This is a genomic window from Pseudomonas sp. H1_D05, assembly GCF_054682705.1.
The window spans coordinates 2,860,514-3,779,405 of record NZ_CP162825.1 but is presented as its reverse complement, the minus strand read 5'-3'; the positions used below and the strand labels follow the sequence as shown (position 1 = coordinate 3,779,405).

850 protein-coding genes, 8 tRNA genes, 14 pseudogenes and 2 riboswitches (2 of these 874 cut by a window edge) are annotated in these 918,892 nt (G+C 59.4%); of the genes and pseudogenes, 344 read left to right on the top strand and 528 right to left on the bottom strand.

Features of this window, described 5'->3' with window-relative positions:
- Window positions 1-1,490: the 3' portion of a bifunctional diguanylate cyclase/phosphodiesterase gene (locus tag AB4O11_RS17100; RefSeq protein WP_460127579.1), read on the top strand. 301 nt of this gene lie to the left of the window's left edge; the window shows 1,490 of its 1,791 coding nt (coding positions 302-1,791); the start codon falls outside the window, past its left edge; it ends in the stop codon at window positions 1,488-1,490.
- Between the two features lie 43 nt (window positions 1,491-1,533).
- On the opposite strand, the gene AB4O11_RS17095 is transcribed toward AB4O11_RS17100, so the two are convergent.
- The 7 genes and pseudogenes from AB4O11_RS17095 to AB4O11_RS17065 form a co-directional block, all read right to left on the bottom strand.
- Window positions 1,534-1,911, bottom strand: coding sequence for a hypothetical protein (locus AB4O11_RS17095; protein WP_093441580.1), 378 nt, complete (start codon window positions 1,909-1,911; stop codon window positions 1,534-1,536).
- Window positions 1,908-6,677: pseudogene (locus tag AB4O11_RS17090) on the bottom strand (RHS repeat-associated core domain-containing protein). Before AB4O11_RS17090 ends, AB4O11_RS17095 begins: the two are co-directional and overlap by 4 nt.
- Before the next feature lie 241 nt (window positions 6,678-6,918).
- Complete coding sequence (locus AB4O11_RS17085; RefSeq protein WP_414926789.1) at window positions 6,919-7,326, bottom strand: SEL1-like repeat protein; 408 nt, start codon at window positions 7,324-7,326, stop codon at window positions 6,919-6,921.
- Window positions 7,327-7,698: a hypothetical protein gene (locus tag AB4O11_RS17080; RefSeq protein WP_003223109.1), complete on the bottom strand. Its 372-nt coding sequence runs from the start codon at window positions 7,696-7,698 to the stop codon at window positions 7,327-7,329.
- Window positions 7,695-8,036 (bottom strand): helix-turn-helix domain-containing protein, encoded by a 342-nt coding sequence (locus AB4O11_RS17075; protein WP_093440125.1) that lies wholly within the window; start codon window positions 8,034-8,036, stop codon window positions 7,695-7,697. The genes AB4O11_RS17080 and AB4O11_RS17075 overlap by 4 nt, the downstream gene beginning before the upstream one ends.
- A 112-nt stretch (window positions 8,037-8,148) precedes the next feature.
- The gene (locus AB4O11_RS17070) at window positions 8,149-8,604 is read right to left on the bottom strand and encodes a YkvA family protein (RefSeq protein WP_007919749.1); all 456 of its coding nucleotides are present in this window, start codon (window positions 8,602-8,604) and stop codon (window positions 8,149-8,151) included.
- A 294-nt stretch (window positions 8,605-8,898) separates the two neighbouring features.
- A complete protein-coding gene (locus AB4O11_RS17065; RefSeq protein ID WP_007919751.1) occupies window positions 8,899-9,615 on the bottom strand; it encodes an FKBP-type peptidyl-prolyl cis-trans isomerase in 717 nt (238 codons plus the stop codon).
- A 270-nt stretch (window positions 9,616-9,885) separates the two neighbouring features.
- On the opposite strand from AB4O11_RS17065, the gene AB4O11_RS17060 reads away from it, so the two are divergent.
- Together AB4O11_RS17060 and AB4O11_RS17055 are read left to right on the top strand one after the other, a co-directional pair.
- On the top strand, window positions 9,886-11,694 hold the full coding sequence (locus tag AB4O11_RS17060) for a di-heme-cytochrome C peroxidase (protein ID WP_460127576.1): 1,809 nt from the start codon (window positions 9,886-9,888) through the stop codon (window positions 11,692-11,694).
- The gene (locus AB4O11_RS17055) at window positions 11,691-12,857 is read left to right on the top strand and encodes a catalase family protein (RefSeq protein WP_460090233.1); all 1,167 of its coding nucleotides are present in this window, start codon (window positions 11,691-11,693) and stop codon (window positions 12,855-12,857) included. The genes AB4O11_RS17060 and AB4O11_RS17055 overlap by 4 nt, the downstream gene beginning before the upstream one ends.
- A 114-nt stretch (window positions 12,858-12,971) precedes the next feature.
- On the opposite strand, the gene AB4O11_RS17050 is transcribed toward AB4O11_RS17055, so the two are convergent.
- The 4 genes from AB4O11_RS17050 to AB4O11_RS17035 form a co-directional block, all read right to left on the bottom strand.
- Window positions 12,972-13,048, bottom strand: a tRNA-Asp gene (locus AB4O11_RS17050).
- Between the two features lie 19 nt (window positions 13,049-13,067).
- A tRNA-Val gene (locus AB4O11_RS17045) sits at window positions 13,068-13,143 on the bottom strand.
- A gap of 192 nt (window positions 13,144-13,335) precedes the next feature.
- A tRNA-Asp gene (locus AB4O11_RS17040) sits at window positions 13,336-13,412 on the bottom strand.
- A 19-nt stretch (window positions 13,413-13,431) separates the two neighbouring features.
- A tRNA-Val gene (locus AB4O11_RS17035) sits at window positions 13,432-13,507 on the bottom strand.
- Window positions 13,508-13,666: 159 nt separating this feature from the next.
- On the opposite strand from AB4O11_RS17035, the gene rdgC reads away from it, so the two are divergent.
- The 3 genes from rdgC (at window position 13,667) to sugE (ending at window position 16,135) form a co-directional block, all read left to right on the top strand.
- On the top strand, window positions 13,667-14,587 hold the full coding sequence (rdgC, locus tag AB4O11_RS17030) for a recombination-associated protein RdgC (protein ID WP_064390914.1): 921 nt from the start codon (window positions 13,667-13,669) through the stop codon (window positions 14,585-14,587).
- A 148-nt stretch (window positions 14,588-14,735) separates the two neighbouring features.
- On the top strand, window positions 14,736-15,701 hold the full coding sequence (locus AB4O11_RS17025; protein ID WP_427118687.1) for a bile acid:sodium symporter family protein: 966 nt from the start codon (window positions 14,736-14,738) through the stop codon (window positions 15,699-15,701).
- Window positions 15,702-15,820: 119 nt separating this feature from the next.
- Window positions 15,821-16,135, top strand: a complete 315-nt coding sequence (gene sugE / locus AB4O11_RS17020; protein ID WP_003223093.1) for a quaternary ammonium compound efflux SMR transporter SugE — start codon at window positions 15,821-15,823, stop codon at window positions 16,133-16,135.
- Between the two features lie 112 nt (window positions 16,136-16,247).
- On the opposite strand, the gene AB4O11_RS17015 is transcribed toward sugE, so the two are convergent.
- The 4 genes from AB4O11_RS17015 to AB4O11_RS17000 form a co-directional block, all read right to left on the bottom strand.
- A complete protein-coding gene (locus AB4O11_RS17015; protein WP_460127574.1) occupies window positions 16,248-18,122 on the bottom strand; it encodes an MFS transporter in 1,875 nt (624 codons plus the stop codon).
- 99 nt (window positions 18,123-18,221) lie between these two features.
- Window positions 18,222-19,373: a TDT family transporter gene (locus tag AB4O11_RS17010; RefSeq protein ID WP_093440169.1), complete on the bottom strand. Its 1,152-nt coding sequence runs from the start codon at window positions 19,371-19,373 to the stop codon at window positions 18,222-18,224.
- A 105-nt stretch (window positions 19,374-19,478) separates the two neighbouring features.
- The gene (locus AB4O11_RS17005; protein WP_095051094.1) at window positions 19,479-19,790 is read right to left on the bottom strand and encodes a cupin domain-containing protein; all 312 of its coding nucleotides are present in this window, start codon (window positions 19,788-19,790) and stop codon (window positions 19,479-19,481) included.
- 51 nt (window positions 19,791-19,841) lie between these two features.
- Window positions 19,842-21,029 (bottom strand): MFS transporter, encoded by a 1,188-nt coding sequence (locus AB4O11_RS17000; RefSeq protein WP_257357786.1) that lies wholly within the window; start codon window positions 21,027-21,029, stop codon window positions 19,842-19,844.
- A gap of 91 nt (window positions 21,030-21,120) precedes the next feature.
- On the opposite strand from AB4O11_RS17000, the gene AB4O11_RS16995 reads away from it, so the two are divergent.
- The gene (locus AB4O11_RS16995; RefSeq protein WP_460090230.1) at window positions 21,121-21,663 is read left to right on the top strand and encodes a TetR/AcrR family transcriptional regulator; all 543 of its coding nucleotides are present in this window, start codon (window positions 21,121-21,123) and stop codon (window positions 21,661-21,663) included.
- A 151-nt stretch (window positions 21,664-21,814) separates the two neighbouring features.
- A complete protein-coding gene (locus tag AB4O11_RS16990; protein ID WP_460127571.1) occupies window positions 21,815-25,285 on the top strand; it encodes a hybrid sensor histidine kinase/response regulator in 3,471 nt (1,156 codons plus the stop codon).
- Window positions 25,286-25,369: 84 nt separating this feature from the next.
- On the opposite strand, the gene AB4O11_RS16985 is transcribed toward AB4O11_RS16990, so the two are convergent.
- Both AB4O11_RS16985 and AB4O11_RS16980 read right to left on the bottom strand, forming a co-directional pair.
- Window positions 25,370-26,734, bottom strand: a complete 1,365-nt coding sequence (locus tag AB4O11_RS16985) for a DNA recombination protein RmuC (RefSeq protein ID WP_176470067.1) — start codon at window positions 26,732-26,734, stop codon at window positions 25,370-25,372.
- A gap of 175 nt (window positions 26,735-26,909) precedes the next feature.
- On the bottom strand, window positions 26,910-27,233 hold the full coding sequence (locus AB4O11_RS16980; protein WP_093440078.1) for an SEL1-like repeat protein: 324 nt from the start codon (window positions 27,231-27,233) through the stop codon (window positions 26,910-26,912).
- A gap of 962 nt (window positions 27,234-28,195) precedes the next feature.
- Between AB4O11_RS16980 and AB4O11_RS16975 the strand changes: the two genes are divergently transcribed.
- From AB4O11_RS16975 to AB4O11_RS16965, 3 genes are all read left to right on the top strand, one after another.
- Window positions 28,196-28,420, top strand: coding sequence for a hypothetical protein (locus AB4O11_RS16975; RefSeq protein ID WP_003214941.1), 225 nt, complete (start codon window positions 28,196-28,198; stop codon window positions 28,418-28,420).
- Between the two features lie 275 nt (window positions 28,421-28,695).
- Entirely contained in the window at window positions 28,696-29,178 is a 483-nt protein-coding gene (locus tag AB4O11_RS16970; protein WP_093440074.1) for a hypothetical protein, read from the top strand.
- A gap of 147 nt (window positions 29,179-29,325) precedes the next feature.
- Window positions 29,326-30,597: an OmpP1/FadL family transporter gene (locus tag AB4O11_RS16965; protein WP_034156220.1), complete on the top strand. Its 1,272-nt coding sequence runs from the start codon at window positions 29,326-29,328 to the stop codon at window positions 30,595-30,597.
- 132 nt (window positions 30,598-30,729) lie between these two features.
- Here AB4O11_RS16965 and AB4O11_RS16960 read toward each other — a convergent pair whose 3' ends face one another.
- The 14 genes from AB4O11_RS16960 to cobO form a co-directional block, all read right to left on the bottom strand.
- On the bottom strand, window positions 30,730-31,290 hold the full coding sequence (locus tag AB4O11_RS16960) for a glutathione peroxidase (protein ID WP_414926784.1): 561 nt from the start codon (window positions 31,288-31,290) through the stop codon (window positions 30,730-30,732).
- 55 nt (window positions 31,291-31,345) lie between these two features.
- Window positions 31,346-31,468 carry a hypothetical protein gene (locus AB4O11_RS16955; RefSeq protein WP_256573964.1) on the bottom strand — a complete coding sequence of 41 codons (123 nt, stop codon included), beginning with the start codon at window positions 31,466-31,468 and terminating at the stop codon, window positions 31,346-31,348.
- On the bottom strand, window positions 31,465-32,673 hold the full coding sequence (locus AB4O11_RS16950; RefSeq protein ID WP_093440060.1) for an MFS transporter: 1,209 nt from the start codon (window positions 32,671-32,673) through the stop codon (window positions 31,465-31,467). The genes AB4O11_RS16955 and AB4O11_RS16950 overlap by 4 nt, the downstream gene beginning before the upstream one ends.
- A 53-nt stretch (window positions 32,674-32,726) precedes the next feature.
- Window positions 32,727-33,131, bottom strand: coding sequence for a MarR family winged helix-turn-helix transcriptional regulator (locus tag AB4O11_RS16945; protein WP_007919794.1), 405 nt, complete (start codon window positions 33,129-33,131; stop codon window positions 32,727-32,729).
- Window positions 33,132-33,306: 175 nt separating this feature from the next.
- Window positions 33,307-34,038: an adenosylcobinamide-GDP ribazoletransferase gene (locus AB4O11_RS16940; RefSeq protein WP_460127568.1), complete on the bottom strand. Its 732-nt coding sequence runs from the start codon at window positions 34,036-34,038 to the stop codon at window positions 33,307-33,309.
- Between the two features lies 1 nt (window position 34,039).
- Entirely contained in the window at window positions 34,040-34,615 is a 576-nt protein-coding gene (cobC, locus tag AB4O11_RS16935) for an alpha-ribazole phosphatase family protein (protein ID WP_460090224.1), read from the bottom strand.
- On the bottom strand, window positions 34,612-35,667 hold the full coding sequence (gene cobT / locus AB4O11_RS16930) for a nicotinate-nucleotide--dimethylbenzimidazole phosphoribosyltransferase (protein WP_460127566.1): 1,056 nt from the start codon (window positions 35,665-35,667) through the stop codon (window positions 34,612-34,614). The genes cobC and cobT overlap by 4 nt, the downstream gene beginning before the upstream one ends.
- Window positions 35,664-36,185 (bottom strand): bifunctional adenosylcobinamide kinase/adenosylcobinamide-phosphate guanylyltransferase, encoded by a 522-nt coding sequence (gene cobU / locus AB4O11_RS16925; RefSeq protein WP_460090222.1) that lies wholly within the window; start codon window positions 36,183-36,185, stop codon window positions 35,664-35,666. Before cobU ends, cobT begins: the two co-directional genes overlap by 4 nt.
- 149 nt (window positions 36,186-36,334) lie before the next feature.
- Complete coding sequence (locus AB4O11_RS16920) at window positions 36,335-37,786, bottom strand: cobyric acid synthase (RefSeq protein ID WP_460127563.1); 1,452 nt, start codon at window positions 37,784-37,786, stop codon at window positions 36,335-36,337.
- Window positions 37,783-38,775: a threonine-phosphate decarboxylase CobD gene (gene cobD / locus AB4O11_RS16915; RefSeq protein WP_194934467.1), complete on the bottom strand. Its 993-nt coding sequence runs from the start codon at window positions 38,773-38,775 to the stop codon at window positions 37,783-37,785. The genes AB4O11_RS16920 and cobD overlap by 4 nt, the downstream gene beginning before the upstream one ends.
- On the bottom strand, window positions 38,768-39,676 hold the full coding sequence (gene cbiB / locus AB4O11_RS16910; RefSeq protein WP_093440029.1) for an adenosylcobinamide-phosphate synthase CbiB: 909 nt from the start codon (window positions 39,674-39,676) through the stop codon (window positions 38,768-38,770). Before cbiB ends, cobD begins: the two co-directional genes overlap by 8 nt.
- Window positions 39,673-40,323 (bottom strand): 5,6-dimethylbenzimidazole synthase, encoded by a 651-nt coding sequence (bluB, locus tag AB4O11_RS16905; RefSeq protein WP_460127561.1) that lies wholly within the window; start codon window positions 40,321-40,323, stop codon window positions 39,673-39,675. Before bluB ends, cbiB begins: the two co-directional genes overlap by 4 nt.
- Window positions 40,320-41,702 (bottom strand): cobyrinate a,c-diamide synthase, encoded by a 1,383-nt coding sequence (locus AB4O11_RS16900; protein WP_460127559.1) that lies wholly within the window; start codon window positions 41,700-41,702, stop codon window positions 40,320-40,322. Before AB4O11_RS16900 ends, bluB begins: the two co-directional genes overlap by 4 nt.
- Window positions 41,699-42,310 (bottom strand): cob(I)yrinic acid a,c-diamide adenosyltransferase, encoded by a 612-nt coding sequence (cobO, locus tag AB4O11_RS16895; RefSeq protein ID WP_003223053.1) that lies wholly within the window; start codon window positions 42,308-42,310, stop codon window positions 41,699-41,701. The genes AB4O11_RS16900 and cobO overlap by 4 nt, the downstream gene beginning before the upstream one ends.
- A gap of 81 nt (window positions 42,311-42,391) precedes the next feature.
- A riboswitch (cobalamin riboswitch) is annotated at window positions 42,392-42,621 on the bottom strand.
- Between the two features lie 163 nt (window positions 42,622-42,784).
- On the opposite strand from cobO, the gene AB4O11_RS16890 reads away from it, so the two are divergent.
- Window positions 42,785-43,369 (top strand): hypothetical protein, encoded by a 585-nt coding sequence (locus tag AB4O11_RS16890; protein WP_460127556.1) that lies wholly within the window; start codon window positions 42,785-42,787, stop codon window positions 43,367-43,369.
- A gap of 66 nt (window positions 43,370-43,435) precedes the next feature.
- Window positions 43,436-44,749 (top strand): PQQ-dependent sugar dehydrogenase, encoded by a 1,314-nt coding sequence (locus tag AB4O11_RS16885; RefSeq protein WP_320337241.1) that lies wholly within the window; start codon window positions 43,436-43,438, stop codon window positions 44,747-44,749.
- Window positions 44,750-44,881: 132 nt separating this feature from the next.
- Here the strand turns inward: AB4O11_RS16885 and AB4O11_RS16880 are convergent, their stop codons facing one another.
- From AB4O11_RS16880 to AB4O11_RS16860, 5 genes are all read right to left on the bottom strand, one after another.
- A complete protein-coding gene (locus tag AB4O11_RS16880; RefSeq protein WP_320337240.1) occupies window positions 44,882-45,418 on the bottom strand; it encodes a C40 family peptidase in 537 nt (178 codons plus the stop codon).
- Between the two features lie 219 nt (window positions 45,419-45,637).
- The gene (locus AB4O11_RS16875; protein WP_460127553.1) at window positions 45,638-46,255 is read right to left on the bottom strand and encodes a C40 family peptidase; all 618 of its coding nucleotides are present in this window, start codon (window positions 46,253-46,255) and stop codon (window positions 45,638-45,640) included.
- Window positions 46,256-46,469: 214 nt separating this feature from the next.
- On the bottom strand, window positions 46,470-47,174 hold the full coding sequence (hda, locus tag AB4O11_RS16870; RefSeq protein ID WP_007919828.1) for a DnaA regulatory inactivator Hda: 705 nt from the start codon (window positions 47,172-47,174) through the stop codon (window positions 46,470-46,472).
- Between the two features lie 206 nt (window positions 47,175-47,380).
- The gene (locus AB4O11_RS16865; RefSeq protein ID WP_093440003.1) at window positions 47,381-48,454 is read right to left on the bottom strand and encodes an AI-2E family transporter; all 1,074 of its coding nucleotides are present in this window, start codon (window positions 48,452-48,454) and stop codon (window positions 47,381-47,383) included.
- Between the two features lie 34 nt (window positions 48,455-48,488).
- A complete protein-coding gene (locus tag AB4O11_RS16860; RefSeq protein ID WP_116256514.1) occupies window positions 48,489-49,547 on the bottom strand; it encodes a DUF2066 domain-containing protein in 1,059 nt (352 codons plus the stop codon).
- A 373-nt stretch (window positions 49,548-49,920) separates the two neighbouring features.
- Here AB4O11_RS16860 and purM point away from each other — a divergent pair, with 373 nt between their 5' ends.
- The 3 genes from purM to AB4O11_RS16845 are packed head-to-tail and all read left to right on the top strand — an operon-like array spanning window position 49,921 to window position 52,351.
- On the top strand, window positions 49,921-50,979 hold the full coding sequence (purM, locus tag AB4O11_RS16855) for a phosphoribosylformylglycinamidine cyclo-ligase (protein ID WP_099758397.1): 1,059 nt from the start codon (window positions 49,921-49,923) through the stop codon (window positions 50,977-50,979).
- Entirely contained in the window at window positions 50,979-51,629 is a 651-nt protein-coding gene (purN, locus tag AB4O11_RS16850) for a phosphoribosylglycinamide formyltransferase (RefSeq protein WP_093439988.1), read from the top strand. Before purM ends, purN begins: the two co-directional genes overlap by 1 nt.
- A gap of 8 nt (window positions 51,630-51,637) precedes the next feature.
- Window positions 51,638-52,351 (top strand): DUF3108 domain-containing protein, encoded by a 714-nt coding sequence (locus AB4O11_RS16845; protein ID WP_093439984.1) that lies wholly within the window; start codon window positions 51,638-51,640, stop codon window positions 52,349-52,351.
- A gap of 274 nt (window positions 52,352-52,625) precedes the next feature.
- Here the strand turns inward: AB4O11_RS16845 and AB4O11_RS16840 are convergent, their stop codons facing one another.
- Window positions 52,626-54,251, bottom strand: coding sequence for a methyl-accepting chemotaxis protein (locus AB4O11_RS16840; protein ID WP_460127550.1), 1,626 nt, complete (start codon window positions 54,249-54,251; stop codon window positions 52,626-52,628).
- A gap of 130 nt (window positions 54,252-54,381) precedes the next feature.
- Window positions 54,382-55,437: an amidohydrolase family protein gene (locus tag AB4O11_RS16835; protein ID WP_460127548.1), complete on the bottom strand. Its 1,056-nt coding sequence runs from the start codon at window positions 55,435-55,437 to the stop codon at window positions 54,382-54,384.
- Window positions 55,438-55,565: 128 nt separating this feature from the next.
- Here AB4O11_RS16835 and AB4O11_RS16830 point away from each other — a divergent pair.
- Together AB4O11_RS16830 and AB4O11_RS16825 are read left to right on the top strand one after the other, a co-directional pair.
- Window positions 55,566-55,981 (top strand): annotated as a pseudogene (locus AB4O11_RS16830) (OsmC family protein).
- A 61-nt stretch (window positions 55,982-56,042) separates the two neighbouring features.
- Window positions 56,043-56,909 carry a pirin family protein gene (locus AB4O11_RS16825; protein WP_460127546.1) on the top strand — a complete coding sequence of 289 codons (867 nt, stop codon included), beginning with the start codon at window positions 56,043-56,045 and terminating at the stop codon, window positions 56,907-56,909.
- A 356-nt stretch (window positions 56,910-57,265) separates the two neighbouring features.
- On the opposite strand, the gene AB4O11_RS16820 is transcribed toward AB4O11_RS16825, so the two are convergent.
- From AB4O11_RS16820 to AB4O11_RS16805, 4 genes are all read right to left on the bottom strand, one after another.
- Entirely contained in the window at window positions 57,266-57,994 is a 729-nt protein-coding gene (locus AB4O11_RS16820; RefSeq protein ID WP_093439949.1) for a dienelactone hydrolase family protein, read from the bottom strand.
- Between the two features lie 68 nt (window positions 57,995-58,062).
- Window positions 58,063-59,967 (bottom strand): molecular chaperone HtpG, encoded by a 1,905-nt coding sequence (gene htpG, locus AB4O11_RS16815; RefSeq protein ID WP_116256535.1) that lies wholly within the window; start codon window positions 59,965-59,967, stop codon window positions 58,063-58,065.
- Between the two features lie 82 nt (window positions 59,968-60,049).
- Complete coding sequence (locus AB4O11_RS16810; protein WP_093439944.1) at window positions 60,050-60,502, bottom strand: PaaI family thioesterase; 453 nt, start codon at window positions 60,500-60,502, stop codon at window positions 60,050-60,052.
- A complete protein-coding gene (locus tag AB4O11_RS16805) occupies window positions 60,499-60,975 on the bottom strand; it encodes a PaaI family thioesterase (protein WP_093439939.1) in 477 nt (158 codons plus the stop codon). The genes AB4O11_RS16810 and AB4O11_RS16805 overlap by 4 nt, the downstream gene beginning before the upstream one ends.
- A 158-nt stretch (window positions 60,976-61,133) precedes the next feature.
- Here AB4O11_RS16805 and AB4O11_RS16800 point away from each other — a divergent pair, with 158 nt between their 5' ends.
- On the top strand, window positions 61,134-61,370 hold the full coding sequence (locus tag AB4O11_RS16800) for a hypothetical protein (protein WP_007919867.1): 237 nt from the start codon (window positions 61,134-61,136) through the stop codon (window positions 61,368-61,370).
- A gap of 78 nt (window positions 61,371-61,448) precedes the next feature.
- Here AB4O11_RS16800 and AB4O11_RS16795 read toward each other — a convergent pair whose 3' ends face one another.
- From AB4O11_RS16795 to sdhC, 12 genes and pseudogenes are all read right to left on the bottom strand, one after another.
- The gene (locus AB4O11_RS16795; RefSeq protein WP_320337233.1) at window positions 61,449-61,850 is read right to left on the bottom strand and encodes an MAPEG family protein; all 402 of its coding nucleotides are present in this window, start codon (window positions 61,848-61,850) and stop codon (window positions 61,449-61,451) included.
- A 10-nt stretch (window positions 61,851-61,860) separates the two neighbouring features.
- A pseudogene (locus AB4O11_RS16790) lies at window positions 61,861-62,586 on the bottom strand (DUF599 domain-containing protein); the annotation flags it as partial.
- 195 nt (window positions 62,587-62,781) lie between these two features.
- Window positions 62,782-64,095 (bottom strand): branched-chain amino acid transport system II carrier protein, encoded by a 1,314-nt coding sequence (gene brnQ / locus AB4O11_RS16785; protein ID WP_093439927.1) that lies wholly within the window; start codon window positions 64,093-64,095, stop codon window positions 62,782-62,784.
- 320 nt (window positions 64,096-64,415) lie between these two features.
- Window positions 64,416-65,297, bottom strand: a complete 882-nt coding sequence (gene sucD / locus AB4O11_RS16780) for a succinate--CoA ligase subunit alpha (protein ID WP_038363951.1) — start codon at window positions 65,295-65,297, stop codon at window positions 64,416-64,418.
- On the bottom strand, window positions 65,297-66,463 hold the full coding sequence (gene sucC, locus AB4O11_RS16775; protein WP_038363950.1) for an ADP-forming succinate--CoA ligase subunit beta: 1,167 nt from the start codon (window positions 66,461-66,463) through the stop codon (window positions 65,297-65,299). The genes sucD and sucC overlap by 1 nt, the downstream gene beginning before the upstream one ends.
- Window positions 66,464-66,645: 182 nt before the next feature.
- On the bottom strand, window positions 66,646-68,082 hold the full coding sequence (lpdA, locus tag AB4O11_RS16770) for a dihydrolipoyl dehydrogenase (RefSeq protein WP_007919881.1): 1,437 nt from the start codon (window positions 68,080-68,082) through the stop codon (window positions 66,646-66,648).
- A gap of 94 nt (window positions 68,083-68,176) precedes the next feature.
- On the bottom strand, window positions 68,177-69,400 hold the full coding sequence (odhB, locus tag AB4O11_RS16765) for a 2-oxoglutarate dehydrogenase complex dihydrolipoyllysine-residue succinyltransferase (protein WP_077571706.1): 1,224 nt from the start codon (window positions 69,398-69,400) through the stop codon (window positions 68,177-68,179).
- A 42-nt stretch (window positions 69,401-69,442) separates the two neighbouring features.
- A complete protein-coding gene (locus AB4O11_RS16760; RefSeq protein WP_186624874.1) occupies window positions 69,443-72,274 on the bottom strand; it encodes a 2-oxoglutarate dehydrogenase E1 component in 2,832 nt (943 codons plus the stop codon).
- A 251-nt stretch (window positions 72,275-72,525) separates the two neighbouring features.
- Entirely contained in the window at window positions 72,526-73,230 is a 705-nt protein-coding gene (locus AB4O11_RS16755) for a succinate dehydrogenase iron-sulfur subunit (protein WP_093440161.1), read from the bottom strand.
- 11 nt (window positions 73,231-73,241) lie between these two features.
- Window positions 73,242-75,014 (bottom strand): succinate dehydrogenase flavoprotein subunit, encoded by a 1,773-nt coding sequence (gene sdhA / locus AB4O11_RS16750; protein ID WP_099758391.1) that lies wholly within the window; start codon window positions 75,012-75,014, stop codon window positions 73,242-73,244.
- Between the two features lie 3 nt (window positions 75,015-75,017).
- Window positions 75,018-75,386: a succinate dehydrogenase, hydrophobic membrane anchor protein gene (sdhD, locus tag AB4O11_RS16745; RefSeq protein WP_003222999.1), complete on the bottom strand. Its 369-nt coding sequence runs from the start codon at window positions 75,384-75,386 to the stop codon at window positions 75,018-75,020.
- The gene (gene sdhC, locus AB4O11_RS16740) at window positions 75,380-75,754 is read right to left on the bottom strand and encodes a succinate dehydrogenase, cytochrome b556 subunit (RefSeq protein ID WP_016773673.1); all 375 of its coding nucleotides are present in this window, start codon (window positions 75,752-75,754) and stop codon (window positions 75,380-75,382) included. The genes sdhD and sdhC overlap by 7 nt, the downstream gene beginning before the upstream one ends.
- Window positions 75,755-76,117: 363 nt before the next feature.
- On the opposite strand from sdhC, the gene gltA reads away from it, so the two are divergent.
- The gene (gltA, locus tag AB4O11_RS16735; RefSeq protein ID WP_460127542.1) at window positions 76,118-77,407 is read left to right on the top strand and encodes a citrate synthase; all 1,290 of its coding nucleotides are present in this window, start codon (window positions 76,118-76,120) and stop codon (window positions 77,405-77,407) included.
- A gap of 1,248 nt (window positions 77,408-78,655) precedes the next feature.
- On the opposite strand, the gene AB4O11_RS16730 is transcribed toward gltA, so the two are convergent.
- From AB4O11_RS16730 to AB4O11_RS16720, 3 genes are all read right to left on the bottom strand, one after another.
- Window positions 78,656-80,314, bottom strand: coding sequence for a cation acetate symporter (locus AB4O11_RS16730; protein ID WP_093439909.1), 1,659 nt, complete (start codon window positions 80,312-80,314; stop codon window positions 78,656-78,658).
- Window positions 80,311-80,622, bottom strand: a complete 312-nt coding sequence (locus AB4O11_RS16725; RefSeq protein ID WP_093439905.1) for a DUF485 domain-containing protein — start codon at window positions 80,620-80,622, stop codon at window positions 80,311-80,313. Before AB4O11_RS16725 ends, AB4O11_RS16730 begins: the two co-directional genes overlap by 4 nt.
- A gap of 240 nt (window positions 80,623-80,862) precedes the next feature.
- A complete protein-coding gene (locus AB4O11_RS16720; RefSeq protein WP_093439901.1) occupies window positions 80,863-81,714 on the bottom strand; it encodes a glycine betaine ABC transporter substrate-binding protein in 852 nt (283 codons plus the stop codon).
- 286 nt (window positions 81,715-82,000) lie between these two features.
- Here AB4O11_RS16720 and AB4O11_RS16715 point away from each other — a divergent pair, with 286 nt between their 5' ends.
- Window positions 82,001-83,596: a glycoside hydrolase family 17 protein gene (locus AB4O11_RS16715; protein ID WP_460127540.1), complete on the top strand. Its 1,596-nt coding sequence runs from the start codon at window positions 82,001-82,003 to the stop codon at window positions 83,594-83,596.
- Window positions 83,597-83,693: 97 nt separating this feature from the next.
- Here AB4O11_RS16715 and AB4O11_RS16710 read toward each other — a convergent pair whose 3' ends face one another.
- On the bottom strand, window positions 83,694-84,062 hold the full coding sequence (locus AB4O11_RS16710) for a hypothetical protein (protein ID WP_257357719.1): 369 nt from the start codon (window positions 84,060-84,062) through the stop codon (window positions 83,694-83,696).
- A gap of 224 nt (window positions 84,063-84,286) precedes the next feature.
- On the opposite strand from AB4O11_RS16710, the gene AB4O11_RS16705 reads away from it, so the two are divergent.
- A complete protein-coding gene (locus tag AB4O11_RS16705) occupies window positions 84,287-85,585 on the top strand; it encodes a serine/threonine protein kinase (RefSeq protein ID WP_099758388.1) in 1,299 nt (432 codons plus the stop codon).
- On the top strand, window positions 85,578-86,366 hold the full coding sequence (locus AB4O11_RS16700; RefSeq protein WP_034151542.1) for an MlaA family lipoprotein: 789 nt from the start codon (window positions 85,578-85,580) through the stop codon (window positions 86,364-86,366). The genes AB4O11_RS16705 and AB4O11_RS16700 overlap by 8 nt, the downstream gene beginning before the upstream one ends.
- 181 nt (window positions 86,367-86,547) lie before the next feature.
- Here the strand turns inward: AB4O11_RS16700 and AB4O11_RS16695 are convergent, their stop codons facing one another.
- Window positions 86,548-87,462, bottom strand: a complete 915-nt coding sequence (locus AB4O11_RS16695) for a DUF808 domain-containing protein (protein ID WP_093439889.1) — start codon at window positions 87,460-87,462, stop codon at window positions 86,548-86,550.
- 135 nt (window positions 87,463-87,597) lie between these two features.
- Here AB4O11_RS16695 and AB4O11_RS16690 point away from each other — a divergent pair, with 135 nt between their 5' ends.
- Window positions 87,598-88,203 carry a TetR/AcrR family transcriptional regulator gene (locus AB4O11_RS16690; RefSeq protein WP_007919931.1) on the top strand — a complete coding sequence of 202 codons (606 nt, stop codon included), beginning with the start codon at window positions 87,598-87,600 and terminating at the stop codon, window positions 88,201-88,203.
- Between the two features lie 112 nt (window positions 88,204-88,315).
- Here the strand turns inward: AB4O11_RS16690 and AB4O11_RS16685 are convergent, their stop codons facing one another.
- Window positions 88,316-88,774, bottom strand: coding sequence for an REP-associated tyrosine transposase (locus tag AB4O11_RS16685; RefSeq protein WP_093439884.1), 459 nt, complete (start codon window positions 88,772-88,774; stop codon window positions 88,316-88,318).
- A gap of 209 nt (window positions 88,775-88,983) precedes the next feature.
- Window positions 88,984-89,424 carry a GlcG/HbpS family heme-binding protein gene (locus tag AB4O11_RS16680; RefSeq protein ID WP_016987506.1) on the bottom strand — a complete coding sequence of 147 codons (441 nt, stop codon included), beginning with the start codon at window positions 89,422-89,424 and terminating at the stop codon, window positions 88,984-88,986.
- A 268-nt stretch (window positions 89,425-89,692) separates the two neighbouring features.
- Between AB4O11_RS16680 and gcl the strand changes: the two genes are divergently transcribed.
- The 8 genes from gcl (at window position 89,693) to AB4O11_RS16640 (ending at window position 99,290) form a co-directional block, all read left to right on the top strand.
- Entirely contained in the window at window positions 89,693-91,468 is a 1,776-nt protein-coding gene (gcl, locus tag AB4O11_RS16675) for a glyoxylate carboligase (RefSeq protein WP_007919935.1), read from the top strand.
- A gap of 138 nt (window positions 91,469-91,606) precedes the next feature.
- Window positions 91,607-92,389, top strand: coding sequence for a hydroxypyruvate isomerase (gene hyi, locus AB4O11_RS16670; protein ID WP_095050211.1), 783 nt, complete (start codon window positions 91,607-91,609; stop codon window positions 92,387-92,389).
- Window positions 92,390-92,548: 159 nt separating this feature from the next.
- Window positions 92,549-93,442 carry a 2-hydroxy-3-oxopropionate reductase gene (locus tag AB4O11_RS16665; RefSeq protein ID WP_007919937.1) on the top strand — a complete coding sequence of 298 codons (894 nt, stop codon included), beginning with the start codon at window positions 92,549-92,551 and terminating at the stop codon, window positions 93,440-93,442.
- A gap of 160 nt (window positions 93,443-93,602) precedes the next feature.
- Complete coding sequence (locus AB4O11_RS16660) at window positions 93,603-94,877, top strand: glycerate kinase type-2 family protein (RefSeq protein WP_460127537.1); 1,275 nt, start codon at window positions 93,603-93,605, stop codon at window positions 94,875-94,877.
- A complete protein-coding gene (gene pyk / locus AB4O11_RS16655) occupies window positions 94,874-96,289 on the top strand; it encodes a pyruvate kinase (protein WP_186625207.1) in 1,416 nt (471 codons plus the stop codon). Before AB4O11_RS16660 ends, pyk begins: the two co-directional genes overlap by 4 nt.
- A gap of 137 nt (window positions 96,290-96,426) precedes the next feature.
- Entirely contained in the window at window positions 96,427-97,341 is a 915-nt protein-coding gene (locus AB4O11_RS16650) for an urea transporter (protein ID WP_460127534.1), read from the top strand.
- Between the two features lie 21 nt (window positions 97,342-97,362).
- Entirely contained in the window at window positions 97,363-98,187 is an 825-nt protein-coding gene (locus AB4O11_RS16645; protein WP_093439865.1) for an ion transporter, read from the top strand.
- A gap of 104 nt (window positions 98,188-98,291) precedes the next feature.
- Window positions 98,292-99,290: a sulfate ABC transporter substrate-binding protein gene (locus AB4O11_RS16640; RefSeq protein WP_034151535.1), complete on the top strand. Its 999-nt coding sequence runs from the start codon at window positions 98,292-98,294 to the stop codon at window positions 99,288-99,290.
- A gap of 239 nt (window positions 99,291-99,529) precedes the next feature.
- Here AB4O11_RS16640 and AB4O11_RS16635 read toward each other — a convergent pair whose 3' ends face one another.
- Window positions 99,530-100,141, bottom strand: a complete 612-nt coding sequence (locus AB4O11_RS16635) for a hypothetical protein (protein ID WP_460090200.1) — start codon at window positions 100,139-100,141, stop codon at window positions 99,530-99,532.
- A gap of 241 nt (window positions 100,142-100,382) precedes the next feature.
- Here AB4O11_RS16635 and AB4O11_RS16630 point away from each other — a divergent pair, with 241 nt between their 5' ends.
- Window positions 100,383-101,570: an MFS transporter gene (locus AB4O11_RS16630; RefSeq protein ID WP_116256524.1), complete on the top strand. Its 1,188-nt coding sequence runs from the start codon at window positions 100,383-100,385 to the stop codon at window positions 101,568-101,570.
- A gap of 69 nt (window positions 101,571-101,639) precedes the next feature.
- Here AB4O11_RS16630 and AB4O11_RS16625 read toward each other — a convergent pair whose 3' ends face one another.
- The 12 genes from AB4O11_RS16625 to ccmA form a co-directional block, all read right to left on the bottom strand.
- The gene (locus AB4O11_RS16625) at window positions 101,640-102,044 is read right to left on the bottom strand and encodes a type II toxin-antitoxin system HicB family antitoxin (RefSeq protein ID WP_186625199.1); all 405 of its coding nucleotides are present in this window, start codon (window positions 102,042-102,044) and stop codon (window positions 101,640-101,642) included.
- Window positions 102,044-102,256 (bottom strand): type II toxin-antitoxin system HicA family toxin, encoded by a 213-nt coding sequence (locus AB4O11_RS16620; protein ID WP_460127531.1) that lies wholly within the window; start codon window positions 102,254-102,256, stop codon window positions 102,044-102,046. The genes AB4O11_RS16625 and AB4O11_RS16620 overlap by 1 nt, the downstream gene beginning before the upstream one ends.
- Window positions 102,257-102,463: 207 nt before the next feature.
- Window positions 102,464-102,868: a hypothetical protein gene (locus AB4O11_RS16615; RefSeq protein WP_460127529.1), complete on the bottom strand. Its 405-nt coding sequence runs from the start codon at window positions 102,866-102,868 to the stop codon at window positions 102,464-102,466.
- 25 nt (window positions 102,869-102,893) lie between these two features.
- A complete protein-coding gene (gene ccmI / locus AB4O11_RS16610; protein WP_186625197.1) occupies window positions 102,894-104,096 on the bottom strand; it encodes a c-type cytochrome biogenesis protein CcmI in 1,203 nt (400 codons plus the stop codon).
- The gene (locus AB4O11_RS16605) at window positions 104,093-104,563 is read right to left on the bottom strand and encodes a cytochrome c-type biogenesis protein (protein WP_099758374.1); all 471 of its coding nucleotides are present in this window, start codon (window positions 104,561-104,563) and stop codon (window positions 104,093-104,095) included. The genes ccmI and AB4O11_RS16605 overlap by 4 nt, the downstream gene beginning before the upstream one ends.
- The gene (locus AB4O11_RS16600; protein WP_099758373.1) at window positions 104,560-105,096 is read right to left on the bottom strand and encodes a DsbE family thiol:disulfide interchange protein; all 537 of its coding nucleotides are present in this window, start codon (window positions 105,094-105,096) and stop codon (window positions 104,560-104,562) included. Before AB4O11_RS16600 ends, AB4O11_RS16605 begins: the two co-directional genes overlap by 4 nt.
- Window positions 105,093-107,081, bottom strand: a complete 1,989-nt coding sequence (locus AB4O11_RS16595; protein WP_093439827.1) for a heme lyase CcmF/NrfE family subunit — start codon at window positions 107,079-107,081, stop codon at window positions 105,093-105,095. The genes AB4O11_RS16600 and AB4O11_RS16595 overlap by 4 nt, the downstream gene beginning before the upstream one ends.
- A 3-nt stretch (window positions 107,082-107,084) precedes the next feature.
- The gene (gene ccmE, locus AB4O11_RS16590) at window positions 107,085-107,540 is read right to left on the bottom strand and encodes a cytochrome c maturation protein CcmE (protein WP_053118425.1); all 456 of its coding nucleotides are present in this window, start codon (window positions 107,538-107,540) and stop codon (window positions 107,085-107,087) included.
- Window positions 107,537-107,713, bottom strand: coding sequence for a heme exporter protein CcmD (ccmD, locus tag AB4O11_RS16585; RefSeq protein ID WP_093439819.1), 177 nt, complete (start codon window positions 107,711-107,713; stop codon window positions 107,537-107,539). Before ccmD ends, ccmE begins: the two co-directional genes overlap by 4 nt.
- Window positions 107,710-108,465 carry a heme ABC transporter permease gene (locus AB4O11_RS16580; RefSeq protein WP_016987487.1) on the bottom strand — a complete coding sequence of 252 codons (756 nt, stop codon included), beginning with the start codon at window positions 108,463-108,465 and terminating at the stop codon, window positions 107,710-107,712. The genes ccmD and AB4O11_RS16580 overlap by 4 nt, the downstream gene beginning before the upstream one ends.
- A 78-nt stretch (window positions 108,466-108,543) precedes the next feature.
- Window positions 108,544-109,212, bottom strand: a complete 669-nt coding sequence (gene ccmB / locus AB4O11_RS16575) for a heme exporter protein CcmB (protein ID WP_007919970.1) — start codon at window positions 109,210-109,212, stop codon at window positions 108,544-108,546.
- Window positions 109,209-109,844, bottom strand: a complete 636-nt coding sequence (ccmA, locus tag AB4O11_RS16570; RefSeq protein ID WP_095050200.1) for a cytochrome c biogenesis heme-transporting ATPase CcmA — start codon at window positions 109,842-109,844, stop codon at window positions 109,209-109,211. The genes ccmB and ccmA overlap by 4 nt, the downstream gene beginning before the upstream one ends.
- A gap of 197 nt (window positions 109,845-110,041) precedes the next feature.
- Between ccmA and fliK the strand changes: the two genes are divergently transcribed.
- Together fliK and AB4O11_RS16560 are read left to right on the top strand one after the other, a co-directional pair.
- Window positions 110,042-111,616, top strand: a complete 1,575-nt coding sequence (fliK, locus tag AB4O11_RS16565; RefSeq protein ID WP_320337225.1) for a flagellar hook-length control protein FliK — start codon at window positions 110,042-110,044, stop codon at window positions 111,614-111,616.
- On the top strand, window positions 111,613-111,942 hold the full coding sequence (locus AB4O11_RS16560) for an EscU/YscU/HrcU family type III secretion system export apparatus switch protein (protein ID WP_016987484.1): 330 nt from the start codon (window positions 111,613-111,615) through the stop codon (window positions 111,940-111,942). Before fliK ends, AB4O11_RS16560 begins: the two co-directional genes overlap by 4 nt.
- 112 nt (window positions 111,943-112,054) lie before the next feature.
- Here the strand turns inward: AB4O11_RS16560 and AB4O11_RS16555 are convergent, their stop codons facing one another.
- From AB4O11_RS16555 to flhA, 14 genes are all read right to left on the bottom strand, one after another.
- Window positions 112,055-112,447 (bottom strand): DUF2802 domain-containing protein, encoded by a 393-nt coding sequence (locus AB4O11_RS16555; RefSeq protein ID WP_093439804.1) that lies wholly within the window; start codon window positions 112,445-112,447, stop codon window positions 112,055-112,057.
- Complete coding sequence (locus tag AB4O11_RS16550; protein ID WP_003222936.1) at window positions 112,448-112,933, bottom strand: chemotaxis protein CheW; 486 nt, start codon at window positions 112,931-112,933, stop codon at window positions 112,448-112,450.
- A 90-nt stretch (window positions 112,934-113,023) separates the two neighbouring features.
- Complete coding sequence (locus AB4O11_RS16545) at window positions 113,024-113,983, bottom strand: CheW domain-containing protein (RefSeq protein ID WP_093439800.1); 960 nt, start codon at window positions 113,981-113,983, stop codon at window positions 113,024-113,026.
- Window positions 113,984-113,985: 2 nt separating this feature from the next.
- Window positions 113,986-114,774 (bottom strand): ParA family protein, encoded by a 789-nt coding sequence (locus tag AB4O11_RS16540; protein ID WP_008077691.1) that lies wholly within the window; start codon window positions 114,772-114,774, stop codon window positions 113,986-113,988.
- Between the two features lie 43 nt (window positions 114,775-114,817).
- Window positions 114,818-115,708 carry a flagellar motor protein MotD gene (gene motD, locus AB4O11_RS16535; protein WP_093439795.1) on the bottom strand — a complete coding sequence of 297 codons (891 nt, stop codon included), beginning with the start codon at window positions 115,706-115,708 and terminating at the stop codon, window positions 114,818-114,820.
- 12 nt (window positions 115,709-115,720) lie between these two features.
- A complete protein-coding gene (locus AB4O11_RS16530) occupies window positions 115,721-116,461 on the bottom strand; it encodes a flagellar motor protein (RefSeq protein WP_003222929.1) in 741 nt (246 codons plus the stop codon).
- Window positions 116,461-117,597 carry a protein-glutamate methylesterase/protein-glutamine glutaminase gene (locus AB4O11_RS16525; RefSeq protein WP_095050191.1) on the bottom strand — a complete coding sequence of 379 codons (1,137 nt, stop codon included), beginning with the start codon at window positions 117,595-117,597 and terminating at the stop codon, window positions 116,461-116,463. The genes AB4O11_RS16530 and AB4O11_RS16525 overlap by 1 nt, the downstream gene beginning before the upstream one ends.
- Before the next feature lie 49 nt (window positions 117,598-117,646).
- Window positions 117,647-119,923 (bottom strand): chemotaxis protein CheA, encoded by a 2,277-nt coding sequence (locus tag AB4O11_RS16520; protein WP_460127525.1) that lies wholly within the window; start codon window positions 119,921-119,923, stop codon window positions 117,647-117,649.
- 54 nt (window positions 119,924-119,977) lie between these two features.
- The gene (locus AB4O11_RS16515) at window positions 119,978-120,766 is read right to left on the bottom strand and encodes a protein phosphatase CheZ (protein WP_007920000.1); all 789 of its coding nucleotides are present in this window, start codon (window positions 120,764-120,766) and stop codon (window positions 119,978-119,980) included.
- 18 nt (window positions 120,767-120,784) lie between these two features.
- Window positions 120,785-121,156 carry a chemotaxis response regulator CheY gene (locus AB4O11_RS16510; protein WP_161986607.1) on the bottom strand — a complete coding sequence of 124 codons (372 nt, stop codon included), beginning with the start codon at window positions 121,154-121,156 and terminating at the stop codon, window positions 120,785-120,787.
- A gap of 167 nt (window positions 121,157-121,323) precedes the next feature.
- A complete protein-coding gene (fliA, locus tag AB4O11_RS16505) occupies window positions 121,324-122,064 on the bottom strand; it encodes an RNA polymerase sigma factor FliA (RefSeq protein ID WP_093439777.1) in 741 nt (246 codons plus the stop codon).
- A complete protein-coding gene (gene fleN, locus AB4O11_RS16500) occupies window positions 122,061-122,891 on the bottom strand; it encodes a flagellar synthesis regulator FleN (protein WP_003222917.1) in 831 nt (276 codons plus the stop codon). The genes fliA and fleN overlap by 4 nt, the downstream gene beginning before the upstream one ends.
- Before the next feature lie 116 nt (window positions 122,892-123,007).
- Window positions 123,008-124,348, bottom strand: coding sequence for a flagellar biosynthesis protein FlhF (gene flhF / locus AB4O11_RS16495; protein WP_093439773.1), 1,341 nt, complete (start codon window positions 124,346-124,348; stop codon window positions 123,008-123,010).
- Window positions 124,349-124,359: 11 nt separating this feature from the next.
- Window positions 124,360-126,489, bottom strand: a complete 2,130-nt coding sequence (gene flhA, locus AB4O11_RS16490) for a flagellar biosynthesis protein FlhA (protein WP_093439768.1) — start codon at window positions 126,487-126,489, stop codon at window positions 124,360-124,362.
- 589 nt (window positions 126,490-127,078) lie between these two features.
- Between flhA and AB4O11_RS16485 the strand changes: the two genes are divergently transcribed.
- Complete coding sequence (locus tag AB4O11_RS16485) at window positions 127,079-127,438, top strand: DUF6124 family protein (RefSeq protein ID WP_460127523.1); 360 nt, start codon at window positions 127,079-127,081, stop codon at window positions 127,436-127,438.
- Window positions 127,439-128,142: 704 nt separating this feature from the next.
- Complete coding sequence (locus tag AB4O11_RS16480; protein ID WP_414926761.1) at window positions 128,143-128,502, top strand: DUF6124 family protein; 360 nt, start codon at window positions 128,143-128,145, stop codon at window positions 128,500-128,502.
- A 228-nt stretch (window positions 128,503-128,730) separates the two neighbouring features.
- Here AB4O11_RS16480 and AB4O11_RS16475 read toward each other — a convergent pair whose 3' ends face one another.
- A complete protein-coding gene (locus AB4O11_RS16475) occupies window positions 128,731-129,399 on the bottom strand; it encodes a hypothetical protein (protein WP_460127521.1) in 669 nt (222 codons plus the stop codon).
- A 264-nt stretch (window positions 129,400-129,663) separates the two neighbouring features.
- Here AB4O11_RS16475 and AB4O11_RS16470 point away from each other — a divergent pair, with 264 nt between their 5' ends.
- Both AB4O11_RS16470 and AB4O11_RS16465 read left to right on the top strand, forming a co-directional pair.
- Window positions 129,664-130,767, top strand: a complete 1,104-nt coding sequence (locus tag AB4O11_RS16470; RefSeq protein WP_460090192.1) for a hypothetical protein — start codon at window positions 129,664-129,666, stop codon at window positions 130,765-130,767.
- Window positions 130,768-131,366: 599 nt separating this feature from the next.
- On the top strand, window positions 131,367-131,726 hold the full coding sequence (locus AB4O11_RS16465; protein WP_460090191.1) for a DUF6124 family protein: 360 nt from the start codon (window positions 131,367-131,369) through the stop codon (window positions 131,724-131,726).
- Between the two features lie 165 nt (window positions 131,727-131,891).
- On the opposite strand, the gene AB4O11_RS16460 is transcribed toward AB4O11_RS16465, so the two are convergent.
- The 53 genes from AB4O11_RS16460 to AB4O11_RS16200 all read right to left on the bottom strand — a co-directional run bounded on the left by AB4O11_RS16460 (window position 131,892) and on the right by AB4O11_RS16200 (window position 189,729).
- Complete coding sequence (locus tag AB4O11_RS16460) at window positions 131,892-132,128, bottom strand: hypothetical protein (protein ID WP_093439760.1); 237 nt, start codon at window positions 132,126-132,128, stop codon at window positions 131,892-131,894.
- Window positions 132,129-132,268: 140 nt separating this feature from the next.
- Window positions 132,269-133,408: a flagellar biosynthesis protein FlhB gene (gene flhB / locus AB4O11_RS16455; RefSeq protein ID WP_460090190.1), complete on the bottom strand. Its 1,140-nt coding sequence runs from the start codon at window positions 133,406-133,408 to the stop codon at window positions 132,269-132,271.
- Between the two features lie 3 nt (window positions 133,409-133,411).
- Entirely contained in the window at window positions 133,412-134,197 is a 786-nt protein-coding gene (gene fliR, locus AB4O11_RS16450; protein WP_093439752.1) for a flagellar biosynthetic protein FliR, read from the bottom strand.
- A 3-nt stretch (window positions 134,198-134,200) separates the two neighbouring features.
- Complete coding sequence (gene fliQ / locus AB4O11_RS16445) at window positions 134,201-134,470, bottom strand: flagellar biosynthesis protein FliQ (protein ID WP_038363854.1); 270 nt, start codon at window positions 134,468-134,470, stop codon at window positions 134,201-134,203.
- Entirely contained in the window at window positions 134,467-135,225 is a 759-nt protein-coding gene (gene fliP / locus AB4O11_RS16440) for a flagellar type III secretion system pore protein FliP (RefSeq protein WP_016984314.1), read from the bottom strand. Before fliP ends, fliQ begins: the two co-directional genes overlap by 4 nt.
- Entirely contained in the window at window positions 135,225-135,677 is a 453-nt protein-coding gene (fliO, locus tag AB4O11_RS16435) for a flagellar biosynthetic protein FliO (RefSeq protein ID WP_093439747.1), read from the bottom strand. Before fliO ends, fliP begins: the two co-directional genes overlap by 1 nt.
- On the bottom strand, window positions 135,678-136,127 hold the full coding sequence (fliN, locus tag AB4O11_RS16430; protein ID WP_008077656.1) for a flagellar motor switch protein FliN: 450 nt from the start codon (window positions 136,125-136,127) through the stop codon (window positions 135,678-135,680).
- Window positions 136,128-136,182: 55 nt separating this feature from the next.
- A complete protein-coding gene (gene fliM, locus AB4O11_RS16425; RefSeq protein ID WP_003222890.1) occupies window positions 136,183-137,151 on the bottom strand; it encodes a flagellar motor switch protein FliM in 969 nt (322 codons plus the stop codon).
- A gap of 9 nt (window positions 137,152-137,160) precedes the next feature.
- A complete protein-coding gene (gene fliL, locus AB4O11_RS16420) occupies window positions 137,161-137,664 on the bottom strand; it encodes a flagellar basal body-associated protein FliL (RefSeq protein WP_007920033.1) in 504 nt (167 codons plus the stop codon).
- Window positions 137,665-138,584: 920 nt separating this feature from the next.
- Window positions 138,585-139,955, bottom strand: coding sequence for a flagellar hook-length control protein FliK (locus AB4O11_RS16415; RefSeq protein WP_460127518.1), 1,371 nt, complete (start codon window positions 139,953-139,955; stop codon window positions 138,585-138,587).
- A 104-nt stretch (window positions 139,956-140,059) separates the two neighbouring features.
- Window positions 140,060-140,407 carry an Hpt domain-containing protein gene (locus AB4O11_RS16410; protein ID WP_186624404.1) on the bottom strand — a complete coding sequence of 116 codons (348 nt, stop codon included), beginning with the start codon at window positions 140,405-140,407 and terminating at the stop codon, window positions 140,060-140,062.
- 31 nt (window positions 140,408-140,438) lie between these two features.
- The gene (locus AB4O11_RS16405; RefSeq protein WP_460131096.1) at window positions 140,439-142,142 is read right to left on the bottom strand and encodes an ATP-binding SpoIIE family protein phosphatase; all 1,704 of its coding nucleotides are present in this window, start codon (window positions 142,140-142,142) and stop codon (window positions 140,439-140,441) included.
- A gap of 5 nt (window positions 142,143-142,147) precedes the next feature.
- The gene (locus tag AB4O11_RS16400) at window positions 142,148-142,453 is read right to left on the bottom strand and encodes an STAS domain-containing protein (protein WP_093439728.1); all 306 of its coding nucleotides are present in this window, start codon (window positions 142,451-142,453) and stop codon (window positions 142,148-142,150) included.
- A gap of 190 nt (window positions 142,454-142,643) precedes the next feature.
- On the bottom strand, window positions 142,644-143,093 hold the full coding sequence (gene fliJ / locus AB4O11_RS16395; protein ID WP_093439724.1) for a flagellar export protein FliJ: 450 nt from the start codon (window positions 143,091-143,093) through the stop codon (window positions 142,644-142,646).
- 6 nt (window positions 143,094-143,099) lie between these two features.
- On the bottom strand, window positions 143,100-144,458 hold the full coding sequence (gene fliI / locus AB4O11_RS16390) for a flagellar protein export ATPase FliI (RefSeq protein ID WP_093439720.1): 1,359 nt from the start codon (window positions 144,456-144,458) through the stop codon (window positions 143,100-143,102).
- Complete coding sequence (gene fliH / locus AB4O11_RS16385) at window positions 144,448-145,254, bottom strand: flagellar assembly protein FliH (protein WP_460127514.1); 807 nt, start codon at window positions 145,252-145,254, stop codon at window positions 144,448-144,450. Before fliH ends, fliI begins: the two co-directional genes overlap by 11 nt.
- A 4-nt stretch (window positions 145,255-145,258) precedes the next feature.
- Window positions 145,259-146,278 (bottom strand): flagellar motor switch protein FliG, encoded by a 1,020-nt coding sequence (gene fliG / locus AB4O11_RS16380; protein ID WP_016771079.1) that lies wholly within the window; start codon window positions 146,276-146,278, stop codon window positions 145,259-145,261.
- Window positions 146,271-148,058: a flagellar basal-body MS-ring/collar protein FliF gene (fliF, locus tag AB4O11_RS16375; protein WP_093439711.1), complete on the bottom strand. Its 1,788-nt coding sequence runs from the start codon at window positions 148,056-148,058 to the stop codon at window positions 146,271-146,273. The genes fliG and fliF overlap by 8 nt, the downstream gene beginning before the upstream one ends.
- 15 nt (window positions 148,059-148,073) lie before the next feature.
- Entirely contained in the window at window positions 148,074-148,403 is a 330-nt protein-coding gene (fliE, locus tag AB4O11_RS16370) for a flagellar hook-basal body complex protein FliE (protein ID WP_007920044.1), read from the bottom strand.
- 128 nt (window positions 148,404-148,531) lie between these two features.
- Entirely contained in the window at window positions 148,532-149,923 is a 1,392-nt protein-coding gene (locus tag AB4O11_RS16365; RefSeq protein WP_460090185.1) for a sigma-54-dependent transcriptional regulator, read from the bottom strand.
- Between the two features lie 5 nt (window positions 149,924-149,928).
- Window positions 149,929-151,122, bottom strand: coding sequence for a sensor histidine kinase (locus AB4O11_RS16360; RefSeq protein ID WP_177413071.1), 1,194 nt, complete (start codon window positions 151,120-151,122; stop codon window positions 149,929-149,931).
- A gap of 125 nt (window positions 151,123-151,247) precedes the next feature.
- Complete coding sequence (locus AB4O11_RS16355) at window positions 151,248-152,723, bottom strand: sigma-54 dependent transcriptional regulator (RefSeq protein WP_007920053.1); 1,476 nt, start codon at window positions 152,721-152,723, stop codon at window positions 151,248-151,250.
- Window positions 152,724-152,895: 172 nt separating this feature from the next.
- Window positions 152,896-153,192 (bottom strand): hypothetical protein, encoded by a 297-nt coding sequence (locus AB4O11_RS16350; RefSeq protein WP_016984299.1) that lies wholly within the window; start codon window positions 153,190-153,192, stop codon window positions 152,896-152,898.
- 11 nt (window positions 153,193-153,203) lie between these two features.
- Window positions 153,204-153,602 carry a flagellar export chaperone FliS gene (gene fliS, locus AB4O11_RS16345; protein WP_093439698.1) on the bottom strand — a complete coding sequence of 133 codons (399 nt, stop codon included), beginning with the start codon at window positions 153,600-153,602 and terminating at the stop codon, window positions 153,204-153,206.
- 129 nt (window positions 153,603-153,731) lie between these two features.
- Window positions 153,732-155,174 carry a flagellar filament capping protein FliD gene (gene fliD / locus AB4O11_RS16340; RefSeq protein WP_007920056.1) on the bottom strand — a complete coding sequence of 481 codons (1,443 nt, stop codon included), beginning with the start codon at window positions 155,172-155,174 and terminating at the stop codon, window positions 153,732-153,734.
- Between the two features lie 82 nt (window positions 155,175-155,256).
- The gene (locus tag AB4O11_RS16335) at window positions 155,257-155,616 is read right to left on the bottom strand and encodes a flagellar protein FlaG (protein WP_093439690.1); all 360 of its coding nucleotides are present in this window, start codon (window positions 155,614-155,616) and stop codon (window positions 155,257-155,259) included.
- A 72-nt stretch (window positions 155,617-155,688) separates the two neighbouring features.
- A complete protein-coding gene (locus tag AB4O11_RS16330) occupies window positions 155,689-156,540 on the bottom strand; it encodes a flagellin domain-containing protein (protein WP_007920059.1) in 852 nt (283 codons plus the stop codon).
- Between the two features lie 242 nt (window positions 156,541-156,782).
- The gene (locus tag AB4O11_RS16325; RefSeq protein WP_116254416.1) at window positions 156,783-157,049 is read right to left on the bottom strand and encodes a hypothetical protein; all 267 of its coding nucleotides are present in this window, start codon (window positions 157,047-157,049) and stop codon (window positions 156,783-156,785) included.
- Window positions 157,046-158,335 carry a motility associated factor glycosyltransferase family protein gene (locus AB4O11_RS16320; protein WP_460127510.1) on the bottom strand — a complete coding sequence of 430 codons (1,290 nt, stop codon included), beginning with the start codon at window positions 158,333-158,335 and terminating at the stop codon, window positions 157,046-157,048. The genes AB4O11_RS16325 and AB4O11_RS16320 overlap by 4 nt, the downstream gene beginning before the upstream one ends.
- Before the next feature lie 87 nt (window positions 158,336-158,422).
- A complete protein-coding gene (locus tag AB4O11_RS16315; protein ID WP_007920064.1) occupies window positions 158,423-159,349 on the bottom strand; it encodes a ketoacyl-ACP synthase III in 927 nt (308 codons plus the stop codon).
- 226 nt (window positions 159,350-159,575) lie between these two features.
- Window positions 159,576-160,628, bottom strand: a complete 1,053-nt coding sequence (pseI, locus tag AB4O11_RS16310; protein ID WP_460127508.1) for a pseudaminic acid synthase — start codon at window positions 160,626-160,628, stop codon at window positions 159,576-159,578.
- On the bottom strand, window positions 160,621-162,126 hold the full coding sequence (pseG, locus tag AB4O11_RS16305) for a UDP-2,4-diacetamido-2,4,6-trideoxy-beta-L-altropyranose hydrolase (protein ID WP_460127506.1): 1,506 nt from the start codon (window positions 162,124-162,126) through the stop codon (window positions 160,621-160,623). Before pseG ends, pseI begins: the two co-directional genes overlap by 8 nt.
- Complete coding sequence (gene pseF, locus AB4O11_RS16300) at window positions 162,123-162,818, bottom strand: pseudaminic acid cytidylyltransferase (protein ID WP_460127504.1); 696 nt, start codon at window positions 162,816-162,818, stop codon at window positions 162,123-162,125. Before pseF ends, pseG begins: the two co-directional genes overlap by 4 nt.
- Window positions 162,815-163,435, bottom strand: a complete 621-nt coding sequence (locus tag AB4O11_RS16295) for a pseudaminic acid biosynthesis-associated methylase (RefSeq protein WP_093439652.1) — start codon at window positions 163,433-163,435, stop codon at window positions 162,815-162,817. Before AB4O11_RS16295 ends, pseF begins: the two co-directional genes overlap by 4 nt.
- 31 nt (window positions 163,436-163,466) lie before the next feature.
- A complete protein-coding gene (gene pseC / locus AB4O11_RS16290) occupies window positions 163,467-164,624 on the bottom strand; it encodes a UDP-4-amino-4,6-dideoxy-N-acetyl-beta-L-altrosamine transaminase (protein WP_460127502.1) in 1,158 nt (385 codons plus the stop codon).
- Entirely contained in the window at window positions 164,621-165,622 is a 1,002-nt protein-coding gene (gene pseB, locus AB4O11_RS16285; protein WP_194936415.1) for a UDP-N-acetylglucosamine 4,6-dehydratase (inverting), read from the bottom strand. The genes pseC and pseB overlap by 4 nt, the downstream gene beginning before the upstream one ends.
- 23 nt (window positions 165,623-165,645) lie before the next feature.
- Window positions 165,646-168,561 carry a TIGR00180 family glycosyltransferase gene (locus AB4O11_RS16280; RefSeq protein WP_460127499.1) on the bottom strand — a complete coding sequence of 972 codons (2,916 nt, stop codon included), beginning with the start codon at window positions 168,559-168,561 and terminating at the stop codon, window positions 165,646-165,648.
- Window positions 168,562-168,615: 54 nt separating this feature from the next.
- Window positions 168,616-169,353, bottom strand: a complete 738-nt coding sequence (locus AB4O11_RS16275) for a cephalosporin hydroxylase family protein (protein ID WP_093439633.1) — start codon at window positions 169,351-169,353, stop codon at window positions 168,616-168,618.
- A 17-nt stretch (window positions 169,354-169,370) separates the two neighbouring features.
- On the bottom strand, window positions 169,371-170,441 hold the full coding sequence (locus tag AB4O11_RS16270; protein ID WP_460127497.1) for a class I SAM-dependent methyltransferase: 1,071 nt from the start codon (window positions 170,439-170,441) through the stop codon (window positions 169,371-169,373).
- Entirely contained in the window at window positions 170,438-171,289 is an 852-nt protein-coding gene (locus AB4O11_RS16265; RefSeq protein ID WP_460127495.1) for an NAD-dependent epimerase/dehydratase family protein, read from the bottom strand. The genes AB4O11_RS16270 and AB4O11_RS16265 overlap by 4 nt, the downstream gene beginning before the upstream one ends.
- Entirely contained in the window at window positions 171,286-172,512 is a 1,227-nt protein-coding gene (locus AB4O11_RS16260; protein WP_186624417.1) for a class I SAM-dependent methyltransferase, read from the bottom strand. The genes AB4O11_RS16265 and AB4O11_RS16260 overlap by 4 nt, the downstream gene beginning before the upstream one ends.
- The gene (gene rfbC / locus AB4O11_RS16255) at window positions 172,509-173,069 is read right to left on the bottom strand and encodes a dTDP-4-dehydrorhamnose 3,5-epimerase (protein ID WP_460127493.1); all 561 of its coding nucleotides are present in this window, start codon (window positions 173,067-173,069) and stop codon (window positions 172,509-172,511) included. The genes AB4O11_RS16260 and rfbC overlap by 4 nt, the downstream gene beginning before the upstream one ends.
- The gene (gene rfbG, locus AB4O11_RS16250; RefSeq protein WP_093439610.1) at window positions 173,066-174,148 is read right to left on the bottom strand and encodes a CDP-glucose 4,6-dehydratase; all 1,083 of its coding nucleotides are present in this window, start codon (window positions 174,146-174,148) and stop codon (window positions 173,066-173,068) included. Before rfbG ends, rfbC begins: the two co-directional genes overlap by 4 nt.
- Window positions 174,130-174,903, bottom strand: coding sequence for a glucose-1-phosphate cytidylyltransferase (rfbF, locus tag AB4O11_RS16245; protein WP_460127491.1), 774 nt, complete (start codon window positions 174,901-174,903; stop codon window positions 174,130-174,132). Before rfbF ends, rfbG begins: the two co-directional genes overlap by 19 nt.
- An 848-nt stretch (window positions 174,904-175,751) precedes the next feature.
- Window positions 175,752-179,345 (bottom strand): glycosyltransferase, encoded by a 3,594-nt coding sequence (locus tag AB4O11_RS16240; protein WP_460127489.1) that lies wholly within the window; start codon window positions 179,343-179,345, stop codon window positions 175,752-175,754.
- Between the two features lie 108 nt (window positions 179,346-179,453).
- Entirely contained in the window at window positions 179,454-181,022 is a 1,569-nt protein-coding gene (locus AB4O11_RS16235) for a flagellar hook-associated protein 3 (protein WP_460127487.1), read from the bottom strand.
- 13 nt (window positions 181,023-181,035) lie between these two features.
- A complete protein-coding gene (gene flgK / locus AB4O11_RS16230; RefSeq protein ID WP_095050158.1) occupies window positions 181,036-183,081 on the bottom strand; it encodes a flagellar hook-associated protein FlgK in 2,046 nt (681 codons plus the stop codon).
- Between the two features lie 24 nt (window positions 183,082-183,105).
- Window positions 183,106-184,398: a flagellar assembly peptidoglycan hydrolase FlgJ gene (flgJ, locus tag AB4O11_RS16225; protein ID WP_460127485.1), complete on the bottom strand. Its 1,293-nt coding sequence runs from the start codon at window positions 184,396-184,398 to the stop codon at window positions 183,106-183,108.
- An 11-nt stretch (window positions 184,399-184,409) separates the two neighbouring features.
- Window positions 184,410-185,498, bottom strand: a complete 1,089-nt coding sequence (locus AB4O11_RS16220; protein WP_049802112.1) for a flagellar basal body P-ring protein FlgI — start codon at window positions 185,496-185,498, stop codon at window positions 184,410-184,412.
- Between the two features lie 27 nt (window positions 185,499-185,525).
- Entirely contained in the window at window positions 185,526-186,221 is a 696-nt protein-coding gene (gene flgH / locus AB4O11_RS16215) for a flagellar basal body L-ring protein FlgH (protein ID WP_034153262.1), read from the bottom strand.
- Window positions 186,222-186,273: 52 nt separating this feature from the next.
- Window positions 186,274-187,059: a flagellar basal-body rod protein FlgG gene (gene flgG, locus AB4O11_RS16210; protein ID WP_016984271.1), complete on the bottom strand. Its 786-nt coding sequence runs from the start codon at window positions 187,057-187,059 to the stop codon at window positions 186,274-186,276.
- A 45-nt stretch (window positions 187,060-187,104) separates the two neighbouring features.
- A complete protein-coding gene (locus AB4O11_RS16205; RefSeq protein ID WP_093439577.1) occupies window positions 187,105-187,845 on the bottom strand; it encodes a flagellar basal body rod protein FlgF in 741 nt (246 codons plus the stop codon).
- 324 nt (window positions 187,846-188,169) lie between these two features.
- Window positions 188,170-189,729 (bottom strand): sigma-54-dependent transcriptional regulator, encoded by a 1,560-nt coding sequence (locus AB4O11_RS16200; RefSeq protein WP_099758329.1) that lies wholly within the window; start codon window positions 189,727-189,729, stop codon window positions 188,170-188,172.
- A gap of 391 nt (window positions 189,730-190,120) precedes the next feature.
- Between AB4O11_RS16200 and phhA the strand changes: the two genes are divergently transcribed.
- The 6 genes from phhA to AB4O11_RS16170 all read left to right on the top strand — a co-directional run bounded on the left by phhA (window position 190,121) and on the right by AB4O11_RS16170 (window position 194,537).
- A complete protein-coding gene (phhA, locus tag AB4O11_RS16195) occupies window positions 190,121-190,912 on the top strand; it encodes a phenylalanine 4-monooxygenase (RefSeq protein ID WP_007965510.1) in 792 nt (263 codons plus the stop codon).
- A 116-nt stretch (window positions 190,913-191,028) separates the two neighbouring features.
- Window positions 191,029-191,385 carry a 4a-hydroxytetrahydrobiopterin dehydratase gene (locus tag AB4O11_RS16190; RefSeq protein ID WP_003222798.1) on the top strand — a complete coding sequence of 119 codons (357 nt, stop codon included), beginning with the start codon at window positions 191,029-191,031 and terminating at the stop codon, window positions 191,383-191,385.
- Complete coding sequence (locus AB4O11_RS16185) at window positions 191,385-192,578, top strand: amino acid aminotransferase (RefSeq protein WP_460127482.1); 1,194 nt, start codon at window positions 191,385-191,387, stop codon at window positions 192,576-192,578. Before AB4O11_RS16190 ends, AB4O11_RS16185 begins: the two co-directional genes overlap by 1 nt.
- A 271-nt stretch (window positions 192,579-192,849) precedes the next feature.
- Complete coding sequence (locus AB4O11_RS16180) at window positions 192,850-192,981, top strand: hypothetical protein (protein ID WP_256573958.1); 132 nt, start codon at window positions 192,850-192,852, stop codon at window positions 192,979-192,981.
- Window positions 192,982-193,052: 71 nt separating this feature from the next.
- The gene (locus tag AB4O11_RS16175) at window positions 193,053-193,235 is read left to right on the top strand and encodes a hypothetical protein (protein ID WP_186624423.1); all 183 of its coding nucleotides are present in this window, start codon (window positions 193,053-193,055) and stop codon (window positions 193,233-193,235) included.
- A 114-nt stretch (window positions 193,236-193,349) separates the two neighbouring features.
- A complete protein-coding gene (locus AB4O11_RS16170) occupies window positions 193,350-194,537 on the top strand; it encodes an MFS transporter (RefSeq protein WP_175559663.1) in 1,188 nt (395 codons plus the stop codon).
- On the opposite strand, the gene arfB is transcribed toward AB4O11_RS16170, so the two are convergent.
- Window positions 194,534-194,947: an alternative ribosome rescue aminoacyl-tRNA hydrolase ArfB gene (gene arfB, locus AB4O11_RS16165; protein ID WP_007920134.1), complete on the bottom strand. Its 414-nt coding sequence runs from the start codon at window positions 194,945-194,947 to the stop codon at window positions 194,534-194,536. The two genes, AB4O11_RS16170 and arfB, sit on opposite strands and share 4 nt — an antisense overlap.
- Before the next feature lie 156 nt (window positions 194,948-195,103).
- Here arfB and queC point away from each other — a divergent pair, with 156 nt between their 5' ends.
- The gene (gene queC, locus AB4O11_RS16160) at window positions 195,104-195,802 is read left to right on the top strand and encodes a 7-cyano-7-deazaguanine synthase QueC (RefSeq protein WP_460127479.1); all 699 of its coding nucleotides are present in this window, start codon (window positions 195,104-195,106) and stop codon (window positions 195,800-195,802) included.
- A 54-nt stretch (window positions 195,803-195,856) separates the two neighbouring features.
- Here the strand turns inward: queC and AB4O11_RS16155 are convergent, their stop codons facing one another.
- Window positions 195,857-196,732 (bottom strand): queuosine precursor transporter, encoded by an 876-nt coding sequence (locus AB4O11_RS16155; RefSeq protein WP_093439557.1) that lies wholly within the window; start codon window positions 196,730-196,732, stop codon window positions 195,857-195,859.
- Entirely contained in the window at window positions 196,716-197,321 is a 606-nt protein-coding gene (locus AB4O11_RS16150; protein WP_186624441.1) for a helix-turn-helix transcriptional regulator, read from the bottom strand. The genes AB4O11_RS16155 and AB4O11_RS16150 overlap by 17 nt, the downstream gene beginning before the upstream one ends.
- A 533-nt stretch (window positions 197,322-197,854) precedes the next feature.
- On the opposite strand from AB4O11_RS16150, the gene AB4O11_RS16145 reads away from it, so the two are divergent.
- A complete protein-coding gene (locus tag AB4O11_RS16145) occupies window positions 197,855-199,204 on the top strand; it encodes a serine hydroxymethyltransferase (protein WP_460090169.1) in 1,350 nt (449 codons plus the stop codon).
- 68 nt (window positions 199,205-199,272) lie between these two features.
- On the opposite strand, the gene AB4O11_RS16140 is transcribed toward AB4O11_RS16145, so the two are convergent.
- On the bottom strand, window positions 199,273-200,691 hold the full coding sequence (locus AB4O11_RS16140) for an amino acid permease (RefSeq protein ID WP_093439548.1): 1,419 nt from the start codon (window positions 200,689-200,691) through the stop codon (window positions 199,273-199,275).
- A gap of 893 nt (window positions 200,692-201,584) precedes the next feature.
- Here AB4O11_RS16140 and AB4O11_RS16135 point away from each other — a divergent pair.
- Window positions 201,585-201,722, top strand: coding sequence for a hypothetical protein (locus AB4O11_RS16135; protein WP_003222780.1), 138 nt, complete (start codon window positions 201,585-201,587; stop codon window positions 201,720-201,722).
- 71 nt (window positions 201,723-201,793) lie between these two features.
- Window positions 201,794-202,759: a M29 family metallopeptidase gene (locus AB4O11_RS16130; protein ID WP_460127475.1), complete on the top strand. Its 966-nt coding sequence runs from the start codon at window positions 201,794-201,796 to the stop codon at window positions 202,757-202,759.
- Window positions 202,760-202,968: 209 nt separating this feature from the next.
- Here AB4O11_RS16130 and rluB read toward each other — a convergent pair whose 3' ends face one another.
- The 6 genes from rluB to AB4O11_RS16100 form a co-directional block, all read right to left on the bottom strand.
- On the bottom strand, window positions 202,969-204,189 hold the full coding sequence (gene rluB, locus AB4O11_RS16125) for a 23S rRNA pseudouridine(2605) synthase RluB (RefSeq protein WP_095050147.1): 1,221 nt from the start codon (window positions 204,187-204,189) through the stop codon (window positions 202,969-202,971).
- Window positions 204,190-204,332: 143 nt separating this feature from the next.
- Complete coding sequence (locus AB4O11_RS16120) at window positions 204,333-204,524, bottom strand: DUF1289 domain-containing protein (RefSeq protein WP_460127473.1); 192 nt, start codon at window positions 204,522-204,524, stop codon at window positions 204,333-204,335.
- A gap of 143 nt (window positions 204,525-204,667) precedes the next feature.
- Window positions 204,668-205,654, bottom strand: a complete 987-nt coding sequence (gene scpB / locus AB4O11_RS16115; RefSeq protein WP_093439535.1) for an SMC-Scp complex subunit ScpB — start codon at window positions 205,652-205,654, stop codon at window positions 204,668-204,670.
- An 11-nt stretch (window positions 205,655-205,665) separates the two neighbouring features.
- Window positions 205,666-206,364, bottom strand: a complete 699-nt coding sequence (locus AB4O11_RS16110; RefSeq protein ID WP_172828192.1) for a segregation and condensation protein A — start codon at window positions 206,362-206,364, stop codon at window positions 205,666-205,668.
- Window positions 206,365-206,487: 123 nt separating this feature from the next.
- On the bottom strand, window positions 206,488-207,117 hold the full coding sequence (locus tag AB4O11_RS16105; RefSeq protein WP_093440143.1) for an L-threonylcarbamoyladenylate synthase: 630 nt from the start codon (window positions 207,115-207,117) through the stop codon (window positions 206,488-206,490).
- A 13-nt stretch (window positions 207,118-207,130) separates the two neighbouring features.
- Entirely contained in the window at window positions 207,131-207,994 is an 864-nt protein-coding gene (locus tag AB4O11_RS16100; RefSeq protein ID WP_460127471.1) for a PHP domain-containing protein, read from the bottom strand.
- Between the two features lie 87 nt (window positions 207,995-208,081).
- Here AB4O11_RS16100 and AB4O11_RS16095 point away from each other — a divergent pair, with 87 nt between their 5' ends.
- From AB4O11_RS16095 to AB4O11_RS16070, 6 genes are all read left to right on the top strand, one after another.
- Window positions 208,082-208,681 (top strand): septation protein A, encoded by a 600-nt coding sequence (locus AB4O11_RS16095; protein WP_099758321.1) that lies wholly within the window; start codon window positions 208,082-208,084, stop codon window positions 208,679-208,681.
- Between the two features lies 1 nt (window position 208,682).
- On the top strand, window positions 208,683-208,982 hold the full coding sequence (locus AB4O11_RS16090; RefSeq protein WP_007919677.1) for a YciI family protein: 300 nt from the start codon (window positions 208,683-208,685) through the stop codon (window positions 208,980-208,982).
- Between the two features lie 149 nt (window positions 208,983-209,131).
- Window positions 209,132-209,542 carry a translation initiation factor 2 gene (locus AB4O11_RS16085; protein WP_099758320.1) on the top strand — a complete coding sequence of 137 codons (411 nt, stop codon included), beginning with the start codon at window positions 209,132-209,134 and terminating at the stop codon, window positions 209,540-209,542.
- 7 nt (window positions 209,543-209,549) lie between these two features.
- Window positions 209,550-210,227: a response regulator transcription factor gene (locus tag AB4O11_RS16080; protein ID WP_093439526.1), complete on the top strand. Its 678-nt coding sequence runs from the start codon at window positions 209,550-209,552 to the stop codon at window positions 210,225-210,227.
- A gap of 229 nt (window positions 210,228-210,456) precedes the next feature.
- Entirely contained in the window at window positions 210,457-210,906 is a 450-nt protein-coding gene (locus AB4O11_RS16075) for a Spy/CpxP family protein refolding chaperone (RefSeq protein WP_257357561.1), read from the top strand.
- Between the two features lie 174 nt (window positions 210,907-211,080).
- Window positions 211,081-212,421, top strand: coding sequence for a sensor histidine kinase (locus tag AB4O11_RS16070; RefSeq protein ID WP_460127468.1), 1,341 nt, complete (start codon window positions 211,081-211,083; stop codon window positions 212,419-212,421).
- A 294-nt stretch (window positions 212,422-212,715) separates the two neighbouring features.
- Here the strand turns inward: AB4O11_RS16070 and AB4O11_RS16065 are convergent, their stop codons facing one another.
- A complete protein-coding gene (locus AB4O11_RS16065; RefSeq protein ID WP_460127466.1) occupies window positions 212,716-213,282 on the bottom strand; it encodes a nitroreductase family protein in 567 nt (188 codons plus the stop codon).
- 121 nt (window positions 213,283-213,403) lie between these two features.
- On the opposite strand from AB4O11_RS16065, the gene AB4O11_RS16060 reads away from it, so the two are divergent.
- The gene (locus tag AB4O11_RS16060) at window positions 213,404-214,858 is read left to right on the top strand and encodes a TrkH family potassium uptake protein (RefSeq protein ID WP_099758316.1); all 1,455 of its coding nucleotides are present in this window, start codon (window positions 213,404-213,406) and stop codon (window positions 214,856-214,858) included.
- Here the strand turns inward: AB4O11_RS16060 and AB4O11_RS16055 are convergent.
- Window positions 214,815-215,876: an AraC family transcriptional regulator gene (locus AB4O11_RS16055; RefSeq protein WP_218189349.1), complete on the bottom strand. Its 1,062-nt coding sequence runs from the start codon at window positions 215,874-215,876 to the stop codon at window positions 214,815-214,817. The two genes, AB4O11_RS16060 and AB4O11_RS16055, sit on opposite strands and share 44 nt — an antisense overlap.
- Before the next feature lie 164 nt (window positions 215,877-216,040).
- Here AB4O11_RS16055 and AB4O11_RS16050 point away from each other — a divergent pair, with 164 nt between their 5' ends.
- Together AB4O11_RS16050 and AB4O11_RS16045 are read left to right on the top strand one after the other, a co-directional pair.
- Window positions 216,041-216,352: an Mpo1-like protein gene (locus AB4O11_RS16050; RefSeq protein WP_093442638.1), complete on the top strand. Its 312-nt coding sequence runs from the start codon at window positions 216,041-216,043 to the stop codon at window positions 216,350-216,352.
- A gap of 14 nt (window positions 216,353-216,366) precedes the next feature.
- Entirely contained in the window at window positions 216,367-216,957 is a 591-nt protein-coding gene (locus AB4O11_RS16045; protein WP_460127463.1) for an HD domain-containing protein, read from the top strand.
- A gap of 116 nt (window positions 216,958-217,073) precedes the next feature.
- Here AB4O11_RS16045 and AB4O11_RS16040 read toward each other — a convergent pair whose 3' ends face one another.
- Window positions 217,074-217,889 carry a UDP-2,3-diacylglucosamine diphosphatase gene (locus AB4O11_RS16040; RefSeq protein ID WP_007919701.1) on the bottom strand — a complete coding sequence of 272 codons (816 nt, stop codon included), beginning with the start codon at window positions 217,887-217,889 and terminating at the stop codon, window positions 217,074-217,076.
- Window positions 217,890-218,024: 135 nt separating this feature from the next.
- On the opposite strand from AB4O11_RS16040, the gene AB4O11_RS16035 reads away from it, so the two are divergent.
- Window positions 218,025-218,789, top strand: a complete 765-nt coding sequence (locus AB4O11_RS16035) for an AraC family transcriptional regulator (RefSeq protein ID WP_093442629.1) — start codon at window positions 218,025-218,027, stop codon at window positions 218,787-218,789.
- Between the two features lie 176 nt (window positions 218,790-218,965).
- Window positions 218,966-219,859 (top strand): DMT family transporter, encoded by an 894-nt coding sequence (locus tag AB4O11_RS16030; RefSeq protein ID WP_460127461.1) that lies wholly within the window; start codon window positions 218,966-218,968, stop codon window positions 219,857-219,859.
- Here the strand turns inward: AB4O11_RS16030 and AB4O11_RS16025 are convergent.
- The gene (locus tag AB4O11_RS16025) at window positions 219,853-220,140 is read right to left on the bottom strand and encodes an Rdx family protein (RefSeq protein ID WP_108225929.1); all 288 of its coding nucleotides are present in this window, start codon (window positions 220,138-220,140) and stop codon (window positions 219,853-219,855) included. The genes AB4O11_RS16030 and AB4O11_RS16025 overlap by 7 nt on opposite strands.
- Before the next feature lie 71 nt (window positions 220,141-220,211).
- Between AB4O11_RS16025 and AB4O11_RS16020 the strand changes: the two genes are divergently transcribed.
- Window positions 220,212-222,401, top strand: a complete 2,190-nt coding sequence (locus tag AB4O11_RS16020; RefSeq protein ID WP_460127459.1) for a patatin-like phospholipase family protein — start codon at window positions 220,212-220,214, stop codon at window positions 222,399-222,401.
- A 121-nt stretch (window positions 222,402-222,522) separates the two neighbouring features.
- Here the strand turns inward: AB4O11_RS16020 and AB4O11_RS16015 are convergent, their stop codons facing one another.
- The 3 genes from AB4O11_RS16015 to recQ form a co-directional block, all read right to left on the bottom strand.
- Window positions 222,523-224,292, bottom strand: a complete 1,770-nt coding sequence (locus AB4O11_RS16015; RefSeq protein WP_460127457.1) for a FimV/HubP family polar landmark protein — start codon at window positions 224,290-224,292, stop codon at window positions 222,523-222,525.
- A 127-nt stretch (window positions 224,293-224,419) separates the two neighbouring features.
- Complete coding sequence (locus AB4O11_RS16010; protein WP_016984207.1) at window positions 224,420-224,854, bottom strand: MarR family transcriptional regulator; 435 nt, start codon at window positions 224,852-224,854, stop codon at window positions 224,420-224,422.
- Window positions 224,855-225,155: 301 nt separating this feature from the next.
- Window positions 225,156-227,285 (bottom strand): DNA helicase RecQ, encoded by a 2,130-nt coding sequence (gene recQ / locus AB4O11_RS16005; RefSeq protein WP_460127454.1) that lies wholly within the window; start codon window positions 227,283-227,285, stop codon window positions 225,156-225,158.
- Between the two features lie 297 nt (window positions 227,286-227,582).
- Between recQ and AB4O11_RS16000 the strand changes: the two genes are divergently transcribed.
- The 3 genes from AB4O11_RS16000 to AB4O11_RS15990 all read left to right on the top strand — a co-directional run bounded on the left by AB4O11_RS16000 (window position 227,583) and on the right by AB4O11_RS15990 (window position 229,372).
- Window positions 227,583-228,170, top strand: coding sequence for a UPF0149 family protein (locus tag AB4O11_RS16000; RefSeq protein WP_099758311.1), 588 nt, complete (start codon window positions 227,583-227,585; stop codon window positions 228,168-228,170).
- A gap of 10 nt (window positions 228,171-228,180) precedes the next feature.
- The gene (locus AB4O11_RS15995; RefSeq protein ID WP_460090156.1) at window positions 228,181-228,576 is read left to right on the top strand and encodes a YbaN family protein; all 396 of its coding nucleotides are present in this window, start codon (window positions 228,181-228,183) and stop codon (window positions 228,574-228,576) included.
- 436 nt (window positions 228,577-229,012) lie between these two features.
- Complete coding sequence (locus AB4O11_RS15990) at window positions 229,013-229,372, top strand: DUF6124 family protein (RefSeq protein ID WP_460127452.1); 360 nt, start codon at window positions 229,013-229,015, stop codon at window positions 229,370-229,372.
- Between the two features lie 191 nt (window positions 229,373-229,563).
- Here the strand turns inward: AB4O11_RS15990 and AB4O11_RS15985 are convergent, their stop codons facing one another.
- Entirely contained in the window at window positions 229,564-238,164 is an 8,601-nt protein-coding gene (locus AB4O11_RS15985) for a retention module-containing protein (protein ID WP_460127450.1), read from the bottom strand.
- A 532-nt stretch (window positions 238,165-238,696) separates the two neighbouring features.
- Here AB4O11_RS15985 and AB4O11_RS15980 point away from each other — a divergent pair.
- The 3 genes from AB4O11_RS15980 to AB4O11_RS15970 all read left to right on the top strand — a co-directional run bounded on the left by AB4O11_RS15980 (window position 238,697) and on the right by AB4O11_RS15970 (window position 243,744).
- The gene (locus AB4O11_RS15980; RefSeq protein ID WP_093438007.1) at window positions 238,697-240,055 is read left to right on the top strand and encodes a TolC family outer membrane protein; all 1,359 of its coding nucleotides are present in this window, start codon (window positions 238,697-238,699) and stop codon (window positions 240,053-240,055) included.
- A gap of 157 nt (window positions 240,056-240,212) precedes the next feature.
- The gene (locus tag AB4O11_RS15975; protein WP_460127448.1) at window positions 240,213-242,372 is read left to right on the top strand and encodes a type I secretion system permease/ATPase; all 2,160 of its coding nucleotides are present in this window, start codon (window positions 240,213-240,215) and stop codon (window positions 242,370-242,372) included.
- Between the two features lie 10 nt (window positions 242,373-242,382).
- Window positions 242,383-243,744, top strand: coding sequence for an HlyD family type I secretion periplasmic adaptor subunit (locus tag AB4O11_RS15970; protein ID WP_108225937.1), 1,362 nt, complete (start codon window positions 242,383-242,385; stop codon window positions 243,742-243,744).
- A gap of 114 nt (window positions 243,745-243,858) precedes the next feature.
- On the opposite strand, the gene AB4O11_RS15965 is transcribed toward AB4O11_RS15970, so the two are convergent.
- Window positions 243,859-244,455, bottom strand: coding sequence for a tRNA-uridine aminocarboxypropyltransferase (locus tag AB4O11_RS15965; protein ID WP_460127445.1), 597 nt, complete (start codon window positions 244,453-244,455; stop codon window positions 243,859-243,861).
- Window positions 244,456-244,460: 5 nt separating this feature from the next.
- Entirely contained in the window at window positions 244,461-245,354 is an 894-nt protein-coding gene (locus AB4O11_RS15960; protein ID WP_007956593.1) for a LysR family transcriptional regulator, read from the bottom strand.
- 395 nt (window positions 245,355-245,749) lie between these two features.
- On the opposite strand from AB4O11_RS15960, the gene speB reads away from it, so the two are divergent.
- From speB to AB4O11_RS15930, 6 genes are all read left to right on the top strand, one after another.
- Window positions 245,750-246,700, top strand: a complete 951-nt coding sequence (speB, locus tag AB4O11_RS15955) for an agmatinase (RefSeq protein ID WP_003222717.1) — start codon at window positions 245,750-245,752, stop codon at window positions 246,698-246,700.
- Window positions 246,701-246,710: 10 nt separating this feature from the next.
- Window positions 246,711-247,133, top strand: coding sequence for a YybH family protein (locus AB4O11_RS15950; protein ID WP_460127442.1), 423 nt, complete (start codon window positions 246,711-246,713; stop codon window positions 247,131-247,133).
- Between the two features lie 57 nt (window positions 247,134-247,190).
- The gene (locus AB4O11_RS15945; protein WP_099758302.1) at window positions 247,191-248,693 is read left to right on the top strand and encodes a purine-cytosine permease family protein; all 1,503 of its coding nucleotides are present in this window, start codon (window positions 247,191-247,193) and stop codon (window positions 248,691-248,693) included.
- A 170-nt stretch (window positions 248,694-248,863) separates the two neighbouring features.
- Window positions 248,864-250,243 (top strand): sodium:solute symporter family protein, encoded by a 1,380-nt coding sequence (locus AB4O11_RS15940; protein WP_320337362.1) that lies wholly within the window; start codon window positions 248,864-248,866, stop codon window positions 250,241-250,243.
- Between the two features lie 86 nt (window positions 250,244-250,329).
- Entirely contained in the window at window positions 250,330-251,055 is a 726-nt protein-coding gene (locus AB4O11_RS15935) for an MBL fold metallo-hydrolase (protein WP_093438035.1), read from the top strand.
- 43 nt (window positions 251,056-251,098) lie between these two features.
- The gene (locus AB4O11_RS15930) at window positions 251,099-251,347 is read left to right on the top strand and encodes a phosphopantetheine-containing protein (protein WP_034153223.1); all 249 of its coding nucleotides are present in this window, start codon (window positions 251,099-251,101) and stop codon (window positions 251,345-251,347) included.
- A 104-nt stretch (window positions 251,348-251,451) separates the two neighbouring features.
- Here the strand turns inward: AB4O11_RS15930 and AB4O11_RS15925 are convergent, their stop codons facing one another.
- Together AB4O11_RS15925 and ptrR are read right to left on the bottom strand one after the other, a co-directional pair.
- Window positions 251,452-251,580: a PA1414 family protein gene (locus AB4O11_RS15925; RefSeq protein ID WP_007914492.1), complete on the bottom strand. Its 129-nt coding sequence runs from the start codon at window positions 251,578-251,580 to the stop codon at window positions 251,452-251,454.
- Window positions 251,581-251,722: 142 nt separating this feature from the next.
- A complete protein-coding gene (ptrR, locus tag AB4O11_RS15920; protein ID WP_095125552.1) occupies window positions 251,723-252,616 on the bottom strand; it encodes a putrescine utilization regulator PtrR in 894 nt (297 codons plus the stop codon).
- Between the two features lie 104 nt (window positions 252,617-252,720).
- Here ptrR and AB4O11_RS15915 point away from each other — a divergent pair, with 104 nt between their 5' ends.
- Window positions 252,721-253,902: an MFS transporter gene (locus tag AB4O11_RS15915; RefSeq protein WP_460127438.1), complete on the top strand. Its 1,182-nt coding sequence runs from the start codon at window positions 252,721-252,723 to the stop codon at window positions 253,900-253,902.
- On the opposite strand, the gene AB4O11_RS15910 is transcribed toward AB4O11_RS15915, so the two are convergent.
- The 3 genes from AB4O11_RS15910 to AB4O11_RS15900 all read right to left on the bottom strand — a co-directional run bounded on the left by AB4O11_RS15910 (window position 253,847) and on the right by AB4O11_RS15900 (window position 256,308).
- The gene (locus AB4O11_RS15910; RefSeq protein ID WP_460127435.1) at window positions 253,847-254,779 is read right to left on the bottom strand and encodes a DMT family transporter; all 933 of its coding nucleotides are present in this window, start codon (window positions 254,777-254,779) and stop codon (window positions 253,847-253,849) included. The genes AB4O11_RS15915 and AB4O11_RS15910 overlap by 56 nt on opposite strands.
- A 241-nt stretch (window positions 254,780-255,020) precedes the next feature.
- Entirely contained in the window at window positions 255,021-255,425 is a 405-nt protein-coding gene (locus AB4O11_RS15905; protein ID WP_099758296.1) for a DUF2177 family protein, read from the bottom strand.
- Window positions 255,426-255,471: 46 nt separating this feature from the next.
- Window positions 255,472-256,308, bottom strand: a complete 837-nt coding sequence (locus AB4O11_RS15900; RefSeq protein WP_093438054.1) for a CvfB family protein — start codon at window positions 256,306-256,308, stop codon at window positions 255,472-255,474.
- A gap of 340 nt (window positions 256,309-256,648) precedes the next feature.
- Here AB4O11_RS15900 and AB4O11_RS15895 point away from each other — a divergent pair, with 340 nt between their 5' ends.
- From AB4O11_RS15895 to AB4O11_RS15885, 3 genes are all read left to right on the top strand, one after another.
- Entirely contained in the window at window positions 256,649-256,837 is a 189-nt protein-coding gene (locus tag AB4O11_RS15895; protein ID WP_170844885.1) for a hypothetical protein, read from the top strand.
- 205 nt (window positions 256,838-257,042) lie between these two features.
- Window positions 257,043-257,759 carry a TorF family putative porin gene (locus AB4O11_RS15890; protein WP_093438058.1) on the top strand — a complete coding sequence of 239 codons (717 nt, stop codon included), beginning with the start codon at window positions 257,043-257,045 and terminating at the stop codon, window positions 257,757-257,759.
- Between the two features lie 78 nt (window positions 257,760-257,837).
- Window positions 257,838-258,707, top strand: coding sequence for a DUF6279 family lipoprotein (locus AB4O11_RS15885; protein ID WP_320337367.1), 870 nt, complete (start codon window positions 257,838-257,840; stop codon window positions 258,705-258,707).
- A gap of 122 nt (window positions 258,708-258,829) precedes the next feature.
- Here the strand turns inward: AB4O11_RS15885 and AB4O11_RS15880 are convergent, their stop codons facing one another.
- On the bottom strand, window positions 258,830-259,222 hold the full coding sequence (locus tag AB4O11_RS15880) for a transcriptional regulator (protein WP_093438066.1): 393 nt from the start codon (window positions 259,220-259,222) through the stop codon (window positions 258,830-258,832).
- 175 nt (window positions 259,223-259,397) lie between these two features.
- Here AB4O11_RS15880 and AB4O11_RS15875 point away from each other — a divergent pair, with 175 nt between their 5' ends.
- The 4 genes from AB4O11_RS15875 to AB4O11_RS15860 all read left to right on the top strand — a co-directional run bounded on the left by AB4O11_RS15875 (window position 259,398) and on the right by AB4O11_RS15860 (window position 261,974).
- Window positions 259,398-260,132 carry a DUF899 domain-containing protein gene (locus AB4O11_RS15875; protein WP_460127433.1) on the top strand — a complete coding sequence of 245 codons (735 nt, stop codon included), beginning with the start codon at window positions 259,398-259,400 and terminating at the stop codon, window positions 260,130-260,132.
- Window positions 260,133-260,239: 107 nt separating this feature from the next.
- The gene (locus AB4O11_RS15870; protein WP_093438074.1) at window positions 260,240-260,515 is read left to right on the top strand and encodes a hypothetical protein; all 276 of its coding nucleotides are present in this window, start codon (window positions 260,240-260,242) and stop codon (window positions 260,513-260,515) included.
- Window positions 260,516-260,777: 262 nt separating this feature from the next.
- Window positions 260,778-261,362 (top strand): papain-like cysteine protease family protein, encoded by a 585-nt coding sequence (locus AB4O11_RS15865; RefSeq protein WP_460090148.1) that lies wholly within the window; start codon window positions 260,778-260,780, stop codon window positions 261,360-261,362.
- Between the two features lie 12 nt (window positions 261,363-261,374).
- Window positions 261,375-261,974, top strand: coding sequence for a hypothetical protein (locus AB4O11_RS15860; protein WP_460127430.1), 600 nt, complete (start codon window positions 261,375-261,377; stop codon window positions 261,972-261,974).
- Between the two features lie 54 nt (window positions 261,975-262,028).
- Here the strand turns inward: AB4O11_RS15860 and AB4O11_RS15855 are convergent, their stop codons facing one another.
- Window positions 262,029-263,369, bottom strand: a complete 1,341-nt coding sequence (locus AB4O11_RS15855) for a DEAD/DEAH box helicase (RefSeq protein WP_038358505.1) — start codon at window positions 263,367-263,369, stop codon at window positions 262,029-262,031.
- Window positions 263,370-263,560: 191 nt separating this feature from the next.
- Between AB4O11_RS15855 and AB4O11_RS15850 the strand changes: the two genes are divergently transcribed.
- On the top strand, window positions 263,561-264,859 hold the full coding sequence (locus tag AB4O11_RS15850) for a mechanosensitive ion channel family protein (RefSeq protein WP_093438086.1): 1,299 nt from the start codon (window positions 263,561-263,563) through the stop codon (window positions 264,857-264,859).
- Between the two features lie 106 nt (window positions 264,860-264,965).
- Here AB4O11_RS15850 and AB4O11_RS15845 read toward each other — a convergent pair whose 3' ends face one another.
- The 3 genes from AB4O11_RS15845 to AB4O11_RS15835 form a co-directional block, all read right to left on the bottom strand.
- Window positions 264,966-265,832 carry a carboxylate/amino acid/amine transporter gene (locus AB4O11_RS15845; protein ID WP_116254449.1) on the bottom strand — a complete coding sequence of 289 codons (867 nt, stop codon included), beginning with the start codon at window positions 265,830-265,832 and terminating at the stop codon, window positions 264,966-264,968.
- A gap of 346 nt (window positions 265,833-266,178) precedes the next feature.
- Window positions 266,179-266,778, bottom strand: a complete 600-nt coding sequence (locus AB4O11_RS15840; RefSeq protein WP_099758291.1) for an FMN-dependent NADH-azoreductase — start codon at window positions 266,776-266,778, stop codon at window positions 266,179-266,181.
- A gap of 230 nt (window positions 266,779-267,008) precedes the next feature.
- Window positions 267,009-267,323 (bottom strand): 3-phosphoglycerate kinase, encoded by a 315-nt coding sequence (locus AB4O11_RS15835; protein ID WP_095049282.1) that lies wholly within the window; start codon window positions 267,321-267,323, stop codon window positions 267,009-267,011.
- A 49-nt stretch (window positions 267,324-267,372) separates the two neighbouring features.
- Between AB4O11_RS15835 and AB4O11_RS15830 the strand changes: the two genes are divergently transcribed.
- The 5 genes from AB4O11_RS15830 to aqpZ all read left to right on the top strand — a co-directional run bounded on the left by AB4O11_RS15830 (window position 267,373) and on the right by aqpZ (window position 272,587).
- A complete protein-coding gene (locus AB4O11_RS15830) occupies window positions 267,373-268,296 on the top strand; it encodes a LysR family transcriptional regulator (RefSeq protein ID WP_007914443.1) in 924 nt (307 codons plus the stop codon).
- A gap of 14 nt (window positions 268,297-268,310) precedes the next feature.
- Window positions 268,311-269,114 carry an alpha/beta fold hydrolase gene (locus AB4O11_RS15825; RefSeq protein ID WP_460127428.1) on the top strand — a complete coding sequence of 268 codons (804 nt, stop codon included), beginning with the start codon at window positions 268,311-268,313 and terminating at the stop codon, window positions 269,112-269,114.
- A 3-nt stretch (window positions 269,115-269,117) separates the two neighbouring features.
- A complete protein-coding gene (locus tag AB4O11_RS15820) occupies window positions 269,118-269,675 on the top strand; it encodes a peptidylprolyl isomerase (protein WP_034153204.1) in 558 nt (185 codons plus the stop codon).
- Between the two features lie 90 nt (window positions 269,676-269,765).
- Entirely contained in the window at window positions 269,766-271,598 is a 1,833-nt protein-coding gene (locus AB4O11_RS15815) for an ABC transporter ATP-binding protein (RefSeq protein WP_093438109.1), read from the top strand.
- A 296-nt stretch (window positions 271,599-271,894) separates the two neighbouring features.
- The gene (gene aqpZ / locus AB4O11_RS15810; RefSeq protein WP_093438113.1) at window positions 271,895-272,587 is read left to right on the top strand and encodes an aquaporin Z; all 693 of its coding nucleotides are present in this window, start codon (window positions 271,895-271,897) and stop codon (window positions 272,585-272,587) included.
- A gap of 116 nt (window positions 272,588-272,703) precedes the next feature.
- On the opposite strand, the gene AB4O11_RS15805 is transcribed toward aqpZ, so the two are convergent.
- Window positions 272,704-273,828 carry a GNAT family N-acetyltransferase gene (locus AB4O11_RS15805; protein WP_460127426.1) on the bottom strand — a complete coding sequence of 375 codons (1,125 nt, stop codon included), beginning with the start codon at window positions 273,826-273,828 and terminating at the stop codon, window positions 272,704-272,706.
- 282 nt (window positions 273,829-274,110) lie between these two features.
- Here AB4O11_RS15805 and AB4O11_RS15800 point away from each other — a divergent pair, with 282 nt between their 5' ends.
- A complete protein-coding gene (locus AB4O11_RS15800) occupies window positions 274,111-275,433 on the top strand; it encodes a putative porin (RefSeq protein ID WP_007914428.1) in 1,323 nt (440 codons plus the stop codon).
- Window positions 275,434-275,576: 143 nt separating this feature from the next.
- Here the strand turns inward: AB4O11_RS15800 and AB4O11_RS15795 are convergent, their stop codons facing one another.
- The 5 genes from AB4O11_RS15795 to aceK all read right to left on the bottom strand — a co-directional run bounded on the left by AB4O11_RS15795 (window position 275,577) and on the right by aceK (window position 283,931).
- Window positions 275,577-275,813: an anti-sigma factor family protein gene (locus tag AB4O11_RS15795; RefSeq protein ID WP_093438121.1), complete on the bottom strand. Its 237-nt coding sequence runs from the start codon at window positions 275,811-275,813 to the stop codon at window positions 275,577-275,579.
- Window positions 275,807-276,418 (bottom strand): RNA polymerase sigma factor, encoded by a 612-nt coding sequence (locus tag AB4O11_RS15790; RefSeq protein WP_093438125.1) that lies wholly within the window; start codon window positions 276,416-276,418, stop codon window positions 275,807-275,809. Before AB4O11_RS15790 ends, AB4O11_RS15795 begins: the two co-directional genes overlap by 7 nt.
- Before the next feature lie 137 nt (window positions 276,419-276,555).
- Entirely contained in the window at window positions 276,556-277,677 is a 1,122-nt protein-coding gene (locus tag AB4O11_RS15785; RefSeq protein WP_093438130.1) for a beta-ketoacyl-ACP synthase III, read from the bottom strand.
- A 328-nt stretch (window positions 277,678-278,005) separates the two neighbouring features.
- Window positions 278,006-281,917, bottom strand: a complete 3,912-nt coding sequence (gene hrpA, locus AB4O11_RS15780) for an ATP-dependent RNA helicase HrpA (RefSeq protein WP_460127423.1) — start codon at window positions 281,915-281,917, stop codon at window positions 278,006-278,008.
- 292 nt (window positions 281,918-282,209) lie between these two features.
- Entirely contained in the window at window positions 282,210-283,931 is a 1,722-nt protein-coding gene (gene aceK / locus AB4O11_RS15775; protein ID WP_099758286.1) for a bifunctional isocitrate dehydrogenase kinase/phosphatase, read from the bottom strand.
- A gap of 400 nt (window positions 283,932-284,331) precedes the next feature.
- On the opposite strand from aceK, the gene AB4O11_RS15770 reads away from it, so the two are divergent.
- Together AB4O11_RS15770 and AB4O11_RS15765 are read left to right on the top strand one after the other, a co-directional pair.
- A complete protein-coding gene (locus tag AB4O11_RS15770; RefSeq protein WP_460098052.1) occupies window positions 284,332-285,957 on the top strand; it encodes a methyl-accepting chemotaxis protein in 1,626 nt (541 codons plus the stop codon).
- 85 nt (window positions 285,958-286,042) lie between these two features.
- A complete protein-coding gene (locus AB4O11_RS15765; protein ID WP_093438149.1) occupies window positions 286,043-286,951 on the top strand; it encodes a DMT family transporter in 909 nt (302 codons plus the stop codon).
- A gap of 121 nt (window positions 286,952-287,072) precedes the next feature.
- Here the strand turns inward: AB4O11_RS15765 and AB4O11_RS15760 are convergent, their stop codons facing one another.
- Complete coding sequence (locus AB4O11_RS15760) at window positions 287,073-287,936, bottom strand: DMT family transporter (protein ID WP_186622730.1); 864 nt, start codon at window positions 287,934-287,936, stop codon at window positions 287,073-287,075.
- Between the two features lie 450 nt (window positions 287,937-288,386).
- Between AB4O11_RS15760 and AB4O11_RS15755 the strand changes: the two genes are divergently transcribed.
- Complete coding sequence (locus AB4O11_RS15755; protein ID WP_460092323.1) at window positions 288,387-288,920, top strand: hypothetical protein; 534 nt, start codon at window positions 288,387-288,389, stop codon at window positions 288,918-288,920.
- Between the two features lie 270 nt (window positions 288,921-289,190).
- Here AB4O11_RS15755 and AB4O11_RS15750 read toward each other — a convergent pair whose 3' ends face one another.
- A complete protein-coding gene (locus AB4O11_RS15750; protein WP_414925680.1) occupies window positions 289,191-290,129 on the bottom strand; it encodes an aspartyl/asparaginyl beta-hydroxylase domain-containing protein in 939 nt (312 codons plus the stop codon).
- A gap of 184 nt (window positions 290,130-290,313) precedes the next feature.
- On the bottom strand, window positions 290,314-291,288 hold the full coding sequence (cysK, locus tag AB4O11_RS15745) for a cysteine synthase A (RefSeq protein ID WP_186622729.1): 975 nt from the start codon (window positions 291,286-291,288) through the stop codon (window positions 290,314-290,316).
- 127 nt (window positions 291,289-291,415) lie between these two features.
- On the opposite strand from cysK, the gene AB4O11_RS15740 reads away from it, so the two are divergent.
- The gene (locus tag AB4O11_RS15740; RefSeq protein ID WP_093438171.1) at window positions 291,416-292,492 is read left to right on the top strand and encodes a DUF748 domain-containing protein; all 1,077 of its coding nucleotides are present in this window, start codon (window positions 291,416-291,418) and stop codon (window positions 292,490-292,492) included.
- Here AB4O11_RS15740 and AB4O11_RS15735 read toward each other — a convergent pair.
- Window positions 292,452-292,757 carry a DUF2442 domain-containing protein gene (locus tag AB4O11_RS15735; protein ID WP_186622724.1) on the bottom strand — a complete coding sequence of 102 codons (306 nt, stop codon included), beginning with the start codon at window positions 292,755-292,757 and terminating at the stop codon, window positions 292,452-292,454. The genes AB4O11_RS15740 and AB4O11_RS15735 overlap by 41 nt on opposite strands.
- Before the next feature lie 279 nt (window positions 292,758-293,036).
- Between AB4O11_RS15735 and AB4O11_RS15730 the strand changes: the two genes are divergently transcribed.
- Complete coding sequence (locus AB4O11_RS15730) at window positions 293,037-293,882, top strand: AAA family ATPase (RefSeq protein ID WP_025110627.1); 846 nt, start codon at window positions 293,037-293,039, stop codon at window positions 293,880-293,882.
- Between the two features lie 25 nt (window positions 293,883-293,907).
- Window positions 293,908-295,086: a vWA domain-containing protein gene (locus AB4O11_RS15725; RefSeq protein WP_007956512.1), complete on the top strand. Its 1,179-nt coding sequence runs from the start codon at window positions 293,908-293,910 to the stop codon at window positions 295,084-295,086.
- A 63-nt stretch (window positions 295,087-295,149) separates the two neighbouring features.
- On the opposite strand, the gene AB4O11_RS15720 is transcribed toward AB4O11_RS15725, so the two are convergent.
- The 5 genes from AB4O11_RS15720 to AB4O11_RS15700 form a co-directional block, all read right to left on the bottom strand.
- Window positions 295,150-295,698 (bottom strand): hypothetical protein, encoded by a 549-nt coding sequence (locus AB4O11_RS15720; protein WP_093438183.1) that lies wholly within the window; start codon window positions 295,696-295,698, stop codon window positions 295,150-295,152.
- Between the two features lie 118 nt (window positions 295,699-295,816).
- Window positions 295,817-296,734, bottom strand: a complete 918-nt coding sequence (locus AB4O11_RS15715; RefSeq protein ID WP_093438188.1) for a 5-oxoprolinase subunit C family protein — start codon at window positions 296,732-296,734, stop codon at window positions 295,817-295,819.
- On the bottom strand, window positions 296,731-297,435 hold the full coding sequence (locus AB4O11_RS15710; RefSeq protein WP_320337377.1) for a 5-oxoprolinase subunit B family protein: 705 nt from the start codon (window positions 297,433-297,435) through the stop codon (window positions 296,731-296,733). Before AB4O11_RS15710 ends, AB4O11_RS15715 begins: the two co-directional genes overlap by 4 nt.
- Window positions 297,432-298,184 carry a 5-oxoprolinase subunit PxpA gene (locus AB4O11_RS15705; RefSeq protein WP_460127419.1) on the bottom strand — a complete coding sequence of 251 codons (753 nt, stop codon included), beginning with the start codon at window positions 298,182-298,184 and terminating at the stop codon, window positions 297,432-297,434. The genes AB4O11_RS15710 and AB4O11_RS15705 overlap by 4 nt, the downstream gene beginning before the upstream one ends.
- Before the next feature lie 62 nt (window positions 298,185-298,246).
- Window positions 298,247-299,533 carry an MFS transporter gene (locus AB4O11_RS15700; protein ID WP_186622714.1) on the bottom strand — a complete coding sequence of 429 codons (1,287 nt, stop codon included), beginning with the start codon at window positions 299,531-299,533 and terminating at the stop codon, window positions 298,247-298,249.
- 159 nt (window positions 299,534-299,692) lie between these two features.
- Between AB4O11_RS15700 and AB4O11_RS15695 the strand changes: the two genes are divergently transcribed.
- Complete coding sequence (locus tag AB4O11_RS15695) at window positions 299,693-300,607, top strand: LysR family transcriptional regulator (RefSeq protein ID WP_460127417.1); 915 nt, start codon at window positions 299,693-299,695, stop codon at window positions 300,605-300,607.
- 125 nt (window positions 300,608-300,732) lie between these two features.
- Here AB4O11_RS15695 and AB4O11_RS15690 read toward each other — a convergent pair whose 3' ends face one another.
- From AB4O11_RS15690 to AB4O11_RS15680, 3 genes are read right to left on the bottom strand one after another with little or no spacing between them, the layout of a single operon-like run.
- Window positions 300,733-301,275: a DUF2937 family protein gene (locus tag AB4O11_RS15690; RefSeq protein ID WP_007911321.1), complete on the bottom strand. Its 543-nt coding sequence runs from the start codon at window positions 301,273-301,275 to the stop codon at window positions 300,733-300,735.
- A gap of 12 nt (window positions 301,276-301,287) precedes the next feature.
- Entirely contained in the window at window positions 301,288-302,064 is a 777-nt protein-coding gene (locus AB4O11_RS15685) for a class II glutamine amidotransferase (RefSeq protein WP_008085906.1), read from the bottom strand.
- 15 nt (window positions 302,065-302,079) lie between these two features.
- Window positions 302,080-302,577 carry a hypothetical protein gene (locus AB4O11_RS15680; RefSeq protein ID WP_034153176.1) on the bottom strand — a complete coding sequence of 166 codons (498 nt, stop codon included), beginning with the start codon at window positions 302,575-302,577 and terminating at the stop codon, window positions 302,080-302,082.
- A 237-nt stretch (window positions 302,578-302,814) separates the two neighbouring features.
- Between AB4O11_RS15680 and AB4O11_RS15675 the strand changes: the two genes are divergently transcribed.
- Window positions 302,815-304,869 (top strand): S9 family peptidase, encoded by a 2,055-nt coding sequence (locus tag AB4O11_RS15675; protein ID WP_460127414.1) that lies wholly within the window; start codon window positions 302,815-302,817, stop codon window positions 304,867-304,869.
- A gap of 202 nt (window positions 304,870-305,071) precedes the next feature.
- Window positions 305,072-305,545: a cyclic nucleotide-binding domain-containing protein gene (locus AB4O11_RS15670; RefSeq protein WP_034153174.1), complete on the top strand. Its 474-nt coding sequence runs from the start codon at window positions 305,072-305,074 to the stop codon at window positions 305,543-305,545.
- Here AB4O11_RS15670 and AB4O11_RS15665 read toward each other — a convergent pair.
- Window positions 305,542-305,826 carry a hypothetical protein gene (locus tag AB4O11_RS15665; protein ID WP_460098043.1) on the bottom strand — a complete coding sequence of 95 codons (285 nt, stop codon included), beginning with the start codon at window positions 305,824-305,826 and terminating at the stop codon, window positions 305,542-305,544. The genes AB4O11_RS15670 and AB4O11_RS15665 overlap by 4 nt on opposite strands.
- Window positions 305,827-305,905: 79 nt before the next feature.
- Here AB4O11_RS15665 and AB4O11_RS15660 point away from each other — a divergent pair, with 79 nt between their 5' ends.
- From AB4O11_RS15660 to AB4O11_RS15645, 4 genes are all read left to right on the top strand, one after another.
- Window positions 305,906-306,592, top strand: a complete 687-nt coding sequence (locus tag AB4O11_RS15660) for a spermidine synthase (RefSeq protein ID WP_186622708.1) — start codon at window positions 305,906-305,908, stop codon at window positions 306,590-306,592.
- A 48-nt stretch (window positions 306,593-306,640) separates the two neighbouring features.
- Window positions 306,641-307,012 carry a YajD family HNH nuclease gene (locus tag AB4O11_RS15655; RefSeq protein ID WP_007911336.1) on the top strand — a complete coding sequence of 124 codons (372 nt, stop codon included), beginning with the start codon at window positions 306,641-306,643 and terminating at the stop codon, window positions 307,010-307,012.
- A 192-nt stretch (window positions 307,013-307,204) separates the two neighbouring features.
- Window positions 307,205-307,675 (top strand): RNA methyltransferase, encoded by a 471-nt coding sequence (locus AB4O11_RS15650; RefSeq protein WP_007911337.1) that lies wholly within the window; start codon window positions 307,205-307,207, stop codon window positions 307,673-307,675.
- 81 nt (window positions 307,676-307,756) lie between these two features.
- Window positions 307,757-308,134 carry a YgaP family membrane protein gene (locus AB4O11_RS15645; RefSeq protein WP_093438222.1) on the top strand — a complete coding sequence of 126 codons (378 nt, stop codon included), beginning with the start codon at window positions 307,757-307,759 and terminating at the stop codon, window positions 308,132-308,134.
- A 102-nt stretch (window positions 308,135-308,236) separates the two neighbouring features.
- Here AB4O11_RS15645 and AB4O11_RS15640 read toward each other — a convergent pair whose 3' ends face one another.
- Window positions 308,237-309,466 (bottom strand): hypothetical protein, encoded by a 1,230-nt coding sequence (locus AB4O11_RS15640; protein WP_460090129.1) that lies wholly within the window; start codon window positions 309,464-309,466, stop codon window positions 308,237-308,239.
- A 34-nt stretch (window positions 309,467-309,500) separates the two neighbouring features.
- Complete coding sequence (locus AB4O11_RS15635; RefSeq protein ID WP_093438229.1) at window positions 309,501-309,950, bottom strand: YcgN family cysteine cluster protein; 450 nt, start codon at window positions 309,948-309,950, stop codon at window positions 309,501-309,503.
- A gap of 279 nt (window positions 309,951-310,229) precedes the next feature.
- On the opposite strand from AB4O11_RS15635, the gene AB4O11_RS15630 reads away from it, so the two are divergent.
- Window positions 310,230-310,823, top strand: a complete 594-nt coding sequence (locus AB4O11_RS15630) for a nitroreductase family protein (protein ID WP_186622705.1) — start codon at window positions 310,230-310,232, stop codon at window positions 310,821-310,823.
- 123 nt (window positions 310,824-310,946) lie between these two features.
- Here the strand turns inward: AB4O11_RS15630 and AB4O11_RS15625 are convergent, their stop codons facing one another.
- From AB4O11_RS15625 to AB4O11_RS15610, 4 genes are all read right to left on the bottom strand, one after another.
- Window positions 310,947-311,879, bottom strand: coding sequence for a D-2-hydroxyacid dehydrogenase (locus AB4O11_RS15625; RefSeq protein WP_034153168.1), 933 nt, complete (start codon window positions 311,877-311,879; stop codon window positions 310,947-310,949).
- Between the two features lie 104 nt (window positions 311,880-311,983).
- Entirely contained in the window at window positions 311,984-312,277 is a 294-nt protein-coding gene (locus AB4O11_RS15620; RefSeq protein ID WP_093438239.1) for a YcgL domain-containing protein, read from the bottom strand.
- Window positions 312,274-313,407 (bottom strand): ribonuclease D, encoded by a 1,134-nt coding sequence (gene rnd, locus AB4O11_RS15615; RefSeq protein WP_093438244.1) that lies wholly within the window; start codon window positions 313,405-313,407, stop codon window positions 312,274-312,276. The genes AB4O11_RS15620 and rnd overlap by 4 nt, the downstream gene beginning before the upstream one ends.
- 163 nt (window positions 313,408-313,570) lie before the next feature.
- Window positions 313,571-315,220 carry a phosphoethanolamine transferase gene (locus AB4O11_RS15610; RefSeq protein ID WP_460127410.1) on the bottom strand — a complete coding sequence of 550 codons (1,650 nt, stop codon included), beginning with the start codon at window positions 315,218-315,220 and terminating at the stop codon, window positions 313,571-313,573.
- Between the two features lie 412 nt (window positions 315,221-315,632).
- On the opposite strand from AB4O11_RS15610, the gene AB4O11_RS15605 reads away from it, so the two are divergent.
- Both AB4O11_RS15605 and AB4O11_RS15600 read left to right on the top strand, forming a co-directional pair.
- Complete coding sequence (locus tag AB4O11_RS15605; RefSeq protein ID WP_460127408.1) at window positions 315,633-316,817, top strand: cyanate transporter; 1,185 nt, start codon at window positions 315,633-315,635, stop codon at window positions 316,815-316,817.
- A 185-nt stretch (window positions 316,818-317,002) separates the two neighbouring features.
- Window positions 317,003-317,938 carry a LysR family transcriptional regulator gene (locus tag AB4O11_RS15600; protein ID WP_093438259.1) on the top strand — a complete coding sequence of 312 codons (936 nt, stop codon included), beginning with the start codon at window positions 317,003-317,005 and terminating at the stop codon, window positions 317,936-317,938.
- Window positions 317,939-317,941: 3 nt separating this feature from the next.
- On the opposite strand, the gene AB4O11_RS15595 is transcribed toward AB4O11_RS15600, so the two are convergent.
- From AB4O11_RS15595 to AB4O11_RS15570, 6 genes are all read right to left on the bottom strand, one after another.
- The gene (locus AB4O11_RS15595) at window positions 317,942-318,307 is read right to left on the bottom strand and encodes a 5-carboxymethyl-2-hydroxymuconate Delta-isomerase (protein ID WP_093438263.1); all 366 of its coding nucleotides are present in this window, start codon (window positions 318,305-318,307) and stop codon (window positions 317,942-317,944) included.
- Window positions 318,308-318,494: 187 nt separating this feature from the next.
- Window positions 318,495-319,415 carry a LysR substrate-binding domain-containing protein gene (locus tag AB4O11_RS15590; protein ID WP_093438267.1) on the bottom strand — a complete coding sequence of 307 codons (921 nt, stop codon included), beginning with the start codon at window positions 319,413-319,415 and terminating at the stop codon, window positions 318,495-318,497.
- 73 nt (window positions 319,416-319,488) lie between these two features.
- Window positions 319,489-321,585, bottom strand: a complete 2,097-nt coding sequence (locus tag AB4O11_RS15585; RefSeq protein WP_460127406.1) for a DUF6311 domain-containing protein — start codon at window positions 321,583-321,585, stop codon at window positions 319,489-319,491.
- Window positions 321,582-321,968: a GtrA family protein gene (locus tag AB4O11_RS15580; RefSeq protein ID WP_093438275.1), complete on the bottom strand. Its 387-nt coding sequence runs from the start codon at window positions 321,966-321,968 to the stop codon at window positions 321,582-321,584. The genes AB4O11_RS15585 and AB4O11_RS15580 overlap by 4 nt, the downstream gene beginning before the upstream one ends.
- On the bottom strand, window positions 321,965-322,675 hold the full coding sequence (locus AB4O11_RS15575; protein ID WP_093438280.1) for a class I SAM-dependent methyltransferase: 711 nt from the start codon (window positions 322,673-322,675) through the stop codon (window positions 321,965-321,967). Before AB4O11_RS15575 ends, AB4O11_RS15580 begins: the two co-directional genes overlap by 4 nt.
- Window positions 322,676-322,678: 3 nt before the next feature.
- Entirely contained in the window at window positions 322,679-323,644 is a 966-nt protein-coding gene (locus AB4O11_RS15570; protein ID WP_460090125.1) for a glycosyltransferase family 2 protein, read from the bottom strand.
- Between the two features lie 276 nt (window positions 323,645-323,920).
- Between AB4O11_RS15570 and AB4O11_RS15565 the strand changes: the two genes are divergently transcribed.
- Window positions 323,921-324,112, top strand: a complete 192-nt coding sequence (locus AB4O11_RS15565) for a YegP family protein (protein WP_093438287.1) — start codon at window positions 323,921-323,923, stop codon at window positions 324,110-324,112.
- Window positions 324,113-324,229: 117 nt separating this feature from the next.
- Here the strand turns inward: AB4O11_RS15565 and AB4O11_RS15560 are convergent, their stop codons facing one another.
- The 6 genes from AB4O11_RS15560 to dapA all read right to left on the bottom strand — a co-directional run bounded on the left by AB4O11_RS15560 (window position 324,230) and on the right by dapA (window position 331,802).
- Window positions 324,230-327,730 (bottom strand): glycosyltransferase, encoded by a 3,501-nt coding sequence (locus AB4O11_RS15560; RefSeq protein ID WP_460127404.1) that lies wholly within the window; start codon window positions 327,728-327,730, stop codon window positions 324,230-324,232.
- Window positions 327,731-328,107: 377 nt separating this feature from the next.
- Window positions 328,108-328,197, bottom strand: a tRNA-Ser gene (locus tag AB4O11_RS15555).
- Between the two features lie 83 nt (window positions 328,198-328,280).
- Complete coding sequence (gene purC / locus AB4O11_RS15550; RefSeq protein WP_093438296.1) at window positions 328,281-328,994, bottom strand: phosphoribosylaminoimidazolesuccinocarboxamide synthase; 714 nt, start codon at window positions 328,992-328,994, stop codon at window positions 328,281-328,283.
- Window positions 328,995-329,022: 28 nt separating this feature from the next.
- Entirely contained in the window at window positions 329,023-329,784 is a 762-nt protein-coding gene (locus AB4O11_RS15545; RefSeq protein ID WP_099758257.1) for an MBL fold metallo-hydrolase, read from the bottom strand.
- A 6-nt stretch (window positions 329,785-329,790) separates the two neighbouring features.
- The gene (gene bamC, locus AB4O11_RS15540; RefSeq protein ID WP_093438304.1) at window positions 329,791-330,906 is read right to left on the bottom strand and encodes an outer membrane protein assembly factor BamC; all 1,116 of its coding nucleotides are present in this window, start codon (window positions 330,904-330,906) and stop codon (window positions 329,791-329,793) included.
- A gap of 17 nt (window positions 330,907-330,923) precedes the next feature.
- Window positions 330,924-331,802, bottom strand: a complete 879-nt coding sequence (dapA, locus tag AB4O11_RS15535) for a 4-hydroxy-tetrahydrodipicolinate synthase (RefSeq protein ID WP_093438308.1) — start codon at window positions 331,800-331,802, stop codon at window positions 330,924-330,926.
- A gap of 330 nt (window positions 331,803-332,132) precedes the next feature.
- On the opposite strand from dapA, the gene AB4O11_RS15530 reads away from it, so the two are divergent.
- Entirely contained in the window at window positions 332,133-332,693 is a 561-nt protein-coding gene (locus tag AB4O11_RS15530; RefSeq protein ID WP_034153153.1) for a glycine cleavage system transcriptional repressor, read from the top strand.
- A 10-nt stretch (window positions 332,694-332,703) separates the two neighbouring features.
- Window positions 332,704-333,177 (top strand): peroxiredoxin, encoded by a 474-nt coding sequence (locus AB4O11_RS15525; RefSeq protein ID WP_093438315.1) that lies wholly within the window; start codon window positions 332,704-332,706, stop codon window positions 333,175-333,177.
- A gap of 138 nt (window positions 333,178-333,315) precedes the next feature.
- Here the strand turns inward: AB4O11_RS15525 and AB4O11_RS15520 are convergent, their stop codons facing one another.
- Both AB4O11_RS15520 and AB4O11_RS15515 read right to left on the bottom strand, forming a co-directional pair.
- Window positions 333,316-334,386 carry an AI-2E family transporter gene (locus tag AB4O11_RS15520; RefSeq protein ID WP_093438320.1) on the bottom strand — a complete coding sequence of 357 codons (1,071 nt, stop codon included), beginning with the start codon at window positions 334,384-334,386 and terminating at the stop codon, window positions 333,316-333,318.
- A 31-nt stretch (window positions 334,387-334,417) separates the two neighbouring features.
- The gene (locus AB4O11_RS15515; protein WP_007911399.1) at window positions 334,418-334,657 is read right to left on the bottom strand and encodes a sulfurtransferase TusA family protein; all 240 of its coding nucleotides are present in this window, start codon (window positions 334,655-334,657) and stop codon (window positions 334,418-334,420) included.
- Window positions 334,658-334,755: 98 nt separating this feature from the next.
- Between AB4O11_RS15515 and AB4O11_RS15510 the strand changes: the two genes are divergently transcribed.
- Complete coding sequence (locus tag AB4O11_RS15510) at window positions 334,756-336,189, top strand: M48 family metalloprotease (protein WP_034153149.1); 1,434 nt, start codon at window positions 334,756-334,758, stop codon at window positions 336,187-336,189.
- 82 nt (window positions 336,190-336,271) lie between these two features.
- Here AB4O11_RS15510 and AB4O11_RS15505 read toward each other — a convergent pair whose 3' ends face one another.
- Window positions 336,272-337,705 (bottom strand): DegQ family serine endoprotease, encoded by a 1,434-nt coding sequence (locus AB4O11_RS15505; RefSeq protein WP_034153148.1) that lies wholly within the window; start codon window positions 337,703-337,705, stop codon window positions 336,272-336,274.
- 34 nt (window positions 337,706-337,739) lie between these two features.
- On the opposite strand from AB4O11_RS15505, the gene AB4O11_RS15500 reads away from it, so the two are divergent.
- On the top strand, window positions 337,740-337,901 hold the full coding sequence (locus AB4O11_RS15500; protein WP_175559653.1) for a hypothetical protein: 162 nt from the start codon (window positions 337,740-337,742) through the stop codon (window positions 337,899-337,901).
- A gap of 14 nt (window positions 337,902-337,915) precedes the next feature.
- On the opposite strand, the gene AB4O11_RS15495 is transcribed toward AB4O11_RS15500, so the two are convergent.
- The 3 genes from AB4O11_RS15495 to rpoE are packed head-to-tail and all read right to left on the bottom strand — an operon-like array spanning window position 337,916 to window position 340,089.
- The gene (locus AB4O11_RS15495; RefSeq protein ID WP_093438329.1) at window positions 337,916-338,881 is read right to left on the bottom strand and encodes a MucB/RseB C-terminal domain-containing protein; all 966 of its coding nucleotides are present in this window, start codon (window positions 338,879-338,881) and stop codon (window positions 337,916-337,918) included.
- An 8-nt stretch (window positions 338,882-338,889) separates the two neighbouring features.
- Window positions 338,890-339,477: a sigma-E factor negative regulatory protein gene (locus AB4O11_RS15490; RefSeq protein WP_034153146.1), complete on the bottom strand. Its 588-nt coding sequence runs from the start codon at window positions 339,475-339,477 to the stop codon at window positions 338,890-338,892.
- Window positions 339,478-339,507: 30 nt separating this feature from the next.
- Window positions 339,508-340,089, bottom strand: coding sequence for an RNA polymerase sigma factor RpoE (gene rpoE / locus AB4O11_RS15485; RefSeq protein ID WP_003172477.1), 582 nt, complete (start codon window positions 340,087-340,089; stop codon window positions 339,508-339,510).
- A gap of 557 nt (window positions 340,090-340,646) precedes the next feature.
- Here rpoE and nadB point away from each other — a divergent pair.
- The gene (gene nadB / locus AB4O11_RS15480) at window positions 340,647-342,263 is read left to right on the top strand and encodes an L-aspartate oxidase (protein ID WP_460090120.1); all 1,617 of its coding nucleotides are present in this window, start codon (window positions 340,647-340,649) and stop codon (window positions 342,261-342,263) included.
- Here the strand turns inward: nadB and AB4O11_RS15475 are convergent.
- On the bottom strand, window positions 342,232-342,684 hold the full coding sequence (locus AB4O11_RS15475; protein ID WP_093438367.1) for a protein YgfX: 453 nt from the start codon (window positions 342,682-342,684) through the stop codon (window positions 342,232-342,234). The two genes, nadB and AB4O11_RS15475, sit on opposite strands and share 32 nt — an antisense overlap.
- Window positions 342,668-342,922, bottom strand: a complete 255-nt coding sequence (locus tag AB4O11_RS15470; protein ID WP_093438371.1) for an FAD assembly factor SdhE — start codon at window positions 342,920-342,922, stop codon at window positions 342,668-342,670. The genes AB4O11_RS15475 and AB4O11_RS15470 overlap by 17 nt, the downstream gene beginning before the upstream one ends.
- Before the next feature lie 150 nt (window positions 342,923-343,072).
- Here AB4O11_RS15470 and ygfZ point away from each other — a divergent pair, with 150 nt between their 5' ends.
- Together ygfZ and AB4O11_RS15460 are read left to right on the top strand one after the other, a co-directional pair.
- Complete coding sequence (ygfZ, locus tag AB4O11_RS15465) at window positions 343,073-344,014, top strand: CAF17-like 4Fe-4S cluster assembly/insertion protein YgfZ (RefSeq protein WP_093438376.1); 942 nt, start codon at window positions 343,073-343,075, stop codon at window positions 344,012-344,014.
- 35 nt (window positions 344,015-344,049) lie between these two features.
- Window positions 344,050-344,871: an HDOD domain-containing protein gene (locus AB4O11_RS15460; RefSeq protein WP_093438380.1), complete on the top strand. Its 822-nt coding sequence runs from the start codon at window positions 344,050-344,052 to the stop codon at window positions 344,869-344,871.
- 105 nt (window positions 344,872-344,976) lie between these two features.
- Here the strand turns inward: AB4O11_RS15460 and AB4O11_RS15455 are convergent, their stop codons facing one another.
- Window positions 344,977-346,362: a sensor histidine kinase gene (locus tag AB4O11_RS15455; RefSeq protein ID WP_093438385.1), complete on the bottom strand. Its 1,386-nt coding sequence runs from the start codon at window positions 346,360-346,362 to the stop codon at window positions 344,977-344,979.
- Complete coding sequence (locus AB4O11_RS15450) at window positions 346,355-347,026, bottom strand: response regulator (protein WP_007911422.1); 672 nt, start codon at window positions 347,024-347,026, stop codon at window positions 346,355-346,357. Before AB4O11_RS15450 ends, AB4O11_RS15455 begins: the two co-directional genes overlap by 8 nt.
- A gap of 236 nt (window positions 347,027-347,262) precedes the next feature.
- Between AB4O11_RS15450 and AB4O11_RS15445 the strand changes: the two genes are divergently transcribed.
- The 5 genes from AB4O11_RS15445 to AB4O11_RS15425 are packed head-to-tail and all read left to right on the top strand — an operon-like array spanning window position 347,263 to window position 352,644.
- Complete coding sequence (locus tag AB4O11_RS15445; RefSeq protein ID WP_460090116.1) at window positions 347,263-348,555, top strand: OprD family porin; 1,293 nt, start codon at window positions 347,263-347,265, stop codon at window positions 348,553-348,555.
- A 53-nt stretch (window positions 348,556-348,608) separates the two neighbouring features.
- Complete coding sequence (locus AB4O11_RS15440; RefSeq protein WP_016984707.1) at window positions 348,609-349,586, top strand: Bug family tripartite tricarboxylate transporter substrate binding protein; 978 nt, start codon at window positions 348,609-348,611, stop codon at window positions 349,584-349,586.
- 56 nt (window positions 349,587-349,642) lie between these two features.
- Window positions 349,643-350,101: a tripartite tricarboxylate transporter TctB family protein gene (locus AB4O11_RS15435; protein ID WP_016984708.1), complete on the top strand. Its 459-nt coding sequence runs from the start codon at window positions 349,643-349,645 to the stop codon at window positions 350,099-350,101.
- A 1-nt stretch (window position 350,102) separates the two neighbouring features.
- Window positions 350,103-351,617 carry a tripartite tricarboxylate transporter permease gene (locus AB4O11_RS15430; protein WP_016984709.1) on the top strand — a complete coding sequence of 505 codons (1,515 nt, stop codon included), beginning with the start codon at window positions 350,103-350,105 and terminating at the stop codon, window positions 351,615-351,617.
- Window positions 351,610-352,644, top strand: a complete 1,035-nt coding sequence (locus AB4O11_RS15425; protein ID WP_099758254.1) for an AbrB family transcriptional regulator — start codon at window positions 351,610-351,612, stop codon at window positions 352,642-352,644. The genes AB4O11_RS15430 and AB4O11_RS15425 overlap by 8 nt, the downstream gene beginning before the upstream one ends.
- Window positions 352,645-352,763: 119 nt before the next feature.
- On the opposite strand, the gene ung is transcribed toward AB4O11_RS15425, so the two are convergent.
- The gene (ung, locus tag AB4O11_RS15420; protein WP_007911441.1) at window positions 352,764-353,456 is read right to left on the bottom strand and encodes a uracil-DNA glycosylase; all 693 of its coding nucleotides are present in this window, start codon (window positions 353,454-353,456) and stop codon (window positions 352,764-352,766) included.
- Window positions 353,457-353,588: 132 nt separating this feature from the next.
- Between ung and AB4O11_RS15415 the strand changes: the two genes are divergently transcribed.
- Window positions 353,589-354,701, top strand: a complete 1,113-nt coding sequence (locus AB4O11_RS15415) for an enoyl-CoA hydratase/isomerase family protein (RefSeq protein WP_099758253.1) — start codon at window positions 353,589-353,591, stop codon at window positions 354,699-354,701.
- 68 nt (window positions 354,702-354,769) lie between these two features.
- On the opposite strand, the gene AB4O11_RS15410 is transcribed toward AB4O11_RS15415, so the two are convergent.
- From AB4O11_RS15410 to AB4O11_RS15400, 3 genes are read right to left on the bottom strand one after another with little or no spacing between them, the layout of a single operon-like run.
- Window positions 354,770-360,313, bottom strand: a complete 5,544-nt coding sequence (locus AB4O11_RS15410) for a calcium-binding protein (protein ID WP_460127398.1) — start codon at window positions 360,311-360,313, stop codon at window positions 354,770-354,772.
- A gap of 2 nt (window positions 360,314-360,315) precedes the next feature.
- Window positions 360,316-361,170 (bottom strand): hypothetical protein, encoded by an 855-nt coding sequence (locus AB4O11_RS15405; RefSeq protein ID WP_460127396.1) that lies wholly within the window; start codon window positions 361,168-361,170, stop codon window positions 360,316-360,318.
- 13 nt (window positions 361,171-361,183) lie between these two features.
- The gene (locus AB4O11_RS15400; protein WP_460090109.1) at window positions 361,184-362,416 is read right to left on the bottom strand and encodes a glycosyltransferase family 4 protein; all 1,233 of its coding nucleotides are present in this window, start codon (window positions 362,414-362,416) and stop codon (window positions 361,184-361,186) included.
- Between the two features lie 303 nt (window positions 362,417-362,719).
- Here AB4O11_RS15400 and AB4O11_RS15395 point away from each other — a divergent pair, with 303 nt between their 5' ends.
- Complete coding sequence (locus tag AB4O11_RS15395) at window positions 362,720-368,020, top strand: SET domain-containing protein-lysine N-methyltransferase (RefSeq protein WP_460127394.1); 5,301 nt, start codon at window positions 362,720-362,722, stop codon at window positions 368,018-368,020.
- A 132-nt stretch (window positions 368,021-368,152) separates the two neighbouring features.
- Here the strand turns inward: AB4O11_RS15395 and AB4O11_RS15390 are convergent, their stop codons facing one another.
- Window positions 368,153-368,560, bottom strand: a complete 408-nt coding sequence (locus AB4O11_RS15390) for a hypothetical protein (protein WP_460098026.1) — start codon at window positions 368,558-368,560, stop codon at window positions 368,153-368,155.
- A 180-nt stretch (window positions 368,561-368,740) separates the two neighbouring features.
- Window positions 368,741-369,004, bottom strand: a complete 264-nt coding sequence (locus AB4O11_RS15385) for a hypothetical protein (RefSeq protein WP_460127392.1) — start codon at window positions 369,002-369,004, stop codon at window positions 368,741-368,743.
- A gap of 283 nt (window positions 369,005-369,287) precedes the next feature.
- Window positions 369,288-369,388, top strand: a riboswitch (guanidine-I (ykkC/yxkD leader).
- 63 nt (window positions 369,389-369,451) lie between these two features.
- Here AB4O11_RS15385 and AB4O11_RS15380 point away from each other — a divergent pair.
- From AB4O11_RS15380 to AB4O11_RS15305, 16 genes are all read left to right on the top strand, one after another.
- Window positions 369,452-370,519, top strand: coding sequence for a putative urea ABC transporter substrate-binding protein (locus AB4O11_RS15380; protein WP_460127390.1), 1,068 nt, complete (start codon window positions 369,452-369,454; stop codon window positions 370,517-370,519).
- An 18-nt stretch (window positions 370,520-370,537) separates the two neighbouring features.
- Window positions 370,538-371,353, top strand: coding sequence for an ABC transporter permease (locus AB4O11_RS15375; protein WP_460127388.1), 816 nt, complete (start codon window positions 370,538-370,540; stop codon window positions 371,351-371,353).
- Window positions 371,350-372,138, top strand: a complete 789-nt coding sequence (locus tag AB4O11_RS15370; RefSeq protein ID WP_460127387.1) for an ABC transporter ATP-binding protein — start codon at window positions 371,350-371,352, stop codon at window positions 372,136-372,138. Before AB4O11_RS15375 ends, AB4O11_RS15370 begins: the two co-directional genes overlap by 4 nt.
- 25 nt (window positions 372,139-372,163) lie before the next feature.
- Window positions 372,164-372,889, top strand: a complete 726-nt coding sequence (locus AB4O11_RS15365) for an urea amidolyase associated protein UAAP1 (RefSeq protein WP_095049202.1) — start codon at window positions 372,164-372,166, stop codon at window positions 372,887-372,889.
- Window positions 372,890-372,900: 11 nt separating this feature from the next.
- Window positions 372,901-373,542 (top strand): urea amidolyase associated protein UAAP2, encoded by a 642-nt coding sequence (locus AB4O11_RS15360; RefSeq protein ID WP_460127384.1) that lies wholly within the window; start codon window positions 372,901-372,903, stop codon window positions 373,540-373,542.
- 277 nt (window positions 373,543-373,819) lie between these two features.
- Entirely contained in the window at window positions 373,820-377,467 is a 3,648-nt protein-coding gene (gene uca, locus AB4O11_RS15355; RefSeq protein ID WP_460127381.1) for an urea carboxylase, read from the top strand.
- 24 nt (window positions 377,468-377,491) lie between these two features.
- Window positions 377,492-379,264: an allophanate hydrolase gene (gene atzF / locus AB4O11_RS15350; RefSeq protein WP_460127379.1), complete on the top strand. Its 1,773-nt coding sequence runs from the start codon at window positions 377,492-377,494 to the stop codon at window positions 379,262-379,264.
- 640 nt (window positions 379,265-379,904) lie between these two features.
- Window positions 379,905-381,392 carry a sensor domain-containing diguanylate cyclase gene (locus AB4O11_RS15345; RefSeq protein WP_460127377.1) on the top strand — a complete coding sequence of 496 codons (1,488 nt, stop codon included), beginning with the start codon at window positions 379,905-379,907 and terminating at the stop codon, window positions 381,390-381,392.
- On the top strand, window positions 381,385-381,615 hold the full coding sequence (locus AB4O11_RS15340; RefSeq protein ID WP_108225318.1) for a cysteine-rich CWC family protein: 231 nt from the start codon (window positions 381,385-381,387) through the stop codon (window positions 381,613-381,615). The genes AB4O11_RS15345 and AB4O11_RS15340 overlap by 8 nt, the downstream gene beginning before the upstream one ends.
- A gap of 33 nt (window positions 381,616-381,648) precedes the next feature.
- Window positions 381,649-382,341, top strand: coding sequence for a pseudouridine synthase (locus AB4O11_RS15335; protein ID WP_460127375.1), 693 nt, complete (start codon window positions 381,649-381,651; stop codon window positions 382,339-382,341).
- A gap of 316 nt (window positions 382,342-382,657) precedes the next feature.
- Window positions 382,658-383,542, top strand: coding sequence for an alpha/beta fold hydrolase (locus AB4O11_RS15330; protein ID WP_077571505.1), 885 nt, complete (start codon window positions 382,658-382,660; stop codon window positions 383,540-383,542).
- 158 nt (window positions 383,543-383,700) lie between these two features.
- Window positions 383,701-383,774, top strand: a tRNA-Gly gene (locus tag AB4O11_RS15325).
- Between the two features lie 226 nt (window positions 383,775-384,000).
- Entirely contained in the window at window positions 384,001-384,162 is a 162-nt protein-coding gene (locus AB4O11_RS15320) for a type II toxin-antitoxin system HicA family toxin (protein ID WP_320337446.1), read from the top strand.
- 36 nt (window positions 384,163-384,198) lie between these two features.
- Entirely contained in the window at window positions 384,199-384,606 is a 408-nt protein-coding gene (locus AB4O11_RS15315) for a type II toxin-antitoxin system HicB family antitoxin (protein WP_460127373.1), read from the top strand.
- Between the two features lie 143 nt (window positions 384,607-384,749).
- A complete protein-coding gene (locus AB4O11_RS15310) occupies window positions 384,750-385,067 on the top strand; it encodes a helix-turn-helix domain-containing protein (RefSeq protein ID WP_460127371.1) in 318 nt (105 codons plus the stop codon).
- Complete coding sequence (locus tag AB4O11_RS15305) at window positions 385,060-386,319, top strand: type II toxin-antitoxin system HipA family toxin (protein ID WP_460127369.1); 1,260 nt, start codon at window positions 385,060-385,062, stop codon at window positions 386,317-386,319. The genes AB4O11_RS15310 and AB4O11_RS15305 overlap by 8 nt, the downstream gene beginning before the upstream one ends.
- Before the next feature lie 76 nt (window positions 386,320-386,395).
- Here AB4O11_RS15305 and AB4O11_RS15300 read toward each other — a convergent pair whose 3' ends face one another.
- Window positions 386,396-386,758, bottom strand: a complete 363-nt coding sequence (locus tag AB4O11_RS15300; RefSeq protein WP_093438463.1) for a DUF6124 family protein — start codon at window positions 386,756-386,758, stop codon at window positions 386,396-386,398.
- Between the two features lie 572 nt (window positions 386,759-387,330).
- Between AB4O11_RS15300 and AB4O11_RS15295 the strand changes: the two genes are divergently transcribed.
- Window positions 387,331-388,068, top strand: a complete 738-nt coding sequence (locus AB4O11_RS15295) for a class I SAM-dependent methyltransferase (RefSeq protein WP_460127368.1) — start codon at window positions 387,331-387,333, stop codon at window positions 388,066-388,068.
- A gap of 189 nt (window positions 388,069-388,257) precedes the next feature.
- Here AB4O11_RS15295 and tam read toward each other — a convergent pair whose 3' ends face one another.
- Window positions 388,258-389,028: a trans-aconitate 2-methyltransferase gene (gene tam, locus AB4O11_RS15290; RefSeq protein WP_186623799.1), complete on the bottom strand. Its 771-nt coding sequence runs from the start codon at window positions 389,026-389,028 to the stop codon at window positions 388,258-388,260.
- Between the two features lie 165 nt (window positions 389,029-389,193).
- Between tam and AB4O11_RS15285 the strand changes: the two genes are divergently transcribed.
- Window positions 389,194-389,604, top strand: a complete 411-nt coding sequence (locus AB4O11_RS15285; protein WP_460090097.1) for a low affinity iron permease family protein — start codon at window positions 389,194-389,196, stop codon at window positions 389,602-389,604.
- 82 nt (window positions 389,605-389,686) lie between these two features.
- Here the strand turns inward: AB4O11_RS15285 and AB4O11_RS15280 are convergent, their stop codons facing one another.
- From AB4O11_RS15280 to AB4O11_RS15245, 8 genes are all read right to left on the bottom strand, one after another.
- Window positions 389,687-390,190, bottom strand: a complete 504-nt coding sequence (locus AB4O11_RS15280; protein ID WP_116254485.1) for a DUF4142 domain-containing protein — start codon at window positions 390,188-390,190, stop codon at window positions 389,687-389,689.
- A gap of 76 nt (window positions 390,191-390,266) precedes the next feature.
- Complete coding sequence (locus AB4O11_RS15275; RefSeq protein WP_007911485.1) at window positions 390,267-390,422, bottom strand: KGG domain-containing protein; 156 nt, start codon at window positions 390,420-390,422, stop codon at window positions 390,267-390,269.
- A 116-nt stretch (window positions 390,423-390,538) separates the two neighbouring features.
- Window positions 390,539-391,888 (bottom strand): sensor domain-containing protein, encoded by a 1,350-nt coding sequence (locus tag AB4O11_RS15270; RefSeq protein WP_460127365.1) that lies wholly within the window; start codon window positions 391,886-391,888, stop codon window positions 390,539-390,541.
- 79 nt (window positions 391,889-391,967) lie between these two features.
- On the bottom strand, window positions 391,968-392,606 hold the full coding sequence (locus AB4O11_RS15265; protein ID WP_460127363.1) for a LysE family translocator: 639 nt from the start codon (window positions 392,604-392,606) through the stop codon (window positions 391,968-391,970).
- Between the two features lie 59 nt (window positions 392,607-392,665).
- The gene (gene fos, locus AB4O11_RS15260) at window positions 392,666-393,082 is read right to left on the bottom strand and encodes a fosfomycin resistance glutathione transferase (protein ID WP_099758231.1); all 417 of its coding nucleotides are present in this window, start codon (window positions 393,080-393,082) and stop codon (window positions 392,666-392,668) included.
- Window positions 393,083-393,086: 4 nt separating this feature from the next.
- On the bottom strand, window positions 393,087-393,815 hold the full coding sequence (locus AB4O11_RS15255) for a PA3715 family protein (protein ID WP_460127360.1): 729 nt from the start codon (window positions 393,813-393,815) through the stop codon (window positions 393,087-393,089).
- 29 nt (window positions 393,816-393,844) lie between these two features.
- Window positions 393,845-394,579, bottom strand: coding sequence for a PA3715 family protein (locus tag AB4O11_RS15250; protein WP_460127359.1), 735 nt, complete (start codon window positions 394,577-394,579; stop codon window positions 393,845-393,847).
- A gap of 367 nt (window positions 394,580-394,946) precedes the next feature.
- A complete protein-coding gene (locus AB4O11_RS15245; RefSeq protein ID WP_460127357.1) occupies window positions 394,947-396,224 on the bottom strand; it encodes an NHL repeat-containing protein in 1,278 nt (425 codons plus the stop codon).
- Between the two features lie 220 nt (window positions 396,225-396,444).
- Here AB4O11_RS15245 and AB4O11_RS15240 point away from each other — a divergent pair, with 220 nt between their 5' ends.
- Window positions 396,445-397,062 (top strand): Ig-like domain-containing protein, encoded by a 618-nt coding sequence (locus AB4O11_RS15240; RefSeq protein WP_460127355.1) that lies wholly within the window; start codon window positions 396,445-396,447, stop codon window positions 397,060-397,062.
- 28 nt (window positions 397,063-397,090) lie between these two features.
- On the opposite strand, the gene yiaY is transcribed toward AB4O11_RS15240, so the two are convergent.
- The gene (gene yiaY, locus AB4O11_RS15235) at window positions 397,091-398,239 is read right to left on the bottom strand and encodes an L-threonine dehydrogenase (RefSeq protein WP_460090086.1); all 1,149 of its coding nucleotides are present in this window, start codon (window positions 398,237-398,239) and stop codon (window positions 397,091-397,093) included.
- 153 nt (window positions 398,240-398,392) lie between these two features.
- On the opposite strand from yiaY, the gene AB4O11_RS15230 reads away from it, so the two are divergent.
- Window positions 398,393-399,412, top strand: coding sequence for a DUF4917 family protein (locus AB4O11_RS15230; RefSeq protein ID WP_460127353.1), 1,020 nt, complete (start codon window positions 398,393-398,395; stop codon window positions 399,410-399,412).
- Between the two features lie 99 nt (window positions 399,413-399,511).
- Here the strand turns inward: AB4O11_RS15230 and AB4O11_RS15225 are convergent, their stop codons facing one another.
- Window positions 399,512-400,054: a helix-turn-helix domain-containing protein gene (locus AB4O11_RS15225; protein ID WP_460127351.1), complete on the bottom strand. Its 543-nt coding sequence runs from the start codon at window positions 400,052-400,054 to the stop codon at window positions 399,512-399,514.
- A gap of 106 nt (window positions 400,055-400,160) precedes the next feature.
- Between AB4O11_RS15225 and AB4O11_RS15220 the strand changes: the two genes are divergently transcribed.
- On the top strand, window positions 400,161-400,943 hold the full coding sequence (locus AB4O11_RS15220; protein ID WP_460127349.1) for an aldolase: 783 nt from the start codon (window positions 400,161-400,163) through the stop codon (window positions 400,941-400,943).
- Window positions 400,944-400,965: 22 nt separating this feature from the next.
- Window positions 400,966-401,847, top strand: coding sequence for a dihydrodipicolinate synthase family protein (locus tag AB4O11_RS15215; RefSeq protein ID WP_460127347.1), 882 nt, complete (start codon window positions 400,966-400,968; stop codon window positions 401,845-401,847).
- 141 nt (window positions 401,848-401,988) lie between these two features.
- Here the strand turns inward: AB4O11_RS15215 and AB4O11_RS15210 are convergent, their stop codons facing one another.
- The 3 genes from AB4O11_RS15210 to AB4O11_RS15200 form a co-directional block, all read right to left on the bottom strand.
- On the bottom strand, window positions 401,989-402,333 hold the full coding sequence (locus tag AB4O11_RS15210; RefSeq protein ID WP_460127345.1) for a YegP family protein: 345 nt from the start codon (window positions 402,331-402,333) through the stop codon (window positions 401,989-401,991).
- Between the two features lie 183 nt (window positions 402,334-402,516).
- Window positions 402,517-402,822, bottom strand: a complete 306-nt coding sequence (locus AB4O11_RS15205) for a ribbon-helix-helix domain-containing protein (protein WP_099758220.1) — start codon at window positions 402,820-402,822, stop codon at window positions 402,517-402,519.
- Window positions 402,823-402,835: 13 nt separating this feature from the next.
- Entirely contained in the window at window positions 402,836-403,417 is a 582-nt protein-coding gene (locus AB4O11_RS15200) for a DJ-1/PfpI family protein (RefSeq protein ID WP_460127343.1), read from the bottom strand.
- 279 nt (window positions 403,418-403,696) lie between these two features.
- Between AB4O11_RS15200 and AB4O11_RS15195 the strand changes: the two genes are divergently transcribed.
- Window positions 403,697-404,602 carry a DMT family transporter gene (locus AB4O11_RS15195; RefSeq protein WP_077571479.1) on the top strand — a complete coding sequence of 302 codons (906 nt, stop codon included), beginning with the start codon at window positions 403,697-403,699 and terminating at the stop codon, window positions 404,600-404,602.
- A 65-nt stretch (window positions 404,603-404,667) separates the two neighbouring features.
- Here AB4O11_RS15195 and AB4O11_RS15190 read toward each other — a convergent pair whose 3' ends face one another.
- The 4 genes from AB4O11_RS15190 to AB4O11_RS15175 form a co-directional block, all read right to left on the bottom strand.
- Window positions 404,668-405,885, bottom strand: a complete 1,218-nt coding sequence (locus tag AB4O11_RS15190; RefSeq protein WP_320337413.1) for a class I SAM-dependent methyltransferase — start codon at window positions 405,883-405,885, stop codon at window positions 404,668-404,670.
- A 336-nt stretch (window positions 405,886-406,221) separates the two neighbouring features.
- Window positions 406,222-406,839 (bottom strand): TPM domain-containing protein, encoded by a 618-nt coding sequence (locus AB4O11_RS15185; protein ID WP_116254496.1) that lies wholly within the window; start codon window positions 406,837-406,839, stop codon window positions 406,222-406,224.
- 33 nt (window positions 406,840-406,872) lie between these two features.
- Window positions 406,873-407,628 carry a TPM domain-containing protein gene (locus AB4O11_RS15180; RefSeq protein WP_186623745.1) on the bottom strand — a complete coding sequence of 252 codons (756 nt, stop codon included), beginning with the start codon at window positions 407,626-407,628 and terminating at the stop codon, window positions 406,873-406,875.
- A 13-nt stretch (window positions 407,629-407,641) separates the two neighbouring features.
- On the bottom strand, window positions 407,642-408,250 hold the full coding sequence (locus tag AB4O11_RS15175) for a LemA family protein (protein ID WP_093438567.1): 609 nt from the start codon (window positions 408,248-408,250) through the stop codon (window positions 407,642-407,644).
- A gap of 262 nt (window positions 408,251-408,512) precedes the next feature.
- Here AB4O11_RS15175 and bglX point away from each other — a divergent pair, with 262 nt between their 5' ends.
- Window positions 408,513-410,804 (top strand): beta-glucosidase BglX, encoded by a 2,292-nt coding sequence (bglX, locus tag AB4O11_RS15170; RefSeq protein ID WP_460127340.1) that lies wholly within the window; start codon window positions 408,513-408,515, stop codon window positions 410,802-410,804.
- 132 nt (window positions 410,805-410,936) lie between these two features.
- Here bglX and AB4O11_RS15165 read toward each other — a convergent pair whose 3' ends face one another.
- From AB4O11_RS15165 to AB4O11_RS15145, 5 genes are all read right to left on the bottom strand, one after another.
- The gene (locus tag AB4O11_RS15165; RefSeq protein ID WP_460127338.1) at window positions 410,937-412,094 is read right to left on the bottom strand and encodes a phospholipase D-like domain-containing protein; all 1,158 of its coding nucleotides are present in this window, start codon (window positions 412,092-412,094) and stop codon (window positions 410,937-410,939) included.
- A 1-nt stretch (window position 412,095) separates the two neighbouring features.
- Window positions 412,096-412,686 (bottom strand): YceI family protein, encoded by a 591-nt coding sequence (locus tag AB4O11_RS15160; RefSeq protein WP_460090080.1) that lies wholly within the window; start codon window positions 412,684-412,686, stop codon window positions 412,096-412,098.
- Window positions 412,687-412,869: 183 nt separating this feature from the next.
- On the bottom strand, window positions 412,870-413,166 hold the full coding sequence (locus AB4O11_RS15155) for an amidase (RefSeq protein WP_460127336.1): 297 nt from the start codon (window positions 413,164-413,166) through the stop codon (window positions 412,870-412,872).
- Window positions 413,163-414,236 (bottom strand): serine hydrolase domain-containing protein, encoded by a 1,074-nt coding sequence (locus AB4O11_RS15150; protein WP_460127334.1) that lies wholly within the window; start codon window positions 414,234-414,236, stop codon window positions 413,163-413,165. Before AB4O11_RS15150 ends, AB4O11_RS15155 begins: the two co-directional genes overlap by 4 nt.
- A 167-nt stretch (window positions 414,237-414,403) precedes the next feature.
- On the bottom strand, window positions 414,404-415,282 hold the full coding sequence (locus AB4O11_RS15145; RefSeq protein ID WP_093438595.1) for an acyl-CoA dehydrogenase middle domain-containing protein: 879 nt from the start codon (window positions 415,280-415,282) through the stop codon (window positions 414,404-414,406).
- A gap of 153 nt (window positions 415,283-415,435) precedes the next feature.
- On the opposite strand from AB4O11_RS15145, the gene olsB reads away from it, so the two are divergent.
- Window positions 415,436-416,191, top strand: coding sequence for an L-ornithine N(alpha)-acyltransferase (gene olsB, locus AB4O11_RS15140; protein ID WP_093438600.1), 756 nt, complete (start codon window positions 415,436-415,438; stop codon window positions 416,189-416,191).
- On the top strand, window positions 416,191-416,985 hold the full coding sequence (locus AB4O11_RS15135; RefSeq protein ID WP_460127332.1) for a lysophospholipid acyltransferase family protein: 795 nt from the start codon (window positions 416,191-416,193) through the stop codon (window positions 416,983-416,985). Before olsB ends, AB4O11_RS15135 begins: the two co-directional genes overlap by 1 nt.
- Before the next feature lie 112 nt (window positions 416,986-417,097).
- Here the strand turns inward: AB4O11_RS15135 and AB4O11_RS15130 are convergent, their stop codons facing one another.
- Complete coding sequence (locus AB4O11_RS15130) at window positions 417,098-417,676, bottom strand: ACP phosphodiesterase (RefSeq protein ID WP_116254501.1); 579 nt, start codon at window positions 417,674-417,676, stop codon at window positions 417,098-417,100.
- 170 nt (window positions 417,677-417,846) lie between these two features.
- Here AB4O11_RS15130 and AB4O11_RS15125 point away from each other — a divergent pair, with 170 nt between their 5' ends.
- From AB4O11_RS15125 to AB4O11_RS15115, 3 genes are read left to right on the top strand one after another with little or no spacing between them, the layout of a single operon-like run.
- Window positions 417,847-418,149, top strand: a complete 303-nt coding sequence (locus tag AB4O11_RS15125) for an ArsR/SmtB family transcription factor (protein ID WP_007917068.1) — start codon at window positions 417,847-417,849, stop codon at window positions 418,147-418,149.
- A gap of 34 nt (window positions 418,150-418,183) precedes the next feature.
- On the top strand, window positions 418,184-419,350 hold the full coding sequence (locus AB4O11_RS15120; RefSeq protein WP_007917078.1) for an MFS transporter: 1,167 nt from the start codon (window positions 418,184-418,186) through the stop codon (window positions 419,348-419,350).
- 27 nt (window positions 419,351-419,377) lie between these two features.
- On the top strand, window positions 419,378-420,427 hold the full coding sequence (locus AB4O11_RS15115) for an alkene reductase (RefSeq protein ID WP_460098004.1): 1,050 nt from the start codon (window positions 419,378-419,380) through the stop codon (window positions 420,425-420,427).
- A 383-nt stretch (window positions 420,428-420,810) separates the two neighbouring features.
- Here the strand turns inward: AB4O11_RS15115 and emhR are convergent, their stop codons facing one another.
- Window positions 420,811-421,443, bottom strand: coding sequence for an efflux system transcriptional repressor EmhR (emhR, locus tag AB4O11_RS15110; RefSeq protein WP_016982806.1), 633 nt, complete (start codon window positions 421,441-421,443; stop codon window positions 420,811-420,813).
- Window positions 421,444-421,709: 266 nt separating this feature from the next.
- Here emhR and AB4O11_RS15105 point away from each other — a divergent pair, with 266 nt between their 5' ends.
- The 5 genes from AB4O11_RS15105 (at window position 421,710) to AB4O11_RS15085 (ending at window position 430,234) form a co-directional block, all read left to right on the top strand.
- On the top strand, window positions 421,710-422,867 hold the full coding sequence (locus AB4O11_RS15105; RefSeq protein ID WP_460127330.1) for an efflux RND transporter periplasmic adaptor subunit: 1,158 nt from the start codon (window positions 421,710-421,712) through the stop codon (window positions 422,865-422,867).
- 3 nt (window positions 422,868-422,870) lie between these two features.
- Window positions 422,871-426,020: an efflux RND transporter permease subunit EmhB gene (emhB, locus tag AB4O11_RS15100; protein WP_257357284.1), complete on the top strand. Its 3,150-nt coding sequence runs from the start codon at window positions 422,871-422,873 to the stop codon at window positions 426,018-426,020.
- Entirely contained in the window at window positions 426,017-427,477 is a 1,461-nt protein-coding gene (gene emhC, locus AB4O11_RS15095; protein WP_093438633.1) for an efflux RND transporter outer membrane subunit EmhC, read from the top strand. Before emhB ends, emhC begins: the two co-directional genes overlap by 4 nt.
- A 414-nt stretch (window positions 427,478-427,891) precedes the next feature.
- Window positions 427,892-429,151: an OprD family porin gene (locus AB4O11_RS15090; protein ID WP_460127329.1), complete on the top strand. Its 1,260-nt coding sequence runs from the start codon at window positions 427,892-427,894 to the stop codon at window positions 429,149-429,151.
- 279 nt (window positions 429,152-429,430) lie between these two features.
- A complete protein-coding gene (locus AB4O11_RS15085; RefSeq protein WP_460127328.1) occupies window positions 429,431-430,234 on the top strand; it encodes a methyltransferase domain-containing protein in 804 nt (267 codons plus the stop codon).
- A gap of 122 nt (window positions 430,235-430,356) precedes the next feature.
- Here the strand turns inward: AB4O11_RS15085 and pcaC are convergent, their stop codons facing one another.
- The 11 genes from pcaC to pcaR all read right to left on the bottom strand — a co-directional run bounded on the left by pcaC (window position 430,357) and on the right by pcaR (window position 441,398).
- Window positions 430,357-430,749, bottom strand: a complete 393-nt coding sequence (gene pcaC, locus AB4O11_RS15080; protein WP_007957838.1) for a 4-carboxymuconolactone decarboxylase — start codon at window positions 430,747-430,749, stop codon at window positions 430,357-430,359.
- Window positions 430,750-430,759: 10 nt separating this feature from the next.
- Window positions 430,760-431,551 carry a 3-oxoadipate enol-lactonase gene (gene pcaD, locus AB4O11_RS15075; RefSeq protein WP_460127327.1) on the bottom strand — a complete coding sequence of 264 codons (792 nt, stop codon included), beginning with the start codon at window positions 431,549-431,551 and terminating at the stop codon, window positions 430,760-430,762.
- Between the two features lie 12 nt (window positions 431,552-431,563).
- Window positions 431,564-432,928, bottom strand: coding sequence for a 3-carboxy-cis,cis-muconate cycloisomerase (locus tag AB4O11_RS15070; protein ID WP_320337421.1), 1,365 nt, complete (start codon window positions 432,926-432,928; stop codon window positions 431,564-431,566).
- A 46-nt stretch (window positions 432,929-432,974) separates the two neighbouring features.
- Window positions 432,975-434,270 carry an MFS family transporter gene (locus tag AB4O11_RS15065; RefSeq protein WP_095049154.1) on the bottom strand — a complete coding sequence of 432 codons (1,296 nt, stop codon included), beginning with the start codon at window positions 434,268-434,270 and terminating at the stop codon, window positions 432,975-432,977.
- Window positions 434,271-434,480: 210 nt separating this feature from the next.
- Window positions 434,481-435,047: a protocatechuate 3,4-dioxygenase subunit alpha gene (gene pcaG, locus AB4O11_RS15060; RefSeq protein WP_150792567.1), complete on the bottom strand. Its 567-nt coding sequence runs from the start codon at window positions 435,045-435,047 to the stop codon at window positions 434,481-434,483.
- Between the two features lies 1 nt (window position 435,048).
- On the bottom strand, window positions 435,049-435,753 hold the full coding sequence (gene pcaH, locus AB4O11_RS15055; protein WP_093438659.1) for a protocatechuate 3,4-dioxygenase subunit beta: 705 nt from the start codon (window positions 435,751-435,753) through the stop codon (window positions 435,049-435,051).
- A gap of 36 nt (window positions 435,754-435,789) precedes the next feature.
- The gene (pcaF, locus tag AB4O11_RS15050) at window positions 435,790-436,995 is read right to left on the bottom strand and encodes a 3-oxoadipyl-CoA thiolase (RefSeq protein WP_175559655.1); all 1,206 of its coding nucleotides are present in this window, start codon (window positions 436,993-436,995) and stop codon (window positions 435,790-435,792) included.
- Entirely contained in the window at window positions 436,992-437,771 is a 780-nt protein-coding gene (locus AB4O11_RS15045; protein WP_064393051.1) for a CoA-transferase subunit beta, read from the bottom strand. The genes pcaF and AB4O11_RS15045 overlap by 4 nt, the downstream gene beginning before the upstream one ends.
- A complete protein-coding gene (locus AB4O11_RS15040; RefSeq protein WP_099758203.1) occupies window positions 437,771-438,628 on the bottom strand; it encodes a CoA transferase subunit A in 858 nt (285 codons plus the stop codon). The genes AB4O11_RS15045 and AB4O11_RS15040 overlap by 1 nt, the downstream gene beginning before the upstream one ends.
- A gap of 287 nt (window positions 438,629-438,915) precedes the next feature.
- Window positions 438,916-440,262: a 4-hydroxybenzoate transporter PcaK gene (locus AB4O11_RS15035; protein WP_093438668.1), complete on the bottom strand. Its 1,347-nt coding sequence runs from the start codon at window positions 440,260-440,262 to the stop codon at window positions 438,916-438,918.
- Window positions 440,263-440,555: 293 nt separating this feature from the next.
- Complete coding sequence (gene pcaR / locus AB4O11_RS15030) at window positions 440,556-441,398, bottom strand: pca regulon transcriptional regulator PcaR (RefSeq protein ID WP_007917109.1); 843 nt, start codon at window positions 441,396-441,398, stop codon at window positions 440,556-440,558.
- 650 nt (window positions 441,399-442,048) lie between these two features.
- Between pcaR and AB4O11_RS15025 the strand changes: the two genes are divergently transcribed.
- Window positions 442,049-442,249 (top strand): hypothetical protein, encoded by a 201-nt coding sequence (locus AB4O11_RS15025; protein WP_008080067.1) that lies wholly within the window; start codon window positions 442,049-442,051, stop codon window positions 442,247-442,249.
- A 374-nt stretch (window positions 442,250-442,623) separates the two neighbouring features.
- Window positions 442,624-444,099, top strand: coding sequence for an inorganic phosphate transporter (locus tag AB4O11_RS15020; RefSeq protein ID WP_460127326.1), 1,476 nt, complete (start codon window positions 442,624-442,626; stop codon window positions 444,097-444,099).
- A gap of 1,264 nt (window positions 444,100-445,363) precedes the next feature.
- Here the strand turns inward: AB4O11_RS15020 and ccoM are convergent.
- The 3 genes from ccoM to AB4O11_RS15005 form a co-directional block, all read right to left on the bottom strand.
- Complete coding sequence (gene ccoM / locus AB4O11_RS15015; protein ID WP_003222396.1) at window positions 445,364-445,477, bottom strand: cytochrome c oxidase subunit CcoM; 114 nt, start codon at window positions 445,475-445,477, stop codon at window positions 445,364-445,366.
- A 145-nt stretch (window positions 445,478-445,622) separates the two neighbouring features.
- On the bottom strand, window positions 445,623-445,784 hold the full coding sequence (locus AB4O11_RS15010) for a hypothetical protein (RefSeq protein WP_007918490.1): 162 nt from the start codon (window positions 445,782-445,784) through the stop codon (window positions 445,623-445,625).
- A 116-nt stretch (window positions 445,785-445,900) separates the two neighbouring features.
- Window positions 445,901-446,242 carry a hypothetical protein gene (locus tag AB4O11_RS15005; RefSeq protein ID WP_003222394.1) on the bottom strand — a complete coding sequence of 114 codons (342 nt, stop codon included), beginning with the start codon at window positions 446,240-446,242 and terminating at the stop codon, window positions 445,901-445,903.
- 252 nt (window positions 446,243-446,494) lie between these two features.
- Between AB4O11_RS15005 and rapA the strand changes: the two genes are divergently transcribed.
- The gene (rapA, locus tag AB4O11_RS15000) at window positions 446,495-449,341 is read left to right on the top strand and encodes an RNA polymerase-associated protein RapA (RefSeq protein ID WP_414926570.1); all 2,847 of its coding nucleotides are present in this window, start codon (window positions 446,495-446,497) and stop codon (window positions 449,339-449,341) included.
- Between the two features lie 163 nt (window positions 449,342-449,504).
- On the opposite strand, the gene AB4O11_RS14995 is transcribed toward rapA, so the two are convergent.
- Window positions 449,505-450,854: a spinster family MFS transporter gene (locus AB4O11_RS14995; RefSeq protein WP_460127325.1), complete on the bottom strand. Its 1,350-nt coding sequence runs from the start codon at window positions 450,852-450,854 to the stop codon at window positions 449,505-449,507.
- A 301-nt stretch (window positions 450,855-451,155) separates the two neighbouring features.
- Here AB4O11_RS14995 and AB4O11_RS14990 point away from each other — a divergent pair, with 301 nt between their 5' ends.
- On the top strand, window positions 451,156-451,524 hold the full coding sequence (locus AB4O11_RS14990; RefSeq protein ID WP_034155003.1) for a YkgJ family cysteine cluster protein: 369 nt from the start codon (window positions 451,156-451,158) through the stop codon (window positions 451,522-451,524).
- Between the two features lie 149 nt (window positions 451,525-451,673).
- Window positions 451,674-453,956 (top strand): putative bifunctional diguanylate cyclase/phosphodiesterase, encoded by a 2,283-nt coding sequence (locus AB4O11_RS14985; protein WP_093438682.1) that lies wholly within the window; start codon window positions 451,674-451,676, stop codon window positions 453,954-453,956.
- Here AB4O11_RS14985 and AB4O11_RS14980 read toward each other — a convergent pair.
- A complete protein-coding gene (locus AB4O11_RS14980) occupies window positions 453,847-454,743 on the bottom strand; it encodes an NAD(P)-dependent oxidoreductase (RefSeq protein WP_460127324.1) in 897 nt (298 codons plus the stop codon). The two genes, AB4O11_RS14985 and AB4O11_RS14980, sit on opposite strands and share 110 nt — an antisense overlap.
- A gap of 194 nt (window positions 454,744-454,937) precedes the next feature.
- Here AB4O11_RS14980 and AB4O11_RS14975 point away from each other — a divergent pair, with 194 nt between their 5' ends.
- Complete coding sequence (locus tag AB4O11_RS14975) at window positions 454,938-457,136, top strand: hypothetical protein (RefSeq protein ID WP_093438686.1); 2,199 nt, start codon at window positions 454,938-454,940, stop codon at window positions 457,134-457,136.
- A gap of 280 nt (window positions 457,137-457,416) precedes the next feature.
- Here AB4O11_RS14975 and AB4O11_RS14970 read toward each other — a convergent pair whose 3' ends face one another.
- Window positions 457,417-457,737, bottom strand: coding sequence for a DUF2288 domain-containing protein (locus AB4O11_RS14970; protein ID WP_460127322.1), 321 nt, complete (start codon window positions 457,735-457,737; stop codon window positions 457,417-457,419).
- A 352-nt stretch (window positions 457,738-458,089) separates the two neighbouring features.
- Between AB4O11_RS14970 and AB4O11_RS14965 the strand changes: the two genes are divergently transcribed.
- The 5 genes from AB4O11_RS14965 to AB4O11_RS14945 all read left to right on the top strand — a co-directional run bounded on the left by AB4O11_RS14965 (window position 458,090) and on the right by AB4O11_RS14945 (window position 463,091).
- Window positions 458,090-459,217 (top strand): branched-chain amino acid ABC transporter substrate-binding protein, encoded by a 1,128-nt coding sequence (locus tag AB4O11_RS14965; protein WP_093438696.1) that lies wholly within the window; start codon window positions 458,090-458,092, stop codon window positions 459,215-459,217.
- 231 nt (window positions 459,218-459,448) lie between these two features.
- Entirely contained in the window at window positions 459,449-460,372 is a 924-nt protein-coding gene (gene livH / locus AB4O11_RS14960) for a high-affinity branched-chain amino acid ABC transporter permease LivH (protein WP_007918526.1), read from the top strand.
- A complete protein-coding gene (locus tag AB4O11_RS14955; RefSeq protein ID WP_460127319.1) occupies window positions 460,369-461,625 on the top strand; it encodes a high-affinity branched-chain amino acid ABC transporter permease LivM in 1,257 nt (418 codons plus the stop codon). The genes livH and AB4O11_RS14955 overlap by 4 nt, the downstream gene beginning before the upstream one ends.
- Window positions 461,622-462,389: a high-affinity branched-chain amino acid ABC transporter ATP-binding protein LivG gene (gene livG / locus AB4O11_RS14950; RefSeq protein WP_041478028.1), complete on the top strand. Its 768-nt coding sequence runs from the start codon at window positions 461,622-461,624 to the stop codon at window positions 462,387-462,389. The genes AB4O11_RS14955 and livG overlap by 4 nt, the downstream gene beginning before the upstream one ends.
- On the top strand, window positions 462,390-463,091 hold the full coding sequence (locus AB4O11_RS14945) for an ABC transporter ATP-binding protein (RefSeq protein ID WP_008082262.1): 702 nt from the start codon (window positions 462,390-462,392) through the stop codon (window positions 463,089-463,091).
- A 118-nt stretch (window positions 463,092-463,209) separates the two neighbouring features.
- On the opposite strand, the gene AB4O11_RS14940 is transcribed toward AB4O11_RS14945, so the two are convergent.
- Both AB4O11_RS14940 and AB4O11_RS14935 read right to left on the bottom strand, forming a co-directional pair.
- Window positions 463,210-463,476 (bottom strand): acyl carrier protein, encoded by a 267-nt coding sequence (locus tag AB4O11_RS14940; protein WP_437182479.1) that lies wholly within the window; start codon window positions 463,474-463,476, stop codon window positions 463,210-463,212.
- Between the two features lie 32 nt (window positions 463,477-463,508).
- Window positions 463,509-463,760 (bottom strand): hypothetical protein, encoded by a 252-nt coding sequence (locus tag AB4O11_RS14935; RefSeq protein ID WP_093438705.1) that lies wholly within the window; start codon window positions 463,758-463,760, stop codon window positions 463,509-463,511.
- 267 nt (window positions 463,761-464,027) lie between these two features.
- On the opposite strand from AB4O11_RS14935, the gene AB4O11_RS14930 reads away from it, so the two are divergent.
- Genes AB4O11_RS14930 through AB4O11_RS14915 form a run of 4 tightly spaced genes read left to right on the top strand, consistent with a single transcriptional unit; the run spans window position 464,028 to window position 466,471 of the window.
- Window positions 464,028-464,330 carry a BufA1 family periplasmic bufferin-type metallophore gene (locus tag AB4O11_RS14930; protein ID WP_460090058.1) on the top strand — a complete coding sequence of 101 codons (303 nt, stop codon included), beginning with the start codon at window positions 464,028-464,030 and terminating at the stop codon, window positions 464,328-464,330.
- A 25-nt stretch (window positions 464,331-464,355) separates the two neighbouring features.
- On the top strand, window positions 464,356-465,243 hold the full coding sequence (bufB, locus tag AB4O11_RS14925) for an MNIO family bufferin maturase (protein WP_460127316.1): 888 nt from the start codon (window positions 464,356-464,358) through the stop codon (window positions 465,241-465,243).
- Window positions 465,240-465,998, top strand: coding sequence for an HvfC/BufC N-terminal domain-containing protein (locus tag AB4O11_RS14920; RefSeq protein WP_460127314.1), 759 nt, complete (start codon window positions 465,240-465,242; stop codon window positions 465,996-465,998). Before bufB ends, AB4O11_RS14920 begins: the two co-directional genes overlap by 4 nt.
- Window positions 465,995-466,471, top strand: a complete 477-nt coding sequence (locus AB4O11_RS14915) for a DoxX family protein (protein WP_099758192.1) — start codon at window positions 465,995-465,997, stop codon at window positions 466,469-466,471. The genes AB4O11_RS14920 and AB4O11_RS14915 overlap by 4 nt, the downstream gene beginning before the upstream one ends.
- A 111-nt stretch (window positions 466,472-466,582) precedes the next feature.
- Here AB4O11_RS14915 and AB4O11_RS14910 read toward each other — a convergent pair whose 3' ends face one another.
- On the bottom strand, window positions 466,583-467,497 hold the full coding sequence (locus tag AB4O11_RS14910) for a LysR family transcriptional regulator (RefSeq protein WP_427118821.1): 915 nt from the start codon (window positions 467,495-467,497) through the stop codon (window positions 466,583-466,585).
- Between the two features lie 104 nt (window positions 467,498-467,601).
- Here AB4O11_RS14910 and AB4O11_RS14905 point away from each other — a divergent pair, with 104 nt between their 5' ends.
- Window positions 467,602-468,201 carry a short chain dehydrogenase gene (locus tag AB4O11_RS14905; RefSeq protein ID WP_093438720.1) on the top strand — a complete coding sequence of 200 codons (600 nt, stop codon included), beginning with the start codon at window positions 467,602-467,604 and terminating at the stop codon, window positions 468,199-468,201.
- A gap of 7 nt (window positions 468,202-468,208) precedes the next feature.
- Here the strand turns inward: AB4O11_RS14905 and AB4O11_RS14900 are convergent, their stop codons facing one another.
- A complete protein-coding gene (locus AB4O11_RS14900) occupies window positions 468,209-468,556 on the bottom strand; it encodes a hypothetical protein (protein ID WP_257357226.1) in 348 nt (115 codons plus the stop codon).
- 139 nt (window positions 468,557-468,695) lie between these two features.
- On the opposite strand from AB4O11_RS14900, the gene AB4O11_RS14895 reads away from it, so the two are divergent.
- Window positions 468,696-469,349, top strand: coding sequence for a COG3650 family protein (locus tag AB4O11_RS14895; protein ID WP_460127311.1), 654 nt, complete (start codon window positions 468,696-468,698; stop codon window positions 469,347-469,349).
- 97 nt (window positions 469,350-469,446) lie between these two features.
- A complete protein-coding gene (locus tag AB4O11_RS14890; protein WP_099758186.1) occupies window positions 469,447-471,060 on the top strand; it encodes an NAD(P)/FAD-dependent oxidoreductase in 1,614 nt (537 codons plus the stop codon).
- Window positions 471,061-471,196: 136 nt separating this feature from the next.
- Here the strand turns inward: AB4O11_RS14890 and AB4O11_RS14885 are convergent, their stop codons facing one another.
- The gene (locus tag AB4O11_RS14885) at window positions 471,197-472,291 is read right to left on the bottom strand and encodes a PLP-dependent cysteine synthase family protein (RefSeq protein ID WP_099758185.1); all 1,095 of its coding nucleotides are present in this window, start codon (window positions 472,289-472,291) and stop codon (window positions 471,197-471,199) included.
- Between the two features lie 250 nt (window positions 472,292-472,541).
- On the opposite strand from AB4O11_RS14885, the gene nhaA reads away from it, so the two are divergent.
- The 5 genes from nhaA (at window position 472,542) to AB4O11_RS14860 (ending at window position 475,952) form a co-directional block, all read left to right on the top strand.
- Complete coding sequence (nhaA, locus tag AB4O11_RS14880; RefSeq protein ID WP_116254522.1) at window positions 472,542-473,726, top strand: Na+/H+ antiporter NhaA; 1,185 nt, start codon at window positions 472,542-472,544, stop codon at window positions 473,724-473,726.
- A gap of 171 nt (window positions 473,727-473,897) precedes the next feature.
- The gene (locus AB4O11_RS14875; protein ID WP_460127309.1) at window positions 473,898-475,112 is read left to right on the top strand and encodes an S-type pyocin domain-containing protein; all 1,215 of its coding nucleotides are present in this window, start codon (window positions 473,898-473,900) and stop codon (window positions 475,110-475,112) included.
- Between the two features lie 7 nt (window positions 475,113-475,119).
- On the top strand, window positions 475,120-475,374 hold the full coding sequence (locus tag AB4O11_RS14870) for a colicin E3-like toxin immunity protein (protein ID WP_460090052.1): 255 nt from the start codon (window positions 475,120-475,122) through the stop codon (window positions 475,372-475,374).
- Between the two features lie 53 nt (window positions 475,375-475,427).
- Window positions 475,428-475,673: a colicin E3-like toxin immunity protein gene (locus AB4O11_RS14865; RefSeq protein WP_460090051.1), complete on the top strand. Its 246-nt coding sequence runs from the start codon at window positions 475,428-475,430 to the stop codon at window positions 475,671-475,673.
- A gap of 27 nt (window positions 475,674-475,700) precedes the next feature.
- Complete coding sequence (locus AB4O11_RS14860; protein ID WP_460090050.1) at window positions 475,701-475,952, top strand: pyocin S6 family toxin immunity protein; 252 nt, start codon at window positions 475,701-475,703, stop codon at window positions 475,950-475,952.
- 76 nt (window positions 475,953-476,028) lie between these two features.
- Here AB4O11_RS14860 and AB4O11_RS14855 read toward each other — a convergent pair whose 3' ends face one another.
- Entirely contained in the window at window positions 476,029-476,493 is a 465-nt protein-coding gene (locus tag AB4O11_RS14855) for an outer membrane lipoprotein (RefSeq protein WP_007969461.1), read from the bottom strand.
- 168 nt (window positions 476,494-476,661) lie between these two features.
- Here AB4O11_RS14855 and AB4O11_RS14850 point away from each other — a divergent pair, with 168 nt between their 5' ends.
- Window positions 476,662-476,898 (top strand): hypothetical protein, encoded by a 237-nt coding sequence (locus tag AB4O11_RS14850; RefSeq protein ID WP_093438753.1) that lies wholly within the window; start codon window positions 476,662-476,664, stop codon window positions 476,896-476,898.
- A 5-nt stretch (window positions 476,899-476,903) separates the two neighbouring features.
- Here AB4O11_RS14850 and pdxH read toward each other — a convergent pair whose 3' ends face one another.
- The 5 genes from pdxH to dinG all read right to left on the bottom strand — a co-directional run bounded on the left by pdxH (window position 476,904) and on the right by dinG (window position 484,786).
- Window positions 476,904-477,551: a pyridoxamine 5'-phosphate oxidase gene (gene pdxH / locus AB4O11_RS14845; RefSeq protein WP_427118823.1), complete on the bottom strand. Its 648-nt coding sequence runs from the start codon at window positions 477,549-477,551 to the stop codon at window positions 476,904-476,906.
- 24 nt (window positions 477,552-477,575) lie between these two features.
- The gene (locus tag AB4O11_RS14840; protein ID WP_099758181.1) at window positions 477,576-478,676 is read right to left on the bottom strand and encodes an OmpA family protein; all 1,101 of its coding nucleotides are present in this window, start codon (window positions 478,674-478,676) and stop codon (window positions 477,576-477,578) included.
- A gap of 113 nt (window positions 478,677-478,789) precedes the next feature.
- Window positions 478,790-479,935, bottom strand: coding sequence for a serine hydrolase domain-containing protein (locus AB4O11_RS14835; protein WP_093438768.1), 1,146 nt, complete (start codon window positions 479,933-479,935; stop codon window positions 478,790-478,792).
- A gap of 139 nt (window positions 479,936-480,074) precedes the next feature.
- Entirely contained in the window at window positions 480,075-482,546 is a 2,472-nt protein-coding gene (locus tag AB4O11_RS14830; protein ID WP_460127304.1) for a beta-galactosidase, read from the bottom strand.
- 95 nt (window positions 482,547-482,641) lie between these two features.
- Window positions 482,642-484,786, bottom strand: a complete 2,145-nt coding sequence (gene dinG, locus AB4O11_RS14825; RefSeq protein ID WP_007918588.1) for an ATP-dependent DNA helicase DinG — start codon at window positions 484,784-484,786, stop codon at window positions 482,642-482,644.
- Window positions 484,787-484,885: 99 nt separating this feature from the next.
- On the opposite strand from dinG, the gene AB4O11_RS14820 reads away from it, so the two are divergent.
- Complete coding sequence (locus AB4O11_RS14820; protein WP_093438783.1) at window positions 484,886-485,350, top strand: CopD family protein; 465 nt, start codon at window positions 484,886-484,888, stop codon at window positions 485,348-485,350.
- Between the two features lie 236 nt (window positions 485,351-485,586).
- Here the strand turns inward: AB4O11_RS14820 and AB4O11_RS14815 are convergent, their stop codons facing one another.
- The 4 genes from AB4O11_RS14815 to AB4O11_RS14800 all read right to left on the bottom strand — a co-directional run bounded on the left by AB4O11_RS14815 (window position 485,587) and on the right by AB4O11_RS14800 (window position 488,292).
- A complete protein-coding gene (locus tag AB4O11_RS14815; protein WP_099758178.1) occupies window positions 485,587-486,345 on the bottom strand; it encodes a hypothetical protein in 759 nt (252 codons plus the stop codon).
- Window positions 486,338-486,619 (bottom strand): DUF1145 domain-containing protein, encoded by a 282-nt coding sequence (locus tag AB4O11_RS14810; protein WP_093438792.1) that lies wholly within the window; start codon window positions 486,617-486,619, stop codon window positions 486,338-486,340. Before AB4O11_RS14810 ends, AB4O11_RS14815 begins: the two co-directional genes overlap by 8 nt.
- Before the next feature lie 163 nt (window positions 486,620-486,782).
- On the bottom strand, window positions 486,783-487,505 hold the full coding sequence (locus AB4O11_RS14805) for an OmpA family protein (protein ID WP_099758177.1): 723 nt from the start codon (window positions 487,503-487,505) through the stop codon (window positions 486,783-486,785).
- 91 nt (window positions 487,506-487,596) lie between these two features.
- The gene (locus AB4O11_RS14800; RefSeq protein WP_093438801.1) at window positions 487,597-488,292 is read right to left on the bottom strand and encodes an OmpA family protein; all 696 of its coding nucleotides are present in this window, start codon (window positions 488,290-488,292) and stop codon (window positions 487,597-487,599) included.
- 199 nt (window positions 488,293-488,491) lie between these two features.
- On the opposite strand from AB4O11_RS14800, the gene AB4O11_RS14795 reads away from it, so the two are divergent.
- The 4 genes from AB4O11_RS14795 (at window position 488,492) to AB4O11_RS14780 (ending at window position 490,279) form a co-directional block, all read left to right on the top strand.
- A complete protein-coding gene (locus AB4O11_RS14795; RefSeq protein ID WP_099758176.1) occupies window positions 488,492-488,989 on the top strand; it encodes a DUF6231 family protein in 498 nt (165 codons plus the stop codon).
- A 4-nt stretch (window positions 488,990-488,993) separates the two neighbouring features.
- Window positions 488,994-489,470 carry a YchJ family protein gene (locus AB4O11_RS14790; protein WP_095049121.1) on the top strand — a complete coding sequence of 159 codons (477 nt, stop codon included), beginning with the start codon at window positions 488,994-488,996 and terminating at the stop codon, window positions 489,468-489,470.
- Window positions 489,471-489,584: 114 nt separating this feature from the next.
- Window positions 489,585-490,079, top strand: a complete 495-nt coding sequence (locus tag AB4O11_RS14785; protein ID WP_460127302.1) for an LEA/WHy family protein — start codon at window positions 489,585-489,587, stop codon at window positions 490,077-490,079.
- Window positions 490,076-490,279, top strand: a complete 204-nt coding sequence (locus AB4O11_RS14780) for an SEC-C metal-binding domain-containing protein (RefSeq protein WP_034154967.1) — start codon at window positions 490,076-490,078, stop codon at window positions 490,277-490,279. Before AB4O11_RS14785 ends, AB4O11_RS14780 begins: the two co-directional genes overlap by 4 nt.
- A 233-nt stretch (window positions 490,280-490,512) precedes the next feature.
- On the opposite strand, the gene AB4O11_RS14775 is transcribed toward AB4O11_RS14780, so the two are convergent.
- Entirely contained in the window at window positions 490,513-491,070 is a 558-nt protein-coding gene (locus AB4O11_RS14775; RefSeq protein ID WP_460131094.1) for a cysteine hydrolase family protein, read from the bottom strand.
- A gap of 146 nt (window positions 491,071-491,216) precedes the next feature.
- Here AB4O11_RS14775 and AB4O11_RS14770 point away from each other — a divergent pair, with 146 nt between their 5' ends.
- The 11 genes from AB4O11_RS14770 to pdeM all read left to right on the top strand — a co-directional run bounded on the left by AB4O11_RS14770 (window position 491,217) and on the right by pdeM (window position 505,502).
- Window positions 491,217-491,861 (top strand): glutathione binding-like protein, encoded by a 645-nt coding sequence (locus AB4O11_RS14770; RefSeq protein WP_460127300.1) that lies wholly within the window; start codon window positions 491,217-491,219, stop codon window positions 491,859-491,861.
- A 191-nt stretch (window positions 491,862-492,052) separates the two neighbouring features.
- On the top strand, window positions 492,053-494,503 hold the full coding sequence (locus AB4O11_RS14765; protein ID WP_460127298.1) for a penicillin acylase family protein: 2,451 nt from the start codon (window positions 492,053-492,055) through the stop codon (window positions 494,501-494,503).
- 521 nt (window positions 494,504-495,024) lie between these two features.
- On the top strand, window positions 495,025-496,059 hold the full coding sequence (locus AB4O11_RS14760) for a ligase-associated DNA damage response exonuclease (protein WP_460127296.1): 1,035 nt from the start codon (window positions 495,025-495,027) through the stop codon (window positions 496,057-496,059).
- Entirely contained in the window at window positions 496,056-497,744 is a 1,689-nt protein-coding gene (locus AB4O11_RS14755; protein ID WP_460127294.1) for an ATP-dependent DNA ligase, read from the top strand. Before AB4O11_RS14760 ends, AB4O11_RS14755 begins: the two co-directional genes overlap by 4 nt.
- Window positions 497,745-497,967: 223 nt before the next feature.
- Window positions 497,968-498,750, top strand: a complete 783-nt coding sequence (locus AB4O11_RS14750; RefSeq protein WP_008083900.1) for a transporter substrate-binding domain-containing protein — start codon at window positions 497,968-497,970, stop codon at window positions 498,748-498,750.
- Between the two features lie 56 nt (window positions 498,751-498,806).
- Window positions 498,807-499,535, top strand: a complete 729-nt coding sequence (locus AB4O11_RS14745) for an ABC transporter permease (RefSeq protein WP_093436331.1) — start codon at window positions 498,807-498,809, stop codon at window positions 499,533-499,535.
- Entirely contained in the window at window positions 499,532-500,242 is a 711-nt protein-coding gene (locus tag AB4O11_RS14740) for an ABC transporter permease (protein WP_093436336.1), read from the top strand. The genes AB4O11_RS14745 and AB4O11_RS14740 overlap by 4 nt, the downstream gene beginning before the upstream one ends.
- A gap of 28 nt (window positions 500,243-500,270) precedes the next feature.
- Entirely contained in the window at window positions 500,271-501,389 is a 1,119-nt protein-coding gene (locus AB4O11_RS14735; RefSeq protein ID WP_099758172.1) for a succinylglutamate desuccinylase/aspartoacylase family protein, read from the top strand.
- A gap of 13 nt (window positions 501,390-501,402) precedes the next feature.
- Window positions 501,403-502,167 carry an ABC transporter ATP-binding protein gene (locus tag AB4O11_RS14730; RefSeq protein ID WP_460127292.1) on the top strand — a complete coding sequence of 255 codons (765 nt, stop codon included), beginning with the start codon at window positions 501,403-501,405 and terminating at the stop codon, window positions 502,165-502,167.
- Between the two features lie 192 nt (window positions 502,168-502,359).
- Entirely contained in the window at window positions 502,360-504,849 is a 2,490-nt protein-coding gene (locus tag AB4O11_RS14725; protein ID WP_460127290.1) for a ligase-associated DNA damage response DEXH box helicase, read from the top strand.
- Entirely contained in the window at window positions 504,846-505,502 is a 657-nt protein-coding gene (gene pdeM, locus AB4O11_RS14720) for a ligase-associated DNA damage response endonuclease PdeM (RefSeq protein ID WP_093436351.1), read from the top strand. Before AB4O11_RS14725 ends, pdeM begins: the two co-directional genes overlap by 4 nt.
- A gap of 46 nt (window positions 505,503-505,548) precedes the next feature.
- On the opposite strand, the gene AB4O11_RS14715 is transcribed toward pdeM, so the two are convergent.
- The gene (locus tag AB4O11_RS14715) at window positions 505,549-505,758 is read right to left on the bottom strand and encodes a hypothetical protein (protein ID WP_093436355.1); all 210 of its coding nucleotides are present in this window, start codon (window positions 505,756-505,758) and stop codon (window positions 505,549-505,551) included.
- Window positions 505,759-505,865: 107 nt separating this feature from the next.
- On the bottom strand, window positions 505,866-506,432 hold the full coding sequence (gene dcd, locus AB4O11_RS14710) for a dCTP deaminase (RefSeq protein WP_093436360.1): 567 nt from the start codon (window positions 506,430-506,432) through the stop codon (window positions 505,866-505,868).
- A gap of 354 nt (window positions 506,433-506,786) precedes the next feature.
- Here dcd and AB4O11_RS14705 point away from each other — a divergent pair, with 354 nt between their 5' ends.
- The gene (locus tag AB4O11_RS14705; protein ID WP_002554837.1) at window positions 506,787-506,996 is read left to right on the top strand and encodes a cold-shock protein; all 210 of its coding nucleotides are present in this window, start codon (window positions 506,787-506,789) and stop codon (window positions 506,994-506,996) included.
- Window positions 506,997-507,114: 118 nt separating this feature from the next.
- Here the strand turns inward: AB4O11_RS14705 and AB4O11_RS14700 are convergent, their stop codons facing one another.
- On the bottom strand, window positions 507,115-508,122 hold the full coding sequence (locus AB4O11_RS14700) for a DUF481 domain-containing protein (RefSeq protein ID WP_093436364.1): 1,008 nt from the start codon (window positions 508,120-508,122) through the stop codon (window positions 507,115-507,117).
- Between the two features lie 165 nt (window positions 508,123-508,287).
- Here AB4O11_RS14700 and AB4O11_RS14695 point away from each other — a divergent pair, with 165 nt between their 5' ends.
- From AB4O11_RS14695 to AB4O11_RS14680, 4 genes are all read left to right on the top strand, one after another.
- The gene (locus AB4O11_RS14695) at window positions 508,288-508,641 is read left to right on the top strand and encodes an MGMT family protein (protein WP_116254533.1); all 354 of its coding nucleotides are present in this window, start codon (window positions 508,288-508,290) and stop codon (window positions 508,639-508,641) included.
- A 43-nt stretch (window positions 508,642-508,684) separates the two neighbouring features.
- Window positions 508,685-510,244: an AmpG family muropeptide MFS transporter gene (locus AB4O11_RS14690; RefSeq protein WP_093436370.1), complete on the top strand. Its 1,560-nt coding sequence runs from the start codon at window positions 508,685-508,687 to the stop codon at window positions 510,242-510,244.
- Window positions 510,245-510,373: 129 nt separating this feature from the next.
- Window positions 510,374-512,089 carry a proline--tRNA ligase gene (locus AB4O11_RS14685; protein WP_186623644.1) on the top strand — a complete coding sequence of 572 codons (1,716 nt, stop codon included), beginning with the start codon at window positions 510,374-510,376 and terminating at the stop codon, window positions 512,087-512,089.
- A 17-nt stretch (window positions 512,090-512,106) separates the two neighbouring features.
- Window positions 512,107-513,060 (top strand): hypothetical protein, encoded by a 954-nt coding sequence (locus AB4O11_RS14680; RefSeq protein ID WP_093436376.1) that lies wholly within the window; start codon window positions 512,107-512,109, stop codon window positions 513,058-513,060.
- Window positions 513,061-513,171: 111 nt separating this feature from the next.
- Here the strand turns inward: AB4O11_RS14680 and dinB are convergent, their stop codons facing one another.
- Window positions 513,172-514,233 (bottom strand): DNA polymerase IV, encoded by a 1,062-nt coding sequence (gene dinB, locus AB4O11_RS14675; RefSeq protein ID WP_095049107.1) that lies wholly within the window; start codon window positions 514,231-514,233, stop codon window positions 513,172-513,174.
- A 280-nt stretch (window positions 514,234-514,513) separates the two neighbouring features.
- On the opposite strand from dinB, the gene AB4O11_RS14670 reads away from it, so the two are divergent.
- The 4 genes from AB4O11_RS14670 to AB4O11_RS14655 all read left to right on the top strand — a co-directional run bounded on the left by AB4O11_RS14670 (window position 514,514) and on the right by AB4O11_RS14655 (window position 519,103).
- Window positions 514,514-514,590, top strand: a tRNA-Met gene (locus AB4O11_RS14670).
- 222 nt (window positions 514,591-514,812) lie between these two features.
- Window positions 514,813-514,889, top strand: a tRNA-Met gene (locus AB4O11_RS14665).
- A gap of 279 nt (window positions 514,890-515,168) precedes the next feature.
- Window positions 515,169-517,808, top strand: a complete 2,640-nt coding sequence (mprF, locus tag AB4O11_RS14660) for a bifunctional lysylphosphatidylglycerol flippase/synthetase MprF (protein WP_093436385.1) — start codon at window positions 515,169-515,171, stop codon at window positions 517,806-517,808.
- Window positions 517,808-519,103 (top strand): AcvB/VirJ family lysyl-phosphatidylglycerol hydrolase, encoded by a 1,296-nt coding sequence (locus tag AB4O11_RS14655; protein WP_116254535.1) that lies wholly within the window; start codon window positions 517,808-517,810, stop codon window positions 519,101-519,103. Before mprF ends, AB4O11_RS14655 begins: the two co-directional genes overlap by 1 nt.
- Window positions 519,104-519,302: 199 nt before the next feature.
- Here the strand turns inward: AB4O11_RS14655 and AB4O11_RS14650 are convergent, their stop codons facing one another.
- From AB4O11_RS14650 to AB4O11_RS14640, 3 genes are read right to left on the bottom strand one after another with little or no spacing between them, the layout of a single operon-like run.
- Complete coding sequence (locus AB4O11_RS14650; RefSeq protein ID WP_460090040.1) at window positions 519,303-519,986, bottom strand: serine/threonine protein phosphatase; 684 nt, start codon at window positions 519,984-519,986, stop codon at window positions 519,303-519,305.
- A complete protein-coding gene (locus AB4O11_RS14645; protein ID WP_460090039.1) occupies window positions 519,983-520,681 on the bottom strand; it encodes a hypothetical protein in 699 nt (232 codons plus the stop codon). Before AB4O11_RS14645 ends, AB4O11_RS14650 begins: the two co-directional genes overlap by 4 nt.
- A gap of 1 nt (window position 520,682) precedes the next feature.
- A complete protein-coding gene (locus AB4O11_RS14640) occupies window positions 520,683-521,450 on the bottom strand; it encodes a MarR family transcriptional regulator (protein ID WP_460090038.1) in 768 nt (255 codons plus the stop codon).
- Between the two features lie 637 nt (window positions 521,451-522,087).
- Here AB4O11_RS14640 and AB4O11_RS14635 point away from each other — a divergent pair.
- On the top strand, window positions 522,088-522,399 hold the full coding sequence (locus AB4O11_RS14635) for a DUF3077 domain-containing protein (RefSeq protein WP_186622138.1): 312 nt from the start codon (window positions 522,088-522,090) through the stop codon (window positions 522,397-522,399).
- Between the two features lie 197 nt (window positions 522,400-522,596).
- On the opposite strand, the gene AB4O11_RS14630 is transcribed toward AB4O11_RS14635, so the two are convergent.
- The gene (locus AB4O11_RS14630; protein WP_371748304.1) at window positions 522,597-524,438 is read right to left on the bottom strand and encodes a potassium transporter Kup; all 1,842 of its coding nucleotides are present in this window, start codon (window positions 524,436-524,438) and stop codon (window positions 522,597-522,599) included.
- Window positions 524,439-524,788: 350 nt separating this feature from the next.
- On the opposite strand from AB4O11_RS14630, the gene rimO reads away from it, so the two are divergent.
- From rimO to tsaA, 6 genes are all read left to right on the top strand, one after another.
- Window positions 524,789-526,126 (top strand): 30S ribosomal protein S12 methylthiotransferase RimO, encoded by a 1,338-nt coding sequence (gene rimO, locus AB4O11_RS14625; RefSeq protein ID WP_150792523.1) that lies wholly within the window; start codon window positions 524,789-524,791, stop codon window positions 526,124-526,126.
- A gap of 322 nt (window positions 526,127-526,448) precedes the next feature.
- Window positions 526,449-526,922, top strand: coding sequence for a GNAT family N-acetyltransferase (locus AB4O11_RS14620; RefSeq protein ID WP_093436409.1), 474 nt, complete (start codon window positions 526,449-526,451; stop codon window positions 526,920-526,922).
- Window positions 526,923-527,113: 191 nt separating this feature from the next.
- Window positions 527,114-527,824, top strand: a complete 711-nt coding sequence (locus AB4O11_RS14615; protein ID WP_042704893.1) for an rRNA pseudouridine synthase — start codon at window positions 527,114-527,116, stop codon at window positions 527,822-527,824.
- A 72-nt stretch (window positions 527,825-527,896) separates the two neighbouring features.
- Complete coding sequence (locus AB4O11_RS14610; protein WP_007908719.1) at window positions 527,897-528,367, top strand: YehS family protein; 471 nt, start codon at window positions 527,897-527,899, stop codon at window positions 528,365-528,367.
- Between the two features lie 129 nt (window positions 528,368-528,496).
- Window positions 528,497-529,267 (top strand): SDR family oxidoreductase, encoded by a 771-nt coding sequence (locus tag AB4O11_RS14605; RefSeq protein WP_093436415.1) that lies wholly within the window; start codon window positions 528,497-528,499, stop codon window positions 529,265-529,267.
- A gap of 168 nt (window positions 529,268-529,435) precedes the next feature.
- A complete protein-coding gene (gene tsaA / locus AB4O11_RS14600) occupies window positions 529,436-530,134 on the top strand; it encodes a tRNA (N6-threonylcarbamoyladenosine(37)-N6)-methyltransferase TrmO (RefSeq protein ID WP_460127284.1) in 699 nt (232 codons plus the stop codon).
- A 100-nt stretch (window positions 530,135-530,234) separates the two neighbouring features.
- Here the strand turns inward: tsaA and fpr are convergent, their stop codons facing one another.
- On the bottom strand, window positions 530,235-531,014 hold the full coding sequence (gene fpr, locus AB4O11_RS14595; protein WP_007908723.1) for a ferredoxin-NADP reductase: 780 nt from the start codon (window positions 531,012-531,014) through the stop codon (window positions 530,235-530,237).
- 133 nt (window positions 531,015-531,147) lie between these two features.
- Between fpr and AB4O11_RS14590 the strand changes: the two genes are divergently transcribed.
- Window positions 531,148-532,074: a LysR family transcriptional regulator gene (locus tag AB4O11_RS14590; protein WP_093436421.1), complete on the top strand. Its 927-nt coding sequence runs from the start codon at window positions 531,148-531,150 to the stop codon at window positions 532,072-532,074.
- Here the strand turns inward: AB4O11_RS14590 and AB4O11_RS14585 are convergent.
- Window positions 532,071-532,433, bottom strand: coding sequence for a diacylglycerol kinase (locus tag AB4O11_RS14585; RefSeq protein ID WP_099758166.1), 363 nt, complete (start codon window positions 532,431-532,433; stop codon window positions 532,071-532,073). The genes AB4O11_RS14590 and AB4O11_RS14585 overlap by 4 nt on opposite strands.
- Before the next feature lie 74 nt (window positions 532,434-532,507).
- Window positions 532,508-533,158 (bottom strand): response regulator transcription factor ErdR, encoded by a 651-nt coding sequence (gene erdR / locus AB4O11_RS14580; protein ID WP_095119237.1) that lies wholly within the window; start codon window positions 533,156-533,158, stop codon window positions 532,508-532,510.
- Between erdR and AB4O11_RS14575 the strand changes: the two genes are divergently transcribed.
- The gene (locus AB4O11_RS14575) at window positions 533,151-533,309 is read left to right on the top strand and encodes a hypothetical protein (protein ID WP_157786312.1); all 159 of its coding nucleotides are present in this window, start codon (window positions 533,151-533,153) and stop codon (window positions 533,307-533,309) included. The two genes, erdR and AB4O11_RS14575, sit on opposite strands and share 8 nt — an antisense overlap.
- Window positions 533,310-533,381: 72 nt before the next feature.
- Here AB4O11_RS14575 and AB4O11_RS14570 read toward each other — a convergent pair whose 3' ends face one another.
- The gene (locus tag AB4O11_RS14570) at window positions 533,382-534,131 is read right to left on the bottom strand and encodes a tRNA-uridine aminocarboxypropyltransferase (protein WP_007908736.1); all 750 of its coding nucleotides are present in this window, start codon (window positions 534,129-534,131) and stop codon (window positions 533,382-533,384) included.
- Window positions 534,132-534,317: 186 nt separating this feature from the next.
- On the opposite strand from AB4O11_RS14570, the gene AB4O11_RS14565 reads away from it, so the two are divergent.
- Window positions 534,318-534,743 (top strand): PA3611 family quorum-sensing-regulated virulence factor, encoded by a 426-nt coding sequence (locus tag AB4O11_RS14565; RefSeq protein WP_016985722.1) that lies wholly within the window; start codon window positions 534,318-534,320, stop codon window positions 534,741-534,743.
- Here the strand turns inward: AB4O11_RS14565 and AB4O11_RS14560 are convergent, their stop codons facing one another.
- Window positions 534,744-534,938, bottom strand: a complete 195-nt coding sequence (locus AB4O11_RS14560; RefSeq protein WP_077571372.1) for a hypothetical protein — start codon at window positions 534,936-534,938, stop codon at window positions 534,744-534,746.
- 350 nt (window positions 534,939-535,288) lie between these two features.
- On the opposite strand from AB4O11_RS14560, the gene AB4O11_RS14555 reads away from it, so the two are divergent.
- A complete protein-coding gene (locus tag AB4O11_RS14555; RefSeq protein WP_093436427.1) occupies window positions 535,289-536,407 on the top strand; it encodes an LOG family protein in 1,119 nt (372 codons plus the stop codon).
- 55 nt (window positions 536,408-536,462) lie between these two features.
- Here AB4O11_RS14555 and recX read toward each other — a convergent pair whose 3' ends face one another.
- The 47 genes and pseudogenes from recX to AB4O11_RS14320 form a co-directional block, all read right to left on the bottom strand.
- The gene (gene recX, locus AB4O11_RS14550; RefSeq protein ID WP_093436430.1) at window positions 536,463-536,933 is read right to left on the bottom strand and encodes a recombination regulator RecX; all 471 of its coding nucleotides are present in this window, start codon (window positions 536,931-536,933) and stop codon (window positions 536,463-536,465) included.
- An 8-nt stretch (window positions 536,934-536,941) separates the two neighbouring features.
- Window positions 536,942-537,997: a recombinase RecA gene (gene recA, locus AB4O11_RS14545; RefSeq protein ID WP_007908746.1), complete on the bottom strand. Its 1,056-nt coding sequence runs from the start codon at window positions 537,995-537,997 to the stop codon at window positions 536,942-536,944.
- An 83-nt stretch (window positions 537,998-538,080) separates the two neighbouring features.
- Window positions 538,081-538,581, bottom strand: a complete 501-nt coding sequence (locus AB4O11_RS14540) for a CinA family protein (protein ID WP_093436433.1) — start codon at window positions 538,579-538,581, stop codon at window positions 538,081-538,083.
- A gap of 67 nt (window positions 538,582-538,648) precedes the next feature.
- The gene (locus tag AB4O11_RS14535; protein WP_116254540.1) at window positions 538,649-539,167 is read right to left on the bottom strand and encodes a lysis system i-spanin subunit Rz; all 519 of its coding nucleotides are present in this window, start codon (window positions 539,165-539,167) and stop codon (window positions 538,649-538,651) included.
- Entirely contained in the window at window positions 539,146-539,712 is a 567-nt protein-coding gene (locus AB4O11_RS14530) for a glycoside hydrolase family 19 protein (protein ID WP_460127281.1), read from the bottom strand. The genes AB4O11_RS14535 and AB4O11_RS14530 overlap by 22 nt, the downstream gene beginning before the upstream one ends.
- Window positions 539,713-539,748: 36 nt before the next feature.
- On the bottom strand, window positions 539,749-540,003 hold the full coding sequence (locus tag AB4O11_RS14525) for a hypothetical protein (RefSeq protein WP_460127279.1): 255 nt from the start codon (window positions 540,001-540,003) through the stop codon (window positions 539,749-539,751).
- The gene (locus AB4O11_RS14520) at window positions 540,003-541,163 is read right to left on the bottom strand and encodes a glycine-rich domain-containing protein (RefSeq protein WP_460127277.1); all 1,161 of its coding nucleotides are present in this window, start codon (window positions 541,161-541,163) and stop codon (window positions 540,003-540,005) included. The genes AB4O11_RS14525 and AB4O11_RS14520 overlap by 1 nt, the downstream gene beginning before the upstream one ends.
- Window positions 541,164-541,181: 18 nt before the next feature.
- Complete coding sequence (locus AB4O11_RS14515; protein ID WP_093436448.1) at window positions 541,182-541,628, bottom strand: tail fiber assembly protein; 447 nt, start codon at window positions 541,626-541,628, stop codon at window positions 541,182-541,184.
- Entirely contained in the window at window positions 541,629-542,525 is an 897-nt protein-coding gene (locus AB4O11_RS14510; protein WP_093436451.1) for a gp53-like domain-containing protein, read from the bottom strand.
- Window positions 542,526-542,560: 35 nt separating this feature from the next.
- Window positions 542,561-543,028 (bottom strand): phage tail assembly chaperone, encoded by a 468-nt coding sequence (locus AB4O11_RS14505; RefSeq protein WP_460127275.1) that lies wholly within the window; start codon window positions 543,026-543,028, stop codon window positions 542,561-542,563.
- Complete coding sequence (locus AB4O11_RS14500; RefSeq protein ID WP_460090027.1) at window positions 543,028-543,954, bottom strand: glycine-rich domain-containing protein; 927 nt, start codon at window positions 543,952-543,954, stop codon at window positions 543,028-543,030. Before AB4O11_RS14500 ends, AB4O11_RS14505 begins: the two co-directional genes overlap by 1 nt.
- 21 nt (window positions 543,955-543,975) lie before the next feature.
- Window positions 543,976-544,542: a tail fiber assembly protein gene (locus AB4O11_RS14495; RefSeq protein WP_460127272.1), complete on the bottom strand. Its 567-nt coding sequence runs from the start codon at window positions 544,540-544,542 to the stop codon at window positions 543,976-543,978.
- Window positions 544,543-544,550: 8 nt separating this feature from the next.
- On the bottom strand, window positions 544,551-545,630 hold the full coding sequence (locus tag AB4O11_RS14490; RefSeq protein ID WP_460090025.1) for a phage tail protein: 1,080 nt from the start codon (window positions 545,628-545,630) through the stop codon (window positions 544,551-544,553).
- 143 nt (window positions 545,631-545,773) lie between these two features.
- Window positions 545,774-546,163, bottom strand: a complete 390-nt coding sequence (locus AB4O11_RS14485; RefSeq protein ID WP_460090024.1) for a hypothetical protein — start codon at window positions 546,161-546,163, stop codon at window positions 545,774-545,776.
- 2 nt (window positions 546,164-546,165) lie between these two features.
- Complete coding sequence (locus AB4O11_RS14480) at window positions 546,166-547,101, bottom strand: P1/P2 acidic ribosomal protein (protein WP_460090023.1); 936 nt, start codon at window positions 547,099-547,101, stop codon at window positions 546,166-546,168.
- 13 nt (window positions 547,102-547,114) lie between these two features.
- Window positions 547,115-547,714 (bottom strand): YmfQ family protein, encoded by a 600-nt coding sequence (locus AB4O11_RS14475; RefSeq protein ID WP_127926056.1) that lies wholly within the window; start codon window positions 547,712-547,714, stop codon window positions 547,115-547,117.
- On the bottom strand, window positions 547,702-548,748 hold the full coding sequence (locus AB4O11_RS14470) for a baseplate J/gp47 family protein (RefSeq protein WP_116254550.1): 1,047 nt from the start codon (window positions 548,746-548,748) through the stop codon (window positions 547,702-547,704). Before AB4O11_RS14470 ends, AB4O11_RS14475 begins: the two co-directional genes overlap by 13 nt.
- Window positions 548,738-549,136 carry a phage GP46 family protein gene (locus AB4O11_RS14465; RefSeq protein WP_460090022.1) on the bottom strand — a complete coding sequence of 133 codons (399 nt, stop codon included), beginning with the start codon at window positions 549,134-549,136 and terminating at the stop codon, window positions 548,738-548,740. The genes AB4O11_RS14470 and AB4O11_RS14465 overlap by 11 nt, the downstream gene beginning before the upstream one ends.
- The gene (locus AB4O11_RS14460) at window positions 549,136-549,645 is read right to left on the bottom strand and encodes a phage baseplate assembly protein V (protein ID WP_093436481.1); all 510 of its coding nucleotides are present in this window, start codon (window positions 549,643-549,645) and stop codon (window positions 549,136-549,138) included. Before AB4O11_RS14460 ends, AB4O11_RS14465 begins: the two co-directional genes overlap by 1 nt.
- Before the next feature lie 135 nt (window positions 549,646-549,780).
- A complete protein-coding gene (locus AB4O11_RS14455; RefSeq protein ID WP_116254551.1) occupies window positions 549,781-550,830 on the bottom strand; it encodes a phage baseplate assembly protein in 1,050 nt (349 codons plus the stop codon).
- A 2-nt stretch (window positions 550,831-550,832) separates the two neighbouring features.
- Window positions 550,833-552,071, bottom strand: coding sequence for a DNA circularization protein (locus tag AB4O11_RS14450; RefSeq protein ID WP_093436487.1), 1,239 nt, complete (start codon window positions 552,069-552,071; stop codon window positions 550,833-550,835).
- Window positions 552,058-553,833: a phage tail tape measure protein gene (locus AB4O11_RS14445; RefSeq protein ID WP_460131017.1), complete on the bottom strand. Its 1,776-nt coding sequence runs from the start codon at window positions 553,831-553,833 to the stop codon at window positions 552,058-552,060. The genes AB4O11_RS14450 and AB4O11_RS14445 overlap by 14 nt, the downstream gene beginning before the upstream one ends.
- A gap of 130 nt (window positions 553,834-553,963) precedes the next feature.
- Entirely contained in the window at window positions 553,964-554,260 is a 297-nt protein-coding gene (locus AB4O11_RS14440) for a phage tail assembly protein (protein ID WP_007908778.1), read from the bottom strand.
- Entirely contained in the window at window positions 554,257-554,604 is a 348-nt protein-coding gene (locus AB4O11_RS14435; protein WP_007908779.1) for a phage tail tube protein, read from the bottom strand. The genes AB4O11_RS14440 and AB4O11_RS14435 overlap by 4 nt, the downstream gene beginning before the upstream one ends.
- A 67-nt stretch (window positions 554,605-554,671) precedes the next feature.
- A complete protein-coding gene (locus AB4O11_RS14430) occupies window positions 554,672-556,168 on the bottom strand; it encodes a phage tail sheath subtilisin-like domain-containing protein (RefSeq protein WP_095119258.1) in 1,497 nt (498 codons plus the stop codon).
- Window positions 556,168-556,347 carry a DUF2635 domain-containing protein gene (locus tag AB4O11_RS14425; protein ID WP_093436496.1) on the bottom strand — a complete coding sequence of 60 codons (180 nt, stop codon included), beginning with the start codon at window positions 556,345-556,347 and terminating at the stop codon, window positions 556,168-556,170. Before AB4O11_RS14425 ends, AB4O11_RS14430 begins: the two co-directional genes overlap by 1 nt.
- Entirely contained in the window at window positions 556,344-556,928 is a 585-nt protein-coding gene (locus AB4O11_RS14420) for a phage tail terminator protein (protein ID WP_460131014.1), read from the bottom strand. The genes AB4O11_RS14425 and AB4O11_RS14420 overlap by 4 nt, the downstream gene beginning before the upstream one ends.
- A gap of 179 nt (window positions 556,929-557,107) precedes the next feature.
- A complete protein-coding gene (locus AB4O11_RS14415) occupies window positions 557,108-558,136 on the bottom strand; it encodes a phage late control D family protein (RefSeq protein ID WP_460090019.1) in 1,029 nt (342 codons plus the stop codon).
- A gap of 9 nt (window positions 558,137-558,145) precedes the next feature.
- On the bottom strand, window positions 558,146-558,358 hold the full coding sequence (locus tag AB4O11_RS14410) for a tail protein X (protein ID WP_099758144.1): 213 nt from the start codon (window positions 558,356-558,358) through the stop codon (window positions 558,146-558,148).
- Window positions 558,351-558,734 carry a phage tail protein gene (locus AB4O11_RS14405; RefSeq protein WP_116254554.1) on the bottom strand — a complete coding sequence of 128 codons (384 nt, stop codon included), beginning with the start codon at window positions 558,732-558,734 and terminating at the stop codon, window positions 558,351-558,353. The genes AB4O11_RS14410 and AB4O11_RS14405 overlap by 8 nt, the downstream gene beginning before the upstream one ends.
- A 157-nt stretch (window positions 558,735-558,891) precedes the next feature.
- A complete protein-coding gene (locus AB4O11_RS14400) occupies window positions 558,892-560,946 on the bottom strand; it encodes a phage tail tape measure protein (RefSeq protein ID WP_460131009.1) in 2,055 nt (684 codons plus the stop codon).
- Window positions 560,947-561,075: 129 nt separating this feature from the next.
- On the bottom strand, window positions 561,076-561,657 hold the full coding sequence (locus tag AB4O11_RS14395) for a phage tail assembly protein (protein ID WP_460131006.1): 582 nt from the start codon (window positions 561,655-561,657) through the stop codon (window positions 561,076-561,078).
- Between the two features lie 152 nt (window positions 561,658-561,809).
- Window positions 561,810-562,316, bottom strand: coding sequence for a phage major tail tube protein (locus tag AB4O11_RS14390; protein WP_016985055.1), 507 nt, complete (start codon window positions 562,314-562,316; stop codon window positions 561,810-561,812).
- Window positions 562,316-563,482, bottom strand: coding sequence for a phage tail sheath protein (locus AB4O11_RS14385; RefSeq protein WP_034154903.1), 1,167 nt, complete (start codon window positions 563,480-563,482; stop codon window positions 562,316-562,318). Before AB4O11_RS14385 ends, AB4O11_RS14390 begins: the two co-directional genes overlap by 1 nt.
- Window positions 563,483-563,484: 2 nt before the next feature.
- The gene (locus tag AB4O11_RS14380; protein WP_122843259.1) at window positions 563,485-563,670 is read right to left on the bottom strand and encodes a hypothetical protein; all 186 of its coding nucleotides are present in this window, start codon (window positions 563,668-563,670) and stop codon (window positions 563,485-563,487) included.
- 99 nt (window positions 563,671-563,769) lie between these two features.
- Window positions 563,770-564,213 carry a hypothetical protein gene (locus tag AB4O11_RS14375; protein WP_427118841.1) on the bottom strand — a complete coding sequence of 148 codons (444 nt, stop codon included), beginning with the start codon at window positions 564,211-564,213 and terminating at the stop codon, window positions 563,770-563,772.
- A 2-nt stretch (window positions 564,214-564,215) separates the two neighbouring features.
- Window positions 564,216-564,404, bottom strand: coding sequence for a gp53-like domain-containing protein (locus AB4O11_RS14370; protein WP_460131091.1), 189 nt, complete (start codon window positions 564,402-564,404; stop codon window positions 564,216-564,218).
- A 281-nt stretch (window positions 564,405-564,685) separates the two neighbouring features.
- Window positions 564,686-565,750, bottom strand: a pseudogene (locus AB4O11_RS14365) (phage tail protein); the annotation flags it as partial.
- The gene (locus AB4O11_RS14360) at window positions 565,751-566,386 is read right to left on the bottom strand and encodes a phage tail protein I (RefSeq protein ID WP_116254558.1); all 636 of its coding nucleotides are present in this window, start codon (window positions 566,384-566,386) and stop codon (window positions 565,751-565,753) included.
- Window positions 566,383-567,378 (bottom strand): baseplate J/gp47 family protein, encoded by a 996-nt coding sequence (locus AB4O11_RS14355; RefSeq protein ID WP_460090012.1) that lies wholly within the window; start codon window positions 567,376-567,378, stop codon window positions 566,383-566,385. The genes AB4O11_RS14360 and AB4O11_RS14355 overlap by 4 nt, the downstream gene beginning before the upstream one ends.
- Window positions 567,375-567,707 carry a phage baseplate protein gene (locus tag AB4O11_RS14350; RefSeq protein ID WP_093436526.1) on the bottom strand — a complete coding sequence of 111 codons (333 nt, stop codon included), beginning with the start codon at window positions 567,705-567,707 and terminating at the stop codon, window positions 567,375-567,377. Before AB4O11_RS14350 ends, AB4O11_RS14355 begins: the two co-directional genes overlap by 4 nt.
- Window positions 567,708-567,722: 15 nt before the next feature.
- Window positions 567,723-568,331 carry a phage baseplate assembly protein V gene (locus AB4O11_RS14345; protein ID WP_460131000.1) on the bottom strand — a complete coding sequence of 203 codons (609 nt, stop codon included), beginning with the start codon at window positions 568,329-568,331 and terminating at the stop codon, window positions 567,723-567,725.
- A 3-nt stretch (window positions 568,332-568,334) separates the two neighbouring features.
- Window positions 568,335-568,856 carry a hypothetical protein gene (locus tag AB4O11_RS14340; protein ID WP_093436533.1) on the bottom strand — a complete coding sequence of 174 codons (522 nt, stop codon included), beginning with the start codon at window positions 568,854-568,856 and terminating at the stop codon, window positions 568,335-568,337.
- Between the two features lie 71 nt (window positions 568,857-568,927).
- The gene (locus AB4O11_RS14335; protein ID WP_460130998.1) at window positions 568,928-569,266 is read right to left on the bottom strand and encodes a phage holin family protein; all 339 of its coding nucleotides are present in this window, start codon (window positions 569,264-569,266) and stop codon (window positions 568,928-568,930) included.
- Window positions 569,267-569,392: 126 nt separating this feature from the next.
- Window positions 569,393-569,821, bottom strand: coding sequence for a tail fiber assembly protein (locus tag AB4O11_RS14330; RefSeq protein ID WP_460090010.1), 429 nt, complete (start codon window positions 569,819-569,821; stop codon window positions 569,393-569,395).
- 526 nt (window positions 569,822-570,347) lie between these two features.
- Entirely contained in the window at window positions 570,348-571,082 is a 735-nt protein-coding gene (locus AB4O11_RS14325; RefSeq protein WP_093436542.1) for a LexA family transcriptional regulator, read from the bottom strand.
- Window positions 571,083-571,308: 226 nt separating this feature from the next.
- Complete coding sequence (locus AB4O11_RS14320; RefSeq protein ID WP_175559641.1) at window positions 571,309-572,055, bottom strand: class I SAM-dependent methyltransferase; 747 nt, start codon at window positions 572,053-572,055, stop codon at window positions 571,309-571,311.
- 250 nt (window positions 572,056-572,305) lie between these two features.
- Here AB4O11_RS14320 and mutS point away from each other — a divergent pair, with 250 nt between their 5' ends.
- Together mutS and fdxA are read left to right on the top strand one after the other, a co-directional pair.
- Entirely contained in the window at window positions 572,306-574,876 is a 2,571-nt protein-coding gene (mutS, locus tag AB4O11_RS14315) for a DNA mismatch repair protein MutS (protein ID WP_460130995.1), read from the top strand.
- Between the two features lie 163 nt (window positions 574,877-575,039).
- Window positions 575,040-575,363, top strand: a complete 324-nt coding sequence (fdxA, locus tag AB4O11_RS14310) for a ferredoxin FdxA (protein WP_007908827.1) — start codon at window positions 575,040-575,042, stop codon at window positions 575,361-575,363.
- Window positions 575,364-575,874: 511 nt separating this feature from the next.
- On the opposite strand, the gene rpoS is transcribed toward fdxA, so the two are convergent.
- The 8 genes from rpoS to AB4O11_RS14270 all read right to left on the bottom strand — a co-directional run bounded on the left by rpoS (window position 575,875) and on the right by AB4O11_RS14270 (window position 583,083).
- The gene (rpoS, locus tag AB4O11_RS14305; protein ID WP_038357938.1) at window positions 575,875-576,885 is read right to left on the bottom strand and encodes an RNA polymerase sigma factor RpoS; all 1,011 of its coding nucleotides are present in this window, start codon (window positions 576,883-576,885) and stop codon (window positions 575,875-575,877) included.
- A gap of 106 nt (window positions 576,886-576,991) precedes the next feature.
- Window positions 576,992-577,861, bottom strand: coding sequence for a peptidoglycan DD-metalloendopeptidase family protein (locus AB4O11_RS14300; protein WP_093436549.1), 870 nt, complete (start codon window positions 577,859-577,861; stop codon window positions 576,992-576,994).
- Between the two features lie 212 nt (window positions 577,862-578,073).
- A complete protein-coding gene (locus tag AB4O11_RS14295) occupies window positions 578,074-578,709 on the bottom strand; it encodes a protein-L-isoaspartate(D-aspartate) O-methyltransferase (RefSeq protein WP_171057346.1) in 636 nt (211 codons plus the stop codon).
- 41 nt (window positions 578,710-578,750) lie between these two features.
- Window positions 578,751-579,500: a 5'/3'-nucleotidase SurE gene (surE, locus tag AB4O11_RS14290; RefSeq protein WP_007908831.1), complete on the bottom strand. Its 750-nt coding sequence runs from the start codon at window positions 579,498-579,500 to the stop codon at window positions 578,751-578,753.
- On the bottom strand, window positions 579,488-580,546 hold the full coding sequence (gene truD, locus AB4O11_RS14285; RefSeq protein ID WP_460090008.1) for a tRNA pseudouridine(13) synthase TruD: 1,059 nt from the start codon (window positions 580,544-580,546) through the stop codon (window positions 579,488-579,490). Before truD ends, surE begins: the two co-directional genes overlap by 13 nt.
- Window positions 580,543-581,016 carry a 2-C-methyl-D-erythritol 2,4-cyclodiphosphate synthase gene (ispF, locus tag AB4O11_RS14280; RefSeq protein ID WP_034149878.1) on the bottom strand — a complete coding sequence of 158 codons (474 nt, stop codon included), beginning with the start codon at window positions 581,014-581,016 and terminating at the stop codon, window positions 580,543-580,545. Before ispF ends, truD begins: the two co-directional genes overlap by 4 nt.
- A gap of 43 nt (window positions 581,017-581,059) precedes the next feature.
- Complete coding sequence (fghA, locus tag AB4O11_RS14275) at window positions 581,060-581,905, bottom strand: S-formylglutathione hydrolase (RefSeq protein WP_460130992.1); 846 nt, start codon at window positions 581,903-581,905, stop codon at window positions 581,060-581,062.
- Between the two features lie 65 nt (window positions 581,906-581,970).
- Window positions 581,971-583,083, bottom strand: a complete 1,113-nt coding sequence (locus AB4O11_RS14270) for an S-(hydroxymethyl)glutathione dehydrogenase/class III alcohol dehydrogenase (protein ID WP_093436558.1) — start codon at window positions 583,081-583,083, stop codon at window positions 581,971-581,973.
- 115 nt (window positions 583,084-583,198) lie between these two features.
- Between AB4O11_RS14270 and AB4O11_RS14265 the strand changes: the two genes are divergently transcribed.
- On the top strand, window positions 583,199-584,095 hold the full coding sequence (locus AB4O11_RS14265) for a LysR family transcriptional regulator (protein WP_093436561.1): 897 nt from the start codon (window positions 583,199-583,201) through the stop codon (window positions 584,093-584,095).
- Between the two features lie 143 nt (window positions 584,096-584,238).
- Here AB4O11_RS14265 and ispD read toward each other — a convergent pair whose 3' ends face one another.
- The 23 genes and pseudogenes from ispD to rpsB form a co-directional block, all read right to left on the bottom strand.
- Window positions 584,239-584,946, bottom strand: a complete 708-nt coding sequence (gene ispD / locus AB4O11_RS14260; RefSeq protein WP_093436564.1) for a 2-C-methyl-D-erythritol 4-phosphate cytidylyltransferase — start codon at window positions 584,944-584,946, stop codon at window positions 584,239-584,241.
- On the bottom strand, window positions 584,943-585,221 hold the full coding sequence (gene ftsB, locus AB4O11_RS14255; RefSeq protein ID WP_007908838.1) for a cell division protein FtsB: 279 nt from the start codon (window positions 585,219-585,221) through the stop codon (window positions 584,943-584,945). Before ftsB ends, ispD begins: the two co-directional genes overlap by 4 nt.
- Before the next feature lie 171 nt (window positions 585,222-585,392).
- A complete protein-coding gene (gene eno / locus AB4O11_RS14250) occupies window positions 585,393-586,682 on the bottom strand; it encodes a phosphopyruvate hydratase (RefSeq protein ID WP_093436567.1) in 1,290 nt (429 codons plus the stop codon).
- 157 nt (window positions 586,683-586,839) lie between these two features.
- A pseudogene (gene kdsA / locus AB4O11_RS14245) lies at window positions 586,840-587,686 on the bottom strand (3-deoxy-8-phosphooctulonate synthase).
- A 5-nt stretch (window positions 587,687-587,691) separates the two neighbouring features.
- A complete protein-coding gene (locus tag AB4O11_RS14240; protein ID WP_460130988.1) occupies window positions 587,692-589,323 on the bottom strand; it encodes a CTP synthase in 1,632 nt (543 codons plus the stop codon).
- Window positions 589,324-589,597: 274 nt separating this feature from the next.
- Window positions 589,598-590,926, bottom strand: a complete 1,329-nt coding sequence (gene tilS, locus AB4O11_RS14235) for a tRNA lysidine(34) synthetase TilS (RefSeq protein ID WP_460130986.1) — start codon at window positions 590,924-590,926, stop codon at window positions 589,598-589,600.
- 146 nt (window positions 590,927-591,072) lie between these two features.
- Window positions 591,073-592,020: an acetyl-CoA carboxylase carboxyltransferase subunit alpha gene (locus tag AB4O11_RS14230; protein WP_108225216.1), complete on the bottom strand. Its 948-nt coding sequence runs from the start codon at window positions 592,018-592,020 to the stop codon at window positions 591,073-591,075.
- A gap of 139 nt (window positions 592,021-592,159) precedes the next feature.
- A complete protein-coding gene (gene dnaE, locus AB4O11_RS14225; RefSeq protein ID WP_038357916.1) occupies window positions 592,160-595,681 on the bottom strand; it encodes a DNA polymerase III subunit alpha in 3,522 nt (1,173 codons plus the stop codon).
- Between the two features lie 76 nt (window positions 595,682-595,757).
- Window positions 595,758-596,384, bottom strand: coding sequence for a ribonuclease HII (rnhB, locus tag AB4O11_RS14220; RefSeq protein ID WP_093436573.1), 627 nt, complete (start codon window positions 596,382-596,384; stop codon window positions 595,758-595,760).
- An 11-nt stretch (window positions 596,385-596,395) separates the two neighbouring features.
- Window positions 596,396-597,526, bottom strand: coding sequence for a lipid-A-disaccharide synthase (gene lpxB / locus AB4O11_RS14215; protein ID WP_099758128.1), 1,131 nt, complete (start codon window positions 597,524-597,526; stop codon window positions 596,396-596,398).
- Between the two features lie 2 nt (window positions 597,527-597,528).
- Window positions 597,529-598,305 (bottom strand): acyl-ACP--UDP-N-acetylglucosamine O-acyltransferase, encoded by a 777-nt coding sequence (lpxA, locus tag AB4O11_RS14210; RefSeq protein WP_038357910.1) that lies wholly within the window; start codon window positions 598,303-598,305, stop codon window positions 597,529-597,531.
- Complete coding sequence (gene fabZ / locus AB4O11_RS14205) at window positions 598,302-598,742, bottom strand: 3-hydroxyacyl-ACP dehydratase FabZ (protein ID WP_003222142.1); 441 nt, start codon at window positions 598,740-598,742, stop codon at window positions 598,302-598,304. The genes lpxA and fabZ overlap by 4 nt, the downstream gene beginning before the upstream one ends.
- 106 nt (window positions 598,743-598,848) lie before the next feature.
- The gene (gene lpxD, locus AB4O11_RS14200) at window positions 598,849-599,904 is read right to left on the bottom strand and encodes a UDP-3-O-(3-hydroxymyristoyl)glucosamine N-acyltransferase (protein ID WP_460089999.1); all 1,056 of its coding nucleotides are present in this window, start codon (window positions 599,902-599,904) and stop codon (window positions 598,849-598,851) included.
- Window positions 599,905-599,907: 3 nt separating this feature from the next.
- Window positions 599,908-600,411, bottom strand: coding sequence for an OmpH/Skp family outer membrane protein (locus tag AB4O11_RS14195; protein ID WP_007908849.1), 504 nt, complete (start codon window positions 600,409-600,411; stop codon window positions 599,908-599,910).
- Window positions 600,412-600,456: 45 nt separating this feature from the next.
- Window positions 600,457-602,832, bottom strand: coding sequence for an outer membrane protein assembly factor BamA (bamA, locus tag AB4O11_RS14190; protein ID WP_093436583.1), 2,376 nt, complete (start codon window positions 602,830-602,832; stop codon window positions 600,457-600,459).
- 74 nt (window positions 602,833-602,906) lie between these two features.
- The gene (rseP, locus tag AB4O11_RS14185) at window positions 602,907-604,259 is read right to left on the bottom strand and encodes a sigma E protease regulator RseP (protein WP_093436586.1); all 1,353 of its coding nucleotides are present in this window, start codon (window positions 604,257-604,259) and stop codon (window positions 602,907-602,909) included.
- Between the two features lie 54 nt (window positions 604,260-604,313).
- Complete coding sequence (gene ispC / locus AB4O11_RS14180) at window positions 604,314-605,504, bottom strand: 1-deoxy-D-xylulose-5-phosphate reductoisomerase (RefSeq protein WP_093436589.1); 1,191 nt, start codon at window positions 605,502-605,504, stop codon at window positions 604,314-604,316.
- Window positions 605,501-606,307 (bottom strand): phosphatidate cytidylyltransferase, encoded by an 807-nt coding sequence (locus AB4O11_RS14175; protein WP_093436592.1) that lies wholly within the window; start codon window positions 606,305-606,307, stop codon window positions 605,501-605,503. Before AB4O11_RS14175 ends, ispC begins: the two co-directional genes overlap by 4 nt.
- Window positions 606,307-607,062, bottom strand: coding sequence for a polyprenyl diphosphate synthase (gene uppS, locus AB4O11_RS14170; RefSeq protein WP_186622028.1), 756 nt, complete (start codon window positions 607,060-607,062; stop codon window positions 606,307-606,309). The genes AB4O11_RS14175 and uppS overlap by 1 nt, the downstream gene beginning before the upstream one ends.
- Window positions 607,063-607,076: 14 nt before the next feature.
- Entirely contained in the window at window positions 607,077-607,634 is a 558-nt protein-coding gene (gene frr, locus AB4O11_RS14165) for a ribosome recycling factor (protein WP_034156333.1), read from the bottom strand.
- Window positions 607,631-608,374: a UMP kinase gene (pyrH, locus tag AB4O11_RS14160; RefSeq protein ID WP_003222124.1), complete on the bottom strand. Its 744-nt coding sequence runs from the start codon at window positions 608,372-608,374 to the stop codon at window positions 607,631-607,633. The genes frr and pyrH overlap by 4 nt, the downstream gene beginning before the upstream one ends.
- Before the next feature lie 210 nt (window positions 608,375-608,584).
- On the bottom strand, window positions 608,585-609,448 hold the full coding sequence (tsf, locus tag AB4O11_RS14155) for a translation elongation factor Ts (protein ID WP_093436595.1): 864 nt from the start codon (window positions 609,446-609,448) through the stop codon (window positions 608,585-608,587).
- Between the two features lie 191 nt (window positions 609,449-609,639).
- Complete coding sequence (gene rpsB / locus AB4O11_RS14150) at window positions 609,640-610,377, bottom strand: 30S ribosomal protein S2 (RefSeq protein ID WP_003222119.1); 738 nt, start codon at window positions 610,375-610,377, stop codon at window positions 609,640-609,642.
- Between the two features lie 373 nt (window positions 610,378-610,750).
- Between rpsB and map the strand changes: the two are divergent.
- The 3 genes and pseudogenes from map to dapC all read left to right on the top strand — a co-directional run bounded on the left by map (window position 610,751) and on the right by dapC (window position 615,521).
- Window positions 610,751-611,534: pseudogene (gene map / locus AB4O11_RS14145) on the top strand (type I methionyl aminopeptidase).
- A 41-nt stretch (window positions 611,535-611,575) separates the two neighbouring features.
- A complete protein-coding gene (locus AB4O11_RS14140; protein WP_093436598.1) occupies window positions 611,576-614,278 on the top strand; it encodes a [protein-PII] uridylyltransferase in 2,703 nt (900 codons plus the stop codon).
- A 43-nt stretch (window positions 614,279-614,321) separates the two neighbouring features.
- Window positions 614,322-615,521, top strand: coding sequence for a succinyldiaminopimelate transaminase (gene dapC / locus AB4O11_RS14135; RefSeq protein ID WP_093436601.1), 1,200 nt, complete (start codon window positions 614,322-614,324; stop codon window positions 615,519-615,521).
- Between the two features lie 45 nt (window positions 615,522-615,566).
- On the opposite strand, the gene AB4O11_RS14130 is transcribed toward dapC, so the two are convergent.
- On the bottom strand, window positions 615,567-617,198 hold the full coding sequence (locus tag AB4O11_RS14130; RefSeq protein WP_257357106.1) for a Na+/H+ antiporter: 1,632 nt from the start codon (window positions 617,196-617,198) through the stop codon (window positions 615,567-615,569).
- A gap of 347 nt (window positions 617,199-617,545) precedes the next feature.
- Here AB4O11_RS14130 and AB4O11_RS14125 point away from each other — a divergent pair, with 347 nt between their 5' ends.
- From AB4O11_RS14125 to AB4O11_RS14110, 4 genes are all read left to right on the top strand, one after another.
- Window positions 617,546-617,854, top strand: coding sequence for an arsenate reductase (locus AB4O11_RS14125; RefSeq protein ID WP_042607053.1), 309 nt, complete (start codon window positions 617,546-617,548; stop codon window positions 617,852-617,854).
- Window positions 617,855-617,886: 32 nt separating this feature from the next.
- Window positions 617,887-618,921 (top strand): 2,3,4,5-tetrahydropyridine-2,6-dicarboxylate N-succinyltransferase, encoded by a 1,035-nt coding sequence (dapD, locus tag AB4O11_RS14120; protein WP_093436607.1) that lies wholly within the window; start codon window positions 617,887-617,889, stop codon window positions 618,919-618,921.
- A 106-nt stretch (window positions 618,922-619,027) separates the two neighbouring features.
- The gene (locus AB4O11_RS14115; protein ID WP_099758122.1) at window positions 619,028-620,233 is read left to right on the top strand and encodes an aminotransferase class V-fold PLP-dependent enzyme; all 1,206 of its coding nucleotides are present in this window, start codon (window positions 619,028-619,030) and stop codon (window positions 620,231-620,233) included.
- The gene (locus AB4O11_RS14110; protein ID WP_460130982.1) at window positions 620,230-620,634 is read left to right on the top strand and encodes a SufE family protein; all 405 of its coding nucleotides are present in this window, start codon (window positions 620,230-620,232) and stop codon (window positions 620,632-620,634) included. The genes AB4O11_RS14115 and AB4O11_RS14110 overlap by 4 nt, the downstream gene beginning before the upstream one ends.
- A gap of 126 nt (window positions 620,635-620,760) precedes the next feature.
- On the opposite strand, the gene tcdA is transcribed toward AB4O11_RS14110, so the two are convergent.
- Window positions 620,761-621,579 carry a tRNA cyclic N6-threonylcarbamoyladenosine(37) synthase TcdA gene (gene tcdA / locus AB4O11_RS14105; RefSeq protein WP_166496615.1) on the bottom strand — a complete coding sequence of 273 codons (819 nt, stop codon included), beginning with the start codon at window positions 621,577-621,579 and terminating at the stop codon, window positions 620,761-620,763.
- Window positions 621,580-621,793: 214 nt separating this feature from the next.
- Between tcdA and AB4O11_RS14100 the strand changes: the two genes are divergently transcribed.
- From AB4O11_RS14100 to AB4O11_RS14085, 4 genes are all read left to right on the top strand, one after another.
- Window positions 621,794-624,385 (top strand): glycosyltransferase, encoded by a 2,592-nt coding sequence (locus AB4O11_RS14100; RefSeq protein WP_093436619.1) that lies wholly within the window; start codon window positions 621,794-621,796, stop codon window positions 624,383-624,385.
- 152 nt (window positions 624,386-624,537) lie between these two features.
- Window positions 624,538-625,689: a succinyl-diaminopimelate desuccinylase gene (gene dapE, locus AB4O11_RS14095; protein ID WP_093436622.1), complete on the top strand. Its 1,152-nt coding sequence runs from the start codon at window positions 624,538-624,540 to the stop codon at window positions 625,687-625,689.
- Window positions 625,689-626,498, top strand: a complete 810-nt coding sequence (locus AB4O11_RS14090; protein ID WP_093436625.1) for a putative RNA methyltransferase — start codon at window positions 625,689-625,691, stop codon at window positions 626,496-626,498. Before dapE ends, AB4O11_RS14090 begins: the two co-directional genes overlap by 1 nt.
- 75 nt (window positions 626,499-626,573) lie before the next feature.
- Entirely contained in the window at window positions 626,574-626,951 is a 378-nt protein-coding gene (locus AB4O11_RS14085) for a hypothetical protein (protein WP_460130981.1), read from the top strand.
- A 72-nt stretch (window positions 626,952-627,023) separates the two neighbouring features.
- Here the strand turns inward: AB4O11_RS14085 and AB4O11_RS14080 are convergent, their stop codons facing one another.
- Together AB4O11_RS14080 and AB4O11_RS14075 are read right to left on the bottom strand one after the other, a co-directional pair.
- Entirely contained in the window at window positions 627,024-628,955 is a 1,932-nt protein-coding gene (locus AB4O11_RS14080; protein WP_460130979.1) for a hypothetical protein, read from the bottom strand.
- A 228-nt stretch (window positions 628,956-629,183) separates the two neighbouring features.
- A complete protein-coding gene (locus AB4O11_RS14075) occupies window positions 629,184-629,393 on the bottom strand; it encodes a cold-shock protein (RefSeq protein WP_007908870.1) in 210 nt (69 codons plus the stop codon).
- 237 nt (window positions 629,394-629,630) lie between these two features.
- Here AB4O11_RS14075 and plsB point away from each other — a divergent pair, with 237 nt between their 5' ends.
- The 3 genes from plsB to AB4O11_RS14060 all read left to right on the top strand — a co-directional run bounded on the left by plsB (window position 629,631) and on the right by AB4O11_RS14060 (window position 633,364).
- Window positions 629,631-632,132 (top strand): glycerol-3-phosphate 1-O-acyltransferase PlsB, encoded by a 2,502-nt coding sequence (gene plsB, locus AB4O11_RS14070; protein WP_460130976.1) that lies wholly within the window; start codon window positions 629,631-629,633, stop codon window positions 632,130-632,132.
- A 116-nt stretch (window positions 632,133-632,248) separates the two neighbouring features.
- Window positions 632,249-632,647: a YbaY family lipoprotein gene (locus AB4O11_RS14065; protein ID WP_460130974.1), complete on the top strand. Its 399-nt coding sequence runs from the start codon at window positions 632,249-632,251 to the stop codon at window positions 632,645-632,647.
- A 27-nt stretch (window positions 632,648-632,674) separates the two neighbouring features.
- Complete coding sequence (locus AB4O11_RS14060; protein WP_460089988.1) at window positions 632,675-633,364, top strand: DUF4197 domain-containing protein; 690 nt, start codon at window positions 632,675-632,677, stop codon at window positions 633,362-633,364.
- Here AB4O11_RS14060 and AB4O11_RS14055 read toward each other — a convergent pair.
- From AB4O11_RS14055 to AB4O11_RS14045, 3 genes are all read right to left on the bottom strand, one after another.
- Window positions 633,361-634,752: a Fic family protein gene (locus AB4O11_RS14055; protein WP_099758116.1), complete on the bottom strand. Its 1,392-nt coding sequence runs from the start codon at window positions 634,750-634,752 to the stop codon at window positions 633,361-633,363. The genes AB4O11_RS14060 and AB4O11_RS14055 overlap by 4 nt on opposite strands.
- Window positions 634,753-636,610: 1,858 nt before the next feature.
- On the bottom strand, window positions 636,611-639,679 hold the full coding sequence (locus AB4O11_RS14050; RefSeq protein WP_093436655.1) for an efflux RND transporter permease subunit: 3,069 nt from the start codon (window positions 639,677-639,679) through the stop codon (window positions 636,611-636,613).
- Window positions 639,680-639,685: 6 nt separating this feature from the next.
- The gene (locus AB4O11_RS14045; RefSeq protein ID WP_460130971.1) at window positions 639,686-640,786 is read right to left on the bottom strand and encodes an efflux RND transporter periplasmic adaptor subunit; all 1,101 of its coding nucleotides are present in this window, start codon (window positions 640,784-640,786) and stop codon (window positions 639,686-639,688) included.
- Window positions 640,787-640,880: 94 nt separating this feature from the next.
- Here AB4O11_RS14045 and AB4O11_RS14040 point away from each other — a divergent pair, with 94 nt between their 5' ends.
- The gene (locus AB4O11_RS14040) at window positions 640,881-641,516 is read left to right on the top strand and encodes a TetR/AcrR family transcriptional regulator (RefSeq protein ID WP_460130968.1); all 636 of its coding nucleotides are present in this window, start codon (window positions 640,881-640,883) and stop codon (window positions 641,514-641,516) included.
- A 105-nt stretch (window positions 641,517-641,621) separates the two neighbouring features.
- Here AB4O11_RS14040 and AB4O11_RS14035 read toward each other — a convergent pair whose 3' ends face one another.
- Window positions 641,622-642,404 (bottom strand): class I SAM-dependent methyltransferase, encoded by a 783-nt coding sequence (locus tag AB4O11_RS14035; protein ID WP_460130966.1) that lies wholly within the window; start codon window positions 642,402-642,404, stop codon window positions 641,622-641,624.
- 92 nt (window positions 642,405-642,496) lie between these two features.
- Here AB4O11_RS14035 and AB4O11_RS14030 point away from each other — a divergent pair, with 92 nt between their 5' ends.
- Window positions 642,497-643,117, top strand: a complete 621-nt coding sequence (locus AB4O11_RS14030) for an energy transducer TonB (protein WP_093436665.1) — start codon at window positions 642,497-642,499, stop codon at window positions 643,115-643,117.
- Window positions 643,118-643,120: 3 nt separating this feature from the next.
- Here AB4O11_RS14030 and AB4O11_RS14025 read toward each other — a convergent pair whose 3' ends face one another.
- The 7 genes from AB4O11_RS14025 to ppc form a co-directional block, all read right to left on the bottom strand.
- Window positions 643,121-643,813 (bottom strand): extensin-like domain-containing protein, encoded by a 693-nt coding sequence (locus AB4O11_RS14025; protein WP_150792465.1) that lies wholly within the window; start codon window positions 643,811-643,813, stop codon window positions 643,121-643,123.
- Between the two features lie 2 nt (window positions 643,814-643,815).
- A complete protein-coding gene (locus tag AB4O11_RS14020) occupies window positions 643,816-644,637 on the bottom strand; it encodes an isocitrate lyase/PEP mutase family protein (protein WP_093436671.1) in 822 nt (273 codons plus the stop codon).
- Between the two features lie 31 nt (window positions 644,638-644,668).
- The gene (locus AB4O11_RS14015; protein ID WP_460130963.1) at window positions 644,669-645,529 is read right to left on the bottom strand and encodes a DUF72 domain-containing protein; all 861 of its coding nucleotides are present in this window, start codon (window positions 645,527-645,529) and stop codon (window positions 644,669-644,671) included.
- Window positions 645,529-645,840: a hypothetical protein gene (locus tag AB4O11_RS14010; RefSeq protein ID WP_093436677.1), complete on the bottom strand. Its 312-nt coding sequence runs from the start codon at window positions 645,838-645,840 to the stop codon at window positions 645,529-645,531. Before AB4O11_RS14010 ends, AB4O11_RS14015 begins: the two co-directional genes overlap by 1 nt.
- A 256-nt stretch (window positions 645,841-646,096) precedes the next feature.
- A complete protein-coding gene (gene tsaB, locus AB4O11_RS14005) occupies window positions 646,097-646,771 on the bottom strand; it encodes a tRNA (adenosine(37)-N6)-threonylcarbamoyltransferase complex dimerization subunit type 1 TsaB (protein ID WP_414926616.1) in 675 nt (224 codons plus the stop codon).
- 93 nt (window positions 646,772-646,864) lie between these two features.
- Window positions 646,865-647,512 carry an adenylate kinase gene (adk, locus tag AB4O11_RS14000; RefSeq protein ID WP_093436683.1) on the bottom strand — a complete coding sequence of 216 codons (648 nt, stop codon included), beginning with the start codon at window positions 647,510-647,512 and terminating at the stop codon, window positions 646,865-646,867.
- 299 nt (window positions 647,513-647,811) lie between these two features.
- A complete protein-coding gene (gene ppc, locus AB4O11_RS13995; RefSeq protein ID WP_460130960.1) occupies window positions 647,812-650,442 on the bottom strand; it encodes a phosphoenolpyruvate carboxylase in 2,631 nt (876 codons plus the stop codon).
- A 213-nt stretch (window positions 650,443-650,655) separates the two neighbouring features.
- Here ppc and AB4O11_RS13990 point away from each other — a divergent pair, with 213 nt between their 5' ends.
- The gene (locus AB4O11_RS13990) at window positions 650,656-651,000 is read left to right on the top strand and encodes a pilin assembly protein (protein WP_099758109.1); all 345 of its coding nucleotides are present in this window, start codon (window positions 650,656-650,658) and stop codon (window positions 650,998-651,000) included.
- 11 nt (window positions 651,001-651,011) lie between these two features.
- Here the strand turns inward: AB4O11_RS13990 and AB4O11_RS13985 are convergent, their stop codons facing one another.
- The gene (locus AB4O11_RS13985; protein ID WP_158561660.1) at window positions 651,012-651,320 is read right to left on the bottom strand and encodes a hypothetical protein; all 309 of its coding nucleotides are present in this window, start codon (window positions 651,318-651,320) and stop codon (window positions 651,012-651,014) included.
- A 56-nt stretch (window positions 651,321-651,376) separates the two neighbouring features.
- Between AB4O11_RS13985 and AB4O11_RS13980 the strand changes: the two genes are divergently transcribed.
- The 3 genes from AB4O11_RS13980 (at window position 651,377) to AB4O11_RS13970 (ending at window position 654,791) form a co-directional block, all read left to right on the top strand.
- Window positions 651,377-651,781 (top strand): DUF4398 domain-containing protein, encoded by a 405-nt coding sequence (locus AB4O11_RS13980; protein WP_093436697.1) that lies wholly within the window; start codon window positions 651,377-651,379, stop codon window positions 651,779-651,781.
- Between the two features lie 55 nt (window positions 651,782-651,836).
- On the top strand, window positions 651,837-652,625 hold the full coding sequence (locus tag AB4O11_RS13975) for an OmpA family protein (RefSeq protein ID WP_007908901.1): 789 nt from the start codon (window positions 651,837-651,839) through the stop codon (window positions 652,623-652,625).
- A 201-nt stretch (window positions 652,626-652,826) separates the two neighbouring features.
- Window positions 652,827-654,791 carry a hypothetical protein gene (locus AB4O11_RS13970; RefSeq protein WP_460130958.1) on the top strand — a complete coding sequence of 655 codons (1,965 nt, stop codon included), beginning with the start codon at window positions 652,827-652,829 and terminating at the stop codon, window positions 654,789-654,791.
- A 254-nt stretch (window positions 654,792-655,045) separates the two neighbouring features.
- Here the strand turns inward: AB4O11_RS13970 and AB4O11_RS13965 are convergent, their stop codons facing one another.
- From AB4O11_RS13965 to AB4O11_RS13895, 15 genes and pseudogenes are all read right to left on the bottom strand, one after another.
- Complete coding sequence (locus tag AB4O11_RS13965) at window positions 655,046-655,375, bottom strand: hypothetical protein (protein WP_034154859.1); 330 nt, start codon at window positions 655,373-655,375, stop codon at window positions 655,046-655,048.
- Window positions 655,372-656,277: an alpha/beta hydrolase gene (locus tag AB4O11_RS13960; RefSeq protein WP_460130956.1), complete on the bottom strand. Its 906-nt coding sequence runs from the start codon at window positions 656,275-656,277 to the stop codon at window positions 655,372-655,374. Before AB4O11_RS13960 ends, AB4O11_RS13965 begins: the two co-directional genes overlap by 4 nt.
- Window positions 656,278-656,429: 152 nt before the next feature.
- Window positions 656,430-657,680: a flavohemoglobin expression-modulating QEGLA motif protein gene (locus AB4O11_RS13955; RefSeq protein WP_175559644.1), complete on the bottom strand. Its 1,251-nt coding sequence runs from the start codon at window positions 657,678-657,680 to the stop codon at window positions 656,430-656,432.
- A 60-nt stretch (window positions 657,681-657,740) separates the two neighbouring features.
- Window positions 657,741-658,295 (bottom strand): hypothetical protein, encoded by a 555-nt coding sequence (locus AB4O11_RS13950; protein ID WP_460130953.1) that lies wholly within the window; start codon window positions 658,293-658,295, stop codon window positions 657,741-657,743.
- A 161-nt stretch (window positions 658,296-658,456) separates the two neighbouring features.
- Window positions 658,457-659,170 (bottom strand): TetR/AcrR family transcriptional regulator, encoded by a 714-nt coding sequence (locus AB4O11_RS13945; RefSeq protein WP_034154855.1) that lies wholly within the window; start codon window positions 659,168-659,170, stop codon window positions 658,457-658,459.
- A 104-nt stretch (window positions 659,171-659,274) separates the two neighbouring features.
- A complete protein-coding gene (gene lysS, locus AB4O11_RS13940) occupies window positions 659,275-660,777 on the bottom strand; it encodes a lysine--tRNA ligase (RefSeq protein WP_007908910.1) in 1,503 nt (500 codons plus the stop codon).
- A 114-nt stretch (window positions 660,778-660,891) separates the two neighbouring features.
- Window positions 660,892-661,987, bottom strand: a protein-coding gene (prfB, locus tag AB4O11_RS13935) for a peptide chain release factor 2 (RefSeq protein WP_099758102.1) whose coding sequence is annotated in 2 segments (ribosomal slippage) — window positions 660,892-661,914 and window positions 661,916-661,987 — 1,095 coding nt in all. Because the reading frame shifts where the segments join, the coding sequence is not laid out codon by codon here.
- A 310-nt stretch (window positions 661,988-662,297) separates the two neighbouring features.
- Window positions 662,298-663,299 carry a response regulator gene (locus tag AB4O11_RS13930; RefSeq protein ID WP_093436712.1) on the bottom strand — a complete coding sequence of 334 codons (1,002 nt, stop codon included), beginning with the start codon at window positions 663,297-663,299 and terminating at the stop codon, window positions 662,298-662,300.
- A 48-nt stretch (window positions 663,300-663,347) separates the two neighbouring features.
- Window positions 663,348-664,359: pseudogene (gene cheB / locus AB4O11_RS13925) on the bottom strand (chemotaxis-specific protein-glutamate methyltransferase CheB).
- Window positions 664,356-666,644 (bottom strand): response regulator, encoded by a 2,289-nt coding sequence (locus AB4O11_RS13920; protein ID WP_460130951.1) that lies wholly within the window; start codon window positions 666,642-666,644, stop codon window positions 664,356-664,358. Before AB4O11_RS13920 ends, cheB begins: the two are co-directional and overlap by 4 nt.
- On the bottom strand, window positions 666,641-667,324 hold the full coding sequence (locus tag AB4O11_RS13915) for a chemotaxis protein CheW (protein WP_093436721.1): 684 nt from the start codon (window positions 667,322-667,324) through the stop codon (window positions 666,641-666,643). The genes AB4O11_RS13920 and AB4O11_RS13915 overlap by 4 nt, the downstream gene beginning before the upstream one ends.
- On the bottom strand, window positions 667,321-668,592 hold the full coding sequence (locus AB4O11_RS13910) for a CheR family methyltransferase (protein WP_460130949.1): 1,272 nt from the start codon (window positions 668,590-668,592) through the stop codon (window positions 667,321-667,323). The genes AB4O11_RS13915 and AB4O11_RS13910 overlap by 4 nt, the downstream gene beginning before the upstream one ends.
- Window positions 668,589-669,125 (bottom strand): chemotaxis protein CheW, encoded by a 537-nt coding sequence (locus AB4O11_RS13905; protein WP_460130946.1) that lies wholly within the window; start codon window positions 669,123-669,125, stop codon window positions 668,589-668,591. The genes AB4O11_RS13910 and AB4O11_RS13905 overlap by 4 nt, the downstream gene beginning before the upstream one ends.
- Complete coding sequence (locus tag AB4O11_RS13900; protein ID WP_460130944.1) at window positions 669,125-670,747, bottom strand: methyl-accepting chemotaxis protein; 1,623 nt, start codon at window positions 670,745-670,747, stop codon at window positions 669,125-669,127. Before AB4O11_RS13900 ends, AB4O11_RS13905 begins: the two co-directional genes overlap by 1 nt.
- Before the next feature lie 292 nt (window positions 670,748-671,039).
- A complete protein-coding gene (locus AB4O11_RS13895; protein WP_093436735.1) occupies window positions 671,040-671,762 on the bottom strand; it encodes a tellurite resistance TerB family protein in 723 nt (240 codons plus the stop codon).
- A gap of 177 nt (window positions 671,763-671,939) precedes the next feature.
- Here AB4O11_RS13895 and AB4O11_RS13890 point away from each other — a divergent pair, with 177 nt between their 5' ends.
- The 8 genes from AB4O11_RS13890 to AB4O11_RS13855 all read left to right on the top strand — a co-directional run bounded on the left by AB4O11_RS13890 (window position 671,940) and on the right by AB4O11_RS13855 (window position 682,142).
- Complete coding sequence (locus AB4O11_RS13890; protein WP_093436738.1) at window positions 671,940-672,854, top strand: LysR family transcriptional regulator; 915 nt, start codon at window positions 671,940-671,942, stop codon at window positions 672,852-672,854.
- Window positions 672,855-672,986: 132 nt separating this feature from the next.
- A complete protein-coding gene (locus AB4O11_RS13885; protein WP_095050362.1) occupies window positions 672,987-674,444 on the top strand; it encodes a gamma-aminobutyraldehyde dehydrogenase in 1,458 nt (485 codons plus the stop codon).
- A gap of 83 nt (window positions 674,445-674,527) precedes the next feature.
- Window positions 674,528-675,679 (top strand): putative ABC transporter substrate-binding protein YdcS, encoded by a 1,152-nt coding sequence (gene ydcS / locus AB4O11_RS13880; protein WP_257357081.1) that lies wholly within the window; start codon window positions 674,528-674,530, stop codon window positions 675,677-675,679.
- A 373-nt stretch (window positions 675,680-676,052) separates the two neighbouring features.
- Window positions 676,053-677,090: an ABC transporter ATP-binding protein gene (locus AB4O11_RS13875; RefSeq protein ID WP_460130942.1), complete on the top strand. Its 1,038-nt coding sequence runs from the start codon at window positions 676,053-676,055 to the stop codon at window positions 677,088-677,090.
- Between the two features lie 16 nt (window positions 677,091-677,106).
- A complete protein-coding gene (locus tag AB4O11_RS13870; protein WP_007908947.1) occupies window positions 677,107-678,027 on the top strand; it encodes an ABC transporter permease in 921 nt (306 codons plus the stop codon).
- The gene (locus AB4O11_RS13865; protein WP_093436751.1) at window positions 678,017-678,841 is read left to right on the top strand and encodes an ABC transporter permease; all 825 of its coding nucleotides are present in this window, start codon (window positions 678,017-678,019) and stop codon (window positions 678,839-678,841) included. Before AB4O11_RS13870 ends, AB4O11_RS13865 begins: the two co-directional genes overlap by 11 nt.
- A gap of 165 nt (window positions 678,842-679,006) precedes the next feature.
- Window positions 679,007-680,431, top strand: a complete 1,425-nt coding sequence (locus tag AB4O11_RS13860; RefSeq protein ID WP_093436754.1) for a gamma-aminobutyraldehyde dehydrogenase — start codon at window positions 679,007-679,009, stop codon at window positions 680,429-680,431.
- A gap of 226 nt (window positions 680,432-680,657) precedes the next feature.
- On the top strand, window positions 680,658-682,142 hold the full coding sequence (locus AB4O11_RS13855; protein ID WP_460130940.1) for an APC family permease: 1,485 nt from the start codon (window positions 680,658-680,660) through the stop codon (window positions 682,140-682,142).
- 58 nt (window positions 682,143-682,200) lie between these two features.
- On the opposite strand, the gene AB4O11_RS13850 is transcribed toward AB4O11_RS13855, so the two are convergent.
- From AB4O11_RS13850 to AB4O11_RS13835, 4 genes are all read right to left on the bottom strand, one after another.
- On the bottom strand, window positions 682,201-682,758 hold the full coding sequence (locus AB4O11_RS13850) for a hypothetical protein (RefSeq protein WP_186621977.1): 558 nt from the start codon (window positions 682,756-682,758) through the stop codon (window positions 682,201-682,203).
- A 5-nt stretch (window positions 682,759-682,763) separates the two neighbouring features.
- On the bottom strand, window positions 682,764-682,958 hold the full coding sequence (locus tag AB4O11_RS13845; protein ID WP_225919965.1) for a phosphoribosyltransferase: 195 nt from the start codon (window positions 682,956-682,958) through the stop codon (window positions 682,764-682,766).
- 114 nt (window positions 682,959-683,072) lie between these two features.
- Window positions 683,073-683,711: an RloB family protein gene (locus tag AB4O11_RS13840; RefSeq protein WP_186621975.1), complete on the bottom strand. Its 639-nt coding sequence runs from the start codon at window positions 683,709-683,711 to the stop codon at window positions 683,073-683,075.
- Complete coding sequence (locus tag AB4O11_RS13835) at window positions 683,708-684,961, bottom strand: AAA family ATPase (protein ID WP_186622144.1); 1,254 nt, start codon at window positions 684,959-684,961, stop codon at window positions 683,708-683,710. The genes AB4O11_RS13840 and AB4O11_RS13835 overlap by 4 nt, the downstream gene beginning before the upstream one ends.
- Window positions 684,962-685,261: 300 nt before the next feature.
- On the opposite strand from AB4O11_RS13835, the gene AB4O11_RS13830 reads away from it, so the two are divergent.
- On the top strand, window positions 685,262-685,774 hold the full coding sequence (locus tag AB4O11_RS13830; RefSeq protein WP_460089964.1) for a BRO-N domain-containing protein: 513 nt from the start codon (window positions 685,262-685,264) through the stop codon (window positions 685,772-685,774).
- A gap of 50 nt (window positions 685,775-685,824) precedes the next feature.
- On the opposite strand, the gene AB4O11_RS13825 is transcribed toward AB4O11_RS13830, so the two are convergent.
- Window positions 685,825-686,010, bottom strand: coding sequence for a hypothetical protein (locus AB4O11_RS13825; RefSeq protein WP_007908956.1), 186 nt, complete (start codon window positions 686,008-686,010; stop codon window positions 685,825-685,827).
- Between the two features lie 392 nt (window positions 686,011-686,402).
- Here AB4O11_RS13825 and AB4O11_RS13820 point away from each other — a divergent pair, with 392 nt between their 5' ends.
- The gene (locus AB4O11_RS13820) at window positions 686,403-688,031 is read left to right on the top strand and encodes a glucan biosynthesis protein D (RefSeq protein ID WP_099758089.1); all 1,629 of its coding nucleotides are present in this window, start codon (window positions 686,403-686,405) and stop codon (window positions 688,029-688,031) included.
- 207 nt (window positions 688,032-688,238) lie between these two features.
- Here the strand turns inward: AB4O11_RS13820 and AB4O11_RS13815 are convergent, their stop codons facing one another.
- From AB4O11_RS13815 to AB4O11_RS13805, 3 genes and pseudogenes are all read right to left on the bottom strand, one after another.
- Window positions 688,239-689,345 (bottom strand): NADH:flavin oxidoreductase/NADH oxidase, encoded by a 1,107-nt coding sequence (locus tag AB4O11_RS13815; RefSeq protein ID WP_460130935.1) that lies wholly within the window; start codon window positions 689,343-689,345, stop codon window positions 688,239-688,241.
- 269 nt (window positions 689,346-689,614) lie between these two features.
- Window positions 689,615-691,325 (bottom strand): annotated as a pseudogene (gene recJ, locus AB4O11_RS13810) (single-stranded-DNA-specific exonuclease RecJ).
- 55 nt (window positions 691,326-691,380) lie between these two features.
- Window positions 691,381-691,923: a YaeQ family protein gene (locus AB4O11_RS13805; RefSeq protein ID WP_007908961.1), complete on the bottom strand. Its 543-nt coding sequence runs from the start codon at window positions 691,921-691,923 to the stop codon at window positions 691,381-691,383.
- Between the two features lie 146 nt (window positions 691,924-692,069).
- Between AB4O11_RS13805 and AB4O11_RS13800 the strand changes: the two genes are divergently transcribed.
- Both AB4O11_RS13800 and AB4O11_RS13795 read left to right on the top strand, forming a co-directional pair.
- Complete coding sequence (locus tag AB4O11_RS13800) at window positions 692,070-693,269, top strand: CaiB/BaiF CoA transferase family protein (RefSeq protein WP_099758087.1); 1,200 nt, start codon at window positions 692,070-692,072, stop codon at window positions 693,267-693,269.
- On the top strand, window positions 693,196-694,176 hold the full coding sequence (locus AB4O11_RS13795; protein WP_460130931.1) for a TIGR02285 family protein: 981 nt from the start codon (window positions 693,196-693,198) through the stop codon (window positions 694,174-694,176). Before AB4O11_RS13800 ends, AB4O11_RS13795 begins: the two co-directional genes overlap by 74 nt.
- Window positions 694,177-694,352: 176 nt before the next feature.
- On the opposite strand, the gene AB4O11_RS13790 is transcribed toward AB4O11_RS13795, so the two are convergent.
- The 7 genes and pseudogenes from AB4O11_RS13790 to xerD all read right to left on the bottom strand — a co-directional run bounded on the left by AB4O11_RS13790 (window position 694,353) and on the right by xerD (window position 701,615).
- A complete protein-coding gene (locus AB4O11_RS13790; RefSeq protein ID WP_093436783.1) occupies window positions 694,353-694,634 on the bottom strand; it encodes a DUF3509 domain-containing protein in 282 nt (93 codons plus the stop codon).
- Window positions 694,635-694,798: 164 nt separating this feature from the next.
- Window positions 694,799-695,206 (bottom strand): response regulator, encoded by a 408-nt coding sequence (locus tag AB4O11_RS13785; RefSeq protein WP_093436788.1) that lies wholly within the window; start codon window positions 695,204-695,206, stop codon window positions 694,799-694,801.
- Between the two features lie 117 nt (window positions 695,207-695,323).
- Window positions 695,324-696,698, bottom strand: a pseudogene (locus AB4O11_RS13780) (transporter substrate-binding domain-containing protein).
- A 120-nt stretch (window positions 696,699-696,818) separates the two neighbouring features.
- Window positions 696,819-698,229 (bottom strand): annotated as a pseudogene (gene thrC, locus AB4O11_RS13775) (threonine synthase).
- 66 nt (window positions 698,230-698,295) lie between these two features.
- Window positions 698,296-699,600 (bottom strand): homoserine dehydrogenase, encoded by a 1,305-nt coding sequence (locus tag AB4O11_RS13770; RefSeq protein ID WP_093436800.1) that lies wholly within the window; start codon window positions 699,598-699,600, stop codon window positions 698,296-698,298.
- Between the two features lie 130 nt (window positions 699,601-699,730).
- Window positions 699,731-700,462 carry a bifunctional protein-disulfide isomerase/oxidoreductase DsbC gene (gene dsbC / locus AB4O11_RS13765; protein WP_007908974.1) on the bottom strand — a complete coding sequence of 244 codons (732 nt, stop codon included), beginning with the start codon at window positions 700,460-700,462 and terminating at the stop codon, window positions 699,731-699,733.
- 256 nt (window positions 700,463-700,718) lie between these two features.
- Window positions 700,719-701,615 (bottom strand): site-specific tyrosine recombinase XerD, encoded by an 897-nt coding sequence (gene xerD / locus AB4O11_RS13760; protein ID WP_093436805.1) that lies wholly within the window; start codon window positions 701,613-701,615, stop codon window positions 700,719-700,721.
- A 107-nt stretch (window positions 701,616-701,722) separates the two neighbouring features.
- Here xerD and AB4O11_RS13755 point away from each other — a divergent pair, with 107 nt between their 5' ends.
- Window positions 701,723-703,531 (top strand): cation:proton antiporter, encoded by a 1,809-nt coding sequence (locus AB4O11_RS13755; protein ID WP_099758085.1) that lies wholly within the window; start codon window positions 701,723-701,725, stop codon window positions 703,529-703,531.
- Window positions 703,532-703,649: 118 nt separating this feature from the next.
- Here the strand turns inward: AB4O11_RS13755 and AB4O11_RS13750 are convergent, their stop codons facing one another.
- The 6 genes and pseudogenes from AB4O11_RS13750 to ffh form a co-directional block, all read right to left on the bottom strand.
- Window positions 703,650-704,063, bottom strand: coding sequence for an acyl-CoA thioesterase (locus tag AB4O11_RS13750; RefSeq protein ID WP_093436815.1), 414 nt, complete (start codon window positions 704,061-704,063; stop codon window positions 703,650-703,652).
- A 92-nt stretch (window positions 704,064-704,155) separates the two neighbouring features.
- Entirely contained in the window at window positions 704,156-704,506 is a 351-nt protein-coding gene (gene rplS / locus AB4O11_RS13745; RefSeq protein ID WP_003175895.1) for a 50S ribosomal protein L19, read from the bottom strand.
- Window positions 704,507-704,551: 45 nt separating this feature from the next.
- Window positions 704,552-705,263, bottom strand: a pseudogene (gene trmD / locus AB4O11_RS13740) (tRNA (guanosine(37)-N1)-methyltransferase TrmD).
- Window positions 705,264-705,307: 44 nt separating this feature from the next.
- Window positions 705,308-705,844, bottom strand: a complete 537-nt coding sequence (gene rimM, locus AB4O11_RS13735) for a ribosome maturation factor RimM (protein WP_093436819.1) — start codon at window positions 705,842-705,844, stop codon at window positions 705,308-705,310.
- A 5-nt stretch (window positions 705,845-705,849) separates the two neighbouring features.
- Entirely contained in the window at window positions 705,850-706,101 is a 252-nt protein-coding gene (gene rpsP, locus AB4O11_RS13730) for a 30S ribosomal protein S16 (RefSeq protein ID WP_016986371.1), read from the bottom strand.
- A 311-nt stretch (window positions 706,102-706,412) separates the two neighbouring features.
- A complete protein-coding gene (gene ffh, locus AB4O11_RS13725; RefSeq protein ID WP_007908988.1) occupies window positions 706,413-707,789 on the bottom strand; it encodes a signal recognition particle protein in 1,377 nt (458 codons plus the stop codon).
- 210 nt (window positions 707,790-707,999) lie between these two features.
- On the opposite strand from ffh, the gene AB4O11_RS13720 reads away from it, so the two are divergent.
- The 3 genes from AB4O11_RS13720 (at window position 708,000) to AB4O11_RS13710 (ending at window position 711,639) form a co-directional block, all read left to right on the top strand.
- The gene (locus AB4O11_RS13720) at window positions 708,000-708,812 is read left to right on the top strand and encodes a cytochrome C assembly family protein (RefSeq protein WP_460130927.1); all 813 of its coding nucleotides are present in this window, start codon (window positions 708,000-708,002) and stop codon (window positions 708,810-708,812) included.
- Window positions 708,813-708,824: 12 nt separating this feature from the next.
- Complete coding sequence (locus AB4O11_RS13715) at window positions 708,825-710,066, top strand: transporter associated domain-containing protein (RefSeq protein ID WP_460130925.1); 1,242 nt, start codon at window positions 708,825-708,827, stop codon at window positions 710,064-710,066.
- A 256-nt stretch (window positions 710,067-710,322) separates the two neighbouring features.
- The gene (locus AB4O11_RS13710) at window positions 710,323-711,639 is read left to right on the top strand and encodes an MFS transporter (protein WP_460089956.1); all 1,317 of its coding nucleotides are present in this window, start codon (window positions 710,323-710,325) and stop codon (window positions 711,637-711,639) included.
- Window positions 711,640-711,732: 93 nt separating this feature from the next.
- On the opposite strand, the gene purT is transcribed toward AB4O11_RS13710, so the two are convergent.
- The 5 genes from purT to AB4O11_RS13685 all read right to left on the bottom strand — a co-directional run bounded on the left by purT (window position 711,733) and on the right by AB4O11_RS13685 (window position 715,194).
- Window positions 711,733-712,914, bottom strand: coding sequence for a formate-dependent phosphoribosylglycinamide formyltransferase (gene purT, locus AB4O11_RS13705; RefSeq protein WP_003221968.1), 1,182 nt, complete (start codon window positions 712,912-712,914; stop codon window positions 711,733-711,735).
- A 100-nt stretch (window positions 712,915-713,014) separates the two neighbouring features.
- On the bottom strand, window positions 713,015-713,482 hold the full coding sequence (locus tag AB4O11_RS13700; protein WP_016986366.1) for a VUT family protein: 468 nt from the start codon (window positions 713,480-713,482) through the stop codon (window positions 713,015-713,017).
- 319 nt (window positions 713,483-713,801) lie between these two features.
- Entirely contained in the window at window positions 713,802-714,011 is a 210-nt protein-coding gene (locus tag AB4O11_RS13695) for a DUF1289 domain-containing protein (RefSeq protein WP_093436849.1), read from the bottom strand.
- Window positions 714,008-714,532 carry a gamma carbonic anhydrase family protein gene (locus AB4O11_RS13690; RefSeq protein ID WP_034154816.1) on the bottom strand — a complete coding sequence of 175 codons (525 nt, stop codon included), beginning with the start codon at window positions 714,530-714,532 and terminating at the stop codon, window positions 714,008-714,010. The genes AB4O11_RS13695 and AB4O11_RS13690 overlap by 4 nt, the downstream gene beginning before the upstream one ends.
- Before the next feature lie 62 nt (window positions 714,533-714,594).
- Window positions 714,595-715,194, bottom strand: coding sequence for a CoA pyrophosphatase (locus AB4O11_RS13685; RefSeq protein WP_099758082.1), 600 nt, complete (start codon window positions 715,192-715,194; stop codon window positions 714,595-714,597).
- A gap of 147 nt (window positions 715,195-715,341) precedes the next feature.
- On the opposite strand from AB4O11_RS13685, the gene AB4O11_RS13680 reads away from it, so the two are divergent.
- The 7 genes from AB4O11_RS13680 (at window position 715,342) to nagE (ending at window position 724,020) form a co-directional block, all read left to right on the top strand.
- Complete coding sequence (locus AB4O11_RS13680) at window positions 715,342-715,893, top strand: NUDIX hydrolase (protein ID WP_007909002.1); 552 nt, start codon at window positions 715,342-715,344, stop codon at window positions 715,891-715,893.
- Between the two features lie 113 nt (window positions 715,894-716,006).
- Complete coding sequence (locus AB4O11_RS13675; protein WP_007909004.1) at window positions 716,007-716,522, top strand: L,D-transpeptidase family protein; 516 nt, start codon at window positions 716,007-716,009, stop codon at window positions 716,520-716,522.
- 283 nt (window positions 716,523-716,805) lie between these two features.
- A complete protein-coding gene (locus AB4O11_RS13670) occupies window positions 716,806-717,537 on the top strand; it encodes a GntR family transcriptional regulator (protein ID WP_093436861.1) in 732 nt (243 codons plus the stop codon).
- A 40-nt stretch (window positions 717,538-717,577) separates the two neighbouring features.
- Window positions 717,578-718,684, top strand: a complete 1,107-nt coding sequence (nagA, locus tag AB4O11_RS13665; protein ID WP_460089955.1) for an N-acetylglucosamine-6-phosphate deacetylase — start codon at window positions 717,578-717,580, stop codon at window positions 718,682-718,684.
- The gene (locus AB4O11_RS13660; RefSeq protein ID WP_460089953.1) at window positions 718,665-719,687 is read left to right on the top strand and encodes an SIS domain-containing protein; all 1,023 of its coding nucleotides are present in this window, start codon (window positions 718,665-718,667) and stop codon (window positions 719,685-719,687) included. Before nagA ends, AB4O11_RS13660 begins: the two co-directional genes overlap by 20 nt.
- Before the next feature lie 80 nt (window positions 719,688-719,767).
- Window positions 719,768-722,281, top strand: a complete 2,514-nt coding sequence (gene ptsP / locus AB4O11_RS13655) for a phosphoenolpyruvate--protein phosphotransferase (RefSeq protein WP_460089952.1) — start codon at window positions 719,768-719,770, stop codon at window positions 722,279-722,281.
- Between the two features lie 23 nt (window positions 722,282-722,304).
- Window positions 722,305-724,020, top strand: coding sequence for an N-acetylglucosamine-specific PTS transporter subunit IIBC (gene nagE / locus AB4O11_RS13650; protein ID WP_460130920.1), 1,716 nt, complete (start codon window positions 722,305-722,307; stop codon window positions 724,018-724,020).
- Between the two features lie 105 nt (window positions 724,021-724,125).
- Here nagE and AB4O11_RS13645 read toward each other — a convergent pair whose 3' ends face one another.
- Entirely contained in the window at window positions 724,126-724,488 is a 363-nt protein-coding gene (locus AB4O11_RS13645; RefSeq protein WP_460130917.1) for a DUF6124 family protein, read from the bottom strand.
- 676 nt (window positions 724,489-725,164) lie between these two features.
- On the opposite strand from AB4O11_RS13645, the gene AB4O11_RS13640 reads away from it, so the two are divergent.
- On the top strand, window positions 725,165-725,542 hold the full coding sequence (locus tag AB4O11_RS13640; protein WP_460130915.1) for an EF-hand domain-containing protein: 378 nt from the start codon (window positions 725,165-725,167) through the stop codon (window positions 725,540-725,542).
- A gap of 397 nt (window positions 725,543-725,939) precedes the next feature.
- On the opposite strand, the gene AB4O11_RS13635 is transcribed toward AB4O11_RS13640, so the two are convergent.
- Both AB4O11_RS13635 and purL read right to left on the bottom strand, forming a co-directional pair.
- Window positions 725,940-726,251 (bottom strand): YqfO family protein, encoded by a 312-nt coding sequence (locus AB4O11_RS13635; RefSeq protein WP_042607740.1) that lies wholly within the window; start codon window positions 726,249-726,251, stop codon window positions 725,940-725,942.
- A 5-nt stretch (window positions 726,252-726,256) separates the two neighbouring features.
- Entirely contained in the window at window positions 726,257-730,153 is a 3,897-nt protein-coding gene (purL, locus tag AB4O11_RS13630; protein ID WP_460130913.1) for a phosphoribosylformylglycinamidine synthase, read from the bottom strand.
- A gap of 285 nt (window positions 730,154-730,438) precedes the next feature.
- On the opposite strand from purL, the gene mltF reads away from it, so the two are divergent.
- Window positions 730,439-731,899, top strand: coding sequence for a membrane-bound lytic murein transglycosylase MltF (mltF, locus tag AB4O11_RS13625; protein WP_016986102.1), 1,461 nt, complete (start codon window positions 730,439-730,441; stop codon window positions 731,897-731,899).
- A 124-nt stretch (window positions 731,900-732,023) separates the two neighbouring features.
- On the opposite strand, the gene pdxJ is transcribed toward mltF, so the two are convergent.
- The 8 genes from pdxJ to lptF all read right to left on the bottom strand — a co-directional run bounded on the left by pdxJ (window position 732,024) and on the right by lptF (window position 740,595).
- Complete coding sequence (gene pdxJ / locus AB4O11_RS13620; protein WP_093436895.1) at window positions 732,024-732,767, bottom strand: pyridoxine 5'-phosphate synthase; 744 nt, start codon at window positions 732,765-732,767, stop codon at window positions 732,024-732,026.
- A gap of 207 nt (window positions 732,768-732,974) precedes the next feature.
- Window positions 732,975-733,664 (bottom strand): DNA repair protein RecO, encoded by a 690-nt coding sequence (gene recO, locus AB4O11_RS13615; RefSeq protein WP_093436899.1) that lies wholly within the window; start codon window positions 733,662-733,664, stop codon window positions 732,975-732,977.
- A 168-nt stretch (window positions 733,665-733,832) separates the two neighbouring features.
- Entirely contained in the window at window positions 733,833-734,735 is a 903-nt protein-coding gene (era, locus tag AB4O11_RS13610) for a GTPase Era (RefSeq protein ID WP_007909024.1), read from the bottom strand.
- Window positions 734,728-735,417 carry a ribonuclease III gene (gene rnc, locus AB4O11_RS13605; protein ID WP_093436904.1) on the bottom strand — a complete coding sequence of 230 codons (690 nt, stop codon included), beginning with the start codon at window positions 735,415-735,417 and terminating at the stop codon, window positions 734,728-734,730. The genes era and rnc overlap by 8 nt, the downstream gene beginning before the upstream one ends.
- Window positions 735,418-735,586: 169 nt before the next feature.
- Window positions 735,587-736,441, bottom strand: a complete 855-nt coding sequence (gene lepB, locus AB4O11_RS13600; RefSeq protein WP_093436909.1) for a signal peptidase I — start codon at window positions 736,439-736,441, stop codon at window positions 735,587-735,589.
- A 5-nt stretch (window positions 736,442-736,446) separates the two neighbouring features.
- On the bottom strand, window positions 736,447-738,246 hold the full coding sequence (gene lepA, locus AB4O11_RS13595; protein WP_460130908.1) for a translation elongation factor 4: 1,800 nt from the start codon (window positions 738,244-738,246) through the stop codon (window positions 736,447-736,449).
- 173 nt (window positions 738,247-738,419) lie between these two features.
- Window positions 738,420-739,481 (bottom strand): LPS export ABC transporter permease LptG, encoded by a 1,062-nt coding sequence (gene lptG, locus AB4O11_RS13590; protein ID WP_093436914.1) that lies wholly within the window; start codon window positions 739,479-739,481, stop codon window positions 738,420-738,422.
- A complete protein-coding gene (lptF, locus tag AB4O11_RS13585; protein ID WP_460130906.1) occupies window positions 739,474-740,595 on the bottom strand; it encodes an LPS export ABC transporter permease LptF in 1,122 nt (373 codons plus the stop codon). The genes lptG and lptF overlap by 8 nt, the downstream gene beginning before the upstream one ends.
- Window positions 740,596-740,903: 308 nt before the next feature.
- Between lptF and AB4O11_RS13580 the strand changes: the two genes are divergently transcribed.
- The 5 genes from AB4O11_RS13580 (at window position 740,904) to rlmF (ending at window position 747,624) form a co-directional block, all read left to right on the top strand.
- Window positions 740,904-742,394: a leucyl aminopeptidase gene (locus AB4O11_RS13580; RefSeq protein WP_257357055.1), complete on the top strand. Its 1,491-nt coding sequence runs from the start codon at window positions 740,904-740,906 to the stop codon at window positions 742,392-742,394.
- Window positions 742,395-742,451: 57 nt separating this feature from the next.
- Complete coding sequence (locus AB4O11_RS13575) at window positions 742,452-742,880, top strand: DNA polymerase III subunit chi (RefSeq protein WP_007909049.1); 429 nt, start codon at window positions 742,452-742,454, stop codon at window positions 742,878-742,880.
- An 8-nt stretch (window positions 742,881-742,888) separates the two neighbouring features.
- The gene (locus tag AB4O11_RS13570) at window positions 742,889-743,290 is read left to right on the top strand and encodes a DNA polymerase III subunit chi (RefSeq protein ID WP_099758071.1); all 402 of its coding nucleotides are present in this window, start codon (window positions 742,889-742,891) and stop codon (window positions 743,288-743,290) included.
- Between the two features lie 198 nt (window positions 743,291-743,488).
- Complete coding sequence (locus tag AB4O11_RS13565; protein WP_460089943.1) at window positions 743,489-746,335, top strand: valine--tRNA ligase; 2,847 nt, start codon at window positions 743,489-743,491, stop codon at window positions 746,333-746,335.
- Between the two features lie 269 nt (window positions 746,336-746,604).
- Window positions 746,605-747,624 (top strand): 23S rRNA (adenine(1618)-N(6))-methyltransferase RlmF, encoded by a 1,020-nt coding sequence (gene rlmF, locus AB4O11_RS13560; protein WP_095119373.1) that lies wholly within the window; start codon window positions 746,605-746,607, stop codon window positions 747,622-747,624.
- Between the two features lie 199 nt (window positions 747,625-747,823).
- Here rlmF and AB4O11_RS13555 read toward each other — a convergent pair whose 3' ends face one another.
- Window positions 747,824-748,105 (bottom strand): HU family DNA-binding protein, encoded by a 282-nt coding sequence (locus tag AB4O11_RS13555; RefSeq protein ID WP_003221909.1) that lies wholly within the window; start codon window positions 748,103-748,105, stop codon window positions 747,824-747,826.
- 395 nt (window positions 748,106-748,500) lie between these two features.
- On the opposite strand from AB4O11_RS13555, the gene yejK reads away from it, so the two are divergent.
- Both yejK and AB4O11_RS13545 read left to right on the top strand, forming a co-directional pair.
- Window positions 748,501-749,505, top strand: coding sequence for a nucleoid-associated protein YejK (yejK, locus tag AB4O11_RS13550; protein WP_095050956.1), 1,005 nt, complete (start codon window positions 748,501-748,503; stop codon window positions 749,503-749,505).
- Complete coding sequence (locus AB4O11_RS13545) at window positions 749,505-749,855, top strand: glutaredoxin family protein (protein WP_093436950.1); 351 nt, start codon at window positions 749,505-749,507, stop codon at window positions 749,853-749,855. The genes yejK and AB4O11_RS13545 overlap by 1 nt, the downstream gene beginning before the upstream one ends.
- A gap of 115 nt (window positions 749,856-749,970) precedes the next feature.
- Here the strand turns inward: AB4O11_RS13545 and AB4O11_RS13540 are convergent, their stop codons facing one another.
- The 5 genes from AB4O11_RS13540 to AB4O11_RS13520 all read right to left on the bottom strand — a co-directional run bounded on the left by AB4O11_RS13540 (window position 749,971) and on the right by AB4O11_RS13520 (window position 753,995).
- The gene (locus AB4O11_RS13540) at window positions 749,971-750,906 is read right to left on the bottom strand and encodes a glutathione S-transferase family protein (RefSeq protein WP_099758067.1); all 936 of its coding nucleotides are present in this window, start codon (window positions 750,904-750,906) and stop codon (window positions 749,971-749,973) included.
- Window positions 750,907-750,990: 84 nt separating this feature from the next.
- Window positions 750,991-751,293: a GIY-YIG nuclease family protein gene (locus AB4O11_RS13535; protein WP_008083651.1), complete on the bottom strand. Its 303-nt coding sequence runs from the start codon at window positions 751,291-751,293 to the stop codon at window positions 750,991-750,993.
- Window positions 751,294-751,332: 39 nt separating this feature from the next.
- A complete protein-coding gene (locus AB4O11_RS13530; RefSeq protein WP_331694817.1) occupies window positions 751,333-751,803 on the bottom strand; it encodes a nuclear transport factor 2 family protein in 471 nt (156 codons plus the stop codon).
- Between the two features lie 238 nt (window positions 751,804-752,041).
- A complete protein-coding gene (locus tag AB4O11_RS13525) occupies window positions 752,042-753,346 on the bottom strand; it encodes a CynX/NimT family MFS transporter (RefSeq protein ID WP_093436962.1) in 1,305 nt (434 codons plus the stop codon).
- On the bottom strand, window positions 753,336-753,995 hold the full coding sequence (locus tag AB4O11_RS13520) for a FadR/GntR family transcriptional regulator (protein WP_460130903.1): 660 nt from the start codon (window positions 753,993-753,995) through the stop codon (window positions 753,336-753,338). The genes AB4O11_RS13525 and AB4O11_RS13520 overlap by 11 nt, the downstream gene beginning before the upstream one ends.
- A gap of 166 nt (window positions 753,996-754,161) precedes the next feature.
- On the opposite strand from AB4O11_RS13520, the gene AB4O11_RS13515 reads away from it, so the two are divergent.
- Together AB4O11_RS13515 and AB4O11_RS13510 are read left to right on the top strand one after the other, a co-directional pair.
- Window positions 754,162-754,473 carry a type II toxin-antitoxin system MqsR family toxin gene (locus tag AB4O11_RS13515; RefSeq protein WP_116254613.1) on the top strand — a complete coding sequence of 104 codons (312 nt, stop codon included), beginning with the start codon at window positions 754,162-754,164 and terminating at the stop codon, window positions 754,471-754,473.
- Complete coding sequence (locus tag AB4O11_RS13510) at window positions 754,470-754,958, top strand: type II toxin-antitoxin system MqsA family antitoxin (RefSeq protein ID WP_460130901.1); 489 nt, start codon at window positions 754,470-754,472, stop codon at window positions 754,956-754,958. The genes AB4O11_RS13515 and AB4O11_RS13510 overlap by 4 nt, the downstream gene beginning before the upstream one ends.
- Window positions 754,959-755,011: 53 nt before the next feature.
- Here the strand turns inward: AB4O11_RS13510 and AB4O11_RS13505 are convergent, their stop codons facing one another.
- From AB4O11_RS13505 to AB4O11_RS13490, 4 genes are all read right to left on the bottom strand, one after another.
- The gene (locus AB4O11_RS13505) at window positions 755,012-755,776 is read right to left on the bottom strand and encodes an amino acid ABC transporter ATP-binding protein (protein WP_008080191.1); all 765 of its coding nucleotides are present in this window, start codon (window positions 755,774-755,776) and stop codon (window positions 755,012-755,014) included.
- Between the two features lie 10 nt (window positions 755,777-755,786).
- On the bottom strand, window positions 755,787-756,881 hold the full coding sequence (locus AB4O11_RS13500; protein ID WP_093436977.1) for an amino acid ABC transporter permease: 1,095 nt from the start codon (window positions 756,879-756,881) through the stop codon (window positions 755,787-755,789).
- Between the two features lie 10 nt (window positions 756,882-756,891).
- Window positions 756,892-758,073, bottom strand: coding sequence for an amino acid ABC transporter permease (locus AB4O11_RS13495; protein WP_460130899.1), 1,182 nt, complete (start codon window positions 758,071-758,073; stop codon window positions 756,892-756,894).
- Between the two features lie 66 nt (window positions 758,074-758,139).
- Complete coding sequence (locus AB4O11_RS13490; protein ID WP_007914328.1) at window positions 758,140-759,171, bottom strand: amino acid ABC transporter substrate-binding protein; 1,032 nt, start codon at window positions 759,169-759,171, stop codon at window positions 758,140-758,142.
- Window positions 759,172-759,638: 467 nt separating this feature from the next.
- Between AB4O11_RS13490 and AB4O11_RS13485 the strand changes: the two genes are divergently transcribed.
- From AB4O11_RS13485 to AB4O11_RS13465, 5 genes are all read left to right on the top strand, one after another.
- Window positions 759,639-760,295, top strand: a complete 657-nt coding sequence (locus AB4O11_RS13485) for an alpha/beta hydrolase (RefSeq protein WP_093436986.1) — start codon at window positions 759,639-759,641, stop codon at window positions 760,293-760,295.
- Between the two features lie 97 nt (window positions 760,296-760,392).
- Entirely contained in the window at window positions 760,393-761,871 is a 1,479-nt protein-coding gene (rhlB, locus tag AB4O11_RS13480; RefSeq protein WP_320335745.1) for an ATP-dependent RNA helicase RhlB, read from the top strand.
- Window positions 761,872-762,007: 136 nt separating this feature from the next.
- Window positions 762,008-762,958: an ornithine cyclodeaminase family protein gene (locus tag AB4O11_RS13475; protein ID WP_460130896.1), complete on the top strand. Its 951-nt coding sequence runs from the start codon at window positions 762,008-762,010 to the stop codon at window positions 762,956-762,958.
- Between the two features lie 148 nt (window positions 762,959-763,106).
- Window positions 763,107-764,234, top strand: a complete 1,128-nt coding sequence (locus AB4O11_RS13470) for an NAD(P)/FAD-dependent oxidoreductase (protein ID WP_093436999.1) — start codon at window positions 763,107-763,109, stop codon at window positions 764,232-764,234.
- A gap of 91 nt (window positions 764,235-764,325) precedes the next feature.
- Entirely contained in the window at window positions 764,326-764,952 is a 627-nt protein-coding gene (locus tag AB4O11_RS13465) for a helix-turn-helix transcriptional regulator (protein WP_064586076.1), read from the top strand.
- Between the two features lie 100 nt (window positions 764,953-765,052).
- Here AB4O11_RS13465 and AB4O11_RS13460 read toward each other — a convergent pair whose 3' ends face one another.
- From AB4O11_RS13460 to AB4O11_RS13435, 6 genes are all read right to left on the bottom strand, one after another.
- The gene (locus tag AB4O11_RS13460; RefSeq protein WP_460130893.1) at window positions 765,053-765,829 is read right to left on the bottom strand and encodes an ABC transporter substrate-binding protein; all 777 of its coding nucleotides are present in this window, start codon (window positions 765,827-765,829) and stop codon (window positions 765,053-765,055) included.
- Window positions 765,830-766,114: 285 nt separating this feature from the next.
- Window positions 766,115-766,567, bottom strand: a complete 453-nt coding sequence (gene moaE / locus AB4O11_RS13455) for a molybdopterin synthase catalytic subunit MoaE (RefSeq protein WP_007914312.1) — start codon at window positions 766,565-766,567, stop codon at window positions 766,115-766,117.
- A gap of 3 nt (window positions 766,568-766,570) precedes the next feature.
- Window positions 766,571-766,813, bottom strand: coding sequence for a MoaD/ThiS family protein (locus AB4O11_RS13450; protein WP_093437018.1), 243 nt, complete (start codon window positions 766,811-766,813; stop codon window positions 766,571-766,573).
- Window positions 766,810-767,283, bottom strand: coding sequence for a cyclic pyranopterin monophosphate synthase MoaC (gene moaC / locus AB4O11_RS13445; protein WP_093437022.1), 474 nt, complete (start codon window positions 767,281-767,283; stop codon window positions 766,810-766,812). Before moaC ends, AB4O11_RS13450 begins: the two co-directional genes overlap by 4 nt.
- 240 nt (window positions 767,284-767,523) lie before the next feature.
- Window positions 767,524-768,918, bottom strand: coding sequence for a PhoH family protein (locus AB4O11_RS13440; RefSeq protein ID WP_007914309.1), 1,395 nt, complete (start codon window positions 768,916-768,918; stop codon window positions 767,524-767,526).
- A gap of 337 nt (window positions 768,919-769,255) precedes the next feature.
- On the bottom strand, window positions 769,256-770,395 hold the full coding sequence (locus AB4O11_RS13435) for a polysaccharide deacetylase family protein (RefSeq protein WP_460130889.1): 1,140 nt from the start codon (window positions 770,393-770,395) through the stop codon (window positions 769,256-769,258).
- Window positions 770,396-770,707: 312 nt separating this feature from the next.
- Between AB4O11_RS13435 and yaaA the strand changes: the two genes are divergently transcribed.
- The 15 genes from yaaA (at window position 770,708) to AB4O11_RS13360 (ending at window position 790,652) form a co-directional block, all read left to right on the top strand.
- Window positions 770,708-771,487 (top strand): peroxide stress protein YaaA, encoded by a 780-nt coding sequence (gene yaaA / locus AB4O11_RS13430; RefSeq protein WP_099758057.1) that lies wholly within the window; start codon window positions 770,708-770,710, stop codon window positions 771,485-771,487.
- Between the two features lie 809 nt (window positions 771,488-772,296).
- Window positions 772,297-773,613 carry a nucleotide sugar dehydrogenase gene (locus tag AB4O11_RS13425; RefSeq protein ID WP_460130887.1) on the top strand — a complete coding sequence of 439 codons (1,317 nt, stop codon included), beginning with the start codon at window positions 772,297-772,299 and terminating at the stop codon, window positions 773,611-773,613.
- 87 nt (window positions 773,614-773,700) lie between these two features.
- Window positions 773,701-775,182, top strand: a complete 1,482-nt coding sequence (alg8, locus tag AB4O11_RS13420) for a mannuronan synthase (RefSeq protein WP_007914304.1) — start codon at window positions 773,701-773,703, stop codon at window positions 775,180-775,182.
- 35 nt (window positions 775,183-775,217) lie between these two features.
- Window positions 775,218-776,387: an alginate biosynthesis protein Alg44 gene (locus AB4O11_RS13415; RefSeq protein ID WP_007914303.1), complete on the top strand. Its 1,170-nt coding sequence runs from the start codon at window positions 775,218-775,220 to the stop codon at window positions 776,385-776,387.
- Between the two features lie 9 nt (window positions 776,388-776,396).
- Window positions 776,397-777,908 (top strand): alginate biosynthesis TPR repeat lipoprotein AlgK, encoded by a 1,512-nt coding sequence (algK, locus tag AB4O11_RS13410; RefSeq protein WP_460130884.1) that lies wholly within the window; start codon window positions 776,397-776,399, stop codon window positions 777,906-777,908.
- Entirely contained in the window at window positions 777,905-779,386 is a 1,482-nt protein-coding gene (locus tag AB4O11_RS13405; RefSeq protein ID WP_460089932.1) for an alginate export family protein, read from the top strand. The genes algK and AB4O11_RS13405 overlap by 4 nt, the downstream gene beginning before the upstream one ends.
- A gap of 26 nt (window positions 779,387-779,412) precedes the next feature.
- Complete coding sequence (algG, locus tag AB4O11_RS13400) at window positions 779,413-780,984, top strand: mannuronan 5-epimerase AlgG (RefSeq protein WP_460130880.1); 1,572 nt, start codon at window positions 779,413-779,415, stop codon at window positions 780,982-780,984.
- 10 nt (window positions 780,985-780,994) lie between these two features.
- The gene (locus AB4O11_RS13395) at window positions 780,995-782,455 is read left to right on the top strand and encodes an alginate O-acetyltransferase (RefSeq protein WP_038357618.1); all 1,461 of its coding nucleotides are present in this window, start codon (window positions 780,995-780,997) and stop codon (window positions 782,453-782,455) included.
- Between the two features lie 8 nt (window positions 782,456-782,463).
- The gene (locus AB4O11_RS13390) at window positions 782,464-783,588 is read left to right on the top strand and encodes a mannuronate-specific alginate lyase (protein ID WP_093436266.1); all 1,125 of its coding nucleotides are present in this window, start codon (window positions 782,464-782,466) and stop codon (window positions 783,586-783,588) included.
- A 383-nt stretch (window positions 783,589-783,971) separates the two neighbouring features.
- Window positions 783,972-785,537 (top strand): MBOAT family O-acyltransferase, encoded by a 1,566-nt coding sequence (locus AB4O11_RS13385; protein ID WP_093436261.1) that lies wholly within the window; start codon window positions 783,972-783,974, stop codon window positions 785,535-785,537.
- A 10-nt stretch (window positions 785,538-785,547) separates the two neighbouring features.
- Entirely contained in the window at window positions 785,548-786,723 is a 1,176-nt protein-coding gene (locus AB4O11_RS13380) for an alginate O-acetyltransferase (protein WP_093436256.1), read from the top strand.
- A gap of 14 nt (window positions 786,724-786,737) precedes the next feature.
- The gene (locus AB4O11_RS13375; protein ID WP_007914291.1) at window positions 786,738-787,394 is read left to right on the top strand and encodes an alginate O-acetyltransferase AlgF; all 657 of its coding nucleotides are present in this window, start codon (window positions 786,738-786,740) and stop codon (window positions 787,392-787,394) included.
- Window positions 787,395-787,608: 214 nt separating this feature from the next.
- Complete coding sequence (locus tag AB4O11_RS13370) at window positions 787,609-789,060, top strand: mannose-1-phosphate guanylyltransferase/mannose-6-phosphate isomerase (RefSeq protein WP_007914094.1); 1,452 nt, start codon at window positions 787,609-787,611, stop codon at window positions 789,058-789,060.
- 267 nt (window positions 789,061-789,327) lie between these two features.
- On the top strand, window positions 789,328-789,792 hold the full coding sequence (locus tag AB4O11_RS13365) for a multidrug transporter (protein WP_122609540.1): 465 nt from the start codon (window positions 789,328-789,330) through the stop codon (window positions 789,790-789,792).
- A 35-nt stretch (window positions 789,793-789,827) separates the two neighbouring features.
- Window positions 789,828-790,652, top strand: a complete 825-nt coding sequence (locus AB4O11_RS13360) for an SDR family oxidoreductase (protein WP_414926646.1) — start codon at window positions 789,828-789,830, stop codon at window positions 790,650-790,652.
- A gap of 117 nt (window positions 790,653-790,769) precedes the next feature.
- Here AB4O11_RS13360 and AB4O11_RS13355 read toward each other — a convergent pair whose 3' ends face one another.
- Window positions 790,770-791,651, bottom strand: a complete 882-nt coding sequence (locus AB4O11_RS13355) for a LysR family transcriptional regulator (RefSeq protein ID WP_460130875.1) — start codon at window positions 791,649-791,651, stop codon at window positions 790,770-790,772.
- A 109-nt stretch (window positions 791,652-791,760) separates the two neighbouring features.
- Between AB4O11_RS13355 and AB4O11_RS13350 the strand changes: the two genes are divergently transcribed.
- Both AB4O11_RS13350 and AB4O11_RS13345 read left to right on the top strand, forming a co-directional pair.
- On the top strand, window positions 791,761-793,131 hold the full coding sequence (locus tag AB4O11_RS13350) for an MFS transporter (protein ID WP_460130872.1): 1,371 nt from the start codon (window positions 791,761-791,763) through the stop codon (window positions 793,129-793,131).
- On the top strand, window positions 793,128-793,526 hold the full coding sequence (locus tag AB4O11_RS13345; RefSeq protein WP_460130870.1) for a DUF4440 domain-containing protein: 399 nt from the start codon (window positions 793,128-793,130) through the stop codon (window positions 793,524-793,526). Before AB4O11_RS13350 ends, AB4O11_RS13345 begins: the two co-directional genes overlap by 4 nt.
- A 129-nt stretch (window positions 793,527-793,655) precedes the next feature.
- Here the strand turns inward: AB4O11_RS13345 and AB4O11_RS13340 are convergent, their stop codons facing one another.
- From AB4O11_RS13340 to AB4O11_RS13325, 4 genes are all read right to left on the bottom strand, one after another.
- Window positions 793,656-794,522: an efflux RND transporter periplasmic adaptor subunit gene (locus AB4O11_RS13340; RefSeq protein WP_038357606.1), complete on the bottom strand. Its 867-nt coding sequence runs from the start codon at window positions 794,520-794,522 to the stop codon at window positions 793,656-793,658.
- 10 nt (window positions 794,523-794,532) lie between these two features.
- Window positions 794,533-794,733 carry a DUF1656 domain-containing protein gene (locus tag AB4O11_RS13335; protein WP_007914106.1) on the bottom strand — a complete coding sequence of 67 codons (201 nt, stop codon included), beginning with the start codon at window positions 794,731-794,733 and terminating at the stop codon, window positions 794,533-794,535.
- Complete coding sequence (locus tag AB4O11_RS13330) at window positions 794,723-796,915, bottom strand: FUSC family protein (RefSeq protein WP_460130868.1); 2,193 nt, start codon at window positions 796,913-796,915, stop codon at window positions 794,723-794,725. The genes AB4O11_RS13335 and AB4O11_RS13330 overlap by 11 nt, the downstream gene beginning before the upstream one ends.
- A gap of 140 nt (window positions 796,916-797,055) precedes the next feature.
- Window positions 797,056-798,555, bottom strand: a complete 1,500-nt coding sequence (locus tag AB4O11_RS13325; protein WP_460130866.1) for an efflux transporter outer membrane subunit — start codon at window positions 798,553-798,555, stop codon at window positions 797,056-797,058.
- A gap of 275 nt (window positions 798,556-798,830) precedes the next feature.
- Between AB4O11_RS13325 and AB4O11_RS13320 the strand changes: the two genes are divergently transcribed.
- From AB4O11_RS13320 to AB4O11_RS13305, 4 genes are all read left to right on the top strand, one after another.
- A complete protein-coding gene (locus AB4O11_RS13320) occupies window positions 798,831-799,799 on the top strand; it encodes a LysR family transcriptional regulator (protein ID WP_007914118.1) in 969 nt (322 codons plus the stop codon).
- Window positions 799,800-800,198: 399 nt separating this feature from the next.
- Window positions 800,199-800,573: a DUF6124 family protein gene (locus AB4O11_RS13315; RefSeq protein WP_093436220.1), complete on the top strand. Its 375-nt coding sequence runs from the start codon at window positions 800,199-800,201 to the stop codon at window positions 800,571-800,573.
- Window positions 800,574-801,522: 949 nt separating this feature from the next.
- Complete coding sequence (locus tag AB4O11_RS13310) at window positions 801,523-802,497, top strand: 2-hydroxyacid dehydrogenase (RefSeq protein ID WP_099758044.1); 975 nt, start codon at window positions 801,523-801,525, stop codon at window positions 802,495-802,497.
- A 148-nt stretch (window positions 802,498-802,645) separates the two neighbouring features.
- Window positions 802,646-803,155, top strand: a complete 510-nt coding sequence (locus AB4O11_RS13305) for a DUF2165 family protein (RefSeq protein ID WP_093436210.1) — start codon at window positions 802,646-802,648, stop codon at window positions 803,153-803,155.
- A 19-nt stretch (window positions 803,156-803,174) separates the two neighbouring features.
- Here the strand turns inward: AB4O11_RS13305 and AB4O11_RS13300 are convergent, their stop codons facing one another.
- Window positions 803,175-804,077 (bottom strand): DMT family transporter, encoded by a 903-nt coding sequence (locus AB4O11_RS13300; RefSeq protein WP_460130861.1) that lies wholly within the window; start codon window positions 804,075-804,077, stop codon window positions 803,175-803,177.
- Between the two features lie 139 nt (window positions 804,078-804,216).
- Between AB4O11_RS13300 and AB4O11_RS13295 the strand changes: the two genes are divergently transcribed.
- Entirely contained in the window at window positions 804,217-805,092 is an 876-nt protein-coding gene (locus AB4O11_RS13295; RefSeq protein ID WP_460130859.1) for a helix-turn-helix domain-containing protein, read from the top strand.
- A gap of 12 nt (window positions 805,093-805,104) precedes the next feature.
- Here AB4O11_RS13295 and AB4O11_RS13290 read toward each other — a convergent pair whose 3' ends face one another.
- From AB4O11_RS13290 to AB4O11_RS13260, 7 genes are all read right to left on the bottom strand, one after another.
- Window positions 805,105-805,686 carry a hypothetical protein gene (locus AB4O11_RS13290; protein ID WP_093436202.1) on the bottom strand — a complete coding sequence of 194 codons (582 nt, stop codon included), beginning with the start codon at window positions 805,684-805,686 and terminating at the stop codon, window positions 805,105-805,107.
- Between the two features lie 126 nt (window positions 805,687-805,812).
- Complete coding sequence (locus AB4O11_RS13285) at window positions 805,813-808,242, bottom strand: TonB-dependent siderophore receptor (RefSeq protein ID WP_320335756.1); 2,430 nt, start codon at window positions 808,240-808,242, stop codon at window positions 805,813-805,815.
- Window positions 808,243-808,448: 206 nt separating this feature from the next.
- Window positions 808,449-809,438, bottom strand: coding sequence for a FecR family protein (locus tag AB4O11_RS13280; protein WP_460130856.1), 990 nt, complete (start codon window positions 809,436-809,438; stop codon window positions 808,449-808,451).
- Window positions 809,435-810,001, bottom strand: coding sequence for an RNA polymerase sigma factor (locus tag AB4O11_RS13275; RefSeq protein ID WP_116254636.1), 567 nt, complete (start codon window positions 809,999-810,001; stop codon window positions 809,435-809,437). The genes AB4O11_RS13280 and AB4O11_RS13275 overlap by 4 nt, the downstream gene beginning before the upstream one ends.
- A gap of 1 nt (window position 810,002) precedes the next feature.
- Window positions 810,003-810,329 carry a DUF3325 domain-containing protein gene (locus tag AB4O11_RS13270; RefSeq protein ID WP_093436188.1) on the bottom strand — a complete coding sequence of 109 codons (327 nt, stop codon included), beginning with the start codon at window positions 810,327-810,329 and terminating at the stop codon, window positions 810,003-810,005.
- Window positions 810,329-811,915: a PepSY-associated TM helix domain-containing protein gene (locus AB4O11_RS13265; protein WP_460130853.1), complete on the bottom strand. Its 1,587-nt coding sequence runs from the start codon at window positions 811,913-811,915 to the stop codon at window positions 810,329-810,331. The genes AB4O11_RS13270 and AB4O11_RS13265 overlap by 1 nt, the downstream gene beginning before the upstream one ends.
- Window positions 811,912-812,217 carry a DUF3649 domain-containing protein gene (locus tag AB4O11_RS13260; protein ID WP_016986986.1) on the bottom strand — a complete coding sequence of 102 codons (306 nt, stop codon included), beginning with the start codon at window positions 812,215-812,217 and terminating at the stop codon, window positions 811,912-811,914. The genes AB4O11_RS13265 and AB4O11_RS13260 overlap by 4 nt, the downstream gene beginning before the upstream one ends.
- 190 nt (window positions 812,218-812,407) lie before the next feature.
- Here AB4O11_RS13260 and AB4O11_RS13255 point away from each other — a divergent pair, with 190 nt between their 5' ends.
- The 4 genes and pseudogenes from AB4O11_RS13255 (at window position 812,408) to AB4O11_RS13240 (ending at window position 816,913) form a co-directional block, all read left to right on the top strand.
- Window positions 812,408-812,896, top strand: a complete 489-nt coding sequence (locus AB4O11_RS13255; protein ID WP_093436181.1) for a sigma-70 family RNA polymerase sigma factor — start codon at window positions 812,408-812,410, stop codon at window positions 812,894-812,896.
- Window positions 812,893-813,825 (top strand): DUF4880 domain-containing protein, encoded by a 933-nt coding sequence (locus AB4O11_RS13250; protein ID WP_460130850.1) that lies wholly within the window; start codon window positions 812,893-812,895, stop codon window positions 813,823-813,825. Before AB4O11_RS13255 ends, AB4O11_RS13250 begins: the two co-directional genes overlap by 4 nt.
- Window positions 813,826-813,915: 90 nt before the next feature.
- Window positions 813,916-816,250: pseudogene (gene fecA / locus AB4O11_RS13245) on the top strand (TonB-dependent Fe(3+) dicitrate receptor FecA).
- A 294-nt stretch (window positions 816,251-816,544) separates the two neighbouring features.
- Entirely contained in the window at window positions 816,545-816,913 is a 369-nt protein-coding gene (locus tag AB4O11_RS13240) for an endonuclease domain-containing protein (RefSeq protein WP_116254640.1), read from the top strand.
- Between the two features lie 389 nt (window positions 816,914-817,302).
- On the opposite strand, the gene AB4O11_RS13235 is transcribed toward AB4O11_RS13240, so the two are convergent.
- Together AB4O11_RS13235 and AB4O11_RS13230 are read right to left on the bottom strand one after the other, a co-directional pair.
- Window positions 817,303-817,707 carry an HPF/RaiA family ribosome-associated protein gene (locus AB4O11_RS13235; RefSeq protein WP_034154535.1) on the bottom strand — a complete coding sequence of 135 codons (405 nt, stop codon included), beginning with the start codon at window positions 817,705-817,707 and terminating at the stop codon, window positions 817,303-817,305.
- A gap of 200 nt (window positions 817,708-817,907) precedes the next feature.
- Entirely contained in the window at window positions 817,908-818,855 is a 948-nt protein-coding gene (locus tag AB4O11_RS13230; RefSeq protein WP_093436172.1) for a LysR substrate-binding domain-containing protein, read from the bottom strand.
- 135 nt (window positions 818,856-818,990) lie between these two features.
- Here AB4O11_RS13230 and AB4O11_RS13225 point away from each other — a divergent pair, with 135 nt between their 5' ends.
- The 3 genes from AB4O11_RS13225 (at window position 818,991) to AB4O11_RS13215 (ending at window position 822,376) form a co-directional block, all read left to right on the top strand.
- Window positions 818,991-820,367: an L-serine ammonia-lyase gene (locus AB4O11_RS13225; RefSeq protein WP_460130847.1), complete on the top strand. Its 1,377-nt coding sequence runs from the start codon at window positions 818,991-818,993 to the stop codon at window positions 820,365-820,367.
- Window positions 820,368-820,453: 86 nt separating this feature from the next.
- Entirely contained in the window at window positions 820,454-821,755 is a 1,302-nt protein-coding gene (locus AB4O11_RS13220; RefSeq protein WP_460130844.1) for a serine/threonine transporter, read from the top strand.
- Window positions 821,756-822,058: 303 nt separating this feature from the next.
- On the top strand, window positions 822,059-822,376 hold the full coding sequence (locus AB4O11_RS13215; protein ID WP_186624939.1) for a DUF3509 domain-containing protein: 318 nt from the start codon (window positions 822,059-822,061) through the stop codon (window positions 822,374-822,376).
- Here AB4O11_RS13215 and AB4O11_RS13210 read toward each other — a convergent pair.
- Window positions 822,373-822,873, bottom strand: coding sequence for a phosphate-starvation-inducible protein PsiE (locus tag AB4O11_RS13210; protein WP_026000737.1), 501 nt, complete (start codon window positions 822,871-822,873; stop codon window positions 822,373-822,375). The genes AB4O11_RS13215 and AB4O11_RS13210 overlap by 4 nt on opposite strands.
- A gap of 327 nt (window positions 822,874-823,200) precedes the next feature.
- Between AB4O11_RS13210 and AB4O11_RS13205 the strand changes: the two are divergent.
- A pseudogene (locus tag AB4O11_RS13205) lies at window positions 823,201-823,455 on the top strand (YebG family protein); the annotation flags it as partial.
- A 144-nt stretch (window positions 823,456-823,599) separates the two neighbouring features.
- Here the strand turns inward: AB4O11_RS13205 and AB4O11_RS13200 are convergent.
- Window positions 823,600-824,619 carry a Leu/Phe/Val dehydrogenase gene (locus tag AB4O11_RS13200; protein WP_093436130.1) on the bottom strand — a complete coding sequence of 340 codons (1,020 nt, stop codon included), beginning with the start codon at window positions 824,617-824,619 and terminating at the stop codon, window positions 823,600-823,602.
- A gap of 185 nt (window positions 824,620-824,804) precedes the next feature.
- On the opposite strand from AB4O11_RS13200, the gene AB4O11_RS13195 reads away from it, so the two are divergent.
- Complete coding sequence (locus AB4O11_RS13195) at window positions 824,805-825,608, top strand: SirB1 family protein (RefSeq protein ID WP_460089905.1); 804 nt, start codon at window positions 824,805-824,807, stop codon at window positions 825,606-825,608.
- Between the two features lie 165 nt (window positions 825,609-825,773).
- Here the strand turns inward: AB4O11_RS13195 and AB4O11_RS13190 are convergent, their stop codons facing one another.
- The 4 genes from AB4O11_RS13190 to hmgA all read right to left on the bottom strand — a co-directional run bounded on the left by AB4O11_RS13190 (window position 825,774) and on the right by hmgA (window position 830,553).
- Window positions 825,774-827,144, bottom strand: a complete 1,371-nt coding sequence (locus tag AB4O11_RS13190) for an MFS transporter (protein ID WP_099758031.1) — start codon at window positions 827,142-827,144, stop codon at window positions 825,774-825,776.
- Window positions 827,145-827,292: 148 nt separating this feature from the next.
- A complete protein-coding gene (gene maiA, locus AB4O11_RS13185) occupies window positions 827,293-827,928 on the bottom strand; it encodes a maleylacetoacetate isomerase (RefSeq protein WP_460130840.1) in 636 nt (211 codons plus the stop codon).
- Window positions 827,929-827,940: 12 nt separating this feature from the next.
- On the bottom strand, window positions 827,941-829,245 hold the full coding sequence (gene fahA, locus AB4O11_RS13180) for a fumarylacetoacetase (RefSeq protein ID WP_116254644.1): 1,305 nt from the start codon (window positions 829,243-829,245) through the stop codon (window positions 827,941-827,943).
- A 3-nt stretch (window positions 829,246-829,248) separates the two neighbouring features.
- Entirely contained in the window at window positions 829,249-830,553 is a 1,305-nt protein-coding gene (gene hmgA, locus AB4O11_RS13175) for a homogentisate 1,2-dioxygenase (RefSeq protein WP_460130836.1), read from the bottom strand.
- Window positions 830,554-830,717: 164 nt separating this feature from the next.
- Here hmgA and AB4O11_RS13170 point away from each other — a divergent pair, with 164 nt between their 5' ends.
- Window positions 830,718-831,506, top strand: coding sequence for an IclR family transcriptional regulator (locus AB4O11_RS13170; RefSeq protein WP_095125413.1), 789 nt, complete (start codon window positions 830,718-830,720; stop codon window positions 831,504-831,506).
- Between the two features lie 52 nt (window positions 831,507-831,558).
- Here AB4O11_RS13170 and AB4O11_RS13165 read toward each other — a convergent pair whose 3' ends face one another.
- The 4 genes from AB4O11_RS13165 to AB4O11_RS13150 all read right to left on the bottom strand — a co-directional run bounded on the left by AB4O11_RS13165 (window position 831,559) and on the right by AB4O11_RS13150 (window position 841,126).
- Window positions 831,559-835,074, bottom strand: coding sequence for a dermonecrotic toxin domain-containing protein (locus AB4O11_RS13165; protein ID WP_460130833.1), 3,516 nt, complete (start codon window positions 835,072-835,074; stop codon window positions 831,559-831,561).
- Between the two features lie 175 nt (window positions 835,075-835,249).
- Window positions 835,250-837,802: a LuxR C-terminal-related transcriptional regulator gene (locus AB4O11_RS13160; protein ID WP_460089901.1), complete on the bottom strand. Its 2,553-nt coding sequence runs from the start codon at window positions 837,800-837,802 to the stop codon at window positions 835,250-835,252.
- Window positions 837,803-837,941: 139 nt separating this feature from the next.
- Window positions 837,942-839,309 (bottom strand): DUF1329 domain-containing protein, encoded by a 1,368-nt coding sequence (locus AB4O11_RS13155; RefSeq protein ID WP_095125410.1) that lies wholly within the window; start codon window positions 839,307-839,309, stop codon window positions 837,942-837,944.
- Window positions 839,310-839,332: 23 nt separating this feature from the next.
- Window positions 839,333-841,126 (bottom strand): DUF1302 domain-containing protein, encoded by a 1,794-nt coding sequence (locus tag AB4O11_RS13150; RefSeq protein ID WP_093436084.1) that lies wholly within the window; start codon window positions 841,124-841,126, stop codon window positions 839,333-839,335.
- A 723-nt stretch (window positions 841,127-841,849) separates the two neighbouring features.
- Between AB4O11_RS13150 and AB4O11_RS13145 the strand changes: the two genes are divergently transcribed.
- Together AB4O11_RS13145 and AB4O11_RS13140 are read left to right on the top strand one after the other, a co-directional pair.
- A complete protein-coding gene (locus AB4O11_RS13145; RefSeq protein ID WP_460130830.1) occupies window positions 841,850-844,000 on the top strand; it encodes an S-type pyocin domain-containing protein in 2,151 nt (716 codons plus the stop codon).
- Window positions 844,000-844,260 (top strand): hypothetical protein, encoded by a 261-nt coding sequence (locus tag AB4O11_RS13140; RefSeq protein WP_007914225.1) that lies wholly within the window; start codon window positions 844,000-844,002, stop codon window positions 844,258-844,260. The genes AB4O11_RS13145 and AB4O11_RS13140 overlap by 1 nt, the downstream gene beginning before the upstream one ends.
- A gap of 41 nt (window positions 844,261-844,301) precedes the next feature.
- On the opposite strand, the gene AB4O11_RS13135 is transcribed toward AB4O11_RS13140, so the two are convergent.
- The 5 genes from AB4O11_RS13135 to AB4O11_RS13115 all read right to left on the bottom strand — a co-directional run bounded on the left by AB4O11_RS13135 (window position 844,302) and on the right by AB4O11_RS13115 (window position 848,293).
- Window positions 844,302-845,213: an SDR family oxidoreductase gene (locus tag AB4O11_RS13135; RefSeq protein ID WP_099758023.1), complete on the bottom strand. Its 912-nt coding sequence runs from the start codon at window positions 845,211-845,213 to the stop codon at window positions 844,302-844,304.
- Between the two features lie 201 nt (window positions 845,214-845,414).
- Complete coding sequence (locus tag AB4O11_RS13130) at window positions 845,415-846,317, bottom strand: alpha/beta fold hydrolase (protein ID WP_460130828.1); 903 nt, start codon at window positions 846,315-846,317, stop codon at window positions 845,415-845,417.
- The gene (locus tag AB4O11_RS13125; RefSeq protein WP_460130827.1) at window positions 846,317-847,099 is read right to left on the bottom strand and encodes a class II aldolase/adducin family protein; all 783 of its coding nucleotides are present in this window, start codon (window positions 847,097-847,099) and stop codon (window positions 846,317-846,319) included. The genes AB4O11_RS13130 and AB4O11_RS13125 overlap by 1 nt, the downstream gene beginning before the upstream one ends.
- A 131-nt stretch (window positions 847,100-847,230) precedes the next feature.
- Complete coding sequence (locus AB4O11_RS13120) at window positions 847,231-847,917, bottom strand: LrgB family protein (RefSeq protein ID WP_257357020.1); 687 nt, start codon at window positions 847,915-847,917, stop codon at window positions 847,231-847,233.
- Window positions 847,907-848,293 (bottom strand): CidA/LrgA family protein, encoded by a 387-nt coding sequence (locus AB4O11_RS13115; RefSeq protein ID WP_095049777.1) that lies wholly within the window; start codon window positions 848,291-848,293, stop codon window positions 847,907-847,909. Before AB4O11_RS13115 ends, AB4O11_RS13120 begins: the two co-directional genes overlap by 11 nt.
- A 95-nt stretch (window positions 848,294-848,388) precedes the next feature.
- Between AB4O11_RS13115 and AB4O11_RS13110 the strand changes: the two genes are divergently transcribed.
- Window positions 848,389-849,276, top strand: a complete 888-nt coding sequence (locus AB4O11_RS13110) for a LysR family transcriptional regulator (protein ID WP_320335771.1) — start codon at window positions 848,389-848,391, stop codon at window positions 849,274-849,276.
- Here AB4O11_RS13110 and AB4O11_RS13105 read toward each other — a convergent pair.
- The gene (locus AB4O11_RS13105; protein ID WP_093436056.1) at window positions 849,266-849,721 is read right to left on the bottom strand and encodes a flavodoxin; all 456 of its coding nucleotides are present in this window, start codon (window positions 849,719-849,721) and stop codon (window positions 849,266-849,268) included. The two genes, AB4O11_RS13110 and AB4O11_RS13105, sit on opposite strands and share 11 nt — an antisense overlap.
- A 153-nt stretch (window positions 849,722-849,874) precedes the next feature.
- Between AB4O11_RS13105 and AB4O11_RS13100 the strand changes: the two genes are divergently transcribed.
- Together AB4O11_RS13100 and AB4O11_RS13095 are read left to right on the top strand one after the other, a co-directional pair.
- Window positions 849,875-850,351: a PAS domain-containing protein gene (locus AB4O11_RS13100; protein WP_095049774.1), complete on the top strand. Its 477-nt coding sequence runs from the start codon at window positions 849,875-849,877 to the stop codon at window positions 850,349-850,351.
- A gap of 54 nt (window positions 850,352-850,405) precedes the next feature.
- Window positions 850,406-851,011, top strand: a complete 606-nt coding sequence (locus AB4O11_RS13095) for a hypothetical protein (RefSeq protein WP_016987019.1) — start codon at window positions 850,406-850,408, stop codon at window positions 851,009-851,011.
- 3 nt (window positions 851,012-851,014) lie between these two features.
- Here the strand turns inward: AB4O11_RS13095 and AB4O11_RS13090 are convergent.
- Window positions 851,015-851,975, bottom strand: a pseudogene (locus AB4O11_RS13090) (MerR family transcriptional regulator).
- A gap of 214 nt (window positions 851,976-852,189) precedes the next feature.
- Between AB4O11_RS13090 and AB4O11_RS13085 the strand changes: the two are divergent.
- The 6 genes from AB4O11_RS13085 to AB4O11_RS13060 all read left to right on the top strand — a co-directional run bounded on the left by AB4O11_RS13085 (window position 852,190) and on the right by AB4O11_RS13060 (window position 855,278).
- On the top strand, window positions 852,190-852,756 hold the full coding sequence (locus AB4O11_RS13085; protein ID WP_093436046.1) for an antibiotic biosynthesis monooxygenase: 567 nt from the start codon (window positions 852,190-852,192) through the stop codon (window positions 852,754-852,756).
- A gap of 133 nt (window positions 852,757-852,889) precedes the next feature.
- On the top strand, window positions 852,890-853,600 hold the full coding sequence (folM, locus tag AB4O11_RS13080) for a dihydromonapterin reductase (protein WP_093436042.1): 711 nt from the start codon (window positions 852,890-852,892) through the stop codon (window positions 853,598-853,600).
- A 21-nt stretch (window positions 853,601-853,621) separates the two neighbouring features.
- Window positions 853,622-854,182, top strand: a complete 561-nt coding sequence (gene folE / locus AB4O11_RS13075; protein ID WP_460130824.1) for a GTP cyclohydrolase I FolE — start codon at window positions 853,622-853,624, stop codon at window positions 854,180-854,182.
- On the top strand, window positions 854,183-854,554 hold the full coding sequence (folX, locus tag AB4O11_RS13070; RefSeq protein ID WP_093436035.1) for a dihydroneopterin triphosphate 2'-epimerase: 372 nt from the start codon (window positions 854,183-854,185) through the stop codon (window positions 854,552-854,554).
- A gap of 96 nt (window positions 854,555-854,650) precedes the next feature.
- Window positions 854,651-854,947: a DUF1244 domain-containing protein gene (locus AB4O11_RS13065; protein WP_093436032.1), complete on the top strand. Its 297-nt coding sequence runs from the start codon at window positions 854,651-854,653 to the stop codon at window positions 854,945-854,947.
- Entirely contained in the window at window positions 854,940-855,278 is a 339-nt protein-coding gene (locus AB4O11_RS13060; RefSeq protein WP_093436028.1) for a HopJ type III effector protein, read from the top strand. Before AB4O11_RS13065 ends, AB4O11_RS13060 begins: the two co-directional genes overlap by 8 nt.
- A gap of 187 nt (window positions 855,279-855,465) precedes the next feature.
- Here AB4O11_RS13060 and trxB read toward each other — a convergent pair whose 3' ends face one another.
- Window positions 855,466-856,428, bottom strand: coding sequence for a thioredoxin-disulfide reductase (gene trxB, locus AB4O11_RS13055; protein ID WP_007912350.1), 963 nt, complete (start codon window positions 856,426-856,428; stop codon window positions 855,466-855,468).
- A 311-nt stretch (window positions 856,429-856,739) separates the two neighbouring features.
- Here trxB and cysZ point away from each other — a divergent pair, with 311 nt between their 5' ends.
- Entirely contained in the window at window positions 856,740-857,495 is a 756-nt protein-coding gene (gene cysZ, locus AB4O11_RS13050) for a sulfate transporter CysZ (protein WP_064119384.1), read from the top strand.
- Between the two features lie 27 nt (window positions 857,496-857,522).
- Here cysZ and AB4O11_RS13045 read toward each other — a convergent pair whose 3' ends face one another.
- Window positions 857,523-858,098 carry a hypothetical protein gene (locus AB4O11_RS13045; protein WP_414926663.1) on the bottom strand — a complete coding sequence of 192 codons (576 nt, stop codon included), beginning with the start codon at window positions 858,096-858,098 and terminating at the stop codon, window positions 857,523-857,525.
- 116 nt (window positions 858,099-858,214) lie between these two features.
- Here AB4O11_RS13045 and AB4O11_RS13040 point away from each other — a divergent pair, with 116 nt between their 5' ends.
- Window positions 858,215-859,414, top strand: coding sequence for a glycosyltransferase family 4 protein (locus AB4O11_RS13040; RefSeq protein ID WP_460130822.1), 1,200 nt, complete (start codon window positions 858,215-858,217; stop codon window positions 859,412-859,414).
- Window positions 859,415-859,550: 136 nt separating this feature from the next.
- Here the strand turns inward: AB4O11_RS13040 and AB4O11_RS13035 are convergent, their stop codons facing one another.
- From AB4O11_RS13035 to AB4O11_RS13025, 3 genes are all read right to left on the bottom strand, one after another.
- Window positions 859,551-860,654, bottom strand: coding sequence for an NADH:flavin oxidoreductase (locus AB4O11_RS13035; RefSeq protein ID WP_093436019.1), 1,104 nt, complete (start codon window positions 860,652-860,654; stop codon window positions 859,551-859,553).
- A 166-nt stretch (window positions 860,655-860,820) separates the two neighbouring features.
- Window positions 860,821-861,303, bottom strand: a complete 483-nt coding sequence (locus tag AB4O11_RS13030) for a glutathione peroxidase (RefSeq protein ID WP_093436016.1) — start codon at window positions 861,301-861,303, stop codon at window positions 860,821-860,823.
- A gap of 123 nt (window positions 861,304-861,426) precedes the next feature.
- Window positions 861,427-861,912: an FKBP-type peptidyl-prolyl cis-trans isomerase gene (locus tag AB4O11_RS13025; RefSeq protein ID WP_008085027.1), complete on the bottom strand. Its 486-nt coding sequence runs from the start codon at window positions 861,910-861,912 to the stop codon at window positions 861,427-861,429.
- Between AB4O11_RS13025 and AB4O11_RS13020 the strand changes: the two genes are divergently transcribed.
- The 3 genes from AB4O11_RS13020 to AB4O11_RS13010 are packed head-to-tail and all read left to right on the top strand — an operon-like array spanning window position 861,881 to window position 865,273.
- Window positions 861,881-862,207: a DUF3565 domain-containing protein gene (locus tag AB4O11_RS13020; protein ID WP_093436299.1), complete on the top strand. Its 327-nt coding sequence runs from the start codon at window positions 861,881-861,883 to the stop codon at window positions 862,205-862,207. The genes AB4O11_RS13025 and AB4O11_RS13020 overlap by 32 nt on opposite strands.
- A gap of 60 nt (window positions 862,208-862,267) precedes the next feature.
- The gene (gene pta / locus AB4O11_RS13015) at window positions 862,268-864,367 is read left to right on the top strand and encodes a phosphate acetyltransferase (RefSeq protein ID WP_099758015.1); all 2,100 of its coding nucleotides are present in this window, start codon (window positions 862,268-862,270) and stop codon (window positions 864,365-864,367) included.
- Window positions 864,368-865,273, top strand: a complete 906-nt coding sequence (locus AB4O11_RS13010) for an acyltransferase (protein ID WP_460130820.1) — start codon at window positions 864,368-864,370, stop codon at window positions 865,271-865,273.
- A gap of 198 nt (window positions 865,274-865,471) precedes the next feature.
- On the opposite strand, the gene cysN is transcribed toward AB4O11_RS13010, so the two are convergent.
- The 3 genes from cysN to AB4O11_RS12995 all read right to left on the bottom strand — a co-directional run bounded on the left by cysN (window position 865,472) and on the right by AB4O11_RS12995 (window position 869,308).
- Window positions 865,472-867,370 (bottom strand): sulfate adenylyltransferase subunit CysN, encoded by a 1,899-nt coding sequence (cysN, locus tag AB4O11_RS13005; protein WP_460130819.1) that lies wholly within the window; start codon window positions 867,368-867,370, stop codon window positions 865,472-865,474.
- Window positions 867,371-867,379: 9 nt separating this feature from the next.
- Window positions 867,380-868,297 carry a sulfate adenylyltransferase subunit CysD gene (cysD, locus tag AB4O11_RS13000; protein ID WP_007912374.1) on the bottom strand — a complete coding sequence of 306 codons (918 nt, stop codon included), beginning with the start codon at window positions 868,295-868,297 and terminating at the stop codon, window positions 867,380-867,382.
- Between the two features lie 252 nt (window positions 868,298-868,549).
- The gene (locus tag AB4O11_RS12995) at window positions 868,550-869,308 is read right to left on the bottom strand and encodes a Nif3-like dinuclear metal center hexameric protein (RefSeq protein ID WP_093436004.1); all 759 of its coding nucleotides are present in this window, start codon (window positions 869,306-869,308) and stop codon (window positions 868,550-868,552) included.
- A gap of 103 nt (window positions 869,309-869,411) precedes the next feature.
- On the opposite strand from AB4O11_RS12995, the gene algW reads away from it, so the two are divergent.
- The 3 genes from algW (at window position 869,412) to AB4O11_RS12980 (ending at window position 873,495) form a co-directional block, all read left to right on the top strand.
- Window positions 869,412-870,569 carry a Do family serine endopeptidase AlgW gene (gene algW, locus AB4O11_RS12990; RefSeq protein ID WP_093436001.1) on the top strand — a complete coding sequence of 386 codons (1,158 nt, stop codon included), beginning with the start codon at window positions 869,412-869,414 and terminating at the stop codon, window positions 870,567-870,569.
- An 88-nt stretch (window positions 870,570-870,657) separates the two neighbouring features.
- A complete protein-coding gene (locus AB4O11_RS12985) occupies window positions 870,658-872,763 on the top strand; it encodes a TonB-dependent siderophore receptor (protein WP_460130817.1) in 2,106 nt (701 codons plus the stop codon).
- A gap of 12 nt (window positions 872,764-872,775) precedes the next feature.
- The gene (locus AB4O11_RS12980) at window positions 872,776-873,495 is read left to right on the top strand and encodes a DUF4198 domain-containing protein (RefSeq protein ID WP_460130815.1); all 720 of its coding nucleotides are present in this window, start codon (window positions 872,776-872,778) and stop codon (window positions 873,493-873,495) included.
- Between the two features lie 208 nt (window positions 873,496-873,703).
- Here the strand turns inward: AB4O11_RS12980 and hisC are convergent, their stop codons facing one another.
- From hisC to AB4O11_RS12930, 10 genes are all read right to left on the bottom strand, one after another.
- A complete protein-coding gene (gene hisC / locus AB4O11_RS12975) occupies window positions 873,704-874,756 on the bottom strand; it encodes a histidinol-phosphate transaminase (RefSeq protein ID WP_460089885.1) in 1,053 nt (350 codons plus the stop codon).
- A 3-nt stretch (window positions 874,757-874,759) separates the two neighbouring features.
- Window positions 874,760-876,097, bottom strand: a complete 1,338-nt coding sequence (gene hisD, locus AB4O11_RS12970) for a histidinol dehydrogenase (RefSeq protein ID WP_460130813.1) — start codon at window positions 876,095-876,097, stop codon at window positions 874,760-874,762.
- Between the two features lie 125 nt (window positions 876,098-876,222).
- Entirely contained in the window at window positions 876,223-876,858 is a 636-nt protein-coding gene (hisG, locus tag AB4O11_RS12965) for an ATP phosphoribosyltransferase (RefSeq protein WP_460130812.1), read from the bottom strand.
- Window positions 876,859-876,982: 124 nt separating this feature from the next.
- Window positions 876,983-878,248: a UDP-N-acetylglucosamine 1-carboxyvinyltransferase gene (gene murA / locus AB4O11_RS12960; protein WP_007912385.1), complete on the bottom strand. Its 1,266-nt coding sequence runs from the start codon at window positions 878,246-878,248 to the stop codon at window positions 876,983-876,985.
- Between the two features lie 22 nt (window positions 878,249-878,270).
- Window positions 878,271-878,510 carry a BolA family protein gene (locus AB4O11_RS12955; protein WP_460089882.1) on the bottom strand — a complete coding sequence of 80 codons (240 nt, stop codon included), beginning with the start codon at window positions 878,508-878,510 and terminating at the stop codon, window positions 878,271-878,273.
- A gap of 115 nt (window positions 878,511-878,625) precedes the next feature.
- A complete protein-coding gene (locus AB4O11_RS12950) occupies window positions 878,626-878,931 on the bottom strand; it encodes an STAS domain-containing protein (RefSeq protein WP_034154488.1) in 306 nt (101 codons plus the stop codon).
- Window positions 878,928-879,575: an MlaC/ttg2D family ABC transporter substrate-binding protein gene (locus AB4O11_RS12945; protein WP_460130810.1), complete on the bottom strand. Its 648-nt coding sequence runs from the start codon at window positions 879,573-879,575 to the stop codon at window positions 878,928-878,930. Before AB4O11_RS12945 ends, AB4O11_RS12950 begins: the two co-directional genes overlap by 4 nt.
- Before the next feature lie 11 nt (window positions 879,576-879,586).
- Window positions 879,587-880,054: an outer membrane lipid asymmetry maintenance protein MlaD gene (gene mlaD, locus AB4O11_RS12940; RefSeq protein ID WP_007912400.1), complete on the bottom strand. Its 468-nt coding sequence runs from the start codon at window positions 880,052-880,054 to the stop codon at window positions 879,587-879,589.
- Complete coding sequence (mlaE, locus tag AB4O11_RS12935) at window positions 880,054-880,851, bottom strand: lipid asymmetry maintenance ABC transporter permease subunit MlaE (RefSeq protein ID WP_003221704.1); 798 nt, start codon at window positions 880,849-880,851, stop codon at window positions 880,054-880,056. Before mlaE ends, mlaD begins: the two co-directional genes overlap by 1 nt.
- Entirely contained in the window at window positions 880,851-881,660 is an 810-nt protein-coding gene (locus AB4O11_RS12930) for an ATP-binding cassette domain-containing protein (protein ID WP_007912403.1), read from the bottom strand. The genes mlaE and AB4O11_RS12930 overlap by 1 nt, the downstream gene beginning before the upstream one ends.
- A gap of 275 nt (window positions 881,661-881,935) precedes the next feature.
- Here AB4O11_RS12930 and AB4O11_RS12925 point away from each other — a divergent pair, with 275 nt between their 5' ends.
- From AB4O11_RS12925 to AB4O11_RS12880, 10 genes are all read left to right on the top strand, one after another.
- Window positions 881,936-882,910: a KpsF/GutQ family sugar-phosphate isomerase gene (locus tag AB4O11_RS12925; RefSeq protein ID WP_007912405.1), complete on the top strand. Its 975-nt coding sequence runs from the start codon at window positions 881,936-881,938 to the stop codon at window positions 882,908-882,910.
- On the top strand, window positions 882,910-883,434 hold the full coding sequence (locus AB4O11_RS12920; RefSeq protein WP_095049755.1) for a KdsC family phosphatase: 525 nt from the start codon (window positions 882,910-882,912) through the stop codon (window positions 883,432-883,434). Before AB4O11_RS12925 ends, AB4O11_RS12920 begins: the two co-directional genes overlap by 1 nt.
- 8 nt (window positions 883,435-883,442) lie before the next feature.
- Window positions 883,443-884,015, top strand: coding sequence for an LPS export ABC transporter periplasmic protein LptC (lptC, locus tag AB4O11_RS12915; protein WP_038357537.1), 573 nt, complete (start codon window positions 883,443-883,445; stop codon window positions 884,013-884,015).
- On the top strand, window positions 884,002-884,547 hold the full coding sequence (lptA, locus tag AB4O11_RS12910; RefSeq protein ID WP_016984154.1) for a lipopolysaccharide transport periplasmic protein LptA: 546 nt from the start codon (window positions 884,002-884,004) through the stop codon (window positions 884,545-884,547). The genes lptC and lptA overlap by 14 nt, the downstream gene beginning before the upstream one ends.
- Window positions 884,547-885,272, top strand: a complete 726-nt coding sequence (gene lptB / locus AB4O11_RS12905; protein ID WP_008085069.1) for an LPS export ABC transporter ATP-binding protein — start codon at window positions 884,547-884,549, stop codon at window positions 885,270-885,272. The genes lptA and lptB overlap by 1 nt, the downstream gene beginning before the upstream one ends.
- 187 nt (window positions 885,273-885,459) lie before the next feature.
- A complete protein-coding gene (locus AB4O11_RS12900; protein WP_093435977.1) occupies window positions 885,460-886,953 on the top strand; it encodes an RNA polymerase factor sigma-54 in 1,494 nt (497 codons plus the stop codon).
- Window positions 886,954-887,026: 73 nt separating this feature from the next.
- A complete protein-coding gene (gene hpf, locus AB4O11_RS12895; protein ID WP_116254663.1) occupies window positions 887,027-887,335 on the top strand; it encodes a ribosome hibernation-promoting factor, HPF/YfiA family in 309 nt (102 codons plus the stop codon).
- A gap of 11 nt (window positions 887,336-887,346) precedes the next feature.
- The gene (ptsN, locus tag AB4O11_RS12890; RefSeq protein WP_093435969.1) at window positions 887,347-887,811 is read left to right on the top strand and encodes a PTS IIA-like nitrogen regulatory protein PtsN; all 465 of its coding nucleotides are present in this window, start codon (window positions 887,347-887,349) and stop codon (window positions 887,809-887,811) included.
- A gap of 2 nt (window positions 887,812-887,813) precedes the next feature.
- Window positions 887,814-888,671 (top strand): RNase adapter RapZ, encoded by an 858-nt coding sequence (rapZ, locus tag AB4O11_RS12885; RefSeq protein WP_038357533.1) that lies wholly within the window; start codon window positions 887,814-887,816, stop codon window positions 888,669-888,671.
- Between the two features lie 15 nt (window positions 888,672-888,686).
- Window positions 888,687-888,962 carry an HPr family phosphocarrier protein gene (locus AB4O11_RS12880; protein WP_008085079.1) on the top strand — a complete coding sequence of 92 codons (276 nt, stop codon included), beginning with the start codon at window positions 888,687-888,689 and terminating at the stop codon, window positions 888,960-888,962.
- Between the two features lie 94 nt (window positions 888,963-889,056).
- Here AB4O11_RS12880 and AB4O11_RS12875 read toward each other — a convergent pair whose 3' ends face one another.
- From AB4O11_RS12875 to pmbA, 6 genes are all read right to left on the bottom strand, one after another.
- On the bottom strand, window positions 889,057-889,950 hold the full coding sequence (locus AB4O11_RS12875; RefSeq protein ID WP_460130807.1) for a ZIP family metal transporter: 894 nt from the start codon (window positions 889,948-889,950) through the stop codon (window positions 889,057-889,059).
- A 30-nt stretch (window positions 889,951-889,980) separates the two neighbouring features.
- Entirely contained in the window at window positions 889,981-890,592 is a 612-nt protein-coding gene (locus AB4O11_RS12870) for a superoxide dismutase (RefSeq protein ID WP_116254665.1), read from the bottom strand.
- A gap of 1 nt (window position 890,593) precedes the next feature.
- Entirely contained in the window at window positions 890,594-891,034 is a 441-nt protein-coding gene (locus AB4O11_RS12865; RefSeq protein WP_016984162.1) for a hypothetical protein, read from the bottom strand.
- 27 nt (window positions 891,035-891,061) lie between these two features.
- The gene (locus AB4O11_RS12860) at window positions 891,062-892,438 is read right to left on the bottom strand and encodes a class II fumarate hydratase (RefSeq protein ID WP_460130805.1); all 1,377 of its coding nucleotides are present in this window, start codon (window positions 892,436-892,438) and stop codon (window positions 891,062-891,064) included.
- On the bottom strand, window positions 892,419-892,826 hold the full coding sequence (locus tag AB4O11_RS12855; protein WP_099758003.1) for a FagA protein: 408 nt from the start codon (window positions 892,824-892,826) through the stop codon (window positions 892,419-892,421). The genes AB4O11_RS12860 and AB4O11_RS12855 overlap by 20 nt, the downstream gene beginning before the upstream one ends.
- Window positions 892,827-893,077: 251 nt before the next feature.
- The gene (gene pmbA / locus AB4O11_RS12850) at window positions 893,078-894,424 is read right to left on the bottom strand and encodes a metalloprotease PmbA (protein ID WP_460130803.1); all 1,347 of its coding nucleotides are present in this window, start codon (window positions 894,422-894,424) and stop codon (window positions 893,078-893,080) included.
- A 108-nt stretch (window positions 894,425-894,532) separates the two neighbouring features.
- On the opposite strand from pmbA, the gene yjgA reads away from it, so the two are divergent.
- On the top strand, window positions 894,533-895,057 hold the full coding sequence (yjgA, locus tag AB4O11_RS12845; RefSeq protein WP_007915377.1) for a ribosome biogenesis factor YjgA: 525 nt from the start codon (window positions 894,533-894,535) through the stop codon (window positions 895,055-895,057).
- A gap of 51 nt (window positions 895,058-895,108) precedes the next feature.
- Here the strand turns inward: yjgA and tldD are convergent, their stop codons facing one another.
- The 8 genes from tldD to mreB form a co-directional block, all read right to left on the bottom strand.
- Window positions 895,109-896,551 carry a metalloprotease TldD gene (gene tldD, locus AB4O11_RS12840; RefSeq protein WP_034154473.1) on the bottom strand — a complete coding sequence of 481 codons (1,443 nt, stop codon included), beginning with the start codon at window positions 896,549-896,551 and terminating at the stop codon, window positions 895,109-895,111.
- Between the two features lie 4 nt (window positions 896,552-896,555).
- On the bottom strand, window positions 896,556-897,416 hold the full coding sequence (locus AB4O11_RS12835) for a carbon-nitrogen hydrolase family protein (protein ID WP_099758001.1): 861 nt from the start codon (window positions 897,414-897,416) through the stop codon (window positions 896,556-896,558).
- Between the two features lie 58 nt (window positions 897,417-897,474).
- Entirely contained in the window at window positions 897,475-901,281 is a 3,807-nt protein-coding gene (locus tag AB4O11_RS12830) for a YhdP family protein (protein WP_460130801.1), read from the bottom strand.
- Between the two features lie 75 nt (window positions 901,282-901,356).
- The gene (rng, locus tag AB4O11_RS12825) at window positions 901,357-902,814 is read right to left on the bottom strand and encodes a ribonuclease G (protein ID WP_034154470.1); all 1,458 of its coding nucleotides are present in this window, start codon (window positions 902,812-902,814) and stop codon (window positions 901,357-901,359) included.
- A gap of 58 nt (window positions 902,815-902,872) precedes the next feature.
- Window positions 902,873-903,469, bottom strand: coding sequence for a Maf family protein (locus AB4O11_RS12820; RefSeq protein ID WP_186624815.1), 597 nt, complete (start codon window positions 903,467-903,469; stop codon window positions 902,873-902,875).
- Window positions 903,470-903,506: 37 nt separating this feature from the next.
- Entirely contained in the window at window positions 903,507-903,998 is a 492-nt protein-coding gene (gene mreD, locus AB4O11_RS12815; RefSeq protein WP_034154468.1) for a rod shape-determining protein MreD, read from the bottom strand.
- Window positions 903,998-905,104, bottom strand: a complete 1,107-nt coding sequence (gene mreC, locus AB4O11_RS12810; protein WP_460092316.1) for a rod shape-determining protein MreC — start codon at window positions 905,102-905,104, stop codon at window positions 903,998-904,000. The genes mreD and mreC overlap by 1 nt, the downstream gene beginning before the upstream one ends.
- 177 nt (window positions 905,105-905,281) lie before the next feature.
- Window positions 905,282-906,319, bottom strand: a complete 1,038-nt coding sequence (mreB, locus tag AB4O11_RS12805) for a rod shape-determining protein MreB (protein ID WP_002555108.1) — start codon at window positions 906,317-906,319, stop codon at window positions 905,282-905,284.
- A gap of 211 nt (window positions 906,320-906,530) precedes the next feature.
- Between mreB and gatC the strand changes: the two genes are divergently transcribed.
- The 6 genes from gatC to AB4O11_RS12775 all read left to right on the top strand — a co-directional run bounded on the left by gatC (window position 906,531) and on the right by AB4O11_RS12775 (window position 911,750).
- Window positions 906,531-906,818 carry an Asp-tRNA(Asn)/Glu-tRNA(Gln) amidotransferase subunit GatC gene (gene gatC, locus AB4O11_RS12800; protein WP_007901429.1) on the top strand — a complete coding sequence of 96 codons (288 nt, stop codon included), beginning with the start codon at window positions 906,531-906,533 and terminating at the stop codon, window positions 906,816-906,818.
- A 16-nt stretch (window positions 906,819-906,834) separates the two neighbouring features.
- Window positions 906,835-908,286: an Asp-tRNA(Asn)/Glu-tRNA(Gln) amidotransferase subunit GatA gene (gene gatA, locus AB4O11_RS12795; protein WP_460130799.1), complete on the top strand. Its 1,452-nt coding sequence runs from the start codon at window positions 906,835-906,837 to the stop codon at window positions 908,284-908,286.
- A 10-nt stretch (window positions 908,287-908,296) separates the two neighbouring features.
- A complete protein-coding gene (gene gatB / locus AB4O11_RS12790; protein WP_460130797.1) occupies window positions 908,297-909,742 on the top strand; it encodes an Asp-tRNA(Asn)/Glu-tRNA(Gln) amidotransferase subunit GatB in 1,446 nt (481 codons plus the stop codon).
- Window positions 909,743-909,890: 148 nt separating this feature from the next.
- Window positions 909,891-910,265, top strand: a complete 375-nt coding sequence (locus tag AB4O11_RS12785) for a septal ring lytic transglycosylase RlpA family protein (protein WP_093435918.1) — start codon at window positions 909,891-909,893, stop codon at window positions 910,263-910,265.
- A 46-nt stretch (window positions 910,266-910,311) separates the two neighbouring features.
- Window positions 910,312-911,373, top strand: a complete 1,062-nt coding sequence (locus tag AB4O11_RS12780; protein ID WP_460130796.1) for a calcium/sodium antiporter — start codon at window positions 910,312-910,314, stop codon at window positions 911,371-911,373.
- Entirely contained in the window at window positions 911,370-911,750 is a 381-nt protein-coding gene (locus AB4O11_RS12775) for a carboxymuconolactone decarboxylase family protein (protein ID WP_093435910.1), read from the top strand. The genes AB4O11_RS12780 and AB4O11_RS12775 overlap by 4 nt, the downstream gene beginning before the upstream one ends.
- A gap of 108 nt (window positions 911,751-911,858) precedes the next feature.
- Here AB4O11_RS12775 and AB4O11_RS12770 read toward each other — a convergent pair whose 3' ends face one another.
- The 5 genes from AB4O11_RS12770 to kdgD all read right to left on the bottom strand — a co-directional run bounded on the left by AB4O11_RS12770 (window position 911,859) and on the right by kdgD (window position 918,524).
- Window positions 911,859-912,800: an AEC family transporter gene (locus AB4O11_RS12770; protein ID WP_099757996.1), complete on the bottom strand. Its 942-nt coding sequence runs from the start codon at window positions 912,798-912,800 to the stop codon at window positions 911,859-911,861.
- 261 nt (window positions 912,801-913,061) lie between these two features.
- A complete protein-coding gene (gene garD / locus AB4O11_RS12765) occupies window positions 913,062-914,615 on the bottom strand; it encodes a galactarate dehydratase (RefSeq protein WP_034154460.1) in 1,554 nt (517 codons plus the stop codon).
- Between the two features lie 11 nt (window positions 914,616-914,626).
- Window positions 914,627-915,991, bottom strand: a complete 1,365-nt coding sequence (locus AB4O11_RS12760) for an MFS transporter (protein WP_034154459.1) — start codon at window positions 915,989-915,991, stop codon at window positions 914,627-914,629.
- Window positions 915,992-916,091: 100 nt separating this feature from the next.
- Window positions 916,092-917,537 (bottom strand): aldehyde dehydrogenase family protein, encoded by a 1,446-nt coding sequence (locus AB4O11_RS12755; RefSeq protein ID WP_460130794.1) that lies wholly within the window; start codon window positions 917,535-917,537, stop codon window positions 916,092-916,094.
- A 75-nt stretch (window positions 917,538-917,612) separates the two neighbouring features.
- Window positions 917,613-918,524, bottom strand: coding sequence for a 5-dehydro-4-deoxyglucarate dehydratase (kdgD, locus tag AB4O11_RS12750; RefSeq protein WP_093435890.1), 912 nt, complete (start codon window positions 918,522-918,524; stop codon window positions 917,613-917,615).
- Window positions 918,525-918,820: 296 nt separating this feature from the next.
- Here kdgD and AB4O11_RS12745 point away from each other — a divergent pair, with 296 nt between their 5' ends.
- Window positions 918,821-918,892, top strand: partial view of a hypothetical protein gene (locus AB4O11_RS12745; RefSeq protein WP_460089872.1) — the start only. The gene runs 309 nt beyond the window's last position; only the first 72 of its 381 coding nucleotides appear in the window; it begins with the start codon at window positions 918,821-918,823; its stop codon lies beyond the right edge, outside the window.

Below are 918,892 nucleotides of genomic sequence, written 5' to 3'. Positions count from 1 at the left end.
CCGCCCACCAACCGGGGCGCACATTGCAGTTGCTGCAGGATTTCGGCATTCCGCCCAGTCAGGTGGTCATCGAACTGACCGAACAGACGCCCATCGACGATTTCCAGTTGCTGCAAACCGCCTTGCATCACTACCGGGCCATGGGTTTTTCCATTGCACTGGATGATCTCGGTGCCGGCTATTCAAGCTTGCGTCTGTGGTCGGAATTGCGCCCGGACTACGTGAAGATCGATAGACACTTCATCGATGGCATTCATCAGGACGCATTGAAGCGTGAGTTCGTCGGCTCGATTCTGCAAATCGCCAAAGCCTCTCGCGCGCTAGTCATCGCCGAAGGCATCGAGCTGCCGGAAGAGCTCGCGGTGCTGACGGAAATGGGTGTCGATCTGGTGCAGGGTTACTTGCTCGGACGTCCTCAGGAACATCCGCCCCGCGACGCCCGCGCCTTGATGCCCAAACACGACAGCAGCAGCGTTGCGCTGAACGACGAAGGCAGCGACCTCAGCGCCCTGCTCAACGACCAACCGGCCGTGCACCGCGACACACCCACCGCCAACGTGCTGGAGGCCTTCCGCCGCCAGGCCAACCTCAACTCACTGGCGGTACTCGACGAACAAGGCCAACCCTGCGGCATCGTCCACCGCCACTCGTTGTCGGATGCCCTGCTCAAACCGTTCGCCACCGACCTGTTCGCGCGTAAACCGATCAGCCGCCTGATGAACGACGATTTCCTCGCCGTGGAAATGAGCCAGTCGCTGCAACAGGTCAGCCGCCTGATCACTAGCCGCGCGCGGCAACGCATCGAAGAAGACTTCATCATTACTCTTAACGGCGGCTACCTGGGTCTTGGCCGGGTGATCGACGTACTCAAACTGATCACCGAACTGAAGATCCAACAGGCGCGTTACGCTAACCCGCTGACCTTGCTGCCGGGTAATGTGCCGATTCAACAATGCCTGACTCGCCTGTTACAGCAGAGTCGCGAGTCGGTCATCTGCTACGTCGACATCGACAGTTTCAAACCCTTCAACGACATTTATGGCTACGGGCGCGGCGATGAAGTCCTGCTGTGTCTGGCGCAATGCCTCAACGAGCGCGTCGACCCGAGCCGCGACTTCGTGGGCCATATTGGCGGCGACGACTTCCTGCTCGTCCTCGGTCCGGAAGACTGGCGCAAACGTCTTAATCAACTGCTTGATGATTTCCAGAGTCAGTGCCGACGTTTCTACCGCCCTGAACACCTTGAGGCTGGCTGCTTCATCGCACCGAATCGCCAGGGAGTGCGGCAGGAGTTTCCGCTGTTGTCGCTGTCCATCGGCGTGGTGCATCTACACCCCGAGGCCTGCGCACAACTCGATGCCAGTCAACTCGCGGAAATGGCTTCCCAGGCGAAGCATCATGCGAAGAATATTCCGGGGTACAGCGTGCATGTGATTGACAGTCTTGCCGCGCCCGACCTGCGCCAATCGCAGCTAATTGGCCAATGTTGACTCCTGAAAGCTGTCAAACCCTCAGGCCGCGCGAAGAGGCAGCTCAATCAAATTTGTTTACTGGGTCAACCTTTAGATTTTCGATTTGATACCTCAATAAACAACTCAACAAAACCTGCATAAACTGCCGTTGATCCTCTACATCATCATCGAAATAGGTGGTGATTTTCGTGAATACCGCATCAAAGTCATCATCGACGTCCAAATAGTGTTTCAACGTTTCAACACACCACTCGCGCTCTTCAACGCTATAAGAGAGAAACTCAGGTTTCATAAGAATATCGAATAGCTCGGCAAGCTCCTTCTTATCATTCACGTTCTTTGAAACAATGATTTTTTCACGAGCGTCGTCGTCAGTATTTTCTATATCAAATAGAAACAGCAGACCACGCAAAACAAAATACTCAGGTTTACGTTTCATTCCATAAAATCCGTATAAGAGGTTATCGGCTTGCCGGCTCTATCAAGAATTACTACCGCATGTGTTTGCTGTCCGTAAATGACTCCCCCCTCTTGTATCCTTCACCTACAATTTTGCCCATATTCATTGGCTCCTTCGACGCGATTTGTCCGTTCCGCCTAAAAATAAGCTGGGCACGATGTATGGCGTTCAGTTGGTCTCGATTACTAAAAAAGTGAGTGGCTGCACTGGGAATTTTTGGCTGCCCTGCTCGCCTTCCGTTGGTGTAAAGCTCTATGACTCCGGTCGATGGATTTCTTCCCGTCACTGAACGTTCTTGCTGAGAGGCCAATGTGGTTTGTTTGCCATGTTTTTCTACGAAGTGTGCGCCTGGTGTGGCTTTCTCCATTTCATCCAAACGCCTAAAAGCATTTGCCTCCGCCAAGTCATCAATCCTCGCTCTACGCTCCTGCGCCGTCATCTTCGGTAGCGCGGGCTCACCCTCGTCAACCTTAGCCCCACCAATACCGCCGGGCACCTCGCAACCCGGCTTATTCGGCGGCGGGCAGTTCGACGTCAACCCCAACGGATCCACCCACCCCGTCGGATTCGGCACGTACTGGTACTGATTCAACCCACCCGCCAACTTGATCGGATCCGGCGTCAGATACCGCCCCAGCCGGGGGTCGTAATACCGATGCCGGTTGTAATGCAGCCCACTCTCCGCATCGAAGTACTGCCCCTGAAAGCGCAGCGGCTGGTTCAGGTAGTCGTCGCCGGCCAGGGTCAGAGCGGCGACTTTGCCGTAGGCGTCGTATTGCGCGGACCAGACGATGTCGCCGCTGTAGTCGGTGAGTTCCTGCGGGGTGCCGAGGTGGTCGAGTTGGTAATAAAACGGGCAGGCTTTTTTCGGGCCCTTGCCGTCGAGCAGTGCCAGCGGGCGGAAGGTGCCGGGTTCGTAGACGTAGCTGCGGTATTCGCTTTCGCTGCTTTCGGCGACGAGGTGGTCGCCTTGCCAGAAGAATTCGGTGATCTCGCCGTTGACGGTTTTGCGGATACGCCGGCCAAAGGCGTCGTATTGGTAACTGGCGGTCTGGCCGTCGGGGCGGGTCAGGCCGATCAGGCGGTGCTGGCTGTCGTAGCGGTATTCGGTGACGAGTGTCTGCGCGCGGCCGCGACGTTCGCGGATCAGGTTGCCGAAGGCGTCGTAGTCGTAATGGCGGTCGCCCTGCATGAGCAGGCGATTGCCTTTTATCTGGCTCGGACTCCGGGCGGTCCTGCATCAGCAGGTTGCCGGCCGGGTCGTGGGCGAAGGATTCCGGTAGCTCGTCGCGCGAGTGTCGTACGCGGATCAGCCGGTCGAGGGCGTCGTAGCCGTAGGTGCGCTGGCCGTGGCGGCTGTCGGCGATGTGCGCGAGATTGCCGTTGGCGCTGTAGGCATAATCGCGGCGGTACAACGCATCGCGCTGATGGCCTACGGCGTGGGCGAGTAATCGTCCCTGATCGTCGTAGGAATATTCGCTGAGCAGCAGACCTTGTTGGCGTTGCAGTTCGCGACCGGACTGGTAGACATGGCGGGTCAGCGGCGTGCCGTTGAGGTCAATCCCGTTCAGCGCGCCGCCCTTGGCGTGGCGGTAGTCGAGCACGCTGTTGTCCGGCAGACGCATGCGTTTGAGCTGGCCGCAGGTGTCGTAGCGGTAACGCAGGGTGCCCCAGCCCTGATGCTCGGTGATCAGCCGGTCCTGACGGTCGTACTCGAAGGCCAAAGGATGTTGCTGGCCGTCATCAACACTGATCAATCGGCCGAGTCGGTCGTACTGGTAACTGACCTTGACGCCGTCGGGCAGGGTTTTGACCAGCAGGCGCCCGGCAGCATCGCGCTCATAAGCGGTGAGCAAACAAGAGCCATCATCACCGAACTCGGTCTTTTCCAGCAGATGCCCGTTGAGGTCATAGGCGTACGCGGTACGCCGACCATCAAAACCGCTTTCCTGACGAATCAGCCCGGTCGGCGTGTAATCCAGCCGATACTTTTCCCCGGACTCGTTTTCAATCTCGGTGAGCAGCAGTTGCGCATGGTCATAGCGGTACTGCACCCGCGTGCCGTCGGGGTTGATCCGCCGCGAAACCAGGTGCAGATCGTCGTCATACTCATAACGGGTGATGTGCCCCTGTTCATCGCGCTCGGCGGTGACCTGACCGTAGGCGCCGTAGCTGTAGGCGCGGGTGCTGCCGGTAGGAAATGTCGTCTGGATCAGTCGGCCAACGGCGTCCCAGTGCTGACGGGTGACTGCACCGTGTTCGTCCGCAGTCGTGGTCCGCCGCCCCAGTGCATCGTAGGAAAAGCGCCGTACGCCACCGTCGGGCAAGGTTTCTTCGGTCAACTGGCCGAGGCTGTTCCAGACCAAACGATGCCGGCTGCTGTCCGGGTAGCGGATCGACAGCAACTGCCCCCGGGTGTCGTAGTAGTAATGGGTGACCTGACCGTCGGGGTCGACCGCTTCGGTGACATCGCCCTCGGCATTGCGCCGGTAGATCCACACCGCCTCGCCGCGTGAACGCCGGTACAGGAAACCGTTGCGATACTCGTAGGACGTGGGCGCCTCATCCGGTGGAATCAGCGCGATCAGCCGTCCGACGTCGTCGTAGCGGTATTCGGTGACAGCGCCCAAGGCATCGCGCTCGGCGATCAACCGGCCGGCATCGTCATAAGCCTTGAGCTGCTCGCCACCATCCGCCGAGACTTGACGCACCAGCCGCGCACGCTCGTCGTGGACGTAGGTCTCTTCGGTGCCATCGACGTAATGCACCGCGACACTGCCGTCATCGTTCCAGACGTAGCGCGTGTCCATCTGCGAGAACGATGCCCAATGCCTGACACAGCGAGAAGCCTTGCCCGACCGCTCCCACTCCCAGAAGAAGCTCGCGCCGCCGGCCAGTTGCCGCTGCAGGATCACGTGAGCGTCGTCGTAGTCGTAACGCTCGCTTTCACCGACGGCGTTGCTCGCTTCGATCAGATGCCGGTACGCGTCGTAGCGGTAACTGACCAGCGCCTGTTCGGTACTCCAGGCACCCTCGCGAAACACCTGATAATCAACACCCAGCAACTGCGCCCGGTCATAGCGCAACAACAGCGAACGCCCGGCGCCGTTGTCCAGGCGCTGCACCCGGTCAGACCGATCGCGCTGCACCGTCAGACGATTGCCATAGGCATCGCTGATCGCCGTCAGCCGTCCTGCACGAAAGTGATAAAAGCGCGCCGTGTCGCCGGCCAGCGCGAGGATCAGCTCTTCCGGCTCCTCGCCCAGAAAAATCGCCGCCCGCGACAAACTGTTGTGAATCGCCGGCCGCTCACTACTCGGTAGCGGAAAACGGGTGCGACGGTTTTCGTGGTCGACCCAGACCACAAAGTCGCCTTCAAACGCCAGCCGATGCGCCAGCGAATGACTCCAGCCAAAGCCCAACCCAACATCGATTTCGGCGGCGCTGGAGCGATACAAGCGCGTGAACTCAAACGGCAACACGCCATCGAGCAGCGCATCGTTCAGGGTCAGCAGTTCTTCGCCAGTAACCATCGACACCGGACAACCGTTGGTGCAGGTGCGCGGCACGCAATCGGCGCTGTCGCCGTTGGGGTTTTTCGCCTGATCCGGCGAGTCGTCGTGAGGCTCGTCTTTCTTCAACAAGGTGTTGCGCTGCGCATTCCAGCGCAATTGCATCCGGCCTTTTTTCACCCCGGCGGCGATGCCACGGGCGGCAACGGTTTTGTATTGATCGACGTATTTGATGAACCCTTCGACGATGCCAAACATCGCCTTCACCAAACGCTTTACCGCCGAGAGCAATTGCACGGCGCGGTCCGCCAGACGCAGCGTCAGATAAGCGATGCCTGCGCCACCACTGACGAACGTCAAGACGACGCTGATCAGCACATCGATGAGCAACTGCACCATCATCATCGACGCCGCTTCAGCAGTTTTGCCAGCGATTTCACTGGGTGGCAGCATCTCCAGCCAAAGGCTGGCAGTGCGCAGCAATAGACACAGCGCCGCCTCGTCACTGACCAGCAGTTGCAGCTTCTCCATGACCTCGGGCGCGGTTTTCGCCAGCTCGATCAGATCCGCCGCACCACTGCCCAAGCGCTCAGCAAACTGACCGGGATCCTTGAGAATGTCCGAGAGCAAGCCAATGCTGTCCCACACGCCCTCGATCGCCGCCCAACTCCCGGCCAGCATGCCGTTGCCCGCCGCCGTCGCCACCGACTGCGACCATTGCGGCTTTAAACCCTGCCATTCACTGCGCAGCCAGCCATCCAGCTCAGCAGTCAGGCCGTCATAGGCTTTGAACAGGTCCTCGACCTGACCCGAAGTGACAGCGCTGTGCACCTGCACCCGGTAGAATTTGCCAGGTATTCCTTTGAATGAGCCCTTGCCTTGCGCATCAAGGGTGATGGGGGTGGTTTCGCCACTGTCCATGGCGATCACATCGACCACGATATTGCCCAGCGGAATGTCGTAGACCGACTCGAATTTGCTTTCGATCAGCATCGGGCCACTCTTCGGGCACTGGACGACACCGGAGAAAAACGCGTTGTCGGTGCTGCTGACGGCAGTGCTATCGGCGCCGAAGCGAATGATCCGCTCCATGCCCACCAGTGACGGCAGATCCGCCGCGTGGCTGACCTCGTCCGCCGCGCGACTGGCCCAATGCTTGAGCTGTTCGCGGTAAACGCTGAGGGTGTCGGGAAAGCTGTCGAGTGCTTGCTCGATGCGGGTGACGGCGTCCATCAACGCACGCGGGTGGGCGAAGTGGGCTGGATAAGCGGATCAAACATGGGCGTTCCCTCGCGCAAAAAAATTAGGCGCGGGAACTGTGCGGGGGATCAATCGGGAAAGAAGTCAGGCAAGTAGGCGATGACTGTAGGACTTGTCTGTAAAAAACAACTCACAGATAAACAACCGCGCAAAAACGCAAACGCGGCGTGAGGAAAACCTCACGCCGCGTTTGTTCGGGCAGACATAAATGGATTTACAGTGTTGAGTCGCGAGTACTCAGCTCTTTCAATTTGAGCTCCGCCAACGGGTGCCCGGCTTTGGCCGCCATGCCCCACCAGCGTGCGGCTTCGGCAGGATCCGGCGGTTTGCTCGGCGTTCCGGCCAAACTGATCACGCCGACCTGATAAGCCGCTTTGCCATCACCCGCGAGCGCGGCCAGCCGCAACAGGCGCACTCCTTCTTGACGTGCACCCAGGCCGACACCACGAAAGGTCAGGATGTGCCCGTAGAAGCTTTGTGCACCGACATCGCCAAGGTTGGCCATGCGCGCAAACTGCCCTTCAAGCCAGCGCCAGCCTCGCGGTTGGCGGACAAACCACGACCAGTGAAACAGCCTGCGCGCCAGCCAGTAACTGGCCCGCGCCTTGAGTCGTAAAAACACTCAGGCCTCTGCCGATTCCGGGTACTCGTACTCGAAGACCCTGACCACTTCCGAGGCATGCCAGGAAGCCGCGGCAACGCCGTCGGATGGCCCGGAAAAACGCCCCAGACGTTCAACGCATTCAAAGAAACCCGTGCGCGGCAGGCGACTGGCGCCCTGGCTGATCACCAGCGAACTGCGCAACGGTTGTTCGGCCTTGGCATCCAGCGCGGCCAGATGTTCAAGCGCGGCCGTCAGGGTTTGCATGGCCGGCGTCGGCAATTGCAACCGCTCGAGCAAGGCCCGATAAGTCAGCAGATGGCGCTGGCGACGCGCCTGATCAAGTTCCCCGAGCAATCCGTCCCAATGTTGACGGCTGATGCGTACGCTCACGATTCATCCCTCCACCCTGGCACCGTCAATTCCCAGGCCAGGCTGCGGCGAATCGCGGCGTCGGGCTGACGCTCGCCACTTTCGATCATGGCCAGATAAGACGGGCTGATGCCTACCGTGCGGGCCAGCGCCTCAATGGCGATGCCCTTCCCTTCGCGCAAACTGCGTAGTTGATCCAGACCTGGAAGAATCGCGTCTGGTGAGGCCGCGAGCGGCGTGGCTGCCGGACGCGACGGTGTTTCGTTGATGCCTGCTGCTTTTAGTAGAGCCTGATACTGAGCCCACGGCAGAACCGCGTATTCGGGTTCGCCATCGCGTGCAATTATCTGAATATCCATGACTACCCCGTAGGACAACAACACTTAGCGAGTCGGCACTTTTCCCTAGAAGTGTAATCCTAACAGCGGCTAAGGTCGCGGGGGGTATCTATCTGTAGGTGGGTGCTGAGAATCAGGTTTTTTTCGGCCCCTGCAGTTGCAGTTGCTCGGGGGTATCCGGCAGGCGTTCGACGACTGCCAGTTTTTCCGGTTGCTGACGGTTGCGCCACAGGCGAAACGCATTGAGTTCATCGTCGAGGGTTTTCATCAGCCAGGCGAGGACGGCGATGTCGTCGAGCATGCCAAACACGGGAATGAAATCCGGAATCGCGTCCACCGGGCTGAGGAAGTACATCAAACCCGCCACCACCGACACCAGGGCTTTGCCACTGATAGCGCGGTACTCGCCGCGCCAGTAGGCCAGGCACAATGCCTGAAGCAAGCGTAAATCGTCCTTGAGTTTACCGAGACGATTGCCTTGCGCGGCGCCTTTGCTGGCAACCGCAAACAGTAAGGTCGGTAAACGGCCACGCGCCAGCAGACGGCCGGCCAAGGGCAGGAATCGAGCGAAATTCCACGGAGCTTTCATCTATTCCTCCCGTTGAAATGTTATCCACACAAATTGTGGATAACCTTGTGAACAGAGCTGCATTTCAGCGCTGAAAGCCCCGTTTCATAAGGGCTGCGCTCAGATCGGGCGTTTTTTACTCACATAAAAAACCCCAATATTTCATTGACTTGGCTGCTCAGGGCGGCTAGCGATGGCAGTCTCATTGGCTATGACTCTCCCGACCGCCATCGGTTCGCTCTGTTTACCCTTGCCAGGGTCCAGATGCAACAACGCCCCGCATAAGCGAGGCGTTGTTGTCAGACCCGTTACCGATTACTTGGCAGCAGCGGCTTCTTTGGCTGGATCCTTGATGGCCAGCAGTTCCAGGTCGAAGACCAGAACCGAGTTGGCCGGGATTGCCGGGCTTGGCGACTGTGCGCCGTAAGCCAGATCGCTAGGGATGTACAGTTTGTACTTCTCGCCAACGTGCATCAGTTGCAGACCTTCAACCCAACCCGGGATCACTCCGCTCACCGGCAGATCGATCGGGCTGCCGCGCTCGACGGAGCTGTCGAAGACGGTGCCGTTGGTCAGCTTGCCGGTGTAGTGAACGGTCACTACGTCAGTCGGCTTAGGCTGTGGGCCATCAGCTTTCTTGACGACTTCATACTGCAGGCCGGAAGCGGTGGTTGTCACACCAGCTTTCTTGCCATTTTCTTCGAGGAATTTCTTGCCGGCGGCTGCCGACTCTTCGCTCATCTTGGCCATACGCTCTTCAGCACGCTTCTGCAGCGCGGCGAAGGCTTCGACCAGTTCTTCATCTTTCAGCTTCTGTTCTTTCTTGCCGACGGCATCTTCGATGCCCTGGGCTACCGCTTTGGAGTCCAGATCATCCATGCCTTCCTGAGCCAGGCTCTTGCCCATGTTCAGGCCGATACCGTAGGAAGCTTTTTGCGCCGGGGTTTTCAGCTCTACGCTGGTCTGCGAATCACAACCCGCGAGGACCAGGCTAACCAGGGCAACCGCCGCCGCCAACCGATGCTGTTTCATGCTATTTCCTTGTTCATGCGCCGAAAGGGCAATCGAGTAAAGCCGCGAGCTTATCAGGCCGCCACGACCAATGGCTACCGGCATGAGAGCAGGAATCTTCCGATAAGTTCAGGGATTAAAACGCATTGGCGCGAAGCGACGTTGAAGCTTCTGTCATCTCGTCCCGGCAATCGGCGTCGTTTCTTCTTGCATCATCTGGCGTAATGGCCACTTGCCGCACAGGGCCAGGCTCAGGCATAACAGCGGAACAAATCGACAAGGATGTTTATCTTGCGCCTCTTATTCCGTGTGCTGACCCTGATCGTCGTGCTGCTGGGACTGGTTCTCGCCGTGGTCCTGTATTACGTCGCCAATCCGAAACTGCCCTTCTACACCCCCGCCGAGCAGGTGCATTACCTCGATCAGTGGAGTGACGAAGACCGGCAAACCTACTATTTCACGCCCCAGGGTACGCAGGTCAAAGGCCTGCGCTATGAGTGGTTCCAGGCGCTGGAACTGCCCTTCTCGGCGCAACGTTTCGCCTCGCCTGATTACCTGGCGCGTTTCGGTTTTCTGATCGACCCGCAGCAGAAAGCCACGACGACCAACCCCGGCAACCTCCCCGTCGGTTTTGCCCGACATCAGAACCCCGGCAGCACCGAACAATATCTGGACATCACTTGCGCCGCTTGCCACACCGGCGAATTGCGTTTCAAAGGTCAGGCCGTGCGAATTGACGGGGGTACCGCGCAACATGTGCTGCCGTCCAGTGTGCCTACTTTGCGCGGCGGCAGTTTCGGACAGGCATTGGTGGCAAGTCTGACCGCGACTTACTACAACCCATGGAAATTCGAACGTTTCGCCAGAACCGTGCTGGGCGACGAATACGACGCGCGTCACGAGCAATTGCGCAAAGACTTCAAAACCTCACTGAATACATTCCTCAAAGTCGCCTGGAACGATACCCATCGCGGCCTCTACCCGACCGAAGAAGGCCCCGGCCGCGCCGATGCCTTCGGACGCATTGCCAACGCGACGTTTGGCGATGCGATTTCCCCTGCCAACTACCGCGTGGCCAATGCCCCGGTGGATTATCCGCAGCTCTGGGATATGTGGTCATTCGACTGGGTGCAGTGGAACGGCTCGGCGCAGCAGCCAATGGCGCGCAATATCGGTGAAGCGTTGGGCGTCGGCGCCACCCTGAATTTTTTCGATGACAACGGCCAGCCACTGCAAGGCGAAGCACGCTATGCCTCCAGCGTGCGTGTGCGTGATCTGCACAAAATCGAAGAAACCCTGCAAAGGCTCAAGCCACCAGCCTGGCCAGAGGATCTGTTTGGCGCCATCGACAAACCCTTGGCAGCCAAGGGGCGCACGCTGTTTACCGAGAATTGCGCCGGTTGCCATGTCCCGCGCCAGACCCAGGAAGGTGAGCGCCGGGTGCAGCATTTGCTCATGCTGCCGGTCGCTGTCATCGGCACCGACCCGACCGCCGCCAACAATATCGCCAGCCACCGTTTCGACCTGACCGCTCTGCAGTGGGATCTGAAAGAGCTGGAAAAAATGGACGTCAAACTGCATCCGACACCCAAAGCGCCACTGGATCTGAGCCAAATGTCGGTGGCCAAAGGCCTGGCTTACGTCACCGCCTTCGTCGAAGACCGCGCCTATCGCGAAGCCAACGTCACGCCGCAGGAAAAACCACGCCTGGACGGCTTCGGCCTACCCATCGGCGTACGCGAAAAAGTCGCTTACAAGGCGCGCCCGCTGGCGGGTGTCTGGGCCACCGCGCCGTTTTTGCACAACGGCTCGGTGCCGAGCATTTATCAGTTGCTGTCGCCGCAGGATGAACGCGTCACGACCTTTTTCAAAGGCACCGTTGAATACGATCCGCGACATCTGGGTTATCGCACCGAAGCGTTTACCAATGGCTTCCTGTTCGACACGCGCATCACCGGCAACCACAACAGCGGCCATGAATTCCGTGCCGGCGAACGTGGCAACGGCGTGATTGGCCGGCTATTGCAGCCCGAAGAACGCTGGGCACTTCTTGAGTACCTGAAAGTCCTCGGCGGCCCACTGGAGGCGCAACTGCCATGATCTCAACCTTCAAGAAAGAACAGTCGCTGCTGGCCAGAATCTGGTTGTGGCTGGGTCGTGTACTGGGCAAGGTTCTGTTGATAGCGCTCGTCATCGGCCTGTTCGGCTGGGCCATCGCTACGGTCTGGTTTGCCTGGCAACACCGTGGCCCAGTGTCGGCGCAGGAGCAGATTCCCAGCGGCGAAGCGGCGATGACCCAGGACGTGATCCAGACCGCCGTACGCATCGTCGATCAACACCGAGAAAGCACCCGTTATCTGCGCGACGCCCATGCCAAGGCCCATGGCTGCGTGAAGGCGCAGGTGCAAGTGCTGCCGGAACTGGCGCAACCGCTGCGACAGGGCGTGTTCAGTGAGCCCGGAAAAACCTGGCAAGCGATGATTCGCCTGTCCAATGGCAATGCCTATCCACAGTTCGACAGTCTGCGCGACGCCCGGGGGATGGCGATCAAACTGCTCGATGTGCCGGGAAAATCCTTGCTGCGTGACCGCCAGGAGCAGCGCGAGCAGGATTTTGTGATGTTCAGCCACCCGAACTTTTTTGTCAGTGACGTCGCCGAGTATCGTCAGAACGTATCGGCGCAGGCTGACGGCAAAAAGGTCATGGCATTTTTTCCGGGATGGGACCCGCGTACATGGCAGGTCCGCCATTTGTTTATTGCACTGGCAACCCTGTCACCGCCACCGGACAGTCCGACCGCGACCACTTATTTTTCGGTATCGCCGTACAAATTTGGTGAAGCCAATGCAAAGTTTCGGGTGGCGCCGGCCCCGGACAACTGCCCGGACTACACACTGCCAAAACAGAATCATGATTTGCCGAATTTCCTGCGCAGCGCCTTAAACCAGCAACTGTCGACGGACCGGATACCGGCGTGTTTCGTCCTGCAGATCCAGCGTCAGGATGCCAACAAGTACATGCCGATCGAAGACACCAGCATCGAATGGCGCGAGCAGGAATCGCCGTTTGAAACCGTGGCGCGGATCACTCTGCCACCGCAGGACTTCGATACACCGGCGCTGAATCTGGCGTGTGACAATCTTTCGTTCAATCCGTGGTTCGGGATTGAGGCGCATCGGCCGATTGGCGGGATCAACCGCTTGCGTAAAGCGGTGTATGAGGCGGTGAGCGACTATCGGCACAGCCAGAATGCCGCGCAGTAGAACGGTGTCAAAGCACCTTTGAGGACATGGGATCAATAAATCCCGGACAGCAAAAAGCCCGCACTAGGCGGGCTTTCTGTGGAATCTGGCGTTCAGTGTTCCAGATTCCGAATATGGCGCAGCGGACGGGACTCGAACCCGCGACCCCCGGCGTGACAGGCCGGTATTCTAACCGACTGAACTACCGCTGCGCGAAACGCTTGAAACGAATGGTGGGTGATGACGGGATCGAACCGCCGACATTCTGCTTGTAAGGCAGACGCTCTCCCAGCTGAGCTAATCACCCTTCGCTTCGTTACGGGACGCATTATGCCACAAGTTTTCGTAATGTGTTGATTTAATTGAAGTTTTTCTTCAAATAAATCCGAAAACCAATAAAACGACACATCCCGCGGGTACAACCTTGGAGCAGAAAAAAACCCGCCTTGGCGGGTTTTTCCGTGGTGACCTGGCGTTCAGTGGTCCAGGTTACCGAATATGGCGCAGCGGACGGGACTCGAACCCGCGACCCCCGGCGTGACAGGCCGGTATTCTAACCGACTGAACTACCGCTGCGCTAAACACTTGAAACGAATGGTGGGTGATGACGGGATCGAACCGCCGACATTCTGCTTGTAAGGCAGACGCTCTCCCAGCTGAGCTAATCACCCTTCGCTTCGGTGTGGCGCGCATTCTACGGAGCGACCCAACCTCTGGCAAGCACTTTTTTAAATAATTTTCTCAGGCCTTCCAAAGGCTTAGAGAAGGGTTGGCCTATGGGACGGCGAAGACAATAATGCCCCCCTTTGTATAAAGGAGAGACTCACCCCATGTGGTTCAAAAACCTGCTTATCTATCGCCTGACCCAAGACCTGCCTGTCGATGCCGAGGCGCTGGAAACTGCACTGGCCACCAAACTGGCGCGTCCATGTGCAAGCCAGGAGTTGACCACCTACGGTTTCGTCGCGCCGTTCGGAAAAGGCGAAGATGCTCCACTGGTGCACGTCAGCGGTGACTTCCTGCTGATTTCCGCGCGTAAAGAGGAACGCATTCTGCCGGGCAGCGTCGTGCGCGACGCGGTCAAGGAAAAGGTCGAAGAGATCGAAGCCGAACAGATGCGCAAGGTCTATAAGAAGGAACGCGATCAGATCAAGGATGAAATCATCCAGGCGTTCCTGCCGCGCGCCTTCATCCGTCGCTCGTCGACCTTTGCCGCTATCGCGCCGAAACAGGGCCTGATCCTGGTCAACTCGGCCAGCCCGAAACGTGCCGAAGACCTGCTGTCGACCCTGCGTGAAGTGATCGGCACCCTGCCCGTCCGTCCGTTGACCGTGAAAATGGCACCGACTGCGGTCATGACTGACTGGGTCACCACGCAAAAAGCCGCTGATGACTTCTATGTACTGGACGAGTGCGAACTGCGCGACACCCACGAAGATGGCGGTATCGTGCGTTGCAAGCGTCAGGACCTGACCAGCGAAGAAATCCAGCTGCACCTGAGCACTGGCAAAGTCGTCACTCAATTGTCGTTGGCCTGGCAGGACAAACTGTCGTTCATGCTCGACGACAAGATGACGGTCAAACGTCTGAAGTTCGAAGATCTGTTGCAGGATCAGGCGGAGCAGGACGGTGGCGACGAGGCACTGGGTCAGCTGGATGCCAGCTTCACGCTGATGATGCTGACCTTCGGTGATTTCCTGCCAGCGCTGGTTGAAGCGTTGGGTGGGGAAGAGACTCCTCAAGGCATCTAAAGCCTTGTGATGTCAAAACTGTAGGAGTGAGCCTGCTCGCGATGAGGGACTGACATTCAACTAAAGTGTTGATTGAAAGACCGCTATCGCGAGCAGGCTCACTCCTACATTTGTTTTGTGGTGTTCATTTAATAATAAGGAACAGGCCATGCGCGCACTGGCTGCACTCAGCCGCTTTGTCGGCAATACCTTCGCTTACTGGGTTCTGCTTTTCGCGGTGATTGCGTTCCTGCAACCGGCGTGGTTCCTCGGCCTGAAAAGCGCGATCGTGCCGCTGCTCGGGCTGGTGATGTTCGGCATGGGCCTGACCCTCAAACTCGACGACTTCGCTGCTGTCGCCCGCCATCCATGGCGCGTAGCGCTGGGCGTGGTTGCACATTTCGTGATCATGCCCGGTGTGGCGTGGTTGCTCTGCCAGATATTTCACCTGCCGCCGGAAATCGCTGTCGGAGTGATTCTGGTCGGTTGCTGCCCGAGCGGCACCTCGTCCAACGTGATGACCTGGCTGGCCCGAGGTGATCTGGCATTGTCGGTGGCCATTGCTGCCGTGACCACCCTCCTCGCCCCGCTGCTGACCCCGGCACTGATCTGGCTGCTGGCTTCGGCGTGGTTGCCGGTGTCGTTCATGGAGCTGTTCTGGTCGATCCTGCAAGTGGTGCTGCTGCCGATCATTCTCGGCGTGGTTGCCCAACGCATGCTCGGTGACAAGGTTCGTCATGCCGTGGACGTGTTGCCGCTGGTATCGGTGGTCAGCATCGTTATCATTGTCACCGCCGTGGTAGCCGCCAGTCAGGCGAAAATCGCCGAATCCGGCCTGTTGATCATGGCCGTGGTGATGCTGCACAACAGCTTCGGTTATCTGCTGGGTTATTTCACCGGGCGCCTGTTCAAGTTGCCGTTGGCCCAGCGCAAATCGCTGGCGCTGGAAGTCGGCATGCAGAATTCCGGGTTGGGCGCCGCGCTGGCCAGTGCGCATTTTTCGCCATTGGCGGCGGTGCCGAGCGCGCTGTTCAGCGTCTGGCACAATATCTCCGGCGCGTTGCTGTCGACGTACTTCCGGCGCATGAGTGAAAAACAAGACCGCGAGGCACTGGCGCAACAGGCGGCCGACTGAGGCGCAAACTTGATCCCCGGGTTAATGCTCGTCACACTACTGCGCAACGCGGGGACGACCCTGCGGCTCGATCGAGTTATTAATCTGGGGACGACCCCGTCTATCGATGGAGGTCTTTCATGTCCTGGATCATTCTGTTTTTCGCCGGCCTGTTTGAAGTCGGCTGGGCCGTCGGCCTGAAATACACCGACGGTTTCACCCGCCCGCTCCCCACCGTTCTGACCGTTGCGGCCATGGCCATCAGCCTTGGCCTGCTCGGTCTTGCGATGAAGGAATTGCCGTTGGGCACCGCCTATGCGATCTGGACCGGCGTCGGTGCGGTGGGCACGGTGATTGCCGGAATCATCCTGTTTGGCGAGTCGATGGCGTTGATTCGGCTGGCCAGTGTGGCGTTGATCATTACCGGGTTGATTGGCCTCAAGGTCAGCGCTTAAGCCACTACCGCTTTCGCGAGCAGGCTCGCTCCCACAGTTGATCGTATTCCTCTGACGGAACGCGATCGAATGTGTGCGAGCCTGCTCGCGAAGAGGCCCTTAAAATCGCCGGCTATCTGACTGCCCCGCGCAACTCCCCGACCAACCCCTGCAACTTCGCCGGCTCAGCAGCATCAACGCCCACCGGCGCTCCTGCCACCAACGTTACCCGCGACCACAATCGGTGAAAAAACCCTTTGTTCGGATCGCGGCTGAAGAAACTCCCCCACAGCCCTTGCAACGCCAGCGGAATCACCGGCACCGGCGTCTCTTCAAGAATCCGCGTCAAACCGCCCCGGAACTCATTCATCTCGCCATCCGCCGTCAGCTTGCCTTCCGGGAAAATGCACACCAGCTCACCGTCCTTCAAATAGTGAGCAATTCGCGTGAAGGCCTTTTCGTAAATCTGGATGTCTTCATTCCGTCCGGCAATCGGAATCGCCCCCGCCGTGCGGAAGATAAAGTTCAGCACCGGCAGGTTGTAGATCTTGTAGTACATGACAAAGCGAATCGGCCGACGCACTGCGCCACCAATCAGCAAGGCATCGACAAACGACACGTGGTTGCACACCAGCAGTGCCGCGCCTTCATCCGGAATCGCCTCAAGGTTGCGATGTTCGACGCGGTACATGGAATGGCTGAGCAGCCAGATCATGAAGCGCATGCTGAACTCGGGGACGATTTTGAAGATGTAGGCATTGACGCCAATATTCAGCAGCGACACCACCAGGAACAACTGCGGGATCGACAGTTTGACCACGCTCAGCAGCACAATCGAGACGATGGCCGAGACCACCATAAACAGTGCGTTGAGAATGTTGTTGGCGGCAATCACCCTTGCCCGCTCGTTCTCGGCGGTGCGCGACTGGATCAAGGCATACAGCGGCACGATGTAGAAACCACCGAAAATGCCGAGACCGAGGATGTCGACCAACACCGCCCAGGTGTGCACGAAGCCCAGCACTTCAATCCAGCTGTGGCCGCTGACGCTGTCGGGAATCCCGCCGGAATGCCACCACAGCAGCAAACCGAATACGGTCAGACCGAACGAACCGAACGGCACCAGACCGATCTCCACCTTGCGCCCGGACAGCTTCTCGCAAAGCATCGAACCCAGCGCAATCCCGACCGAGAACACGGTAAGAATCAGGGTGACCACGGTCTCATCGCCGTGCATCCATTCCTTGGCGTAGGCGGGAATCTGCGTCAGGTAAATCGCCCCGACAAACCAGAACCACGAATTGCCGACAATCGAGCGCGACACCGCTGGCGTCTGGCCCAGACCGAGCTTCAGCGTGGCCCAGGATTGACTGAAGATGTTCCAGTTCAGGCGCATCTCCGGGGAGGATGCCGCCGCGCGCGGAATGCTGCGACTGGCCAGATAACCCAGCACGGCGATCCCGACGATGGCGCAGGACACCAACGGTGCATAGTGCGAAGAGGACATGATGACCCCGGCACCAATCGTCCCGGCGAGAATCGCCAGAAACGTGCCCATCTCCACCAGGCCGTTGCCGCCCACCAGCTCATCCTCGCGCAAGGCCTGCGGCAGGATCGAATACTTCACCGGCCCGAACAGCGCCGAATGGGTCCCCATGGCGAACAGCGCCACCAGCATCAGCGACAAGTGATCGAAGAGAAAACCGATCGATCCTACGGCCATGATCGCGATTTCCGCGAGCTTGATCAGACGGATCAGCGCGTCCTTGGCGAATTTTTCCCCGAACTGCCCGGCCAGTGCCGAGAACAGGAAAAACGGCAGGATAAACAGCAAAGCACACAGGTTGACCCAGATCGAACGGTCACCCTCGATGGTCAGCCGATAGAGAATGGCGAGGATCAGCGACTGTTTGAACACGTTGTCGTTGAACGCGCCGAGCGACTGCGTGATGAAGAACGGCAAGAAGCGCCGGGTGCGCAGCAGGTTGAACTGTGAGGGGTGACTCATCTTCCGTGTTTCCCTGATGTTTAAGGTAGAGAGGCCTGGGTACTGCTTATTGGATTCTCGAACAGCGATCCAGGCCACACCTTACCTAAACTTTTCCGGTTATTTCTTCAAACCTGCGATGCACGGCGAGACAAACAGCTCGCCCCGCCAGGCGCCTTGCACGGTACGTTTGCCGACGATCAGCCACATCAGCGCCAGCAACATCACCAACAGCGTGCCGACGACACTGAAAAACGTGAGGTTCAGGCTGCTCGCCAGTTTCAGGGTTGCCAGCGAATACACGCCCAACGGGAAGGTGAAGCCCCACCAGCCGAGGTTGAACGGGATGCCGTCACGCAAGTAGCGCACGGTGATCAGCAGCGCCATCAGCATCCACCACAGCCCGAAGCCCCACAGGGTTATCCCGGCAATAAGCCCCACACCCGAGGCGATTTCACCGATACCGGGCAGACCGTTCGCCGCGAATATCGCCGGCGCATCACCGCCCAACAGCAACATGCCCAGCGCACCGGTGCCGATCGGGCCGAGGGCCAGCCAGCTCGACGCCGCCATATTTTCGTGGGGCAGTTTGTGCAGGGCCATGCGCAGCAGCAGGATGGTCAGAATGCTGAACGCTACCGGTAGGGAAAAGGCCCAGAGCACGTAGCTTGTCGTCAGTACCACCAATTGTGAGTGGGCATCGGTGAGATGCGGCGCGAGCAAACCACCGCTGGCCGCCGCCACCTCTGCCGCCACGACCGGCAGCAACCAGACGGCGGTCATCTGATCAATGCTGTGTTCCTGACGGGTAAACATCATGTAAGGGATCAACACGCCGCAGGCCAGCGACATGGCCACATCAATCCACCAAAGCACTTCGGCGAGGTGAATCACGCCGTCACCCCAGCGCGGCAGGCCAAACAGCAGAAAGCCGTTGATGATGGTCGCCAGGCCCATGGGAATCGTGCCGAAGAACATCGAAACCGTGGAGTGGCCGAAAATCCGCCGCGCTTCATCAAAGAACAGAATCCAGCGCGCGGCGTAGGCAACGGTAAACAGGCTGAATAACAGAATGTTGAACAACCACAAACCTTCAGCAATGGCGTGTAGGCCTGGAATGGCCAATGGCAGTTGCGCCAACGCCAACGCCAGCACACCCGTGCCCATGGTCGCTGCGAACCAGTTGGGGGTGAACTGGCGGATCACTTCACGCGGGTGCTGAAGCTGGCGGAACGGTTTGATGCCGGGTTTGGCGCTGTTGGGGCAAGTCATCATGGAGTCCTCTCCTCTGGTGAGGTTGAGTCCATGGTAGAACCGAATCGAATATCTATATAACGGGTAATTTCTCTAACTGTTATCTGTTTTACCAATAAGCAGTCAGACGCTGCCTTCGCTCTCGATCACCAGAATCCGCGCTGCGCCTTGCGGATGGGCGACATGCTCGGTGCCGACACTCGCATAGAAGATGTCACCGACCTCAAGCTGCACTTGTTTTTCTTCGCCCAGATCGCGGTAATGCATCAGCACTTGGCCATCGAGCACCACAAATACTTCCTCGCCATCGTTGATGTGCCATTTGTACGGCTGATCCGTCCAGTGCAGGCGCGTGGTGATGCCGTTCATGTTGGCGATGTCCAGCGCGCCCCAAGCGCGCTCGGCAGTGAAAGTCTTGCTGCGGATAATCTTCATGGGGCGATCCGTGAGAAGAAGGCTGGGCAAGGCTAACCGAAATAGAGGGGGTTATGGAGCGCGGCACACTTTGGCTGCGGCTGGGCGCAGGCTGAGCAGCAGCGCGCCAATGGCCAACACGATCAACACCACCCCGTAACCATCGGTGGTTGCCAGCAAACCGTAGCTACGCGACAAGTGCCCGGCGAGCAACGCCGGCAGGCAGAACGCCAGATAACTGAGCACGTAATAGGCCGCCATCAATCCTGCCCGCTCATGGGGCAAGGCCAGCGGCACCAGGCTGCGCACGGCGCCGAGGAATCCCGAGCCAAAGCCGCAACCGGCCACCAGCGTGCCGAGGAAAAACAGCGACAGGCTGGCGCTGTGCACGCCCAGCAGAATCAATACCAGACCGATCGGCAGCAGGCTCGCGCCCAACTGCAAGGCCCGGACGGCAGGACGATTGCGCATCGTGAAAATCATCAGCGCACCAGTCACGGTCAGGGCCGCAACGGTGGCGCCGCCGATCAGATTCGAGTCCGAGCCAGTGGCGGTGCGCACCAACGACGGTGCCAGCGATGCATAAAAGCCGCCGAGCGCCCAGGTTGCCGTGTTCAGCGGCAACACTCGCCACAAAGTGGCTCGCGCTTGAATCGGCACGTGCAAGGTCGGCCGCAACGAGGCCCACGCCCCGGCTTGCGGAGTGACGCTTTCCGGTAAGCGCCAGACATAAAGGCCCTGCAACACAAACAGCGCGAGCAGCAGCCAGTAGGTCAGTTGCAACGGTGCCGGCGCAAACTCCGCCAGCAAACCGCAACCCATGCCGCCCAAGGCCATGCCGAGCAACGGCGCGACACTGTTGATCAATGGCCCCTGCTGACGATCCGTGTCGAGCAGGGTCGCGCTTAAAACAGCGGTGGCCATGCCGGTGGCAAATCCTTGCAGAACACGCGCGCTGATCAGCCACGCCACGCTGTCGGCGTAGATAAACAGCAGCATCGCCAACGCGTTGAGCAGCACGGCGGCGAAGATCACCGGTTTGCGTCCGAGGTGATCGGACAGCGAGCCGACGGTTAATAGCGCCGCCAACAGGCTGAGCGCATAAACGCCGAAGATCAGCGTCAGCATGGTTGCCGAGAAGTGCAGCTGATCCTGATACAGGTGATACAGCGGCGTTGGCGCCGTGGATGCTGCGAGAAAACTCAGTAAAGTAATCGCCAGAAACCACAGGCTGGATCGATTGGAAGCAAGGCTAGTCATGGGCACACTCCGCAAAAGCTAATTTTTTGCTTTTGCGGAGTGTGCTACTGCCTTGCGCTTAAAGCAAATTCTTTGTGTTAAGGTCTGCCGCATGGCTATTAAAGAAGGTTTACGCCCCGGCGGCCGCAGTGCCCGGGTGCAAGATGCAATTCATTCGGCAGTCCGTGCGCTTTTGCAGGAACAGGAACGTTCGAGCGTGACCGTCCCGCAAATCGCCGCACGTGCGGGGGTGACACCGTCGACGATTTATCGGCGTTGGGGTGATCTTTCGGCGTTATTGGCCGACGTCGCCCTCGCCCGCATGCGCCCCGACAGCGAGCCGGCGCAAACCGGCAGTTTGCGCAGCGATATTCGTGCGTGGGCCGAGCAATATCTCGATGAAATGAGCTCGGAGCCTGGGCGCAACATGATGCGCGACGTGCAGGCCAGTGCTACGCCGGGGTATTGCGTGACGATCATTAGTGCGCAATTGCAGACGATCGTTGAGCGGTATCCGGATGAAATGGCGCCGAGTGTTGATCGGTTGATCAACCTGGTGGTTGCGCCGGTGGTGTTCCGGATTCTGTTTTCGGCGGCAGCGCTGGAGGTGGCTGAACTGCATCGGCTGATCGATATTGCGCTGCGTCAGGACTGACGCCTTCGCGATCACCCCAGAAACCGAGGGGTTCCCCGCCTGCGACACCCCACCACGCCACGACCTTGGTCGACACTGACTAACCGCCCCGCGCATGCGAGACTGTCCGCCCGGGCAGGAGTGCCGGGGAGTCTTTTGTCGGGAGTGTTGCATGTCGCTGTCCACCGGGCTGATCGCCGCCGTCGCCCTGGCCTATATGGCCATCATGTTCGCCATCGCCTTCTACGGCGACCGACGCAGCGCGCCGTTGCCGCCGCGCATGCGTGCCTGGGTGTACAGCCTGTCGCTGGCGGTTTACTGCACCAGCTGGACGTTCTTCGGCGCTGTCGGTCAAGCCGCCGAGCAATTGTGGTCATTCCTGCCGATTTACCTCGGGCCGATCCTGCTGCTGGTCGGCGCGCCGTGGGTCCTGCAGAAAATGGTGATGATCAGCAAACAGGAGAACATCACCTCCATCGCTGACTTTATTGCCGCGCGCTACGGCAAATCGCAATCGCTGGCGGTGGTCGTCGCGCTGATCTGCCTGGTCGGCGTTCTCCCCTATATCGCCCTGCAACTCAAAGGCATCGTCCTCGGCGTGAACCTGCTGATCGGCGCCGGTGCCGACGCCATGGGCACCCGCGCCCAGGACACCGCGCTGATCGTGTCGCTGGTGCTGGCGCTGTTCACCATCGTCTTCGGCACACGCAACCTCGACGCCACCGAGCACCACCGTGGCATGGTGCTGGCGATTGCTTTCGAATCGCTGGTCAAACTGTTTGCCTTTCTCGCCGTCGGCGCTTTCGTCACGTTTGGCCTGTATGACGGTTTCGACGACCTGTTCAATCAGGCGATGCTCGCCCCGCGGCTTGAGGAATACTGGAAAGAAACCATTAACTGGCCGTCGATGGTGGTGCAGACCGGCGTGGCGATGATGGCGATCATTTGCCTGCCACGGCAGTTCCACGTGACGGTGGTGGAGAACATCGATCCGCAGGATCTGCGGCTGGCCAAATGGGTGTTTCCCGCTTATCTGGCGTTGGCCGCACTGTTCGTCGTGCCGATCGCGCTGGCCGGACAGATGCTGCTGCCGAGCGACGTCTTGCCCGACTCGTTCGTGATCAGCCTGCCGTTGGCCCAGGCGCACCCGGCCTTGGCGGTGCTGGCCTTTATCGGTGGCGCGTCGGCGGCGACCGGCATGGTGATTGTCGCCAGTGTGGCGTTGTCGACCATGGTCTCCAACGACATGCTGTTGCCGTGGTTGCTGCGGCGCAACAACGCCGAGCGCCCGTTCGAGGTGTTCCGCCAATGGATGCTCTCGGTACGCCGCGTCAGCATCGTGGTGATTCTGTTGCTGGCCTACGTCAGCTATCGCTTGCTCGGCTCGACGGCAAGCCTGGCGACCATCGGCCAGATCGCGTTCGCCGCCGTGACTCAACTGGCGCCCGCCATGCTCGGTGCGCTGTACTGGAAACAGGCCAACCGGCGCGGCGTTTTCGCCGGTTTGGCCGCCGGTACTTTCCTGTGGTTCTACACCTTGATCCTGCCGATCGCCGCGCACAGCCTTGGCTGGTCGTTAAGCAGTTTTCCGGGGCTGGCATGGTTGCACAGCAATCCGCTGAACCTGCCGATTAGCCCGCTGACCCAAGGCGTAGTGCTGTCGCTGGCCGGCAACTTCACCCTGTTCGCCTGGGTTTCGGTGCTGTCGCGTACCCGCGTATCGGAACACTGGCAGGCCGGACGTTTCATCGGTCAGGAGATCAGTGCGCGGCCGAGCGCACGCTCGATGCTGGCGGTGCAAATCGACGACTTGCTGCAATTGGCCGCGCGTTTTGTCGGTGAGGAACGTGCGCGCCAGAGCTTCATTCGCTTCGCCTATCGCCAAGGCAAAGGCTTCAACCCCAACCAGAATGCCGACGGCGAATGGATCGCCCATACCGAGCGCTTGCTGGCCGGTGTACTCGGCGCTTCGTCGACGCGCGCAGTGGTAAAAGCCGCCATCGAAGGTCGGGAAATGCAGCTGGAGGACGTCGTGCGCATCGCCGACGAAGCCTCCGAGGTGCTGCAGTTCAACCGTGCCTTGCTGCAGGGTGCGATCGAGAACATCACCCAAGGCATCAGCGTGGTCGACCAGTCACTGAAACTGGTGGCCTGGAACCGGCGCTATCTGGAGTTGTTCAATTACCCGGATGGTCTGATCAGCGTCGGCCGGCCGATTGCCGACATCATTCGCTACAACGCCGAGCGCGGCCTGTGCGGCCCCGGCGAAGCGGAAGTCCACGTTGCCCGGCGTTTGCACTGGATGCGTCAGGGCCGCGCGCACACCTCTGAACGGCTGTTCCCCAACGGCCGAGTGATCGAGCTGATCGGCAACCCGATGCCGGGGGGCGGTTTCGTCATGAGTTTCACCGACATCACCGCGTTCCGCGAAGCCGAGCAGGCACTCACCGAAGCCAATGAAGGGCTGGAACAACGGGTCAGCGAACGCACTCAGGAACTGTCGCAACTCAACGTCGCGCTGACCGAGGCGAAGGGCACCGCCGAAGCCGCCAATCAGTCGAAAACCCGCTTTCTCGCGGCGGTCAGCCATGACTTGATGCAACCACTGAACGCCGCTCGGCTGTTCTCCGCCGCCCTCTCCCATCAGGACGACGGCTTGAGCAGCGAGGCGCAGAAACTGGTGCAGCACCTCGACAGCTCACTGCGTTCGGCCGAGGACCTGATCAGCGATCTGCTGGATATTTCCCGTCTGGAAAACGGCAAGATCAACCCGGACCGCAAGGCGTTTGCGGTCAATGAACTGTTTGACACGCTCGGCGCGGAATTCAAGGCACTGGCGCAGGAACAGGGTTTGAAGTTCCGGGTGCGCGGCAGCCATCTGCGCATCGACAGCGACATCAAATTGCTGCGGCGCATTTTGCAGAACTTCCTGACTAACGCTTTCCGCTACGCCAAAGGCCCGGTGCTGCTGGGCGTGCGGCGGCGCGGCGGCGAATTGTGTCTGGAGGTGTGGGATCGCGGGCCGGGGATTCCGGAAGATAAACAGCAAGTGATTTTCGAAGAGTTCAAACGCCTCGACAGTCATCAGACCCGCGCTGAAAAAGGCCTCGGCCTGGGTTTGGCAATTGCCGATGGTTTGTGCCGGGTGCTCGGTCACACCTTGCGGGTGCGCTCGTGGCCGGGTCGCGGCAGTGTGTTCAGCGTCAGCGTGCCGCTCACTCACTCGCAGGCCCAACCGGCAAGCGCTGCAGCCGAAATGAATGGCAGGTTGCCAAGCGGCGCGCGGGTGCTGTGCATCGACAATGAAGACAGCATTCTGATCGGCATGAACAGCCTGCTCAGTCGCTGGGGATGTCAGGTGTGGACAGCGCGCAATCGCGAAGAATGTGCAGCACTGTTAAATGACGGCGTGCGACCGCAACTGGCGTTGGTCGACTATCACCTTGACCACGGCGATACCGGCACTGAGCTGATGGCGTGGTTGCGCACGAGCCTGGGTGAGCCGGTGCCGGGGGTGGTGATCAGCGCTGACGGGCGACCGGAGATGGTCGCCCAGGTGCATGCGGCGGGGCTGGATTATCTGGCCAAACCGGTGAAGCCGGCGGCGTTGCGGGCGTTGTTGAGTCGGTATTTACCGCTGTAGAAGCAAAAAATCGCAGCCTCCGGCTCCTGCATTGGTATGGCGTACATCCTGTGGGAGCTGCCGGAGGCTGCGATCTTTTGATCTTTATTCAGGGAGTTCGACGAGACCATCGACATCGGTCATCGCCCGCTCCAGCAAATCCGCCGGCAAGCTCTTGCTCGCCCGGGCGCCGAGCAATTTCAGCTGCTCACTGCGACTGACCAGATTACCGCGTCCTTCTGTCAGCTTGTTGCGCGCTGAGCTGTAGGCTTTGTCCAGCTGCTGCAGGCGATTGCCGACCTCATCCAGATCCTGAATGAACAGCACGAACTTGTCGTACAGCCACCCGGCGCGCTCGGCGATTTCCCGGGCGTTCTGGCTCTGGCGCTCCTGCTTCCACAGACTGTCAATCACCCGCAACGTCGCCAACAAGGTGGTCGGGCTGACGATCACGATGTTGCGGTCGAAGGCTTCCTGAAACAGCGATGGCTCAGCCTGCAAGGCTGCCGAAAATGCGGCCTCGATCGGCACGAAGAGCAAAACGAAATCGAGGCTGTGCAGGCCTTCAAGACGTTTGTAATCCTTGCCGGCCAGGCCTTTGACGTGATTGCGCAACGACAATACATGCTGCTTGATCGCGATCTGCCCGAGGCTGTCGTCGTCGGCTGCAACGTACTGCTGATAGGCGGTGAGACTCACCTTGGAGTCCACCACGACTTGCTTGTCGCCGGGCAGGTAAATGATCACGTCAGGCTGGAAGCGCTCGCCATCCGGGCCTTTGAGGTTGACCTGGGTCTGGTATTCGCGGCCCTTCTCCAGACCGGCGTGTTCGAGCACGCGCTCAAGAATCAGCTCGCCCCAGTTGCCTTGGGTTTTCTGGCCTTTGAGGGCGCGGGTGAGGTTGGTGGCTTCGTCGCTCAGGCGCAGATTGAGCGCCTGCAAGCGTTCCAGTTCCTTGGCCAGCGAGAAGCGCTCGCGGGCCTCGGCCTGATAACTTTCTTCCACCCGTTTTTCGAAGGACTGGATGCGCTCCTTGAGCGGATCAAGCAACTGCCCGAGCCGCTGCTGACTGGTCTCGGCAAAGCGCTGCTCGCGCTCATCGAAAATCTTCCCGGCCAGTTCGGCAAACTGCGCACGCAGTTCATCGCGCGAGCCTTGCAGGTCGCTGAGGCGTTGCTGGTGGCTTTCCTGTTGCTCGCGCAGTTCGGCGTTCAGTGAAGCGGCTTGTGCGTCGAGGCGGCGCAGCTCAGCTTCCTTGTTCGCGCGCTCGAGGTTCCAGGCGTGGGAGGCATCGCGGGCGTCATCACGCTCGATCTGCAGCAGCTCGACTTCCCGGCGCAGCGCTGCCAGATCAGCTTGCTTGGCGGCGTTGGCCTGGCCGAGATCGGCGACTTCATCGCGACTGGCGTCGAGCTGCGCGTTGAGTCCGTCCTGCGCCAGTTGCGCCATGGCCAGCCGCTCTTCGAGCAAGGCGACCTCGGCCTGGCCGTTACTCGCCCGGCGTTGCAGTTGCCGGGCCAGCGCCAGCAGTGGCAATCCCGCCCCTGCAAGCCCCAGCAATACGCTGGTCAAGTCCATCGCCATAGCCACTCCCGCCGATCTTATAAAGCCTGAAGGTTAACCAAGGTGTCAGGTCTTGGACAGCTCAGTCTTCGAGCAGACCGAGTTCCTGTTGCGCACGACGGTCACCGGCACGAGCGGCCTGACGCAGCAGATCCTGACCGATGCGACGATCCCGGGCGTTACCGCACTCACGGCACATCAACTGACCGAGACGGCTTTGCGCAGCCACCACGCCTTCACGCGCCGGTTGTTTGAGCAGGCGCCCCGCGATGTGCTTGGCATTATGACTGTCGCTCAGGCGCGGGCTGTCGAGCAGCCATTCTGCGACGCGAACGGAAAATCGCTTGGGCGGGGTAACAGGAGAAGGTTGTGAGGTAACAGAGTCTGATACTGAGCGAAACTTCATAAAGCACTGTGGGACGAATCGGAAGGCGCGCCACTCTACTCTCTTTTTCTTACAGGTAAAGTCGAAAAACAACCCGGCACGCCCGTCCTAGAGCAAGCGCTCGGGACAATCCACAGAAGCTGTGGATAACTCAGTGGACAACCGCCCTCCAACCGCCGCAAAGCCTTATGGAATGGGGCTCGCAGTCAAACTGACGATTTTTTCACCAACAAAAAAAAGCGATGTTTTTCATTGACTTAAACTTTCGATGCAGGCAGCCAGTGGAGTCAGGATTGGTATGACAGTGCCGTTACAGCTTGCGCAACTAATGTGCACAAGTACCTGTTACCCGGTTATATCGATGCGCTTTTTCGGGTCGTTTTGCTAACCGGTCTGGGGATAAACCGGCCTGGCACGCGGCTTGATGAACAAATCTTCACCGACCGACGGTCAAGCGCTGCGCCAAATGCGGGCAATTCTGCGCCCCCCAAAGCAGACTCAATCGGCCTCTGCAATGTTTTTCTACTCGAAGTTTGCTTTACCCGTTTCGATCCGTTAGTATCCGCGGCGTTAGTACCAAGCTGAAAGTCAATTCCGGTCGAACACATCCCCACGGTCTGCCTTCTTCCAAGAAGCCCTACCGAAAAAAGCGGGAACGACCCCTCGATGGTTTCCGGGTAAATCTTGCGACAACACAGCCTTCCAATGACGTGAAGGGTGTTGCGAAGAACACTTACTCTGACCGAACCAACCTGCAAATTGATCAGGATCTTCACCCCGGGCCCAGAACCTTTGCCCTCGTTGTGATGCCTGCCCTCCTAAGTACCTACCTGCCAGCCCAAGCGCGCCAACTTAATAGCGCTTCAAACTGGCTGCTTTGTTCCAGTCGGGTTCTTCGTTCGACCAATGGTGGTCGACGTTACTGGAACGTTTTAACGTTGCACGGTTCTTATCCGTGTCATTTGTAGGAACACCTAATAACTATGTCTACTCAAATCCATACTCAGGATGCCATTCGCACCCTAACCAACGCTTTTGCACCAATGAACTGCCTGATCATGGCCGCTCGCAAAGGCTGCTTCAGCTTCACACTGGTCAACGAACACGGTATCGCCCGCCACAGCGAGCGTCTGTACCCCGATCAGTACTCCAGCGCTGAACCGCTGCAGGCCGTGATCGATCGTACCCGTCAGGCACTGGTTGCCTGAGAGCCGAAAAAGGCTGCAAAAGCAAAAGCCCCGCACACAATGCGGGGCTTTTTATTGCCTGATGTTTCGCTTTTACCCCTCAGCGGCTAAGCACTATCGGATATAACGGATATTCCCCGCAGCGGGAAATATTTTAAAAACAGTCCTTTACGTCGTGAATATGACACTACACTTCAACTCAAGCGGCATGAGCCGCTTGCGGCGAGCCTGAACCGATCCATAGCTGCCAAGCCCCCCTTCAGGACTCGCCATTAATAACAAGAACCGAGGGTTTTATGGGTATCGCTGCCAGCGAACTGTGCCGCTACGTGATCCGTCCTACGCTGATTTATCTGGGACGCCACAGCGCAACTGCCGAATCTCTCCTGCTGGGCATCGCCGCCAGCCAGTCTGCCCTGGGTTCCGCCCTCCATGACCGCCGTGGCCACGGCCTCTACCGTATCGCCGAGCATCGCCATCAGGCCCTTTGGGATGACTATCTGGCGCTCGATCCGGAACGTGCCAGCCTGGTTCGCGGCCTCGCCAGTCAGCATGCTTTTCTGACCGGCCCGCACCTGGAACTGACGGTCAATCTGCGCTACGCCACGGCCATTGCCTGGTTGCTGGTAGAAGAACAAAACCCCACCCTCCCCGACTCCAACGATTTGCTGGGAATGGCGCGTATCTGGCGTCAGACCTTTCAACCCCAAGGTCGTCTGCGTGACTTCACTTACGCCTGGCACACCTGTGTTTCAACGGTGAATCAGATCGCTTGCTGATCCGTCCGGTTTCAGAAGATCGGCCAACAGGTCGCGAATCTGGTCGGATTGTCCTACAAAACCGCTCTAACTCAAGGCATACGGACTATAGCGCTGGGACGAAAATGTTGGTAATTTTCGCCCCGGTGATCATCAGGAGTTCTAATAATGAAAAAAGTCATGCTCAAAACCACCCTTAGCCTCGCCGTTACCATGGCATCCACACAGATCTTCGCAGCTGGCTTTGCCATCAACGAACACAGTATCAGCGGGATGGGCACCGGTTACGCTGGACGATCTTCTTCTGCCGACGACGCAAGCACTGTTTATGGCAACCCTGCCGGCATGTCGCGCCTCAAGCGCGAACAAGTCACTGGCGGTGTTGCATTCCTTGATGCAAAAACCGATATCAGCGATGCCAGCTCCAGCCCTAACGGCGGCAGCAACAAAGGCGACATGGTGCCCTTCACCTCCGTACCTATGGGCTTCTACGTCAAACCGATCGATGATCATTGGGCATTCGGCCTCGGCGTCTACGTGCCGTTTGGCCTGATTACCGACTATGAAAAAGGCTTTGCCGGCCGTTACTTCGGTAGCAAGTCCGAAGTACAAGTGATCACCTTCCAGCCAACCGTCAGTTACGCCTTCAACGACAAGGTGTCGATCGGTTTTGGTCCAACCATCAACCGCATCGACGGTACGCTGGAATCCAACCTGTCGATCACTCAGGCCGCGCCGGATGGCAAGGTCAAGATCAAGGGTGACGACACCGCGCTGGGCTACAACATCGGTGTGCTGGTACAAGCCACTGACACCACGCGTCTGGGTCTGACTTACCACTCGAAAGTCGACTACAAGCTCGAAGGCAACACCAAGGTCAACTACGGTGTGCTCGGTGCGATCGGTCTGGGCGCCAACCAGAAGTACGATGCTTCGCTGAAGATCACCACGCCTGAATCCATCGACTTCTCGGTCACCCAGGCGATCAACGATCGCTGGAACGTGTATGCCGGTTCGACCTGGACCCGCTGGAGCCAGCTGGAAAAAATCACCGTCAAGAACTCTGGTGTGCAGCCTTTGCTCGCCGGTCAGTTCGGTGAGATCACCGAAGACCAGAACTGGCACGACTCCTGGGCGTACGCCGTGGGTACTTCGTATCAGTTGAACAAGGAATGGGTACTGCGTACCGGTCTGACCTTCGACCAGTCGCCGACCAACAACGTCGACCGTTCGCCACGCATCCCGACCGGCGACCGGACCATCTTCAGCATCGGTGCCGGCTGGAGCCCGACTGAAGACCTGACCATCGACGTTGCCTACTCGTACCTGAAGGAAGAGTCGGTGAAGATCCGCAACGAAAACGATCGTGGTCAGACCTACGACGCCAAGTATGAAAACTCGGCAAACGGTTTCGGTGTCGGCGCGACCTACCGCTTCTGATGCTGCACGGCGAGGCTAACCCTCGCCGACAAAAAAGCCCCGCTCTCTTTGCAGAAAGCGGGGCTTTTTATTGCCTTGAGTTTACTCACCACCACAACACACTTCCCAGGCTCGCTCCCACAAAAAACAGCGCTAAGGTTTCAGCGGTTTCGAGGCGATAGCCTTCTCGATCGCGGCGATAAACTCCGGATCATCCGGCTTGGTCAGACTGGAAAAATTGGCGATCACCTTGCCTTGGCGATCAACCACATATTTATAGAAATTCCATTTCGGCGCACTGCTCTGTGCTGCCAGCACTTGGAACAGATGCGTAGCGTCATCACCACGAACCTTTTGTGGCTCGGTCATATTGAACGTCACGCCATAGTTGGCGTAGCAGACCTTGGCAGTCTCGGCGCTGTCCTTGGACTCCTGTTTGAAGTCGTTGGAAGGCACCCCGAGCATTTGCAAACCTTGCCCTTCGTAGCGCTTATGCAGCGCCTCAAGACCTTCGAACTGCGGCGCAAAACCGCAGAAACTGGCAGTGTTGACCACCACCAGCGGCTTGTCGGCGTATTGCTGGCACAGATCAATGGATTCCTTGGCTCGCAACTTGGGTAGCGAGCCTTGCAGCAATTCGGGACAGTCGGCAGCCTGGGCCAGACCAGTCAACGCCATCAGCAACGCGGGAACAGCACACCAGCGCATCAGCATGTCGAGCATCCTTGAGCAGTCGTTCAGGATTCGACGTTACTCGTCATGCCCGCTTCTAGCAAATGCTCATGCCCAACTGCATCAAGGCCAGACCGCCCTGCTGCCAGCCCCACCACACCAGCGCCAGCACAGCGGCGCCGAGTGCCGTGATGGCCAATCGTCGCCAGAATCGGCTCATGCGGCGCTCGCTGCGGCTTGCAGGCGTGCGACCGGACGCTCACGCACCGGCCAGTTCAGCGCGGCTGCCAGCAGGCTCAGCAGAACCGCCACTTGCCAGATCAAGTCATAACTCCCGGTTCGGTCATACACCACCCCGCCCAGCCAGCCGCCAAGAAACGATCCCAACTGATGGAAGAGGAACACGATGCCACCGAGCATGGACAGGTTTCGCACCCCGAACAAAGTCGCCACCGTACCGTTGGTCAACGGCACCGTCGACAGCCACAGGAAACCCATGGCCATGCCAAACAGGTACGCCGACGTGGTCGTCACCGGCAGCCACAGGAACAACACGATCACCACTGCGCGCAGCAGATACAACGCGGTGAGCAAGCGCGGCTTGGACATGCGTCCGCCAAGCCAGCCGGCGGTGTAGGTGCCGAAGATATTGAACAGCCCGATTAACGCCAGCACGGTGGTGCCAACACTGGCCGGCAGATGCTGATCGACCAGATAGGCCGGCAAGTGCACACCAATGAACACGACCTGAAAACCGCAGACAAAAAAGCCGAACGCCAACAACCAGAAACCCGAATGCGAACAGGCTTCGCGCAGGGCCTCAGACAAGGTTTGTTCATGGCCGAGCACCGGCAACGGCTTGTCCTTGAGCATGCTCACCAGCGGCACGATCAGCGCCACCAGCAAGCCCAATACCAACAACGCCGCCGACCAGCCGAGCCAGCCAATCAAGCCGAGGGTACCCGGCAACATGGCGAACTGGCCGAAAGAACCGGCGGCGCTGGCGATACCCATGCCCATGCTGCGTTTTTCCGGCGGCACCGCGCGGCCGACGACGCCGAGGATCACCGAGAACGAGGTGCCGGACAGACCAATGCCGATCAGCAGGCCGGCGCTCAGTGATAGCGTTACCGCCGAATCAGACAGGCCCATGCACACCAGACCCACCGCGTAGAGCACCCCACCGACGAGCACCACTTTTGCCGCGCCGAAGCGGTCAGCCAATGCACCGGTAAACGGTTGCGCCAGACCCCAGATCAGGTTCTGCAGGGCGATCGCGAAAGCAAACACCTCACGTCCCCAGCCGAATTGCGCACTCATCGGTGACAGGAACAACCCGAAGCCGTGCCGCACGCCCAATGACAGCGCCAGGATCAGCGCACTCCCCAGCAACACCCAACCGCACGTACGCCACATCGATGTCATTGTTATTCTCCGCTTGCGGGTATATACCCGCTTGAGTTTGGAAAAAACCGGCCTCAGGCCAGTTCATCCAGCAATCTGAGCAAGGTTTCACGCTTCTCGGCGCCCAGTCGGTCAATCAACCGCTGCTGCGCTGCTTCCCAGGCCGGCAGTGCCGCTGCCAGGCGTTGCACGCCGGTCTCGGTGAGTTTGACGATACGGTTGCGCATGTCCTCGCCTTCGGCCAGCGCCACCAGCCCCTCGCCTTCCAATACCCGCAGATTGCGCCCGAGGGTGCTGCGATCCAGGCCCATCGCCTCGGCGAGTTCGGAAATGCTCGGTTGATCCAGACGCTGCAGATTGCACAGCAAAGAATACTGGGCAACGTTGATCCCGAAGCCGTCGAGAGCGCCGTCGTAATGCCTGCTGACGCCACGAGCGGCGCGACGCAGGTTGGTGCACAAACACTGAGAAGGAAGCATGATGCGTGTATATACCCGCGACTATGTTAAATCAAGTTACAGATGAGTTTACCCATAACATTTGTGCTGCCTGACAAACCGCCTTCGCGAGCAGGCTCACTCCTACATTTGCAATGCGATCCCCTGTGGGAGCGAGCCTGCTCGCGAAGAGGCCAGCACAGACAATCCAAAACTGTCAGATCAAAACCAATCCAACCAACACCACCATCTCCAGCAATTCCAGCAACGCCCCCGCCGTATCGCCCGTCGTCCCGCCCAACCGCCGCATCATCACCTGCCGCAACCAGACAAACACACCGACAGCGATCATCAGCGCAACGACGGCACTGAATCCGGCAATCAGCACGCAGACTAATGCGCTGAAACCCAGCACCCACCATCCTGCCTTGCGCGGCAGATGATCCGCCAACGCCTGCCCCAACCCGCCCGCACGCACATACGGCGTCGTCAGAAACAACCCCAACAGCGCCGCCCGCCCGAGCAGCGGCACAATGATCAACATCAGCCCATGCCCTTGCTCGATCAGCGCCAGCAGTGCAGCAAACTTGAGCAGCAACACCAGCACCAGCGTCACTACCGCAATCGGCCCGCTGCGCGGGTCTTTCATGATCGTCAACGTACGCTCGCGATCACCAAAACCACCGAGCCAGGCATCAGCGCTGTCGGCCAGACCATCCAGGTGAAGTGCGCCGCTGAGCACCACCCAAACCGTCAGCAGCAACGCCGCATGCAGCAGCAACGGCGCGCCGCTCAAGGCAAGATTCAGCACCCACAGGATCAGCCCGAACAACAGCCCCACCAGCGGATAAAACAGCAACGATCGCCCAAGCTGTTCCGGCTCGGGCATCCCCGACAGGCGAATCGGCAGGCTGCTGAGAAATTGCAGGGCGATCCACAGCGGCAACATGTCAGTGACCTTCCTTGAGTGAACCGTCAACCTCGACCGTCAGCGCAAACATTGCGCCATGCCCGACCTCGACATTGAGCAGTTGTTCGCGTGGCAACCCTCGCGCTTGCGCCAACAGCAGACGCATCACGCCGCCATGACTGATCAGCAAAATCCGCTCACCGGCGTACGCAGTGTGCAGGCGCGCAACCGCTGCCAACACCCGAGCCGCAAACGCGCTGACCGGCTCACCTTGCGGTGGCGTAAAGGAATACGGATCAGCCCAGAACAGCCCCAAGGCCTCGGCGTCCGTTTCCATCAACGCCGCTGCGCTCTGCCCTTCCCATGCGCCGAAATGCAGCTCCTGCAGATTCTTGTCCAGCTGCACCGGAAGACTCAGCTGTTCGCCCAGTTCGGCGGCGAAGCGCGCACAACGCTGCAACGGCGAACTGACAATCCGCTGCCACGGCCCGCCTTCGACTACCGCCGCACGCATCTGCGCCCAACCCTGTTCGGTCAGCGCATCGTCGAGGCTGCCGCGCAAACCACCGCCGAGTTCAGTTTCACCATGACGCAACAGATCCAGTTGCAGCGTCATGCCGGACGATCCGCCACCGCCGCTTCGGCGAACGTCGCCATCTGCCCGTGCAGATCGCAGGCAAGACGCAACAGCGGCACCGCCAACGCGGCGCCACTGCCCTCACCCAGACGCAAACCGAGTTCCAGCAACGGCTCAGCTTTCAGCGTTTCCAGCACATGGCGATGGCCCGGCTCGGCGCCCCGGTGACCGAACAACAACCACTCGCGGCAGTCCGGATTCAAGCGCACCGCAACCAGCGCAGCGACCGTGCAGATAAAGCCGTCGACCAATACTGCAACGCCTTCTTGAGCCGCCGCCAGATACGCGCCGACCAGCGCCGCAATTTCAAAACCACCAAGATTGAACAGGGTCTGCAAGGCATCGCCAGGTTGCGCGACGTGCAACGCCAATGCGCGCTCGATCACTTGCGCTTTATGGCTGACACCTTCGGCATTCAGCCCGGTGCCGGGACCGGTCAGATGTGCCACCGGGCAATCGAGCAAGGCACAGGCCAAGGCGCTGGCGGCGGTGGTGTTGCCGATGCCCATTTCGCCACCGATGAACAACTGTGCGCCTGCGGCTTTCGCCCGCATCAGACTGTCGCGACCGGCCTGCAACGCCAGCTCGCCTTGAGCCTGAGTCATCGCCGCGCCCCGCACGAAGTTGGCCGTGCCCGGGCCGATATTCAAGTGGCGCACACCCGCCAGGTTCAGCGCTGGATTCACCGTGCCCAGATCAACCACTTCCAGCTGCGCACCGAGCTGCCGCGCCAACACACTGATCGCCGCACCGCCGCTGACAAAGTTGAGCAGCATCTGCCCGGTGACTTCCTGAGGGAACGCCGAAACACCTTCAGCGACTACGCCGTGATCACCGGCAAAAATCGCGATCCACACTTGCGAGAGCGTCGGTTTGACCTGGCCTTGCAGACCGGCCAGTTGCACCGCGACCGATTCCAGACGCCCCAGCGAACCTGCCGGTTTGGTCAATTGCTGTTGCCGCGCCGTCGCTTGTTCAACGACGTTCAGATCGACCGGTTTGCACGGGTTCAGCCACCAGGTTTGAGTCATAACGCAGGTCCTTTCAGAGTCAGGGGCAGGCCGGCGACGGTCAGGACAACACGCTGACAGCGCTCAGCCAGAGCTTGATGCAGCCAACCGGCTTCATCGACGTAGCGGCGAGTCAATTCGCCCAGCGGCACGACACCCATTCCGGTCTCGTTGCTGACAAAAATGATTTCCCCCGGCAGCAAGGCCAGGCAGTCGAGCAGGGCTTCGCGCTCAGCGGCGAGACGTTCGGCGTCATCGAGCATCAGCAGATTGGTCAGCCACAGGGTCAGGCAATCGACCAACAGGCAATGCTCGGCACTGGCGGATTCGCGCAGGACGCGGGCCAATTCGAGCGGCTCTTCGATCAGCGCCCATTCGATGGGACGGCGCGCGCGGTGGTGGGCGACGCGGTCGCTCATCTCGCCATCGAGGGGCTGGCTGGTGGCGATATAGGTCACCGCCAGGCCGCTATCGCTGGCGAGTTTTTCGGCCAGACGACTTTTGCCGGAGCGGGCGCCGCCGAGGATCAGTTGGAGCATGGTTTTATCCACAGAATTATGGGTTGAGGCAACTGGCCCCTTCGCGAGCAAGCTCGCTCCCAAAGGGTTATGAGTTGTACTCAAAATGTATGGTTAACCGCATTCACTGTGGGAGCGAGTTTGCTCGCGAAGAGGCCAGCACAAGCACCTTAAATCCCACAGAGCTGACGCAACAAGCCGGTATCCAGATGCTTCTCCACCAGATCCGCCAAGCGCTCGATATCACGCTCGCGCAAGCCGTGATAATCCACCTGCTGCACATCGCTCAACCCGGCCCAGCGCAGCAACGCTGCACTCGCCGTCGGCGATTCAAACAAGCCATGTAGATACGTGCCAAACACCTGCCCGTCAGCGCTCTGCGCACCGTCGCAACGGCCGTCTTCAAGATGCACCGCTGCGTTCTCCAGCGCCGCTCCCGTGGTCACGCCCGCATGAATTTCATAGCCACTGACTTCGGCATTTTCCAGCGCCAGCCGCCCACGCACATTGCGCAACTGCTTCTCGGCTTCAAGCGTGGTGTCGAACGCCAGCAAACCCAAACCGGCACTCGTACCCGGCGCACCTTCGAGGCCGAGCGGATCATGCACCTGCTCACCGAGCATCTGCAGACCACCGCAAATCCCCAGCACTTTGCCGCCGTAACGCAGATGCCGATTGATCGCGGTATCCCAGCCATTGGCACGCAAATAGGCCAGATCGCTGCGCACGCTTTTCGAGCCCGGCAGGATGATCAGATCGGCAGCAGGGATCGCCTGCCCCGGGCCGACGAATTGCAGATCAACCTGCGGATGCAAGCGCAACGGATCGAAGTCAGTGTGATTGCTGATGCGCGGCAGCACCGGCACCACCACTTTCAGCACTTGTTCGGCCTTGTCGGTCTGGCGCTGATCGATGCCGTCCTCGGCCTCCAGATGCAGATCCATCACGTAGGGCAACACGCCGACCACCGGTTTGCCGGTGCGCTGTTCCAGCCAGTCAAGGCCCGGTTGCAGCAAGGCGATGTCGCCGCGAAAACGGTTGATGATGAAACCTTTGACCCGTGCCTGTTCGCTCGGCGACAGCAGTTCGAGGGTGCCAACCAGATGAGCAAAAACCCCGCCGCGATTGATGTCGGCAATCAGCAACACCGGGCAATCCACCGCTTCGGCAAAACCCATGTTGGCGATATCACCAGCACGCAGATTGATCTCGGCCGGTGAGCCCGCGCCTTCGACCATCACCAGCGGATACGCGGCACTGAGTCGTTCATGCGAGGCCAGCACGGCTTGCATCGCGATGGCTTTGTAGTCGTGGTAGGCAACCGCGTTCATCGTGGTGACGGCACGACCATGGATGATCACTTGCGCGCCAGTGTCGCTGTTCGGCTTGAGCAGCACCGGGTTCATGTCGGTGTGCGGTTCGAGATGAGCGGCTTGCGCCTGCACCGCTTGCGCGCGGCCAATCTCACCGCCATCAGCGGTCACGGCACTGTTGAGCGCCATGTTCTGCGGCTTGAACGGTACGACCGCCACGCCCTGACGAGTTGCCCAGCGGCACAACGCCGTCACCAGTGTGCTTTTGCCGGCGTCGGAAGTGGTGCCTTGCACCATCAGGGTGGTCATGGGTGGTCCTTGGTGAAGGCTATCAAAGCCTGTTCGAGGCGAGTCTCTTCAGTCGCATCGGCGGGCAGACCAAAACGCAGACTGCTGTTGTGGGTGAAAATGCGCAGGAGGATGCCGCGACGGGCCATGAATGCGTGCAGCGTTTCGGCATGCTCGGTGATCAGCCACTGGAACAGCGCGCAACCGCCCTGGGGCTTGAAGCCGTAGCGCTCAAGCAGCGTTGCCAATCGTTCGCTGGCCTCATCGCTGCGAATGCGTTGGCGGGTGTGACCTTCGGTGTCTTGCAGGCACGCCTGGCCAAGCACTCGGGTTGGCCCGCTCACGGCCCAAGGCCCGACCTGTTCGGCGAGCAGTTTGAGCAACTTGCGTTCGGCCAGGACAAAGCCCAGACGCACCCCGGCCAGACCGAAAAACTTGCCGAACGAGCGCAACACAATCAGCCCGACTTGATGGGCATGCGGGGCCAGGCTCAACTGCGGCGTGTTGTCCATGAAGGCTTCATCGACCACCAGCCAGCCACCGCGCCGGGCGAGCCGCGCGTGCCAGTCGAGCAATCGTGCCGGGGTCAGGCTCAAGCCGGTCGGATTGTTAGGGTTGACCACCACCAGCACGTCGAGGCTGTCGAGAAAGAATTCGACTTCCTGCTCCAGCACTTCGCGCACGATGTAACCACTGCGCCGCCACGCTTCGGCGTGTTCGGCATAACACGGCGACAACACGCCGACCTTGCCGGCCCGGCGCAAACGCGGCAGCAACTGGATGGCCATCTGCGAACCGGCCACCGGCAGCACTTGCGCGGCACCGTAGTAATCGCACGCGGCTTGCTCCAGACCGTCATCGGTTTCCGGCAAGCGCGCCCAGGCGCGCAGCGGGATTTCCGGGATCGGAAATGGCCAAGGCGCGAGGCCGCTGGACAGGTCGAGCCAGTCCGCCTCGGCAATGCCGTAATCGTGTGCAGCCTTGCGCAGCCGGCCACCGTGCTCAAGCATAGAATTCAGCTCCCACGCAGAGAATCAGCAGCCATAACCATACCCCGCGCTGGACCAATTGCCAGCCACGGTCGATGGAATCGGCATCCGCTGGAGCGCCTTCGCCGAGTTGCGGACGGTCGTGAAGTTCGCCGTGATAGATCGCCGGGCCGCCCAGCTCCACGCCCAAGGCACCGGCCCCGGCAGCCATTACCGGGCCAGCGTTGGGGCTGTCCCACTTCGGCGCCTGCGCGCGCCAGCACTTCAGCGCGAGTCGGGTTTTACCCAGCAGCGCGTAGGTTAATGCCACCAGACGCGCAGGAATGTAGTTCAACACGTCGTCGATTTTTGCCGCTGCCCAACCGAAACGCTCAAAGCGTTCGTTGCGATAGCCCCACATCGCATCGAGCGTGTTGCTCAAGCGATAGAGGACCACGCCCGGCGCACCCGCCACGACAAACCAGAACAGCGCGGCAAACACCGCATCGCTGCCGTTTTCCAGCACCGACTCGGTGGCGGCGCGGGCGACGGCGGTGCTGTCGAGTTCATCGGTCTGGCGGCTGACCAGATAGCCGACACGCTTGCGCGCCTCGTCCAGATCATCCGCGCGCAACGCGGCGGCGACCGGCGCGACATGTTCACCGAGGCTGCGCATGCCGAGGGCGCAATACAGCGCGAGAATCTCGACGACCCAGCCCACGTATGGCGCCCAGGAAAACGCCGTGGCGAGCAAGGTCAGCGGCAGCACCGCGATCACCCACGCAGTGACCCCATGGCTGCGCCAACCCCGGCCACCAGCGTTGAAGCGTTGCTCGATGCGCCCGGCGAAATTGCCGAACGCCACCAGCGGATGCCAGCGTTTCGGTTCACCCAACAGCGCATCCAGCGCCACTGCGGCGACACTCAACAACGCCACACTCATTGACTCACTCCCCAATAATTTTCGTACAGCAACTCATTGAGCGGCCGCGCCTGCGCCCACCCTTCGAGTACCAGCATCGGCGCCGGATAGAATTCCTTGACCGGCCCCAGGCATAAAACCGCCAGTGGCTTGGCACCCTCGGGCAGCTTCAGCAGATCCGCCAACGCTTGCGGCTCGAACAGCGAGACCCAGCCCATGCCCAGGCCTTCGGCGCGCGAGGCCAGCCACAGATTCTGGATCGCGCAGGACAGCGAGGCCATGTCCATTTCCGGCAATGTACGGCGACCGAAAATGTGCTTTTCGCGATTATCCATCAACGCGGCGACCAGCACTTCGGCGCAATCATTGATGCCTTCGACCTTGAGCTTCATGAACTCGTCACTGCGCTCGCCGAGGGCTTCGGCTGTGCGGATGCGTTCTTCTTCCACCAGATTCTGGATCTGCCCGCGCAGGCTGCGGTCGCTGATGCGGATGAAACGCCAGGGCTGCATCAGGCCGACGCTTGGGGCCTGGTGGGCGGCTTCCAGTAGTCGGCGCAACAGCTCCGGTTCGACGCTGCCGCCGGTGAAGTGGCGCATGTCGCGGCGTTCGGCAATGACACGGTAAACCGATTGGCGCTCGGCTTCGGAGAATGTGTTGTCGGTCATGGCCTCTTCGCGAGCAAGCTCGCTCCCACAGGGGATTGCATTGCTTCAGTCACCACCGTTTCAACTGTGGGAGCGGCCTCACGGTCTGGTGCAAACAATGCGGCAATCGCACTCGGATTCGACGGGAAATAGAAGTGCACATAAGACGCCGTCATCCGCCCTTCCCGATAAACCGCCTCGGCGCCACGCCCACCATTCGGGCTCAAACCCCGCGCAATCGGCGCCAGTTCGGTAGTCGTCAACGAATGATGATATGTGTGCCCGCGCAACGAACCTTCCGGCAGATCCACCGCTTGCAACGCCAACGCCGCCAGACGCTTCTGCATCACCGCATCGCCCTTAAGCAGCCCGACCAATTCAGCGCGGGTGCCTTCAACGTCAGTCAACGAATCGAGCAGGTACAGCATCCCACCACACTCGGCGAGCAACGGCTTACCCGCCGCGTGATGCGCGCGAATCGCCTCACACATCGCGGTGTTCTGCGACAACGCAACGTGGTGCAGTTCCGGATACCCACCGGGCAAATACAGGCTGTCCGCTTCAGGCAATTGCGAGTCGCGGATCGGCGAGAAGAAACTCAACTCGGCGCCCATCGCCCGCAACAGATCGAGACTCGCGCCGTAGGTGAAAGCAAACGCTTCATCACGGGCGACGGCAATTCGCATATTCTTCAGCAACGGCTCGACAGCGATCACGTCCGGTGCGGCAAACTCCACCGCCGGTGGCAGCGCTACCTCACAACTGCTGGCCAATGCATCGGCGGCGGCGTCGAGACGCACATCGAGGTCATTCAATTCACTGGCCTGGACCAGACCGAGATGGCGGCTCGGCAATTCGATGCCAGTTTCTCGGGACAACGCGCCGTACCAGCGCAGACCTTCGGTGAGGCTGCCTTCGAGCAATTGCGCATGGCGCAAGGTGCCAACGCGGTTGGCCAACACACCGGCAAACGGCAGATCTGGCTGATACTTGGCCAAGCCGAGCGCCAGCGCACCAAAGGTCTGCGCCATCGCCGTCCCATCAATCACCCCGAGCACCGGCACGCCGAAGTGCCGCGCCAGATCGGCGCTGGACGGCGTGCCGTCGAACAGGCCCATCACGCCTTCAATCAGAATCAGATCCGCCTCGGCGGCGGCTTCCCACAACAGACGACGACTTTCCTGCTCGCCGACCATCCACATGTCCAGTTGATACACCGGCGCACCGCTGGCGCGCTCGAGAATCATCGGATCGAGAAAGTCCGGCCCGCATTTGAACACGCGCACCTTGCGCCCCTGATTGCGATGCAAACGGGCGAGCGCGGCGGTGACGGTGGTCTTGCCCTGACCGGAGGCCGGCGCGGCGATGAGTACCGCCGGGCAGTGACGTGGTTGATTCAAAGTTCGACGCCTTTCTGCGCTTTGATGCCGGCCTGGAAGGCATGTTTGAGCATGCCCATTTCGGTGACCGTGTCGCCCATCTCAATCATTTCCGGCTTGGCCGCGCGACCGGTGACGATCACATGCTGCATCGGCGGACGCGCCTGCAGATCGCTGAGCACCTGATCGAGATCGAGGTAGCCGTGCTTGAGGGCGATGTTCAATTCGTCGAGCACCACCAGACCGATCGACGGATCACGCAGCAATTCGCGGGAGACCGCCCACGCGGCTTCGGCGGCGGCGATGTCACGCTGACGATCCTGGGTTTCCCAAGTGAAACCTTCGCCCATCACGTGGAAGCGCACTTGCTCGGGGAAGCGTCGGAAGAACAACTCCTCACCGGTGCTGTTACGGCCCTTGATGAACTGCACCACGCCGCACTGCATGCCGTGGCCCATGGCACGGGCGAGCATGCCGAACGCCGAGCTGCTTTTGCCTTTGCCGTTGCCGGTCAGCACCAGCACCAGGCCACACTCGTCAGGCGAGTTGGCGATGCGTTCGTCGATCACGGCTTTTTTGCGCTGCATACGCGCCAGATGGCGTTCGTCGCGCTCGGGGGAATCAGTCATGGGGGAGCTCTCCGTTGAGGCTGGATAACGGCGGGCAGGCACAAGAATAGACGGCAAAAAGCCTGGCATCGCCCACCGTGATGCCGCTGGATGGATCAGGCCGGTCTCCGGGCTCATGAGCGGCGCATGCCTGACTGCGCGCCTTCCCGCTTCTTTCGAGGCAGTGGCTCAAGGCGCAGTTTTCACTCATTTACCGTTGCGGGGGCAGCGCCGGGATCGTGGTGGTTCTTCGTGCGAAGACAACCCTCACCGGCTTCCCTGTTTCACTCTGTCGACGCAGGTCACAGAGCACCTGAAACAAGCCGCGAAGGTTAGAGGGTTGGGGGTGGAGCGTCAATTAAAGAGGCGGCCATCGAGCGAATAACTGCCGCCGATCACTTATCTGCCGCCAATCTTGTGCCACACTGATACAAATGATATCAAAGAGCCATGCTTTTCTCGAAAAGCCCACTACAACAATAAAGGATGATGACGATGCAAGGCATGATCATCAGCAACCCGCGCCTGGAATTCCTGCGCCCGGTGCTTGAACGCTGGTTTGACTGTATCGACCGCTACAACGCCGTGCGCGGCGACAGCGACACCCCTTACTGGCATGACGAGAAAGCCAATCTCGGATTGCTCTCGGCGGCGGCCTGGATGGCTGAGCTGGTCACTTTGAACGACACTGCCACGCGCAAGCAGAACGAAGAAGGCGAGCGCAATGCCCGCGCCGATCTGTTTCTCGCCGGTGCCGAAGACCGCGCCTTTATCCAGGCCACTCAGCGCTGGCCAAAGGTTACCAACCTGAATCTGACTCAAGCCCTGCTGGACATCACCAACGACGCCAAACGCATCAGCTACGCCAGCGACCTCAAGCTCGGCTGCCTGTTTGTCGCGCCACAAAAAACCCAGCACAGCGCCAGCCCCGAAGAACTGCAGGACATGGTCGACGACCTGCAAAAGGAACACACCTGCGCGGTCGCCTGGTATTTCCCCTACGCCTACCGCAAATTGCGCAGCGAAGCCGGCAACTATCACCCGGGCATCGCCGTGCTGTTCAAGGAAGCCCGCGGCTAAACAGTGGAACCATCGGGCTTGCGCCCTCCTCTATGATTAGGAATGCATTCATAGGGAAGATCAGCAATGCGCAAGCCCCAGCTCGTTTTTGTCATCGCCTTCGCCGGAGGGCTCGCCGCCTGCGGTGAATCCTCCAGCCTGCAAGTCACCGACGGCACCGGCCCGTCACCCAAGCTGCCCGAACCGAACAAGACCCTGATCCCGACGGTGAACATCGCCCCGGCAATCGGCTGGCCCGAGGGCGGCAAACCGACTGCGGCGGCTGGCACCCAGGTCGCGGCATTTGCCGAAGGCCTCGATCATCCGCGCTGGCTCTATGTGCTGCCCAACGGCGATGTGCTCGTGGCGGAAACCAATGCCCCGCCAAAGCCCGATGACAGCAGTGGCATTCGTGGCTGGGTGATGAAGAAGGTCATGGGCAAGGCCGGCGCTGGCGTGCCGAGCCCGAACCGCATCACCTTGCTGCGTGACGCCGATCATGATGGCGTCGCCGAGACCCGTACAGTGTTTCTGCAGAACCTCAACTCGCCGTTCGGCATGACCCTGGTCGGCAACGATCTGTACGTCGCCGATACCGATCGCCTGCTGCGCTTCAACTACGAACCCGGCGCGACCGAGATCAAATCGCAGCCAATCAAGGTAGTCGATCTGCCGGGCGGGACACTGAATCACCACTGGACCAAAAACGTCATTGCCAGCAAGGACGGCAGCAAGCTGTACGTCACCGTAGGTTCGAACAGCAACGTCGGCGAAAACGGCCTGGACAAGGAAGAAGGTCGCGCGGCGATCTGGGAAGTTGATCGGGCGACCGGCAATCACCGCATTTTTGCCTCAGGCATCCGCAACCCCAATGGCCTGGCGTGGGAGCCCACCAGCGGCGCACTGTGGACAGCGGTGAATGAGCGCGACGAGATCGGCAGTGATCTGGTGCCGGACTACATCACTTCCGTGAAAGACGGTGGGTTTTATGGCTGGCCTTTCAGTTATTACGGTCAGCATGTCGATGTGCGTGTTACGCCGCAGAACCCAGACCTGGTGGCCAAAGCCATCGCCCCGGATTACGCGGTCGGGCCGCACACCGCCTCACTGGGCCTGAGCTTCGCCGAGGGCAACACGCTGCCGGCGCAGTTCAAGGAAGGCGCGTTTATTGGTCAGCACGGCTCATGGAATCGCAAACCGCACAGTGGCTACAAAGTGATTTTCGTGCCGTTTACCGGCGGCAAGCCGAGCGGCAAACCGGTGGATGTGCTGACCGGGTTCCTCGACAAGGACGAGAATGCTTTGGGTCGGCCGGTAGGCGTGGTGATCGATCAGCAAGGTGGTTTGCTGGTGGCGGATGATGTTGGCAATAAGGTGTGGCGAGTGTCCTCTGCCAAATAACTTGCCGCCTGACACATAACAAACGTGGGAGCGTGCTTGCTCGCGAAAGCGTCGGGTCAGTCAATATTGAATTGAATGACACACCGCCTTCGCGAGCAAGCTCGCTCCCACATGGGTTTTGCGTTGTCTTTACTACGGGTTATGCGCCAGATGCTCCGGCTGCAACACCCGCTTGGCACTCAGATAAGCTTTCTGCCAGTACGCCTTCGACAGGCTGTCCAGCTTAACCGTGCCGCCCGTGGCCGGCGCATGCACGAAGCGCCCTTCCCCGACGTAAATCCCCGCATGACTGACCTGCGAGCCGCCATTGGTGGCGAAGAAGATCAGGTCGCCGGTCTGCAAGCCTTCCTTGCCGACATTCGGCGCCTGCATAACGATCAGCTCACGCGTCGAACGCGGCAAAGAGATGCCCGCCGCATCACGGTAGACAAAACCGATCAGCCCGCTGCAATCAAACCCCGAATCCGGCGTGTTGCCGCCCCAGCGATACGGCGTACCCACCAGGCCGAGCGCGCGAAACAACACGTCTTCAGCAGCCGGCGAGAAAGCTTGCGAAGGACCGAATACGACCGGAGCGCGAACCACCGGCGCAGGTGGCGGCGTACGACTGGCGCAGGCGCTGAGCAGCGCTGCGAAGAACATCAACGTGAGGCGGGCCGACATCGTCATAAGCAGAACATCCTGATCTGGCTGCGGCTTTTTCTGCCGATGGACAGAAAACAAAACCGCCTGCGTGAGCACGCAGGCGGTTTGCCATCAATATAGATACAGGATTCTAGCGGCTACGCGGCAAACTTCAAGTAAGACTTTAACTTCACCTTGTAAAGTCTACGTCTACTCCGTTACCGGAAGCCTGATTGTCGCCGCGAACGCAGCGACAACAGGGGATTACTTGCGAGCAGTGACTACAGTCGGAGCGTTGGCCAGAGCGCGTTTCGCTTCGATGAAGGTCTTGCTCCAGTAGCTGTCACCCAGGCTGTCGATGCGAACACCGCCGCTGCGACGACTGCTGGAGTGGATGAACTGGTTGTCACCGAGGTAGATCCCGGCGTGACTGACACGACCGCGACGACCGTTGGTGGCGAAGAACAGCAGATCGCCCGGCTCAAGGTTGCTGCGCGAGACCAGCGGCGCATCGACGTTGATCATTTCGCGGGTCGAGCGCGGCAGGTTCATGCCAGCTTCTTCGCGGAACAGATAGCCGATGAAACCGCTGCAATCGAAACCGGCTTCAGAGGTACCACCGAAACGGTAACGGGTACCGATCAGGGACATGCCGCGTTCAAGGATGCTGTCGGCCAGAACAGGAAGCTGATAAGGCTTCTTGCCATTGAATTCGTTGAGCTCTTTTTCGGTGTCCAGCTCTTCCTGGTAAATAACGGAAGACTGAGCCGTGGCAGAACTTTTAACCTGTTGAGGCTGCTCTTGAACTGGAGAATGAGCAGCGCAACCGTACAACAGGGTGACGAGTGCGAGAGGCACGAGGGGTGCGAAGCGCTTTAGCATGGGCACGACCGTGGCTGATAGTTGTAAAGAAGCCGAGACTATGCCCGCTATCAGCCTCATTTGCAAATTCAATCGATCTTTTTGTGACTTCCCGGTTTCTCGTTTACATCTAAGCGCTTAAGCCCATTTGAACCGATACGCGGCCTGCGCACCTCGCAGGAAAGCGGATTTTCTGGCGCCTGAAATATGCCGAAACACGCTGAAAGCCGCGCCGTTACCAGCCTAGCGTTTCTTTCAGGAAGGGAATGGTCAGCTTGCGTTGAGCCTGCAACGAGGCCTGATCGAGCTGTTCAAGCAAGTCAAACAGCGCACTCATGCTGCGAGTGCCGCGAGTCAAAATAAAATGCCCGACTTCGTCAGTCAGGTGCAGACCGCGACGCGACGCGCGCAATTGCAAGGCGCGCAATTTGTCTTCATCGGAGAGCGGACGCATCTGAAAAATCAGCGCCAGGGTCAGGCGGGATTTCAAGTCAGCCAGTTTGACCGGCAATTCACGCGGAGAGGTGGAGGCGGCAATCAGCAAGCGCCGACCGCTGTCACGCAGACGATTGAACAGATGAAACATCGCCTCTTCCCAGTCAGCCTTGCCGGCAATCACCTGCAAGTCGTCCAGGCAAACCAACTCGTACTGTTCAAGGTTGTCGAGGATTTCAACGCCGCGGTCCATCAACTCGGCCAACGGCAAATACACAGCCGGCTCACCCATCTGCTCGAAGCGCAAGCATGCGGCCTGCAACAGATGCGTCCGCCCTACGCCGTGTTTGCCCCACAGGTAGATCAGGCTTTCTGTCCAGCCGGCGTCGGCTTCGCATAGACGCTCGACATAGCCGAGTGCAGCGGCATTGGCGCCTGGGTAGTAGTTGATGAAGGTGGCGTCGTCACGCAGACGCACACCTAGGGGCAGCTGAATCGGTTTCATGCTGACTGAACAGTTCTCAAGGAACCGTTAGTGGCCTCTGTGTAAAGTTTGCGAAGTTTATACCCGTGAAGCTGAGCGCACAATGCGACAGAGTCCAAGCAAAATCAAAGGTTTGCGTTAACACGCTGGTTTTATGACAGATTCTTTGGCGCCAGCGCCTGCAGGACACGGGCCAACCCGGCTAATCGCCGGGCCGCCCTGCACCGTTACAACTCCGGCTCGTCCACACCGCTATAGATCTCGGAATCCTTGTACAAGTCGTGCACATGGCGCACCAGCACCATGATCACCGCCGCCACCGGCAAGGCCAACAGCACACCGGTGAAACCGAACAGCTCGCCGCCAGCCAGAATCGCGAAGATCACCGCCACCGGGTGCAGACCAATACGATCACCCACCAGCAACGGGGTCAACACCATACCCTCAAGCGCCTGACCAACCATGAACACCGCGACGATCCCGACCATCGGGTACAGATCACCACCGAACTGGAACAACCCGGCAATCAGCGCTGCACCAATGCCGATCACGAAGCCCATGTACGGCACGATCGCCGCCAGCCCCGCGATCAGGCCGATCAACAGCCCCAGTTCCAGACCGACAATCATCAGGCCTGCCGCATAAATCACACCCAGCGCCAGCATCACCAGCAACTGACCACGAACGAACGCGCCCAGCACCTCATGACATTCGCCAGCCAGCGCGACTACACGCTCTTCACGATCACGCGGCAGCAGGCTGCGGATCTTGGCCATCATCACGTCCCAGTCGCGCAGCAAGTAGAAACTCACCACCGGGATCAGCACCAGATTGGCCAGCCAGCCGATCAGCGCCAGACTGGAGGCCGTTGCCTGACTCAGCACCACGCCGACAATGTCGGTGGTCTGACCCATGTGCTCGCTGATCGCGGCCTTGACCTTATCGAACTTCCAGAAACCGTCCGACAACCCCAGCTTCGACTGCGCCCACGGCACAGCTGTGTGCTGCAACCAGTCGAGCATCTGCGGTGCCAGTTCGTACAGACGCAGCAACTGCTTGGCGAGCATCGGTACCAGCACCAGCATCAATGCGGTGACGATCAGCGTGAACAACGCAAACACCGCGATCACGCCCCAGGTTCGCGACAGCCCGAGTTTTTCCAGTCGATCCACCAACGGATCGAACAGATAAGCCAGCAGCAGCGCCACCAGAAACGGCGTGAGGATCGGGTGCAGCAACCACACAAACGCGCAAAGCAGGACTACCCCACCGAGCCAGAACCAACGCCGCGTATCGGCCATGTACCACTCCTGTTGCTTCTATATAAGGAAAGACTTACCAGCGAAACCGCAACGACGGTGCTGCCGGGGTCGGGGCTGGCGCCGCGACAGGTGTTGCGCCACCAGCCACTGGCTGTGGCGCTGCCACCGGAACCGGGGCTTCGGCGGGCAACTCCTGCAACTTGGCCAGCGACAACTGCGCGCGCATTTGATCGGCGCTGCCATTGACCCGATAAACGATGCGATCACCATCAACACTTTGCAGACGCACGCCAAACGGCTCGAGTAACCGCAACAGCGCCGCGTAATGTTCAAGATTCATGCCTTGGACTTCCAGGGTCTGCTGACCCGAAGCGCCGGGCTTGGCCACAAATCGTGGCGCCAGACGTTCAGCCACCGCCAGCATCACCGCATCAGCGACAGCGGCCTGATCGGCCCCCTGCACACTGCCCGCCTCTTTCTGGTCGCCCAGCCACAAGTGCCACTTGGCCTGCCATTGCCCGCCTTCTTCGCGGGCATGCACCGCCAGCAAGGCGTCAGCGTTGTAGCGCTCGGAGGCGCCGCGCAACGGTGCCGGATCGGTGCCTTCCAGCGCTGGCGCCGTGGCAACCAGTTGCTCGCTCAAGTCCGCCAACGGCAAACGCAATGGCAAGCCGCGATGCTGAGCGGCGGTACGCAACGGCGCGGCAGCGGCCTGACCATCACCGACCAGACTCGAACCTTCAGCCGAATCATTCAGCCACCAGCTCAGAATCGACGGCCGACTGGCGCCCCACAACGACAGGCCGGCCCGACGCAGCGCCTGCTCGGTGGTCGCCGGATCGAAATCGACCTTAAGCACCTCCGGCGGCCCGGCATCGAAACCGAACTGACTGATAATTTGCTGCGGATCCTTGCGAATCGCCGCCAGCCCCGGGTTTTGCGCAGCTTTCGGATCGCCCGTCAAACGCAGCACCAACGTGTCGAGCGCCGCCTGCGTGGCGCGATCACGTTCTTCCGGCGCCTGGCCGTTGACCGGCTCACGCACTTGATAAAGGCCTTTGAGATTTTCGGCGTGACTCGCCAGGCTGAGCAGAGACAAACAACCCACAAACAACAATTTACAAAAACGCATGGAAAATTCCCGTCGACAGGAGCGGCTGGAACAGGCCGCGTGAACCGGTTAAGCAAGGCTGTGACAATCTGCCATCGCAAAACATTCACACGGTAGCGGTAAGTTTTTGCACAGTGATAACGATAGACGGTTAATCGCCACACCTTATACAGGCGTTCATACGGCTCAATTGCAAAAAATTTCCGCTGATATGGCCCTGCCCGTCGGTGCGAGGATGGCCGCTGCCCCTCAAGCCTGATAAAATCGCGCGCCTTCGCAGACCGGCAACAGCCGGGCACCTCGAAACTCGCGTGAGGCCATCGCCCCGTCGATTTCGAAGTTCCCGCTGAACTCGGTCGTTACCCCTGAATCCCCTCCCCTAAAGGCCTGGATCATGAGCAAGCAACCCTCCCTGAGCTACAAGGACGCCGGTGTAGACATCGACGCCGGTGAAGCATTGGTCGAACGCATCAAGAGCGTCGCCAAGCGCACTGCGCGCCCGGAAGTCATGGGCGGCCTGGGCGGTTTCGGCGCCCTCTGCGAAATCCCGGCCGGCTACAAGCAGCCAGTACTGGTTTCCGGCACCGACGGCGTCGGCACCAAGCTGCGTCTGGCGCTGAACCTGAACAAGCACGACAGCATCGGTATCGACCTGGTTGCCATGTGCGTCAACGACCTCGTCGTTTGCGGCGCTGAGCCACTGTTCTTCCTCGACTACTACGCCACCGGCAAATTGAATGTCGACACCGCTGCCCAGGTGGTAACCGGCATCGGCGCTGGCTGCGAACTGTCGGGTTGCTCGCTGGTTGGCGGCGAAACCGCTGAAATGCCAGGCATGTACGAAGGCGAAGACTACGACCTGGCCGGCTTCTGCGTCGGCGTCGTGGAAAAATCGGAAATCATCGACGGCTCGAAAGTCGCCACTGGTGATGCGCTGATCGCTCTGCCATCGTCCGGCCCGCACTCCAACGGCTACTCGCTGATCCGCAAGATCATCGAAGTCTCCGGTGCCGACATCGAAAACATCCAGCTCGACGGCAAACCGCTGACCGATCTGCTGATGGCCCCGACCCGCATCTACGTGAAGCCGCTGCTCAAGCTGATCAAAGACACCGGCGCCGTCAAAGCCATGGCCCACATCACCGGTGGCGGCCTGCTCGACAACATCCCGCGCGTACTGCCAAAAGGCGCTCAGGCGGTGGTTGACGTGGCTAGCTGGACTCGCCCTGCCGTGTTCGACTGGCTGCAGGAAAAAGGCAACGTTGACGAAACCGAGATGCACCGCGTACTGAACTGCGGCGTTGGCATGGTCATCTGCGTGGCTCAAGAGCACGTTGAAGTAGCCCTGAAAACCCTGCGTGACGCCGGCGAACAGCCTTGGGTCATCGGTCAGATCGCTGCTGCTGCCGAAGGCGCTGCCCAGGTTGATCTGCAGAACCTTAAGGCTCATTAATGTCCGCAACCTGTGATGTCGTGGTGCTGTTGTCCGGCACCGGCAGTAACTTGCAGGCTCTGATCGACAGCACGCGGACCGGCGACAGCCCGGTCCGCATCGCTGCAGTGATTTCCAATCGCGCCGATGCCTACGGCCTGCAACGCGCCAGTGCTGCGGGTATCGCCACCCGCGCGCTGGATCACAAGGCATTCGAAGGTCGCGAGGCCTTCGATGCTGCCCTGATCGAACTGATCGACGAATTCAAACCGAAACTTGTGGTGCTGGCCGGCTTCATGCGCATTCTCAGCGCTGATTTCGTTCGCCACTATCAGGGTCGCCTGCTCAACATCCACCCGTCGCTGCTGCCCAAATACAAAGGGTTACACACTCATCAGCGCGCGCTGGAGGCCGGTGACACTGAGCACGGCTGCTCCGTGCACTTCGTCACCGAGGAACTCGATGGCGGACCACTGGTCGTACAGGCAGTATTACCGGTAGAGTTGCACGACACGCCGCAGAGTCTGGCGCAGCGAGTCCACGTTCAGGAACACCTGATTTATCCGATGGCAGTGCGCTGGTTTGCAGAAGGCAGACTGGCACTCGGTGAACACGGTGCTTTACTGGACGGGCAGTTACTCGCGGCCAGCGGCCACTTGATTCGAAACTAGGAGATTTTATGCGTCGCGCCCTGCTCTTCGCTTGCGCTCTGCTCGCCCTGCCCTTCGCGCAGGCAGCGGACCTTCAACCGTTCTCCGCCAGCTACACCGCCGACTGGAAGCAGTTGCCCATGAGCGGCACCGCCGAGCGCAGTCTGGTCAAGGAAGCCAACGGCGTCTGGAAGCTCAGCTTCAAGGCTTCGATGATGATCGCCAGCCTGACTGAAGAAAGCACTCTGACCCTGGACAAGGACACCCTGCTGCCGCAGTCCTACCACTTTGAACGTGGCGGTCTGGGAAAAGCGAAAAAGGCTGATCTGGATTTCGACTGGAACAGCAAAATGGTCACCGGTACCGACCGTGGCGACGCGGTGAAGATTCCACTGAATCGCGGCATGGTCGACAAGTCCACTTACCAGTTGGCACTGCAACATGACGTAGCTGCCGGCAAGAAGACCATGAGCTATCAAGTGGTCGATGACGGTGAAGTCGATACCTATGACTTCCGCGTGCTGGGCTCGGAGAAAGTCGAGACCAAGGCTGGCAAGATCGATGCGATCAAGGTCGAGCGTGTGCGCGACCCGACACAAAGCAAGCGCACCACGGTCCTCTGGTTCGCCAAGGATTGGGATTACCTGCTGGTTCGCCTGCAACAGGTTGAAACCGACGGCAAGGAGTACAACATCATGCTCCAGGACGGCACCGTCAACGGCAAAGCCGTTAAAGGCAGCTGATCTGCCGTTACAGCAAAGAGCCTCGCGAAATGCGGGGCTTTTTTTTGCCTGCGTTCAACCCGATTTTTTGTATCACCTTCGCCCCTCACCCCAGCCCTCTCCCGGGGGAGAGGGAGCCGACCGAGATGTCTGGCGCCATACATCGACCTGAAAGACCGAGTCGATTATGGACTCACCAAAGCAAGATCAGGTCGGTGCAACTCGCCAATCTCCCACGGTCAGTCCCCTCTCCCCCTGGGAGAGGGCTAGGGTGAGGGGCTTTTGAAGGCAAACCTCAAACCGAAAACTTCGCCACCATGCTGTTCAAATCCACCGCCAACCGCGACAGCTCCTGACTCGCAGCGCTCGTTTGATTGGCCCCAGCCGATGTCTGCATCGCCAGATCACGAATATTCATCAGATTACGATCCACCTCCCGCGCCACCGCTGCCTGCTCCTCCGAGGCACTGGCGATCACCAGATTGCGCTCGTTGATCAGCGTGAATGCCGAGGCGATCTCTTCAAGTGCAGTCCCGGCAGCCTTGGCCAGCTCCAACGTCGAACGCGCACGTACATTGCTTTGCTGCATTGAACTGACCGCCGAATCGGTACCCTGCTGAATCCCGCCAATCATCTGCTCAATCTCTTGCGTCGACTGCTGGGTGCGATGCGCCAAGGCCCGCACCTCGTCCGCCACCACAGCAAACCCACGCCCGGCATCACCGGCCCGCGCCGCCTCGATCGCAGCGTTCAGCGCCAGCAAATTGGTCTGCTCGGCAATCGAACGGATCACGTCCAGCACTTTGCTGATGCTATAGACCTTCTGCGCCAGATCTTCTACTTGGCTGGCATTGGCCGTCACATCATCGGCAAGCGATTCGATGGACAACACCGTTTGATGCACCTGTTCACGACCATGCTGGGCAATACGATCGGATTCCCGCGACGCTTCTGACGTTGCCACGGCATTGCTGGCAACCTCCTCCACTGCAGCAGTCATCTGATTGACCGCCGTGGCCGCCTGTTCAATTTCCAGGCTCTGCTGGTGCAAACCGCGCGTAGCGTCTTCCGTGACGCAACTCAGCTCCTCTGACGCCGAGGCCAATTGGCTGGAGGACTCCGAGATCTGCCGAATCGTCTCGCGCAAGTTGTGCTGCATGCTCTTGAGCGCCTGCAACAGCCGCGCCGGCTCGTCCTTGCCGCTGATGTTGATGTCGCCGGTCAGATCGCCACCCGCCACCACCTCGGCCACGACCAACGACTGCGCCAGCGGCAACACGATGCTGCGGGTCAGCAACAGGGCCAGGCCGATGGTGATCAGCGCGGTCACGCCAATCATCACCCCGACCCACACCCGCGAATTCATAAACACCAACCGCGCAGCTTCAGTGGCGAGATTGGCATTGTGTTTATTCAGCTCAACCAGTTCGCGCAAAAGCACTGCGATTTCGTCGGCCAAAGGACTCATCTGACCGTTGAGAATGGTCGCGGCCTCCTCGACCCGATTCTGCGCCGACAACTGCATGACCTGTGCCTGAAACTCCAGATACTGGTGCTCGGCAACCTTGAAGCGGTCGAACAGTTTGCGCTCCTCGGGCAACACGATCAGCACGTCATAACGCTGCTGCGCCTCACTGAGCACACCGCGCAATTCATTGAGTTTGGCAACGTTCTGTTCGAGCGCCTGCGGATCACGATTGAGCAACAGACGCATGGTCAACGCTCGCAGGCGCAGCATGTCCTGACTCATCTCGCCGACCGCCATCACGCTCGGCAACCAATTGTTATCGACCTCGTCGGACTGCGCGCGCATGTTCGACATTTGCAGCAAAGCGAACGCGCCAAGAGCAAACACCATCAGCGCCAACAAGCCAAAACCGAGGCCGGCGCGCGGGGCAATATTGAGACTACGGATACTCATTGCTCTGGTTCCTTCCAAAAGCGCTGCATCAACCCTGCAGCTGGTTGCTTTAGAAGGTATCGGCCCGGCGAAAATTTGCGTAAGACGAAAAGGCGATATCAAAAGGCCTTGATCCTTCGAACCGTTGGCATTAACGATTCAGCGTGCTTTTGCCGGACTTGAGCACCGTTCGCGGCAAGATTGCCAGGAAGTTATCCCGAGCGACTTTTTGCGCAACGTCTTCCGGCAGCGCATCAAGGAACGGTTTGAAACTTCGCATTTCTTCACCGAGCTTATTGAAACGCCCGACCACGTCAGAGCCGAGCATGAAACGTTCCGGATATTTCCTGACCAGCGCCAGCCACTCCACGCGCGGCGTGCCCCGTTCGTCCAGCAGGTACGGCGTGAGCATGCTCCAGGACAAGTCGATAAACAGGTTGGGATACGCCTCGAGCATGCGCGTCAGCGTGGGCAGCAAGAACTTCAGTTGTGTCTGATGCCGATGAATTTCGGCACTGGTGCCGGCGTGCGCCCAAATGAATCGCGTGTGCGGGTGATTACGCAGCGGCTCTTCGATTTCCTTCAGGTACAGCGGATTTTTCTCACGCTTGGAGGTGATGTTGGAATGCAGCATCACCGGCAGATCGTTCTCGGCGGCCAGATGATAGATCTTGGTCATCGCTTCATTGTTGGCCCGCGGCGTGTCGCCGGAGGTCAGCGCCGTAAGATCGTCATGCCGGGTAAACACTTCGCCGATGCCCTGCCAAAGCCCTGGGTAAAGGTCGAGCATGCGCTGGATATGTGCGGCGGAGTTCTTGTCATTGGGGTTGAAGCCGGCCAGGAACGGATGAAAGTACGGGCGCTGCTCGACGCTGAGTTTTTGCACGGCATCAGCAACGATCACATCGGTTGCGCTGTACCAGTAGGCGTCAGCGTCGTCACCCGCGTAATAGCGCGGACGCTTGGGTTCGTCTTCGTGCCATTTCTTCGCCACCGGAATACCGGAAATCATCACATGCTCAATGGAATTGTCCTGCATGGCTGCCAGCAATTTCGCCATGCCCGCGCTTTCCTGGAAAAAATCCACGTAATGCAGGTGCGCATCGCTGTAGGTGTAATCGCGGGCGCTGGCGCTGCCGGCAACCAGAAGAAGACAGGCAAGACTCAGACGATACAGGGACACAAGTAATCTCCGGGAAGTAGGCATAGCCTAGACCCCGCCCTGACGACAAGGGTTCATCCCGCAGGAAAGTGGAACGCGTACCGGTGGGAATGCTCTATAACTGCAAGGTCTTTTTTGATCGAACGACTTTTCCTACTGCCAGTGAGGTTCCCATGACCGTTACCGTCAATACCGTCTCCGCTGAAGGTTTTCGTCACACCGTACAGATTGATGACCACGAACTGTTTGCCGACGTGCCGAAATCCGCCGGCGGCGAAGGCACGGCGCCTGAGCCGCACGACTACTTCGATGCGGCCCTCGGCGCCTGCAAAGCGTTGACTCTAAAGATGTACGCGAAGAAAAAGACATCCCGCTGACCGGTGTCGGAGTCGAGGTCAAACGCGACAACAGTGAAGAGCAGAAAGGCAAATACGCCCTGCACGTAACCCTCACCCTCAAAGGCGTACTCACCGACGCCCAGCGTGAAGAACTGCTGCGCGTCGCCGATCGCTGCCCGATTCACAAACTGATGACCACCAGCGACGTGACGATCGAGACCCACGCCCCGCAAGGCTTCGATAGCCAGTAACCCTCCTGATGCCAGCGGCGGGTTATGCTTCTGGCATCACCCGCTCAGTCTGGAATGCACCATGGACACGCAACCTCTGATCATCCGCCCGCGCGCCGAAGACGTCGAAGGCCAGCCGATTCTGCGTCCGCTGCCGTCAGCCAAATGCCGCAGTGTCGGGCCATTCGTGTTTTTTGACCACATGCTCAAGACGGTTTATCCGACGGGCAAAGGCATGAACATCCGACAGCACCCGCACATCGGTCTGTCGACGCTCACGTATCTGTTCGAAGGTCAGATCCAGCACAAGGACAGCCTTGGCTCGGACCAGGTGGTCAGCGCTGGCGACGTCAGCTGGATGACCGCTGGCAGCGCGATTGCTCACGTTGAACGCACGCCTGAGCCGTTGTGGGAGCAGAGCTTCACGATGCACGGTTTGCAAATCTGGCTGGCCTCGCCCAAGGAGCACGAGCAAGGTCCCGGGCATTACAGCCATCACCCGGCGGCGACCTTGCCGGTCAGCGACAACCTGGGTGTACAGATCCGCATGATTGCCGGGTCAGGCTTTTGCCTGGAATCGCCGGTGCCGGTGCTTTCTCCTACGTTGTATGCGGAAGTGCAGATGCAAACGGCGACCACTTTGCTGATTCCGACCGAGCATCAAGAGCGGGCGGTTTATGTGTTGAGTGGGGATGCGCAACTGAACGGTGAAGCGCTTGAACCGCATGCGCTGGCGGTATTGCCGGCCGGGGAAGAGATAAGTCTGTTTGCCGAAAGTGATGTGCACGCGGTGGTTTTTGGCGGCGCGCCGTTGGATGGGCCTCGGCGGATCAACTGGAATTTTGTCGCGAGCGATCCGGCGGCGATCGATGAGGCGCGGCGCAAATGGGCGGCCGGGGACTGGCCGACGGTGCCGGGGGAAGTTGAGCGGATCGAGTTGCCGCGCTGAAAAGCACCCTCACCCCAGCCCTCTCCCTTAGGGAGAGGGAGCCGACCGAAATGTCTTGCGTCATACATCGACCTGAAAAATCTTGGCGATTATGGATTCACCAAGACACTTTCAGGTCGACGCGTTGGTTGAGCACCCACCATCAGTACCCTCACCCCAGCCCTCTCCCAGAGGGAGAGGGAGCCGACCGAGATGTCTCAGGTTATACGCCGACCTGAAAAGTCTTGGCGATTATGGATTCAGCACTGCCCTTTCAGGTCTGCGTAGTCCTTCAGCATCCCCCAATCAGTCCCCTCTCCCTTTGGGAGAGGGTTAGGCGGGCGGCGTTCCGATGAGGGGCTTTTGCTTTTCAGGCTTCAGCCCTTGAACACTTCATCCAGCAAATCATGCATCGACTTGAACGCGCGCTTCGCTGTCTTCGCGTCGTACATCATCTTGCCCGGCACATTGGCATGCGGATCAGTGAACGAGTGCACCGCACCGCCATAGCTCAGCAACTGCCAATCGACTTTCGCCGCGTTCATTTCATCCTCAAACGCCGGCAATTGTTCTTTCGGCACCAACGGGTCTGCAGCACCGTGCAGCACCAGCACCGAACCTTTAATGTTCTGCGCGTCGCCCGGATTCGGTGAATCCAGTGTGCCGTGGAACGACACCGCCGCTTTCACCGGCGCGCCGGTGCGCGCCAGATCCAGCGCACAGCAACCGCCGAAGCAGAAACCGAACACCGCCAGTTTCGAAGTATCCACCGCCGCTTCGCCCTGCTTCTGCAACTGCTCGAACGCCGCTTGCATACGCTTGCGCAGCAGCGCGCGATCATCCTTCAGCGGCATCATCGCCGCGCCGGCCTGATCAGCATTCTGCGGACGCACAGCCTGACCGTAAACGTCAGCGATCAACACCACGTAGCCCTTGGCCGCCACCGATTTGGCGATCTCTTCGGCACCGGCGCTGACGCCCATCCAGTTCGGCGCCATCAACAAACCCGGCCGCGCGCCTTTGTGCTCGGCGTCGAACGCCAGACGACCTTCATAAGGCTGGCCGTCGATCTGGTAGACCACGGAACGTACAGTGACTTCGCTCATTTCTGACTCCTGATTTGCTAAACACCAGAATGAAAAAACCCGCCGAAGCGGGTTTTTCTGCAACTTGGTTAAACCGACAGTTCAACCAGCAGCTTGTTCAGACGGCGCACATACGCGGCCGGATCCTTCAAGCTGTCGCCGGCAGCCAGGGCTGCCTGATCGAAGAGGATGTGCGACAGATCGCCGAACCGCTCTTCGCTCTGCTCGCCATCGAGTTTCTCGATCAGCGGGTGGCTTGGGTTGAATTCGAAGATTGGCTTCGAATCCGGCACTTTTTGCCCGCTGGCTTCGAGGATCTGGCGCATTTGCAGACCCAGATCCTGCTCGCCGATGGCCAGAATGGCCGGCGAGTCGGTCAGACGATGCGATACGCGGACTTCAGCCACGGAATCGCCCAGCGCGGTTTTCAGACGTTCAACCAGACCTTCTTTGGACTTGGCGACTTCTTCTGCGGCTTTCTTGTCCTCTTCCGAGTCCAGGTTGCCCAGATCGAGATCACCGCGTGCCACGTCGACAAAAGTCTTACCGTCGAACTCGCTGAGGTAGCTCATCAGCCACTCGTCGATGCGGTCAGTCAGCAGCAGCACTTCGATGCCTTTCTTGCGGAAGACCTCCAGGTGCGGGCTGTTCTTGACCTGCGCGTAGGTTTCGCCGGTGAGGTAGTAGATTTTGTCCTGACCTTCCTTGGCACGGGCCAGGTAGTCGGCCAGACCAACGATCTGCTCGCCGTCGTCGCCTTGGGTCGATGCGAAACGCAGCAGGCCGGCGATTTTCTCTTTGTTGGCAAAGTCTTCTGCCGGGCCTTCTTTCATGACCTGACCGAAGTTCTTCCAGAAGCCTTTGTATTGCTCAGGCTCGTTTTTCGCCAGTTTTTCCAGCATGTCGAGCACACGCTTGGTCAGCGCGGTCTTCATCGAATCGATGATCGGGTCTTTCTGCAGGATTTCCCGCGACACGTTCAGCGACAGGTCGTTGGAATCGACCACGCCTTTGATGAAGCGCAGGTACAGCGGCAGGAACGACTCGGCCTGATCCATGACGAACACGCGTTGCACGTAGAGCTTCAGGCCTTTCGGCGCTTCACGCTGGTACAGGTCGAACGGTGCACGGGCCGGCACGTACAGCAGCGAGCTGTATTCGAGCTTGCCTTCGACTTTGTTGTGGCTCCAGGCCAGCGGGTTTTCAAAGTCGTGAGCGATGTGCTTGTAGAACTCCTGGTATTCCTCATCCTTCACTTCAGTGCGCGGACGGGTCCACAGAGCACTGGCGCGGTTGACGGTTTCCCATTCAACGGCTGGTGCTTCTTCGCCTTCTGCTGCTGCCGCTTCTTTCGGCAGCTCGATCGGCAAAGCGATGTGGTCGGAGTACTTCTTGATGATGTTGCGCAGACGCCAGCCATCGGCGAACTCGTCTTCAGCGGCTTTCAGGTGCAGGACGATGCGGGTGCCGCGCTCTGGTTTTTCGATGGTGGCGACTTCGAACTCGCCCTCACCTTTCGACGACCAGTGCACGCCTTCGCTGGCCGGGGTGCCGGCGCGACGGGAGTACACATCAACCTGGTCAGCAACGATGAAGGCGGAGTAGAAGCCCACACCGAACTGGCCGATCAGGTGCGAATCTTTCTTCTGATCGCCCGAGAGGTTCTTCATGAAATCGGCAGTGCCGGATTTGGCGATGGTCCCCAGGTGGGTGATCACATCGTCACGGTTCATGCCGATACCGTTGTCTTCGAGGGTTACGGTCTTGGCGTCCTTGTCGAAGCTCACACGGATTTTCAGATCAGCGCCACCTTCGAGCAACTCTGGCTTGGCCAGGGCTTCGAAGCGCAGCTTGTCGACAGCGTCAGAGGCGTTCGAGATCAATTCGCGAAGGAAAATTTCCTTGTTGGAATACAGCGAATGGATCATGAGGTGCAGCAGCTGCTTTACCTCGGTCTGGAAGCCCAGGGTTTCCTTTTGAGTTTCCACACTCATGGTCATCAAACTCCAATCAGATGGCAGTGGCCGCGACCCGAAATGGTCGGCGGCGGGTTGTCTTGTGAGTTTGGGGCGCTGTTCAGGATTTCAAGGGCTCCTCGATTTTGAAGTGCGCACGCGCGGTGGCAATCGGTTCGCTTTCAGTGCTTTGCCAGGCTGTGATCGCAACGTTGGCGACGCGCCGGCCCTGACGGCAGACCTGACATTTGGCCCAGGTATCGCGGAACTGCCCGGCGCGCAGGTAATCGAGGGAGAAGTCGATAATCTTCGGCACGCCAGGCGCACCGGTGAAAATCAACAGATGCAGGGCGGCGGCCAGCTCCATGAATCCGGCAATCACCCCGCCGTGAATCGCCGGCAATAAAGGGTTACCAATGTTGTCCTTGTTCGCCGGCAGCTTGAACAACAGTTCATCGCCGACTCGCGAACACTCGATACCGATCAGCCCGGCGTACGGGATCAGCTCCAGCAACGGCGCGTAATCACCCTCTGCATGGGCCTGCTGCAATTGTTTCTTGAGGTCGTCGATCACTGATTTTCTCCCTTGATCGCGCCGCCGAAACCTTTGGTGCCTTTAAGGCCCTTGCCCATGCGCATGAAGGTGCCAACCACATGGGCGATGGGCTGTTCGGGATCATCCTGATAAGCGAAGCCTCGGGCGAATATCACATCGGTGGTCACTCGGTAGCACTGGGCAAAGCCATACACATCCTTGTTCGGCTCGGCGGCGTGCATGTAGTCGATGCGCAGATCGAGGGTTGGACACACCTCGAACTCCGGCAACACGCACAGGGTCGACATCCCGCAGGCGGTGTCCATCAATGAAGTAATCGCCCCGCCGTGAATGACTCCCGTCCGGGGATTGCCGACGATTTTTTCGCTGTACGGCAAGATCACCGTAAGCCCTTCGGCCGAGGCGCTGTGCACCTGCAAACCGAGTACCTGACAGTGGCGCAGCGCGGAGAGAAATCGCGTCGCACGCTCAAAAACGGGATTTTCGGCCATATGATAATTACTCTCGTTAGAGCCTTTTGCCAGTAGTGTGCAAACCAGCAAAAGTTCCGTGTAAAAACAAACTTATATATCTGAAAGAAATGAGGAACTTAACCTGTAGCGCCGAGTTCTTAAGGCCAGTAGTTATTTTCCATAAGGAGAAACACCCCATGCGTAAGACTTTTGCTATTGCCTTGATGTTGACCGCTTCCCTCGGTCTCGCTGCCTGCGATAAAAAATCCGAGGACAAAGCTCAAGATGCCAACCAACATGCTGAACAAGCTCAGCAGGACATGAACAAAGCTCAGGATAAAGTGAACGACGCTGCGAAAGAAAACGCCGAAGCTGCCAAAGCTCAGGCTGAATCGAACGCTGCTGCGCAAGAAGAAGCTGCCAAGAAGCAATAATTCGCTTTTTGCTGCAGAAAAAAGAAAACCCGCCAAGTGCGGGTTTTCTTTTGTCTGGGAATTAACGCCAGAGCCGCCTTAGAGCAAGACAGTTCTAAAAGTCGGACTAATCATTAGCAACAGCGAACACAATACGCCAACTATCCAGGCCAGACTGCGCAGCTTGGGAAGATCGGCCAGGTAGAACCACAAGTAGAAGAGTCGCGCGATCACGAAGACGATCGCAAATGTGTCGATCAACCATCCTGCCGTTTGCGTGGTGTGCGCCATCAACACACCGACTGCGAACAACATGAACGCTTCGATGCTGTTCTGATGCGCCGCCAGCGCCCTCGCGCCGTAACCGGTCAGTTGCGCCTGTTGCTGACGCGGCAGGTGATTGTTGTAACCACCCTGCTCTTTCATCGCTTTGCCTACCGGCATACGCGCGATATAGATCAACAGCGCACTGATAAACACACACCAGAACGGAATACTCATCAAGCGACCTCTCTGTTTGTTTCGGGAAGGGGGCTTCTGTAGGGGTATAGACCATGACATCGAGAACGTCGGAATGAAACTCCCGGCGATACAGAACCACCACGACGCCGGCACTCATCAGCATGAACAGCCATGGACTGACAAACCAGGCCAGCATGCTCATGCCGAAGTAGTAGGAACGCAAGCCGAAGTTGAACTGGTTGGCAGCCATCGAAATCACTCGCGCCGCCCGTAAGGCGAAGGCTTTACGCTCCTGCTCCGACACCTGCCGCTCGCCAATCATCGGCGCCGACCCCACCAGAACGGCGGCAAAGTTGTACTGGCGCATACACCAGCTAAAGGTGAAAAAGGCGTAAACGAACACCATCGCCAGACACAGCAACTTGATCTCCGACATGCCCTGCGACGCCTGTTGCACCATCGGGATGTCCGCCAGCAACGAAACCGCCCGCTCTGACGCTCCAAGCACGGTGAGAATGCCGGCGAGAATAATCAATGTGCTTGAGGCGAAGAACGAGGCGTTGCGTTCAAGATTGCCAATCACGCTGGCGTCGGCGATGCGGTTGTCACGCAGCAACATACGGCGCATCCAGTCCTCGCGGTACAGGTGCAGCACACTGGCCAGGCATGCTGTGTCGCGGGCCTTCCAAGTGGCATAACGGGTATAGCCACCCCAGCAGATGACAAACCAGACGGCCGCGAGCAGGTGGATCAGGTTGGCTTGAATGAACGACATGCAATTCCCTGTGAAGTATGGATGCTACCTGTGGGAGCGAGCCTGCTCGCTCCCACGTTAGGACTTCGGCAACCCTTCGACGTTAGCCTAGGGAAAAAGACACTGCCTGAGGCGCATAAAAAATGCCCCGTATCGATTGATACGGGGCATTTCTGTTTAAGCGTTGAAGACCCGCTTATGGCGGGTCAGGCAACGTCAGGCAACCGCTTCGCTGCGCTTGCCCAGCATGCGATCGCAAACCACTGCGACCACCAGGGTCATCACACAGGGCACCAGCCATGCCAAACCCTGCTCGCTCAGCGGCAGGTGGGACAACTGCGATGGCATCCAGTCGGCCAGACCGGCGCCTTTCAGCGCGTCGATGGTGCCGAACACGAACGATACCAGCATCACCGGACCAAGAATGCGGCCGTGCTCATGCCAGAAATCTTTGCAGAAGCTCAGCGCCACCAGCACGATGCACGGCGGGTAGATCGCGGTCAGCACCGGGATCGAGAAGGCAATCAGCTTGGTCAGACCCAGGTTGGACACCAGCAGCGAGAACGCCGCCAGAATGATCACCAGGGTCTTGTAGGACAGTGGCAGCACACGGCTGAAGTACTCAGCGCAAGCACAGGTCAGGCCGACCGCTGTCACCAGGCACGCCAGCGAGATCAGCACCGCGAGGAAACCGCTGCCCAGCGAACCGAAGGTGTGTTGCACATAGGCGTGCAATACCGCGGCGCCGTTGGTCGCGCCCACCGCCACTTCGTGGCTGCCGGAACCGAGGCGGAACAGGCTGACATACACCAGCGCCAGACCGACACCGGCAATCAGCCCGGCGATGATCGCGTAACGGGTGATCAGCGCGGGCGACTCGACGCCACGGGAGCGGATCGCGTTAACGATGACGATGCCGAACACCAGCGCCCCCAGGGTATCCATGGTCAGGTAACCATTGATGAAACCCTGAGAGAACGGTGCCGCCACGTATTCCGGCGTACCTTGGCCGATGTCACCCGCCGGCAAGGCGAATGCGGCGATACCGAGCACCGCCAGTGCGATGATCTTCAGCGGCGCGAGGAAACGGCCAACGGTGTCCAGCAAACGCCCAGGGTAGAGCGAGATGAAGAACACCAGCAGGAAGTACACCGAACTGTAGAGGAACAGTGCCAACGGGCTTTCGCCAGTGAGCGGCGCCAGACCGACTTCAAACGATACGGTTGCGGTACGCGGGGTGGCGAACAACGGGCCGACCGCCAGGTAGCACGCCGCCGCCAGAATGCCGCCGGCAATCTTGCCGATCGGGCTGCTCAGCGTATCCATCGCCCCACCGACCTTGGCCAGTGCAACGACGGTGATCACCGGCAGACCCACCGCAGTGATCAGGAAGCCCAGCGCGGCCATCCAGACGTGAGGTCCGGCCTGCAAGCCCACGATCGGCGGGAAGATGATGTTGCCAGCCCCAACGAACAGGGCAAATGTCATAAAGCCAAGTGCCAGGATGTCCTGACCTTTCAAAACTTTCATTAAGGTAATACCACACTACTGAAATCGGAATTTAGAGGGGGATTGCCCTGTGTAATTAGGGAAATGCTGTCGATCCGTATGGGACTGACCCTTAAAGCGCGTTGCATGCCTTGTGGGCGGCAGACGCAAAAATGGCTGCTAGCCTAACGAATTTGTCGTGCGAACGCACTGTTAGAGGGCGAACTATCCGATACGCGACGTTTCCGTGTCGCGTTTTTGCATGTAATTGGGGGCAAGCCTATAAATCAGCGAATGTCAGAAACGACAAAGGCCACCCGAAGGTGGCCTTTGTTTGGTAAAGCGTCAGTTAAGCGCGAGGCTTACTTGACAGCCCAACCAGTCAGCTCGGCCAGGGCCTTGCCGATGTCTGCCAGCGAACGCACGGTTTTCACGCCTGCGTCTTGCAGTGCAGCGAATTTCTCGTCTGCAGTGCCTTTGCCGCCAGAGATGATTGCGCCAGCATGGCCCATGCGCTTGCCCGGAGGAGCAGTCACACCAGCGATGTAGGAAACAACCGGCTTGGTCACGTGTGCCTTGATGTAGGCAGCCGCTTCTTCTTCAGCCGAACCGCCGATCTCACCGATCATGACGATCGCTTCGGTCTTCGGGTCTTCCTGGAACAGCTTCAGGATGTCGATGAAGTTCGAACCCGGGATCGGGTCACCACCGATGCCGACGCAAGTCGACTGACCGAAACCGGCGTCAGTAGTCTGCTTGACAGCTTCGTAGGTCAGGGTGCCGGAACGCGAAACGATACCGACCTTGCCTGGCAAGTGAATGTGACCTGGCATGATGCCGATCTTGCACTCGCCCGGAGTGATAACGCCTGGGCAGTTAGGGCCGATCAGGACTACGCCCAGCTCGTCGCACGTAACTTTGGCGTCCAGCATATCCAGGGTTGGAATGCCTTCGGTGATGCAGACGATCAGCTTGATGCCGCCGAATGCCGCTTCCAGGATCGAGTCTTTGCAGAAAGGAGCCGGAACGTAGATCACGCTGGCGGTAGCGCCAGTGGCTGCAACTGCGTCTTTAACGGTGTTGAACACTGGCAGACCCAGGTGCTCGGTGCCGCCTTTGCCAGGAGTTACGCCACCCACCATCTTGGTGCCGTATTCGATGGCTTGCTGGGTGTGGAAACTACCTTGCGAACCGGTAATACCCTGGCAGATAACTTTGGTGTCTTTATTGATCAGGACGCTCATTATTTGCCCTCCGCAGCTTTGACAACTTGTTGAGCAGCGTCGGTCAGGCTGGTAGCAGCGATGATGTTCAAACCGCTTTCTGCCAGTACTTTAGCGCCCAGCTCAGCGTTGTTGCCTTCAAGGCGAACAACAACCGGGATTTTCACGCCGACTTCTTTCACAGCGCCGATGATGCCTTCGGCAATCATGTCGCAGCGAACGATGCCGCCGAAGATGTTGACCAGTACTGCAGCGACGTTGGTGTCGGACAGAATGATCTTGAACGCTTCAGTTACGCGTTCCTTGGTAGCGCCACCACCTACGTCGAGGAAGTTGGCTGGCTTGCCGCCATGCAGGTTGACGATGTCCATGGTACCCATGGCCAGGCCAGCACCGTTGACCATGCAGCCGATGTTGCCTTCCAGTGCTACGTAGTTCAGTTCGAACTTGGCAGCGTGCGCTTCGCGCGGATCGTCCTGCGACGGATCGTGGAAAGCCTTCAGCTTAGGCTGACGGTACATGGCGTTGGCGTCGATGTTGATCTTGGCGTCCAGGCAGTGCAGATCGCCGTCAGCCTTGATCACCAGCGGGTTCACTTCCAGCAGAGCCAGGTCGTGATCCTTGAACAGCTTGGCCAGACCAACGAAGATCTTGGCGAACTGATTGACCTGCTTGCCTTCCAGACCCAGCTGGAATGCCAGCTCGCGACCCTGGCATGGCAGAGCGCCAACCAGTGGATCGATAGTGGCCTTGAGAATTTTTTCTGGAGTGTCGTGAGCGATTTTCTCGATGTCCACGCCACCTTCGGTGGAAGCCATGAACACGATGCGACGGCTCGAACGGTCAACGACAGCGCCCAGGTACAGCTCTTTAGCGATATCAGTGCACGATTCAACCAGGATCTTGGTGACTGGCTGGCCATTGGCATCAGTCTGGTAAGTCACCAGACGCTTGCCCAGCCACTGCTGTGCGAACGCTTTGGCGTCTTCTTTGCTGCGAACCAGCTTGACGCCGCCCGCTTTACCGCGACCACCGGCGTGGACCTGGGCTTTGACAACCCACTCGCTGCCGCCGATTTTGTCGCAAGCTTCTGCTGCTGCTTCCGGGGTGTCTACTGCGTAACCAGTGGAAACTGGCAGGCCGTATTCAGCGAACAGCTGCTTACCCTGATACTCGTGAAGATTCATGCTTTTTACCGTCTTCGTTAGGTACTGCGCATTCGGCGCTGCGCTCGTTTGAGTGCCGCGCCACCTGTGACTGCTGCTTGCGTAGCTGAGCTACGCAAGACTGCGTCCAGCGGACATTCCGCGGTGAGACTTGCTCGCAAGGCTCACGACGGGCCGTTACCGCCGTGGTTTCTTATTGTGTCTTAACGCTTCTTGCGGTTGGCAATGTGGATGGCACCGCCATTCACAGCCAGAGCAGCTTCGTGCAAGGCTTCAGACAGGGTCGGATGGGAGAAAACCATCATGCCCAGGTCTTCAGCGCTGGTGCCGAATTCCATACCGATCGCGCCCTGCTGAACCAGTTCTGCAGCGCTCGGGCCAATCACGTGCACGCCCAATACGCGGTCAGTCTTGGCATCAGCGATGACCTTGACGAAACCACCGGTATCGTTGGCGGCCATGGCACGGCCGGAAGCGGCGAACGGGAAGGTGCCGACGTTAACTTCAACGCCTTCAGCTTTCAAGGCCTGCTCGGTTTTGCCAACCCACGCGATTTCCGGGTGAGTATAAATAACCGAAGGGATCAGGTCATAGTTCATCTGGGCTTTGTGGCCCTTGATGCGCTCGACAACCATGATGCCTTCTTCCGAAGCTTTGTGAGCCAGCATCATGCCGCGAACCACGTCACCGATGGCGAAAACGCCCGGTACGGTGGTCGCGCAGTGATCGTCAACGTGCACGAAACCGCGCTCGTCGAGGGTCACGCCGCTGTCGGCAGCCAGCAGATCAGTGGTCACCGGACGGCGACCAACGGCTACGATCAGCTTGTCGAAAGTGATGGTCTGTTCGCCGTTGGCATCGGTGTAGTTCACAACGACTTCGTCGCCGTTCACTTTCGAGCCGGTTACGCGAGCGCCCAGTTTGATGTCCAGACCTTGTTTGGTCAGGGTTTTCAGCGCTTCCTTGGAAACAGCGGTGTCCGCTGCCATCAGGAAGGTGTCCAGTGCTTCCAGAACAACGACTTCGGAGCCCAGACGCGACCAGACCGAACCCAGTTCCAGACCGATCACGCCAGCGCCGATCACGCCCAGACGCTTAGGTACGGACTGGAATTCCAGAGCGCCAGTCGAATCAACGATGACTTTCTGATCAACCGGAGCCGGTGGAATGTCGATCGGACGCGAGCCTGGAGCCAGAATGACGTTTTCAGCTTCGATGACTTCAACCGAGCCGTCTGGCTTGGTGACTTCGACTTTCTTGCCAGCCAGCAGTTTGCCGTGGCCCTGGATCGAAGTAACGCCGTTGGCCTTGAACAGGGTGGCAACGCCGCCGGTCAGGTTCTTGACGATGCCAGCCTTGCGGCCAACCATCGCAGCGACGTCCATTTTGACTTCGCCAGTCGAGATACCGTGAACGTTGAAGCTTTCTTTCGCTTCCTTGTATTTCCAGGAGCTGTCGAGCAGCGCCTTGGAAGGAATGCAGCCCACGTTCAGGCAGGTGCCGCCCAGGGCTTGCTTGCCTTCAGCGTCGGTGTACTTCTCGATGCAGGCAGTGGTCAGACCCAGCTGCGCCGCCTTGATGGCAGCCACGTAGCCACCAGGGCCAGCACCGATCACTACTACGTCAAATTTCTGCGACATTCAAAAAATCCTCTTTAGCGAAAAGCTTCAAGCCGCGCGCTGCAGGCTGTACCGCCGTTTCCGGCGATACCCCAACAGCCCGCGACTGCTTCTATCAGATATCCAGCAACAGACGAGCTGGATCTTCCAGCAGGTTCTTGATGGTCACCAGGAAGGTCACAGCTTCTTTGCCATCGATCAGACGGTGATCGTAGGACAGTGCCAGGTACATCATCGGACGGATAACGACCTGACCATTGATGGCCATAGGACGCTGGATGATGTTGTGCATGCCCAGAATCGCTGCCTGCGGCGGGTTGACGATCGGGGTCGACATCATCGAACCGAAGGTACCACCGTTGGTGATGGTGAAGGTACCACCGGTCATCTCGTCCATCGACAGTTTGCCGTCACGGGCTTTCTTGCCGAAGGTGGCGATGCCGCCTTCGATTTCAGCCAGGCTCATCAGTTCGGCGTTACGCAGAACCGGAACCACCAGACCGCGATCGCTGGAAACGGCAACGCCGATGTCCGCGTAGCCGTGGTAAACGATGTCGCCGCCGTCGATCGACGCGTTGACAGCCGGGAAGCGTTTCAGCGCTTCGGTGGCCGCTTTCACGAAGAACGACATGAAGCCCAAGCGTACGCCGTTGTGGGACTTCTCGAACAGATCCTTGTACTTCGAACGCAGGGCCATGACTTCAGTCATGTCGACTTCGTTGAAAGTGGTCAGCATCGCCATGTTCGACTGTGCTTCAACCAGACGCTTGGCCACGGTGGCACGAACGCGGGTCATCGGTACGCGCTTCTCGATGCGGTCGCCAGCGGCGAACACAGGAGCAGCAGCCGAAGGAGCAGCAGCCTTGGCAGGTGCGGCAGCCGGAGCAGCTTTCTTGGCAGCAACAGCAGCAACCACGTCTTCCTTGGTCACACGACCGCCCTTGCCGGTGCCGGCAACGGAAGCGATGTTGATGCCGTTTTCTTCAGCCAGCTTGCGAGCAGCCGGTGCAGCAACAGGATCGTCTTCGCCTTCGGCGGCAGCCGGTGCAGCGGCAGCAGCGGCCGGAGCAGCAGCGGCGGCTGGGGCAGCGGCAGCAGCGCCGCCCGCTTCGATGGAGCCCAGCACTTCGTCGGACAGAACGGTGTCGCCTTCGTTCTTGACGATTGCGCCCAGCACGCCATCAGCGGTAGCCAGAACTTCCAGTACGACTTTGTCGGTTTCGATGTCGACGATCAGGTCGTCGCGCTTGACAGCGTCGCCCGGTTGTTTGTGCCAGGTGGCAACGGTGCCATCGGCAACCGATTCCGGGAAAGTGGGGGCTTTGATCTCGATAGCCATTATCTGTGGTTCCTTAAATTCGGTTTCAGGTGCGCGAAGGCGTTAAATGGTAAACGCGTCTTGCAGGAGTTTTTCCTGCTGCTCGGCGTGCATCGATGCGTAACCACAAGCTGGGGCAGCAGAAGCCTCACGGCCCGCGTACTCAAGTACGAGAGACTTGTCGAGGTTACCGATGCTGCGACGCAAGTGGTGCTGGCTGCAGTACCAGGCGCCCTGGTTCATCGGCTCTTCCTGACACCAAACGGCATTTTTGACGTTGGTGTATGGAGCCAGGACTTCTTTCAAGTCGTCCTCAGGGAATGGATACAGCTGCTCGATACGCACGATGGCGATATCTTCACGGCCTTCGGCACGGCGTTTTTCCAGCAGGTCGTAGTAGACCTTGCCGCTACACAGAACAACGCGCTCGACCTTTTTCGGGTCCAGTGCATCGATTTCCGGGATCACGGTCTGGAACGAACCTTCGGCCAGATCTTCCAGGGTCGAGATGGCCAGCTTGTGGCGCAGCAGCGACTTCGGCGTCAGCACGATCAACGGCTTGCGCAGCGGACGAATCACCTGACGACGCAGCAAGTGGTAGATCTGTGCTGGCGTAGTCGGTACGGCAACCTGAATGTTGTGCTCGGCGCACAATTGCAGGTAACGCTCAAGACGTGCCGAGCTGTGCTCAGGGCCCTGACCTTCGTAACCGTGTGGCAGCAACATGGTCAGACCGCAGAGACGGCCCCACTTGTGCTCGCCGCTGGTGATGAACTGGTCGATTACAACCTGTGCACCGTTGGCGAAGTCGCCGAACTGGGCTTCCCAGATCACCAGCGCATCCGGCGTGGTGGTCGAGTAACCGTATTCGAAGGCCAGTACCGCTTCTTCCGACAGGAACGAGTCGTACAGGTCAAAGCGTGGCTGACCGTCGTACAGGTGCTGCAGCGGAATGTAGGTGCCCGCGTCTTTCTGGTTGTGCAGCACAGCGTGACGGTGCGAGAACGTACCGCGGCCGATGTCCTGACCGGTCATACGGATCGGGTGACCTTCGAACGCCAGGGTCGCGTACGCCATGGTTTCGGCGTAACCCCAGTTGATCGGCAGGCCGCCGGCTTGCATCTTCTGACGGTCTTCGTAGATCTTCGCGACCTGACGCTGAACCACGAAGCCTTCCGGAATTTCCAGCAGCTTGGCGGACAGTTCTTGCAGGGTCTTCAGATCAAAGCGAGTGTCGTGACGCGCAGTCCAGGCGTGGCCCAGATACGGACGCCAGTCCACGAACAGCTCTTTGTTCGGCTCTTTGACCAGCGATTTCACTACGTGCAGACCGTTGTCCAGCGCGTTGCGGTATTCATCGACTTTCGCCTGAACACGCTCTGCGTCCAGCACACCGCCCTGGGTCAGACGATCAGCGTACAGCTCACGGGTGGTGCGCTGTTTGGTGATCTGCTGATACATCAGAGGCTGGGTGCCGCTAGGCTCGTCAGCTTCGTTGTGGCCGCGACGACGGTAGCAGACCAGGTCGATCACCACGTCACGCTTGAACTGCATGCGGTAGTCGATGGCCAGCTGGGTCACGAACAATACGGCTTCCGGATCATCACCATTCACATGGAGGATCGGCGCCTGGATCATCTTCGCGACGTCGGTGGCGTACTCGGTGGAGCGCGAGTCCAGCGGGTTGCTGATGGTGAAACCGACCTGGTTGTTGATCACGATGTGCACGGTACCGCCGGTCTTGAAACCGCGGGTCTGCGACATCTGGAAGGTTTCCATGACCACGCCCTGACCTGCGAATGCAGCGTCACCGTGGATGGAGATCGGCAGAACCTTCTCGCCAGTGGCGTCATTACGACGATCCTGACGGGCGCGCACCGAACCTTCGACCACCGGGGAAACGATTTCCAGGTGGGACGGGTTGAACGCCATGGCCAGGTGAACTTCACCGCCGGCGGTCATCACGTTGGACGAGAAGCCCTGGTGATACTTAACGTCACCGGAACCCAGCTCGACCTTCTTCTTGCCTTCGAACTCGTCGAACAGCTCGCGCGGGTTCTTGCCGAAGGTGTTGACCAGCACGTTCAGACGGCCACGGTGGGCCATGCCGATGACGACTTCCTTGGTGCCGTAGGAACCGGAACGCTGGATCAGTTCGTCGAGCATCGGAATCAGGCTTTCGCCGCCTTCCAGACCGAAACGCTTGGTGCCCGGGTATTTGGTGCCCAGGTATTTTTCCAGGCCTTCACCGGCGGTTACGCGCTCAAGCAGGTGGCTCTTGATGTCGGCGGAGTACGTCGGACGACCACGCACGCTTTCCAGACGCTGCTGGAACCACTGGCGCTGCTCGGAATCGGTGATGTGCGTAAATTCAGCGCCGATGGTGCGGCAATATGTCTGCTGCAACGCTTCGTGAATTTCGCGTAGGCTCGCTTCCTCTTTGCCGATGAACAGGTCGCCGGCACGGAAGGTCGTATCAAGATCGGCATTGGTCAAGCCGTAATGATTGATCGACAGGTCTGCAGGTGCAGGACGCTGCCACAGCCCCAGCGGGTCAAGCTGGGCTGCCTGGTGGCCACGCATACGGTAGGCCTGGATCAATCGCAACACTTCAACTTGCTTCTTCTCGTGCTCACTGCTCACGCTGCCGGCGGAAACCGGTTGGGCGCGGCGCTGGTTCTTTGCCAGCAGCACGAAATGATCGCGAATCGTGGAGTGCGAAACATCAGTGGCAGAGTTGCCGTCGGCAGGCAACTTCTGAAAGTAGGTGCGCCACTCTTCTGGCACAGCGTTAGGGTCGTGCAGGTAGAGCTCATAAAGCTCTTCCACATAGGCAGCGTTTCCACCTGAAAGGTAGGCGCTGTTCCACATGCGCTGCATCACGCTTTCTTGCATGCTTGGTCACCCTCGGTTAGGGGAACACCATCGATGTCGACACCGAGCAAACTTGCAGAAGTCCGAATGCAGCGACTAAAACAAGCCACTTAGGATCACACTGATAGTCCGGGTACCAGCCCGGATGCCCCTGCTTGTCTCATTTCTTCAAAATAAGAGCGGCAGCTTGTGGCTACTGCTCTGGTTATAGCCATGACGCGGGTTGAAGCCCGCGCCACAGCCTCTACGGTACAGCGGTTACAGCAGCTGAATCACACGCCGCTCGAAAGCAGCATGTTACGGATGTGACCGATGGCCTTAGTCGGGTTCAGGCCTTTCGGACATACGTTGACGCAGTTCATGATGCCCCGGCAGCGGAAGACGCTGAACGGGTCATCGAGCGAAGCCAGACGCTCGGATGTCTTGGTGTCACGGCTGTCTGCCAGGAAGCGATAAGCTTGCAGCAGCGCAGCTGGACCCAGGAACTTGTCCGGATTCCACCAGAAGGACGGGCAAGAGGTCGAGCAGCAAGCGCACAGGATGCACTCGTACAGACCGTCGAGTTTTTCACGCTCTTCTGGCGACTGCAGACGCTCGATGGCCGGAGCCGGCGTGTCGTTCTGCAGGTAAGGCTTCACCTTCTCGTATTGCTTGTAGAAGATGCTCATATCGACGACCAGGTCACGGATAACCGGCAAACCTGGCAGCGGACGAACGATCAGCTTGTTACCTTTTACAACGGCGGACAGCGGCGTGATGCACGCCAGACCGTTTTTACCGTTGATGTTCATGCCGTCGGAGCCGCAGACGCCTTCACGGCAAGAGCGACGATAGGAGAAACCCTCGTCCTGCTCTTTGATCAGAGCCAGCACGTCCAGCACCATCAGGTCTTTACCACCGGTATCGACCTGGAATTCCTGCATGAACGGCGCAGCGTCCTGATCAGGGTTGTAGCGATAAACACTGACATTCAACATGGCGGTCACCCTTAATAAGTCCGGACTTTAGGTTCGAAAGTCGGAACAGTCTTCGGCGAGAAGTTCACGGCACGTTTGGTGACGCGCTTGTCACCCGGGAAGTACAGGGTGTGGCACAGCCAGTTTTCGTCATCACGATCTTCAAAGTCTTCACGGGCGTGAGCACCGCGGGACTCTTTACGTACTTCGGCCGCGATGGCGGTAGCTTCAGCCACTTCCAGCAGGTTTTGCAGTTCCAGCGCTTCGATACGTGCAGTGTTGAACGCCTGCGACTTATCGTTGATCTTCACGTTGGCGATACGCTTGCGCAGATCGGCCAGCTGAGCAATACCCTTCTGCATGTATTCGCCAGTACGGAATACACCGAAGTAGTTCTGCATGCAGCTCTGCAGTTCGCGACGCAGGGTAGCGACGTCTTCGCCGTCAGTACGGCTGTTCAGTGCGTTCAGGCGCGACAGGGCAGCTTCGATGTCGGCTTCGGTAGCGTCGTCGTATTCGATGCCGTCGGTCAGGGCTTTTTCCAGGTGCAGGCCGGCAGCGCGGCCGAATACCACCAGGTCGAGCAGCGAGTTGCCGCCCAGACGGTTGGCACCGTGAACCGATACGCAAGCCACTTCACCTACCGCGAACAGACCAGGAATGATCTGATCCACGCCATCGGCGTTCTGGGTGATCGCCTGGCCATGGATGTTGGTGGCAACGCCGCCCATCATATAGTGGCAAGTCGGAACAACCGGAACCGGCGCAACAACCGGGTCAACGTGGGCGAAAGTCTTCGACAGTTCGCAGATGCCTGGCAGACGGCTGTGCAGCACTTCCTCGCCCAGGTGGTCGAGTTTGAGCATCACGTGGTCGCCATTCGGACCGCAACCGTTGCCGGCGATGATTTCTTTAACCATCGAGCGAGCAACCACGTCACGACCGGCAAGGTCTTTGGCGTTCGGAGCATAACGCTCCATGAAACGCTCGCCGTGCTTGTTGATCAGGTAACCACCTTCACCACGGCAACCTTCTGTAACCAGTACACCGGCACCGGCGATGCCGGTCGGGTGGAACTGCCACATTTCGATGTCTTGTACCGGTACGCCAGCACGCAGAGCCATGCCGACGCCGTCACCGGTGTTGATCAGGGCGTTGGTGGTGGAAGCGTAGATACGACCTGCACCGCCGGTAGCCAATACGGTGGCTTTGGCGCGGATGTAGGAAGTTTCGCCAGTTTCGATGCAGATCGCGATCACACCGACGAAATCGCCTTCCTGGTTCTTCACCAGGTCGACAGCGTAGTACTCGTTCAGGAACGTGGTACCGGCTTTCAGGTTGCCCTGATAAAGGGTGTGCAGCAGGGCGTGACCGGTACGGTCGGAAGCCGCGCAAGTACGCGCAGCCTGGCCGCCTTTACCGTAGTCCTTGGACTGACCACCGAACGGACGCTGGTAGATACGGCCTTGTTCGGTACGCGAGAACGGCAGACCCATGTGGTCCAGCTCGAAAACCGCGGCCGGGCCTTCCTGACACATGTATTCGATAGCGTCCTGGTCACCGATGTAGTCGGAGCCCTTGACGGTATCGTACATGTGCCAGCGCCAGTCATCGTTCGGGTCAGCAGACGCGATCGCGCACGTGATGCCGCCCTGAGCGGATACAGTGTGCGAACGGGTCGGGAAAACCTTGGTGATCACGGCAGTCTTGTGACCACCCTGCGCCAGTTGCAGCGCAGCGCGCATGCCGGCACCGCCACCACCAATAATGATGGCGTCGAAAGAAATCGTTGGAATGTTAGCCATGACTCAGATACCCCAGAGAATCTGCACACCCCAGACGAAGTAAGCGAACATCGCAACGCCGCATACTGCCTGGAAAAGGAAACGTATCGCCGTTGCGGACTTGCCGAACGCCATCGGCGTCAGGTAGTCAGTCGCGATGGTCCACATGCCAACCCAGGCGTGAGCGCCGAGAGCAACAAGGGCCAGGAGGCTGAAAATACGCATCCCGTTGTGGGCGAACAGTTCATGCCACTGGGCATACTCGAGGCCAGGGTGGGCCACGACGTATCCGATCAGAAAGATGAAGTAAGCCGCGAGAACGACCGCAGACACACGTTGCGCCATCCAGTCATAGAGGCCCGAACGCGACAGGTTCGTGACGTTAGTTACCATATCCAAACTCCTGCCAGAACGATTACCACCACGGAAACGGCGATAACGATTTTCGAGCCCAGCTTGCCGCCTTCCAGCGTCTCACCGATGCCCATGTCCATGATCAAATGGCGCACACCGGCTACCAGGTGATACAGCAGAGCGGACAGGATGCCCCAAATCACTAGCTTGGCTAGCGGACTGGTCAGACACGCTTTCACCTGACCGAAGCCTTCCTCGGAACTGAGCGACTTGTCCAATGCATAAAGCATGATGGCAAGGCACACGAAGAGGATGACACCGGAGATACGGTGAAGAATGGACGTGTAAGCAGTGACTGGGAGTTTGATGGTCCTTAGGTCTAGGTTTACAGGTCGTTGGCTTTTCACGGCTTTTTTTTCACACTGAAGAGCCCCTAACAATCAGGGCAAAGTTGTTGGGGAGTGCACTGGTCAGGTAACCACCACCCAGGGATGCGACCCCCAATGAAAGCAAGCCCAAAAGCCCTTGGCGGTCGGTGGCCGAGTATAGACAGTTAGGCTACTAATGACAACGCAATCACCTACCCCAAATAGCTGATTGCACAAGTCGTATAAAAGGCGTAAATGGCAGTCAATTTCGAGGAAAAAGTGCGCTTAAAGCCTTCTGGAGCAAGACTTTAGGCAAATTGACATTCGAATTTATCTCACTATAGTGGTGCGGGCCCTGCGTGGGGGGTCTGTCTGATGGTTCAAGCATAAATAGGAGGCCACATGGCTGACAAAAAAGCGCAGTTGATCATCGAGGGCGCAGCCCCCGTCGAGCTGCCCATTTTAACCGGCACCGTTGGTCCCGATGTAATCGATGTTCGGGGCCTGACGGCCACGGGCCGCTTCACTTTCGACCCAGGCTTCATGTCGACCGCCTCGTGCGAGTCGAAGATCACCTATATCGACGGCGACAACGGCATTCTGTTGCACCGCGGCTACCCGATCGAACAACTGGCTGAAAAGTCGGACTACCTGGAAACCTGCTACCTGCTGCTCAACGGCGAACTGCCGACCGCAGAACAGAAGGCCCAGTTCGTCAGCACCGTGAAAAACCACACGATGGTTCACGAGCAGTTGAAAACCTTCTTCAACGGTTTCCGTCGCGACGCCCACCCGATGGCCGTCATGTGCGGTGTAGTCGGCGCCCTCTCGGCCTTCTACCACGACTCCCTGGACATCAATAACCCGCAGCATCGCGAAATTTCCGCGATCCGTCTGGTTGCCAAGATGCCGACCCTGGCAGCGATGGTTTACAAGTACTCCATGGGACAGCCCATGATGTACCCGCGCAACGACCTGACGTACGCGGAAAACTTCCTGCACATGATGTTCAACACCCCGTGCGAGATCAAACCGATCAGCCCGGTGCTCGCCAAGGCCATGGACCGGATCTTCATCCTCCACGCCGACCACGAGCAGAACGCCTCGACTTCCACCGTGCGTCTGGCCGGCTCCTCGGGTGCCAACCCGTTCGCCTGTATCGCCGCCGGTATCGCCGCACTGTGGGGCCCTGCCCACGGCGGTGCGAACGAAGCCGTATTGACCATGCTTGACGAGATTGGCGATGTTTCGAACATCGACAAGTTCATCGCCAAGGCCAAGGATAAGAACGATTCGTTCAAACTGATGGGCTTCGGTCACCGCGTTTACAAGAACCGCGACCCTCGCGCGACTGTGATGAAGCAGACCTGCGACGAAGTACTGAAAGAACTGGGCATCAACAACGATCCGCAACTCGAACTGGCCATGCGCCCGGAAGAGATCGCGCTGACCGACCCGTACTTCATCGAACGCTCGCTGTACCCGAACGTCGACTTCTATTCGGGGATCATCCTCAAGGCGATCGGCATTCCGACCAGCATGTTCACCGTGATTTTCGCGCTGGCACGTACTGTTGGCTGGATCTCCCACTGGAAAGAAATGCTCTCCAGCCCTTACAAGATTGGCCGTCCGCGCCAGTTGTACACCGGCTACGAGTCGCGTGACATTACCAAGCTGGAAGACCGCAAATAAGATTTGTCTTGCGATAACGTCTTAAGTTGTATCGGGAACGGCCTCTATTTATATAGGGGCCGTTTTTGTTTGTCTGGGCTTTGGGATTGGGATTGGGATTGGGATTGGGGGCATATCCGTTGCTGAGGGTGTTGCCGCTGGCGGTTTCGCTCTTACAGCGAGTCCCTTTTTCAAACGCCAAAAAGGAACCAAAAGGCTTTGCCCCGGCGTACGGCACTTCGCTGAGGCTCAGTGTTCCCTCGCTACGGTGTCCATCCGGGGGCATCGCCTACGGTTTGCTTCGCTGCACCTCCTCTCGATGTGTTCGACTTCGTCGAACGGCGCTGCGCGCCTAACCCCCGGATGAACACCTACGCTCGGCCTGCCGATGGGGCAAAAGATCAAAAACCAAAGCCAAAGCCAAAGCAAGATCACAAGCCAGATCAAGAGCCCCTCACCCTAGCCCTCTCCCGGAGGGAGAGGGGACTGACCGAGGTGTTTGGGAGAGGTACGCCGACGTGCAATACCGCGTTGAACTCAGGCTCTGAGAAGCAAACGAATCGGCCCATCACCCTCCCTGAGAGAGAGGGGACTAACTGAGGTATTTGAGAGAGCTACGCCGACTTGCGATACCGCGTTGAACTCAGGCTCTAAAAAGCAAACAAATCAGCCCCATTTCCTTCCACTACCGGAGGGAGAGGGGACTGACCGAGGTGTTTGGGAGAGGTACGCCGACGTGCAATACCGCGTTGAACACAAATTTTGAAAAGCTCACCATCGGCTCCCTCTCCCTCGGGAGAGGGCTGGGGTGAGGGGCGAATCCAACACAAAACCACAGCCGACCGCGCTGTGCTCTTCACCACTCAACAGGATGAGCGTTAGCTCGGCTGCAGCTCTTGATCTGTAAGGCGACGTCGGAAGGCTGAGTGGAGGGATTGATCCGGACGGGGGAGCGCAGCGACCGTTTGGCGCAGCCAAACACAGCGAGAGGAGGTGCAGCGAAGCAAACCGTAGGCGCTGCGCCCGGATCGATCCCGCAGCGAAGGAACCCCGAGCCCCGGCGAGCGGGCCGCACGTAGGAGCAAGCGTTTTTTTGCTTACTTTTTTTAGGCGTTTGTAAAAAAAGTGAGTCGCCGTAAGGGCGAAACCCTAATCAGCCGTTACCGCAGCAACGGATATGTACACAGCTCTAGCCGATAACCGCCCAATAAAAATGCCCCGATCTCTCAACCGGGGCATTCAGCACAACATTACAAAACCATCAAACCATCAATGCGAAACCGCCCCACTCGCCCCCAACCCAGTCTGCGAACGCACAAACTGCGGGAAGAACAGCGCCCGCTCGTTATCCGCAGCCGTCGACTTGTCAGTAATCGAGAAGAACCAGATCCCGACAAAAGCAATGATCATCGAAAACAACGCCGGATACTCGTAAGGGAAGATTGCCTTCTCATGATGCAGAATCTGCACCCAGATGGTCGGGCCAAGGATCATCAAGCCCACCGCACTCACCAGACCCAACCAGCCACCAATCATCGCGCCCCGAGTGGTCAGCTTCTTCCAGTACATCGAAAGCAACAGCACCGGGAAGTTACAGCTGGCAGCGATCGAGAACGCCAAGCCCACCATGAACGCAATGTTCTGGCTTTCGAACAAGATACCCAAGCCAATAGCCAGAATACCCAGCGCAACCGTGGTGATCTTCGAAACGCGAATCTCATCCTTGTCGTTAGCCTTGCCCTTCTTGATCACGCTGGCATACAGATCGTGAGAGACCGCCGAAGCACCGGCCAGGGTCAGACCCGCCACTACCGCCAGAATGGTCGCAAACGCTACAGCCGAGATAAAGCCCAGGAAAATACTGCCGCCCACCGCGTCAGCCAGGTGCACCGCCGCCATGTTATTGCCGCCGAGCAGAGCGCCCGCCGCATCTTTGAAGGCCGGGTTGGTGCTGACCAGCAGGATCGCGCCGAAGCCGATGATGAACGTCAGGATGTAGAAGTAACCAATGAAGCCAGTGGCGTAGAGCACGCTCTTACGCGCTTCTTTGGCGTCACTCACGGTGAAGAAACGCATCAGAATGTGCGGCAGGCCAGCGGTACCGAACATCAGTGCCAGGCCGAGGGAGAACGCCGATACCGGATCTTTCACCAAACCGCCCGGGCTCATGATCGCCTCACCTTTCGGGTGAACCTTGATCGCCTCGGAGAACAGCATGTTGAAGTCGAAGTTGACGTGCTTCATCACCATCAGCGCCATGAACGAGGCACCGGACAGCAGCAGCACCGCCTTGATGATCTGCACCCAGGTGGTCGCCAGCATGCCGCCGAACAGCACGTACATGCACATCAGGATACCGACCAGAATCACCGCCACGTAGTAGTCGAGACCGAACAGCAGCTGGATCAGCTTGCCGGCACCAACCATTTGCGCGATCAGGTAGAACGCCACCACCACCAGCGAGCCGCAGGCCGATAGCGTGCGGATCTGGGTTTGCCCGAGGCGGTAGGACGCCACGTCGGCAAAGGTGTATTTCCCCAGGTTACGCAGACGCTCGGCGATCAGGAACAGAATGATCGGCCAGCCCACCAGGAAGCCGATCGAGTAGATCAGGCCATCGTAGCCGGAGGTGAACACCAGCGCGGAAATCCCCAGGAAGGAAGCCGCGGACATGTAGTCACCGGCAATCGCCAGACCGTTCTGGAAACCGGTGATTTTGCCGCCCGCCGCGTAGTAGTCGGCAGCCGACTTGTTACGCTTGGACGCCCAGTAAGTGATGCACAGGGTCGCACCGACGAACACCACGAACATGGCAATCGCCGCGACATTGAGCGGTTGTTTGTGAACTTCACCGGTCAGGGCGTCAGCGGCCCAGACCGCAGGCGCGAACGCCGAGATGCTCAGAAGAGCCAGTAGACGCCGGATCATTGCTGAGCCTCCTTGAGAATCGCATTGTTCAGGTCGTCAAACTCGCCATTGGCGCGGCGCACATAGATACCGGTCAGGACGAAGGCCGAGACAATCAGACCGACACCGATCGGAATGCCCCAGGTAATCGAAGATTCAGGACTGAGTTTCGCCCCGAGCACTTGCGGCCCGTAAGCGATCAACAGAATGAATGCGGAGTACAGCCCGAGCATGATTGCCGAGAGAATCCAGGCGAATCGTTCCCTTTTCTGAACCAGCTCCTTGAATCGGGGACTGTTTTGAATCGAGAGGTAAATGCTGTCGTTCATTGTTTTTATCCTCGCAGCACAGATTATTGTTGGAACATAGCTAATGTATGCGGCTGCGAGCGCGGTAACAGACGACCTTAGTAGTAGAACGCCATGACACTTTTGCCAATTTCCGGTACACACAAAACAACTGTGGGAGCGAGCTTGCTCGCGAAGGCGTCGGATCAGTCGATATTTGCATCAACTGACAGATCGCATTCGCGAGCAGGCTCGCTCCCACAGGGTTAGGCGGTGTGGCGGTTATTTGGTCCAGTCAGCCACGCGATCCGGGTGTTTGGCCACCCAATCCTTGGCCGCGGCTTCAGGTTTGGCACCGTCCTGAATCGCCAGCATGACTTCGCCGATTTCGTCTTTCGACGCCCACTGGAAGTTCTTCAGGAACTTGGCCACTTCCGGCGCCTTGGTTGCCAGCTCTTTGCTGCCGATGCTGTTCACGGTTTCAGCTGCGCCATACACGCCTTTCGGGTCGTCGAGGAAGCGCAGTTTCCACTTGGCGAACATCCAGTGCGGCACCCAACCCGTGACGGCGATGGATTCGTTTTTCTTCTCGGCACGGGTCAGCTCGGCAATCATGCCGGCGCCCGAACTGGCTTTGAGGCTGTATTTGTCGAGGCCGTAATCCTTGATCGCCTGATCAGTCTTGAGCATTACGCCTGACCCGGCATCGATGCCGACGATACGGTTTTTGAAGGTGTCGTCGGTTTTCAGGTCTTCGATCGACTTGGCTTTTACATACTCCGGCACGATCAGGCCGATTTTCGCATCCTTGAAGTTCGGGCCGTAATCGACGACCAGATCCTTGTTTTTCGTCCAGTATTCGCCGTGGGTCACGGGCAGCCAGGCCGAAAGCATGGCGTCGAGTTTGCCGGTGGCTACGCCCTGCCACATGATCCCGGTGGCAACGGCTTGCAGTTTCACGTCGTAGCCGAGTTTCTGCTTGATCACTTCAGCCGCTACGTGGGTGGTCGCAACGCTGTCGGACCAGCCGTCAACGTAACCGATGTTCAGGGTCTGTTTTTCTGCGCTGGCGAAAGTGGAACTCATCGCAAGCACCACAGCGGCACCTGCGCCTAAAAGTCGTCGCATCTTCATCGTTACTTCCCCGAAATGCTGCGCCCGACGGATGCCGGGCATCGTCAACGTATTGTTATGGTGCACAGCGCCCCCATCACGCCTGACCGCAAACCAACTCGAACATCAGCGGAGTACTGATGCCTTGATCATCAACCTGACGCCGCAGGCGACCTGCTCTGTCAGCGACCTCAAGGCAACGAGAAACGACATCAGAAGGCCATTAATCGCGGCTATATAAATGACGCCAAATAATCCGCCCGAACTTTGCATGTGCAAATCATGCCGGTCACCAACCCCTCTATAAATGCAGGTAACATGCCTCGCTTTGCAGCCACTCGGCCTGACCATGTCCGCGACTTCCCGCTTCCCCTTTCTGCCTTATCTCTTCGCCTGCCTGCTCGGGCTGTTTGCCCTCGGCGGCTTCTGGTACGGCCTCGGCCAACCAGTGATCCTGCCCGACGCCGCGACCCCGACGCATAAATTGCAGTGCGCCTCCTACACCCCGTTCGATAAAGACCAATCGCCGTTCGACGTGCCGTTCAAACTGCGCCCGGAGCGCATGGACGCCGACCTCGCATTGCTGGCGACACGCTTTGAGTGCATACGCACTTACTCGATGACGGGCCTTGAGGCGCTGCCGGATCTGGCGCGCAAACACGGCTTGAAATTGATGATCGGCGCGTGGGTCAACAGCAACCCGGTGGACACCGAAAAGGAAGTCGACCTGCTGATCAAATCGGCCAACGCCAACGCGGATGTGGTCAGTGCAGTGATCGTCGGCAACGAGGCGCTGCTGCGCAAGGAAGTCACCGGCGCGCAACTGGCCCGATTGATCAACAAGGTCAAAAGTCAGGTCAAGCAACCGGTCACGTACGCCGATGTCTGGGAGTTCTGGCTCAAGCATCCTGAAGTCGCGCCAGCGGTGGACTTTCTGACAATTCATTTGCTGCCGTACTGGGAAGATGATCCGTCGAACATCGATGTCGCCCTGCAGCATGTGGCGGATGTGCGCCAGGTGTTCGGTAATAAATTCGCACCGAAAGACGTGATGATCGGCGAAACCGGCTGGCCGAGCGAAGGCCGTCAGCGCGAAACCGCCCTGCCGAGTCGGGTCAATGAGGCCAAATTCATTCGTGGTTTTGTCGCGATGGCCGAGAAGGAAGGCTGGCATTACAACCTGATCGAAGCCTTCGACCAGCCGTGGAAGCGCGGCAGTGAAGGCGCAGTCGGTGGCTATTGGGGCTTGTTCGATGCCGACCGTCACGACAAGGGTGTGCTGGCCGGGCCGGTGACCAACGTCCCCTATTGGAAGGAATGGCTGGCGGTCGGTGGTTTGATTTTTCTTGGCACGCTGATCCTTGGCGGTCGCGTTCGCACTACACGCTCGGCGTTGGTATTGCCGCTGCTGGGTGCCCTCGCCGCTTGCTCGATTGGTGCCTGGGGTGATCTCGCACGGGTAACCACGCGGTTTGCCAGTGAGTGGTTGTGGGTCGGCTTGCTGACGGTGTTGAATCTGTTGGTTCTGGCGCACACTGCGTTGACGTTGAGCGCCCGTACTGGCTGGCGTGAGCGGGCATTCAATCTATTGGAGCGCCGCGCGGGCTGGCTGGTCGCAGCGGCAGGTTTTGCCGCAGCAGTAATGATGCTGGAGATGGTCTTCGATCCGCGTTATCGCAGCTTTGCGAGCATGGCGTTCGTGCTGCCGGCGCTGGTTTATCTGTGCCGGCCGGTGAGCGTGCCGCGTCGGGAAATTGCCCTGCTGACGTTTATTGTCGGCGCGGGGATTGCGCCGCAGTTGTATCAGGAAGGCCTGCAGAATCAGCAGGCGTGGGGTTGGGCGTTGGTGAGTGTGTTGATGGTGGCTGCTTTGTGGCGCTGCCTTCGCGTTCGCAAGGTCTGATTTTCAGCGAGGCTAAAGACCTCTTCGCGAGCAAGCTCGCTCCCACAGGAGAATGCATTCCAAATGTGGGAGCGAGCTTGCTCGCGAAGACTGACTGTCAGGCGCTGCGGGACTCCCGGACCAGACGCAACCCGGCAATCACCAGCGCAAACACCGCCAACGTGGTGTTGTACAACGCCAGCGCCGGCGCCCCAAACACCAGCGCCAGCACCGCCAGCCACCACCCTGCCCGCCCCGGCAAGACAAAACCGATCAACGCCGCACCCAACGCCGTCCAGCCCAGCACCTTGAAGTGAATCATCAACCCAAGGTTCGAGCGCACCTGACATTCCCAGCGACTGGCCTCATCCACGCAGATGCCCACCCACTTTCCGTCTTCCATAAAGCCATAACGCGCGCCATAACTGGCGGCCAGCCACAACGGCAACAGAATGAGCAGCAAAATCACGGGCAAACGGCGGGACATGAAACACTCCAATCTTTGGAAATCGGCGGCCAGCTTAATCTGCCGCCAGCCGTGTGCAAGAACTAACAACTGTTAACTGTTCATTCAGGGCGTGCAAAGTGTATCGTCCAGCTACTATTACTCCGAATTCTGCCTGTTTGGTGCCGCAGCATGGCACTTTGGCGCAACCCCGGTGGTCATAGCCTGCGAACTTCATTCGGCACCTTCCTCTAAGGGATCTAGTCATGCTCCGTTCCTTGCGCTTCGCCGCGCTGTTCAGCGGCCTTATTTTGAGTGCGTCCGCACTGGCGGTGGATATCGATGCCGCCAGTTATGGCTACCCCCTGACCAACCCGTTCGAGGCGACCATCGCCACGACGCCGCCGGACTTGCGCCCGGAATTGCCGCTGGACGACGACATCAATCAGTCGGACCGCAGCCTGACGTTGCGCCCGGAGCGAGAGTTCATCCTGCCGGATAACTTCTGGGCGGTGAAAAAACTCACCTATCGCATCGCCACCCAGGACAAACCGGCACCGCTGATCTTCCTGATCGCCGGCACCGGCGCGCGTTATGACAGCACCCTCAACGAATACCTGAAAAAGCTCTACTACAAGGCCGGCTACCACGTCGTGCAATTGTCGTCGCCGACCAGTTTCGACTTCATCAGCGCCGCCTCGCGCTTCGCGACCCCGGGCGTGACCAAGGAAGACGCCGAGGACATGTATCGAGTGATGCAGGCCGTGCGCGCGCAGAACCCGAAACTGCCGGTGACCGAGTACTACCTGACCGGTTACAGCCTCGGCGCCCTTGATGCCGCCTTCGTCGCGCATCTGGACGAGACGCGCCGCAGCTTCAACTTCAAGAAAGTCCTGCTGCTCAATCCGCCGGTCAACCTCTACACCTCGGTGACCAACCTCGACAAGTTGGTGCAAACCGAGGTGAAAGGCATCAACAACAGCACCACGTTCTATGAACTGGTGCTGTCGAAGTTGACCCGCTACTTCCAGCAGAAAGGCTACATCGACCTCAACGATGCACTGCTCTACGACTTCCAGCAGTCCAAGCAGCACCTGACCAACGAACAGATGGCGATGCTGATCGGCACCTCGTTCCGCTTCTCGGCGGCCGACATTGCCTTCACCTCGGATCTGATCAACCGTCGCGGCCTGATCACCCCGCCGAAGTTCCCGATCACAGAAGGCACCAGCCTCACGCCGTTCCTCAAGCGTGCGCTGCAGTGCGACTTCGACTGCTACCTGACCGAACAGGTGATCCCGATGTGGCGTGCGCGCACTGACGGCGGCAGCCTGCTGCAACTGATCGATCAGGTCAGTCTGTATGCGCTGAAGGATTACCTGCATGACAGCCCGAAAATCGCCGTGATGCACAACGCCGACGACGTGATCCTCGGCCCGGGCGATCTCGGTTTCCTGCGTAAAACGTTCGGTGATCGTCTGACCGTTTATCCACTGGGCGGCCATTGCGGCAACCTTAACTACCGCGTCAACAGCGACGCCATGCTGGAGTTCTTCCGTGGCTAAATATCTCCTGCTGATGGCAGCGCTCCTCTGCGCAGGCGTGGCCCAGGCCGACAACAGTAAAGCCAACGCGCCGGTCGTCGTCGACAGCGACGGCTTCAAAGAGCCACTGTCCAAACTCAAGTTCAACCCGGGGCTGGATCAGCGCGAATTCGAGCGTTCGACGCTCAACGCGCTGAACGTCTACGACCCGCTGGAGTCGTGGAACCGTCGGGTTTACCACTTCAACTACCGCTTCGACCAATGGGTGTTCCTGCCGGTGGTCGATGGCTATCGCTACATCACGCCGAGTTTTGTGCGTACCGGGGTAAGCAACTTCTTCAACAACCTCGGTGACGTGCCGAACCTGGTCAACAGCCTGTTGCAGTTCAAAGGTCAGCGCTCGATGGAAACCACCGCGCGCCTGCTGCTCAACACCACCATCGGCATTGCCGGCCTTTGGGACCCAGCGACCGCCATGGGCCTGCCGCGCCAGAGCGAAGACTTCGGCCAGACCCTGGGCTTCTACGGTGTACCGGGCGGCGCCTACTTCGTGTTGCCAATCCTCGGCCCGTCGAACATCCGCGACACCGCCGGTCTTGCTGTGGATTACACCGCCGAATCAGCGATCAACTTCCTCAACGTCTCGGAAGTCAGCTCCAACCACCCGGAAATCTGGGCCCTGCGCGCGGTCGACAAGCGCTACCAGACCAGCTTCCGCTACGGCCAGATGAACTCGCCGTTCGAGTACGAGAAGGTGCGTTACGTGTATACCGAAGCGCGTAAGTTGCAGATCGCCGAGTAAAAACGGCAGGCACAAAAAAGGGCCATTCGATGCGAGTCGAATGGCCCTTTTTCATGGCATCAGCTGAATCCAATGTGGGAGCGAGCTTGCTCGCGAATGCGGTAGTCCAGTCAACATTTAAGTCGACTGATACTCCGCTTTCGCGAGCAAGCTCGCTCCCACATTTGTTTTGTGTCGCTGGTTAGCCCTTCACGGCTTTCCAGATTTTGCCGACAACGGAAACCACCGCCAACACCACCGCACCGGCAATAATCCCCGCCACACCATTGAGCAACATCGGCACCGCAAACCCGGCACTCCCCGCCGCGGCGCCAACGCCTTCAATCCAGTCATGCACGACCGGCACGCCATGGGTGAGGATGCCGCCACCGACCAGGAACATCGCCGCCGTGCCGACCACCGACAGGGTTTTCATCATGTACGGCGCGGCACTGAGAATGGCGCTGCCGATTTTCTTCGCCAACTGCCCAGGCTTTTGCGTCAGCCACAAGCCGAGGTCGTCGAGTTTGACGATGCCCGCCACCAGTCCATAAACGCCCACCGTCATCACAATCGCGATACCGGACATGACGATCACTTGCTGAGTCAGCGAAGCAGTAGCCACGGTGCCCAGGGTGATCGCGATGATTTCTGCGGAAAGGATAAAGTCAGTGCGGATCGCGCCTTTGATCTTGTCTTTCTCGTAGGCCACCAGATCGGTCGCCGGATCGGCTACCGCCTCAGTCAGTTGCGCATGTTCGACCTCGTCTTCAGCCTTGCTGTGCAGAAACTTGTGCGCAAGCTTCTCAAAACCCTCAAAGCACAGATACGCACCGCCGACCATCAACAATGGCGTCACCAGCCACGGCACGAACGCACTGATCGCCAGCGCCGATGGCACCAGAATCAGTTTGTTGACGAAAGAACCCTTGGCCACGGCCCAGACCACGGGGATTTCCCGTTCGGCACGCACGCCGGATACCTGCTGGGCGTTGAGCGCCAGATCATCGCCGAGTACGCCGGCGGTCTTCTTGGCGGCCATTTTGCTCATCAACGCCACGTCATCCAGCACAGTGGCAATATCGTCGACCAGCACCAGCAAACTGCTTCCTGCCATGAATCCTGTTTCCTTTTATGTATGAATGGTGCGAAGCATAACGCGACCACAGACCACACGGGGCATTCTTGAGCGCTGCGCGAGGCCGGTGCTACCATGCGCAACCGCCAGAACAGGCAAGGAACCACCGGGTTTATGAGCACAATCCGCGAGCGCAACAAAGAACTGATCCTGCGTGCCGCCAGTGAGGAGTTTGCCGACAAGGGCTTCGCTGCGACCAAAACCAGCGACATCGCCGCCAAGGCGGGATTGCCCAAGCCCAATGTCTACTACTACTTCAAGTCCAAGGAGAACCTCTACCGCGAGGTTCTGGAAAGCATCATCGTGCCGATTTTGCAGGCCTCGACCCCGTTCAATCCGGACGGCGTACCGAGCGAAGTGCTGAGCGGCTACATCCGCTCGAAAATCCGCATCTCCCGCGACCTGCCCTTCGCCTCGAAAGTATTCGCCAGCGAAATCATGCACGGCGCCCCACACCTCAGCGCCGACCTGGTCGAGCAACTCAACGGCCAGGCCAAGCACAACATCGATTGCATCCAGAGCTGGATCGACCGCGGGCAAATTGCCCCGATCGACCCTAATCACCTGATGTTCAGCATCTGGGCCGCGACCCAGACCTACGCCGACTTCGACTGGCAGATTTCTGCGGTGACCGGCAAGGACAAGCTGGACGAGGCAGATTATGAAGCGGCGGCGCAGACGATTATCCGGCTGGTGTTGAAGGGGTGTGAGCCGGACTGATAGACCGCGGCGACTGCTTCGCGAGCAAGCTCGCTCCCACAGGGATTCGTGAACGCCACAGATCCAATGTGGGAGCGAGCTTGCTCGCGAATGGAGCGACTCGGTTAGCCTGTCAGACCCACATCGCATCCCACAGGGGATAGTCGCCAAACTTCTGCACTAAACCTGCCCGCAATGGGTTGGCCACGACATAACGCGCCATTTTCACCAAATCGTCTTCCCGCCTCAGCGCACGGTCATGAAATCCCTGCTGCCACAAACTGCCTTTTCTATCCGCAGCCATATTCACAGCCCGCGCGCTCAAGGATTTGGTCCGTTGCATCAGGTCACTCAAGGAACCTCGCTTCAAATCGATCAACCAATGAAAGTGGTCAGGCATAACCACCCACGCCAAAGAGTCGGCAAAGCCCTGCTCTTGGGCGCGTCGAAATTGGTCAACGACCAACCTGCCCAACGCAAAATCGTGGAAAACAGGTTCGCGATATAGGGTATTGGCAGTCAGCAGATAAATTCGGTTGGGCTCGTCGTAACGACCAAAGCGCAAGCGATGTGAAGCGGACAGTTTCGGCATTCCTTTGCCCCTTTCAAGAGATGACCTGAAAGGTTAGATCTGTACACGGGGAGGAAGCGTCAAGACTGTTAGCCAGATGTGTCCGTTGAATCGCCTTCGCGAGCAAGCTCGCTCCCACAGGGGATTTGAGGTGTTCACACTTTATGTGACAGAACACAAACCTGTGGGAGCGAGCTTGCTCGCGAAGACTTCAGTTCAGACGCTAAAGATCAAGCAGCCACCCCCGCATCCGCCCTCAACTCCAACGCCTCCACCGCCCTGATCGCCACCTGCTCATCAATATCCGATAAATCCCCGCTAATCCCGATCGCGCCCAGCACATTCCCCGCCTGATCCCGAATCAACACACCGCCCGGTGCCGGCACGACGCTGCCCTGGCCCATGCTGTTGAGTGCGGCAATAAAGGCTGGGCGTTGTTGGGCGTCGAGTGCCAGCAGGCGTGAGCCTTTGCCCAGCGCGATGGCGCCCCAGGCTTTGCCGATGGCGATGTTCGGGCGTAGCAGGCTGGCGCCGTCTTCGCGTTGCAGGGTGATCAGGTGACCGCCGGTATCGAGTACCGCGATGGTCAGCGGCGCGGCATTGATGCCGCGCCCTGCGTTGATGGCTTCGTTGACCAGGTTGACTGCGACTTTCAAGGTTAAAGCGCTCATGGTGCCGTCCTCATTTTGTTATAGGGAAAGTCGTGGGCCTGCGGTTTTCTGCCGCAGGTCGATGCAACAAATAGAACACAATGAGTTATTTTTTTGTATACAATAATTCTCGAAAAGCGCCACATGCGACGAAAAGCCACAGTCAGAAAGGCTTCCGACGAATGAAACAGGCGCTTGAGAAAATGGATTGACCTGCGCCGTCCGCCGTGAATACACTCTGCGCAAAGCCACTTGTATACAATTACAAAACGTAAAGAGGCACAAAACCATGAGCAAAATGAGAGCAATCGAAGCCGCCGTTCTGGTGATGCGCCGTGAAGGGGTTGATACCGCTTTTGGCATCCCGGGCGCTGCCATCAACCCGCTGTACTCCGCCTTGCAGAAGGTCGGTGGCATCGATCACGTCCTTGCTCGCCACGTTGAAGGCGCCTCGCACATGGCCGAGGGCTACACCCGCACCAAGGCCGGCAACATCGGCGTGTGCATCGGTACTTCCGGCCCTGCCGGTACCGACATGGTCACCGGGCTCTACAGCGCCTCGGCCGACTCGATTCCAATCCTCTGCATTACCGGCCAGGCACCCCGCGCCCGTATGCACAAGGAAGACTTCCAGGCTGTCGACATCACCAGCATCGTCAAGCCAGTCACCAAGTGGGCGACCACTGTTCTGGAACCGGGCCAGGTGCCTTACGCGTTCCAGAAAGCGTTCTTTGAAATGCGCTCCGGCCGTCCTGGCCCCGTGCTGATCGACCTGCCGTTCGACGTGCAGATGGCCGAGATCGAATTCGACATCGACGCCTACCAGCCGCTGCCGCTGGCCAAACCGACTGCGACCCGCGTTCAGGTCGAGAAGGCTTTGGCTTTGCTGGATCAGGCTGAGCGTCCATTGCTGGTGGCCGGCGGCGGCATCATCAACGCCGACGCCAGCGATCTGCTGGTTGAATTCGCTGAACTGACCGGCATCCCGGTGATCCCAACCCTGATGGGCTGGGGCACCATCCCGGACGACCACCCACTGATGGTGGGCATGGTTGGCCTGCAGACTTCGCACCGTTACGGCAACGCGACCATGCTGAAATCCGACGTGGTATTGGGTATCGGTAACCGTTGGGCCAACCGTCACACCGGTTCGGTTGACGTTTACACCGAAGGTCGCAAGTTCATTCACGTCGACATCGAAGGCACGCAGATCGGTCGTGTGTTCACGCCGGATCTGGGCATCGTTTCCGACGCCGCTGCAGCACTGACCGTGTTCATCGAAGTGGCGCGTGAATGGCAAGCCGCCGGCAAGCTGAAAAACCGCAGTGCCTGGCTGCAAGACTGCCAGCAGCGTAAAGCCAGCCTGCATCGCAAGACCCACTTCGACAACGTGCCGGTGAAACCACAGCGCGTTTACGAAGAAATGAACCAGGTGTTCGGCAAGGACACCTGCTACGTCAGCACCATTGGTCTGTCGCAGATTGCCGGCGCGCAGTTCCTGCACGTCTACAAGCCGCGTCACTGGATCAACTGTGGCCAGGCCGGCCCGTTGGGCTGGACCATTCCGGCAGCGCTGGGCGTGGTGAAGGCCGATCCGAGCCGGAAAGTCGTGGCCCTGTCGGGGGACTATGACTTCCAGTTCATGATCGAAGAACTGGCGGTCGGCGCTCAGTTCAAACTGCCGTACATCCACGTCGTGGTGAACAACTCGTACCTGGGTCTGATCCGTCAGGCCCAGCGCGGGTTCGAAATGGACTACTGCGTGCAGCTGTCCTTCGATAACCTGAACGCGCCGGAACTCAACGGTTACGGTGTTGACCACGTCGCAGTGGCTGAAGGCCTCGGCTGTAAAGCGCTGCGTGTATTCGAACCGTCGGAAATCGCCCCTGCCCTGCGCAAGGCCGAACAGATGATCGAAGAGTTCAAGGTGCCGGTGATCGTCGAGATCATTCTGGAGCGTGTGACCAACATCTCCATGGGCACCGAGATCAACGCCGTCAACGAATTCGAAGACCTGGCGCTGGTCGGCAACGATGCGCCAACGGCGATTTCGCTGCTTGATTAACTGCTGACCGCTGATCGTTCCCACGCTCTGCGTGGGAACGCAGCCCGGGACGCTCTGCGTCCCAAAGCGGACGCAGAGCGTCCATTGAGGCATTCCCACGCAGAGCGTGGGAACGAGAATCTAGAACGGGAGACCACCATGCCGCGTTTCGCAGCCAACCTGTCCATGCTGTTCACCGAACAGGATTTCCTTGCCCGTTTCGACGCCGCCGCCAAGGCTGGTTTCAGCGGCGTTGAATACCTGTTCCCGTACGACTTCAGCTCCGCTGAAATCAAAGCCAGGCTCGACGCCAACGGTCTGACCCAAGTGCTGTTCAACCTGCCGGCCGGTGACTGGGCCAAGGGCGAGCGCGGTATCGCGTGCCTGCCGGATCGGGTTGAAGAGTTCCGCGCCGGGGTCGATCTGGCGATTGCCTACGCGCAAGTGCTGGGCAACACCCAGGTCAACTGCCTGGCCGGTATTCGTCCGCAAGGCGTTGACGATGCCACCGTGGAAAAGACCTTCGTCGCCAACCTGAAATACGCCGCCGACAAGCTGCAGGCAGCGGGCATCAAACTGGTGATGGAAGCGATCAACACCCGCGACATTCCGGGTTTCTACCTGAACAACACAGCGCAAGCCCTGTCGATTCGCGAGCAGGTCGGCAGCGCCAATCTGTTCCTGCAATACGACATCTATCACATGCAAATCATGGAAGGCGATCTGGCCCGCACCCTGCAATCGCACCTGGGCGAGATCAACCATGTGCAGCTCGCGGACAACCCGGGGCGCAACGAACCAGGCACCGGTGAAATCAACTACCGCTTCCTGTTCGAACACCTCGATCGCATCGGTTATCAGGGTTGGGTGGGTTGCGAGTACAAGCCGCTGACTACCACCGAAGCAGGCCTCGGCTGGCTGAAAACCCATAACGCAATTTAAGAACACTGCAAAAACCCTGTGGGAGCGAGCTTGCTCGCGAATGCGGTGGTTCAGTCAACACGGATATTGAATGTTCCACCGCATTCGTGAGCAAGCTCACTCCCACACAGAGCAGCTCCCCTATTTGCTTGAGCAAGACAAAAACAAGAGGATTTTCTCATGGCTAAAATCGGATTTATCGGCACCGGCATCATGGGCCACCCAATGGCTTCGAACCTGCAGAAAGCCGGTCACAGCCTGTTCCTGTCGGCGCACCACGACGCCGCCCCGGCCGACCTGGTCGCCGCTGGCGCCGTCGCCCTGGCCAACCCGCGCGAAGTCGCGCAGGAAGCTGAATTCATCATCGTCATGGTCCCGGACACCCCGCAGGTTGACGACGTACTGTTCCGCGCCGACGGCGTTGCCGCCGGCCTGAGCAAAGGCAAAATCGTCATCGACATGAGCTCGATTTCGCCGACCGCGACCAAGGCGTTCGCCGCCAAGATCAACGAGAAAGGCGCGCAGTACCTCGACGCACCGGTGTCCGGTGGTGAAGTCGGCGCCAAAGCCGCGACTCTGAGCATCATGATCGGTGGCGACGCCGATGCCTTCGAACGCGCTCTGCCGCTGTTCCAGGCCATGGGCAAGAACATCACTCTGGTCGGTGGCAATGGCGACGGTCAGACCGCCAAAGTCGCCAACCAGATCATCGTCGCCCTGAACATTCAGGCCGTCGCTGAAGCCCTGCTGTTCGCTTCGAAAAACGGTGCCGATCCAGCCAAGGTGCGTGAAGCACTGATGGGCGGTTTCGCCTCCTCGAAGATTCTTGAAGTGCACGGCGAGCGCATGATCAAAGGCACTTTCGATCCAGGCTTCCGCATCAGCCTGCACCAGAAGGATCTGAACCTGGCCCTGCAAGGCGCCAAAGAGCTGAACATCAACCTGCCGAACACCGCCAACGCCCAGCAAGTGTTCAGCACCTGCGCGGCCATCGGTGGCAGCAACTGGGACCACTCGGCGCTGATCAAGGGTCTGGAGCACATGGCCAACTTCTCGATTCGCGACAACAAATAAGCCACTGCCCCACCGCTTAAACCTGTGGGAGCGAGCTTGCTCGCGAAGAGGGCGTGTCAGTCGACATGGATATTGACTGATCCACCGCTTTCGCGAGCAAGCTCGCTCCCACAGGGATCTCTACCGCCCTTTCGAATAACAAGAATTCCGGGAGCCCGCCATGTCGGTCGATCCGCAACAACTGCTGCGCGAGCTGTTTGCCACAGCCATCGACGCGGCCCATCCGAACCAGGTCCTCGAAGCCCATCTGCCTGCTGATCGCAGCGGTCGGGTGATCGTCATCGGTGCCGGCAAAGCCGCTGCTGCCATGGCACAAGTGGTCGAGCGCTGCTGGGAAGGTGACGTGTCTGGCCTGGTGGTGACCCGTTACGGTCACGGCGCCCCGTGCGAAAAAATCGAAGTGGTCGAAGCCGCGCATCCGGTGCCGGACGCTGCCGGTCTGGCCGTGGCCAAACGCGTGCTGGAACTGGTCAGCAACCTGAGCGAAGACGACCGCGTGATCTTCCTGCTCTCCGGTGGTGGCTCTGCCCTGCTGGCGCTACCGGCCGCAGGCATCACCCTCGCTGACAAGCAGTCGATCAACAAAGCCCTGCTCAAATCCGGCGCAACCATCGGCGAGATGAACTGCGTGCGCAAGCACCTCTCGGCGATCAAGGGCGGGCGTCTGGGCAAGGCCTGCTGGCCCGCGACTGTTTATACCTACGCGATTTCCGATGTACCGGGCGACCTCGCCACGGTCATCGCTTCCGGCCCGACCGTGGCCGATCCAAGCACCTCCGCCGAAGCGCTGGCGATCATCAAACGCTACGGCATCGAGATTCCGGTTTCGGTACGCACCTGGCTGCAAAGCCCTGAGTCGGAAACCGTCAAACCCGGTGATCCAAGCCTCGCGCGCAGCCACTTCCAGTTGATCGCTCGCCCTCAGCAATCGCTGGACGCTGCGGCGGTGAAATGCCGTCAGGCCGGTTTCAGCACGCTGATCCTCGGCGACCTCGAAGGCGAATCGCGCGAAGTGGCAAAGGTCCACGCCGGTATCGCCCGCCAGATCATCCATCACGGCCAGCCATTGGCGGCACCGTGCGTGATTCTCTCCGGCGGCGAAACCACCGTGACCGTGCGCGGCAATGGCCGTGGCGGGCGCAACGCCGAGTTCCTCCTTAGCCTCACCGACAGCCTCAAAGGCCAGCCCGGGGTTTACGCCTTGGCCGGTGACACCGACGGCATCGACGGCTCGGAAGACAACGCCGGCGCAATCATGACCCCGGACAGCTACGCCCGCGCCGCCGGTCTTGGCCTGAGCGCCAGCGACGAGCTGGATAACAACAACGGCTACGGCTATTTCGCGGCGCTCGATGCGTTGATCGTCACCGAGCCGACCCGCACCAACGTCAACGACTTCCGCGCCATTCTGATCCTTGAGAGCTGCAAATCATGACGCCTGATAAAAAGGTCAAAATCCTCGCCACCCTCGGGCCTGCTGTCGATGGCATCGAAGACATCCGTGAACTGGTCGAAGCCGGGGTCAACATCTTCCGCCTGAACTTCAGCCACGGTGATCACGCCGACCACGCCAAGCGCTATCAGTGGATCCGCGAAGTCGAGCGCCAGCTCAACTATCCGCTGGGCATTCTGATGGACTTGCAGGGACCGAAACTGCGCGTCGGCAAGTTCGCCGACGGCAAGGTGCAACTGCATCGTGGTCAGGCGTTCCGCCTGGATCTGGACGCAACACCGGGCGATGAGCGCCGGGTGAATCTGCCGCATCCGGAAATCATCGAAGCGCTGGAAGCGGGCATGGACCTGCTGCTCGACGACGGCAAACTGCGTCTGCGTGTGGTCACCAAATACGCTGACGCGATCGACACCACCGTGCTCAACGGCGGCGAGTTGTCGGATCGCAAAGGCGTCAACGTGCCGCAAGCAGTGCTCGACCTCAGCCCACTGACTGCCAAGGATCGTCGTGACTTGAGCTTCGGTCTGGAACTGGGTGTGGACTGGGTCGCGCTGTCGTTTGTGCAACGCCCGCAAGACATCATCGAAGCCCGCGCACTGATCGGCGACAAAGCCTTTTTGATGGCGAAAATCGAGAAGCCTTCGGCCGTTGAGCAACTGCGCGAAATCGCTGAACTGAGCGACGCGATCATGGTTGCCCGTGGCGATCTCGGCGTTGAAGTACCGGCCGAAAGCGTGCCGCAGATTCAGAAGAACATCATCACCACCTGCCGCGAACTCGGCAAACCGGTGGTGGTGGCGACGCAGATGCTTGAGTCGATGCGCTTCTCCCCTGCCCCGACCCGCGCCGAAGTGACTGACGTTGCCAACGCCGTGGCCGAAGGCGCCGATGCGGTGATGCTGTCGGCGGAAACCGCGTCCGGTGAATACCCGCTCGAAGCGGTGCAGATGATGAGCAAGATCATTCGCCAGGTGGAAAACGGTCCGGACTATCAGACCCAGCTCGACGTCAGCCGGCCGAAAGCGGAAGCGACCGTGTCCGATGCGATCAGCTGCGCGATCCGGCGCATCAGCAACGTGCTGCCGGTGGCGGTGCTGGTCAACTACAGCGAGTCCGGTGCGTCGAGTTTGCGTGCAGCGCGGGAACGGCCGAAAGCGCCGATCCTCAACCTGACGCCGAACCTGCAGACCGCACGGCGTTTGAGCGTGGCGTGGGGCATTCATTCGGTGGTCAACGATCGCCTGCGTCAGGTCGATGAGGTTTGCTCGACCGCGCTGGAAATCGCCCAGGCGCAGGGTATGGCCGAGCGCGGCGACACGCTGCTGATCACTGCGGGGGTGCCGTTCGGGCAGCCCGGGTCGACTAACTCGCTGCGGATCGAAACGTTGATTTAAGCCCCCCACCATGATCGTTCCCACGCTCTGCGTGGGAATGCGGCCCGGGACGCTCTGCGTCCCAAGAGCAGACGCAGAGCGTCCTTTGAGGCATTCCCACGCAGAGCGTGGGAACGATCAGTATCGAATGACCTGCCATGCCTGCCAATCACTTCAACACCCACTGCCCCGACTGGGCCGAGGCTTTGCTCAACGGTTTCAGTCAGATATTCCTCCAGCGCCATCCGCTGTGTGGTCTGCTGTGCCTGTTGGCGATCCTGCTGACAGCACCGGTGCTGTTCGCCGGTGCGCTGCTCGGTGCCGTCGCCGGTTTGCTCACCGCGCAACGGCGCAACTACGCCAAGGCTGATCGCCAGGCTGGACTGTTCAGCTACAACGGTGTGCTGCTCGGCCTATTGCTGAGTCTTTATTTCCCTTGGTCGCCGCTGCTGCCGCCGCTGATTCTTGCAGCCGGCGGACTGAGCGCGATGGCCACGCAGCAATGGCTCAAACATGTGTACAGCAGCCGATCGATTCCAGCCTACACCTCGCCGTTCGTGGCCATGAGCTGGATCCTGCTGCTGTTCGCCGAGCCGTCGGCGCCGATGGCGCACATCGAGATGAGCCCGCTGAACCTGCTCGCCGCTGAACTGCGCGGCTTGGGTCAGGTGATGTTCCTCGGTCATCCACTGGCGGGCGCATTGATCGCCGTCGGCTTGCTGATCGCTGATCGCCGTGCATTCTGCTGGGCGCTGCTGGCGTCGGCGATCGGCCTCGGCTCCAGTCTGCTGCACCACGAAACCAGTGCTGCACTGTTAGGCCTCGGCAGCTACAACGCCGTACTCGCCGCCCTCGCCTTTTCCGCGCAACGCCAACAACCCTGGCTGCCGCTAGTCGGCATCGTGTTAGCGCTGCTGGTTACACCGCTGTTTGCGGCCGTCGGCCTCGCCACGTTGACCGCGCCGTTTATCCTCGCCGGCTGGCTGATCCGCGCCGGGATTCAGATGCTCGGCAAAGCCACCGTCGAGCGTGCGCCTTGCGCTCACGGGGAGAATCAACCTAGGCTGCGCTGATCTTCGATTCAGGCGTTATCCATGGACAGCAGCAACAGTTGGCGCGAACGGCTTTACGTCATGATTTTCCAGAGCGACACCCTCGCCGGGCGTCGCTTCGACGGCACCCTGCTGTTGATCATCCTCGCCAGTCTGGTGATCGTGATGCTCGACAGTATCGACAGCATTCACCAGAACTATGCCGACGTGCTGGCCTACATCGAGTGGGGCTTCACGATCATCTTTCTCGGCGAGTACATCCTGCGTCTGTACTGCTCGCCCAAGCCGTTGCGCTACGCCTTCAGCTTTTACGGGCTGGTGGATCTGCTGGCGATCGTACCGGGCATCCTCGCCCTGTATTACAGCGATGCGCAGTACCTGCTGATTATCCGGATCATCCGCATGCTGCGGATTTTCCGCGTGCTCAAGCTCAGCCCGTACCTCAAGCAAGCCAATTATCTGATGTCGGCGCTACGCGGCAGCAAGCAGAAGATCGTGGTGTTTCTGGTCAGCGTCTGCACCCTGGTGACGGTGTTCGGCACCCTGATGTACGTGATTGAAGGCCCCGAGCATGGCTTCACCAGCATTCCCAAAGGCATCTATTGGGCGATCGTCACGCTGACCACCGTGGGCTTCGGCGACATCGTGCCGAAGACCCCGCTGGGTCAGGTGATTTCGTCGCTGGTGATGATCACCGGTTACTCGATCATCGCCGTGCCGACCGGGATTTTCACCGCCGAACTGGCCAACGCCATGCGCGGCGAACAGCTGCAACACGATTGCCCGGTGTGCAAGAAAAACAGCCATGAACATGGCGCCGCGTTTTGCTCGCGATGCGGCAATGCGCTGTTCAAGAAACTGGAATAAGCAAAGAGCTTTTTAATCTTTAAACGACTATGCGCGCGCCGTTATAGTCAGTGGCAATTGAACATCACCCCCTGCTTCTACACCGATAAAACAAGGAATGCGCAGTGAAAAAACTCTTTGGCGCCTCACTTCTCGCCGCCGGCCTGGCCTTGGCCAACATCGCTCAGGCAGCCCCGACGCTGCTCAACGTTTCCTACGACGTGATGCGCGATTTCTACAAGGACTACAACACTGCGTTCCAGAAACACTGGCAAGCCGAGCACAACGAAAACATCACCGTGCAGATGTCCTTCGGCGGCTCGAGCAAGCAAGCGCGTTCGGTGATCGACGGCCTGCCGGCTGACGTCATCACCATGAACATGGCCACCGACATCAACGCCCTCGCCGACAACGGCAAACTGGTCCCGGAAAACTGGGTCACGCGTCTGCCGAACAACAGCGCGCCGTTCACCTCGGCCACGGTGTTCATCGTCCGCAAAGGCAACCCGAAAGCGCTCAAAGACTGGCCGGATCTGCTCAAGGACGGCGTGCAAGTGATCGTGCCAAACCCGAAAACCTCGGGTAACGGCCGCTACACCTACCTGTCGGCCTGGGGTTATGTGCTGAAGAACGGTGGCGACGAGAACAAGGCCAAAGACTTCGTCGGCAAACTGTTCAAGCAGGCGCCGGTGCTGGACACCGGTGGCCGTGCGGCGACCACCACGTTCATGACCAACCAGATCGGCGACGTGCTGGTGACCTTCGAAAACGAAGCGGAAATGATTGCCCGCGAGTTTGGTCGTGATCAGTTTGAAGTGATCTACCCGAGTGTTTCGGCTGAGGCTGAGCCGCCGGTTTCTGTGGTCGATAAAGTGGTCGACAAGAAAGGCTCGCGTGCGGCGGCGGATGAGTACCTGAAGTACCTGTGGTCGCCGGAAGGCCAGGAGATTGCTGCGGCAAACTACCTGCGTCCACGTGACCCGGCGGTGCTGGCGAAGTACACCGATCGCTTCCCGAAAGTTGATTTCCTTTCGGTGGAGAAGACCTTTGGTGACTGGCGTACGGTGCAGAAGACTCACTTCAATGATGGTGGGGTTTTCGATCAGATTTATAGTGGGCAGTAAGGTTTAAGCCGTGATGAAAAAGGCGACTCTCAGAGGTCACCTTTTTTGTGGACGCTTTACCCTCACCCCAGCCCTCTCCCGGTGGGAGAGGGGGCCGACCGAGGTGTCTGGCGAGTTACATCGACCTGAGAAACCTTATCGATTATGGATTCGGCATCGCAGTTTCAGGTCGGCGTATTCCTTCAACATCCCCCAATCGGTCCCCTCTCCCTCCGGGAGAGGGCTAGGGTGAGGGGCTTCTACATCGGCGGCGTCACCCCATCCTTCCCCGCAGAAATAGATTGCGCCGTCAGCGTGCCATCCGCACCCTGCGTGACGAACGTAACAATCTTCACCCCCACCTTCAGCAAAGTCCGATCCCCGGGCACCAGATTGACGATCGGCACATCCTCCGGCACCAGAATCTTCTGCTGCCCGCCCTTGTAGTTAACCGTCAGCACCCGCCCGTTGCTCACCACCAGGTCGCCGACGCTGCCATTGGTCATGCTGCTGCCCTTGGCCAGATCAAACGGCCGATGGCCGTCGCCGCTGCCCGCCAGTTCCGGCGGAAACACATGCACCTCCAGTGCCTTGAGCGTGCCATCCTCTTGAGGCATCGCCGCCGAACCAATGTAACTGCCGGGTTTGATGTCCTCGATATTGGCCAGGGTGACCGCGCGAACTTTGGTGTCACCAGTCAACTGGATCACCACGTTCTCGCCGCTGTTGACGTGGACTTTGAGGCTGTCGGCGCTGACCCCGGTGATCTCGCCGCGTACACCGATGCGCATCCCCGGTGCGTCGGCGGCCTGTGCGCTCATCGCGCCGAGCAGGCTAGTCAGGACAATCGTTGCGATAAGACGAAGCTTCATTGCAATCCTCCGGTCATGAATGTTGAACAAGCCAATACAAACATAAGCACGCTATCGAACAGGATGTAAGTGAATGTATCATCGACCCGCAACGGTCGGACGCAAGGTCCGCCGATGGATGACACGCTGCTAGCACCCCGTCATTGCGCAACGGAATAACTGATATCAACCGAAGGCGTCTTCTGCCCATCCGGTTTGCCCCATAGCCTTAGCGCATTCTTTCGCTGGATCGAGAAACCTTATGACCACCACCACTCACGCAATGACCCGAGGCATGGTGCTGCTGTTCGCCTTCTGCTGCGGCGCCATCGTTGCCAACATTTACTACGCGCAGCCGATCATCGGCCTGATCGCGCCGGACATCGGCCTCTCCGACACCATGGCCAGTTTCATCGTCTCGCTGACGCAGATTGGCTATGCGCTGGGCCTGTTCTTTCTGGTGCCGCTGGGCGATCTGCTGGAAAACCGCCGTTTGATGATCACCACCACCGTGGTGGCGATTGCCAGTCTGTTGGCGGCGGCGTTTACCGATCAGCCGAACGTGTTCCTGCTGATCTCGTTGCTGGTGGGCTTCAGTTCGGTGTCGGTGCAGATCCTGATTCCACTGGCCGCGCATCTGGCGCCGGAAGAGTCTCGCGGTCGTGTGGTCGGCGGGATCATGGGCGGCTTGTTGCTGGGTATTCTGTTGGCCCGACCGGTGTCGAGCGTGGTCGCTGACCATCTCGGCTGGCGGGCGATGTTCATGATTGCTGCCGCGCTGATGGCGGCGATCAGCGTGGTACTGGCGCTGACCGTGCCAAAGCGTCAGCCTGATCACAGCGCCACGTATGGCCAACTGATCGGTTCGCTGTGGACCCTGCTGCGCCAACAACCGATGTTGCGCCAACGGGCGTTTTATCAGGGTTGCATGTTCGCCACCTTCAGCCTGTTCTGGACTGCGGTACCGCTGGAACTGGCGCGCAACCATGGTTTGTCGCAAAGCGAAATCGCGATCTTCGCCCTGGTCGGCGCCATCGGTGCCATCGCCGCGCCGATCAGCGGACGCCTGGCCGACGCCGGACACACCCGCATCGCTTCGCTGCTGGCGATGATATTCGCCAGCCTGAGCTTCCTGCCCGCCTTCATCCATCCGGCCTACAGCGTCATCGGCCTGGCCGTGACCGGCGTGGTGCTCGACTTTTGCGTGCAGATGAACATGGTCCTCGGCCAGCGCGCGGTCTACTCGCTGGACGCCAAAAGCCGTGGTCGTCTGAACGCGCTGTACATGACCAGCATCTTCATCGGCGGCGCCTTCGGCTCGTCGGTGGCCAGTGCGGTGTATGAGCATGGCGGCTGGTTGTGGATCGTGATTGTGGGAAGTGCGTTCCCGCTGTTGGCGTTGTTGCGGTTTTTGAGTGCTTCGCAGCGCAGTTCATTGGCAACGGCGTAAGGTCGCAAAAGCTTCGCGAGCAGGCTCGCTCCCACGGGTTATTCATTTAGCCTGAGGGAGCGATGAAGCTTAGTAACGAACCAGTTTCTCCATCGCCGCATCCGCCAGAAAGGAGGAACGGCTTTTGACGTTGTGTTCGCGCACATAACGATCGATGCGCTGAATTACATAGCCAGGCAACGTCACGTTGACCTTTTCGGTCTTGCCGAGATAGGGCGAAATGTCCAGCTCGAGCATGCCCCAACCCATGTCGGCAAAGTCCGGATTACTGCGATGAGCGGATGCCGAAGTCGGCATAGGAATCGACTCCCCGTCCGCCGCAATCTCCTGCAGCAGGATGTGGGCGACTTCAACCGCCGCGTTGTAGGCATCTTCAAAGCTATCCCCTGCTGTAACGGCGCCGGGAATATCGGGGATCTGAATACCGATGGCAGTGTTCTCGTCTCCCCACTCGATACAGATTGGATATTGCATTATGGATCTCCTTTGAAACTGGCTGGCGGGTTGTACAACCCGGCACGTCTCCTGATGCTTTTGACTGTCCCCAACGGCAAATCCTTTTTCGGGTGAGGGACGGGAATCGTGTAAGGGTTGTAACGGTGCCTGAAAATGTGATGACTGCCGGTAATCCGGTCCAGCGTCCAACCCGCCTCCTCCAGCTCCTTGATCAATAACCTGCTTTGCACCAATCGCCTCCTTGCCCCGGCCCATTAAAAATAACCCTAGAGTTATCTTTACTCAAGCACAAAAGTCCACAGAGCGACGCCCGGTTGTTTTACAGAGTGTGATTGAAACGCTAGATCCTGAGCTTTGCGCAGCACTTCCTTGAGCAATTTCTGTGCGAACCCTACAGGCACACAGCAAAACGGCGATCCAAAGATCGCCGTTTTCATTTACTGCCCAAACTGCTTGCCCAACCCCGGGGGCACGCCGTGGATGTTGGTGTCTTCCCACGGGCCATTGGGGCTGACCGAGCGGCTCCAGCCGTTGTTCCAGCGGTAGTAGGTGCGCTGGCGGTAGAAAGTGTTGGTCTGGTCGTCGAGGACGTAGACGCCGAGTTTCTGGTCCCAGTGGCTGTTGCCGCCCGGTGGCGGTGCGAAGCTGGCCGAGGTGCGCGGGACGGGTTTGGCCGGTTTTGCCGGGATGCTTTTGCTCGGGGCCGGCGAGGTCGACGGGGTCGGACTCGGTTGCGAAGGCGGGATCGGCGGCAGGCTGGTGGTCGGTTCCGGGCGTTGCACCGCACATGCACTCAAGCCCAGGGCCAGTGTGAGGACTGTGATTCGGGCGATGGTGTGCATGGCGGTGCTTTCCTGTTGTGTCCGGCTATTGGTCCGGGCTGTCGATGGTCAGTTTTTGTAGCGCAGTGGTGCTGCTGGCCAGAGGCCCGCTGCGACCGACCCACTCGCCGGCAGTCGGTTGGCCGGCGCGGGAGATGCGCGCAACCAGTTGGACTTCAGGGAAGTTCGACAGTTTCAACTGCGGCATCATTGCGTCGGCATCGCCCAGTTCGACGGTCACCGGTAGATCGGCCACGGTTAGACGCTTGGCGGCCAGTGGTGCCGGCGGGCCGGAAGTCGCGCGGGCAAAGATGAACACACTGTCGCCCGGTTGCACTTTGCTTCGGAGTTCGCTGGAAAGATCGACGCTGACTTTCAACAGCGCAGCTTTCGCGGCTTGCGGTGCCTGAGCAACCTTGCCACCGCTGGCTTCCAGACGTTCGGCGGCACGTTTGATCCCGCCTTGCAGCGCCGCGCGGGAATTGTCTTCCGGCGGCAATTGCGCCAGCAAGCGGGTCCAGTAGTCGATGGCTTCCTGATAACGCTCGCCTTCGAAAGCGGCGATACCGAGCAGACCAAGGCTGGTGACTTCTTTCGGATCAGCCTTCAGCGCTTCGTCGGTCAGCGCCTGAATCTTCGCCGACCATTTCTTGCCATCCGCAAAATACTGCGCCTGCGCCCACTGGCCGAGCAGTTCCGGCTGACGACCGGCAAGGTTGGCGGCACGTTCAAACATCTTTGCCGCGTCCGCCGGACGCTCTTGCGCCATGTAGGTACGACCGAGGAAATACAGGCCTTCAGCGGAGTCCGGCTGCGCCGCGACGGCACGTTCCAGACGCTGGGTCATCTCTTCCATCGACTGCGGCGCCTGGGCGAATTCGCGGGTCAGTTCGACTTTGTCGGCAGCGCCGAAATGCAGATACAGACCCAGGCCCAACACCGGCACCAATACAGCCGCCAACAACGGCAACGGTTTACCCAGCTTCGACACACGCGGTGCGGCAACGCCTTCGGTATCCGCCAGCAACTCACGCGCCGCCTCGGCACGGCCGCTGTCCATTTGTGCCGCGTCGAGTACACCTTCAGCCTGTTGCGACTGCAATTCGGCGACGCGCTCCTGATACAGCGCGACGTTCAGGGCAGTACGATCCTCTTCACGCTGGGCGCGACGCTCACGCAGCACCGGGATCAGCAGAAAACTCAGGGCGACCAGAAGCAACAGCCCTGCGGCAAGCCAGAAATCAATCATTCTTGGTTTTTATCCAACAGTTGATCGAGGCGCTGACGCTCTTCGGAGGACAGCGATTGCGGGGTGTCGGCGCGTTGTCCGCGACGACGGCGGACGATGACCGCGATCACCACGAAACCACCGAGCAGCAGACCGGCCGGGCCGAACCACAGCAGTGCGGTCTTGGCATTCAATGCCGGTTTGTAGCGGACGAAATCACCGTAGCGATCGACCATGAAGTCGATGATCTGCTGGTTGTCCTTGCCCTCGCCGAGCATGCGGAAAATCTCTTTGCGCAAGTCCGCGGCAATCGGCGCGTTGGAGTCGGCGATGTCCTGGTTCTGGCACTTGGGGCAGCGCAGTTCCTTGGTCAGTTCGCGGAAACGCTCGCGATCAGCTTCTTTGGCGAACTCGTATGTATCGATCGCGGCATGGGCGACGCCGGCCAGACTCAAGCCAAAAACCACGGCAGCCAGAAAGCGCTTCATGGCTTGGCCTCATCGACCAGCGCCTGATACTTGGCGGCGAGTTTTTCGCGCCAGACCTGTTCGTCGATCACGCCGACATATTTGTCGCGGATGATGCCCTTGGCGTCGATGAAGAAGGTTTCCGGTGCGCCGTACACGCCGAGGTTCAGACCCAGCGAGCCTTCATCATCACGGATATCCAGCGCATACGGATTGTGGAATTCGGCCAGCCACTTCAAGGCATCGGCGTTGGTGTCCTTGTAGTTGATGCCGTAGATCACCACACCGCGCTCGGCGAGTTTGTTCAGCACCGGATGCTCGACCCGGCAGGAAATGCACCAGGTGCCCCAAACATTGACCAGCGCCGGTTTGCCGAGAATGTCAGCCTTGGTCAGGGTCTTGTCGCCCTGCACCGCCGGCAACGAAAACTCCGGGAACGGCTTGTTGATCATCGCCGACGGCAGCTCCGCCGGATCAAGGTACAGACCGCGATAAAGAAATACCGCCACCAGCAGGAAAATCGCCAGTGGCACCAGCATCAACCAACGTCTCATGCAGCCGCTCCCGTCATGCCCAGTGCTTCACGCACCTTGGCTTTCACCTTGACCCGATAACGTCGATCCAGCGCCGCCAGCAAACCACCCAAACCTGTGAGCAAACCGCCGAACCAGATCCAGCGCACAAACGGCTTGACGTGCACGCGCACCGCCCATGCACCGTTGTCCAGCGGCTCGCCGAGGGCAACGTAGAGGTCGCGAGTGAAACCAGCGTCGATCCCGGCTTCGGTCATCATCGAACTCTGCACGGTATACAGGCGTTTTTCCGGGTGCAGCACGCTGACTTCCTTGCCGTCGCGGATCACCCGAATGGTGCCTTTGTCAGAGGTGAAGTTCGGCCCTTCGAAGTGCTTGGCGCCTTCAAAGATGAAGTGATAACCGGCCAGGTCCATCGACTCGCCCGGCGCCAGACGCAGATCGCGCTCGGCACTGTTCTGGCTCGACAACACCACGCCCAGCGCGCACACGGCGATGCCCAGGTGCGCGATCTGCATGCCCCAATAGCTGCGAGTCAGCGTCGGCAGGCCTTTGATCAAACCTTTGTGGCGAGTCTTGTCGACAATGTCGCGCGCACCGGCGAGCAACACCCACGCGGCGAGCAGGAAGGTCGCGATCACTGCCCAGTTGAAATCGCCGTAAGCGACACCAGCCACCACGGCCAGCGCGACGCTGCCGAGCAATACCGGGGTCAGCATGCCGGCCAGCCATTTCACCGGCGTGTCTTTCCAGCGCACGATCACCCCGATCGCCATTACCACCATCAGCAATCCCATCAATGGGATGAACAGCGCGTTGAAGTACGGCGGGCCAACCGACATCTTGGCGCCGCTCAGGGCATCGAGAATCAGCGGGTACAGCGTGCCGAGCAGGATCATCGACGCGGCGACGACCAGCACCAGGTTGTTGCCTAGCAGCAGGGTTTCCCGCGACCACAGGTTGAACCCGACCTGACTCTTCACCACTGGTGCGCGCAGGGCGAACAGCGTCAGCGAGCCGCCGACCACAAACAACAGGAAGATCAGAATGAACACGCCGCGCTCCGGGTCAGAGGCAAACGCATGCACCGAGGTCAGCACGCCGGAACGCACGAGGAACGTGCCAAGCAGGCTCAGCGAGAACGCGGCAATCGCCAGCAACACCGTCCAGCTCTTGAACACGCCACGTTTTTCCGTGACCGCCAGGGAGTGAATCAGCGCGGTGCCAACCAGCCAAGGCATGAAGGATGCGTTTTCCACCGGGTCCCAGAACCACCAGCCGCCCCAGCCGAGTTCGTAATACGCCCACCACGAACCGAGGGTGATGCCGATGCCGAGGAAGGCCCAGGCGACGATGGTCCACGGACGCGACCAACGCGCCCACGCCGCATCAAGGCGACCGCCCATCAACGCGGCGATGGCGAAGGCGAACGCCACCGAAAAGCCGACGTAGCCCATGTACAACATTGGCGGGTGAACGATCAGGCCGATGTCTTGCAACAACGGATTCAAGTCGGCGCCATTGCTGGGCATTTGCGGCAGGATGCGTTTGAACGGGTTGGACGTGAGGATCAGAAACAGCAGGAAACCGGTGCTGATCATGCCCATCACCGCCAGTACACGAGCGAGCATGACTTGCGGCAACTGCCGCGAGAACACCGACACCGCGAAGGTCCAGCCGCCGAGGATCAACGCCCACAACAGCAACGAACCTTCGTGGGCGCCCCACACGGCGCTGAATTTGTAATACCACGGCAACGCGGTATTGGAGTTGTTTGCCACGTAGGCGACGGAGAAGTCATCGGTCATGAACGCGTAGGTCAGAATGCCGAATGCGAACAGCAGAAAGGCAAACTGCCCCCACGCGGCTGGCTGGGCCAGGCTCATCCAGAAACGGTCGCCGCGCCAGGCACCGACCAATGGCACCACGGCCTGCACCAGCGCAAAACACAGCGCCAGAATCATCGCCAGATGGCCGAGCTCAGGAATAAAAATTGCCGAGGTCATCGATCAACCCTCCTTCGCAGGCGTTGGTGCCGATTGACCACTGTCTTTCAAGGCTTTGGTCACTTCCGGCGGCATGTACTTCTCGTCGTGCTTGGCCAGCACTTCATCGGCCACCACCACGCCGTCGGCGTTGATCTTGCCGAGGGCGACGATGCCCTGCCCTTCGCGGAACAGATCCGGGAGGATGCCGCGATAGGTGATGGTCACGGATTTGTTGAAGTCGGTGACGACGAATTTGACGTCGAGCGAATCCGGCGAGCGTTGCAGCGAACCCTTCTCGACCATGCCGCCAGCGCGGATGCGCGTGTCTTGCGGTGCTTCGCCGTTGGCAATCTGGGTCGGCGTGTAGAACAGATTGATGTTCTGCTGCAGGGCGCTGAGCGCCAGGCCGACGGCAGCGCCGACCCCGACCAGAATGGCCAGAATGATGATCAGACGTTTCTTGCGCAGCGGATTCACTTGCCGTTCTCCCGGCGCAGACGACGCGCCTCTTGTTGCAGATAGCGCTTGCGGGCCGCAATCGGCACCACCACGTTGAGGATCAGCACCGCCAGACAGATGCCGTAGGCCGACCAGACATACAGGCCATGATGGCCCATGGCGAGGAAGTCGCCGAATGAAGCAAAACTCATCGAGCGGCCTCCAGACTGTGCTGCACTTCTTCTTTCACCCAACTGGCGCGGGCCTCACGCTTGAGCACTTCGAGGCGCATGCGCAGCAACAGCACGGCGCCGAAGAAACAGTAGAAACCCAGCACCGTCAGCAGCAGTGGCAGCCACATTTCCGCGGGCATCGCCGGTTTTTCGGTGAGGGTGAAGGTCGCGCCCTGGTGCAGGGTGTTCCACCACTCCACCGAGTATTTGATGATCGGGATGTTGATCACGCCGACGATGGCCAGCACCGCGCAGGCCTTGGCGGCGCTGTCGCGGTTGCTGATGGCATTGCCCAGCGCGATCACGCCGAAATACAGGAACAGCAGAATCAGCATCGAGGTCAGGCGCGCATCCCAGACCCACCACGAACCCCAGGTCGGTTTGCCCCAGATCGCCCCGGTGACCAGCGCCACGGCGGTCATCCACGCGCCGATCGGTGCGGCGCATTGCAGGGCGACGTCGGCCAGTTTCATCTTCCACACCAGCCCGACCACGCCGCACACCGCCAGCATTACGTAGATCGACTGAGCGAGCATCGCCGCAGGTACGTGGATATAGATGATGCGAAAGCTGTTGCCTTGCTGATAATCCGGCGGCGCGAAAGCCAGGCCCCAAACGACGCCGACGCCAATCAACAGCAACGCTGCAATGCTCAGCCATGGCAAGAACTTGCTGCTGATGCCGTAGAACCACTTGGGCGAGCCGAGCTTGTGAAACCAGGTCCAGTTCATACTGTTTCCATCACGGGTGCCGCTCATCGGTGTGAGCAGTCTCAGGGTCTTTGCTGGTTAAATTTTAACCAGACCTCATTATTCGCCGACGCTGATCTTCAGGCCAGCAGCTATTGCAAACGGTGTCAGGGTGATCGCCAGAGCGGTCAGGCTACCCAGCCACAGCAGATACCCGGTCGCCGGCATGCCTTGGAGGGCTGCCTGCAAAGCGCCACTGCCGAGGATCAACACCGGGATGTACAACGGCAGAATCAGCAGCGCCAGCAACAGGCCGCCACGCTTCAAACCGACCGTCAGTGCCGCGCCCACCGCGCCGAGCAAGCTCAGCACTGGTGTTCCCAGCAACAACGAAAGCAGCAAAACCGGCAGACAGGCGGCAGGCAAACCGAGCATCAACGCCAGCAGCGGTGAGAGCAGAACCAGCGCCAGACCGGAGAAAAGCCAGTGTGCCAGCACCTTGGCCAAGACCAGAAGTGGCAACGGGTGCGACGAAAGGACCCACTGTTCCAGGGAGCCGTCTTCGAAATCACTGCGGAACAGCCCGTCCAGCGAGAGCAGGACCGACAACAGCGCCGCCACCCAGACTAACCCGGGGGACAGGTTTTGCAACACTTGAGTTTCCGGGCCGACGGCCAGCGGGAACAACGCGATGACGATGGCGAAGAAAATCAGCGGATTGGCCAGCTCCGCCGGGCGGCGAAACAGCAGTCGGGATTCACGGGCAACCAGCAGGCCGAACACACTCATACTGCCCAGTTCCCCAGATCGATATCGCGATAACCGGCCGGCATCCGGCTCAGCGTATGGTGCGTGGTCAACACCACCAGACCACCGCGTTCGCAGTGCCCGGCCAGATGCTCTTCGAGCTGCGCCACGCCCTGCTTGTCCAGTGCGGTAAACGGCTCATCGAGAATCCACAGCGGCGGGCTGTCCAGATACAAACGAGCCAACGCCACGCGGCGTTGCTGACCGGCGGACAGACTGTGGCAGGGAACATCTTCGAAACCGCGCAATCCTACGGCTGCCAAGGCTTGCCAGATGGCCTCGCGTTCGGCGGGATGATGCAGGGCGCAGAGCCAGGAGAGGTTTTCTTCAGGGGTCAGCAAATCCTTGATCCCGGCGGCGTGGCCGATCCACAGCAGATTGCGTGCGAGTTCGCTGCGTTGTTCGGTCAGCGGCTGGCCATTGAGCAGGACGTGCCCGGCGGTCGGCTGCATCAGCCCTGAAAGCAGACGCAACAGGCTGGTCTTGCCGCTGCCGTTGGGACCGCTGATCTGCACCATATCGCCACTGGCGAGTCTCAATTCGAGATTTTCGAAGAGCAGCCGCAGATCACGTTCACACGCGAGGGCAACGGTTTGCAGGACAGGACTGGTCAAGGGATCGCGGGCCTTATACGGTTCAAGTCGGCTCTGGCGCGGCCGTTAAAGAGATGCAGCATAGATGCATTGACGGCTCGATCTAGAGAGCTGGGTCAAACAATTGCTATGTTTTTTATTCGAAGCGCAAGACGGGCGGCATTATACATGTCGTGCCTTACTCTCAAGAGTGCATTTTCCTCAGGTTGTGTCCGCGTATGACAGGCGAAATAAACATCCTCCCGCTCCCGCCCACCACCCCGGCGACCGTTCGCCCGCAGGTCGGTGAGCTGCTCAAGCTGCTGACCCCGGTCGAAGGCCTGATCGGCGCCGGGCAAAGCGCCAAGGCCGAGGTGTTATCGCTCAAGCAGGCGGATCAGACTTTTCAGCTATTGCTCAAGGTGACCGTCGACGGCGGACGTCAGACCACCGTGCAAGCGACCAGCAATCTGCCGCTACCCCAAGGCACCAGTCTGGCGATCACTCAGCCCTCGGCGGGCAATCTGGCGATTACTGTGCAACAAGCCATTGCCAGCAGCGTCGCCGCCCTCACCCGCATCGACACCGCACAATTGCCGGTCGGCACCCTGCTGCAAGGCAAGGTGCTGACCTCGCAGGCGCTGCCGCAGACGCCGGGGCAGGCAGCGGTGTTCCGCTCCTTGGTCAGTTTGCTCAACACCGCGCAGAGCGGCAGCACACTGACCATCGACAGCCCGCAGCCGCTGCGCATCGGCACTTTGCTGTCGGCGTTGGTCGAAGACGCACAAACCCTGAAATTCCTGCCAATGAGCAGCCGTCAGGAACAACTGGCCGTCAGTCAGCAACTGCTCGGCCAGCAAAGTCGTCAGGCGTCGCTGAGCGGGTTGTTGAACGCGCTGCAAAACCTGCCACCCGCCACCGACCAAACCTCTGCGGATCTACGCGCGGTGGTCGACAAGCTCCTTGCCAGCCTCCCGGACGTGCAACAACTGAGCACCGCCAAAGGCGTGGCCCTTGCCCTGGCCAACAGCGGCGTGTTCCTCGAAGGCAAGCTGCTGACCGGGCAGAACCCGACGCTGGCACCGGACATGAAAGCCGATCTGCTCAAGCTGATCGCACAACTGACCCCGGGTTTGCCGAGCAGCACCAGTTTCAACGCAATCATCGCCGCCAACACCCTGGCGCAAGCGCTGCCGAGTTTCGTGCGTAATGCGCTCGGCATGCTCGGTCAGGTCAGCGCGAAACCGGTGCCAAGCAGCTTCCCGCTGCCCGAGCGTTTGCTGCAAAGCCTGGACGGCGAAGGCGATCTGGAACAGTTGCTGCGCCTCGCCGCCGCCGCTGTTTCGCGCCTGCAAAGCCATCAGTTGTCGAGCCTGGAACAGACCGGCGTCACCGACGATGGGCGCCTGCTCAGCACCTGGCAACTGGAAATTCCCATGCGCAATCTGCAGGACATCGTGCCGTTGCAGGTCAAGTTTCAGCGTGAAGAAGCGCCGGAGCGAGAACCGCAACCCAACGAACGCCGCGACGAGCGCGAGCCCAAGCAACAACTGTGGCGCGTCGATCTGGCGTTCGACATGGAACCGCTCGGGCCGATGCAAATTCAGGCGCAGTTGATCGCCGGCAGCCTGTCCAGCCAACTGTGGGCCGAACGGCCGTACACCGCCGAACTCATCGAAAACAACCTGTTTGCCCTGCGCCAGCGCCTGCTCGATCGCGGGCTGAACGTCGGCGACATCGACTGCCACCATGGCACCCCGCCGCAAGGCAACCAAACCCGTCTTGAACATCGCTGGGTCGACGAAACCGCATGAACGATTCCACTGCCCCACGCCAGGCCATCGCCCTCAAATACGACGGCAACCACGCGCCAACCCTCACCGCCAAAGGTGATGACGAACTGGCCGAAGAAATCCTGCGCATTGCTCGCGACTGTGAAGTGCCGATTTACGAGAACGCTGAACTGGTGCGGTTGTTGGCGCGAATGGAGCTGGGCGACAGCATTCCCGAAGAGTTGTACCGCACCATCGCCGAGATCATCGCGTTTGCGTGGAATCTGAAGGGCAAATTCCCCGAGGGGCAGGACCCGAATGCGCCGATGGTCGAGAAAGACGTCACCGATCGCGGGGATGATTACTGAGACTTCGAAGACGCCTTCGCGAGCAAGCTCGCTCCCACATTGGTTCGGCGTACACCGATCTAATGTGGGAGCGAGCTTGCTCGCGAATAGGCCATCAGCTTGAGCGCAAAAATCAGTTTTTGTGAAGTTTGCGCATCAACTCCGCCTCAGCCTGTGTCAACCCGCAGGACTGAGTCAGTTCATCGACGCTTGCGCCCATGCCCACCAGTTTCGCCGCTTGGGCGAATGACAGGCTCGACGGGTCGCGTTGTTCAAGCGCGACAATCTTGTCCGGCAACGGATTCACCACCGCGCGCAACTCGTGCAGGGCGTCGCCCATGCGCACGTTGCCGTTCTGGTAGTCGTCGACACGCTTGGCCAGGTCTTTGATGCGCTGGTCACGCAACGCATCGCCCTGAGCCTGTTGCGCAGCGATCACCCGCTGCGCCTTGATGTACGACACAAACATTGCCAGTGTGCCAGCCCAGAAGAGGAACAGGACAATGACCGCAACCTCGAGAATCAATCAGATGCTCTCCAGTTCCGACCATTCTTCTTCGCTCATCATCTTGTCCAGCTCGACTAGGATCAGCAACTCGTTGTTCTTGTTGCACACGCCCTGGATGAACTTGGCCGACTCTTCGTTGCCGACGTTCGGCGCCGTCTCGATTTCCGACTGACGCAGATAAACCACTTCGGCCACGCTGTCGACCATGATGCCGACGACTTGCTTGTCGGCTTCGATGATGACGATACGGGTGTTGTCGCTGATCTCGCCGCTGTTCAGGCCGAAGCGCTGACGGGTGTCGATCACGGTGACCACGTTACCGCGCAGGTTGATGATACCCAGCACGTAGCTTGGCGCGCCCGGCACCGGAGCGATCTCGGTGTAGCGCAGCACTTCCTGCACGCGCATCACGTTGATGCCGTAAGTCTCGTTGTCCAGTTTGAAGGTCACCCATTGCAGGATCGGATCTTCAGAACCTTTTGCATTCGTCGCCTGACTACTCATACCCTGACCCCTCGAAAAAACCGCTCTGAGCGGTGTGTGTTCTGTGTGGCGGCATTCAACAATGCCGTCGCCTGATTGTTATGTCGGCTGCTATGTCGGTTTATGTAGCGGCTTGTGGCCGCCGAGGTGCTTTGCCCCACCGCTGGCGATCAACTCGGCCAGTGCGGAAACGTCAAGCAATGCACACATGTGCTCAATCACGGTGCCGGCGAGCCATGGCCGCTGACCCCGGTGACTTCTCCATTTGATTTCATTCGGGTCCAGACGCAACGAGCGGCTGACCTGATGCACCGCCAGCCCCCACTCGTAACCTTGTACCGAAATCACGTACTGCAGGCCCTGACGGAAGTCATCGCGGTAGCGATCCGGCATGACCCAGCGCGCGGTGTCCAACACTTTCAAATTACCGGCCTGGCTCGGCAGGATGCCGAGGAACCATTCCGGCTGACCGAACAGCGGCGTCAGCTCGTGGCCGGCCAGCGAGTAGATCGAGCCGAGGCACACCAGCGGCACGGCCAGCGTCAGGCCGGCGACGTCGAACAGCAGGCATTCGAACGCTTCCGAGGCCCAGGCCGGGCGACCATCGGTTTCCACCGGTGGCGGCGTATTGCTCGGCGGCAGATGTACCTCCACCAGCGGCGGGACCAGCGTCTGTTCGACGGGCGCGGGTGCAACCGGAGCTGGGGCCGGTTCGACCACTGCCGGTTCCGGCGCGGTTTTCAGCAATTGGGTTTGCAGCAGCGGTGCCAGTGTCGAGACCGGTGCGCGAACCGGCTCGGCTTCTTCAATCAATGCAACCGGTGCCTTGGCGACCGGTGCGGCGGCAGGCGCGACAACCGGCGCAGCAGGCCTGGTCGCTTTCTGTGCGTCACGCGCCTGCTCTTCCAGCACTGCGGCCTGGAATTCGTCCAGCGTTTCGGTGCTTTCGACGACTTCAGGCTGCGCCTCAATGACCGGCGGCAGCTCCTCAGGAATTTCCAGCAGCAAATTATCCAGATAAGACTGCAACGCCAATTGCGGACGCGATGTGAGTTTGACCGGGCGATTCATGCTCACGCCACCTGCGGAACAAGTTGTTGCGCCAACAGATGCTTGAGCAGCGCGCGATACGCCAGCACGCCACGGCTCTTGCCGTCGAATTGCGAAGGCGTGACACCGGCCCGGCTGGCGTCGCGCAGACGGGTATCGACCGGAATGTAACCCTGCCAGATCTCGTCGGGGAATTTGTCGCGCAGCACGCGCAAGGTATGCATCGAGGCCTGGGTACGGCGGTCGAACAGGGTCGGCACGATGCTGAACGGCAGCGCCTGTTTGCGCGAGCGGTTGATCATCGCCAAGGTGTTGACCATGCGCTCCAGACCTTTGACGGCCAGATGTTCGGTCTGCACCGGAATCACCAGTTGCTGGCTCGCCGCGAGGGCGTTGACCATCAGCACGCCGAGCAACGGCGGGCTGTCGATCACCGCGTAATCAAAATCCTGCCACAGCTGCGCCAGACTCTTGGCGATCACCAGACCGAGACCACTCTGCCCTGGCGACTGACGCTCCAGGGTGGCGAGTGCAGTGCTCGATGGCAGCAGGGAAATGCGTTCGTCGCTGGTCGACAACAGCAACTGCCCCGGCAGGCCTTGCGGCACGCTGCCCTTGTGCAGAAACAGGTCGTAATTGCTGTGTTCCAGGCTGTCGGGGTCATAGCCGAAATAGCTGGTCATCGAGCCGTGCGGGTCGAGATCGACCACAACCACGCGCTTGCCCGCCTCCGCCAGCAATCCGGCTAAAGCGATGGAAGATGTGGTTTTACCGACACCACCCTTTTGATTGGCGACTGCCCAGACTCTCATTCGGTTCGTTCCTCCCGGCCGATATGCTCGACCGAGACATAGCTCAGCGTGTTAATGCGGGTGACGGAGAATTGACGGCACTCTCGCGTCCCGGCGTCTTGACCGGGGTCGGTGCAGTTTGTGTGCCAGCACGCTTCAACGCAGCATCCGGTTGCGCATGGGCGGTTCCAGTGCCGGTCAGGCTGCGGCGTACATCGAGGTTTCGCGACACCACCAGCACGACGCGACGGTTCTTCGCGCGGCCTTCAGCGGTGGCGTTGTTGGCCACCGGCTGGAACTCACCGTAACCCACTGATGCCAGGCGACCAGGGTTGACACCCTGCATTGCCAGCATGCGCACGATGCTCGCCGAGCGCGCCGAGGACAGCTCCCAGTTGGTCGGGTACTGCGCGGTGCGGATCGGTTGATCGTCAGTGAAACCCTCGACATGGATCGGGTTATCGAACGGTTTCAGAATCGCTGCAACCTTGTCGATGATGTTGAAGGCGATGTCACTCGGCATGGCGTCGCCGCTGCCGAACAACAGGCTGGAGTTGAGTTCGATCTCGACCCACAACTCGTTGCCGCGCACGGTCATCTGATTCGAGCTGATCAAATCGCCGAACGCGGCGCTGATGTCATCGGCGATACTTTTCAGCGGATCGCTGGCACCGGCAATACCGGCGTCAACCTGCTCAGCGTCCTTGACCAGCGGCTTGGCCGGGGTCACGGTCTTCGGTCGTTCATCGCCAATCGGGATCGGTTTGAGCGAGCGGTCGGAGTCGGTGAAGACGCCGATCAGCGCTTCGGAAATGACTTTGTACTTGCCTTCGTTGATCGACGAAATCGAGTACATGACCACGAAGAACGCAAACAGCAGCGTGATGAAGTCAGCGTAGGAAACCAGCCAGCGTTCGTGGTTTACATGCTCTTCCTGGTGGCGACGACGTGCCATGAGGTTATTCCCTTAATCCATGAAGCCTTGCAGCTTCAACTCAATGGAGCGAGGGTTTTCACCTTCGGCGATCGACAAGATCCCTTCCAGCAACATTTCGCGATAACGCGACTGCCGCAACGCGATTGACTTCAGCTTGGCCGCCACTGGCAGCAACACCAGGTTGGCACTGGCCACGCCGTAAATGGTCGCGACGAACGCCACGGCGATGCCGCTGCCCAGTTGTGTTGGATCAGCCAAGTTGCCCATCACGTGGATCAGGCCCATCACCGCACCGATGATGCCGATGGTTGGCGCGTAGCCGCCCATGCTTTCAAAGACTTTCGCCGCTTCGATGTCGCGGGCTTCCTGGGTGTAGAAATCCACTTCGAGGATGCTGCGGATCGCTTCCGGCTCGGCGCCATCGACCAGCAGTTGCAGGCCTTTGCGCGAGTAGTTGTCAGGTTCGGCATCGGCCACGCCTTCCAGGCCCAGCAGGCCTTCCTTGCGCGCGGTGAGGCTCCAGTTGACGACGCGATCGATACCACCGGCCAGATCGACCCGTGGTGGAAACAGGATCCACGCCAGAATCTGCATGGCGCGTTTGAACGCGCTCATCGGCGATTGCAGCAGTGCGGCACCGATGGTGCCGCCCAGTACGATCAATGCCGCCGGGCCGTTGGCCAGCGCACCGAGGTGACCACCTTCAAGGTAGTTACCACCGATGATGGCGACGAACGCCATGATGATCCCGATAAGGCTTAAAACATCCATCAGAGACACGCCTCGACAATGTGCTTGCCGATGTCGTCGAGGCTGTACACCGCGTCGGCGAGGTCGGCTTTAACGATGGCCATCGGCATGCCGTAGATCACGCAGCTTGCCTCATCCTGTGCCCACACCGCGCTGCCGCCCTGCTTGAGCAGACGCGCGCCTTCACGGCCGTCGGCGCCCATGCCGGTCAACACCACCGCCAGAACTTTGTCGCCGTAGGATTTCGCCGCCGAACCGAAGGTGATGTCCACACACGGCTTGTAGTTCAGACGCTCGTCGCCCGGGAGGATTTTCACCGCGCCACGGCCATCGATCATCATTTGCTTGCCACCCGGTGCCAGCAACGCCAGGCCCGGACGCAGGATGTCGCCATCCTCGGCTTCCTTGACGCTGATGCGGCAGAGCTTGTCGAGACGTTCGGCGAAGGCCTTGGTGAACGCTGCCGGCATGTGCTGGATCAGCACGATCGGCGCCGGGAAATTCGCCGGCAACTGAGTCAGCACGCGTTGCAGCGCAACCGGGCCACCAGTCGAGGTCCCGATGGCAACCAGTTTGTAGGCCTTGCGTTTCGGTGCAGGCGACGAGGCGCTGGCGGCTGGAGCGCGAGTCGGCGCTGGAGCTGGAGCCGGACGCGTTGGTGCACTGGTGCTGTGGCTGCTGAAGCTCGATGCTGCCGGAGCAGGCGTCGGCGCTGGTGCAGCAACCGGCGCAGGCGCGCTGTAGGCACTGAAACGACGATTACTGCGCGAGATGCTATGCACCTTCTCGCACAGCAGTTGCTTGACCTTCTCCGGATTGCGCGAGATGTCTTCGAAATTCTTCGGCAGGAAATCCACCGCGCCGGCGTCCAGCGCATCCAGGGTGACCCGGGCGCCTTCGTGCGTCAGCGAGGAGAACATCAAAACCGGGGTCGGGCAGCGCTGCATGATGTGCCGCACTGCCGTGATGCCGTCCATCATCGGCATCTCGTAGTCCATGGTGATCACGTCCGGCTTGAGTGCCAGGGCCTGATCGATCGCCTCTTTACCGTTGGTAGCGGTGCCGACCACCTGAATGCTCGGATCCGCTGAAAGAATTTCCGAGACGCGGCGGCGGAAAAAACCCGAATCGTCCACCACCAGGACTTTGACTGCCATAAACACTCCATTAGGTGCAGCGGGACGTTGTCGTCCCGCCGCCCCGGATTCAAATACGCCGTGCGGCGTAACGCTTGAGCATGCTTGGAACATCGAGAATCAGCGCGATGCGGCCGTCACCGGTAATGGTGGCGCCGGACATGCCCGGAGTGCCCTGCAGCATTTTGCCCAATGGCTTGATGACCACTTCTTCCTGACCGACCAGTTGATCGACGACGAAGCCGATCCGCTGGGTGCCCACCGAAAGGATCACCACGTGGCCTTCACGCTGCTCTTCGTGAGCGGCGGAGCTGACCAGCCAGCGCTTGAGGTAGAACAACGGCAGCGCCTTGTCCCGCACGATCACCACTTCCTGACCGTCGACGACGTTGGTGGTCGACAGGTCGAGGTGGAAGATTTCGTTGACGTTGACCAGCGGGAACGCAAACGCCTGATTGCCGAGCATGACCATCAGGGTTGGCATGATCGCGAGGGTCAGCGGTACCTTGATGACGATCTTCGAGCCCCGGCCCTTGGTCGAGTAAATGTTGATCGAACCGTTGAGCTGGGAAATCTTGGTCTTCACCACGTCCATGCCGACACCGCGGCCGGACACGTCGGAGATCTCGGTCTTGGTCGAGAAACCCGGGGCGAAGATCAGGTTGTAGCACTCGGTATCGCTCAGGCGATCGGCTGCGTCCTTGTCCATCACGCCGCGCTTTACCGCGATGGCGCGCAGGACGTTCGGGTCCATGCCTTTGCCGTCATCGGAAATCGACAACAGGATGTGGTCGCCTTCCTGCTCGGCGGCCAGAACAACACGACCGCCACGGGCCTTGCCCGATGCCTCGCGCTCTTCCGGCGACTCGATGCCGTGGTCGACCGCGTTGCGCACCAAGTGGACCAGCGGGTCGGCCAGGGCCTCGACAAGGTTTTTGTCGAGGTCGGTTTCTTCACCCACCAGTTCCAGGTTGATCTCTTTCTTCAGCTGACGAGCCAAGTCGCGAACCAGACGCGGGAAGCGCCCGAAGACCTTCTTGATCGGCTGCATCCGCGTCTTCATCACCGCGGTCTGCAAGTCAGCCGTGACCACGTCGAGGTTCGACACGGCCTTGGACATGGCTTCGTCGCCGCTGTTGAGGCCCAGGCGCACCAGACGGTTACGCACCAGCACCAACTCGCCGACCATGTTCATGATTTCGTCGAGACGGGCCGTGTCGACGCGCACGGTGGTTTCGGCTTCGCTCGCCGGTTTTTCTGGCGGCGGTGCGGCGGCAGCACGGGCCGGAGCCGGTGCAGCAGCGGCAGCCGGTTTCGGCGCTTCGGCTTTCGGCTCAGGCTTGGGAGCTGCCTTTGGCGCAGCAGCCGGAGCGGCCGCAGCCTTGGCGGCAGGCGCAGCCACCGTGGAAGCAGCGCCGGCAGTCGCGGCGCCAACGTCAGTGAACTTGCCTTTGCCGTGCAATTCGTCGAGCAGCGATTCGAACTCGTGATCGCTGATCAGATCGCTGCCGGCTGCGGCGGCTGCCGGCGCGGCTGGCGCAGCCGGTGCCGAGGCAATTGCTGATTCCAGTGCTTCAACGGCAAAGTTGCCCTTGCCATGCAGTTGATCGAGCAGGGCTTCGAATTCGTCGTCGGTGATATCCGAGCTGTCGCCCGCCGCCGGGGCTGCTGGAGCCGCTGCGGTCGGTGCCACGGCATCCGCCGCGAACTGGCCTTTGCCATGCAACTGATCGAGCAACGACTCGAACTCGGCGTCAGTGATTTCGTCGCTCGCGGCTTCAGCCGCCGTTTGCGCAGGTGCAACAGCGGCCGGGGCTTCAGCTTCAGCCTTGACGGCGTTCAGCGAGTCCAGCAGTTGTTCAAATTCGTTATCGGTGATGTCGCCCGACGAGTCGCCTTCAACGACCAGTTCTTCGATCATCTCGGCCACCGGCGATGCCGGGGCGGCGTCCGCCGATTGCGGTTCGGCCAGACGCGCCAGGGCGGCCAGCAGTTCCGGGGTAGCGGCGGTGATCGGTGCACGCTCACGAACCTCAGTGAACATGCTGTTCACCGCGTCCAGTGCTTCGAGGACAACGTCCATCAGTTCTGCATCAACGCGACGCTCACCCTTGCGCAGGATGTCGAACACGTTTTCGGCGATGTGACAGCACTCCACCAACTCGTTGAGCTGAAGGAAGCCGGCGCCCCCTTTTACAGTGTGGAAACCGCGAAAAATTGCGTTGAGCAGATCTGCGTCATCCGGACGGCTTTCCAGCTCGACCAGTTGTTCGGACAGTTGCTCAAGAATCTCGCCGGCCTCAACCAGGAAATCCTGAAGGATCTCTTCATCGGCGCCGAAGCTCATTAATGGGGTGCTCCTACAGGTCTAAAAACCCAAAAAACCTAAAATTCCACAACTCTAGAATCCGAGGCTGGATAACAAATCGTCCACATCGTCCTGACCGGACACAACGTCTTCTCGTTTATCGGCATGAATCTGCGGACCTTCACCCTGCGAGAGATGTTTTTGTGGATCTTTTTCTGCAAGCATCGCGGCGCGGTCATGTTCGATGCCCGCAAAGCGGTCGACCTGACTGGCCATGAGCACGAGTTTGAGCAAATTGCTTTCGACTTCGGTGACCAGTTGGGTCACACGCTTGATCACCTGACCGGTCAGGTCCTGGTAATCCTGGGCCAGCAGGATGTCGTTGAGATTGCTCGACACCGCACGGTTGTCCGTGCTGCTGCGTGACAGAAAACCGTCGACCCGGCGCGCCAGCTCGCGGAACTCTTCAGCCCCGACCTCGCGACGCATGAAGCGACCCCAATCGGCGCTCAAGGTCTGCGCTTCATCAGCCAGACTGTTGACCACCGGCGTGGCGCTTTCCACCAGATCCATGGTGCGGTTGGCCGCGGCTTCTGTCAGCTTGACCACATAGCCCAGGCGTTCGGTGGCGTCGGTGATTTGCGACACTTCCTCGGCCTGCGGCATGTTCGGATCGATCTGGAAGTTGACGATCGCACTGTGCAGTTCACGTGTGAGCTTGCCGACTTCCTGGTACAGGCCACGGTCACGGGTCTGATTGAGCTCATGGATCAGTTGCACAGCGTCGCCGAACCTGCCTTTTTCAAGGCTTTCGACCAGTTCGACCGCGTGTTTTTTCAGGGTCGACTCGAAATCGCCCTGTGAAGATTCGTTATGCTCCATAGCTCCCCCGCGCGTTCATCAGCCGATGCGTTCGAAAATCTTCTCGATTTTGTCTTTCAACGCCTGAGCCGTGAAAGGTTTGACTACGTAGCCGTTTACACCAGCCTGAGCGGCTTCAATGATCTGCTCGCGCTTGGCTTCTGCAGTCACCATCAGCACTGGCAAGTGCTTGAGTTTTTCATCGGCACGCACGTGACGCAGCAGGTCGATACCGGTCATGCCCGGCATGTTCCAGTCCGTTACCAGAAAGTCGATGCTTCCGCTGTTGAGCACTGGAATGGCAGTCACGCCATCATCCGCCTCGACAGTGTTGGTGAACCCCAGATCACGCAGCAGGTTCTTGATGATCCGCCGCATCGTTGAGAAGTCATCAACGATGAGGATTTTCATGTTCTTGTCCAATTCGACCTCCAAGCAGTCTTAAACGCGCCCAGCACCTGGACGCGCCATTTCAATCATTCCGGCGTAGCACTCGAAGACTGTCTGGAGCACAACAGAGCAAGACCGGTGCCGTTCATCACCGCACCAGCCTCGTTCGCAGTGTCCCCACACTGCCTTCAGCGCGCTCGCCACTCCCCCAAACGCCCCCGCAAACGGGCCGCGCACTGGCTGTGTAACTGGCTGACCCGCGATTCACTGACGCCAAGGACTTCACCGATCTCCTTGAGGTTCAGCTCTTCGTCGTAGTACAGCGCCAACACCAGTCGCTCACGCTCCGGCAAATTGGCAATCGCGTCCGCCAACGCTGCCTGGAAACGTTCATCTTCCAGATCGCGTGACGGCTCCATATGAGCACTCGCGCCATCCTCGTGCAGCCCTTCGTGTTCGCCGTCCTGCAACAGGTCGTCGAAACTGAACAGGCGACTGCCCAAGGTGTCATTCAAAATCCCGTAGTAATCGTCGAGACTCAATTGGAGTTCGGCCGCAACCTCGTGATCTTTAGCATCACGGCCGGTTTTAGCTTCAATTGAGCGAATCGCGTCGCTGACCATACGGGTATTGCGGTGAACCGAGCGTGGCGCCCAGTCCCCTTTGCGCACTTCGTCGAGCATCGCGCCGCGGATTCGTATGCCCGCGTACGTTTCGAAACTGGCGCCTTTGCTGGCGTCGTATTTGGTCGAGACTTCAAGCAGGCCGATCATCCCGGCCTGGATCAGGTCTTCGACCTGCACACTCGCCGGCAAGCGCGCCAGCAAGTGGTAGGCAATGCGTTTGACCAGTGGCGCGTAACGCTCGATCAACTCGTACTGCGCGTCACGTGCCGACTTCTTGTAGTAGTTCATACCGCTTGCGGTCATAGCACGGGCCCTGCCGTTTGCTGCACGAGGCGCTCGACGAAAAACTCAAGGTGGCCACGCGGGTTGGCGGGCAGCGGCCAGGTGTCGACCTTCTGCGCGATCGCCTTGAACGCCAGCGCGCACTTGGAACGCGGAAAGGCTTCGTACACCGCGCGCTGCTTCTGCACCGCTTTACGCACGCTTTCGTCGTAAGGCACGGCGCCGACGTATTGTAGGGCCACGTCAAGGAAGCGATCCGTGACCTTGGTCAACTTGGCGAACAGGTTGCGCCCTTCCTGCGGGCTCTGCGCCATGTTGGCGAGGACGCGGAAGCGGTTCATGCCGTAATCGCGGTTGAGCAGTTTGATCAGCGCGTAGGCGTCAGTGATCGAGGTCGGCTCATCGCAGACCACCAGCAACACTTCTTGCGCGGCGCGAACAAAACTGACTACCGAGTCACCAATACCCGCAGCGGTATCGATCACCAGTACATCGAGATTGTCACCGATGTCGCTGAACGCCTGAATCAGGCCGGCATGTTGCGCCGGGCTCAGGTGCACCATGCTCTGGGTGCCGGACGCCGCCGGCACGATGCGAATGCCACCAGGGCCTTGCAACAGCACGTCGCGCAGCTCGCACCGGCCTTCGATGACGTCGGCCAGCGTGCGTTTAGGGGTCAGCCCCAACAATACGTCAACGTTCGCCAGACCCAGGTCGGCGTCCAGCAGCATGACCCGACGGCCAAGCTCTGCCAGCGCCAGCGACAAGTTCACTGACACGTTAGTCTTGCCGACGCCACCTTTGCCGCCGGTCACCGCGATCACCTGTACGGGATGCATGCTGCCCATGTTATTTCTTTACCTTGTCTTGCATAGACGGAGGCCACATTACTGGCTGCGCGTTCACAACCGGAACAATGCATGGCAGACCATCGATGTAGGTACAAAAACTGTTCATGAATACCTCAGCCTACCTGCTTGGTCGGGCTGTGATAGATATCAGCGAACATGTCAGCCATGGCTTCTTCGCTGGGTTCTTCCTGCATTTGCACGCTGACGGCGCGGCTGACCAGTTGATGACGGCGCGGCAGATGCAAATCATCCGGAATCCGTGGGCCATCGGTCAGGTACGCGACCGGCAATTCATGACTGATCGCCAGGCTCAACACTTCGCCAAGGCTGGCCGTTTCATCCAGTTTAGTCAGGATGCAGCCGGCAAGCCCGCAACGCTTGTAACTGTGATAAGCGGCGGTTAGAACCTGTTTCTGGCTGGTGGTTGCCAAGACCAGATAATTTTTTGAACGAATGCCACGCCCGGCCAGACTTTCCAGCTGCATGCGCAGGGCCGGATCGCTGGCTTGCAGGCCGGCAGTATCGATCAATACCACGCGTTTGCGCAGCAGTGGATCCAGCGCTTGCACCAGCGATTGGCCCGGATCGACATGGGTCACTGGCACATTGAGAATGCGGCCCAGCGTCTTCAGTTGTTCCTGAGCGCCGATACGGAAACTGTCCATGCTCACCAGCGCGACATTCTGCGCGCCGTATTTCAGCACATAACGCGCGGCCAGCTTGGCGAGTGTAGTGGTCTTGCCCATGCCGGCAGGACCGACCATGGCAATGATACCGCCCTCTTCCAGTGGCTCGACTTCCGGTACGGCAATCATCCGGGCCAGATGCGCGAGCAGCATGCGCCAAGCCTGACGCGGTTCTTCGATATCAGTGATCATCGCCAGCAGATCGCGCGACAACGGGCCGGACAGGCCGATACGTTGCAGACGGCGATACAGGTTGGCTTGCGCCGGACGGCTGCCTTGCAGCTGATTCCAGGCCAGGGTGCCGAGCTGAACTTCCATCAGCTCGCGCAGGCTGTTCAATTCAAAGCGCATCGAATCCAGTGCACGCGGATCGATACCACCGGAGGACTGCGCAGGTGCCGGGGCCGGACGCGCCGGAGCGGCGTAAGTCGGCTCGGTCAGCGGTTCAGCGGCGGTCAGCGGCAGGCCGGCGGTCAACGGCAGCCCGGCGAAAATCTGGCGATTGCTATTGCCATCGGCTTCGCCACGCAGGCTCAACTCGGCCTGAGCGGTGACGATGCGCGACTGGGTCTTGCGCAGTTCGTCCTCGAGCTCCATGTTCGGAACCCGTGGCGCCAGCGCCGACAATTTGTAATCCAGTGCCGCCGTCAGCTCGACACCGCCGGCAATGCGGCGGTTGCCAATGATGGCGGCATCAGCGCCCAGCTCATCACGAACCAGCTTCATGGCCTGACGCATATCGGCGGCAAAGAAACGCTTAACTTGCATAAACCACTACCTCAGCCGTTGGGCCCTACTGTCGCAACGATGGTCACTTGCTTGTTGTCCGGTATTTCCTGGTAGGCCAGCACATGCAGTCCAGGGACGGCGAGGCGGCCAAAGCGCGAAAGCATCGCGCGGATCGGGCCGGCGACCAAAAGGATCACCGGCTGACCTTGCATTTCCTGACGCTGCGCCGCTTCGATGAGCGAACGCTGCAGCTTCTCGGCCATGCTTGGCTCCAGCAGAACGCCCTCTTCCGAGCCTTGTCCTGCCTTCTGCAGACTATTGAGCAATATTTGTTCCAACCTTGGTTCCAAGGTGATCACAGGCAGCTCCGACTCAGTGCCTACAATGCTTTGGACGATGGCGCGAGATACGCCGACCCGCACAGCAGCCACCAGCGCGGCGGTATCTTGACTCTTCGCGGCGTTGTTGGCGATGGCTTCGGCAATGCTGCGGATATCGCGCACCGGCACGTGTTCGGCGAGCAGCGCTTGCAGCACTTTGAGCAACTGCGACAACGTGACCACACCCGGCACCAGCTCTTCTGCCAGTTTCGGCGAGCTTTTGGCCAGCAATTGCATGAGTTGCTGCACTTCTTCGTGGCCGATCAGCTCGCTGGAGTGCTTGTACAGAATCTGGTTCAAGTGCGTCGCGACCACGGTGCTGGCGTCGACCACGGTGTAACCGAGCGATTGTGCCTGGGCGCGCTGGCTGATTTCGATCCACACCGCCTCGAGGCCGAAAGCCGGATCTTTGGCGTTGATACCGTTGAGCGTGCCGTACACCTGGCCCGGGTTGATCGCCAGTTCGCGATCTGGATAGATCTCGGCTTCGGCGAGAATCACGCCCATCAGGGTCAGGCGATAGGCGCTCGGCGCCAGATCGAGGTTGTCGCGGATGTGCACGGTCGGCATGAGGAAGCCCAGATCCTGCGAGAGCTTCTTGCGCACGCCCTTGATCCGCGCCAGCAATTGCCCGCCCTGGTTACGATCCACCAGCGGAATCAGGCGATAGCCGACTTCCAGGCCGATCATGTCGATCGGCGTCACGTCGTCCCAGCCCAGCTCTTTGGTTTCCATGGCGCGGGCCGGCGACGGCAGCAAATCCTGCTGGCGCTTGACCTCTTCCAACGCCACGACTTTAGCGACGTTCTGCTTTTTCCAGAACAGGTACGCGCCGCCAGCGGCCAGCGCAGCCATGCTCAGGAACGAGAAGTGCGGCATGCCCGGCACCAGGCCCATGACCGCCATCAGACCGGCGGCCACCGCCAGCGCTTTTGGCGAGGCGAACATCTGTCGATTGATCTGCTTGCCCATGTCTTCCGAACCGGAAGCACGGGTCACCATGATCGCCGCCGCTGTTGATAACAACAGTGAGGGCAATTGCGCCACCAAACCGTCACCGATGGTCAACAAGGCGTAAACCTTGCCGGCATCGCCGAAGCTCATGTTGTGCTGGAAGATACCGACGGCCATACCGCCGATGAGGTTGATGAACAGAATCAGCAGGCCGGCAATGGCGTCACCACGGACGAATTTGCTGGCACCGTCCATCGAACCGTAGAACTCGGCCTCTTGGGCGACTTCCTGACGGCGCATCTTGGCCTGGTTCTGGTCGATCAGACCGGCGTTGAGGTCGGCGTCGATCGCCATTTGTTTGCCGGGCATCGCATCGAGAGTAAAGCGCGCGCTCACCTCGGAAATCCGTCCGGCACCCTTGGTCACCACGACGAAGTTGATGATCATCAAGATCGCGAAGACCACGATACCGACCACGTAGTTACCGCCGATCACCACCTCACCGAAGGCCTGAATCACCTTACCGGCAGCGGCGTGGCCGTCCTGACCGTGGAGCATCACCACCCGCGTCGAGGCCACGTTCAACGCCAGCCGCAACAGCGTCGCGACCAGCAGAATCGTCGGGAACACGGCGAAATCCAGCGGTCGCAGCGCATACACGCAGACCAGCAGGACGACGATCGACAGGGCAATGTTGAAGGTGAAGAACACGTCGAGCAGGAACGGCGGCACCGGCAACATCATCATCGCCAGCATGACCAGCAGCAACAACGGCACGCCCAGATTGCCTCGACTGAGGTCGGCAACGTTTGTGCGAGCAGTGTTGAATAACTGAGAGCGATCCACCGGTTTTCCCCGTTCCTTTAAAGCAAACTTTTGACGCCCAGAGCGGGCTCACGGCGGGTACTGCAAGAAGCTTTCCAACTTTTGCCGGGGAATGAAATAGAGGGGTTTGATCAAGGAATTTTTGCTGATTGGGCCGGCCCTTTCGCGAGCAGGCTCGCTCCCACAGGGAACCGCATTCCAAATGTCAGATTGAAATGCAATCCAAATGTGGGAGCGAGCCTGCTCGCGAAGGGGCCCTCATGTTCGGCGCAAATTTCTTCATTTAAACGAAGCTGTTTAAAAGACACCGCCAGACACGCCTTTCAGGCTACAAATCCTTGCGCCATTGCCTACAGCCAAGCCAGAATCCGCCGGCTTGTGCGCCTTGGGGGCGGGTTCTATTGTGGATCGGTCGCTGACGAATCAGTGATCGGGTCTCGCAGCCCGTCGATCTCTGGACGCACAACACCCGCTTTTTTATGGCGGCTGTACGTGGGAGACCTTCGGGTCTGCCGGTTCTAGAGTCCCGGTCTGCGACCTGCATATAGCTGCCACCCTCATTCATCTCGCAGCGAACGTTGGCAGCTCCAATGACTCTAGGAGCTTCACCATGACCAAACCAACACCCAACCCACCCGAAACCGACCCCGCCTCCCCCTACGAATCCCTCGATTCAAAAAAGCTTAACGACGCCGCCGAACGCGCGCTCGATCACTACCTCTGCCCACCCGGCTCCACGCCACCACCGCGTAAAACCCGCCGGATGTACGCCGTTACCGCCGACTTCAAAAACGAGGAACTGCTGGCCGATGCCAGCGAAACACTCGCCTCAGCCAGAACCATCGCCCATGACTTCACCCACCTGATACCCGCGTCGCAGCGCAGGACGCTGTTGGGGATCGCGCAACTGATCATGCTCGGCGAGCTGGCGGTGAATCGGGTGATGGATAATCTGGAGTTGCCGCAGTAGCGACACGCGATGATCGTTCCCACGCTCCTGCGTGGGAATGCCTCAACGGACGCTCCGCGTTCGGCTCTGGAAGGGACGCGGAGCGTCCCGGGCTGCATTCCCACGCAGAGCGTGGGAACGATCATAAAAAACCGCCGCCCCGTTCAGCGGCTTTGCGATCAATTGCTCAATACCAAGTAATTTGGGGACGGATTTATTTAACCAGTGAGCGGGGTTTGATCGAGATTTTTCTGCTGACCGGGATGGCCCTTTCGCGAGCAAGCTCGCTCCCACAGGGAAACGCATTCCAAATGTGGGAGCGAGCTTGCTCGCGAAGGGGCCAGTGAAGTCAGCGCAATGCGCTTCTTAAACTCTGGTGTTTAAAAGACACTTCAGGACACGCCTTCCAGGCTACAAATTCTTGCGCCATTGCCTACAGCTACGCCAGAATCCGCCGGCTTGTGCGCTTTGGGGGCGGGTTCTATTGTGGGTCGGTCGTTGACGAATCAGCGATCGGGTTTAGCGACCCGGACCATCTCAGTGCATCAGCGTTCGTGGCTTCGTTGTGGGACTCTTCGCCCGCAATTACGTTATGGCGGCTGTATGCGGGAGACCTTTGGGTCTACCGGGGTGCCTGTGACCGGTTCGCTAACCTGCGTACAGCTGCCACCTTCACTTGTTTAGCGACAGGGAAAGAGTGGCTCCATAACCTCAGGAGCTTCACCATGATCAAACCAACACCCAACCCACCCGAAACCGATCCCGCCTCCCCCTACGAATCCCTCGATTCAAAAAAGCTTAACGACGCCGCCGAACGCGCGCTCGATCACTACCTCTGCCCACCCGGCTCCACGCCACCACCGCGTAAAACCCGCCGGATGTACGCCGTTACCGCCGACTTCAAAAACGAGGAACTGCTGGCCGATGCCAGCGAAACACTCGCCTCAGCCAGAACCATCGCCCATGACTTCGCCCACCTCATACCCGCGTCGCAGCGCAGGACGCTGTTGGGGATCGCGCAACTGATCATGCTCGGCGAGCTGGCGGTGAATCGGGTGATGGATAATCTGGAGTTGCCGCAGTAGCGACACGCGATGATCGTTCCCACGCTCCTGCGTGGGAATGCCTCAACGGACGCTCCGCGTTCGGCTCTGGAAGGGACGCGGAGCGTCCCGGGCTGCATTCCCACGCAGAGCGTGGGAACGATCAATGAGACGTTGTGATTGCTCGCGAAGGCGACCTTACAACCAACGCATGTTTCAGCCATAAAAAACGCCGCACCGCGCAGTCGGGACGGCGTTTTTTAATGCCGGTTACTGCGCAGTCAAAATCTGCTTGGGTGCAATATCGCCGAAGCTCAGTTGCTTGCCGTTGACGTAGCGCGTACCCCGCAAAATCTGCTCACCTTCGACCTCAACGAAGTCCTCATCCATGTACATCAGCACGACCTTGGTCACTGGCGCAATGACTCCAGGGATCATCAGATCGGTTTGCAGCAGATTGAGCGCCCAATGAAACTGGATGGCCGGCAAATCTCCGATTTCGATCTGACCCGTGTCATCCAGCGATCTGAAGTCTCTGCGTGCAGTCACGCGGAATTTTCGCCCGACCTGCACAAACTCCGGTTTGCCATAACGCACCTGCCGATGAGGGCCGGTCGCCCATTGATCGTTGTAATAACTAGGCGAGGTGAAGAGTTCGAACAACGCCTGATTGTCGCGGATGTTTCCCGCTGCACCGAACAGGTAGTTGTAGGAATAGTGGTTAGCCAGGCCGTCCAGTTCAGGCCTGATCGCGTTGATCGGGTTGTCGAGATAATCCGGGATATAAGCATTGGCCATCTGTTTGAAATGGGTGAAATCCAGATCCATGTCGAAAGTGACGGTGTAGCAGATGGCCCGCTCTTTCGGGTTCTGTTCCAGTCGCCCTGACACATATTCCAGGCCCATGCCCTCGAGTTTTCGGTAAATGCGCTCTGCCATGATCATGCTCTCCTGATTCGGTAAACTTGCGCCCCTATATCGATGTCATGGACAGCCATCCGTCTACTGTAAGAGTTGACAGGTGGATGGCACTTCCAGACCAACGGTCTCTCGACGATGTAGCGAACCAAAAGAGGACATCTGCAAAGCCACCGCTCATCGGAAATACTCGATCACCTGTCAGATCTGACAGTGGCGAGAATTCTTACTTCCTGCATCAAATGGAGCCTTTCCAGGCAATCACTCGAACGCAGGAGACACCCCATGAACTCAATTTCAGCAGTCACCGATCCAGCGGCGCCAAAAGTACTTGAGGCACACGGCTCCGCAGGGGATCAACTTGACTTCGATCATGTCTATTTCGCCCAACACGTTACCGCTCAAGTTCCGCACTACACCGGCATGGCCCGCGGCCATACGGTTCGCATCACTTGGGAAAACCCTCGGCACACCTACCACTCGGAGGTGATCACCGTGGGAACCCCTGGCACCATCGACATCCGCATTCCGCGCCTGGAGGTGATCGATAGCATTGGCCATACGGTGAAGGTCTTTTACACGGTACGTACGGCCCCGGGCACGACCTTGATTCCTTCGCGCTATTTGCTGCTGCACATTCTCCCTCAGTCATTCGATCTCCTGGCACCGACCCTGTCGAGTGATCAGGAAACTGTTAGCGTCAACTACGCAGGCATGACGACTGGCTATACGGTACGTTTGCGCGCTACCGCCAACACGCTATGGGAAAGTGATACGCGACCCGTTCAGGCAGGTGTCACGCCAGTCTTTACACTTCCTTCTGACTGGCGAACAAACAATCGCGGCGCCGATGCCCTGATCAATTACACCGTGTACAAATCGGGAAGTGGTGAGCGGTTGATGTTTTCGAAGGTGTTGAGGGTGCTCGTGGGCGAGGCAGTACCGGGTCCGGATCTACTCGAGAACTTTGACGCTTACCCGGATCGCTCCATCGCGCCCGGTCAAAGCTTCGATCTGGCAAGCATGAAAGTCACGAACCTTGGAAGATCGGGAGGACTGGTCAAACTCACAGAGGCGGGTGCAACTAACATACCGGGGAAAATCGAGCGAAAAGTCCTGGTCACAGATGGCGTCATATCCACACTAAGGCTGGATTTGCATTCGAGTTATTCCCGTGTTCGATTTTGGTACCAGGACGTGCATGTGGCTGCAACTGCGGTGTTCTATAACGCCGCTGGTAATTCACTCGGAAAAAAAGAACTGACTAATTACCACCCCGACAACAGCCCCAAGCAGCTTGATTTTTCAGCCCACGGCATCAGGCGTATAGATATTCAAAACGCCACCAGCGACGTTGTCCGATACGATAACTTCGAGCTGACTAACTAATGACAAACGCCTGATTACTGGAGATTTCTCACTTCGATGCCTCCGGATCCAAGGGAGAAAAGGGGGACGGATTTATTTGACCAGTGATTTAAACAGGGGGGCTTGGGGGGCTTGATCAAGGTTTTTCTGCTGGCCGGATTGGCCCTTTCGTGAGCAAGCTCGCTCCCACAGGGAAACGCATTCCAAATGTGGGAGCGAGCTTGCTCGCGAAGGGGCCAGTGAAGTCAGCGCAATGCGCTTCTTAAACTCTGGTGTTTAAAAGACACTTCAGGACACGCCTTCCAGGCTACAAATCCTTGCGCCTTTGCCTACAGCCAAGCCAGAATCCGCCGGCTTGTGCACCTTGGGGTCGGGTTCTATTGTGGGTCGGTCGCTGACGAATCAGCGATCGGGTTTAGCGACTCGAATTCAAGTCAAAGGTGCATCGGCGTTCCAGGCTTCGTTGCGGATCTGTTTTTTCGCGATTTCGTCATGGTGGCTGTATGCGGGAGACCTTCGGGTCTGCCGGGTGCCTTTGACCGGTTCGCTAACCTGCGTACAGCCGCCACCCTCCTGTTTAGCGACAGGTTGTAGCGGCTCCACTTCAAAGGAGCTTCACCATGATCAAACCAACACCCAACCCACCCGAAATCGATCTCGCCTCCCCCTACGAATCCCTCGATTCAAAAAAGCTCAACGACGCCGCCGAACGCGCCCTCGATCACTACCTCTGCCCACCCGGCTCCACGCCCCCACCGCGTAAGACCCGCCGGATGTACGCCGTCACCGCCGACTTCAAAAACGAGGAACTGCTGGCCGATGCCAGCGAAACACTCGCCTCAGCCAGAACCATCGCCCATGACTTCGCCCATCTCGTACCCGCGTCGCAGCGCAGGACGCTGTTGGGGATTGCGCAACTGATCATGCTCGGCGAGCTGGCGGTGAATCGGGTTATGGACAATCTGGAGTTGCCGAACTAGTTCGGGTACTGATCGTTCCCACGCTCCTGCGTGGGAATGCCTCAACGGACGCTCTGCGTTCGGCTTTGGAAGGGACGCGGAGCGTCCCGGGCTGCATTCCCACGCAGAGCGTGGGAACGATCATAAAAAACCGCCGCCCCGTTCAGCGGTTTTGCAAACGGTTGCTCAATACCGAAGGATTTTCACTTTTCCATTCTTGCTCTTGGGCAATTCGAACTCGACCTCGCCGCCCACTTTGACGTTCGCCTGCCGGGCATCGGGCAATGGAATGCTGAATCGGTATTCTTTGGCGGTGAGAAAAAAACCCGTGGCTTCGGCAAAGGAAAGGGATCGTCCCGATTGCTTCGGCGTGATGGTGCCTCTCCCGGTTTTTTCATCGTAGCTGCTGAAAATACCTTTCATTGTCGTGCTCCCTTGCACTCGCTCGCCTGACCGCGCCACGTAGGCGGCGCCACCTTGCATCAAACTGCAAAATCACGGAAAGCGCACCTGTCAGAGTTGACAGTAAAGGGAGATCTCAGACCAATGGCTGCACAGCAACGTCAGGAGTCGCGACGCAGATCCGGCGGAATCGGCAAGTCGTCCTTGAGCGGATCCGGGCGTTTGCCCTTGCCCGCACGGTACTGGCGGATCTGGTAGACGTAGGCCAGGACCTGCGCGACCGCGAGATACAGACCACCGGGAATTTCCTGCTCGAGTTCGGTGGAGTAGTAGATCGAACGCGCCAGCCCCGGCGATTCGAGGAGCATGACGTTGTTGGCTACGGCGATTTCGCGGATTTTCAGGGCGAGGAAGTCGCTGCCCTTGGCCAGCAGCACGGGTGCGCCGCCCTTCTCCGAGTCGTACTTGAGCGCGACGGCGTAGTGGGTCGGGTTGGTGATGACCACGTCGGCGTCGGGAATCGCCGCCATCATGCGCCGTTGAGACATTTCGCGCTGGGTCTGGCGGATGCGCTGTTTGACCTCCGGGCGACCCTCCTGATCCTTGTGCTCGTCGCGCACTTCCTGCTTGGTCATCAGCAGTTTCTTGTGCGCTTCCCAGAGCTGCACCGGCACATCGACAGCCGCGATGATGATCAGGCCGCAGGCCAGCCACAATGTGCTCCAGCCGACCAGCGTGACGCTGTGGATGATCGCCATTTCAAGTGGCTCGTGGGCGATCCGCAAAAAGTCATCGACGTCCGCCGACAACACCGCCAATGCCACGCCCAAAGTGATGAGGAACTTGGCCAGGGCCTTGAGCAGTTCGACCACAGCCTTGAACGAGAACATCCGCTTCAGGCCTGCCGCCGGGTTCATCCGGCTGAACTTGGGCGCCATGGAGCCCGCTGCGAACAGCCAGCCACCGAGGGAAATCGGCCCGATCAACGCGGCGAGCAACAGAGTGATCATGATCGGCTGGATCGCCAGCAGCGCCATCTGGCCCGACTGCAACAGAAACGCGCCCATGGAACCCTGATCCATGATCACTTCGCGCGACAGCGTGAAGTTCAGGCGCATCAGCTCCATCAGGTCCTCGGCCAGCATGCCGCCGAACACCAGCAGCGCACCGGCACCGGCCATGGTCACGGCCAGGGTGTTGAGTTCTTTGGAGCGGGCAATCTCACCCTTCTCACGAGAGTCTTTTTTGCGTTTGTCCGTGGGGTCTTCTGTTTTGTCCTGACCACTTTCGCTCTCTGCCATGACTCAGCGCGCCCGTGCCAGTTCGCGTAACAACTGCAAGGCCTCGGTGGCCAGCGGCTGGTACTGATTGAGAATGTCCGCCAGACCGACCCAGACGATAAACAGACCGAGCACCAGGGTCAGCGGGAAACCGATGGAGAAAATGTTCAGTTGCGGCGCCGCGCGGGTCATCACGCCAAACGCGATGTTGACCACCAGCAACGCCGTCACCGCCGGCAACACCAGCAACAATGCGGCGCCCAGCACCCAGCCGAGTTTGCCGGCCAGTTCCCAGTAATGCGCGGTCATCAGACCGCTGCCGACCGGTAGCGTGGTGAAGCTTTCAGTGAGGACTTCGAAGACCACCAGATGGCCGTTCATCGACAGGAACAGCAAAGTCACCAGCATGGTGAAGAACTGCCCGATCACCGCCACCGACACACCGTTGGCCGGGTCGACCATCGAGGCGAAGCCCATGCCCATCTGAATCGCGACAATCTGCCCGGCGACGGCAAAGGCCTGGAAAAACAGTTGCAGGGAAAACCCCAGCACCGCACCGACCAGAATCTGCTCGGCTATCAGCAGCAAGCCACTGAGATCCAGCGGGCTGACCGCCGGCATCGGCGGCAGGCTCGGCGCAATACACACGGTGATGGCCACGGCGAAATACAGGCGCACCCGGCGCGACACCAACGTCGTGCCGAACACCGGCATGACCATCAGCATCGAGGCGACGCGAAACAGCGGCAACATGAACGACGCCACCCAGGTACTGATCTGGGTGTCGGTCAGCTGAAGCAGCGATTGCATGGCTTAGCCGATGACCATCGGGATGTTTTTGTACAACTGAATGATGTATTCCATGAAGGTCTGCACGATCCACGGACCACCGATGATCAACGTCACCAGCATCACCAGCAGACGCGGGAGGAAGCTCAGGGTCTGTTCGTTGATCTGGGTCGCAGCCTGGAACATCGCCACCAGCAAGCCGACCAACAGGCTCGGCACTACCAGAATCGCGACCATCAGGGTGGTCAGCCACAACGCTTCACGAAAGATATCGACCGCAACTTCCGGCGTCATGGCGAGACACCTCCGAAACTGCTGGCCAGGGTGCCGATGATCAGCGCCCAGCCATCGACCAGCACGAACAGCATGATTTTGAACGGCAGCGAGATGATCAGCGGCGAGAGCATCATCATACCCATCGCCATCAGCACACTGGCCACGACCAGGTCGATGATCAGGAACGGAATGAAGATCATGAAGCCGATCTGGAACGCGGTTTTAAGCTCGGAGGTGACGAACGCCGGCACCAGAATGGTCAGCGGCGCCTGATCCGGCGTGGCGATGTCGGTGCGTTTGGACAGGCGCATGAACAGCTCCAGATCGCTGGTGCGGGTCTGGGCGAGCATGAAGTCCTTGATCGGCACCTGAGCTTTTTCGACCGCTTGCTGGGCGGTAAGGGTTTCCGCCAGATACGGTTGCAGCGCGTCCTTGTTCACCCGGTCGAACACCGGGGCCATGATGAACATGGTCAGGAACAGCGCCATGCCGGTGAGGATCTGGTTCGACGGCGTCTGTTGCAGGCCGAGGGCCTGACGCAGGATCGAGAAGACGATGATGATCCGGGTGAAACTGGTCATCAGAATCACGGCCGCCGGAATGAAGCTCAGGGCGGTCATGATCAGCAGGATCTGCAGACTGACCGAATACTCCTGCGCGCCATCGGCGTTGGTGCCCAGCGTGATCGCCGGGATCGACAACGGATCGGCGGCGAACGCCAGCGGCGCGGCCAGCATCAGGGCCAGCGTCAAGACGATGCGTAACGCACCCATTACTTCTTATCCTTCTGATCCTTGCCGAGAATCTTCAGCAGATGCTGGGCAAATTCCGGGGTCGCTTTCTCGCTGGTATTCGGCACCTCGACCGGCTCTTTGAGCACGTGCAGCGCGGTGATGGTGCCGGGGCTGAGGCCGAGCAGAATCTGCTCGTTGCCGACCTGCACCAGCAGCAAACGGTCACGCGGGCCGAGCGCGCGCGAACCGATCAGCTCGATCACCTGGCCCTTGCCTGCCGGACCTGCCTGCTGCACCCGGCGCAACAGCCAGGCGAGGAAGAAGATCAACCCCAGCACCAGCAACAGGCCGAACACCAGTTGCGTCAGTTGCCCAGCCACGCCGCTGTTGACCATCGGCGCGGTGGCGGCTGGCACTGTGGTCGCCGTTGAAGGCTCGGCGGCCAGCACGCTCAATGGCAATGCCAGCAAAGCCCAGAGAAACCGTTTCACTCAGCGCAGCTTCTTGATGCGTTCGCTTGGGCTGATCACATCAGTCAGACGGATGCCGAACTTCTCGTTGACCACCACCACTTCACCGTGCGCAATCAGCGTGCCGTTAACCAGCACGTCCAGCGGCTCACCGGCCAGACGATCAAGCTCGATTACCGAACCCTGGTTGAGTTGCAGCAGGTTGCGGATGTTGATGTCGGTGCTGCCGACTTCCATCGAAATCGACACCGGGATGTCGAGGATCACGTCCAGGTTCGGGCCGTCGAGGGTCACCGGGTCGTTGTTCTTCGGCACGCTGCCGAACTCTTCCATCGGCAGGCGCGAGCCGCTGGATGCGTCAGCCGCCAGCAGCGCGTCGATGTCAGCTTGACCGTCACCGGTTTCTTCCAGGGCCGCAGCCCATTCGTCAGCCAGTGCCTGGTCGTCCTGGGCGTTCATATCGTCGTTCATCATTTGTCCTCGGCGGGCAAAAATTCAGTTAAATGCTTGGGGTAGGAGCGCCGTTTCAGCGACGCTCGATCGGCTCGATCACTTGCAACGCGAGGTTGCCTTTGTGCGAGCCCATCTTGACCTTGAAGGCCGGCACGCCATTGGCGCGCATGATCATGTCTTCCGGCATTTCGACCGGGATCACGTCACCCGGCTGCATGTGCAGGATGTCGCGCAGTTTCAACTGGCGGCGCGCCACGGTGGCGCCGATGGGTACGTCGACATCGAGGACGTCCTGACGCAGCGCGTTGACCCAGCGCTCGTCCTGATCGTCGAGGTCGGACTGGAAACCGGCGTCGAGCATTTCGCGCACCGGCTCGATCATCGAGTACGGCATGGTCACGTGCAGGTCGCCGCCGCCGCCATCGAGTTCGATGTGGAACGTGGAGACCACGATCGCTTCGCTTGGGCCGACGATGTTGGCCATGGCCGGGTTCACTTCCGAGTTGATGTACTCGAAATTGACTTCCATGATCGCCTGCCAGGCTTCTTTCAAATCGACGAAAGCCTGCTCCAGCACCATGCGCACCACACGCAGTTCGGTCGGGGTGAATTCACGCCCTTCGATCTTGGCGTGACGGCCGTCGCCGCCGAAGAAGTTGTCCACCAGTTTGAACACCAGTTTGGCGTCAAGGATGAACAGCGCGGTGCCGCGTAACGGTTTGATCTTGACCAGGTTGAGGCTGGTCGGCACGTACAGCGAGTGCACGTATTCGCCGAACTTCATCACCTGCACGCCACCGACGGCAACGTCCGCCGAGCGGCGCAGCATGTTGAACATGCTGATGCGGGTATAGCGGGCAAAACGCTCGTTGATCATTTCCAGAGTCGGCATGCGTCCACGGACGATGCGGTCCTGACTGGTCAGGTCGTAGCTTTTGACACTGCCGGGTTCGGCAGCGTTATCGGTCTGTACCAGACCATCGTCGACGCCATGCAACAGCGCGTCGATTTCATCCTGGGACAGCAGATCCTGCACGGCCATGTCGTGTTCCTACTGCAGTACGAAATTAGTGAAAAGCAACTGTTCGATCACCACTTTGCCCAGCTCTTTCTGCGCCACTTCCTGGACGCTGGCGGTGGCCTTCTGGCGCAACATCTCCTGGCCGACCGGGGTCGCCAAGGTGGCGAAATCCTGACCGGAGAAGAGCATCACCAGGTTGTTGCGGATCACCGGCATGTGCACTTTGAGCGCTTCCAGATCGGCCTGATTACGCGCCAGCATGGTGATGCTCACCTGCATGTAGCGCTGACGGCCGTTCTGGTTGTAGTTGGCGACAAAGGCCGGCGCCATCGGCTCGAAAATCGCCGGCTGCTTGCCGACAGGCGCTGCATCAGCGGCTTCGGCAGGCTTGCTCTGAGCGCTGTGCATGAAGAACCAGGTCGCCCCCACGGACGCGCCAATGGCCAGCAGCAACGCCAGCACGATCACAATGATCAGCTTGAGTTTGCCTTTGGTTGCGGGGTCTTTCACTGCTGCTGTTTCGCTCTTCGCCATGCCAATAATCCGTCACTAATCGGGTTTTCACAGTCGCACGGCAAGGCAAGAGCAAGTGTTATGCCAGAAGTGTCGGCCGTAGCGCAGACAACGCTAAAGTCAAAGGCACCCTCACCCCAGCCCTCTCCCGGAGGGAGAGGGGGCCGACCGAAGTGTCTTGCGTTAAACATCGACGTGAAAGACCCAGTCGATTAGAGATTCACAGCAGAAGTATCAGATCGGCGTACTTCAAGAGCATCCCCCAATCGGTCCCCTCTCCCTCCGGGAGAGGGCTAGGGTGAGGGTTTTCAGGGGGCCGACCGAGATGCAAGACGTCAAACACCGACCTGAAAGACCAAGTCGATTATGGATTCACAACAGGAATATCCGGTCGGCGTACTTCGCAAGCATCCCCCAATCAGTCCCCTCTCCCTCCGGGAGAGGGCTAGGGTGAGGGTTTTCAGGGGGCCGACCGAGGTGCAAGACGTCAAACACCGACCTGAAAGACCGAGTCGATTGGAGATTCACAGCAGAAGTATCAGATCGGCGTACTTCAAGAGCATCCCCCAATCAGTCCCCTCTCCCTCCGGGAGAGGGCTAGGGTGAGGGTTTTCAGGTGGCCGACCGAAGTGCAAGACGTCAAACATCGACCTGAAAGACCGCGTCGATTGGAGATTCACAGCAGAAGTATCAGGTCGGCGTACTTCAAGAGCATCCCCCAATCAGTCCCCTCTCCCTCTGGGAGAGGGCTAGGGTGAGGGTTTTCAGGGGGCCGACCGAGATGTCGGACGTCAAACATCGACCTGAAAGACCAAGTCGATTATGGATTCACAGCAGCAGTATCCGGTCGGCGTACTTCAAGAGCATCCCCCAATCAGTCCCCTCTCCCTCCGGGAGGGGGCTAGGCGGGCGGCGTTCCGATGAGGGGCTCTTGATTTTGCTCAGGCGTAGTAGTCGACCGCGCTGCTGCCAATCACGCTGGTGGTTTGAGCGGCGGCTTCAGCAATGGTTGCAGGCGCCAATTCGTCATCCGCCGAATCGAGGCGACCGCCGGCCGCGCTGGTGCGACCACTCTGGCCCTGCTGCGCCTGTTCCTGACCTTGTTGCCCCTGCCAGCCACGGTTCTGGTCGGAGACATTGACGTCGACCTGACCCATGCCCTGCTGGTTGAACATTTCGCGCAGGCGATGCATCTGGCCGTCCAGCGCTTCTCGCACGCTTGGATGCGCGCTCATAAAGGTCACTTGGGTCTGCTGGTCCGGAACCATGTTGACGCGAATATCCAATCGCCCCAGTTCAGCCGGCTGCAGCTGAATGTCCGCCGCCTTCAGATTGGCACTCGACAGATACATGACGCGATTGACCACTTCTTCAGTCCAGCCGCTCTGGTGCATGGCGATCGGCTGATTCACCGGTACCGCGTTCGCTGTCTTCGGCGTGGCCGCCTGCGTCAGTGCCGCCAGACGGTTGGCGAAGTCATCGACGCGGGTATCGCTGGTCGCAGTCTTGAGATCTTTGAGGCCATCGTCGATCAAGCCACTGAACGCTTTGTCACCACCCTGGCTGGTGCTGTCCTTGTCGGCTTGCACGTCGAGCATACTGGCCATGCCGGCGGCGAAGGTTTGCGCGGAAGTCAATTCACCGTCGGCCTGAGCCTGAGCCGGCGACGCTTTCGGTTGCGCCTGGCTGGCGGCGGAAATGTGCCCGCCCTGCTCCATCGCCATGCGTACCGCCGGCATCGAGTCGAGCGGGTCGGCCGAAGGGTCGAAATCGCTGTCGGTGGCCGGTGCCGGATCTTTGACCGTACCCGGCAGTGCGGCAAGCGCAGGCGTTTCGGCTTCAGGCTGGGCACTCGCGACGACCGCCGGAGTCTGCACAACTGGCGCCGTGACTACCGGCTGCACAGCGGTTGCCAATGCCGGATCGAGCGTCGGATCAACCGGCGCCGCGTCTACCACTGGCGTCTGGGCGGTGTCTGTGTTGTCGTCGCTGCTGGCGCTGCTCTCATCGGTCGCTGCGGTTTTGTCGGCAGGCAAGTCGTTGCCGCTATCGGCAACCGCCGGCTGTGCAGCGGCAGACTGATCTTTGCCGATGTCCTTTTTGCCGCTGTTGTCAGCGACCTTGTCGCGCGCCGACTTCGGCGAATTGTCAGCGGTGGCGACAGGCTTGCTCGACCCCTGATCGGCGAACACTTTAGCGAAGCTTGAGGCTTTATCCCCGGTGTCTACGGCCATAGCCGACGTTTTGGCCGAGGCAGCTTGCGCCTTGGCCTGAGCGGCATTCTGAAGAAGGATGTTGGGGGTCGCAGGCATGAAACGGTCTCCGCTGCACTGGGATCGTAGGTACAGTTGCAGAGATAACTGCAAGTGCCGGGCCAGTTTTGCCCGGCACTCGTAAAAAGCGCCGGACGGCGGGATCAGTGCGTGTGAGCAGGATGTTTTTCGCTTTCATAAACCGGGCGAACTTCAGCAAATTCGCCACTGATCTGAGCGACCAGTTTGACTATTTCCGCCGGGCTCTTATTTTTGGCTTCCGACTCCAGCTCCTGGCAGAGCGCCGCCAAACGGACAGCCCCCATATTGCTGGCGCTGCCCTTGAAGCTGTGGGCAACTTCCGACAAGACCTTGGCATCCACCGCTTTTCGCAGATCAACCAAGCGACTTTCGGAATCCGTCAGAAAGGTATCCAGCAGTTCTGGATAACCCTCCTCCATCACATCGCGCAGTACTCTCAGCGCCTCGCGATCAATATGTGTGTCAGTCACTTGTTCACTCCTTGATCAAGAATTGCGCGAATTATGCCTCAACCTCCCAGGAAAACTCCACGCAGGCACTACGACCTTCGTCCGACCAACTGGCGTTATGCCCCAATTGCCGGACCAGACTGACGCCGCGCCCCGACAAACGGATACCGTCCAGCGGCCTTTCCATGACTCGCGCCACATCAAAACCCTTGCCGCTGTCCTCAACGCGAACCACCAGCCGGCCGCCCTCGCCTTGTGGCTGCACCTGCAGATGCACACGGACAAAGCCATCCTGCAGCGCCTCCAGCCGATCGTTGCGCTGCTGATAATAGCGAGCAAAACCCGCCGCATCGCGCTTGAGGCTGGAGTCCAGACCCAGCACGCCATGTTCCAGCGCATTGGAATACAACTCGGCCAGCACGCTGTACAAAGCACCACTCTGCGCCCGCAACCCATGCACCTCAAGCAGCAACTGCAACAGGTACGGCAACGGATTGAAGCGCTTGAGCGTGGCGCCACGAAACTCGAAGCTCACCGACCAGTCGAGCGGGCACGACTGGCCGCTGTCGGAATACACCGGCGCCGACGACTTGACCTGCGCCGGCTCCAGCAGGCTGACCTCGACCATGCTGACATCGTCGCGCGCCTCGCCACGAAAATCCCGCAGCGCCTGCTCGATATCCTCGAACAAGCGATCCGGCTCGCGGTTGGCGGCGAACACCTGCTGCAAACGCTCGACGCCGAACAGTTGATCACTGGCGTCACTGGTGTCGATCACCCCGTCAGACAACAGGAACACCCGATCACCGGCGGCCATCGGATGCACTTCCGTACGATCATCGAACGCCTGTGCACTCAGCACCCCCAACGGCAAGTGCCGCGCGGCCAGCGGCACACGCTCGCCAGTGGCAATCCGATGCAGATAACCGTCAGGCATGCCACCGTTCCACACTTCGACCGAACGCCGCTGAAAACTCAGGCACAGCAACGTGGCACAACAGAACATGTCCACCGGCAGGATGCGCTTGAGCTTGGCATTCATCTCGCGCAGGGTTTCGGCCAGGCCGTAGCCCTTGGCGGTCATGCCATAGAACACCTCGGCCAGGGGCATCGCCCCGACGGCTGCCGGCAGGCCATGGCCAGTGAAATCGCCCAACAACACATGCATGTCCCCCGCCGGCGTGTAGGCCGCCAACAGCAGGTCACCGTTGAACAAGGCATAGGGCGATTGCAGGTAGCGGATGTTCGGCGCACTCAGGCAACCGGAATGCGCGACCTTATCGAACACGGCTTTGGCCACACGCTGTTCGTTGAGCAGGTAATCATGGTGTTTGGCGATCAGGTCGCGCTGCTGCAGCACGGTTGCCTGCAAGCGGCGCAAGCGATCCATCGCCTTGATTTTGGCGGCGAGGATCACCTGGTTGTAAGGCTTCGCCAGAAAGTCGTCGCCACCGGCCTCCAGACAACGGGCCAGCGCTTCGCTTTCAGTCAGCGAGGTGAGGAAGATGATCGGCACCAGCGTCTCGCCCGCCAGCGCCTTGATCTGCCGCGCGGCTTCGAAGCCGTCCATGACCGGCATCATCGCGTCCATCAGCACCAGATCGGGTTGCTGCCGGCGAAACAGATCGACCGCTTCGGCACCGTTGGCCGCCGTCAAGACGTTATGGCCCTGACGACGGACGATGGTCGACAGCAACAGGCGATCGGCGGCGCTGTCTTCGGCGATCAGTATGGTCAGCGGCTCTTGCGCCTGCATGGTCGTCAAGTGATGTCGAATAGTTTGTCGAAATTGGAGATGGCGAGGATCTTCTTCACATCGGAGCTGCTGTTGACGACTCGCACGTCCGAGTTATCGCCGCCGGCGTGATCGCGCAGCAGGAGCAGCATGCCCAGTGCGGAGCTGTCGAGGTAGGTGGCTTCTTTCAGGTCGACCACAATGGATTCAGGCTTGGTGTCGAGCCGCTCATAGGAATCGCGAAATTCCTGATGGCGACCAAAATCAAATCGACCCTTGACGGAAATCGTCAGCTTTTGACCATCCGGAGAGACTTCTGTAACGACTGACATTGACTGGCTTCCTTGTCATTGACGAACCTGTACAAGGTTTAGCACTTGGTAGACCCATGGGCAAGGTGCAACACCGGATCAAATGTGGGAGCGAGCCTGCTCGCGAAGGCATCGTGCCAGTCAACAATTGAGCCAGTTGACCGAATGCATTCGCGAGAAAGCTCGCTCCCACAGGGTTTCGCGGTGCAATTTAGAAGGGATTCTGTCGCGGCAAACGCTGTGACAATTCATCGAGCAACTTCTGCTCGCGCTTGTCTTCGAGACGTTGCGCCTCTTCGCGATAACGCTGCACCAGTTTGCGCAAACCTTCGACCTTGGCGAACGCCTGTTGCCATTCTTCACGCGCCTTGTCGAGTTTGTTCTGGTGCCAGACCAGACTCTGGCGCTGCTGGTCGACGGCGGTGTCGAGTTGCGCCAGAAAACCCTGAAAACCCAGCAGCCACTGCCCGCTCACGCCGGTGCTGCCGCGCACGATCCATTGCTGCGAGTAATCCAGACGAAAGGCATTGAGGTCGGCGAGTTTGCTTTCTGCGACTTTGACCTGACCCTGAAAATAGCCCAGCCGTTGCACGGCGGTTTTCTCGGCCTGTTCGGCCATGTCCACCACCGGAGCCAGGCGCGCAGCGCGGCTGACGGCCATGGCCGGTTACCCGCCCGCCGCAGGGGCGAACAAGGTCTCGAGATAGGCCTGGCTTTCACCCATGTTGATTTTGTCGTTGAGGCCCTGACGCTGGTAGCGCACCAACTGCGGTTGCAGGGAAATCGCCAGATCGGTCTCGCGGTCGCCGCCGGCAACGTAGGCGCCGACGCTGATCAGATCGCGGCTCTGCTGATAACGCGACCACAACTGTTTGAAGTACTGCGCGCGCTGCATGTGTTCCGGCGAAACCACCGCCGGCATTACCCGGCTGATCGACGCTTCAATGTCGATGGCCGGATAGTGCCCTTCCTCGGCCAGACGCCGGGACAGCACGATGTGACCATCAAGTACGCCTCGAGCCGAGTCGGCAATCGGATCCTGCTGGTCATCGCCTTCGGACAACACCGTATAGAACGCGGTAATCGAACCACCGCCCTTCTCCGCATTACCGGCACGCTCAACCAGTTTCGGCAATTTGGCGAACACCGACGGCGGATACCCCTTGGTTGCCGGCGGTTCGCCGATGGCCAAGGCGATTTCCCGCTGCGCCTGGGCGAAACGGGTCAGCGAATCCATCAGCAGCAGGACGTTCTTGCCCTTGTCGCGGAAATACTCGGCAATTCGCGTGCAATACATGGCGGCGCGCAGGCGCATCAGCGGCGCATCGTCCGCAGGGGATGCGACGACCACGGAACGCTTGAGACCTTCTTCACCGAGGATGTGCTCGATGAATTCCTTAACTTCTCGACCCCGCTCACCGATCAGGCCAACGACGATGATGTCGGCCTCGGTGAAGCGGGTCATCATGCCCAGCAACACCGATTTACCGACACCGGTACCGGCGAACAGACCCAGACGCTGGCCGCGACCGACCGTCAGCAAACCGTTGATGCAACGGATACCAACGTCCAGCGGTACGCTGATCGGGTCACGGTTGAGCGGGTTGATCGTCGGGCCGTCCATTGGCACCCAGTCTTCGGCCTTCATCCCGCCCTTGCCGTCCAGCGCACGACCGGCGCCGTCGAGGACGCGCCCGAGCATGCTCATGCCCATCGGCAAGCGACCGGTATCAGCCAGTGGTACCACACGGGCGCCCGGGGCGATGCCGGCAACGCTGCCGACCGGCATCAGGAATACTTTGCTGCCGGAAAACCCCATGACTTCCGCTTCGACCTGGGACGGGTGATAGCTGTCGTCATTGATCACCAGGCAGCGCGTGCCCATGGCGGCGCGCAGGCCTTCGGCTTCGAGGGTGAGGCCGACCATGCGCAGCAGGCGACCTTCAAGAATCGGCGCGCCGGCAATCTCGGTGGCCTCAGCGTAAGTACTCAGGCGCTTGGCGAAACTGGTGCGTTCAAGGCGCATCGGGTTCGTCCGCGAGCGGCTCTTCAGGTGAGGCCGCCGGTTTTACGTCTTCGGGAATGTCCAGACTCAGATCCGCCTCGGCCGGGTGCAACGCCTGCTCGTGCAACTGATCGAACAGTTTGGCCATGACCTGAGCGACGCGGGTTTCGATGCTGGCATCGATGCGGCTGTGCTCGGTTTCAACCCGGCAGCCACCCGGCAACAGCGATTCATCTTCGACGATGCGCCAGGTTTCCTCATGACGTTCGCGCAAGGCCTTGGCCTGTTCGAAGTCCTGCGGATTGACGTACAGGCGCACATTGTCGACGCCCAGCGGCAACAGCTTGAGGGCATCGCGCATGACGTGTTCGATCTGGCTGGAATCAATGGCCAGTTCGCGCTTGATCACCTGTTTGGTGATGTGCTGCACGAGGTCGACCAGCGACTTTTCGATCTGCGTATCTTGCTCGGCGATGGGCTCGAACAGGTTCGCCATCAACTGCTCAAGGCTGGCAAGTTTTGCCGCCAGCGCCACTTCAGCTTCCTGACGAACCTTGAGCGTGGCGCTGTGAAAACCTTCTTTTTCGCCGATGCCGAAGCCCTCGTTGTAAGCCTCCTGACGGATGCTTTCGAGTTCTTCCAGGGTCAGTGGCTGGACTTCTTCCAGCGGCACCTCTTCCATTTCCGGCGGTTCGGGTTCCGGCTCTGGCTCGGGTTCCGGTTTCGGCGGGTCGAAGCTGGGCATCGCCCAGGATTCGAAACCACGGACATCGCGGGCACGGATCAGATCCGTCACATCGTCGTCGTGCTTGTCCATGGGCTTAGATCATTTCCTCGCCACCTTTGCCACCGAGTACGATCTCGCCGGCTTCGGCCATACGACGGGCAATGGTGAGGATTTCTTTCTGCGCGGTTTCGACATCGCTGACGCGCACCGGGCCTTTGGCCTCGAGGTCGTCGCGCAACAGTTCGGCAGCACGTTTGGACATGTTCTTGAAGATCTTCTCTTTGACGCCTTCGTCCGAACCCTTGAGGGCCAGCACCAGCACGTCCGAGGACACTTCGCGCAGCAACGCCTGAATGCCACGGTCGTCGACATCGGCGAGGTTGTTGAACACGAACATGAGGTCTTCGATCTGACCGGACAGGTCTTCGTCGACTTCGCGGATCGAGTCCATGAGCTGGCCTTCGATCGAGCTGTCGAGGAAGTTCATGATGTCGGCCGCACGCTTGATGCCACCCAGGGTGGTGCGCGAGGCATTCGAGTTGCCGGAGAACTGCTTCTCGAGAATCTGGTTCAGCTCTTTCAGTGCTGCTGGCTGTACGGTGTTCAACGACGAGACGCGCAGGATGATGTCCAGACGCACCTTGTGGTCGAAGTTGCCCAGCACTTCACCGGCCTGATCCGGGTCGAGGTACGCCACCACGATCGCTTGAATTTGCGGGTGCTCGTAACGGATCACGTCGGCAACGGCGCGCGGCTCCATCCATTTCAGGCTGTCGAGGCCACTGGTGTTGCCACCGAGCAGGATGCGGTCGATCAGGCCGTTGGCCTTGTCTTCACCCAGGGCCTGAGTGAGCATTTTGCGCACGTAGTCGTCGGAACCGACGCCGAGGCTGGTCTGGTCGCCGACGATGTCGACGAACTCGCTCATGACCTGCTCGACCTGCTCGCGATGGACGTTGCCCATCTGGGCCATGGCCACGCCGACACGCTGAACCTCTTTCGGGCCCATGTGGCGCAGCACTTGTGCGGCGTCGGTCGAACCCAGGGACAGCAGCAGAATCGCGGCTTTGTCGACCTTGGTCAGTTTGACGGTAGCGGCTCGGTTATCACTCATCTGCGTTAATCCACTCTTTCACGACCTGAGCCACGCGACCCGGATCCTCGGCCACCAGACTCTTGATTGCATTCAACTGCGCGTCATAACCCTCACTTGGGCTCGGCAACAGAATGCTCTGCGGACCACCGAGGCTTACGCGGTCGTTGGCCAGGTCGCCGTCCAGGCCGCCCATCCCACCGAGTTCCACGTCGCTGCCCAGACCGGCCAGCTCCTTGCCTTTGCCGCCGCCGGTGATGTTGTTGAGCACCGGACGCAGCACACCAAACACCAGCACCAGGATGAACAACACACCCAGCACTTGTTTGACGATGTCCCAGAACCATGGCTGGGAGTAGAACGGAATATCGGCAATCACTTCGCCGCGCTCGGCGGAGAACGGCATGTTGATCACGCTGACGCTGTCGCCACGACTGGCGTCGAAACCGACGGCGTCCTGGACCAGACGGGTGAAACGCGCCAATTCGTCGGCGCTCCACGGCGCGCGTGTGGTTTCGCCGTTGGCCGCGTTGACCTTGACCTGATCGTCGACCACCACCGACACCGACAGGCGATTCAGGCGACCCTGCTGCTGTTTGGTGTGGCTGATGGAACGGTCGAGTTCGAAGTTCTTGGTCGATTGTTGACGCTTGTCTGCCGGGTATGGTGCGAGCATCGGCTGGCCGGTGGCCGGGTCCATGATCTGCTGACCGTTGGCGTCAACCAATGGCTGGCCTGGCTGCACCATAGCGGCCGGCGCGGCGGCGCCACCGGTGGTTTGCGGCGCCGAGGCTGGCGACGGCGGCTGGTTGCTCAGGGCACCCGGCACACCTTGCGGGCCATTGCTGGCGGTGCGTTGTTCGTTGACCGACTGCTCGCTGCGCAACGCCGGTTGATCCGGGTTGAACTGCTCGGCAGTCGACTCGACGGCATTGAAATCGATGTCGGCCGAGACCTCAGCCTTGTAGCGATCATTGCCCAATACCGGCTGCAGAATGTTGTGCACGCGCTGGGTGAGCATGCTTTCCATGCGGCGGCTGTAATCGAACTGCTTGCCGGCCATGGTCATTTCGGAGTTCTCCGCCTGATCAGAGAGCAGGTTGCCCTTCTGGTCGACGACGGTGATCTGCGACTTGCTCAATTCAGGAACGGAGGTGGCCACCAGGTTGATGATCGCCACCACCTGACCCGGCTCCAGCGAACGACCGGAATACAACTCGACCAGAATCGAAGCACTTGGCTTGCGTTCATCACGCACGAACACCGAACTCTTCGGAATCGCCAGGTGCACGCGGGCACCCTTGACGTTGTTCAAGCTGGAGATGGTCCGCGCCAGTTCACCTTCGAGGCCACGACGGTAGCGCGTCGCTTCCATGAACTGACTGGTGCCCAGCCCCTGTTCCTTGTCGAGGATTTCAAAACCGATGTTGCCGTCGCTGGGAGTGACACCAGCAGCGGCGAGTTTCATCCGCGCACGGGACAGGTCATCGGCCTTGACCAGCAAGGCGCCGGAGTTCGGTTCGACGGTGTAAGGAATGTCAGCAGAGGCCAGGGTGTCCATGACCTGCTTGGCGTCCATGCCGGCAAGACTGCCGTACAACGGACGGTAATCCGGCTGCTGCGACCACAGCACCACGGCAAAGCCAATCGCCACGCTCGCAGCCAGGCCGACCAACAGGCCCACCTGACGCAGCATGGTCATCTCGGAGAGGTTTTCCAGGAAGGACAGGCCGAACAGCGGCGGTTTGCCGTCTATCGGGGTGGCCTTGGCCGGAACGTTATCGGCGACTGCTTCTGCCATGACTCAATCTCGTCCTTAAACCGGCATCTGCATGATGTCTTGATAAGCCTGAACCAGCTTGTTGCGCACCTGGGTCAGAGCCTGGAACGACACGCTGGCTTTTTGCGAAGCGATCATCACGTCCGTCAGATCGACGCCGCTCTTGCCCACTTCGAATGCGTTGGCCAACTGAGTCGACGCGGTCTGGGTATCGCTGACCTTGTTGATCGCCTGACCGAGCATGTCGGAAAAGCTGCTGCCTCCCAACTCAGGGACAGCGGTCGTCGATTTCGGCGCAGACATGGCATCCAGCTTCATGGCCTTCATGTCTGTCATCAACCGATTAAATTCAATACCTTGGCTCATGGTCTACTCTCTTGGGCGGCCCGCAATTTTTTGACACTCACTCGGCGGGTACACAGGTATTAGCAACAAGGGTGCCAGCTCATGGGCACCCCTTTCAGAAAAGCGTTTTCAAATCGTTGCGCCAGACGTCAGGTGGCGAACAGATAACCTTCGACGTCCATCCCGGCATCGCGCATTTGCGCCAGCTTGTAGCGCAGGGTGCGCGGGCTGATACCGAGCTTTTCCGCCGCCTCTTTACGTCGGCCGCGCTCGGCGCGCAGGGTGTCGATGATCATCTGAAACTCCCGGCGCCGCAGGTCATCGCCCAATGCACCGGCGGAATCCGCTTCGATTTCCACCTCGCGAAGCACCGCTGACACCGGCGCGACGACGGGCATCGCGGTGTACGTCACGGGACCGGCCAGACAGAAATCCTGCGGCTGAATCAAACCGCCCTGCTGCAAGATCAGCGCACGCTGAATGGCGTTATCCAGCTCACGCACATTGCCCGGCCACGGGTAAGCGGTCAGGCACGTCTGCGCTTCAGGCGAGAGTTTCGCCGCCGCGTGCTTCATTTTATTGACGTGTTTGGCCAGCAACCTTTCGGCCAGCGGCAGGATATCGGCAGTGCGCTCGCGAAGTGGACGCCAGGCCAAGGGGAAAACCGACAGACGGTAAAAAAGGTCTTCACGGAAACGCCCCGCCGCCACTTCGCCCGCCAGATCACGGTTGGTGGTGGCGACCACGCGAATATCCAGGGCAATCGGTTTACGTGCCCCGACGCGCTCGACCTCGCGCTCCTGCAACACGCGCAGCAGTTTGGCTTGCAGGCCGAGGGGCATTTCGGAGATTTCGTCGAGCAACAGCGTGCCGCCGTCGGCTTGTTCGAACTTGCCGGCCTGCGCCGCGATGGCGCCGGTGAACGAACCCTTCTCGTGGCCGAACAACGTGGCTTCGAGCATGTTGTCCGGGATCGCCGCACAGTTGATCGCAATGAACGGCTGGCTGGCGCGATGGGATTGCTGGTGAATGTAGCGCGCCAACACTTCTTTACCGGTGCCGGATTCGCCGGAGATCAGCACTGTCGAATCGCTGCGCGCCACCCGCGCTGCCAGCTCCAGCAACTGCGCACTGGCCGGCTCGACGGCCACCGGACCGTCGCCGTCGCTTGTGCCAATACTGCCTAGCGCATGCCGTGCCACCAGATCCAGCAAGGCCTTGGGTTCAAACGGCTTGACCAGATAGTCGGCCGCGCCCTGGCGCATCGCATCGACCGCACGCTCGACCGCGCCGTGCGCCGTCATCAGCAACACCGGCAATTGCGGTTGGCGGGCCCGCAACAGCGAGAGTAACTGGTGACCGTCCATGCCCGGCATGTTGACGTCGCTGACCACCAGATTGAACGCCTCACGCGCCACCGCCGTCAGCGCGTCTTCAGCGCAGCCGACCGCATGGTAATCGTGCCCGGCCAGCAACAACGTATCGGCCAGCGCCTCGCGCAATGAGCGGTCATCCTCGACCAGCAAAACCTTGATGCCCATGTCTTTTACTCAGCTCCGTGTACAGCGGAAAACAGCGGCAGGATCACCTGCGCGCACGTGCCGCGCCCGACCCGCGAACGCAGCAGCAATTCTCCCTGATGCGCACGGGCCACAGCCTTGACCACGGTCAGGCCGAGGCCGGTGCCGGTGACTTTGGTGGTAAAAAATGGCTCGCCGAGCCGCGCCAGAACCGCAGGCTCGATGCCGCTGCCACTGTCGCTGATACTCAGATGCAGGTTGTTGTCACGGGTGTAGCAATGCACTTTCAGGCGGACGTCGCCGACACTGGCCTGAATGGCGTTTTCGATCAGGTTCAGCAGCGCTCCGACCAGCGTGTCGCGGTTGCACAGCAGCTCACCGGCATGACTGTCGCACTGCCAGCGGATGGGCAGATCCTGGACATGCGTCAGCGCCGCCGCTTGCAGTGCCTGCATCAAGCTATTCGGGGTCAGGCGATCGGTCAGCGGCAACTCACCGCGAGCGAAGACCAGCATGTCGCGCACTTGGTGCTCGAGTTCGTGCAGGCGCTCTTTCAGGCGCCCGGCGAAACGCTGCTGGGTAGCGACCGGCAATTGCTGCTCAGTCAAATGACTGGCATAGAGCAAAGCGGCTGACAGCGGCGTGCGGATCTGATGGGCCAGCGAGGCGACCATGCGCCCCAGCGAGGACAAGCGCTCGTGGCGTGCCAGTTGATCTTGCAGATGACGGGTTTCTGTCAGGTCGTTGAGCAACACCAGTTGCCCCGGCTCGGCATCCAGCGAACGGGTGGCAATCGACAGGCGTCGACCATTTTTCAAGGAAACTTCATGACCGTCGTCTTCACGCGGGGCAAAGCAACGCGCAATCACATGGCGCCACAGCTCGCCCTCAAGCGGCAAGCCGAGCAGTTCGATAGCGGCAGGATTAGATTCGCGCACCATGCCGTGACCGTCGATGACGATGACGCCACCGGGCAACAGATCAAGGAGATTTTGCAGGCGGTTGGCCAAGCGTTCTTTTTCCGCCAGCTCCTGCATGCGCTGGGCACTGACGACTGCGAGCTCCCCCTTGAGCTCGGTCACCCGTGCTTCAAGCATGCTGTAGGAGTCCGTCAGTTGGCTGGACATCTGGCTGAACAGCTCGAATGCCTGCTCCAGGCCCTGTCGGCTTGCCTGCTCTACGGAGGACGGCTGCCCCTCGGGACTGGAGGCAGTAGACATCTGGGCGTGGGGCATTGTGCTTTCTCGCTTGGCTGACCGTCAGTTAAACGGAACGTTGCGAGGGCTGTAGCAATACCCGTGCCTAAAAAAAACTGCTTATAAATGAAGCAGTTGAAAAACAGGCGTCAATCCTCCGCCTGTTCATCTCCATCGCGCCGGCTCATGCCGTACTTGCGCATCTTCTCCACCAGGGTGGTGCGACGGATACGCAGGCGTTCAGCCGCACGCGCCACAATGCCATTGGCATCGTCCAGCGCCTGCTGAATCAGGCCTTGCTCCAGACCACCGAGGTAGTCTTTCAGGTCCAGGCCTTCCGGCGGCAGCATGGCGTTGGCGGTGAAGTCCGGCGTATGGCCGTTGATCGCCACGCGCTCTTCGAGATCGCTGCGCAGGCTGTCGACCATTTGCTCGTCTTCGTCGTCGACGTAGCGGAATTTCTTCGGCAGCTCGACCACGCCGATCACCCCGTACGGATGCATGATCGCCATGCGCTCCACCAGGTTGGCCAGCTCGCGGACGTTGCCCGGCCAGCCGTGACGGCACAGCGACATGATCGCTGCCGAGTTGAAGCGGATCGAACCGCGCTTCTCGTGTTCCATGCGCGAGATCAGTTCGTTCATCAGCAAAGGAATATCTTCGACGCGCTCACGCAGCGGCGCCATCTCGATCGGGAACACGTTCAGGCGATAGTAAAGGTCTTCGCGGAAGGTGCCGATCTCGATCATGCTTTCGAGATTCTTGTGGGTCGCGGCGATGATGCGCACATCGACGCTCTGGGTCTTGTTGCTGCCCACGCGCTCGAAGGTGCGCTCCTGCAGGACGCGCAGCAGCTTGACCTGCATCGGCAGCGGCATGTCGCCGATTTCGTCGAGGAACAGGGTCCCGCCATTGGCCAATTCGAAGCGGCCGGCACGGCTGGTGATCGCGCCGGTAAAGGCGCCCTTCTCGTGACCGAACAATTCGCTTTCGAGCAGCTCTGCCGGGATCGCCCCGCAGTTGACCGGCACGAATGGTGCGTCGCGGCGCTTGGAATGGTAATGCAGGTTGCGCGCAACCACTTCCTTGCCAGTGCCGGACTCACCGAGGATCAGTACGCTGGCATCGGTGTCGGCGACTTGCTGCATCATCTGGCGCACGTGCTGAATCGCACGGCTGGTGCCGACAAGGCTGCGGAACAGATTGGGTTCGCGATGACGACCGCGCTCGCGTGCCTGGTCGTACATCTCGCGATAGACCTGGGCACGGTGCAGGGAGTCGAGCAATTTGCTGTAGCTGGGAGGCATTTCGAGGGTCGAAAGCACTCGGCGACGCTGGTCTTCAGGCAAGTCAACGGAAGAATTATCGCCCATCAACAAAACCGGAAGGAACTCATCCCAGGTTGAGAGTGTCTTTAGCAAGCCCAAAAGCGCACCAGGAGCATTAACCGTCCCGATCAGTACGCAAATGACCTCACGACTAGACGACAAAGAGCCGACTGCCTGCTGCCAGTCATGGCTGCCGCAGGGTAAATTTTCTTCGCCAAGAAAATTTAGAATCACCGCCAGGTCGCGGCGGCGGACGCTATCGTCATCGATCAGCAGAATTTTGGTTTCACGCCACATGCAATAGCAACTTCCCTAGTCAACTCAATGCCCAAAATAAGGGGCAAGCGAGACGCTTGCAGGACACCATGTGCCTGTAGACGCCTGAAATCTGAAAACAGCCACTAGTTAAGTCAAAAAACCGTGCACAGTCAAATTTATGGCGCACATGTCTGGATTAACTGGGGGTTAATTAACCAAACAGATGGTAAACCTTTGCCGCCTTTTGCGCTTGGGTGATCTGCGACATCTCGTTGGCTATCGCCTGCCGCTCACCCATGGCCACCTCGAGAAGCTCCTTGTAGACGTGGAGCAACTCCTCAAGGTTGTCGCGCAACGCGACCTCGTCCAGCGCAGCCTCAGCCATGACGTCTTCCATGCAGGAACGGCAAGCCAGATCCAGTTCACCAATGGCTTCCCAATTGCGTTCAGCGAGGGCAGTAACCAACGCTTCTCGGGTATCGGCGATTCGCTGCAATACAAGACTCATGACGATCTCCTTTAAAACTGCGGAGCAGGCACAGGGGCAATAGCATCCCAGCCTTCCTTGACCGTGCTCAGCAAGCCGGCAACCTCATCAAGAATGCGCAGGTCGCTGCTGATGTTCGCCTCGGCGAGGCGCTTCATCATGTAGATATACAGCCCATCCAGATCAGCCAGGGTATCTGCGCTGTTTTCCAGATCAAGGCCTTCACGCAGACCGCTGACAATGCCAATCGCCTTGCTGATCGAAGTGCATTTGCCAGGAATGTCCTTGCGCTCGATGGCGCCTTTGGCCTGAGCGATACGGGCCAGACCACCTTCCATCAACATTTGCACCAGACGGTGCGGGCTCGCTTCGGATGTCTGAGCGTGTGCGCCGACTTTCTGATACTGCCGAAGGGCTAACATCGGATTCATGTTCTACCTCATTGCCACAATGACTCGTATAACCAGTGTATCGCCAACGAATCACAGAACTTTAGATCAAAAGACAAAAACCCGGCGCACGCCGATGAAGCGTAGCCGGGTTTTTGTCGTGCCCGCCTTTTACTTCGCGGACTGCTGAGCGTTCAGCGAGCTGAAGAACGACGTAATGTTGCTCGCCGTAGCCTTCATCTGCCCTACCAGCAAGTCCATGGCGTTGTACTTGGCAGTCAACGTCTTGGTCAGGTTGGCGACACGCAGATCCAGCGCCAACTGCTGCGACGTGAGGCTGCGGGTGTTGTTGTTCAGAATGGTCATACGCTGATCAAGCAGACCGCTGGTGGTTTTACCATCAGCAGAAGCTTTGAGGTACGGATCGACCGCTTTGCTCATTCGCGCCAACAGACCGTTTTTGTCGTCGGTACCGGAGAACAGCTGCTGCACCTGGCCAGTCATGCCTGGCTGAGACATGGCCTTGTTGAAAGCCGTCGCGTCCAGCGTCAGCTTACCGGTGTCGCGATCGGTCATGACGCCGATCTGCGACAGCACACCCAGCTCGCCAGGCGACGAAGTGGTCAATTGGGCACGAATGTCCGCAATCAACGTCCGCGGCAGAGAATCACCGGTAAACGCGGCCTGCACCGTCAACTTGCCATCTTCGTCCGGCGTTGCCTTGGACAGGCTATCGATAGTGGTCTTGAGCGTGTTGAAAGCGTCGACGAATTGCTGAACCGAAGCCTGCAAGCCCTTGGTGTTGGTATCGACAGAGACCTTGACCGCAGTGGGGCTGGCTTCCACCAGGTTCATGGTCAAGCCACTGATGGCGCCGCTCACTGTGTTGCTCTTGCTGGTAACGGCAAGACCATCAATGGTCAGCTTCGCATCCTTGGCAATATCGCCCACAGCCCCTGAGTCACCAGCGGCCGGGGTCGCAGACATGACCTTGGTGCCATCGATTTCCAGACCGGCAATACCACTGACCGTCAGGTCGGAGCCCGCGCCCGTCTTGTTGGAGCTGATCACCAGACGCGAAGCGCCCGAGCTGTCGGTCACGATGTTGGCGGAAACACCGTTGACACCCTGCGCCTTGTTGATGGCATCACGGGTAGTCTGCAAGGTGGCATTGGCCGGAATATCGACATTGTAATCAGTGCCATTCTGACTGATTTTCAGGGTACCACTCGGAATGGCACTGGCCGCGCCGCCGGCAAAGGATGCACTGGCTACTTTCGAGCCGGTGGCCAAGTTATTTACCACGACACTGTATGTGCCCGAAACAGCCGTGTTATCGGAAGTCGCGGTCAGCGTTGTCGGGGTAGCCGAGGTCGCCGCGTAACCGGCAAACGCAGGGTTGGTCTTACTGCCCAGATCGGTCATTGCCTTCTGGTAGGCCGCCAATGCGTTTTTCAGCGCACCGACACCGGAAATCTTCAGGGTGTTGGTTTTGGTCGCAGAATCGATCTGCGTCTGCTTCGGCGACTTGTCGGCGTTTACCAGCGCGGTCACGATCGCGCCGATGTCCAGGCCGGAACCCAGTCCGGAACCCGGTAGAATTGGACTTGCCATGTGCATCTCCCTTCAGATTGTTGCCATTCTTTTGACCGTTACACGCATCTTGAGAACGGACAAACATAATTCATGCCAGCTATCAGACTTTGGCGTCAAACAATACGTGACTCGCATTGGCGAGGCTGTCTGCCAGCTTGAGGGCTTCTGCGGAGGGAATCTGTCGTACGACCTCACCCGTCTCGCTTGCGATCACCTTGACGATGACCTTCCCGGAATGCTCATCGATCGAGAACTCCAGATTGCGCTTGATCGATTGGACGAACTTCTCGATCTCCTGCACTGCCAGTTTCAGCTTGGCGTCATCCGTGCCCTGACTTTTCCTGTCAGCGACCGGCGCTTCGACCTTGGCAACTTTTGGCGTCTCTGACGGCTTGTCAGCAACAGGTGTCGCTGGCTTGGGAGCCGGATAAGACACGTTAAGCTTTACGCTCATGTCCATGCCCATCACCTCCTAACGAAAAAAGCGAGAGAGCGCGACCAGCGCACTCCCCCGCTCAAACTCATTCCGAAATTACTGAAGCAGCTTCAGTACAGCGGAAGGCAGTTGGTTGGCTTGAGCCAGAACAGAGGTCGAAGCCTGTTGCAGGGTTTGCTGCTTGGTCAGGTTAGCAGTCTCTGCGGCGAAGTCGGTATCTTGTACGCGACCTTGTGCAGCAGTGGTGTTCTCGGTGATGTTCTGCAAGTTCTGGATGGTGCTGGTCAGACGGTTTTGCGAAGCACCCAGGCTGGCGCGGGTTGCACCGATGGCAGCGATTGCAGCGTCGATCGCGGTGATCGCGTTGTCGATGTTCTGCGAAGCGCCAGTTACGGTAGCACCGGTCAGGGACAGAGTACCGCTACCTACCGACAGGCTTACTGCGTCGAACTTGGAGCTCAGTACCAGGTCGATGTGGTTAGCCGAACCGGTGTTTGCGCCCACTTGCAGGGTCACAGTACCAGCCGAACCGTCCAGCAGGTTTTTGCCGTTCAGGTTGGTCGAAGCCGAGATACGGGTGATCTCGTCGGACATCTGAGCGAATTCAGCGTTGGTAGCGGTCTGGTCAGCAGTGCCGTTGGTACCGTTACGTGCTTTAACAGCCAGTTCACGCATACGCTGCAGGATGTCGGTAGTAGCTTGCAGAGCGCCTTCAGCGGTCTGGGCAACGGAGATACCGTCGTTGGCGTTCTGGATGGCTTGGGTGTTACCACGGATCTGCGAGGACATACGGTTCGAGATCTGCAGGCCAGCGGCGTCGTCTTTAGCGCTGTTGATTTTCAGGCCGGAAGACAGGCGCTGCATCGAAGTCGACAGAGCGTCGGAAGCGCGGTTCAGGTTTTTCTGAACGTTCAACGACGTGGTGTTGGTGTTTACTGTTAAAGCCATGACGAATTCCTCGTTGGTTGGGTACTGCGGCTTCCGGCCCTGGCAACCGCCGGGTATGGCCTAGAGAACCTTCGTAATAGTTATCGTCGGGTTTGCAGGTTGCTTGAGGGCTTTTTGAAAAAAATTTGCCATCACCCTGCCACCCCCGAGAAAACAAAGACTTAGCAGTACGTCAGCCGCGAAAAAATGACGTCATAAAACCGACTGCCGCGCAAAGCTGCGGGCCAGTGCTGTCGGCCTGCTCAGACCGGAACACTTTCCAGCAACTCGATCAATTCGTACTCCATATAATCAGCCAGCCCCAACCAGTCCTGGCGCTCCTGACAATCGAGCATTTGCGCGAGCACCTGCGCCCACATTTGCTGGACATCCGCAGACCCCGAGAGCAGCAACTGCTGTGCATCTTCGAAAATATCAACCATGCCCAGCGCTGCCTCGACATCCCGCCCCAGCCGAAACAGACCGGCACACTGACGGCATTCACCGATGCACTTTTTCATCGCCGTCATTGCACAAACTCCTGATTGAATTGCGTCCCGGCGATCAGCGCACCCGCCCTGCTGCTGTTGAAGAACTCAACGTGCGGATGCGCAGCGATGTAACGTTCCAGCACACACAGGTAACCGCGGAAGTTGAGCTGGGTACTGACTCGTTGACCCTGCCCATCGCGCACCCAGTGCCGCGCCTGATTCACACCCGGCCCCAGATCGCCATCGCTCCAGCCCGCGTGAGTCTTGTTCATCGGGAAGGCGAAATCGGCGCCAAATAGCGTGATGCGAGACGCGCCCATTTGCACCGCCAGATCGACCGCCGGATGGATCACGCTGCCGCCGACGTGCAGCAGCGCGCGCGGATGCTGTTCACGCAACCCGGCGTACACCGGACTTGCCGAGTAACCGCCATAGCGCTTGCCCTTCCAGGCCCGCAGAACTTCGGGATCACTCATGGGCAAATACACCAGCGGGATACCGTCAGACGCCTCGAACGGCAAATGACGGAAGCTGATGCGCTGATCAATGGTCACCACCAGATCCGGAACGATCCCGTGCTCAATCAACGGCCGATACGCCGTGTCGACACAGATGAACAGCGGGCGCTGAGCCTGATTCCGGAGCGCTGCCAATCGTTCAAAGTGCCCTTCCAGAGTCGGCCCGGTAGCGATCACGTAGATCTCGCGATCGGTGCAGGTACCAAACAACTGCGCCACATCGTCATCACCCAGCAGCACCGGCAAGCAGTCCTGCAAGCGCTGTTGAATGAACGGCGACTGCGCGTCGAATTCGCGATTGTTAAAACTCAGATGGACTTCATTGACCAGCCGATCGCGAATCTTCGCGTTGTAGTCATCGGCCAGCAACATCTCGGCAGGCAGGGCAAAAAACGGCGTGAACAAGTCCGGATGATCGGCAGCGTAAAACAACTCGACCCGCGGGTCCTCCAGCCACTGACGCTGATCGAGCAGTTGCACCACCAGCGCAAACAGCGCGCCATTGAGGATGTGCACGTACAAGCGTTGCAATCCCGTTCGCTCAAGCAGCACACCGGGCAAATCACCGAGACCGGTGCCATAGACGTGCAGTTGCGCCTTGTCCGGCAGGCTGGCCGCCTGAATCTGCGCTTCATGGAGGCGATCGTGACGACTGGTGAGCTGGATGCCGTTGATGCTCAGCGTCGAGCCTAGCCCTTCTACCAGTTCGGCCTGAATGGAATCACTGTCTTCAGCCAACAGTCGCTCGAACAGCGCCGGCCAGCGCCGTTGCAACACCTCGGCATTGGCTTGAAAAAACTCGCTCATGGCGCCTCGCGCTCCCTTCCAGGCAAAAAAATAGCGTTCAAGGTTAACCTTGAACGCTATTTTTGTATCCGCCGTTTTTGCTCGGACTCAAGGGCGATAGATGATCGCCGAGCCCCATGACAGACCGACACCAAAACCGCTCAGCGCAATACGCTGCCAGTCGGAATCGATGACGTGTTTTTCCAGCAGCAACGGAATGCTCGACGACACGGTATTCCCGGTCTCGACCATGTCCTTGATGAACTTCTCCGGCTCGCCTTCGAAGCGCCGCGCCACTGCATCGACAATCGCCGCACTGCCTTGGTGAATGCAGAAGGCATCGATGTCATCGGCCTTCAGACCGGAATCGTCGAGCAGTTCGTGCAAGTGTGCCGGGACTTTGAGCAGCGCAAAGTTGAAGACCTGACGACCGTTCATGAAGAACACGCCATCGGTGACTTTCAAGTGCGGTGCACCGGAGCCGTCGGTGCCAAACTTGGCCTTGCCCAGCGCCCAGGTCGGATCTTCACCCATCCACGTAGCGGTTGCGGCATCGCCGAACAGCATGGTGGTGTTGCGGTCTTCCGGATCGACGATTTTCGAGTACGGGTCAGCGGTAATCAGCAGGCCGTTCTTCAGGCCTGCGGCTTCCATGAAGCCCTTTATCGCGTAGATGCCGTAGACATAACCGGAGCAGCCCAAGGAAATGTCGAACGCCGCCACGTTGGTCGGCAGACCGAGTTTGTCCTGCACGATTGCAGCCGTGTGCGGCAGGCCTTCTTCGTCACCGTTCTGGGTGACGACGATCAAGGCGTCGATCGATTCACGTTTCAGATCCGGGTTGCTGGCAAACAGCGCATTGGCCGCTTCCACGCACAGGTCGGAGGTTTCTTGTTCAGCGTCTTTGCGCGGCAGGAATGCCGAACCGATCTTGCCAAGGATAAATTCTTCATCCTTCTCGAATTTTGCACCTTGTGCGTAATTGTCCACGCCGGCTACAGGAACGTAGCTCGCAATGCTTTTTATGCCAATCATTACGGCTTCCCAATAAAAAACAGCCCAAGACCACCGCTCGCAAGGATTTCGAGGGGCGCCGACAAACAGAAAACGGCCGCCACAAAGGGCAGCCACGGGGAGCGCAAAGGGCTATCACTGGAATCGAAAACGAGCCAGGCGCCATCTCCCCGATCAATACAATACAGTGAAGATGCGCGTTATGACTCGCAGGTCACGCTATTTTGCCGAATCGGTGCAGATCGGGTTATTCGACCAACGACCAGTCCAGCGGTGTGCCGCGCTTGATCGGGGCGCGGGCGCGGCGACCAAGAACAGCGTCGGTGTGCTTGGGCGGCAGACCGAGGCCGGGGCGAATGGCGCGCAGATTGTCCCCGGTAAAGGTGTCACCGGCGGCCATGTCGGCCGTGACATACAGCGAACGGCGATAGACCAACGACTTGCGTTCAGCCTCTGTGACACCGTAATGCACTTGGCCCATGGCTTGCCAGGCGCGCTCGGTTTCCACCACCAGGCTGGCCATTTCCGCCGGTTCCAGGGAGAAACTCGCATCGACGCCCCCCGCTGAACGGTCGAGGGTGAAGTGTTTTTCCACCACCGTCGCCCCCAGCGCCACCGCAGCCACCGACACGCCTACGCCCATCGAGTGGTCGGACAGCCCCACCTCGCAACCGAACAGTTCCCGCAGATGCGGGATCGTGCGCACGTTGCTGTTGAGCGGTGTCGCCGGGTAGGTGCTGGTGCATTTGAGCAAGACCAGATCCTTGCAGCCGGCTTCACGCGCGGCGCGCACGGTTTCATCCAGTTCAGCGATACTGGCCATGCCGGTGGAGATGATCAGCGGTTTGCCGGTGGCGGCCACGCGGCGGATCAACGGCAAGTCAGTGTTTTCGAAACTGGCGATCTTGTAGGCCGGCACATCAAGGCTTTCGAGAAAGTCCACGGCGCTGTCATCGAACGGTGTCGAGAACGCGAGCATCCCCAGTTCCTTGGCACGAGCAAAAATCGGCGCATGCCATTCCCACGGTGTATGGGCTTTTTCATACAAATCGTAGAGCGAAGTGCCGGCCCACAGACTGCCCGGATCCTTGATGAAGAACTCACCTTCAGACAAATCCAGCGTCATGGTTTCGGCGGTGTAGGTTTGCAGTTTCAAGGCATGCGCCCCGGCCTTGGCCGCTGCCTCGACGATTTGCAGGGCCACGTCCAGCGACTGGTTATGGTTGCCACTCATCTCGGCAATGATGAAGGGCGGCGCATCGGCACCGATCAAGCGGTTGCCGATCTTGAAACTAGTCATGCGGGTGATCCTTCAAAACACGGGTGAACGTACAGGCACTCTGAGTGAACCCGGCGTCACGAAACACATTCAACGAGGCACGATTGCCCGGCAGTACCTGAGCGGTAATGGCGGTCACTTGCGGCCAGTGGCGGGTGACGAACGTTTCGCCCCGCGTCAGCAGCGCCTTGCCCCAACCCAGGCCGAAACGTCCCTCAAGCAGATAGATCGATACTTCGGCAGCAAACCCGCGCAGGTCATAACGCAGCACACCGACCGGGCCGTCATCGGCTTCGGCGATCAACAGTAAACGCTGCGGATTACGCAGACTGGCGGTCAGCCAGTTGACGTGCTGCGACCAGTCGATTTCAGCGCTCGCCAGCGACCAACGCCGCACCGGTTCGGCATTGCGACCATCGAACAACAGCCGTGCATCCTCTAACGTGACGGGACGGATGGCCAGCACTGCGCCGGCCAGAGCGGCAGCAACGCGCAGCGCTCCGCGTCCATCGACCAGTTGCCGCGAGCGTTCGGCCAGGCCCTGTCGCAAATAATAATTGTCGGCGACGAAGCCGATGGCGTCGCGCAACTGCTCGACACTGACCTGCTCACGGGCGCCCATGAAAACATGTGCCCCCGTTACGGCCATGATTTCGCCGTTGGCCTGCTGGTTGTTCGACACGGCAATGCAAATTGTCGGCAAGCCCAACGCCGCGCGCTCCCAACTGGTGCCGCCACCGGCGCCGACAAACAGGTCGGCTTCGCTCATGCGCTGGTAGAAATCGCTGACAAAACTGTGCAGACGCCAGTTCGGCCGTGTCTCGGCCAATGCCTGCATCTGCGCCCACGCCGGATTATCGGCGCCAGCGACGAAGTCCACCTGCAGCTCGGTGAAATCCGCCAGGGCCAGCATCGCGTGGTGGGTTTGCATTGCGGCATCGAATCCGCCGAAGTTCACCAGTACCCGGCGCGCCTTGGGCTTGATCTCGATGGCAGGGCAGTTGAATTCTTCGCGCAACAGCGCATAACGCGGCCCGAGCAACGTGCGACAACCTTCGGGCAGCAACGGCGCATAGTTTTCACTGAGGCCGGAAAGATTCTGATTGAGCAACAAATCGACGCTGTAGCGCCGGGTGGCAAGATCATCCACCGCTGCAATTCGATGCGCCCAGCGCCGTGCAGCGGTTTGCCAGTGATGATCGAGGCCGTAGTGGTCGACGATGATCCAGTCAAACTCGGCCTGACCTTCAAGCTGCGAGCCCAGCGCATCAATGTCGGCCTGCCACGGCAGCATCGATTCGATGGCTTGCTGTGGATCTTCATTGGCGTAGCGATCAGGCAGCGCGAACGTTTCGAAACCCTCGGCGCGCAAGGCATCAAGGCGATGCCCCGGCAGGCAGCGGCAGGCAAACGCGACGTGGCTGCCCTGCCCGCGCAACACTCGCGCCAGCGTCAGGCAGCGGGCAATGTGGCCGCTGCCGATGGTTGGCGAGGCGTCGGCACGAATCAGCACTCTCATTGCAGCTCTCCACCAGCCTTGAGCGCGGCGTAAAGGTATTCGGCGCGTTTCCAGTCTTCGGGGTTATCGATGTCCTGGACCAGATGCCGGGGCAGAATCACCGGCAGGCTGGCTGGCGAATAGAGCACCTCGCCGCGCAACCACGCCTCACGACGGCCCCAATAAAACTGACCGGCGTCCTGAAAAGCTTTGGGCAAATCCTGCGAGCGGGTGTTGCGGAACTCGGGATACAACGCGCGCAAGGCGCCCTGCTCGTCCAGCGTCAATGCCCGTTGCACCGGAAAGCCGAAATCGCAAACGGAGAACGCAAACGACTTGTCTGCATGCCGTTCCAGCAACTCCAGGCCTTCACGTAGATAACGCACCTGCAACAGCGGTGCCGTAGCGTAAATGCAGCAAGCGAAATCGAAGGATGGCAGTTGCTCCAGCGCATGCACGATAACCGCAGCAGTGCCGGTGAAATCATCGGCCAGCGCCGCCGGACGCATGAACGGCACCTGTGCACCGTGCGCTCGCGCCACCTCGGCAATCTCGGCATCGTCCGTGCTGACCACCACCAGGTCGAACAAGCCGGACTCCAGCGCGGTGCGGATCGAACGGACAATCATCGGCACGCCGTCGAACGGCAAAAGGTTCTTGCGCGGGATGCGTTTGCTACCGCCACGGGCCGGGATGATTGCGACGTTGCTCAAGGGCGCTTTTCCAACAGGAACCAAGTGATGTCGTCCACAGGAAACTGCGGATCGCGGTGATAGACGAAACCATAATCCAGCAAGTGCAAATCGGCATAGCGATCGAGCATTTCACCGGCAAAATCGCGCTTGAACAGCTTGCCGCTGTTGCCACGATAGGACACCTCCACCGGTGCCGGATTGTAATACTCGGCGATCAGGATGTAGCGCTGGCTCAACGCGTACAACTGCGCATAAGCGGTCGGCAACAGCTCCGGGGCCAAGTGAATCAGCACGCCTTTACTCAGGGTCAGGTCGTAGCGGCGCTCGCGCGGGAAGTCGAACAGCGAGCCATGCCAGATCTGGGCAATGTCCAACGCCCGTGCCTGAGCACAGGCGCTGTCGTTGATCTCGACGCCGAACAGTTCACAACGCGGCAACAGTTGATGCAACGCCTGCAAATTGTTGCCGGCATTGGTGCCCAGCTCAACCAGACTCTCGATACCTGCAGCCCGGCTCAGCGCTTTGGCAAACAACGCCAGGTTCGCCGCCACTAGCGGCTGACCGACATTGCGCGCGACGTACTGGTTGCCGAAGTCGCCCTGCCAGAACTTTTCCTGCTCACTCAAATGACGCATTGCAGATACTCATCCATTGCCTCAGCGGCATTTATTCGGTCAGCCGACGCAATTGCTCGACCACGTAATCCTGCTGTGCATCGCTCAACAGCGGAAACAGCGGCAGGCTGATCGCCTCGGCGTAATAACGCTCGGCCTCGGGGAAATCGCCCTCGGCGAAACCCAGGTCGCGATAGTACGGCTGCAGGTGCACGGGAATGTAGTGCAGATTCACGCCAACACCGGCAGCACGCAAGCCTTCAAACACCTGACGATGACTGAGGCCGATGCGGTCGGTCTGCAGCCGAATCACATACAGGTGCCAAGCCGATTCCGCCTCAGGCTGAGGGCTGGGCAACGTAACCGGCAGGTACGCCAGCAGGCGAGCGTAACGCGCGGCCAGCTCGCGGCGCCGGGCGATGAAGTCGTCGAGTTTGCTCAGTTGCGACAAACCCAGCGCGGCTTGCAGATCGGTGATGCGGTAATTGAAACCCAGCTCGATCTGCTGGTAGTACCACGGGCCGTGGCTCGGTTCGCTCATCTGCTGCGCATCGCGGGTCATGCCGTGGCTGCGCAAACGCTGCAGGCGCTCGGCCAGTTGCGGCCGATTGGTCAGCACCATGCCGCCCTCGGCGCTGGTGATGATTTTCACCGGATGAAAGCTGAACACCGTCATCGCTGCGAACTCACCGCAGCCGACCGGCCGCCCGGCGTAGGACGCACCGACCGCGTGAGACGCATCTTCGATCACGGTGAAGTTGTAGCGCTCGGCCAGTTCGGCAATCTTGCGCATGTCACAGCTCTGCCCGGAGAACGCCACCGCTACTAGCACTTTGGGCAAAGTGCCGTCCTGCTCGGCCTGATCGAGTTTCGCTTCGAGGGCGAACGCATCAAGGTTCCAGGTCAGCGGATCAATGTCGACGAAATCAACTTCGGCAGAGCAATAACGTCCACAGTTGGCCGAGGCAAGAAAGGTGTTCGGCGTCGTCCACAAACGATCACCCGGCCCCAGCCCAGCGGCCAGACAGGCAATGTGCAACGCCGCCGTGGCGTTGCACACCGCGACGGCGAAGTCAGCCTGGCAACGCTCGGCCATTGCCTGCTCGAAACGCTCGATGCTCGGCCCTTGGGTCAGCCAGTCCGACTGCAGCACTTGGACGACGGCATCGATGTCTGCCTGATCGAGGCTCTGCCGACCGTAGGGAATCATGCCGAGAGCTTCGCGTGCAGATCAGCGATCTGCCCGACCGAAAGGAAATGCGGATTGGTGTCGGAGCGGTACTCAAAATCCTCGCTCACGGCACGCCCCTGCTCGCCGAGTTTGTCGACGGCAAAATCAACATCGACGCTGGTAAAACGAATCGACGGCTGGATGGTGTAGTGATCTTCGAACTCGAGGGTCATCCGCGCATCGTCCAGCGGCACCATCAATTCATGGAGCTTCTCGCCGGGACGAATGCCGACGTTCTTGTGCGGCAGGTGTTCAGCCATGCCGCGCGCCAGATCGACAATGCGGATCGATGGAATCTTCGGCACAAACACTTCACCGCCGTGCATCCGCGCAAAGCTGTCGAGGACGAATTGCACGCCGTGGTCGAGGGTGATCCAGAACCGCGTCATGCGTTCGTCAGTGATCGGCAGTTCCTGTGCGCCATCGGCGATCAGTTTGCTGAAGAACGGCACCACCGAACCACGGGAACCGGCAACATTGCCGTAGCGCACCACGGCAAAGCGGGTTTCCTGCTCGCCGGCAATGTTGTTGGCGGCGACGAACAATTTGTCCGAGAGCAACTTGGTCGCGCCGTACAGGTTGATCGGGCTGGCGGCTTTGTCGGTCGACAGCGCGACAACTTTTTTCACCCCGTTGTCGATGGCGGCGGCAATGATGTTTTCCGCGCCATTGACGTTGGTGCGGATGCATTCGGTGGGGTTGTATTCCGCCGCTGGCACTTGCTTCAACGCCGCGGCATGCACCACGTAGTCGATGCCGCGCATGGCCTGACGCAGACGGTCAGCGTCACGCACGTCACCAATGAAATAACGCATGCACGGCGCGTTGAACGTCTGCTGCATTTCGTACTGCTTCAACTCGTCACGGGAGAACACCACCACGCGCTTGGGCTGGTATTGCTCGAGCAGGCGCGTGATGAATTTGCGCCCGAACGAACCTGTGCCTCCGGAGATGAAAATCGATTTACCGTTGAACATATGCTGATTCCTGTCCGGCGCGCTTAAGCGAGCAACTGTGCCCAGTTGACCGAGGCATTTTCACCCAGGGTGAAACCTTTGCCGCTCAGCGCCAGGTTGGCGTTGTAAGCCGGGTCCTGCGCGAAGGCGGCGCTCCATTTCTCACGCAGTGCCGCCAGTGCTTCTGGCGCCTGCGGCAACTCGCCGGTATGCAGCACCTGCACCAACGGCGTCCACACGGTGAGGTAGCCGGCCTGACTCGCCTTGAGGCACAGATCGACATCGGCATAACCCTCGACGAACGTCACTTCATCCAGCCCGCCAAGCGCGTTGAACAGCTCTTTGCGCACCATCAGGCAGACCTTCGACACGGCCGAGTAATTCTGCTCGACGGCCAAGCGATGCATGTAGCCGTCTGCTGCGTGACTTTCGCCGATGAAGGCCGAACCCACGCCGTCGTTCAGGCCAAGAATCAAGCCGGCCTGGGCCACCTTGCCGTCACGGTCGACCAATTTCGCACCGACGATGCCCACTTCCGGACGCTGGGCGTGGTTGAGCAGCGAATCGATCCAGTTCGGGTTGACGACTTCACTGTCTGCGGCCAACAGCACCAGATACTCACCTTGAGCCTGCTCGCTGGCGGCGTTGTACAGCGCGACTTCGCTCAGCGGCTGATCGGCACGCAACACATTGACTTTGGCGTGGCGCAGCGTGCCCAGCCAGTCGTTGACCGCTGCCGATTGATTGGCGTTTGCCGCCAGCAACACTTCATAACGACTGTAACGGGTTCTGAGCAACACGCCTTCCAGGCAGCGGCGCAGCACTGGCAGATCATCGATGACCGGCACAATGATCGAAACCAGTGGCTGCTCGGTGTGGCGGTAATCGATTTGCCAGGTGCCCGGCGCCGTCGACGTGACCTTGGCCTTGTAGCCGCGATTGCCCAGATGACGCAGCAACGCCTGACGTTCGTGGGCGTTTTCTTCAAGCTCTGCCGCCTGAGTGATCAGCAACGGCTCGTCGAGATGCGCCAGACCGTCGAGGCCACCCTGCTCGATGATGCGCAACAGCAGGTCGAATTCCAGCGCTTTGCTGAAGTCAGCCTGATATCCGCCGGCTTCAAGCAACACTTCGCGGCGGATCAACCAATGGCGCGCCATCAGTGCCGGCACGCTTTGCAGCAGATCCAGGTTGAAACCCGGACGGAACACGTCAACCAGCGCGCCATTGTCCTTGCGCTGGATTTCATCGGTGGCCACCGCACGCACGCCTTCGGCCGACATCAGCTCCAGACTGGCGCGCAACAGGCCGCTGGCGGTGAACTGGTCACCCGCCTCACCCAGCAGCAACCAATCGCTTGGCGACTGCTGAGCGCTCTGGTTGAGCTTGTCGACAAAGTTGCTTTGGGTGACACGAACAAAGTGCAGGGTGTTTTGTGCCGTCGTCGCCGCCGGTGCTTCGCCGGTGGTGAACACGACAATCCTGAACGCTTTGCAGTGACCTTCCAGCAGGCTGTCGAGCGACACCTGCAACTTGTCGATGTCGTTGTCCAGATCGAGCAGGAAAATGCCGAATTGCGGGCCACCGCCCTCAGTCGCCAGATGTTGGCCTATCGACTCGAGTTGTTCGATCGTCGGCGCGCGAGCCGCCAGCCACTGCAACAGGCGACCGGACTTCATTTTGCCGAACACTGGCTGATGATCTTCGACCAGTAGCGCTTCGAGACGGGCGATCCACTCGCGCATGGCTTGCGCAGCGCTTTCGTCGCCGACGATGTCCAGTTGGGTCGCCAGACGTTTGACCACGGTCAGGTTGAACGCATTCAGATCATGGGCCTGCCATAACCGGTCAACCACACTTTCCGCCGTGTCGTTATTGCGCGCCTGCAACAGGTGCGCTTGACGGGCCCACACGCCTTCCAGTCCTTCCAGTTGCATGCGACCGGCCGGCAGGGTGTGCAACATGAATTCGAACTGCTCCAGACGCTCAAAAAATGCCTGGTTGTAGAACGGCATTTCAACGTACTGCAGCGGACCAAAACGACGATCCGGCGCCTTCAGTTCCTGGTTCCAGGTCGATTCGAAAATCAGCTCGGCAGTCAGCGCCCGCCCGGACTTCAGGCTGTCGGCCATTGCCTCGAAACTCTCCAGGGCAAAGGCCTTGGCCTGCCCGGCATCCAGCCCTTCGATAGCGGTAGGCAACGAGACGAGAAACTCGGCAAACGCCTCTCGTTCGGCGACCGATTTGGCGTCGACGTAGGTCAGCGAGTGATACACATCGGTATTGTGCTCGGAGACACCGTAGTTGATCTCGCGCACCACGTACGGAATCGGCAGGATGCGGGCCTTGGCACTGGCCAGCAGGTAGTAGACGTGGCCGATTTCCTGCCACTGGAAATTGGTCCCCGGCGGCAACGCCGAGTGCCAGTTTTTCATCAGATCAGTACGGGTTACCGCGTAGAACGGCGGGATGTACTGGTTCATGTAATCGAGGACGCGCTCCTGCGCCCGCTCGGACGCATAGTCTTCCTGGACTTTCTTGTCACGGCGGTAGTAGTTCACGCCATGGGCCAATGACAGGTACATCAGGCAATAGCCGTGGCACATCCCGTAATCAGGGTTGGCATGCAGGAAACCGACGGATTCTGCCAGCGAATCATGCAGGATGAAATCGTCGTCGGCCGCCAGCACCATGTATGGCGTGGTCAGTTTCTCCACGCCATACGCCAGTTTGGCCTGCATGCCCCAGTACGCGAACTGCGGCACATGGTGGTAATCGACGGCGTCAAAGTCGCCTTCAGGTCGTTCGAGTGTCGAATCGAGCACCATGATTCTGCAGGGCAAGCTGCTGTAATACTTCACCGCCCGGCGCAAAAACGCCGGCCGATTGTGAGTAATCAGGACGACGGTCAATAGCTCTTCGAGCGGTACCGCCAGTTCAGAACTGTACTTGCCTTGCATAACTTCTCTCCACAACCGGCGACTCGCCGAAACAACGCTTGGTGATGTTGCGAATTAACGGACGCGACGCAGATAGCCGTCCGGCGCCACGGTGATCAACAGCTTGTTCTGCAACTGCTGGTCGATCTCGAAATCCTGGTTCTCTTCCAGGTATTTCCACACGGCGGTTTTCGGGTTGTCGCCCGGGCCCCACGGACGATCCGGGAAGAAATCGGCCGGCATGTCTTCAACCACGGTGTCCATGACCACGCAGTAGCTGTCGACCGACACCAGCGGTGCGTACAGACGCAGCTCTTCCAGTACGTGATCGTGGGTGTGGTTGGAGTCCAGAACCAGAATGACTTTCTTGCCTTTGGCCGCCGCCTGCACCTGGGCAGCAATGCCGGCGTCGATGCTCGAGCCTTCGATCATCTTGATGCGCTTGGCCATCGGGTGGCTTTCGATCGCTTCGCGGTTGTGCGGGCGAATGTCGAGGTCGATGCCCAGCACTTCGCCGTGGCCCTGCAGCTCCAGCAACGAGGCGTAGTAGATAATCGAACCGCCGTGAGCGATGCCGCACTCGATGACCAGATCCGGTTTGACCTGCCAGATGATCTCCTGCATCGCCATCATGTCTTGTGGCAACTGGATGATCGGACGGCCCATCCACGAGAAGTGGTAGCTGTATTTGTGCTTGGCCGATTCGTTGAAGAAATCGCGGGCCAGGCCGGTCAGTTTCTGGTCGTCACCCTGCTGGGCAATCTGTTCCCGGCACTCGGCTTCGAAGGCTTGGTTGATGCTGTTGTCGGTCATTTTAATAATCTCAAGGGTCACTGAAACGAAGCGCTGTCGACGGCGTGATAGACGTAGCGTCCACCGGTCATCCGCTTGATCTCTTCGAGGTAATTGGAATTCATCACAAACAGGTTGGCGCCCTCGGGCAGCGCGTCCATCGCCTCTTGCGGCGAGGACACCCGCGCGCCGCTCAACGGCAGATAACGCCCCTGTTTGGCCGGGTTGATATCCACCACACGATCCACCGCCACACCGGCACGTTGCAGGAACAGCGAATAGATCACGCCTTTGGACGAAGCGCCCCAGATCGCCGAACCCTGCTCGGGGGCGGACTGAATGATCTGCACGGCGCGATCGAGGCTGGCGGTGAAGCCGTCAGGCAGGGCCAGGCGCGGCACCGGTTGGTCCGGAGTCAGGCGCAAGGTCGACAGGTCGGCGACGATGTACAGGTATTGGCCACCGAACAGGTGACCGGCCTCGTGCACGGTGCCGAACATCCGGCGCAGGTCATCGAGACGGAAATAATTGACGTGTTCGTAGAACAGGTCGAACCAGGCTTTGTGCTCGAGGATCCAGTCAAAGCACGGCACTTCGATATAGATCTGTCCGCCCTGATTGGCGTTGGCCATTTCAGCGAGGAAACTGACCGGATCCTGAATGTGCTCCAGCACGTGGCGCAGGACGATGGCGTCCGCTGCCAGACCCAGGCCCCGAGTGAACGGAGCCTTGATCACGTCGGCATTCTCACCTTCGTACGCCGGATCAATGCCGGTGATCGAATAGCCGAGGCCCTTGAGCAATTCCAGGAAATAGCCTTTGCCACAGCCGACTTCGATCAGCTCCTGGCCCTTGAAGTGCTTGGCGATGATGCCTTCGACGTCACTCAAGTGCTTCTGGAACTGTCCGGAATGCGCCTGCTCGTTCTGGTAATCGGCGTCGTAGCTGAGCTTGTCGGCGTCGAACGCCGCGTTGAAGATCAGACCGCTGCGCTCGTCCTGCACCAACAGCATGTCGGCACTGGCCGAGGCCTGCGCCGACGCGGGATCGGCAAAGGTGCGATTCTGCAGCACCGGCAGGTCGGTGACCCGGTACAACTCGTGCCTCATTGCGGCTCTCCCAATAACTGTTGCAAGCGCTCGGTCACCGCCCAGAACGCCAAGGGCTCGTGGGTCGGATACGGGTAGTGGCCGAGGTTCAGATTCAGTGTCGCGCCACGTTCGCGCAGGCGCTGTTCAACCAATGAACGCACCGACACCGGTTGGCCGCTGGCGCAATTGATCACGCCGTCAAAGTCGTGTCGTCGCAGGATCGCGGCGAGGTAGCCGGCAGCGTTTTCAATCGGCAGAAAATCACGCAACTGCTCGCCGGCCGACATGTTGAACGACGGCTCACCGGTATCAATCGCCCGGTCCAGTGCCGCCAACAGGCTGTTGTGGTTCTGCCCTTCGCCATGCAGATAGAACAAGCGCGCCCACTGCAACGTGAACGGCAGTTCCTGCTGCAGGTTTTGCAAAAACAGGTGCAGCGTATGCTTGGCCAGACCGTAAGGGTTGCTCGGCTGCGGCGCGGAGCTTTCGCTGAGCGGACCGCTTTGCATGCCGTATTCGAAACAGGTGCCGGTGACCAGCACCTGCTGCACGCCCGCCTCGACCGCGCTTTTGATAAAGCGGTAATCGGCCATCAGGTTGTGCTCGAAATGAAACAGCGCCCGATAGTTCGGCAAACCCGGCCAGGCCAGATGCGCCAGTGCATCGACACCTGCGGTCAACGCAGCGACATCGAGATCGGCGGCGTGAATATCCGCGCTCACAAACTCGACGTCGTTGATCCACGGCATGCCTTGCGCGATTTCTACGTTGCGCGCCACGGCGCGGATCTCGCAGCCACGGGCCAGCAACGCCGCAACCAGATGGCGGCCGACAAAACCGGTAGCGCCGGTAACCAGTACCTTCACAGCACTTTCAACTCGGGCACGGCGATCACAAAGCGGCCGTCCCACTGACGCACTTGCGCCAGTTGCTGACTGACTTCGTGCAGCAGGTTCCACGGCAGCACCAACACGTAATCCGGTTGCTCGATAGCGATCTGCGCGGGCGCAACGATCGGAATGCGACTGCCCGGCAGAAATTTGCCCTGCTTGTGCGGGTTGGCATCAGCCACCCAGGCGAGCAGGTCCGGTTTGACCCCGGCGTAGTTGAGCAAGGTGTTGCCCTTGGCCGCCGCGCCGTAACCGACTACCCGCTTGCCGTCGGCCTTGGCCTGCAACAGAAAGCGCAGCAAGTCATGCTTGATGCGTTCAGCGGCAGGCGCGAGGGTTGCGTAGTACTCGACGGTTTTTACCCCGGCCTCCAACTCGGCTTGCAGCTGTTGTTGCACCGCTGGTTGAACCGCGCGGCGTTCACCGTCCTTGCGCTGGACGAACACCCGCAGCGATCCGCCATGGGTGCTCAGTTGGCTGACGTCGAAGACTTCCAGACCATTGCGCTCGCACAGGGACTGCACGGCGGTCAGCGACAGGTACGAATAGTGTTCGTGATACAGCGTGTCGAACTGCGCGCCAGCCATCAGCGTCAGCAGTTGCGGGAATTCGAAGGTGGCGACGCCGGTCGGCTTGAGCAGCGTCGCGAAGCCACCGAGGAAATCGTTGATGTCCGGCACATGGGCGAGCACGTTGTTGGCCGCCATCAGGTCAGCGCCCCAACCTTCGCTTTTCAGTTGCGCAGCAGTGTCGCAACCGAAGAACAGTTCGCGGATCTCCAGGCCTTTTTCGCGTGCCGCTTGTGCAGTGCTGCGCGTCGGTTCAACGCCCAGGCAGGCAATGCCGCGAGCGGCGACGTATTGCAGCAGGTAACCGTCGTTGGCGGCGACTTCAACCACACGGCTGTCGGCGGTCAGGCCGAAACGCTCGACCATCTCGGCGACATAGCGCTCGGCATGGGCCAGCCAGGTGCTGGAGAACGAACTGAAATAGGCGTACTCGGCGTCGAACAGGCTATCGGCGCGGGTGTAATCCTCGGTCTGCACCAGCCAGCATTGCTGACACACCGCGACCTTCAGCGGCACCCATTGCTCGGCCTGCTCCAGGCGATCAGCGTGGACGTAGGCGTTGGACGGTGGCGAGGTGCCGAGGTCGATCAGCGGCAGGCTCAGCGGTGCGGCGCACCCACGGCAGTTCATAGACGCACTCCAGCAAAGTGTTGATCGAGCGCGGGATGGCTGGAATCACGCGCTGACAAATTATTGACAGTCAACGGCCAGGCAATCGCCAGCCGTGGATCATTCACCGACAGCCCGCCCTCGTGCTCCGGCGCGTAATCGGCGCTGTGCAGGTAAAGCAGTTCGGCGTCTTCGGTGAGGGTCTGGAAACCATGGGCGAACCCGGCCGGAATCAACAGACTGCGGCCGTCGCCAGCCTTCAGATGCTCGGCGTGCCAGTGCAGAAAAGTCTCGGAGTCAGGGCGCAGATCCACCGCCACGTCCCACACTTCACCGCGCAGGCAAGTGATCAGTTTGGCTTCCGGGGCATTGGCATTCTGATAATGCAGACCACGCACACTGCCCTTTTCACGGGTGCAGGAATGGTTGATCTGACGGATATGGAACTCACTGCCAAACGCACTCAGGCTGCCTTCGCAGAACAGCCGGGCAAAGTGTCCGCGCTGATCTTCGAAACGTTTGTGCTGGACGCTGAACAGTCCGGCCAGCGGCAATGCCTTCAGGGAGAATTCGCTCACAACGCGCCTCGGTACAGGTTCAGTTGGCCGAGAGTGACGTTGCGTATGTCATCGCCGTTCTGCCACGCCAGGTGCCAGTCGAGGGTCTGGGCCAGGCATTGCTGCAAGGTCCAGCGCGGATGCCAGCCAAGTACTTGGCGTGCGCGGCTGCTGTCCAGACGCAGCAGGCCGGCCTCGTGCAGTTCGCTTTTTTCGATGCGCAAACCGCACGCCTGCGGCCAGCGGCTGGCGAGCAATTCGACCACTTCGCCGACACTGCACATGTCCGCTTCACCCGGGCCGAAGTTCCATGCCCCGGCGTATTCCGGGCCTTGTTCGTAGAGACCGGCGGCCAGTTGCAGGTAACCGGCCAGCGGCTCCAGCGCGTGCTGCCACGGGCGCACGGCTTGCGGATAACGCAGGGTCACCGGTTCGTCGGCGCTCCACGCTTTGAGCACGTCGGGAATCAGGCGCTCCGGGGCAAAATCGCCGCCGCCCAAAACGTTGCCAGCGCGCGCGGTGGCCAGGGCCAGACCGTGCTCGGCGTACTTGTCCGCCGGGAAAAACGACGCGGCATACGACTGTGCGAGCAATTCACAGCAGGCCTTGCTGCTGCTGTAAGGATCGTGGCCACCAAGGGCTTCGTCTTCGCGGTACGGCCACAGCCATTCCTTGTTGGCGTAGACCTTGTCAGTGGTCACCAGCACGCAGGCGCGCACGCAACCGACCTGACGAATCGCTTCGAGCAGGTTCAGCGTGCCCATGACGTTACTGGAGTACGTGCCGAGCGGATCGCGATAGCCTTCGCGCACCAACGGCTGAGCCGCCAAGTGCAGAACGATCTCAGGCTCGGTGTCGGCGATGATTTCCAGCAAGGCACCGAGATCCCGCAGATCACCGCGCTGATCGTTGATGCCCTCATGCACCCGCGCCAGTTCGAACAAGCTCGGCTCAGTCGACGGATCCAGGGAAAAGCCGCTGACTTGCGCGCCGAGGCTTTGCAGCCACAGGGTCAGCCAGCTGCCTTTGAAACCGGTGTGTCCGGTGACGAGGACGCGTTTGCCGCGCCAGAAATCCGCACTCAGGCCCATTGCTTCCATGGGGCCTCCCCGCTCTGCCACAACGCTTCGAGATGGTTCTTGTCGCGCAGGGTGTCCATCGGGTGCCAGAAACCTTCGTGCTCGAAGGCTTTCAACTGTTCGTCCGCGGCCAGACGTGTCAGCGGTTCGGCTTCCCAGGTGGTGGCGTCATCGGCGATGTACGGCAGCACTTTCGGCGAGAGCACGAAGAAGCCACCGTTGATCCAGCCACCGTCACCGCGAGGTTTTTCGGTGAAGCCCAGTACTTGATCGCCCTGACGCTCAAGCGCGCCGTAGCGGCCCGGCGGTTGCACGGCAGTGACGGTCGCCAGACGACCGTGGCCTTTATGGAAATCCACGAGTTGAGCAATGTTGATATCGGAAACGCCGTCGCCGTAGGTGAAGCAGAACGCCTCTTCATCCTTGAGGTAACGGCCGGCACGCAGCAGACGACCACCGGTCATGGTTTCCTCACCGGTGTCGATGAGCGTGACGCTCCACGGCTCGCTGTAATTCTGGTGCACGTCCATGCGGTTTTCACGCATGTTGAAGGTGACGTCAGAGGTGTGCAGGAAGTAGTTGGCGAAGAAGTCCTTGATCGCATAGCCCTTGTAGCCGAGGCAGATCACGAAGTCGTGAATTCCGTGGGCGGAATACTGCTTCATGATGTGCCAGAGAATTGGCTTGCCGCCGATCTCGATCATTGGCTTGGGCTTGAGGTGCGACTCTTCACTGATGCGCGTGCCGAGGCCACCCGCCAAAATAACTGCCTTCATCGTCTCCCCTCTTGTTCTTCACCGGGCTGCGCATGGCTTTGTTGAGCGCTGCGGGCCGTCTGGCTAAACCTTTTGCCGCTCCGGGCGCCGCTGGAGTGACCGCGAGCGCTCGTTTTATGGCGATTTACAGGGGACTTGCAGGAAACGCGCCAGCTCCACAAGCCCCCTCACCCTAACCCTCTCCCAAAGGGAGAGGGGACTGACCGAGGTGTTTGGGAGAGCTACGCCGACGTGAAATACCGAGTCGAGCTCAGATTCTGAAACAGATCAAAAGCCCCTCACCCTAACCCTCTCCCGGAGGGAGAGGGGACTGACCGTGGTGTTTGCGTGAGATACGCCGACGTGAAATACCGAGTCGAGCTCAGGTTTTGAAAGGCCCACAAATCGGCTCCCTCTCCCTCGGGAGAGGGCTGGGCGGGCGGCGTTCCGATGAGGGGAAAACCCACCACAAATCCAAAGCCGACCACGCCCCGCTCCTCACCACTCAACAGGATGAGCGTTAGCTCGGCTGCAGCTCTTGATCTGTAGGGCGACGTCGGAAGGCTGAGTGGAGGGATTGATCCGGGCGTGGGAGCGCAGCGACCGTTTGGCGCAGCCAAACACAGCGAGAGGAGGTGCAGCGAAGCAAACCGTAGGCGCTGCGCCCGGATCGATCCCGCAGCGAAGGAACCCCGAGCCCAAGCGAGCGGGCCGTACGCAGGAGCAAGCGTTTTTGGTTACTTTTTAGGCGTTTGTAAAAAGTGACCCGCCGTAAGGGCGGAACCCTAATCAGCAACCCCCGCAGCAACGGATACACCCCCAAAACCCCAAGAGCCTGGTCGGCCCAAAGGCCGCCAAGCCCGGCTCGATCAATCCGCCAGCCAGCCGTATTCCCAGTAGCGCAAGTTATCGCCGCGCAACACGTAATCGCGCAACACCACCTCACGCAATTCATCGCCCATGCGATAACTGGCATCCGGATCGGCCAAGTGCATACGGATCGCTTGCAGCCATTCATCCGTACTGTTGGTCTTGATCCGCGTGCACGGCAAATAACCGCGATAGGCCTCGGTATCCGTACAGATCACCGGGTAACCGCAGGCGCCGTATTCCAGCAGCCGCAAGTTGCTCTTGCAGTCGTTGAAGATATGGAATTCCAGCGGCGCCAGTGCCAGATCGAGGTTGAGACTGGCCAGTTTCGCCGGGTACACGTCCAGGCCGATGACGCCATGGAACTCATGCATGTAGGGCCGCAAATCATCCGGGCACATGCCGAAAAACACCCAGTCGACTTCATTGGCCAGTTCACGAACGACCTCGGCGATCACCGCCAGATCACCGTGGTGACTGGTGCCGCCGCCCCAGCCGACCCGCGGTTTCTTCGAGGTCCGGCGCTGACTGCGCAGGTGGCCCCACAAATCCTTGGCCAACATGTTGGGGACGACACGAATGTCGTGGTGCATGTCCGACAGCACATTAGCCAGTGGTGCGGTGGATACGACCGCACGATCACACAGCCCGATCGCGCGGCGCACCATGCGCTCCATGTCCTGCTTGCTCGGCATGTTGCGTATGTGCGCATTGCGGTGGGGAACATCAATGACGTAGTCGTCGAGTTCGAAGATCCGTCGAGCGTTGAAGTACTTTTTCAGCGGTGGGATTTCATCGATGGCGTGCTCCGAGTAGCGCCCTTGCAGAACGATCACATCAGGCGACTGACGTTCGATATCGATGATCGACGGCAAGCCGTAGCAAATGCGCCCTTCAGCCCGATTGGCCGCTTCCAGCTCGATCATCGGCTGGCTCATGCGGTAATGGCCGATGGCTGAAGCATTGATCGGCACCACCAGCAGATTGGGCAGCTGCGCCTTGGAGAACGCACTCCACCCCGTGCGCAGTCCCGGCTCCAGACTGAAGTTGGTGGCGCCCACGCCCTGCAACGTCAGGTTGACGTTGTAGGCCGGATCGCGCGCCACGAGCGGCAGCCAGCGCTGGTAAAACGTCTCCCGCTCCTCGGTGTGCTGCGCTTCTTCCTCCGGTGTCGCCATCGCACTTGGCCGCGCACCCACAGCCAGGATCGCATTGGGGTTCAACACCACCAGATAACCGTCGCGGCCAACGCGCAGACACAGGTCCACGACATTGAGCGTTTGTTTGAGGTCCTGCTCGTCCAGCCCGCCGGCAGCTTCGAACACCGACTTGCGAATCATCAGGCAATCACCGCCGACGGCACTCAGGTCATGCACCGCCTGCAGGCGATGCATGTACCCTTCCGACTGCATCGGCTGGCCATAGAACGGCAACCCGACCGGCCCGTTCAAGCCAAGAATCAGCCCGGCGTGCAGCACGCCGCCGTCCGGATTGAACAGCTTGGCGCCAACCACCCCGACTTCCGGGCGTTGCGCATGATTGAGCAGTTCGTCGAGCCAGTCGTTCCGGGTGATCACCGCAAAGGCGTTGAGCATCAACACATACTCACCGCGCGCCTGGCTGACGGCATAGTTGTGCACCGCTGCTGCGTTACCCTTTTGCGGGTAGCTCAGCACGCGAATCCGCTCGCTGCCCAGTTGCGCCATACCGTCCAGCCAAGCCAACGCTTCAGCGCTTTCGCTGCCGTTATCGACCAAGAGCAACTCGTACTCGGTGTAGTCGGTCTTTTCCAGCAATGTCTCGACGCAGCGTTGCAAGGCAGCCGTCTGGTCCTGCGTGACAATGACCACCGACACCAATGGGCGCCGGGCATGCTGATAGTCGACACGATTGAGCAGCCCGCCGTTACGGTCGCGAATGTCGTGAGCAATGCCAAGGCGTTGCAGATGCGCTTCGAGGATTCGCGGACTTTGCTGCGCAACGCCAGGATCAGTGAGCCATTGCGACAGATCGAATTTCGACTCCAGCAACACTTCAGCAATGTGCCCGACCACTTGCAGGCCATCGCTTTCAACCATGCGCCACAGCACATCGTGGGGCGCGAGTTCGGCGAACGTCGAGGTAAAACCACCAAGCGCCAGGAACCGTTCGCGCTGGAACGCCAGCGCACGCCCGACGTAAGGGTAGCTGCGCATGAGGTCGAGGTTGAAATCCGGCTTGAACGCAGGCTCGGCCGACTCACCATCGCGCAGACTGCCTTCGTCGCTGTACAGGCATGTCAATGAGCTTGCGTGCGCAATGCGATCGGCCATCACCAACAATGCTGGCGCCACCGGGCAGTCACCTGGCTGCAACAGATAAAACCAGTCGGCGCCTTCCAGTTGCGGCAGCAGAGCGTTGATCTGCTCCAGGCCGTCACCCTGCAACGGCATGTGGAACACCCGATCGTCCAGCTTCGCCTCGCTGCAAGCCGTGGACAGCACCAGAACCAGCTCCGGCGGGTAATCCTGAGCGGCGAGTGCCGCAAGGGTGCGCTTCAGGCCATCGCGACTGCCTTGGGCATCAATGATGATCGGTACGATGCGCGGTCGGTACGGCCAGCCAGCGAGGGTTTCCGGCAGCCATTGGCGCTGCGCCTCGGTCAACACCCGAACCGCCAGCCATTGCGCATAGAGTTCGCCAAAACTGAAGCTGTCGACTCCGACCCCCAGCTCCTGACGGCTCTGCTTGGTGCCGAGGGTACGGCTCAGCGGCAGCTCCTGCCAGACCCGAGGCGACTCATCGGCCTTGGTCAACGGCACATAACGAACCCAGCCCGGCGCCGGCGCCGACTCGCCGCTGCGGACCTTGAGCATTTGCGAGATCCACTCGCGCTCGATCTCGGCCGCGTCTTTCATCGGTTGCTGCGCGCTCAGACGCTCGGGGTAGAGACGCTCGGCACTCAGCACGTTGTTGGAGACCACCAGATTGCCGCGCCGCAACAGACAGACGTACAAGGCAAAATCCAGCGTCGCAACGAAGCAGGCACCCTCCTCGGTCAAGGCTGGCAAAAGCTCCACAACATCGCTACGGCGAAACAGCGCACTGCTGAATCCACCCAGTACGTTGACCGGGAATTTTTCAAAGATGCTTAGTACATCGTCGCCTTTGAGCAAGCCACTGGCCGGCGACAATGAGCTGTTTTCCAGACGTGCGGGCAGGATGATGTCGTTGGCATCCCACAACAAGCGTTGCGCTACCACCAGACTGACTTCTTCACGCCGCAACTCGTGGGCTTGCTGTTCGATACAGGCCGAATACAGCAGGTCATCATCACACAGGAATTTGATGAACTCGCCCCGGGCTTGCTCAAGGCAGGCCTTCAGGTTACCGACCAGCCCCAGCGTTCGAGGGTTGCGCACGTAACGCACGGCAAAGCCGGTCTGCTCCGTCACCCGCGTAACGATGTCTTCAATCTCGTCGCCACGATTGTCATCGCACACGATGATTTCAAGATTGGCGTAATTCTGGCTGACAGCGCTGTTCAGCGTCCGCTCGAAGAAGCGCGGATTGAAGGCGGGAATGACAAGACTGACAAGAGGGAGTGAATTCACGGCGGGCTCACAGGCGGTGCGAGCCCGCTCGGAAAAGCGAGCCCTTGATACCGCTAAAAAACATGACTGAGTGGCAGGGTAAACGGGCGCTTACGCGCCCGTTGAGGATCAGATCTTGTTGAACAGACCCAACTGGCTGATCTTGCTGAACGCAAGCTGCGAAGCTTGCAGCATGGTCTGCTGCAGGGTCAGTCGCGTCATCACTTCAGCCGGATCCGAATCGCGAATGGAACCTTGCGTGGTGGTATTCGCAGTGCTCAGACTGTCATTGGTGGTGGCTTGCATTTCCAGCGCCTGACCACGGGCACCAATCTCGGTCACCGCAGCGCCGATTTGATTGTTGGCCGCGTCGATGTTGCCGAGGCCCGCCTCCATGGCGCCCTGGAATTTCTGCTTGGCCACCGGATCACCATCGATCGGTGTATTCAGAGCAGTAATCATCTGACCGAGGGTGTCGAGCACGTTCTGGGTCTGGTGATCGTTTGGGCGGATCGAGAACTGATCACCCGCTGCCGGTGCGCTGCCCAGAGCAAAGGTCACGCCTGCCGCCGTGGCGTTGCTACCGGCCACAGTGCCCGAGGACACCGGTTTGCTGTCCGCAGTCACCGGCGCAGCATACAGATCGAATGCGGTGGCGCTGGTGAACTTGAGAACGGCGCCGCCCTGCGGGAATGCCGCGGTGTACGCCGCCTGGTCAGTGATGCTCGAACCGGTAATCACGGCGGTCGACGGATTACCCGGGCTGCGCGTGGTAGTGAACGAGTCAGGCGCGGTGGACAACTGGAAGCTGTGGCCGGCAATGACCGCGTCCGGGTTGGTATCACCAGCCTTCAGGTTGATGTTCAGCTTCATGTCGACGCCACGGAAGCTGACCGTCTGGTTGGCACCGCTGCTGTTGCTGACCAAACCGTTCTGGCTCGCCTCAGCCGTCACGTCGTTGCCAAGGGCATCGGTGATTTTCAGCTGGGTGCTGCTGAGGAAGCTGACGGTATACGGCTGGCCAGCGGTGAACTTGGAGTTGTAAGTGGCTACGGTACCGATCGTGCCGTTGGACAGTACGACGCGACCGTCATCCACTGCCGGTGCGGTCATGGCGACGTTGGTACGCGCGGTATTGATGGTCTGCTGGAAAGCAGCCCAACCGGTGGTGTTGGTGCCGATCGTCATGCCATCGCCGATGCCCAGATTGATCGTGGTCTGGTCACCGTTGTAGCTGTAGGTGCCGTCGGCATTCTGCGAATACGGCGCGGTGTCGGTCTTCGAACCAGAGAACAGGTAGTTGCCGCTGGCATCCTTGGCGTTCATCAGACCCAGCACTTGTTGCTGGATCTGGCCCATTTCCGAAGCGTAAGCCTGGCGGTCCTTGTCGGTGGCCGTGCCATTGTTGGCGGCCAGGGCGAGTTCCTTGGCGCGGGCCAACGCGGTGGTGATCGAGTCCAGCGTGGATTCCTGCACGGTCAATGCACTTTTGGTGCTGTCGACGTTGGTCTTGTACTGATCGAGCATCGCGGCCTGCTGGCCCAGTTGCAGCAAGCGCCCGGCACCGACCGGATCATCGGCGGCGGTATTGATGCGCTGCAGGCTGCTCGCCTCGCTGGCGGTGGCGACGGCCTTGTTGAAGTTACGCTGATAGTCCGACGCTTGCGTGCCGTAATACTGGGCGGTGGAAATGCGCATGAATTACGACTCCTTAAAGGCTGTTGATCAGCGTGGCGAAAGTTTCCTGCGCAGCTTTGATGATCTGCGAAGACGCTGTGTAGTACTGCTGATATTTGACCAGGTTGCCGGTTTCTTCATCCAGGTTGACCCCGGACAGCGAATCGCGCGCGCCTTTGGCGTTATCCAGAATCGCCGAGGTCGCGGCGCTGTCGGACTTGCCTTGGGCGGTTTTGGTACCGACGTTGGTCACCAGCTTGTTGTAGGCGTCAGTCAGGCTGATGCCCTTGCTCGCCGAACCGGTATCGACGGTCTGCGCCGTTTGCAGGGCGACCAGCGATTGCGCGTTGCGGTTGTCCGAAGACGCCGCACCGGTGAGATTCATGGTGAAGGTTTCGCCGGACTTCGGCGTGCCGCCAACGGTGGTCTGTACGGAGAATGTCTTCTGCACGTTCGGCGTAACACTGGTGTCCATCACCGGGTTGCCGCTGGCATCGACGATGCCGACTTTCAGGTCTAGCGTGTTCGATTGACCGGGAACGATAGTGCCGCTGCTGATGAGGCCGCCCTTGGCATCCACAAAGGTGTAGGACTGGCTGCCCCCGGTGACCGCACCAAACACCAGTTTGACCGGCGTCGAGTTCTTCAGCGCCGCTTGCATGTCAGCCTGGGCAGTCGGGTTGTAGATATCGATTTTGCTGTTGAGCGTCGGCTGGGTGAAAGTGCCCAGACCGTTGGCGCTCGCCACACCGGTCAACGGACCGGCCGCAGCGATTTTCTTCGGATCGGTGAGCACTGTCTGGATGCTCGCCGCCGCATTGCGGGTCGGCGTGACTTTGAAGCTGTCACCAGCGCTCAACGCACCACCTTTGAGCGCGAGGGTGAAACCGTCGATCACAGGCGGCGGATTGGTCGTGGTACTGAAGGCGCCCATATCGGTGCCATCGGAACGCTTGACGGTGTAGTCAGTGGCGCTGGTGAACGTCACTTGATAATCGCTGGTGGTCAGCTTGCCGGTGTCCTTGATGGTGACATCGAGGTTACCCGAACCGGTGCTGTTGCCCGACTGCGCGATGCTGCGCGAACTGATCAGCGCGGCACTGTTGATGTTGTTGAAAATGGCCGCGCCGAAGTCACCGTTCTTGTCGATGCCCTGGGCTTGCTGACTGTTGACCTGATCAGCGATCACCAGCGCCACGCGGCCCAGCTCGTTGAGCGACGGGTCGAGGACTTCTTTGCGGTAAGTCAACAGGCCGCCGATTTCACCGCCGCTCATCGCCGAGGTGATGTCGATGGTGCTCGAACCGCGATCCATCTGGATGGCCATGCGCGACGGGTCGTCTTTGCTCGCGACCATGCTCAGCGTGTTGGTGGTGTTGCCGATCACCAGAGGCTGACCGCTGCCGATGTAAACGTCGAAACTGGTGCCACGCTCGACGACCTGTGCACCCGTCAGTTCGGAGAGCTGGCGCACGGCTTCGTTGCGGCTGTCGAGCAGATCGTTCGGCGCACCGCCACTGGTGGAGATCTCGCCGATTTTCTGGTTCAGGTTGGCAATCGAGGTGGCCAGTTTGTTCACCTGGGCCGTCATGTCGCCAAGGCTGCCGTTGATGGTGGTGTTCTGGTCGTTGAGCTGTTTGGCGATGGTATTGAAGCGACTGGTCAGCGCCTGCGCACCGGTCAGCACCGATTGGCGGGAGGTGTCATCGGTCGCCGACGTCGAAACGCCCTGCATCGTGGTGAAGAACTTCTGCAGCACACCGGTCAGGCCGGTGTTGGTGTCCGATAGCATCGAGTCCAGCGGTGTGGCCTGCGCCAGGTAAGCAGCCGATTCGCTGTCGAGCGAAGTAGCGGTGTGCAGCTGGCTTTCCAGGTACGAGTTGTACACCCGGCGCACGTCGGCCAGGGTCGTGCCCGTACCGATGAACACGGTGCCGAACTGCTGCGAGGATTTGGTGCCCTGCACGGTTTGCTGACGTGAATAACCGGCGGTGTCGACGTTGGCAATGTTGTTGCCTGTCGTAGCCAAAGAGGACTGGCTGGCCGACAGTCCCGACATCCCGATATTGAGCAAACTCATGGTTCAGACCTTATACCTTGTGCCTTATAAAGGCGTGGTGGATACACCCGCCGCAGCGTAGTTTTGGAAACTGTTCATCTGCTTGGCAATCTGCGAAATCTTGCTTGCGTAGTTCGGGTCGGTGGCGTAACCGGCCTTTTGCAACTCGCGTACAAACTGTTCTGGGTTATCGGCAGACTTCACGACATCTTGATAGCGATTATTGCTCTGCAGCAAAGTCACCAGATCGTGGAAGCTGTCCTTGTACGAGGCGTAGGAACGGAACTCGGCCGTCTCCTTGACCATCTCGCCATTGCGAAACTCGCTGGTGATCGCCCGGGCCGAATCGCCCTTCCAGTTGCTGCTCGCCTTGATGCCGAACAGGTTGTGGCTGCTACTGCCATCCTGGGCACGCATGACCGACTTGCCCCAACCGGTTTCCAGCGCCGCCTGCGCCACCAGATAACGCGGATCGACGCCGATGCGGTCGGCCGCTTCCTTGGCCATCGGCAGCATGGTGTTGACGAATTCGTCGGCGGAACTGAAAGCTTTCTTCGCCGGCGCCAGTGGAATCTGCGCCATGGCGCGACCGTAGACCTGCATCTGTCCGCCCGAGGCCTTCTCGGTCTCGGCGCGGGCCAGCCAGTCGCCGTTGTACAACGGGCCGGCGCCAGTGGTGGCAGCGGTTGTCGCACGCTGCGGCAATTGATTGGCGGCCGCCGGCGTCGCCGACGGCACCAGACCTGCGAGCAAACGATCGGCCAGTTTCGGCGGCAAGGCCAGCCGACGCTGATTGATCAACGCCATGTCATTGCGGTGGGAAATATCGGTGTTCGGTGCATTTACCGAACGCGAGGCCCACAGCGGACGCTCACCATTGAGGCGCGACAACGGGCCATTGGTGGCGACGGTGCCCGCGGCAATCGGCGTCACCACGGCAGCGGCCTTGGCCTTGGCTTCTTCCTGCTTGGCCGCGGACGCGGCAGCAGCCTCGCCCGGCGCCATCGGTTTGTTCTTCGACATCTGGCGCATCAGCACGTCAGCCAGACCGATACCACCGCCCTCGCGAGACATGGAAACGGCCAACTGCTGGTCGTACATTTCCTGATACTGCTTGGCCGCTGGCGTGTTGAGCGGATTGTCCTGGCCCAGCGCTTCAGTGGCCGAGCGCATCGACTTGAGCATTTCGCCAAGGAACAGCGATTCGAACTCCTGCGCCACTTTGCGCATGTTCGCATCGCTGTTCTTGTCGCCGACCTTGAGTTGGTTCAGACGATTGAGGTCCGAGTAGGAACCCGAATCGCTGCTGCTGACCATACCGCTATTGCGCATATCCATGATGGTCGGCCTCAGATCACGATCAGGTCGGCTTGCAACGCGCCGGCCTGCTTCAAGGCTTCGAGGATCGCCATCAAGTCACCCGGTGCCGCGCCGACCTGGTTCACCGCACGGACGATTTCGTCGAGGGTGGTGCCCGGGCCGAACTTGAACATCGGTTTGGCTTCCTGCTCGGCATTCACCCGCGAGCGCGGCACAACAGCGGTCTGGCCATTGGACAGAGGGCCGGGCTGGCTGACGATCGGGTCTTCAGTGATGGTCACGGTCAGGCTGCCGTGGGTCACGGCGGCTGGCGACACTTTCACGTTCTGGCCGATGACGATGGTGCCGGTACGCGAGTTGATAATGACTTTCGCCACCGCCTGACCCGGGTCGACTTCGAGGTTTTCCAGGATCGACAGGTAGTCGACGCGCTGGCTCGGATCGAGCGGCGCAGTGACACGGATCGAACCGCCGTCGATGGCTTGCGCAACGCCAGGGCCAAGCATGTCGTTGATCTTGTCGACGATACGTTTGGCCGTGGTGAAGTCGGAACGGTTGAGGTTCAGCGTCAGGCTGTTGCCCTGGTTGAAACCGCTCGGCACCGAACGTTCTACCGACGCACCGCCGGGGATACGACCGGCCGACGGAACGTTGACGGTGATCTTCGAACCGTCACGCCCTTCGGCATCAAAACCGCCGACCACCAGGTTGCCCTGAGCGATGGCGTAAACGTTGCCGTCGATACCCTTGAGCGGGGTCAGCAACAAGGTGCCGCCGCGCAGGCTCTTGGAGTTACCGATCGAGGACACGGTGATGTCGACCTGCTGACCCGGTTTGGCAAACGCCGGCAGATCGGCACTCACCGACACCGCCGCGACGTTTTTCAACTGCACGTTGCCCGATCCCGGCGGCACTTTGATGCCGAACTGCGAGAGCATGTTGTTGAAGGTCTGCAGGGTGAACGGGGTTTGCGTCGTCTGGTCACCGGTGCCGTTAAGCCCGACCACCAGGCCGTAACCGATCAACTGGTTGGAACGCACGCCGGAAATGCTGGCGATATCTTTCAGCCGCTCGGCGTGGGCAGCAAAGGCTGCGGACATCAGCGCCGCAGCGAGCATGAGGCTCTTGAAATTCAAAGTCGCCACCTAGAAAGGGAACAGCGGGCTGAGGAAGAAACGGTCGAACCAGCCTGGCTGACTCGCATCGGCAAACGAGCCGGTGCCCGAGTAGGTGATGCGCGCATCGGCGACACGAGTCGACGACACGGTGTTGTCAGTGGCGATGTCATCGGCACGCACCAGACCGGCAATCCGCACCAGCTCATCACCGGTGTTGAGGGTCATCCACTTCTCACCGCGCACAGCAATGATGCCGTTGGGCAAGACGTCGGCCACAGTCACGGTGACCGAACCGGTCAGGGTGTTGCCCTGCGCGGCCTTGCTGTCGCCCTTGGTGGCGCGGTCGCCGCTGTAGCCAACGTCCAGACTCAGATCGTTACCGCCCAACGGGTTGTTGGTGGTACCGCTGCCGCCGAACAACGAGGTCAGACCGATACCGGTCTTGCTGTTCTTGGCCACTTGCGAGTTGGCGTTCTTGCTCGCCTGGGTCTTCTCGTTCAGGGTGATGGTGATGATGTCACCGACCCGGAAGGCCTTGCGGTCGCTGTACAGGTTCTGCTCGAAGCCGGCCTGATAGATCGAGCCGTTATTGGCGGCAGCCGGCAGCGGCGTGCGCGGCAACACCGGGGCGTAGTAAGGGTCATTGGGCTTGGGCGTCGGAGCGACGCAGCCCGCGAGCGAGACGACCCCACTCAATGCCAGAACAGATACAAAGCGATTCATGACCCTACCTCACGGTGTTGCAGGCGACCTCATGGCCGCCTCATAGACTTGATTACAGATTCTGCGTTACGAACGAGAGCATCTGGTCGGCGGTGGAGATCACCTTGGAGTTCATCTCGTACGCGCGCTGAGTGGTGATCATGTTGACCATCTCTTCAACGGTGCTGACGTTGGACGTTTCCAGGGTGTTCTGCAGCATGGTGCCAAAACCGTTCAGGCCCGGCGTGCCGACTTGCGGGGCACCCGATGCAGCGGTTTCGAGGAACAGGTTGTTGCCCACCGCTTGCAGACCGGCCGGGTTGATGAAGTCGGCGGTTTGCAGGTTGCCGATCACTTGCGCTGCCGGGTTGCCGGCGATGGTTACCGACACAGTGCCGTCACGGCCGACGGTGAAGGTCTGGGCATCGTTCGGAATGACGATGGCCGGTTCCAGAGCGAAACCGCTGGCGTTGACGATCTGGCCGTTGGAATCGAGGTGGAAGGTACCGTCACGGGTGTAGGACGTGGTGCCGTCCGGCTGCAGGATCTGGAAGAAACCGCGACCGTCGATGGCCATGTCCAGCGGCTGCTCGGTGGTTTGCAGGCTGCCGGCGGTGAAGTTTTTCTGGGTGCCGACGATACGCACACCGGTACCCACTTGCAGACCCGACGGCAGTTCGCTGTCCTGAGTCGACTGGGCACCAGGCTGACGCTTGATCTGATAGAGCAGGTCCTGGAACTCGGCACGGTCACGTTTGAAACCCGTGGTCGACACGTTCGCCAGGTTGTTGGAAATGGTGGTCAGGTTGGTGTCCTGGGCGGACAGACCGGTTTTGGCAACCCATAGAGCCGGAAGCATTCGATTCTCCTCGTGCGCCTGTTTTTCGGCGCGACGTTCTGATAATTAGCTGATCTGCAAGACCCGAGCCATGGCCTGGTCGTCGTCTTTGGCGGTGTTCATCATCTTGACGTGCAACTCGAACTGCTTGGCCAGGGCCAGCACCGAGGTCATCTCTTCAACGGCGTTGACGTTGCTCGACTCGAGGAAACCCGACACCAGTTTGACGTTGGCATCAGCCGGCGCAGGCTGGCCGTCCTTGGTGTAGATCGAGCCGTCGAGGCCCTTGTTCATGTTCTTGATGTCCGGGTTGACCAGCTTGATCCGGTCGACCTCCGCCATGACACGCGGGCCTTCGCCCATCGCACGAATACTGATGGTGCCGTCTTCACCGACTTCGATCTGCTGCTCGGGCGGCACGGCGATCGGACCGCCATTGCCCATCACCGGCATACCGTTGCCGGCGCGCAATACGCCGAGGGCGTCGACGTTGAGGCTGCCGGTGCGCACGTAGCTTTCGCCGCCGTTCGGGTTCTGCACCGCGATCCAGCCATTGCCGGTGACGGCGACGTCGAGGTCACGACCGGTCTGCACCAGCGAGCCCGGGGTGAAGTCGGTGGCGGGCCGTTCGCTCATGGCAAACGCACGCGCCGGAAAGCTGTCACCGAACACCGGCATCGAACGCGCCTGCTCCAGGTCGCGCTGAAAGCCGTTGGTGGAGATGTTCGCCAGGTTGTTGGCATGAGCCTTCTGCGCCAGTGCGTTCTGGCTGGCGCCGGTCATTGCCACATAAAGGTACTTGTCCACACTCTTTCCTCTGCATGCCGGACGTTTGCCGCCCACCGCTGTACTGCTGAGCCATAAGCAATTTGCAGACCAACTTTTTTCTGGCGGGCAAAGGCCCGGTAAACAAAGGACTTGGGGGATAGCGAGGGGAAATTTGAAATGTATCGAAGTCGAAAAACCGGCGGTGTTATGCCGCTTGGCGGCAAAGGATCAAAAGATGATCGTTCCCACGCTCCGCGTGGGAATGCCTCAATGGACGCTCTGCGTCCGCTTTGGGACGCGGAGCGTCCCGGGCTGCATTCCCACGCAGAGCGTGGGAACGATCATGCTACGATCATGCTTGAGCTATGAATCGGTTTTACCGACTTCATACTCGCGCAGTTTATTGGCAATGGTGGTGTGCGAAACCCCCAGCCGCTTACCCAATTGCCGACTGCTCGGATGCTCGGAATACAACCGCTCCAGCACCGCTTTTTCGAATCGCCCGACAATCTCGTCCAACCCGCCTTCCAGCGAGAAATCGCCAAGCGGCTGACGCACGCCGTAATCCGGCAGACGAATATGTTCGGCCTTCACCGTGCCGCCATCGCACAGCGAAACTGCCTGAAACAAAACGTTCTCCAGTTGCCGCACGTTGCCCGGCCAGTGGTAATGACTGAGGCGATCCATCGCCGCCGGCGCCAGTTTCGGCAGTGTGCAACCGATCTGCCGACTGGCCTGATCGAGGAAGTGCTCGACCAGCGGCGTCAACCCGTCGAGGCATTCGCGCAACGGCGGGATGTGCAGGGAGAGCACGTTCAAGCGGTGGTACAAATCCTGGCGAAACTCTCCGCGCGCGCACAACTCCGACAAGTCGACCTGCGTCGCACAGATGACCCGCACATCCAGGTAAACCTCTTCATCACTGCCGACCCGGCGGAAGCAACCGTCCTGCAAAAAGCGCAGCAACTTCACTTGAAGACGCGGGCTCATCTCACCGACACCGTCAAGAAACAGCGTGCCGCCCGCCGTCAATTCCAGCAGCCCGAGCTTGCCTTCGGCGCGTGCACCTTCGAACGCGCCCGGGCCGTAACCGAACAACTCAGTCTCGGCCATCGACTCCGGCAGGCCTGCGCAGTTGAGCGCCATCAACGGCGACTGCCCACGCGGACTGGCGAGGTGACAGGCGCGCGCAAGCAATTCCTTGCCGGTACCGGTTTCGCCCTCAATTAATAGCGGAGCGTCGAGCGGCGCCATACGCCGTGCTTCGCGCACCACGGCGGCCATCACTTTCGAGCTCTGGAAGATGCTGTCGAAACCACGCAGTTCCTGCTTGCGCACGTTATAGATACGCTCGCCAACGCGGTCAGCGCGATGCAAGGTCAGCACCGCACCGGCCATGGCCTCACTGTCGTCGTGCTCCGATTGCAGCGGCGCGATGTCGGCCAGAAAGATGTCGCCCTTGACCTTGACCCGCATGCCGTTGATTCGCGATTTGTTGGCGCGCACCAGCTCTGGCAAATCGAAATCCTCGGCATAGCGCGACAGCGGAATCCCCGGCACTTCATCGACGCGCACACCGAGCAACTGCGCCGCCGCGCGGTTGGCCGCGACGATCGAGCCGCCCATGTCGATCGACAGCACCGGAAACTCCAGCGCGCCGAGCAGCGCATTCAACTCCATGTGCCGACGTTCGCTGGGCATCAGCCCAACCCGCTTGACGCCAAACACCCCGGCGATCGCCTCGAATTTCGGGCGCAACGCCTGGAACTGGATGTTGATCAGGTTCGGGCAATGCAGATAGATCGCGTTGCCATGCTCACCGCCGACCTCACCGCGCGCGACGTTGATCCCGTAGGCAACCAGCAGGTTGAGAATGTCGCGCAGGATGCCGATGCGGTTCTGGCAGTGGACTTTGATGCGCATATATAAGGCCCGACAAGATTGGGAGTTGAATACCGACCCTGTGGGAGCGAGCTTGCTCGCGAAGGCGTCAGCACATCCAGCATTGATGTGTCAGACCCAGCGCTTTCGCGAGCAAGCTCACTCCCACAGGTATTGCGGTGCGCCCGGAGCCCATTTTTCTGCCGAGGCACGCAGATAGTTGTCAAGATTATGTGACAGCCATCGGCCTTTTCAAACCCATGAATAGCCGCAAACGCGATATATCCGTCAAAGCGTAACGATTACTTTACAAATTCAGACGAATTTTCCTACGCGCATCGCGATCAACCTACTGCAAACCACATCGTTCTCAGGTAATTCTGAATCCATCGCTGGACATAACAAGAACGAATTCCCCTAGCAGGAGAGCAGTATGAAGCAGACGCAATACGTGGCCCGCGAGCCCGATGCGCAAGGTTTTATCGACTACCCCGCCGAAGAACATGCGGTGTGGAATACGCTGATCACTCGCCAACTGAAAGTGATTGAAGGGCGTGCCTGCCAGGAGTATCTGGACGGTATCGAAAAACTCGGTCTGCCCCACGACCGCATTCCGCAACTCGGCGAAATCAACAAAGTGCTTGGCGAGACCACCGGTTGGCAGGTCGCCCGCGTGCCGGCACTGATCCCCTTCCAGACCTTTTTTGAACTGCTGGCCAGCAAGCAATTTCCGGTGGCTACGTTCATTCGTACCCGCGAAGAGCTGGACTACCTGCAAGAGCCGGACATTTTCCACGAGATCTTTGGTCACTGCCCGCTGCTGACCAACCCGTGGTTCGCCGAATTCACCCACACCTACGGCAAACTTGGTTTGCAGGCGACCAAGGAAGAACGTGTTTATCTGGCGCGCCTGTACTGGATGACCATCGAGTTCGGCCTGGTCGACACCCCGCAAGGCAAACGCATTTACGGTGGCGGCATCCTGTCTTCACCAAAAGAAACCGTTTATTCGCTGTCGGACGAACCTGAGCATCAGGCGTTCGATCCGCTCGAAGCCATGCGCACGCCGTATCGCATCGACATCCTGCAACCGCTGTACTTTGTCCTGCCGAACCTCAAGCGTCTGTTCGACGTGGCCCATGAAGACATCATGGCCATGGTTCGCCAAGGCATGCAGCTGGGTCTGCACGCACCGAAGTTTCCGCCGAAACCGAAAGCCGCGTGAACCGCGACTTTTGCTGACAATTGAGCCTGTCCGTCGCCGCCACTTTGGTTTAGCGTGACGGCATTCACGGCTCAAACGTTTTAATAAAAAAAACACACTCGATTCAGGAATACACCATGTCCACTTTGAACCAAGCCCACTGCGAAGCCTGCCGCGCCGATGCGCCACAAGTCAGCGACGAAGAACTGCCGATCCTGATCAAGCAGATCCCTGACTGGAACATCGAAGTCCGCGACAGCATCATGCAGTTGGAGAAAGTTTTCCTGTTCAAGAATTTCAAGCACGCCCTGGCGTTCACCAACGCTGTCGGCGAGATTTCCGAGGCCGAAGGTCATCACCCGGGCCTGCTGACCGAATGGGGCAAAGTCACCGTGACCTGGTGGAGCCATTCGATCAAAGGCCTTCACCGCAACGACTTCATCATGGCTGCGCGCACTGACGAAGTGGCCAAGACCGCAGAAGGACGCAAGTAATGCACTTCGACGCCATCGGCCGGGTACCCGGCGACCCGATCCTCGGTTTGATGGAGGCGTATGCGCAGGACACCAACCCGCGCAAATTCGACCTGGGCGTTGGCGTCTACAAGGACGCTCAGGGCCTGACGCCAATCCCGGAGGCGGTGAAAATCGCCGAAGCGCGGCTGGTCGAAAGCCAGGACACCAAAACCTACATCGGCGGCCACGGTACCCCGTTGTTCGGCAAAGTCATCAATGAGTTGGTGCTCGGTGCCGACTCGAAGCTGATCGCCGCACAACGTGCCGGCGCCACCCAGACGCCGGGCGGCACTGGCGCCCTGCGCCTGGCTGCCGACTTCATCGCCCAGTGCCTGCCGGGCAAAGGCGTGTGGCTGAGCAACCCGACCTGGCCGATCCACGAAACCATTTTCGCCACGGCCGGGGTCAAGGTCAGTCACTACCCATACGTGGGCAGTGACAACCGCCTCGACGTCGACGCCATGCTCGCGGTGCTCAACCAAGTGCCGAAAGGTGATGTGGTGCTGCTGCACGCGTGCTGCCACAACCCGACCGGTTTTGACTTGAGCCATGACGACTGGCAGCGCGTGCTCGATGTGGTGCGCAGCCGCAATCTGCTGCCGCTGATCGACTTTGCCTACCAGGGCTTTGGCGACGGTCTGGAGCAGGATGCGTGGTCGACCCGGTTGTTCGCGGCCGAGGTGCCAGAGTTGCTGATTACCAGCTCCTGCTCGAAGAACTTCGGCCTGTACCGCGACCGCACCGGTGCGCTGATCGTCTGCACGAAAACCGCCGACAAGCTCATCGACATCCGCAGCCAACTAGCCAACATCGCCCGCAATTTGTGGTCGACACCGCCAGATCATGGTGCTGCGGTGGTCGCAACCATCCTCGCTGATCCCGAGCTGAAAGCCCGCTGGGCCGATGAAGTGGAAGCCATGCGTTTGCGTATCGCGCAGTTGCGCAGCGGCCTGGTTGAAGCGCTGGAGCCGCATGGCCTGCGCGAGCGTTTTGCACACATTGGCGTGCAGCGCGGGATGTTCTCTTACACCGGGCTGTCGCCGGAGCAAGTGAAACAACTGCGTGAGCATCACAGCGTGTACATGGTCAACTCGGGCCGGGCGAACGTCGCCGGCATCGACGCTACGTGCCTCGCCTTGCTGGCAGAAGCCATCGCCAGCGTCTGCAAATAGTCTAAACACCGCAATACCCTGTAGGAGTGAGCCTGCTCGCGATAGCGGTGTATCAGCCAGCATTTTAGTTGACTGATACACCGCTATCGCGAGCAGGCTCACTCCTACATTTGTTCTGTGGTGACCTTTCGTTTTTGCCTCCCCTGCGGCCATCTGTCGCATTAATTTGAATTAAAAGTCTGATTGTCATTTTTCCTGCTGTATCCTGCGCAGGCTTTCAAGAAGCGCGGATCTACCAGATCTATCAACAGACTTAGCGAGGAGCGCAACCATGCACGAGATTCCTAATCTCCCCTTCCCAAGCCTGCACGTACCTGAGCAGACGACCACGCAGCAAGCCGGAGCCCAACAGCCCGAGCAGAAAGAAGCCGTTGAGAGCCGCCCGGCCGACAACGAAGAGTAAGACCCCGTCGTACAGACCGTGTGGAAAGCGCTAACATGCGCTTTCCACACTGCCTGAACCCCGAGCCTGCCATGACCGACGAATTCTCCGAAAGCCAAGCTGCCGTCCTGATCGGCACCACCGAGAAAATGATCGAGATCTGGAACCGCCTCTCTCCCGAGAAACAGGCCGCCCTGCTCGCCCGCTTCGGCAGCGAAGAAAATGCCCTCGCGGCGCTGGTCACCACACAACTGGTTGCCCCGGCCAACCCCTGAAGCGGCCTCCCGGCAAATAGTTTTACTTTTCCCGCCCCAGAAGCCTCCACGCCGGTATCATAAGCAGCCTATCTAATCTGCCGTTCCCGTGGATCGTTACCCATGTCGCCCTCTATGTCCGAGCCCCAGCGCCCCCTGGCGGTCACGCTGCAAGTCGTTTCCATCGTCCTCTTCACCTTTATCGGTTACCTGAACATCGGCATTCCGCTCGCGGTGCTGCCGGGCTATGTGCACAGCGATCTGGGCTTTGGCGCGGTGATTGCCGGTCTGGTGATCAGCGTGCAGTACCTCGCGACCCTGCTCAGCCGTCCGTATGCCGGCAAGATCATCGACAACCAGGGCAGCAAACGCGCTGTGATGATTGGCCTGGCCGGGTGCGGCTTGAGCGGTGTGTTCATGTTGATTTCGGCGTGGACACCGAACCTGCCGATGCTCAGTTTGATCAGTCTGTTGATCGGTCGCCTGGTGCTGGGCAGCGCTGAAAGCCTTGTCGGTTCTGGTTCGATCGGCTGGGGCATTGGCCGGGTTGGCGCGGCAAACACCGCCAAAGTGATTTCCTGGAACGGCATCGCCAGTTATGGCGCACTGGCAGTTGGCGCACCGTTCGGCGTGTGGCTGGTCGGCCAGTTGGGATTGTGGAGCATGGGCGTCAGCATCATTTTGCTGGCGATTCTTGGTCTGGCGTTGGCCTGGCCGAAAACCGCCGCGCCGATTGTGGCGGGTGAACGCCTGCCGTTCATGCATGTGCTCGGTAAAGTGTTTCCCCACGGTTGCGGCCTGGCGCTGGGCTCGATCGGCTTCGGCACCATCGCCACTTTCATCACCCTGTATTACGCCACACAGCATTGGGACAACGCCGTGCTGTGCCTGAGCCTGTTCGGTGCCAGCTTCATCGGTGCGCGCCTGCTGTTCGGCAATCTGATCAACCGCCTCGGCGGCTTTCGCGTGGCGATTGCCTGCCTGTCGGTGGAGACACTGGGCCTGCTGCTGTTGTGGCTGGCACCGGACGCACATTGGGCGCTGGCCGGTGCGGCGCTGAGCGGGTTTGGTTTCTCGCTGGTGTTCCCGGCGCTGGGTGTGGAGGCAGTGAATCTGGTGCCGGCTTCAAGCCGTGGCGCAGCGGTCGGTGCTTATTCACTGTTCATTGATTTGTCGCTGGGGATCACCGGGCCATTGGCCGGGGCGATTGCGGCAGGCTTCGGCTTTGCTTCGATCTTCCTGTTCGCCGCTCTCGCTGCATTGAGCGGATTGGCCTTGAGCGTCTATCTGTACAAGCACACGGCCAAGTACCGCGAAGACTAGAAGTCCACTTTGCCGCGTCCGGCCTTGATGCTGCCGCGCTTGGTTTTCGATTCGAGCCGGCGCTTCTTCGAGCCGAGGGTCGGCTTGGTGGGGCGGCGTTTCTTTTCGACTTTGGTGGCGCTGAGGATCAGCTCGACCAGACGCTCAAGCGCATCGGCGCGGTTGGCTTCCTGCGTGCGGTATTGCTGGGCCTTGATGATCAACACGCCGTCGCTGGTAATACGACTGTCGCGCAACGCCAGTAGTCGCTCCTTGTAAAACTCGGGCAAGGACGAGGCCGGAATGTCGAAGCGCAGGTGCATCGCACTGGAAACCTTGTTGACGTTCTGCCCACCGGCGCCTTGCGCGCGTATGGCGGTCAGTTCGATCTCGGCATCGGGAAGATGCACGTTGTTGGAAATCACCAGCATGGAAAAGCGTCCGTAATCAGAGTGCACAGGATACCGCGATTAGCTGCAAAGCGACCTGCGGCCTGCGGGCGCAACTTCCAGCGCACTTATATCGAGCATCATTTCGAGTTACCATTGCGACCTTTAAATTTACCCGTTTATGCAGGAAGCAAACTTATGAGCAACAAGGCAGTTATCGTTTTCAGTGGTGGCCAGGACTCTACGACCTGCCTGATCCATGCGCTGACCCACTATGATGAAGTTCACTGCATTACCTTTGATTATGGTCAGCGTCACCACGCGGAAATTGAAGTTGCCCAGCAACTTTGCAAACGGCTTGGCGTGACCGTTCACAAGGTAATGGATGTCTCTCTGCTGAATGAACTGGCGATCAGCAGCCTGACCCGCGACAACATTCCCGTGCCGACCGTCAACAGCTCCGGAGAAAGTCTGCCGAGCACTTTCGTACCGGGAAGAAACATTCTGTTTTTGACCCTCGCGTCTATCTATGCGTATCAGGTTCAAGCCAGAACAGTCATTACCGGTGTTTGCGAAACCGACTTCTCGGGTTACCCGGATTGCCGCGATGAGTTCGTCAAGGCGTTGAACAACGCGCTTGAACTGGGCATGGATTACAAGTTACGTCTGGAAACGCCACTGATGTGGCTGAACAAAGCCGAAACCTGGGCACTGGCTGATTACCACAATCAACTGGACCTGATTCGTCATCAGACGCTGACCTGCTACAACGGTATAGCTGGAAGCGGATGCGGCGACTGTGACGCGTGCAATCTTCGCGCGAAAGGCCTCAACGAGTTCCTGGAGAACAAAGATCAGGTAACCAACAGTTTGAAATTGAAACTCAAACTAAAATAAGACACAAAAAAACGCTCGCCTGGGACAGTCCAAGCGAGCGCTTCTGCTATTCGATCAAACCTGGCTTCCCGTCAGATACTTCTTGAACAGCGACCGCGCCCCATAAGCGGGCATGATATTAAAGAAAGCAAAACCTACTTTGATCGCGATCTGCACATAGATCATGCTCAAGATCGCACTGTTCTCCATCGTTCCATAGAATGCAATGTAACAGAACAGAAAGCTGTCGATGATTACTGCAAACAATGTACTCAAGAATACTCGCAAGAACAGGAATCTGGAGTTGGTCAGTTCCTTGATCTTGCACAACAGATACGAGTTTATGTTTTCGGACACCAGAAACGATATCGAAGACGCTACCAGAACAGAAGACAATTGACTGATCACGTCATTGTAAGGTCCATCGAGCTTCCACCCCGGCAACCCCGGCAAATGGGTGGTGATCGCCAATAGAATGATAATCGCCGCATTGCTGATGAACGCAAAGAGAATTGCCCGGCGCGCCAGCCGCAGACCAAAGGTCTCGTTCAACAAGTCAACGATCAGAAAGGTCAGCGGGTAAAGAAAGGTTCCCGGGGTCACGACAATGTCAAAGTAATCCAGGTAGATCGGCTTGGTCGCCGCAATGCTGGTGAAAATATAAAGCGTGAACAGCATCAGGTTCAGAATGATGTAGATCATCCACGAACTTTCATGACGATCATTGATTTCGTATGCCGTCAGCGCCCCACCCTGGGAGTAGAACTTCTTGTAGAGGTTTTTCACTTCGATTTTATTCAGATTATCCATAATCTCACTATTCAACACTTCACTCAGTTTTATTTTAATTATCTTGCCTGTCGCAATGACCATGATAACGGCCAGGCTTTTTCCATTTTCGAACCCCAGCAATTTGTACTTGCTGTTTTCCATTTCAACACTGCAATCCATTAAATCGTTCCTCGATTACATCTCCGATCACGCATACACGATCCGCATCAAAGTTGCCTTCATGGCTTATAGATAACTTCGCTGTGATTTTGTCATACACCAGTTTTTCCCTGTCGCTGGTCGATGCTCCTTTCTGTACGATCAACAGCTCACCGGGTTCATGCAGACCGCTGATTTCGTTTTCCAGCAGCACACCAATCAGATTAAAAGAAGCGCCAAAATAGTAAGTCAATGGATAAATCGTCGCCAACTCACCAATTCTCTTATCCAGACTTTGCAGCAGCAGACTTTCTTTAATCACCGGAACCGCCGCCGGATTCATATTCCCCTGTGGCGAAATACTGCTTTCGATTATTTCCTTCTCTTCAAAATCAATCGTTTCTATTTCCTCGTAAGACACGCCGAAAAAATCAGAAATCTTGCGTACAGTGGACTGCTGTACATTGACCACTTTGCCTTCAAGGATGTTGTAGATGGTGGTACGCGTCAAACCACTGGAGTGACACAAGGACAACTGCGTCTCCCCGCGACTCTTTATCAGGTATTTGATGTTGTTCTTCAGATTCTCCGATCTTTCTCTTCTGTGCATCACATGCTTATCATCCATTTTTAACTGCAATCAATGTCACGTCCCGAATGATCATTCCGGACATACACAAGTGAGGTAGGAAATTGCAGTTATATCCCTGTCAGTGCCGCGCAGGATCATAGCATTCTCCCTCCTTGGGTTCGGTATAAAAAGTCAGCTTTCACAGGCTGCTTCCGCCAACGTGCGGGGTCATTTCAGCCTCGGTAATGACTCGTCAGTTCCTTTCGACTTCCACCCATGGCCTGAAAATCGGCTCCGGGCAATGCCTGTTTTACACCCGACGCGACTACAAAAAGAATCATTTTCTTTGAAGAATGTTCATTTTTTTGATTAATTCTGTGGCGTTCCTCACTGAAAAATTTATGATGCGTCAATCCGGCGTCGCATTCTCAAGAGTGAAAGAACGAAAAAACGGGTGGGCCTGTACAGGGTTTAGTTTTGCGCGCACAGCGGTCAAAACACGGATTCGCCTGTACAGATCCGGCAAGCAAGGACATGCGCAAATCTCGCAAAACCAGGGAAGGAATCAAGCAATGGCAGTCATTACTGAACCGCTCAAGAACCAGGCTGACATGTTGCGTCGTGGCCTGACGGATCTTCGCGCAGAAGATGCCGAACTGGCGGCCATTCTCGACGCGGAAATCACGCGTCAACAGCACACGCTTTCACTGGTTTCCTCCTCCTGCGCAGTTCAGCCGCGAACCTTGGCGGCCTGCGCTTCCGTGCTGGTCAACGTGACGGCAGAGGGCATGTCCGGCAAGCGCCACAGTGCAGGGTGCGAGAATGTCGAGCTGGTCGAGTCGCTGGCCATTCGCCGGGCCCGGCAACTGTTCGGCGCGCAATACGCCAACGTGCAACCACACTCAGCGTCGAACGCCATATACCAAGTCCTTACGGCCTTAATGGAGCCTGGCGATACCCTGTTGGGTATGGCGGTGGAGCACGGCGGTCATCTCACCCATGGCAGCCTCGCGGCGTTTTCGGGCGCCTACTACAAGGCGATCCAGTACGGCACGACATCCGACGGTCTTATTGATTACGACAAAGTGCGCCTGCTGGCGCTCGCCCATCGCCCACGCGTCATCCTCTGCGGCGCCACCGCCTATTCACGCGTAGTCGACTTCACGCGGTTTCGCGAAATTGCCGATGAAGCCGGCGCCATCCTGCTCGCCGACATTTCGCATATCGCCGGGCTTGTGGCCACCGGTCGGCATCCAGGTCCGATCGACGCCGCACATGTCACCGTCACCTGCACGCACAAGCAACTCGCCGGGCCTCGGGGTGGCGTGATCCTCAGCGGTGCTGATGCGAACACCAAGATTCCCGGCTTGAGAACCACCTTCAGTCGCCTGCTGGATGAAGCCGTTTACCCGCGAATGCAGGGTGCGCTCGCTGCCAACATGGTCGCAGCGAAGGCTGCCGCGCTGGGTTACGCCATGTCGGCAGAATTCGACGTCTGCATGGCGCAGATCCGCAGTACGGCGGATGAAATGGCCCGCGCCTTCCAGGCACAGGATTACGAAGTGGTTGGCGGCTGCAGTGAAAACCATACGGTACTGGTTCGCTTGCGTGGCGACATCACGGGCGCTATCGCGGAGGCGGCACTGGGTCACTGCGGGATCATCGTCAGTCGCCATCGTGTTCCCGGCGATCACCGCTCGACACTGGTGACGAGCGGACTGCGCATCGGCACGGGCGCTCTGGCGCAACGCCGGGTCGATGTCCACGGCAGCCGCCAGATCGTCGATTTGATAGTGCGGGTTCTGAATACGGTAGCGCCGCTCGGCGAACAGGATTACACACTGGAACCCCTGCTCCTCGCGCAGTTTCGCTCAGAGGTCGAAACCCTGTGCAGGGACTATCCTCTCGCCGATTATCAATAGCCGTCCAACATTTGCACTCATAAAAAAACCCGGCACTCAGGCCGGGTTTTGTTTTTCTGCATCAGCGCTTACTTGGCAGCACCTGCCGCGTGCACGGCCTGCTGCGCGCCGCGCTTGTTCTTGATCACGTAGCAGACCCACATGAACACGACCCACACCGGAATCGCATACACCGAGATCTGAATGCCCGGGATCAACAGCATCACGCCGAGGATGAAGGCGACGAATGCCAGGCAGATGTAGTTACCGTACGGATACCACAGCGCCTTGAACAGCGGCGTCTGTTTGGTCTTGTTCATGTGCTGGCGGAACTTGAAGTGCGAGAAGCTGATCATCGCCCAGTTGATCACCAGCGTCGCAACCACCAGCGACATCAGCAGTTCCAGCGCGTGTTGTGGAATCAGGTAGTTGAGCAGCACAGCCACCAGCGTCACTGCCGCCGAAGCCAGAATCGAACGCACCGGCACACCGCGCTTGTCGATTTTCGCCAGCGCTTTCGGCGCATCACCCTGCTCGGCCATGCCCAGCAGCATACGGCTGTTGCAATAGGTGCCGCTGTTATACACCGACAACGCAGCGGTCAGGACCACGAAGTTGAGGATGTGCGCGGCGGTGTTGCTGCCGAGCATCGAGAACACTTGCACGAACGGGCTGCCGCTGTACGAATCGCCAGACGCGTTAAGGGTTTCCAACAAGCTGTCCCATGGCGTCAGCGACAGCAGGATCACCAGTGCACCGATGTAGAAAATCAGGATTCGGTAGATCACCTGATTGATCGCTTTCGGGATCACGGTTTTCGGCTTGTCCGCTTCAGCGGCGGTGAAACCGAGCATTTCCAGACCGCCGAAGGAGAACATGATGATCGCCATGGCCATCACCAGACCGCTCACACCGTTCGGGAAGAAACCACCGTGCGACCACAGATTGCTCACCGAGGCTTGCGGGCCGCCGTTGCCGCTGACCAGCAGGTAGCTACCCAGCGCAATCATGCCGACGATCGCGACGACCTTGATGATCGCGAACCAGAATTCCGCCTCACCGAAGACTTTGACGTTGGCCAGGTTGATCGCGTTGATCAGCACGAAGAAAGCCGCTGCAGACACCCAGGTCGGGATATCCGGCGCCCAATAGTGAATGTATTTGCCGACCGCGGTCAGCTCCGACATGCCCACCAGAATGTACAGGATCCAGCAGTTCCAACCGGACAGGAACCCGGCAAAGCCGCCCCAATACTTGTGCGCGAAATGGCTGAAGGAACCGGCCACCGGCTCTTCGACAATCATCTCGCCCAACTGGCGCATGATCATGAAGGCGATGAAGCCGCAAATGGCGTAGCCGAGGATCATCGACGGGCCGGCGGATTTCAGTACCCCGGCCGAGCCGAGGAACAATCCGGTACCGATCGCGCCACCGAGGGCGATCAGTTGAATATGGCGATTTTTCAGGCCGCGTTTCAGCTCGCCTGATTGCGAGGGTTGTCCACTCATGAAAAAGGTCTCACGCAAGGTTTGATGGTGTTCAGTAGACGTTGCTGCAAGGTTGCGATTTCAGGCAGCCCCGATCAAACCCCAGCGCAGGCACCAGGAGTTCAGCTTATTTACAACGGTCATGCGTCACCTGTTTGTTTTTATCTGTGACGAAATCGAACCCGAAACGCTTGTGGCGCCACGGAGTGAACAAGGCGGATAGCCTTGAGATTTGCGCGATTACGCAGAGGGTCACAGTTAAAACGCGGCGCATTGTACACCGCTAACCCCCTGCTGCCAGACCCCGCTGGATCAGCGTGGCGGTTGCCGGGATTGCGTGTGTCCGCCTCGAGTCACTCGAGCGGCTGCAAAAATTGAGTCAGGCCTTTGCAGGCCATCGGCGTGGACGAGGAAAAAACCGTCCCACGGAGAGAGATGGAGATCAGTCACGGCGTTCATTGCGCCTCCTTCTTGTTATGCACCTGCACGACAGGCATGAGGCGCATCTCACCCTGCAAACGGCGCTGAAACAAGCGCGCCAGAGCCTTGTCCGGCCCGCGGCGGAGCAGGCTTCGGCAGCTTTTCCTTACAGCGATCATGACGGGTTGGTTTCCCTCGGTTTTACCGGCTTTTTTGTAAACATTTCTTTACGATGCGTAACGCAGAGTTTCCATTTCAGAAATATCTGTCAGACGTCTGCAAATTGACGCTAGCTAGCTTGCTAATGAAACGTGCCGTTTAGTTTTTTGTTTTCAAATAAGAAAACTGCCGCCGAAAAACAGAATAAAAAGTCTATTTAAAAATTAAATGAATAATTTTTTGCATTACAAAAAACCCTGAACTAGGTTCTTCACGTCTTGCCGGCCACCTCGACCGGCCAGTCACAACCGTGAATGTCATCTAGGAGATCGACCATGCAAGCACTGGAAAAAGACTTGGATACCGAACTGCAACTGGACGAATGGTTTGAAGCACCGACCCACGAGGCGGCTGTAGAAATGATGCAAGCCGACGCGGTAGTTCCGTTCGGCACGGCGATGTGGCCTCTGTAAGACATCTCCGGGCAGGCACGATCCGGCCGGTCGTGCCTGCCGCTTTCTACACGGTCAGTCAGGGAGGATTCATGGATAAGCCCCGCGCGATCTCGCATTTCCTTTACTACCTCGAACACCACCCCGCCCTTGCCGGTCTCGACTCGGCGAAGGTATTGCTCGGCCACACGGCTGATTACGAAGCGCTGACCGGCGCGATCGCCGAACAGGCAGGCGATCATCCTCGTTTCCAGTTCAGCAGCCGACGTCTGGACCTGGACAGCACTGCAACGCTGACCTCGGCAATCACCGACAGCGATCTGTACATTTTCTTCTACGACTCTTCCACCTTGCCCAACCCACGCCCCGACGGCCCGGAGTTCGTCCGCGCGCTGCAAGCGGTGATGGCGGAGAACTGGAAGAAGTCGCTGCTGTTCAAGGATTACGGCGATTATTTCTATGACACCTTCAGCGTCACGCCGCAGCGCATTGCTGGCCTGAACAGTCACCTGATCCAGCGTATGTCCCAGGCGGCCACGCTGAGTTTCAAAGACGATGACGGCTCATGGTTTGAAACGCCGCTGAGCAGCATCAAGAAGTGGACCGATATCAACGGCATCGGCAACTTCGACCTGGCCCCCGGCGAAATCGCCACGCACAGCGAGGCCATCAATGGCCATGTGAAATTCAAGGGCACGTTCCTCAGCACCATCCCGTTTGCGCGCAAATACGGCGTACTGGAATCGCCGTTGGAGCTATGGATCGAGAATTCGACTATCAGCCGCATCGCCACGGAGGTGCCGGGGCTGGAGCATGATTTCAACAAGTACCTGGACGCCAATCTGTCGAACCGGCGGATTGAGGAGTTGGGGATTGGCACCAATGAAGGCGTGAAGGATTTGTATGCGCGTAATGCCGGGTTTGAGGAGCGGCATTGTGGCTTGCATCTCGGATTGGGCGGCGGGGCCAAGGGCAGCCATCACCTGGACCTGATCTTCTCGGGCGGTGTTTTGGCGCTGGATAACAAGCCGGTGTTTGATGGCCGGTTTGTGTTTTAGGACCGGCACCTGATCGTTCCCACGCTCCGCGTGGGAATGCAGCCTGGGACGCTCCGCGTCCCTCTAGAGCCGAACGCGGAGCGTCCGTTGAGGCATTCCCACGCAGAGCGTGGGAACGATCGGTGTACGCCAGACGAAAAAAAACGCCAACCCTGAGGTTGGCGTTTTGGCTTTGGCTTGAAGCTTGCCGCTAGAAGCTCGCAGCTGCCTTATTCCGGCTTCTTGCGACCAAACCCCGGACGCTGACCGGAACCGGCCGGTGCGCCACGACGCTTGCCCGACGGTTTGTCACCGTCAACCAGCTTGATCCCCGGACGCTTCGGCGCAGGTTTGGCCGGGCGCTTGTTGGTGGTGTCCGCTGGACGATCCGCCACAGGCGTGCCACGACCGGCAGGTGCACCACGCTCGCCACGCTCAGTGCGACCGTTGGCCGGACGCGGAGCGCGTTCGCCGTCACGGGCTACTGGCTTGCGACCTGGACGCTCGCCTTCGATCTGCGGTTCACGGCTTGGGCGCGGACCGGTCGGCGCGCCAGCGGCTGGACGCAGGGTGCGTACGCGCTCGGTCTTGGCCATCGGGCGCGACGATTTGCGCTGCATACGCTCAAGCTTGTCTTTGCTCTTGGCGTTCAGTTGCGGCATCGCTACCGGCGTCAGGCCGACTTCAGCACTGAGGATGTCGACTTCGTACTGGCTCATTTCGCGCCAGCGCCCCATCGGCAGGTCGGAGTTGAGGAACACCGGACCGAAACGCACGCGCTTCAGACGGCTGACCACCAGACCCTGCGATTCCCACAGACGACGAACCTCACGGTTACGGCCTTCCATCACCACGCAGTGATACCAGTGGTTGAAGCCTTCACCGCCCGGTGCCTGCTTGATGTCGGTGAACTTCGCCGGGCCGTCTTCCAGCACGACGCCGGCCTTCAGGCGCTCGATCATCTCGTCGTCGACTTCACCGCGTACGCGCACGGCGTACTCGCGGTCCATCTCGTAGGACGGGTGCATCAGACGGTTGGCCAGCTCACCGTCGGTGGTGAACATCAGCAGACCGGTGGTGTTGATGTCGAGACGACCGATGTTGATCCAGCGACCTTCCTTCGGACGCGGCAGCTTGTCGAACACGGTCGGACGGCCTTCAGGGTCGTCACGGGTGCAGATCTCGCCATCGGGTTTGTTGTACATGATCACGCGGCGGACCGATTCGGCCGCTTCTTCGCGCTTGATCACCTTGCCATCAATGGTGATGGCGTCGTGCATGTCGACGCGCAGACCGAGGGTGGCGTCTTTGCCATTGACCTTGATCCGGCCCTGGCTGATCCAGGATTCCACGTCACGGCGCGAGCCGACGCCGATACGGGCGAGGACTTTCTGCAGCTTTTCGCCTGCTGGGCCGATTTCCTGGTCGTCTTTCTGAATGATGTCGCTCATCTGGGCACCTCCCGGTGTGGTCTGTTCAGGCGGCGCCTGAAGCATTGAAATCTGGGTTCTCGGCCGAAGGGATCGGCGGAGGGTCGCGAATCATACGCGGATGTGCGCCATCGCGCATCAGAGACTAGTCGATCAGGCCAAGGTTATTTCTTTTTCCGCCGACCGGCGACACCGAGTTTGATCAGGCGCAGCGCGGCTTCGGCCAGTACGCTGCGCTTGTCGTCCTTGTCGAGTTTCTTCCAGGCCTTGATTTCGCGCTTGCTGCGGCCGCAGCCGAGACAGATGTCGTCGGTGAATTTGCAGAGGCTGATGCACGGGTCTTTTGTTGAACTCATACCTACTCCAGAAACACACAAATCCCCTGTAGGAGTGAGCCTGCTCGCGATTGCGGTGTATCTGCCAAGAAGATGTCGACTGACACACCGCAATCGCGAGCAGGCTCACTCCTACAGGGGTTTGCGGTGTTCTTGGGATCGGATCAGTCTTCGAACTCGCGGCGTTCGGCTTCGATGGCTTCGGCCAAGGCGCGGGCTTCGGCTTCTTCTTCGCTCAGCTCGGGTTCTGGCGCGGGTTGTTCGAGCGCGGCGACGGCGGCCAACAGCTTTTCGCGGGCTTCGGCGACGCCAAGAATGTCCTCTTCCGGTTCGGCTTCTGGCTCGGCTTCAAGTTCAACTTCAATCGCTGGCTCAGCGACTTCGGTTTCAGGCTCGGTCGTCGGCGCGTCACTGTCGCCCGCCTCACCATCCGCCGCATCTCGCAGCAAATCGTCGAAGTCGGTCTTGATCCCCTCCTCCATGCTGTCCAGCTCCAGCAGCAAGGTATGGAAACTGGTCTCTTCCTTCTCCTCTTCCGGCTCGGCGCTGGCGTCGGCCAACTCCTGCAAACCCTGCGGCACCGGAGCGTCGTCGAAATCGAGCACCGGGTCGGTTTCCATTTCGCGCAATTCGGCCAGCGGCGGCAGGTCTTCGAGGTTCTTCAGGTTGAAGTGATCGAGAAACATCTTGGTGGTGGCAAACATCGCCGGTTTGCCCGGCACATCGCGGTAACCAACAACACGAATCCACTCGCGCTCCAGCAAGGTCTTGACGATATTGCTGTTCACCGCCACGCCACGCACGTCTTCGATCTCGCCACGGGTGATCGGCTGACGGTAGGCAATCAGCGCGATGGTTTCGAGCAAGGCGCGGGAGTAACGCTGCGGGCGCTCTTCCCACAAGCGGCCGACCCACGGCGAAAACTTTTCGCGGATCTGCAAGCGATAGCCCGATGAGACTTCCTTGAGCTCGAAAGCACGGCCCTCGCAGGACTTGCCCAGCAGGGTCAGGGCTTTCTTGAAGACCGCAGGCTCGGGCCGTTCGCCTTCTTCAAACAGTTCAAACAGGCGCTCAAGGGATTGCGGCTTTCCCGAGGCCAACAGAAAGGCTTCAAGCAGGGGGGCCAGCTCGCGGGGTTCAGTCAGATTCATGTTTCGACTCGTTATTCGGCTCGGGCTCGCACGTGGATCGCGGCGAACGGCTCATTCTGCACCAGCTCGACCAAGGATTCCTTGACCAGTTCAAGGATCGCCATAAAGGTCACCACCACACCCAGCCGCCCTTCTTCGGCGGTGAACAGCTCGACGAACGGCACAAAACCGCCGCCCTTGAGCCGTTCCAGCACATCGCTCATGCGCTCGCGGGTGGACAGTGCTTCGCGGCTGACCTGGTGGCTTTCAAACATATCGCCACGGCGCAGCACTTCGGCCATGCACATCAAAATCTCTTCCAGCGCAACGTCCGGCAACAGCTTGCGTGCACGGGCTTCCGGGGCGTCGAGCTTGGGCACGATCACATCGCGGCCAACGCGGCTCAAGCCGTCGATGCCTTCGGCGGCCGCCTTGAAACGCTCGTATTCCTGCAAGCGGCGGATCAGTTCGGCACGCGGGTCGTCTTCTTCGTCTTCGACGGTTTCAGCGCGCGGCAGAAGCATGCGCGACTTGATCTCGGCGAGCATCGCGGCCATCACCAGATACTCGGCGGCCAGCTCCAGACGCACCGACTGCATCAACTCGACATAACCCATGTACTGGCGGGTGATTTCCGCCACCGGGATATCGAGGATGTTGATGTTCTGTTTGCGGATCAGGTACAGCAGCAGGTCGAGCGGGCCTTCGAAGGCTTCAAGGAAGACTTCCAGCGCATCCGGCGGGATGTACAGGTCCAGCGGCATCTCCATGACTGCCTGGCCATAGACCATGGCAAACGGCAGTTCCTGCTGAGCGCCAGCCTGGGGATCGACAACGGTTTCCACTGCGGACATTCAGGCCTCGACCATGAACGGCGCGGGGTCGCCGCAACCAACGCGGATCACTTCAGGGTCGTCGCCGGTCAGGTCGATCACGGTGGAGGCTTTGATGCCGCCGAAACCGCCGTCGATGATCAAGTCCACTTGGTGTTCAAGCAGTTGGCGCATTTCGTAAGGATCGCTGAGCGGGTCTTCGTCGCCGGGCATGATCAGGGTCACGCTCATCAGCGGCTCGCCGAGTTCGGCCAGCAGCGCCAGCGCGATCGGATGGCTGGGCACACGCAGACCGATGGTGCGCTTCTTCGGATGCAGCAACAGACGCGGCACTTCGCGGGTGGCGTTGAGAATAAAGGTGTAAGGCCCCGGCAGATGCGCCTTGAGAATGCGGAAGGTGCCGGTGTCGATCTTCGCGTAGTTGCCCAGTTGCGACAGGTCGCTGCAGATCAGCGCGAAGTTGTGCTTTTCATCGAGTTGACGCAAACGGCGCACGCGCTCGATGGCGGTCTTGTCGCCGATCTGGCAGCCGATGGCGTAGGAAGAATCCGTTGGATAAACCACCACCCCGCCTTTGCGGATGATTTCGACCGCCTGTTTTATCAGGCGCGCTTGTGGGTTTTCCGGATGTATCTGGAAAAATTGACTCACATTTTCTACCTGTTCAGACGGCGGCAATATCTGTGTCATGTTTGAACCGACACCACAGGGGTGGAAGGTCCTCGGGAACCGGCCGGTACTGGCCGATCTCTGACCAGCCGCCAGGGCCATGGAAGTCACTGCCGGCGCTGACCAGCAGACCGAACTCACGGGCAAGGATTGCCAGGCTGCCGACCTGTTCCGCAGGCTGATGGCCATTGACCACCTCGATCGCATGCCCGCCTGCTTGAATATAGTCGGCAATCAGCTTCCGGCGCTTGCTGCGGGTGAAATCGTAGTGCCACGGATGCGCGAGGCTGACCCAGGCCCCGGCGGCACGCAGTGTGCCAACGGTGTCTTCCAGCGTCGGCCAGTGCAACTTGACATCACCCAGCTTGCCGGCGCCGAGCCATTTGCGGAATGCCTCGGCGCGATCCTTTACAAAACCTTCACGCACCATCCAGTCGGCGAAATGCGGACGGGCCGGGGCGTTGCCACTGTCACCCAGTTCCTGCTGGACCTGCCGGGCACCTTCGAGGGCACCGGGCATACCCTTGAGAGCGAGTTTGCGGCTTATTTCTTCCGACCGCAGCCAGCGCCCATCGTGCAATCTGGCAATCGCTTCGACCAACGGTGTGGCTTTGACGTCGAAACCGTAGCCCAACACATGAATCGTCGCGCCGCCCCAGGTGCAGGACAATTCGACGCCGTTGACCAGTTGCATGCCCAATTCGTTGGCAGCCGTGCGCGCTTCGGCGAGGCCTTCGAGGGTGTCGTGGTCAGTCAACGCCAGGACTCGCACGCCGTTCTCGAACGCACGCGCAACCAGAACCGCAGGCGCGAGGGCGCCATCGGAGGCCGTGCTATGGCAATGCAAATCAACATTCACGGGGAGTTGTAACCTCAAATCAGCTGGCGCTATCGCGCGCCCATATGTTTGTTATTATGCCGCCACATCCAGCTTCTGGCTCTCACTGTGAAACAATTCATCGATTTCATCCCGCTTCTGCTGTTCTTCATCGTTTACAAACTTGATCCACGGGTCGTCGACATCGCTGGCCATGAAGTGACTGTAGGCGGTATTTACAGCGCCACGGCGATGCTGATCATCAGTTCCCTGGTGGTGTACGGCGCGTTGTTCATCAAACAGCGCAAGCTGGAAAAGAGCCAATGGCTGACCCTGATTGCCTGCCTGGTTTTCGGCAGCCTGACGCTGGCCTTCCACAGCGAGACCTTCCTCAAGTGGAAAGCCCCGGTGGTCAACTGGCTGTTCGCCGTCGCCTTCATCGGCAGCCACTTCATCGGTGACCGCCTGCTGATCAAACGCATCATGGGCCACGCACTGAGCCTTCCGGATCCGGTCTGGACCCGCCTGAACATCGCCTGGATCGGCTTTTTCCTGTTCTGCGGCGCTGCCAACCTGTTCGTCGCCTTCACCTTCCAGAGCTACTGGGTGGACTTCAAGGTGTTCGGCAGCCTGGGCATGACCTTGGTATTCCTGGTCGCACAGGGCATTTACCTGTCGCGTCATCTGCACGATGCCGATACCCCAACAACACCAAAAACCGAGGACTGACATGCTCTACGCCATCATTGCCACCGACGTCGCCAATTCGCTGGAAGCACGCCTGGCCGCGCGCCCTGCGCATCTGGAACGCCTGCAAGCGCTCAAGGGCGAAGGCCGCATCGTATTGGCCGGCCCGCATCCGGCCGTCGACAGCAATGATCCGGGCGCAGCGGGTTTCACCGGCAGCCTGATCGTCGCCGAATTCGACTCCCTGAGCGCTGCGCAGGCATGGGCCGATGCTGATCCGTACATCGCCGCGGGTGTCTACGCCAACGTGGTCGTCAAGCCGTTCAAGCAAGTCCTGCCTTAAACGTCCGGTGATGAGGGGATTTACCCCTCATCACTCGCGACACTGCCTCATGCAATGAACCTTCCTGGTTCTTGCTGCTCTCAATCGCTCATTATTCTCGTTTGCCTGCCGACAACCTGCCCAATATCCATTTGGAAACAGGTGTCGCGATGCGCAAGGGTCCGTTGTGTCTGATGTTGGTCACGTTGTCGATCATGGCACCCGCCCATGGTGAGGAAACCACCGAAGGCGGCAATTCCACGCCATTGTCGTTAAGCGCCGGCAGCCAGATCACCGAGTTGCAGCAGCGCCTCAAGGCCAGCGAGCAGCAACGGGAAGAACTGAGCAAACAACTGCAAAATGCCGACAATACCCGTGAAAGCGCCCAGCTCGCCCGGTTGCGCCAGGAGAACCAGCGTCTCAAGCTGCAACTCAAGGAAGCCCAGGCCAGCCCGCTGCCGCGTCTGCTGACTGATCAGCAGCAATGGTTCGTCACGGGCGCCGGAGTAGCGCTATTGGCGCTGCTCTGCGGTATCTTTGCCAGTGGAGCAAGCCGAAAACGTCGGCAATGGCTAAATTGAGTGAGTCATGAGCGAGCTGTTACTGATTGATGATGACCAGGAGTTGTGCGAACTCCTGAGTAGCTGGCTGAGCCAGGAAGGCTTCCATGTGCGCGCCTGCCACGATGGCCAGAGTGCACGCAAGGCGTTGGCCGAAACGGCCCCGGCGGCGGTGGTGCTGGATGTGATGCTGCCCGATGGCAGCGGTCTGGAACTGCTCAAGCAACTGCGCAACGACCACGCCGATCTGCCGGTGCTGATGCTTTCGGCCCGGGGTGAGCCGCTGGATCGCATCCTCGGTCTGGAACTGGGCGCCGACGATTATCTGGCCAAACCCTGCGACCCACGAGAACTGACCGCCCGCCTGCGCGCCGTACTGCGCCGCAGCCATCCGGCGGCAGTCTCGACGCAGCTTGAGCTGGGCGATCTGAGTTTCAGTCCGGTGCGCGGCGTGGTCAGCATCGACGAGAAAGAACTGACCCTCACCGTTTCCGAAAGCCGTCTGCTCGAAGCCCTGCTCAAGCAACCCGGCGAACCGCTGGACAAACAGGAACTGGCGCAGATCGCCCTCGGCCGCAAGCTGACCCTGTACGACCGCAGCCTCGACATGCACGTCAGCAACCTGCGCAAGAAAATCGGCCCGCATCCCGACGGTCGCCCACGCATCGTCGCGCTGCGCAGCCGCGGTTACTACTACAGCCTCTGAGGCTCCCCCTTGTAGGAGTGAGCCTGCTCGCGATAGCAGTGTGTCAGTCGACATGTTCTTGCCCGATACACCGTTATCGCGAGCAGGCTCACTCCTACAGGGTGTGTTTGTCAGGTCAGCGCTCGAGTGTCTTTACCGAAGCTTTACGCAGTGCTGACCGCCGCTGACCTTGATCTCCGTAATCTGAACTCATCCGGAACGTACCGGGAACGAGACAAGGAGATACACCATGCGCAAGACTCTTATCGCTCTGATGTTCGCTGCCGCTCTGCCAACCGTCGCCATGGCCATGCCGCAAGACGGTGGCCCGATGGGTGGCCCGCTCGACGGCCCACGCCACGGCGGTCAGATGCACGGCATGCACGGCAAAGGCCCGTACAGCCAACTCGACCTGTCCCGCGAACAGCGCGAACAGATCCGCAAGATCATGGGCGAGCAGATGCACGAGCGTAAGCAAGTGGTCGACAAGTATCTGGAAAAACTCTCGCCGGCTGACCAGAAAGCCATGAAGGACGAGATGGCCGCCAACCACAAGCAAGCCGAGACGGATGTTCGCGCCGTGTTGAAACCGGATCAACAGAAGAAATTCGACGAGATCCAGAAAAAACAGGCCGAGCGTCGCGCCGAATGGGCCGAATTCAAGGCGTGGAAAGCGCAACAGGCGCAAAAGGCGCAATAATGCTCTGACCCGGACCCGACGGCTAAACACCGCCGGGTCTTTTTCCACCGATCCAATGTAGGAGTGAGCCTGCTCGCGATAGCGGTGTGTCAGTCAACGAATACTTGTCTGACTCACCGCTATCGCGAGCAGGCTCACTCCTACAGGGATTTGCGTTTGTTCTGAGGATTTTCTGTGCGTTCATTGTTCTGGCGTATTCTCGCGAGCTTCTGGCTGGCCATCGCTCTGGTGGCCGGGCTGTCCATTCTGCTCGGGCACATGCTCAACCAGGACGCGTGGATCCTCAGTCGCCATCCGGGCCTCAACACCCTCGCCGGCGAATGGACGCAAACCTACGAAGCCCAGGGCGAGGAAGCTGCCCAGGACATCCTCGAACAGCGCAAACGCCAATATCACATCGATGTTCAGGTACTGAACGAATCCGGCGACCCGGTGGTTCGCGGCACCTTCCCGCGCCGCGCAGCCGCGTTCGAAGCCCGCCAGAACAATGATGACCGGCGTCTGCCATGGCGACGTCTGACCGATGAATTCACCAGCGAAAAAACCGGTGACACCTACCTGTTCATCTACCGCATCCCGCATCCGGAACTCGACTCTTGGCACCGCGAAAGCCTGCTTTGGCCATTGAGTGCGCTGGGCATCGCGTTGGTGGTGCTGACCCTGTTCAGTCTGCTGGTGACCTTCTCCATCACCCGCCCGCTCAGCCGTTTGCGCGGCGCGGTGCATGATCTCGGGCAGACCACTTATCAGCAGAACAGCCTGGCGAAACTGGCCAACCGCCGCGACGAATTCGGCGTGCTGGCCAACGATTTCAACCGCATGGGCGCGCGCCTGCAAAGCCTGATTGGCAGCCAGCGACAGCTGTTGCGCGACGTTTCCCACGAATTGCGCTCACCGTTGGCGCGGCTGCGTATCGCCCTGGCCCTGGCCGAACGCGCCAACCCTGAAGAACGCGAGAAACTCTGGCCACGCCTGACGCGCGAGTGTGATCGGCTGGAAGCGTTGATCAGTGAAATTCTGGTATTGGCGCGGGTCGATGCCGACAACGCCAGTGCTGAAGAGGTGGATCTGAATGCGTTGCTCGGCCTCTTGCAGAAGGACGCAAAACTGGGATCGCCCGAGCAGATCGTGCGTCTGGATGCCGAACCGCAGCTGAATCTGAAAGGCTGGCCGACCATGATCGAGCGCGCCGTCGATAACCTGCTGCGCAACGCCCAGCGCTTCAACCCGGAAGGTCAGCCGATTGAAATGCAGGCTTCACGTCAGGGTGAAAAAATCATCGTGAGCGTGCGCGACCATGGGCCGGGGGTGCAGGCTGAACATTTGAGCCAGTTGGGCGAGCCGTTTTACCGGGCGCCGGGACAGACGGCGGCGGGACACGGTTTGGGCCTGGCGATTGCGCGAAGGGCGGCGGAGCGGCATGGTGGGAGTTTGACGCTGGCCAATCATCCGCAGGGTGGGTTTATTGCCAGCCTGGAATTGCCGCTTGTACCCGGCGCCGTCGTCCAACCCTAAAAACCACCCTCACCCCAGCCCTCTCCCGGAGGGAGAGGGGCCGACCGAGGTGTCTTGCGTCAGACATCGACCTGAAACACCGAGTCGATTATGGGCCAGGAAGGCACGTGAATCGTCGCCGACTCTGGGTTCGAAATGCATCGGAACCGTTATCGACTCCGAACTCGAAATGCATTGGAGCCGTTATCGACTCTGGATTCAGCCGAGCACTTTCAGGTCGGCGTACCTCTACAGCATCCCCCAATCAGTCCCCTCTCCCTCTGGGAGAGGGCTAGGGTGAGGGGCTTTTGATCTTCAGGCGTTGGCGGGCCAGGCGCTGACGAACTCGGCCAGATCAACCTTTTCCGCCACACGCGGCTCTTTCTGCGGCGTGCCGAGGTAGAGAAACGCGATGACCTCTTCGCCTTCCGCCAGCCCCAAGCCTTGGGCGACATGTTTCGAATAAGCCAGATCACCCGTACGCCACACCGCACCAATCCCTTGCGCATACGCCGCCAGCAAAATCCCGTGCGCCGCACACCCGGCCGCCAGCAACTGCTCGGCCTTCGGGTACTTGACGTGTTCCTGCAACCTGGCGATCACCACAACCACCAGCGGCGCTCGCAGCGGCCCGTTACGGGCCTTGTCGATCATCGCTTCGGTGACTTCGCCTTCCTGCATTTGCGCAGCTTGCGCCAGCAACTCGCCCATTTGCTCGCGTGCCGCGCCTTCGACCGTCAGGAAGCGATACGGCTGCAAATGCCCGTGATCCGGCGCGCGCAATGCGGCGCCAAACAGAGCTTCGCGCTGCTCGGCAGTGGGGGCCGGTTCGACCAGTCGTGGAACGGAAACACGGTTGAGCAACGCGTCGAGAGCCTGCATCGGCCACCTCCTGAAAAATATGTGCGGCTATTCTAGCTGTATCTACCAACAGGATGCCGGTTTACATGCCCTGCCCCACGGGTAGAATGGCGCCCTTCCCACATCAGCCCGAGCGGACTTCATGGCGTTGCCGACCTTACGGATCATTGGTTTCATCATCGGCATCTTCCTGATCACCCTGGCTGTGGCCATGGTCGTGCCTATGGCCACCCTGGTGATTTTCGAGCGCACCGGTGATCTGCCGTCGTTCCTCTGGGCGAGCATGATCACCTTCGTCGCCGGCCTCGCGCTGGTGATTCCCGGCCGACCGGAACACATTCACCTGCGCCCGCGCGACATGTACCTGCTGACGGTCAGCAGTTGGCTGGTGGTGTGCATTTTTGCTGCGCTGCCGTTTCTGCTGACCCAGCACATCAGCTACACCGACTCGTTTTTCGAAAGCATGTCCGGCATCACCGCGACCGGCTCGACCGTACTCAGCGGGCTCGACACCATGTCACCGGGCATTCTTATGTGGCGCTCGCTGCTGCACTGGCTCGGCGGCATCGGCTTTATCGGCATGGCGGTGGCGATTCTGCCGCTGCTGCGCATCGGTGGCATGCGCCTGTTCCAGACTGAATCCTCGGACCGCTCGGAAAAGGTCATGCCGCGCTCGCACATGGTGGCGCGCCTGATTGTGGCAGCGTATGTCGGCATCACCATCCTTGGCAGCCTGGCGTTCTGGTGGGCCGGGATGAGTCCGTTCGACGCAATCAACCACGCGATGTCGGCGATCTCCACTGGCGGGTTCTCCACCTCCGATCAATCCCTGGCCAAGTGGACGCAACCGGCGGTGCACTGGGTCGCAGTCGTCATCATGATTCTCGGCAGCCTGCCGTTCACCCTGTACGTGGCGACGTTGCGCGGCAACCGCAAGGCGCTGATAAAGGATCAGCAGGTGCAGGGTTTGCTCGGTATGCTGCTGATGACCTGGCTGGTGCTCGGCACCTGGTACTGGTGGACGACCAATTTGCATTGGCTGGAGGCGCTACGCCACGTAGCGCTGAACGTGACGTCGGTGGTCACCACCACCGGTTTCGCCCTCGGCGACTACAGCCTGTGGGGTAACTTCTCACTGATGCTGTTTTTCTATCTGGGTTTTGTCGGTGGTTGTTCCGGGTCGACGGCGGGCGGGATCAAGATCTTCCGTTTCCAGGTCGCCTACATCTTGCTCAAGGCCAACCTTAATCAACTGATTCACCCGCGTGCGGTGATCAAGCAGAAGTACAACGGCCACCGTCTCGACGAAGAGATCGTCCGTTCGATTCTGACCTTTTCGTTCTTCTTCGCCATCACCATCTGCGTGATCGCCCTGCTCCTGTCGCTGCTCGGCGTTGACTGGATGACCGCGTTGACCGGCGCTGCGAGCACCGTGTCCGGCGTCGGCCCGGGCCTGGGCGAAACCATCGGCCCGGCAGGTAACTTCGCCACCCTGCCGGATGCGGCCAAGTGGATCCTGTCGTTCGGCATGCTGCTCGGCCGACTGGAGATCATTACGGTGTTTGTACTGTGTATTCCGGCCTTTTGGCGTCACTGACCGCGCTCGGCGCCTGCAACAACCGCGTCCGGTAATCGCCGGGCGTGGTGTCGAACCAGCGGCGGAACGCGCGAAAGAAGTTGCTCGGGTCGGCAAATCCCAAAAGATAAGCGATTTCCAGCAGCGTCATGCTCGGTTGCGCCAGATACTGCTCGGCCAGTTCGCGGCGGGTGTCATCGAGCAACTGCTGAAAACTGGTGCCCTCCTCCTGCAAGCGGCGCTGCAAAGTGCGCTGCGATAAATGCAGGGTCTGCGCCACAGTATCGCGCTTCGGCTCACCTTGCGGCAGCAAACGGCACAGCACCTGTCGCGCTTTGTGGGTCACGCGGCTTTCGGAAAACCGCGCCAGATATTCCCCGGCAAAGCGGTCGTGCAACAGCGCCATCGCTTCGTTGGCTGTCGGCAGCGGCGCTTCCATGTCGGCGCGTTCGAAGATCAGCGCGTCATACGGCGCGTTGAACATCAGCGGCGCGTGGAAGGCTTGTTTGTAGGGTTCCAGGTCCTCGGGTTCGGCGCCCTGCACCAGCACTTTGACCGGGTGCAACGTGCGTCCGGTCAACCAGCCGCACAGGCCCAGCGCACAGGCCAGCGAGGCTTCGGCGCTTTGCCGGGTCGGCGGCAGATGGTCACCGTGCACGGTCAGAATCAGCGCATAACCGTCATCAAGCAATCGGAAACTCAGATCGGCGCTCTCGGCGATGATGCGCTGATAGCGCACCAGCCGTTGAAAGCCTTCGGCGAGGGTATTGCTCGACATCAACGCGTAGCCGGCGACATGAAAAGACGCCGGGCGCACCACCTTGCCCATGTTCAGGCCGATCGCCGGGTTGCCGGATAACTCGACCGCCCGTTGCCAGAGACGGGTCATGGAATCTTGCGGGAAGCGCGCATCCGGATCATCCAGAGCCGTGTAATCGAGCCCCAGTTGTTTGAACAGAACCCGGCAATCCAGGCCGTCCATCTCCAATGCTTTGACAATCCCCATCGCCCAGCTTGCAGAAGTCGTTCGTTCGCTCATGGCGTTATTCTTTTACATGATGGGCCGCATGTTACGGCCCGATTTGCGAAGGATACTAAAGTGGCGCCGATTGTCACTGGCCCACGCCAATGATCACTCTAGACTCAAATAAGCTACCCGCAGCACAACTCGTCGCCAGAACAATAACCACAGAGAACGCGGTCGTGGAAAACATCAAACATTTCAACAGCTTCGCTGAGTTCTATCCGTATTACCTCAGCGAACACAGCAACAGTACCTGCCGGCGCCTGCATTTCATCGGCACGACACTGGTGATTTTTATTCTCGCGCTGACCATCGCCAAGGGCGCCTGGCTGTTGTTATTGGCCTTGCCGCTGGCCGGTTACAGCTTCGCCTGGGTCGGGCACTTTTTCTTTGAAAAGAACCGGCCGGCGACTTTCCAGCATCCGCTGTACAGCCTGCTTGGCGACTTCGTCATGTACCGCGACATGATTCTGGGTCGCGTGGCGTTCTGAATGAGGGTCAGCCAATGAATGCCAATGCCTGCTTCACCCATATGAAGGACGGTACCCAAGAAGATTGGGCGATCATCGCCGCCGACTTCAGCGCCTACGCCAAACAGTTGCCCGCACGGATCATGACCCACCTGAAACTGCTGGAAGGCGATTTCGGCGGCTTCCCGGTGGATCGCCTGACCCACTCGCTGCAAACCGCCACCCGTGCCTTTCGTGACGGGCGCGACGAGGAATATGTGGTTTGTGCCTTGCTGCATGACATCGGCGACACCCTGGGTTCGTACAACCATCCGGACATTGCCGCTGCGATACTCAAGCCGTTCGTCAGCGCTGAGAATGTGTGGATGGTCGAGAAGCACGGGGTGTTTCAGGGCTATTACTTTTTTCATCACCTGGGCATGGATCGGCATCTGCGTGAACAGTTCGCCGGTCATCCGCAGTTTCAGGCAACGGCCGAATTTTGCGCCAAATACGATGCGGCGGCGTTTGATCCTGACTATGACACGCTGCCGTTGAGTTTTTTCGAGCCGATGATGGAGCGGTTGTTTGCGCAGCCGAAGAACTCGATTTACAAGGCCGCGATGGAGCAACACTCGCCAGCGTAATCATCCTCGGGAACCGCTGCGCGGTTCATCGCGAGCAGGCTCACTCCTACAGTTGAAATGCGTACCCCTGTAGGAGTGAGCCTGCTCGCGATGAGGCCCTCTCAATCACCAGAGCATTAGGCGAGTTCGGCGACTTTGGCCGCTTTCAGCTCCGCCTCCCGCGCCTGCGCATCCGCCAGCCGATACAACTCGATCGTGCCATCCCAGTGTTCGATCAGCGCCGTGCACGACTCCACCCAATCGCCGCAATTGAGGTAATCCACCTCGCCGACCTTGCGGATCTCGGCATGGTGAATGTGCCCGCACACCACGCCATGCAACTCGCGCTTCACGCATTCATGGGCGATGGCTTCTTCAAAGTCGCTGATGAAACTCACCGCGGTCTTCACCTTGTGTTTCAGGTACGCCGACAGCGACCAATAGCCGTAGCCATAGCGGGCACGCCAGTGGTTAAGCCAGCGATTGAGGGTCAAAGTGAATTCGTAGGCGGAGTCGCCAAGGAAGGCCAGCCAGCGGTGATAACGGGTGATTACATCGAACTGATCGCCATGAATCACCAGCAGATGCCGGCCATCCGCCGTGACATGCACCGCTTCGTCGACCAACTGGATATTGCCCAGAATCAGCTTCGAATAACGACGCAGGAATTCGTCGTGGTTGCCGGTGACGTAAATCACCTCGGTGCCGCGCTTGCTCATGGTCAGCAAGCGGCGGATCACGTTGGTATGCGCCTGCGGCCAGTACATGCCGCCGCGTAGCTTCCAACCGTCAATGATGTCGCCAACCAGGTAAATCTTGTCGGCATGGTAGCCCTTGAGAAATTGCGACAAGTGCTCGGCCTGGCAATCCCGCGTGCCCAGGTGCACGTCGGAGATCCACAGGGTTCGCACCCGTTGTTTACGACTGGGTCGGGCGAGCTCGGCGCTGGTCATGGGCAACCCTCTGCGATGTTTTCGCCACTGTGCGCGCGCCCGGTTAATCGACCATGACAAGCGTGAGTCAGTCCTGTGACAACGCATCCGGTGTGCGCCGGTGTAGACTGACGACCACTTCGGAGACAACCTGCCATGCGACCGATCCTCACCCTGCGCCAGTACACCCACGATTTGATCGCCCACAGCCACGACCACGCGCAATTGGTGTTCGGGCTGTCCGGTGCGCTGGATTTCGAGGTCGAGGGCAGTGGCAGTCAGGTGCGTCAGCAGAGTTTTGTTGTTATCCCTTCCGGCGCTCATCATGCCTGCGGCAGTCCCAATGGCAGCCGCTGTCTGGTACTGGATATCCCGAACGGCCAATGGCTGACGGATTCACTGGGCGAACATGCCGACGCCAGCCATCGTCTGCTCGATCAACCGGCGCGCTTGTCGCTGGATTCGGGGCAAAGTCAGTTGGTCAGCTGGCTGGCAAACAGTCCGGTCAGCGATCCATTGATTGCCCAGCAAGGCGCGGTGTTGCTGCTGGCCAGTCTGAATCACGCGCAACCTGCGGAACACGCCATTCGCCGCCTCCCCTATGCCGCACTGGATGCGCACATCGAGCAATACGCCGCGTATCCGCTGCAAGTCGCCGATCTGGCACGGGTGGCAGGATTGTCCAGCGCGCGTCTGCATGCGCGGTTCATGGCCGAATGCGGGCAGACGCCGATGGATTACATCCGCAGCCGACGCCTGCATCTGGCCGTGCAAATGCTCCGCGACACCGCCCTGCCGATCGGCGAAGTTGCCAGTCGCGTCGGCTACAGCTCGCAGAGCGCTTTCTCGGCCGCGATCCTACGTGAGTTCAGCGCATCGCCCGGCCAGCTTCGGCGCGATTCCTGCGACAAAAGACGATAGTCTGCCGACAGACTTGTAGGCCGATACAGGGTTCAATGGACTTATTGATCGTTCCCGCGCTCTGCGTGGGAATGTAGCCCGTGACGCTCCGCGTCACTGGACGCAGAGCGTCCCTAGAGGCATTCCCACGCAGAGCGTATCAATCACAAGAAACCGTGTCTGGATTAAGGATTGCAATGACTCCGCGTACCGCCCTCGGCGCTCTGCATATCGGTGCTTTGATGTTCGGCCTCACCGGTGTGTTCGGCAAACTCGCTGCTGCGTCCCCCGCTGTGATCGTCTTTGGACGCGCGGCTTTCGCCGTACTCGCCCTGGCATTTTTCGCCCGTTTCGCCAGCCAGCAAGGCTGGCAGAAACTTCAGGCCGTGGACTGGCGCCGCCTCGCCCTCAGCGGCGTGTTGCTGGCCGGGCACTGGGTGAGTTTCTTTCTGTCTGTGAAGATCGCCGGTGTCGCCATCGCGACGTTGGGTTTTGCCAGTTTCCCGGCCTTCACTGTGATTCTCGAAGGGCTGATTTTCCGTGAACGCATCCGTGCCAATGAAATTCTGCTGGTGGTGTTGGTCAGCATTGGCCTGATTCTGGTGACCCCGGCCTTCGATCTCGGCAGCGGTGCGACCATCGGCTTGCTCTGGTCAGTGCTTTCGGGGCTGCTGTTTTCGCTATTGTCGCTGACCAACCGCGCCAGCTCCGGGCGCATCCCGGCAGTGCAGGCGGCGTTGTGCCAAAACGTGGTGGTGGCAATGTGTCTGCTGCCAGTGGCGGCGCCGCAACTCAGCGAGGTGCGTGCACTGGACTGGCTTTGGATCGCCCTGCTCGGGGTGTTCTGTACCGGCGTCGCCCACAGCCTGTTTGTGGCCAGTCTGGCGGTGATCAAGGCGCGCACGGCGGCGGTAGTGTTTGCGCTGGAGCCGGTCTACGGCATCACCGTCGCCTGGCTGTTGTTCAATGAAAACCCGACGTCGAAGATGTTGCTCGGCGGTGCGTTGATCATTGTTGCCATCGTCGTGTCAGCGCGGATGTCCGGCCACGCCGACAAGAAAGCCGTCGCCGCCGAGGCTGCGTCTCACTGAGTGCGGTCGTTGTGACCGAGGTCGCGGTCAGGATCGATCTGATCGCGAACCCGCTGCTTCAACACCTTGGCCTCGGGAAAACCGCCATCAGCCTTGCGTTCCCAGATCTGCACGCCGTCGCAGCTGATGTGAAATACCCCGCCGGTGCCGGGCACCAGAGACACTTTGCCGAGGTCATCGCCAAAGGTGCTGAGCAGTTCCTGCGCCAGCCACGCCGCGCGCAGCAGCCACTGGCATTGGGTGCAATAAGTGATGACAACTTCTGCTTTTGCGACAGTCATGTTCGCTGAAACTCCTGAGACAGAGGGCGCCGCTATAATAGCCGGCTTTATCGCTTGCCCCGAGACTCACAATGCGCCGTTTGCTGTTCTGCCTGCTGCTTGGTTTGCTTCCACTGTTTGTTCACGCCAGTGACGCGCCGCGACCGAAAGTCGGCCTGGTGCTGTCCGGCGGTGCTGCGCGTGGTCTGGCGCACATCGGCGTGCTCAAAGCCCTCGAAGAACAAGGCATCAAAATCGATGCGATTGCCGGCACCAGCATGGGCGCGGTGGTCGGCGGCCTGTACGCCTCGGGCTACAAGATCGATGAGCTGGAAAAACTCGCGCTGAACATCGACTGGCAAGCCGCATTGTCCGACGCCCCGCCGCGCGAGGACGTGCCGTTTCGACGCAAACAGGATGACCGCGACTTTCTGGTGAAACAGAAACTCAGCTTTCGCGACGACGGCAGTCTCGGCCTGCCTCTGGGTGTGATTCAGGGCCAGAACCTCGCGCTGCTGCTGGAAAGCCTGCTGGCCCACACCAGCGATACCCGGGATTTCGACAAACTGCCGATCCCGTTCCGCGCTGTGGCCACCGACATTGCCAATGGCGAAAAAGTGGTGTTCCGCAAAGGCCACTTGCCTCAGGTGATCCGCGCCAGCATGTCGATCCCGGCGGTGTTCGCCCCGGTCGAGCTCGACGGCCGGCTGTTGGTGGACGGCGGTATGACCGACAATATCCCGCTGGATGTCGCGCGGGAAATGGGCGTTGACGTGGCCATCGTCGTCGACATCGGCACACCGCTGCGCAACCGCAAGCAACTGACCACCGTGGTCGATGTGCTGAACCAGTCGATCACCCTGATGACCCGCAGTAATTCCGAAGAACAACTGGCCGCGCTGAAATCCTCCGATGTGCTGATCCAGCCTGCGCTGGCCGCATACGGTGTCACCGATTTCGGTAAAGCCCAGGACATGATCGACGCAGGTTACCGCGCGACCCGCATCCTCGATGCGCGCCTCGCCGTGCTCAAACCCGAGGAATCCCAAGACGCCGAACTCGCTGCCGCCCGTTCCCCGGGGCAGCGCACGCCGATCATCACCGCGATCCGCGTCGAGAACGACTCAAAAGTCGACGACGACGTGATCCGCTACTACATTCGCCAGCACATTGGCGAGCCGCTGGACCTGGGGCGATTGCACTCGGACATGGGCACCTTGTATGGCCTCGACTACTTCGAACAAGTGCAGTACCGCGTGGTGCACAAGGGCCAGGACCACACACTGGTGATCAGTGCCCGGGGCAAGCGCAGCGGTACCGATTACCTGCGGGTCGGTCTCAATCTGTCCGACGACATGCGCGGCGATAGCGCCTTCAACCTCGGTGCCAGTTACCGCATCAACGGCATCAACCGCCTCGGCGCGGAATGGCTGACACGCGCGCAGATTGGCGATAAACAAGAGCTGTATACCGAGTTCTATCAACCGCTGGACGTCGGCTCGCGCTATTTCGTCGCACCGTACGCCTCGTTCGAGGCGCAGAACGTTGAAGCGGTGCTCGACAACGATCCGATCGCACAGTACCGCGTCGAGCGCTACGGTTTCGGCCTTAACTTCGGTCGCCAGATCGGCAACAACGGCGAAGTGCGGTTCGGTGTCGGCGAGGCCTGGGGCAAGGCCGATGTGCGCATTGGTGATCAGGATCTGCCGAGTGAAAACTTCAACGAAGGCTTCTATGCGCTGAAATATTCGTACGACTCACTGGATAACGTCTACTTCCCTCACGACGGGAAGGACGTCAGCCTGACGCTGATGCAGTTCGAACCGGGGCTGGGTTCGGATACGCGTTATCGACAATGGGAATTCAAACTCGACAAAGCCATGAGCCGTGGCCCGGACACGCTGATTCTCGGCGGGCGCTACGGGCGTACGCTGGACGATGCCAATGTGGTGACGTCGAGCTTCCTGCTCGGCGGCGCGCGGCAATTGTCGGGGTTCCGTGAAGACGCGATTTCCGGGCAGAACGTCAGCCTGATGCGCGCGGTGTACTACCGCCGGCTGACGCCGCGCTCGTATCTGCCGCTGGACTTTCCGCTGTATGCCGGCGCCTCGCTGGAGCGTGGGCGGGCGTGGAACAACGACAATGAGTTCGACAGTGGCTACATCAACGCCGCCAGCGTGTTCATTGGTTTTGACACGCCGCTGGGGCCGTTGAATTTCAGTTACGGGCTGAATGATGCGAATGAGCAGGCGGTTTATCTGAACCTTGGCCAGACCTTCTGATCAGGTCGCCTGACAATCCGTCTTCGCGAGCAGGCTCGCTCCCACACGGGAACGCATTCCAATTGTGGGAGCGAGCCTGCTCGCGAAAACGATATCAGCGCCACCGCAAATCAATCGGGTATTAGCGAATCCCCGCCAACAACGTTCGCGCCGTTTGCTTCAACGGCTCATCACCTTCCTTGAGTAACTCGTTAAGCAGCGCAATCGCACTGTCGATGTCACCGTCATCAATGCAGGTCTGCGCTTGTTCGAGTTTTCCAGAGTTTTCATCGTGTAGCGGCTCAGCTGCGTGCAAGTCCAACGGTTGCAACACCAGAGACGGCTCGGCATCGGCAAACTCATTGAGAAAATCTTCATCCAGCGGCTCGGCGTGCGGCTCAGGGATCCACTCAAGTTCGGCGTCCTCGCCGGCCGCTTCCGGCAGTTCAAAATCCTGCGGCAGTATTTTCAGGCTGGAGCCCAGCGCCGAGGTGTCTGCCGCTGGCTCAGTAGTGGCCGTGCGGCTGTCTTCCAGATCCCAACTGGAATCCATCGACAGCTCGCCCAGATTCAACTCGAAATCATCTTCAGGCGCCGGTTGGGCCGTGACAGCAGGCGCCAGCGCAATGACGGGCACCGCCGCGGCCAACGGTGCGGCACCCGCCAGTTTCGGATGTCGAACACGAACGTCCTGTAACGTCTGGGCATCCACGCCTTGTTCACACAACTGACTTTCCTGCTGTTCATACGCGGCGCTGTCACCCTGGCGTCCCAGGACTTCGAGCAACTGCAAACCGATATCGGTGCGCTCCGGCTCCTTGTGCAAAGCGTCGCGCAATAACCCAGCAGCTTCGCCCAAGCGGCCGTAGGCCAGATAGATTGCTACTGCCTCCAGCACATCGCCCGCTGCCGGTTCTTCACGGTGTTGGGTTGAGGTGTGAGCCCTGACAGACTCTGCGTTTTCGACTTCATCTACCTCAGGTTCCTCGCCCTGCGGCAACTGTGGCAGCGGTCGATCAGCCTGTTGCGACTGTTGCCGTCGACGTTGCACAAACAGACCGGCCAAGGCCCCCAGCAACAGCAACAGGCCCCCGAACAATGGCCAGTTCAAACCGTCATCTGTGGACTCGACAGGTGCCACAACCGGGGCAGGTGCCGGAGCGACTTCGGTCGGTGGCGGGGCTTTCCTGAGTTCGGTCAATTGCGTTTGCAGCTCAGTAATCTGCTTCTTGCCAGCGGCAATCTGCACATCCTGCGTCTGCAGTTTGGCGTTCAGCTCATCGACGCTCTTTTGCAATTGCTGATTGAGCAAGACACTGGCAGCCAGTTGCTCGGCCAGTGCATCGTCGGCGGGCGGATTTGCAGGCGTTGGCGCGGGCACGGCATCGCGTTTGGCCTGAGGTGCCTGCGGCGCTGCGACAACAGGCTCGACGCTGGGAAAAGCGGAAGATTGTGCACGCGGATCCGGTTCATCGGTGGCCGGCACGATACCCGGCGAACCCGGAGGGTCGATCAACACCGTGTACTCACGCAGCAAACGGCCATTGGGCTGATTGAGCTGCACAAGGAAATTCAGAAAAGGTTCGTTGACTGGTTTGCTTGACGTGACCCGGATCATCTGGCGATTGCCATGCAGGATCGGGATGAACTTGAGGTCGTTGAGGAAGAACACCCGCTCGACCTTGGCCTCGGCGAATTCATCCGCCGTGGCCAGGCGCACCGTCAGATCGTTTGGCGTCAGCCCGCCAACATCGACCAACGCGATATCGGCCTTGAGCGGCTGATTGAGACCTGAATGAACGGTGATATCACCCAGCCCCACAGCCATCGACCAGGCCGAATAGCTGAATACGCCAGCGGCCAGCAGCCATTTGGCGCCACCGCGCAGTACCACGTGCCGACTTGCGAGCATGAGCATCCCTTAAATAAGCAAAACCGACTTCTATGCGTTCGCACATCCGGTACGAACACGATATTGCCCAGTAGTTCTTATAGTCGGCTCAGCGCGATCTCTCAAAGATACGGCACGTGGATGTGCCTCAAGATTTTTCCAGGTTGCCCAGAATGTGCCCGTGAACCCGCATGCACACCTTCAAATCCGCCTCGTCGACGCCTTCGAACAATTCGTGACGCAGTTGTGTGGCAATGGTTTCGATCTGTTCGATCAGTGGCAGGGCCGGTGCACAGAGGACGATTTTTTTCGCCCGGCGGTCTTCCATCACGGACTGGCGTTGCACCAGGCCCTGGCTTTCCAGACTGTCGAGCAAGCGAGCGAGGGTCGGACCTTCGACACCAACGCTCTGCGCCAGCTCACGTTGGGTCGGCGCTTCTTCAAAACGCGCCAGATGCAGCAGCACCAGCCAGCGCGCCTGGGACAGTCCCAGTCCGGCCAGTCGGCGGTCCAGTTCGGCACGCCAGCCACGGGACATCTGGGCCAGTTGCATGCCAAAGCGGTGTTGATCGGTTAACGGCATAAAACACTCACGGTTAGACTGAAAATAAAGAAAATCTAATTATTAGCCAGCTAAGCATGAGCTGCAGTTATAGGCAAGTGGCGGTCTGTACTGAATCGTTACATCTTGAGAGCCCCTCACCCTAGCCCTCTCCCAGAGGGAGAGGGGACTGATCGGGGGATATTTGGGAATTACGCCGACCTGACAGCTCAACGCTGAATCCATAATCGACCCGGTCATTCAGGTCGATGTATGGCGCAAGACACCTCAGTCGGCCCCCTCTCCCTCCGGGAGAGGGCTGGGGTGAGGGGCGACGGCCAAATTACATCTCGAATTCAGACTGCAACGCAGCCCGCACGCAATACAGCACGCCCTCCGGCACACGCCCGGCAAACAGCTCCGCCACTTCGGCGACCGACGGCAACTCACCCTCGCCATCGAGGAACGCGTCCTGCACCTCACCCATCAACTCCTCAGGCAAATCCAGCGCCTGTTCCAGCGACAACTGCTGTTTGCCGATCGCCTCGGCGAGCATGGTGTAGACGTTCTTTTCCGAGCACTGCAACTGCCCGGCGATCTGCAGCGGCGTCATGCCGGCGCGGGCCAGGGTGATCAGTTCGTGGCGCACGTCGGCCACCGCTTTCGGCGCCTCGGCCTCGCCACCGAGCACTTCGAGGAAGGCATCGCCGTAGCGCTCCAGCTTGCGTGCGCCGACACCGCTGACCCGGGCCATTTCCGCCAGCGAGGTCGGCTGGCTGCGGAGCATTTCCAACAACGTGGAATCGGGGAAGATGACGTACGGCGGCACGCCATGCTCTTCGGCCAACTTGCGCCGCAGGGCGCGCAAGGCTTCCCACTGTTCGCGCTCTTCGCCGCGCACCAGTTGGCTGGCTGGGCTCTTGCTGGCGGTTTTGGCCGTAACCTGCGGTTTGAGATCGCGGCGCAGCTCCAGCGTGACCTCGCCCTTGAGCAATGGCCGGCAACTGTCATTAAGACGCAGACCGCCATAACCTTCGTGATCGACATCCGCCAGACCGCGCGCCACCAATTGACGGAACAGCGAGCGCCACTCGCTCTCGCTCAACGCCTTGCCGACGCCCCACACCGATAGATGCTGATGGCCGAAACTGCGGACTTTTTCGTTGTCCTTGCCCAGCAGCACGTCGACCAGATGGCCGACGCCATAACGCTGACCGGTACGGAAAATCGCCGACAATGCCTGACGTGCAGGTTCGGTAGCGTCCCAGGTCTGCACCCCGTCGACACAGTTGTCGCAGTGACCGCATGGCTCAGGCATATCTTCATCGAAGTACGCCAGCAGGGTCTGACGACGGCAACGGGTTTCTTCACACAGCGACAGCATGGCATCAAGCTTGTGCTGTTCCAGACGCTTGTGCCGCTCGTCGCCTTCGGAGTTCTGCAGCATCTGCTTGAGCATCACCACATCTTGCAGACCGTAGGCCATCCACGCATCCGCCGGCAGACCGTCACGGCCGCCGCGCCCGGTTTCCTGGTAATACGCCTCAAGGGATTTCGGCAGATCGAGATGGGCGACGAAACGCACGTTGGGCTTGTCGATGCCCATGCCGAACGCCACGGTGGCGACCATGATCAAGCCTTCCTCGTTGAGGAAGCGCTTCTGATTGAAGGCGCGCAGATCATTGGGCAGACCAGCGTGATACGGCAACGCCGGGAAGCCCTGCTCGCTGAGGAATGCCGCGACTTCCTCGACTTTCTTGCGCGACAGGCAATAGACGATGCCGGCGTCACTGCGCCGCTCGGCGAGGAACGCCAGCAACTGCTTGCGCGGCTGCTCCTTGGGCACGATGCGGTAAAAGATGTTCGGGCGGTCGAAGCTCGACAGGAAGCGCTCGGCATTCTGCAGATGCAGGCGGGTGACGATTTCTTCGCGGGTGCGCTTGTCGGCGGTGGCGGTCAGGGCGATACGCGGTACATCGGGGAACATCTCGGCCAACTGGCCCAGTTGCAGGTATTCCGGACGGAAATCGTGGCCCCACTGCGACACGCAATGCGCTTCGTCAATGGCGAACAACGCAATGTTCAAGCCTTGCAGGAACGACAGCATGCGCGGCTGTACCAGACGCTCGGGCGCCAGATACAACATCTTCACTTCGCCGCGCTTGATCCGCGCTGCGAGGTCACGCTGCTGTTCAGCGCTCAGGGTGGAGTTCAGCGCGGCGGCGGCCACACCGAGCTCTTCGAGGGTGGCGACCTGATCGTCCATCAGCGCAATCAGCGGCGACACTACCACCGCCAGGCCATCGCGCAACAACGCCGGCACCTGAAAGCACAGGGACTTGCCGCCACCGGTAGGCATCAGCACCAGCGCATCACCGCCACTGGCCACGCGCTCAATGATTGCACCCTGACGGCCACGGAAACTGTCGTAGCCGAAGATGTCCTTGAGGACGCGTTGAGCCTGTTCGAGCATAAAAACTCCAAAAATCTACCGATACATCCCTGCGCAGGCTGGTTCAGAACAGCCGGAGCTGCTTAAACAAAACGTAAGAGCGCATTGCACGACAACCGCAATGCGGGCAGGGATCGCAAAACGCGGCAGTATACCCGAGCCCTCCCCTGCACAGGGTGCCGCTGATAAGACACTGATAAACCTGCCACAGGTTTGGCATGTGGCCCGGCAATTGCGGCAAATCTGCCATGCGGCTGGCTTGAGCGCGCAAGAAGGCCTAGAATTCCCGCATTGTTTATTCCCCAAGGTAGCCCCGTAATGTCCTTCGCTGAGCAACTGACCCGCCTGCAAGTTTTCCTCGACGCCGACGAGCTGCATGACGAGGCGCTGGATTACGTGGCCGCTCACGGCTACCTGACCGCGCTGTCGATCTGCGCTGAAGACGTACCGGAGCGTGAGTGGATCGACGCCTTGTTCGCCGAAGAGCCGCATTACAGCAGCGACGCCCAGCGCGAAGAGATCGAAGCCACCCTGATCGGCCTCAAGGCCCACATCGCCCGTCAACTGGCCTCGGATGAAGAGTTCGAGCTGCCATGCGATCTGGATCTGGGCGACGAGCCGGACGATTCCGAACTGCGCGGCTGGTGCATCGGTTTCATGGAAGGCGTGTTCCTGCGTGAAGCCGCCTGGTTCGAAACCGCCGAAGAAGAAGTCAGCGAAATGCTCCTGCCGATCATGGTCGGTTCGGGCCTGTTCGACGAACAGCCGGAATTCGAAGACATCGCCAAGGACGCCAACCTGATGGACGACATGATCGTGCAGATCCCGGAAGCCCTGACCGCGCTGTACCTGCTGTGCCAGGCGCCCGACGAAAAACCGGCGATCCTCAAGCCACGTCACCACTAAGATCCAGCCTATGGACAACCCCATAGGCAACCGCCCCCTGATGTTGCGCTATTTCCTGCTGGCCATCGGCTGGCTCAGCGTAGCATTGGGGGTGATCGGGATTTTCCTGCCCGTCCTGCCCACTACCCCTTTCCTTCTGCTCGCCGCGGCCTGCTTCGCGCGTAGCTCTCCGCGTTTCTATCAATGGCTGATCGAGCATCCCCGGCTGGGGCCATGGATCCGCGATTACCTCGATGGCAACGGCATACCACTCAAGGGCAAGGTCTACGCGATCGGGCTGATGTGGGCGAGCATTCTGTTTTCCTGCTACCTGGTGCCGTTGCCGTGGGCGCGGGGGTTCATGTTGACGAGCGCGGTGTTGGTGACGGTTTATATTTTGCGGCAGAAGACCCTGCGCAAATCCTGAAACGCTAAAAGATCGCAGCCTGCGGCAGCTCCTACATGAAGATCTTCTGTAGAAGCTGCCGCAGGCTGCGATCTTTTGGCTTTAAACACCCACGTTTAAACCAGACCTGCAAACACTCTCCGAAGCTACACGGCCTTGCGTAATTACCTACAGCTACGCCAGAATCCGCCGGCTTGTGCGCCTTGGGGGCGGGTTCTATTGTGGTGCGGTCGCTGAAGAGTCAGCGATCGGGTTTAGCGACCCAAATCTGTAATAGGTGCATCAGCGCTCCATGCTTTGTGGCAGATTCAATATCTGCAACTACGCTATGGTGGCTGTATGCGGGAGACCCTCGGGTCTGCCGGGTGCCTATAACCGGTTCGCTAACCTGCGTACAGCCGCCACCTTCCTGTTTAGCGACAGTTCTGGGCGGCTCCACTCTTATAGGAGCTTCACCATGATCAAACCAACACCCAATCCGCCCGAAACCGATCTCGCCTCCCCCTACGAATCCCTCGATTCAAAAAAGCTCAACGACGCCGCCGAACGCGCGCTCGATCACTACCTCTGCCCGCCCGGCTCCACGCCACCGCCACGCAAAACCCGTCGAATGTACGCCGTTACCGCTGACTTCAAAAATGAGGAACTGCTGGCCGATGCCAGCGAAACACTCGCCTCAGCCAGAACCAACGCTCATGACTTCGCCCACCTCATACCCGCGTCGCAGCGCAGGACGCTGTTGGGGATCGCGCAACTGATCATGCTCGGGGAGCTGGCGGTGAATCGGGTGATGGATAATCTGGAGTTGCCGCAGTAGGTCAGACAACCGATCGTTCCCACGCTCTGCGTGGGAATGCCTCTTCGGACGCTCTGCGTTCGGCTCTGGAGGGGACGCGGAGCGTCCCGGGCTGCATTCCCACGCAGAGCGTGGGAACGATCACGTGAGGCAGAAAAAACCCGCCGTCCCGGTTGAACGGGGCGGCGGGTTTTGTCGTTTCAGCCCTCAGTTCAAACCGTATCCACCTTCAACGAATGATCATTCAGCATCCCGCTGATGATCGTCGCCGTGTCATGCCCGCCGGCAACCACGCCGCCCGCCCCTGGCGTCACACCGTAATGGCTGGCGAGGTTGACGCCGGCCAGATCAATCGTCTGGTTCGGCGTGGCGCCGGCCATGGCGCTGACGTCGATGCTGGTGAGCAGCGAGGCGCCGCTGCCAGTGACGGTGAAGTGCAGGTAGTCATCCAGTGAGGCGGTAGTGCCGTTTTCGCCTTGCAGCAGTTGCGACAGGTCGAGCTTGTCGGTGCCGGGGGTGAAGTCGGTGATCAGGTCATGGCCGCTGTTGCCCTTGAGCCACTGGAAGGTGTCGGCCCCTGCGCCACCGGTCATGGTGTTATTGCCCATGCCGCCGATCAGCAGGTCATCACCGCCACCACCGTTGAGGATGTCGTTACCCAGGCCACCGTTGATCACGTTGTTATTGTTGTCGCCGGTCAGGGTGTCATTGAAGTTCGAGCCGACGAGGTTTTCGATGCCGGTCAGGGTGTCCGTCCCCGCGCCGACGGTGTTTTGCGCACCGAGCAGACCGAGGTTGACCGTCACCCCGGCGGTGGCGTGGGCGTAGCTGGCGGTGTCGATGCCGGTACCGCCGTCGAGCAGATCATTGCCCGGGCCGCTGTAGAGCAAGTCGTTGCCGGCGCCGCCGTGCAGTTCGTTGTTGCCGGAACCGGCGGTGAGCACATCGTTGCCGTCGCCCGCGTTGAGGATGTTGTCGCCGGTGCCGGCTACCAGCACGTCATCCCCCGAGGTGCCGGTGAGGGTGTGGCCGTCCTGATAGCTGATGGTCACGTTGGCCGTGTCGCTGCCGCCGTGGTTGTCGTTGGCGGTGTAGCTGCCGTGGAAGTCCGGGGTGACATCGTGGGCCCCGGCGTAATTGACTGTCATGGTCAGTTGGTAGTTTTCCGCCGCATTCGGGTTACCGCCACTGGTATTGCTGATGTTGGTGACGTGGATCTGGTAAGTGCCATCGGCGCTGGCGGTGATGGTGCCGCCATCGGCAATCGCGACAAACGCGCCACCGTTGAGCGAATACTCCAGAGTGACGTGCCCGGCCGCCAGGTTGTGATCCAGGTTCAGCGTTTCGCCCTGTTTCAGTTTGACCGTGATCAGGTCTTCATCGTTGGCATTGGCGTTGGTCACCGCACCGAGGTAGCCGCTGATCACCAGCACCGCGGTCATCGCTGCGGTGTTGGCGGCGAAGGCATTGCGCACATCGGCCAGGGTCTGGTTGGCAGCAGTGTTGCTGTTGCCGTTGAACGTGATCGCACCGGTGCCGGTGAAGTCCGCGCCCTTCGCTATCCAACCAGTATTGAAGGTGGTCGGTGTGGCGTTGAGCGTATCGCCATTCGGATCGGTGTCGTTGGCCAGCAGCAACTCGCCCGGCACCACGATGTTGCTCGACAACACGTTGGTGATGACGTGATCGTCCACCGCCACGGGTGGCGCGTTGGGGATCACTTTCACGGTCAGCGTCGAGCTGGCGAGGTCGCCGTCGTTGTCGCTGAGGGTGAAGCCGATGTTCTCGGTAATCACCACCGCCGTGGTTTTCTGCGAGGTGTAACTGTAGTCGCCGGTGTCGAGGTTGATCACCAGGGTGCCGCTGTTGTTGGTGGCGATGCTCAACGTGTTGTTTACGGTATTGAAGGTGCCATGGTTGACGCCACCGGTGGCGGTCAACGAGCCTTGGCCGCTGAGAGCCTTCGGATCGTAGGTGTAAGTGGTGCCGTCAACGACGATGGATTTGATGAAGCCGCCATCGGCGCCGAAGGTACCGCCCTCGCCCAGCAACGAACCGGTGACCGGCGCGCCTTCTACGGTGCCGGACAGCACCGAGTTGAGCTGATTGAGATCGGTAACCACCACCGCGTTGGTGTTGGTGTGGGTGATGCCGTCGTACGCCAGCGGATCAAGGTTGGCGTTACTCACGCCGCTGCCCAGGCCAATCGCGTAGTTCTTGATGTTGTTGGCATCGAGGAAGTTTTTCAGCGCGGCTTCATCAGCGGCGTTGATGTCGCCCTCGTTGGGTTTGCCGTCCGAGAAGAAGTAACCGACGTTCTGTGCCCCGGTGAGTTTGCCCGAGGTGTTGAACGCGGTTTGCATGACCGCCACCGCGGCGTCGTAGTTGGTGCCGCCACCCGCCGACAGACCGGCGAGAATCGTCTTCGCGGTCGCCACATCGACCCATACCGACGTTCTGTCAGTGGCGTTGCTGCTGAAGGTGACGAGCTGGACTTTGACATCGCCGAGGTCATCGTACTTGTCGAGCAAGGCACTGATCGCCTGCTTGGCCAGGTCCAGCCGCGACAGGCCCGGCACACCGGAGGCGTCAGCCATACTGCCGGAGATATCGAGCACGATGAGCAGGTTGGAATCGATCTCCACCGCCGCTACCGAACGATCCGAGGCCACCGCTTTTGGTACGTCATCGACGATGTTCACCACAAGGGTGCTGGTGGTGCTGTTGCCCAGTGCATCGGTGGCTTTGTAGGTGAAACTTTCGCTCAGGGTGTTCGCCCCGTCGTTGGCGCTCGGCGAGGTTTTCGGCGCCGAGGTCAGCGTGTAGGTGTAGGTGCCGTCGGCGTTGAGCTGGATCTGCCCGTAGCTGCCGGTGGCGCTGCCGACCAAGGTGTAGGTAATCGCGCCCGTACCGCCGGTAACTGCGCCGACCAGCGTGCCGGTCGCGGTTTCACCGGTGTTGGTCGGATCGCTGCCGGTGACCGTACCGGCGGCCAGATCCTGGCCGTCCTTGGTCAGGTCGAGGGCTTTTTCATAGACCGTTACGTCCTGATCGACCGAGGCCACCAGCTTGCTGTCGGCAACGTTGACGGTGATGGTTGTGGTGCTTTCATCGCCGTCGCTGTCGCGAATGGTGTAGGTGAAAGTGTCGGTGGCGCCCGGTGGGCTCACCGAATTCGGGTTGCTGTGATAGACGGCGTTGCCCGCCGCATCGAGGGTCAGGTAACCGAAGTTGCCGTTGATGTTGCTGTTGAGGCCGCCGATGGCCGAAGTGCCGGTGTTGCTGCCGGCGCGCACGCCGACCACCGAGGCTGCGCCATCGGCGCCGCTGATGTCATTGCCCAACACGCTGATGTTGACCGTACCACCCTCCGCCACCGAGCCGGTGTCGGGTTTGGCGGTCGGCAGGTCATCGATGATGTTGACGTTAATCTGGCCGCTGGCGGTGCTGCCATCGGTGTCGGTGGCCACCACGTTGAAGTTTTCGGTGAGACTGTTGGCACCGTTGCCGGTCGGATGGGCTTCGTTGTCGACCAGGGTGTAGCTGTAACTGACCACGCCAGTGGCTGGGTTGTAACCGGTGACGGTGAAGGTGCTGCCCAGCGGCGAGACGACGGATTGCGGGAAGCCTGCGGCGACACCGTTGGTGACCACGGCAATGCCGCCGACGGTGAGGGTTTGCAGACCATCAAGCGCCGTGACGGTGAAGGTGCCGCTCTGGGTCAGTGCCGGAGTGTCGGGGCTGGTGCCGTCGCTGAGGTTTTTCTCGAAGACGGTGAGCTCGCCGCCGTTGACGTCGAGGCCGTTGAGCACCACCGGATCGTCGTTGTTGTGGATGTTCAGCACCAGGTTGGCGGTGCTGGTGTCGCCGTCGGCATCAGTCAGCGTGTAGGTGAACGTCTCGGTGCCGTTGCCACCGCCGTGCAGGTTTTTGAAGTCGGCATCGTTGGGGTTCAGCGTGTAGGTGTACGTGCCGTTGGCGTTGAGCACCAGCGTGCCGTAAGTGCCGGTGAACGTGCCGGCGGTGATCGGCCCGGCATTCGGTCCGGTCGCGACCACATCGGCGCCTTGCACATCGTTGGTCAGGACATTGCCGGTCAGGGTCAGTTGCGTTTCCGAGGCGCTGTTGGCGTTGCTATCGTTCATCGCCTTGGGCACGTCATCGACGATGCTGACAACGATGGTGCTGGTGACAACGTTGCCCAGCGAATCAGTGGCCTGATAGGTAAAGGTTTCGCTCAGGGTGTTGGCGCCGTCGTCGGCATGCGGCGTGGTGCTCGCCGGTGAGGTCAGGGTGTAGGTGTAAGTCCCGTTGGGGTTGAGGACGATCTGCCCGTAGTTGCCGGTGGCACTGCCAACCAGCGCGTAGCTGATCGCGCCGACGGCGCCGGTGACCGCGCCGACCAGGGTGCCGGACGCAGTTTCGCCGGTGCTGGTCGGGTCGCTGCCGGTGACCGTACCGGGCGCCAGATCTGCGCCGTCCTTGGTCAGGTCCAGCGCTTTCTCGTAAACGGTGACGTCGGTGTCGCTGGTCGCGTACAGCTTGCTGTTGGCGACATCGATGGTGATGGTGGTGGTGCTTTCATCACCGTCGGAATCGCGTACGGTATAGGTGAACACATCCACCGCGCCCGGGCCGTTCACCGCGTTGGGGTTGCTGTGATAGACCGCGTTGCCATTGGCATCCAGGGTCAGGTAGCCGTAGGTGCCGTTGATGTTGCTGTTGAGGCCGCCGATGGCCGAAGTCGAGGTGTCGGCGCCGGCCCGCACGCCGACCACTGCACCGGTCACCGCCGGGCCGTCGGCGCCGCCAATGTCATTGTCCAACACATTACCGCTGACCGTGCCGCCCTCCGCCACCGAAGCAGAATCAGGATGAGCGCTCGGCAGATCATCGACGATGTTTACGTTGATCTGGCCGCTGGCCGTGCTGCCATCGGTGTCGGTGGCGACGACGTTGAAGTTCTCGGTGATGCTGTTGGCGCCATTGGCGTTCGGATGGGTTTCGTTGTCGACCAACGTGTAGCTGTAACTGACCACGCCGGTCGCCGGGTTGTAACCGGTGATGGTCAACGTGCTGCCGAGCGGCGTGACGATCGATTGCGGGAAGCCTGCGGCCACGCCGCCGGTGACCACGTTGATGCCGCCCACGGTCAGGGTTTGCAGACCGTCGAGGGCGGTGACGGTGAAGGTGCCGCTCTGGGTCAACGCGGGAGTGTCGGGGCTGGTGCCGTCACTGAGGTTTTTCTCGTAGACGGTAAGTTCGCCGCCGTTGACGTCGAGGCCGTTGAGGTAGACCTGATCGTCGTTGTTGTGGATGTTCAGCACCAGATTGGCAGTGCTGGTATCACCGTCCGAATCAGTGATGGTGTAGGCGAACGTCTCGGTACCGTTGCCACCGCCGTGCAGGTTTTTGAAGTCGGCGTCGTTGGTGTTGAGGGTATAGGTGTAAGTGCCGTTGGCATTAAGTACCAAGGTGCCGTAAGTCCCGGTGAACGTGCCCGGGGTTACCGGCCCGGTCGGTACACGATCGGCGCCTTGCACGTCGTTGGTCAGAACGTTGCCGGTCAGGGTCAGCAAGGTTTCCGATGCAGTTCCGGTGTTGCTGTCATCCACGGCTTTTGGCAAGTCGTCGACGATGTTCACGTCGAGGGTGGCATTGGCGGTGGTGCCGTTGTCATCGACCACGGTAACGGCGAACTGCTCAGGCAGATTGTTCGCACCGTTGGCGGTTGGGTGGGCTTCGTTGTCGACCAGGGTGTAGCTGTAGCTGACCACGCCGGTGATGGCGTTGAAACCGGTGATGGTCAACGTGCTGCCGAGTGGCGTGGTGATCGATTGCGGGAAACCGGCGGCCACCCCATTGGTGACGACGGCGATGCCACCGACAGTCAGCGTCGTGACGCCATCGAGTGCGGTGATGGTGAACGTGCCGCTTTGGGTCAACGCGGTGGAATCCGGTGCGCTGCCGTCGCTGAGGTTTTTCTCGTAAACAGTGAGTTCGCCGCCATTGACGTCGAGGCCGCTGATGACTACTGGATCGTCGTTGTTGTGGATCTGCAGCACCAGATTCGCCGTGCTGGTATCACCGTCGGAATCGGTGATGGTGTAGGCGAAGGTTTCCGTGCCATTACCGCCACCGTGCAGATTTTTGAAGTCGGCATCGTTGGTGTTCAAAGTATAGGTGTACGTGCCGTTGGCATTCAGCACCAAGGTGCCGTAAGTCCCGGTGAACGTGCCCGGAGTTACCGGCCCAGTCGGTACGCGGTCGGCTCCTTGCACATCGTTGGTCAGGACATTGCCGGACAGGGTCAGCAAGGTTTCCGAGGCGGTGCCGGAGTTACTGTCATCCACCGCTTTTGGCAGGTCATCGACGATGTTCACGTCGAGGGTGGCATTGGCGGTGGTGCCGTTGTCATCGACCACGGTGACGGCGAACTGCTCAGGCAGATTGTTCGCACCGTTGGCGGTTGGGTGGGCTTCGTTGTCGACCAGGGTGTAGCTGTAGCTGACCACGCCAGTGGCAGCGTTGAAACCGGTGATGGTCAACGTGCTGCCCAGCGGCGTAGTGACCGATTGCGGGAAACCGGCGGCCACACCGTTGGTAACGACAGCAATGCCGCCGACAGTCAGCGTCGTGACGCCATCAAGTGCGGTGATGGTGAACGTGCCGCTTTGGGTCAACGCGGTGGAATCCGGTGCGCTCCCGTCAGTGAGATTTTTCTCGTAGACCGTCAGTTCTCCGCCTTCGACGTTCAGGCCATTGATGACCACTGGATCGTCATTGTTATGGATCTGCAAAACCAGATTCGCCGTGCTGGTATCACCATCCGAATCGGTGATGGTATAGGCGAAGGTTTCCGTGCCATTACCGCCACCGTGCAGGTTTTTGAAGTCGGCATCGTTGGTGTTGAGCGTGTAGGTGTAAGTACCGTTGGCGTTGAGTACCAAGGTGCCGTAAGTCCCGGTGAAAGTGCCTGGGGTTACCGGCCCGGTGGGTACGCGGTCGGCGCCTTGCACATCGTTAGTCAGGACATTGCCAGTCAGAGTCAGCAAGGTTTCCGACGCGGTGCCGGAGTTGCTGTCATCCACCGCTTTTGGCAGGTCATCGACGATGTTCACGTCGAGGGTGGCATTGGCGGTGGTGCCGTTGTCATCGACTACGGTAACGGCGAACTGCTCAGGCAGATTGTTCGCACCGTTGGCGGTTGGGTGCGCTTCGTTGTCGACCAGGGTGTAGCTGTAGCTGACCACGCCGGTGGCAGCGTTGAAACCGGTGATGGTCAACGTGCTGCCCAGCGGCGTAGTGACCGATTGCGGGAAACCGGCGGCCACACCGTTGGTAACGACAGCAATGCCACCCACAGTCAGCGTCGTGACGCCATCGAGTGCGGTGATGGTGAACGTGCCGCTTTGGGTCAACGCGGTGGAATCCGGTGCGCTGCCGTCAGTGAGGTTTTTCTCGTAGACCGTCAGCTCGCCGCCTTCGACGTTCAGGCCATTGATGACCACTGGATCGTCGTTGTTGTGGATCTGCAGCACCAGATTCGCCGTGCTGGTATCCCCGTCGGAATCGGTGATGGTGTAGGCGAAGGTTTCCGTGCCATTACCGCCACCGTGCAGATTTTTGAAGTCAGCGTCATTGGTGTTCAGCGTGTAGGTGTAGGTGCCGTTGGCGTTGAGTACCAAGGTGCCGTAAGTGCCGGTGAACGTGCCTGGCGTAACGGGACCGGTGGGCACACGGTCGGCACCTTGCACGTCATTGGTCAGCACATTGCCGGTCAGCGTCAGTTGAGTCTCTGAAGCCGTACCATTGCTGTCATCGAAGGCTTTCGGCACGTCGTCGGTGATGTTGACGTCGAGCGTGCCGGTCGCGGTGTCGCCATTACTGTCACCAGCAATCACCGTGAACTGTTCGCTGAGGTTGTTCGCGCCGTCGCCGGCCGCGTGGCTTTCATTGCCGTTGAGGGTGTAGCTGTAGCTGACCACGCCAGTCGCCGGGTTGTAACCGGTGATGGTCAGGGTGTTGCCCAGTTGCGTGGTGATCGATTGCGGGAACCCGACCACTACGCCGCCGTTGATCAGGTTGATGCCGCCAATGCTCAGGCTGGTCAGACCGTCCGGCGCCGACACAGTGAAGCTGCCGCTTTGCGTGAGGGCGCCAGGATTGGCCGCCGAGCCGTCAGGCAGATTGGCTTCATTGAGATTGAGTTCGCCACCAGCCACATCCAGGCCGGTAAGGGTTACCGGATTGTTGACCGGTGGCGGCACCACGACTGCCGGGGTGTTGTCGCCGTTGTCGATCACCGCGTTGTGGCGTTCTTCAGGGAATTCGGGAATACCGCCGAACCCGGCGGTAGGGAAACCGATGATCGGGTCGACCCGGCCGCCGACTTCGGTCAGCAAGACAAAACTGTGGCCGCCGCCCAATTCACCCGGTGCCCCGCCCGGGGCATTCGGGCCGGCGGCAGTGGCTTCGGCGTTTTTGCTCGGGTCATCACCGGCGGCGATGGCTTTCTGGATTTGCTCAACGTCAGTCAGTTGCGCTTCGCTCGGGGTCACCGCCTCTGGCGCATTCACGTGCGCCGCTTGATCGGCCAGCAATTGGCCAGTCATGGTCAGGCTGCTGTCACGGCCCAGGGTCAGTTCCTGGCCGTTTTGCAGATGAACGGCGACGGCGCCTTCTGCGCCGGTGATCAGTTGATCGCCGGCAAACAGGCGATCCCCCTTAACCAGTGCGCGTTTAGTGCCGTCGGCTGACTGGGCGAAAACCTGGCCAATGACTTTGGTGACTATCCCGATGAGCGTTGCCATGTGAAATCCTCCGCTGCCGACCACCGTCGGCACTGGTAAGCGAAGCAGCCCATGGCTCAATCGGGTTGTTGGAGGCGACGCTCGCACCTTCAACAGTTCGTTTCGCAGGTGGCTTATTCCGGAAACATCAGTGCTATCAAGCACTTCCGCATCCTGATCAAAGCCATACGCCTACTAACGCTACGTAACGGTGGTGAATCACCCGAGTGACAAAAATCTGTCGCCCATCAGCCGCTACGCGTCCCTCCCCTTCAGCAGTACTTCGCCGTATGTCGCAAAGTGAATGGAACTTTCCTCAAGCCTTTTTGCGCTCCCTAAAGCGCATAAAACAAAGGCTTTCATGCTGAACAATGTGCCGGTTTTTACAAAGCGCATAAGTTTTTTTCGGCATAAGCCTTATGAAAATTTTTTCTTAGCTACGCTTCAGGATGTTCTTAGCTCTGTTGTTACAAGAGTGAAACGCCTACACCTAAAAATATCGTCAAATATTTGGCGACAGTAACACACCATCAGGACTCAGGGAGATGCACCCATGCGCGTTCTAACCCCCCTCTGCAGCGCGGTTTTGCTGGCCATGGCTTGCACTTCTCAAGCTCAGGCCATGAACCTCACCGAGGCGATTCAAAGCACCATCGCCACTCACCCGGAACTGGCCTCGCGCGTGGACGCCCGCCTGTCGGCTGATGAACAAGTCAAAGTCGCCAAGGGCGGTTTCTATCCGTCCGTCGATTTGAACGCCGCCTATGGCCGTGGCTACAGCGACAACACCAACACCCGGGCCTTCGGCAATCACCACACCGAAATCCTCAATTACACCCAGTCCGAGCTGCGCCTGCGGCAGATGCTGTTCGACGGTTTCAACACCGCCAACGAAGTCGAGCGCACCAAAGGCGTCTCCAATTCGCGCGCGTACTACGCGCAAGGCACCGCCCAGGATCTGGCCCTGCGCACCATCGAGGTCTACCTCGAAGTGCTCAAGCGCCGCGAACTGGTGACCCTGGCTCGCAACAACCTGCAGGCGCACTTGCGGGTCAACGATCAGATTGGCCTGCGCACCGAGCGTGGCGTCGGCAGCACCGCTGACTCCGATCAATCGGTCGCTCGTAAGGCCTTGGCACAGAACAACCTCGACACCGCCGAAGTCGATCTGTCTGACGCCGAAGCCAACTTCTACAGCGTGGTCGGGCGCATGCCCGATGAGCTGGAAACCCCGGCCTCAACCCGTGGCGAACTGCCGACCGAATTGCGTGAAGCCCAGCAGAGCATGGTCGACAACAACCCGTATCTGAAGTCCGCCCAGGCTGACGTGCAATCGGCCGAGAGCCAGTACGAAGTCGCCAAGTCGCCGTTCTATCCACGCTTCGACGCGGAAGCGGCCGTCGGCGCGAACAACAACGTGCAAGGCGATGAAGGCCACGACAACGAATGGCGCGTCGGTGTGGTGATGAACTACAACCTGTTCCGAGGCGGCAGCGACAAGGCGCGCCTGGCCTCCGATGCGCACCAGATCAACCAGGCGATGGACATCCGCAACAACGCCCTGCGTCAACTCAACGAGAACATTCGCCTGGCCTGGAACGCCATGCAGAACGCGAAGAAACAGACCCCGACCGCACGCGAATACGCGGAAACCACCAAACGCGTACGCGCCGCGTATCAGGATCAGTTCGGCCTCGGCCAACGCACCCTGCTCGACTTGCTCGACAGTGAAAACGAGCTTTACAACGCCAACCGTCGCTACACCGAAATCCGCTACACCGAGGAGTATTCGATGTACCGCGTGCTGGCGAACATGGGCCAGTTGCTGAGCAAACAACGGGTGGTGCTGCCGGCCGATGCGATCGCCGCGACCGAAGTGAAAAACGAAGCGCGCCTGCCGGAACTGAAATAAGTCCACTGTTGATCGTTCCCACGCTCTGCGTGGGAATGCCTCAATGGACGCTCTGCGTCCGCTTTGGGACGCGGAGCGTCCCGGGCTGCATTCCCACGCGGAGCGTGGGAACGATCAATGTGTGGATTCCCGTGCCCGTTCAACAGAGGCGATCAATATGACCAGCATGGAACCCGGCCACACCGGGATCGATCCGCGGCTGAGCTTCGATGATCCGTTACTCGACGGTCTGTTGATCCTCTGCAAACTGCATGGCGCGACGGTCAGTCGCGCCAGCCTGAGTGCCGGGTTGCCCCTGAACAAGCAACGCCTGAGTCTGGACCTGCTGCCCCGCGCAGCCGCCCGGGCCGGGTTGCAGGCGCGGATTTTGCGCCGTGAACTGAAAGACATCTCACCACTGAATCTGCCGATTCTGCTGCTGCTCAACGACGGTCGCACCGCTGTTCTGCGGCGCTTCAGCGACGACGGCAAAGCGCTGATCCTGCCCAGCGAAGCCGATGGCGGCGAGCAATGGATCAGCCGCGAAGAGCTCAGCGAGCACTACAGCGGCCAGGCCTTGTTCGCCCGTCCGCGCCACGAACTCGAAGACCTGCGCTCGCCGCTGGTGCCAAGGGTACATGCATGGTTTCGCGACACCCTGAAGCTGTCGAAATGGCTCTACAGCGATGCGATTCTCGCCAGTTTCCTGATCAACCTTTTAGGCCTGATGGTGCCGCTGTTCGTCATGCAGACCTACGACCGCGTGGTGCCGAATCAGGCCACCTCGACCTTGTGGGTGCTGTCGATCGGTTTGCTGATCGGCACCGGGTTTGAACTGGTCCTGCGAGTGGTGCGCGCGCACTTGCTCGACACCGCCGGCAAGAAAACCGATGTGATCCTTTCCGCGACTTTATTTGAACGCATCACCGGCATGTCGATGAAGGCACGGCCAGCGACCATCGGTGGTTTCGCCCAGAGCATTCATGACTTCCAGGGCCTGCGCGAATTCCTCACAGCGGTGACCCTGACCAGCCTGATCGACCTGCCCTTCGTCGTGCTGATGCTGGTGGTGATCGGCCTGCTCGGCGGCTGGCTGGTGGTGATTCCGCTGCTGGCGTTTCCGATCACCATCGTCTTCGCGATGATCATTCAGGTGCGCCTGCGGGATACCGTGCAAAAGAGCCTGAGCCTCGGCGCCGAACGTCAGGCGGTGCTGATCGAAACCCTCGGTGGCCTGGAAACCCTCAAGGCTTGCAGCGCCGAAAGCGAGCGCCAGCACAAATGGGAGAGCACCCACGGCGCCCTCACCCGCCTCGACAGCCACGCACGCAATCTTTCGGCACTGGCCACTAACGGCACATTGTTCATTCAACAATTCTCGGGGATGGCGACCATTGTCGCCGGGGTCTACAGCATCATCGCTGGAAACCTCAGCGTCGGTGCGCTGGTTGCCAGTTACATGCTCGGCAGCCGCGTGCTTGCGCCGCTGGGACAGATTGCCGGGTTGATCACCCGCTATCAGCAAGCGCAACTGACCATGAAAAGCACCGATGCGCTGATGGCCCTGCCGCAGGAACGCGACGGCAAGCAGCGGCCGCTGGAGCGCACGCAACTGCAAGGCGCACTCGACGTCAGCGGCGTGACCTTTCATTACAACGGCCAGAATGCGCCGGCACTGAGCAATGTTTCGTTCAGCCTGAAACCCGGTGAACGGGTCGGCATCATCGGCCGCAGCGGCTCGGGCAAAAGTACCTTGGCCCGTTTGGTCATGGGTTTCTATGAACCCGAGGAAGGCCAACTGCTGCTCGACGGCCTCGACCTGCGCCAACTCGATGTTGCTGACCTGCGTCAGCAGATCGGCTACGTCGCTCACGATCTGCCGCTGCTGGCCGGCAGCCTGCGTGACAACCTGACCCTCGGCGCACGTTACATCAGCGATGCGCGGATGCTCGAAGTCGCCGAACTGACCGGCGTTACCGAACTTGCCCGCCAGCATCCGCAAGGTTTCGACCGGCCGGTGGGCGAGCGCGGGCAATTGCTCTCCGGCGGTCAACGTCAGGCCGTTTTGCTCGCGCGATCCTTGTTGCTCGATCCACCGATCATGCTGCTCGACGAACCCACCAGTGCCATGGACAACAGCAGCGAAGACCAACTGCGGCAGAAGCTGCACGGCTGGGTGCAAGGCAAGACACTGCTGCTGGTCACCCACCGCACTTCAATGCTGAGTCTGGTGGACCGCTTGCTGGTGCTGGACAACGGCCGGGTCGTCGCCGACGGTCCGAAGGAAGCGGTCATCGATGCACTGCGCAAGGGCCGTGTCGGCTCGGCGGCGGTTTAGGAGTTGCCCCATGTCTGCTTCCACCGATAGCAAAGATCGCGGCTACTTCGACAGTTTCGGCAAAAGCGCCGAAGCCGAATTCATGCCGGAAACCGCCGGGGCCTCGTTACAGGATTCGCCGCGCTGGTCGCGGATCACCGTGTGGCTGGCGGCGGCGCTGCTGATCAGCGCAGTGGTCTGGGCCAAATTCGCCGTGCTCGAAGAAGTGACCATGGGCGAAGGCAAGGCGATTCCATCGAGCAAGGTGCAGGTGATCCAGAACCTTGAAGGCGGGATCGTCACCGAGATTTTCGTCCGCGAAGGGCAAATGGTGAACAAGGGCGACACGTTGCTGCGCCTGGATGACACACGCTTTCGCTCGAACAAGGGTGAGAGCGAGGCCGATCGTTATGCGTTGACCGCGCAGGTCGAGCGACTGTCGGCGGAGGCCGAGGGCCGGCCGTTCAAGCTCTCCGATGAGGTGATCGCCAAGGCACCGCAAGTCGCCGAGGACGAACGCTCACTGTACGAACAACGCCAGCGCCGCTTGGCCAGCGAGCAGCGCACGCTCAGCGAACAACTGCGGCAGAAAACCCAGGAACTCGCCGAGTTTCGCTCCAAGCAAGGCCAGTTCAGTTCCAGTCTGGCGTTGCTGCAGCAAGAAATGAACATGTCCGAACCGTTGGTGAAAACCGGGGCGGTGTCACCCGTGGAAATTCTCCGCCTCAAGCGCAGCGCGGTAGAAATCCGAGGCTCATTGAACGCGACAACGCTGGCTATCCCCCGCGCCGAATCGGCGATTGCCGAGATCCGCAGCAAGATCGACGAGTCGGAACAAACCTTCCGTTCGGAAGCGGCGAAAGAGCTGAACGAGAAACGCACCGACCTGTCGAAAATCACCGCCACCAGCATCGCCATCGACGACCGCGTCACCCGCACTACGGTGACTTCACCGGTGCACGGGGTGATCAAGCAATTGAAGGTCAACACCATTGGCGGCGTGGTGCAGCCGGGCAGCGACATGGTCGAAATCGTGCCGCTGGAAGACAACCTGCTGATCGAGGCCAAAGTGCGGCCGCAGGACGTCGCGTTCCTGCATCCGGGCCAGAAGGCCATGGTCAAGTTCAGTGCCTACGACTACACGATTTACGGTGGGCTGAGTGCCAAGCTGGAGTTGATCGGTGCGGACACGATTACCGATGACAAGGGCAACAGCTTTTATCTGATTCAGGTGCGTACCGATAAAAACCATTTGGGCGGGGATGTGAAACCGTTGCTGATTATTCCGGGGATGGTGGCGACGGTGGACATTATTACCGGGGAGAAAAGTGTCTTGGATTACCTGCTCAAACCCGTGCTGAAAGCGCGGACCGAGGCGATGCGCGAACGCTAGCCAATGATCGTTCCCACGCTCCGCGTGGGAATGCCGCCCGGGACGCTCCGCGTCCCTTCACGACGGTGACGCAGAGCGTCACTGGATGCATTCCCACGCAGAGCGTGGGAACGATCATTTGTCGCCATGATTACGCTGAAAGGTCTCCGCCCCCATCGCCGCAATCTGCCCCTCGATCAACGCCTCGAACGGCTTGAGCAACGGCTCGAATGACGCCGGCGCCTCCAGCGTCTGCAACGCCTGCACAATCGCCTCAATCGTCGACAACGCCCCCGGTCCCGGTGCCTTGCGCAAGCGATACCGCGACACCCCGCCCTCGGCCAGCGTCACCCGGGGCAGCGCCGCCAGTAATGGATTGAGGTGCAACATCTTGCGCGCCTTGCGCCAGGTGCCATCCGGCACCACCAGCAACAACGGTTCCTCGGACTCACCGTAAGCCTGCATCGGCTGCGCGTCATCGGCCGGAAACAACAACCGCGCCCGATACCCCGGGCGGTTCAACAGTGCCGGCAAATCCTCGAACACCTCACCGACGATCAGCTCGGCATTGCTCAGCCCGAGTGCCGCCAACCGCGCGGTATTCAACGCATGATTAACTTCACTTGGATGCTGCAACAGCAACACCCGCGTGCGACTGTCGAGGCTCGGGATCAGCGGGCAAAGGCAATGGGTTTGGGGGCGCAGGCAGCGCGGGCATTGAGGTCTGGACATCGTTCTTAAGCCTGATTGAGCTGTGCTTTAAGCAAATCACGGAAGGTCTGGATCAGCGGCTCGCGACTGCGACCCCGGCGCATGATCATCGAGAACGGCGCCTGATAACCAAACGTCGCTGGCAGCAACACACGCAAATCGCCCTTGTCGGCCCAGGCCTGAGCATAGTGCTCCGGCAAGTAACCGATGTAGGCGCCGGACAGCACCAGAATCAGCTGCGCTTCCATACTTTCCACGGTGGCGGCGCTGTGTTTGAAGCCGTGCCGGGCCAGCTCGGCCTGGCTCCAGTAACCGCGCCCGACCATGCGTTGCTGGGTGATGACTTGTTCGGGAATCCGCCGCTCGTTGAATAACGGATGGCGGCTGCTGCAATACAACCAGTGCTGCTCGCGGTACAGCGGCATGTAGACCAGACCGCTCATGCGCGTGGAAAACGCACCGATGGCCAGATCGAGACGGTTGTCCTGCACACCGAGTTGCAGTTCGTACGGGCTCATCACCGACAAATGCAAATGCACCGCCGGGTGTTCCTGACTGTAAGCGCCGATGGCTTCGGCGAAGGGCAGTGCCTTGTCGCTGACGGTAGAGTCGATGACGCCAAGGTTGAGCGTGCCACGCAATTCGCCCTTGAGCGCAGCGGCGTATTGCTCGAAACCTTCGAGCTCGGCGAGCAGGCGCAGGGTTTCCTGATGGAACAGCTCACCCTTGCTGGTCAGGCTGAACCCACCGCGGCCGCGATGGCATAGCACCAGGCCGAGCGCGGCTTCGAGCTGGCTCATGTAGGTGCTGATCGCCGAGGTCGACAGGTTGAGTTCCTGCTGGGCGTTGGCGAAACCCTGATGACGGACGACGCTGACGAAGATGCGCAACAGTTTCAGGTCGGGTAAAGCGTTGGCCATGTCTGCTCCGGGGTTTGCAACTGCGTGTCTGTGGGAAAAGCCCCTCACCCCAGCCCTCTCCCCGAGGGAGAGGGAGCTGATCTCCATGGCTTTCAAATCCTGAGTTCGACTCGATTTTTCAGGTCGATGCAGATTCCGCCAACAACTCGGTCGGCCCCCTCTACCTCTGGGAGAGGGCTGGGGTGAGGGCAGCAATCCCCAGCCGATCACAATCTTGAACCCGCCAAAGTCTAATCCCAGCCCCGCCATTAGTTTAGAAAAATCTGAACTAAGTTTTTGCCCGTAGCGATTCTTTCCCCTCACTACATTTCGCATCATCGGCCCCACAGCGGCGCCCGCTCCCCTGCTCCACGGCGCGCCGACATAAATAAAACAAAGACGATGAGGCCTTACCCGTGGACAAGATTCTTCACCAACCACTGGGCGGCAACGAAATGCCGCGCTTCGGCGGCATCGCCACCATGCTCCGACTCCCCCATGTACCGACCGCTGCCGGCCTGGACGCTGCCTTTGTTGGCGTGCCCCTGGACATCGGTACTTCGCTGCGTCCCGGCACCCGCTTCGGGCCACGCGACATCCGCACCGAATCGGTGATGATCCGCCCGTACAACATGGCCACCGGCGCGGCGCCATTCGACTCGCTGTCGGTCGCCGACATCGGTGACGTGGCGATCAACACCTTCAACCTGCTCGACGCCGTGCGCATCATCGAAGAAGCCTACGACAACATCCTCGAGCACAACGTGATCCCGATGACCCTGGGTGGCGACCACACCATCACCCTGCCGATCCTGCGGGCGATTCATAAAAAGCACGGCAAGGTCGGTCTGGTGCACATCGATGCTCACGCTGACGTCAACGATCACATGTTCGGCGAGAAGATCGCCCACGGTACGACCTTCCGTCGCGCCGTCGAAGAAGGCCTTCTGGACTGCGACCGCGTGGTGCAAATTGGTCTGCGTGCGCAGGGTTACACCGCTGATGACTTCAACTGGAGCCGCGATCAGGGCTTTCGCGTCGTACAAGCCGAAGAGTGCTGGCACAAGTCGCTGGCGCCACTGATGGCCGAAGTGCGCGAGAAAGTCGGCGGCGGTCCGGTGTATCTGAGCTTCGACATCGACGGCATCGATCCGGCCTGGGCACCGGGCACCGGCACCCCGGAAATTGGTGGTCTGACGACCATTCAGGCGATTGAAATCGTTCGCGGCTGCCAAGGCCTCGACCTGATCGGTTGCGATCTGGTAGAAGTCTCGCCCGCTTATGACACCACCGGCAACACCTCGCTGCTGGCCGCCAACCTGCTGTACGAAATGCTCTGCGTACTGCCTGGCGTGGTCCATCGCTGAGGGTCGGGTCATGAACGAACGTGATCAGGTTCTGCAAGCGGCCGCCGATCTGGTGTCCGCCTTCGCCCGTAACGATCGCGAAGCTTACTTCGGCGCCTTCAGCGCCGATGCGAGTTTCGTTTTCTACACCCTCGAACAGCCGCTGCTGTCGCGCGACGCCTATCAGGCCTTGTGGGACAACTGGCGCGCCGAGGATGGCTTCGAGGTGCTGTCGTGCACGTCGAGCAACGCCTTCGTCAGCCTGCAAGGTGATGTGGCGATTTTCATCCATGACGTGGCCACCGAGCTGCGCATGCAAGGGGAGCAACACTTCAGCCAGGAGCGCGAGACGATTGTTTTCAAGAAACAAGCGCCGAGCCTAGAACAACAAGGCCATTGGCTGGCCTGCCACGAACATTTGTCCGCAATGCCGGAAGGGCTGCCATCCCCTTAGCCAAAACAGGTGACGCCTCACGCACGATGAGGCGCGCCTTTATGATCGGAGCAGATCATGAATAACAACAACAACGACCAAAGCCTTACGCAGATTGAAACCCACGGGGTCGAACAGATCCCGGACCACGAACGCAGCGCAGGCCCGACGGACTTGTTCCGGATGATCTTCGGTGGTTCGAATACCTTTGCCACCGCCGTGCTCGGCAGTTTCCCGGTGCTGTTCGGTCTGTCTTTTCAGGCCGGCGTCTGGGCGATTGTGTCGGGCGTGCTGCTTGGCTCGCTGATCCTCGCACCGATGGGCCTGTTCGGCCCGCTCAACGGCACCAACAATGCCGTGTCGTCGGGTGCGCATTTCGGCGTGCATGGGCGCATCGTCGGTTCGTTCCTGTCGCTGTTGACCGCTATCGCGTTTTTCTCGCTCTCGGTGTGGAGTTCGGGCGATGCGCTGATCGGCGGTGCAAAACGCCTGATCGGTCTGCCGGAAACCGACCTGACTCTGGGCCTGGCCTACGGTCTGTTCGCAATTCTGGTGCTGACCGTGTGCATCTACGGCTTCCGCTTTTTGCTGTGGGTGAACAAGATCGCGGTGTGGAGCGCCAGCCTGTTGTTCCTGCTGGGCATCTTCGCCTTCGCCGGTCCTTTCGATGTGAACTACGCCGGTACGGTGAGCCTAGGTCAGCCGGGCTTCTGGGCCGCGTTCATCGGTGCTGCGCTGGTGGCGATGAGCAACCCGATTTCCTTCGGCGCGTTCCTCGGCGACTGGTCGCGCTACATCCCGCGTGACACCTCCAAACAACGGATCATGGCAGCGGTCGTGCTGTCGCAGATCGCCACGTTCATCCCGTTCCTGTTCGGCCTGGCCACCGCGACCATCGTCGCGATCAAGGCGCCGGACTACATCGCGGCGAACAACTATGTCGGTGGTTTGCTGGCGGTGTCGCCGAGCTGGTTCTTCCTGCCGGTGTGCCTGATTGCGGTGATCGGCGGCATGTCCACCGGCACCACTTCGCTGTATGGCACCGGGCTGGACATGTCCAGCGTATTCCCCCGCGTGCTCTCGCGAGTGAAAGCGACGCTGCTGATCGGCGTGCTGTCGATTGCCTTCATCTTCATCGGCCGTTTTGCGGCGAACCTGGTGCAAAGCGTGTCGACCTTCGCCGTGCTGATCATCACCTGCACCACGCCATGGATGGTGATCATGATCATCGGCCTCTTGGTGCGTCGCGGCTTCTACTGCCCGGATGACCTGCAAGTGTTCACGCGCGGCGAACAGGGCGGTCGCTACTGGTTCAGCCACGGCTGGAACTGGCGCGGTCTGGGCGCATGGATCCCGAGCGCGGCGGTTGGTTTGTGCTTCGTCAATTTGCCGGGGCAGTTCGTTGGCCCGTTGGGTGAAATGGCCGGCGGTATCGACATCAGTTTGCCGGTGACATTGGGCTTGGCTTCGGTGGTGTATCTGACACTGCTGAGCCTGTTCCCGGAACCGCGCGAAGTGTTCGGCCCGACGGATGCCCGCAGCCAAGTCGGGGAGTCGTCGGCTAAAGCGCAAGCTGCCTGAGTAAACGCCTACCCCCTGTGGGAGCGAGCTTGCTCGCGAAAGCGATCTGTCAGTCACATCACTTTTGAATGTGCCGCCGCCTTCGTCGGATCGCCGCCCGGAGCAAGCTCGCTCCCACAGGGAGATTCGAATCAGCCTCACATAAAAAAGACAATCGGAGACACGCCATCATGGCTTTGGATTTATTCGTCGTCCTCATCTACGCCGCCGGCATGCTCTTGCTCGGCTACTTCGGCATGCGCAAGGCCAAGACCAACGAGGACTTTCTCGTCGCCGGTCGTAACCTCGGCCCGAGCCTGTACATGGGCACCATGGCCGCGACTGTTCTGGGTGGCGCGTCGACCGTCGGCACCGTGCGCCTGGGCTACGTGCACGGCATCTCCGGTTTCTGGCTGTGCGCGGCTCTGGGTTGCGGCATCGTTGCGCTGAACCTGTTCCTCGCCAAACCGCTGCTGAAACTGAAGATCTACACCGTTACCCAGGTCCTGGAAAAACGCTACAACCCGATGGCCCGCTCGGCGAGCGCGGCGATCATGCTGGCCTACGCACTGATGATCGGCGTGACCTCGATCCTGGCGATCGGCACCGTCCTGCAAGTGCTGTTCGGCCTGCCATTCTGGGTGTCGGTATTGCTCGGCGGTGGCGTAGTGGTGATCTACTCGGCGATCGGCGGTATGTGGTCGCTGACCCTGACCGACATCGTCCAGTTCATCATCAAGACCGTGGGCCTGATGTTCATCCTGTTGCCGATCTGCCTGTACCGCGTCGGCGGTTGGGACGAACTGGTGCTGAAACTGCCGGCGACTGCCTTCAGCTTCACCACCATCGGCTGGGACACGATCATCACCTACTTCATGATCTACTTCTTCGGCATCCTGATCGGTCAGGACATCTGGCAACGGGTGTTCACCGTCAAGACCGCCAAAGTCGCGCAATACGCCGGCAGCATCGCCGGCATCTACTGCATCGTCTACGGCCTGGCCTGCGCGCTGATCGGCATGGCTGCACACGTGCTGATTCCGGATCTGGACAACGTCAACAACGCCTTCGCCGCCATCGTCAAACTGTCGCTGCCGGACGGCATCCGTGGCCTGGTGATCGCTGCAGCACTGGCGGCAATGATGTCCACCGCTAGTGCTGGCCTCCTTGCCGCCGCCACCACGCTGACTGAAGACCTGCTGCCAAAACTGCGTGGCGGCAAACAGTCGAGCCTGGGCGTCAACCGCCTGTTCACCCTGCTGACCGGTGTCGTGGTGCTGGGTATCGCGCTGGTGGTAAATGACGTGATCAGCGCCCTCACCCTCGCCTACAACCTGTTGGTCGGCGGCATGCTGGTTCCGCTGATCGGTGCGATATTCTGGAAACGCGCAACCACCGCCGGCGCCATCGCCAGCATGGGCCTGGGCTTCGCCACCGCACTGCTGTTCATGTTCAAGGACGGTCTGGATGCCAATACGCCGATCTACTACAGCCTGGCGGTGGGTCTGGTGAGTTTTGTCGTGGTCAGCCTCGCCTCGCGCCGTCCTGTCTCGGTGGCCCGCGCGATCTAAGCTGAAACATAACGACTTGATGCTTTCTTCGACGAGTGTGGCGTCGGTTGCCACACTCGTTTTTTTACGCTTGGAGAAAAGTACCGATGAAGATCGTTTCTCGTGATCAGTGGTTTGAAGTGCAGCACCTGAGCGATGGCATTCGGTTGATTCACGAGCCGTATATCCGCCCGTTTTACCGCTGCAACCTCTGGCATGTGCAGGGCCGTGACAAAGACCTGCTGCTGGACAGCGGCTCAGGACTGGTCAGCCTGCGCGAACAGTTGCCGTGGATTACCGAGCGGCCACTGGTGGCAGTGGCCAGTCATTGCCATTTCGACCATATCGCCGGGCATCACGAATTTGCTGAACGGCTGGTGCATCCGGCCGAAGCGGACATTCTGGCCGCGCCGGATGGCGAAAACGACTTGAGCCGCGCTTTCGTTGGCGACGACATGTTCGAAGCGCATCCGGATTGCCCGTTGTGCTACGCCGAATACCGGGTCAAAGCCGCGCCGGCGACCGGGTTTGTCGAGGACGGTGATGTGCTCGATCTGGGCAATCGCACGCTGCAGGTACTGCATACACCGGGGCATTCGCCGGGCGGCATCAGCCTGTATGAGGCGGCGACTGAAACGCTGTTCAGCGGCGACATCATTTACGACGGGCCGCTGATCGAAGACGCCTACCACTCCAATCTTGAGGATTACGCCGCCAGCCTGCGACGTTTGCAGGCGTTGCCGATCCGCACGGTGCATGGCGGGCACTTCGGCAGTTTTTCCGGGGAGCATTTGCGTTCGATGATTGACGAGTGGTTGCGCGGCCACGTCTGAGGCCTGCTTCACTCAAGCACAACAACAATCAGAAATATCTGCCATGAGAAGAGCTGCCGTGCGTGCCGCCGTGCACCGATATATCCGGCGTCTGTTGGAAACCCGCGAATTCAACGACAACACCAGCCTTGTGCAACTGGGCCTGGAGAAAGCCGATATAGAAGATCTGATCTTTCATCTGGAAGATGAATTCGGCCTGACGGCGTTTACCGCCGAGGAAGACCGCATGCTCAAGACCGCGAAGACCGCGAATGACTTGAGCCGGTTTTTGCTGGAAATCGGGCGGCACTGAAAACAAAAGATCGCAGCCTTCGGCAGCTCCTACACGGACTAATGCAGGAGCTGCCGAAGACTGCGATCTCTTGATCTTGAATCCTTGATCTCGGATCGGGGGCGTTACCGGCGCCGTTGTTGACGGCGGCGCTGCTCGTCATCGGTGCGGATCGGGACAGGTTGCAGAGGCGGTTCGATCAAGCCAAGGGCAACACCCAAGTCGTGCAGCCAGTTTTGAATTTTCTCTTTCATCGTCATGCCCCCTTCAGGGTGGTGCTGAGCGGCCGGAATTCTGAGGCCGCTTCGCACTGATAATAGTCCGAAGTCCTACGTAATGCTCGGCCAAATCCGCAATGATCTGTTACTGAATTGAACAGAATATGCCGCCATTGGTTCAGGCTGTTTCTCGGGTTTCAATCTGAGCCGCAGGATAGACAGCCTGCTGCACCTCGATCCATGCATTGAGGTTGGCGCCGACCATGCCCTTGCGCCACATGAGCCACGTTGTCGCACCCACAAATGGCTCGGCCAATGGATGCACCGCGACGCTGTCACGCCCCGGCAGACTGGCCAGCATCGACTCCGACATCAGCGCCACGCCACTGCCGGCAATTACACAGGCGAGCATGCCTTGATACGACTCGATCTCCATCGCCCGGCCCATAGTCGCGTGATAGTGCGAAAACCACGCCTCCAGGCGCATGCGGTAGGAACAGCCGCGACGAAAGGTGAACACCGAACGCCCTTCAACATCCCGCGCGCTGCGCACCGGCGGATGATCGATTTCAGTGATCAACACCAACCGCTCCTCGCACAACGGCACGCCGTCGAGCCCGGCGAGTTCCAGCGGGCCGTCGACCAACGCGGCATCAAGGCGCCCGGTGAGCAACCCCTCCAGCAACTCGCCACTCGGTGCTGACTGCACTTGCAGATTCACCGCTGGATAGCGCTTGTGATACTGCGCCAGCAGCGCCGGCAGATGAATCGCCGCCGTGCTGTACATGGTGCCCAGAGCGAAGTCACCGGCGGGTTTGCCGCCCATCACCGCCGCACTGGCCTGATCGCGCAGGGCGAAGAGTTTACCGGTGTAGTCCAGCAGGACTTTTCCTGCAGGCGACAGTTGCAAACGCTGACGCTCACGGACGAATAACTCGACACCGAGCTGCTCCTCCAGTTGCTTGAGCCGGGTCGATAGATTCGATGGCACGCGGTGCAGGCGTTCCGCAGCGCGGGTGATGGAACCTTCCTCGGCCACGGCCTGGAAGATCCGTAGTTGGCTGAATTCCACAACCTTTCTCCAGAACAGAACAAGTTACTCACTATTATTCAATTTTAAAGAAAGTCAATCAGTCCTAGCCTGACGGTCATTGATCCTTCAAAGGAATCCCGACCATGTCGCCGCTTATTCGCTTATCTGCCTGCTTCGTGGCCCTGATGATGGCCATGGGCATCGGACGTTTCGCTCTCACCCCGCAAATGCCGCACCTGCTCAGCGAAGGTCAGATCGACCTGACAGCCGCTGGTCTGATTGCAGCGGTCAACTACCTCGGTTACTTGCTCGGCGCGGTGGACGCGATGTTCGCCCATCGTCCGCAACAGGTTCAGCGGCGCCTGCACGGTGGCTTGTGGCTGTGTGTGCTGCTGACCCTGGCATCGTTCTGGGCCGATGGTTTTTGGTCGCACCTGGTGCTGCGCTTCGGCACCGGGGTGGCGAGTGCCTGGGTGCTGGTGATGATCACGACTTTAAGCCAACCGTTGGCTGCGGCAGCGGGTCGTCCACGTTTGGGCGCACTGGTATTCGCCGGACCGGGTTTAGGGATTTTTCTGACAGGATTGTTGGCACTGGTCTCACATCTGCTCAACCAGACTTCCGCGACGTTGTGGCTGATTTACGCAGCGGCTGCGTTGGTGATGATGCTGGGGGTCTGGCGACTGCTGCCTAAGCCCGTCGCAACGGCTGCGGTTGCAGTGGCGGCAGGCAATCCATCGAATCGCGGCATCGGGCGGCTGGCCGTGATTTATGCGCTGTACGGCGTCGGCTACATCATTCCCGCGACCTTCCTGTCGCAGATGGCCACTGGGCAATTTCACGGACAATGGCAGGCGGACTTGTTCTGGCCGTGCTTCGGTCTGGCCGCGGCGCTTGGCGTGTTGCTGGTGAGTCTACGGCGTCACGATCCCGAAACGACGCGCCACTGGTTGATGGCGACGTTGTGGCTGCAAGCGGCCGGTGTCTTTGCCTGCCTGCTCGGCAGTGGCCTGGGCCTCGCACTGGGCGTGATCCTCTGTGGCACACCGTTCCTCGCCTGCATGCAACTGGTCATGCAACGCTCGCGGGAACTGGCGCCGCATGCCACCCAACGCAATGCCGGCATGCTCACCGCGTGCTTCGCCGTCGGCCAACTCAGCGGCCCGTTGCTGGCGGCGTTGAGCAGCCATTTCAGCGGCGGTTTGCAGCCAGCATTGGTAATCGCCGGCAGCGGATTGTTGATTGCCGGCGGTCTGGCGATGCAATCGACTAGCGCTGGCCCAGCGCTTTGCGCAAACGCCGACGCAGCCACTGCTCGGCGCTGACAAAAGTGATGCCGAACAGCACCAGTACAGCGCCAACGACGAAGTTCACAGTCAACTGTTCGCCGAGCAGCAACACGCCAAAGGTCACGCCGAACAGCGGCGTCATGAACGAAAACACCGCGAGGTTGGCTGCCAGATAACGGCGCAGCAGCCAGAACCAGATCAGGTAACTGAAGAACGACACCACCAGGCCCTGGAACAACACGCTGGCCACCGCCACGGTGGTCAGGCTGACGTGGGTGATCTGGCCGCTGAACAGCGCAATCAAGAGCAGCCCGATGAAGCCGACGATCAATTGATAGAACAGGGTCAGCGTCACCGGTGCTTCCGACAGACGCGAAGCGCGCACTACCACCGTGGTCGCGCCCCAACAGGCACCAGCCAATACGCCAAAGGCATCGCCCAACAGCATGCGCCGGTCGAGGTTGTCCCATGACACGCCACCGGCGAAGGCAATCGCGATGCCGATAAACGCGAGCAGAATGCCCAGCCATTGCAACGGCCGCAGCCGTTCACTGGCCAACAGAAAATGTACGCCCAGCGCAGTGAAAATCGGCGCGGTGTAGAGAAACACCGACATGTGTGCGGCGGTGGTCAGTTGCAAGCCTTCGGCGATGAAGAAGAACTCCAGACCAAAAAGCGCACCGGCTAACAAGCCGCCGCGCCAGGTAACGCCGACCTGATCCCAGCCGCCCTTCCAGCAGATCAGCAAACCGACCAGCAACGCGGAAATTCCCGAGCGTGCCGCCGCTTGCATGACTGGCGCAATGTCCGGCGCCGCCCATTTGATCATCACCTGCTGCACGCCCCAGATCAGGCAAAGACCGATCATCACTTGCAGGGCAAAACTGTCGGCATTGCGCCGCTCGACACTCACCGCAACACCTCGAATACACACAACATGGCAGGCCATCCAATGGTCAGAAAACAGTGTCGAGGATTATCAATGACTCGAGCGCAAAAAGCCGTCTGGAAAAGACATTTTGTGCTTCATTGGCGCCAGTGGTGAATGGCTGTCGGCTACGCCGTCATTCGCGAACGAGCTCGCTCCCACTTTGGAATGCGTTCGCCTGTGGGAGCGAGCCTGCTCGCGAAGAGGCCGGCATTGCCAACCCAGACTACCGATCAGATATGCCAAACCGTTTAGCCAACAAAAACCCGACGCTACAAGCCACAGCAGTAGCAAACGTCCCCCACGCCCAATCCATCAGCGTCACCTGCACCGACCAGCCACGCAACGTCGCCCAATTGGTCAGGTCATAGGTGCCATAAGCCACCAGCCCCAACAACGCGCCCCGCTTCGCCGCCCACTGCCAGGTCGCCGCAGGCAGCACCACAAACACCACGCAGCCAAAAACATACAGGCAATAAAAAACCGCTGCAGGAATCAGCAGCGGTTTTTCGAGCATCAGCGGGCCGAGCAGTTCGCGATAGGTCGGCGCCATCAACAGGCCGAGCCAGATACCATCGAGCAATAAAAACATCACCAGTGTGGCGACGTAGGCAATCAGCGTTTTTTTCATCGACCCGATCTCGTGTGTGTCCCATGCAAGATGGGCCACCCAAGGCTCAGGTTAGTTCAATGCGATCAGCATGAATAACGATCTTGCCTTCCTTGTACAGCGAGCCGATGGCCTTCTTGAAGTTGCCTTTGCTGACGCCAAACAGGCTGCTGATCAACGCTGGATCGCTCTTGTCGCTGACCGGCAACGTGCCGCTGTTGTCACGCAACTTGGCGAGGATCTTCGAGTTCAGGCTGCTCGCAGCTTCCTGGCCAACCGGTTGCAGGCTCAGGGCGATCTTGCCGTCGGCACGCACTTCCTTGATGTAGCCCTTCTCAAGCATGCCGGCGCGCATGAACTTGAAGATCTCATTCTTGTGAATCAGACCCCAGTGCTTGTTGTTGATGATCGCCTTGAAGCCCATGTCGGTGGCTTCGGCAACCAGCAGATCAACTTCCTGACCCTGACTGTAATTGGCCGGAGTCTTGTCGAGGTAGCGATCCAGTCGCGCAGTGGCGGTGATACGGCGGGTGTGCTTGTCGAGGTAGACATGCACCACGCAGTATTCGCCGGCGGTCATCTGGCGCTTCTCTTCGGAATACGGCAGCAACAAATCCTTCGGCAGCCCCCAATCGAGGAACACACCGATGCTGTTGACTTCAACGACTTTCAGACTGGCAAATTCGCCGACCTGCACTTTCGGTTTTTCCGTGGTGGCGAGAAGTTTGTCTTCGCTGTCCAGATAAACAAAAACGTTGAGCCAATCTTCATCTTCGGTCGGAATATCTTTCGGGATATAACGATTAGGCAAAAGAATCTCGCCATCGGCACCGCCATCCAGATATAAACCGAAGTTAGTGTGTTTAACCACTTGCAAACTGTTGTAACGCCCGACTAAAGCCATTTCCAGAACCCTCATTGCGTGGGCGGCATTCTACCCGTTTTTATCGTGGCCGTCGGGTGACAGATCGGCACGCTTGTGAAACCGGTTCAACACCTTGATTTTCCTCGGGCGCAGCCGGGCCGAGGTGCCGCTCGTCAGACAGGCACGAACGCTCATGACTGAATATTTCAATGCACGCGCACATAGATGTTGTTATTTAAAACAGCAGGTTAGCCGGATATTTCGAATATTGGATCGAGAATAATGCAGCAATGCGGTTGGTTATTCCGGGGGATATTTACCAAGCAATTGTCAAGTTATTCCTGTACGATGCCTGGCCGAGTTACTTTTCTACAGGTTAATGGCCGCCATGCGTGTAAAAGCATCCTCCAGCAAAGCAAAGCCAGCTCCAGCCGTTGAAACCAGCGAATCGATCAACGATCAGATCGCAGCGTTTCTCAAGTCTGGTGGCGAGATCCAGCAAATTGCCAAAGGCGTCAGTGGCCAGACATTCGGCCCGTCCAAGCAGATCAGCCTGGGCAAGAAGTAACACCGGTTTTACACCCGTCCAGAGGCGCTTTGAGCTTTGAAGCGCCTGGACTGGCACCGCGTAACCTCCCTCCTTTTTAAACAAAATTCCTTGTGAATCGACGAACGGCCTTCAATGCCGATCATTCGCCGGTATCCTTGCACGCGTCTAGATCAAGCGTTTCAGCAGGCCCGCCTTCCTGCGCTCGCTGTTCATGGAGTGACGCATGCGCAAATCTTCCTGTTTATTGCTCGTAAGCCTGATAGTCGGCTCGACCGCGCACGCGCAGATTTTCCAGCGTGAACTCGGCGACTTCGATCTCAAACTCGGTACCACGCCCACGCGCAGCATGGCTCAAGGCCTGGTCAAACCGGCAGCCGTCGGTTCGTTCCATGGCGGCCTCGACCTGAGCCACGACAGCGGCCTCTATGTCGGCCAGTACGCACCGAGCATGGGCATCTCCCCGGGCAAGAACCTCGAAATCGACTCCTACGTCGGATTTAAACAGCCTTTCGATCAGACCCTCGGCTATGAAGTCGGCATGATCCACTACAGCTATCCCAAGGTAGATACTCTCGACAGCCAGGAGCTGTTCGGTGGCCTGACCTTGCTCGGTAGTCGTTTCGGCGTGGCCTTCAGCAATGACCCGGATAAACAGAACAACACGTTGTTTGCCGATCTTGGCGGCAACCAGCCATTCGGCATCGGCGTCAGCATGAAATACACCACCCACCAACTGAACACGCCAGTGGCCGTGGACGGTGGTTATGTCGGCAGTTTTACCGATTGGTCGGTGAAATTGTCGCGACCGTTCATGGGCGTCGACCTCGATCTGATCTACAGCGACTCCAGTCTGAGCGGCAGCGATTGTTCGGCCTACTCCGGGCACAACAGCGAATGCGACGGCCTCGTCACCCTCAAGGCTGCGCGCGCGTTCTATTGATCGGCTGAACTGCCGGGTTCATTCTGCGTTCACATAGGAATCAGTTCCTCGAAGCCAGGCTCACGCAAGGATTCGCCCATGTCTCGCTGGTTCAAACAGATCGCCGCGCTACTGATCTTCACCCTCGCCCTCGGCGCTTGCAGCCGTGTCGGCCTGGCCTATCGCAACCTCGACGTGATCATTCCATGGACGCTCAGCGACTATCTGGACATGAACGGCGAGCAGAAAGACTGGTTCAACGAACGCCTCAAGGACCACCTGAGCTGGCATTGCACCACGCAATTGCCGGGCTATCTGGACTGGCTTGATCGCCTGCAGACCATGGTCGAATCCAATCAGGTCACCGATGCCGCGTTACAGGCGCGCACTGCGGAAGCCAAGCAGGCGATTGCCGAAACCGCTCGAGAGATCACCCCGTCGGCGATCGAGTTGCTGCAAGGGCTGGATGACAAGCAAGTGGCCGAGATGAATGATGCGTTCGCCAAGGATCTGCGCAAGCGTCAGCAGGAATACCTCAAGCCGCCGCTTGATCAGCAAATTGCCGAGCGCGGCGCACGCATGGTTAAACGTCTGAACGACTGGCTGGGGCCATTGAGCGCCACTCAAGAACAGCGGGTCATGGCGTGGTCGACCGCGCTGGGCGATCAGTACACGCAATGGATCGCCAATCGCGCCCATTGGCAAAAGCAATTCAGTGCAGCCGTCGCGCAACGCAAAAGCCCCGAATTCCCACAGAGAATCGAGACGCTTCTGGTCAATCGCGAGAGTTTATGGACAGCCGATTACCGCAAGGCCTTCGCCGAAACTGAAGCACAAGGACGATCTCTGGCGGTGGACTTGATGGCCGAAAGTACGCCGCAACAACGTCAGCGGTTGTTAAAGAAAATCGAAGGAGTGCGCAAAGACTTCAACGAGCTCAAATGCCTCAAGGCCGCGCAAAAAACCTGAAGACACCTACATCCAATTGTAGGAGTGAGCTTGCTCGCGATAGCGGTATTCCAGTGACATCAATGTTGACTGGAACACCGCTATCGCGAGCAGGCTCACTCCTACAGGGGATCTGCGTAAACTCAGGCGATCTGGGCTTTAGACGCCACTTCCTCAAAGGTCGCCTCGGCCAGCGCATCCTCTTGCTCATCCAGCACCTGACGCGGGTGATCGTTGCCGGGAATGCTGCTGTCGATCAGGCTCAGCAGGCTGGAACCGCGAGGCGTCAGAACAAAATTGTTTCCCGTGCTGCCCTCCTCATCCGGACGCGGTGCGATGTAGCCGCGCAACAGCAGCAACCGTTCATAATCGCAGGCCAGCGTTTTCAGATGATCCAGATTCTCGATCGGCTCGCCGGCGCTGGCTTTCGCCGCCGCATAGTCTTCGGCGTAGGCTCGAGGGGCAAAACTGTGGCCGGCACTGTTCTGCACTTCATGCAGCAAGCGTTCAATCAAATCCCAATTATATTTCGTCATCCTGATACAACCTCCGGTGCGCGTGATTTATGGCGCGTTCATAGGTTGTGACCGGAGTGGCTCGCAGCCGTTCAGCCGCATTTCCCGCAGCGACCGACCGGCGGTCTGTCGATTTGCAGCAGGGTTAAACGACTAGTCTGAAACAGACGGTTTCAACCCCGCAGGAGAAATCATCATGAACGTTGAGAATCATCCGGTGGTATCGCGCGAAGAATGGCTCGCCGCCCGTAAGCAGCATCTGGCCCATGAGAAAGCTTTCACCAAGGAACGCGATCGCCTCAGCGCCGAGCGTCGAGCCTTACCATGGGTGAAGGTCGACAAGGACTACCACTTCCAGGGTCCGAACGGCGAGTTGAAACTGGCTGACCTGTTTGGCAAACACAGCCAATTGGTGGTTTACCACTTCATGTTTGCCAAGGACTGGGAGGAAGGTTGCCAGGGTTGCTCGTTCCTCAGCGACCACATTGATGGCGCCAACCAGCATCTGGCTCATCACGACATCGCGGTGGTAGCTGTGTCCCATGCGCCCTTCAACGAATTCCAGGCGTTTAAACAACGGATGGGCTGGAAGTTTGACTGGGTGTCGTCAGAGGGTTGCGACTTCAACTATGACTTCGGCGTTTGTGCCCGGGCTGAGGATGTCGCGGCGGGAAAGGCTACGTACAACTACGAAAAGACTGACAGTGCTGAGGAGGAAATGCCGGGGTTGAGTGTGTTTTATCGCGATGAGGCCGGGGAGATTTTCCACACCTACTCGACCTACGCTCGCGGTCTCGACATGCTGGTCGGCGCCTATAACTACCTCGACCTCACGCCCAAGGGCAGGAATGAAGACGAGATCATGGAGTGGGTGCGGCATCACGATCGCTATGAGCTAGCGACAAAATCCAGTTGCTGCCACGGTAAATGAAAGCCTTTTTGTGGGAGGGAGCTTGCTCGCGCCCATAGAGTCTGAACTTTTCGCCAGTTTCGCCGCTCAACCGGTTAACCCGCCTTAACCGGAACTGAGGCCTGCCCATGAAAACCCTGATCAAGCTCACCCTCGCCGCCACCTTGGCCTGCGCCCTGCCCGTCTGGGCCTGCACGCCGGAGGAAGCCACCGAAAAGCGCGAACAACTGGCCAAGGAAGTCGCCAAGCTCACCGAACAGAATCCGGCCAAGGCCAAGGAGATCAACGCCGAGTTGCAGAAGATGGATCTGGGCACGGCCAGTGCCGATCTGCCGGATAAATGTCAGTTGATTGATCAGCGGTTGAAAGAGTTGGGCACGGCGGAGAAAAAAGCGGAAAGCTAAAAGCCAGATCAAAAGATCGCAGCTTGCGGCAGCTCCTACATCGATCCCTGTAGGAACGGCCGAAGGCTGCGATCTTTTGCTTATGGAAATGCATTAATGCATTTATTTATTTGCATTAACGCATATCCACATCTACGGTTACATCGAGCAACGAGATCGGAACCCGCCATATGACATGGCAACCCGTGAACACCGATCGCTCGGCAACACCGCAACACCCACACAAGCTGGACGCTTGTTTTCACTCATGGAGGATTGAAAAATGTTAACAACAGCAGCAACACAATTCACCGGCGAATCACTGCCAAGGTGCCTGGCCGGTCACCTGCGCGACCCGCAACTCGCCGAAGTCGAAGCCGCTGAACAGCTCAGCGCCCGCGCCGCTGGCAGCCTTAACTTCAATATGCAGAAACAGACCCAGACCAACTGGTGCTGGGCCGCCGTGTCCGCTTCGGTCGGCAACTATTACGGCACCGGCAACTGGACGCAGTGCGGCGTGGCCAGCACCCAACTGGACCGCAATTGCTGCAATCAGCCGGGGCCGTGCAACGTCTACGGCTATCTGGATTCCGCTCTGCAAACCACTCGCAGCTACAACGGCATGAATCAGGGCTCGCTGCAGATGTCGGCCATCCGTAACCAGATCAGCATGGGCCGCCCGGTCGGACTGCGCTGCGCCTGGTACGGCGGTGGTGCGCACTTCCTGACGATCTACGGCACCAACGGCGATTACGTATTGGTTGCAGACTCCATCTACGGCTATTCGACCCGCGCGCTGAACGCGTTCCCCCGCGCCTACAACGGCGGCGGCAACTGGACCCACACTTACTTCACCGTGAAAAACTAGGAGGGCGAGATCATGCAACTGACTTATCCAAAGGCGCCTTCCAACGGCGTACAGACCTTGCGCCCGGCGCTGCAAGCGGCACTGCAAACCCAAGGCTTTGGCGCCAATCGCCAATTCGCCAACGCAGCACCTGCGAAGATCAGCCTCAGCGAGGCCTATCGCGGCTACTCGCTGAATCTGGAAGACCTGAGCCAAAGCAAAGGTCTGAAAGACGCACGAATCGGCGACTGGCATTACCTGGTGTTTGCCGACGGCGTGACGATTGCCGATGCGCAACTGGCCGAGGTGCGCGGGCATGTCGAATTCGCCTCGTTGAACCACGGCGATCACGCCGCCGCTACGGTGGCTGCGCTGAAACTGGCGGAACAAGCGCCGCAATTGCAGGGTAAAACCGTTGAGCTGCGCGTGCTGTTTGTCTCGGCACTGCACGTTGTCGCAATCTGGCTGCACGCCGACGGTGAGGACGTGCTGATCCCGATCGAGCCGACGCCGAAGGAGCTGGCGGTCACGCGGTTGTACAGCGAGGCAGCCTTGCTCGCAGCATTGAAGCCGGCGGCCGATCAAGCCAAACGGCGCTTTGATGCCGACACCAGTGGTCAGCTCGGCAACTGATGGACGAAAAAAACCCGGACACTGTCCGGGTTTTTTATGCACGCTTGAAACGCCTTACTCAGCCGCAGGCTCTGCTGGCTTGCGACGCTTGAGCGGTGCCATGCCGTCGCTGCTCACCAACGAGTCAGGCTTCGGACGATTGACGCTCTTGCGCTTGGTCGGCGTCTTGGCGGCAGTTTTCTTCTTGTCACCCTTGGCGTCGGTCTTTTTCTTCTTCACACCAACGGCTTTGCCCGAGGCCTTGACCTTTTTCGGTCCGCCGTAGGTGCCTTTGACTTCCTTGATGGTGCGGCGCTCGAAGCTCTGCTTCAGGTAGCGCTCGATGCTCGACATCAGGTTCCAGTCGCCGTGGCAGATCAACGAGATCGCCAGACCGTCGTTGCCGGCACGACCGGTACGGCCGATGCGGTGCACGTATTCGTCGCCGCTGCGTGGCATGTCGAAGTTGATCACCAGATCCAGGCCATCAACGTCCAGACCACGGGCCGCGACGTCGGTGGCGACCAGAATCTTCACGCCGCCCTGCTTCAGACGGTCGATCGCCAGTTTGCGATCCTTCTGGTCTTTCTCGCCGTGCAACACGAACGCTTTGTATTCCTGAGCCACGAGGCGGCCGTAGATGCGGTCGGCCATGGCGCGGGTGTTGGTGAAGACGATGGCCTTCTGGTAGGTCTCGTTGGCCAGCAGCCAGTTCACAATCTGCTCTTTGTGCTGATTGTGGTCGGCGGTGATGATCTGCTGACGGGTGGTCGAGTTCAGCTGGCTGACCGCGTTGAGCTGCAAGTGCTCAGGGTTGTTCAGTACCTTGCCGATCATCTCGCGCAGGCCGGAACCACCGGTGGTGGCGGAGAACAGCATGGTCTGCTGACGGTTCGGGCATTCGTCAACCAGACGCTGTACGTCTTCGGCGAAGCCCATGTCGAGCATGCGGTCAGCTTCGTCGAGCACCAGCACTTCGACTTCTTTGAGGTCGAGGTTGCCGGCGTTGAGTTGCTCGATCATCCGGCCCGGGGTGCCGATGAGGATGTCCGGCACTTTGCGCAGCATCGCGGCCTGGACCTTGAAGTCTTCACCGCCGGTGATCAGGCCGGACTTGATGAAAGTGAACTGCGAAAAGCGCTCAACTTCCTTCAGCGTCTGCTGGGCCAGCTCGCGAGTCGGCAGCAGGATCAGCGTCTTGATGCTGACGCGAACCTTGGCCGGGCCGATCAGGCGATTGAGGATTGGCAGTACGAAAGCGGCGGTTTTGCCGCTACCGGTTTGCGCCGTCACCCGCAGATCACGCCCTTGGAGCGCCAGCGGGATGGCCGCGGCTTGCACAGGCGTTGGCTCGACAAATTTCAGCTCGGCCACAGCTTTAAGCAGGCGTTCGTGCAGGGCGAATTGGGAAAACACGGGTGCTACCTCGAAGATATGCAAAAAAACAGCTGCATAGGTTACCGGTTTCGAGCGCTCAGGCCGAGTTTCTTTATACAAACGGACGTAATCAGTGGCTTTTTTGTTGCTCGATTTGTCTTCAACGGTAATACACGGCGTCTTAAATGCTCTAATCGCCCATCGCGTCTTACAGAAGAATCGTTGCTCATATGGATTTCAAACAGCTCTGGCACAACGCCCAAGACCTCTGGGGCACCCTCGAACAGCATCCGTTCTTGCAGGCTGGCCTCGCACTGACCGTGCTATTGGTCATCGCACTGGTGCTCGGACGAGTGGCGCGTTACCTGATCCTGCACGCCAGCCGCATGCTCGGACGCCAGCCGGCGTTGCACTGGATCAATGACTTTCGCCATAACAAGGTGTTTCAGCGTGTGGCGCAGATGACGCCATCGCTGGTCATCCAGTTCGGCCTGCATCTGGTGCCGGAACTGAACAAAACCGCGATGACCTTTCTCGGCAACGTCGCGTTGTCGTTCACCATTCTGTTCCTGCTGCTCTCGGTCAGCGCTCTGCTCAATGCCCTGCTCGACATCTATGCGCGTACCGAACATGCGCGTACACGTTCGATCAAAGGCTACGTGCAACTGGCAAAAATGGTCTTGTACGTATTCGGCGCGATCATCATCGTCGCCACATTGATCGACCGTTCGCCGCTGTTGCTGCTCTCCGGTCTGGGTGCAATGTCGGCGGTGATTCTGTTGGTCTACAAGGACACCCTGCTGTCGTTTGTCGCCAGTGTGCAGTTGACCAGCAACGACATGTTGCGCGTGGGTGACTGGATCGAGATGCCACAAGTCGGCGCCGACGGCGATGTGGTCGACATCACCCTGCACACGGTCAAGGTGCAGAACTTCGACAAGACCATCGTTTCGATCCCGACCTGGCGGCTGATGTCCGAGTCGTTCAAGAACTGGCGCGGCATGCAGCAGTCCGGCGGGCGGCGGATCAAGCGCAGCCTGTTCATCGACGCCAGCGGTGTGCGTTTCATCCGCGATGACGAAGAGGAAAAGCTCTCCCAGGTGCACCTGCTCACCGACTACATGAGCCGCAAAAAAGCCGAGCTCAAGGCATGGAACGAGGCGCAGGGCAATGTCGCGGCGATGTCGGCCAACCGCCGGCGCATGACCAACATCGGCACGTTTCGCGCCTATGCACTGGCGTATCTGAAGAGTCATCCGGAGATTCAGCCGAACATGACCTGCATGGTGCGGCAGATGCAGACCACGGCGCAGGGTATTCCGCTGGAGATTTACTGCTTCACCCGCACCACGGTGTGGGCCGATTACGAGCGGATTCAGGGCGATATTTTCGATTATCTGCTGGCGGTGTTGCCGGAGTTCGGGCTGAGTCTGTATCAGCAGCCGAGTGGTGGGGATTTGCGTTCCGGGTTGCTGCCGGCGGTACTTGGCGCGGCGAGCATTCCCGAACCACAGAAACACCTCATGTAACCCAAAGATCAAATGTGGGAGCGAGCCTGCTCGCGAATGCAATGTGTCAGTCGACCCATACTTATCTGACCCAGCGCCTTCGCGAGCAGGCTCGCTCCCACAGGGGTTATGCAGCGACCGTTTTTTTTCGGATGCCCAGTCGGCTGATCCATACGGCGGCAAGGATGACGCTGCCACCGAGGAACAATCTTCCAAGTTCCTCATGCTGATTCCAGATCAGCAGATTCAGCAGCAACCCCACCGGCACATGCAGATTGTTCATCACCGCCAGCGTGCCGCCGTTGACCATGCACGCACCCTTGTTCCACCAGTACATGCCCAGCGCGGTCGAGACCAGGCCGAGGAACAGCAACACGCCCCATTGCAGCGGCGCTTCCGGGAGGAAGTTGGCTTTTCCGAACATCAGGAATGCCGGCAGCACCACCGCCAGCGCGCCGAGGTAGAAGAAGCCAAAACGGCGGTAATGCGGCAGGTCGCTCGGGTGTTTCGCCACCAGATGCTTGTACATCACCTGCCCTGCCGCGTAGGTGAAGTTGGCCAGTTGCAGCAGCAGGAAGCCCATGAAGAAGTCCGGGCTGATGCTGTCGAAACGAATCACCGCCGCCCCGCCCACCGCCACTAACGCGGCGATCAGCGCCCACGGGTTGAAGCGTCGGTTCAGCGCATCCTCGATCAACGTCACGTGCAGCGGCGTGAGGATGGTGAACAGCAACACTTCCGGCACCGTCAGCACGCGGAAGCTCAGGTAGAGGCAGACGTAAGTTACGCCAAACTGCAAGGCGCCGATCATCAGCATGCCGCGCATAAACGAAGGTTCGACCGAGCGCCAGCGGGTCAACGGAATGAACACCAGCCCCGCCAGCACCACGCGCACCAGCACCGCGAAATAACTGTCGACGTGACCGGCCAGGTATTCGCCGATCAGACTGAAGGAAAACGCCTGGATCAGCGTGACAAAAAGTAGATAGCCCATGCTCGCCCCTAATTTGAATGGCGGCGACGATAGCGGTTTTCTGGTCTCACTGCGAATAGCCCGAAACACAACATTCCCTTGTGGGAGCGAGCCTGCTCGCGAAAGCAGAGTGTCAGACGGCAGATACTTGTCTGTTACGCCGCTTTCGCGAGCAGGCTCGCTCCCACCAGGAGTTTTGCGTCGTTCAAAAAATACAGACAAAAAAAAGCCCGATCTCGCTAATGCGTTCAATCGGGCTACAGCACTCAGGAGCAACAAGTGCAAAGGGAGGTTCGATGCGCGTAGAGCCTTGAAGGGGTTGCGCCAGGTCACTTAAACAATCGGCGATTATCTGGGGATTAACCTATCAAGCGACCTGGGACAGCTTGGCATTGGCCTGATTCAGGCCCTTCTCCTGAAAGTCGCCACCGAGGTTCATGCCCTCGGCGTGAATGAACGTCACGTCGTTGATGCCGATGAAGCCCATGACCTGACGCAGGTACGGTTCCTGATGGTCGGCCGGGCCGCCGGCGTAGATGCCGCCGCGAGCGGTGAGCACGTAGGCACGTTTGCCGCTGAGCAGGCCTTGGGGGCCGGTTTCGGTGTACTTGAAGGTCACGCCGGCACGCAGCACGTGGTCGAGCCAGGCCTTGAGGGTGCTCGGGATGGCGAAGTTGTACATCGGCGCGGCCATCACCAGTACGTCGGCGGCGAGCAACTCATCGGTCAATTCGTTGGAACGATCCAGCGACGATTGCTCGTTGGCGTTGCGCTGATCGGCAGGCTTCATCCAGCCACCCAACAGATTGCTGTCCAGGTGTGGCACCGGGTTCACGGCGAGGTCACGCACAGTGATCTGATCGTTGGGATGCGCTGCTTTCCACTGACTGATGAAAGTCTGGGTCAGTTGACGGGAAACCGAGTCTTGCTGGCGGGCGCTGCTTTCGATGATCAGAACGCGGGACATGGTGTGTAGCCTCCATCCGAGAATGTTGTAGGTCGATGGAGTGAAGGTTAAACAGAGTCGAATCGATGAAAAAGCGCAAATAATTGCTGCAAAGCATCGAATAATTCGTTTAGATGCTGACACACACCTTGTAGGAGTGAGCCTGCTCGCGATAGCGGTGTGTCAGTTAACACAGATGTATCTGACACACCGCTATCGCGAGCAGGCTCACTCCTACAAGGGATCGACCGTTATTTCGGGGTGCAGGTCAGTTTGATGCGCAGCTTGATGATCTCGCGGGTGAACTTGGCCGTGGCGTTTTTATGTTTGCCGGCCGGTACCTCGATCGTGCGGGTGCGCGGTGCTTCCGGGCCATTGCTGAACACCGCTTTGCAGGCCGCATCGACGTCACCGTAGTTAGCCACCCGGATGGAGCCGATGTCGTTATCGGTGTCGAAGGTCTCGTAATCGATCTTCATGCCGTTGAGATCCTTCTGCACATCGATCGGGTAAGCAAAAGCAGTCAGCGGAAGCAGCGCCAGCAGCACACAACAGAATTTTTTCATTCGGCAGTCTCCATGAGGGACGGCCAGCTTAGGACAAGAGGAGCTATTGATGAAAGCGCCCCGCGTGACCCTTGATCAATGGCGAACATTGCAGGCCGTGGTCGACCACGGCGGATTCGCCCAGGCCGCCGAGGCCTTGCACCGTTCGCAATCGTCGGTGAGTTACACCGTCGCCCGCATGCAGGACCAGCTCGGCGTGCCGTTGCTGCGGATCGACGGGCGCAAAGCCGTGCTCACCGAAGCCGGCGGCGTGTTGCTGCGTCGTTCGCGACAATTGGTGAAACAGGCCAGCCAACTGGAAGACCTCGCCCATCACATGGAGCAAGGCTGGGAAGCCGAAGTGCGGCTGGTGGTCGATGCGGCCTACCCGAGCGCACGCATCGTTCGCGCACTGACCGCGTTCATGCCGCAGAGTCGCGGCTGCCGCGTGCGCCTGCGTGAGGAAGTGTTGTCGGGTGTTGAAGAAGTGCTGCTCGAAGGCGTGGCCGATTTGGCCATCACCGGCCTGAGCATTCCCGGTTACCTCGGCGCGGAATTGAGTGACGTCGAGTTTGTCGCCGTCGCCCACCCCGATCACCCGCTGCACCGGCTCAACCGTGAACTGAGCTTTCAGGATCTGGAAACCCAGATGCAAGTGGTGATCCGCGACTCCGGCCGCCAGCAACCACGGGATGTCGGCTGGCTCGGCGCCGAACAGCGCTGGACCGTTGGCAGCCTCGCCACGGCGGCCACGTTCGTCAGCAGCGGCCTCGGTTTTGCCTGGCTGCCTCGCCACATGATTGAACGAGAGCTGAAGGATGGCTCGCTCAAGCTGCTACCGTTGGACAGGGGCGGCAACCGCAATTCCAGCTTCTATCTGTATTCGAACAAGGACAAGCCCCTGGGCCCGGCCACGCAAATCCTCATCGAACTGCTGCGTACCTTCGACACCTTGCCGCTGGACGCACCGTTCGCCGCCCCTGAACAAGCCTGACACGGAGTTCACCGATGGCCTGGTTCGAACATGAAGGTTGCAACCTGCACTACGAGGAATATGGCCACGGTACGCCGTTGCTGCTGGTTCACGGGCTCGGTTCGAGCACGCTGGATTGGGAAATGCAGATCCCGGCGCTGGCCGCGCACTATCGGGTGATCGTCCCGGATGTTCGGGGCCACGGGCGTTCGGACAAACCGCGCGAGCGCTACAGCATCGCCGGTTTCAGCAACGACCTGCTGGCGTTGATCGAGCACTTGAACCTCGGCCCGGTGCATTACGTCGGGCTGTCGATGGGCGGCATGATCGGCTTCCAGTTCGGCGTCGATCATCCGCAAATGCTCAAGAGCCTGACCATCGTCAACAGTGCGCCCGAGGTCAAAATCCGCAGCCGCGACGACTACTGGCAGTGGTTCAAACGCTGGAGCCTGATGCGACTGCTGAGCCTCGCGACCATCGGCAAAGCCCTCGGCGGTAAACTTTTTCCGAAACCGGAACAGGCGGATCTGCGACAGAAAATGGCCGAACGCTGGGCAAAAAACGACAAACGTGCTTATCTCGCCAGCTTCGATGCGATTGTTGGCTGGGGCGTTCAGGAACGACTTTCCCGAGTGTCCTGTCCAACGCTCGTCATCAGCGCCGACCGTGACTACACACCGGTGGCACTGAAAGAAACCTATGTAAAACTGCTGCCGAATGCGCGGCTGGTGGTGATCGCCGATTCGCGCCACGCCACCCCGCTCGATCAACCCGAACGTTTCAATCAAACGCTGCTGGAGTTTCTCGCCGCAGCCGATATTCAATCTCAGGATCACTGACCCATGTTGAAAAAACTCGCCCTCGCCGCTGGTACTGTGCTGTTTGCCGCCAACCTGATGGCTGCCACGCCAGCCAAGGCACCGCACGTGCTGCTGGACACCACCAACGGCCAGATCGAAATCGAACTGGATCCGGTCAAGGCACCGATCAGCACCAAGAACTTTCTCGATTACGTCAACAGCGGCTTCTACAACAACACGATTTTCCACCGTGTGATCCCGGGCTTTATGGTCCAGGGCGGTGGTTTCACTCAACAGATGCAGCAGAAAGAAACCAAGGCTCCAATCAAGAACGAACACAAAAACGGTCTGGCTAACGTTCGTGGCACCTTGTCCATGGCTCGCACTTCCGTACCTGATTCGGCGACCAGCCAGTTCTTCATCAACGTCAAGGACAACGACTTCCTCGACCAGGGCGATGGCTACGCAGTATTCGGCAAAGTGGTCAAAGGTATGGACGTCGTTGACATCATCGTCAACTCGCCGACCACCACCAAACAAGGCATGCAAAATGTGCCTTCCGACCCTGTCTTCATCAAGTCGGCCAAAGTCATCGACTAAGCTGTACAGGGCGTATCGAGCGGCGCTGGCCTGATCCCGCGCGCCGCTCACACCGATAAAAGGAGAGCCCGTTCCCCGGGCGGTTATCTGATGCTCTATCGCCGTTTCGAACAACTGATCGACGTGTTCCGCGACGCCCCCACGGCATCCCCGCCGGATCGCGTGCTGCCCTTCTACACCTATTACCTGAAGCAGGTCTGGCCGAGTTTTGCCGCCCTGCTCACCGTCGGACTGTTCGGCGCCTTGATCGAAGTGGCGTTGTTTAGCTACCTCAGTCGCATCATTGACCTCGCCCAAGGTGCACCGAATCCGAATTTCTTTCAGGAGCATGGCCTGGAATTGGCCTGGATGGCCGTGGTCGCGCTGATCTTGCGCCCGGTCTTTGTCGGCCTGCACGACCTGCTGGTGCACCAGACCCTGAGCCCGAGCATGACCAGCATGATCCGCTGGCAGAACCACAGCTACGTGCTCAAGCAGAGCCTTAACTTTTTCCAGAATGACTTCGCTGGTCGTATCGCCCAACGCATCATGCAGACGGGCAACTCGCTACGTGACTCTGCGGTGCAAGCAGTGGATGCGTTGTGGCATGTGCTGATCTACGCGATCAGCTCGCTGGTGCTGTTCGCCGAGGCGGACTGGCGCCTGATGATTCCGTTGCTGACGTGGATCGCCGCTTACATTGGCGCGCTCTGTTACTTCGTGCCGCGGGTCAAGGAGCGCTCGGTGGTGTCCTCCGATGCACGCTCCAAACTGATGGGGCGGATCGTCGATGGTTACACCAATATCGCCACCCTGAAGTTGTTCGCCCATACCAATTACGAGCAGCAATACGCCCGCGAAGCAATCGAAGAACAAACCGAAAAAGCCCAACTGGCGGGCCGCGTTGTGACCAGCATGGACATCGCCATTACCACCATGAACGGCCTGTTGATCGTCGGCACCACAGGCCTGGCCTTGTGGCTGTGGACGCAATCGCTGATCACTGTCGGGGCGATTGCCCTGGCAACCGGTCTGGTGATTCGCATCGTCAACATGTCCGGCTGGATCATGTGGGTGGTCACCGGCATTTTCGAAAACATCGGCATGGTCCAGGACGGCTTACAGACCATTTCGCAACCGGTCAGCGTCACCGATCACGAGCAAGCCAAACCGCTGGAAGTGGCCCGTGGCGAAGTGCGTTTCGAGCACGTGGATTTTCACTACGGCAAGAAGCGCGGGATCATCGGCGATCTCAATCTGAACATCAAACCGGGTGAGAAAATCGGTTTGATCGGGCCGTCCGGCGCCGGCAAATCGACGCTGGTCAATCTATTGCTGCGCCTGTACGACGTCGAGGGTGGGCGGATTCTGATTGATGGCCAGAACATCGCCGAAGTCGGTCAGGAAAGCCTGCGTGCACGGATCGGCATGATCACCCAGGACACCTCGCTGCTACACCGTTCGATCCGCGACAACTTGCTGTACGGCAAACCGGATGCGACCGATGCCGAGTTATGGGACGCGGTGCACAAAGCGCGCGCCGATGAGTTCATTCCGCTGCTGTCGGACGCCGAAGGGCGCACAGGCTTCGATGCGCATGTGGGTGAACGCGGGGTGAAACTGTCCGGTGGTCAGCGTCAGCGCATTGCGATTGCGCGAGTGCTGCTCAAGGACGCGCCGATCCTGATCATGGACGAAGCGACCTCGGCACTGGATTCGGAAGTCGAGGCGGCGATCCAGGAAAGCCTGGAAACCCTGATGCAGGGCAAAACTGTCATCGCGATTGCGCACCGACTCTCGACCATTGCCCGTATGGATCGGCTGGTGGTGCTGGAGAACGGCAAGATTGCCGAGAGCGGCACCCATGCCGAGCTGTTGGCCCATCGCGGTCTGTATGCACGACTTTGGGCGCACCAGACCGGAGGGTTTGTCGGCATAGATTGATGCACTGGACTTCCCTGTGGGAGCGAGCTTGCTCGCGAAAGCGTCGTATCAGTCGCCACTTGCGTTGCTGATCCACCGCTTTCGCGAGCAAGCTCGCTCCCACAATGGACATGCAACAGCTCACAAGGCCGCCACAGCCCGCAAACCAAGGGCGCTGGCGGTTTTTTTGTGGCTGCTGGAAATCCGCAGAAAGCCTGCTGTACTCAGCCAAGGTTTCGGTACGAAACCTGTCGTAAATCTGCAGGGATGCACAACTCGATGCAGTCTCGATAGCAGGGCTATCAAGGACGCCTCTCATGTCTCTGTTCAAACGTTCAGTCACTGAGTTGTTGGGTACGTTCTGGTTAGTATTGGGTGGTTGCGGCAGCGCGGTGATCGCCGCGTCTTCACCGTTGGGAATCGGGGTGCTGGGGGTGGCCCTGGCGTTTGGTCTGACGGTGCTGACCATGGCATTCGCCATCGGTCACATCAGCGGATGTCACCTAAACCCGGCCGTGTCGGTCGGTCTGTTCGTCGGCGGTCGGTTTCCGGCCAAAGAGTTGCCCGCCTACATCATCGCGCAGGTGCTTGGCGCGATTCTCGCGGCGGCGCTGATCGCGCATATCGCCAGCGGCAAGGAGGGTTTCGATATCGCTGCAGGCCTCGCTTCCAATGGTTATGGTGAGCATTCGCCGGGGAAGTATTCCATGGCGGCAGGGTTTGTGACCGAGCTGGTGATGACGGCGATGTTCGTGATCATCATTCTGGGCGCGACCGATAGACGCGCACCACCGGGGCTGGCACCGATCGCCATCGGCCTGGGCCTGACGCTGATTCACCTGATCTCGATTCCCGTCACCAACACCTCGGTGAACCCGGCCCGTAGCACGGGACCGGCACTGATGGTCGGCGGCTGGGCAATTGCGCAGTTATGGATGTTCTGGGTCGCACCGTTGATTGGCGCGGTGGTCGGTGGCGGGATCTATCGCTGGTTGGGCAAAGAAGAGTAGCCAAGGCATACACAAAACAAATGTGGGAGCGAGCTTGCTCGCGAAGGCGGTGTGTCAGCTGATATCCATGTCACTGCAACACCGCTTTCGCGAGCAAGCTCGCTCCCACAAGGGATCTAGGTTTGGCGATAAGGCAACGCGGTTTTCGCTTCTTCGGCATAAGCGAGGACGCCGGCGCGTTCCTGTTTCAGGAAATCCTTAACCGCCGCTTCCAACCCCGGATGACGCAAGTAATGCCATGAATGGGTGATCACCGGCTCGAAGCCACGAATCAACTTGTGCTCGCCCTGAGCGCCAGCATCGAAACGCTGATAACCCTGCGCGATCGCGTAATCCATGCCCTGATAAAAACAGGTCTCAAAGTGCAGTCGATCAAACTCTGCCAGACAGCCCCAATAGCGCCCGTAGAAACTGTCGCCACCGACCAGACTGAAGGCCATCGCCACCGGCCGTGAGCCTTGTTTGGCCAGTACCACGCGAATCGCCTCGGGCATGCGTTCGGCCAGCAGACTGAAAAACTCCCTCGTCAGATACGGCGTCTGGCGCCGCACCGCATAGGTGTTGGCGTAACAAGCGTAGACAAAATCCCACTGCGCCTCGTCCAGCTCGCGCCCCTCCAGCCATTCAAATTCAAACCCCTGCCCCGCCACTTGCTCGCGTTCCTTGCGCATCTGTTTGCGCTTGCGCGAACTGAGTACGTCGAGGAAATCCTGAAAGTCGCGATACCCGCGATTCTGCCAGTGATATTGACAGCCAATACGTTGCAGCCAGCCTGGTTGCTCGGCCATTGCAGCGTCGGTGAAAGGATCCGTGAAGTTGATGTGCGCGCTGGAAAGCCCTTCGATTTCCAGGTAACCGGGCAGGCTCTTGAGCAGCTCGAAACCGTCTTCGACATTGGCCGCCAACAAGCGCGGGCCGCTGACCGGGCTGAACGGCACGGCGCTCAACAGCTTGGGGTAGTAATCGATGCCGGCGCGGGCGCAGGCGTCGGCCCAGCCATGATCGAACACGTACTCGCCGTAGGAATGCCACTTGCGATAACTGGGCAGTGCGGCGATCAGTCGATCATCTTCAATATGCAGCAAATGCTCAGGTTGCCAGCCGGTGTGAGGGCCAACGCTGCCACTGTCTTCCAGTGCACTGAGAAAAGCGTGGCGCAGAAATGGCTGGCTTTCAGGCACCAGCGCATCCCAGGTTGCCGGAGCGATTTGCGACAGGTTTTGCAGGCATTGCAACGGCATCGACAGCTCTCCACAACAAGACTTCAGCGCCCGGCGAGTATCGCCGATTGCGTGGCATTGCACACCCGCAATCGGCCGACAGCGCTCTAGATCAATAGTTCAGGACAAATCGATATCGTCATCAACCTGCCATCACTGTGCCACTGCTCTGTCATAAACCATCGCGATACTGGCGCCTGTTTTTAGAGCGCCGGGTTCTACCCGGACACTGTTTTCCGACGCTCGAATCGTCGGTTGTGCCCCGGATGGTTGTGCCATCCCCTCTCATCTTCGGAGATTGCTATGCGTCTTGCTTCCACGAAAACTGCGGCGGCCCTGTGCGGTGGCTTGTTGCTGGCCATGAGTGTTCCGGCCAGTGCTGCAGTCGACGCCAAACTGCTCGACATGCTCAAGGCTAACGGTTCCATTTCCCAGGCGCAGTACATCGAACTGCAAACTGAACTGGCCAAGGATCAGAAGGCTCAGCAAATCGCGCAGCAGGCGCAGCAAGAGACCAACGAACAAGTCGCCGCTGTTGCGAAGAAAACCAACGAACAAAGCGTCTTCGACCAGAAACTCGCCTGGGCAGCCAAGACCCAATTCAAGGGCGATGTGCGTATCCGTCAGGAGACCATCAAGATCGACGGCGAACCGAACAACGGTGGCCGCGACAAGGACCGTCAGCGCATCCGCGCCCGTCTGGGTGCCTACACCGAAATCAACCCGCAAGTCGACACCGGTATCCGTATCGCCACCGGCGGCGGCGATGATGCCCGTTCGACCAACCAGGACCAGGACAACTACTTCGACAAGAAGCAGATCTGGCTGGATCTGGGCTACATCGACTACCACCCTGACCAGATCAAGAACCTGCACATCATCGGCGGCAAGATGCTCCAGCCGTGGGTCAGCATGGGCGACGTGATCTGGGATAGCGACATCAACCCGGAAGGTCTGGCCGTTACCTACAAATACCCGTTGGGCAGCAGCGCCGAACTGTTCGGCAGCCTGGGTAACTACAACCTCAAGGACAACGTTGACGGCGATGGCGTGCAATTCCGTCACGACCTGCGTCTGACCGCCGGCCAGTTGGGTAGCCGCTTCAACATCACTGACAACTTGAAAGTGACTCTGGGCGGTAGTGTCTATGCCTACCAGAACGACGAAGACAGCCGCTGCACCGGCACGTCCACACCGTGCGCACTGGCGGTCAACGGCAACTCGGCCAACAACGAATTCCGTCTGTATGAAGGCTTCAGCCAGGTCGACATCGGCGGTCTGCCAATGCCACTGTCGTTCTACGGTCAGTACGTGAAGAACAACGATGCCGTGACCGATCAGGACACCGCGTGGCTGTTGGGTGCCAAGTCGAAAGTCTTCGGCCTGAACCTCGATTACAACTATCGTGACGTGCAGCGCAACGCCGTAGTCGGCGCTTTCACCGACTCCGACTTCGCCAACGGCACCACCGGTTCCCGTGGCCACAAGTTCAAGGTCGGTTACGACATCGACAAGAACTTCGCCATTGGCGCTACCTACTTCCTGACCAAGGCCGATTTCGCCAGCCGTACTCAGCGTGACGCTGACGCCAACACCTTGCAGCTGGACGCGGAAGCCAAGTTCTAAGAAAACAGCTACAAGCTTCGAGCGACAAGCCGCAAGTCACGGCTCCCCTTGCGATTTGCCGATCGAAGCTGATTTTCCTGCAGCCCGGTGCAGTTACAGCGATCCCCATCATCCGTTCGCTGGCGCTGCACCGGGCTGTGTTTTTACGGGCTATCGTCCCGCCTCTGCGTAGCCAGACGCTCAGCCAGCGCGTCCACACCCTCTTCCGGTTTCTCCGGCATCGCCTTCAAGGTCGCTTGCATCAAACGCATCTGACGAATGAAACGCCGACAGTTCGGGCAAAACATCAGGTGATGGCGCACCATCAGTTTTTCACGAAAGCTCAATTGGCCATCGAGATAATCGCTGGAGCGCGCCACTTGTTCCTTACAGGTCAGCATTCCCCTGTCTCCTCAAAATGCTCCACGGTCGCGAAGACTTTCAGCCGCGCACGATGCAGCAGCACACGGACATTGGAGAGCGAGATCTCCAGAAGATTACAGATCTCCTCCAGCTCCAGCCCTTGGCGTTCGCGCAACAACAAAACGCTGCTTTGCAGTTCCGACAGGTTCAGCAGGGTGTGCTCCAGACAGTCACGCAATTCACCTTCGGTCAGCAAGGCTTCCGGGGTGTCCTGATGCCAGGCGAACGGGGCAACCAGCCAATGGCCGTCACCGGGAGAAAAGCGGTCATCGTCGATCGTGCCATGAGGTGACGGCAGATCATCCATCAACACTTCCCGGCGATTTTGTTTATAACGGCTTTTGGCCGAGTTGGCCGTGATGGTCAACAGCCAGGTCTTGAGACTGGAGCGGCCTTCGAAGCTGGCGATGTGGCGCACCACCGATAGCCAGGCATCCTGCACCACTTCTTCGACATGGCGCTGGCCGACAATCGCATACGCCACGGCGCGCATGGCGCTCTGATACGTCGTCACCAGTTCCTTGAAAGCCTTTTGCTCACCCGCCAGCAGGCGCGCAAGCAGTTGGGTGTCGTCAGCCGCCATCCAAAAATCTCCTTGTGCCGATTCCGAAAATGATAGCGGCAGGTCTTCACCTGCCGCCATTTCCGAAAAATTACAGCGTTTGAGCCGATTCGGATGTAGGAAAGGTCGGCGCGATCAGGTGGAAATTAAACCGATTTTCAACGCTTGCGCAGAATCACGCTACCGATCGAATAGCCTGCACCGAACGAACTCAACACCGCCAGCGAACCGGCAGCCAGATCATCCTGATACTTGTGGAACGCAATCACCGAACCCGCAGAGCTGGTATTGGCGTAGGTGTCGAGAATCACCGGGGCTTCTTCTTCAGTGGCTTCGCGACCCAGCAACTTGCGCACGATCAGGTGATTCATGCTCAGGTTGGCCTGGTGCAGCCAGAAGCGCTTCACGTCGCCGACGTTGAGCTGGTTCTCTTGCAGATGTTCGCCGATCAGCTCGGCAACCATCGGGCAGACATCCTTGAACACCTTGCGGCCTTCCTGCACGAACAGTTTGTCGCGGGCACCAATGCCCTCTTCCGCCGCGCGGTTGAGGAAACCGAAGTTGTTGCGGATGTTGTTGGAGAACTTGGTCAGCAGCTTGGTGCTGACCACATCGAACTGGTGTTTGGACGTCGCGGTCTCAGCGCGCTCGATGATCACTGCAGTCGCCGCATCGCCGAAGATGAAGTGGCTGTCGCGGTCACGGAAGTTCAGGTGACCGGTGCAGACTTCCGGGTTGACCATCAGGATCGCCCGGGCCTGGCCCAGTTGCACGCTGTTGGCGGCGGCCTGGATGCCGAAAGTCGCCGAGGAGCAGGCCACGTTCATGTCGAAACCGAAACCCTGAATGCCCAGGGCTTCCTGGACTTCGATGGCGATGGCCGGGTAGGCGCGCTGCAGGTTGGAACAGGCAACGATCACGCCGTCGATGTCGGCAGCAGTTTTGCCGGCACGTTGCAGGGCCTGTTCGGCAGCGCCGATAGCCATCTGGCAAAGCACCGACCATTCGTCGTTGGAACGCTCCGGCAGACGCGGGGCCATGCGTTGCGGATCGAGGATGCCGTCCTTGTCCATGACAAAGCGGCTCTTGATGCCTGAAGCTTTTTCGATGAACGCGGCGCTGGATTCGGTCAGGGCCTGGACTTCGCCGCGGGCAATGGCCTCGGCGTTGTCGGCGTTGAACTGGGCGACGTAGGCGTTGAAAGACTGCACCAGCTCTTCATTGGAGATGCTGTTGGCCGGGGTGTACAGGCCGGTGCCGCTGATGACGACGTTATGCATGGTCGTTTCTCTAATCTGTTCAGGCAGAAAGTGCTGGAACCGTCGTACCAACACACAAAGGGTCTATTCCCATCCGGGGGACGCAAACCTGGCATCGCTTTATTCCGTCGCGCGAACCGGGCGAAGGCTCTGGGTCGCGAAACCGGCGTTTATGGTCGCGAAGTTTGCCATAAACGCGGGGTTTTGGCGCCTTTCTCAAGCACAACCCAAATCCCAATGTGGGAGCGAGCCTGCTCGCGATTGCGTCGTATCAGTCGCTATTGCGTTGACTGACACTCTGCTTTCGCGAGCAGGCTCGCTCCCACAGGGGATTGCGTGCGGCTCAAGGTCAGGGTTCGACCTGGGTCCACTGCTTGTTCAGGCGTTTGTCGGAAATCGGGACCTTGGTGCCCAACTGCTGGGCGAACAGTGAGACCCGGTATTCCTCCAGCCACCAGCGATACAGCTCAAGCTGCGGATCGCGTTTGCCTTCCTGGGCATGTTTCGCCGCGCGAGTCTGGTATTGCCCCCAGAGGCCGGCGAGTTCGCCGCTCCAGACGCGATCCTTCTGCACCTGCGCGCCGAGCTTTTCGAAGCGCTGCTCGACCGCTTTCAGGTAACGCGGCAACTCCTTAAGCCACTGCATCGGCGTTTCGCGGACAAAACCCGGATACACCAGATTGTTGATTTGCTGCTTGATGTCATTGAGCGCCACGGCCTGGGCCAGATCGATCTTGCCCTTGAAGCGCTTTTGCAGGCCGTGCCACAGCTTGAGAATTTCCAGCGTCAGGCGCGCCACGCGTTCGGCGTGTTCAGTCCAGTTGCCGCGTTTGCGCTCGGCCAGTGCCGCCAAACCGGCGCCGTCGCGGGGCAGCGGGTCTTCGCCTTCGAGAATGCAGCTGTCGAGGCTCGCCAGCAGAATATCTTCAACCAGCGCATCAACCCGGCCCAACTCGCGATAGAGCAAGCCCAGCTCAGTCTGCCCCGGCAACTTGCCACGCAGGAACTTGGCCGGCTCCGCCAGTTGCTGCATCAATAACCGCTGCAAGGCGCGACGATGCTGGAATTCGGCCTCGGCCGGGGTCGAGAAGCGCCCTTCCTTGACCGTGCCGCCCTCTTCAACCAGCGCCGGATATACCGTCATCGACAGCCCGGCGATCTTCTGCTGAGTCTTCTCCGCGACCGGCGCGAAGACCTTGGCCTCCACCGGTTGCTGACTTTTCGCACTCTGCGGCACCGCCAGCGCGGCCTGACTGGCTTCGGCAAACCGTGCGGTCAGCTCGGCCAGATCGCGACCTTCGCCGAGGAATTTGCCTTGGCCGTCGACAATTTCCAGGTTCATCCGCAGATGTCCCTCGACGCCTTGCTCGGCTTCGGCCCACGCCTCGTCACTGACCCGCGCGCCAGTCATGCGCAGCAGTTCGCGACCGAGCGCTTGCGGCAACGAACCCTCGGCAAAGGTCATGCGTTGCAGCGCGGCTTTGATGAAGTCCGGCACCGGCACGAAGTTCTTGCGCAAGGCCTTCGGCAGGTTGCGCACAAGGGCGATGCACTTGGCCTCGATCAGCCCCGGCACCAGCCATTCCAGGCGTTCCGGTGGCAGCATCGGCAACAGCGGGGCCGGCACGCGCAGGGTCACGCCGTCGCGCGGATGATTGGGCTCGAAGTGATAAGTCAGCGCCAGTTCCAGATCGCCGATGTGCAGCGTGTCCGGGTAATCCCGCGCGGTGACTTCACTGGCTTCGCGGGCCAGCACGTCTTCTTCGCGCATGATCAACAACTGCGGATTCTTCTGGCTGTTGATGCGGTACCAACTGTCGAAGGTCGCGGTCTGGTGAATCTCCGCCGGCAACCGCGCGTCGTAGAACGCGTACAGGGTTTCTTCATCCGCGAGAATGTCGCGACGACGGGCCTTGGCTTCCAGTTCGTCGAGCTGTTCGAGCAACTGTTGGTTGGCGGTCAGGCACTTGGCTTTCGATTGAATCTCGCCACGCACCAAGCCTTCGCGAATGAACAACTCGCGAGAAACCACGGGATCCACCGGACCGTAATGCACCGGCCGGCGGCCGACCACGATCAGCCCGAACAGAGTGATCTGCTCGTAGGCCACGACCTGGCCGCGCTTCTTTTCCCAATGCGGTTCGAAGTGGTTTTTCTTGATCAGGTGCCCGGCCAGCGGCTCGATCCAGTCGGCGTCGATCTTGGCGACCATGCGTGCATAAAGCTTGGTGGTTTCCACCAGTTCGGCGGTCATCAGCCACTGCGGGCGCTTCTTGCCGATGCCCGACGACGGATGAATCCAGAAACGTCGCTGACGCGCGCCGAGGTAATCGCCATCCTCGGTTTTCTGACCGATCTGGCTGAGCAAGCCGACCAGCACCGCTTTGTGCAGTTTCGGGTAATCCGCCGGCTCTTTGTTGAGGCTCAGCTGCATGTCGCGGCAGATCAGGCTCAACTGCCGATGCGAGTCGCGCCACTCGCGCAGACGCAGATAGTTGAGGAAGTTCTTGCGGCACCAGTTACGCAACGGGCTGGCGGTCAGCGCCTGGCGCTGCTCTTCAAAACCGCGCCACAGATTGACCAGTCCGGCGAAGTCCGAATCGGTGTCCTTCCATTGCGCGTGGGCCTGATCGGCAGCTTGCTGACGCTCCGGCGGCCGCTCGCGCGGGTCTTGAATCGACATCGCACTGGCGACGATCAGCACTTCCTGCAAACTGCCGAGCTTGGCTGCCTCAAGCAGCATACGGCCCATGCGCGGGTCGACCGGCAGGCGCGCCAGTTGGCGACCGAGCGGGGTCAGCTGACTGTTGCGGTCAACCGCCGAGAGTTCTTGTAGCAGGTTGAAACCGTCGCTGATCGCCTTGCCATCCGGCGGCTCGATAAACGGGAACGCGGTGATCTCGCCGAGACGTAGATGCAGCATCTGCAGAATCACGGCAGCGAGGTTGGTGCGCAGAATCTCTGGATCGGTGAATTCCGGGCGCCCGTTAAAATCTTCTTCGCTGTACAGCCGAATACAAATGCCCGGCTCAACCCGACCGCAACGACCTTTACGCTGGTTGGCGCTGGCCTGGGAAATCGCCTCGATCGGCAGACGCTGGACCTTGGCACGGTAGCTGTAGCGGCTGATGCGCGCGGTGCCGCTGTCGATCACGTAACGAATGCCCGGCACAGTCAACGAGGTCTCGGCGACGTTGGTCGCCAGCACCACGCGACGGCCCGGGTGCGACTGGAAAATCCGCTGCTGCTCGGCCGGCGACAAGCGCGCGTACAGCGGCAGGATTTCCGTGTGTTTCAGTTGCGCCTTGCGCAGCATGTCGGCAGCGTCGCGAATCTCGCGCTCGCCGGGCAGGAATACCAGCACGTCTCCCGGACTGCGGCGTTCGCTGCGCTCGTAAGCAGCGATTTCGTCAAGGGTCGCGAGGATCGCTTGATCCACCGTCAGGTCATCCTCGACGCGGTTGCCCTCTTCGTCCTGCTCCAGGGTCAGCGGGCGATACCAGGTGTCCACCGGGAAGGTGCGGCCGGAGACTTCGACAATTGGCGCATCATCGAAGTGCTTGGAGAAGCGCTCCAGATCGATGGTCGCCGAAGTGATGATGACTTTCAGGTCCGGGCGACGCGGCAGCAGGGTTTTCAGGTAGCCGAGCAGGAAGTCGATGTTGAGGCTGCGTTCGTGGGCTTCGTCGACGATGATCGTGTCGTAGCGTTCGAGGTAGCGATCGTTCTGGGTTTCCGCCAGCAGAATACCGTCGGTCATCAGCTTGATCAGGGTGTTGGAATCGCTTTGATCCTCGAAACGCACCTGATAGCCGACCAGCGCACCAAGTGGCGTAGCGAGTTCTTCGGCGACCCGGCTGGCGACGCTGCGTGCAGCGATTCGACGCGGTTGGGTGTGGCCGATCAGACCGTGCTGGCCGCGACCGATTTCCAGACAGATTTTTGGCAACTGGGTGGTTTTACCCGAGCCGGTTTCGCCGGCGATGATCAGCACCTGGTGTTTTTCCAGCGCCTTCTTGATCTCGTCGCGCTTGGCCGCAATCGGCAGACTGTCGTCGTAACGAATCACCGGCAGGCTGGCCCGCCGTGCCAGCACCTGATCACAGGACGCCTGCATGCGCGTCACCCACTGGGCCAGTTTGGCCTCGTCGGGTTTCTTGCGCAGCTCAAGCAACTGCCGCCGCAGCCGGTGACGGTCGGCGAGCATGGCGTGATCGAGGTTCTTCAGCAGTTTGTCGATGGAGGGCGATTCGTCGGTCATCGGGTAGGCAATTCGGTCGTCTATTTATGCAGGGGGCGGATTGTCGCAGATTTGGCGGATTTGTGGCGTGTCAGGGGGATTGCTGCCCTCACCCTAGCCCTCTCCCAAAGGGAGAGGGGACCGACCGAGTCAACTTTTCCAGCTTCGCCGACCTGAACGCGCATCACCGAATCCACAATCGCCAAGCTCTTTCAGGTCGGTGTTTGGCGCAAGACACCTCGGTCGGCCCCCTCTCCCTACGGGCGGTCCGACGTTTCGGGAGGGCTGGGGTGAGGGTGTTTTTTTAAAAGAGCTACTCGTTATCGAGACCTTTACGCCGATACGGGAAAACATCAATGACTTTCCCGGCCCGAATCGCCTCCTGCAAGCCCTTCCAGTAATCGGCGTTATACAACTCGCCATGCAACTGATCGAACAACTTGCGCTGCCCCGAATCGGCAAACAGAAACGGCGGAAACTCCTCGGGAAAGACATCCAGCGGCCCGATCGAATACCACGGCTCCGAGGCCATTTCATCCTCCGGTGTGCGCGGTTGCGGGATGTGGCGGAAGTTGGCTTCGGTCAGGAAGCAGATTTCGTCGTAGTCATAAAACACCACGCGCCCGTGGCGAGTGACGCCAAAGTTCTTCAGCAGCATGTCACCGGGAAAGATGTTCGCCGCCGCCAGTTGCTTGATCGCCAAGCCGTAATCCTCCAGCGCCTCACGCACCTGCGCATCGTTGGCGTTTTCCAGATAGAGGTTGAGCGGGGTCATCCGCCGCTCGGTCCAGCAGTGACGGATCAACACCGTGTCGCCCTCGACCGACACCGTCGACGGCGCCACCTCCAGCAGCTCCTCCAGGCACGCCGGATCAAACTTGCTCAGCGGAAAACGGAAATCGGCGAACTCCTGGGTATCAGCCATGCGCCCTACCCGGTCGACGCTTTTCACCAGTCGGTACTTCTCGATCACCGTGGCGCGGTCGACGTTTTTCGACGGCGAGAAACGGTCCTTGATGATCTTGAACACGGTGTTGAAGCCCGGCAGCGTAAACACGCTCATGACCATGCCGCGCACACCCGGCGCCATGATGAACTGATCATCGGTGTTGGCCAGGTGATTGATCAGCGCGCGGTAAAACTCGGACTTGCCGTGCTTGTAGAAGCCGATTGAGGTGTACAGCTCGGCAATGTGCTTGCCCGGCAGAATGCGCCGCAGGAAGCCGATGAACTCCGCCGGCACCGGTACATCGACCATGAAATACGAACGGGTGAACGAGAAGATAATCGATACATCGGCTTCGTCGGTGATCAACGCGTCGATCTGAATCCCGCGCCCCTCTCGATGCAACAGCGGGATCACCAGCGGCCATTGCTCGTCGCGGGTGTAGATGCGTCCAACCAGATAGGCGCCCTTGTTGCGGTACAACACCGAGGAAAACAGCTCGACGCTCAGCTCCGGATCCTTGCACACCCAGTCCGGCAGGTTCTCACGCAGTTGCGCTTCGAGGCGACGCAGGTCACCCGGCAGATCGGCGTAATCCTCGCTGAAGCGATAGTCGGCAAAAATGCTCGCGAGCATCCCCGACAACTGCCCCTGCGGTTTGTAGGTGCGGGTTTGCGCGGCGCGGGCTCGGCGCAGGCTCGGGCGGGTGGTGTGGATGAACATGCAGCCGTCGCTGATCAGGTCGTGGCTGAACAGCCCGCAGAAAATCGAGTTGTACCAGGTCTCGGACAACTCATCATCGAAGCGCAGGTCGATGACGCTGATGTAGGCACTTTTCACCAGCGGCCAGCAGCTGACGTTCATCAGCGTTTCATCATCGAAGTATTCGCGCAGGCGAGCGATGGTTTCGCTGACCTTTTCTTCGTAGAGATTGATCCGTGCCGCCGACGCCGTTTGCGTCTCCTGCCAGCGCGCCTGCTCGAAGCGCTCCCGGGCGCCGTCGGTGATTCGCCGGAAATGCTCGCGGTAATCGTCAAAGCCATCGAGGATCATGCGGGCGATATCGGTGGCTGGCCATTGCTGCGGCATAGATAAGACCTCGGCGTGCGTGGGGAAATCTGTGCCTGAGCTTAGCCACGCAAGCGTGTGCGCGTGAAGTGCAATTTCTGCCAAATCCGCGTCAGGGTTGTACAGCGACACAGTTTTTAGCAAAGTTTTTTTAATCGACCGTTCGGTCAGTTAATCACCTTGATGGTCCTTCTGGCCGCCCTGCGCCAGGCCGCGAATTCTCTGGGCTTCGGATCCAATACTGATCAAACGCGTCTAGCTCGTGGCTTTACTGCAAATGCGCTTACCGACGGCAACGCTTCCAGATTGGTCTTACCAAAATAGTGGCACTTTGATATATAGCCCACCATTCCCCCCTTCATAACAAGATCCTCGCTGACGAGGACGACCTCCCCCCCCTCAAAGATCAAGGAGCACACTGATGTCTATCCGGAATCTGCGCATAGGTTTGCGCGCCAGTTTGAGCTTTGCCGTTTTGGCCGGTCTGCTGGTGGTGGTCGGCCTGTTCGGTCTGGGCCAGATGAAAACCCTGCGCGAGAGTGCAACAGTGATTGAAGAATCGTGGATGCCGAGCATCGAGAGCATCCATGACGCGGCGGCGAACATCGCCAGCATCCGTCTTGAATCCTTGCGCCTGATCACCAGCACCCAGTCTGCTGTGCGCGACAGAAGCAAAGGCCTCATCAAGGCGCAGCGCGAAGAACTGCTCAAGCGCCTCGCCGATCACAAAGCCCTGCTCACCAGCGAAGAAGAACGGCTGATGCTCGACGGTTTGAATGCCAACACCGCCAAGTACATGAGCATTCTCGAACAGATCATCGGCCAGATCGACGCCGGGCAAAGTGAACAGGCCTACACGCGGCTTAACAATGAACTGGCACCACAGGGAACGCTGCTCGACAAAACCCTCGAGCAGATGATCGCGTTCAATCAGCAAGGTGCCGACGCCGCCGCAGATGCCGCCGCAGCGATGTACCAACGGGCATTGTGGATCGTCGCGACCATCATCGTGGTCGCCCTGATTGCCACGCTGCTGCTGGCCTGGCAACTGACACGCAGCATCACCACCCCGATCAATCAGGCCCTGAATGTGGCGCGGCGCATTGCTGCCGGCGACCTCAGCGGCGAGATCGTCAGCACCGGTAAAGATGAGGCTGCGCATTTGCTCAACGCCTTGGCCGAGATGCAGGGCAATCTGCGCTCGACCATTCGCGGCATCAGCGAATCGGCGCAGCAGTTGGCTTCCGCGGCCGAGGAAATGAGTTCGGTGATGGAGCAAAGCACTCGCGGCCTGCAACAGCAGAACGATCAGATCGAACAAGCCGCCACCGCAGTGACCGAGATGAGCACCGCGGTGGACGAAGTCGCGGCCAACGCGGTGTCCAGCGCCGAGGCGTCTGCCGCGTCGAACGAGGACAGCAAGCACGGTCATGTGCAGGTCAGCGAAACCATCAGCTCGATTCAAGAACTGGTCGACGCCGTACTGGGCGCCTCAGCACAAGCTGAAGGCCTGGCCACGCAGGCACAGGACATCAGCAAAGTGCTGGAAGTGATTCGCGGGATTGCCGGACAGACCAACCTGCTGGCGCTCAATGCGGCGATCGAAGCGGCCCGCGCCGGTGAAGCCGGGCGCGGTTTCGCGGTGGTGGCCGATGAAGTGCGCTCGCTGGCACAACGCACGCAAAATTCCACTGAAGAAATCGAGCTGATGATCAGCAGCATCCAGCAAGGTACGGGGTCGACCGTGGGCGCGCTGCAGAGCAGTGCCGAGCAGGCTGGCCAGACGTTGCGTCGGGCCAACAGCGCAGGCCAGGCGCTGGAGAAAATCACCGCGTCGATCTCGCAGATCAACCAGCGCAATCTGGTGATCGCCAGTGCAGCCGAGCAACAGGCCTTGGTCGCTCGCGAGGTCGATCAGAATCTGGTGACCATCCGCGACCTCTCGACCCAGACCGCCGCTGGCGCCACCCAGACCTCGGCCGCAAGCCAGGAACTGTCGCGTCTGGCCGTCGACTTGAACGGCCTGGTCACACGCTTTGTGATCTGAACGAACAGTTGCATGCCCGATTAGCGGTTGCCTTCGGCAGGGCGCTCGGCAACACTCTCGTCCCGATCAAGGAAGGAGACCCGCCGTGAGCCCTGTCGATATTTTCCGTATGTTGTCGCTGGCGGCCATCTGGGGCGCGAGTTTTCTGTTCATGCGCATTATTGCGCCGGTGATCGGCACGATCCCGACCGGATTCTTTCGCGTGTCGATTGCGGCCCTTGGCCTGCTGGTGATCCTCGGGCTGATGCGCGTACGCTGGGATTTCAAAGGCAAACTGAAAACCGTGATGCTGCTGGGCGTGATCAACTCGGGGATTCCGGCGACGCTGTATTCGGTCGCGGCCCAGGTGTTACCGGCCGGTTATTCGGCGATCTTCAACGCCACCACGCCGCTCATGGGCGTGCTGATTGGCGGGTTGTTCTTCAGTGAAAAACTCACCGCAGCCAAACTGGGCGGGGTGTTCCTCGGCTTGTTCGGCGTTGGCGTGCTGACCCGCGCCGGCCCGGTGGCGTTCGACTTGCAACTGTTGATGGGTGCCCTCGCCTGTTTGCTGGCGACCACTTGTTATGGTTTTGCCGGTTTCCTCGCACGGCGCTGGCTGGATCAGGCTGGTGGTCTGGACAGTCGCCTGTCGGCGCTGGGCAGCATGCTCGGTGCGACGTTGTTTCTGTTGCCGCTGTTTGGATATAGCGTGATCACCGCACCGCCGGCCAGTTGGGGCGGCTGGAATGTCTGGCTGTCGCTGTTGGGCCTGGGTCTTGGCTGCACGGCGTTTGCCTACATCATTTACTTCCGCCTGCTCAGTTCGATCGGGCCGGTGAAGTCGATGACCGTGACCTTCATGATTCCGCCATTCGGCGTGCTGTGGGGGGCGTTGCTGCTGGATGAGCCGTTGTCGATGGCGCACATTTATGGCGGGGTGTTGATTGCGTTGGCGTTGTGGCTGGTGTTGAAGCCGGCGGTGGTGAAACCGGCTGAGGCGCCCGCCCGATAAATTTGTGCTGTGGCCGAAAAGGCCATCGCGAGCAGGCTCACTCCTACAATTGGAATGCGTTCCTCTGTAGGAGTGAGCCTGCTCGCGATCGGCGGCCTAAAAGCCGCCACCTGACGATCTGTTAGCTGGTTTTACGGAACACAAACGCCAGACCGACAATGATCAACAGCATCCCCAGCACACTCAACGCCGCCAGGCGATTGCCGAAAATCAGATAGTCCATCACTGCCGTCACCGCCGGCACCAGGTAGAACAGACTGGTGACATTGACCAGATTGCCCCGCGCGATCAACCGATACAGCAACAGCGTCGCCAGCACCGACACCACCAGCCCCATCCACAACACCGGCACGATAAAACCTGTGCTGTGCTCAAAGTGGAACGGCTGGAACGGCACGAAAATCCCGCACAACAACAGCCCGGCCAAGTACTGCACCGGCAGCGTACCGAGAGGATTGTCGGTGATGCGTTTCTGCATGATCGAGCCCAGCGTCATACTCGCCAGCGCCAGCAGACCAAACAGCATCCCCGCCAAGGACATCCCGGCCAAACCGATGCCTTGGTAAACCACCATGATCAGCCCCGCCAACCCCAAGGCCAGACCAAACATCCGGCTCGCCGAGCGCTGCCGCTCCATCAACACCACGGTGAGAATCGGCTGCACGCCCATGATGGTCGCCATCACGCCCGGAGTGACTTTGCTGTTCAAGGCCAGTAGATAAAAGATCTGATAGGCCCCCAACAACACCACACCCGTGGCAATCGCAAACAGCATTGGTTTGCCGCCCTTGGGCAACTTGAGCTTGAGCAGCGGCGCCAACAACAAGAGGCCGCACAAGGCAATCGCGAAACGAATTAGCAGAAAGGCAAATGGTGACGCGTGGGCCAGCCCCCATTTGGAGAAGATCGCGCCGCTGCTCCACAGCAGTACGAACAGGCTCGTGGACGCGGCCGCGAGCGCGGATTTTTTCGACAGGACAAACATGAATACCACCTGTAGTCAGGCAAGAAGCCAACTCAGCCGAAGCTGAAATTCAGTAGGTTTTTCTGGCGGGCGCAGGGGTCAGCAAAAACTGCCGATCAGCCCGAAACGCCAACGCCCGGCGGTGATACGACTGCGCACACCGGCGTGCTACTGACAGGTGGGGGGTAATGACTGATCTGCTTGGGCTGCTGATTCCCGCACGGCACGACGCCAGCGTTGACCGCTGAATCGACTACCGCGTTGCTGAGGGATGCAGGCATTGGCGCAGATCTTTTTTGAAGGGTTGGAAGGTGAGCCATGGGGGCTCACGAGCGCCGACTATAACCAGCGGGCGACATGGATTGCAATGATTTGGACAAAGGGCCAGCAAGGACAGTTGGCCGCAAGGTGAATAGGCTGGATTGCAATCGAGACACCCAACCATGGGGGACAAGGAATGCACAGGATCACATGCCAAGGGAACGGACGTATTTGCGCTACCAGGTCTACAAATCACAGGCTCGACAACAGGCTGCTGTTACTTTCGCAAAACTGCACAAAGACTTGTTGCTGCAAGGGATAGTGGATGTTGATCACTCCAGAGTTCGTTTCGAAGCAATCGATGCTCAAGCGCTGAGTGCCTATGAAGCGTGGTTTGATCCTCATTTCTCTTGGCAAGATGTTGTCAGGTGGAAGGCCAAAGAACCACTGAGCTTCGATTTGGCAATCTGGTTTGATCAGGAGTTATGCGGACTTTGCTTTGCAAACCCTAATCAGAGCCGGTTGCGAGTGAAAATTGTGCGCCTGGAAGGAAAGCCCGATAACGATCACCCTCTCAAAAGCCGAGTAGCGACATTTGCTTTGACCGCCGTGACTCACTTCGCGCGAATCATCGGCAGTACCCAAATTGAAATTCAGGAACCTCTCCCTGGAGTGATTTCCCTGTACCGGCAACTGGGTTTCGAATTCGATTCGGAGGGCAGGCTTGTGAAGCTAATTTGGTAAGACTAGTATCGGACAACTGCTCATTTAATGATCAATGCCGGAGGCACCATGAAGGCTGCCGTTGAAAAAAAGGCGCCAGGCGCCAGATCGATAAAAGCTGATAGAAAACGCTCTTCCGCAAAGTTATCTGAACGGGAGTTGCACCGAATCAGAGAAGCATTGGTGAATCCAGCCGCGGAAGAGCCAGGAGGCGTCCTCGCTGGCGCCTCATTCACCTTCTCTTCATAAAAAAACCGCTCACAAGGAGCGGTTTTTCTACAATATCCAGCCTCAGCCAAACAGCCAATACCCCAACAACGTCAATACCACCACCGCCAGCACCGGACGCATCACGCGGTAGGCTTTCGGATGACGGCGTTTCCACTGCTTGACCACGCCACTGAACTTGTCGCTGAAGTTCTTGCTCCAGGCGTAGGCCTGGTTGATCCCGCCGACGCGTTCATCATCAAGGTTCTGCGGTGCAGTGGCACGGCCGAGCCAGGCGCTGATGGAGCGGTTGATGCGGGTCATGAGGCGGTTGCTCAGCGGACGCTCGACGTCGCAGAACAGGATCACGCGGGTCTTCTCGGTTTCATTCTTGACCCAATGCACGTAGGTCTCGTCGAACATTACGTCTTCACCGTCACGCCAGGCATAAACCTGACCATCAACAAAGATCCGGCAATCGTCGGAGTTTGGCGTCGACAAGCCGAGGTGATAACGCAGCGAGCCGGCGAACGGATCGCGGTGCGGGTTCAAGTGGCTGCCACCCGGCAACAGCGCGAACATTGCGCCTTTGACGTTGGGAATCGCACTGACCAGCGCCACGGTTTTCGGGCACAGGGTTTCGGCCGATGGCAGCGGTTTGTCGTACCACTTGAGGTAGAAACGTTTCCAGCCCTTCTTGAAGAACGAGCCGAAGCCGGCGTCGTTGTTCTTTTCTGCCGCGCGAATATAACCCTCGTCGAACAGGTGCATGGCCTCGTCGCGAATGGTTTCCCAATTGTCGCGCAGCACGTCCAGTTCCGGAAATTTGCTGCGATCCAGGTACGGCTTGGACGGCACGCCGGAGAACAGGTACATCAGGGCGTTGTACGGAGCGAACAGCGCCGAGTGGTTGACGAACTGGCGCAGAACCGGCAAACGCGCCTTGCCGCGCAAATGCACATAGAGGATGCTGCCCACGAACAGCAGCAGCACCAATACCTTGGCGGCTAACGAAAAGGTCATCAACGACTCCTTGAATAAAGACAACGCTGCGCAATGCCCTTTACCCGGCATGGCAGCCGGCCATGATAAACACTACCGGCGCCGGGCAAAACCCGCCTTACACAAGATTCAGTGTTAAGAATTGCGCAACAAAGCATTTATTAGCATAACGATCCTGAACCCCGGCTGATCTGAATCAACTGGATTACTGCTGAGTCTCCTGCTCAGTGAACAGATCGCTGAACAGCATGCTCGACAGATAACGCTCGCCGGAGTCGGGCAGAATCACCACGATAGTCTTGCCCTGCATCTCCGGCGTCTCGGACAGACGCACCGCGACTGCCATGGCTGCGCCACAAGAGATGCCGCATAGAATCCCCTCTTCCTGCATCAACCGCAGGGCCATGGCCTTGGACTCTTCGTCGGTGACCTGCTCGACCCGGTCGACCATCGACAGATCCAGGTTCTTCGGCACAAAGCCGGCACCGATCCCCTGAATCTTGTGCGGGCTCGGTTTGATTTCTTCACCCGCCAGCGCCTGGGTGATCACCGGCGACGACATCGGCTCCACGGCCACCGAAAGAATCGGTTTGCCCTGGGTATTCTTGATATACCGCGAAACGCCGGTGATGGTTCCGCCGGTGCCGACGCCCGCTACCAGTACATCGACGGCACCGTCAGTGTCGTTCCAGATTTCCGGACCGGTGGTCTTTTCGTGAATGGCGGGGTTGGCCGGGTTATCGAACTGCGCCGGCATGAAATATTTGTCGGCATCGCTGGCAACGATTTCGGCCGCCTTCTCGATTGCGCCTTTCATGCCCTTGGCCGGCTCGGTCAACACCAGTTCGGCGCCCAGAGCCTTGAGGACCTTACGGCGTTCGATGCTCATCGAGGCCGGCATGGTCAGCATCAACTTGTACCCACGGGCCGCGGCAACAAAGGCCAGACCGATCCCCGTGTTGCCCGACGTCGGTTCGACAATGGTCATGCCCGGCTTCAGTTTGCCGCTGCTTTCGGCGTCCCAGATCATGTTGGCGCCGATCCGGCACTTGACCGAATAACCGGGGTTGCGCCCCTCGATCTTGGCCAGAATGGTCACGCCACGCGGCGCTATGCGGTTGATCTGCACCAGCGGCGTATTACCGATGGAATGGGCGTTGTCAGCAAAAATACGGCTCATGGCTGGGTCCTTATGCAGCGTTGAATTCAGCCTTCCAAGGTATGCCTGTTGCCCATCACAGTCCAGTCGGGTCGAACGTCTGCGCGACGTAACAGTCAATCGCTTACATCGTCAGGGAATTGCCGTCATGAAGCGTCGCTACAGTTGGCCACTAGGGATTTTCGCCGTCGTCGTTGTGCTGCTGATCGCACTGCACATCGCCCTGCCTTACATGGTGCGCGACTACCTGAACGGCAAACTGGCGGACATGGGTGACTATCGGGGCCAGATCACTGATGTCGACCTCGCCCTATGGCGCGGCGCCTACAAGATCAATGGACTGAAGATCGTCAAGGTCGACGGCAAGGTACCGGTGCCGTTCGTCAATGCACCGCTGATCGATCTGGCGGTCAGCTGGCATTCGCTGTGGTATGACCATGCCGTCGTAGCCCAGGTGAAATTCGTCAAACCTGAGATTAACTTCGTCGACGGCGGTGCCAACAAGCAGAACTCTCAAACCGGTCAAGGTACCGACTGGCGCGCACAACTGGGCAAATTGCTGCCGATTACCCTCGACGAGGTCCAGATTCACGAAGGCAAAATCACTTTCCGCAATTTCAACTCCAAGCCACCGGTCAATATGAACGCCACCAACGTCGAGGCCAGCATCTACAACCTGACCAACGTGGTCGACAATCAGGGCAAACGTGACGCACGTTTCGAAGGCAAAGCGCTTTTGCTCGGGCATGCGCCACTGGAAACCACTGCCACCTTCGACCCGCTGAGCAATTTCGAAGACTTCCAGTTCCGCCTGCGCGCCAAAGACATCGAACTCAAGAGCATGAACGACTTCGCCTCCGCCTACGGCAAGTTCGACTTCAACGCAGGCCACGGTGACGTGGTAATCGAAGCCCAAGCCAAAAAAGCGCAGGTCAACGGCTACATCAAACCCCTGCTGCGCGACGTCGAAGTGTTCAACTGGCAGCAGGACGTGGAAAACAAGAACAAGAGCATTTTCCGCTCGGTCTGGGAGGCCATCGTCGGCGGCTCGGAAACCGTGCTGAAGAACCAGGCGAAAAATCAGTTCGCCACCAAGGTCGAACTCAGCGGTAACGTGCATCAGCAAAACATCAGTGCATTCGAAGCGTTTTTGCAGATTTTGCGCAATGGATTCATACAGGCGTTCAACGCCCGGTATGAGCGGCCGAAGCCGGATGCGGGTTAGGGTTCATTTCTGGAAAAGCATCCAGATATAGAGTATCGGCGCCAATCTGAATATCCGGGGCCGGCCATTCAACGGTCCAACCTTTATCGCCCAAGATGACAGTCGCAAAGACTTGGGGATCAAGCAAAGGCTGCAACTGCTTACACGTTTGAATATCTCGACTTAAATCGAGTGTCAGCGCTCGACCATCAACAAAGTCCAGTGCAAGCCGGCAATCAGAGAGTGCAGTAACTGCCGCCAAGCGTGGTCGTTTTGTGGATAGCATCAATTCAGCGCCTCCAGGCACATGGGGACTGCTTCGCAGCCCAGCGGGAGCAAGCTCCCTCGCCACAGATTCAGCGGACATCCTGAAGGCTATCGCCAAATCGGCGATACCTGAATACTGGCCATCGGCCGAGACTGAGTCAACATGTGACGCCCCATTCAGAGACTGAATAAGCCGTCTGCGTTCACAGTCGACCGGGCTGCGCGTTATAGTCGGGCATCCGATTATTTCGCCCCCGCCCTGCCCGTCAGGTCGGCGTTACCGTTCGAGGATTAGCAGATGAAGTTCGAAGGCACCCAGGCCTACGTCGCCACCGATGACCTGAAGCTGGCAGTCAACGCCGCCATCACCCTGGAACGGCCACTGCTGGTCAAGGGCGAGCCGGGCACCGGCAAGACCATGCTCGCCGAGCAACTGGCCGAATCGTTCGGCGCCAAGTTGATCACCTGGCACATCAAGTCCACCACCAAGGCCCATCAGGGTCTCTACGAATACGATGCGGTCAGCCGTCTGCGCGACTCGCAATTGGGCAACGAAAAAGTCCACGACGTGCGCAATTACTTGAAGAAGGGCAAGCTCTGGGAGGCTTTCGAGTCCGAGGAGCGGGTCATTTTGCTGATCGACGAAATCGACAAGGCCGACATCGAATTCCCCAACGACCTGCTGCAAGAACTCGACAAGATGGAGTTCTACGTTTACGAAATCGACGAGACCATCAAGGCGAAAAAACGCCCGATCATCATCATTACCTCCAACAATGAGAAAGAGCTGCCGGACGCCTTCCTGCGCCGCTGCTTCTTCCATTACATTGCCTTCCCCGACCGCACTACCCTGCAAAAAATCGTCGACGTGCACTACCCGGACATCAAGAAGGATCTGGTCAGCGAAGCGCTGGACGTGTTCTTCGACGTGCGCAAGGTGCCGGGCCTGAAGAAGAAGCCGTCGACCTCAGAGCTGGTCGACTGGCTGAAGCTGCTGATGGCCGACAACATCGGCGAAGCGGTGCTGCGTGAGCGCGATCCAACCAAGGCGATTCCGCCACTGGCCGGTGCTTTGGTGAAGAACGAACAGGACGTGCAATTGCTTGAGCGCCTGGCGTTCATGAGCCGTCGCGGCTCTCGCTAAGCACTTGTAAGCAGGGGCCATCGTTATGCTGCTCAACCTCTTCAATGAAATGCGTGCAGCCAAGGTGCCAGTGTCGGTGCGCGAGCTGCTCGACCTGATCAACGCGCTGAAACAGCGCGTGACCTTCGCCGACATGGACGAGTTTTATTATTTGTCGCGGGCGATTCTGGTGAAGGACGAACGTCATTTCGACAAGTTCGACCGCGCGTTCGGCGCCTACTTCAATGGCCTGGAAAAGCTCGACGATCACTTGCAGGCATTGATTCCCGAAGACTGGCTGCGCAAGGAGTTCGAGCGTTCGCTGACGGATGAGGAGCGTGCTCAGATCCAGTCCCTTGGTGGCCTGGACAAGCTCATCGAAGAGTTCAAAAAGCGTCTGGAGGAACAGAAGGAGCGCCACGCCGGCGGCAACAAATGGATTGGCACTGGCGGCACTAGCCCGTTCGGCTCCGGTGGCTTCAACCCGGAAGGCATTCGGGTCGGCGATGCTGGCAAGCGCCAGGGCAAAGCCGTGAAAGTCTGGGATCAGCGCGAGTACAAGAACCTCGATGATTCGGTGGAATTGGGCACGCGCAACATCAAAGTCGCCCTGCGCCGCTTGCGTAAATTCGCCCGTCAAGGCGCAGCGGAAGAGCTGGACATCGACGGCACCATCGACCACACCGCCAAGGACGCCGGTCTGCTGAATATTCAGATGCGCCCGGAACGGCGCAACACGGTGAAGTTGTTGTTGCTGTTCGACATCGGCGGCTCGATGGACGCGCACGTGAAGATCTGCGAGGAACTGTTCTCGGCCTGCAAGACCGAGTTCAAGCATCTGGAGTATTTCTACTTCCACAACTTCATTTATGAATCGGTGTGGAAGAACAATATGCGCCGCACCTCGGAACGCACTTCGACCCAGGACCTGCTGCACAAGTACGGCGCCGACTACAAAGTGATCTTCATCGGTGACGCCGCCATGGCGCCGTATGAAATCACCCAGGCCGGCGGCAGTGTCGAGCACTGGAACGAAGAGCCGGGTTACGTGTGGATGCAGCGCTTCATGGAGAAGTACAAAAAGCTCATCTGGATCAATCCGTACCCGAAAGACACCTGGGGCTATACCTCGTCGACCAATATCGTGCGGGATCTGATCGAGGATCAGATGTATCCGTTGACGTTGCGCGGGCTTGAGGAAGGGATGCGGTTTTTGTCGAAATAACGGCCAGAGGGGTTCCCACGTGAGCGTGGGAACCCTCAATTCCGTACGGAATCGGTGGCCGTTTTACCAACCTGATGCGAGATAGGTCTTGCAGAGCCTGTCCATAAAAACGGTGTCCTGAATCGCCGGCCCGACTGAGGCAGTTTTTTGCCCGCGACGTTTTTTCTTCCCTTTGGCGACCACTTTCACCCCACCGCTTTCCAACTCTACCCTGCGAGTTTTTTCAATATCCGTTTCAGAACTCAGGGTCATTTCACTCTTCATCTCGCCCTCTGGCGACAGAAAACGAAACCTGACCCGGGTCGCCTCCGTTTCGCAGCTTTTCCCCTCGGCAATCAGTTCCATGGATTGACCGCGTGCCTCTGTGCGGTGATTCCAGTGAAACATTCGCATCATGTCGACCGTTGCGGTGGACATGAATGTCTCGATACGCGCAACGATGTCCTGATTACCGGCATGTTCGGCGTCCAGTCGTTGCACATTGTAGAAACGATCGATGCTCGCCCGATAAACCGGCACGCTGCCCACATCCTCATAAAAACCGACAATGTGCCCATCGACACGGTTCGCACACTCGCCCTCTGACGGGGCCATCACTTTCATAAAACGCATCTGTAACTTCCTTGTAAAAGATGAAGACCGATAGTTCCACACCCTCTCGACGCGTGATGTAGGGCGACTTACCAAAGTGTCAGGAAACGTCTCGGTCTTCAGTCCGAAATACGGACAATTACAAGTAGGACTTCAGGTAGTTGATATGGTCGTGCCATGCACGTTCCTGCATGACCGGGGTGAACCGAACCTTGTCACCCGGCAGACGCTGCGCCAGCCGCGCCAGCGCCAACGGCGTCAACGCCCCCAAGCGTGGATATCCACCAATGGTCTGGCGATCATTGAGCAAGACGATCGGCTGCCCGTCCGGCGGCACTTGCACCGCACCGAGCGGAATGCCTTCGGAAATCATCGGTTGTCCCTGATAGTGCAAGGCGCTGCCCAACAAGCGAATGCCCATGCGATCAGCGCGACTGTCCACAGCCCAGGTCGTGTTAAACACATCAAACAGGCTCTGTCCGCTGAACTGGCCGATCTGCGCGCCGAGTACCAGATCCAGCGGTGCATTCGATTTCAGATCCGGCTGCAACGGCAAAGGCACTTCCCGCAGCAGCCGCGATTCACCGCAATAACTCAGCACCGCCCCTTTCGCCAACGGTAAGCCCATGCCATCAAGTCCACCGAGTTCTTCGCGGACAACCGTGGCGCTACTGCCCAAGACCTGCGGTGCTTGAAAACCGCCGGGCGCGGCCAGATAAGCCCGGGCACCAAGCAACGGTTGAGTGAGTTGCAACGTCTGCCCTTTGCCCAACTTGAAACTGCGCCACGGCGCCAGCGGCTGCCCGTCGATCCGTGCGGCAAGATCCGCACCGGCCAAGGCCAGCCAACACTCCTCTTCGGCCACCACGGCCAGGCCGCCGAGGGTGATTTCGATCACCGCTGCGTCCAGTTCATTGCCGAGCAGCCAGTTGGCCCAACTCATCGAACACCAGTCTGCCGCGCCGCCCTGGGTCACGCCCAGATGCCGCACGCCGAAACGGCCCGCGTCCTGCAACAGGCACAGCGGTGTACTCGCTTCAATCCTCAGTCGGCTCATGCCAGCGCCTCCAGTGGTGTGTCATCGCCGCCCAGATTGATGAACTCGGCATGACTGACCGCTTCGAATTGCACCGTGTCGCCCGGTTGCATCAGGCTGTAGCCATCCCGTGTGCGATCGAACAGTTTCGCCGGAGTGCGGCCGATCAGGTTCCAGCCACCGGGCGAGACCACGGGATACGCAGCGGTTTGGCGCTCGGCAATGCCGACACTGCCCGCGGCGACTTTCTTGCGCGGCGTGTTAAGACGTGGCGCCGCCAGAACCTCTTCGACCAGCCCCATAAAGGCGAACCCCGGTGCGAAACCCAGGGCGAATACCTGATATTCACGTCCGCTGTGACGACGGATCACCTCCTCCACTGCCAGCCCACTACGCTCGGCGAGCAGGCTCAATTCTGGCCCGACGCTGAGGTCATACCAGACCGGCAACACATGACATTGACCGCCAGTTCGTGCATTCGGCGACAGGTCGATCAACGCCTCGGCAATCAATTCCCGCGCCTGACTCGGGCTCAGTGCAGTCAGATCGTAATGCACCATCAACGTCGTATAGGACGGCACCAGATCGATCAGTTGCGCGCCGAATGCCCCGCGCAAACGCTCACTGGCAGCGAGCATCCACGGCATGTTGGCTTCGGCGATCTCATCAAACAGACGCAGCATCAGGCAATCCAGCGCCACCACTTCAATCCTTGGGTTCATGAGGCACTCTGCTGATTCAAGGCCTCGCGAATGCGCTGCACGGCGGCCACCGAACTGGCGTTATCACCGTGCACGCAGAGGGTATTGGCGTGCAGGCGCAAGGCGCTGCCATCGCTGGCGGCGAGGTTGTCACCACGGGCAATGGTCAGGGCTTGTTCAATGATTTTTTCCGGGTCGTGATGCACCGCGCCCGGCAATTGTCGTGAAACCAGTTTGCCAGCACTGTCGTAAGCACGGTCAGCGAAGGCTTCGAACCACAGGTTCACGCCATACTCATCGCCGATCTGCTGCGCGGCGGCGTTGTCGCGGGTGGCCATCAGCATCAGCGGCAGGCTGCGGTCGTAAGCGGCCACCGCCTGAATCACCGCACGCAATTGTGCCGGGTTGGCCATCATGTCGTTGTACATCGCGCCGTGGGGTTTGACGTAACTGACACGCCCGCCCTGGGCTTTGCAGATGCCATCGAGGGCGCCAATCTGATAATGCAGGATGTCTTGCAGCTCTTGCGCCGAATACGCCATGGAGCGACGGCCGAAACCGACCAGATCCTGATAGGCCGGGTGTGCACCGATTTGCACACCGTGGCTCAGGGCCAGGCTGACGGTCTTGCGCATGATGCTCGGATCGCCGGCGTGGAAACCACAGGCCACGTTGGCGCAATCGATGAAGGGCATGATTTCGGCGTCCAGACCCATGGTCCAGCTGCCGAAGCTCTCGCCTATGTCGCAATTCAATAGCAGGCGGCTCACGGTGAACACTCCTGTAGGTGCTTGTCTTTTTATCTGTAGGACTTTGCTTTGCAGGTTATCAGTTACTGCGCATCGAGTTGCTTGCCACGGGTTTCCGGCAGACTCAGTGCCGCGATAATCACCACGCCGTAGGACACCGCCGCGAAGGCGCCAATGCCGACGCTCAACGGCACCTTCTGGCTGAGCAGGCCGATCAGCAGCGGAAACAGGGCCGCCAGCGCCCGACCGATGTTGTAGCAGAAGCCCTGCCCCGAACCGCGAATTCGCGTAGGGAACAGCTCGGTCAGAAATGCGCCCATGCCGCTGAAAATCCCCGAGGCAAAGAAGCCCAGCGGGAAGCCCAGCCATAGCATCACGCCGTTGCTCACCGGCAGTTGCGTATAGAGCAGAACGATGGTGAACGAACCGACAGCGAAGAGGATGAAGTTCTTTTTCCGCCCCAACAGATCAGTCAGATAGGCGCTGATCACATAGCCGACGTAGGAACCGACAATCACCATGGCCAGATAGCCGCCGGTGCCGAGTACGCTCAAGCCGCGTTCGTTTTTCAGGAAGGTCGGCAGCCAGGAAGTGATCGCGTAATAGCCGCCCAGCGCACCGGTGGTCAGCAGTGAAGCGCGAAACGTTGTGAAGAGCATGCCGGAGGCGAAGATCTCGTAGAACTTCGACTGAGTCTCCGGCGTTTGTTGGGCCTTGGCCTCGCGATATATCTCCGGATCCTTGACCAGACGACGGACAAAAATCACAAAAATCGCCGGCACGATGCCAAGAATAAACAGCGCGCGCCAGGCGTCTTCCGGCGGCAACACCGAGAACAGCAGCGCATACAAAATCGCCGTCAGCCCCCAACCCAGCGCCCAACCGGATTGCACCATGCCCACCGCTTTGCCTCGGTCCTTGGCGCGGATCACCTCGCCGATCAGCACTGCACCGGCCGTCCACTCGCCGCCGAAACCGAAGCCCATCAAGGTACGTGCGATCAACAGTTGTTCGTAGTTTTGCGCGAAGCCGCAGAGAAAGGTGAAGAAGGCGAACCACAGCACGGTGAGTTGCAAGGTGCGTACACGGCCGATGCGGTCAGAGAGAATCCCCGCAACCCAGCCGCCGATGGCCGAAGCGATCAACGTGCTGGTGTGAATCAGTCCTGCTTCGCCGGTGGTGATGCCCCACATCGCGATCAGTGTCGGCACGACGAAGCTGAGCATCTGCGTATCCATGCCGTCCAGACCGTAGCCGATCTTGCAGCTCCAGAACGTGCGACGCTCCTGCTGATTGATGTTGCGATACCAGTCGAACGGCCCCGGACGCGCCGATGCCGTGGATGTTTCTAGGGTGTCGGGAGCACGCATGGCTTATCTCCGCAGGTTTTTTATTGGTCTTGTTCGTAGCCCCGACGACGCCTATCGTGGGAACCGGATGCGTCGATTTTTCGTCGCGCGGCCCTGCTGCGTCCAACGAATAAAAACCCGACCTAGCCATAAGAAAAATTTGTCACCCGAGCCTTGCCCATGAACCTGAAGTTTCTCGAGACCTTTGTCTGGGTCGCCCGACTGAAGAGTTTTCGCCTGACCGCCGACAAGCTGTTCACCACTCAGGCGTCGATCTCCAGCCGCATTGCGGTGCTGGAAGGCGAGCTGGGGGTGAAGCTGTTTCTGCGCGATTCGCGCGGTGTCAGCCTGACGCCCGAAGGCTTGAAAGTGCTGGAATATGCCGAGCAAATGCTCGACACGATGTCGGCGCTCAAGCAATCGATCGAAACCCGCTCAAGCAAGGTCGGCCGGGTGCGTATCGGCGTGATGGACACGGTAATTCACACTTGGCTCAGCCCGTTGGTGGCGCAGATGACCGAGCTGTATCCGCGGGTGGAAATCGAGCTGGTGGCGGATACCTCGCTGAACCTCTGCGATCAACTGCAAAAAGGCTTTCTCGACATCGTTCTGCAAACCGATCTGATCCGTCATGAAAGCGTGCGCAGCCTGGAGCTGGCCAGCCATCCGCTGGGCTGGATTGTCGCCAGTAATTCGATCTACAACCGCGACTACGCCGACCTCGCCGAACTGGCCCAGGAACGGATCATTACCTACTCGAAAAACTCCCGGCCGCATCAGGATCTTCTGGCGCTGATGCAGACCAATGGCGTGCCGGCGCCGCGCTTGAATTGCGTGAATTCGGTGTCGGCGATCACGCGGTTGTTGCGCGATGGATTCGGGATTGGTGTGCTGCCGCCCGTGTTGGTGGCCGAGGAACTGGCGCGAGGGGAATTGACCTTGCTGGCGATTGATCAACGGCCACCGAACTTGCAGGTGGTGGTGTCGTGGCGGATGGGCGTTGAGTGGGTCGAGGAGATTGTGACGTTGTGTCAGCAAGTGTTGGCGGGGTATGCGCAGAAAGTCGGTGATGGTTACATCACCCTCACACCGTGATCGTTCCCACGCTCCGCGTGGGAATGCCGCCCGGGACGCTCCGCGTCCCTTCCAAAAGCCGAACGCGGAGCGTCCGTTGAGGCATTCCCACGCAGAGCGTGGGAACGATCCTTGCTGCGCTGATCTCAGAGACCGCGCACGTCGCGGTCTTCGATCGGCCGGCTCTGGCGCAGACGCCGGCCACCGAGTACGACCCAGTCGATCAAGCGGAACAGGCATTCAATGCCGAACGACAGCAGCAACGCGCCGCTCATGCCCCAGATCATCGCTTCCGGCGTCAGCAGGATCTGGTAGCTGTAGCCATTCCAGGTTTCCTTGCGAATGTCCGGGTCGGCGGCCAGCACCACTTGCAGGAAGCGGATGTACCACGGCCCTTGCATCGCCTGGAACTGCTTGTCCAGCGCGATCTGACGGCTGAGCAAGGTGCTCAGGCTGTCGGCATCGCTGCGAAATACCGGGTCTTCACTGGCGCGGTAATGCGCCACCAGCGCCTGCATATCGCCCTTGAAAAACTGCTCGGCGGTGCCCTGAAAACCGCGCAGGCCGGTCTGCGCCTCGATCAGGTGCGCCTCCACGCGTTTCGCGTAATCGTTGATGAAGCCTGGCACCTGGACACCGATCAACAGGCCCGCCGCAAACAACACCAGCCGTACATAACTGAGCAACATGGGGTGCAATCCTTATTCGGTCTTGCCCTGACTGACGCATTCGCCGCGTCGCCACAGGCTCCATTGGCCCGGTTCGTAGCGGGTCCAGGTTTCGTTTTCGGTCAAAGGCTCGGTGGCGATCACGGTGACCACGTCGTTGGGCGTGGTTTCCGCCTGGAAATCGACGATCACGTCGACATCTTTCAGGCGCGCCGGGCCGAACGGGGCACGGCGGGTGATCTGGGCGAGCTTGGTCGAGCAATAGCAGAACAGCCAGTCGCCATCGCTGAGCAGGCAGTTGAACACGCCTTTGCTGCGGTATTCGGCGCACGCGGCGACCAGATCCGGCAACAGCGCTTCTATATCGACCGGCTCCGGGAATGCTGCACGCACGCGGTTAAGCAAATCGCAGAACGCCGCTTCGCTGTCGGTATCGCCGACCGGCCGGTAGAAGCTTTTGATCGGGGTGAAATCGGCGAGCTGGCCGTTGTGCGCGAAGCACCAGTTGCGTCCCCAGAGTTCACGGACGAACGGGTGGGTATTGGACAGGCAGACCTTGCCGACATTGGCCTGGCGGATGTGGCCGATGACCACTTCGCTCTTGATCGGATAGCGCTGCACCAGATTGGCGACTTCCGACTCGCAACTCGCGGCCGGGTCCTGAAACAGACGCAAGCCACGGCCTTCATAAAAGGCGATGCCCCAGCCGTCGCGGTGCGGGCCGGTGCGACCGCCGCGCTGCATCAGGCCGGTGAAGCTGAACACGATATCGGTCGGCACGTTGGCACTCATGCCCAGTAATTCACACATGTGCGGACTCTCGGGTTACAGGCGCGGCTCGACCCGCATACGCTGCGGATTGTTTGGCAGAGGTGGACGGCCATAGCGGTCATCGCCGGCGCCGCCAAACGGCTGATCGTCGTCGCGGTCATCAGCGCGGGCAGCTGCTTTGGCGGCCTCTGCCTGTTCACGACGCGCACGGGAAGCCCGTTCGATCGGAAAGCGGATCAGCACAAAGATCAGGTAGATGCCGAAAGCGATCATGCTGTACATGAACAGATCGGAGATCGCTCGCCAGGCGTTGTTGCCGACCTTGAAGGCCAGATCCAGCGCAGTAATGGCGATGGACGGCGCAACTTTGGCTTTCACCGGATCAATGATGGTCGGGCTGAACAGCAACACGGCCATCAAGACGCGCAGCGGTTCGCGCAACCAGCGCCACATCCAGGTGGTCAGGCGCATCCATACCAACAGGCAGCCCACAGCAGCAAAGGCGTAGAGGCCCCAGGCGATCAGATAGTCGTTCTCGGTCATGGTGTCCATGGCAAGGCAGGCAAAGAGGCGCTTATAGTAACGACTTTTCGCCCGTGCGGCTTGTCCCAATACCAGACGGCCAGCAGCAAACCCTGTGGGAGCGAGCTTGCTCGCGAAAGCGGTGGGTCAGTGAAACAAATGTCATCTGACACGACGCCTTCGCGAGCAAGCTCGCTCCCACAGGGGGCTGCGGCGGTTTCAAGATCCGCGAAAACCCTTATTCCGTAAATTGTCCGAGAGCCTTTCATGCCCGAATCCGCCAACGTCCTCAGTGCCCCGATTGCCCACAAGGCGCCCGGTGCCGACCCGTATGCCTGGCTGCAGGAGCGCGACACCGACGCGGTACTCGATTACCTCAAGGCCGAAAACGCCTACCAGGAAGCGCAAACCGCCGATCAGGCCGAGCTGCGTGAAAGTCTGTTCGAAGAGATCAAGGGCAGGATTCTGGAAACCGACCTGTCCCTGCCCTCGCCTTGGGGTCCGTACCTGTATTACACGCGCACCACAGCGGGCGATGAATACGCCCGGCATTACCGCTGCCCGCGTCCGGCGGACGACAGCCTGAGCCTCGATGAAAGTCGCGAACAACTGCTGCTCGACCCGAATGTACTGGCCAACGGCGGTTTCTTCTCGCTGGGTGCATTCAGTATCAGCCCGGATCACCAGCGTCTGGCCTACAGCGTCGACGCTTCGGGCGATGAGATTTACACGTTGTTTGTCAAGGAACTGGCCAACGACAAAGTCAGCGAACTGGAATTCGAAGACTGCGACGGCAGCATGACCTGGGCCAACGACAGCCTGACCCTGTTCTTCGGCGTACTCGACGACACGCACCGCCCGCACAAACTCTTCCGCTACCGCCTCGACGGCACCGCTGCCGAAGAAGTTTTCCACGAGCCGGACGGGCGCTTCTTCCTGCATTGCTACCGCTCCAGCTCCGAACAGCAGTTGCTCCTGTCGCTGGGCAGCAAGACCACCAGCGAAGTCTGGGCGCTCGACGCCCACCAGCCGCACCTGCCGTTCACCTGCCTGGCGCCACGGGTCGAGGATCATGAATATGATGTCGATCACGGCCTGCTCAATGGCGTGTGGACATGGTTTATCCGCACCAACCGTGACGGCATCAACTACGCGCTGTATCAGGCACCGGACAGCGGCACCGCGCCGACCGAAGCCGACTGGCAGAACCTGATCCCCCACAGCGATACGGTGATGCTCGATGGCGTCAGCCTCAACACCGAGGCCATGACCCTGAGCCTGCGCGAGGGCGGCCTGCCGATCATAGAAGTTCACCCACACGGTCTGGCGCCTTATCGCGTGCAATTGCCGGACGCGGCCTACAGTCTCTATGTGCAAAACAGCCTGGAGTTCGAGAGCGACCGCATTCGCCTGCGCTACGAGGCGTTGAACCGTCCGGCGCAAGTTCGCCAACTGATCCTCGCCAGCGGCGAACAAGTGGTGTTGAAAGAAACCCCGGTGCTCGGCCCGTTCGACGCCGATGCCTACGTCAGCCAACGCCTGTGGGCGACTGCGCCGGACGGTACGCAAGTACCGATCAGCCTGGTGATGAAGCGCGACATGGTTGGCAAAGCCGTGCCGCTGTATCTCTACGGTTATGGCGCTTACGGTTCGAGTCTTGATCCGTGGTTCTCCCACGCCCGCCTGAGTCTGCTGGATCGTGGCATGGCCTTCGCGATTGCGCATGTGCGCGGCGGCGGTGAATTGGGCGAGGCCTGGTATCGCGCCGGCAAGCAGGAACACAAACACAACACCTTCAGCGACTTCATTGCCTGCGCCGAATTTCTGATCCTCAACGGCATTACCACGGCCGATAAACTGGCGATCAGCGGCGGCAGCGCGGGTGGTTTGCTGATTGGCGCGGTGCTCAACCAGCGTCCGGATCTGTTCGGCGTGGCGATTGCTGAAGTGCCGTTCGTCGACGTGCTCAATACCATGCTCGACCCGGAACTGCCGCTGACCGTTACCGAGTACGACGAGTGGGGCAATCCCGAAGAGCCGGAGGTTTACGAGCGGATCAAGGCTTATGCGCCGTACGAAAACGTCAGTGCGCAGGATTATCCAGCGACGCTGGTGATCGCCGGTTACAACGACAGCCGCGTGCAGTACTGGGAAGCGGCCAAGTGGGTGGCGAAACTGCGCGCATCCAAAACCGACGACAACGTGCTGCTGCTCAAGACTGAACTGGGCGCCGGGCACGGCGGGATGAGCGGGCGTTATCAGGGATTACGTGACGTAGCGCTCGAATACGCATTTGTTTTCAAGGTTTTGGGGCTGGCCTGAGGAACTCCGTTGGTCACTTGGGTCTTAATTGCAGACCCAAGAGGCCGATACCCCACAGATCCCCTGTAGGAGTGAGCCTGCTCGCGATAGCGGTATGTCAGTTAAAGATGATTTGAATGACCGACCGCTATCGCGAGCAGGCTCACTCCTACAAGGGACCGTGTGAAGCCTGAAACAGTGAAAACAAAAAGACCGTGACGACATGTCAGAACCGACCTTCCTGAACAACGAAATCCGCGACTGGCTGATGGACTGCGGCCTGTTCGATCAATTGCAGCTGGCCGACTTTGCGGCCGCTTCCGGCTACTTCAGCATCAGTACCGTGGCTGAGGGCGAGGCGATTTTCCGCGAGGGCGATGCCGGCAGTTTCATGTGCATCCTCCACACCGGCCAGGTCGCCGTTCAGAAAACCGGCCCCGATGGCCAGGTAATCACCATGGCCACCCTGCGCAGCGGTCGGGCCTTCGGCGAAATGGCCGTGCTCGATGGCGAACGACGCTCGGCAACGTGCGTGGCGGCGACAAACTGTCAGCTATTGAACCTCGGCAAAGACTCGCTGGAAAAAATGCTCAACGACGCGCCGAAGATCGCCGCGAAAATCATCCGCGCCCTCGCTGTCTCTCTGTCGAAACGCCTGCGCATGGCCGACGGCCAACTGGCGGCGCAACAGGTTTAACCGCCGGGGGGCTTCGCCTTGGTGCCACTCGGCTCGATGCCCGGCAGCGGTTGATCCTTGCTCGGCGGACTGGGCATTTCAATCGGTACCAGCGGCGGACTGCCACTGCCAGCGCCAGACTTGGGAATGTTGATCGGCGTGATCTGCGGATACGGTGTCGGTGTAGCGGTGCCAGGCGAGCCGGGTTGCGGCGCCGGGCTGACTGGAACGACCTGCTGCGCCTGCACTGCAGTAATCGAGAGCGCGGCCAGGGCAATGACCGTTAGAATGGTGCGCTTCATCAAGGGCTCCGTTTGGCCTTAGTCTGCGCTCAGGCTACTCCCAACGGGCCTGCTTGCCTTCCCCCTTGTAGAGATTTCCATGAAACGTTTCGTTCTGCTCGACACCACCCCGATCCCTGAAAGCGGCGGTGCCCTGTGCCTGTTCGAGTATGGCGAGGATTTTGTTATCAAGATCCAGGGCGGCGACGGCGGACAATTGATGAACACGCGCATGCACGGTTCCGAAGATGCGCTGGCCGAAATTCCGTGCCGCAAGGTCGCTGGCCGGCCGAATTCGCGGGTGCTGATCGGCGGTCTGGGCATGGGGTTCACCCTCGCCTCCGCGCTCAAGCATCTGGGCAAGACTGCCGAAGTGGTGGTCGCGGAGCTGGTCCCCGGCGTGGTCGAGTGGAACCGTGGCCCGCTCGGCGAAAAGTCCGGTCGACCGCTGCTGGATCCGCGCACGGTGATCCGTCAGGAAGACGTGGCCAAGGTCCTGCAAAGTGAGCAGAACGGTTTCGACGCAATCATGCTCGACGTCGACAACGGCCCCGAAGGCCTGACCCAGAAAGCCAACAGCTGGCTGTACTCCGCCGCTGGTCTGAATGCCTGCGCCAAAGCCCTGCGCCCGAAAGGCGTGCTAGCGGTGTGGTCGGCCAGCGCCGACCGGCTGTTTTCCGACAAATTGAAGAAGGCCGGTTTCAAGGCCGAAGAAGTCCAGGTCTTCGCCCACGGCAACAAGGGCACGCGCCACACGATCTGGATTGCCGAGAAGCTCAAGGGCTGAGCTAAACTCTGCGTATAACCGTCATCAGTCTTTTACAAAGGTGAACCCATGAGTTCGTCCACCCCAACCAACACGTCGAAGCTGGATCGCATCCTCGCCGACAACCAGCGCGACAAGGAAATGGGCTACCGCGACAAAGCCCTGAAGATGTACCCGCACGTCTGTGGCCGCTGTACCCGTGAGTTTTCCGGCAAGCGCCTGAGCGAACTGACCGTGCACCACCGCGACCACAACCACGACAACAACCCGCAGGACGGCTCGAACTGGGAGCTGTTGTGCCTGTATTGCCACGACAACGAACACTCGCGCTATACCGACCAGCAGTATTTCAGCGAAGGCTCGCTGAGCACGCCGAAGATCGCCAAGGCGACGCATAACCCGTTTGCTGCCCTCGCCGGCCTCATGAAGAAAGAAGATTAAAGTTCTTCATTGGCCTGACTGGCCCCTTCACGAGCAAGCTCGCTCCCACAGTGGTTTTGTGTATGACACCGATCCAGTGTGGGAGCGAGCTTGCTCGCGAAGGCGGCCGCTCAGGCACCGCCATTCCATGATCTGACCACAACCGTTCAATCCCCGTATAATCGCGCTCTTTTTCCCGAAGGCACCCCGCTCGTGGCAGACAAACGGTACAGCTGCATTGGTTTGTATAACCCCAAATCACCGGAAAACGTCGGTTCGGTGATGCGCGCCGCAGGCTGCTACGGCGTGGCGTCGGTGTTCTACACCGGCAAGCGTTATGAACGCGCCGCCGACTTCGTCACCGACACCAAACGCGTGCACTACGACATCCCGCTGATCGGTATCGACGATCTGAAAAAGATCCTCCCGCTCAACTGCGTGCCCGTCGCCGTGGAACTGGTCGAAGGCGCCCGCCCGCTGCCGGAATACACCCACCCGGATCGCGCCCTGTATATCTTCGGCCCCGAAGACGGTTCGCTGGACAAAGAGATCCGCGACTGGTGCGAAGACGTCGTGTACATCCCGACCACCGGCTGCATGAACCTCGCCGCCACGGTCAACGTCGTGCTTTACGACCGCATGGCCAAGGGCTTGAACACCCGCTCCGGGCCCAAATTCCGCTGAAACATCGCACATCCGATGGAACGAGCTGACCGCTCCGGCAGTCAGCTTGTTTATCCATTACTCATTGCCTGGAGAAAGATCATGACCGAGCTCAAACGCGTCGAACGTATCGAATCCACCCCGTTCCAGAGCCGTTCCGAGCAGAACGTCGAAGGCTGGGAGCGCATCGGCTCGCTGGCGGGCGGTGTGATCATGGTCGGCAAGGGCCTGCGCCGTGGCGGTGTGTTCGGTTTGATTCAGGTGGCGATTGGCGGCGTGGCCATGGCGCGCGGGATTACCGGGCATAGTTCGATGAAAAGCCTGATCGAGAAGAGTCGTCAGGATATGAACAATGTGCGGGCGAAGATCGAACGGGCCGGGGAAGAGTTGAGCAAGCTGAAAGCCAATGCCGAGGCGGCGACCAGCACCGCCACCGTGACCGGCAATGATTCGGTGAAGTCGCCGAAAGCCGGGGTTTGATCCGAGATTTTCGGTGGGGTTAGAGGCCCTATCGCGAGCAGGCTCACTCCTACATTTGGAATACGGTCCCTTGTAGGAGTGAGCCTGCTCGCGATAGCGGTGTCACTGAAGCAACGCGGTATCAAGGACTTTCGAGGACTCGCCGAGCACGCTCTCGGCCAGTTGCACAAATTCCTTGGTGCTCACTGTCCCCAAATGCATCGCCCCCCGCAACACATCATCCAGCGAGCGCTTGTTGCGTGTCTTCAGGCGAATCTCGCCATCCAGCTCCTGCAACAGCACCACCGCTTTCGCCACCTGCGCCGGGCTGATCTGCTCGCCGCGCAACGTCGTGACTTTCTGGCCGTCCCTGGCCAGCTTCGTCTGTAGCGCCTGATAACGTTCATCGCTCATGCCGCCGGCACGGCGCACCAGTTCAATGGCGTAATACTCGGCAAAACCCTCGCTGATCCAGTCGCTGCGCTGCTCGTCGTTAATCCGCCCGAACACCTGCGCCAGCTCGCGCACCAGCGCACTGTTGCCGCTTTCGCTGACCAGCGGCAATCGCGTGTTCACGTAGATGGATTCATGTGCGCCGAGGCTGCCGCGCCACATCGGGTCATTGGCACCGACGATCAACAGTTTAGCCGGATGGCGTGGATAAACCGCCTGCACCTGCGGCCAGACGAACGTAAGCAGGGTCAGCACGTCCATCCGGCGCATGCCCTGCCCTTGCGGCGAAGCCACGGTGACTTCGGTTTCGCCCAGGCGCGTACGGCGGCTGCCGAGATGGCCGGCGAGCATCCAGCCCGTCGGACGATCAAACAGGCGTGACGGGTTGTCGATGCGGAATTTGTTCTTGCCGATACGCGGCCAGGCGGTTTCGATACTTTTCCAGCCATCGGGCAATTCGAATTGCAGGCGCGCGACCAGTTCGGTGCCGTCCTGCTGATCGAGTTTGGCTGGCGGCACCAGTTCATCGCCACGCATCAATGCCCAGCTGGGGGTCATGCGGGTGTCGAAACTGCCGTTCTTGCGTCCGTGGCTGATGCGCACGCGGTAAGTCAGGCTGGCCTTGTCACTGGTCGGGCGCCAGACGCCCCGGGCGTTTTTGCCGGGGGTCAGCAGCCATTGGCCGTCTGCCTTGAAGTCGCTGTAATGGCTGCCGTCGCCAAGGTCGAAATCGAGACTGCGCACCGCCTCGCCTTTGCCCAGGGTCAGGCGCACCTCGGCCTGATCGCTTTGCGGCAACAGGCGCACGTGATAATCCAGATCGACTTTCTTCGCGGCCCACACCGGGGCGCTTAGCGCCAGCAGCGCCATCATCAACGCTCGCTGCAATCCGACAGCCATACGCACTCCTTGGTAAAGCTTGAATCAGCAGGTATCAGCCCGCGCGGAAAATCAGGTGATCTTCCCAGTCATCCTCCGGCACGCTGCCTTCGGCGAGCATGCGCCCTGACTGGGAAATCCGCTCGTGGTGCACCGCGTCGCGATCGCCGCAGACCAGGTGGTGCCACAACGGTAGATCCTTGCCCTCGCTGACCAGTCGATAACCGCAGGTCGGCGGCAGCCATTTGAACTCTTCGGCCTGCCCCGGGGTGAGCTGGATGCAGTCCGGGACAAACTTGATGCGGTTCGGATAATCGCTGCACTGGCAGGTTTTCAGGTCCAGCAGTTTGCAGGCAATGCGCGTGTAATAAACGCTGTTGTCCTCCTCATCCTCAAGCTTTTGCAGGCAGCACAGCCCACAGCCGTCGCACAGCGATTCCCATTCCTGGTGATCGAGTTGATCGAGGGTTTTGCGTTTCCAGAACGGTTCGACTTTGGCGGCCATGGCTCAAGCATCAACATCAGGTGGTGAAAAGGCCGCCAGTCTAGTGCCCAAGGCCTTGCGGGCCAAGCGCCGGCGACTGCCGGTTGCGCGGGGCTTGTCAGTTTTTGTGGCGGCGCGTAGCTTTGCCAGTCGCAAGGAGCCTTGCCCGCAAGCCATTAACGCTCGACCGCGTTGCATTGTGGTGAACCCTCAGGCTCGGAAAACCCCATCGCTCAGCGCAACTGATCCCGCCGGGTTTTCATTCAAATCCCTGACTCAAACGTAGCAAGGAATCTCTTGATGAGTGCCAACCCACGCGTTGCCGATTACGCCATTCACCCGCAATTCACCGACCGCTGGTCGCCGCGCGCCTTCACTGGCGAAGCGATCCCGGAAGAAACCCTGCTGAGCTTCTTCGAAGCCGCACGCTGGGCGCCCTCGGCGTACAACTCGCAGCCTTGGCGTTTCCTCTATGCGCGTCGCGATACGCCAAACTGGGAGCGTTATCTGGGTCTGCTCAACGAATTCAACCGTAGCTGGGCGCAGCATGCCTCGGCCTTGGTAATCGTGATTTCGAAAACCACCTTCACTGCACCAGGCGCCACTGAAGAAACCCCGGCGCTGTGGCATACCTTCGACACCGGCTCGGCGTGGGGCCATCTGGCGCTGCAAGCAAGCCTCAGTGGCTGGCACACCCACGGCATGGCCGGGTTCGATCAGGAACTGACGCGCAAGGAGCTGAACATTCCTGAAGGTTATGCGCTGCATGCGGCCGTTGCCGTCGGCAAGCTCGGTGACAAGGCAACGCTGGCTGAATACCTGCAGGCCCGTGAAGAGCCGAGCCCGCGCCGCCCGCTGAATGAACTGGCGGCGGAAGGCGACTTCACCCTCTAAGCCACAGCGCAAAACCAAGTGTAGGAGTGAGCCTGCTCGCGATGAGGCCGTGTCAGTCGACATTAATGCTGTCTGACACACCGCCATCGCGAGCAGGCTCACTCCTACATTGATTGTGGTGTGTCAGTAGCCGCGGTTGAAATCCACTTCCCCGCGCAACGCTTCACCCGCTTGATACGCCTTCAGGTTCTCGACAAACAGCTGCACCATCAACGCCGGTGACGTCGGCGCCGAACTGTGCCCGGTCAGCAGCAAGCCCCAAGCGGTCCAGAATGGATGGCGTTGCGGCAGTGGCTCCTGACGGCAAACGTCGATCACCGCCCCCGCCAGATGGCCTTCCTTCAACGCTTCCACCAGGTCGGCATCGACCACCGCGACACCGCGCCCGGCGTTGATGAACAACCCGGTTGGCTTGAATTGCTTGAACAGCGCCGCGTCGTAGATATCGTGGGTGTGTTCGGTGTTCGGCAGCAGATTGACCACGTAATCCACTTCACCCACCAGTCGCGGCAGATCAGCCATCGAACCGACCTCGACAAACGGCGCCTGCTCACGGGCGCTGCTGGCAATCCCGTACAGCTCTATGCCGAACGGCAGCAGGAACTGCGCGACACTCTGGCCGATATCGCCGGTGCCGACGATCAGCACTTTGCGCCCGACCAGGCTCTGGCCGCTGCGGTTGTCCCATTTACGCTCGACCTGGCTGACCAGTCGCGCCAGCACTTCGCGCTCATGGCCAAGAATGTAGGTCAGCACATACTCGGCCATCACCTGACCGAAAATCCCCACTGCACGGGTCAAACGGTAATCGCGGCGCAAGCCGTCAGCGAGCAAAGGTGTGATACCGGCCCAGGTCGATTGCAGCCATTGTGGCTGGTGCCCCTGGCGCAACAGAGTCGCGAGCAAATCCGGCTGCCCCAGCCACACCGGACAATCGGCGGCCTGACGGGCCAGCTCGGCGGAGTCGCCGCTGGTCAGTACTTCAAGCTCGGGTGCTGCCTGACGCAGCAGCCGGGCGTATATCGCGTGGTCGTGTTCGGCAATCAGAACGCGCATCTTCAAACCTTTCGCAAACCGTGCAGACGGCCGCCGGATTAAGCCGGCCATCGCGGTAAAAACAGTTCCAGGGTAAACCGAGACTCAGAACAGAGCCGCGCAGATCAGACCGGGTCGTTGCGTCGCAGCAACTCTTCGGGCAAGTGCTCGATGTACTCGTCCTCGGCCGGCGGCATTTGCAGGTGGTAGCCCTGCTTGTCGAGGTTTTCCAGGACCACGACGATGTCCTCGCTGGCCAGTTTGCGCTCAGGCGTCAACACCAGACTGAAGGCAAATATGGCTTTGCCGAAAGCCGCCATCAGGGCCTCGGGCACGCGTTCCAGCTCATCGCTCTTGAGCACATAGAGATACATGCCCTTGCGCTTCGAGCTTTGGTAAATAGAGCAAATACGTTTCAAGGCTGTTCTCCGGCGGTGGCCAGGCTGTCGAGCAGCTTCTGGCCCATGAGTTCGCGGCGCCAGCCACGCAACGACTCAGGCAATTGGTAAGGACCCTCGGGATAGCCGCTTTTGACCAGGGCTTCGAGGGTTTTCTTGCGCAGCATCAGTTCCGGGGCAATGCCCAGGCGCTCGGCCTCAGCCTGGCCCAATGCGCGCAATTGTTTGATCAACGCGGCGGCTTCGATCGGCAAGGGCTCCGCTACGGCGGGCGGCCATTGATCAGGCCCCACACTGCCAGAGCGCTTGATCAGATCAAGCAGAAATTGGCCGTCCTGACGCACGGTACGCGGGTGCATGTCTTCGATTTTGCCCAGCGCCGCGAGGTTGTCCGGTTGCGTGCGGGCCAGTGGCCACAGCGAATGCTCGCGGACGATGCGGTTGCGCGGCAGATCGCGGGCGCGGGCTTCCTTTTCCCGCCAGGCGCACAGTTCACGCAGAACCGCCAGTTGCGCACGCGAGAGTTTCCACGCCAGTTTGGCCTCGCGATAGACCTCGTACGGGTCGGTTTCACGGCGCAGGTTGGCGACCAGCTCAGCGCCGTCCTCCAGCACCCAGGCGAATTTGTCGTCAGACAGTTTCGGTCGCAGCTGTACGAAAACCTCCGCCAGATGCACGGCATCTTCGGCGGCGTAGCTGATTTGCGTCTCGGACAACGGACGCTGCAACCAGTCGGAACGGGTCTCGCCCTTCGGCAGTTCAATGCCGAGCACTTCCTGCACCAGTCGCGAATAACCCATCGAGAACCCGAGGTTCAGGTAAGCGGCGGCCAGTTGCGTGTCGAACATCGGGGCCGGCAGGCTGCCGGTCAGGCGCAACAGCACTTCGAGGTCTTCGCTGCAGGCGTGCAGGACTTTGAGTACCGCCGGGTTCTCCAGCAACGCAGCCAGCGGTTGCCAGGCATTGATGGTCAGCGGATCGATCAGGTAGGCGCGTTTGCCGTCGCCCACCTGCAACAGGCCGGCAATCGGGTAGAAGGTGTCGACCCGCATGAATTCGGTGTCGAGGGCAACGAACGGCAGCTGCTGCCACTCGGCGCAAAACTGCGCGAGGCTTTCGTTGTCGCGAATCCAGTGAATATCGATGGCCACACGGCTCTCCCTTGAAGAATGGCGCGCAGTATATATCGCCACTGGCGATTTACGCGCCTGTGAAGGGCAAGAGCTGTAACGAAATGTCCTGCCAGAGAGCAAGAATAGTCTGACAAAAGAAGCAGAAAGCCCCGTCGTATCAGAACGACGGAGCCGATTGGCCTCAGTCCTTGGCGAGTACGCCGTCGATCACCGCACCACGGCAACCGGCAAACATGTCCAGACCCGGCTGATAGACCTTGCTCCTGACCTCAAGCAGGCCAAGCATCGAGTGGAACAGGTTGTCCTGGCTCAGTGGTTTGTCGCGGCTCATTTGCAGGCAATGCGTGTCGACCGAATAAGCCTTCTGATAGTTATCGGAGAACCACGCCAGCATCGCTACATGCTTTTGTTGCTCTGGCGCCAACATGTAAGGCGTACCGTGCAGGAACAAGTTGTACTCGCCCAGCGACTCACCGTGGTCCGACAGGTACAACATCGCGGTATCAACTTTGTCCTGATTAATGCGCAATACATCGATCAGGCTCGACAGCACGTGATCGGTATACACCAGCGTGTTGTCGTAACCGTTGACGATACTTTCGCGGCTGCAATTGTTCAGCGCGTTACTTTCACACACCGGGGTGAAGTGCTCGTATTCCTTGGGATAACGCTTGAAGTATTCCGGGCCGTGACTGCCCATCTGGTGCAAAACCAGCACGGTGTCCTTGTCCAGATGGTCGATAAAACTTTGCAGACCTTGCAGGAGGATTTCGTCGCGGCATTCGCTGTTGGCACACAGCGCCGGGTCTTTCAGGTTGCTGACATCTTGCAGGGTGACCCGGTCGCAAGTGCCTTTGCAGCCGGACTGGTTGTCACGCCAGATCACATCGATACCGGCACGTTTGAGCACATCGAGCAGGCCTTCCTCATTCTTCGCCTTGCTGGCGTCATAATCCTTGCGGCCCATGTTGGAGAACATGCACGGCACCGATACCGCCGTTTCCGTCCCGCAGGAATGCACGTCAGTGAAAGCGATCAGGCCGGCTTCCTTATCGAGTGTCGGCGTGGTGTCACGGTGGTAACCGAGGATGCCGAAGTTCTCCGCCCGGGCACTTTCACCCACCACCAGCACGGTCAGCGATTTACGCGGTTGAAGCTTCACATCCGGATTGCGCTCGGCGTCCTCGCCGATCTTGATGAATGGCTGCCGCGCCGAGACCACTTGCTCACGTAGATAACCCGCCGAAGCACCGATGTAATTACTCGGCACCAGCATCAGGCGAATTTCGTGGTGATTGCGAAACAGCGATGACAAGCCCTGATAGTTGGCCAGCGCCACCCCACCAATCACCGCCACAGAAGCAACACCGACAATAACTTTGCTGATTAACTCACGGTGCCATCGACGATAGTTGACTGGCACTTTCCACAACAACCAGGACGGTAATACACCGAGCAACAGAATATAAGCAAACAACTTCAACGAGAGCAGATCACGCACTTCCGTTGCATTGGTTTCGGCAAAGTTGCGAAACATGCCGGCATCGATCATGACGCCATATTGACTCATGAAATAAGCCACGCCGGCGCTGATCAGAAATATCAGGGTCAACAGCGGCTTGAGCAACGGACGGAATGCCAGAAGCGTCAGCACGATGTTGAATGCCGCAAGGATCATCACCCCGAACGCCACGCGCATGGCGATGTCCTTGCCATCGGCGGCGGTGATCTCGAACAGGTGCTGCCAAAGGACAAAATTGCAGCCAATTAAAAGAAAGGCGCTGGCAATCAACGTCACCCATTCCGGGCGCACGGCTTTTAACTTCAACATAGAAATGGGCGATTCCTGAAAAGAAGAGCCTCGGTCAATGACAGAAATTTCAATTGTGAAAATTTCATTAACTAAGGCACGAGAAACTTTAAGCAGGCAACCATCAATTTTTTGTGAAAAAGACGCCAACGATTAGTTGGCTTTCGGCAAAGCGATGAAACGTGTGACGTATTTGAGAATGGTTCGGGTTTTATTCAGAAAAACAGCACGGCTGTCCATTGTGGGAGCGAGTCTGCTCGCGAAGAGGCCGGCACATTCAACACTTTTGCCGACAGACAATCCGCTTTCGCGAGCAGGCTCGCTCCCACAGAGAGTGGGAATATCGACTTTTTAAATACTGCTGTGGGTTTTCTGGTTTGCCCGGACCAGACCGCTCCGCGCTTAATCATCTGCCCCACCCAAAGGTCTGATGATGGAAAACGTCCGCGCTACCGCTCGCCCCGCTGTCTGGTTGATGCTCGCGATCATGCTCGTCGCCCTCAATCTGCGTCCATCGATGGCGGCGCTCGGTCCGTTACTGTCGGCCATTCGCACTGACATCCCGCTGAGTTTCAGCGTCGCGTCACTGCTGACCATGCTGCCAGTGATGGCGATGGGTCTGGCGATGTTTTTCGGCATTGGCATCAGTCAGCGGCTGGGCGAACAACGGACGGTGTTGCTGTCCTTGCTGATCATTGGCCTGGCGACGCTGTCGCGGCTGTTTATCGAATCGGCAGCCGAAATGATCGTCAGCGCGGTGCTGGCTGGCGTCGGCATTGCGTTGATTCAGGCATTGATGCCGACGCTGATCAAATCGCGCTTCGCCGACAATGTCGCGCTGTGCATGGGTTTATATGTCACGTCGATCATGGCTGGTGCGGCCATTGCGGCCTCGTTCGCACCGCTGGTGATGCTGCAAACCGGGAGCTGGCGCGGCGGTTTGGCGATCTGGGCGATCCTGGCATTCATCGCGCTGCTGTTCTGGTGGCCGCAACGCAACCAGCTGTCCTCCACGGTGACGGCGACAGCCGGCAAGGATTCGTTCTTCAAGTATTCCCGTGCCTGGTTGCTGGCCCTCTTCTTTGGTCTGGGGACAGCGTCCTATACCTGCGTGCTGGCCTGGCTCGCGCCGTACTACGTGGAAAAAGGCTGGAGCGAACAGAACGCCGGGCTGCTGTTGGGTTTGCTGACGGCCATGGAGGTGATTTCCGGTCTGGTGGTTCCGGCTATCGCCAATCGCAGCCGGGATCGGCGTGTGATTCTGATGACGCTACTGGCTCTGATCATCGGCGGATTTTGCGGCCTGATCCTCAGCCCGCAACAATTCAGCCTGCTGTGGCCATGCCTGTTGGGGCTGGGCATTGGCGGGTTGTTCCCGATGAGCCTGATTGTCTCGCTTGATCATCTCGACAACCCGCAACGTGCCGGTGGCCTGACTGCATTTGTGCAAGGCATTGGCTATCTGATTGCTGGTCTCTCGCCGCTGCTGGCTGGAATGATCCGCGATCAACTGGGCAGCTTCGAGTGGGCGTGGTGGTCGTTGACCGCGGTAATGGTGGTGATGCTGTTGATGGTATGGCGCTTCGATCCCCGGCATTACGCGAGGCACTTTTCCTGATCGGGCTAAAGGCCTCTGGCCATCTTTCTGCGGTTTGCCCCGAGACGTCGTGTTACTAAAACTTTCTGTCCCACAACTGACTGTGAAACGTCCTACAGGGCTTTGTCCTGGCACCATCGTTCCGTTAGGATCATTCGCACACGTTTGCGCGGATTCAGCGCAAGGAGCACAGCGAGACGGAACGGATGCTGAACAGTAACTTGCTTAGAAAGCTCGACATGCAGGATCTCATGGTGTTCGTCGCTGTTTATGAGCAGAGCAGCGTCACCGATGTGTCAGAAACCCTGTTCGTCAGCCAGTCCACGGTCAGCTACTGTTTGAAAAAACTGCGCACCAGTTTCGAAGACGAACTGTTTATCAACACCCGCACCGGCATGCGTCCGACCTACAAGGCCAGCACCATGTACGGGCATGTGCAGAAGATCCTCGAAAGCATCAACCTGTGCCACGCCGGTGCCCCCACGTTCGACCCGACCCGACAAGCCGTCACCTTCAACATCTGCGCCCCGGAATACTTCGAGCAACTGATTCTGCCGCGCCTGCTGAAGCGTTTCGATTTCGATGATTTGCCGGTGATGGTCAACATGCACAAGTTCGAGACCGATGTCCCGGCGGATGAGCTGCGCGACGGCAGCCTCGATCTGGTGATCAGCTTCGGCCCCAACTTCCACCGTCATCACGCTGACCTGAAATCACAAATGCTGCTGGAGGACGATCTGGTCTGCGTCTTCGACAAACGCGCCACGCCACTGGAGCCACGCCTGAGCCTGCAGGCTTTTACCGAACGCCGGCACGTGTTCCCGACGCCATGGACGTCGACCACCAACATGGTCGATGGCTGGCTGGCGCGGCAGGCGCAGAAGCGTCAGATCGTCGCGCGCTCGAACAGCTACAGCGCGGCATTGAAAATGATCACGGGGACCGACTTCATCCTCACCCTGCCGCGCCGTATCCAGCGTTTACTGACCAACGAGGCGGTGTTCAATCACTGCGAGGCGCCAAATGGCTTGCCGGGCTTTACCCTCGACATGCAATGGAGCCAGAGCGTTGATCAGGACAGCGCCAATCTGTGGTTGCGCGAGCAGGTGGTCAAGGTGTGCAGCGAACTCGAAGCGGCCTGAGTCCTACACGCCAATCGCGGTTTTGCTGTAGGACTCGCGATCCATGTCGACCAGTTCGACACACAGCTGCACCTCGACACCGGCCGGCCATTCGCACAGGTCCTGCAAGACTGCCAACAGGCTCTCTGACAACTGCTTCTTGATCTGCGGCGAACGCCCGCTGAGCAGCGCCAGCTTCACATAGACGAAGGCGCGCTCGGCCATGGCGGTTCCGACCTTGAAGGTCTCGACTTTCACCGCACGACTTTTGATATCGAACTCCGCCGCGAACTGACCAGAGCCCACCAGGGTGTTGTTGAGCCGCATCAACGCGACATCGGCGTTCAACTGCGGCAGGTTGGCGGTGTATTCCATGTGCAGGTGTGGCATTGCAGGTCCCCAGTCAGTTGGCAGAAAGGTCGTACATATAGCACAGCTCTGCCCTACCTTCCCGGGGACTTTCACATATCAATGTGGGAGCGAGCTTGCTCGCGAATGCGATCGTTCAGCGACACTTAAGGTGCCTGATACACCGCTTTCGCGAGCAAGCTCGCTCCCACAAAGTGTGTGTTATGGCTCAGGATGGCGTCAGTGGCCGCTCGCTCATGAACTGCTCCAGCCTGGAGCGCAACCAGCGCTCCGCCGGATCGCTGTCGACGTGGCTGAGCCAGACCATCGACAAATCCAGCGTCGGTGTTTTAAACGGAAACGGCTCCTTAAACAGCAATCCGGAAGTGGCCATGGCTGCCGCCGCGTAATCCGGCAGACTGGCAATCAAGTCAGTGCCCGCCAGCAGCGCCGGCAACGCGCTGTATTGCGGCACCGACAGCACCACTTGGCGAGTACGACCGAGTTCGGCCAGCCACTCATCAGCAAAACCACTGACGTTGGCCGTGTGCGAAACCAGTACATGGGGGCGCGCGCAATATTCATCCAGCGTCAGCGGTGTATCACTGGCGTCGGCGCGCAGGATGCTCGGCTGAATGTGCCGCAGCAGTTTGCGCTTGGCATTGGCCGGCAAGCCTCGGGTCTGGCTGATGCCGACCGTGATGTCGCCCGCCGCGAGCAGATCGGGGATGCGCCAGTAATCGACGTGTTGCACCACAAACACCACGTTCGGCGCTTCCTGGCGCAGCGCACGCAACAGCGGCGGCAACAGGCCGAATTCGACGTCATCGGACAGACCGATGCGAAACGTCATGGTGCTCACGGCCGGATCGAAATCGCGGGTCAGGCTCAGCGCCACCGACAGCGAATCCAGCGCAGGTTTGAGATGGCGGAAAATATCTTCGGCGCGGGCGGTCGGTTCCATGCGGTGGCCGACGCGGATGAACAGCGGATCATTGAGCATGGTGCGCAAGCGATTGAGCGCCGAGCTGATGGTCGGCTGGCCGAGAAACAGCTTCTCGGCCGCCCGGGTCACGTTGCGTTCGAGCATCAAGGTCTCGAACACCACCATCAGGTTGATGTCAGCCTTGCGTAGTTCATTGCGGTTCATCCATTGCCCCCTGCCCCCCGGAATACCGGCAGTGTAGAAAGGCCGGGGCCCCGGCGTCCATCACCACGCTGCGTCAGTTCACCGTCAGGCGTTTCAAGCCCAGCGCCATGACCCGTGAATCGTCATTGATGCCCAGTTGTTCAGGGCTGATGGCGTCGGGCAATTGCAGCTCGATCGTCAGGCGATCATTGTCTGCCAGATGCTGACGGATCGCAGGACTGATAGGGATCTCCAGATGATTATCCTGATGTTGCACCAGCCGCGTGCTCAGTACCTGCTCGCCATTCAAACTGACAATCACTCGCTGTGCCGGGTGTTGCGGCAAAACGAATGCCATGACCTCCAGCGCAATCGAACGCGCCTCGGGTGACACCCGCAAGTCGACCTGCGCCTGCTGCCCCGCCGACCATGTACCCCAGTTTTCCGGGGTCGACCAACCGCTGGTCAACTGCCGGGCGGAGTAGTTGAAGATCAGCGCCTGACCGGGACGCATCAGTGCCAGCGATGACATTCGGCGTCCTTCATCAGGCACGCTCAGGCACTGCGAACAACGCTTCCAGCCCGGCGCCAGCACCACCAGGCCATCCACTCGGGTCAGCAGATCCGTTTCACTGTTGACGTATCTGGCGGCATCGGCCAGCACGAAGTCGTCAAGGATGTACAACGAGTCGGCATCGTATTGCCCTGATTCGAGCATGTGCTGCGTTTTCTGCCGAGCCTGATCCAGCGCTGTTGAACTCATGCGTCCCAGATAGACCGCGTCGGTTTTCAGACCATGGGTCGCAGCGAAATCGGCAATCACTTGCCAGCGTTCGGACTGATTCTGTGGCATCAGACTGCGCACGTTCGGGTAATGCGCCGCCGCACTCACCCAGAATGGATCACGCATCGGCGTTGGCCATTCTGCGGCGGGCGTCATCATTTTGCTGTTGCGCAAGCCCATCCAGCCGTTGCGCGTGTCGACAATCTGTATCGTCAATGCCAGTGCCAACAACGCGACGACGATACGTGGCCGGTAACCGCGTACCAGCAGGAACATCACCATCAGGATGAGCGCGTACAACACGGGCCAGAACATCCGCCCCGACGCGCGAAAAATATTGGCCAGTTTGAGGGCGATTTTCGGCAGCGGATAGCTGAACGTGTGCGCGCCGACACCGATCTGGTTCGATAGCGCAAACAACGATAAACCGATCAACGCCAGCAACAGCCAAGGGCGAACGCGAAGCTCATCCTTCAGCGGCTGGCGATTTCTCAGCAAGGCAATCAGCGCCAACGGCACCAGCAACAGCACACCCAGCCCCGGATAATTAAAGCCTTCGTAATCGCCGCTGGCTTTTGGCAGATCCGGCAAGATGAACGACCAGCCCGCTGGGTCGAGTGGCGACAACAGGTTCATCCGGTACAACCCGAAACCGCCGGATTGCCCGCCGTCGGCAATGGCGAAGTAACCGGCCTGCCAGCAACACACACTCACCACGGCAAACAGCGAAACGCCTTCAAGCAGCCCCTGACGCCGAGTCAGTTGTTGGCTGAAAGTTTTGCCGAGCAGATCTGCTACCCAGATCAGCGCCACCATCGCCAGCAGGTACGCATGCACCATCGCCGTCACCGCGAGTAACGCGCCCCAGGCCAGGCGTCGTCGAGACAGGTTCGGCAACAACGCGAGGTACAGCGCCGCCAGAATCAGAAAATGCCCGGACAGGGAAAGGTGTCCGCCCATGCGTAGAAACATCGGCGGTGAAACCACCAGCAAACCGGTACCCAGCAAACGAATCAGCGGATTGCCGGTCATCAGCCCCAGCAGTTTCCAGGCGAACCAGGCTTGCAGCACGAAACACGCCAGCAGCCACAGACCGAAATACTGGAAGGTCGCCGGCAACCACGCATTGAACGGTTTGAACAGCAACGCCAGCAGCGGATTGGAGTCGGAAAAGATGATTGAACTGCCCAGCTCCAGACCATAGGAAGGGTTGAGTCCGAGCGGAAAGGTCCAGGGTGAATGGCGAAAATATTCCCAGCCCAGATAATGCGTCGCCGGATCGCCCTGCTCCAGCCAGGCAATGTTTTGCGGATCCAGCGCTTGCGGCCCGATCACACAGAAAAATGCCAGAACGCCGAGCAGTAAAGGCAACACGCCCAGCGCAGGATGGTTTGGTGAAGCCTTCATCGATAAGTCCAGAAATTGTGCAAGACAAAGGTGAACGCTGGAATCGTCAGTGCCACCGCAACGATGCCCAGCAGATAGTGCAGCCCGGCCATCTGCGCCACCCAGGCGACCAGCATCGCCAATAGAAACCCGCACGCCGACACCAGCAGAAAACGCAGTAACGTTCTGCCATGCAAACGTGCCGAGAAACTCCAGGTGGTATTGATCACGTAGGACATCACCGTCGCCACGATGAACGCCACGCCGTTGGCCAGCGGCGGTTGCGCAGTAATGAAGTTGATGAACAGCACCGCCACCAGCGCATGCAGAGCCGTGACAAACAAACCGGTCACAGCAAAGCGCAAACCGCGCTGGAGCAGCGCTGACTTTTCGGTTGAGGTCACGGTTTTTGCGCCAACACGAAAACACTCAAACCGGCCAGACGGTTGATGCCCATCAACGGCAGTTCAAGACTGCATAGCGTCTTGAGAACACCGTTCACTAGCGGATGATGACGCTTGAGTTGCGAACGCGGCGGCTGGGCTTGCGCGCCTTGCGGCAGCAAGCGCAACGCCGCCGCAATCGGAAACACCGCGCCGAAATAATAGGCACCGCGCTGCACCGTCAAACCGGCATCACGCGCCAGGGTTTCGAACTGCGCCAGGGTGTAACGGCGCTTGTGCTCAAGAAAGTCATCGTGGCCACTCCACAAGAACTGGAATGCCGGTACCGTCATCAGAAACCGGCTGCCCGATGGCACTTTGTCGACGTACATCTTGAGCAGACCGAGGTCATCATCGACATGCTCCAGCACGTCCATCAGCAACACCAGATCGGCCTCGATGGTTTCGATCCCGCGACGGTAGTGCACCGGTTTGCCGGCGGTGGTCGCGCTGGAGTCGGCGGGGTAGCTGATATCCACGCACCATGCTTCGCGTGCATCGGTGTGCGTCAGCAAATGGTGGGAGAAAAATCCCGAGCCGGCACCGACATCGAGGATTCGGCTGATGGGTGCATTTCCCAGCAAACGCCGGGTGGCGGCGGCTTTGGAGCAGTAATACCAGTGCTCGTTGATGGCGTCGCCGAGGATGTCGGTTTCCTTGAGATCCATGTGTCAGTCCTTGGGGTCATAGACGCGACGCACCAGAAAAACCGGCCGGCGTTTGGATTCGATATACGTGCGGCCCAGGTACTCACCGAGCACACCGATGCCGATCAATTGCAGTCCACCGAGAAAGGTCACGGCCACCATCAGCGAGGCATAACCGGGCATGTCGATACCGTGAATCAGCGTGCGTAGGACAATGAATATGGCGAAGGCAAATGACACCAGCGACACCAGTGCGCCGACATACGTCCAGATCCGCAACGGTTCAGTGCTGAAACTGGTGATGCCTTCCAGCGCGAAGTTCCACAGGCGCCAGCCATTGAACTTGCTCTGCCCCGCCACGCGCTCCGGGCGCTCGTAATCGACGTGAGTGGTGCGAAAGCCGACCCAGGCGAACAGGCCTTTCATGAAGCGCCGGGACTCCGGCAGGGTCAGCAAGGCATCCACCACGCAGCGATCCATCAGACGAAAATCGCCGACATTCTCGGGCAAAGGCTGTTCAGCGATCTTGTTGTGCAGGCGGTAGAACCAGTGCGCTGATGTCTGCTTGGCCCAGGTGTCGCTGCGCCGGCTGATGCGGTGACCGAGCACCACTTCAAAACCTTCTCGCCAACGCTCGATCATCTGCACAATGACCTCGGGCGGGTCCTGCAGATCAGCGTCGATCGGCACCACGATTTGCCCGGTCGCGATCTGCAAACCGGCGGACAACGCTGCTTCTTTGCCGAAGTTGCGACTCAAATCGACGATACGCAGACGCGCATCGTCCCGCTGATGTTCGAGCAGGCGCTCAAGCGTGGCATCGGTACTGCCGTCGTTGACGAATACCAGTTCAAGGTCGATCAACGCCTGCGTCTGAAAGACTTCATTGATGCGCCGTAGAAACGTGTCGAGGCCGTCCTCTTCGTTAAAAACGGGGACCACCAGCGATAACGTCACCCGCCCGGCCTGTTGCGTTCCGTGCTCAGTCAAAGGAGTGCTCTTCTTATAGTGTTTGTCGGTCGCCGAACGATATTCGACGCCATGAGCCGTCCCGTATTAAGCAGCAGCGTCGACGGTGTTGCAAGGATCAGACGGCGTCATTTTGGCCAATCCACAGGCCTATTGCTGCGCTCTAGCCCACGTCCTTCAGAAACATCCGCGAACGATTGGAAACAAATGTCCGATAGCCAAAAAAACCGTCTGCGCTAGGCTTGCGACCATGCGCCACAGCGGCTGTCGCACAATGAATCGCATGGAGCGAACTGAATGTATTTCGAGATTTACAGGCAATCCAGAGGCACCCCGAGCACCGGCAAAGGACAATGGCGCTGGAGACTGAGAGCGGGTAACCACGAGACCATCGCCAGTGGCGAGTCGTATGTGAACAAGGCGGATTGCATGCATGTGATCGGGCTGATCAAGGCTGTGCGGGGGGAGACGCCGGTCAAGGAGATCTAGCCGCTCTGCACGATCCTGCAGATATGAAAAAGCCCCACAGCTTTAAGGCTGTGAGGCTTTTTTTCGGGCTTGTATCGAAAGACATTGAAGAAGCAGCGCGCAACGCTGGCCTCTTGTTCAGTCCGCCAGCCAGGCGTTTCGCCATGCCAACAGATGTTCGTCCTTGAGCATCCACTGATTGAGTACAACGCTGCGCAGGGCGTCTCCAGCCTTGGCGCTGGCATCGGGCTCAGCCAGATGTTCGCGAATAGCGGCAATCCAGTCTTGCGAACGGTTCCTGACCCTCGTCACCGGGAAATCACCCCGATAACAAGGGATGTCCGAACAGATCACGGGGAAACCACAGGCGCCATATTCCAACAAGCGCAAATTGCTTTTGCAGGCGTTGAAAAAGTTGTCTTTCAGAGGTGCCAAAGCCAGGTCGAGGTTCAGCTCAGCCAGTCTTTGCGGGTATTTTTCGATACTCACCCCCCTATGGAACTCATGGACATAGGGACGCAGTGCGGGTGGGCACATCCCCATGAATACCCATTCAACTTCTCCTTCCAGCGCACGAACCACTTCGGCAAGGACTTGCAGGTCGGCGCTGTGACTCGAGCCGCCGGCCCAGCCAACCCGAGGCTTGCGGCCTTGTTGGCGCTGGCTGGTCAGGTCGCTCCACCAATGGCTCGGCAGACGGTTTTCCATCACCCGGATGTCGGCATTGAAGCCCTTCAGCGCATTGGCCAGCGGCTCGGTAGACACCACCAACCGATCGCACAGCCCTACGGCTTTCTTCAAGCGTTTGGTGATGTCTTTGGGCAGCAATTCGTGGTTCAAGTTGCCAGCGGGCACGTCAAGAATATAGTCATCCAGCTCGTAAATCTTGAACGCCCTGGAGAATGCCTTGGTGTCCTGCATGTACTCCAGATGAGGCGTTGTGTGCTGTCCCTGGAAAATGATCGTGTCCGGCGCAATGCGCTCCAGTTCTGTCGGTTGCAGTCCCTCGTCGCTTACCGTTCCGCCGATCAGTTGCGCAGCTTTCAGGGCAGCGAAAGGCTGACGCACGCGGTAGTGTCCGCTGCCGAAAGAGTCGAGAGGATGGCACAGCACATGAGGCAACTCACGACTGGCAAACGGGTGCCAATCAGTGTCGGTACGGTATTTGGAGGAAAAGCCACTGCCCTCCAGGGTCAGGTTGCGGTTGTAGGCCGGATCGTTGGCGATTTGCGCAAGCCAACGCTGGTACATCACCGACTGTTCGCCCTTGAACCGTTTGCGCTTGGCTTCTTCCTTGGTCGTGTCGACGTTGTTCTGGCTCACACTGGCTTCGTGAACGAGCAGCGCATAGGGCGTCCAGACAATCAGCCGTCCAGCCTGGCCGACTTTCAGGCACAGATCCACATCGTTAAAGGAAACGGCCAGGCCGACCTCGTCCATCCCCCCCACTTGCTGGTACAGCTCGGTGCTGATCATCAGGCAGGCGGCGGTGACCGCGCTGTAGTTCTGATCAAGATGCAAGCGGTGAAGGTAGCCGTTGGACTGCATTGAATCGCCGATAAACGGGTGGTCTGCAACACCACGCAACCCGAGTACCACACCTGCATGCTGAACAGTCCCGTCGAGGAATAACAGTTTGGCGCCCACTATCCCCACTTCCGGCCGCTGGGCGTGATGGAGCAGTGCACCAAGCCAGTCGCCATCAATGATCGCCGTGTCATTGTTGAGCAGCACCAGGTAATCGCCGCGGGCATGACTGGCCGCAAAATTATTGATCGCCGAATAGTTGAACGGGTGCGGATAACGCAGGATGCGCACCTTGGGATTGTTCAACAGCTCCATACCGTTGAACCAGTCCCGGGCCTCGGCTGTTTCGCTGTTGTTGTCGACGATGATCAGTTCGTAATTCGTGTAGCTGGTTTTCTCCATGATGCTTTCGATGCAGCGCAGCAGCATCGGCAGGCAGTCCTTGGTGGGAATGAGGATCGACACCAGCGGCTGTTCCGCATGTTGGTAGACCACACGATTCGCCATTGGCAAAGGTCCGGCCAGCAGCTCATGCGCCACGCCCAGACGCTGCAAGTGCGCCCCGACGATGGCTGCCGAGTTCGCGATGACTTGCGGTTCACCGAGCCACTGAGGGAAATTGATGGCCTGATGCACCAGCACATCCGCGAGGTGCCCGACAGTGCCCAGACCGTGAGTTTCAATCAGCCGAAAAAGCAAATCATGGGGCGCCAGTTCGCTGAAGGCTGGATCAAAGCCGTCGGCAGACAGCGCGGCCTCGCGACTGAAAGCCAGTGCGCGGCCGACATAGGGATAACTGCGCAACATATCCAGATTCAAATCCGGCTTGAATACCGGACTCTGGCAGCCTTCAGCGGTCAGTGAGTCTTCATCGCTGTAGCATGCGCTGACACCGGGATTGAGCGCGATGCCTTCGGCGAGCAAAAGCAGCGCGTGGGGATCCAGTTCGTCTCCGCCACGCAACAGGTACCACCAGTCAACGTCGATCTCCTGCAACAGTTCATTGAGCTGGCTCGGCCACGATTCGGCCAACGGCAGCCAGACCAGATTATCGGCCGGCGTCACGCCTACAGGTTCGGCATTGGAGAGCACCACGATGGCCGCCGCCCGATAAAGCTGGCGGTCAATGCTTTCCAGGCTCGAACGCAACAGTCCGATATCACCCGTAGTGTCGGTCAACACCAACAACACATCCGGTTGCCGCGGCCAGCTCGCCAGTCGCGCGGGCAAACCTTCGACCTCGACGGCGGCCAGTTGCCGACTCGCCAGCCAGCGCTGATAAAGGTCGATATTGCGCTGCTGCCGGCCAACATTCGCCAGAACGCCGAAAAAACGCTCTAACGTGTGTGCCAGGGTGCCGTCGAGCTGGCCACTTTCAACTTCGAAATCGCTGCCCGTCAGTTGAATCCGCTCCAAAGGCGCAAACACTTCAATGCGCGCAAAGAACATGGTGCCGGCAAAATAATCCGCTTCGTTGATGCCCTGCGGCTCAATACCGCCACGCTCGGCCAGGGTGACAAGCAACGCGCGGTTGCTTTCGCTGAGGAATCGGGTGACTGGCACCAGGTATCGCTGAGGACCCAGCATCGGCACATGCACCGGGTCGGCCAGGTGTTCCAGCGCTCGACTGAATCGTACCGGGTCCAGCAGATCATCGAATAGTTCAACGCCCCAATCGATCGCCCCGCCCAAGTGCAGCGAACGCTTGGTGTGCAGCTTGACCAGCGTGCGGATATTGTCGGCACGCAAGAACGGCAGCACCCGCAGAAACGGCAAAACATCCCTGCCGTGATTCGGCACCCGGTATAGCGAAAAACTCAATGTGCTGGCCGTCAGCTGAGCACATATCTCATCTTCACGACCGGCTACGCAGGTTACGTAGAGGTGCAGGCGTTCAGTCTGTTTAATCAAACGACGCAGAATATCTTTCAGCACTTCGGGGTAATACGCATGGATAACCACGCCGACTGGCGGCTCGCCATCCTCGAACGCTGGCGGCTGCGCAACCAGCACTTCGCAGTCTTCGACGTGGGGTGCGGCGCTGCTGCCTGACCTGACGGACTGACGTTCAGAAACGCGGTGAGCACCTTGGGCTGATGGTGGAATTTTCATATTCAAACCAATTCAAATAGGGAGCGTGGCTGGAACTCGCTGGATGCGCCTTTCACGGCCGAGGTGAGCAAGTATCCACTTTAGTGAGAGCGCTGGCCTCATGACTGGACAGAGGATAAACGACGACAGGTGTGATTTGGCGGCCGATCGCTGGCCAATAATGACAGCCCCTACTCTGCGAGCGCGGCTTTAAATGGGTCGGTGAGTCCTGTGAGCGTTGTGTCCCTAATGTCGGCAGAGGCTGTGTTTACTTAAATTGCCTCTCTGCCGAGGACCTCACCATGCACGACGCGCTTCAGCGCTATCGCCACTAATACTGGATTCGCAGAAACGAAAAAGCCCCGTAGATTTTCATCTACGGGGCTTTTTCTATGTAATGGCGGAGAGATAGGGATTCGAACCCTAGGTACCGGTGAAGGTACAACGGATTTCGAATCCGTCCCATTCGGCCACTCTGGCATCTCTCCAACGGCGCGCATCATAACAACACTTTTACCGAAAGCAAACCCTCTTTCGAAATTTTCTTCGTGCTATCAGATGCTTGCGTCGATTAAAGCGGTACACCCAGACGATTGGCGACTTCTTCGTAGGCTTCGATAACGTCACCGAGGCCCTGACGGAAGCGGTCTTTGTCCATCTTCTTCTTGGTGTCCTTGTCCCACAGACGGCAGCCGTCCGGGCTGAACTCGTCACCGAGGACGATGGAGCCGTCGCTGAACACGCCGAATTCAAGCTTGAAGTCGACCAGCAGCAGGCCGGCGTCATCGAACAGCTTGGTCAGGACTTCGTTGACCTTGAGCGACAGTTCTTTCATGCGCGCCAGTTGCTCGGCGGTGCCCCAACCGAAGGCCACGACGTGGGATTCGTTGATGAACGGGTCGCCCTTGGCGTCGTCCTTCAGGAACAGCTCGAAGGTGTACGGGTTGAGCTTCAGGCCTTCTTCGACGCCCAGACGCTTGACCAGGCTGCCAGCGGCGTAGTTACGCACGACGCACTCGACCGGGATCATGTCCAGCTTCTTGACCAGCACTTCGTTGTCGGCCAGCAGTTTGTCGAATTGGGTCGGTACGCCGGCCGCTTCGAGTTTCTGCATGATGAAGGCGTTGAACTTGTTGTTGACCATGCCTTTGCGGTCGAGCTGCTCGATGCGCTTGCCGTCGAACGCCGAGGTGTCGTTGCGAAACAGCAGGATCAAGCGGTCAGCGTCGTCGGTCTTGTAAACCGATTTGGCTTTGCCGCGGTAGAGTTCTTCACGTTTTTCCATGATGGGCTCCGCTTGCTAAGTAGGTGGGCTAGGCGATGTGGCGCCAGTCGAGCCCTGAATCTTGATCGGCCAGTTGCAGCCAGTCCGGGTCGCACCCGAGGGTGTCGACAAAACATTGCCGGGCCAGCTGCGGCAGGTTGTTCTTGCTGCTCAGATGGGCCAGGACCAGGTGTTGCAAGCCCTGCCAGCCCAACTCGGACACCAGGAATGCCGCCTGATGGTTGTTCAAATGTCCCAGCTCGCCGCCCACCCGCTGCTTGAGAAAGTACGGGTAATGACCACGGGCCAGCATGTCGCGACAATGGTTGGACTCGATCATCAATGCATCGAGGTCCCGATAACCATCCAGCACCCGCTCGCAGTAGGAACCCAGGTCGGTCAGCAGGCCGAAGCGCCGCTGCTGGTGATCACTGAAAACGTACTGGGTCGGTTCCTGCGCATCATGGGCCACGGCAATGACCCCGATGCTCAGTGCACCGATCTGCAGTTGCTCGCCGCCGGCCAGAAAGCCTGCGGGTTCAATCGGTTTGCGCATCCCGCGCAGTGTGCCGCGACTGAGGTAGACCGGTAGATTGTAGCGCCGAGACAGTAAACCCACGCCATGCACGTGGTCGGCATGTTCGTGGGTTACGAGTATCGCGCTCAGTTGCGCCGGGTTCACACCCAGGCGCAACAGGCGTTTTTCGGTTTCCCGCAGGGAAAAACCACAATCCACCAGCACATACGTATCAGCACTGGCGATCAGCGTGCCGTTCCCTTGGCTACCGCTGCCGAGAACGGCAAAACGCATGGTTGATCAGCCCAGGTTGTCCTGAATCACGCTCAACACTTTGCGTGCCACTTCAGCCGGCGCGACGGTGTTGATGTTTTTCTCGACGGTCACCTGAATGTTCTCGCCAACCTTGCTCAGGCGAACCTGATAACGCTCGGCACGGGCTTCAACTTCTTCCTTGCTCGGCGCACTGCCAAACAGGCTGCTGAAGAAACCAGGCTTGTCGTCTTTCTTCTCGGCTTTTTCGGCCAGGTTGATGTAGTACAGGCCCAGGCTACGGTTGATGTCTTCAACGCGCCATTCGCCTTGTTCCAGTGCACGGCCAACGCTCGACCAGGCACGATCCAGATCGTTACCGACGTTCAACACCGGGTTGCCGCTGCCGTCTTCGCTGAGGCTGACACGGCTTGGCGTATCGAAATCACGCGAGGCCAGCATCGACACCGAACCGCCCTTCTCGGAGATCCGGCTCATGCTCGCGAGCATGTCGTCGACCAGCGCTGCGTCCAGGCCAGTGTTGACCGAACGGTTGGTGAAGGCCACGTCGGCCGTGCTGCCGGCAGGACGCTCGGCGCTGACCACGTAGATTTCACTGGTGTTGCGCTGCACGCCCGGCTCGATCCGCACACGCACACGGGTTTCGCTGTCGCTGGCGATGCCGGCTGCACTCAGGCGCTTGGCCATGGCCGCGGACAGTTCGTCGGAATGCTGCCAGGTGGTGGTGAACTCGCCGGTCTGCGGGCGCTGTTCATCCAGACGGAAACCGTTGTCCTGGAAGAATTGCACCGCCACTGGCCAGACTTCGGCCGGTGGGTGCTGGGCCACGACCCAGCGAGAGTCACCGCTCTTCTGCAGCGAGTAATCGCTGGCATCGGCAACGGCCGACAGCGGCTGAGGACGCGGCACAATGTATTCGCCCTTCTCGGTGTCATCAGCAACGTTACGCGGGATCGGCAACAGCGGATCCAGACGCTTGGAAGTGCTGACTTCCGGTGGAAGTTGCATTGGTGCAGTCTGTTGCGCTTGCAGGTAATCGCTACCACGGTCGCGGAAATAACCTTCCGGCCCCCAGACCCATCCGCAGCCGCTGGTGCTGGAGATAATCAAGGCAAGTGCGGAAAGTCCGGCCATTCGCTTCATGCGTTGTACTTCCTCAATTAAACCAGGACGCTGCACTGGCGCAGGGCCGAGCGGAGCGTTTCGTGACAAGGTGTGCTCAGCCAGGTCAGTGGCAAGCGGATGCCTTCGTGCATCAGGCCCATTTCCACCAAAGCCCACTTCACCGGAATCGGGTTGGCTTCGATGAACAGGTCTTTGTGCAGTGGCATCAGTTTTTCGTTGATCGCCCGTGCGGTGTCGGCGTCGCCTTTGAGCGCAGCCTCGCACAGATCGGCCATTTCGCGCGGCGCGACGTTCGCCGTCACCGAGATGTTGCCTTTGCCGCCCAGCAGGATCAGCTCAACGGCGGTCGGATCATCGCCGGACAGCACGATGAAATCCTTGCTCACACCATCGATGATTGCTTTGGCACGCTTCAGGTCGCCGGTGGCTTCCTTGATACCGATGATGTTCGGCACGGTGGACAGGCGGATCACGGTCTCTGCTTGCATGTCGCAAGACGTGCGGCCAGGAACGTTGTAGAGAATCTGCGGAATGTCGACCGCTTCAGCGATGTGCTTGAAGTGCTGGTACAGACCTTCCTGAGTCGGCTTGTTGTAGTACGGAACCACCAGCAGGCAGGCGTCGGCACCGGCTTCCTTGGCGTTGCGGGTCAGCTCGACAGCTTCGCGGGTCGAGTTGGCGCCAGTGCCGGCGATGACCGGAATGCGCCCGGCAACCTGTTTGACTACGGCTTTGATGACGGCGATGTGTTCTTCTACATCAAGGGTTGCCGACTCGCCGGTAGTACCGACCGCGACAATGGCATGGGTGCCGTTCTTGAGATGGAAGTCCACGAGTTTGCTGAGGCTGTCCCAGTCAAGACGCCCTTGTGCATCCATGGGAGTGACCAGTGCCACCATACTGCCCGCAATCATGAAACCGCTCCTGCCGGAAAAAGAGAGCGGTAATGGTACTGGCGCCAAGATGCTTGCACAAGCGAAGTACTGCGCTGCCGCCATTCCCCTTGGCGCCGCTTTTCGCTACCCTTCAGACTTTGATCGGTACTGATCAGCTTGTACGCCGGGTTCCAGCCTCCTTTTACGGCCTCCCAGACCCCGTTCCTGCGTCGCATCGACGCGCTCCCGCTATAGTGGAGCGAGCCGCGAGCGCTTGCCGGGCCTCTTTGTACGGACAGCCAGAACAGGCACTCCCCGGTGGCCAACGCCCGTAAACCTACCGACCGCTCATCGCTTTAGGAATGCTGCATGTCCACCCCCACAGTTCGCGAACAATTCCTTGTCATCAGTGCCCTCGGCGCCAACCCCATGGAGCTGACTAACGTCCTGTGCCGCGCCAGCCATGAAAATCGCTGCGCCGTGGTTACTTCACGCCTGACTCGCCACGGCGAGTGCAGCGCTTTGGTCCTCGAGGTCTCCGGCAGTTGGGATGCCCTCGCCCGCCTGGAAGGCAGCTTGCCGGGCCTGGCCAAGAAACACGCTTTCACCGCCAACGTGGTGCGCAGCGCGCCGCTGGAAAATCGTCCGCAGGCCCTGCCGTACGTGGCGTATGTCAGCTCGGCGTATCGCCCGGACATCATCAATGAGCTGTGCCAGTTCTTCATGGATCACAACGTCGAACTGGAAAACCTGACCTGCGACACGTATCAGGCGCCGCAGACCGGCGGCACCATGCTCAACGCCACATTTACCGTGACCCTGCCCGCCGGCACCCAGATCAGCTGGCTGCGCGACCAGTTCCTCGACTTCTCCGACGCGATGAACCTGGACGCACTGATCGAGCCTTGGCGCCCACAGAACCCAATGTAAGGAAACTTTCATGGCCGTTGTCATCGACCAACCGGTTGCCGATTTCGCAGCACCTGCCACCAGCGGGCAGACTGTCAGCCTGTCTGCCCTCAAGGGCAAGCAAGTGGTGATCTATTTCTATCCGAAGGACAGCACCCCGGGTTGCACCACAGAAGGCCAGGGCTTTCGTGATCAATACGCCGCATTCAAGGCCGCCAATACCGAGATTTTCGGTATCTCCCGCGACAGCCTGAAGTCCCACGAGAACTTCAAGTGCAAGCAGGAGTTTCCGTTCGAGCTGATCAGCGACAAGGACGAAGCCGTCTGCCAATTGTTCGACGTGATCAAGCTGAAGAAGCTGTACGGCAAGGAATACCTGGGCGTAGATCGCAGCACGTTTCTGATTGATAAGGACGGTGTGCTGCGTCAGGAATGGCGTGGCGTGAAAGTGCCGGGGCATGTGGATGCTGTTTTGGCCGCTGCGCAGGACTTGAATAAAGCCTGATGGCTTTGCGTCGCCCTCATTGACGCCTTCGCGAGCAAGCTCGCTCCCACATTGGACTTGTGAACGCCACAGATCCAGTGTGGGAGCGAGCTTGATCGCGAATGGGCCCTGACTTCACCGAATAATCGGGATCAACCACTAGAGCAGTGGCGCCACCACCGGTTCCTTGCGCGGCCACGCATCCAGCACTGCCTTGAACAGGGTCGCCAGCGGGATCGCAAAGAACACGCCCCAAAATCCCCACAACCCGCCAAACAACAGCACCGCACAGATGATTGCCACCGGGTGCAAATTGACCGCCTCCGAGAACAACAGCGGCACCAGCACATTGCCATCCAGTGTCTGAATGATCCCGTAGACCGCCATCAGATAAATGAACTGATCGCTCCAGCCCCACTGGAACAGCGCAATCAGCAGCACCGGCACGGTCACCACCACCGCGCCCACATACGGCACCACCACCGACACACCGACCAGCAACGCCAGCAGCGCCGCATAGTTGAGTCCGAGAGCGACAAACGCGATGTAGGTCACGCCGCCGCAAATCACGATTTCGATGACCTTGCCGCGAATATAGTTGGCGATCTGCCGGTTCATCTCCTGCGCAACCCGAGTGATCAGCGCGCGCTCACGCGGCAAGTAGCCACGCACCCACTCGCCGATCATGACCCGGTCCTTGAGGAAGAAGAACACCAGAATCGGCACCAGCACCAGGTAGATCATGATGTTCACCAGCAGCGGCAGACTCGACAGCGAGAACGTCAGCGCCCACTGGCCGAACTTGCCGATCTCGCCACGCGCCGCCTCGATCGCCTGCAACACTTGCTCATCGGACACCAGGTGCGGATAGCGTTCCGGCAGCAGCAACAGCAGCGACTGCCATTTGGCGAGCATGCCCGGCAACTCATTGAACAGGGTGATCAACTGATGCCAGAGCAACGGCAACACCACAAGGATAAACAGCATCAGCACGCCCATGAACAGCGCAAACACCAATCCTACCGCCACACCACCCGGCACGCGCAGACGCTCGATCGTGACCACCAGGCCCTGCATGAGATACGCCAGCACCATCCCCGCCAACACCGGCGCGAGCATGCCGCCGAGGGTGAGCACGGCCGTGAAGGCGAGAACCAGCAGCACCGCCAGCACCACCGCTTCCTCATCGGAGAAATAGCGCTGAATCCAGTCGCGTAACACTTTGAACATCAATAATCCTTAGATTGTAACGCTGTCGATTTCAGGCCTTTTTCAACCAGTAACGGTAAACACCTGCTTCGTCTTCTTCGCGCAGCAGCGTATGACCGGCCAATTTGGCAAAGGTGCGAAAGTCGCGTTGCGAGCCCGCATCGGTGGCGATCACCTTGAGGACGGCGCCACTCTGAAGCTTGTTCAGCTCCATTTTCGCCTTGAGCAACGGCAACGGACAATTCAGGCCACTGGCGTCCAGTTCCACGTCATGGGCTACAGCGTCAGTCATTGCGTCACTCCGGTTCAGGTCTTCGAGCTGCCTAGAATATCTGGTCGCAGCTTCGGTGTCCGGCTACAGTAAGGTCTTTGTCTTCTAAGGCTTTGTGCATGACTTTTCTGCGCCCTACCCTGCTGACGCTCGCTTGCCTGCTCGCCTCACCAGGCTTTGCCGACGATCTGCCGTCACTCGGCGACGCCAGTTCTGCCATTGTCTCGCCGCAACAGGAATACCAGCTTGGCCGCGCTTGGCTGGCGATGTTGCGCAGCCAGGTTTCACAGCTCAACGATCCGCAGCTCAAGGACTACGTCGAGTCCAGCGTCTATAAGCTGGTGGAGACCAGTCAAGTCACTGACCGACGTCTTGAATTCATTCTGATCAACAGCCCGCAGCTCAACGCCTTTGCGGCGCCGGGCGGCGTGGTCGGGGTCAACGGCGGTTTGTTCCTCAATGCGCAGACCGAAGGTGAATACGCTTCGGTACTGGCGCACGAACTGGCGCACTTGTCGCAACGCCACTTTGCGCGTGGCGTCGAGGCATCGCAACGAATGCAGGTGCCGATGATGGCCGCGCTGCTGGCCGGGATCGTCATCGCCGCAGCCGGTGGCGGTGACGCTGGTATTGCGACCATCGCCGGTACGCAGGCAGCGGCGATTCAGTCGCAGCGCACCTTCTCCCGGCAGAACGAACAGGAAGCCGACCGCATCGGCATCCTCAATCTGGAAAAGGCCGGGTATGACCCGCGCTCGATGCCGACCATGTTCGAACGCCTGATGCGTCAATACCGTTTCGACGCCAAGCCACCGGAATTCCTGCTGACTCACCCGGTGACCGAATCGCGTATTGCCGACACCCGCAACCGTGCCGAACAAGCCAAACCGGGCGGCATTGAAGACTCCAAGCGCTATCAATTGATCCGCGCGCGCGTGCAGTTGATCTACGAAGAAACCCCGGGTCTGGGCGCCAAGCGTTTCCGTGCGCAGCTGGATGAAAACCCGAAGAACGATGTGGCGCGCTACGGTCTGGCGATTGCGCAGATCAAGGGTGGCCAGTTGAATGAAGCGCGCGAGAATCTCAAGCAATTGCTGGCGACATCGCCGAACGAAATCATCTACAACCTTGCCCAAGTCGATCTGGACATCACCAATAATCGTTTGCCGGATGCACAGTCCCGTGTGGACCGGATGCTTACACAATATCCGGGCAACTATCCGCTGAATCAGGTTCGAGTGGATCTGCTGCTGAAACAGAATCGCGCGCCGGATGCCGAGAAGGCGCTGGAAGCATTACTCAAATCCCGCCCGGATGATCCGGATGTCTGGTATCAGGTCGCCGAAACCCGTGGCTTGTCGGGGAACATCATTGGCCTGCACCAGGCGCGGGCCGAGTATTTCGCGCTGGTTGGCGATTATCGCCAGGCGATCCAGCAACTCGATTTTGCCAAGCGCAAGGCGGGCAGCAACTTCCCGCTGTCTTCACGCATCGATGCCCGCCAGCGTGAGCTGATGGAACAGGAGCGGATGGTCAAGGACATGATGGGCTAAGCCTCCTGCCGTCCAGACAAAAGCTTCAGGCATAAAAAAACCGCCTCTTTCGAGGCGGTTTCTTTTTTACCTTAGCGCTGGATTATTCAGCCAGTTTGAAGGTGATGAAGCTGGCACGACCTTGACGCAGAACGCGCATCGACACCGAACGGTTCTTCGGCAGTGCCTTGGCGATCTCGCCGAACTCCTTGGTGGAGCCGATGGCCTGGTTGTTCAGGTGCGTGATCACGTCACCTGGCTGCAGACCAATCAGCGCCGCAGGACCGTCCTGCACTTCCTTGATCACCACACCACCTTTGAGGTCGTAGGTTTTCTTCTGCTCGGCGGTCAGCTCGCCCACCGACACACCGAGGCGGTTGCTGGTGCTTTCAGTGCCGGACTTCGGCAGTGCATCCAGCTCTTTGTCTTCGTCAGGGATCGCGCCAACGGTCAGCTCGACATTCTTGCGCTTGCCTTCACGAATCACTTCCAGATTGGCTTTGGCGCCAGCTTTCAGTGCGCCGACCAGATGCGGCAGATCAGCAGACATGACGATCGGCTGACCGTTCATGCTCAGGATCACGTCGCCGACTTGCAGGCCGCCCTTGGCTGCCGGGCCGTCATCCTGAATCTGGGCAACCAGCGCGCCGGCCGGTTTATCCAGACCGAACGACTCGGCCAGATCCTTGTTCACTTCCTGAATGACCACGCCGAGCCAGCCACGGCTGACCTTGCCGCCGCTCTTCAGTTGGTTGGACACATCCATTGCCACGTCGATCGGGATCGCGAACGACACGCCCATGAAACCACCCGAACGGGTGTAGATCTGCGAGTTGATGCCGACCACTTCACCGTTCAGGTTGAACAGCGGACCACCGGAGTTGCCCGGGTTGATCGGCACGTCGGTCTGAATGAACGGCACGTAGTTTTCGTTCGGCAGGCTGCGGCCAACGGCGCTGACGATGCCTTGAGTCACGGTATGGTCGAAGCCAAACGGCGAACCGATTGCCACGACCCACTGACCGGCTTTCAAGTCCTGGGATTTGCCGAGTTTGAGCACCGGCAGATCCTTGCCTTCGATTTTCAGCAAGGCCACGTCGGAGCGTGGATCGGTGCCGATCAGCTTGGCTTTCATTTCACTGCGGTCGGCGAGGCGGACGAGGATCTCGTCGGCATCGGCGATTACGTGGTTATTGGTCAGGATGTAGCCATCCGGGGAGATAATGAAGCCCGAACCCAGCGACTGCGCTTCACGCTGACGACCACCACCACCCGGCGAACGCTGCTGAGGCGGCATGCCGCGCTCGAAGAACTCGCGCAGCATCGGCGGCAGGCCTTCCAGATCAGGCATCTGCTGGTTCACTTTGCGATCCGGCAGTTTCTGCGTGGTACTGATGTTCACCACGGCTGGCGAAGCTTGTTCGACCAATTGGGTGAAGTCAGGCAGATCGGCCGCTTGCGCCGCAGGCACCGCCTGACCGAGCAACAGCACAGTGGCGAAAATGGAGAGATAGGATTTCAAACTTGGTATCGACATACAGCTCCCGTTACGACGAGCAGGGTTAAGCGATATGGAGCAAGGAACGCCGGAAACCACCGACCGGCATTTTTGTTCCGGCAACAACAAACAAGGCCAGAGCCGTGAGGCTCTGACCTATAAAAAATTTTCGGGGTATTTGCAAATGAAAATGCTCAGCAAACATTTCATCTACGTCTCGATGAAGACGTGGTAATGACTGAAATCAGCTCACTGCTTACTGGTTGCAGTGCCATCGGTATTTCGCATCGACAGAGCAATTCGTTCGGCAGTGCCAATTGGAATTTCACCAACCACGGTGACCATCATCTCGCCTTCAGGCGTTGTCAGGCGACGTGAAACGGCAACGGTTGGACCCAGTTGCGTGCGGGTGTCAGTGACGGTTGCGCCGTTCAAAGGCTCAAGGAAAACCGAAAAACGTGCCAAGCCGTCGTCGTACAGCAAACTGTTGACCTGAGTCTTGGTTTCCGGGTCCTTGTGCGAGGTGCTGCTGGTCAGTTCAAAACCCGGCGGCAGCCAGTCCGAATGCCAGACCTGAGCGGTCTTGACCGCCGAAGCCTTGTCGCTGTCGAGCGTTATCGCTTTACAGTCGGCATCAGCCTGCAAATCTTTGTCCGACGGGACTTCGTCAGTATCGAGACTGGTGAACTGGAAGCGTTCGAGCAACTGCCCCTTGTCGTTCAGCAGCAACGACTTCAACGGCAAACCCGTTTTCTTGTCCAGATGCAATTCAAAACCGTAACGATGCTGATCGCGAGGCGTCAGCGATACAATCACTGCGTCTCGCCCAGCCACGCGCGATTTGCCGATGACGGCAAGGTCATACCAGTTTTTCAGCTTTTGCGGATCGAGAGGACGAGCGGCTGAGTTGGGGGAATCCCCCAGACCGGCAATCAGGGTGCCGCTGACGCATTGAGTGTGTCCATCAATGCGCACGACTTCCTGCGCCGAACCGTCGAGCTGGAGTAAACGCTCGCGAACCTGGCCATTCTGGACGCGATGCCAGATGTTATGGGTAGAAAAGCTACCGTTACGCTCGTATACGAAAGTGCCGTGAAAGCTTTGCTGCTGCTCGGCCTGGCCCAGACGGGTCAACCAGTCCTGGGCCTCATCAGCGTGGGCTGGAACTATGAACCAGCCACTGAGCAGAAGCGAAAGTAGAGGTATGGCGCGCATGATCCTCCTTAACGGTTTTCCAGACTTGCTGCACGTGCGTATGGCAACGCGCTTTCAGTGCCTTTCAGTGCGGCCTGTTGTGCGTGCTGACGCAGGTAGCCTGGCAGACGCTGATCATGCCAGCCTGGCTGACCTTGCAGTACGCCGTTGGCCATAGGGCCAGTGGCTTCCGAACTTTCACTATAGCCTGCCAGAACAGCCGGACCTTTGACCTGTGGGGTGGCCAGGGTTGGCTGATTGGATTGCTGAGCCAGTTCGACACCAGCGATTTCGTCCTGGTTGTACAGACGAACACCGGCCAGAACGGCAACAGTCACCGAGGCTGCAACAGCCAGACGGCCAAGATTGCGCCATGGGCTGCGAGATACTTTGGCCGGAGCCGTTTCGTCTTCCAGTGCAGCAGACACTGCCGCAGCGATATCCAGACGTGGAAGCAGCAGATCCTTGTGCATGGCTGCCCGAGCGATCTGGTAACGAGCCCAGGTCTCACGGGTATCAACATCATCCAGTGCATTGAGCACTCGACGCAATTCCAGTTCGTCCGCTTCGTTATCCATCACTGCGGACAGCGATTCCTGCAGGGCTTCACGACTCATGGCGTTCCTCTCTTGGCTGTCGCCGCTGTCTCAGTTTTCCTGCAACAACGGCTGCAGGGCTTTATCGATGGCCTCCCGGGCGCGGAAAATCCGGGAGCGCACGGTACCCACCGGACATTGCATGACGCTCGCAATGTCCTCGTAACTCAGACCATCGAATTCACGTAAAGTTAACGCCGTACGCAAATCCTCTGGCAGTTGCTGAATGGTTCGATGGACAGTGCCTTCGATCTCATCCCGCAGCAGTGCACGTTCTGGTGACTCGAGATCCTTGAGGCCATGATCGCCATCGTAGAACTCTGCATCTTCGGAACTTACATCGCTATCCGGCGGCCGGCGGCCGCGTGAAACCAGGTAATTCTTTGCCGTGTTAATGGCAATACGGTACAGCCACGTATAAAACGCACTGTCGCCGCGAAAGTTTCCAAGTGCTCGATACGCCTTGATAAAGGCTTCCTGAGCCACGTCCTGGGCTTCATGGGTGTCGTGCACAAAACGCACGATCAACCCGAGAATCTTGTGCTGATACTTCAGCACCAACAGATCGAAAGCTCGCTTGTCGCCGCGTTGAACGCGCTCGACCAGCTGCTGATCCTCTTCCTGGGTTAGCATGAACACTCCTCGATAAGCCCGAAGGAGACTTGCATAACTAAACGACCAGACTTGCAAACATAGACTCGGGCTTTTCGCAAAAGTTCTCCCCCTCCAGGCAAGTTTCCTGCGGGCTCTGATTTGGCACGCACGAAAAGCGCAGCTCGGGATAAACCGGCTGCGCGAATAATCTTGTCATCGGTTTCGCCGGCAGGAATCCAACCGCAGATTCCGCACTGAAGCCGACACTGTCCCTTATCTCTGGCACCGACTATTGATCTTGGGCCTTTGGCAAAAGTTCCAATTATTTATAGCCTTCACCACCTGACATTGGGCGACCCTGTGCAGAAAAAGGCTGTTTCAGCACCGATACAGTCGTCTTTTCCCCAAACGGGTGAGAAAAACTTCCGACGAAGCACACGGTTTTTTCGGTCACAGTAGTTTCACAATGCCATATCGGCCCGGCTATTGTGCCGCTCCCCCCTCTATATACTAGTGGGCTGTGTGGCTGTCTTGACTCGCCGATCCGGCAGTCCTGCACCACCCCCGACCCGGGTCGCTTTGAGCGGAATCCTGTAATGAGCCAACAATTCCAACATGATGTTCTGGTCATTGGCAGCGGTGCTGCCGGTTTGAGTCTCGCGCTGACCCTGCCGGGTCACTTGCGCATTGCCGTATTGAGCAAAGGCGATCTCGCCAACGGATCCACCTATTGGGCCCAGGGCGGCGTCGCAGCTGTGCTGGATGACACCGACACTGTCGAATCCCACGTCGACGACACCCTGAACGCCGGCGGCGGTCTGTGCCACGAAGACGCAGTGCGTTTCACCGTCGAGCACAGCCGAGAGGCCATCCAGTGGCTGATCGACCAAGGCGTGCCCTTCACCCGCGACGATCAGTCCGGCACTGAAGACGGCGGATTCGAATTTCACCTGACCCGCGAAGGTGGCCACAGTCACCGCCGCATCATCCATGCGGCCGATGCCACCGGCGCTGCCATCTTCAAAACCCTCCTGGCCCAGGCCAAAGAGCGTTCGAATATCGAACTGCTGGAGCAGCGGGTCGCCGTCGACCTGATCACCGAACGACGCCTGGGCATGGAAGGCGAACGCTGCCTCGGCGCCTACGTACTCAACCGCAAGTCTGGCGAAGTCGACACCTACGGTGCACGCTTCGTGATTCTGGCCTCGGGCGGTGCTGCCAAGGTCTATCTCTATACCAGTAACCCCGACGGCGCCTGCGGTGACGGCATCGCCATGGCCTGGCGTTCGGGTTGCCGGGTGGCGAACCTGGAGTTCAACCAGTTCCACCCGACCTGCCTGTATCACCCGCAGGCCAAGAGTTTTCTGATCACCGAAGCCCTGCGCGGCGAAGGCGCCCATTTGAAGCTGCCCAATGGCGAACGCTTCATGTCCCGCTTCGACAAGCGCGCCGAGCTGGCACCGCGTGACATCGTCGCCCGGGCCATCGACCATGAAATGAAGCGTTTGGGCGTTGACTGCGTGTATCTCGACATCAGCCACAAACCCGAAGCGTTCATTAAAAGTCACTTCCCGACTGTTTATGAGCGCTGCCTGGGATTCGGCATCGACATCACCAAACAGCCGATCCCGGTCGTCCCGGCCGCGCATTACACCTGTGGCGGCGTGATGGTCGATCAGAACGGTCGCACCGATGTGCCGGGGCTGTATGCCATCGGCGAAACCAGCTTCACCGGCCTGCATGGCGCCAACCGCATGGCCAGTAATTCGCTGCTGGAATGTTTCGTCTATGCCCGTTCGGCGGCGGCGGACATTCTCGCGCAACTGGACGATGTCGCCGCGCCAAGCGCCCTGCCCGTCTGGGACGCCAGCCAGGTCACCGACTCCGACGAGGACGTGATCATCGCGCACAACTGGGATGAACTGCGGCGGTTCATGTGGGACTACGTCGGCATCGTGCGCACCAACAAGCGCCTGCAACGGGCGCAGCACCGTGTGCGCCTGCTGCTGGACGAAATCGACGAGTTCTACAGCAACTATAAGGTCAGTCGCGATCTGATCGAACTGCGCAACCTGGCACAAGTCGCCGAACTGATGATTTGCTCAGCCATGGAGCGCAAGGAAAGTCGCGGCCTGCATTACACCCTCGACTATCCCGACCTGTTGCCTGAGGCACTCGACACTATTCTGGTGCCGCCCACCTACGCCGGCTGAACTTGAGCCGCACTCGCAGGCGCCGGTGCAGATCCGCCGCCTGCGAGTCCCGTGGCACACAGATTGATCTGACCCGCCATTCCCCACGCAGACGAAAACGCAACACCACGATCAACGGCAGCGCCAGGCTGTCCGGCCTCAACTGCACGGCTTGCCAGCCATCCGCCTGATTCCATAACTGCCAGCCATCGGCGTCCCGGCGCAATCCGCGAAACGCCTGAGGGTGATTTAGCAGAATCTGCCGAGGCAACACCCAATATCCATGAAGCAGACAGCCAAAAGCCCCGAGCAAACTTGCCCAGAGTGGAATAGAAAGCAGGAACAACGAACCCAGTGCGAACGCCTGGGCCAACAGATACGCCGCCAGCAACTGCCGTGAGGCATGCCAGCGGCATTCGAACGTGTTACTTGGGCTGGACACGGTCCAGGATCATGCGAACCATGCGCTGCAGCTCCGGATCTTCAGACTCGCTGCGCTCCATGAACCAACCGAACATGTCCTGATCCTCACACGTCAACAGACGGACATACAGATCGCGATCCACCTGATTCAGGTCTGCATAGACCTCCTTCACGAACGGCACCAGCAACACGTCAAGCTCAAGCATGCCGCGACGGCTGTGCCAAAAGAGGCGATTCAGTTCAACTTGTTCGACCATGGAGCCCTCCTCAAATTTGGCGGCAAGTATACAGCGCCGAGGCGGGTCGCACAGTCGGCTTTGGTCGGGCACCACCGATCCTTTATCAACTACCCATTTCACCAACGCGCCCTTATGATGTGCCCCAGTCTATTTACCCTGCGAAGACCCATGGCCGATTCTGCTTTTTTCTGCACCCTGTCTCATGAAGGCGTTCTCGCGGTTCGCGGCGCGGATGCCGGAAAATTCCTGCAAGGCCAGTTGACCTGCAATCTCAATTACCTGAGCGACAGCCGCGCCAGCCTCGGTGCTCGTTGCACACAGAAAGGCCGGATGCAGTCGAGCTTCCGCATTCTGCTCGAAGGTGACGGCGTGGTCCTGGCGATGGCCAGCGAGCTGCTGGAGCCGCAACTGGCGGACCTGAAAAAGTACGCGGTGTTCTCCAAATCGAAACTGACCGACGAAAGCGCCGCCTGGGTACGCTTCGGCCTGGAGCACGGCGACAGTGCCTTGATCGGTCTTGGTCTGGACCTGCCGGCGGAAACCGACAGCGTTGTGCGTCACGATGACCTGATCGCGATCCGCGTCTCGCCCGACCGCGCCGAACTCTGGGCACCGGCCGATCAGGCTGACGCGATCAAAGCCAAATTGTCCGAAGCCCTGCCTGAAGCCGAGCTGAATCAATGGCTTCTGGGCCAGATCCGCGCCGGTATCGGTCAGGTCATGCCAAGCACTCGCGAGCTGTTCATCCCGCAGATGCTCAACCTGCAGGCCGTCGGCGGCGTGAGTTTCAAGAAAGGCTGCTACACCGGCCAGGAAATCGTCGCGCGCATGCAGTACCTGGGCAAACTCAAGCGTCGTCTGTACCGCTTGAGCCTGGACGCTGCTGATTTGCCGGAACCTGGCACACAACTGTTTGCGCCGAGCCACAACAGCGCCATCGGCGAAGTGGTGCTGGCCGCCAAGGCCGGGCAAAACATTGAACTCCTGGCGGTGCTGCAGGCCGAAGCTGCCGAAGCCGGTGATTTGCATCTGGGCACCCTCGAAGGTCCCGCGCTGCATCTGCTCGACCTGCCCTACGAACTGGATCGCGACCGCGAAATCCAGCGCTGATCGCAGCATTTGTTGCAACACCCTAGAGAGTTTAAATGAGCGAACTGGCGGAAAAAGTCCAACAGGATTTGGTTGCGGCCATCGATAACGATGACCTGGTTCTGCCCACGTTGCCGGAAGTGGCCCTGCAGATTCGCAAGGCCGCTGAAGACCCGGAAATCAGCGTCAGCGACCTGAGCAAAGTGATCGGCCGTGACACGGCACTGTCGGCGCGCCTGATCAAAGTGGTCAACAGCCCGCTGCTGCGCGCCGCGCAGGAAGTCACCGACCTGCACACAGCCATCACCCGGCTGGGCATCAACTACAGCAGCAACCTGGCCATCGGCCTGGTGATGGAGCAGATCTTTCACGCCCGCTCGGAAGTGGTCGAACAGAAGATGCGCGAAGTCTGGCGCAAGAGCCTGGAAATTGCCGGGGTCAGTTACGCGTTGTGCCGCCGCTACACGCAACTCAAGCCCGATCAGGCAGCCCTTGGCGGGCTGGTGCATCAGATCGGGGTACTGCCGATTCTGACTTACGCCGAAGATCATTATGAGCTGCTGTCGGATCCGGTCAGCCTCAACCATGTGATCGACCATATTCACCCGTTGCTCGGCGACAAGTTGCTGCGCGTGTGGGAGTTTCCGGAACGATTGGTGGAGTTGCCGGGGCGCTATCAGGACTTCAAGCGCGACTCGACTGCTATTGACTATGTCGATCTGGTGCAGGTGGCGAGCCTGTATTGCCACAAGGGCACTGACCACCCGTTTGCGCGGATTGATCCACTGAGCGTGCCGGCGTTCAGAAAGCTTGGGATTGATCCGGAAAACAAAGCGCTGTGTGAAGATCTGGAAGAGTCGCGGACGATGTTTTATTGATCCGGAACCGAGGCGCGACCTTCGCGAGCAAGCTCGCTCCCACATTGGAGTGCATTCCAGAGTGGGAGCGAGCTTGCTCGCGAAGGGGCCAGCAAACCACCACAATTACCCGGCAATAAAACTGACCCGCACCTTCAACCCCGCCTGCTCGCCATCATGCAAGGTGATCTGCGCCAGATGCGCCCGGCAGATCTCGCCAACAATCGCCAGGCCCAAGCCTGAACCCGCCACCTGCTGATTGCGCCGATAGAAGCGCTCGAACACCCGATCGCGCTCTTCCAGCGGAATCCCCGGGCCGTCATCTTCAACCTCCAGCACCGCCGGGGCCGTCACCCGCAAAATCACGTTGCCGCCCGATGGCGTGTGCGCCAAGGCGTTGTCCACCAGATTGCTCAGCAACTCATTCAACAACGTCGGTTCACCGCGCAGCCACACCGGTTCGTCCGCCTCGAGCGCCAGGGCCACCCCGCGCTTGTGCGCCAGTGGCGCCATGGCCATGCCCAGTTCTCGGGCCAACTGACTCAGATCGAGCAACTGCGCGCCGCCCTCGGCAATCGCCCGGGCGCCGTTTTCGACCCGCGCCAGCGACAGCAACTGATTGGCCAGATGCGTCAGGCGATCTGTGCTTTGTGCGGAGGACTCCAGCGTCGAACGCCAGACCTCGGCATCATTGGAACGCAGGCCCAGCTCAAGCCGCGCCTTCAGCGCTGCCAAAGGCGTACGCAACTCATGGGCGGCATCGGCAATGAACTGCGCCTGTCGCTCAAACTGGCCACGCAAGCGCTCGGTGAAGTGGTTAAGCCCGCGCACCAGCGGCCACAGTTCATGTTGCACTTCAACCAATGGCAACGGGCGCAAGTCGTCGGGCTGACGCTCTTCCACCGCCGTGCGCAAGCGCTCCAATGGGCGCAGTGCCGCACTGACCGCGAACCAGACCAGCAACAACGCGCCAATCGCCAACATGCCCAAACGCAGCAAGGTATCGGCGGCCAGACTGCGCGCCATGCTCACCCGCGCTTCGTCGGTTTCGGCCACGCGGATTTCCGCCATGCCATTCATGTTCGGCTCCGTCACCGCCTTGAGCAGACTGACCACGCGCACGTTCTGACCGTTGTAGGTGGCGTTGTAGAAGCGCGCCAACGCGGGATAACTGTCCGTTCGCGGCGTCCCCGGTGGAGGGCCGGGGAGGTTTTCGTAGCCGGAAATCAGCTTCTGATGGATATCGTTGACCTGATAGTAAATCCGCCCGGCGCTGTCGTAAGCGAAGGTATCGAGTGCGACGTAGGGCACATCGGCGCTCAGTGTGCCGTCACGCTGCGACAGGCCCGCAGCGATGGTCCGCGCCGAGGCCAGCAACGTGCGGTCATACGCGGTGTCGGCGGCTTCGCGACCATTCCAGTACGCGCTCAAACCGCTGGCGAGCATCAGCACCACCAGCAGCAATGCAAGGTTCCACAGCAAACGCCAGCGCAGGCTGCTGGGCTTATGCATCGCGGCTTTCCAGCAGATAACCCAGACCACGGAACGTCACGATCGCCACCGGTTGGCCGTCGAGTTTCTTGCGCAAGCGGTGCACGTAGATTTCGATAGCATCGGGGCTGGCCTCTTCGTCGAGGCCGAATACCTGGGACGCCAGTTGCTCCTTGCTCATCACCCGCCCCGGCCGGGCGATCAGCGCTTCCAGCACCGCTTGTTCGCGGGACGTCAGCGTCAGCAACTCTTCGCCGAGGGTGAAGCGCCGGGTGTCGAGGTCGTAGGCCAGCACACCGCAGCGCTGCTGGCGTTCACCACCGAGGACACTGCGGCGCAGCAAAGCTTTGACCCGTGCTTCCAGTTCAGTCAGCTCGAACGGTTTGGCGAGGTAATCGTCGGCGCCCAGATTGAGGCCATGGACGCGATCCTTCACATCGCTGCGCGCCGTCAGCATCAACACTGGCAGATTCTTGCCGCGTGCGCGCAAACGCGCGAGCACCTCGAAACCGTCCATGCGCGGCAGGCCGACATCGAGGATCGCTACGGCGTATTCCTCGCTGCCCAGCGCCAGATCGGCAGCCACGCCATCGTGCAACACATCCACGGTCAGACCGGTGCTCTTGAGCGCCTGTGCAACGCTTTCGGCCAGTTGCAGATGGTCTTCGACGAGCAGAACACGCATGGATTTTTACCTCGTTCAGGAATGGCCAACGCCACGCTTTGCCGCGGAGTTTACAGCCGCAACCGCCGCTGTGAAGCCCGAAAACCTTGAAAGTCAGCTGAAAGGTTAGTGAAAGGTTAGCCGGTTAGAGTCGGCCCACGGACAGTCCGAACTGCCGTCGCTGATGCCACACAGCGTAAAGAAAAACGCCTTGAAGCGTTTTCGACCAATAAGAACAATAAACGGAGTACACCCGCATGCCGTCCATGCAGCCTCAGGCCTCCACGCCTGTTCGCCCTTCCCGTTTCAGTCACACCGCCCTCGCCAGTGCCGCCGCCCTTGCCGGTTTTTCGCCGTTGAGTTTTGCCGACTTCATTGACGACAGCAGCGCCACGTTCGAAACCCGCAACATGTATTTCAATCGCGACTTTCGCGATGGCAGCAGTGCTCAACAGTCCAAGCGTGACGAATGGGCTCAGGGATTCATGCTCAATCTGCAATCGGGTTACACCGACGGCACCGTCGGGTTCGGTGTCGATGCGCTGGGCATGCTCGGGGTAAAACTTGATTCAAGCCCGGACCGCACCGGTACCGGCCTGCTGCCGACCCATGATGACGGACGCGCGGCGGATGAATACTCCAAAGTCGGCCTGACCGGCAAAGTGAAAATTTCCGCCACCGAGCTGAAAATCGGCAGCCTGATTCCTGAACTGCCGATCCTCAAACCGAACGACGGGCGCATCCTGCCGCAGACCTTTGAAGGCGGCTTGCTGACCTCCAAAGAGATCAAGAACCTGACCTTCACCGGCGGCCGCCTGGAGAAAGCCAAGGATCGCGACAGCACCGATTTCGAGGACATCGCCCTCAACAACAAGAACAGCCGTTTTGCCGGCACCGCCGCTGGCAAGCACTTCGATTTTGGCGGCGTCGACTACAAGTTCACCGACAAGATCACCGGCAGTTACCACTTCGCCCAACTCGACGAAGTCTACAACCAGCACTTCTTCGGCCTCGTTGCCTCGCGACCTATGGGTCCCGGCACGTTTGCCACTGACCTGCGTTTCGCCGTCAGTGATGATCAGGGCGCAGCCCGTGGCGGCGAGATCGACAACCGCTCGCTCAACGGTCTGGTCAGCTATGCGCTGAGCGGCCACAAGTTCAGCGCCGGTTATCAGCACATGTCTGGCGACAGCGCCTTCCCTTATGTCGATGGCAGCGACCCGTACCTGGTCAACTTCGTGCAGATCAACGACTTCGCCGGAGCTGAAGAACGCTCCTGGCAGGCTCGCTACGACTTCGACTTCGCCAAACTCGGCATTCCAGGCCTGAGCTTCATGAGCCGCTACTTGAGCGGTGACAACATCAAGCTCAAGAACGGTGAAGAAGGCAAAGAGTGGGAACGCAACACCGAGATCAAATATGTAGTACAAAGCGGCGCCTTGAAGGATGTCGCCGTGCGTTTGCGTAATGCCACTTACCGCTCCAACTACTCGGCTCGCGATGCAGACGAAGTGCGTTTGCTGGTGAGCTATAGCGTTGCACTTTGGTAAATGCCCGTAAGTGAAAAACACGTCGAATAACAACAATGCCCGTGGAGAATCGAATGAACCTGTCACTGCGTAAAGTTGCACTGGCCGCCAGTTGCATCCTGTTTGCCGGCCAACTGATGGCCGAACCGAAACGTCCGGAATGTATCGCCCCGGCCTCCCCCGGCGGTGGTTTCGACCTGACCTGCAAACTGGCGCAGAGCGCCTTGGTCAACCAGAAACTGCTGACCAAACCGATGCGCGTGACCTACATGCCCGGCGGTGTCGGCGCGGTGGCGTACAACGCCGTGGTCGCGCAACGTCCGGCCGATGCCGGCACGCTGGTGGCGTGGTCGAGCGGTTCGCTGTTGAACCTGGCTCAGGGCAAGTTCGGTCGTTTCGATGAGACCAACGTGCGCTGGCTGGCAGCGGTTGGCACCAGCTACGGCGCCATCGCGGTGAAGAGCGATTCGCCCTACAAGACCCTCGACGATCTCGTTCAGGCACTGAAGAAAGATCCAAGCTCCGTGGTGATCGGCTCCGGCGGCACCGTCGGCAGCCAGGACTGGATGCAAACTGCACTGATCGCCAAGGCTGCCGGGATCAACCCGCGTGACCTGCGTTATGTTGCGCTTGAAGGTGGCGGCGAAATCGCTACCGCCCTGCTCGGTGGTCACATCCAGGTCGGCAGCACCGACATCTCCGACTCTATGCCGCACATCCAGAGCGGTGACATGCGCCTGCTCGCGGTGTTCGCCGACAAACGTCTCGACGAGCCGGAGATGAAAGACATCCCGACCGCCCGCGAGCAAGGCTATGACATTGTCTGGCCAGTGGTACGCGGCTTCTACCTCGGGCCAAAAGTCAGCGATGAAGACTACGCCTGGTGGAAAGACGCGTTCGACAAACTGCTGGCCTCCGAGGATTTCGCCAAGCTGCGCGATCAGCGTGAACTGTTCCCGTTCGCCATGACCGGCCCGGAACTGGACACCTACGTGAAGAAGCAGGTGGCGGACTACAAAGTGCTGGCCAAAGAGTTCGGCCTGATCCAGTGATCGCCTCTGTCTAGCGGCTGCGTTCCCGGTGATGGGGACGCGGCACAGGAGCTCCCATGCTTATTCAACGCATTTTCGCCTCAGTGCTGTTGCTGGTCTGTGCCGGCCTGGCACTGATGGCGTGGCCGTACCAAGCGGCTTTTTCCTACGAACCGGTGGGCCCGCGCGCCTTCCCTCTGCTGATGCTCGGCCTGATGGGCGCGGCGCTGCTGTACATGGTGTTCCGCCCGGCGCCGATCAAACACAGCGATGACGAGCCGCCACTGGATCGCGAAACCCTGATCAAGATCGCCGCTTGCGTCGTCCTGCTGCTGGTATTCGCCGGCACGTTCGAACCCCTGGGTTTCATCATCGCCAGCATCATCACCGGCGTTCCGATGGCTCGCCTGTACGGCGGCCGCTGGCTACCGAGTGTGGTGATCATCAGCCTGATGGCGATCGGTCTTTACCTGCTGTTCGACCGTGTGATGGACGTTCCGCTGCCTCTCGGCCTGCTCAGCGTTCTGGAGAACTGATATGGATACTCTTGGCTATTTGGGTCAGGGTTTCGGCGTCGCGCTGAGCCCGTACAACCTGGTGACCGCGCTGTGCGGCACACTGATCGGCACCGTCGTCGGCCTGTTGCCGGGCCTGGGCCCGATCAACGGCGTAGCATTGCTGATCCCGATCGCATTTGCCCTCGGCCTGCCACCGGAGTCGGCGTTGATCCTGCTGGCAGCGGTGTATCTGGGCTGCGAATACGGCGGCCGGATCAGTTCGATCCTGCTGAACATTCCAGGCGAAGCCTCCACCGTGATGACCACCCTCGACGGTTACCCGATGGCCCGCAAAGGCCTTGCCGGTGTGGCGCTGTCGCTGTCGGCGTGGAGTTCGTTCATAGGCGCGTTCATTGCCACCTGCGGCATGGTCCTCTTCGCACCGTTGCTGGCGAAATGGGCGATTGCTTTTGGCCCCGCGGAATATTTTGTGCTGATGGTGTTTGCGATCGTCTGTCTCGGCGGCATGGCCGGTGACCGTCCGCTGAAAACATTCATTGCCGCGTTGATCGGTCTGTTCCTGTCAACGGTCGGCATCGATGCCAACAGCGGTGTGTACCGCTTCACCGGCGACAACATTCACCTGACCGACGGCATTCAGTTCGTCGTGTTGGTGCTGGGTCTGTTCTCGATCAGCGAAATTCTCCTGCTGCTGGAAAAAACCCACCATGGCCAGGAAGCGGTGAAAGCCACCGGCCGGATGATGTTCAACTTCAAGGAAGCGGCCTCGGTATTCGTGGTCAACGTCCGTTGCGGCGTGCTGGGTTTCATCATGGGCGTGTTGCCGGGTGCCGGCGCGACCCTCGCCAGTGCCGTGGCCTATATGACCGAAAAACGTCTGGCCGGCGCCAGCGGCAAGTTCGGTGAAGGTGACCCCCGTGGCCTCGCCGCGCCGGAAACCGCGATCGGCGGCGCAGCCTGCGGTGCGCTGGTGCCGATGCTGACCCTCGGCGTTCCCGGCTCGGGCACCACGGCGGTGATGATCGGCGCTCTGTCGCTGTACAACATTACCCCGGGCCCGCTGCTGTTCCAGCAACAACCGGACATCGTCTGGGGCCTGATCGCCTCGTTGTTCATCGCCAACATCATGCTGGTGATCCTCAACATCCCGATGATCCGCATCTTCACCCGCATCCTTGCCGTGCCGAACTGGGCACTGGTGCCAGTGATCGCGATCATCACCGGGATCGGCGTCTACGCGGTGCACGCCACTACGTTCGACCTGTTCCTGATGATCGGTATCGGCATCTTCGGTTACATCCTGCGCAAGCTGGACTTCCCGCTGTCGCCGCTGCTGTTGGGCTTCATCCTCGGTGAGTTGATGGAGCAGAACCTGCGTCGCGCCCTGTCGATCTCCAACGGTGCGCTGGAAATCCTCTGGTCGAGCCCGATCACCCTCGGTGTCTGGGTGCTGACGGCGATCATGCTGCTGATGCCGATCATCCGCATCTGGCGCAAACGCTCGGTCGCGCGCCGCGCCATTGCCGATGTTTGATCGCGCCTCACTGAAATCCTGGTGGGGAACCCCGCTGGTCGGTCTGCTTGGCGGTTACCTCGCCAGCCAGATCGGCTGGCCACTGCCGTGGATGGTCGGCTCGTTGCTGGCGATCATCCTCGTGCGCTGCCTGACCCCGTGGCAACTGACGGAAATCCCTGGCGGCCGCAAGTGCGGTCAGTGGATCGTCGGCATCGGGATTGGCCTGCACTTCACCCCGGTGGTGATGGAGCAGGTGCTCAGTCATTTCGGATTGATCTTCTTCGGTGCGCTGGTCACCAGTTTGTCGGCGGTGGTCGGCGTCTGGCTGATGCGCCGCACCGGCGAGGATCGCGCCACAGCATTTTTTTCCAGCATGCCCGGCGGTTCCGGGGAGATGGTCAACCTCGGCGCCCGTAACGGCGCGATGCTCAGCCACGTCGCGGCGGGGCAAAGTTTGCGGGTGCTGGTGGTGGTGCTGTGTGTGCCGGCGGCGTTCAAATATTTGCTCGGCGACGGCACACCGATTTCCCACGCTGGCAGCGTCGATTGGCGCTGGCTGGCGATTCTGTTTCCGGCGGGCGGTTTGCTTGCGTGGCTCTGGCAGCGTCTGCGCCAACCCAATCCGTGGCTGTTCGGGCCGTTGCTGGTGAGTGCGGCGGTGAGCATTGGCTGGGATTTGCACATTGGTTTGCCCAATGGCGGCAGTCAGATTGGCCAGTGGCTGATTGGCAGCGGTCTGGGTTGTCACTTCAATCGGCAGTTTTTCCGCCGTGCGCCTTCATTCATGGGGCGGACATTGATCGGCACGGCGTTGACCATGTTGATTGCGACACTGGCGGCGTTGGGGTTGAGTGCTTTGACCCATCTGGATCTGCGTTCGCTGACGCTGGGCATGATGCCCGGCGGGATTGCCGAGATGAGTCTGACGGCGGAGACGCTGCAATTGTCGGTGCCGTTGGTGACGGCGATGCAGGTGATGCGGTTGCTGTTTGTGCTGTTTCTGGCGGAGCCGTTGTTCAAGTACTGGAATCGTAATCCCGAGTAAGTCTGCAAGACCGAGTTGCCTTCTTCGCGAGCAAGCTCGCTCCCACATTGGTCATGTGAACGCCGCAAAACCAATGTGGGAGCGAGCTTGCTCGCGAAGGGGCCCGCTCAGCCAACCGATCAAATCGGCGGCAAACGCCACTCGATCGGCGTCTCGCCATTCTGCTCGAGAAACTTGTTGGTCCGGCTGAAGTGTCCACAACCCAAGAACCCGCGATATGCCGACAATGGTGACGGATGCACCGACGTCAGCACCAGATGCTTGGTCGCATCGATCAGCTTCTGCTTGCTCTGCGCATGGGCGCCCCAAAGCATGAACACCAGATGCGGCTGGCGCTCGCTGACCAGTTCAATGATCCGGTCGGTGAAAAACTGCCAGCCCTTGTCTTTATGCGCATTGGCGTTGGCGCGCTCGACGGTCATGGTGGTGTTGATCATCAACACGCCCTGATCGGCCCAGCTCTGCAGGTAGCCGTGATTGGGAATATCGATGTTCAGGTCGCGCTTCAACTCTTTATAGATGTTGACCAGCGACGGCGGCGCCGGCACGCCCGGTTGCACCGAGAAGCACAAGCCGTGGGCCTGGCCCGGGCCGTGATACGGGTCCTGGCCGAGGATCACCACCTTCACTTTATCCAGCGGCGTCGAGTTCAGCGCGTTGAAAATCATCGGTCCCGGCGGATAGATTTCCTTGCCGGCCGCCCGCTCCTGCTGCAGAAACTGGCGCAACTCTGCCATGTAAGGCTGGTCGAACTCAGCACGCAGTGCCTCCTTCCAGCTCGGTTCGAGTTTGATACGGTCGTCAGCAGTCATGGTCATACCCGGCAAAAACAATGGGGCGAACCCTAGGAAAGCCGACCACGCTTGTCAAATGATCTGATGCAGATCCGGCACTTTCCCACACAACGATCATACTGATCGTTCAAATTCCCGATCGAGGTCACGATGAATCTGCACGTCGAAGAACTCACCGGCACCGACGGCGCCCGCATCGGTATCGCCAGCCTGGATGCTGAAAAATCGCTGAATGCGCTGTCCCTGCCGATGATCAACGCCCTCAGCGACAAGTTGAACGCCTGGGCCAAGGATCCACAAATCGTCTGCGTCCTGCTGCGCGGCAACGGCGCCAAAGCCTTCTGCGCCGGCGGCGATGTGCGCAGCCTGGTCGAGGCCTGTCGCGCCCATCCCGGCGAAGTCCCGCCGCTGGCTGCGCAGTTTTTCAGCGCGGAATATCGCCTGGATTACAGCCTGCACACCTATCCGAAACCGTTGATCTGTTGGGGCCATGGCTATGTGCTCGGCGGCGGCATGGGCCTGTTGCAAGGCGCGAGTACGCGGATCGTCACACCGAGCAGCCGTTTGGCCATGCCGGAAATCACCATTGGTCTGTATCCGGACGTCGGCGCCAGTTGGTTTCTCGCGCGGCTGCCGGGCAAACTCGGTTTGTTTCTGGGCCTGACCGGTGCGCACATGAACAGTCGTGATGCGATCGATCTGGATCTGGCTGATCGCTTCCTGCTTGACGAACAACAGCCGCAACTGATCGAAGGCCTGCTGCAACTGAATTGGCAGGAACAGACCGACATGCAACTCAACAGTCTGCTCAAGGCCCTGCAGCAGGAAGCCGTGGCGCAGATGCCCGAGGCACAGTGGTTGCCACGTCGTCAGCAGATCGACGAACTGCTCGACGTCAGCGACGTGACCTGCGCCTGGAAAGCCATCAGCCTGCAACGCGACAGCATCGATCCGTTGATCGCGCGGGCAGCGAAAACCATGAGCGAAGGCTCGCCACTGACCGCGCATCTGGTCTGGGAACAGATCATCCGCGCCCGCCATATGTCGCTGGCCGAAGTCTTTCAGATGGAATACACCCTGAGTCTCAATTGCTGCCGGCATCCGGAATTCAGCGAAGGGGTTCGCGCGCGGTTGATCGACAAGGATCAGAAGCCGCACTGGCATTGGCCGGACGTCAATCACGTGCCGGATGCAGTGGTCGAGGCGCACTTTCACAAGGTTTGGGAGGGCCGACATCCGTTGGCGGATCTGACGCAGTATTGAACTGACGCGATGCTCGCGATGACGACTGGATCCCCATCGCGAGCTGCCTCAATCGGTCGCCATAAGACTCAGACATTCAGCTCGTAAAACTGAATGATCTCCGTCATCGCCCGCTGCGCTTCTTCGTCGCCCTTTATCAAAATGTCTTCGACATCCCTCAATGGCGGAAGAGGATGCAGACGTTCAGCAATCTGCATCGCGCTGTAGTCTTGAGTCGCTGTTCCTTCGCTGACTCTTATGAAGCCGATAGCGCTTTCGCCTGCGGCAAAATGATTGGAAACCCGGATTTTCGGTGCCATGCCGTAATCCACCACGATCACCAGATCATCGCGCTCACGGTGAAACTTCAAGTTGTCGATCGTCAGCCTGCGTTCGGAAAAGTCGATCCCGTCAAGGCCGTCTCCGCGATTGATGATCACGTCCCTGCCGAGGCCATCGTATCGGTAGATATCATTTCCGGCGCCGCCGGTTAGCGTGTCATTGCCCGGCCCACCCAACAGCAGATCATCACCGGGGCTGCCCGTGAGCACGTCATCCCCTTCCATGCCTCGGATTTCCCCCGCGCCGCTTATCGTGTCGTTGCCTCGACCACCGACTAACGGCAGCGCCCGTCCGTCTCGCAGAGACGTAAAACGCGTTGAATTGTTAACGGTTACACCCGTATGAAAAGTCTCGGGCGCAGGGCCTAGCTGACTTGACTCCAAGAGTTGTTTCAAACTCACGACCGACCCATCGGCGAAATTCAAGAGCTCAATCCCGGCCCCCTCGAGTTCACCATTGAGGGGCAAGACGATGCGAACTTTCTGTATCCCACCCCAATTGATATCGAGTGTCGGATGGAGCATTTTCGCTCTTGGCGGATTGCGGTGTGCCCCGCGACCTGGGTTGGGTTCCAGTTCGACATGTGTGGTTTCTATCAGCGCAGCACCCCAGCTCAATTGCAGTGCATCGCACTGCGCATCTGCTGGAAGGACGACAGTGTCCTGATCGATCAATCCGTACTCGTCTTTCCACCCCGCTGCGCCAACTTCTGCTCGGTGGAAAACAGGGTTCGGCACATCCGCAATCGTGGTAGTTGCTCCGGCGTGCGCTTGCACGATGTAGGTATCGGCACCGTCTTCACCGTAAAGCCAATTATCCCCTGCCCCACTGACCAGATAGTCGGCGCCCTCGGAGCCCAGCAAGGTATCGTCACCTGCACCTGCGGATAAAAACGCGCCCGGTGTTCTGTCGCCGACAGTGCCGTAGTCAAGTGGGGAGCCTGCATAGGCGACAATCAGATCGTCTCCCGCGCCGCCGTGGAAAACGTTTTCCACTTCGACGTTGACTCGCCCGCCGGCATCGTCGCCTGGGACGATTTTGCGTTTGATCGTTTCAGTTGTGACATCCCAGCGAAACGCCTTGCGCACCGTTTCCCCCGAACCGAAGCTTGCTGCCGGATAGATGTACCAGCCCTCAAGCGCGCCGGATTCCTTACGGTCTTCAACCAATACATCTCCCGTATTGAATGAAAAGCCGGTGGCCGAGCCGGATCGATAATAGCGAGGCGCTTGACGTGAAGAGGCTATCGTCCCATCGGCTTTCACCTGTTTATGTTCGACACGGGTTGTGGTTTTCGACTGCCTTTCACTGACCACGGCATGCCCCGCATCAACCTTCATCCATGGCGGCGTTTCAGACAGTGTTCCCGCTTCGACGCTGTCATCGCTCAGCTCGGTGTGAGTGATGTAACCGGTGTCGCTAGTCGTGATATGACTGCGAACCCAGACGCCTTGATCACTCAAGGTGAAACCTGTGGCGTGTTTGCGGGCGGAGCGTCTGGATTTGATTTGCGCGAGGAATTTTTCAGTCCAGTCAACGGAGTGATCAGATGCCACAGGGCGTTGCGCCGCGATGGTTACATCGTCTGGCAGAACCGGGTCATCAACTTTGCTTTGCTGGATTCCTGAGGCGGTTACAACTTCCGGTACAGGTGACTCGAGCACCTTTATCGGCGGCAATGTTTTGCGCAGGACATCCTCATAACCAAGTACAACGCCATCGCTGAAACTGAATGTGGAATCCTTCCACTGCTCGTGACTCTTGATGAGTATCGCGTCGCCCGCGCCATTGGCCAGCCGCAATACCCGGCCTACGGAAACATCAATAATGTCGGCTTTCAAACTTTCCGCAGAGAACCCGGCACCGAACTTGATGACATTACAGCCACCAGAATCGGTGATAACGTCAAGCCCATCACCCACCCCGAAATAGTAAACATCAGCGCCGTCATGGCCCTCCATCACGTCGTTACCGGCCCCGCCATCAAAAACGTTATTGCCGGAATCCCCACGAAGGTGGTCTACCCCCTCCCCGCCCAACAACGTGTCGTTGCCACCACCGCCGAGCAAGGTATCGTTGCCTGAACCACCGTCCAGATAATCTGCGCCATGTTCGGCTTCGGCTGTCTGCGCGTAGTCGCCGGATAAAATGTCATCATCTGCGCCGCCATAAAGCGTGTCGGCGCCCAAGCCTCCCAGAAGGGTATCGTTTCCTTCATCGCCTTGAAGGTAATCATTGTTGATTCCACCTGACTGCAGGTTGGACACATCGCCATCCATCGCGTCAGCTCCTGCCCCGCCGATCAGAGTATCGGAGCCACCCATTCCCTGAAGTGTGTCATCGCCCGCTCCACCATCAAGTAAATCATTACCGTGATAACGAACCGGATGCTCAGCATTGTCCCCGGCCAGCGCGTCGTTACCTTCACCTCCGAACAGCAGATCATCCGCCCCGCCCCCCAAAAGTGTGTCGTCTCCCGCACCACCGTCCAGCAGGTCATTTCCAAAAAAGTGGGCGGCGTCACCGGCAACGCCGTTCAGTACATCGTCATCCCCGTGGAGAGTGTCATTGCCAGAGCCACCATAAATCGCATCGGCTCCACCGTTACCAGCGAGCCAATCATCGCCACTGCCACCGTCCAATACATCGTTGCCATGGTGTTTGCTTTGCAGTCCACCGCCCCAATCGAGGTTGTCTCCCATTAATGTGTCGTTACCACTTCCTCCGGCCAGTGTGTCATCCCCGCCATCCCCTCCAAGAAGATCATCTTCAGTTCCGCCATCAAGCAGATCCTCACCCCATCCACCATTGAGAACATCGCGACCGCCCTGACCGTAGAGAACATCGTTATCGCCCTGCGTCGAACTGTTAAAGGAGGCCTTTGAAAAGACAGTTCGGTGACTGGTGACACCACCGTCTATAAGAACGTCGACGCGTTTGAATCCCCATTTCTGCTCCAGCGCGCCGGTCGTTTCATCCCCTGATAAAACGTCATCTCCCGCACCTCCAATCAGCGTATCCCGATCGTTACCGCCCAGAAGCACGTCCTGGGATGCCGTACCGATGAGCAAATCGTGGCCTGCCCCGCCATCAAGCCAATCACCTCGAGCTGTTTTCCCTTTAACGTCGCCAGCGGCCATGGCCTTTTCGAGCGTCGTCTGTTTATCCCCAAACAACTGATCGTTTCCGTCCTTGCCGAACAATCGGTCTGATCCACCAAGTCCGAGAATGATGTCGTCTTTTGCAGAGCCGTAGAGCACATCGGCCTTGTTTCTCTGTTTTACGTTGGGCAATAGCAAGGCGTTGCCCAACTCATCGTATGAGAACTGATCACCGGGAACATTGGGGTCGATATCTTTCGCTTTCCAGTCGCCCTGGAGAACCAGATCGGGAGCAGAGACCGTATGGTCTTGGTGTTCAGGAAGTCGGATGCCAAGCATCCCGGGGCGGAAGTTCTTGATAACGACGAGGTCGTTCAGGCCATATTTGATGTTGAGGGTGGGTTCAGTGAGTTCTTCGATGAGGGTCAGGGTGATGGCCTGATCCTCGGTCGACCAGATATTGCTCAAAGGGGCGCGACGTTTGAGTGAAGGAATCGGCGAGCCGTTAATCCATAACTGCCCATTTACGTTGGCGTCGAAGATCTCATCGATGCCATCACCGCTGGAAAACTCATAGCGGTCGCTGCCCTCGCCACCGATCAAAGAGTCGTTACCCTTTCCTCCGACCAGAACATCATCACCGGCCATTCCGTACAGCGCATCATTGCCGTCGCCTCCGGCAAGCAAGTCGTTGCCGCGTCCACCCTCGATGACATCGTGACCTGCCAGTCCGTTGATCGTGTCATTGCCCGCGCCGCCATACAGATGATCAGTGTTCGCACCGCCCGCGAAAGACCGCGCACCGTCATCGCCGAACATGACCAGCGGATTCAACACACCGGTGGTCATCGGCGCCTGTTTGGCTGAAGCGAGATCGGAGTAGGAAAACTTCTGCAGCGAGTGTTCTCCAAACGAGCCCTGGGTTCGGGCAATCAACCGGGCCAACATCTGCGCACGATCGGCAAGCCATTGCGCGGTGATGAAACCTTCGCCGGTCAGCGGATCGTAGAGTTCCAGTCCGCGTCCGGGGTAACCGTCATCGCGCTCGATGACGATTTCACTGAGTTGCTTCAGGGAATTGCGCAACGCCGGGCCGATGGATGTCGACTCGCCAGCCAGTTTTGCCCATGAGTTGGCGTTTCCGTATTCACCTATTGATCGGGTGACGATGCTTTGGGACTGCTCCGGTGAAAATGCCGAGAAGAATGCGTAAGCGTTGGTGGCGAAGGTTGCATCGGTGGTAGGTGGCGCTGCTGAATCGCCGTCGTAGGTGCGCTTGAACATGTCGAGGAATTCGTTCTGGCCATAGCGCAATATCAGGTCGACTACGACGGAAACCGGCGTGCCTTTCACTACATGCTGAATCAGCGGATTGAGGCTGCCACTGGCGAGCGCGATATTGATTTGCTCTGGCACGACGGAAAGCAGACTTTGCAATGGATTGACGCCGAAATTGCTGATCGCCGCTCGCAGGCCGACACTGTAGGAATCGATGGCGAACAGAATATTTTTATAGTCATCGAGCCTGTTGGCTTTTGTTTGAGTCGGCGGGCCGCCATCTTCCCCTTGCGCATCACCCGCAGAGATCAATCTCCAGGTTTCATAAGGCGGCGCTCCACCCAACAGGCTGAATCCGACTGTCCCTGACCAGCCGGCGTTATGGCTCACGGCGGTATCCTTCTCTCCGCAAGCCTCACTAAACAGTGCCTTGCCGATCGCACTGGCATCAATCTCTGCAATCTGGCTGATGGATGGAACCGTCCAGGGTGCCAGCCGACCCGCGAGGGATCCGTCGATCAAGGTATTGATGAAATTGGCGGCGACCTGATTCGATGACAGCTGCATCAGGTTTTCACTGAAGATTTTATTCAATCTCAGTTCACCTTGCCGCGAGGTGTAGCCGCGAATCAGGGCGGAGTAGGCACCGTTTCCACCGTTGGCATCAATGGCCACGGCAAGCCAGAGCCTGGCGCTTTTCAGAATTTTTCCCGCTTCATTATCGACAACGGTAACCTCAGAAACTCTTCCGCCAATAATATCGAATAGTGTTTGATACAGGGGAGCGCAGCTAGCCCCTGCTATTCCCAGTGCCTCGTACTCAATTTTTTTTGAGAGAAGCCTCATACCTTTGCAAATATTGGCTGCGTTAAAGATCGCTGTTTTTTCAATATCGCTAAAAACATAAGTCATTGTTACTTCCTTGTAATAACTGAGCGTGAAAGATAATCACTGAGAAACTTGAGCATCTCAGGTGTTTCGCGTAATGACGATAGACCGAGGTCTACGCTGCCGTGCCCCCCAGCAAAGTCAAAGCTATCCAGATTGACAGTGCAGAAAAAGTTCAACTTGCCAAAATCCAGATTTTCCAATTCTGATCTGCTGAACCTTGCCAATTTCTCGTCAGTCAGTTGTTCCTCGGAAGCCGGGCGAATCAAACCGTCACAGCCTATCAACCGAGGGGTGCCATCACGCCGCGGCCAGCCAGTAATGACAAACGTTCTGACGGAATCCACATTCTTGAAATGCGGCGGCGGAGCATCCAGCCAAATCTCTAACCCCGGATAATTAGTCAACTTCACAATCAACTCATCGGGCCAGTTGACGTGTCGATAGCCCCGCTCATGGGGCTCGGCAGTCTCTTTTTTTGTATAAAGCCCGGCGGTCAATTTATAAAGACGCCAACTTTCAGGAGTCGGCTTTACACTCTGATCGTGGTACGACCGTATCTCCGTCCCGGTCCACCAGAAATGCCCCTTGAGCGTATTGGCAAGGCACGCTTTCTTATTCGCCAGTTCAGGCATGCCCACATAAAACTCCGGGACCAGAGTCTTATCCACATAGCTACCGCCCAGTATGGGCACCTGCTTCATGCTCGCCAGCTTCTTTTGGCAGGCCTCCTGATCCGCGTAATAGATTGCCATCGCCGCGGCGACTTGTTCTTCACGGATATAAAAATCCACCACGCAATAACAGGCATAAATAAACAAGCCGTATTTCAACAACTTCTTAAAACATTTAACCCATGGCTTACGCGACATCCGGAGCATTTCAAATCTTCCATTAAAACTGACGAGTAGGCTGTTTCTTGAGATGCCCGAACATCGCGCTTTCAAATACCTCAAAGTAGTGTTTCGTGCCGTACGCCACATCAAATCTGCTCGCCGTCAACTTCGCAGCGCGGCGCAGGCAGTCGTACTCATCAACGGAATCAAGAACCTTGGCAATACGTTTGGCGATACCGTGATGATCGAAGAAATCCACCAGCATTCCATTGTGACCATCGACGATCACCTCCCTTACCGGAGCCGTATCCGACGCTACTACCACACACCCAGCCGCCATCGCCTCCAGTAACGACCACGACATAACAAACGGATACGTCAAATAAACATGAACCTTTGAACAGTCCAGAACTGCCCGATAAGTCTGGTAAGGAAGCTTCCCTGTGAAATGAACGGTGGAATGATCGAAACTTACCTCTGCCTCCATCCTGCTGCGCCAATTTGCATAGCCAACCGGCTTACCCCCATAACTGACGTCATCACCGCCCACTATGATTATCTGCGCATCGGGACACTCAGCTTGAATATGCGGGATCGCTCGCATAAAACTGTGAAACCCGCGATAAGGCTCAAGATTCCTCGCGACATAAGTAACGATCGGCTGCCCGGCTCTCAGTTCGACGCCATTGGGCAACCTGACGGCCCCAGTTTTCGCCAAACTGGAACTTTGAATGACGCCCTCGTGAATAACCCGAATGGCCGACTGATAAGCTGCAGGAAACAGACTGCGCTGCCACCGCGTGGGCGCAATGGCAATGTCACATTGCTCAAGATTCAAAAGATGCAGCGAATTGAGCACTCGCAGCCTTGATGACTCTCTTGTGGCTCGCGGGAATTCAGGGTCGAACCCGGAATCTGCGCCCTGCGCCCGATAGTAATATTCGCAATAGTGAATAAGCGGCGCGTCAGGATAGACATCCTTGACGAACAGCGTTTCCCCCCATCCGGGATGAGCGAGAATCACGTCCGGCCGATAACCCGAATGTTTCAGCCGGCTCAGAATTTCAGAAACCTTCTGTCCATCAGTCACCGCTTGTTCGTAACGGGTCAGGTAGGGGTGAATACCGCCCGGTGCTCGGCTGGCAGCGCGGTATCGATATATTTTCACCCCAGCGATACCCGGCGCCGTATCCCGACCTATCGCCAAAACCTCATAACGCCTGTCAATCGCCGCCAGCACCACATGACGGAACTGGCCCGGAAAGTTTTGGTGAATCACAAGAAGCTTCATAGCGGCATCGTCCTTTTATTCGCCGCTGTTGAACTGAGTTTTGCTCACCTTGATCGGCACGAACAGACGCTAACAAATGCAAGGAAATGAAACTGTAGGAAGTGTCTGGGAATGCCCTAGGAGATGGCTAACGGGGCGACTTTTTCGACGGGCATAAAAAGCGGCGCAGGGCTCATTTGACCTGTACGCAAAGACTCATACTTGGTTTATGGCGTTTATTCACGGAGTGTTTTTACACTCGTGAACGCTGGAAGCGCCAACCTGCGCGCTCCCAAGGATGACTCTTTGACTATGGACAGTCTCATGACGGGCAACACCCTCGTACTCACACCTTCGCAGACTCAACGGCTCTCCCCTGACGATCAATCCACGCCTGGACCTGATGACATCGACTCCCCGGCTACTCCCCTGGCTAACTTGGGTGGGGCGTTGTCCTGGCCCATTCCCCTGAGTGCGGACGAACAACGCCGCTTGCGTCTGATCACCATGAGCCATGCACACCATTTGGGCGACCAGCCGCTGGTGATGCAGATCAAGGGCGGTGTGCTGGAGTTCTTGCGTTATGACCACCCTATTCCCGAGAACGTGACAGACGACCCTGCAAAGATGCTCGACGCGCTGCTCCGCTCCCCGCAAGGGCAACTGATGGGCAAAACGCTGCAACAGAGAATGCAAGGCATCGACAGCGATAGCAGCGTTATGGATTACCTGCTGGCGGGGATCGCACTGCAGATGGATCCTGAGTCGATCACCGCCCCCCTTCGCAACAAGACAGCTGGCTTCGATCTGGCCAGCAATCGACATTGCGGCCGGCATGCATCTGCAGTCATCGATGACCTCGCCGAACACTTAAGCCGTGAAGGCAGAACCAGCGCTGCCCTGGCGAAAACCGGCGCCTACCTTTTGCTAGGCAGGTCGGCACCGCAGTTTCTGATTGCAGACATTCCCCGAAATGTGAAAGTTGGCAGTCTGGCCTGGGCCAACCTGACCATGGCGGCAATGGCCATCGAGGCACAAACACCTGGCAAAGTCCCCGGACTGACGTTTGCCCAAGTCATGAGCAAGGCTGAAAGTGCTCGCCGGGCTGACCCGGCATCGACTCAACGCATTCAGACAGCCGTATTACGCGATTGGGCTGTCACCAACGAAATCATCCTGAAAAGAAACGATGACGCCTACACACACGGACAACTCGAAACGATAAGAGCGACATTTAACCAAGAGCTTGAAGAGCGGCTTGCTGCCGCCAGGATTCTGGACAAAGCATTACCGACACGAAAAGACATTGCCCTGGCCCTGCTGATAGAGCGGTTTAGCGATTTGGGCACGCTTTTCGAAGTCAAGGCTCTCCACACGGATACGTATCGTGGCGAGAGTGGACAGACGGGTTTCAGTGGCATCCATTCGCTTCTGGATTACGCAATGATGGACTTGCCGAATCCGCGTCCACTTGCATCAAGTGATACCCGCCTCCCACTCGAGGCATTGAATAACAACCCGACGTTCGGTGTGCGGGAAGCCTTCGACCGGCAGTTCGCCCGCTCAATTCTGGATAAAAAGGCCGCCGTCAATACAACGATCAGGCACATGATCTCCCTGCTCCCACTAGAAGACAAAAAGAACTTCGGGTTTGGAAAAGTCAGCTTTTTCCAACAAGGTTCATTTGTCTCGGATGGATTTTTCAATCATACCCCTTGCCCCAACGAGCCCGGGCTGCTCATCAGGACGGAGCTGAGCGGCACGTTCCAGGCGTATGAAATCAACATCAATAAAGACACGATTGAACGGACGGCGCTGCACAAGGCAAAGCAACAGGAATCAAGGGAGGCCAACAAATACTTCACGACCAAAGAGCTTGTCCCCCGTGAAGCGGCAAATGAACTGGGTCGCGAGCTCGCTTTAAGCGAATCACTGGTGAGCAGTTTCAGCAGCGCGCGGTCCCGTGCGATTGCCGACGCCTTTGTGCAACATCTGGATCTGGATGACCTCGCAATCAAAGAGCTCGCACGCGGGCAAACCCCCATGGACGAATATTACCGGCCCAAACCGCTGGGTGAGTTTTTGTTGAACTTGATCCCCTTCAGATCCGCCATTGTCAATTTCCAGAAGGGCAACTACGGCGAGGCGGTGTTTGATCTCACCGTGGATGTATTCGGTTTTCTCACGGCGGGCGTCGCCACGGCAGGGAAACTGATCAGAATCGGCAGGACTGCTCTGTCCACCGGCGCCAAGGCATTGAAGACCGCCCATGTCATCGGTGTCGCCACCATTGATGTGCTCAACCCGGTGGGTGGCTTGAGTGATCTGGCCAGACTCGTGGGCACCGGTGGCCTTTATCTGCTATCCAGAGGCGCCAAAGCCGTCAACCGGCTCAGGGGGACCGCCGACAGTTACGATGTCTTGAAAGCGCTCAGCAAACAGTATGACGCGGCGGCAACGGGCACCGTAAAAGTAACTGGCCAGACTGTGGAGGGGGCGGCCGTGCTGAAGAGCGGTCAATGGTATTCATTTGATGCCGACACGATGCGACCTTACGGCAGCCCGCTCGAGGAATTCGCTGTCGCCACCCAGGCGGTCGCCGGAGAAGTGCTCGCTGCACACATCGATGGGTGGGACGAACTGAGCCATACCCTGTTCAGCCGCTACAGTGTGCCCGATTCCAGAATCGCCGGGCTCTCTCGCAACAGCCAAGGGGTGTATGTTGCCGCCGACGGACACCTCTCCCACATACGCCATACCGATGGCAGCGGTACCACGGCGGTGTACGAGGTCAGGCAAGTCACTCGCACGGAAGACGGCGTCGTGCGTGCGCGGGTGTATCACGACAACCGGCAAACCAGTCTGCTGGTCCAGCATCTCCAGGGTGATCAGTGGCAACGACTGGGATTGTTTGGTGGGGGGCAGATCACGGCGGATCACTTGCGGGCCTGGGAGGCGTTGCCGCAAGCGGAACAGAAGAGGCTGACCATTCGGGGCTTTGCGCGACAGAACGGAGTGTCGGCCAAAACCTTTGCGTACTACGTAGAACCCGAGGGGCAATTGAGCGCTGCCGGCTTGCTCATGCGTAACCGACCCGCCAACACCCCTTTCAACAAGGTGACTCATGTACATGTCCGTGATTGGCAAACCATGACACAGCCGGCGCGTGACGCAATGACCATGGAAGGATTTGCCGGCCACCACCACCTTAATCCGATCTCGTTCAAAACTTATGTGCGAGCCGACGGGCTCGGGCCCGCTGGTGAAACGCTGCTGAACAGGACGGCCGGCAGCTCTTACAACGCGATTACCGATGACCATTTACGCACGTGGAAAGGGTTGTTCGAGAAACCGGACAACTCGGTCACACCGCAAGAGTTCATACGTGAACACGGGCTCAGCCCGAACTCTTGGAGACATCACGTTAAAGTTGATGGCACCCTGAAAGATGAGACTGTGCAGCGTCTTGATCAAGCTCGGCAAACGTCCGCCGTGCCTGTCGCTGCCACGCCAGCCCGTCTGCCGGCGCGGGTTCCGGGGGGACTGGAGGAGAAGATCACTGCCGAGCATCTACTGAATTGGGAGGCGGTGTCGCGTAACAGACAGGGGAACACGAGTCGTGCAGACTTTGCCCGGCAACATAACCTGTCCCAGACAACTTTTGAATACTACGTGCAACCTGACGGCCAACTGAGTGCTACGGGCGCCATTGTGCGCAACCGCCCCGCCAATACCCCCTTCAACAAGGTGACCCAAACGCATATCGATCATTGGCAAAACATGACGCAAATAGCGCGTGACGCAATGACCATGGTGGGATTTGCCGGTCATCACCACCTTCATCCGGGGACGTTCAAAAGTTTTGTGCGGCGCAATGGCAGCTTGGGGCCTGCCGGTATAGCGCTATTGAACAGGGCAACGGGCACCGCCTATAACGCGATTACCGATGATCATCTACGCGAGTGGAGCCGGCAATTCGGGCAACCGGATAATTTGGTCACGGCAGCGGAGTTCGTCAGTCAACACGGATTTAGCCCAACCTCTTGGCATGCGCAAGTAAGAGCTAATGGATCTTTACGAGATGCCACTGCGCAGCGTCTCTATCCAGCTGGGCACGACGTCGCTCTACTCGCCTCCGCGCCCCAAAAACCTGATGCAAGTGCGAGCCTGCCGGCTCATTTGCCAAGCCGGCGTAGTGAGTTAATTACTGCTGAGCACTTGTTGGCTTGGGAAGCATTACCGCGAGCAGAACGGCTGTCGCTCACCCGCGAGGGTTTTTCCCGCCAGAAAGGTCTATCCGGCAAAACCTTTGCGTACTACGTGGAGCCTGACGGACAGTTGAGCGCCGCGGGCATGATCGTGCGTGAACGCCCCGCCGGCACACCCGTCAATCAGGTGACCGTTGCGCATATTCATGATTGGCAAGCCATGACACAACCGTTGCGTGATGCAATGACCATGGAGGGATTTGCCGGTCTTCATCACCTTCATCCGGGTTTGTTTAAAAGTATTGTCCGGCAAAATGGAAGCCTGGCACCTGCCGGTGAAGCGATGTTGAACAGGGCGGCAGGCGTTGCTTACAACTCGATTAGAGATGAGCATCTAAGCCAGTGGAAAATGCTCTTCGAGAAGTCGGGCAACACAGTCACAGTAGAAGAATTCGTACGCCAGCACGGATTAAGCCCCAACTCTTGGCGACGACTTGTCAGAGCTAATGGACTCTTAAAAGATACCGCTGTGCGGCGTCTCGAACATGCAGGGAGAAACACCACATTGTCTCCCGCGCCTCAACAAATCGAGACAAGTTCGGGACAAAAGCGGCCAGCACAGGAATCTGTCGACCCGACCCAGCCGAAGAAGTCTGCCGACACACCACAAAACTCAGCACAGGCTCCCCGTCCCTCCTCGGACATCCTGCCTGTCGCAATCAAGGTTGAAACCGGAACGTCCTCGTCATTGCCTCATCAGGTCGACAACACATTGCCAATCCTGCAGGACCCAAAGAACCCCAGGCTCAGTTTGACCGATGCATTAGAGGGGCCGATAGATGACATCCGTATCGCCCACTGGAATGGCCTGCTTGACGGTCTCGATAACGCAAGCAAAAAAAACGTTTCAAGCCAGATCAAGGAATCGATCAAAGACTGGTTGCGTACCGAAGGACAGCATCAATCGCGGTTTGATCAAACTCTGGAAGTGTTCACGGCTCTGGATGACGGTGGACCCAATCGCGGCGCGTCAGTGTGGGCACGACGCGATATTGCCAAATTTGAAGTGCTAGGACCGTACGCAGGCAAGTTTCATGAATCAGATGCGTCGTTGTTTCAGGAGATACGCAAACAAGGTTCACGGGCAGTGCTGACTTACTTGTTCGGCACACGCTCGGGCAATCGCTCGGTGAGTGGGCTGCACACGGGCAATACCCTGAGCCTGATCAATACCTCACAACTGGGCAATGAGCCGGCATGGAAGTCGAACAACGTCATTTCCATTGCCGCGGGAAAAAACCTGACGTTCTACGTGGCGCTAGAGGACATCAGCAAGGGTGATGAATTACTGATGGATTACGGCCTGCTCTATCAGCCCGTACCTGATATAGCGGTTAAACAGGACCCTGGTCGCTGACTGCCAGTTGAGGCGTCAAAGCGCCGACGGCCATTGATCCGTGGGTGTGCTGTACAGTGGCGCCTTAATCCTGACGATATTCCCCGGGCATAAAAAAGCGGCGCTAATTGCGCCGCTTTCATTTGCGTGGATCTACCAGCGGTTGCCACGTCCGTTATGGTCGCCACGCCCGCTGTGTCGGTCGTAGTTGCCGCGACCGCGGTGATCGTTATCCCAACCGCCGCGACGATGGCCATCCCAACGCCCGCGATCGTTGTCGTGCCAGCGACGGCTTTCGTAATAACGTGGAGCCGGCTGGTAGTAACGCGGCGCCGATTGGTAATAGCGCGGTTGCTGGTAATACCGCGGGGCTGGCTGGTAGTAGCGAGGCTGCGCGTAATACCTGCTGCCACCGTTGTAATACGTGCCGCCCGAGTTGTAGTAGGCCGGTGCGGGTGATGTGTAGACCTCTGAGCTGTAATACGAGTCGGCGTAGGAGTACGGGACGCAACCGGCAACGGAAAACATCATCGCAGCAAGTAGAAGAATTCGTCTATACATGGCGGCCTCCTGGACCGCGGGTTGGCCACACCAGCGACGCTGGCAGGCGACAGTCATTTAATCGGTGACTGTCGAAAAATCAGACAGCGTTTTCGGCATCTGGTGCGTTCCTGCAACAAGTTGAAACAAGTGATTGATGAAATCCTGTTCATTTGGAAAACGCTGTCATTCAGCCGCTGATCAATGGTGGCCACCGTGATATCCGCCGCCGTGATAACCCCGTCCGTAACCGCCTCGATAGCCGTAGCCACCGTGGTAATAACGCGCGCCGCCGTAGTAGCGCGGAGCGTAATAACCACCGTAGGAATAAGGCGAGTAATAGCCGGGATAGTAGTAGGTAGACGGATAAGCATCGTAGGGTCCGGGGTAGTAATAACAACCAGACAGACCCAAACCGAGCACCGCTCCCAGCAGCACCCTTCGCAATGTTTTTTGAATAAGCATGGCGGCCTCCTGAAAGACCTGCGACAGCAGTCGGCACAGACCGGCTGACATCTGTTTTGACTGGCGAAATCATGCCGAGTGCCAACAGCGCAAAACCATCGGATCAGCGGCAAACACGCTGCATCACGGTGCAGCCGCGCACCAACACAAAGCGCCTCAGCGCCCTCGCCGCCAATCCTAAGCAACCCGCGCGCCCGTGCCAGAGCGCCTGACGCGACTTGGCACGCGTCTCGCTTTAGCAAACCCGTGCAGGAGTCATCACAGGTTCGCGGCACCACAATTTGCAATGGCTGACTAGGGTTCCGGCTCGCAATCGCGAGTGGCTGGTCCGAGAGTTGGCGACCTCCAGTTGAGGTTACACGGCGGGACAAAAGCCCGGGAGACAAGCCACCGTTCGCGGTGCCGCGTTGCCTTCCTGTCCGCCCTTGATCAACTGGAGAATCCACCATGACCCGACTACGTTTGCCCGCCCTGCTCGCCGCCGCCTTCGCCGCGCTCATCAGCAGCCAATCCTTCGCCGCACAGAAAGACCATTTCAGCGTCTGCTGGACGATTTACGCCGGCTGGATGCCCTGGGAATACGCCGGCAGCCAAGGCATAGTCGACAAATGGGCGAAGAAGTACGGGATCAAGATCGACGTCGTGCAACTCAACGACTACGTCGAATCGATCAACCAGTACACCGCCGGCCAGTTCGACGGCTGCACCATGACCAACATGGATGCGCTGACCATTCCGGCCGCCGGCGGTGTCGACAGCACCGCGCTGATCGTCAGCGATTTCTCAAACGGCAACGACGGCATCGTCCTCAAGGGCGACGGCAAAAAAGTCGCCGACCTCAAGGGCATGGACGTCAATCTGGTCGAACTATCGGTCTCGCACTACCTGCTGGCCCGCGCGCTGGACTCGGTCGATCTGACCGAAAAAGACCTGAAAGTGGTCAACACTTCCGACGCCGATATCTCCGCCGCTTTCAACACCGAACAGGTCAACGCCGTCACTACCTGGAACCCGATGCTCTCGGACATCAAGGCCAAACCGGGGGTGACCGAAGTGTTCAACTCCAGCCAGATTCCCGGCGAGATCATGGACATGATGGTGGTCAACAGCGCCACGCTCAAAGACAACCCGGCGCTGGGCAAAGCACTGACCGGCGCGTGGTTCGAAGTGGTCGAGCTGATGAACGCCAAGAACGCCGCGAGCAAGACTGCGCTGGAGCACATGGCCAAGGCCTCGGGCACCGATCTGGCCGGATTCCAGGCGCAACTCGACACCACCAAACTGTTCGCCACCCCGAGCGAAGCGCTGAACTTCGCCACCAGCAAACAACTGCCGGAAACCATGCGCAAGGTCGCCGAGTTCTCGTTCCAGCACGGCTTGCTCGGCGAAGGCGCGAAAGACACCAGCGCGGTCGGCATGGCCTTCGCCAACGGCGTGACCAGTGGCGATACCGGCAATCTCAAGCTGCGTTTCGATCCGACCTACGTGCAGATGGCCGCCGACGCCAAGCTGTAAGCCACGGAGGATTTGGCCATGCGCCTGATCAATCGCCACCCGGATCGCCCGAGTCGCCTGTTGCTGGTGATCCTGCCGTTCGCTCTGGTGCTGTTTGCCTACTTCATGGGCTCGGCCGAGCGCCTGGCGGACAACCCCAACGACAAACTGCTGCCGAGCGCCGTACAGATGACCGACGCGGTCAAACGCCTGGCCTTCAATGCCGACAGTCGCACCGGTGACTACCTGTTATGGCAGGACACGGCTTCCAGCCTGCGGCGTCTGGCCATCGGCCTTGGCATCGCCGCGCTGGCCGGGCTGTGCCTGGGCATCGCTGCCGGCACGTTGCCGCTGTTCGGTGCGCCGTTGTCGTCGCTGCTGACAGTGCTGTCGATGGTGCCACCGCTGGCGATCCTGCCCATTCTGTTCATCGTGTTCGGTCTGGGCGAGTTGTCGAAGGTCATGCTGATCGTGATCGGCATCACCCCGGCGCTCGCTCGCGACCTTGAACAGCGTGCGCGGGAAATCCCCGTCGAACTGCTGATCAAAGCGCAGACCCTCGGTGCCTCGACCTGGACACTGATGCTGCGCGTAGTGCTGCCGCAGCTGTTACCGCGTTTGTTGATCTCGTTGCGGCTGATGCTCGGTTCGGCGTGGTTGTTCCTGATTGCCGCCGAAGCGATCGCCTCCACCGACGGCCTCGGCTACCGGATTTTTCTGGTCCGGCGTTATCTGGCGATGGACGTGATCCTGCCGTATGTGGTGTGGATCACCCTCCTCGCCTGGCTGATGGATTGGGGCCTGAAGTACCTGACCCGTCGCGCATTCCCTTGGTATGAGGGGGCGGCCAAATGAGCTTCATCACCGTGAAAAACGTCTGGCAGCAATACGCCGACCAGGTGGTGCTGGAAGGCCTGAACCTGAGCGTCAACGAGGGCGAGTTCTGCACCTTGGTCGGCGCGTCCGGTTGCGGCAAATCGACCTTCCTGCGTCTGCTGCTCGGCCAGGAAACGGCGAGTCGCGGCGAGATTCTGCTCGACGGCCAAACGCTCGCCAGCGAGCCGGATGCCAGCCGTGGCGTGGTGTTCCAGCGCTACTCGGTATTCCCGCATTTGAGCGTGCTCGACAACGTCGCCCTCGGCCTCGAACTGCCGCGTGCGCCATTGCTCGGTCGGCTGTTCGGCAGCGCCAAACGTGAAGCTCGCGAACAAGCGGCAGCATTGCTGAATAAAGTTGGCCTCGGCCATGCGCTGGACAAGTACCCGGCGCAGCTGTCCGGCGGTATGCAGCAACGGCTGGCGATTGCCCAGGCACTGATCATGAAACCGCGCGTGCTGCTGCTCGACGAACCGTTCGGCGCGCTCGATCCGGGCATCCGCAAAGACATGCACGCCTTGCTGCTGGAGCTGTGGCGCGAAACCAAACTGACGGTGTTCATGGTCACCCATGACCTGTCCGAAGGCTTCAGCCTCGGCACGCGTCTGCTGGTGTTCGACAAGGTTCGCCTCGACCCGCACGCCCCCGGCGCCTATGGCGCGCGCATCACCTACGACATCCCTTTGAACAGCGACCGCCGCGCCCAACGCGCCGCCGTCGACGCCCTGCCGTTGCCACTGGCAGGTGCCCTTCGCACCGCTTGAGAGGACTGCTCCGATGAATAAGCCGATGACTGATTCGACCCAACTGTTCCCACCTTTCGCCGAAGAAATGCTTCCCGGCGGCGGCCATCGCTCTTTCGTGTTGAAGCGCGGTCAATTGCTGCGCCTGACCGACCTGCGCGGCGGCGCCAACGTCAGCCTGACCCTGCTCAACGCCAATGAAAAAACCGAACGGCTGAACCTGCCCGACAGCCTCAAATGTCAACACACCGCCAAGCTCACCAGCGGCCATTGCCTGTACTCGGACATGGGCCGCGTCCTCGCCGCGATCACCGCCGACACCTGCGGCTGGAGCGACAGCCTCGGCGGCGTGCTCTGCGCCGAAGAAGTCGCGCAGAAGTACGGTCAGGGCCGCTATCAGGAACTGCGCAACGGCTTCTTCCGCAACGGTACCGACAACCTGCTGGTGGAACTCGGCAAGTGGGGCCTGGGCCTCTCCGACCTGTTGATGACGCTCAATCTGTTCAGTCGCGTCAACGTCGACGAGGCCGGGCGTTTCCACTTCGTCGAAGGCAATTCCAAGGCCGGCGATTACATCGAACTGTACGCGCCGATGGACACGCTGGTGGTGCTCACTGCGCTGCAGCACCCGATGGATCCGGCGCCGGAATACGCACCGAAACCACTGAAGCTGAGCTGGATGAACGCTGACGCCAGCGTCGCCGAACACTGCCGCACCTCGCGCCCGGAAAATGAGCGCGGCTTTATCAACACCGACCGTTTGTTCGCCTGAGGATCGCTGCCATGTCAGTTGCTATCGCCACTTCGCAAAACCAACCCGACACAGCGGTGTACCGCGCCACGATCCCGGCCGGTGAACCCTGGCTGATGGAGGTCAAGGCCGGCCAGACCTTGCGCATCCTTGATCTGGAAGGTAATCAGGCCGTCGATACGTTGTTCTACAGCCTTGCCAATCCGAAGGAACGCTACGACGTGCAGCGCACCGTGCGTCGGCAGAACAGCGTCTACCTGAGCACCGGCAGCGTGCTGTATTCCAACCTCGGCCACGCGATGCTGACCATCGTCGCCGACACTTGCGGACGCCACGACACCCTCGGCGGTGCCTGTGCACAAGAGAGCAACACCGTGCGCTACGCCCTGGAAAAACGCTACATGCACAGCTGCCGCGACAACTACCTGCGCGCTTGTGCCCATGATGGGCGACTGGGCAAAAGCGACATCGGGCCGAACATCAATTTCTTCATGAATGTGCCGGTGACGGCGGATGGCGGGCTGACCTTCGAGGACGGGATTTCGGCGCCGGGCAAGTACGTCGATTTGCGCGCGGAGATGGATGTGATCGTGCTGATTTCCAACTGCCCGCAGTTGAACAACCCCTGCAACGCCTATAACCCGACACCTGCGGAGCTGCTGGTATGGAACTGACTATCCGCCGTTTACGCCGTTGGCTTTTCGCACTGTGCCAGGCGCGTTCCGGGCAGTGCCTGAAAAAGTGAAACCACCACAGACCCAATTGTAGGAGTGAGCCTGCTCGCGATAGCGGTGGGTCAGACACATCAGTTTTGACTGATCCGACGCTATCGCGAGCAGGCTCACTCCTACAAGGGATCGGTGGTGATCTGAAGTGTTTTTTCATCCGGGACGGCCCGGATGTCTGTCGAAAAACGGCGGGACGGCCCGCTTCCCCTTCAAGGGTTATGCCATGTTCGAAAAAGTCCTCATCGCCAACCGTGGCGCCATCGCCTGCCGCATCCTGCGCACCCTCGCTTCACTGCAGGTCAAAGGCGTGGCCGTGTATTCCGAAGCCGACGCCGCCAGCCTGCACATTCTGCACGCCGATGAAGCGCACAGCCTCGGTGAAGGCGCCGCTGCCGGCACGTATCTGGCGGTCGACAAAATTCTCGCCATCGCCAAGCAAAGCGGCGCCACGGCGATCCATCCCGGTTACGGGTTTCTCTCGGAGAACGCCGCGTTCGCCGAAGCCTGCGCAGCGCACAACATCGCTTTCATCGGCCCGACGCCGGAACAACTGCGCGTATTCGGCCTCAAGCACACCGCCCGTGCGCTGGCCAAACAGCACGGCGTGCCCATGCTCGAAGGCACCGAACTGCTCGACAGCCTCGACGCCGCGCTGATTGCCGGCGAACAGGTCGGCTACCCGGTGATGCTGAAAAGCACCGCCGGCGGTGGCGGCATCGGCATGCGCGTGTGCCGCAGCGCCAGTGAATTGAGCGAATCCTTCGAAGCGGTAAAACGTCTCGGCCAGAACAACTTTAGCGACGCTGGCGTGTTCATCGAGAAGTACATCCAGCGCGCCCGCCATCTGGAGGTTCAGGTGTTCGGTGACGGTCGCGGTGAAGTCATCGCCCTCGGCGTGCGCGACTGCTCGGTGCAGCGGCGCAATCAGAAAGTCCTCGAAGAAACCCCGGCGCCGAACCTGCCGGACGGAATGGCCGAAGAGCTGTGCGCAGCGGCGATCAAGCTGGCGAAAGCGGTGAACTACCGCAGCGCCGGAACCGTGGAATTCGTCTTCGACAGCGAGGCGCAGCGTTTTTACTTTCTCGAAGTGAACACGCGTTTGCAGGTCGAGCACGGCGTCACTGAACAAGTCTGGGGCGTCGATCTGGTGCGCTGGATGGTTGAGCTGGCGGCGGGTGAGCTGCCGCCGCTGAGCGAACTCATATGTGGTTTGCAACCCGAGGGCCATGCGATTCAGGCGCGGTTGTATGCGGAAGATCCGGGGCGCGATTTCCAGCCGAGCCCGGGCCTGCTGACGGCGGTGGAGTTTCCGCCGGCCAACGGCATTCAACTGCGCATCGATACCTGGGTCGAGGCCGGTTGCGAGATCCCGCCGTACTTCGACCCGATGATCGCCAAGGTCATCACCTGGGCGCCGACTCGCGAACAGGCGCGCGCCGAGCTGCATAAAGCGCTGGGCGAAAGTCTGTTGTACGGTGTGGAAACCAACCGTGATTACCTGCGGCAGATTTTGCTCGACACGCCATTCGCCAGCGGTGAGCCGTGGACCCGTTGTCTGGAAGGTCTGATCTATCGCGCCAACACTTTCGAAGTGCTCAGCGCCGGCACGCAAACCAGTGTGCAGGACTATCCCGGCCGCCTCGGTTACTGGGCGGTCGGCGTGCCGCCATCGGGGCCGATGGACAGCCGTGCATTGCGTCTGGGCAATCGCTTGCTCGGCAATCCTGAAGGTGCGGCGGCGCTGGAAATCACCATGAGCGGACCTTTGCTGCGCTTCAATTGTGCGGCGGTGGTCGCGGTGACGGGGGCGCCGATTGGCCTGACACTTGAGGGGGAAAGCGTGCCGATGAACACCACGTTGCTGATCCCCGCTGGCGCGACGTTGCATCTGGGCAGCATCAGCGGCGCCGGGGCACGCAGTTATCTGTGTCTGCGCGGTGGCTTGCAGGTGCCGGATTACCTGGGCAGCAAAAGTACTTTCACTCTGGGTCAGTTTGGTGGACACGGTGGTCGGGCGTTGCGTGCCGGGGACGTGTTGCATATCGCTGCGCTGAAGGATCGCAGTGCGGGTCAGCAACTGGCCGAGCAGCACATCACCGCGTTGCCGGCGGTGCGGCAGATTCGGGTGATTTACGGCCCGCACGCGGCACCGGAATACTTCACTGAAAACTACATCAGCACTTTTTTTCAAACTCAGTGGGAAGTGCATTTCAACTCCAGCCGCACCGGTGTCCGGCTGATCGGGCCGAAGCCGGAATGGGTGCGGGCCGACGGTGGCGAGGCGGGGTTGCATCCGTCGAACATTCACGACAATCCGTATGCCATTGGCGCGGTGGATTTCACCGGGGATATGCCGGTGATCCTCGGCCCGGATGGCCCGAGCCTTGGCGGATTCGTGTGCCCGGTGACGGTGATCGAAGCGGATCTTTGGCAGCTTGGGCAGCTCAAGGCGGGCGATAAAATCCAGTTCATTCCTGTCGGCCTCACTGACGCCCGCGATCTCGCCTTGAAATGGGATCTCCCCTGTGGGAGCGAGCTTGCTCGCGAAAAGGCCGTGTCAGTCAACATTGATGTGTCTGACACACCGCATTCGCGAGCAAGCTCGCTCCCACAGGGTTTGATGTCACCTGTAGTGCTGGATTTGGGTCAGGGGGATCGGCGGCTTGTTGCACGGGTCTCCGGGGATACTCATCTGTTGCTGGAAATCGGCGAGCCGGAACTCAATCTGGTTCTGCGCTTCCGCGCCCACGCCCTGATGCAGGCACTGGAAAACAAAACCCTGCACAGCGTGATCGACCTCACCCCCGGCATTCGCTCGCTGCAAATCCACTACCAGCCCGAGCAACTGCCGCTGGCCGATCTGCTCGGCATCATCGCTGGCGAGTGGGACGCGGTGTGCGCCGCCAACGACCTGCAAGTGCCGTCGCGCATCGTGCATTTGCCGCTGTCGTGGGACGACCCGGCTTGCCAGTTGGCCATCGAGAAATACATGACCACCGTGCGTAAGGACGCGCCGTGGTGCCCGAGCAATCTGGAGTTCATCCGGCGCATCAACGACCTGCCGAATCTCGACGAAGTACAGCGCACGGTGTTCGATGCCAGCTATCTGGTAATGGGTCTTGGCGATGTTTACCTCGGTGCTCCGGTAGCCACGCCGCTGGATCCGCGCCATCGTTTGGTGACGACCAAATACAACCCGGCACGCACCTGGACCGCTGAAAACTCGGTGGGCATCGGCGGCGCCTACATGTGTGTGTACGGCATGGAAGGCCCCGGCGGTTATCAGTTTGTCGGGCGCACTCTGCAGATGTGGAATCGCTACCGCGAAGTCGCCGCGTTCGATGGCAAACCGTGGCTGCTGCGCTTCTTCGATCAGATTCGTTTCTACCCGGTCAGCGCCGAAGAACTGCTGCGCATCCGCCGTGATTTTCCGCTGGGGCGCTTCGATCCCAACATCGAACACAGCCAGCTCAACCTTGCCGATTATCAGGCTTTTCTCAATCGCGAAGCCGAAGGCATCAGTGCCTTTCGTGCCCAGCAACAGGGTGCCTTCAACGCCGAACGCGAACGCTGGATCGCCAGCGGTCAGGCGCATTTCGACAGCGAAGAAGCCGTGCCGGAATCGACCGAGGATGCGCCACTGGCCGACGGTGAACACAGCGTCGACAGCCACATTGCCGGCAATCTCTGGCAGGTGCAGGTCGAGGCCGGCAGCCGTGTCGCGGCGGGCGATGTGCTGGTGATTCTCGAGTCGATGAAGATGGAGATCCCGGTACTCGCGCCGCTGGCCGGGGTGGTGCGCGAGATCCGCGTGCAGCCCGGTTCGGCGGTGCGTGCCGGACAACGGGTCGTGGTGCTGGAACTCGACTGAAGCCAATTGGATAAGGATCTACTCATGAATTTGCAACTCGATGTTCTGCGCCAGGCCTATCGCAATGGCGACACCACACCGCGTCAACTGCTGCTGAAACTACGGGAAAAAGCCGCCGCGCTGAACCCGGATTATCACCTGTTCATTCATCTGCTCAGCGCCGACGAACTGGAGCCGTATCTCGCCGCCCTCGACGGTCGTGACCTCGACAACTTGCCGCTGTACGGCGTGCCGTTTGCGATCAAAGACAACATTGATCTGGCGGGGATTGCGACCACCGCCGCGTGTCCGGACTTTGCTTATGTGCCGGAACGCTCGGCGACCATCGTCGAGCAGTTGATCGCCTTGGGCGCGATTCCACTGGGCAAGACCAATCTCGATCAATTTGCCACGGGCCTCAATGGCAGCCGCTCGCCTTATGGCGCATGCCCGAACAGTGTGCTGACGGAATATCCGTCCGGCGGTTCCAGCGCCGGTTCGTCGCTGGCGGTGGCATTGGGCGTGGCGAGTTTTGCCTTGGGCACCGACACCGCAGGCTCCGGTCGGGTGCCGGCGGCGCTGAACAATCTGGTCGGGTTGAAGGCGAGCAAAGGGCTGATCTCCACGTCCGGCGTGCTGCCGGCTTGCCGCACGCTGGATTGCGTGACCACGTTCACCGCCACAGCGCGTGAGGCCAGTCAGTTGCTGGCGCTGACCGCCAAACTAGATCCGCGCGACGAATACAGCCGCCGCAATCCATCGTGGAATGACGGCTCGGCGTTTGGTGCGCCACGGGCGTTTCGTTTCGGTGTGCCGCGCGCGCAGGACCTTGAGTTTTTCGGCTGCGTCGAAGGCCCGTTGTTGTTCGGCGATGCCATCGACCGGCTCAAGGCTTTGGGTGGCGAAGCGGTCGAACTGGACCTGTCGCCCTTCCTTGAAGCCGCGCGCCTGCTTTACGAAGGGCCGTGGGTTGCCGAGCGCTATAGCGTGGCGGGTGAGTTGATGGAGCAGAATCCCGAAGCGGTGTTACCGGTGATTCGAGCCGTGCTGGCGAAAGCCCCGGCGGTGAGCGGCGTGCAGACCTTCCGTGCGCAGTATCGGCTGCAAGCCCTGAAAGCACTATGCGATCAGGCCCTCGAAGGCCTCGACTGCGTGCTGAGCCCGACCATCGGCCGTGCGGTGACGCTGGCCGAACTGCACGCCGAACCGGTGCTGCGCAACTCCGAACTGGGTTACTACACCAACTTCATGAACCTGCTCGACTACGCCGCCGTCGCCGTGCCGAGCGCGTTCATGGCCAACGGTTTGCCGTGGGGCGTGACGCTGTTTGGCCGGGCGTTCACCGATCAATACCTGCTGAGCGTGGCCGATGCGCTGCAGCGTCAGCTGGATTCCGACCTGCCGACACCGGCGAACGTTGCACGTCATGATCGCGCACGCATTGTGGTGTGTGGCGCGCATCTGCAAGGGTTGGCGTTGAATTGGCAACTGACTCAGCGAGGTGGGCGCTTGTTGGAAACGACATTGAGTTCGCCGGACTATCAACTGTATGCGTTGGCCGGCGGCCCGCCATTGCGGCCGGGGATGGTGCGGGTCAAGGATGGCGGTGTGGCGATTGCGGTGGAAGTGTGGGAATTGCCGAGCAGTGAGTTGGGCTCGTTCCTGACCGGGATTCCGGCGCCGCTGGGACTGGGCAAAGTGCAACTGGCGGACGGACGTTGGGAGAGCGGGTTTATCTGCGAGCCGTATGGTCTGGAGGGTGCGCTGGACATCAGCCATTTGGGGGGATGGCGGGCGTATCTTGAGACTCGGGACTGATCCAGAAACCAGCCCTCACCCTAGCCCTCTCCCGGAGGGAGAGGGGACTGACCGAGGTGTTTGTCAGGTGGTTGTCATTCGGTGATACCGAGCCGAACACACTTTTTGAAATCACCACAATCTAGCTCCCTCTCCCTCCGGGAGAGGGATGGCGGGCGCATCTTGAAACTCGGAGCTGGTCCAGAAACCAACCCTCACCCTAGCCCTCTCCCGGAGGGAGAGGGGACTGACCGGGGTGTTTGTCAGGTGGTTGCCATTCGGTGATACCGAGCCGAACACACTTTTTGAAATCACCACAATCTAGCTCCCTCTCCCTCCGGGAGTGGGATGGCGGGCGCATCTTGAAACTTGGAACTGATCCAGAAACCAACCCTCACCCTAGCCCTCTCCCGGAGGGAGAGGGGACTGACCGAGGTGTTTGTCAGGTGGTTGCCATTCGGTGATACCGAGCCGAACACACTTTTTGAAATCACCACAATCTAGCTCCCTCTCCCTCCGGGAGAGGGCTGGGGTGAGGGAGCTATCCTCCTGACACACCCTCTACGTCATATCCCCCGCCATTTCAGGCATAAATCCCGCAGGCTTTTCCCGGCCATCCCACTAGAATGCATGCCATCGGGCCACTGCCAACGGAACCGCCATGCCGCTTCGTTCTCCCCTGTACTCGCAACGCTCACTGGTCCTGACGCTGATCGCCCTGCTCGGCGCCGGTTTCCTCGCCACGTCGTTGCTCAGCTACTACGCCTCCCGCGAGTCGATCCGCGACAACATCGTCAACACTGAACTGCCGCTGACGTCCGATACGGTGTACTCGGAAATCCAGAAAGACCTGGTCCGGCCGATCCTGATTTCCTCGATGATGTCCCGCGACACCTTCATGCGCGACTGGGTGGTCAATGGCGAGCAGAATCCCGAGCAGATGACCCGCTACCTCGACGAAGTCATGACCCATTACGGCGCCTACACCGCGTTCTTCGTCTCCAACGCCAGCCACACCTATTACCACGCCAAAGGCGTGCTCAAGCAGGTCAAGGTCGACGAACCGCGCGACGCCTGGTACTTCCGCGTGCGTGACATGAAGGATCCTTACGAAATCAACGTCGATCCGGATCTGGCCAACAAGGACAACCTGACCTTCTTCATCAACTACAAGGTTTACGACTACCACAACCGCTTCATCGGTGCGGCAGGCGTCGGTCTGACCGTGGACGCGGTGATCAAGCTGATCGACAAGTATCAACAGCGCTATCAACGCAGCGTGTATTTCGTCGACACCTTCGGTCGACTGGTATTGACCGGCGCCGAGGGCGGTCCGGAAGGTGCGCACATCGGCAAGAGTCTCGGCGAACTCGAGAGCATGAAGAGTCTGGTCAGCCAGTTGCCGAAGCCGCACAGCGGCAGCTACGAATATTCCGCCCACGGTCAGGGGCATTTTCTCAACGTGCGGTTTATTCCGGAGCTGAACTGGTATCTGTTTGTTGATAAACGTGAGGATGGCGCGCTGAGTGAAATCCGTCAGTCGCTGTACCTGAATCTGCTGATTTGCCTACTGGTGACGCTGATTGTGCTGGCGTTGCTCAGCCGCGTAATCAAACGCTACCAAAGCAAAATCCAGGCGCAGGCCATTCTCGACAGCCTCACCGAACTGCCCAACCGCCGTGGCTTCGATATTCTCGCCGCACAAGCGCTGCACGAAGCGCAACGCGAAACCAAACCGCTGACGGCGTTGCTGCTCGACCTCGATCATTTCAAGGTGTTGAACGACACCTACGGACACATGGCCGGCGATCAGGTATTGATCGGTTTTGCCCGCGACCTGCAAAGTTGCCTGCGCCATGCCGACATTGTCTGCCGCTGGGGCGGTGAGGAATTTATCGTTTTACTGAAGGACACCGACGGCGACACCGGTCAGAAAATTGCCGAGAAGATCCGCCAACACGTCGAACAACACGAATATGCCTACGACGGCCACCGCCTCAATCTGACGGTAAGCATCGGCGCCACCACCCTGCAACGCGATGACACCTTGCACAGCCTGCTGTCGCGGGCCGATCATGCGATGTACCGAGCCAAACAAACCGGCCGCAACCGCACCTGCGTGGAAATGCCTCACTCGACTTATGCCTGATTCTGACGTTAAACCTGACCATTGCCCGGCTTGCGGCGCCCGCAACGACTGCAGCCTGGCCGACCCGCGCACCGCCGACCGCGAATGCTGGTGCTATGGCGTGAGCATCGACCCGGCCGTGCTTGAAGCGCTGCCGCCAGAACTGCGCAACCAATCCTGCCTGTGCCCGCGTTGCGCGCAGGTCGAGGCGCAACTGCAAGCGGCCAGGCGGCCGATCCCGTAAGATGCGCGCCCCGCCACTCACTGAAACCTGAACATGCGCGTCGACCGTTTCCTCAGCAACCTGCCCCGCTACAACCGTCAGCAGGTTCGTCTGTTGCTGGTGGAAAAGCGCGTGCGAATTGACGGAAAAGTCGTCAGCGATCCGCACAGCGAAGTGCTGGAATTCAGCCGTGTCGAAGTCGATGACGAAGTGCTACAAGTCGGCAAAGCGGCGCGCTACTTCATGCTGCACAAGCCGCCGGGCTGCGTCAGCGCCACCCGCGATCCGCAACATCCGACGGTGCTCGACCTGATCGATGAACCGGACAAGGATGACCTGCACATCGCCGGACGCCTGGACTTCAATACCACCGGCCTGATGCTGATCACCAACGACGGCGCGTGGTCGCGCCGCCTGACCCAGCCGCAGACCAAACTGCCGAAGGTCTACTACGTCGAGACCGAGCAAGAGATTGGCGCGCAATATGCGAGCACTTTTGCCGAGGGGATCTATTTCGCCTTCGAGGACCTGACCACGCAGCCGGCGCAACTGGAGCTGCTCGGGCCACGGTCGGCGCGGTTGAGCATCGTCGAGGGGCGCTACCATCAGGTGAAGCGCATGTTTAGTTTCTTCAACAACAAAGTCCTGCGTCTGCACCGCGAATCGATGGGCCCGCTGCTGCTCGATAACGCGCTAAAACCGGGCGAGTACCGCGCTTTGCGCACCGAAGAGATCCATTTGTTCTAAGCCGGCGACCGCTCAGCAGAAGTTGTCGAACAATTTACCAACGGCACTTGCGCGATCCCGACTCCCCTGCTTGAATCAGGACGTCGGCCAGATTGTGACCGATGAGTCACAACAGACATCCAAGAAACTTTTTGCCGGTAGAGAGCCTTCAAGGCTCCGCCTCAGCCGGCAGACTGCCCGCCAATAACAATACCCGTCGACCGCAGTCATGGATCGACATGGGCCAAGCAAATTCCAGGCGTATGCCTACCTGTCACAAAGCTCGTGCAATCTCTATTTGCGCGCATACCCGCTTGCTTGCCAGGAGTCTTATGACATGAGGCCAGAAATCGCTGTGCTGGATATACAGGGTCAGTATCGGGTTTACACGGAGTTCTATCGCGCAGACGCCGCAGAAAAGACCATCATCCTGGTCAACGGCTCGATGGCCACGACTGCGTCGTTTGCACAGACTGTGAAAAACCTGCACCCGCAATTCAACGTGGTTTGCTACGACCAACCCTACGCGGGTCGGTCAAAAGCCCACAACCGCCATGAGAAACATCTGACGAAAGACGTCGAAGGGCAGATTCTGCTGGAGCTGATCGACCACTTCGCCGCCGAACACGTGCTGTCGTTCTCCTGGGGCGGCGCCGCGACCCTGGTCGCCCTCGCCCAGCAGCCACGGCGCATCGAACGGGCGGTGATCAGCTCGTTCTCGCCGGTGATCAACGCGCACATGCTTGATTACCTCGAACGCGGCGTCGACTACCTCGGCCAGCGCGACGGCGACCGCGTCGGCCATCTGGTCAACAACACCATCGGCAAACACCTGCCGTCACTGTTCAAACGCTTCAACTATCGCCACGTCAGCAGCCTGGCCGAGCACGAATACGGGCAGATGCACTTCCACATCAGCGACGTGCTGCACAGCGATCGGCAGTGCTACTTGAATGCGGCGAAAAAGATCAACGTGCCGGTGCTGTTTCTCAACGGCGAATGGGACGAATACACCGCAGCCGAAGACGCGCGCCTGTTTGGCAATCATGTGGCGCAGAGCACGTTCACCACGCTGCAAGCCACCGGGCACTTTCTCGATATGGAACACAAAGCGGCATGCCGCGATAGCCAGAACGCCCTGCTCGGCTTTCTGAAACCGGCACAGCAGACCAGCCGAACGCGTTACTCGTTTGTTCAGGATCAACATGCATTGGCTATTTGAAAGGGTGTCGTTGCGAGCGAGGCTGTGGGGCTGGGATTTTGCTTTTCTCACCGCAGCGCTCGCCCGCGATTGACCGTTTTCAGTGATTCAAAGCGTTCATGAGTAAAAGAAAAACTTCAAATCCGTGGCCGAGTCTGGTACAAAGTCAGCCGCTCTGAGCGGGTATAGTTTAATGGTAGAACAGTAGCTTCCCAAGCTTCCGACGAGGGTTCGATTCCCTCTACCCGCTCCACTCAATTTTTGTCTCACGTTGTGTTTTTTGACGGGAGATGCAGGAACAGAAAAAACCGGCCTTGATGGCCGGTTTTTTTGTGCCTGAAAAAAATCCGATGCTGCATTTCGAAACAATGCAAAAACCTGCAACACACTCTGAATCCTTGGGGATTCAAACCTCTGAACCGAATGACGGACAATGACCACTTGGTGGTTATAGTGTTGATCACAAAAGCCAAGTAGGTATAGGCCAGCTCGTCGCAGACGGTTGGTCTTTAGTGCGGGTCAGAGGCAGCCACCATCACTTCAAACAACCAGTCAAGCCTGGACAGGTCACTGTGCCGCATCCGAAGAAAAATCTGTTGAAGAAAACGGCCATCAGTATTTTGCAACAAGCGCTGCTCTGACTTGTTCAGGTCATCGGCACGAAGGAGGAAACGAATATGCTCTACCCGATTGCGATTTCAATAGGTGATGAGGAACACGCCTGGGGCGTGGAGGTGCCGGACATTCCGGGCTGCTTGTCGGCTGGCGATGATCTGGATGATGCCGTCGCCATGGCTCGCGAAGCCATCGAGGGGCATTTCGAAATTTTGGCTGAGGACGGTGCGCCGATCCCGGCTGCGAGCAAACTTGGCGTGAACGTCGCTAATCCGAAGTACGCAGGATGTGCATGGGCCGTGGTCGATATAGATGTCGTGAAGTATTTGGGTAAAGCCCAGAAACTCAACATCACTTTGCCGGGGCACTTGCTCAACCGCATTGATGAGTATGTGTTGCATCACCCGGAAGAGAAAAGACGCTCGGGCTTTCTGGCGTCGGCGGCTCTGAAAGTTATGCAGCAGGGTTGAACCTTGGCGCGTCAACCCGTGCTGGCCTATCCTACCCATTAGACCTAATTACATTTTCTTGTGAGTTAAATGATATTTTCAGGTTTAATCCACAGTATATTACGTACCGAGAATCAAAACTGAACGCCGACGGTACCCACGACATGCTGGATTTAAGCCTCACCACCGCAAGCGAGATCGTCAACCGGATTTGCCAACGCCTGCGCACAGAACGATTGGCTTTGGAGATGACACAGGCAGACGTGGCCGCTCGCGCGGGCATTGCAACGAATACGGTGTCAAACCTTGAAGCCGGTCGTAATGTGAGTTTCGACAACATGGTGCGAGTGGCGATGGTTCTCGGGCGCGAAAAGGAACTCGAAGGGTTGTTTCTGCCAAGGCTCGAAACTCTGGACGATATCATTCGCTACGAAAAAACGGCCAAGCGTCATCGCATCAAAAGGAAAGCCGACAATGCTTGAACAAGTGGACGTCTACTACGAGGGCTGGGGTGAACGTTGGCGGTGGGGCACACTTGCTTCGACGAAAGCCCTGACCGGTCGCCCGCAGGTTATGTTTGAGTACAGCGATGAGGCAAAAAACAGAGGGCTGGAACTCTCGTCCTTGAGGCTTCCATTACAGGGAGCCAGGTTAAACCGGGATTTCCCGTCACATCAGTTGGGACTGCCTGGGCCGGTTTATGACTCGCTGCCGGATGGCTGGGGCATGTTGCTGATGGACCGATTGTTCAAACGTCGAGGCCTCAACCCCGCGCGCATAGGCCCCTTGGAGCGGCTAGCCTACATTGGCAACAATGCCATGGGGGCCATGTCGTTTGAACCTGTTGCACCCGAGGCGCTGGAAACGCAAATGCATGTTCCCATCGAGTTGCTCGCGTCCGAAGTGCAGGAGGTACTCAACGGTAAAGGTGGAGAGCTTCTCCAGAAGCTGCTACTGGTCGGAGGCTCTCCACAAGGCGCCCGACCCAAAGCGCTGGTGTATCGAGATCCGCACACTGACGCCTTTACTACGGCTGCCACTCCCGGTTTCGAAGCCTGGTTGGTGAAGTTTCCGGCTCAGCAAGAACATCCCGAGGTGTGCGCCATCGAAATGGTCTATGCCGAATGTTTACGCTTGTGCGGTATCCAAACCCCTGACACTCGTTATTTCAGCCTGTCTGAAGGAATGGCCGCTTTTGCCACCAAACGCTTTGACCGACAAAACGACTTGCGGGTGCCCATGCAGAGTCTTGCAGCCTTTACCGGTGCGGACTTCAGATCCCCAGGGGCGCTGGACTACGTCAACTTCTTGCGTGCGACTCATAAGTGCAGCAATGACGTACGAGAGAAAGCCGTAGCGTTTGAGCGGGTCGTCTTCAATGTCGCATTCAATAACCGAGACGACCATCCGAAGAACTTTGCTTACATCATGTCGCCTGGCGGAGACTGGAAATTAGCGCCGGCCTATGACGTCACTTTCTGCGAGGGGCCGGGAGGCTATCACCAGATGGACGTGATGGGTGAAGCCTTGGAAATTGGAAGAGAACACCTGCTCAACCTTGCAGTGGAGGCTGAAGTAAACGCCGCTACGGCCGCCGACATCATTGACCGATTTTGCGAGGTAGCTAGCCGATTCTCAGCCATGGCTGAAAGTTTGTATCCAGGCGTGATCACCCAGGAAACCTTGCGCACCATTCAACAACGCATCGACCAAAACATCGGGCTACTTGCCTGAATTCGTGCTGCCAAGTAGCAGTCTTGAGAAACCGGCACTCATTGGCCGGTTTCTTTGACTTCCTGAAGCGAAAGGGTTAACCCGCCGGCACAACCTTATCCAGTGCCTGATTCACCGCCAATTCCCCCAACATGACGACCTGCGCGATGCCGAGTGCAGTCTTGCGGTGTGAGGTGTCGAGCAACGCGGCGAAGTTGTTGAGCATGGTGGTGGCCGAGCCGAGTGTTTCGCTGGCGTTGGCCAGCAAGGATTCGGTGTCGTAGGCAGGGTTGGCGAGGTACATCGGTTCGGGTTCGTGGGTGGAACCCATGATTCTGGCCGTGGGGCTGAGATAGTGGTCGAGGGCGCGTTCGGCGGCTTCGTGGAATTTCTTTGAGTTGGGTGATTCGTAGGGGGATGCCGGATCGGTTTCCGGCGGATTGGGCGTAACTTTGAACATTGGATTGAGACCTTTTCGTAAGGCCGCAACCGATCTCGCTACTAAACGGATGGGTGGCAGCTGTGCGCAAGTTAGTAGACCGGACCCCAATCCAAATCCGGCGCACCCGAGGGCGCCATGCGCACAGCCACCATCAGGTGCAGGCATTCGCCTGACTGAGTGGTACTCATGCAGCTATTTAGATTGAGGATGCCGGGCTACTAAACCCGATCACTGGAAATCAGTGACGCGAACCAAGTTACCGACTGCCCCAAAGGCGCACAAGCCGGCGGATTCTGGCGTAGCGGTAGGCAACGGCGCAAGGATTTGTAGGCTTCAGGACGTAACACTGCACGCCTTTAAACACTTCGCTCGGAAGACGTTTACGCGGCGATAAAATATAGCGATTTCCCCGACATTACAGATCCATAACACTCCACCGGTTTCCACCTCCCACCCGACCAACTAGCATTTCCTCATCACCCACCACCCTCCCCCTGCGCGGCCATCGACGAATACGCGCCATCACTTTCGAGGGATTCCAATCGCGGCCAATTTGCCGCTGACGATCGAACTCAAAAGAGCCATTCACCATGACGCAAAACATTTACGACGATCCCGAATTCTTTCAAGGCTACAGCCAGATGAACCGTTCCATCGGCGGCCTCGACGCGGCGCCGGAGTGGCCAGCGCTCAAGGCGCTGTTGCCATCCATGCACGGCTTGAACGTGGTGGATCTGGGCTGCGGTTATGGCTGGTTCAGTCGTTGGGCCATTGAGAATGGCGCGGCCAGTGTCTTGGGGCTGGATGTCTCGGAGAAGATGCTGGAGCGCGCGCGTGCGACCCCGACGGCGGCGAATATTCGCTATGAGCGCGCCGACCTGGAACAGCTCGACCTGCCCGCTTGCAGTTTCGATCTGGCTTACAGCTCGTTGGCACTGCATTACATCAAGGATCTGCCGGGGCTGTTTGCGCGCCTGTACACAGCGCTGAAACCGGGTTCGCACTTTGTGTTTTCCATTGAGCATCCAATCTTTATGGCGCCGCGTAATCCGGGTTGGCTGGTGGATAGTGAAGGCAACAAGCGTTGGCCGCTGGACAGCTATCAGTTGGAGGGTGAGCGGGTTACGAACTGGTTGGCCGAGGGAGTGATCAAGCAGCATCGTACGGTCGGGACATTGCTCAATTCGCTGATCGACGCAGGGTTCACGATTCGACATGTCAATGAATGGGGGCCGAGCGATGCTGAAGTGGCGGCGCAACCGGCGCTGGCAGAAGAGCGGGAGCGGCCGATGATGATGTTGGTGGCGGTGCAGAAGCCCTCACCCTAACCCTCTCCCAGAGGGAGAGGGGACTGACCGAGTTGTTCTCTAGGGTTACGCCGACCTGAAATATCGAGCCGAACTCCGGTTTCGAATACAACACCGGTCGGCTCCCTCTCCCTCGGGAGAGGGCTGGGGTGAGGGGCCCGTCCGAAAACGCACCCGAAATCTCCAGCCGAACAACACGTCCAGCTCATTTCAGCGCGTCGCGACGATAAACAATCGTGGAAATGGCAACAACACCGAGCCATCCGCCAATGCCGGATAAGCCTTCTCAACCTCCGCCAGATACTGCTCCAGGTACTGCGCCTTTTCCGCCTCGGTCAGCGGACTCAAAAACGGAATCAACCCGCTGCCCTTGAACCACTCCACCACCCCCGCCGCCCCGCCAGACAGCTGATGGTGATAGGTGGTGCGCCACACATCGACCCGCGCACAGTGTGGCCGCAGCATCGAGAAATAATCGCTGGCACTCGCCATGTCGGTACGCTGCCCCGCAGCGCCTGAAAGCTTGCTCGCCCATGGACCATTCGCGGCGACTTCACGCATCAAGCGATGGGATGGTTCATTAAGATTGTCCGGCATCTGGATCGCCAGGCTGCCACCTGCGGACAACTTGCTGGCCAACGCCGGCAGCAACGTCGCGTGATCCGGCACCCACTGCAACACGGCGTTGGCGAAGATCACATCGAACGGCCCGGCATCGGCCCACTGATCAATCTCGGCGACATCAAAGCGCAAATCCGGCAAGCGCTTGCGAGCCGCGTCGATCATGTCTGCCGAGCTGTCCAGCCCGCTGACCTTCGCCCCGTGAAAACGCTGTACCAGCAATTCCGTGGAGTTGCCGGGACCGCAACCGATATCGACCACTGTTCGCGCTTCAGCCGCGGGTATCGCCGCCAGCAGATCGCGGGCCGGGCGGGTGCGTTCATCTTCGAAAGCGACGTATTGCTTGGCGGACCAACTCATTGCGTTCTCCTGTCGGGGGCATTCCAGCGGTTGGTCACGATACCGCTATCTGGCGCGTCTGCCTGCCCTACCAACGTCCAGTGACGTGGGCGGATTTGTAATTAGAATTTTCCACCAGCCGCAGATGTCTGAATTTCAAGACTCGTCCCAATAAGGAAAACGGCCATGAAATTCGCAAAGATTTCCCAGAAGCTCGCTTTGTGGGCGGGCAGTCCAAAGACCTTTATGGGAGCATTGATCCTGATCGGAGTGTGGGGGTTGTGCGGGCCGATCTTTGATTACAACGACACCTGGCAACTGATCATCAACACCTCAACCACCATCATCACCTTCCTGATGGTGTTCCTGATTCAGAACACGCAGAACCGCGACACCGACATTCTTCATTTGAAAATCGATGAATTGCTGTTGGTGACCAAAGAAGCGCAGAACGCGATGCTCGGGCTGGAGGCGCTGGATTTGAAGCAGTTGGAGGCGTTGCGCAGACACTACCGCTCGCTGGGCGAGAGTGAGGTATTCAATCTTGAGGGATTGGGCGAGAAGAGTAAGTCGAAGCAGGATTTAAATGAGTGTTGAGGATTGAAAGCAAAAGATCGCAGCCTTCGGCAGCTCCTACAGGGATTGAGTAGGAGCTACCGAAGGCTGCGATCTTTTGCAGTTAGCGACTGGCCTGTAACTGGCGGGCCATCTCCAGATGGCTTTGCAGTTTAGGCAGTGTCTCATCGGCGAAGGCTTTGATCTCCGGCACGTCGGTGGTCTGCGCTTCCTGCTGAATCTGCTCGATGGCCTCCTCGGTGGCTTTGACCTGACTGGCGGCATAGGCCTGATCGAAGGAGGCGCCGTCGGTCACTGGCGGCATCAGTTCTTTGGCCTTGTCGGCCAGTTCTTCACGAGGCGCGACCGGCAGATCAAGCTTCTTGGCGATTTTCGCCAGATGCTGGTTGGCCGTTGTGCGGTCGTTGATGACGACGATGGTGTAGTCCTTGACCTCTTTCGATTCGGCCTTGCTGTGGGCCAGACGACTGGCCTCGATGTCGGCCATGCCTTTGGCCGAGGCATCGTTGATGAAATCGGCGGGCGACTGGGCAAAAGCACTGCTGGCAAACAGACCCAACAGCGATGCAAAACTCATAATGCGTACACGGGTGGCCATCCGGCTCATGGTCGCGCCCTCCTTCCTAGCGAAATTCAAGCGGGAGCTTACGCCCCCGCCTCTCAATCAAAACTACCTTCACCGACTACTTCGATTTCTGAGCGGGCTTGCGGCCCATGTCTGGTTTTGGCTCTTTGTCGACAGTCGTTGTGGTGGTTTTCCCACCTTTGCGACCTGCTTCAGAGGCCTTCGTTCGATCGTTGGCGAAGTTTCCCGAGTTCGAGTTTCTTGAATTAGGCATGATTCTCTACCTCTTGGTAATGATCGTGGCGAGCAGGTGCCCGCCTAGATTGAGAATTTTCTGACCGGCAAAGGTTTAGAAAAATTGCAGTCGCTGCGACGAACGGCGCCGCTTTTTCAGCCATTGAGCGCGTGATGATTCAAGCGTTTGGCGGCGTACATCGCCTGATCGGCATGGCGGAACAACTGCTGTTCCTCCCTGCCGTGCTCTGGATAGCGGGCGACCCCGATGCTGGGTTCGATGTGCAGGTTGTGGCCATCGAGGCGCATTGGTTGTACCAGTACCTGTCGGATTTTTTCCGCCACGCCGTCAGCATCTTCCGAAACCTGCACGCTGTGCAGCAGCACGACAAATTCATCGCCGCCAATTCTGGCCACGGTGTCGGTTTCCCGCACGCAGCCTTTTAGGCGGTTGGCCACGGTTTGCAGGAGCATGTCGCCGACCGCGTGACCGAAGGTGTCGTTGACCTGTTTGAAGCGATCCAGGTCGACATATAACAAGGCCATATGCCCGGATTGCTCGCGAGCGCCGGCCAACGCGGCTTTCAGGCGATCACGCAGCAATTCACGGTTGGGCAGTTGCGTCAGTTGATCGTATTGGGCCATGCGTCGCAGGCGAGCGTGCAGTTGCTGGCGCTCGATGGCGGTGGCGACTTGGGCGCAGACGTATTGCAACAGTTCCTTGTCTTGCTCGGTGTAGCGCTCGCCGCCGGGCAGGCTTTTGACGATCAAGGCGCCGATGGTGCCGTTTTTCGAATTCAACGGCACGCCGAGCCAGCACGGCGCGTGCTGCCCGGCCACCAGTTCGGCGAAATCGGCTGGGGAATCCGGGCTGTCCGGGGTCAGAAGAATCGGCTGGCCGCTACGGATAACTTCCGTGCACAGCCGCCCGGTGACGGTGCCCGGTTGCTCGGGCTGCAATTCGTCATCGTCGACGTGATAGGGGAAATTCAGTTGTGCGCAGTGCTCGTCGTACAGCGCCACGGAAAAATTCATCGCCGGCAGCCATTCGCCGATGATCAGATGAATACGCTTGAACAGCGCCAGCAGATCCTCAGCCGCATGGGCCGCTTCGGATATCGCATAGAGCGCAGCCTGGCGCGATTCGGCCTGCTTGCGCTCGGTGATGTCGCGCGCCACGGCGATGCGCAGTTGATCGACTTCCGACCAGCGCGCTGACCAGAGGATATGCACGACGCTGCCATCCTTGCGCAAGTAACGGTTTTCGAAGTTGAGCTTGGGTTCGCCGCCCATGATTTCGTTGGCGGCCGCGAGAGTGCGCTGACGATCCGCCGGGTGCACCAGCTCGATCATTTGCCGGCCGATCAACTCTTCGGGTGAATAACCGAAAACACGCTCGCAGGCGGCACTGACAAAAACGAAGCGACCCTGCTTGTCGACCGCGCAAACGGCGTCCAGCAACAGGTCGATAAAACTCGCCAACGGCGCGGAATTTCGGCTTTCCATGGTTCAGCGTGGGTGTCCGGGTAATGCAGCACTGATCAACCATCCCTGACCTCGTGATTGCGCCTCCCTGCACTCACTTTCAAGCCTTGTTCGGCATCAGCCCCGGCAGCGCATGCATCAGCGCGTTGATGGCGAAACCGATAAACATCACGCCGCACAGCCGGGTGATCAACAGTTCGTGGCGCTGATACAGCGTGCGTACCCGCTGCGCGCCGACCACGCCGATGAGAATAGCGTAGGCCAGCAAGCCACCGAGGAAACTCAGCGCAATCAGCGCCGGCAGCATCGACCAGTTGAGCAGTTCGGCACGGCTCGACAGCAGCGCGGTGAACGTTGCGACCGCCACCGGATAGGCCTTGGGATTGGTCAAACCAAACAGAATGCCGTGCCAGAACGGATTGCGCGCCGCGCCCTGCGGCTCGTCACCGTTGCGACGCTGGGCGCGCACCGCGCGCCAGCCGAGCCAGAACAGGTACACACCGCTGAGCACACCGAGCACATCAAACGCGGTGCTGCCGATCTCGCGGGCGCCGACAATCGCGATCAGCGCGGTGCTGCACCAGACCACATCGCCGAGCAGATGCCCGCAAAGAAACCCCGCCCCGGCCCGCCGCCCGTGGGCTGCACCGATGCCGAACACCGCTAGCACACCCGGCCCTGGCGTAATGCCGTAAATGAAACCCGAGGCCAGCACGGCCATTAGCAACGATGAAGTCATGGAAAACCTGCAGCGCCAGAACACGTGGCCGCCAGTCTATAACAGACAAATGTGTCTGATCATGACTCGTCGTAAAAACGCATGCCGGCGTACGGTTTTTGCCGACACGCCGACAGCCGTGAAGCGAGATCGCCGACATGGGCTTCGAGCTTGTGGCCATCGGGATCGAGAAAGTAGAACGACGCACCTTCGCTGCGGTTATCTCGCCATTCACGCACGTTCGCCGCTTTTAGCTTTGCTACGAACGTTGAGAAATCGGCTGCATTGAGGCTGAAAGCGTAATGGGTGTAATCGGCGCACGGTTGACTCGAACGCAGCGGATCAAGCGACAGGCACAACCACAGTCCCGGCAGCGACAGGTAGGCACCGGCATCCCACGTGGCTTCGACGCGCAACTGCAGCAGATCACGGTAGAAGGCGAGGCTGCGATTCAAATCGCTGACCGCGAGGGTCAGGTGGTTGAGGCCGGTGAGCATCGGGTCAGTAGCCTCTGAGGTCTTCGGGGACGATGTATTGCTGGCCGTCGTAGGTCAGGGTGACGCGAGTTTTCTTCATCTCGATCGTTTTCGAGATGCAGTCTTTGCCCGACAGGAAGGATTTGTAAACTGAACCACTTGAGCTGACGACCAGATCGGCGAAACCATGGTGGCTCGTCGGGCCGAGATCGATAGTTCTGCGGATTTGCGTGTCCTCGGTTCCACACTCATCCGTTCCTTCGCCGAACTCCTTGCGAATCACCAAGCCTTCCAGCACAGGGCGCAATTTGTTGCCTTCGCGCACATACAACGCCAGATCGGTTTTTGCGTAAGGATTGGCTCTGGAGCCGTGACTGGCGAATTTTGAACGCAAACCGAATGCACGGACATCAGCAGCCAATCGGTAACGGGCCGTATCGATTGTCAGATCGTCGAAACTAATGGCATCGGAATTGTAGGCCCCGGGTTTGGCATACGTGGCGAGACTCTTGCCGCTTGTCGAACTGACGAGCGACAGTTCCAGATCGAACACCCCCATCTCATCGTCGCCCGAATCCGAGAGAAATGAAGATTTCGCCGCAATCGACTGGTCGTTGAACGCCGGCCACGCTTTGCAGCGCGAAAGGGAATGGCCGTCGAACTTCTTCACTTCGCAAGCGGCCTGGGCTTGGGCGGCCATCGTTAAAAGGCCCATTGCGATGAAAGCGCCCAGCAGTGTGTTACGCGAAATCATTGTTCTTCCTTGAGTAGAAAAAATCTGTCTTAGAGGCCTTTGAAATCTTCAGGCATTACGTAGTTTTTGCCGTCATAGCGAAGTGTCGTCAAGACCGGTTTTTGCGTGACGGTATTGGATACACACGCCTCGCCCTCGCCCTCGCCAACGGTCGAGCTACGGATCGTTTTGATCATCAGATCTGCAAAGCCATGGCTGCTGGTCTTGGCCAACGCCACGGTTCGCGTAGTCTCGTAGCGCTCCCCCGCACAATTGCCATCCCACTCCCCGCCATATTCATAAACCACCAGCCGATCCATTACCGGACGCAACGCGTTGCCGTCTTTCACATAAAGCGACAACCAGGTTTCATCCAGAGGATTCACGCGCGAAGAACCTTTAAACCGGACCCGCACACCAAAGGCCTGCAATTGCGGCGCGAGCTTATAGCGGGCGGTATCGAATTTCAGTTCGTCCAGCGCGATGGCATCCACAGAGAATGCGGATGGCTGATAAAAGCTCGCTAACGGCTGCGAGTCTGCGCTCGCCACCAAGGCCAAACGCAGATCGTAAAGCCCTATAGTCTCTGACTCGCCATACACCGGATCGGGCGAGAAATTGGCGGCGGCGGTAAGCGTCAGTCCGGGATACGCCGGCCAGTCCTTACAGACGGAAAAATCCATCTCATGCGCCTTTGGCGCCGGCGTGCAATCGGCCAATGCCTGCCCCGCCAGCAACCACCCGCACAATGCCGCACATCCGATCCAGCCAGACTTCATTGTCACTTCCCGCTCCTTGATTACTTTTTCAGCCGCGCACTATCCCCTGCTGTATCGGCCCTTTCAACCGAATCATCAGTAGACCAAAGCGCATTTCCCGTTTCGTAGCGAGAAGCAGTTGACGGCGTCGCGGGTGGCGGGGCGATGTTGGTGATCGCGGGGGTGGTGTTGATTCGGATGCTTGAGAGGAACGGACTGGCTGTTAGCTGATGTCATGAATCCATGATTTTTCTGCGTCTGGAAGTCAGTCTTCGCGAGCAAGCTCGCTCCCACAGGGGAATGCATTTCAACTGGAAAATGCGATCAACTGTGGGAGCGAGCTTGCTCGCGAAGAGGCCATTCCCTTCAGCGAAGGCTTGTCAGCCCCTCCCCGTCAGTCCGCTACCGTCAACAATCGCACCAGATGAGCGGCTTCATTTCTCTGCCCCAGCACCAGCACTGATGACTCCTGCAGACAGGCATCCTGCGCAACCCATTCGATACCGGCGGCGCCATCGACATCAAATGCAGGATCCACGGCGCCATCGACCAAAAAGCCTCCGGTGAGTAACCGTCGTTCGCCATCCGAGGTCTGCCCGACCGTGACGATTCGCGGACCGGGGAAGTCATCCAGCGCGAATCCTGCGCTCCAGCTTTTCAGATCCAGTGGCTGCGCGGCAACGGTAAGGACTGGCGTCCCGCGATTGAACGCTGAATCAGGCCTACCGTCGCGAGTGATCCCGCTGATGAAGCCATGCTGACGCTTTTCCCCGGCAGACGACTCGACGGCTGATCCGATCAACAACAGGCGCTGTGCCGATTGCCCAACGATGCGATTCACCGAGCTTTCGAGCGGTGCGCCGGCATTGTGCAGATTCAGCAGCAGCGTGCCTTTCTCGCCGAACGACTCAGCATCCTGCCCGGAACGCTCGTAAGCCATGACCAAACCCTGGTTGGTCACTTCAGTCTTGCCATGGACCAGAATCTGCCCATCGTCCAACTGCGTAACCCCGTGCAACGTGATCGCCACACCGGAAAGCGTCAGGTGAATCCAGCCTTTGCCTGCAAACTCCGGGTCATCCTTGCCATCCAGAAAAAAACGCGTCAATAACCCGCTGCCCCCTTGAGAGGTGACGAAAAGCAATCTGTCCGGCAGCGCTTTCGCTGGAGTGGAGTGCGCCAATATCAAGCGGCCGCCCGTGGCATTGTTCAGCACGGGAATACGCATCGGCACGACTCGGTAGCCTGTCTGTCCATCACCAAATTCGGGATCGAGCGTACCGTCCGGTTTGAATCGAGCGATGATTTGCTCAAGCTTGCCTGCTGCATCTGCAAGCACTGCGCACAACCAGAATACGCCGCTCTCACCGACGAGCAGATTCCCGCCTTGTGACAATCGCCCCCTGACAAACTGACCGCGAAGGTACCCGCCCTCGCCGAAGCTGGTATCGAGATGACCATCCGCGAGCAATCGCGTCAGGCCGTAATGCGAGGCTCCCGATGCATCGATGACGGTCGTACTGACCATGATGTGTCCCGAAGGCAGCACTGCGACACTTTTCCCGATGGTTTTGCGCGCGGCTGGAAACCGCAGTGTTTGCAGGCCCGAATGGGCAAAGGTCTGATCCAGCTCACCGGCTGATCGTGCTTTACGTGCTTTGGCTTTCGGCATGTTCGTGTGCTCCTCAAGGCGATCGGAGTCGACCCCGCTGTCAGAGCATTCGATCCGAAGCAGCCACACCAGACAACTGACAGAAATGACAGTTTTTTAGAAGAAAACGAAATTACTGATCAAGTAAAAAAGGCTAAAAAACTGGTAGTTCTTACAGGTTCAAAACGCAACCGGTCATGCCAGCCTCTCGATTCAAGTTCAGCCTGAAACGAGAAGAACAATGAGCACTCCCGACAAGCCCAATACGCAACCTGTCCCGCCCCCAACCATCACGTACCCCGAAGAGGGCCAGAAAACGGGAGTTGCAACACTGTTTCTCGGCAGCGGTATACCGGGTGCGCTGGTGCAGGTCTGGAACATTGAAAATACGCATTCACTCGGTGCAGGACAGGTCAGTGCAAATGGACGATGGGCGTTCAGCATCAGCGGTGCCCAGTCGACGGGTCAGCACGGGGTTCGCGCCCACCAGACATGGGAAGGCATCAAGTCAGACTGGAGTGACGAACGCAGGTATACCGTGCTACTGCAGCCAGCAATCGACGTCCCGGTAATTGTCGAACCAAAAGAGGGAGCACAGGTAAGCGCTGTTCCGGTCTTTTCCGGAAATGTCACAAAAGCTGAAGGCTTCGTTAGCATTATCGATCTGGACACCGGCGAGATGATTGCCAAAGCCGACGTCGACTCCCTCAAGCAATGGAGTAAACAGATTACAAAACCCTTACCTCCCGGACCGCACCGGATATCTGCCATTCACAACATCAACGGGAATTTGTCCGACTGGGTCCGTGTTCGTAAGTTTACGGTGATCGCTAAAGGCAAGGGCAAGGGCAAAACCTGACCTTCAAGAATTAACCCTGCCGCGCCCATCAAAACGCGTTGCGAAAAATCTCCTCGATCTGGCGCTGATCCGCCGCCCGAGGATTGGTCAAACCGCAGGCGTCTTTCAGGGCATTGGTGGCGAGCACCGGAATGTCACTGAGCTTGGCGCCGAGTTCACGCAAGCCTCCGGGAATCTCGACATCTTTGGCCAGGCAGCGGATCGCGTTGATCGCCGCCTGCGCGCCCTCTTCGGCACTGAAACCGCGAATATCCGCACCCATGGCGTGGGCCACATCGGTCAGCCGCTCGGCACACACCAGCGCATTGAAGGTCTGCACGTGGGGCAGCAGCACGGCGTTACACACGCCATGGGGCAAGTCGTAGAAACCGCCCAACTGATGCGCCATCGCATGCACGTAACCGAGCGAGGCATTGTTGAAGGCCATGCCGGCGAGGAACTGCGCGTAAGCCATGTTTTCCCGCGCGGCGAGATCACCGCCGTCGCGCACGGCCAGGCGCAGGTTGTTGCTGATCAGGGTCATGGCCTTCAGCGCACAGGCGTCGGTGATCGGGTTGGCGGCGGTCGAGACATAAGCCTCGATGGCGTGGGTCAGCGCATCCATGCCAGTGGCGGCGGTCAGGCCTTTGGGCATGGCGAGCATCAACGCCGGGTCGTTGACCGACAGCAGCGGCGTGACATTACGGTCGACGATGGCCATTTTCACGTGGCGCGATTCGTCGGTGATGATGCAGAAGCGGGTCATTTCGCTGGCGGTGCCGGCGGTGGTATTGATCGCGATCAGCGGCAGTTGCGGCTTGCTCGATTGGTCGACGCCTTCGTAATCGCGGATCTGCCCGCCATTGGTCGCGCACAGGGCAATGCCTTTGGCGCAGTCGTGCGGCGAACCGCCGCCCAGCGACACGACGAAATCGCAGCGACTTTCCTTGAGCAACCCCAGACCCGACTCGACATTGGCGATGCTCGGGTTCGGTTTGGCGCCGTCGAAAATCACCGAGTCGATGTCCTGCATCGCCAGCTTCTCGGCGATCATGGTCGCCACGCCGGCCTTGGCCAAACCTGTGTCAGTGACGATCAGCGCCTTGCGAAAACCGTAGTTGCGGATCGCGACCATGGCCTCGTCGAGGCAGCCGCTGCCCATGATGTTGACCGCCGGAATGAAAAAGGTGCTGCTCATCGTGCATCTCCTGACTGAGGCCGAATCGACTGCGCCGATCCGGCGGATGCACACAGGATCGACCGATCGGTCACGACCGATGTTGATCTGGCTCAATGCCCGCTCGTGATAAAGTCGCCGCCCATCAGCCCTTTGTTTTGAGACGCCTGTGCAATGACCGATTTTCTGGATGTCGACGCCACTCTCGAAGACTGGAACGCCTTGCGCGCCACCAGCGACTTCAACGGCCTGCTGGTGGGCAATGGCGCCAGTCGTGCGGTGTGGGATGACTTCGGCTATGACTCGCTGTTCGAAAACGCCCGAACCGTCGAGGAGAAACCACTCAGCCCGTCGGAACTGGCGGTGTTCGACGCCATGCAAACGCGCAGTTTCGAGCAGGTACTCGGCGCACTGAAAACCACCAGCCGGGTCAATAAGGCGTTGGCCGTCAGCTCGGCGGCACCGCGCAATCGCTACTACGCGATCAAGGAAGCGCTGATCAACACCGTGCACGCCGTACACATTCCGTGGCGACGGGTGAAGCCTTCGACGCTGGCGACGGTGAACGAAGAACTGGCGCGCTATCGCACCGTGTTCACCACCAATTACGACCTGCTCAACTACTGGGCACTGCAACACAACAGCGCGGCCATTGACGATCTGTTCAACGGCGCCAGCGCGAGTTTTGATCTGAGCGAAACTGCCACCGACAAACCGCGCTTGTTGTACCTGCACGGTGGTCTGCATCTGGTGCGCAATCAGGACGGCACCGCGCGCAAGCTGACCTCAACCGAGGGCACGCTGCTCGGCAGCTTCGCAATCAACAACACGCTCAAGACGCTGGATGACGTGCCGCTGTTCGTCACCGAAGGGCCGAGTGCGGACAAACTCAAGACCATTCGCAGCTCGGATTATCTGTCGTTCTGTTATCAGCAGTTATTGGGGCATGGCGGCAGTTTGTGTATCTTTGGCCATGCGTTGGGTGAGCAGGATGCGCACATCGTGCGGGCGTTGCGCCTGGCGAAACCGAAGGTGGTGGCGATCTCGATTTATCCGCGCAGTGCGGCGTTTGTTCAGCATCAGAAGCGGCATTACGCGCAGGTGTTTGAGGGCACGGGTGTGGAGTTGCGGTTTTTTGATGCCAAGAGCCATGCGCTCGGCAATCCGAAGTTGTCGGTGCCGGTCGAGGTTTGATGTAGACCGCGCCGACGCCTTCGCGAGCAAGCTCGCTCCCACATTGGAACGCGGACTACTGTGGGAGCGAGCTTGCTCGCGAAGCTTTTAGCTGACACCTCATTCTTCAGTGCTGTGCACCACCACCAGCAACTGCGCCTGCACCTCCCCCACCGAGCGGATCCGGTGCGGTTTGTGTGCATTGAAGTGCAGCGCATCACCGCGTTCCAGCAGCACCTTTTCGTTCATGAAATCCACTTCGACCTGCCCTTCGTGGACGAACAGAAACTCTTCGCCCAAATGCTCCTTGAACGTTTTGTCAGTGAACTCGCTCGGCGGGTAGATGATGAACGGCAGCAGACTGCGCTCGCTGACCTGATGGGCCAACACGGCGTACCCGGGACTCTGGTCATTCGCCGCCAGTGACTGGCGCTCATGGCTGCGCACCAGGCTGTAGCTGTCGAGGCTGACGCTGTCTTCGGAGAACAACTCCTCGACTTTGACGTTCAGCGCTTTCGCCAGTTTCAACGCGGCAGCAATTGACGGCGTGTTGAGCCCACGTTCGACTTTGGACAGATAACTCTTGGTCATGCCGGATTTTTCGGCCAATGCCTCAAGGGTTACGCCAAGTTTTTTTCTCAATAATTTCAAACGGATAGACATGCGCAGCAGTTATTCCATGGAGGAAGCGACGATTCGTGCTTGCTAATGACACTTTGTGTCATATAGCATCTTTCGTGTCATTTGCAATCACCCAAAGGACACAGACATGGCCAAGACATTAGCACTACCCAAAGACCAACTGGTCAAGCAAGCGCTGACCCAGATGCAAAAAAGCCTGGCGGATAATACGTGGACGGACCGGCAAAAGCTGGCCCTGACCTGCCGGATCCTCTTCGAGAACGGTCACGACTCCGGTCTGGCCGGACAAATTACCGCCCGTGGGCCTCAGCCCGGCACCTATTACACGCAGCAACTGGGGCTGGGTTTCGACGAAATCACCGCGAGTAATCTGCTGCTGGTCAACGAGGATCTGGAAGTCCTCGAAGGCCACGGCATGGCCAACCCGGCCAACCGTTTCCACAGCTGGGTGTACCGCGCCCGGCCGGACGTGAACTGCATCATCCACACCCACCCGACCCACGTTGCCGCGTTGTCGATGCTCGAAGTGCCGCTGCAGATTTCCCACATGGACCTGTGCCCGCTGTACGACGACTGCGCGTTTCTCGAAGGCTGGCCGGGTGTGCCGGTGGGCAACGAAGAAGGTGAGCTGATTGCCGGCGCGCTGGGCGACAAACGCGCGATTGTGCTTTCGCACCACGGTCAACTGTCGACCGGCACAACGATTGAAGAGGCCTATGTCATCGCCCAACTGATCGAGCGCGCGGCAAAACTGCAACTGCTGGCGATGGCGGCCGGTACGATCAAGCCGATCATTCCCGAACTGGGTCGCGAAGCCCATGACTGGATCGCCAAGCCGAAACGCCACGCCGCCGCCTTCAACTATTACGCCCGGCAGAACCTGCGCCAACACGCCGATTGCCTGAACTGAAATCTGTTACGGAGAGATTCCCATGTCCACTATTCACGGCATCATCGGCTACACCATCACCCCGTTCGGCGCCAACGGCGAAGGGCTGGACCTGCCAGCGCTCGGTCAATCGATCGATCGCCTGATCGACAGCGGCGTCCACGCCATCGCGCCGTTGGGCAGCACTGGCGAAGGCGCTTATCTGAGCGATGCGGAGTGGGATCAGGTTGCCGAGTTCAGCATCAAGCACGTCGCCAAACGGGTGCCAACCATCGTCAGCGTCTCTGACCTGACCACCGCCAAAGCCGTGCGCCGCGCACGTTTCGCCGAAGGTCACGGTGCCGATGTGGTAATGGTGCTGCCGGCTTCGTACTGGAAGCTCACCGAGGCGGAAATCTTCGCTCACTACCGCGCTATTGGCGAGCGCATCGGCGTGCCGATCATGCTCTACAACAACCCGGCCACCAGCGGCACTGACATGTCGGTGGAGCTGATTTTGCGCATCGTCAAAGGCGTGGAAAACGTGACCATGGTCAAGGAGAGCACCGGCGATATTCAGCGCATGCACAAACTGCAACTGCTTGGCGAAGGTCAGGTGCCGTTCTACAACGGCTGCAATCCGCTGGCACTGGAAGCGTTTGCGGCCGGGGCGAAAGGCTGGTGCACGGCGGCGCCGAACTTGATCCCGCAGTTGAATCTGGACTTGTACGAGGCCGCCATGGCCGGTGATCTGGATCGCGCGCGGGATTTGTTTTACCGCCAGTTGCCGCTGCTGGATTTCATCCTCAAGGGTGGCTTGCCGGCGACGATCAAGGCAGGGTTGCGGCAGACCGGGCTTGAAGTGGGCGATCCGCGCTTGCCGGTGTTTCCGCTGAGTGAAGCGGGCCAGACTCAGTTGCAAACGATCCTGAAGACCCTGCGCTGATCTCACTGCAATATACAAATACCTGTGGGAGCGAGCTTGCTCGCGAAGGCGTCAGTTCAGTCAACATTGATGTTGAGTAAACGACCGCTTTCGCGAGCAAGCTCGCTCCCACAGGGGATTTTGGTGGATTTGAAAGTGAGGTCAGAGCACCGGCAAGGTCTTGTCCTTAATCACTTTGCTCGGTCCGTTCGCCTTCACACTGGCAATGCCTTTATCGCACGCCGCCTCCGACGAATACGATTCACTGCTGCCGATAATCTGATGATTGGCCGCTTTCAGGTTGAAGTACGGATGGCCGTCCTTCGTCGACTTCTTCTCATAGCGCTCCTCAAACGGGCTGTTGGTTTGCACCGAAGCGATGCCGCCGTCGGCCGCAGCGCGAGTGGTGTACAGCTCGCTGGTCAGAATCGTTTCGGCATTCGCCGCTTTCAGCACGAACCTGAACTGGCCGTTGCTGCTTTTACTGATTTCGTACCATCCGGACATGCGCGTTTCTCCTTGGCGATTGAGAGGTTTGGCGCTTCAGAGTAAAGACCAGTCCTGAATATCTGTCGCTTGGACCGGCCCTTTCGCGAGCAAGCTCGCTCCCACATTGGAGCGCATTCCAGTTGCAGAACGCGCTCGAAAGTGGGAGCGAGCCTGCTCGCGAATGAGGCAGCTCGGTGCCGGCTATTTCACCACCGCCCGCACCACCGACAACTCCGGCGCATTCACCCGCCGCTGACTCAGATAGCGCGTACAACTCACCCGCAGGAACGAGGCAAAATTCACAACTTCCCCGCGATAATCCATCACCTCTTCATACAGCTTGGCGATCAGTTGGTTAGTGGTCATGCCGTCGACCTCGGCGATTTCGCTGAGGATGTCCCAGAACTGATTCTCCAGGCGCAACGTCGTCACCACACCGCAGATGCGCAGCGAACGCGAGCGTGATTCGTAGAGAATCGGGTCAGCCTTGACGTAGAGCTCGCACATCGGCGGATCCTCGTTACAGGGTGATTTTGGTGCCGAGCAAGCCGAGGAAACCGGCCAGCCAGCTCGGATGCGCCGGCCATGCCGGGGCTGTGGCCAGATTGCCTTGAACGTGGCCGTCCGTCACCGGGATATCGATGTACGTGCCGCCCGCCAGTCGCACTTCCGGCGCGCAGGCCGGATAGGCGCTGCATTCGCGGCCTTCAAGTACACCCGCCGCTGCAAGCAATTGCGCGCCGTGACAGACGGCGGCAATCGGTTTGCCGGCCTTGTCGAAGGCGCGCACCAGATCGAGGACTTTTTCGTTGAGGCGCAAGTATTCCGGGGCACGACCACCGGGGATCAGCAGCGCGTCGTAATCGGCCTCGCTGACCTTGGCGAAATCGAAGTTGAGCGCGAACAGGTGACCGGGCTTTTCGCTGTAGGTCTGATCGCCTTCAAAGTCATGGATCGCAGTGCGCACGGTTTTACCGGCAACCTTGTCCGGGCACACGGCGTGGACGGTGTGACCAACCATTTGCAGGGCCTGGAACGGCACCATCACTTCGTAGTCTTCGACGTAATCGCCGACCAGCATCAGGATCTTTTTCGCGGCCATGGGGAGGACTCCTCTGGAGGACATGCTTGGGAGTATTCAAGGTAGACCTTATCCGGAGGCTCGGGTAACAACCGGCTACTACCTCAGACCGTGTCATCGTTCTTCGCGAGCAAGCTCGCTCCCACATTTGGAATGCATTCTCCTGTGGGAGCGAGCTTGCTCGCGAAGGGGCCCTGAAACTGTACGCCTAAGTCCGTGCCTAGCTGTAACACCCCGAAATTCGCAGATTATGGCTAGATGAGGACACTTTCCAATGCCCTACGATTCTGGTCCCCCATCATGTCCTCGCGCGAAAACACCGGCATGGCCCTCGGCCTGCTCGGCGTGGTGATCTTCAGCCTTACCCTGCCCTTCACCCGCATCGTGGTGCAGGAACTGCATCCGCTGCTCAACGGTTTGGGGCGTGCGCTGTTCGCGGCGATTCCAGCGGCGTTGCTGCTTTTGTGGCGGCGCGAGAAATGGCCGACGTGGCAGCAAGTCAAAGGCCTGAGCCTGGTGATCGCCGGGGTGATTCTGGGTTTTCCGGTGTTGTCGGCTTGGGCCATGCAGACATTGCCGGCGTCCCACGGTGCGCTGGTCAATGGGCTGCAACCTTTGTGCGTGGCGCTGTACGCCGCGTGGCTGTCCCACGAACGTCCGTCAAAAGCCTTCTGGGCCTGCGCGGCGCTGGGCAGTGCATTGGTGCTCGGATATGCGCTGTACACCGGTGCCGGCAGTATTCAGGCGGGTGATCTGTTGATGCTCGGCGCGATTGCCGTCGGTGGTCTGGGCTATGCCGAGGGCGGCCGGTTGGCCAAGGAGATGGGCGGCTGGCAGGTGATCTGCTGGGCGCTGGTGCTGTCGACGCCGTTGTTGATCGGGCCGGTGCTGTATCTGGCCCTGCAACATCAGGGCGCGGTGTCGGCCAAGGCCTGGTGGGCGTTCGGGTATGTGGCGTTGTTTTCGCAGTTTCTTGGGTTTTTCGCGTGGTACGCAGGGCTGGCCATGGGCGGGATCGCCCGGGTCAGTCAGATCCAGTTATTGCAGATTTTCTTCACCATCGCGTTTTCGGCGCTGTTCTTTGGTGAACATGTCGAGCCGATTACCTGGGTGTTTGCCTGCGGTGTCATCGCCACGGTCATGCTCGGCCGCAAAACCGCGGTGAAATCAAATGTGGGAGCGAGCCTGCTCGCGAAGGGTCCGTAACAGCCAACATCATTGTTGAATGTCAGTCCGCCTTCGCGAGCAGGCTCGCTCCCACAGGGTCAGTGTCAAGCCAGGTAACCATCCGCGCGCAGCAGGGTTTCCAGGCAGTGCTCGCTGATGTTGTAGAAGTCTTTCAACTCCTGAATCTTCACCAACAACTGCGCCGGGTCCACCGGCTCGGCGCGCTTCACCGCCAGAATCATTTTGTTTTTGTTGGTGTGATCCAGCGAGATGAATTCGAACACCTTGGTCTCGTAACCGCAGGCCTCAAGGAACAGCGCGCGCAAGCTGTCGGTGACCATTTCCGCCTGCTGCCCCAGGTGCAAACCATATTGCAGCATCGGCTTGAGCAACGCTGGACTCTGGATCTGCAGGCGGATCTGTTTGTGGCAGCACGGCGAGCACATGATGATCGACGCGCCGGAACGGATGCCGGTGTGGATCGCGTAATCGGTAGCGATGTCGCAGGCATGCAGGGCGATCATCACGTCCAGTTCGCTCGGCGCCACGCTGCGCACGTCACCGCACTTGAACACCAGCCCCGGGTGATCGAGTTTCGCAGCAGCGGCGTTGCACAGGTTGACCATTTCCTCACGCAACTCGACGCCGGTGACCTCGCCCTCGGCCTTCAAGGTGTTGCGCAGGTAATCGTGAATGGCGAACGTCAGATAGCCCTTGCCCGAACCGAAATCTGCCACCCGCACCGGTTTGTCCAGCGCCAGCGGCGACGAGGTCAGGGCATGGCTGAACACTTCGATGAACTTGTTGATCTGCTTCCACTTGCGTGACATCGCCGGGATCAGCTCATGTTGCGCATTGGTTACGCCCAGATCCTTGAGGAACGGTCGGCTCAACTCGAGGAAGCGATTTTTCTCGCGGTTGTGCTCAGCGGACGGTGCTTCGCGCAATTGCTGAGGTTTGCTCTTGAACAGCGAGCTCTTGCCCTTTTTGCTGTATTCGAGCTGGGCTTCATCAGTGACTGCGAGTAAATGCGCATTTTTGAAAGAGACCGGCAACAGCTCGGCAATCGCCGCCACGCCGTCAGCCAAGGGCAGATTCTTGGTGATGTCGCGGGTTTTGTAGCGATAGACGAACGACAGATTCGGCTGCGCCTTGACCGTCACCGGTTTGATGATGACTCGCTGCAGATCCACTTCTTCGCCGACGTATTTGGCCAGCACCAGTTTGATGAAGCCGTTCTGTTCGAGGCTGGCTTGCAGCAGCTCGATGAACTGGGCGTGGTGATCGGGCGCAGGCTTGATGGACGGGGCAGTAACGGACATGAAAAAGCGGCCTCGGACGGGCGGAATCGGGAATGGCGGGTATTTTAGGGGGGATGGGGGTTGGGGACACGCTCTTATTTACCGAACGGTTGGTTAAAGCGGCCCTCACCCTAGCCCTCTCCCGGAGGGAGAGGGGACTGACCGAGGTGTTTTCACGAGTTACACCGACCTGAAAAACCGAGCCGAACTCAGGTATTAACAGCATCAAATCAAACGATCATCTGTTAATCCATAATCGACTCGGTTTTTCAGGTCGATGTCGAGCGCAAGACACCTCGGTCGGCCCCCTCTCCCTCCGGGAGAGGGCTGGGGTGAGGGGCTTTGGCTTTTAGGCTATCAGGCCAACACCACCAACCGATTCGGCAACTCATTCCTCACCTGCGTCACCGGCACATGCACCTTCAGCAATTCCCCACACGCCTCGATACACGTCACAAATCCCTCCAGCGTGCGCCCCTGCCTGACCTGCTCGGTAAACGCCGCGACAATCGCATCCCAACTCTTGTTATCCAGCCGTTTGGAAATCCCCTCATCCACCAGAATCTCCACATAACGCTCAGCTTCACACACAAAAATCAGCATTCCCGTGCTGCCCACGGTGTGGTGCAGGTTCTGCTCTAGAAACTGCCGCCGCGCCAGATTCGAGGCGCGCCAGTGGCGCACGCGACGCGGGATCAAATGAGTGGTGATTTTCGGCAAACGAAACAGCAGACACAGCACGATAAACGCGCCCCACTGCACCAACAGCAGACTGCGCAGGGTCAGCCAGCCGGTCAGGTAGTGCACGACGCCCGGCACCACCAGTGCCAACAGGCTCGCCCACAGCAGCGGGATGTACGCGTAGTCATCAGCGCGCGCGGCCAGCACCGTCACCAGTTCGGCGTCGGTGTCGCGCTCGACCCGGGCAATCGCCTCGGCGACTTTGCGTTGTTCGTGTTCGGTCAGTAGTGCCATGTTGAAAAGTGCCTGCTCATTATTCTTCTGATATCACCAGCCGCCGGACGAACCACCGCCGCCGAAACTGCCCCCGCCGCCGCTGAAGCCTCCACCTCCACCGCCGCCGCCAAATCCGCCACCACCGCCGAAGCCGCCCCCTCCTCCAGAGCCGCCCCGGCCGGCAGGCAGGATACCGAGCATCTGGCAGACAAACACCGTCAGGATGAACAACATCACCAAAAACACGAACAATCCCGGATGCCGCGAGATGAAATCATCGGACGGATCACCGGTGGACTCATACACCGTCGACGGTTCATCGAGCGGATTGCCACCCAGCACCACCAGCATCGCCGCCACGCCGTCGCTGATGCCTTTGCTGAAATTGCCGCTCTTGAACGCGGGCGTGATGACTTGATGGATGATCACTGAAGTCTGCGCATCGGTCAGCCGATCCTCCAGGCCATAACCGACTTCGATGCGCAGTTTGCGCTCGTCACGGGCAACGATCAGCAGCGCGCCGTTGTTCTTGTCCTTTTGACCAATCGCCCAATGACGCCCGAGTTGAACGCCAAAGTCCTCGATGGTCGTGCCTTGCAGATCCGGCAGCGTGACCACGACCAACTGCTCGCCGGTCGCCTGTTCGTGGGCCTGCAACTGCTGGGTCAGTTGCGTGCGCACCGACGGCTCGAGCATCTGCGCTTCGTCCACCACCCGCCCGCTCAGCGCCGGGAACATCAACTCGGCCCGGGCGCTGACGGCGAACAGCCACAGCATCAGCACCAGGCCCATTTTCAACACACGCATGGACAACCTCGAATCAGAATTTCACTTCCGGGGCCTTTTCCGCGCCGGGCGTGGTGGCTTCGAAGGTTTCGCGGATCGGCAGATCGCTGTACATCACGCTGTGCCAGAGGCGACCGGGGAAGGTGCGAATCTCGGTGTTGTATTTCTGCACCGCCAGAATGAAATCGCGGCGAGCCACGGCAATGCGGTTTTCCGTGCCTTCCAGCTGCGATTGCAGGGCGAGGAAGTTCTGGTTGGCCTTCAGATCCGGATAGCGCTCTGAAACCACCATCAAGCGGCTCAATGCACCGGTCAGTTGGTCCTGCGCCTGCTGGAATTGCTTGAGTTTCTCGGGATTGTCGAGGGTGCTGGCGTCGACCTGAATCGAGGTCGCTTTCGCCCGCGCTTCAATCACTGCCGTGAGGGTTTCCTCTTCATGCTTGGCATAACCCTTCACCGTTTCCACCAGGTTGGGGATCAGGTCGGCGCGGCGCTGGTACTGGTTCTGCACCTGGCCCCACGCAGCTTTGGCCTGTTCGTCGAGGGTTGGGATATTGTTGATGCCGCACGCGGTCAACAGCGTGGCCAGCACCAGCAGTGTGGCGACCTGCAAACGCGAGCGATTGGTTGGGCTTACATTCATCGCAGTGATGCTCCTTGGCACATATCATTATAAAAACCGAGCGCGAAACATTCTCAGCGGGCTCTTGGGGCATAATCGGCCGCGTCGCTGGATTACGACGGGGCAATGGGCTAAAAAGTGCCCTGCGTGATCATGCGGCCAAGTGTCGGCTGCCGTTTTTTGGCTCTGTTTCTTTGAGCCTGTACCCGAACAACAATAGTCGCTCCCTAAATTTTGGCTGGCCGGCGTTGCATTGCCGCTTGGGCCCTTGAGAAAACTATTCATGAAGAAGCTGTGTTTGCTGGGTCTGTTCGTCAGCCTGGCCAGTCATCAAGTATTGGCCGCCACGACCCCGGTACCCCTGGAAAACAAGGACGCGTTCATCAGCAACCTGATGAAGCAAATGACCCTCGACGAGAAGATCGGCCAGTTGCGCCTGATCAGCATCGGCCCGGAAATGCCCCGTGAGCTGATCCGCAAAGAGATCGCCGCCGGCAACATCGGCGGCACGTTCAACTCGATCACCCGTCCGGAAAACCGGCCGATGCAGGATGCTGCCATGCGCAGTCGCCTGAAGATTCCGATGTTTTTCGCGTACGACGTGATCCACGGTCACCGTACGATTTTCCCGATTCCACTGGCCCTCGCCTCGAGCTGGGACATGGACGCCATCGGCCAGTCCGGGCGCGTTGCCGCCAAGGAAGCCGCCGCCGACAGTCTCGACATCACCTTCGCGCCGATGGTCGACATCTCTCGCGACCCGCGCTGGGGCCGCAGCTCCGAAGGCTTCGGTGAAGACACCTACCTGACTTCACGCATTGCCGGCGTCATGGTGCGCGCCTATCAGGGCGCCACCCCGAGCGCGGCCGACAGCATCATGGCCAGCGTCAAGCACTTCGCCCTGTACGGCGCGGTCGAGGGCGGTCGCGACTACAACACCGTCGACATGAGCCCGGTGAAGATGTACCAGGATTATCTGCCGCCGTACCGCGCCGCGATTGATGCCGGCGCCGGCGGTGTGATGGTCGCGTTGAACTCGATCAACGGCATTCCGGCCACGGCCAACACCTGGCTGATGAATGATCTGCTGCGCAAAGACTGGGGCTTCAAGGGCTTGGCGGTTAGCGACCACGGCGCAATCTTCGAACTGATCAAGCACGGCGTCGCCCGCGACGGTCGTGAAGCGGCGAAGCTGGCGATCAAGGCCGGTATCGACATGAGCATGAACGACACCCTGTACGGCAAAGAACTGCCGGGGCTGCTCAAGTCCGGCGAGATCGAACAGAAAGACATCGACAACGCCGTGCGTGAAGTGCTCGCGGCCAAGTACGACATGGGCCTGTTCAAGGACCCGTACCTGCGCATCGGCAAGGCTGAAGACGATCCGGCCGACACCTACGCCGAGAGCCGTCTGCACCGCGCCGAGGCCCGTGAAGTGGCGCGTCGCAGCTTGGTTTTGTTGAAGAACCAGAACGAAACCCTGCCGCTGAAGAAAGACGCGAAAGTCGCACTGGTCGGTCCGTTGGCCAAAGCACCGATCGACATGATGGGCAGCTGGGCCGCAGCGGGTAGACCTGCGCAATCGGTGACCCTGTTCGATGGCATGAGTTCGGTGATCGGCGACAAGGCGAACCTGATCTACGCCCGTGGCGCCAACATCACCAGCGACAAGAAGGTGCTCGACTACCTGAACTTCCTCAACTTCGATGCGCCGGAAGTGGTCGACGATCCGCGACCGGCCAACGTGCTGATCGACGAAGCGGTGAAAGCCGCCAAGGACGCTGACGTGATCGTTGCCGCCGTCGGCGAATCCCGTGGCATGTCCCACGAATCCTCCAGCCGCACCGACCTGAACATTCCGGAAAACCAGCGTGAGCTCATCCGTGCGCTGAAAGCCACCGGCAAACCGCTGGTATTGGTGCTGATGAACGGCCGCCCACTGACCCTTCTCGAAGAGAACCAGTCGGCTGACGCGATTCTGGAAACCTGGTTCAGCGGCACCGAGGGCGGCAACGCCATCGCTGACGTGCTGTTCGGCGACTACAACCCGTCGGGCAAACTGCCGGTGACCTTCCCGCGCTCCGTGGGCCAGATCCCGACCTACTACAACCACCTGAGCATTGGCCGGCCGTTCACGCCGGGCAAACCGGGCAACTACACCTCGCAGTATTTCGATGACACGACCGGGCCGCTGTTCCCGTTCGGTTATGGCCTGAGCTACACCCAATTCGCCCTCAGCGACATGGCGCTGTCGTCGACCACCCTGAACGCCACCGGCAAACTCGACGCCAGCGTCATGGTCAAGAACACCGGCAAGCGTGACGGCGAAACCGTGGTGCAGTTGTACGTTCAGGACGTCACCGGCTCGATGATCCGCCCGGTGAAGGAACTGAAGAACTTCCAGAAAATCATGCTCAAGGCCGGTGAACAGAAAGTCGTGCACTTCACCATCAGCGAGGATGACCTGAAGTTCTACAACGCCCAGCTCAAGTACGCGGCGGAGCCTGGCAAGTTCAACGTGCAGATCGGCCTGGATTCCCAGGACGTGACGCAGCAGAGCTTTGAATTGCTGTAACCGGTTTTTGCTCGGCTGATCGTTCCCACGCTCCGCGTGGGAATGCCTCAAGGGACGCTCCGCGTCCAGTGACGCGGAGCGTCACGGGCTGCATTCCCACGCAGAGCGTGGGAACGATCATCAGGTGAGCGGTTATCCGCGGCGGTCGAGGATGTTGACCACCACCCGATCCACCCAGCCCCACACCCGCTGCTTCACCCGCCGCCACAACGGCCGGCGCTGCCACTCCTCCAGACTCACCTGCTGACTCAGCCCGAAGTCCTTCAGAAAACTCGCCTGCACCGCTGCCGTCAACGACGGGTCCAGCGCCTCCAGATTTGCCTCCAGATTGAAGCGCAGGTTCCAGTGATCGAAGTTGCACGAACCGATGCTCACCCAATCGTCAACCAGCACCATTTTCAAGTGCAGGAAGCACGGCTGGTACTCGAAGATCTGCACCCCGGCCTTGAGCAGTCGCGGGTAGTAGCGATGCCCGGCGTAACGCACCGACGGATGATCGGTGCGCGGCCCGGTCAGCAGTAGCCGCACATCGACTCCGCGCGCCGCTGCCTTGCGCAGGGAGCGGCGGATTTTCCAGGTCGGCAGGAAATACGGTGTGGCCATCCAGATGCGTTTTTGCCCGCTGTTCAAAGCGCGAAACAGCGATTGCAGAATGTCGCGATGTTGGCGGGCGTCGGCGTACGCCACTCGGCCCATGCCCTCGCCCTTGTCCGGCACCCGTGGTAACCGTGGCAAGCCGAAATGCGCGGCCGGGCGCCAAGCGCGGCGATAGCGATTGGCGATCCACTGGCGATCAAACAGCAATTGCCAGTCGATCACCAGCGGGCCGCTGATCTCGACCATCACTTCGTGCCACTCGCTGGTGTCGTGCCCCGGTGTCCAGAACTCATCGGTGACACCGGTGCCGCCAACCACCGCCAGACGCTGATCGACCAGCAGCAACTTGCGATGATCACGATAGAAATTACCGACCCAGCGCCGCCAGTTCAGCCGATTGTAGAAACGCAGTTCAACGCCGGCGTGTGTCAGGCGCTGGCGCAGATTGAGAGTAAACGCCAGGCTGCCGTAATCGTCGAACAGGCAACGCACGCGCACGCCACGCTCGGCGGCCAGCACCAGCGCTTGCACGATGGTTTCGGCGCAAGCGCCGGCCTCGACCAGATACAACTCGAGTTCGATCTGCTCCTGAGCGCCAGCAATCTGCTCAAGCATGCGCGGGAAGAATTGCGGACCATCGATCAACAGTTCGAAGTGGTTGCCATCGCGCCACGGAAACACCGCGCCGCGCATGTCAGCGCGCCGTGAAAATCAGCACCGCACCCACCGGTACCGACAGACTGATGGCCGACAGATCGGCAAGTTTGCGCAGGCTTTCCAGCCCCGGCACGAGATCGAAATCCTCGGCGTTGATCACCAGCGGCTCCAGGGTGACCACTTGAAAACGCCGGTCATCGAGGCGCGTCGCCAGCAGCTCAGCGGGGTATTCGTGTTGCTTGCCGTGCAGGTTGACGGTCAGCGGCAGACGCAATTCCAGCTGCGCACCGGGGGCCAGATCGTTGATTGGGCGCAGGTCGATCTGGGTGGTGATGGTCGCTTCGGGGAATTGCTCGATCTGGAACAGCTCCTTGCGCATGCGCTCGTCACGCAGCGGGATGCCACTGTTGATCGAATCCATCTCGACTTCGACTTCGGCGCGACCGTTGGGGTCGACCTTGCCGTGCAGCACCAGAAAGCGTTGCACTTCGGAAATATGGGTGTTTTTCGTGCTGACAAACGACAGCCGCGACGACTCGCCGTCCAGATACCAATTGGCCTGCGCCGGCAATGCGACGGTGGCGAGCAGCAGACTGGACAGGGTTGCACAGAGAGAGCGGTTGAACATTGAACACTCGTGGGGCTGATAAACCTGCACGAACCTTAACCGCACACGCTGTTATTGCAAACTGAAGATCACACCCGGTGGGAGCGAGCCTGCTCGCGAAGACGTCATCTGCCTCAACAGACAAGGTGCGCCTGCTATTGCATTCGCGAGCAGGCTCGCTCCCACAAAAACAATCGGGTGTTTTCAGGGATTCAGGCGACAGCCTTGCCGTTCGCTTTGCCACTGGGCGCGATTGCTGCGGCCCATGCCGCTGACCGTGATGGTTTTGTTGGTGCTGTCATCGGTGAATTGGCTGGTCGGCAGCCATTGTTTTACATAGCCACGACAATACTCGGCGTCGTTGTTCATCACGTAACGACAGGAACAATATTCCTTGGCGGTATAGGCGCTGATGATGTCGGGGAAGGCCCACAGATTTTCGCGCTCGTAGACGATCCAGCCGAGCAGCAGGACCAGCATTAACAGGAATAAGCGCTTCATGGCCGCACCGCCTTCAGCACGTGTTTGAGCAGTTCGTTATGGCTGTAGCTGCCGTCGCGGTCATCGGCGTAACGCACGATCAGCAGTTTTTCACTGGGGATCACGTAGAGTGCCTGGCCCCAATGCCCGAGGGCGGCAAACGTGTCGGGCGGTGCAGCGGGCCATGGCGATTCAGCGCCATCGGCTGGACGATTGAGCCACCATTGGCCGCCGGGCAGGGCTTCGTCCTGATGGGCTTTGTAACTGGCGAAGGGAGTGCGGCTGAACGCCACCCACTCCTTGGGCAATAACTGCCGATCATGCCAGCGCCCGTCACGAGCCATCAGCAAACCGACCCGCGCCAGATCCCGCGCGGTCAGGTAGGCATAAGAGGAAGCGACAAACGTGCCGTTGGCATCGGTCTCCCACACGGCGTGGCGGATGCCCAACGGTTCGAACAACGCCGTCCACGGATAATCCGGATAACGCTGCGGGCCGACGATATTTTTCAACGCCGCCGCGAGCAGGTTGCTGTCGCCGCTGGAATAACGGAAGGCCTGCCCCGGTTCGGCGTAAGCATCGTGATCGGCGGTGAACGCGGCCATGTCGCGCTGGCCCCGGGTGTAGAGCATCGCCACCACCGAGGATTTCAGTGGCGCGTATTCGTAGTCTTCCTGCCAGTCGATACCGGAGGCCCAGTGCAGCAGATCGGCGATTTTGATGGCCGGGTGTTGTTCCAGCGGCGGGTAAAACTGCACGGCCGGGTCTTGGAGTTTGAACAGGCCTTCGCCGTACGCCACACCGAGGACGGTGGCCATCAGGCTTTTGCTGATCGACCAGGTCAGGTGCGGGGTTTGTTCGGTGGTCGGGCCGGCGTAGCGTTCGTAGATGATCTGGCCGTCGCGGATGATCAACAAGGCGTCGGTGCGGATGCCTTGGCGGGTTGTGTCGTCGCGGGGTGGGAAGGCGTAATTCTCCAGCGCTCCGGTATCGGTGATCGTCGTGCCGATTGGCCATGCTTCACCGGGCCATTGTTCGGCCTGAACGGTGAAGCTGATCAGCAGCAGAAACAGCGACAGGCCTTTGCGCATGGTGAGGGCTCTGGGAATGAACCTGCTGAGACTAGCCGGGGTTTATGACAGATGTGTGGGGATGCTGAGGCCGCCTTCGCGAGCAAGCTCGCTCCCACAGTTGACCGAGTTCCTTCAGTTGGAATGCCATCAAACTGTGGGAGCGAGCTTGCTCGCGAAGAGGCCAGTCAAGCCTGCGCCAAAGCCTTGGCCAGACGCTTGGCCCGAGCACCCGCCGCCAACTGCATCACGCCTTGATCGCGTTGCCACATCTGCGCCCACTCTGCCGGACCGTCAGCCAACGCTTGACTCACTTCCCCCTCCAGCGCCTCAAACTGCGCAAACAACCCAGCCAGCAACACATGCCCGGCGGGATTGTTCGGCGGTTGCCGACTCGCCTCCGCACACCCGGCCAACAGCGCCAGCAAGCGCAATTGCAGCGCCTGCGGCCAGTCACTGTCCTGGCCGACGCCAAACAGCCACGCGGTCATCGCGCTGAGTACATAAACATCTTCCAACGTACGAAACGGTTTGACGTAAGCGTCCCAACCATCGCCGGCCAACAACTCGCACAACGCGTTATCAAGCTGCAGCCGACCATGGCTGATGTCAGGCATCAACGGCAGCGCCGGCAGCTTCTCCACGGTCACGCCGGGTTCGCCGGGATACACCACCGCCAGACTCAGGCGCGGCGATTCACCGGATTCTTCACTGCGCGCGGCGATCAGCAACCAGTCCGCCGCATCGCCGGCGGTGACAAAATCCTTGCGTCCGCTCAGACGTAAATCCGTCAACCGTGTCTGCATGTCCGCCGGACGCAAACTGCGCTGTTCGGTCGCACACAACGCACCGAGGCTCAGCGGTGCACTCGGCCACAACATGCGCAATGCCGCCTGATAACCGACCAGAAACGCCAGCCCCGGCGTCGCCATCCGCCGCCCGCCCGCGACCGCCAATTCGAATGGGGTGACGTTGCCTAGTTGCTGCAACAACGTCGCGAAACCCTCGGCCAGGTCAGCAACGGCGGGCAATCGTTCACGGCGGTGCAGCAGATCTGGCCAGGGCATAAGAGGCTCCTTGTGGGCTGTCATATAAGCATCACCGAACGTTCATGGCGATGACACCGGGGCTACATAGCCTGACTTTGCACAACACGGCTGCATAAAGAAAGTCGATCGGCTGCAACCCACGACGGGTTAAAGGCCCGTACGGAGATTCACATGACTCAGATCGCCCGCATCAGCGACACCGGCAATGAACGCCGCCTGCAAGCCGAACGCCTGATCGGCGCCGAGGCCTTGCAGCAAGCCCAGGCCTTGCGCTTCAACGTCTTCAGCGGCGAGTTCAACGCCAAACTGAAAGGCGCGGAACTGGGTCTGGACATGGATGATTATGATGTTCACTGCAGCCACATCGGCGTGCGTGACTTGAACACCGGCCGTTTGGTCGCGACCACGCGTCTGCTCGATCACACCGCTGCCAGCAGCCTCGGCAAGTTTTACAGCGAAGAAGAATTCAGCCTGCACGGCCTGACGCATCTGCAAGGCCCGATCCTCGAAATCGGTCGCACCTGCGTCGACCCGGCCTATCGTAACGGCGGCACCATTGCGGTGTTGTGGGGCGAATTGGCCGAAGTATTGAATCAGGGCGGTTACAGCTACTTGATGGGTTGCGCGAGCATTCCGATGCAAGACGGCGGCATCCAGGCCCACGCGATCATGCAGCGTTTGCGTGAACGCTATCTGTGCACCGAACACCTGCGCGCCGAACCGAAAAATCCGCTGCCGACGCTGGATATCCCTTCCAACGTGATCGCCGAAATGCCGCCGCTGCTCAAGGCCTACATGCGCCTGGGCGCGAAGATCTGCGGTGAGCCGTGCTGGGACGAAGACTTCCAGGTCGCCGACGTGTTCATCCTGCTCAAGCGCGACGAACTCTGCCCGCGCTACGCCAAGCACTTCAAGGCGGCCGTGTGATGAGCCGGCTGCGCGTGTACGCGCGGATCGCGCGGGTGCTGCTGGTGGTGGCGCTGGGCTTGACCATGGCCACTGTCTTTGGCGTGTTTGAACGGATTGGCCTGGCGCATTCGATGGAACGGCGTCAGCGCTGGTCGCGCTTCTTCATGGCGCGCCTGAGCAATGCCCTGCCCTTTCGCGTGACGGTTCACGGTGAGCTGCCGAAACAGCCGATGCTGTGGGTCAGCAATCATGTGTCGTGGACCGACATTCCGCTGCTCGGCATGCTCACGCCGCTGTCGTTTCTGTCCAAGGCCGAAGTGCGCACCTGGCCAGTGGCCGGTTGGCTCGCGGCGAAGGCTGGCAGCCTGTTCATCCGTCGCGGTTCGGGCGACAGCCAGTTGATCCGCAAGCAGATGACCCGTCACCTGCAAACCGATCATGCCTTGCTGATGTTCCCGGAAGGCACCACCACCGATGGGCGCTCGCTGCGTACCTTTCATGGTCGCTTGCTGGCGGCGGCGATTGATTCCGAGGTGATGCTGCAACCGGTGGCGATCCGTTATCTGCGTGATGGCGAGATCGATGCGCTGGCGCCGTTCATTGGTGACGATGATCTGCTATCGCACCTGATGCGCCTGTTCAGCAATGATTGCGGCGATGTCAAAGTGCATCTGCTCAAGCCGATTGCCTGTCAGGGGCGTGAGCGTGCGGCGTTGGCATTCGAGGCACAGCAGGCGGTGCAGAAGGCGTTGTTTGGTGAGGTGGCGAAACCGGCCGAACCGCGTCGCGCAGGCGAATTGATTGCAGCCTGAAAACACACATCCCCCCTGTGGGAGCGAGCTTGCTCGCGAAAGCGGTATGTCATTCAAAGTTGATGTTGGCTGACACGACGCCTTCGCGAGCAAGCTCGCTCCCACATTGGTTTTATGTCATTGACGGATTTTGTGCGAAGTCCTGGAGTTGTGGGTAGAACAAGCGGAAGTCTTCACTCAGCGGCTCATACAACCGCCGCAATTCCTCCATCGCCCCCGCCAGCTCTTCCGGCCGGCTCAGCCGCCGCGAGATCCCGCGCAACACCTGCTCCAGCACTTCAAATTCCTGATACGAACCCAACCAGTCATTGGCGACCATGTGCGGGGCGATCTTCGCCAATCGCTCGGGCAGTTGCCGTTCGCGGGTCAGCACCCGATACACATCAGCGGTGAAAACCTCCAGCGGCTGATCGGCATACAACCGCCAGTCCCGGGCCAGGCAATGATCGAAAAACACGTCGAGGACGATCCCGGCATAACGCCGCCTCGTATCGGAAAACCGCCCCAACGCAACGTCCACCAACGGATGACGATCGGTAAACACGTCAATCCGCCGATGCAATTGAATGGCCGCCTCGACCTCCGGCGCAAACTGCCCTTGCAGCCGACCTTTGACGAAATCGCCATACAGACTGCCGAGCAGTTGCCCGGGGCGCTGGCCACCGAGGTGTAAATGTGCGAGATAGTTCATGGGCGCAGCTTAGCACTGCGACCCGCAATCCATACACCATCGTATCGTTATAACGCGATATACCAATTTATGCTGACGTCAGATCAAAATCATATTGGTGTATCGCGATCTAACGATTTATATTTCGCTACATCGCGATATAGCGTTGTACACATTGTGAGCACCCTGCCATGAACCTCGACCTCGACGAAATAATAAAAGCCCTGGCGCATCCAGTACGGCGAGACATCCTCAACTGGCTGAAAGACCCGAAGAACGAATTTCCGGAACAGTTGCACAACCACGAGTACGGCATTTGCGCCGGGCAGATCGATCAGCGCTGCGGCCTGTCGCAGTCGACTGTTTCGGCACACCTCGCAACGTTGCAACGCGCCGGCCTGATCAGCAGCCAGAAGGCCGGTCAATGGCACTTTTTCAAACGTAACGAGGACGTGATCCAGGCGTTCCTCAGCACCCTCAGTAAAGAGCTCTGACCCTTAACGTCAGCCAGCCGACAAGGAAACCTGCATGCCCCTCTCGCTACTCATCCTCGCCTTGAGCGCCTTCGCCATCGGCACCACCGAGTTCGTCATCATGGGCCTGCTGCCCAATGTGGCGGCCGACCTCGGTGTGTCGATCCCCGGCGCCGGTTGGCTGGTGACCGGTTACGCACTCGGCGTGGCCATCGGTGCGCCGTTCATGGCCATGGCCACCGCCAAACTGCCGCGTAAAGCGGCGCTGGTGGCGTTGATGGGCATTTTTATTGTCGGCAACCTGCTGTGTGCGATTGCCAGTGATTACAACGTGCTGATGTTTGCCCGGGTGATCACCGCGCTGTGCCACGGTGCGTTCTTCGGCATCGGTTCGGTGGTGGCGGCCAATCTGGTGCCGGCCAACAAGCGAGCGTCGGCGGTGGCGTTGATGTTCACCGGTCTGACCCTGGCCAACGTCCTCGGTGTGCCGCTGGGCACTGCGCTGGGTCAGCAATACGGCTGGCGCTCGACCTTCTGGGCGGTGACCGTCATCGGTGTGATTGCGCTGATCGGCCTGATCCGCTTCCTGCCGGCCAAGCGTGACGAAGAAAAACTCGACATGCGCGCCGAACTCGCCGCCCTCAAAGGTGCCGGGATCTGGCTGTCGCTGAGCATGACTGCACTCTTCGCCGCATCCGTCTTCACTCTGTTCACCTACGTCGCCCCGCTGCTCGGCGAAGTCACCGGTGTGTCGCCCCGTGGCGTGACCTGGACGCTGATGCTGATCGGCCTGGGCCTGACCGTCGGCAACATCATCGGCGGCAAACTCGCCGACAAGGGCATGGCCGCCACGCTGATCGGCGTGTTCATCGCCATGGCCGTGGTTTCCACCGTGCTGACCTGGACCAGCGTTGCGCTGATCCCGACTGAAATCACTCTGTTCCTCTGGGCCACCGCGTGTTTCGCCGCCGTGCCGGCGCTGCAAGTCAACGTGGTGACCTTCGGCAAAGCCGCACCGAACCTGGTTTCGACCCTGAACATCGGTGCCTTCAACGTCGGCAACGCCCTCGGCGCCTGGGTCGGCGGCAGCGTCATCGCCCACGGCTACGGCCTGACCAGCGTGCCACTCGCGGCGGCGGCTCTGGCCGTGCTCGCCCTGCTGGTGACCCTGATTACTTTCCGCCAGAACGGCAATGCCGATCTGGCCCCTGCTACCAACTGATTAACTTTCACTACGAGGGTTGTAGACATGGCAACTATTTTTGATCCGATCAAACTCGGCGACGTCGAACTGGCCAACCGCATCATCATGGCCCCACTGACCCGCTGCCGCGCCGACGAAGGCCGCGTACCGAACGCGCTGATGGCTGAATACTACGTACAGCGCGCGTCCGCTGGCCTGATCCTCAGCGAAGCCACTTCGGTAACGCCAATGGGCGTCGGCTACCCGGACACCCCGGGCATCTGGTCCAACGATCAAGTGCGTGGCTGGGCCAACGTGACCAAAGCGATTCACGCTGCTGGCGGCAAGATATTCCTGCAGCTGTGGCACGTGGGCCGTATCTCCCACGAGTCGTACCTCAACGGTGAAGCGCCGGTGGCACCGAGCGCGATCCAGCCTAAAGGTCACGTCAGCCTGGTGCGCCCACTGGCCGACTACCCAACCCCGCGTGCACTGGAAACTGCTGAAATCGCCGACATCGTCGACGCTTACCGCACCGGTGCCGAGAACGCCAAAGCCGCCGGTTTCGACGGCGTGGAAATCCACGGCGCCAACGGTTACCTGCTCGACCAGTTCCTGCAAAGCAGCACCAACCAGCGCACCGACAACTACGGTGGCTCACTGGAAAACCGTGCACGTCTGCTGCTGGAAGTGACAGATGCGGCGATCGAAGTCTGGGGCGCTGGTCGCGTTGGTGTGCACTTGGCACCGCGCGCTGACTCCCATGACATGGGCGATGACAACCTGGCGGAAACCTTCACCTACGTCGCACGTGAACTGGGCAAGCGCGGCATCGCGTTCATCTGCTCCCGCGAGAAAGAAGGCGCCGACAGCCTCGGCCCGCAATTGAAAGAAGCGTTCGGCGGCCCTTACATCGCCAACGAACGCTTCACCAAGGACAGCGCTAATGAGTGGCTGGCCAGCGGCAAGGCTGATGCCGTGGCATTTGGTGTGCCGTTCATTGCCAATCCGGATCTGCCGGCTCGTTTGAAGGCGGATGCGCCGTTGAATGATGCGCGTCCGGAGTTGTTCTACGGTAAAGGGCCGGTCGGTTATATCGACTATCCAGCGCTGTAACAGGCAACACGCAGAAACGCAAAAGCCCCCGACTTGTGAGAGTTGGGGGCTTTTTTTGTGTTCGCCGGAAGATTGATTGCGCTTTTTAGTACGCAGCCCCTCACCCCAGCCCTCTCCCTAGGGAGAGGGAGCCGATATTTGTGCTTTTCAAATCTGGAGTTCGACCTGATATCTCAGGTCGGCGTATCTCGCAAGAACACCTCGGTCAGTCCCCTCTACCTCTGGGAGAGGGTTAGGGTGAGGGCAAGCGGCTCACACTCATTCACACAGAAGACACAAATTCCCTACAAAATGCGTAGCTCGCTACGTTTAAACTCCCCCCGCTGCGAAGCGATATAAAGGCAGGCCAATTGACATAAGCGGTGTCAATTACGCATTTTGTTTCATTTGCGCAGGCTGGGACTCAGGCGCAGCATGTCCAACCCTGTATCGACCCAACGCTCGGCCTCGGCATGCAACTCAAAGCTGTCCGGCGCCAGAAGCCATCCATACAGAAGGCCATCGATATAGCTGTGAATACTGATGGCCGCGCGGGCGGTGTCGAGATCTTCCGGCAACTGGCCGCGATTGACCGCATTACGCAACGTCAGAGCGATGCGCTCGTTGCAATCGAGACTGACGTCCCGGCGCTGCTGGCGCAAATCGCACATTTCATCGGTGAACTCGCACTTATGAAACAGAATTTCGTTGATCCGCCGGGTTTTCGGGTCCAGCGCAACTTGATGAAACAAATGAATCAGCAGTTGGCGCATGCAGCCCAACGGATCGAGTTCATCTTCACTTTCGCTGGCCCTGGCCAATTCATCCAGCGGCTCACGCAGCGAATCCAGCATGGCCTGGACCAGATCGGCCTTGTTACTGAAATGCCAGTAAATAGCACCGCGTGTGACCCCGGCCATTGTCGCGATATCGGCCAGCGTCGTACGAGCGACGCCCCTTTCATAAAAGGCTTTCTCCGCCGCTTCCAGGATCTGGCTACGGGTTTCTTGAGCTTCCTCTTTGGTACGACGGACCATGACAGTAAAACCTCAAACAGGATGTTTCAGGGATGGCTGAATATCCGCTGAATAAAGAGGGGGCGATCTCTCACGGATCTGCTCCCCGGCCTACAATTTCAAACCTTGCGACGAGTTTTGTAACAGGGTGGGTACGTGGCAAAGGTGTTTACAAACAACCATGAACGTAAGTATATTCCTTAGCAAGCTACTTATCCACCCGGTACCCAATTTTTACCCTTCCACACTTCTTGTGCGCTTTTCGCGCGCCTGACCCGAGGATCTTCATGCAATTCAAGCCAGCTGTTACCGCTCTGGTCACTGCCGTCGCCCTGGCATCGCTGCTCAGCGGATGTAAAAAGGAAGAAGCGGCACCGGCCGCTCCACCGCCTCAGGTCGGCGTCGTCACCCTGCAACCACAAGCGTTTACCCTCACCTCCGAACTGCCGGGCCGCACCAGTGCGTACCGCATCGCGGAAGTTCGACCGCAGGTCAACGGCATCATTCTCAAGCGTCTGTTCAAGGAAGGCGGCGATGTCAAAGCCGGCCAGCAGCTGTATCAGATCGATCCGTCGGTCTATGAAGCGACCCTGAAAAGCGCCGAAGCCAACCTGCGTTCGACCAAGTCGATCTCTGACCGCTACAAGCAACTGGTCGATGAGCAGGCCGTGAGCCGCCAGGAATACGACACCGCCGTGTCCAACCGCATGGAATCGGAAGCGTCGCTGCAGAGCGCGCAGATCAACGTGCGTTACACCAAGGTGTACGCGCCGATCTCCGGTCGTATCGGCCGTTCTTCGGTGACCGAAGGTGCGCTGGTCAGCAATGGTCAGACCGACGCGATGGCGACCATTCAACAACTGGACCCGATCTACGTCGACGTCACCCAGTCCTCGGTTGAACTGCTGGAATTGCGCCGCGAGCTGGAAAGCGGTCGTCTGCAGAAGTCCGGCGAAAACTCGGCAGCGGTCAAACTGACCCTGGAAGACGGCAGCCAGTACAAGCTCGACGGTAAGCTGGAATTCTCCGAAGTCACGGTCGACCCGACTACCGGTTCCGTGACCCTGCGCGCGGTGTTCCCGAACCCGGATCACACCCTGCTGCCAGGCATGTTCGTTCGCGCCCAGTTGCAGGCTGGCGTCAACGCTGCGGCCATTCTGGCGCCGCAACAAGGCGTGACCCGTGACCTCAAAGGCACCCCGACCGCACTGGTCGTCGGCGCCGACAACAAGGTCGAACTGCGTCAGCTCAAGGCCAGCCGCACCGTCGGCAGCCAGTGGCTGATCGAAGATGGCCTGAAGGCTGGCGATCGTCTGATCACCGAAGGGCTGCAATACGTGCGCCCAGGTGTTCAGGTCAATCCGACCGAAGCGACCAACGTTGGCAAAAAGAACCCGGCACCCGCTCAGGCAGCTGACAAAGCCGCCGGCGGCAAAGGGGAGTAATCCATGTCAAAATTCTTCATCGACCGTCCGATTTTCGCCTGGGTAATTGCCCTGGTGATCATGTTGGTCGGGGCACTTTCGATCCTGAAATTGCCGATCAACCAGTACCCGAGCATTGCGCCACCGGCCATTGCGATCTCCGTGACCTACCCGGGCGCTTCGGCGCAAACCGTGCAGGACACCGTGGTCCAGGTGATCGAGCAGCAGCTCAACGGTATCGACAACCTGCGTTATGTGTCCTCGGAAAGTAACTCCGACGGCAGCATGACCATCACCGCGACCTTCGAGCAAGGCACCAACTCCGACACCGCGCAGGTACAGGTTCAGAACAAGCTGAACCTCGCCACCCCGCTGTTGCCGCAGGAAGTGCAGCAACAAGGTATCCGCGTGACCAAGGCAGTGAAAAACTTTCTCTTGGTCATCGGCGTGGTCTCGCGTGACGGCAGCATGACCAAGGACGACTTGTCCAACTACATCGTGTCGAACATGCAGGACCCGATCTCGCGGACTGCCGGTGTCGGTGACTTCCAGGTCTTCGGTGCCCAGTACGCGATGCGCATCTGGCTCGACCCGGCCAAATTGAACAAGTACAACCTGACCCCGGGCGATGTCAGCACCGCGATCTCGGCGCAGAACGTCCAGGTGTCCTCCGGTCAGCTCGGCGGTTTGCCGGCGCTGCCAGGCCAGCAACTGAACGCCACGATCATCGGCAAAACGCGTCTGCAGACGGCCGAGCAGTTCAAGGCGATTCTGCTGAAGGTCAACCAGGACGGCTCGCAAGTGCGTGTCGGCGACGTCGCTGACGTCGGTCTGGGCGGTGAAAACTCCAGCATTTCTGCGCAGTTCAACGGCAGCCCGGCTTCTGGTCTGGCGGTAAAACTGGCCAACGGTGCCAACGCCCTCGACACCGCCAAGGCGCTGCGCAAGACGATTGACGACCTCAAGCCGTTCTTCCCGCAAGGCATGGAAGTGGTATTCCCGTACGACACCACTCCGGTGGTGACCGAGTCGATCAAAGGTGTGGTTGAAACCCTGGTCGAAGCGATCGTGCTGGTGTTCCTGGTGATGTTCCTGTTCCTGCAGAACTTCCGCGCCACGGTCATCACCACGATGACGGTGCCGGTGGTATTGCTCGGTACGTTCGGCATCCTCGCGGCCTTCGGTTTCAGCATCAACACCCTGACCATGTTCGGTATGGTGCTGGCCATCGGTTTGCTGGTGGACGACGCCATCGTCGTGGTGGAAAACGTCGAGCGGGTGATGAGCGAAGAAGGCTTGTCACCGAAGGAAGCGACCAAAAAGTCCATGGGCCAGATCCAGGGCGCACTGGTCGGTATTGCGCTGGTGCTGTCGGCGGTACTGCTGCCGATGGCGTTCTTCAGCGGCTCCACCGGTGTGATCTACAAGCAGTTCTCGATCACCATCGTCTCGGCCATGGCCCTGTCGGTGATGGTGGCGCTGATCTTCACCCCGGCCCTTTGCGCGACCATGCTCAAGGCGATTCCGAAAGGTGAGCACGGCACGCCGAAAAAAGGTTTCTTTGGCTGGTTCAACCGCAATTTCGATCGCGGTGTGCAGAGCTACGAGCGCGGTGTCGGCAACATGCTGTCGCGCAAAGCACCGTACCTGCTGGCCTATCTGCTGATCGTGGTCGGCATGATCTGGCTGTTCACCCGCATTCCAACCGCGTTCCTGCCGGAAGAAGACCAGGGCGTACTGTTCGCCCAAGTCCAGACCCCGGCCGGTTCGAGTGCCGAGCGTACTCAGGTGGTGATCGACGAAATGCGCAGCTACCTGCTGGATAAAGAAGCAGGCGCAGTGTCCTCGGTGTTCACCGTAAACGGCTTCAACTTCGCCGGTCGCGGTCAGAGCTCTGGCCTGGCGTTCATCATGCTCAAGCCGTGGGATGAGCGTAACGCGGACAACAGCGTGTTTGCCCTGGCCCAACGTGCCCAGCAACACTTCTTCACTTTCCGCGATGCCATGGTGTTCGCTTTCGCCCCGCCTGCGGTACTGGAGTTGGGTAACGCCACCGGTTTCGACGTGTTCCTGCAAGACCGCGCCGGTATCGGTCACGACAAGCTGATGGAAGCGCGTAACCAGTTCCTCGGCCTCGCCGCTCAGAGCAAGGTGCTCTATCAGGTGCGTCCGAACGGCCTCAACGATGAACCGCAATACCATCTGGAAATCGACGACGAGAAAGCCCAGGCCCTTGGCTTGAGCCTCACCGACATCAACAGCACGCTGTCGATCTCCTTCGGTAGTAGCTACGTCAACGACTTCATCGATCGTGGTCGTGTGAAGAAGGTTTACGTACAAGGTCAGGCCGGTGCTCGCATGAGCCCTGAAGACCTGAAGAAATGGTACGTGCGCAACAACGCCGGGACCATGGTGCCGTTCTCCGCCTTCGCCAAAGGCGAGTGGATCTACGGTTCGCCGAAGCTGGCCCGTTACAACGGCGTAGAAGCGATGGAAGTGCTCGGCTCTCCGGCGCCGGGTTATTCCACCGGTGAAGCGATGGCCGAAGTCGAAGCGATTGCCAAGAAGCTGCCGGCCGGTGTCGGTATCTCCTGGACCGGTCTGTCCTATGAGGAACGTCTGTCGGGTTCGCAAGCACCGGCGCTGTACGCCCTGTCGCTGCTGATGGTGTTCCTGTGTCTGGCGGCGCTGTACGAGAGCTGGTCGATTCCGATCGCGGTTATGCTCGTGGTGCCGCTGGGGATCATCGGTGCGCTGCTGGCCACCAGCCTGCGTGGGCTGTCCAACGACGTGTACTTCCAGGTGGGGCTGTTGACGACCATCGGTCTGGCGGCTAAAAACGCCATTCTGATCGTCGAGTTCGCCAAGGAACTGCATGAACAGGGACGCAGCCTGCGTGATGCGGCAATCGAGGCCTGCCGCATGCGTCTGCGACCGATCATCATGACCTCGCTGGCCTTCGTCCTCGGTGTTGTACCGTTGGCGATTTCCACTGGCGCAGGTTCAGGCAGTCAACATGCGATCGGTACCGGCGTGATTGGCGGTATGCTCACGGCCACGATCCTGGCGATCTTCTGGGTCCCACTGTTCTTCGTTACGGTTTCGTCCATCGGCCAGCGTAAGATCGCTGACGAGGATGAAACGACTGAAACTCCTAAAGAGGCTGGCCAATGAGCAAGTCGCTACTCTCCATCGCAGTCGCCGCCTTCGTGCTGAGCGGTTGCTCGCTGATACCTGATTATCAGCAGCCTGAGGCTCCGGTCGCAGGTCAGTACCCGCAGGGGCCGGCCTATTCGCCGGCCCAGGCACCGGCACAAGCCGCTGCCGAGCAAGGCTGGAAGCAGTTTTTCCATGACCCGGCGCTGCAACAGCTGATCCAGGTGTCCCTGGAAAACAACCGCGACCTGCGTGTCGCGGCGCTGAACATCGACGCTTACGCGGCTCAATACCGCATCCAGCGTGCCGATCTGTTCCCGGCGGTATCGGCCAATGCCAGCGGCAGCCGTCAGCGTGTTCCGGCCCGTGCCTCGCAAACCGGCGAGTCGAGCATCACCAGCTCCTACTCCGCCACTGTCGGCATCAGCGCCTACGAACTCGACCTGTTCGGTCGCGTTCGCAGCCTGAGCGAACAAGCGCTGCAACAATACTTCGCCACCGAAGAAGCACGCCGCAGCACCCAGATCAGTCTGGTCGCCAGCGTCGCCAATGCTTACCTGACCTGGCAAGCGGACAAGGAACTGCTCAAGCTGACCCAGGACACCCTCGGTGCCTTCGAAGAAAGCTACAAGCTGACCAGCCGCAGCAACGAAGTCGGTGTGGCTTCGGCACTGGACCTGGCCCAGTCGCGCACCTCGGTCGAGAACGCTCGTGCACAACTGGCGCGTTACACCCGCCAGGTGGCGCAGGACGAAAACAGTCTGACCCTGCTGCTCGGCACTGGTATCCCGGCTAATCTGCAAACGGCCAAACCGCTGTCCGATGACCTGCTCAGCGACGTCCCGGCCGGTCTGCCTTCGGATCTGCTGCAACGTCGTCCGGACATTCTGCAAGCCGAGTACAACCTGAAAGCGGCCAACGCCAACATTGGCGCGGCCCGTGCCGCGTTCTTCCCGAGCATCAGCCTGACCGCCAACGCGGGCAGCCTGAGTCCGGACCTGTCCGGCCTGTTCAAGGGTGGTTCGGGGACGTGGTTGTTCCAGCCGCAGATCAACCTGCCGATCTTCAACGCCGGCAGCCTGCGCGCCAGCCTCGACTACGCCAAGATCCAGAAGGACATTGGCGTGGCGAACTACGAGAAGTCCATTCAAACGGCCTTCCAGGAAGTCGCCGACGGCCTCGCCGCCCGCCAGACCTACACCGAGCAGCTGCAAGCGCAGCGTGACTTCGTCGCGGCCAACCAGGATTACTACCGCCTGGCCGAACGTCGCTACCGCATCGGCGTCGACAGCAACCTGACGTTCCTCGATGCCCAGCGTCAGCTGTTCAGCGCGCAACAAGCGCTGATCACCGACCGCCTCGCGCAGCTGACCAGTGCGGTCAACCTGTACAAGGCCTTGGGCGGTGGCTGGAATGCGCAAACCGCGCAGAACGAACCGCTGAAAGAAGAAGCACCGAAGATGAAGTTGTTCTGATCATCGGCTGAATACAAGGAGCCCACCGATTGGTGGGCTTTTTGTTGCCTGGCAGAAAGGTGTGTTGTCTGGGCTGGCCCATTCGCGAGCAAGCTCGCTCCCACAGGGGAACGCATTCCAAATGTGGGAGCGAGCTTGCTCGCGAAGAGGCCCTCACAGACACCATAAAACCCAACTGAATCTTGCGTTCGATAATCGCCCAAAACCCGCTTTTACCAATTGAATCAAAACATCCGCGCCCCGCACCATTCGCTCCACAAAACCAATAACAACAGGTTCGACACCATGCTCCCGCGCCCTGCCCCGTCCGGCTGATTGCCGTCGTTTCACCTCTGAACACTTTTCATGTCTGCACCCCGAAAACCGGTGTCAGCGCACCTGTTCGCCTTAAAAAAACAAGAGAGACCCGAGCCCATGACAACCTCCCCTGCGCCTTACGCAATTCCCGGCCTGATCGCCCTGGCCCTGGCCGGCGCGGCGCTGCCCGCAGCGGCCGAAGAAGCCGGTTTCATCGAGGGCGCCAAGGTCAACCTCAACCTGCGCAACTTCTACATCAACCGTAACTTCACCAACCCGACCAAGGCTCAGGGCAAGGCTGAAGAGTGGACGCAGAGCTTTATCCTCGACGCCAAGTCCGGCTTCACCCAAGGCACCATCGGCTTCGGCATGGACGTGCTGGGCCTGTATTCGGTAAAGCTTGATGGCGGTAAAGGCACCGGCGGCACCCAGTTGCTGCCGCTGGACCATGACGGTCGTCCGGCGGACAACTTCGGCCGCACCAACGTCGCTTTCAAAGCCAAGCTTTCGCAGACCGAAGTGAAGGTCGGCGAGTGGATGCCGGTGCTGCCGATCCTGCGTTCGGACGATGGCCGCTCATTGCCACAGACCTTCCGTGGCGGGCAGATCACGTCCAAAGAAATCGACGGCCTGACCCTCTACGGCGGCCAGTTCCGCGCCAACAGCCCGCGCGATGACAGCAGCATGAGCGACATGTCGATGACCGGCAAAGCGGCGTTCACCTCTGATCGCTTCAACTTTCAGGGCGGTGAATACGTTTTCAACGAAAAACGCACACAGATCGGCCTGTGGAACGCCGAACTCAAGGACATCTACAGCCAGCAATACGTCAACCTGATCCACAGCCAGCCGCTGGGCGACTGGACGCTGGGCGCCAACCTCGGCTTCTTCTACGGCAAGGACGATGGCAGCGCCCGCGCCGGCGACCTCGACAACAAAACCTGGTCGGGGATGTTCTCGGCGAAGTACGGCGGCAACACCTTCTACGTCGGCCTGCAGAAACTCACCGGCGACAGCGCGTGGATGCGCGTCAACGGCACCAGCGGCGGCACGTTGGCCAACGACAGCTACAACGCCAGCTACGACAACGCGCAGGAACGTTCCTGGCAAGTACGCCATGACTACAACTTCGTCGCGCTGGGCATCCCCGGCCTGACGCTGATGAACCGCTATATCAGCGGCGACAACGTGCACACCGGGACGATCACCGACGGCAAGGAATGGGGCCGCGAATCGGAACTGGGCTACACCGTGCAGAGCGGCGCGCTGAAGGATCTGAACGTCAGATGGCGCAACTCGACCATGCGCCGGGACTTCAGCAATAACGAGTTCGACGAGAACCGCCTCATCGTTAGCTACCCGATCAGCCTCCTCTAAACACCGCTTTCAAACTGTAGGAGTGAGCCTGCTCGCGATAGCGGTGTGTCAGTGACATTTAAGGTGACTGACACACTGCTATCGCGAGCAGGCTCACTCCTAAATTTGAATCTGCGCCACTTGTCGGGAGAAGTGGCACTTTGCCGGCCGACAGATAAAGTGACAAAACCTGAAGGAGTCAGGTGCTTCACCTTTCCGCTTCCGTCGTCGTAGTCGGTCCTCAAGCTGGGAGCCAGGTTGTCATCGGAAGACACCATCGATCACTGGAGGACCACCTCAATGATCTCTCGTCTTGCAACACCCGACTGGGACGCCAAGGCGTACCAGCAGTTTTCCCGTCTCAGGCAACGCCCGGTCAATGAATTGCTCGACCGTGTTGACCTGCCAAATCCTCAACGCATTTACGACCTGGGCTGCGGCACCGGCATTGCCACGCAGTTGTTGGCCAAACGCTGGCCGCGCGCGCAGTTGCAGGGGATCGACAGCTCGGCACAGATGCTCGCAGAAGCGCGCTGTCTGCCGCTCAGGGCATCGTGGAAACACTGCGATCTGCTCGATTGGCAACCGGAGCAACCGGCAGATCTACTGCTCGCCGCCGCCGTGCTGCACTTTATCGATGGCCATGAAACGCTGTTGCCGCACCTGCTGGGTTATCTCAACCCGGGCGGCTGTCTGGCGGCGCACATGCCCGACTGGCGCGATGCGCTGTGGTATCGGCTGATGCTCGACACTCTCGAAAATGGCGGCCCCGGCGGCACGCCAATGGGCACACCTGAACTGCGCCAGCGCATGGCCGCGCGGCCGTTGTTGGCACTGGAGGATTACTACCGTTTGCTCGCGCCCATGACCACGTCGCTGGATATCTGGGAGACCGAGCAGTTGCAGGTGGTTGACGGCAAATCGCCAATTTATGACTGGGTGAAGGTCTCGGCGCTGCGGCCGGTGGTGCAGGCGCTGGATTCAGCGGAACAGGCGCGGTTTATCTATCACTACCTGATGCGGGTGCATAAGCATTATCCGCAGGAGGGGGATGGGCATACGTTGTTTGCGTTCAAGCGGATATTCATCGTTGCCACGGTTTGAATGAGTTGTGCTGATTGATGCGCAACGGCGTCTGCCCCCTTCGCGAGCAAGCTCGCTCCCACATTGGAATGCATTTCCCTGTGGGAGCGAGCTTGCTCGCGAAGGCGTAATTTCTGGCGCCATCAATCCCTGGATTCAACACCCAGTTCGTCCCACACCGACTCCGCCAGATGGAAAGTGGCATTCGCCGCCGGAATCCCGCAGTAAATCGCACTCTGCATGATCACTTCCTTGATCTCACCCCGGCTCACGCCGTTATTGGCTGCCGCACGCAGGTGCAGTTTGAGCTCGCCCTCGCGGTTCATGCCGATCAGCATGGCGATAGTGATCAAACTGCGCGTGTGCCGAGGCAAGCCCGGTCGCGTCCAGATATCGCCCCACGCATGCCGGGTGATCATTTCCTGAAACTCCGAGTTGAACTCGGTCAGCGTGGTCAGGCTGCGATCGACATGCGCATCGCCCAACACCGCGCGGCGTACCTGCATGCCGTCGTCGTAACGTTGTTTCTCGTCCACAAAAACTTCCTCACTTAGCCCGCAAAAACGCTAACACACGATCACTGAAGTCCGCGCCAGCCTGCACGTTTGACAGATGCGCCGCATAGAACTCGGCGTATTCGGCGCCGCGTACATGCTCCTCAATGAAATGCCCACCGGCCGGCGGCGTCACCGCATCTTCAGTGCCGGCGATCACCAGCAACGGCACGTTGATCGACGCCAGTTGCTCACGGAAATCGGCATCACGCACCGCTGCGCAGTTAGCCGCATAACCTTGCGGCGACGTCGCCGCGAGCATGTCGGTAATCTGCTTGGCCGCTGCCGGATGCGCCGCCGAAAAGTCCGGGGTAAACCAGCGGGCAATCGAAGCATCACGCAGGGCCACCATCGCTGCCGCACCGTCACGCAGCACGGTTTCGATGCGTGGATTCCACACCGACGGATCGCCGATCTTTGCCGCGGTGTTGCAGACGATCAGCTTGTGCAGCCGATGCCCGGCATTGATCCCCAGCCACTGACCGATCAGGCCTCCCATCGACAGCCCGCAGAAATGCGCACGCTCGATGTGCAGCGCATCCAGCAAGCCGAGCACGTCGTGACCGAGCTGCTCGATGCTGTAAGGCCCCGGCGTCACCAGCGATTTGCCGTGGCCCCGGGTATCGAAACGCAGCACGCGAAAATGCTCGGTAAACGCCGGCATCTGCGCGTCCCACATGTGCAGATCAGTGCCTAGCGAGTTGGAGAGCACCAGCACCGGCGCATCGACCGGGCCCTCGATTTGATAATGCAGTTCGCCATCGGCGAGTTGAACGAAAGCCACAGCCCTCTCCTTTCAGACAGACAATGCGTTGTGTTCGGCCACCGCGCGCTCGACCCAGGTTTTTGCCTGGCCGAGGTAATGAGCGGGGTTCAAAAGTTGATCGAGTTCAGCGCTGCTCAACTCGGCGGTGACTTGCGGTTCGTCACCGAGCACGGCGCGCAAATGGCGCTGCTCGGCCACCGCGCGTTTGCAGCATTGTTCGAGCAGGTGATGCGCGGCGTCGCGGCCGACACGCTGGGCAAGGACGATGCTGACGGCTTCGGCCAACACCAGCCCCTGAGTCAATTCGAGGTTGCGGGCCATGCGTGCGGCGTCGACTTCCAGACCGTCGGCGAGCAAGCGTGCCTGTTGCAGCGAACCGGAAACGAGGCAGCAAATCTCCGGCAGGGTTTCCCATTCGGCATGCCACAGACCGAGGCTGCGCTCGTGCTCCTGGGGCATCGCGCTGAACAGCGTCGAGACCAGACCCGGCACCCGCGTCGCTGCGCCGATCAACACCGCCGCGCCCACCGGGTTGCGTTTGTGCGGCATGGTCGACGAACCACCCTTGCCCGGTGCCGATGGCTCGAACACCTCAGCCGCTTCAGTCTGCATCAACAGGCTGATGTCGCGGCCGAATTTGCCCAGGCTGCCGGCGATCAAACCCAGCACCGCGCCGAACTCGACCACGCGATCACGCTGGGTGTGCCACGGCTGTTCCGGCAAGGTCAGTTGCAGTTCTTCAGCCAGCGCTTCGGCAATCGGCAAGGCCTGTTCGCCCAACGCGGCGAGGGTTCCGGAAGCGCCACCGAATTGCAGCACCAGCAAACGCGGCTTGAGTTCACGCAAGCGCTGACGGCTGCGAGTCACAGCGCCCAGCCATCCGGCGATTTTCATGCCGAGGGTTACCGGTGTCGCATGTTGTAGCCACGTGCGCCCGGCCAACGGCGTCGCCGCATGACGTTGCGCCTGGATCGCGAGGGAATCAGCGAGTTGCGCGAGATCGTTCTCGATCAACTCAAGCGCCTGACGCAATTGCAACACCAGTCCGGAATCCATCACGTCCTGACTGGTCGCGCCCAAATGCACATAACGTTCGGCTTCAGCGTCGCGGGCAGCAATCTGCTTGCCCAATGCCTTGACCAGCGGAATCGCCGAATTGCCGGCCGTGGCGATCGCCTCGCCCAGCGCCGCGAAGTCATACAGACCAGCGCTGCATGCCGCCGCAATCGGTGCCACAGCGGAGGCTGGAATCAATCCGACCCGCGCCTCGGCCCGGGCCAACGCGGCTTCGAAGTCGAGCATGGCCTGCACGCGGCCCTGATCGCAGAACACCTCACGCATATCGCGGGCAGTGAAATAGGCATCGAACAATTGATTGCCCGGTCGCTGAGTCATAAACAGTCCTTGCCGGCGCGGGCCGTGACGACCCGCGCACTTCGGGTTAAAGATCGTGGTGCAAATACGCCGCCTGTTTCGGCAAGCGCAGACTGAACAGGAAGGCGATCGCCATCATGGCCGTAACGTACCAGTAGAAGGAGTTTTCCATGCCGATGTTCTTCAGGCTCAGGGCGACGAATTCCGCCGAACCGCCGAAGATCGCGTTCGCCACCGCATAGGCGAGACCAACGCCAAGTGCACGGACTTCCGGCGGGAACATTTCGGCTTTTACCAGGCCGCTGATCGAGGTGTAGAAACTGACAATCGCCAGCGCCACGGTGATCAATACAAACGCGAGGAACGGACTGCTGACGCTTTTCAGGCTCAACAGAATCGGCACGGTGAACAGCGTACCGAGCGCGCCGAACCAGAGCATCGAGTTACGTCGGCCGATCTTGTCGGCAAGCATGCCGAACAGCGGCTGCATGCACATATACAGGAACAGCGCACCGGTCATGATGTAGCTCGCGGTCTTGGCGTGCATGCCGGCGGTGTTGACCAGGTACTTCTGCATGTAGGTAGTGAAGGTGTAGAAAATCAGCGAACCACCGGCGGTGTAACCGAGCACGGTGATGAACGCGGCTTTGTGATCGCGGAACAGTGCGCTGATGCTGCCAGCGTCTTTATGCGCGCGGGTTTCCTTGTTGGTGGTTTCTTTCAGGCTGCGACGCAGGAACAGCGAAATCAGCGCCGCCACCGCACCGACCACAAACGGAATCCGCCAGCCGTAGGCACGCAGGTCTTCTTCGGTGAGGAATTGCTGCAGGACCACCACCAGCGACACCGCCAGCAGTTGTCCGCCGATCAGGGTCACGTACTGGAACGAGGCGAAAAATCCACGCTGGCCCTTGAGGGCAACTTCGCTCATATAGGTCGCGGTGGTGCCGTACTCGCCGCCGACCGACAGGCCTTGCAGCAAGCGCGCGAACAACAGCAGGACCGGTGCCCAGACGCCGATGTCCTTATAGGTTGGCAAGCAGGCAATCAGCAACGAGCCGAAGCACATCATCAGAATCGAGATGAGCATCGAATTCTTGCGCCCGTGCTTGTCGGCGACCCGGCCGAAAATCCAGCCACCAATCGGGCGCATCAGGAAGCCGGCGGCGAACACGCCAGCGGTATTGACCAGTTGCACCGTCGGGTTGTCGGAGGGGAAGAACGCCGGGGCGAAATAGATCGCGCAGAAGGCGTAGACGTAGAAGTCGAACCATTCGACGAGGTTGCCAGACGAGGCGCCGACAATGGCAAAGATGCGCTTGCTGCGCTCTTCACCGGTGTAATGGGAGGTGGTCGTTGTCATTGTTTTTCACTCGATAGGGACAGTGAGAGTCTAGACATACTTTGCAACAGTCCCGTTCCACATCCTACATCGGTCGTTCCCACGCTCCGCGTGGTAACGCATCCGGTGACGCTCCGCGTCACAGTGGACGCGGAGCGTCCATGGCGGCATTCCCACGCAGAGCGTGGGAACGATCATGTAGGTGCTGCCGAAGGCTGCGATCTTTTGATTTTAATAATCGAAGAACACCGTCTCGGCGTCGGTGCCCTGCAGAATCACATTCCACTGGTAAACACCCGAGGCATCCTGCTTGGCCAGCAACGTACTACGACGTTCAGCCGGCACACATTCCAGCAATGGATCATCAACGTTGGCCGGCTCGCCCTCAAAGTAGATCCGCGTCAGCAAGTGCTTCACCAACCCGCGGGCAAACACCAGCACCACCAGATGCGGCGCCTGGGTCGAACCTTTCAGGCCCTCAACCGTGCCCGGTTTGATCGTGGTGAAACGGAAGCGCCCTTCAGCGTCCACCGGCACCCGGCCAAAACCTTCAAAGTGCGGATCGAGCGGTTTGTCCTGCTCGTCTTCCGGGTGGTCGTATTTGCCGGCAGCGTTGGCCTGCCAGACTTCGAGCATGGCGTCGTTGACGACATCGCCGTTGCCATCCACCACTTGCCCGGTAATTGCCACGCGCTCGCCAAGGGTTTGCTCGACGGTGAGGTCTTCACGGTTCAGCCAAGTCAGGCCGATGTGGTAGTACGGCCCGACGGTGTGGGACGTGGTCGCAGTCAGCGTCATCTTATTTCTCCATCGGCGTGGCTTCACGCCCGCGCAGCACGATGTCCCAGCGATAACCGAGGGCGTAGGACGGAATGGTTTTTTCCAGATCGAAACTGGCGATCAGGCGTTCCTTGGCCGAGGTGTCCGGCACGCAGTTGTAGATCGGGTCGTAGGCCAGCAGCGGATCGCCCGGGAAATACATTTGCGTGACCAGACGCGTGAGGATGCTCGGCCCGAACAGCGAGAAGTGGATATGCGCCGGGCGCCAGGCGTTGTGGTGGTTACCCCAAGGGTAGGCGCCGGGCTTGATGGTCTGGAACTGATACCAGCCATCGGCGTCGGTGACGGTGCGGCCGGTACCGGTGAAGTTCGGGTCCAGCGGCGCGTCGTGCAGGTCGCGCTTGTGGTTATAGCGGCCGGCAGCGTTGGCCTGCCAGATCTCCACCAGAATCCCCGGCACCGGCAGACCGTTTTCGTCGAGCACGCGGCCGTGAATGATGATGCGTTCGCCCTGCGGCTCGCCTGCATGCTGGGCGGTCAGGTCGTTATCGGTGTCGCCTACGCGCTCGGCGCCGATGGTCGGCCCGGTGATTTCCGACAGCGAGTGCGGCAGAAACACCAATGGCTTGGACGGCGAGCGCAGGTTGGTGGATTGATACGTCGGGTGCAGGTACTCAGGCTGAGTGCCTTCCTGCGGACGACGGTAACCAGGCTTGTCAGACATGTCGCTTTCCTCTGTTCTATTTCGTCACGGCTTGCGTCAGACGCGTTCGATGGCCAGGGCCAGACCTTGGCCGACACCGACACACATGGTCGCCAGACCTTTCTTGCCACCGGTCTTTTCCAACTGATGCAGTGCGGTCAGCACCAGACGCGCACCGCTCATGCCCAACGGGTGACCAAGGGCAATCGCCCCGCCGTTCGGGTTGACCTGCGCAGCGTCATCGGCAAGACCCAGTTCGCGCAGCACCGCCAAACCCTGGCTGGCAAACGCTTCGTTGAGTTCGATAACGTCGAAATCGCTGACCGCGACGCCCAGGCGCTCGATCAATTTGCGCACCGCCGGCACCGGGCCGATGCCCATCACCCGAGGTGCGACACCAGCGCTGGCCATGCCGAGCACTTTGGCGCGGGCGGTCAGGCCATGTTTTTTCACCGCGTCGGCGGAGGCGAGAATCAGTGCAGCAGCACCGTCGTTGACCCCGGAAGCATTACCGGCGGTAACAGTTTTGTCCGGGCCGTTGACTGGCTTCAGCTTGGTCAGTGCTTCGATCGTGGTATCGGCACGAGGATGTTCGTCCTGGCTGACTACGGTTTCGCCCTTCTTGTGGGCAATCCGTACTTCAACAATTTCTTCGGCGAAGTAACCAGCAGCCTGCGCGACAGCAGTGCGTTGCTGGCTGCGCAGGGCAAAAGCGTCCTGATCGGCGCGCGACACTTTATAGTCGTCGGCGACGTTGTCAGCGGTCTGTGGCATCGCATCGACGCCATACTGCGCCTTCATCAACGGGTTGATGAAACGCCAGCCGATGGTGGTGTCTTCCAGCTTCATGTTGCGCGAAAACGCCGCGTCCGCCTTGCCCATCACGAACGGCGCGCGGGACATCGACTCGACACCGCCGGCAATTGCCAACTCCATCTCGCCGCTGGCGATGGCGCGGAATGCGGTGCCGATCGCGTCCATGCCCGAAGCGCAAAGACGATTGAGCGTCACGCCCGGTACGCTTTCCGGCAGGCCCGCCAGCAGCAGGGCCATACGCGCAACGTTGCGGTTGTCTTCGCCGGCCTGGTTGGCGCAACCGAGGAAGACTTCGTCGATGGCATTCCAGTCCACCGATGGATTGCGTTCCATCAGGGCCTTGATCGGCACAGCGGCCAGGTCATCGGCGCGGACGGCGGACAAGCCGCCGCCGAAACGGCCGATCGGGGTGCGAATCGCGTCGCAGATATAAACGTCACGCATCATGCTTCTCCCGGTGCCTGGCCGTGGGCGGCGGCAGTACGCGCTTCGAGATCGCGCAGCGCAGTCAGTTCGACTTCAGTCGGTTCAGCAGTGTTTTCAACATGCTCGGCAAAACGAATCGCCCAACCGGTGGCCGCGACCACTTGCTCGCGGGTCACGCCCGGGTGCAGCGCGGTGACCACGAATTCGTGGGTGCCTTCTTCCGGCTCCATGATGCACAGGTCGGTGATGATCCCGACAGGCCCGGCGCCCGGCAGGCCCAGACGTTTGCGCGAGTCGCCGCCTTCGCCGTGACCAACCGAGGTGATGAAGTCGAGCTTGTCGACAAACGAGCGCGCCGACTGTTTAAGGATGATCAATACGCTTTTCGCCGAACCGGCAATTTCCGGCGCGCCACCGGCACCCGGCAGACGCACTTTCGGCGAGAAGTAATCGCCAACCACGGTGGTGTTGATGTTGCCGAAACGGTCGACCTGCGCAGCACCGAGGAAACCAACGTCAATGCGTCCGCCCTGCAACCAATAGCGAAAAATCTCACCGGTCGGTACGACGGTGTCAGCGGTTTCAGCGAGTTCGCCGTCACCAATGGACAGCGGCAACACGCTCGGCTTGGCGCCAATCGGACCCGATTCATAGATCAGCACCACGTCCGGCGAAGAAGTCAGGCGCGCGAGGTTGGCGGCTTTCGACGGCAGGCCGATACCGACGAAGCACACCGAGCCGTTCTTCAGGCGACGGGCCGCCGCGACGGTCATCATTTCATTGGTGGTGTAAGTCATTACTTGGCCTCCGAAGCAGCGGCCAACTTGGCCTGGAACGCGCTGAAGTCAGCGCAGCCATGGATGTATTCGTTGATCCACGCGGTAAACGTCTCACGGTCACGGGCGATCGGATCCCACGCCTGGTAGAAACGATTGTCACGCTCGGTGTAACCGTGGGCGTAGGACGGATGTGCGCCGCCGGGTACGTGGCAGACCGCGCTCAAGGCCCAGGTCGGCAGCACGCAGGCATTCATCGGCGCGTTGAGGTCGTCGACAATCTCTTCCACGGTGACGATGCAGCGTTTGGCCGCCAGTGCCGCTTCTTTCTGCACACCGAGGATGCCCCACAGCAGCACGTTGCCCTGGCGGTCGGCTTTCTGGGCGTGGATCACGGTCACGTCCGGGCGCACCGACGGCACCGCCGCCAGCACTTCACCGGTGAACGGGCAGGTCACGGTTTTGATCAGTGGATTGACCTTCGGCAGGTCGGAACCGGCATAGGCACGCAGCACCGCGAACGGCAGGCCGGATGCGCCAGCGACGTAGGCATTGGCCAGGTCGGCATGGCTGTGCTCTTCGATTTCGAGAGCATGCGGCCATTGCTTCTCGACCGCGTCACGCAGGCGGTGCAGCGAACCGACGCCCGGGTTGCCGCCCCAGGAGAAAATCAGTTTGCGTGCGCAACCCGCGCCGATCAGTTGGTCGTAGATCAGGTCAGGTGTCATCCGCACCAGCGTCAGATCTTTCTTGCCCTGACGAATGATTTCATGACCCGCTGCCGTAGGGATCAGGTGAGTGAAGCCTTCGAGTGCGACGGTGTCACCGTCGTTGACGAATTGCTTCACCGCGTCGTGCAGCGAAAGGATCTCAGCCATGGAGCGGGCTCCTGTTTTTGTAATGAATCGCCAGTGATAAAAAGGCGCGAGGTTCAGCGCCGGAGTCACTGCAGATTAAGCCTGGGGAAATGGCCAAACAATCCGATAATCGACTGAGTGTTCGTTTATCGAACAGATTGTTGTCAGCCTATCGGTTCGTGTTTTGATTGATCGTTCCCACGCTCCGCGTGGGAATGCAGCCCGGGACGCTCCGCGTCCCAAAGCAGACGCAGAGCGTCTATTGAGGCGTTCCCACGCAGAGCGTGGGAACGATCATGCGCTGATACTCAGGTCGCATCCGCATGACTGACCATGCCTTTGATCACCACCGCCGTGGTGGCCAACGCCGCCGGAATCACCAACGCCGTCAACACCTGCTCGAAATTCCAGCCCAGGCCCAGCAACGTTGCGCCCATCCACGCCCCGAGAATCGCGCCAAAGCGGCCGATGCCCAGCATCCACGAGACCCCGGTCGCCCGCCCTTGGGTCGGATAAAACCGCGCCGCCAGCGACGGCATCGCCGATTGCGCGCCGTTCACGCACATCCCCGCCACCAGCACCAAGGTCGCCAGCAAGGTAATGTTGCCCAGGCTCTGCCCGACCGCGTAGGCAAACACCCCGGCCAACAGGTAGAAAATGCCGATGACCTTGTGCGGATTGAAGCGGTCCATCGCCCATCCCACAGCGACCGCGCTCAACACCCCGCCGAACTGGAACAACGCGCCAATAAATGCGGCTTGCTCCATGCTCGCACCGCTGTCACGCATCAGCGTCGGCAACCAACTGGTCAGCAGATAAACAATCACCAGCCCCATGAAGTAGGTTAGCCACAGCAGCAAGGTGCCGGTGCTGTAAGTGCCGGAGAAGATCACCGCGAACACGTTGCGCGCCTTGACGGTTTTCTGTTCCGGTACGCTGAAGCTCGAGGCCTGAGCGACGGTGACCGGGTCGATCGGCGCCAGGGTCTTGCGCACTTTGTCCGTGCCACGATTGCGCACCACCAGATAACGCGCCGACTCCGGCAACCAGAACAGCAGCACCACGGCGAGGATCAGCGGCAGGATCCCGCCGATCAGCAGCAGACTGTGCCAGCCGAACGCCGGAATCAGCTTGGCGGAAATAAACCCGCCACCGGCCATACCGAGGTTGAAACCGCAGAACATGCTGGTTACCAGCAGCGATTTCTTGCGCTCCGGGGTGTATTCCGAGAGCAGTGTGGTGGCATTCGGCATCCCCGCCCCCAGTCCCAGACCGGTCAGGAAGCGCAGCACCAGTAGCTGTTCAACGTTGCTGCTGTACGCCGACGCCAGGCTGAAGGCACCGAACAGAACCACCGCGCCAACGAGTACCACTTTGCGCCCGAAGCGGTCAGCCAAAGGGCCAGAGCCGAGTGCTCCGAAGACCATGCCGATCAGCGCGGCACTCATCACCGGGCCAAGGCTGGCCCGGTCGATGCCCCAATCCTGCGACAGCGCCGGGGCAATAAACCCCATCGCGGCGGTGTCGAGGCCATCGAGAAAGACAATCAGGAAACACAGAATCACCACGCGCCACTGATAGCGCGAGATCGGTTGGGCATTGATGAAGGTCTGCACGTCGAGGCAGTTACCCACAGCGGACTGAGGCTGGTTCATTATTTTTATTCCACGCAAAAAACGCAGTCGAACGGCGGCCGGCCAGAGAGCGGCACGGTCACAAGAATAGAAGGTCTGGATCAGGCGTTGCGGTGAACCCGGCAACAGCGGATGGGGCGGAGACAGTCGGAGAGCATGCGCATGGTGAGTTGCCTCTTGTCATTATTATGGGAGTCGGCAGTCCGGCGGGCTCATTCACATCAGCGCCGGATGACGCTGCCGCGACATTAATGATCCGAGGGTTTTAGCGTCAATTCGATAAACGCAACACTGTGCGTTTATCGAACACTTCATCAGGCAAACAACTGCGCACTGAGGTCGCGACTGGCGCTGAGCAGGCCCGGCAGGAAGCGCTGCTCCAGCTCGGTACGACTGACGCGACCGGCGTGGGTGCTGACGTTGAGCGCTGCCACCACCTGGCCAGACGCGTCGTAGACCGGCACGGCAATCGAACGCAGGCCTTGTTCCAGTTCCTGATCGACGATGCACCAGCCTTGCTGCCGCACTTCCTGCAGGCATTCGAGCAACGCGTCGGGGGTGTGAATCGTGCGGCTGGTCTTGGCGACCAATTCGGCGTGATCGAGGTATTCACGCAGCGAGGTGTCATCAAGTGCTGCCAGCAGAATCCGCCCCATCGACGTGCAATACGCTGGCAGGCGACCGCCCACCGACAGGTCCACCGAAATCAGCCGCTGAGTGGTCGCCGAGCGGGCGATGTAGAGAATGTCGTCGCCCTCCAGCGTGGCCATGTTGCAGGCTTCGTGCAGTTGTTCGCTCATGCGGTCGAGGTACGGCTGAGCGGACACTGCCAACGGCGTCGACGACAGATAGGCGTGGCCAAGTGTCAGCACTTTGGGCAGCAAGGAATAGGTGCGTCCGTCAGTGGTGGCATAGCCAAGTTTGATTAGCGTATGCAGGCAACGACGCACGGCGGCGCGGGGAATCTCGGTGCGGTGGCTGATTTGGGCGATAGTCAGATGGCGCTTGCGCTCCTGAAACGCCTGCACCACCGCCAGACCACGAGCCAGCGAAGTCATGAAGTCCGGATCACCGGTCAGCGCCTGGATACGTTTGGCCGGCGAGGCGACGATCGGCGGCGCCACAGAGGTGAAGGAGTTGCGCATTTGATCGTTCATTTCTTGTCCTTTTATCCGGCACGGATCAATGGGCTATAGAAGCGGCTCGCCGACAAATGCACAAGCGTCGGGCTGCAAGATTGGGCGATTATCGAACCGTCGACCGATAATCGCAATCAGCTGTTGGGATGGCGTCTAGCTATTTATAGGGCAAGCCAAACTTTGCGATTATCAGAATCACAGCTTTAGTTGTCCGACTAAATGGCGCCAAAAACAGATCACCCACCCAATAAGGGCCAACACGCACTTCAACTAGTAACAAAAGTTGCGAGTCACAAAACAATCACACATCCGGAACCGTTTTTAACTTGGCAAAGATAGTCATTCCTGAATCGACCGCTATAATGCAGCTCAGTGGCACCTCGTTTTTAATCGCGGAGGTCGTCACCCGCTGCGGCGATGTCCATCGCCAACAGCCCGGCCAGCGCCTGACGCGAATCACTCATGCAACGCCTGCGCTCGCTGAAACAGGAAACTGATGCTGCGTCAGTTTTTATCTGGTGCCGTAGCCGCCTGTAACACGGAAGTCTTGATCGCCCCACCGTTTACACCAATGCCTGTCCGGGCGTTGAACTCGCGGTGGCTCCGTTCAACCGATTCGTTGCAGTGCGTTTCACCAGACACTTAACTCAACTCATACAGGTAGCACTGTGACGAAAGACGAACTGCGCGCGGAACTTGAGCGCCAGGAACAACGTTACAAGGAAGTTTACGGCGGGGAAGTCACCACCTACGCCGCTCAGCCCGAACCGGAACGCAAAGCATGGCGTAAACGCCCTACCGTTCAGGATCAGGTCTTCAAGCAGGAAATCGAAAAGATCGAAAAGGAACTCAAAGCCGAAGAGCCTTGAGCGACGTTTTTCGGATCTTCTGAAGGTTTGCGTCCACACCGGTTACAAGCGCGGTGGAACGACGATGCCTTGCGCGCCCGCTACCCGCGGGCAGCGGCTATCACCTGGTCTGGCTGACTGAGGGCGGGCGTCCTACAGGTTTCAGAGATATTTCAGACAAGCGTTTGAGACGTCTGCGCATCGGTAAATCCGCTTGTGAAAAGAGCTTTTTATCAAGCAAATCAATCACTTGTAAAACCATGCGGCACGCTTGGTTTTCATGCGCTGCAACAAATTAAATGGAAGAAGTGTGTAACCGATGAGCAGGTAGGGGATCGATTTCCAGTCTTTTCTGGCATAATCGCGCCCCCTTACGACCGGGTCAGAAAACCTTCATGATCGATTTATTCAGCGGACTGGATGCTTGGGTGCTTGTGAGCCTCTTGCTCGCCCTGACGTTTGTCCTCGCCTTCGAGTTCATCAATGGATTTCATGACACCGCTAACGCGGTAGCCACTGTTATCTACACCAAAGCCATGCCGCCCCACCTGGCGGTCTTCTTCTCCGGTGTGTTCAATTTCCTCGGCGTGCTGCTGGGCGGCGTTGGCGTGGCGTATGCCATTGTCCATTTGCTGCCGGTTGAGCTGCTGATCAATGTGAACACCGGCCATGGCCTGGCGATGGTGTTCTCGTTGCTCGCCGCGGCAATCGCCTGGAACCTGGGCACCTGGTACTTCGGTATCCCGGCTTCCAGCTCGCACACCCTGATCGGCTCGATCCTCGGTGTCGGCCTGGCCAACGCCCTGATCAACGACATTCCGTTGGCCGACGGCGTGAACTGGCAAAAAGCGATCGACATCGGCGCCTCGCTGGTGTTCTCGCCAATGGCCGGCTTCCTGATCGCCGCGCTGATCCTGATCGGCCTGAAGTGGTGGCGTCCGCTGTCGAAGATGCACAAGACACCGGAACAACGCCGCAAGATCGACGACAAGAAGCATCCACCGTTCTGGAACCGTCTGGTTCTGGTGATTTCGGCGATGGCCGTGAGCTTCGTGCACGGCTCCAACGATGGCCAGAAAGGCATCGGCCTGATCATGCTGGTGCTGATCGGTATCGTGCCTGCGCAGTTCGTTCTCGACCTGAACAGCACCACCTATCAGATCGAACGCACTCGCGACGCGACCCTGCACCTGAGCCAGTTCTACCAGCGCAACGCCGATTCGCTGGGTGAATTCCCGGCCTTGGGCAAGAGCGTGGAAGGCGACCTGCCGGAGAAATTCCGCTGCAACCCGCAGCAGACCGAACCGACCATCAGCGCCCTGCTGCACACGCTTAAAGGCGTAGCGGACTACCATTCGCTGTCGTCCGACAGCCGCATCGAAGTGCGTCGTTACCTGCTCTGCCTGGACGACACCGCGAAGAAGGTTGGCAAGCTGCCTGGCCTGGAAGCCCGTGAAAAGGCTGACCTCGACAAGCTGCGCAAAGACCTGACCACCACCACCGAATACGCCCCGTTCTGGGTGATTCTGGCGGTCGCACTGGCTCTGGGCCTGGGCACCATGGTTGGCTGGAAACGCGTGGTGCTGACCATCGGTGAGAAGATCGGCAAGCAGGGCATGACCTATTCCCAGGGCATGTCGGCGCAGATCACTACTGCCAGCTTGATCGGTATGGCCAATATTTTCAGCCTGCCGGTGTCGACCACTCACGTTCTGTCTTCGGGCGTGGCGGGCACCATGGTCGCCAACAAGAGCGGCCTGCAGGGTGGCACGGTTCGCACCATTCTGTTGGCTTGGGTGTTGACCTTGCCGGCGACGGTTGCGCTGTCGGCCGGGTTGTTCTGGCTGGCGTCGAAGGCGCTGGGTAGTTGATAGATAGCGGTACTTGAGAAAGGCGCGATTCGAGAGGATCGCGCCTTTTTTTGTGTTTGGGGTTTTGGGATTGGGGGCATATCCGTTGCTGCGGGTGCTGCCGCTGGCGGTTTCGCTCTTACAGCGACTCACTTTTCCAGACGCCGAAAAGTAAGCAAAAGGCTTTGCCCCGGCGTACGGCACTTCGCTGAGGCTCAGTGTTCCCTCGCTACGGTGTCCATCCGGGGGCATCGCCTACGGTTTGCTTCGCTGCACCTCCTCTCGATGTATGCGGCTACGCCGCACGGCGCTACGCGCCTACCCCCGGATGAACACCTACGCTCGGCCTGCCGATGGGGCAAAAGATCAAGAGCCGAAGCTAGATCACAAGCCAGATCACAAGCCAGATCACAAGCCCCTCACCCTAGCCCTCTCCCGGAGGGAGAGGGGACTGATCGAGGTGTTTGGGCGAAGTACGCCGACGTGAAATACCGAGCCGAACTCAGATTATGAAACAGATCAAAAGCCCCTCACCCTAGCCCTCCCGAAACGTCGGACCGCCCGTAGGGAGAGGGGACTGACCGTGGTGTTTGGCAGAGCTACGCCGACGTGCGATACCGTGTTGAACTCAGGTTTTGAAACAGATCAAAAGCCCCTCACCCTGGCCCTCCCGAAACGTCGGACCGCCCGTAGGGAGAGGGGACTGATCGAGGTGTTTGGGGGAGGTACGCCGACGTGCGGTACCGCGTCGAACTCAGGCTTTGAAAAGCACACAAATCGGCCCCTCTCCCACCGGGAGAGAGCTGGGGTGAGGAGCGAATCCAACACAAACCCAAAGCCGAACACCCGCTTTTCACCACTCAATAGGCCGAGTGTCAGCTCGCCTGCTCTTGATCTTGATCTGTAAAGCGACGTCGGAAGGCTGAGTGGAGGGATTGATCCGGGCGTGGGAGCGCAGCGACCGTTTGGCGAAGCCAAACACAGCGAGAGGAGGTGCAGCGAAGCAAACCGTAGACGCTGCGCCCGGATCGATCCCGCAGCGAAGGAACCCCGAGCCCCAGCGAGCGGGCCGCACGTAGGAGCAAGCGTTTTTTGCTTACTTTTTTTGGCGTTTGAAAAAAAGTGAGTCGCCGTAAGGGCGAAACCCTAAGCAGCCGTTACCGCAGCAACGGATATTCACAAAGCCCACCCACAACTTGGTCGGCCCAAAGGCCGCCAAGACACAAAAAAAAGGGGCAACCGAAGTCGCCCCAAAATGCCTTGCGTGCTCATCAATCCAGAAGAATCACTTCTTGCGCTTATTCGCATCCTTCCAGATAAAAAATCCAAACCCTGCAAAAAACAGAACCATCAGCCCTACAGTCAGGACCCCGGCAAACACCACGTTATCGAAAAACATGACTGGCCTCCTGGCCCCTGCTCTGCTGCGATGGGACTAAGTTACCAAACACACAGGCGCACAAATTGACCGGGATCAATACCAGCAACGAAGGAGGATAAAGGAGGGAAATTAAATGACCTGCATCAACGGATGCAGGGGGAGATCAACGCTTTTTCGGCTTGTTTTTCGACTTTTTCTTGGCTTTTCCCAGCGGCATAGCCTGTTCGAACGCTTGGCGCACCTCGTTCAGGCGCTTCTCTTTAATGTCATGCACACGCTTGGCGCGCTCAGTGCTGAGGTCAATCAGTTTGTCGTCTTGGCTCATGGCGTCAGTACATCACTTGAAAGAATCACAACTGCCACATCAGCGGCAGGACTGCGCCAATAATGCAGCCTCAGACGCGCGCTGACCAGCCGGCGCGCCCCACGCGGTACAGCGACTCAAATCTCGATATCGACCCACAAGCCCTGACGCGGCTGATCTTCCATCAGCGGCACCACCGGCACGGTATTGTCGGCATTCAGTTCGGTACCGGGCACCGCCAGGTGTTCTTCCGGGTCTTCGTCGGCTTCGCGACGGCGTCGATCACGCTCCTGCTGACGGCGTTGTTCTTCACGCGCCAGCAGACGATCCTCTTCCGGATCGCGCTTTTGCAGATCGATCGTGCTTTCGTTGGAGCTTTCCTGCACCGGCACCACCGGAGGAATGTCCGGCCGCTGGCGGATCGGATCCTGCTGGGAAGTGATCGGCACAGCGCTCAGAGGGAGCATCGGTGGCAACATATAAAGGGTCTCCTGTCTGCAGGCTATCGGCTGCGGCAAAGGCGCCTTGAGCCACTGGTCGAAAATCTGTGACGCACTTGGCACGTGCAGGAGCTGCCGAAGGCTGCGATCTTCATCAGACAGCTCAAACCTCAAGGGTTCTCAAAGATCAAAAGATCGCAGCCTACGGCAGCGCCTACGCCAGTAATCTTTGGCCCTGAAGCCTGCATTCCGTTAAGATAGCCCGCTTTTTCAAGGTGGGAGTCAGGCAGCATGGCGCAGCAGTATCAACCGGGGCAACGCTGGATCAGTGACAGCGAAGCAGAGCTTGGTTTAGGCACCGTTCTGGCACAGGACGGCCGCTTGTTGACCGTGCTTTACCCGGCCACTGGCGAAACCCGCCAGTACGCGCTACGGAATGCGCCCCTGACCCGCGTGCGGTTCTCGCCGGGTGACAGCATCACCCACTTCGAAGGCTGGAAAATGACCGTGCAACAAGTCGACGACGTCGACGGGCTGATGGTCTATCACGGTCTCAACGGGCAGAACGAAGCCGTCACCCTGCCGGAAACCCAGCTGTCGAACTTCATTCAGTTCCGTCTGGCCAGCGACCGTCTGTTCGCCGGCCAGATCGATCCGCTGGCGTGGTTCTCGCTGCGTTACAACACCCTCGAACACACCAGCCGCCAGCTGCAATCGTCGCTCTGGGGCCTGGGTGGCGTTCGCGCTCAGCCAATCGCGCACCAATTGCACATTGCTCGCGAAGTCGCCGACCGTATCGCGCCGCGCGTATTGCTGGCGGACGAAGTGGGTCTGGGTAAAACCATCGAAGCCGGTCTGGTGATCCATCGCCAACTGCTCTCGGGCCGCGCCAACCGCGTGCTGATCCTCGTCCCGGAAAACCTCCAGCACCAGTGGCTGGTTGAAATGCGCCGCCGCTTCAACCTGCAAGTTGCGCTGTTCGACGAAGAACGGTTCATCGAAAGCGATGCCGCCAACCCGTTCGAAGACACGCAACTGGCGCTGGTTGCGCTGGAGTGGCTGGTCGACGACGAGAAGGCCCAGGACGCACTGTTCGCGGCCGGTTGGGATTTGCTGGTGGTCGACGAAGCCCACCACCTGGTCTGGCACGAAGAGAAAGCCAGCGCGGAATATTCGCTGGTCGAGCAACTCGCCGAAGTCATTCCGGGCGTGCTGCTGCTCACCGCCACCCCGGAACAACTCGGCCAGGACAGCCACTTCGCCCGTCTGCGCCTGCTCGACCCGAACCGTTTCCATGACCTGGCTGCCTTCCGCGCCGAGAGCGAGAACTATCGCCCGGTGGCCGAAGCCGTGCAGGAACTGCTCGACAAGGGCCGTCTCTCGGCCAAAGCGCACAAAACCATTCAGGGTTTCCTCGGCAACGAAGGCGAAGCCCTGCTGACCGCGGTCAACGATGGCGACAGCGAAGCCAGCGCGCGCCTCGTGCGTGAACTGCTCGATCGCCACGGCACCGGCCGCGTGCTGTTCCGTAATACCCGCGCCGCCGTGCAGGGTTTCCCGGAGCGCAAACTGCACCCGTACCCGCTGCCATGCCCGGACGAATACCTCGAACTGCCGCTGGGCGAACACGCCGAGCTGTACCCGGAGGTCAGCTTCCAGGCCCAGCCGGACGCCAGCGAAGAAGAGCGCTGGTGGAAATTCGACCCGCGTGTCGAGTGGCTGATCGATCAGCTGAAAATGCTCAAGCGCACCAAGGTGCTGGTGATCTGCGCCCACGCCGAAACCGCGATGGATCTGGAAGACGCCTTGCGCGTGCGTTCCGGCATCCCGGCCACGGTGTTCCACGAAGGCATGAACATCCTTGAGCGTGACCGCGCCGCCGCCTACTTCGCCGACGAAGAATTCGGCGCACAAGTGCTGATCTGCTCGGAAATCGGCAGTGAAGGTCGCAACTTCCAGTTCGCGCACCACCTGGTGCTGTTCGATCTGCCGTCGCACCCGGACCTGCTCGAGCAGCGTATCGGTCGTCTCGACCGGATCGGCCAGAAACACATCATCGAACTGCACGTGCCGTACCTGGAAACCAGCCCGCAAGAGCGCCTGTTCCAGTGGTACCACGAAGCGCTCAACGCGTTCCTCAACACCTGCCCGACTGGCAACGCCTTGCAGCACCAGTTCGGCCCGCGCCTGCTGCCGCTGCTCGAAGAAGCCGACGACAGCGAGTGGCAAGCCCTGATCGACGAAGCACGCACCGAGCGCGAGCGTCTCGAAGCCGAACTGCACACCGGTCGCGACCGTCTGCTGGAGCTGAACTCCGGCGGTGCCGGCGAAGGTGAAGCGCTGGTCGAGGCCATCCTTGAGCAAGACGATCAGTTTGCCCTGCCGATCTACATGGAAACCCTGTTCGACGCGTTCGGCATCGACAGCGAAGACCATTCGGAAAACGCCCTGATCCTCAAGCCGAGCGAAAAAATGCTCGACGCCAGTTTCCCGCTGGGCGACGACGAAGGCGTGACCATCACCTACGACCGCAACCAGGCGCTGTCGCGCGAAGACATGCAGTTCATCACCTGGGAACACCCGATGGTGCAGGGCGGCATGGATCTGGTGCTGTCCGGTTCGATGGGCAACACCGCTGTCGCGTTGATCAAGAACAAGGCGTTGAAACCGGGCACCGTACTGCTGGAACTGCTCTACGTCAGCGAAGTGGTCGCGCCGCGTTCGCTGCAACTGGGTCGTTACCTGCCGCCGGCCGCCCTGCGCTGCCTGCTCGACGCCAACGGCAACGACCTGTCGCCACGGGTATCGTTCGAAACACTGAACGATCAGCTGGAAAGCGTGCCGCGTGCCAGCGCTAACAAGTTCATCCAGGCCCAGCGTGATCAGTTGACGCCACGGATCAACGCCGGTGAAGACAAGATCGCCCCGCGTCACGCCGAGCGTGTAGCCGAGGCCCGTCGCCGTCTGGCGGCCGACACCGACGAAGAACTGGCGCGCCTGACCGCGTTGCAAGCGGTCAACCCGACCGTACGTGACAGCGAACTGGATGCGTTGCGCACGCAACGTGAGCAGGGTCTGGCGATGCTGGATAAAGCGGCGTTGCGCCTGGAAGCGATTCGGGTGTTGGTGGCGGGTTAAACCGCCCTGCTCCAGCGCTGAAAACAACAAGGCCCGCAGTGATGCGGGCCTTTTTGTTTGTCTGTTATTTGTTAGTTGATGCTGATGGCCCCTTCGCGAGCAAGCTCGCTCCCACAATTTGGAATGCGTTCCCCTGTAGGAGTGAGCCTGCTCGCGATAGCGGTTATGCAGTCGCCGCAGCCACTTGCGGCTCAACCACCGCCACCAACCCCGCCTTCATCCGCTGCGCATCGCGCACAAAACACCGCGCCGCCAGAAACAGAAACACCATGGTCAAAAACAGCGCCACCGGAATCAGGTACATCGCATCATGCAGCCCGACTGCCTTGAACGCTTCGGTCATCTGCTCCGCCCCAGCCGCCAGCATCGCGGTATGCGCGAAATGATCCGACAAGCCCCCTACCACCACCGGTCCAAGACCGCCGCCCAGCAGATACAACCCGGCGAAGAACAACGCCATCGCCGTCGCTCGCAGGCGCGGTTCGACCACGTCCTGAATCGCCGTATAAACGCAGGTGTAGAAGTTGTAGGCGAACAGCCAGCCGACACTGAACACCGCGACAAACACGCCAATCTCGATCCGCCCGGAATGCAGCGCCCACGCCGTGCACAAGGTCGAGATAATCAGACTGAACGCCGCAAACAGCAGCCGCCCGTTGGCCACACGCTGGTGAATCTTGTCGGCAATCCAGCCGCCCAGGGTCAAGCCGACCAGCCCGGTCACGCCAACGATAACTCCGGTGGCCACCGCCGCTTCCTGCAACGGCATGAGGAAATAGCGTTGCAGCATCGGCACCAGAAACGAGTTACAGGCATACGTGGCAAAGTTGAAGCACAACCCGGCCATCACCAGCCAGAGAAAAGTCGGCACTGCGAGAATCCGCCGGATCGGCTTGTCGACCTTTTCTTGCGAAACCTGCACGGTTTCCGCCGCCCCGCGCTTTGGCTCTTTAATGAAGAACATGAAAATCGCCAGGATCAGCCCTGGTACTGCGGCAATAAAGAACGGCGCACGCCAGCTGTCGAACGCCTTGACCATCGCCCCGATGGTGAAAAACGCCAACAACAGCCCTAACGGCAAACCGAGCATGAAAATGCCCATCGCCCGCGCCCGCCGATGAGCCGGAAACAAATCACCGATCAGCGAATTGGCCGCCGGCGCATAACTGGCTTCACCGATGCCGATGCCCATGCGCACGATCAGGAAGCTCCAGAAACTGCCGACCAGGCCATTGACTGCCGTCAGCGCACTCCACGTCGCCAGGCCCCAGCCCATCAGCTTGCTGCGCGAACCGGTATCGGCCATCCGCCCCAGCGGCAGTCCGGCAATCGCGTAAACAATGGTGAATGCGGTACCGACGATGCCCAGTTGAAAGTCACTGAGGTGCCATTCCATGCGGATCGGCTCGATGATGATCGCCGGAATGGTGCGGTCGAAAAAGTTGAACAGGTTGGCGAGGAACAGCAGGAACAGAATGCGCCAGGCATTCGCCGCTTGGGTCGAGTTCTGCATGGGTCCGTCTCTTTATTGTTATAGGGCTTCACTGCCACCGCATCCGAGCCCGGAACCTGCAATCTAGTCAGCCGCGCAAAGGCTGTCTGTGATCATTCGTCTGCCTGATATCGGCCCATGGCACTGTAACGAAACGTAAGCCCTTGATAAGCCTGAAATCCCCCGAAAACCGGGGCTTTTGCGGCAAAACCTTGCCACAAAAAAATAGTTTCCTGCCCCCCTTCCCAAGTCTGCGGCAAAGCCTAGAATGGCCGCCGGATCCGTCCGGATCTCCCGATCAATCCCTTTGATACCCTCGCCCATGTCTGAAGTCAGTCCGTGTCTGAATTGCGGTGCCTGCTGTTCCCATTTTCGCGTGTCTTTCTTTTGGGGTGAGTGCGCATCTTCCGGCGGCACGGTGCCTGATGAACTGGTCACACAGATCAGCCCCAGCCGGGTGGCGATGAACGGCACCGACTGCAAATCGCCGCGTTGCACGGCGTTGGTCGGTGAAGTCGGCAGCGAGGTGAAGTGCTCGATTTATGAACTGCGCTCCAGCCCCTGCCGCGAATTCGAGTCGTCATGGGAAAACGGCGAGCAGAATGTCGATTGCGATAAGGCCCGCGCGCGTTTCGGCTTGCCGCCCCTGCAACCCGATTGGGCGCAAATCCCTTTCGAACAGATCGCTTAAGCTTTTAGCGCCAATCGCTATGACGCTAATGCCAAAATCATTAGCGCCAATGTGCCACTACCGCTTGCACGCCGAAATCGGCCTCTATACTCCTGACATTCAACTGCGTTCAACGCGCACTCGGGACGACTTCAGAGACGGGGCATGCTATGGAGTGGCTTGGTTTGCAGTTTGTTGCCGAGCTGCCGGAGAGCGGGCAGGTCATCCTCGATTGCAGTCACAACCCTCTCCTGGTGATGGTTGCGTATCTGGTCGCCTGCGCAGCCAGTTTCGCCACCCTGGATATGGCTGAGCGCGTTGTAAATGCCGAAGATCCGGGATCGCGGCGGAGCTGGCGCTGGATCGGCGCGACCTGCCTGGCCGGCGGCATCTGGGCCATGCATTTTATCGGCATGCTGGCTTTCCAGACACCGATCGACATTCAGTACGACCTTGGCATCACCCTTTTCTCGTTGCTGATCGCCCTGCTCGCCTCTTGGCTGGCCATGCAAACTTTGAGCGAAGCGCAGCCGAGTGCGTTGCATTGCTTGAAAACCGCGTTTGTCATCGGCCTGGGCATCGCCGGCATGCATTACGTTGGCATGGCGGCGATGAAGTCGAGCGCCACCGCCTACTATCAGCCAGGACTGTTCGCGCTGTCTGTGGCGATCGCCATCGGCGCCAGTTTCGCCGCGCTGTGGGTGGCCCGCTATCTGAGCGAAGGCAGCGGCGTGGCGCATCATTTGCTCAAGTACGGCGCTGCGCTGATTCTCGGCGCCGGCATCATCAGCATGCATTTCACCGGCATGGCTGCGCTGGATCTGGTTCTTCCCGAGGGAGGCCTGATAGCGAGCGGCGGCGATAACGGGCATCTGCAACTGGGCCTGACCGTGGCGCTGATCATCCTGCTGATCCTTGGCAGTGCGATCAGTGCGGCGCTGGCCGACAAGAAACTGCAGAACAAAGAAGAGGACCTGCGCCGCGTCAACGCCCTGCTCAGCCAGCTCGATCAGGCGCGCATGTCGCTGCAACAAGCGGCCAACTACGACGCACTGACCAACCTGATCAACCGGCGCGGTTTCAACCAGATCTTCGCCGAGAAACTCAGCCAGAAAACCAGCGAAGGCGGCATGCTCGCGGTGATGTTTCTCGACATCGACCACTTCAAACGGATCAACGACAGCCTCGGCCATGACGCCGGTGACGAACTGCTCAAAGTCATCGCCCAGCACATCAAAGGCTCGGTGCGCAGCCATGAAGACGTGGTCGCGCGTTTCGGCGGCGACGAGTTCTGCATCCTAATCAATCTGCGTGACCGCGAAGAAGCCCGCAACATGGCCCAGCGCATCATGCTCAAGATGAAGGAGCCGATCGAACTGGCCGGACGCCGCATGGTGATGACCACCAGCATCGGCATCAGTCTGTTTCCGGAGGATGGCAGCACCTGCGAAGAATTGCTCAAACACGCAGATCTGGCGCTGTATCAATCCAAAGGCGCGGGGCGCAACGGCCTGCATTTTTTCAGTTCCAACCTCAAGACCCGCGCCAGCTTCGAGCTGCAACTGGAAGAAGAATTGCGCCACGCCTTGCGCGAAGAAAACGGCCTGACGCTGTATTACCAACCAATCTTCGAACTGAAGACCGGCCGCGTCACCAAGCTTGAAGCACTGATCCGCTGGCAGCATCCACTGCACGGGTTGCTGACCCCGGATCGCTTTATCTCCATCGCTGAAAATAACGGCCTGATTGCCGAGCTGGATAATTGGGTGCTGCGCCGGGCCTGCAAGGATCTGGGCGAACTCTCGCGGCATGGCTGCGAAGAACTGAAAATTGCCTGGAACTGCTCACCGCTCAACCTCGCCCGGGAAGAACTGGCCACGGAAATCGAAAGCGCATTACGCACCGCCGGGGTGGCGCCGGGACGGCTGGAACTGGAAGTCACCGAAAACGCGTTGATGGGCAACATTGCCAACACCCTGGTATTGCTGAGACAGATCCGCGCGCTTGGCGTCTCACTGTCGATCGACGACTTCGGCACCGGTTATTCCTCGCTGGCCTACCTCAAACGCCTGCCGCTCAACACCCTGAAAATCGACCGCTCGTTTATCCTCGACATTCCCACGGCGACCGCCGACATGGAGATCGTCCAGGCGATCATCGTCATGGCCCACACTCTGCACTTGCAGGTGGTGACCGAAGGCGTCGAAAGTCTGGAGCAGTACGAATTCCTTGAACGCTCGGGCTGCGATTTCATCCAGGGTTACCTGCTCAGTCGCCCCGTGCCGCTGGACGAGTTGCGCCCGGTGCTGGAAGAAATCAATCAGCGCAAGCATTCACACACGGTCAATCCGCTGATTCTGGCGCGCGGTACATTTGCACCAGTGTCGCTGGATCCTGCGCCAAATAGCCTTGCGCCCCATGCAGGCGCATCAGTTGTGCGGCCAATCCGCTGATCGGCGTCGCCGAACCCTGTTCGCGGGAGAATTTGACGGCGGTGTCGAGATCCTTGAGCAATGTGCGCACGTGCCATTTGATCGGTTCGAAACGGCTGTCAGCCATTTGCGGGGCGAGGATCTGCAGCGGTTTCGAATCGGCAAAACCGCCGGCCAGCGCTTCAGCGATCAGGCTCGCGTCGACTCCAGCCTGTTCGGCAAGTGCCACCACTTCAGCGATGACCAAAGCATTGCAGGCGACGATCATCTGATTGCAGGCCTTGGTCACCTGCCCTGCGCCAATTCCGCCCATGTGCGTGACGCGCTGACCGAGATTGAGCAACACCGAGCGCACCCGCTCAAGATCCGCAGCGTTACCACCGACCATGATTGCCAGACTGCCCGCCTCGGCACCGACCACGCCGCCGGACACCGGTGAATCCAGCCAGGCCATGCCGGTTTTCTCCGCCAGTTCTGTGGCCATCTCGCGCGTGGCGGTCGGCTCAAGGCTGGAAAAGTCCACCAGCAACTGGCCGTTTTTCGCGCCTTCGGCGATACCTTCAGCACCAAAAACCACCTGGCGAACCACCGCCGTGTCGGCCAGACACAGCATCACCACGTCGGCGTGTTCGCACAGTTCAGCGGGGCTCGCTACCTGTCGCGCGCCGGCTTCGACCAATGGCGCGCACTTGGCCGGGTTGCGGTTCCACACGGTCAGCGGATAACCCGCCGCCAACAGACGCCGGCACATGGGCAGGCCCATCAGACCGATTCCGGCGAACCCCAACGAAGGTAGCGTTGACATCATTTTGCCTCTTTTCGATTAAAGATCGCCGAATAATGGCCGATTCATCAACGATCAGGAAAGGATTCCCCCCAGCGACAGTCAGGCCAAAAACCTGATGCTCGGGCTCAATTCGCGCACAAAGACGCGAGATCTTATTCCGTGAGGTTCGCAGGCAAAAGCCCGCGAGCCAACCCAGTCCAGGTATATGGCGCACAATGACTTCTAAAAACAATCCCGCCACTGCGGTATCCGATCTGACTTTGAGCCCCGCCGCCAACAGCCCGTCACCGTCGAAGCCATTGCTGCCGTCGCGCCCGCTGTCGACTCAGCAATACCTGTACTTCACCGAAACCAATACCGACCGCATCCTCGACAACCTCGACGGTTTGCGTGATCTGGTGTTCCCGCGCCCGCCGCACCTGGAAGGCGATAACGAACAGCACAACGATCAGGAATTCCCGTCGGTGTGCCTGATCGGCCTCGGTCGCTGCGGCTCCAACATCGCGCTCGATGTCGCGGAGCTGGTGTACAACGCGCGCAAGTTTTACCTCAACGAATTCAACAACGAAGACCGCGCGGCAGATCGGCGTCTGGCCGACAAGGGTTACAGCCCGGCCCAGTGGATCAAGAACAACCTGCGCATCGGCCCGAACAAATCGACCAAACCGGTGTTCCTGGTCGAACCGCTGGTGATGCTCGGCGACCTCGACAAGGACATCGCCGGGCGCATCCGTTTCTCGCGCAAGGGCGAGAAAAGCGGCTTCCTGCGCGACTACAGCAAAATGAAGATCATGGACTTGTCCGAAGTCCACGCCGGTGGCGCCGGTAACGCGCCGATCCTCGGCCAGTACCTGGCGAAGATCATCCTCAACAAGGACACCCAGCGTTTCTCCAGCCCTGACTGGAAAATGATCCATTCGTACCTGATCGACAGCTGCGGCATCAAGGCCAACCAGTCGCGCCTGTATTTCTCGATCTTCAGTGCCGGCGGCGGTACCGGTTCCGGCATGGCCTCGGAATTCGGCCTGGCGCAGCAGCACTCGTACATGAACAAGACGTTCGACACCAAGCCGATGGATGAGCATGACGGCAAGAGCGGGCATTCGTTCGTGTTCGAACCGATATTCACCAGCGGCATCTGCGTGCTGCCGAACATTTCCGATCACCGCAGCGAAATGTCCGAGGCGCTGCACATCAACGCCGGTCGCCTGCTGTGCAAATATCTTTCGGAAGAGTGGGATTTCTCCTACAACTTCGCCAATGAAGACAGCAGCGAAGCCAGCGTCATGGGCCGTATCCGCCCTTGGAACGCGATGATGCTGATCTCCAACGACATCATGCGTTACGCCGAAGAAAGCGATGACGGCAACATCCAGAACATTGATGTCAATGCGATGGAGAAGCACGCCAATCAATACATCTCGCAGCAGATCTTCAACATTCTGACAGCGCAGGCCGTCACCACGGACTACGACCAGAACTACTTCCGCCGCGCCGGCATCGACATCGGCGAAACCATTCGCCTCGACGCCAACGACCTGTTCATGAGTCTGGCTGGCCCGGTGGCAATTGCCTACGCCGAATCGGTGGTGCCGGAAACCCCGCCGCCGAGCAGCGACAAGTTCAAAGTGTTCGACAAAGAGCCGCAGCGCCTGAACATCGACGACCTGTTCTTCCGCTCGATCGACCTGCCGCACTTCAACAAAGTCACCCAGGCGATTGAAGGCATCAGCCTGTTGCCGATCGAGTCCAAGCGTTATCGCGCTTCGCTGGAGCAGTACAAGAATTCCGGCTACGACGCTGCCGCGCTGCACGACCTGCACTTCTTCAAGAACTGCTCGTCGGTGGTCTCGATTGTCTCGTTGCCGAAAGACTACAAGCTGTCGTACATGGACCTGAACCGGTTGAAGACTCACCTCAACAGCCTGTTCCCGAATACCACGCTCAAGCGTTACGCGCTGGTGATCGGCGCCTCGGCCAACCTCTCGCTGACCACGTTGATCGCCAAGAGCCCGTGCCTGTCGGATGACTTCCTGACCTTGATCGTGGCGTTCATCAAGCGCTGCTTCGCGAAGAACCCGTACCGTTTCGACGAGACCCTGGACAACTCGATCCTCGATTTCATCATCAACGAAGAGTTCGACGAAGACCGCATCGACGACCTGCTCAACGAATTCGAGAACCCGGCGAAGATCCTCGACACTAACTGGTACGCGATAAAACCGATGTACGAGAAGAAGTACCGCGAGTTGATCAACGACAAAGAGAAGTTTGTCTCGATCAACGACATTCGTTTGTCGCGTGATTGCGTGAAGAAGTCGATCAAGTACCTGCGCGAGATTTACCGTCACCGGATTGGCAAGACCAAGGTTATTTCCCTCAATAACCATACCGGCAAATCATTCACGGTCTGATCCACGACCGAGTCGCCCCCTTCGCGAGCAAGCTCGCTCCCACATTTGGAATGCGTTCCCCTGTGGGCGCGAGCTTGCTCGCGAAGGGGTCAGCCGATTCCCTGAAGAATCCAGCCTTTCCAATATCCAGAAACAATTAAGCAGCCGTTAGGCTGCTCACTAAACTGTTCCCGTTACGTTTACGTCACCGTGAGCCCGCCCGCGCTTGTGGCGTTTCTCTACGGCAACGTGCCATCACGCTACTCCGCTACACACTTTTCGCTGATGACCGTTCGCACCATCAAGGTGCGGCAGCAGAAGTGCCCGCCCTTTCCTGGATCATAATCCACGGCGAAACCACCACCGCCCACAACGACGGATCACGCTCGAAAAGATCCAGCGCCCGCGTTTCAGAGAGCTTGGCGACCTTGTCTTCGGCCAGCCAGGCAGCCACTTTCTCGCCATCATCCGACGCCACGGCCTCGGCAGCGGCGATCAAATCCAGCGCAGGGTCGACCCACAATAGGGCACCCTTGGCGAAGAACGGCTCCAACTCTTTCCAGGTAATAGATGCGGTTTCACCAAGCAGCTTGGCATAGAGGGTGCTAGGTTCTTGACTCATGGGTGCTGTCCGGAAAAGAAATCGACGCGAATAATAACGTCGGTGGTCCGTCAGCAAAACCCGGTTGCAAATGGCTGCACCGAACGAAAAGAGCAGGAACGCCAGGGAATGCTGCTGATTGGGATATATGCCCACGAACGCCCCGCCGCAATTCTGTCTTTTTCATTCAAAAATGCGACACCCCGAAGTTTTGCCCCTCGGCGCCCGCTTCCCAGGCTGACAACCGGCGCTCTACACTGTACCGGTACAGTTGCCGGGGGCATTTCCGGAGGGTATCGCAAAGATATCTGACCCGGTTCTGCTGCTACGGCGCCAGAACTCAAAAAAATTACAACAGTAAGAGTGGAGCACTATGACTAAGGCTACTAAGCAGATTTCCAAACTGTTTGCCGCTATGGTTCTGGCCGGGGTTGCCAGCCATTCGTTCGCAGCTGACACCATCAAAATCGGTATCGCCGGTCCTAAAACCGGTCCTGTAGCCCAGTACGGCGACATGCAGTTCAGTGGCGCGAAAATGGCCATCGAGCAAATCAACGCCAAGGGCGGCGTCGACGGCAAGAAGCTCGAAGCCGTTGAATACGACGATGCCTGCGATCCGAAACAAGCGGTAGCGGTCGCGAACAAGGTCGTCAACGACGGCGTCAAGTTCGTGGTTGGTCACCTGTGCTCCAGCTCCACTCAACCGGCTTCGGACATCTACGAAGACGAAGGCGTGATCATGATCACCCCGGCTGCTACCAGCCCGGACATCACCGCCCGTGGTTACAAAATGATCTTCCGCACCATCGGTCTCGACAGCGCCCAGGGCCCTGCCGCCGGTAACTACATTGCAGATCACGTCAAACCGAAAATCGTTGGCGTGCTGCACGACAAACAGCAGTACGGTGAAGGCATCGCCACCGCCGTGAAATCGACCCTTGAGAAGAAAGGCACCAAGGTTGCCGTGTTCGAAGGCGTCAACGCCGGCGACAAAGACTTCTCGGCGATCATCGCCAAACTCAAACAAGCCAACGTCGACTTCGTTTACTACGGCGGCTACCACCCGGAGCTGGGTCTGATTCTGCGTCAAGCCCAGGAAAAAGGCCTGAAAGCCAAGTTCATGGGTCCGGAAGGCGTGGGTAACGACTCGATCACCCAGATCGCCAAAGACGCGGCCGAAGGCCTGCTGGTGACCCTGCCGAAATCCTTCGACCAGGATCCAGCCAACATTGCCCTGGCCGATGCTTTCAAGGCGAAGAAAGAAGACCCGAGCGGCCCGTTCGTGTTCCCTTCCTACTCGGCGGTTGAAGTGATTGCCGAAGGCATCAAGGCAGCCAAGTCCGAAGACGCGGCGAAAGTGGCTGAAGCCATTCACGCCGGCACCTTCAAGACGCCTACTGGCGACCTGAGTTTCGACGCCAAGGGCGACTTGAAAGACTTCAAATTCGTGGTCTACGAGTGGCACAACGGCAAGCCGAAAACCGAAGTGTCGCCTCAGTAAGGCGCTGCCTGACTGACTGCCAATAAAGCCCACGGCGTGCCGTGGGCTTTGTTTTACGAATGTATTGGGCCGCGCTGGCGTGATCCGCCAGTCTCCCCACCTGAAAATCTCAAAACCGTCATCAGCGGTTCGCTGGCAAAACCCGGATTCGAAGTGGATAAAGATCCACGGGGCCGGGCGGGAAAATGACTCCACCAGTGAAATGCGTATCAGGTTTTTAGGAGCGCTGTAATGCCTGACATCTATCACTTCTTCCAACAGCTGGTTAACGGCCTGAACGTTGGCAGCATGTATGCCCTGATCGCCATCGGCTACACGATGGTTTACGGCATCATTGGAATGATCAACTTCGCCCACGGCGAGGTGTACATGATCGGTTCCTACGTGGCGTTCATCGCCATCGCCGGGCTGACCATGATGGGACTCGACAGTGTCCCGCTGTTGATGACCGCAGCGTTTATCGCCAGCATCGTCGTCACCAGTTCCTACGGTTACAGCATCGAACGCATTGCCTACCGCCCGTTGCGCGGCAGCAACCGTCTGATCCCGCTGATTTCCGCGATCGGTATGTCGATCTTCCTGCAGAACACCGTTCTGCTGGCGCAAGACTCCAAGGACAAAGCTATCCCCAACCTGATTCCGGGCAACATTGCCTTCGGCCCAGGTGGCGCACAAGAAGTGCTGATTTCCTACATGCAGATCGTGGTGTTCGTGGTGACCCTGATCGCCATGCTCGGCCTGACCCTGTTCATCTCCCGCTCTCGCCTGGGTCGCGCCTGCCGCGCCTGCGCCGAAGACATCAAGATGGCCAACCTGCTCGGCATCAACACCAACAACATCATTGCCCTGACCTTCGTCATCGGTGCCGCGCTGGCGGCCGTTGCGGCTGTGCTGCTGAGCATGCAGTACGGCGTAATCAACCCGAACGCCGGTTTCCTCGTCGGCCTCAAAGCCTTCACCGCAGCGGTACTGGGCGGTATAGGCAGCATCCCCGGCGCCATGCTCGGCGGGCTGGTGCTTGGGGTGGCGGAAGCCTTTGGTGCCGATATCTTCGGCGACCAGTACAAGGACGTCGTGGCTTTCGGCTTGTTGGTTCTGGTGCTGTTGTTCCGTCCGACCGGCATTCTGGGCCGTCCGGAGGTTGAGAAAGTATGACTAGGAATCTTAAACAGGCGCTGTTCAGCGCTTTGCTGGTGTGGGCCGTGGCCTACCCGGTACTCGGTCTGAAACTGACCATCGTCGGCATCAACCTGGAAGTGCACAACACCAGCCCGGCCGTGCTGGCGACCATCGCCATCTGCTCGGTACTGATGTTCCTGCGCGTGCTGTTCAATCAGCAGATCAGCAAGGCCTGGCGATCCTCGCCGGGCTTGCCGCTGATTCCGGCCAAGGCCAGCAACTTCCTGACTCTGCCGACCACCCAGCGCTATTTCATCATTGCGCTGATTCTGGTGGCGCTGGTGTGGCCGTTCTTCGGCTCGCGTGGCGCGGTGGACATCGCGACGCTGATCCTGATCTACGTGATGCTCGGCCTCGGCCTGAACATCGTCGTCGGTCTGGCCGGTCTGCTTGACCTCGGTTACGTCGGCTTCTACGCCGTCGGCGCCTACAGCTACGCGCTGTTGTCGCACTACTACGGCATGAGCTTCTGGATCTGCCTGCCGATTGCCGGCCTGATGGCGGCGACGTTCGGTTTCCTGCTGGGCTTCCCGGTGTTGCGTTTGCGCGGTGACTATCTGGCGATCGTAACCCTCGGCTTCGGCGAGATCATCCGTCTGTTCCTGCGTAACCTGACCGACATCACCGGCGGTCCGAACGGCATCAGCAACATCGAGAAACCGACGTTCTTCGGTCTGACCTTCGAACGCAAAGCTGCGGAAGGCATGCAAACCTTCCACGAGTATTTCGGCCTGCAATACAACTCGATCAACAAGGTGATCTTCCTCTACCTCGTTGCCCTGTTGCTGGCGCTGGCGGCGCTGTTCGTCATCAACCGCCTGCTGCGCATGCCGATCGGCCGTGCGTGGGAAGCGCTGCGTGAAGACGAAATCGCCTGCCGTGCGCTGGGGCTGAATCCGACGATCATCAAGCTGTCCGCCTTCACCCTCGGCGCTGCGTTCGCCGGTTTCGCCGGTAGCTTCTTCGCTGCACGTCAGGGTCTGGTGACGCCGGAGTCGTTCACCTTCATCGAGTCGGCGATCATCCTCGCCATCGTCGTACTGGGTGGCATGGGCTCGCAACTGGGCGTGATTCTCGCGGCCGTGGTGATGATCCTGTTGCCGGAAATGATGCGTGAGTTCAGCGAGTACCGGATGTTGATGTTCGGCGCCCTGATGGTGTTGATGATGATCTGGCGTCCACAAGGTCTGCTGCCGATGCAACGCCCACACATGGAGTTGCGAAAATGAGCCGCGAGATTCTTAAAGTCGAAAACCTGAGCATGCGCTTCGGCGGCTTGCTGGCGGTCAACGGTGTGGCCCTGACCGTCAAAGAGAAACAGGTGGTTGCATTGATCGGGCCGAACGGCGCGGGCAAGACCACTGTGTTCAACTGCCTGACCGGTTTCTATCAGCCCACCGGCGGCAGCATCCTGCTGGACGGCGAGCCGATCCAAGGCCTGCCGGGCCACAAGATCGCCCTCAAAGGCGTGGTGCGCACCTTCCAGAACGTGCGCTTGTTCAAGGACATGACGGCGGTCGAAAACCTGTTGATCGCCCAGCACCGTCACCTGAACACCAACTTCCTGGCCGGTCTGTTCAAGACCCCGGCGTTTCGCAAAAGCGAGCGCGAGGCCATGGAATTTGCCGAGTACTGGCTGGAAAAGGTCAACCTCAAAGAGTTCGCCAACCGTACCGCCGGCACCCTGGCCTACGGTCAGCAACGGCGTCTGGAAATCGCTCGCTGCATGATGACCCGTCCACGGATCCTCATGCTCGACGAACCGGCGGCCGGTCTGAACCCGAAGGAAACCGAAGACCTCAAGGCGCTGATCGGCGTGCTGCGCGAAGAGCACAACGTCACCGTGCTGCTGATCGAACACGACATGAAACTGGTCATGAGCATTTCCGACCACATCGTCGTGATCAACCAGGGCACGCCTCTGGCCGACGGCACACCGGAACAGATCCGCGACAATCCTGAAGTGATCAAAGCCTACCTGGGGGAAGCGTAAATGCTGCAGTTCGAAAACGTTTCCACCTTCTACGGCAAGATCCAGGCCCTGCACAGCGTCAACGTCGAAGTCCGTCAGGGCGAGATCGTGACCCTGATCGGCGCCAACGGTGCCGGCAAGTCCACGCTGCTGATGACGCTCTGCGGTTCACCGCAAGCGCACAGCGGCAGCATCCGCTACATGGGTGAGGAACTGGTCGGCCAGGACTCGTCGCAGATCATGCGCAAGAGCATCGCGGTGGTGCCGGAAGGTCGTCGGGTATTCGCCCGTCTGACCGTTGAAGAAAACCTCTCCATGGGCGGCTTCTTCACCGACAAGGGCGACTACCAGGAACAAATGGACAAGGTCCTCGGCCTGTTCCCGCGCCTGAAAGAACGCTTCAACCAGCGCGGCGGCACCATGTCCGGCGGCGAACAGCAAATGCTCGCCATCGGCCGTGCGCTGATGAGCAAGCCAAAACTGCTGCTGCTTGACGAGCCGTCGCTGGGCCTGGCACCGATCATCATCCAGCAGATTTTCGACATCATCGAAATGCTGCGCAAGGATGGTGTGACGGTGTTCCTGGTCGAGCAGAACGCCAACCAGGCGCTGAAAATCGCTGACCGCGCCTACGTTCTGGAGAACGGCCGCGTGGTCATGCAAGGCACCGGTGAAGCGCTGCTGACCGACCCGAAAGTACGCGAGGCGTACCTCGGCGGTTGATGTGTTTCAGCCAACAAAAAACGGCCTTCGGGCCGTTTTTTTGTGCTTGGCATTCCCCTGTGAGCAGCAACCCTCGGCGGTTCCCCACAGGGCATAACAGGTTGCCGTATTGTACTGATCATTGATTTGCTTTTAGATAACGTACAACAATAACGATCGCGTCCTGCACCGTTGTAAAAGTTTCGGCTACAGAGTCTTCGATCGACACACCAAACTCTTCCCCCAACAGGTTCACCAATTCCACCCGGCCCACTGGGTCCATCCCCAGATCGCCGACAAAGCTGCTTTCATTTTTGACTTGGTCCTCATCGATTCTCAAATGATCAGCAACTAACGCTCTAACACGTTGCTCTAAATCGTCCATTTCCAACACCTCACTTTTCATTGACTGTTCCTGCCGCGAGGAAACATCCCGAATCAGGGGGCAACTCTTGAGCCCAGCGTCTGATTCGCAGAAATAACGCCCGTCGCCTGCAGCAAATCACTCACCGCGTGCAAGACACCAAAATCTTCAAGAGTGGCTTTTTTATTCAGAATGCGACGCAGGCAAAAATAGATCTGCAGTTCACCAAATGCAGCGCCGTCATTAACAACCTTTTCATCCAGGATGATGTTGGCCTTCTCGTCGATCCTGGCTTGCACGAGCTTTTTCAATTCGGACAAATTCATGGTCTTTCTCCCTGATGTGTACCGCCACAAGCCCAATATACTCAGTCGAAAAACCCTGCCAACTGTCAGAAATGACAGTTTTTAATAACCGTTCACGATAACCATTATTCAATTCCCTCGGGCTATCTCTGCTCCCACCGGCGACGTGCGTTGGTTCTTTTGGAAAAGATTTGAGCGTTGCTGTAACGCATCGCAGTGAGCGTTCTCTAGTGGGGTAAGCAAGCGCAATCCGCTTGTAAAAACCCTGAACAAGACTGGAGAAACATCATGACTGCTACCACTCGCACCCTGTCCGCCACTGCCCTGGTTCTGGCCCTCGGTTCTGCCCTGAGCATCGCCGCCGTCTCCACCGCCCACGCCGCCGACGACATGGAAAAATGCTTCGGCGTGGCCATGAAAGGTCACAACGATTGCGCCGCAGGCGCAGGCACCACTTGTGCCGGCACGTCGAAAACGGACTACCAGGCCAACGCCTGGAAACTCGTTCCGAAAGGCACCTGCGCCACCACCGAGAGCAAGACCTCGCCGACCGGTTTCGGTCAGATGGAAGCGTTCAAAGCCAAGTCCTGATCCGCGAACTGCCTGAGTGACGATCATGCTCACCCTCAATGACCATGCCCAACCCCGCACTCAGGCAGCCCTCACCGGGCTCCCGCCCCGTGCCGGGCTGGGACTCAAGACCGGGCACTTTCGTGAAGTGCTCGGCTCATCACCGGACATCGGCTTCTTCGAAGTCCACGCTGAAAACTACATGGTGGCCGGCGGTCCGTTTCATCATTTTCTCGGCTTGATCCGCGAGCAGTACCCGCTGTCGCTACACGGTGTCGGCTTGTCCATCGGTGCTGAAGGGCCGCTGGATGAACAGCACCTCAAGCGCCTCGCCGAACTGATTCGGCGCTATCAACCGCAATCCTTTTCCGAACATCTGGCCTGGTCGAGCCACGGCCCGGTGTTTCTCAATGACCTGCTGCCACTGGCCTATGACACGCCGACGCTGAACCGCGTCTGCGAACATATCGATCAGGTGCAGAACACCCTGCAACGACCCATGCTGCTGGAGAATCCGGCAACCTATCTGGCGTTCGAGCGCTCGACGATCGATGAGGCAGACTTCATCGCAGAGGTCATTCGCCGCTGCGGCTGTGGCCTGTTGCTCGACGTCAACAATGTCTACGTTTCCTGTGTGAACCATCGGCGTGATCCGCTGGCGTATCTCAATGCCCTGCCCCTGCACAGGGTCGGCGAGATTCACCTGGCCGGGTTTGCCGAAGATAGCGACAGCCTCGGCGATCGTTTGCTGATCGATGATCACGGCGCGCCGATCGATCAAGCCGTCTGGAATTTGTACCGGCAAGCACTGCAGCGCACCGGCCCGGTGGCGACATTGATCGAACGCGACAATCAAGTGCCGGCGTTCGCAGTGCTGCTGGTCGAGGCGCAACAGGCTGATGCGCTTTTGCGCGAGGCCGGAGGCCGCACATGAGCACTCAACGCGCTTTCGCGGCTGCGCTCATCGACACGCGGCTGCCCTGCCCCGAAGGTCTGTGCAGTGCCAACGGCGCTGATCCGGCGAGCCGTTTCGCGGTGTATCGCAACAACGTGCAGAGCTCGCTGAGCAATGCGTTGGGCGACAGCTATCCGGTGGTTGCGCAATTGGTGGGCGAAGAATTCTTCCGCGCCATGGCGGCCGTTTTCGTACAACAGCAACCGCCGCAAAGTCGGTTGATGAGCTGCTACGGCGAACAATTTGCGGACTTCATTGCAGCGTTTGAACCGGCCGGCAGCGTGCCTTATCTGGCCGACGTGGCGCGCCTTGAGCACCTGCGCACCCTCGCCTATCACGCCGCCGACGCCCTGCCCGTCCGGCCAGAAGAAATCACGGCAGCCCTGACTGATGCGCAAACGCTGAGTGAGCTGCGCCTCGACCTTCATCCCTCCCTGCACCTGCTCGACTCAACCTATGCCGTGGTGGCGATCTGGGGCGCACATCAACACGACGCGACACTGGAGGGCATCGACATCAACCAAAGGCAACACGCGCTGGTATTGCGCAATGGCCTGGACGTCGAAGTGTTTGCCCTCGATCCCGGCGCCAGTACGTTTATCCGCAACCTGATCGATGGCCAGCCACTGCTGAAAGCGGCGGAAAACAGCCCTGAGTTCGACCTCGCGCAAACCCTTGGCTTGCTGATCGCGCACAACGCCATTACCCACTTGAATAACAAGGAACTGCCATGAAAACGCTCATCACCCGCGCCATTGCGCTGCTGGAAAAAATCCCCCACAGCCTGATCGCGTTCATTGCGCGTTTCTCGATTGCCGCGGTGTTCTGGAAATCAGGACAGACCAAGGTTGAAGGTTTGGCCATTGATTTGATTGACGGCACTTTTCAACTCGGCTGGCCACGTCTGGCCGACTCGACGATTCCGTTGTTCAAGAGCGAATACCACGTGCCGTTATTGTCGCCAGAGATTGCCGCGCACATGGCCGCGTTCGCCGAGCACTTTTTTCCGCTGCTGATTCTGATCGGCTTCGCTACGCGTTTTTCGGCGTTGGCCCTGTTGGGGATGACCCTGACCATTCAACTGTTTGTGTATCCCGATGCCTATCCGACCCACGGCACCTGGGCGGCGGTGTTGCTGTACCTGATGGCGACGGGGCCAGGCAAGTTGTCGATTGATCATCTGATCGCCCGCCATTTCGCAAAATAAACAAAATCCTTGTGGGAGCGAGCCTGCTCGCGAATGCGTTAGTTCAGTCAACACATGAAGTGTCTGTGAAACCGCTTTCGCGAGCAGGCTCGCTCCCACAGGAGAATGAAGTCAGCGCTGAAGGCGATCCAGCGCCTCACCGCTGCGTTTGAACCAGCCGATCAGATAGTCAGCGAGTACTTGCGTGCGCTTCGGCAGTCCGCCCTGATACGGATGCACCAGGTACATCGGCATGCGCCGGGTCTGAAAATCGCGCAGGAGCCAGCGCAATCGACCGTCAGCCAATTCCGCTTGCAGCAAGTAGGAAGGCAGTCGCGCGATACCGGCGCCGCTAAGCGCGGCTTTCTTGAGCAAGCTGTAATGGTTGCTGGCAAACGGTCCCGACACCCGCACCCGCAGCAATTCATGCTGCTGGTGATAAAGCCATTCCTCACGCCCGCTGTAGTGGCTGTTGAGTAAGCACCGATGCTCAGCCAATGCCTGCGGCGTCAACGGTTCACCGAAGCGTTCGAGGTAAGCCGGGCTCGCGCAGGTCATTTCCTGCCATGCCAGCAACGGTTTGGCCACCAGTCGCTCGTCGTTGGCCACTTCGCTACGGATTGCCAGATCAAAGCCATCCCGAGACAAATCGCGGTAACTGTTATTCAACTCCAGCTCGATCTGCACCTCGGGGTATGTGTGCGAGAACTCCAACAGCAGACCATCGAAGAAGGTTTCGCCCAGCGACACCGGCACCGTCATGCGCACCGGTCCGGCCATATCGTCCTTCAACCGCGCCAAGGCCTGACGCGCCCTTTCCACCTGGACGACCAACGCCTGGGCCTGCGGCAACAATGCTGCGCCGGCGGCGGTCAGGCTCAAGCGCCGGGTAGTGCGTTGCAGCAGCACCACGGAAAACTGTGCTTCGAGCTGACTGATGCGTTTGGACAACTGACCCTTGCTGCAGCCCAACTGCTGCGCCGCCAGGGTAAAACTGCCCGCTTCGATCAACACTGCGAACGCCGCCAGATCATCCATTTCGCTCATGGATTGTTTCCATTTGAAAACCAAAGGTTGCCTATTAGCGCGCTTATCCACAGAAAAAACCACTCTAGACTGAAACCTCGTTCAATCACTTGAGGTACGGCACGATGAAGATTCTGTTGATAGGCGCTGGCGGCACCATTGGTTCGGCGGTGGACAAAGAACTGTCGCAACGCCATGAAGTCATCCGCATTGGCCGCACCAGCGGTGACTTGCAGGTGGATATCAGCGACAGCGCATCGATCCGCAAACTGTTCGAAAAAACTGGCAGGTTCGATGCCCTGGTGTGCGCCGCCGGCAACGTGACCTTCGCCCCACTGGGCGAGATGACTGAAGACAGCTTCGCCCTCGGGCTTAAAGACAAACTGATGGGCCAGGTCAATCTGCTGCTGATCGGCCGCGAATTCGCCAATGACGGCGGCTCCTTCACTTTTACCACTGGCGTGCTCAGCCATGATCCGATCCGCAGCGGCGCCTCGGCAGCGCTGGTTAACGGTGCACTGGACAGCTTCGTCCGCGCCGCCGCCATCGAACTGCCACGCGGCCTGCGAGTGAACTCGATCAGCCCGACCGTACTGCTGGAAGCCATGGGCAGCTACGCCCCGTATTTCCGTGGTTACAAGCCGGTTCCTGCGGCGGATGTGGCGCTGGCCTACGCGAAGAGTGTGGAAGGCCTGCAGACAGGTCAGACATTTCACGTGGGCTGAGCTTCATTTACTCGATCAAAGTCGGTAACAGGCTTTTGGCAACAGGCCGCGGCATCACGATCCTGAGCAGCCCACCAAGCTCCGAATGCACTGTAGTTGTTGAAATGTGCTGGCCATTGATCGACAGGTTCAATGGCTGGCCCAGCGCCTCACGACTGATTGCCTTGGCCCGGGCGGTCGCTTCGGGAGTCAGGGTAACGGAAAGCTGAGCAAAGTCCGGATGAGCGCCCTGATCATCCCTGAGCAGAATTTCCATCCTTGCGAAATCAGCCGCTGAGGAAAAATCAAGATCGGCAGCCTGGCTGGTGCCAGCGCATGACGTTACCAATAGCAGTATCGCGACCTTCCATTGCATTGAGCGCACCTCGATCCATCAAACCAGACAAGCGCAAGACTATGCGGCGACCCCATGCCCAACTCAATAGTGGCCAGACAAACCTTGTGATCGGCAGTCAGCCTCAGTAACGTGGCGGCACTTGTCTGGAGAGCCGAAGATGCGTGTTGCCCGTTCGTTAGTCGTTATTGCCCTGCTGCCATTGTTTGCCGCTTGCCAGTTGCTCGATGGCCAGCGAGAAAGTGCCTCGCACGTCGGGCAGACGCGGATGCAGGGGCAACTGACCGCTGCCGACGGCAAACTGGTGTTCCAGCCGTGCCAGGAGCAGCGTCAACTGGTGGTCAATGACATTGGTGGCACCAGCATTCTGCAAGAAGCGGCAACGCTGGCTGATGAGCAAGGCAAACTGTTTGCCGATATTCGCGGCAAAGTTGCCGGCGATCGACTCGACCTGACTCAGCTGTACCGCGTCGAGCGCTCGGGCACGGCTTGCGATGATCCCAACTTCAAACAACTGATCCTGCGCGCGGCCGGCCATGGCCCGGAATGGAACGTCAAAGTCAGCGGCAAAGGCATGGTCATCGACCGCGCAGGCCAGCCGCCACTCGCGGTGCCCTATGTTGAAGAACAACTGGGCGACGGCCGCTTCAATCTGAGCAGCGAAGCCAATAACCAGCGCATCGAGTTGTGGGTCGCGCCGCAGCGATGCGTCGACAGCAGCACCGGCAGCGTGCAGCACATGAGCGCCGAACTGCGCATCGACGGCCAGGTGCAGCGCGGTTGCGGGTATTTCGGCGGATCGCGCAACGACTGAGCGTTTTAGCCTCACCGGATCCGGCCTTTGCGGCTTATAATCGCGGCCTTCAAACGCCCTGGCGCAGTTGTGCGCCCCGCGAACCCGGATCCTCGCCATGTTACGAATCACTGAACTCAAGCTGCCAATCGACCATCCCGAAGAAGACCTGCGCGTTGCCATCGTGCAACGCCTGGGCATCGCCAGCGATGATCTGCTCGATTTCACCTTGTTCAAGCGCAGCTACGATGCGCGCAAAAAGTCCTCCGAACTTTGCTTCATCTACACCATCGACCTCGAAGTGCGCGACGAGGCCAAAGTGTTGGGCAAGTTCGCCGACGACCGTAACGTCAACGTGGCGCCGGATGTCAGCTACAAATTCGTCGGCCAGGCGCCAAGCGATCTGGGTCAGCGCCCGATCGTCGTCGGTTTCGGTCCGTGCGGGATCTTCGCCGGCCTGCTGCTGGCACAGATGGGCTTCAAGCCGATCATTCTCGAACGCGGCACCGAAGTCCGTCAGCGCACCAAGGACACCTGGGGCCTGTGGCGTAAAAGCGTGCTCAACCCCGAATCCAACGTGCAGTTCGGCGAAGGCGGCGCGGGCACATTCTCCGACGGCAAGCTGTACAGCCAGATCAAGGACCCGAAATTCCTTGGCCGCAAAGTCCTGCACGAATTCGTCAAGGCCGGCGCGCCGGAGGAAATCCTCTACGTCAGCAAACCGCACATCGGTACGTTCCGTCTGACCGGCATGGTTGAAAACATGCGCGAACAGATCCGCGAACTGGGCGGCGAAGTGCGTTTCCAGGAGCGCGTCAGCGACGTGCTGATCGAAGACGGCCAACTGGTCGGCGTGCAACTGGCGAGCGGCGAAACCCTGCATTCGAAACACGTGGTTCTGGCCCTCGGCCACAGTGCCCGCGACACCTTCCGCATGCTCCACAGCCGTGGTGTGTTCATGGAAGCCAAGCCGTTTTCGGTGGGTTTCCGCATCGAGCACCCGCAGTCACTGATCGACCGTGCGCGCCTGGGCAAGTACGCAGGCCACCCGAAACTCGGGGCCGCCGACTACAAGCTGGTGCACCACGCCAAGAACGGCCGTTCGGTCTACAGCTTCTGCATGTGCCCGGGCGGCACAGTGGTCGCGGCGACTTCCGAGCCGAACCGCGTGGTCACCAACGGCATGAGCCAGTATTCGCGTAACGAGCGCAACGCCAACTCCGGCATCGTTGTCGGCATCACCCCGGAAGTCGATTACCCGGGTGGCCCGCTGGCCGGGATCGAGTTGCAGGAACGTCTGGAATCACACGCCTTTATTCTCGGCGGCAGCGATTACAAAGCCCCGGCGCAACTGGTTGGCGACTTCATCAACGACATTCCTTCGACCGAACTGGGCGAAGTCGAGCCGTCGTACAAACCGGGCGTGGCGCTGGGTGACCTGGCCTTGGCATTGCCGGATTTTGCCATTGAGGCGATCCGCGAAGCGTTGCCGGCGTTCGAGAAGCAGATTCGCGGTTACTCGCTGCACGATGCGGTGTTGACCGGGATCGAGACGCGCACCTCTTCGCCGCTGCGAATTACCCGTAACGAAACGCTGCAAAGCATGAACGTGAAGGGCTTGTTCCCGGCGGGCGAAGGCGCGGGTTATGCGGGCGGGATTCTGTCGGCAGGTGTTGACGGGATTCGCATTGCTGAAGCCGTGGCGCGGGACATCCTCGGCCTTGAAGCCTGATCAGCATTAGCTGACTCAACACAAAACCCTGTGGGAGCGAGCCTGCTCGCGAAAGCGCTATTTCAGTCAATGATGATGTTGAATGAGATGACGCCTTCGCGAGCAGGCTCGCTCCCACATTGGTTTTTGCGTTTCTTCAGATATTGGCGCGCAGGACTGAGTCAGGCAGCGGCTCACCCCGCTCGGCACTCGCCGCCACCGCTTCGATCAACCCACTCAACTCATACCCCTGCGCCTTCAGCCAATCCTGATCGTAATAGGTGTCGGCATACCGCTCGCCGCCATCGCACAGAATCGCCACGATAGACCCCGACTCCCCCGCCGCTTTCATCTGCTGCGCCGCCATCAACGCACCGATCAGATTGGTCCCGCTCGAACCGCCAACATGCCGTCCCAGACGCTGCGCCAGATAGTGCATGGCCGCCAGCGACAAGGCATCCGGCACTTTGACCATTGCATCGATCACCTTCGGCAGGAACGACGCCTCAACGCGCGGCCGGCCAATGCCTTCAATGCGCGAACCGCAGTCCAGGCGCAAACTCGCATCGCCCGTTTGGTAGTAATCGAAGAACACCGAACGCTCGGCATCGGCGCACAAAACGCGGGTGCAATGCTGGCGATAGCGCACATAACGACCCAGGGTCGCGGTGGTGCCGCCGGTGCCGGGGCTGGAAATCAGCCAGCTCGGTTCCGGGTGCTTCTCATAGCGCATCTGCTGGAAGATCGATTCGGCAATGTTGTTGTTCGCGCGCCAGTCAGTGGCACGTTCGGCGTAGGTGAACTGGTCGATGAAGTGGCCGCCATGTTCGCGGGCCAGGCGCTCGGATTCGGCGTAGATCTGCGTCGGATCTTTCACCAGATGACTTTGGCCACCGTAGAACGCGATCTGCGCGATCTTCTCTTTGGACGTGGTCGCCGGCATCACCGCAATAAACGGCAGGCCGAGCATCCGCGCGAAATACGCTTCGGAAATCGCCGTCGAACCGCTGGACGCCTCGATCACCGGCGCGCCAGGTTTCAGCCAGCCGTTACACAATGCATAGAGAAACAGCGAACGAGCCAGCCGATGCTTGAGGCTGCCGGTCGGATGGCTCGACTCATCCTTGAAGTACAACTCGATGCCTGCAAAACCCGGCAGCGGCAAAGGGATCAGGTGGGTGTCGGCGCTGCGCTGAAAATCCGCCTCGATGATGCGGATGGCTTCGCGGGCCCACTGTCGGTTGTCGCTCATGGTGATGGTTCTCGTTGAATCGGCAGGAGATGAAGCTGTTAGAAAGGCTCACTCATCAGCTTAGGAAAAATCCTATAGTGCGCACAGATACAGCTGAGTCTCAATATGTCAGGCAACTGCTAGGCTCAGCATGGCTTGAGCCAGACACCTTGTAACGACATATAACAAAAAAGAATATAACTTTTGTTTTAACAACTAACAGTACGGGTTAGGGTGTCCCACCTTTTGACTTTATCGATGGAGAGCGACCTTGCCTCTGCGTAGCACTTTCACGCGTTTCTTTCAGTTGGAAGCTGCCAGCGGTCTGTTATTGATCGCCGCGGCCATCCTGGCCCTGATTATCAACAACTCGCCGCTGTCGTGGCTGTACACCGGCCTGCTCGACACCCCGGTGGTGGCGCAGATCGGTGCGTTGAAAATCGCTAAACCCCTGCTGCTGTGGATCAATGACGGTCTGATGGCGATGTTCTTCCTGCTCATCGGCCTGGAAGTGAAGCGCGAAGTCCTCGATGGTCAGCTATCGAAACCGTCGCAGATCGTCCTGCCCGGCGCCGCAGCGATCGGTGGCATGCTGGTGCCAGCGCTGATCTACTGGTTCCTCAATCGCGACAACCCGGCAGCCCTCGACGGCTGGGCGATCCCGACCGCGACCGACATCGCCTTCGCCCTCGGCGTGCTGGCCCTGCTCGGCAAGCGCGTACCGGTGTCGCTGAAACTGTTCCTGATGACCCTGGCGATCATCGATGACCTCGGCGCCATCGTGATCATCGCGATCTTCTACTCAGGCGAACTGTCGACCCTGTCGCTGGGTCTTGCAGCAGCGTGCATCGCGGCGCTGGTGGCGATGAACCGGCTCGGGGTGGTCAAGCTTGGGCCGTACATGATCATCGGCTTGATCCTCTGGGTCTGTGTACTCAAAAGCGGTGTGCACGCCACGCTGGCGGGTGTGACGTTGGCCTTCTGCATTCCATTGCGCACGAAAAACGCCGAGCCGTCGCCGTTGCTGACCCTCGAACATGCGCTGCACCCATGGGTGGCCTACGGCATCCTGCCGCTGTTCGCCTTCGCCAACGCCGGCCTTTCACTGAGCGGTGTAACCGTCGAAAGCTTCACTCACCACGTGCCAATGGGCATTGCGGTAGGCCTGCTGCTGGGCAAGACCGTCGGTGTATTCGGCCTGACATGGCTGGCCGTGAAGATTGGCATCGCCACCCTGCCCCAAGGCGCCAACTGGGGTCAGGTGCTGGGCGTGGCGATCCTGTGCGGCATCGGCTTCACCATGAGCCTGTTTGTCGGTTCACTGGCGTTTGAGCCGGGTGTGAGTGATTACGCCGGGATGGACCGGATGGGAATTTTGACCGGGTCGATTCTGGCGGCGTTGATTGGTTATGCGGTGACGGCGGCGGCGAGTCGCAAGAACTCCCAAGCGATATAACCTCTTTGGCGAGGGAGCAAGCTCCCTCGCCACAAGTTTCCTGCGTTCCTGTTACACAGCGAACAATCCCACGTCTTTAGAGACGCGTCCTACAGCCACCATTTTCCTGCTTCGTTAACGTTGCGCAGCCCTTTGCGAAGGGCTGTCGATGGATGAACGAAAGGACGATCAGTGGCTGGCAACAAGGACATCCCCCGGGTTCAAAACCCACCGCAAGGCGACGGGCATCACGTTACCTACCGCTACATGACGGCCACGGAATTGGCCGAGCGCGACGCCAGACAAAACGCTTACGACACCATGCTGGCACGGCAGGAGGCTTTCGAGCGCAGCCGTGAGGTGGCGGTCAAGAAAGCCGAGCCCGTGCGTGCCGGTTGCGTATTTGCCAAGTCCTGCAAATTGCCGGATGCGATTATCGATTACTCCAGTCCTTCGGGGATGGTGCCGACCGACAGCCTGAAGGATTACGGCGATCTGATTCTGCTGGGCGCGCGTGAAGCCGATGAAAGCGGCGCAGTGCCTCTCAAGAAAATCGGCGCAACGGCCATCCCGGCAGGCTTCGGCAGTTTTGCGTTGACGGGTTCGGCTTTCAAAGCACTGCCCACAGTTATATCCACCGCAGTGGTCACGCCATTGGTGACCCTGGTAGCGCTGCTCATGCCCTCGAACCTTGGTGACAGCGCACTCTATACCGACGAGCAACTGCGTGGACTTGAACAGGCGCGAACGCGTGTTCGGCTGAGGGTCGAACAGCAGGCCGACGGCAGCCTGAAGGGCTATGGCTTCTACACCGGCAAGAATCGCGATTGGGAAATGGTTGATGTCGTGCAGTTCAAGTTGCGCGACAGCCAGTTCATTGCTGACTTGGGAGAAGGCGTAGAACTGATCTGGACGCCGGCTGTGAATGGCTCGGACATCCTCGGCATTCCTGCGCTGGAGGCTGCACCGCAGGCACCGCACATCTGGGTTTATCCGCCGACGAAAGCGGCGGATGGGATGCTGGTGAATCCGGTTTATCCGCCGGAGTACCGGGATTTCATTCTGGTTTTTCCGGTGGGGTCGGGAGTAAAACCGATTTACATTGTTGTCAGCGCTGCGAAAGGTACCGCCGAAGAGGGTCATACCTATCACCCAGCTCCTGAAACGGTGGATATAACAGCCTTTCCTGATTTGAGAAGAGCAAAAAAGAAAACACCATACAACGGAGGGCTTCGGGATCGCTGGATCAACGCGAAAGGCCGGATAATCTACGAATGGGACTATCTGCACGGTGAACTTGAGGCATACCGCGCAAGCGATGGCAGCCATTTAGGCTCTTTCGACCATAGGACCGGCGAACAGATAGATCCGCCCAAAAAGAAACGAAATATCAAAAAATATTTATGAGGATTACATGGGACTGAAGGCCAGGCTTGAATGGTATGACAAGCAAACCGAACTGGGTGAAGGAGAGGAGCTGTCGAAAGATTTTGGTGAGGACTGCTCACTAATTGAAGCGTTAGGCCTGTCGCCTGCCAGAAACATAAATAATGGCGGATTTAATGTTAAATCCGATTGGTTAAAGATTCTTCAACCGTACTTCCAGCACTTCATTCAATATTCGTCTTACGACTATCAGATATCGTTCGTATACCGCAACAACTGGTAGGCACCCATTCAACACCCGAAAAAATATCAAAAAAAGATATCTGTGAGGAAGAGATGGGGCTAGAACTGAGACTGGAATGGTACGACACAGCAACCCTGCAATTGCAGGGCGAGGAGTCGTCAAAAGATCTGGGGGATGATGAATCAGTACTGAATGCCTTGGGCATTCCGGTGGAGGGCAACATCAATAATGGCAGCTTCAACGTCGTCGAGAAGTGGGGTGCGACCATTCAGCCGTACTTTCAACATCAAATCATTCTGAGTGCCAACGACTATCAAATTTCGTTTGACTACAGTTAATACCGACAAACAGGCTATTGAAACTTTATGCGCTACCTTTCGATAACCGGCTTTTACCCTGATGACGTTCAAGATGACTCTTTGCAATTCGAGCTGTATATCCAAGATAGCGAGATGAACGAAAAAGTTGCACAGTTCATTGAGTCTAAGCCCCTGAATGAATTGGAACCCGGAGAGCTGCTATTGACTACAGATCAAGTCACTGCGCTGAAAACTCTTCTCAAAGTTAGCCTCCCGAAGGGTTTGGAGTTTTTCATGGGCACCTGTGCTGATTACTGACTTACCGAATTGGAAGCAAAAAACAAAAAACCCCGACCAGTCACCTGATCGGGGTTTTCTTTACCCTGAATTCCGCTTAGTGCGAAACGCGGCTGGTCCCACCAACGGTGGAGATGCGCACGCGCTCGCCAACGCGGAACACTTCGTTCTCCTGCACCTGCTGCACATAGGCACGCATGCTGCCATCGTCTTCACGCACGGTGATTTCCACACCTTGGGTACGGGTCAGGCCTTCTTCAGTCGCCGAACCGATCAGACCGCCCGCCACCGCACCGATAACCGCAGCAACGATGCTGCCCTTGCCGCCGCCGATCGCGCTGCCGCCGACGCCGCCGACCACCGCGCCTGCAGCGCCGCCGATCGGGGTCTTGGTGCCTTCGATTTTCACCGGACGCAGGGATTCGATGGTACCCATGCGAATCGTCTGCACACGACGCGCTTCGTCACGGGAGTAGGAGTCACCGGTCAGGCTCGATTGGCAGCCGGTAAGCAACATCGCCATCGTGGAAAAGGAAGCAACCAGCAGAACAGACTTACGCATAGCATCAACTCCAAAGGAACATATATTCATTAAACTCCGTGGCTTGACGCCTGTCACGACGCCGCCCGGATAAATTGGCTTTCATTCAGGCGCGGTACAGACGCCTGCAAGGTTTCCCAACAGTAGCGCCAAATTACCGATTCCGCGCCACGGACACCAAGGATTTTCATGGATTACTTCATCATCGTCGTCACCACTGCCGCTGGTTTGTACTTCCATTGGTGGTTGTACGTGCGGATCAAGCGCTGGATGGATCGCGACCTGGCGCTGTCACTGGCGGGCAAGGATGAAGGAAAACGTGCCTTCATGCTCGAACAGTTAGCGAATGCTCAGATGCAGAAGATCAAGCGCCGGGATCTGCCGAAGTGGCTGGAGGCCGCTGCGGCAGGCTATCCCGCTCGGTAGACTGCTCAGGGTGCCAGACGTTCAAGAATCCAGTCGGCGCCCTGCACACGGTAGTTGAGGCGATCGTGCAGACGGCTCGGACGGCCTTGCCAGAATTCGATGCGCTCAGGCAACAAACGGTAACCACCCCAGTGTTCCGGACAGTCGGGTTGAGTGTCGGAGAAACGCTGCTCGGTGGCCTCGAGCAAATCTTCCAGTTCACCGCGCCCGTTGATCACCCGGCTCTGTGGTGATGCCCAGGCACCGAGACGGCTGCCCAGCGGACGCACCTGATAATACGCATCCGACTCCGCAGGCGTGACCTTCACCACCCGCCCTTCGATGCGCACCTGGCGTTCGAGGGTTGGCCAGAAGAAAGTCATGGCGGCGAACGGGTTGGCCGCCAGATGCTGACCCTTGGCGCTGTCGTAGTTGGTGAAGAAGGTGAAGCCCTGCTCGTCCAGGCCCTTGAGCAGCAGAATGCGGCAATGCGGTCGCCCATCCTTGTCGACCGTGGCCAGGGTCATAGCGTTGGCTTCCACCGGTGGCTGTTCGGTTTTCACCGCGTCGGCAAACCACTGGTGAAACAACGCAAATGGCTCAGCCGGGGCTTGCGCCTCGGTCAGCCCATCCCGGGTGTAATCACGACGCATATCTGCCAGAGCCTGGGTCATGGCGCATTCCTTTTCGTTAGCGGATCACTTCTTGGTGGTATCGGTCGCGGCGACTTTCTTGTCGGTCGCGGCGGCTTTGGCTGGAGCAGTCTTTTTCGCTGGGGCCTTGGCCGGGGCTTTTTTGGCCGGTGCCTTGGCAGCCGCTTTTTTTACCGGAGCCTTTTTGGTTGCCGGTACAGCGGCTTTTTTCGCGGCAGGAGCCGGAGTGACCGGTTTGGCGACTGGCTTGACGTCCTGTGCCGCGACCAGGGTCACTGGCTTCGGTGCCGGCATGTTGTACTTGCTCAGCAAGGCAACCATGGTGTTCTGCGGGGTCACCAGCAGTTCAACACGACGATTCAACGCACGACCTTCAACACTGTCGTTGGCCGCACGCGGTGCTTCGGAACCCATGCCACGCAGCATCAGGCGATCACGCTGCAGGCCGCTGAGACGGAAGATTGCGGCGATGGCCTGGGCACGCTCCTGGCTCAGTTTGATATTGGCAGGCGCGGCACCACTGGAATCGCTGTGGCCAAGGACCAGCACGGCAGTTTTCGGGTCGGCTTCAAGGATTTTCGCCACGCGGGTGAACGGGCCGAGGGTGACCGGCAGCAACATGGCTGGACGATCCGGGTTGAACGAGCCTTCCACCGGCGCGGTCACGACCAGCACGTTTTCACGGCGTTCGAGTTGCAGATTGCTGTCCTTGACCGCTTCACGCAGGCGCGGCTCGTAGTCGTCGAGCCAGGCTTGGGTCACTTTCGGATCCGGCATCGGCACGGCTTTGGTGGTGGGTTGATCCTTGCCGCCGAACGGCCACCACCATTTGCCACCTGCATCGGCTTCAGCTTTGGCCACGGTGACCGGTTTTTTTGCTTCGGGGGCGACTTCAGCCTTCATGTCGGCCTTGGCCGCTTCGTCATCGGAACCGAACGGCCAGTACCATGGGCTGCTGCTTTCAGATTTGGCAACCGGTGCGGTAGCAGCCGGTTTCAAAGGCGCCGGAGCGGGTTCTTTGGCCGCCACCTTGTCGGAAGAACCGAACGGCCACCAACTGCCGCCGTCCGCATCGTTTTTCGGGGTCTGTGCACAACCGGTGATCGCTACACACAGGGCCAGGGCGAGGGTCTTTTTAGATGACATTGAAAATCCACAAAATGAAGTAATGAAAAATCAGAGCACTTTCGCCCGGATAAACAGTCGCTTTGAAACGAAAAAACGTTCGAGGTTCCGGCCCTGGAATCCCGAATGGAACTTTACAGACAAGTGGCAAGCACCCGCGCGAGCTTTTGCGCGCGCGGATCCATCAAGACGTACGGCCCAAGGGTATTTGTCACAAAACCAAACGCGACATCATGCTCGGGGTCAGCAAAACCGATGGAACCGCCCGCGCCCGGATGGCCGAACGCCCGTGGGCCAAGGCCGTAAGTGGCGTTGGGCACATCCGGTTGATCAAGCATGCAGCCCAGACCGAAACGGGTCTGGGTCAACAAAGTCTTGTCTTCGCCGAGGCTGTGTTCGCGGGTCAGCTCTTCGAGCATGTCGCTTTCGAGCAGGCTGCCGTCGAGCAACCCAGCGTAGAAACCGGCCAGACTGCGCGCATTCCCGTGGCCATTGGCCGCCGGTTGCTGCATGCGTCGCCACTCAGGTTTGTTGGTGCTGGTCAGCACCGACGGCGGATTGGTAAAAGCACGGGTGGTCATGGCAGTCGGTTCGCGCATGGTCACTTGCAGCAGACGTTGCGCGGCAGCATCACCAGCATTGCCCTTGCCGCGAGCGATATGCGCCACCCGGTGGAATTCTTCGTCAGCCAGACCGACGTGAAAATCCAGACCCAACGGTTTGGCGACACGAGCGACGATCGATTCACCCGGCCCACGACCGTCAGCACGGCGCAGCAATTCACCGATCAGCCAGCCATAAGTGATCGCGGCATAACCGTGACCGGTGCCCGGCGTCCACCATGGCGCTTCTGCCGCAAGGGCGTCGACCATGGTTTGCCAGTCGTAGAGCGCTTCCGGCGCCAGCAGCTCGCGCAGGGCCGGCAGACCGGCCTGGTGGCAGAGCAATTGGCGCAGGGTGATGGATTCTTTGCCGGCAGCGGCGAATTCCGGCCAGTAGCGGGCGACCGGAACATCCAATTGCAACTTGCCTTCGCCGACCAGTTGCAGCGCGGTGACGGCAGTGAAGGTTTTGGTGCAGGAGAACAGGTTGGCGATGGTGTCGCTGTGCCAGGCCTCAGTGCCATCCTTGTCGGCAGTGCCGGACCAGAGGTCGAGAACGGTTTCTCCACCGACCTTGATGCACAGGGCTGCGCCGCGTTCCTGGGGATCGTCGAACAGTGCGGCGAAAGCTTCGCGCACCGCTTCGAACTGAAGCTCGTAATGTCCCTGAATCTGCACCCGCAACTCCCCCGCGAAAACGCTCTACAAAGTGGCCCGCATTGTTCCAGCCCTCGAGGGATTTGGGAACAGCTGCGGGCCAGACGGTTAAAAGCCAAGTCAAAAGATCGCAGGCTGCGATCTTTTAGCGCATCACAGATTAATGACCATTCCCCGAGTGCCCACCCGCGTGCCCCGCTCCCGCACCTTTGCCAGCCTCACCTTTCCTGCCGCCTTCGGCTTCGTGCTCAGGGGCTTTCTCAGCCTCTTTGCCCAACTGATCAATCGCCTGCAAATTGCTCTTGCGCACTGACTCGACAAAACCCTGATACGGCAGATCAGTCACTCCCACCAGACCGAAGTGGCCATTCTCACCATCAAGCAGACGGCCGGTTACCGGTTGGTCCAGATACTGGAACCAATGCACGCCAACAATCGACGGTTCACTCAGCGCTTGTTTGAGGAAGTTGGCGTAGGCCGGGCCGCGATCTTCTTCCCTTGCCACTTGCGTGACGCCGCCCCAGAACGGGCCACGATCCGCTGAGCCAAAGTTGAATTCGGTGATCATTACCGGTTTGTCCAAAGCGCCCAGGGCGGCAAAGTCATAACCGTCCTGCGGTTTCAGCGTGTACATGTTGAAGCTCAGGACATCGCAATACTGCGCGCAGGACGCCACGGCTTCCGGCGTGCTGATGGCGAAGCGACCGCCAAGCAGCAACTGGTTCGGCGCATGCCATTTCAGCGAGTCGGAAATGGTTTTGAAGTAGGTGTCGGCGAAGACTTTCTGGAAATATTTGAAGTCCGCCTCGATTTCCGGATGCTCGGGATTCGGCAGCGGTGGCACGAAACCCGGGTCTTCCATCAATTCCCACGCCGGCAGATCGATGCCCCACGCCTTCGACAGCCCCGCCTGATTGCGGTACTTGTCGCGCAATTGCTTGAGGAACGCACGTTTGGCCGGTACGTCGGTGGTCATCTTCAGGGTGCCATAAGCCAGCGCATAGCGGGATTTCGGATCATCGCCGGGACCGGCCCACGCCAGTTCGTTGTCGGCGTAGTAGCCGATCAGCCACGGATCGTCGCGGTGATCGCGGGCGGCGATGGCGACGGCGCGCTCGGTGGCCATGGCGAAACGCGGATCAAACGGATCCGGCATACCACCCCACCAGTCGCTGCCGGTGCTGATGCTGGTGTAGTCACCGACGATCGACAGCGGCAAGGTGTAAGGCACACGCTCGGCATCACTTAGCGAATCGGCACTCCAGTTACCTACCGTGTTGAAGCCCCAGGCTTGCAGGCGATCGAGCGTGTGGCTGGCCCACTGTTGCTCATCGATGGTGGCCTTGCACGGCTCAGCAGCCTTTTCCGCTGTCGCTTGTACGGTTTCAGTTTTGGCTGCCTCAGCGACGCCGGACTTCGGCTCGGCAGCCACAGACACAGGTTCTGCGGCTTTCTCGGCGGCCGTTTCAGCGGCGGCAGACCTGGCCGCTTCGGCGACTCCGGACTTGCTCTCACTGTCGGCTTTGCACGGTTCACCGTACACGCGCTGCAGGTTGGCGCCATAGAAGTCGTACCAGCGCCCGTTGCCGTATCCCCGGCCCTGATCAACACCGTTGCCGCCACGGTTGTCACCCTCGCCAAAATGCTTGGCCAACGGTTCATCAGGTTTAGGCAGGGATTCAAACATGTACTCACGACCGGCCACGTAGGTCTGGTTGACCTGCGGGCTGACGGTGTTCACGCCCAGCGAGTAAAACGGATGACCTTCAGGCGTGACCAGATACCAGCGGCCATCACGCTTTTCAGTACGGAAGAAACCGCTGGCCTTGAACGCCGGGCCTTTGTTCCAGCCACCAAATTTGTCCAGCGAGGACTTCTCACGCTCGGCCAGCCAGATTTTCAGTTGTTGCTGTTCCTTGGCGGCGGCGGATTTCAGTTGTTCGTCGTTGCTGATCTTTTCCGGCCACTTGCTACGCGTCGATTGCCCGTAGGCGTCGACCAGATTGCCGTAAACGGCCTGGGTGACCGATTCGCCGTCCTGCACACCGAAACGCTCCAGCAGCAAACTCTGTGCGACTTTCGGCTGATCCATCGACAGGCTCACCGAGACCACTTGGCTGCGGTCGATCTCACCGCTGCTGCTGGCGAGCAGTATCCGTTGACCATCGACCGTCATCGGCATCGGCGGCCCGGCTTTCATGCCTTGACTCAGCGGTGTCGACGCGACCAGCGGCACCAACAGGGTTTGCGCAGGCCCGGCCGGCAGGTCGACGCGGCTGACCAGGGTGCGGCCGTCGTTGCTCTGGATCTGTACGTAGACCGTCACCGCCCAGTCCATTGCGCTCTGCAATCGCAGGGTCATCATGCCCGACTGCGACCAGTCCCAAGCGCCGGTCTGCGGCGTCAGACGCAAGGTCGGGCGCGCCACCGGGTTGAACGTCACCCGGCGCAGCACTTCGCCCTCAGGCGTTTGCTCGGCGTTGGCTTGCGGCAGATCAGCGTTTTCAGTGGCGATTTTCACCACGTCGGCAGGACGGACAAAGTTGAACAGGGTCTGCTGACCGGCGGGCGCTGCCAGCAACGGGGCAGCGAAGATCAAGGCAAATACGGCAGGCAACGAACGGCGGATCATAAGAACGGAGTTCTCCCTAACGACCAACAATGGCCAATGGAAAAGCGATGGCAGAGAGATAGACAACACGGCGGGCAAAACTGCCCACCGTTGTCTCAGGATATTTCACGACGGAAAGGAGGCAACGCATTGAGGATCGCCTTGCCATAGCGCTGGGTGACCAGGCGCCGATCGAGCAAGGTGATGGTGCCGCGGTCTTCTTCGGTGCGCAGCAGACGCCCGCAAGCCTGAACCAGCTTCAGCGAAGCGTCGGGCACGGAGATTTCCATGAACGGATTGCCGCCACGGGCCTCGATCCATTCCGACAACGCCGCTTCAACCGGATCGTCCGGGACCGAGAACGGGATCTTGGCGATTACCACGTGTTCACAGTACGCACCCGGCAAGTCGACACCTTCAGCGAAACTGGCCAGACCGAACAGCACGCTGGAATCACCGCCATCGACCCGCGCCTTGTGCTTGTTCAGGGTTTCCTGTTTCGACAGGTTGCCTTGAATGAACACTTGCTTGCGCCAGTCGCGGTCGAGACCGTCGAACACGTCCTGCATCTGTTTGCGCGAGGAGAACAACACCAAGGTGCCGCGCGAGCCTTCGACCAGATCGGGCAACTCACGGATGATCGCTGCCGTGTGTGCGGCGGCATCGCGTGGATCGGCCTTCAGGTCCGGCACCCGCAATACCCCGGCGTCGGCGTGATGGAACGGGCTCGGCACCACAGCAGTGACGGCCTTTTTCGGCAGACCGGCGCGCATGCGGAAGCGGTCGAAAGTGCCCAGCGCCGTGAGGGTCGCCGAGGTCACCAGGCAGCCGTAAGCCACGTTCCACAAGCTGCGGCGCAAGGTTTCCGCCGCCAGGATCGGGCTGGCATTGACCTCGATATCGAACAGCGAACCGCTTTCGGCCAGGGTCAGCCAACGCGCCATCGGCGGGCTGTCTTCCGGGTCTTCGGCGGTGAACGCAGTCCACAGCTCCCAGTTGCCGGAGGCTCGCGACAACAGGCTGCCGAACAGCGGATACCATTCCTCAGCCTGATTGCTGGCGATGCCGATGTTGACCTCGCCGTCCATGCCTTCCTTAAGCAGGTCGGTCAGACGGGTGAACAGATCGTTGAGACGGGCAAAGCCTTTTTTCAGCTCGATGCCCATTTCGCGCATGTGCTCGGGAATCACCCCGGCGACGAAGCGATGCCGTGGCCGTTCGCGACCCTCGACGTCTTCGCCGGGTTTGAAATCGGCGACCTGCTCACAGGCGCTGAACATGAACTGTTGCTGAGCCTTGATCTCACGCGCCAGTTCCGGCACTTGTTCGATCAATTTGCCAAGATCGCCCGGCAGCGGATGCTGGGCCAGCAGTTTGGTCAGGTTCTTCGCGGTGGTTTCCAGCCAGTCGGCGGTGGAACGCAGGCGCGTGTAATGGGCGAAGTGGCCGATGGCCTTGTCCGGCAGGTGATGGCCTTCGTCGAACACGTAAATGGTGTCGCGCGGATCCGGCAACACCGCGCCGCCGCCCAGTGCCAGGTCAGCCAGGACCATGTCGTGGTTGGTGACGATCACGTCGACCTTGCCCATGCCTTCGCGAGCCTTGTAGAAGGCGCACTGGCCGAAGTTCGGGCAATGGCGGTTGGTGCACTGGCTGTGATCGGTGGTCAGGCGCGCCCAGTCAGCGTCTTCCAGCGCATTCGGCCAGCTGTCACGGTCGCCGTCCCACTTATTGCCGGCGAGTTTCTCGATCATGCTGGTGAACAGCTTTTGACTGGCCTCATCAACCTCGATCTTGAAGCCCTCTTCTTCGAACAGCTGCGCGGTGGCGGTTTGCGCGTGGCCTTCCTGCAAGAGCATGTCGAGCTTGGACAGGCACATGTAGCGGCCACGGCCCTTGGCCAGAGCGAAGCTGAAGTTCAGCCCGCTGTTGCGCATCAGGTCGGGCAAGTCCTTGTAGACGATCTGCTCTTGCAGGGCCACGGTCGCAGTGGCGATGACCAAGCGTTTGCCGGCCAGTTTGGCGGTGGGGATCGCGGCCAGGCTGTAGGCCACTGTCTTGCCGGTACCGGTGCCGGCTTCCACCGCGACAATCGCGGGGTCGCCACTGCGCCGGCCTTCGTCGTCGGTGTCGATATCCCCGAGGACTTTGGCGATTTCAGCGATCATCAGGCGCTGGCCGTAACGCGGTTTGAGGCTCTTGGCCTCTAGAAAACGCGAATAGGCGCCCTGGATCGTGGTTTTGAGTTCAGTACTGATCATGGATTGTCGGGCGCAAAAAACGCTGGATAAATTTTCAGTGGTTTCGGATGGCGGCTATCATACCCCGCTAATTAATCCCGCGCAGAACGGAGTGCCCCAATGACACCTTTTAGCCTCGTTTACCCCCTGCATGTGCTGTCCGCCCTGGTGTGGGTCGGCGGCATGTTTTTTGCTTGGATGGTCCTGCGCCCCGCGGCTGTGAAGGCCCTCGACGGCCCAGCCCGCCTCACCTTGTGGGTGGAAGTGTTTCAAGGTTTTTTTCGGTGGGTCTGGGTCGCGGTGATTCTTTTGCCCATCAGCGGCGTGGGCATGTTGCATTTGCAGCAGGTCGGGTTTGAGACCGCGCCGAAGTATGTGCAGGTGATGATGGGCTTGTATGTGGTGATGACGGCGCTGTTTATCCGCATTCAGGGGTTGATGTTGCCTGAACTGCGTACGGTGGTGGAGGCGAAGGACTGGCCGGCGGGTGCGGCGGTGCTGGGGCGAATTCGCCGGGTGGTGGGGCTTAATCTGATTGTCGGGCTGGTGCTGGTGGCGATTGCCGCGGCTCGGCCGATATTCTGAAATTGGGGACTGAGATCAAAAGCCCCTCACCCTAACCCTCCCGAAACGTCGGACCGCCCGTAGGGAGAGGGGACTGAATGGGGGATATTGAAGAGTTACGCCGACCTGAAGGATTAGCTTTGAATCCATAATCGACACGGTTTTTCAGGTCGATGGATAGCCTGAGTCACCTCGGTCGGCCCCCTCTCCCTACGGGCGGTCCGACGTTTCGGGAGGGCTGGGGTGAGGGTCTGCCTTTACAGGCGCTGCACGGTCACAGCACCCGCCGCCCCCACCGGCCCAGGCTGGCCATCCGCCCCGGCCTTGCCGTTCTTGCCACCATCGGCGCGATACACAAGGCAGCCCTTGGACTTGCCGCCCTTGCCTGCCTTGCCGCCAACACCGGCTGGTCCGCCCGCACCGCCCGCGACATTGACCTTGATCAGCTCAGCCGGAAACTCGCGCGGCACTTCCAGCCGCACCAGCGCACCCGGAGCGCCCGGTTGGCCATCACTGCCGTTGCTGCCATCAAAACCATGCCCGGCCGAACCATAAGTGCAGCCCGGGTCTTCGCCGTTACCGCCGTCAAGGCCGACAAAGCCCGGCGCACCGGTGCCGCCACGGGCATCGACCAACAGCTGCGGCGCGCTCAACGCCTTGAATTGCAGATTCAGATTACGTCCGGCACGGGCAGCTTTTTCATACGTCCCCGGCGCCCCGCGCGCGGTGATCTGGCTGCCATCGCTCAGCTCTGCGCGAACGACCTTCATGTCCAAAGCGTTCTCGCCCGGAACGATCGCGATGCGTGCTTCATGGCCAAGACGTAGTTCACCGACACTCAACTCGGTCACGTTCGCCGGAATCAACAGCGTGCCGTAATCGGCCACTTCGAGTTTTTCCAGCTGCAAGGTGCTGGCGGTATTGGGCAAACGCATCAGCGAATTGGTTTCAACGCTGACCACCTGGGCACAGGCCAATGGGCTGATGAATGCAGCGAGCAAGCAGAGTTTACGCATGGGAAGAAGCCTCCGGAGCGGCCGGGGCCGGGATGGTTTGCAGGTGAAATACGCCGAACAGCAGGATGCGGCCACGGTCACGCCAAGGGTGCGGGCGACCTTGGAGGCTGCGATTGCACAGCAGCACTTCGAATAGATGAATCAGCAACAACAGACCGCCGGCCAGATTGACCAGCAGATGCAACGGATGTACGAACGGCACCAACTGATTGGCCAGTACCACGCAGCAGAACAGCAGGGTCAACAATCGCCCCAGCCCCCAGAACACTTTCATACGCTCCCCCGTGTTGCGAATTATTCTTTGGGCGCACAGTAACGGCTTCTGCGGGGGATAAGCCAGAGGGGAAAATGAAAAAACTTCGATCGTCTGCCAAATGGCTGCCGAAACGACGCTGATCGTCGCCCGGCAGCTCTAGGCTGCGCCCTACAGACGCGTCCTAACGATTGATGTGCAACTCCACACGCCGGTTCTGCGCACGACCTTCATCGGTGGCGTTATCGGCAACCGGCTCGCTTTCACCGCGCCCTTCACTGGTGAGTTTGTTGGGCGCCAGCCCTTGGCTCAGCAGATACGTGGCGACACTGCTTGCACGCCTTTCCGACAAGGCCTGGTTGTACGCATCCGAACCTTTGCTGTCGGTGTGACCAATGACCTTGATGCTCACCACGTCGGCATTGCGCAGTTTGTCCATCAGCGTATCGAGCTGGGATTTCGCCGCCGGGGTCAGGTCGGATTTGTCGAAATCGAACAGCACGTTGCCGGCATCGCTGAGGGTGATGACTTCAGTTTGCGGTGCAGGCTCCGGCACTTTTTCCGTGACCGGGTATTGCGGCAACGGGCAACCACGGTGATCGACCGGGGTATTTTCCGGGGTGTCCGGGCAACGGTCGCGGCGGTCGAATACACCGTCGCCGTCTTCATCGCCGTCCTGGGCGTAACAGATCAGTCCGCCGGTAAGAATCCCCAGCGCTGCGCCGCCGCCGGCCCAGCCGCCACTTTCAATGGCGCCGAGACCGCCACCGACCAGCCCGCCGATAAGGCTGCAGATCGGCCACGTACGTTGATTGAGGGGTGCAGTGCCATCGCTGTGGGTGGCGCAACCGGTGAGCAAGCTGCCTAGCAGCAGCACCGGCAAGACGGACCTTGAGAAAACAGTCATTGTGAAAGCTCCTGTGTCACCGGCCCATACCGGTTACACAGGAGTAAAGACCCGCATCCGCGACTGCACAAGCCGCGGATGCGAGAGGGGCTTAACGCTGGATTTTGATTTCGGTACGACGGTTTTGTGCGCGACCGTCAGCGGTTTTGTTATCGGCCACTGGTTGGCTTTCACCCATGCCGGACACCGAAACGAAGCTGGCGCGTGGCACACCCTGCTGGATCAGGTACTCCACCACCGAGTGCGCACGACGATCCGACAGTTTCTTGTTGTAGGCATCGCTGCCCACGCTGTCGGTGTGACCGGTCACAGTCAGTTGCGCCGTCGAGGATTCCTGTTTCAGGCGGGTGGCGACCTTGTCGAGCACTTGCTTGTCAGGGCCGGTCAGCGTGGCTTTGTCGAACTGGAAGTGCACATCACGGATAACAATGGTTTCTTCCTTGACCACTACAGCTTCTTCGACCACGGGTGCAGGCGCTGGTGGAGGGCAACCGTCAGCGTCGACCTGTACGCCTTTAGGCGTGCCCGGGCACTTGTCGCGACTGTCCGGCACGCCATCGCCGTCTTCGTCGCCATCGCCGTGAACCCAGCAATAGGCCGCTGCCGTGCCACCGACCAGCAACGCACCGTAGCCGGCCCATGCCGAACTTTCGGTTGCGCCGAGACCGGCACCGACGACACCACCGACCGCCGCACAGGTCGGCCAGTCGGTTTTCTGCAAACCTGCGCAACCAGTCAACACACTGGTTAGCAGAATCAAAGGTAATGCTGTCCGAACTATGCTCATCTGGTTTTCTCCTGAGGGATCGGCTTAGAACCGATTCAGGGAGTAAAGACCGGAGTTTTAATCTCCGCCAGCAATAGGCCACCGCTGTTTGCGAGCCTGTTCACAGGACTTCGGCACATTTACCCGAAACGGGCGGAACAGGGCGCTTTGCCGCCACCGTCAGGCAGGCTAGTCTTGGCGGTCTGATTGAGGAGCTTCGATGAACGTCGCCATTTCTTCCCGCACGCCGCAACAGGCGTTAGCCGCTTTGCTGGATCGCTACGCCCCGGCGCGGCTGTTGCTGATCGGCGCCAGCGAATTTCCAGCCCTGAGCGCCTTTAAAGAGGCACATCCAGACACCGTCGTCGCCCATGCGGCGCCGGGCGCATTGCCCGCCGAACTGGCAGCACAGCGTTTCGATCTGGCGCTGGTGGTCGATTGCCTGGAACATTTGCCCAAACGCGATGGCCTGAACTTGTTGGGCGGGATTCGCAATCTCAACGCCAGCCGCATCGCCGTGCTGGCGGATCTGGCGGCCAGCGGCTGGCAGGAAACCGACTTCTATTCACTGGCGCTGCAAGCCAGTGAATGTTTTCAACGCGACGATCAAGTGCTGACCCTGTTCACCTATGATCTGCTTGAATACAAACAAGTCCCCGACTGGCTCAACTCACGGTTCTGGGCCAATCCGGAAAACTTCGGGAAATACTGGTGGTAATGCAATGAGTACAGCCATTTGCCCGTGCGGCAGCGGCAATCTGTTGGAGGCCTGCTGCGGCCATTATCACGACGGCCATCCGGCACCGTGCGCCGAAGCGCTGATGCGTTCGCGCTACAGCGCCTATGTGCTGGGGCTGATCGACTATCTGGTGGCGACCACCCTGCCCGCCCAGCAAGCGGGCCTCAATCGCCAATCGATCACCGACTGGAGTGCGCAGAGCACCTGGCTCGGCCTTGAAGTCGAGAGCTCGGAAGTCTTCGGTGGCCAGCCGGAACACGCTTTCGTCACCTTCACCGCGCGCTGGCATGACGGTCAGGGCGAGCATAGCCATCGCGAGCGTTCGTCGTTCGTGCAGAACGCCGGGCACTGGTACTTCATTGATCCGACGGTGCAATTGAAGCTGGGGCGCAATGACAGTTGCCCGTGCGCCAGTGGGCAGAAGTTCAAGAAGTGCTGTGCGGGATATTTCGGCGCTTAAGATCAAAAGATCGCAGCCTGCGGCAGCTCCTGCACAGGATTTGCGCTTCGCCTGTAGGCGCTGCCGCAGGCTGCGATCTTTTAGCGGCTAGACTGCCAGCAAAGGGAGAAAACCATGCTCGGTCGCTGGCGCACACTACATTTTCTGTTTTTGATGCTGATCCTGAACCTCGGCGGTTGCGCGTCGTGGTTCAGCGATGACAGCGTCGACCCCGCCGTGCATCTGGTGAAAGTCGAAGTGGTGCGCGCCAAATTGCTTGAACAGAAATTCATCCTGCACTTTCGCGTCGATAACCCCAACGATAGCGACCTGACCGTGCGCTGCCTCGAATACCGCATTCATCTGGCCGACATACTGCTGGCCGAGGGTGAGCATGAACACTGGTTTACGGTCGGACCAAAACGCAGTGCCTACTTCAAAGTGCCGATCCGCACCAACCTGTGGCCCCGGGTAAAAGATGTGGTGAAAATGCTGAAAAGCTCGAATCAACAGATTCCCTATCGCTTGCAGGGTGAGATGGAAACCGGTTTATTCATCGCTCACTACGTGCACCTTGAGCGCAATGGCGTGATAATCCCCGCCGATTTAATTCCGGAGCAACACCGATGACCCAGCAACCTCATGTCCATGGCCCTGACTGCAACCACGATCATGACCATCATCACGAACATGACCACGGCCACGTTCACGGCCCGAACTGCGGCCACGCCCACCAGGAACCGGTGCGCAACGCCCTGAAAGACGTCGGCCGCAACGACCCGTGCCCATGCGGCAACGGCAAGAAATTCAAGAAGTGCCACGGGGCGTGATGCCCGGGGCGAAGACCCTCTTCGCCTGACCTGCCGCCTTCGCGAGCAAGCTCGCTCCCACAGTCAATCGAGTTCCTCCAGTTGGAATGCAATCCCTGTAGGAGTGAGCCTGCTCGCGATGAGGCCGGCACATCCAACATCGTCGTCGCCTGAACGGGTTTCTTCAGTTGCAATGCGTTCCCCTGTGGGAGCGAGCTTGCTCGCGAAGGGGCCGGCACATACGGTGAAGTTTTTCAGCCGGCCACCAGAATCTGTGCAGAACTGACTACCGTCGCATACTCCCCCTGCAAATTCCCCAGCGACATTCCGTGCACCTCGTCCGCCGTACGCAATGTGCCGAAATAATCGGCCTTGTCGAAGGTGAAACAGGCATCCTCCGCCACCCACGCATCAAACCCCAGATTCCCCGCCGTGCGCGCCGTCGATTCCACGGAGTTGTTAGTGGCCACGCCGACAATAACCAATTGCCCGATCCCCGCCTCGCGCAACCGCGCCTCTAACCCGGTGGCACAAAACGCATCCGGCACCTGTTTCTGAATCAGCCATTCGCCGTCCTGCGGCAAAAACCTCTCCTGAAACTCCACGCCTTCCTGCTCCGGCCAAAACACCGAATCCGGTTCACGCGACAGATGCTGCACATGAATCACCGGCCTTGTGCTACGCCGCCACAGCCCCAGCAGATCAAGGATTCGCTGCTCAGCCTGAGGATTATTTCTTCGCCCCAAACGCGGCTGCAGGATGCCTTTTTGCTGGTCGATGATGATCAGTGCAGCGTTGGCCTTAAGCTCCATGGCGATTTTTCTCATGCAGAGTCATTGAATTCTGCGCAGTTCAGCATCACCTCTTCCTACTAAGCAAGCTATCGAACGCACACGGGACGACCTGACGCCGGCGTTTGCTGTCCGCACGCAAGTCCATTTCTGCTTTGGAGTTCTCCATGATCGACCTGTATTACTGGACCACCCCCAACGGCCACAAGATCTCTCTGTTCCTCGAAGAAGCCGGCCTGCCGTACAACGTGCACCCGATCAACATCGGTCAGGGTGAGCAGTTTCAGCCACACTTTCTGAAAATCGCCCCGAACAACCGCATCCCGGCCATCGTCGATCATGAACCGGCCGATGGCGGCGAACCGTTGTCGCTGTTCGAATCCGGGGCGATTCTTTTGTATCTGGCGGAGAAGACCGGGAAATTTCTGCCCCAAGACCTGCGCGGTCGGCAAACGGCGCTGCAATGGCTGTTCTGGCAAATGGGCGGACTGGGGCCGATGGCCGGGCAGAATCACCACTTCAGCCAGTTCGCCCCGGAGAAAATCCCCTACGCGATCAAGCGCTACATCGACGAGACCGCGCGGTTGTATGGCGTATTGAACCAGCAACTGGCTGATAACGAATTCGTCGCCGGCAGCGAATACAGCATTGCCGACATGGCGATCTATCCGTGGATCGTCTCGCACAAATGGCAAAGCCAGAACCTTGAAGACTTCCCGCATGTGCAGCGCTGGTTCAACCGCATCAAGGATCGCCCGGCGACGGTGAAGGCCTACGCGTTGGTGCAAAAAATCAATCCACCGAAGGCTTGATTGAACGGCAAAAGATCGCAGCCTTCGGCATCTCCTACAGGGGAATGCATGCTTATGCAGGAGCTGCCGCAGGCTGCGATCTTTTCCATTCGACAGAAATACGCAAATAACCCCCGCCCCCGCTTGCGCGGCCACCTCCTGCTCACTAACGTAGCGCCTTTACTGACGCTACCCCCCGCAGGAGCTTTGCCATGGCCTCGCCAGCCCTCACACATTTTCTTCCCCGGTTCGGCGTTGCCGCAGCAGTGGCCGGTGTTTTGGGCCTGTCCGGTTGCCAGACCTGGAATGCTCAGGACACCCTCCCGCCGACCTCCGGCGTGCAACCGCTCAAGGGTCTGGCGCAGAACGTGTCGGTACGTCGCAATGCCATGGGCATGCCGCTGATCGAGAGCAACACCTTCCACGACGCACTGTTCAGCCTCGGTTACGTCCACGCCAGCGATCGCATCAACCAGATGGTGACCTTGCGCCTGTTGGCGCAGGGCCGTCTGGCGGAAATGTCCGGCGCGTCAATGCTCGACGCCGACCGCTACATGCGCGCGGTCAATCTGAAGAAAAGCGCTGGCGAGCTGTACAAGGCTTCGTCGCCACGCCTCAAGCGCTTCTTCGAAGTCTATGCACGAGGGGTCAACGCCTACCTGTTCCGCTACGCCGACAAGCTGCCGGGCGACCTCGCCTCCAGCGGCTACAAGCCTGAGTATTGGAAGCCGGAAGACTCGGCGCTGATTTTCGCCCTGCTGAATTTCAGCCAGTCAGCCAATCTGCCGGAAGAGATTTCCTCGCTGGTGCTGGCGCAAACCGTCACCACCGACAAACTCGCCTGGCTGACGCCGTCCGCGCCTGACGAAAACCTGCCACTGGCCGAGGCCGACAAGCTGCAAGGGCTCAAGCTCAACGGACAAATTCCCGGCCTGACCGAACTGAGCAACGCCAGCCAGCAACTGTCGGCGCTGAACCTGCTCGGCACCCCGTCTTCGAACAACTGGGCGATCGCCCCGCAACGCAGCCGCAGCGGCAAGAGCCTGCTGGCCAGTGACGCCCATGGGCCGCTGGCCGCGCCTTCGCTGTGGAGTTTCGTGCAGATCCGCGCACCGAAATATCAGGCCGCCGGCGTCACCGTTGCCGGTCTGCCGATGGTCCTCGGCGGTTTCAACGGCAAAGTCGCGTGGAGCATGACCAGCGTGCTCGGCGACAACCAGGATCTGTTTCTGGAAAAAATTCGCCGTCAGGGCAGCAGCCTGACCTACGAGGTCAACGGCAAATGGCAGCCGCTGGGCGTGCGCAACGAAACCTACCTCGTCAAAGGCCAACGGCCGATTCGCGAAGCGGTGTACGAAACCCGCCACGGCGCATTGCTCAACAGTGCTCAGGCGGCCGCGCAAGGCAGCGGTTTCGGCCTGGCCTTGCAGACCCCGAGCTTCACCGACGACAAGTCGCTGGATGCGTTTTTTGATCTGACCCGCGCGCAAACCGTTGAACGCGCTTCCGACGCGAGCCGCGAGATCCGCGCCATCGCCCTGAATCTGGTGTTCGCCGATGCGAGCAACATCGGTTGGCAGGTCACCGGGCGTTTCCCCAACCGCCGCGAAGGCGAAGGCTTGCTGCCGTCGCCGGGCTGGGAAGGTCGCTACGACTGGGACGGTTACGCCGACCCGATGCTGCATCCGTACGATCAGGATCCCGCGCAAGGCTGGCTCGGCACCGCCAACCAGCGTGTGATTCCTCACGGCTACGGCATGCAACTGTCGAACTCCCGGGCAGCGCCGGAGCGCGGCGAACGTCTGGCGGAACTGGCCGGCAGCAGCAAGCACGACAGCCGCAGCGTGATCGCCATGCAGTACGACCAGACCACCACCTTCGCCGCCAAGTTGAAGAAAGTCTTCGAAGCACCGGGCATGAAGCAGCCGCTGAAACAGGCGATCGATGCCCTGCCGGAAGCGGATCGCAGCAAGGCGCGCGAAGCGTTCACGCGGTTGATGGCGTTCGACGGCAAGCTCAGCCCGACCTCGGCGGATGCGGCGATCTACGAACTGTTCCTGCAAGAAAGCATGAAGCAGATCTTCCTCGATGAGCTCGGTCCGGAATCGAGTCCTGCGTGGAAGGCGTTTATCGCCAATGGTGATCTGTCTTACGCGGCGCAGGCTGACCATCTGTTGGGACGTGAGGACAGTCCGTTCTGGGATGACATTCGTACGCCGCAGAAAGAAGACAAAGCGCTGATTCTTGCCCGTAGCTTCGCGGCGGCGATCAGCGCTGGCGAGAGTCAGTTGGGCGGCGATCACCGCGCCTGGCAATGGGGCAAGCTGCACAGTTATGCCTGGAAGAACAGCAATGGACAGACTGTGCGCGGACCACTGGCGGCCGGTGGCGATCACACCACGTTGAACACGTCGGCGTTCGCCTGGGGTCAGGATTTCACCACGACGCGTGCGCCATCGATGCGTTTCATCGTCGACTTCGGCCAGGCTGAACCGCTGATGGGGCAGAACGGTACGGGGCAGTCGGGTAATCCGGTGAGTCCGAACTACCTCAATGGCATCGATGCGTGGCTGAAGGGGCAGTACATCGGCTTGCCGATGCAGCCGCAGAACTTTGACCGGGTCTACGGCAAGACCCGTCTGACGCTTACTCCCGGCAAATAGCTGTACATCAAAAGCCCCTCACCCTAACCCTCTCCCGGAGGGAGAGGGGACTGATTGGGGGATGCTTGAGTCATACGCAGACCTGAACGTGCACTGCCGAATCCAGAATCAACTCAGTTCGTGCCTTGCCGAATCCGTAATCGACTCGGTCTTTCAGGTCGATGTAGCTGGCCAGACACCTCAGTCGGCCCCCTCTCCCTCCGGGAGAGGGCTGGGGTGAGGGGCTTTTGATCTGGTCCAGAATCTGTGTTCGACTCGGTATTTCACGTCGGCGTAGCTCTCCCAGACACCGCGGTCGGCCCCCTCTCCCTCAGGGAGAGGGCTGGGGTGAGGGGCTTTTGATCTGGTCCAGAATCTGTGTTCGACTCGGTATTTCACGTCGGCGTAGCTCTCCCAGACACCTCGGTCGGCTCCCTCTCTCTCAGGGAGAGGGCTGGGGTGAGGGTTGCTCTTCAAAGTCGATAGAACTTCCAGCCCAGCGTCAGCCTCATAGCTAACAAGCCCCCCATTCTGGTAAGGACATGGACCTTGTTATCGCCCGCCCCGAGGGTTTGTACTGCCCTGCCGGAGATTTCTACATAGACCCGTGGCGCCCCGTCGAGCGCTCGGTGATTACCCATGCCCACGGCGATCACGCCCGTACCGGCAATCAGCACTACCTCGCCAGCAGCGCCAGCGAAGGGATTTTACGCGCGCGTCTGGGGCAGGACATCAACCTGCAAACCCTCGCCTACGGCCAGCGCCTGACGCACCACGGTGTCACCCTGAGTTTTCACCCCGCCGGCCACGTGCTCGGTTCTGCACAAGTGCGCCTGGAATACGGTGGCGAAGTCTGGGTCGCGTCCGGCGACTACAAGATCGAACCGGACGGCACCTGCGCCCCGTTCGAACCGGTGCGCTGCCACACCTTCATCACCGAATCGACCTTCGGCCTGCCGATTTATCGCTGGCAGCCCCAAGCGCAGGTGTTCAGCGAGATCAATCAGTGGTGGGCAGCGAACATCGCGGCCGGCAAGGCCAGCGTGTTGTTCTGTTACTCGTTCGGCAAGGCTCAGCGAATTCTCCACGGCATCGACGAAAGCCTCGGTCCGATCCTCAGCCACGGTGCGGTCGAGCCGCTGAATCGGGTCTACCGCGAGGCCGGCGTGTATTTGCCGCCGACGATCTACGCCGGAGAGGTGAAAAAAAACGACCCGATCATGCGCCAGGCCCTGGTCATCGCCCCGCCCTCGGCCGGAGGCAGCAGCTGGATGCGCCGATTTGGCGAGTTCAGCGACGCGTTTGCCAGTGGCTGGATGCGTTTGCGCGGCACCCGCCGGCGGCGCGGTGTCGATCGTGGTTTCGTGCTCTCCGATCACGCCGACTGGCCCGGCCTGCTCTGGGCCATCGAGCAGACCGGCGCGGAACGGGTGATGGTCACCCACGGCTCGATCGGCGTGCTGGTGCGGCATCTGCGCGAACAGGGTCTGGATGCCCAGGGTTTCAACACCGAATACGGCGATGACGAAGAAGAACACCTCGCCACCGAACCGACCATCGCAGAGATGCCCGCATGAAAGCATTCGCCGAACTGTACGCCGAACTCGACGCGACCACCTCGAGCAACGCCAAACTGGCGGCGATGCAAGCCTACTTCGCCCAGGCCGAACCGCACGACGCCGCGTGGGCGGTGTACTTTCTCTCCGGTGGCCGGCCCCGGCAACTGGTGCCGGTGAGAATTCTGCGCGAACTCGCCGTCGAGATCTCCGGCCTGGAACCGTGGTTGTTCGAGGAAAGCTATCAAGCGGTCGGCGACCTCGCGGAAACCATTTCGCTGGTACTCGCAGAAAACCCGCACAGCTCCGACGCCGGCTTCGCCGAGTGGATCGAAGACAAACTGCTGCCACTGCGCGGTGAGTCACCGGAATATCTGAACCGGCAACTGCCGGCCCTGTGGGCGCAACTGGATCGATCAAGCCTGATGCTGTGCATCAAATTGATCACCGGCAGTTTCCGTGTCGGCGTTTCGAAATTGCTGGTCACCCGAGCCCTGGCCTCGATGGCCGGGCTGGACAGCAAGCGTGTGGCGCAGCGTCTGGTCGGTTACACCGATCTGTCCAACCGGCCGAGCGCCGCCAGTTACCTGAAGCTGATTGCCCCTGAATCCAGCGATGAACATGCCCAGCGGGGTGGTCAGCCGTACCCGTTCTTCCTGGCCCACGCGTTGTCGCAACCGGTGGAAGAATTTGAAGCGCTGATCGGCCCGGCCAGCGATTGGCAGATTGAATGGAAATGGGATGGCATCCGCGCCCAAGTGGTCAAGCGAGAGGGCCGACTCTGGATCTGGTCGCGGGGCGAGGAACTGGTGACCGAGCGTTTTCCCGAACTGGAGGTCCTGGTACACGGTTTGCCCGATGGCACGGTGATCGACGGCGAAATCGTCGTGTGGAAAAGCACGCATCCGAGCACCGAAGACGCCTTTGATCCGCAATCGACCGAACCGCCAGCCGTGCAGTCCTTCGCCCTGCTGCAACAACGCATCGGCCGCAAGACCCTCGACAAGAAAATCCTCGAAGACGTGCCGGTGGTGGTGCTCGCCTACGACCTGCTCGAATGGCAAGGCGAAGACTGGCGCAACCAGCCGCAAGCGAAACGTCGGGCGCAACTGGAAGCGGTGATTGCGCGCTGCAACAGCCCGGTGCTGCTGGCCTCACCGGTGCTGACCGGCACTGATTGGTTGGACCTCGCCCGCCAACGCGAGTCCTCGCGGCGACTGGGTGTCGAGGGCATGATGCTCAAGGCGCGCGACGCGTTATATGGCGTCGGGCGCACCAAAGACATGGGCGTATGGTGGAAGTGGAAAGTCGACCCGTTCAGCGTCGATGCGGTACTGATTTACGCGCAGCGCGGGCATGGCCGGCGGGCCAGTCTGTATAGCGATTACACCTTTGCGGTGTGGGACGGCCCGCCCGATTCGAGTCAGCGCGCGCTGGTGCCGTTCGCCAAGGCGTATTCGGGGCTGACCGATGAGGAAATGCGTCAGGTCGACAGCATCGTGCGCAAGACCACGGTGGAGAAGTTCGGCCCGGTGAGCAGTGTGAAGCCGAGTCTGGTTTTTGAACTTGGCTTTGAAGGTATTGCCCTGTCACGCCGACACAAGAGCGGGATCGCGGTGCGTTTTCCGCGGATGCTGCGCTGGCGGCAGGACAAGACCGTGGATGAAGCGGATAGCTTGGCCACTTTGCAGGATCTGTTGGCCTGACCCCTTTTCCCGGGACAACACATGACGCGGCCACAAATCGGTGCACGCTTTGGGCAATGCCCATTTCCGGGCATTCAATCGCCCTCATCCCTCCCCGCCCAACCTTTTAAAACACTTGTTCGGGACTCTGGTTCGGAAATTGCTACTTTCTATAGGTCGTACGCGTTCCAGTAACAATAATTCTGCGCCACAAGCGCTCATATTGGTTCTTAGGGATTGAATAATGAAAAAAGCATTGCTGACCCTTTCTGCACTGGCGTTGTGCATGGCCGCTGGCTCCGCGCTGGCCAAGGAATACAAAGAGCTGCGCTTTGGCGTTGACCCTTCGTACGCACCGTTCGAGTCGAAAGCGGCCGACGGCAGCCTGGTGGGCTTCGACATCGACCTGGGCAACGCGATCTGCGCCGAACTCAAGGTCAAGTGCAAGTGGGTCGAAAGTGACTTCGACGGCATGATTCCGGGCCTCAAGGCCAACAAATTCGACGGTGTGATCTCGTCGATGACCGTGACCCCGGCTCGCGAAAAAGTCATCGACTTCTCCAGCGAACTGTTCTCCGGCCCGACCGCTTACGTGTCGAAAAAAGGCTCCGGCATCACCGCCGACGTTGCTTCGCTGAAGGGTAAAACCGTCGGCTACGAGCAAGGCACCATTCAGGAAGCCTACGCCAAAGCCGTGCTGGACAAGGCCGGCGTGAAAACCCAGGCCTATCAGAATCAGGATCAGGTGTACTCCGACCTGACCTCCGGCCGTCTCGACGCCGGTATTCAGGACATGCTGCAAGCCGAACTGGGCTTCTTGAAGTCGCCACAGGGTGCCGACTATGACGTCAGCAAGCCAGTCGACAACGAATTGCTGCCAGCCAAAACCGCTGTCGGTATTAAGAAAGGTAACACTGAGCTGAAGGCGCTTTTAGATAAAGGTATCAAAGCGTTACACGATGACGGCAAATACGCCGAGATTCAAAAGAAACACTTTGGCGATCTGAATCTGTACAGCGGCAAATAATGCCCCGGCGCCCATCCTCGATGGGCGCCTTTTCCATCCGCTCAGGTTGCTGATTTATGTTCGAAAACCTCTTACAAAATCTGGGGCTCTCCGCCTTCAGCCTCAAGGGCTTCGGCCCTTTGCTGTTGGAAGGCACCTGGATGACCATCAAATTGTCGGCGTTGTCGCTACTGGTGGCCGTGTTGCTCGGTCTGCTCGGCGCCAGCGCCAAACTGTCAAAAATTAAACTGGTGCGCCTGCCCGCCCAGCTCTACACCACGCTGATTCGCGGGGTGCCGGATCTGGTGCTGATGCTGCTGATTTTCTACAGCCTGCAAACCTGGCTGACGTCCCTGACTGACTACATGGAATGGGAATACATCGAGATCAACCCGTTCAGCGCCGGGGTGCTGACGCTGGGCTTCATTTATGGCGCGTATTTCACCGAAACCTTCCGTGGTGCGATCCTCGCCGTGCCGCGCGGTCAGGTTGAAGCCGCCACCGCGTATGGCCTCAAACGCGGCCAGCGCTTTCGCTTCGTGGTGTTCCCGCAAATGATGCGTTTCGCCCTGCCGGGCATCGGCAACAACTGGATGGTGATGCTCAAGGCCACCGCGCTGGTGTCGATCATCGGCCTCGCCGACCTGGTCAAAGCGGCGCAGGACGCCGGTAAAAGCACTTATCAACTGTTCTACTTCCTGGTCCTCGCCGCGTTGATCTATCTGCTGATCACCAGTGCCTCGAACTTCATCCTGCGCTGGCTCGAACGCCGCTACGCCGCCGGTGCCCGGGAGGCCGTACGATGATCGAACTTCTGCAGGAATACTGGCGCGCCTTCCTCTATACCGACGGCCAGAACATTACCGGGCTGGCGATGACGCTGTGGCTGCTCAGCGCCTCGATCTTCATCGGTTTCCTGGTGTCGATTCCACTGTCGATCGCGCGCGTCTCGAGCCACTTCTACATCCGCTGGCCGGTGCAGTTCTACACCTACCTGTTCCGTGGCACGCCGCTGTATATCCAGCTGCTGATCTGCTACACCGGGATCTACAGCCTGGCCGCCGTGCGTGCGCAGCCGCTGCTCGACAGTTTCTTTCGCGATGCGATGAACTGCACGATCCTCGCCTTTGCCCTGAACACTTGCGCCTACACCACGGAGATTTTCGCCGGGGCGATTCGCAGCATGAACCACGGCGAAGTCGAGGCGGCCAAGGCTTACGGGCTGACCGGCTGGAAACTGTATGCCTACGTGATCATGCCGTCGGCGCTGCGCCGTTCGTTGCCGTATTACAGCAACGAAGTGATCCTGATGCTGCACTCGACCACCGTGGCCTTCACCGCGACCATCCCCGACATCCTGAAAGTTGCGCGGGACGCCAACTCGGCGACCTTCCTGACCTTTCAGTCGTTCGGCATCGCCGCGTTGATCTACCTGACCATCACCTTTGCGCTGGTCGGCCTGTTCCGTCTTGCCGAACGCCGATGGCTGGCCTTCCTCGGGCCGACTCACTAGGCCCAGTTCAGGAATAAAGAGATAAAAAATGCGCCACCTGATTCATGACTTGCTGGCCCCGCTGCCGGGGACCGCACGACAGATCCACAGCTTCCACTTCGGCCCGGAGCAGGCCAAAGGCAAGGTCTACATTCAGTCCTCGCTGCACGCCGATGAATTGCCCGGCATGCTCGTCGCCTGGCACCTCAAACAGCGTCTGGCGGAGCTGGAAGCCGCCGGGCGCCTGCGCAGCCAAATCGTGCTGGTGCCGGTGGCCAACCCGGTCGGCCTCGAACAAGTGCTGATGGACGTGCCGTTGGGCCGCTACGAACTGGAGAGCGGGCAGAACTTCAACCGCTGGTTCGTCGACCTCAGCGAAGAGATCGGCAACGCCATCGAAGGCAAGCTGAACGACGATCCGCAACACAACCTCGAACTGATCCGCACGCATCTGCGTGACGCGCTCGCCCGCCAGACCGCCAGCACGCAACTGCAATCCCAGCGTCTGACCCTGCAACGGTTGGCCTGCGACGCGGACATGGTGCTCGACTTGCACTGTGATTTCGAATCGGTGGTGCACCTCTACACCACGCCCGAAGCATGGCCGCAGGTCGAACCGCTGGCGCGCTACATCGAAGCTCAGGCGAGCTTGCTGGCCACCGACTCCGGCGGTCAGTCATTCGACGAATGCTTCACCCTGCTGTGGTGGCAACTGAAGGAGCGCTTCGGCGAACACTTCGAGATTCCGCTGGGCAGTTTTTCAGTCACCGTCGAGTTGCGCGGCCAGGGCGACGTCACCCATCCGCTGGCCAGCCGCGACTGCCAGGCGCTGATCGATTATCTGATCCAGTCCGATGCGATTGTCGGCGAGACCAAATCGCAACCACCGTTGCCGTTCCCCGCTACGCCGCTGGCCGGTGTGGAACCGGTGACCACCCCGGTCGGCGGGCTGCTGGTTTACACCGCCACGGCGGGTCAATACCTCGAAGCCGGGCAACAGATCGCCGAAATCATCGACCCGATCCACGATCGGGTCACCCCCGTTCATTGCACCAGCGCCGGCGTGATGTACGCCCGCTCGCTGCGACGCATGGCCACTGCCGGCATGGTTATCGCCCACGTCGCGGGCGCTGAAGCCTATCGCAGCGGCTACCTACTTTCGCCTTGAGGATGTCTGTCCCATGTACAAACTGACCGTTGAAGGCCTGCACAAAAGCTATGGCGACCATCAGGTGCTCAAAGGCGTTTCGCTCAAGGCCAAGACCGGCGACGTGATCAGCCTGATCGGCGCCAGCGGCTCGGGCAAAAGCACCTTTTTGCGCTGCATCAACTTTCTCGAACAACCCAACGATGGCGCCATGAGCCTCGATGGCCGGGCGATCCGCATGGTCACCGACCGCCACGGCATGCACGTCGCCGACGCCGATGAACTGCAGCGCCTGCGCACGCGGCTGGCGATGGTGTTCCAGCACTTCAACCTGTGGAGCCACATGACCGTGCTGGAAAACATCACCATGGCCCCGCGCCGAGTGCTGGGTTGCAGCAAACAGGAAGCCGACGACCGTGCGCGGCGTTATCTGGACAAGGTTGGCCTGCCGGCACGAGTGGCCGATCAATACCCGGCGTTTCTCTCAGGCGGTCAGCAACAGCGCGTGGCGATTGCCCGGGCGCTGGCGATGGAGCCGGAGGTAATGCTGTTTGATGAACCGACCTCGGCGCTCGATCCGGAATTGGTCGGTGAAGTGTTGAAGGTGATTCAAGGGCTGGCCGAGGAAGGCCGGACCATGATCATGGTGACCCATGAGATGAGCTTCGCCCGTAAAGTTTCCAGCCAGGTGTTGTTTCTGCATCAGGGTCTGGTGGAAGAAGAAGGCGCGCCCGAGGATGTGCTCGGCAACCCTAAAAGCGAACGCCTGAAGCAATTCCTCAGCGGCAACCTCAAATAGCCATTAGTGCAAAACCCTGTGGGAGCGCGCTTGCTCGCGAAAGCATTCTGTCAGTCACATTGATTTTGAATGTTCCGCCGCCTTCGCGAGCAAGCTCGCTCCCACAGTGGACCTCCGCAGCCTACAAAAATCAAACTTGTCCGCCCGCCCCGTGGTCACTGGAAGAACCCCTCCAGAGCGCGCGCAGCCCGCATGGCGAAATCCTCCGATCTGGCAAAAATCTGGTTCAGCGCCCGCAACTGGAAGCCGTTCGCCTTTCAGAAACAGGTCTGGGCGGCGGTCAAAAACGGCCAATCCGGTCTGCTCCACGCCAGCACCGGTGCCGGCAAAACCTATGCGGTGTGGTTTGCCGCGCTCAATCGCTTCGCCAAACCCGCCGCTGTTGTTGAAAGCCCACGCAAGCGCAAACCACCGGCCGAACCACTGACCGTGCTGTGGATCACGCCCATGCGCGCCCTCGCCGCCGACACTGCGCGCGCCCTGCAAACACCGGTCGATGACCTGCAGATCCCATGGAGCATCGGCCTGCGCACCGGCGATACCAGCAGCAGCGAACGCGCCCGGCAGAGCCGGCGCCTGCCGACCACGCTGATCACCACCCCGGAAAGCCTGACCTTACTGCTCGCTCGTGCCGATGCGCAGGTGGCGCTGGCGAGTCTGCGCATGATCGTCGTCGATGAATGGCACGAACTGCTCGGTAACAAGCGCGGCGTGCAACTGCAACTGGCCCTCGCACGCCTGCGGCATTGGCAACCCGAACTGATCGTCTGGGGGGTGTCCGCCACTCTCGGTAATCAATCCCACGCCGAACAAGTGCTGATCCCACAGGGCGGCGGCATCAGCATTCAGGGGCAAAACGAAAAAGCGCTGAAGGTCGACACCCTCCTCCCACCGGCGATTGAACGTTTTCCGTGGGCCGGACACATCGGCCTGAAGATGCTGCCGCAAGTGGTCACCGAACTGGAGGCCTGCGCCAGCAGCTTGGTTTTCACCAATACCCGAGCGCAATCGGAAATCTGGTATCAGGCATTGCTGGAGGCGCGACCCGATTGGGCCGGGTTGATCGCTTTGCATCACAGTTCACTGTCTCGCGAGACTCGCGACTGGGTCGAACAGGCCTTGAAAGACGGGCACCTCAAAGCCGTGGTCTGCACCTCGAGCCTGGATCTGGGCGTGGATTTCCTGCCAGTCGAGCGCGTGCTGCAAATCGGCTCGGCCAAAGGCGTCGCGCGCCTGATGCAACGCGCCGGTCGTTCAGGCCACGCGCCGGGACGCACCTCGCGAGTAACGCTGGTGCCGACTCACAGCCTTGAGCTGATCGAAGCCGCTGCCGCCCGTGATGCCGTCGAACAACGGCGTATCGAACCACGCCAGTCACCGCACAAACCGCTGGATGTGCTGGTCCAGCATTTGGTCAGCATGGCCCTTGGCGGTGGATTTTTACCCGATGAGCTGTACGAAGAAGTCCGTGGCGCCTGGGCTTATCGTGACCTCACAGCTGCTGACTGGGCCTGGGCGCTGGCTTTCGTACGCCATGGCGGGATGTCTCTGACAGCCTATCCGGATTACCGCCGGGTCGAGCCAGACGAGCACGGCGTCTGGCGGGTGCCGGATGCGCGATTGGCGCGGCGCCATCGCATGAGCATCGGCACCATCGTCAGTGACGCGAGCATCCATCTGAAATTCTGGAGCAAGGGCGGCGGTGGCAAACAGTTGGGCAGTGTCGAGGAAGGTTTCATCGCACGGCTTAAACCGGGTGACGGTTTTCTCTTCGCCGGGCGTTTACTGGAGTTGGTGCGAGTGGAAAACATGACCGCTTACGTCAAACGCAGCACCGCAAAAAAAGCCGCCGTGCCGCGCTGGAATGGCGGGCGCATGCCGCTTTCCAATGAGCTCGCCGCCGCTGTCGTCAGTCGTTTCAGCGCGGCCGCGCAGGGTGAGTTTGTCGGGCCGGAAATGCACGCACTGCGGCCGTTACTGGAAACGCAGATGCGCTGGTCTGGACTGCCCACCACCGAAAACCTGTTGGCCGAGGTGCTGAAGTCCCGCGAAGGCTGGCACCTTTTCCTCTATCCCTTTGCCGGGCGCCAGGTGCATCTGGGACTGGCGAGCCTGTTGGCATGGCGCGTCAGTCAACGGCAGCCCGTGACGTTTTCCATCGCGGTGAACGATTACGGCCTGGAATTGCTCAGCGCCACGCCGATCGACTGGGCCGAGTATTTGAATGCCGATCTCTTCAATGCCGATGATTTATTAGCGGACGTTCTGGCCAGTCTGAACGCAGGCGAACTGGCCTTGCGCCGTTTTCGCGAGATCGCGCGGATTGCCGGACTGGTCTTCGCCGGCTACCCCGGCGCACCGAAAAGCACCCGACAGGTGCAGGCGTCCAGCGGACTGTTTTTTGAAGTGTTCAAACAATACGACGCAGATAATCTGTTGCTGGCCCAGGCCGGGGAAGAAGTCCTGCGAGAAGAACTGGATATTCGTCGCTTGGAACAGACATTGCAGCGGATCAACGGGATGAAACTGGACGTGCATCAGGTTAAACGTCCTACACCACTGGGCTTCCCGCTGCTGGTGGAGCGCATGCGCGAAAGCATGAGTTCGGAAAAACTCGCTGATCGCATCAGGCGAATGGTTGGTGATCTGGAGAACAGCGCCGACAAGGATAAATCCTCATGAGTTCAGGCTACCCGGTACGCCTGGCCGGCGAAGAACTATGGCTTTTGCCGGAAAAAGCCCTGTACTGGCCCGCGCAACAGGTCCTGCTGATTGCCGATGTGCATTTCGGCAAAGCGGCGGCTTACCGCAGTCTGGGTCAACCGGTTCCGCACGGCACCACGGCGAGCAATATCGCAGTGATTGATCGGCTGCTGGCGAAGCTGCCCTGCCGGTTATTGATCTTTCTCGGTGACTTCCTCCACGGGCCCGGCTCTCATGCGCCAGGCACGCTGGACGCGCTGGCACAATGGCGCGCGCGCCACGCTGATCTGCCGATGACACTGATTCGCGGCAATCATGACAAACGCGCCGGTGATCCACCTGAATCGCTGAATATCCGGGTGGTGCCGGAACCGCTGTTGCTCGGACCATTCGCCTTGCAGCACGAGCCTGATCCGCACCCTGAAAGGCACGTGCTGGCGGGTCACGTACACCCGGTCTATCGGCTGCGCGGCAAGGGTCGGCAAAGCTTGCGCCTGGCGTGTTTCAGGCTCGGCGAACGCCTCAGCCTGCTACCGGCATTCGGCGCCTTCACCGGCGGCTATGCGGTCGAGCGCGAAGAGAGTTGCAGGATTTTCGTCATCGGCGATAACGAAATATGGCCAGTCAGTTGAAGTCTTTGCAGACCTCATCTGACTGGCCATTGGTTGTCAATGCAGATCAGGCAACCGGTGCCGGTGGCGGCTCGTCCGGAAGCGTCGGTTCGCCAGGCTCGCTTGGTTGCTCGTTGGGAGTATCGGGATTGGGCTGTCCGGGAATTCCGCCGGCCATGCTCAGTGGCGGATGCGCCAACAAGGACCAGGCCAATACGCCAATCTGATTGGGCTCGAGCCTTGCCAGTTCGGCAGTGATTTGCGGATCGATCTTCATAGGGCACTCCTCGGCGAAGGCCCGTTTTGCCGAAAGCAAAAACGGGCAGTACACCCCATAGAGTGTCTGCCCGCCAAAGAATTCCCGCGATCTGTCGGATGGACCGATCAGGTGCGCGGCAAGGTCACGCCACGCTGGCCTTGGTACTTGCCACCGCGATCCTTGTAGGACACTTCACATTCCTCGTCGGATTCGAGGAACAGCATCTGTGCCACGCCTTCGTTGGCGTAGATTTTCGCCGGCAGGTTGGTGGTGTTGGAGAATTCCAGGGTCACGTGGCCTTCCCACTCAGGCTCAAGCGGCGTGACGTTAACGATGATGCCGCAACGCGCGTAGGTGCTTTTACCCAGGCAGATGGTCAGCACATTGCGCGGAATGCGGAAATATTCGACGGTGCTGGCCAGGGCGAAGGAGTTCGGCGGAATGATGCAAACGTCGCTGTGGACGTCGACGAAGCTGCCCGGATCGAAGTTTTTCGGGTCGACGATGGACGAGTTGATGTTGGTGAACACCTTGAAGTGATTGGTGCAGCGCACGTCGTAGCCGTAGCTCGATACACCGTAGGAGATCACTCGGCTGTCATCGCTGCCGCGCATCTGGCGCTCGACGAACGGCTCGATCATGCCCTGTTCCTGCGCCATGCGGCGAATCCACTTGTCCGATTTGATGCTCATGGCGGGGTGTCCTGAATAGCGAGGTGGAAAAATTCTGTCCGGCATCTTACCGGGCGCGCCGCCGGGTTCAAAGTGCGCGGTGCAATTCTCGCCGAACACCCATGAAATACGGGCTTTGGCGACGAACCGTCACACCGCCGATCCCGAAAACAGAGAAACCTTCGCAAGAAGCATTGGCACTTCTCGGAAACTGGGTTAAGGTGGCGTCACTGTGTTGCTTGTGTCACTGAGAATCTCTACACGATATGTTGAATTTCGATCCAACCATCTACAAGAATTTTTCCTGCTCTTTGCACTCAGTCTCGGCCAGGGTTCTTCCTGAGTCGCAGTTATCTTTGTTCAAGGAGTTACACCATGTCTAATCGCCAAACCGGTACCGTTAAGTGGTTCAACGATGAAAAAGGCTTCGGCTTCATCACTCCACAATCCGGTGACGACCTGTTCGTTCACTTCAAAGCTATCCAATCCGACGGCTTCAAAAGCCTGAAAGAAGGCCAACAGGTTTCTTTCATCGCTACCCGCGGTCAGAAAGGCATGCAAGCTGAAGAAGTACAAGTTATCTAACTTGTAGCCTCTTTAGAAAAGAGCCCCGCCCTTAAAAGCGGGGCTTTTTTGTGGGCGCCTGTTTTGTACAGGCAAAAAAAATCGCAGCCTGCCAGGGCTGCGATTTTTTGTGGGTGCCTTACCAGGCCACGCCAAACCCGGCGGTATAACGGGTCTTGTTCAGATCGGCATCGTTGGTGCCGCTGATGATGTCGCGTTCAGCCTTGAGGTTGAGCGACGCCCAGTCGGTGACCTTGTAGCGCAGCCCCAATTCAGCATCCAGCGCGTAATCGGCAACACCCGACAGCGGCTTGCCCACTTCACCGTTGGTGAAGAACTCGACTTTCTTGCCGATCAGGTAACGGTTGTAATCCCACTTCATCGCGACGGAATAGAAGTTGTCTTTGCTACCATCGCGATACTCGTAGTCGGTGCGGTTAAGCAGCGAGCCCAGCGAGAACGCGCCCAACTCGTCGTCCCAGAACTGGTAGCCAGGACCGGTACCGACCACACGCTGGCGTGCCAGCTCTTCGATGTGATCGCGCTTGTAGTTCAGACGGCCTTGCCAAAACCATTTATCGGTCAGGAAGCGGTCGAGTGCGTATTCGGCGCGCCAGTTGTCGGTGGTGGTCTCGTCGTCCTGCACTTCGCGGTTGTATTCACCCTCGGCGGTATGACGCCAGCGCCCATGCCGTGCTGTGGTCTTGAAGCCGACATCGTAGTCATCAGTGTCTTTCTCGGCGCGTTGATAATCCAGCGCCAGGTCGACATTGCCCTTCCACACCAGATCCTCGACCACCGGTTTCGGTTTGAGAATCTGCTGAATGCTCGCCAGCTCAACGGTTTTCGGCGCCTCACCGTTGGCCAGGGTGACCTTGCCATCTTCGGCAGCCGTCAGCGACTTGGACACTTCACCGCTGTAGGCATCCTGTTTGACCAGCAAGTGCTGATCACTGTCCAGCGTCTTGACCTCTTTCCAGTCAATGGTGACCGCACCGGCGTATTTGGTCTGGATCAACAGCTTGCCGCCATCGAACACGGTGATGGTGCCGCTCAACTTGTCACCGTTCTTCAACCAGACGGTGTCGGCAAGCAGGGGCGTGGACGCACTGAAAACAGCAAGGCACAGCAGGGATCTGGACAACATAAGCAAATCGAAGGCTCAAGTTTGCGAAAAAAGGTCGGCATTATCCGTAGGAATAAGACCCTGACAAGGACTGACCGGACTATTTCCGATGAGTTCATTTCTCAATTGCGCGATCACCGATTACTCTGAAAGCCATCAAACTGTTCATGCTCAGGAACCGCGCACGTGAAAGACCCGCTCGACAGCGTTGAAAACGATGCGCAAATCCGACGCACGGCGCTCTACTCGACGCTCGCCCAAGTGCCCGAAGGCAAAGTCGTCAGTTATGGTCAGTTAGCTGAACTGGCCGGGCTGGGGCGCGCCGCCCGCTGGGTCGGCCGCACCTTGAGTCAGTTACCCGGCGATACAAAGCTGCCCTGGCACCGTGTGCTGGGCGCCGGCGGTCGGATCAGCCTGCCGGTGGGCACCCCGTCCGGCGATGAACAACGGGCTCGATTGCGCATGGAAGGCATCACCGTCCTGAACAATCGTGTGGATATTCAGCGCCATGGCTGGCGTCCGGTAGAGCACAGCGGTTAGAGTGCGCGCTTTGTTTCCGCAATCTTGAGGCAGACTTCAGCCCATGCCCCGTAAAACCTGGCGCGCCGCGCTAGCCGCTTATGCCAGTCCTTCGACGCTCGTGCTGTTGTTGCTCGGTTTCGCCGCCGGCCTGCCGTACATGCTGGTGTTCTCTACGCTATCCGTCTGGCTGCGTGAAGCCGGTGTCGCCCGTGAAACCATTGGCTACGCCAGCCTGATCGGCCTGGCCTATGCGTTCAAATGGGTCTGGTCACCACTGCTCGACCAATGGCGCCTGCCTTTGCTGGGCAAACTTGGCCGTCGCCGTTCGTGGCTGGTGCTCTCACAAGCCCTGGTCATCCTCGGCTTGATCGGCATGGGTTTCTGCGACCCGCAAAAGCACCTGTCCTGGTTGATCGCCATTGCGGTTGTCGTCGCCTTCGCCTCCGCCACCCAAGACATCGCGGTCGACGCCTATCGCCTGGAAATCGCCGAAGACAACCGCCAGGCCGCCCTCGCCGCCAGCTATATGTCCGGGTATCGCGTGGCTGCACTGCTGGCCACCGCTGGCGCGCTGTTCTTCGCTGAGGGCTTCGGCTCCACTGGCTTCAACTATCAGCATTCGGCCTGGGCCGGCACCTACGCGCTGTTCGGTGCCTTGATGATTCCCGCGCTGCTGACCACGCTGTTCATGCGCGAGCCACCGGTGCCGCTACGCACTCAGTTGCAGGCCGGGCGTTACACCTTCATGCACCAACTGATGTCGGTGTTTGTGCTGATCGTGTTGCTGGTCTCGGTACCGGCGATGTTCACCCAGCTCTACAACACTGATTTCGCCAGCGTACTGTTCGGCGGCATGAGCCCGCTCGACCTGCTGCTTGAAGACCGCGCGTTTCTGCGCGCCATTCTGTATACGCTGCTGACCGGTCTGTGCCTGTCGACCATGGGCCGTCGCGGCCTCGCCCCGGTGCTGACGCCGGTCAACGACTTCATTCTGCGCTATCGCTGGCAGGCACTGCTGTTGCTCGGCCTGATCGCCACTTATCGAATGTCGGACACGGTGATGGGCGTCATGGCCAACGTGTTCTACATCGACCAGGGTTTTACCAAGGATCAGATTGCCAGTGTCAGCAAGATCTTCGGCCTGATCATGACGCTGGTCGGCGCCGGCATGGGCGGCCTGCTGATCGTGCGCTTCGGCATTCTGCCGATCCTGTTCATCGGCGGCGCGGCCTCGGCAGCCACCAACCTGCTGTTCGTCATGCTCGCCGACATGGGCCCGAACCTGCAGATGCTGGTGGTGACCATATCCCTCGACAACTTCAGTTCCGGCCTGGCGACGTCGGCGTTCGTTGCCTACCTGTCGAGCCTGACCAACCTGAAGTTCTCGGCCACGCAATACGCGCTGCTCAGCTCGATCATGCTGCTGTTGCCGCGCCTGATGGGCGGCTATTCCGGGGTTCTGGTGGAGAAGTTCGGTTACCACAGTTTCTTCCTGATCACCGCCCTGCTCGGTGTGCCGACTCTGCTGTTGATCGCCCTGCACTGGTTCCAGGAGAGCCGCCGCCAAGGCCCGACGCCAACGCCCGAGCCTGTGCCGACACCGGTCGCAGAAGAATCGTAAGACGTTTCGGCAACGGCGGGAGGAATCTCGCCGTCGTGCCTCCCTACTGACCTCACGCCTGTACGTCGGCAAAACTCGCCGGTACACTGCGGAGTCATTTCCAGTCATAGCAACCGACAACGGCCAACCATGCGCACCAGTCAATTTTTGCTCGCCACACAGAAAGAAACGCCTTCCGACGCGGTCGTGATCAGCCACCAGCTGATGCTGCGCGCCGGCATGATCCGCAAGCTCGCCTCCGGCCTGTACACCTGGCTGCCCATGGGCCTGCGGGTAATGCGCAAGGTTGAAGCCATCGTTCGCGAAGAGATGAACGCTGCAGGTTCTCTGGAAGTGTTGATGCCGAGCACCCAACCGGCCGAGCTGTGGCAGGAATCGGGGCGCTGGGAAGAGTACGGCCCTGAGCTGCTGCGCATCAAAGACCGCCACGGTCGCGACTTCTGCGCGGGCCCGACCCATGAAGAAGTGATCACCGATCTGATGCGCAACGAGTTGAGCAGCTACAAACAGCTGCCGATCAACCTGTACCAGATCCAGACCAAATTCCGTGACGAAATCCGCCCACGCTTCGGCTTGATGCGTGGCCGTGAATTCATCATGAAAGATGCTTACTCGTTCCACGCTGATCAGGCATCGCTGCAGGTCACCTATGACCGCATGCACCAAGCGTACTGCAACGTGTTTACCCGCTTGGGCCTGAAATTCCGTCCGGTTGAAGCCGACAACGGTTCGATCGGTGGCGCCGGTTCGCACGAATTCCACGTACTGGCCGAGTCCGGCGAAGACGACATCGTCTTCAGCAACGGTTCCGACTACGCGGCGAACATCGAAAAAGCCGAAGCGGTGCCACGCGAAACTTCGCGCCCTGCTCCGACCGAAGAGCTGCGCCTGGTCGATACGCCAGACACCAAAACCATCGCGGCGCTGGTGGAAAAATTCAATCTGCCGATTGAAAAGACCATCAAGACCCTGATCGTGCGCGCCGAAGAAGAAGGCAAGTTGATCGCGCTGGTCATCCGCGGCGACCACGAACTCAACGAAATCAAGGCTGCCCAGCAACCTGGCGTGGCCAGCCCGCTGGTCATGGCCACCGATGCCGAACTGCGTGACGCCATTGGCGCCGGCGCCGGTTCGCTCGGCCCGCTCAACCTGCCGCTGCCAATCATCATCGACCGTTCGGTCGAGCTGATGAGCGACTTCGGTATCGGCGCGAACATCGACGACAAGCACTACTTCGGCGTGAACTGGGAGCGTGACCTGCCGGTTCCGACCGTCGCTGACCTGCGTAACGTGGTCGCCGGTGACCCAAGCCCGGACGGCAAAGGCACGCTGGAAATCAAGCGCGGCATCGAAGTCGGGCACATCTTCCAGCTGGGCAACAAGTACAGCAAGGCGATGAAGTGCGAAGTGCTGGGCGAGAACGGTAAGCCAGTCACCCTGGAAATGGGTTGCTACGGCATCGGCGTATCTCGCGTGGTGGCTGCGGCCATCGAGCAGAACAACGACGAAAACGGCATCATCTGGAGCGACACCCTGGCGCCGTTCCAGATCGCTCTGGTACCGCTGCGCTATGAAACCGAGCAGGTGCGCGAAGCCACCGACAAGCTGTACGCCGAACTGACGGCGGCCGGCTTCGAAGTGCTGCTGGACGATCGCGACAAGAAAACCAGCCCGGGCATCAAATTCGCGGACATGGAGCTGATCGGCATTCCACACCGGATCGTGGTCAGCGACCGCGGCCTCGCCGAAGGCAACCTGGAATACAAGAGCCGTACCGAGCCGGAAGCGCAAGCGCTGCCGGTCGCCGATGTGGTGTCCTTCCTTCAGGCCCGTATCCGCCGCTGAAACCAGATAGAGACGTCATGTTCAAGCGAAACACCTTAGGCCTCGGTGGCACCGCCCTGTGCGGTGCCCTGCTGGTCAGCGGCTGTGCCAATCACATGTCACAACGCAGCGAGCACGAAGAGCGGGTCGAGCGAAAATTGCTCGACCACAGCCTGCAGATCGATGTCGGTGAGCCTAAGGAGCTTGAGTTGCCGCAGCGACGCGTAAAGATCAACGAGCAGAAGACCTTCGAAGTCACCGAGTTCGAAGTGACGCGTCGCTACGATCGCTACACGCCTTACCAGCCTTGGCGGGAGATCTATGAGATTCCGCTGGGCGCGGTGGCGGTGGTGGGCGGCATCGGCGCCAACGTGGTCAATGTGTTCGCCCTCGGCAACTTGCCGGACAGCGTCACCAAGGACTGGCTGAGCTATGGTTTTGCCGGGCTCAACCCGTTCATGAACGCGCAGTCCAACGGTCGTGCGCAACAGAACCTGGCCGGCATCGATGAAGTCCAGCGCGACAAGCGTACGGAGTATTCGAGCCTGCCGTGGAGCGAACGCCCGGTGCAGGTCAAGGCTGGCAAACAGACCTTCGACATGACCACTGATCGTAACGGTGTGCTGCGCCTGAACCTGCTCGACAGTCCGTTTGCCGAAAATGACCTCAATCATGTCGGCAAACTGCAGATCAGCGTCGAAGACGCCAAGGATGACGTGCACTCTGACTCATCGCTGATGATCAGCAGTCATCTGCGCGGCAAGTTGCTGGAAGCGCACGGGCTGATTTATGACGACCTGGAAGACGACGAAGTGAGCCAGTGGGTGCACCGGGTCAAACGTCTGTCGGAACTGGGTCTGGAAGAAGAAGCCAGCGAGCTGGAACAAAGCCTGATCGAATTGACGCGCAACGATCCTGAGTTGCAGACCGAGTTTCTCAAGTCTTTGACCAAGGATGCCGGGCGATTGGTGGCGGATCCGGGACCGAATTAAGCACTAAAGGCTTCGCGAGCAAGCTCGCTCCCACATTGGACCTGTGTCGTTCACAAATCCAATGTGGGAGCGAGCTTGCTCGCGAAGACACTCTAAGCATCACCCTCGCAATTACCGCTCGAACAATTCCATCTGCTCAAACCCGCCGCGCAAATCCTCCAGCCTTACCCCAACCCCCAACAACCGCACCGGTTTACCGCCGCGATTAAACGCCTGCGTCAGCATCAACTGATAACTGCCCAGATCCCGCCCCGCCCCGGCCTGCTCCAGTGTGGTCTGGGTGAAATCATGAAACTTCACTTTGACGAACGGCTTGCCCGGCCGATAACTGCTGTCGATCCGCGCCATACGGGTTTTCAGGGTTTCGAGCAGTTCGGGCAATTTATCCAGGCAACTGCGCAGATCCGGCAGATCAACGTCGTAGGTATTTTCCACACTGATCGACTGACGCCGGCTGTCGTTATGCACCAACCGATCATCGATCCCACGGGCCAGACTCCACAGTCGCTCGCCAAAACTGCCGAACTCGCGCACCAGCGCCAGCTTGTCCCACTCGCGCAAGTGCTGGCAGTCGACGATCCCCAGCTTGCCGAGCTTGTCGGCGGTGACCTTGCCGACGCCGTGCAACTTGCTCACCGGCAAACCGCTGACAAACTCCTCCACCTGATCCGGCGTAATAACGAACAAGCCGTTCGGCTTTTTCCAGTCACTGGCGATTTTTGCCAGAAACTTGTTCGGCGCCACGCCCGCAGACACGGTGATGTGCAATTGATTGGAGACCCGCCGGCGAATGTCTTGGGCAATGCGTGTGGCACTGCCGCCGAAATGCGCGCTATCGGAAACATCCAGATAAGCCTCATCCAGCGACAGCGGTTCAATCAGGTCGGTGTAGTCGCTGAAGATCGTGTGTATTTCTTTCGACGCTTCGCGATAGGCGTCCATGCGCGGCTTGACGATGGTCAGGTCCGGGCACAGCTTCAAAGCATGTCCCGAAGCCATCGCCGAACGCACGCCATAGGCCCGCGCTTCGTAATTGCAGGTGGCGATCACCCCGCGCCGGTCCGCCGAGCCACCCACCGCCAACGGCTTGCCGGCCAGACGCGGGTCATCGCGCATCTCGATAGCGGCGTAGAAGCAATCACAGTCGATGTGGATGATTTTTCGCTGAGTCATGTCAGAAAAGGAAACGTGGCGAGCCGGATCGGCAGTATCTCACTGACACCTGTATATAGCACCAGTGGTATGAATGTTCTTTCTAGGCGGTAGGAAATGTCCTTTGAATTTATTTTATCAATCGACGAGAGGCATCCAATAGAGCTGAAAGCCTTGCGCCACCTGCCCTGCAGCAGGAAAAACACCCGACAAAAAGCGCTAACCGATTGAACCTCAACAGATTTTATCCAGATTGCGGGTTGACACCCCTGCGTTCCTCTGTAGAATGCCGACACACAGACGCGGGATGGAGCAGTCTGGTAGCTCGTCGGGCTCATAACCCGAAGGTCGTCGGTTCAAATCCGGCTCCCGCAACCAAACATCAAAAAAGGCTACTCGAAAGAGTGGCCTTTTTTGTGCGCGTCTGTTTTGTCGATTTCCGCTTCTTATAAAGAAGCGATCGCCAAACAGGAATTCTTTGCATTTCCGAAACTTAACGCACCACCTGCGACCGTTTGACGCGAATGCACACTTATTTGACCCTTTACGGGATTAGCGGTTGACACCTCGCCGTTCGCCTGTAGAATGCCGCCACACAGACGCGGGATGGAGCAGTCTGGTAGCTCGTCGGGCTCATAACCCGAAGGTCGTCGGTTCAAATCCGGCTCCCGCAACCAAACATCAAAAAAGGCTACTCGAAAGAGTGGCCTTTTTTGTATCTGTTGAAAAAGTCCTTTCGCAACAATGATCTGTCACTGTGCAGTGAACCGCTTGGGATCTTCAGAAGTCCTCACTTGCGACTATGCTTGAGTCGCAGGCAAGGCCTCTGCAATCCAGGAACTGCCCTCGCCGATACCCGGTGAGAGGCGTAGTATTTTGTGATTATTTTTTTCTACAGGGATTGGTAACTTGGCTGGATACCTCCATCCTGTCGCGCACAATCCAAGAGGTGATTGATGCGCGCCAACTCGTCTGATCCACAAGACACCGTCACAGCGGAACACCCGATCAAACCCGAGCGCCTGCGCTTGCTGGATCGGTTGAGCAAATACCGTCAGCCCATCGGGCTGGGGGTCACCTTGCTGTTGTTCGCCATTGCGCTGATTGCCTGTCGTCATCTGCTCGCCGAACTCGATCTCGATGCGTTGCACGACTCGATTCTTGACGTGCCGAAACCCGCCTTGCTCGGCGCCTTCGGTGCGACCGTGGTCGGCTTCATTATTCTGCTTGGCTATGAATGGTCGGCCAGTCGCTATGCCGGCGTGACCTTGCCGCCGCGCACATTGGCGCTGGGCGGCTTCACCGCGTTTGCGATTGGTAATGCGATCGGTCTGTCGCTGCTGTCCGGTGGCTCGGTTCGCTACCGTTTATATGCACGACTGGGTCTGGGGGCGTCGGAAGTCGCGCACATGACCTTGTTCGCCAGTTTGTCGCTGGGCTGCGCCTTGCCGCCGCTGGCTGCACTGGCAACGCTGAGCGACCTGCCTGCTGCCTCTCAAGCCCTGGGTTTGTCCGAAGGTCTGCTCGGCACGGTTGCCGCTGTTGTGCTGGCGCTTGGCGCAGTACTGGCTATCGGCATCTACCGTCGGCGCCTGCCGGAACAACCGTTGCGCGACAACCTGCTGGTCAGGGTTGGCCGGCGCACGCTGCGCCTGCCGGGCCGCCGCCTGACGTTCCTGCAACTGATCATCACCGCGCTCGACGTTGCCGCTGCCGCTACTGTCCTCTATCTATTGCTGCCGGAGGCGCCGCCGTTCGGCGCATTCCTGCTGGTGTACCTGTTGGCATTGGCTGCCGGCGTACTCAGCCATGTGCCCGGCGGTGTCGGTGTGTTCGAAGCGATTCTGCTGGCCGCTTTCGCCGACACGCTAGGTGCCGCACCACTGGCCGCGGCGCTGCTGCTGTATCGCCTGATCTATGTGGTGCTGCCGCTGCTGGTCGCCTGCGTATTCCTGCTGATCAACGAAGGCCAACGCCTGTTTCAAACCCAGACCATGCGCGCGGCGTCCGGCCTGGCGGCACCGATTCTGGCGGTGTTGGTGTTCCTGTCCGGCGTGGTGCTGCTGTTTTCTGGTGCGACGCCCGAGATCGATACACGTCTGGAACACATCGGCTTTCTGATCCCGCATCGTCTGGTCGACGCCTCGCACTTCGGCGCCAGCCTGATCGGCGTGCTCTGCCTGATGCTCGCTCAGGGCCTGCGTCGGCGCTTGTCGGCGGCGTGGATGCTCACCACCATTCTGCTGCTGGTCGGCGCCCTGCTCTCGCTGCTTAAAGGTTTCGACTGGGAAGAAGCGACGCTGATGACCCTCACCGCAGCCCTGCTCGGTGTGTTCCGTCGCTCGTTCTATCGCCCGAGCCGCCTGACCGAACTGCCCTTCTCCCCCCTGTATCTGGTGGCCAGCCTCTGTGTGCTGGGTGCTTCGACGTGGCTGCTGCTGTTCGCCTATCAGGACGTGCCGTACAGCCATCAACTGTGGTGGCAGTTCACCCTCGACGCTGACGCCCCGCGTGGCCTGCGCTCGCTGCTCGGCGCTGCCGTGCTGTTGCTGGTCATCGCGCTGACCTGGCTGCTGCGCACCGCGCGCCCGGTCATTCACCTGCCGACGCCTGACGAGCTCGATCGCGCGGCGAAGATTCTGATGGCGTCGTCGCAACCCGACGGTGGCCTCGCGCTGACCGGTGACAAGGCGCTGCTGTTTCACCAGAACGACGAAGCGTTCCTGATGTACGCACGCCGTGGCCGCAGCCTGGTGGCGCTGTACGACCCGATCGGCCCCGGCCAGCAGCGCGCCGAGATGATCTGGCAGTTCCGCGACCTCTGCGACATTCACCACGCTCGCCCGGTGTTCTACCAGGTGCGCGCGGAGAACCTGCCGTACTACATGGACATCGGCCTGACCGCGATCAAACTCGGCGAAGAAGCCCGGGTCGATCTGCTTCGCTTTGACCTGGAAGCCAAGGGCAAAGAGATGAAGGACCTGCGCTACACCTGGAACCGTGGCACACGCGATGGCTTGTCGCTGGAGATCCACGAGCCGGGCCAAGCGCCGATGGACGAATTGAAAGTGATTTCCGATGCGTGGCTGACCGGCAAGAACGTGCGTGAGAAAGGCTTCTCCCTCGGCCGCTTCAGCGACGATTACCTGAAGCATTTCCGCATCGCGGTGATTCGCTTCGAAGGTCGCCCGGTGGCATTCGCCAACCTGCTCGAGACTTACAGCCATGACCTGGCCAGTCTCGACCTGATGCGCGCGCACCCGGACGCCCCCAAGCTGACCATGGAATTCATGATGGTCGGCCTGATTCAACACTATAAGAGTCACGGATACGCGCGCTTCAGCCTGGGCATGGTGCCGTTGTCGGGGTTGCAACCCCGGCGTGGTGCACCGCTGACCCAGCGTCTGGGCTCGATGGTTTTCCGCCGTGGTGAGCAGCTGTACAACTTCCAAGGCTTGCGCCGCTTCAAAGACAAGTTCCAGCCTGACTGGGAACCCCGTTATATGGCCGTGCCCGCCGGACTCGATCCGTTGGTGGCGCTGGCCGACACTGCTGCCCTGATCGCGGGCGGCTTGACTGGATTGGTGAAACGCTGATGATTCAACGCTCCCTGAAGTACATCCTGGCCGCACTGATCGTGCTGGCCGTGATTGCCGGCGGCGGTTTCTGGTACCTGAAACGCCCGGCACCGGAACCGACCGTCGAACAGCTGACCCCGGCCGACGGCGCCGCCATGACCCGCATCATCCCCGGCACCAAGCCCAAGGCGCAGGTCCTGATAGCGGTCAACGACGACCAGAAACTCAGTGAAAAACAACTGACCACCCTGAGCCGCAGCGCTTCGGCGCAGATCGTTCAGGTGATTCTGCCCAAGGACTGCCTGCTGCAAAGCCGCGCCCTGCAATCGGGTCTGCGTGAACTGAATGGCCCCGCTACCTTGGTCAGCGGCATTGGCCCGGGCGCCGTATTGGCGTGGCGCTGGTTGTCGGAACAGAAAGATGACAAAGCCCAAGCCGTGTCCGTCGACCTCGCGCTGGAAAAGGGTGGCTGCACCCACCTGCTGCCGAAATCCGCCGCCCACGGCCACTGGCTGGTGGCGTGGAACGACAACCCGGACGACGCCAGCGCAGGTTTCGTGCGCGATCAACCGAACGCCGAAACCAGCATCAGTGACTACGACATCAACCTGCCGCAAGTGCTCAACAACGAACTGCGCAAGATCCTCGTCGGCGGCGACAAGGCCAACGGCGGTCTGGCGATCCCGGTGGTTGAAGTGCCGGCCGGTCAAGCCAAGGACACCGTGACCCTGTTCCTTTCCGGTGACGGCGGCTGGCGCGATCTCGACCGCGACGTGGCCGGTGAAATGGCCAAGATCGGCTACCCGGTGGTCGGCATCGACACCCTGCGCTACTACTGGCAGCATAAGAGCCCGGAGCAAAGCGCGCTGGACCTGACCGAACTGATGCAGCACTACCGGCAGAAATGGGGCACCAAGCGCTTCATCCTCACCGGTTACTCGTTCGGCGCTGACGTGTTGCCGGCGATCTACAACCGCCTGCCAGACACCGAGCAGCAGCGTGTAGACGCGATCATCCTGCTGGCCTTCGCCCGCACCGGCAGCTTCGAAATCGAAGTCGAAGGCTGGCTGGGCAATGCCGGCAAAGAAGCCGCCACCGGCCCGGAGATGGCCAAGCTGCCAGCGGCCAAGGTTGTGTGCATCTACGGTGAAGAAGAGACCGATGAAAGTGGCTGCACGGACAAGACTGCAGTCGGCGAAGCAGTGAAACTGCCTGGTGGCCACCACTTCGACGAGAACTACCCGGCGCTGGCCAAGCGCTTGGTGGACTTGATCGAGAAGCGTCAGAGCAAGGACTCGGTCGCCGAAGAGTGATCTGAGCCACGCCCACAAAAAGCCCCCGCAACTTCACAGTTACGGGGGCTTTTTACATCTCGGACGATGAACCCATTCCCCTGTAGGAGTGAGCCTGCTCGCGATAGCGGAGTGTCAGCCACCTAGTTGCCAACTGACACACCGCTATCGCGAGCAGGCTCACTCCTACAAGGGAATTGCGCTGGTTTCAGACAACTCGTCAGTCTTGCTGGCCAAGCTGAACATCTATCCACGTGACATCATCGTCGCCAACGCTAATGTCGCTATCCGGCGCCGCCAACAAACTGCTTTGCTGCGCTTGCGTCAAGTCCGCCCAAAATCCATCAGTGACAAATACCAAGCGCTCAACAGTGTCCAGAGCACAACAAACAAAGTCAGGGTTCGGGACCCGATTGATCTTCAAGCATCGCGTTACCGAATTTCGCGCGGGGTCTTGCGCCAACTCACAGTGCGAACGGTCGCGCCGCCAATTGGCCTTGCAGTGAGGTGGCGTAATCCACTCGATGGCACCCGCCAACGTCACAATGCCGCATGAACAGTCTCCCTCGTATGCAACGGTAAGTCGGCCATGGGCGACCAATCCAATCAGGTAACAGATGGCTCCCGTCTGACCAGCAGGCAACGACGCATGAAAATCCGCAAGTATTGAACCCAATAGACGCTCAACAGCTGCGGGTTCTGCAGGATAGCTCCCCTGCTGCATCTGTGTGGAATGAGCCGCCAACATGCCGCTTACGAAGCTTTCAGCCAGCTGTCCACTGCCGCGCTTGGAAGTGCCATCCGTGACGACAAAAAAACCACCGTCCCCCTCACAGGTCGCTCCGGCATAGTCATTATTTGCCTTGCTGGCTCGCCCAGTGATTGATCGGGAGTGGTATCTCATGCGTTGGCCAGCGCTTTCATACGCCTGTGAATAATCTGTCCTCTGCCCGGATTCGCCTGCACCGAGCCTGAACTTTCGATCACGTAGCCAACCCCATCGAGCGCCATCAGTTTGTGGATTCCATCTGTGACGAACGCCTTGAGGTCGCTGTCAGCCTGGCGCACCTCCTCCAACAGCTCAGGCCGACCATCGATCAAGATGATCATGTCCTCGACATCCTTGTGATAAGGATCACCATTTCCCCGACCAGCGAAAGCTTCCAGTTTCGTCGCGAGAAAATACGCGGGCTGGAATATCTGGATGGCAGTGCCGCTGGGCAGGGTGAATTTATCCGCCCTCGCCAGCCCTTCGACGAACCAGCGGTTGGCATAGCCGAGCACTGCAGGGTCGGAAGGCATGACATCCACGACAACGTCATTGAAGCGAAAACGACAATTGACCTCGTCTTCCCCCGTGATCTTGAACCCCTTGACGGCCAGCCGTTCGGTGAGTTGGTTCCAGGCGCTGATACCGGCCAACTCGATCACAAGATCAACGTCATCAGTGAAACGAATGTCGTCCAGCACGGCTGTATCTGTGACCAGCATGGCTGTTGTGCAACCGCCAACAAAGGCAACTTCGGCGAGAAACGCCTCGCCCAAGCCCTCAGCCACAAACTCTATGAGCTCGTAATTGTGATCCGCGTTTGACGACATGTTATTTCAGCCCCATCCCTGCCTTCAGAATACTGATTGCCACACCACACTCACGTGGACCGCCCAGACGGATTGCATCAGCGAGTGCCAGATAGTGGTAAAGGATCCGGTCTTTTTTCACCGCTTCCGGCACTGTTTTGTAAAGTGGCGCTATCGCTTGGCCTCTCTCGGTTCCATGCGCATCGGGCCAGACCGGAATCAGACCACCCGCACTCTTGATGCTTTTGGACAGCGCAGGTGCCGCAAAGCCCGTCGGTATGCCACGAACCATCGCGCCTGGCTTGACCGGGAAGAAGTACTTCAGCGCGTGCTCGGTAATTTTCAGCAGTTCCCGGCGGTTCACTTTGGCAAGGCCGGTGTCGTAGTCATGGATGAGCAATCCGGATTCCCGGCATCGGGCGAGAGCATTTGAGACTTCGCTTTTGCTCAGTCCGAGAGAGGCAGACAGGGCACGCAGAGAATACCGATCACTCCAACTGGTCAGAGGTGTATCAGCTGCTGGTTCTGCCCATCCCTCCCAGCCTGACCCATCAGCGAAAGGCGAGTCGAATTCGCGGCGATGAAAGATTGCGTCTTCCCCATCAGTGGAATACGTGACCAATGGCTTCCCCACACTCTCCCCTGCGGTCATTCGGCTGACGACATAAGGCCTGAGCAGCTCTTCGACCCTGTCCGAATTCGATTCGGCCTCCATCTCCCCCAAGAGGTTCTCTTCCTGAGCGTGGAGACTGGCCATTTTGAACAAAAGTAAAATGTCTTGACTCTTCATTTAGCTCAAAACCTCAAGTGTCCACATTCCATAAAACGTGGACACTTGTCTCACTGCCGAGGTCGGGTCGTCAAGCCCTTGGGTCGATCACTAATCGCTGCATACCTTGCCCGCATATCGTCATGGCTGATTGCGCGGACCAAATCAAAGACGAGCAATCGTTCACTGGCCTTCTTTTCGATCCGAAGCTCCTCTGGTTCATCCTGTACTTCTTGTTCCGCTGATGCCGTCATACGTACCTGAATGCCTTGCACACGTCAGTTCGTGCGTGACGTTTAGTATCGTTTACTTCCAGTCTCGCAATATCAGATGACGCCCACAGACCTTGTAGGCAAACTCCGAAACTCTTGCTGGGGCGCTGTGCCGCTCTATTGCGCTGTTTTTCGACGGGATACTCTCCGGACGTCGCTGACCCATTCAGCGATCGGGCTTGGTAACCCGGTGGAATAAGGCGCAACAGCGCACCCGACACGACTCAGGCGAAATCCCGTCCGAGTCCCTGTGTTATGGCAGCTGTGCGTGGGACGCTTTCGGGCGTGCCGGTTTCCTTGATTCCCCGGTTTACCAACCTGCGCACAGCTGTCACCCATTCGCTTGGTATCGGATGCGGCAGCTCTCGAAATCAAGGGAACTGACCATGAACAATCCACCTGATCTTAAAACCATCGGCTTCACCCCTTTCCTCTACAACTCGGATCAAGCGTTCTTCAACGTCCGCGCCGGCATCCCGATCATCGATGCCTTGTCCCAATCCTCCGACCTGCTATCCCTCGCCAAATCCTTCGCCGAGGATGCAGCCTTCATCAAAGACACCGACCGCCATGCCTGGGCCGCGCATTATCTGACAGTGATGGGCAAAGCCTTGATTGATGATGTGATTCAGGCGTTGATGCCACGACCTGCGCGGACGAAGACCGAGTCCGAAGAAGAATTGCCTGAAAGCCACTAACACCACAGAACCCTTGTGGGAGCGAGCTTGCTCGCGAATGCGGTGGATCAGTCACCATATGTCTCGACTGACACTCAGCCTTCGCGAGCAAGCTCGCTCCCACATAGGATTTGCAGTGGATTGGAAGTTTATGTGCGGGCACAAAAAAGCCCCCGGCAGCCTTGAAGCTGACGGGGGCCTTTAATTTGAGGCCTGGCTTACATCTCCACCTGCGTCCCCAATTCAATCACCCGGTTCAGCGGCAGATTGAAGAACCGCAAGTTGCCGTTGGCATTCTTCAACATGAACGCAAACAACGCTTCACGCCAACGCGCCATGCCCTCTAGCTTCGAGGCAATCACCGTTTCCCGGCTGAGGAAGTACGTGGTGCGCATCGGGCTGAAGTCCAGATCATCCAGATGACACAGCTTCAGCGCCTGCGGCACGTCCGGCTCGTCGGTGAAGCCGAAGTGCAGGATCACCCGGAAGAAGCCTTCGCCGTGTGCTTCCACTTCGAAGCGCCGCGATGGCGGTACGCGCGGGATGTCTTCGTAGACCACCGTCAGCAATACCACTTGCTCATGCAACACCTGGTTATGCAGCAGGTTATGCAACAGTGCATGCGGCACGGCGTCGGAGCGCGCGGTGAGGAACACCGCAGTGCCCTGCACCCGATGCGGCGGTTGCACGCGGATGCTGCTGATGAAGATCGGCAGCGGCAGTGCGCCTTCGTCGAGACGATCGACCAGCAGTTGTTTACCGCGCTTCCAGGTGGTCATCAGCACGAACAGCGCGATACCGGCGATCACCGGGAATGCGCCGCCCTGAACGATCTTCGGCACGTTGGCGGCGAAGTACAGACCGTCCACCAGCAGGAAGCCGATCAGCACCGGCACGGCAAGGATCGGTGGCCATTTCCACAGCAGCAGCATCACCGCCGACACCAGAATGGTGGTCATCAGCATGGTGCCCGTCACTGCCACGCCATAGGCCGAGGCCAGTGCGCCGGAGGATTCGAAGCCCAGCACCAGCAGCACAACGCCAACCATCAGCGCCCAATTCACCGCGCCGATGTAAATCTGGCCCTGCTCATCGCTGGAGGTGTGCTGGATGTACATGCGCGGGATGTAACCGAGCTGAATCGCCTGACGCGTCAGGGAGAACGCGCCGGAAATCACCGCTTGCGAAGCGATCACCGTGGCCAGCGTCGACAGTCCGACCAGCGGAATCAGCGCCCAGCTCGGCGCCAGCAGATAGAACGGGTTACGCGCCGCTTCCGGGTTGTCCAGCAGCAAGGCACCCTGGCCGAAGTAGTTCAGCACCAGCGCCGGCAGCACCAGCAGGAACCACGCCCGGGCAATCGGCTTGCGACCAAAGTGGCCCATGTCGGCGTACAGCGCTTCGGCACCGGTCAGGGCCAGCACCACGGCGCCGAGGATCGCCACGCCCATGCCGGTGTGGACCATGAAGAAACGCACGGCCCAGACCGGATTCAGCGCATGCAGCACTTCTGGCGTGTGGCTGATGCCATACACACCGAGGGCGCCGAGGACGAGGAACCAGGTGACCATGATCGGCCCGAACAAGATGCCGATCCGCGCCGTACCGTGACGCTGGATCAGAAACAGTCCGACCAGCACCACCAGCGACAGCGGCACCACCCAATGGTCGATACCCTCAAACGCCAGCCCCAGACCTTCAATCGCCGACAGCACGGAAATCGCCGGGGTGATCATGCTGTCGCCGTAAAACAGCGCCGCACCGATCAGCCCGCACACCACCAGCAACGACCGCAGCTTCTTGCGATGCCCGGCCGCGCGACGGGCCAGTGCGGTGAGCGCCATGATGCCGCCCTCACCCTGGTTGTCGGCGCGTAGCACGAACATCATGTATTTGATCGACACGACCCAGATCAGCGACCAGAAGATCAACGACAGAATGCCCAGCACGCCGTCGTGATTGACCGGTACGCCGTAACCGCCGGAAAACACTTCTTTGAGGGTGTACAACGGGCTGGTGCCGATGTCGCCGTAAACTACCCCGACTGCCGCGACCAGCATGCTCAGCGGCTTGGTTGCCGAACCCTCGGCGCCTGCCGCATGACTACTTGCCTGACCCATCCAACACTCCTACTTCTCAGAACCGGCTTCTTTGAATGAAGCACTATGCTTTGTGGTGCAGCATGCGCTGTTTTACCTGTTGTTACAGACGTTTTGTTGACTGTAAAAAATTGGTAAAGCTCAACGGCGCGAAGCATAGCGCAGCACTCGTCGTATTTCCCGGCATAAAGCTGGTCAAGTGCGCTCCTCACCGCTAGAATTGCGCACTTTTTGATCAGAGGCGCGCCCTAAGCGCCCATCCGTCGGCTTTCGCACCAAGAAAGCGATGTCACAAAATACCGAGGTTAGACATGTCCACCACTCCTGCGCCGGCCAATCCAAAGGTTGGCTTTGTATCTCTGGGTTGCCCGAAAGCACTGGTCGACTCCGAGCGCATCCTGACCCAGCTGCGCATGGAAGGCTATGACGTGGTGTCCACCTATCAGGACGCCGACGTGGTCGTGGTCAATACCTGCGGTTTCATCGATTCGGCCAAGGCTGAGTCGCTGGAAGTGATCGGCGAAGCGATCAAGGAAAACGGCAAGGTGATCGTCACCGGTTGCATGGGCGTGGAAGAAGGCAACATCCGCAACGTGCACCCGAGCGTGCTGGCCGTGACCGGTCCGCAGCAGTACGAGCAAGTGGTCAACGCCGTGCACGAAGTGGTGCCGCCGCGTAAAGATCACAACCCGCTGATCGACCTGGTGCCGCCGCAAGGCATCAAACTGACCCCGCGCCACTACGCCTACCTGAAGATCTCCGAAGGCTGCAACCACAGCTGCTCCTTCTGCATCATCCCGTCGATGCGCGGCAAACTGGTCAGCCGTCCGGTCGGTGATGTACTCGACGAAGCTCAGCGCCTGGTCAAATCCGGCGTTAAAGAGCTGTTGGTGATCTCGCAAGACACCAGCGCCTACGGCGTTGACGTGAAATACCGCACCGGCTTCTGGAACGGCGCGCCGGTGAAAACCCGCATGACCGAACTCTGCGAAGCGCTGAGCACCCTCGGCGTCTGGGTCCGCCTGCACTACGTTTACCCGTACCCGCACGTTGACGAGCTGATCCCGCTGATGGCTGCCGGCAAGATCCTGCCGTACCTGGACATCCCGTTCCAGCACGCCAGCCCGAAAGTGTTGAAGTCGATGAAACGCCCGGCGTTCGAAGACAAGACCCTGGCGCGGATCAAGAACTGGCGCGAAATCTGCCCGGATTTGATCATCCGTTCGACCTTCATCGTCGGCTTCCCGGGCGAAACCGAAGAAGACTTCCAGTACCTGCTGAACTGGCTGACCGAAGCCCAGCTTGACCGCGTCGGCTGCTTCCAGTACTCGCCGGTGGATGGCGCTCCGGCCAATGATCTGGATCTGGAAGTGGTGCCGGACGAGGTCAAGCAAGATCGTTGGGATCGCTTTATGGCGCACCAGCAGGCGATCAGCTCGGCCCGCCTGCAAATGCGCATTGGCCGTGAGATTGAAGTGCTGGTTGACGAAGTTGACGAGCAAGGCGCGGTTGGCCGCTGCTTCTTCGACGCCCCGGAAATCGATGGCAATGTGTTTATCGATAACGGCAGTAATTTGAAGCCTGGCGATAAGGTCTGGTGCAAAGTGACTGACGCTGACGAATATGATCTGTGGGCTGAGCAGATCTGATCTGAACGTCAAAAGCCCCTCACCCTAACCCTCTCCCGGAGGGAGAGGGGACTGATCTATGTGTTCTTGCGAGCTGCACCGACCTGAACGTTCGAGTCGAACTCAGGCTTTGAACAGCACGGAGATCAGCTCCCTTCCCCCTCGCCCCCTTGGGGGAGAGGGTTGGGGTGAGGGGGTGAGCTCTTGCTGGCGACAGAAACAGCCAGCCAGACACCGCAAAAAATACAAAAAGCCCCACTCTTTTTACGAGATGCGGGGCTTTTTTACGGCTATCGTTTAGCGGGGGACGGACTCCCTTGAAACGGACAAGAGGCAGACGGGCATGCGTCACCATTCGGTCATCCACACGCCGAAACTCAGCGATTACCAGGAACTGACCCGGGTCTGGGAGGCCTCGGTTCGCGCGACACATGATTTTCTGCCGGACAGCTATATCGAACTGCTGCGCAATCTGGTGCTCACCCGCTATCTCGATGCAGTAATGCTGATCTGCACCAAGGATGCTAACCAGCGCATCACCGGATTTGCCGGAGTTGCAGCGGGCAAGATTGAAATGCTGTTCATCGATCCCGAACATCGTGGCCAGGGCTTGGGCAAGAAACTGCTCACCTACGCGATGCAGCACTTGAATGCCGATGAACTCGACGTCAACGAGCAGAACCCACAAGCCTTGGGCTTTTACTTCAAGCAGGGTTTTGAGGTGATCGGCCGTTCGGAGGTGGATGGCATGGGCCAGCCGTATCCGTTGCTGCACATGCGCCTGCGACAAAATCAGCAACGCTCAGGCAACGGCTGATACACCAGGGAACCCCTGTGGGAGCGAGCTTGCTCGCGAATGCGGTGTACCAGTCACTGCACACATAGACTGGCAGGACGCCTTCGCGAGCAAGCTCGCTCCCACATTGAATTCAGCGCCTGTAAATCGAACCGGGCTTAACCGGCGCCACACAGGTACAATGCCCACCCCTTTTTTGTTACGGCCCTGTCATGACTGACCCGATTCGCCTCTCCAAACGCCTCATCGAACTGGTCGGTTGCTCCCGCCGGGAGGCCGAACTGTTCATTGAGGGCGGCTGGGTCACCGTGGACGGCGAAGTGATTGACGAGCCGCAATTCAAGGTCGGCGACCAGAAGGTCGAGCTCGACAAGGACGCCAAGGCCACCGCACCGGAGCCGGTGACCATCCTGCTCAACGCGCCGGCTGGCATGGATGTCGAGACCGCCATGCAATCGCTGAGCGCCGAAACCCTCAGCGAAGAACACCGATTCAGCAAGCGCCCGTTGCGCGGGCACTTCCTGCGCCTGACCGCCAGCGCCGACCTGCAAGCCAAGGCTAGCGGCCTGCTGGTGTTCACTCAGGACTGGAAAATCCTCCGCAAACTCACCGCCGACGCCGCGAAGATCGAGCAGGAATACGTGGTTGAAGTTGAAGGAGACATGGTCGCCCACGGCCTCAATCGCCTGCAGCACGGCCTGACCCACAAGGGCAAGGAGCTGCCGCCAGTCAAGGCCAGCTGGCAGAACGAAAACCGGCTGCGCTTCGCCATGAAGAACCCGCAGCCCGGCATCATCGCCCAGTTTTGCGAAGCGGTGGGCCTGAAGGTCATCGGCATCCGTCGCATCCGCATCGGCGGCGTCTCGATCGGCAAGGTCCCGGTTGGCCAATGGCGCTACCTGTCCGGCAAAGAGAAGTTCTAAGACTTCCACTGCCGCCACACATTCCGGCAGCGCGCCCGCGTGCTGCCCACAACGCTTATCAGGATTACTCACATGATTCATAACGACGTACTGCGCAGCGTGCGCTACATGCTCGACATCAGCGACAAGAAAGTTGTCGAAATCATCAAGCTCGGCGGCATGGAAGTAGCGCTCGCCGACGTAGTGACCTGGCTCGACAAGAAAGAAGAAGACGAAGAAGGTTTCGTGCGCTGCCCGGACGAAGTCATCGCGCACTTCCTCGACGGTCTGGTGATCTTCAAGCGTGGCAAGGACGAAAGCCGTCCGCCGCAGCCGATCGAAGTGCCGGTGACCAACAACATCATTCTGAAAAAGCTGCGCGTGGCCTTCGAACTGAAAGAAGACGACATGCACGCGATCCTCAAGGCCGCCGAGTTCCCGGTGTCCAAGCCTGAGCTGAGTGCGCTGTTCCGCAAGGTCGGCCACACCAACTACCGCCCGTGCGGCGACCAGTTGCTGCGCAACTTCCTCAAGGGGCTGACCCTGCGCGTTCGCCCGGCCTGATCCCCTTCTGCGGTGGCGACTGATGGTCGCCGCCGCAACGCATGACCGCTCATTCCCTCTGAAAATAGTGGCTCCGCTTTTCGCGGCTGACGACTAGGGTGTATTGATCCCTAGCACTCAGGACTCGCCATGCACCCGTATTTCTCCCTGCAAGGCCGCACCGCTCTGGTGACCGGCGGCACCCGTGGTATCGGCAAAATGATCGCCAAAGCCTTTGTCGAGGCTGGCGCGCGCGTCTATGTCTGCTCGCGCGACGCCGAAGCCTGCCATCAAACCGCGGAAGAACTCAGCGCCTTGGGCAAGTGTCACGGCGTGGCGGCGAATCTGGCGACGGAAGAAGGCGTGCAGGAACTGGCCGCGCGCCTGGGCGAGCAGATCACGCATCTGGATATTCTGGTGAACAACGCCGGCACTACTTGGGGCGCGCCGCTGGAGAGCTACCCGGTCAAGGGTTGGGAAAAAGTCATGCAGCTCAACGTGACGTCGGTGTTCAGTTGCATCCAGCAGTTTCTACCGTTGTTGCGCAAAGCGGGTTCGGCGGCGAACCCGGCACGGATCATCAACATCGGTTCAGTGGCGGGGATTTCTTCGTTTGGCGAGCAGGCGTATGCCTACGGGCCAAGTAAGGCCGCCCTGCATCAATTGTCGCGGATTCTCGCGCGGGAACTGGTGAGCCAGCACATCAACGTCAACGTGATTGCGCCGGGGCGCTTTCCGAGCAAGATGACCCAGCATATTGGCAATGACCAGCAGGCATTGGCCGAGGATACCGCGCTGATTCCGATGAAGCGTTGGGGGCGTGAAGAGGAAATGGCGGCGTTGGCGATCAGTCTGGCGAGTACGGCTGGGGCCTATATGACCGGGAATATTATTCCGCTGGATGGTGGGTTCAGTCTGTAGATCGGCGGCGCGGCCTTCGCGAGCAAGCTCGCTCCCACAGGGATCTTGTGCACGCCATAGATCAAATGCGGGAGCGAGCTTGCTCGCGAAGAGGCCAGCCCTGCCAGCACCAGACCTCATGCGGGACGGGTTATCATGCCCACCCCTGCCCCGCTTCGAATGCAAACCATGACTTACAGCGTCTCCCCCATCGGCTTCGTGCGCTCCTGCTTCAAGGAGAAATTCGCCATCCCCCGTCAACCGCAACTGGCCCCCGCCGCCCGTGGCGTGCTGGAACTGGTGGCGCCGTTCGATCAGGGTGACGCCGTGCAAGGGCTGGAGCAGGTCAGTCACGTCTGGCTGCTGTTTCTGTTCCATCAGGCACTGGAAGACAAACCACGGCTGAAAGTCCGCCCACCGCGACTGGGCGGCAACAAATCCATGGGCGTATTCGCCACCCGTGCCACCCATCGACCAAACGGCATCGGCCAATCGGTGGTGAAACTGGACAACGTCGAAGCCAATCGGTTGTTCATCTCCGGGATCGACTTGCTCGACGGCACGCCGGTTCTCGACATCAAACCCTACGTGCCTTATGCCGACATCATCCCCGACGCCGCCAACAGTATCGCCAGCGCCGCGCCGCAGTTGATTGACGTGCAGTGGAAGGACTCAGCACTGAAACAAGCGCACACACACGCTCAGCGCCTCGACGAGCCTTTGGTTGAGCTGATCGAACAGTGCCTGGCCCAGGATCCGCGTCCGGCGTATCAGACGCCAGCGCCGGAGCGCGAGTACGGCGCGCAATTCTGGGATCTGGATGTGCGCTGGCATTACCCGACGCCAGAGCAGATTCGCGTGCTCGAAGTCATTCCTGCCACGGCCTGAGGCCGCACCCACATGGATCGTGGCAGGCATGAAGGAAATGTTTCGGGCATAAAAAAGCCCCCATTGCCTGCATAGGCAATGGGGGCTTTTTAAGGGGGGCTTACTTCTCGACGAACGCACGCTCGATCAGGTAATCACCCGGCTCGCGCATCCGCGCCGAGATCTTCAGGCCGAAGCTGTCGAGCACTTCGCTGGTCTCGTCGAGCATGCTCGGGCTGCCGCAGATCATCGCGCGGTCGTCCTGCGGGTTGATCGGTGGCAGGCCGATGTCGCTGAACAGCTTGCCGCTGCGCATCAGGTCGGTCAGGCGACCCTGATTCTCGAAAGGCTCGCGGGTCACGGTCGGGTAGTAGATCAGCTTGTCACGCAGCGCCTCGCCGAAGAACTCGTTCTGCGGCAAGTGCTCGGTGATGAATTCGCGATACGCGACTTCGTTGACGTAACGCACACCGTGAACCAGGATCACTTTTTCAAAGCGCTCGTAGGTTTCCGGGTCCTGAATCACGCTCATGAACGGCGCCAGACCGGTGCCGGTGCTCAGCAGGTACAAGTGCTTGCCCGGGTTCAGGTCGTCGAGAACCAGGGTGCCGGTAGGCTTCTTCGAGATGATGATCTCGTCGCCTTCCTTCAAGTGCTGCAGTTGCGAGGTCAGCGGGCCGTCCTGCACCTTAATGCTGAAGAACTCCAGATGCTCTTCCCAGTTCGGGCTGGCGATCGAGTAAGCGCGCATAAGCGGGCGGCCGTTGGGCTGTTGCAGGCCGATCATCACGAACTGACCGTTCTCGAAGCGCAGGCCCGGATCGCGGGTGCACTTGAAGCTGAACAGAGTGTCGTTCCAGTGATGAACACTGAGGACACGCTCGTGGTTCATGTTGCTCATGTACGTTTGACTCCTGGAGATTGGGTCTGCGCTGGCTTTTGAAGGCGACGGTGCGCAATTGCATCGCATTCTAATAGCGACGACAATATCTGTTAACTGGATTATTAAGATAAGGGTTATCGGTTATATCGATATGCGATTTACTCTCCGTCAACTGCAAGTCTTCGTCGCCGTCGCCCAGCAGGAAAGCGTATCCCGTGCTGCGGGTCTGCTCAACCTCTCGCAGTCGGCCGCCAGCACGTCGATCACCGAACTCGAGCGCCAATCCAGCTGCCAGCTGTTCGACCGCGCCGGCAAACGGCTGAGCCTCAACGCCCTCGGCAAACAGCTCTTGCCGCAGGCGGTGGCCCTGCTCGATCAGGCCAAGGAAATCGAAGACCTGCTCAACGGCAAATCCGGTTTCGGCTCGCTGTCGGTGGGCGCGACGCTGACCATCGGCAATTATCTGGCGACCCTGCTGATCGGCAGTTTCATGCAGCGCCACCCGGAAAGCCAGGTGAAGCTGCACGTACAGAACACGGCCAATATCGTGCAACAAGTCGCCCACTACGAAATTGATCTGGGTCTAATCGAAGGCGATTGTAGCCACCCGGACATCGAAGTGCAGAGCTGGGTTGAAGATGAGCTGGTGGTGTTCTGCGCGCCGCAGCATCCGCTGGCCCAACGCGGCAGCGCGACCATGGAAGAACTGACTCGCGAGGCATGGATTCTGCGTGAACAGGGTTCCGGCACGCGGCTGACCTTCGATCAGGCCATGCGTCACCATCGCAGCGCACTGAATATCCGTCTGGAGCTGGAACACACCGAAGCGATCAAACGCGCGGTGGAATCAGGACTAGGGATTGGCTGCATCTCGCGGCTGGCGCTGCGTGATGCGTTCCGCCGGGGCAGTCTGGTGCCGGTGGAAACGCCGGATCTGGATCTGGCGCGACAGTTCTACTTCATCTGGCACAAACAGAAATATCAGACTTCTGCCATGCGCGAATTTCTCGATCTGTGCCGCGCTTTCACCGCCGGGGTGCAGCGCAGCGACGAGATCGTTTTGCCGACAATCGCTTAAAGCAGAATCACTGCCCACACCAGCGCGATCATGCTCAATGCCACGAATTGTGCGGCGCTGCCCATGTCCTTGGCGTTCTTCGACAGCGGGTGCAGTTCCAGCGAGATGCGGTCGATGGCCGCTTCCACCGCCGAATTCAGCAACTCGACGATCAGCGCCAACAGGCACACAGCGATCAACAGCGCTTGTTCGACACGGCTGACACTGAGGAAGAACGTCAGCGGAATCAGCACCACATTGAGCAGTACCAGTTGGCGGAACGCCGCTTCACCAGTGAAAGCTGCGCGCAGGCCATCCAGCGAGTAACCGGAGGCATTGAGGATACGTTTCAGGCCGGTCTGGCCCTTGAAAGGTGACATAAAGTAGAAACCAACCAAAAAGGAGTGGGAAAGCTAGATCAACAAAAGTCAAAAAAGCGTGAAGACGCCAGCCATTATTGGCTCGGAATTGACTCAAGTTGTTGCAGCAGTAAAGCCGCTTGCGTGCGAGTGCGCACATTCAGCTTGCGAAAGATCGCCGTGACGTGGGCCTTGATGGTCGCTTCCGACACGCTCAGTTCATAGGCAATCTGCTTGTTCAACAGGCCTTCGCAGACCATGGTCAACACGCGAAACTGCTGCGGCGTCAGGCTGGCGAGGCCATCGCTGGCGGCTTTGGCTTCGTCGGAAACACTGACCGCCTCGAACGCTTGTGGCGGCCAGAACACATCGCCATCGAGCACTTTGCGCACCGCTTCCTGAATCACGCTGAGGTCGCTGGACTTGGGAATAAAACCACTGGCGCCGAACTCACGGGATTTGACCATCACCGAAGCTTCTTCCTGCGCCGAAACCATCACCACCGGAATCTGCGGGTACTGCCCGCGCAGCATGACCAACCCGGAAAACCCGAAAGCGCCGGGCATGTTCAAGTCCAACAGGACCAGATCCCAATCAGCCTTTTCGGTCAGACGCGCTTCCAGCTCGGCGATGCTCGCCACTTCCACCAGCCGTACATCCGGGCCAAGGCCCAGCGTCACCGCTTGATGCAGGGCGCTACGAAACAGGGGGTGATCATCGGCAATCAGGATGTCGTATGTGGCCATTTTTCAAATGATCCTGTTTTTGATGGCAGACCCGGAGCATTCCGGTCTGGCCAAAGCAACTCAAGATGCCGCTTTCAAGCGATATCCACAGGGGCACGTTCAACGCCAATCAACAGCAAACACGGCGTTTCAAACCTTGGCCGCACCCTAATCGGCGCCAAGCATGCCCAGCGAAGACGGGGTGGTCAAGCAGCACGGCCGCTGGCTTGTACAGTATGGGCCACTATTGGGCCAACTCGGGCTGCGGCTTTCGTATATAGGGCAGCAACTCGGCGTGAGCCGGCGTCGATTCATTCATGTCCAGTTGCTGTTTGGCGCCGAGGTAATGCTGGCTGAACACGTCGAAATAGGCGTCCAACGCCGAGGCGGCATCGCTGTCACCGGCCAGCTCCAGGCACAACGCCGCGACTTCGGCGGTGCACAGGTGCTCACTGCGGGTCGAACGGCGCAAGCGGTAGCGCGAGAGTTTATCGGGCAGCAGACTGAGAATCGGCAAGCGATCGAAATACGGGCTCTTGCGGAAAATCTTCCGCGCTTCGGTCCAGGTCGCATCCAGCAGAATGAACAACGGGCGCTTGCTGCTATCGATCGCGACAGTATTGGTCACTCGCGACGGCTCCACGTATTCGCCGGGAAACACCAGGTACGGTTGCCATTGCGGGTCGTTGAGCAGCGCCAGCATCTGTGGATCGGGCTCGGTGCGCGACCAGATGAACGCGTGGTTATCGCGCACGACGTCGGCAATCAGCCAACCGGTGTTGCTCGGCTTGAACACTTCCTTGCCGGTCATGATCAGACACACGCCCGAACGCGTTTCGACACTCGGCCGCCAGGCGCACAGGCAATGGCTGATGATCACCCGGCAATCGCGGCAACGTTCGGAGCGAAAGCCACGGGCCTGAATCGGCTTGATGCCCTCGTCCTCGCGCTGATCGCGCAAGCGGGCTACGGCGTTGGGGGCATGATGGGTCACGGGCAACGCCTTACGGCAGGAAAACTCGACACGCACAGCACTCGGCAAGGCTATAAAGGCCGGCAGTTTACCAGAGCGGCGAGTGCAAACCTGTACCGTCCCGACCGGCTCCCCTATAATCCGGCGCCACTGAACGCACAGCCACAGGGCTGGTCGAACCACCAGTCACTGAATCAGGAGAGTTTCATGCTGCGCCTTATCGTTCCTACCGCTGCCATTCTGCTGGCGTCGTCCTTCACCGCTCAGGCTGCATCCCTGAGTGAGCAGAATCTGAACCGCGAGCTGCGCAACGTCGCCGCACAAAGCAGCGTCGGCACGCCACGCGCCATCAGTGAAGACATTCTTGATCAGGGTTTCACCGTGGAAGGCACGCAGTTGATCAACCACCTGAGCGTGCAGAAGAGCCACGCCGACAAAATGCGCGCTGACCCTAAAGCCGTGTATTTCCAGTTGGGCGCCTCGGTGTGCAACAACCCGTCGTTCCGCAAGCTGATGGCCAAGGGTGCGATCATGCGTTACGACTTCACTGAAGTGAAAACCAACAAAGCGATCGGCTCCGCCAGCTACCAGGAATCGGATTGCCCGAAAGCCGCCCCAGCGAAGAAGAAGTAATCATCGCGAATTGGCGCGCCGCTGTTCATCCTCGGCGCGCAGTTCGGCCAGCAAGGCCTGCAGATAGTGTGAACGGCGCTCGCCGCCCGCCAACCGCCGGCAGCACTCCTCTTCGAGACTGAGTTGATTGGTCTCGGCTGCCGCTTTCAACATCCGATACAACTGCGTATCGATCTCCAGAATCACTCTGGCCATATGTCCCGCCTCCTTGCCACCCACGAATCCTTGAATTGCATGCGCCTGGCCTACGGTCGTTGACGCAAAGCTGTCGTACGGCGCCTGTACGTTAGTTAATCAGAGGGATTGCCGCTTGGCGCACGTTCGGACGAGCGGTGAAGCAACGCGCGGAAAATCAATAAACGATTGCCAGCCAAAACTTTACGGCGCAATGATCAAGTCAGCGCAAATCCGTGCGAGGGTCTAGATTCAGTGTATTCCCGATCTTTTTTCAACGGCAGGCAAGGAACTGCCGATCGTGTGTTTTTTGCAGCGCGGCACTGACGCCGCTCGTCAGGGCCGACGCCCTGTGCAGAAGGAGACGTTGAATGCCTTACCAACCGAATGACTTGCTCAGTCGTCATTTTCAGGAAAGCGGCCCCGACCTCATCAGCAAGGTCGAAGAACAACTCAACCGTGTTTCCCCCAACAGCCCGAATATCCCTATCTACCGCGACATGATTCTGACCGTGCTGCGCATGGCCCAGGAAGACCATAACCGCTGGAATGCCAAGATCACCTTGCAAGCCCTGCGCGAACTGGAGCAGGCGTTTCGGGTACTGGAGCAATTCAAGGGCCGACGCAAAGTCACCGTATTCGGTTCGGCGCGCACACCGGTCGAACATCCGTTGTATGCGATGGCTCGCGAACTCGGTGCAGCCTTGACCCGCTCGGGGATGATGGTCATCACCGGGGCTGGCGGCGGCATCATGGCCGCCGCGCACGAAGGTGCCGGCCGCGATCACAGCCTCGGGTTCAATATCACCCTGCCCTTCGAACAGCATGCCAACCCGACGGTGGACGGCACCGGCAATCTGCTGCCGTTCCACTTCTTCTTTACCCGCAAGTTGTTTTTCGTCAAAGAGGCCGACGCACTGGTTTTATGCCCCGGTGGCTTCGGCACGCTGGATGAAGCGCTGGAAGTGCTGACATTGATCCAGACCGGTAAAAGTCCATTGGTGCCGGTGGTGCTGTTGGATGCGCCGGGCGGCACGTTCTGGCAGGGCGCGATGGACTTTATCCGCCAGCAACTGGAGAGCAACCGCTACATCCTGCCGACCGACATGAAACTGATGCGACTGGTCTACAGCGTCGACGAGGCGGTGGAGCAGATCAACCAGTTCTACAGTAACTTCCACTCCAGTCGCTGGCTCAAGCGCCAATTCGTAATTCGCATGCATCACAAACTCAGCGATCAGGCGCTGGAACACATGCAGGAAGCATTCGCCGATCTGTGCCTGAGTGACCAGTTTCATCAGCACGACTACGCCGGCGAGGAACACGATGAAGCGCAGTTCAGCCATTTGGCGCGACTGGCCTTCACCTTCAACGCGCGCACTCACGGGCGTCTGAGGGAGTTGATCGATTACATCAACCTACCGGAAAACTGGGCAGATTCCCAACCGCAAACAGCGCAACGCAGCCGCGAACCGTCAAAGGTAATTTGAGGGCAAAAAAAAACGGCCCGCTATTTTCATAGCGGGCCGTTTTTATTGAATCGGTTTAATCGTCCATCCCTCGACCGCTGAACAAGCGGTTGATCATCTCCATCGAGAACCCCCGATAGGCCAGGAACCGGCCCTGTTTGGCCCGTTCTTTCGCATCAATCGGTAAATGCCCGGAGAACTTGCGTTGCCACGTCTCCTGCAATTGCTCCTGCCAACTGATACCGCTTTCGCGCAGGGCGAGTTCGATATCGGCGCGCTGCAAACCGCGCTGGCTCAGCTCTTCGCGAATCCGCAGAGGGCCATAGCCGGAACGGGCACGGTAGGAAACAAAGCTTTCAAGGTAACGGGCTTCGGAAAGCAGCCCCTCTTCCGTCAAACGGTCGAGGGCTGTTTCGATCATCTGCGCCTCGGCGCCGCGCTGACGCAATTTGCGCGTCAGCTCGACTCGACCATGCTCGCGACGTGCGAGCAAGTCCATGGCGGTTCGTCGCACCGCGACGAGGGTATCGAGTACTGCAGTGGTCATCGCTGCAATCAGATGTCAGCGTCGGCCAGGTCGTCTTCAGTCTCTTTGACTGCTGAGGCCTTGGAGTCGATCACGGCTGGAGTAAGCAGCTTGTCACGCAGTTGCTTCTCGAGCTTCGCGGCGATTTCCGGATTGTCCGCCAGGAACTTGGCCGAGTTGGCCTTGCCCTGACCGATCTTGGTGCCTTCGTAGGCATACCAGGCGCCGGACTTCTCGACGAAACCGTGCAGCACGCCCAGGTCGATCATCTCGCCATTGAGGTAAATGCCTTTGCCGTAAAGAATCTGGAACTCGGCCTGACGGAACGGCGAAGCGACCTTGTTCTTCACAACCTTGACGCGGGTTTCGCTGCCGACCACTTCGTCGCCTTCCTTCACCGCGCCGGTACGGCGGATGTCGAGACGAACCGAAGCGTAGAACTTCAGCGCGTTACCACCGGTAGTGGTTTCCGGGCTGCCGAACATCACGCCGATCTTCATACGGATCTGGTTGATGAAGATCACCAGGCAGTTGGCGTTCTTGATGTTACCGGTAATTTTACGCAGCGCCTGGGACATCAGACGGGCTTGCAGGCCCACGTGCATGTCACCCATTTCGCCTTCGATTTCAGCCTTCGGTACCAGGGCTGCCACGGAGTCGACGATGATCACGTCAACAGCGTTGGAGCGCACCAGCATGTCGGTGATTTCCAGCGCCTGTTCGCCGGTGTCCGGCTGGGACACCAGCAGGTCGTCGACGTTGACGCCCAGCTTGCCGGCGTATTCAGGATCGAGGGCGTGTTCGGCGTCGACGAATGCGCAGGTCGCGCCGGCTTTTTGCGCCTGAGCGATCACGGACAAGGTCAGCGTGGTTTTACCGGAAGATTCAGGACCGTAGATTTCAACGATACGGCCTTTTGGCAGACCGCCAATGCCGAGCGCGATGTCCAGACCCAGAGAGCCAGTCGAGATAGCCGGGATCGCCTGACGGTCTTGATCGCCCATACGCATCACGGCACCCTTGCCGAATTGACGTTCGATCTGACCCAGGGCCGCAGCCAAGGCTTTCTTCTTGTTGTCGTCCATTAAAGTCCTCACGTAATCAATAAGGCCTGACGGCCAACACCTGTATAAGTAGCCAGTATTATTCCACAGCGTTCGCGGATCGCCTACCCCTGATTTTCGATTTCTCGTGCCGCTAGTCGCAAGAGCCCCTCTAGCGCGGCCTTCACCGTTTGTCGGCGGACTTCATCGCGGTTGCCGGGAAAGTGCTGAACCTCAGTGGTGACCGTCTCGCCAACGCCCCACGCCAGCCACACCGTACCGACCGGCTTGTTCGGCGAGCCACCGTCCGGCCCGGCGACACCGCTGACCGCTACGGCAAATCGCGCCAGGCTTTTGTCCTGGGCACCACGTACCATCGCCTCGACCACCTCGCGGCTGACCGCCCCGACTGTTTCGAACAGCTCGACCGGCACATTCAGTTGCTGAGTTTTCTGCCGGTTGGAATACGTGACGTAGCCAGCCTCAAACCACGCCGAACTGCCCGGGATCCGCGTGATGGCTTCGGCAATCCCGCCACCGGTACAGGATTCAGCGGTGGTGACGTGGGCATTGAGCAGTTGCAGACGTCGGCCAAGGTCGGCGGCCAGTTGAGTGATCTCTTTCACGGCGTGCTCCGGATCGTGTGGAATGCCTCCACCGTACACGAGCCGGTTGCGCTTTCAATACACAGACTCATTCAAAATGTTCGGGCGCCAGCGCTCTGATATACGCCTGACACGCCTGCAAGGCGATCAGTCCACGGTCGCCGGTGTCGGTGATGGCGATAATTCGTTGAGCATGCGCCGGGTCAAGTCGGGCGCGTACGGTTGCATGATCCACGCGGCCGGCGCCGGCGGTGGCTGGCACGTTGCAGCCTGGGGCGATGTCGCTGGCGTCGAGAAGGACTGACAGGCGCACATCAGCAGTGGCAAGACGATCGCGCAGGCGATCCTGATCACGTTGGGCATCGCTCAGCGCTCGATAATGGGTTTGTTCACTGGTCGCGAGCCGCTGCTCCAGCGCCAGGCGTTTATCCTGCTCGGCCTGTTGCGCGGTGGCGGCGGTCTGCGTCAGTTGATTAAGGGTTTCGGCGTTTAACCGGGCCTGCTCGGCCAGCTGTCGGCCGTAGCGCCACTCCTGAAATTGCCAGGCCGCTGCAAACGCAGCAGCGGCCAGCAATAAGATGCCGATCACTCGCCAGGGGATTGGCATAGCACCGCCCTCGCCCGCGCCCAGATTTCCAGGCGATCCTGCAGGCCGTTCAACCCGCCGTTGATGCGCCGGGTGATGGTGTTGAACTGGTCGCGATCGGCCAGTTCGTTCAAGCCGTTCTGTTCCCAGAACCATGCCGCAGACTCGGCGGCCCATTGTGGCTGTTCGAGCAGTTCGGGCAGGGACAACAGACGCTCATCGCCGAACAGGCCGAGGCTGCACTGACGGTAATTCGAACAGCCGGTAATCTGGATCAACCCGCGTCCGCGGTATTTTTGCCCGTCGCCGTCAGCCTCTGGTGTGTTGCCCAGACGCAAGGCCAACGTACCGGTGTCGTATTTGCTCAGGTATTGGTTGTTGCCCAGTTCGCGCACGTAGCGCAATTGCCCGGACTCGTGACCGACTTGCGCAAGGAACGCCGCGACGCGTTTGGGCGAGTCGATGTGACGGCGCGCCATCGCGCTGTTGAGTGCAGAAACAAAAACGCCCGCTTGGGAGCGGGCGTTAGGCATGATGTCGATAAGGTTGCTTTCAGTTATTTGCATAATGCTTGATCCTCCCTGGATATTGCCCCGATTGAATCACGGTTGACGGTTAATGCCTGTCAGCCATTTTTTTGCCAGAGTTTTCAGGGTGCCGTCCGGCGTATGTTCTTCGGGTAATGCAAACACCCAACCGAGGGTGCCGAAGTTGGCGGTCCAGTCGATTTGCGGTGCTGGAGTGATTTCAGTGATGTCGACCCAAAGCAGATCCGGGTGAAACATCTCGGCCATATTGCCTTCGGTGGAGAACAGTTCGACCACAGTGCAGTTGACGATGCGTGCGTAGGTTTTCATCAGGCGTACTCGTAGATGATCACGGCGCCTGAAGCACCTGCGCCACCAGGTCTGCCAGGTTGACTGGGTGCGTTGGCAATTCCTCCCGCACCGGAACCGAAACCGGAGCCTGGTGCGGCCAGAGAGCCTGCTGCGCTGTTGCCAAAACCGCCTCCACCCAACGGCGAGCTGCCACCGTGCCCAGCAAGGGTCGAGCCGTTGACAGAGATCCCGGGAGCGCCCGCGTTTCCCGCGCTGTTGACGATGTTGCCTCCACTGGCTGACTGGCCGGGATAGCCTCCGGTATAAAGTCCCATCCCCTGGTTCGCAACAAAGCCAATCCACGGCGACCCTCCACCACCGGCAGCCGAAACCAGCGAGCCGAAAGAGCTGGTGCCTCCTCCCCCGGCATTCGCCGCGGCCTGTCCCGCGCTTCCCCCAGCCCCCACAGTGACAGCCTGACGAGAACCAAGCGCCTCGGAAGGTAACCACGCTTCAGCATAACTACCGGAGGCGCCGCCACCCACGGTTGCATATTGGGAAGTTGTGGTCGCCCCGACTCCCGCACTTCCACCACCACCGCCCACAACCTTGACCAGAACGTGCTTCGTCCCGGCTATCGGCTCATAGGTGCCGGATACGGTAAACGTCTTTACCCCCAACAACCGGCCGCTCGCAGCATTACCACCGCTCGCATACACCAGCACCCAACTGTCCAGCGCCGCGCTGTACACCACCGAACACACACTGCTGCCGACAATCTCCGCTGGCCGCAATGCACTCTGTCCAAGGCTCAATAACGGCTTGGGCAGCAAGCCATTCGGTGCGAACGTGCTGGCTCCAGTGTTGGCATTACCAGCGGTAAAGCGCAGCGCCAGACCGTCCTTCAACGTAGTGATGACCGGCACGTAGTTGGCCATGTACAGATTGGCGGCGCCGATATCGGTCGCATGCTTGCCTTCACCGGCCTGACTGATTTTTTTCAGCGCCTGCAATAGCTGCGTCGCATCGGTTTCGTTTGGTTCAAGACCCGCAGATTTGACGACGTTCAACAATTCATCGGTAACGCTGTTGCCCCAGGTCGCCGGGATCAACGATCCGGGCAATCCCGCGACAACATCTTCATTGACGAACTTGCCGTTCACCAGCCCGACGCTGGGAGCGCTTTTTGGATAATCCATTTCAACTTCCCTGATGACTTACAGCGCAGCAGCCAACCACTTCGGCGCTACCGGCCGATGCTCGCCGAACGGAAAAAAGGAACCCTGCGGCCAGTCGCGCAATTCACGGCGATACGTCTGCAATTGGGCATATTGCTCTGTGGTCAGCGTCGTGCCGCCGCCGTCTTCCAACTCATCGCGATCACGCGCCACCAACCCGTCGGTGGCGGCCAGTTGCGCAGTGCGCCAACGGCGCTCGGCGTCAGCCGCTTCATCGGCCGAAGGAGGCGCAGGATCGACCAGAATCGGATAGCCGTTATCCGCACGCACGCCGATCACTTTTGCCGCAACGGCCAATTGCTGCAGCAGCGAGATCCAGTAAGTCTGAGGAATCTCGATGACATCGTCGGGAATGTCAGTTGAGTTGATACCCGGTACATAAACGCCCCGGGTGCTGGCGCTGAACAAAACGTTGAACGGATTCATTCAATAGCCCTTTGCGTAATAATTGATGCCCCAACCCGCAGCGACGCTGCCGCTGTAATCACGAACCTTGAGCTTGCAGCCTTGTTGCTTTCCAGAACCCGCAATCAGGATGACCATCGCCCCGTCACCGCCGGCATGAGTGGCCACCAGAGAAGAAAAGGCTGTAGGAAAAGAGATTGGGAAAATAACGTCGACTTCGCCCTTCGCATCAGTTGTGCCGACACCCCATTGCTCAATGTTGCCGCTGGCAAACCGTTGGTAACCGACGTTGCCATAGACGCCCGAATGGGCCGTGGCATAACGATCGCTGATCGACCCTCCGTACAGCCGCCATTGGCTCGCCAGTTTGATCAGGCATGCGGAGTCGCCGAGTCCGAGTTTCAGCGACCCGAACGTGCCGTTGCAGGTTTCAATTTGCTCGTTTGCTGCGGGGTTGATGGTCAGAACACCGTTGCCCGCATTGATCACGTGTAGCGTGCTGGCATGGGCAATGCCATTGATGGAGGGCAACGTTGCCGTGATCGGCGTTGCGCTGGCGAAACTCGCCACGCCCCCCACGTGGGCTACGGTCAGGACAGTGCTGGTCGGGTAAGAAACGAAGCCGGAAAACTGCAGACCCGCGCGGGCGACGAACTCGGTAGTGGCAACCGCTTTGCCTTGATTGAATTGCGGCGCCGTGACGAACAGGTTGTTGCTGCGCAGCGCACTGAGCAGTTGATTATTGGCGGCCTCCGTCGGTGTCAGCCCTGCGCTCTGGATGACCGTCAACAACTCTTGCGTAACACCATTACCCCAACTGGCCGGAATCAACGACCCTGGCTTGCCCGTCAGTAAATCTTCATCGACAAACTTGCCATCTACCAACCCGGCGCTAGGAACACTCTTTGGATAATCCATGATTCAACTCCTTGTTTAAAAATGCCTGAGACCAGTCAATCCGCATTGGCGCCCCACCATTGCGGTGCTGTCGGGCGAGAAACCGCCGTCGGGAAACCTTTAGCCTCAGGCCAGTCACGCAGCGCCTGGCGGTACTCCAGCAACTCCAGATACTGCGCGGCCTTGAGCGTCGTCCCACGCCCCAGCGCCTGTTCGTCGCGATGCCGCGTCACCCACCATTCAGTGGCCGACAGACTGGACTGACGCCACGTTCGCGCTGCCGTCAAAGGCTCTTGCTCCTCGACGACAGTTTCAGGAATGACGACAGGATTGCCCATGACCGGTAACGGCGCGAGCTCATGGCGCAGTTCACTGAGGGGCGCGCCGATATCAACGTGCATGCCCTCCGGCACCTGCACCATCGTCTCGACGAAAGCGGGGGCAAACAGTTGGGCGATCGCATAGTCACCGGTATCGATCAGCTCCACGGCGACACCATTTTCCACTCGTGCATAACGGGCCATTATTCGTACTCCCAGATTTCACAAAAGGCGTTGCCGCCGGCACCGCCCACGAAGGAATTTGTCAGATGTGATGAGCATGAACCGCTGCCTCCCGAGCCACGGATGCCTGTTACTCCCGGATTGTGTACGCCCTTGTATGGACCGCCTCCGTCGAACGGACTCGCGGCTCCACCTCCGGAGAGCATTCCCCAGTTAGCGTTGAACATTGCGTAGCCACCGGTGATGCCACGTGCATTGGCGAGATTGCCACCCACCGCGTCTTGGCCACCGAGGCCACCTTGAACATACCCGGAGGCAGAAGTTGAGGTATCAATGTTCAGGATCTGTGCACCGCCCCCGCCTGCCACGCTCATGAATGAGCCGAAGGAGGCCCCGCCGCCGCCCAGCCCCATCGTGGGGCCGACCGCACCACCCGCACCCAACGAAACAGGCACGCCGGCAAGCATTTGTGGAGTCACGTCATACAGACTCTCCGCATAGGCACCCGAACCACCTCCTCCGCCAATACGTAAATTACTGGCGGCAACAGGCGCACAACCACCACCCGATCCACCCGCCCCGACCAGCCGTACACGAATCCGTTTGGCCCTCGGGTTGGGCTTGTAAACCGTGATCCCGACCGTCTCGATCTGCCGGACCGCCAGCAGCCGCCCGACCGCGTCGATGATGCCGTAGCCACTCAAGGTCGTCGGGGTGTTTCTCAGTTTGGTGAAGTCGACCAGAGCACCGATCGCGGTCGCCAACTGATCGGTTTTCGTCTCATCGGGAGTCAGCCCCGCCGCCTTGATCGCATTGAGAATTTCCTGTGTGACGCTGTTGCCCCACTCGGCCGGGATCAACGATCCCGGCGTACCCGCCACCGGGTTTTCATCGACGAAGCCGCCGTTGACCAGCCCGACTCCGGGAATACTTTTTGGATAATCCATTGCACTGTTCCCTGCGCTGAATCAGTTGGCTACGGCTGCGCCGGGAGCGACCGGCCAGGTGATCTCGTCGGGGAAACCGATCTGTTTTTCGATACGGTTCAGCTCTACGCTGTAGAGCTTCCATTCGATCAGCAGCAGTTGTTCGTCATGGCTGGCATCGCCGATGTCTTCGGCGTATTGCAGCGGGGCGATGCGCAGGACGGCGTCGCGCAATAAGACATCACGCAAGTCGCGGCTTTGTTGTCTGACGCTCGCCAGGCGAGTCTGCTCATCCAGCACCCAAGCGTTGTCCCGCCAGACATGGAACTCGCCAGGCCAACGCTGTGCAGTCAGGCTGTCAGGCAACTCCCCCAGTTCGGTCCAGATTTGTTGAGCGCCGCCGTCCTTGCGATAAACCACACCGCGGCGGTCAATCACTTCACGGGGTACGCCGTTGATGAGCGCCCAACTGCGACCGGCTTCCGACTCGGGCAACTCGTACATCAGTTCGATGGCGTTGGCGGGAAGCTGAATCCCGATTCCGGGCGTAACGGGAAACTCGACGGGGCCGGACAGAGCGCCCGAGCCATCAAATAGATAATTGAACATGACGTACCTCAGATAAGTTTGATGCGCCCGGGATAGGCGATGTTGCGGGGGCGCGTAATACCTCCATGGTTCAGCAAATCAGCATCCGAGATTGGAGAAACCAGCTCTGAAGGTGTGATGTATTTGACGGTAGCGCCCGCGTAATCGGCGTAGTTACCCATATCGAAACCCAACTGGGTCTTCTGGGTACCGATGTGTGTCGCGAACAGAATATTGTCGCCAATGCCATTGTCGCCCTGAACCAAAGAGCCTTTTTGCCAAGACCCCGGCGCCCGACCGGTATCGACCAGACCGCCCTCGGCCAGTACGCGCAGAAACTCACCACGGGCTTCTGGCAAGCGGAAAGTCGTGGCGCCGTCTCCTGGTGTCCACGCACCGCCGCGATCGGTTTCAGAACGCAACATCCCCGACTGCTGCGCGTGGTCCCAAAGCCATGGCCATTCCGCGCGGTTCATTAAGGAACCACTCAGCGCGGCATAGCCACCGGGCAGTACAGCCAATGTGGTCTCAAAGGCTATGTGCCCAAGTGAAGAGCCATCCAGACGACCGACTGGCCACCAATTGCCCGCTGTATCACTGCGCAAATGCCACCAGTCACCGGCTCCCATCAATACGAGAAACGGATACCCGGAAGCATTTAGGTGGGTGTGAAACTTGATCGCATCACCGCTTGCACTTCTCACGATCAAGCGGTTACCGCTGTTATCGACGCGCCGCACAATGACATCACGCACCCCCAAGCTGGTATTGGCTGGAGGCAGACTGACGGTCAGTGCGCTGGCCCCGGCATCGATCAGAACCAAGCCCAACTCATCGGTGGTCAATGACCTGGACGCTCCAACCCGAGTAATCACAGAACGCATTGGGCTGGCGTTGCTGACGATCGACTGAATCGCTTTGAATAATTGGCTAGTATCCGCCTCTGAGGCCACCAACCCACCCCCTGTAACCACACTCAAAATTTCTTCAGTGACACTGTTGCCCCACACCGCCGGAATCAAAGACCCCGGCGTACCCGCCACCGGGTTTTCATCGACGAAGCGGCCATCGACCAGTCCGACGCTGGGGACGCTTTTTGGATAATCCATAGGTTGTTCGTTCCTTTGAAATGACAAATGACCGGCGTCGGCAAAACGTTCTCCGTCTACCTGTTCGCGGTCTGTTTTCTGAAAATAAAAAGCCCACGTTGAAGTGGGCTTGGGTAATGCGCGAAGAAGTTTGCAAGCAGCCGTCAGGACATCCGCGCCAACCACTTGGGTGCTTGCGGACGCGATTCGGCGTCAGCGGCATCGTTGGCGCCGGGCCAATCGCGCAGGGCCTGACGATGGGCCAGCAACTTCGCAAACTGCTTGCTGCTCAGACTTGTCTGAACTCCGGCATCCAATTCGTCGCGATGGCGGGTCACCAGCCAGTCCGATTGGGTCAGCGCTGTCGTACGCCACAGACGCTCCACACTAGAGGTAGCCTCTAGCGGCGCAGAATCATCGGCCGGTGCACTGAAGGTGTCGTCCTTGTAGACCCAACCGGCGCAAACAGGTGTGCCTGCCGGCACCGCAATACCGCAATCGATATCACCCGCCACAAGACCGGTAACCACGCCATTTTCGATCATCGCTTTCATTGTCAAACCTCCCATCGGACACGGGCGTTCATGCGGCCGGCGGCACTCAGGTTCTGTGCCCACGCAGCAATGGCCACCCGGCCCATATAGCGATCAGTAAAACCTCCCGCCGGCATGAACTGTGTTCCGACGAAATTGACGCCCGTGTCCTCACTGATCACGCCGTAATCGGTTTTGACGTTGTCATCGAAGTCAAAAATGCCGGCCAGGTAGGCACGGGGTTTACGCGCCCAATTCAACGTCACCGAGTAATTGCCATTGGCACCAGACCAGACACCAACAGCCTCAAGGCGAGCCTTGTTCGCCAACAGCGTCAGCGTAGGCAAGGTCCCGGCAGCCGTAGTCACTATTCTGGCCATCAACATGTCGATGCAGGTGGAATCGAAGCCACCGCCACTGACACCGGTTCCACCCTTCATCGACGCCGGGATCGCATCGGTATCCGCACCTTTTTGCGTGTAGCAAACCAGCGCCCCGTCACGCACCTGCATTCGCAGAAAATAGGTACTGTTGATGTCAAGCGCAGGCGATACCCACACTGGCGTCAACAACGCACGCGAGCGGGCCGCAGTGCCAAGGGTCACTTCCTCGCAGAGACTGACCAGGACACCGCCCGGCACCGACACGGTGCCACCCGCCGAGCCGCTGGCAGCGGTCACTGCAATGCGCCCATCCGCCGTGGCCACTGTCGGAAATGCCAACGCGGCGAAGGGCAAGGCTTCCTGCGATAGCACGCTCTTGAGCGCCCTGAGCAATTGATTCGACTCACTCTCGGAGGGCACCAGTCCCGCCGCACGAATCACGGTCAGCAACTCCTCGGTTACCGCATTGCCCCAAGTCGCCGGAATCAGCGATCCCGGCGTGCCGGTCAACGGATTCTCATCGACGAACCGGCCATCCACCAGACCCGAGCTGGGCACACTCTTCGGATAATCCATAGCTCATGCCTCCCTAGTCATAATTGATGTGCACCTTGGTATGCGCCGGTGCGCTGCGATGAATCAGGCATTCCAGTGCCGACCCCGGATTGACGCCGAAGCGCTCGCCCCAGTAGCTCGCGCCGAAACGCCGGCCAAGCAGCAAGCGGCCGCCGGTGTTGAGCGTCCACATGAACTGCGCTTCCCACGTGCCCCAATGCGCCGAGCCGAAACGCGAGCGGCCCATGCGCGGGGCTTCAAGTTCGGTGATGGTGGCGTTGGGGTAGCCTTGGCTTTTGGCGATGTCGAGGTAATATCCGACGGCCTGGCTGCCGACCGCCAGCAAGCGCCGGCGTACGGCGAGACGGCGGTCGTCGAACAGTGGCGTGGCGCCCAGGCACGGGTCGGGCAGGTTCATCACCCGTTCCCAGTCCGGCACCAGTTCGCTGACGCCGGCCGGGTCCATCTCGTTGAGCAGGTCGGCGGCGCGGGCATCAAGGCGGGCCAGTTCGACGGCGACGCCTTGCAGCACTTCTTCCAGTTCCGGCACCCGTTCCGGGTCCCACGCCGGGCCACTGGGCAGCAAGGCGCGCAGCTGCGCCTGATATTGCGCGGCGGTTCTTATGCCCCCCATACGCAACCTCCGAAGGTGAGCAGTTCGCTTTGCCCGGCAGGCACGTCAGCGGCCGGCGCGGTCAGCGTGTGATCGTACTCACCACCAGCGCTGCTAATGGCTTCGCGGATATGGCTGATCAGCAACGGCACACCCAGATCGGCCTCACGGTTGTGCAGGTCGCGCAATTGCGCTTCAACGGCGGCACGCACGGCGGTGGTGTCCGGGTTGACGCTCTTGAAGCGATACACCACCGGCACCTGAATCGGCCGCTGCACGTGCACTTCCGCAGTCACCGGACGCAGCGGTTCGATGTAGTCCTGAACCTCCGCCAATTGCTCATCGTTGGGCACCGGTTGCGGGTCTTCATCACGCATGATGAACACCGTCACTGTGCCTGGCCCGAGCAGGCCGCCACGACACCAGGCGCGCGTTACGCCCGGCACTTCCAGCGCCCACGTCTCGTAGTCACTGGCCGAGCCACCGTGGGGAATCACGCGGTAGGAACGAATCACCCGCGAGCGCAGCGACTCCAGACTTTCCCGCGCCACGCCGCCGCTGAGACCCGGTGTCAACACCACAAAACTGGTGCCGACCACGCCGGCAATCGGTTGCACCGGTGTCAGCGCCAGACCGGCGTCGGCATTACCGAGGCTGCCGGCATCCAACGCCGCGATGGTAGTGGTGTTGCTGCCATTGACGGTGGTGCGTGCGGTGGTGACTTTGTAGGTGCGGCCATCGCTCGCTTGCAACAACGTGTCGACATCCAGCACGGCACCGGCCGTGGCGGTAAAACTGACGCTGCCGGTGGCGACTTGCGCGGGTTTGCGCGGTTGGTTCAAACGAAGTGCGGCGATGCGCTCCAGGGTCGACTCATCGGCCTTGTCGGGCAGGATCTGCTCGGCAATCCAGTCGAGATAACCGTACAGACCATAAGCCGCGCCACCGAGGGTACGGGCCAGCACTTGCGCATCGGACTGGCGCAGCGAATCGCCGGCCAGGTCGCTTTGGGTGCGCTTGATCAGCACCGGCAGCGAAGGGGTTTCAAACGGCATAGATCACCTGCCAACTGTTATCGGGGTTGATGTCCAGACGTTCGCCGTCGGCCAGGGTCAGGACCGTGCGCAGGTTCAGGCGCTGGGCGTCGAGGCGTTCGCTGATAATGTCGATGGCGCTGCAGTGGCCGTCGTCGATCAGCCATTGCAAGGCTTCGCGGGCGTAGAACTCGGCGTCCATCTGCGTTTGTCGGGTCAGCTTGATCCGGCGCAACAGCCACAGCCGCGAGCCGATGCGATCGTCGGCGACGGTGGGAAAGGTATCGCCCCACCAGCCAAAACGTTCTTCGTCGTCGAGGGCGTCGTCATCGGCGGCGCGACGCCAGGTGAACAGGCTGATGAGTACGGCGCGGGTCAGCGCGGCGTGGAGGTTTGGGCTGATCAGCATCACTTGCCTCCTGCCGGCGCGCCGGTCTGGCCGCTGCCGGCCTGTACGCCGACGTGCACGTGTTTGATCTGGCTGATGCCGCCGGCCAACTGATCGCCGGTGGAAACGATCTTGCCGGTCTGGTTGATCACCGGCGTATCGAAGTTCACCGCGCTGCTGGCGCGGATGTTCAGCGTGGCGGTTTCGATGTCGATGATCCGCCCGCGCTTGAAGTGAATTTTGTCGCCTTCGTCGGTGTAGATCGCCACTTCGCCCGACGCCAGCGATTGCAGGCGATAACGGCGGTCGGCGATGACCAGCGCGATGGCGTGGGAGCGGTCGCCGCCGAGAAAAGTGACGACACCTTCGGCGCCGGCCAGCGGGTTACTGGTAAAGCCGTAGGGTTCGAAATGCTCCATGTCGTCGTTCACTTCGCCGGCGGTGAGGCGCATTTGCAGCGATTGCAGCTTGGATGCCGAATTGGCGAGCACGACAGTGCCGCGCGCCAGCAGGCGTGTCAGTAGGCTCATGAATTGTCCTCAAGTGGTGAGGTTGACGCTGATCCCTGTGGGAGCGAGCTTGCTCGCGAAAGCGTCCTGACAAGCACCAGAGCGGTGTCTGATCTGACGCCTTCGCGAGCAAGCTCGCTCCCACAGGGTCGGGTGTCAGGCTGAAGTTTTCTTAGGGGGTGTCGGATTGGCATCGAAGGTATGCGGCGGCGCCACTTGCAGCGTGGTCACCGAGCCTTGCGCCGACAGCGAATACGTGACTTTGGAAATCAGCATGTCGCCATCAAATCCAAGCACCGGATCCGTGACCTTGACCAGCGTGTTATGGCGCCACAGATCGCCGTTGGACTGGCGCCAGCCCTGCACCTGATAGGTGGTGGTCTGCGCCCGGCCCATACGGGTGGCGCTTTCCCACAGGGCGCGCTGCTGGGCCAGTTCGAACGTCAGCGCGGTGCCCTCGTTGATGATCGTGGTGCGTCGACGTTTGAAGCTCAGATCGGTCGCGCTGGATTCAACCTCGCTGACTGCCGCCCCGCTCTTCTTGTCCGAACCTTTCTGCTGGCCGATCACCCGGTATTCGGAAAACACCTGGCTCTGATCCATCGACGCGCTGGCGGACAAAATATTCTTGCCCAGCTCCAGCGCATCACTGGCCCGCCCACCGCTGCCCGGCTTGGCCAGCACCAGCCGACCCTGCTCGTCATCGGTGGAAAACACCCGCAGCAGCGAGAGCAAACGGTCGATCGACTGAAACACCGTTTCTCCCGGCACAATCGTGTGTTTGGTCAGCCGCGCGGTCTCGGGGATTTCATTGACCACCATCAGCCCGTACTCCATCGCCAGCGCCTGAACAATGCTCAGCAGCGGTTGTTCCTGCCACTGGTTCGGCGTGTTCCTGGCAGCGCAATCGACCAGATCCTGAGTCTTGGAACTGCCCTCGATGCTCAGGCTGATCTGGCGTCCGTCATAGCGGATCGGGGCCTTGAACACATAGCCGGTGAGCACCAGATCCTGGCCGATTTTCACTTCGCAGGGGTCACCCGGTTTGATCCGCTGATCCACCGTCTGCCCCGGCCACTGCCAGGTGATGTCGAGTTTGAAGGTGCGGAACTGGCGCTCCAGATCAGCGGTGATTTCCACGCTTTTCCAGCCGCCGTATTCCATGTTGTTGACGGTCAGCGTGACATGGTTGTCCATTACGTCCATGACTACTCCCGAGAGACTTTCACGTCGTTGGGTGGCAGGTACAACGGGTTGGTCGCTCCGTTACGCTGGACCACTTCGGTCACCCGTGTCGCATCACTGAATTGTTTGTAAGCCACTACCAGTGCCGGCAAACTTTCCTGAAACGACTTGGTGACCAGACGCACCCCCGATGACGCTACGGCTTTGAGGTGCGCCACCAGAGCATCCTGCACGTCGCTGATAGCCTGATAGTGCGCTGGACCGGCTTTGTTTTTGGCCATTTGGAGCGCCTCGACCAAGTCCTTTTGAAGCGCCTGCAAATCGTCGGTAGCCGGTACTTCCTGTCGAGAAATCGGCTGCTTCGACTGCTGATCCAAGGAAGGGGTCGACAGCAACTTCACCGGTTTCGCCGCCACCGGCATTGAGGCAACCCATTGCGCCACTTTGACAATCAGAGTGTCCTGCACCAGATCGGCCATGGCTTGCGCCGCCGCATTGGTGTCCTTGCCCGTGGTGATCTTCGGCGCATCAGCCTTGCGGATCGCTTCGAGTTGTTGGGACACGTCGGCAATCACGCCACGGTAGCCCTCCTTCGCGAACGCCTTGAGCTCCTTGATATCGCCGAGCAACCCCTTGAACTCCGCCGCCACTTCCTTGGGCAACTCCTTGACGGCTCTGACCAGTTCAGTGATTTCCTTGTATTGCGCGATCAGTGGTTTCAGCTGTTCCTTAATCACATCGAACACCCCGGTCAGGCTGTTTCGCAGATTGTTAATGCCAATCCGTGCCGCTTGAATCCGGACAATGACCTCTTCGAAACGCGACACTGCGGACCCCAGCAAAGTGTCAGCCTTGGCCAACAGGACTTTTTGCGTACTGACGGTGGCGGTCGGAAACGGCAACGGCCGGTCGGGGTAGAACTTCAGACTGAACGTCACCAGCCCGCCGTCCTGGCGGGTATGGGTCATGTCGCACTCACCGACCTTGACTTGCAGGCGCCCGAGCCACGGGTGCACCAGCTCACCATTGCCCGCCTCCAATGCCTTGAGCAGCTTGTCGCGCTGCTCCAGGCAATCGGCGCCGATGATGAATGCCGTGATGTCGTGAGTCTTGGCCTGCTGGCCCAGATCCTCGAAATACGGCAGGTCGCGTTGCGGGTATTCGTGCAACTGACCTTTGCGACCGACCGGGGTTTTCGCCTGATCGATCCAGAAGCCGACACCACGAAAGGATGCCGGCAACAAACGGTCACGCCAGTTCATTGGAACCTCCTGCCGACAACGAGCGATAGCCGATGCGCGAAGACAGCGCCAGGCCAGGTTGATTGGTTTGCGGTTGATCGGTGCGCAATCCGGCCGGCGCATTTTCGAAGCGCACGGTCAGGCCGCCTTCGAGTTGCGTGCGGTTGTTGATTGCGCTTTGTTGAATCAGTGCGCCAGAACTCTGTGGCAACGAACCACTTTGCAGTGCACCGTTGGCTGCTGCTTGCGGCGTTGCCCCAAAGAACGCGGGTGCCAGTTCGCCTTTGCCTTCGGCATTGGTCTGGCGTTGCGCTTCGGTGAACGTTTCAACCTTGCCGGTGACCTTGGCGATCAGTCCGGCAAAGCCGCCGTCGAACAGCTCTTTGATCGGCGCAATCACGGTTTGCAGTTTTTGCCACAACTCGCCAAACCACTCGGTGATCGGCCCCCAGTTTTTGATGATCTGCCCCAACGGCGTCCATTCGAACATGTTGTGCAAAAACTCGAGTACCGGTGCGGCCAACGCCTGCACCACGCCCCACAGCGCCGAAAACACTTCGCTGATCGGTTGCCAGTACATGGCGATCTGTTCCAGCGGCGACCATTCGAACAGACTCTGGAAGAAGCTTTTGATCTGCTGCGCCGACGCTTGCAATGCGGCCCAGACCGGTTCGAAGAAGGCCACGATACTGCCCCAGTTGTTGACGATCATGCCCACAGGGGAATAGTCGAACAACGTGCCGAAGAAGTCCTTGATGGCTTGCGCCGCCGGTTGCAGCGCCGTCCAGATCGAGGCGAAGAAGCCGGTGATCGATCCCCAGTTGTTGATGATCATCCCCAACGGTGTCCAGTCGAACAGACCTTTGAGGAACGCCATCACCGGCACACTCAAGGCCTTGAGCAAGTCCCAGATTGCCGAAAACAGACCGGTCAGCGGCGCCCAGTTTTCCAGGATCATGCCGGCGGGCGTCCACGAGAACACCGATTTGAAAAAGTCGATCACTGGCGCGGTGACCGCTTTGACCTTGTCCCAGATCCCGGAGAAAAATCCCGCGACCGGTGACCACAGCGCCGCCAGTGCATCCAGCGGTCGCCAATCGAGGATCGAGCGCAACGTTGCCATCGCACTCACACCGATGTTTTTCACACCCTCCCACATGCCCTTGAAAAAAGCACTGATCGGCGTCCAGTTGGCATAAATCAAACCGGCCGCCACCGCGATGCCCATCGCGATCAACATGATCGGATTGGTCTTGAGCACCATGCTCATGACGTCCATCACCTGGGTCATGCCGGTAACGGCGGTTTGCATCGCCGAGAAAGCAATCGCCCCCGCCGCCAGGCCTTCAACCAGTTTCGGGTTGTCGGCGAGCAGGCTGCCGACCTGGGTCAGCATCGGTTCCAACCCGACCACCAGTGCGCCCACCGCCGGCACCAGTGCCGCGTCCACGGCGGCGGAAACCTTTTCCATCGAGGCACTGAACACGTTCATGTTTTGCGCAGCGGCTTTCGGCGTAGCGGGCAGGTCGACGGTTTTTGCCGTGTCGCTGACTTCGGTCAATTTGCCCTGAAACGCCGCCGCCGATTTGATCCCGTCCACGAACGGCGTGATCACGCTGCCGCCCTTGAACAGACCGCTGATGTCCAGTTTGCCGAGGCCAGCCTGTTCCAGATTTTTCTTGAAACCCTCGACCTTGACTCGCAGGGCGCCGAGTTTGGGCGACAGTTCATCGATGCCCGTAATCAGCACCGGCGTTTTCACTTTTTTCTCTTCGTCTGCCATCACTGCACCTGCTGCATCGCATTGATCCGTTGCGCGTGCTCCAGCGATTCGCGGAGCACATCCAGTGGCCTGGCCATCATCTGTTCGGGGTCAACCTTCCAGAACCAGGCCAGGTCATAGGCGACGGCGATCAGGTCGGTGATGGCGCCGACGCCGCACTCATGAAAAAACTCGCAACGGCCCAGCTCAGCGCATTGAGGTCAGCCAGATCCAACTGGTTGACCGACGACGGTGGAATACCGGCGCACACGGCGATGTATTTGGCCGCCACGTCCATGTCGAGGCTGACTTCTTCGCTCTTGTCGATCTTGTACGGCAGCGCCTTGATCGCTCGCACTTCCTGCACCGTCGGACGGCGCAGGACGAGTTCGGTCAGGGGCTCGCCGTGAGCTTCGATCGCAACCTGAAGCTTCACGGCGCCGCTCATTGCCAGGTCCCCTTGATGCCTTCGAATTTCAGTTCGATGGTGGCGTCATCGCCTTTGGAGACTGGTTCTTCGACCAGGTAGGCGCCGGCCAGTACGTAGACTTTGCCGTTGCTGAATTCGCAGGTGACGGTGATGTCGGTGCCTTCAATCAGCTTCTTCAGCGGGAAGTCGGCGGTGTGCAGCGCGGTCACTTTGAACGACGGCGCGATGTCGGTTTCCTTGTAGAAGCCGGGTACGACGGTTTCGCGTTTGACCGCCATCAGCGGGGCTTCGCAGCCGCCATTGATGGTCAGTTGTGCGCCGTCGACTTTGACGTAGCAGGTGCCTGCAATCAGTTGACCCATGGTGTTACTCCCTTGAATAAAAAAGCCCACGCGAGGTGGGCTGAAAACGTGCCGTCAAACGCGCTGATCAAGCCGCGTCGTCGTACTGCAGACGGAATTGGTTGAGCAGTGCGAACACGCGAAGACCGTTGATGTAATCCGGCGGGAACAGCACGTTCACGCGGCTCGGGTCCTGCACGTCGCGTTCGACGATCAGGTGCTCGGCAAACAGCTCGGCGTTCTCCACGTGGCCTTCGAGTTCCAGCTTGGCGTACTGCGCGATCAGCTCGCCGCGAATGGTGGCCGGGGTGACGATTGGCTGGCCGGCGCCGAAACGGGTGCCGTCGGAGGCCAGTTTGTGGCGACCGTACTTGCTGGTGATCACGCTTTGCAGACGGCGCACGATGAACGCCGACTGGTGCATGGTTTCGCTGTCCAGATAGGAGTTGTCGGCCTGACCGTAAGCGTTTTTCTGGTAGGTGGTAATCGAACGCTGAATGCGCACGTAACCGCCCTCGTAGTACGCGGTGGCGATGCCGTAGTTGAGCAGCGACTGACGCTCGGTCAGGGTGAAGCGCTCGCTGGCCGGTGCCGGATCAACACCCGGCAGGCTGCCGCTCTGGGTCGGACGGCTGGCGTCGGCAGAGATGAACACCGCGGTGCGTGCAGCCAGTGCGGCGGCTTGTACCCAGAACGGTTGCGGAACGCCCGGCTCCAACGCCTGAATGGTCATGTGCTGATCGTTACGGGCCTGGCCTGCGGCGACCAGCGTACCGACGGTGCCGCGTTTTGCGCTGTAGACGTGACCGAACAGTTGCTTGGCCCACGACCAGCGACCGGTGCTGTCATCCATGACCGCTTGCCAGGTGTTGAGCGTCGACAGATCGGACCACGGCAGCGCGATGAACTCGAACGGCTCATCACCCAGTGCGGCAATCGCCGCCACTTGATCCGGCACGCCGGCGCCGCCGGTCATGGCGGTGATCGCAGTGGTCAGGCCAGCCGGGGTGTCTTCGCCGTTGCTCTTGCCCAGGCGATTGAATTGCAGGCTGATGTCGTTGCCGCTGTCGCCAGTCCATTTGGCGTTCAGGGTGACCACACCTTCGGCAGCGGCAGCGCTGACCGGCAGGTCGGCGGTGGCGTTGATTTTTTGCGCCAGTGCAGTGGCTGCCTGGGCAGCGGTGGCACCGTTGACCACGGTGGCTTGCACACGCACGCCGCCGACATACAGATTGAGCACGCCGGCCTGAGTGGCGGTGCCGGTCAGGGTCAGCACGCCTTTGGCGATCGCGCCTTCGGTGTTGTGCAGCGGCAGGCACCAGATCTCACCGATCGGGTCGGCCTTGCGGAAGGTCTCGTACATCGAGGCGAGCATCGAGCCTTGGCCACCGATGCTTTTCGCCAGCGCAACGCTGGACACCAGCACCAGTTTGCCGACTTCCGTCGGCGCGATGTTGTCGTTGACCTGAGCGACGATCAGACGACGCAGGGTCGAACTCGCGCTATTGGCGGCCGAGTTGTCCATTTCGGCATAGAACAGCGGTACACGAATGTCCGCAGGGATGTTGCTGAATCCGATCGCCATTATTTGGCTCCCTTTTGTTTGGCTGGTGCGGTTTTGAGGGTGATATCGCCGTCGGCCAGACGTCGGCGCCACCAGGCGCTGTCCAGCACTTCACGGCCTTCGGCCGGCAGCAGATCGCCCGCCTCCGGGTCCGGTACGACACGGCCTGCGGCCGGCAGTACGGTGATGCGATTGCTCATGGGGTTACGTCTCCAGAGAAAGTCATTTCCACGCGCCCATCGGGGCCCGGGCGTTTCAGGTTGGGGTCGGCCGGGTCGATCGCATCGACCCGCACGGTGGCCCCGGTAAAGGACGACAAACCGTCCAGTTCGCGTTCGTGCCAACTCTCCGCAGGCTGACTCGGCAGATTGCGGCCAAGCTGGAACTCGGCAAAAAAGCGCAGCCGGTAAAAGGCGCGGCTGCTGTTGATCGAGACCATTTCGCCGCCGTCGTAAACGATGGCGCTGTAGGTGGAATCAGGTTTGAAACCGACCAGCGCGCGCCACAACTCGGCGCGCAGGTCGTGCAACAGATCCAGCGCTTTTGTAGCGTCGGTGGCGTCAAGCACCAGGACGATTTCGAAGCGGTCGCGGATCGGTTGGGTGGTGAGGTTTTGTGTGGTGCTGTTGCTGGCCAGATCGGCGATTGGCAGCACGTGGGCCGAAGGTGTTGGCAGATCCGGGTTGCCTTGTAGCAGCGCCAGATCGACACCCACCGAAATGTGATTGGCAAAGCCAGGGCATTGCCCACGCAGTTGCGTGAGGATCGGGGTGATCTTCATGGGGATACTCCAGAATGAATGCGATCTGCAGCGCACTGCAAAACCTGTGGGAGCGACGGTGCGACGATTCGACTTGCTCGCGAAAGCGGTGTTTCAGTCGATGACTCTTTTGAATGTCAGATTGCATTCGCGAGCAAGCTCGCTCCCACAGGGATCTTCACCGCTGTGAGATTGAGGAATCAGTCTTTGGCTTCGGCTTTCGGGTCGAGGCACGACGCATCGATCAGGCAGCGATAACTGTTCTCGCGATTGCCACTGGCGGTGACCTTGTCGATCGACCAGCGTCCGCGCATGAAGTCCGGCCAGGTGTCATCGAGCAGCACCAGGCCTTCGGCGGCCAGCCGTGGATCGCCGGGGCAGGTGATCTTCACCTTGAACTTTTGCCGGAGCATTTTGCGCACTTCGCCTTCTCCCACGGCGATGGCATCGGCTTCGCTGGGTTGGTGCTGGCGCAGGATCTTGTACGGCGAAAGCCCGGTTTTGACCTCTTGCAAAATACCCGTAGCAGTATCCAGCCAGCGGGTTATGCAGCCCTGATTCTGCGCCCGCGCGGTCTCTTCCAGCGTGGCGCTGACAAAGGCGTGATCACCCGGCCGATTGTTGCTGGTCACCGACAGGATCACGTTCGCCAGCACTTTGCCGGACAGTGATTTGGTCTGACCGGGTCGCGCCAGCACGTAGATCTGATCGTACGGTTTGGCGACCACGTTGTACTTTGCCGCCAACCGCGTCAGAAAGCCCATGTCGGTTTCGTTGGTTTGGTCGATGTGCTCGATCCGTATCAGTGACACATCGGGGGCAACTCGCGGTGAGAAACCATGCCGCGACACCAGTTCGCGAAACAGTCCGCCGAGCGTCGTTGGACCATGGCTGGCGGTGCGGCGCTGCTTGAAACCGGTCTCGTCATCCTTGCTGAACGGTGCAGCTGTGGCCACCAGTGTCAGGCGGAACGGGAACAGCGTCGGTGTCAGCCGTATCACTTTGAACTGGCCCTTGTCGACCATTTCGGTTTCTCGGTAGCCGACCTTCAGTCCGATTCGGCCTCCGAGGTTCGGCAGCCCGTCGAGGCCTTCAAGGTCCACGGTCAGAGTCAGTTGATCAGACTCGATCCCGGCGGCATCGATGTGCTCCCAACTGATCAGGCGTTGATTGAGCAGCGCCGCGTTTGAGCCGTAGATTTCTACCGCCGGGGTAAAACCCAGTGTCATGCAACCTCCTTAATCCCAGGCTGTGAGCGGGTTGATCGCGGCGGGTTTTGTATCGAGTTCCGGCAGTACCACCCAGACACCTGCGGACAGGACCGGGCCATGCTCGGCGAGGGTCGGATTGAGCTTCCACAGGGCCTCTTCGGCAGAATCATCGCTGCGCCCGGTTTCGCGATAGAGCAGCAGATTCACCGAATCACCGGCCACGCTTCGAACCTTACGCATTATTGAACTCCGCCAATTCGATGACCCAATCGACGACCATCGCCGTGCCGTCATCGATGATCTGGGTCTGGGTTTCCTGAACGTTGTTGATCCGCCACAAACCCCAGTTGCGGCCTATGCCGTCAATCAATGGCAGCGGTATTCGCAGGGCCTGCAAGGCGCGCAATTCATCCAGCCGATCCATGGCCACGGCGTACATCGACTTGCCGGTGATGGTCAGGGTTTCCGGCTTCTGGCCGGTCTGACTGGATTTGGGTTTGCTGGTGAGAATCTGTATTTCTGTCCAGCCGCCATCGGACTTGCGCAACAACGAGTGGTACGCAAACTGGCGCGAGAGGCCGAAGATGAAACTGCCCAGTGCCATTTGTTGTTTCATCAGGCGACTCCATCGGTCATGGCTGCGTCACGGCGGGTGGCGAGTGGGTTGTTGGTCAACAGCGGCAGGAACTGGCCGTGGAATTGCCCACTCAGTTGCTGCCCGATGATTGTGCGGATTTGTTCAGCCGTGTCCGGAGCCGGACAGGTGACCTGGATCAAGGGCGAGAAGGTGACTTGCTGGTTTTGGCTTTGGGAGGGAGCGTTGACCAGATTTTTCGCGACATCTCCCGGCGCAGAGAGTTTGTCGGCGGGCGGGCTGGCGAGTTTTCCCCCAGGTATGATCCCGCTAATCCACCCAGGACTCCCCCAATGGCTGTACCGACAACGGGAAGAAAAAGCGAGCCGACGGCCGCGCCAATGGCTGTACCCGCTAACTCACCTGTTGCCGCTCCCACGGCTTTGTCATCGCCCTCACGCCAGCCTTTCAGGCCTTTGTAGGCGGCGTGTGCAATCATCAATGGCGCAGCGACTTTACCCACAATAGGCGCAGCTCGAGACAGCATAGGCATAACCTTGGCGCCTGCGCTCCGCACTGCGGGCAAGACCTTGGCAGCCGTGCTTTTGATGGCAGGCATAACCTTGAGCGCTGCACCGCGTAAGCGATTGCCCAGGCTTTGGCGAGCAGTTTGAGTGCGCGGCGGAGCACTTTTCGCCGGGATCTTGGCCCGTTTGCCTTGACCCGGCCTGCGTGCTGATCGTTTCTTTTTGCGACCGCCATTGTCGTCATCCTCACCGGCGATTATTTCGCCGATTTCAGACGGTAAACGCGCAGCCGCCAGGCGCAAAAGTCTTGTGGAAACCGCGTCGAGCACTGAGGACACACCTGTCTTCAGCGCGCCCGCTACGAACGGAGTGGCAGCTACCCCAAGCAACGTCAGTGCAGCTGTGACGAACGGGAAGCTTTCGGCTGCGGCGCTCAGTCCATTTACCACCGCCGTGAGCGCGACGGCAAAGCCATCTGTCACCGGGGCCAATGAGTTGCCGACTGCCGTGGACAGCCTGTTGAGACTCGCATCCAGCGCATTCCAGCGCCCCTGCGATGTATTGCCATAAGCCCCAGCGGTTTCTGCCGCCGAACCTGCATCCTCACCGCGTTTGGATGTTGCATACAGGGATTTGTCAGAAACCAGTTTGAACGCAGTTTGAGCATCCTCAGGCTTCTTCAACAACTCAAGGATTGCATCATTGTTGCCAAACAGCGTTTTTGTCAGTGAAGCCTGTTTCTCTTCAGGTTGTTTCCTGAGTTCTTCCAGAACCAACTTAATCGTTTGGGGGGCATCTTCACTCATCCCACGTGCCAGCGACTCGGGGTTCAGCCCCATTTCGGCCCAGGCCGAGCGCTGCGCCGATGAGGCGGACTGACCTTTACCCAGAACCGTCGTGAAACTCTTCAGCGCCGCTGCGGCATCTGTCTTGTTAGCGCCACTGTTCAGAAATGCTGCCGCAAGTGCAGCCACTTGCTCGGGCGTCATCCCTGCAGCTTTGGCGCCCTCCCCGGCACTTTGAACGACGGAACCGATGTCAGCGGTTTTGACGTTCAGGCCGCTGTTGCCAAGGTAGCTGGTCGCGTCTGCCAGATCCTGGCTCTGCACCCGATCAAGCTTCAGAGCGGTGCGCCAGCCCGCCAACATCTCGCCAGCAGCCTTGACATCGATCTTGAAGGCCGAGGCATTGATGGCGGCATCACGAGAGAAGTCCTGTAATGCCTCCTTTTTCTGCTCGCCCTTCAGACCATCACTGATGCCGGACCGCAGCGCTGCGAGTTGCACTTGCAGCAAATCCGCGCCAGTAGACCCACTAGGGGCAACCCGTTTATCACTGGCGATTTCCAGGTTCGTTTCCGAGAGTGCCTGAAGCGATTCGTTGCTCAGGTGCAGCACCTGATTCAATTCAACCAGCGCCGTTTCGTTGGCCATTGCCGATTGAGTGATTTTCGGCGGCGGACGCTGCTCGATTTCGGCCTTGAGTTTTGACTTTGGTTCGCTCGTGGCGGGGGCGGCGGCGCCAGCCTTGAACAACGACCGCTGGCTGACCAGTAGCTCGCGCAGCTTGACCTGCTCCTGAGTCAGCAAACGAATATCCACGCTTGCCAACGCCAATGTGACGTTCAGATCCTGCAGCGGTTTTCCGAGGTTGTCGGGCAGTGTTATTCCGCCCGATGCATTGCTGCTATCACCGGCGTATGTGAGCGCATATCTGTTCTCTGCCATTGCCGCTCTACTCCTGTTTTACGCCAAGGCGAGTGATCGCTATGTCGTAGCGGCGCAACGCCTTTTCGGCGTCCCATTCCAGAATCTCCGCCTCACTTACCGGGTAAATGAGCGGGACGATATCGAGGATTACTTCGATGTCGCGTTCCGAAAGTAGGCCGCCGGCTGGTTTAAAAAATCGTCGATGCGCACCTGCAATTGCGTCCAGTCCGGGACGCTCATCAGGGCCAGATCGGGGATCATCAGGCCGGTGCAATGGGCAGTGATGAACTCGGCGCGTTCCTTGGCCGTTTTCAGTTTCTTCATCACTTTGGTCGCACGCAGTGCAGGCATTTCCAGCGACAGCGAGGTCACGGTGCGGCCGGTCACGGCGAGCGGTTGCAGCAGTTGCACCTGATCGGGATCGGCGGATTTTTCCGCGTCTTCGATCTGGTCGAGAAAGTGCGAGGCCGGACGGGTCGACATCTCGTGCACGTACTGGGCGATGGTCACGTAGTCCGGGCGCTTGAGCTGGTCGAGTTCCTTGACCGACAGGCCGGTGGCGAGCAGGGCCAGTTCGAAGAACTGATCGTCTTCGTCATCGCCGGCGCGTTCCAGCGCTTCTTTCTGTGCGGCGTAGAACAGCGGTTTGAGCTGGATCGTTTCGATCTGCGAACCGTCGTCGCCGGTAACTGGCGACAGCAGGTCATGCTGGGGTGGCATCCACGACATGTATGAATTCCTTGGTTATTCGTTTAGATCCACTGTGGGAGCGAGCTTGCTCGCGAAGGCGTCGGGTCAGTCAACATCGATGTTGAACATCAGACCGCTTTCGCGAGCAAGCTCGCTCCCACAGGGTTTTGTGATTGCCTGTAAGCCGTGAGTTACGGCATCAGCACCGCACGCCGCGCATCACCGAGGATGTCGACGCCGTTGAGCACGAACTTCTGGGTACGCACGTCGATGTCGATCACCGGCACGCCGTTTTCCAGGCGGTTGTAGGTGCGGCAGGACAGCTCCAGGTTGGTCTTGGGTTTTTCACCCATTTTCACTGCGGTTTCTTCGAGGGATTTCAGCTTGCCGCCGACGGTGTGATAGGTGAACCAGGTGTTGCCATCCTGATCCTGACCGGCTTCACGCACGTTCAGCAGGATGTCGTCGCCCAGCTTCACACCCAGTGCGAGCATGACTTCGGCGCCGAGGCCCTGCAGGGTCAGCTTGGCGTTGAGCGCTTTGCCGCCCTTGGCCATTTCTTCGACGATGAAGCGGCCGCCACGCATTTCTTCCACGTCGAATTCGATCTTCGGCGGGGTGAATTCTTCAACGGTTGCCGACAACGGCAGGCCTTGCAGGGTGGCCGCGATGGCCTGTCTTACGCGGTTGGTAAACATTAGAGAACGTCCTCCAGGAACTGCTCGATGATTTCATCGCGGGCGTTGAGTTGATAAACCATGTGTTCGTTCGGCGCGTAGCGGCCGTAGTCGATGACCACGTACCAGGTGCCGTTCTTGTACTTCTCGACGCTGTTCAGTTCCGGGTGCAGATACACGCTGCCGCCAGGAATGGTTTCGTCGGCGACCAGGGTTTGCAGCCAATCGTTGATGCGCTTGACCTCTTGATCCATGAACGACTTGGTGAGGTTCTTGGCCATGGCTTTCTGGCCGGCCTTGACCAGCTTGCGGCTGATCGCATCTTCAAGGCCGACGTAGCTGATGAACTTGCCGGTGATCGAGCGGTTACCCAGCAGCGAGAAGCCGCCGAGCACGGTGCGGGCGTAGTAGCTGACGCCGTAGCGGTTGAGCAGATCGCCTTCGGTGGAGGTGTCGAGGATGTTGTATTCAACGACCCGCGAAACGTCTTCAGCGTAGGTCACCTGGTTGCCCGGGCTCTCCCACTGCTTGACCTTGGCCAGCGCGGCAATCGCCAGGCTGGAAGGCGACAGGAAGACGTTTTTCTTCGCCGCTTTCGAGTACACCGCCGGCATGTTGTGCACCACCAGGCAACGGTCGAAACCGAGGTCGGCGCCGCCCAGCTCCTGGCTGTAAAGCACTTGATCGGCGACCGAGGCGTCCTTGCCGTCCAGCACCACACGGGCCTTGATGCGCTTGCCGAACGAGGCGAACTCGCTGGCCACCGCTTTGGTGCCGGTGAAGCCCGGCGCACCGATGATGGTCAGGTCTTCCGGGACACTGCCCAGCGCGGCCAGACCGAGCTTGCGCCCGGTCAGCGGATCAACACCGCCGATCACGTTGTTGACGGTGTCGGCCGGGGTCGCGCCCGCTTCGACGATCACCACATACACCGGCACCTTGACCACTTTGAGGATCTGGTAAACCGCGTGATACAGAGTGCCTTCTTCCGAACCGGTCGGATCGAGCAGCGCATGGGTGGTGAAGCTGTTGATGCGGAACGGCGCGTTACGCGGAATCAGCGGATCGGCTTTCGGCGCAGTGCCGACCAGACCGATGACGTTGTCACCCAGGCCACCCATGGCCTCGGGGGATTCGGTGGCATTGACGGTAATGCCGTTGTGCTCGAAGTTCAGAACTTCAGCCATAGTCAGTCAGCCTTCTTGGCAGCGGCCTTTTTGGCCTGGGTGGTTGGGGTTTTCAGTTCCAGTCGACCGGCGAAGTGCAAGGCACTGGCCTCGACGTCGAGCAGATCAAGGTCTTGACCGACGCTCGACCAGTGCCCACCGCCGGTGGGGAATGGGACGAGCACGGTGTAGGTTTGGCGGGTTGCCATTTTTCGTTTCTCCATAAACGGGAAAGCCCCTCTTGGGGAGGGGCTTGGCGGGTGTTGAGTGTTTTAGGTACAAAAGAAACCGCCCGGAGTTCGGGGCGATTAGCGGGTCAGGTCCAGCAACCAGATTGGCGCTTGAGGTCGATGCTCGATCAAAGGGAAATCATCATCTTGTGGCCAATCGCGCAACTGGCGACGATAACTTTGCAACACCGAATAATGCGCAGCGGTAAGCGTTGTTGCAGCGTTGCTCTCCAGCTCATCTCTATGCCGTGCGACCAGGCCATCGGAGAACAATAGCTGGGAATTACGCCAACTGGTTTCGCTTGCTGCCATCGCAGCTTTTTCAACTGGTGCAGGTTCGACCAAAATAGGCTGGCCGTCTGGCCCCGCGCCGATTCGTTTTGGGGTTTTCGCCAACGCCTCCAGCAACGACTCCCAGTCGCACATGGAAACCACCACGACGTCTTTAGGAATATCAGCTTCGTGGATGCTGGGAAGATAGGCCCCGCATGTACCGGGGCTGAAGAAAATAATGTCGGTCATACTTAGATTCCTATTGCTCGCCAGTAAATTGCCCAACCGGCCATAGTCGTGTTGCTTCCGTTTTGAATACGAAGCGTACATCGCGACTTTTCATCGGAGCCGTATACGAGGCAGCTCATCAGCGCTAATGAACCTGTATGAGTACAGTTGATAGCACGCATTCCGTTGGGAAAAGCGAGAGGATAGGTTATGTAAACGTTGCCTGACGCGTCGGTCGTACCTTGTCCCCACTGCTCAATAGCCCCCCCGGATGTTTCATATATCCAGTTACTGCCCCATTGGTGGAAAACAGCGGCGAGTATTTCAGTGAGGCGTCTCCGTCTTCAAAACTCCAGCCGCCTCCTAGTAACAATCGACGGAATACAGCGCGCGATCCGGCCGGTATAACAAAGGGCCCGCCTGCTCCGAGTTGTGTACCAATGGACTCCAGATTTTTTGCCCGGACCGTCACACCAGCGGTGCTATTTATCGTAATGAGTCCGCCAGCGGGCACGCTTTCCCAGCCAGGAAGTGTTGCGGTCAAATTGGGCTCAGTGAAAATCGATAGTTTCCCAACATCGGCGACCGTCAGTTCTGTGTTCACCGCGTAATTGGTCTGTCCCGCATAATTGCCTAATGCTCGCTGAACAAATTTCGTGGTTGCCACCGAATCATCGTCACTGAATAAGTTCACTGTTGGCGCTTTGGGAGTTCCAGTAAAAACAGGTGAGTCCACTGGCGCAAAACCGAAAGTAATGTTTTGGAAAACCAAAGATGTACTGCCAAGCGAAATGGTTCCATCGGTAATGAGCTGCCAAATTGTGTCAGCTTGGGATTTACCTTGCTCAACAAACACGTTAAGGCCAGAGGTAACCTTTAGATTCGAGTCTGCATCCTTTGCCCGAACCCAAGCTTCATTGGCAGCAACATACAAACCATTGTCTTTGGACAGTGCCTGGTTCTTCACTAATACACGGTCACCTGCGACGACCGCGACACCATCAATAGTTTGCGCGGATGCCAGAACAATGTTTGTCGTAGTAGCTACTCGTACGGATTGTTTGCCATCAAGTTTCGCAAGCTCCTCGGCGACAAAATCCGTCACCCATGCTCGAGTCGCTTTAACCACCGTGTCATCAATCAACAACGTCACCAGCGAAGCATTGCTGGTCTCGAAAATCGAACGAATGTAGAACTCTTTACCCGAACCCGACGTGGCCAGAACCGGTTTGAACGACTCCGGATATTTGACGATGGCGTAGAGAATCCCGGTATCAGTCCACAGCCCCGCCTCTCGCACATACCAGCCGCCAACATCCGGCGGGATGGTCACTTCGGCGAGCAGCCAGCTCGGATTTTTCTCGTCCTGGAATAGCGCATTGAGCGGCCCGCGCCAGACTTCGCGTTTCAGCGCGGTAGCGGTCGCGGCCGGGTTGTAGACCGCGCCGCCGCCGTCGCCAACGGAAATCTGCGTCAGCTTGATCGGCGTGCCCGCGGCCTTGCACGCCGTTTCGTAGGCAATCCCTGCGTTGGTGAGCAGGGTGTAATAGTCAGCCATTCAGGCCCCCTGAGGATAAATAGTGGATGTTTCGACGGTGTACATGCCGGCGGCCATGAACGCCTCTCCCGAGGTTTCAAGGCCTTCGATGAACACCGGATAAACCGTGGTCAGCTCACCGCAGAACGTCGCTGCGCCGATGACGTGATTGCCGAAAGCGCTCAAGCCAACGGAGACCGTCAGCACATCCCGTTCGCTTTTGGCATCCGCCAGGCGTCGGTCGAGACGAGCATCGATTTCTTCGCTGTAGGGTTGGTCGCTGAAGGCGCGCACGGAAAAGCTGTACGGCGCACCGGGTGGTGTCTGTTCGTACCAGGCGCGGATCTCGGGTCTTAACTGCAAACCCTTGGCGGCGTTTTCCAACGCCTTGTGGGTGCCAGCCTGGCGCGCGGTGGGCCAGGCCAGTTCGACGGTCAGGCGTTTTTCAGCTTCCGGTGCGGCGGTGCTCCATTCAGCAACACCGCGATCCGCTGCCAGATACGGCAGAAAGGCGACTGGTGTTTCTGCTGGGTTCATCAGTTCGGGAAACGGCGGCGCGATGCGATCAAGCAGTGCGCCGAAGCCCAGATCCAGACTTCGTTCGAGTGCCGAGCTGTTGGCCGGCAGCAGCGTCGGACGCTGAGTTGGCTCACTCATAGCGTCAGCACCTCAACTTCGACTGCGGTGCAGTACGGCGCTTGAAACGCCGTCGTCACGATCGGCGCCAGCGGTTCGAGAATCTGCAGTTGCACAGCGCCGGCGCTGTGCAGCGTGTAGTCGATCCAGCTTGGATCAACGCGGCCTTCAAGACGATGGCAACTGTCAGCGTAGGCCTGCAATTGTTGCTGTGCGGCGACTTTGGTCAGACCCGAATCGGGGCCGGAATTTATCTTCGCGACCACGCGAATCTTGTAGCGCTGAATATCGGCTGCCTTGACCGTGACAAGGTCGGTTTCCGGTCGTACATCAGGCCGCGCGAAGTGCTGACGAACGCCGTCAAGCAATGTCGCGGAAGGCGCGCCATCACCGTCTCGGGACAGCACAGTGACCTGCACTTCGCCCGGCGCGGTGCGCCGACCATTGCCATCCTTGACCTGTGCAGCGAGGCCGTCCGGGTTGAAGGTGTAAGTGACATTCACCACACCTGCCTCAGTGGATTCGACATGCACCGTCGGACGCTCGCCGAGGGTGAAAACTTCGCGGCGATACTGCATCCGCGAACCTGCTGCCGGCGCATGGGGCGCCAGGTAATAACGCAAGCGGGCATCGTCGTCGCTTTCATAAATCGCCGGCACTGGCGGGAATGCCGCCGGGTCGCCGGGATCAAGCAACTGCCGCTCCAGGCCCATGTCCGCTAGCCGCGCATCGAGGTTGCTCCCCGTCGCCCACCACGCCAGCATCTGTTTGATGCGGGCGTTGTATTTGCGTTCGTGGGTTTGCAGCCGAACACAGAAAGCCTCAAGCGCCAGGGTCAGCAGTTCGCTTTCGTTTTCCAGGCTGGTCTTGAGTTTTGCGGCACTGTCCGGCGAACGCACACCGACGTATTCGATGACGAAAGTCTTGAACTCGGCGAGCAAGTCTTCGAAGGCTTCAACGGTGATCAGCGCGGGTTCGGCCAATTGGTTCTGGCCGGGGATCAACATGCTCATGTCACGACCTCGAAGGTTTGTTGACGGTTTTTCCAGATGCCGGCGAAGCGCAGCCGCAGACCGGCGCCCTGGCGGCTGGCGACGATCACTTGTGGCTGAAAATCGTCGATGCCGTTTTGCTTGTTGTAGAACGCTTGCGCCGCGTGGCTCTGGGCCAGAAGCAGAACGTCGTCACCGAGGTTCTGCCCCAGCAGCGTGGGGATCAACGATCCGTACAACGGGCGTTTTTGCCGGGTGCCCAGCGGTGTGGTCAGGGCCCGGGTCGCGCGCTGCACAAATTGCAGCCAGTCGTCGACCGTGGCCCCGCTGTCTCTATCGATTCCGATCATGTGGAGGCTCTTGAATCAGGGGCTGATGACACGGCCACGGTGATCGACCAATGGACCGCTGAAGTGCACGCCCGAAGGGTCGATGGTCAGGCCGACGGCACCCAGTTGCAGGGTGATCAGTTGTGGCGTCATCGCCAGTCGTGCCGGGCCGATGCTCAGTTCCAGCGACTCGCGAGAACCGCTGAAAGCCGCTGGGCCGTTTTGCCAGTGGAGGGTGTGCGTGGCATCGTCGTAGCCGCTTTCGCTGCCGTCGACATGAACCCGTCGCGTCAGCGTGGGGACAGTCGAAACGGGTGGAAAGCGATCACTGTTCAGGCCGAACAGGGCGACACTTTGTGCGCCACTTTCGCCGCTGCCGTAGTTGAACAGCAGACACTGCTCACCCACGGTCGGAATCCGCGACTCACTCTGTGCGCCGGCGCTGGGGTTGAAAAACTTGATCGCTGGCGTGAGCAAGCCACCGTGGCTGACCTGGCAGGTATTGCTCGCCGCATCGACTGTCTGGCAAATGCCGATGCGGCAGAAGCTTTCAGCGCGGCGGTACAGGTCGTCGATTTCCGCTTCCATTTCGGCCAGGCGTTCGATGATCGGCCCCAGTTGCATGCGCAATAACGCGTCGAACATCGGTCAGGCCTCCAGCGCGGTGTATTGGTCTGGATCGTCGATGTTGCTGACTTCCCAGGTGCGGGCGAATTTCGGTGTGCCCAGTGGATCATCGAGCAAGGTCGGGCCGAGGTAGAGGGTCTGGTTGAACGTCAGGGTCCAGGTTTTGATTTGCTGGTCAGCGCGGGTCAGCAACGACGGCAATCCATCGATATTGGTCGGCAGATCACATTGATCGCCAGGCAGTCCCCAGCGATTGTCGGTGATCAAATTCTTCAGCACAGCGATCAGATCGCATGCTGCAAATGCGCTGGCAGAAAGGGCCGGGATGACTTGCAAGGACACCGTCATGACATGCGCAATTCGCCCGTCAGCGCCACGTACTCCCGCCCCATTCCGGTCGAAGTCGATCAACACCCAGGCCTGATCGCCCGGTGCAGTGAAATCATCGTGATTGCCGACATTGATGTTGAGCCCGGCAGTGTTGCGCAGCGTCGTCGCGATGGCTGTGAACAGTTGCGACGGCTGCTGGATCGGTGTGGGCATACATGACCTCCTTTTCAATCGTCCACGCGAAACCCTGCCGCCAAAATGGCGGCACGGAAAATTGGTTTTGGTTAAGGTTGGTCGCGAGGCGGAACTTCGCAGACGCCGATGCGCTTGGCGGCCCAGCGTTCGTACAAGCCGATGGCGACGTCGGCGCCAGCCATCGCTGTCAGGCAACCGAACGCACCGGCGGCCCAGATCGAAAGTCCAGCGGCATACAGCAGCATGATCGCCGACACGCCGCAGATCATGCAGGCGCCGGAGCGCAGGGCCGGGCGTCGCAGCAGTGACCAGCCACGGGCACCTTCCTTGTCGGCGCGCCACATTTCGCCGGAAACTCCGCCGACGACGGCAAGGAGGATGACCAGCCAGATCGGCATATCGGCCAATGCTTGTTGCTCGGTTGTCATGTCACGCCTCCCGGGGGTGAGTGATTTGTGTTGGGTTCAATCGTTATCTCTTGAGGTAGGCATTCCAAAAAGCCCGGCAGTCTCCGGGCTTTTCAGTAATGCGGCCCGGAAAACCGCACAGCTGATTTAAACGAAAGGGAAAGGGATCGCTGGCCAAGTAATGGTGTACGGGAAATCAGGTTGATTTTTGTATTCGCTCACGGCGACAACGTATTGCTTGAAAGCCAGTAACGCTGCTTCTTCGGCAGGCGTTGCGACGCCCAGATCCACCTTGTAATCAAATGGATTGAGCAGCAGCCATTTTTGCGTGTCTGCCAGCAGCATGGCCGCCATAACCTGACCTTCGCGCACTAGCTGGTCATAAGTAGGCGCGACAAACTCCCAATGATCACTGACCCTGAAAGCATTCCATCCGACCTGAACTGTCGTGTTACCCGTGGCATCCGCCCATTCTCCCCACACACCATCTGGAGGGTTCAACGGCATCGCTTCATCGGTATCCAGAATTTGATAAACCTTCAGGTTGAACAGTGCGATAAAAACGTATCGATTCATGCATTTCTCCTTTTTAGATTTACAACCCCTGGGGGTTGGCGGCTCGATCAGATCGAAGCCAGGCAGGCATTCAAAAAAGCCCGGCGCTGAAGCCGGGCTTTTCAGTAATGCGCTCCTTCGCCTTCCTTCAAATCCTGTGTTCAAGAAGGAAGCTGACTTTTCGGCGCTACTGGCGCGGTACGAGTCCGTTCAAATTGTTTTTCCGACCGCGGTCCCTGCCCGCCGGATAACTGCTTCTGGTGCTTTACGCTGCACACCCGGGTCAGTTGCCAACCCTCTGAACCGTTGAGGCCGGTTCATCGCTGCCTGTTCTTGTGGAACTAAAGAGCTTTCTTGCCAGCCGCTTTGTCGAGCGGCTTGGTGGCAAGAATATGCATGTATGCATATCCAGTCAATGCGCAAATGCATTTATTTGTGCACAGGAAATGCGCAGATGCATGGAAGCCCCGCAACTCAAGGGTTTGGCGGTTTCATCAAGGCGAAAAAAAACCCGCCTGCGAGGCGGGTTTATCTGAGAAGGGTCGGGTTAGCGGGCGTACATGCCCCACCAGAAGACGTGACCGAGGATGACGATTTGCTCCTCCTGGATTTCCTGGAAGCTGTAGTCCTCGTCCGGGTGTTCATCGCGATTGAAGCTGCGCAGACGAATGCCGGTCGGCAGGCGATAGAGTTGCTTCACGCGCAACTGGCCGTTGTGATTGATCGCGTACAGGTCGCCATCAATGATGTCGCCGATGCCGCACTTGCCGGCGTTGACGCCGACGGTGGCACCATCACGCAACACCGGCAACATGCTGTTGCCACGTACTGTCACGCATTTGGCCTGGTCGAACTGCACACCGTTATGGCGCAGGCTGCGCTTGCCGAAGCGCAGGCTAGAGCGCTCGCTCTCTTCGATGACGAATCTTCCTGATCCAGCAGCCAATTCAACCTCGCGAAGGAACGGCACCGATACTTCGTCATCATCGACCGGCGTATCGTCGTCCCACAGCATTATGTCCTTGAGTTCCGCGTGCACGTCATCACGCGCGCCACCGGCCGACGGCGCGACATCCGCGCGCCCGCGCAATTGATCGGTGCTCACGGCGAAGTACTCGGCGATCTTCGAAATGTGTTTATCCGAGGGATCGACGATCTTCCCGCTGAGAATCCGCGAGAGAGTGGATTGAGGCACGCCGGTGCGACGGTGGAGCTCCGTGGGGGAGATCCCGTGCTGGTCGAGCAGTGCTCTTAAGACGGAGGCTACGTTGCGTTTTTGCATAACGCGCATAGTGCTTGAAGTTATTCGCGAAGACAAATGCTAAATCGCATAGCTAATGCATAAATCAATATTTTATGCAAAAACGCTTATGTAACCACTCACAAGTCATTCAGCATCGGCTTTCAGCTACTCCCTATCAACACTTGGCTCACCGCTTTGTGACCACTCCTCTGTCCTGCTGGCGAAAAAAAGCCCGCTCAATGACGGGCTTTTGAAAAATCGGATTTTATCGCTTACAAAAGAATGTGTCCCTCCAACCTTCCGAGTAGTCGACCATAGAAACTCTGGCCTCGGGGTTGGTCTGGAAATACTCTTCCCAGTTGAACGTCTCTGTTTCATAACCAAAATGCTTGGCCATGAATTTTACTGCCTGGCGCGAAGGCCTTCCCACGATGGTGAAACCCTTGCGAGTAAGAGAATCAGTCCACGCCATCTGCTGATCATCTACCTGATCAAGCAGCATCTGAACGCCATACGGGTTGCCGTAAACCACGCGTGGATCGTTATTGGTTGGATCTGCCAGTTCCTCGGAAACAGGAGTAACTTCGGTGTCGATGACAACAAATTTTGCGCCGGTTCGTTCAATCAGGTCGAACAACTCGGCATGGCGAATAGTGTGGTAATAAAAACCAAGACAGAAAACTACGTCAAAGGTCTTGCCTTTGATCTGGTCAAATACGTCACCTTGCAGGAATTCATATCGAGAACTATCGATCCCATACTCGGTGAACGTCTCTATAGCATTTGAAATCAATTCCTGGCGCGGCTCGATTCCGGTGACATGTGCAGCCCCAGCCTGAAGGGAAGCAAAGGACCAACGTCCGTCATGGCTGGCAATATCCAGAACTCTCTTCCCTCGAATGAGTTCAGCGTTTCGTTCCATGATGGCTCGGTACCGGGAGTTCAGGCGATCCGGAAACGGGCTCGTCTGGCTGGTCTTATAAAATCGAGGAAATTCATCAAAAAATCCCATGCTATTTTCCTTATATCTGTCTTCAAGCGCTGACGCACATTTAAAGGCTGGCATCATACACCAGAGCGCCCTTTACAAGATTCGCGGAATTATTCTTTCCTGCACTAACCGCGCGCCCCTATTGACTGAAGTGTCATGAGGTAGCCTGGTTCAGGGCTATCTGAGCCCGCCGGCAACAATGCCGAAAAATTCCCTGTACCATTAGACAGATATGAGTTGTCAAATAGACAGGTAGAGCTGAACTCCGCGTATGACCGACCTTTCAAACCACACCCCGATGATGCAGCAGTACTGGCGCCTGAAGAATCAGCACCCGGATCAGTTGATGTTCTACCGCATGGGCGACTTCTACGAGATCTTCTACGAAGACGCGAAGAAGGCGGCCAAGTTGCTCGACATCACCCTGACCGCGCGCGGACAGTCGGCGGGGCAGGCGATTCCGATGTGTGGGATTCCTTACCACGCGGCGGAAGGCTATCTGGCGAAGCTGGTGAAGCTTGGCGAGTCCGTGGTGATTTGTGAGCAGGTCGGCGATCCGGCCACCAGCAAAGGCCCGGTTGAGCGTCAGGTCGTACGGATCCTCACGCCGGGTACGGTCAGTGATGAAGCGCTGCTTGATGAACGCCGCGACAACCTGATTGCAGCCCTGCTGGGTGACGAACGTCTGTTCGGCCTTGCCGTGCTGGACATCACCAGCGGCAGTTTCAGCGTGTCGGAAATCAAAGGCTGGGAGAACCTGCTGGCGGAACTGGAGCGGATCAACCCGGTTGAGTTGCTGATTCCGGATGACTGGCCGAGAGACCTGCCAGCGGAAAAACGCCGTGGCGTCAGTCGTCGTGCGCCGTGGGATTTCGAGCGCGACTCGGCGTTGAAAAGCCTTTGCCAGCAGTTCTCCACCCAAGACCTGAAGGGTTTTGGCTGCGAGAACCTGACCCTGGCAATCGGCGCGGCCGGTTGCCTGTTGGCCTACGCCAAGGAGACCCAGCGCACCGCCCTGCCCCACCTGCGCAGCCTGCGCCACGAACGTCTGGATGACACCGTGGTGCTGGACGGTGCAAGCCGTCGCAACCTCGAACTCGACACCAACCTGGCTGGTGGTCGCGACAACACCCTGCAATCAGTCGTTGATCGCTGCCAGACCGCCATGGGCAGCCGTCTGCTGACCCGTTGGCTGAACCGTCCGTTGCGCGATCTGACCGTACTGCTGGCGCGCCAGACTTCGATCACGTGTCTGCTCGATCGCTATCGTTTCGAAAAGCTGCAACCACAGCTCAAGGAAATCGGCGACATCGAGCGAATTCTCGCGCGGATCGGCCTGCGTAACGCACGTCCTCGTGACCTTGCTCGCTTGCGCGACGCCCTCGGTGCCCTGCCTGAACTGCAAGTGGCGATGACTGACCTGGAAGCACCGCACCTGCAAGGTCTGGCGACCATCACCAGCACCTACCCGGAACTGGCGGCACTGCTGGAAAAGGCCATCATCGACAATCCGCCGGCGGTGATCCGTGACGGCGGCGTGCTGAAAACCGGTTACGACAGCGAACTCGACGAGCTGCAATCGCTGAGCGAAAACGCCGGCCAGTTCCTCATCGATCTCGAAGCCCGCGAGAAAGCTCGCACCGGTCTTAGCCACCTGAAAGTCGGTTACAACCGCATTCACGGCTACTTCATCGAATTGCCGAGCAAGCAGGCCGAGTCGGCACCGGCGGACTATATCCGTCGGCAAACCCTGAAAGGCGCCGAGCGCTTCATCACGCCGGAATTGAAAGAGTTCGAAGACAAAGCCCTGTCTGCCAAGAGCCGTGCCTTGGCGCGCGAAAAGATGCTCTACGAGGCGCTGCTGGAAGACCTGATCAGCCAGTTGCCACCGCTGCAGGACACCGCCGGCGCGCTGGCCGAACTGGACGTGTTGAGCAACCTCGCCGAGCGTGCGCTGAATCTTGACCTGAACTGCCCGCGCTTCGTCAGCGAGCCGTGCATGCGCATCTCCCAGGGTCGTCACCCGGTGGTCGAGCAAGTGCTGACCACGCCGTTCGTGGCCAACGACCTGAGCCTGGATGACAACACCCGTATGCTGGTGATCACCGGCCCGAACATGGGTGGTAAATCCACCTACATGCGCCAAACCGCATTGATCGTGTTGCTCGCTCACATTGGCAGCTTCGTGCCCGCAGCCAGTTGCGAACTGTCGCTGGTCGACCGCATCTTCACTCGAATCGGTTCCAGCGATGACCTGGCCGGTGGCCGTTCGACCTTCATGGTCGAGATGAGCGAAACCGCCAACATCTTGCACAACGCTACCGAGCGCAGCCTGGTGCTGATGGACGAAGTCGGGCGCGGCACCAGCACCTTCGACGGTCTGTCGCTGGCATGGGCGGCGGCCGAGCGTCTGGCGCATCTGCGCGCGTATACGCTGTTTGCCACCCACTACTTCGAACTGACCGTGTTGCCGGAAGCCGAGCCACTGGTGGCCAACGTCCACCTCAATGCGACCGAGCATAACGAACGCATCGTCTTCCTGCACCACGTGCTGCCGGGACCTGCCAGCCAGAGCTACGGTCTGGCGGTGGCGCAACTGGCTGGTGTGCCAAGTGAAGTGATCATGCGTGCCCGTGAGCACTTGAGCCGACTGGAAGAAACCGCTTTGCCGCATGAAGCGCCGAAACCTGCCGCCAAGGGCAAACCGGCGACGCCACAGCAAAGCGACATGTTCGCCAGCCTGCCACACCCGGTGCTCGATGAACTGGCTAAACTGGATCTGGATGACCTGACCCCGCGCCGAGCTCTCGAAATGCTCTATGCACTGAAGAACCGGATATAAGCACTGAAGAAGCGGATATAACGCAAACGGCTTCAAGCTGTTAGAATCTCGCGCGGTTTGGGATGCTGCTGGCTAATAGCCTGGCCAGCAGGTATCGCTCCCGAACCTGGCGACCCCAACCGTGAAGGGGCAACGCTGCCGCCGCCTGAGGAGAAAATTAGAAATGACCTTCGTCGTCACCGACAACTGCATCAAGTGCAAGTACACCGACTGCGTAGAAGTGTGTCCGGTGGACTGCTTTTACGAAGGCCCGAACTTCCTGGTGATTCACCCGGATGAGTGCATCGACTGCGCCCTGTGCGAACCGGAATGCCCGGCTGTAGCTATTTTTTCCGAGGACGAAGTTCCGGAAGAGATGCAGGAATTCATTCAACTCAACGTTGAGCTGGCTGAAATCTGGCCGAACATCACCGAGAAGAAAGAATCGCTGCCAGATGCCGAAGAGTGGGATGGCGTCAAAGGCAAGATCAAAGACCTCGAGCGCTGATCAGCCCCGCGCTCGAACGAAAAGGCCCCTCGCGGGCCTTTTTACTTTTCTGCAGGCAAAAAAAGGGGCGGTATGACCCGCCCACATTTTTTCCCTATTCCCTGTATTCCTTTTCATCGTCCTGATGAATCGCGTCCTGCGATGTCCGTTCCCCTCTTCCTTGAAGGGCGTGTCTGTCCGTCGACACAGCCCCGATACTAGAGAGTTCCCTGACAAGAGCAATCGGCTGCGGGTGCCGAAAAAGATTGTCATAAGCACTTAATGTTAAAAAATAAACATATAAAACAATAAGTTAAATTACGGCGATGTCCGTAATCGACGTCTGCCGTCTTGTAAAAATAGGGAACACTTACGAGAGAGTAAGCCAAGGCTTACACCCCGAGACTACAAAGGATGGAAATGCCAACCGTACGTCCGACAATGAAAAAGAGCGGCGGAATGCCCAGAAAATCGAGGCCAACAAAAAACCCCGAACCAGTCGGGGCTTCTTGCGGGCGAGCGTGTGAGGCGCTTACTGGAACAGCGACTCGCTCGACAGGCCATTCTTCTCGAGGATTTCACGAAGGCGCTTGAGGCCTTCTACCTGGATCTGCCGCACCCGTTCCCGGGTCAGGCCGATCTCCAGGCCTACATCTTCCAGCGTGCTGCTCTCGTGGCCGCGCAGACCGAAGCGGCGTACAACCACCTCGCGCTGCTTGTCGGTCAACTCCGACAGCCATTGATCGATGCTCTGCGACAGGTCGTCATCCTGCAGCAGTTCACAAGGATCGGTCGGACGATCGTCGGTAAGGGTGTCCAGCAGGGTTTTATCCGAATCCGGACCCAGCGAGACGTCGACCGAAGAAACCCGCTCGTTCAGGCCAAGCATGCGCTTGACCTCACCCACCGGTTTTTCCAGCAGGTTGGCGATTTCTTCGGGTGAAGGTTCGTGGTCGAGCTTCTGCGTCAGCTCCCGTGCAGCCCGCAGGTACACGTTGAGTTCCTTGACCACATGGATCGGCAACCGGATGGTCCGGGTCTGATTCATGATCGCGCGCTCGATGGTCTGACGAATCCACCAGGTCGCGTAGGTCGAGAAGCGGAAGCCGCGCTCGGGATCGAACTTTTCCACCGCCCGGATCAATCCGAGGTTGCCCTCTTCGATCAGATCCAGCAGCGACAGCCCCCGATTGACGTAACGCCGGGCGATTTTGACCACCAGCCGCAGGTTACTTTCAATCATGCGCTTGCGTCCGGCCGGATCGCCACTTTGCGACAGTCGCGCAAAATGAACTTCTTCTTCCGGAGAGAGCAGTGGGGAAAAGCCGATTTCGTTGAGATACAACTGCGTGGCATCAAGTGCACGCGTGTAGTCGATGTACTTATGTTGTTTAAGTGAAGCGGAGTGTTTGGATTTGGAACGAACGGAAGGTGGAGCAGCCCCTTCATCATTCGACATCGAAGATTCCGAATCGATGCCGGTCTCCATAAGGAGAACCTCATCGTCGATGTCAAACTCCGGCACTTCTTTACTGAGAGCCATTGTTATAGTCCTTTGGTGAGTTCGACCCCAAGCTCAAGCGACGCCTTTATCCTTGGCAGCGCTGGAGCCTGTCCCCTCTACGCGACGGAACAGGCTGGCTTACAAATCAACGTCTTGGCAGGAACTGCAGCGGATCTACAGGTTTACCTTGGCGGCGAATCTCAAAATGCAGTTTCACCCGGTCTGTACCCGTTGACCCCATTTCGGCAATTGTCTGTCCGACCTTGACCTGCTGTCCCTCCCGAACCAACAGCCTGCGGTTATGTCCGTAGGCACTGACGTAGGTTTCGCTGTGTTTGATGATGACTAATTCGCCGTAGCCCCTTAAGCCACTCCCGGCGTATACCACCGTCCCATCAGACGCAGCTAAAACAGGCTGTCCCAAATCTCCGGCGATATCAATTCCTTTATTCAAACTACCGTTTGAAGAGAATTTTCCAATCAGAATGCCATTAGATGGCCATCCCCAGCCGGTCGGGGCTGGGCCTGCCGGAGGCAACGGCGCGGGCGCTTGCTTGTTGGCGACGGACGGTACAGCCCCCGTAGAACCGGTGGTTGTAGTGGTCGTGGTGCCATTTGCCTGGCGCCGGATTACCGTGGTTTTACTCGACGAAGAAGGTGAAGAACTGCTGTTGCTCACCACCGCCGTCGGCGTTGAACCGGTGCGGCCGTCGAAGCGAATCGTCTGACCCGGATGGATCGTATACGGCGTAGGAATATTGTTCCGGGCCGCGAGGGCTTTGTAGTCCCAGCCGTAGCGAAATGCGATCGAAAACATCGTATCGCCCGGACGGACTACATACTGTCCGGTCGTCACCGTAGGACGCTGGGCCACCGCGTTGTTGCGATCGACCACCCGCACATTGCTCGATTTGGTGCTGGAGCAACCGACCAGCAAGGTGCTCAAGACAAGGCCAGTCACCAGGCGCTGAAAGCTCGTGTTACCCATACGCTGCGCAATGACTGTGAGACTCACCCGCCGCTCCCTTTGTGGTGGCTGAAAAATGTGGAATGCCGGATGTCGGCATGAGGTGTCGCAAGTATAACGGGCCGGATCGGCTTTACCTTTAATGAAGCGAAATCGCTTCACGCACACGTTTGCCATCTGACAATCTGCTGCGTTTAAACCATCGTTGCCCGAGTAAGACAGAGGCGAACGAAAGGAATTCAGCACGCGTAAACAAATGCTCAGGCCAGTGGCCCATTGAGCAACGGCACAAAACGGACAGCCCCGAGAACATGCCGGGAAAAGCCGTTTTCCTCACGCACGATCAGCAACAATTGCTGCACTTCCCCGGAGCCTACCGGAATCACCATGCGTCCGCCCGGAGCCAGTTGATCAAGCAAGGCTTGCGGTACATCCGTGGCCACGGCGGTGACGATAATGCCGTTATAAGGTGCCAGCGCCGGCCACCCTTCCCAACCATCGCCCCAGCGGAACACCACGTTGCGCAGGTTCAGTTCAACCAAACGTTCCTTGGCGCGATCCTGCAGTACCTTGATGCGCTCAACCGAGAACACCCGCTCAACCAGTTGTGACAACACCGCCGTCTGGTAACCGGAACCGGTGCCGATCTCCAGCACCTTATCCAGTGGGCCCGCCTCCAGCAGCAGCTCGCTCATGCGCGCCACCATATAAGGCTGGGAAATCGTCTGGTTATTGCCGATCGGCAGCGCCGTGTCTTCATAAGCACGGTGTGCCAGCGCTTCATCGACGAACAGGTGACGCGGCGTACGCCGGATCACTTCCAGCACCTTGGCGTTGGACACGCCCTCTTCGTACAGGCGCTGGATCAGCCGCTCGCGGGTACGCTGAGAGGTCATGCCGATCCCGCTGCGCAGCCTGTCTTCATGTTCACGGGCCATCAGCGCAGTCCCTCCAGCCAGCCATCGAGGCTTCTGAACGCATCGTTGAAGGTTCGATCGAGCTGCAACGGGGTGATGGAAACGTAGCCCTGCATCACCGCATGGAAGTCCGTGCCCGGGCCGCCGTCTTCGGCGTCGCCGGCTGCAGCAATCCAGTAACCGGCCTTGCCACGCGGATCGACCACTTTCATCGGCGCCGCCGCACGGGCGCGATGGCCGAGGCGGGTCAACTGAATACCGCGAATATGGTCGATCGGCAGATTGGGAATGTTCACGTTGAGCACCGTGCGCGGTGGCAGATCAAGCCCGGCATGGGCCTCGACCAGTTTGCGCGCAAAGTAGGCCGCTGTCGGCAGATTATCCACCTGCCGCGAGACCAGCGAAAAAGCGAACGACGGACGCTCGAGAAAACGTCCCTCAAGGGCGGCCGCCACTGTCCCGGAATACAGCACGTCATCGCCAAGATTGGCGCCGAGGTTGATCCCGGAAACCACCATGTCCGCCTCGCGCTCCAGCAAGCCGTTGAGGCCCAGGTGCACGCAGTCGGTCGGAGTGCCGTTGAGGCTGATAAAGCCGTTGGCCAGGTATTGCGGGTGCAGCGGACGGTCGAGCGTCAGCGAACTGCTGGCGCCGCTTTTGTCCTGCTCCGGGGCGATAACCACGCACTCGGTGTAATCCGCCAGCGCAGCATAAAGCGCGGCGAGACCGGGTGCGGTTACCCCATCGTCGTTAGAAATCAGAATACGCATGGGCTGTCCGTCTGCCCCACCGGCACCAGATCAACGAGTTCGCGCACCAATACGGTGGCGAAGCATCCGGCCGGGAGGACGAATTCCAGTTGCAGAATGTCAGGCTGGGGATAATGCCACGTCAACCCGCCAATGGGCAGCCGCAGGATGCGACGTTCGTGGCTCATACCGGCGTTGATCAACCAATCGCGCAGCTCTGCTTCACCGGCAGCAATCCCCTGCTCCAGATCATGGACAGCGCCTGCGGTCGGCGAGTCACCCTCGCCCCACTGCGGGCCGGTCGGATGCAGGTCAAGAATCGCCAGACGCGGGTCGCTGCACTCGGCTTCACCGGCCGGGAAAAAACTGCGGCTGTCGGTGAACGCGAGCAGGTCGCCGACCAGGGCTTTTTGCCAGGTGCCATCGGCCACTCGTGCGGCGAGCACCTTGTTGAAGAGAAAACTGCGCGCCGTCGAGAGCAGGCGCGAACGCACATTGCGTTGTTCCGGCAAGGCCTTGCGCGCCGCCCACGAACGCGCGTCAACGACGTTGCCGCCGTCGTGGCCGAAACGCTGGGCGCCGAAATAATTGGGGATGCCTTGTTGGGCTATCAGCTGCAGGCGCTGCTCAATCGCCGCTTTGTCGCCGTCGAACTGAGTCAAACGCAAGGTGAAACCGTTGGCCGAATGCGCACCGCGTTGCAGTTTGCGTTTGTGGCGAGTGGTCTTGAGAATCTTCAGCGTGTCGTTTTCCGCCGCCGACAGATCCGGATCGGCCTTGCCCGGCAATTGCACGCTGAACCACTGGCGAGTCAGCGCCTGACGATCCTTGAGGCCAGCATAGCTCACCGTGCGCAACGGCACGCCGGCAGCCTTGGCGATACGCCGCGCAGCTTCTTCAGTGTTCAGGCCGCGTTTTTCGACCCAGATCCACAGATGTTCGCCATCGCCGCTGAACGGAATATCGAGGACTTCATCGACCTGAAAGTCTTCAGCGATGGCTTTCAGTACCGCAGTGCCGAGGGGTTCACCATAGGCCCGCGGGCCGAGCAATTGCAGTTCGTTCATGCGCGCAGCAACAAGGCAACGGAGTGCACGGCGATGCCTTCTTCGCGACCGACAAAGCCGAGCTTTTCGGTGGTGGTAGCTTTCACGTTCACTTGATCCAACTCAACTTGAAGATCCGCCGCGATCAGCGCGCGCATCGATTCGATATGCGGGGCCATTTTCGGTGCTTGGGCAACGATAGTGTTGTCAACATTGCCGACTTTCCAGCCTTTGGCATGGATCAGCGCGACCACATGACGCAGCAGCGCACGGCTGTCGGCGCCCTTGAATTGCGGGTCGGTGTCCGGGAAATGCTTGCCGATATCACCCAGCGCAGCGGCGCCGAGCAAGGCATCGCTCAAGGCGTGCAGCAGGACGTCACCGTCGGAATGAGCGAGCAGCCCGAAGCTGTGTGCGATGCGCACGCCGCCCAGAGTAATGAAATCGCCTTCAGCGAAACGGTGCACATCATAGCCGTGGCCAATACGCATAAAAAAACGCCCCGATTTTTGTCAGGGCGTGATTCTACCTGCATTAGTCCCGAAGGGCTTGTGCGTGATGCTGCAAGTGGTCGTCTATGAAGCTTGAGATGAAGAAATAGCTGTGGTCGTAGCCCGGTTGCAGGCGCAATTTCAGCGGATGACCCGCTTGTTTTGCCGCTTGTTGCAGAGCTTCGGGGTTGAGCTGGGTGGCGAGGAAGTCATCGCGATCCCCTTGATCGACCAGCAGCGGCAGTTTTTCATCCGCCTCGGCAATCAGTGCGCAGGCATCCCACTCTTTCCATTTGGAACGGTCTTCGCCCAGGTAGCGCGAAAAGGCTTTCTGACCCCATGGGCAATCCATCGGGTTGTTGATTGGCGAGAACGCCGACACCGATTGATAGCGTCCCGGGTTACGCAGCGCGCAGACCAGCGCACCGTGACCGCCCATGGAGTGACCGCTGATGCTGCGTTTGTCCGAGGCCGGGAAATGCGCTTCGACCAGTGCAGGCAACTCATGCACGACATAGTCATGCATCCGATAGTGGCGCGACCAAGGTTCCTGCGTGGCATTCAGATAGAAACCGGCACCGAGGCCGAAATCCCACGCGCCATCCGGATCACCCGGCACATCCGGCCCACGGGGGCTGGTGTCCGGCGCAACGATGATCAGACCCAGTTCGGCAGCCATGCGCATCGCGCCGGCCTTTTGCATGAAATTCTCGTCGGTGCAGGTCAGGCCGGACAACCAGTACAGCACCGGCAACTTGCCGCCCTGCTCCGCCTGCGGTGGCAGGTACACGGCGAACACCATGTCGCAACCGAGCACGTCTGAGCGATGGCGATAACGCTTGTGCCAACCGCCGAAACTCTTCTGACAGGAGATGTTTTCCAGACTCATGTAAAGACTCCTACACGGTCATGAGCGCAAGCCTTCAAGACTTGCGCCCATGTCGCCACGATTGATCAGAAATGAATGACGGTACGGATGCTCTTGCCTTCGTGCATCAGGTCGAAGGCCTTGTTGATGTCTTCCAGGCCCATGGTGTGGGTGATGAAAGTATCCAGCGGAATCTCGCCGCTCTGGGCCATGTCGACATAGCTTGGCAACTCGGTACGACCGCGCACGCCGCCGAATGCCGAACCGCGCCAGACGCGACCAGTCACAAGCTGGAATGGACGGGTTGCGATTTCCTGGCCGGCACCGGCCACACCGATGATCACCGACTCGCCCCAACCTTTGTGGCAGCACTCAAGGGCGGCGCGCATCAGTTGCACGTTGCCGATGCATTCGAAGGAGAAGTCGACGCCGCCATCGGTCATGTCGACAATCACTTCCTGAATCGGACGATCGAAATCTTTCGGGTTTACGCAGTCGGTAGCGCCGAGTTGTTTGGCGATCTCGAACTTGGCCGGGTTGATGTCGATGGCGATGATTCGCGCAGCCTTGGCTTTCACCGCGCCAATGACTGCGGACAAACCAATGCCGCCCAGACCGAAGATGGCCACGGTGTCACCGGGTTTGACCTTGGCAGTGTTGAGCACCGCACCGATACCGGTGGTGACGCCGCAGCCCAGCAGGCAAACCTTTTCCAGCGGCGCATCTTTAGAGATCCTGGCCACGGAGATTTCCGGTAACACGGTGTATTCCGAGAATGTCGAAGTACCCATGTAGTGGAAAATGGTTTCGCCCTTGTAGGAAAAACGCGAAGTGCCGTCCGGCATCAAACCCTTGCCCTGAGTCGCGCGAATCGCCTGACACAGGTTGGTCTTGCCCGACTTGCAGAATTTGCACTGGCCGCATTCCGGGGTGTACAGCGGAATGACGTGATCGCCCACCGCAACCGAGGTCACGCCTTCGCCGATCGCTTCGACGATGGCGCCGCCTTCGTGGCCGAGGATCGACGGGAAGATGCCTTCCGGGTCTGCACCGGACAGGGTGTAGGCATCCGTGTGGCAAACCCCGGAAGCCACCACGCGCAACAACACTTCACCGGCCTTGGGCATGGCGACATCGACTTCTACGATTTCCAGCGGCTTCTTGGCCTCGAAGGCAACGGCGGCGCGCGACTTGATCATGCTGACTCTCCAGTGAATCCATTGAATAAAAACCAGACGACCAGTGTAGTTCAACGCCAACTGATGAATAATCCGGACAAAAGCAAAACATTATTGCCATACAGGGATAATCCCGATGTCCGAAAGCCGCTGGGAAGGCATTGACGAGTTTGTTGCCGTTGCCGAATGCAGCCAGTTCACCGCCGCCGCCGAACGCCTTGGGGTTTCGTCCTCGCACATCAGTCGACAAATCGTACGGCTGGAAGAAAGACTTCAGACGCGCCTGCTCTATCGCAGCACACGCCGGGTGACGCTGACCGAGGCTGGGCAGACCTTCCTGCAACATTGCCAACGCTTGCAGGATGGCCGCGAAGAAGCCTTGCGTGCCGTCGGCGATCTGACCAGCGAACCGAAAGGCATGCTGCGCATGACCTGCGCGGTGGCTTACGGCGAGCGTTTTATCGTGCCGCTGGTGACGCGGTTTATGGGCCTTTATCCGCAGTTGCGCATCGATATCGAATTGAGCAATCGCCAGCTTGATCTGGTGCATGAAGGCCTGGATCTGGCGATTCGCCTGGGTCGTTTGCAGGACTCGCGGTTGGTCGCGACACGCCTGGCGCCACGGCGAATGTATCTGTGCGCGTCACCGTCCTACGTCGAGCGGTACGGTCGCCCGCATAGCCTGTCGGAATTGAGTCGGCACAATTGCCTGATTGGCAGCTCGGACATCTGGCAGCTTGAGCAAAACGGGCGGGAGTTTTCCCAGCGGGTTCAGGGCAACTGGCGCTGCAACAGCGGGCAAGCGGTGCTGGATGCGGCGTTACAGGGGGTGGGGTTGTGTCAGTTGCCGGATTATTACGTGCTGGAGCATTTGCACAGCGGCGCGCTAATTTCGTTGCTGGAGGCGCATCAGCCACCAAATACGGCGGTGTGGGCGCTGTACCCGCAACAGCGGCACTTGTCGCCGAAGGTGCGCAAGTTGGTGGAGTTTCTCAAGGAAGGATTGGCTGAGCGGCCGGAGTATCGAAGCTGAGTGATGGGTTGCTCATGCGTCCGCCTTCGCGAGCAAGCTCGCTCCCACAGTGGACCTGCAGTGACTGCAAATCTGGTGTCAGGCGCAAATCAAATGTGGGAGCGAGCTTGCTCGCGAAGGCTGCGGAATAGGCGCCACAGCAATCAGCGGCGGTTAGCCCAACGCTGACGCAACCACTCCAGATCTTCCGGCCGGGTCACCTTGAGGTTATCCGCCCGCCCTTCAATCAGTCGCGGCGCCAGGCCAGCCCACTCCATCGCCGAAGCTTCATCGGTAACCAGCGCATCCGCGACCAGACTGTCGGCCAACGCCCGATGCAACGCACCGAGGCGGAACATCTGCGGGGTGTACGCCTGCCAGATCACGCTGCGATCCACGGTTTCAACCACGCGCCCGTGCTTGTCGACCCGCTTCAACGTGTCGCGCGCAGGCACCGCGAGCAAACCACCGACCGGATCATCCGCCAGTTCATCGAGTAACTGGTCGAGATCTTCGCGACTCAGATTCGGCCGTGCCGCATCGTGCACCAGCACCCAATCTTCATCGTCGGCACCTTGCGCGTGCAGGTGCAGCAAAGCATTGAGCACCGAGCCGGAACGCTCCGCGCCGCCTTCAACGCGCTGAATGCGCGAGTCGCCCGCGCACGCCAGGTTCGGCCAATAAGGATCATCAACAGCAAGACTGACCACCAGCCCCTTGAGGCTTGGATGGTCGAGGAAACAGCCGAGGCTGTGTTCGAGAATTGTGCGCCCGCCCAGTTGCAGGTATTGCTTGGGACGGTCCGCGGCCATTCGGGCACCAATGCCCGCAGCAGGAATCACGGCCCAGAAGGCCGGCAGGGAATTGATCATTGGGCCAACTGGTAAAGGGTTTCGCCGTCCTTGACCATGCCCAGTTCGTGACGAGCCCGCTCTTCAACGGTCTCCATGCCCTTTTTCAACTCGCTGACTTCAGCGTCCATCACGCGATTGCGCTCCAGCAAACCTTCGTTCTCGGCGTGTTGATCAGCTATCTGCTGATTCAGCTCGGCGACTTGCGCCAGACTGCCATTGCCCACCCACAGGCGGTACTGCAAACCGGCCAGTAGCAAGAGCAAAACGAGAAACAACCAGTAAGGACTGCGCATCGAATATCAGGTATCCAGTGAAAAAAGACAGCCACGCCAAAACTTTGAAGCATCTGATAGCACGAAGCCTGGAAGACCCAGGCTTGTGCTGTTAAGGCATCAGATTAGTGGCAAATCCATCGCTGTCACGACTTTTTCGACACAATCCGGTGTCCTTCCATCGATTTGTACTTAGCCGCGGAACTCGCTGCGACCGTTGTACTTGGCCTTGCCATTCAACTGCTCTTCGATACGCAGCAGTTGGTTGTACTTGGAAACGCGGTCGGAACGGCACAGGGAACCGGTCTTGATCTGGCCAGCCGAGGTGCCCACAGCCAGGTCGGCAATGGTCGAATCTTCGGTTTCGCCCGAACGGTGCGAGATCACTGCGGTGTAACCGGCAGCCTTGGCCATCTGGATGGCTTCCAGGGTTTCGGTCAGGGTGCCGATCTGGTTGAACTTGATCAGGATCGAGTTGGCGATCTTTTTATCGATGCCTTCTTTCAGGATCTTGGTGTTGGTTACGAACAAGTCGTCGCCCACCAGTTGAGTCTTCTCGCCGATCTTGTCGGTGAGGATCTTCCAGCCAGCCCAGTCGGACTCGTCCAGACCGTCTTCGATCGAGATGATCGGATAACGTTCGGTCAGGCCTTTGAGGTAATCGGCGAAACCTTCAGCGGTGAACACCTGGCCTTCGCCGGACAGGTTGTACTTGCCGTCTTCGTAGAATTCGCTGGCCGCGCAGTCCAGGGCCAGGGTCACGTCGGTGCCCAGCTTGTAACCGGCGTTGGCCACTGCTTCGGAGATCACTTTCAGCGCGTCTTCGTTGGAGGCCAGGTTCGGTGCGAAACCGCCTTCGTCGCCAACGGCAGTGCTCAGGCCACGGGCCTTCAGCACAGCTTTGAGGTGATGGAAAATCTCGGTGCCCATGCGCAGACCTTCCGAGAAAGACTTGGCGCCAACCGGCTGTACCATGAATTCCTGGATGTCGACGTTGTTATCAGCGTGCTCGCCACCGTTGATGATGTTCATCATCGGCACCGGCATCGAATAGACACCCGGAGTACCGTTGAGGTTAGCGATGTGTGCGTACAGCGGCAGGTCCTGGTCCTGCGCAGCAGCCTTGGCCGCAGCCAGGGACACGGCGAGGATGGCGTTGGCGCCCAGGGTTGCCTTGTTTTCGGTACCGTCGAGCTTGATCATCGCGTGATCCAGGGCTTTCTGGTCGCTTGGGTCGGTGCCCAGCAGCAGATCGCGGATCGGACCGTTGATGTTGGCTACCGCTTTGAGCACGCCCTTGCCCAGGTAACGGCTCTTGTCGCCATCACGCAGCTCGAGTGCTTCACGCGAGCCAGTGGATGCACCGGACGGCGCGCAAGCGCTGCCGATGATGCCGTTGTCGAGAAGCACGTCCGCTTCCACGGTGGGATTGCCACGGGAGTCGAGAACTTCACGACCTTTGATGTCGACGATTTTTGCCATTGTTGTAAACACTCCAAAGTTGACGAAAACGACGCAGCTAGAGGAAATCTTTTTACCGTCGGCAAGGGGTGTGCAGCGGGCAGGCTTGCAGACGATAACGCTCATGCCCGAGGGCATGAGCGACAAATCGTGCGGTACTTTACCGGAGAATTGAGGTTTACGCGGTTTCTACCGTCGGAAAACTCTTCACCAGTTCGTCCAAAGCCTTGAGCTGGGCCAGAAATGGCTCCAGTTTGTCCAGACGCAAGGCGCAAGGGCCATCGCATTTGGCGTTGTCCGGATCCGGATGCGCTTCGAGGAACAGACCTGCCAACGACTGGCTCATGCCCGCCTTGGCCAGATCCAGAACCCGGGCACGGCGACCGCCGGCGGAGTCGGCACGACCACCCGGCATTTGCAGCGCATGGGTCACGTCGAAGAATACCGGGTACTCGAACTGCTTCATGATGCCGAAGCCGAGCATGTCGACCACGAGGTTGTTGTAGCCGAAGCTCGAACCACGCTCGCAGAGGATCAATTGATCGTTACCCGCTTCCACGCACTTGTTCAGGATGTGTTTCATTTCCTGAGGCGCGAGGAACTGGGCTTTCTTGATGTTGATCACTGCATTGGTCTTGGCCATCGCGACGACCAGATCGGTCTGGCGCGACAGGAAGGCCGGCAGTTGAATGATGTCGCAGACCTCAGCGACGACCGCGGCCTGATCAGGCTCGTGGACGTCGGTGATGATCGGCACGCCGAAGGCTTGTTTGATGTCCTGGAAGATGCGCATGCCCTCTTCCGAGGCCAGGACCGTGATAAGAGGTCACAGAAGAACGGTTAGCCTTGTCGAAACTGGCCTTGAACACGTAAGGGATACCGAGTTTTTCGGTGACCTTTACGTACTCTTCGCAAACCTGCATGGCCATGTCACGGCTTTCCAGCACGTTCATGCCGCCGAACAGCACCATGGGTTTGTCGTTGGCAATTTCGATGTCGCCGACGCGGATGATCTTCTGTGCCATCGGGGTTACGCCTTCTTCTGGTGTTGAGCCAACGCTGCTTTGACAAAACCGCTGAACAGCGGATGGCCATCACGTGGTGTCGAGGTGAACTCAGGGTGGAACTGGCAAGCGACGAACCATGGGTGATCGGCCGCTTCAACCACTTCAACCAGCGCCGCATCAGCGGAGCGACCGGAGATTTTCAGGCCCGCTGCGATCAGCTGTGGCAGCAGGTTGTTGTTCACTTCGTAACGGTGACGGTGACGCTCGACGATCACGTCCTTGCCGTAGCAGTCGTGGACCTTGGAACCGGCTTCAAGCAGGCAGTCCTGAGCGCCAAGGCGCATGGTGCCGCCCAGATCGGACGATTCGGTACGTACTTCAACGGCACCGGTCGCGTCTTCCCACTCGGTGATCAAACCGACCACCGGATGACCGCTGGCGCGATCGAACTCGGTGGAGTTGGCGTCTTTCCAGCCCATCACGTTACGGGCGAACTCGATGACCGCCACTTGCATGCCCAGGCAGATACCCAGGTATGGAACCTTGTTTTCGCGAGCGTACTGAACGGCAGTGATCTTGCCTTCCACGCCGCGCAGACCGAAGCCGCCCGGTACGAGGATCGCGTCGACACCTTCGAGCAGCGCAGTGCCCTGGTTTTCGATGTCTTCGGAATCGATGTAACGCAGGTTGACCTTGGTGCGGTTGCTGATGCCGGCGTGACTCATCGCTTCGATCAGCGACTTGTAGGCGTCCAGCAGCTCCATGTACTTGCCGACCATGGCGATGGTCACTTCGTGTTCCGGGTTCAGCTTGGCGTCAACCACGGCGTCCCACTCGGACAGATCCGCGCTGCCGCATTGCAAGCCGAAACGCTCAACGACGAAATCGTCCAGACCCTGCGAGTGCAGGATGCCCGGGATCTTGTAGATGGTGTCGGCGTCTTCCAGCGCGATCACCGCACGTTCTTCAACGTTGGTGAACTGAGCGATCTTGCGACGCGACGAGATGTCGATCGGGTGATCGGAACGGCACACCAGCACGTCTGGCTGCAGGCCGATCGAACGCAGTTCTTTGACCGAGTGCTGGGTTGGCTTGGTTTTGGTCTCGCCAGCGGTGGCGATGTACGGCACCAGTGTCAGGTGCATCAGCATCGCGCGCTTGGCGCCGACTTCGAAACGCAGTTGACGGATGGCTTCGAGGAACGGTTGCGACTCGATGTCACCGACGGTGCCACCGATTTCAACCATCGCCACGTCAGCGTCACCGGCACCCTTGATGATGCGGCGCTTGATTTCGTCGGTGATGTGCGGAATCACCTGGATGGTTGCACCCAGGTAGTCGCCACGGCGCTCTTTGCGCAGCACGTGCTCGTAGACACGGCCGGTGGTGAAGTTGTTGTTCTGGGTCATGGTCGTGCGGATGAACCGCTCGTAGTGCCCCAGGTCCAGGTCGGTCTCGGCGCCGTCGTGGGTGACGAACACTTCACCGTGCTGGAACGGGCTCATGGTGCCCGGATCGACGTTGATGTACGGATCCAGCTTCAGCATGGTGACCTTAAGTCCCCGCGCCTCCAGGATGGCTGCCAATGAAGCCGATGCAATGCCTTTCCCCAATGAAGAAACAACACCGCCCGTGACGAATATGTAGCGCGTCATGAAAAACCCTAGAAGTCTGCGTTAAAGCGGTACGAGCCGCCGGGGAAAGCGAAGGAAGGCCGAAGCCCCCGATCACCTGCATTAATCACAGTGCACCTTTCAAAAAAACCGCCGCGTTGGGACAGACCGGCAGGTGAAACACCGGTACGTTGCTCGCTACACATTTTTTGGAATCGCCCAGCAAAGACTGCTTGGTAATCGGCAACTCCTGCAATTCAGGCGAATCCACAGAAGTTGTATCAAGAAGGGAGCGTAGTCTACCGGAATGCTCCTTTCAGCTCAAACCTTGATCTTCGTCTGTTGGCAGCCAATGCAATTTCCAGCCATCCTGTGCATGACCATCAAGTCCCGGCAGATTCGCCACCGCGAGCAATTCATCGCCGCGAAACAGCAGCGGCAATCTGCCACGCATGAAGCCCGGGACCGCGCGCTCATTGAGCAGGCGCTTGAGGTCACGGTGGCCGCGATCCGCCAGCTGCATGACTTCACCGCCCTGACGATAGGCAATGCGCAAAGGCCCGACGGGAGTCTGCCCGCTGAACGTGACATGTCCGTTATCGGCCAAGCGTAGCGCTGACGCCGGGCTCTGCCACTCGACGCCGATCATCGGCGTGCGTAGCCAGTGACCGCTGAGCCACCACAGACGCCCGGCGCTGCGATGAAGCTCGCCATCGGCCAGACGCCATACTGGTGAAGCATCGTGAGCGGCGTCGCACAGATTTTTCCAACCCGACCAGTGGTCGGTATCTGGCAGTTGCGTGAAGGGTTCGAGCCAATGGCTGATCGCGTTTCGTTGCCGGGCAGCAGACAGTGCGGCGAGTGGCGCCAGTTCCAGCGACGGTAAAACCAGCCATTCATAATCATGAGCAGTCGCGGCTTGCGCCAAATCGATCTGCGCCAACTCATCGAGCAGCCCCTGAGCTTCACGCAGATGCGCGGCGCTGCGGGCCATGTTCGCCTGCGCTTGCGGCCAGCGCTCGCTCAGCACCGGCATAACCTGATGGCGCAGGTAATTGCGCGAGAACTGTCGATCCTGATTTGACGGGTCTTCGATCCAGCTTAACGAGTGAGCCTGTGCGTAACGTTCCAGCTCGGCTCGAGTGACATCCAGCAACGGGCGAATCAACATGCCCTGCCCCACTGGCCTTTGCTGCGGCATTCCCGACAATCCGCGCACTCCTGCTCCACGCAGCAGCCGGAACAGCAGTGTTTCCGCCTGATCATCACGGTGCTGACCAGTGATTAACGCCTCATTAGCTTGGGTCAGCGCACTGAACACGGCGTAACGCGCATCCCGCGCCGCCCGCTCCAGACTCGCGCCTGGTTGCACCGTCACCTGCTCGATCAGCAACGGCACTCCCAGCGCATCACACACGGACTGGCAATGTTGCGGCCACGCATCAGCCGCAGCCTGGAGGCCGTGGTGAATATGAATAGCGCTGAGTGGAGGGAGGGATTCGGATTTTGCGAGATAGGCGAGCAGATGCAGCAGAACAGTGGAATCGAGACCACCGGAGAATGCAATACGCCAATGAGTGGCGTTGCGCCAAGGCTCAAGGCTCAGTAATAACCGGGAAGGCAAATCAATCGAGAGCTGACTCATTTTTTCACCTTCACCGAAACCAATGTGGGAGCGAGCTTGCTCGCGAAAGCGGTTCAACATTCAACATTTTCGTTGCCTGTTATAACGCCTTCGCGAGCAAGCTCGCTCCCACAGTGTTTTGCATTGTCAGCTGAATCGGCGTTCGATCAGAGACCGTAGCTCATCAGTCGATCATAACGGCGCTTCAGCAACGCTTCGTTATCGAACTTCTTCAGCATCGCCAGTTGCGAGCTCAGCTCGGCACGGATCGACGCAGCGGCAGCTGCCGGATCACGGTGGGCGCCGCCCAGAGGCTCGCTGATCACCTTGTCGACAATGCCGAGGCCTTTCAGACGCTCGGCAGTGATGCCCATTGCTTCAGCAGCATCCGGCGCTTTTTCGGCGGTTTTCCACAGAATCGAAGCGCAACCTTCCGGCGAGATTACCGCGTAGGTCGAGTACTGCAGCATGTTCAGCTGGTCGCAGACGCCAATGGCCAGTGCACCACCGGAACCACCCTCACCGATAACGGTGGCGATGATCGGGGTCTTCAGGCGCGACATCACGCGCAGGTTCCAGGCGATCGCTTCGCTCTGGTTACGCTCTTCAGCGTCGATGCCAGGATAGGCACCCGGGGTGTCGATGAAGGTCAGGATCGGCATTTTGAAACGCTCGGCCATCTCCATCAGACGGCAAGCCTTGCGGTAGCCTTCCGGACGCGGCATGCCGAAGTTACGGCGCACCTTCTCGCGGACTTCACGACCCTTCTGGTGACCGATGATCATCACCGGCTGGTCTTCCAGACGGGCGATACCGCCAACGATGGCCGCGTCGTCAGAGAAGTGACGGTCGCCGTGCAGTTCGTCGAACTCGGTGAAGATGTGCTCGATGTAATCGAGGGTGTACGGGCGTTTCGGGTGACGCGCCAGACGTGCGATCTGCCAGCTGGTCAGCTTGCCAAAGATGTCTTCGGTCAGCGTTTTGCTCTTGTCCTGCAGGCGGGAGATCTCATCGCCGATATTCAGCGAATTGTCATTACCGACCAAGCGCAACTCTTCGATCTTGGCTTGCAGGTCGGCGATCGGCTGTTCGAAATCTAGAAAATTCGGGTTCATAGGCGTCCGTCTTGGGTCGTGTCCCAAATGAGCTTGGGCCGGCCGGTTGTCTATTCGCGCCCTACCTTAAGGGAGAGGCGCGCTGAGGTCGAGATTAAAAATTCAGGTTGCGGGCAAGCGCCATGATGGCACTTGCCGGTCAACGGTATTGGAGGAAGACGTTGTCTCGCCCGAACTGGTCACGCAGGGCTTGAATCAACGCATCCGCCGGATCAATCCGCCAGGTCTCGCCGAACTGCAGCAAGGTCTTCGCATCCGGACTGGTGTACTCCATGGTGATCGGGCACGCGCCGCGATGACGCTTGAGCAAATCCCCCAACCAGCGTAGCTGATCGCCTTTCAGATCCTGGGTTTGCAGCTTCAGGCGCAGGCTTTCGGCCAGATTGGTGCGCGCGTCTTCCATGCTCATCACCCGCTTGACGCGCAGGCGCAGGCCACCGGAGAAGTCATCGTTGCTGACTTCGCCTTCGACCACCACCATCGCGTCGGTCTGCAACAACGACTGCGCAGAGTGGAACGCATCGGCAAACAGCGACGCCTCAATCCGCCCCGAACGGTCGTCGAGGGTGATGAAACCCATCTTGTCGCCCTTCTTGTTCTTCATCACCCGCAGGGCAATGATCATCCCCGCCACGGTTTGCGTATCGCGCGCCGGCTTCAGGTCGATGATGCGCTGACGGGCGAAACGGCGGATCTCGCCTTCGTATTCGTCGATCGGGTGACCGGTCAGGTACAGGCCCAAGGTGTCTTTCTCACCTTTGAGGCGCTCCTTAAGCGTCAGCTCCTTGGCCTTGCGGTGCGACGCATACACGTCGGCGTCTTCCTCGACAAACAGCCCGCCAAACAGGTCGGCGTGACCAGAGTCGTGGGTACGCGCGGTCTGCTCGGCCGCCTTGATCGCCTCTTCCATCGCTGCCAGCAGCACGGCGCGGTTGCGGTCGATGTTGGCCTGATAAGCCTTCTGTTCGTCATGGAAGTACGGCCCCAGACGATCCAGCGCACCGCTGCGGATCAAGCCGTCGAGGGTACGTTTGTTGATGCGCTTGAGGTCGACCCGCGCGCAGAAGTCGAACAGATCCTTGAACGGACCTTCCTGACGCGCCTCGGTGATCGCCTCAACCGGGCCTTCACCGACACCTTTGATCGCGCCCAGGCCGTAAACGATGCGGCCGTCGTCGTTCACCGTGAACTTGAACTCCGAAGTGTTCACGTCCGGCGCATCGAGGCGCAGCTTCATCGTGCGCACTTCCTCGATCAAGGTCACGACCTTGTCGGTGTTGTGCATGTCCGCCGACAGTACCGCAGCCATGAACGGCGCCGGGTAGTGGGCTTTCAGCCACGCAGTCTGGTACGAGACCAGGCCGTAGGCGGCGGAGTGGGATTTGTTGAAGCCGTAACCGGCGAATTTTTCTACCAGGTCGAAAATGTTACCGGCAAGGTCGGCGTCGATGTTGTTGGTCGCGCAACCTTCAATGAAACCGCCGCGCTGCTTGGCCATTTCCTCGGGTTTTTTCTTACCCATCGCCCGACGGAGCATGTCTGCACCGCCAAGGGTGTAACCGGCCATGACCTGAGCAATCTGCATCACCTGTTCCTGATACAGAATGATGCCGTAAGTCGGTGCCAGAACCGGCTTCAAACCCTCGTACTGGTAATCCGAGTGCGGATACGCCAGTTCGGCGCGGCCGTGCTTACGGTTGATGAAGTCGTCCACCATGCCGGACTGCAGCGGGCCCGGACGGAACAGGGCCACCAGTGCGATCAGATCTTCCAGGCAGTCGGGCTTGAGCTTTTTGATCAGCTCTTTCATGCCGCGCGATTCAAGCTGGAACACCGCGGTGGTTTCAGCTTTCTGCAACAACGAGTAGGTCGGTTTGTCGTCCAGCGGGATAAACGCGATATCCAGCGGCGGCTCGTTGACCTTGGCACGGTCGCGGTTAATGGTTTTCAGCGCCCAGTCGATGATCGTCAGGGTCCGCAGACCGAGGAAGTCGAACTTCACCAGACCAGCCGCTTCAACGTCGTCCTTGTCGAACTGGGTCACCAGACCGTCACCGGCTTCATCGCAATAGATTGGCGAGAAGTCCGTCAGTTTGGTCGGCGCAATAACCACACCACCGGCGTGTTTACCAACGTTACGCACAACGCCTTCGAGCTTGCGCGCCATTTCCCAGATTTCCGCAGCTTCTTCATCAACCTTGATGAAGTCACGGAGGATTTCTTCCTGCTCGTAGGCTTTTTCCAGGGTCATGCCGACTTCGAACGGAATCATCTTCGACAGACGATCCGCCAGGCCGTAGGACTTGCCCTGCACCCGCGCCACGTCACGCACCACAGCCTTGGCCGCCATGGAACCGAAGGTGATGATCTGGCTTACCGCGTTGCGACCGTATTTTTCGGCCACATAATCGATAACGCGGTCGCGACCATCCATGCAGAAGTCGACGTCGAAGTCGGGCATGGAGACCCGTTCCGGGTTAAGGAATCGTTCGAACAGCAGGTCGTATTCCAGCGGATCGAGGTCGGTGATCTTCTGTACATAAGCCACCAACGAACCGGCACCCGACCCACGGCCCGGACCTACCGGCACGCCGTTGTTCTTGGCCCACTGGATAAAGTCCATCACGATCAGGAAGTAACCGGGGAAACCCATCTGGATAATGATATCCAGCTCGAAATTCAGCCGGTCGACGTAGACCTGACGCTTGGCTTCGTAGTCTTCGGTGGTGTCCTTGGGCAGCAGCACCGACAAGCGTTCTTCCAGACCGTCGAAGGAGACTTTGCGGAAATACTCGTCGATGGTCATGCCATCGGGAATCGGGAAGTTAGGCAGGAAGTGAGTGCCCAGCTTCACTTCGATATTGCAGCGCTTGGCGATTTCGACGGTGTTTTCGATGGCGTCGGGAATATCGCTGAACAGCTCGATCATTTCCTCGGCGCTTTTCAGGTATTGCTGATCGCTATAATTCTTCGAGCGCCGCGGATCGTCGAGGGCACGGCCCTCACCGATGCACACGCGGGTTTCGTGGGCGGCGAAGTCTTCCTGCTTGATGAAACGCACATCGTTGGTCGCCACCAGCGGCGCGCCGAGCTTGTCGGCGAGTGCAACGGCACCGTGCAGCTGTTCTTCATCGTTAGGGCGATTGGTGCGCTGGATTTCCAGATAGAAACGATCCGGGAATACCGCCATCCATTCGCGCGCCAAGGCTTCAGCTTCAGCCGGGTTGCCGCCGATCATGGCCATGCCGATCTCGCCTTCTTTGGCGGCGGACAGCATGATCAGGCCTTCGTTGGCTTCAGCAACCCACTCGCGCTCGACGATGATCATTCCGTTGCGCTGGCCTTCGATGAAGCCGCGCGAGATCAACTCGGTGAGGTTGCGATAGCCCTTGGCGTTCATCACCAACAGGCTGAGCCGGCTCAGCGGTGCGTCCGGGTCCTTGTTCGACAGCCACAGGTCGGCGCCGCAGATCGGCTTGATGCCCGCGCCCATGGTGTTTTTGTAGAATTTGACCAGGGAACACATGTTGTTCTGGTCGGTGACCGCGACCGCCGGCATGTTCATGGCCGTCAGTGCCTTGACCAGCGGCTTGATCCGCACCAGCCCGTCGACCAGGGAGTATTCAGTGTGCAGGCGTAGATGAACGAATGAAGCCGGCATAGTGATCCTGTCCAGTTACATAGAGACAACAAGGCCCGGATTGTACCGGGCCTCGAACAAAACATCAGCCTTGCGACTAAACCTGCGTCAGACCTTCCAGCGCTTCGTAAGCCAGACGCACCGGGGCGAACGAGCGCCGGTGAATCGGCGTCGGGCCAAGACGCGACAAGGCTTCCAGATGAACGGGCGTCGGGTAGCCTTTATGGCCGCCGATGCCGTAACCCGGATAGATCAATTCGAATGCAGCCATTTCGCGGTCGCGACTGACTTTGGCCAGAATCGACGCAGCAGCAATCGCCGGCACCTTGCCGTCGCCCTGCACCACCGCTTCGGCACGCATCGGCAGTTGCGGGCAGCGGTTGCCGTCGATCATCGCCAGTTTCGGCTGAATGTGCAGGCCGGCGACGGCGCGCTGCATGGCCAGCATGGTCGCGTGCAAGATGTTCAGCTCGTCGATTTCTTCCACTTCGGCGCGCGCAATACACCAGCTCAAGGACTTTTCGATGATTTCGTCGTAAAGCTTTTCGCGCTTGGCCTCAGTGAGTTTCTTCGAATCGTTGAGACCGAGGATCGGCCGGTTCGGATCGAGGATCACCGCCGCCGTCACCACCGCACCGCACAACGGGCCACGACCGACTTCATCAACGCCGGCCACCAGCTCTTCAACTTCGGCGACCAGGGTGAAATCCAGGCCCATCTGCATGCTTGTCTTGCTCATCGCGTTTGACCGATCAGGTTAAGGACGGCGTCCGCCGCCTGATTGGAGGCATCCAGCCGCAACGTGCGGTGGATCTCGTCGAAACCACGGGTCTGTTCTTCGCCACCTTCGATCAGTGGCGACAGGGTCTGTGCCAGCGCATCGACTGTCGCATCATCCTGCAACAATTCCGGGACCAGCAGGCGCTGGGCCAGCAGGTTCGGCAAGGACACGTACGGACTCTTGACCATGCGTTTGAGAATCCAGAACGTCAACGGCGCCAAGCGGTACGCCACCACCATCGGCCGCTTGTACAACAGCGCTTCGAGGGTCGCGGTGCCGGAGGCAATCAACACGGCATTGCACGCTGCCAGGGCCAGATGGGATTTGCCGTCGAGCAAGGTCACCGGCAGATCACGCCCGGCGAGCAGCTCTTCAAGTTGCGCGCGGCGTTCAGGGTTGGCGCACGGGATGACAAAGCGCAAACCCGGGTGCATCGCACGCAGACGTTCGGCGGTGTCGAGGAACAGCGCGCCCAGACGGGAGACTTCGCCGCCGCGACTGCCGGGCATCAACGCCACCAGCGGGCCGTCGGGCAGGCCCAGCTCGGCACGCGCCGCAGCGCGATCAGCTTCCAGCGGAATGGTATCGGCCAGCGTGTGGCCGACGAACCGCACCGGCACGCCCTTTTCTTCGTAAAATTTTGCTTCGAACGGCAGCAGCGTCAGCATCAGGTCGCAGCCTTCGCGAATCTTCAGCACACGCTTCTGCCGCCACGCCCACACCGACGGGCTGACGTAATGCACGGTCTTGATCCCGGCCTGACGCAGCTTGAGTTCGATATTGAGGTTGAAGTCCGGCGCGTCGATGCCGATGAACACATCCGGCTTCTCGGCGATCAGCGTCGCGATCAGGTCTTTGCGGCGCTTGAGCAATTCGCGCAAACGACCGAGGACTTCCACCAGGCCCATGACCGACAAGCGCTCCATGGGAAAGTAGGAAGTCAGGCCTTCAGCCTGCATCAACGGGCCACCGACGCCGATGAAATCGACCGCCGGATGCTGAGCCTTGAGCGCGCGCATGAGGCCGGCACCGAGAATGTCACCGGAAGCTTCACCCGCCACCAGCGCAATACGCAGATTGGCCATGATCAGCGCGTGATGCCGCGAGTCGACGACTGGATGGAGTCGCGGAATATCGCAACTTCCGGGTATTGCGCAGCAGGTTCAGCCAGTTCGGCCAGCGCCTGCTCAACCGTCAGACCTTGGCGATAGACGGTTTTGTAAGCGCGACGCAGGGTATGAATCGCGTCTTCGCTGAAACCGCGACGGCGCATGCCTTCGAAGTTCATGCTGCGCGCTTCGGCAGGGTTGCCGAACACGGTGACGAACGCAGGAACGTCCTTGCCGATCGCAGTGCCCATACCGGAAAAGCTGTGAGCGCCGATGTGGCAATACTGGTGAACCAAGGTGAATCCGGAAAGGATCGCCCAGTCATCCACGTGCACATGCCCGGCCAACGCGGTGTTGTTGACCAGAATGCAGTGATTGCCGATGACGCTGTCATGCCCGATGTGGGCATAAGCCATGATCAGGTTGTGATCGCCCAGCGTGGTTTCCGAACGGTCTTGCACGGTGCCACGGTGAATGGTCACGCCTTCACGGATGACGTTGTGGTCACCGATCACCAAGCGGGTTTCTTCACCCTTGTACTTCAGATCAGGCGTGTCTTCGCCTACCGAGGAAAACTGGTAGATGCGATTGTGCTTGCCGATGCGGGTCGGGCCTTTGAGGATTACATGCGGCCCGATCACGGTACCCTCGCCGATTTCCACACCTGCGCCGATGATCGACCACGGGCCGACCTCGACGCCATCAGCCAGAACGGCCGACGGATCGATGATTGCGCGAGGGTCAATCAAACTCATAGCTTGCGTTCCGCACAGATGATTTCAGCCGAGCAGACCGGCTTGCCATCGACCGAAGCCTGGCATTCGAACTTCCAGATCTGACGCTTGCAGCTGATGAACTTGGCTTCGAGGATCAACTGGTCGCCCGGCAATACTGGCTGGCGGAAGCGCAGCTTGTCGGAACCGACGAAGTAATACAGCGTGCCGTCGGCAGGCTTCACATCAAGCATTTTGAAACCGAGGATCCCGGCAGCCTGAGCCATCGCTTCGATGATCAGCACGCCCGGCATGATCGGGTGCGCCGGGAAGTGACCATTGAAGAACGGCTCATTGATGCTGACATTCTTGTAGGCGCGAATGCGCTTGCCTTCAGTGTCCAGTTCCACCACCCGATCCACCAGCAGGAACGGGTAACGGTGAGGCAGGTATTCGCGAATCTCGTTGATGTCCATCATTTCGGGGGGAAGCCTATGTAAAGATTGGGAGCGCGACTGACGCGCACTCCTCTAGCAAATCAAGGAGGCAGTCTAGAGGCTGTGCACACTTGATATGGAAATGGTATCAGCCATCTGATGAAGCATTGCCGTCAGGGGTCACTTCCCCTACGCGCTTTTCCAGCTGTTTCAAACGTCGCGCGATGTCATCGAGCTGACGGATGCGGGCCGCGCTTTTGCGCCATTCGGCCGCCGGTTGCATGGCTGTGCCGGAAGAATAGGCACCCGGCTCGGTAATCGAGTGAGTCACCATGGTCATCCCGGTCAGGAAAACGTTGTCGCAAATATCAATATGGCCCACCAGGCCAACACCGCCGGCCAGCATGCAATGCTTGCCGATTTTGGTGCTGCCGGAGATCCCGACGCAGGCCGCCATAGCAGTGTGATCACCGACCTGAACGTTGTGGGCGATCTGGATCTGGTTGTCGAGCTTCACGCCATTGCCAATGACGGTATCGGCCAGCGCGCCGCGGTCGATGGCGGTATTCACGCCAATCTCGACATCGTCGCCGATGGTCACGCCACCGATCTGGGCGATCTTCTGCCAGATACCTTTTTCGTTGGCGAAGCCGAAGCCTTCACCACCAAGCACGGCACCGGACTGGATCACCACACGCTTGCCGATACGCACATCGTGATACAGCGTCACGCGTGGGGCGAGCCAGCCGCCTTCACCGATTTCGCTGCGGGCACCAACAACGCAATGTGCGCCCAGTGTCACCTGCGCGCCAATTCGCGCACCGGCTTCGATCACCACAAAGGGGCCGATGCTGACGCTTGGATCAACCACCGCGTCCGGCGCAATCACCGCTGACGGATGGATACCCGCAGAGGCTTTTGGCTTCGGATCAAACAGGTGGGAGATGCGCGCGTACGCCAGGTAAGGATCAGGCACCACCAACGCATTACCGGCAAAACCTTCGGCGTCGGCCTCTTTGAGCAACAGTGCTGCCGCCTGCGAGCCCGTCAGGTATTTGCGATATTGAGGATTTGCCAGAAAGCTCAACTGAGCTGGGCCAGCCTCTTGCAAAGTGGCTAGCCCAGTAATTTGCTTCTCAGGGTCGCCACGCAGGGTGGCGCCGAGGAACTCGGCCAACTGGCCGAGCTTGATAGTCACGGTCATGGGTTACTTCAGCTGATTCATGCGCTCGATTACCTGGCGCGTGATGTCGTACTGAGGCTTGACATCGATCACTGCGCCACGCTCGAACACCAGGTCAAAACCACCTTTCTTGATGACTTCTTCCACTGCGCTATCCAGTTTCGGCTTCAGTTGCTTGAGCATTTCGCGGTCGGCAACGGCTTTGGCTTCGTTCAGTTCCTTGGACTGGAACTGAAAGTCACGGGCCTTTTGCTTGAATTCCAGCTCCAGGCGCTCGCGCTCACCTTGCTGCATTTTGTCGCCACCGGCCATCAGACGGTCCTGAATGCCCTTGGCGCTGCTTTCCAGCGTCTTCAGCTTGGTCAGTTGCGGACCGAACTTCTTCTCGGCATCAACGGCGTATTTCTTCGCCGCGTCGGATTCCAGCAAGGCCATCTGATAGTTCAGAACGGCAATTTTCATGTCGGCAAATGCCGGGCCTGCCACCATCAAGGAGGCCAGGAGAACCAATTGAGTCAACTTACGCACGATGCACTCCTACAAAATCCATTGTCGTTATCTTGGGTCAGACGCTTAGAACGTCTGGCCGAGGGAGAATTGGAACACTTGAGTATCAGCGTCATCCGGCTTCTTGACCGGCATGGCCAGCGCGAAGCTCAGAGGACCCAGTGCGGTGACCCAGGTCACGCCAACACCCACGGAACTGGCCATGTTGCTCAGGCTGATGTCGTTACACTTGGTGTTCGACGTCGAGCCATTCGCATTGGTAGTGTCCTTGCACTGCGAGTCAAATACGTTACCCACATCCCAGAATACCGAAGTGCGCAGGGAACGCTGGTCTTTTACGAATGGCAGCGGGAACAGAACCTCGACACCACCCTGGATCAGGACGTTACCACCGAACGGCAGTGGATCCTGGTCCGGGTCAGCCAGCGTGCCCGGGTTGGTACCACGGCTCGGCGTACTGCGCGGGCCGAGGGTACTGTCCTTGAAGCCACGAACCGAGTTGAAACCACCAGCATAGTAGTTTTCATAGAACGGCAAGCCGTCGGTCGAACCGTAACCGTCGCCATAACCCAATTCGGTGTGCAGACGCAGGGTGTAGTTCTCGCTGATCGGCTGGAACAGCTGACCGCGGTAATCAAGTTTGTAGAACGACAGGTCACTGCCAGGAATGGTGGATTCCAGAGTCAGGCTCTGGGAACGGCCACGGGTCGGCAACACGCCTTTGTTCAGGGTCGATTCGGACCAGCCGGCCGACGCCTTGAAGTTCAGGTACTTGTCGCCTTCCTTGTTAACGAAGTCGAAAATTTCGTCAACGGTATAGGTACCGGTCTTGATCGTGTCTTGTTGAGCGGACAGGCCGAAGGTCAGACGCGAAGTTTCGCTGATCGGGTAACCAACGTTCACGCCGGCACCCAGGCTGTCTACCGCATAGCTTGCTACGTCGACGTCGAGGTCTTTGTAGTCAGTGGTGCGATAGAACGCGTTGTAACCCAGGCTGACGCCATCGGCGGTCCAGTACGGGTCAACGTAGCCGAAGTTGTAGCGGCTCTGGTATTCGCTTCGGGTCAGGCCAACGCTGACGCGGTTACCGGTACCGAGGAAGTTGTTCTGGGTGATCGAACCACCAAGGATGAGACCGGCACTCTGGGCGAAACCGACGCTGGCGGTAATCGAACCGGAAGCCTGTTCTTCGACGGCGTAGTTCACGTCAACCTGATCGTCGACACCCGGAACAGCCGGGGTTTCAACGTTGACTTCTTTAAAGAAGCCCAGACGCTCAAGACGGGTTTTAGACTGGTCGATCAGGTAAGTCGAAGCCCAGCCGCCTTCCATCTGACGCATTTCACGACGCAGCACTTCGTCTTCGGACTTGGTGTTGCCACGGAAGTTGATGCGGTTGACGTAGGCACGCTTGCCCGGATCAACAGCGAACAGGATGTCTACAGTGTGATCATCATCGTGTGGCTGAGGTACGCCGTTGACGTTGGCGAAGGTGTAACCCTCATTACCCAGACGACGGGTGATCAGCTCGGATGTGGTAGTCATCAGCTTGCGCGAGAACACCTGCCCCTTCTGCACCAACAGCAGGGACTTGACCTGATCTTCAGGGACTTTCAGATCACCACTGAGCTTGACGTCACGAACGGTGTACTTCTCGCCCTCAGTGACGTTGACAGTGATGTAGACGTGCTTCTTGTCCGGGGTGATGGACACCTGGGTCGAAGCGATATCCATGTTGATATAGCCACGGTCCAGGTAGTAGGAACGCAGACGCTCCAGGTCACCGGACAGTTTTTCACGGGCGTACTTGTCATCGTTCTTGAAGAACGACAGCCAGTTGGTGGTTTTCAACTCGAACAGGTCGGTCAGGTCTTCCTCGGGGAAAACCGTGTTGCCTACCACGTTGATGTGCTGAATGGCCGCAACGGTGCCTTCGTTGATCTTCACCTTCAGGCCCACGCGGTTACGCGGCTGCGATACCACTTCGGTATCAACGGTAGCCGAGTAGCGACCTTGCGCGACGTACTGACGTTGCAGTTCGTTACGCACTCCCTCAAGGGTGGCACGCTGGAAGATCTCGCCTTCGGCCAGACCGGACTGTTTGAGACCTTTCATCAAGTCTTCAGTGGAGATCGCCTTGTTGCCTTCGATCTCGATACTGGCGACCGACGGGCGTTCAACGACCGTGATTACCAGAACGTTGCCTTCGCGGCCCAGCTGGATATCTTGAAAGAAACCGGTTTTGAACAACGCACGAGTGGATTCCACCAGGCGACGATCATCCGCCTGCTCACCGACGTTCAACGGCAAGGCACCAAAGACGCTACCCGCGGAGACCCGCTGGAGGCCATTGACGCGAATATCAGAGATAGTGAAGGACTCGGCGTGAACTTCGGCGATCATCAATACGGTGAGAACCGCAGTTAGCAGCAGACGTTTCATGAAGTCCTTTCTTATTCCAACTGGCAATAAACAAACTGCCGCAAAATGCGGCAGATTCGCAATTCAGCGAAGCGTTACAGACGACCCAGATCGTTGACCAGAGCAAGCAACATCACCCCGACCACCAAACTGATACCGATCTGTATCCCCCAACCTTGCACCCGATCCGACAAGGGACGACCACGCGCCCACTCGATCAGATAAAACAACAAATGCCCCCCATCCAGTACAGGAATGGGCAGCAAATTCAGAACGCCCAAGCTAATACTCAGATAAGCAAGGAAATTCAGGAAATCAGCGACGCCCGACTGGGCAGAAGCGCCCGCCACTTTAGCAATGGTTATCGGTCCACTCAAGTTTTTTACCGAGAGCTCGCCGAACAGCATTTTCTTCAGTGAATCGAGCGTCAGAATGCTCATGGTCCAAGTGCGACGGGCACCCTCGCCAATTGCAGCCAACGGCCCGTAACTGACCTCGCGGATCATCTCCGGTGGCCAGTCGACAGCTTTTACGCCCGCCCCCAGATATCCGCTGGGCGATTTGCTTTCACCGCGCGCTGCCAGGGTCACAGGGACGTCGATTTGAGCATTGTCGCGCTCGATACGCAGCATGATTTTGGTATCAGGACGCGTACGTACCGTATCAACCACTTGCTGCCAGTCATTCAACGCCTGACCGTCGAGCGCCAACAGACGATCGCCGGTCTTCAAGCCGGCCGCCTGGGCCGGACCTTTCGGATCAAGTTCGGCGAGTACCGGCGGCAAGGCCGGGCGCCACGGGCGAATCCCCAGGGAGCGGATCGGATCCGGCTCATCTGCGCCTTTGAGCCAGTTATCCAGCTTCAGCTCACGCGGCGAATCGACAGTCGTGCCCTGTTCGCGCACCAGCAACTGCAGGGAACCGCTTTCACCAAGGCGCCGGACCAATTGCAGATTGACGGCAGCCCAACCGGTAGTCGGCTCCCCATCGACAGCAACAATTTCCTGACCAGCGTTCAAACCGGCAGTGGCGGCGATACTGCCGGATTCAACTGCACCAATGACCGGGCGAATCTGCTCGCTGCCGAGCATGGCCAATACCCAAAAGAACACCAACGCCAACAGGAAGTTGGCAATCGGGCCGGCGGCAACAATGGCGATACGCTGACGCACGGATTTGCGGTTGAATGACTGGTCAAGCTGATCGACTGGCACTTCGCCTTCGCGCTCATCGAGCATCTTGACGTAGCCACCCAACGGTATCGCCGCGATTACAAATTCGGTGCCTTGCTTGTCATGCCAGCGCAGCAACGGCATGCCGAAGCCTACGGAAAAGCGCAGAACCTTGACGCCACAGCGACGCGCGACCCAGAAATGGCCGAATTCGTGAAAGGTGACCAGCACACCCAAGGCGATCAGGGTGCCGGCAATCATATAGAGCGCGCTCATCTACTTTCTCCGCAATCCTGTTCAGTGCCGCGTGTAGCCATTGTGTTGCAAATTTTATCGAGCGTGACGCTTCAACCATTGCTCAGCCAGGACTCGCGCCTTGGCATCAGCCGTAAACACGGCCTCGAGATCTGCCAATGCAACAACCGGCTCGAGGCTCAAGACTTCCTCGATGATACTCGCGATTTCCAGGTAACGGACCCGTCCGTCGAGAAACGCCGCCACCGCCACTTCATTGGCCGCATTGAGCATCGCCGGAGCGCTGTCGCCAGCCTCGGCAGCTTGCCGCGCCAGACGCAGGCAAGGGAAGCGTTCTTCATCCGGCGCCTCGAAATCCAGACGCGCGACGGCGAACAGATCCAGTGGTGCTACACCGGAATCAATGCGCTCCGGCCAGGCCAGGGCATTGGCAATCGGCGTACGCATATCGGGATTGCCCAACTGCGCCAGTACCGAACCGTCGACATAATCGACCAGCGAGTGAATCACGCTCTGCGGGTGAATCACCACCTCGACCTGCGAAGGCTTTGCATCGAACAACCAACAAGCCTCGATCAGCTCAAGACCTTTATTCATCATGCTGGCCGAATCGACCGAAATCTTGCGCCCCATGGACCAGTTCGGGTGCGCACACGCCTGATCAGGTGAAACATGCGCCAATTCACTCATGGGCGTCTGTCGGAACGGACCACCAGAGGCTGTGAGTAAAATCCGACGGACACCGACCGAGCTCAATCCACGAGCAAAATCCGGTGGCATGCACTGGAAAATCGCGTTGTGTTCGCTGTCGATCGGCAGCAGCACTGAACCGCTCTTGCGCACCGCTTGCATGAACAAGGCGCCGGACATCACCAGCGCCTCTTTATTGGCCAGAAGAATCTTCTTGCCTGCTTCAACGGCCGCCAAGGTCGGACGCAGCCCTGCTGCACCCACGATTGCTGCCATCACCGCATCGACTTCCGGAGCAGCAGCAACCTGACACAGGCCCTCTTCCCCTACCAATACGCGGGTCGGCAAACCGGCGGCACGCAAATCGTCCTGCAAACTGCGCGCGGCAGCTGCCTCGGGCACCACAGCGAATTGCGGCACGTGGCGCACGCACAAGGCGAAAAGCTCGCTCAAACGCGTGAAACCACTCAACGCGAAAACCTGATAACGCTCAGGATGACGGGCAATGACATCAAGCGTGCTCAGGCCGATCGAGCCCGTCGCACCCAAAACGGTAATCTGTTGTGGGCGACTCACGGTGCAGCCATCCACAGCAGCACGGCGAATACCGGAATGGCCGCGGTCAGACTGTCGATACGATCAAGCACGCCGCCATGACCGGGCAGCAGATTACTGCTGTCCTTGATACCGGACTGACGCTTGAACATGCTTTCGGTCAGATCGCCAACCACGGAGATGAAGACGATCAGCGCAGCGCCAATCAAGCCTTTAAGCAACTCGGCGACGGTCCAGTCGCGGACAAACGCGACAATGGCGGTAATCAGCAGACTCAGCACCAGACCACCGTACACGCCTTCCCAGCTTTTCCCCGGACTGACTTGCGGGGCGAGCTTGCGCTTGCCGAATTTGCGCCCGGAGAAGTAAGCACCAATATCGGCACCCCAGACCAAGACCATCACCGCCATGATCAGCCAGTTACCCAGCGGGTACTGCTTGATCTGCACCAGACCTTGCCAGGCCGGCAACAGAATCAGCAAGCCAATGACCAGTTTGGTGGCAGCCGTGGACCAATGCTCGCTGGAACGCGGATATGTCAGCACCAGATAAGTCGCCACCGCCCACCAGAGCACCGAAGCCCCCAGCACCCAAGGTGCCAGGCCCGGCAGCACATACATGACGAACAACATCAATGCGACGACCGCGGCATACCCGACGCGGAACGATTGAGCGGTAAAGCCCGCCAGACGCGCCCATTCCCAGGCGCCCAGACTCACGACCAGACCGATGAACAGGGCAAAACCCGAACCTTCGAGCAGGAAAAAACCGCACAAGGCGATCGGCAGCAGGATCAGCGCAGTGATGATTCGTTGTTTAAGCATTAAACCCGGGCTCCAGCTTCGACCTGTTCGCTCGTTTTACCGAAGCGACGCTGGCGCGAAGCGAAATCGGCCAGCGCATTACGCATGGCATCGTGTTTGAAGTCCGGCCAGAACAGGTCGGAGAAGTACAACTCGGCGTAAGCCAGTTGCCACAGCAAGAAGTTGCTGATGCGGTGTTCGCCACCGGTACGGATGCACAGGTCCGGCAATGGCAGATCGCCGGTCGCCAGACAGGTTTGCAACAGATCCGGGGTGATGTCTTCCGGGCGCAGGTGCCCGGCCTGGACTTCACGCGCCAGACGCTGGGCAGCCTGTGCAATATCCCACTGACCGCCATAATTGGCGGCGATCTGCAGGATGAAACGGTCGGCACCGGCCGTCATCGCTTCAGCTTCACGCATTGCTGCCTGAAGCTCCGGATGAAAGCGTGAACGATCGCCGATGATGCGCAGGCTGATGTTGTTGTCGTTGAGGCGCTTGGCCTCACGACGCAATGCCTTGAAGAACAGATCCATCAAGGCACTGACTTCATCGGCCGGGCGCTGCCAGTTTTCACTGGAAAACGCGAACAGGGTGAGCACCTCGACCTTGGCCTCGGCGCACACCTCGATGACGGCCCGCACAGCATCCACGCCCGCTTTATGCCCGGCGACACCCGGCATAAAGCGTTTTTTCGCCCAGCGATTGTTGCCATCCATGATGATCGCGACATGGCGCGGCACCGCGGACGGCGCAGTCTGCTTGGTCTTGTCCATTAAAAGCTCGAACCTTATACGGCCATCAGATCCGCTTCTTTTTGCTTGGTAGCCGCGTCGATATCAGCTTCAGCCTTGTCGGTGATTTTCTGAATATCGGCAGCAGCACGACGCTCTTCGTCTTCGCTGATTTCTTTGTCTTTGACCAGCTTCTTCAGCTCACCCAAGGCATCACGACGAATGTTGCGCACGGCAACTCGCGCGTCTTCGGCGGCACTGCGCGCCTGCTTGGTGAAGCCCTTGCGGGTTTCTTCAGTCAGGGCCGGCATGGAGATCAGCAACAACTCGCCCAGGTTGGTCGGGTTGAGGTTCAGGCCAGCGCTCTGGATTGCCTTGTCGACTGCGGCGAGCATGTTGCGCTCGAACGCAACGACTTGCAGGGTACGCGAGTCCTTAACGGTGATGTTCGCCACTTGAGTGATGGAGGTGTCTGCGCCGTAGTACGGCACCATCACGCTACCCAGAATGCTTGGGTGAGCCTTGCCGGTACGAATCTGACCAAAGGCGTGGGTCAGAGAGTCCAGGGATTTCTGCATGCGCTCTTGAGCGTCTTTTTTGATTTCGTTGATCATTGTTGACCTTCCTCGATCAGGGTGCCTTCAGCGCCGCCATGGACGATGTTCAGCAGGGCACCGGGCTTGTTCATGTTGAATACGCGCAGCGGCATCTTGTGGTCGCGGCACAGGCAAATAGCGGTCAGATCCATCACACCCAGCTTGCGATCCAGTACTTCATCATAAGTCAGATGATCGAACTTCTCGGCATGCGGGTCTTTGAACGGGTCAGCGGTGTAGACGCCATCGACCTTGGTCGCCTTGAGCACGACATCGGCATCGATTTCGATTGCACGCAGGCAGGCTGCCGAATCCGTGGTGAAGAACGGATTACCGGTACCGGCCGCGAAAATCACCACGTCTTTGGAGTTCAGGTGGCGCATGGCTTTGCGGCGATCATAGTGATCGGTCACGCCCACCATGGAAATGGCCGACATCACGATGGCCGAGATATTGGCACGCTCCAGCGCGTCGCGCATGGCCAGGGCGTTCATCACAGTGGCCAGCATGCCCATGTGGTCACCTGTCACCCGATCCATACCGGCTTTGCTCAACGCTTCGCCACGGAACAGGTTGCCACCACCGATCACCAGACCGACCTGTACGCCGATGCCGACCAGTTGGCCGACTTCCAGCGCCATCCGATCCAGCACTTTTGGATCGATCCCGAACTCTTCCGAGCCCATCAGGGCCTCGCCGCTAAGCTTGAGTAGAATGCGTTTATAGCGAGCCTGATAACCACTGCCCTGCTGAGCCATTGCGAATCTCTCCTGCGGCGTATTTAAAAATTCTTTGCGAGCTGTTTACAGCTGGCGTTCACTCTAGCTTGGCGCTGCTTCAGCGCCATCGGAACACGGCTTTGTAAGTCAGTTCCAAGTGGAAACCAATTAAAAATTGGCAACCCCATCTGAAAAGAGGCTGCGCGCGTAAGCGGGCAGCCTCTTTCGGGCGACAGTTGAAAAACCGTCTTATTGCTTGGCGGCAGCCAGCTGGGCAGCAACTTCTTCAGCGAAGTTGTCGACCGGCTTCTCGATGCCTTCGCCTACTTTGTAGTAAGTGAAGGAAACGATTTCTGCGCCGCCTTTCTTGGCCAGCTCGCCAACCTTGATTTCAGGGTTCTTGACGAACGCCTGCTCAACCAGGCTTGCTTCTGCCAGGAACTTGCTGATACGGCCTTTGACCATGTTCTCAACAATGTTTTCTGGCTTGCCTTTGATCTTCTCTTCGTTCAGCTGCAGGAACACAGCTTTTTCACGCTCGATCGCTTCAGCCGAAACTTGCGAAGGCAGCAGGAACTCAGGGTTGCTGGCAGCAACGTGCATCGCGATGTCTTTGGCCAGCTCGACGTCACCGCCTTTCAGAGCCACAACAACACCGATCTTGTTGCCGTGCAGGTACGAACCTACAACGTCGCCTTCGATACGGGTCAGACGACGGATGTTGACGTTCTCGCCTACTTTGGCAACCAGTGCTTCACGAGCAGCTTCTTGCGAAGCGATCAGCGGAGCAGCGTCGGTCAGCTTGTCAGCGAAGGCTTTTTCAACGCTGGCAGCAACGAAGTTTTTGAAGTCGTCTTGCAGGGCCAGGAAGTCGGTCTGCGAGTTCACTTCCAGGATAACGGCAGCTTTACCGTCGTCCTTGATTGCGATTGCGCCTTCAGCGGCAACGTTGCCAGCCTTTTTCGCAGCCTTGATCGCGCCCGAAGCACGCATGTCATCAATGGCTTTTTCGATGTCGCCGTCAGCCTTTTCCAGGGCTTTCTTGCAGTCCATCATGCCTTCGCCGGTACGCTCGCGCAGTTCTTTAACCAACGCTGCAGTAATTGCTGCCATTTTCAAATTCCTCTTGGATAGGTTTTCAACCATTCCACCCGATCGAACGGGCGTTCAATTCGTCCCGAGCCCCACCTTGTAGCTGCTGCACGTTACAGGAGCTGTAGCTGCGCCGCCGACAAATGGTTTTCGAGGTGGCAAAAAGGGGGCCAAGCCCCTTTTTGCTTACTGAGTCAACGCCAGGGCGTTAATTACTCAGCTGCAGCCTGAGTTTCTTCAGCTGCGAATTCTACAGTGCCGCCAGCAACATTGTTGCGACCACGGATCACCGCGTCAGCCATCGAACCCATGTACAGCTGGATAGCGCGGATTGCGTCATCGTTGCCTGGGATGATGTAGTCAACGCCTTCCGGGCTGCTGTTGGTGTCGACAACGCCGATTACCGGGATGCCCAGCTTGTTGGCTTCGGTGATCGCGATGCGCTCGTGGTCAACGTCGATCACGAACAGTGCGTCTGGCAGACCGCCCATGTCCTTGATGCCGCCCAGCGAACGATCCAGCTTTTCCAAGTCACGGGAGCGCATCAGCGCTTCTTTCTTGGTCAGCTTGGCGAAAGTACCGTCTTCGGCTTGAACTTCAAGGTCACGCAGACGCTTGATGGAAGCACGAATGGTTTTGAAGTTGGTCAGCATGCCGCCCAACCAGCGGTGATCGACGTACGGCGAACCGCAACGTGCTGCTTCTTCAGCAACGATCTTGCCAGCGGAACGCTTGGTGCCGACGAACAGAATCTTGTTTTTGCCCTGGGCCAGACGCTCTACGAAAGTCAGAGCTTCGTTGAACATTGGCAGGGTTTTTTCAAGGTTGATGATGTGAATCTTGTTACGCGCGCCGAAAATGTACTTACCCATTTTCGGATTCCAGTAACGGGTTTGGTGACCGAAGTGCACACCGGCCTTCAGCATATCGCGCATGTTGACTTGGGACATGATAGTTCCTTAATAAGTCGGGTTTGGCCTCCACGTATCCCAATGACCAACCAGTGGCATAAAGCCAAAAGCACCCAGGTCATCGTGTCGACACGTGTGTGGATTTAAGCTTTTCGGGGTATCCCCGGAAAGCGGCGCATTTTATACCACAGGGTGCGCAGAAACGGAACCCGGAATCTGTATTCGCACCAAGGACATGGGCGCAGCCCCCTTGGAATCGGCCCCGAACGCACCATTGTATAGAGAGAAGCGATGCACGCGGGCGCTGAATTGCGCCGTGCGTCTGTTAGAATCGCGTTTTTCAGGGTCGCCAATCGAACACTCGCCACCCTATTCGTATCAGCAAGCGCCGCCGAGCGCAGAGAGAGCCTGTATGACCGTCAACCTCAAAACTCCCGAGGACATCGCTGGCATGCGCGTCGCCGGCAAACTGGCCGCCGATGTGCTGGAAATGATTGCCGAACATGTCAAACCGGGCGTCACCACCGATGAGCTGAACCAGATCTGCCACGACTACATCGTCAACGTGCAGCAAGCCATCCCTGCCCCGCTCAACTACAAGGGCTACCCGAAGTCGATCTGCACCTCGATCAACCATGTGGTCTGCCATGGCATCCCGAACGACAAGCCGCTGAAAAACGGTGACACCCTGAATATCGACGTCACCGTGATCAAGGACGGTTACCACGGCGACACCAGCCGCATGTTCCACGTCGGCGAAGTGCCGGTCTGGGCCGAGCGTCTGTCGCAGATCACCCGAGGAATGCATGTACAAGGCGATCGAGATCGTCAAACCCGGCTGCCGCCTCGGCGACATCGGCGAAGTGATCCAGAAGCACGCCGAGAAGAACGGCTTCTCCGTGGTTCGCGAGTTCTGCGGTCACGGCATCGGCAAGGTCTTCCACGAAGAGCCGCAGATCCTCCACTACGGCCGCGCGGGCACCGGCATGGAACTGAAGGCCGGCATGACCTTCACCATCGAGCCGATGATCAACCAAGGCAAGGCCGACACCAAAGTACTGGGCGACGGCTGGACCGCGATCACCAAGGATCGCAAGCTCTCGGCACAGTGGGAACACACCCTGCTGGTCACCGACACCGGCTACGAGATCTTCACCCTGCGCGCCGATGACACCATCCCGCGCGTCTCGGCCTGATCCACACAACGCTCCCAGCCTTATAGAAGGAAAGCCAATCGATGCCGCAGGTGGATCCCGAACTCTTCGACCGCGGCCAGTTCCAGGCTGAACTGGCCCTGAAAGCGAGTCCTATCGCGGCGTTCAAGAAGGCGATCCGCCAGGCTCGCGAGGTGCTCGACACGCGTTTTCGCAATGGCCGCGACATCCGCCGCCTGATCGAAGACCGCGCCTGGTTCGTCGACAACATCCTGCAAAAGGCCTGGGAGCAGTTCAACTGGAGCGAAGACGCCGACATCGCGCTGGTCGCGGTCGGCGGCTACGGTCGCGGTGAGCTGCACCCTTATTCCGATATCGATCTGCTGATCCTGCTGGACAGCGCCGACCACGAAGTTTTCCGCGACTCCATCGAGCGTTTTCTGACGCTGCTGTGGGACATCGGCCTGGAAGTCGGTCAGAGTGTGCGCTCAGTCGATGAATGCGCCGAAGAGGCCCGTGCTGACCTGACCGTCGTCACCAACCTGATGGAAAGCCGCACCATCTGCGGTCCCGAGCGTCTGCGTCAGCGCATGCTCGATGTCACCAGCACCGCGCACATGTGGCCGGCCAAAGAGTTCTTCCTGGCCAAGCGCGCCGAGCAAAAAGCCCGTCACCACAAATACAACGACACCGAATACAACCTGGAACCCAACGTCAAAGGCTCGCCCGGCGGCCTGCGGGATATCCAGACGATTCTGTGGGTGGCCCGGCGTCAATACGGCACCCTGAACCTGCGCGCCCTCGCCGGCGAAGGCTTCCTGGTCGAAAGCGAAAACGCCCTGCTCGCCTCCTCTCAGGAATTCCTCTGGAAAGTGCGCTACGCCCTGCACATGCTGGCGGGCCGCTCGGAAGACCGCTTGCTGTTCGATCATCAGCGCACCATCGCCGGATTGCTCGGCTTTGAAGGCGACGACGCCAAACAGGCCGTCGAAAACTTCATGCAGCAATATTTCCGTGTGGTGATGAGCATTGCCCAGCTCAGCGACCTGATCATCCAGCACTTCGAGGAAGTCATTCTCGCGCCGGAAGACGAAGCTGCGCCGCAGCCGATCAACTCACGCTTCCAGTTGCACGACGGTTATATCGAGGCACGCAACGACAACGTGTTCCGCCGCACGCCATTCGCCATGCTCGAGATCTTCGTGCTGATGGCCCAGCAGCCGGAAATCAAAGGTGTGCGCGCCGATACCATTCGTCTGCTGCGGGAAAACCGTCACCTGATCGACGACAACTTCCGCAACGATATCCGTAACACCAGCCTGTTCATCGAGCTGTTCAAGTGCAAGATCGGCATCCACCGCAACCTGCGCCGGATGAACCGTTACGGCATTCTCGGGCGTTATCTGCCAGAGTTCGGTTTTATCGTCGGGCAGATGCAGCACGACCTGTTCCACATCTATACGGTCGATGCGCACACGCTTAACCTGATCAAGCACCTGCGCAAATTGCAGTACACCCAGGTCTCGGAGAAATTTCCGCTGGCCGCCAAACTCATGGCCAAACTGCCTAAGCCCGAACTGATCTACATGGCGGGCCTGTACCACGACATCGGTAAAGGCCGGCATGGCGATCACTCGGAGATCGGCGCAGTCGATGCCGAGGCGTTCTGCCAGCGTCATCAGTTGCCGGTGTGGGATAGCCGTCTGATTGTCTGGCTGGTGCAGAACCATCTGGTGATGTCGACCACCGCGCAGCGCAAGGACTTGTCCGACCCGCAAGTGATTCACGACTTTGCCCTGGCCGTTGGCGATGAAACCCGCCTCGACTATCTCTACGTGCTGACCGTGGCCGACATCAACGCGACCAACCCGACACTGTGGAACTCGTGGCGCGCCAGCCTGTTGCGCCAGCTCTACACCGAGACCAAGCGCGCCTTGCGCCGTGGCCTGGAAAACCCGGTGGACCGCGAAGAGCAGATCCGCCAGACCCAAAGCGCCGCGCTGGATATTCTGGTGCGTGGTGGCACCGACCCGGACGACGTCGAGCAGTTGTGGGCGCAATTGGGCGATGACTATTTCCTGCGCCACACCGCCGGCGACGTGGCCTGGCACAGCGATGCGATCCTGCAGCAACCGGTCGATGGCGGGCCGCTCGTACTGATCAAGGAAACCACCCAGCGCGAGTTCGAGGGTGGCACGCAGATCTTCATTTATGCACCGGACCAGCATGATTTTTTCGCCGTGACCGTGGCGGCGATGGATCAGCTCAACCTGAACATTCACGACGCCCGGGTCATCACCTCGAGCAGCCAGTTCACCCTCGACACCTACATTGTGCTCGACAACGAAGGCGAATCCATCGGCGACAACCCGGCACGGGTCAAGCAGATCCGCGAAGGCCTGACCGAAGCCCTGCGCAACCCGGACGATTACCCGACGATCATCCAGCGCCGCGTGCCGCGTCAGCTCAAGCATTTCGCCTTTGCGCCGCAGGTCACCATCCACAACGATGCGCAGCGTCCGGTGACCGTGCTGGAATTGACCGCCCCTGATCGCCCGGGCCTGCTGGCACGGATCGGCGGGATTTTCCTCGAGTTCGACCTGTCGCTACAGAACGCCAAGATTGCGACCCTCGGCGAGCGCGTGGAGGACGTCTTCTTCATCACCGACGCCCACAACCAGCCCTTGTCCGACCCGTTGCTGTGCAGCCGTTTGCAGGATGCGATCGTTGAGCAACTGAGCGTCAATCAGGAACCCGATATCAAACTGTCGCGCCTCAGTATTTGATGGCGCCCCGGATTCAAATGGCTTTGCACGAGACCCAGCCCCAATGAACAACGCTCTGAACCAGCTCCAGCCGTACCCGTTCGAAAAGCTCCGCGCCCTGCTCGGCACCGTGACCCCGAACCCGGACAAACGCCCGATCGCCCTGTCGATCGGCGAGCCGAAACATCGCTCGCCAAGCTTTGTCGCCGAAGCGCTGGCCAACAGTCTGGATCAGATGGCCGTCTACCCGACCACCCTCGGTATCCCCGCCCTGCGCGAAGCCATCGCCGGCTGGTGCGAGCGTCGTTTCGGCGTACCAAGCGGCTGGATCGATCCGGCGCGCAACGTGTTGCCGGTCAATGGCACCCGTGAAGCGCTGTTCGCGTTCACCCAGACCGTGGTCAACCGTGGCGACGATGCGTTGGTGGTCAGCCCGAACCCGTTCTACCAGATCTACGAAGGCGCCGCGTTCCTCGCCGGGGCCAAGCCGCACTACCTGCCGTGCCTGGACGAGAACGGCTTCAACCCGGATTTCGATGCCGTTTCGCCGGACATCTGGAAACGTTGCCAGATCCTGTTCCTCTGCTCGCCGGGCAACCCGACCGGCGCGCTGATCCCGGTCGACACGCTGAAAAAGCTGATCGCCCTGGCCGATGAATACGATTTCGTGATCGCCGCCGACGAGTGCTACAGCGAGTTGTACTTCGACGAACAAACCCCACCGCCGGGCCTGCTGACTGCCTGTGTTGAACTGGGTCGCAAGGATTTCAAGCGTTGCGTGGTGTTTCACAGCCTGTCCAAGCGTTCCAACCTGCCGGGCCTGCGCTCTGGCTTTGTTGCCGGCGATGCCGACATCCTCAAGGGCTTCCTGCTGTATCGCACCTACCACGGCTGCGCGATGCCGGTACAAACGCAACTGGCCAGCGTGGCGGCGTGGAATGACGAAGTGCATGTGCGCGCCAACCGTGCGCTGTACCGCGAGAAATTCGATGCGGTGCTGGAGATCCTCAGCCCGGTAATGGACGTGCAGCGTCCGGATGGCAGCTTCTATCTGTGGCCGAACGTGCAAGGTGATGACGCCGCATTCTGCCGCGACCTGTTTGAGCAAGAGCACGTGACCGTGGTGCCGGGTTCGTATCTGTCCCGTGATGTCGATGGCGTCAACCCGGGCGCAGGCCGTGTACGCATGGCGCTGGTTGCCCCCCTGGCCGAATGCGTCGAAGCCGCCGAACGGATTCGCGCCTTCATCACTCGCCAGCAGTAATCATCAAGAGTCCGCACCAGCCATCTGGTGCGGACTCTTGCTGGGTTATTTGACCTTCCCCAGATTGGCCTCACTCAAATCCAGATCGGCCAACACTTCTCTGAGGACGTCATCACCTATCTGGTGATGACGACTGAGGCTATAGAGTTCCAGACGCTGTGCCCTGAGCGCTTTCAGGCGCATGCGCCGCTCGAGTAAATCCATCTGAAACGCGAGGGCCTGCGCTTCGGCGGAATCGTTGAAGACATCCAGTTGATGACGATATTCGGACATGATCCGCGCCTTCAACTCGGCGGACAAAGCGGCCTGAGCAGCGTCCTGCGGAGTGGTTTCCTCTGTCTCGAGCGCATGAATCGCCGCTTCCGCGGTTTTGCGCCAGGCATCGCGCACTTCCTGGCGCCGCTTGTCGTCCGGGCTTTTTTCGATGCCGCGCAACAGCAGAGGCAGCGCGATGCATGCCGAAATCAGCGACAGCAGAATCACCCCGGCGGCGATGAAGATCAGCAGATCACGCTCGGGAAACGCGTCCGTCCCCATCAACATCGGCACCGACATCACGCCGGCCAGCGTTACTGCACCGCGCACACCGCCGACAGTCAGCAGCCAGCAGGAGCGCGCGGTCGGGACTTGCGTCAGCTCGCCCTTGCCGCGCAAGCGTCGCAACAGCACCGATAGACGCCAGATGCTCTGCACCCAGACAAACCGCAACAACACCAGCGCAAGAAAAATCGCCACGACATCGAGGCAGCGATAGAACAACGTCGGCCACAACGTCGGCTCGTGACTGACCACAGCTTTGATGATGTCCGGCAACTGCAGGCCGAGCAGGAGGAAAATCAAACCGTTGAAAGCGAACTCCAGCAGCGACCAGACGCTGCGATTGAGCAAGCGGGTGCTGGTCTGCCGAGGCAACAGATCAAGCCAGCTCTGCATCATCCCCGCCGCCACGGCCGAGAGAATGCCCGAGACGCCAAGACGCTCGGCCAACACATAAGCCGCGAACGGCAGCAACAACATGAACACCACGTGCGTCGCCGGATCATCCCAGCCACGGGCAATCATCCACGCCCGCAAGCGCCCGACCAGCCAGCTCAAGGCCACACCGACCGCCAACCCGCCGAGCGCCACCAGGACGAAAGTCAGGCTGGCATTGGTCAGCGAGAACACGCCTGTGATGGCCGCCACCAGGGCGAACTTGAACGTCACCAGACCGGAGGCATCGTTCATCAGCGCCTCGCCCTGCAATATATGCATCAACGGGGTCGGCAAGCGGTTTTGTGAAATGGCCGACACCGCCACAGCGTCCGTCGGCGACAACACTGCCGCCAGGGCGAAGGCCACCGGCAGCGGAATTGACGGCAACAGCCAATGAATGAAGTAGCCGGCGCCGACCACGGTAAACAGTACCAGCCCGACGGCCAGTGTCAGAATCGGCCCGCGCAGTTGCCAGAACTCACGCTTGGGCATGCGCCAGCCATCGGAAAACAACAAGGGCGGCAGGAACAGAAACAGGAATAATTCGGGATCGAGGGCCACGTGCAGACCCAGGGTCGGCCAGGCGAGCAAGGCGCCGGCGGCGATCTGCACCAATGGCAGCGGCAACGGGATGACCCGTCCGACCAGCCGCGAGACGCTGACCAGCATCAGCAGGATCAGGACGGTGTAAGCAGTTTGCATATAGCGGAAATCTCAGACAATCGACAGCGTTGAACTGCCATATTAGCCGCTTAGGATGCGTCTGACCGTTGCACCTATGTCGCAGCCTGGAACACCGCCCATTGTGGGAGCGAGCCTGCTCGCGAATGCGGTCGTTCATCGAACAGAGATATTGACTGACAGGGCCTCTTCGCGAGCAAGCTCGCTCCCACAGGGTTTTGCATTACCAAATCGACCTGAGGCGCCGCGAACCGGTTTGGTCATGGCATAATCCGACACCATTTTTCTCCAGCACCTGTAAAGGGGGCGATTCCTTGACCGTTTCAAGTAAAACGTTGCACCTTTTCGGCATCAAAGCCTGCGACACCATGAAGAAGGCGCGCACCTGGCTCGATGAACACGCTGTCAGCTACGACTTTCACGATTACAAAACCGCCGGCATCGACCGTGAACACCTGACCCAATGGTGTGACGAACACGGCTGGCAAACGGTGTTGAACCGCGCAGGCACGACCTTTCGCAAACTCGACGACGAACGCAAAGCCGATCTCGACCAGTCGAAAGCCATCGAACTGATGCTCGCTCAACCCTCGATGATCAAGCGCCCGGTGCTCGATCTCGGTGACCGAACCCTGATTGGCTTCAAGCCAGACATCTACGCGGCCGCGCTCAAATAAGCAGCCCGTCACTTATTGCTAGAGGTATTCACATGTCCAACTCCCTGTTCAGCATCGCCTTTGGTGTCGGCACTCAGAACCGTCAAGGCGCCTGGCTGGAAGTGTTCTACGCCCAGCCACTGCTCAATCCGTCGGCCGAACTGGTCGCTGCCGTTGCACCGATCCTCGGTTACACCGCAGGCAATCAGGCCATCACCTTCACCACCGCGCAGGCTGCGCAACTGGCTGAAGCCGTGAAAGGCATCGACGCCGTACAAGGCAAGCTGCTGACGCGTCTGGCCGAGAGCCACAAGCCGCTGGTCGCCACCCTGCTGGCCGAAGACGCGCAACTGACCTCGACACCTGAGGCTTACCTCAAGCTGCATCTGCTGTCGCACCGTCTGGTCAAGCCGCACGGCGTGAGCCTGGCCGGGATCTTCCCGCTGCTGCCGAACGTAGCGTGGACCAGCCAAGGCGCCATCGACCTGAGCGAACTGGCGGAAATGCAACTGGAAGCCCGTCTGCGTGGTGAGCTGCTGGAAGTGTTCTCGGTGGACAAGTTCCCGAAAATGACCGACTACGTGGTACCGGCTGGCGTGCGCATCGCTGACGCCGCGCGTCTGCGTCTGGGTGCTTACGTGGGCGAAGGCACCACCGTGATGCACGAAGGCTTCATCAACTTCAACGCCGGCACCGAAGGCCCGGGCATGATCGAAGGCCGCGTTTCCGCTGGCGTATTCGTCGGCAAGGGCTCGGACCTGGGCGGCGGTTGCTCGACCATGGGCACCCTGTCGGGCGGCGGCAACATCGTGATCAAGGTCGGCGAAGGCTGCCTGATCGGCGCCAACGCCGGTATCGGTATCCCGTTGGGCGACCGCAACACCGTTGAGTCGGGCCTGTACGTGACGGCCGGCACCAAGGTTGCCCTGCTGGACGAACACAACAATCTGGTTAAAGTTGTGAAAGCGCGTGAGCTGGCCGGTCAGACCGACCTGCTGTTCCGTCGCAATTCGGAAACCGGTGCTGTGGAGTGCAAAACCCACAAATCGGCGATCGAACTGAACGAAGCGCTGCACGCTCACAACTAAGCAGCACATTGATAACCTGCGGGAGCGAGCTTGCTCGCGAAGCTTTTGGCGTCCTCAAGGACGCCTTCGCGAGCAAGCTCGCTCCCACAGGGTCAGGCGTATACACATGATGATTCCCTCCCCGTGGCGTGCCGATTTCCCGGCCATCGCCGCGTTGCAACGGCAAGACCAGACCTATCTGGACAACGCCGCCACCACGCAAAAACCCCAAGCCCTGCTCGACGCACTGACGCATTACTACGCCAACGGCGCGGCCAATGTGCATCGTGCGCAACACCTGCCCGGCGCTCATGCCACGCAGGCGTTCGAGGACAGTCGGCTGAAGGTTGCCCAGTGGCTGAATGCCGATGACAGTGGGCAAATCATCTTTACTCACGGCGCCACCAGTGCGCTGAACCTCCTGGCGTATGGCCTGGAACCTCTTTTCCACCCGGGCGATGAAATTGTCATCAGCGCCCTGGAGCATCACGCCAACCTGCTGCCGTGGCAGCAACTGGCCCAACGGCGAAGTCTCAAACTGGTGATCCTGCCGCTGGATGCCGACGGTCTGATCGACCTTGCTGCCGCTGTGCACCTGATCGGCCCGCGCACGCGCTTGCTGGCGGTCAGTCAGTTGTCCAACGTGCTCGGTTCGTGGCAGCCATTGCCGGCGTTGCTGGGCATGGCCAAGGCGCACAACGCGCTGACCGTGGTCGATGGCGCGCAAGGCGTGGTGCATGGTCGGCATGACGTGCAGGCGCTGGGTTGCGACTTCTACGTGTTTTCCAGCCACAAGCTGTACGGCCCCGATGGCCTCGGCGTGCTGTTCGGACGCAACGCTGCGCTTGAACAACTGAAGCCCTGGCAGTTCGGCGGTGAGATGGTGCTGGAAGCCAACTATCACGACGCGCGTTTCCGCCCGGCGCCGCTGGGCTTCGAGGCGGGCACACCGCCGATTGCCAGTGTGATCGGCCTTGGCGCGACGCTGGATTATCTGGCCGGTCTGGATCAGGACGCGGTGTCCGCCCACGAGACTGCGCTGCATGACTATCTGCTGCGTGGCCTTGCCGCCCGTAACGGCATTCGTTTGCTCGGAAATCCGCAATTGGCGCTGGCGAGTTTTGTCGTTGAAGGTGTGCATAACGCCGATCTCGCGCATCTTTTGACCGAGCAAGGGATCGCGGTGCGCGCCGGGCATCACTGCGCGATGCCGCTGCTGAAAAGCTTCGAACTGGCTGGGGCGATTCGGGTGTCGCTGGCGCTGTACAACGATTCCGAGGATCTGGAACGCTTCTTTGAAGCGCTGGATCAGGCGCTGGAGTTGTTGCGATGAGTTTGCCGGTCGAGGCCGCCGAGGCGCTGCAGACTTTTCAGAATGCTGCGGGCTGGGAACAACGGGCGCGGTTGTTGATGCAGTTTGGTGACCGTTTGCCGTCACTAAGTGACGCCGACAAGTGCGAGGCTAACCGGGTGCATGGCTGTGAGAGTCAGGTTTGGCTGGTTGGTGAACTGCACGACGGTCACTGGCAATTCAGCGCCAGCAGCGATGCGCGGATGATTCGTGGGTTGGTGGCGTTGTTGCTGTTGCGGGTTAACAGTTTGTCGGCCACTGAACTGCAGCAGGTTGATTTACCGGACTGGTTCAATCAGCTAGGGCTTTCGCGGCAGCTATCGCCATCGCGCAGTAATGGCCTCAATGCTGTGCTCCAGCGGATGAATGATCTGGCGCGCTAACTGATCGTTCCCATGCTCTGCGTGGGAATGCCTCATCGGACGCTCCGCGTTCGGCTCTGGATGGGACGCGGAGCGTCCCGGGCTGCATTCCCACGCGGAGCGTGGGAACGATCAAGGCCTCACCGATCAAACCTGAGGTTTGACTCGGTCAGCCGGGCGCCGCACACCTGCGACAATCTTGTCCACAGCCTTGGTCGCCGCAACCATGCCGAACGTTGCCGTCACCATCATCACCGCACCAAATCCGCCGGCGCAGTCGAGCTTCACACCGTCACCGACAAAACTCTTCTGCAAACAAATGCTGCCATCCGGTTTCGGGTAGCGCAGTTGTTCCGTGGAGAACACACACGGCACGCTGTAATGGCGGGTCACGGTGCGCGAAAAACCATAATCACGACGCAACGTCGAACGCACTTTCGAGGCCAACGGGTCGTTGAACGTGCGGTTGAGATCGCACACCTGAATCAGCGTCGGATCGATCTGCCCGCCCGCACCGCCGGTAGTGATGATCTGGATCTTGCGGCGCTTGCACCAGGCAATCAGCGCAGCCTTGGCGTTGACCGCGTCGATGCAGTCGATCACGCAGTCGATGTTCGGCGTGATGTATTCGGCCATGGTGTCGCGGGTGACGAAATCCGCCACGGCGTGCACCGTGCAATCCGGGTTGATCCCGCGCAGACGCTCGGCCATCACTTCGACCTTGGGCTTGCCGACGGTGCTGTCCAGTGCGTGCAACTGGCGGTTGGCGTTGCTGACGCAAACGTCATCAAGGTCGAACAGCGAAATCTCGCCGACGCCACAACGGGCCATGGCTTCCGCCGCCCAGGAACCGACGCCACCGACGCCGACGATCGCCACATGGGCCGCGCGCAAGCGCTCCATGCCTTCGATGCCATACAAACGGGCGATGCCTGCAAACCGCGGATCTTCTGTACTCATGACCATTACCCCAAAAACCGGCGCGCATTATAGGGCTACACAGCGACAAGTTTTAAGCTTCGAACTACAAGTGTAAGAACTTAAGTCAAAGTCGGCTGCCCAATGTCGGGCATTTCCCTGTCCGATGTACGACTTGCGAACTGCCGGTGTAGGATGCGCGCCCCTCGGGCGTATAGCCGACCGATCCTCCGTTCCACAGCCTTTGGAACCCGAAATAGCTATGTCATCGCGTAAATTTGGACTCAACCTGGTGGTGGTTCTGGCAATCGCCGCCCTGTTCACCGGTTTCTGGGCGCTGATCAATCGCCCGGTTTCCGCGCCGAACTGGCCGGAGCAGATCTCCGGTTTCTCCTATTCGCCGTTCCAGCAGGGACAATATCCGCAAAAAGATCAGTACCCGACTGACGACGAAATGCGCCGCGACCTGGAGATCATGAGCAAGCTGACGGATAACATCCGCATCTACTCGGTCGACGGTTCGCTGCAAGACATCCCGAAACTGGCTGAAGAATTCGGCCTGCGCGTGACGCTGGGGATCTGGATCAGCCCGGATCAAGAGCGCAACGAACGGGAAATCACCCGTGCCATCGAACTGGCCAACACCTCGCGCAGCGTGGTTCGCGTGGTGGTCGGTAACGAAGCGATCTTCCGCAAGGAAATCACCGCCCAAGAGCTGAGCGTGCTGCTCGATCGCGTGCGCGCAGCGGTGAAAGTGCCGGTGACCACCTCCGAGCAATGGCACGTCTGGGAAGAACACCCGGAACTGGCCAAACACGTTGACCTGATCGCTGCGCACGTTTTGCCGTACTGGGAGTTCATTCCGGTCGACAAGGCCGGCCAGTTCGTTTTTGATCGCGCTCGCGATCTGAAAAAGCTCTTCCCGAAAAAACCGCTGCTGCTCTCCGAGGTCGGCTGGCCGAGCAACGGTCGCATGCGTGGCGGTGCCGATGCGTCGCCGGCGGATCAGGCGATCTACTTGCGCACACTGGTCAACAAGCTCAACCGCCAAGGCTTCAACTACTTCGTGATCGAGGCGTTTGACCAGCCATGGAAGGCCAGCGACGAAGGCTCGGTCGGCGCGTACTGGGGCGTGTTCAACGCTGCGCGTCAGCAGAAATTCAACTTCGAAGGCCCGGTGGTCGCGATCCCGCAGTGGCGCGTGCTGGCGATCGGTTCGGTGGTGCTGGCGCTGTTGTCGCTGACCTTGCTGATGATCGACGGCTCAGCATTGCGTCAGCGTGGGCGGATCTTCCTGACCTTTATCGCGTTCCTCTGTGGTTCGGTGCTGGTGTGGATCGGTTACGACTACAGCCTGCAATACAGCACGTGGTTCAGTTTGACCGTCGGCTTCCTCTTGGCGCTGGGTGCGCTCGGGGTGTTTATCGTTTTGCTCACCGAGGCGCATGAACTGGCCGAAGCGGTGTGGATTCACAAGCGGCGGCGTGAGTTCCTGCCGGTCGAGGGCGACTCCAGCTATCGCCCGAAAGTCTCGATCCATGTGCCGTGCTACAACGAGCCGCCGGACATGGTCAAACAGACCCTCGACGCCCTCGCCGCGCTCGATTATCCGGACTACGAAGTCCTGATCATCGACAACAACACCAAGGATCCGGCGGTGTGGGAGCCGGTGCGCGATTACTGCGAAACCCTCGGCCCACGCTTCAAGTTCTTCCACGTCTCGCCGCTGGCCGGTTTCAAGGGTGGCGCGCTGAACTACCTGATTCCGCACACGGCCAAGGATGCCGAAGTGATCGCGGTGATCGACTCCGATTACTGCGTGCACCCGAACTGGCTCAAGCACATGGTGCCGCACTTCGCCGACCCGAAAATCGCCGTGGTGCAGTCGCCGCAGGATTATCGCGATCAGAACGAAAGCACCTTCAAGAAGCTCTGCTACGCCGAATACAAAGGCTTCTTCCATATCGGCATGGTCACTCGTAACGACCGTGACGCGATCATCCAGCATGGCACCATGACCATGACCCGCCGCTCGGTGCTGGAAGAATTGGGTTGGGCTGACTGGTGCATCTGTGAAGACGCCGAACTCGGTCTGCGCGTGTTCGAGAAAGGCCTGTCGGCGGCGTATTACCACGACAGCTACGGCAAGGGCCTGATGCCGGATACGTTTATCGACTTCAAGAAGCAGCGTTTCCGCTGGGCCTACGGTGCGATTCAGATCATCAAGCGCCACACCGGCAGCCTGCTGCGCGGCAAAGACACCGAGCTGACCCGTGGCCAGCGTTACCACTTCCTCGCGGGCTGGTTGCCGTGGGTTGCGGACGGCATGAACATCTTCTTCACCGTCGGCGCGCTGTTGTGGTCGGCGGCGATGATCATCGTGCCGCAACGGGTCGATCCGCCGCTGCTGATCTTCGCGATCCCGCCACTGGCGCTGTTCGTGTTCAAGGTCGGCAAGATCATCTTCCTCTACCGTCGCGCCGTCGGCGTGAACCTGAAAGATGCCTTCTGCGCGGCACTGGCCGGGCTGGCGTTGTCGCATACCATCGCCAAAGCGGTGCTGTACGGTTTCTTCACCAGCAGCATTCCGTTCTTCCGCACGCCGAAAAACGCCGACAACCATGGTTTCTGGGTGGCGATTTCCGAAGCGCGCGAAGAGCTGTTCATCATGCTGCTGTTGTGGGGCGCGGCGCTGGGGATCTTCCTGGTCAACGGCATGCCGAGCAACGACATGCGTTTCTGGGTGGTGATGTTGCTGGTGCAGTCGCTGCCGTATCTGGCGGCGCTGATCATGGCGTTCCTGTCGTCGCTGCCGAAACCGGCGGCTGCAGCGGAACCGGCGCCGGTCGTCTAAATCCTCATCGAAGCACTAAACGGCGGCCAATGGTCGCCGTTTTGCTTTAAGATAACCGCCATTTTGCGGGGCTTGGCGGCGTTCGGCTCATTGGCCGAACCCAATTCCTGTAGGTTAGTCCGCGCCCACATTCATGATCTTCGGAGTTTTCCATGACGGCCCACGCCGACCTTTCGCCGACCCTCCAACTCGCCATCGACCTGATCCGCCGTCCGTCCGTGACGCCGGTCGACGCCGATTGCCAGAAGCAGATGATGCAGCGCCTGGGCGATGCCGGTTTCAATCTCGAGCCGATGCGCATCGAAGATGTGGATAACTTCTGGGCCACCCACGGCAACAACGACGGCCCGGTGCTGTGCTTCGCCGGCCACACCGACGTGGTGCCGACCGGCCCGGTCACGGCTTGGCAGATCGACCCGTTCAACGCGCTGATCGACGAACACGGCATGCTCTGCGGCCGTGGCGCGGCGGACATGAAAGGCAGCCTGGCGTCGATGACCGTCGCCGCCGAGCGCTTTGTCGCTGACTACCCGAACCACAAGGGCAAGGTCGCGTTCCTGATCACCAGCGACGAAGAAGGCCCGGCGCACCACGGCACCAAGGCTGTGGTCGAGCGTCTTGCTGCGCGTAACGAGCGTCTGGACTGGTGCATCGTTGGCGAACCATCGAGCACCACTTTGGTTGGCGACGTGGTGAAGAACGGCCGTCGCGGCTCGCTCGGTGCCAAGCTCACCGTCAAAGGCATTCAGGGTCACGTCGCTTACCCGCATTTGGCGAAGAACCCGATCCACCTCGCTGCTCCGGCGCTGGCCGAACTGGCTGCCGAGCACTGGGATCACGGCAACGATTTCTTCCCGCCGACCAGTTTCCAGATCTCCAACGTCAATTCCGGCACTGGCGCGACCAACGTGATTCCGGGTGATCTGGTGGCGGTGTTCAACTTCCGGTTCTCCACCGAATCGACCGTTGAAGGCCTGCAGAAACGCGTGGCCGATATTCTCGACAAGCACGATCTGGACTGGCACATCGATTGGGCACTGTCCGGCCTGCCGTTCCTCACCGAACCGGGCGCGCTGCTCGACGCGGTGTCGGCGAGCATCAAGGACATCACCGGTCGTGAGACTAAAGCGTCCACCAGCGGCGGAACGTCCGACGGCCGTTTCATCGCGACCATGGGCACGCAAGTGGTTGAACTGGGTCCGGTCAACGCGACCATTCACCAGGTCAACGAACGCGTTCTGGCCGCCGATCTCGATGTGCTGACCGAGATCTACTACCAGACCCTGATCAAGTTGCTCGCCTGATGCTCGCTTGCCCCATCTGCAGTGAACCGCTGAACACAGTGGACAACGGCGTGGTCTGCCCGGCAGGCCATCGCTTCGACCGTGCGCGCCAGGGTTATCTGAACCTGTTGCCGGTGCAGCACAAGAACAGCCGTGATCCTGGTGACAACCAGGCCATGGTCGAAGCACGCCGGGACTTCTTGAACGCCGGCCATTACGCGCCGGTGGCCAAGCGTCTGGCCGAGTTGGCGGCGAGTTATGCGCCGGATCGCTGGGTCGATATTGGTTGTGGCGAGGGTTACTACACCGCGCAGATCGCCGAGGCCTTGCCGAACGCGGATGGCTACGCACTGGATATTTCCCGCGAAGCGGTCAAACGTGCCTGCAAACGTAATCCGGCGATCACCTGGTTGATCGCCAGCATGGCCCGCGTGCCGTTGGCGTCGGGCAGTTGCCAGTTTCTCGCCAGCGTTTTCAGTCCTCTGGACTGGGAAGAAGCCAAGCGTCTGCTCAGTGTCGGCGGCGGTCTGATGAAAGTCGGCCCGACCAGCGGCCACCTGATGGAGTTGCGCGAACGTCTTTATGACGAAGTGCGTGAATACACCGACGACAAGCATCTGGCCCTGGTGCCGGAAGGCATGGCGCTGGCGCACAGCGAAACCCTGGAATTCAAGCTGACGCTGGACAAGCCTGAGGATCGCGCCAACCTGTTGGCGATGACACCTCACGGCTGGCGCGCCAGTGCCGAGCGTCGTGCGGCGGTGATCGAACAGGCCGAGCCGTTCGTGACCACCGTGTCGATGCGCTACGATTATTTCGTTCTTCAATAACTTTTGGTCTCGGGCGAGTGCCCGGGGCCGGCTAAATCCGCGAATGGATTTTTCAGACCCGCAGTGAGGACATCCATGCGCCAACCGGACATCGAGATTTACCTGAAAGACGCCGACGTCGACCACAAGGCCATTTCGGCCTGGCTGGGCGAAGCGTTGGGCCCGTGCAGTGACTGGGTACAGAAAGGCCAGACTTACAAATGCACAGCCGGCAACGTGCCGGTGACCTGGCTGCCGAAAGCCGTGGGCAAGTGGAACAGCCTGTACCTCGAAAGCGACCAGACCCCATGGGACGACGACATCGCCTGCGCCCGCGCCACCTTTGCTGCGCTAAACGTCGAAGTGCGTTGCGCGCCGGGGACGTGGGTTGAAGAGGAAGGTGAAGAGACGGCGGACCGCTGGATGCGTATCAGCGCAGACGGTGAAGAAGAAATCACCTGGAAAACCGCCTGAAAGCAAAAGATCGCTGTCTCGGACAGCGATCTTTCGACCTTGAAATTACAAGTTACACCCTGAATAGCTCCCTCAGTTCCAGTTGCCCACCGCTTGATCGGCTTTTATGAATTCAAACCGTGCGGAATCGGCAGTTGTTCGGGGCATCGTCAGCTTGATAATCGGTATTGCCTTGCTGGAATACTTGTAAAAATCCTCCTGGTTGAACCGGGCAGCCGCCAAACCATTACTCGTATAAAAGAATGCCTTGATTGGAATGGTCGTATGGATGTTCTGTGGCCATGTCGCCAGACGGATTTCATTCCACGAGTTGAACGACTCGGCCCCCATTAACTTCATGGCCAGTATTCCCTGATAAAACGCATTGGCTGCAAGCGTTCCCTGGCCGGGTCGGACATTGAACCCACACTGCCGCTGGTATTTCCAGCCTGTGGGTCCTTGGTTGTAATGGGTGAGCCATCCTGCAGCAGTGGTAATTCCCTGCTGCTCGCATGAGCGACTGACCGTCGGATAATTACTGGATACACCACAGCCCTGATCGCCCCTTATATCACTGCCTCCGTCTATGGGAAAAATGCATAGAACCTGAACTTCCACACTCCCCGCCGGGCGCTGCTGAAGTGGAAAAAAGACGAAACCACTGGTGTTTGGATAGTTGGAGGGAAATCCTTTGAAGTGCGCATCTTTACGCAAGTAAAAAAATGAAACTCCTCCATTCTGCTGCGAAAGCGGACTGGGGTTCCAGGCGCGATAAGCCGTACCGTTGATCGTCGCCCGCAATATGACACCCGAGCACAACGCCGCTGGTAGCGAAGCATTGCCGCAATTTTGTCGCGTATCGGCGTACTGTGCATTGAGATCATTGGCAACGCGTTGCCCATCTCCTCCCGGCTCCGTACCGATTACCCGCACGGGCAGCGCTGACGAGGTAATCAGATTGCCCGCGCCACCCACCTTGTAGGTGTAAGTGAGGTTAAACGTACGACCCTTGTTTTCGGTGATCCAGGCTTTGGGCAACTTGAAGGTCAGCGTGCCTGCGGTGGATACGGTCTGGATCGGTGCATCACGCAACGCCACACCGGTCAGGCGCACGCCGACAGTATCTTTCGCTGCCAGGCTCGGATAACTGACCTGAACGTTGGCTTCGGTGCCGAGCGTGTCGACGTTCAACTCACCCGTCGGTGCTTCGACCACTTTGAATACGTTCTGGCCCTGAGCACTGACCACGCGAATGCTCAGTGGCGACGAGGTAATCAGACTGCCCGCGCCACCTACCTTGTAGGTATAAGTGAGGTTGAACGTACGACCCTTGTTTTCGCTGATCCAGGCTTTGGGCAACTTGAAGGTCAGCGTGCCTGCGGTGGACACGGTCTGGATCGGCGCATCACGCAACGCCACACCGGTCAGGCGTACACCGACGGTGTCCTTCGCTGCCAGACTCGGATAACTGACCTGGACGTTGGCTTCGGTACCGAGCGTGTCGACGTTCAACTCACCCGTCGGTGCTTCGACCACCTTGAATACGTTCTGGCCCTGAGCACTGACCACGCGAATGCTCAGTGGCGACGAGGTAATCAGACTGCCCGCGCCACCTACCTTGTAGGTATAAGTGAGGTTGAACGTACGACCCTTGTTTTCGCTGATCCAGGCTTTGGGCAACTTGAAGGTCAGCGTGCCTGCGGTGGACACGGTCTGGATCGGCGCATCACGCAACGCCACACCGGTCAGGCGCACGCCGACAGTATCCTTCGCTGCCAGGCTCGGATAACTGACCTGGACGTTGGCTTCGCTGCCGAGCGTGTCGACGTTCAACTCACCGACTGGCGCTTCAACCACTTTGAATATCGAAGATTGCGCGTCAAACGTATTCTGAGTTTCGTTCTGTGATGGTGATGACTGAACCGTCATTGCCCGGAAGCCGGGTTGCGCAACCTCTGAGGGAGTGGGTTGCACCGAGCATCCAACAACTCCCATTATCAGAAAAATCGAAACACTCTTCCACATGGCCGCTTTCCTCTCGAACAGACAACGCCCTGGAAACTCTGATTCACAGGGATTTTGTTCCGCGAAGGTAAGCGTGAGAAAAAAGACGTCTACTGTCATAACTGACAGGGTGATTGTTTATACAGCATTGAGTTCAGGACTTTCTCGCCCCAAAAAAGATCGCAGCCTGCGACAGCGCCTTCAGGGTCATGTGCACACCCGTAGACTGCGATCTTTTGATCTTCAAGGTTACAGGCCTACAACATCCTCAGCCTGCAAACCCTTCTCGCCAGTAATCACTGCGTATTCAACCTGCTGGCCTTCAGTCAGCGACCGATGCCCTTCGCCGCGAATCGCGCGGTAGTGCACGAACACGTCCACCCCGTCTTCGCGCTGGATAAAGCCGTAGCCCTTGGCGTCGTTGAACCACTTCACGTTGCCGGTTTCACGTGTTGCCATCTGTTCATACTCCTTTTTTATTATTGGACAGGCTTTTCGCAGGAAAGCCTTTGCGGAACGTCAGCCTGCGTCCGACGTCCATAAAAGGCCCCCGGCGACAGACCGCCGAGTATATGACAGGTGCGGAAAGTCTCAACAGGAGATTAGTTCGCCGCTTTTTTGCCGATTTTCGCCCAATACGGCAAACTGTCGCCCTCCCGAGCAACCGCTCGGTTTATCCACTCACGCAGAAGCCGTATGACCCGTTCCCCGTTCCGCCGTCTAGTGTTTGGCACCTTGCGCCGACTGTTGTACCTCTGGGTTCGCTCGGAAACGATCAACCAGTCGTCGCTCACCCTCAACCTCGACCGCAGTCGTCCGGTGTTCTACGTCCTGCAAAACCCTTCGCTGACCGATCTGGCCGTGGTCGATACCGAGTGCACCAAGGCCGGCCTGCCACGTCCGGTGCTGCCGGTGTCGGTGGGTTCGCTGATCGAACCGGCGGCGTTTTTCTACCTGACGCCGGATCCGGACTGGCTCGGTCGCCAGGACAAGCGCGGCGCACCGCCGACCCTGACCCGACTGGTCAGTGCCCTGACGCAGAACGCCGCCGAAGACGCGCAGATCATTCCGGTCAGCGTGTTCTGGGGCCAGTCGCCGGACAGCGAAAACAGTCCTTGGAAATTGTTGTTCGCCGACAGCTGGGCGGTCACCGGGCGCCTGCGTCGGCTGCTGAGCATCATCGTCCTCGGGCGCAAAACCCGCGTGCAGTTCTCCGCACCGATTCACCTGCGTGAGCTGATCGAGCACAACAAGGGCCACGAACGCACCGTGCGCATGGCCCAGCGCATCCTGCGCGTACACTTTCGCAACCTCAAAGCAGCGGTCATCGGCCCGGACATTTCCCACCGTCGCAACCTGGTCAAAGGCCTGCTCAACCAGCCGCTGGTCAAGCAAGCGATCCTCGACGAAGCCGAGCGCGAAAACATCTCGCCGGAGAAAGCCAAGGCCCAGGCTTTGCGCTACGGCAACGAGATTGCCTCGGACTATACCTACACCGCGATCCGCTTCCTCGAAGTGGTGCTGAGCTGGTTCTGGAACAAGATCTACGACGGCATCAAGGTCAACCACATCGAAGGCGTGCAGAAGGTCGCGCAAGGTCACGAAGTGATCTACGTGCCGTGCCATCGCAGCCACATCGACTACCTGCTGCTCTCATATCTGCTGTTCCGCAACGGCCTGACCCCGCCGCACATCGCCGCCGGGATCAACCTGAACATGCCGGTGATCGGCAGCCTGCTGCGCCGTGGCGGTGCGTTCTTCATGCGCCGCACGTTCAAGGGCAATCCGCTGTACACCTCGGTGTTCAACGAATATCTACACACGCTGTTCACCAAAGGCTTCCCGGTCGAATACTTCGTCGAGGGTGGCCGCTCGCGCACCGGCCGCATGCTGCAACCGAAAACCGGCATGCTCGCCATTACGATGCGCAGCTTCCTGCGTTCGTCGCGGATGCCGATCGTGTTTGTGCCGGTGTACATCGGCTATGAGCGCGTGCTGGAGGGTCGCACCTACCTCGGCGAATTGCGTGGCGCGAGCAAGAAGAAAGAATCGATCTTCGACATTTTTAAAGTCATCGGCGCGCTCAAGCAGCGTTTCGGTCAGGTTGCGGTGAACTTCGGTGAGCCGATCAAACTGGCGGAGTTCCTCGACGCCGAGCAACCGGACTGGCGCCAGCAGGAACTCGGCCCGCAGTACAAACCGACATGGCTCAACGAGACCACCAATCGCCTCGGCGAAAAAGTTGCGCAGCATTTGAACGAAGCCGCTGCGATCAACCCGGTCAACCTGGTGGCGCTGGCACTGCTGTCGACCACACGTCTGGCGCTGGATGATCGCGCCATGGCGCGAGTGCTGGATCTGTATCTGGCGCTGCTGCGCAAAGTCCCGTACTCGCCGCACACCACGCTGCCGGAAGGCGACGGCCGTGCGCTGATCGAGCATGTGAAAGACATGGACCTGCTCGCCGAGCAGAACGATGCGCTGGGCAAGATTCTCTATCTGGACGAGCAGAATGCCGTCCTGATGACCTACTACCGCAACAACGTGCTGCACATCTTCGCGTTGCCTGCACTGCTGGCGAGCTTCTTCCAGAGCGCTTCGCGCATGAGCCGCGAACAGATCCTGCGCTACACCCGCGCGCTGTATCCGTACCTGCAATCTGAGCTGTTCATTCGCTGGACGCTGGACGAACTGGACGGTGTGGTCGATCAGTGGCTGGAAGCGTTCGTCGAACAAGGCCTGTTGCGTTTCGAGAAAGACGTCTATCTGCGTCCGGCACCAAGTTCGCGGCATTTCGTGCTGCTGACGCTGCTGTCGAAGAGCATCGCCCAGACCTTGCAGCGCTTCTACATGACCGTGTCCTTGCTGCTCAACAGCGGCCAGAACAGCATCAGCGCCGAAGAACTGGAAGACCTCTGCACGGTCATGGCCCAGCGCCTGTCGATCCTCCATGGCTTGAATGCCCCGGAGTTCTTCGACAAGAGCCTGTTCCGTCACTTCATCCAGACAATGCTCGACCTCGACGTGCTGCGCCGCGACGAGGCCGGCAAACTGAGTTATCACGAACTGCTTGGCGAGCTTGCCGAAGGTGCAGCCAAACGCGTGTTGCCGGCGGAAATTCGACTGTCGATCCGCCAGGTTGCGCTGCATCGCAGTGAAGATGCTGCCGATCAGGTCATCACTCAACCCGAGACCTGATGCAAACCTGGTGGGAGTGAGCTTGCTCGCGAAGACGGAGTGTCAGACAACTGAAATGTTGAATGCTAAACCGCTATCGCGAGCAGGCTCGCTCCTACAATTGAATGGAGAACATCATGAAAAAACTGACTCTGCTCGCCGCCGCAACACTGCTCAGCGCCTGCCAGTCGACCACACCTGCCGGCAAGGTCGGCCTCGACGGTGAAGTGTTCTACCTGCAGCGCATCGCTCTGCCTCCGAGCGCGACCCTCAGCGTGAGCCTGCAAGACGTCTCGCTGGCAGATGCGCCAGCCGTGGTACTGGACGAGCAAAAAGGTCCGGTCAAAGGCCGGGTGCCGCTGCCCTTCCACTTGAGCTACGATCCAGCGCAGATCAAACCCGGCCACCGTTACTCGGTCAGCGCGCGCATTGAAGTCAACGGTGAGTTGATGTTCATCACCACCGAAAACCATGCCGTGCAACTCGACGGCAACGACCCGCAGCCGCTGAAAATCCGCGTCGACGCCGTTCGTTAATTCACTTTCTGCAACAAGGAAGCCGCCATGTTCCGCCCTACCCTTCGCTTCGCCGGCCTGTGCGCAGGCCTGATGATCTCCGCCAGCGCGCTGGCCCTGTCGCTCAGTGACCTGTCGCAAACAGACGCCACCGGCGGCCTCAAGGATGCCCTGACCCAAGGCGCACAAATCGCCGTCAAGCAACTGGGCACCCCCGGCGGCTTCAGCAACAACCCGGACGTGAAGATCGAACTGCCGGGCAAACTCGGCAAAGCCGCGAGCAAAATGAAAGCCTTCGGCATGGGTGCTCAGGTTGAAGAACTGGAAACCGCGATGAACAAAGCGGCGGAAAGCGCTGTAACTCAAGCCCAGCCCATCCTCGTCGACGCCGTGAAGAAAATGAGCGTGGCAGACGCCAAAGGCATCCTCAGCGGCGGCAAGGACTCGGCCACGCAATACCTCGACAAATCCAGCCGCGAACAGATCCGCGCCAAGTTCCTGCCGATCGTCAAACAGGCGACCGACAAGGTTGGCGTAGCACAGAAGTACAACTCGTTCGCTGGTCAGGCTGCTGCGTTTGGCGTTGTCGATGCGAAGAGTGCCAACGTTGAGAATTACGTGACCGAGCAGGCGCTGAATGGCTTGTTCGAGATGATCGGCAAACAGGAAGAAACCATTCGCCAGAACCCGGCTGCTGCAGCGACCAGTTTGGCGAAGAAGGTATTCGGCACGCTCTAAGCAGTCAGAGCACGGGGGCGAATCCACTCGCTCCCGTGCTTCACTCCACGTAAGGGACTACGTAAAAAGAACACCCACTCTCGTCCCATCCTCTTTTTCTCAAAAACCTGTAACTGGTCCAGCCCCTTCAGAACCAAAGCCGCCTCGCGGTGCGAGCAAACAAAATTTTCCGCCACATTGCTCGCTGTGAACTCCTTCGCCACCCCGTTTTTTGCCGCCTGATACACCGCGTGTTGTTTTTTCGTCATCTGATCGAAGCAGCCAGAATTCGTCAGCCAGCGCTCGAACTCTTCGGCGTAGGCCACGCTCTCGCGATAAACATCCGTAAACCCGAGCACCGCTCGCTGAATGACCGAACACTGGAACTCGATGAAATAAGTCAGATCCAGCTCATCCGCCTCTGTATGCAGATATGAGCGCCCGTATTTCACCGGCGCATTACGCAGTAACAAACTGATCGCAACGTAGCGAAACGCCGCAAACTCGTTCTTGAACATGAACCAGTAAAACAACGCCCTTGCGACCCGCCCGTTGCCGTCACGAAAGGGATGTTCGTAACCCAAGGCAAAGTGCAGCGTAATTGCCTTGATCAGCGGATGCAGATAGCTCTTCTCTTGCGGTGAGCCGTCGGGCAGGTTGACCCACTGCGACAGTCGCTCCAGCCGCAATACCAATCCTGCTGCAGGTGGTGGTCGGTGCACGGTGTTGCCCGCCCCGTCCTGAACGACCACTTCGTCATTGATCCTGAACACCCCGGGGGAATACTGCTCGTCATCAATGCCCTCGACCCCCACCCGATGAATCGCTGCGATCAGATCCACGCTCATGGGTTCGTAACGTCTCTCCCAGGCAAAATTCATCATCCGGTAATTACCCATCACCATGCGTTCATCCGGAGTACGGGGCAGACGCTGCTGCTTGAGCATGTCCTTGGCTACGCGCGTGGTGGTCGCCGCGCCCTCCAACTGACTACTGGCGATGGCCTCGTCTTCGATCAGATCGTTCAGCAGATAACTGAAATGCGCCCGCTCGCCGATCTGGCTGGTCATGAATTCCAGCGCGGCCGTACTGGCCTGCCGATCGACGATGGAGATGGTTTTCTGTGCCAAAGGGGTCAACAGATACTTGCCCCACTGCACCGGCTCGCCCAGCGGCAGAAGGTCGATGTACTGGGCCGCCCGCGCCTTCTTGACCAACGCCCAACACAGTTTGGCATCCAGCCCCGCCGCCCAGCGATAACGCAACGCTTCAAATGGCAGATAACGCCCTTGATCATCGAGCGGCTTGAGCAGCGCAAGATAATCCGCCAGACGATGCTTGTGGGGCGGGCGCACCAGCAAATCGAACACCGGGTCGGATCGGCCCTTCAAGGATGGAGGCTTTTTCATCAAGGCGGACTCAAGGACTCTGGAAAAGCAGAGGCTTGAGTACAGCATTAGCGGCACCCTGGCTCAATATCAGAGGTTTCTGAAAAAGATGTAGGAAGTCGCGGGAGCAGAGCGAGCAATGGATATTCAGACAGACAGGTAGCGACTGACGTGCTGTCATCGCTGGCAAGCCAGCTCCCACAATTTGAACTGGGTGCATTCAGGCAGAGGATCGTTGGATTTCAGAACGCCTTCGCGAGCAAGCTCGCTCCCACAGTTGGATTGCGTACATCTGCAAAAACCTGGTCGGCTGTCAGGCCGCCTTCGCGAGCAGGCTCACTCCTACAGTTGGATTGCGTACATCTGCAAAAAACACGTCAGCTGTCAGGCCGCCTTCGCGAGCAGGCTCACTCCTACAGTTGGATTGCGTACATCTGCAAAAAACAGATCGGCTGTCAGGCCGCCTTCGCGAGCAGGCTCACTCCTACAGTTGGATTGCGTACATCTGCAAAAAACAGGTCGGCTGTCAGGCCGCCTTCGCGAGCAGGCTCACTCCTACAGTTGGATTGCGTACATCTGCAAAAAACAGGTCAGCTGTCAGGCCGCCTTCGCGAGCAAGCTCGCTCCCACAGTTGGATTGCGTACATCTGCGGAAAACAGGTCGGCTGTCAGGCCGCCTTCGCGAGCAGGCTCACTCCTACAGTTGGATTGCGTACATCTGCAAAAAACAGGTCAGCTGTCAGGCCGCCTTCGCGAGCAAGCTCGCTCCCAAAGTTGGATTGCGTACATCTGCAAAAACCTGGTCGGCTGTCAGGCCGCCTTCGCGAGCAGGCTCACTCCTACAGTTGAATTGCGTACATCTGCAAAAAACAGGTCGGCTGTCAGGCCGCCTTCGCGAGCAAGCTCGCTCCCACAGTTGGATTGCGTACATCTGCAAAAACCTGGTCGGCTGTCAGGCCGCCTTCGCGAGCAAGCTCGCCCCCACAGTTGGATTGCGTACATCTGCAAAAACCTGGTCGGCTGTCAGGCCGCCTTCGCGAGCAAGCTCGCTCCTACATTTGGATTGAGTACACCTGCGGAAAACAGGTCGGATGTCGGGCCGCTTTCGCGAGCAGGCTCACTCCTACAGTCGGATGGGGTACATCTGCGGAAAACAGGTCGGCTGTCAGGCCGCCTTCGCGAGCAGGCTCGCTCCCACAGTTGGATTGCGTACATCTGCAAAAAACAGGTCGGCTGTCAGGCCGCCTTCGCGAGCAAGCTCGCTCCCAAAGTTGGATTGCGTACATCTGCAAAAACCTGGTCGGCTGTCAGGCCGCCTTCGCGAGCAGGCTCACTCCTACAGTTGAATTGCGTACATCTGCAAAAAACAGGTCGGCTGTCAGGCCGCCTTCGCGAGCAAGCTCGCTCCTACAGTTGGATTGCGTACATCTGCAAAAACAGGTCGGCTATCAGGCCGCCTTCGCGAGCAAGCTCACTCCCACAGAAAAGCGAGAGCAGATCGCTTCTGCTCCCCACCACTCAACAGGATGAGCGTTAGCTCGGCTGCAGCTTTTGATCTTAAGGCCCGTCGGCAGGCTGAGTGGAGGGATTGATCCGGGGGTGGGAGCGCAGCGACCGTTCGACGAAGTCGAACACATCGAGAGGAGGTGCAGCGAAGCAAACCGTAGGCGATGCGCCCGGATCGATCCCGGAGCGAAGGAACCCCGAGCCCCAGCGAGCGGGCCGAACGTCAGGGCAAAGACCTTTGGTTCCTTTGGGGCGTTTGCCAAAGGGACTCGCTGTAAGAGCGAAACCGCCAGCGGCAGCACCCGCAGAAACGGATATACACCCAAAACCCCAAGAACATGGTCGGCCCAAAGGCCGCCACGTCACAAAAGAATCAAGCGCCCTTACGCACCCGGAACCAAGCCGCATACAACGCCGGCAAAAACAACAGCGTCAGCGCAGTCGCAACAATCAACCCACCCATGATCGCCACCGCCATCGGCCCAAAAAACACACTACGTGACAACGGAATCATCGCCAGCACCGCCGCCAGCGCCGTCAACACAATCGGCCTGAAGCGTCGAACCGTAGCCTCGATAATCGCCTGCCAAGGCTTAAGCCCCGAAGCAATGTCCTGCTCGATCTGATCCACCAGAATCACCGAATTGCGCATGATCATCCCGGACAACGCAATCGTCCCCAGCATCGCCACAAACCCGAACGGCTGACGGAACACCATCAAAAACAACGTCACCCCGATCAACCCCAGCGGCGCCGTCAAAAACACCATCACCGTGCGCGAAAAACTGCGCAACTGCACCATCAGCAAGGTCAGCACCACCACGATGAACATCGGCACCCCGGCATTCACCGACTTCTGCCCACGCTCGGAATCCTCCACCGTACCGCCGACATCCAGCAGATAACCATCGGGCAACTCGGCGCGAATCGAATCCAGCGTCGGCATGATCTGCTTCACCAATGTCGCCGGCTGCTCCTTGCCATAAATATCCGCACGCACGGTCACGTTCGGCAGACGATTGCGATGCCAGATAATCCCTTCCTCAAAGCCATATTCCAGCGTGGCAATCTGCGACAACGCCACACTGCGGCCGTTATCCGTCGGCACCGCCAGACTCGGCAACAAGGACAATTCAGTGCGTTCATGCACCGTGCCGCGCAGCAGAATCTCGATCAATTCGTTGTCTTCGCGATACTGACTGACACTCGACCCGGTCAACGAACTCTGCAGGAATTTCGCCAGATTGGCCGTGCTTACACCCAATGCTCGCGCGCGATCCTGATCGATGTTCAGGTACACGACCTTGCTCGGTTCTTCCCAATCCAGATGCACATTGACCACATGCGGATTCTCGCGAACCTTGGCCGCGACCTTGCGCGCCAACGCACGAACCTCTTCGATGTGCTCACCGGTGACGCGGAACTGCACCGGGTAGCCAACCGGAGGACCGTTCTCCAGACGCGTCACCCGCGAACGCAGGGCCGGGAATTGCTCGTTAAGCGTCTCGATCAACCAACTGCGCAGCGCTTCACGTTCCTCAATGGTTTTCGCCAACACCACAAACTGCGCAAAACTGGCCGCCGGCAACTGTTGATCCAAAGGCAGATAAAAGCGCGGCGATCCGGTGCCGACATACGCCACATAATTATCAATACCGGCGTGATCCTTGAGCATCGCCTCCAGACGTTTCACCTCGCCAGTGGTATTGGCCAACGACGCGCCTTCAGCCAGTTTCAGATCAACCATCAACTCCAGTCGATTGGAAGCCGGGAAAAACTGCTGCGGGACGAAACGGAACAACATCACCGAGGCGATAAACAGCCCCACCGTCAGCACGATCACGGTCTTGCGGTGCGCCACGCACCACTCCACCAAGCGCCGAACGCGCTGATAAAACGGCGTGCCGTACGGATCAGCCTGACCATCGGCGGTACCATGTTTGGCCGCATGAATTTTCGCCAGATCCGGCAGGAGTTTTTCCCCCAGATACGGCACGAACATCACCGCCGCCACCCAGGACGCGAGCAAGGCGATGGTCACCACCTGGAAGATCGAACGGGTGTATTCGCCAGTGCCGGATTGCGCCGTGGCAATCGGCAGAAACCCGGCGGCGGTGATCAACGTACCGGTGAGCATAGGGAACGCGGTACTGGTCCAGGCATAACTCGCCGCGCGGATGCGATCAAAGCCCTGCTCCATTTTGATCGCCATCATTTCCACGGCGATGATCGCGTCATCCACCAGCAAGCCCAGCGCCAGCACCAACGCACCAAGGGAGATCTTGTGCAGGCCGATGCCGAGGTAATACATGCAGGCGAAGGTCATCGCCAGCACCAGTGGAATGGTCAGTGCCACGACCATGCCGGTGCGCACGCCGAGGGAGAAGAAGCTCACCAGCAAGACAATCGCCAGCGCCTCGACCAGCACCTGGACGAACTCGCCGACTCCGGTTTTCACCGCCGCCGGCTGATCGGAAACCTTGCGCAATTGCATGCCGGCCGGAAGGTTTTTCTGGATGCGCGAGAACTCGCCTTCCAGCGCTTTACCCAGCACCAGAATGTCGCCGCCATCCTTCATCGCCACCGCGAGACCAATCGCATCTTCGCCCATGAAACGCATGCGCGGCGCCGGTGGATCGTTGAAACCGCGACGCACATCGGCGACATCGGAGATGCGGAACGTACGATCGCCGACGCGGATCGGGAAGTTCTTTATCTCCTCGACCGTCTGAAAATTCCCCGAGACCCGTAGCTGCAAGCGCTCGCTACCGGTTTCGAAGAACCCGGCGGTCGAGACCGCGTTCTGTTCTTGCAGCGCTTGTTGTACCGCCGCCAGCGGCAGGCCGAGAGTCGCCAGTTTGACGTTGGACAGCTCGACCCAGATTTTCTCGTCCTGCAAACCGAGCAAGTCGACCTTGCCGACATCCTTGACCCGTTGCAGCTGGATCTGGATGCGGTCGGCGTAATCCTTGAGCACGGCGTAATCGAAACCGTCCCCGGTCAGCGCATAGATATTACCGAACGTGGTGCCGAACTCATCGTTGAAAAACGGCCCCTGAATATCCGGCGGCAAGGTCTGGCGAATATCACTGACCTTCTTGCGCACCTGATACCAGAGGTCGGGGATTTGCTTGGAATGCATCGAATCGCGGGCAATGAACGTGACCTGCGATTCGCCGGGGCGCGAGAACGACACGATGCGTTCGTATTCACCGGTTTCCATCAGTTTCTTTTCAATACGCTCGGTGACCTGCCGCGAGACTTCCTGCGCGGTCGCCCCCGGCCAACGGGTTTGAATCACCATGGCCTTGAACGTGAACGGCGGGTCTTCACTCTGGCCGAGTTTGGTGTAGGACAACGCACCGACGATGGCCAGCAAAAGCATCAGGAACAGTACGATCTGGCGATTACGCAGCGCCCATTCGGAAAGGTTGAAGCGCATCGGGGCTTACTCCTTGTTCGCCAGATTGACCACGCGATTGGAGCGATCCACCGGACGCACCTGCTGCCCTTCGAGCAACACATGCACGCCAGCAGCCACCACCCAGTCACTGGCGTTCAAGCCTTCGAGTACCGGCACGGTTTTCTCGCCGAACGGGCCGATGCGCACCGGGGTTTTCTTCAAGGTGTTGTTGGCGCTGACGACCCAGACGTAGGTCGCACCGTTTTCGGCGGTGAGTGCCGAGAGCGGCACCGAGAGGGAAACGCTATCGGCCGATTGCACAAACACCCGGGCGCTCTGCCCCAGTTCGGACGGGACTTTGCCGCTCACGAAAGAAATGCGCGCAGCGAAAGTGCGCGAGCGTGGATCGGCGGCGGGCGACAGTTCGCGGATCTGCCCGGCGAAGCGCTGGTTCTGCTGTGTCCACAGTTCGACGGTCACAGGCTGACCGACCTTGAAGCGGCCGAAGCTCTGCTCCGGCAGGCTGATCAGTACTTCGCGCTCGCCATCAGTGGCAAGGGTAAACACCGTTTGCCCGGCGGCAACCACCTGCCCAACCTCGACCGAACGCTTGGCCACCACGCCATCCTGCGGCGCACGCAACACGGCGTAACTGGCCTGATTGGTCGAAACGTTGAATTCAGCTTTGATTTGTTTGAGACGGGCCTCACCGGAGCGGTAAAGGTTTTCGGCGTTGTCGTAGGCCGAGCGGCTGACCATCTGCCGATCCATCAGGGTCTTGTAGCGATCACGTTCGGCGCGGACCAGATTGAGATTGGCTTCGGCGGCAGCCACCTGGGCGCGAGTGGCTTCCAGTTGCAGGCGCACGTCCTGCGGATCGAGTTCGGCGAGTGGCTGATCAGCCTTCACGCGCTGACCTTCATCGACCAGTCGTCGGCTGACTTTGCCGCCAATGCGGAATGCCAGATCCGGTTCGTAGCGGGCGCGCACCTCGCCCGGATAACTTTCCATCGCCTGTGCCGAAGGCTCTGGCTGCACCACCATGGCTGGTCGCACGGCGACTTGCGTCGCCTCTTCCTGACCGCATGCTGACAAAAGGAACGCCAGACTCACTGGCAACGCGAGGGACAACGCATGGCGGAACATGGTGACGGACCTTTCGCTAATGGTGCTTGGAATAATTATACTGGCGGGTATGTTATTAATAGCAAACTCACCAGTCCAGTATTAAAAGCGAAGAATGTCGAACAATCTTTCAGCTCCAAACGGCCCGGGCCGCCCCAAGGATCTGGCCAAGCGCCAGGCGATCCTCGACGCGGCGAAAATTCTGTTTCTGAGTCATGGCTACGCCAACACCAGCATGGACGCGGTCGCCAGCGAGGCCGGCGTGTCGAAGCTGACGGTCTACAGCCATTTCAACGACAAGGAGACGCTGTTCTCCGCCGCCGTGGTGGCCAAATGCGAGGAGCAATTACCGCCGCTGTTCTTCGAATTGCCCGAAGGCATCGCCGTCGAAAATGTGTTGCTGAACATTGCGCGGGGCTTTCATCACCTGATCAACAGCGATGAATCGGTGAATCTGCACCGATTGATCATGGCGCTCGGCAGTCAGGATCCGAAGCTGTCGCTGATCTTCTTCGAGGCGGGTCCGCAGCGCATGGTGCAGGGCATGGAACGGTTGTTGACGTGCATCCACGAGACCGGCGCGCTGAGCATCGATCTGCCGCGCAATGCTGCTGAGCATTTCTTCTGCCTGATCAAGGGCGCGGGGAATTTTCGTTTGTTATATGGCTGTGGTGAACCGTTGAGCGAAGAGGCTTCGGAGAGCCATATTCAGGAAGTGGTGGCTTTGTTTATGCGTGCTTACAGGTCCTGACTTTTAAGGTGTCTGAGGGGACGCCTTCGCGAGCAAGCTCGCTCCCACATTGGAATGCATTTCAAATGTGGGAGCGAGCTTGCTCGCGAATGGGGGCAACTCGGTTTAAGGCTTGAGCGCTTTCTTCGGGTAGATATCGTATCGACTGGACTTGCCATCCAGCGCATGACTCGGCTTCGGCCCCGCAATGCACGGCGCCTTGCGCGGTCGCTTGACCACCACCCGGTGCGTCGCCAACGCCAACGCGGCTTCGAGCAACGCCGGCGCGTCCGGATCATCGCCCACCAACGGCCGGAACAGGCGCATCTCCTTTTTCACCAGCGCGGTCTTTTCACGGTGCGGAAACATCGGGTCGAGGTAGATCACCTGCGGCGCCTCACCCTCCCAGTTCTGCATGACCTCGATGGAGTTGCCCTTGAGCAATTTCATCCGCGCCACGATCGGCGCGACATCGAAATCTTCCGCGCCCCGCGCCGGGCCATCCTCCAGCAGCGCGCCAATCAGCGGCTGGCGCTCGATCAGGCTCATCTCGCAACCGAGGCTGGCCAGCACGAACGCATCCTTGCCCAATCCCGCCGTGGCATCCAGCACCCGCGGGCGCACGCCTTGGGCGATGCCGACAGCCTTGGCGATCATCTGCCCGCTGCCGCCGCCGTATAGCCGACGATGCGCAGCGCCGCCCTCAACAAAGTCGACCCGCACCGGCCCCGGTGCGTCCGGGCCGAGCTGTTGCAGCTGCAAACCCTGCTCGCCGACCTGCAAGGCAAACTCGCCGTCCGCCACTGCAAGCGGCAGACCGAGGCGTTCGGCCCACTGCTCGGCTTGCGCTTCAAACGTCGGGCCGAGGGCCTGGACATGGATGCGGCAGGCCGCGGGTTGCTCGATCATGGAAAACACGCTCAAAAATTCAAGGATCGGCAAAAACCGCCGATAATTCATTCAACGCGCATTTTGCCAGAGCTGAGCGTCAACCGAAAAAAATGTCAGGCATTCTTCCCACATCGATTGGCTACATCTCGCCCCATGGCGACTTTAGCCGTCACAACACTCAAGCACTGAGCGGCGTCAGTCACCTGTGGCAGGATTTCTTTGCCCAAGCGATGGCCGAACAGACGAGTGAAGTGGTGCCTGCCTGCGGTACATTTCCGCCGGTTGACCTGAGCAGCCCGGAAGAACCGACCATCGGCAGCGAGCTGCACGCGCACATCGTCAGCCAGCGCGAGTGCGATGTGGTGGAAACCGAAGTGCGTCCGCCAGAGCCGCTGTTCCTGCCGATCGCCGAATTCGAAATGGAACTGCTGGACAAGCCGTTCCCGCCATTCCCGCCAGAAGAACTGCAAGCTCAGCAGGCGCAGCAGGATTTCGACAGCAGTTGGGTTCGCCCGGTGGTGATCAACAATGGTCAGCCCGTTCCAGAGCCTGGCCCGGCCCCGCAGAAGAAGCCGCTGTACTTGCCGATTGCCGAGTTCGATCTGGATCTGCTGCAGAAGCCTTACCCGCCGTTCCCGCCGGAAGAAATCGTCGAGCAACAGAAAGCACTGGATTTTGATAACGGTTGGGCCCGCCCGATCGTTCTGCAGAACCTGCGCCTCGCCGCCTAAGCCTCAGCGACACACGCTCCAGCGTCCGACATCGACATGAAAGTGATTGCGGTGGGCGGTGTTGTAATCCGGACCCAAAACCACACTGAACGCCTCGCAGGCGCCATCGCGCACCTGACGCAGAAATTGTGCGTCCTGATTTTGCTTCGGCCAGTCCTTGAGCACACTGATGCTGCGGCCGTCGGCGAGACGAAACCCGGCGATGTCCAGCGCATCGGCACTGGCATGGCGGCTGAGCGCGCCGCTTTCGCGATTGTAGATATTGCGACAGGCGAAGCTGCCGAGGTGATCAAGGCGTGCGACCTTCTGCCCGTACACGGATTGTGCAGCAGGTTGCAGCGTGTGCTGTTCAAACATCGCGTAGGCCACCGCCAGCGGACAACTGGCGAGGAAACTGCTGCTCAACGCCACCTCACCGCCCTGTACGCGCAAGGCACCGATCAGCGGGCACTTGGCGTCCGGGCTATCGGCTTGTCGCGTGACCCGCAGATCAGAGCTGTTCAACGCCTGGGCACAGAGTTCAGGATCACTGCGCAAACGCATCAGCTTGTAGCCGGTCAGCCAGTTGGGCGCGGCTTTTACGTCCAGTGGCGCCCATGGATTCCATGACGGCGGCACGTCCAGCCAACCGCGCCACACACTGATCAACGCGCCGCCAGTGATCAGCAACACGGTTAGCGCGATCCACCGCCCCATGCTCAGCCTTTGAAGAATTGATTGGCTTTGGCGTACGGCATCGACTGCGAGGTAAACCCGAAAGTGCCGGATTGCTGGATTTCTTCAGCGGCACGGAAGAATTCGCCGAACGCCGCCAACGCCAGTGCCGAACCGGTACTGATGCGCCGCACGCCCATTTCTTGCAGCTCCTGCACGGTCAGTTTCAAACCGCCGGACATCAGCACATTGACCGGTTTCGGCGCCACCGCACGCACCACTGCCAGCACTTCTTCGGCGTTGCGCAAACCTGGCGCATACAACACGTCGGCCCCTGCCTCGGCGAAGGCCTGCAGGCGGCGAATGGTGTCGTTGAGATCGGGATTACCGTGCAGGTAGTTTTCCGCCCGCGCGGTGAGGATGAAGGGAAAAGGTAGCGTGCGCACCGCAGCGACAGCGGCCTCGATGCGCGCCACAGCGTGTTCGAAGCAGTAGATTGGCGCATCCGCGCGGCCCGTGGCGTCTTCAATCGAACCACCAACAGCGCCGGCCTCGGCAGCACGCAGCAGACTCTTGGCGCATTCAGCCGGGTCATCAGCGAAACCGTTTTCCAGATCCACCGCTACCGGCAAATCGGTGGCAGCGACAATCGCGCGGACATTGGCCAAGGTCTCATCAAGGCTCAACGCGCCATCGGCCTTGCCTTGGGAAAACGCATAACCGGCACTGGTGGTCGCCAAAGCCTGATAGCCAAGACTGGCGAGCATTTTTGCCGACCCCGCATCCCACGGATTAGGAATCACGAAAATCCCCGATTGGTCATGCAGGGCTTTGAAGGCGTGGGCTTTACGGGCTTGGGCATCCATCGGCAGACTCCTGGGCAGAAAAAAATCCGCTTCAGAGCAGGCCAAGTTGCTCCGCGGCGGGTTCTCTGTATAGCGCAGGCAGCGCTGGCAGGCCAGGCAAACGTTGCATCAGTTGTGCGTGAAAACGTTGCGCCAGTTTCGCCGCCAGCAGGTTATCGGCGGTGTGCAGGAAGATGTACGGCGTGCGGCCCTCTTCGATCCACTCGGCGATTTTCGCCACCCACGGCACTAGGAACGGGTCGTTGGCTTCCAGTTCCGGATGGCCAATGAAGCGCACTTGCGGGAACTGGGTGAACGCCGCCGGGCGCGTCGGCACGCGTGGCTTTTTCGATTGCGCGTGGATTACCGAAGATTCAGTCGACAAGCAACTGAACAGCGCACGCGGGTCGAGGCAGATGCGCTCAACGCCACGATCCAGCAGCAGGCGATTGAGCAGACGTTCGCTCTCGCCCTTGGCGAAGAACTGTTCATGGCGCACTTCCACCGCCAACGGGCAATCCAGCGCATCAATAAACGCCGCCAGTTCCGGCAGCCGCTGCGGCGTGAAGCTTTTCGACAGTTGCAACCACATCGGCGAGACGCGCTCACCGAGGGGTTTGAGTAATTGCAGAAATGTTTCGGCGGCGGTCAGTTGCTCGCGCAGGTCACCACTGTGGCTGATGTCGCCGGGGAATTTGGCGGTGAAGCGGAAGTGCTCGGGCATGACCTCGGCCCAACGCTGCACCGTGGCGGGCGACGGGCTGGCGTAGAAGGTCGTGTTGCCTTCAACGGCGTTGAACACTTGGGAATAGAGACCGAGGAAATCTGAGGTTTTGGCGTCTACCGGGTACAGATACTCGCGCCAGGCGTTTTCGCTCCAGGACGGACAACCGAGGTAGTAAGGCAGATCCATCAGATATACAGATCGAGGCCCAGCACGTCTGCATCCCAATCGACAAAACCGGCGGTGCTCAGGTAGCTGGCGAGGGCCATCGCTACGCTTTTGCTCATGGCGCGGTGGTAAATCATGTCTTGTTGGCGGGCGGGCAGATTGCTCAGGCGTTGCGCGGCGGCTTTGGCGGCAGCACGGGCAGCCAGTTGCTCTTCAGTCGGAAATTCCAGCTCACCGTCGATGTCATCGACGGACTCATCCACAGTCACATGGCCTTTGCGAGGCTTGCGCTTGATGGGGTAGGACTGAGAGGAAAGGCCGTCTATACGCATAATTTCATGCTCGGTATCGATGATGGCAATTTAGCGGCACTTGACCGACTTAGCAAACTGCCGAGTGATAACTAGAACACATAAAGCGCAAAAGGTTTAAAGCGAGGGATTAGAAACTGACGATTGGCGGATTCGCGGGCGACTTAATTCCCTGTGGGAGCGAGCTTGCTCGCGAAGAGTTCAGCACATTCAACATTGATATTGGCTGACCAGAAGCCTTCGCGAGCAAGCTCGCTCCCACAGGGTTCGTGACGAGTTAGCGGGCTTTCGGGGTGGCGACTTTATCGCGCAGGTAAACCGGTTGCGCATCGTCAGCCGGGATCGACTCGCCGCGCTCCCAGGCGAAGCGCGCCAGGGTCAGCAAGTCTTCGGCGTGGGGCAGCATGGCGGCATCGGAACCGGTCAGATTGACCGCGATGCGCTCGGCATAACTCCAACCCGTGCCAGCACCGAACCACTCACCACTGGCATCGGCCGGCAGCGCCGCGACTTCCGGCGGCAACACCGCTTCGGCACCAACCAGACGCATCTCCCCCGCCGTCTCGCGGTAGCAGCCCCAATACACTTCATCCATCCGCGCATCGATGGCCGCCGCGACCTGGCTCACACCGTGCTCACGCAACGCCCGCTGCGCCAGCACGGCCAGGTTGGACACTGGCAATACCGGACGATCCAGCGCAAACGCCAGACCCTGCACCACACCGATGGCAATCCGCACACCAGTGAACGCGCCAGGCCCGCGACCAAAAGCAATCGCATCGACCGCTTGCAACGTGGTGCCGGCGTCGGCCAGCAGTTGCTGGATCATCGGCAGCAGTTTCTGCGCGTGCAGGCGCGGGATCACCTCGTAATGGCTCGTAACCTTGCCGTCATGCAGCAAGGCAACGGAGCAAGCTTCAGTCGCGGTGTCCAGGGCCAGCAAGGTGCTCATCGATGTTTCCAAAACAGGTGTGGGAAAAAGGGCGTCAGTATAAACAACTACGGCCCGCAAGCGGGCCGTGGATGATGCAGCCGATCAGACTTTTCAGCTCAGCGCTGCCAGCACCTTGGTGGTGATTGCATCAACCGAACCAACGCCTTCGATGTGGCTGTACTTTGGCTTGCCGTTGGCAGCCGACAGCTTCTGGTAGAAATCCACCAGCGGCTTGGTCTGCGAATGGTAGACCGACAGGCGATGACGCACGGTTTCTTCGGTGTCGTCCTTGCGCTGTACCAGCTCTTCGCCGGTGATGTCGTCTTTGCCTGCGATTTTCGGCGGGTTGTAGACGATGTGGTAAACGCGGCCGCTGGCTTCGTGAACACGACGGCCGGCGATGCGTTGAACGATTTCTTCGTCTTCAACAGCGATTTCAACCACTGCATCCAGCTCAACGCCGGCAGAAACCAGAGCCTCAGCCTGCGGAATGGTGCGCGGGAAGCCGTCGAACAGGAAACCGTTGGCGCAGTCTGGCTGAGCGATGCGGTCCTGAACCAGTGCGATGATCAGGTCATCCGACACCAGGCCGCCGGCATCCATGATGCTCTTGGCTTGAACGCCCAGTGGAGTACCGGCCTTGACCGCTGCACGCAGCATGTCGCCGGTGGAAATTTGTGGAATGCCGAATTTTTCGGTGATGAACTTAGCCTGAGTACCTTTACCGGCCCCGGGAGCTCCCAGCAGAATGACGCGCATTAGATGTGCTCCTCAATTTTTTTATAAAAAGCTTTTACAAAACAAAGGATTCGCCTCTTGGGACGAATCCTGAAAATACGGGTCGTGGCCGCATAAACGGCCAAAGGCTGATCAAGATACACAGCAGGCTGCGCCCACACAAGACGCCAAAAGTCGGAGAAACCGACGCCCCCCGCGACCTCGCGACGCGGTAACCCAAGTCGCAACCCCATCATTAACTGTCGCCTCGCGGCACTTTCGCCGGTCAGGCAACGCGACAGCCAAGTCTTCGTCCGGCTACCGCGCACCCGACAAAAACCTTAGCCGGTATTTCGCAAACCAGCGGCAATCCCCGCCACAGACACCAGCAACGCCTGTTCCACCGGGCTGCCCTGCTCGACATCCTGCTGCCGCGAACGGGCCAGCAGTTCGGCCTGCAATAGATGCAGCGGGTCGAGGTAGGTGTTGCGCAGGCGGATGAATTCAAGGGTGTCAGGGCTATGTGCCAGCAGTTGCGACTGGCCAGTCAGGCCGAGCACCACCGCGCACGCCTGCGACAATAGGTCGCGTAACTGCGCGCCCAACGGCAGCAGATCAGGCTCGACCAGACGCTGATCGTAGGACAGCGCAATATCCACATCAGCCTTGGCCAGGACCATTTCCAGCATGTCGATACGCGTACGGAAGAACGGCCATTGTTCGCGCATCTGCCCGAGCAACTCGCCCTCGCCGCGCTCCAGCGCCTTGCTCAGCGCCGACTCCCACCCCAGCCACGCCGGCAGCATCAGCCGCGTTTGCGTCCAGCCGAAGATCCACGGAATCGCCCGCAGACTTTCGATACCGCCGGCGCGGCGTTTGGCCGGACGACTGCCCAGTGGCAAGCGACCCAACTCCTGCTCTGGCGTGGACTGACGGAAGTACTCGACGAATTGCGGATTTTCCCGCACGACCTGGCGATAAGCGCTGACGCCATCGGCCGCCAATTCGTCCATCAAGTGACGCCACTCTGGTGTCGGCGGCGGTGGAGGCAGCAGCGTTGCTTCAAGCACCGCCGCCAGATACAGATTGAGGTTTTGCTCGGCGATGTCCGGCAGGCCGAATTTGAATCGAATCATTTCCCCCTGCTCAGTGGTGCGGAAACGCCCGGCCACCGAGCCCGGCGGTTGCGACAGAATCGCCGCATGCGCCGGACCACCGCCACGGCCCACGGTGCCGCCGCGACCGTGGAACAGCAGCAGTTCGACTTGTTGCTCGCGGCAGATTTCCACCAAGCGTTCCTGCGCACGATATTGCGCCCAGGCCGCCGCCGTGGTGCCAGCGTCCTTGGCCGAGTCGGAATAACCGATCATCACTTCCTGCGGGCCTTGCAGCCGTGCACGGTAACCCGGCAGCAGCAACAGCCGCTCCATCACCGGCCCGGCGTTGTCGAGGTCGGCAAGGGTTTCGAACAACGGCACCACGCGCATCGGCCGCAGCACGCCAGACTCTTTGAGCAGCAGTTGCACGGCGAGCACATCGGAAGCTGCACCGGCCATGGAGATCACGTAGGAACCGAGCGAAGCGCCCGGCGCCGCGGCAATTTCCTTGCAGGTGTTGAGCACTTCGGCGGTGTCAGCGGACGGTTTGAAATGCGCTGGCAGCAGTGGCCGACGATTGCTCAGTTCGCGGGTCAGGAAGCTGATGCGCTGCTCTTCGTCCCAGTCTTCGTAGCGACCGAGGCCGAGGTAATCGGTGATTTCAGTCATCGCCGAGCTGTGGCGCGACGAGTCCTGGCGCACATCCAGACGCACAAGGAACAGGCCGAAGGTCACCGCCCGACGCAGACAGTCGAGCAACGGACCATCAGCGATCACGCCCATGCCGCACTCGTGCAGCGAGTTGAAGCACAGCTCCAGTGGATCGAGCAGATCGCGGTTGTTGTGCAGCACGTCTGTCGGCGCTGGCGTCGGTGCAGTCAGCGCAGCGTGTGCCCAATTGCGCGTGGCGCGCAGGCGTTCGCGCAGTTGCTTGAGCACCGCACGATACGGTTCGGCGCTGTCGCCGGCCTTGGCTTTGAGTGCATCGCTGGCCTGTTGCATCGACAATTCGGCGGCAAGATGATCGACATCACGCAGGTACAGATCGGCGGCCATCCAGCGCGCCAGCAGCAACACTTCGCGGGTCACCGCAGCGGTGACGTTGGGGTTGCCGTCACGGTCGCCGCCCATCCACGACGCGAAGCGAATCGGCGCCGCTTCCAGTGGCAGACGCAGGCCGGTCGCTTCATACAACGCCTTGTCGGCCTTGCGCATATGGTTGGGGATCGCTTGCCACAGCGAATGCTCGATCACCGCGAAACCCCATTTGGCTTCATCGACTGGCGTCGGGCGCGTGCGGCGGATTTCTTCGGTGTGCCAGGCTTCGGCGATCAGCCGCTGCAGGGTGTTTTGAATCTGTTCGCGTTCGGCGCTGGTCAGGTCGCGATGGTCCTGCGCGGCGAGTTGCCCGGCGATCGCGTCGTATTTCTGGATCAGCGTGCGCCGCGCTACTTCGGTGGGGTGCGCGGTCAACACAAGTTCGATTTCCAGCCGCGCCAGTTGCCGGGCCAGCGATTCGGCGCTGTGGCCTTCACTGCGCAAACGCGCGAGCAATTCCGGCAGCACGCGGGATTCGAACGGCGCCGACTGCGACTCCTCGCGACGATGAATCAACTGATACTGCTCGGCGATGTTCGCCAGGTTGAGAAACTGGTTGAACGCGCGCGCCACGGGGAGCAATTCGTCTTCGCTCAATTGATTGAGGCTGGCGCTCAGTTCGGCGTCCATAGAACCACGCCGATCGGCCTTGGCGCCCTTACGAATCTGCTCGATCTTGTCGAGGAAAGCCTCGCCGTACTGATCTCGAATGGTGTTGCCCAGCAGCTCTCCGAGCAGGTGAACGTCTTCGCGCAAGCGTGCATCAATATCGGTCATCAGCAATTCCCCAGCAGTAATCCGGACGGCTTAGAAACGAGTGCATGACCTAGAGAGTGCCGCTCTACGACGCTTCTTACAAGCATCCGACCAAGGGACGTTAAACCTTGTGGGCGAAAGCTAGTCTCAACAGTAAGCCGCACAACGGCTTGCCGCCGGCCCCGGCGGACACTCACCCAGACCTGCCATGAGCAGGTGCGAAATGAGGTCATCATGAAAATTCGTGAACTCGCCCAGCATTGGGAAGAAAACGCCAAAGGTCGTATGACCGACACTGGCTACGCGATTCATCTGGACGTTGAAGCTGCGGCGCGTCTGGCAGCGATTACCGAGATGTACCCCAAACGTCATGTCGAAGAATTGCTTGGCGAACTGATCGGCGCGGCGCTTGAAGAGTTTGAAGCGAGCCTGCCGTATGTGAAGGGTTCGACGGTGGTGGCGACCGATGAGGAAGGTGATCCGCTGTATGAAGACGTCGGGCCTACGCCGCGTTTTCTGGCCCTTTCGCGCCGGCATTTGCATGACCTCTCGGCCGCAGCAGGCAAGCAAAAACACTGACACCACACAGATCAAAACTGTGGGAGCGAGCCTGCTCGCGATGGCGGATTTTCAGTCGACATTTTTGTTGTCTGATACACCGCTATCGCGAGCAGGCTCACTCCTACAAAGATCGTATTCCAGTTCAAAATCAGTGTGTTTTCGGGATCCGAAAACTCCGCGCGTACCGCTTCATCCCGCCAAAGTTCCCGCTCTAGAGCCTTGTCCATTCGGTCAAAAATTATTTTGGCGATAGGCCATCTTTTCTGAACTTTTGAAAAACGCCTCCGGTCGGAACCTGTAACCACGCCTGGAACGAGCGTTTCAAAAACGCCTTTCACACGACGCTTTCGGCTCCTCGACCAGGATGGATTCAGTTGTTTTCAGGAGATGCCTAATGGAGTTGAAGACCATGAAAAACCAAACCTCGTTTACCCACCTGCGCGGTCTGAAACTGGCGGCTCTGGCCATCGGCACCAGCTTCGTACTGGCCGGTTGCGCCGGTAACCCACCGACCGAGCAATACGCCGTGACCCAGTCGGCGGTGAACAGCGCCGTCAGCGCTGGCGGTACCGAGTTCGCTGCCGTTGAGATGAAGCAAGCACAGGACAAACTGAAACAAGCCGAAATCGCCATGCACGACAAGAAGTATGACGAAGCTCGCATCCTGTCCGAGCAAGCCGAGTGGGACGCTCGCGTCGCCGAACGCAAGGCTCAGGCCGCTAAAGCCGAACAGGCTGTGAAGGATTCCCAGAAAGGTGTTCAGGAACTGCGTCAGGAAAGTCAGCGCACCGTGCAGTAAGCGCGCATCCCGACCGCAAAGCTGAATCTCTTACCGATAGAAAGGACGACAAATTATGCGTAAGCAACTGATGATCCCCGCTCTCCTCGCCGCAAGCGTTGCCTTGGCTGCCTGCTCGACTCCGCCTAACCCGAATCTGGAAAACGCGCGCACCAACTACGCCGGCCTGCAAGCCAACCCACAGGCGAGCAAAGTCGCGGCACTGGAAACCAAAGACGCCAGCGATTACCTGGACAAGGCCGACAAGGCCTACCTGGACAAGCAAGACGCTGCCAAGGTTGACCAACTGGCCTACCTGACCAACCAGCGTGTGGAAGTGGCCAAGCAGACCATCGCCCTGCGCACTGCGGAAAATAACCTGAAGAACGCCGCCGCCCAACGTGCCCAGGCGCGTCTGGATGCTCGCGATCAGCAGATCAAACAACTGCAGGACAGCCTGAACGCCAAGCAGACCGATCGCGGTACGCTGGTGACTTTCGGTGACGTACTGTTCGCCACCGACCGTGCTGACCTGAAGTCCAGCGGTCTGGTCAACATCAACAAACTGGCGCAGTTCCTTCAGGAAAACCCGGATCGCAAAGTGATCGTCGAGGGTTACACCGACAGCACCGGTACCGCCAGCCACAACCAGTCGCTGTCCGAGCGTCGCGCCAACTCCGTGCGTACCGCACTGGTGAAAATGGGCGTTGATCCAGCGCGCATCGTCACCCAAGGCTACGGCAAGGAATACCCGGTTGCCGAGAACGGCAGCGCTTCCGGCCGTGCGATGAACCGTCGTGTGGAAGTGACCATTTCCAACGACAACCAACCAGTGATGCCACGTTCGGCGGTCAGCTCGAACTAAGCGCACTGCTGTAACGCGAAAGCCCCGCCTGACTGAGTCAGGCGGGGCTTTTTTATTGGTAGTTTGAAAAACTATTGCTCTATACGCATGGGGTTCTTCACCTTTAGAGAACGACGTCAACTGTCAACTGTGACAGTAGACGAAGATCCATTCACGGAAGAGGCTGTTGCTTGTCATCCCGCCCCTGACAAGGAAGCCCCCATGAAACGATCAATCATCGCTATCGGGTTGTTGTCGACACTATTCCATGCTGCGTTCAGCTGGAGTAACCCGCCCCCCCAAAATGAGCCATTGCATGATCCGGATGACATGATCATCAGCACCGATCCTGAAATGCTCGTTCCCGTGAAAAAGCGTCCGGTCACAGGCGTTCAAAAGGTATTACTGGTGGTCGGGCACTGGTCTGGCGAACCGGGCCTGGACACCAAAAAAATTGCTGAGCAAACCTTCTCGACGCACTGGAACTCCTTGCGCTCTTATATCCTGTCCGCGTCAGGCAATAAGCTGAAACTGGAGGGCACACAAATTGAAGCCGATTTCGGCCCGAAACCTGTGACCTGTAGTGCCTCAGGCAGTCTTGATGCGGGGCGCAAGGCGGCACTTGCACAGAACATTGATCCTGCCGCTTTTGCGTTCTTGTTTGTAGCTGTTCCTTGTGGCGGGGGCGCAATCGCTACGGTGCCGGGAAACTGGATTTGGGTTAAAGGTATGCCGGGCTCACCGCATGTATGGAAGCACGAATTCGGCCACAATCTGGGATACCCACATGGCGGCACTTATACCAAATGTCCGGTGAGTAACGACGTTGTTCAGGCTCCTGAAGAGTGCAGCCCAGTCGGGTATGGTGATACTGGAGACTCGGTATCGGGTGGCGGAACACTCTATCCGGCAATCAACCGGTGGTTTTCCGGCTGGCTAGATGACTCGCAAGCCGCCGTGATCAGTAAGACAGGTCTGTATCGACTGAGTGTTCTCGGAGAGGCGGGACCTCAACTGTACTTTCTCAATCGGACGACAGAACCGCAGTTGATAACGCTTGAGTACCGCCAACCGACACCATTCGATGACTTTTCCGCCTCCGATAATCGCGTAACCGGCGTCTGGATCAGATACTCGTCACTGAACGGAACTGTGCGCAACGCGCAACTGGATGCCACGCCAGAAACTGCCACAACGGACGATCCTACCCTGCAGCCAGGACGGACGCTGGAAGACGCGACGGCAAAAATCAAAATCAAAGTCTGTGCGACGGATAAGGCTGGTGCATCGCTCGCAATTGCAATAAATGGACAAGGCCTCCCGTATTGCACAACGACAGTCGTGCCACCGCTGGTCATGACACCCGAGCAGAACGCTACAACAACGCTGAAACCTTTGATTACTGGAACGGCGCGACCGGGAGCAACGATCAAGGTAGCAGAAGCCGCAACCCCGGAGACTTTCTTCGCAACAGCTATCGCGGATGTACAAGGCAGGTGGTCAATAACCCCTCCTACCGATAGGCCATCAGGCCCCAATGCACTTGTGCTTCGGCAGTACTTTGGCGACAGAGTCTCGGGGTCGTCCGAGCAGCGTTTATTCAACGTTGTTGATATCGTGGATGTGCCTCCCCTGGTTATCTCTACGCCAGTGGAAAACGCTGACTCCGGTTACAACCCTTTGCTTTCAGGCATAGCATTGCCTGGCGCCCATATTCGCGTAACCCGCGTTTACGGCCCTTACGAGGTACTGGCGGAAACAGACGCTGATGCCTATGGCAAATGGTCAGTGCGAAGTGTCTGGACCTTACCCTCAGGGCCTTTTTCCATGACAGCCTGGCAAAGCATTGATGGTAAGCGCTCGCCGTGGAGTGCCAATCGAACAATCAAGGTAATTGATACGCTCGACGCGCCAGTCATAGAAACCCCACTAGAGGGTAGTGACAGTGGTCAAAACCCTCTGCTCTCCGGCAAAGCTCTTCCGGGCGCACATATCCGTGTGTCCAAGGTCTACGGCCCTTACGAGGTACTGGCGGAAACAGACGCCGATGCCTATGGCAACTGGTCGGTGCGAAGTGTCTGGAGCTTACCTCCGGGAACCTTTTCCATGACGGCATGGCAAAGCATCGACGGTAAGCGCTCGCCATGGAGTGCTAATCGAAAAATCACGGTGACAGCCGGCCCTTAGCGGTAGAAGGTCCGTCGTTCAAAGATGGCGGGGCTTTTTTGGTGGCAGCTGATATTGCGGCCCCTCACCCCAGCCCTCTCCCGAGGGAGAGGGAGCCGAATGGGGAATGTTCAGTTACTGCATCGGCCTGAAGTTGCTTTGCGGAATCCATAGTCGACACTCTCTTTCAGGTCGGTGGATAGCGAAAGACAACTCGGTCAGTCCCCTCGGTCCGACGTTTCGGGAGGGTTAGGGTGAGGGCTGGTCCTGCAGAATCACTGCTCAAGCTTCTGCGGGGTTTCTTCGCCCATGCAGCGCACGGCTTTTTTCTGTGCGTTGATCAACACACCGGTCAGACCTTTCTGCTCGGTATCGAACAACACCAGCACCCCATCAATGCACTGCGCCACCTGCGGCGCGGGATCCAGCGAAACCTTGTAATCCTCACCCGGAACAGTCTTGAGCATGGTGAATTCGTTGAGCAGCAACGCATCCTCGGGTTTGGCGAAGTGCAGGTAGCCGTAGTACCACAGCGCTCCAACGGTGCCGAGGATGCTGCAGATACCGGTGATGATCAGCGGGATGGCGTTGCGTTCTTCAGTCATTGCGGACTCTCGTCTTCAGAATTCGGGGGTGTCGGATAATTGGGGATTTCGCCGAGGCGGCGCAGGCCGTTGAAATGCTCGGGATCGTCGAGGTAGCGCAGCATGACCAGGCGCCACACCGGGTCGCCGAAGGTCTGCACATGGCCGCCACGGGTCAGTTGCAGCACGCGCGGCGGTGGCGCCGCTTGATACAGACGGATGCCGTTGGACAGCGGCACCAGTGGATCGTCGATGCTGTGGAAGATCAGTTTCGGCACGCCGTTGAGTTGCGGCATCGAGTTGATCGCACTGTCGCTGTCCGGCACCAGCCACGACAACGGCACCTGAAATGGCCAGGTCAGCCACGAAGTGCTGAGCGCGTATTGGCCGACGCTGCGATAGCTCGCGGGCACGCCGTCGAGGACCAGCGCTTTCAGCTGTTTTTGCCGCTCGGGATGCTGCACCAGCCAATGCACCGCCATCGAACCGCCGAGGCTTTGGCCGAGCAGGATCAGCGGCTTGCCTTTGACTTCCGGCGCCTTGTCCAGCCATGCGAACGCGGCGTCGATGTCCTGATAGATCGCCGGCAGGCTCGGTTTGCCTTCGGACAAGCCATAACCGCGATAGTCGACCAGCAGCACTTGATAGCCGTTTTTTGGCAGCCACCAGCTCCCGCCCAAATGCATAGGCAGATTGCCGCCATTGCCGTGCAGGTGCAGGACGGTGCCTTTGACCTCTACGCCGGGTTTGGCCGGCAGCCACCAAGCGTTGAGCTTCAAGCCATCCGCCGTGACCAGGGTGACGGTGCGGTATTCGAGCTTGGCTTTTTCCGGGGTGAAGATCTGGCCCGGCTCGGGGTAGAACAACAGCGAACTGCAACCGCCGAGGGTCAGGAGCAGGCAGAAGATGCCGAGGATTCTCATCCGGTGAAACCTCGCGAAAATAGGGAGTCAGACACAAATCAAAACTGTGGGAGCGAGCCTGCTCGCGATAGCGGTGTGTCAGTCGCTATTTGTGTTGGTTGACACACCGCTATCGCGAGCAGGCTCACTCCTACAGGGGTTTATTGTGTGGGCTAGAGGATATTGGAGTAATCCGCTTCGATCCGGTCCAGGCTCAAATGGTTGAGGAAGTTGGAGAAGCACATCCACGCCGACAACGCATTCAAATCGCGGAACTGGTCAGGCAGATACTTCGGCGGCACCACCAATCCTTCATCCACCAGCTGGCGCAAGGTGCGCATGTCTTCCAGCGTGGTCTTGCCGCAGAACAACAACGGAATCTGCTCAAGCTTGCCCTTACGCACGGCCAACTGAATGTAGTTGTAAACCATGATAAAGCCCTTGAGATAGGACAAGTCTTTGGTAAATGGCAGACCGGTCGGTGTCGATCCACGGAAAACGCGACTGGCGTTGCCGTAACTTTCCGCCATCTCGAAGCCCTGCTCACGGAAGAATTCGAAAACCTGCAGGAAGTCCGCGCCCTCCTCGACCATATGAATGGCGCGGGTGCGGTTGGTCAGTTTGCGCAGGCGGCTCGGGTAGGAGGCGAAGGTGATGATTTCCATCAGGATCGCCAGGCCTTCCTGGGTCACCGTCGACGACGGTGGGCCTTTGGACAGGAAGGTGCAGATCGGCTGGTTCAAACCGTTGAGCGTGGTGCCGACGTGGACCAGGCCTTCGTGGACTTCCAGCGCGCGCACGTCGCGGTCGTTGAACATCGCATCGGTGCGGATCTTGATGTAGTCCGCACCGGCCGCCGCGTCAGCAACGATACCGTCGGACTCGAACACGCGGATGGTTTCTTCGGCCTCGCCGAACACTTTGTTCAGACGGGTTTGCAGCAGATGCACGGCGTCCTTGGCGGTGAGGATCTTCGGCTCGTCCTTCAAATCGCCACGGCCATCAATGTTGTTCAGGTAGTCGGACATCATCAGGCCGAGGTCGGCCAGGGTCGGGTCACCGGCGTGGAACGCATCAGACGCGGCGCCATACAACTCTTGGGAGATCAGACCGAAATCTTCGGTACCGCGCGCTTCGAGCATGCGCACCACCATGCGGTATTCCTTGCACATGCGCCGCATGATCTGCCCGACCGGGTTGAACTGGCCAAGCTGGCGGGTGATGTCGCGCTCGATGTTCTGGAACTCCAGCTTGACCTTGCTCGAATCAAAACTCAGCGGCCGATTGAGGTAATAGTCGCGATCCACCGCCGGCATTTCCTTGCCTTTGGCCTTGAGGAACCCCTTGCGAATGTTCTCGTCCCACTTGACGGCGTCGAGCACACGGATCGGCGTCTGCGCCAGCACAATGCGATCGGACAACATGCGTATCGTCTGCTGGTAATCGTCCACCCGAAACTCCTGTAGAAAACCTGACGTTCTGAATTATTGGGCGCGGGCCTGGCGCTGGTAGCGCACGGCTTCCACGAAGACATCGGAATTGGCCGGATCATCGAGGTAAGCAAAGACCTTATCGAGGTTACTGTCGACTTGCACGCCGTCGCCATCGTCGGTCTGGAAGGCCTGACCGTCGAGGGCTTTTTGTTTGATCGCCTGGTTGATCTGCTCGAGATCGAGGTTGTAGACCACCAGTTCGTGTTTGTCGGTGAGTTCGAAGCCGGCGATGGTGAAGTGGCCACCGTACTGCGCCGGGACTTTCGCCGACAGATACCAGCGGCTGCCATGGCGCGACACAGTGAAGGGATAGGCTTCGCGTTCGCGGGATTTGGCCTTGAAGTACGTGACAGCCTGATAGCGGTCCTTGCCCAGGCGCGTCAGCTCAAGGTTCATCGGCTCGCCCCAGGCGTTGGTGCTCGACCATTTGCCGAGCAGGCCCTTGGGCGCCGGGTCACTGGCGGTCAGCGGCTCCTTGAAGGTCACCAGACAGCCACTGAGCAGCAGGAACGACAAGGCGATCAGCACGCCACGCCAGGCTTTCATTCAATACTCCCTATGAACATTCGCCGCCCTTGAATACGCCACCGAACCTGTGGGAGCGAGCTTGCTCGCGAAAGCGTCAGCACAGCCAACATTAATGTTGAATGTCAGTCCGTCTTCGCGAGCAAGCTCGCTCCCACAGGGTTCAATGTTTCCCCAGAGGATCAGACCGACGCAAGCACCAGATGCATATAGCGCGTCAGAATGCCGAGCATGTCCTCTTCGGCCAAAGGCTCGGCGTCGTTGAGCAGGCCCTGATATTCCATCCGACCGATAATCGCCGTCAACACCTTGGCATCCTGTTGCGGTTCACGCGAGCCCAGCACCTGGAACAACTGGCAGGTGCCCTGCAACAGAATCTGCTGATGCGAACGCACCAGAATCGCCAGACGCGGATTAAGCAATGCTTCCTGACGGAACGCCTGTTCAGCCATCAAATGTTCACGACGGTTAACCAACTGACGATGCACGTAGTCAGCCATCAACCGCGCGATGTCATCAGCCAGCTGCGAGCGCGACTCCGGGCTGCCGTCGCCACTGACGACCATTTCGCGCAGCAAACCTTCGTTGTTGACCCACAGCTTGGCCATGTACGCCGCGCTGCGTTCAACGTATTGAGCGAAGGTATCGGTGAGCAGGTCGTCGATATCCTTGAAGTAATAGGTGGTCGCCGACAGCGGCACTCCGGCCTCGGCCGCCACCGCGCGGTGGCGCACGGCACGCACACCGTCACGCACGACAATGCGCATCGCCGCGTCGAGAATGTCCTGGCGACGCTGCTCACTGCCCTGTCGGCTGGCCTTGCGACCCTGGTACTGAACGCTTTCAGCGACCGCAGTGGCGATACCCGCTGCACCTTCTTGAGCTATTGCACCCATCACGACAGAACTTCCTCTGCAATTCAAAAGTAACCAATTGATACATTTGTACCAGACAGGCAATAAAAAGCCGCCTGTTTTAGGCGGCTTTTTAACTGAAACGTTTACGCTTGCGGTCGCATGTGCGGGAACAGGATCACATCGCGAATCGACGGCGAGTTGGTCAGCAACATCACCAGACGGTCGATACCGATACCTTCACCGGCCGTTGGCGGCATGCCGTACTCCAGCGCGCGCACGAAGTCGGCGTCGTAGTGCATGGCTTCGTCGTCGCCGGCGTCCTTGTCGGCCACCTGCGCCATGAAGCGCTCGGCCTGGTCTTCCGCGTCGTTCAACTCGGAGTAGGCGTTGGCGATTTCACGGCCACCGATGAACAGCTCGAAGCGGTCGGTGACGTTCGGGTTGTCGTCGTTGCGACGCGCAAGCGGCGACACTTCGAACGGGTACTGGGTGATGAAGTGCGGCTGTTCCAGCTTGTGCTCGACCAGCTCTTCGAAAATCATCACCTGCAGTTTGCCCAGACCTTCGAAGCCCAGCACCTTGGCGCCGGCCTTCTTGGCGATGGCGCGCGCCTTGTCGATGTCGTTCAGATCATCGGCGGTCAGCTCAGGGTTGTACTTGAGGATCGAGTCGAACACCGACAGACGCACGAACGGCTCGCCGAAGTGGAACACCTTGTCGCCGTACGGCACGTCGGTGCTGCCCAGTACCAGTTGCGCCAGTTCACGGAACAGTTCTTCGGTCAGGTCCATGTTGTCTTCGTAATCGGCGTACGCCTGATAGAACTCCAACATGGTGAATTCAGGGTTGTGACGAGTCGAAACGCCTTCGTTACGGAAGTTGCGGTTGATCTCGAAGACCTTTTCAAAACCACCGACCACCAGACGCTTCAGATACAGCTCTGGCGCGATACGCAGGAACATTTCCATGTCCAGCGCGTTGTGGTGGGTTTCGAACGGCTTGGCCGCAGCGCCGCCCGGAATGGTCTGCAGCATCGGCGTTTCGACTTCGAGGAAGTCGCGCTTCATCAGGAAGCTGCGGATGTGCGCGATCACTTGCGAACGCACGCGGAAGGTCTGGCGCACGTCTTCGTTGACGATCAGGTCAACGTAGCGCTGACGGTAGCGCTGTTCGGTGTCGGTCAGGCCGTGGTGCTTATCCGGCAGCGGACGCAGAGATTTGGTCAGCAGACGCACGCTGGTCATTTCAACGTACAGGTCGCCCTTGCCGGAACGCGCCAGGGTGCCTTCAGCGGCAATGATGTCGCCCATGTCCCAGGTTTTCACCGCGGCGAGGGTGTCTTCCGACAGGGTTTTACGGTTGACGTAGACCTGGATGCGACCGGTCATGTCCTGGATCACCATGAACGAGCCACGGTTGAGCATGATGCGACCGGCAACCTTGACCGGGATTGCAGCCTCTGCCAGCTCTTCCTTGGTCTTGTCCGCGTATTTCTTCTGCAGATCTTCGCAGTAGTTTTCGCGGCGGAAGTCGTTCGGGAAGGCGTTGCCCTTGGCGCGCTCGGCAGCCAGCTTTTCCTTGCGCAGGGCGATCAGGGAGTTTTCTTCCTGTTGCAGGGCTTGCGGGTCGAGTTGTTGGTCGCTCATGTCTTTAGATATTCCATCAGGTTCGTTGCCCCCGGGCCTTGCGGCCCGGGGATCGCCAGCAGGGCTGGCTCCTACAGGGATCGGGTTGAATCAGCCGATCCTGTAATGCGTCTTTTACAGCCCGGATTTCAGGCTGGCTTCCAGGTATTCGTCGATATCGCCGTCGAGTACCTTGTCGCAGTCGCTGCGTTCGATGTTGGTGCGCAGATCCTTGATCCGCGACGCATCGAGCACGTACGAGCGAATCTGGTGACCCCAGCCGATGTCGGACTTGGTGTCTTCCAGCGCTTGCGACGCGGCGTTGCGTTTCTGCATTTCCTGCTCGTACAACTTGGCCCGCAGCATTTTCATGGCGGTGTCCTTGTTGGCGTGCTGGGAACGCTCGTTCTGGCAGCTGACCACGGTGTTGGTCGGTACGTGAGTGATACGTACGGCCGAGTCGGTGGTGTTTACGTGCTGACCACCGGCACCGGAGGAACGATAGGTGTCGATCCGCAGGTCTGCCGGGTTGATTTCGATTTCCACCTTGTCATCGATCTCTGGCGAGACGAAAACCGCGGAGAACGAGGTGTGACGACGGTTGCCGGAGTCGAACGGGCTCTTGCGCACCAGACGGTGTACGCCGATTTCGGTACGCAGCCAGCCAAAGGCGTATTCGCCCTTGATGTGCACGGTCGCACCTTTGATACCGGCGACTTCACCGGCCGACAGTTCCATGATGGTCGCGTCGAAACCGCGTTTATCCGCCCAGCGCAGGTACATGCGCAGGAGGATGTTGGCCCAGTCCTGGGCTTCGGTGCCGCCGGAACCGGCCTGGATGTCCAGGTACGCGTTGTTCGGATCCATTTCATGGCTGAACATGCGGCGGAATTCCAGCTTGGCCAGATTTTCCTCGAGACGGGCCAGCTCGGCGACGACATCGCCCACTGCGCCTTCGTCGTTTTCTTCGACGGCCATGTCCAGCAGGTCGCGGCAATCGGCCAGACCGCCGTTCAGTTCATCGAGGGTATCGACGATCTGCGCCAGCGCAGCGCGCTCGCGGCCCAGTTCCTGGGCGTATTCAGGTTTGTTCCAGACGCTCGGATCTTCAAGCTCGCGATTGACTTCGGTCAGACGCTCATGCTTTTGATCGTAGTCAAAGATACCCCCGAATAGTTTCGGAGCGCTCGGACAGGTCCTTGATGGTGTTCAGGATCGGGTTGATTTCCATGACGGGCAGCACTCGTTGGCGAACTTTTGAAAGCCGGCGAGTATAACGTAATCAGGCTGTGACGGCAGCCCGTCTGGCGGGTGTGGGGATCATTAAAGCCTTTGCCCTCACCCTAACCCTCTCCCAGAGGTAGAGGGGACTGATTCGGGTTTGCTCGGGAGGTACGCCGACGTGAAATGGCTTTGCCGAATCCATGATCGCCAAGCTTGAAGATCCATAATCGACTCGGTCGATCAGGTCGATGTTCAGCGCCAGACACCCCGGTCGGCCCCCTCTCCCATTGGGAGAGGGCTGGGGTGAGGGTCAGCGTTTACTCGATCCCGACCTGATTACGCCCATTGTTCTTCGCCAGGTAAAGGCCACGATCCGCCGCCGAAATCAGCAACCGACAATCACTACCCGCCTGCGGCACCATGGTCGCCAGACCAATACTGATGGTCAGGCTCGCCCCTTCCGCCGGGGTGTTGTGCGGGATTTTCAAGGATGCCACGGTCTGGCGCAGTTTCTCCGCGACCAGCCGCGCGCCGCCCGGCGAGGTGTTCGGCAGCACCAGCACAAACTCCTCACCGCCATAACGCGCCGGCAGATCCGACGGTCGTGCGCTGGCCTCGCGGATCGCCGTAGCGACCTTGCGTAACGCTTCGTCGCCTTCAACGTGACCAAAGCTGTCGTTGTAGGACTTGAAGTAATCGACGTCGATCATCAACAGCGACAACTGACTCTGTTCCCGCAGTGAGCGGCGCCACTCCAGTTCCAGGTACTCGTCGAAGTGCCGGCGGTTGGACAGCCCGGTCAGGCCGTCGGAGTTCATCAGGCGTTGCAGCACCAGATTGGTGTCGAGCAATTGCTGCTGGCTGACGCGCAGCGCGCGGTACGCCGCGTCGCGCTGCAGCAAGGTCATGTAGGAACGCGAGTGATAGCGGATGCGCGCCACCAGCTCGATGGTATCCGGCAGTTTCACCAGGTAATCGTTGGCGCCGGCAGAGAACGCCGCGCTCTTGATCAGCGGGTCTTCCTTGGTCGACAGGACGATGATCGGAATGTCCTTGGTCGCCGGGTGATTGCGGTATTCGCGCACTAGGCTCAGGCCATCGAGGCCGGGCATCACCAGGTCCTGGAGAATCACCGTCGGTTTGATCCGCACCGCCTGGGCAATGGCCTGCTGCGGGTCGGAGCAGAAGTGGAAGTCGATGTTTTCTTGATTCGACAGCCCACGGCGCACCGCTTCGCCGATCATCGCTTGATCGTCCACCAACAACACCATGGCGGCGTTTTCGTCGGTTTTAATGTCGTCGATCTGTAAGTCATTCATGGGCGGTCACCTGAGTACTGCGGGGGCCAGGATTGCGGATAAACCTGTTCATTTGGGAAAAACCTCCAGCAATCGTGGCGCTATCTTTTCCAGCGCACGGATTTCAACCGCGGCATCAATCGCCGCGGCGGCTTTGGGCATGCCGTACACCGCACTGCTTTGCTGATCCTGCGCGATGGTCAAGTAACCCTGCTGGCGCATGAGCTTAAGCCCTTGCGCGCCGTCGCGTCCCATCCCGGTCAATAAAACCCCGATCGCGTCGCCATTCCAATAACTGGCGACACTTTCGAAAAACACATCGATAGAGGGGCGGTAGATCTCGTTGACCGGCTCGGCGGTGTAGGCCAGCGTGCCGTTTTTCAACAAGCGAATATGGTGGTTGGTGCCGGCCAGCAACACGGCGCTGGCCTGCGGCGGTTCGCCTTCACGGGCCAGACGCACATCGAGGCCACTGGCGCTGGCCAGCCATTCGGCCATGCCGGCAGCAAAGACCTGATCGACATGCTGCACTAGCACAATCGCCGCCGAGAAATCCTTGGGCAAGCCTTTGAGCAGCACCTCCAGCGCCGCCGGCCCGCCTGCAGATGAGCCGATCGCCACCAGTCGCTGACACGACGCAGAACTGCGCTGGGCCGTCGGCGTCGGACGCGAGCGCGTGGGTTTCTCGCCGATCAGCCAGCCGATATTGAGGATCTTGCGCAGCAACGGCGCCGCCGCTTCCTCGGGCATTGCCGGCGCCGAGCGCCGGGGTATCGACCACGTCCAGCGCGCCGTGGCCCATGGCTTCGAAGACCCGGTGCACGTTCTGCTGGCGATCGACCGTCACAATGACGATCGCGCACGGGGTTTCGGCCATGATCCGGCGCGTGGCTTCGACGCCGTCCATCACCGGCATGATCAGATCCATCAGGATCAGATCCGGGGTGTTTTCGGCGCACAGTTGCACTGCCTCGGCACCATTGCGGGCGACCCAGACCACCTGATGCGCCGGCTCGAAGGCCAGCGCCCGGCGCAGGGCCTCCACCGCCATGGGCATGTCGTTGACGATGGCGATCTTCATGCCCGCGCTCCTCCAATAAGCTCGACCACTGCGTCGAGCAGGGCGTCGTCATGAAAACTGGCTTTGGCTAAATAATAGTCGGCGCCGGCATCGAGGCCACGGCGGCGGTCCTCTTCCCGATCCTTGTATGACACAACCATCACCGGCAGCGATTGCAGACGGTTGTCGCGGCGCAGCAGCGTGACCAGCTCGATGCCGTCCATGCGCGGCATGTCGATGTCGGTGATCAGCAAATCGAAGTCTTCCGAACGCAGCGCGTTCCAACCGTCCATGCCGTCCACCGCCACGGCGACATCGTAGCCGCGATTGAGCAGCAGTTTGCGTTGCAGCTCGCGCACGGTCAGCGAGTCGTCGACCACCAGCACCCGCTTGCGCGCCGCCTCGGCAGCTTGATTGCCGTGACGCGCGATGCGCTCAAGGCGCCCGGTATTGAGCAGTTTGTCCACCGAGCGCAGCATGTCTTCGACGTCGACGATCAGCACCACCGAGCCGTCATCAAGCAAGGCGCCGGCGGAGATGTCCTGCACTTTGCCCAGACGCTCATCGAGCGGCAAGACCACCAGCGTGCGTTCGCCAATAAAGCGCTCCACGGCAACCCCGTAAACCGCATCGCGCTCACGGATCACCACAACTTTAAGGGTTTCGCCACTGTTTTGGCTGGCCGGGCGGTTGAGCAACTGGCTGGCCGCAACCAGCCCGACGTGCTGGCCTTCGTGCCAGAAATGCTGACGGCCTTCGACCTGCACGATGTCCTCCGGCGCCAGATCACACATGCGTTCGATGTGCGCCAGCGGGAAGGCGTAGGCCTCTTCGCCAACTTCCACCACCAGACTGCGCACCACCGACAAGGTCAGCGGTACTTCCAGATGAAAGCGACTGCCCTCTCCCGCCGTTTGCTCCAGCACCACGGCCCCGCGCAACTGGCGAACCATGTGCTGAACGGCATCGAGGCCAACGCCCCGTCCAGAAACTTCGGTGACCGTGTCGCGCAAGCTGAAACCGGGCAGGAACAGGAACGTCAGCAGTTCTTCTTCGCTCAGTTGCGCAGCGGTTTCGGCTGGAGATAACTGCCGCTCGACAATACTGCGGCGGACCTTCTCCAGGTCGACGCCATTGCCGTCATCGCTCAACTCCAGCACTAGCAGACCGGCCTGATGCGAGGCGCGCAGGCGGATCAAGCCTTCTTCCGGTTTGCCCTTGAGCAGCCGTTGTTCCGGGGTTTCGATGCCGTGATCGACCGCATTGCGCAGCAAATGCGTCAGCGGTGCTTCGAGTTTTTCCAGCACATCGCGATCAACCTGGGTTTTCTCGCCTTCGATCTCCAGCCGCACCTGCTTGCCGAGGCTGCGGCCCAGATCGCGGACCATGCGCACCTGACCGGTCAGCACGTCCGCAAAGGGTCGCATGCGGCAGGCCAACGCCGTGTCGTAGAGCACTTGTGCGCGCTGGCTGGCCTGCCAGGCGAACTCGTCGAGTTCGGCGTTTTTCTCGCTCAGCAATTGCTGGGATTCGGCGAGCAAACGGCGCGCGTCTTCCAAGGCTTCGAGCGCTTCAAGGCTCAGCGCGTGTTCCTTGAGGTGCACGTTGAGATTTTCCAGCGCACGCAAGCCGTTGTTCTGCATGCGTTTGAGGCGCTGCATGGTCGCCAGATGCGGTTTGAGGCGCTGGGTTTCCACCAGCGACTTGCTCGATAGATCGAGCAAACTGTTCAGCCGTTCAGCGGTGACCCGCAGCACCCGCTCGCCACCTTCGGTGGTGCGTTTGCTTTTGCGTGGCGCCGGTTCAGAGGTTTCGACCGGGGCTTCGATGATCGGCGCTGGCGTCAGTTCAAATACGGGCGGCGCTTCAAGTTGCAACTCGGCCATCGGCTGCGCAACGAACGCTGCCAGCGGCGTCGACGGATCGAGCAAACCCGCCATCAACGCCACGTAAGTTTCAATATCGCTCGGCTGCGGCGCATTGGCCGGTGTAGCGATGCGCATCAGCAAATCGGTGCCCTGTAACAGCGCATCGATATGTTCGGGCCGCAGCAACAAGCGCCCTTCCTGCGCGCTGACCAGGCAATCTTCCATGACATGGGCGACGCTGACGCCGCTGTCGATGCCAACAATTCGCGCCGCGCCTTTGAGCGAATGCGCCGCGCGCATGCACGATTCCAGTTGATCGGCCTGGGTCGGGTTGCGCTCCAGGGCCAGCAATCCGGCGCTGAGCACTTGGGTCTGGGCTTCGGCTTCGAGGCTGAACAGCTCAAGCAGCGAGGCGTCGCGCATTTGCTCGGGGGTCATGTGAGGCTCCGGGTCACGGCGGACAGCAGCTGTTCTTCATCCAGCCAACGCAGGCTGCGACCGCGATACTGCAGAACACCACGGGTGTATTTGGCACTGGCTTGCGCGCCGGATTGCGAGGCGGCATCAAGAATGCGCTCGTCGATGGCATGAATACCGTCGACCTCATCCACCGGCACCACCACCGGCCCGCCACGGGCGGCGATGATCAGCATCCGCGGCATGATGCGCGCGCCGGTGGCTGGCGCGGCGTTGCCATCCAGATCGAGCAATTCAACCAGCGACAGGCAGGCCACCAACGCGCCGCGCACATTGGCCACACCGAGCAATGCGCGTGAGCGCTGGTGCGGCAATGAATGAATCGCCTGCAGTGGCGCGACTTCGACGAGGCTGCGCGTCGCCAGCCCCAGCCATTCTTCACCGAGCCGGAACATCAGTAGCGAGCGGGTTTTCACATCGCTTTCGACAGCGATCGCCACCGGGTCGCGTTCGTCCTGTTGCAACGCATAACGGTCGAGCAGGCGCGTGGCGGCGGCGGAATACACCGAACAATTGCGGCAATGAATGTGGTCTTCGAGCAGCGGACAGGACTTGTCGCCGTGAATGCCGATGCGGTTCCAGCAATCGTCGATGGCCCGGGCGTCTTCGTGGGTGACGTTCAAGGTGTCGGACGGGATCATCGTTTACGCTCACTGTCGGCGGTGCGGCCGCTGCGGGCGGCACGCTCCTGCAATCGTCTGGCACCCGCTGTATCGCCCTGAGCCTGCAACAACGCGGCCGGGTGCATCAACGCTTCAGGGTGTTGCGGTTCGAGGTACAACGCCTTGCGGTAGAAGCCCTGAGCTTCGAGGGTCAGGCCGGCGACGTCGCTGAGCAGACCGAGCCAGTAAAACACCTGAGCCACCGGTTCATGGCTACGCAAATACTGTTCGCAGGCCGCCCGGGCTTCAGCGCTTTTGCCTTCGTTGGCCAGCGCGGCGATATTGGCCAGCAGGGTCGCCGCATCCGGGTTGGCACTTTTGCTGGCGGTCGGCAGTGGCGTTACGGCGGCAAACGGTCGAGTGCGAACTGGTGCTGGCTGCGTGCTGCGAGGCGGTTGGCTGACCGGCACCACGATGGGCTTGGGCGTTGGCAACGGCTCGGGGTGCGGATCGCTGTGGCGACTGAACGCGAAGGATTGCGGGATACCGATCGAACGCATGCCCAGACGCCCGAGCAAACTGCCCTCGGCCGGGCCGATAAACAGCACGCCATCGAAATGGGTCAGGCGCTTGAGCACCTCGAACACCTGCTTCTGCGTCGGCTGGTCGAAATAGATCAGCAGGTTGCGGCAGAACACGAAATCGAACGCTGGCTCGCTGGTCAGCAGCGTCGGATCGAGCACATTGCCGACCTGCAAACGCACTTGCTCACGCACATAGTCATTGACCCGATGGCCGTCCTGCTCAGGCGTGAAGTGCCGTTCGCGAAAGTCCAGATCCTGGCCGCGAAACGAATTCTTGCCGTACAGCGCACGCCGCGCCTTCTCCACCGACAGCGGGCTGACGTCCATGCCATCGACCTTGAACTGATGCGGTTTGAGCCCGGCATCGAGCAAGGCCATGGCAATCGAATAGGGTTCTTCGCCGGTGGAACATGGCAGGCTGAGAATGCGCAAAGCACGCATATTGTTCAGTTCAGCGAGGCGATTGCGCGCCAGTTTGCCCAGCGTGGCAAAAGACTCTGGATAACGGAAAAACCACGTCTCGGGGACGATCACCGCTTCGATCAGCGCCTGTTGTTCGTCTCGCGAGCCTTGCAGCAATTGCCAATACTCATCGGCATGCGCGGCTTGCGAGAGTGTCGTGCGCTGGCGCACAGCGCGCTCGATGATCGCCGGGCCAACCGAGGTCACATCGAGGCCGATGCGCTCCTTGAGAAAGTCGAAAAAGCGCTGATCACTGCTCATGACTGCGCCTCAAGCTGCGCCGGACTCAGCGGCGGATCGGGGAACAGCAAAGTACGCACGGCGTCATCGAGCAAGTCATTGACCCGTACCCATTGCACCAATCCCTGGGCATCTTCACGCACCGGGCCGAGGTACGGCGCCGCGCGGTTGTCGAGGCCGTAAGGCTGAAACTCTTGCGGATGGCAACGCAGGGTGTCGGTGGCCTGTTCGAGAATCAGCCCGAGCCATTGCGCGGGTTGCGCTTCATCCGGCCGATAATTGACCAATACCAGACGGGTGCTGGTGCGCGCCTCGGCGGGATGACCGAAGGTCAATGCGCTGAGGTCGATCACCGGCACCACCGCACCGCGATAGGCGAACACCCCGGCGACCCACTGCGGCGCCCAGGCGATTGGCTTGAGCGGCAGGCGCGGCAGCACTTCCGCCACTTCGGTGGCGCGCAAGGCGTAGCGCTCGCTGCCGATGCGAAACAGCAGGAATAACGCCGGCTTCGCCACCTGCGCGGCGCTGCGTTTGGCGAGGATTTCGCTCATCAGACTTTGAATCGCGAAACGCCGCTGCGCAGCCCGACGGCCACCTGGCTCAGTTCGTCGATGGCGAAACTGGCCTGACGCAGCGACTCGACGGTCTGGCTGCTGGCGTCGCCCAACTGCACCAGCGCATGGTTGATCTGCTCGGCGCCGGTGGCCTGGGCCTGCATGCCTTCGTTGACCATCAACACCCGCGGCGCCAGCGCCTGCACTTGATGGATGATCTGCGACAACTGCTCGCCGACCTGCTGCACTTCGGACATGCCACGGCGCACTTCTTCGGAGAACTTGTCCATGCCCATGACACCCGCCGACACCGCCGACTGGATCTCACGGACCATTTGCTCGATGTCGTAAGTGGCGACAGCGGTCTGATCCGCCAGACGCCGCACTTCGGTGGCAACCACGGCAAAACCGCGACCGTATTCACCGGCCTTTTCGGCTTCAATCGCTGCGTTGAGCGACAACAGGTTGGTCTGGTCGGCAACCTTGACGATAGTCACCACCACCTGATTGATGTTGCCGGCCTTCTCATTGAGGATCGCCAGTTTGGCGTTGACCAGATCGGCCGCGCCCATCACCGAGTGCATGGTGTCTTCCATGCGCGCCAGGCCTTGCTGGCCGGAGCCGGCCAGCACCGAGGCCTGATCGGCGGCGGTGGACACTTCGGTCATGGTGCGTACCAGATCGCGCGAGGTAGCGGCGATCTCGCGCGAAGTCGCGCCGATCTCGGTGGTGGTCGCGGCGGTTTCGGTAGCGGTGGCTTGTTGTTGCTTGGAGGTGGCAGCGATTTCGGTCACCGAGGTGGTGACCTGCACCGACGAACGTTGCGCACGGGATACCAGCGCAGTCAGCTCGGTCATCATGTCGTTGAAGCCGGTTTCGACGGCGCCGAACTCGTCCTTGCGGTCGAGGTTGAGACGCGAACTGAGGTCGCCGGTACGCATGGTTTCGAGAATCTGCACAATGCGGTTCATCGGCGCCATGATCGCGCGCATCAACAGCAAGCCGCAGGCACCGGCCGCCAGCACAGCCACCAGCAGCGAGACGAACATGCTGACCTTGGCCGCCGCCACCGCCTCGTCGATGTTGTTCATGGCCTGATCGGCGACTCTCTTGTTCTCGCCGATGATGTCGTTGAGCTTCATACGCCCGGAATACCAGGCTGGCGTCAGCTTTTCGTGGAACATCCTGACCGCGTCCGCTTCCAGGTTGCGCTTGTGCAGGTCCAGCACGGCATCCTGAATCTGGAGGTAGGCGTCGTGGTACTTCTCGAACGCGGCAAACTCGAGACGATCCTCGTCGGTCGCCATCGTCTTGCGATAGTTCTCCATCTGCTCCTGCAAACGCGCCTCGAAAGCCTTGTAGTCGGCCGCGTCCTCGCTGGAAATCCCCTGACCTTCCTTGAGTCCGAGCAGTTCTTGCGTCTGCATGTAACTGTCGACCCACGCGCCACGGATCATCGAGCTGTAATAGACGCCGGGAATCGCGTCATCACGCACGCTGTTTTCACTGGCCTCGATCTTCAGCAACCGCGAATAAGAGACGACAACCATCAGCAACATGATGGCGATAATCACCGCAAAGCTCGCCAAAATGCGTTGGCGCAACGTCCAGTTCTTCACAGTGATTCCTCGTGCCTAGTCGAAATGCGGGGAGTATAGCCGAGGGCGGTGTTTCATTTATAAGACGCTTTGTAACCCTCGGGCCTGTCCGCCTTGGTCGCGGGAGGGCTCTGGGCTAGGACTGTCCGACAATTGCGGGTGGGCGTGCCAGTGGGGTAATGGCAAAAAGAGGCGATAGATCTGTCATTGCCGCCGGGGTGCGGCGGAAAATGCCTTGGCGAGCAAGCTCGCTCCCACATTGGAACGCAATCCCCTGTGGGAGCGAGCTTGCTCGCGAAAGGGCCAGCCGGGTTTACACCGATGCGATGCGCACCTGCTTCTCCAACTCCACCTTCAACCCCGGCTCCAGCTTCAGTTGCCGCGCCAGTTCATCCAGATAGCTCTTCTCCATAAAGCTTTCCTCATCCACCAGCATCACACTGGCGATGTACATTTCTGCCGCCATCTCCGGCGTGCTCGCGGCCCGGGCGACGTCGGTCGGGTCCAAGGGTTTGTTGAGCTCGGCGTGCAGCCAGTGTTGCAATTCCTGATCGTTGTCGAGTTTGGTGAATTCGCCTTCGATCAGTTGGCGTTCACGGTCATCGATATGGCCGTCAGCCTTGGCGGCCGCCACCAGTGCTTTGAGAATGGCCTGACTGTGCTGTTCGGCTTGTGCCGGTGGCAAGCGGTCGAGGGTTTGCGGCTCGCTTTGTGGCGCTGTGCCTTTTTGCGCGTTGTAGTTGCCGTAAGCCTTGTAGGCCAACACACCCAGCGCCGCGAGGCCGCCGTAGATCGCAACTTTGCCGCCGACCTTGCGCACTTTCTTGTTACCGAGCAGCAGGCCCATCGCACCTGCGGCCAATGCACCACCACCTGCACCTGACAGCAGACTGCCGAGGCCACCAGAGCCTGATGCGCCGCCGAGCAAACCGCCCAAGCCTCCGGCAGCCGGTTTGTTCTGCGTTCCGCCAGCCTTGTTCTGCAATAGATCCTGGCCGGACTTGAGCAGTTGATCGAGCAATCCACGGGTGTTCATGTTCCGCCTCCAAACAGGGGTTATCCGGATCTATAAGGCCCTCAGCCTAGTTCGAAAGTGCCCCTGTCCGACCTGCGAGTGTGCTTCCAGATGTTGCTCGCCCTGCAGCAGCCCTTCGTGAAAATAGATATACACTCAGGCCAATCTATAAAAACCGCCCACTGGGTAGCCCTTCTCATGATGACCCTGCGTCAGATTCGTCACTTCATCGCCGTGGCCGAGACCGGCTCGATCTCCGCCGCCGCGCAAACCGCGTTCATATCCCAATCGACCCTGACCCTGGCGATCCAGCAACTGGAAGAGGAAATCGGCGTCAGCCTGTTCAGCCGCCACGCCAAGGGCATGACGCTGACACACCAAGGTCATCAATTCCTACGCCAGGCGCACCTGATTCTGGCGACCGTGGACAACGCCAAACGCAGCCTGCAACAGAGTACCGATCAGGTCGCCGGGCAGTTGATCGTCGGCGTAACCAGTCTGGTCGCCGGTTATTACCTGGCGGATCTGCTCACCCGGTTTCAGCGCGCGTATCCCAATGTCGAAATCAGAGTGATGGAAGACGAACGGCCCTACATCGAGCATTTGCTGGTCAGTGGCGAGATCGATGTCGGCGTATTGATCCTCTCCAACCTCGAAGATCGCCACGCTTTGCAGACTGAAGTACTGACTCACTCACCGCACCGTTTGTGGCTTCCGGCCCAGCATCCACTGCTGGAGCACGACAGCATCAATCTCGCCGACGTCGCCCGCGAACCGTTGATTCAACTTAACGTCGATGAAATGGATCGCAATGCCCAGCGTTTCTGGCGCGGTTCCGGGCTGCAACCGAAAATCACTCTGAGAACCGCGTCCACCGAGGCCGTGCGAAGTCTGGTCGCCGCCGGATTGGGCGTGTCGATCCAGCCGGACATGACTTATCGCCCATGGTCGCTGGAGGGCGACATCATCGAAGCGCGTCCGATCGCCGACCTCAATCAGACCTTGGACGTCGGCCTGGCCTGGCGCCGTGGCACCGCGCGTCCCACATTGGTCGACCCATTCCTGACTGTCGCACGCGAGCAACCCCACGGCGGGCGCAAGCCATCTATTTAATCGAATGCTGCCTTCAGTATTTAGTATTTGTCGACCTCGGAGCCGCGCACTAGTCTTGCTGCATCTATAAGACGGCCGGCTCCCGGGTTTCAGGGAGCAACAATGGCCACACAAGAAAAGAGATCGCGGAAAATGGCTGGCGCGCAGACCCCGATGTGTACCGCGTTGTTGATTGACGGCGAACTGGTCGCCGGGGAAGGTTTTGTCGAGCCGATTCTCAATCCGGCCACCGGCGAAATCCTCACGCACATCGCCGAGGCCAGCACCGAGCAAGTCGAAGCCGCCATCCTCGCCGCCCACCGCGCCTTTGCCGAGTGGTCACGCACCACGCCGCAGCAACGTTCGAACCTGTTGCTCGAGATCGCCAACGCCGTGGAAAAACACGCCGACCACCTCGCCCGCCTCGAATCGCTGAACTGCGGCAAGCCGTTGCACCTGGCGCGTCAGGACGATTTGACCGCGACGGTCGATGTGTTCCGTTTCTTCGCTGGCGCCGTGCGCTGCCAGACCGGGCAGCTCAGTGGCGAATACCTGCCGGGCTACACCAGCATGGTCCGTCGCGATCCGATTGGCGTGGTCGCCTCGATTGCGCCTTGGAATTACCCGATCATGATGGCCGCGTGGAAAATCGCCCCGGCCCTCGCCGCCGGCAACACGCTGGTGTTCAAACCATCCGAACACACGCCGCTGTCGATCCTCGCTCTGGCGCCAGCGCTGGCCGAAATCCTCCCGCGCGGGGTCATCAACATCATCTGCGGTGGCGGTGAAGGCGTCGGCAGCCATTTGGTCGGCCACGCCAAGGTGCGCATGGTCTCGCTGACCGGCGATATCGTTACCGGGCAGAAAATCCTCCAGGCCGCCGCGAAAACCCTGAAACGCACGCACCTCGAACTCGGCGGCAAAGCCCCGGTGATCGTCTGCAACGACGCCGACATCCAGGCCGTGGTCGATGGCGTGCGCACTTACGGTTACTACAACGCCGGGCAGGACTGCACCGCTGCCTGCCGGATCTACGCGCAGGCCGGGATTCACGACAAATTGGTCGCCGAACTCGGCGCCGCCGTCAGCAGCCTGCGCTTCGCCGGCAAACGTGATGCCGATAATGAGATCGGCCCGCTGATCAGCACCCGTCAGCGCGACCGCGTCGCCAGTTTCGTCGAGCGCGCCCTCGGCCAGCCGCACATCGAACGCGTGACCGGTGCGGCGGTGCACTCCGGTGCCGGTTTCTACTATCAGCCGACGCTGCTCGCCGGTTGCAAACAGAGCGACGAAATCGTCCAGCGCGAAGTGTTCGGCCCGGTGGTCACCGTGACCCGTTTCGACGAACTCGCGCAAGCCGTCGACTGGGCCAACGACTCCGAATACGGCCTCGCCTCGTCGGTCTGGACACAGAATCTCGACAAGGCCATGCAGGTTGCCGCGCGCTTGCAGTACGGCTGCACGTGGATCAACAGCCATTTCATGCTGGTCAGCGAAATGCCCCACGGTGGGCTGAAACGCTCCGGTTACGGCAAAGACTTATCCAGTGATTCGCTGCAGGACTACAGCGTGGTGCGGCACATCATGGCCCGCCACGGCCAGCATCTCTGACTACGCTAATAACAAGCCGCCAACGGCATGCTTCACCGCGTTCACAACTGCCCCGACCATAATTTAAAGAAGAGGGTTCAACCATGTTCGTGCACAAGACCGCACTGCTCAGTGCAATCACCACGGCCCTGCTGGCCAGCGCCAGCCTGCAAGCGGCCGAGCCGTTAAAGGCTGTCGGTGCTGGCGAAGGTCAGCTGGATATCGTTGCGTGGCCGGGTTACATCGAACGTGGTGAGAGCGACAAGGCCTATGACTGGGTGACCGGTTTCGAGAAAGAGACCGGCTGCAAGGTCAATGTGAAAACCGCCGCTACCTCGGACGAAATGGTCAGCCTGATGGCCAAGGGCGGTTACGACCTGGTCACCGCATCAGGCGATGCCTCACTGCGGTTGATCGTCGGCAAGCGTGTGCAACCGATCAACACCGCGTTGATCCCGAACTGGAACACCCTCGACCCGCGCCTGAAAGATGCGCCGTGGTACGTGGTCAACCAGCAGACTTACGGCACCCCGTACCAGTGGGGACCGAACGTGCTGATGTACAACACCAACGTGTTCAAGACTGCGCCGACCAGTTGGAACGTGGTGTTCACCGCTCAGGATCTGCCCGACGGCAAGCCGAACAAGGGCCGCGTGCAGGCGTATGACGGCCCGATCTACATCGCAGATGCGGCGCTGTATCTGAAGTCGACCAAGCCTGAACTGGGAATCAAGGATCCGTATCAACTGACCGAAGATCAGTACAAAGCCGTGCTTGATCTGTTGCGCGCACAGCAGCCGCTGATCCACCGCTACTGGCACGACACCACGGTGCAGATGAGCGACTTCAAAAACGAAGGCGTGGTCGCCTCCAGCGCCTGGCCGTATCAGGTCAACGGCCTGATGAACGAGAAACAGCCGATTGCTTCGACCATTCCCAAAGAAGGCGCTACCGGCTGGGCCGACACCACCATGCTCCACGCCGAAGCCAAGCACCCGAACTGCGCGTACAAGTGGATGGACTGGTCACTGAAACCGAAAGTCCAGGGTGATGTGGCGGCGTGGTTTGGTTCGTTGCCGGCCGTTCCTGGGGCGTGCAAAGAGAGTGAGTTGCTTGGCGCTGAAGGTTGCAAGACCAACGGTTTCGACCAGTTCGACAAGATCGCCTTCTGGAAAACCCCGCAGGCCGAGGGTGGCAAATTTGTGCCGTATAGCCGCTGGACCCAGGACTACATCGCGATCATGGGCGGCCGCTAAGCCCGGGAGCGACTCGGTCGAACTCCCTTTCCCCCTCGCCCCCCTGGGGGAGAGGGTTGGGGTGAGGGGGTAGCTTTTGCCTTTGCTCTTGATCTCAGAGCAATGGCCGAAACCGCCACCCTCACCCCCCGCCCTCTCCCGGAGGGAGAGGGGAGCTAAAAGCGGATCGCATTCACCGTTAGATGCCGATCGTTCCCACGCTCTGCGTGGGAATGCATCACCGGACGCTCCGCGTCCATTTGCACGAGGTGACGCAGAGCCTCACAGGCAGCATTACCACGCAGAGCGTGGGAACGATCATTCGAAAGACTGTTTTTTCAAAAGGCTGGGCAGGGCCGCTGCGACGGCCCTCGCCTTTTTGGAGCACCGCACCATGACGCTTGCAGTCCAGTTCACCAACGTTTCCCGGCAGTTCGGCGAGGTCAAGGCCGTTGACCGGGTTTCCATCGATATCGAGGACGGCGAGTTCTTTTCCATGCTCGGCCCATCCGGCTCGGGCAAAACCACCTGCCTGCGGCTGATCGCCGGGTTCGAACAACCGAGCGCCGGTTCGATCCGCATTCACGGGGCCGAGGCGGCCGGTTTGCCGCCGTATCAACGTGACGTCAATACAGTGTTTCAGGATTACGCGCTGTTCCCGCACATGAACGTCCTCGACAACGTCGCCTACGGTTTGAAGGTCAAAGGCATCGGCAAAACCGAACGGCATAAACGCGCCGAAGAAGCTTTGGACATGGTCGCCCTCGGCGGTTACGGCGCACGCAAACCGGTGCAGTTGTCCGGCGGTCAGCGCCAACGTGTCGCCCTCGCCCGCGCCTTGGTCAATCGCCCGCGTGTGCTGTTGCTCGATGAGCCGCTTGGCGCCCTCGACCTGAAACTGCGCGAACAAATGCAGAGCGAACTGAAGAAGCTGCAACGCCAGCTCGGCATCACTTTCATCTTCGTCACTCACGATCAAACCGAAGCGCTGTCAATGTCCGATCGCGTCGCCGTGTTCAACAAGGGCCGCATCGAGCAGGTCGACACGCCGCGCAACCTGTACATGAAACCCACCACCACATTTGTCGCTGAATTCGTCGGTACCTCGAACGTGATTCGTGGCGATCTGGCGCGTGAAATCAGCGGTCATCCGCAGCCGTTTTCGATCCGCCCGGAACACGTGCGGTTTGCCGAAGGCCCATTGGCCAGCCACGAAATCGAAGTCAGCGGGTTACTCCACGACATCCAATATCAGGGCAGCGCCACGCGTTATGAACTGAAACTGGAAAACGGCCAGACCCTGAGCATCAGCCACGCCAACACTCAGTGGCTCGACAGCAGCGCGCAGCATCAGACCGGCCAGCGCCTGAGCGCACGTTGGGCGCGGGAAGCGATGATTCCGTTGCACGACACCGTGGCGAGCGGGGTGTGACATGAGCACGCTCGCGATGACTGCCTCGCCGCCGTTGCGCAGGTTTTCCAACCTGCTCTATCGCAAGCCGAACCTGTATCTGTCGATGCTGCTGGTGCCGCCGCTGCTGTGGTTTGGCGCGATTTATCTCGGCTCGTTGCTGGTGCTGCTGTGGCAAGGTTTCTACACCTTCGACGACTTCACCATGGCGGTCACTCCCGACCTGACCCTGGCAAATTTTGCCGCACTGTTTCAGCCGTCGAACTTCGACATCATCCTGCGCACGCTAAGCATGGCCATCGTTGTGTCGATCGCCAGCGCCATCGTCGCGTTCCCGATTGCCTACTACATGGCGCGCTACACCACCGGCAAGACCAAGGCGTTTTTCTACATCGCGGTGATGATGCCGATGTGGGCCAGTTATATCGTCAAGGCGTATGCGTGGACGTTGCTGTTGGCCAAGGGAGGCGTGGCGCAGTGGTTTGTGCAACACCTTGGATTGGAGCCGGTGTTGCAGTTCATTCTGGGGATTCCCGGCGTCGGTGGCAGCACCTTGTCGACCTCGCATCTGGGGCGGTTCATGGTGTTTGTGTACATCTGGCTGCCGTTCATGATTCTGCCGATTCAGGCGTCGCTGGAACGTCTGCCGCCGTCGCTGTTGCAGGCTTCTGCCGACCTCGGCGCCAAGCCGCGCCAGACCTTTATGCAGGTGATTCTGCCGCTGTCGATTCCGGGCATTGCGGCCGGTTCGATCTTTACGTTTTCGCTGACCTTGGGCGATTTCATCGTGCCGCAACTGGTCGGGCCACCGGGCTACTTTGTCGGCAGCATGGTCTACGCGCAGCAGGGGGCGATTGGCAATATGCCTATGGCGGCGGCGTTTACGTTGGTGCCGATTGTGTTGATCGCGGTTTACCTGTCCATTGTCAAACGACTGGGGGCTTTCGATGCGCTCTGACTCTTCATCACAAGGGCAGGCCTCACTGGGCTTAAAAATCGCAGCCTGGGGCGGGTTGGTATTTTTGCACTTCCCGATCCTGATCATCTTCCTTTACGCCTTCAACACTGAAGAAGCCGCGTTCAGCTTTCCGCCGAAGGGCTTCACGCTGCACTGGTTCAGCGTGGCGTTTTCGCGGCCGGATGTTCTGGAGGCGATCAAGCTTTCATTGCAGATCGCAGCCATCGCCACGTTGATTGCCATGGTGCTCGGTACGCTCGCGTCAGCCGCGCTTTATCGCCGGGATTTCTTCGGCAAGCAGGGCATCTCGCTGATGCTGATCCTGCCGATCGCATTGCCGGGGATCATCACCGGGATCGCGCTGCTGGCAACCTTCAAGACGCTGGGGATCGAACCGGGGATGTTCACCATCATCGTCGGCCACGCGACCTTCTGCGTGGTGATCGTCTACAACAACGTCATCGCCCGCCTGCGCCGCACTTCGCACAGTTTGATCGAGGCCTCGATGGACCTCGGCGCCGATGGCTGGCAGACGTTTCGCTACATCATCCTGCCGAACCTTGGCTCGGCGCTGCTGGCCGGCGGCATGTTGGCGTTTGCGCTGTCGTTCGACGAAATCATCGTCACCACGTTCACCGCCGGGCATGAACGCACGTTGCCGTTGTGGCTGCTCAACCAGCTCAGCCGCCCACGGGATGTGCCGGTGACCAATGTCGTCGCGATGCTGGTGATGATGGTGACGATGCTGCCGATTTTGGGCGCTTATTACCTGACCCGGGGTGGCGAAAGCGTTGCCGGTAGCGGCGGCAAATAAACATCTGAAAGACACCACTTTCCCCTGTGGGAGCGAGCTTGCTCGCGAAGAGGCCGTCACATCCGACATTGATGTCGACTGACACACCGCTTTCGCGAGCAAGCTCGCTCCCACAGGGTTATCGATTCGGCCAGAACAATAAAAGTATTAGTGAGGACAACAGACATGCAAACCAAACTCTTGATCAACGGCCAACTGGTCAACGGCGAAGGCCCGGCACAACCGGTGCTCAACCCCTCGCGCGGCGAAGTCCTGGTGGAGATCAACGAAGCCACTGAAGCTCAGGTCGACGCCGCCGTACGCGCTGCCGACAACGCGTTCGCCGACTGGTCGCAAACCGCGCCGAAAGACCGTTCGCTACTGCTGCTCAAACTCGCCGACGCCATCGAAGCCCACGGCGAAGAACTGGCCAAGCTCGAATCCGACAACTGCGGCAAACCCTACAGTGCCGCGCTCAACGACGAGATTCCGGCGATTGCCGACGTGTTCCGTTTCTTCGCCGGCGCCAGCCGTTGCATGAGCGGCTCGGCCGCTGGCGAATACCTGCCCGGCCACACCTCGATGATCCGCCGCGATCCGGTGGGCGTGATCGCCTCCATTGCGCCGTGGAACTACCCGCTGATGATGGTCGCCTGGAAAATCGCCCCGGCGCTGGCGGCAGGTAATACCGTGGTGCTCAAGCCGTCGGAACAAACCCCGCTGACCGCGTTGCGTCTGGCCGAACTGGCGTCGGAAATATTCCCGGCCGGTGTACTCAATCTGGTGTTTGGTCGCGGTCCTACCGTTGGCAGCCCATTGGTTACGCACCCGAAAGTGCGCATGGTTTCGCTGACCGGTTCGATCGCCACGGGCGCCAACATCATTTCCAGCACTGCCGACAGCGTTAAACGCATGCACATGGAACTGGGCGGCAAGGCGCCGGTGATCATCTTCGACGACGCCGATATTGATGCGGCGGTGGAAGGTATTCGTACCTTCGGTTTCTACAACGCCGGGCAGGATTGCACGGCGGCCTGTCGGATCTACGCGCAGCAAGGCATTTACGACAAATTCGTCGAGAAGCTCGGCGCGGCGGTCAGCAGCATCAAGTATGGCTTGCAGGATGATCCGTCGACTGAACTGGGGCCGTTGATCACCGCGCAACATCGCGACCGTGTGGCCGGGTTTGTCGAGCGTGCTGTGGCGCAGCCGCACATTCGTTTGATCACTGGCGGTAAGGCTGTTGACGGTAACGGCTTCTTCTTCGAGCCGACGGTGTTGGCCGATGCGCAGCAGGACGACGAAATCGTCCGCCGCGAAGTGTTTGGGCCGGTGGTTTCAGTGACCAAGTTCACTGATGAAGCGCAGGCGTTGGAATGGGCTAACGATTCCGACTACGGCCTCGCCTCCTCCGTGTGGACGGCAGATGTAGGACGCGCGCATCGCATGTCGGCGCGGTTGCAGTACGGCTGCACGTGGGTGAATACGCACTTCATGCTTGTCAGCGAAATGCCCCATGGCGGTCAGAAATTGTCTGGTTACGGGAAAGACATGTCGATGTATGGACTGGAGGACTACACCACGGTTCGGCATGTGATGTTCAAGCACTAAGCCTTTAAAAGCTTCGCGAGCAGGCTCGCGCCCACAGGAGTAAGTATTCCAAATGTGGGAGCGAGCCTGTTCGCGAAGGCGTCACCCCGGTATCAGGAAAGAAACCGGCACTACGCACCACCAGGATTCCACACCTAACAACAACTACCGAACCGGGCGGCGCCCAAAAAGCCCCGTCACGGCCTCGGCCATCCGAAATCTGCCGATTTCACGGAGCAAAACACACATGAGTTCCTCACCCGATCTCGCCGCAGCCGTCGCCGACAGCGATGCCGAACAACTGCGCAAACTGGGCTACACCTCGAACTTCAACCGCAGCATGAGCCTGTGGGAAAACTTCGCCTTGGGCTTCACTTATCTGTCACCGGTCGTAGGGGTTTATACCCTCTTCGGCCTGTGCCTTGCCGCTGGCGGCCCTCCGATGTTCTGGGCCTACTTGCTGGTCGGTTGCGGCCAGTTGCTGGTGTGCCTGATCTTCGGCGAAGTGGTTTCGCAGTTCCCGATTTCAGGCGGTGTTTACCCTTGGGCACGCCGATTGGTCGGCAAGAAATGGGCATGGATGGTCGGCTGGATCTACTCCATCGCCCTCTGCGTCACCATCGCAGCCGTTGCGGTCGGCGCTGGCCCGTATCTGGCCGCCATGCTCGGTTTTGAGCCAAGCAACAACACCAACATCGTCATCGCCCTGGTGCTGACCCTGTTCGCCACACTGGTCAACCTCAGCGGCACCAAAGTGCTGGCGCGTATCGCTATGTTCGGCTTCCTCTGCGAACTGGTTGGCGCAGTGATCGTCGGTGTTTACTTGCTGGTATTCGAACGCCATCAACCGCTGAGCGTGCTGTTCAACACCTTCGACATCCGCGTCGACGGCTCGTACCTGCCGGCGTTTCTCACTGCCTCGCTGGCGGGGATGTTCCTCTACTACGGCTTCGAGGCCTGCGGCGATGTCGCCGAAGAAACCCCGAACCCGAGCGCGAAAATCCCGGTGGCCATGCGCATGACCATCTACATCGGCGGCATCGCGGCAATGTTCGCCTGCCTGGCGCTGATTCTCGCCGTGCCGGACATGCAAGCGGTGATCAACGGCACCGACAAAGACCCGGTCACCACCATCCTCAACAACGCCTTCGGCCCGGTCGGTTCGAAAGTGGTGATGGGCGTGGTGATGATTTCCTTCATCTCCTGCGTCATCAGCCTGCAAGCAGCGGCGAGCCGTCTGCTGTACTCCTACGCTCGCGACGAAATGGTCATCGGCAGCCGACTGCTGAAAAAGATTTCTCCTACCACCCAAGTACCAGTTGCCGCGCTGTTCGTGTCCGGCGTCCTGCCGGCCCTGATCATCGCCCTCGGCTTCTTCCTGCAAGACGCCGTGGCCACCATCGTCAGCTTCGCCGCCATCGGCATCTACCTCGCGTTCCAGATGATCGTGCTGGCCGCGCTGTACGCCCGCAGCAAAGGCTGGAAACCCAGCGGCAAATTCACCCTCGGCGCGTGGGGCTGGCCGGTGAACATTGGCGCGCTGGTGTATGGCGTTGGCGCGATCATCAACATGGCCTGGCCACGTACGCCGGATGCAGCGTGGTATGTGAACTATGCGATGGTGTTGAGTACTGCGATCGTGATTGGCTTGGGGCTGGTTTATATGTGGATTGGCAAGCCGTATGACCATGGCAAGGCGCCGGCTGGGGATGCGTGGAAGGTCAGTCGCTAAGAGCCTGCGATCCCGGCACCGACAAGGTGCCGGGGTTCAGGTAAGCCGTGAAACATCATCAAAAAGAAAGCTCTGCCTGATCGTGCTTCAATAGGGAAATACGGTCGAACAGTTTGATTTTTTCATTGGCTTTTTGCTTGGCGTGATCGGACATGAATGCAACCAATTCTTCGAGCTGACTGACGTCTCCGACTACTTTGAATTCCTTTTCCTTGTTGACGAAAACAAGCGACTTCTTCTTTCTCGACAACAATTCAATGACGTTGCTGAGCGTGCCGGTGCTCTTTGCGTCCCAGATCATCAAGCCGTAGTCAGCAGTTTCGGCCATGACGACGTCTTTCTCGGTGAAGAAGGCTCTCGACCCCTTGGAATGCTTGGAGTCGACTGTTCTGGCGGGCCACTGTCCAAGGTTGTTCCTCGGAGCAGAACCGCTGCAGAACACTGTGGTTCTGGATCGTTCGAGACTCAGCAGGTACTCCTGAATGGAGGTATCGGCGCCACCTGCATCCCCAACCACCACCTCAAAATCTGACGCGACGATATTATTGATGCGCTCTTTAACCTTCGGATCAAGGTTCTTGATGTTGATAGAGCCAGCAATAAATACAGTGGTCATTGAATTCACTTCCAAGTTAGCGCTGCGACGTAAATTTTCCCTACTTTCGGATATTTACGCAGAACAGCGCATGCCGCGTCCATCGACGCCCCACTATCAAACAAATCGTCTACAACCAAAACATTCCAGCTTCCATCGGTGGTGATTTCATCATTGACGCTGAAACTGTCTCCAATCGCGGCAAACTTTGTGACCTTCAAGGAAAAATCTTGTTTCCTACAGTGGATGGCGACTGAATGGCCTTGGTTCAGCCAGCGCCTGCCAGCAACGTCTCGTCTCGTCTCGTCTCAGCTACTGGGGGGCTCGGAAAGGGCTTATGTGTCAATCGGCTGGTGCTTTGAGAGGGCTTCGAACTCATCCATCAATAGGTGAATTTCAGTGCTTGGGTTGTGTTCGCCACTGAGGGCGACATCCTCAAGAACTTTGGGGGCCAGCGCTCTTGCCTGCTGAAATGGCTTTCCGAGTAGCTGAGCGAAGTAGCTGACGTCTTTGCCTTTCTGATAGTCAGCCATGCTGGGTTTTGCTCTGAGGCTCTTGGTCACCAAATCAGCCGGAGAGTTCTTCCCGGCTGTGCTGAACGGTTTTCGACTGTAGCCAAAGTGCAGTAGTAGCCAAAACTCGAAGCACGGATAAGATGCGATGACTTGGATTTTTGGATAAGACTTCGCCACATTCAACGCTCGCTCGAAGCACATGTGGGTGTCTCGATCCAAAACACAGAACACCTTATCGAAGCTTTTTTGCCTTACGACTGCTCGCTCAACAATGCCGCTTGGATGTGTAACACCGCAGTGAACGATCTCAACCTGGGCCTTGGCCCGAAAATAAAACGCGGCTTCCTCCAGATAACGTTTCCCTGACTTACTGTCTTCACACAACACCAGCACCTTAGGCTGCGGTTTGAAGCGGGAAGCCTTGCGATCAAACGATTTGAACGAACTCACTACCCTCACCCCTGCCTTATCAGCGGCAGCCCGCGATAACGCCCTTCGAAGTAACGCTTCTCGACATCCTCGCTTTCCCGGCCTTCAAAATCGTGTACGGAAAACAAGCTCGTGGCGCCATGAGCATCACGTTCTGTAATCCAGAACTGGTCACGCCGCAGAATCTTTTCATTCATCAGATGGGTATCGTGTGTCGTGAAAATCAGTTGGGTATCCAACCCACTGTCCAGATGCTTTGCGATCAAATCAGCGACGATTTCGGGATGAAGACTGCTATTCAGTTCGTCGACGCAGAGGATCCCACTGCCACCGGCCTGATTCATCATGAACCAGGGCAACCAGAAGCCAATCAGGTTTTTGGTTCCGCAAGACTCCTCCGAGAAGTCGAACTGCGCATCGCCTGAAATGCTGGAATGCGTGAGGGTCAGTTTGTCCCTTTGAGCCGCCGCGAAGAACTCCTTCAAGGTCAGTTTTCTGTTGCTCAAGTCTGCACAGGCGTCATCCGGGTCGAGCTGTATCGCAGACACAGGAATATCCAGCGCACTGAGAAAATCGCGCAGGTTGCTCGTATGATTTTTGACCATTCGCAGAAAGCGAATCGAGGCTGTGGATAAGCCAAGCATGTTGTTTTGTTCAATGACTAGCAGACCGGTTTGAAACCAACTGAATGGAGTGCGCAGTTGACTCAACTCTTCGCTGCTATGAGTGACGGCTTGTGCAATAAACAGCATCGTCGGACTGGTCAATCGGCGCCAGGCGCAATGCACTTCCTTGCCGCCCTCAAGGGTTTTACCAAACAGGTAATGCTCACCTTCAGCATCAAACCGGCGGTCATAAAGCAGTGTTTCCTTACCTTTCGGATAAGCAGTCAGTTGTTCCTGAACAATCCTCTGCGCGGTCAGCCCGAGGACAAACCGATAGCGCAGTCCGCCCTGAATAAAGTCGTACTCAAAGACACTGGGCGCATCGCTCAGAGTGCAATCAAATCGAAAGGGTGAAACAGGCAGCGCTTCGTCATTTGAACCACGTGGTGTCGTTAGCAAGCGTCCGACGATGCCCATTGCGCGGATCAGTGAAGACTTTCCGGAGGCGTTCGGACCGTAAATAGCTGCAACCTTCAACAGCTCCGGAAGCTTTTCCGTGCTCGTGGAGGCTTTGAACGTATTGCGTGTTTTGCTCAGACGAGGGCTCGCCGCCATGGACAGGGTTTGCCTGTCCCGAAATGAGCGGTAATTGGATACCGAGAATTCGATCAACATGAAGAAAACCTGCAGTTCATTGCTTGGGTTTTCATGAATAAACGAAAAAACAGGATTCAGATGCAGACGGACTGCAGCGAGTGCAAAAACAGGCATTTCCTACAGATGCAGCCTTCATGAAAAAGCCCCATTTCCTACAGTTATTGTCGATAGAACAGACTTGGTGCGTAGAGCACACGGCAGATAGTCTTCTTTCCGGCTGTGACATCAGCGGCCCGGTGTCGAAGCCGGAAGAAAATCAACATGGCGCAACCGCACTCATTTGAGTGGCGGCTCTATTCTCAATATTGGAGTCGAAAAATGCCTAACCACGTAAAAATTCCTTCTGAAAGCTCCGCTTTCTTCACCCCCACCGCCTTCACCCGCCACAACCGCTTCCTCCACGCCTTCATGCAAGACCACGAATCCTGGTTCTGCGTGCAAGATCTCGGTCGCTTGATGGGTTACCCCCTGAACGAACGCCTCACCCTGAAACTCGATCCCGATCAGCGTCGCCATGTCCTTCTGCGTCGGGACGGCGAAATCATCGATTGCGCGATGGTCAGCGAGTCCGGCCTGTTCGCCCTGCTCGTCCATCACTTCGTCCCGGAAAACCGTCACCTGCGCCAGTGGTTGAGCCATGAAGTCATCCCGATGCTGCGCGAAACCCAATCAAGCCCTGTGGAAAACCACCCGAGCCTGAGTTCGATGCATTGGGCAGGCGTCACCGTGCCGCTGCTGCACTGGCAACAGCAGGCGTGGGTCAAATGGCGGGATGTGCCGGAGTTGATGCACGGCCAGCGGCCGTATCCGGTTCTGGGAACGTGTAGCTGATCCAAATAAAAAAGGGGCGAACATTTCAGTCCGCCCCTTTTAATTTCCACTCAAAACCGCGAAACACTCCGCATCGCATCCACCAGATACCGCATCGCAATCCGGTCATTCTCCGAAAGCTCCCGATAACGCTCCACCAGCTTCACTTCGTCAGAGCTGAGCCGGCGCCTTTTGCGGCCGCTGCCCAGGCAAGGAAAGATGCCCAACATGTCGGTGATCCCTTGTATTTTTGCCATGGACGATGTCCTTCAATACTTCAAAGAATTGCTAAACCACCACATCGCCCTGCCCCTTACAGCAGCGCCGTGTGCCCTACCGGTCAGCACCGGTCATGCCCATAGAATAGAAATTAAATCGGCGCTGAAAAGCGGTTTTTAGAGTAATTAGTCGAAAAAAGCAGATATGCCGTGTAAATCAGAATGCCCTGTCAGATGTTTAACCGACATGTCTTGTTTCATTGACACACTGGCGCGGTGAATCAACGAATTTTGCATTGCGAGCGAACCGTTTAAGCTAGCGGGCATCTGTTAATAGTCCGTTGCGTTTGGCCGAAGGCTTGTCCGAACCGTTATTTCTGATCCAGCACGTGCCAGGAACGGCGCGGGATTGCACACGACAGGTTGTATATATGCACCGCAGGAATTTGCTCAAAGCGTCCATGGCCATTGCGGCTTACACCGGTCTTTCGGCCACTGGCCTGCTGGCCAGCCGTGCATGGGCGGCCAATGGCGGCGCCGCCGATGGCGAGGCGCAGGCCTTCGACTTCGAAGCGCTGAAGCGCCAGGCCAAGCAACTGGCCGGCAGCGCCTATCAGGACACCAAACAGGTGCTGCCGCCAACTCTGGCGACCATGACCCCGCAGAACTTCAATGCGATCCGCTACGACGGCGAGCATTCGCTGTGGAAGGAAAACAAGGGTCAGCTGGACGTGCAGTTCTTCCACGTCGGCATGGGGTTCCGTCAGCCGGTGCGCATGTACAGCGTCGACGCCAAGACGCGCACTGCCCGCGAGGTGCATTTCCGCCCGGCGCTGTTCAACTATGAAAACACTTCGGTCGACACCCAGCAGCTCAAGGGTGACCTCGGTTTTGCCGGCTTCAAGCTGTTCAAAGCGCCGGAGCTGGATCGTCACGATGTGTTGTCGTTCCTCGGCGCCAGCTATTTCCGTGCGGTAGACGCCACTGGCCAATATGGCCTCTCGGCGCGCGGCCTGGCGATCGACACGTACGCGAAAAAACGCGAAGAATTCCCTGACTTCACCAAGTTCTGGTTCGAGACACCGGACAAGAACGCCACCCGATTTGTGGTGTATGCCCTGCTCGACTCGCCGAGTGCCACCGGCGCTTATCGCTTCGACATCGATTGCCAGGCCGAGCGCGTGGTGATGGAAGTCGATGCGCACATCAATGCGCGCACGGCGATCGAGCAATTGGGCATCTCGCCGATGACCAGTATGTTCAGTTGCGGCACCCACGAGCGCCGCATGTGCGACACCATCCACCCGCAGATCCACGACTCGGATCGTCTGGCGATGTGGCGCGGCAACGGCGAGTGGATCTGCCGCCCGCTGAACAACCCGGCGACCCTGCAATTCAATGCGTTTGCCGACACCGATCCGAAAGGCTTCGGTCTGGTGCAGACCGACCATGAATTCGCCAACTATCAGGACACCGTGGACTGGTACAGCAAGCGCCCGAGCCTGTGGGTAGAACCGACCACGGCGTGGGGCGAAGGCTCTATCGATCTGCTGGAAATCCCTACCACCGGCGAGACTCTCGATAACATCGTCGCGTTCTGGACCCCGAAAAAACCGGTGGCTGCCGGGGATTCGCTGAACTACGGCTACAAGCTTTACTGGAGCGCATTGCCGCCCGTGGGCACGCCGTTGGCACGGGTGCACGCGACCCGTTCCGGCATGGGCGGATTCACCGAAGGCTGGGCACCGGGCGAGCATTACCCGCCGGTGTGGGCGCGTCGTTTTGCCGTGGACTTCACTGGCGGTGGTCTGGATCGACTGCCGCAAGGCACCGGGATCGAACCGGTGGTGACGTGCTCGAACGGCAAGGTGCAGGATTTCAGCGTACTGGTGCTGGATGACATCAAGGGCTATCGGATTCTGTTTGACTGGTACCCGACCAGTGACAGCGTGGAGCCGGTGGAGCTGCGGTTGTTTATTCGCACCAATGATCGCACGTTGAGCGAGACCTGGTTGTACCAGTATTTCCCGCCGGCGCCGGACAAGCGTAAGTACCCTTGAGGGTTCTCCGGCGTCTGATTGGGCCTCATCGCGAGCAGGCTCACTCCTACAGGGTTATGTGTCGTTAACAAGATGTGTGTGCGACGCAGATCAACTGTAGGAGTGAGCCTGCTCGCGATAGCATCCGCCCAGTCAGCACAAAAACACCCAACAGAAACAAAGCCCCGGCCATCACTGACCGGGGCTTTTTGCTTTTTCACAACTCACTCAATCGCGCAAATCAGACTCATGAATCGGCTGATCACGATGCGTTGCCCGTTGATATTGCGCCGGCCACACCGCTTTGCGCCCACCGAGATCATCGTCGGCATGCAGCGGCCAGTACGGATCACGCAGCAACTCCCGAGCGAGGAAGATGATGTCGGCCTGACAGGTGCGCAGAATGTGCTCGGCCTGTGCAGGCTCGGTAATCATTCCCACGGTGCCAGTGGCGATGCCTGACTCCTTGCGCACACGTTCGGCGAAGCGCGTCTGATAACCCGGCCCGACCGGAATTTCCGCGTTGGCTGCCGTCCCGCCCGACGACACGTCGATCAGATCTGCGCCAAGGGTATGCAGACGGCGCGCCAGCTCCACGGTTTCATCCGGGTTCCAGCCATCCTCTACCCAGTCAGTGGCCGATACGCGAACAAACAGCGGCAACTCCTCAGGCCAGACCGCCCTCACCGCTTCAGTCACTTGCAGCACCTGACGAATACGGTTCTCGAACGATCCCCCGTACTGATCGCGACGCTGATTACTCAGCGGCGAAAGAAACTGGTGCAGCAGATAACCATGCGCCGCGTGTACCTCGACCACGCTGAAACCCGCCTTCAGCGCGCGTTTGGCGGCATCGACAAACGCCTGAATAACATCGGCGATTTGCCCTTCATCCAGCTGTTTCGGTTGCGTGTGTTGGGGATCGAAGGCAATCGGCGACGGCCCGACCGGGGTCCAACCGCCATCCTCCGGTTTGACGCTGCCATGCTTGCCGATCCACGGCCGATGGGTGCTGGCCTTGCGCCCGGCGTGGGCCAGTTGAATCCCGGCGACCGCACCTTGGGCGGTGATGAAGCGGGTGATGCGTTGTAGCGGCTCGATCTGTTCGTCGTTCCACAGGCCAAGGTCTTCGGCGGTGATCCGCCCGTCGGCCGTGACCGCCGTGGCTTCGGTAAATACCAGACCCGCGCCACCTACCGCGCGACTGCCGAGGTGTACCAGATGCCAGTCGTTAGCGAGGCCGTCGACACTGGAGTATTGGCACATCGGTGACACCGCGATGCGGTTGGGCAGGGTCAGTTGGCGCAGAGTGAAGGGTTCAAGCAGCAGACTCATGGGGCACCTCTCAAATCAGTGGGCAGGCTCCAGGGTTCTGTTTGAATAGTCGACGAGTGACAGGAAAAAGATGCAGCACCCGCCCCCGCGGGCAAAAAATTCGACAAGACGTCACAAGGCCAATCAAGCAGTGCTTAGAGCCTAGTCGACAACCGGGGATGAGGGAGGGTTCAGAGTGATTCAGTGTGTGAAAGGACGCTTTCGCGAGCAGGCTCGCTCCCACAAAGGACAACACCGTACCTGTGGGAGCGGGCCTGCTCGCGAAGGGCTTAGCGCGGTTCGATGTGGGCAATCATCAACTGAACAGTCTCGTTACCCCGAAACTCGTTAACGTCGAGCTTATAAGCCAGTTCAACCCACTGAATCGTCGGGTTCGGCCAGATATCACGGTCAACGCCAAAGGCAATACCATCCAGCTTCACCGAGCCACATTCGCTCTTCAGCACCACTTTCAGGTGCCGTTCGCCGACCACTCGCTGTTCGACCAACTGAAACACGCCATGAAACAGCGGCTCCGGGAAGTGCTGCCCCCAAGGCCCGGCATGGCGCAAGGCGCGGGCCAGTTCGAGGTGGAATTCTTCAACCGCCAGCGTGCCATCGGTCAGCATGCGCCCGGTCAGGTCTTCTTCGCGAAGTTGCCTACGCACTTCAGCGTCGAAGGCCTCGGCGAACAGCGCAAAATTCTCCTGCGGCAAGGTCAGACCAGCGGCCATTGCGTGGCCACCATACTTGGCGATCAGGTTCGGATGCTGCGCCGCCACCACGCTCAACGCGTCACGAATGTGGAAGCCTTGCACCGAACGCCCGGAGCCCTTGAGCAAACCATCACCGGCATCGGCGAAAGCAATGGTCGGACGGAAATAGCGCTCTTTCATCCGCGACGCGAGAATCCCGATTACACCCTGGTGCCACTCCGGGTCGAACAGGCACAGACCAAACGGCATCGATTCGACCGGCAAGTCCTTGAGCTGCGCCAGCGCCTCGCGCTGCATGCCTTGTTCGATAGATTTGCGATCCTGGTTCATGCCGTCCAGTTGCGCGGCCATTTCCCGGGCCAGGTTGGCGTCGGCAGTGAGCAGACATTCGATGCCCAGGCTCATGTCATCCAGACGTCCGGCAGCATTCAGGCGCGGGCCGACAATAAAGCCGAGATCGGTGGAGGTAATGCGCGCAGCGTCTCGCTTGGCCACTTCAAGGATCGCTTTGATCCCCGGCCGTGCGCGCCCGGCGCGAATCCGCTCGAGGCCCTGATGCACCAGAATCCGGTTGTTGGCGTCCAGCGGCACCACATCGGCAACGCTGCCCAGCGCCACCAGATCGAGCAGTTCACCGATGTTCGGCTGCGGCTTGTTCTCGTACCAGCCGAGACTGCGCAAACGTGCACGCAACGCCATCAACACATAGAAAATCACCCCGACGCCGGCCAGTGCCTTGCTCGGGAATTCGCAGCCGGGCTGGTTCGGGTTGACCAGTGCATCGGCCAGCGGCAGTTCATCGCCAGTGCAAGTGGTGGTCGGTGATCAGTACTTTGAGGCCGGCCTTTTTGGCAGCGGCCACGCCTTCGACGCTGGAGATGCCGTTGTCGACGGTGATCAGCAATTGCGGTTCGCGGGTCAGTGCGACCTCGACGATTTCCGGGGTCAGGCCGTAGCCATATTCGAAGCGGTTCGGCACCAGATAATCGACGTGCGCCGCACCGAGCAAGCGCAAACCAAGCATGCCGACGGTACTGGCGGTCGCCCCGTCCGCGTCGAAGTCGCCGACGATGAGGATGCGCTGGCGTTGCTCCAGCGCCGTCACCAGCAGGTCTACCGCCGCATCGATGCCCTTGAGTTGCTGAAACGGGATCAACCGCGCCAGGCTCTTGTCCAGCTCCGCCTCGGACTGCACGCCCCGCGCCGCGTACAAGCGGGTCAGCAAGGGTGGCAGATCACCGAGAAACGGCAGAGTGGCAGGCAGTTGACGAGGTTCGATACGCATGGGGTGACAGAGACTTCTCTTGATTACGTGGGATTATTGCGGTGGTGGCGCGGGATCAGCCGCGCTCACCTTGCAGCCATTGCAACTGGACTTCGTGCTGACCACGGTCATCGGTGACGAAGATCGTGCCTTCGCTGATCATCACGTCCCACTTGATAACGCGGGGCATGTCCTTGGCCAGGGTTTCCAGTACTTCTTGCGGGACCGCTGCGATGTTGACGTTCTTCAGGTTTTTGATCGCCGGGATCACCTTGGTTTCCCAGACACGCAGGCTGCCGTAGGCCAGCAGGCTGGTGCGCTCGGTGCGACGCGAGCACCAGGTCAGGCGATCAGCGTCAGGCTGGCCAACTTCGATCCAGTGCAGAACACGGTCGTCCAGGCTCTTTTCCCACAGTGCAGGTTCATCCACGTCTGACAGACCGCGACCAAACGACAACTGCTCGTTGTACCAGAGAGCGTAGGCCAGCAGTCGCACGGTCATGCGCTCTTCGGTTTCCGAAGGGTGACGGGCGATGGTCTGCTTGACGCTCTCGTAGACACTGCGGTCGAGGTCGGTGAGGTTCAGTTCAAATTTGTAGGTAGTGGACGGCTGGGCCATGAACGGGCTTCTTGATACGAGGAAAGTCGGCAAGTCTAACCGATGCGGTAGGCAATCATCGAATTGATGGCGATCAAGCTGCGGCGTCTGACAGCCGGCTATGTTAAAACGCTGTATCTGCTTAGCCTTGTCCTACAGGATTCAGTATGCCGTTCGCCAACAAACCGCTCAGCGGTGTGAAAGTCATTGAATTGGGTACATTGATTGCCGGGCCGTTTGCCTCGCGCATTTGCGGCGAGTTCGGCGCCGAAGTGATCAAGATCGAATCGCCCGACGGCGGGGATCCATTGCGCAAGTGGCGAAAACTGTATGAAGGCACGTCGCTGTGGTGGTTCGTCCAGGCGCGCAATAAAAAGTCGCTGACGCTGAACCTCAAACACCCTGACGGCTTGGCGATCCTGAAAAAACTGCTCAGTGAAGCCGACATCCTCATCGAGAACTTCCGCCCCGGCGTGCTGGAAAAACTGGGCTTGGGTTGGGAAACCCTGCACGCGTTAAACCCGAAACTGGTGATGGTGCGCCTGTCCGGTTTTGGCCAGACCGGGCCGATGAAGGATCAGCCCGGCTTCGGTGCGGTAGGTGAGTCCATGGGCGGCTTGCGCTACATCACCGGTTTCGAGGACCGCCCACCGGTGCGCACCGGAATTTCCATCGGCGATTCGATTGCCGCGCTATGGGGCGTGATCGGCGCGCTGATGGCGCTGCGTCATCGCGAAGTCAATGGCGGCACAGGCCAGGTTGTCGATGTCGCGTTGTATGAAGCGATTTTCGCGATGATGGAAAGCATGGTGCCGGAGTTCGACGTGTTCGGTTTTATCCGCGAGCGCACCGGCAACATTATGCCCGGCATCACACCCTCCTCTATCCACACCAGTGCCGATGGCAAACACGTGCAGATCGGCGCCAATGGTGACGCGATCTTCAAACGCTTCATGCTGATCATCGGCCGTGAAGACCTGGCCAATGACCCTACGCTGGCCAGCAACGACGGGCGTGACAATCGTCGCGACGAGTTGTACGGCGTGATCGATCGCTGGGTCAATTCGTTGCCGCTGCAATCCGTGCTCGACCTGCTCAATCAGGCCGAAGTACCGGCCAGCCGGATCTTCAGCGCCGAGGACATGTTCAGCGATCCGCAGTACTTGGCCCGAGAGATGTTCCTCCAGGCCAAGCTGCCCGGCGGCAAAGATTTCAAGATGCCGGGCATCGTGCCGAAACTCTCAGAGACACCCGGCAGTTCGGAATGGGTCGGACCGCAATTGGGTGAACACAATGCGCAGGTACTTCACGATCTTGGCTACGACGAGCGCCAGATCGCCAAGTTGCGCGAAGACGGAGCCATTTAAGCTGAAACGCCGGCAGACATCGCACGCCAACCGTGCCCATCACTGGTGGACGTGGCGGTTGTTCGGCTTGTTGTTTTTGCTCATGCTGTCGACCGGCGCGCAGGCGAAACCGACGCTGACCTGGTTACTGCGCGACCTGCCGCCCCTGACCATTTTTGAAGGCCCGAAAAAAGGCCAGGGTGTCATTGATCACCTCATGCCGATGCTGATTGCCGGCATGCCGCAATACGAACACAAGTTGATGCGAGTCAATCGAGCCCGAGGCATCCAGATGCTTCACGAAGCCTCCTTCACCTGCGACCCGTCGCTGATCTGGAGCAAGGAGCGCGCGCAATGGATCGCGTATTCCATCCCGGCCTTCCGCGCCGTCAGTAATGGGCTGGTGGTGCGTCAGAAAGATCGCGAAGTGTTGGCACCGTTTCTCGTGGAAGGTGAAATCGATCTGGCATCGCTGCTAGCCAATGGCCAAGTGAAAATCGGTGTCGTGGCGGAACGCAGTTACGGTGCAATAGTCGATGACTTGCTGCGCCAGGCCCCCACGGACGCCCTGACGCCTCATTACGGCAACGAGGCCCTGAACAATCTGCTGCTGATGCAGCGCCTGGGACGATTACAGGTGGTGCTGGGCTATTGGCCAGAAATTCGTTATCAGGCTCATCTGGCGCAAATCGCCGAAGACGAATTGCTGTTTTATCCGATCCGCGGCACCGGTAAATACCTGTCGGGCTACATCGGCTGCTCCGACACACACCAGGGCCGTCAGGCAATCAGCGAAATAAACCAACTGCTGCGCACCCTTCCCCACGATCAACTGAACCAGTTGTACGCCGACTGGCTGGACCCCGCGATGCGAAGTGACTACCTCGAACAGGCCCGATCGTTCTTCGAGCAACAAGCGGCGCCATGAGCAAATCGCAGACAAAAGAAACCCCGAGAAGTGGGGAGACGACTCGGGGTTAAACGTGGCCTACATAAAGACCCGTAGCAGCAAGCGACAAGCACCGGAGCACAATGCTTGATCCTGCTGTTACCGGGTCTGACTGACAGGGATGCAGGAAGGTTCCCACAAAAAATATTTCATCTTTACAGCGCCGCACGTTTATCCAGCGCGGCGTTGCGCAATGCCGCGATCACACAGGGTTCCAGCCTTCCCTCCGCAATCAGAACGTCGCGGTGCAAGCCGTCAACGACATCGGTTAACTGGCGCTTGTCAGTCAGTTGTGCCTGATTGAATTCGCGTTCCACCACAATGGCGCCGTGACTGTTCTTCAAAGTCACCAGGCATTCGCCATGGGAACCGTTTGGAGACAACGAAACCTGATACGGGCTCAGAGCCTCACCGAGCAATAGACTGATACTTTCCATCTCGATCTCCACTCAATAGTCCGAAAACTGTGTGCCTGGGGCGTGTTCACAATAAATGACCACCGGCCCGAGAAGAAAGTTCTGCATACCGATCGCTCCGCTCCTGGAGTCACCGGTCTGTCAGAGCATGCACGGCGAAGATGACAGAAAAATAACCGTCCCCGTCAAACCTGGAGAGTTGGCGAAGCGGCGCTCAGGTAACTGTCGAGCAAACCGCGCATCAGCACCGCCGACACCGGGGTTTGCAGGCGCCCCAGCAGCCGCAGGCGGTGTTCACACAGCAAAGGCTCTAGATCGTTCAGCAGGCTTGGTGCGACCGTCCCCAGCAGGATCAACGCACGCGCCTCATGCCGTGTCGCCAGATGATGAATCAGCGCCAGGCCATCGCCACCCTTGAGTTGCGGATCGCAAATGGCGATGTCGACCGCGCCGCGATGACCCAGCGAAGACAGCGCAGAGGCCAGCGACGGCGCCGTCAGCACGTCATAGATGCCAATGGCATTGAGCATTTGATGCAATGCCATCAGCTGGAACGGATTGGGTTCAAGTATCAGGACTTTAAGCGAGCGCATAAGCGACCTCTGGAGGCGACAATCGCGGACTCTCACCGCAGTTGTTGTCACTCTAGGGCAGCCGTCCTAAGCCTCCCATCGGAAAAGTAGTCGCGTCTTATAGGACATTTCCCATCTTCATTGCAGACATCGACACCCACTCTCTGTACGACGCAGGGTGATGTCCGTCCAGCCCCCCCAAAAGTCCACGCAGTTTGCCGTCGGCGCTGTAGAACGGCACTGTCCACTGATAGACCTCGCGGGGACCACTCTTGAATTGCAATCGGCGCTTGCTGAAGCGCGACTTGCGGGTACGCAACTGCACCAGGAACTCGTCGTGCAGCATCAGCGCCGTAGCCTGCGGCAGCGCGTCAACCTCGATCAGCAACTTCCCCAGCACCTGATCCAGTCGAATCGACAAGGCCTCCTCATAGCTGCGATTGCACATGATCAGCCGCCCTTGCAGATCACGGACGAACACCGGGTCGGGCATGGAGTCGATCAACGCGTGCTGAAACGCCAGTTGATCGCCCAGATCCTTTTCCGCCGCGCGACGCAGTTTGATCACGGCCGTCAGTCGCCGATTCCATATCAGGAAAAGCAGGCCAAACACGCCGAGTCCGCCCATGCCCCAGCAACCCCATTCGAGCATCTGCTGCCAGACCGACGGCACGGGCACCGGTGCAACACCCTCCAGCCATTTCAGCCGGATCGCCCGTAACTCCGCCGCAGGAAAAGCCTCAAGGGCCTTGTTGAGAATACTCAAGAGCACTGGCATGCCTTTACGCACGGCCAGGTTATCCGCTTCCCATTTACCTTCGACCAGACCGCCCACCTTGAGCAACCCCAAAGGATACAGCTGAGCGCCGATTTCGTTCTCGATGGTGGCGTAAGCTTCACCGCTCTCGACCAGTGCTCGCGCCTCAGCGTAGGTCTTGACCGAGCGAATCTCGATCGACGGGAAGTCACGCCGGATCATGTCTTCCAGCGCATGCCGGGCCGGCAGCACCAACACCCGTTGACTCAATTGCTCAAAAGCCTCCAGCCGGGGCGCGTCAGCGCGGCCGACAAACACCCAGCCCGCACCACCAAATGCATGGCTGTAATCCAGAAACGCCTTGCGCTCCTCGCTCATGGCCAGGGTCGTACTGATATCCGCCGATCCGCTTTCCAGACGTTCGAGCATGTGATCGGTGGAAAACGACTCCTGATGCACAAAACGCAACCCGGTCATCGCCGTCACGCGCTTGAGTACATCATTATTCAAGCCGCTCCACTGCCCGTGCTCATCCTGGAACAGATACAACGGGTACTGCAACGACGTCACCTTCACCTCGGGGTTGTCTCGAATCCACTGACGCTCGTGCGCAGCCAGTTCGATGGGCTGGACCCTGGAAGTCGCGGCATCGTCATGCAGCGCCAGTTGCGCCGCCTCGCTGCTGCGCATCAAAGCCAGTAATCCGAACAAGAACAGCCCACTCAGTGCCGGTTTCAAACCTCTATAAAACAGCATTGCCACTTCCTTCGTGATCGACTCACCCGTCCTTCGTGGGTGAAAACCCGCACAGTGTGGCAGCAGAAACAAAAAAGCCCGTCAGGAGACGGGCTTCAAAATGTGACAGCTTTTACCGGCTTAAAGCGGCTTGCCGCGGTTGCCATGCTGGCTGACAAAGGCTTGCACGGCTTTCAGCTCGTTTGGCAAAACGGTGCAACGCTCGTTTCGCTCAAACAAATCAGAAAGATGTGCAGGTAGCTCGAGCGCTTTTCCTACACCGGCTTTCTCTACCGCATCCGGGAATTTCACCGGATGTGCGGTGCCGAGAATCACCATCGGGATATCGAGGCTACGACGGCATTCGCGCGCGGCCTTGACGCCGATCGCAGTATGCGGATCCAGCACTTCACCGGTCTGCTCGTAGACTTCGGCGATGGTTTCGCAGGTTTGCGCGTCGTCCACGGCCAGCGAGTCGAACAGCTTGCGGGCTTCGGTCCAGCGTTCTTGCTCGACGCTGAAACCACCACCCTGCTTGAACGTGTCCATCAGACCGGCGATGGCCGCGCCGTTGCGACCGTGCAGGTCGAACAGCAGGCGTTCGAAGTTCGACGAGACCATGATGTCCATCGATGGCGACAGCGTGGCGTGCAGGGTTTCCTTGACGTACTGATTGCCGCTCATGAAGCGGTGCAGGATGTCGTTGCGGTTGGTGGCGACGATCAACTGGTTGATCGGCAGGCCCATGTTGCGCGCCAGGTAACCGGCGAAGATGTCGCCAAAGTTGCCGGTCGGCACCGAGAACGACACCGAACGCGCCGGACCGACCAACTGCAGGGCCGCGTGGAAGTAGTAGACGATCTGGGCCATGATCCGCGCCCAGTTGATCGAGTTCACCGCCACCAGACGCGTGCCTTTGAGGAAGCTCTGGTCGGCGAAGCTCGCCTTGACCATTTCCTCGGCAGTCATCGAAGTTGCCTTCGATGGCGATGTTGTGGATGTTCTCGCCGAAAATCGTGGTCATCTGGCGACGCTGCACTTCGGACACACGGTTGTGCGGGTGCAGAATGAAGATGTCGACGTTTTCGCAGTGCTTGCAGCCTTCGATGGCCGCCGAGCCGGTGTCACCCGAGGTGGCGCCGACGATGACCACGCGCTCACCGCGTTTTTCCAGCACGTAGTCGAGCAGACGACCGAGCAGTTGCAGAGCGAAGTCCTTGAACGCCAAAGTCGGGCCGTGGAACAACTCCAGCACCCATTCGTTGCCGTTCAACTGACGCAGCGGCGCCACGGCGCTGTGCGAGAACACACCGTAGGTTTCTTCAAGGATCTTTTTGAAATCGGCATCCGGAATGCTGCCGGTAACGAACGGACGCATCACCCGGAAGGCCAGCTCGTGATACGGCAGGCCGGCCCACGAAGCGATTTCTTCCTGAGTGAAACGTGGCAGGTTTTCCGGAACGTACAGACCGCCGTCGGTGGCGAGACCGGCCAGCAGGACGTCTTCGAAATTCAGGGCCGGTGCCTGGCCGCGGGTACTGATGTAACGCATGACTGACTCCAATGGAGAGTGTTCACGACACCCGCCCCGTGCACGGGACGGGTGCAGGACAACGACTTAGTTCAGGTGCTCGACGCGGATCCGGACAACCGGACCATTCACGCCGGCCAGGGCTTCGAGGGCGGCGATCGCATCGTTGATACGTTGCTCGACCACGCGGTGGGTCAGCAGGATCATCGGCACCAGACCGTCTTGCTCTTCAACTTCCTTCTGCATGATCGACTCGATGTTGATGCCGCGCTCCGAGAGGATGCTCGCCACCTGAGCCAGTACACCCGGATGGTCCTTGGCCTGGATGCGCAGGTAGTAGGCGCTTTCGCAGGCTTCGATCGGCAGGATCGGATGGGCCGACAGCGAATCCGGCTGGAATGCCAGGTGCGGTACGCGGTTTTCCGGGTCGGAAGTCATGGCGCGAACCACGTCGATCAGGTCGGCAATTACCGACGAGGCGGTTGGCTCCATGCCGGCGCCAGCGCCGTAGAACAGCGTCGAACCAGCCGCATCACCGTTGACCATCACCGCGTTCATCACGCCGTTGACGTTGGCGATCAGGCGATCGGCCGGGATCAGCGTCGGGTGCACGCGCAACTCGATGCCGGCGGCAGTGCTGCGCGCCACGCCGAGGTGCTTGATGCGGTAGCCCAGCGCTTCGGCGTAGTTGACGTCGGCGGTGGTCAGTTTGGTGATGCCTTCGGTGTAAGCCTTGTCGAATTGCAGCGGAATGCCGAACGCGATGGAGGCCAGAATCGTCAGTTTGTGCGCGGCGTCGATGCCTTCAACGTCGAAGGTCGGATCGACTTCGGCGTAACCCAGTGCCTGGGCTTCGGCCAACACGTCTTCGAAGGTACGGCCCTTCTCGCGCATTTCGGTGAGGATGAAGTTACCGGTGCCGTTGATGATCCCGGCCACCCAGTTGATGCGGTTGGCGGACAAGCCTTCACGGATCGCCTTGATCACCGGAATGCCACCGGCCACGGCCGCTTCGAATGCCACGATCACGCCTTTCTCGCGTGCCTTGGCGAAAATCTCATTACCGTGAACGGCAATCAGTGCCTTGTTCGCGGTGACCACATGCTTGCCATTCTCGATGGCCTTGAGTACCAGCTCGCGGGCAACGGTGTAGCCGCCCATCAGCTCTATGACGATGTCGATCTCAGGGTTCGTGGCCACTTCGAAGACATCGTTGGTAATCGCAATACCGGTCGTCTGGAACTGAGGCTTTGGCGTGCGCATGGCAATTTGTGCCACTTCGATTCCACGCCCGGCACGACGAGCAATTTCCTCGGCGTTGCGCTGAAGTACGTTGAAGGTACCGCCACCGACGGTCCCTAACCCACAGATGCCTACTTTGACCGGATTCACTGTGAACTCCCCATAAAACGGCCGACGCGGGGTCGGCCGGAAAACAACCGCGTGCTCGCGGCTCTCTATTGATGGCCCGGCGATGCAGCTGCCGGACCATGATCGTCACGGCTGACCGTGACGATGCGAATCACTTCGCGCCCAGCGCCAGTTTGGCGACTTGTGGCGCAGGCTGGTAGCCCGGAATCACTTGTCCGTCAGCCAAAACGATGGCCGGTGTGCCGTTCACGCCGATCGACTGACCTAGGGCGAACTGCTTGGAAACCGGGTTATCGCACTTGGCGGCCTTGATCTCCTTGCCATCGACCATTTTGTCCATGGCGGCTTTCTTGTCTTTCGAGCACCACACGGCTTGCAGTTGCTCGTCACCCGGCGAGTTCAGACCCTGGCGCGGGAACGCAACGTAACGCACTTCGATGCCGCGCTTGTTCAGCTCCGGCACTTCGGCGTGCAGCTTGTGGCAGTACGGGCAGGTGGTGTCGGTGAACACGGTGATGTGCGACTTGGTTTCGCCCACGGCCGGGTAGACCACGGTTTCGGCCACCGGGATGGCATTGATCAGTTTGGAGATGCCCAGGCGTTCGGTCTTCTCGGTCAGGTTGACCGGTTTGCCATCCTTGAGCTGGAACAGGTAACCCTGAACGATGTACTGGCCATCGGCGCTGGCGTAGAGCACGCGGCTGCCCTTGAGCTTGACTTCGTACATGCCCGGCAACGGGCTCGCGCTGATGCTTTCTACCGGAACCTCGAGTTCGAGTTTTTCCAGGCTTTGACGAATGGCTTTGTCGGCCGCGTCATCGGCGACGGCAAAGGTGCTGACCAACGCAATGGCTGCGGCGGCGAAAATCTGGGTCAGACGCATGAGAACTCCTGAAGGCGGACAAATGGAACGATCAGAACGCCCGTGCCGGAACACCGGGTCATAACCGTCCATCGTGCAAACCGGCAAAGCCTAACACATAAGGTCACGGTGGCCGAATGCGCCTGTCGCCATAGATTTTGAGAGCACTGGAGAACCTGTAGGAGTGAGCCTGCTCGCGATAGCGGTCCTTCATTCAGCACTGTGTTGTCAGGAATACCGCTATCGCGAGCAGGCTCACTCCTACAAGGATTGTTGCTCAGCCGCGCGGGTGGTGTTTGGCGTGCAGATCCTGCAATCGAGCGCGGGCGACGTGGGTGTAGATCTGTGTAGTAGAGAGGTCGCTGTGGCCGAGCAACATCTGCACCACGCGCAAATCCGCGCCATGGTTGAGCAAGTGCGTGGCAAACGCATGGCGCAAGGTGTGCGGCGACAGCGACTTGCCGATCCCGGCAACCTTGGCCTGGTGCTTGATCCGGTGCCAGAAGGTCTGGCGGGTCATCTGCTCGCCACGCTGACTGGGAAACAGCACATCGCTGGGGCGGCCACCGAGCAATTCGCTACGACCATCACGCATATAGCGCTCGACCCAGACGATCGCCTCTTCGCCCATGGGCACCAGCCGTTCCTTGCTGCCCTTGCCCATCACCCGCAACACACCTTGACGCAGGTTGACCTGTTCCAGCGTCAGGCTGACCAGTTCTGTCACACGTAAACCGCAGGCGTACAACACCTCAAGCATGGCGCGGTCTCGCTGACCGATGGCTTCGCTCAGGTCCGGCGCTTTGAGCAACGCCTCGACGTCGGCTTCCGACAGCGATTTGGGTAATGGCCTACCGAGTTGCGGCATGTCGACGCGCAATGTCGGGTCGACGCTGATCATCTTTTCCCGCAGCAAATAGCGATAAAAGCCACGCACCCCGGAAAGAAATCTGGCAGTGGAGCGCGGTTTGTAGTTCTGCTCCAGACGCCAGGCCAAGTGATCAAGGATCAGCTCACGGCCGGCATTGATCAGTTCCAGGTTTTTCTCCTGCAACCAGCCATTGAACAGCGCCAGATCACTGCGATAAGCGCCACGGGTGTTATCGGACAGGCCTTTCTCCAGCCATAAAGCGTCGAGGAATTGATCAATCAGTGGATGGTCGATGGCAGGCATGGGCGCTCAAGTCACACAGCCTCAAGACTGTGCGCAAATGTAGAGTGAACTGTAGGAATGGGCGCTAGTCTTTCATAGCCCGCTAATTCAAGGAACAGGGAGCATCAATGAACGAGCAGCAAATACTCTTGGCATTTGGCGGGATCGGCGCGGCCGCGCTGGGTTGCCAATGGCTGGCCTGGCGCCTGAAGTTGCCGGCCATTCTGTTTCTGTTGCTGACGGGGATTCTGGTCGGCCCGGTGCTGGGCTGGCTTGATCCACAGGAGATGTTCGGGCCGCTGCTGATGCCGCTGGTGTCGCTGGCGGTCGCGCTGATTCTGTTTGAGGGCAGCTTGACCCTGCACCTGTCGGAGTGGAAGGAGATCGGCAGCGTCGTTCATCGTCTGGTGACCATTGGCGCGATCTCGACCTGGATCGTCATCGCGGTCGCCACGCATTTTCTGCTCGGCTTCGACTGGATGCTGGCCATCCTGTTCGGCAGCCTGACACTGGTCACCGGCCCGACCGTCATCGTGCCGATGCTGCGCGTGGTGCGGCCGAAAGCCTCGATCGCCAACATTTTGCGCTGGGAGGGCATCGTTATCGACCCGATCGGCGCCCTCCTCGCCGTGGTGGTTTACAGCTTCATCATTGCCAGCGCCGAAGGGCACGGCCTCAAGCAGAGTCTGTTCACCTTTGGCGGGGTGATTCTCTGCGGCGCGGTGTTCGGCATTGTCGGTGGCTGGCTGCTCGGCACCGTGATCCGCCGGCAATGGCTGCCGGAGTATCTGCATAACCTCGCCTCGCTGGCGGCGGTGCTGGGGATTTTCATTGCCGCCAACGAAGTGATGCATGAATCCGGCCTGCTGGCGGTAACGCTGATGGGCATGTGGCTGGCGAACATGAAAGGTGTGGATGTACGGCACATCCTGCACTTCAAGGAAAACCTCAGTGTGCTGCTGATTTCCGGGCTGTTCATCCTGTTGGCGGCGCGCCTGGATTTGTACGCGCTGATCGGACTGGGGCCGCTGGTGCTGATTCTGCTGTTGGTGATTCAACTGATCGCTCGACCGCTGAACGTGCTGCTCAGCACGGCCGGTTCCAGCCTGAGTTGGCGTGAGCGCGCGTTGCTGTGCTGGATTGCGCCGCGCGGGATCGTTGCAGCGGCGGTGTCGGCGATTTTCGCGATTCGCCTGCATGAGGCCGGGCACGAGGGAGCATTGCTGCTGGTGCCGCTGACGTTTGCGGTGATCATCGGCACTGTGGTCCTGCAAAGTGCGACTGCGCGGCCACTGGCCCGACTGCTCAAGGTCGCGGAGCCGGCGCCGAGCGGATTTCTGATCGTCGGCGCCAACAGCCCCGCGCGCGATTTGGCCAAGTCGTTGCAGCAACTGGGCAGTCGCGTGCTGCTGACCGATTCGAGCTGGGAAAATATTCGTGCGGCGCGCATGGAAGGATTACCGACTTACTTCGGCAATCCGGCCTCGCAGCATGCCGATGCGCATCTGGATCTGGTCGGACTGGGGCATTTGCTGGCGCTGTCGCCGTCGGGTGAACTCAATACCCTGGCGGCGATGCGCTTTCGGCATGATTTCGGCCATCAGCGCCTGTTCGGTCTGGCCAGCGGCCATGAAAGCCGCCGCAGTGACAAGCACCGCGCCAGCCTTGAACATCGTGGCAATCAGTTGGGCAGCGAGGCGTTTACTTACGCGAAACTCGCCAGCCAGATGGGCCAGGGTGCGGAGTTATACAGCACGACGCTGACGGATGGTTTTGGCTGGGAGGATTACCGCGCGCTGCATGGTAATCGTGCGACCTTGCTGTTTATGCGCGATGACAGCGGGTGGGTGCATGTGGTGACGCCGGAGACTGCTTTGAAACCAGGATCCGGGTGGACGCTGCTGGCGTTGATTCAGCCTGAGGCCAGCGGCGCCTGAGCTGACGCCTTCGCGAGCAAACTCGCTCCCACAGGGTTCGTGTCGAACATAAAAACTGTGAACGACACACTTCCTGTGGGAGCGAGCTTGCTCGCGAAAGGCTCGACTCTAATCTGGATCAGGCAGCAAACCCGGGCAGCACCGGCACCGGCCGCTTGTCATCATCAATAGCAACAAAACTGAACTGCCCATGAATCGCCTTCTCGCGGCCATCACAGCTCATGCTCTCGACAAACACTTCCACCTCGACCTTGAGGCTGGTATTGCCGACCTTGATCACCTTCCCGACCAGCTCGACGATGGAACCGGCCGGGATCGCGTGGTTGAAGTCGATACGGTCAGTCGACACGGTCACCAGCGGCAAGCGGCAGAAACGCGTGGCGGTGATGAACGACACTTCGTCCATCCATGCCAGCGCTGTGCCGCCGAACAGGGTGTTGTGGTGGTTGGTGGTCGGCGGGAAGACGGCTTTGGTTACGCGAGTTACCGAGAGTTCGGTACGGCGCTGGATTTCCTGGTCGCGGGGAGTCATGGTTCTGGCCTGAAACGAAAGTACGGTGAATAAATTGCAGGCAACAAAAAAAGCAGCCCGTAGGCTGCTTTTTTCTGCATCGGAAGCTGGGCTTAAGCCAGTTTTTCCTTGATGCGAGCTGCTTTACCCGACAGGTCGCGCAGGTAGTACAGCTTGGCTTTACGTACGTCACCGCGACGTTTAACAGCCATGCTGTCGATCTGCGGGGAGTAGGTCTGGAAAGTACGTTCTACGCCAACACCGTTGGAGATTTTACGAACGGTGAACGCACTGTTCACGCCGCGGTTACGCTTGGCGATTACAACGCCTTCGAACGCTTGCAGACGGGAACGATCGCCTTCCTTCACTTTCACCTGAACGACAATAGTGTCGCCTGGGGCGAAGGTAGGGATTTCTTTGGTCATCTGCTCTGCTTCGAGTGCAAGGATGATTTTGTTGGTCATGCTGTGCTCCTAAGGTAAATCGTTCGATCTACCATCGATACGTTGTTAACTATCGTCCCGCTCGCGGATGTATTCCTCGAGCAGCTTCTTCTCTTCTCCAGAAAGCGAGCGGCTTTCCAGAAGATCGGCGCGTCGTTCAAAGGTCCTACCAAGGGACTGCTGTAAACGCCAACGCCGGATATGCGCGTGATTGCCACTCAGCAACACGTCGGGAACACGCTGATCCGCATACACCTCAGGTCGGGTGTAGTGCGGGCAATCCAGCAGACCATCCGTAAAGGAATCTTCCTCAGCGGAATCCGCATGCCCTAAAGCTCCAGTGCAGCAGTCGTGTAACCGCATCGATCAGGACCATGGCCGGCAGCTCGCCGCCAGACAGTACATAGTCGCCAATCGACCACTCTTCATCGACATGAGCCTCAATAAAGCGCTCGTCAATGCCTTCATAGCGGCCGGCAATCAGGATCAATGCATCCGATTGTGCCAGCTCGCGTACCGCCGACTGAGTCAGTTGACGGCCTTGGGGGGACAGGTAAATCACCTTCGCCGCCTCCCCGGCTGCTGCCTTGGCCTGAACCAGAGCATCTTCCAGGGGCTTGATCTTCATCACCATGCCCGGACCACCGCCAAACGGGCGATCGTCCACAGTGTGATGCCGATCCGTCGTGTAATCTCGCGGATTCCAACAGGTCAGCTGCAAGAGCCCCTGTTTGACCGCACGACTGGTGATGCCGTAGTCGCCGATGGCGGAAAACATCTCGGGAAACAAACTGATCACTTCTACGCGCAAATTAGCCACGTTTAGAAGTCCGCGTCCCAATCCACCTTCATCTCGCCCGCGGCCAGGTCGACAGCCAACACGCATTGCTCCGTATAGGGCAACAGGCGTTCGCGATCATCCAGGCTGCCAGCGCAAGGCTTGACGACCATTACATCATTGGCGCCGGTTTCCAGAAGATGATCGATTTTCCCGAGCAATTGCCCAAGGGTGTCGATGACCTTCAGACCTTCCAGCTGGTACCAGTAGTACTCGCCTTCGGTCAATTCAGCGAACAGATTGCGCGGCACGCAGATCTCATAACCGGCCAGAAGACGAGCTTCTTCACGATCATCAAGACCCTTGAGCTTTGCGACCAGAAACTTGTCGTTCCCGCGTCCACTGACCAGCTCGACCTGTTTCACATTGCCTTCGCGCTTGAGCGTCCAGGTTTTGTACTGCAACAGGTTTTCAGTCGGATCAGTAAAGGAATAAACCTTCACTTCGCCGCGAACGCCATGAACAGAATAAATTTTGCCAATAACGATCAAATCATCGGCAACAGCAGGCGTCGCGTTCATATTGCTCAGGCCGCAGCCTTGGCAGATTCCTTCAACAACTGAGCAACGCGCTCAGAAGGTTGTGCACCAACGCTCAGCCAGTAGGCTACGCGCTCTTGGTTCACGGACAGACGGGTTTCCTGACCACGTGCAACAGGGTTGAAGAAACCAACCTGTTCTTTGTGGGAGCCGTCACGCGGGTTACGCGAGTCGGTTACGGTCAGGTGGTAAAACGGGCGCTTTTTGGAGCCGCCAAGGGCAAGACGGATTGTTAGCATGTGAACATCGTTCCTGTAGTCGGTGCTGCAAATCTAAATGCACAGCGGGCATGGGTGCCCGAAAGGCCGCATATTCTAAGGAATATCCGGACTTTTGCAAATGACTTTTTCCGGCGCCTATGGCATGCCGTGCAGATCTGCATATAGAGCCGTCGATGAAAACGGCCAGTCAGCTCCCGCCGAGTGCGGGTTTGCTGTCGATCCCGCATCCTTGCGGGGCCTGCGCCGGTGCGACGACCGGCGAGATTCCAGTATCCCGTCTCACCCATTTCACTCACTTTTGGCGAGTGAAATGGATGAGACGGGACACCTTACATTTTTGGCATGCCGCCGCCGGGCAACATTCCGCCCATGCCACGCATCATTTTCGCCATACCGCCCTTGGCGGAGAATTTCTTCATCATCTTCTGCATCTGCTTGTGTTGCTTGATCAAGCGACCGATGTCCTGCACCTGGGTGCCGGAACCCATGGCGATCCGACGCTTGCGCGAACCGCTGATCAGCTCAGGGTCGCGGCGCTCGGCCGGGGTCATGGAGTTGATGATGGCTTCCATCTGCTTGAACTGCTTCTCTGCGGCGTTCTGGGCATTGCCCATTTGCGACAGGTTGACGCCGCCGATGCTCGGCAGTTTGTCCATGAGCCCGCCGAGGCCACCCATGTTCTTCATTTGTTGCAGCTGATCGCGGAAGTCTTCTAGGTCGAAGCCCTTGCCCTTCTTCAGCTTCTTGGCCAGTTTGTCGGCCTTGTCCTTGTCGAGCGTCGCTTCAGCCTGTTCGATCAGGCTGAGCACGTCGCCCATGCCGAGAATCCGCGAGGCGATACGCTCAGGATGGAACGGATCGAGCGCTTCGCTCTTCTCGCCCATACCGATGAACTTGATCGGCTTGCCGGTGATGGCGCGTACCGAGAGGGCGGCACCGCCACGGGCGTCGCCGTCGACCTTGGTCAGGATCACACCGGTCAGCGGCAGTGCATCACCGAAGGCCTTGGCCGTGTTGGCCGCATCCTGACCGGTCATGGCGTCAACCACGAACAGGGTTTCGACCGGGTTGATCGCGGCGTGCAACGCCTTGATCTCACCCATCATCTCTTCGTCGATGTGCAGACGACCGGCGGTATCGACGATGACCACGTCGATGAATTTCAGTTTTGCTTCTTTAATAGCTGCGGTGGCGATGTCGACCGGCTTCTGGCTCAGGTCGGACGGGAAGAACGTCACGCCGATGTCGTTGGCCAGGGTTTCCAGCTGCTTGATCGCCGCAGGACGGTAGACGTCCGCCGACACGACCATGACCGACTTCTTCTTGCGCTCTTTAAGGAAGCGCGCCAGTTTGCCAGCGGTGGTGGTTTTACCCGCACCTTGCAAACCGGCCATCAGAATCACGGCGGGCGGCACAGCGCTCAGGTTCAGATCTTCGTTGGCCGCGCCCATCAGGCTTTCGAGTTCGGCCTGGACGATCTTCACGAACGCCTGGCCCGGCGTCAGGCTGCGCGACACCTCGGTGCCGACAGCGCGCTCCTTGACCGAATTGACGAAGTCCTTGACCACCGGCAGGGCGACGTCGGCTTCGAGCAACGCCATGCGCACTTCACGCAGGGTGTCTTTGATGTTGTCCTCGGTCAGCTTCGCCTTGCCGGTGACATGGCGCAGCGTCTGCGAGAGACGGTCGGTTAAGTTTTCAAACATTGCGCGATCCTTTCAGGCCCTGTGTAGACCGGGGTAATGGCGGCCCAGACCGGAATCAACATGTGCTCGGCGAGCCTGCGGCGTGGGCAGGTCGCGGATTATAGCGAAGACTGCGGCTGGCGGACACCTCGCTGTCAGCTTCCTGAGTCTTTCGTGCCATGGCGGTTCTATGCCAAACTCAGCCCCTTTCGGGCCTGCCTAACAGGATTTATGCTCCCCTTGTCACCCAGTTTATTGACCACTCTCGCCGCCGCCCTTCTATATGCCGCTGCGACCCTTTATCAGAGCACTCGCCTGGCCACTGGTGCCAAGGCGAACAAACGCCTGCTGGTTAGCCTCGGCGCTCTCGCCGTGGTGGCCCACGCTGCCAGTCTGCTCACGCACCTACTGACCCCGATCGGTCTGGGCCTGGACTTCTTCAGCGCCTCGAGCCTGATTGCCGCGGCAGTGATCGCGCTGACACTGATTGCCTGCTCGCGAATCCCGGTGGAAAACCTGCTGGTGCTGCTATTTCCGCTGGGCGCGATCACCGTGCTGCTGGCGCAGTTCGCGCCGACCGGCACCGTGCAGATCATCGACGAAGAGCCGGGCATCCTCGCGCACATTCTGTTGTCGATCCTCGCCTACGGCATGTTCACCATCGCCGTGTTCCGGGCCTTGTTGCTGCTGGTGCAAGACCACCAGCTCAAACACAAGCACCCGTCCGGGCTGATCAAGAATTTCCCGCCGCTGCAAACCATGGAAAGCCTGCTGTTCGGTTTCCTCTGGGCCGGCTGGACACTGCTGTCGCTGTCGCTGATTTCCGGCTGGCTGTTCGTCGAGAACCTGTTCGCCCAGCATCTGGTGCACAAGACCCTGCTGGCCTGCCTGGCCTGGATCGTCTTCAGCGTGTTGTTGTGGGGCCGCAATCGTCTCGGCTGGCGCGGTCACAAGGCGATTCGCTGGACCCTCGCCGGTTTCTGCCTGCTGATGTTGGCGTATTTCGGCAGCAAACTGGTTCGTGAATACATCCTGCACATCTGACGGGCGGCATAAATGGACGGTTTGCCCCTAGGGCCGATGCTCGCGGTATTTGTCCTGCTGATTTTATGGTCGGGGCTGTTTACCGCCGTCGAAATCGCGCAGCAGCACCTGCTCGCGCAACGCATCGCCTCGCGCGCCAACGATAAGCCGCTGGCGAAGCTGAGCTTCCCGCTCGACAGCCTTATTCTCTGCAACACCCTGTGCCGCGCTCTCGCGGTCGTCATCGCGACACTGCTGGCGATTTTCCTCTGCGAAGAAAACGGCCCATGGGCTGCGTGCCTCGGTGCCGGGGCAATCCTGCTGGTGTTCGCCGATTACTTCCCACGTACCGTCGCTCAGCGTTACCCCGATGCGGTGCTGGCGTTCGGCAATAGCTTGCTGGCGGTGCCGCTGAAGATTGTTTATCCGTTTGCCTGGCTGTTCAGCCGTATCAGCGGTTTGCTGATGAGTCCGTTTGCGCGCAAGGTTCAGGTCGTGCAGCAAAGCGAAGATGACTCTCCCGTCGATCGCTACGACGATCCAGAGCATCCAGTGCGCGCGCACCCGGTCTCAGGCATTCATGCGCTGGACAATATTACGGTCAACGACATTCTGGTGCCGCGCAGTGACGTCGACGGCATCAACCTCGATGACTCGATCGAAGAAATCATCGAACAACTGCGGCATAACAAGCGCACACGCCTGCCGGTGTTCCATAGCGACATCAATCAGGTTGAAGCGGTGCTCAACACCCGGCAGATCCGGCACCTGCTGAACAACGGCGATCTGTCGCGCGAAGCACTGCTGGCCGCCAGTTACGAACCGTACTTCGTGCCGGAAAGCACGCCGCTGCAACTGCAACTGCTGAACTTCCACAAGCAGCAGCGGCGCCTCGGCATGGTCGTGGATGAGTACGGCGAAGTGCTCGGCATCGTCACGCTGGAAGACATTCTCGAAGAAATCGTCGGCGAGTTTGAAAGTGAGCACAGTCTGGATAATCCGCATATTCATCCGCAGGGCGATGGCCGCATGGTCATTGACGGTGCCGCGTCGATCCGCGAGTTGAACAAGTGCCTGGGTTGGCATTTGCCGAGCGATGGGCCGAAAACGCTGAATGGGCTGGTGACTGAAGCATTGGAGACGATTCCGGAAAGTGCCGTTTGCTTGAAGATCGGGCGTTATCGGCTGGAGATTCTTGAGACTGAAGAGAACCGGGTTAGCAAAGTGCTGATTTGGCATACCTCTTCTGTGCCTGCTTTGGTGCCTGCCCGATAAAAATCAAAAGATCGGGCCGCGTTCGGACGATCTTTTGCTCTTGTTTGATTGTTAGCCTCCTTCCTATAATCGAAACGCTTATCCAAGCCCCCGCCAAACCTTGTGCTTACCCCGCACCCAACAGGTTTCGGCCATTTCTGTTGTACTCCGGCGACTGTTCCTACCTGAAACAGCGACCGCGCCTCATCCCACATCCCTGGGTGCTCGACCATAATAATTCGCTCCAATGGAGCTCATGACTGTCAGGGATCACCGCATGACGACCAGTACCGCTTACAGCGCCACCGCGCCTGCCCAGCCGACCAACTCCGCCACCCGCGTGGCCACGGCAAGTTTTATCGGCACGGCCATCGAGTTCTACGACTTCTATGTTTACGCCACCGCCGCCGCTTTGGTGATCGGGCCGGTGTTCTTTCCACAGACCTCTGGCACCGCGCAGATGCTGTCGGCGTTCCTGACCTTCGGCATTGCCTTCCTCGCTCGACCGCTGGGTTCGGCGCTGTTCGGCCACTTCGGTGACCGTATCGGGCGCAAGTCGACGCTGGTGGCCTCGCTGCTGTTGATGGGCGTGTGTACGACGCTGATTGGCGTACTGCCGGGCTACGCCACCATCGGCGCATGGGCGCCGATTCTGCTGTGCGTGCTGCGTTTCGGCCAAGGGTTGGGATTGGGTGGCGAATGGGGCGGTGCCGCCCTGCTCGCCACGGAAAACGCGCCGAAGGGCAAACGTGCGTGGTTCGGCATGTTCCCGCAGCTCGGGCCTTCGATTGGTTTTCTCGCAGCAAACGGGCTGTTCCTGACCCTGGCCATGACTCTCACTGACGAGCAGTTCCGCAGTTGGGGCTGGCGGATTCCGTTTCTGCTCAGCGCAGCGCTGGTGATGGTCGGCCTGTATGTACGCCTGAAACTCCATGAAACCCCGGTGTTCGCCAACGCCATCGCTCGCCAGGAGCGGGTGAAAATACCGCTGGTCGAGCTGTTCAGTCAGCACTGGGCGCCGACATTGCTGGGCGCGGCGGCGATGGTGGTCTGTTATGCGCTGTTCTATATCTCGACGGTGTTCTCCCTGAGTTACGGGGTTTCCACACTTGGCTATAGCCGCGAAACCTTCCTCGGGCTGCTGTGTTTTGCCGTGCTGTTCATGGCTGCCGCGACACCTTTGTCAGCCTGGGCCAGCGACCGTTACGGGCGCAAACCGGTGCTGATCATCGGTGGCGTGCTGGCGATTCTTTCCGGGTTCCTGATGGAGCCGTTGCTGACTCAGGGTTCGACCTGGGGCGTGGCGCTGTTTCTGTGCATCGAGCTGTTTTTGATGGGGGTGACATTCGCACCGATGGGCGCGCTGTTGCCTGAACTGTTCCCGACCCACGTGCGTTATACCGGCGCTTCGGCGGCGTATAACCTGGGCGGCATTGTCGGGGCCTCGGCGGCGCCGTTCTTTGCGCAGAAACTGGTGGCGATGGGGGGATTGGGTTATGTCGGCGGGTATGTGTCGGGGGCGGCGGTGCTGAGTTTGATTGCGGTGTTGTGTTTGAAGGAAACCCGCAATAACGACCTGAATCAGGTTGCCTGACAGAAGATCAAAAGCTTCGCGAGCAGGCTCGCTCCCACATTGGAATGCATTTCCCTGTGGGAGCGAGCCTGCTCGCGAATGTCGCGACGCGGTTTAAAGCTCGACCACAACAGCCTGAGCAGCACGGGTCGCCTTGGCACGAGCAGCCTCGATCGACTCATCCCGCGCCAGCGCCACGCCCATGCGGCGCTGGCCATTCACTTCCGGCTTACCAAACAGACGCAACGCCGTATCCGGCTCGCTCAGAGCAGCGCCGAGGTTGGCGAATGCGGTCTGCGTCGACTGCCCTTCCACCAGAATCACCGCCGAAGCCGACGGCCCGAACTGACGGATCAGCGGCACCGGCAGGCCTAGAATTGCCCGAGCGTGCAGCGCGAACTGCGACAAATCCTGCGAAATCAAGGTCACCAGGCCGGTGTCATGCGGACGCGGCGAGACTTCGCTGAACCACACCTGATCACCTTTGATAAACAGCTCAACGCCAAACAGACCACGGCCACCCAGCGCTTCAGTTACCGCTTTGGCAACGCGCTCGGACTCAGCCAGGGCAATCGGACTCATGGCTTGCGGCTGCCAGGATTCCTGATAGTCGCCCTTCTCCTGACGGTGACCGACCGGCGCGCAGAACGTGGTGCCGCCGATGTGGCGCACGGTCAGCAGGGTGATCTCGTAATCGAAATCGATGAAACCTTCGATGATCACCCGGCCTTTGCCGGCGCGACCACCCTCTTGCGCGTAATCCCATGCCTTCTGCACGTCATCAGCGCTACGCAGCAGGCTCTGGCCTTTGCCCGACGAACTCATGACTGGTTTGACGACGCATGGGAAGCCCAGGTCCTGAACGGCTTTGCTGTAGTCCTCGAAGGTGTCGGCAAAATGGTACGGCGAGGTCGGCAGATCCAGCTCTTCAGCAGCCAGACGACGGATGCCTTCGCGGTTCATGGTCAGTTGCGCAGCGCGTGCGGTCGGGATCACGGTGAAGCCTTCGGCTTCCAGTTCGACCAGCGTGGCGGTGGCGATCGCTTCGATTTCCGGCACGATGAAGTGCGGTTTCTCGGCTTCGATCACGGCACGCAGGGCAGCGCCGTCGAGCATATTGATCACGTGACTGCGATGGGCAACCTGCATGGCTGGCGCATTGGCGTAGCGATCGACGGCAATCACTTCAACGCCCAGGCGTTGCAGCTCGATCACCACTTCCTTGCCCAACTCACCACAGCCACACAGCAATACGCGGGTCGCGGTTGGCGACAATGGAGTTCCGATACGGGTCATCTCAGGTCCTCAAAGAAGCGGATCATCGAGGAAAGCAACGCCAGACGCGCTTTCCATGGGGAGAAAGCGCGGCATTTTACATGAACCTGAGGCTTTGGCTTCAGCCGGCGACGGCCTGTTTACGCTCGCGCCAGGCCATGATCAGCCAGACGGCAGTGACGCCGGCGAATTTCGAAGCCAGAGCGGTGATGATCACCGGCGGCGTCAACAGGTCGATCATGCCGAAGAAGATGAAGGTATCGAGCGGAATACTCAGCGCCGAACTGATCCACAAGCGGTCGCGCAGCGGCCGTTTGGTGATGCTGAACACCAGCCAGTCGATGCACTCGGAGACCGCGAACGCCGTGGCACTGGCCAGAGCAATGGAAGGATCGGAGGTGACATAAGACAGCACCAGCGCCGCCAGCATCGCCACGATCGCGCCATGGCCGAAGCGGGTTTGCACCATATCGCGCAGCACGAACACCAAGCCGCCCCAGGCCGACCAGATGATGTCCAGGTGTGGCGCGGTGGAGAAGGCGAAGTTGATCAGCACAACGCTGCTGATGTAGGCGATGAGGAAAATCATGGAGGTGACCTGTCAGATTGGCGCACAGATTACTGGACCGGCAGATCAAGAGCTACCCCCTCCCCCAGCCCTCTCCCCCAAGGGGGCGAGGGGGAAAGGGAGCAGATCTTCGTTGAATCGACTCCCGAGTTCGACTCGATAACGCAGTTCGGTGCAGCTCGAACAATCCCGTTCCTTCAGGCGAGGGGAAAGGGAGCCGATCGGGGGCTTTTCAAACCTGAGCTCGACTCAATCGTTCAGGTCGGCGTATAGCGAAAGACACCTCGGTCAGTCCCCTCTCCCCCGGGAGAGGGTTAGGGTGAGGGCACCCTCAAGCCGATCACGATTTCGAAGGGATCATCCACACCAACCCACTCGCCTTCGCCCGCTCATGACACAACCCCAGCACCACGCGGCGCTCGTCGTTGGTCATACGGCCCCAGCGGGTGATCTCCGCGACCGTACGCTGGCAGCCAGTACAAATGTCATCCTCATCCAGCGCACAAATATTCACGCACGGCGAGGCGACCGGTCTTTCGGCTGTGTTCATTCTTCCTGCTCAACCAGATCGCGGGCATAGCGCTGCGAGTTATGCACATAGTGGGCGGCGCTGGCTTCGAGCATCTTCTTCTGCGGCTCGGTCAGTTCGCGCACGACTTTGCCCGGCGAGCCCATCACCAGCGAACCATCCGGAATTTCCTTGCCTTCGCCAATCAGCGAGTTGGCGCCAATGATGCAGTTTTTGCCGATCTTCGCGCCGTTGAGAATCACCGCGTTGATGCCGATCAGGCTGTAATCGCCGACGGTGCAGCCGTGGAGCATGGCGTTGTGGCCGATGGTCACGCCGGTACCGATGGTCAGCGGAAAGCCCATGTCGGTGTGCATCACCGTGCCGTCCTGGACGTTGCTGTTCTTGCCGATCAGGATCAGTTCGTTGTCGCCGCGCAGCACGGCGTTGAACCAGACGTTGGCGCCCTCTTCGAGTTTGACCTTGCCCACCAGTACGGCATTGGGGGCAACCCAGCTTTGTGGATGGGTCTCGACACGGGCGTCGCCCAAGCGGTATTTCATCTTGTTTTCCTCAGGGCTCACGGTGAATGGCCATTCTGCCGATGGCTCAGGTATTGATGCGTTCAAATATCAAGAAAGCTTTTCGGCGGTTGGTGCAGGCTGATCTTGGCGTCATAGAGCAGATTGATCAACTCGACGATCATGATCGCCGTCAGCCCCCAGATCTTGTACTCGCCAAAGCGGTAGCTCGGCACGTACCAACTGCGACCCTGATAGTCGATGCGGTGCGTGTGTTCACGGGGGTCTTTGCGGAAGAATTCCAGCGGCACAGTGAACACCGCAGCAATCTCGGCATCGTTGGCCAGATACTCGACAAAATCAGGGATGACGCCGACATAAGGCGTGACCTTGATGCCGTGCAGGGAGATCAGCGGACTGAGCGGGCCGATGATTTCAACCAGGCCGGGTGGCAGGCCGATCTCTTCTTCGGCTTCGCGTAGCGCGGTGAAGATCAGGTCGGGGTCTTCCGGGTCGCGACGGCCACCGGGGAACGCGACTTCGCCGCCGTGGGTCGAGAGCCCGCTGGCGCGCAGGGTCAGTACCAGTTCCGGCTCGTCACTGCGGGTGATCGGCACCAGAACGGCGGCCTCGGGGAAACGGGTGTCGGTCTCCAGCGTGCGCGGTGTGTGGTTGCTAACCCTATGCAGTAGCTCGTCCAGCATGAGTGTTCTCGATCTGTGCCTTACTCTGCATCATGCACCAATCGTTGCAAGCGCCCAAGCCCCCGAAACCCGCCGTGTCGCGAAACGACAACTTGCCGACCGGCACCGCTGCACGCCAAGATAGGCGCAGCATTCAGGAAGCCCAGCATGAAATTTTGCAGCCACTGCGGTAACCCGGTCACCCAGCGCATTCCCGAAGGCGATTCGCGGCTGCGATTTGTCTGTGACAGCTGTCAGACCATTCACTATCAAAACCCCAATATCGTCGCCGGTTGCGTGCCGACCTGGGGCACGAAAGTGTTGCTCTGCCGCCGCGCCATCGAGCCGCGTCTCGGCTACTGGACCTTGCCCGCCGGCTTCATGGAGAACGGCGAGACCATCGAGCAGGCCGCCGTACGCGAAACTGCCGAAGAAGCCTGCGCCCGGGTGCGCAACCTGAGTATCTACACGCTGATCGACGTACCGCACATCAGTCAGGTGCATGTGTTCTTCCGCGCCGAACTGGTCGACCTGGACTTTGCCGCCGGCCCCGAGAGCCTCGAAGTACAACTATTCGACGAAGCCGACATTCCCTGGGACGAGCTGGCTTTCCGCACGGTGGGACGTACCTTAGAATGCTTCTTCGCTGATCGGCGTATCGAGGCGTATCCGGTTCGGTCGGAATCGATTCCTCCGTTGGCGCAGCCGGTCATTATTTAATCAAGACATTGGCGTGATGGCCGACAAAAAGATCGCAGCCTTCGGCAGCTCCTACCTGTACACATACATATAAAATGTTGGTTATCCGCGTCACTCCCTGGGGAATCGTTTCAATGCGCTGGTTGCTTGCCCTGTTTTGCCTGTCGTTCGTTACCGTCTCCCAAGCGTCCTTCGTGACCACCGTGACGCCGTCGAATACCCCGCTCATCGAGAAAGTCCTGGTGCTCAAAGCGGCCCATCAACTGCAGTTGATCGCCGACGGCAAGCCGTTGAAGACCTATCGCATTTCCTTGGGCAAAGGCGCGAAGAAAGGCCCGAAGCTGATAGAGGGCGACAAGCGCACGCCAGAAGGTTTCTATTGGATCGACTGGCGCAAGACCAGCGACAAATTCAATCTGTCGATGCACATTTCCTACCCGAACATCAGCGATTCGGCCCGCGCCCGGCGTGAAGGCGTCGAGCCCGGCGGGATGATCATGATCCACGGCACGCCGGATTCGGAAGAGACCCCGGAAGACCTGTTCCACACCCTCGACTGGACTGACGGCTGTGTCGCCATGCGCAACGTTGATATGCGCGAAGTATGGAACCTGGTGCCGGACGGCACGATGGTCGAAATTCGCCCTTAAACCCTGACCACTGGTCACCTGCAAAAAAATAAACCAAAAGATCGCAGCCTGCGGCAGCGCCTACAGAGGTGATACCACTCTCAACTGTAGGCGCTGCCGCAGGCTGCGATCTTTTGCTTTTTATAGGCCAACACTAATACCACTTGAAACCACACCCCCTAAAACCCGCCATTCCATTGGGCCAAAGCCTATTTTCGCGCGTTGACATGGTATTCAAGTGGTATTAATTTCCGCCCCACAAGCGAGCCACAACAATCCTATACTCGCGACGGAAATGCCCTACATGAACGACCTTCATACCCTACGCCCGGACGACTCTCAGCCGACGCCGCTGTACCTGCAGCTAGCGCGCAATCTGGAAGCAGCGATTCATGCCGGGCAGTGGAAGTCCGAACAGGCGATGCCTTCGGAACGCAACCTCAGCGAGCAACTGGGCATCTCCCGGGTGACTGCGCGCAAGGCGCTGGAAGTCCTGCTCGATCAAGGCCTGATCCGTCGCCTGCAAGGTTCCGGCACCTTCATCACCCCTCGCCTCGAACAACCGCTGTCGCGCCTTTCGGGTTTCAGCGAGATGCTGCGCCTCAAGGGTTTCGTACCCAGTTCGCAATGGCTGGAACGCGAAATCACCCTGCCGACCCACGAAGAACTGATCCGCCTCAGCCTGTCGCCCAACGACAAGGTCGCGCGCATGAAGCGTCTGCGCAAAGCCGATGACACGGTCATGGCCATCGAAATGAGCACCCTGCCCGCCTCGATCATGCCCAAGCCGCAACTGGTCGGCGATTCGCTCTACGAATACCTCGACGGCATCGGCAAGCCGATCGTCCGCGCCCTGCAGCACATCCAGGCGATCAACGCCTCTGACGAGTTCGCCGCGCTGGTCGGCATTGCCCCCGGCACCGCGATGTTACTGATGACCCGGGTCGGCTACCTCGAAGACAACACCCCGATCGAAGTCACCGACACCTATTGCCGCAACGACTACTACGACTTTGTTGCAGAGCTTCGTAGATAAAGAGCTGCGTCGATAAGCGCAGTCACAAGCGAGAACCAAAATGTCCGAAGACAACATCCTTACCGCCAGCGGCTGGATTCGCGGCCGGCTGGTCCACGAACACGGCAAAGTCGTGTCGATCGAAGGCGTGCCCTGCGATCCGGCCGACAATGACCTGCCGTATCTGCTGCCGGGTTTCATCGATCTGCACGTCCACGGCGGCGGTGGCAAAGACATCATGGAAGGCGCCAGCGCCTTCGAGACGATCACCAGAACCCACGTGCGTTTCGGCACCACCTCGCTGCTGGCCACCACCATGACCGCGCCGAGCGCCGAGATCTCCAGTGTCTTGAAAGAAGTCGGAGAGTTCTGCGAACAGCGTCCGCAAGGTGCCGCGCGAGTCCTCGGCGTACATCTCGAAGGCCCGTACATCAATCCGGGAAAACTCGGCGCGCAACCGAACTTCGCCCACACCGCGTTAATGGCCGAAGTCGAAGAATATCTGGCACTGGCGCCGATCCGGGTGATCACCATCGCCCCGGAAATCGCCGGCCACGACGGTTTGATCCGTGAGCTGAGCAGCCGTGGCGTGCGCATGCAGATCGGCCACACCCTCGGCAGTTACGAAGAAGGCGTCGCCGCCCTCGATGCCGGCGCGACCAGTTTCACCCACCTCTACAACGCCATGAGCCCGCTGCATCACCGCGAGCCGGGCATCGTCGGCGCCGCGCTGGCCCACGCCAAATTCGCCGAGCTGATTCCGGATTTGCTGCACGTGCATCCCGGTGCGATCCGCGTGGCCTTGCGTTCGATCCCGTGCCTGTATTGCGTCACCGATTCGACCGCCGCCGCTGGCATGCCCGACGGTGAATACAAGCTCGGCAGCCACACCGTGACCAAATGCCTGGGCGGCGTACGCCTGCCCGACGGCACGTTGGCCGGCAGCACCCTGACCATGGATCAGGCCCTGCGCAATCTGGTGAAGATTGGTTTGCCGCTCGCCGAGGCCTCGCAGCGCCTGTCGCAATTTCCCGCCGACTACCTCGGCATCAACGAACGCGGGCGCCTGCAACCAGGGGCCTGGGCCGACTGCGTGCGGCTGGATCGCTCACTCACACTGACCGCCGTCATGGTCGAAGGAGAAGACATTGACTTCAAAAATGCTTGAGGAGGCGCTGTCCTCGTTCGAGGCCGTGCAAGCCCAACTGCAACAGCTCGACCCGCAAATGATCGAAATTGCCGGGCGCCTGCGCCGTCAGCCACCGCAAGTGGCAATGACTGTGGCGCGCGGCAGTTCCGACCACGCTGCGAGCTACTTCGCCTACCTGACCATGCAGCAACTCGGCGTACCGGTGGCGTCGTTGCCGATGTCGGTGGTGACCATGCAGCAGGCGCCGTTGAAGGTCAGCGGTCAGGTCGCGTTCGCCTTTTCCCAGTCGGGGCAAAGCCCGGATCTGGTCAACAGCCTGCGCCTGTTGCGCAAGCGTGGCGCGCTCAGTGTGTCGATGGTCAACGCCGCCGATTCGCCACTGGAAGCCGCGTGTGAATTCAGCGTTCCCCTGCTCGCCGGGACTGAAAGCAGCGTCGCCGCGACCAAAAGTTTTATCGCCACCCTCAGCGCCAGCGCCCGTTTGGTCGCGCACTGGAAAGAGGACAGCGAATTGCTCGAAGCCGGCAACGCCCTGCCGGAAGGCCTGCGCGAAGCGGCGAAACAGGACTGGAGCGTGGCCATCGAAGCACTGCGCGATTGCCAGCGTTTGATGGTCATCGGTCGCGGTGCCGGTTTTGCCATCGCCCAAGAGGCGGCGCTGAAATTCAAGGAAACCTCGGCGATTCAGGCCGAAGCCTTCAGCAGCGCCGAAGTGCGTCACGGCCCGATGGCACTGATCGACGAACACTATCCGTTGCTGGTTTTCGCCCCACGCGGTGCCGAGCAGGCTGGCCTGTTGAGCCTCGCGGCAGAAATGCGTCAGCGCGGCGCCCGTGTGTTGTTGGCCGCGCCGGATGACGTGACCGAGCGCGACCTGACCCTGACCCGCGCCGAACACCCGGCCCTTGATCCGATTCTGGCGATCCAGAGTTTCTACGTGATGGCCGCCGGTCTGGCGGTGGCCCGTGGCATGGACCCGGATCAGCCGCGCCACCTGAGCAAAGTGACCCGCACGCATTAATTGAAGCAAGCCTGTAGGAGCTGCCGAAGGCTGCTCCTATAGGGGACATCGAACCGAGATATAACCGATGAGACCGAGCCATGCACAACAACAATAAAGAGCTGACCCTCAGCGCCCCGCTCAGCGGCCCGGTGCTCACGCTCGCCAAAGTCCCGGACGCGGTGTTCGCCAGCGGCGCCATGGGCGACGGCATTGCTATCGACCCGATCAACGACACGCTGTATTCGCCGTGCGCCGGAATGATCATTCACGTTGCCCGCACCGGCCACGCGCTCACCGTGCGTGCCGACAACGGCGCGGAGATCCTTCTGCATCTGGGCCTCGACACCGTTGAGTTGAACGGCGAAGGCTTCTCGATGCTGGTCAAGGATGGCACCCGCGTCAGCAAGGGCCAGCCGTTGTTGCGCTATGACCTGGACAAGGTCGGCCAGCAATGCAAAAGCCTGGTCAGCCTGTTGATCCTGACCAACAGCCAGGATTTTCAGGTGCGGCCGATTACGCTCAAAGCAGTGAAAGTCGGCGAGCCGTTGCTGCACATTATTGCGCGCAACGGTCTGGCGGCGAGCGCAGCAGTCATCGACGGGCCTGAGGTTCTTGGCCATGTTCTGGTGGCCCATCGCGGTGGTTTGCATGCCCGCCCGGCTGCGTTGATTCGGCAGACTGCGCAAGGGTTCAAGAGCCAGTCGCAACTGCACTTCGCCGGCAAATCGGCGCCGTGCAACAGCCTGATCGGTTTGATGGGCCTGGCCGTTGGCGAGCAGGATGAGGTGCAGGTCAGTTGCCAGGGGCCGGACGCTGAAGCGGCGTTGCAAGCGTTGCTTACGGCGTTGGCCACCGCGCTGCCGGGTGATCATCACGCTGCGGCGCCGGTCAATGCTGCCACTCTTAAGCGCCCGGCCGAGGCTGGCGTGTTGCACGGTGTCTGCGCTGCGCCAGGACTGGTTGGCGGGCCGCTGTTTCGTTTGAACGCGATCAGTTTGCCAGCGGATGCGGGCAATCATGATCCGCTACGGCAACAGCAGGTGCTCGACACGGCGCTGACTCAGGTCCGCAACGAAATCGACGCCACCCTCGCGCAAGCGAAAAAACACAGGAATGCCGACGAAGAAGCGATCTTCGCCGCGCATCTGGCTCTGCTGGAAGATCCGGCGCTGCTTGATGCTTCGCAACAGTCCATCGAACAAGGCACTGCAGCCACTCACGCCTGGAGCCAGTCAATCGACGTGCAGTGCGAAATGCTGCAGCACACCGGCAGCGCGCTGCTGGCCGAGCGCGCCAACGATCTGCGTGACCTCAAGCAACGGGTGTTGCGGGCATTGCTTGGTGAAGCGTGGCATTACGACGTACCGGCCGGTGCCATCGTCGCGGCGCATGAACTGACGCCTTCGGATCTGCTGCAACTCAGTGCGCAAGGCGTTGCCGGGTTATGCATGGCCGAGGGTGGCGCGACGTCGCATGTGGCAATTCTCGCTCGCGGCAAAGGTCTGCCGTGCATGGTGGCGTTGGGTTCTGCCTTGCTTGATCAGCGACAAGGCCAAGCGGTGGTGCTCGATGCCGACGGAGGACGCCTCGAACTGACGCCAGATGCCGAACGCCTGGCTGAAGTTCAGCAGGCGCAACTCGACCGTCAGCAGCGCCGCGACGCACAGCAAGCCAAGGCTCACCTGCCTGCAGAAACCCGCAACGGCGTGACCATCGAAGTCGTCGCCAACGTTGCCTCCAGCGGTGAAGCGGTAGATGCCTTCGCCAACGGCGCTGATGGCGTTGGTCTGTTGCGCACTGAGTTTTTGTTCGTCGATCGTCAGACCGCGCCGGATGTCGAAGAACAGCGTGCGGCCTATCAAGGCGTACTGGACGCGATGGGCGAGCACCCGGTGATCATCCGCACCATCGACGTCGGCGGCGACAAGCAACTCGACTACCTGCCGCTGCCGGTCGAGGCCAACCCGGTGCTCGGCCTGCGCGGCATTCGTCTGGCTCAGGCGCGCCCGGAAATCCTCGACCAGCAACTGCGCGCGCTGCTGCAAGTCAGCCCGCTGCGCCGCTGCCGGATCCTGTTGCCGATGGTCACCGAAGTGGATGAGTTGCTGCACATCCGCCAACGCGTAGATGCGTTGTGCCTGGAGCTGAAGATCACCCAACGCCCGGAAATCGGCGTGATGATTGAAGTCCCTGCCGCCGCATTGCAGGCCGAACAACTGGCCGAACATGCGGACTTCCTTTCCATCGGCACCAACGATCTCTCCCAATACACCTTGGCCATGGACCGCGACCACGCCGGCTTGGCCGCTAGGGTCGACGCCCTGCACCCGGCGCTGCTGCGCCTGATCGCCATGACCTGCGAAGGCGCGGCAGTGCACAAGCGTTGGGTCGGCGTCTGCGGCGCCCTCGCCTCCGACCCGCTGGCCACACCCGTTTTGATCGGCCTCGGCGTGAGCGAACTTTCGGTCAGCCCGGTGCAGATCGGTGAAATCAAGGACCGCGTGCGTCAACTGCACGAAGCCGAATGTCAGCGCCTGAGTCGCGACCTGCTCAAGCTGAGCAGCGCCGCCGCCGTGCGTCACGCCTGTCATCAACATTGGCCTCTGCGCTAACAAAAACAAAAAGGACAAACGCCATGTACCAACTCTTCATCGAAGGCCTGCAACGCCTCGGCCGCGCGCTGATGCTGCCGATCGCGATCCTGCCGATTGCCGGCCTGCTGCTGCGTCTGGGTGATACCGACCTGCTGAACATCGCGATCATCCACGATGCCGGCCAAGTGATCTTCGCCAACCTGGCGATGATCTTCGCCATCGGCATCGCCGTCGGTTTCGCCAAGGACAATAACGGCACCGCCGGTCTTGCCGGAGTGATCGGTTATCTGGTGATGATCTCCACGCTGAAGGTGCTCGATGCGAGCATCAACATGGGCATGCTCGCCGGGATTGTCAGCGGCCTGATGGCGGGCGCGCTGTACAACCGCTTCAAGGACATCAAGCTGCCGGAATACCTGGCGTTCTTCGGTGGCCGGCGGTTTGTGCCGATTGTCACCGGGTTCGCGGCGGTCGGCCTCGGTGTCGTGTTCGGCTATATCTGGCCGCCGATCCAGCACGGCATCAACGCGTTTGGTGCGCTGATGATGGAAAGCGGCAGTATCGGCGCGTTCGTGTTTGGCGTGTTCAACCGCCTGCTGATCGTCACCGGCCTGCACCACATCCTCAACAACATGGCGTGGTTCGTGTTCGGCAACTTCACCGATCCAACTACCGGGGCTCTGGTGACGGGTGACCTGTCGCGCTACTTTGCCGGTGATCCGAAGGGCGGGCAGTTCATGACCGGCATGTTCCCGATGATGATCTTCGGCCTGCCGGCGGCGTGTCTGGCGATGTACCGCAATGCACTGCCGGAACGACGCAAGGTGATGGGCGGAATTTTCCTGTCGATGGCGCTGACTTCGTTTTTGACCGGGGTGACTGAGCCGATTGAATTTGCCTTCATGTTTCTGGCGCCGCTGTTGTATCTGCTGCATGCGCTGCTGACCGGGTTGTCGATGGCGATTACCAATGCGCTGAACATTCACCTCGGCTTCACCTTCTCCGGCGGCTTCATCGACATGGTGCTGGGCTGGGGCCGCTCGACGAATGGCTGGTTGGTGATTCCGGTCGGGCTGGCGTATGCCGTGGTGTATTACGCGGTGTTTGATTTCTGCATTCGTCGTTTCAATCTGAAGACGCCGGGGCGTGAGGATGTGGCGACGGCTGAAAAAGCGGTTTTCGCGGAAAACGAACGCGCCGGGGCTTACATCAAGGCACTCGGGGGTGCAGACAACCTTGTGACTGTCGGTGCCTGCACTACGCGGTTGCGACTGGAAATGGTGGATCGCAACAAGGCATCCGATGCAGACCTGAAAGCATTGGGTGCGATGGCCGTTGTGCGTCCGGGCAAGGGTGGCAGTTTGCAGGTGGTGGTCGGTCCGCTGGCCGACAGCATTGCTGATGAGATTCGCCTGGCGATGCCGGCCTTGGGGCGTGCGGTTCTTGCTGAACCTGTAGAGGTTGTCGAAGAGCCGAAAGCGGTTGTGGTCGCAGGCACCGAAGCTCAGCAATGGCTGAATGCGCTGGGTGGTGGCGACAACGTGCTGCAACTGGATTGCATTGCCATGAGCCGGATTCGCTTGCTGTTGGCGGATGGCAATGCGCTGTCCGAGGCGCAGTTGAAGGAGCTGGGTTGTCAGGGTGTCAGCCAGTTGGAGGGTGGGGTCTGGCACTTGTTGGTGGGTGAAAAAGCTGCGAGTTTGAGTGGAGCACTTGAAGCGCTGGTCAATCGCAGTGAGGTCAGTGCCAAGGTTTAGAGGTCTGGTGTCTGGATCGGCCTCATCGCTAGCAGGCTAGCTCCCACAAGAGAATGCATTTCACTGTGGGAGCCAGCCTGCTGGCGATGAACGATGACGCGGACGTCAGGTTTGTGGGTCGACTCGATCCAGCGCTCGATTTACCGCCAGTTCGGCGAGCATGACGATTTGCTGGATACCTAATACCGTGCTGCGCTGCGAACCGCTTAGCTCATTGGCGAAGTTGCTGGCGGCGGTGCTTGCCGAGGCTAACGATTCGCAGGCGTGGGCGAGCAGGCTTTCGGTGTCGACCTCTGGGCGGACCATGAACATGGTGCTCGGTCGGCAGGGCTTTGCGGGGGCGGGGCACAGATAGAAGTCGAGGGCGCGTTTGATGGCTTCGCGGTTTCGGGCCTGGTCTTCGGCGCGGAGGGCTTCTTCGAGTGGGGTTTTGGTTTCGGGGGGTGGGTCGGGAATTAGCTTGTCCAAAATTCAACTCCTGCTACAGCAAGTGAGGATGCCATCGTTCGCCGGATCTCACGCGGCGAAGAGGTGGCAGCTATGTGCAGGGTGAGATCCACCGGAGCAGGCAACCGGCCAGACCGAAGTCTGCCCGCACACAGCCGCCATAAAACAGGCAGCAGATTGAGCTGGCGCCAATTATCGTGGTGTTGGCGCTAGTTGCAAGCATTCCGGGGATCTCACGCCCGGTCGCTGAATTGGCAGCGACAGACAAAGCCTAGAGAGCAGGCGTCCGACGGACAACCTGAAAACCTTGTGGGAAGGTTCTGCTACTTCGACACTGCTTTAAACAGTCAAAAGCAAACCCTCACCCTAGCCCTCTCCCAGAGGGAGAGGGGACTGACCGAGGTGTTTGGTGGATGTACGCCGACGTGAAATACCGAGTCGAATTCAGATTCTGAAAAGTCCAAAAATCGACTCCTCACCCTCGGGTGAGGGCTGGGCGGGCGGCGATCCGATCAGGGGCGAATCCAGCACAAAACCCAGCTCGGCTGCCCCCCCACATTGCTGGCACTGTCAACTGTCAACTGTCAGGTCTGACAGTTGACCGCCTCGATCGACCTTATTACGTTGGCTGAATCAGGCAGTTTTTATGTCGTAGCCTCGATAACCCGAAGCTCAATTCATTAAGGATGGCTGCGACATGGCAAAGAAAATGACGGACGCAGAACAACTGGAGCATCTGAAAAAAACCTTCAGAGATCTTGATGAAAATTCAGACGGAACTCTTACTTTCGAAGAGTTCGCCAACGGTGCTCAAGGCTTTGAAAAAACCATGAGAACTTGGGTTTGGGATGAGTACAACAAGGATCGGAACAGCAAATTAACCCTGGAAGAGTACCTGGCCCCAAAAAAAAGAAGCCCGCCGAATAGTTTCGTCACCTCCAGGCCGCCATCGCTGGCAAGCCAGCTCCCACAGAGCAAAGCAACACCACCACCCCGCTCCTCACCACTCAACAGGATGAGCGTTAGCTCGGCTGCTGCTTGTGATCTTGATCCACCGGCCCCGTCGGCAGGCTGAGTGGAGGGATTTATCCGGGGGTGGGAGCGCAGCGACCATTTGGCGCAGCCAAATGCATCGAGAGGAGGTGCAGCGAAGCAAACCGTAGGCGATGCGCCCGGATGGATCCCGGAGCGAAGGAACCCCGAGCTTTAGCGAGTGGGCCGAACGTTGGGGCAAGCGTTTTTTTGCTTACTTTTTTAGGCGTTTGTAAAAAAAGTGAGTCGCCGTAAGGGCGAAACCGCCAGCCGCAGCACCCGAAGAAACGAATATTCACTCAGTCAGCCAGAACATGGTCGCCTGTCAGGGCGCCATCGCGAGCAGGGGGCTCACTCCTCCAGAACAGCAAATCGCAGGCAACAAAAAACCCGCAGACAATCACTCATCTGCGGGTTTCTTGTTTCAGCAGCAAGAAAAATCAGAAATCTTCCAGCCGCCACACCTCATAAGCCGGCGTCTCGTAGGGATGGCTCAACTTGAGCGCCGCCACAACAGCCACGATCAACTCATCCGCCACTACAAGCTCAACCTTCCATTCCTCAACCCGCTCAACCTGCCCTGCCTCACCAATAAACGGCTGACTGCCGTCCAAAGGTCGAAACTGGCCCAGACCAAGCACCTGCCACGCACAGTGGTCATAGTCACCGATCCGCCCACCACCGGCAGCGAACACAGCCCCTTTGACCACCTCGACATGACTGTCAGGAACAAAAAACGCCAGCTTGTACACGAGAATCAGTTAACCCAGACACGAGCATTACGGAACATACGCATCCAGGGTGCATCCTCGTTCCAGTCTTCCGAACGCCACGAGTTCTGCACCGCGCGGAACACACGCTCCGGGTGCGGCATCATGATCGTCACACGGCCATCACGGCTGGTGAGACCGGTAATCCCGCGCGGCGAACCGTTCGGGTTGGCCGGATAACGCTCAGTGACCTTGCCATGGTTGTCGACGAAACGCATCGCCACGCAACCGGACAGATCGGCTTCCAGCAGGGCTTCTTCGCTGGAGAACTCGGCGTGACCTTCACCGTGAGCGATGGCGATCGGCATACGCGAACCGGCCATGCCTTGCAGGAAGATCGAGTTCGACTCCTGAACCTGAACCATCGCCACGCGCGCTTCGAACTGCTCGGAACGGTTACGCACGAAGTGCGGCCAGAATTCGCTGCCCGGAATCAGCTCGTGCAGGTTGGACATCATCTGGCAACCGTTGCACACGCCGAGGGTGAAGCTGTCGTTACGTTCGAAGAAGCTCTGGAACGCATCGCGGGCGCGGCTGTTGAACAGTGCCGACTTGGCCCAGCCTTCACCGGCGCCGAGAACGTCGCCGTAGGAGAAACCACCGCAGGCCACCAGACCTTTGAACTCGTTCAGGTCGACACGGCCGGCCAGAATATCGCTCATGTGCACGTCGATCGCGTTGAAACCGGCGCGGTCGAACGCGGCGGCCATTTCCACCTGACCGTTGACGCCCTGCTCACGCAGCACGGCAACCTGAGGGCGGATGCCTTTCTTGATGTAAGGCGCGGCGATGTCCTGGTTGACGTCGTAGCTGAGCTTGACGCTCAGGCCCGGGTTGTCTTCTTCCAGCAGCACGTCGAACTCTTGCTCAGCGCAGTCGGCGTTATCACGCAGACGCTGGATCTGGTAGCTGGTCTCGGCCCACTGACGTTGCAGCAGACGACGCTGACCTTCGAACACGGTGTCACCGTTGAAGGTGATGTTGATCTGGCCATTGTTGATCGGCTGACCGATCACCGATACGCAGTCGCCCAGGCCGGCCGCGCTGAATTGCGCGAGGATATCTGGCGTGGCGTCCTGACGAACCTGGATCACGGCGCCCAATTCTTCGTTGAACAGGATCGCGGCGATTTCCGCCGAAGACTCGGCAACGCTGTCGAGGTTCAGGCTCAGACCGCAGTGGCCGGCGAAGGCCATTTCCACCACGGAGGTCAGCAGACCACCGTCGGAGCGGTCGTGGTAAGCCAGCAGGTGACCGTCGGCGTTGAGGCCCTGTATCACGGCGAAGAAGGCTTTCAGGTCTTCGGCGTCATCGACGTCCGGCGCGTGTTTGCCGAGCTTGCCGTGAACCTGAGCAAGGATCGAAGCACCCATACGGTTCTGACCGCGACCGAGGTCGATCAGGATCAGGTCGGTGGTGCCCTTGTCCATGCGCAGTTCCGGGGTCAGGGTCTGACGGATGTCAGCCACTGGCGCGAAACCGGTCACGATCAGCGACATCGGCGAGGTCACGGTTTTTTCTTCGCCGTTATCGTTCCAGCGGGTGGCCATGGACATCGAGTCCTTGCCCACCGGAATGGTGATGCCCAGCTCAGGGCACAGTTCCATACCGACCGCTTTCACGGTGTCGTACAGACGCGCGTCTTCGCCCGGGTGGCCGGCCGCCGACATCCAGTTCGCCGACAGTTTGATGTCGGAGAGCTTGTTGATACGCGAAGCAGCAATGTTGGTCAGGGTTTCGCCGATGGCCATGCGGCCCGACGCCGGAGCGTCCAGCAGTGCCAGCGGAGTCCGCTCGCCCATCGCCATCGCTTCACCGGTGTAAACGTCAAAACTGGTGGCGGTGACAGCAACGTCGGCCACCGGAACCTGCCATGGGCCAACCATTTGGTCACGGGCCACGAGGCCGGTGATGGTGCGGTCGCCGATGGTGATCAGGAAGCTTTTGCTCGCCACGGCCGGGTGATGCAGAACGCGTTCGATGGACTCGCTGATGTCGAGGTTCGACGGATCGAAGTCATCGCCCAACTCAGCTTCGCGAACCACCGAACGGTGCATGCGCGGGGCTTTGCCCAGCAACACTTCCAGTGGCATGTCCACCGGGTTGTTGCCGAAGTGGCTGTCGGTCACGGTCAGTTGCGGCTCGGCAGTCGCCTCGCCGACTACGGCAAACGGGCAACGCTCACGTTCGCAGATCGCCTGGAAGCGCTCGAAGTCTTCCGGACCTACCGCCAGAACGTAACGTTCCCGGGATTCGTTGGACCAGATTTCGTGCGGGGCCATGCCCGGCTCGTCGTTGGGAATGTTGCGCAGTTCGAAACGGCCACCGCGGTCGCCGTCGTTGACCAGTTCCGGGAAGGCGTTGGACAGACCGCCCGCGCCCACGTCGTGGATGAAGCTGATCGGGTTTTTGTCGCCCAGTTGCCAGCAACGGTCGATGACTTCCTGGCAGCGACGCTCCATTTCAGGGTTTTCACGCTGCACGGAAGCGAAGTCGAGATCCGCCGAACTGGTGCCGGTGGCCATCGAGGACGCAGCGCCGCCACCCAGACCGATGAGCATCGCCGGGCCGCCGAGGACGATCAGCTTGGAGCCAACCACGATCTCGCCTTTCTTGACGTGTTCTTCGCGGATGTTGCCCATGCCGCCAGCGAGCATGATCGGCTTGTGGTAACCACGAACTTCGTCACCGTGCGGGGTGGTGATCGATTGTTCGAAGGTACGGAAGTAACCGGTCAGGGCCGGACGGCCGAATTCGTTGTTGAACGCAGCGCCGCCGAGCGGGCCTTCGATCATGATGTCCAGCGCGGTAACAATGCGCTCAGGCTTGCCGTACGGCACTTCCCACGGCTGTTCGAAGCCCGGGATCTGCAGGTTCGACACGGTGAAACCGGTCAGGCCAGCCTTTGGCTTGGCGCCACGGCCGGTTGCACCTTCGTCGCGGATCTCGCCACCGGAACCGGTCGATGCGCCCGGGAACGGAGCAATTGCGGTCGGGTGGTTGTGGGTTTCAACCTTCATCAGGATGTGCACCGGCTCCTGCACCGCGCCGTACTGGCGGGTTTCAGGATTCGGGAAGAAACGGCCGGCAACGTTGCCGACGATCACCGAGGCGTTGTCCTTATAAGCCGACAGAACGCCTTCGCTGTGCATCACGTAGGTGTTCTTGATCATGCCGAACAGGCTTTTTTCCTGGTTCTCACCATCAATATCCCAACTGGCGTTGAAGATTTTGTGGCGGCAGTGCTCGGAGTTGGCCTGGGCGAACATCATCAGTTCGATGTCGTGCGGGTTGCGCTTCAAGCCATTGAAGGCGTCGACCAGATAGTCGATCTCGTCTTCGGCCAGAGCCAGGCCCAGCTCGGTATTGGCTTTTTCCAGCGCAGCGCGACCACCACCGAGGATGTCGATTGCAGTCAGCGGCTTCGGCTCGGCGTGACTGAACAGACCGGCGGCCTGTTCGAGGTTGGCCAGGACGATCTGGGTCATGCGGTCATGCAGCACGTCGGCAATCTGCTGCGCTTCAGCTTCGCTGAACTGACCGGCGACGTAGAAGGCGATACCGCGCTCCAGACGCTGGATCTTGCTCAGGCCGCAGTTGCGGGCGATGTCGCTGGCCTTGCTCGACCATGGCGAAATGGTGCCGAAACGCGGCAACACCAGAAACAGACGGCCGGTAGGCTCTTGTACCGGAACGCTTGGACCGTACTTCAGAAGGCGCGCAAGCACCTGCTGTTCGTCGCCGGTCAGGACGCCGGTGACTTCGGCGAAGTGAGCGAATTCAGCATACAGGCCACTGACAGCTGGAACCTTCTGGCTCAGTTGCTCAAGGAGTTTGCTGTGGCGAAAGGCAGAAAGGGCAGGAGCGCCGCGCAGGATCAACATCTTCGGGACAGCCTCGGGAAGGGGTGTGCTTTGAGGCCGTGCATTCTAGCCTAAACCGCCCTCAACATCACCCGAAACGCTACGCACGGTTGCACTCGGGTATCAATCTGTGTTTCCGACTTCAGAGTCAGGTAAATCAGCGATTCAGAGGCAGCTTATTTTTACTGTAACAAAATGCCGTCAAGCCCCGTTTCTGCGGGGTTTCGTGCAGTTTTGTGATCGCTAGCAGACTCGCCCTGCACTGTCGAGATATGGCGCCCGCAGCCGTTTGCGTATACTGCGCAGATGTTTTTCCCAACGGCTTTGCGTCCGCGGTACGCCAAATGGCTGATCGCAACCGGACTCTTCCTGATGCTTGGTGGCTGTGTTGATAAACCCAACACACTCGAGCGCGTAAAGGAGGATGGTGTGCTGCGGGTGATTACCCGTAACAGCCCCGCCACCTACTTTCAGGATCGCAGCGGTGAAACCGGCTTCGAATACGAGCTGGTGAAGCGTTTCGCCGACGATTTGGGTGTCGAGCTGAAGATCGAGACCGCCGACAACCTCGACGACCTCTTCGATCAGATCGGCAAACCGAACGGCCCGGTGCTGGCCGCCGCCGGTCTGGTCAGCAGCGATCAGCGCAAGCAGCAGGTGCGCTTTTCGCACTCCTACCTTGAAGTCACCCCGCAGATCATCTATCGCAACGGCCAGTCACGGCCGACCGATCCTGGCGATCTGGTCGGCAAGAAGATCATGGTGCTCAAGGGCAGCACCCACGCCGAGCAACTGGCGGAGCTGAAAAAGAAATTCCCCGGCATCGAGTATGAAGAGTCCGACGCGGTTGAAGTGGTCGACCTGCTGCGCATGGTCGATGAAGGCCAGATCGACCTGACCTTGGTCGATTCCAACGAAGTGGCGATGAATCAGGTGTACTTCACCAACATTCGTGTGGCCTTCGACCTCGGTGATGCGCGCAGCCAGAGCTGGGCGGTCGGCCCGGGCGAAGACAACAGCCTGCTCAACGAAATCAACGCGTACCTGGACAAAGTGCAGAAGAACGGCACCCTGCAACGCTTGAAGGATCGCTATTACGGCCACGTCGATGTTCTCGGCTATATGGGCGCCACGACCTTCGCCCAGCACTTGCAGCAGCGCCTGCCGAAATACGAACAGCACTTCAAGAATTACGCGAAGAAAGAGAAAGTCGACTGGCGTCTGCTGGCGGCCATTGGTTATCAGGAATCGCTGTGGCAGCCGACGGTTACCTCGAAGACCGGCGTGCGCGGGCTGATGATGCTGACCCAGAACACGGCACAGGCAATGGGCGTGTCCAACCGCCTCGATCCGAAGCAGAGCATCATGGGCGGCGCCAAGTACCTGGCTTATATGAAGGATCAGCTCGACGATTCGATCAAGGAGCCGGATCGCACCTGGTTCGCCCTCGCGGCCTACAACGTCGGCAGTGGCCACCTGGATGACGCGCGCAAGCTGACGGCCAAGGAAGGGCTGAACCCGGACAAATGGCTGGATGTGAAGAAGATCCTGCCGCGCCTGTCGCAGAAACAGTGGTACAGCAAGACGCGTTATGGCTACGCCCGAGGCGGCGAGCCGGTGCACTTTGTGGCGAACATTCGTCGCTACTACGACATTTTGACCTGGGTGACGCAGCCGCAACTTGAGGGTGATCAAGTGGCTGAGGGCAATCTGCATGTGCCCGGTATCGACAAGTCGAAACCCGCTCAAGAACCTGCCCCGCTCTAATCAACACCCCAAATCAAATGTAGGAGTGAGCCTGCTCGCGATAGCGGTGGGTCAGTCAATTAATTTTGTCTGACACACCGATATCGCGAGCAGGCTCACTCCTACAAGGGTTTTGAGTTGAAGCTTAAGGCTTGGCAGCAGCCAGGATCAGCGCCTTCATTTCTGCTACCGCAGACTTGAAGCCCACGAACAACGCATGCGCCACCAGCGCATGGCCGATGTTCAGTTCGTTGATGCCTTTGATCGCCGCTACGGCTTCAACGTTGTGGTAGTGCAAGCCGTGACCCGCGTTAACGATCAGGCCTTGGGCCAGACCAAACGCCACGCCATCGGCGACACGCTTGAGCTCTTCTGCCACTTCGGTCGGGGTTTCGGCATCGGCGTAACGGCCGGTGTGCAGTTCGATGGCCGGCGCACCGACACGCTTCGACGCTGCGATCTGGCGCTCGTCGGCATCGATGAACAGCGACACTTCGCTGCCGATCTTCGACAGACGTTCAACCGCTGCCTTGATGCGCTCTTCCTGTCCCGCCACATCCAGGCCACCTTCAGTGGTCAGCTCCTGACGGGTTTCCGGGACGAGGCAAATGTGCGCCGGACGAATGCGTTCGGCAAACGCCATCATTTCTTCGGTGACGCCCATTTCGAAGTTCATGCGGGTTTGCAGCACATCCTTGAGCAGCAAGACATCGCGCTCCTGGATATGCCGACGGTCTTCACGCAGGTGCACGGTGATGCCATCGGCCCCCGCCTCTTCCGCGTCCAGCGCCGCCTTGACCGGATCCGGGTAGCGCGTGCCACGAGCCTGACGCAGGGTGGCGACGTGGTCGATGTTCACGCCAAGAAGAATGCGATTGCTGGTGGTCACGGATGCGCGCTCCTGAAGAAAAAGATTCGGCGCACAGCATACACGGTGAAGGGTCTGTTTACGTCTGGGCGCGGCGGCAACGGGATGCTGGCTGAGTGCAGGGCAAGGCGCGAGGAACGAAGTTTGGTTGCGCCAAATGAGTTCCGAGCAACGCGGCCCTGCGCGCAGCCAGCGCCCGTTGCGCCGCGTCCAGACGTAAACAGACCCTTAGGGCTTGCGAAACAGCTCGCGACTGACGAGAGGGCGACCGCCCAGGTGAACAGCCAGTGCCTGACGCATCAAGCGCTTGGCGGCGGAGAGCGCGCCGGGGGCGGTCCAGTCGGCTTCGGCCATGGCCAGTAATTCGACGCCGTTGAACAGGCCGGGTTGCAGCAGAAAGACCCGCTCAAGCCCGGCATCCACTTGCAGACGATAAAGACCATCCGGCGCAACAGGTTCGCCATGGACGTCGGTATTCAACGAAAAGCCGTAACCGAGATCGTCCAGCAGCCGCCATTCGAAGGAGCGCAGCAACGGCTCCAGTGGACGACCTTCGGCCAATGCCAGCAAGGTCGCGGCGTAGTGATCGAAGACACCCGGGTGCGGGTCTTCGGCAGGCAGCAGGCGAATCAGCAATTCATTGAGATAGAGACCGCTGAACAGCGCTTCACCGTTGAGCCACGCCGAGGTGCCAGAGCTCTCCATGCGCCCGACGTTCTTCAGCTCACCCTTGCCACGAAACTCGACTTCCAGCGCCACGAACGGACGCGCCAATGTCCCGGCCTTGCCCCGCGCACTACGCAACACCGCCCGCAGCCGACCTTGCGGCGTGAGGAAGTCCACCAACGCACTGGTTTCGCGGTAGGCGCGAGAATGCAGGACGTAGGCGGGTTGGGCGGGAGGCGGGTTTTGCGACATGGAGCTCTCATTGATAAAAACGCGGTTTTTTATTCACCCCAAAACCAATGTGGGAGCGAGCTTGCTCGCGAAAGCAGGGTGTCAGTCAACAAATATGTCGTCTGGCACTACGCCTTCGCGAGCAAGCTCGCTCCCACAGGTTTTTTCGGTGTTGCGACAACCGTGTACTTACAGGTCGCCGTAACCCAGCGAACGCAGCGCACGCTCGTCATCGGACCAGCCGCCCTTCACCTTGACCCACAGGTTGAGCATGATCTTGGAGTCGAACAGCAGCTCCATGTCCTTGCGCGCTTCGGTGCCGATGCGTTTGATACGCTCGCCCTTGTCGCCAATGATGATTTTCTTCTGGCCGTCACGCTCAACGAGGATCAAAGCATGAATGTGCAGGGTCTTGCCCTGCTGCTTGAACTCTTCGATTTCGACGGTGATCTGGTACGGCAGCTCGGCGCCCATCTGGCGCATGATTTTCTCGCGCACCAGTTCAGCGGCGAGGAAACGGCTGCTGCGGTCGGTGATCTGGTCTTCCGGGAAGAAGTGATCGTTCTCCGGCAGATGATCAGCGATAACCTTTTCCAGCGCGTCGAGGTTGTGCCCGTGCTGCGCGGAGATCGGGATGATCTGCGCGTTCGGCAACTGCTCCTGCAACCAGCTCAGGTGCGGCATCAGCTCGGCTTTGTCTTCGATGCGGTCGGTCTTGTTCAGCGCGACGATCAATGGGCCGGTGACGTACTGCACGCGTTCCAGCACCATCTGGTCTTCATCGGTCCACTTGGTGCGGTCAACGACGAAGATCACCACGTCGACGTCTTTCAACGCTGCCGAAGCGGTTTTGTTCATGTAACGGTTCAGGGCCTTTTCGCCACCCTTGTGCATACCAGGGGTATCGACGTAGATCGCCTGCACGTCACCTTCGGTTTTGATCCCGAGCATGTTGTGGCGAGTGGTCTGCGGCTTGCGCGAGGTAATGGCGAGCTTCTGGCCAAGGATGTGGTTCAGCAGCGTCGACTTACCGACGTTGGGACGGCCGACGATGGCAACATAGCCACAGCGAGTTGCGTTTGTATCAGTCATTGCCATTCTCCACGCCCAGGGCAATCAGTGCTGCGGCGGCCGCTACCTGTTCGGCAATACGACGGCTTACACCCTGACCTCGGCTTTTTTCATTCAGTAAGACAACTTCGCACTCGACGAAGAAGGTTCGACAGTGCGGCTCGCCCTGGATATCCACCACTTCGTAGCGTGGCAGTTCACAACCTCGCGATTGCAGGTGTTCCTGCAGGCGGGTCTTCGGATCCTTGTTGGTATCGACCAGCGTCAGGCCTTCGAACTCGCCGGCCAGCCAGGCCAGCACGCGCTCGCGCGCCATGTCCATGCCGGCGTCAAGGTAGATCGCGCCGATCAAGGCTTCGAGGGCATCGGCCAGAATCGATTCGCGACGGAAACCGCCGCTTTTCAACTCACCGGAACCCAGTCGCAGGTAATCGCCAAGGTCGAAACCGCGAGCCAGTACGGCCAGCGTCTCACCTTTTACCAGGCGTGCGCGCAAACGCGACAACTGGCCTTCGCGGGCCAGCGGGAAGCGATCGAACAGTGCCTCGCCGGCGACAAAATTGAGGATGGCATCGCCGAGGAATTCCAGACGCTCGTTGTTGCGCCCGGCAAAACTTCGGTGCGTCAGGGCCAGCAGCATCAGCTCCTGATCCTTGAAGGTGTAACCGAGCTGGCGCTCGAGACGGCTTAGAGAAACGCTCACGGTTTACCCACGCTGAGTTCGTGGCTGAATTCCACTGCCATCGCCGGGATGCGGCGCAGGCCTGGGACAATTAACGCTGTGTTCAAAAATTAAATCCTGGCGATTGCGAAGCCGATTGTGCCGGCTCCAGAAATGCATTCGGCGCTGTGGTCAACAGCGCCGTGTGTAATTACTTGATCAGGCCAACCCGCGAAAAATTCGGCAGGTGACTGAGTTTTGATTCCGGCCAGCTCATCCAGACCGCGAAGGCCTTGCCGACGATATTCTGGTCTGGAACCATGCCCAGCAGATCCTTGGGAATGTTCGGATCATCCCAGTAGCGACTGTCGTTCGAGTTGTCGCGGTTGTCGCCCATCATGAAGTAGTGCCCGGCCGGCACGGTCCAGGTATGGTCCGGCGTGGCGCGGTAACGGCTCATTTCCTTGCGGATCAGGTGTTCGGCAGCGCCGAGTTTTTCTTTGTAGAACTCGGCGCTGCCGAGCATGCCTGGCTCCGGGCCGACCAACTGTTCGGCCACCGACTCGCCGTTGATGAACAGACGCTTGTCAGCGGTGTAACGCACCGTATCGCCCGGCAAGCCGACTACACGCTTGATGTAATTGACGTTCGGATCACTTGGATAGCGGAACACCATCACATCACCGCGCTGCGGATCACCCACTTCGATGATTTTCTTGTCGATCACCGGCAGACGGATCCCGTAAGAAAACTTGTTCACCAGAATGAAGTCGCCGACGTCCAGGGTGGGTTTCATCGAGCCCGAAGGGATCTGAAACGGTTCCACGAGGAACGAGCGCAGCACCAGCACGATGAACAACACCGGAAAAAACGACTTGCCGTATTCGACCAGCAGCGGCTCTTTGTTCAGTTTTTCAACGACCACTACATCAGGCTGGCTGACACTGCCTTGATAGGAGGCAATGGCAGCACGCCGACGCGGCGCCAGGATCAACAGATCAAGCAACGCCAACAGGCCGCAGACGAACACGGCGATGACCAGCAACAGCGGGAAATTTAGTGACATAGGACCTAACTATCCAACCTGAGCACTGCGAGGAAGGCTTCTTGTGGAATTTCCACGTTGCCGACCTGCTTCATGCGTTTCTTACCGGCCTTTTGCTTCTCGAGCAGTTTCTTCTTACGGCTGACGTCACCGCCGTAGCATTTGGCCAATACGTTCTTTCTGAGCGCCTTGACGGTTGTCCGGGCAACGATCTGACCACCAATGGCGGCCTGAATGGCTACGTCGAACATCTGACGAGGAATCAGTTCTTTCATCTTCTCGGTCAACTGGCGACCTTTGTAGTGCGAGTTGTCACGGTGCACGATCAACGCCAGGGCATCGACCTTGTCGCCGTTGATCAGCACGTCCAGTTTCACCAGATTAGCCGATTGGTAACGATCGAAATGGTAATCCAGCGAAGCATAGCCGCGGCTGGTGGATTTGAGACGGTCGAAGAAGTCCAGGACCACTTCGTTCATCGGCAGGTCGTAGGTGACCTGCACCTGATTGCCGAGGAACAGCATGTCGACTTGAACGCCACGCTTCTCGATGCACAGGGTGATGACGTTGCCCAAGTGTTCTTGCGGCACCAGAATGTTGGCCCGCACGATCGGCTCGCGCATGTCTTCGATCGACGACACATCCGGTAGCTTGGATGGGTTGTCGACGTAAATCGTTTCACCGGTTTTCAGCACCAGCTCGAAAATTACCGTTGGCGCAGTGGTGATCAGGTCCAGGTCGTACTCGCGCTCGAGGCGCTCCTGGATGATTTCCATGTGCAACATGCCAAGGAAGCCGCAACGGAAGCCGAAGCCCAGTGCGTCGGAGCTTTCCGGGGTGTACTGCAACGACGAGTCGTTGAGGGTCAGCTTCTGCAGCGCTTCGCGGAAGTCCTCGAAGTCGTCGGAACTGACCGGGAACAGACCGGCGTAAACCTGTGGCTGAATGCGTTTGAAGCCGGGCAGCACTTCAACGTCCGGGGTCGAGGCCGGGGTCAGGGTGTCACCGACCGGTGCACCGTGAATGTCCTTGATGCTGGCGATGATGAAGCCCACTTCGCCGGCTTTCAAATCAGTGGTGGCGGTGTGTTTAGGGTTGAACACGCCGACGCTGTCGACCAGATGGATCTTGCCGGTGGACTTGACGAGGATCTTGTCGCCCTTCTTCACGCGGCCATGACGTACACGTACCAGGGAAACAACGCCCAGGTAGTTGTCGAACCACGAGTCGATGATCAACGCTTGCAGCGGATCTTCAATGTTGCCGGTCGGCGCAGGAATGGTATGCACCAGGCGCTCGAGCACTTCGTCGACACCCAGACCGGTTTTGGCGCTGCAGGTAACGGCGTCGGTGGCATCGATGCCGATGATTTTCTCGATTTCGTCTTTTACGCGATCAGGATCAGCCTGCGGCAGGTCGATCTTGTTCAGCACCGGCATGACTTCAAGGCCCTGCTCGATCGCGGTGTAGCAGTTGGCTACGGACTGAGCTTCAACGCCCTGACCGGCATCGACCACCAGCAAGGCACCCTCACACGCAGCCAGGGAACGGCTGACTTCGTAGGTGAAGTCGACGTGGCCCGGGGTGTCGATGAAGTTCAGCTGGTACTTGATGCCGTCTTTGGCGGTGTAATACAGGGTGACGCTGTGGGCCTTGATGGTGATCCCGCGTTCACGTTCCAGGTCCATGGAGTCCAGCACCTGGGCTTCCATTTCACGCTCGGCCAGGCCGCCGCACATCTGGATGAAGCGATCGGCCAGCGTCGACTTGCCATGGTCAATGTGGGCGATGATGGAGAAATTGCGGATATGACTCAAATCACTCACGGATCAACACTCAAAAAGGCTGCAGGCATGGCCCGCCGAAAAATAGCCGGGAATTGTACCTGATACACGGCGCAAGCGTCACGTTCGCCTGTCACCCGGATTGCATGCAAAAACGCCCCGATCTGTCGACCGAGGCGTTTTCGAGGTTTAAAACACAGGTCAATCGCCTGTCATCAACCGGCTCTTCGCAGCAGCCAGACACCCGCCAGCGCACAGACCCCGGCCGGCACCAGCACCGCAAACAGCGGCGAGAAACCGAACACCAGGCTCGACGGGCCGAGCAAATCCTGGACGATACGGAAGGTGAAGCCCACCAGCACGCCGGTAAACACCCGCTGACCGAGGGTTACCGAGCGCAGCGGACCGAAAATGAAGGAGATCGCCATCAGCACCAGTGCTGCGGTCACCAGCGGCTGCAACACCTTGACCCAAAATGCCAGCCAATAGCGGCCGTTGCTCAGGCCCTGCTCGGACAGATAGTGGATGTAGCCCCACAAACCACTGATCGACAGCGATTCCGGTGCCATGACCACGGTGCTGAGCAATTGCGGGCTCAACGCCACGTCCCATTGCTCGCTCGGGGTATTGACGACTTCGGTGCTGCGTTCATGGAACAGCGTGGTGGCAACGTCGGTGAGCTGCCACTTGTTGCCGTCGAACTCGGCCTTCTTGGCGAAACTCGAACTCAGCAGGTGACGCTCTTTGTCGAAGTGATAACGGGTCACGCCATACAGCAGGCCGTTGGGTTGCACGGCGTTGATGTGGATGAACTCTTCACCCTGACGGTGCCACATACCGTGCTTGGCACTTTGCGCGTCGCCGCTGCCTTGCGCCAGCGAGCGATTGGCCTGGGCCATGCTCTCGGTCGCCGGCGCGACGTATTCGCCGATCAGCACGCCAGCCAGCATCAGCACCAGCATGGGCTTCATTACAGCCCACACGATACGGCCGATGGACACGCCAGCGGCGCGCATGACGGTCAGCTCACTGCTACTGGCCAGACTGCCGAGGCCGATCAGGCAACCGATCAACGCCGCCATCGGCAGCATTTCGTAGAGACGGCGTGGCGCGGTCAGCAACACAAAGCTCAGAACATCGACGAGGGTGTAGGTGTCGCTGACGTCGCCCATCTCATCGATGAAGGCGAACAAGGTTGCCAGACCGAGAATGATTGCCAGCACGGCAATGATCGCCATGAACACGCTGCTGCCGATGTAGCGGTCGAGTTTAACCACGGGTCACCTCCAGCGCTGCAGCGCGACGGCTGGCCATCTTCAGACGCAGCGGCTCCCAATAGAGCAAACCGAGACCGATGAACAGGAAGATCGCATGCACCCACCACAGGCCCAGGGCTGGCGGGATCTTGCCTTTTTCAAGGGCGCCGCGGGCGGCAATCAGAATGGTCAGGTAAGCCATATAAAGAAGAATCGCCGGCAGCAGCTTGAGGAAACGCCCTTGGCGCGGATTGACTCGCGACAGCGGCACCGCCATCAGGGTCACGATAAACACCAGCAGCGGCAGGGACACACGCCATTGCAGTTCGGTTTTGGAGCGGATGTCATCGCTGCCCAGCAGAGACGAGGTCGGCATGGCGTCGCGATCGGTGACTTCTTCGCTGACGTCCGGCTTGGGCAGCAGTACACCGTAGGTTTCGTAGTGAATGGCGCGGTAATCGGCCTGACCCGGGCTGCCGTCGTAGCGGTAGCCGTTATCGAGGATCAGATAGCGGTTGCCGTCGGGGCGCACTTCCTGGCGACCGCTTTCGGCCACCAGCACGGAAATCCCGCGATCCTTTTGATCGGCACCGAGGTTTTTCTGCGAAATGAATACGCTGCCCAGATTGACGCGATCGTCGCTCAGGGTCTCGGTATAGGTGACCCGAGTACCATCACGCAGGGCCTGAAAGCGACCCGGCTCGAGGGTGTCGAATTCGGTCAGGGCGTCTTGCTTGTTCAGCAGCAACTGGAATTGATTGGCGCCTTGCGGGGCCAGGCCCAGGCTCAGCCATGCCACCACCAGTGCCACCAGCGTCGCCGGGAACAGCGTCATGCGAAACAGCTTCTGCTGACTCATGCCAGTGGCCGAGAGCACGGTCATCTCGCTTTCCAGATACAGGCGACCGTAGGCCAGCAGGACCCCGAGGAACAGACCCAGCGGCAGAATCAGCTGCATGAAACCCGGCAGGCGATAGCCCATGATCAGGAACAACGAGCCCGGATCGAGCTGGCCGGCAGCGGCCTGAGCCAGATATTTGATGAAGCGACCACTCATGATGATGACCAGCAGCACAGCACTCACGGCGCTGAGGGTCAACAGGACTTCGCGGGACAGATAACGGAAGACGATCAAACCAGACACTCCAGGGTTGTCAGGCTAAGGCGGCCAAACAAGCAAACACATCGACCGGCCCGCAACGCAGAGCCGTCGAAAAAAGATGCGGCATTATCCTGTGATTGAGGGCGCCTGTCACTGCGCACACTCATCCATGTCTGTAATCCTTTACAGATCATACAACCGAGGGTTGTCAGGCGCGGGGAGCGGGGTTCAAACTGCGGCCCTTGTCGCAGGCTTTGGCCTGCGCCTCTTCTCTCTATAAGCAGGCGACTGCGGACACCGTCGAACGCCTGCGTGTTGACCATTCATTCAGGGATCCGGACATGGAACTGGTTGTAAAAAGCGTTAGCCCAGAAACGTTGAAAACCGCCACCCTGGTGGTTGCCGTCGGCGAAGGCCGCAAACTCGGTGTCGCCGCCAAACAGGTCGACGAACTGAGCGGTGGCGCGATCAGCGCCGTCCTCAAGCGTGGCGATCTGGCTGGTAAAGTCGGTCAAAGCCTGCTGCTGCACAGCCTGCCGAACCTGAAAGCCGAGCGCGTGTTGCTGGTCGGCGTGGGCAAGGATGAGGAACTGGGCGACCGTCCATTCCGTAAAATCGTTGCCGGCATTCTCAACACACTGAAAGGTCTGGGCGGCAGCGACGCCGTGTTGGCACTGGATGAAATCATTGTCAAAAACCGCGACAGCTACGGCAAAACCCGTCTGTTGGCAGAAACCCTGGTGGATGGCGAATACACCTTCGACCAGTTCAAGAGCCAGAAAGCCGAACCGCGCGCCCTGAAGAAAATCACCCTGCTGACCATCAAGGCTGCTCAGGCCGAAGTGCAGCGCGCGGTGAATCACGCTACTGCGATCGCCAACGGCATGGCCTTCACCCGCGACCTGGGCAACCTGCCGCCGAACATCTGCCACCCGACCTTCCTTGGTGAACAAGCGAAGAATCTGGGCAAAGAGTTCAAGGACCTGAAAGTCGAAGTCCTCGACGAGAAGAAGATCAAAGCCCTGGGCATGGGCTCGTTCTACGCCGTCGGCCAGGGCAGCGCCCAGCCGCCGCGCCTGATCGTCATGCAATACAACGGCGGGAAGAAATCCGAGAAGCCGTACGCACTGGTTGGTAAAGGCATCACCTTCGACACCGGCGGCATCAGCCTGAAACCGGGTGCCGGCATGGACGAAATGAAGTACGACATGGGCGGCGCAGCCTCCGTGTTCGGTACCCTGCGTGCCGTGCTTGAGCTGAAACTGCCAATCAACCTGGTGTGCATCCTCGCCTGCGCGGAAAACATGCCGAGCGGCAATGCCTCGCGTCCGGGCGACATCGTCACCACCATGAGCGGCCAGACCGTGGAAATCCTCAACACCGACGCCGAAGGCCGTCTGGTGCTGTGCGATGCGCTGACCTACTCCGAGCGTTTCAAGCCGCAAGCGGTGATCGACATCGCCACCCTGACCGGCGCTTGCGTCGTGGCACTGGGCGCACACACCTCGGGCCTGCTGGGCAACAACGACGAACTGATCAGCCAACTGTTGAGCGCTGGCCAGACTGCCGACGACCGCGCCTGGCAATTGCCGCTGTTCGACGAATACCAGGAGCAACTGGACAGCCCGTTCGCCGACATCGCCAACATTGGCGGGCCGAAAGCCGGCACCATCACTGCTGCGTGCTTCCTGTCGCGCTTCACCAAGAACCTCAACTGGGCGCACCTGGACATCGCCGGCACCGCATGGACCAGCGGCGGCAAGGACAAAGGCGCAACCGGTCGTCCGGTGCCTCTGTTGACCCAGTACCTGCTGGATCGCGCCAAAGCCTGAACCCGCTGACGGGCGGCGTTACCTTCGGGTGACGCCGCTTGCTGCTCTGGAACCGCAATGACCAAAGTCGACTTCTATATCCTGCCCAGCGCTGACCCTTCGGCGCGCCTGGACTTTGCCTGCAAGCTCACCGAGAAAGCCTGGCGCATGGGCCATCGCATCTACCTGCATTGCAGCGATGCCGCTCAGCGCGACGATCTCGATGCGCGCTTGTGGGCATTCAAGGGCGAAACGTTCGTGCCGCATGGCCCGGCTGACAGCGAACCGGACGGTTTGATTGTGTTGGGATTGGGTGATGACTGCGGTCAGCACCAGGATTTGCTGGTCAACCTCGACCTGAAAGTCCCGGCCTTCGCCAGCAAATTCGCCCGTGTGGCGGAAGTGGTGGTGGAAGATCCGACAATTCGGGCGGCCGCGCGGGAGAGTTTCCGTTTCTACCGCGAACAGGGCTATCCTCTGCAAGACCACCGTTTACAGCGACTCTGAGCATTCCAATGGACACTCCGAAACCGCAACAAAAGTCCGCACACCTGTTGGATGATCTTGAATCGATCCGCCAGTTGCTCGGCGATGACAACCTGCAACCACCGCTGTTGACCGACACGGTCGACGATGGCGAACAGGAACAGATTCCGATGTTGTTTGACTCTGTCGGCGCCGAACCGGCCGCAGTCGCAGTCGAACCGCAACCCGCTCCAACTCCGGCGCCGGCCGCGCAACCTGCGCCCCACGCGAATAAAGGCCCGGACGCCCTGCTCCACCTGGACAGCGAACTGCGCGCCGCCGCGCAATTGATCATGCAAGACGTGATCGACGACTTCGCGCCGCACATCGAAACCGAAATCAAGCGCCGCCTCGATGCACGCATGGAACGGCTGCTCAGCCAATACGAATAACCCCCCAACCCCTGTGGGAGCCAGCCTGCTGGCGATAGCAGCACGTCGGTTTTCCTGAAAAACCGCAGCGCCTGCATCGCGAGCAGGCTCACTCCTACATTTAGATCCCCTCAGGGCCCGCCCCGCTCGCCCTCGGCCCCATGCCCCGCTATACTCGTCGGCTTTTCCTGAATTAATGCCAATAGGGTCCCGCCGCGCATGGATAAGACCTACCAGCCGCACGCCATTGAAACTTCCTGGTACAACACCTGGGAGTCCGAGAACTACTTCGCCCCGCAAGGCGCGGGCGACTCCTACACCATCATGATCCCACCGCCGAACGTCACCGGCAGCCTGCACATGGGTCACGGTTTCAACAATGCGATCATGGACGCCCTGATCCGTTTCCGCCGCATGCAGGGTCGCAATACCCTGTGGCAGCCGGGCACCGACCACGCTGGCATCGCTACGCAAATGCTGGTGGAGCGTCAACTGGAAGCCACCGGCCAGAATCGTCACGATCTGGGCCGCGAGAAATTCCTCGAGAAGGTCTGGGAGTGGAAGGATCAGTCCGGCGGCAACATCAGCCGTCAGATCCGCCGCCTCGGCTCGTCCGTCGACTGGAGCCGCGAGCGCTTCACCATGGACGACGGCCTCTCGGAAGCGGTCAAAGAAGCGTTCGTGCGCCTGCACGAAGACGGTCTGATCTATCGCGGCAAGCGTCTGGTCAACTGGGACACCAAACTGCACACGGCGATTTCCGACCTCGAAGTGGAAAACCACGACGAGAAAGGTTTCCTGTGGAACCTGAAGTACCCGCTGGCCGACGGCGCGAAAACCGCTGATGGCAACGATTTCCTGATCGTCGCGACCACCCGTCCGGAAACCATGCTCGGCGACTCCGCCGTCGCGGTGAACCCGAACGATGAGCGCTACCAAGGCCTGATCGGCAAGTTTGTCGAGCTGCCACTGGTTGGCCGCCGCATCCCGATCATCGCCGACGATTACTGCGATCCTGAATTCGGCACCGGCTGCGTGAAAATCACCCCGGCCCACGATTTCAACGACTACGAAGTCGGCAAGCGCCACAACCTGCCGCTGCTGAACATCTTCGACAAGAACGCCAACGTGCTGCCAGCCGCCCAGGTGTTCAACCTCGACGGTACGCTGAACGACAGCATCGATGGCGCGATTCCGGCTGAGTACGCCGGCCTTGAGCGTTTCGAAGCGCGCAAGCAAATCGTGGCTGCGTTCGACGCCGCCGGCCTGTTGGTCAGCGTCAACGACCACGGCTTGAAAGTGCCGAAAGGCGACCGCTCCGGCACCATCATCGAGCCGTGGCTGACCGACCAGTGGTACGTGTCGACCAAACCGCTGGCAGAGCCTGCGATTGCTGCCGTTGAAGATGGCCGCATCCAGTTCGTGCCCAAGCAGTACGAAAACATGTACTTCTCGTGGATGCGCGACATCCAGGACTGGTGCATCAGCCGTCAGCTGTGGTGGGGTCACCGGATTCCGGCCTGGTACGACGAGTCGGGCAAAGTCTACGTCGGTCGCGACGAAGCCGAAGTGCGTGCCAAGCACAACCTCGGTCCGGACGTTGCCCTGCAGCAGGACAACGACGTACTCGACACCTGGTTCAGTTCGGGTCTGTGGACGTTCTCCACCCTGGGCTGGCCTGAGCAGACCGAGTTCCTGAAGAAATTCCACTCCACCGACGTGCTGGTGACGGGCTTCGACATCATTTTCTTCTGGGTTGCCCGGATGATCATGCTGACCATGCACCTGATCAAGAACGAGGACGGCACTCCGCAGGTGCCGTTCAAGACCGTTTATGTGCACGGTCTGGTGCGCGATGGCCAGGGCCAGAAAATGTCCAAGTCCAAGGGCAACGTTCTGGATCCGCTGGACATCATCGACGGTATCGAACTGGAAGAACTGGTGCAGAAACGCACCTCCGGCCTGATGCAGCCGAAACTGGCGAAGAAGATCGAGAAGCAGACCCGCGACGAGTTCGCCGACGGCATCGCCAGCTACGGCACCGACGCCCTGCGCTTCACCTTCTGCTCGCTGGCCTCGACCGGTCGCGACATCAAGTTCGACATGGGCCGCGTCGAAGGCTATCGCAACTTCTGCAACAAGATCTGGAACGCCGCGCGTTATGTTCTGGACAAGGGCGAGGACTGCGGCCAGAACGGCGAAGCCTACGAGCTGTCGCTGGCGGATCGCTGGATCATCTCGCAACTGCAACGCACTGAAGCCGAAGTGACCCGTCAGCTGGATCAATTCCGTTTCGACCTGGCAGCACAAGCGCTGTACGAGTTCATCTGGAACCAGTACTGCGACTGGTACCTAGAGCTGTCCAAGCCTGTGCTGTGGGACGAGAACGCACCGGTTGAACGTCAGCGCGGCACTCGCCGTACGCTGGTTCGCGTACTGGAAGTGGCACTGCGCCTGGCGCATCCGTTCATGCCGTTCATCACTGAAGAAATCTGGCAGCGCATCGCGCCGCTGGCCGGCATTCAGGGCAAAACGATCATGCTGCAAGCGTGGCCAGTGGCCAACGAAGAGCGCATCGATCCGGCTGCCGAAGACGACATCGAATGGCTCAAGGAACTGATGCTCGGCACGCGTAACATCCGTGGCGAAATGAACATTGGCCCGGGCAAGCCACTGCCGATCTACCTGAAGAACGTCAGCGCTGAAGACCAGCGCCGTCTGACCGAGAACGAAGCGCTGCTGAAGAAGCTGGCGCGCCTGGAATCGATCACCGTTCTGGCGGCTGGCGAAGAAGCGCCGCTGTCCGCCACCGCGCTGGTTGGCGAGATGGAAGTGCTGGTGCCGATGGCCGGCCTGATCGACAAGGGCGCTGAACTGGCGCGTCTGGACAAGGAAATCCTGCGTCTGCAGGGCGAAGTCCAGCGCGTTGGCGGCAAACTGTCCAACGCCGGTTTCGTCGACAAGGCCCCGGCCGAAGTCATCGAGAAGGAACGCGCCAAACTGGCCGAGGCTGAACAAGCCTTGGGCAAACTGGCCGAGCAGCACGCGCGGATTGCCAGTCTGTAACTGGTAAATCGCATTAAAAAAGGCGCGCCACCCGATCGGGTGACGCGCCTTTTTTATTGCCTACTTTCCTTCATCCAATGCCAATCCCTGTGGGAGCGAGCTTGCTCGCGAAGAGGCCGTGTCAGGCGAAAGTGATGTTGACTGAGAGGACGCTTTCGCGAGCAAGCTCGCTCCCACAGAGATCGGTGGTGTTGCTGATATTGAGTTCGCAGCGGCTGGATGTGGGACAATACCCGCCACTTTCAGCCATACCCGAATCGATCACGCCCATGAACGCCCCCCGCACACCCAAACCTGCGCGCAAGAAGCCTGATTCCGCGACCCCGGCCAAGACCGTCGAGCCGCGTGAAAAGGCCAGCCTGCACCCGCGCAATCGCCATCAGGGTCGTTACGACTTCCCGGCGCTGATCAAAACCACGCCGGAACTGGCGAAGTTCGTGATCACCAACCCGTACGGCAAGGAAAGCATCGACTTCGCCAGCCCCGATGCGGTGCGCGTGTTCAACCGGGCGCTGCTCAAGTCGTTCTATGGCATCCAGCATTGGGACATCCCGGCAGACTACCTCTGCCCGCCAGTTCCAGGCCGTGCCGATTACGTGCACTTCCTCGCCGATTTGCTGGCGAGCATGAACGACGGCAAGGTCCCGCGCGGCGCGATCGTCAACGTGCTGGACATCGGCATGGGCGCCAACTGCGTGTATCCGCTGATCGGTAACAGCGAATACCGCTGGCACTTCCTCGGCTCGGAGATTGATCCGACTGCTGTGGCGGCCGCCAGAGCCATCGTTCAGTCCAACGACCTGAACAAAGTCATCCAGCTGCGTCAGCAGGAAAACCGCAAGCACATCCTGATTGGCTTGCTGGAGCCGGGCGAGCGCTTTGACCTGACCATGTGCAACCCGCCGTTCCACGCCTCGATGGACGAAGCGACCAAGGGCAGCGAGCGCAAATGGCGCGCACTGGGCAAGGCTGACCCGAAACGCAAACTGCCGGTGCTGAACTTCGGCGGTCAGTCGGCGGAGTTGTGGTGTGAAGGCGGTGAAGCGCGTTTCGTGACGCAACTGATCGCCGAGAGCGCCAACTTCCAGCACAAGGTGCTGTGGTTCAGCACGCTGGTGTCGAAAGCTTCGAACTTGCCGGCCATCGAAACCGCACTGAAAAAAGCCGGGGTGCTGGAAAGCCAGGTCGTCGAGATGTCTCAGGGCCAGAAGCAGAGCCGCTTTGTGGCCTGGACCTTCCAGACCAAGTCCGAGCAGCAGATCTGGCGCCGCGAGCGCTGGGTTCGCTAAACACCGCATCACCGGACACAAATCAATTGTGGGAGCGAGCTTGCTCGCGAATGGGGAGCATCAGTCAATTCAACTCTGACTGACACACTGCCTTCGCGAGCAAGCTCGCTCCCACATGGGATCTAAGTGCTTGCCAAATCGCAGGCACAAAAAAACCGTGCCCGGATCACTCCGGTGCACGGTTTTTTATTGCTGCGTCTTACTTGTTCACAGCGTCGGTCAGGCCTTTGGCCACAACCAGCTTGATCACTTTCTTAGCAGGGATTTCGATGGCAGCGCCAGTCGAAGGGTTACGGCCAGTGCGGGCAGGACGCTCGGTCACTTTCAGCTTGCCGATACCTGGCAAGGTGATTTCGCCGCCGTTTTCCAGCTGATCGGCAACGATTTGGCCCAGTTGGTCCAGAGCGTTACGCGCGGTGGTTTTCGGCGCGTCGATAGCTTCAGCGATGTCGGCGATCAGTTGGTCTTTAGTAAGAGCCATGTAGTGTTCCTTCCCTATCAAATTCATATGGATTGCAGAGTGCAGTGTCAGCCATCGAGCCCGATCTTCTGGATCTGGCACCCTCGGCGATAACCACGACGAGTCGGGTTATAGATACCGAAATCAGGGTTTGGTTCGACCTGACAAATGCTGATTGCACGCTTAACGCAGTGACTTCGCGTAAGACCGGGCAAAACTAGCACAGAGACGGGGAAATATCCGCCTCTAGCTACCCATTTGGTCAGCTTTATTGCGCTAAATCGGTAAAAAACTGCATATGCGTCAGTGCGCGCCCCGGTTTTGCCCTACAACCCGCGCCAAAACCAGTGGTTGCGGTACACTTAGCGCTTTTTCGGGGGAGCCAGCCCTCCTCCCTTCCTACAGCCGAGAAGCCCATGCCGATCCGTCATTGCATCGTCCACCTGATCGACAAAAAACCCGACGGCACGCCCGCAGTTCTGCACGCCCGTGACACGGAACTGGCCGAGTCTGCAGCCATCGAGAACATGCTCGCCGACCTCAACGAGAGCTATAACGCCAAACAGGGCAAAGCCTGGGGCCTGTTCCATCCGGAGTCCGGCGCGTTCCCGTTCAGCGGCTGGCTGAAGGAATACATGGAAGGCAGCAAGGACTTCACCGCGTTCAGCAAAGTCGCGGTCGAGCACCTGCAGAAGCTGATGGAAGAGTCGAACCTGTCGGTTGGCGGTCACGTGTTGTTCGCCCACTATCAGCAAGGCATGACCGATTACCTGGCCATCGCCCTGCTCCACCACAGCGAAGGCGTGGCGGTGACCGATGAGCTGGACGTGACCCCTTCGCGTCACCTCGACCTCGGCCAATTACACCTGGCGGCGCGGATCAACGTTTCCGAGTGGCAGAACAACAAGCAGTCCAAGCAATACATCTCGTTCATCAAAGGCAAGAACGGCAAAAAGGTCTCCGAGTACTTCCGCGACTTCATCGGTTGCCAGGAAGGTGTCGACGGCCCGGGCGAGACCCGCACGCTGCTCAAGGCTTTCAGCGACTTCGTCGAAAGCGAAGACCTGCCGGAAGACTCCGCCCGCGAGAAGACCAAGACCCTGGTCGATTACGCCAGCAGTCAGGCCAAACTCGGCGAACCGATGGGCCTGGAAGAGCTCTCGGAGCTGATCGACGAAGAGCGTCCGAAAGCCTTTTACGATCACATCCGCAACAAGGATTACGGCTTGTCGCCGGAGATCCCGGCGGACAAACGCACCCTGAATCAATTCCGTCGCTTCACCGGCCGCGCCGAAGGCCTGTCGATCAGCTTTGAAGCGCACCTGCTGGGTTCGAAGATCGAATACGACGAAGAGGCTGGCACCTTGGTGATCAAGGGCCTGCCAACGTCGCTCACCGATCAGTTGAAGCGCCGCAACTGATGCTCGGCAATGTGCTGAAGAAGGTCGCTCTGGTTCTGCTGGTGGTCGTGGTCTATCAGAACTGGGGCAAGATCGAGCGGCTGTTCAACCCGTCGCAGATGGTCTCGGAGCAGACACGGGCGCAGGCCAATGTCGTGCTCTACGCCACTGACTGGTGCGGCTATTGCAAGCAGACCAAACGCTTTCTCGACAGCAAAGGGATTGCGTTCAAGGAGTTCGATATCGAGAAGGATGCCGAGGCGCGCAAGGCGTATGAGGCATTGGGTGGACGCGGGATTCCGTTGATCGACGTGAATGGCACGTTGATTCGCGGTTTTGACCCGGACGAAATCCTCGCCGCCCTGAAATAAGCTGTAGGAGTGAGCCTGCTCGCGATAGCGGTGTGTCAGTCGATAAATCCGCCATTGACACACCGCTATCGCGAGCAGGCTCACTCCTACAAAGTTTTGCATCAGACTTGAGAGATCAGCGGGCTTCGATGCGGAAGCCGAATCGCGGGAAGTGCACATGCACCACGCCGCCACGCTCGTCTTCGCGACGAATGATCAGCTCTTCACTGCCGGCAAACAGCAACTCACCCACCACCGGATCAACCCCGTAATCCGTCGCCGAGACTGCCACCTGCTGGCCAGCCTTGAAGCCGTTCGGATCAACAAACTGCTCATCCGGCAATGCCGCCGGTGTCGCGTTGCGTGCAACCTCAAGCGCCTCTTCCGACGTCATCGCACTGGCTGCGCCATGGCCAAAGCCCAGTACTCGACTCAACCAGGCCGAAACAGCCGGATATTCATCCACCAGCGGAGCCGTGACATGCGTAGCCTTGAGGAACCACAGCGGATGCGCCAATGCGAAGTCAGCAATCGACGGCTCGCCGAACAGGAAGTCGCCTTGCTCGCGCTGTAACTGCTGCTCCAGACGCGCCATGATCGTCGGCCACTGATGCTTGGCTTGTTCGGCGGACAGACGTGTGGCACTGCCGCCCGAGAACAAACCGGCGCGGTCGGCAATAAACGCTTTGATCGCTTCCGGCGGCAACTTGGCAAAACGCACGGCCACAGATTCCGGCTGGAACACCAGACTCACCGCATGCTGGAACACTACCGAGTCAGCCCAAGTGGCGAAACTGGCGGTGGTGAACTCCTGACCCTCGGGGAAGAACGCTGGCAAAGCCTTCTCTTGCTCGAGACGACGAGCGATCAACGAAGTGTCGCAGTAGATGTCAGCGCCAATCTGCAACACAGGGGTCTTGCGATAGCCGCCGGTCAGGGCGGTCAGATCCGGTTTCGGCATCACCGGCGAGATATGCACCGAGCGCCACGACAAGCCTTTGAAGCCCAGCAGCAGACGGGCCTTCTCGGCAAATGGGGAGGTCGGGTAATGATGCAGAATCAACTCGGACATGCTCGGCTCCGCCGCTCAGATAGTGAGCTGGCAGCTTAGCGCGCATTTGCTTAGCAGCCTACAGATCTGCCTGATGGGAACCAATCAGTCAGATTGATAAGACGCGACCAGACATTCCTTCGCGCTCTTCCTGAGTTTTTTGATTAACCGTTCTTGGCGCAACGCATCGCTTTTATCGCGGCACAGCTCGGTATAAACCAGCGCCATCGCCGGGCTGGAGAGGAAGAACCGTGCACCTTTGCCGCTTTGATGCTTGGCGAAGCGACGCACCGGGTCGTCGCTGATCCCGCAGTACAACGAGCCATTGGCGGCGCGAACGAGGTAGACGAACCAGGACTTGCTCACGGGTTCGGCGACGTCGACAGATTTTTCGCTAAGGCTGGTCACTTCGGGATCAAGACGTGTAGGAAACAGGCGGCGATCTTATCAGCGACCGGCCTGAAATGCCTTCAGTCCCTTCAATGCCTGGGCGCGCACGGCGTTGCGCACCAGCGGTGTCCAGCCCAGCAGCAGGCCTTTGAAACCGAGGGCCTGACGCGACCAGCGCCACAGATCGAAGTGGTCGTGGTGTTCGCAGATCTTGCCGTCACGGAAGACGAAGCGGGCCTGGATATCGTTGATGACGATGTTGCCGGTCTGGCTGAACAGGTAGGTCGCGACCCAATGTGCGCCACCGCTGCGCTCATCGGCGCGGATGTTGTCGAAAGTCAGCGAGAAATCCTTGGCCCGAGTGGTGAGCATGCGCCACATGTCGCCGGCATCGCGCCCGCGCAGTTCGCCGAAGGCCGGATCACTGAACACGACGTCGTCGGTGTAGCAGGCGGCCATGGCTTCGGCATCGAGGCGCTGGAAGGCCTGGTAGAAGCGGGTGATCAACGCGGCGTGGGCTTCGCTCATGGGCAAACTCCAAAATAGGTACAGAGTGCCAGCACGATAATCTGCAATGCGCAGAAACACTATCGGCATTCGTAAACCGAATACCATGCAAGATCTTCAAGGCGCCCCAAAAACTGTGGGAGCGAGCTTGCTCGCGAAGAGGCCGGCACATTCAACATGATCTTTGCCTGAACCACCGTCTTCGCGAGCAAGCTCGCTCCCACATTGGATATCACTGGCCCCAAAAAAGGGTTATGCGTCAGATTTTTTCGCTTTGCACTTGCACGTACAGCGCACGCCCGGCACCGAGGCCAGCAATGATCGCACCGGTGCCGATAATGCCAAAGATCCAGCCCACCGCATTCCAGCCGCCGGTCCAGTCATGCACCACGCCGACCGCAAACGGCCCCATCGACGCCAACGTGTAACCGAAGCCCTGAGACATGCTCGACAGATTCGCCGCAACATGCGAATCACGCGAACGCAGCACAATCAATGTCAACGCCAGACTGAACGTACCGCCCTGCCCCAGCCCCAACAGAATCGCCCAGCCCCACAAGCCTTCGATCGGCGCGTACAGGCAACCGAACAGCCCGCCAAGAGTCAGCGCCATGACCACGACGATCGCCAGACGCTGATCCTTGCCGCGCGTCGCCAGCCACGGCGCAGCCAACGAACTGGCGAGCTGGATGATCACCGAACCGGACAACACCAGACCGGCCTGGGTCGGCGTCAGGCCGCGACCAATCAGGATTGACGGCAACCAGCCGAACACAATGTAGGCCAGCGACGATTGCAGGCCCATGTACAAGGTCACCTGCCAGGCCAGCGGATCACGCAGCAGTCCGCGTACGCGATAGGCAACGTTGTGCGCGCCATGTTTCTGCCCGACTTGCGGCAACCAGAACACCGCTGCAACCAGCGCCGGAATCACCCAGAAACCCAGGCCCATCGCCCAACTGTGACCGAAATGTTCACTCAGCGGCACACTGGAACCGGCCGCCATCGCCGCGCCCAGACACAGCGCCATGGTGTACACGCCGGTCATGGTGCCGGCGTGTTTGGCGAAGTCGCGCTTGACGATGCCCGGCAGCAAAACTCCGATGATGCCGATACTCGCGCCGCCCAATACGCTGCCAGCGAACAGGCCGATCTCGCCGAAGTTGCTGCGCAAGATAATCCCGCCGGCCAGTGTCAGTAGAATTCCCAACACCACCCGTTCAGCGCCAAAACGCCGCGCCAGAATCGGTGCCAGTGGGGCGAACAATCCCAGGCACAGCACTGGCAGTGTGGTCAGCAAACCGGCCTGAGCCGCCGACAAACCGAGGCTTTTCGACACATCGCTGAGCAGCGGCGCCATGCTCGACAGCGCCGGACGCAAATTCAGCGCGACCAGAATCAAGCCGAGCAGCAACAACCACGGCCGGCGCACCAGCGGATGGCTTTGTTGCACTTGCTCGTCGTCAGCCTCGGCGTCGATCAGCAGCTCTTCAAGCTCTGCCGTGCGCTTTGGGGTTGTGGATAGCTCACTGCGGGACATGGATTTCTCGGTTTCAAGGTTCATTGATCAACTGCCTCGACAAAGCTTTGGCCCGTTCCGGGTCGCGTTGCTCGACCGCATCGAGTAACGCGATATGCAAGTCGAACACTTCCTGACGGCGCGGGACGATATTCAGGGTCTGGCGCAATTGCGCGCCGACGATGCTGGAGAAATAGCGATAAAGCTCGCTGAGGGTCGGGTTGTGCGCGGCATCGACCAGACGACGGTGGAACACCAGATCGCAGGCGATATAGGTCTCGAGATCGCCGTGGTAGTGGCTGCCGCTGGTGCCGAGCGCTTCACGCAAGGCGACGAGGTCCTCGTCGGTACGGCGCAACGCCGCCAGGCCGATGGCCTCGACTTCGAGAATGTGCCGGGTTTCCCGTGCCTGATCCAGCGAGCAGCGTGACAACGCTTTCAGCGTATCGAGCGGATCGACCACGGCGCGCAAGTAACTGCCATCGCCCTGGCGAATCTCGATCAGTCCGGAAAACGCCAACACGCGCATGGCTTCGCGCACGGTATTGCGGCTGATGCCCAGCTCGGCGCACAGCTCGGGTTCGGTCGGCAAACGCTCGCCAACCTGCCAGGCACCGCTGTTGATGCGCTGACGAAGCTGATCCAGAGCCTGATCGACCAGGGATCGCTTAACGAGTGGAGAAATGTCTGACATAGGATTTTCCCTTTCATCCAATCATAGGATGAATTTTCTGACATGTTAGTCAGACCCGTGTAGGACGGCAACCACCTAGGGTCAATCGGAGACACATGGAGCGGCATTTTCGATTGGTCAAAATTACCCTTTAAGGGTAATTTCAGGGACAGGGTTTTGGTTTCTTATGGAAAAGAACACACCCCATTACGAATTGGCGGTGATCAAGGCTGAGGTGAGGCGGTTAGGTCAAAAAGCTTTCACCAAAGCTTCGGTCAAATCAGCTGAGAAGCTCGGCTTCAACCTCAGCGAAATGCTAGAGATCGTTTTCGAGCTACAAACCAGGATGTTGTACAAATCGATGACGACTTATGACGATCATCGAATCTGGCAAGACGTGTATCACATCAATTCACGAGGTCAGGAGATTTACATCAAGGTGACCTATCGCCCCGGCGGCAGCCCACCGGTAATCTCCTTCAAGGAGAAAAACCCATGAAAACCCAGCAATGTGTCAGCTGCGGTGCACGTGAGGGAATGAGGCATTTCCAGGGTCGCGGAGAAACCCTGAGTGTCAAAGGCATGGAGCGCCGTGTAGACGATCTATCTGGTTGGGAGTGCCAGAAGTGCGGTGAAGTGGAATGGGATTTCGACACCGATAGTGCTGAGCGTTATTGTGATGCCGGTGATGAGTTGGTTCTCGCTGGCAGACAAATGATCGGCGCCGAGATGAAACGAATTCGACGCAAATTGCACCTGACGCAGAAAGAGACAGTGCAACTGCTCTCTGGTGGCGGGCATAACGCATTCTCTCGCTACGAACGGGGCGAGTTACTTCCCCCCAAAGCATTGGTGCTGCTGATGCGCTTATTGGATCGTCATCCCCACATGCTCGTCGATATCCAGACCTTGGCTGAAGGCGCAGACCTGCGAGGTTTCACGCACACAGTGCACAAGGAACACGAAACCCTGACCGTTTCCTGACCCACAAAAAAACAAACCCGGCACAAGGCCGGGTTGTTTTTACGCACATACCATCAATGCAAAATCTGACTCAAAAACAACTTCGTCCGCTCATTCTGCGGATTATCGAAGAAGTCATTCGGCGCCGCTTGCTCAACGATTTCACCTTTATCCATGAAGATCACGCGGTTGGCCACGGTGCGGGCAAAGCCCATTTCGTGAGTCACGCAGAGCATGGTCATGCCGTCTTCAGCCAGACCGATCATGGTGTCGAGCACTTCTTTCACCATTTCCGGGTCGAGCGCCGAGGTCGGTTCATCGAACAGCATGATTTTCGGCTTCATGCACAGCGCGCGGGCGATCGCCACACGCTGTTGCTGACCGCCGGACAGTTGCCCCGGGAATTTGTGCGCCTGCTCCGGAATGCGTACGCGCTCCAGGTAATGCATGGCGATTTCCTCGGCCTTGCGCTTGGGCATCTTGCGTACCCACATCGGCGCCAGGGTGCAGTTCTGCAAAATGGTCAGGTGCGGGAACAAGTTGAAGTGCTGGAACACCATGCCGACTTCACGGCGGATCGCTTCGATCTGCTTGAGGTCGTTGGTCAGCTCCACGCCGTCGACGACGATGCGGCCCTGCTGGTGTTCTTCCAGACGATTGAGGCAGCGGATGGTGGTCGACTTGCCGGAACCCGATGGGCCGCACAGGACGATACGCTCGCCCTGTTTGACGTTGAGGTTGATGTCTTTGAGCACGTGGAACTGGCCGTACCACTTGTTGACGCCCTGCATTTGAATAATGCCTTCAGGACCTACAGGCTTTTTGATTGCTTCACTCATTTACAGACTCCTAACGCTTGTGGCCAGTGTCGAGCTTGCGTTCCAGATGCATGGAATAGCGCGACATACCAAAACAGAAAATCCAGAACACCAGGGCGGCGAACACGTAGCCTTCGGTGGCCATGCCCAGCCATTTCGGATCGGCAGCGGCTTGTTTGACGCTGTTGAGCAGGTCAAACAGGCCGATGATGATCACCAGGCTGGTGTCCTTGAACAGCGCAATGAAGGTGTTGACGATGCCCGGGATCACCAGCTTCAGGGCTTGCGGCAGGATCACCAGGCCCATCGAACGCCAGTAACCGAGGCCCATCGCCGCGGCCGCTTCGTACTGACCTTTAGGGATCGCTTGCAGACCGCCACGCACCACTTCGGCCACATAGGCCGACTGGAACAGGATCACGCCGATCAGTGCCCGCAGCAGTTTGTCGAAGTTCATGCCTTCAGGCAGGAACAGCGGCAGCATCACCGAGGACATGAACAGCACAGTGATCAACGGCACGCCGCGCCAGAACTCGATGAAGGTCACGCAGACCACACGAATCGCCGGCATGTTCGAACGACGGCCCAGCGCCAGCACAATCCCCAGCGGCAACGCACCGGCGATACCGACAGTGGCGATAACCAGGGTCAGCATCAGGCCGCCCCACTGGCTGGTCGCCACATTGCTCAGACCAAAACCGCCGTGCAGCAAGGTGAAGGCAATGATCGGATACAGCACCAGAAAGCTCAGCCCGTAGATCGCTTTACGCGGCACACGCGAGATGAACAATGGCGCCGCGCCGATCACCGCCAGCCACACGGTCAGGTCGACGCGCCAGCGCAGTTCCGTCGGGTAGTAGCCGTACATGAACTGGCCAAAACGCTGCTGAATGAACACCCAGCAGGCGCCCTCCTTGGTGCAGTCGGCGCGAGTGGTGCCGACCCAGTTGGCATCGACAATCGCCCAACTGAGGATCGGTGGCACCACCAGGTAGATCAGGTAGAACGCAAACAGGGTCAGCAGGGTGTTGAGCCAGCTGGAGAACATGTTCGCGCGCATCCATGCCACCACACCGATGCTGCTGTTCGGTGGGGGCATGTCGGGTTTGAAAGTATGAGTACTCATGCGCTTTTCCTTACCGCTCGATCAGCGCAATGCGCTTGTTGTACCAGTTCATCAGCAGAGAGATGCTGATACTGATCGCCAGGTACACGCTCATCGTGATGGCAATCACTTCGATGGCTTGACCGGTCTGGTTGAGCACGGTGCCGGCGAACAGCGACACCATTTCCGGATAACCGATACCGGCGGCCAGCGAAGAGTTTTTCGCCAGGTTCAGGTATTGGCTGGTCAGCGGCGGAATGATCACGCGCAGGGCTTGCGGAATGATCACCTTGCGCAGGGTCGGACCGTTGCGCAGGCCGAGGGAACGCGCCGCCTCAGTCTGGCCATGGCTGACCGACTTGATCCCCGAACGCACGATCTCGGCGATGAACGCCGCGGTGTACACGGTCAGGGCCAGGGTCAAGGCGAGCAGTTCCGGGATCAGCACCCAGCCGCCGACGAAGTTGAAGCCTTTGAGTTCAGGCATTTCCCAGTGCAGCGGAGCGCCGAAGATCAGTGCGCACAAGGTCGGGATCACCATCAGAATCGCCAGACCGACCCAGAACTTGTGGAACGGCACGCCGGTTTCTTCAAAGCGCTTGTTGGCCCAGCGGCACATCAGCACGATGCCGACGATGGCCACCACGATGCTGATCACGAACGCCCAGAAACCATCAGCGGCCAACGCGGCCGGCATGTTCAGGCCACGGCTGCTGACGAAGAAGGTGTCACCGAAGTTATGGCTGTTGCGCGGTCCCGGCATGGTCAGGAATACCGCGAAGTACCAGAACAGGATTTGCAGCAGCGGCGGAATGTTGCGGAACACTTCCACATACACGGTCGCCAGTTTGCTGATGATCCAGTTCTGCGACAGCCGTGCCACACCGATGATGAAACCGAGGATCGTCGCCAGAACCACACCGATCACGGTCACCAACAGGGTGTTGAGCAGACCGATGACAAAGACGCGGGCATAGCTGTCCGCTTCGGTGTAGTCGATCAGGTGTTGAGCGATGCCGAACCCGGCACTGCGCTCCAGAAAGCCGAAACCGGAAGTAATGCCCCGGTGCTGAAGGTTGGTTTGCGTGTTGTCGAACAAGTACCAGCCCAGCGAGACCACCGCCACAACGGTGATGATCTGGAATAGCCACGCACGCACTCGTGGATCGCTGAGGCTGAGCCTCTGCTTTGGTGCGCCGATTGAATTTTGCATGAAGTGCCCCGGAAGAAATGGAACAAGAACATCACCCGGCGGTTGGCCCGCCGGGCGATAGAACCATTAGCGCACTGGTGGTGCGTACTGAATGCCGCCGTTGTTCCACAGGGCGTTCAAGCCGCGGTCGATTTCCAGCGGAGTGCTCTTGCCGAGGTTTTTCTCGAAGATTTCGCCGTAGTTGCCGACTTGTTTGACGATCTGCACAACCCAGTCTTTCGGCAGTTTCAGGTCTTTGCCGTACTCGCCGTCAGCGCCGAGCATACGGGCAACGTCCGGGTTCTTGGTCGACTTGGCTTCAGCTTCAACGTTCTTCGAAGTGATGCCGGCTTCTTCGGTGTTGAGCAGCGCGTAGCCAACCCAACGCACGATGGCCAGCCACTCGTCGTCGCCGTTACGTACGACCGGGCCCAGCGGTTCTTTGGAAATGGTTTCCGGCAGAACCACGTAGTCCTTCGGCGAGGCCAGCTTGGAGCGCTGGGCGAACAGTTGGGACTTGTCGGAGGTCAGCACGTCGCAACGACCGGATTCCAGCGACTTGGCGCTTTCATCGGAGGTGTCGAAGGTGATCGGGGTGTATTTCAGACCGTTGCCACGGAAGTAGTCGGAAACGTTCAGCTCGGTGGTGGTACCGGCCTGGATGCAGATGGTTGCACCGTCCAGCTCTTTGGCACTTTTCACGCCCAGCTTGTTGTTCACCAGGAAACCGATGCCGTCGTAGTAGGTAATGAAGCCCGGGAATTTCAGGCCCATGCCCGCGTCACGCGAACTGGTCATGGTGGTGTTGCGCGACAGGATGTCGATCTCGCCCGATTGCAGCGCGGTGAAGCGCTCTTTGGCGTTCAACTGACTGAATTTGACCTTGGTCGCGTCGCCGAATACGGCAGCGGCCACAGCGCGGCAGACGTCAGCGTCGATCCCGAGGATCTTGCCGGTTGCGTCCGGTACCGAGAAGCCCGGCAGACCGTCGCTCACGCCACACTGCACGAAACCTTTCTTCTGCACGGCATCCAGGGTTGCACCCGCCTGAGCGAACCCGCTGACGCCGAGAACTGTTGCTGCAGTCACGATCGCCAGAGTGGATTTCAACATCTTCATTCAAACCTCCAGTTTTGCTCTTGTTGTGTCGGAGCTTGAGTCCAGTCGCACCCTTTTGAGGCGTTGTTGACCCGTGTTGGCTTTTTTTGGGGTCAACCGACGTAAGACCTTCGCTATGAGTCTAGTAGGAGAAAATCCACATCATGGACAACTCACTTCTCACCAATCGGCCGAACGGGCTGTAGCCCTTTCACATTCGCTAAGCCCGTAGCGGCCATTGGCGAACATCCATCACCGGATTCTTTGCAATCCCGTCGCGGGTCGTACACTGATAGTGTTACCGCCCACGCAAGATCGGTTGCACGGTTCAAGCCATAGCAAAGCCCGTACCACACCGCTCACCGAATCGATTCGGCGACAGGTCAATAGCAAAACTTGTAACCTTGCGACATCTTCTTAACGGATCAACCGGACGCGCACTCGAACCACGCACTTAATGAGAGCGCCCGCACATTTTTGGAGCAGACATGACCGAGCCCTTGATTCTTCAGCCTGTTAAGCCCGCAGACGCCTGCGTGATCTGGCTGCACGGCCTCGGCGCCGACCGTTACGACTTCCTGCCGGTGGCCGAGGCATTGCAGGAAAGCCTGCTGAGCACGCGCTTCGTGTTGCCACAGGCGCCAACTCGTCCAGTGACCATAAATGGCGGATATGCCATGCCAAGCTGGTACGACATCAAAGCCATGAGCCCGGCACGCGCGATCGATCGTGATGAGCTGGAAGCGTCGGCGGATCGCATCATTGAATTGATCGAAAACGAGCGCGCCAGCGGAATAGACGCCTCGCGAATTTTTCTCGCCGGGTTTTCCCAGGGTGGCGCGGTGGTGTTGCACACTGCATTTGTGAAATGGCAGGGGCCATTGGGCGGCGTGCTGGCGTTGTCGACATATGCGCCGACCTTCAGTGATGAGATGGAGCTGTCAGCCAGTCAGCAGCGGATCCCCGCGATATGCCTGCACGGCCAGTTCGATGGCGTGGTGCAAAACTCGATGGGGCGCAGTGCTTATGAGCATTTGGTGAAGCATGGTGTCACCGTGACATGGCAGGAATACCCAATGGAGCACGAAGTGTTACCCGAGGAAATTCGCGACATCGGTACCTGGTTGAGCGAACGTTTGCGCTAAGCGTCGAGATTAAAACCGCCCTTTGATCCCTCCCACTACGCCGCGCCCGTTTCTTGCATTACACTGGCCGGCGTACATTCCTTAACCAATTGATGAGATGACCGTGCTCAAAGCACTCAAGAAGATGTTCGGTAAAAGCGAGGCTGAGCAGCTCGCGCCAGTTCCCAGTGCGCCGTCGCACGCCCCCGGTCATCGCAACGATGCGCCACAGGCCGACCGCCCCGCTCACGTAGCGGCACCGAAGGCAGAACCGCAACCTGCATCGGCCGCGCCAATCGCCGCCGAACCTGCCCGCAGCGAAGCGCCGAAACCGGCCAGACCGCGCCGCGAACCGAAGCCCAAGGCAGTGGTTATTCCGTGGAAACTCGAGGATTTCGTCGTCGAGCCACAGGAAGGCAAAACCCGCTTCCACGATTTCAAGCTGTCTCCAGAACTGATGCACGCCATCCAGGATCTGGGCTTTCCGTACTGCACGCCGATTCAGGCGCAGGTGCTGGGTTACACCCTCGCCGGCAAAGACGCCATTGGCCGTGCGCAGACCGGCACTGGTAAAACCGCCGCGTTCCTGATCTCGATCATCACCCAACTGCTGCAGACCCCGCCGCCGAAAGAACGCTACATGGGCGAACCCCGTGCGCTGATCATCGCGCCGACCCGTGAGCTGGTGGTACAAATCGCCAAGGACGCCGCTGACCTGACCAAGTACACCGGCCTCAACGTCATGACGTTTGTTGGCGGCATGGACTTTGACAAGCAGCTCAAGCACCTCGAAGCGCGTCACTGCGACATCCTCGTCGCCACACCCGGCCGTCTGCTCGACTTCAACCAGCGTGGCGACGTGCACCTGGACATGGTCGAAGTGATGGTGCTGGACGAGGCCGACCGCATGCTCGACATGGGTTTCATCCCGCAGGTACGTCAGATCATTCGCCAGACGCCACCGAAGTCCGAACGCCAGACGTTGCTGTTCTCCGCGACCTTCACCGAAGACGTGATGAACCTCGCCAAGCAGTGGACCACTGACCCTGCGATCGTCGAAATCGAAATCACCAACGTTGCCAACGAAAACGTCGAGCAGCACATCTATGCGGTGGCCGGTGCCGACAAGTACAAACTGCTCTACAACCTGGTCAACGATAACGGCTGGGAACGCGTGATCGTGTTTGCCAACCGCAAGGACGAAGTGCGCCGCATCGAAGAACGCCTGGTGCGCGATGGCATCAACGCCGCGCAACTGTCCGGCGATGTGCCGCAGCACAAACGCATCAAGACCCTGGAAGGTTTCCGCGAAGGCAAGATTCGCGTACTGGTCGCCACCGATGTGGCCGGTCGCGGCATCCACATCGACGGCATCAGCCACGTGATCAACTTCACCCTGCCGGAAGTCCCGGACGACTACGTGCACCGCATCGGTCGTACCGGTCGTGCCGGCGCCGACGGTGTGTCGATCAGCTTCGCCGGTGAGGACGACTCCTACCAGTTGCCGTCCATCGAAGAGAAGCTCGGTCGCAAGATCAGCTGTGAAACGCCGCCGACGCATCTGTTGCGCGCGGTTGAGCGCAAGCGTCCGCAGTAAACGACGTTTAAAAGAAAAGCGCAGCCGGCAACGGACTGCGCTTTTTTTTCGCCCGGTGTTTCATCAGGTGCTTGCGAGAGAAAACCAAAAGTCCATAATAGACAAATAAGTTTATTTTTCGTTTTCGGAGCCTGATATGTCCAGTACGCCCTACGTGATCGACCAGCATCAGGCCCGTGAGCTGCTGGCGCGCATTGATGTGCCGCAAATCCTGCGCAAGCTGTTCCGTGATCTTGCGGCGGGTAACGCCGTGCAACCGGCGCAGCAACTGGTGGAGTTTCCGCAAGGTGCCGGCGACTTCATCAATTACCTGGGCGTGCTGGCCGAGGATGGCGTGTACGGCGTGAAGACCTCGCCGTATATCGTTCGCGAACAAGGTGCACTGGTGACGGCTTGGACATTGTTGATGTCGATGAAAACCGGCCAGCCACTGCTGCTCTGCGATGCCGCTGAACTGACCACCGCACGCACCGCCGCGACCACGGCTGTGGCGGTCGACACCCTCGCTCCGACAAACGCCACGCGACTGGCAATCATCGGGAGTGGCAAGGTTGCGCAGGCGCATCTGTACTATGTAAAAGGTCTGCGCGACTGGCAGAGCATCAGCCTGTATTCGCCAAGCCTGTCCGCCGACGCTCAAACCAAGGCACTGTTGAAAGCCATCACTCCCAATCTGAGGATCGTTGACAGCCGTGAAGCCGCCCTCGTCGAGGCGGACGTGATCATGCTCTGCACTTCGTCCGCCGGCCCGGTGATCGATCCGGCCGCGCTGAGCAAACCAGCCCTGATCACCTCGATCAGCACCAACGCCCCGCGTGCCCATGAAGTGCCGCCGCAGAGCCTCAACGACATGCAGGTGTTCTGCGACTATCGTCTGACCACGCCGGGTTCGGCAGGTGAGATGCTGATTGCCAGTGAACAGCATGGCTGGAGCAAGGATTCGATTGTCGGCGACCTCGCCGACTTGCTCAGCGAGAAAGTGCAGCGCCCCGATTACGATCGTCACGTGTTTTTCCGTTCAATTGGCCTCGGCCTGGAAGACATCGCCCTGGCCAATGCGGTTTATCTCCTCCATCACCAGAATTAAGCCTGATGCAATCCATGTGGGAGCGAGCTTGCTCGCGAATGCGGTCTGACATTCACCGAATGTGTTGACTGATAGATCGCTTTCGCGAGCAAGCTCGCTCCCACAGGGATTGCGTGTATTTTCATATTTCGAGCATCAGGAGACCTACATGAGCCAGGCAGATTTCATCATCATCGGCGGCGGGATTGCCGGCGCATCCACCGGTTTCTGGCTGTCGCCGCACGGCAAAGTGATCGTGCTCGAACGTGAATCCCACCCGGCCTATCACTCCACCGGGCGCTCCGCCGCGCTGTTTACCGCCGCGTACGGCACGCCACAAGTTCGCGCGCTGACCCAGGCCAGCCGGGCGTTTTTTGACCACCCGCCAGCCGGTTTCTGCGAACACCCACTGCTCACCCCACGCGGTGAAATGACCGTGGATTTCACCGGTGATGCCGCCGAACTCAACAACCAATATCTCAGCGCCAAAGCCACCGTGCCGGAGATGCAACTGCTCAGCGCCGACGAAGCCTGCGCGCGACTGCCGATCCTGCGTCGGGAAAAAGTCCACGGCGCGATCTATGACCCGAGCGCCAGCGACATCGATACTGACGCCTTGCATCAGGGCTACCTGCGCGGGATTCGCCGCAACAACGGCGAATTGCACACCGATTGCGAAGTGCTAGGCCTCAGTCGCGATGCCGAGGGCCGCTGGAGTGTTCAGACCAACGGCCAGACGTTCAGCGCGCCAGTGATCATCAACGCCGCCGGCGCCTGGGCCGACAAGATCGGCACACTGGCCGGCGCCCAACCGCTGGGCCTGCAACCGAAGCGCCGCGCCGCGTTCATTTTCGCCGGGCCGGAAGGCGTCGACATTCATCACTGGCCGATGCTGGTCAGCCTCGACGAATCCTTCTATATGAAGCCCGACGCCGGCATGTTTCTCGGCTCGCCCGCCAACGCCGACCCGGTCGAGCCTCACGATGTGCAGCCGGAAGAACTGGACATCGCCATGGGCATCTACCAGATCGAAGAGGCCACCACGCTGACCATCCGCCGTCCGACGCGTACGTGGGCCGGCCTGCGCAGCTTCGTCGCCGACGGTGATTTGCTCAGCGGTTTCGATCAACAGGTGCCGGGGCTGTTCTGGGTGGCGGCGCAGGGTGGTTACGGCATTCAGACTTCCCCGGCGATGGGCCAGGCCAGCGCGGCGTTGGTACGCGGCGAGCCGTTGCCCGAGCACTTGCAGCAGTTCGGGCTGGACAGCACCATGCTCGCCCCCGCTCGCCTCGCCTGATTGTCCACGGATGACGCGCCCAACGGATTGCGGCACACTCGCAGCGCCTCCTGATCACGGGGGCGTTGACGCTGCCTGGAGCTCCACTGTCATGACTGCCCCTGAATTCGACCCGGCGCTGGATAACTTCCGCGCTGTTGCCGACGCCATCGCCACGCTGTTCTTTCCCCACGCCGAAGTGGTGCTGCACGACCTGCGCACGCAAAAGGTCGACTACATCGCCAACAACCTGTCCAAGCGCGAGATCGGCGACGACTCGTCACTGGAGGACATGCTCAGCGAGGATGTCAGCGACCGCAATATCGGCCCGTACGAAAAGCTCAATTGGGATGGCCAGAAGATTCGCAGCCTGAGCACCGTGCTGCGCGACAGCGAAGGCCGGCCACTGGCGGTGTTGTGCATCAACCTGAATATTTCGCTGTTCGAGAATGCCAAGGCCGCGCTGGACCTGTTTCTCTCGCCGAGCAAACTGATCCCGCAACCGGACTCACTGTTTCGCGATGACTGGCAGGAACGCATCAACACCTTCCTCCACGCCTGGCTGCGCGAGCGGCAGCTGAGCCTGAACCTGCTTACCCGCGATCACAAACGTGAACTGGTGCTGGCGCTGCACGCCGAAGGCGCGTTCAAGGGCAAGAGCGCCTCGAACTATGTGGCCAACGTGCTGAACATGGGGCGGGCGACGGTGTACAAGCATTTGAAGGAATTGAAGGGCTAGAGATTTGCGGTGATTTCTCTGACGCCATCGCGAGCAGGCTCACTCCTACAGGGGAACGCATTCCAAATGTAGGAGTGAGCCTGCTCGCGAAAGCGGTAGATCAGTCGCCGTAAATGTCGGACTTGAAATACTTCTCGGAAATCTTCTGGTACTCGCCACTCGCGCGAATGCCATCGATGGCGCCATTCAACTGGCTGACCAATTCTGCATTACCCTTGCGCACTGCAATCCCTGCGCCCTCGCCCACGTACTTCGGATCCTTCAACTCAGGCCCGACAAACGCATAACCCTTGCCACGCGGCATCGACAAAAAGTCATTCAGCGGGATGGTGTCGGCAAAAATCGCATCGAGGCGCCCCGCCGCCAGGTCCATGTAGATTTCTTCGTTGTTGCTGTAGCGCTTGACGTTAATGCCCTTCGGCTCGAACACCTCGGTGGCATAACGATCGGTGGTGGTCGCGCGCTGCACGCCGACGTTCTTGCCCTTTAGGCTGGCGTATTGATCGTCAACGCTGGCGCCTTCTTTCATCACCAGCCGCGACGAGGTGAAGTAGTACTTATGGGTGAAATCCACCGATTTCTTGCGGTCTTCGTTGATGGTCATCGACGACAGCGCCATATCGATTTTCTTCACTTTCAGCGAAGGGATCAGACCGTCGAACTCACCTTCGACCCACACACACTTGACCTTCATTTGCGCGCATAGGGCATTGCCAATGTCGTAATCGAAACCGACGATTTCGCCTTTGTCAGTTTTCGAGGCGAATGGCGGGTAAGCGGCTTCGATGCCGATGCGCAGGGTTTGCTCGGCGGCGAACACGCTGGCGCAGGACAACAGGCTGAGGGCCAGACCGGTGATGAGGGGTAGTTTCTTCATGTTCGTTCTCTCGCGGGGTTGTTGTTGGTTTGGCAAGATGAAGAAGAGCAGCTGCTAGCGGGGAGCTACGAGCGGCAAGACTGAAACTTTTTTGTACTTGGAAATCCATATTGGACTTATAGGTACAAGCCGTCAATCCACGAGAAGAGAGTGTCTGCGAGGTTTTTGCTGTTACAGATGGCCCCTTCGCGAGCAAGCTCGCTCCCACATTGGATTTGTGAACGACACAGATCCAATGTGGGAGCGAGCTTGCTCGCGAAGGCGTACTGAGGGACGCTACAGGAATTACTTTTTCCAGCGATCCGCCGCTGCATGATCACTGTCGCGCCCCTCAACCCAACGCGGGCCGTCACTGGTGTTTTCTTTCTTCCAGAACGGCGCGCGGGTTTTCAGGTAGTCCATGACAAAGGCGCAGGCATCGAAGGCAGCCTGGCGATGGGCACTGGCGGCGCCGACGAACACGATGGGTTCGCCCGGCTCCAATGCGCCGATGCGGTGCAGCACTTCCAGTTTCAGCAACGGCCAGCGCTGTTCGGCTTCGCTGGCGATTTTGCCGAGGGCTTTTTCGGTCATGCCCGGATAGTGTTCGAGGAACATCCCCGCTACATCGAGGCCGTCGTTAAAGTCGCGCACGTAGCCGACAAAACTCACCACCGCGCCGACGCCGACATTGGCCGCATGCATCGCGTTGACTTCAGCGCCCGGATCGAATGGCGTGGCCTGCACGCGAATCGCCATGGATCAGCCTCCGGTCACGGTAGGGAAAAACGCCACTTCGTCGCCATCGACCACCGGCTCATCGAGTTGGCAGAGGTCTTCGTTGCGTGCGCACATCAGGTTCTGCTCGCTCAACACCTCGGCGCCGTCACGTTGCGCGAGCAGTGCGCGAACGTCCTCGACGGTGGCGAAATCACCTTCAATCCTTACCGAATCCACGCCCAGCGCTTCGCGGTAACGGGCAAAAAACTTCACGGTCAGGTTCATGGCTGCTCCGCCTGAAAGTGCCCGCTCTTGCCACCGACCTTCTCCAGCAGACGCACGCTTTCAATGGTCATGCCGCGATCGACGGCTTTACACATGTCGTAAATGGTCAGGGCGGCAACACTGGCAGCGGTCAACGCTTCCATCTCAACGCCGGTCTGCCCGGACAGCTTGCAGCGGGCAACGATGCGCACGGTGTCGTCGCCATCAGCACTGAGTTCGACTTTGACGCCGGTGAGCATCAGCGGATGGCAGAGGGGAATCAGATCGCTGGTTTTCTTCGCCGCTTGAATGCCGGCAATGCGCGCCACGGCGAACACGTCGCCCTTGGGATGGCCACCGCTGACGATCATCTGCAGCGTTTCGGGGAGCATGCGCACCAGCGCTTGGGCCGTCGCTTCACGGAACGTCACGGCTTTTTCGGTGACGTCGACCATGTTGGCGCGACCTTGGGAATCGAGATGAGTCAGCACGGGATTACTCCTGATCAGGAGCGACGATTGTAAACCTGCGGGTCAAATTTCCGCATCATTGATTATGAAATCACCGTTGCATCCTGTGGGAGCGAGCTTGCTCGCGAAGGCGGTGCATCAGGCTACATCTATGGTGACTGGCATACCGCATTCGCGAGCAAGCTCGCTCCCACATTTGGATTTGTGTCCAGGCATAAAAAAACCGGGCGGCTGGTGGGCCGCCCGGTTTTGGGTGAAGGGTTACAAATGCGATTCGGCGTATTCGGCCAGAATCGAACGAGGCACCCCTTGCAGGGTGATGTGCACACCGTTGGGGAAATCCTTGAAGCGTTCGGTCAGGTAGGTCAGCCCGGAACTGGTCGCGGACAGGTAAGGGGTGTCGATCTGTGCGAGGTTGCCCAGGCACACCACTTTGGAACCGGCGCCGGCCCGGGTGATGATGGTTTTCATCTGATGCGGCGTGAGGTTCTGGCACTCGTCGATCAGGATCAGGCTCTGCTGGAAGCTGCGACCGCGAATGTAGTTGAGCGATTTGAACTGCAACGGCACTTTGCTGAGGATGTAGTCGACGCTGCCATGGGTGTTTTCGTCATCCATGTGCAAGGCTTCGAGGTTGTCGGTGATGGCGCCCAGCCACGGCTCCATTTTTTCCGCTTCGGTGCCGGGCAGGAAGCCGATTTCCTGGTCCAGGCCCTGCACGCTGCGGGTCGCAATGATGCGGCGATAACGCTTGCTGACCATGGTCTGCTCGATCGCCGCGGCCAGCGCCAGAATGGTTTTACCGGAACCGGCGGCACCCGACAGGTTGACCAGATGAATGTCCGGATCGAGCAGCGCGTACAGCGCCAGACTCTGATAGATGTCGCGTGGTTTCAGCCCCCAGGCCTCTTGATGCAGCAGCGGTTCCTGATGCAGGTCGAGGATCAGCAGCTTGGCCTCGTCGATCTCCTTGATCCAGCCGACAAAGCCCTGTTCGTCGATGATGAACTCGTTGATGTGCACCGCCGGCAGGTTGTCGATCAGTTGCACTTGGTGCCAGGTGCGGCCGTGATCCTGGCGGGTGTCGACCTTGCTCACGCGGTCCCAGAAAGAGCCGGTCATGTTGTGATAGCCGTTAGGCAGCAGGGACACGTCATCGACCAGTTGGTCGGTGCTGTAATCCTCGGCATCGATGCCACAGGCGCGCGCCTTGAGGCGCATGTTGATGTCTTTGGTGACCAGCACCACAGGCTTTTTCGGATCGCGGGTGTGCAAATCGATCAGTTGGTTGATGATTTTATTGTCGTTCAGATGCTCGGGCAGAATCAGATTCGATTCGGCCTGTTTGCTCATCAGAATTGACAGCAAGCCCTTCGGCCCGCCTTTACCGCGCTGGATCGGCACACCCAGCTCGACGTCTTCAGGGGAAGCGTCGCCCAGGGTTTTGTCGATCAGCCGGATGGCCTGACGGCATTCGGCGGCAACGCTGTGATGCCCGCTCTTGAGCTTGTCCAGCTCTTCAAGCACGGTCATCGGGATCGCGACGTGGTGTTCTTCGAAATTCAGCAGGGCATTTGGATCGTGAATCAATACGTTGGTATCGAGTACATAAAGGATTGGCTGGTTGGAGGAAGGGCTACGTCCGTGATCATCCATACTCGGTCACCTTTGTCAGAGCCATTGGACGCAATACCTGAGCGGTGCTGCGCCTCGAAGTGACTGCCGAAATCTCACCTGCGGAGATTCAAGTGACTGCAAACAAACGGGTCTTGGAAGACGCCACCTGTGTTGCAGGTTTCGGCGGTCTGTCTTCGTAATACTCCAAAACCGATGACATAAAAAAGTACTTTGACGGTTTTTTTAAGTTTATTTTTCAGAGTGACGAAAAGCCCTTGGCGGACTGCCCAGACCCCGCTAAAGTCGGAAGTCCGCCTGCATCGAACTCTTCAAAAAAATCGCCCCAAGCCCAATGTTTCCGGGCTTTTTTCGTTTCTCAGCGAAAAGCGTCCTGACAGTCTTCCCAACCGATACCGCTCTGCGCGGTCTGCGTGATCAACCACGGTAACGAGGTCTTCACCGCGTCCTGTTTCATGTTGAAATTGATCACCCCGTGTCGCCACAGCAGCATCAGAGTCAGCACCCTCTGCGCGCTCGCTGCGCCCTTGAGTTTGCCGGCGCCGTCCTGGGCATCGATGTCCCACAGCGCCACTTGCAGGCCTTGTGTGTTGAAGAAACCTTGCGCATCGCTGCGGCGCTGCCCTTCCGGCGGACGAAACAGCGGCACGTAGTTTTCCGGCAACTTGTTCTTCACCAGATCTGCGCTGCGCCGCACCGAATCCTGCCAGTCCTGCCAGTGGCTGTGGGAGCGGAACTCCCAACCTTGAACGCCGACGCACTGTTTCGAGAACTCTGCTTGCAGGCTGCTCACCGAGCGATCAGCCAGTCGCGCCTGAATATCCTTGCCCAGCACGAAGAACGTGCCGCTCAGGTTCGATTTGCGTAGGTATTCGGTGAGCCAGCCGGTGTTGTCCGGTTGCAGATTGGCGGCGCTGTCGAAGGTCAGCAGGAACAGCCGGTCGTGCATCGCGTCACCGTTGCGCTCGTAGTCACCGAAACGATCGAATTCGTTGCTGCTCTGCGGCGACAACGCGGCCTTGCGCAACAACTCGTCGAGGTACTGCACATGGAAGATCCGGCTCGGCTCGGCCCACTTGGTGTAATAACTGTCGTCACTGACGACGAACTTGGCGGCTTGCTCGCGCAGCGTTGGCAAGTCTTCTACAAGGAAGCAGAACGAGGCGTCCTGATCGCAGCTTTGCTGGGCGAAGTTGTAGTTGGCCAGCAGGCGCTGCCAGAGGCGTTGGCGCAGAATGTTGACCGCATCGATATTGACCGTGCGCAAGCCTAGACGCTGCGCCAGAGCGGCCTCGTCCATCGACTCGGTGCCCAGCAGGACACGGGCGAACATCAGGATTTCCGCCCGTGACGCCACGTCAAACAGGGTCGGGTTGCTAAGCTGCTCCGGCCAGGTTCTGCGATCCAGCGTCGCCACATCGCCCGGCGCCGCGACGGCACCGAAGCTCAACAGCCACGCGGTGAATAAAAGAACAATGCGCAAAAGGGATGTCTCCATAACAAAACCCGCGCGGCACTATAGCTGATGTGCAAGGCTGAAGGACGCCGCCCTCACCCCAGCCCTCTCCCGGGGGGAGAGGGAGCTGACCGAGTATCGCTTTGGATATCCGCCAATCTGAACTATCGAGTCGAACTCAAATTTTGAAATCAATGAGATCGGCTCCCTCTCCCTCCGGGAGAGGGCTGGGGTGAGGGAAAAATCCACCAACCGTCGCAAATGCCCCTGCTAACCCCGACCTATAACCCCCATAGCTGGAGTCAAATCGGACAACCCCCTAGAATCGCCCCCACGATTAAAGGAGACGACTTCATGCTGATGGTGATTTCCCCCGCCAAGACCCTCGATTACGAAACACCGCCGGCGACCCAGCGCTTCACTCAGCCGCAATACCTCGACCATTCCCAGGAACTGATCCAGCAACTGCGCGACCTGACGCCTGCGCAGATCAGCGAACTGATGCACGTGTCCGACAAAATCGGTGGGCTCAACGCCGCGCGCTTCGGCAGCTGGACGCCTGCCTTCACCCCGGAAAACGCCAAACAGGCACTGCTCGCGTTCAAGGGCGACGTCTACACCGGTCTCGACGCCCAGTCCTTCAGCGAAACCGATTTCGATTACGCGCAAAAACACCTGCGCATGCTCTCCGGTCTCTACGGGCTGCTGCGCCCGCTCGACCTGATGCAACCCTATCGTCTGGAAATGGGCACCAAACTGGCCAACGCCCGTGGCAAAGACCTGTACGCCTTCTGGGGTACGCGCATCAGCGAATGGCTCAATGAAGCGCTGGCCGATCAAGGCGACGACGTGCTGCTCAACCTCGCCTCCAATGAGTACTTTTCGGCAGTGAAACGCACAGCCCTGAACGCGCGGATCATCAACACCGAGTTCAAGGACCAGAAGAACGGTCAGTACAAGATCATTAGCTTCTACGCGAAAAAAGCCCGGGGCCTGATGAGCCGTTTCGTGATCCAGGAAAAGATCAACGATCCGGCCCAGCTCAAACAGTTCGATGTGCAGGGTTATCGCTACAGCGTCGAACAGTCGAAACCCGACAATCTGGTGTTTTTGCGCGACCACGCCCCGGAATAAAGCATGCCCAATGCACGACTCTTTGTATAAAGAGTCGTGCAGCTCGCACGATGTCAAAAAACCCTCGCACCATTTCGCCATTTTAATGGCGCCAGAAAAACCTCCCTGTCTTTTCTAAGATTAGTTTCACTCGACACTGATCATTTTTTTCAGTAGTGGCACCTAACTTTTTTCAGCGTAGTGGCACAAAACTATCTAACGTGATTTTTCGCCTGTTATTAAAGGTCGAAAACGAAAGTGCTATCAAATTGAGACTAGTGCCATCTCTGACAATATTTCAAGAAATTTCAGATTTCGCGATGAGCGGACAGGAACTTCGTCCGAATGCATAGCTCATACCACCGGTAACGATTCTCGCCGAGTTTGTACGAGATAACTTACGCAGAGCAGATAGCCATGTAACCAAGTTGTCACAGCAACTTGCCTAGATGACTAACTAGTCTCAAAACAGACGATGGACAGGAGATACGCACCATTTATATCCCCTACAAAGGCCATGGCCGCGCCCTAATAAACGTGCTCGCCTGAGCACCCAACCGCTTGATTTACGGGACCTTCATCCTGACATCGAGCGCGCAAGACGATTGCACAAGAGTCTTCTCCAAAGAGGATCGGCTGCATAACAGGGCAAGTCATAACAACAAGGCCTGGTTGCGCACATCTTGAGTGCACTTATTTAGACACTCGAAACTTAGTATGCCTGCACACGGCATTGTGGCGCCTGTGTGCCGCACTTTCGAGTGCACTAATGAACGCTGAACACCATTAACTCCGGCCTCTAAGGCCTGATATATACAGAGGTAATTGCGATGCGCATCAGCATATTTGGTTTGGGTTACGTTGGCGCAGTATGTGCCGGTTGCCTGTCTGCACGGGGCCATGACGTAGTTGGCGTCGATGTTGCCAAAGACAAGATCGATATGATCAACGCCGGCAAGTCGCCGATTGTTGAACCCGGCCTGGGCGAACTTCTGCAACAGGGTATCCAGACCGGTCGTCTGCGTGGCACGACCAACTTCGCCGAGGCGATTCGCGACACCGATCTGTCGATGATCTGCGTGGGTACGCCGAGCAAAAAGAACGGCGACCTCGAACTGAACTACATCGAAGCGGTATGCCGCGAGATCGGTTTTGTCCTGCGTGAAAAAACCACCCGCCACACCATCGTCGTGCGCAGCACCGTGCTGCCGGGCACCGTGACCAACGTGGTGATCCCGATTCTCGAAGACTGCTCGGGCAAGAAGGCCGGTGTCGACTTCGGCGTTGCGGTCAACCCGGAATTCCTGCGTGAATCCACCGCCATTGCCGACTACGACCTGCCACCGATGACCGTCATCGGCGAGTTCGACAAGGCTTCGGGCGACGTTCTGCAATCGCTGTACGAAGAACTCGACGCACCGATCATCCGCAAGGACATCGCCGTTGCCGAGATGATCAAGTACACCTGCAACGTCTGGCACGCGACCAAAGTGACCTTCGCCAACGAGATCGGCAACATCGCCAAAGCAGTCGGCGTCGATGGCCGTGAAGTGATGGAAGTGGTCTGCCAGGACAAGACCCTCAACCTGTCCCAGTACTACATGCGCCCGGGCTTCGCCTTCGGCGGTTCGTGCCTGCCGAAAGACGTGCGCGCCCTGACCTACCGCGCCGGTTCGCTGGACGTCGAGGCGCCGCTGCTCAACTCGCTGATGCGCAGCAACGAATCGCAAGTGCAGAACGCTTTCGACATCGTTGAAAGCCACGACAAACGTAAAGTCGCCCTGCTCGGCCTGAGCTTCAAGGCCGGTACCGACGACCTGCGCGAAAGCCCGCTGGTGGAACTGGCCGAGATGCTGATCGGCAAGGGTTACGACCTGAGCATCTACGACAGCAACGTCGAGTACGCCCGTGTTCACGGCGCGAACAAGGACTACATCGAGTCGAAGATCCCGCACGTGTCGTCCCTGCTCAACGCGGACTTCGATTCGGTGATCGATAACTCCGACGTGATCATCCTCGGCAACCGCGACGAGAAGTTCCGCCCGTTGGCCCAGCAAGCGCCGCACGGCAAACAGGTCATCGACCTGGTCGGCTTCATGGCCAAAGCCACCGACGCCGGTACGCGCACCGAGGGTATCTGCTGGTAATGCAGACCTAAGCGACAAGCTTCGAGCTGCAGTACTTGCAGCTCGAAGCTTGCAGCTTGAAGCCTCCCTTACCTTCGGATGACGCTGATGAGCAAGCTCAAACATTTTTTTCTGCAATCAGCCGGCTGGCTTTTTTATCTCAGTCTGCTGATGGGCCTGGCCTTGATGCTGCCCACGTCCACATTCGACTCCGAGTCGAAGGACTTCATTTTCCTGATTGGCGCCGTGGGTATCTGGCGCTACTCGATGGGTGCAACGCACTTTGTGCGCGGCATGATTTTTCTCTACATCGTTTACCCGCACCTGCGTCGCAAAGTACGCAAGCTGGGTAAGGCGGCGGACCCGTCGCATGTGTTCCTGATGGTTACCAGTTTCCGGATCGACGCGCTGACCACGGCGCAGGTCTACAGCTCGGTGATCCGCGAAGCCATCGACTGCGAACTGCCGACCACCGTGGTCTGCTCGATCGTGGAAATGTCCGATGAGCTGCTGGTCAAGGCGCTGTGGGCGCGAATGAATCCGCCAGACCGCGTGAAGCTCGACTTCGTGCGCATTCCCGGTACCGGCAAACGTGATGGCCTGGCCTATGGTTTCCGCGCGATTTCCCGCCACTTGCCGGACGACCGCGCCGTGGTGGCCGTGATCGATGGCGACACCGTGCTCGGCGAAGGCACCGTGCGCAAGACCGTGCCGTGGTTCCAGCTGTTCGGTAACGTCGGCGGCCTGACCACCAACGAGTTCTGCGAAGTGCGCGGCGGCTACATCATGAGCGAATGGCACAAGCTGCGTTTCGCCCAGCGCCACATCAACATGTGCTCGATGGCCCTGTCCAAGCGCGTGCTGACCATGACCGGTCGTATGTCGGTGTTTCGCGCCACCGTGGTGACCAACCCGGAATTCATCGCCGACGTGGAAAGCGACTCGCTGCAACACTGGCGTCTGGGCCGTTTCAAGTTTTTGACCGGCGACGACAAGTCCAGCTGGTTCAGCCTGATGCGCCTCGGTTACGACACCTTCTACGTGCCTGACGCGGCGATCAACACCGTTGAACACCCGCCGGAAAAGAGCTTCATCAAGGCCAGCCGCAAACTGATGTTCCGCTGGTACGGCAACAACCTGCGCCAGAACTCGCGAGCACTGGGCCTGGGCGTGAAACGCCTCGGCGCCTTCACCTCGGTGGTGCTGTTCGACCAACGCGTGTCGATGTGGACGTCCTTGCTTGGCCTGACCGTGGCGCTCATCGCAAGCTTCAAATACGGCACCGCGTTCATCCTGGTCTACCTGCTGTGGATCGGCATCACCCGCCTGATCCTGACGTTGCTGTTGTCGTGTTCCGGTCACCGCATCGGCCCGGCTTACCCAGCGATTCTGTATTACAACCAGATCGTCGGTGCGCTGGTGAAGATCTACGTGTTCTTCCGCCTCGACCAACAATCCTGGACTCGCCAACCCACATCCCTGACCCGTGATCTCGCCAGCTTTCAACGTTGGTTCAACACCTGGTCGTCTCGGACCATGACCTTCTCCGCCGGCAGCATTTTCGTCGCCGTGCTGCTGATGATGGTCTGACCCGCCCCTATTGAATTAACAAGGAAATCGCCCCCATGAATACCGCCGTCAACGCCAACGTAGTGCATGAATCCGAAGCCCAGCGCCAACACGCCCGCGTGAAAATCCCGGCCAAACTGCGCTTCTTCGGTCCTGACCGGACGCCGGTCGAAGCGCGGGTCATCGACCTGTCTGCCGGTGGTCTGGCGTTCAACGCCGGGCAACTGCCGCTGACCATTGGCCAGGTGTACAAGGCGCGTCTGCAATTCGTCATCGACAACCTCGGCATCGCCATGGACGTTGAATTGCAGGTGCGCTCCTTCGACCGCCAGACCGGCCGCGCCGGCTGCCAGTTCCAGAATCTGGAACCGCAGGATATTTCTACCCTGCGCCACTTGATCACCTCGCACCTGGCCGGCGACATCGTCAGCATCGGCGAAGTGCTGGCGACCCTGCAGCGCGACAACTTCACCAAGGCACGCAAGGTCAAGGACGGCGGCTCCGGCATGACCCCGTTCGGGCGCCTGAAAGCAGTGACCTTCAGCGCCGGTATCTTCGCGGTCGGCCTGGTCGCGGCGGGCTTCATTTTCAAATCGGTATACGGCATGTACTTCGTCAGCCACGCGCAGGCCGGTCTGGTCAGCGTACCGGGGATGAACATCACCATGCCGCGCGACGGCACCGTGCAGAGCCTGGTCAAGTCCGACGGCGTTGCAGCGAAAGGCGCGCCACTGGCGACCTTCAGCACCAGCATGCTCGATGTGCTCAAGGGTCATCTCGAAGAAGATCAACTGTCCCCGGCCAAGGTTGAAGAACTGTTCGGCAAGCAAATGACCGGCACCCTGACCTCGCCATGCGATTGCACCGTGGCCCAGCAACTGGTGGCTGACGGGCAATACGCCAGCAAAGGCGATGTGATCTTCCAACTGGTGCCGCGCAATACCCAGGCCACCGTTGATGCGCGCTTCTCCTATCGCCAGTTCGGCGACGTGCGTCCGGGCACCCCGGTGAGCTTCCAGATCGCCGGCGAAGACAAGACCCGCACCGGCAAGATCGTCAGCAGCACCAGCCTGAAAAGCGCCGACCTGTCCTCCGACATCCGCGTGCAGATCCAGCCTGACGAGCCGCTCGACAGCAGCTTGGCCGGCCGCCCGGTGGAAGTGAACAGCGACCGTGGCCCGAACCTGAACTGGCTGATCGACAAAGCCATGGCTGCCGGTCTTTAAGTCGAGGATATGCCTGTGACTACTCCACCCATCTCAAGCACACCACAAACCCTGTGGGAGCGAGCTTGCTCGCGAATGCATTCTGACATTCAGCCTCAGTGCCGACTGACACACCGCTTTCGCGAGCAAGCTCGCTCCCACATGGGTTCAGTGTGCGCATTGGCATTGGCGGTGAGTCTGGCCGGTTGTGCCGGCCTGCCCGATCAGCGTCTGGCCAACGAAGCGCTCAAACGTGGCGACACCGCCACCGCCGCGCAGAATTATCAGCAACTGGCCGATCTCGGTTACAGCGAGGCGCAAGTCGGTCTCGCTGATATCCAGGTCGACAGCCGCGATCCGGCGCAAATGAAACAGGCCGAAGCGACTTACCGCGCCGCCGCCAGTGTTTCGCCGCGCGCTCAGGCGCGTCTCGGTCGCCTGCTGGTAGCCAAGCCGGGCTCCACCGAAGCCGAGCACCACGAAGCCGAAAGCCTGCTGAAAAAAGCCGCCGCCAATGGCGAAGGCAACACGTTGATCCCGCTGGCGATGCTGTACCTGCAATACCCGCACAGCTTCCCCAACATCAACGCCCAGCAGCAGATCGATCAGTGGCGCAAATCCGGCTACCCGGAAGCGGGTCTGGCGCAGGTGCTGCTGTATCGCACCCAAGGCACCTACGACCAGCACCTGGATGACGTGGAAAAGATCTGCAAAGCCGCGCTCAACACCACCGACATCTGCTACGTCGAACTGGCCACGGTCTATCAGAAACGTGCCCAGCCAGAGCAACAGGCCGAGCTGATCAAGCAGATGCAGGCCGGTTACAGCCGTGGCACGGTCACCGCGCAGCGTGTCGATTCCGTGGCCCGTGTATTGGCCGATTCGACCCTCGGCAAGACTGACGAGAAAACCGCGCAGTCGTTGCTTGAGCCGATCGCTCCGGGTTACCCGGCGTCGTGGGTGACCCTCGCACAACTGCTCTACGACTACCCGGAACTGGGCGACGTCGATCAGATGATGAAGTACCTCGACAACGGTCGCGCCGCCGACCAGCCACGCGCCGAGCTGTTGCTGGGCAAGCTCTACTACGAAGGCAAACTGGTCCCGGCCGACGCGAAAGTCGCCGAAGAACATTTCCAGAAAGCCGTCGGCCGCGAAGTCGCCGCCGACTACTACCTCGGCCAGATCTATCGCCGTGGCTACCTCGGCAAGGTCTATCCGCAGAAAGCCCTCGACCACCTGCTGACCGCTGCGCGCAACGGCCAGAACAGCGCCGATTTCGCCATCGCCCAGCTGTTCTCCCAAGGCAAGGGCACCAAGCCCGACCCGCTCAACGCCTACGTGTTCAGCCAATTGGCCAAGGTACAAAACACTCCGCAAGCCGATGAGCTGGCGACCACCCTCGCCGCGCAACTGCCGCCCGAGCGTCTGGCCGAAGCCCAGCGTCTGCTGCAACAAGAGCAAGCCAGCCGTGGCGCTCTGAACCCTAACACGCTGCAACTGCACGCCCTGCAAGAAGAAGACGGCGAGGAAAAATTATGAAGTTGAATCCATTCGTGAAGGCCGGCATTGGCCTTTCGTTCGCGCTGATCTGGTCTTGCCCGACACTGGCCGCGATGACTGAAACCAAGAACTTCGGCCTCGAAGTGAAAGTCACCGGCCAGTCCGAAGACGACCGTGACCTCGGCACCGCCAAGGGCGGTGACGTCAACGGCGTCGGCCTCGACCTGCGTCCGTGGATCTACGGCGAAAGCGGCGCGTGGAGCGCCTACGCCATGGGCCAGGCCGTGACCTCGACCGACATCATCGAAACCGACACCCTGCAACAATCCGACGGTGAACAAGCCACCGACAACAGTGATCGCAAAACCAAGAAAAACTACCTGGCGATGCGCGAGTTCTGGGTCGGTTACAGCGGCCTCACCCCGTACCCGGGCGAGATGCTCAAGTTCGGTCGCCAGCGCCTGCGCAATGACGACGGCCAATGGCGCGACACCAACATCGAAGCGCTGAACTGGACCTTCGACACCACCCTGTTGCGCGCCAACGCCGGTGTCGCCGAACGCTTCAGCGAATACCGCACCGACCTCAAAGAGCTGGCGCCGAAAGACAAGGATCGCCTGCACGCCTACGCCGATGCCGCCTATCAGTGGACGCCGGGCAACTGGGTCGGCATTCGCGGTCACCACACTCATGATGACGGCAAACTCGATTACGCCGAGCCGGGCGTAGCGCGCGATTCGCTGGATAAAACCCAGAACGGCGACATCAGCTGGCTCGGCCTGACCGCCGACAGCGACGCCTACAACTGGCGCAACACCAACACCGTCAACTACTGGGGCAGCATCACCGGCATGAGCGGCGACCGCGATACGGTCAACGCCTTGAACGCCGATGGCTCGCGTCCGGCACAAGCCAAGCGCAGTGATGACGTCAACGGCTGGGCCACCGACATCGGCGTACGCCTGCGCCTCGATCCGCAATGGCAAGTCGGCGGTGCCTATGCCCGCGCCAGCGCCGATTACGAACAGAACGGTCTGGAGAGCAACCGCTCCAACTACACCGGTACCCGCTCGCGGGTTCACCGTTTCGGTGAAGCGTTCCGTGGCGAAATGAACAACATGCAAACCGCAACGCTGTTCGGTTCGTGGATGGTCAACGACGAGTACGACGCCAGCCTGATCTACCACAAGTTCTGGCGTGTCGACGGCAACAAGCCGGTGGGCAGCAACGGCATCAACGCCGTGGAAAACAACACCGACGACGCCACCGGCGCGATCCTCTCCAGCACCTCGCTGCCGCTCGAAGACGGCAACAAGGATCTGGGTCAGGAGATGGACCTGGTCGTCACCAAGTACTTCAAGCAAGGCCTGTTGCCGGCGGCGCTGAGCCAGTCGATCGACGAGCCATCGGCCCTGGTGCGTTTCCGTGGCGGTGTGTTCAAACCGGGCGATGCCTACGGCAAGCAGGTTGATTCGTACATGCACCGCGCGTTCATCGACGTGATCTGGCGCTTCTGATGCAAACCGCCAAGGGAGTGCCCGACATGCACCATGCAAGGAAAGGCTCGCTCAGCCTGTTGGCCGGCGCGATGTTGCTGGCCTCGGCTGGCGCCTTCGCCACTGTCGAACCGGCCAAGCCGGTGACGACTGCCAAGGAATTGCAGCAAGCAAAAACCTACACCGTCAGCAGCGCGCCGACGGAGGCGCTGAACCTGGCCGCGCCGAAACTACCGGACATTTCCGGCTACACCGCCGAAGCCGCTGCGGCGAAAATCGTCCGCAGCAAAGCAGGCAAAGTCAGCGTGCGCCGGATGATGCAGGAAGACGCGCTGAAGGACTTTATCGGCGGCGACAACAAGATGGCCGAATGGGTGGTGCGTCAGCACGGCATCCCCCAGGCGATCTTCGTCGATGACGGCTACATGAACCTCAAGGACCTGGCGCAAAAACTGCCCAAGCAGTACTTCAGCGAGACCTCGCCGGGCGTGTACCTGTCGAAGCTGCCGATCGTCGTCGGCCGTAAAGGCATCCTCGAAATCGACGGTCAGACCCAGGAACTGCGCCTGTCGCAAGAGGCCGGTTCGTTCCTGGTCAACGACGGCCAACTGTTTGTGCGTGACACCAAAGTCACCGGCTGGCGCGAAAAGGACAACGGCCCGGCGACCTTCCGTTCGCCGAAGGAATTCCGTCCGTTCCTGCTCGCCTGGGGTGGCACCGAGACCTACATCGTCAACAGCAAGATGGCCAGTTTCGGTTACGCCAACAGTAAGTCCTACGGCGTGAGTATTTCCCAGTACACGCCGAACATGGCCAAGGTGCTCAAGCGTCCTGAACCGACCGGCTGGATCGTCGGTTCCGAGTTCTCCGACATGTGGTACGGCTTCTACTGCTACGAGACCCGCGACTTCGTGGTCAAGGGCAACACCTACAAAGACAACATCGTCTACGGCATCGACCCGCACGACCGTTCCCACGGTCTGATCATTGCCGAGAACACCGTGTACGGTACGAAGAAGAAGCACGGGATCATTATTTCCCGTGAGGTCAACGACAGCTTCATCTTCAACAACAAGAGCTTCGACAACCACCTCTCGGGCCTGGTGATCGACCGTAACAGCGTCAACAACATCATTGCCTACAACGAGATCTACAAGAACCACACCGACGGCATCACCCTCTACGAGTCTGCCGACAACCTGCTGTGGGGCAACAAGGTCATCAGCAACAAGCGCCACGGCATCCGCATTCGTAACAGCGTAAACATCCGCCTCTACGAAAACGTCGCCATGGCCAACGGTTTGACCGGTGTCTACGGCCACATCAAAGACCTCACCGACACCGACCGTGACATCAAGCTCGACCCGTTCGATGCACAGGTGTCGCTGATCGTCGTTGGCGGTGAACTGGCAGCCAATGGCAGCGGCCCGCTGTCGATCGATTCGCCTTTGAGTGTCGAGCTGTATCGCGTGTCGATGCTGGCGCCGACCAAATCCAGCGGCATCAGCTTCAACGGCATCCTCGGCGAGCGCCAGGATGAAATTCTCGACCTGCTGGTGCGCCAGCAGAAAGCCGTGCTGATCGACCCTGTCGAACGCCAGACCGAAATGCAGGACTGAGGATAATTTTATGCACCCACACTTGATCAAATTACTCAGCCTGTCGGCCCTGACCGTGGGCATTCTCGCGGCCAGCAACGGTGCGCGCGCCGATGAAGGCGCCGCTGCCACACCGCCGAAGTTCAGCGCCGAACCGTGCTGCAACCTGTGCCCGGCCGCCCATGACGCGAAGAACTACACCACGCGTTATCAGCAAAACTTCACCACCCTGGTGCAGGCGCAAGGCGACTGGCTGTTCCGGACTCAGGAAGATTTGCGCACCGAGTTCAACACCACCCCGGCCGGCTACAAACGCCTGCAACAGCTGCACGATGCGTTCAAAGCCAAAGGCGTAGAGCTGGTGATCGTTTACCAGCCGACCCGTGGCCTGGTGAACCGCAACAAGCTCAACCCGCAGGAAAAAGCCGCGTTCGATTACGAGAAAGCGCTGGGCAATTACAAAACCATGCTCGGCCGTTTCGCCAAGATGGGTTACGTGGTGCCGGATCTGTCGCCGCTGACCAACGAATCGCTGCCGGACACCCTGCCCGCCCACGATTTCTACTTCCGCGGCGACCAGCACTGGACCCCTTACGGCGCACAGCGCACGGCGAAAATCGTTGCCGAGAAGGTCAAGCAGATCCCGGCCTTCGCCGACATTCCCAAGCGTGAATTCGAAACCAAGCGCTCCGGGCGCATGGGCAAGACCGGTACCTTGCACAACATGGCCGGGCAACTGTGCGGCACCAGCTACGCGATCCAGTACATGGACCAGTTCACCACCGAGCCGAAAGGTGAGGCTGGCGATGGCGACCTGTTCGGTGATTCCGGCAACCCGCAAATCACCCTTGTGGGCACCTCGCACAGCGGCAAGAACTACAACTTCGCCGGCTTCCTCGAAGAAGCCATCGGCGCTGACATTCTCAACGTCGCCTTCCCCGGCGGTGGTCTGGAAGGTTCGATGTTGCAGTACCTCGGCAGCGACGAATTCCAGAAGACCCCGCCGAAAATTCTCATCTGGGAATTCTCGCCGCTGTACCGCCTCGACCAGGAAACCATCTATCGCCAGATGATGTCTCTTCTCGACAACGGCTGCGAAGGCAAAGACGCGCAAATGTCCGCGAGCACCACGCTCAAGCCGGGCAGCAAACAAGAACTGCTGGTCAACAGCAAGAACCTGAACCTGCAGAACAGCAGCCATCAGGTCGACATCCGCTTCGCCGACCCTTCGGTGAAAACCCTGCAAGCCACCCTCTGGTACATGAACGGTCGCCACGAGGACATCAAGATCGAGAAACCGGAAACCTCCGACACCGACGGTCGTTTCGCCTTTGAGCTGCGCACGGACGAAGACTGGGCCTCGCAAAACCTGCTGGCGGTCGAAGTCCAGGGCCCGGAAGCGGGCACCGCGCCGCAGAAAGTCGAAGCGAAAATCTGCAAACGCAACGTATTCCCGGGCGCTGGGCAACAAACCGCTCAGGTCGGGCAATGAGGTCTGCTATGCGAAACTCGAAACTGAAAACTCTTTTAGCGCCGACGCTGCTCGGGCTGGCGATCTTCGCCGGCACCGCGCAGGCCGCCGCGCCACTGCGTCCACCTCAGGGCTATTTTGCGCCTGTGGATAAATTCAAGACCGGTGACAAAAGCGAAGGCTGCGATGCGATGCCGACGCCGTACACCGGGCCGCTGCAATTTCGCAGCAAATACGAAGGTTCGGACAAGGCCCGCGCGACGCTGAACGTGCAGTCGGAAAAAGCCTTTCGCGACACCACCAAAGACATCACCACGCTGGAACGCGGCACCGCCAAACGGGTGATGCAGTTCATGCGCGACGGTCGCCCGGAGCAGCTCGATTGCACGCTCAATTGGCTGACCGCGTGGGCCAAGGCCGATGCGTTGATGTCGAAAGACTTCAACCACACCGGCAAGTCGATGCGCAAATGGGCGTTGGGCAGCATGGCCTCTTCGTACATTCGTCTGAAGTTCTCCGACTCGCACCCGCTGGCGCAGCATCAGCAGGAGGCGCAGTTGATCGAGGCGTGGTTCAGCAAAATGGCCGATCAGGTCGTCAGCGACTGGGACAACCTGCCGCTGGAAAAAACCAACAACCACTCGTACTGGGCCGCCTGGTCGGTGATGGCGACTTCGGTCGCGACCAACCGCCGCGACCTGTTTGACTGGGCAGTGAAGGAATACAAGGTTGGCGTCAATCAAGTCGATGCCGACGGCTTCCTGCCGAACGAACTCAAGCGTCAGCAACGCGCTCTCGCCTATCACAACTACGCCCTGCCGCCGCTGGCGATGATCGCCAGTTTCGCCCAGGTCAACGGTGTCGATCTGCGTCAGGAAAACAACGGCGCGCTGAAACGTCTCGGTGATCGAGTGTTGTCGGGGGTGAAAGACCCGGATGAGTTCGAGAAGAAGAACGGCAAAGAGCAGGACATGACCGATCTGAAAGAGGACATGAAATTCGCCTGGCTCGAACCGTTTTGCACGCTCTACACCTGTGCGCCGGATGTGATCGAGAAGAAGCACGGCATGCAGCCGTTCAAGACTTTCCGCCTGGGTGGGGATCTGACCAAGGTCTACGACCCGTCGCATGAGAAGGGCAACAAAGGCTCATAAAGCAAAAGCCCCTCACCCTAACCCTCTCCCAAAGGGAGAGGGGACTGACCGAGGTGGCTGTGCGAGTTACGCCGAAATGAAATACCGAGTCGGTCTCAGGTGTTGAAAAACAACCGAGATCAGGCGGCACAGAAATACCGAGTTGATCTCAGGTGTTGAAAAACAATCGAGATCAGGCTGCACAGAAATACCGAGTCGATCTCCATTTTTGAAAACCATGGAGATCAGGCTCCCTCTCCCTCCGGGAGAGGGCGGGGGGGTGAGGGCAAGTTTTCAAGGCCCGGCACAACCCTGACAGAAACACCGTTTCACCCCTCCACGACCACGGGGGGTTTGGGGGGGCTTTAGCCCTTGACTGTTGGTTCAAACATGGAGAGATCGGGATGGTATTTTCATCCAACGTGTTCCTGTTTCTGTTCTTGCCGATCTTTCTCGGCTTGTACTACTTGAGCGGGCAACGCTATCGCAACCTGCTGCTGCTGATCGCCAGCTACGTGTTCTACGCCTGGTGGCGTGTGGACTTCCTCGCGCTGTTCGCGGCCGTCACGCTGTGGAACTACTGGATCGGCCTCAAAGTCGGTGCCGCTGGTGTGCGGACCAAACCGGCGCAGCGCTGGCTGTTGCTTGGCGTCGCGGTTGACCTGTGCATCCTCGGCTACTTCAAGTACGCCAACTTCGGTGTCGACAGCATCAACGCGATGATGACCTCGGTCGGTCTTGAGCCGTTCATCCTCACCCACGTGCTGTTGCCGATCGGTATCTCGTTCTACATCTTCGAGTCGATCAGCTACATCATCGACGTGTATCGCGGCGACACCCCGGCCACGCGCAACCTGATCGACTTCGCGGCATTCGTAGCGATCTTCCCGCACTTGATCGCCGGCCCGGTGTTGCGTTTCCGCGACCTCGCCGACCAGTTCAACAACCGCACGCACACCCTCGACAAGTTCTCCGAGGGCTGCACGCGGTTCATGCAGGGTTTCATCAAGAAGGTCTTCATCGCTGACACCCTCGCGGTGGTCGCTGACCATTGCTTCGCCCTGCAAAACCCGACCACCGGCGATGCCTGGCTTGGCGCGCTGGCGTACACCGCGCAGCTGTATTTCGACTTCTCCGGTTACAGCGACATGGCCATTGGTCTGGGATTGATGATGGGTTTCCGTTTCATGGAGAACTTCAAACAGCCGTACATCAGCCAGTCGATCACCGAGTTCTGGCGTCGCTGGCACATCAGCCTGTCGACCTGGCTGCGTGACTACCTGTACATCACCCTCGGCGGTAACCGTAAAGGCACGCTGATGACCTATCGCAACCTGTTCCTGACCATGCTCCTCGGCGGTCTGTGGCACGGCGCGAACATCACCTACATCGTCTGGGGCGCCTGGCACGGCATGTGGCTGGCGATTGAAAAAGCGCTGGGCCTGAACACCTCGCCACGCAGTCTCAACCCGATCCGCTGGGCGCTGACTTTCCTGCTGGTGGTCATGGGCTGGGTGATCTTCCGTGCCGAGAACCTGCACGTTGCCGGCCGTATGTACGGCGCAATGTTCAGCTTTGGCGACTGGTCGCTGTCGGAACTCAATCAGGCCAGCCTCACCGGTCTGCAAGTAGCGACTCTGGTCGTGGCGTACGTGACGCTGGCGTTCTTCGGTCTGCGCGATCTGTACACCAATCAGCCGCCAGCCAAGACCAAGCCTGAAGTCAACGTCGAGGCCAACGGCCCTGCCACCGCGACCCCGGGAATGATCAAAGCCGCACCCGGCGAAAACCCGGCGAGCATCCATGAACCTGGCTACACCGTCGGCGTCGAAGCCCAGGTGCAACCGGCTTACTGGACGGCGGACTGGTCGCGCTATGTGATGCGGGGCTTGATCCTGCTGCTGTTCATCGCCTCGATTCTCAAACTCTCGGCGCAAAGCTTCTCGCCGTTCCTTTACTTCCAGTTCTGAGGGATCTGACATGACCCGCTCATTACGCATCTTCTACATTGCCCTGTTCCTGGTGACCCTGTTGGTCCTTGGTTTGTGGTCGGTTCGCAGCTTCTTCGGTTTCAGCACCAATGCCGACGCTACAGTGCTCAACGGTCGCTGGACCAAGGCTGTGGAAACCCACTACGACGATGAATTCCCGATCAAGCGTCTGGGCACCAATCTCTGGGCCGCGCTGGATTTCAAACTGTTCAACGAAGGTCGTCCGGGCGTGGTGCTCGGTCGCGATCAGTGGTTGTACAGCGATGAGGAATTCAACCCGATCGTCAACGAAGAGCTGAACCTGCAAGGCAACTACGCGCTGGTCGAAGGCGTGCGCCAGACCCTGAAAGCGAAAGGCGTGAAACTGGTGATGGCGATCGTGCCGGCCAAGGTTCGTCTGTACCCGGAGCATCTGGGTGAAGTGAAACCGGCGAGCATCCACGAAAACCTCTATCAGGATTTCCACCAACGTGTGGCGGCCGACAAGATCCTCGCCCCGGACCTGCTCAAGCCATTGCAACAGGCCAAGCAGAACGGTCAGCAAGTGTTCCTGCGGACTGACACCCACTGGACGCCGGAAGGCGCCGAGATCGCCGCCAACACCCTGGCGAAAACCATTGCTGACAAGTTCCCGCTCAGCGGCGAGCCGCAACGTTTTGTCACCACGCCAGCCGAAAAGGTTACGCACAAGGGCGATCTGCGCTTGTTCCTGCCGCTCGATCCGCTGTTCGAAAACCTGATGCCGGCGCAAGAGCCGCTGCAAAAGCGCAATACCGTCGCAGCGGGCGATCAGCCTGCCGGTGACGACGCGCTGTTCGCCAGCAATGAAGTGCCGGTGGCACTGGTCGGCACCAGCTACAGCGCCAACCCCAACTGGAACTTCGTCGGTGCGCTGAAACAAGCGCTGCACAGCGACGTGGTGAGCTACGCCGAAGACGGCCACGGCCCGATCCTGCCGATGCTCAGCTACCTGAAAAGCGATGACTTCAAGAACAGCCCGCCACAGGTGCTGATCTGGGAGTTTCCTGAACGTTATCTGCCTGTGAACAACGAAATCGGCGACGCCGACCCGCAGTGGGTCGCAGAGCTTAAACAAGCCGGTGCTCGCCAACAAAACGTAGCCATCAACACTAAATCCGAGACGCCCGATCGGGCGCAAAACTGAAAGAGAGGTACACCATGACTTTCACTACTACTCCTCGTCGTCTCGCTAAAAGCTTCGCACTGGTTGCTGGCCTCAGCGTGCTTTCCGTGCCTGCCTTCGCCGGTGGCGACGCCGCGCTGTACGGCCCGACCGCACCGAAAGGCTCGACCTTTGTGCGTGTCTATAACGCCAGCAACGCTGAAGTCAGCGCCACTGTCGGCAGCACCAACCTGAGCGACGTTGCGCCACTGGCCAGCAGTGACTTCAGCTTCATGCCGGGCGGTGATTACAGCGCCAAAGTTGGCAGCCAGACCCTGCCGGTGAAACTCGCCGGTGACCACTACTACACCTTGGTCAACAACGCTTCCGGCGCGCCGCAATTGATTGAAGAGCCGCCGTTCAAGAACAAGCAGAAATCCCTGGTGCGCGTACAGAACCTCAGCGACAAGCCGCTGACCCTGAAGACTGCCGACGGCAAGACCGACGTGGTGCCGAACGTGGCCGCCAAGGGCCGTGGCGAACGTGAAATCAACCCGGTGAAAGTCAGCCTGGCGCTGTACGAAGGTGACAAGAAAGTCGGCGACGTGAAGCCGGTCGCCCTTGAGCGCGGTGAAGCGGCGGTGCTGTACGTCACCGGCAGCGGCAGCAGCCTGTCGCCAGTCTGGGTGAAACGCCCGGTATCGACTCGCTAATCATTTTTCCTGACTGACACATATCCCCTGTGGGAGCGAGCTTGCTCGCGAAAGCGGTCTGACATTCAACAGATGTGTCGACTGATACGCCGCCTTCGCGAGCAAGCTCGCTCCCACAATGAATCGGGTTGTCAGTTCGGGGACGAGACAAAAACAAGAGTGAAACGACACAGCGTTCGTGCCTCTAACCAATCGATTTTATGGAGTAAACAATATGATTCCGGTGATCTTGTCAGGTGGTAGCGGTTCGCGTCTCTGGCCGCTTTCGCGTAAGCAGTTCCCTAAGCAATTCCTCGCCCTGACCGGCGAACACACGCTGTTCCAGCAGACCCTCGAGCGCCTGGTGTTCGAAGGCATGGACACCCCGATCGTGGTCTGCAACAAGGATCACCGCTTCATCGTCAACGAGCAGTTGGCCAATCGCAAACTGGAATGCCAACGCATTCTCATGGAGCCGTTCGGCCGCAACACTGCGCCAGCCGTAGCGCTGACCGCGATGATGCTGGTCAATGAAGGCCGTGACGAACTGATGCTGGTACTGCCGGCCGACCACGTACTGGAAGACCAGAAAGCCCTGCAACGTGCTCTGGCCCTGGCCACCGTCGCTGCCGAAAACGGCGAAATGGTCCTGTTCGGCGTACCGGCGACCAAACCGGAAACCGGTTACGGCTACATCAAATCCACCGGCGATTCGCTGCTGCCAGAAGGCGTCAGCCGCGTTTCGCACTTCGTCGAAAAACCTGACGTGAAACGTGCCACCGAGTACGTCGAATCCGGCGGTTACTACTGGAACAGCGGCATGTTCCTGTTCCGCGCCAGCCGCTTCCTCGAAGAACTGAAAAAGCACGACCCGGACATCTACGACACCTGCCTGCTGACCCTCGAACGCAGCCAGCAGGACGCCGACACCATCACCTTCGACGAAGCCACCTTCGCCTGCTGCCCGGACAACTCCATCGACTACTCCGTCATGGAAAAAACCCAGCGCGCCTGCGTCGTGCCGCTGACCGCTGGCTGGAGCGATGTCGGTTGCTGGTCGTCGCTGTGGGAAGTCAACGAGAAAGACGCCAACGGCAACGTCACCAAAGGCGACGTGGTCATTCAGGACAGCAAGAACTGCATGATCCACGGCAACGGCAAACTGGTGTCGGTGATCGGTCTGGAAAACATCGTCGTGGTCGAGACCAAAGACGCCATGATGATCGCCCACAAAGACAAGGTTCAGGGCGTCAAGCAAATGGTCAACACGCTCAACGAACAGGGCCGCAGCGAAACCCAGAACCACTGCGAGGTGTACCGTCCGTGGGGTTCGTACGACTCGGTGGACATGGGCGGGCGCTTCCAGGTCAAGCACATCTCGGTGAAACCGGGCGCATGCCTGTCGCTGCAGATGCACCACCACCGCGCCGAGCACTGGATCGTGGTCAGCGGCACCGCCGAAGTGACCTGCGATGAAAACGTGTTCCTGCTCTGCGAAAACCAGTCGACCTACATCCCGATCGCCTCGGTGCACCGCCTGCGCAACCCGGGCAAGATCCCGCTGGAAATTATCGAAGTGCAATCGGGCAGCTACCTGGGTGAAGACGATATCGAACGCTTCGAAGATATCTACGGCCGCTCCACCCCGATCGAACGCGGCGTGTCGGTGAAAACCATCGCGCAATAACTGATCGATAAAACAAGAAGCCCCCGTCCAGCCCGCTGCGTCCCCTATCCGCAGCGGGTTGGGCGGGGGCTTTTTTTGTCATGATTTTGTGTCGCCTGAAATGGCCTCTTCGCGAGCAGGCTCGCTCCCACACTTGAAATGCACTCCCCTGTGGGAGCGAGCCTGCTCGCGAAGAGGCCCGGTCAGACACCGCAAGTCCCGATGCCCATCGCCAACCTCACCTACGCTTAGGTAGGATGACCCTCTCTCTTTTCGAGGTTGTGCGACATGTTCATCGGCATTCTGCTGGTCATCACCTGGTTGATCCTGCTGTTGCGCTACCCGGCCAAGGCCCTGCCGGTGTCGGTGGCGGCGGCGATTGGCCTGGGTTTCGTGGCCATGTGGGTGGTGTGGCTGGACAACCGCGAGATCAAGCAACTGGCGCGCCTTGAGATGCGTATTGCCTACGCCCCCGAACAATGCCCGGCCGATCGTCCGCTGCAACTGAAAATGAAGAACGGCAACGACGTGCCCCTGACCGAACTGCGCTGGCGCATCGCTGCCTACGCGCCGGGCGACACGGTCAATCTGGCCGACAACCAATACACCGCGCCACGCTATCGCGGCCCCGGCGAATTGCAGGCCGGTGGCGAATGGGAAGACTGTCTGCCCCTGCCACCGCTGCGCCCCGGATATCGCCCGCAAACCCTGGAGTTTCGCGCCGAGCGTTTGCAGGGCAGTTTCTCCGACTGATCCCCTTCCCCACTCTTTTGCACAAGGAATGCGCCATGCCCGTTGCGTTGATTACCGGTTGTTCCAGCGGCATCGGCCGTGCCCTCGCCGACGCGTTCAAAGCCACCGGTTTCGAGGTCTGGGCCAGTGCGCGCAAGACTGAAGACGTGGCGGTGCTGGCGGCAGCCGGGTTCACCGCCGTGCAACTCGACGTCAATGACAATGCGGCGCTGGAACAACTCGCCGAGCGGATCAACCAGCAACACGGCGGCCTCGATGTGCTGATCAACAACGCCGGCTATGGCGCCATGGGACCGCTGCTCGACGGCGGTGTGGCGGCCATGCAGCGTCAATTCGAAACCAACGTGTTTTCGATTGTCGGCGTCACCCGCGCGCTGTTCCCGGTGCTGCGCCGGGCCAAGGGGCTGGTGGTGAATATCGGCAGCGTTTCAGGGGTTCTGGTCACACCGTTCGCCGGTGCGTACTGCGCCTCGAAAGCGGCAGTGCATGCTTTGAGCGATGCCTTGCGCATGGAACTGGCACCGTTCGGCATTCGCGTCATGGAGGTTCAACCGGGGGCAATCCAGTCGAGTTTTGCCAAGAACGCCGGGCATGAAGCCGAACAGTTGATCAATGAACAATCGCCGTGGTTTCCACTGCGTGAGGGCATTCGCGCGCGGGCCAAGGCGTCGCAGGACAAGCCGACCCCGGCCAGTGAGTTTGCCGCTGAACTGTTGAAGGCTGTGCAGCAGAGCAAACCGCCACGGTTGGTTCGTATTGGTAATGGCAGCCGGGCGTTGCCGTTGTTGGCGGCGTTGTTGCCCAAGGGCTTGCTCGAATCGACGTTGATGAAGCGGTTCGGATTGCGCGCAAAGCTCTGAACTAGAGTCGACACCTTCGCGAGCAAGCTCGCTCCCACATTGGCTATCTGTCACACCGAAGATCTCCTGTGGGAGCGAGCTTGCTCGCGAAGAGGCCAGAAAATACACCTCAAACACTCAGGCCCAGCCCTTCATGAAATCAATGAACGCCCGCACTTTCAGCGGCAAATGCCGGGTGTCCGGGTACAGCGCGTACACCCCCTGCTGCGCAAACCGGTAATCCACCAGCAAACGCTGCAACCGCCCGGCATCGAGATCGTCCTGAATCAACCATTGCGGCAGTATCGCCACACCTTGCCCGGTCAATGCAAAGGCTCGCAGCGTTGCCGAGTTATCCGCGACGATGGCGGTGGTTCCCGGTTTCGGCTGGTAGAAATGCTCTGTACCGGCCGGATCGGTCACGGTCAGTTCCGGCACCCGTCCATGCCCTAACGTCGGCATCGACTCCAGCGTGGCCAGCGTGACCACCGGCGCGAAGCGTTCGACCAACCCTGGCGCCGCCACGGCAAATATTTCGAACGTCGACAACTGCACCGCACGCAGATTGGAGTCGTGCATGCGTCCCAGCCGAATCGCCATGTCAAAGCGCTCGGAAATCAGATCGGCATGGGTCGATGATGTGGACAAATGAATATTCAGTTGCGGTTGCTGCTGGCGAAACACTTCCAGCGCCGGCACCACCTGGGCCAGAGCAAACTCGACAGTCGTGGTGATGCGCAAGGTGCCCTTAAGCTGAGCGTGCTCCGAACGCGCCTCTTCGATCGCCAGCCGCGCTTCATCCAATGTGCGCAAACAGCGTCGATAAAAGCGCTCACCGGCATCGGTCAGCGCCAGTTGCCGCGTATTGCGGGTGAGCAAGGTCACGCCCAGTTCTTCCTCCAGGCGCTTGAGGTTGAAACTGACCACGGCGCGCGTTTGCCCCAATGTGTCGGCAGCAGCCGTGAGTGACCCCGCCTCGACCACCGCTTTGAAGGTGTCAAACCGATCCAGACTGACCATATCCAAAGCACTCCTTGTCAAAATGATTTTGACAAACTAGCAGCCAAACCAGCGTTTTCCTATGACCCGAAGCGCCCTACCCTGCACGTCTCATCACAGGGAAGCTGCCATGGCTTATCGCTCGAAAGTCGCGCTGGTGTATTTGTTGGGCTTCGCGCTCGACCTGCTGAACATGTTCGTCGCCAGCATCGCCTACCCCGACATCGCGCAACAATTGCACGCCTCGGTGACGCAACTGGCGTGGATCAGCAACGCCTACATGCTCGGCCTGACGCTGATCATTCCATTGAGCGTGTGGCTGGCGACACGGGTTGGTGAGCGGCGCTTGATCCTCGCCTCGCTGCTGCTGTTCGGTGTGGGCTCGGCACTGGTGGCGCAGGCGGGATCGATTGAAAGCCTGATTGCCTGGCGACTGCTGCAAGGCCTCGGTGGCGGACTGCTGCTGCCGGTGGGCCAGGCCTTGGCGTATCGACAGTTCCCGGCGACGCAACGCGCGCACTTCACCGGAGTGGTGTTGCTGGTGGCGCTGCTGGTGCCAGCACTGTCGCCGGCGGCCGGTGGACTGATCGTTCAAGCGCTGTCGTGGCGCTGGATTTTTTACCTGAATCTGCCGGTGACACTGCTCGCACTTGGGCTTGGCCTGCTCTGGTTGAAAGCCGATCAACCGTTGACTGAACGCCCGACGCTGGACGCGCGCGGCCTGCTGCTGGCAGCCTCGGCGCTAAGTTTACTGTTGATCGCCATCAGTCTGTTGAGCGACGCCGACACCCGTAACCTCGGCATCGCTGCCCTGCTGCTGAGCCTTCTGACCCTGTGCATTTACCTGCGCGATGGCTGGCGCAAACCCGGCGCGATCCTCGACCTGCAACTGATCAAGAACCCGTCGATGCGTCTGGCGATGCTGATTTACCTGTGCGTGCCGGGAGTTTTTACCGGCACCCACATGATTGCCGTGCTGTACCTGCACAACCTCGGTGTCAGCGCGGCACAAACCGGTGCGCTGATGCTGCCGTGGGCGGTCGGTTCGGGCGTGGCGATCATGCTTGGCAAGCGCAGCTTTAACCGCCTCGGCCCCAAGCCATTACTCAGCGCCGGCATGCTCGTGCAAAGCCTGGGCATCGTTTTGCTGATGCGCAGCGAACAACCCGCCAGCACGCCGCTGATCATCGCCTATGCCCTGATGGGGCTGGGCGGTAGCCTGTGCAGCGTCACCGCGCAGACCTTGGCCTTTGTTGGCATCGCGCCAGAAAAAATGGGCCACTCCAGTGCCCTGTGGAACATCAATCGCCAACTCGGTTTCTGCCTCGCGGCGGCGCTGCTCGGCTCACTGCTGGGCGCCTTGGGCGGTGTTGGTTTCCAAGCCTGCTTTATCGCTGCCGCGCTGCTCACGCTGTTGCCGATGGTCGCCGTCCTGCGTTTCGACTCGGCCCACGTGCTCGCGCTATTGAACCCGACTACCCTTGAGGAAAAAACTGCATGAACGACGCCACGCCCTACCTGGACGAAGTGATCCTGGCGCACGAAGCCATCGAACGATGGTTTGCCGTAGAAGAAGATGACGCCGCGCTGCAGCGCTTGCTGGCGCGTTTTTCGCCACGCTTTTCCATGGTGACGCCGTTGGGCCGAGCCCTGGATGTCGATGCCTTGCGCCTGCTGTTCCGAGCCGCAGGCGGACAGAAGAAAGGTTTCAGAATCCAGCTCAGTGAGTTACGTGTGATTGCCTTGCATCAGCGCGGCGCGACCGTGAGTTACCGCGAACAGCAGAGCGATGCGAGCGGTGTGCACACGGATCGGCGTTCGACCGTGGTGTTTGAAAAACTCGAAACCGGGCGGGTGTTGTGGCTGCATTTGCAGGAGACGTTTTGTGCTGATTGAAGATTCGGCATTCTCTGAGACACCGAGCTGCCCTCTTCGCGAGCAAGCTCGCTCCCACAAGGGATCCTGGTTGCGCCGCAGATCCAATGTGGGAGCGAGCTTGCTCGCGAATGGCAGCGACTCGGTTCATCAGTTATCCACAGCGCTCTGATTCACTACCACCGTGCAGGTAATCCCCGCCGCCAGCAGCACACCTTCCGGCACTTCATCAATGTGAATGCGCACCGGCACCCGCTGCGCCAGTCGTACCCAGTTGAACGTCGGGTTTACATCGGCAATCAGCTCGCGGCTTTCCGGGTTGTCGCGGTCATAAATGCCGCGCGAGATGCTCTCCACGTGGCCCTTCAAGACTTCGCCGCTCATCAACTGCATGTCGGCCTTGTCACCGACTTTGACGTGGGGCAGTTTGGTTTCTTCGAAGAAGCCGTAAACCCAGAACGAATTCATGTCGACCACGGCCATTTTCGCCTCGCCGATGCGCGCGTAGTCGCCGCGATGCACATTGAGGTTGGTCACGTAGCCGTCGACGGCGGCGCGCACTTCGGTGCGTTTGAGGTTGAGTTCGGCGGCTTCCAGTTGCGCCTGCGCGTGCTGGTAATCGGCCAGGGCGGCGTCGGCGATGTTGCTGGCGTCGTCGCGGTTTTCCTTGGAGATCACCAGGTTGTCGAGGTCGGCGCGGCGATGAGCATTGACCTTGCGCATCTCCCACGTCGACTTGCGCGAGGCGACCAGCGACTGCGCCTGTTTCACCGCGATGCGGTAGTGCTCAGGGTCGATCTGCATGAGCAGATCGCCCTTCTTCACTAACTGGTTGTCGCGCACCGGTACATCGATCACTTCACCGGTGACGTCGGCGGCGACGTTGATGATGTCGGCGCGTACACGACCATCGCGGGTCCACGGCGTGTTCATGTAGTGCTCCCACAGCGTGCGGCCGATCCACAACGCCAGGGCCAGCACCAACAAGGTCGCGAGCAGGCTGAAAAACTTTTTCATCGGGACGTTCTCAACGGTAGACAGTCAGCGCCATGGCGCCGAACAGACAGGTAAACAGACTCAGACGCAACAGCGCCGGGTGCCAGAAGAAGCGATACAGATCGAACCCGGACAAGAAGCGGTCCACCGCCCAGGCCAGTGCCGCAGCGATGAAAAACATCAAGGTCATGGTCGGCATGTACACGCCGTGGAAGGCGATTTCACGAGGCATGGGCAAGTCCTTCGGGCTTGGCGACGGCGTAGGCAGCGAGTGGAGATTGCGGGTCGAGCAGCGAAGTGCGGATGAAGTGCAGATAGCTCTTCACCCGACGCAATGCTGAGGTATCGAAGTGCGGCGCGAATGGCTCATCGGTCGCCGCCACGCGACTGATCGCATGATCGACAGCGACCAGTGCGCGTTCGAGATTGCTGGCGTTCGGTTGCAGAAACAGCCGCACCAGCGCGCGACCCATTACGCGGATCGCCTGGCGCCACGGTTGCGATTCGGCATAGGCCGGGTGCACCGGCAAAATCGCCTGCTCCTTGCGCAGCTCGATGATCGCGTGGCCGACTTCCAGGACCACGAACATCCAGCGCAGCAGGTTCTTCTGCACCTTCGGCTGCCCGGCCGCGAGACCGTAAGCCTGGTGCAGCAAATCACGGGTGCGACTCTCGAAACTCGACGCCAGGCCTTTGAGCTTTCCGCTGATCGCATAGACCACTTGGCCACGCAGATCCTGCTCCAGCCGTTTCCACAACCAGCGGCTGTTCGGCGGCAGAATAATCGCCCCAGCCGCCGCGCAGACCAGCATGCCCATGACCATGGCGATGTAGTCGTTGATGAAGGTGTACGGGTTGTAGATGGTCAGGTTGTCCGGCACCGAACCGGTGCTGAAAAAGATCAGCAACCCAAGGCCGACACCGGCGTATTGCGGCCGCGACGTGAGGAACGAACCGAGCACGATCACCGGCGCGAGCATCACGCACAGCAGCGGGAAACCATCGATCCACGGGAAGATGAAAAACATCTCGACGAAGCCGATCAGCGCGCCGAGAAACGTGCCGCAGGCCATTTGAAATGCCATACGTTTGGGGTTCGGCGTAGCGGCGGAGAGGCCCACGGTAGCGGCGGCAATCAGCGTCATCGTCGCGCCGCTTGGCCATGCGGTGGCGACCCAGTAACTGCCGAGCACAACCAGAATGAACGAGGCGCGAATGCCCGACGCAGCGGCTGCCCACCAGTTGGTTTGTGGGGTGAACGGCTCGTCCCAGCGCTCACGTTCGTGGCGGTGATCGGCCAATGACGCGTGGGTCTGTGCATAACTGTGCAGGTCGTCGACGAAGCGGTAGAGCAATTCGTAGGCGGTGTGGAAATCCAGTTGTTCGGCTTCGCTCGGGTCAGTGTCCTGAAAGGTTGCCCGCAAGCTTCGAACCCGTGCCGGCAGCCCTTCCTTGTAGGTCGCCAGCGCTGTCGCCAAACGCGCAGCATCGGGGCTGGTCAGGGCACGACCGCTGAAGCCGTCAAGCACTTCGGCGAGATCCTGCAAACCCGGTCTGATCGCGGCAACCACATGTTCTTCGCCATTGCCGCGCAAGCGTTCAAGCAATTGATGCAGAGCGTTGAAGCGCGTGGTGATGCCCATGAACTCGCTGTTCAAACGGCTCAGGCGACCGTTGCGCCGACGCATGTGCGGGTCTTCGAACACGGTCACGCTGCGCAGCCCTTCCAGCCCCACGGCTTCGGCGATAAAGCGCACGTTGCTCACCTCGAAAGCTTCGGCTTTGCTGCGCCCGCGCAGGCCATCGGTGACGAACAGCGCGAACACGCCGAAGCGCTGATACAAGGCGTTGCGCATGGCCGCGCTGGCGGTTTGCGGCAGGATCGCGGCGCTGATCAGGGTTGAGCAGAGAATCCCCAGCGAGATTTCCAGCACCCGCCATACCGCCGCCATAAATGCGCCGTCCGGGTGCGCCAGCGCCGGTAATCCGACCATCGCTGCGGTGTAACCGGCGAGGACGAAACCGTAAGCGCGGAAGTTGCGGCAACGTGCGGCACCGGCCGAGCAGATGCCGACCCAGATCGCCAACGAGCCAAGAAACAGCTCGGTGTTTTGCGCGAACAACGCGATCAACGTGACCATCATCGCCGACCCGGCCAACGTGCCGAGGAAGCGATAGAAACTCTTGGCAAACACCTGGCCGCTCTGCGGCTGCATGACGATGAACACGGTGATCATCGCCGTGCGCGGTTGCGGCAATTCCAGGCGCATGGCCAGCCACAGCGTTAGGAATGCGGCGATCAACACCTTGAAGATGTAGACCCAGGTCACGCCATCGCTGCGCGCCCAGTCGAAGAAACCACGGCGCCATTCCAGGGAGTAGAGCCAGCGCAGGGGTGCGGGCAAGGGGGTCATTCAATTGTGCTCAAGAATTCAGGCAAGACGCGATCCCTGTAGGAGTGAGCCTGCTCGCGATGGCGATTTTACATCCAACATTTCTGTTGACTGATACACCGCTATCGCGAGCAGGCTCACTCCTACAATTTGATGTGTGTTCAACGCAGGAGAACCGGGGTTTTCGGCACTTGGGTTTTCTCGGCGGTCGGCACATCGTTGCCGGCCCCCAGTCCACCGCCCAGCGCCGTCACCAGTTCGGCATGCGCACTCAACCGCGCCGCTTGCACCTGCTGCTGCACCTGCTGCTGCTTGAACAGCAACGTCTGCGCATTGAGCACGTTGAGGTAATCGGTGAGGCCGCGCTGATAAGCGATCATCGCGATGTCGTAGGTCTTCTGCGCCGTGGCCACCGACTCGGCGGCGAAGCCTTGCTGCTTGTCCATCGACTCGCGGCGGATCAACTGATCGGAAATATTCTTCAGCGCATTGACCAGCGTCTGGTTGTAATGCGCCACGGCGATGTCGTAACCGGCGGAGGCTTCACCCAACTCGGCGCGCAGTCGGCCACCGTCGAAGATCGGTAGCGAGATCGCCGGCCCGACGTTGTAGTTGAGTTTCTTGCCGGTCAAAAACTCCAGCGCGCCCCCGCCGGTAGCCATGTAGCCGAGGCTGCCGACCAGATCGACGTTGGGGTAAAACCCGGCATGCGCCACATCGATACCGCGCGCCTGCGCCGCCACTTGCCAGCGACTGGCGACTACATCGGGACGCTGGCCGAGCAATTCGGCGGGCAATGCCGATGGCAGTTTCAGCGCAGCACCGAGGGACAATGTCGGGCGCTGCAACTGTGCGCCCGCCCCCGGACCTTTGCCGGCGAGCGCGGCGATCTGGTTGCGACTCAGGGCGATTTCTTCATCCAGCGCATCGAGCTGACGATGGGTTTCCGGCAACGGCGTTTCGGCCTGGCTGACTTCGAAGTGCGTGCCGATCCCGCCGTTCAAGCGCTTCTGCGCCAGATCGAGAATCTGTTGCTGCTGCTTGAGCGTCGCGGCGACGATGTCGCGCTGCGCGTAATGCAGCGACAGTTCGATGTAGGCGCGGACGATGTTGTTCTGCAATTCCAGCTGCGCCAGCCGCGCCTCGGCGGCGCTCATGTGCGCCAGATCCACCGCCCGCTCGCTGGCATTGCTTTCGCGGCCCCAGAGGTCGAGCGCGTAGCTGAAACCCAACGCGGCGTTGTTATCCCAGGTGGTGGTGTTGGCCAGATCGCCCGGGCCGTAGAACTGATCGGTCGGCCAGTTGTGGCGTTTGAGGGTCGACTCGCCATTGATCTGCAATGACTCGGAGGATTCGGCGACACCGGCCATGGCTTTGGCTTGACGTACTCGCGCAGCGGCCATGGCCATGCTCGGGCTGCCCTGCACGGCGAGGTCGATCCAGCGATTGAGTTGCGGGTCGCCGTAGGCTTGCCACCATTGCGCGGTAGGCCAGTTGGCGTCACGGGCGGCGTGGGCGATGGCATCGTCGGTGGCCAGTGTATTGGCCTCCATTGCCGTGCCCTGTGGGGCAATTCCGTCCGTTGAGATGCAGCCGCCAAGACCCAGGGTAAAAGCCAGAACACTGAGCGGCAAAAGCGCTCTGTTGATGCGACGCGGCACAGCTGCGAATTCCTGAGAGAGGGGATCGATGCTTCCTCTGTAGGAGCTGCCGCAGGCTGCGATTTTTTGATCTTGATTCCCTTAAAACAAAATCAAAAGATCGCAGCCTTCGGCAACGCCTACAGGGATCGGCGCAATTCTATGGAAGGCCCCGTACGGCGATAAGCTGGGATTTCTGTGAATCTTTGTTACGGTTAACGAGATAATCCTTAAGTCTGGGGTCTCAGCCCCCGAAACTTCGTGTCACAATTTGCCATCTCCCTTGAGAGCACCCCATGGACACTTTGCAAAACATGCGCGCCTTCAGTTGTGTCGCCGAAGCCGGCAGCTTCACTGCCGCCGCCGTGCAACTCGACACCACCACCGCCAACGTCTCGCGCGCGGTCTCCAACCTGGAAGCCCACCTGCAAACCCGCTTGCTCAACCGCACCACGCGGCGCATCGCCCTCACCGAAGCGGGCAAACGCTACCTGCTGCGCTGCGAACAGATCCTCGCTTACGTCGAAGAGGCCGAAGCCGAAGCCAGCGACGCCCACGCACGCCCGGCCGGGCAATTGAAAGTGCACACCATGACCGGCATCGGTCAGCACTTCGTCATCGACGCCATTGCCCGCTACCGCAAAACCCACCCGGACGTGACCTTCGACCTGACCCTGGCCAACCGCGTGCCGGACCTGCTCGACGAGGGCTACGACGTGTCCATTGTGCTCGCCAGCGAACTGCCGGATTCGGGTTTTGTGTCGCAACGCCTGGGCATCACCTACAGCATCGTCTGCGCCTCGCCGGCCTACGTGAAAGCCAACGGCGCCGCGCAAAAGCCCAGCGACCTGCTCAACCACGCCTGCCTGCGCCTGGTCAGCCCGGTGATCCCCCTGGAAAAATGGGCCTTCGACGGCCCGGAAGGCCAGGAAATGGTCACCATCAACAGCTCGCCGTTTCTGGTGAACTCCGCCGACGCGATGAAAACCGCGATCACCAGTGGCATGGGCGTGGGCGTGTTGCCGGTGTATGCGGCGATCGAAGGACTGCGCAACGGCACGCTGGTGCGGGTCATGCCGAACTACCGCTCGCAAGAGCTGAACCTGTATGCGATCTACCCGTCGCGGCAATATCTGGATGCGAAAATCAAAACGTGGGTCGAGTATTTGCGCGGCTCGTTGCCGGAGATTCTGGCGGCGCATCAGGCGGAATTGGCGGCCTACGAACTCAGCGGCAGCCTCGCCGGCGCGCGTGTCGCCAACTGATTTTCAACACACCACGAAACCCGTAGGAGCTGCCGCAGGCTGCGTTTTTTGATCTTGATGTTTAATCGCAGCCTACGGCAGAGCCTACAGAAACGGCGATTTCGCGGATGTTTCCGACAGGTTTTGCAGGTTGTCCGTCGGAAGTGCGCTGGCTAGGATTTGGGTGTCGCTGACGCATCAGCGACCGGGTCTGGAAAACCCGATTTCAACTACCAAAGCTCATGGCATACTGCGGCGCTTTTTAGCTCGCAATGTTATGGCGGCTGTGCGCGGGAGGCCCTAGGGCCTGCCGGTTTTGGTGAGTTGACCGGTTTTTCCAGTCCGCGCACAGCTGCCACCCTTTCGCCTGGAAAACGAAAAGTGGCAGCTTCAACTCAACTTGCCACGAGTATGTTTCCTATGTTCAAACCAACGCCTAATCCACCCGAAACCGACGACACCACCCCCTACGAATTCCCCGGTTCGAAGAAATTCCACGAAGCCGCCGAGCGCGCCCTCGACCACTACCTCAAACCCAACGCGTTAACCCTGCGCTTTCACAAACCCAGCACCATGTTCCAGGTCGCACCGGAACAGGACAGCGAAAGCCTGCTGGTCCACGCCTGCGAATCACTGGCACAAGCCAGCCTGATGACCAGCGACATCGCCGCCTACATCGACTTGCCGCAACGGCGCACGATTCTGGCGATTCAGCAGATCATCATGCTCGCTGAACTGGCGGTGAATCGGGTGCTGGATAACCACGAAATCTCCCAATCCCCGGCACACAGCTAAAAGCCCCTCACCCTAACCCTCTCCCGGAGGGAGAGGGGACTGACTGTGGTGTTTGGCAGAGTTACGCCGACGTGAAATACCGAGTCGAATACAAATTCTGAATCAGATCAAGAGCCCCTCACCCTAACCCTCTCCCGGAGGGAGAGGGGATTGACTGTGGTGTATGGCAGAGTTACGCCGACGTGAAATACCGAGTCGAATACAAATTCTGAATCAGATCAAGAGCCCCTCACCCTAGCCCTCTCCCAGAGGGAGAGGGGACTGACTGTGGTGTTTGGCAGAGTTACGCCGACGTGAAATACCGAGTCGAATACAAATTCTGAATCAGATCAAGAGCCCCTCACCCTAGCCCTCTCCCAGAGGGAGAGGGGACTGATCGCGGTGTTTGGGCGAGGTACGCCGACGTGCGATACCGAGTCGAACTCAGACTTTGAAAGCCCAAAAATCGGCTCCCTCTCCCTCGGGAGAGGGCTGGGGTGAGGGGCAGCAAACAACGCAAATCAAAAGCCGAACACCCGTGCTCTTCACCACTCAACAGGATGAGCGTTAGCTCGGCTGCAGCTCTTGATCTGTAAGGCGACGTCGGAAGGCTGAGTGGAGGGATTGATCCGGGCGTGGGAGCGCAGCGACCGTTTGGCGTAGCCAAACACAGCGGGAGTAGGTGCAGCGAAGCAAACCGGAGACGCTGCGCCCGGATCGATCCCGCAGCGAAGGAACCCCGAGCCCCAGCGAGCGGGCCGCACGTAGGAGCAAGCGTTTTTTGCTTACTTTTTTAGGCGTTTGTAAAAAAGTGAGTCGCCGTAAGGGCGAAACCGCCAGCCGCAGCCCCCGAAGCAACGGATATACACCCAAAAACCCAAAGAACATGGTCGGCCCAAAGGCCGCCAAGACACCCCAAAACAAAAATGTTAGCGTGCTTGGTATCAAGCCCGAACAAGAGCCAAAAACGATGAAAAAAACTGTCCTGGCCTTCAGCCGCATCACCCCGCCCATGATCGAACGCCTGCAACAAGAATTCGACGTCATCGTCCCCAATCCAAAGGCCGGCGACATCAACGCCCAATTCAACGAAGCCCTGCCCCACGCCCACGGCCTCATCGGCGTCGGCCGCAAACTCGGCCGCGCACAACTGGAAAACGCCACAAAACTGGAAGTGGTCTCAAGCGTCTCCGTCGGCTACGACAACTACGACCTCGCCTACTTCAACGAACGCGGGATCATGCTCACCAACACCCCCGACGTGCTCACCGAAAGCACCGCCGACCTCGCCTTCGCCCTGATCATGAGCAGCGCCCGCCGCGTCGCCGAACTCGACGCCTGGACCAAGGCCGGCCAATGGCAAGCCAGCGTCGGCGCGCCACTGTTCGGCTGTGACGTCCACGGCAAAACCCTCGGCATCGTCGGCATGGGCAACATCGGCGCCGCCGTCGCCCGCCGTGGCCACTTCGGTTTCAACATGCCGATTATCTACAGTGGCAACAGCCGCAAGACCGAACTCGAAGAACAACTCGGCGCGCAATTTCGCAGCCTCGATCAACTGCTCGCCGAGGCCGATTTCGTCTGCCTGGTAGTGCCGCTCAGCGACAAGACCCGCCACCTCATCAGCCATCGCGAACTGGCCTTGATGAAACCCGACGCGATTCTGGTCAACATCTCTCGTGGCCCGGTCGTCGATGAACCGGCGTTGATCGAAGCCCTGCAAAACAAACGCATTCGTGGCGCTGGTCTCGACGTCTACGAAAAAGAACCGCTGGCCGAATCGCCGCTGTTCCAGTTGAGTAACGCCGTGACCCTGCCGCACATCGGCTCGGCGACGAATGAAACCCGCGAAGCCATGGCCAATCGCGCCCTCGCCAACCTGCGCAGCGCCCTGCTCGGCGAACGCCCGCAGGATCTGGTCAACCCGCAAGTCTGGCGCGGATAAAAAAATATGGGCAAGTGCAACATCGCACTTGCCCGTTAGTTATTGCCATACACAACTTGAAATTGAACAACAAACCAATTCAAACAACAGCGTTATAAGCTCTGCCTGGCTGCCGAATAATCGACAAGCGCTATGGAGAGCCAAAACCTTGAACACCCTGACCACCGACAAACTTATCCGTTACAGCAAAGTTATATTGATGGCCTACATCAGTTTCTTTGGCCTGTTGGTGATGATCCACAACTTCACCGACTATGACTCAAACTACACTTACGTGGCCCATATCCTGAGCATGGACACCACCACTGCCAGCGAAACCATCAAGTATCGGGCCATCGAGTCGCCGATGATTCATCACCGGATTTACTGGTTCATCATTACTTTGGAAGTCACCTACACCGTGCTATGCCTGATGGGTACCTATCAGTTGTTGCGCCATATCAATGCCCCTGCCGAGGTATTCCATGAGGCAAAGAAGTTCTCGATCATGGGCATACTCGCGGCCATCTTCATTTATTACGTGTGCTTGCAAACCGTGGGTGTGGAATGGTTCGACATGGACACTTCGCAATCATGGAATGCCAAGGACTGGGCACGGCATATCGTTGACTTCATCTTCCCGGTGATGATTTACATCACCTTGAAAGTCGAGCGCTGACGTTCAGCGCTCGTTTATTTCAAGCCAACTTTCCCTGTACTGGCGGCACCACTGCTTTCGGTTTACGAAACACCAGCACATTGCCCAGCATCACTAACACCAGACCGACCAGCGCCGGCGCTGTCCATTGGTACCCTTCAGCAAACGCCGAAACGTTGAGCGCCACCACCGGAAACAGCACCGTGCAGTAAGCCGCACGCTCCGGCCCCATGCGCCCGACCAGCGTCAGATACGCGGTGAAACCAATGACGGAACCGGGGATCACCAGATACAGCAGCGCACCGACGTAACGCGGGCTCCAGTCCATGTCGAATGGAATGCCTTTGACCAGGCACCACACCGACAACATCGCTGCGCCATAGGCCATGCCCCAAGCGTTGGTAGTCAGCGGTTTGAGACCGGCCTTCTGCTGCACACTCGAGAGCATGTTGCCCGCCGAGAAACACAAGGTGCCGCACAAGGCCAGGCCGAGTCCCAGCAAGGTTTGCGGGCTGGCGTGATGCCCGGCCAGTTCCGGCCAGAACAACATGCCCAGGCCGAACAGCCCCAGCGCACCGCCCATCAGCACATTGCGCGCGATGCGCTGGCCAAAGAACACCCGCGCATTCAGCGCGTTCCACAGCGTCGCGGTGGAAAACGCCACCGCGACCAGACCGCTGGGGATCCACTGACTGGCGGTCAGGAAACACATGAAGTTGACGCAAAACAGGCACAGACCCTGAGCCACGCAGATCAGATGCCCGCGGCGGTTCATCGGCTGCAAGCGACGGCTGAGCAGCAACAGCGCAAACAGCACCAGCGCGGCGAGACCGAAGCGATAGACGATCGACACCGGAATCGCCACCACGCCAAGCTGCCATTTCAGGGCAATCCAAGTGGTGCCCCAGATCAGCACGGTCAGCAAATACAACGACAGGTTCATGGCAGACACTCCTCGGTAGGCCTTGAGTGTCCGTCCGGGTCAGGCTTGTGCGCTTGCAGATTCTTGCGCTTTTGTCTGGCGGCAGGCTGGCAGCGCGGTGTCTACGGAGTAGGATGCAAGGCGTTGAAGAGAACCGACCATGGCCGCCATCGATACCCTGCAAGTCTTTCAAGCGTTGAACAGCTCGCCGAACGCACGCCTGGTGCACAGCGCCGAGCTCGGTGACGGCTTGTCTGCCGCTTTGTGGACCAACCACCACGATGCGCAGGATTATGAGGCGCCAAGCCACCACACGTTGTCCTGCTACATCGCCGGTGGCACCGGCACCTTTCGTCGCGATCAACCCGGGCAAAAAGGCGGGCCGGACAAGTTGTGCATCCTGCCGGCCGATCATGAATCGGGCTGGGTGATCAACGGTGATATTCGCTTGGCGCACCTGTATTTCAGCGCCGAACAATTCGCCCTCGGTTGCGTCACGCTGCTCGATCGCGAACCCCGCGAGATGCAGTTGCGCGAGCAGACCTTTCTCGAAGACGCGCAACAGGCGCAACGCTTCCGGCAGTTGCTGACGCTGAATTGGGACGAGCCAGCCGAGCGTCTGCTAACCAGCAGCCTCGCCCATGAGTTGATCAGCCACACTTTGCTCAGTCAGGTCGGCGCGCGTCAGGGTTTGCGATTGAAGGGCGGACTGGCACCACACCAGCGTCGGCAACTGGTGGAGTTCATCGACAACCAGTTGGCCGAGCCGATCAGCCTCGGTCAACTGGCCGGATTGTGTGCGCTGTCGGAATACCACTTTGCGCGGATGTTTCGTACCAGTTTCGGCCTGCCGCCGCATCAATATGTGCTGGCGCGGCGCCTGAGCCGGGCGCGGGAGTTGTTGCGCGGCACGGCGTTGCCGTTGGGTGAGATTGCGCTGACGTGCGGGTTTGCCAGCGCGAGTCATTTCACCAATCGGTTCAAGCAGATTTTGGGAGGAACACCTGGCGAGTATCGACAGGCGTTTTTACGATGACTTATTCCGCAATTACTCAAAGCTCTGCCATCGCCACAGCTCAAACGAATCAATATACGGTGTCCCAAAATAGACCCTATAGTAGATAGAAACACGCGCAATACTCGCTATTTCTTTGTCCAGCAGGGGTACCTGATAATCGATCCACCCGAGCTTGTTTTCGAAGCGTTTCAACACGTTTCCAGATGGTTCGTAAAACTCGATATGCGATACATTCTGGGTCGCAAAAACATCTAATGCAAAGCGCAAACGGTGAACTTTTTCAGGTTTCAGAACAATCCGAAGTTCGGCAGAATCATTTTCATTCTGGTGGTCACCGCTGCATTGAATCCCGGTCCCCTCGAACTGACCCTCCACATAACGCTGATCCGACTCAAACAAAATCGTCGACATAGAAGCGCCGTTTTCGCCACCGAGCGTTTGTAGAGAAAAATGTTCAAGATCCAGACTCGAAAATCTCTCCGGTGAATCAGGCTTCACACCGTTGAAGTCTTCTTTCGCAATGAGCTTTAAAAAATAACCCTCGGCTCCAGCTACATGGTCATTTGACATGGCAATACTCTCTTCCAAAGACATTGAGAAGACAGTACACATTTAAATCCTCCCCAAAGCACCTGTCATAACTGACAGGCACTTAGATCGTTTTACAATTACCATGCAGTAGCTGAGAACGAAAATACCTATAAGGGGCCGCCGAAAAGCGCATTAACTTCACTGTTCTCAAAACTCCAAGGTACTCGACAACGAAACCTGCCTCGCATCCCCCATCGACACAAAGAACCGGCTCGCCGCCGAGGTGTAGTACGTGCGATCAAACAGGTTCTTCACATTCAGCTGAAACTTGACCTTCTGCCCCTCAACCCTGGTGTCGTAAGTGGCAAACGCATCCGCCACGGTATAACTCGGCAGATCAAAATCATTCACCGCGTTACCCGCACGCTCACCGACATAACGCGCCCCGGCGCCGACACGCAGCTGGTCGCCGCCGATCACACTGCCGAAGTCATACACCGCCGACAACGAACCGGAATTCTTCGCCACGTTTTGCAGGCGCTTGCCTTTGTAGTCCGGGTCTTCGGTCACTTCGGCATCGGTGTAGGCGTAGCTGCCAATCATGCTCCAGTGGTCGCTCAACTGACCGGTCAGGTCCATTTCCAGACCGCGCGAACGCACCTCACCGGCCGCACTGTAAATCGTCGTCGGGCCTTCGGAATTGGCCACCAGCACGTTGCGTTTCTTGATGTCGAACAATGCGATGTTGCCGGTGACACGCCCCGGCATGTCCAGCCGCGCACCCAGCTCCCACGACTTGGCTTCTTCCGGGGCGATGCTGCCGTCGAGCACGGTGCTGCTGCCACTCAGCGGGGCGATGGTCGAGTTGGGTTTGAACGATTCGGTGTAGCTGCCGTAGAACGACAAGGCGTCGGTGTAGCGATACACCAGACCTGCGCGCGGGACGAACTTCTGGCCGTTGCTGTCGGTGTTGGCCTTGAACGGCACGCCTTTGCCGGCGTACTGGTCGTATTCCTGGAAGCGCCCGCCGGCGACCAGAATCCACTGCTCGTTGAGGTGAATCGAGTCCTGCAGGAACACCGAATCGCTGCGCAGTTCATCGGTCTGCGCGCTGTCGGGAGCGCTGACCGTCGTACCGGCGACCTCGCGGCCGTACACCGGATTGAGGTAGCTGAAGGTGGTCAGGCTTTTCTGGCGGATCAAGTCCTCGCGGTAGATCTTGCGGTACTCGTCATCGACGCCGAACACCAGGTCATGCTGCATGCCCAGCACATTGACCTTGCCTTCGAGGCTGGCAGTGGTGAAACGGTCGGTGCTGATCGCGTTCTGGGTGCCGTCCATGCTGCGGGTCAGCGTGCCCTTTTTGGTGTCGATGGCGGTCACGCGGACCTGGCTGGCGTCGTAGGTTTCGCGGTTCCAGCTGTAGCCGAAGTGGGCTTTCCAGTCGTCGTTGAGCTCGTGATCGGCTTCAAAGTGATACAGGTCCGAACGGCCTTCCATGTTGTTGAACGGTTCGTCGAGGCGTTCTTTGCGCGAGATGTCCAGCGGATGATTGGTGCGCGGATCGATCAGCGTGCCACGGTCGAACGGCGTGAGAAATTCGCGGTGTTCGTAGGCGAACAACAGCTTGGTGCTCTCGCCGAACCAAGCCAGCGACGGGGCGATCAGGGTTTCACGGTGGGTGCCGAAGTTGCGCCAGTAATCTTCGTCTTCGTGGTCGAGCACCATGCGATAGGCCAGCCCGGAATCGCCCAACGGGCCGGTGCTGTCGAAGGTGCCACCGCTGCCGTTCTTGCCGTCACCGTAAGTCGAACCGCGCAAGGTCAGCGCATTGTATTGAGTAAGTTCAGGCTTCTTGCTGACCAGGTTGACCACGCCACCCGGGTCTTGAATCCCGTAGAGCAACGAGGCCGGGCCTTTGAGCACTTCAACCCGATCGACCGTGGCGTTCATGCCACGGCCCTGCACGATCGGCATGCCGTCGCGCATGATCGAGCCATTACGGTTGTCACCGAAACCGCGCGTCATCACCGAATCCTGAGTGCTACCCAAAGTATTGCCCTGGGTGATGCCACTGACGTTGGCCAGTGCGTCATCCAGATTGCGCGGCGCCTGATCGCGGATGACTTGCGCCGGGATGACATTGACGGTTTGCGGGACTTCCTGAAGCGAAGCTGAGGAGCGCATCACCGAACTGGTCTCCGGTGGCTGGTAGCTCATCGATTCATCGCGGGTCGAGGTGATGGTCGTGGCGCCGAGATTCAGCGCACCTTCAGTAGGCTGAGGCTCCAGCGCCAGCGTGTGGCTATCGGTGCGGCGGAAGTTGAGGCCAGAGCCACTGAGCAAGCGTTGCAGTGCCTGCTCGGCACTCATCTGGCCATTGACGGCAGGAGCTGTCAGGCCGTAGGGCGCTTCGTCGGTGTAGACCACGCTTTGCCCGGTGACGCGGCTGAAGTCGCTCAAGGCTTGCGGCAGCGGTTTGGCGACCAGGGAAAAGTTGAACTGCTTTTGCGCCTGGCTGCTGATGGTTTCAGCGGCGAGCGCGACGCTCAGCGGCAACAGCGCCAATGCCGAAAAGCTCAGTGCCGAAACGCCTAACCATTGTTTGACCGAACCCGATTTTGCCCTGGACTTCATTGCTCAATGACCTGTGTAGAACCGCAACGGATGCGAATGACTCGCAGTTTCAGTCACTACACGGATGGGGCTGAGGTTTACCTCACCAACATTTGAAAATTATTTTTTGTGGTGTTCGATCGGGTTCCATCGCGAGCAGGCTCACTCCTACATTTGGAATGCGTTCCCCTGTGGGAGCGAGCCTGCTCGCGAAGAGGCCAGCAGCCTCAACGCAAAATAATCAGATGACCCAACACCTGATGCTGCTCAAACCCCATCACCCCTTGCAGCGAACTCAACACGGCCTGCGGATCCTTGCTCGGAAAACTGCCACTGACCTTGCGCGCCGCCAGCTCATCGTTGAGCAACACAATCCGCCCGGGGTAATAACGGCGCAAATCCTCCACCACATCAGCCAGTGTCGACTTGTAATAAGTCAGCCAGCCCTGACGCCAGGCCAACTGCGTCTCACTGTCCACCGTATGCAGTTTTTCTGCCGTACCGTCACCGTAAGCGACCTGCTGCCCGGCCGTAAGAATTTGCTGCTCAGCATCACGATCCGCCGTCACACCAACGCGCCCCGACAACACCGTAACCTGCGCACCGTGAGGTTGCAGGCGCACTTCGAATTGCGTGCCGAGCACCCGCGCCTCACCCTGCTCCGCCGCAACCACAAACGGATCCCCCGTATGTGTGACGCTGAAGAAACCGGCACCGCGACGCAATTGCACATGCCGCTCGCCATGACTGAAATCCACGGCAATCGCACTGTCGCCATCCAGCGTCACTTGCGATTGATCGGCCAGTGTCACCGTGCGGATCTCACCGGGTGCCGAGACATAATCGGCGCCCAGATCATCGATCCAGCGCTGCGGCTGCCAACGGGTGCCAAGGCTGACCATCAGCAACAGACACGCGGCCATCGCCAGCGCGCCCGACCAGCGCAAAACGGGCAAACGACGCGGGCGGTCCATCGCATGAAGGTAACCCTGCAACGCGAAGGCTTCTTCATCGGCCAATGTTCGCGCCGGGCCTTCACTCAACTCCCACACAACCTGAGCCTGTGCGTAAGCTTCGGCGTGCGCCGGATCGGCCCGCAGCCATTGGCTGAAGGTCAGTTGATCGCCGGCACTCGGCCGATCATGCAGCAGGCTCAACCAGGCAAACGCGGCCTGCTCTTGCGCGGGCGTGGGGATAACGGAATCGGCGGGCTTCACGGTGCTTTCCCTGGCAGGCGTGGCGCGGGTTCGCGCAGGCTGGCCTTGCAGGCCTCGAGGGCGCGCATCATATGTTTTTCCACGGCACTTTGGGACAGGCCCATGGCTTTGGCGATTTCCGCATACTTGCGGCCGTGAATGCGATTGAGCAAAAAGATTTGCCGGGTGCGCTCGGGCAAGGCGCGCAACGCCGCTTCGACATGTTTCAGATCATTGCCCGCTTCCAGCGCCGCTTGCGGTTCGCTGCCGTGGCTGTGCGGCGCGTCCGGTTGCCAACCTTCGTTGACCCGCGTGCGCGTGCCTTCGCTGCGCAGATGATCGATGGCGATGTTGCCGGCGCAGCGCAACAGATAGGTACTGAGCTCTTCGACCTGCACCAGCGGCCGCCGCCAGAAACGCAGAAACAGATCCTGCACCAGGTCCGCCGCCGTCGCCCGACAACCGACGCGCCGGTTCACCAGCGCTTCCATTTGCGAACGCTGGGACAGGAACACCTGAAGAAAATGCGCACGCGCGCCCCGCGGCTCGTCGTCGCGGGATTCCGGCGGCAGACCGATCAGCACTTCAGCACTGCGCCCATGCGGCGACCGGGCTGGCCAGCAGACTGACCCCGGCCAGCGCCAATACGAAACGCGGGCGATACGGCAGCAACAAGACCAACGCCAAGGCGCTGAGCATCAGCACGGCGAACCAGTCGACCAGGCCGAAGCTCCAGCCGTTGGCCTTCACCGCCGCCCAAAGCGACAAACACAGCAATAACCATCCGCCGACTTTCAGGCCCTGACGGCGACGCGTGGACGGTTTGTGACCGAGCAATTCATCGTGGTGGCGAGGCATCGACAGGCACAACGCGGTGAATCCGGTGTAGGTGAGCAACAAGGGCAAGAGCATCAGTTCGCCCCTTGTTCAAGGGTGATCGGCCGGGCCTGTTCGCGGCGGGGCTTTTTAATGCTGACGGTGCTGCCGGCACGCTGCATTTTCCACGCGGCCCAAGCCAGGAAGAAACCGGTTGCGAGGCACGTCAGATCAAACCCGGCTAACGCCCAATCACCCTGCATCAGGCTGACGGCGAGATTCCACGGGGTGGTCAGCGCATTGACCAGCGGCACCGCGACAAACAGCGCGGCGCTCAGGGTGAGTTGCTCAACCCAGGCCTTTCGTCCCGGACGCAGCAGCGCGTGCAGCACACTCAAAGCCCAAGCGATAAAGAACGCATTCACCTCCCAATCTGCGCGCTCGGCAAAGCTCACTGACAACAGTCGATTAGCCAGGAAAAATACAGCCACCGCCGCAACCAAGCCGGCCATGCTGGCGATGTTCAGCACTTCAACCAACCGCAGCTCGAACGGCATCAGGCCGCTCTTGGCGTGTTTGAGTTGACGCTTGCCCAACCAGATCACCAGCCCGGTGCCGATCATCGCCGTGCCGGCCAATCCGCAAATGAAATACAGCCAACGCAGGAGCGGCCCGGCGAAGTGGCCCATGTGCAAGCCATAGAACGCACCACCCACCGCCATCGCCATTGGCTGCTCCGGTGTGCTGCCGAGCATTTGCCCGGTCACCCCGTTGAAGGTCACGGCGCGGCCGAAATCATGCACCACACGGTCGCCCGCACGGGACAGCACCACCGTGGCATTGGCATCCCCCGGATTGCTCACTGACAGACGCGCCGTGTGGCCGCCCGACCACTGCTCGCTGGCCTTGCTCAACAGCGGCGCCATGGCCGCCAACGGTGCCGCGCTGTCGGCGCGTTCGGGCGTTTTCGAGGCGGGGAAAACTTCGTCATAAAACGTGCGCACGTCACTGCCGTACGACGCGACGATGCTCGCCGGCATGACCATCGACATGAAAATCACCAGGCTGCTGTAGGTGATCATCAAATGAAACGGCAACACCAGCACACCCACCGCGTTATGCCCGTCGAGCCAGGAGCGCTGCCCCTTGCGCGGGCGGAAGGTGAAGAAGTCCTTGAAGATTTTCTTGTGGGTGATGATCCCGGTGATCAGCGTAACGAACATCACCATCGCGGCAATCGTCGCCAGCCAGCGGCCCCACGGATAGGGCATTTGCAACTGGAAGTGGAAGCGATAGAAGAACTCGCCGCCCATGCTGTCGCGGCCCTGCACTTCGGCGCCGGTCTGCGCGTCGAGGGTTTTCGACTCGAAGCGCCCGCGCTCACCGGGATTGGCCGGCACTGGCTGCCAGCGCACGGTCAGGCCGGGATCTCGGGCATCAGGCAAATCGATCAGCCAGCGTGAGGCGCCGGCCGCGTGTTGCTGCAGATAATCCTGGGCCAGCGTCAGGCTCGTCTCGGCACTCACCGATCGCGCGGGGATTTCCGGCTGCATCCAGTGGCTGATCTCATCTTTGAAATAGGCCAGCGTCCCGGTCAGGAAAATCGCGAACAGCAACCAGCCGAACAGCAGTCCGGCCCAGGTGTGCAGCCAGGCCATCGCCTGACGAAAGCCCTCTTTCATGCCAGGCCCAATCCACGTGCTGCGCCAGAGATGGTCGCCAGAATCACGCTTGGCACCAGCAAACCGACCCAGGCCGACCACGCCGTACGACAGGCGAAACACCAGAGCACCGCCACCAGATAGACCAGAAAGGAAATGGTCATGCCGGTCACCACCGCTTCGGCGCGGCTCAACGGCAGCCACAGCGTCAGGGTGACACTGGCCAGCGCCGCGACGAGATAGCCGCCAAACACCGCCGCCAACACCCGTGAGGTGACGGCCAGACGATAAGACATGGGAAGTGTGGCGAGCTTGCCTTTCATGTTTCGACCCTGAAACGAAAAACGTCCGGCCGATCAGCCGAACCTACAGGCGAGCAATATTAATGATAAATATTCTCATACGCAAAAGCATCTGATTGCCGGTAAAGCGTTTCGCCCCTTACAATGCGAACAGTTCTTGTTCTCTAACGCATACTCTCTACCGCGCCACCAAGCGCCCGGAGTAATACCGTTGTCGTCCGCCCATCCCGTCGAATCGCTCTATCAGGCCCATCACGGCTGGCTCACCGGCTGGCTGCGGCGCAGACTCGGCTGCCCGGACAGCGCAGCGGATCTGGCGCAGGACACGTTTATCAAGGTGCTGACCGCCCGCGAACCGCCGATGATCATCGAGCCACGCGCCTTTCTGACGACGTTGGCCAAGCGCGTTCTGTTCAATCATTACCGCCGTCAGGATGTCGAACGCGCTTACCTCGACACCTTGGCGCAGATGCCGGACATGGTCGCGCCGTCGGAAGAAGACAAGGCGATCATCTTGCAAACCCTGATGGAGCTGGATGAATTGCTCGACGGTTTGCCGCGTCAGGTCAAACGCGCCTTTTTGCTGGCGCAGGTCGATGGCCTGACGTATCCACAGATCGCCGCTGAACTCGACATCTCTGTGGCCACGGTCAAACGTCACCTGAACAAAGCTGCCATGCGCTGCTACTTCGCCTTATGAACCGCGTGCCGGATTTCTCCTCCCAAGTGGCTGAACAGGCCGTGCATTGGCTGATGGAAATGCAGCAGGGCACGCTCTCCCCGCGCCAGCAACAGGCCTGGCAACAATGGCTGGAGGCACACAGCGAACACCGCCGGGCGTGGGAGCATATTCAGCGGGTCAATCAGCGTCTGCGCGGTGTGTCGTCGCCGCTGGCACACGCGGCGTTGAACGGGCCGAAGTCCGGCAGTCGTCGTCAGGCACTGAAACTTTTGCTGATTCTTGGCGCGGGCACGGCGGTCACTTGGGGCATGCGCGAGCACAATCCTGTGCCGTCGCTGCTCGCTGATTACCGCAGCCCGCTGGGGCAGCGACGCAAAATTTCCCTGGGTGGCGGTGATAAGTTGCAACTCAATACCGCCAGTGCCGTGGACGTCGACGGTGCGCAGCGATTGATCCGCTTGCTCGAAGGCGAAATCCTCCTGACGGCCGCGCAATCTTTCGAAGTGCGCACGGCTCAGGGCCTTCTGAAAACCCAAGGCGCGCGCCTCAATGTGCGTCAGTTTGCCGATCGCACGCAGATTGCGCTGTTCGAAGGTCGCGTCGAACTGAGCGGTAATGGACGCGCGCCGATGTTGCTGCCGGTCGCGCGTCAGCTCAGCTTCACCTCGGCATCGGTCAGCGAGGCCAAACCGCTGGACGCGAACAGCGGCGCCTGGGCCGACGGCATGCTGGTGGCGGCGCACATGCGCTTGGGCGACTTCCTCGATGAACTCGGCCGCTATCGTCGCGGCCAGCTCAATTGCGACCGGAACGTTGCCGACCTGTTGATTTCCGGAACTTACCCGCTGGACGACAGCGAGCGGATTCTTGATCTGCTGGAAATCAGTTTGCCGGTGAAGGTGAGGCGCTTTACCCGCTACTGGGTGACCGTCGAAGCGCGGGTCTGAAAAAACTCAAAAATAAATGAGCCGTTTTTCAGATCTGGCGTGACAGAGAAGGAAAGCCCCCTTGATTCAACCTTCTCAGGATCATCCACCATGCACCCCACCCGCCTCACGCCACTGGCCCGCAGCCTGCGCAATCTCGTCCTCGGCGCCAGTCTGAGTTTCAGCGCCCTGCCCGCCGCACTGGCCGCTGAAGCCAAGGCTTATCACATCGCGCCGTCGTCGCTGGAAAACGCCCTCAACCAGTTTGGCCGTGAAGCGGGCGTGCTGATTTCGTTTGGTTCGCAAGTCACCAGCGGCGTGCAAAGCCGTGGCCTGGAAGGCAGTTACACCGCAGAACAAGGTTTGAACGCATTGCTCGAAGGCAGCGGTCTGCAAGCACGCGCCGAGGGCAACAATGCGTTCAGCCTGCAACCGGTGGCGGATGCCGCGCTAGAGCTGGACACCTCGACTGTCGTCGGCGACTGGCTCGGCGATGCTGCGCAGATCAATGTGTTCGAACATCCCGGTGCGCGCGATGTGATCCGCCGCGAAGAGTTCGAGCGTCAGGGCGCGACGCAGGCGCGCGATGTGCTCAACCGCATCCCCGGCGTCAACGCCCCGGAAAACAACGGCACCGGCAGCCATGACATGGCGCTGAACTTCGGCATTCGCGGTTTGAATCCGCGACTGGCCGCGCGCTCGACGGTGTTGATGGATGGCATCCCGGTGCCGTTCGCGCCTTATGGCCAACCGCAGTTGTCGTTCGCGCCGATCAGCATGGGCAACATGGATGCCGTGGACGTGGTGCGCGGCGGTGGCGCCGTGCGTTATGGTCCGCAGAACGTCGGCGGCGTGGTCAACTTCGTTACCCGGGCGATTCCTGACGAGCCAACGGTCAAGGGTGGCTTCCAGACGGAAACCAGCCCATCGTCGAGCCACGACGGCTTCAAGACCAGCGCCAACCTGCTGGCCGGCGGCACTAACGCCAATGGCCTCGGCGGTGCGTTGCTCTACTCCGGGACGCGCGGCGGCGACTGGCGCGAACACAGCGACACTGAAATCGACGACCTGATCCTCAAGGGCAAATACCAGCTCGACGAAGCCAATAGCTTCAACGCCATGGCCCAGTATTACGAAGGCAAGGCTGACATGCCCGGCGGTCTGAACGTGGCCGATTACGACGCCGATCCGTATCAATCGACGCGCCCGAAGGACCAGTTCTGGGGCCGCCGCACGATGTTCAATTTCGGCTATCGCTATCAGGAAGATCGCCGCGAATTCACCGCCAACACGTTCTTCACCAAGACCTTGCGCAGCGGTTATCTCGATCAGGGCACCTTCCTCTCGCTGTCACCGCGCGAGTATTGGGTGCGTGGCACTGGAAACCCGATTCGCCCAAGGTTTCGACCTCGGCCCGACCAGCCATGAAGTCGGCGTCGGCTATCGCTACATCAACGAGGCCGGTCACGAACTGCGCTATCGCACACCGATCAGCAGCAACCAATACCCGACCACCGCCAGCCGCAACGACCGCGACACCCGTGGCGGCACCGAGGCCAATGCGTTCTTCGTCGACGACCGCATCGACATCGGCAAATGGACGATCACCCCGGGCGTGCGCTACGAAATGATCGAATCGCAGCAGACCAACAACCTGACCAACGTCAAATACAAGGGCGACTACAACACCGCACTGCCAGCGTTGAACGTGCTCTATCACCTGACCGACAGCTGGAACCTCTACGCCAACACCGAAGGCTCCTTCGGCAGTGTGCAATACAGCCAGATGCCCAACCGGGTGACCAGCGGCGAAGTAAAACCGGAGAAGGCCCGCACCTGGGAACTCGGCACGCGCTATGACAACGGCGCGTTGCGCGCGGAGATCGGCGCGTTCCTGATCAACTTCGACAACCAGTACGAAAGCAACCAGACCAACGACTCGGTAATTGCCCGAGGCGAAACCCGCCATCAAGGGATCGAAACCAGCGTCAATTACGCGCTGGATGACTTGAGCCCGGCGCTGGCCGGTTTCGATGTCTACGCCACTTACGCTTATGTTGACGCGACTATCCGCGAAGATGGACCGAACAAGGGCAACCGCGTGCCGTTCTCGTCGAAACACAAAGGCACGATTGGTGTGGGTTACAGCGAAGGACCGTGGAAGCTTAATCTCGACAGCAGCTTCCAGAGCGACCAGTTCGCCGACAACGCCAACACCTCGAAGGAAAGCGCCGATGGCAGCACCGGCAAGATCCCCGGTTACATGCTGTTCAGCAGCCGCGCCGGGTATGACTTCGGTCCGCAGTTGTCGGACTTGAATGTGGCGGTGGGCGTGAAGAACATTTTCAACACGCAGTACTTCACGCGCTCGTTTGATGACAACAACAAGGGCAAGTATGTGGGTGAGCCGCGTACGGTTTATGTGCAGACTTCTGTGGCGTTCTGAGGATTGAGAAGCCCTCATCGGAACGCCGCCCGCCTAGCCCTCTCCCTGAGGGAGAGGGGACTGATTGGGGGATGCTTGCGAGGTACGGCGACCTGAACGTGCTGTGCCGAATCCATAATCGACTCGACCTGAAACCGCTTTGCCGAATCCATAATCGGCTCGGTCTTTCAGGTCGACGTACCTCTTCAGACACCTCGGTCGGCCCCCTCTCCCTCCGGGAGAGGGCTGGGGTGAGGGTCAGCGGGTCATGGTCTACAGTAAAATTTCAAACCAACTTCACAAGGATCGTGAAGCATGCAAACTCGCCCCAGCCTCGCCCAATTCGCCCGCCAGTTACGCGTTAACCAAACCGACTGTGAACACCTGCTCTGGCAAAAACTCCGCTCCCGCCAGATCGCCAATCTGAAGTTTCGTCGCCAGTTTCCCTGTCCGCCTTACGTGCTGGATTTTTACTGTGCGGAGTTGAAATTGGCGATTGAGCTGGATGGCGGTCAGCATTACGAAACGTCGGGACTGATTCATGACCAGCGTCGGACGCGCTATCTGAATCAAAAGGGTATTGAAGTCGTGCGCTTCAGTAATCTCGAGGTGATCCAGCAGATGGACGATGTGCTGGAGCAGATCATAAGAATTGCGGCGAATCGAAAAATGCCCTCACCCTAACCCTCTCCCAGAGGGAGAGGGGACTGACCGGGGGATGCTTGCGAGCTACGCCGACCTGATTCTGCTTTGCCGAATCCATAATCACTCGGTCTTTCAGGTCGACGTACCTCTTCAGACACCTCGGTCGGCCCTCTCCCGGAGAGAGGGGGGACTGATTGCGGGATGCTTCAGAAATACATCAACCTGAAGTGCTTTGCCGAATCCATAGTCGACGCTGTCTTTCAGGTCGATGTAACCCGCAACACACCTCGGTCGGCCCCCTCTCCCGGAGGGAGAGGGCTGGGGTGAGGGGCCGCGCTCTTGTGCCTTGCGCAAAAATCCGCCACAAACAAAAAACGGGCCTGCATTCGCAGGCCCGTTCTCATTGGCTGGCTTATAAAATCAGCGCATCAACTGTTGATCGCTGCCTGTTCATTCTCAAGAAATTCTTCCTCCAGCAGAGCGTCATTCGCCTTGCTAAATGGCACCACAGCGGCACGTGGTTTACCTCGCAGTTTGCCGAAAAGATGCTCCAGGGCGTGCTCGAGTTTTTCGGCAGCGCCGTCGATTGCCTGTTCCAGCGAATCGGCCTTGTGGGTCACGGAAATCGGTTGATGGCCTTTTGGCCGCGCTTCCAGTTGGCAGCGCAAGTCATGGGGACCTGGTTTGTCACCGTTCTCGTCGCTCAGGTGGACTTCGACACGGGTCAGGTCTTCTTCATAACGTTCGAGCGTGCTCTCAATGGTTGTACGTACCCACTCCTCCAGTCGTTGACTACTTTGAATATGGTTATCGCTGTTGACTTGGATTTGCATAGTTCATCCCTTATTTCAGCTAGCTCGTGAGAGGCCTTGAGTTGAATTTCCTGACCTCCTGGTTACAACAATCGGCCCGACTGCCGAACATTTCAACCCCTGAAAAAAGATAAATATTCATTCGCAAAAAAAGCCGGACAACCGGGCAAAGCACTGGTAAGGTCGGGAGTTGGGTCGCTTGGCAATGTTGCAAAATTTGCTCACAACTGCCCGTCGTTCAACGGGTGCAAACTGCGAAATATCCCCGCCTCCTCGACCAGCCAATCATGCACCGCACGCACACCCGGATGGCTTAAAGCCCCCGGTGCATAGAGCAACACATAGCGTTTGTGATTAGGCACCGACAGGCCAAACGGCACAATCAACGTCCCTCGCTCCAATTCATCGTTAAGCAAGGTGCGGCGGGCAATCGCCACGCCCATGCCGGCAATCGCCGCTTCGATGGTCAGATGATTGCGATTGAAGGTATGCCCACGCCGTACGTCGGCGCCCTCAAAACCAATCGCGTTCAAATAGAATTCCCATTCCGCGTATTCATAACTGCCACGCCAGGCGGTGATGTCGTGCAGTACCGGGAAATGCACCAGATCCGCCGGTCCGTGCAACGGTGGTCGCCCGCGCAACAGGCTCGGTGCGCACACCGGGAAAATCTGCTCGTCGAGCAAGGCTGTGGATAACAATCCCGGGTAGCTGCCGTCGTTCAAATCGATCGCCAGATCAAAATCGCCTTCGTGCAAGGGCACGCTGCTGTCCTCTGCCACCAAGCGCAACTGAATGTCCGGATAGCGTTGCTGCAGGCGCGGCAAGCGCGGCGTCAGCCACTTGCTGAGAAACGACGGAATCGAGCGCACACGCAAAATCCCGCTGATCATCCCGGCGTCCAGTCGACGTAGTTCGGCATCAATGCTGCCATACGCCTCGTTGACCGTGATAGCCAGCCGCTGCCCCTCCGCACTCAGCTCCACACCACGCGCCCGCCGATGAAACAAACGGAAACCAAGTCGTTCTTCAAGTTGACGAATTTGCTGACTGACCGCCCCCGGGGTGATGTGCAGTTCTTCGGCGCAACGGGTGAACGACAGGTGCCGCGCGGCACAGGAAAACACCTGCAGCCAGACATAGGTCTGGGCATGCAATTGACGGCTCATCGTTTAGTCCTGCTAAAGGCTTACTTAGGAAGTTTCGTTAGTCACGTTGGACCGAGGTAGGCAGTATCGCCGACATTGCGCTTGTCCTACAAAAAATGGCAGCGATTCCTACTCCATTGCTTGTAAGGGTTTAGCATGGCTATCAGTGTTTTCGATCTATTCAAAGTCGGCATCGGCCCGTCCAGTTCCCACACCGTAGGCCCGATGCGCGCCGCCGCGACCTTCGCTCAGGCGCTGATTGATCAACGTTTGTTGAACGATGTGCACCGTGTGGAAATCCGTTTATACGGCTCGCTGTCGGCCACCGGCGTCGGGCACGCCACCGACCGCGCGACAGTCATGGGCCTGATGGGCGAATGGCCGGACAGCATCGATCCGGCGACCATCGATCCACGTATCCAGCAACTGCGCGAGACAGGCCAACTGTCCCTCGCCGGTCAGAGAGAAATTGCCTTCGACTGGCAACGTGATCTCCTGCTGCTGGACGAGAGCCTGCCCTACCACCCCAACGCCATGTCGCTGACGGCCTTTGGCGAAACGGCCGAGCTGTTCGAGCAGACCTATTACTCGGTTGGCGGCGGTTTCATCATCGAAGCGGAAGAAGCCGAGTCCGGTGTCGCCCCGGCGAGTGAAGTGGTGTTGCCGTACGATTTCTCCAGCGCCGCCGAACTGCTATCGCTGTGCAAACAGCACAACCTGCGCGTGTCCGAACTGATGATGGCCAACGAACGCGCGTGGCGCACTGACGCGGAAATCCGCCAGGGCCTGCTGCACATTTGGTCGGTGATGCGCGAATGCGTCGAACAAGGCCTGCGCCACGAGGGGATTCTGCCCGGTGGTCTGAACGTGCCGCGCCGCGCCGCGAAATTGCATCGCAGCCTGTTGGAGATCGGCAAGCCGAACGTGATCAGTTCCACTCTGTCGGCAATGGAGTGGGTCAACCTGTTCGCCCTCGCCGTCAACGAAGAGAACGCCGCCGGCGGGCGCATGGTCACCGCACCGACCAACGGTGCAGCCGGAATCATCCCGGCCGTTCTGCACTACTACATGAAATTCAATCCGGACGCGTCTGACGATGATGTCGTCGCTTTCTTTCTGGGCGCGGCGGCTGTCGGCATTTTGTGTAAGAAAAATGCTTCGATCTCCGGCGCTGAAGTGGGCTGCCAGGGCGAAGTCGGTTCGGCCTGTGCGATGGCCGCTGCTGGCTTGGCCGACGTGCTCGGTGCCACCCCGGAACAACTGGAGAACGCCGCCGAAATCGGCCTGGAACACAACCTTGGCCTGACATGCGACCCGGTCGGCGGCCTCGTGCAGGTGCCGTGCATCGAGCGCAATGCCATCGCCGCCGTGAAAGCGATCAACGCCACGCAAATGGCCCTGCGCGGCGACGGCAAACACTTCATTTCCCTCGACCGGGTGATCCGCACCATGCGCGATACCGGCGCCGACATGCACGACAAATACAAAGAGACTTCACGGGGCGGCCTGGCTGTGAACTGGGTGGAATGCTGAGGCCCATTCCCTGACCGCCCCGGCAGGCCGCACGAAGCCGCCTGCCAACCGTGAGCCCGAGCAAAAATAATAACGAGGCGATACCGATGACCGATGTACGTACACCTGCTGCCGAAAGTCCCGCTGTAGACCGCACACGCAATGCAGAAACGGCCCACAAGGGCTGGAACAAATTCGACACCACCTGGATGCTCGGTCTGTACGGCACTGCGATCGGTGCTGGCACCTTGTTCCTGCCGATCAATGCCGGTGTCGGCGGTTTCTGGCCTTTGCTGATTCTCGCCGTACTGGCTTTCCCGATGACGTTTTTTGCCCACCGTGGGCTGACCCGTTTCGTGTTGTCCGGGCGCTCCGGGGACATCACCGAAGTGGTCGAAGAACACTTCGGCATCGGTGCCGGCAAGCTGATCACGCTCCTGTATTTCTTTGCAATCTTCCCGATTCTGCTGGTGTACAGCGTGGCGCTGACCAACACCCTGAGCAGTTTCCTCGAACACCAATTGCACATCGCTCCGCCACCACGGGCGATCCTCTCGCTGGTGTTGATCCTCGGTCTGATGACGATTGTGCGCTGTGGTCAAAGCGTCATCGTCAAAGCCATGAGCGTGCTGGTTTATCCATTTGTTGCCGCATTGCTGCTACTGGCGCTCAGCCTGATTCCAAACTGGAACGGTGCGTTTTTTGCCAGTGCCCAAGAAGCCATGCCAATGTCCGCTTTCTTCAAGACAATGTGGCTGGCGATTCCGGTGATGGTGTTTTCGTTCAACCATTCGCCGATCATTTCCGCGTTCGCGGTTGAGCAGAAACAACGTTACGGCGAGCAGGCAGAACGCAAAAGCAGCGGCATCCTCGCTATGGCTCACGGCATGATGGTCGTCACGGTGATGTTCTTCTGCTTCAGCTGTGTGCTGGCGCTGTCGCCGGCGGATCTGGCAGCGGCCAAGGCGCAGAACATTTCGATCCTGTCGTACCTGGCCAACCACTTTCAGACCCCGGTCATTGCTTACGCCGCGCCGCTGATTGCGCTGGTGGCGATCACCAAATCCTTCCTCGGCCACTACATCGGCGCCAGTGAAGGCTTCCAGGGCATGATCGTGAAAAGCCTGCGCAGCCGTGGCCGGGTGATGTCAGCGAGCTGGCTGAACCGTGCGACCGCCGTGTTCATGATCCTCAGTTGCTGGGCCGTGGCAACGTTCAACCCGAGCATCCTTGGCATGATCGAAACCCTCGGCGGGCCGGTGATTGCCTGCCTGTTGTTCCTGATGCCGATGTACGCCATCCGCCGCGTGCCGGCCTTGCGCCAGTATTCGGGGCAGGTGTCCAACGTGTTTGTGGTGCTGATCGGCCTGATTGCACTGTCAGCGATCATCTACTCGGTTCTGCCCTGAAAACGGGCCATTAAAAAAGGCGAGCCGCGTGGCTCGCCTTTTTAATCCCCGTGTTCATTGTTCGACAATTTTCCCGGCACAGCCCTTGCTACTCCCCTGTGGGAACTGTCGCAGGCTGCGATCTTTTGATCTTCATGATCGAAATCAAAACACCGAAGATCAAAAGATCGCAGCCTCGTTTCACTCGACAGCTCTACATGAAGCAACAAATACAGGCCACGGAATGGCCGATGATCCGGTTGGGCGAACCAACCCGATCACGGCCGGTCAACAACTGCACGTTCAATCAGGCGGTGACGCATCATGGACAATCCTTTTCAGATCATTACCGATGCCTTTGCGCCGGACTATCAGATCAACCTGAGCATTCAAGGCCTGGACGGCAGCATCATGCTGACCCTGTCCAACAGCGGCCGGATCGTGGCCAAGCGCATGATCAGCGCCGAGCAGCGCAACGACCCCGTGCGCCTCAAGCGTCTGGTGCAAAGCATCCAGTTCGGCATTGCCATCGAGCAAGGCCACAGCGCCATGGCAATCCTCGAAGCGATGACCAGCGGCGACGGGCTGACCCCGCCACCGCCACGCATCATCGGGCAGCCCGGGCAAGCAGCCGGGCTTTAAAGCTCGCCCTTCTCGACTTCCGGATGCTCGCTGGAACCGGCGCCAAGTTTGCGCTGCGGTTTCTCGATCTTCACCGAGGGAAATTGTGACGAGGCGTAACGCACCACCAGAATCGAGAACGCCAGCAACAGAATGCCGCCGCACAGGTAGATGATGCCCATGTCCGGCGGGTTGTGGTGCGAGACGTTGGAGATCAGCAAACGGGTCAGCGCGGTGATCGCCACGTAGATCAGGAAGCGCACCGGCATGTGGTTGGTCTTGAAGTAGATCCCGACCATTGCCCCCAATTCGAGATAGATGAACAGCAGCAGAATGTCATCGATCTTGATATGGCCTTCCTCGAGCATCCCGAGAAATTCCATCACCGCCGCCCATGCCGTCACCGCACCGATGGCGAACAGCGCCAGATAGTGGAAGGTTTCGACGAACAGGTTGCCCAGGGACTCGGCCAGTTGATGCACGTTTTGCCGCAGTTTCTCGGCCCAGTTGATTTTCACGATGATGTTCCTTAGCTCGAATGCGAGCGGATGATGCGTGTTGGACGTGACGGTTTTCTGCACGTAACGGTTTTCATGCAGAAAAGAGGCCACGCCATCATGGCGAACCGCCGCCAGACCCGCGCCGTGGCGTTTGGTCGCACCGCTGTGCTTTTGTGGAAGCGAGCCTGCTCGCGAATGCAGCGACACGGTCGGCCTGACAAACCCGAAATCCGGTCTACATTGAAAAGCCACTACCCATAGCGCAGGGATTCGCTTATCCTTTTCGCTGTATATGGATACAGTAGTCGTCAAGACAACTTAATGTGAAGGCATGTGAGGTGGTGAATGGCCGTCGAAGTGGTATACCGCAGCAGCCGAGATCTGGAGCGCTTGTTCATGGATAAAGCCGAAGCTGACCGTCATGACAAAATGCTCGAACTGGCCGAATATCTGGCCGATGTCCTGCAAAAAGCCGTTCCGTCCCTGACTGAACAGCAAGTGGAAGAAGCCGGGATCTACATGGCGAAGAATCGCGATGTGTTCGCCCGGGCGTTCAAGAGCCAGCCGGATGCGTTGTCCGAGTTGCTCAATGCACCGGCCGAACCGATGGAGAATGGTGAAGCGGCGCAAGCTGCTGAAGCGCCTGCGAAGCCAGCCAAAGCGGCGAAGGCTGCGAAGTAATCCAGCCCAAATTGAATAGGCCCTGAGTCGAATGGCTCAGGGCCTTTTTCATGCCTGTGAAACTCAGCGATACAAAACTTTCTCCGCCAACTCATCCGCCACTCGTGCCGGCGAACGCTTTTCCGCCTGCGCGTGGGCGAAGACTTCGGTCAGCCGTGAGCTGATTTTCGACAGATGCGCGGTAATCGTCGACAACTCTTCACCACGATGTTTCAGCGAGACGTAGATCAAGCCACCGGCATTGATCACGTAGTCTGGCGCATACAGAATCCCGCGCCGTTCCAGTTGATCGGCCACATCCAGATGTGTCAGCTGGTTATTGGCAGAGCCTGCCACTGCCGAACAGCGTAATTGCGTGACGGTATGGCTGTTCAAAACCCCGCCCAGACCGCACGGCGCGAGGATGTCACACGGCGTACTGAGCAACGCGTCGTTGGCGATCGGGTGAGCGTTGAGTTGTTCCATCGCCAGTTGCACCTTGCCGTGATCGATATCGCTGACCAGCAACTCAGCCCCGGCGGCATGGAGTTGTTCGGCCAAAGCAAAGCCGACATTGCCCAGGCCCTGAATCGCGATGCGCAAGCCTTCGAGGTTGTCGCTGCCCAGCCGCGCCATGGCCGTTGAGCGAATGCCGGCAAATACACCCATCGCGGCATGCGGAGCGGGGTCGCCGGCCGAGGTGGTGCTGGTGACGTGCTGAGTCTGTTGGGCGATGCAATCCATATCCGCCACCGAGGTGCCGCTGTCGATGGCGGTGATGTAGCGACCGTCGAGCTGTTCGATGCAACGACCAAAAGCTTCGAACAGCGAGCCACGATTTTCCACATGAGCCGGGCGCACGATCACTGCCACGCCTCCGCCCTGCGGCAGCCCCGCCAGCGCAGCCTTGTAGCTCATGCCCTGAGCGAGGCGAATGGCATCTTCGACGGCGGATTCGTCATTGGGATAGGCGAGATAACGACATCCGCCCAAGGCTGGCCCGAGGCGACTGTTATGGATGGCAATGACCGCCTTCAACCCGGTGACCGGATCAACGCTAAGGTGCAGCGATTCCAGGCGAGTGCTTTGCATGAGCGCAAACATCGTTGGGCTCCCGAATCACTTCTTGTAGAACGCCAGTATAGGCCTGCGCCTGAAAATTGCTGGAGCGCGCCGGAATAAGCGCCCGCGCCGACAACGGTTTTGCGGCATAACCCGACACCTGCGCAGCAGGGGACTGGACGAATCTTGCGGGCGGGGCTAAAACGAGGCATTCCCCGGAGATTTCGATGAGTGCGCGTCAACGTTTTTTCGAATGCCTGTACCGTTCACCGCCCGCGCTGTTCGAAGCCGCGCTGTGGATGGCGGCCGAGCATGAAAAAGCGGTCGATCCCGACGCGCTGTTACAAGAATTCAAAGACCTGCAACAACGAGTCAGTTACGGCTTGCCGATGTTGCCGGTCAGTGAACTGGCGCAGCCCCTGTTGCGCCGCATGACTGATCTGGGCTTTGCCCAGGACCACTTCCTGCCGCTGCGCCCGCAAGCGGCGCTGTTGCACAAAGTGTTGCAGACCCGTCGCGGCCAGCCGTTGGCACTGGCGCTGATTGCCCTGGAGCTGGCGCGTGGCCTGGAGATTCCGCTGGTCGGGGTCAACTTCCCCGGACACTTCCTGTTGCGGGTGCCCGGCGCTGATCACTTGCTGGATCCGTGCGGCGGCCGGCGTTTGTACCCAAACGATTGTCGCGAACTGTTGCAGCGCCAGTACGGGCCGAACATGAAGCTGACCGCCGAGCATCTGCTGACCGCCAGCCCCAAGCAGATGCTCCAGCGCCTGTCGCGCAACCTGCGCCAGCTGCACCTGACTCATGATGATTTTATCGCCGCGCTGATCGACGCCGAACGGGTGCTCGAACTGGGTGACGCTGGCGCCGTCGATTACCTGGCACGGGCCAGTCTTTATCAGCGGCTCGACTGCCCGAATGCCGAGCGCTTTGATCTGGAGCATGCGCTGATGCTCAGCGACGACCCGATTCAGCGCCTGCGCCTGACTGAACGCCTCAGCCACCTGCCGCCCAACTCCGTCGTCCACTGAATACGCTCGCGATGGCTGTGTGTCAGGCAACGAATGTAGTGACAGAAACACGGCCTTCGCGAGCAAGCTCGCTCCCACAGGTTTGGTGTGTACCTAAATTATCGGCTCGGCACACATCACTGTGGGAGCGAGCTTGCTCGCGAAGCAGGCGGCTCGATCTTTCAGTTAAACCGCGTTATCGTTCTTCGCTAGCAGCCTAGCTCCCACAGGAGATTGCACTGTGTCGGTGGGCGAACGCACCTGAATAATCAGCAACGCGGCGATGACCGCCGGAATCGCACAGAAGAAGAAAATCTGCGCCACTGGAATATGCATCGCCAACAACAGGCTGCCGAACAGCGGCCCGAGAATCGAACCGAAACGCCCCACGCCCAATGCCCAACCGGTGCCGGTCGCACGCACATGCGCCGGGTAGAAATTACTGGCAAACGCATTCAGCGTCAGTTGCCCGCCGATGATGCAGAACCCGGCGGCGAACACGCAGGCGACCAGATATCGCGGATTGTCGTGATTAAGCCCCAGCAGGATCGTGCACAGCGCCGCCCCTGCCAACACCGCTGACAACAACCGCACCTTGCGCTTCAAGCGGTCAGCGAACCAGGCCATGCAGATCGCGCCCATGGTGCCGGCGAACAGGAACATCGACGTCACCAGATTGGCTTCGTTGAGTTTCAGGCCGCTTTCCAGGAGCAGCGTCGGCAGCCAGCTGATCATGAAATACAACAGAATCAGGCTGACGAAAAACGTTGCCCAGATCAGCAATGTCGGTCGCGCGTAGCCATTACGGAACAACTCGACCACCGTCAGTTTGCTGCCCTGCTCCCGCTCGTTCTGTTCGAGGCTGGCAACGGGCGGTTGCCAATCCGGCAACATCCGCGCGGTGACTTTGCGCAGTCGCGCATACGGTGGCGCATCACGCAGCAAACGCGGCAACGACTCCGGCAGCATCCACCAGAGAAACGGAAACAGCAGCAACGGCGTGACGCCACCGGCGAGGAACACCGCTTGCCAACCGAATTGGTCGATGAAGCCTGCCGCGACGAAACCACCGGCTGCGCCACCGAACGAGAAGCCACAGGCCGCCAGCGTCACCATCAAGGTGCGCAGGCGCGGTGGCGAATATTCCGACATCAACGCCATAGCACTGGGCATCGCCCCGCCCATGCCGATGCCGCAGATAAAGCGCGCGATCATCAACGTATTGAGCGAGTCTGCGAAGACCATCAGCACGGTCAGCGTGGCGTAGATCAGTACGCAAGCGAGCAGAATCCGTCGTACGCCAAAGCGGTCAGCCAGCGGCGTAACCGCCAGTGAACCAAGGGTGAGACCGAGCAGGTTGGCACTGAAAACAGGCCCGAATGCAGACTTTTCCAGACCCCAATCCTGCGCCAGCGCGGGCACCACATAACCGAGCACCTGGGCGTCATAGCCATCGGTGACCAGCAGCAAGGCGAGCAGGATCAAGAGCAACCACTGATAACGGGACACAGGACGGGCGTCGAGTGCCGCCCGGAAGCTGGCAATCTGGTTGTGCATCGCAAGGTACCTGTTTTGTTTTTATGATTTTGGGGTAGTTCAACGCCGAACCCTGTGGGAGCGAGCCTGCTCGCGAATGCGCTGTGTCAGCAAAATGAATGGTGACTGACACTCAGCCTTCGCGAGCAGGCTCGCTCCCACAGGGGAATTACGGGGTATCGGGTTGGTTGGCAGGATGCGCCTTGATGAACGCCGGATGTTCAGCCGCCAGTGCGGCAACGCGGCGGACTTTCGGGTAGGCATCCAACGAGACATTGAACCGCTCCGCTGCATACAACTGCGGAATCAGGTACACATCGGTCACGCACGGCCACTCGCCGAAACAGAAGCCCTCGTCGCCAATCAATTGCTCCACCGTCGCCAGCCCTTGGCTGATCCAGTGACTGATCCATTCCACTACCTGCGGCTCGTCGTGCCCCGACTGGCGCAGGCGATTGAGCACGCTGACGTTGTGCAGCGGATGCACATCGCAACCGATCACCGCCGCAACACCGCGCACCTGCGCGCGGGCGAACAAATCTTCCGGCAGCAACGGCACCTGTGGATAACGTTCTTCCAGGTACTCGATGATGGCCGGCGATTGAATCAGTAAACCGCCTTCGTCAGTGCGCAGGGCCGGCACCCGCCCCTGTGGATTGATCGCCAGATACGCCGCTTGCCGATGCTCGCCGCCGGGTGGCGCGATCAGATTGACCGGCAGCGCCTGATAGTCGAGGCCCTTCAGCGCCAGCGCGATTCGCACGCGGTACGACGAAGTCGAACGGTAATAGGTATAGAGATCCATAACCCGCTCCTGTCAGCGCGCCGCCAGCACTTTGCCGCGGCACTCGCCGAAGCCGATCGAGGCAAAACCGTCGCGAGCGCAACGTGCGCGCAGGATGATTTCGTCGCCATCTTCAAGGAACTTACGCACTTCTCCAGAAGCCAGCTCGATCGGTTTTTTACCGCCCTCGGTGATTTCCAGCAGGCTACCGAACTGACCGCTCTGCGGGCCGGACAACGTGCCCGAACCGAACAGGTCACCGGCCTGCAACTGGCAACCGTTTACGCTGTGGTGCGCGACCATTTGCGCGACGGTCCAGTACATGTAGCGGGTGTTGCTCAGGGTCAGGCGATGGGCCGGCAGGTTCTGCTCGCGCATGGCTTCGGTGAGCAGCAAAACTTCCAGTTCGATGTCGAAGGCACCGCCGTCCTGATCGCGTTTATCGAACAGGTACGGCAGCGGCTGCGGATCACCTTCAGGACGCTTCGGCTGCGCGGTGCGGAACGGTTCCAGCGCTTCGGCGGTGACCACCCACGGCGAGACGCTGGTGATGAAACTCTTCGACAGGAACGGCCCCAGTGGCTGGTATTCCCAGGCCTGAATATCGCGCGCCGACCAGTCGTTGAGCAGGCAGAAACCGGCAATGTGATCAGCCGCGTCACCGATGGCGATCGAGTCACCCATCTCGTTGCCTTGACCGATCCAGATGCCCAGTTCCAGCTCATAGTCCAGGCGCGCGCACGGGCCAAACACAGGCTCGGTCTGACCGGCCGGTAGCGTCTGGCCTTTAGGGCGACGCACGTCGGTACCGGAAGCACGCACGGTGGAGGCGCGACCGTGATAACCGATCGGCACATGCTTGTAGTTCGGCAGCAGCGGGTTATCCGGGCGGAACAGTTTGCCGACGTTCTGCGCGTGCTCGATGCCGACGTAGAAATCGGTGTAATCGCTGATGCGTGCCGGCAGATGCAGCTGGCAATCGGCGGCCAGGGGCAGCAGTTTCGCGCCTTGGGCTTCGATGTTGCCGCGGTGCGTGCTGCCTTCGCTGAACAGTTCCAGCAGACGGGTGCGCAGTGCCACACGCCCCTCACGACCGAGTTCGAAGAATGCGTTCAACTGGCCGCCGTGCATGGCTTCGACAGCGCTGCGCGCGACACCGTCGAACAGCCCGGCTTCCAGTGCTACTTGCAGATCGAAGATATGGTCGCCAATCGCCACGCCAGCGCGCGGCATCGCACCGTTACTGCTGAACACACCCAGCGGCAGGTTCTGCAGCGGGAAATCAGCGTGGCCGTTGGCCGAGGCAACCCAGCTGCGGGTGATGGAATTCTGCGTCATGGGTTATCTCCGGGTCGGGTCGAACGTGGCGGGCAAAGTGGCCCAGCAGGCGTCATAAGTGGATTGCAGTTGCGGACAGTCGAGGGCGAAGCGGCTTGGGCGCAGCACCTGACTGGTCTCGAACATGAAGGCCATGGTGTTGTCGATCTTCGCCGGTTTGAGTTCGGCGTTGATTGCTTTGGTGCAAGTCTCACCATCAGGGCCGTGGGCACTCATGCAACTGTGCAGCGAGGCACCGCCGGGCACAAAGCCTTCGGCCTTGGCGTCGTACTCGCCCTGGATCAGGCCCATGAATTCGTTCATCAGGTTGCGGTGAAACCACGGCGGACGGAAGGTGTTCTCGGCGACCATCCAGCGCGGCGGGAAGATCACGAAGTCGAGGTTGGCCAGACCGTGCACGCTGGTCGGCGAGGTCAGCACGGTGAAGATTGACGGGTCCGGGTGATCGAAGCTGACGGTGCCGATGGTGTTGAAACGGCGCAGGTCATATTTGTACGGCACGTTATTGCCGTGCCAGGCGACCACGTTCAGCGGCGAGTGATTGAGCTCGGTGGCCCACAACTGACCGAGGAACTTCTGTACCAGCGTGGTCGGTTGCTGGAGGTTCTCGTAAGCGGCAACCGGGGTCAGGAAGTCACGCGGGTTGGCCAGACCGTTGCTGCCGATCGGTCCCAGATCCGGCAGACGCAGCGGCGCGCCGTGGTTCTCGGCAACATAGCCGCGCGCTTGTGGGTCGAGCAATTCAACACGGAATTTCAGGCCGCGCGGCAGCACGGCGATTTCCAGCGGCGCGACTTCCAGCACACCCAATTCGGTGGCGATGCGCAGACGACCGAGTTGCGGCACCAGCAGCAATTCGCCGTCGGCGTTGAAGAACACCCGCTCCATCGAGCGGTTGGCAACATAGTTGTAGATGCTGATGCCGGCCGGTTTCTCTGCACCCGCGTTAGCGGCCATGCTCACCAGTCCATCGATGAAATCGGTCGGCTCGGCCGGGATCTCCAGCGGGTTCCAGCGCAGGCGATTGGGGGTCACTTCACCCAACGGGCCACCGGCCAGTTGCCGCTCCAGTTTGACGAAGGCCGGGTGATTGGCCGACGGCTGAATCCGGTACATCCAGGTGCGCCGCGCTTCACTGCGGGTCATGGTGAATGCTGTGCCGGAAAACAATTCGGTGTAGAGGCCGTAGGGGGCTTTTTGCGGGGAGTTCTGGCCAACGGGCAGCGCACCGGGCAACGCTTCAGAGCTGAATTCGTTGCCGAAACCGGACTGATACGCCAGCGCCAGGGCGGTTGAATCGAGGTTCATGGAGCCTCCTGAACAGGGAGTCGGCAGTGGCCCATCGCTCTGGCTCAGAGGTTTCGGCACGCCGGGGTTGTTATTATCGTAATTCGATTACGCATAACGTAATTTGCTCGCTATCCAGCGTCAAGCTATAAAGACGCCCATTCGTTTCGGAACCCGGCCGCACCATGGAAAAAACCAGCGACAGCAACGGCAAACAGAAAGTCCGCTCCGCCGAAGTCGGCACCGACATCCTCAAGGCTCTGGCCGAGCTGTCGCCGTCCACTTCGTTGTCGCGTCTGGCCGAACATGTGCAGATGCCAGCGAGCAAGGTTCATCGCTATCTGCAAGCGTTGATTGCTTCAGGATTCGCCGAGCAGAACACCGCTACCAACCATTACGGGCTCGGCCGCGAAGCCTTGCGTGTAGGCCTGGCCGCACTCAACAGTATGGACGTGCTGAAAGTCGCCGCCCTGCCGTTGGCCGAACTGCGCGACGAACTCAACGAAACCTGCTTTCTGGCGGTGTGGGGCAATCAGGGCGCGACCGTGGTGCATATCGAACCGGCGGTGCGCGCGGTGACGGTGGTGACGCAACTGGGTTCAGTGTTGCCACTGCTCAGTTCATCGACTGGACTGGTGTTCAGCGCCTACTTGCCCCATCGGGAAACCGATGAGTTGCGCGAGCAGGAAATTGCCGCTGTGGATCATCCATTGAAGGATGAAAAAACCTACGCAACCCTGTGCGAACAGATCCGCGAACGCGGTCTGCATCATGTGCATGGCCTGCTGATGCCGGGTGTGGATGCGTTGTCCGCCCCGGTGTTCAACGCCGTCGGCCAGGTCGCCGCCGTGTTGACCATCGTTGGCCCCACTTCATTGTTCCACGCCGACGAAAACGGCCCGGCGGCGCAGCGGTTGCTGGCGGCGACGCGGGCCGTGAGTTGGCGGATGGGTTATGAACCTCTGCAGGCCTGAACGGCGCCAATCGAGCGAGTAACGAGGGCCGTTACTCGCGCAGTTTCATCTGTCAGTTGAGCAGACGAGTGGTGCTGTTCACGACCGCAGGAGGTGCGGTGATTGCTGTCACGTAGTTGATGCTGACTTCAACACCGGTGACGCCTGCCATCACATCGGCGAAATCCCTGACGCTCGATAGCAGAGCAATCGGGTTCACGGGCGTGCCGATCGCCGCCACTTTGCCAACGTACAACAGAATCGCCCCTCGCCACGCCGATGCAAAGTGTGCGTTCGCAGCCTCATCGGAGCCCTGACTGGAAGCCACAATGCCCAGCACAACCGACTGAGTAATGCGCAGTACGGTCAGTGCCAGGCCAAGTGGCGCAATAAACATCGAAGCTACATCCAGGGCAAATTCGGCCAGTACCCTCACATCCTTCCACAGCGCTTCCAGATAACTGCTCGTCTGAAAATCCACATCAGCGACGAGTTGCCCGATTTTAGCCAGGTACTCCTGTTTGAAAGCCAGTACTGGATAACTGTTGGTCAATTCCGGAGTGCTGGTCGCTACCGGGTTCGAGTCCCAGTAGGTGTCCAGGAGGTTTTCCACCGCCTGCTGATGTTCCAGACGAGCGAGGCTCAAGACCTTTTTGTTGAAGGTCACGCTTTTCAATCGACCTGCAAGTTCCTGGACAGGGAAGAAATCCTTGCCATCAGGCGTATCGGGAATATAGACAAAAAACTCATCACGCCCGCTGACTTTGCGCCCAAAAACGTAAGCCCCGACAAGGGCGCGTCCCCTGAGAGTGAACTCGTAAACGCCAATGCCCGGCTTCCCACCCGTGGTGATGATGCCCTGACGAGGCAGATCGCGATCAAATCCGTTAATGAGTCCCTGCAACCAGCTGAATTGGTCGAGGGAGAGCTCGCCTTTGATTTTCTGAATCAACGCGGTCCGGAGCATTTCATTTTGTTTTGTTTTTCGATACAGACTTGCTTTCAAGTCAATGTCGGACGCATTGAGGAATTTATCTTTCAGATATTGAAGATACTTTTCACCGGGCCTCAGATCGATCAGATCATTGATAACTCTGGCATTCAGTTGGGCAATGGGCTGTCCGGTAAACGTCCAGAAGGTGGCCTGTCTGAGTTGCTCTCGCAAATTTTCAATACCGGCCAATTGAGGGTTCACCCAGGTGAAAAATTTCTCGAACGCACTTACGTCACTGCGCCACTTTTGCCACTGAATAAACAGATCGGTCAGGCTGATCTTCGAGTCTGCGTGAAATTTGACCCATACCTCGTCAGGATTAATGTCCACAGATAAACCTGTCCGGGCAAAATACTGCTTCAGCTCCTTCTTCACCAAATGGCAGGCAAACTGTTTGAACGGCTCGACCGCCAGCATTTCCCGGGAATGATGATGAATAGCCTTGAAATCAGCGTTCAGACGATTGAGTAGGTGCTGATCGCTCGAGCTGGCCTTTCTGTACCATTGAGGGGTGGCAGCCTCGGTTTGATCGATACTCCACAAGATGTGATTTTGAACGGCTCCGAACAAAGGCTCCGCTTCGGGTAAATCGACCAACTTAATCTTCGACCACCACCATTCATTCAGTACCGCAAATGGTTTTAGACTCAGATAATCACTTTGCATCTGCGCACTGTCGCTGGCATGTGCCTGACTCAGCAAGTACGCCCAGGTTTCAGCCTTGGCCGCCCATTGCGCCAACTTTTGCTGCAGGCTTTTCAGGTCGGTGAACTCAAACCACTCCTGCCCGGCTGGCGAACCCGGTATATGCAGGACATGCGCGCTGCGATCGGCTGCCACACCTTTCCTGCGATAAACCAGCAAACCATTGAAAGGCTTGAACCAGTGTTTGAGCGCCACGCCCAGCGTTTCAATGGACGTATCGCCGAGGTTATAACCCATCACCAATTTATGAGCTGAAGGTCCCACGTGTTTCTGCAGAATCGCCGCGAACAGGGTCAGCGCTGTTTTACGGCTAAGGACCAATCGCAGCGACTCGGTAACTTCGGCTTGCGAATACAGAAGACGTTGAGCCGTGGTATAGGCAACACGAACGTCCAACGACTTGATGGCACGCAGGATGTTCGATGGACTCAACTTTGGCAGACTGGAGGGGACCTCCGGAACGATCTGATATTGACCTGCCAGATCATGAGCACCTTGCATAAAGGCCTGAGTCAGCGTTTTGCGCTCGGTGAGTTCCACCTTTTTTCCATCCGCCAGAGGCACGGTATGGGTGACTTTCACGAATACAGTGTCCGGGTCGATACGCTCATCTTTACCCGGCGATATGAAGTCCTCTACGGCCAACCGCGCGTAGTCTTTCAGCGAAGCAACTCCGTGAGTGACCTCATGAAGTTTGACTTCGGCTTCAAGCAGCTCTTTTTGCAGGGAAACATACACTTCCTGATTGACATCGGAAGTGCTTTTCAACCATTGCGGCCAAGCATTCCGCTCGACATGCTTAATCAGTTGTACCTGGCGTTTTCTGGCCTGACGATTCAAATCGGGCAACGATTGTGCGGCCTCTACGGCGACAACAATTTTATCAAACTCCGAGTCTGGCTTGCCGACGGATTCTAGATACCCAGTGATGTCGCTGTACATCGTCTGAATCCGCTTATCAACGAATCTCTCAAACAAATTCGCACGAACTTTCAAAAAACGAATAGCAGGGACGTAGGCGAACCCAACGCGTTCACTGAGCGACAGCGTTTGCAGAAACTCTTCCTGAGTTTCCGCGGAGCCCAGTCGGCTCAACAACGCTTGTTCAAGCTTCCAAATGGAAGAAAACAATTCGAGACCACGATTCGCGCAGTAGAGTACGACAGCGCCCTGCTCACCGGGAATCAACTGCTCATAGACAGGGGTTGTAAGGGGCAATACAAACATCGCGTTCTGCTCGATGTATTTGCCATTCTGACCTTCAATGAAAACCCCGTAACAAGTACCGGTCAGACTGGGTTGTACGGTCGTACTGATCAGCGCGCTTTGTTGCTGAGTAATGACCCCTTGAATCGTCAGCGCCTCCAACTCACGAGCGAAAAGGCTAGCCTCGAGCACACCTAAAGCAGACTTTCGCGATAACTGAGGATAAGCCCCATCTGCTTTTTGAACGGTCGGGTTTTCCCAGTACTGCCGCACAGCCGCCGTGTAATCAACCGCCAGTTTCTTCAGCAAATCTGCTACTGATTTTTCAATAGCCGAGATCGGGACTTGCGTAAGAATGTCTTCACGGCTGGTAAAATTCGGGTGATCGAATACACCATAATCATTGACATCATAGTTTGGCGGCCGACCACTTTGCAGGCACTCAAGCGCGATATCCAGCAACCGCCCGACCGGCTGTTTATTTTTCGGTTTGGCGCCCGCCACGACATTGACGAACAGGCTGCTCAGCCGCACACCTTCGGATACCTTCCATAACGCCTCACGCAAAGTGTCCTGCACCACCACTGAAAATGACGGAACACGCTTCAATTCCTGCGAGATACTTTCCAGGGCTTTCCCCACTTCACGCAGACTTTGGCTTTCGGCTTCTTTATTAATTTCCATAATGGAATCTCTATCAGCTTGATAATGACAAGTGACCAATTACAACTTGCCTCGCCAAATCAAGCTAATTCAGATCCAGAACAAAAAGATACCCACCGCACTGTTTCCAACAGTGTTTAATTACAACACCAACAACCCCCTAAGTTACAACTACAAACATCTAACAACCTCAAACCTACATCAAACCCAATGTTCTGGCCCTGGCCACCGCATGCGTTCTACGCATCACCCCCAATTTTATATAGATCCTTCGGACATGAGTTTTAACGGTATGCAATGAAAGGAAAAGTTTTTCTGCGATTTGTTGATTGGAATCACCTGCCGCAATCAACACCAAGACTTGTAACTCTCGCTGACTCAGTGAACTTTCAGCTTCAGATTCGGCTACAACTTGCTGCTTTTCCTCCAGCACATTTGTCCGATCAAATATGTTCGGCGAGCGCAGGGTGACCTGGCGTATCAGCAATTGCGCCTCCGAGCGCCGGACGATCTTCAACGCACATTCCACATGCTCAACCACCCGTAACGACTCGCTGTGCAGCAATGCCACTTCGGCGAGGGCAAAATGCAACTCCGCCTCAAGTGTCTGCGCCCCGCACTTGCGGGCTTTATCCAGCAACATCTGAAGTTGCTCCGGGAGATCACTACCGCGTTGCAAAGATGCCGTGGCCAATATCAGCAAATACTGGATACGCGCTATCAGTTGAACCGTCGCCGGAGGCGCCTGCAACGCGTTCGGCGGTTGATAGTGGCGCAGCACCCGGCTCAACGCCTCATGTGCCAACTGCGCCCGCCCCTGCTGCAGCCAGATCTGGCTACTGACCTGTAACAACACACCACGGTAAACCGTGTCTGGAATCCTGCGCTGCTGCATCAACCGCTCGGCCTCGTGCAAGCGCTCGAATGCTTGCGTGTATTCACAGTGGTTGGCCGCTATCTGCGCCAGCCCCAGATAGCCGAACAACACCCGTTTATCGTGACTGCGCAGACAATCCTCCAGGCCACGTTTGAACAGAACGGCGGCTTGCTCCTCCAGCCCCATGACCAACGCCAATCGACCACGACGCAGGGCGATACGACCGAGCAGCGGCGATGGCCGCTCAGCGCGCTGGCCAAGTAACTGCTCAATGCTCAGTAGCAGGTTGTCAGCGCGGGCTGGAGCACCACGCTGCTCAAGCAACTGCGCGTGATCAAGTTCCAGCAAGCCTTCAAACAGCAAGGAGCCTTGTGCCCGCGCCAGACACAACGCTTCGCGACTGATGGTGTGCGCTTGTTCGAGTTCATCGCAGAGCAAGGCTTGTTGAGTCAGCCCTGACAGGCACAGCAGCCTTGTGGCCCAGGCATCGCCATCGAGCGCTTCCAGAGCTTGCTGAAAGAGTTCGCGCGCAGGCGTCATACGCCCCTGCAAATGCATCAGCCAGCCTTGTTGTGCTTGCCAGCGTGCAATCAGTTGTCGTTCCAGTGCCGCTGAAGGTTGCGGCATGAACCTCGCCAGGTGCGCGATGCACTGCGTGGCCTGTTCAAAACGGCCGGCAAACAAAAGAGCTGCGGTAATCAGCCCAACCAACTGCGGTGATCCCAAGGTCACTCCTTCGCCCTGAGATTCATGCAGGCGCAACAACAGCACCACCGTTTGCTCTTCAAAAAGATGCTCGAAGTTGAAGTGCTGCAACAGACTCACTGCCGTTTCGACTTCTTCGGCAAGCAGCGCCTGCTCGAAAGCCGAGCGCCAATCCCCGGCAGCGGCGAACCATTGGCATGCCCGACGATGCCATGAGCGGGCCGCAGGCCAGCGCTCATCGCGCATCACTTGAGCCAAAGGTGCAAAGATCTGCAACCACTGGGACGAGTCATTCCATGGTTCGATAAAGCAACCCAGCGTTTGCAGGGTGCGCAGGTAGTCCGCGCCTTCTCCGGCACCGAACAGGTGCTCACACAACTCAGCATTGAAGCGCGGCAGATTCGCCAGTACCCGCCAGACCTCGGCCAACTCCGGCGTCAGGCCGCTGAACAGTTCGTGCTGCAAATAATCCAGCAGCGTTTCCACCCTTTGCTGCGGCTGAAGGGTTTGCGACCAGTCGCATTTTTGCAGCAGCGCCATGCGCACCCCGGCGCACCAGCCACCGGTTCGATGAACAATCCGCGCGGCCACACTGGCAGCCTGCTCCGCTGACAGGTGTTTTAACGCCTGGGCGATTTCTTCCGGGGTCAGCGCCAGCGTCGCGCTTTCGCATTCAAACAATTCGTCGTCCAGCAGCAACCGTGGCCAATTGCACTGGGGGCGTCGACGCGCGCCGATCCACCAGATCAATGCCGGGCTGCTGAGCGCCAGCAAGCGGTCCAACAATGCATCGAGAGCCGGGTCGGGGAGCCGACAATAGTCGTCGATAAACAGCCAGGTGGGCGCTGACCAGCGTGCCAGTGCCGCCGCCAATTGCGCCTCATCCATTGCTGCCAGCCCCAATGCCAGACTCAGCCGCTGACAGAACTCCTCCGTACTCAACGACACGCCCATCAGTGGCAGCCAGTGCACCACACAGTGTGCCGGTGCCTGTGACAAGCATTCGGAGAGCAACGCGCTTTTGCCACTGCCGGGCGGCGCGCAGATCAGCCTGATCCGCGCCACCGATGTCAGTAGAGGCTCACTCAGTCGAGGGCGAAGTTGATGATGGGAAGATAGTCTGGGCAAGAATCCGGGGCGATCCAGACAGGCAGTCATAGCGGTCATCGGGTGAGCCTTTTTATCGTTGTGCCCTCACCCTAGCCCTCTCCCCTGCACTTGTTGACGAGTATTCAGCGCGCTGATTGGTGTCCATAAAAAAGGCGACCGAGCGGTCGCCTTTTGCCTCGCTTGTGTATCACAACCGTTACCGCACGCCCTCTGCGCGCAAGGCCGCTGGCGTGTAGTCGGCAGCCTTGGCTTCGAAGCCGAACTCGAAACTGTGCTTCTCTTCGTTCTTCATTCCAAGGGCAATGTAGCGACCGGCAATGATGTCGTAGAGCGCTTCCAGTGTGTAGGCCTGCGCCTGGTGATCGTAGTAATACTGAGCGTGACCTTCGGCGACACGCCACAGTTGCCCGCGACCGTCGTAGTGGTCCGCCAGCGCCACTTGCCAGCTGTCTTCATCGATGTACATGTGACGCTTGGCATAGATGTGCCGCTCGCTCGGCTTGACCGTGCCGATCACTTCCCAGACGCGGTGCAGTTCGTAGCGGGTCAGGTCCTGATTGATATGCCCGGCCTTGACGATGTCGTCGTACTTGAGCTTCGGCGAATCGAGTTTGTAGCTGTTGTACGGGATGTACATTTCCTTCTTGCCGACCAGTTTCCAGTCGTAGCGATCCGGAGCGCCGGAGAACATGTCGAAGTTGTCCGACGTGCGCAGGCCATCGGCGGCGGTGCCCGGGCCGTCATAGGCCACTTGCGGCGCCCGACGCACGCGGCGCTGGCCGGCATTGTAGATCCACGCCAGACGCGGTTCCTTCACCTGATCGAGGGTTTCGTGGACCAGCAGCACGTTACCGGCCAGACGTGCCGGCGCCGTTACCGACTGTTTGAAGAAAGTCAGCACATTGGCGGCTTTTTCCGGATCGAGATCCTTCATCAGTTGCGGCACGGCGATCTCTTCTTCGAAGCGGATCGGCGTGTAGCTGCCGTTGGTCTGCGGGGTCACCTGGGTGATGATGCGCCGCAGGTTACCGCCGTGATACCGGGTGATGTGGTTCCACAACACCTCAACGCCAGTCTTCGGAATCGGGAAGGCGTAGTAGCGGTTGCCTGTGAAATTGGCCAGGCCATTACCATCGTTAATGCTGGTGACATTGAGCGCGCTGCGTTTGGCCGACTCATAGATTTCCGCTGGCACGGCGACCGTGCGGTGAGTCGGATAGACCGGGATCTTGTAGGTTTCCGGGTAGCGTTTGAACATCGCCACCTGCCCGTCCGAGAGCTTGTCCTTGTACTTGTCGACGTTGGAAGCAGTGATGGTGAACAGCGGTTTTTCATTGGCAAACGGGTCGGCGAGGAAGCCTTTGCTGTCCACCGCCCCGGCGTTTTTCGGGATGCCGCCGGTCCATGCCGGTATCGAACCGTCAGCATTGCCGGCCTTCTCGGCGCCGAGCGGCGTGAGGCTGGTGCCGAGTTTGTTGGCCTCCTCCGGCGACACCGCAGCCATCACGTTGGCCGCCAGCAGACTCAGGGCCAGCACACCACATTGCAGAATCATTTTGCGCATTGCATTCATCCTTCTCGGGCAGATCAGAAGTTCACGCCGAAGCTCAGAGCGACGAAGTCACGGTCTTCGAGGACGTTGTAGTCGCCACCGAAAAAGTCGGTGTAACTGAGGCTCGCGGTATAGGTGTTGCGGTAGTCGGCATCGACGCCGACGCTGATCGCTTTCGCACCTTCGTTGAACAGGCCGTTGGGGCCATAACCGGCGACGTCATGCGACCACGACAGGTTGGGTTTGAAGTTGACCCCGCCGATCACGTTGGCGTAATCGAGGATCGCCCGGGCACGGTAGCCCCACGAGGTCGAGGTGACGAAACCGTCGGTATCACCACCGAAACCGTATTGGCCGTATACCGAGTCGCGGCCATAACGCAGCTCGCTGCGCGACTCCAGGCCACCGACATGCACCACCGCAGCTTCGCCGACCACGGTCAGGCGTTCCGCGCCCAACACCTGATCGAAAAAGTGCGTGAGGGTGCTCTGGATTTGCGTGACTTCCTTGCGCCGATAGCCTTTGTTGTCCGCCCCCGGGGTGGTGGCGACCGGCGAAGCAGCGCCACCGGCAATCGGATTGAGCAGCGCTAGCGTCAGGTCATTGGTGTTGACCTGTACCGGTGCATTCGGGCGGTAGCTGATCTCGCCAGTCCATGCCGTGCCGGTCGGCAATGTGGTGGAGAAACTCGCGCCGTAGAGGCGAATGTCTTCCGGGTACTCAAGGTAGTAACCACCGCGCCCGAGCATCACGCTCTGCGCCAGGCCGGAACCGCTGCCGGGTGCCAGGCCATTGGCGATCCCGACCATGCCCGGCAATGCCGCCAGCGTCGACAGGCCAGCCGTGGTAGTGCCAACCGTTGGCGTGCGGCTGTGGTAGTTCATGAAATACAGGCCATATTCGGTGTCGTCACCGAGCCAGCGCAATGCCGTGCCCCACTGCCCGGAATCCCGCGCATCGCGGTCGCCGCCACGGGGGATCACCACGCCTTCGCGAGTCACCTGAATGCCTTGGCCAAAAGCCTGGGTCAGCGGGACAAACGGTGCGATTGCCGGGTTGCCAACGGTGTAGCCGTTGTTGCAACCGTCCGCCGCCACATCGACACCGAAGAAGGTGCCGCAGTTGTCGAGAACGGTCTGGTCCCATTCCAGTTGATAGAACCCTTCGACGGTCAGTTGATCGGTCAGGCCTTGGGAGCCAAACAGCATGTTGACCGGAATCAGGCCTTCCTTGATCTCCGCTCCGGGGCGACGAAACGCCGAAACGTCGATCGGGTTGATGCTGTTGATCGAGTTACCGATGAAGGTACTTTCGCCCCAGCTCACGACCTGCTTGCCCGCGCGCACGGTGCCCGGCAGATCGGCAATGGAATAGTTGTGATAGACGAATGCATCGAGAATTTGTGCGCCGGAGGACTTCGCACCTTCCTTGCGTCCGCTGTCGCTGATCGGCTTGAACTCGCGGTCTTCGTCCTTCAGCTCGAAGTCATACCAGTACTTGCCACGCACGAAGACACCGGTGTCGCCGTACTTGAGTTCAAGATCGTGAATACCTTTGAAGATCTTCGAGAAGGTCTCGCCCTTCTTGAAATTCAAACGCCCGTCATCACCGGTCGAGGATTGCCCGGTCCCGCCATTGACCGTGCCGACCAGCGACTTGTCGGCATCGCGCATGCCCCAGCTCGCACCGATCGACAGCGACGAGTCGAAGGTGCCCTCGATCTCGCCAATGTTGAACGCAACCGCGTGCGCCTGGGCGCAGCAACCCAAAGCCACCGCGGCGGCCAGCGCCTGCGGTGTGAAGATGGCGCGCATTGTTGTTTTTGTCATGCGTCTTCCCCGGTGAGTGACAGAAGGCCCCACCCTACTGCCGGGCAACCGCGTCGATAAGCGCACCAAGGAGGTATTCGTGTTGTCGCTCGAAAGGATGAATGGCCTTTAACGACGGGGCTTTGCGCCGTTCATGGATCGGCTGGATGGAAGATCATCAGTGCCGCGCATGGTGCACATCAGCACATGGGACTGTTACGTGCCCCGCAACAGTGCATGTCCGGAATTGGTATTTTTCCTACGTGGTCAACACCTTATTCTGAACGCGCTTTCACGGGACACTCCGCAAAGCGCGCAGCACTGGCCTTTGAGCGACTCAGGCCATTGCTGACAGATTTCAGATGAATCGAAGACTTCGGTTTATCGCCCCGGTGTTCACTGACGTTGATTTGTAGCTCCTTGATCCAACGTCTTACCTTGGCCGCTGCGTTTGCAGCGGCCTTTTTTTATGGGCGTTGAAAAAGTATTCCCTACTGCCTGCAAACACCTTCCGAGAACGACGTAGGACCTTTCCTGCGTCGCAGAAGAATTCTCCCTGCCTTGTTATTAGCCTGCGAAAACCCTCTCGAAACAACGCCCTGTTACTTACGGGTTTCTCAGATTCTGTAACCGCAAGTCTGATGTAACTTGAAACACCTCAACCCCTCGCTGGTGACACGGACGTCACTATCGGCCGCGCTAACTTGCCAGCGAGTTATCACGCACATTCAAAAGGACATGAATATGCAAAGACCTCCATTCTTAGAACTGGACGAAACACGTATCGAGGCACCCGCCCCCGATAATTACGAGCCATTCAAAGAAAGCAATGTGGGTTACACCTACAGTGGAACGTTCGGACCTGCCGGCGCCAATGCGCAAACCCGCCAATTGATGTTCGAGACGCAAACCACCGTTGAACAAGAGTTCAACGCAAAATCCGTCTCAATACCTCAGTCCATCGAAGTGGAACTGGCGGCAATCAGACTGGAAGACCCGACAAATCCTCTTCCGCCCGCAGCTGCACTGGCCCGCGAAGTGGGCGTCAGAAATACGCTGATTCACCGCAAGAGCGCAGAGTTTCAGAGGCAGACCGCGATCGCAAACCGCTTTTTTGGCAGCGATCCGCTGGGGAAAACCTTCCAGGATTACCTGAATCAGGCTTCCGCTATCCGCCGAACCAGCGGCGCGGGGGCCAGGAGTAGAGCGTTGTGGAGCGAGTCCTTCCGAGCGGCTCACGAAGCGCGTTTGCTTGGCCAGACACTGGCGCTTCTCAACCAGCAACAGGCCGACGTACTCAATTGGCTGGCCACCGTGCAGGCTCAGGATCAAGCTCAGGCGGCAGCGGCTGAGACCCAGCGTTTGGCTGCAGAACACGCACGGGTCGCAGCCGAACAGCAACGACACAGAGAAGCTGCAGAAGCAACACGTCGAGAGCAGGAGCAGATTCGCATACGTGAACAGACACGACTGGCTGGATTGGCGGAAAAACAACGTCAGGAAGCCGAAATCGCACGAATCAAGGCTGAGGATGAAGCACGGGAAAAAGCACGAATCGCGGCATTGTTGAGCGCGGAGGCCGAAGCAAAGGCAAAGGCCAAAGCCAAGGCGATCGCCAAAGCCAGGGCCATAGCCAAAGCCAAAGCCGCGAAACGTGCGTTTGCCGCCGAGCAGGCACGTCTGCAAGCAGAAATGGAGCAGCGTATCGAGGCGTTACAACGGCAGGAGCGCCTGGCACCAGAAGTCCAGCATGTTTACCCGGCTTCAGGCGCAACGGCTTCAACCGGTCCGGAGTTGTCCTTTGCCTCACACACCACTCGTCTTTCTCCAGCAACATCATCCGCAATTCTCAAGGGGCTGCGGGCAGGATTACAGACCCTGAAAGCGGCAGGATCTGTGTTGATCAGCGGTCCGGCACTGGTAGGTTTCGCTGCTTTGCTCGCGCCTTCGCGCCTGGGCAACGGCGAGCGCTTTTCCATGAGTGTTCCCTTGGCCGAATTGTCGCCGGAGTCTGCACAAACACTGCGCGAAATATCAGATCGGCAAAGCACACTGGAGCTGCCCGTAGGCTTGGGTGTGAGGCCACTGGGTGCGGGCACGGAGGTATTCGTCGCCACCAGCGATGACTTCCATATCCGTTCGAGTGTGCTGGTTCTGAACGCGGCATATGACTTGCTGAATGATGTTTATGAGGTAGCGCTGCCAGATTCGCCGACGGATTTTCTGACCTGGACGCCGGCTATCTCGCCGGGTAACAGCTCGACTGTATCGCCCATTGCCGAGACTGATGCGCCAGCCTATTCCGGCGCTCCTATTGTTCCGATTGAAGGACGGCTGGACCTCAATCCGATCCTTGTCGAAGGTTGGGAACGATTCGTCATCGTGTTCCCCGATGACTCGGGGATTGCGCCACTTTATGTGGTGTTCAGCAGTCCGTACGGGGGTGTCGAGGACGGGGAACACAGCGGGCGAGATTTCAACCCCGAAGAAACAGGTTTACCGGTTACAAGCTCGGACTGGGTACCGTCGATCATCGCAAAAAACGGAATTGATATCGTGAAGCTACACACTTCAAAGTTCCCAGATTCTGATGCAAATAAAATAATGATCGATCGTCTAGAACGAATTTTTCGAGGAGAACTAGAGGTAACCGATACCGACAAACGCTTCTACACTCATGAGATCAGAGAGTTCGAAAGGCTTAAAGCCTTGGGATATGGCGACACGGAGATGCCCGATAAAGACTCTTCCGTATGGAACAACGTCCACACTGCAACACTGGAGGATTACAAGCTTAAAGATGATCCAACGTTGTTATATACGCCAGAGGCGCTGGAAGCTGCAAGGCGGCAAGAAGAGCGTGAGTACCAGAAGTTGCTTAAGGAGATGTGGTAATGAATACCATTGAGCAAATTGTGAAAAATGAACCATTGGATGACATCGTCACCGTATTTTCACTGTTCAAACCAAATCCGCACCTGGACATGATGATCAGACAATACAACCGAGATTTGATCAGTCAATATGGAGCCCTTGAGGATGCCTACAAACGACTCATTGCGTCCGGAGTACTGGCACACGGGGATAAAGGCTTAGCTATTAAAGGCCCCAACTGGAAGGCCCCAAAATTCATGACTGAAAAACGATACGCTTAATGGGGTGTGGCCACCAAGCCCAAGTTTGGTGGCCACACTATTTAAAGCGAATACTTCTGCAAATTCGCCATCATTTCCTTCAACGCCTCAATATTGTCCTTCGGATGCGCCGCCCCTTCGAAATCACAGATCTGCTGCCAGTGCGCCGCGACATCTTCCGGCGAGAAGCCCACCCGCGGATCAAACCCGGCACCGAGGCTGCGCTCCCAACGCACCTTGCCCATCCAGCCGCCACCGACTTCGAACAGCCCTGACGTTTCCTGGCATTGCTCACTGGCCAGATACACCACCAACGGGCTGACCAGTTCTGGCTTCAATTGCTCGAATACTTGCGGCGGGATCAAGCCTTCGGTCATGCGGGTGCCGCCGGTAGGCGCGATCGCGTTGACGAGGATGTTGTTCTTGCGACCTTCGATGGCCAGCGTACGGGTCAAACCGTAGAGGCCCAGTTTGGCCATGCCGTAGTTGGACTGGCCGAAGTTGCCGTAGATGCCTGAGGTCGAGGCGGTGAAGATTACCCGGCCGTAGTTTTGCTCGCGCATATGTGGCCACGCGGCGCGGGTGACTTTGTAGGCGCCTTCGACATGGACGCGGTAAACCAGATCCCAGTCGGCGTCGTCCATTTTGTGGAAGGTCTTGTCGCGCAGGATCCCGGCGTTGTTCACCACGACGTCGACGCGACCGAAGACATCAAGGGCGTTTTGCACCAGTTTGTCGCCGTCGGTGACCGAGTCGTGGTTGGCTTCGGCAATGCCGCCGGCCTCGCGGATTTCGGCGACGACGCGGTCGGCAGCGGAAGCATTAGCCCCCTCGCCCTGGGTCGAGCCGCCGAGGTCGTTGACCAGCACTTTGGCGCCCTGTTTGGCAAACAACAATGCGTGGGCGCGTCCGAGGCCACCACCGGCTCCGGTGACGATGACAACTTTATCTTCGAAACGCACAGACTCATTCATCGCAGCAACTCCAGCAGGCCAGTATTGAGTCCGAGTGTCAGGCACAGGGCTTTGGGTCACAACGAATACGGCTGAGGCTGAATGGTGCGCGATAAGGTTGGGGGATGATGAAGGCGTCAAAAGATCAAAAGATCGCAGCCTGCGGCAGCGCCTACATTGAATTTGTGCAGGCGCTGCCGCAGGCTGCGATCTTTTGATCTTTCAGGAGCAGGCGACTTTGCGCGGTGGCAGCACAAAACGATCGCGAAACTCCAGATAATGCTTGAGCACCTGCACCGGCGCCTCGGTCTGTGGATAGTGGCCGATGCCTGGCAGCAACACCGTGTCGGCGTCGGGGATCAATTCACGGTAACGCTCGACCATGTGCGCCCCGGAAATCGGATCGACTTCGCCATCGATCACCCGTAACGGGATTTCACCGCGCTGCATCGCTGTCACCCAGCGATCACGCTGCACACGGCGTTCGGGAATGTAGCTGATCAACTTGTGCATGATCCGTGGCCCGCGATTGCTGTCGACCAGACTCCAGAAATCGTCCAGCTCGCTTTCGCTCGGTCGGGTTTGCGGGCCGAAGATCTGCCGGAAGCTTTTCACCAGCGCATCGCGAGTGAACGCACGACCGATCATCCAGCCCAACGGGCTGAGCAGCAGTTTCTGCATCAGCACCGGACGATGGGTTTCCGGAAACAACCCGCCGTTGAGGAACACACAACTGGCGATCTCGATCTTGTCTTCGTAGTGCCTGGCGAGCAGTTCCTGGGCAACACTGTCGCCGTAGTCGTGAGCAAGCAAGTGAACCGGTTGTCCGACCTGCAGATGCGCGAGCAATGCCTGCTGCAGGTCAGCCTGCTCCAAAAGGCTGTAGGTGTGATTGAGCGGTTTGGCCGAATCGCCAAAGCCGAGCATGTCGCAGGCAATCACCCGATATCGCTGGGCCAGCGGCTGCCACAGATAATGCCAATCCCAACTGGCGGTCGGAAAACCGTGGATCAGCAGCAGCGGGTCACCCTGCCCGGCCGTCCAGTAGCGAATCGGCTGGCCACGAAAGACAAACGTCTGGCTGCGTTTACGCCAGACACACAGAGGAATCTCGGCAAGAGGCATTAGAGTTTATATCCGGGGTCTTGTTTATCGAGTTTGCGCAGCAACGCTGGCCATGCCAGCGCGCCACCCATGCCTTGAGCACTTTTGGTGACACCGGCGATCATCGCTTTGGCGCCTGCCAGGATTTGCGGTTCGATGGCGATGAGTTCAGCGCCACCGGTTTGCGCCATGACCTGAATGTCGCAGGCGCGCTGGAAGGTGAACATCATCAGAAAAGTGTCGGCGATGGTGCCGCCACAGGTCAGCAGACCGTGGTTGTGCAGCATCAGGAAATTGTTTTCGCCAAGATCGGCTTGCAGGCGCGCCTTCTCTTCATGGTTCAGCGCCACGCCTTCGTAGCCGTGATAAGCCAGGCTCGAAAGCACGAACAGCGACTGCTGGCTGATCGGCAACACACCCTGCTTTTGCGCCGACACCGCGACACCGGAGGCGGTGTGGGTATGCAGCACGCAAACCACATCGTGCCGCACTTCGTGCACGGCGCTGTGGATGGTGTAGCCGGCGGGGTTGATTTCGTAAGGGCTGTCCATGCGTTTGTTGCCGGCCTGATCGACTTTCACCAGGCTCGACGCAGTGATCTCATGAAACATTAGACCAAACGGGTTGATCAGGAAATCTTCGGTGCCCGGCACCTTGGCGGAAATATGGGTGAAGATCAGATCATCCCAGCCATGCAGCGCGACCAGACGATAACAAGCGGCGAGATCGACACGGGTCTGCCACTCTGCGGCACTGACCTGGTCTTTGACATTAAGGGACGATTGGACGGGGGCTACGCTCACTGTATGCACCTCTGCGTTCTTATTGTTCTGCACGTACGAGCAGTCTAGTCAGGCGCAGAGCATTGCGTAGTTGCATTGCCAGCCAGCTTGATGACTGAGCGGGTCAGCCAGGCAAACTCCTTGGATCCATGTCAAAGCCACGACGCCAACAAAGGCGCGGCAAACAGATTGAGCAACCCGGTCAAGACCATCACCAGCCCGGCGACAGAGCCTTCTTCGCCGCCCACTTCATGGGCCCGACTGACACCGGCACCATGCGCGCCAACCCCGAAAAGCGCACCGCGGGCCAAGGCACTGCGTAGCGGCAACCACTTCAACAACACGCCACCGAGCATCGCCCCGAACACTCCGGTGAACATCACGAATACCGCGGTCAACTCCGGCACGCCGCCGAGGTCCTGCGCCAGCGGCATGGCGAACGGTGTGGTGATCGAACGCGGCACCAGTGACAGCGTCACCGAGCTGTCGAGCGCCAGCGCCCTGGCCAGCCCGAATGAAGTGCCGATCGACGCCGCACTGCCGGCAACCATGCCCAACAACAGCGCCGACCAATGCCGCATCAGCAAGTGCCGCTGCTGCCAGATCGGCACAGCAAATGCGACAGTGACCGGGCCGAGTACCCGCATCAGCCAATGGGTGTTGCTGGAGTATTCGGCATAAGCGGTGTGCAACGGCACAGCCAGCGCCAACAGCAGGGCCGGCACCAGGATCAGCGGCGACAACACGTAGCGCCCGGTGCGCCGATAAATCCAGCGGCTGAACAGATACGCCAACAGGGTGAAGGCCAGCCAGAACATCGGCATCCATTCAAGCTTCATGGGAACGCCTCATGCGCACGGCAAGTTCTACGGTGAAAGCCGTCACCAGCATGACCATCAATGTACTGGCGGCGATCACCAACAGGATTCGCCAGCCGTCATTGCGCAACAGTGCGCCATAGTCGAGCAGGCTCATCAGCGCCGGAATGAAGAACAACAACATCTCGGCCATCAGCAACCCTGCGCCCAATTGCAGGGCGGCGGGTTTAATCCAGCCAAAGGCAAAGGCCAGCAGCAACAGCGCCATACCGATCACACCGCCAGGAATCGGCCACGCCAGCCAGACCGCGAGTTGGCAGCCGAGCAAGTAGAGGCCGAGCAATACAGCGAGTTCAGCGAGAAGACGAGACAGATGTTTGAGCGGGACGGCGTTCATGATTTTGCTCCAGACAGGCGCTTATTTTACGAAGCCACCTGCCATCCCCGAAGCGAATTGTTAGACTCAGTACCATTCCAAAATGGAATCGGACAATGGAATTCAAACAACTGCGCAGCTTTGTCGAAGTAATGCATCAAGGCGGTTTTACCCAAGCCGCAAAAACCCTGCACATCAGCCAGTCAGCGGTGAGCAAACAGATCGCGCAACTGGAACAAAGTCTCGGCACGCCTTTGCTGGAGCGGCTGGGTTCGCAATTGCGCCTGACGGCCGCTGGCAGCGTGGTGCTGCAACGGGCCGAAGGCATGCTGCGCTTGCGCAACGAACTGCTCGCGGAACTGGACGACCTCAGTCATTTGGCACGCGGAGAGTTGCGCCTCGGCCTGCCATTACTCGGCAGCGACGCGCTATTCGCCGAACTGTTTGCGGAATACCGGCGGCGCTATCCGAATATCAGCATCCAGTTGCTCGAGGGCGGTAGCCGCAATATCGAGCAGGCTGTGCTGAGCGGTGAACTGGAGTTGGGCGGCAGTCTGTTGCCCAAGGATCCGCAATTCGACTGTCAGCCGTTTTGCGATGAGCAACTCGATGCGCTGCTGCCAGTGGATCATCCGCTGGCAGCCCGAGGCGAGATTGGTCTGGAAGAATTGGCCGAGACGCCCTTTCTGCTCTATCAGCGCAGCTTCGTGCTCAACGACCGCTTGCTGCAGGCGTGCCAGCAACTGGGGTTTACGCCGAAGGAAGGCGGGCGCAGCGGTCAGGCGGATTTCCTTGCGGCGCTGGTGGCCGCCGGGCAAGGCGTGGTGCTGTTGCCCAGCGTGGTTGCACGCGGTCTGGTGCGGCCAGGCGTGGTGCGCCTGACCTTACGCGCGCCGGATTATCTGCGTTGGGATATCGCGTTTATCTGGCGGCGCGGCGCGTATCTGTCAAAAGCGGCGCAGGCATGGCTGGCGCTGTTGCGCGAGCGTGGAATCAGCCCTTGAGCGTGTCGATCAACTGCGCCAGCCAAGGCTCGGCGTCGGTTTCCGGGGTGACGCTTTCGCTGGCGTCGATGCGCAGCATCTCTTGCACTTCGCGCACACCGAGCTCGCCGAACAGTTCACGCATTTGCTCGCCACCGCCGCAGAAAGTGTCGCCGTAACTGGCGTCGCCCAAGGCAATCACTGCGCCCGGCAAACCGAGCAGTGCGGCGGGCAACTGGTCACGAATCGCTGAGTACAGCGGTTGCAGGTTGTCGGGCAATTCGCCCATGCCGGTGGTCGAGGTCACCGCAAGCAATGCTTCAGGGCCAAACGCCTGGATGTCGGCCAGGCTGGCGCGCGAGTTGTGGAAGGTTTCAAAGCCAGCGGCTTTCAACAGGTTCTGGGCGTGACGGGCGACTTCTTCGGCGGTGCCGTAGACCGAACCGGAGAGGATGGCGACTTTCATCAATCTGATCCTGAAACTGAAAAAAAGAGCCGCGATAGTAACAGTCTCAAGCGCAAAGCTGCGACTGGATCTCAATTGGCGGTAATGGCCAGTAGACAGGCCGTGCGGTTCTTCTAGAATGCCTGCCACTGACAACTCTGAAAGGATTCAAAGATGATCAACGCCAGCCTGCTGCAAATGGTGATCAATGCGTCGAATGACGGGATAGTGGTCGCGGAGAAAGAAGGTGAACAGAACGATATCCTGATCTATGTGAACCCGGCCTTTGAACGACTGACCGGCTACACCAGTGAGGAAATCCTCTATCAGGACTGCCGCTTTCTGCAGTCTGGAGACCGCGATCAGGACAGCCTGAAACTGATTCGCGAGACGCTGGATAACGGCGGCTCGTGCCGGGAAATCCTGCGTAACTATCGCAAGGACGGTACGCCGTTCTGGAATGAACTGTCGATTTCGACGGTGAAAAACGTCGAAGACGGGCAGACGTATTTCGTTGGCGTGCAGAAGGACGTCACCGTTCAGGTCAAGGCACAACAGCGCGTGATTCAACTGGAAGCTGAGGTCGTTGCCCTCAAAGCAGAACTGGCTGCATTGAAAGCGACAAACGGTCAAAACAAAATCGCGAACTAAGTGTCATTAACTACAATCACCAATGACTTTGTAACTATACCTTTCGAGTTAGCCATGCAGCGCGACGCCCTCCTCACTCAGGATGAGCTGGATTTCATCCAGACCATGCAGCACAACCCGCAACTGAACGTGCGGGATGCGACGTCGAGTCTGCTGGTTAACGGCGGTTCGCAAATCCGTGATTTGCTCACGCGCCTGGCCGCTCACGAGCAAGTGACCATTCAGGCCAACTTCGAAAATCAGCAGATGACCTTCCCGTTGCATCTGGTCGAAGACGAGTTTCACGCGTTGCACCTGCGTCTCGGCGTACCGAGTATTTACGAAGACGGCCCGATGGTGCGGCCATGGCGTTTGACTCTCGAAGAGCCGGTAGCTCTGGAAAACGCCAAAGGTCAGCCGGGCACGTTGTGGGTCCACGAGGTTTCGCACAAAGGTGTGCTGCTGGAAGTGCGCAACAAGACCAAACCGCCCAAGCATTTCGCGCTGTGGTTCAGCCCTTCGGGTTACGAGCGGATTTCATTGCGCGGCAATTTCGAACGGGAAACCGAGAGCGGTTTCTACGCCTACGAACTGAGCCAGACCGACACCGATGAAACCGAGCGTCTGCGCCAGTTCATCCTGCAGCAACATCGCCTGACGCATCCTGCCCTTCACACCTGAGTTTCAGGTATCCAGATTGCCGGCCAGAAACTGCAGCATGCGCTGACGCATGTTCGCGCCTTCATTGCCCAGGCAAGCAACAGAGGATCCGGCCAAGCTGTCCTGTGCCAGATCTGAAGCGTCGCCCGCCAGCATCAACTGACAATCGAGACTCAATGCCAAGCGGTTCAAACGCCGAGGCAATTCGGCGCTGGGCGCATGATTGGAAAACAGCACGAGTGCATCAGGTTTGATCTTTTCGCAAACCAACGTCAGCTCATCGAATGGCTGACCTGTGGTCAGCACCCGAACACCGGAATTGCTGTCGCTGAGAAACAGCGCCGCCACCAACAACTCCAGCTCTCGACATTGCCCGGCCAGCGCGCTGACGATCACTCGGCGCGGTTGCGTACCACGCAGCATGACGATCCGCTGCAATACCCGCGCCCGCAGGAATCCATCGAAGAACAACCACTCGCTGGTTTGCCCGAAAGCCTCCTGGCGCTGCAACAATTGCAGCCACAAAGGCATGAGGATGTCCTGAAACACCACCGGCAATGAGTATGAAGAGAAAATCTGCCCATAGACGCGGTCCAGTTGCTGGTCGTCGAACGCACTGACCGCCTGCTGGATCTGCTCCTGCCATTGCAGGTAATCCGCCTGCACCAAGTCATCCGGGATGATGTGCGCCAATACTTTCATCGGTTCGGTCTTGGCGAGGATCTTGCCGACCTTGCTCACGGCGACCCCGCGATCAATCCAGTCGACGATGCTGCGCACGCGCTCGATATCGGTCATCGAATAGAGCCGATGCCCACTTTCGGTGCGCGTGGGCTGAATCAGACCATAGCGCCGCTCCCACGCGCGCAAGGTCACCGGGTTTACACCTGTCAGGCGTGCGACCTCACGGATAGGGAACAGATCCTCGCGCTCGAGCGCAGAAGATGTCTGCGAAGCGAGGCTTTGCGTCCGTGATGACAGGCATAGGCTGTTCAACTTCCATGTCGGAGAGATTTGGATCCCATTCTAACGCTTATGCCCCGATTGCGATCAAGTGCAGAAATGCGACGAAAGTCGCTGGTTTAATCGGGAAAAACCGGAATAATCCTTGCTTGTTGAAAAACGCAGGCCTCTACCCCGGCCCTGCGTCAGGCGAAACTCCTACCCGGAGCGACGCAAATGAAATACGGAGATACATAATGTCTACTTCCCCTGTCACGCTGATGGTTGCCCGTCGCGTCGCTGATGGCCGTTATCAGGACTTGATCGCCTGGCTGCGCGAAGGCGAACAACTGGCCACTGATTTCCCCGGTTACCTGGGCTCTGGCGTGCTCGCTCCGCCGCCCGGCGATAATGAATTCCAGATCATCTTCCGCTTTGTCGATGAGCAGACGTTGCATGCGTGGGAACATTCGGTTTCACGTACCGCGTGGCTGAGCCGTGGCAGCGACCTGTTTGCCCACCCGAAAGAACATCGAGTCAGTGGCATCGAAGGCTGGTTCGGCGCTGCCGGGCAACGTCCTCCACGGTGGAAACAGGCCGTCGCGATCTGGCTGGCGTTCTTTCCGGTGTCACTGCTGTTCAACTTTGTCCTCGGCCCGTTGCTCGCAGAACTGAGCCTGTTGCCGCGTATGTTGATCAGCACGGCGTGCCTGACGCCGCTGATGGTTTACTTCTTTATTCCGCTGTCGACCCGATTGCTGGCGAACTGGCTGAACAGTACGCCGGTACGACTGCCTGTATCGGCGACACCTCAGAAACATTAAAGATCGCAGCCTCGTTGCACTCGACAGCTCCTGCAGGACTGAACACAGACCAGGGCAGGAGCTGCCGCAGGCTGCGATCTTTTCGGGCTCGTCGCTGTTATAGTTTTTGCTCCAACCGCGATGCGAGCCGTTCATGCCTGATTCCTCAGCCCCGATCCTCATCACCGGTGCCGGCCAGCGTGTCGGCCTGCATTGTGCGCAGCGGCTGCTCGAGGATGGCTATCGCGTCATCTTCACTTACCGCAGCGAACGCCCCGGCGTGCAAACGCTGCGCGATCTGGGCGCCCTCGGCCTGTTCGCCGACTTTTCCAGCGAAGCCGCGATTCTCGCTTTCATCGCCGAACTGAAAACCCACACCGACAGCTTGCGCGCCATCGTGCACAACGCCTCCGAGTGGCTGGCCGAAACCCCGGGCAGCGAAGCCGAAGCCTTCACGCGCATGTTCAATCTGCACATGCTCGCACCGTACCTGATCAACCTGCACTGCGGTGAACTGCTAAAACACTCGACGCCCGCCGACATCATTCATATCAGCGACGATGTCACCCGCAAGGGCAGCAGCAAGCACATTGGCTATTGCGCCAGCAAAGCCGGGCTCGACAGCCTGACCCTGTCCTTCGCCGCCCGCTATGCGCCGACCATCAAGGTCAACGGCATCGCCCCGGCCCTGCTATTGTTCAATCCCGACGACGACGCGGCGTACCGCGCCAAGGCACTGGCCAAGTCCGCGCTGGGCATCGAACCCGGCAGCGAAGTGATCTACCAGAGCCTGCGCTATCTGCTCGACAACCCTTATGTCACCGGTACGACCCTGACCGTCAACGGCGGAAGGCACGTCAAATAACACCTGCCTGCGAGGCTGCCCATGACCCGCTCACTGCCCGAGAATTACCGCGAACTCCTCATTGGCCTCGGTGAAGATCCCGACCGCGAAGGACTGCAAGACACCCCGGTGCGCGCGGCCAAGTCCATGCAATACCTGTGTCACGGTTACGAGCAAAGCGTCGATGAGATCGTCAACGGCGCGCTGTTTGCCTCGGACAGTGACGAGATGATCATCGTCGCCGACATCGAGTTGTACTCTTTGTGCGAACATCACCTGCTGCCCTTCATCGGCAAGGCCCATGTGGCTTATATTCCGACGGGCAAGGTGCTGGGTCTGTCGAAAATCGCGCGACTGGTGGACATGTTCGCCCGACGCCTGCAGATTCAGGAAAACCTCACCCGGCAAATTGCCGATGCGGTGCAACAGGTCACCGATGCCGCCGGCGTCGCGGTCGTCATTGAGGCCAGACACATGTGCATGATGATGCGCGGTGTCGAGAAACAGAATTCGACCATGAACACCTCGGTCATGCTCGGCGCGTTCCGCGAGTCGAGCAACACCCGCCAGGAGTTCCTGCAATTGATTGGACGGAGCAAGTAAATGCCACAACTTCAGCCGGGAATGGCGCGCATCCGGGTCAAGGATCTGCGCTTGCGCACCTTTATCGGGATCAACGAGGACGAAATCCTCAACAAGCAGGATGTGCTGATCAACCTGACCATTCTGTACGCCGCGCAGGAAGCGGTGCGTGACAATGATATCGACCACGCGCTGAATTACCGCACGATCACCAAAGCGATCATCGCCCACGTCGAGGGCAACCGCTTTGCGCTGCTCGAACGCCTGACGCAGGAATTGCTCGACCTGGTGATGAGCAACGGTTCAGTGCTGTATGCCGAAGTCGAAGTCGACAAGCCGCACGCGCTGCGTTTTGCCGAGTCGGTGTCAATCACGCTTGCAGCGAACCGCTAGCTTCAAGCTTCAAGCGGCAAGCTGTAAACTTCGTATCACCGCCACCCATTTTGCAGCTTGAAGCTCGTCGCTTGAAGCTGTCTCGCAGAGACTCCCATGAACGAGCAACAACGCCTCGAACTCGAAGCTGCCGCCTTCCGCCGGCTGGTCGCCCACCTGGACAGCCGCAAGGACGTGCAGAACATCGATCTGATGAACCTTGCCGGGTTCTGCCGCAACTGCCTGTCGAAGTGGTACAAGGCCGAAGCCGACGAGCGCCAGATCGAGATCAGCCTCGACGACGCCCGCGAAGTGGTTTACGGCATGCCGTACGCCGAGTGGAAAGCCCAATTTCAGCAAGAAGCCAACGCCGAGCAACAAGCCGCGTTCGCCAAAGGAAAAACCCATGAGTGATCTGAACACCCTGCGCGCCAGCCTCAAGAGCGGCGAACACGCTTTCGCCGACACGCTGGCCTTCATCGCCGCCGGTTACGACTATCAGCCGCAGGCGTTCAACAACGGTGGCGTGGAAAACGCCGCCGGGCAGAACGAAGGTTCTTGCAAGACCCTGGGTCTGGCACTGCTGGAAGGCCTGAGCGATGAAGACGCGCTGCTGGCGTTCGGCGAGCATTACCGCTCGGTAGTGGCGACGCCTGAGGGCAGTGATCACGGCAATATCCGTGCGTTGATCCAGCACGGTCTGGCCGGCGTCAAATTCACCGCTCAACCCCTGACCCGCCGCTGATTCCTCTATCCACACAAAATCCCTGTGGGAGCGAGCCTGCTCGCGAATACGGACTGACATTCAACATTGATGTCGACGGATACACCGCATTCGCGAGCAGGCTCGCTCCCACATTTGATCTGTGGTGACTGTGATTCTCGGGCACAAAAAAACCGGCCAATCTGGCCGGTTTTTTTATGTCTGCGATTTAGAACGAAGCGTTCTGCAGACCGTCCAGGTAACGCTCGGTATCCAGTGCCGCCATGCAGCCAGCGCCGGCCGAGGTGATCGCCTGGCGGTAAACGTGGTCAGCCACGTCACCGGCGGCGAAGATGCCTTCGACGCTGGTCGCCGTAGCATTGCCTTCACGGCCGCCGTGCACCACCAGATAACCGTCTTTGAGGGTCAACTGGCCTTCGAACAGCGAGGTGTTCGGGGTGTGGCCGATGGCGATGAACACGCCGTCGACGGTGATTTCGTCGAAGCTGCCATCGTTGTTCTTCAGACGCGCACCGGTCACGCCCATGTTGTCGCCCAGCACTTCGTCGAGGTTGGCGTTCAACTTGAGGATGATCTTGCCTTCAGCCACGCGAGCGTTGAGCTTGTCGATCAGGATCTTCTCGGCGCGGAAGGTTTCGCGACGGTGGATCAGGGTCACGGTGCTGGCGATGTTGGCCAGGTACAGAGCTTCTTCAACAGCGGTGTTGCCGCCGCCGACCACTGCAACAGGCTTGTTGCGATAGAAGAATCCGTCGCAGGTTGCGCAGGCGGAAACGCCTTTGCCCATGAACGCTTCTTCCGATGGCAGGCCCAGGTAACGCGCGCTGGCACCGGTAGCGATGATCAGGGCGTCGCAGGTGTAGGTCGCGCTGTCGCCGGTCAGGGTGTAAGGCTTGGCAGCGAAGTCCACGGCGTTGATGTGATCGAAAACGATCTCGGTTTCAAAACGCTCGGCGTGCTCGCGCATCCGCTCCATCAGGGCTGGACCGGTCAGACCGTGCACATCGCCCGGCCAGTTGTCGACTTCAGTAGTGGTGGTCAGTTGACCGCCAGCCTGCATGCCGGTGATCAGCAGTGGCTTGAGGTTGGCGCGGGCCGCGTATACCGCAGCGCTGTAACCGGCTGGGCCGGAACCGAGAATAATCACTCGCGAATGACGGACTTCAGACATGACCTGCTCCTGTTGACCGGGCCGAAAAACTGGCACGGATCGCCGGACTGCCGGCGGGAATAAAAAAGGACCGTGGAAAACCTTGGGGAAGGCTTGAGCTCGACAGTCCTGTAAAAAGTTGGGTGCAGCGTATCGAGGGGGGCAAGATTAAGGAAATACGGTTTAACAATCCAGCTCATAGGTGGTCTCTATGCCGACACACTGACGAGATGGACGTCTTTGTTACAGTGAATGTCGATTGCTCTACCGTGCTTTCGCCGTCGTTGCAAAGTCGGTAAGGTCGGCGCGTTTTCCCTTGCTCGGAGCACCTTATGCCCGCCCCTGTTCTGTCCGGCCCGCAATACCTGCGCGAAGGCCTCAAACTGGTTCTCAGCCCCGGCCTGCGCCTGTTCGTGTTGTTGCCGCTGGCGATCAACCTGGTGCTGTTCGTCGGATTGATTTATCTGGCCGGCCACCAGTTCAGTCTATGGGTCGATACGCTGATGCCATCGCTGCCCGAATGGCTGAGCTTCCTCAGTTACATCCTCTGGCCACTGTTTGTAGTGCTAGTGGCGCTGATGGTGTTCTTTACTTTCACTATGCTGGCCAACGTAATCGCCGCACCGTTCAACGGCTTCCTCGCGGAAAAAGTCGAAGTGGTGGTACGCGGCACTGATGACTTCCCGGCGTTCAGCTGGGGCGAACTGATCGCGATGGTCCCGCGCACCTTGGCCCGGGAAATGCGCAAACTCGGCTACTTCCTGCCACGGGCGATCGGACTGTTCATTCTCTCGTTCATCCCGGTGGTGAATATCGTTGCTGCACCGCTGTGGCTGTTATTCGGCGTGTGGATGATGGCGATCCAGTACATCGACTACCCGGCGGATAACCACAAACTGGGCTGGAACGAAATGCTTGCCTGGTTGCGGCAAAAGCGCTGGCAGAGCATGAGCTTTGGCGGGATCGTCTATCTGGTGCTGCTGATTCCGGTGGTCAACATCCTGATGATGCCGGCGGCGGTGGCCGGGGCGACGTTGTTCTGGGTGCGTGAGCGCGGTGCCGAGGTGCTGGCTCAGGAAAAGGCCTGAGCCAGACGCTGTGGTTTTGCCGCTGCCTCAGTGGAAAAAGCTCCACGTCCCGATCAGCACCAATGCCCACAGGGCGATGCCTGGAACGATGATCAAAAAATTCCAGGCATTCAGGCGGTTGTTGCCCAAACCTTGCGGATCGTTGGCGGCCAGGTTGATCAGTTGCTGGCCTTCACTGGCGACATAAGCTCTGAGCGGCAGCAGTGCCATAGCAAACAAACTCAGGTACAACAAGCCTTCGAAATGGCTCGATAGTTTATCGAGCACCACTGCAAGCAACGTCAATACCACAAACACCGTTGCCCACTGCTCAAGATCCCAGCTGGATTTTCGGCCGCTGTCGTGAATCGTCTTGTCTGCATGACGATACAGCCTGTGCACGAAAAATATATAGAAGATACCGCGCGCCACTGGCCACAGCTCTTCCTGCGTCCGCTGCTTGTACAGGCTCCAGTTTTTGTACGACCAATAATAGAAATACAGGCCAAAACTGAGCACCGACAGCAGAATGAATTTCCATCTGGCAACCACGTAAAATCCCGCAGCCTGCACATCTTCGTTCAACAGATTCGCCTCAGGGGACGCGTAGACATTTTCCGCCATAGCCATTTCCTTGGTTCAAACGTTCAATCAAGGCTAACGACCGACCGGCGAAAATATTGAGCCCAGCGGGGCCAGTGGCTGTCATCAATCCATCATCAACTCGACACAATGACGACATGGCCTCAGTCGACACTGGGGTCATGACGACAGCTCTACATATCACTCTGATCAGCGAAACCTTCCCACCGGAAATCAACGGGGTGGCCAATACCCTTGGCCGCTTGTGCGATGGACTGCGCGCGCGTGGGCATCAGGTTGAACTGGTGCGGCCGCGTCAGGCCGGTGATCCGCAGCGCAGTGAAGATGACGCGCTGCTACTGTGTCGGGGCTGGCCGTTGCCGGGATATCCGGGGCTGCAATGGGGTCAGTCGTCGATGCACAAACTGCTGCGGCGCTGGAAGCGCCAGCGTCCCGACGTGTTGTACATCGCCACGGAAGGCCCGCTCGGGTTGTCGGCGCTGCGTGCGGCGCGGCGTCTGGGGATATCGGTGGTCAGCGGTTTTCACACCAATTTTCAGCAATACACCAGCCAATACGGGCTCGGTCTGCTGACGCGGATGCTCACGCATTATCTGCGCTGGTTTCACAATCGCTCGGCCATGACGCTGGTGCCGAGCGTCAGCCAGCGCCTGGAACTGGAACGGCGGCATTTCGAGCGCTTGGCGCTGTTGTCGCGCGGGGTCGACAGCCAGTTGTTTCATCCGAGCAAACGGCTGAACGCCTTGCGTGAGCAATGGGGCCTGTCCGAGCAGGACATTGCAGTGATTCACGTAGGACGACTCGCGCCGGAGAAGAACCTTGGCCTGCTAAAACGCTGCTTCGAAAAACTGCGCGACACTTATCCACAGCGCAATCTGAAACTGATCGTCGTCGGCGACGGGCCGCAGCGGCTAGCGCTGGAAAAGGATGTGCCCGAGGCGATTTTCTGCGGCGCGCAGCGCGGTGAAGCGTTGGCGGCGCACTATGCGTCTGGTGATTTGTTTCTATTTCCGAGTCTGACCGAAACCTTCGGTAATGTGGTGCTGGAGGCGCTGGCATCCGGGCTGGGTGTGGTGGCTTACGATCAGGCTGCGGCGGCTCAGCATATTCGCCATGGCTACAACGGCGTGCTGGCGATGCCTGGTGATGAGCCAGCCTTTTGCGAGGCGGCGGCATGGTTGCTGGAAGAGGATGAAACGTTGCGCTGCGTGCGCCTGAATGCGCGGCAGCATGCGAGTCGCCAGGGCTGGCCGGCGGTTATCGAGCAGTTTGAAAAGCATTTGCGCGGGGCTTGTGTAGGGGAGCAAGTGGTGCCGAATGCGCAGACATTGCCCTGATTCTCTGCTGACGTTAGAACCGCCTTCGCGAGCAAGCTCGCTCCCACAGGGGATCTCCAGTGAACACAAATTTTGTGAACAGCAGAGAAACCTGTGGGAGCGAGCTTGCTCGCGAAGGGGTCAGTGAGAGCGCCGCTTAAACCAGCGTCATCAACGCCTCACGGCTGAACGGCAAAATATCCTGTTCACGCCCTTCGCGGACTTTCTGCGCCCAATCCGGATCGACCAGCAACGCACGCCCCACCGCCACCAGATCGAACTCCTCTTTATTCAGACGCTCCAGCAGATTCTCCAGACTGGCCGGTTGCGCGACCTTGTCGGTGTTGACCATGAATTGCAGGAACTCGCCATCAAGGCCAACACTGCCAACGGTGATGGTCGGCTTGCCGGTGAGTTTGCGGGTCCAGCCGGCCAGGTTCAGCTCGGAACCGTCAAATTCCGGCTCCCAGAAGCGGCGCGTCGAGCAGTGGAAAATATCCACGCCAGCGTCAGACAGCGGCTTGAGGAATTCACCCAGCGCTTGCGGGGTTTGCACCAGACGCGCCGTGTAGTCCTGCTGTTTCCATTGCGAGAAACGGAAGATGATCGGGAAGCCTTCACCGACCGCCGCACGCACGGCTTGAATCAATTCAATGGCGAAACGTGAACGGTTGGCCAGGCTGCCACCGTATTCGTCGGTGCGCTGGTTGCTGCCCTCCCAGAAAAACTGGTCGATCAGGTAACCGTGGGCGCCGTGGATTTCCACGCCGTCCATGCCGATGCTCTGTGCATCTTTGGCCGCTTGGGCGAAGGCTGCGATCACATCCTGAATGTCTTGTTTAGTCATGCCGTGCACCACGACCTGACCGTCCTTGATTTTTTCCGACGGACCGTAACCCGGCACGCTGGCGTCCGGCTCGGTGCCGATGCGACGCACGCTGCCCACATGCCACAGTTGCGGAACGATCTTGCCCCCTTCGGCGTGAACCGCATCGACGACCTTCTTCCAGCCGGCCAATGGCGCGTCGCCAAAGAACTGCGGCACGTTCGGATAACCATTGGAGGCAATGTGGCCGACGGTAGTGCCTTCGGTGATGATCAGGCCAACGCCGGCGGCCGCGCGACGACGGTAATACTCAATGACTTTCGAATTAGGCACGCCGCCCGGGGAAAAGGAGCGAGTCATCGGCGCCATGACCACGCGGGTCGGCAGTTCGAGGGCACCGAGTTGGAACGGTTTGAACAGGGCTTGAACCGGCATTGGAAGGCTCCACAGGGAATGACTTTATGACGGCGATAATATGGACAGTCAAAGGCTTTGAACAGCACTATTGATTTGAATGATCAAGGATCAGAAACGAAAAGATCGCAGCACCGGCAGGCCCTTTAAGAGCTGCCGAAGGCTGCGATCTTTTGATCTTGCTGTTTCAGCTCAGCGCTTTTTCAATCGCATGCACAATGGTCGGATCATCCGGCGCCGTGCGCGGCGAGAACCGCGCCAGCACCCGGCCGTCCTTGCCGAGCAGAAACTTCTCGAAATTCCAGGTGATGTCCCCAGGAAACTCCGCCCCCTCGCCCGCCAGCAGACGGTAGAGCTGGTGACGATCATGACCGTTGACTTCGAGCTTGCTCGACAACGGGAATGTCACGCCATAGTTGAGGCTGCAGAAATCCTGAATTTCCTTTTCGCTGCCTGGTTCCTGGCCGGCAAACTGGTTGCACGGCAGGCCCAGCACGCTGAAACCTTTGCCTTTGTATTGCTGATAGAGGTTTTCCAGCGCCGCGTACTGTGGGGTCAAGCCGCATTTGGAGGCGACGTTGACCACCAGCACGACTTGGCCCTTGAACGGCGCCAGCGGTAGCTCCTGACCATCCAGGGCTGTCAACTTAAGGTCGTGAAAAGCACTCATGACGAACTCCAAGATTCCCGTGTTCCACTCGAAACAGCCACTTGGCGAGGTCACCAAGGACAGCCGCGGACTAAAAAGGCGCCCGCAGGCGCCTCTCCAGTACTCGAAGCTTAGCGCAGAAAATCAGTGGTGATGGCCACCTTCGCCATGGACGTGGCCATGAGCGATTTCTTCCTGGCTGGCATCACGGATGTCAACGATCTTCACTTTGAAGTTCAGGCGCTGACCGGCCAGTGGGTGGTTGCCATCAACGGTCACGTCATCGCCGTCGAGGTCACGGATGGTGACGATTTGCATCTGGCCGTCCGGCGCCGAAGCGTGGAACTGCATGCCGACTTCCAGCTCGTCAACGCCTTCGAACATGCTGCGGCTCAGGGTGCTGACCAGCTCGGCGGCGTATTCGCCGTAAGCGTCTTCCGGCTCAACGGAAACTTCCAGCTCGTCACCAACAGCTTTGCCATCCAGAGCTTTTTCCAGGCCCGGGATGATGTTGCCTGCGCCTTGCAGGTAGACCAGCGGAGCGCCGCCGGCGGAGCTGTCGATGACCTCACCAGCGTCGTTGGTCAGGGTATAGTCGATGGAGACAGCCTTATTGGCGGCGATCAGCATGGGGCGAGACCTTTTGCATAAGAATATAGAAAGGCCAAGTTTAGCGAAGCAATCGCGCGAAAGCGAACACAACCCGGACAAACGGGTTTCGACGATCGCAGGCTTTCATCAGGACGAGGACGGTCACTGGGTCGTCGAGCTTTCCTGTGGCCACACCCAGCACCTGCGCCATCAGCCGCCCTGGCAATCGCGCGCCTGGGTGCTGGACCCGGCGCAACGTATTGAAAAAATAGGCCAACCCTTTGCCTGCGGTTGGTGCGCACAAGGCTCGGTTAGCGATAACCTTGGCGACTGAATTTCGGTAGGTCGTCAGCTATAGGCGATCGCCATTGCCATGCAACTTTAGAGAATTCGCATGCAAACTTTTTTTATCGCGCCCACCGATTTTGGTGTGGGTCTGACCTCCATCAGCCTCGGGCTGGTGCGCACGCTTGAGCGAGCCGGGCTGAAAGTCGGTTTCTTCAAACCGATTGCCCAGCCGCATCCGGGTGACACCGGCCCCGAGCGTTCCACCGAACTGGTGGCGCGCACCCACGGGTTGAAACCGCCACAACCGTTGGGCCTGGCGCACGTCGAGCGGATGCTCGGCGACGGTCAGCTCGATGAGCTGCTCGAAGAAATCATCACGCTATATCAGCAAGCCGCCATCGGCAAAGACGTGCTGGTCGTCGAAGGCATGGTGCCGACCCGCAGCGCCAGTTATGCCGCGCGGGTCAACTTGCACCTGGCCAAAAGCCTGGATGCCGAGGTGATTCTGGTCTCGGCGCCAGAAAACGAAGTACTCGCCGAACTCTCCGGCCGTGTCGAATTGCAGGCGCAATTGTTCGGCGGCCCGAAAGACCCGAAAGTCCTCGGGGTGATCCTCAACAAGGTCAAGACCGAAGAGAGCATGGACGCCTTCGCTGCGCGCCTGAAGGAGCATTCGCCGTTGCTGCGCAGCGGTGATTTCCGCCTGCTCGGCTGCATTCCCTATCAGCCGGAACTCAACGCACCACGTACCCGTGACGTTGCCGACCTGATGGGTGCACAAGTGCTTAATGCCGGTGATTACGAAACCCGCCGAATGACCAAAATCATCATCTGCGCGCGAACCATGCGCAACACCGTCGAGCTGCTCAAGCCCGGCGTGCTGGTGGTGACGCCGGGCGATCGCGACGACATCATCCTCGCCGTCAGCCTCGCCGCGATCAACGGTGTGCCGCTGGCGGGCCTGTTGCTGACCAGCGACACCCTGCCCGATCCGCGCATCATGGATCTGTGCCGTGGTGCGTTGCAGGCCGGTTTGCCGGTGCTATCGGTGAGTACTGGCTCCTACGACACCGCCAATCTGCTCAACGGCCTGAACAAGGAAATCCCGATTGACGACCGCGAGCGTGCGGAGATCATCACCGATTTCGTCGCCAGCCATCTCGACGCGAAATGGCTGCACCAGCGCTGTGGCACGCCACGGGAAATGCGCCTGTCGCCGGCGGTGTTCCGCTATCAGTTGATCCAGCGTGCGCAAGCGGCGAACAAACGCATCGTCCTGCCTGAAGGCAGCGAGCCGTTCACCGTGCAAGCGGCGGCGATCTGCCAGGAACGCGGGATCGCCCGTTGCGTGTTACTCGCCAAACCGGAAGATGTCGAAGCAGTGGCCCGCGCCCAAGGCATCGCCTTGCCGCCAGGGCTGGAGATTCTTGATCCAGACCTGATTCGCGAGCGCTACATCGAGCCGATGGTTGCCTTGCGCAAGACTAAAAGCCTCAACGCGCCGATGGCCGAACAGCAACTGGAAGACACCGTAGTGATCGGCACCATGATGCTGGCGCTGGACGAGGTCGACGGCCTGGTCTCGGGCGTGATCAACACCACTGCCAACACCATTCGCCCGGCCCTTCAGTTGATCAAGACTGCGCCGGGCTGCACGCTGGTGTCGTCGGTGTTCTTCATGCTCTTCCCAGAGGAAGTGCTGGTTTACGGCGACTGCGTGATGAACCCACACCCGAGCGCCAGCGAACTGGCCGAGATCGCCCTGCAAAGCGCCGACTCGGCGGCTGCATTCGGCATCATTCCGCGCGTGGCGATGATCAGTTACTCCAGCGGCGAATCGGCCACTGGCGAAGAGGTCGAGAAAGTCCGCGAGGCCACCCTCCTCGCCCACGAACAACAGCACTCGCTGCTGATCGACGGCCCGCTGCAATACGACGCCGCCGCCAACGCAGAAGTCGCCCGGCAACTGGCACCAAACAGTCAGGTGGCCGGTCGCGCCACGGTGTTCGTCTTCCCCGATCTAAACACCGGCAACACCACGCACAAAGCCGTACAACGCAGCGCCGATTGCGTCAGCCTCGGGCCGATGCTGCAAGGCTTGCGCAAACCGGTGAATGACTTGCCACGCGGCGCACAAGTCGATGACATCGTCTACACCATCGCCCTCACCGCGATTCAAGCCGCCAACCGACCTATGGATGTGTAAATGCTGGATTTTCTACCTGCACCCGTGCGCGGCGTGATCGCTTCGCTGCTGTTGGCACTCAATACGATTCTGCTGTGCTCGTTTCTGTTTTGCGTGGCGCTGATCAAAGTGCTGCCATTCGACCTCGCCCGACGCGCCTCGCTGTGGCTGATGAGCCACACCCACGAAGCGTGGATCAGCAACAACAAGGGCTGGATGAATCTGGTTCGGCGTACACGCTGGCACCTCAGCGGTCTGCAAGGACTCGATTACCAACACTCGTACCTGATCACCAGCAATCATCAGAGCTGGGTGGATATTCTGGTGCTGCAATACGTGCTCAACCGAAAGATCCAACCGTTGAAATTCTTCCTCAAACAGGAGCTGATCTGGGTGCCGGTGATCGGTCTGGCGTGGTGGGCGCTGGGCTTTCCGTTCATGAAGCGCTACTCCAAGGCGTATCTGACCAAGCATCCGGAGAAGAAAGGCAAAGACCTCGAAACCACCCGCAAGACGTGTGCGAAATTTCGCGATAACCCGGTGGGGATTTTCAACTTCGTCGAAGGCACACGCTTCACCGAAGGCAAGCATGCGCAGCAGCAGTCGCCGTTCAAATATCTTCTCAAGCCCAAGGCTGGCGGGATCGCCTTTGTGCTGGATGCAATGGGCGAGCAACTGGAGTCGATCGTCAACGTGACCATCCACTACCCGGCCGGGCGTCCGGGGTTCTGGGATTTGCTCTGCGGCAATGTGCGCGATGTGGTGGTGCACTTTGAAGAGCTGAAGATTCCCCAGCAGTTCATTGGCAAGAACTACGACCAGGACGGCGAGTATCGCCTGCAGTTCCAGGGCTGGATCAATCAACTGTGGCTGGACAAGGATGCGTTGCTCGAACAGATGCACCGCGAATACCCAGCCAAATACTGATCCCTTGTAGGAGTGAGCCTGCTCGCGATAGCGGTTGATCAGCCACCAACAATGTTGAATGACACACCGCTATCGCGAGCAGGCTCGCTCCCACAGTTTTGATCGCCGTATGCCCGAATAAAAAAGCCCGCCGATGATTGCTCATCGGCGGGCTTTTTCTTGCAGCTTGAAGCTAGGAGCTTGTCGCTGCTTCAGTGCTTAGATCGCGCCACGCTTGCGCAGCAGATCCAGCACTTGCTTGACGCTGTCTTCCAGACTCAGCGTTTGCGTGTCGATCACCAGATCGGCATTCAGCGGCACGTCGTACGGGAAGGATTCGCCCGGGATGTTGTCGCCAGCGGCGGCATACAGACCTTGCGGATCACGCTCGGCGCAGACAGCCGGCGAGGCCTGTACGTAGACCGTCAATAGACGATCCTTGCCGATCAGGTCCTTGGCCTGCTCGCGACCTTCAGCGCTTGGCGCGACGAACGCGGCCAACGTCAGCAAACCGGCTTCGTTGAACTGACGCGCGACGTGCGCAGCACGACGCCAGTTTTCGGTACGGCCGGCGCGATCCTGTGGCAGACCTTTGTTCAAGTCATGGCGCAGGTTCTGACCATCCAGTACAAACACCGCACGACCCATGTCGAACAACTTGCGCTCGACGGCGTAAGCCAGCGTGCTCTTGCCCGCGCCCGACAGGCCGCTGAACAGCACGGTCGCCGGTTGCTGGCCGAAGCGCTGGGCACGTTCTTCAGTGGCCACGTGCGCCAGTTTGCCGTGATGCGTGGCAGTGCCATGCGTCACCTGTTGCGCGACGATCATGCCGGCGCCGACGGTGCCGTTGGTCAAGCGATCAATGACGATGAACGCGCCGGTGGTGCGGTTGCTTTCGTAACCGTCGAGGGCGATCGGCGCGTCCAGCGCGATCTTCACCTTGCCGATTTCGTTGAGCTGCAACGCGCTCGCCGGGCCTTCTTCCAACGTGTTCACGTCGACCTTGTTGACGATGCTGGCAATCGAACCCGGCACGTAACTGGTGGCGCGTTTGATGTCGTATTTCTTGCCCGGCAGCATCGGCTCTTCAGCCATCCACACCAGCATCGCTTCGAAGCTGTCGGTGACCGGCGGCACGTTGTCGGCATGCACCAACAGGTCGCCACGGGAGATGTCGATTTCGTCTTCCATGGTCAGCGTCACCGCTTGACCTGGACCGGCGTGCTCCAGCTCACCTTCGAAGGTGACGATGGATTTCACCCGGCTGCTTTTGCCCGACGGCAGCACCACGACTTCGTCACCCTTGTGCACGATGCCGCTGGCCAGGGTGCCGGCGAAACCACGGAAGTTCAGGTTCGGACGGTTGACGTACTGCACCGGGAAACGCAGATCGGTGAAGTTGCGATCGCCCGCGACTTCCACGGTCTCGAGGATTTCCATCAGCGACTGGCCGGTGTACCACGGCGAGCGCTCGGACTTGTTCACCACGTTGTCGCCCTTGAGGGCAGACATCGGCACGAAGTGCATGCTGGTCGGCTTCATCTTCAAGCCTTCGGCGAACTTCAGGTAGTCAGCCTTGATCGACTCGAACACGCCTTCATCGAAGTCTTTCAGGTCCATCTTGTTGATGGCGACGACGATGTGTTTGATCCCCAGCAAGGACGCAATGAAGCTGTGGCGACGGGTCTGGGTCTGCACGCCGTAACGCGCGTCGACCAGAATGATCGCCAGGTCACAGGTGGACGCACCGGTGGCCATGTTGCGGGTGTACTGCTCATGGCCGGGGGTGTCGGCGATGATGAATTTGCGTTTGGCGGTGGAGAAATAGCGGTAGGCGACATCGATGGTGATGCCCTGCTCACGCTCGGCCTGCAGACCGTCGACCAGCAATGCCAGATCGATGTCGTCACCGGTGGTGCCGACTTTCTTCGAGTCGCGGGTGATCGCTTCGAGGTGATCTTCGTAGATCATCTTCGAGTCGTGCAGCAGGCGCCCGATCAGGGTGCTCTTGCCGTCATCGACGTTACCGCAGGTCAAAAAGCGCAGCAGTTCTTTACGTTCGTGCTGGCCCAGGTAGGCGAGGATGTCCTCGCTGATCAAATCAGATGCGTGCGACATGACAGCCCCTTAGAAATAGCCTTGACGTTTTTTGTCTTCCATCGAGCCGGCGCCATCGTGGTCGATGACACGGCCCTGGCGCTCGGAAGTTCGCGTCAGGAGCATTTCCTGAATGATGTCCGTGAGGCTTTCTGCCTCGGACTCCACCGCGCCCGTCAACGGGTAGCAGCCAAGGGTACGGAAACGCACTTTCTTTTTGACGATGCGAGCCTTGTCCTCATCGGACAGGTGCTCGAGGATGCGCTCGTCGTCGATCATGATCAGCGTGCCGTTCTTCTCGATCACTTCGCGTTCAGCGGCGAAGTACAGCGGCACAATCGGGATGCCTTCGAGGTAGATGTACTGCCAGATGTCCAGTTCGGTCCAGTTCGACAGAGGGAACACACGAATGGATTCGCCCTTGTTGACCTTGCCGTTGTAGACGTTCCATAGCTCCGGACGCTGGTTTTTCGGGTCCCAGCGGTGCTTGCTGTCGCGGAACGAGTACACGCGCTCTTTGGCGCGGGATTTCTCTTCATCGCGACGGGCGCCGCCGAACGCTGCGTCGAAACCATGTTTGTCGAGCGCCTGTTTCAGGCCTTCGGTTTTCATGATGTCGGTGTGCTTGGCGCTGCCGTGGGTGAACGGGTTGATGTTCTGCGCCACGCCATCGGGGTTGATATGGGTGATCAGGTCCAGGCCCAGTTCTTCGACCATCTTGTCGCGGAACTTGTACATTTCCTGGAATTTCCAGCGGGTGTCGACGTGCATCACCGGAAACGGCAGTTTGCCCGGGAAGAACGCCTTGCGTGCCAGGTGCAGCATCACGGCGGAGTCTTTACCGATGGAGTACAGCATCACCGGGTTATCGAACTCGGCGGCCACCTCGCGGATGATGTGGATGCTTTCCGCCTCCAGCTGTTTCAGATGCGTCAGTTTGTCGACCATGGCTACTCACGAAAACTTTCTTATGAACGGCCAGCGGGCCGTGTTCGAGCGAGGAATCCTAGCACAGCGACCTTCTTCTAATCAGGACGCTAGCTAGAACGAAAGGGCATATGAATATGCCCACCAGTTCGGCCGATGGGGATCAATGTGGGAGCGAGCTTGCTCGCGAAAGCGCCGCGTCAGGCACAGATGTATTAAAGCGAACGCCGCCTTCGCGAGCAGGCTCGCTCCCACAGGATCTAGTGGTGATGATCAGATCGGATTTGGACAGTCGATGAAGATGTGTTCGACAGCAAAGCGCTTCGCCAGATAGTCGCCCAGGGCCTGTACGCCGTAGCGTTCGGTGGCGTGGTGGCCGGCGGCGATGAAGCTGATGTCGTTTTCGCGGGCGCTGTGAAAGGTCTGCTCGGAGGCTTCTCCGCTCAGGTACAGATCAACGCCTGCCGCGACGGCCTGATCGATATAGCCCTGACCGCCACCGGTGCACCAGCCTACTCGGCGAATCATCGGGCTGCCCTCGATCAACAGCGGTTCGCGGCCCATGGTTTCCTGCACCTTGCGGGCGAAATCGCGCGCGGTCATCGGATCCTTCAAAGACCCGACCAGACCGACAATTTTCAGATTGTCCGGATCCAGCGGCCCTTCCACAGTGATGTCCAGTTGGCGAGCAAGCTGCACGTTATTGCCAACATCCGGATGCAGATCCAGCGGCAAATGGTAAGCGAGCAGACTGATGTCGTGCTTGAGCAATGTCTTCAGTCGACGCTGCTTCATGCCAGTGATGCACGGGTTCTCGCCCTTCCAGAAGTAACCGTGGTGCACCAGCACCAGATCCGCCTCGGCTTCGACGGCGGCATCCAGCAACGCCTGACTGGCGGTGACGCCGCTGACGATGCGCATCACTTGCGGCCGGCCTTCGACCTGCAAGCCGTTGGGGCAATAATCGGCAATTTTCGAGCTGCTGAGGTAACGGTCGGCTTCTTCGACGAGGGTGCTGAGGGCAACGGCCATGAAAGACTCCTAAATATCCCGTTCAGAGGCACGCGCGGCCTCGTATAATGCGCGACATTATGGGCGGTCTGACCCCGCCTGCAACTTTTCCAGGACGTGCTTAATGCTCAAGGCGCTGCGTTTTTTCGGCTGGCCGTTGTTGGCCGGTGTGCTTATCGCTCTGTTGATTATTCAGCGTTACCCGCAGTGGGTCGGGCTTCCGAGCCTCGACGTCAACCTGCAACAGGCCCCGCAAACCACCAGCGTGCAACAGGGCCCGGTGTCCTATGCCGACGCGGTGACCATTGCCGCGCCTTCGGTGGTCAACCTCTACACGACCAAAGTCATCAACAAACCGGCGCATCCGCTGTTTGAGGATCCGCAGTTTCGGCGCTTCTTCGGTGACAACTCGCCAAAGCAGAAACGCATGGAATCGAGCCTCGGTTCAGGCGTGATCATGAGCCCGGAAGGCTACATTCTGACCAACAACCACGTGACCAGCGGCGCGGATCAGATTGTGGTCGCCCTGAAAGATGGCCGCGAAACCCTCGCGCGCGTCATCGGCAGCGACCCGGAAACCGATCTCGCGGTGTTGAAAATCGATCTGAAAACCCTGCCGGCCATCACTGTCGGCCGCTCCGACAACATTCGCATCGGCGACGTTGCATTGGCCATCGGCAACCCGTTCGGCGTTGGCCAGACCGTGACCATGGGCATCATCAGCGCCACCGGGCGTAACCAGTTGGGCTTGAACAACTACGAAGACTTCATCCAGACCGACGCGGCGATCAACCCGGGCAACTCCGGCGGTGCGCTGGTCGACGCCAATGGCAACCTCACCGGCATCAACACGGCGATCTTTTCCAAGTCCGGCGGCTCGCAGGGCATCGGCTTTGCGATTCCGGTGAAACTGGCAATGGAAGTGATGAAGTCGATCATCGAGCACGGTCAGGTAATTCGTGGCTGGCTCGGCATCGAGGTGCAGCCGCTGACCCAGGAACTGGCCGAGTCGTTCGGCTTGTCCGGGCGTCCGGGGATTGTGGTCGCGGGGATCTTCCGCGATGGCCCGGCGCAGAAGGCCGGCCTGCAACTGGGTGACGTTATTTTGAGCATCGATGGCGAGCCGGCCGGAGATGGTCGCAAGTCGATGAACCAGGTCGCGCGGATCAAGCCGACTGACAAAGTGACGATCCAAGTGATGCGCAACGGTAAAGAGCTGAAGCTCACCGCGGAAATCGGCCTGCGTCCGCCACCGGCGCCGGTGAAAGAAAAAGAAGAATAAAACTTCGTTCGCGCCAAACGCGCTAATAAAAGATATTCTCAACAGGCATGTTATATTGTTTCAATTCTAAAAATTGGAACAACATAACATGTCGTCTCGAACAAAGGCTTCCCTGCTCAGCCTGAGCCTTGGTCTGCTGGTCGATCCAGCCTTCGCCGAAGAACCCAAGCCGCTTGAACTCGACGCCATCAGCGTCATCTCCGACTACGAATCGCCGACCGGCCCGGTCAAAGGCTACCGCGCCACACGCTCGTCCAGCGCGACCAAAACCGACACGGCGATCCGTGATATCCCACAGGCGATCAGCGTAGTGCCCGCCAGTGTGCTCAAGGATCTGGGCAGCAGCAGTGTCGAGCGCGCGCTGGATTTCGCCGGCGGCGTATCCAAGCAAAACAACTTCGGCGGCCTGACGCTGTACGAATACAGCGTGCGCGGCTTCACCACGTCGGAGTTCTACAAGGACGGCTTCAGTGCCAACCGGGGTTATCCGAGCACGCCGGACGCAGCGAATATCGAGCGCATCGAAGTACTCAAAGGCCCGGCCGCCAGTCTGTATGGTCGAGGCGATCCCGGCGGCACGGTGAACATCGTCACCAAAAAACCGCAGGCCGAAGCCTTCACCACTCTGCAAACCAGCGCCGGCAGTTGGGATCGCTATCGCACCGCGCTGGACGTCAACACACCGCTGGATGATGAGGGTGATGTGCTGTCGCGAATCAACCTCGCGGTTGAGGGCAACCACAGTTTTCGCGATCACGTCGACAGCCAGCGCGTATTCGTCGCGCCCTCGATCAGTTGGCAATTGAACCCGGACACGTCGTTGCTGGTGGAAAGCGAAATCGTCCGCCACAGCTCGACCTTTGATCGCGGTATCGTCGCGCCCAACAATAAATGGAGCGGTGTTTCGCGCTCGACTTTCCTTGGCGAACCCAACGACGGCAACATCGATAATCACAACAATCTGCTTCAGGCCACGTTGGAACATCACCTCAACGACAGCTGGAAGCTGCGTCTCGCCAGTCATTACAAGGAAGGCAAACTCTGGGGCGATGCTTCGGAAAGTCGTCCATTGAACGCCAACGGCCACACCGTCAACCGCCGCTATCGCGAGCGCGACACGAACTGGCACGACAGCATCACCCAACTGGAACTGCGCGGCCTGTTCGATCTCGGCCCGTGGCAACACGAATTGCTGATTGGCACCGAGTACGAAAACTTCCGCAAGAACGAGCGCGTCACCACTATTGCTGGCGGCCCCTACGCCATCGACATCTACAAGCCGATCTACGGCCAACCGAAACCCAGCGGTGCGCGGTCGGGCACTGACTTCTTCGAACAGGTCGAAAGTCATGCACTGAACCTGCAGGACCAGATCGTCTTCACCGACAAACTGCGCGGGATGATCGGCGCACGCTTCGAGCATTTTGATCAGCACATCGACGATCACAGCCGCAACGCTACCAGCAACCAACGCCACGACGCGCTCACCCAGCGGGTCGGCCTGCTCTATCAATTGACGCCGAAAACCGGGCTGTTCGCCAACGCCTCGACCTCGTTCAAACCGAACAATGGCCTCGACGCCGCCGGCAAATCCTTCGACCCGGAAGAAGGCGTCGGCTACGAAGTCGGGATCAAGAACGAGCTGTTCGACGAACGCCTGAGCAGCACCCTCGCCTTCTTCCACATCGACAAAGAAAACGTTCTCGCCCTCGACCCGGCCACCGACACCAGCCGCGCCATGGGCAAGGCACGCAGTCGCGGCTTCGATTGGCAGGTCACCGGGCAAGTCACCGATGCGGTGCGAGTCATCGGCGCCTTCGCCTACATCGACGCCGAAGTGACCAAGGGCGACGCGGTGATTTCCACCGGCAGCCGCATCCTCGGCGTGGCCAAGCGTAGCGGCAGTCTGCTCGGTGTTTACGAATTTCAGGATGGCCATTTGCGTGGTTCGGACGTCGGTGCAGCGTTCACCTACGTCGGCGATCGCTCGGGAGAATCCGGCAGCGACTTCGAATTGCCGGCGTATCACACCGTCGACCTGCTCGCGCATTACAAGGCCAGCGACAACGTCACTGTCGGCCTGAACCTGAACAACCTCTTCGACGAGAAGTATTACGAGCGCTCCTACAGCAACTACTGGGTCAACCCCGGTGAGCCGCGCAATTTCACCGTCAGCCTGACTCTCAACCTGTAAAAGGACGTCACCATGCAATACGGCAAATCCCTTGTACTTATCGCCGCGCTGTTCGCCGGTCAGGTCTCGGCCCATGGCCTGTGGACTGAGCAACGGCGCGGCAATATCGAAGTGGTCTACGGTCATGGCGCTGAGGACAACGCGTTCAAGGCGCAGAAGATCAGCGGCGCGTGGGCTTACGACGCGAGCGGCAAGATGATTCCGGTGAGCGTCGAGCGCCTGACGGATCACGCACGACTGAAACCACTGAAAGCTCCGGCCGTCCTGGCCGTGGCGCTGAACAACGGCATGTGGTCGCAGACTGCTGACAAAAAGTGGGTCAACGAAGGCCGGAGCAAAGTGCCGGGCGCTGTCGAAGCGACGCAGACGTTCAAATACAGCCTGGCGATTTATCAGCCGGGAGCGAAGTTGCCCAAGCTTGATCAGATCAAGTTGCTGATTGTGCCGGAGGTTGATCCGCTCACCGTGGGGCCAGGGAAATCATTACCGGTGCGGGTGCTGCTCGATGGCAAACCGGCGGTGGGGGTGAAGTTGATTGGCGATTATCGCAGTGCACCGAACACGTTGAGCACCGAGACTGACAAGGATGGTCGGGCGCAGGTGTTGGTGAGGAATGAAGGGTTGAATGTGATTGCGGCGCAGATTGAAGTGCCGGTGAAGGACAGCGCGGATGTGAACAGTCGCGGCTTGTTTAGCTCACTGACCTTCCTTGGCGAAGCGCATCACGAATAAGAGCAGACCCTCACCCCAGCCCTCTCCCGGAGGGAGAGGGAGCCGACCGAGGTGTGAGACTTCATGCATCGACCTGAAAGACCAGATCGATTATGGATTCAATACAAATCGTGCACGTCGACGAAACTCTGCAATATCCCCCAATCAATCCCCTCTCCCTCTGGGCGGTCCGACGTTTCGGGAGGGCTAGGGTGAGGGGCTTTTGCTTTTATAGGTCGCCAAGCCCGTCGATCAACGCCTGATTCTGCTCCGGCGTGCCAATCGAAATCCGCAGGAACTGCGCAATCCGCTCCTGCTTGAAGTGCCGCACGATCACGCCCTGCTCACGCAGCTTGGCCGCCAGCCCCGCCGCATCATGCTGCGGATGCCGGGCAAAAATGAAGTTAGCCGCCGACGGCAGCACTTCAAACCCCTTGGCCTGCAACTGTGCAATCACCCACTCACGGCTCTCGATGACCAGACGGCAGGTCTTGTCGAAGTGCTCACGATCTTCAAACGCCGCTGCCGCCCCGACAATCGCCAGACGATCCAGCGGATAGGAGTTGAAGCTGTTCTTGATCCGCTCCAGCGCCTCGATGAGATCGGGATGGCCGACCGCCAGACCAACGCGCAAACCCGCCAAAGAGCGCGACTTGGACAGGGTCTGCGTCACCAGCAGGTTCGGATAACGGTCCACCAGACTGATCGCCGTCTCGCCGCCGAAGTCGATGTACGCCTCATCCACAACCACTACCGAATCCGGGCTGGCCTTGAGGATCTGCTCAACCGCGTCCAGCGCCAGCAGGCAGCCGGTTGGCGCGTTCGGGTTAGGGAAGATGATCCCGCCATTCGGCTTGGCGTAGTCGGCCGGATCGATCTGGAACTGCGCGTCCAGCGGCACCGCATCAAACTCGATGCCGTACAAACCGCAGTAAACCGGATAGAAGCTGTAGCTGATGTCCGGGAACAACAGCGGCTGATCGTGTTGCAGCAATCCGTGGAAAATGTGCGCGAGCACTTCGTCCGAACCGTTGCCAAGGAACACCTGATTGCTCTGCACGCCGTAATACTGGGCGACAGCAGTTTTCAGCAGATCACTGTTCGGGTCCGGGTACAGGCGCAGGTTGTCGTTGAGTTCGACCTGCATCGCTGCCAAGGCTTTTGGCGACGGGCCGTACGGGTTTTCGTTGGTGTTGAGCTTGACCAGTTTGGTCAGCTTCGGTTGTTCGCCCGGTACGTACGGCACCAGATCCTTGACGAACGGGCTCCAGAATTTGCTCATCGCTCAGTTCCCCTGCCCTTGTAGAAAGTCTTCGTCTTTGATGCGGTATTCAGCACTGCGCGCGTGGGCGCTCAGCGACTCGCCACGGGCCAATACCGACGCCGTTTTGCCCAGCTCGGAAGCACCGGCCTCGGAGCAGAAGATGATCGACGAACGCTTCTGGAAGTCGTACACGCCCAGCGGCGAGGAGAACCGCGCGGTGCCCGAGGTTGGCAGCACGTGGTTCGGGCCTGCGCAGTAATCGCCCAGGGCTTCGGAGGTGTGACGGCCCATGAAGATCGCACCGGCGTGGCGGATCTGCGGCAGCCGGGCTTGCGGGTCAGCGACCGAAAGCTCCAAGTGCTCCGGTGCGATGCGGTTGGCGACTTCGATGGCTTGGGCCATGTCCCTCACGTGAATCAATGCACCACGGCCATTGATCGAGGTTTCGATGATGGTCGCGCGATCCATGGTCGGCAGCAGTTTGTCGATGCTCGCGGCGACCTTGTCGAGGAACTCGGCGTCCGGGCTGACCAGAATCGCCTGGGCGTCTTCGTCGTGCTCGGCTTGCGAGAACAGGTCCATGGCGATCCAGTCCGGATCGGTCTGGCCATCGCACACCACGAGGATTTCCGAAGGCCCGGCGATCATGTCGATGCCGACCTGACCGAACACGTGGCGCTTGGCAGTGGCGACATAGATGTTGCCCGGGCCAACAACCTTGTCGACCTGCGGCACGCTTTCGGTGCCATAGGCCAAAGCAGCAACCGCTTGTGCGCCACCGATGGTGAACACCCGGTCGACGCCTGCGATGCATGCGGCCGCCAGCACCAGTTCGTTGATTTCACCGCGCGGGGTCGGTACGACCATGACCACTTCGGTCACGCCGGCGACCTTGGCCGGAATCGCGTTCATCAGCACCGACGACGGGTACGACGCCTTGCCACCCGGCACATACAGGCCTGCGCGATCCAGCGGCGTGACCTTCTGGCCCAGCACCGTACCGTCGGCTTCGGTGTAGCTCCAGGAATCCTGCTTCTGTTTTTCGTGATAGCTGCGCACACGGGCCGCGGCTTTTTCCAGGGCTTCGCGCTGGGGCACGGTGATGCGGGTCAAAGCCAGTTCCAGACGCTCACGCGGCAGGATCAGCTCAGCCATCGAAGCGACTTCAAGGCCATCAAACTTCTGGGTGAACTCGACCAGCGCCGCGTCACCGCGTTCGCGCACAGCCTTGATGATGTCCAGCACGCGCTGATTGACCGAGTCGTCAGACACACTTTCCCAGCTCAGCAGATGATCCAGATGATGCGCGAAATCCGGGTCAGCAGCGTTGAGTCGGCGAATTGCAGTCGGTGCGGTCATAGCGAGAGCCTCATAGGAATGGCAAAAACTCAGGCGCCCTAACTTAGCAGTCGTTTCCGCTTGGGCACCTGAGATTCTGGCTATGAGGCGGATAGACGGGCGCGACTTAACGTCGCGCAGGTGAATCAGCCGCGGTGTCGCGATTCCACTGCGTTGCGCAGGGTATCGATCAACGCCTGGATTCGGGCGTGTTGCATTTTCATCGAAGCCTTGTTGACCACCAGGCGCGAGCTGATCGTGGCGATCAGTTCCTGAGGTTCCGGGCCGTTGGCGCGCAGGGTGTTGCCGGTGTCGACCACGTCGATGATCTTGTCAGCGAGACCGATCAGTGGCGCCAGCTCCATCGAGCCGTACAGCTTGATGATGTCGACCTGACGGCCCTGCTCGGCGTAGTAACGCTTGGCCACATTGACGAATTTGGTCGCCACGCGCAGACGGCCTTTTGGCTCCGGCGCGCCGATCTTGCCGGCGGTCATCAGCTTGCACTGGGCGATCTGCAGATCCAGTGGCTCGTAGAGGCCCTGGCCGGTGTATTCCATCAACACGTCTTTGCCGGCAACGCCAAGGTCGGCCGCGCCATGCTCGACATAGGTCGGCACATCGGTGGCGCGCACGATCAGCAGACGAACGTCGTCCTGGGTCGTGGGAATGATCAGCTTGCGGCTCTTGTCCGGATTCTCGGTCGGCACGATGCCCGCTTCGGCAAGAAGCGGCAGGGTGTCGTCAAGGATGCGGCCCTTGGACAGTGCGATGGTCAACATGGGAAACGTCAGTCCTTATCAAGGTACTCATGTCCGGTCGCAATCGGCGCCGGACACACATCGAGCCGGAAACCGGCTCGACTCTTAAAATCAGTGGACACGTCCCTGTGTCCCAATGCAGCAATCAGCCCGGAACGCGACGGATCTTGGCGCCCAGCATCTGCAGTTTTTCTTCGATGCACTCGTAACCACGGTCGATGTGGTAGATGCGGTCGATCAAAGTATCGCCTTCGGCAACCAGTGCCGAGATTACCAGGCTGGCCGAAGCACGCAGGTCGGTCGCCATCACTGGCGCGCCTTTCAGAACTTCAGTACCGGTGACGATGGCGGTGTTGCCTTCGACCTGGATCTTTGCGCCCATGCGGTGCAGTTCGTACACGTGCATGAAACGGTTTTCGAAGATCGTCTCGATCACGGCACCGGTGCCTTCGGCAATGGCGTTGAGCGAGATGAACTGCGCTTGCATGTCAGTCGGGAACGCCGGGTACGGCGCGGTGCGCACGTTGACGGCTTTCGGACGCTTGCCGTGCATGTTCAGCTCGATCCAGTCTTCACCACAGGTGATTTCTGCGCCGGCTTCACGGAGTTTTTCCAGAACGGCTTCGAGGATGGTCGGATCAGTGTCCTTGACCTTGACGCGACCGCCGGTCACGGCAGCGGCGACCAGATAGGTGCCGGTTTCGATACGGTCAGGCATGACCTTATAGAAAGCCGAACCCAGACGCTCGACGCCATCAATAGTGATGGTGTCAGTACCAGCGCCGGACACCTTGGCACCCATGGCGTTGAGGAAGTTCGCCAGGTCAACCACTTCTGGTTCACGGGCGGCGTTCTGCAACACGCTGCGGCCCTTGGCCAGAGCAGCGGCCATCATGATGTTCTCGGTACCGGTCACGCTGACGGTATCGAAGAAGAAGTGCGCACCGCGCAGGCCACCTTCAGGCGCCTTGGCCTTGATGTAGCCGCCTTCAACGTCGATCACCGCGCCCATGGCTTCGAGGCCACGGATGTGCAGGTCAACCGGACGCGAACCGATAGCGCAACCGCCAGGCAGTGCCACTTCGGCTTCACCGAAACGGGCAACCATCGGGCCCAGTACCAGGATCGACGCACGCATGGTTTTCACCAGTTCGTACGGCGCGATCAGGGTCTTGATGGTGCGCGGGTCGATTTCGACGCTGAGTTTTTCGTCGATCACCGGCTCGATGCCCATGCGACCGAACAGCTCGATCATGGTGGTGATGTCGTGCAAGTGCGGCAGGTTGCCAACGGTCACCGGGCCATCGCACAGCAGGGTGGCGGCCAGGATCGGCAGGGCGGAGTTTTTTGCGCCGGAAATGCGGATCTCGCCATCAAGACGAGCGCCACCGGTAATAATCAATTTATCCATAAGAATCTCGACGCCCTTAGGCTCAGGTGCGCTCGGCCCAGGCCGCGCTGCTGAAAAATTTCATAGTGACCGCATGGATGCTGCCATCGATGATCCATGGGTTCAAATGGGCATAGACCTGCTGCTGACGCTTCACCGGGCTCAACGCCGCCAGTTCATCGCTAATCACGTTCAGCAGGAAATTGCAGCCTTCGCCCTCAACTTCTACCAACGTTCCGGGCAGCTTTCCTTCAAGGAAGCTCTTCACTTCTACGGCCTGCATGCTCAACCTCAATCGGCGCCCTGTGCGCACGGGTCGGACATCATACAAAAAAGCCCCGCGCCTGCGAACCCCGCATGGCAGGACTCTGACGGGGGGCTTCTTTATAGATGTGGGTTCAGGGGTGCGCCAACAGTTCGGTCAGTTCACTGACCTGAGCAATTTCGCGCATGTCTTCGGGCATCGCACGGATGCTGACAGCCTTGCCGGCCGCATTCGCATCGCGCATGAAGCACAGCAGCAACGATAAACCGACGCTGCTGGACTTCTTCACCGCCGAGCAATCGATCACCAGCGAAGAGGCCTTGCTGGACTTGATCAGCGCCTGGCCTTGCTTGCGCAGGTCAGCGCCGGTGCGATAGTCCAGCACTCCGCTAAGCAGAAGCTCGTCGACATCACTCATACGAACTGCGGCCTCATTCATTGCGCGGGGTTCTTTTCGGTGGCTTCTTTGGCCTTGGCCACTTCCCCGGCCCAACCATTGATGGTCTTGTCCAGATCGTTGCCATTGCGCTGCATCGCGTCGGCGAACTGATCGCGGAACAGTTTGCCGATGTTGATGCCGTTGATGATCACGTTGCGCAGTTTCCACTCGCCGTTGATCTTCTCCAGCGTGTACTGCACAGGATAGATTGCGCCGCTGCTGCCCTTGACGGTCATGTTTACGCTGGTGCGATCGCCCGATTCGTCCTTGGCAGGGTCAACGGTGATGCCCTGGTTGTTGTACTCAAGCAGAGCGTTGCCGTAGAACTGGAACAGGCCTTTCTTGAAGTTTTCCTGGAAGGTCTGCATCTGCGCCGGCGTGGCCTTGCGCGAGTACTTGACCGTCATGATGCTCTTGGAAATGCCTTCGGCATCCACCACTGGCCCGACGATGTTGTTGAGCGCCGTGTAGAAATCCGTCGGGTCCTGCTTGTATTTCTCTTTGTTGGCAGCCAGGTCGGCCAGCAACCGGGTGGTGGTGTCCTGCACCAGATCATGTGCCGAAGTCGCAGCAGCCACGGCGTTACCCATAAACGGCAAGGCCGCCAACAGCACCAACAGGCTGCGTCGCAAGATAGAGATCATTCAAAAGCTCCTCATTTGGCGTCTTTGCTAACGGTATTGAGCAGGAATTTACCGATAAGGTCTTCCAGTACCAGTGACGACTGCGTGTCATGGATGGTTCCACCATCCTTCAGCGGCTTGTCTTCTCCGCCAACGCTGATACCGATGTACTTCTCGCCCAGCAGACCAGCGGTCAGGATAGACGCTGTGGAGTCGGTCGGAAGATTGTCGACCTTTTTATCCACTTGCAGGGTGACCCGACCGGTGAAGCTGTCGCGATCCAGATCGATCGCCGTGACCTTGCCGATGGTCACACCGGCCATGGTCACTTTGGCTCTGACCGTCAAACCGGCGATATTGTCAAAGTAGGCATAAAGTTTATAGGTGTCGGTGGTCGACGTCGGAGACAGACCACTGACCCGCAAAGCAAGCAGCAACAAGGCCAGGATCCCTGCCAGCAGGAACAGGCCGACACCGATTTCCAGGGTGCGGTTTTGCATCAGAAATCTCCAAACATCAAAGCGGTCAGAATAAAGTCCAGGCCGAGCACTGCCAGCGAGGCAAACACCACGGTCTTGGTGGTAGCACGACTGATGCCCTCGGAAGTGGGCTCACAGTCATAGCCTTGGAATACGGCAATCCAGGTCACTACAAAGGCGAAAACAATACTTTTGATCACGCCATTGAGCACATCACTGGTGAAATTCACGCTGTTCTGCATGTTCGCCCAATAAGAGCCTTCATACACACCCAGCCAGTCGACAGCCACCCACGAACCGCCCCAGATGCCTACCACGCTGAAAATCATCGCCAGCACCGGCAGGGAAATGAAGCCGGCCCACAGGCGCGGGGCAATGATGTACTTGAGCGGATCGACACCGATCATTTCCAGGCTGGACAGCTGTTCGGTGGACTTCATGTTGCCGATCTCGGCGGTCAGTGCCGAACCGGCACGACCGGCGAACAACAGCGCCGTCACCACCGGGCCGAGTTCACGCAGCAGGGTCAGCGCAACCATCTGCCCCACCGCCTGCTCCGAACCGTAGCTCGACAGAATGCTGAAACCCTGCAGCGCCAGCACCATGCCGATGAAGATCCCGGAAACAACAATGATCACCAGCGACATTACGCCGACCGAATGCAGTTGCTTGACCAGCAGGCCGAAGCCACCACTGATGCCACCGCGACCCAACAACGCGTGAAACAGAAACAGCGTCGCACGACCGAACACCGCGACGGCATCGATCGCCGCCTCGCCGAACCGGCGTACGCGTTCTATTAATGAAATTCTGCGCATCAGCGCTTCCCCAGAAGATCTGCGCGGTAATCCGTCGCTGGAAAATGGTACGGCACCGGGCCATCGGGATCGCCGGTCATGAACTGACGGATACGCGGCTCGTCCGAGTTCATCAACTCGTCCGGCGTACCCTGCCCCAGCACCTGACCATCACCGACGACATAGATGTAGTCGGCAATGCTCGCGGTTTCGGCCAGATCGTGGGACACCACGATACTGGTTATCCCCAGGGCATCGTTGAGCAGGCGGATCAGGCGGACCAGCACGCCCATGGCGATCGGGTCCTGCCCGACGAACGGTTCGTCGTACATGAGGATCTGCGGATCGAGCGCAATCGCTCGCGCCAGTGCGACGCGGCGCTTCATGCCACCGGACAGTTCGTCCGGCATCAGCTCGATGGCACCGCGCAGACCGACCGCCTGCAATTTGAGCAGGACGATGTCGCGGATCATTTCTTCCGGCAAATCAGTATGAACACGCAGGGGGAAAGCCACGTTCTCGAAAACATCGAGATCGGTGAACAGTGCGCCGCTTTGAAACAGCACACCCATGTGCTTTCGCGCATCGAACAGATCGCTGCGCGAAAGCGCAGGCAGGTTCTGGCCGTTGACCCAGACTTCGCCGCTGGCAGGGCGCAGTTGTGCCCCCATCAATCGCAGCAGCGTGGTCTTGCCACACCCGGAAGGTCCCATGATGCCGGTGACCTTGCCGCGCGGGATGCGAATATCGACGTTATTGAAAATGCTGCGCGCACCGCGCTTGAAGGAGACTCCCTTCAGCTCGACCGCGTAGGCGTTATCGGCACTCATCTAAACTCCTTGCGATGCAGCCTCTCACTCGGACGCCTGTCTTTACTTAAAAAGTACGTACATCCCGGGCAGGCCGAACTGGCGGCGAACTATATCACTGCAAAGGCTACGCGCCCAAGGCTTGTACCAGCCTGTGTTCGGCGATATGACAGGTGCGCAGGCTCTTTTCCCGGGTTTTGGTAACGAGTAATGACAAAGCACGACGAACTTGCGTGAGGCTTTGCAACATAACCGCTATAATCGCCGCCTTTTCATCGGGCTATACGATTTCTGACATGAGCCAATCCAGCGACCTGATTCAATCGGCACAACGCACCATCCAACTCGAAGTGGAAGCCGTACAAGGCTTGTTGCCCCATATCGACGCCGATTTCGTACGCGCTTGCGAGATGATTCTGGCCAGTAAAGGCCGTGTAGTCGTGGTTGGCATGGGCAAGTCCGGGCACATCGGCAACAAGATTGCAGCCACCCTGGCCAGCACCGGCACCCCGGCCTTTTTTGTCCACCCGGCCGAAGCCAGTCATGGCGACATGGGCATGATCACTCGTGACGATGTGATTCTGGCCCTGTCGAACTCCGGCTCGACCAATGAAATCGTAACCCTGCTGCCGTTGATCAAACGTCTGGGCATCCAGCTGATCAGCGTCACCGGCAACCCGCAATCGCCGCTGGCCAAGGCTGCCGAGGTCAATCTCAATGTTCATGTCGAGCATGAAGCCTGCCCGCTGAACCTGGCACCGACCTCGTCGACGACCGCAGCACTGGTCATGGGCGATGCGCTGGCCGTGGCACTGCTGGAAGCACGCGGCTTCACCGCCGAAGATTTCGCTTTCTCGCACCCGGGTGGCGCCCTCGGCCGTCGCCTGCTGCTGAAAGTGGAAAACGTCATGCACGCCGGACAAGAGTTGCCGCAAGTCCAACGCGGCACGCTGCTCAAGGACGCACTGATGGAAATGACCCGTAAAGGTCTGGGCATGACCGTCATCCTTGAAACCGACGGTAAACTCGCCGGGATCTTCACCGACGGCGACTTGCGCCGCACGCTGGATCGCAGCATCGACATCCGCAGCGCCACCATCGACCAGGTAATGACGGCCCACGGCAAGACTGCCCGCCCGGAAATGCTGGCCGCCGAAGCCCTGAAAATCATGGAAGATCACCGAATCAACGCATTGGTAGTCGTAGACGAGGAAGATCGCCCGGTCGGCGCCTTCAACCTCTCCGACCTGCTGCGCGCAGGAGTCATGTAATGAGCAACGATCTGCTGCAACGCGGCAAAGCGATCAAACTGGCGGTTTTCGACGTCGACGGCGTCCTCACCGACGGGCGCCTGTACTTCCTTGAAGACGGCAGCGAGTTCAAGACCTTCAACACCCTCGACGGTCAAGGCATCAAAATGCTGATGAACGCCGGCGTGCAGACCGCTATCATCAGCGGCCGCAAGACACCCGTCGTTGAACGTCGAGCGAAAAACCTGGGGATTCCCCACCTGTTTCAGGGCCGTGAAGACAAACTGGTCGTGCTCGACGGCCTGCTTGCGCAACTGGGCCTAAGCTATGAAGAAGTCGCCTACCTCGGTGACGATCTGCCCGACCTGCCGGTGATTCGCCGGGTAGGCTTGGGCATGGCCGTGGCCAACGCTGCCGATTTCGTCCGCGAACACGCCCATGGCGTTACCCGCGCCCGTGGTGGCGAAGGCGCCGCCCGCGAATTCTGCGAATTGATCCTGCGCGCCCAGGGCCGCCTCGATGCGGCCAACGCCGCGTACCTGTGAGCCAAACCATGTTCAGCAAAAAATTTCGTAACTTCCTGCTGTTCGGCTGCATCGCTGCGATTTTCGCAGCGGTCGGCTATTGGAATATCAGCCCGGAACGCTTTCTCGACAAACCACCGGTCACCTCGGTTGAAACGCCTATCGACTGGTATGCAACCAACACGCATACCCTGCAATACCTGCCGGATGGCAAGGTGCAGTATGAGATGACGTCCGAAAAAGCCGAGCACGTGAAGGCAACCGACGTCACGCTCGTGACCAAACCCGACCTGAACATGTATCGCGGAACAGAATTTCCGTGGCACGTTACCAGTGAGCGCGGTGAAGTGAACTCAGGCGGCACCGAAGTCGAACTGATCGACTCGGTACGCGTTGCGCGCACCGATGAAAAGAAGCGTGACATCCTGATCACGTCCACTCGCATGACCGTGTTCCCGCAGCAGGAATATGCGCAGACCGAGCAACCCGTTAGAATCGACGGCGCTGGCGGTGTATCGACTGGCGTTGGAATGAAAGCGTACCTGAAGGAAAGCAGGATACACCTGCTATCGAACGTAAGAGGACAGTATGAGGCTCGTTAAAACCCTCCCTATTTTGCTCAGTCTGGGCGCAGCACTGGGAAGCGTGAGCGCCTGGGCTCTGCCGAACGATCAGCAGCAACCTATCCGCATTCAGGCCGACGACGCCCAACTGGACGACAAGAACGGCATCGCCACCTATAAAGGTGATGTGATCATCACCCAAGGTTCGATGATCGTTAAAGGCAACACCGTCACCATGACTCGCGCGCCGAATGGAGATATCGACGTGGTGACCTCCGTGGGCAACCTGGCTTATTTCGAGCAGTTGCAAACCCAGGGGGACACCAAACCGGTTCAAGGCTACGGCGTGACGATTCAATACCATGCCCAGCAAAACCGCGTCGTGCTGATCGACAAGGCCAAGGTCGTCGACAAAGACGGCAACGTCACTCAGGGCGAGAAAATCGTCTACGACACCGTGAAGAAACTGGCCAGCGCTGGTCGCGCTACCGGCAGCAAGGTCACCGAAACGCGTCCGCGCATCGACATGGTGATCCAGCCGAAGAAGAAAACCGACGAGAAAACCCAGTAATGGCAACTCTGAAAGCTCAGCACCTGGCCAAGGCCTATAAAAGCCGCCAGGTCGTGCGTGACGTCAGCCTGTCGATCGACAGCGGCCAGATCGTCGGCCTGCTCGGCCCGAACGGTGCCGGCAAGACCACGTGCTTCTACATGATCGTCGGCCTGGTACAGGCCGATCAGGGTCGCGTGCTGATCGACGATCTGGACGTCAGCCACCAGCCGATGCACGGTCGCGCCAAGGCCGGTATCGGCTATCTGCCGCAAGAAGCGTCGATCTTCCGAAAACTGTCGGTGGCCGACAACATCATGGCCATCCTCGAGACCCGTCAGGAGCTCGACAAGGCCGGCCGTCGCAAGGAGCTGGAAAGCCTGCTGCAGGAATTCCACATCAGCCACATCCGCGACAACCTTGGCATGAGCCTGTCCGGTGGTGAACGTCGCCGGGTGGAAATCGCTCGCGCGCTGGCAACGGCACCGAAATTCATCCTGCTCGACGAACCGTTCGCCGGTGTCGATCCGATCTCGGTCGGCGACATCAAGCAGATCATCCACCACCTCAAGGCCAAGGGCATCGGTGTATTGATCACCGACCACAACGTCCGTGAGACGCTGGACATCTGCGAAACCGCTTACATCGTCAACGATGGTCAACTGATCGCCGAAGGCGATGCAGAAACCATCCTGGCCAACGATCTGGTCAAGGAAGTGTATCTGGGCCACGAGTTCCGCTTGTAAGCGTAACAGTGCCCGGTGCGCCGCCCGGGCGCTGTATCGATTCAAGCAGGAATTAATACGCTTTAATTGTTACAGCGCTCTAGGCAAACACTTCAGTTTCAGGCATATAATTTGCTTAAGTTTGGCGCCCCGGCGCCCTGTAGTGGATGGCGCATAGCGCCGGCGAATAAGGTGTTAAGCCCCTGCCATGAAACCATCGCTAGTCTTGAGAATGGGCCAGCAGCTGACGATGACACCGCAGCTGCAACAGGCCATCCGCCTGCTCCAATTGTCGACCCTGGATCTGCAACAGGAAATCCAGGAGGCTCTGGAATCCAATCCGATGCTCGAACGCCAGGAAGAAGGCGAAGACTTCGACAATTCCGACCCTATGGCCGACAACGCCGAACAGAAGCCCAACACCGAGATCCAGGAACCCTCGTATCAGGAAACCGCGCCGACGGTGGACAACCTGGAGGAAGGTGACTGGAGCGAGCGTATCCCCAACGAACTGCCGGTCGATACCGCCTGGGAAGACGTCTATCAGACCAGCGCCAGCAGCCTGCCCAGCAGCGATGACGACGAATGGGACTTCACCACCCGCACGTCCGCCGGCGAGAGCCTGCAAAGCCACCTGCTGTGGCAACTGAACCTGGCACCGATGTCCGACACCGATCGCCTGATCGCCGTCACCCTGATCGATTGCATCAACAATCAGGGCTACCTGGACGAAACCCTCGAAGAAATCCTCGAGGCGTTCGATCCGGAACTCGACATCGAACTCGATGAAATCGAAGCCGTCCTGCACCGCATTCAGCAATTCGAACCTGCTGGTATCGGCGCGCGCAACCTTAGTGAATGCCTGCTGCTGCAATTGCGTCAGCTACCCGCCAAGACGCCTTGGCTGGCTGAAGCGAAACGTTTGGTCAGCGATTACATCGACCTGCTCGGCAGCCGCGATTACAGCCAGTTGATGCGCCGCATGAAGCTCAAGGAAGACGAGCTGCGCCAGGTCATCGAACTGGTGCAAAGCCTCAATCCGCGCCCTGGCTCGCAAATCGAATCCACTGAAGCCGAATACGTTGTCCCTGACGTCATCGTGCGCAAGGACAACGAGCGCTGGCTGGTCGAGCTGAATCAGGAATCGGTGCCGCGTCTGCGCGTCAACGCCCAGTACGCCGGTTTCGTCCGCCGTGCCGACACCAGCGCCGACAACACCTTCATGCGCAATCAGTTGCAGGAAGCCCGCTGGTTCATCAAGAGCCTGCAGAGCCGCAACGAAACCCTGATGAAAGTAGCCACCCAGATCGTCGAGCATCAGCGCGGTTTTCTGGAGTACGGCGACGAGGCCATGAAACCGTTGGTTCTGCACGACATCGCTGAAGCGGTCGGCATGCACGAATCGACCATTTCCCGGGTGACCACACAGAAATTCATGCATACCCCGCGCGGTATTTATGAACTGAAATACTTTTTCTCCAGCCACGTCAGCACCTCCGAAGGCGGCGAATGCTCGTCCACGGCGATCCGCGCGATCATCAAAAAACTGGTTGCCGCGGAAAATCAGAAAAAGCCGTTGAGTGACAGCAAGATCGCTGGTTTACTGGAGGCACAAGGCATTCAGGTGGCTCGCCGCACCGTCGCCAAGTACCGCGAATCCCTCGGGATCGCGCCTTCGAGCGAACGCAAGCGGTTGATGTAAGCCACGTTACAGCGTTCCAGTGGCAGGCTATCCAGCCTGCCGCTTTATGCACTGGCAACGAAGGAGAAGCTGTATGCAAGTCAACATCAGTGGACACCAACTGGAAGTGACCCAACCTCTGCGTTCCTACATCGAGGAAAAACTCCAACGACTGGAGCGCCATTTCGACAAGATCACCAACGTGCAAGTCACGATGTGCGTCGAAAAGCTGAAGCAGAAAATCGAAGCCACCTTGCATATTCCCGGCGGAGAAGTGGTTGCCAATGCCGAGCATGACGACATGTATGCCGCCATTGACCTGCTGACCGACAAGCTGGATCGCCAACTCAAAAAGCATAAGGAAAAGACCCAAAGCCTCCTCCAGGGCGCGACCGGTCGATAACCCCCCATTCCATGATCCGACTTGAAAGTATCCTGACCCCCGGCCGTTCCCTCGTGAACGTGCCGGGCGGCAGTAAAAAGAAAGCCCTCGAACAAATTGCCAACCTGATCGCCCGCGAAGTGGCGGATCTGGAGATGCAAGATGTCTACGAGGCACTGATTGCCCGTGAAAAACTCGGTTCCACCGGTTTTGGTAACGGCATCGCCATTCCCCATTGCCGCCTCAAGGGTTGCACAGCACCGATCAGTGCGCTGATGCACCTTGATGCTCCGATTGATTTCGACGCCATTGACGGCGCACCGGTTGACCTGCTGTTTGTTTTGCTGGTCCCGGAGGCTGCCACCGATGCGCACCTGGAGCTGCTGCGCCAGATCGCCAGCATGCTCGATCGCAAGGAAGTGCGTGAAAAACTGCGCAGCGCTCCAAGCAATGAAGCGTTGTATCAGGTTGTCCTGGACGAGCAGAACGGGCACTAATCATGCGCTTGATCATCGTCAGTGGCCGTTCCGGCTCGGGTAAAAGTACGGCTCTGGATGTCCTTGAGGACAACGGCTATTACTGCATCGACAACCTGCCCGCAGGCTTGCTGCCGGAACTGGCCGAACGCGCGCTGATTCACACGGAACTGGCGCAGCCGCTGGTAGCCGTGTCCATCGATGCGCGCAACCTGCCGAGCCACCTGACACGCTTTCCCGAACTGCTTGAAGATGTCCGGGCCAAACACATCCAGTGCGACGTCCTGTATCTGGACGCCGACGAAGAAACCCTGCTCAAGCGTTTCTCCGAAACCCGCCGTCGTCACCCGCTGAGCAACGCCAACCGCTCACTGGCCGAGGCGATCCAGGATGAAACCGCCCTGCTCGGCCCGATTGCCGACCTCGCGGACCTGAAGATCAACACCACCAATTTGAACCTGTACCAGTTGCGCGACTCCATCAAGCTGCGTCTGCTGAACCAGCCGGAGCCGGGGACCGCATTTCTGGTCGAGTCCTTCGGCTTCAAACGCGGCATGCCGGTGGATGCGGATCTGGTGTTCGATGTGCGCTGCCTGCCCAATCCGTACTGGAAGCCGGAACTGCGCGCGCAATCGGGTCTCGATGCGCCGGTGGCTGAATACCTGGCGGCACAGCCGGAGGTCGAAGAAATGTTTCAGGACATCTTCACCTACCTGCACAAGTGGCTGCCGCGCTTCGCCGCGAGCAACCGCGCTTACGTCACCATTGCCATTGGCTGCACCGGCGGGCATCACCGCTCCGTCTACCTGACCGAACGTCTGGGTCAGGCCCTGCAGAAAACCCTGAAGAACGTCCAGGTTCGCCACCGCGACCTCACTTAAAGGATTCACACCGCGATGCCTGCTCTGGAAATCGAAATCATCAACAAGCTGGGCCTGCATGCCCGCGCATCGGCCAAGTTTGTCGGGGTGGCCGGGCAGTATCCGGATTGCACGATCAGAGTGGGCCGTACACCAGAGACCACGGTTGATGGCAAAAGCATCATGGCGATGATGATGCTAGCGGCTGGCAAGGGCACCAAGATCTATCTGAGCACCGAAGGGCATCAGGAACAGGAAGCGCTGGATGCGCTGGTGGCGTTGATCAACAACTACTTCGACGAAGGCGGCTGACAGCCAAAGTCAAAAGATCGCAGCCTGCTGCAGCGCCTGCATTGGAATGCGTTCCCTGCAGGAACTGCCGCAGGCTGCGATCTTTTACCCTGCTTCAACCCAACGCCGTATCCATCACCATCATCAGACAAAACCCGATCAACAGGCCAAGACCGGCCAGTTTGTCATGACCATTGCGTCGCGACTCGGGAATCACTTCATGGGTCACCACCAGCAACATCGCCCCCGCCGCCAGAGCTAGTCCTAATGGCAACAACACCTGCGCCAGACTGACCAGCCACGCACATAACAACGCAAACACCGGTTCGACCAGACCTGACGCCGCACCGATCAGGAACGCCCTGACCCGCGACATCCCCGCCCCGGCCAACACCAACGCGATCACCAGACCTTCCGGGACATCCTGCAAAGCGATACCCATGGCCAGGCTGTCCGCATCCGGCATGCCGCCGCCAGCAGAAACGCCGACAGCCATGCCTTCAGGGATGTTATGGGCAATGATGGCGAACACGAACAGCCAGATCCGTGGTGGAATCACCGGATGCTCGACGGTGCCGACGAGCATTTCCGGGGACGCGCCGGAAACCTTGCGATCGACCAGATACAGCCCGAACGCACCCAGCATGATGCCGAAGCAGGTCAGGCCGCTGGCACCCCACGGTGTCAGTCCGAGGCTTTCGGCGGCAGCAATGCCCGGCACGATCAGCGAAAACGCCGTCGCCGCCAGCATCACCCCGGCACCAAAACCCAGCAAGGTATCACTGAGTGTCTGCGGCATCCGCCGAATCACCAGCACTGGCATAGCCCCGAGCGCCGTGCAGAGGGCGCAGATCGCGCCGCCCTGCAACGCGCGCAAGAGCCTCGGCTCGAGATTCAGCCATTCCAGTCCGTGGGCGACCAGCAAAGTCATGCCCGCCAACAGCAACAGCGATCCCACTGCGTAACGAAACATACGCCCACTTCCGATCGCCAGCGTTTCAGTGCCCATAGTCAGCCTTGGATTGTTTTTATAGAAGACTTAAACCAGCGCAGCCTGATAACGCGCAGCGACTTCAGGCCAATTGATCACGTTGTAAAAGGCGTTGATGTATTCCGGCCGACGGTTCTGGTAGCGCAGGTAGTAGGCGTGCTCCCAGACATCGAGGCCGAGAATCGGCGTGTTGCCGTTCATCAAGGGGCTGTCCTGGTTGCCGCTGCTTTCCACCAGCAGTTTTTTCTCCGGGGTCACGCTCAGCCAGGCCCAGCCACTGCCGAAACGGGTCAGTGCGGCTTTGGTGAAGGCTTCCTTGAAACTGTCGAGGCCGCCCAATTGTTCATCGATGGCTTTGGCCAGCGCGCCGTCTGGTTTGCCGCCGCCGCTTGGCACCATGACTTCCCAGAACAGCGAGTGATTGGCGTGACCGCCGCCCTGATTGATCACTGCCGCACGAAGTTTTTCCGGCAGATCCTTGACGCTGGCGACCAGTTTTTCTACCGGCCATTCGGCGTATTCAGTGCCTTCTACGGCGGCGTTGAGGTTGTTGATGTAGGTCTGGTGATGCTTGGTGTAGTGGATCTCCATAGTCTGCGCATCGATGTGCGGTTCGAGCGCGTCGTAGGCGTAAGGCAAGGCAGGCAAGGTAAAAGCCATTTCAATGGACTCCATGGTGATGGGGGGCAGGTGCGCGGCGCGCATTGCCGGTATCCGGATGCAGCAGGCGTTGGGTGCGCGGGTATTCACCGTGCTCGCTGATGAAATTCAACAGCTCGACGTAAGTCTTGCTGCTCTGGCGCAGCGCCGCTTCACGCAAGGCGAGGCGCTGACGTTCGTCCTGCATGGTCTGCAACAAGCGTTGATGGATGGCGCAGAGGTATTCGGCGCTCTCCTCCGGCTGATTCAGGCGCAAGTGCAGATCGGCCAGGTTGTGGTGGGAGATGACGCAAGCCGCCACCGCTTCGTCGGCATCCGCCCAGCGTTCGAACAACACTTGCGCCAGGGCCAGGGCTTGCAGGTAAGCCTCACGGGCGTCGATCAGTTCGCCGAGCATGAAGCAGCGATTGGCCCTTTCGATCGTGCGTTTCCAGTGCTCCATGGTGAGCCTCCAAAGCGGTTGCGGGGTTTACACGCCGCCGGCGGTGAGTTTCTCGGGGTTGAGCAACTCTTCCAGTTGGCTGCGCGACAGGTCGGTGTGTTCCAGGGCGACGTCGATTACCGCACGGCCTTCCTTGTAGGCCTGCTTGGCGATTTCGGCGGCTTTCTGGTAACCGATGATCGGGTTGAGCGCGGTCACCAGAATCGGGTTGCGCGACAACGCTTCTTTAAGGCGCGACTCGTTCACCTTGAAGCTGACGATGGCTTTGTCGCCGAGCAAGCGGCTGGAATTGGCCAGCAGCTCGATGCTGCTCAGCAGGTTCTGCGCGATGATCGGCAGCATCACGTTCAGTTCGAAATTGCCCGACTGACCGGCAATGGTGATCACCGAATCGTTGCCGATCACCTGCGCGGCAACCATGGCGGTGGCTTCCGGGATCACCGGATTGACTTTGCCCGGCATGATCGACGAGCCCGGTTGCAGGGCTTCGAGTTCGATTTCACCGAGGCCGGCAAGCGGGCCTGAGTTCATCCAGCGCAGGTCGTTGGCGATTTTCATCAGCGACACCGCAGTGGCCTTGAGCTGGCCGGAGACGGCGACGGCGGTGTCCTGCGAGCCGATCAGCGCGAACAGATCCTTGCCCGGGGTGAATTCCACGTCGGTCAATTGACTCAACTGGCGGCTGAAACGTGCGGCGAATTCAGGATGCGCGTTGATCCCGGTGCCGACCGCCGTGCCACCCTGCGCCAGGGATTGCAGGCTTGGCAGCAAATCCTGCAGATGACTGATGTTGGCCTTGAGCTGCTGCGCCCAACCGTTCAGCACCTGGCTCATGCGCACCGGCATCGCGTCCATCAAATGCGTGCGGCCGGTTTTGACGTGGCGATGTACGTGCGTGGCTTTGTGCTCGATCACTTGCACCAGGTGCAGCAGCGCCGGCAGCAGTTGTTCGTGCAGGGCCAGCGCAGCACTGACGTGAATGGTGGTCGGGATGATGTCGTTGCTGCTCTGGCCGCAGTTGACGTGATCGTTGGCGTTGACCGGCTCGCCGAGCAGACGGCTGGCCAGGGTGGCGATCACTTCGTTGGCGTTCATGTTGGAACTGGTGCCGGAACCGGTCTGGAAGATGTCCACCGGGAAATGCGGCATGAAGTCGCCTTCGAGCAAGCCTTGCGCGGCGTCGCTGATGGCTTTGCCCTGCGCGGCGCTGATCTGGTTGAGTTCAACGTTGGCGCGGGCGGCGGCGGCTTTGGCGAGGATCAGCGCGCGGATGAATTGCGTCGGCATCGGTTTGCCGCTAATCGGGAAGTTATCCACCGCGCGCTGGGTTTGCGCGCCGTAGAGAGCGTCCACCGGCACCTGCAGTTCGCCCATGCTGTCGCGCTCAATACGTGTCTTGGTCATCTGAAAATCCTTGCACCAGTTCAATAAGAGGAATCGAGGGCAGCAGTTCGCAGGTGGCGAGCTGCCAGGTATAGCGTTGCCAACGCTGGAGCCGGCATTTGCACAGGGACAGGCGCTCCATTTCACGCAGTGGACGCCAGGCTTGATCGAGACAGAAGCTGCGCCAATGCCACGGCAAGGCGATGTCGGTGGCCGTGTCGAGCAGCAGATGGAAGGAGGTTTCAGCGATGGTCCAGGGAGAAGTCGCCGTACAACAGGCCAGATACCGGCCCTCGGCCAGATAGTGTTCGATCAGGCGCGGTTCGTCGGGATCCATCGCGCAACGGATCTGGCGACTCATCCAGCGCCAGCTTTCGAGGTACGGCTGCTCGTGCAAGGCAGAACTCATGATCCGGGGCTCATCCGATAATGAGATTTATTATTAGATGATAATGAGAACCAAAACAAGAGCGTCGAACCATGCAGATCTCATTGTGAGAGCGAGCCTGCTCGCGAAGGCTTCGTGCCGCTCACCACTGCGGTCGGCCGTGAAATCGCTTTCGCGAGCAGGCTCGCTCCCACATTGGTTTTGTATGGAGCCAATAAAAAAGGCGCGCCACCCGATGAGGTGGCGCGCCTTTTGTGTCTGACGGCCGGGGTTTAGCTGCCCGCGACAGTCATCCGCTCGATCAACACCGAACCGGTGCGAATGTTGCTGCGCAGCTCCAGATCATTACCGACCGCGACGATCTGCTTGAACATATCGCGCATGTTGCCGGCGATGGTCACCTCCTGCACGGCGAACTGGATTTCGCCATTCTCGACCCAGAAACCCGCCGCCCCGCGCGAATAGTCGCCGGTGACCATGTTCAAGCCATGGCCCATCAATTCGGTGACCAGCAAGCCACGGCCCATGCGCTTCAACAGTGCAGCCTGGTCTTCATCGCCATGGGTGACGAACAGGTTGTGTACGCCGCCTGCGTTGGCCGTGCTCGGCATACCCAGTTTACGTCCGGAGTACGTGCCGAGGATGTACGACACCAGCTCGCCCTTTTCGACGAACGGTTTGGCATACGTCGCCAGACCATCACCGTCGTAGGAAGCACTGCCCATCGCGCGCATCAGGTGCGGACGCTCATCGATGGTCAGCCATTCCGGGAACAGCTTCTGCCCCAGGGTGCCTTCAAGGAAGGACGACTTGCGATACAGGCTGCCACCGGACACCGCCGAGAGGAAACTGCCAAACAGACCACCCGCCAGTTCTGCGGAAAACAGCACCGGCACTTCGCAAGTCGGCACCGGGCGCGCGCCCAGACGGCTCGCCGCCCGTTGCGCAGCACGCTGGCCGATGCTTACCGGATCCGCGAGCAAAGTGCCCTGACGGTTTACGTCATACCAGTAATCGCGCTGCATCTGGCCATCGGCCTCGGCAATCATCACGCAACTCAGGCTGTGCCGCGTCGATGCGTAGCCACCAATGAAACCGTGGCTGTTGCCGTACACGCGGCAGCCCTGATGAGTGCTAAGGGTAGTGCCGTCGGCGTTCTTGATCCGCGCATCGGCGTCGAATGCCGCCGCTTCACAGAGCAAGGCCTTCTCGATGGCCTGCTCCGGGGTGATGTCCCACTCGTGGAACAGGTCGAAATCGTGTTGTTCCTTGGCCATCAACGCCGCATCGGCCGGGCCCGAGGCCTCGTCTTCGGAGGTGTGCTTAGCAATGGCCAGTGCCGCCGCGACGGTCTCGCGAATTGCGTCCGGGCCGGTCGCCGAGGTGCTGGCCGAGCCTTTGCGCTGGCCCACATACAGCGTGATGCCAAAACCCTGATCGCGGTTGAACTCGACGGTTTCGACTTCACGCTGACGCACTGATGTCGACAGCCCCTGCTCCAGCGACACCGCGACTTCGCAGGCACTGGCGCCCTGACGCTTGGCTTCGGCGATGATCTGCTCGACTTGTTCCTGCAGTGCCGGCAATGCCTGCGGGCCGACGCTTTGAACTGCACTCATGCTCATCTCCACTCAAATTCTGCTTTCGGCTGGGGTCATCGAGCGACCGGGCCGGACAAGCGGCCCCCGACTGGTTATCATGGCGGCGTTTCTTTGCGGACTGCCACCATGGTTGATTCTTACGACGACTCCCTCGATACGGGAGAAAAAAGCAAATCTCAGGTCAAACGCGAGCTGCATGCTCTGGTTGACCTCGGCGAGCGCCTGACAACACTCAAGCCAGACTTGATCGCAAAACTGCCGCTGACCGACGCTATGCGCCGGGCGTTGGCCGATGCGCCCAAGCACACCGCGAACATCGCGCGTAAACGGCACTTGCAGTTCATCGGCAAACTGATGCGCGATCAGGACACTGACGCAATTCTGACCTTGCTCGATCAACTCGATGCCTCGACTCGTCAGTACAACGAGCGTTTCCACAATCTCGAACGCTGGCGTGATCGCCTGATCGCGGGCGACGATGCCGTGCTGGAAAAATTCGTCGTCGAGTATCCGGACGCCGATCGCCAGCAACTGCGTTCCCTGATCCGTCAGGCTCAGCACGAGGTTGCGCAAAACAAACCTCCTGCTTCCAGCCGCAAGATCTTCAAGTACATCCGTGAGCTGGACGAGACTCAACGCGGTCTGCGTTGATATTCGCCACCGGGTGGTCGCCCTGCGCGCCACCCGAAGCTCCACCTCCTCTTATGCGCCCGTGCCACCCACGGTGATCGCATCGATTTTCAGCGTCGGCTGACCGACACCTACCGGCACCGATTGCCCATCCTTGCCGCACGTGCCCACACCGCTGTCCAGCGCCAGATCGTTACCGACCATCGACACCCGGCTCATCGCCTCGGGGCCGTTGCCGATCAACGTCGCGCCTTTGACCGGCGCAGTGATCTTGCCGTCTTCGATCAGGTACGCCTCGCTGGTGGAGAACACAAACTTGCCGCTGGTGATATCGACCTGACCGCCGCCGAGGTTGGCGCAGTAGATGCCCTTCTTCACCGACGCGATGATTTCTGCCGGATCGCTTTCGCCACCGAGCATGTAAGTGTTGGTCATGCGTGGCATCGGCAGATGCGCGTAGGATTCACGACGACCATTACCGGTGCGGGCCACGCCCATCAGACGCGCATTGAGCTTGTCCTGCATGTAGCCCTTGAGTACGCCGTTTTCGATCAGCGTGGTGCACTCGGTCGGGGTGCCCTCGTCGTCGACGCTCAGCGAACCGCGACGGCCGCTCAAGGTGCCGTCATCGACGATAGTGCAAAGTTTCGAGGCAACCATTTCGCCCATGCGGCCGCTGTAGGCCGAACTGCCCTTGCGGTTGAAGTCGCCTTCGAGACCGTGGCCGACGGCTTCGTGCAACAGCACACCGGACCAGCCCGAACCCAACACCACCGGCAACGTACCGGCCGGTGCAGGAATCGCTTCCAGATTTACCAGCGCCTGACGCAGCGCTTCACGGGCATAGCCCATGGCGCGGTCTTCGGCGAGGAAATAACGGTAGTCGGTACGCCCGCCGCCGCCATGCCCGCCACGCTCGCGACGGCCATTCTGTTCGACGATCACACTGACGTTGAAACGCACCAGTGGACGCACATCGGCGGCCAGACCGCCGTCGGTGGACGCCACCAGAATCCGCTCCCACACACCCGCCATGCTGACGCTGACCTGCTGGATACGCGGGTCAAGTGCGCGGGTGGCGACATCGATGCGCTTGAGCAGCTCGACTTTCTCGGCGCGGCTCAACACTTCCAGCGGGTTATCCGGCGCGTATAACTGTGCAACATCTTGAGTGGTAAACGCCTGGACTGTGCCGTTCTGCCCGGCCCGGGAGATCGAACGCGCGGCACGGGCCGCTGCACCGAGGGCTTCGAGGGTGATTGCGTTGCTGTAGGCAAAACCGGTTTTCTCACCGGACTGCGCGCGCACGCCGACACCCTGATCAAGGTTGAAGCTGCCTTCCTTGACGATGCCGTCTTCCAGCGCCCAGGATTCGGAAATCTGGCCCTGGAAATACAGGTCGGCGGCGTCGATGCCGGGGCCGGCCAGGTCGCCGAGCACGCCTTGCAGGCTCTCGATCGTCACGCCGCCGGGCGCCAACAGGTGATCACTGACTGAGGACAACAACTCGCTCATAGGTTTACGCCTTAAATTCGTGTTCTGAGGCAGGCCGCTGTGCGCCCTGCGAGAAAAACCGCCGATGACGCGTCACCGGCATTCGCGCCCTGATGGACGCTTGTTCATTGCTATCGCGCTCGGCCAACAACACCGCTTCGCCTTGATCCTGACTCGCCAGCACCCGGCCCCACGGGTCGATGATTGCCGCATGGCCGAACGTTTCTCGCGGTCCCGGATGGGTTCCGCCTTGTGCTGCGGCAAGCACATAACACTGTGTCTCGATGGCGCGTGCGCGAATCAGCACATCCCAATGCGCTGCGCCGGTCACCGCAGTAAAGGCTGACGGTGCGGTAATCAACTCGGCACCGGCGGCACGTAATTCGCTGTACAGCTCGGGAAAGCGCAAGTCGTAACACACGGTCAGACCGACTCGCCCCACGGGCGTATCGGCAACGACAACGCCACTGCCATAAGCATAGTCATCGGATTCGCGATAACGGCCGCGATTGTCCGCCACATCCACATCGAACAGATGCAACTTGTCATAGCGTGCAACGATTTCGCCATGCTCATTGACCAGCAGCGAGCAGGCGTTGGCTTTGGCCGTCGGCTGATCCACTGGAGGCAACGGCAAGGTGCCGGCCACTATCCATAACTTGAGGTCGCGGGCGGTCTGTTTCAACCACGGCAGGATCGGCCCTTCGCCCAATGCTTCGGCGCGGCCGATATCAGCGATGTCGCGACGGCCCATGGCGGCGAAGTTTTCCGGCAGCACCGCCAGCTTCGCGCCACCGGCCGCTGCCTGTTCGAGCAGGCGCCGGGCCTGGGCCAGATTGGCCAGCACGTCGCTCTGGCTGACCATTTGAATCACCGCTAAAGACATGGCGAACTCCGCAAGAGATATGCGGCCATGCTACTCCATCGGTTCAGTGGCTGGCTGTTCAAAAAGGCTTGTCGAAGGTGATTTTCGGCTCTTTCCATGGGCCTTTGACGGTGTATTTCACACTGGCAAAGCGCGCCACGCGGTCACCGATCAGCTTGTCGATCAGGAACAACGCGCCGCCGACCGCCGGTGCGCCGACGATCAGCGCCGCAATCGGCAGGTTGTTGGTCACCGGCAAGGTCACCAGCAACTTGGCGTCCACCTGATCACCGACCAGATCCAGCGTACCGTCCAGCTCAATGTTGCTCGAAGGACCGGTCAGGCGAATCGGTTCGCGGGTGACATACACACCGTTATTTGCCACCAACAGGCCTTTGACCCGGTCGTAGCTCAAGCCTTTGCCGAACAGATCGGAGAAGTCCAGACGCAGACGCCGGCCGATGGAGTTGAAGTTAAGCAGGCCAAACACTCGCAACGCCTGCGCGCCGCCCTCCACTTCAACAAACTGACCTTTGTTCAACGACGCATCAAGGGTGCCGGAGAAGCGCTTGGTCGCCAGCCAGGCCGGCGAGCCCGGCCAACGGCCATCGACGTCCATATGAAATTCTTCGCTGGTCACGCTCGGCGCAAAGCCCCAACCCTTGAGGACATCGGCGAGATTCTTGCCGCCAATCCGGCCCTTGAACCAGCTATTGGTCGCCCCCGGCGCACCTTCCCAGCCGCCATTGCCCTGCAACAGGATGCCTTTGAGGCCCATGTCGAGGTTGTTCAGGGCGATGCCTTTCGCGGTCGGTCGCACTTTGAGCGACCAGCCGCCGACCAGATCCGGCCCGAGAAACAGTTGATTGATCGTGATATCCAGCGCCGGAATCTTCGTCGGATCCACCGAAACCAAAGGGTCTGGCGAATTCTCGTCAGCCTGCACCGTCGGGTCTGGTGCTGGCAGTTTCACGTATTGCAGATTGACCGCAATCGGCACGCCCTTGGCGTCCGGCAGGCTCCCCGAGCCCTTGGCCTGCTGGCTGTCGAGAGCCAGATTCCATGCGCCTGGTTTGCGATTGACCTGCACCGATGCCTGATCCAGCGTGGTCCCGAGTGCCGTGAGCTTGCCGACTTTGAAATCAGCACTGTTGAGCAATTGCTTGGCGCTGCCGCCCGGATCCTGCCCGGCGTATTTGTTCACCAGATCCTGCCACGGCGCGACGTCCAGTTCCGAGAGCACCCCGCGAACCCGCAAGCCTTTGGCGCCCGGCAGCACCGCTTCGCCGGCACCGAGGAACAATTCGCCACGGCCCTCGGCAAAATTGCTCGGCGGTGCCGCGAAGGTGAAATTGGCCAGTTGGTCGTAGTTGACCCAATAACGTCGCTCCTGCCCCTGCAAAGTCATGCGGAACACGGTATCGCGTCCGACATCTGCCGCCATACCGAACGGTGCCGGCAGATCCACCGCCACACCCTTCATGCTGGAACTGACCATCAACTGGCTGTCGGCGCCGTCCAGATTCAATTGCAACTGATAAGGAATGGTCCCGGAAACCGGCAATGGTTGCGTCACGCCCAGCCAGTCGGTGAGTTTCTTCACTTCGACCTGACCGGATGCGACAACCCGGGTCTTGAGCTTGCCGGAGCTGCCATCAGCGAAGATCTGCGCGGTCACCGGTTTGTCGAACGCCCGCGCGGCGATGTTCTGCCCGCTGAGTCCTTTGGCGCTGTCAAAGCGGAAATCACCCTTGAGTTGGGTCAGCTCAAGCTTCGGCTCGGCGAGTTTCAGGCGCGCATTGGCGGTTTTGAAGTCGACCAGAATCTTCGGCAGGTCGCCGCCCTTGTCCAGCGGGATGTCCAGTTTGAGCTTGCCTTGCAGATCACCCGCCCCTTCCCATCCGGCAAAGGTCTCACCGGTGCCGATCGGCGCTTCCTGAAGAATCTTCAAGCCATCCCCCAACCCACCGGCAAAGGCGCCATCGAGGAACATATGCGTATGTTGTCCGGCCGGCACATGGGGAATATTGACGAAGACATCGCTGACTTGAGTGTCAAGCAACTGGCCCTTGTCGGCCACGATCCGCACACCACTGTCTTCGATGAACACGTCGCCACTGACCTTGCTCACGTGCGGCCAGCCCGGCTGGAACGCCAGTTCAGCGTCGTGCACTTTGAAGAACAGACTGATACTGCGATCGGCCTCCCCGGCATTTTTGCTCAGCGAACCCTGATACTGAAAGAAACCCTGATCGACTGCACCTTTGAGGATGGCCGTACGCAGCCACTCGTCGAGCGCCGGGCTGAGCACTTGAGGCAGGTACTTGGCCGTGTAGCGACCGTCGCCATCGACCAGACCGACCCGCAGGTCCATATAGTCTTCCTGACTATGGTCGAAATGCAGGCGTATCAGGAAATCGCCGGCAATCTTGCCTTCCTCGCCAAGCACCTTCAGGTACGGAGCGATCAGGGTGAAGCCGTCTTTGTCGAGCTTCCAGGTCAGCCGCGCATTGGCCTGAATGTACTGCCATGGCTTGGCGAAAATCGGGTCGAGGTGCAGGACAAAATCCTTGCTGTCCATGCGCAACTCGCCACCGTCCAGGTTACCGCTGAGGCTACCACTGACGTTTCGTGCTGCCGGAGCGCCGTGATAGGCATCGAAACCAACATTGTCCAGATTGCTGGCGAAACTGAATTTGTTGCCATCGGTGGCATTGGGGCGAAAATCCAGCAACACGTTACGCAGGCCACCGGTGACTTTCAGATGATCGACGGCCGTGGCGAAAGCTTGCGGCAACGGCCCCAACGCATTGAGCAACGGAGTGATCGGAGTCAGATCGAGACGATCCGCCTGCAAGTGCCAGAGCTCGTCCACCTTGTCGGTCGCGCGCGTCTGCTTCAGTTGGGCATGAGACTCCCAACGGTTTTCGCCAAAACTCATCGCCAGTGAATCAAGGGTAATGGTGGCACCCTCATCACTGTTCTCGTAGTAGGCGTTAAGCGCCAGATTATTGATCTGGATCGGCTTGCGATCGGCATAGGCGCCGGTCAGTTGCGGAGCATTCAAGCGTAACGCGGCACTCTGCAGCGTGCCCTTGGCCCAATTGACCCAAAGTTCGCCACCGGCTTTGATTTCGGAAAAATTCCACTGCTGGGTAAGACGCTCTGGCAGCCACTTCGACCAGTCGCTTTGCGGCAGGCTGGCATAACCGTCCACCACACTGTCCTGCCATTGCTCCGGGCGAATCCGCGTGCGCAGGCTCAGTGCAACGGGCTGGCCATCCGGCAAGGTCAAACGCGCATCGAGCCGTTGACGGCTGGCGCCGGTTTTCAGATTGAGGCCGACATAGGTGAGGGTGAGCGGCGCGTGATCCAGCGGTTGCAAAGTTACCTGACTGTCGAGCACCGACAGTTGCTGAATCATTTGCGAACGATTGAACAGTTGCTGCGGGTCGAGCGGCTGATCGTGCTGCACCGGCAGACCTTCCAGCGCCCAACTGCCGTCCTCGGCTTCCTTGAGGCTGATTTTCAGGCCGTTGAGTTCAAGATGGGCAATGCGCACTTCGCGCGCCAACAAGCTGGCCCAAAGATCCGGTACCGCGCGCACTCGATCCAGACGCAACGCATTGGCGCCAGCGCCGACCATCACATCATGGGCCAGCAGGATCGGCGCAAAACCGCTCCAGTTGCCTTCAAGTTCGCCGATCTGCAACGGCATGCCGAGGGCGGCACTCGCCTTGTCTTCGATGTCGGCGCGATATTCGGCCACCAACGGGGTCAGCTCACGACCGAGACTGACGTACAACGCCATCAACACCAGAACCAACGCGCACAGGCCCAGCCCCCAGCGGGTGAGTGTGGCCAGAATGCGTGTCAGACGCTCCATGTCAGTTGGCTCCCATGGCAAAAATACTGCGAAAAGCTGAGGCCAGCCGCGGTGGAATAAAAGTGACGCAGGGGATCAGAGCAGCACCACGTCATATTGTTCCTGGGAATACATGGTTTCCACCTGGAAGCGTATGGTGCGACCGATAAACCCTTCAAGCTCGGCGACGTTACCGGATTCTTCGTCAAGCAAGCGATCCACCACTTTCTGGTTCGCCAACACCCGATAACCCTCGGCCTGATAGGCGCGCGCTTCACGGAGGATCTCGCGGAAGATCTCGTAACAGATGGTTTCCGCAGTCTTGAGTTTGCCACGCCCCTGACAACTGCTGCACGGCTCGCACAGCACCTGTTCGAGACTTTCGCGGGTACGCTTGCGGGTCATCTGCACCAGGCCCAACTCGGTGATGCCGATGATGTTGGTCTTGGCGTGATCACGCTCCAGCTGTTTTTCCAGGGTGCGCAACACTTGGCGTTGATGCTCTTCATCTTCCATGTCGATGAAGTCGATGATGATGATCCCGCCCAGGTTGCGCAGGCGCATTTGCCGGGCGATCGCGGTGGCCGCTTCGAGATTGGTCTTGAAGATGGTTTCTTCGAGGTTGCGATGGCCGACGAAAGCTCCGGTGTTCACGTCGATGGTGGTCATGGCTTCCGCCGGATCCACCACCAGATAGCCACCGGATTTCAGCGGCACCTTGCGTTCGAGGGCTTTCTGGATTTCGTCTTCGACACCATAGAGGTCGAAAATCGGTCGTTCACCCGGGTAGTGTTCCAGACGATCGGCGATTTCCGGCATCAGTTCGGCGACGAACTGCGTGGTTTTCTGGAAGGTTTCCCGGGAATCGATGCGAATCTTCTCGATCTTCGGGTTGACCAGGTCACGCAGCGTACGCAGCGCCAGACCGAGGTCCTCGTAAATCACGCTAGGCGCGGAGATGGTTTTGATCTGCTCGTTGATCTGGTCCCACAGGCGCCGCAGGTAACGGATGTCCATGAGGATTTCATCGGCGCCAGCGCCTTCGGCGGCGGTGCGCAGAATGAAACCACCGGCCTCCTTGATGCCTTCTTTGGCCACGCAATCGCTGACCACCTGCTTGAGGCGTTCGCGCTCGGCTTCGTCTTCGATCTTCAACGAGATGCCGACGTGGGCGGTGCGCGGCATGTACACCAGATAACGCGAAGGTATCGACAGCTGCGTGGTCAAGCGCGCGCCTTTGGAACCAATCGGGTCCTTGGTGACTTGCACCACCAGGCTTTGACCTTCGTGCACCAGCGCGCTGATACTTTCGACCGCAGGACCTTCACGTAGAGAGATTTCGGCGGCGTGAATGAATGCCGCGCGGTCCAGGCCGATGTCGACAAACGCTGCCTGCATACCCGGCAGCACGCGGACGATCTTGCCTTTATAGATGTTGCCGACAATCCCGCGCTTTTGTGTGCGCTCAACGTGGACTTCTTGCAGCACACCGTTTTCGACCACCGCCACGCGCGACTCCATCGGCGTGATGTTGATCAGAATCTCTTCACTCATGGCAGGATCTCGTTCAGGCGTGTTCACGATAATGGCCGCATCTGGATTCGTACGACGCTTATTGCGCGTTCAGGTTTTGCCAACAGGGTATGCCGAAATGGCCTAACAGTTCTGCGGTTTCGCAAATCGGCAACCCGACCACCGCCGAGTAACTGCCATTGAGGCCCGCGACAAACACCGCGCCGAGCCCCTGAATGCCATAACCACCGGCCTTGTCCCGTGGCTCGCCACTGGCCCAGTAAGCGGCCGCTTCCTCAATGCTGATCGCGCGAAACCGCACCAGACTGCGCACCACCCGCGACTCGCAGCGCTCGTCTTCAAGCACGGCGATGGCGGTCAGCACTTCATGCTCCTTGCCGGACAACATCATCAGCATGGCGCATGCATCGGCTTCGTCCACCGGTTTGCCCAGAATTTTGCCGTCCAGCACCACGGCAGTGTCAGCACCCAGCACGCAGAATGGCTGAGTGGACACGACCGTGCGGCGTCCGGCCTCGGCTTTGCCGCGCGCCAAGCGTTCGACATAGGCCGAGGGCAACTCTTCGGGTGATGGGGTTTCGTCGATATCCGCACTGATGGCGGAGAACGGAACGCCGATCTGCGTGAGCAATTCACGGCGACGCGGCGATCCGGAGGCGAGGTAAAGCGGCTTCATCAAAACATCTCCCTGTTCAGTGCCCTGCTTCACCGGCTCAATTGATTTTGTAGCGTCGGCGCAATCCGCGTAGGGCAAAGCTGACCCAAGGCCAGAGCAAGGCACTGACCAGCGCTGGAAGTACCAGCGCCAGGGTTGGTTGACGGTTACCGGTCAAGGCACTGAGCCACAGTTGCACCAGTTGCGCGAGGCCGAAGATCACCAGAATCACCAGGCACTGCTGCCACATCGGGAACATCCGCAGGCGTTGCTGCAATGACAATACGAGGAAGGTGATCAGGGTCAGGATCAGCGCATTCTGACCGAGCAGATCGCCCTGCAGCACGTCTTCGGCCAGGCCCAGGCAAAACGCCGTAACCATGCCCACTGTGTGCGGCATATACAAAGCCCAGAATGTCAGGAGCAAGGCCAGCCATAGCGGGCGCAGGATTTCCATGAAAATCGGTAATGGCGACACGCTCAGGAGTATGCCGACAACAAACGTCAGCCAGACAATCCAGCCGTTACGCGATGCGGTAGCCCCGACCATTATTCTTGTCTCCCGGTTGTCGCTGGTGCGTTGACTGGCGGTTTGGCCGCAGGTCGCGCAGCCGGCTGGGCAGCTGGAGGTTTGGCCGCCGCCGGCGTCGCTGCCGGTGGTTTGGCAGCCGCTGGCGGTTTGCTTGCAGCGGGTTTGGCCGGTGTGGCGCTAGCGGCAGCGGTCGGTGCGGCAGGCGTCGCGGGCGTCGTAGCCGCTGCGGCAGGCGGGGTCACGGTTTTCGGTACAGTGGCCGGAATAATCGGGCCGCCGCCAAAGGCATCAAGATTTTCCTGCGCTTGCGCCGCATCGTTGGCACGTTCTTCGGCGGTGCGGTTGTCGCTGAACACCAGCAACATGTAGCGGCTGCGGTTCAGCGCGGCGGTCGGTACGGCGCGAACGATGGCGAACGGCTGACCGGAATCGTGGATCACTTCCTTCACCGTCGCGACCGGATAGCCTGCCGGGAAACGCTGGCCAAGGCCGGAACTGACCAACAGGTCGCCTTCCTTGATATCCGCCGTGTCGGCGACGTGGCGCAATTCCAGGCGCTCAGGGTTGCCGGTGCCGCTGGCAATGGCTCGCAGCCCGTTGCGATTGACCTGTACCGGAATGCTGTGTGTGCTGTCAGTGAGCAGCAACACGCGCGAGGTGTAAGGCATCAACTCGACCACCTGGCCCATCAGGCCACGCGCATCGAGCACCGGCTGACCGAGCACCACGCCGTCGCGCTCACCTTTATTGATGATGATGCGATGGGTGAACGGGTTGGGGTCCATACCGATCAACTCGGCCACTTCGACCTTTTCGTTGACCAGTGCAGAAGAATTGAGCAACTCGCGCAGCCGAACGTTCTGCTCGGTAAGGGCGGCAAGCTTTTGCATGCGGCCCTGCAACAGCAGGTTTTCGGTCTTGAGTTTTTCGTTTTCGGCGACAAGCTCGGTGCGGCTGCCGAACTGGCTGGCGACACCTTCCCACAAGCGACCCGGCAGGTCTGTGATCCAGTAGGCATCCATCAGCACCAGCGACGCTTGCTTGCGCGCAGGCTTGAGCAGGTCAAAGCGGGCATCGACCACCATCAGCGCGATCGATAGCACGGCCAGCACCAACAGGCGCACGCCCAACGAAGGGCCCTTGGCGAAAAGCGGTTTAATAAGCCGCTCCTCCCAGGCAAATGTTCTGTTTATTCATACGGCATCAAACCGGCCTGGATGAAGACTGACAGAAGATAAACGCCAACAGGCAGCACTGCAAAGTGCTGCCTGCGCGCTCACCCACGTATTGCACTCGGCGACTTATTCGCTCGAGAGCAGGTCCATGGTGTGCTTATCCATCATTTCCAATGCACGGCCACCGCCGCGAGCCACACAGGTCAGCGGATCTTCGGCAACGATCACTGGCAGACCGGTTTCCTGGGCCAGCAACTTGTCGAGATCACGCAGCAGCGCGCCACCACCGGTCAGCACCAGGCCACGCTCGGCGATGTCGGAAGCCAGTTCCGGCGGCGATTGCTCCAGAGCACTTTTCACAGCCTGAACGATGGTTGCCAGGGACTCTTGCAGAGCTTCCAGCACTTCGTTGGAGTTCAGGGTGAATGCGCGTGGAACGCCTTCGGCCAGGTTGCGACCGCGAACGTCGACTTCGCGAACTTCGCCGCCCGGGTAGGCCGTGCCGATTTCCTGTTTGATGCGCTCAGCGGTGGATTCACCGATCAGGCTGCCGTAGTTACGACGCACGTAAGTGATGATCGCTTCGTCGAAGCGGTCGCCGCCAACGCGGACGGATTCGGCGTAGACCACACCGTTCAGGGAGATCAGCGCGATTTCAGTGGTACCACCACCGATATCCACGACCATCGAACCGCGCGCTTCTTCGACCGGCAGGCCGGCACCGATCGCAGCGGCCATTGGCTCTTCGATCAGGAACACTTCACGGGCACCGGCACCAAGGGCCGATTCACGGATGGCGCGACGCTCAACCTGGGTGGATTTGCATGGAACGCAGATCAGCACACGAGGGCTAGGCTGCAGAAAGCTGTTTTCGTGAACCTTGTTAATAAAGTATTGCAGCATCTTTTCGCAGACGCTGAAGTCGGCGATCACGCCGTCTTTCATCGGACGAATGGCAGCAATGTTGCCCGGCGTACGGCCGAGCATGCGCTTGGCCTCGGTGCCGACAGCAACGACACTTTTCTGGTTACCGTGTGTCCGAATGGCCACAACCGATGGCTCATTCAGGACGATACCGCGCTCGCGCACGTAAATAAGGGTGTTGGCAGTGCCCAGGTCAATGGAAAGATCGCTGGAAAACATGCCACGCAGTTTCTTGAACATGGGAAAGGGACCCTAGGCAACGCGTGGGTAAAAAAGTGCGGCAAACTCTAACAACGACAGGGATTTTGGGCAAGGCGCCAATATGTTAAATTGGCCGCTTTTCTGTGCACCAAGCCCCACAATCGCGGCCTTATGACCGTAGAAGTGCGGTAGTGTTCCGACAATCTAACACACGGACGCCGTCCGTTCTGTTTTCCACAGGAGAATCCCGATGGCGCTAGAACGCTCCGACGTGGAAAAAATCGCTCATCTGGCCTGCCTTGGCCTCAATGATGCCGATCTTCCACACATTACTTCCGCTCTCAACAGCATTCTCGGTCTGGTCGACGAAATGCAGGCTGTTAATACCGACGGAATCGAGCCTCTGGCCCACCCGCTGGAAGCCAGTCAGCGCCTGCGCGCCGACGTTGTGACCGAGACCAATCACCGCGAGGCCTACCAGTCCATCGCACCAGCGGTCGAAAACGGCCTGTATCTGGTTCCGAAAGTCATCGACTAAAGGGAAAGAGCCTGCAATGCATCAAATGACTCTGGCCGAGATCGCCCGCGGTCTCGCCGATAAAAAGTTTTCCTCCGAAGAGCTGACCAAAGTCCTGCTGGCGCGCATCACCCAGCTCGATCCGCAGCTCAACAGTTTCATCAGCCTCACCGAAGAGCTGGCGCTCGAGCAGGCGAAAGCCGCCGATGCACGCCGCGCCAACGGTGAGAGCGGCGCCCTGCTCGGTGCGCCGATCGCTCACAAAGACCTGTTCTGCACCCAGGGCATTCGCACCAGCTGCGGCTCGAAGATGCTCGACAACTTCAAAGCCCCGTACGACGCCACCGTGGTCGCGAAGCTGGCAGCTGCCGGCGCGGTGACCCCGGGCAAGACCAACATGGACGAATTCGCCATGGGTTCGGCCAACGAGTCGAGCTGGTACGGCGCGGTGAAAAACCCGTGGAACCTGGAACACGTGCCGGGCGGTTCGTCCGGCGGTTCGGCGGCGGCAGTAGCCGCTCGTCTGTTGCCTGCGGCCACGGCCACCGACACTGGCGGTTCGATCCGTCAGCCGGCAGCCTTCACCAACCTCACCGGCCTGAAACCGACCTACGGTCGTGTTTCGCGCTGGGGCATGATCGCTTACGCCTCCAGCCTCGATCAGGGCGGGCCGTTGGCGCGCACCGCCGAAGACTGCGCAATTTTGTTGCAAGGTATGGCTGGCTTCGATCAGAACGACTCCACCAGCATCGATGAGCCGGTTCCGGATTACTCCGCCAGCCTGGGCGACTCGCTGCAAGGCCTGCGCATCGGCGTGCCGAAGGAATACTTCAGCGCCGGTCTCGACCCACGCATCGCCGAGCTGATCCAGAACAGCATTAAAGAGCTGCAGAAGCTCGGTGCGGTGATCAAGGAAATCAGCCTGCCGAACATGCAGCACGCAATTCCTGCGTACTACGTGATCGCCCCGGCAGAGGCTTCCTCGAACCTGTCGCGTTTCGACGGCGTGCGCTTCGGCCATCGCTGCGAGAACCCGGAAAACCTGATCGACCTGTACAAGCGTTCCCGTGGCGAAGGCTTCGGCGCGGAAGTGCAGCGCCGGATCATGGTCGGTGCCTACGCGCTGTCCGCCGGTTACTACGACGCCTACTACCTGAAAGCGCAGAAGATCCGTCGCCTGGTGAAGAACGACTTCATGGCTGCCTTTAATGAGGTCGACATCATCCTCGGCCCAACCACGCCGAACCCGGCCTGGAAACTCGGCGCCAAGAACAGCGACCCGGTCGCTGCCTATCTGGAAGACGTCTACACCATCACCGCCAACCTCGCGGGCCTGCCGGGCCTGTCGATGCCGGCCGGTTTTGTCGACGGTCTGCCGGTGGGCGTGCAGTTGCTCGCGCCGTATTTCCAGGAAGGTCGCCTGTTGAACGTTGCCCACCAGTATCAGCTCAACACTGACTGGCACACCCGCACCCCAACCGGCTTCTGAGGAGACACACATGCAATGGGAAGTCGTGATCGGGCTGGAGATTCACACTCAGCTCACTACCCGGTCGAAAATCTTTTCCGGTAGTTCCACCACGTTCGGCTCTGAGCCGAACACCCAGGCCAGCCTGATCGACCTGGGCATGCCCGGCGTTCTGCCGGTGCTGAACCAGGAAGCGGTGCGCATGGCGGTGATGTTCGGTCTGGCGATTGACGCCGAGATCGGTCAGCACAACGTGTTCGCCCGTAAAAACTACTTCTACCCGGACCTGCCGAAGGGCTACCAGATCAGCCAGATGGAGTTGCCGATCGTTGGCAAGGGCCACTTGGACATCGCCCTGGAAGACGGCACGGTCAAGCGTGTTGGCATCACCCGCGCGCACCTGGAAGAAGACGCCGGCAAGAGCCTGCACGAAGAATTCAACGGTGCCACCGGCATCGACCTGAACCGTGCCGGCACACCGCTGCTGGAAATCGTCTCCGAGCCGGACATGCGCAGCGCCAAGGAAGCCGTGGCTTACGTCAAGGCGATCCACGCACTGGTGCGTTACCCGGGTATTTGCGACGGCAACATGGCCGAAGGTTCGCTGCGTTGCGACTGCAACGTATCGGTACGCCCGAAAGGTCAGGTTGAGTTCGGCACGCGCTGCGAGATCAAGAACGTCAACTCGTTCCGCTTCATCGAGAAGGCAATCAACACCGAGATCCAGCGTCAGATCGAGCTGATCGAAGACGGCGGCAAAGTGATCCAGCAGACCCGTCTGTACGATCCAAACAAGGACGAGACCCGTCCGATGCGTTCGAAAGAGGAAGCCAACGACTACCGTTACTTCCCCGATCCGGACCTGCTGCCCGTAGTCATCGAAGAGTCGTTCCTCGGCGAGGTGCGCGCCACCCTGCCGGAACTGCCACCGCAGAAACGCGAGCGCTTCCAGAGCCAGTTCGGTCTGTCGGCCTACGACGCCAACGTGCTGGCCACCAGCCGTGAGCAAGCGGACTACTTCGAGAAAGTTGCAGCCATCGGCGGCGACGCGAAACTGGCGGCGAACTGGGTGATGGTCGAGTTGGGCAGCCTGCTCAACAAGCAAGGCGTGGACATCGACGAGTCGCCGGTTTCCGCTGAACTGCTGGGCGGCATGCTGCAGCGCATCAAGGACAACACCATCTCCGGCAAGATCGCCAAAGTGGTGTTCGAAGCGATGGCCAACGGTGAAGGCAGCGCGGACGAAATCATCGAGAAACGTGGCCTGAAACAGGTTACCGACAGCGGCGCGATCTCTGCAGTGCTGGACGAAATGCTCGCGGCCAACGCCGAGCAGGTTGAACAGTATCGTGCGGCGGATGAAGCCAAACGCGGCAAGATGTTCGGCTTCTTTGTCGGTCAGGCGATGAAAGCGTCGAAAGGCAAAGCCAACCCGCAGCAAGTGAACGAACTGCTGAAAAGCAAGCTCGAAGGCTGATGAAAATGGAGCCAGACAAACAGCCTGGCTCCATCCCCTGTAGGAGTGAGCCTGCTCGCGATAGCGATTTGACAGTCACTTTTCCGGTGTCTGACATTGCGCTATCGCGAGCAGGCTCACTCCTACATTTGTTTTTGGGAAACCTTGAATGAAGCGTCTGCTCAGCCTTTTCGCCCTGCTCTCCTTGCTGGCCGGTTGCGCCAGTACCGATATCATCGACCCGCACGGTTACGACCAGACCGGTGTCGCCTCTTATTACGGTGCCAAGCACCACGGTAAACGGACCGCCAGTGGCGAGCCGTTCAACCAGAATTCCCTGACCGCCGCCCACCGCCAGCTACCCTTTGGCACACGGGTGAAGGTCACCAACCTGAAAAACGATGAATCCGTTGTGGTCCGCATCAACGACCGTGGCCCGCATACCCGTGGACGCCTGATCGATGTGTCCCGCGAGGCCGCCGAACAACTCGGCATGCTGCGCAGCGGCACCGCGCGGGTTCGCGTGCAGGCCCTCGACGACTGATGGAGCGCTGACCATTTTCGGATTAGCCGATTTACCCCTGATCAGCGTGATCGAACTGCTCGCTGGCCTGTGCCTGCTGATCTTCGGCGCCGAACTGATGGTGCGCGCAGCGGTACGTCTGGCAGCACGCCTGCATGTGCGACCGCTGATCATCGGCCTGACCATCGTCGCCCTCGGCAGCAGCGCACCGCAAATGGCCGTGAGCCTGCAAGCGGCGCTGGCGCATAACCCGGACATCGCCGTCGGCAGTGTGGTCGGCAGCAGCATCTTCAACATCCTTGTCACCCTCGGGCTTTCCGCGCTGATCATTCCTCTGCGCGTCTCGCGGCAACTGGTGCGCCTGGATATTCCGCTGATGATCGGTGCCAGCCTGCTGGTATTCGTGCTGGCATGGAATGAAGAGATCGGGCGCTTCGACGGCATCCTGTTGTTGGCGGCTTTGGCGCTGTATCTCGGTTTACTGCTGCGCCAGTCACGGCATTCGACGCGACCGCATTCGGAACATCCTGAAACGGCGCATGCCTCGTGGTTCAGCAGCCTGTTGATGATCGTTATCGGTCTGGCGATGCTGGTGTTTGCCGGGCATCTGCTGCTGGGCGCCGCTGTCGTGGTGGCCACCGACCTGGGATTCTCCGAGCGAGTGATTGGCCTGACTGTGGTCGCCGTCGGCACGTCGCTGCCGGAACTGGCTACGTCATTGATCGCAGCCTTGCGCGGACAACGCGACATCGCCGTCGGCAACGTGATCGGCGCCAACCTGTTCAACCTGCTCGGGGTGCTCGGCCTGACCGCATTGATCGCACCGACGCCGCTGTCGGTGTCCCCGAACGCGCTGGATTTCGACCTGCCGGTGATGCTCGGCGTCGCCGCACTGTGCCTGCCGGTGTTCTATTCCGGCTACCGCGTGACGCGCGCCGAAGGTTTGCTGTTGCTCGGTTTGTACCTGGCGTACGGACTGCACGTGGTGTCGTTCACCACCGGCATGCCGCTGGCCGGCAAGCTTGAGCGGCTGATGCTGTTTTATGTCTTGCCGACGCTGTTGACGTTCCTGCTGTTCACGTCGATCCGCGCCTGGCGCCGCCAACACCACAAGAGGGATATGCCATGACCGAATCGAAGAAGTCCGGGGTTGAAGTCCGCCGCCAGGTAATGGGCGATGCGTTTGTTGATCGCGCGCTGGGCAACGCCACCGAATTCACCCAGCCGTTGCAGGATTTCGTCAATGAACATGCCTGGGGTGGCGTGTGGAATCGCGAAGGTCTGCCGCTGAAAACCCGCAGCCTGATCACCCTCGCCGCGCTGACCGCGTTGAAGTGCCCGCAAGAGTTGAAAGGCCATGTGCGCGGCGCGCTGAACAATGGCTGCACGGTCGACGAGATTCGTGAGGCGCTGCTGCATTGCGCAGTGTATGCCGGCGTGCCGGCGGCGATCGATGCGTTTCGTGCAGCTCAGGAAGTGATCGATACCTACCAGAAGCCTGTGTGATTGAACTGACGCCTTCGCGAGCAAGCTCGCTCCCACATTGGAATGCATTTCAAATGTGGGAGCGAGCTTGCTCGCGAAGAGGCCCGGGAGAGCAACCCAAGATTCAGGCTAGATCCACCCACCCCATTGCAAAACAAAGATCCCGATATTGGTGGTAATCGCCGCCATCAACGTGGTCAACACAATGATCGCCGCCGCCAGCTCATGATTGCCCTGCGCCGCCCGGGCCATGACAAAACTCGCCGCCGCCGTCGGGCTGCCGAAGTACAGAAACAGAATCCCCAGCTCCGCCCCGCGAAAGCCCCACAACCACGCCCCCAGCGTCGCCAGCACCGGTAGACCGATCATCTTCACCAGGCTGGAGCTGAGCGCCATGCTACCGCTCTTGCGCAATGCCGCCAGCGACAACGTGCCGCCAATGCAGATCAGCGCCAATGGCAAGGTGGTCTGCGCCAGATACTGGCCGGAAGTTTCCAGCCAACCCGGCAAACCGATCTTGAAATAGGCAAACGGCGCCGCCGCAATCACGCTGATGATCAACGGATTGCTGAACACGCTTTTGCAGATGCTCCACGGATCGGATTTGATCACCGGGCTGTACACCGCCAGCACGATGGTCGACAGCGTGTTGTAAAACAGGATCACCAGCGCCGCGAGAATCGCCCCGAGGGAAATCCCGTAATCGCCGTACATGCTCGCCGCCAGTGCCAGACCGATCACGCCGTTATTGCCGCGAAACGCGCCTTGGGTGTAGATGCCGCGATCTTCACGCGGGCATTTGAAAATCGCCCAGCCCCAGGCCACGGCGAAGCTCACCAGGGTGGCGAGGGAGAAGTAGATCAGCAGGGACGGCTGCAACGCGGCGTGCAGGTCGGCATGCAGAATGCCGAGGAACAGCAGCGCCGGCATGGTGACGTTGAACACCAGCGACGAGGCCGTGTGGATGAAGTTGTCGTTGATCCAGTCGATGCGCTTGAGCAGCACACCGAGAAACAGCATGGCAAACACCGGCGCGGTGATGTTCAGGGTTTCGAGGAAGATTGCCAGCATGCCGGGGAGCCTTGGGTGAGCGTCGTTAGGGGGCTAATGATAAGCCAAAAGCTTGAAAAGCCCCTCACCCTAACCCTCTCCCCGAGGGAGAGGGGACTGACCGAGGTGTCTTGTGTCATACATCGACCTGCAAGACCGAGTCGATTATGGATTCGGCAAAGCACTTTCAGGTCGATGTACTTCTTAAATATTCCCGGATCGGCCCCCTCTCCCTCCGGGAGAGGGCTGGGGTGAGGGTAGCTTTGCCCTCCCCCCAAACCATCAAGTAATCGGCGCCGGATTGAACAACGTAATGTCGTTATGCAGCTTGTGCTTCTCCGCCCACGTCTGCTGTTTGCCGCTGGCAACATCCAGATAGTAGTGAAACAGCTCCCAACCCAACTCCTCGATGGTCGCCCGCCCGGTAGCAATCCGCCCGGCGTCGATATCGATCAGATCCGGCCAGCGCTGCGCCAACTCCGTACGCGTCGAGACCTTCACCACCGGCGCCATCGCCAACCCATACGGCGTACCCCGCCCGGTGGTGAACACATGCAGGTTCATCCCCGCCGCCAACTGCAACGTCCCACAAACAAAATCACTGGCCGGCGTCGCGCAAAAAATCAGCCCCTTCTGCTTGAACCGCTCGCCCGGGCCGAGTACGCCATTAATCGCACTGCTACCGGACTTGACGATCGACCCCAGCGACTTCTCGACAATGTTCGACAGCCCGCCCTTCTTGTTGCCGGGCGTGGTATTGGCGCTACGATCCGCTTCACCCTTGGCCAGGTATCGGTCGTACCAGTCCATCTCGCGCACCAGTTCCTCGGCGACGGTTTTGCTTTCGGCGCGCGATGTCAGCAGGTAAATCGCATCGCGCACTTCGGTGACTTCGGAAAACATCACCGTCGCCCCCGCCCGCAACAGCAAATCCGAGGCGTAGCCCAGCGCCGGGTTGGCGGTGATTCCGGAAAACGCATCGCTGCCGCCGCACTGCATGCCGAGGATCAACTCGGAGGCCGGCACGGTTTCGCGGCGGCGCTGGTCGAGTTTCTTCAAACGGACTTCGGCCAGCGCCATGATCTGCTCGATCATCTCGGTGAAACCGTGACTGGAATCCTGCAAGCGATACAGCCACGGATCGCTGAGATCGACGGAGGCGTCGTCCTCGTGCATCACCTGCCCGGCCTGCAACTTCTCGCAGCCCAGACTGATCACCAGCGCTTCACCACCGAGGTTCGGGTTGCGCGCCAGATTGCGCACAGTACGAATCGGGATATAGGCGTCAGTGGCAGTGATCGCCACGCCGCAGCCATAACTGTGAGTCAGCGCCACCACGTCATCGACATGCGGGTACTTCGGCAGCAGTTCTTCCTTGATGCGTTTCACCGCGTGATCGAGCACGCCGGTGACGCACTGCACCGTGGTGGTAATGCCGAGAATATTGCGCGTGCCGACGGTACCGTCAGCGTTGCGATAACCCTCGAACGTGAAGCCTTCCAGCGGTGCCTGCGCGTCCGGCACCTCGGTGGACAGCGGCAGGCTGTCCAGCGGCGGCGCGGTCGGCATGCGCAGTTGATCTTCCTTGACCCAACTGCCACGGCGAATCGGCTGCAACGCGTAGCCAATCACCTGACCGTAGCGAATCACCTGGCCGCCCTCGGGAATATCTTCGAGGGTGACCTTGTGGCTCTGCGGCACAAATTCCAGCGTCACCAGGCCATCGGCAAATTCAGTGCCGGCCGGTGCGCCCTGGTCGTTGACCACAACCACCACATTGTCCCGCTCGTGCAGGCGGATGTGGCGCGGCGAGTCGGAATGTTCAATCAACTGCATGACGCCGCTCCTCAGGAATGCGCTTGAGACAATTTACCGGTGGCTTCAGTACCGCCATTGGTTGGCGGCTCTTTGAGGACCACGCGTTTGATCGGGCCAACGATGACCAGGTAGCTGAACACCGCCACCAGTGCGTTGGCACCGACAAACACCAGCGCCCATTTGAACGAGCCAGTGGAGCTGATGATGTAGCCAATCACGATCGGCGTGGTGATCGATGCGATGTTGCCAAAGGTGTTGAACAGGCCTCCGCTCAGGCCGGCGATCTGTTTTGGCGAAGTGTCGGAGACCACTGCCCAACCGAGTGCGCCAACGCCTTTGCCGAAGAAGGCCAGAGCCATGAAGCCAACCACCATCCATTCCACATCAACATAGTTGCAGGCGACGATACTGCTGGAAACCAGCAGGCCAGCGATGATCGGTGCCTTGCGGGCGAAGGTCAGCGAGTGGCCTTTGCGCAGCAGGTAATCGGAAATTACCCCGCCGAGCACGCCGCCGATAAAGCCGCAGATGGCCGGCAACGAGGCGATGAAACCGGCCTTGAGAATGGTCATGCCACGCTCTTGCACCAGGTACACCGGAAACCAGGTCAGGAAGAAATAGGTGATGCCGTTGATGCAGTATTGACCCAGATACACACCGAGCATCATGCGGTTGGTCAGCAACTGACGGATGTAATCCCATTTCGGACCATCAGCCTTTTTGCCTTGCTTGACGTCCATGTCGACCATGCCGCCGTTGTCGGCAATGAACTGCACTTCCGCTTCGTTGGCCAGCGGGTGTTGACGCGGGCTGTGGATAACCTTCAGCCAGATGCCAGAGAAGACGATGCCGAACACGCCCATGACGATAAACACGTGTTCCCAGCCGAAGGAGTAAACGATCCAGCCCATGAGCGGAGCGAACAACACGGTGGCAAAGTATTGCGCCGAGTTGAAGATCGCCGAGGCAGTGCCGCGCTCGGCGGTCGGGAACCATGCCGCCACGATGCGCGCATTACCGGGGAACGACGGCGCTTCAGCCAGACCGACCAGAAAGCGCAGCATGAACAGCGCAACAATCGCCGTGGACATGCCGAACTCACCGACAAAGCCTTGCAGCACGGTGAACAGCGACCAGGTGAAAATGCTCAGGGCATAGACTTTTTTCGAGCCGAAGCGATCGAGCAGCCAGCCACCGGGGATTTGCCCGGCCACGTAGGCCCAACCGAATGCGGAGAAGATATAGCCGAGGGTGACCGCGTCAATGCCCAGATCTTTTTGCAGGCTGGAGCCGGCGATGGCGATCGTGGCGCGGTCGGCGTAGTTGATCGTGGTCACCAGAAACAGCATGAGCAGGATCAAATAGCGGACGTGAGTCGGCTTGGACGATTGCATGTAGATGTACTCCCACTGATTATTTTTATGCGCGGGTGAATCTTCTTTGGTCTTCCCTGTAGGAGCTGCCGAAGACTGCTCCTACAGGGGTATTGCCTTATCAGGAACCGATGTAACTGGTCTTCACGACCGTGTAGAACTCTTGCGCATAACGGCCTTGCTCACGTGAGCCATAGGATGAACCTTTACGGCCACCGAACGGAACGTGGTAATCGACGCCAGCGGTCGGCAGGTTGACCATCACCATCCCGGCTTGCGAATGACGTTTGAAGTGGTTGGCGTACTTCAGCGAGGTGGTCGCAATACCCGCCGACAGACCGAACTCGGTGTCGTTGGCCATCGCCAGCGCCGCGTCGTAATCAGCCACGCGAACGATGTTGGCCACCGGGCCAAAGATTTCTTCGCGGCTGATGCGCATCGACGCTTCACTGTCGGCAAACAGCGTTGGCGCGAGGAAGTAGCCTTCGGTGTCGCAGGTCACCAGACCGCCGCCGCTGACCAGACGCGCACCTTCGGACTGGCCGATGTCGATGTACTTCATGTCCTGTTCCAGCTGCGCTTGCGAAACCACTGGACCAATATCGGTACCGGATTTCAGCGCGTGGCCGACCTTGATCGACTTCATGCGCTCGGCCATGGCTTCAACGAACTTGTCGTGAATCCCGGCAGTGACGATCAAGCGGCTGGAAGCCGTGCAACGCTGACCGGTGGAGTAGAACGCGCTCTGCACCGACAGCTCGACCGCTTGTTTGAGGTCGGCGTCGTCGAGAATGATCTGCGGGTTCTTGCCGCCCATTTCCAGCTGCACTTTCGCCTGACGCGACACGCAGTTAACGGCGATCTGACGACCCACGCCGACAGAACCGGTGAAGCTGATGCCGTCGACTTTCGGGCTCTGCACCAACGCATCGCCAACCACGCGACCGCTGCCCATCACCAGGTTGAACACGCCAGCCGGGAAGCCGGCGCGGGAGATGATTTCCGCCAATGCCCAGGCACAGCCCGGAACCAGATCGGCGGGTTTCAATACCACGCAGTTGCCGTAGGCCGGGGCTGGGGCGATTTTCCACGCAGGAATCGCGATCGGGAAGTTCCACGGGGTGATCAGACCGACCACGCCCAGCGCTTCGCGAGTCACTTCAACGTTGACGCCCGGGCGCACCGACGGCACGTAGTCGCCGGACAAGCGCAGGCATTCACCGGCGAAGAATTTGAAGATGTTGCCGGCGCGGGTCACTTCACCGATGGCTTCGGGCAGGGTCTTGCCCTCTTCCCGGGCCAGCAGGGTGCCGAGCTCTTCGCGACGGGCGAGAATTTCGCTGCCGACTTTATCCAGCGAATCGTGGCGGGCCTGAATGCCCGAAGTCGAGTACGCCGGGAACGCGGCGCGGGCGGCGTCGATGGCGGCGTGAACCTGAGTCAGATCAGCCTTGGCGTAGTCGCCGATGGTGTCACTCAGTTCCGAAGGGTTGATGTTGGCCGAGTAGTCGGCACCGGCAATCCATTCACCGTTGATGTAGTTGTCGTAGCGTTTTGCAGTTGTCACAGGGGCAGCCCTCACATCTCAAAGCCTTCACGCAAAAAGCCGCTGATTGCTCAGCGGCCTCGCTTTTATCGGGTGTTACTGCGCACCTTGCTTGTCGATCAGCGCGGCGAGCATTTCGTACTCTTCGCCAGTCAGATCGGTCAGCGGCGCCCGCACCGGGCCTGCGTCATAGCCGGCGATTTTCGCGCCTGCCTTGACGATGCTCACGGCGTAACCGGCCTTGCGGTTGCGGATGTCGAGGTATGGCAGGAAGAAGTCGTCGATGATCTTGCCGACGGTGGCGTGATCTTCACGGGCGATCGCGTGGTAGAAGTCCATCGCGGTTTTCGGAATGAAGTTGAACACCGCCGAGGAGTAAACCGGCACGCCCAGCGCCTTGTAGGCCGCGGCGTAGACTTCGGCGGTCGGCAGACCGCCCAGGTAGCTGAAGCGATCACCGAGGCGGCGACGGATCGACACCATCAACTCGATATCACCCAGGCCGTCCTTGTAGCCGATCAGGTTCGGGCAGCGCTCGGCCAGACGTTCCAGCAGCGGCGCGTTGAGGCGGCAAACGTTGCGGTTGTAGACGACCACGCCGATGTTGACCGATTTACACACGGCTTCAACGTGAGCAGCAACACCGTCCTGGCTAGCTTCGGTCAGGTAGTGCGGCAGCAGCAACAGGCCTTTGGCGCCCAGACGCTCGGCTTCCTGAGCGTATTCGATGGCCTGACGGGTCGAACCACCGACACCGGCGAGGATCGGCACGCTGGTTTCACAGGTGTCGACGGCAGTCTTGATGATTTCCGAATATTCGCTGGCGGCCAGGGAGAAGAACTCACCGGTGCCGCCGGCGGCGAACAAGGCTGAAGCGCCATACGGAGCCAGCCATTCCAGGCGTTTGATGTAGCCCGCGCGGTTGAAATCGCCCTGCGCGTTGAAATCGGTCACCGGGAAGGACAGCAGGCCGGCAGAGAGGATGGACTTCAGTTCTTGTGGATTCATTATTCGAACACCCTGGTAGCAACGTTTTTTGTGATTGGTCCGTTCAGCCTTCGCTGAAGTTGTAGGTCATCGTACAACTTAAAAGATAACCGTCAACTGCATTTCATCGTTGTGGGTGGTTTTTTGTCGGACAAAAGTGTTTAAGCCAAATGGCGAATCAGCGTAAAGGCCTGTTTTTACTGGGCTACATTGCAGAAATGTCTGGTCAAGATTCGTTTACTGAGCGCAGCTACCACGCCGGGTAAGGTGCGACGACTGCCACGAAGGATCGTGGCGGACCACCGAAGGAAACCGAAATGTCCACGAATTACGCTGCCCCGACCCTTTCGCAAATCGCCGCTTCGTCCTCCGACATCCTCACGCTTCAG

Bases quoted from the DNA above. Each gene is read 5' to 3' on its own strand.
- AB4O11_RS17095 (WP_093441580.1), bottom strand. From the start codon at position 1,911: ATGAAACGTAAACCTGAGTATTTTGTTTTGCGTGGTCTGCTGTTTCTA.
- AB4O11_RS17075 (WP_093440125.1), bottom strand. From the start codon at position 8,036: ATGGATATTCAGATAATTGCACGCGATGGCGAACCCGAATACGCGGTT.
- AB4O11_RS17070 (WP_007919749.1), bottom strand. From the start codon at position 8,604: ATGAAAGCTCCGTGGAATTTCGCTCGATTCCTGCCCTTGGCCGGCCGT.
- AB4O11_RS17065 (WP_007919751.1), bottom strand. From the start codon at position 9,615: ATGAAACAGCATCGGTTGGCGGCGGCGGTTGCCCTGGTTAGCCTGGTC.
- AB4O11_RS17055 (WP_460090233.1), top strand. From the start codon at position 11,691: ATGATCTCAACCTTCAAGAAAGAACAGTCGCTGCTGGCCAGAATCTGG.
- rdgC (WP_064390914.1), top strand. From the start codon at position 13,667: ATGTGGTTCAAAAACCTGCTTATCTATCGCCTGACCCAAGACCTGCCT.
- AB4O11_RS17025 (WP_427118687.1), top strand. From the start codon at position 14,736: ATGCGCGCACTGGCTGCACTCAGCCGCTTTGTCGGCAATACCTTCGCT.
- sugE (WP_003223093.1), top strand. From the start codon at position 15,821: ATGTCCTGGATCATTCTGTTTTTCGCCGGCCTGTTTGAAGTCGGCTGG.
- AB4O11_RS17015 (WP_460127574.1), bottom strand. From the start codon at position 18,122: ATGAGTCACCCCTCACAGTTCAACCTGCTGCGCACCCGGCGCTTCTTG.
- AB4O11_RS17010 (WP_093440169.1), bottom strand. From the start codon at position 19,373: ATGACTTGCCCCAACAGCGCCAAACCCGGCATCAAACCGTTCCGCCAG.
- AB4O11_RS17005 (WP_095051094.1), bottom strand. From the start codon at position 19,790: ATGAAGATTATCCGCAGCAAGACTTTCACTGCCGAGCGCGCTTGGGGC.
- AB4O11_RS17000 (WP_257357786.1), bottom strand. From the start codon at position 21,029: ATGACTAGCCTTGCTTCCAATCGATCCAGCCTGTGGTTTCTGGCGATT.
- AB4O11_RS16995 (WP_460090230.1), top strand. From the start codon at position 21,121: ATGGCTATTAAAGAAGGTTTACGCCCCGGCGGCCGCAGTGCCCGGGTG.
- AB4O11_RS16990 (WP_460127571.1), top strand. From the start codon at position 21,815: ATGTCGCTGTCCACCGGGCTGATCGCCGCCGTCGCCCTGGCCTATATG.
- AB4O11_RS16980 (WP_093440078.1), bottom strand. From the start codon at position 27,233: ATGAAGTTTCGCTCAGTATCAGACTCTGTTACCTCACAACCTTCTCCT.
- AB4O11_RS16975 (WP_003214941.1), top strand. From the start codon at position 28,196: ATGTCTACTCAAATCCATACTCAGGATGCCATTCGCACCCTAACCAAC.
- AB4O11_RS16970 (WP_093440074.1), top strand. From the start codon at position 28,696: ATGGGTATCGCTGCCAGCGAACTGTGCCGCTACGTGATCCGTCCTACG.
- AB4O11_RS16965 (WP_034156220.1), top strand. From the start codon at position 29,326: ATGAAAAAAGTCATGCTCAAAACCACCCTTAGCCTCGCCGTTACCATG.
- AB4O11_RS16960 (WP_414926784.1), bottom strand. From the start codon at position 31,290: ATGCTGATGCGCTGGTGTGCTGTTCCCGCGTTGCTGATGGCGTTGACT.
- AB4O11_RS16955 (WP_256573964.1), bottom strand. From the start codon at position 31,468: ATGAGCCGATTCTGGCGACGATTGGCCATCACGGCACTCGGCGCCGCT.
- AB4O11_RS16950 (WP_093440060.1), bottom strand. From the start codon at position 32,673: ATGACATCGATGTGGCGTACGTGCGGTTGGGTGTTGCTGGGGAGTGCG.
- AB4O11_RS16945 (WP_007919794.1), bottom strand. From the start codon at position 33,131: ATGCTTCCTTCTCAGTGTTTGTGCACCAACCTGCGTCGCGCCGCTCGT.
- AB4O11_RS16940 (WP_460127568.1), bottom strand. From the start codon at position 34,038: ATGTTGCCGCTGTGGATCGCCCTGCAATTTCTCAGCAGCCTGCCGATT.
- cobC (WP_460090224.1), bottom strand. From the start codon at position 34,615: ATGACGCTGCAACTGGATCTGTTGCGTCATGGTGAAACTGAACTCGGC.
- cobT (WP_460127566.1), bottom strand. From the start codon at position 35,667: ATGACTCAAACCTGGTGGCTGAACCCGTGCAAACCGGTCGATCTGAAC.
- cobU (WP_460090222.1), bottom strand. From the start codon at position 36,185: ATGCTCCAACTGATCCTCGGCGGCGCCCGCTCCGGCAAAAGTCGTCTG.
- AB4O11_RS16920 (WP_460127563.1), bottom strand. From the start codon at position 37,786: ATGACCACCCTGATGGTGCAAGGCACCACTTCCGACGCCGGCAAAAGC.
- cobD (WP_194934467.1), bottom strand. From the start codon at position 38,775: ATGCTTGAGCACGGTGGCCGGCTGCGCAAGGCTGCACACGATTACGGC.
- cbiB (WP_093440029.1), bottom strand. From the start codon at position 39,676: ATGAGTGTGGCGTTGTTGAGTGTCGCCGCAGTGGCGCTGGATGCGCTG.
- bluB (WP_460127561.1), bottom strand. From the start codon at position 40,323: ATGACCGACAACACATTCTCCGAAGCCGAGCGCCAATCGGTTTACCGT.
- cobO (WP_003223053.1), bottom strand. From the start codon at position 42,310: ATGACTGATTCCCCCGAGCGCGACGAACGCCATCTGGCGCGTATGCAG.
- AB4O11_RS16890 (WP_460127556.1), top strand. From the start codon at position 42,785: ATGCAAGGCATGATCATCAGCAACCCGCGCCTGGAATTCCTGCGCCCG.
- AB4O11_RS16885 (WP_320337241.1), top strand. From the start codon at position 43,436: ATGCGCAAGCCCCAGCTCGTTTTTGTCATCGCCTTCGCCGGAGGGCTC.
- AB4O11_RS16880 (WP_320337240.1), bottom strand. From the start codon at position 45,418: ATGACGATGTCGGCCCGCCTCACGTTGATGTTCTTCGCAGCGCTGCTC.
- AB4O11_RS16875 (WP_460127553.1), bottom strand. From the start codon at position 46,255: ATGCTAAAGCGCTTCGCACCCCTCGTGCCTCTCGCACTCGTCACCCTG.
- hda (WP_007919828.1), bottom strand. From the start codon at position 47,174: ATGAAACCGATTCAGCTGCCCCTAGGTGTGCGTCTGCGTGACGACGCC.
- AB4O11_RS16865 (WP_093440003.1), bottom strand. From the start codon at position 48,454: ATGGCCGATACGCGGCGTTGGTTCTGGCTCGGTGGGGTAGTCCTGCTT.
- AB4O11_RS16860 (WP_116256514.1), bottom strand. From the start codon at position 49,547: ATGCGTTTTTGTAAATTGTTGTTTGTGGGTTGTTTGTCTCTGCTCAGC.
- purM (WP_099758397.1), top strand. From the start codon at position 49,921: ATGAGCAAGCAACCCTCCCTGAGCTACAAGGACGCCGGTGTAGACATC.
- purN (WP_093439988.1), top strand. From the start codon at position 50,979: ATGTCCGCAACCTGTGATGTCGTGGTGCTGTTGTCCGGCACCGGCAGT.
- AB4O11_RS16845 (WP_093439984.1), top strand. From the start codon at position 51,638: ATGCGTCGCGCCCTGCTCTTCGCTTGCGCTCTGCTCGCCCTGCCCTTC.
- AB4O11_RS16840 (WP_460127550.1), bottom strand. From the start codon at position 54,251: ATGAGTATCCGTAGTCTCAATATTGCCCCGCGCGCCGGCCTCGGTTTT.
- AB4O11_RS16835 (WP_460127548.1), bottom strand. From the start codon at position 55,437: ATGCCTACTTCCCGGAGATTACTTGTGTCCCTGTATCGTCTGAGTCTT.
- AB4O11_RS16825 (WP_460127546.1), top strand. From the start codon at position 56,043: ATGGACACGCAACCTCTGATCATCCGCCCGCGCGCCGAAGACGTCGAA.
- AB4O11_RS16820 (WP_093439949.1), bottom strand. From the start codon at position 57,994: ATGAGCGAAGTCACTGTACGTTCCGTGGTCTACCAGATCGACGGCCAG.
- htpG (WP_116256535.1), bottom strand. From the start codon at position 59,967: ATGAGTGTGGAAACTCAAAAGGAAACCCTGGGCTTCCAGACCGAGGTA.
- AB4O11_RS16805 (WP_093439939.1), bottom strand. From the start codon at position 60,975: ATGGCCGAAAATCCCGTTTTTGAGCGTGCGACGCGATTTCTCTCCGCG.
- AB4O11_RS16800 (WP_007919867.1), top strand. From the start codon at position 61,134: ATGCGTAAGACTTTTGCTATTGCCTTGATGTTGACCGCTTCCCTCGGT.
- AB4O11_RS16795 (WP_320337233.1), bottom strand. From the start codon at position 61,850: ATGAGTATTCCGTTCTGGTGTGTGTTTATCAGTGCGCTGTTGATCTAT.
- brnQ (WP_093439927.1), bottom strand. From the start codon at position 64,095: ATGAAAGTTTTGAAAGGTCAGGACATCCTGGCACTTGGCTTTATGACA.
- sucD (WP_038363951.1), bottom strand. From the start codon at position 65,297: ATGAGCGTCCTGATCAATAAAGACACCAAAGTTATCTGCCAGGGTATT.
- sucC (WP_038363950.1), bottom strand. From the start codon at position 66,463: ATGAATCTTCACGAGTATCAGGGTAAGCAGCTGTTCGCTGAATACGGC.
- lpdA (WP_007919881.1), bottom strand. From the start codon at position 68,082: ATGTCGCAGAAATTTGACGTAGTAGTGATCGGTGCTGGCCCTGGTGGC.
- odhB (WP_077571706.1), bottom strand. From the start codon at position 69,400: ATGGCTATCGAGATCAAAGCCCCCACTTTCCCGGAATCGGTTGCCGAT.
- AB4O11_RS16760 (WP_186624874.1), bottom strand. From the start codon at position 72,274: ATGCAAGAAAGCGTGATGCAGCGCATGTGGAACAGCGCCTACCTTTCA.
- AB4O11_RS16755 (WP_093440161.1), bottom strand. From the start codon at position 73,230: ATGTTGAATGTCAGTGTTTATCGCTACAACCCTGATCAGGACGCTGCG.
- sdhA (WP_099758391.1), bottom strand. From the start codon at position 75,014: ATGGCTAACATTCCAACGATTTCTTTCGACGCCATCATTATTGGTGGT.
- sdhD (WP_003222999.1), bottom strand. From the start codon at position 75,386: ATGGTAACTAACGTCACGAACCTGTCGCGTTCGGGCCTCTATGACTGG.
- gltA (WP_460127542.1), top strand. From the start codon at position 76,118: ATGGCTGACAAAAAAGCGCAGTTGATCATCGAGGGCGCAGCCCCCGTC.
- AB4O11_RS16730 (WP_093439909.1), bottom strand. From the start codon at position 80,314: ATGATCCGGCGTCTACTGGCTCTTCTGAGCATCTCGGCGTTCGCGCCT.
- AB4O11_RS16725 (WP_093439905.1), bottom strand. From the start codon at position 80,622: ATGAACGACAGCATTTACCTCTCGATTCAAAACAGTCCCCGATTCAAG.
- AB4O11_RS16720 (WP_093439901.1), bottom strand. From the start codon at position 81,714: ATGAAGATGCGACGACTTTTAGGCGCAGGTGCCGCTGTGGTGCTTGCG.
- AB4O11_RS16715 (WP_460127540.1), top strand. From the start codon at position 82,001: ATGCAGGTAACATGCCTCGCTTTGCAGCCACTCGGCCTGACCATGTCC.
- AB4O11_RS16710 (WP_257357719.1), bottom strand. From the start codon at position 84,062: ATGTCCCGCCGTTTGCCCGTGATTTTGCTGCTCATTCTGTTGCCGTTG.
- AB4O11_RS16705 (WP_099758388.1), top strand. From the start codon at position 84,287: ATGCTCCGTTCCTTGCGCTTCGCCGCGCTGTTCAGCGGCCTTATTTTG.
- AB4O11_RS16695 (WP_093439889.1), bottom strand. From the start codon at position 87,462: ATGGCAGGAAGCAGTTTGCTGGTGCTGGTCGACGATATTGCCACTGTG.
- AB4O11_RS16690 (WP_007919931.1), top strand. From the start codon at position 87,598: ATGAGCACAATCCGCGAGCGCAACAAAGAACTGATCCTGCGTGCCGCC.
- AB4O11_RS16685 (WP_093439884.1), bottom strand. From the start codon at position 88,774: ATGCCGAAACTGTCCGCTTCACATCGCTTGCGCTTTGGTCGTTACGAC.
- AB4O11_RS16680 (WP_016987506.1), bottom strand. From the start codon at position 89,424: ATGAGCGCTTTAACCTTGAAAGTCGCAGTCAACCTGGTCAACGAAGCC.
- gcl (WP_007919935.1), top strand. From the start codon at position 89,693: ATGAGCAAAATGAGAGCAATCGAAGCCGCCGTTCTGGTGATGCGCCGT.
- hyi (WP_095050211.1), top strand. From the start codon at position 91,607: ATGCCGCGTTTCGCAGCCAACCTGTCCATGCTGTTCACCGAACAGGAT.
- AB4O11_RS16665 (WP_007919937.1), top strand. From the start codon at position 92,549: ATGGCTAAAATCGGATTTATCGGCACCGGCATCATGGGCCACCCAATG.
- AB4O11_RS16660 (WP_460127537.1), top strand. From the start codon at position 93,603: ATGTCGGTCGATCCGCAACAACTGCTGCGCGAGCTGTTTGCCACAGCC.
- pyk (WP_186625207.1), top strand. From the start codon at position 94,874: ATGACGCCTGATAAAAAGGTCAAAATCCTCGCCACCCTCGGGCCTGCT.
- AB4O11_RS16650 (WP_460127534.1), top strand. From the start codon at position 96,427: ATGCCTGCCAATCACTTCAACACCCACTGCCCCGACTGGGCCGAGGCT.
- AB4O11_RS16645 (WP_093439865.1), top strand. From the start codon at position 97,363: ATGGACAGCAGCAACAGTTGGCGCGAACGGCTTTACGTCATGATTTTC.
- AB4O11_RS16635 (WP_460090200.1), bottom strand. From the start codon at position 100,141: ATGAAGCTTCGTCTTATCGCAACGATTGTCCTGACTAGCCTGCTCGGC.
- AB4O11_RS16630 (WP_116256524.1), top strand. From the start codon at position 100,383: ATGACCACCACCACTCACGCAATGACCCGAGGCATGGTGCTGCTGTTC.
- AB4O11_RS16625 (WP_186625199.1), bottom strand. From the start codon at position 102,044: ATGCAATATCCAATCTGTATCGAGTGGGGAGACGAGAACACTGCCATC.
- AB4O11_RS16615 (WP_460127529.1), bottom strand. From the start codon at position 102,868: ATGCACACCATCGCCCGAATCACAGTCCTCACACTGGCCCTGGGCTTG.
- ccmI (WP_186625197.1), bottom strand. From the start codon at position 104,096: ATGATTGATTTCTGGCTTGCCGCAGGGCTGTTGCTTCTGGTCGCCCTG.
- AB4O11_RS16605 (WP_099758374.1), bottom strand. From the start codon at position 104,563: ATGAAGCGCTTTCTGGCTGCCGTGGTTTTTGGCTTGAGTCTGGCCGGC.
- AB4O11_RS16600 (WP_099758373.1), bottom strand. From the start codon at position 105,096: ATGAGACGTTGGTTGATGCTGGTGCCACTGGCGATTTTCCTGCTGGTG.
- AB4O11_RS16595 (WP_093439827.1), bottom strand. From the start codon at position 107,081: ATGACCTCGGCAATTTTTATTCCTGAGCTCGGCCATCTGGCGATGATT.
- ccmD (WP_093439819.1), bottom strand. From the start codon at position 107,713: ATGAGTTTTGCTTCATTCGGCGACTTCCTCGCCATGGGCCATCATGGC.
- AB4O11_RS16580 (WP_016987487.1), bottom strand. From the start codon at position 108,465: ATGAACTGGACCTGGTTTCACAAGCTCGGCTCGCCCAAGTGGTTCTAC.
- ccmB (WP_007919970.1), bottom strand. From the start codon at position 109,212: ATGAGTGTGTTCGGCCTGCTGGTTGCCCGTGAATCCCGACTGCTGTTT.
- fliK (WP_320337225.1), top strand. From the start codon at position 110,042: ATGACAGGCGAAATAAACATCCTCCCGCTCCCGCCCACCACCCCGGCG.
- AB4O11_RS16560 (WP_016987484.1), top strand. From the start codon at position 111,613: ATGAACGATTCCACTGCCCCACGCCAGGCCATCGCCCTCAAATACGAC.
- AB4O11_RS16550 (WP_003222936.1), bottom strand. From the start codon at position 112,933: ATGAGTAGTCAGGCGACGAATGCAAAAGGTTCTGAAGATCCGATCCTG.
- AB4O11_RS16545 (WP_093439800.1), bottom strand. From the start codon at position 113,983: ATGAATCGCCCGGTCAAACTCACATCGCGTCCGCAATTGGCGTTGCAG.
- AB4O11_RS16540 (WP_008077691.1), bottom strand. From the start codon at position 114,774: ATGAGAGTCTGGGCAGTCGCCAATCAAAAGGGTGGTGTCGGTAAAACC.
- motD (WP_093439795.1), bottom strand. From the start codon at position 115,708: ATGGCACGTCGTCGCCACCAGGAAGAGCATGTAAACCACGAACGCTGG.
- AB4O11_RS16530 (WP_003222929.1), bottom strand. From the start codon at position 116,461: ATGGATGTTTTAAGCCTTATCGGGATCATCATGGCGTTCGTCGCCATC.
- AB4O11_RS16525 (WP_095050191.1), bottom strand. From the start codon at position 117,597: ATGGCAGTCAAAGTCCTGGTGGTGGACGATTCGGGTTTTTTCCGCCGC.
- AB4O11_RS16520 (WP_460127525.1), bottom strand. From the start codon at position 119,923: ATGAGCTTCGGCGCCGATGAAGAGATCCTTCAGGATTTCCTGGTTGAG.
- AB4O11_RS16515 (WP_007920000.1), bottom strand. From the start codon at position 120,766: ATGGAGCATAACGAATCTTCACAGGGCGATTTCGAGTCGACCCTGAAA.
- AB4O11_RS16510 (WP_161986607.1), bottom strand. From the start codon at position 121,156: ATGAAAATCCTCATCGTTGATGACTTCTCAACGATGCGGCGGATCATC.
- fliA (WP_093439777.1), bottom strand. From the start codon at position 122,064: ATGACCGCAAGCGGTATGAACTACTACAAGAAGTCGGCACGTGACGCG.
- fleN (WP_003222917.1), bottom strand. From the start codon at position 122,891: ATGGGCAGCATGCATCCCGTACAGGTGATCGCGGTGACCGGCGGCAAA.
- flhF (WP_093439773.1), bottom strand. From the start codon at position 124,348: ATGCAAGTTAAGCGTTTCTTTGCCGCCGATATGCGTCAGGCCATGAAG.
- AB4O11_RS16485 (WP_460127523.1), top strand. From the start codon at position 127,079: ATGACCAAACCAACACCCAACCCACCCGAAACCGACCCCGCCTCCCCC.
- AB4O11_RS16480 (WP_414926761.1), top strand. From the start codon at position 128,143: ATGATCAAACCAACACCCAACCCACCCGAAACCGATCCCGCCTCCCCC.
- AB4O11_RS16475 (WP_460127521.1), bottom strand. From the start codon at position 129,399: ATGGCAGAGCGCATTTACCGAAAACTCGAGGGCATGGGCCTGGAATAT.
- AB4O11_RS16470 (WP_460090192.1), top strand. From the start codon at position 129,664: ATGAACTCAATTTCAGCAGTCACCGATCCAGCGGCGCCAAAAGTACTT.
- AB4O11_RS16465 (WP_460090191.1), top strand. From the start codon at position 131,367: ATGATCAAACCAACACCCAACCCACCCGAAATCGATCTCGCCTCCCCC.
- AB4O11_RS16460 (WP_093439760.1), bottom strand. From the start codon at position 132,128: ATGAAAGGTATTTTCAGCAGCTACGATGAAAAAACCGGGAGAGGCACC.
- flhB (WP_460090190.1), bottom strand. From the start codon at position 133,408: ATGGCAGAGAGCGAAAGTGGTCAGGACAAAACAGAAGACCCCACGGAC.
- fliR (WP_093439752.1), bottom strand. From the start codon at position 134,197: ATGCAATCGCTGCTTCAGCTGACCGACACCCAGATCAGTACCTGGGTG.
- fliQ (WP_038363854.1), bottom strand. From the start codon at position 134,470: ATGACGCCGGAAGTTGCGGTCGATATCTTTCGTGAAGCGTTGTGGCTG.
- fliP (WP_016984314.1), bottom strand. From the start codon at position 135,225: ATGGGTGCGTTACGCATCGTCTTGACGCTGGCCCTGATGCTGGCCGCG.
- fliN (WP_008077656.1), bottom strand. From the start codon at position 136,127: ATGAACGACGATATGAACGCCCAGGACGACCAGGCACTGGCTGACGAA.
- fliM (WP_003222890.1), bottom strand. From the start codon at position 137,151: ATGGCCGTGCAGGATCTGCTGTCCCAGGATGAAATCGACGCGCTGTTG.
- fliL (WP_007920033.1), bottom strand. From the start codon at position 137,664: ATGGCGAAGAGCGAAACAGCAGCAGTGAAAGACCCCGCAACCAAAGGC.
- AB4O11_RS16415 (WP_460127518.1), bottom strand. From the start codon at position 139,955: ATGCCTGCGACCCCCAACATCCTTCTTCAGAATGCCGCTCAGGCCAAG.
- AB4O11_RS16405 (WP_460131096.1), bottom strand. From the start codon at position 142,142: ATGCAGGCGCAAGAGCCGCTGACCATACTGATCGCCGAAGACAGCGCC.
- AB4O11_RS16400 (WP_093439728.1), bottom strand. From the start codon at position 142,453: ATGTCAGTCGTTACAGAAGTCTCTCCGGATGGTCAAAAGCTGACGATT.
- fliJ (WP_093439724.1), bottom strand. From the start codon at position 143,093: ATGGCCGTCAGCCGCGCTGCGCGCCTGGCTCCGGTGGTGGACATGGCC.
- fliI (WP_093439720.1), bottom strand. From the start codon at position 144,458: ATGCGCCTTGAACGCACCAGTTTCGCCAAGCGCCTGAGTACTTACGCT.
- fliH (WP_460127514.1), bottom strand. From the start codon at position 145,254: ATGGACAAGCACGACGACGATGTGACGGATCTGATCCGTGCCCGCGAT.
- fliG (WP_016771079.1), bottom strand. From the start codon at position 146,278: ATGAGTGATAACCGAGCCGCTACCGTCAAACTGACCAAGGTCGACAAA.
- fliF (WP_093439711.1), bottom strand. From the start codon at position 148,058: ATGGCAGAAGCAGTCGCCGATAACGTTCCGGCCAAGGCCACCCCGATA.
- fliE (WP_007920044.1), bottom strand. From the start codon at position 148,403: ATGAGCCAAGGTATTGAATTTAATCGGTTGATGACAGACATGAAGGCC.
- AB4O11_RS16365 (WP_460090185.1), bottom strand. From the start codon at position 149,923: ATGGGCATCAAGGTTTTGCTGGTCGAGGATGACCGCTCATTGCGCGAG.
- AB4O11_RS16360 (WP_177413071.1), bottom strand. From the start codon at position 151,122: ATGTCTACTGCCTCCAGTCCCGAGGGGCAGCCGTCCTCCGTAGAGCAG.
- AB4O11_RS16355 (WP_007920053.1), bottom strand. From the start codon at position 152,723: ATGTGGCGTGAAACCAAAATTCTGCTGATCGATGACGATAGCGTCCGC.
- AB4O11_RS16350 (WP_016984299.1), bottom strand. From the start codon at position 153,192: ATGAGTCTTGTATTGCAGCGAATCGCCGATACCCGAGAAGCGTTGGTT.
- fliS (WP_093439698.1), bottom strand. From the start codon at position 153,602: ATGAATCCGATGTTAGCCCTTCGGCAGTATCAGAAAGTCGGCGCACAC.
- fliD (WP_007920056.1), bottom strand. From the start codon at position 155,174: ATGGCAAGTCCAATTCTACCGGGTTCCGGACTGGGTTCCGGCCTGGAC.
- AB4O11_RS16335 (WP_093439690.1), bottom strand. From the start codon at position 155,616: ATGGACATGAGCGTAAAGCTTAACGTGTCTTATCCGGCTCCCAAGCCA.
- AB4O11_RS16330 (WP_007920059.1), bottom strand. From the start codon at position 156,540: ATGGCTTTAACAGTAAACACCAACACCACGTCGTTGAACGTTCAGAAA.
- AB4O11_RS16325 (WP_116254416.1), bottom strand. From the start codon at position 157,049: ATGACGGCGATGAAAAAGTGCATCGGTGAATGCCGTCAGTGTGCCGGT.
- AB4O11_RS16320 (WP_460127510.1), bottom strand. From the start codon at position 158,335: ATGAGCGAGTTTTTTCAAGCCAATGCCGAGGTGTTGCAACGGCGCTGG.
- AB4O11_RS16315 (WP_007920064.1), bottom strand. From the start codon at position 159,349: ATGATTGGCATAAAAAGCATTGCGAGCTACGTTCCTGTAGCCGGCGTG.
- pseI (WP_460127508.1), bottom strand. From the start codon at position 160,628: ATGACTAGTTTCAAGATCGGCAACCGCTTGATCGGTGCCGATGCGCCG.
- pseG (WP_460127506.1), bottom strand. From the start codon at position 162,126: ATGAGAGTGCTGATTCGTGCCGACGCCTCGCCAACCATCGGCAGCGGC.
- AB4O11_RS16295 (WP_093439652.1), bottom strand. From the start codon at position 163,435: ATGCGTCATTTGAGTGAGCAGGAAAAGTTCTGGCAGGGCGACTTCGGC.
- pseC (WP_460127502.1), bottom strand. From the start codon at position 164,624: ATGATTCCCTACGGTCGGCAGAGCCTCGATCAGGCAGACATCGATGCC.
- pseB (WP_194936415.1), bottom strand. From the start codon at position 165,622: ATGTTCAACGGTAAATCGATTTTCATCTCCGGAGGCACAGGTTCGTTC.
- AB4O11_RS16280 (WP_460127499.1), bottom strand. From the start codon at position 168,561: ATGCAAGGCAAGTACAGTTCTGAACTGGCGGTACCGCTCGAAGAGCTA.
- AB4O11_RS16275 (WP_093439633.1), bottom strand. From the start codon at position 169,353: ATGACCGACAACAGCATCAACCAAGCCTTCGAAGCCGAGTGCCGGGAA.
- AB4O11_RS16270 (WP_460127497.1), bottom strand. From the start codon at position 170,441: ATGAGGCACGAGTTGTACCGGGTCACCGACCTGCCGGTGCTGCAGAAT.
- AB4O11_RS16260 (WP_186624417.1), bottom strand. From the start codon at position 172,512: ATGAACTGCCGTGGGTGCGCCGCACCGCTGAGCCTGCCGCTGATCGAC.
- rfbG (WP_093439610.1), bottom strand. From the start codon at position 174,148: ATGGAAGCAATGGGCCTGAGTGCGGATTTCTGGCGCGGCAAACGCGTC.
- rfbF (WP_460127491.1), bottom strand. From the start codon at position 174,903: ATGAAGGCAGTTATTTTGGCGGGTGGCCTCGGCACGCGCATCAGTGAA.
- AB4O11_RS16235 (WP_460127487.1), bottom strand. From the start codon at position 181,022: ATGCGCATTTCCACCGCCCAGTATTACGGCACGCAAGCGTCGGACTAT.
- flgK (WP_095050158.1), bottom strand. From the start codon at position 183,081: ATGAGTTTGCTCAATATCGGGATGTCGGGACTGTCGGCCAGCCAGTCC.
- flgJ (WP_460127485.1), bottom strand. From the start codon at position 184,398: ATGGATATGCGCAATAGCGGTATGGTCAGCAGCAGCGATTCGGGTTCC.
- AB4O11_RS16220 (WP_049802112.1), bottom strand. From the start codon at position 185,498: ATGCTCGCTGCGGCGCTGATGTCCGCAGCCTTTGCTGCCCACGCCGAG.
- flgH (WP_034153262.1), bottom strand. From the start codon at position 186,221: ATGAATCGCTTTGTATCTGTTCTGGCATTGAGTGGGGTCGTCTCGCTC.
- flgG (WP_016984271.1), bottom strand. From the start codon at position 187,059: ATGCTTCCGGCTCTATGGGTTGCCAAAACCGGTCTGTCCGCCCAGGAC.
- AB4O11_RS16200 (WP_099758329.1), bottom strand. From the start codon at position 189,729: ATGCGCATCAAAGTCCACTGCCAGAACCGCATCGGCATCCTGCGCGAC.
- phhA (WP_007965510.1), top strand. From the start codon at position 190,121: ATGAAGCAGACGCAATACGTGGCCCGCGAGCCCGATGCGCAAGGTTTT.
- AB4O11_RS16190 (WP_003222798.1), top strand. From the start codon at position 191,029: ATGTCCACTTTGAACCAAGCCCACTGCGAAGCCTGCCGCGCCGATGCG.
- AB4O11_RS16185 (WP_460127482.1), top strand. From the start codon at position 191,385: ATGCACTTCGACGCCATCGGCCGGGTACCCGGCGACCCGATCCTCGGT.
- AB4O11_RS16180 (WP_256573958.1), top strand. From the start codon at position 192,850: ATGCACGAGATTCCTAATCTCCCCTTCCCAAGCCTGCACGTACCTGAG.
- AB4O11_RS16175 (WP_186624423.1), top strand. From the start codon at position 193,053: ATGACCGACGAATTCTCCGAAAGCCAAGCTGCCGTCCTGATCGGCACC.
- AB4O11_RS16170 (WP_175559663.1), top strand. From the start codon at position 193,350: ATGTCCGAGCCCCAGCGCCCCCTGGCGGTCACGCTGCAAGTCGTTTCC.
- arfB (WP_007920134.1), bottom strand. From the start codon at position 194,947: ATGCTGGTGATTTCCAACAACGTGCATCTTCCCGATGCCGAGATCGAA.
- queC (WP_460127479.1), top strand. From the start codon at position 195,104: ATGAGCAACAAGGCAGTTATCGTTTTCAGTGGTGGCCAGGACTCTACG.
- AB4O11_RS16155 (WP_093439557.1), bottom strand. From the start codon at position 196,732: ATGGATTGCAGTGTTGAAATGGAAAACAGCAAGTACAAATTGCTGGGG.
- AB4O11_RS16150 (WP_186624441.1), bottom strand. From the start codon at position 197,321: ATGCACAGAAGAGAAAGATCGGAGAATCTGAAGAACAACATCAAATAC.
- AB4O11_RS16145 (WP_460090169.1), top strand. From the start codon at position 197,855: ATGGCAGTCATTACTGAACCGCTCAAGAACCAGGCTGACATGTTGCGT.
- AB4O11_RS16140 (WP_093439548.1), bottom strand. From the start codon at position 200,691: ATGAGTGGACAACCCTCGCAATCAGGCGAGCTGAAACGCGGCCTGAAA.
- AB4O11_RS16135 (WP_003222780.1), top strand. From the start codon at position 201,585: ATGCAAGCACTGGAAAAAGACTTGGATACCGAACTGCAACTGGACGAA.
- AB4O11_RS16130 (WP_460127475.1), top strand. From the start codon at position 201,794: ATGGATAAGCCCCGCGCGATCTCGCATTTCCTTTACTACCTCGAACAC.
- rluB (WP_095050147.1), bottom strand. From the start codon at position 204,189: ATGAGCGACATCATTCAGAAAGACGACCAGGAAATCGGCCCAGCAGGC.
- AB4O11_RS16120 (WP_460127473.1), bottom strand. From the start codon at position 204,524: ATGAGTTCAACAAAAGACCCGTGCATCAGCCTCTGCAAATTCACCGAC.
- scpB (WP_093439535.1), bottom strand. From the start codon at position 205,654: ATGAATCTGACTGAACCCCGCGAGCTGGCCCCCCTGCTTGAAGCCTTT.
- AB4O11_RS16090 (WP_007919677.1), top strand. From the start codon at position 208,683: ATGCTCTACGCCATCATTGCCACCGACGTCGCCAATTCGCTGGAAGCA.
- AB4O11_RS16085 (WP_099758320.1), top strand. From the start codon at position 209,132: ATGCGCAAGGGTCCGTTGTGTCTGATGTTGGTCACGTTGTCGATCATG.
- AB4O11_RS16080 (WP_093439526.1), top strand. From the start codon at position 209,550: ATGAGCGAGCTGTTACTGATTGATGATGACCAGGAGTTGTGCGAACTC.
- AB4O11_RS16075 (WP_257357561.1), top strand. From the start codon at position 210,457: ATGCGCAAGACTCTTATCGCTCTGATGTTCGCTGCCGCTCTGCCAACC.
- AB4O11_RS16065 (WP_460127466.1), bottom strand. From the start codon at position 213,282: ATGCAGGCTCTCGACGCGTTGCTCAACCGTGTTTCCGTTCCACGACTG.
- AB4O11_RS16060 (WP_099758316.1), top strand. From the start codon at position 213,404: ATGGCGTTGCCGACCTTACGGATCATTGGTTTCATCATCGGCATCTTC.
- AB4O11_RS16055 (WP_218189349.1), bottom strand. From the start codon at position 215,876: ATGAGCGAACGAACGACTTCTGCAAGCTGGGCGATGGGGATTGTCAAA.
- AB4O11_RS16045 (WP_460127463.1), top strand. From the start codon at position 216,367: ATGAATGCCAATGCCTGCTTCACCCATATGAAGGACGGTACCCAAGAA.
- AB4O11_RS16040 (WP_007919701.1), bottom strand. From the start codon at position 217,889: ATGACCAGCGCCGAGCTCGCCCGACCCAGTCGTAAACAACGGGTGCGA.
- AB4O11_RS16035 (WP_093442629.1), top strand. From the start codon at position 218,025: ATGCGACCGATCCTCACCCTGCGCCAGTACACCCACGATTTGATCGCC.
- AB4O11_RS16030 (WP_460127461.1), top strand. From the start codon at position 218,966: ATGACTCCGCGTACCGCCCTCGGCGCTCTGCATATCGGTGCTTTGATG.
- AB4O11_RS16025 (WP_108225929.1), bottom strand. From the start codon at position 220,140: ATGACTGTCGCAAAAGCAGAAGTTGTCATCACTTATTGCACCCAATGC.
- AB4O11_RS16020 (WP_460127459.1), top strand. From the start codon at position 220,212: ATGCGCCGTTTGCTGTTCTGCCTGCTGCTTGGTTTGCTTCCACTGTTT.
- AB4O11_RS16015 (WP_460127457.1), bottom strand. From the start codon at position 224,292: ATGCTCGCAAGTCGGCACGTGGTACTGCGCGGTGGCGCCAAATGGCTG.
- AB4O11_RS16010 (WP_016984207.1), bottom strand. From the start codon at position 224,854: ATGCCGTTAACCGATCAACACCGCTTTGGCATGCAACTGGCCCAGATG.
- recQ (WP_460127454.1), bottom strand. From the start codon at position 227,285: ATGCTCGAACAGGCTCAACGCGTCCTCAAGGACATCTTCGGCTACGAC.
- AB4O11_RS16000 (WP_099758311.1), top strand. From the start codon at position 227,583: ATGTCCTTCGCTGAGCAACTGACCCGCCTGCAAGTTTTCCTCGACGCC.
- AB4O11_RS15995 (WP_460090156.1), top strand. From the start codon at position 228,181: ATGGACAACCCCATAGGCAACCGCCCCCTGATGTTGCGCTATTTCCTG.
- AB4O11_RS15990 (WP_460127452.1), top strand. From the start codon at position 229,013: ATGATCAAACCAACACCCAATCCGCCCGAAACCGATCTCGCCTCCCCC.
- AB4O11_RS15985 (WP_460127450.1), bottom strand. From the start codon at position 238,164: ATGGCAACGCTCATCGGGATAGTCACCAAAGTCATTGGCCAGGTTTTC.
- AB4O11_RS15980 (WP_093438007.1), top strand. From the start codon at position 238,697: ATGCGCGTTCTAACCCCCCTCTGCAGCGCGGTTTTGCTGGCCATGGCT.
- AB4O11_RS15975 (WP_460127448.1), top strand. From the start codon at position 240,213: ATGACCAGCATGGAACCCGGCCACACCGGGATCGATCCGCGGCTGAGC.
- AB4O11_RS15970 (WP_108225937.1), top strand. From the start codon at position 242,383: ATGTCTGCTTCCACCGATAGCAAAGATCGCGGCTACTTCGACAGTTTC.
- AB4O11_RS15965 (WP_460127445.1), bottom strand. From the start codon at position 244,455: ATGTCCAGACCTCAATGCCCGCGCTGCCTGCGCCCCCAAACCCATTGC.
- AB4O11_RS15960 (WP_007956593.1), bottom strand. From the start codon at position 245,354: ATGGCCAACGCTTTACCCGACCTGAAACTGTTGCGCATCTTCGTCAGC.
- AB4O11_RS15950 (WP_460127442.1), top strand. From the start codon at position 246,711: ATGAACGAACGTGATCAGGTTCTGCAAGCGGCCGCCGATCTGGTGTCC.
- AB4O11_RS15945 (WP_099758302.1), top strand. From the start codon at position 247,191: ATGAATAACAACAACAACGACCAAAGCCTTACGCAGATTGAAACCCAC.
- AB4O11_RS15940 (WP_320337362.1), top strand. From the start codon at position 248,864: ATGGCTTTGGATTTATTCGTCGTCCTCATCTACGCCGCCGGCATGCTC.
- AB4O11_RS15935 (WP_093438035.1), top strand. From the start codon at position 250,330: ATGAAGATCGTTTCTCGTGATCAGTGGTTTGAAGTGCAGCACCTGAGC.
- AB4O11_RS15930 (WP_034153223.1), top strand. From the start codon at position 251,099: ATGAGAAGAGCTGCCGTGCGTGCCGCCGTGCACCGATATATCCGGCGT.
- AB4O11_RS15925 (WP_007914492.1), bottom strand. From the start codon at position 251,580: ATGAAAGAGAAAATTCAAAACTGGCTGCACGACTTGGGTGTTGCCCTT.
- AB4O11_RS15915 (WP_460127438.1), top strand. From the start codon at position 252,721: ATGTCGCCGCTTATTCGCTTATCTGCCTGCTTCGTGGCCCTGATGATG.
- AB4O11_RS15905 (WP_099758296.1), bottom strand. From the start codon at position 255,425: ATGAAAAAAACGCTGATTGCCTACGTCGCCACACTGGTGATGTTTTTA.
- AB4O11_RS15900 (WP_093438054.1), bottom strand. From the start codon at position 256,308: ATGGCTTTAGTCGGGCGTTACAACAGTTTGCAAGTGGTTAAACACACT.
- AB4O11_RS15895 (WP_170844885.1), top strand. From the start codon at position 256,649: ATGGCCGCCATGCGTGTAAAAGCATCCTCCAGCAAAGCAAAGCCAGCT.
- AB4O11_RS15890 (WP_093438058.1), top strand. From the start codon at position 257,043: ATGCGCAAATCTTCCTGTTTATTGCTCGTAAGCCTGATAGTCGGCTCG.
- AB4O11_RS15885 (WP_320337367.1), top strand. From the start codon at position 257,838: ATGTCTCGCTGGTTCAAACAGATCGCCGCGCTACTGATCTTCACCCTC.
- AB4O11_RS15880 (WP_093438066.1), bottom strand. From the start codon at position 259,222: ATGACGAAATATAATTGGGATTTGATTGAACGCTTGCTGCATGAAGTG.
- AB4O11_RS15875 (WP_460127433.1), top strand. From the start codon at position 259,398: ATGAACGTTGAGAATCATCCGGTGGTATCGCGCGAAGAATGGCTCGCC.
- AB4O11_RS15870 (WP_093438074.1), top strand. From the start codon at position 260,240: ATGAAAACCCTGATCAAGCTCACCCTCGCCGCCACCTTGGCCTGCGCC.
- AB4O11_RS15865 (WP_460090148.1), top strand. From the start codon at position 260,778: ATGTTAACAACAGCAGCAACACAATTCACCGGCGAATCACTGCCAAGG.
- AB4O11_RS15860 (WP_460127430.1), top strand. From the start codon at position 261,375: ATGCAACTGACTTATCCAAAGGCGCCTTCCAACGGCGTACAGACCTTG.
- AB4O11_RS15850 (WP_093438086.1), top strand. From the start codon at position 263,561: ATGGATTTCAAACAGCTCTGGCACAACGCCCAAGACCTCTGGGGCACC.
- AB4O11_RS15845 (WP_116254449.1), bottom strand. From the start codon at position 265,832: ATGGGCTATCTACTTTTTGTCACGCTGATCCAGGCGTTTTCCTTCAGT.
- AB4O11_RS15840 (WP_099758291.1), bottom strand. From the start codon at position 266,778: ATGTCCCGCGTTCTGATCATCGAAAGCAGCGCCCGCCAGCAAGACTCG.
- AB4O11_RS15835 (WP_095049282.1), bottom strand. From the start codon at position 267,323: ATGAAAAAATTCTGTTGTGTGCTGCTGGCGCTGCTTCCGCTGACTGCT.
- AB4O11_RS15830 (WP_007914443.1), top strand. From the start codon at position 267,373: ATGAAAGCGCCCCGCGTGACCCTTGATCAATGGCGAACATTGCAGGCC.
- AB4O11_RS15825 (WP_460127428.1), top strand. From the start codon at position 268,311: ATGGCCTGGTTCGAACATGAAGGTTGCAACCTGCACTACGAGGAATAT.
- AB4O11_RS15820 (WP_034153204.1), top strand. From the start codon at position 269,118: ATGTTGAAAAAACTCGCCCTCGCCGCTGGTACTGTGCTGTTTGCCGCC.
- AB4O11_RS15815 (WP_093438109.1), top strand. From the start codon at position 269,766: ATGCTCTATCGCCGTTTCGAACAACTGATCGACGTGTTCCGCGACGCC.
- aqpZ (WP_093438113.1), top strand. From the start codon at position 271,895: ATGTCTCTGTTCAAACGTTCAGTCACTGAGTTGTTGGGTACGTTCTGG.
- AB4O11_RS15805 (WP_460127426.1), bottom strand. From the start codon at position 273,828: ATGCCGTTGCAATGCCTGCAAAACCTGTCGCAAATCGCTCCGGCAACC.
- AB4O11_RS15800 (WP_007914428.1), top strand. From the start codon at position 274,111: ATGCGTCTTGCTTCCACGAAAACTGCGGCGGCCCTGTGCGGTGGCTTG.
- AB4O11_RS15795 (WP_093438121.1), bottom strand. From the start codon at position 275,813: ATGCTGACCTGTAAGGAACAAGTGGCGCGCTCCAGCGATTATCTCGAT.
- AB4O11_RS15790 (WP_093438125.1), bottom strand. From the start codon at position 276,418: ATGGCGGCTGACGACACCCAACTGCTTGCGCGCCTGCTGGCGGGTGAG.
- AB4O11_RS15785 (WP_093438130.1), bottom strand. From the start codon at position 277,677: ATGCATAACGTCGTCATCAGCGGCACCGGCCTGTACACCCCGGCCAAC.
- hrpA (WP_460127423.1), bottom strand. From the start codon at position 281,917: ATGACCGACGAATCGCCCTCCATCGACAAACTGCTGAAGAACCTCGAT.
- aceK (WP_099758286.1), bottom strand. From the start codon at position 283,931: ATGCCGCAGCAATGGCCAGCCACCGATATCGCCCGCATGATCCTCGAT.
- AB4O11_RS15770 (WP_460098052.1), top strand. From the start codon at position 284,332: ATGTCTATCCGGAATCTGCGCATAGGTTTGCGCGCCAGTTTGAGCTTT.
- AB4O11_RS15760 (WP_186622730.1), bottom strand. From the start codon at position 287,936: ATGTTTGTCCTGTCGAAAAAATCCGCGCTCGCGGCCGCGTCCACGAGC.
- AB4O11_RS15755 (WP_460092323.1), top strand. From the start codon at position 288,387: ATGCCAAGGGAACGGACGTATTTGCGCTACCAGGTCTACAAATCACAG.
- AB4O11_RS15750 (WP_414925680.1), bottom strand. From the start codon at position 290,129: ATGACCTTTTCGTTAGCCGCCAAGGTATTGGTGCTGCTGCTGTTCGTG.
- cysK (WP_186622729.1), bottom strand. From the start codon at position 291,288: ATGAGCCGTATTTTTGCTGACAACGCCCATTCCATCGGTAATACGCCG.
- AB4O11_RS15740 (WP_093438171.1), top strand. From the start codon at position 291,416: ATGAAGCGTCGCTACAGTTGGCCACTAGGGATTTTCGCCGTCGTCGTT.
- AB4O11_RS15735 (WP_186622724.1), bottom strand. From the start codon at position 292,757: ATGCTATCCACAAAACGACCACGCTTGGCGGCAGTTACTGCACTCTCT.
- AB4O11_RS15730 (WP_025110627.1), top strand. From the start codon at position 293,037: ATGAAGTTCGAAGGCACCCAGGCCTACGTCGCCACCGATGACCTGAAG.
- AB4O11_RS15725 (WP_007956512.1), top strand. From the start codon at position 293,908: ATGCTGCTCAACCTCTTCAATGAAATGCGTGCAGCCAAGGTGCCAGTG.
- AB4O11_RS15720 (WP_093438183.1), bottom strand. From the start codon at position 295,698: ATGCGTTTTATGAAAGTGATGGCCCCGTCAGAGGGCGAGTGTGCGAAC.
- AB4O11_RS15715 (WP_093438188.1), bottom strand. From the start codon at position 296,734: ATGAGCCGACTGAGGATTGAAGCGAGTACACCGCTGTGCCTGTTGCAG.
- AB4O11_RS15710 (WP_320337377.1), bottom strand. From the start codon at position 297,435: ATGAACCCAAGGATTGAAGTGGTGGCGCTGGATTGCCTGATGCTGCGT.
- AB4O11_RS15700 (WP_186622714.1), bottom strand. From the start codon at position 299,533: ATGCGTGCTCCCGACACCCTAGAAACATCCACGGCATCGGCGCGTCCG.
- AB4O11_RS15695 (WP_460127417.1), top strand. From the start codon at position 299,693: ATGAACCTGAAGTTTCTCGAGACCTTTGTCTGGGTCGCCCGACTGAAG.
- AB4O11_RS15690 (WP_007911321.1), bottom strand. From the start codon at position 301,275: ATGTTGCTCAGTTATGTACGGCTGGTGTTGTTTGCGGCGGGCCTGTTG.
- AB4O11_RS15685 (WP_008085906.1), bottom strand. From the start codon at position 302,064: ATGTGTGAATTACTGGGCATGAGTGCCAACGTGCCGACCGATATCGTG.
- AB4O11_RS15680 (WP_034153176.1), bottom strand. From the start codon at position 302,577: ATGGACACCATGACCGAGAACGACTATCTGATCGCCTGGGGCCTCTAC.
- AB4O11_RS15675 (WP_460127414.1), top strand. From the start codon at position 302,815: ATGCCCGAATCCGCCAACGTCCTCAGTGCCCCGATTGCCCACAAGGCG.
- AB4O11_RS15670 (WP_034153174.1), top strand. From the start codon at position 305,072: ATGTCAGAACCGACCTTCCTGAACAACGAAATCCGCGACTGGCTGATG.
- AB4O11_RS15665 (WP_460098043.1), bottom strand. From the start codon at position 305,826: ATGAAGCGCACCATTCTAACGGTCATTGCCCTGGCCGCGCTCTCGATT.
- AB4O11_RS15660 (WP_186622708.1), top strand. From the start codon at position 305,906: ATGAAACGTTTCGTTCTGCTCGACACCACCCCGATCCCTGAAAGCGGC.
- AB4O11_RS15655 (WP_007911336.1), top strand. From the start codon at position 306,641: ATGAGTTCGTCCACCCCAACCAACACGTCGAAGCTGGATCGCATCCTC.
- AB4O11_RS15645 (WP_093438222.1), top strand. From the start codon at position 307,757: ATGACCGAGCTCAAACGCGTCGAACGTATCGAATCCACCCCGTTCCAG.
- AB4O11_RS15640 (WP_460090129.1), bottom strand. From the start codon at position 309,466: ATGGCTGTCGGATTGCAGCGAGCGTTGATGATGGCGCTGCTGGCGCTA.
- AB4O11_RS15635 (WP_093438229.1), bottom strand. From the start codon at position 309,950: ATGGCCGCCAAAGTCGAACCGTTCTGGAAACGCAAAACCCTCGATCAA.
- AB4O11_RS15630 (WP_186622705.1), top strand. From the start codon at position 310,230: ATGAGTGCCAACCCACGCGTTGCCGATTACGCCATTCACCCGCAATTC.
- AB4O11_RS15625 (WP_034153168.1), bottom strand. From the start codon at position 311,879: ATGCGCGTTCTGATTGCCGAACACGACCACGCGATATACGCCCGGCTG.
- AB4O11_RS15610 (WP_460127410.1), bottom strand. From the start codon at position 315,220: ATGTTGAAGTTAAAAGCCGTGCGCCCGGAATGGGTGACGTTGATTGCC.
- AB4O11_RS15605 (WP_460127408.1), top strand. From the start codon at position 315,633: ATGGAAAACGTCCGCGCTACCGCTCGCCCCGCTGTCTGGTTGATGCTC.
- AB4O11_RS15600 (WP_093438259.1), top strand. From the start codon at position 317,003: ATGCTGAACAGTAACTTGCTTAGAAAGCTCGACATGCAGGATCTCATG.
- AB4O11_RS15595 (WP_093438263.1), bottom strand. From the start codon at position 318,307: ATGCCACACCTGCACATGGAATACACCGCCAACCTGCCGCAGTTGAAC.
- AB4O11_RS15590 (WP_093438267.1), bottom strand. From the start codon at position 319,415: ATGAACCGCAATGAACTACGCAAGGCTGACATCAACCTGATGGTGGTG.
- AB4O11_RS15585 (WP_460127406.1), bottom strand. From the start codon at position 321,585: ATGAAGGCTTCACCAAACCATCCTGCGCTGGGCGTGTTGCCTTTACTG.
- AB4O11_RS15575 (WP_093438280.1), bottom strand. From the start codon at position 322,675: ATGGATCTCAAGGAAACCGACATCCTCGGCGACGCCATCAACGAGCAC.
- AB4O11_RS15565 (WP_093438287.1), top strand. From the start codon at position 323,921: ATGTATTTCGAGATTTACAGGCAATCCAGAGGCACCCCGAGCACCGGC.
- AB4O11_RS15560 (WP_460127404.1), bottom strand. From the start codon at position 327,730: ATGAAAATTCCACCATCAGCCCAAGGTGCTCACCGCGTTTCTGAACGT.
- purC (WP_093438296.1), bottom strand. From the start codon at position 328,994: ATGGAAAAACGTGAAGAACTCTACCGCGGCAAAGCCAAATCGGTTTAC.
- AB4O11_RS15545 (WP_099758257.1), bottom strand. From the start codon at position 329,784: ATGCGTTTTGCCGTTCTCGGCAGCGGTAGCCAAGGGAACGGCACGCTG.
- bamC (WP_093438304.1), bottom strand. From the start codon at position 330,906: ATGAAGCGAATGGCCGGACTTTCCGCACTTGCCTTGATTATCTCCAGC.
- dapA (WP_093438308.1), bottom strand. From the start codon at position 331,802: ATGATTGCGGGCAGTATGGTGGCACTGGTCACTCCCATGGATGCACAA.
- AB4O11_RS15530 (WP_034153153.1), top strand. From the start codon at position 332,133: ATGTCCACCCCCACAGTTCGCGAACAATTCCTTGTCATCAGTGCCCTC.
- AB4O11_RS15525 (WP_093438315.1), top strand. From the start codon at position 332,704: ATGGCCGTTGTCATCGACCAACCGGTTGCCGATTTCGCAGCACCTGCC.
- AB4O11_RS15520 (WP_093438320.1), bottom strand. From the start codon at position 334,386: ATGTTCAAAGTGTTACGCGACTGGATTCAGCGCTATTTCTCCGATGAG.
- AB4O11_RS15515 (WP_007911399.1), bottom strand. From the start codon at position 334,657: ATGACTGACGCTGTAGCCCATGACGTGGAACTGGACGCCAGTGGCCTG.
- AB4O11_RS15510 (WP_034153149.1), top strand. From the start codon at position 334,756: ATGACTTTTCTGCGCCCTACCCTGCTGACGCTCGCTTGCCTGCTCGCC.
- AB4O11_RS15505 (WP_034153148.1), bottom strand. From the start codon at position 337,705: ATGTCGATACCAAGTTTGAAATCCTATCTCTCCATTTTCGCCACTGTG.
- AB4O11_RS15500 (WP_175559653.1), top strand. From the start codon at position 337,740: ATGGAGCAAGGAACGCCGGAAACCACCGACCGGCATTTTTGTTCCGGC.
- AB4O11_RS15495 (WP_093438329.1), bottom strand. From the start codon at position 338,881: ATGCGCGCCATACCTCTACTTTCGCTTCTGCTCAGTGGCTGGTTCATA.
- AB4O11_RS15490 (WP_034153146.1), bottom strand. From the start codon at position 339,477: ATGAGTCGTGAAGCCCTGCAGGAATCGCTGTCCGCAGTGATGGATAAC.
- rpoE (WP_003172477.1), bottom strand. From the start codon at position 340,089: ATGCTAACCCAGGAAGAGGATCAGCAGCTGGTCGAGCGCGTTCAACGC.
- nadB (WP_460090120.1), top strand. From the start codon at position 340,647: ATGAGCCAACAATTCCAACATGATGTTCTGGTCATTGGCAGCGGTGCT.
- AB4O11_RS15470 (WP_093438371.1), bottom strand. From the start codon at position 342,922: ATGGTCGAACAAGTTGAACTGAATCGCCTCTTTTGGCACAGCCGTCGC.
- ygfZ (WP_093438376.1), top strand. From the start codon at position 343,073: ATGGCCGATTCTGCTTTTTTCTGCACCCTGTCTCATGAAGGCGTTCTC.
- AB4O11_RS15460 (WP_093438380.1), top strand. From the start codon at position 344,050: ATGAGCGAACTGGCGGAAAAAGTCCAACAGGATTTGGTTGCGGCCATC.
- AB4O11_RS15455 (WP_093438385.1), bottom strand. From the start codon at position 346,362: ATGCATAAGCCCAGCAGCCTGCGCTGGCGTTTGCTGTGGAACCTTGCA.
- AB4O11_RS15450 (WP_007911422.1), bottom strand. From the start codon at position 347,026: ATGCGTGTTCTGCTCGTCGAAGACCATCTGCAACTGGCCGAAAGCGTT.
- AB4O11_RS15445 (WP_460090116.1), top strand. From the start codon at position 347,263: ATGCCGTCCATGCAGCCTCAGGCCTCCACGCCTGTTCGCCCTTCCCGT.
- AB4O11_RS15440 (WP_016984707.1), top strand. From the start codon at position 348,609: ATGAACCTGTCACTGCGTAAAGTTGCACTGGCCGCCAGTTGCATCCTG.
- AB4O11_RS15435 (WP_016984708.1), top strand. From the start codon at position 349,643: ATGCTTATTCAACGCATTTTCGCCTCAGTGCTGTTGCTGGTCTGTGCC.
- AB4O11_RS15430 (WP_016984709.1), top strand. From the start codon at position 350,103: ATGGATACTCTTGGCTATTTGGGTCAGGGTTTCGGCGTCGCGCTGAGC.
- AB4O11_RS15425 (WP_099758254.1), top strand. From the start codon at position 351,610: ATGTTTGATCGCGCCTCACTGAAATCCTGGTGGGGAACCCCGCTGGTC.
- ung (WP_007911441.1), bottom strand. From the start codon at position 353,456: ATGACTGCTGACGACCGTATCAAACTCGAACCGAGCTGGAAGGAGGCA.
- AB4O11_RS15415 (WP_099758253.1), top strand. From the start codon at position 353,589: ATGAATCTGCACGTCGAAGAACTCACCGGCACCGACGGCGCCCGCATC.
- AB4O11_RS15410 (WP_460127398.1), bottom strand. From the start codon at position 360,313: ATGACTTATGTTTTTAGCGATATTGAAAAAACAGCGATCTTTAACGCA.
- AB4O11_RS15405 (WP_460127396.1), bottom strand. From the start codon at position 361,170: ATGCTCCGGATGTCGCGTAAGCCATGGGTTAAATGTTTTAAGAAGTTG.
- AB4O11_RS15400 (WP_460090109.1), bottom strand. From the start codon at position 362,416: ATGAAGCTTCTTGTGATTCACCAAAACTTTCCGGGCCAGTTCCGTCAT.
- AB4O11_RS15395 (WP_460127394.1), top strand. From the start codon at position 362,720: ATGACGGGCAACACCCTCGTACTCACACCTTCGCAGACTCAACGGCTC.
- AB4O11_RS15390 (WP_460098026.1), bottom strand. From the start codon at position 368,560: ATGTATAGACGAATTCTTCTACTTGCTGCGATGATGTTTTCCGTTGCC.
- AB4O11_RS15385 (WP_460127392.1), bottom strand. From the start codon at position 369,004: ATGCTTATTCAAAAAACATTGCGAAGGGTGCTGCTGGGAGCGGTGCTC.
- AB4O11_RS15380 (WP_460127390.1), top strand. From the start codon at position 369,452: ATGACCCGACTACGTTTGCCCGCCCTGCTCGCCGCCGCCTTCGCCGCG.
- AB4O11_RS15375 (WP_460127388.1), top strand. From the start codon at position 370,538: ATGCGCCTGATCAATCGCCACCCGGATCGCCCGAGTCGCCTGTTGCTG.
- AB4O11_RS15370 (WP_460127387.1), top strand. From the start codon at position 371,350: ATGAGCTTCATCACCGTGAAAAACGTCTGGCAGCAATACGCCGACCAG.
- AB4O11_RS15365 (WP_095049202.1), top strand. From the start codon at position 372,164: ATGACTGATTCGACCCAACTGTTCCCACCTTTCGCCGAAGAAATGCTT.
- AB4O11_RS15360 (WP_460127384.1), top strand. From the start codon at position 372,901: ATGTCAGTTGCTATCGCCACTTCGCAAAACCAACCCGACACAGCGGTG.
- uca (WP_460127381.1), top strand. From the start codon at position 373,820: ATGTTCGAAAAAGTCCTCATCGCCAACCGTGGCGCCATCGCCTGCCGC.
- atzF (WP_460127379.1), top strand. From the start codon at position 377,492: ATGAATTTGCAACTCGATGTTCTGCGCCAGGCCTATCGCAATGGCGAC.
- AB4O11_RS15345 (WP_460127377.1), top strand. From the start codon at position 379,905: ATGCCGCTTCGTTCTCCCCTGTACTCGCAACGCTCACTGGTCCTGACG.
- AB4O11_RS15340 (WP_108225318.1), top strand. From the start codon at position 381,385: ATGCCTGATTCTGACGTTAAACCTGACCATTGCCCGGCTTGCGGCGCC.
- AB4O11_RS15335 (WP_460127375.1), top strand. From the start codon at position 381,649: ATGCGCGTCGACCGTTTCCTCAGCAACCTGCCCCGCTACAACCGTCAG.
- AB4O11_RS15330 (WP_077571505.1), top strand. From the start codon at position 382,658: ATGAGGCCAGAAATCGCTGTGCTGGATATACAGGGTCAGTATCGGGTT.
- AB4O11_RS15315 (WP_460127373.1), top strand. From the start codon at position 384,199: ATGCTCTACCCGATTGCGATTTCAATAGGTGATGAGGAACACGCCTGG.
- AB4O11_RS15310 (WP_460127371.1), top strand. From the start codon at position 384,750: ATGCTGGATTTAAGCCTCACCACCGCAAGCGAGATCGTCAACCGGATT.
- AB4O11_RS15305 (WP_460127369.1), top strand. From the start codon at position 385,060: ATGCTTGAACAAGTGGACGTCTACTACGAGGGCTGGGGTGAACGTTGG.
- AB4O11_RS15300 (WP_093438463.1), bottom strand. From the start codon at position 386,758: ATGTTCAAAGTTACGCCCAATCCGCCGGAAACCGATCCGGCATCCCCC.
- AB4O11_RS15295 (WP_460127368.1), top strand. From the start codon at position 387,331: ATGACGCAAAACATTTACGACGATCCCGAATTCTTTCAAGGCTACAGC.
- tam (WP_186623799.1), bottom strand. From the start codon at position 389,028: ATGAGTTGGTCCGCCAAGCAATACGTCGCTTTCGAAGATGAACGCACC.
- AB4O11_RS15285 (WP_460090097.1), top strand. From the start codon at position 389,194: ATGAAATTCGCAAAGATTTCCCAGAAGCTCGCTTTGTGGGCGGGCAGT.
- AB4O11_RS15280 (WP_116254485.1), bottom strand. From the start codon at position 390,190: ATGAGCCGGATGGCCACCCGTGTACGCATTATGAGTTTTGCATCGCTG.
- AB4O11_RS15275 (WP_007911485.1), bottom strand. From the start codon at position 390,422: ATGCCTAATTCAAGAAACTCGAACTCGGGAAACTTCGCCAACGATCGA.
- AB4O11_RS15270 (WP_460127365.1), bottom strand. From the start codon at position 391,888: ATGGAAAGCCGAAATTCCGCGCCGTTGGCGAGTTTTATCGACCTGTTG.
- AB4O11_RS15265 (WP_460127363.1), bottom strand. From the start codon at position 392,606: ATGACTTCATCGTTGCTAATGGCCGTGCTGGCCTCGGGTTTCATTTAC.
- fos (WP_099758231.1), bottom strand. From the start codon at position 393,082: ATGCTCACCGGCCTCAACCACCTGACCCTCGCGGTCAGCGATTTGAAT.
- AB4O11_RS15255 (WP_460127360.1), bottom strand. From the start codon at position 393,815: ATGATTTCGCGTAACACACTGCTGGGCGCTTTCATCGCAATGGGCCTT.
- AB4O11_RS15245 (WP_460127357.1), bottom strand. From the start codon at position 396,224: ATGCCGAAAGCCAAAGCACGTAAAGCACGATCAGCCGGTGAGCTGGAT.
- AB4O11_RS15240 (WP_460127355.1), top strand. From the start codon at position 396,445: ATGAGCACTCCCGACAAGCCCAATACGCAACCTGTCCCGCCCCCAACC.
- yiaY (WP_460090086.1), bottom strand. From the start codon at position 398,239: ATGAGCAGCACCTTTTTCATTCCGGCGGTCAACATCATGGGCAGCGGC.
- AB4O11_RS15230 (WP_460127353.1), top strand. From the start codon at position 398,393: ATGACCGATTTTCTGGATGTCGACGCCACTCTCGAAGACTGGAACGCC.
- AB4O11_RS15225 (WP_460127351.1), bottom strand. From the start codon at position 400,054: ATGTCTATCCGTTTGAAATTATTGAGAAAAAAACTTGGCGTAACCCTT.
- AB4O11_RS15220 (WP_460127349.1), top strand. From the start codon at position 400,161: ATGGCCAAGACATTAGCACTACCCAAAGACCAACTGGTCAAGCAAGCG.
- AB4O11_RS15215 (WP_460127347.1), top strand. From the start codon at position 400,966: ATGTCCACTATTCACGGCATCATCGGCTACACCATCACCCCGTTCGGC.
- AB4O11_RS15210 (WP_460127345.1), bottom strand. From the start codon at position 402,333: ATGTCCGGATGGTACGAAATCAGTAAAAGCAGCAACGGCCAGTTCAGG.
- AB4O11_RS15205 (WP_099758220.1), bottom strand. From the start codon at position 402,822: ATGTGCGAGCTCTACGTCAAGGCTGACCCGATTCTCTACGAATCACGC.
- AB4O11_RS15200 (WP_460127343.1), bottom strand. From the start codon at position 403,417: ATGGCCGCGAAAAAGATCCTGATGCTGGTCGGCGATTACGTCGAAGAC.
- AB4O11_RS15195 (WP_077571479.1), top strand. From the start codon at position 403,697: ATGTCCTCGCGCGAAAACACCGGCATGGCCCTCGGCCTGCTCGGCGTG.
- AB4O11_RS15190 (WP_320337413.1), bottom strand. From the start codon at position 405,885: ATGTCCGTTACTGCCCCGTCCATCAAGCCTGCGCCCGATCACCACGCC.
- AB4O11_RS15185 (WP_116254496.1), bottom strand. From the start codon at position 406,839: ATGGCACTACTGACCGAACACGAACAACGCAAAGTCGCCGAGGCGATT.
- AB4O11_RS15180 (WP_186623745.1), bottom strand. From the start codon at position 407,628: ATGCGTGTGTTGAAAATGGGCCTGGTGCTGATGCTGTGGCTGTTCGCC.
- AB4O11_RS15175 (WP_093438567.1), bottom strand. From the start codon at position 408,250: ATGAATGTAAGCCCAACCAATCGCTCGCGTTTGCAGGTCGCCACACTG.
- bglX (WP_460127340.1), top strand. From the start codon at position 408,513: ATGAAGAAGCTGTGTTTGCTGGGTCTGTTCGTCAGCCTGGCCAGTCAT.
- AB4O11_RS15165 (WP_460127338.1), bottom strand. From the start codon at position 412,094: ATGCGCGGCGCGGTGTTTCCGTGGCGCGATGGCAACCACTTCGAACTG.
- AB4O11_RS15160 (WP_460090080.1), bottom strand. From the start codon at position 412,686: ATGTTCAACCGCTCTCTCTGTGCAACCCTGTCCAGTCTGCTGCTCGCC.
- AB4O11_RS15155 (WP_460127336.1), bottom strand. From the start codon at position 413,166: ATGAAGCGCTTATTCCTGTTAATGCTGGTCCTGCTGCTCGGCTGGATC.
- AB4O11_RS15150 (WP_460127334.1), bottom strand. From the start codon at position 414,236: ATGCGCAAAGGCCTGTCGCTGTTTCTGCTGCTGATCAGCTTCACCGTT.
- AB4O11_RS15145 (WP_093438595.1), bottom strand. From the start codon at position 415,282: ATGCCCTGGCCAGATCTGCTGCACCGCCGTGAACGATTGCCCGCCGTT.
- olsB (WP_093438600.1), top strand. From the start codon at position 415,436: ATGACTCAGATCGCCCGCATCAGCGACACCGGCAATGAACGCCGCCTG.
- AB4O11_RS15135 (WP_460127332.1), top strand. From the start codon at position 416,191: ATGAGCCGGCTGCGCGTGTACGCGCGGATCGCGCGGGTGCTGCTGGTG.
- AB4O11_RS15130 (WP_116254501.1), bottom strand. From the start codon at position 417,676: ATGAACTATCTCGCACATTTACACCTCGGTGGCCAGCGCCCCGGGCAA.
- AB4O11_RS15125 (WP_007917068.1), top strand. From the start codon at position 417,847: ATGAACCTCGACCTCGACGAAATAATAAAAGCCCTGGCGCATCCAGTA.
- AB4O11_RS15120 (WP_007917078.1), top strand. From the start codon at position 418,184: ATGCCCCTCTCGCTACTCATCCTCGCCTTGAGCGCCTTCGCCATCGGC.
- AB4O11_RS15115 (WP_460098004.1), top strand. From the start codon at position 419,378: ATGGCAACTATTTTTGATCCGATCAAACTCGGCGACGTCGAACTGGCC.
- emhR (WP_016982806.1), bottom strand. From the start codon at position 421,443: ATGGTCCGTCGTACCAAAGAGGAAGCTCAAGAAACCCGTAGCCAGATC.
- AB4O11_RS15105 (WP_460127330.1), top strand. From the start codon at position 421,710: ATGCAATTCAAGCCAGCTGTTACCGCTCTGGTCACTGCCGTCGCCCTG.
- emhB (WP_257357284.1), top strand. From the start codon at position 422,871: ATGTCAAAATTCTTCATCGACCGTCCGATTTTCGCCTGGGTAATTGCC.
- emhC (WP_093438633.1), top strand. From the start codon at position 426,017: ATGAGCAAGTCGCTACTCTCCATCGCAGTCGCCGCCTTCGTGCTGAGC.
- AB4O11_RS15090 (WP_460127329.1), top strand. From the start codon at position 427,892: ATGACAACCTCCCCTGCGCCTTACGCAATTCCCGGCCTGATCGCCCTG.
- AB4O11_RS15085 (WP_460127328.1), top strand. From the start codon at position 429,431: ATGATCTCTCGTCTTGCAACACCCGACTGGGACGCCAAGGCGTACCAG.
- AB4O11_RS15070 (WP_320337421.1), bottom strand. From the start codon at position 432,928: ATGACTCAGCGACCGGGCAATCAATTGTTCGATGCCTATTTCACTGCC.
- AB4O11_RS15065 (WP_095049154.1), bottom strand. From the start codon at position 434,270: ATGACAACGACCACCTCCCATTACACCGGTGAAGAGCGCAGCAAGCGC.
- pcaG (WP_150792567.1), bottom strand. From the start codon at position 435,047: ATGACGCTGACTGCGACCACGTCCCACACCGTCGGGCCGTACTACCAC.
- pcaH (WP_093438659.1), bottom strand. From the start codon at position 435,753: ATGTCTGACAAGCCTGGTTACCGTCGTCCGCAGGAAGGCACTCAGCCT.
- pcaF (WP_175559655.1), bottom strand. From the start codon at position 436,995: ATGATGCGTGACGTTTATATCTGCGACGCGATTCGCACCCCGATCGGC.
- AB4O11_RS15045 (WP_064393051.1), bottom strand. From the start codon at position 437,771: ATGACTTACACCACCAATGAAATGATGACCGTCGCGGCGGCCCGTCGC.
- AB4O11_RS15040 (WP_099758203.1), bottom strand. From the start codon at position 438,628: ATGGCTGAGATCCTTTCGCTGCACGACGCGGTGAAGCAATTCGTCAAC.
- AB4O11_RS15035 (WP_093438668.1), bottom strand. From the start codon at position 440,262: ATGAACCAGCCTCAGTCCGCTGTGGGTAACTGCCTCGACGTGCAGACC.
- pcaR (WP_007917109.1), bottom strand. From the start codon at position 441,398: ATGAACGATCAAATGCGCAACTCCTTCACCTCTGTGGCGCCGCCGATC.
- AB4O11_RS15020 (WP_460127326.1), top strand. From the start codon at position 442,624: ATGATCGATTTATTCAGCGGACTGGATGCTTGGGTGCTTGTGAGCCTC.
- ccoM (WP_003222396.1), bottom strand. From the start codon at position 445,477: ATGTTTTTCGATAACGTGGTGTTTGCCGGGGTCCTGACTGTAGGGCTG.
- AB4O11_RS15010 (WP_007918490.1), bottom strand. From the start codon at position 445,784: ATGAGCCAAGACGACAAACTGATTGACCTCAGCACTGAGCGCGCCAAG.
- AB4O11_RS15005 (WP_003222394.1), bottom strand. From the start codon at position 446,242: ATGTTGCCACCGATGCTCCCTCTGAGCGCTGTGCCGATCACTTCCCAG.
- rapA (WP_414926570.1), top strand. From the start codon at position 446,495: ATGGCGCAGCAGTATCAACCGGGGCAACGCTGGATCAGTGACAGCGAA.
- AB4O11_RS14995 (WP_460127325.1), bottom strand. From the start codon at position 450,854: ATGCAGAACTCGACCCAAGCGGCGAATGCCTGGCGCATTCTGTTCCTG.
- AB4O11_RS14990 (WP_034155003.1), top strand. From the start codon at position 451,156: ATGTCTGAAGTCAGTCCGTGTCTGAATTGCGGTGCCTGCTGTTCCCAT.
- AB4O11_RS14985 (WP_093438682.1), top strand. From the start codon at position 451,674: ATGGAGTGGCTTGGTTTGCAGTTTGTTGCCGAGCTGCCGGAGAGCGGG.
- AB4O11_RS14980 (WP_460127324.1), bottom strand. From the start codon at position 454,743: ATGATGTCAACGCTACCTTCGTTGGGGTTCGCCGGAATCGGTCTGATG.
- AB4O11_RS14975 (WP_093438686.1), top strand. From the start codon at position 454,938: ATGACTTCTAAAAACAATCCCGCCACTGCGGTATCCGATCTGACTTTG.
- AB4O11_RS14970 (WP_460127322.1), bottom strand. From the start codon at position 457,737: ATGAGTCAAGAACCTAGCACCCTCTATGCCAAGCTGCTTGGTGAAACC.
- AB4O11_RS14965 (WP_093438696.1), top strand. From the start codon at position 458,090: ATGACTAAGGCTACTAAGCAGATTTCCAAACTGTTTGCCGCTATGGTT.
- livH (WP_007918526.1), top strand. From the start codon at position 459,449: ATGCCTGACATCTATCACTTCTTCCAACAGCTGGTTAACGGCCTGAAC.
- AB4O11_RS14955 (WP_460127319.1), top strand. From the start codon at position 460,369: ATGACTAGGAATCTTAAACAGGCGCTGTTCAGCGCTTTGCTGGTGTGG.
- livG (WP_041478028.1), top strand. From the start codon at position 461,622: ATGAGCCGCGAGATTCTTAAAGTCGAAAACCTGAGCATGCGCTTCGGC.
- AB4O11_RS14945 (WP_008082262.1), top strand. From the start codon at position 462,390: ATGCTGCAGTTCGAAAACGTTTCCACCTTCTACGGCAAGATCCAGGCC.
- AB4O11_RS14940 (WP_437182479.1), bottom strand. From the start codon at position 463,476: ATGAAAAGTGAGGTGTTGGAAATGGACGATTTAGAGCAACGTGTTAGA.
- AB4O11_RS14935 (WP_093438705.1), bottom strand. From the start codon at position 463,760: ATGAATTTGTCCGAATTGAAAAAGCTCGTGCAAGCCAGGATCGACGAG.
- AB4O11_RS14930 (WP_460090058.1), top strand. From the start codon at position 464,028: ATGACTGCTACCACTCGCACCCTGTCCGCCACTGCCCTGGTTCTGGCC.
- bufB (WP_460127316.1), top strand. From the start codon at position 464,356: ATGCTCACCCTCAATGACCATGCCCAACCCCGCACTCAGGCAGCCCTC.
- AB4O11_RS14920 (WP_460127314.1), top strand. From the start codon at position 465,240: ATGAGCACTCAACGCGCTTTCGCGGCTGCGCTCATCGACACGCGGCTG.
- AB4O11_RS14915 (WP_099758192.1), top strand. From the start codon at position 465,995: ATGAAAACGCTCATCACCCGCGCCATTGCGCTGCTGGAAAAAATCCCC.
- AB4O11_RS14910 (WP_427118821.1), bottom strand. From the start codon at position 467,497: ATGAGCGAAATGGATGATCTGGCGGCGTTCGCAGTGTTGATCGAAGCG.
- AB4O11_RS14905 (WP_093438720.1), top strand. From the start codon at position 467,602: ATGAAGATTCTGTTGATAGGCGCTGGCGGCACCATTGGTTCGGCGGTG.
- AB4O11_RS14900 (WP_257357226.1), bottom strand. From the start codon at position 468,556: ATGCAATGGAAGGTCGCGATACTGCTATTGGTAACGTCATGCGCTGGC.
- AB4O11_RS14895 (WP_460127311.1), top strand. From the start codon at position 468,696: ATGCGTGTTGCCCGTTCGTTAGTCGTTATTGCCCTGCTGCCATTGTTT.
- AB4O11_RS14890 (WP_099758186.1), top strand. From the start codon at position 469,447: ATGTTACGAATCACTGAACTCAAGCTGCCAATCGACCATCCCGAAGAA.
- AB4O11_RS14885 (WP_099758185.1), bottom strand. From the start codon at position 472,291: ATGAGCGACAACCGACAGTGGGCCCGCGAAGCCATCCGCATCATCGAG.
- AB4O11_RS14870 (WP_460090052.1), top strand. From the start codon at position 475,120: ATGGGACTGAAGGCCAGGCTTGAATGGTATGACAAGCAAACCGAACTG.
- AB4O11_RS14865 (WP_460090051.1), top strand. From the start codon at position 475,428: ATGGGGCTAGAACTGAGACTGGAATGGTACGACACAGCAACCCTGCAA.
- AB4O11_RS14860 (WP_460090050.1), top strand. From the start codon at position 475,701: ATGCGCTACCTTTCGATAACCGGCTTTTACCCTGATGACGTTCAAGAT.
- AB4O11_RS14855 (WP_007969461.1), bottom strand. From the start codon at position 476,493: ATGCGTAAGTCTGTTCTGCTGGTTGCTTCCTTTTCCACGATGGCGATG.
- AB4O11_RS14850 (WP_093438753.1), top strand. From the start codon at position 476,662: ATGGATTACTTCATCATCGTCGTCACCACTGCCGCTGGTTTGTACTTC.
- pdxH (WP_427118823.1), bottom strand. From the start codon at position 477,551: ATGACCCAGGCTCTGGCAGATATGCGTCGTGATTACACCCGGGATGGG.
- AB4O11_RS14840 (WP_099758181.1), bottom strand. From the start codon at position 478,676: ATGTCATCTAAAAAGACCCTCGCCCTGGCCCTGTGTGTAGCGATCACC.
- AB4O11_RS14830 (WP_460127304.1), bottom strand. From the start codon at position 482,546: ATGATCCGCCGTTCGTTGCCTGCCGTATTTGCCTTGATCTTCGCTGCC.
- dinG (WP_007918588.1), bottom strand. From the start codon at position 484,786: ATGATCAGTACTGAACTCAAAACCACGATCCAGGGCGCCTATTCGCGT.
- AB4O11_RS14820 (WP_093438783.1), top strand. From the start codon at position 484,886: ATGACACCTTTTAGCCTCGTTTACCCCCTGCATGTGCTGTCCGCCCTG.
- AB4O11_RS14815 (WP_099758178.1), bottom strand. From the start codon at position 486,345: ATGCGTAAACTCTGCTTGCTCGCTGCATTCATCAGCCCATTGGCCTGT.
- AB4O11_RS14810 (WP_093438792.1), bottom strand. From the start codon at position 486,619: ATGAAAGTGTTCTGGGGGCTGGGGCGATTGTTGACCCTGCTGTTCTGC.
- AB4O11_RS14805 (WP_099758177.1), bottom strand. From the start codon at position 487,505: ATGACTGTTTTCTCAAGGTCCGTCTTGCCGGTGCTGCTGCTAGGCAGC.
- AB4O11_RS14800 (WP_093438801.1), bottom strand. From the start codon at position 488,292: ATGAGCATAGTTCGGACAGCATTACCTTTGATTCTGCTAACCAGTGTG.
- AB4O11_RS14795 (WP_099758176.1), top strand. From the start codon at position 488,492: ATGAACGTCGCCATTTCTTCCCGCACGCCGCAACAGGCGTTAGCCGCT.
- AB4O11_RS14790 (WP_095049121.1), top strand. From the start codon at position 488,994: ATGAGTACAGCCATTTGCCCGTGCGGCAGCGGCAATCTGTTGGAGGCC.
- AB4O11_RS14785 (WP_460127302.1), top strand. From the start codon at position 489,585: ATGCTCGGTCGCTGGCGCACACTACATTTTCTGTTTTTGATGCTGATC.
- AB4O11_RS14780 (WP_034154967.1), top strand. From the start codon at position 490,076: ATGACCCAGCAACCTCATGTCCATGGCCCTGACTGCAACCACGATCAT.
- AB4O11_RS14775 (WP_460131094.1), bottom strand. From the start codon at position 491,070: ATGGAGCTTAAGGCCAACGCTGCACTGATCATCATCGACCAGCAAAAA.
- AB4O11_RS14770 (WP_460127300.1), top strand. From the start codon at position 491,217: ATGATCGACCTGTATTACTGGACCACCCCCAACGGCCACAAGATCTCT.
- AB4O11_RS14765 (WP_460127298.1), top strand. From the start codon at position 492,053: ATGGCCTCGCCAGCCCTCACACATTTTCTTCCCCGGTTCGGCGTTGCC.
- AB4O11_RS14760 (WP_460127296.1), top strand. From the start codon at position 495,025: ATGGACCTTGTTATCGCCCGCCCCGAGGGTTTGTACTGCCCTGCCGGA.
- AB4O11_RS14755 (WP_460127294.1), top strand. From the start codon at position 496,056: ATGAAAGCATTCGCCGAACTGTACGCCGAACTCGACGCGACCACCTCG.
- AB4O11_RS14750 (WP_008083900.1), top strand. From the start codon at position 497,968: ATGAAAAAAGCATTGCTGACCCTTTCTGCACTGGCGTTGTGCATGGCC.
- AB4O11_RS14745 (WP_093436331.1), top strand. From the start codon at position 498,807: ATGTTCGAAAACCTCTTACAAAATCTGGGGCTCTCCGCCTTCAGCCTC.
- AB4O11_RS14740 (WP_093436336.1), top strand. From the start codon at position 499,532: ATGATCGAACTTCTGCAGGAATACTGGCGCGCCTTCCTCTATACCGAC.
- AB4O11_RS14735 (WP_099758172.1), top strand. From the start codon at position 500,271: ATGCGCCACCTGATTCATGACTTGCTGGCCCCGCTGCCGGGGACCGCA.
- AB4O11_RS14730 (WP_460127292.1), top strand. From the start codon at position 501,403: ATGTACAAACTGACCGTTGAAGGCCTGCACAAAAGCTATGGCGACCAT.
- AB4O11_RS14725 (WP_460127290.1), top strand. From the start codon at position 502,360: ATGGCGAAATCCTCCGATCTGGCAAAAATCTGGTTCAGCGCCCGCAAC.
- pdeM (WP_093436351.1), top strand. From the start codon at position 504,846: ATGAGTTCAGGCTACCCGGTACGCCTGGCCGGCGAAGAACTATGGCTT.
- AB4O11_RS14715 (WP_093436355.1), bottom strand. From the start codon at position 505,758: ATGAAGATCGATCCGCAAATCACTGCCGAACTGGCAAGGCTCGAGCCC.
- dcd (WP_093436360.1), bottom strand. From the start codon at position 506,432: ATGAGCATCAAATCGGACAAGTGGATTCGCCGCATGGCGCAGGAACAG.
- AB4O11_RS14705 (WP_002554837.1), top strand. From the start codon at position 506,787: ATGTCTAATCGCCAAACCGGTACCGTTAAGTGGTTCAACGATGAAAAA.
- AB4O11_RS14700 (WP_093436364.1), bottom strand. From the start codon at position 508,122: ATGTTGTCCAGATCCCTGCTGTGCCTTGCTGTTTTCAGTGCGTCCACG.
- AB4O11_RS14690 (WP_093436370.1), top strand. From the start codon at position 508,685: ATGCCCCGTAAAACCTGGCGCGCCGCGCTAGCCGCTTATGCCAGTCCT.
- AB4O11_RS14685 (WP_186623644.1), top strand. From the start codon at position 510,374: ATGCGCACCAGTCAATTTTTGCTCGCCACACAGAAAGAAACGCCTTCC.
- AB4O11_RS14680 (WP_093436376.1), top strand. From the start codon at position 512,107: ATGTTCAAGCGAAACACCTTAGGCCTCGGTGGCACCGCCCTGTGCGGT.
- dinB (WP_095049107.1), bottom strand. From the start codon at position 514,233: ATGACTCAGCGAAAAATCATCCACATCGACTGTGATTGCTTCTACGCC.
- mprF (WP_093436385.1), top strand. From the start codon at position 515,169: ATGCGCGCCAACTCGTCTGATCCACAAGACACCGTCACAGCGGAACAC.
- AB4O11_RS14655 (WP_116254535.1), top strand. From the start codon at position 517,808: ATGATTCAACGCTCCCTGAAGTACATCCTGGCCGCACTGATCGTGCTG.
- AB4O11_RS14650 (WP_460090040.1), bottom strand. From the start codon at position 519,986: ATGAGATACCACTCCCGATCAATCACTGGGCGAGCCAGCAAGGCAAAT.
- AB4O11_RS14645 (WP_460090039.1), bottom strand. From the start codon at position 520,681: ATGTCGTCAAACGCGGATCACAATTACGAGCTCATAGAGTTTGTGGCT.
- AB4O11_RS14640 (WP_460090038.1), bottom strand. From the start codon at position 521,450: ATGAAGAGTCAAGACATTTTACTTTTGTTCAAAATGGCCAGTCTCCAC.
- AB4O11_RS14635 (WP_186622138.1), top strand. From the start codon at position 522,088: ATGAACAATCCACCTGATCTTAAAACCATCGGCTTCACCCCTTTCCTC.
- AB4O11_RS14630 (WP_371748304.1), bottom strand. From the start codon at position 524,438: ATGCTGGTCGCGGCAGTCGGGGTAGTTTACGGCGACATCGGCACCAGC.
- rimO (WP_150792523.1), top strand. From the start codon at position 524,789: ATGTCCACCACTCCTGCGCCGGCCAATCCAAAGGTTGGCTTTGTATCT.
- AB4O11_RS14620 (WP_093436409.1), top strand. From the start codon at position 526,449: ATGCGTCACCATTCGGTCATCCACACGCCGAAACTCAGCGATTACCAG.
- AB4O11_RS14615 (WP_042704893.1), top strand. From the start codon at position 527,114: ATGACTGACCCGATTCGCCTCTCCAAACGCCTCATCGAACTGGTCGGT.
- AB4O11_RS14610 (WP_007908719.1), top strand. From the start codon at position 527,897: ATGATTCATAACGACGTACTGCGCAGCGTGCGCTACATGCTCGACATC.
- AB4O11_RS14605 (WP_093436415.1), top strand. From the start codon at position 528,497: ATGCACCCGTATTTCTCCCTGCAAGGCCGCACCGCTCTGGTGACCGGC.
- tsaA (WP_460127284.1), top strand. From the start codon at position 529,436: ATGACTTACAGCGTCTCCCCCATCGGCTTCGTGCGCTCCTGCTTCAAG.
- fpr (WP_007908723.1), bottom strand. From the start codon at position 531,014: ATGAGCAACATGAACCACGAGCGTGTCCTCAGTGTTCATCACTGGAAC.
- AB4O11_RS14590 (WP_093436421.1), top strand. From the start codon at position 531,148: ATGCGATTTACTCTCCGTCAACTGCAAGTCTTCGTCGCCGTCGCCCAG.
- AB4O11_RS14585 (WP_099758166.1), bottom strand. From the start codon at position 532,433: ATGTCACCTTTCAAGGGCCAGACCGGCCTGAAACGTATCCTCAATGCC.
- erdR (WP_095119237.1), bottom strand. From the start codon at position 533,158: ATGGCCACATACGACATCCTGATTGCCGATGATCACCCCCTGTTTCGT.
- AB4O11_RS14565 (WP_016985722.1), top strand. From the start codon at position 534,318: ATGCTGCGCCTTATCGTTCCTACCGCTGCCATTCTGCTGGCGTCGTCC.
- AB4O11_RS14560 (WP_077571372.1), bottom strand. From the start codon at position 534,938: ATGGCCAGAGTGATTCTGGAGATCGATACGCAGTTGTATCGGATGTTG.
- AB4O11_RS14555 (WP_093436427.1), top strand. From the start codon at position 535,289: ATGCCTTACCAACCGAATGACTTGCTCAGTCGTCATTTTCAGGAAAGC.
- recX (WP_093436430.1), bottom strand. From the start codon at position 536,933: ATGACCACTGCAGTACTCGATACCCTCGTCGCGGTGCGACGAACCGCC.
- recA (WP_007908746.1), bottom strand. From the start codon at position 537,997: ATGGACGACAACAAGAAGAAAGCCTTGGCTGCGGCCCTGGGTCAGATC.
- AB4O11_RS14535 (WP_116254540.1), bottom strand. From the start codon at position 539,167: ATGCCAATCCCCTGGCGAGTGATCGGCATCTTATTGCTGGCCGCTGCT.
- AB4O11_RS14530 (WP_460127281.1), bottom strand. From the start codon at position 539,712: ATGCAAATAACTGAAAGCAACCTTATCGACATCATGCCTAACGCCCGC.
- AB4O11_RS14525 (WP_460127279.1), bottom strand. From the start codon at position 540,003: ATGAAAACCTACGCACGCATCGTCAACTGCACTGTGGTCGAACTGTTC.
- AB4O11_RS14520 (WP_460127277.1), bottom strand. From the start codon at position 541,163: ATGGATTATCCAAAAAGCGCTCCCAGCGTCGGGCTGGTGAACGGCAAG.
- AB4O11_RS14515 (WP_093436448.1), bottom strand. From the start codon at position 541,628: ATGAATCCGTTCAACGTTTTGTTCAGCGCCAGCACCCGGGGCGTTTAT.
- AB4O11_RS14510 (WP_093436451.1), bottom strand. From the start codon at position 542,525: ATGGATTATCCAAAGAGTGTTCCTAGCGCCGGGTTGGTAGATGGCAAG.
- AB4O11_RS14505 (WP_460127275.1), bottom strand. From the start codon at position 543,028: ATGGCCCGTTATGCACGAGTGGAAAATGGTGTCGCCGTGGAGCTGATC.
- AB4O11_RS14500 (WP_460090027.1), bottom strand. From the start codon at position 543,954: ATGGATTATCCAAAAAGTATTCCCGGAGTCGGGCTGGTCAACGGCGGC.
- AB4O11_RS14495 (WP_460127272.1), bottom strand. From the start codon at position 544,542: ATGTTCAATTATCTATTTGATGGCTCGGGCGCTCTGTCCGGCCCCGTC.
- AB4O11_RS14490 (WP_460090025.1), bottom strand. From the start codon at position 545,630: ATGGATTATCCAAAAAGCGTCCCCAGCGTCGGACTGGTCGATGGCCGC.
- AB4O11_RS14485 (WP_460090024.1), bottom strand. From the start codon at position 546,163: ATGAAAGCGATGATCGAAAATGGCGTGGTTACCGGTCTTGTGGCGGGT.
- AB4O11_RS14480 (WP_460090023.1), bottom strand. From the start codon at position 547,101: ATGGATTATCCGAAGAGTGTGCCCAGCTCGGGTCTGGTGGATGGCCGG.
- AB4O11_RS14475 (WP_127926056.1), bottom strand. From the start codon at position 547,714: ATGGGGGGCATAAGAACCGCCGCGCAATATCAGGCGCAGCTGCGCGCC.
- AB4O11_RS14470 (WP_116254550.1), bottom strand. From the start codon at position 548,748: ATGCCGTTTGAAACCCCTTCGCTGCCGGTGCTGATCAAGCGCACCCAA.
- AB4O11_RS14465 (WP_460090022.1), bottom strand. From the start codon at position 549,136: ATGCTGATCAGCCCAAACCTCCACGCCGCGCTGACCCGCGCCGTACTC.
- AB4O11_RS14460 (WP_093436481.1), bottom strand. From the start codon at position 549,645: ATGAGCCTACTGACACGCCTGCTGGCGCGCGGCACTGTCGTGCTCGCC.
- AB4O11_RS14455 (WP_116254551.1), bottom strand. From the start codon at position 550,830: ATGGACGTAATGGACAACCATGTCACGCTGACCGTCAACAACATGGAA.
- AB4O11_RS14450 (WP_093436487.1), bottom strand. From the start codon at position 552,071: ATGAACTGGCGTGACCGTTTGTTGCCGGCATCCTTTCGTGGTGTCGGC.
- AB4O11_RS14445 (WP_460131017.1), bottom strand. From the start codon at position 553,833: ATGGCAGACGAAGAGAAAAAAGTGAAAACGCCGGTGCTGATTACGGGC.
- AB4O11_RS14440 (WP_007908778.1), bottom strand. From the start codon at position 554,260: ATGAGCGGCGCCGTGAAGCTTCAGGTTGCGATCGAAGCTCACGGCGAG.
- AB4O11_RS14435 (WP_007908779.1), bottom strand. From the start codon at position 554,604: ATGGGTCAACTGATTGCAGGCACCTGCTACGTCAAAGTCGACGGCGCA.
- AB4O11_RS14430 (WP_095119258.1), bottom strand. From the start codon at position 556,168: ATGGCGATCGGATTCAGCAACATCCCTGCGGACATTCGTGTACCGCTG.
- AB4O11_RS14425 (WP_093436496.1), bottom strand. From the start codon at position 556,347: ATGAGCAATCGCATCACCGTACTGCCGGCCGCAGGCCGTGTCGTACCG.
- AB4O11_RS14420 (WP_460131014.1), bottom strand. From the start codon at position 556,928: ATGAAGATCACCCCGATCCTCACGCAACTGCGTGGGCAATGCCCTGGC.
- AB4O11_RS14415 (WP_460090019.1), bottom strand. From the start codon at position 558,136: ATGACACTGGGTTTTACCCCGGCGGTAGAAATCTACGGCTCAAACGCG.
- AB4O11_RS14410 (WP_099758144.1), bottom strand. From the start codon at position 558,358: ATGCGTAAGGTTCGAAGCGTGGCCGGTGATTCGGTGAATCTGCTGCTC.
- AB4O11_RS14405 (WP_116254554.1), bottom strand. From the start codon at position 558,734: ATGAAACAACAAATGGCACTGGGCAGTTTCATCTTCGGCCTCTCGCGC.
- AB4O11_RS14400 (WP_460131009.1), bottom strand. From the start codon at position 560,946: ATGGCAGAGAACAGATATGCGCTCACATACGCCGGTGATAGCAGCAAT.
- AB4O11_RS14395 (WP_460131006.1), bottom strand. From the start codon at position 561,657: ATGTCGTGGATGCCACCCCAGCATGACCTGCTGTCGCCAGTTACCGGC.
- AB4O11_RS14390 (WP_016985055.1), bottom strand. From the start codon at position 562,316: ATGTTTACCAACCGCGTAAGACAGGCCATCGCGGCCACCCTGCAAGGC.
- AB4O11_RS14385 (WP_034154903.1), bottom strand. From the start codon at position 563,482: ATGGCTGAAGTTCTGAACTTCGAGCACAACGGCATTACCGTCAATGCC.
- AB4O11_RS14380 (WP_122843259.1), bottom strand. From the start codon at position 563,670: ATGGCAACCCGCCAAACCTACACCGTGCTCGTCCCATTCCCCACCGGC.
- AB4O11_RS14375 (WP_427118841.1), bottom strand. From the start codon at position 564,213: ATGACCGACATTATTTTCTTCAGCCCCGGTACATGCGGGGCCTATCTT.
- AB4O11_RS14360 (WP_116254558.1), bottom strand. From the start codon at position 566,386: ATGAGTGAGCCAACTCAGCGTCCGACGCTGCTGCCGGCCAACAGCTCG.
- AB4O11_RS14355 (WP_460090012.1), bottom strand. From the start codon at position 567,378: ATGAGCATGTTGATCCCCGGCCAGAACCAATTGGCCGAACCCGCGCTG.
- AB4O11_RS14350 (WP_093436526.1), bottom strand. From the start codon at position 567,707: ATGATCGGAATCGATAGAGACAGCGGGGCCACGGTCGACGACTGGCTG.
- AB4O11_RS14345 (WP_460131000.1), bottom strand. From the start codon at position 568,331: ATGTTCGACGCGTTATTGCGCATGCAACTGGGGCCGATCATCGAACGC.
- AB4O11_RS14340 (WP_093436533.1), bottom strand. From the start codon at position 568,856: ATGCCCACACCGATCCAGCAGCCGTCGCAACTGTTCACAGCCATCGCG.
- AB4O11_RS14335 (WP_460130998.1), bottom strand. From the start codon at position 569,266: ATGACAACCGAGCAACAAGCATTGGCCGATATGCCGATCTGGCTGGTC.
- AB4O11_RS14330 (WP_460090010.1), bottom strand. From the start codon at position 569,821: ATGAATCGATACGTTTTTATCGCACTGTTCAACCTGAAGGTTTATCAA.
- AB4O11_RS14325 (WP_093436542.1), bottom strand. From the start codon at position 571,082: ATGCAAAAACGCAACGTAGCCTCCGTCTTAAGAGCACTGCTCGACCAG.
- AB4O11_RS14320 (WP_175559641.1), bottom strand. From the start codon at position 572,055: ATGGGATTTTTTGATGAATTTCCTCGATTTTATAAGACCAGCCAGACG.
- mutS (WP_460130995.1), top strand. From the start codon at position 572,306: ATGACCGACCTTTCAAACCACACCCCGATGATGCAGCAGTACTGGCGC.
- fdxA (WP_007908827.1), top strand. From the start codon at position 575,040: ATGACCTTCGTCGTCACCGACAACTGCATCAAGTGCAAGTACACCGAC.
- rpoS (WP_038357938.1), bottom strand. From the start codon at position 576,885: ATGGCTCTCAGTAAAGAAGTGCCGGAGTTTGACATCGACGATGAGGTT.
- AB4O11_RS14295 (WP_171057346.1), bottom strand. From the start codon at position 578,709: ATGACCTCTCAGCGTACCCGCGAGCGGCTGATCCAGCGCCTGTACGAA.
- surE (WP_007908831.1), bottom strand. From the start codon at position 579,500: ATGCGTATTCTGATTTCTAACGACGATGGGGTAACCGCACCCGGTCTC.
- truD (WP_460090008.1), bottom strand. From the start codon at position 580,546: ATGAACGAACTGCAATTGCTCGGCCCGCGGGCCTATGGTGAACCCCTC.
- ispF (WP_034149878.1), bottom strand. From the start codon at position 581,016: ATGCGTATTGGCCACGGCTATGATGTGCACCGTTTCGCTGAAGGCGAT.
- fghA (WP_460130992.1), bottom strand. From the start codon at position 581,905: ATGAGTCTGGAAAACATCTCCTGTCAGAAGAGTTTCGGCGGTTGGCAC.
- AB4O11_RS14270 (WP_093436558.1), bottom strand. From the start codon at position 583,083: ATGATCAAGTCGCGCGCCGCCGTTGCCTTCGAGGCCAAGAAGCCGCTG.
- AB4O11_RS14265 (WP_093436561.1), top strand. From the start codon at position 583,199: ATGTCCGAAAGCCGCTGGGAAGGCATTGACGAGTTTGTTGCCGTTGCC.
- ispD (WP_093436564.1), bottom strand. From the start codon at position 584,946: ATGATCAATTCCCTGCCGGCCTTCTGGGCCGTGATTCCTGCTGCGGGC.
- ftsB (WP_007908838.1), bottom strand. From the start codon at position 585,221: ATGCGCAGTCCTTACTGGTTGTTTCTCGTTTTGCTCTTGCTACTGGCC.
- eno (WP_093436567.1), bottom strand. From the start codon at position 586,682: ATGGCAAAAATCGTCGACATCAAAGGTCGTGAAGTTCTCGACTCCCGT.
- AB4O11_RS14240 (WP_460130988.1), bottom strand. From the start codon at position 589,323: ATGACGCGCTACATATTCGTCACGGGCGGTGTTGTTTCTTCATTGGGG.
- tilS (WP_460130986.1), bottom strand. From the start codon at position 590,926: ATGAGTCAGCTCTCGATTGATTTGCCTTCCCGGTTATTACTGAGCCTT.
- AB4O11_RS14230 (WP_108225216.1), bottom strand. From the start codon at position 592,020: ATGAACCCGAATTTTCTAGATTTCGAACAGCCGATCGCCGACCTGCAA.
- dnaE (WP_038357916.1), bottom strand. From the start codon at position 595,681: ATGCCGGCTTCATTCGTTCATCTACGCCTGCACACTGAATACTCCCTG.
- rnhB (WP_093436573.1), bottom strand. From the start codon at position 596,384: ATGCAGATGGGCCTGGATTTCACCCTGGTCGCCGAAGTTGAAGAGCTG.
- lpxB (WP_099758128.1), bottom strand. From the start codon at position 597,526: ATGGCCAATCTGCGTATTGCGCTGGTGGCGGGTGAAGCTTCCGGTGAC.
- lpxA (WP_038357910.1), bottom strand. From the start codon at position 598,305: ATGAGTTTGATTGACCCTCGCGCAATCATCGATCCGTCGGCCGTTCTG.
- fabZ (WP_003222142.1), bottom strand. From the start codon at position 598,742: ATGATGGACATCAACGAGATTCGCGAATACCTGCCTCACCGTTACCCG.
- lpxD (WP_460089999.1), bottom strand. From the start codon at position 599,904: ATGACCGTGACTATCAAGCTCGGCCAGTTGGCCGAGTTCCTCGGCGCC.
- bamA (WP_093436583.1), bottom strand. From the start codon at position 602,832: ATGAAACGTCTGCTGCTAACTGCGGTTCTCACCGTATTGATGATCGCC.
- rseP (WP_093436586.1), bottom strand. From the start codon at position 604,259: ATGAGCGCGCTCTATATGATTGCCGGCACCCTGATCGCCTTGGGTGTG.
- AB4O11_RS14175 (WP_093436592.1), bottom strand. From the start codon at position 606,307: ATGCTTAAACAACGAATCATCACTGCGCTGATCCTGCTGCCGATCGCC.
- uppS (WP_186622028.1), bottom strand. From the start codon at position 607,062: ATGGACAAGACCAAGCAGACTGCGCCGTCCGCGGTGCCGCGCCATGTC.
- frr (WP_034156333.1), bottom strand. From the start codon at position 607,634: ATGATCAACGAAATCAAAAAAGACGCTCAAGAGCGCATGCAGAAATCC.
- pyrH (WP_003222124.1), bottom strand. From the start codon at position 608,374: ATGGCTCAGCAGGGCAGTGGTTATCAGGCTCGCTATAAACGCATTCTA.
- tsf (WP_093436595.1), bottom strand. From the start codon at position 609,448: ATGGCAGCAATTACTGCAGCGTTGGTTAAAGAACTGCGCGAGCGTACC.
- rpsB (WP_003222119.1), bottom strand. From the start codon at position 610,377: ATGTCCCAAGTCAACATGCGCGATATGCTGAAGGCCGGTGTGCACTTC.
- AB4O11_RS14140 (WP_093436598.1), top strand. From the start codon at position 611,576: ATGCCGCAGGTGGATCCCGAACTCTTCGACCGCGGCCAGTTCCAGGCT.
- dapC (WP_093436601.1), top strand. From the start codon at position 614,322: ATGAACAACGCTCTGAACCAGCTCCAGCCGTACCCGTTCGAAAAGCTC.
- AB4O11_RS14130 (WP_257357106.1), bottom strand. From the start codon at position 617,198: ATGCAAACTGCTTACACCGTCCTGATCCTGCTGATGCTGGTCAGCGTC.
- AB4O11_RS14125 (WP_042607053.1), top strand. From the start codon at position 617,546: ATGAAGAAGGCGCGCACCTGGCTCGATGAACACGCTGTCAGCTACGAC.
- dapD (WP_093436607.1), top strand. From the start codon at position 617,887: ATGTCCAACTCCCTGTTCAGCATCGCCTTTGGTGTCGGCACTCAGAAC.
- AB4O11_RS14115 (WP_099758122.1), top strand. From the start codon at position 619,028: ATGATGATTCCCTCCCCGTGGCGTGCCGATTTCCCGGCCATCGCCGCG.
- AB4O11_RS14110 (WP_460130982.1), top strand. From the start codon at position 620,230: ATGAGTTTGCCGGTCGAGGCCGCCGAGGCGCTGCAGACTTTTCAGAAT.
- tcdA (WP_166496615.1), bottom strand. From the start codon at position 621,579: ATGGTCATGAGTACAGAAGATCCGCGGTTTGCAGGCATCGCCCGTTTG.
- AB4O11_RS14100 (WP_093436619.1), top strand. From the start codon at position 621,794: ATGTCATCGCGTAAATTTGGACTCAACCTGGTGGTGGTTCTGGCAATC.
- dapE (WP_093436622.1), top strand. From the start codon at position 624,538: ATGACGGCCCACGCCGACCTTTCGCCGACCCTCCAACTCGCCATCGAC.
- AB4O11_RS14090 (WP_093436625.1), top strand. From the start codon at position 625,689: ATGCTCGCTTGCCCCATCTGCAGTGAACCGCTGAACACAGTGGACAAC.
- AB4O11_RS14085 (WP_460130981.1), top strand. From the start codon at position 626,574: ATGCGCCAACCGGACATCGAGATTTACCTGAAAGACGCCGACGTCGAC.
- AB4O11_RS14080 (WP_460130979.1), bottom strand. From the start codon at position 628,955: ATGTGGAAGAGTGTTTCGATTTTTCTGATAATGGGAGTTGTTGGATGC.
- AB4O11_RS14075 (WP_007908870.1), bottom strand. From the start codon at position 629,393: ATGGCAACACGTGAAACCGGCAACGTGAAGTGGTTCAACGACGCCAAG.
- plsB (WP_460130976.1), top strand. From the start codon at position 629,631: ATGACCCGTTCCCCGTTCCGCCGTCTAGTGTTTGGCACCTTGCGCCGA.
- AB4O11_RS14065 (WP_460130974.1), top strand. From the start codon at position 632,249: ATGAAAAAACTGACTCTGCTCGCCGCCGCAACACTGCTCAGCGCCTGC.
- AB4O11_RS14060 (WP_460089988.1), top strand. From the start codon at position 632,675: ATGTTCCGCCCTACCCTTCGCTTCGCCGGCCTGTGCGCAGGCCTGATG.
- AB4O11_RS14055 (WP_099758116.1), bottom strand. From the start codon at position 634,752: ATGAAAAAGCCTCCATCCTTGAAGGGCCGATCCGACCCGGTGTTCGAT.
- AB4O11_RS14050 (WP_093436655.1), bottom strand. From the start codon at position 639,679: ATGCGCTTCAACCTTTCCGAATGGGCGCTGCGTAATCGCCAGATCGTA.
- AB4O11_RS14045 (WP_460130971.1), bottom strand. From the start codon at position 640,786: ATGTTCCGCCATGCGTTGTCCCTCGCGTTGCCAGTGAGTCTGGCGTTC.
- AB4O11_RS14040 (WP_460130968.1), top strand. From the start codon at position 640,881: ATGTCGAACAATCTTTCAGCTCCAAACGGCCCGGGCCGCCCCAAGGAT.
- AB4O11_RS14035 (WP_460130966.1), bottom strand. From the start codon at position 642,404: ATGATCGAGCAACCCGCGGCCTGCCGCATCCATGTCCAGGCCCTCGGC.
- AB4O11_RS14030 (WP_093436665.1), top strand. From the start codon at position 642,497: ATGTCAGGCATTCTTCCCACATCGATTGGCTACATCTCGCCCCATGGC.
- AB4O11_RS14025 (WP_150792465.1), bottom strand. From the start codon at position 643,813: ATGGGGCGGTGGATCGCGCTAACCGTGTTGCTGATCACTGGCGGCGCG.
- AB4O11_RS14020 (WP_093436671.1), bottom strand. From the start codon at position 644,637: ATGGATGCCCAAGCCCGTAAAGCCCACGCCTTCAAAGCCCTGCATGAC.
- AB4O11_RS14015 (WP_460130963.1), bottom strand. From the start codon at position 645,529: ATGGATCTGCCTTACTACCTCGGTTGTCCGTCCTGGAGCGAAAACGCC.
- AB4O11_RS14010 (WP_093436677.1), bottom strand. From the start codon at position 645,840: ATGCGTATAGACGGCCTTTCCTCTCAGTCCTACCCCATCAAGCGCAAG.
- tsaB (WP_414926616.1), bottom strand. From the start codon at position 646,771: ATGAGCACCTTGCTGGCCCTGGACACCGCGACTGAAGCTTGCTCCGTT.
- adk (WP_093436683.1), bottom strand. From the start codon at position 647,512: ATGCGCGTCATTCTGCTGGGAGCTCCCGGGGCCGGTAAAGGTACTCAG.
- ppc (WP_460130960.1), bottom strand. From the start codon at position 650,442: ATGACCGATATTGATGCACGCTTGCGCGAAGACGTTCACCTGCTCGGA.
- AB4O11_RS13990 (WP_099758109.1), top strand. From the start codon at position 650,656: ATGAAAATTCGTGAACTCGCCCAGCATTGGGAAGAAAACGCCAAAGGT.
- AB4O11_RS13980 (WP_093436697.1), top strand. From the start codon at position 651,377: ATGGAGTTGAAGACCATGAAAAACCAAACCTCGTTTACCCACCTGCGC.
- AB4O11_RS13975 (WP_007908901.1), top strand. From the start codon at position 651,837: ATGCGTAAGCAACTGATGATCCCCGCTCTCCTCGCCGCAAGCGTTGCC.
- AB4O11_RS13970 (WP_460130958.1), top strand. From the start codon at position 652,827: ATGAAACGATCAATCATCGCTATCGGGTTGTTGTCGACACTATTCCAT.
- AB4O11_RS13965 (WP_034154859.1), bottom strand. From the start codon at position 655,375: ATGACTGAAGAACGCAACGCCATCCCGCTGATCATCACCGGTATCTGC.
- AB4O11_RS13960 (WP_460130956.1), bottom strand. From the start codon at position 656,277: ATGAGAATCCTCGGCATCTTCTGCCTGCTCCTGACCCTCGGCGGTTGC.
- AB4O11_RS13955 (WP_175559644.1), bottom strand. From the start codon at position 657,680: ATGTTGTCCGATCGCATTGTGCTGGCGCAGACGCCGATCCGTGTGCTC.
- AB4O11_RS13950 (WP_460130953.1), bottom strand. From the start codon at position 658,295: ATGAAAGCCTGGCGTGGCGTGCTGATCGCCTTGTCGTTCCTGCTGCTC.
- AB4O11_RS13945 (WP_034154855.1), bottom strand. From the start codon at position 659,170: ATGGGTGCAATAGCTCAAGAAGGTGCAGCGGGTATCGCCACTGCGGTC.
- lysS (WP_007908910.1), bottom strand. From the start codon at position 660,777: ATGAGCGACCAACAACTCGACCCGCAAGCCCTGCAACAGGAAGAAAAC.
- AB4O11_RS13930 (WP_093436712.1), bottom strand. From the start codon at position 663,299: ATGAATGACTTACAGATCGACGACATTAAAACCGACGAAAACGCCGCC.
- AB4O11_RS13920 (WP_460130951.1), bottom strand. From the start codon at position 666,644: ATGACCCCCGAGCAAATGCGCGACGCCTCGCTGCTTGAGCTGTTCAGC.
- AB4O11_RS13915 (WP_093436721.1), bottom strand. From the start codon at position 667,324: ATGATCCCGTCCGACACCTTGAACGTCACCCACGAAGACGCCCGGGCC.
- AB4O11_RS13910 (WP_460130949.1), bottom strand. From the start codon at position 668,592: ATGAGCAGTGATCAGCGCTTTTTCGACTTTCTCAAGGAGCGCATCGGC.
- AB4O11_RS13905 (WP_460130946.1), bottom strand. From the start codon at position 669,125: ATGAGCGAAATCCTCGCCAAACGCAGCGCCGCGCAGGTGGCGAAGCCG.
- AB4O11_RS13895 (WP_093436735.1), bottom strand. From the start codon at position 671,762: ATGAACACCCGTGGATTGCTCGATCAACTGCTCAAGTCCGGCCAGGAT.
- AB4O11_RS13890 (WP_093436738.1), top strand. From the start codon at position 671,940: ATGATGACCCTGCGTCAGATTCGTCACTTCATCGCCGTGGCCGAGACC.
- AB4O11_RS13885 (WP_095050362.1), top strand. From the start codon at position 672,987: ATGGCTGGCGCGCAGACCCCGATGTGTACCGCGTTGTTGATTGACGGC.
- ydcS (WP_257357081.1), top strand. From the start codon at position 674,528: ATGTTCGTGCACAAGACCGCACTGCTCAGTGCAATCACCACGGCCCTG.
- AB4O11_RS13875 (WP_460130942.1), top strand. From the start codon at position 676,053: ATGACGCTTGCAGTCCAGTTCACCAACGTTTCCCGGCAGTTCGGCGAG.
- AB4O11_RS13870 (WP_007908947.1), top strand. From the start codon at position 677,107: ATGACTGCCTCGCCGCCGTTGCGCAGGTTTTCCAACCTGCTCTATCGC.
- AB4O11_RS13865 (WP_093436751.1), top strand. From the start codon at position 678,017: ATGCGCTCTGACTCTTCATCACAAGGGCAGGCCTCACTGGGCTTAAAA.
- AB4O11_RS13860 (WP_093436754.1), top strand. From the start codon at position 679,007: ATGCAAACCAAACTCTTGATCAACGGCCAACTGGTCAACGGCGAAGGC.
- AB4O11_RS13855 (WP_460130940.1), top strand. From the start codon at position 680,658: ATGAGTTCCTCACCCGATCTCGCCGCAGCCGTCGCCGACAGCGATGCC.
- AB4O11_RS13850 (WP_186621977.1), bottom strand. From the start codon at position 682,758: ATGACCACTGTATTTATTGCTGGCTCTATCAACATCAAGAACCTTGAT.
- AB4O11_RS13835 (WP_186622144.1), bottom strand. From the start codon at position 684,961: ATGTTGATCGAATTCTCGGTATCCAATTACCGCTCATTTCGGGACAGG.
- AB4O11_RS13830 (WP_460089964.1), top strand. From the start codon at position 685,262: ATGCCTAACCACGTAAAAATTCCTTCTGAAAGCTCCGCTTTCTTCACC.
- AB4O11_RS13825 (WP_007908956.1), bottom strand. From the start codon at position 686,010: ATGGCAAAAATACAAGGGATCACCGACATGTTGGGCATCTTTCCTTGC.
- AB4O11_RS13820 (WP_099758089.1), top strand. From the start codon at position 686,403: ATGCACCGCAGGAATTTGCTCAAAGCGTCCATGGCCATTGCGGCTTAC.
- AB4O11_RS13815 (WP_460130935.1), bottom strand. From the start codon at position 689,345: ATGAGTCTGCTGCTTGAACCCTTCACTCTGCGCCAACTGACCCTGCCC.
- AB4O11_RS13805 (WP_007908961.1), bottom strand. From the start codon at position 691,923: ATGGCCCAGCCGTCCACTACCTACAAATTTGAACTGAACCTCACCGAC.
- AB4O11_RS13800 (WP_099758087.1), top strand. From the start codon at position 692,070: ATGCCGTTCGCCAACAAACCGCTCAGCGGTGTGAAAGTCATTGAATTG.
- AB4O11_RS13795 (WP_460130931.1), top strand. From the start codon at position 693,196: ATGCGCAGGTACTTCACGATCTTGGCTACGACGAGCGCCAGATCGCCA.
- AB4O11_RS13790 (WP_093436783.1), bottom strand. From the start codon at position 694,634: ATGGAAAGTATCAGTCTATTGCTCGGTGAGGCTCTGAGCCCGTATCAG.
- AB4O11_RS13785 (WP_093436788.1), bottom strand. From the start codon at position 695,206: ATGCGCTCGCTTAAAGTCCTGATACTTGAACCCAATCCGTTCCAGCTG.
- dsbC (WP_007908974.1), bottom strand. From the start codon at position 700,462: ATGCGTCTGACCCAGATTTTCGCCGCCGCAGCCATTGCGTTGGTCAGC.
- xerD (WP_093436805.1), bottom strand. From the start codon at position 701,615: ATGCCTGCCATCGACCATCCACTGATTGATCAATTCCTCGACGCTTTA.
- AB4O11_RS13755 (WP_099758085.1), top strand. From the start codon at position 701,723: ATGAACGAGCAGCAAATACTCTTGGCATTTGGCGGGATCGGCGCGGCC.
- AB4O11_RS13750 (WP_093436815.1), bottom strand. From the start codon at position 704,063: ATGACTCCCCGCGACCAGGAAATCCAGCGCCGTACCGAACTCTCGGTA.
- rplS (WP_003175895.1), bottom strand. From the start codon at position 704,506: ATGACCAACAAAATCATCCTTGCACTCGAAGCAGAGCAGATGACCAAA.
- rimM (WP_093436819.1), bottom strand. From the start codon at position 705,844: ATGAACGCGACGCCTGCTGTTGCCGATGATTTGATCGTTATTGGCAAA.
- rpsP (WP_016986371.1), bottom strand. From the start codon at position 706,101: ATGCTAACAATCCGTCTTGCCCTTGGCGGCTCCAAAAAGCGCCCGTTT.
- ffh (WP_007908988.1), bottom strand. From the start codon at position 707,789: ATGTTTGAAAACTTAACCGACCGTCTCTCGCAGACGCTGCGCCATGTC.
- AB4O11_RS13720 (WP_460130927.1), top strand. From the start codon at position 708,000: ATGCTCCCCTTGTCACCCAGTTTATTGACCACTCTCGCCGCCGCCCTT.
- AB4O11_RS13715 (WP_460130925.1), top strand. From the start codon at position 708,825: ATGGACGGTTTGCCCCTAGGGCCGATGCTCGCGGTATTTGTCCTGCTG.
- AB4O11_RS13710 (WP_460089956.1), top strand. From the start codon at position 710,323: ATGACGACCAGTACCGCTTACAGCGCCACCGCGCCTGCCCAGCCGACC.
- purT (WP_003221968.1), bottom strand. From the start codon at position 712,914: ATGACCCGTATCGGAACTCCATTGTCGCCAACCGCGACCCGCGTATTG.
- AB4O11_RS13700 (WP_016986366.1), bottom strand. From the start codon at position 713,482: ATGATTTTCCTCATCGCCTACATCAGCAGCGTTGTGCTGATCAACTTC.
- AB4O11_RS13695 (WP_093436849.1), bottom strand. From the start codon at position 714,011: ATGAACACAGCCGAAAGACCGGTCGCCTCGCCGTGCGTGAATATTTGT.
- AB4O11_RS13690 (WP_034154816.1), bottom strand. From the start codon at position 714,532: ATGAAATACCGCTTGGGCGACGCCCGTGTCGAGACCCATCCACAAAGC.
- AB4O11_RS13685 (WP_099758082.1), bottom strand. From the start codon at position 715,194: ATGCTGGACGAGCTACTGCATAGGGTTAGCAACCACACACCGCGCACG.
- AB4O11_RS13680 (WP_007909002.1), top strand. From the start codon at position 715,342: ATGAAATTTTGCAGCCACTGCGGTAACCCGGTCACCCAGCGCATTCCC.
- AB4O11_RS13675 (WP_007909004.1), top strand. From the start codon at position 716,007: ATGCGCTGGTTGCTTGCCCTGTTTTGCCTGTCGTTCGTTACCGTCTCC.
- AB4O11_RS13670 (WP_093436861.1), top strand. From the start codon at position 716,806: ATGAACGACCTTCATACCCTACGCCCGGACGACTCTCAGCCGACGCCG.
- nagA (WP_460089955.1), top strand. From the start codon at position 717,578: ATGTCCGAAGACAACATCCTTACCGCCAGCGGCTGGATTCGCGGCCGG.
- ptsP (WP_460089952.1), top strand. From the start codon at position 719,768: ATGCACAACAACAATAAAGAGCTGACCCTCAGCGCCCCGCTCAGCGGC.
- nagE (WP_460130920.1), top strand. From the start codon at position 722,305: ATGTACCAACTCTTCATCGAAGGCCTGCAACGCCTCGGCCGCGCGCTG.
- AB4O11_RS13640 (WP_460130915.1), top strand. From the start codon at position 725,165: ATGGCAAAGAAAATGACGGACGCAGAACAACTGGAGCATCTGAAAAAA.
- purL (WP_460130913.1), bottom strand. From the start codon at position 730,153: ATGTTGATCCTGCGCGGCGCTCCTGCCCTTTCTGCCTTTCGCCACAGC.
- mltF (WP_016986102.1), top strand. From the start codon at position 730,439: ATGTTTTTCCCAACGGCTTTGCGTCCGCGGTACGCCAAATGGCTGATC.
- recO (WP_093436899.1), bottom strand. From the start codon at position 733,664: ATGTCGCAAAACCCGCCTCCCGCCCAACCCGCCTACGTCCTGCATTCT.
- era (WP_007909024.1), bottom strand. From the start codon at position 734,735: ATGACTGATACAAACGCAACTCGCTGTGGCTATGTTGCCATCGTCGGC.
- lepB (WP_093436909.1), bottom strand. From the start codon at position 736,441: ATGTCACTAAATTTCCCGCTGTTGCTGGTCATCGCCGTGTTCGTCTGC.
- AB4O11_RS13580 (WP_257357055.1), top strand. From the start codon at position 740,904: ATGGAACTGGTTGTAAAAAGCGTTAGCCCAGAAACGTTGAAAACCGCC.
- AB4O11_RS13575 (WP_007909049.1), top strand. From the start codon at position 742,452: ATGACCAAAGTCGACTTCTATATCCTGCCCAGCGCTGACCCTTCGGCG.
- AB4O11_RS13570 (WP_099758071.1), top strand. From the start codon at position 742,889: ATGGACACTCCGAAACCGCAACAAAAGTCCGCACACCTGTTGGATGAT.
- AB4O11_RS13565 (WP_460089943.1), top strand. From the start codon at position 743,489: ATGGATAAGACCTACCAGCCGCACGCCATTGAAACTTCCTGGTACAAC.
- rlmF (WP_095119373.1), top strand. From the start codon at position 746,605: ATGAACGCCCCCCGCACACCCAAACCTGCGCGCAAGAAGCCTGATTCC.
- AB4O11_RS13555 (WP_003221909.1), bottom strand. From the start codon at position 748,105: ATGGCTCTTACTAAAGACCAACTGATCGCCGACATCGCTGAAGCTATC.
- yejK (WP_095050956.1), top strand. From the start codon at position 748,501: ATGCCGATCCGTCATTGCATCGTCCACCTGATCGACAAAAAACCCGAC.
- AB4O11_RS13545 (WP_093436950.1), top strand. From the start codon at position 749,505: ATGCTCGGCAATGTGCTGAAGAAGGTCGCTCTGGTTCTGCTGGTGGTC.
- AB4O11_RS13540 (WP_099758067.1), bottom strand. From the start codon at position 750,906: ATGTCCGAGTTGATTCTGCATCATTACCCGACCTCCCCATTTGCCGAG.
- AB4O11_RS13530 (WP_331694817.1), bottom strand. From the start codon at position 751,803: ATGAGCGAAGCCCACGCCGCGTTGATCACCCGCTTCTACCAGGCCTTC.
- AB4O11_RS13525 (WP_093436962.1), bottom strand. From the start codon at position 753,346: ATGAACCTTGAAACCGAGAAATCCATGTCCCGCAGTGAGCTATCCACA.
- AB4O11_RS13520 (WP_460130903.1), bottom strand. From the start codon at position 753,995: ATGTCAGACATTTCTCCACTCGTTAAGCGATCCCTGGTCGATCAGGCT.
- AB4O11_RS13515 (WP_116254613.1), top strand. From the start codon at position 754,162: ATGGAAAAGAACACACCCCATTACGAATTGGCGGTGATCAAGGCTGAG.
- AB4O11_RS13510 (WP_460130901.1), top strand. From the start codon at position 754,470: ATGAAAACCCAGCAATGTGTCAGCTGCGGTGCACGTGAGGGAATGAGG.
- AB4O11_RS13505 (WP_008080191.1), bottom strand. From the start codon at position 755,776: ATGAGTGAAGCAATCAAAAAGCCTGTAGGTCCTGAAGGCATTATTCAA.
- AB4O11_RS13500 (WP_093436977.1), bottom strand. From the start codon at position 756,881: ATGAGTACTCATACTTTCAAACCCGACATGCCCCCACCGAACAGCAGC.
- AB4O11_RS13495 (WP_460130899.1), bottom strand. From the start codon at position 758,073: ATGCAAAATTCAATCGGCGCACCAAAGCAGAGGCTCAGCCTCAGCGAT.
- AB4O11_RS13490 (WP_007914328.1), bottom strand. From the start codon at position 759,171: ATGAAGATGTTGAAATCCACTCTGGCGATCGTGACTGCAGCAACAGTT.
- AB4O11_RS13485 (WP_093436986.1), top strand. From the start codon at position 759,639: ATGACCGAGCCCTTGATTCTTCAGCCTGTTAAGCCCGCAGACGCCTGC.
- rhlB (WP_320335745.1), top strand. From the start codon at position 760,393: ATGACCGTGCTCAAAGCACTCAAGAAGATGTTCGGTAAAAGCGAGGCT.
- AB4O11_RS13475 (WP_460130896.1), top strand. From the start codon at position 762,008: ATGTCCAGTACGCCCTACGTGATCGACCAGCATCAGGCCCGTGAGCTG.
- AB4O11_RS13470 (WP_093436999.1), top strand. From the start codon at position 763,107: ATGAGCCAGGCAGATTTCATCATCATCGGCGGCGGGATTGCCGGCGCA.
- AB4O11_RS13465 (WP_064586076.1), top strand. From the start codon at position 764,326: ATGACTGCCCCTGAATTCGACCCGGCGCTGGATAACTTCCGCGCTGTT.
- AB4O11_RS13460 (WP_460130893.1), bottom strand. From the start codon at position 765,829: ATGAAGAAACTACCCCTCATCACCGGTCTGGCCCTCAGCCTGTTGTCC.
- moaE (WP_007914312.1), bottom strand. From the start codon at position 766,567: ATGGCGATTCGCGTGCAGGCCACGCCATTCGATCCGGGCGCTGAAGTC.
- AB4O11_RS13450 (WP_093437018.1), bottom strand. From the start codon at position 766,813: ATGAACCTGACCGTGAAGTTTTTTGCCCGTTACCGCGAAGCGCTGGGC.
- AB4O11_RS13440 (WP_007914309.1), bottom strand. From the start codon at position 768,918: ATGGATGATCACGGACGTAGCCCTTCCTCCAACCAGCCAATCCTTTAT.
- AB4O11_RS13435 (WP_460130889.1), bottom strand. From the start codon at position 770,395: ATGGAGACATCCCTTTTGCGCATTGTTCTTTTATTCACCGCGTGGCTG.
- yaaA (WP_099758057.1), top strand. From the start codon at position 770,708: ATGCTGATGGTGATTTCCCCCGCCAAGACCCTCGATTACGAAACACCG.
- AB4O11_RS13425 (WP_460130887.1), top strand. From the start codon at position 772,297: ATGCGCATCAGCATATTTGGTTTGGGTTACGTTGGCGCAGTATGTGCC.
- alg8 (WP_007914304.1), top strand. From the start codon at position 773,701: ATGAGCAAGCTCAAACATTTTTTTCTGCAATCAGCCGGCTGGCTTTTT.
- AB4O11_RS13415 (WP_007914303.1), top strand. From the start codon at position 775,218: ATGAATACCGCCGTCAACGCCAACGTAGTGCATGAATCCGAAGCCCAG.
- algK (WP_460130884.1), top strand. From the start codon at position 776,397: ATGCCTGTGACTACTCCACCCATCTCAAGCACACCACAAACCCTGTGG.
- AB4O11_RS13405 (WP_460089932.1), top strand. From the start codon at position 777,905: ATGAAGTTGAATCCATTCGTGAAGGCCGGCATTGGCCTTTCGTTCGCG.
- algG (WP_460130880.1), top strand. From the start codon at position 779,413: ATGCACCATGCAAGGAAAGGCTCGCTCAGCCTGTTGGCCGGCGCGATG.
- AB4O11_RS13395 (WP_038357618.1), top strand. From the start codon at position 780,995: ATGCACCCACACTTGATCAAATTACTCAGCCTGTCGGCCCTGACCGTG.
- AB4O11_RS13390 (WP_093436266.1), top strand. From the start codon at position 782,464: ATGCGAAACTCGAAACTGAAAACTCTTTTAGCGCCGACGCTGCTCGGG.
- AB4O11_RS13385 (WP_093436261.1), top strand. From the start codon at position 783,972: ATGGTATTTTCATCCAACGTGTTCCTGTTTCTGTTCTTGCCGATCTTT.
- AB4O11_RS13380 (WP_093436256.1), top strand. From the start codon at position 785,548: ATGACCCGCTCATTACGCATCTTCTACATTGCCCTGTTCCTGGTGACC.
- AB4O11_RS13375 (WP_007914291.1), top strand. From the start codon at position 786,738: ATGACTTTCACTACTACTCCTCGTCGTCTCGCTAAAAGCTTCGCACTG.
- AB4O11_RS13370 (WP_007914094.1), top strand. From the start codon at position 787,609: ATGATTCCGGTGATCTTGTCAGGTGGTAGCGGTTCGCGTCTCTGGCCG.
- AB4O11_RS13365 (WP_122609540.1), top strand. From the start codon at position 789,328: ATGTTCATCGGCATTCTGCTGGTCATCACCTGGTTGATCCTGCTGTTG.
- AB4O11_RS13360 (WP_414926646.1), top strand. From the start codon at position 789,828: ATGCCCGTTGCGTTGATTACCGGTTGTTCCAGCGGCATCGGCCGTGCC.
- AB4O11_RS13355 (WP_460130875.1), bottom strand. From the start codon at position 791,651: ATGGTCAGTCTGGATCGGTTTGACACCTTCAAAGCGGTGGTCGAGGCG.
- AB4O11_RS13350 (WP_460130872.1), top strand. From the start codon at position 791,761: ATGGCTTATCGCTCGAAAGTCGCGCTGGTGTATTTGTTGGGCTTCGCG.
- AB4O11_RS13345 (WP_460130870.1), top strand. From the start codon at position 793,128: ATGAACGACGCCACGCCCTACCTGGACGAAGTGATCCTGGCGCACGAA.
- AB4O11_RS13340 (WP_038357606.1), bottom strand. From the start codon at position 794,522: ATGAAAAAGTTTTTCAGCCTGCTCGCGACCTTGTTGGTGCTGGCCCTG.
- AB4O11_RS13335 (WP_007914106.1), bottom strand. From the start codon at position 794,733: ATGCCTCGTGAAATCGCCTTCCACGGCGTGTACATGCCGACCATGACC.
- AB4O11_RS13330 (WP_460130868.1), bottom strand. From the start codon at position 796,915: ATGACCCCCTTGCCCGCACCCCTGCGCTGGCTCTACTCCCTGGAATGG.
- AB4O11_RS13320 (WP_007914118.1), top strand. From the start codon at position 798,831: ATGGACACTTTGCAAAACATGCGCGCCTTCAGTTGTGTCGCCGAAGCC.
- AB4O11_RS13315 (WP_093436220.1), top strand. From the start codon at position 800,199: ATGTTCAAACCAACGCCTAATCCACCCGAAACCGACGACACCACCCCC.
- AB4O11_RS13310 (WP_099758044.1), top strand. From the start codon at position 801,523: ATGAAAAAAACTGTCCTGGCCTTCAGCCGCATCACCCCGCCCATGATC.
- AB4O11_RS13300 (WP_460130861.1), bottom strand. From the start codon at position 804,077: ATGAACCTGTCGTTGTATTTGCTGACCGTGCTGATCTGGGGCACCACT.
- AB4O11_RS13295 (WP_460130859.1), top strand. From the start codon at position 804,217: ATGGCCGCCATCGATACCCTGCAAGTCTTTCAAGCGTTGAACAGCTCG.
- AB4O11_RS13290 (WP_093436202.1), bottom strand. From the start codon at position 805,686: ATGTGTACTGTCTTCTCAATGTCTTTGGAAGAGAGTATTGCCATGTCA.
- AB4O11_RS13285 (WP_320335756.1), bottom strand. From the start codon at position 808,242: ATGAAGTCCAGGGCAAAATCGGGTTCGGTCAAACAATGGTTAGGCGTT.
- AB4O11_RS13270 (WP_093436188.1), bottom strand. From the start codon at position 810,329: ATGCTCTTGCCCTTGTTGCTCACCTACACCGGATTCACCGCGTTGTGC.
- AB4O11_RS13265 (WP_460130853.1), bottom strand. From the start codon at position 811,915: ATGAAAGAGGGCTTTCGTCAGGCGATGGCCTGGCTGCACACCTGGGCC.
- AB4O11_RS13260 (WP_016986986.1), bottom strand. From the start codon at position 812,217: ATGAAAGGCAAGCTCGCCACACTTCCCATGTCTTATCGTCTGGCCGTC.
- AB4O11_RS13250 (WP_460130850.1), top strand. From the start codon at position 812,893: ATGAACCGCGTGCCGGATTTCTCCTCCCAAGTGGCTGAACAGGCCGTG.
- AB4O11_RS13240 (WP_116254640.1), top strand. From the start codon at position 816,545: ATGCAAACTCGCCCCAGCCTCGCCCAATTCGCCCGCCAGTTACGCGTT.
- AB4O11_RS13235 (WP_034154535.1), bottom strand. From the start codon at position 817,707: ATGCAAATCCAAGTCAACAGCGATAACCATATTCAAAGTAGTCAACGA.
- AB4O11_RS13230 (WP_093436172.1), bottom strand. From the start codon at position 818,855: ATGAGCCGTCAATTGCATGCCCAGACCTATGTCTGGCTGCAGGTGTTT.
- AB4O11_RS13225 (WP_460130847.1), top strand. From the start codon at position 818,991: ATGGCTATCAGTGTTTTCGATCTATTCAAAGTCGGCATCGGCCCGTCC.
- AB4O11_RS13220 (WP_460130844.1), top strand. From the start codon at position 820,454: ATGACCGATGTACGTACACCTGCTGCCGAAAGTCCCGCTGTAGACCGC.
- AB4O11_RS13215 (WP_186624939.1), top strand. From the start codon at position 822,059: ATGGACAATCCTTTTCAGATCATTACCGATGCCTTTGCGCCGGACTAT.
- AB4O11_RS13200 (WP_093436130.1), bottom strand. From the start codon at position 824,619: ATGTTTGCGCTCATGCAAAGCACTCGCCTGGAATCGCTGCACCTTAGC.
- AB4O11_RS13195 (WP_460089905.1), top strand. From the start codon at position 824,805: ATGAGTGCGCGTCAACGTTTTTTCGAATGCCTGTACCGTTCACCGCCC.
- AB4O11_RS13190 (WP_099758031.1), bottom strand. From the start codon at position 827,144: ATGCACAACCAGATTGCCAGCTTCCGGGCGGCACTCGACGCCCGTCCT.
- maiA (WP_460130840.1), bottom strand. From the start codon at position 827,928: ATGGATCTCTATACCTATTACCGTTCGACTTCGTCGTACCGCGTGCGA.
- fahA (WP_116254644.1), bottom strand. From the start codon at position 829,245: ATGACGCAGAATTCCATCACCCGCAGCTGGGTTGCCTCGGCCAACGGC.
- hmgA (WP_460130836.1), bottom strand. From the start codon at position 830,553: ATGAACCTCGATTCAACCGCCCTGGCGCTGGCGTATCAGTCCGGTTTC.
- AB4O11_RS13170 (WP_095125413.1), top strand. From the start codon at position 830,718: ATGGAAAAAACCAGCGACAGCAACGGCAAACAGAAAGTCCGCTCCGCC.
- AB4O11_RS13165 (WP_460130833.1), bottom strand. From the start codon at position 835,074: ATGGAAATTAATAAAGAAGCCGAAAGCCAAAGTCTGCGTGAAGTGGGG.
- AB4O11_RS13160 (WP_460089901.1), bottom strand. From the start codon at position 837,802: ATGACCGCTATGACTGCCTGTCTGGATCGCCCCGGATTCTTGCCCAGA.
- AB4O11_RS13155 (WP_095125410.1), bottom strand. From the start codon at position 839,309: ATGCGCAAAATGATTCTGCAATGTGGTGTGCTGGCCCTGAGTCTGCTG.
- AB4O11_RS13150 (WP_093436084.1), bottom strand. From the start codon at position 841,126: ATGACAAAAACAACAATGCGCGCCATCTTCACACCGCAGGCGCTGGCC.
- AB4O11_RS13145 (WP_460130830.1), top strand. From the start codon at position 841,850: ATGCAAAGACCTCCATTCTTAGAACTGGACGAAACACGTATCGAGGCA.
- AB4O11_RS13140 (WP_007914225.1), top strand. From the start codon at position 844,000: ATGAATACCATTGAGCAAATTGTGAAAAATGAACCATTGGATGACATC.
- AB4O11_RS13135 (WP_099758023.1), bottom strand. From the start codon at position 845,213: ATGAATGAGTCTGTGCGTTTCGAAGATAAAGTTGTCATCGTCACCGGA.
- AB4O11_RS13130 (WP_460130828.1), bottom strand. From the start codon at position 846,317: ATGCCTCTTGCCGAGATTCCTCTGTGTGTCTGGCGTAAACGCAGCCAG.
- AB4O11_RS13120 (WP_257357020.1), bottom strand. From the start codon at position 847,917: ATGAAGCTTGAATGGATGCCGATGTTCTGGCTGGCCTTCACCCTGTTG.
- AB4O11_RS13115 (WP_095049777.1), bottom strand. From the start codon at position 848,293: ATGAACGCCGTCCCGCTCAAACATCTGTCTCGTCTTCTCGCTGAACTC.
- AB4O11_RS13110 (WP_320335771.1), top strand. From the start codon at position 848,389: ATGGAATTCAAACAACTGCGCAGCTTTGTCGAAGTAATGCATCAAGGC.
- AB4O11_RS13105 (WP_093436056.1), bottom strand. From the start codon at position 849,721: ATGAAAGTCGCCATCCTCTCCGGTTCGGTCTACGGCACCGCCGAAGAA.
- AB4O11_RS13100 (WP_095049774.1), top strand. From the start codon at position 849,875: ATGATCAACGCCAGCCTGCTGCAAATGGTGATCAATGCGTCGAATGAC.
- AB4O11_RS13095 (WP_016987019.1), top strand. From the start codon at position 850,406: ATGCAGCGCGACGCCCTCCTCACTCAGGATGAGCTGGATTTCATCCAG.
- AB4O11_RS13085 (WP_093436046.1), top strand. From the start codon at position 852,190: ATGTCTACTTCCCCTGTCACGCTGATGGTTGCCCGTCGCGTCGCTGAT.
- folM (WP_093436042.1), top strand. From the start codon at position 852,890: ATGCCTGATTCCTCAGCCCCGATCCTCATCACCGGTGCCGGCCAGCGT.
- folE (WP_460130824.1), top strand. From the start codon at position 853,622: ATGACCCGCTCACTGCCCGAGAATTACCGCGAACTCCTCATTGGCCTC.
- folX (WP_093436035.1), top strand. From the start codon at position 854,183: ATGCCACAACTTCAGCCGGGAATGGCGCGCATCCGGGTCAAGGATCTG.
- AB4O11_RS13065 (WP_093436032.1), top strand. From the start codon at position 854,651: ATGAACGAGCAACAACGCCTCGAACTCGAAGCTGCCGCCTTCCGCCGG.
- AB4O11_RS13060 (WP_093436028.1), top strand. From the start codon at position 854,940: ATGAGTGATCTGAACACCCTGCGCGCCAGCCTCAAGAGCGGCGAACAC.
- trxB (WP_007912350.1), bottom strand. From the start codon at position 856,428: ATGTCTGAAGTCCGTCATTCGCGAGTGATTATTCTCGGTTCCGGCCCA.
- cysZ (WP_064119384.1), top strand. From the start codon at position 856,740: ATGCCCGCCCCTGTTCTGTCCGGCCCGCAATACCTGCGCGAAGGCCTC.
- AB4O11_RS13045 (WP_414926663.1), bottom strand. From the start codon at position 858,098: ATGGCGGAAAATGTCTACGCGTCCCCTGAGGCGAATCTGTTGAACGAA.
- AB4O11_RS13040 (WP_460130822.1), top strand. From the start codon at position 858,215: ATGGCCTCAGTCGACACTGGGGTCATGACGACAGCTCTACATATCACT.
- AB4O11_RS13035 (WP_093436019.1), bottom strand. From the start codon at position 860,654: ATGCCGGTTCAAGCCCTGTTCAAACCGTTCCAACTCGGTGCCCTCGAA.
- AB4O11_RS13030 (WP_093436016.1), bottom strand. From the start codon at position 861,303: ATGAGTGCTTTTCACGACCTTAAGTTGACAGCCCTGGATGGTCAGGAG.
- AB4O11_RS13020 (WP_093436299.1), top strand. From the start codon at position 861,881: ATGGAGACAGCCTTATTGGCGGCGATCAGCATGGGGCGAGACCTTTTG.
- AB4O11_RS13025 (WP_008085027.1), bottom strand. From the start codon at position 861,912: ATGCTGATCGCCGCCAATAAGGCTGTCTCCATCGACTATACCCTGACC.
- pta (WP_099758015.1), top strand. From the start codon at position 862,268: ATGCAAACTTTTTTTATCGCGCCCACCGATTTTGGTGTGGGTCTGACC.
- AB4O11_RS13010 (WP_460130820.1), top strand. From the start codon at position 864,368: ATGCTGGATTTTCTACCTGCACCCGTGCGCGGCGTGATCGCTTCGCTG.
- cysN (WP_460130819.1), bottom strand. From the start codon at position 867,370: ATGTCGCACGCATCTGATTTGATCAGCGAGGACATCCTCGCCTACCTG.
- cysD (WP_007912374.1), bottom strand. From the start codon at position 868,297: ATGGTCGACAAACTGACGCATCTGAAACAGCTGGAGGCGGAAAGCATC.
- AB4O11_RS12995 (WP_093436004.1), bottom strand. From the start codon at position 869,308: ATGGCCGTTGCCCTCAGCACCCTCGTCGAAGAAGCCGACCGTTACCTC.
- algW (WP_093436001.1), top strand. From the start codon at position 869,412: ATGCTCAAGGCGCTGCGTTTTTTCGGCTGGCCGTTGTTGGCCGGTGTG.
- AB4O11_RS12985 (WP_460130817.1), top strand. From the start codon at position 870,658: ATGTCGTCTCGAACAAAGGCTTCCCTGCTCAGCCTGAGCCTTGGTCTG.
- AB4O11_RS12980 (WP_460130815.1), top strand. From the start codon at position 872,776: ATGCAATACGGCAAATCCCTTGTACTTATCGCCGCGCTGTTCGCCGGT.
- hisC (WP_460089885.1), bottom strand. From the start codon at position 874,756: ATGAGCAAATTCTGGAGCCCGTTCGTCAAGGATCTGGTGCCGTACGTA.
- hisD (WP_460130813.1), bottom strand. From the start codon at position 876,097: ATGACCGCACCGACTGCAATTCGCCGACTCAACGCTGCTGACCCGGAT.
- hisG (WP_460130812.1), bottom strand. From the start codon at position 876,858: ATGTTGACCATCGCACTGTCCAAGGGCCGCATCCTTGACGACACCCTG.
- murA (WP_007912385.1), bottom strand. From the start codon at position 878,248: ATGGATAAATTGATTATTACCGGTGGCGCTCGTCTTGATGGCGAGATC.
- AB4O11_RS12955 (WP_460089882.1), bottom strand. From the start codon at position 878,510: ATGCAGGCCGTAGAAGTGAAGAGCTTCCTTGAAGGAAAGCTGCCCGGA.
- AB4O11_RS12950 (WP_034154488.1), bottom strand. From the start codon at position 878,931: ATGAATGAGGCCGCAGTTCGTATGAGTGATGTCGACGAGCTTCTGCTT.
- AB4O11_RS12945 (WP_460130810.1), bottom strand. From the start codon at position 879,575: ATGATCTCTATCTTGCGACGCAGCCTGTTGGTGCTGTTGGCGGCCTTG.
- mlaD (WP_007912400.1), bottom strand. From the start codon at position 880,054: ATGCAAAACCGCACCCTGGAAATCGGTGTCGGCCTGTTCCTGCTGGCA.
- mlaE (WP_003221704.1), bottom strand. From the start codon at position 880,851: ATGCGCAGAATTTCATTAATAGAACGCGTACGCCGGTTCGGCGAGGCG.
- AB4O11_RS12930 (WP_007912403.1), bottom strand. From the start codon at position 881,660: ATGAGTGCCGATAACGCCTACGCGGTCGAGCTGAAGGGAGTCTCCTTC.
- AB4O11_RS12925 (WP_007912405.1), top strand. From the start codon at position 881,936: ATGAGCCAATCCAGCGACCTGATTCAATCGGCACAACGCACCATCCAA.
- AB4O11_RS12920 (WP_095049755.1), top strand. From the start codon at position 882,910: ATGAGCAACGATCTGCTGCAACGCGGCAAAGCGATCAAACTGGCGGTT.
- lptC (WP_038357537.1), top strand. From the start codon at position 883,443: ATGTTCAGCAAAAAATTTCGTAACTTCCTGCTGTTCGGCTGCATCGCT.
- lptA (WP_016984154.1), top strand. From the start codon at position 884,002: ATGAGGCTCGTTAAAACCCTCCCTATTTTGCTCAGTCTGGGCGCAGCA.
- lptB (WP_008085069.1), top strand. From the start codon at position 884,547: ATGGCAACTCTGAAAGCTCAGCACCTGGCCAAGGCCTATAAAAGCCGC.
- AB4O11_RS12900 (WP_093435977.1), top strand. From the start codon at position 885,460: ATGAAACCATCGCTAGTCTTGAGAATGGGCCAGCAGCTGACGATGACA.
- hpf (WP_116254663.1), top strand. From the start codon at position 887,027: ATGCAAGTCAACATCAGTGGACACCAACTGGAAGTGACCCAACCTCTG.
- ptsN (WP_093435969.1), top strand. From the start codon at position 887,347: ATGATCCGACTTGAAAGTATCCTGACCCCCGGCCGTTCCCTCGTGAAC.
- rapZ (WP_038357533.1), top strand. From the start codon at position 887,814: ATGCGCTTGATCATCGTCAGTGGCCGTTCCGGCTCGGGTAAAAGTACG.
- AB4O11_RS12880 (WP_008085079.1), top strand. From the start codon at position 888,687: ATGCCTGCTCTGGAAATCGAAATCATCAACAAGCTGGGCCTGCATGCC.
- AB4O11_RS12875 (WP_460130807.1), bottom strand. From the start codon at position 889,950: ATGGGCACTGAAACGCTGGCGATCGGAAGTGGGCGTATGTTTCGTTAC.
- AB4O11_RS12870 (WP_116254665.1), bottom strand. From the start codon at position 890,592: ATGGCTTTTACCTTGCCTGCCTTGCCTTACGCCTACGACGCGCTCGAA.
- AB4O11_RS12865 (WP_016984162.1), bottom strand. From the start codon at position 891,034: ATGGAGCACTGGAAACGCACGATCGAAAGGGCCAATCGCTGCTTCATG.
- AB4O11_RS12860 (WP_460130805.1), bottom strand. From the start codon at position 892,438: ATGACCAAGACACGTATTGAGCGCGACAGCATGGGCGAACTGCAGGTG.
- AB4O11_RS12855 (WP_099758003.1), bottom strand. From the start codon at position 892,826: ATGAGTTCTGCCTTGCACGAGCAGCCGTACCTCGAAAGCTGGCGCTGG.
- pmbA (WP_460130803.1), bottom strand. From the start codon at position 894,424: ATGAGTGCAGTTCAAAGCGTCGGCCCGCAGGCATTGCCGGCACTGCAG.
- yjgA (WP_007915377.1), top strand. From the start codon at position 894,533: ATGGTTGATTCTTACGACGACTCCCTCGATACGGGAGAAAAAAGCAAA.
- tldD (WP_034154473.1), bottom strand. From the start codon at position 896,551: ATGAGCGAGTTGTTGTCCTCAGTCAGTGATCACCTGTTGGCGCCCGGC.
- AB4O11_RS12835 (WP_099758001.1), bottom strand. From the start codon at position 897,416: ATGTCTTTAGCGGTGATTCAAATGGTCAGCCAGAGCGACGTGCTGGCC.
- AB4O11_RS12830 (WP_460130801.1), bottom strand. From the start codon at position 901,281: ATGGAGCGTCTGACACGCATTCTGGCCACACTCACCCGCTGGGGGCTG.
- rng (WP_034154470.1), bottom strand. From the start codon at position 902,814: ATGAGTGAAGAGATTCTGATCAACATCACGCCGATGGAGTCGCGCGTG.
- AB4O11_RS12820 (WP_186624815.1), bottom strand. From the start codon at position 903,469: ATGAAGCCGCTTTACCTCGCCTCCGGATCGCCGCGTCGCCGTGAATTG.
- mreD (WP_034154468.1), bottom strand. From the start codon at position 903,998: ATGGTCGGGGCTACCGCATCGCGTAACGGCTGGATTGTCTGGCTGACG.
- mreB (WP_002555108.1), bottom strand. From the start codon at position 906,319: ATGTTCAAGAAACTGCGTGGCATGTTTTCCAGCGATCTTTCCATTGAC.
- gatC (WP_007901429.1), top strand. From the start codon at position 906,531: ATGGCGCTAGAACGCTCCGACGTGGAAAAAATCGCTCATCTGGCCTGC.
- gatA (WP_460130799.1), top strand. From the start codon at position 906,835: ATGCATCAAATGACTCTGGCCGAGATCGCCCGCGGTCTCGCCGATAAA.
- gatB (WP_460130797.1), top strand. From the start codon at position 908,297: ATGCAATGGGAAGTCGTGATCGGGCTGGAGATTCACACTCAGCTCACT.
- AB4O11_RS12785 (WP_093435918.1), top strand. From the start codon at position 909,891: ATGAAGCGTCTGCTCAGCCTTTTCGCCCTGCTCTCCTTGCTGGCCGGT.
- AB4O11_RS12775 (WP_093435910.1), top strand. From the start codon at position 911,370: ATGACCGAATCGAAGAAGTCCGGGGTTGAAGTCCGCCGCCAGGTAATG.
- AB4O11_RS12770 (WP_099757996.1), bottom strand. From the start codon at position 912,800: ATGCTGGCAATCTTCCTCGAAACCCTGAACATCACCGCGCCGGTGTTT.
- garD (WP_034154460.1), bottom strand. From the start codon at position 914,615: ATGCAGTTGATTGAACATTCCGACTCGCCGCGCCACATCCGCCTGCAC.
- AB4O11_RS12760 (WP_034154459.1), bottom strand. From the start codon at position 915,991: ATGCAATCGTCCAAGCCGACTCACGTCCGCTATTTGATCCTGCTCATG.
- kdgD (WP_093435890.1), bottom strand. From the start codon at position 918,524: ATGAATCCACAAGAACTGAAGTCCATCCTCTCTGCCGGCCTGCTGTCC.